827 protein-coding genes, 6 tRNA genes, 1 other RNA gene, 2 pseudogenes and 1 riboswitch (2 of these 837 running past the window's edge) are annotated in these 922,746 nt (G+C 57.0%); of the genes and pseudogenes, 342 read left to right on the forward strand and 494 right to left on the reverse strand.

What is annotated here, in order from left to right:
* The 5 genes from zwf to G411_RS0103200 all read right to left on the reverse strand — a co-directional run.
* Positions 1–1,218: the 5' portion of a glucose-6-phosphate dehydrogenase gene (gene zwf / locus G411_RS0103180; protein ID WP_022957727.1), read on the reverse strand. 222 nt of this gene lie to the left of the window's left edge; only the first 1,218 of its 1,440 coding nucleotides appear in the window; its start codon is at positions 1,216–1,218; its stop codon lies off the left edge, out of view.
* A gap of 3 nt (positions 1,219–1,221) precedes the next feature.
* Positions 1,222–1,863, reverse strand: coding sequence for a bifunctional 4-hydroxy-2-oxoglutarate aldolase/2-dehydro-3-deoxy-phosphogluconate aldolase (gene eda, locus G411_RS0103185; protein WP_022957728.1), 642 nt, complete (start codon positions 1,861–1,863; stop codon positions 1,222–1,224).
* 20 nt (positions 1,864–1,883) lie between these two features.
* Positions 1,884–3,731: a phosphogluconate dehydratase gene (gene edd, locus G411_RS0103190; RefSeq protein ID WP_022957729.1), complete on the reverse strand. Its 1,848-nt coding sequence runs from the start codon at positions 3,729–3,731 to the stop codon at positions 1,884–1,886.
* Between the two features lie 157 nt (positions 3,732–3,888).
* Complete coding sequence (locus tag G411_RS0103195) at positions 3,889–5,028, reverse strand: CaiB/BaiF CoA transferase family protein (protein WP_022957730.1); 1,140 nt, start codon at positions 5,026–5,028, stop codon at positions 3,889–3,891.
* Between the two features lie 175 nt (positions 5,029–5,203).
* Positions 5,204–5,803 (reverse strand): TetR/AcrR family transcriptional regulator, encoded by a 600-nt coding sequence (locus tag G411_RS0103200; RefSeq protein ID WP_022957731.1) that lies wholly within the window; start codon positions 5,801–5,803, stop codon positions 5,204–5,206.
* Between the two features lie 137 nt (positions 5,804–5,940).
* Between G411_RS0103200 and G411_RS19145 the strand changes: the two genes are divergently transcribed.
* Entirely contained in the window at positions 5,941–6,738 is a 798-nt protein-coding gene (locus tag G411_RS19145; RefSeq protein ID WP_051151233.1) for a crotonase/enoyl-CoA hydratase family protein, read from the forward strand.
* On the opposite strand, the gene G411_RS0103210 is transcribed toward G411_RS19145, so the two are convergent.
* From G411_RS0103210 to G411_RS0103240, 7 genes are all read right to left on the reverse strand, one after another.
* Positions 6,720–7,253, reverse strand: a complete 534-nt coding sequence (locus tag G411_RS0103210) for an MOSC domain-containing protein (protein ID WP_022957733.1) — start codon at positions 7,251–7,253, stop codon at positions 6,720–6,722. The two genes, G411_RS19145 and G411_RS0103210, sit on opposite strands and share 19 nt — an antisense overlap.
* Positions 7,250–8,041, reverse strand: a complete 792-nt coding sequence (locus G411_RS0103215; protein ID WP_022957734.1) for a sterol desaturase family protein — start codon at positions 8,039–8,041, stop codon at positions 7,250–7,252. The genes G411_RS0103210 and G411_RS0103215 overlap by 4 nt, the downstream gene beginning before the upstream one ends.
* Complete coding sequence (locus tag G411_RS19150; RefSeq protein WP_022957735.1) at positions 8,038–8,679, reverse strand: TIGR04282 family arsenosugar biosynthesis glycosyltransferase; 642 nt, start codon at positions 8,677–8,679, stop codon at positions 8,038–8,040. The genes G411_RS0103215 and G411_RS19150 overlap by 4 nt, the downstream gene beginning before the upstream one ends.
* Positions 8,676–9,386, reverse strand: coding sequence for a TIGR04283 family arsenosugar biosynthesis glycosyltransferase (locus G411_RS0103225; protein WP_022957736.1), 711 nt, complete (start codon positions 9,384–9,386; stop codon positions 8,676–8,678). Before G411_RS0103225 ends, G411_RS19150 begins: the two co-directional genes overlap by 4 nt.
* A complete protein-coding gene (locus G411_RS0103230) occupies positions 9,379–10,194 on the reverse strand; it encodes a DUF547 domain-containing protein (protein ID WP_022957737.1) in 816 nt (271 codons plus the stop codon). The genes G411_RS0103225 and G411_RS0103230 overlap by 8 nt, the downstream gene beginning before the upstream one ends.
* A gap of 1 nt (position 10,195) precedes the next feature.
* Positions 10,196–12,364 carry an FAD-dependent oxidoreductase gene (locus tag G411_RS0103235; protein ID WP_022957738.1) on the reverse strand — a complete coding sequence of 723 codons (2,169 nt, stop codon included), beginning with the start codon at positions 12,362–12,364 and terminating at the stop codon, positions 10,196–10,198.
* 149 nt (positions 12,365–12,513) lie between these two features.
* On the reverse strand, positions 12,514–12,984 hold the full coding sequence (locus tag G411_RS0103240) for a Dps family protein (protein WP_022957739.1): 471 nt from the start codon (positions 12,982–12,984) through the stop codon (positions 12,514–12,516).
* A gap of 282 nt (positions 12,985–13,266) precedes the next feature.
* Here G411_RS0103240 and G411_RS0103245 point away from each other — a divergent pair, with 282 nt between their 5' ends.
* Entirely contained in the window at positions 13,267–13,587 is a 321-nt protein-coding gene (locus G411_RS0103245) for a Kazal-type serine protease inhibitor family protein (RefSeq protein WP_022957740.1), read from the forward strand.
* Between the two features lie 56 nt (positions 13,588–13,643).
* On the opposite strand, the gene G411_RS0103250 is transcribed toward G411_RS0103245, so the two are convergent.
* Positions 13,644–14,939 carry an acetyl-CoA C-acetyltransferase gene (locus G411_RS0103250; protein ID WP_022957741.1) on the reverse strand — a complete coding sequence of 432 codons (1,296 nt, stop codon included), beginning with the start codon at positions 14,937–14,939 and terminating at the stop codon, positions 13,644–13,646.
* Positions 14,940–15,142: 203 nt separating this feature from the next.
* On the opposite strand from G411_RS0103250, the gene G411_RS0103255 reads away from it, so the two are divergent.
* On the forward strand, positions 15,143–16,525 hold the full coding sequence (locus G411_RS0103255) for a 3-oxoacyl-ACP reductase (RefSeq protein ID WP_022957742.1): 1,383 nt from the start codon (positions 15,143–15,145) through the stop codon (positions 16,523–16,525).
* 72 nt (positions 16,526–16,597) lie between these two features.
* On the opposite strand, the gene G411_RS0103260 is transcribed toward G411_RS0103255, so the two are convergent.
* Entirely contained in the window at positions 16,598–17,656 is a 1,059-nt protein-coding gene (locus tag G411_RS0103260) for an AraC family transcriptional regulator (protein ID WP_022957743.1), read from the reverse strand.
* Between the two features lie 144 nt (positions 17,657–17,800).
* Between G411_RS0103260 and G411_RS0103265 the strand changes: the two genes are divergently transcribed.
* Positions 17,801–18,658, forward strand: a complete 858-nt coding sequence (locus tag G411_RS0103265; protein ID WP_022957744.1) for a MaoC family dehydratase — start codon at positions 17,801–17,803, stop codon at positions 18,656–18,658.
* Between the two features lie 3 nt (positions 18,659–18,661).
* On the opposite strand, the gene G411_RS0103270 is transcribed toward G411_RS0103265, so the two are convergent.
* The 4 genes from G411_RS0103270 to sthA form a co-directional block, all read right to left on the reverse strand.
* Positions 18,662–19,588 carry an NAD-dependent epimerase/dehydratase family protein gene (locus G411_RS0103270; RefSeq protein ID WP_022957745.1) on the reverse strand — a complete coding sequence of 309 codons (927 nt, stop codon included), beginning with the start codon at positions 19,586–19,588 and terminating at the stop codon, positions 18,662–18,664.
* A 97-nt stretch (positions 19,589–19,685) separates the two neighbouring features.
* The gene (locus G411_RS0103275; RefSeq protein WP_022957746.1) at positions 19,686–20,471 is read right to left on the reverse strand and encodes a DUF3014 domain-containing protein; all 786 of its coding nucleotides are present in this window, start codon (positions 20,469–20,471) and stop codon (positions 19,686–19,688) included.
* 223 nt (positions 20,472–20,694) lie between these two features.
* On the reverse strand, positions 20,695–20,889 hold the full coding sequence (locus G411_RS0103280; RefSeq protein WP_157581106.1) for a PA3496 family putative envelope integrity protein: 195 nt from the start codon (positions 20,887–20,889) through the stop codon (positions 20,695–20,697).
* A 158-nt stretch (positions 20,890–21,047) separates the two neighbouring features.
* Positions 21,048–22,439 (reverse strand): Si-specific NAD(P)(+) transhydrogenase, encoded by a 1,392-nt coding sequence (gene sthA, locus G411_RS0103285; RefSeq protein WP_022957748.1) that lies wholly within the window; start codon positions 22,437–22,439, stop codon positions 21,048–21,050.
* A 148-nt stretch (positions 22,440–22,587) separates the two neighbouring features.
* Here sthA and G411_RS19155 point away from each other — a divergent pair, with 148 nt between their 5' ends.
* The 5 genes from G411_RS19155 (at position 22,588) to G411_RS0103310 (ending at position 26,808) form a co-directional block, all read left to right on the forward strand.
* Complete coding sequence (locus G411_RS19155; RefSeq protein WP_022957749.1) at positions 22,588–23,226, forward strand: class I SAM-dependent methyltransferase; 639 nt, start codon at positions 22,588–22,590, stop codon at positions 23,224–23,226.
* Positions 23,227–23,313: 87 nt separating this feature from the next.
* Positions 23,314–23,841, forward strand: coding sequence for a phosphatase PAP2 family protein (locus tag G411_RS0103295; protein ID WP_022957750.1), 528 nt, complete (start codon positions 23,314–23,316; stop codon positions 23,839–23,841).
* A gap of 47 nt (positions 23,842–23,888) precedes the next feature.
* Positions 23,889–24,938 carry an MJ1255/VC2487 family glycosyltransferase gene (locus G411_RS0103300; RefSeq protein WP_028968108.1) on the forward strand — a complete coding sequence of 350 codons (1,050 nt, stop codon included), beginning with the start codon at positions 23,889–23,891 and terminating at the stop codon, positions 24,936–24,938.
* A 3-nt stretch (positions 24,939–24,941) separates the two neighbouring features.
* A complete protein-coding gene (locus G411_RS19160) occupies positions 24,942–26,057 on the forward strand; it encodes a DUF2817 domain-containing protein (RefSeq protein WP_051151234.1) in 1,116 nt (371 codons plus the stop codon).
* Positions 26,050–26,808, forward strand: coding sequence for an alpha/beta fold hydrolase (locus tag G411_RS0103310; protein WP_022957751.1), 759 nt, complete (start codon positions 26,050–26,052; stop codon positions 26,806–26,808). The genes G411_RS19160 and G411_RS0103310 overlap by 8 nt, the downstream gene beginning before the upstream one ends.
* A gap of 36 nt (positions 26,809–26,844) precedes the next feature.
* Here the strand turns inward: G411_RS0103310 and olsF are convergent, their stop codons facing one another.
* The 3 genes from olsF to plsB all read right to left on the reverse strand — a co-directional run bounded on the left by olsF (position 26,845) and on the right by plsB (position 31,992).
* Positions 26,845–28,566: a bifunctional ornithine lipid synthase OlsF gene (olsF, locus tag G411_RS0103315; protein ID WP_022957752.1), complete on the reverse strand. Its 1,722-nt coding sequence runs from the start codon at positions 28,564–28,566 to the stop codon at positions 26,845–26,847.
* Positions 28,567–28,581: 15 nt separating this feature from the next.
* Positions 28,582–29,403, reverse strand: coding sequence for a UDP-2,3-diacylglucosamine diphosphatase (locus tag G411_RS0103320; RefSeq protein WP_022957753.1), 822 nt, complete (start codon positions 29,401–29,403; stop codon positions 28,582–28,584).
* Between the two features lie 123 nt (positions 29,404–29,526).
* The gene (gene plsB, locus G411_RS19165; protein WP_022957754.1) at positions 29,527–31,992 is read right to left on the reverse strand and encodes a glycerol-3-phosphate 1-O-acyltransferase PlsB; all 2,466 of its coding nucleotides are present in this window, start codon (positions 31,990–31,992) and stop codon (positions 29,527–29,529) included.
* A gap of 218 nt (positions 31,993–32,210) precedes the next feature.
* On the opposite strand from plsB, the gene G411_RS0103330 reads away from it, so the two are divergent.
* Both G411_RS0103330 and G411_RS0103335 read left to right on the forward strand, forming a co-directional pair.
* The gene (locus G411_RS0103330) at positions 32,211–33,710 is read left to right on the forward strand and encodes a protein adenylyltransferase SelO (protein ID WP_022957755.1); all 1,500 of its coding nucleotides are present in this window, start codon (positions 32,211–32,213) and stop codon (positions 33,708–33,710) included.
* 116 nt (positions 33,711–33,826) lie between these two features.
* Complete coding sequence (locus G411_RS0103335; RefSeq protein ID WP_022957756.1) at positions 33,827–35,488, forward strand: hypothetical protein; 1,662 nt, start codon at positions 33,827–33,829, stop codon at positions 35,486–35,488.
* Positions 35,489–35,552: 64 nt separating this feature from the next.
* Here the strand turns inward: G411_RS0103335 and G411_RS0103340 are convergent, their stop codons facing one another.
* A complete protein-coding gene (locus G411_RS0103340; RefSeq protein WP_022957757.1) occupies positions 35,553–36,662 on the reverse strand; it encodes a helix-turn-helix transcriptional regulator in 1,110 nt (369 codons plus the stop codon).
* Between the two features lie 282 nt (positions 36,663–36,944).
* On the opposite strand from G411_RS0103340, the gene G411_RS0103345 reads away from it, so the two are divergent.
* The gene (locus G411_RS0103345; protein ID WP_022957758.1) at positions 36,945–38,327 is read left to right on the forward strand and encodes a cytochrome P450; all 1,383 of its coding nucleotides are present in this window, start codon (positions 36,945–36,947) and stop codon (positions 38,325–38,327) included.
* A gap of 14 nt (positions 38,328–38,341) precedes the next feature.
* Here G411_RS0103345 and G411_RS21295 read toward each other — a convergent pair whose 3' ends face one another.
* Positions 38,342–39,697, reverse strand: a complete 1,356-nt coding sequence (locus G411_RS21295; RefSeq protein WP_022957759.1) for an ATP-binding protein — start codon at positions 39,695–39,697, stop codon at positions 38,342–38,344.
* Positions 39,697–40,416, reverse strand: coding sequence for a response regulator (locus G411_RS0103355; protein WP_022957760.1), 720 nt, complete (start codon positions 40,414–40,416; stop codon positions 39,697–39,699). Before G411_RS0103355 ends, G411_RS21295 begins: the two co-directional genes overlap by 1 nt.
* A gap of 274 nt (positions 40,417–40,690) precedes the next feature.
* Between G411_RS0103355 and G411_RS0103360 the strand changes: the two genes are divergently transcribed.
* From G411_RS0103360 to G411_RS0103415, 12 genes are all read left to right on the forward strand, one after another.
* The gene (locus G411_RS0103360; RefSeq protein WP_169530609.1) at positions 40,691–41,041 is read left to right on the forward strand and encodes a Rap1a/Tai family immunity protein; all 351 of its coding nucleotides are present in this window, start codon (positions 40,691–40,693) and stop codon (positions 41,039–41,041) included.
* A 49-nt stretch (positions 41,042–41,090) separates the two neighbouring features.
* Entirely contained in the window at positions 41,091–41,561 is a 471-nt protein-coding gene (locus G411_RS0103365) for a Na+/H+ antiporter subunit E (protein ID WP_022957762.1), read from the forward strand.
* Complete coding sequence (locus G411_RS0103370) at positions 41,558–41,824, forward strand: MrpF/PhaF family protein (RefSeq protein ID WP_028968111.1); 267 nt, start codon at positions 41,558–41,560, stop codon at positions 41,822–41,824. The genes G411_RS0103365 and G411_RS0103370 overlap by 4 nt, the downstream gene beginning before the upstream one ends.
* Positions 41,821–42,129 carry a monovalent cation/H(+) antiporter subunit G gene (gene mnhG / locus G411_RS0103375; RefSeq protein WP_022957764.1) on the forward strand — a complete coding sequence of 103 codons (309 nt, stop codon included), beginning with the start codon at positions 41,821–41,823 and terminating at the stop codon, positions 42,127–42,129. Before G411_RS0103370 ends, mnhG begins: the two co-directional genes overlap by 4 nt.
* Positions 42,130–42,133: 4 nt before the next feature.
* Entirely contained in the window at positions 42,134–43,126 is a 993-nt protein-coding gene (locus G411_RS19175) for a DUF4040 domain-containing protein (protein WP_022957765.1), read from the forward strand.
* Complete coding sequence (locus tag G411_RS0103385; protein WP_022957766.1) at positions 43,123–43,479, forward strand: cation:proton antiporter subunit C; 357 nt, start codon at positions 43,123–43,125, stop codon at positions 43,477–43,479. Before G411_RS19175 ends, G411_RS0103385 begins: the two co-directional genes overlap by 4 nt.
* Positions 43,473–44,951, forward strand: a complete 1,479-nt coding sequence (locus G411_RS0103390; protein ID WP_022957767.1) for a monovalent cation/H+ antiporter subunit D family protein — start codon at positions 43,473–43,475, stop codon at positions 44,949–44,951. The genes G411_RS0103385 and G411_RS0103390 overlap by 7 nt, the downstream gene beginning before the upstream one ends.
* Complete coding sequence (locus G411_RS19180; protein ID WP_022957768.1) at positions 44,951–46,414, forward strand: proton-conducting transporter transmembrane domain-containing protein; 1,464 nt, start codon at positions 44,951–44,953, stop codon at positions 46,412–46,414. The genes G411_RS0103390 and G411_RS19180 overlap by 1 nt, the downstream gene beginning before the upstream one ends.
* A complete protein-coding gene (locus G411_RS22025) occupies positions 46,414–46,665 on the forward strand; it encodes a hypothetical protein (RefSeq protein ID WP_028968373.1) in 252 nt (83 codons plus the stop codon). The genes G411_RS19180 and G411_RS22025 overlap by 1 nt, the downstream gene beginning before the upstream one ends.
* Positions 46,655–48,364: a Na(+)/H(+) antiporter subunit D gene (locus G411_RS0103405; RefSeq protein ID WP_022957769.1), complete on the forward strand. Its 1,710-nt coding sequence runs from the start codon at positions 46,655–46,657 to the stop codon at positions 48,362–48,364. Before G411_RS22025 ends, G411_RS0103405 begins: the two co-directional genes overlap by 11 nt.
* A gap of 452 nt (positions 48,365–48,816) precedes the next feature.
* Positions 48,817–49,407, forward strand: coding sequence for a biliverdin-producing heme oxygenase (locus G411_RS0103410; RefSeq protein WP_022957770.1), 591 nt, complete (start codon positions 48,817–48,819; stop codon positions 49,405–49,407).
* A 20-nt stretch (positions 49,408–49,427) separates the two neighbouring features.
* Positions 49,428–49,817, forward strand: coding sequence for a YbaN family protein (locus G411_RS0103415; RefSeq protein ID WP_211218288.1), 390 nt, complete (start codon positions 49,428–49,430; stop codon positions 49,815–49,817).
* A 7-nt stretch (positions 49,818–49,824) separates the two neighbouring features.
* Here the strand turns inward: G411_RS0103415 and G411_RS19185 are convergent, their stop codons facing one another.
* A complete protein-coding gene (locus G411_RS19185) occupies positions 49,825–50,940 on the reverse strand; it encodes a DUF6607 family protein (protein ID WP_022957772.1) in 1,116 nt (371 codons plus the stop codon).
* Between the two features lie 175 nt (positions 50,941–51,115).
* Between G411_RS19185 and G411_RS0103425 the strand changes: the two genes are divergently transcribed.
* Positions 51,116–51,880, forward strand: a complete 765-nt coding sequence (locus tag G411_RS0103425; protein WP_022957773.1) for an META domain-containing protein — start codon at positions 51,116–51,118, stop codon at positions 51,878–51,880.
* 25 nt (positions 51,881–51,905) lie between these two features.
* Here the strand turns inward: G411_RS0103425 and G411_RS0103430 are convergent, their stop codons facing one another.
* The gene (locus tag G411_RS0103430; protein ID WP_022957774.1) at positions 51,906–52,895 is read right to left on the reverse strand and encodes a tetratricopeptide repeat protein; all 990 of its coding nucleotides are present in this window, start codon (positions 52,893–52,895) and stop codon (positions 51,906–51,908) included.
* A 393-nt stretch (positions 52,896–53,288) separates the two neighbouring features.
* Between G411_RS0103430 and G411_RS0103435 the strand changes: the two genes are divergently transcribed.
* From G411_RS0103435 to G411_RS0103450, 4 genes are all read left to right on the forward strand, one after another.
* Complete coding sequence (locus G411_RS0103435) at positions 53,289–53,804, forward strand: sigma-70 family RNA polymerase sigma factor (RefSeq protein ID WP_022957775.1); 516 nt, start codon at positions 53,289–53,291, stop codon at positions 53,802–53,804.
* The gene (locus G411_RS0103440) at positions 53,804–54,787 is read left to right on the forward strand and encodes a FecR domain-containing protein (RefSeq protein WP_022957776.1); all 984 of its coding nucleotides are present in this window, start codon (positions 53,804–53,806) and stop codon (positions 54,785–54,787) included. Before G411_RS0103435 ends, G411_RS0103440 begins: the two co-directional genes overlap by 1 nt.
* 88 nt (positions 54,788–54,875) lie before the next feature.
* The gene (locus tag G411_RS0103445; RefSeq protein ID WP_022957777.1) at positions 54,876–57,095 is read left to right on the forward strand and encodes a TonB-dependent receptor; all 2,220 of its coding nucleotides are present in this window, start codon (positions 54,876–54,878) and stop codon (positions 57,093–57,095) included.
* A 316-nt stretch (positions 57,096–57,411) separates the two neighbouring features.
* The gene (locus G411_RS0103450; protein ID WP_022957778.1) at positions 57,412–58,041 is read left to right on the forward strand and encodes a peroxiredoxin; all 630 of its coding nucleotides are present in this window, start codon (positions 57,412–57,414) and stop codon (positions 58,039–58,041) included.
* Between the two features lie 159 nt (positions 58,042–58,200).
* Here the strand turns inward: G411_RS0103450 and G411_RS0103455 are convergent, their stop codons facing one another.
* Positions 58,201–59,166, reverse strand: coding sequence for an AraC family transcriptional regulator (locus G411_RS0103455; RefSeq protein ID WP_022957779.1), 966 nt, complete (start codon positions 59,164–59,166; stop codon positions 58,201–58,203).
* A 120-nt stretch (positions 59,167–59,286) separates the two neighbouring features.
* Here G411_RS0103455 and G411_RS0103460 point away from each other — a divergent pair, with 120 nt between their 5' ends.
* Genes G411_RS0103460 through G411_RS19190 form a run of 6 tightly spaced genes read left to right on the forward strand, consistent with a single transcriptional unit; the run spans position 59,287 to position 66,453 of the window.
* On the forward strand, positions 59,287–60,612 hold the full coding sequence (locus G411_RS0103460) for a flavin-containing monooxygenase (RefSeq protein ID WP_022957780.1): 1,326 nt from the start codon (positions 59,287–59,289) through the stop codon (positions 60,610–60,612).
* A 27-nt stretch (positions 60,613–60,639) separates the two neighbouring features.
* Positions 60,640–61,551 carry a bile acid:sodium symporter family protein gene (locus G411_RS0103465; protein ID WP_028968374.1) on the forward strand — a complete coding sequence of 304 codons (912 nt, stop codon included), beginning with the start codon at positions 60,640–60,642 and terminating at the stop codon, positions 61,549–61,551.
* Positions 61,533–62,471: an SDR family oxidoreductase gene (locus G411_RS0103470; RefSeq protein ID WP_022957781.1), complete on the forward strand. Its 939-nt coding sequence runs from the start codon at positions 61,533–61,535 to the stop codon at positions 62,469–62,471. Before G411_RS0103465 ends, G411_RS0103470 begins: the two co-directional genes overlap by 19 nt.
* Positions 62,471–63,283: an SDR family NAD(P)-dependent oxidoreductase gene (locus G411_RS0103475; RefSeq protein ID WP_022957782.1), complete on the forward strand. Its 813-nt coding sequence runs from the start codon at positions 62,471–62,473 to the stop codon at positions 63,281–63,283. The genes G411_RS0103470 and G411_RS0103475 overlap by 1 nt, the downstream gene beginning before the upstream one ends.
* A 14-nt stretch (positions 63,284–63,297) precedes the next feature.
* Positions 63,298–64,029 (forward strand): sulfite exporter TauE/SafE family protein, encoded by a 732-nt coding sequence (locus tag G411_RS0103480; RefSeq protein WP_028968116.1) that lies wholly within the window; start codon positions 63,298–63,300, stop codon positions 64,027–64,029.
* Between the two features lie 33 nt (positions 64,030–64,062).
* Positions 64,063–66,453 (forward strand): TonB-dependent receptor, encoded by a 2,391-nt coding sequence (locus G411_RS19190; protein WP_022957784.1) that lies wholly within the window; start codon positions 64,063–64,065, stop codon positions 66,451–66,453.
* 18 nt (positions 66,454–66,471) lie between these two features.
* Here the strand turns inward: G411_RS19190 and G411_RS0103490 are convergent, their stop codons facing one another.
* From G411_RS0103490 to G411_RS0103505, 4 genes are read right to left on the reverse strand one after another with little or no spacing between them, the layout of a single operon-like run.
* Positions 66,472–67,674 carry an acetyl-CoA C-acyltransferase gene (locus G411_RS0103490; RefSeq protein WP_022957785.1) on the reverse strand — a complete coding sequence of 401 codons (1,203 nt, stop codon included), beginning with the start codon at positions 67,672–67,674 and terminating at the stop codon, positions 66,472–66,474.
* The gene (locus tag G411_RS0103495) at positions 67,674–68,906 is read right to left on the reverse strand and encodes an acetyl-CoA acetyltransferase (protein WP_028968117.1); all 1,233 of its coding nucleotides are present in this window, start codon (positions 68,904–68,906) and stop codon (positions 67,674–67,676) included. The genes G411_RS0103490 and G411_RS0103495 overlap by 1 nt, the downstream gene beginning before the upstream one ends.
* Before the next feature lie 43 nt (positions 68,907–68,949).
* A complete protein-coding gene (locus tag G411_RS0103500) occupies positions 68,950–70,596 on the reverse strand; it encodes a class I adenylate-forming enzyme family protein (RefSeq protein ID WP_022957787.1) in 1,647 nt (548 codons plus the stop codon).
* Between the two features lie 51 nt (positions 70,597–70,647).
* A complete protein-coding gene (locus G411_RS0103505) occupies positions 70,648–71,613 on the reverse strand; it encodes an NAD(P)H-dependent flavin oxidoreductase (RefSeq protein WP_022957788.1) in 966 nt (321 codons plus the stop codon).
* 313 nt (positions 71,614–71,926) lie between these two features.
* On the opposite strand from G411_RS0103505, the gene G411_RS0103510 reads away from it, so the two are divergent.
* Genes G411_RS0103510 through G411_RS0103520 form a run of 3 tightly spaced genes read left to right on the forward strand, consistent with a single transcriptional unit; the run spans position 71,927 to position 77,377 of the window.
* Positions 71,927–73,438, forward strand: coding sequence for a carotenoid oxygenase family protein (locus tag G411_RS0103510; protein ID WP_022957789.1), 1,512 nt, complete (start codon positions 71,927–71,929; stop codon positions 73,436–73,438).
* 50 nt (positions 73,439–73,488) lie between these two features.
* Positions 73,489–75,015: a tannase/feruloyl esterase family alpha/beta hydrolase gene (locus G411_RS0103515; protein ID WP_022957790.1), complete on the forward strand. Its 1,527-nt coding sequence runs from the start codon at positions 73,489–73,491 to the stop codon at positions 75,013–75,015.
* A 58-nt stretch (positions 75,016–75,073) separates the two neighbouring features.
* Positions 75,074–77,377 carry a TonB-dependent receptor gene (locus G411_RS0103520; protein ID WP_022957791.1) on the forward strand — a complete coding sequence of 768 codons (2,304 nt, stop codon included), beginning with the start codon at positions 75,074–75,076 and terminating at the stop codon, positions 77,375–77,377.
* A 95-nt stretch (positions 77,378–77,472) separates the two neighbouring features.
* On the opposite strand, the gene G411_RS19195 is transcribed toward G411_RS0103520, so the two are convergent.
* Positions 77,473–78,390 carry a winged helix-turn-helix transcriptional regulator gene (locus G411_RS19195; protein WP_022957792.1) on the reverse strand — a complete coding sequence of 306 codons (918 nt, stop codon included), beginning with the start codon at positions 78,388–78,390 and terminating at the stop codon, positions 77,473–77,475.
* Between the two features lie 168 nt (positions 78,391–78,558).
* Between G411_RS19195 and paaN the strand changes: the two genes are divergently transcribed.
* From paaN to G411_RS19200, 4 genes are read left to right on the forward strand one after another with little or no spacing between them, the layout of a single operon-like run.
* Positions 78,559–80,235, forward strand: coding sequence for a phenylacetic acid degradation protein PaaN (paaN, locus tag G411_RS0103530; protein WP_022957793.1), 1,677 nt, complete (start codon positions 78,559–78,561; stop codon positions 80,233–80,235).
* Positions 80,236–80,244: 9 nt separating this feature from the next.
* On the forward strand, positions 80,245–81,492 hold the full coding sequence (locus G411_RS0103535; RefSeq protein ID WP_022957794.1) for a thiolase family protein: 1,248 nt from the start codon (positions 80,245–80,247) through the stop codon (positions 81,490–81,492).
* A complete protein-coding gene (locus G411_RS0103540) occupies positions 81,489–83,003 on the forward strand; it encodes a class I adenylate-forming enzyme family protein (protein WP_022957795.1) in 1,515 nt (504 codons plus the stop codon). Before G411_RS0103535 ends, G411_RS0103540 begins: the two co-directional genes overlap by 4 nt.
* Positions 83,000–83,440: a PaaI family thioesterase gene (locus G411_RS19200; RefSeq protein ID WP_022957796.1), complete on the forward strand. Its 441-nt coding sequence runs from the start codon at positions 83,000–83,002 to the stop codon at positions 83,438–83,440. Before G411_RS0103540 ends, G411_RS19200 begins: the two co-directional genes overlap by 4 nt.
* 41 nt (positions 83,441–83,481) lie before the next feature.
* On the opposite strand, the gene G411_RS0103550 is transcribed toward G411_RS19200, so the two are convergent.
* From G411_RS0103550 to G411_RS0103560, 3 genes are all read right to left on the reverse strand, one after another.
* Positions 83,482–84,003 carry a hypothetical protein gene (locus tag G411_RS0103550; RefSeq protein WP_022957797.1) on the reverse strand — a complete coding sequence of 174 codons (522 nt, stop codon included), beginning with the start codon at positions 84,001–84,003 and terminating at the stop codon, positions 83,482–83,484.
* 273 nt (positions 84,004–84,276) lie between these two features.
* Positions 84,277–84,353, reverse strand: a tRNA-Arg gene (locus tag G411_RS0103555).
* Between the two features lie 104 nt (positions 84,354–84,457).
* Entirely contained in the window at positions 84,458–85,534 is a 1,077-nt protein-coding gene (locus tag G411_RS0103560) for a YncE family protein (protein WP_157581110.1), read from the reverse strand.
* Between the two features lie 613 nt (positions 85,535–86,147).
* On the opposite strand from G411_RS0103560, the gene G411_RS0103570 reads away from it, so the two are divergent.
* From G411_RS0103570 to G411_RS0103580, 3 genes are read left to right on the forward strand one after another with little or no spacing between them, the layout of a single operon-like run.
* Positions 86,148–86,606: a DUF411 domain-containing protein gene (locus G411_RS0103570; protein WP_022957800.1), complete on the forward strand. Its 459-nt coding sequence runs from the start codon at positions 86,148–86,150 to the stop codon at positions 86,604–86,606.
* Positions 86,607–86,614: 8 nt separating this feature from the next.
* Positions 86,615–88,537 (forward strand): copper resistance system multicopper oxidase, encoded by a 1,923-nt coding sequence (locus G411_RS0103575; protein ID WP_022957801.1) that lies wholly within the window; start codon positions 86,615–86,617, stop codon positions 88,535–88,537.
* Positions 88,534–89,214: a copper resistance protein B gene (locus G411_RS0103580; protein ID WP_022957802.1), complete on the forward strand. Its 681-nt coding sequence runs from the start codon at positions 88,534–88,536 to the stop codon at positions 89,212–89,214. Before G411_RS0103575 ends, G411_RS0103580 begins: the two co-directional genes overlap by 4 nt.
* Positions 89,215–89,304: 90 nt before the next feature.
* On the opposite strand, the gene G411_RS0103585 is transcribed toward G411_RS0103580, so the two are convergent.
* Positions 89,305–91,749, reverse strand: coding sequence for a TonB-dependent receptor (locus G411_RS0103585; protein WP_022957803.1), 2,445 nt, complete (start codon positions 91,747–91,749; stop codon positions 89,305–89,307).
* A gap of 280 nt (positions 91,750–92,029) precedes the next feature.
* Here G411_RS0103585 and G411_RS0103590 point away from each other — a divergent pair, with 280 nt between their 5' ends.
* Positions 92,030–93,049, forward strand: a complete 1,020-nt coding sequence (locus G411_RS0103590) for an AraC family transcriptional regulator (RefSeq protein ID WP_022957804.1) — start codon at positions 92,030–92,032, stop codon at positions 93,047–93,049.
* A 6-nt stretch (positions 93,050–93,055) separates the two neighbouring features.
* On the opposite strand, the gene G411_RS19205 is transcribed toward G411_RS0103590, so the two are convergent.
* The 6 genes from G411_RS19205 to G411_RS0103620 form a co-directional block, all read right to left on the reverse strand.
* The gene (locus tag G411_RS19205; RefSeq protein WP_022957805.1) at positions 93,056–93,931 is read right to left on the reverse strand and encodes an alpha/beta fold hydrolase; all 876 of its coding nucleotides are present in this window, start codon (positions 93,929–93,931) and stop codon (positions 93,056–93,058) included.
* 48 nt (positions 93,932–93,979) lie between these two features.
* Positions 93,980–95,476: a flavin-containing monooxygenase gene (locus tag G411_RS19210; RefSeq protein ID WP_022957806.1), complete on the reverse strand. Its 1,497-nt coding sequence runs from the start codon at positions 95,474–95,476 to the stop codon at positions 93,980–93,982.
* A gap of 116 nt (positions 95,477–95,592) precedes the next feature.
* Positions 95,593–96,231 carry a DUF2959 family protein gene (locus tag G411_RS0103605; protein ID WP_022957807.1) on the reverse strand — a complete coding sequence of 213 codons (639 nt, stop codon included), beginning with the start codon at positions 96,229–96,231 and terminating at the stop codon, positions 95,593–95,595.
* Positions 96,232–96,257: 26 nt separating this feature from the next.
* The gene (locus G411_RS0103610) at positions 96,258–97,607 is read right to left on the reverse strand and encodes a class II 3-deoxy-7-phosphoheptulonate synthase (RefSeq protein ID WP_022957808.1); all 1,350 of its coding nucleotides are present in this window, start codon (positions 97,605–97,607) and stop codon (positions 96,258–96,260) included.
* A 145-nt stretch (positions 97,608–97,752) separates the two neighbouring features.
* The gene (locus G411_RS0103615; RefSeq protein WP_022957809.1) at positions 97,753–100,338 is read right to left on the reverse strand and encodes an esterase-like activity of phytase family protein; all 2,586 of its coding nucleotides are present in this window, start codon (positions 100,336–100,338) and stop codon (positions 97,753–97,755) included.
* 123 nt (positions 100,339–100,461) lie between these two features.
* Positions 100,462–102,174, reverse strand: coding sequence for an FAD-binding protein (locus tag G411_RS0103620; protein ID WP_022957810.1), 1,713 nt, complete (start codon positions 102,172–102,174; stop codon positions 100,462–100,464).
* 149 nt (positions 102,175–102,323) lie between these two features.
* On the opposite strand from G411_RS0103620, the gene G411_RS0103625 reads away from it, so the two are divergent.
* Positions 102,324–103,004 carry a DNA-3-methyladenine glycosylase I gene (locus tag G411_RS0103625; protein ID WP_022957811.1) on the forward strand — a complete coding sequence of 227 codons (681 nt, stop codon included), beginning with the start codon at positions 102,324–102,326 and terminating at the stop codon, positions 103,002–103,004.
* 70 nt (positions 103,005–103,074) lie between these two features.
* A complete protein-coding gene (locus G411_RS19215) occupies positions 103,075–104,796 on the forward strand; it encodes a bifunctional diguanylate cyclase/phosphodiesterase (RefSeq protein ID WP_022957812.1) in 1,722 nt (573 codons plus the stop codon).
* A gap of 99 nt (positions 104,797–104,895) precedes the next feature.
* Here G411_RS19215 and G411_RS0103635 read toward each other — a convergent pair whose 3' ends face one another.
* The 4 genes from G411_RS0103635 to G411_RS0103650 all read right to left on the reverse strand — a co-directional run bounded on the left by G411_RS0103635 (position 104,896) and on the right by G411_RS0103650 (position 109,106).
* Entirely contained in the window at positions 104,896–106,017 is a 1,122-nt protein-coding gene (locus tag G411_RS0103635) for an OmpA family protein (RefSeq protein WP_022957813.1), read from the reverse strand.
* Between the two features lie 208 nt (positions 106,018–106,225).
* The gene (hda, locus tag G411_RS0103640; RefSeq protein ID WP_022957814.1) at positions 106,226–106,921 is read right to left on the reverse strand and encodes a DnaA regulatory inactivator Hda; all 696 of its coding nucleotides are present in this window, start codon (positions 106,919–106,921) and stop codon (positions 106,226–106,228) included.
* On the reverse strand, positions 106,921–108,015 hold the full coding sequence (locus G411_RS19220) for an AI-2E family transporter (protein ID WP_022957815.1): 1,095 nt from the start codon (positions 108,013–108,015) through the stop codon (positions 106,921–106,923). The genes hda and G411_RS19220 overlap by 1 nt, the downstream gene beginning before the upstream one ends.
* A gap of 8 nt (positions 108,016–108,023) precedes the next feature.
* Positions 108,024–109,106, reverse strand: a complete 1,083-nt coding sequence (locus G411_RS0103650; RefSeq protein WP_022957816.1) for a DUF2066 domain-containing protein — start codon at positions 109,104–109,106, stop codon at positions 108,024–108,026.
* Between the two features lie 152 nt (positions 109,107–109,258).
* Between G411_RS0103650 and purM the strand changes: the two genes are divergently transcribed.
* Genes purM through G411_RS21300 form a run of 3 tightly spaced genes read left to right on the forward strand, consistent with a single transcriptional unit; the run spans position 109,259 to position 111,672 of the window.
* The gene (purM, locus tag G411_RS0103655) at positions 109,259–110,308 is read left to right on the forward strand and encodes a phosphoribosylformylglycinamidine cyclo-ligase (RefSeq protein ID WP_022957817.1); all 1,050 of its coding nucleotides are present in this window, start codon (positions 109,259–109,261) and stop codon (positions 110,306–110,308) included.
* A 1-nt stretch (position 110,309) separates the two neighbouring features.
* A complete protein-coding gene (purN, locus tag G411_RS0103660; protein ID WP_022957818.1) occupies positions 110,310–110,963 on the forward strand; it encodes a phosphoribosylglycinamide formyltransferase in 654 nt (217 codons plus the stop codon).
* A complete protein-coding gene (locus tag G411_RS21300) occupies positions 110,914–111,672 on the forward strand; it encodes a DUF3108 domain-containing protein (RefSeq protein WP_084495242.1) in 759 nt (252 codons plus the stop codon). The genes purN and G411_RS21300 overlap by 50 nt, the downstream gene beginning before the upstream one ends.
* 27 nt (positions 111,673–111,699) lie before the next feature.
* On the opposite strand, the gene dcd is transcribed toward G411_RS21300, so the two are convergent.
* Positions 111,700–112,266, reverse strand: coding sequence for a dCTP deaminase (gene dcd / locus G411_RS0103670; protein WP_022957820.1), 567 nt, complete (start codon positions 112,264–112,266; stop codon positions 111,700–111,702).
* 36 nt (positions 112,267–112,302) lie between these two features.
* Positions 112,303–113,373 carry an iron-sulfur cluster carrier protein ApbC gene (apbC, locus tag G411_RS0103675; RefSeq protein WP_022957821.1) on the reverse strand — a complete coding sequence of 357 codons (1,071 nt, stop codon included), beginning with the start codon at positions 113,371–113,373 and terminating at the stop codon, positions 112,303–112,305.
* A gap of 212 nt (positions 113,374–113,585) precedes the next feature.
* On the opposite strand from apbC, the gene metG reads away from it, so the two are divergent.
* The 7 genes from metG (at position 113,586) to G411_RS0103715 (ending at position 121,801) form a co-directional block, all read left to right on the forward strand.
* Positions 113,586–115,616, forward strand: coding sequence for a methionine--tRNA ligase (metG, locus tag G411_RS0103685; protein ID WP_022957823.1), 2,031 nt, complete (start codon positions 113,586–113,588; stop codon positions 115,614–115,616).
* A gap of 153 nt (positions 115,617–115,769) precedes the next feature.
* Positions 115,770–116,348, forward strand: a complete 579-nt coding sequence (gene rsxA, locus G411_RS0103690) for an electron transport complex subunit RsxA (protein ID WP_022957824.1) — start codon at positions 115,770–115,772, stop codon at positions 116,346–116,348.
* Between the two features lie 12 nt (positions 116,349–116,360).
* Complete coding sequence (gene rsxB, locus G411_RS0103695) at positions 116,361–116,966, forward strand: electron transport complex subunit RsxB (RefSeq protein WP_022957825.1); 606 nt, start codon at positions 116,361–116,363, stop codon at positions 116,964–116,966.
* Between the two features lie 29 nt (positions 116,967–116,995).
* On the forward strand, positions 116,996–119,398 hold the full coding sequence (gene rsxC / locus G411_RS0103700) for an electron transport complex subunit RsxC (RefSeq protein ID WP_022957826.1): 2,403 nt from the start codon (positions 116,996–116,998) through the stop codon (positions 119,396–119,398).
* 3 nt (positions 119,399–119,401) lie between these two features.
* A complete protein-coding gene (gene rsxD, locus G411_RS0103705; RefSeq protein ID WP_022957827.1) occupies positions 119,402–120,454 on the forward strand; it encodes an electron transport complex subunit RsxD in 1,053 nt (350 codons plus the stop codon).
* Positions 120,454–121,095: an electron transport complex subunit RsxG gene (rsxG, locus tag G411_RS0103710; protein WP_022957828.1), complete on the forward strand. Its 642-nt coding sequence runs from the start codon at positions 120,454–120,456 to the stop codon at positions 121,093–121,095. The genes rsxD and rsxG overlap by 1 nt, the downstream gene beginning before the upstream one ends.
* Positions 121,088–121,801, forward strand: coding sequence for an electron transport complex subunit E (locus tag G411_RS0103715; protein WP_022957829.1), 714 nt, complete (start codon positions 121,088–121,090; stop codon positions 121,799–121,801). The genes rsxG and G411_RS0103715 overlap by 8 nt, the downstream gene beginning before the upstream one ends.
* A gap of 1 nt (position 121,802) precedes the next feature.
* On the opposite strand, the gene G411_RS0103720 is transcribed toward G411_RS0103715, so the two are convergent.
* The 3 genes from G411_RS0103720 to G411_RS0103730 form a co-directional block, all read right to left on the reverse strand.
* Positions 121,803–122,462 (reverse strand): SDR family NAD(P)-dependent oxidoreductase, encoded by a 660-nt coding sequence (locus tag G411_RS0103720; protein ID WP_022957830.1) that lies wholly within the window; start codon positions 122,460–122,462, stop codon positions 121,803–121,805.
* A gap of 4 nt (positions 122,463–122,466) precedes the next feature.
* Positions 122,467–122,913 (reverse strand): nuclear transport factor 2 family protein, encoded by a 447-nt coding sequence (locus tag G411_RS0103725; RefSeq protein ID WP_022957831.1) that lies wholly within the window; start codon positions 122,911–122,913, stop codon positions 122,467–122,469.
* A 114-nt stretch (positions 122,914–123,027) separates the two neighbouring features.
* On the reverse strand, positions 123,028–124,041 hold the full coding sequence (locus G411_RS0103730) for an AraC family transcriptional regulator (RefSeq protein ID WP_084495449.1): 1,014 nt from the start codon (positions 124,039–124,041) through the stop codon (positions 123,028–123,030).
* A gap of 200 nt (positions 124,042–124,241) precedes the next feature.
* On the opposite strand from G411_RS0103730, the gene G411_RS0103740 reads away from it, so the two are divergent.
* Both G411_RS0103740 and G411_RS0103745 read left to right on the forward strand, forming a co-directional pair.
* On the forward strand, positions 124,242–125,312 hold the full coding sequence (locus G411_RS0103740; RefSeq protein WP_022957833.1) for a helix-turn-helix domain-containing protein: 1,071 nt from the start codon (positions 124,242–124,244) through the stop codon (positions 125,310–125,312).
* 103 nt (positions 125,313–125,415) lie between these two features.
* Positions 125,416–126,945, forward strand: coding sequence for an acetyl-CoA acetyltransferase (locus G411_RS0103745; protein ID WP_022957834.1), 1,530 nt, complete (start codon positions 125,416–125,418; stop codon positions 126,943–126,945).
* A 102-nt stretch (positions 126,946–127,047) separates the two neighbouring features.
* Here G411_RS0103745 and G411_RS0103750 read toward each other — a convergent pair whose 3' ends face one another.
* The 7 genes from G411_RS0103750 to G411_RS0103780 form a co-directional block, all read right to left on the reverse strand.
* Complete coding sequence (locus tag G411_RS0103750) at positions 127,048–127,455, reverse strand: DUF6841 family protein (RefSeq protein ID WP_157581112.1); 408 nt, start codon at positions 127,453–127,455, stop codon at positions 127,048–127,050.
* A gap of 39 nt (positions 127,456–127,494) precedes the next feature.
* Positions 127,495–128,727 carry an iron-containing alcohol dehydrogenase gene (locus G411_RS0103755; RefSeq protein WP_022957836.1) on the reverse strand — a complete coding sequence of 411 codons (1,233 nt, stop codon included), beginning with the start codon at positions 128,725–128,727 and terminating at the stop codon, positions 127,495–127,497.
* Between the two features lie 17 nt (positions 128,728–128,744).
* Positions 128,745–130,298 (reverse strand): long-chain-fatty-acid--CoA ligase, encoded by a 1,554-nt coding sequence (locus G411_RS0103760; protein WP_022957837.1) that lies wholly within the window; start codon positions 130,296–130,298, stop codon positions 128,745–128,747.
* A gap of 50 nt (positions 130,299–130,348) precedes the next feature.
* Positions 130,349–131,476: an acyl-CoA dehydrogenase family protein gene (locus tag G411_RS0103765; RefSeq protein ID WP_022957838.1), complete on the reverse strand. Its 1,128-nt coding sequence runs from the start codon at positions 131,474–131,476 to the stop codon at positions 130,349–130,351.
* Between the two features lie 9 nt (positions 131,477–131,485).
* Positions 131,486–132,655, reverse strand: a complete 1,170-nt coding sequence (locus G411_RS0103770) for an acyl-CoA dehydrogenase family protein (RefSeq protein WP_022957839.1) — start codon at positions 132,653–132,655, stop codon at positions 131,486–131,488.
* Between the two features lie 138 nt (positions 132,656–132,793).
* Positions 132,794–133,567, reverse strand: a complete 774-nt coding sequence (locus G411_RS0103775) for a 3-hydroxyacyl-CoA dehydrogenase (RefSeq protein WP_022957840.1) — start codon at positions 133,565–133,567, stop codon at positions 132,794–132,796.
* A 44-nt stretch (positions 133,568–133,611) separates the two neighbouring features.
* Positions 133,612–134,784, reverse strand: a complete 1,173-nt coding sequence (locus G411_RS0103780; protein WP_028968124.1) for an acyl-CoA dehydrogenase family protein — start codon at positions 134,782–134,784, stop codon at positions 133,612–133,614.
* 306 nt (positions 134,785–135,090) lie between these two features.
* On the opposite strand from G411_RS0103780, the gene G411_RS0103785 reads away from it, so the two are divergent.
* Both G411_RS0103785 and G411_RS0103790 read left to right on the forward strand, forming a co-directional pair.
* Positions 135,091–136,449, forward strand: coding sequence for a cytochrome P450 (locus G411_RS0103785; protein WP_022957842.1), 1,359 nt, complete (start codon positions 135,091–135,093; stop codon positions 136,447–136,449).
* Between the two features lie 118 nt (positions 136,450–136,567).
* Complete coding sequence (locus G411_RS0103790; protein ID WP_022957843.1) at positions 136,568–138,073, forward strand: EAL domain-containing protein; 1,506 nt, start codon at positions 136,568–136,570, stop codon at positions 138,071–138,073.
* 7 nt (positions 138,074–138,080) lie between these two features.
* Here the strand turns inward: G411_RS0103790 and G411_RS19230 are convergent, their stop codons facing one another.
* From G411_RS19230 to G411_RS0103815, 5 genes are all read right to left on the reverse strand, one after another.
* The gene (locus G411_RS19230) at positions 138,081–138,416 is read right to left on the reverse strand and encodes a hypothetical protein (RefSeq protein WP_022957844.1); all 336 of its coding nucleotides are present in this window, start codon (positions 138,414–138,416) and stop codon (positions 138,081–138,083) included.
* 90 nt (positions 138,417–138,506) lie between these two features.
* Complete coding sequence (locus tag G411_RS0103800; protein ID WP_022957845.1) at positions 138,507–139,670, reverse strand: hypothetical protein; 1,164 nt, start codon at positions 139,668–139,670, stop codon at positions 138,507–138,509.
* Positions 139,671–139,774: 104 nt separating this feature from the next.
* The gene (locus tag G411_RS0103805) at positions 139,775–140,869 is read right to left on the reverse strand and encodes an FRG domain-containing protein (RefSeq protein ID WP_022957846.1); all 1,095 of its coding nucleotides are present in this window, start codon (positions 140,867–140,869) and stop codon (positions 139,775–139,777) included.
* A gap of 428 nt (positions 140,870–141,297) precedes the next feature.
* The gene (locus tag G411_RS0103810) at positions 141,298–143,655 is read right to left on the reverse strand and encodes a TonB-dependent receptor (protein ID WP_022957847.1); all 2,358 of its coding nucleotides are present in this window, start codon (positions 143,653–143,655) and stop codon (positions 141,298–141,300) included.
* A gap of 117 nt (positions 143,656–143,772) precedes the next feature.
* Positions 143,773–144,684 (reverse strand): hydroxymethylglutaryl-CoA lyase, encoded by a 912-nt coding sequence (locus G411_RS0103815; RefSeq protein ID WP_022957848.1) that lies wholly within the window; start codon positions 144,682–144,684, stop codon positions 143,773–143,775.
* Between the two features lie 320 nt (positions 144,685–145,004).
* On the opposite strand from G411_RS0103815, the gene G411_RS22030 reads away from it, so the two are divergent.
* The 4 genes from G411_RS22030 (at position 145,005) to G411_RS0103830 (ending at position 152,032) form a co-directional block, all read left to right on the forward strand.
* The gene (locus tag G411_RS22030) at positions 145,005–145,322 is read left to right on the forward strand and encodes a hypothetical protein (protein ID WP_157581114.1); all 318 of its coding nucleotides are present in this window, start codon (positions 145,005–145,007) and stop codon (positions 145,320–145,322) included.
* A 140-nt stretch (positions 145,323–145,462) separates the two neighbouring features.
* Positions 145,463–149,500: a non-ribosomal peptide synthetase gene (locus G411_RS19235; RefSeq protein ID WP_022957849.1), complete on the forward strand. Its 4,038-nt coding sequence runs from the start codon at positions 145,463–145,465 to the stop codon at positions 149,498–149,500.
* Positions 149,497–150,771 carry a glycosyltransferase gene (locus tag G411_RS0103825; protein ID WP_022957850.1) on the forward strand — a complete coding sequence of 425 codons (1,275 nt, stop codon included), beginning with the start codon at positions 149,497–149,499 and terminating at the stop codon, positions 150,769–150,771. Before G411_RS19235 ends, G411_RS0103825 begins: the two co-directional genes overlap by 4 nt.
* 313 nt (positions 150,772–151,084) lie before the next feature.
* Complete coding sequence (locus tag G411_RS0103830) at positions 151,085–152,032, forward strand: helix-turn-helix transcriptional regulator (protein ID WP_022957851.1); 948 nt, start codon at positions 151,085–151,087, stop codon at positions 152,030–152,032.
* 2 nt (positions 152,033–152,034) lie between these two features.
* Here G411_RS0103830 and G411_RS0103835 read toward each other — a convergent pair whose 3' ends face one another.
* The 11 genes from G411_RS0103835 to G411_RS0103885 all read right to left on the reverse strand — a co-directional run bounded on the left by G411_RS0103835 (position 152,035) and on the right by G411_RS0103885 (position 165,854).
* Complete coding sequence (locus tag G411_RS0103835) at positions 152,035–152,748, reverse strand: SDR family NAD(P)-dependent oxidoreductase (protein WP_022957852.1); 714 nt, start codon at positions 152,746–152,748, stop codon at positions 152,035–152,037.
* A 73-nt stretch (positions 152,749–152,821) separates the two neighbouring features.
* The gene (locus G411_RS0103840; RefSeq protein ID WP_022957853.1) at positions 152,822–153,121 is read right to left on the reverse strand and encodes a hypothetical protein; all 300 of its coding nucleotides are present in this window, start codon (positions 153,119–153,121) and stop codon (positions 152,822–152,824) included.
* A 99-nt stretch (positions 153,122–153,220) separates the two neighbouring features.
* Positions 153,221–155,101, reverse strand: coding sequence for a DUF3604 domain-containing protein (locus G411_RS19240; protein ID WP_022957854.1), 1,881 nt, complete (start codon positions 155,099–155,101; stop codon positions 153,221–153,223).
* Between the two features lie 37 nt (positions 155,102–155,138).
* Positions 155,139–157,622 carry a TonB-dependent receptor gene (locus G411_RS0103850; RefSeq protein WP_022957855.1) on the reverse strand — a complete coding sequence of 828 codons (2,484 nt, stop codon included), beginning with the start codon at positions 157,620–157,622 and terminating at the stop codon, positions 155,139–155,141.
* Between the two features lie 181 nt (positions 157,623–157,803).
* Positions 157,804–159,573, reverse strand: a complete 1,770-nt coding sequence (locus G411_RS19245) for an arylsulfatase (protein ID WP_022957856.1) — start codon at positions 159,571–159,573, stop codon at positions 157,804–157,806.
* Between the two features lie 111 nt (positions 159,574–159,684).
* Positions 159,685–160,551 carry an SDR family NAD(P)-dependent oxidoreductase gene (locus G411_RS0103860; RefSeq protein ID WP_022957857.1) on the reverse strand — a complete coding sequence of 289 codons (867 nt, stop codon included), beginning with the start codon at positions 160,549–160,551 and terminating at the stop codon, positions 159,685–159,687.
* Between the two features lie 59 nt (positions 160,552–160,610).
* Positions 160,611–161,510 (reverse strand): VOC family protein, encoded by a 900-nt coding sequence (locus tag G411_RS0103865; protein ID WP_022957858.1) that lies wholly within the window; start codon positions 161,508–161,510, stop codon positions 160,611–160,613.
* Positions 161,510–162,355, reverse strand: coding sequence for an alpha/beta fold hydrolase (locus G411_RS0103870; RefSeq protein WP_022957859.1), 846 nt, complete (start codon positions 162,353–162,355; stop codon positions 161,510–161,512). Before G411_RS0103870 ends, G411_RS0103865 begins: the two co-directional genes overlap by 1 nt.
* Before the next feature lie 61 nt (positions 162,356–162,416).
* A complete protein-coding gene (locus tag G411_RS0103875) occupies positions 162,417–163,607 on the reverse strand; it encodes an acyl-CoA dehydrogenase family protein (protein WP_022957860.1) in 1,191 nt (396 codons plus the stop codon).
* A gap of 69 nt (positions 163,608–163,676) precedes the next feature.
* Positions 163,677–164,648 carry a Rieske 2Fe-2S domain-containing protein gene (locus tag G411_RS0103880; RefSeq protein WP_022957861.1) on the reverse strand — a complete coding sequence of 324 codons (972 nt, stop codon included), beginning with the start codon at positions 164,646–164,648 and terminating at the stop codon, positions 163,677–163,679.
* A gap of 30 nt (positions 164,649–164,678) precedes the next feature.
* The gene (locus G411_RS0103885) at positions 164,679–165,854 is read right to left on the reverse strand and encodes an amidohydrolase family protein (RefSeq protein WP_022957862.1); all 1,176 of its coding nucleotides are present in this window, start codon (positions 165,852–165,854) and stop codon (positions 164,679–164,681) included.
* 244 nt (positions 165,855–166,098) lie between these two features.
* On the opposite strand from G411_RS0103885, the gene G411_RS22035 reads away from it, so the two are divergent.
* Together G411_RS22035 and G411_RS0103895 are read left to right on the forward strand one after the other, a co-directional pair.
* Positions 166,099–167,052 (forward strand): peptidylprolyl isomerase, encoded by a 954-nt coding sequence (locus G411_RS22035; RefSeq protein WP_022957863.1) that lies wholly within the window; start codon positions 166,099–166,101, stop codon positions 167,050–167,052.
* Positions 167,049–168,077: a HupE/UreJ family protein gene (locus G411_RS0103895; protein WP_022957864.1), complete on the forward strand. Its 1,029-nt coding sequence runs from the start codon at positions 167,049–167,051 to the stop codon at positions 168,075–168,077. The genes G411_RS22035 and G411_RS0103895 overlap by 4 nt, the downstream gene beginning before the upstream one ends.
* A 33-nt stretch (positions 168,078–168,110) precedes the next feature.
* On the opposite strand, the gene G411_RS19250 is transcribed toward G411_RS0103895, so the two are convergent.
* Both G411_RS19250 and G411_RS19255 read right to left on the reverse strand, forming a co-directional pair.
* Entirely contained in the window at positions 168,111–169,004 is an 894-nt protein-coding gene (locus G411_RS19250) for a LysR family transcriptional regulator (protein WP_022957865.1), read from the reverse strand.
* Between the two features lie 88 nt (positions 169,005–169,092).
* Positions 169,093–169,929 (reverse strand): SDR family NAD(P)-dependent oxidoreductase, encoded by an 837-nt coding sequence (locus G411_RS19255; protein WP_022957866.1) that lies wholly within the window; start codon positions 169,927–169,929, stop codon positions 169,093–169,095.
* A gap of 423 nt (positions 169,930–170,352) precedes the next feature.
* Between G411_RS19255 and G411_RS0103910 the strand changes: the two genes are divergently transcribed.
* Positions 170,353–171,126 (forward strand): acetoacetate decarboxylase family protein, encoded by a 774-nt coding sequence (locus G411_RS0103910; RefSeq protein ID WP_022957867.1) that lies wholly within the window; start codon positions 170,353–170,355, stop codon positions 171,124–171,126.
* An 81-nt stretch (positions 171,127–171,207) separates the two neighbouring features.
* Positions 171,208–171,891, forward strand: coding sequence for an SDR family NAD(P)-dependent oxidoreductase (locus G411_RS0103915; RefSeq protein ID WP_022957868.1), 684 nt, complete (start codon positions 171,208–171,210; stop codon positions 171,889–171,891).
* Between the two features lie 136 nt (positions 171,892–172,027).
* Here the strand turns inward: G411_RS0103915 and G411_RS0103920 are convergent.
* From G411_RS0103920 to G411_RS0104010, 19 genes are all read right to left on the reverse strand, one after another.
* Positions 172,028–172,102: transfer RNA gene (locus G411_RS0103920), tRNA-Lys, on the reverse strand.
* A 79-nt stretch (positions 172,103–172,181) separates the two neighbouring features.
* Positions 172,182–172,853 (reverse strand): 7-cyano-7-deazaguanine synthase QueC, encoded by a 672-nt coding sequence (gene queC, locus G411_RS0103925; protein ID WP_022957869.1) that lies wholly within the window; start codon positions 172,851–172,853, stop codon positions 172,182–172,184.
* Positions 172,854–172,869: 16 nt separating this feature from the next.
* On the reverse strand, positions 172,870–173,517 hold the full coding sequence (queE, locus tag G411_RS0103930; RefSeq protein ID WP_022957870.1) for a 7-carboxy-7-deazaguanine synthase QueE: 648 nt from the start codon (positions 173,515–173,517) through the stop codon (positions 172,870–172,872).
* A 114-nt stretch (positions 173,518–173,631) separates the two neighbouring features.
* A complete protein-coding gene (ybgF, locus tag G411_RS19260; RefSeq protein WP_022957871.1) occupies positions 173,632–174,435 on the reverse strand; it encodes a tol-pal system protein YbgF in 804 nt (267 codons plus the stop codon).
* Between the two features lie 18 nt (positions 174,436–174,453).
* On the reverse strand, positions 174,454–174,948 hold the full coding sequence (pal, locus tag G411_RS0103940; protein WP_022957872.1) for a peptidoglycan-associated lipoprotein Pal: 495 nt from the start codon (positions 174,946–174,948) through the stop codon (positions 174,454–174,456).
* Between the two features lie 69 nt (positions 174,949–175,017).
* Entirely contained in the window at positions 175,018–176,313 is a 1,296-nt protein-coding gene (gene tolB, locus G411_RS0103945) for a Tol-Pal system beta propeller repeat protein TolB (protein ID WP_022957873.1), read from the reverse strand.
* Positions 176,313–177,074 (reverse strand): cell envelope integrity protein TolA, encoded by a 762-nt coding sequence (tolA, locus tag G411_RS22040; RefSeq protein WP_022957874.1) that lies wholly within the window; start codon positions 177,072–177,074, stop codon positions 176,313–176,315. The genes tolB and tolA overlap by 1 nt, the downstream gene beginning before the upstream one ends.
* A 4-nt stretch (positions 177,075–177,078) precedes the next feature.
* Positions 177,079–177,519 (reverse strand): protein TolR, encoded by a 441-nt coding sequence (tolR, locus tag G411_RS0103955; protein ID WP_022957875.1) that lies wholly within the window; start codon positions 177,517–177,519, stop codon positions 177,079–177,081.
* Positions 177,520–177,529: 10 nt separating this feature from the next.
* Positions 177,530–178,204 (reverse strand): protein TolQ, encoded by a 675-nt coding sequence (tolQ, locus tag G411_RS0103960; RefSeq protein ID WP_022957876.1) that lies wholly within the window; start codon positions 178,202–178,204, stop codon positions 177,530–177,532.
* A gap of 32 nt (positions 178,205–178,236) precedes the next feature.
* Positions 178,237–178,644 carry a tol-pal system-associated acyl-CoA thioesterase gene (gene ybgC / locus G411_RS0103965; protein ID WP_022957877.1) on the reverse strand — a complete coding sequence of 136 codons (408 nt, stop codon included), beginning with the start codon at positions 178,642–178,644 and terminating at the stop codon, positions 178,237–178,239.
* Positions 178,644–179,663, reverse strand: a complete 1,020-nt coding sequence (ruvB, locus tag G411_RS0103970; protein ID WP_022957878.1) for a Holliday junction branch migration DNA helicase RuvB — start codon at positions 179,661–179,663, stop codon at positions 178,644–178,646. The genes ybgC and ruvB overlap by 1 nt, the downstream gene beginning before the upstream one ends.
* Positions 179,664–179,676: 13 nt before the next feature.
* Positions 179,677–180,279: a Holliday junction branch migration protein RuvA gene (ruvA, locus tag G411_RS0103975; protein WP_022957879.1), complete on the reverse strand. Its 603-nt coding sequence runs from the start codon at positions 180,277–180,279 to the stop codon at positions 179,677–179,679.
* Positions 180,276–180,818, reverse strand: a complete 543-nt coding sequence (gene ruvC / locus G411_RS0103980; RefSeq protein ID WP_022957880.1) for a crossover junction endodeoxyribonuclease RuvC — start codon at positions 180,816–180,818, stop codon at positions 180,276–180,278. The genes ruvA and ruvC overlap by 4 nt, the downstream gene beginning before the upstream one ends.
* A gap of 72 nt (positions 180,819–180,890) precedes the next feature.
* Positions 180,891–181,634, reverse strand: coding sequence for a YebC/PmpR family DNA-binding transcriptional regulator (locus tag G411_RS0103985; RefSeq protein ID WP_022957881.1), 744 nt, complete (start codon positions 181,632–181,634; stop codon positions 180,891–180,893).
* A gap of 62 nt (positions 181,635–181,696) precedes the next feature.
* Positions 181,697–183,466, reverse strand: coding sequence for an aspartate--tRNA ligase (gene aspS / locus G411_RS0103990; RefSeq protein ID WP_022957882.1), 1,770 nt, complete (start codon positions 183,464–183,466; stop codon positions 181,697–181,699).
* Between the two features lie 60 nt (positions 183,467–183,526).
* The gene (locus G411_RS0103995) at positions 183,527–183,769 is read right to left on the reverse strand and encodes an FmdB family zinc ribbon protein (RefSeq protein ID WP_022957883.1); all 243 of its coding nucleotides are present in this window, start codon (positions 183,767–183,769) and stop codon (positions 183,527–183,529) included.
* Between the two features lie 195 nt (positions 183,770–183,964).
* A complete protein-coding gene (locus G411_RS0104000; RefSeq protein ID WP_022957884.1) occupies positions 183,965–184,402 on the reverse strand; it encodes an HU family DNA-binding protein in 438 nt (145 codons plus the stop codon).
* Positions 184,403–184,618: 216 nt separating this feature from the next.
* Positions 184,619–185,821 (reverse strand): L-2-hydroxyglutarate oxidase, encoded by a 1,203-nt coding sequence (gene lhgO / locus G411_RS0104005; protein WP_022957885.1) that lies wholly within the window; start codon positions 185,819–185,821, stop codon positions 184,619–184,621.
* A 4-nt stretch (positions 185,822–185,825) separates the two neighbouring features.
* Positions 185,826–186,254 carry an HIT domain-containing protein gene (locus G411_RS0104010; protein ID WP_051151239.1) on the reverse strand — a complete coding sequence of 143 codons (429 nt, stop codon included), beginning with the start codon at positions 186,252–186,254 and terminating at the stop codon, positions 185,826–185,828.
* Between the two features lie 95 nt (positions 186,255–186,349).
* Here G411_RS0104010 and G411_RS0104015 point away from each other — a divergent pair, with 95 nt between their 5' ends.
* Both G411_RS0104015 and G411_RS19270 read left to right on the forward strand, forming a co-directional pair.
* Positions 186,350–188,080 (forward strand): proline--tRNA ligase, encoded by a 1,731-nt coding sequence (locus G411_RS0104015; protein ID WP_022957887.1) that lies wholly within the window; start codon positions 186,350–186,352, stop codon positions 188,078–188,080.
* A complete protein-coding gene (locus G411_RS19270; RefSeq protein ID WP_022957888.1) occupies positions 188,061–188,669 on the forward strand; it encodes a lytic transglycosylase domain-containing protein in 609 nt (202 codons plus the stop codon). The genes G411_RS0104015 and G411_RS19270 overlap by 20 nt, the downstream gene beginning before the upstream one ends.
* Here the strand turns inward: G411_RS19270 and G411_RS0104025 are convergent.
* The 6 genes from G411_RS0104025 to G411_RS0104050 all read right to left on the reverse strand — a co-directional run bounded on the left by G411_RS0104025 (position 188,648) and on the right by G411_RS0104050 (position 192,207).
* Complete coding sequence (locus G411_RS0104025; protein WP_022957889.1) at positions 188,648–189,151, reverse strand: periplasmic heavy metal sensor; 504 nt, start codon at positions 189,149–189,151, stop codon at positions 188,648–188,650. The genes G411_RS19270 and G411_RS0104025 overlap by 22 nt on opposite strands.
* On the reverse strand, positions 189,148–189,567 hold the full coding sequence (locus tag G411_RS0104030; protein ID WP_022957890.1) for a hypothetical protein: 420 nt from the start codon (positions 189,565–189,567) through the stop codon (positions 189,148–189,150). Before G411_RS0104030 ends, G411_RS0104025 begins: the two co-directional genes overlap by 4 nt.
* The gene (locus G411_RS0104035) at positions 189,560–190,105 is read right to left on the reverse strand and encodes an RNA polymerase sigma factor (protein WP_022957891.1); all 546 of its coding nucleotides are present in this window, start codon (positions 190,103–190,105) and stop codon (positions 189,560–189,562) included. The genes G411_RS0104030 and G411_RS0104035 overlap by 8 nt, the downstream gene beginning before the upstream one ends.
* 24 nt (positions 190,106–190,129) lie before the next feature.
* Positions 190,130–190,558: an EF-hand domain-containing protein gene (locus tag G411_RS0104040; protein WP_022957892.1), complete on the reverse strand. Its 429-nt coding sequence runs from the start codon at positions 190,556–190,558 to the stop codon at positions 190,130–190,132.
* A 129-nt stretch (positions 190,559–190,687) separates the two neighbouring features.
* Positions 190,688–191,371: an NUDIX hydrolase gene (locus G411_RS0104045; RefSeq protein ID WP_022957893.1), complete on the reverse strand. Its 684-nt coding sequence runs from the start codon at positions 191,369–191,371 to the stop codon at positions 190,688–190,690.
* The gene (locus G411_RS0104050) at positions 191,362–192,207 is read right to left on the reverse strand and encodes a redoxin domain-containing protein (protein ID WP_022957894.1); all 846 of its coding nucleotides are present in this window, start codon (positions 192,205–192,207) and stop codon (positions 191,362–191,364) included. Before G411_RS0104050 ends, G411_RS0104045 begins: the two co-directional genes overlap by 10 nt.
* Before the next feature lie 254 nt (positions 192,208–192,461).
* Between G411_RS0104050 and G411_RS0104055 the strand changes: the two genes are divergently transcribed.
* Positions 192,462–193,847 carry a wax ester/triacylglycerol synthase family O-acyltransferase gene (locus tag G411_RS0104055; protein ID WP_022957895.1) on the forward strand — a complete coding sequence of 462 codons (1,386 nt, stop codon included), beginning with the start codon at positions 192,462–192,464 and terminating at the stop codon, positions 193,845–193,847.
* A gap of 146 nt (positions 193,848–193,993) precedes the next feature.
* Positions 193,994–195,982: an SDR family oxidoreductase gene (locus tag G411_RS0104060; RefSeq protein WP_022957896.1), complete on the forward strand. Its 1,989-nt coding sequence runs from the start codon at positions 193,994–193,996 to the stop codon at positions 195,980–195,982.
* 20 nt (positions 195,983–196,002) lie between these two features.
* On the opposite strand, the gene G411_RS0104065 is transcribed toward G411_RS0104060, so the two are convergent.
* From G411_RS0104065 to G411_RS0104075, 3 genes are read right to left on the reverse strand one after another with little or no spacing between them, the layout of a single operon-like run.
* On the reverse strand, positions 196,003–196,329 hold the full coding sequence (locus tag G411_RS0104065) for a hypothetical protein (RefSeq protein WP_022957897.1): 327 nt from the start codon (positions 196,327–196,329) through the stop codon (positions 196,003–196,005).
* Positions 196,316–196,699 carry a hypothetical protein gene (locus tag G411_RS0104070; protein ID WP_022957898.1) on the reverse strand — a complete coding sequence of 128 codons (384 nt, stop codon included), beginning with the start codon at positions 196,697–196,699 and terminating at the stop codon, positions 196,316–196,318. Before G411_RS0104070 ends, G411_RS0104065 begins: the two co-directional genes overlap by 14 nt.
* Before the next feature lie 46 nt (positions 196,700–196,745).
* Positions 196,746–197,048 carry an ElaB/YgaM/YqjD family protein gene (locus G411_RS0104075; RefSeq protein WP_022957899.1) on the reverse strand — a complete coding sequence of 101 codons (303 nt, stop codon included), beginning with the start codon at positions 197,046–197,048 and terminating at the stop codon, positions 196,746–196,748.
* A gap of 210 nt (positions 197,049–197,258) precedes the next feature.
* On the opposite strand from G411_RS0104075, the gene G411_RS21775 reads away from it, so the two are divergent.
* The 3 genes from G411_RS21775 (at position 197,259) to G411_RS0104090 (ending at position 198,426) form a co-directional block, all read left to right on the forward strand.
* On the forward strand, positions 197,259–197,435 hold the full coding sequence (locus tag G411_RS21775; protein ID WP_022957900.1) for a DUF1328 domain-containing protein: 177 nt from the start codon (positions 197,259–197,261) through the stop codon (positions 197,433–197,435).
* 69 nt (positions 197,436–197,504) lie between these two features.
* Positions 197,505–197,705 carry a CsbD family protein gene (locus G411_RS0104085; RefSeq protein WP_022957901.1) on the forward strand — a complete coding sequence of 67 codons (201 nt, stop codon included), beginning with the start codon at positions 197,505–197,507 and terminating at the stop codon, positions 197,703–197,705.
* A 160-nt stretch (positions 197,706–197,865) separates the two neighbouring features.
* Positions 197,866–198,426, forward strand: coding sequence for a BON domain-containing protein (locus G411_RS0104090; RefSeq protein ID WP_022957902.1), 561 nt, complete (start codon positions 197,866–197,868; stop codon positions 198,424–198,426).
* 96 nt (positions 198,427–198,522) lie between these two features.
* On the opposite strand, the gene G411_RS0104095 is transcribed toward G411_RS0104090, so the two are convergent.
* From G411_RS0104095 to G411_RS0104145, 11 genes are all read right to left on the reverse strand, one after another.
* Positions 198,523–199,437, reverse strand: coding sequence for an SDR family NAD(P)-dependent oxidoreductase (locus G411_RS0104095; RefSeq protein ID WP_022957903.1), 915 nt, complete (start codon positions 199,435–199,437; stop codon positions 198,523–198,525).
* 24 nt (positions 199,438–199,461) lie between these two features.
* Positions 199,462–199,920 (reverse strand): MaoC family dehydratase, encoded by a 459-nt coding sequence (locus G411_RS0104100; protein ID WP_022957904.1) that lies wholly within the window; start codon positions 199,918–199,920, stop codon positions 199,462–199,464.
* A gap of 63 nt (positions 199,921–199,983) precedes the next feature.
* Positions 199,984–201,786, reverse strand: coding sequence for an acyl-CoA dehydrogenase (locus tag G411_RS0104105; protein WP_022957905.1), 1,803 nt, complete (start codon positions 201,784–201,786; stop codon positions 199,984–199,986).
* Between the two features lie 103 nt (positions 201,787–201,889).
* A complete protein-coding gene (locus G411_RS0104110; protein WP_022957906.1) occupies positions 201,890–202,717 on the reverse strand; it encodes a helix-turn-helix domain-containing protein in 828 nt (275 codons plus the stop codon).
* Positions 202,718–202,757: 40 nt separating this feature from the next.
* Positions 202,758–203,912, reverse strand: a complete 1,155-nt coding sequence (locus tag G411_RS0104115) for an acyl-CoA dehydrogenase family protein (protein ID WP_022957907.1) — start codon at positions 203,910–203,912, stop codon at positions 202,758–202,760.
* A 37-nt stretch (positions 203,913–203,949) separates the two neighbouring features.
* Positions 203,950–204,615 (reverse strand): glutathione S-transferase family protein, encoded by a 666-nt coding sequence (locus G411_RS0104120; RefSeq protein ID WP_022957908.1) that lies wholly within the window; start codon positions 204,613–204,615, stop codon positions 203,950–203,952.
* Between the two features lie 22 nt (positions 204,616–204,637).
* Complete coding sequence (locus tag G411_RS0104125; RefSeq protein WP_022957909.1) at positions 204,638–205,813, reverse strand: acyl-CoA dehydrogenase family protein; 1,176 nt, start codon at positions 205,811–205,813, stop codon at positions 204,638–204,640.
* A gap of 128 nt (positions 205,814–205,941) precedes the next feature.
* The gene (locus G411_RS0104130; protein ID WP_022957910.1) at positions 205,942–206,946 is read right to left on the reverse strand and encodes an AraC family transcriptional regulator; all 1,005 of its coding nucleotides are present in this window, start codon (positions 206,944–206,946) and stop codon (positions 205,942–205,944) included.
* Positions 206,947–207,021: 75 nt separating this feature from the next.
* Positions 207,022–207,429: a DUF1330 domain-containing protein gene (locus tag G411_RS0104135; protein ID WP_022957911.1), complete on the reverse strand. Its 408-nt coding sequence runs from the start codon at positions 207,427–207,429 to the stop codon at positions 207,022–207,024.
* A gap of 116 nt (positions 207,430–207,545) precedes the next feature.
* Positions 207,546–207,812, reverse strand: a complete 267-nt coding sequence (locus G411_RS0104140; protein ID WP_022957912.1) for a DUF4404 family protein — start codon at positions 207,810–207,812, stop codon at positions 207,546–207,548.
* Between the two features lie 94 nt (positions 207,813–207,906).
* Positions 207,907–208,383 carry a hypothetical protein gene (locus G411_RS0104145; protein ID WP_022957913.1) on the reverse strand — a complete coding sequence of 159 codons (477 nt, stop codon included), beginning with the start codon at positions 208,381–208,383 and terminating at the stop codon, positions 207,907–207,909.
* A 248-nt stretch (positions 208,384–208,631) separates the two neighbouring features.
* Here G411_RS0104145 and G411_RS0104150 point away from each other — a divergent pair, with 248 nt between their 5' ends.
* The 5 genes from G411_RS0104150 (at position 208,632) to G411_RS0104170 (ending at position 214,313) form a co-directional block, all read left to right on the forward strand.
* Entirely contained in the window at positions 208,632–209,402 is a 771-nt protein-coding gene (locus tag G411_RS0104150; protein WP_022957914.1) for a glucose 1-dehydrogenase, read from the forward strand.
* A gap of 135 nt (positions 209,403–209,537) precedes the next feature.
* Positions 209,538–210,365 carry a mechanosensitive ion channel family protein gene (locus G411_RS0104155; RefSeq protein WP_022957915.1) on the forward strand — a complete coding sequence of 276 codons (828 nt, stop codon included), beginning with the start codon at positions 209,538–209,540 and terminating at the stop codon, positions 210,363–210,365.
* Positions 210,366–210,700: 335 nt separating this feature from the next.
* Positions 210,701–212,926 carry a YadA-like family protein gene (locus G411_RS19275; protein WP_022957916.1) on the forward strand — a complete coding sequence of 742 codons (2,226 nt, stop codon included), beginning with the start codon at positions 210,701–210,703 and terminating at the stop codon, positions 212,924–212,926.
* Complete coding sequence (locus G411_RS19280) at positions 212,920–213,432, forward strand: hypothetical protein (RefSeq protein ID WP_022957917.1); 513 nt, start codon at positions 212,920–212,922, stop codon at positions 213,430–213,432. The genes G411_RS19275 and G411_RS19280 overlap by 7 nt, the downstream gene beginning before the upstream one ends.
* A gap of 155 nt (positions 213,433–213,587) precedes the next feature.
* Positions 213,588–214,313 (forward strand): DUF481 domain-containing protein, encoded by a 726-nt coding sequence (locus G411_RS0104170; protein ID WP_022957918.1) that lies wholly within the window; start codon positions 213,588–213,590, stop codon positions 214,311–214,313.
* A 3-nt stretch (positions 214,314–214,316) separates the two neighbouring features.
* Here G411_RS0104170 and G411_RS0104175 read toward each other — a convergent pair whose 3' ends face one another.
* Positions 214,317–215,000 (reverse strand): Crp/Fnr family transcriptional regulator, encoded by a 684-nt coding sequence (locus tag G411_RS0104175; RefSeq protein ID WP_157581116.1) that lies wholly within the window; start codon positions 214,998–215,000, stop codon positions 214,317–214,319.
* Between the two features lie 138 nt (positions 215,001–215,138).
* On the opposite strand from G411_RS0104175, the gene G411_RS0104180 reads away from it, so the two are divergent.
* The 4 genes from G411_RS0104180 to G411_RS0104195 all read left to right on the forward strand — a co-directional run bounded on the left by G411_RS0104180 (position 215,139) and on the right by G411_RS0104195 (position 217,357).
* Positions 215,139–215,894, forward strand: a complete 756-nt coding sequence (locus tag G411_RS0104180; RefSeq protein WP_022957920.1) for a class II aldolase/adducin family protein — start codon at positions 215,139–215,141, stop codon at positions 215,892–215,894.
* Positions 215,895–215,910: 16 nt separating this feature from the next.
* Entirely contained in the window at positions 215,911–216,231 is a 321-nt protein-coding gene (locus G411_RS0104185) for an Mpo1-like protein (protein WP_028968133.1), read from the forward strand.
* 23 nt (positions 216,232–216,254) lie between these two features.
* Positions 216,255–216,500, forward strand: a complete 246-nt coding sequence (locus G411_RS0104190; RefSeq protein WP_157581118.1) for a DUF6868 family protein — start codon at positions 216,255–216,257, stop codon at positions 216,498–216,500.
* A 107-nt stretch (positions 216,501–216,607) separates the two neighbouring features.
* Complete coding sequence (locus G411_RS0104195; protein ID WP_022957923.1) at positions 216,608–217,357, forward strand: hypothetical protein; 750 nt, start codon at positions 216,608–216,610, stop codon at positions 217,355–217,357.
* Here G411_RS0104195 and G411_RS0104200 read toward each other — a convergent pair.
* Positions 217,343–218,350, reverse strand: coding sequence for a 2-dehydropantoate 2-reductase (locus tag G411_RS0104200; protein WP_037508406.1), 1,008 nt, complete (start codon positions 218,348–218,350; stop codon positions 217,343–217,345). The genes G411_RS0104195 and G411_RS0104200 overlap by 15 nt on opposite strands.
* A 230-nt stretch (positions 218,351–218,580) precedes the next feature.
* Here G411_RS0104200 and G411_RS0104205 point away from each other — a divergent pair, with 230 nt between their 5' ends.
* The 4 genes from G411_RS0104205 to G411_RS0104220 all read left to right on the forward strand — a co-directional run bounded on the left by G411_RS0104205 (position 218,581) and on the right by G411_RS0104220 (position 222,489).
* Complete coding sequence (locus tag G411_RS0104205; RefSeq protein WP_022957925.1) at positions 218,581–219,798, forward strand: fatty acid desaturase; 1,218 nt, start codon at positions 218,581–218,583, stop codon at positions 219,796–219,798.
* A 170-nt stretch (positions 219,799–219,968) separates the two neighbouring features.
* Entirely contained in the window at positions 219,969–220,574 is a 606-nt protein-coding gene (locus G411_RS0104210) for an outer membrane beta-barrel protein (protein WP_022957926.1), read from the forward strand.
* Positions 220,575–220,816: 242 nt separating this feature from the next.
* The gene (locus G411_RS0104215) at positions 220,817–221,686 is read left to right on the forward strand and encodes a transglutaminase family protein (RefSeq protein ID WP_022957927.1); all 870 of its coding nucleotides are present in this window, start codon (positions 220,817–220,819) and stop codon (positions 221,684–221,686) included.
* A gap of 20 nt (positions 221,687–221,706) precedes the next feature.
* On the forward strand, positions 221,707–222,489 hold the full coding sequence (locus tag G411_RS0104220; RefSeq protein WP_022957928.1) for a transglutaminase-like domain-containing protein: 783 nt from the start codon (positions 221,707–221,709) through the stop codon (positions 222,487–222,489).
* A gap of 101 nt (positions 222,490–222,590) precedes the next feature.
* Here the strand turns inward: G411_RS0104220 and G411_RS0104230 are convergent, their stop codons facing one another.
* From G411_RS0104230 to G411_RS19285, 3 genes are read right to left on the reverse strand one after another with little or no spacing between them, the layout of a single operon-like run.
* Positions 222,591–223,529, reverse strand: coding sequence for a GDYXXLXY domain-containing protein (locus tag G411_RS0104230; RefSeq protein ID WP_022957929.1), 939 nt, complete (start codon positions 223,527–223,529; stop codon positions 222,591–222,593).
* The gene (locus tag G411_RS0104235) at positions 223,519–224,823 is read right to left on the reverse strand and encodes a DUF2157 domain-containing protein (protein WP_022957930.1); all 1,305 of its coding nucleotides are present in this window, start codon (positions 224,821–224,823) and stop codon (positions 223,519–223,521) included. The genes G411_RS0104230 and G411_RS0104235 overlap by 11 nt, the downstream gene beginning before the upstream one ends.
* A 54-nt stretch (positions 224,824–224,877) precedes the next feature.
* Positions 224,878–226,467, reverse strand: coding sequence for a cation:proton antiporter family protein (locus tag G411_RS19285; RefSeq protein ID WP_022957931.1), 1,590 nt, complete (start codon positions 226,465–226,467; stop codon positions 224,878–224,880).
* A 194-nt stretch (positions 226,468–226,661) separates the two neighbouring features.
* On the opposite strand from G411_RS19285, the gene G411_RS19290 reads away from it, so the two are divergent.
* Positions 226,662–227,537: an LOG family protein gene (locus G411_RS19290; RefSeq protein WP_022957932.1), complete on the forward strand. Its 876-nt coding sequence runs from the start codon at positions 226,662–226,664 to the stop codon at positions 227,535–227,537.
* A gap of 73 nt (positions 227,538–227,610) precedes the next feature.
* The gene (locus G411_RS0104250; RefSeq protein ID WP_022957933.1) at positions 227,611–229,074 is read left to right on the forward strand and encodes an ATP-binding cassette domain-containing protein; all 1,464 of its coding nucleotides are present in this window, start codon (positions 227,611–227,613) and stop codon (positions 229,072–229,074) included.
* 17 nt (positions 229,075–229,091) lie between these two features.
* Here the strand turns inward: G411_RS0104250 and mrcB are convergent, their stop codons facing one another.
* Positions 229,092–231,392, reverse strand: a complete 2,301-nt coding sequence (gene mrcB, locus G411_RS0104255) for a penicillin-binding protein 1B (protein WP_051151241.1) — start codon at positions 231,390–231,392, stop codon at positions 229,092–229,094.
* 78 nt (positions 231,393–231,470) lie between these two features.
* Here mrcB and G411_RS0104260 point away from each other — a divergent pair, with 78 nt between their 5' ends.
* Positions 231,471–232,472, forward strand: coding sequence for an adenosine kinase (locus tag G411_RS0104260; protein WP_022957935.1), 1,002 nt, complete (start codon positions 231,471–231,473; stop codon positions 232,470–232,472).
* 18 nt (positions 232,473–232,490) lie between these two features.
* Here G411_RS0104260 and soxR read toward each other — a convergent pair whose 3' ends face one another.
* Positions 232,491–232,952, reverse strand: coding sequence for a redox-sensitive transcriptional activator SoxR (gene soxR, locus G411_RS0104265; RefSeq protein WP_022957936.1), 462 nt, complete (start codon positions 232,950–232,952; stop codon positions 232,491–232,493).
* Positions 232,953–233,157: 205 nt separating this feature from the next.
* Between soxR and G411_RS0104270 the strand changes: the two genes are divergently transcribed.
* Genes G411_RS0104270 through G411_RS19300 form a run of 3 tightly spaced genes read left to right on the forward strand, consistent with a single transcriptional unit; the run spans position 233,158 to position 238,794 of the window.
* Entirely contained in the window at positions 233,158–234,285 is a 1,128-nt protein-coding gene (locus tag G411_RS0104270; protein ID WP_022957937.1) for an efflux RND transporter periplasmic adaptor subunit, read from the forward strand.
* A gap of 2 nt (positions 234,286–234,287) precedes the next feature.
* Positions 234,288–237,365, forward strand: a complete 3,078-nt coding sequence (locus G411_RS19295; RefSeq protein ID WP_022957938.1) for an efflux RND transporter permease subunit — start codon at positions 234,288–234,290, stop codon at positions 237,363–237,365.
* Positions 237,358–238,794, forward strand: a complete 1,437-nt coding sequence (locus tag G411_RS19300; RefSeq protein ID WP_022957939.1) for an efflux transporter outer membrane subunit — start codon at positions 237,358–237,360, stop codon at positions 238,792–238,794. Before G411_RS19295 ends, G411_RS19300 begins: the two co-directional genes overlap by 8 nt.
* An 80-nt stretch (positions 238,795–238,874) precedes the next feature.
* On the opposite strand, the gene G411_RS19305 is transcribed toward G411_RS19300, so the two are convergent.
* Genes G411_RS19305 through G411_RS0104295 form a run of 3 tightly spaced genes read right to left on the reverse strand, consistent with a single transcriptional unit; the run spans position 238,875 to position 240,425 of the window.
* On the reverse strand, positions 238,875–239,498 hold the full coding sequence (locus tag G411_RS19305; RefSeq protein WP_022957940.1) for an FMN-dependent NADH-azoreductase: 624 nt from the start codon (positions 239,496–239,498) through the stop codon (positions 238,875–238,877).
* Complete coding sequence (locus G411_RS0104290) at positions 239,479–239,949, reverse strand: GNAT family N-acetyltransferase (protein ID WP_157581124.1); 471 nt, start codon at positions 239,947–239,949, stop codon at positions 239,479–239,481. The genes G411_RS19305 and G411_RS0104290 overlap by 20 nt, the downstream gene beginning before the upstream one ends.
* Positions 239,950–239,957: 8 nt before the next feature.
* Complete coding sequence (locus G411_RS0104295; RefSeq protein ID WP_022957942.1) at positions 239,958–240,425, reverse strand: carboxymuconolactone decarboxylase family protein; 468 nt, start codon at positions 240,423–240,425, stop codon at positions 239,958–239,960.
* 66 nt (positions 240,426–240,491) lie between these two features.
* On the opposite strand from G411_RS0104295, the gene G411_RS0104300 reads away from it, so the two are divergent.
* Positions 240,492–240,974 carry a MarR family winged helix-turn-helix transcriptional regulator gene (locus G411_RS0104300; RefSeq protein WP_022957943.1) on the forward strand — a complete coding sequence of 161 codons (483 nt, stop codon included), beginning with the start codon at positions 240,492–240,494 and terminating at the stop codon, positions 240,972–240,974.
* Between the two features lie 83 nt (positions 240,975–241,057).
* Here G411_RS0104300 and G411_RS0104305 read toward each other — a convergent pair whose 3' ends face one another.
* The 10 genes from G411_RS0104305 to G411_RS0104355 all read right to left on the reverse strand — a co-directional run bounded on the left by G411_RS0104305 (position 241,058) and on the right by G411_RS0104355 (position 249,447).
* The gene (locus G411_RS0104305; protein ID WP_022957944.1) at positions 241,058–241,783 is read right to left on the reverse strand and encodes a glutamine amidotransferase; all 726 of its coding nucleotides are present in this window, start codon (positions 241,781–241,783) and stop codon (positions 241,058–241,060) included.
* 216 nt (positions 241,784–241,999) lie between these two features.
* Entirely contained in the window at positions 242,000–242,491 is a 492-nt protein-coding gene (locus G411_RS0104310) for a hypothetical protein (protein ID WP_022957945.1), read from the reverse strand.
* Positions 242,492–242,571: 80 nt separating this feature from the next.
* Complete coding sequence (locus tag G411_RS0104315) at positions 242,572–242,895, reverse strand: hypothetical protein (RefSeq protein ID WP_022957946.1); 324 nt, start codon at positions 242,893–242,895, stop codon at positions 242,572–242,574.
* A gap of 46 nt (positions 242,896–242,941) precedes the next feature.
* Positions 242,942–243,400: a TonB family protein gene (locus G411_RS21310; RefSeq protein WP_022957947.1), complete on the reverse strand. Its 459-nt coding sequence runs from the start codon at positions 243,398–243,400 to the stop codon at positions 242,942–242,944.
* 249 nt (positions 243,401–243,649) lie between these two features.
* Positions 243,650–244,429, reverse strand: coding sequence for a DUF2726 domain-containing protein (locus G411_RS0104330; RefSeq protein WP_022957949.1), 780 nt, complete (start codon positions 244,427–244,429; stop codon positions 243,650–243,652).
* Positions 244,430–245,068: 639 nt separating this feature from the next.
* A complete protein-coding gene (locus G411_RS0104335) occupies positions 245,069–245,947 on the reverse strand; it encodes a hypothetical protein (protein ID WP_022957950.1) in 879 nt (292 codons plus the stop codon).
* A gap of 135 nt (positions 245,948–246,082) precedes the next feature.
* Positions 246,083–246,907, reverse strand: coding sequence for a hypothetical protein (locus tag G411_RS0104340; protein ID WP_022957951.1), 825 nt, complete (start codon positions 246,905–246,907; stop codon positions 246,083–246,085).
* Between the two features lie 423 nt (positions 246,908–247,330).
* On the reverse strand, positions 247,331–247,939 hold the full coding sequence (locus G411_RS0104345; RefSeq protein WP_022957952.1) for a YajG family lipoprotein: 609 nt from the start codon (positions 247,937–247,939) through the stop codon (positions 247,331–247,333).
* Between the two features lie 3 nt (positions 247,940–247,942).
* On the reverse strand, positions 247,943–248,977 hold the full coding sequence (locus tag G411_RS0104350; protein ID WP_022957953.1) for a DUF2333 family protein: 1,035 nt from the start codon (positions 248,975–248,977) through the stop codon (positions 247,943–247,945).
* Entirely contained in the window at positions 248,977–249,447 is a 471-nt protein-coding gene (locus tag G411_RS0104355; RefSeq protein ID WP_022957954.1) for a copper chaperone PCu(A)C, read from the reverse strand. The genes G411_RS0104350 and G411_RS0104355 overlap by 1 nt, the downstream gene beginning before the upstream one ends.
* Before the next feature lie 131 nt (positions 249,448–249,578).
* Between G411_RS0104355 and G411_RS0104360 the strand changes: the two genes are divergently transcribed.
* From G411_RS0104360 to coq7, 12 genes are all read left to right on the forward strand, one after another.
* Entirely contained in the window at positions 249,579–251,270 is a 1,692-nt protein-coding gene (locus G411_RS0104360) for a protein-disulfide reductase DsbD family protein (RefSeq protein WP_022957955.1), read from the forward strand.
* 168 nt (positions 251,271–251,438) lie between these two features.
* Entirely contained in the window at positions 251,439–251,879 is a 441-nt protein-coding gene (aroQ, locus tag G411_RS0104365) for a type II 3-dehydroquinate dehydratase (protein WP_022957956.1), read from the forward strand.
* Positions 251,880–251,915: 36 nt separating this feature from the next.
* Entirely contained in the window at positions 251,916–252,377 is a 462-nt protein-coding gene (gene accB, locus G411_RS0104370; RefSeq protein ID WP_022957957.1) for an acetyl-CoA carboxylase biotin carboxyl carrier protein, read from the forward strand.
* Positions 252,378–252,434: 57 nt separating this feature from the next.
* Complete coding sequence (gene accC / locus G411_RS0104375; protein WP_022957958.1) at positions 252,435–253,775, forward strand: acetyl-CoA carboxylase biotin carboxylase subunit; 1,341 nt, start codon at positions 252,435–252,437, stop codon at positions 253,773–253,775.
* An 82-nt stretch (positions 253,776–253,857) separates the two neighbouring features.
* On the forward strand, positions 253,858–254,739 hold the full coding sequence (prmA, locus tag G411_RS0104380; protein ID WP_022957959.1) for a 50S ribosomal protein L11 methyltransferase: 882 nt from the start codon (positions 253,858–253,860) through the stop codon (positions 254,737–254,739).
* Positions 254,740–254,812: 73 nt separating this feature from the next.
* Positions 254,813–255,610 carry a zinc-ribbon and DUF3426 domain-containing protein gene (locus G411_RS19315; protein WP_022957960.1) on the forward strand — a complete coding sequence of 266 codons (798 nt, stop codon included), beginning with the start codon at positions 254,813–254,815 and terminating at the stop codon, positions 255,608–255,610.
* A gap of 116 nt (positions 255,611–255,726) precedes the next feature.
* Entirely contained in the window at positions 255,727–256,710 is a 984-nt protein-coding gene (gene dusB / locus G411_RS0104390; RefSeq protein WP_022957961.1) for a tRNA dihydrouridine synthase DusB, read from the forward strand.
* Positions 256,707–257,006: a DNA-binding transcriptional regulator Fis gene (fis, locus tag G411_RS0104395; RefSeq protein ID WP_022957962.1), complete on the forward strand. Its 300-nt coding sequence runs from the start codon at positions 256,707–256,709 to the stop codon at positions 257,004–257,006. Before dusB ends, fis begins: the two co-directional genes overlap by 4 nt.
* 32 nt (positions 257,007–257,038) lie before the next feature.
* Positions 257,039–258,619: a bifunctional phosphoribosylaminoimidazolecarboxamide formyltransferase/IMP cyclohydrolase gene (purH, locus tag G411_RS0104400; protein ID WP_022957963.1), complete on the forward strand. Its 1,581-nt coding sequence runs from the start codon at positions 257,039–257,041 to the stop codon at positions 258,617–258,619.
* A gap of 112 nt (positions 258,620–258,731) precedes the next feature.
* Positions 258,732–260,009 carry a phosphoribosylamine--glycine ligase gene (gene purD, locus G411_RS0104405; RefSeq protein ID WP_022957964.1) on the forward strand — a complete coding sequence of 426 codons (1,278 nt, stop codon included), beginning with the start codon at positions 258,732–258,734 and terminating at the stop codon, positions 260,007–260,009.
* A 46-nt stretch (positions 260,010–260,055) separates the two neighbouring features.
* Positions 260,056–262,851 (forward strand): hybrid sensor histidine kinase/response regulator, encoded by a 2,796-nt coding sequence (locus G411_RS0104410; RefSeq protein ID WP_169530611.1) that lies wholly within the window; start codon positions 260,056–260,058, stop codon positions 262,849–262,851.
* 34 nt (positions 262,852–262,885) lie between these two features.
* Positions 262,886–263,533 (forward strand): 2-polyprenyl-3-methyl-6-methoxy-1,4-benzoquinone monooxygenase, encoded by a 648-nt coding sequence (gene coq7 / locus G411_RS0104415; RefSeq protein ID WP_211218289.1) that lies wholly within the window; start codon positions 262,886–262,888, stop codon positions 263,531–263,533.
* Between the two features lie 16 nt (positions 263,534–263,549).
* Here coq7 and G411_RS0104420 read toward each other — a convergent pair whose 3' ends face one another.
* Both G411_RS0104420 and G411_RS0104425 read right to left on the reverse strand, forming a co-directional pair.
* A complete protein-coding gene (locus G411_RS0104420; protein WP_022957967.1) occupies positions 263,550–263,951 on the reverse strand; it encodes a VOC family protein in 402 nt (133 codons plus the stop codon).
* A gap of 4 nt (positions 263,952–263,955) precedes the next feature.
* Complete coding sequence (locus tag G411_RS0104425) at positions 263,956–264,378, reverse strand: OsmC family protein (protein WP_022957968.1); 423 nt, start codon at positions 264,376–264,378, stop codon at positions 263,956–263,958.
* A gap of 143 nt (positions 264,379–264,521) precedes the next feature.
* Here G411_RS0104425 and crp point away from each other — a divergent pair, with 143 nt between their 5' ends.
* The 3 genes from crp (at position 264,522) to G411_RS0104440 (ending at position 268,441) form a co-directional block, all read left to right on the forward strand.
* Positions 264,522–265,160, forward strand: coding sequence for a cAMP-activated global transcriptional regulator CRP (gene crp, locus G411_RS0104430; RefSeq protein ID WP_022957969.1), 639 nt, complete (start codon positions 264,522–264,524; stop codon positions 265,158–265,160).
* A 119-nt stretch (positions 265,161–265,279) separates the two neighbouring features.
* Entirely contained in the window at positions 265,280–268,144 is a 2,865-nt protein-coding gene (rapA, locus tag G411_RS0104435) for an RNA polymerase-associated protein RapA (RefSeq protein ID WP_022957970.1), read from the forward strand.
* A 27-nt stretch (positions 268,145–268,171) separates the two neighbouring features.
* Positions 268,172–268,441 carry a hypothetical protein gene (locus G411_RS0104440; RefSeq protein ID WP_022957971.1) on the forward strand — a complete coding sequence of 90 codons (270 nt, stop codon included), beginning with the start codon at positions 268,172–268,174 and terminating at the stop codon, positions 268,439–268,441.
* A 6-nt stretch (positions 268,442–268,447) separates the two neighbouring features.
* On the opposite strand, the gene trxC is transcribed toward G411_RS0104440, so the two are convergent.
* From trxC to G411_RS0104460, 4 genes are all read right to left on the reverse strand, one after another.
* Complete coding sequence (gene trxC / locus G411_RS0104445) at positions 268,448–268,897, reverse strand: thioredoxin TrxC (RefSeq protein WP_022957972.1); 450 nt, start codon at positions 268,895–268,897, stop codon at positions 268,448–268,450.
* 66 nt (positions 268,898–268,963) lie between these two features.
* Complete coding sequence (locus G411_RS0104450) at positions 268,964–270,019, reverse strand: alpha/beta fold hydrolase (RefSeq protein WP_022957973.1); 1,056 nt, start codon at positions 270,017–270,019, stop codon at positions 268,964–268,966.
* A gap of 58 nt (positions 270,020–270,077) precedes the next feature.
* Entirely contained in the window at positions 270,078–270,716 is a 639-nt protein-coding gene (gene tmpT / locus G411_RS0104455; protein ID WP_022957974.1) for a thiopurine S-methyltransferase, read from the reverse strand.
* Positions 270,717–270,733: 17 nt separating this feature from the next.
* Positions 270,734–270,970, reverse strand: coding sequence for a DUF2798 domain-containing protein (locus G411_RS0104460; protein WP_022957975.1), 237 nt, complete (start codon positions 270,968–270,970; stop codon positions 270,734–270,736).
* A 152-nt stretch (positions 270,971–271,122) separates the two neighbouring features.
* Between G411_RS0104460 and G411_RS0104465 the strand changes: the two genes are divergently transcribed.
* Both G411_RS0104465 and G411_RS19320 read left to right on the forward strand, forming a co-directional pair.
* A complete protein-coding gene (locus tag G411_RS0104465; RefSeq protein ID WP_022957976.1) occupies positions 271,123–272,004 on the forward strand; it encodes a LysR family transcriptional regulator in 882 nt (293 codons plus the stop codon).
* Between the two features lie 141 nt (positions 272,005–272,145).
* Positions 272,146–272,427, forward strand: a complete 282-nt coding sequence (locus G411_RS19320; RefSeq protein ID WP_022957977.1) for a late competence development ComFB family protein — start codon at positions 272,146–272,148, stop codon at positions 272,425–272,427.
* 26 nt (positions 272,428–272,453) lie between these two features.
* Here G411_RS19320 and G411_RS0104475 read toward each other — a convergent pair whose 3' ends face one another.
* From G411_RS0104475 to G411_RS0104530, 12 genes are all read right to left on the reverse strand, one after another.
* Positions 272,454–273,527: a protein-glutamate methylesterase/protein-glutamine glutaminase gene (locus tag G411_RS0104475; RefSeq protein WP_022957978.1), complete on the reverse strand. Its 1,074-nt coding sequence runs from the start codon at positions 273,525–273,527 to the stop codon at positions 272,454–272,456.
* Positions 273,528–273,597: 70 nt separating this feature from the next.
* A complete protein-coding gene (locus G411_RS22505) occupies positions 273,598–276,195 on the reverse strand; it encodes a methyl-accepting chemotaxis protein (RefSeq protein ID WP_022957979.1) in 2,598 nt (865 codons plus the stop codon).
* 100 nt (positions 276,196–276,295) lie between these two features.
* Positions 276,296–277,141 (reverse strand): CheR family methyltransferase, encoded by an 846-nt coding sequence (locus G411_RS0104485; protein ID WP_022957980.1) that lies wholly within the window; start codon positions 277,139–277,141, stop codon positions 276,296–276,298.
* A 124-nt stretch (positions 277,142–277,265) separates the two neighbouring features.
* Complete coding sequence (locus G411_RS0104490) at positions 277,266–277,637, reverse strand: YbaN family protein (protein ID WP_022957981.1); 372 nt, start codon at positions 277,635–277,637, stop codon at positions 277,266–277,268.
* A gap of 9 nt (positions 277,638–277,646) precedes the next feature.
* Positions 277,647–278,111 (reverse strand): hypothetical protein, encoded by a 465-nt coding sequence (locus tag G411_RS0104495; protein ID WP_022957982.1) that lies wholly within the window; start codon positions 278,109–278,111, stop codon positions 277,647–277,649.
* Positions 278,112–278,148: 37 nt separating this feature from the next.
* The gene (locus tag G411_RS0104500; RefSeq protein ID WP_022957983.1) at positions 278,149–278,508 is read right to left on the reverse strand and encodes a response regulator; all 360 of its coding nucleotides are present in this window, start codon (positions 278,506–278,508) and stop codon (positions 278,149–278,151) included.
* Positions 278,509–278,677: 169 nt separating this feature from the next.
* Entirely contained in the window at positions 278,678–279,322 is a 645-nt protein-coding gene (gene cheD / locus G411_RS19330; protein ID WP_084495275.1) for a chemoreceptor glutamine deamidase CheD, read from the reverse strand.
* Complete coding sequence (locus G411_RS0104510) at positions 279,319–279,726, reverse strand: hypothetical protein (protein ID WP_022957984.1); 408 nt, start codon at positions 279,724–279,726, stop codon at positions 279,319–279,321. The genes cheD and G411_RS0104510 overlap by 4 nt, the downstream gene beginning before the upstream one ends.
* Positions 279,727–279,745: 19 nt before the next feature.
* Complete coding sequence (locus tag G411_RS0104515; RefSeq protein ID WP_022957985.1) at positions 279,746–280,270, reverse strand: STAS domain-containing protein; 525 nt, start codon at positions 280,268–280,270, stop codon at positions 279,746–279,748.
* A gap of 11 nt (positions 280,271–280,281) precedes the next feature.
* Complete coding sequence (locus G411_RS0104520; RefSeq protein WP_022957986.1) at positions 280,282–280,800, reverse strand: chemotaxis protein CheW; 519 nt, start codon at positions 280,798–280,800, stop codon at positions 280,282–280,284.
* A gap of 28 nt (positions 280,801–280,828) precedes the next feature.
* Entirely contained in the window at positions 280,829–282,877 is a 2,049-nt protein-coding gene (locus G411_RS19335) for a chemotaxis protein CheA (protein ID WP_211218290.1), read from the reverse strand.
* Between the two features lie 7 nt (positions 282,878–282,884).
* The gene (locus tag G411_RS0104530) at positions 282,885–283,259 is read right to left on the reverse strand and encodes a response regulator (RefSeq protein WP_022957988.1); all 375 of its coding nucleotides are present in this window, start codon (positions 283,257–283,259) and stop codon (positions 282,885–282,887) included.
* A gap of 329 nt (positions 283,260–283,588) precedes the next feature.
* Between G411_RS0104530 and G411_RS22050 the strand changes: the two genes are divergently transcribed.
* The 5 genes from G411_RS22050 (at position 283,589) to G411_RS0104560 (ending at position 288,808) form a co-directional block, all read left to right on the forward strand.
* Entirely contained in the window at positions 283,589–283,744 is a 156-nt protein-coding gene (locus G411_RS22050; protein ID WP_022957989.1) for a hypothetical protein, read from the forward strand.
* Between the two features lie 242 nt (positions 283,745–283,986).
* The gene (locus G411_RS0104545) at positions 283,987–284,322 is read left to right on the forward strand and encodes an Hpt domain-containing protein (RefSeq protein WP_022957991.1); all 336 of its coding nucleotides are present in this window, start codon (positions 283,987–283,989) and stop codon (positions 284,320–284,322) included.
* Between the two features lie 4 nt (positions 284,323–284,326).
* A complete protein-coding gene (locus tag G411_RS0104550) occupies positions 284,327–285,220 on the forward strand; it encodes a GGDEF domain-containing response regulator (RefSeq protein ID WP_022957992.1) in 894 nt (297 codons plus the stop codon).
* A gap of 114 nt (positions 285,221–285,334) precedes the next feature.
* Complete coding sequence (locus tag G411_RS0104555; protein ID WP_084495281.1) at positions 285,335–286,129, forward strand: alpha/beta fold hydrolase; 795 nt, start codon at positions 285,335–285,337, stop codon at positions 286,127–286,129.
* 147 nt (positions 286,130–286,276) lie between these two features.
* Complete coding sequence (locus G411_RS0104560; protein ID WP_022957994.1) at positions 286,277–288,808, forward strand: TonB-dependent receptor; 2,532 nt, start codon at positions 286,277–286,279, stop codon at positions 288,806–288,808.
* A 105-nt stretch (positions 288,809–288,913) separates the two neighbouring features.
* Here G411_RS0104560 and G411_RS0104565 read toward each other — a convergent pair whose 3' ends face one another.
* The 3 genes from G411_RS0104565 to G411_RS0104575 are packed head-to-tail and all read right to left on the reverse strand — an operon-like array spanning position 288,914 to position 290,551.
* Positions 288,914–289,567 carry a ChrR family anti-sigma-E factor gene (locus G411_RS0104565; RefSeq protein ID WP_022957995.1) on the reverse strand — a complete coding sequence of 218 codons (654 nt, stop codon included), beginning with the start codon at positions 289,565–289,567 and terminating at the stop codon, positions 288,914–288,916.
* Positions 289,567–290,127 (reverse strand): sigma-70 family RNA polymerase sigma factor, encoded by a 561-nt coding sequence (locus tag G411_RS19340; protein ID WP_022957996.1) that lies wholly within the window; start codon positions 290,125–290,127, stop codon positions 289,567–289,569. Before G411_RS19340 ends, G411_RS0104565 begins: the two co-directional genes overlap by 1 nt.
* A gap of 40 nt (positions 290,128–290,167) precedes the next feature.
* Positions 290,168–290,551, reverse strand: a complete 384-nt coding sequence (locus G411_RS0104575; RefSeq protein WP_022957997.1) for a DoxX family protein — start codon at positions 290,549–290,551, stop codon at positions 290,168–290,170.
* A 160-nt stretch (positions 290,552–290,711) separates the two neighbouring features.
* Here G411_RS0104575 and G411_RS0104580 point away from each other — a divergent pair, with 160 nt between their 5' ends.
* The 4 genes from G411_RS0104580 (at position 290,712) to G411_RS21320 (ending at position 293,917) form a co-directional block, all read left to right on the forward strand.
* Positions 290,712–291,713 carry a cysteine synthase A gene (locus G411_RS0104580; RefSeq protein WP_028968141.1) on the forward strand — a complete coding sequence of 334 codons (1,002 nt, stop codon included), beginning with the start codon at positions 290,712–290,714 and terminating at the stop codon, positions 291,711–291,713.
* Between the two features lie 113 nt (positions 291,714–291,826).
* A complete protein-coding gene (locus tag G411_RS0104585; RefSeq protein ID WP_022957999.1) occupies positions 291,827–292,387 on the forward strand; it encodes a LemA family protein in 561 nt (186 codons plus the stop codon).
* Between the two features lie 6 nt (positions 292,388–292,393).
* Positions 292,394–293,296, forward strand: a complete 903-nt coding sequence (locus G411_RS0104590) for a GIDE domain-containing protein (protein WP_022958000.1) — start codon at positions 292,394–292,396, stop codon at positions 293,294–293,296.
* Positions 293,297–293,305: 9 nt separating this feature from the next.
* Positions 293,306–293,917 (forward strand): TetR/AcrR family transcriptional regulator, encoded by a 612-nt coding sequence (locus G411_RS21320; protein WP_022958001.1) that lies wholly within the window; start codon positions 293,306–293,308, stop codon positions 293,915–293,917.
* Between the two features lies 1 nt (position 293,918).
* Here G411_RS21320 and G411_RS0104600 read toward each other — a convergent pair whose 3' ends face one another.
* Entirely contained in the window at positions 293,919–294,407 is a 489-nt protein-coding gene (locus G411_RS0104600; protein ID WP_022958002.1) for a DUF2489 domain-containing protein, read from the reverse strand.
* A 98-nt stretch (positions 294,408–294,505) separates the two neighbouring features.
* Between G411_RS0104600 and mtnA the strand changes: the two genes are divergently transcribed.
* From mtnA to mtnC, 4 genes and pseudogenes are all read left to right on the forward strand, one after another.
* Entirely contained in the window at positions 294,506–295,555 is a 1,050-nt protein-coding gene (gene mtnA / locus G411_RS0104605; RefSeq protein ID WP_022958003.1) for an S-methyl-5-thioribose-1-phosphate isomerase, read from the forward strand.
* 2 nt (positions 295,556–295,557) lie between these two features.
* Positions 295,558–296,115 (forward strand): annotated as a pseudogene (locus G411_RS0104610) (methylthioribulose 1-phosphate dehydratase); the annotation flags it as partial.
* 83 nt (positions 296,116–296,198) lie between these two features.
* On the forward strand, positions 296,199–296,744 hold the full coding sequence (locus G411_RS0104615) for a 1,2-dihydroxy-3-keto-5-methylthiopentene dioxygenase (RefSeq protein WP_022958005.1): 546 nt from the start codon (positions 296,199–296,201) through the stop codon (positions 296,742–296,744).
* Positions 296,744–297,433 (forward strand): acireductone synthase, encoded by a 690-nt coding sequence (mtnC, locus tag G411_RS0104620; protein ID WP_022958006.1) that lies wholly within the window; start codon positions 296,744–296,746, stop codon positions 297,431–297,433. The genes G411_RS0104615 and mtnC overlap by 1 nt, the downstream gene beginning before the upstream one ends.
* Here the strand turns inward: mtnC and G411_RS0104625 are convergent.
* Positions 297,427–297,816: a DUF6491 family protein gene (locus G411_RS0104625; RefSeq protein WP_157581132.1), complete on the reverse strand. Its 390-nt coding sequence runs from the start codon at positions 297,814–297,816 to the stop codon at positions 297,427–297,429. The genes mtnC and G411_RS0104625 overlap by 7 nt on opposite strands.
* A gap of 173 nt (positions 297,817–297,989) precedes the next feature.
* Here G411_RS0104625 and G411_RS0104630 point away from each other — a divergent pair, with 173 nt between their 5' ends.
* From G411_RS0104630 to G411_RS0104660, 7 genes are read left to right on the forward strand one after another with little or no spacing between them, the layout of a single operon-like run.
* Positions 297,990–298,391, forward strand: coding sequence for a MerR family transcriptional regulator (locus tag G411_RS0104630; protein WP_022958008.1), 402 nt, complete (start codon positions 297,990–297,992; stop codon positions 298,389–298,391).
* Position 298,392: 1 nt separating this feature from the next.
* On the forward strand, positions 298,393–299,562 hold the full coding sequence (locus G411_RS0104635) for an isovaleryl-CoA dehydrogenase (protein ID WP_022958009.1): 1,170 nt from the start codon (positions 298,393–298,395) through the stop codon (positions 299,560–299,562).
* Positions 299,563–299,578: 16 nt separating this feature from the next.
* Complete coding sequence (locus tag G411_RS0104640) at positions 299,579–301,186, forward strand: carboxyl transferase domain-containing protein (RefSeq protein WP_022958010.1); 1,608 nt, start codon at positions 299,579–299,581, stop codon at positions 301,184–301,186.
* 9 nt (positions 301,187–301,195) lie between these two features.
* Positions 301,196–301,987 carry an enoyl-CoA hydratase/isomerase family protein gene (locus tag G411_RS0104645; RefSeq protein ID WP_022958011.1) on the forward strand — a complete coding sequence of 264 codons (792 nt, stop codon included), beginning with the start codon at positions 301,196–301,198 and terminating at the stop codon, positions 301,985–301,987.
* 1 nt (position 301,988) lies between these two features.
* A complete protein-coding gene (locus G411_RS0104650) occupies positions 301,989–303,971 on the forward strand; it encodes an acetyl/propionyl/methylcrotonyl-CoA carboxylase subunit alpha (RefSeq protein WP_022958012.1) in 1,983 nt (660 codons plus the stop codon).
* Entirely contained in the window at positions 303,968–304,870 is a 903-nt protein-coding gene (locus G411_RS0104655) for a hydroxymethylglutaryl-CoA lyase (RefSeq protein WP_022958013.1), read from the forward strand. Before G411_RS0104650 ends, G411_RS0104655 begins: the two co-directional genes overlap by 4 nt.
* A gap of 19 nt (positions 304,871–304,889) precedes the next feature.
* A complete protein-coding gene (locus G411_RS0104660; protein WP_022958014.1) occupies positions 304,890–306,872 on the forward strand; it encodes an acetoacetate--CoA ligase in 1,983 nt (660 codons plus the stop codon).
* Here the strand turns inward: G411_RS0104660 and G411_RS19350 are convergent.
* The 17 genes from G411_RS19350 to G411_RS0104745 all read right to left on the reverse strand — a co-directional run bounded on the left by G411_RS19350 (position 306,869) and on the right by G411_RS0104745 (position 322,833).
* Complete coding sequence (locus G411_RS19350) at positions 306,869–307,657, reverse strand: sulfite exporter TauE/SafE family protein (protein WP_022958015.1); 789 nt, start codon at positions 307,655–307,657, stop codon at positions 306,869–306,871. The two genes, G411_RS0104660 and G411_RS19350, sit on opposite strands and share 4 nt — an antisense overlap.
* Complete coding sequence (gene ccoS / locus G411_RS21785) at positions 307,644–307,820, reverse strand: cbb3-type cytochrome oxidase assembly protein CcoS (RefSeq protein ID WP_022958016.1); 177 nt, start codon at positions 307,818–307,820, stop codon at positions 307,644–307,646. The genes G411_RS19350 and ccoS overlap by 14 nt, the downstream gene beginning before the upstream one ends.
* Positions 307,813–310,251 carry a heavy metal translocating P-type ATPase gene (locus G411_RS0104675; protein ID WP_022958017.1) on the reverse strand — a complete coding sequence of 813 codons (2,439 nt, stop codon included), beginning with the start codon at positions 310,249–310,251 and terminating at the stop codon, positions 307,813–307,815. The genes ccoS and G411_RS0104675 overlap by 8 nt, the downstream gene beginning before the upstream one ends.
* Before the next feature lie 3 nt (positions 310,252–310,254).
* The gene (locus tag G411_RS19355; RefSeq protein ID WP_022958018.1) at positions 310,255–310,776 is read right to left on the reverse strand and encodes a FixH family protein; all 522 of its coding nucleotides are present in this window, start codon (positions 310,774–310,776) and stop codon (positions 310,255–310,257) included.
* Positions 310,777–310,786: 10 nt separating this feature from the next.
* Positions 310,787–312,238: a cytochrome c oxidase accessory protein CcoG gene (gene ccoG / locus G411_RS0104685; protein WP_022958019.1), complete on the reverse strand. Its 1,452-nt coding sequence runs from the start codon at positions 312,236–312,238 to the stop codon at positions 310,787–310,789.
* 6 nt (positions 312,239–312,244) lie between these two features.
* Complete coding sequence (gene ccoP, locus G411_RS0104690; protein WP_022958020.1) at positions 312,245–313,132, reverse strand: cytochrome-c oxidase, cbb3-type subunit III; 888 nt, start codon at positions 313,130–313,132, stop codon at positions 312,245–312,247.
* A complete protein-coding gene (locus G411_RS0104695; protein ID WP_022958021.1) occupies positions 313,129–313,308 on the reverse strand; it encodes a cbb3-type cytochrome oxidase subunit 3 in 180 nt (59 codons plus the stop codon). The genes ccoP and G411_RS0104695 overlap by 4 nt, the downstream gene beginning before the upstream one ends.
* A gap of 17 nt (positions 313,309–313,325) precedes the next feature.
* Positions 313,326–313,934 (reverse strand): cytochrome-c oxidase, cbb3-type subunit II, encoded by a 609-nt coding sequence (gene ccoO, locus G411_RS0104700; RefSeq protein WP_022958022.1) that lies wholly within the window; start codon positions 313,932–313,934, stop codon positions 313,326–313,328.
* A complete protein-coding gene (gene ccoN, locus G411_RS0104705; RefSeq protein WP_022958023.1) occupies positions 313,931–315,364 on the reverse strand; it encodes a cytochrome-c oxidase, cbb3-type subunit I in 1,434 nt (477 codons plus the stop codon). The genes ccoO and ccoN overlap by 4 nt, the downstream gene beginning before the upstream one ends.
* Positions 315,365–315,578: 214 nt before the next feature.
* Positions 315,579–316,187, reverse strand: coding sequence for a Yip1 family protein (locus G411_RS0104710; RefSeq protein ID WP_022958024.1), 609 nt, complete (start codon positions 316,185–316,187; stop codon positions 315,579–315,581).
* 102 nt (positions 316,188–316,289) lie between these two features.
* Entirely contained in the window at positions 316,290–317,021 is a 732-nt protein-coding gene (fnr, locus tag G411_RS0104715) for a fumarate/nitrate reduction transcriptional regulator Fnr (protein ID WP_022958025.1), read from the reverse strand.
* 118 nt (positions 317,022–317,139) lie between these two features.
* Positions 317,140–318,531: an oxygen-independent coproporphyrinogen III oxidase gene (hemN, locus tag G411_RS0104720; protein WP_022958026.1), complete on the reverse strand. Its 1,392-nt coding sequence runs from the start codon at positions 318,529–318,531 to the stop codon at positions 317,140–317,142.
* Between the two features lie 36 nt (positions 318,532–318,567).
* Positions 318,568–319,131: a hemerythrin domain-containing protein gene (locus G411_RS0104725; RefSeq protein WP_022958027.1), complete on the reverse strand. Its 564-nt coding sequence runs from the start codon at positions 319,129–319,131 to the stop codon at positions 318,568–318,570.
* A gap of 170 nt (positions 319,132–319,301) precedes the next feature.
* Positions 319,302–320,078: an acetoacetate decarboxylase family protein gene (locus G411_RS0104730; RefSeq protein WP_022958028.1), complete on the reverse strand. Its 777-nt coding sequence runs from the start codon at positions 320,076–320,078 to the stop codon at positions 319,302–319,304.
* A 57-nt stretch (positions 320,079–320,135) separates the two neighbouring features.
* Positions 320,136–321,110, reverse strand: a complete 975-nt coding sequence (locus G411_RS0104735) for a Rieske 2Fe-2S domain-containing protein (RefSeq protein WP_022958029.1) — start codon at positions 321,108–321,110, stop codon at positions 320,136–320,138.
* A gap of 142 nt (positions 321,111–321,252) precedes the next feature.
* On the reverse strand, positions 321,253–321,933 hold the full coding sequence (locus G411_RS0104740; protein WP_022958030.1) for a TetR/AcrR family transcriptional regulator: 681 nt from the start codon (positions 321,931–321,933) through the stop codon (positions 321,253–321,255).
* Between the two features lie 21 nt (positions 321,934–321,954).
* On the reverse strand, positions 321,955–322,833 hold the full coding sequence (locus G411_RS0104745) for an SDR family NAD(P)-dependent oxidoreductase (protein WP_022958031.1): 879 nt from the start codon (positions 322,831–322,833) through the stop codon (positions 321,955–321,957).
* A gap of 173 nt (positions 322,834–323,006) precedes the next feature.
* Here G411_RS0104745 and G411_RS0104750 point away from each other — a divergent pair, with 173 nt between their 5' ends.
* Together G411_RS0104750 and nhaC are read left to right on the forward strand one after the other, a co-directional pair.
* Positions 323,007–324,257, forward strand: coding sequence for a cytochrome P450 (locus G411_RS0104750; protein ID WP_022958032.1), 1,251 nt, complete (start codon positions 323,007–323,009; stop codon positions 324,255–324,257).
* Positions 324,258–324,342: 85 nt separating this feature from the next.
* Complete coding sequence (nhaC, locus tag G411_RS19360; RefSeq protein ID WP_022958033.1) at positions 324,343–325,797, forward strand: Na+/H+ antiporter NhaC; 1,455 nt, start codon at positions 324,343–324,345, stop codon at positions 325,795–325,797.
* Here the strand turns inward: nhaC and G411_RS19365 are convergent.
* The 8 genes from G411_RS19365 to G411_RS0104800 form a co-directional block, all read right to left on the reverse strand.
* Complete coding sequence (locus G411_RS19365) at positions 325,773–326,507, reverse strand: 4'-phosphopantetheinyl transferase family protein (protein ID WP_022958034.1); 735 nt, start codon at positions 326,505–326,507, stop codon at positions 325,773–325,775. The two genes, nhaC and G411_RS19365, sit on opposite strands and share 25 nt — an antisense overlap.
* A gap of 6 nt (positions 326,508–326,513) precedes the next feature.
* Positions 326,514–327,803, reverse strand: coding sequence for a glycosyltransferase (locus G411_RS0104765; protein ID WP_022958035.1), 1,290 nt, complete (start codon positions 327,801–327,803; stop codon positions 326,514–326,516).
* Positions 327,800–331,849 carry a non-ribosomal peptide synthetase gene (locus G411_RS19370; protein ID WP_022958036.1) on the reverse strand — a complete coding sequence of 1,350 codons (4,050 nt, stop codon included), beginning with the start codon at positions 331,847–331,849 and terminating at the stop codon, positions 327,800–327,802. Before G411_RS19370 ends, G411_RS0104765 begins: the two co-directional genes overlap by 4 nt.
* A 427-nt stretch (positions 331,850–332,276) precedes the next feature.
* Positions 332,277–333,284: a sulfotransferase gene (locus G411_RS0104775; RefSeq protein WP_022958037.1), complete on the reverse strand. Its 1,008-nt coding sequence runs from the start codon at positions 333,282–333,284 to the stop codon at positions 332,277–332,279.
* Positions 333,285–333,384: 100 nt separating this feature from the next.
* Complete coding sequence (locus tag G411_RS0104780; protein ID WP_022958038.1) at positions 333,385–334,845, reverse strand: M20/M25/M40 family metallo-hydrolase; 1,461 nt, start codon at positions 334,843–334,845, stop codon at positions 333,385–333,387.
* Positions 334,846–334,914: 69 nt separating this feature from the next.
* On the reverse strand, positions 334,915–337,434 hold the full coding sequence (locus G411_RS0104785; protein WP_022958039.1) for a TonB-dependent receptor: 2,520 nt from the start codon (positions 337,432–337,434) through the stop codon (positions 334,915–334,917).
* A gap of 126 nt (positions 337,435–337,560) precedes the next feature.
* Positions 337,561–339,699, reverse strand: coding sequence for a molybdopterin oxidoreductase family protein (locus G411_RS0104790; protein ID WP_022958040.1), 2,139 nt, complete (start codon positions 339,697–339,699; stop codon positions 337,561–337,563).
* A gap of 120 nt (positions 339,700–339,819) precedes the next feature.
* Positions 339,820–340,548, reverse strand: a complete 729-nt coding sequence (locus G411_RS0104800; protein WP_022958041.1) for an SDR family oxidoreductase — start codon at positions 340,546–340,548, stop codon at positions 339,820–339,822.
* Between the two features lie 45 nt (positions 340,549–340,593).
* On the opposite strand from G411_RS0104800, the gene G411_RS0104805 reads away from it, so the two are divergent.
* From G411_RS0104805 to G411_RS19380, 5 genes are all read left to right on the forward strand, one after another.
* Entirely contained in the window at positions 340,594–341,406 is an 813-nt protein-coding gene (locus G411_RS0104805; RefSeq protein ID WP_022958042.1) for a queuosine precursor transporter, read from the forward strand.
* 189 nt (positions 341,407–341,595) lie between these two features.
* On the forward strand, positions 341,596–343,776 hold the full coding sequence (locus G411_RS0104810; protein ID WP_022958043.1) for a peptidase M19: 2,181 nt from the start codon (positions 341,596–341,598) through the stop codon (positions 343,774–343,776).
* Positions 343,777–343,785: 9 nt separating this feature from the next.
* A complete protein-coding gene (locus G411_RS21325) occupies positions 343,786–344,148 on the forward strand; it encodes a cupredoxin domain-containing protein (RefSeq protein WP_022958044.1) in 363 nt (120 codons plus the stop codon).
* Positions 344,145–345,578 (forward strand): hypothetical protein, encoded by a 1,434-nt coding sequence (locus G411_RS0104820; protein WP_022958045.1) that lies wholly within the window; start codon positions 344,145–344,147, stop codon positions 345,576–345,578. Before G411_RS21325 ends, G411_RS0104820 begins: the two co-directional genes overlap by 4 nt.
* Before the next feature lie 80 nt (positions 345,579–345,658).
* Positions 345,659–346,738: a TIGR03857 family LLM class F420-dependent oxidoreductase gene (locus G411_RS19380; RefSeq protein ID WP_022958046.1), complete on the forward strand. Its 1,080-nt coding sequence runs from the start codon at positions 345,659–345,661 to the stop codon at positions 346,736–346,738.
* A gap of 17 nt (positions 346,739–346,755) precedes the next feature.
* On the opposite strand, the gene G411_RS21790 is transcribed toward G411_RS19380, so the two are convergent.
* From G411_RS21790 to G411_RS0104840, 3 genes are all read right to left on the reverse strand, one after another.
* Entirely contained in the window at positions 346,756–346,923 is a 168-nt protein-coding gene (locus G411_RS21790) for a hemin uptake protein HemP (protein ID WP_084495287.1), read from the reverse strand.
* A 51-nt stretch (positions 346,924–346,974) separates the two neighbouring features.
* Complete coding sequence (locus G411_RS0104835; protein WP_022958047.1) at positions 346,975–347,886, reverse strand: DUF1295 domain-containing protein; 912 nt, start codon at positions 347,884–347,886, stop codon at positions 346,975–346,977.
* Between the two features lie 72 nt (positions 347,887–347,958).
* Complete coding sequence (locus G411_RS0104840) at positions 347,959–348,909, reverse strand: winged helix-turn-helix transcriptional regulator (RefSeq protein WP_022958048.1); 951 nt, start codon at positions 348,907–348,909, stop codon at positions 347,959–347,961.
* 217 nt (positions 348,910–349,126) lie between these two features.
* On the opposite strand from G411_RS0104840, the gene G411_RS0104845 reads away from it, so the two are divergent.
* Both G411_RS0104845 and G411_RS0104850 read left to right on the forward strand, forming a co-directional pair.
* Entirely contained in the window at positions 349,127–350,737 is a 1,611-nt protein-coding gene (locus tag G411_RS0104845) for an AMP-binding protein (protein ID WP_022958049.1), read from the forward strand.
* A 147-nt stretch (positions 350,738–350,884) separates the two neighbouring features.
* Positions 350,885–350,961 (forward strand) — tRNA-Pro (locus tag G411_RS0104850).
* A gap of 396 nt (positions 350,962–351,357) precedes the next feature.
* On the opposite strand, the gene G411_RS22055 is transcribed toward G411_RS0104850, so the two are convergent.
* The 9 genes from G411_RS22055 to G411_RS0104905 all read right to left on the reverse strand — a co-directional run bounded on the left by G411_RS22055 (position 351,358) and on the right by G411_RS0104905 (position 358,750).
* Positions 351,358–351,498, reverse strand: coding sequence for a hypothetical protein (locus G411_RS22055; RefSeq protein WP_022958051.1), 141 nt, complete (start codon positions 351,496–351,498; stop codon positions 351,358–351,360).
* A gap of 538 nt (positions 351,499–352,036) precedes the next feature.
* Complete coding sequence (locus G411_RS0104870; protein ID WP_022958053.1) at positions 352,037–352,885, reverse strand: transposase; 849 nt, start codon at positions 352,883–352,885, stop codon at positions 352,037–352,039.
* Between the two features lie 143 nt (positions 352,886–353,028).
* Positions 353,029–353,622, reverse strand: a complete 594-nt coding sequence (locus G411_RS0104875; RefSeq protein WP_022958054.1) for a hypothetical protein — start codon at positions 353,620–353,622, stop codon at positions 353,029–353,031.
* A 9-nt stretch (positions 353,623–353,631) separates the two neighbouring features.
* The gene (locus G411_RS0104880) at positions 353,632–353,928 is read right to left on the reverse strand and encodes a hypothetical protein (protein ID WP_022958055.1); all 297 of its coding nucleotides are present in this window, start codon (positions 353,926–353,928) and stop codon (positions 353,632–353,634) included.
* Positions 353,929–354,093: 165 nt separating this feature from the next.
* On the reverse strand, positions 354,094–354,285 hold the full coding sequence (locus tag G411_RS22540; protein WP_022958056.1) for a tyrosine-type recombinase/integrase: 192 nt from the start codon (positions 354,283–354,285) through the stop codon (positions 354,094–354,096).
* Between the two features lie 84 nt (positions 354,286–354,369).
* On the reverse strand, positions 354,370–354,801 hold the full coding sequence (locus G411_RS0104890; RefSeq protein ID WP_022958057.1) for a hypothetical protein: 432 nt from the start codon (positions 354,799–354,801) through the stop codon (positions 354,370–354,372).
* A gap of 238 nt (positions 354,802–355,039) precedes the next feature.
* Positions 355,040–357,316: a TonB-dependent receptor gene (locus tag G411_RS0104895; protein WP_022958058.1), complete on the reverse strand. Its 2,277-nt coding sequence runs from the start codon at positions 357,314–357,316 to the stop codon at positions 355,040–355,042.
* 82 nt (positions 357,317–357,398) lie between these two features.
* Positions 357,399–358,304: an NAD-dependent epimerase/dehydratase family protein gene (locus G411_RS0104900; RefSeq protein WP_022958059.1), complete on the reverse strand. Its 906-nt coding sequence runs from the start codon at positions 358,302–358,304 to the stop codon at positions 357,399–357,401.
* A gap of 35 nt (positions 358,305–358,339) precedes the next feature.
* Positions 358,340–358,750 (reverse strand): nuclear transport factor 2 family protein, encoded by a 411-nt coding sequence (locus tag G411_RS0104905; protein WP_022958060.1) that lies wholly within the window; start codon positions 358,748–358,750, stop codon positions 358,340–358,342.
* Positions 358,751–358,849: 99 nt separating this feature from the next.
* Between G411_RS0104905 and G411_RS0104910 the strand changes: the two genes are divergently transcribed.
* The gene (locus tag G411_RS0104910) at positions 358,850–359,698 is read left to right on the forward strand and encodes a LysR family transcriptional regulator (protein ID WP_022958061.1); all 849 of its coding nucleotides are present in this window, start codon (positions 358,850–358,852) and stop codon (positions 359,696–359,698) included.
* Between the two features lie 2 nt (positions 359,699–359,700).
* Here G411_RS0104910 and G411_RS0104915 read toward each other — a convergent pair whose 3' ends face one another.
* From G411_RS0104915 to G411_RS19390, 3 genes are all read right to left on the reverse strand, one after another.
* Positions 359,701–360,408 (reverse strand): ion transporter, encoded by a 708-nt coding sequence (locus tag G411_RS0104915; RefSeq protein WP_022958062.1) that lies wholly within the window; start codon positions 360,406–360,408, stop codon positions 359,701–359,703.
* A gap of 88 nt (positions 360,409–360,496) precedes the next feature.
* Positions 360,497–362,692: an FdhF/YdeP family oxidoreductase gene (locus tag G411_RS0104920; RefSeq protein ID WP_245542364.1), complete on the reverse strand. Its 2,196-nt coding sequence runs from the start codon at positions 362,690–362,692 to the stop codon at positions 360,497–360,499.
* A 108-nt stretch (positions 362,693–362,800) separates the two neighbouring features.
* Positions 362,801–363,943, reverse strand: coding sequence for a cytochrome-c peroxidase (locus G411_RS19390; protein ID WP_051151245.1), 1,143 nt, complete (start codon positions 363,941–363,943; stop codon positions 362,801–362,803).
* Positions 363,944–364,100: 157 nt separating this feature from the next.
* On the opposite strand from G411_RS19390, the gene G411_RS0104930 reads away from it, so the two are divergent.
* Complete coding sequence (locus G411_RS0104930) at positions 364,101–367,289, forward strand: carboxypeptidase-like regulatory domain-containing protein (protein ID WP_022958065.1); 3,189 nt, start codon at positions 364,101–364,103, stop codon at positions 367,287–367,289.
* A gap of 102 nt (positions 367,290–367,391) precedes the next feature.
* Positions 367,392–369,896 (forward strand): TonB-dependent receptor plug domain-containing protein, encoded by a 2,505-nt coding sequence (locus G411_RS0104935; protein ID WP_022958066.1) that lies wholly within the window; start codon positions 367,392–367,394, stop codon positions 369,894–369,896.
* A 73-nt stretch (positions 369,897–369,969) separates the two neighbouring features.
* On the opposite strand, the gene G411_RS0104940 is transcribed toward G411_RS0104935, so the two are convergent.
* From G411_RS0104940 to G411_RS0104960, 5 genes are all read right to left on the reverse strand, one after another.
* Positions 369,970–370,536: a tetratricopeptide repeat protein gene (locus G411_RS0104940; RefSeq protein WP_022958067.1), complete on the reverse strand. Its 567-nt coding sequence runs from the start codon at positions 370,534–370,536 to the stop codon at positions 369,970–369,972.
* Between the two features lie 68 nt (positions 370,537–370,604).
* Positions 370,605–373,076 (reverse strand): PKD domain-containing protein, encoded by a 2,472-nt coding sequence (locus tag G411_RS0104945; protein ID WP_022958068.1) that lies wholly within the window; start codon positions 373,074–373,076, stop codon positions 370,605–370,607.
* A 28-nt stretch (positions 373,077–373,104) separates the two neighbouring features.
* Positions 373,105–375,864, reverse strand: coding sequence for a TonB-dependent receptor (locus tag G411_RS0104950; protein WP_022958069.1), 2,760 nt, complete (start codon positions 375,862–375,864; stop codon positions 373,105–373,107).
* A 129-nt stretch (positions 375,865–375,993) separates the two neighbouring features.
* On the reverse strand, positions 375,994–376,977 hold the full coding sequence (locus G411_RS0104955) for a FecR family protein (protein ID WP_022958070.1): 984 nt from the start codon (positions 376,975–376,977) through the stop codon (positions 375,994–375,996).
* Between the two features lie 127 nt (positions 376,978–377,104).
* Positions 377,105–377,674 (reverse strand): sigma-70 family RNA polymerase sigma factor, encoded by a 570-nt coding sequence (locus tag G411_RS0104960; RefSeq protein ID WP_211218291.1) that lies wholly within the window; start codon positions 377,672–377,674, stop codon positions 377,105–377,107.
* A gap of 248 nt (positions 377,675–377,922) precedes the next feature.
* Here G411_RS0104960 and G411_RS21795 point away from each other — a divergent pair, with 248 nt between their 5' ends.
* Positions 377,923–378,183 (forward strand): LysR family transcriptional regulator, encoded by a 261-nt coding sequence (locus tag G411_RS21795; RefSeq protein ID WP_169530613.1) that lies wholly within the window; start codon positions 377,923–377,925, stop codon positions 378,181–378,183.
* Between the two features lie 61 nt (positions 378,184–378,244).
* Here G411_RS21795 and G411_RS0104970 read toward each other — a convergent pair whose 3' ends face one another.
* The 8 genes from G411_RS0104970 to G411_RS0105005 form a co-directional block, all read right to left on the reverse strand.
* A complete protein-coding gene (locus tag G411_RS0104970) occupies positions 378,245–378,703 on the reverse strand; it encodes a Dps family protein (protein WP_022958073.1) in 459 nt (152 codons plus the stop codon).
* Between the two features lie 92 nt (positions 378,704–378,795).
* Positions 378,796–380,130: a sulfite reductase subunit alpha gene (locus G411_RS0104975; RefSeq protein ID WP_051151246.1), complete on the reverse strand. Its 1,335-nt coding sequence runs from the start codon at positions 380,128–380,130 to the stop codon at positions 378,796–378,798.
* A gap of 6 nt (positions 380,131–380,136) precedes the next feature.
* Positions 380,137–380,958 (reverse strand): DUF4198 domain-containing protein, encoded by an 822-nt coding sequence (locus tag G411_RS0104980; protein WP_022958075.1) that lies wholly within the window; start codon positions 380,956–380,958, stop codon positions 380,137–380,139.
* Between the two features lie 37 nt (positions 380,959–380,995).
* Positions 380,996–381,499: a DUF2271 domain-containing protein gene (locus tag G411_RS0104985; RefSeq protein ID WP_022958076.1), complete on the reverse strand. Its 504-nt coding sequence runs from the start codon at positions 381,497–381,499 to the stop codon at positions 380,996–380,998.
* 12 nt (positions 381,500–381,511) lie between these two features.
* Positions 381,512–382,117 (reverse strand): PepSY-associated TM helix domain-containing protein, encoded by a 606-nt coding sequence (locus G411_RS0104990; protein WP_022958077.1) that lies wholly within the window; start codon positions 382,115–382,117, stop codon positions 381,512–381,514.
* 126 nt (positions 382,118–382,243) lie between these two features.
* Positions 382,244–384,880 carry a TonB-dependent receptor gene (locus G411_RS19395; protein ID WP_022958078.1) on the reverse strand — a complete coding sequence of 879 codons (2,637 nt, stop codon included), beginning with the start codon at positions 384,878–384,880 and terminating at the stop codon, positions 382,244–382,246.
* Between the two features lie 122 nt (positions 384,881–385,002).
* Positions 385,003–385,959, reverse strand: coding sequence for a FecR domain-containing protein (locus G411_RS0105000; RefSeq protein WP_022958079.1), 957 nt, complete (start codon positions 385,957–385,959; stop codon positions 385,003–385,005).
* The gene (locus tag G411_RS0105005) at positions 385,956–386,480 is read right to left on the reverse strand and encodes a sigma-70 family RNA polymerase sigma factor (RefSeq protein ID WP_022958080.1); all 525 of its coding nucleotides are present in this window, start codon (positions 386,478–386,480) and stop codon (positions 385,956–385,958) included. The genes G411_RS0105000 and G411_RS0105005 overlap by 4 nt, the downstream gene beginning before the upstream one ends.
* A gap of 212 nt (positions 386,481–386,692) precedes the next feature.
* Between G411_RS0105005 and G411_RS0105010 the strand changes: the two genes are divergently transcribed.
* Positions 386,693–387,553: a hypothetical protein gene (locus tag G411_RS0105010; RefSeq protein ID WP_022958081.1), complete on the forward strand. Its 861-nt coding sequence runs from the start codon at positions 386,693–386,695 to the stop codon at positions 387,551–387,553.
* Between the two features lie 95 nt (positions 387,554–387,648).
* On the opposite strand, the gene G411_RS0105015 is transcribed toward G411_RS0105010, so the two are convergent.
* The gene (locus tag G411_RS0105015) at positions 387,649–391,038 is read right to left on the reverse strand and encodes a transglutaminase family protein (protein ID WP_022958082.1); all 3,390 of its coding nucleotides are present in this window, start codon (positions 391,036–391,038) and stop codon (positions 387,649–387,651) included.
* Between the two features lie 316 nt (positions 391,039–391,354).
* On the opposite strand from G411_RS0105015, the gene G411_RS19400 reads away from it, so the two are divergent.
* Positions 391,355–391,780, forward strand: coding sequence for a DUF6491 family protein (locus G411_RS19400; RefSeq protein ID WP_022958083.1), 426 nt, complete (start codon positions 391,355–391,357; stop codon positions 391,778–391,780).
* Between the two features lie 51 nt (positions 391,781–391,831).
* Here G411_RS19400 and G411_RS0105025 read toward each other — a convergent pair whose 3' ends face one another.
* From G411_RS0105025 to G411_RS0105090, 13 genes are all read right to left on the reverse strand, one after another.
* On the reverse strand, positions 391,832–392,293 hold the full coding sequence (locus G411_RS0105025; RefSeq protein WP_022958084.1) for a bacteriohemerythrin: 462 nt from the start codon (positions 392,291–392,293) through the stop codon (positions 391,832–391,834).
* Between the two features lie 31 nt (positions 392,294–392,324).
* Positions 392,325–392,777: a bacteriohemerythrin gene (locus G411_RS0105030; RefSeq protein WP_022958085.1), complete on the reverse strand. Its 453-nt coding sequence runs from the start codon at positions 392,775–392,777 to the stop codon at positions 392,325–392,327.
* Between the two features lie 256 nt (positions 392,778–393,033).
* Positions 393,034–393,666 carry a transglycosylase domain-containing protein gene (locus G411_RS0105035; protein ID WP_022958086.1) on the reverse strand — a complete coding sequence of 211 codons (633 nt, stop codon included), beginning with the start codon at positions 393,664–393,666 and terminating at the stop codon, positions 393,034–393,036.
* A 65-nt stretch (positions 393,667–393,731) separates the two neighbouring features.
* Entirely contained in the window at positions 393,732–394,271 is a 540-nt protein-coding gene (locus G411_RS0105040; protein WP_022958087.1) for a hypothetical protein, read from the reverse strand.
* Positions 394,243–395,514, reverse strand: a complete 1,272-nt coding sequence (locus tag G411_RS0105045; protein ID WP_022958088.1) for a hypothetical protein — start codon at positions 395,512–395,514, stop codon at positions 394,243–394,245. Before G411_RS0105045 ends, G411_RS0105040 begins: the two co-directional genes overlap by 29 nt.
* Positions 395,515–395,659: 145 nt before the next feature.
* Positions 395,660–396,106, reverse strand: coding sequence for a hypothetical protein (locus G411_RS0105050; RefSeq protein WP_022958089.1), 447 nt, complete (start codon positions 396,104–396,106; stop codon positions 395,660–395,662).
* Positions 396,107–396,222: 116 nt separating this feature from the next.
* The gene (locus G411_RS0105055) at positions 396,223–397,353 is read right to left on the reverse strand and encodes a hypothetical protein (RefSeq protein WP_022958090.1); all 1,131 of its coding nucleotides are present in this window, start codon (positions 397,351–397,353) and stop codon (positions 396,223–396,225) included.
* A 984-nt stretch (positions 397,354–398,337) separates the two neighbouring features.
* The gene (locus G411_RS0105065) at positions 398,338–399,786 is read right to left on the reverse strand and encodes an efflux transporter outer membrane subunit (protein WP_022958092.1); all 1,449 of its coding nucleotides are present in this window, start codon (positions 399,784–399,786) and stop codon (positions 398,338–398,340) included.
* Entirely contained in the window at positions 399,783–402,884 is a 3,102-nt protein-coding gene (locus G411_RS19405; RefSeq protein WP_022958093.1) for an efflux RND transporter permease subunit, read from the reverse strand. Before G411_RS19405 ends, G411_RS0105065 begins: the two co-directional genes overlap by 4 nt.
* The gene (locus tag G411_RS0105075; RefSeq protein ID WP_022958094.1) at positions 402,881–405,964 is read right to left on the reverse strand and encodes a multidrug efflux RND transporter permease subunit; all 3,084 of its coding nucleotides are present in this window, start codon (positions 405,962–405,964) and stop codon (positions 402,881–402,883) included. Before G411_RS0105075 ends, G411_RS19405 begins: the two co-directional genes overlap by 4 nt.
* A 9-nt stretch (positions 405,965–405,973) precedes the next feature.
* The gene (locus tag G411_RS19410; protein WP_022958095.1) at positions 405,974–407,296 is read right to left on the reverse strand and encodes an efflux RND transporter periplasmic adaptor subunit; all 1,323 of its coding nucleotides are present in this window, start codon (positions 407,294–407,296) and stop codon (positions 405,974–405,976) included.
* Between the two features lie 242 nt (positions 407,297–407,538).
* Positions 407,539–410,679 carry an efflux RND transporter permease subunit gene (locus G411_RS0105085; RefSeq protein ID WP_022958096.1) on the reverse strand — a complete coding sequence of 1,047 codons (3,141 nt, stop codon included), beginning with the start codon at positions 410,677–410,679 and terminating at the stop codon, positions 407,539–407,541.
* A gap of 12 nt (positions 410,680–410,691) precedes the next feature.
* The gene (locus tag G411_RS0105090; RefSeq protein ID WP_022958097.1) at positions 410,692–411,837 is read right to left on the reverse strand and encodes an efflux RND transporter periplasmic adaptor subunit; all 1,146 of its coding nucleotides are present in this window, start codon (positions 411,835–411,837) and stop codon (positions 410,692–410,694) included.
* A gap of 191 nt (positions 411,838–412,028) precedes the next feature.
* Between G411_RS0105090 and G411_RS0105095 the strand changes: the two genes are divergently transcribed.
* The 5 genes from G411_RS0105095 to G411_RS0105115 all read left to right on the forward strand — a co-directional run bounded on the left by G411_RS0105095 (position 412,029) and on the right by G411_RS0105115 (position 415,289).
* The gene (locus G411_RS0105095) at positions 412,029–412,805 is read left to right on the forward strand and encodes an IclR family transcriptional regulator (protein ID WP_022958098.1); all 777 of its coding nucleotides are present in this window, start codon (positions 412,029–412,031) and stop codon (positions 412,803–412,805) included.
* Between the two features lie 163 nt (positions 412,806–412,968).
* The gene (locus G411_RS0105100) at positions 412,969–413,625 is read left to right on the forward strand and encodes a MotA/TolQ/ExbB proton channel family protein (RefSeq protein WP_022958099.1); all 657 of its coding nucleotides are present in this window, start codon (positions 412,969–412,971) and stop codon (positions 413,623–413,625) included.
* Positions 413,622–414,026: an ExbD/TolR family protein gene (locus tag G411_RS0105105; protein WP_022958100.1), complete on the forward strand. Its 405-nt coding sequence runs from the start codon at positions 413,622–413,624 to the stop codon at positions 414,024–414,026. Before G411_RS0105100 ends, G411_RS0105105 begins: the two co-directional genes overlap by 4 nt.
* Before the next feature lie 11 nt (positions 414,027–414,037).
* Positions 414,038–414,448, forward strand: coding sequence for an ExbD/TolR family protein (locus tag G411_RS19415; protein ID WP_022958101.1), 411 nt, complete (start codon positions 414,038–414,040; stop codon positions 414,446–414,448).
* Between the two features lie 4 nt (positions 414,449–414,452).
* Complete coding sequence (locus tag G411_RS0105115; protein ID WP_022958102.1) at positions 414,453–415,289, forward strand: energy transducer TonB; 837 nt, start codon at positions 414,453–414,455, stop codon at positions 415,287–415,289.
* Between the two features lie 14 nt (positions 415,290–415,303).
* Here G411_RS0105115 and G411_RS0105120 read toward each other — a convergent pair whose 3' ends face one another.
* Both G411_RS0105120 and G411_RS0105125 read right to left on the reverse strand, forming a co-directional pair.
* Complete coding sequence (locus G411_RS0105120) at positions 415,304–416,086, reverse strand: DUF1295 domain-containing protein (protein WP_022958103.1); 783 nt, start codon at positions 416,084–416,086, stop codon at positions 415,304–415,306.
* Positions 416,083–417,018: an oxidoreductase gene (locus G411_RS0105125; protein WP_022958104.1), complete on the reverse strand. Its 936-nt coding sequence runs from the start codon at positions 417,016–417,018 to the stop codon at positions 416,083–416,085. The genes G411_RS0105120 and G411_RS0105125 overlap by 4 nt, the downstream gene beginning before the upstream one ends.
* Positions 417,019–417,110: 92 nt before the next feature.
* On the opposite strand from G411_RS0105125, the gene G411_RS0105130 reads away from it, so the two are divergent.
* Complete coding sequence (locus G411_RS0105130) at positions 417,111–417,710, forward strand: tRNA-uridine aminocarboxypropyltransferase (RefSeq protein ID WP_022958105.1); 600 nt, start codon at positions 417,111–417,113, stop codon at positions 417,708–417,710.
* Here G411_RS0105130 and G411_RS22060 read toward each other — a convergent pair.
* On the reverse strand, positions 417,692–418,318 hold the full coding sequence (locus G411_RS22060) for a TetR/AcrR family transcriptional regulator (protein ID WP_022958106.1): 627 nt from the start codon (positions 418,316–418,318) through the stop codon (positions 417,692–417,694). The two genes, G411_RS0105130 and G411_RS22060, sit on opposite strands and share 19 nt — an antisense overlap.
* 245 nt (positions 418,319–418,563) lie before the next feature.
* On the opposite strand from G411_RS22060, the gene G411_RS0105140 reads away from it, so the two are divergent.
* The 3 genes from G411_RS0105140 to G411_RS19425 all read left to right on the forward strand — a co-directional run bounded on the left by G411_RS0105140 (position 418,564) and on the right by G411_RS19425 (position 423,093).
* A complete protein-coding gene (locus G411_RS0105140) occupies positions 418,564–419,511 on the forward strand; it encodes an NAD-dependent epimerase/dehydratase family protein (RefSeq protein ID WP_022958107.1) in 948 nt (315 codons plus the stop codon).
* 50 nt (positions 419,512–419,561) lie between these two features.
* A complete protein-coding gene (locus tag G411_RS0105145) occupies positions 419,562–422,159 on the forward strand; it encodes a TonB-dependent receptor (RefSeq protein WP_022958108.1) in 2,598 nt (865 codons plus the stop codon).
* A 91-nt stretch (positions 422,160–422,250) separates the two neighbouring features.
* Positions 422,251–423,093, forward strand: coding sequence for an SDR family NAD(P)-dependent oxidoreductase (locus G411_RS19425; protein ID WP_022958109.1), 843 nt, complete (start codon positions 422,251–422,253; stop codon positions 423,091–423,093).
* Here the strand turns inward: G411_RS19425 and G411_RS0105155 are convergent.
* Genes G411_RS0105155 through G411_RS0105165 form a run of 3 tightly spaced genes read right to left on the reverse strand, consistent with a single transcriptional unit; the run spans position 423,090 to position 428,995 of the window.
* Positions 423,090–424,061, reverse strand: a complete 972-nt coding sequence (locus G411_RS0105155) for a diguanylate cyclase (protein ID WP_022958110.1) — start codon at positions 424,059–424,061, stop codon at positions 423,090–423,092. The genes G411_RS19425 and G411_RS0105155 overlap by 4 nt on opposite strands.
* A complete protein-coding gene (locus G411_RS0105160; protein ID WP_022958111.1) occupies positions 424,062–428,186 on the reverse strand; it encodes a response regulator in 4,125 nt (1,374 codons plus the stop codon).
* A 44-nt stretch (positions 428,187–428,230) separates the two neighbouring features.
* Complete coding sequence (locus G411_RS0105165) at positions 428,231–428,995, reverse strand: polyphosphate kinase 2 family protein (RefSeq protein WP_022958112.1); 765 nt, start codon at positions 428,993–428,995, stop codon at positions 428,231–428,233.
* A 155-nt stretch (positions 428,996–429,150) separates the two neighbouring features.
* Here G411_RS0105165 and folE point away from each other — a divergent pair, with 155 nt between their 5' ends.
* Entirely contained in the window at positions 429,151–429,804 is a 654-nt protein-coding gene (gene folE, locus G411_RS0105170) for a GTP cyclohydrolase I FolE (RefSeq protein ID WP_022958113.1), read from the forward strand.
* Here the strand turns inward: folE and G411_RS0105175 are convergent.
* Complete coding sequence (locus G411_RS0105175) at positions 429,801–430,112, reverse strand: DUF6482 family protein (protein WP_022958114.1); 312 nt, start codon at positions 430,110–430,112, stop codon at positions 429,801–429,803. The two genes, folE and G411_RS0105175, sit on opposite strands and share 4 nt — an antisense overlap.
* Positions 430,113–430,215: 103 nt before the next feature.
* Between G411_RS0105175 and G411_RS0105180 the strand changes: the two genes are divergently transcribed.
* Positions 430,216–431,028 carry an enoyl-CoA hydratase-related protein gene (locus G411_RS0105180; RefSeq protein ID WP_022958115.1) on the forward strand — a complete coding sequence of 271 codons (813 nt, stop codon included), beginning with the start codon at positions 430,216–430,218 and terminating at the stop codon, positions 431,026–431,028.
* 21 nt (positions 431,029–431,049) lie between these two features.
* Here G411_RS0105180 and G411_RS0105185 read toward each other — a convergent pair whose 3' ends face one another.
* The 6 genes from G411_RS0105185 to G411_RS0105210 form a co-directional block, all read right to left on the reverse strand.
* Positions 431,050–432,582, reverse strand: a complete 1,533-nt coding sequence (locus tag G411_RS0105185; RefSeq protein WP_022958116.1) for a SpoVR family protein — start codon at positions 432,580–432,582, stop codon at positions 431,050–431,052.
* Complete coding sequence (locus tag G411_RS0105190) at positions 432,579–433,811, reverse strand: YeaH/YhbH family protein (RefSeq protein ID WP_022958117.1); 1,233 nt, start codon at positions 433,809–433,811, stop codon at positions 432,579–432,581. The genes G411_RS0105185 and G411_RS0105190 overlap by 4 nt, the downstream gene beginning before the upstream one ends.
* A gap of 36 nt (positions 433,812–433,847) precedes the next feature.
* Positions 433,848–435,770, reverse strand: a complete 1,923-nt coding sequence (locus G411_RS0105195) for a PrkA family serine protein kinase (RefSeq protein WP_022958118.1) — start codon at positions 435,768–435,770, stop codon at positions 433,848–433,850.
* A 372-nt stretch (positions 435,771–436,142) separates the two neighbouring features.
* Complete coding sequence (locus G411_RS0105200; RefSeq protein WP_022958119.1) at positions 436,143–436,847, reverse strand: SDR family NAD(P)-dependent oxidoreductase; 705 nt, start codon at positions 436,845–436,847, stop codon at positions 436,143–436,145.
* Positions 436,848–436,864: 17 nt separating this feature from the next.
* Positions 436,865–437,362, reverse strand: coding sequence for a 6-pyruvoyl trahydropterin synthase family protein (locus G411_RS0105205; RefSeq protein WP_022958120.1), 498 nt, complete (start codon positions 437,360–437,362; stop codon positions 436,865–436,867).
* Positions 437,363–437,413: 51 nt separating this feature from the next.
* Positions 437,414–437,968 (reverse strand): shikimate kinase, encoded by a 555-nt coding sequence (locus tag G411_RS0105210; protein ID WP_022958121.1) that lies wholly within the window; start codon positions 437,966–437,968, stop codon positions 437,414–437,416.
* 154 nt (positions 437,969–438,122) lie between these two features.
* Here G411_RS0105210 and pyrC point away from each other — a divergent pair, with 154 nt between their 5' ends.
* The 3 genes from pyrC (at position 438,123) to G411_RS0105225 (ending at position 440,475) form a co-directional block, all read left to right on the forward strand.
* Positions 438,123–439,154: a dihydroorotase gene (gene pyrC / locus G411_RS0105215; protein WP_022958122.1), complete on the forward strand. Its 1,032-nt coding sequence runs from the start codon at positions 438,123–438,125 to the stop codon at positions 439,152–439,154.
* Positions 439,155–439,156: 2 nt separating this feature from the next.
* Positions 439,157–439,789, forward strand: a complete 633-nt coding sequence (rnt, locus tag G411_RS0105220) for a ribonuclease T (protein WP_022958123.1) — start codon at positions 439,157–439,159, stop codon at positions 439,787–439,789.
* 101 nt (positions 439,790–439,890) lie between these two features.
* Complete coding sequence (locus tag G411_RS0105225; protein ID WP_022958124.1) at positions 439,891–440,475, forward strand: superoxide dismutase; 585 nt, start codon at positions 439,891–439,893, stop codon at positions 440,473–440,475.
* 108 nt (positions 440,476–440,583) lie between these two features.
* Here G411_RS0105225 and G411_RS0105230 read toward each other — a convergent pair whose 3' ends face one another.
* Complete coding sequence (locus tag G411_RS0105230; RefSeq protein WP_022958125.1) at positions 440,584–441,489, reverse strand: LysR family transcriptional regulator; 906 nt, start codon at positions 441,487–441,489, stop codon at positions 440,584–440,586.
* Between the two features lie 198 nt (positions 441,490–441,687).
* Between G411_RS0105230 and G411_RS19430 the strand changes: the two genes are divergently transcribed.
* The 3 genes from G411_RS19430 to G411_RS0105245 all read left to right on the forward strand — a co-directional run bounded on the left by G411_RS19430 (position 441,688) and on the right by G411_RS0105245 (position 444,049).
* Complete coding sequence (locus G411_RS19430) at positions 441,688–442,209, forward strand: (R)-mandelonitrile lyase (protein WP_051151249.1); 522 nt, start codon at positions 441,688–441,690, stop codon at positions 442,207–442,209.
* Positions 442,206–442,958: a carboxymuconolactone decarboxylase family protein gene (locus G411_RS0105240; protein WP_084495295.1), complete on the forward strand. Its 753-nt coding sequence runs from the start codon at positions 442,206–442,208 to the stop codon at positions 442,956–442,958. The genes G411_RS19430 and G411_RS0105240 overlap by 4 nt, the downstream gene beginning before the upstream one ends.
* A gap of 86 nt (positions 442,959–443,044) precedes the next feature.
* Positions 443,045–444,049, forward strand: a complete 1,005-nt coding sequence (locus G411_RS0105245) for an alpha/beta hydrolase (protein WP_245542365.1) — start codon at positions 443,045–443,047, stop codon at positions 444,047–444,049.
* 72 nt (positions 444,050–444,121) lie between these two features.
* Here G411_RS0105245 and G411_RS0105250 read toward each other — a convergent pair whose 3' ends face one another.
* Positions 444,122–444,724 (reverse strand): peroxiredoxin, encoded by a 603-nt coding sequence (locus G411_RS0105250; RefSeq protein ID WP_022958127.1) that lies wholly within the window; start codon positions 444,722–444,724, stop codon positions 444,122–444,124.
* A 259-nt stretch (positions 444,725–444,983) separates the two neighbouring features.
* On the opposite strand from G411_RS0105250, the gene G411_RS0105255 reads away from it, so the two are divergent.
* Positions 444,984–445,181, forward strand: a complete 198-nt coding sequence (locus G411_RS0105255) for a bacterioferritin-associated ferredoxin (RefSeq protein WP_022958128.1) — start codon at positions 444,984–444,986, stop codon at positions 445,179–445,181.
* A gap of 139 nt (positions 445,182–445,320) precedes the next feature.
* Complete coding sequence (bfr, locus tag G411_RS0105260; protein ID WP_022958129.1) at positions 445,321–445,800, forward strand: bacterioferritin; 480 nt, start codon at positions 445,321–445,323, stop codon at positions 445,798–445,800.
* A gap of 39 nt (positions 445,801–445,839) precedes the next feature.
* Here bfr and G411_RS0105265 read toward each other — a convergent pair whose 3' ends face one another.
* The 5 genes from G411_RS0105265 to G411_RS0105285 form a co-directional block, all read right to left on the reverse strand.
* Positions 445,840–446,304 (reverse strand): hotdog fold domain-containing protein, encoded by a 465-nt coding sequence (locus G411_RS0105265; RefSeq protein ID WP_022958130.1) that lies wholly within the window; start codon positions 446,302–446,304, stop codon positions 445,840–445,842.
* A 178-nt stretch (positions 446,305–446,482) separates the two neighbouring features.
* Positions 446,483–448,675, reverse strand: coding sequence for a TonB-dependent receptor family protein (locus G411_RS0105270; RefSeq protein ID WP_028968163.1), 2,193 nt, complete (start codon positions 448,673–448,675; stop codon positions 446,483–446,485).
* Between the two features lie 229 nt (positions 448,676–448,904).
* Positions 448,905–449,237: a Grx4 family monothiol glutaredoxin gene (gene grxD / locus G411_RS0105275; RefSeq protein ID WP_022958132.1), complete on the reverse strand. Its 333-nt coding sequence runs from the start codon at positions 449,235–449,237 to the stop codon at positions 448,905–448,907.
* A gap of 98 nt (positions 449,238–449,335) precedes the next feature.
* Positions 449,336–450,874 (reverse strand): hydantoinase B/oxoprolinase family protein, encoded by a 1,539-nt coding sequence (locus tag G411_RS0105280; protein WP_022958133.1) that lies wholly within the window; start codon positions 450,872–450,874, stop codon positions 449,336–449,338.
* A gap of 114 nt (positions 450,875–450,988) precedes the next feature.
* Positions 450,989–453,355 (reverse strand): TonB-dependent receptor, encoded by a 2,367-nt coding sequence (locus G411_RS0105285; RefSeq protein WP_022958134.1) that lies wholly within the window; start codon positions 453,353–453,355, stop codon positions 450,989–450,991.
* A gap of 369 nt (positions 453,356–453,724) precedes the next feature.
* Here G411_RS0105285 and G411_RS0105290 point away from each other — a divergent pair, with 369 nt between their 5' ends.
* The 8 genes from G411_RS0105290 (at position 453,725) to G411_RS0105325 (ending at position 463,504) form a co-directional block, all read left to right on the forward strand.
* Entirely contained in the window at positions 453,725–454,915 is a 1,191-nt protein-coding gene (locus tag G411_RS0105290; protein WP_022958135.1) for an aspartate aminotransferase family protein, read from the forward strand.
* Between the two features lie 36 nt (positions 454,916–454,951).
* A complete protein-coding gene (gene argF, locus G411_RS0105295) occupies positions 454,952–455,866 on the forward strand; it encodes an ornithine carbamoyltransferase (RefSeq protein WP_022958136.1) in 915 nt (304 codons plus the stop codon).
* A 61-nt stretch (positions 455,867–455,927) separates the two neighbouring features.
* Positions 455,928–457,013 carry an ABC transporter ATP-binding protein gene (locus G411_RS19435; RefSeq protein ID WP_022958137.1) on the forward strand — a complete coding sequence of 362 codons (1,086 nt, stop codon included), beginning with the start codon at positions 455,928–455,930 and terminating at the stop codon, positions 457,011–457,013.
* A 391-nt stretch (positions 457,014–457,404) separates the two neighbouring features.
* A complete protein-coding gene (locus tag G411_RS0105305; RefSeq protein ID WP_022958138.1) occupies positions 457,405–460,272 on the forward strand; it encodes a ribonucleoside-diphosphate reductase subunit alpha in 2,868 nt (955 codons plus the stop codon).
* Between the two features lie 92 nt (positions 460,273–460,364).
* Complete coding sequence (locus G411_RS0105310; protein WP_022958139.1) at positions 460,365–461,624, forward strand: ribonucleotide-diphosphate reductase subunit beta; 1,260 nt, start codon at positions 460,365–460,367, stop codon at positions 461,622–461,624.
* Between the two features lie 196 nt (positions 461,625–461,820).
* Positions 461,821–462,465, forward strand: a complete 645-nt coding sequence (locus tag G411_RS0105315; protein ID WP_022958140.1) for a glutathione S-transferase family protein — start codon at positions 461,821–461,823, stop codon at positions 462,463–462,465.
* Positions 462,466–462,483: 18 nt separating this feature from the next.
* Complete coding sequence (locus tag G411_RS0105320; protein WP_022958141.1) at positions 462,484–463,032, forward strand: GFA family protein; 549 nt, start codon at positions 462,484–462,486, stop codon at positions 463,030–463,032.
* A 10-nt stretch (positions 463,033–463,042) separates the two neighbouring features.
* Positions 463,043–463,504 carry a GNAT family N-acetyltransferase gene (locus tag G411_RS0105325; protein WP_022958142.1) on the forward strand — a complete coding sequence of 154 codons (462 nt, stop codon included), beginning with the start codon at positions 463,043–463,045 and terminating at the stop codon, positions 463,502–463,504.
* 109 nt (positions 463,505–463,613) lie between these two features.
* On the opposite strand, the gene G411_RS0105330 is transcribed toward G411_RS0105325, so the two are convergent.
* Positions 463,614–463,844 (reverse strand): hypothetical protein, encoded by a 231-nt coding sequence (locus G411_RS0105330; RefSeq protein ID WP_157581136.1) that lies wholly within the window; start codon positions 463,842–463,844, stop codon positions 463,614–463,616.
* A gap of 176 nt (positions 463,845–464,020) precedes the next feature.
* Between G411_RS0105330 and G411_RS19440 the strand changes: the two genes are divergently transcribed.
* The 4 genes from G411_RS19440 to G411_RS0105350 are packed head-to-tail and all read left to right on the forward strand — an operon-like array spanning position 464,021 to position 470,283.
* Positions 464,021–465,283, forward strand: a complete 1,263-nt coding sequence (locus G411_RS19440) for a TolC family protein (protein ID WP_022958144.1) — start codon at positions 464,021–464,023, stop codon at positions 465,281–465,283.
* On the forward strand, positions 465,273–466,250 hold the full coding sequence (locus G411_RS0105340) for an efflux RND transporter periplasmic adaptor subunit (RefSeq protein WP_211218292.1): 978 nt from the start codon (positions 465,273–465,275) through the stop codon (positions 466,248–466,250). Before G411_RS19440 ends, G411_RS0105340 begins: the two co-directional genes overlap by 11 nt.
* Before the next feature lie 10 nt (positions 466,251–466,260).
* Positions 466,261–469,359: an efflux RND transporter permease subunit gene (locus tag G411_RS0105345; protein ID WP_022958146.1), complete on the forward strand. Its 3,099-nt coding sequence runs from the start codon at positions 466,261–466,263 to the stop codon at positions 469,357–469,359.
* A gap of 51 nt (positions 469,360–469,410) precedes the next feature.
* Complete coding sequence (locus G411_RS0105350; RefSeq protein WP_022958147.1) at positions 469,411–470,283, forward strand: cation diffusion facilitator family transporter; 873 nt, start codon at positions 469,411–469,413, stop codon at positions 470,281–470,283.
* 24 nt (positions 470,284–470,307) lie between these two features.
* Here G411_RS0105350 and G411_RS21330 read toward each other — a convergent pair whose 3' ends face one another.
* Both G411_RS21330 and G411_RS19450 read right to left on the reverse strand, forming a co-directional pair.
* The gene (locus G411_RS21330) at positions 470,308–471,231 is read right to left on the reverse strand and encodes a M56 family metallopeptidase (protein ID WP_022958148.1); all 924 of its coding nucleotides are present in this window, start codon (positions 471,229–471,231) and stop codon (positions 470,308–470,310) included.
* Positions 471,224–471,670 (reverse strand): BlaI/MecI/CopY family transcriptional regulator, encoded by a 447-nt coding sequence (locus G411_RS19450; RefSeq protein ID WP_022958149.1) that lies wholly within the window; start codon positions 471,668–471,670, stop codon positions 471,224–471,226. The genes G411_RS21330 and G411_RS19450 overlap by 8 nt, the downstream gene beginning before the upstream one ends.
* Positions 471,671–471,817: 147 nt before the next feature.
* Between G411_RS19450 and G411_RS0105365 the strand changes: the two genes are divergently transcribed.
* Complete coding sequence (locus G411_RS0105365; RefSeq protein WP_022958150.1) at positions 471,818–473,881, forward strand: TonB-dependent receptor; 2,064 nt, start codon at positions 471,818–471,820, stop codon at positions 473,879–473,881.
* Positions 473,882–473,926: 45 nt separating this feature from the next.
* Here the strand turns inward: G411_RS0105365 and G411_RS0105370 are convergent, their stop codons facing one another.
* Together G411_RS0105370 and G411_RS19455 are read right to left on the reverse strand one after the other, a co-directional pair.
* Positions 473,927–474,748 carry an SDR family NAD(P)-dependent oxidoreductase gene (locus tag G411_RS0105370; RefSeq protein WP_022958151.1) on the reverse strand — a complete coding sequence of 274 codons (822 nt, stop codon included), beginning with the start codon at positions 474,746–474,748 and terminating at the stop codon, positions 473,927–473,929.
* Entirely contained in the window at positions 474,745–476,043 is a 1,299-nt protein-coding gene (locus G411_RS19455) for a flavin-containing monooxygenase (protein WP_022958152.1), read from the reverse strand. Before G411_RS19455 ends, G411_RS0105370 begins: the two co-directional genes overlap by 4 nt.
* A 108-nt stretch (positions 476,044–476,151) precedes the next feature.
* Here G411_RS19455 and G411_RS0105380 point away from each other — a divergent pair, with 108 nt between their 5' ends.
* Both G411_RS0105380 and G411_RS0105385 read left to right on the forward strand, forming a co-directional pair.
* Entirely contained in the window at positions 476,152–476,772 is a 621-nt protein-coding gene (locus tag G411_RS0105380; protein WP_022958153.1) for a TetR/AcrR family transcriptional regulator, read from the forward strand.
* A 168-nt stretch (positions 476,773–476,940) separates the two neighbouring features.
* Positions 476,941–477,726, forward strand: coding sequence for an SDR family NAD(P)-dependent oxidoreductase (locus G411_RS0105385; protein WP_022958154.1), 786 nt, complete (start codon positions 476,941–476,943; stop codon positions 477,724–477,726).
* Between the two features lie 46 nt (positions 477,727–477,772).
* On the opposite strand, the gene G411_RS19460 is transcribed toward G411_RS0105385, so the two are convergent.
* The 5 genes from G411_RS19460 to G411_RS19470 all read right to left on the reverse strand — a co-directional run bounded on the left by G411_RS19460 (position 477,773) and on the right by G411_RS19470 (position 485,956).
* The gene (locus G411_RS19460; RefSeq protein ID WP_022958155.1) at positions 477,773–479,239 is read right to left on the reverse strand and encodes an alkaline phosphatase PhoX; all 1,467 of its coding nucleotides are present in this window, start codon (positions 479,237–479,239) and stop codon (positions 477,773–477,775) included.
* A gap of 127 nt (positions 479,240–479,366) precedes the next feature.
* A complete protein-coding gene (locus G411_RS0105395) occupies positions 479,367–479,675 on the reverse strand; it encodes a DUF2149 domain-containing protein (protein ID WP_022958156.1) in 309 nt (102 codons plus the stop codon).
* Between the two features lies 1 nt (position 479,676).
* Positions 479,677–480,165: a MotA/TolQ/ExbB proton channel family protein gene (locus tag G411_RS0105400; RefSeq protein ID WP_022958157.1), complete on the reverse strand. Its 489-nt coding sequence runs from the start codon at positions 480,163–480,165 to the stop codon at positions 479,677–479,679.
* Positions 480,159–484,019 (reverse strand): cobaltochelatase subunit CobN, encoded by a 3,861-nt coding sequence (gene cobN / locus G411_RS19465; RefSeq protein WP_022958158.1) that lies wholly within the window; start codon positions 484,017–484,019, stop codon positions 480,159–480,161. The genes G411_RS0105400 and cobN overlap by 7 nt, the downstream gene beginning before the upstream one ends.
* A gap of 11 nt (positions 484,020–484,030) precedes the next feature.
* Positions 484,031–485,956 carry a TonB-dependent receptor domain-containing protein gene (locus G411_RS19470; protein WP_022958159.1) on the reverse strand — a complete coding sequence of 642 codons (1,926 nt, stop codon included), beginning with the start codon at positions 485,954–485,956 and terminating at the stop codon, positions 484,031–484,033.
* Between the two features lie 357 nt (positions 485,957–486,313).
* Between G411_RS19470 and G411_RS0105415 the strand changes: the two genes are divergently transcribed.
* On the forward strand, positions 486,314–489,271 hold the full coding sequence (locus tag G411_RS0105415) for a hypothetical protein (RefSeq protein ID WP_022958160.1): 2,958 nt from the start codon (positions 486,314–486,316) through the stop codon (positions 489,269–489,271).
* A gap of 317 nt (positions 489,272–489,588) precedes the next feature.
* Positions 489,589–490,530, forward strand: coding sequence for a sensor domain-containing diguanylate cyclase (locus tag G411_RS0105420; RefSeq protein ID WP_022958161.1), 942 nt, complete (start codon positions 489,589–489,591; stop codon positions 490,528–490,530).
* A gap of 55 nt (positions 490,531–490,585) precedes the next feature.
* Here G411_RS0105420 and G411_RS0105425 read toward each other — a convergent pair whose 3' ends face one another.
* Positions 490,586–491,305 carry a hypothetical protein gene (locus G411_RS0105425; protein ID WP_022958162.1) on the reverse strand — a complete coding sequence of 240 codons (720 nt, stop codon included), beginning with the start codon at positions 491,303–491,305 and terminating at the stop codon, positions 490,586–490,588.
* 377 nt (positions 491,306–491,682) lie between these two features.
* On the opposite strand from G411_RS0105425, the gene G411_RS0105430 reads away from it, so the two are divergent.
* The gene (locus tag G411_RS0105430) at positions 491,683–492,129 is read left to right on the forward strand and encodes a 2,4'-dihydroxyacetophenone dioxygenase family protein (protein ID WP_022958163.1); all 447 of its coding nucleotides are present in this window, start codon (positions 491,683–491,685) and stop codon (positions 492,127–492,129) included.
* 9 nt (positions 492,130–492,138) lie between these two features.
* Positions 492,139–493,335, forward strand: coding sequence for a cytochrome P450 (locus G411_RS0105435; RefSeq protein WP_022958164.1), 1,197 nt, complete (start codon positions 492,139–492,141; stop codon positions 493,333–493,335).
* A gap of 34 nt (positions 493,336–493,369) precedes the next feature.
* Here the strand turns inward: G411_RS0105435 and G411_RS0105440 are convergent, their stop codons facing one another.
* The 3 genes and pseudogenes from G411_RS0105440 to G411_RS22410 form a co-directional block, all read right to left on the reverse strand.
* Positions 493,370–493,843: a nitroreductase/quinone reductase family protein gene (locus tag G411_RS0105440; protein ID WP_022958165.1), complete on the reverse strand. Its 474-nt coding sequence runs from the start codon at positions 493,841–493,843 to the stop codon at positions 493,370–493,372.
* Positions 493,844–493,937: 94 nt separating this feature from the next.
* Complete coding sequence (locus G411_RS22065) at positions 493,938–494,723, reverse strand: TonB-dependent receptor domain-containing protein (protein WP_028968172.1); 786 nt, start codon at positions 494,721–494,723, stop codon at positions 493,938–493,940.
* Between the two features lie 56 nt (positions 494,724–494,779).
* Positions 494,780–495,607: pseudogene (locus tag G411_RS22410) on the reverse strand (PepSY-associated TM helix domain-containing protein); the annotation flags it as partial.
* Positions 495,608–495,816: 209 nt separating this feature from the next.
* Here G411_RS22410 and G411_RS0105455 point away from each other — a divergent pair.
* Positions 495,817–496,689, forward strand: coding sequence for a DMT family transporter (locus G411_RS0105455; RefSeq protein ID WP_022958168.1), 873 nt, complete (start codon positions 495,817–495,819; stop codon positions 496,687–496,689).
* Here the strand turns inward: G411_RS0105455 and lon are convergent.
* On the reverse strand, positions 496,686–499,106 hold the full coding sequence (gene lon / locus G411_RS0105460; protein ID WP_342664303.1) for an endopeptidase La: 2,421 nt from the start codon (positions 499,104–499,106) through the stop codon (positions 496,686–496,688). The genes G411_RS0105455 and lon overlap by 4 nt on opposite strands.
* 326 nt (positions 499,107–499,432) lie before the next feature.
* Between lon and G411_RS0105465 the strand changes: the two genes are divergently transcribed.
* The 4 genes from G411_RS0105465 to G411_RS0105480 all read left to right on the forward strand — a co-directional run bounded on the left by G411_RS0105465 (position 499,433) and on the right by G411_RS0105480 (position 501,678).
* A complete protein-coding gene (locus G411_RS0105465) occupies positions 499,433–500,266 on the forward strand; it encodes a BLUF domain-containing protein (protein WP_169530617.1) in 834 nt (277 codons plus the stop codon).
* A 3-nt stretch (positions 500,267–500,269) separates the two neighbouring features.
* A complete protein-coding gene (locus tag G411_RS19475; protein ID WP_022958171.1) occupies positions 500,270–500,854 on the forward strand; it encodes a GTP-binding protein in 585 nt (194 codons plus the stop codon).
* Positions 500,844–501,251, forward strand: coding sequence for a roadblock/LC7 domain-containing protein (locus G411_RS0105475; RefSeq protein WP_022958172.1), 408 nt, complete (start codon positions 500,844–500,846; stop codon positions 501,249–501,251). The genes G411_RS19475 and G411_RS0105475 overlap by 11 nt, the downstream gene beginning before the upstream one ends.
* Before the next feature lie 64 nt (positions 501,252–501,315).
* The gene (locus G411_RS0105480) at positions 501,316–501,678 is read left to right on the forward strand and encodes a hypothetical protein (RefSeq protein ID WP_022958173.1); all 363 of its coding nucleotides are present in this window, start codon (positions 501,316–501,318) and stop codon (positions 501,676–501,678) included.
* Positions 501,679–501,698: 20 nt separating this feature from the next.
* Here the strand turns inward: G411_RS0105480 and G411_RS19480 are convergent, their stop codons facing one another.
* Positions 501,699–502,553: an alpha/beta hydrolase gene (locus G411_RS19480; protein WP_022958174.1), complete on the reverse strand. Its 855-nt coding sequence runs from the start codon at positions 502,551–502,553 to the stop codon at positions 501,699–501,701.
* Positions 502,554–502,760: 207 nt separating this feature from the next.
* Here G411_RS19480 and G411_RS19485 point away from each other — a divergent pair, with 207 nt between their 5' ends.
* Both G411_RS19485 and G411_RS0105495 read left to right on the forward strand, forming a co-directional pair.
* Positions 502,761–503,615, forward strand: coding sequence for an alpha/beta hydrolase (locus tag G411_RS19485; RefSeq protein WP_051151252.1), 855 nt, complete (start codon positions 502,761–502,763; stop codon positions 503,613–503,615).
* A gap of 75 nt (positions 503,616–503,690) precedes the next feature.
* Entirely contained in the window at positions 503,691–504,470 is a 780-nt protein-coding gene (locus G411_RS0105495) for an outer membrane protein (RefSeq protein ID WP_028968174.1), read from the forward strand.
* A gap of 225 nt (positions 504,471–504,695) precedes the next feature.
* Here the strand turns inward: G411_RS0105495 and yghU are convergent, their stop codons facing one another.
* Entirely contained in the window at positions 504,696–505,535 is an 840-nt protein-coding gene (yghU, locus tag G411_RS0105500) for a glutathione-dependent disulfide-bond oxidoreductase (protein WP_022958175.1), read from the reverse strand.
* 126 nt (positions 505,536–505,661) lie between these two features.
* Between yghU and G411_RS0105505 the strand changes: the two genes are divergently transcribed.
* The 4 genes from G411_RS0105505 to G411_RS0105520 all read left to right on the forward strand — a co-directional run bounded on the left by G411_RS0105505 (position 505,662) and on the right by G411_RS0105520 (position 508,479).
* A complete protein-coding gene (locus G411_RS0105505; protein WP_022958176.1) occupies positions 505,662–505,937 on the forward strand; it encodes an acylphosphatase in 276 nt (91 codons plus the stop codon).
* Positions 505,938–505,949: 12 nt separating this feature from the next.
* Entirely contained in the window at positions 505,950–507,230 is a 1,281-nt protein-coding gene (locus G411_RS0105510) for an acetyl-CoA hydrolase/transferase family protein (RefSeq protein ID WP_022958177.1), read from the forward strand.
* A gap of 90 nt (positions 507,231–507,320) precedes the next feature.
* Complete coding sequence (locus G411_RS0105515) at positions 507,321–507,851, forward strand: porin family protein (protein ID WP_022958178.1); 531 nt, start codon at positions 507,321–507,323, stop codon at positions 507,849–507,851.
* A gap of 106 nt (positions 507,852–507,957) precedes the next feature.
* Positions 507,958–508,479: an outer membrane beta-barrel protein gene (locus G411_RS0105520; RefSeq protein ID WP_022958179.1), complete on the forward strand. Its 522-nt coding sequence runs from the start codon at positions 507,958–507,960 to the stop codon at positions 508,477–508,479.
* A gap of 34 nt (positions 508,480–508,513) precedes the next feature.
* On the opposite strand, the gene G411_RS0105525 is transcribed toward G411_RS0105520, so the two are convergent.
* On the reverse strand, positions 508,514–509,032 hold the full coding sequence (locus G411_RS0105525) for a nuclear transport factor 2-like protein (RefSeq protein ID WP_022958180.1): 519 nt from the start codon (positions 509,030–509,032) through the stop codon (positions 508,514–508,516).
* A gap of 156 nt (positions 509,033–509,188) precedes the next feature.
* Here G411_RS0105525 and G411_RS0105530 point away from each other — a divergent pair, with 156 nt between their 5' ends.
* Positions 509,189–509,659 carry an RcnB family protein gene (locus tag G411_RS0105530; RefSeq protein ID WP_084495305.1) on the forward strand — a complete coding sequence of 157 codons (471 nt, stop codon included), beginning with the start codon at positions 509,189–509,191 and terminating at the stop codon, positions 509,657–509,659.
* A 50-nt stretch (positions 509,660–509,709) separates the two neighbouring features.
* Here G411_RS0105530 and G411_RS19490 read toward each other — a convergent pair whose 3' ends face one another.
* The 14 genes from G411_RS19490 to G411_RS0105600 form a co-directional block, all read right to left on the reverse strand.
* Positions 509,710–510,624, reverse strand: a complete 915-nt coding sequence (locus G411_RS19490) for a DMT family transporter (protein ID WP_022958182.1) — start codon at positions 510,622–510,624, stop codon at positions 509,710–509,712.
* A 326-nt stretch (positions 510,625–510,950) separates the two neighbouring features.
* Complete coding sequence (locus G411_RS0105540; RefSeq protein WP_022958183.1) at positions 510,951–511,718, reverse strand: glutathione S-transferase N-terminal domain-containing protein; 768 nt, start codon at positions 511,716–511,718, stop codon at positions 510,951–510,953.
* Positions 511,719–511,839: 121 nt separating this feature from the next.
* A complete protein-coding gene (locus tag G411_RS0105545) occupies positions 511,840–512,238 on the reverse strand; it encodes a hypothetical protein (RefSeq protein WP_028968175.1) in 399 nt (132 codons plus the stop codon).
* Positions 512,239–512,290: 52 nt separating this feature from the next.
* The gene (locus G411_RS0105550; protein ID WP_022958185.1) at positions 512,291–512,713 is read right to left on the reverse strand and encodes a hypothetical protein; all 423 of its coding nucleotides are present in this window, start codon (positions 512,711–512,713) and stop codon (positions 512,291–512,293) included.
* 99 nt (positions 512,714–512,812) lie between these two features.
* A complete protein-coding gene (locus G411_RS0105555) occupies positions 512,813–513,358 on the reverse strand; it encodes a tetratricopeptide repeat protein (protein WP_084495459.1) in 546 nt (181 codons plus the stop codon).
* Between the two features lie 190 nt (positions 513,359–513,548).
* Positions 513,549–513,899 carry a hypothetical protein gene (locus G411_RS0105560; protein ID WP_028968177.1) on the reverse strand — a complete coding sequence of 117 codons (351 nt, stop codon included), beginning with the start codon at positions 513,897–513,899 and terminating at the stop codon, positions 513,549–513,551.
* 21 nt (positions 513,900–513,920) lie between these two features.
* A complete protein-coding gene (locus G411_RS0105565) occupies positions 513,921–514,316 on the reverse strand; it encodes a hypothetical protein (RefSeq protein ID WP_245542366.1) in 396 nt (131 codons plus the stop codon).
* A 258-nt stretch (positions 514,317–514,574) separates the two neighbouring features.
* Complete coding sequence (locus tag G411_RS0105570) at positions 514,575–514,982, reverse strand: hypothetical protein (RefSeq protein WP_022958189.1); 408 nt, start codon at positions 514,980–514,982, stop codon at positions 514,575–514,577.
* A 520-nt stretch (positions 514,983–515,502) separates the two neighbouring features.
* On the reverse strand, positions 515,503–516,132 hold the full coding sequence (locus G411_RS0105575; protein WP_022958190.1) for a hypothetical protein: 630 nt from the start codon (positions 516,130–516,132) through the stop codon (positions 515,503–515,505).
* A gap of 54 nt (positions 516,133–516,186) precedes the next feature.
* Complete coding sequence (locus G411_RS0105580) at positions 516,187–516,996, reverse strand: tetratricopeptide repeat protein (RefSeq protein ID WP_022958191.1); 810 nt, start codon at positions 516,994–516,996, stop codon at positions 516,187–516,189.
* 97 nt (positions 516,997–517,093) lie between these two features.
* On the reverse strand, positions 517,094–517,417 hold the full coding sequence (locus tag G411_RS0105585; RefSeq protein ID WP_022958192.1) for a hypothetical protein: 324 nt from the start codon (positions 517,415–517,417) through the stop codon (positions 517,094–517,096).
* 388 nt (positions 517,418–517,805) lie between these two features.
* Entirely contained in the window at positions 517,806–518,462 is a 657-nt protein-coding gene (locus G411_RS19495) for a sulfotransferase family protein (RefSeq protein WP_022958193.1), read from the reverse strand.
* 229 nt (positions 518,463–518,691) lie between these two features.
* Positions 518,692–519,708 carry a 4-hydroxy-2-oxovalerate aldolase gene (gene dmpG, locus G411_RS0105595; RefSeq protein WP_022958194.1) on the reverse strand — a complete coding sequence of 339 codons (1,017 nt, stop codon included), beginning with the start codon at positions 519,706–519,708 and terminating at the stop codon, positions 518,692–518,694.
* Positions 519,709–519,729: 21 nt separating this feature from the next.
* Positions 519,730–520,635, reverse strand: a complete 906-nt coding sequence (locus G411_RS0105600) for an acetaldehyde dehydrogenase (acetylating) (protein ID WP_022958195.1) — start codon at positions 520,633–520,635, stop codon at positions 519,730–519,732.
* A gap of 163 nt (positions 520,636–520,798) precedes the next feature.
* Between G411_RS0105600 and G411_RS0105605 the strand changes: the two genes are divergently transcribed.
* Genes G411_RS0105605 through G411_RS0105615 form a run of 3 tightly spaced genes read left to right on the forward strand, consistent with a single transcriptional unit; the run spans position 520,799 to position 524,415 of the window.
* Complete coding sequence (locus tag G411_RS0105605; RefSeq protein WP_022958196.1) at positions 520,799–522,022, forward strand: FAD-dependent oxidoreductase; 1,224 nt, start codon at positions 520,799–520,801, stop codon at positions 522,020–522,022.
* 28 nt (positions 522,023–522,050) lie between these two features.
* The gene (locus G411_RS0105610) at positions 522,051–522,578 is read left to right on the forward strand and encodes a cupin domain-containing protein (protein ID WP_022958197.1); all 528 of its coding nucleotides are present in this window, start codon (positions 522,051–522,053) and stop codon (positions 522,576–522,578) included.
* Between the two features lie 46 nt (positions 522,579–522,624).
* Positions 522,625–524,415: a gamma-glutamyltransferase family protein gene (locus G411_RS0105615; protein WP_022958198.1), complete on the forward strand. Its 1,791-nt coding sequence runs from the start codon at positions 522,625–522,627 to the stop codon at positions 524,413–524,415.
* Here the strand turns inward: G411_RS0105615 and G411_RS0105620 are convergent, their stop codons facing one another.
* Positions 524,416–524,760 carry a non-heme iron oxygenase ferredoxin subunit gene (locus G411_RS0105620; protein WP_022958199.1) on the reverse strand — a complete coding sequence of 115 codons (345 nt, stop codon included), beginning with the start codon at positions 524,758–524,760 and terminating at the stop codon, positions 524,416–524,418.
* A gap of 105 nt (positions 524,761–524,865) precedes the next feature.
* Here G411_RS0105620 and G411_RS19500 point away from each other — a divergent pair, with 105 nt between their 5' ends.
* From G411_RS19500 to G411_RS0105650, 6 genes are all read left to right on the forward strand, one after another.
* Positions 524,866–525,849, forward strand: a complete 984-nt coding sequence (locus G411_RS19500; protein WP_022958200.1) for an asparaginase — start codon at positions 524,866–524,868, stop codon at positions 525,847–525,849.
* Between the two features lie 64 nt (positions 525,850–525,913).
* Positions 525,914–526,684: a 2-keto-4-pentenoate hydratase gene (locus tag G411_RS0105630; protein WP_022958201.1), complete on the forward strand. Its 771-nt coding sequence runs from the start codon at positions 525,914–525,916 to the stop codon at positions 526,682–526,684.
* A gap of 34 nt (positions 526,685–526,718) precedes the next feature.
* Positions 526,719–527,891 carry a Rieske 2Fe-2S domain-containing protein gene (locus G411_RS0105635; protein ID WP_022958202.1) on the forward strand — a complete coding sequence of 391 codons (1,173 nt, stop codon included), beginning with the start codon at positions 526,719–526,721 and terminating at the stop codon, positions 527,889–527,891.
* A gap of 35 nt (positions 527,892–527,926) precedes the next feature.
* Positions 527,927–528,754 carry an alpha/beta fold hydrolase gene (locus G411_RS0105640; RefSeq protein ID WP_022958203.1) on the forward strand — a complete coding sequence of 276 codons (828 nt, stop codon included), beginning with the start codon at positions 527,927–527,929 and terminating at the stop codon, positions 528,752–528,754.
* Positions 528,751–529,035: a hypothetical protein gene (locus G411_RS0105645; RefSeq protein ID WP_022958204.1), complete on the forward strand. Its 285-nt coding sequence runs from the start codon at positions 528,751–528,753 to the stop codon at positions 529,033–529,035. Before G411_RS0105640 ends, G411_RS0105645 begins: the two co-directional genes overlap by 4 nt.
* 4 nt (positions 529,036–529,039) lie before the next feature.
* Positions 529,040–529,852, forward strand: coding sequence for a DODA-type extradiol aromatic ring-opening family dioxygenase (locus tag G411_RS0105650; RefSeq protein WP_022958205.1), 813 nt, complete (start codon positions 529,040–529,042; stop codon positions 529,850–529,852).
* Positions 529,853–529,991: 139 nt separating this feature from the next.
* Here the strand turns inward: G411_RS0105650 and G411_RS0105655 are convergent, their stop codons facing one another.
* A complete protein-coding gene (locus tag G411_RS0105655) occupies positions 529,992–531,602 on the reverse strand; it encodes a tannase/feruloyl esterase family alpha/beta hydrolase (RefSeq protein WP_022958206.1) in 1,611 nt (536 codons plus the stop codon).
* A gap of 257 nt (positions 531,603–531,859) precedes the next feature.
* Between G411_RS0105655 and G411_RS0105660 the strand changes: the two genes are divergently transcribed.
* Both G411_RS0105660 and G411_RS19505 read left to right on the forward strand, forming a co-directional pair.
* Positions 531,860–534,136, forward strand: a complete 2,277-nt coding sequence (locus G411_RS0105660) for a TonB-dependent receptor (protein WP_051151253.1) — start codon at positions 531,860–531,862, stop codon at positions 534,134–534,136.
* 15 nt (positions 534,137–534,151) lie between these two features.
* Complete coding sequence (locus G411_RS19505) at positions 534,152–535,498, forward strand: MFS transporter (protein ID WP_022958208.1); 1,347 nt, start codon at positions 534,152–534,154, stop codon at positions 535,496–535,498.
* Positions 535,499–535,738: 240 nt separating this feature from the next.
* On the opposite strand, the gene G411_RS0105670 is transcribed toward G411_RS19505, so the two are convergent.
* Positions 535,739–536,551 carry a TauD/TfdA dioxygenase family protein gene (locus tag G411_RS0105670; protein ID WP_022958209.1) on the reverse strand — a complete coding sequence of 271 codons (813 nt, stop codon included), beginning with the start codon at positions 536,549–536,551 and terminating at the stop codon, positions 535,739–535,741.
* Between the two features lie 140 nt (positions 536,552–536,691).
* Here G411_RS0105670 and G411_RS0105675 point away from each other — a divergent pair, with 140 nt between their 5' ends.
* The 3 genes from G411_RS0105675 to G411_RS0105685 all read left to right on the forward strand — a co-directional run bounded on the left by G411_RS0105675 (position 536,692) and on the right by G411_RS0105685 (position 539,124).
* Positions 536,692–537,372, forward strand: a complete 681-nt coding sequence (locus G411_RS0105675) for a GntR family transcriptional regulator (RefSeq protein WP_022958210.1) — start codon at positions 536,692–536,694, stop codon at positions 537,370–537,372.
* Positions 537,373–537,516: 144 nt separating this feature from the next.
* Complete coding sequence (locus tag G411_RS19510) at positions 537,517–538,305, forward strand: aspartate dehydrogenase (RefSeq protein WP_022958211.1); 789 nt, start codon at positions 537,517–537,519, stop codon at positions 538,303–538,305.
* 105 nt (positions 538,306–538,410) lie between these two features.
* A complete protein-coding gene (locus G411_RS0105685) occupies positions 538,411–539,124 on the forward strand; it encodes a GntR family transcriptional regulator (protein ID WP_022958212.1) in 714 nt (237 codons plus the stop codon).
* A gap of 69 nt (positions 539,125–539,193) precedes the next feature.
* Here the strand turns inward: G411_RS0105685 and G411_RS0105690 are convergent, their stop codons facing one another.
* The 11 genes from G411_RS0105690 to G411_RS0105745 all read right to left on the reverse strand — a co-directional run bounded on the left by G411_RS0105690 (position 539,194) and on the right by G411_RS0105745 (position 549,402).
* Complete coding sequence (locus tag G411_RS0105690) at positions 539,194–540,021, reverse strand: sulfite exporter TauE/SafE family protein (RefSeq protein ID WP_022958213.1); 828 nt, start codon at positions 540,019–540,021, stop codon at positions 539,194–539,196.
* A 1,135-nt stretch (positions 540,022–541,156) separates the two neighbouring features.
* Positions 541,157–541,456, reverse strand: a complete 300-nt coding sequence (locus tag G411_RS0105700) for a hypothetical protein (RefSeq protein ID WP_022958215.1) — start codon at positions 541,454–541,456, stop codon at positions 541,157–541,159.
* Positions 541,457–541,627: 171 nt separating this feature from the next.
* Positions 541,628–542,224, reverse strand: a complete 597-nt coding sequence (locus G411_RS0105705; RefSeq protein ID WP_022958216.1) for a PIN domain-containing protein — start codon at positions 542,222–542,224, stop codon at positions 541,628–541,630.
* Positions 542,225–542,353: 129 nt separating this feature from the next.
* On the reverse strand, positions 542,354–543,253 hold the full coding sequence (locus tag G411_RS0105710) for a DUF7014 domain-containing protein (RefSeq protein ID WP_022958217.1): 900 nt from the start codon (positions 543,251–543,253) through the stop codon (positions 542,354–542,356).
* Positions 543,254–543,366: 113 nt separating this feature from the next.
* Entirely contained in the window at positions 543,367–543,801 is a 435-nt protein-coding gene (locus tag G411_RS22070; RefSeq protein ID WP_157581144.1) for a hypothetical protein, read from the reverse strand.
* 98 nt (positions 543,802–543,899) lie between these two features.
* Complete coding sequence (locus tag G411_RS0105720; protein WP_157581146.1) at positions 543,900–544,217, reverse strand: hypothetical protein; 318 nt, start codon at positions 544,215–544,217, stop codon at positions 543,900–543,902.
* Between the two features lie 120 nt (positions 544,218–544,337).
* A complete protein-coding gene (locus G411_RS0105725) occupies positions 544,338–544,637 on the reverse strand; it encodes a hypothetical protein (RefSeq protein ID WP_157581148.1) in 300 nt (99 codons plus the stop codon).
* A 343-nt stretch (positions 544,638–544,980) separates the two neighbouring features.
* On the reverse strand, positions 544,981–545,715 hold the full coding sequence (locus tag G411_RS21335; RefSeq protein WP_022958220.1) for a DUF2894 domain-containing protein: 735 nt from the start codon (positions 545,713–545,715) through the stop codon (positions 544,981–544,983).
* Entirely contained in the window at positions 545,712–546,347 is a 636-nt protein-coding gene (locus G411_RS0105735) for an OmpA family protein (RefSeq protein WP_022958221.1), read from the reverse strand. The genes G411_RS21335 and G411_RS0105735 overlap by 4 nt, the downstream gene beginning before the upstream one ends.
* Positions 546,344–548,632 (reverse strand): DUF802 domain-containing protein, encoded by a 2,289-nt coding sequence (locus G411_RS0105740; RefSeq protein WP_022958222.1) that lies wholly within the window; start codon positions 548,630–548,632, stop codon positions 546,344–546,346. Before G411_RS0105740 ends, G411_RS0105735 begins: the two co-directional genes overlap by 4 nt.
* Positions 548,629–549,402: a DUF3348 family protein gene (locus G411_RS0105745; protein WP_022958223.1), complete on the reverse strand. Its 774-nt coding sequence runs from the start codon at positions 549,400–549,402 to the stop codon at positions 548,629–548,631. The genes G411_RS0105740 and G411_RS0105745 overlap by 4 nt, the downstream gene beginning before the upstream one ends.
* 306 nt (positions 549,403–549,708) lie before the next feature.
* On the opposite strand from G411_RS0105745, the gene G411_RS0105750 reads away from it, so the two are divergent.
* Positions 549,709–550,512: a DODA-type extradiol aromatic ring-opening family dioxygenase gene (locus G411_RS0105750; RefSeq protein ID WP_028968185.1), complete on the forward strand. Its 804-nt coding sequence runs from the start codon at positions 549,709–549,711 to the stop codon at positions 550,510–550,512.
* Positions 550,513–550,606: 94 nt separating this feature from the next.
* Entirely contained in the window at positions 550,607–551,872 is a 1,266-nt protein-coding gene (locus G411_RS0105755; RefSeq protein WP_022958225.1) for an NADH:flavin oxidoreductase/NADH oxidase family protein, read from the forward strand.
* A gap of 4 nt (positions 551,873–551,876) precedes the next feature.
* On the opposite strand, the gene G411_RS19520 is transcribed toward G411_RS0105755, so the two are convergent.
* The 10 genes from G411_RS19520 to G411_RS0105805 form a co-directional block, all read right to left on the reverse strand.
* Entirely contained in the window at positions 551,877–552,935 is a 1,059-nt protein-coding gene (locus G411_RS19520; protein WP_022958226.1) for an esterase/lipase family protein, read from the reverse strand.
* A gap of 57 nt (positions 552,936–552,992) precedes the next feature.
* Entirely contained in the window at positions 552,993–554,780 is a 1,788-nt protein-coding gene (locus G411_RS19525) for a Na/Pi cotransporter family protein (protein ID WP_022958227.1), read from the reverse strand.
* A gap of 67 nt (positions 554,781–554,847) precedes the next feature.
* Positions 554,848–556,134, reverse strand: coding sequence for a DUF1302 family protein (locus tag G411_RS0105770; RefSeq protein WP_022958228.1), 1,287 nt, complete (start codon positions 556,132–556,134; stop codon positions 554,848–554,850).
* Positions 556,131–556,931 carry an outer membrane lipoprotein-sorting protein gene (locus tag G411_RS21340; protein ID WP_051151255.1) on the reverse strand — a complete coding sequence of 267 codons (801 nt, stop codon included), beginning with the start codon at positions 556,929–556,931 and terminating at the stop codon, positions 556,131–556,133. The genes G411_RS0105770 and G411_RS21340 overlap by 4 nt, the downstream gene beginning before the upstream one ends.
* A complete protein-coding gene (locus G411_RS19530; RefSeq protein ID WP_028968187.1) occupies positions 556,931–559,264 on the reverse strand; it encodes an efflux RND transporter permease subunit in 2,334 nt (777 codons plus the stop codon). Before G411_RS19530 ends, G411_RS21340 begins: the two co-directional genes overlap by 1 nt.
* Positions 559,265–559,343: 79 nt before the next feature.
* Entirely contained in the window at positions 559,344–559,784 is a 441-nt protein-coding gene (locus G411_RS22245) for a MarR family winged helix-turn-helix transcriptional regulator (RefSeq protein WP_028968188.1), read from the reverse strand.
* Between the two features lie 75 nt (positions 559,785–559,859).
* Positions 559,860–560,300, reverse strand: coding sequence for a nuclear transport factor 2 family protein (locus G411_RS0105790; RefSeq protein WP_022958230.1), 441 nt, complete (start codon positions 560,298–560,300; stop codon positions 559,860–559,862).
* 69 nt (positions 560,301–560,369) lie between these two features.
* Positions 560,370–561,761 carry a hypothetical protein gene (locus G411_RS0105795; protein WP_022958231.1) on the reverse strand — a complete coding sequence of 464 codons (1,392 nt, stop codon included), beginning with the start codon at positions 561,759–561,761 and terminating at the stop codon, positions 560,370–560,372.
* Positions 561,758–562,636: an SDR family NAD(P)-dependent oxidoreductase gene (locus G411_RS19535; protein ID WP_022958232.1), complete on the reverse strand. Its 879-nt coding sequence runs from the start codon at positions 562,634–562,636 to the stop codon at positions 561,758–561,760. Before G411_RS19535 ends, G411_RS0105795 begins: the two co-directional genes overlap by 4 nt.
* Entirely contained in the window at positions 562,633–563,790 is a 1,158-nt protein-coding gene (locus G411_RS0105805) for a sulfotransferase family protein (protein ID WP_022958233.1), read from the reverse strand. Before G411_RS0105805 ends, G411_RS19535 begins: the two co-directional genes overlap by 4 nt.
* Before the next feature lie 165 nt (positions 563,791–563,955).
* Between G411_RS0105805 and G411_RS21345 the strand changes: the two genes are divergently transcribed.
* Positions 563,956–564,600: a TetR/AcrR family transcriptional regulator gene (locus G411_RS21345; RefSeq protein ID WP_022958234.1), complete on the forward strand. Its 645-nt coding sequence runs from the start codon at positions 563,956–563,958 to the stop codon at positions 564,598–564,600.
* Here G411_RS21345 and G411_RS0105815 read toward each other — a convergent pair.
* From G411_RS0105815 to G411_RS0105825, 3 genes are all read right to left on the reverse strand, one after another.
* Positions 564,597–566,291, reverse strand: a complete 1,695-nt coding sequence (locus G411_RS0105815; RefSeq protein ID WP_022958235.1) for an NAD-dependent malic enzyme — start codon at positions 566,289–566,291, stop codon at positions 564,597–564,599. The genes G411_RS21345 and G411_RS0105815 overlap by 4 nt on opposite strands.
* 132 nt (positions 566,292–566,423) lie before the next feature.
* Positions 566,424–567,917, reverse strand: a complete 1,494-nt coding sequence (locus G411_RS0105820) for a PQQ-dependent sugar dehydrogenase (RefSeq protein ID WP_022958236.1) — start codon at positions 567,915–567,917, stop codon at positions 566,424–566,426.
* 137 nt (positions 567,918–568,054) lie between these two features.
* On the reverse strand, positions 568,055–568,492 hold the full coding sequence (locus tag G411_RS0105825; protein ID WP_022958237.1) for a hypothetical protein: 438 nt from the start codon (positions 568,490–568,492) through the stop codon (positions 568,055–568,057).
* Positions 568,493–568,676: 184 nt separating this feature from the next.
* On the opposite strand from G411_RS0105825, the gene G411_RS19545 reads away from it, so the two are divergent.
* From G411_RS19545 to G411_RS0105840, 3 genes are all read left to right on the forward strand, one after another.
* Positions 568,677–569,555 carry an SDR family NAD(P)-dependent oxidoreductase gene (locus G411_RS19545; RefSeq protein WP_022958238.1) on the forward strand — a complete coding sequence of 293 codons (879 nt, stop codon included), beginning with the start codon at positions 568,677–568,679 and terminating at the stop codon, positions 569,553–569,555.
* 76 nt (positions 569,556–569,631) lie between these two features.
* Positions 569,632–570,555 carry an alpha/beta fold hydrolase gene (locus G411_RS0105835; protein ID WP_022958239.1) on the forward strand — a complete coding sequence of 308 codons (924 nt, stop codon included), beginning with the start codon at positions 569,632–569,634 and terminating at the stop codon, positions 570,553–570,555.
* Between the two features lie 38 nt (positions 570,556–570,593).
* On the forward strand, positions 570,594–572,090 hold the full coding sequence (locus tag G411_RS0105840) for a CoA-acylating methylmalonate-semialdehyde dehydrogenase (protein ID WP_022958240.1): 1,497 nt from the start codon (positions 570,594–570,596) through the stop codon (positions 572,088–572,090).
* Between the two features lie 64 nt (positions 572,091–572,154).
* On the opposite strand, the gene G411_RS19550 is transcribed toward G411_RS0105840, so the two are convergent.
* Complete coding sequence (locus tag G411_RS19550; RefSeq protein ID WP_022958241.1) at positions 572,155–572,757, reverse strand: TetR family transcriptional regulator; 603 nt, start codon at positions 572,755–572,757, stop codon at positions 572,155–572,157.
* A 208-nt stretch (positions 572,758–572,965) separates the two neighbouring features.
* Here G411_RS19550 and G411_RS0105850 point away from each other — a divergent pair, with 208 nt between their 5' ends.
* Together G411_RS0105850 and G411_RS0105855 are read left to right on the forward strand one after the other, a co-directional pair.
* Positions 572,966–574,132: an alkane 1-monooxygenase gene (locus G411_RS0105850; protein WP_022958242.1), complete on the forward strand. Its 1,167-nt coding sequence runs from the start codon at positions 572,966–572,968 to the stop codon at positions 574,130–574,132.
* Between the two features lie 61 nt (positions 574,133–574,193).
* The gene (locus G411_RS0105855; RefSeq protein WP_022958243.1) at positions 574,194–576,743 is read left to right on the forward strand and encodes a TonB-dependent receptor; all 2,550 of its coding nucleotides are present in this window, start codon (positions 574,194–574,196) and stop codon (positions 576,741–576,743) included.
* 50 nt (positions 576,744–576,793) lie between these two features.
* On the opposite strand, the gene G411_RS0105860 is transcribed toward G411_RS0105855, so the two are convergent.
* The 4 genes from G411_RS0105860 to G411_RS0105875 form a co-directional block, all read right to left on the reverse strand.
* A complete protein-coding gene (locus tag G411_RS0105860; RefSeq protein WP_022958244.1) occupies positions 576,794–577,846 on the reverse strand; it encodes a 2-oxoacid:ferredoxin oxidoreductase subunit beta in 1,053 nt (350 codons plus the stop codon).
* Positions 577,846–579,687, reverse strand: a complete 1,842-nt coding sequence (locus G411_RS0105865; RefSeq protein WP_028968191.1) for a 2-oxoacid:acceptor oxidoreductase subunit alpha — start codon at positions 579,685–579,687, stop codon at positions 577,846–577,848. The genes G411_RS0105860 and G411_RS0105865 overlap by 1 nt, the downstream gene beginning before the upstream one ends.
* Position 579,688: 1 nt before the next feature.
* A complete protein-coding gene (locus G411_RS0105870) occupies positions 579,689–581,473 on the reverse strand; it encodes an FAD-dependent oxidoreductase (RefSeq protein ID WP_022958246.1) in 1,785 nt (594 codons plus the stop codon).
* 210 nt (positions 581,474–581,683) lie between these two features.
* Positions 581,684–583,870: a TonB-dependent receptor gene (locus tag G411_RS0105875; RefSeq protein ID WP_022958247.1), complete on the reverse strand. Its 2,187-nt coding sequence runs from the start codon at positions 583,868–583,870 to the stop codon at positions 581,684–581,686.
* A 298-nt stretch (positions 583,871–584,168) separates the two neighbouring features.
* Here G411_RS0105875 and G411_RS0105880 point away from each other — a divergent pair, with 298 nt between their 5' ends.
* Entirely contained in the window at positions 584,169–585,221 is a 1,053-nt protein-coding gene (locus G411_RS0105880) for a DUF4382 domain-containing protein (protein ID WP_084495315.1), read from the forward strand.
* A gap of 55 nt (positions 585,222–585,276) precedes the next feature.
* Here G411_RS0105880 and G411_RS0105885 read toward each other — a convergent pair whose 3' ends face one another.
* From G411_RS0105885 to G411_RS0105895, 3 genes are all read right to left on the reverse strand, one after another.
* Complete coding sequence (locus G411_RS0105885) at positions 585,277–585,837, reverse strand: PhnA domain-containing protein (protein WP_022958249.1); 561 nt, start codon at positions 585,835–585,837, stop codon at positions 585,277–585,279.
* Between the two features lie 65 nt (positions 585,838–585,902).
* Positions 585,903–586,286, reverse strand: a complete 384-nt coding sequence (locus G411_RS19555) for a bactofilin family protein (RefSeq protein WP_022958250.1) — start codon at positions 586,284–586,286, stop codon at positions 585,903–585,905.
* The gene (locus G411_RS0105895) at positions 586,244–587,194 is read right to left on the reverse strand and encodes a M23 family metallopeptidase (protein ID WP_022958251.1); all 951 of its coding nucleotides are present in this window, start codon (positions 587,192–587,194) and stop codon (positions 586,244–586,246) included. The genes G411_RS19555 and G411_RS0105895 overlap by 43 nt, the downstream gene beginning before the upstream one ends.
* A gap of 264 nt (positions 587,195–587,458) precedes the next feature.
* On the opposite strand from G411_RS0105895, the gene G411_RS19560 reads away from it, so the two are divergent.
* Positions 587,459–588,376 carry a histone deacetylase family protein gene (locus G411_RS19560; RefSeq protein ID WP_037508417.1) on the forward strand — a complete coding sequence of 306 codons (918 nt, stop codon included), beginning with the start codon at positions 587,459–587,461 and terminating at the stop codon, positions 588,374–588,376.
* A gap of 60 nt (positions 588,377–588,436) precedes the next feature.
* On the opposite strand, the gene G411_RS0105905 is transcribed toward G411_RS19560, so the two are convergent.
* Positions 588,437–589,816 carry a hypothetical protein gene (locus tag G411_RS0105905; protein WP_022958253.1) on the reverse strand — a complete coding sequence of 460 codons (1,380 nt, stop codon included), beginning with the start codon at positions 589,814–589,816 and terminating at the stop codon, positions 588,437–588,439.
* Positions 589,817–590,154: 338 nt separating this feature from the next.
* Here G411_RS0105905 and G411_RS0105910 point away from each other — a divergent pair, with 338 nt between their 5' ends.
* The 6 genes from G411_RS0105910 (at position 590,155) to G411_RS0105935 (ending at position 596,116) form a co-directional block, all read left to right on the forward strand.
* On the forward strand, positions 590,155–590,598 hold the full coding sequence (locus tag G411_RS0105910; protein ID WP_022958254.1) for an acyl-CoA thioesterase: 444 nt from the start codon (positions 590,155–590,157) through the stop codon (positions 590,596–590,598).
* A 69-nt stretch (positions 590,599–590,667) separates the two neighbouring features.
* On the forward strand, positions 590,668–591,045 hold the full coding sequence (locus G411_RS0105915; RefSeq protein WP_022958255.1) for a PH domain-containing protein: 378 nt from the start codon (positions 590,668–590,670) through the stop codon (positions 591,043–591,045).
* A gap of 31 nt (positions 591,046–591,076) precedes the next feature.
* A complete protein-coding gene (locus G411_RS0105920; RefSeq protein WP_022958256.1) occupies positions 591,077–591,409 on the forward strand; it encodes a DUF3301 domain-containing protein in 333 nt (110 codons plus the stop codon).
* A 2-nt stretch (positions 591,410–591,411) separates the two neighbouring features.
* On the forward strand, positions 591,412–593,202 hold the full coding sequence (locus G411_RS0105925) for an ABCB family ABC transporter ATP-binding protein/permease (protein WP_022958257.1): 1,791 nt from the start codon (positions 591,412–591,414) through the stop codon (positions 593,200–593,202).
* A gap of 24 nt (positions 593,203–593,226) precedes the next feature.
* Positions 593,227–594,645 carry a wax ester/triacylglycerol synthase family O-acyltransferase gene (locus G411_RS0105930; protein WP_022958258.1) on the forward strand — a complete coding sequence of 473 codons (1,419 nt, stop codon included), beginning with the start codon at positions 593,227–593,229 and terminating at the stop codon, positions 594,643–594,645.
* Between the two features lie 4 nt (positions 594,646–594,649).
* Positions 594,650–596,116, forward strand: coding sequence for an AAA family ATPase (locus tag G411_RS0105935; protein ID WP_022958259.1), 1,467 nt, complete (start codon positions 594,650–594,652; stop codon positions 596,114–596,116).
* A 4-nt stretch (positions 596,117–596,120) separates the two neighbouring features.
* Here G411_RS0105935 and G411_RS0105940 read toward each other — a convergent pair whose 3' ends face one another.
* Positions 596,121–597,044, reverse strand: coding sequence for a hypothetical protein (locus tag G411_RS0105940; protein ID WP_022958260.1), 924 nt, complete (start codon positions 597,042–597,044; stop codon positions 596,121–596,123).
* An 87-nt stretch (positions 597,045–597,131) separates the two neighbouring features.
* On the opposite strand from G411_RS0105940, the gene G411_RS0105945 reads away from it, so the two are divergent.
* The 7 genes from G411_RS0105945 (at position 597,132) to G411_RS19575 (ending at position 605,162) form a co-directional block, all read left to right on the forward strand.
* Positions 597,132–597,989, forward strand: coding sequence for a putative RNA methyltransferase (locus tag G411_RS0105945; RefSeq protein WP_022958261.1), 858 nt, complete (start codon positions 597,132–597,134; stop codon positions 597,987–597,989).
* 132 nt (positions 597,990–598,121) lie between these two features.
* On the forward strand, positions 598,122–599,078 hold the full coding sequence (locus G411_RS0105950) for an AAA family ATPase (protein ID WP_022958262.1): 957 nt from the start codon (positions 598,122–598,124) through the stop codon (positions 599,076–599,078).
* Positions 599,078–600,025 (forward strand): DUF58 domain-containing protein, encoded by a 948-nt coding sequence (locus G411_RS0105955; protein ID WP_022958263.1) that lies wholly within the window; start codon positions 599,078–599,080, stop codon positions 600,023–600,025. Before G411_RS0105950 ends, G411_RS0105955 begins: the two co-directional genes overlap by 1 nt.
* Entirely contained in the window at positions 600,022–600,498 is a 477-nt protein-coding gene (locus tag G411_RS21350) for a DUF4381 domain-containing protein (RefSeq protein ID WP_022958264.1), read from the forward strand. The genes G411_RS0105955 and G411_RS21350 overlap by 4 nt, the downstream gene beginning before the upstream one ends.
* Positions 600,495–601,502 carry a VWA domain-containing protein gene (locus G411_RS19570; RefSeq protein ID WP_022958265.1) on the forward strand — a complete coding sequence of 336 codons (1,008 nt, stop codon included), beginning with the start codon at positions 600,495–600,497 and terminating at the stop codon, positions 601,500–601,502. Before G411_RS21350 ends, G411_RS19570 begins: the two co-directional genes overlap by 4 nt.
* Positions 601,502–603,436, forward strand: a complete 1,935-nt coding sequence (locus G411_RS0105970; RefSeq protein WP_022958266.1) for a VWA domain-containing protein — start codon at positions 601,502–601,504, stop codon at positions 603,434–603,436. The genes G411_RS19570 and G411_RS0105970 overlap by 1 nt, the downstream gene beginning before the upstream one ends.
* A complete protein-coding gene (locus G411_RS19575; protein ID WP_022958267.1) occupies positions 603,423–605,162 on the forward strand; it encodes a BatD family protein in 1,740 nt (579 codons plus the stop codon). Before G411_RS0105970 ends, G411_RS19575 begins: the two co-directional genes overlap by 14 nt.
* On the opposite strand, the gene G411_RS19580 is transcribed toward G411_RS19575, so the two are convergent.
* The 3 genes from G411_RS19580 to G411_RS0105990 form a co-directional block, all read right to left on the reverse strand.
* Positions 605,152–606,042, reverse strand: a complete 891-nt coding sequence (locus G411_RS19580; RefSeq protein WP_051151297.1) for a DMT family transporter — start codon at positions 606,040–606,042, stop codon at positions 605,152–605,154. The two genes, G411_RS19575 and G411_RS19580, sit on opposite strands and share 11 nt — an antisense overlap.
* Before the next feature lie 95 nt (positions 606,043–606,137).
* The gene (locus G411_RS0105985; protein WP_157581152.1) at positions 606,138–607,346 is read right to left on the reverse strand and encodes a sensor histidine kinase; all 1,209 of its coding nucleotides are present in this window, start codon (positions 607,344–607,346) and stop codon (positions 606,138–606,140) included.
* 106 nt (positions 607,347–607,452) lie between these two features.
* Complete coding sequence (locus tag G411_RS0105990) at positions 607,453–608,103, reverse strand: lysophospholipid acyltransferase family protein (RefSeq protein WP_037508889.1); 651 nt, start codon at positions 608,101–608,103, stop codon at positions 607,453–607,455.
* 178 nt (positions 608,104–608,281) lie between these two features.
* Between G411_RS0105990 and traF the strand changes: the two genes are divergently transcribed.
* Positions 608,282–609,400, forward strand: coding sequence for a conjugal transfer protein TraF (gene traF, locus G411_RS0105995; RefSeq protein WP_022958271.1), 1,119 nt, complete (start codon positions 608,282–608,284; stop codon positions 609,398–609,400).
* A 12-nt stretch (positions 609,401–609,412) separates the two neighbouring features.
* Here the strand turns inward: traF and G411_RS0106000 are convergent, their stop codons facing one another.
* Positions 609,413–611,059 (reverse strand): GMC family oxidoreductase, encoded by a 1,647-nt coding sequence (locus G411_RS0106000; protein WP_022958272.1) that lies wholly within the window; start codon positions 611,057–611,059, stop codon positions 609,413–609,415.
* A gap of 136 nt (positions 611,060–611,195) precedes the next feature.
* On the opposite strand from G411_RS0106000, the gene G411_RS0106005 reads away from it, so the two are divergent.
* Positions 611,196–611,855 (forward strand): TetR/AcrR family transcriptional regulator, encoded by a 660-nt coding sequence (locus tag G411_RS0106005; RefSeq protein ID WP_022958273.1) that lies wholly within the window; start codon positions 611,196–611,198, stop codon positions 611,853–611,855.
* On the opposite strand, the gene G411_RS0106010 is transcribed toward G411_RS0106005, so the two are convergent.
* Genes G411_RS0106010 through G411_RS0106020 form a run of 3 tightly spaced genes read right to left on the reverse strand, consistent with a single transcriptional unit; the run spans position 611,841 to position 617,166 of the window.
* On the reverse strand, positions 611,841–612,575 hold the full coding sequence (locus G411_RS0106010) for a M48 family metallopeptidase (RefSeq protein ID WP_084495323.1): 735 nt from the start codon (positions 612,573–612,575) through the stop codon (positions 611,841–611,843). The two genes, G411_RS0106005 and G411_RS0106010, sit on opposite strands and share 15 nt — an antisense overlap.
* Positions 612,576–612,578: 3 nt before the next feature.
* Positions 612,579–614,102 carry an ATP-binding response regulator gene (locus tag G411_RS0106015; RefSeq protein WP_022958275.1) on the reverse strand — a complete coding sequence of 508 codons (1,524 nt, stop codon included), beginning with the start codon at positions 614,100–614,102 and terminating at the stop codon, positions 612,579–612,581.
* On the reverse strand, positions 614,092–617,166 hold the full coding sequence (locus G411_RS0106020) for a cache domain-containing protein (RefSeq protein WP_022958276.1): 3,075 nt from the start codon (positions 617,164–617,166) through the stop codon (positions 614,092–614,094). The genes G411_RS0106015 and G411_RS0106020 overlap by 11 nt, the downstream gene beginning before the upstream one ends.
* 172 nt (positions 617,167–617,338) lie before the next feature.
* On the opposite strand from G411_RS0106020, the gene fixJ reads away from it, so the two are divergent.
* Positions 617,339–617,962, forward strand: coding sequence for a response regulator FixJ (gene fixJ / locus G411_RS0106025; RefSeq protein ID WP_022958277.1), 624 nt, complete (start codon positions 617,339–617,341; stop codon positions 617,960–617,962).
* 34 nt (positions 617,963–617,996) lie between these two features.
* Here the strand turns inward: fixJ and G411_RS0106030 are convergent, their stop codons facing one another.
* Genes G411_RS0106030 through G411_RS0106040 form a run of 3 tightly spaced genes read right to left on the reverse strand, consistent with a single transcriptional unit; the run spans position 617,997 to position 621,636 of the window.
* Entirely contained in the window at positions 617,997–618,323 is a 327-nt protein-coding gene (locus G411_RS0106030) for a YqcC family protein (RefSeq protein ID WP_022958278.1), read from the reverse strand.
* Positions 618,324–618,325: 2 nt separating this feature from the next.
* Positions 618,326–620,473, reverse strand: a complete 2,148-nt coding sequence (gene dinG / locus G411_RS0106035; RefSeq protein ID WP_022958279.1) for an ATP-dependent DNA helicase DinG — start codon at positions 620,471–620,473, stop codon at positions 618,326–618,328.
* Positions 620,473–621,636: a 1-acyl-sn-glycerol-3-phosphate acyltransferase gene (locus G411_RS0106040; RefSeq protein ID WP_022958280.1), complete on the reverse strand. Its 1,164-nt coding sequence runs from the start codon at positions 621,634–621,636 to the stop codon at positions 620,473–620,475. The genes dinG and G411_RS0106040 overlap by 1 nt, the downstream gene beginning before the upstream one ends.
* Before the next feature lie 224 nt (positions 621,637–621,860).
* Here G411_RS0106040 and G411_RS0106045 point away from each other — a divergent pair, with 224 nt between their 5' ends.
* Positions 621,861–622,628 (forward strand): SDR family NAD(P)-dependent oxidoreductase, encoded by a 768-nt coding sequence (locus G411_RS0106045; RefSeq protein WP_022958281.1) that lies wholly within the window; start codon positions 621,861–621,863, stop codon positions 622,626–622,628.
* Positions 622,629–622,735: 107 nt separating this feature from the next.
* Positions 622,736–622,812, forward strand: a tRNA-Met gene (locus G411_RS0106050).
* Between the two features lie 358 nt (positions 622,813–623,170).
* Here G411_RS0106050 and G411_RS0106055 read toward each other — a convergent pair.
* The 7 genes from G411_RS0106055 to G411_RS0106085 form a co-directional block, all read right to left on the reverse strand.
* Entirely contained in the window at positions 623,171–623,623 is a 453-nt protein-coding gene (locus G411_RS0106055; RefSeq protein ID WP_022958282.1) for a hypothetical protein, read from the reverse strand.
* A gap of 43 nt (positions 623,624–623,666) precedes the next feature.
* Complete coding sequence (locus G411_RS19585; RefSeq protein WP_022958283.1) at positions 623,667–625,871, reverse strand: TonB-dependent receptor; 2,205 nt, start codon at positions 625,869–625,871, stop codon at positions 623,667–623,669.
* A 507-nt stretch (positions 625,872–626,378) separates the two neighbouring features.
* Positions 626,379–627,614: an acetyl-CoA C-acetyltransferase gene (locus G411_RS0106065; protein WP_022958284.1), complete on the reverse strand. Its 1,236-nt coding sequence runs from the start codon at positions 627,612–627,614 to the stop codon at positions 626,379–626,381.
* 26 nt (positions 627,615–627,640) lie between these two features.
* A complete protein-coding gene (locus G411_RS0106070; protein WP_022958285.1) occupies positions 627,641–628,405 on the reverse strand; it encodes a crotonase/enoyl-CoA hydratase family protein in 765 nt (254 codons plus the stop codon).
* Between the two features lie 66 nt (positions 628,406–628,471).
* Positions 628,472–629,245 carry an SDR family NAD(P)-dependent oxidoreductase gene (locus G411_RS0106075; protein WP_022958286.1) on the reverse strand — a complete coding sequence of 258 codons (774 nt, stop codon included), beginning with the start codon at positions 629,243–629,245 and terminating at the stop codon, positions 628,472–628,474.
* Positions 629,246–629,302: 57 nt separating this feature from the next.
* The gene (locus G411_RS0106080; RefSeq protein ID WP_022958287.1) at positions 629,303–630,448 is read right to left on the reverse strand and encodes an acyl-CoA dehydrogenase family protein; all 1,146 of its coding nucleotides are present in this window, start codon (positions 630,446–630,448) and stop codon (positions 629,303–629,305) included.
* 46 nt (positions 630,449–630,494) lie between these two features.
* A complete protein-coding gene (locus G411_RS0106085) occupies positions 630,495–631,274 on the reverse strand; it encodes an SDR family NAD(P)-dependent oxidoreductase (protein ID WP_022958288.1) in 780 nt (259 codons plus the stop codon).
* A 206-nt stretch (positions 631,275–631,480) separates the two neighbouring features.
* Here G411_RS0106085 and G411_RS19590 point away from each other — a divergent pair, with 206 nt between their 5' ends.
* Entirely contained in the window at positions 631,481–632,074 is a 594-nt protein-coding gene (locus G411_RS19590; RefSeq protein ID WP_022958289.1) for a TetR/AcrR family transcriptional regulator, read from the forward strand.
* A 22-nt stretch (positions 632,075–632,096) separates the two neighbouring features.
* Here G411_RS19590 and G411_RS0106095 read toward each other — a convergent pair whose 3' ends face one another.
* Genes G411_RS0106095 through G411_RS0106105 form a run of 3 tightly spaced genes read right to left on the reverse strand, consistent with a single transcriptional unit; the run spans position 632,097 to position 636,332 of the window.
* Positions 632,097–633,584, reverse strand: a complete 1,488-nt coding sequence (locus G411_RS0106095) for an aldehyde dehydrogenase family protein (protein ID WP_084495325.1) — start codon at positions 633,582–633,584, stop codon at positions 632,097–632,099.
* Positions 633,581–634,720, reverse strand: coding sequence for an acyl-CoA dehydrogenase family protein (locus G411_RS0106100; protein ID WP_022958291.1), 1,140 nt, complete (start codon positions 634,718–634,720; stop codon positions 633,581–633,583). Before G411_RS0106100 ends, G411_RS0106095 begins: the two co-directional genes overlap by 4 nt.
* Before the next feature lies 1 nt (position 634,721).
* Entirely contained in the window at positions 634,722–636,332 is a 1,611-nt protein-coding gene (locus G411_RS0106105; RefSeq protein ID WP_028968199.1) for a GMC family oxidoreductase, read from the reverse strand.
* Positions 636,333–636,528: 196 nt separating this feature from the next.
* On the opposite strand from G411_RS0106105, the gene G411_RS0106110 reads away from it, so the two are divergent.
* The 7 genes from G411_RS0106110 (at position 636,529) to G411_RS0106140 (ending at position 642,365) form a co-directional block, all read left to right on the forward strand.
* On the forward strand, positions 636,529–636,852 hold the full coding sequence (locus tag G411_RS0106110; RefSeq protein WP_022958293.1) for a 2Fe-2S iron-sulfur cluster-binding protein: 324 nt from the start codon (positions 636,529–636,531) through the stop codon (positions 636,850–636,852).
* Between the two features lie 135 nt (positions 636,853–636,987).
* Positions 636,988–638,205: a cytochrome P450 gene (locus G411_RS0106115; protein WP_022958294.1), complete on the forward strand. Its 1,218-nt coding sequence runs from the start codon at positions 636,988–636,990 to the stop codon at positions 638,203–638,205.
* A gap of 67 nt (positions 638,206–638,272) precedes the next feature.
* Positions 638,273–638,683 carry a Zn-ribbon domain-containing OB-fold protein gene (locus tag G411_RS0106120; protein WP_022958295.1) on the forward strand — a complete coding sequence of 137 codons (411 nt, stop codon included), beginning with the start codon at positions 638,273–638,275 and terminating at the stop codon, positions 638,681–638,683.
* 1 nt (position 638,684) lies between these two features.
* Positions 638,685–639,851, forward strand: coding sequence for a thiolase C-terminal domain-containing protein (locus G411_RS0106125; protein ID WP_022958296.1), 1,167 nt, complete (start codon positions 638,685–638,687; stop codon positions 639,849–639,851).
* 1 nt (position 639,852) lies between these two features.
* Positions 639,853–640,731 (forward strand): crotonase/enoyl-CoA hydratase family protein, encoded by an 879-nt coding sequence (locus G411_RS0106130; protein ID WP_022958297.1) that lies wholly within the window; start codon positions 639,853–639,855, stop codon positions 640,729–640,731.
* Between the two features lie 50 nt (positions 640,732–640,781).
* Positions 640,782–642,008 carry an NAD(P)/FAD-dependent oxidoreductase gene (locus tag G411_RS0106135; RefSeq protein ID WP_022958298.1) on the forward strand — a complete coding sequence of 409 codons (1,227 nt, stop codon included), beginning with the start codon at positions 640,782–640,784 and terminating at the stop codon, positions 642,006–642,008.
* A 36-nt stretch (positions 642,009–642,044) separates the two neighbouring features.
* On the forward strand, positions 642,045–642,365 hold the full coding sequence (locus tag G411_RS0106140) for a 2Fe-2S iron-sulfur cluster-binding protein (RefSeq protein WP_022958299.1): 321 nt from the start codon (positions 642,045–642,047) through the stop codon (positions 642,363–642,365).
* A gap of 211 nt (positions 642,366–642,576) precedes the next feature.
* Here the strand turns inward: G411_RS0106140 and G411_RS0106145 are convergent, their stop codons facing one another.
* The 5 genes from G411_RS0106145 to G411_RS0106165 form a co-directional block, all read right to left on the reverse strand.
* Positions 642,577–644,097 (reverse strand): class I adenylate-forming enzyme family protein, encoded by a 1,521-nt coding sequence (locus tag G411_RS0106145; protein WP_022958300.1) that lies wholly within the window; start codon positions 644,095–644,097, stop codon positions 642,577–642,579.
* Positions 644,098–644,150: 53 nt separating this feature from the next.
* The gene (locus tag G411_RS19595; RefSeq protein ID WP_022958301.1) at positions 644,151–645,323 is read right to left on the reverse strand and encodes an aromatic ring-hydroxylating oxygenase subunit alpha; all 1,173 of its coding nucleotides are present in this window, start codon (positions 645,321–645,323) and stop codon (positions 644,151–644,153) included.
* A gap of 199 nt (positions 645,324–645,522) precedes the next feature.
* A complete protein-coding gene (locus G411_RS19600; RefSeq protein ID WP_022958302.1) occupies positions 645,523–646,701 on the reverse strand; it encodes an aromatic ring-hydroxylating oxygenase subunit alpha in 1,179 nt (392 codons plus the stop codon).
* Between the two features lie 88 nt (positions 646,702–646,789).
* Positions 646,790–647,404 (reverse strand): glutathione S-transferase family protein, encoded by a 615-nt coding sequence (locus G411_RS19605; protein ID WP_022958303.1) that lies wholly within the window; start codon positions 647,402–647,404, stop codon positions 646,790–646,792.
* A gap of 53 nt (positions 647,405–647,457) precedes the next feature.
* The gene (locus tag G411_RS0106165) at positions 647,458–649,872 is read right to left on the reverse strand and encodes a CaiB/BaiF CoA-transferase family protein (RefSeq protein ID WP_022958304.1); all 2,415 of its coding nucleotides are present in this window, start codon (positions 649,870–649,872) and stop codon (positions 647,458–647,460) included.
* A 226-nt stretch (positions 649,873–650,098) separates the two neighbouring features.
* Here G411_RS0106165 and G411_RS19610 point away from each other — a divergent pair, with 226 nt between their 5' ends.
* Positions 650,099–650,698 carry a TetR/AcrR family transcriptional regulator gene (locus G411_RS19610; protein WP_022958305.1) on the forward strand — a complete coding sequence of 200 codons (600 nt, stop codon included), beginning with the start codon at positions 650,099–650,101 and terminating at the stop codon, positions 650,696–650,698.
* A gap of 26 nt (positions 650,699–650,724) precedes the next feature.
* Here G411_RS19610 and G411_RS0106175 read toward each other — a convergent pair whose 3' ends face one another.
* Positions 650,725–652,152, reverse strand: a complete 1,428-nt coding sequence (locus G411_RS0106175; protein ID WP_022958306.1) for an aldehyde dehydrogenase family protein — start codon at positions 652,150–652,152, stop codon at positions 650,725–650,727.
* A gap of 193 nt (positions 652,153–652,345) precedes the next feature.
* On the opposite strand from G411_RS0106175, the gene G411_RS0106180 reads away from it, so the two are divergent.
* The 4 genes from G411_RS0106180 (at position 652,346) to G411_RS0106195 (ending at position 656,973) form a co-directional block, all read left to right on the forward strand.
* The gene (locus tag G411_RS0106180) at positions 652,346–653,878 is read left to right on the forward strand and encodes an acetyl-CoA acetyltransferase (protein ID WP_022958307.1); all 1,533 of its coding nucleotides are present in this window, start codon (positions 652,346–652,348) and stop codon (positions 653,876–653,878) included.
* A gap of 19 nt (positions 653,879–653,897) precedes the next feature.
* Positions 653,898–655,106 carry an acyl-CoA dehydrogenase family protein gene (locus G411_RS0106185; RefSeq protein ID WP_022958308.1) on the forward strand — a complete coding sequence of 403 codons (1,209 nt, stop codon included), beginning with the start codon at positions 653,898–653,900 and terminating at the stop codon, positions 655,104–655,106.
* Positions 655,107–655,168: 62 nt separating this feature from the next.
* The gene (locus G411_RS0106190) at positions 655,169–656,173 is read left to right on the forward strand and encodes a saccharopine dehydrogenase family protein (RefSeq protein ID WP_022958309.1); all 1,005 of its coding nucleotides are present in this window, start codon (positions 655,169–655,171) and stop codon (positions 656,171–656,173) included.
* A gap of 32 nt (positions 656,174–656,205) precedes the next feature.
* On the forward strand, positions 656,206–656,973 hold the full coding sequence (locus G411_RS0106195; protein ID WP_022958310.1) for a DUF2889 domain-containing protein: 768 nt from the start codon (positions 656,206–656,208) through the stop codon (positions 656,971–656,973).
* A 23-nt stretch (positions 656,974–656,996) separates the two neighbouring features.
* Here G411_RS0106195 and G411_RS0106200 read toward each other — a convergent pair whose 3' ends face one another.
* The 3 genes from G411_RS0106200 to G411_RS0106210 all read right to left on the reverse strand — a co-directional run bounded on the left by G411_RS0106200 (position 656,997) and on the right by G411_RS0106210 (position 662,155).
* Positions 656,997–658,037, reverse strand: a complete 1,041-nt coding sequence (locus G411_RS0106200) for an NAD(P)H-dependent flavin oxidoreductase (RefSeq protein WP_483852518.1) — start codon at positions 658,035–658,037, stop codon at positions 656,997–656,999.
* On the reverse strand, positions 658,006–659,802 hold the full coding sequence (locus G411_RS0106205) for an acyl-CoA dehydrogenase C-terminal domain-containing protein (RefSeq protein ID WP_022958312.1): 1,797 nt from the start codon (positions 659,800–659,802) through the stop codon (positions 658,006–658,008). The genes G411_RS0106200 and G411_RS0106205 overlap by 32 nt, the downstream gene beginning before the upstream one ends.
* 184 nt (positions 659,803–659,986) lie before the next feature.
* Positions 659,987–662,155 (reverse strand): TonB-dependent receptor, encoded by a 2,169-nt coding sequence (locus tag G411_RS0106210; protein WP_169530620.1) that lies wholly within the window; start codon positions 662,153–662,155, stop codon positions 659,987–659,989.
* 666 nt (positions 662,156–662,821) lie between these two features.
* Here G411_RS0106210 and G411_RS22605 point away from each other — a divergent pair.
* On the forward strand, positions 662,822–663,331 hold the full coding sequence (locus G411_RS22605) for a styrene oxide isomerase (RefSeq protein WP_471837002.1): 510 nt from the start codon (positions 662,822–662,824) through the stop codon (positions 663,329–663,331).
* A 36-nt stretch (positions 663,332–663,367) separates the two neighbouring features.
* On the opposite strand, the gene G411_RS0106220 is transcribed toward G411_RS22605, so the two are convergent.
* From G411_RS0106220 to paaK, 14 genes are all read right to left on the reverse strand, one after another.
* Positions 663,368–663,961 carry a transferase hexapeptide repeat family protein gene (locus G411_RS0106220; protein ID WP_022958315.1) on the reverse strand — a complete coding sequence of 198 codons (594 nt, stop codon included), beginning with the start codon at positions 663,959–663,961 and terminating at the stop codon, positions 663,368–663,370.
* An 84-nt stretch (positions 663,962–664,045) separates the two neighbouring features.
* Complete coding sequence (locus tag G411_RS0106225) at positions 664,046–665,446, reverse strand: hypothetical protein (protein ID WP_022958316.1); 1,401 nt, start codon at positions 665,444–665,446, stop codon at positions 664,046–664,048.
* A 211-nt stretch (positions 665,447–665,657) separates the two neighbouring features.
* Positions 665,658–667,028 carry a DUF1329 domain-containing protein gene (locus G411_RS0106230; protein WP_022958317.1) on the reverse strand — a complete coding sequence of 457 codons (1,371 nt, stop codon included), beginning with the start codon at positions 667,026–667,028 and terminating at the stop codon, positions 665,658–665,660.
* A gap of 84 nt (positions 667,029–667,112) precedes the next feature.
* Complete coding sequence (locus tag G411_RS0106235; RefSeq protein ID WP_022958318.1) at positions 667,113–669,161, reverse strand: DUF1302 family protein; 2,049 nt, start codon at positions 669,159–669,161, stop codon at positions 667,113–667,115.
* Between the two features lie 39 nt (positions 669,162–669,200).
* Positions 669,201–670,214 carry a WD40/YVTN/BNR-like repeat-containing protein gene (locus G411_RS19615; RefSeq protein WP_022958319.1) on the reverse strand — a complete coding sequence of 338 codons (1,014 nt, stop codon included), beginning with the start codon at positions 670,212–670,214 and terminating at the stop codon, positions 669,201–669,203.
* A 60-nt stretch (positions 670,215–670,274) separates the two neighbouring features.
* On the reverse strand, positions 670,275–671,666 hold the full coding sequence (locus G411_RS0106245) for a DUF1329 domain-containing protein (RefSeq protein WP_022958320.1): 1,392 nt from the start codon (positions 671,664–671,666) through the stop codon (positions 670,275–670,277).
* Positions 671,667–671,739: 73 nt separating this feature from the next.
* On the reverse strand, positions 671,740–674,229 hold the full coding sequence (locus G411_RS19620; RefSeq protein ID WP_022958321.1) for an efflux RND transporter permease subunit: 2,490 nt from the start codon (positions 674,227–674,229) through the stop codon (positions 671,740–671,742).
* A 161-nt stretch (positions 674,230–674,390) separates the two neighbouring features.
* Entirely contained in the window at positions 674,391–675,395 is a 1,005-nt protein-coding gene (locus tag G411_RS0106255) for an MDR family NADP-dependent oxidoreductase (protein WP_169530622.1), read from the reverse strand.
* 280 nt (positions 675,396–675,675) lie between these two features.
* Positions 675,676–676,662 carry a helix-turn-helix domain-containing protein gene (locus tag G411_RS0106260; protein WP_022958323.1) on the reverse strand — a complete coding sequence of 329 codons (987 nt, stop codon included), beginning with the start codon at positions 676,660–676,662 and terminating at the stop codon, positions 675,676–675,678.
* A gap of 100 nt (positions 676,663–676,762) precedes the next feature.
* Positions 676,763–677,245 (reverse strand): styrene-oxide isomerase StyC, encoded by a 483-nt coding sequence (styC, locus tag G411_RS0106265; RefSeq protein WP_022958324.1) that lies wholly within the window; start codon positions 677,243–677,245, stop codon positions 676,763–676,765.
* A 328-nt stretch (positions 677,246–677,573) separates the two neighbouring features.
* Positions 677,574–679,055: an aldehyde dehydrogenase family protein gene (locus tag G411_RS0106270; protein ID WP_022958325.1), complete on the reverse strand. Its 1,482-nt coding sequence runs from the start codon at positions 679,053–679,055 to the stop codon at positions 677,574–677,576.
* 122 nt (positions 679,056–679,177) lie between these two features.
* Complete coding sequence (locus tag G411_RS0106275; RefSeq protein ID WP_022958326.1) at positions 679,178–679,492, reverse strand: EthD family reductase; 315 nt, start codon at positions 679,490–679,492, stop codon at positions 679,178–679,180.
* Position 679,493: 1 nt separating this feature from the next.
* Positions 679,494–680,678 carry a thiolase family protein gene (locus G411_RS0106280; protein WP_084495337.1) on the reverse strand — a complete coding sequence of 395 codons (1,185 nt, stop codon included), beginning with the start codon at positions 680,676–680,678 and terminating at the stop codon, positions 679,494–679,496.
* Positions 680,679–680,688: 10 nt separating this feature from the next.
* On the reverse strand, positions 680,689–681,999 hold the full coding sequence (gene paaK, locus G411_RS0106285) for a phenylacetate--CoA ligase PaaK (protein WP_022958328.1): 1,311 nt from the start codon (positions 681,997–681,999) through the stop codon (positions 680,689–680,691).
* A 273-nt stretch (positions 682,000–682,272) separates the two neighbouring features.
* On the opposite strand from paaK, the gene G411_RS0106295 reads away from it, so the two are divergent.
* Positions 682,273–683,450 (forward strand): IS3 family transposase gene (locus G411_RS0106295; RefSeq protein ID WP_157581155.1). Its coding sequence is split into 2 segments (ribosomal slippage): positions 682,273–682,531 and positions 682,531–683,450, totalling 1,179 coding nucleotides; the frame shifts between segments, so codons are not numbered across the junction.
* A 3-nt stretch (positions 683,451–683,453) separates the two neighbouring features.
* On the opposite strand, the gene G411_RS19625 is transcribed toward G411_RS0106295, so the two are convergent.
* Together G411_RS19625 and G411_RS0106305 are read right to left on the reverse strand one after the other, a co-directional pair.
* Positions 683,454–684,134: a nuclear transport factor 2 family protein gene (locus tag G411_RS19625; protein ID WP_022958331.1), complete on the reverse strand. Its 681-nt coding sequence runs from the start codon at positions 684,132–684,134 to the stop codon at positions 683,454–683,456.
* A gap of 96 nt (positions 684,135–684,230) precedes the next feature.
* Positions 684,231–684,644: an Rrf2 family transcriptional regulator gene (locus G411_RS0106305; protein ID WP_022958332.1), complete on the reverse strand. Its 414-nt coding sequence runs from the start codon at positions 684,642–684,644 to the stop codon at positions 684,231–684,233.
* A gap of 227 nt (positions 684,645–684,871) precedes the next feature.
* Here G411_RS0106305 and G411_RS0106310 point away from each other — a divergent pair, with 227 nt between their 5' ends.
* The 8 genes from G411_RS0106310 to G411_RS0106340 all read left to right on the forward strand — a co-directional run bounded on the left by G411_RS0106310 (position 684,872) and on the right by G411_RS0106340 (position 691,182).
* Positions 684,872–685,291, forward strand: coding sequence for a hypothetical protein (locus G411_RS0106310; protein WP_022958333.1), 420 nt, complete (start codon positions 684,872–684,874; stop codon positions 685,289–685,291).
* Between the two features lie 83 nt (positions 685,292–685,374).
* Positions 685,375–685,560 carry a twin-arginine translocase TatA/TatE family subunit gene (gene tatA / locus G411_RS19630; RefSeq protein ID WP_022958334.1) on the forward strand — a complete coding sequence of 62 codons (186 nt, stop codon included), beginning with the start codon at positions 685,375–685,377 and terminating at the stop codon, positions 685,558–685,560.
* A gap of 205 nt (positions 685,561–685,765) precedes the next feature.
* The gene (locus G411_RS0106320) at positions 685,766–686,935 is read left to right on the forward strand and encodes an alkane 1-monooxygenase (protein ID WP_022958335.1); all 1,170 of its coding nucleotides are present in this window, start codon (positions 685,766–685,768) and stop codon (positions 686,933–686,935) included.
* Positions 686,935–687,105: a rubredoxin gene (locus G411_RS0106325; RefSeq protein ID WP_022958336.1), complete on the forward strand. Its 171-nt coding sequence runs from the start codon at positions 686,935–686,937 to the stop codon at positions 687,103–687,105. Before G411_RS0106320 ends, G411_RS0106325 begins: the two co-directional genes overlap by 1 nt.
* 3 nt (positions 687,106–687,108) lie before the next feature.
* Positions 687,109–687,270 carry a rubredoxin gene (locus G411_RS21815; RefSeq protein WP_084495339.1) on the forward strand — a complete coding sequence of 54 codons (162 nt, stop codon included), beginning with the start codon at positions 687,109–687,111 and terminating at the stop codon, positions 687,268–687,270.
* 12 nt (positions 687,271–687,282) lie between these two features.
* The gene (locus G411_RS0106330) at positions 687,283–689,424 is read left to right on the forward strand and encodes a PQQ-dependent dehydrogenase, methanol/ethanol family (protein ID WP_022958337.1); all 2,142 of its coding nucleotides are present in this window, start codon (positions 687,283–687,285) and stop codon (positions 689,422–689,424) included.
* Between the two features lie 59 nt (positions 689,425–689,483).
* Positions 689,484–690,110 (forward strand): class I SAM-dependent methyltransferase, encoded by a 627-nt coding sequence (locus G411_RS0106335; RefSeq protein WP_028968206.1) that lies wholly within the window; start codon positions 689,484–689,486, stop codon positions 690,108–690,110.
* An 82-nt stretch (positions 690,111–690,192) separates the two neighbouring features.
* Positions 690,193–691,182: an AraC family transcriptional regulator gene (locus G411_RS0106340; RefSeq protein WP_022958340.1), complete on the forward strand. Its 990-nt coding sequence runs from the start codon at positions 690,193–690,195 to the stop codon at positions 691,180–691,182.
* Positions 691,183–691,204: 22 nt separating this feature from the next.
* On the opposite strand, the gene paaI is transcribed toward G411_RS0106340, so the two are convergent.
* The 9 genes from paaI to paaZ all read right to left on the reverse strand — a co-directional run bounded on the left by paaI (position 691,205) and on the right by paaZ (position 699,536).
* A complete protein-coding gene (gene paaI / locus G411_RS0106345; protein WP_022958341.1) occupies positions 691,205–691,642 on the reverse strand; it encodes a hydroxyphenylacetyl-CoA thioesterase PaaI in 438 nt (145 codons plus the stop codon).
* A gap of 39 nt (positions 691,643–691,681) precedes the next feature.
* Positions 691,682–692,773 (reverse strand): 2Fe-2S iron-sulfur cluster-binding protein, encoded by a 1,092-nt coding sequence (locus tag G411_RS0106350; RefSeq protein WP_022958342.1) that lies wholly within the window; start codon positions 692,771–692,773, stop codon positions 691,682–691,684.
* A gap of 27 nt (positions 692,774–692,800) precedes the next feature.
* Positions 692,801–693,322, reverse strand: a complete 522-nt coding sequence (gene paaD / locus G411_RS0106355) for a 1,2-phenylacetyl-CoA epoxidase subunit PaaD (protein ID WP_022958343.1) — start codon at positions 693,320–693,322, stop codon at positions 692,801–692,803.
* Between the two features lie 18 nt (positions 693,323–693,340).
* Positions 693,341–694,105, reverse strand: coding sequence for a 1,2-phenylacetyl-CoA epoxidase subunit PaaC (gene paaC, locus G411_RS0106360; protein WP_022958344.1), 765 nt, complete (start codon positions 694,103–694,105; stop codon positions 693,341–693,343).
* 8 nt (positions 694,106–694,113) lie between these two features.
* Entirely contained in the window at positions 694,114–694,401 is a 288-nt protein-coding gene (gene paaB, locus G411_RS0106365) for a 1,2-phenylacetyl-CoA epoxidase subunit PaaB (RefSeq protein WP_022958345.1), read from the reverse strand.
* A gap of 12 nt (positions 694,402–694,413) precedes the next feature.
* Positions 694,414–695,385, reverse strand: coding sequence for a 1,2-phenylacetyl-CoA epoxidase subunit PaaA (gene paaA, locus G411_RS0106370; protein ID WP_022958346.1), 972 nt, complete (start codon positions 695,383–695,385; stop codon positions 694,414–694,416).
* Positions 695,386–695,397: 12 nt separating this feature from the next.
* Positions 695,398–696,615, reverse strand: a complete 1,218-nt coding sequence (gene pcaF, locus G411_RS0106375; protein WP_022958347.1) for a 3-oxoadipyl-CoA thiolase — start codon at positions 696,613–696,615, stop codon at positions 695,398–695,400.
* 64 nt (positions 696,616–696,679) lie between these two features.
* Positions 696,680–697,471 (reverse strand): 2-(1,2-epoxy-1,2-dihydrophenyl)acetyl-CoA isomerase PaaG, encoded by a 792-nt coding sequence (gene paaG, locus G411_RS0106380; protein ID WP_022958348.1) that lies wholly within the window; start codon positions 697,469–697,471, stop codon positions 696,680–696,682.
* A 22-nt stretch (positions 697,472–697,493) separates the two neighbouring features.
* On the reverse strand, positions 697,494–699,536 hold the full coding sequence (gene paaZ / locus G411_RS0106385) for a phenylacetic acid degradation bifunctional protein PaaZ (protein ID WP_022958349.1): 2,043 nt from the start codon (positions 699,534–699,536) through the stop codon (positions 697,494–697,496).
* Positions 699,537–699,723: 187 nt separating this feature from the next.
* Here paaZ and G411_RS0106390 point away from each other — a divergent pair, with 187 nt between their 5' ends.
* Both G411_RS0106390 and paaX read left to right on the forward strand, forming a co-directional pair.
* Positions 699,724–701,832, forward strand: coding sequence for a 3-hydroxyacyl-CoA dehydrogenase NAD-binding domain-containing protein (locus G411_RS0106390; RefSeq protein WP_022958350.1), 2,109 nt, complete (start codon positions 699,724–699,726; stop codon positions 701,830–701,832).
* Positions 701,833–701,972: 140 nt separating this feature from the next.
* Positions 701,973–702,905 carry a phenylacetic acid degradation operon negative regulatory protein PaaX gene (gene paaX, locus G411_RS19635; RefSeq protein WP_022958351.1) on the forward strand — a complete coding sequence of 311 codons (933 nt, stop codon included), beginning with the start codon at positions 701,973–701,975 and terminating at the stop codon, positions 702,903–702,905.
* Between the two features lie 157 nt (positions 702,906–703,062).
* On the opposite strand, the gene G411_RS0106400 is transcribed toward paaX, so the two are convergent.
* The 3 genes from G411_RS0106400 to G411_RS0106410 all read right to left on the reverse strand — a co-directional run bounded on the left by G411_RS0106400 (position 703,063) and on the right by G411_RS0106410 (position 707,309).
* Positions 703,063–704,133, reverse strand: a complete 1,071-nt coding sequence (locus G411_RS0106400) for an NAD(P)H-dependent amine dehydrogenase family protein (protein WP_022958352.1) — start codon at positions 704,131–704,133, stop codon at positions 703,063–703,065.
* Positions 704,134–704,164: 31 nt separating this feature from the next.
* The gene (locus G411_RS0106405) at positions 704,165–706,657 is read right to left on the reverse strand and encodes a TonB-dependent receptor (RefSeq protein ID WP_169530624.1); all 2,493 of its coding nucleotides are present in this window, start codon (positions 706,655–706,657) and stop codon (positions 704,165–704,167) included.
* Between the two features lie 175 nt (positions 706,658–706,832).
* Complete coding sequence (locus tag G411_RS0106410; RefSeq protein WP_022958354.1) at positions 706,833–707,309, reverse strand: carboxymuconolactone decarboxylase family protein; 477 nt, start codon at positions 707,307–707,309, stop codon at positions 706,833–706,835.
* Between the two features lie 108 nt (positions 707,310–707,417).
* On the opposite strand from G411_RS0106410, the gene G411_RS0106415 reads away from it, so the two are divergent.
* Together G411_RS0106415 and G411_RS0106420 are read left to right on the forward strand one after the other, a co-directional pair.
* The gene (locus tag G411_RS0106415) at positions 707,418–707,801 is read left to right on the forward strand and encodes a winged helix-turn-helix transcriptional regulator (protein ID WP_022958355.1); all 384 of its coding nucleotides are present in this window, start codon (positions 707,418–707,420) and stop codon (positions 707,799–707,801) included.
* An 81-nt stretch (positions 707,802–707,882) separates the two neighbouring features.
* On the forward strand, positions 707,883–708,173 hold the full coding sequence (locus G411_RS0106420) for a 3'-5' exonuclease (protein WP_245542382.1): 291 nt from the start codon (positions 707,883–707,885) through the stop codon (positions 708,171–708,173).
* 180 nt (positions 708,174–708,353) lie between these two features.
* Here the strand turns inward: G411_RS0106420 and G411_RS0106425 are convergent, their stop codons facing one another.
* Both G411_RS0106425 and catB read right to left on the reverse strand, forming a co-directional pair.
* Positions 708,354–712,118: an NACHT domain-containing protein gene (locus tag G411_RS0106425; RefSeq protein ID WP_022958357.1), complete on the reverse strand. Its 3,765-nt coding sequence runs from the start codon at positions 712,116–712,118 to the stop codon at positions 708,354–708,356.
* A gap of 179 nt (positions 712,119–712,297) precedes the next feature.
* A complete protein-coding gene (gene catB / locus G411_RS0106430) occupies positions 712,298–712,930 on the reverse strand; it encodes a type B chloramphenicol O-acetyltransferase (RefSeq protein WP_022958358.1) in 633 nt (210 codons plus the stop codon).
* 171 nt (positions 712,931–713,101) lie between these two features.
* Here catB and G411_RS0106435 point away from each other — a divergent pair, with 171 nt between their 5' ends.
* Positions 713,102–713,551 carry a hypothetical protein gene (locus G411_RS0106435; protein WP_022958359.1) on the forward strand — a complete coding sequence of 150 codons (450 nt, stop codon included), beginning with the start codon at positions 713,102–713,104 and terminating at the stop codon, positions 713,549–713,551.
* An 84-nt stretch (positions 713,552–713,635) separates the two neighbouring features.
* Here G411_RS0106435 and fusA read toward each other — a convergent pair whose 3' ends face one another.
* The 21 genes from fusA to G411_RS0106545 all read right to left on the reverse strand — a co-directional run bounded on the left by fusA (position 713,636) and on the right by G411_RS0106545 (position 736,688).
* Positions 713,636–715,720, reverse strand: coding sequence for an elongation factor G (gene fusA / locus G411_RS0106440; protein WP_022958360.1), 2,085 nt, complete (start codon positions 715,718–715,720; stop codon positions 713,636–713,638).
* Between the two features lie 800 nt (positions 715,721–716,520).
* Positions 716,521–717,174 (reverse strand): hypothetical protein, encoded by a 654-nt coding sequence (locus G411_RS0106450; RefSeq protein WP_022958362.1) that lies wholly within the window; start codon positions 717,172–717,174, stop codon positions 716,521–716,523.
* Between the two features lie 202 nt (positions 717,175–717,376).
* A complete protein-coding gene (locus tag G411_RS0106455) occupies positions 717,377–717,931 on the reverse strand; it encodes a hypothetical protein (RefSeq protein WP_022958363.1) in 555 nt (184 codons plus the stop codon).
* An 11-nt stretch (positions 717,932–717,942) separates the two neighbouring features.
* The gene (locus G411_RS0106460) at positions 717,943–723,117 is read right to left on the reverse strand and encodes a phospholipase effector Tle1 domain-containing protein (RefSeq protein WP_084495343.1); all 5,175 of its coding nucleotides are present in this window, start codon (positions 723,115–723,117) and stop codon (positions 717,943–717,945) included.
* Positions 723,118–723,195: 78 nt separating this feature from the next.
* Positions 723,196–724,113, reverse strand: coding sequence for an OmpA family protein (locus G411_RS21355; RefSeq protein WP_022958365.1), 918 nt, complete (start codon positions 724,111–724,113; stop codon positions 723,196–723,198).
* A complete protein-coding gene (locus G411_RS0106470; protein ID WP_022958366.1) occupies positions 724,106–724,597 on the reverse strand; it encodes a hypothetical protein in 492 nt (163 codons plus the stop codon). The genes G411_RS21355 and G411_RS0106470 overlap by 8 nt, the downstream gene beginning before the upstream one ends.
* A complete protein-coding gene (locus tag G411_RS0106475) occupies positions 724,572–725,402 on the reverse strand; it encodes a TadE/TadG family type IV pilus assembly protein (protein ID WP_022958367.1) in 831 nt (276 codons plus the stop codon). Before G411_RS0106475 ends, G411_RS0106470 begins: the two co-directional genes overlap by 26 nt.
* Positions 725,403–725,846, reverse strand: a complete 444-nt coding sequence (locus G411_RS0106480; RefSeq protein ID WP_084495345.1) for a tetratricopeptide repeat protein — start codon at positions 725,844–725,846, stop codon at positions 725,403–725,405. It lies immediately after the preceding gene.
* Positions 725,830–726,153 (reverse strand): DUF192 domain-containing protein, encoded by a 324-nt coding sequence (locus G411_RS22560; protein ID WP_084495347.1) that lies wholly within the window; start codon positions 726,151–726,153, stop codon positions 725,830–725,832. Before G411_RS22560 ends, G411_RS0106480 begins: the two co-directional genes overlap by 17 nt.
* Positions 726,153–727,034 (reverse strand): type II secretion system F family protein, encoded by an 882-nt coding sequence (locus G411_RS0106485; RefSeq protein ID WP_022958369.1) that lies wholly within the window; start codon positions 727,032–727,034, stop codon positions 726,153–726,155. The genes G411_RS22560 and G411_RS0106485 overlap by 1 nt, the downstream gene beginning before the upstream one ends.
* Positions 727,027–727,878, reverse strand: coding sequence for a type II secretion system F family protein (locus G411_RS0106490; protein ID WP_022958370.1), 852 nt, complete (start codon positions 727,876–727,878; stop codon positions 727,027–727,029). The genes G411_RS0106485 and G411_RS0106490 overlap by 8 nt, the downstream gene beginning before the upstream one ends.
* Positions 727,878–729,572 carry a TadA family conjugal transfer-associated ATPase gene (locus G411_RS0106495; protein ID WP_022958371.1) on the reverse strand — a complete coding sequence of 565 codons (1,695 nt, stop codon included), beginning with the start codon at positions 729,570–729,572 and terminating at the stop codon, positions 727,878–727,880. The genes G411_RS0106490 and G411_RS0106495 overlap by 1 nt, the downstream gene beginning before the upstream one ends.
* A gap of 2 nt (positions 729,573–729,574) precedes the next feature.
* Positions 729,575–730,792, reverse strand: coding sequence for a pilus assembly protein N-terminal domain-containing protein (locus G411_RS0106500; RefSeq protein WP_169530626.1), 1,218 nt, complete (start codon positions 730,790–730,792; stop codon positions 729,575–729,577).
* Between the two features lie 133 nt (positions 730,793–730,925).
* Positions 730,926–731,813 (reverse strand): Flp pilus assembly protein CpaB, encoded by an 888-nt coding sequence (gene cpaB, locus G411_RS0106505; protein ID WP_022958373.1) that lies wholly within the window; start codon positions 731,811–731,813, stop codon positions 730,926–730,928.
* A 9-nt stretch (positions 731,814–731,822) separates the two neighbouring features.
* Positions 731,823–732,017 carry a hypothetical protein gene (locus tag G411_RS0106510; protein ID WP_022958374.1) on the reverse strand — a complete coding sequence of 65 codons (195 nt, stop codon included), beginning with the start codon at positions 732,015–732,017 and terminating at the stop codon, positions 731,823–731,825.
* Positions 732,018–732,635, reverse strand: coding sequence for a hypothetical protein (locus tag G411_RS0106515; RefSeq protein ID WP_022958375.1), 618 nt, complete (start codon positions 732,633–732,635; stop codon positions 732,018–732,020).
* A gap of 94 nt (positions 732,636–732,729) precedes the next feature.
* Positions 732,730–733,509, reverse strand: a complete 780-nt coding sequence (locus tag G411_RS0106520; RefSeq protein WP_022958376.1) for a hypothetical protein — start codon at positions 733,507–733,509, stop codon at positions 732,730–732,732.
* Position 733,510: 1 nt separating this feature from the next.
* The gene (locus tag G411_RS22080; RefSeq protein WP_245542367.1) at positions 733,511–734,833 is read right to left on the reverse strand and encodes a hypothetical protein; all 1,323 of its coding nucleotides are present in this window, start codon (positions 734,831–734,833) and stop codon (positions 733,511–733,513) included.
* Positions 734,834–735,191: 358 nt separating this feature from the next.
* Complete coding sequence (locus G411_RS0106535) at positions 735,192–735,488, reverse strand: Flp family type IVb pilin (RefSeq protein WP_022958379.1); 297 nt, start codon at positions 735,486–735,488, stop codon at positions 735,192–735,194.
* Positions 735,489–736,193: 705 nt separating this feature from the next.
* Positions 736,194–736,298 (reverse strand): type II toxin-antitoxin system RelE/ParE family toxin, encoded by a 105-nt coding sequence (locus tag G411_RS22415; RefSeq protein WP_245542368.1) that lies wholly within the window; start codon positions 736,296–736,298, stop codon positions 736,194–736,196.
* Between the two features lie 147 nt (positions 736,299–736,445).
* Positions 736,446–736,688, reverse strand: coding sequence for a type II toxin-antitoxin system Phd/YefM family antitoxin (locus tag G411_RS0106545; protein WP_022958380.1), 243 nt, complete (start codon positions 736,686–736,688; stop codon positions 736,446–736,448).
* Positions 736,689–736,935: 247 nt separating this feature from the next.
* On the opposite strand from G411_RS0106545, the gene G411_RS0106550 reads away from it, so the two are divergent.
* Together G411_RS0106550 and G411_RS0106555 are read left to right on the forward strand one after the other, a co-directional pair.
* Entirely contained in the window at positions 736,936–737,181 is a 246-nt protein-coding gene (locus G411_RS0106550; RefSeq protein WP_022958381.1) for a type II toxin-antitoxin system CcdA family antitoxin, read from the forward strand.
* Positions 737,181–737,498 (forward strand): CcdB family protein, encoded by a 318-nt coding sequence (locus G411_RS0106555; RefSeq protein ID WP_022958382.1) that lies wholly within the window; start codon positions 737,181–737,183, stop codon positions 737,496–737,498. Before G411_RS0106550 ends, G411_RS0106555 begins: the two co-directional genes overlap by 1 nt.
* Before the next feature lie 66 nt (positions 737,499–737,564).
* Here G411_RS0106555 and G411_RS0106560 read toward each other — a convergent pair whose 3' ends face one another.
* The 5 genes from G411_RS0106560 to G411_RS0106570 all read right to left on the reverse strand — a co-directional run bounded on the left by G411_RS0106560 (position 737,565) and on the right by G411_RS0106570 (position 740,496).
* Positions 737,565–738,233, reverse strand: a complete 669-nt coding sequence (locus G411_RS0106560; RefSeq protein WP_022958383.1) for a hypothetical protein — start codon at positions 738,231–738,233, stop codon at positions 737,565–737,567.
* A gap of 35 nt (positions 738,234–738,268) precedes the next feature.
* Positions 738,269–738,697, reverse strand: coding sequence for a hypothetical protein (locus tag G411_RS22085; RefSeq protein WP_157581166.1), 429 nt, complete (start codon positions 738,695–738,697; stop codon positions 738,269–738,271).
* 38 nt (positions 738,698–738,735) lie between these two features.
* The gene (locus G411_RS0106565) at positions 738,736–739,197 is read right to left on the reverse strand and encodes a hypothetical protein (RefSeq protein ID WP_022958384.1); all 462 of its coding nucleotides are present in this window, start codon (positions 739,195–739,197) and stop codon (positions 738,736–738,738) included.
* Between the two features lie 123 nt (positions 739,198–739,320).
* On the reverse strand, positions 739,321–739,527 hold the full coding sequence (locus tag G411_RS22090) for a hypothetical protein (RefSeq protein WP_157581169.1): 207 nt from the start codon (positions 739,525–739,527) through the stop codon (positions 739,321–739,323).
* 525 nt (positions 739,528–740,052) lie between these two features.
* The gene (locus tag G411_RS0106570; protein ID WP_022958385.1) at positions 740,053–740,496 is read right to left on the reverse strand and encodes a hypothetical protein; all 444 of its coding nucleotides are present in this window, start codon (positions 740,494–740,496) and stop codon (positions 740,053–740,055) included.
* A 295-nt stretch (positions 740,497–740,791) separates the two neighbouring features.
* On the opposite strand from G411_RS0106570, the gene G411_RS0106575 reads away from it, so the two are divergent.
* Positions 740,792–741,754, forward strand: a complete 963-nt coding sequence (locus G411_RS0106575) for an integron integrase (protein WP_022958386.1) — start codon at positions 740,792–740,794, stop codon at positions 741,752–741,754.
* Between the two features lie 21 nt (positions 741,755–741,775).
* Here G411_RS0106575 and mmsB read toward each other — a convergent pair whose 3' ends face one another.
* The 5 genes from mmsB to G411_RS0106600 all read right to left on the reverse strand — a co-directional run bounded on the left by mmsB (position 741,776) and on the right by G411_RS0106600 (position 747,281).
* A complete protein-coding gene (gene mmsB, locus G411_RS0106580) occupies positions 741,776–742,663 on the reverse strand; it encodes a 3-hydroxyisobutyrate dehydrogenase (protein WP_022958387.1) in 888 nt (295 codons plus the stop codon).
* 76 nt (positions 742,664–742,739) lie between these two features.
* Positions 742,740–743,858, reverse strand: coding sequence for an enoyl-CoA hydratase/isomerase family protein (locus G411_RS0106585; protein ID WP_022958388.1), 1,119 nt, complete (start codon positions 743,856–743,858; stop codon positions 742,740–742,742).
* Positions 743,858–744,646 carry an enoyl-CoA hydratase gene (locus tag G411_RS0106590; RefSeq protein WP_022958389.1) on the reverse strand — a complete coding sequence of 263 codons (789 nt, stop codon included), beginning with the start codon at positions 744,644–744,646 and terminating at the stop codon, positions 743,858–743,860. The genes G411_RS0106585 and G411_RS0106590 overlap by 1 nt, the downstream gene beginning before the upstream one ends.
* Positions 744,643–745,803 carry an acyl-CoA dehydrogenase family protein gene (locus G411_RS0106595; RefSeq protein WP_022958390.1) on the reverse strand — a complete coding sequence of 387 codons (1,161 nt, stop codon included), beginning with the start codon at positions 745,801–745,803 and terminating at the stop codon, positions 744,643–744,645. Before G411_RS0106595 ends, G411_RS0106590 begins: the two co-directional genes overlap by 4 nt.
* A gap of 38 nt (positions 745,804–745,841) precedes the next feature.
* Complete coding sequence (locus tag G411_RS0106600) at positions 745,842–747,281, reverse strand: aldehyde dehydrogenase family protein (protein WP_028968214.1); 1,440 nt, start codon at positions 747,279–747,281, stop codon at positions 745,842–745,844.
* A 157-nt stretch (positions 747,282–747,438) separates the two neighbouring features.
* On the opposite strand from G411_RS0106600, the gene G411_RS0106610 reads away from it, so the two are divergent.
* Entirely contained in the window at positions 747,439–748,320 is an 882-nt protein-coding gene (locus tag G411_RS0106610; protein ID WP_037508420.1) for an AraC family transcriptional regulator, read from the forward strand.
* Here the strand turns inward: G411_RS0106610 and G411_RS0106615 are convergent.
* From G411_RS0106615 to G411_RS0106625, 3 genes are read right to left on the reverse strand one after another with little or no spacing between them, the layout of a single operon-like run.
* Positions 748,314–749,096: a PhzF family phenazine biosynthesis protein gene (locus tag G411_RS0106615; protein WP_022958394.1), complete on the reverse strand. Its 783-nt coding sequence runs from the start codon at positions 749,094–749,096 to the stop codon at positions 748,314–748,316. The two genes, G411_RS0106610 and G411_RS0106615, sit on opposite strands and share 7 nt — an antisense overlap.
* A gap of 27 nt (positions 749,097–749,123) precedes the next feature.
* Positions 749,124–749,843 carry a Sir2 family NAD+-dependent deacetylase gene (gene cobB, locus G411_RS0106620; protein WP_022958395.1) on the reverse strand — a complete coding sequence of 240 codons (720 nt, stop codon included), beginning with the start codon at positions 749,841–749,843 and terminating at the stop codon, positions 749,124–749,126.
* 10 nt (positions 749,844–749,853) lie between these two features.
* Complete coding sequence (locus G411_RS0106625; protein WP_022958396.1) at positions 749,854–750,339, reverse strand: GNAT family N-acetyltransferase; 486 nt, start codon at positions 750,337–750,339, stop codon at positions 749,854–749,856.
* A gap of 179 nt (positions 750,340–750,518) precedes the next feature.
* Here G411_RS0106625 and G411_RS0106630 point away from each other — a divergent pair, with 179 nt between their 5' ends.
* On the forward strand, positions 750,519–752,306 hold the full coding sequence (locus tag G411_RS0106630) for an alpha/beta hydrolase (protein ID WP_022958397.1): 1,788 nt from the start codon (positions 750,519–750,521) through the stop codon (positions 752,304–752,306).
* A 56-nt stretch (positions 752,307–752,362) separates the two neighbouring features.
* On the opposite strand, the gene G411_RS0106635 is transcribed toward G411_RS0106630, so the two are convergent.
* The 3 genes from G411_RS0106635 to G411_RS0106645 form a co-directional block, all read right to left on the reverse strand.
* Positions 752,363–752,548, reverse strand: a complete 186-nt coding sequence (locus G411_RS0106635) for a DUF3094 family protein (RefSeq protein WP_022958398.1) — start codon at positions 752,546–752,548, stop codon at positions 752,363–752,365.
* 158 nt (positions 752,549–752,706) lie between these two features.
* A complete protein-coding gene (locus G411_RS0106640; RefSeq protein ID WP_022958399.1) occupies positions 752,707–754,494 on the reverse strand; it encodes an acyl-CoA dehydrogenase C-terminal domain-containing protein in 1,788 nt (595 codons plus the stop codon).
* 108 nt (positions 754,495–754,602) lie between these two features.
* Positions 754,603–756,390: an acyl-CoA dehydrogenase C-terminal domain-containing protein gene (locus tag G411_RS0106645; protein ID WP_022958400.1), complete on the reverse strand. Its 1,788-nt coding sequence runs from the start codon at positions 756,388–756,390 to the stop codon at positions 754,603–754,605.
* A gap of 245 nt (positions 756,391–756,635) precedes the next feature.
* Here G411_RS0106645 and G411_RS0106650 point away from each other — a divergent pair, with 245 nt between their 5' ends.
* Positions 756,636–757,040 carry a hypothetical protein gene (locus G411_RS0106650; RefSeq protein WP_022958401.1) on the forward strand — a complete coding sequence of 135 codons (405 nt, stop codon included), beginning with the start codon at positions 756,636–756,638 and terminating at the stop codon, positions 757,038–757,040.
* Here the strand turns inward: G411_RS0106650 and bioD are convergent.
* The 4 genes from bioD to bioB are packed head-to-tail and all read right to left on the reverse strand — an operon-like array spanning position 757,037 to position 761,578.
* Positions 757,037–757,735, reverse strand: coding sequence for a dethiobiotin synthase (bioD, locus tag G411_RS0106655; RefSeq protein ID WP_022958402.1), 699 nt, complete (start codon positions 757,733–757,735; stop codon positions 757,037–757,039). The genes G411_RS0106650 and bioD overlap by 4 nt on opposite strands.
* Positions 757,735–759,327: a malonyl-ACP O-methyltransferase BioC gene (gene bioC / locus G411_RS21825; RefSeq protein WP_022958403.1), complete on the reverse strand. Its 1,593-nt coding sequence runs from the start codon at positions 759,325–759,327 to the stop codon at positions 757,735–757,737. The genes bioD and bioC overlap by 1 nt, the downstream gene beginning before the upstream one ends.
* Complete coding sequence (gene bioF, locus G411_RS0106665; RefSeq protein ID WP_245542369.1) at positions 759,327–760,529, reverse strand: 8-amino-7-oxononanoate synthase; 1,203 nt, start codon at positions 760,527–760,529, stop codon at positions 759,327–759,329. The genes bioC and bioF overlap by 1 nt, the downstream gene beginning before the upstream one ends.
* Before the next feature lie 5 nt (positions 760,530–760,534).
* Complete coding sequence (gene bioB, locus G411_RS0106670) at positions 760,535–761,578, reverse strand: biotin synthase BioB (RefSeq protein WP_028968216.1); 1,044 nt, start codon at positions 761,576–761,578, stop codon at positions 760,535–760,537.
* A gap of 79 nt (positions 761,579–761,657) precedes the next feature.
* Between bioB and G411_RS0106675 the strand changes: the two genes are divergently transcribed.
* The 5 genes from G411_RS0106675 to G411_RS0106695 all read left to right on the forward strand — a co-directional run bounded on the left by G411_RS0106675 (position 761,658) and on the right by G411_RS0106695 (position 766,755).
* The gene (locus tag G411_RS0106675) at positions 761,658–762,365 is read left to right on the forward strand and encodes a ComF family protein (RefSeq protein WP_211218295.1); all 708 of its coding nucleotides are present in this window, start codon (positions 761,658–761,660) and stop codon (positions 762,363–762,365) included.
* Positions 762,366–762,383: 18 nt separating this feature from the next.
* Complete coding sequence (locus tag G411_RS0106680; protein ID WP_022958407.1) at positions 762,384–763,370, forward strand: serine/threonine protein kinase; 987 nt, start codon at positions 762,384–762,386, stop codon at positions 763,368–763,370.
* A 152-nt stretch (positions 763,371–763,522) separates the two neighbouring features.
* Positions 763,523–763,981, forward strand: a complete 459-nt coding sequence (locus G411_RS0106685) for a (2Fe-2S)-binding protein (RefSeq protein ID WP_022958408.1) — start codon at positions 763,523–763,525, stop codon at positions 763,979–763,981.
* A gap of 9 nt (positions 763,982–763,990) precedes the next feature.
* Entirely contained in the window at positions 763,991–766,216 is a 2,226-nt protein-coding gene (locus G411_RS0106690; protein WP_022958409.1) for a xanthine dehydrogenase family protein molybdopterin-binding subunit, read from the forward strand.
* Positions 766,213–766,755, forward strand: coding sequence for a hypothetical protein (locus tag G411_RS0106695; RefSeq protein ID WP_022958410.1), 543 nt, complete (start codon positions 766,213–766,215; stop codon positions 766,753–766,755). The genes G411_RS0106690 and G411_RS0106695 overlap by 4 nt, the downstream gene beginning before the upstream one ends.
* A gap of 6 nt (positions 766,756–766,761) precedes the next feature.
* Here G411_RS0106695 and G411_RS0106700 read toward each other — a convergent pair whose 3' ends face one another.
* The 4 genes from G411_RS0106700 to G411_RS0106715 all read right to left on the reverse strand — a co-directional run bounded on the left by G411_RS0106700 (position 766,762) and on the right by G411_RS0106715 (position 770,251).
* On the reverse strand, positions 766,762–767,796 hold the full coding sequence (locus G411_RS0106700) for an NAD(P)H-dependent flavin oxidoreductase (protein WP_245542370.1): 1,035 nt from the start codon (positions 767,794–767,796) through the stop codon (positions 766,762–766,764).
* Positions 767,797–767,847: 51 nt separating this feature from the next.
* The gene (locus G411_RS0106705; protein WP_022958412.1) at positions 767,848–768,609 is read right to left on the reverse strand and encodes an ABC transporter permease; all 762 of its coding nucleotides are present in this window, start codon (positions 768,607–768,609) and stop codon (positions 767,848–767,850) included.
* Between the two features lie 4 nt (positions 768,610–768,613).
* Positions 768,614–769,543 carry an ABC transporter ATP-binding protein gene (locus G411_RS0106710; RefSeq protein WP_022958413.1) on the reverse strand — a complete coding sequence of 310 codons (930 nt, stop codon included), beginning with the start codon at positions 769,541–769,543 and terminating at the stop codon, positions 768,614–768,616.
* A 75-nt stretch (positions 769,544–769,618) separates the two neighbouring features.
* Positions 769,619–770,251, reverse strand: a complete 633-nt coding sequence (locus G411_RS0106715) for a TetR/AcrR family transcriptional regulator (protein WP_028968218.1) — start codon at positions 770,249–770,251, stop codon at positions 769,619–769,621.
* Positions 770,252–770,365: 114 nt separating this feature from the next.
* Between G411_RS0106715 and G411_RS0106720 the strand changes: the two genes are divergently transcribed.
* Together G411_RS0106720 and G411_RS0106725 are read left to right on the forward strand one after the other, a co-directional pair.
* On the forward strand, positions 770,366–772,384 hold the full coding sequence (locus G411_RS0106720) for an oxidoreductase (protein WP_022958414.1): 2,019 nt from the start codon (positions 770,366–770,368) through the stop codon (positions 772,382–772,384).
* Between the two features lie 177 nt (positions 772,385–772,561).
* Positions 772,562–773,455 (forward strand): hypothetical protein, encoded by an 894-nt coding sequence (locus G411_RS0106725; RefSeq protein ID WP_022958415.1) that lies wholly within the window; start codon positions 772,562–772,564, stop codon positions 773,453–773,455.
* Between the two features lie 78 nt (positions 773,456–773,533).
* Here G411_RS0106725 and G411_RS0106730 read toward each other — a convergent pair whose 3' ends face one another.
* Both G411_RS0106730 and G411_RS0106735 read right to left on the reverse strand, forming a co-directional pair.
* Positions 773,534–773,917 (reverse strand): MAPEG family protein, encoded by a 384-nt coding sequence (locus G411_RS0106730; protein WP_022958416.1) that lies wholly within the window; start codon positions 773,915–773,917, stop codon positions 773,534–773,536.
* Positions 773,918–773,957: 40 nt separating this feature from the next.
* Entirely contained in the window at positions 773,958–774,680 is a 723-nt protein-coding gene (locus G411_RS0106735) for an acyltransferase (RefSeq protein WP_022958417.1), read from the reverse strand.
* Positions 774,681–774,770: 90 nt separating this feature from the next.
* On the opposite strand from G411_RS0106735, the gene trmB reads away from it, so the two are divergent.
* Positions 774,771–775,463: a tRNA (guanine(46)-N(7))-methyltransferase TrmB gene (gene trmB, locus G411_RS0106740; RefSeq protein ID WP_022958418.1), complete on the forward strand. Its 693-nt coding sequence runs from the start codon at positions 774,771–774,773 to the stop codon at positions 775,461–775,463.
* 39 nt (positions 775,464–775,502) lie between these two features.
* Positions 775,503–776,303, forward strand: coding sequence for a serine O-acetyltransferase (cysE, locus tag G411_RS0106745; protein WP_022958419.1), 801 nt, complete (start codon positions 775,503–775,505; stop codon positions 776,301–776,303).
* Here cysE and G411_RS0106750 read toward each other — a convergent pair.
* Entirely contained in the window at positions 776,300–777,094 is a 795-nt protein-coding gene (locus tag G411_RS0106750; protein ID WP_028968219.1) for a M48 family metallopeptidase, read from the reverse strand. The genes cysE and G411_RS0106750 overlap by 4 nt on opposite strands.
* Positions 777,095–777,192: 98 nt before the next feature.
* Here G411_RS0106750 and G411_RS0106755 point away from each other — a divergent pair, with 98 nt between their 5' ends.
* Positions 777,193–777,771 carry a DNA-3-methyladenine glycosylase I gene (locus G411_RS0106755; protein ID WP_022958421.1) on the forward strand — a complete coding sequence of 193 codons (579 nt, stop codon included), beginning with the start codon at positions 777,193–777,195 and terminating at the stop codon, positions 777,769–777,771.
* A gap of 80 nt (positions 777,772–777,851) precedes the next feature.
* Positions 777,852–778,394, forward strand: coding sequence for a DUF4136 domain-containing protein (locus G411_RS0106760; protein WP_022958422.1), 543 nt, complete (start codon positions 777,852–777,854; stop codon positions 778,392–778,394).
* A gap of 8 nt (positions 778,395–778,402) precedes the next feature.
* On the opposite strand, the gene G411_RS0106765 is transcribed toward G411_RS0106760, so the two are convergent.
* Positions 778,403–778,954, reverse strand: coding sequence for a DUF1415 domain-containing protein (locus G411_RS0106765; RefSeq protein WP_037508924.1), 552 nt, complete (start codon positions 778,952–778,954; stop codon positions 778,403–778,405).
* Positions 778,955–779,167: 213 nt separating this feature from the next.
* On the opposite strand from G411_RS0106765, the gene G411_RS0106770 reads away from it, so the two are divergent.
* Positions 779,168–779,722, forward strand: coding sequence for a hypothetical protein (locus G411_RS0106770; protein ID WP_022958424.1), 555 nt, complete (start codon positions 779,168–779,170; stop codon positions 779,720–779,722).
* Positions 779,723–779,786: 64 nt separating this feature from the next.
* Here G411_RS0106770 and hemE read toward each other — a convergent pair whose 3' ends face one another.
* The 10 genes from hemE to G411_RS0106820 all read right to left on the reverse strand — a co-directional run bounded on the left by hemE (position 779,787) and on the right by G411_RS0106820 (position 793,645).
* Positions 779,787–780,854, reverse strand: coding sequence for a uroporphyrinogen decarboxylase (hemE, locus tag G411_RS0106775; RefSeq protein ID WP_022958425.1), 1,068 nt, complete (start codon positions 780,852–780,854; stop codon positions 779,787–779,789).
* 82 nt (positions 780,855–780,936) lie between these two features.
* Complete coding sequence (locus G411_RS0106780; protein ID WP_022958426.1) at positions 780,937–782,355, reverse strand: FAD-dependent oxidoreductase; 1,419 nt, start codon at positions 782,353–782,355, stop codon at positions 780,937–780,939.
* Between the two features lie 30 nt (positions 782,356–782,385).
* Positions 782,386–786,834: a glutamate synthase large subunit gene (gene gltB, locus G411_RS0106785; protein WP_022958427.1), complete on the reverse strand. Its 4,449-nt coding sequence runs from the start codon at positions 786,832–786,834 to the stop codon at positions 782,386–782,388.
* A gap of 154 nt (positions 786,835–786,988) precedes the next feature.
* Positions 786,989–788,077, reverse strand: coding sequence for a 3-dehydroquinate synthase (gene aroB, locus G411_RS0106790; protein ID WP_022958428.1), 1,089 nt, complete (start codon positions 788,075–788,077; stop codon positions 786,989–786,991).
* 56 nt (positions 788,078–788,133) lie between these two features.
* On the reverse strand, positions 788,134–788,664 hold the full coding sequence (gene aroK / locus G411_RS0106795) for a shikimate kinase AroK (protein ID WP_022958429.1): 531 nt from the start codon (positions 788,662–788,664) through the stop codon (positions 788,134–788,136).
* Positions 788,665–788,671: 7 nt separating this feature from the next.
* On the reverse strand, positions 788,672–790,846 hold the full coding sequence (locus G411_RS0106800) for a type IV pilus secretin PilQ (RefSeq protein WP_022958430.1): 2,175 nt from the start codon (positions 790,844–790,846) through the stop codon (positions 788,672–788,674).
* A gap of 23 nt (positions 790,847–790,869) precedes the next feature.
* Positions 790,870–791,391 (reverse strand): pilus assembly protein PilP, encoded by a 522-nt coding sequence (locus G411_RS0106805; protein WP_022958431.1) that lies wholly within the window; start codon positions 791,389–791,391, stop codon positions 790,870–790,872.
* The gene (locus G411_RS0106810) at positions 791,391–792,008 is read right to left on the reverse strand and encodes a type IV pilus inner membrane component PilO (protein ID WP_022958432.1); all 618 of its coding nucleotides are present in this window, start codon (positions 792,006–792,008) and stop codon (positions 791,391–791,393) included. The genes G411_RS0106805 and G411_RS0106810 overlap by 1 nt, the downstream gene beginning before the upstream one ends.
* Before the next feature lie 9 nt (positions 792,009–792,017).
* Positions 792,018–792,578, reverse strand: coding sequence for a PilN domain-containing protein (locus G411_RS0106815; protein ID WP_022958433.1), 561 nt, complete (start codon positions 792,576–792,578; stop codon positions 792,018–792,020).
* Positions 792,578–793,645 carry a pilus assembly protein PilM gene (locus tag G411_RS0106820; RefSeq protein WP_022958434.1) on the reverse strand — a complete coding sequence of 356 codons (1,068 nt, stop codon included), beginning with the start codon at positions 793,643–793,645 and terminating at the stop codon, positions 792,578–792,580. The genes G411_RS0106815 and G411_RS0106820 overlap by 1 nt, the downstream gene beginning before the upstream one ends.
* Positions 793,646–793,814: 169 nt before the next feature.
* Here G411_RS0106820 and G411_RS0106825 point away from each other — a divergent pair, with 169 nt between their 5' ends.
* Entirely contained in the window at positions 793,815–796,268 is a 2,454-nt protein-coding gene (locus G411_RS0106825) for a penicillin-binding protein 1A (RefSeq protein WP_022958435.1), read from the forward strand.
* 27 nt (positions 796,269–796,295) lie between these two features.
* On the opposite strand, the gene radA is transcribed toward G411_RS0106825, so the two are convergent.
* Complete coding sequence (gene radA, locus G411_RS0106830) at positions 796,296–797,660, reverse strand: DNA repair protein RadA (protein WP_022958436.1); 1,365 nt, start codon at positions 797,658–797,660, stop codon at positions 796,296–796,298.
* A 78-nt stretch (positions 797,661–797,738) separates the two neighbouring features.
* On the opposite strand from radA, the gene G411_RS0106835 reads away from it, so the two are divergent.
* The 10 genes from G411_RS0106835 to tatC all read left to right on the forward strand — a co-directional run bounded on the left by G411_RS0106835 (position 797,739) and on the right by tatC (position 804,756).
* The gene (locus tag G411_RS0106835) at positions 797,739–798,872 is read left to right on the forward strand and encodes a DnaT-like ssDNA-binding domain-containing protein (RefSeq protein WP_028968224.1); all 1,134 of its coding nucleotides are present in this window, start codon (positions 797,739–797,741) and stop codon (positions 798,870–798,872) included.
* 10 nt (positions 798,873–798,882) lie between these two features.
* Positions 798,883–799,455 (forward strand): replication protein P, encoded by a 573-nt coding sequence (locus G411_RS0106840; protein WP_051151260.1) that lies wholly within the window; start codon positions 798,883–798,885, stop codon positions 799,453–799,455.
* Positions 799,456–799,541: 86 nt separating this feature from the next.
* On the forward strand, positions 799,542–800,291 hold the full coding sequence (gene ubiE / locus G411_RS0106845) for a bifunctional demethylmenaquinone methyltransferase/2-methoxy-6-polyprenyl-1,4-benzoquinol methylase UbiE (protein ID WP_022958438.1): 750 nt from the start codon (positions 799,542–799,544) through the stop codon (positions 800,289–800,291).
* A complete protein-coding gene (locus G411_RS0106850; RefSeq protein WP_022958439.1) occupies positions 800,288–800,917 on the forward strand; it encodes a ubiquinone biosynthesis accessory factor UbiJ in 630 nt (209 codons plus the stop codon). Before ubiE ends, G411_RS0106850 begins: the two co-directional genes overlap by 4 nt.
* Before the next feature lie 14 nt (positions 800,918–800,931).
* A complete protein-coding gene (gene ubiB, locus G411_RS0106855) occupies positions 800,932–802,560 on the forward strand; it encodes a ubiquinone biosynthesis regulatory protein kinase UbiB (RefSeq protein WP_022958440.1) in 1,629 nt (542 codons plus the stop codon).
* 38 nt (positions 802,561–802,598) lie between these two features.
* The gene (hisI, locus tag G411_RS0106860; RefSeq protein ID WP_022958441.1) at positions 802,599–803,000 is read left to right on the forward strand and encodes a phosphoribosyl-AMP cyclohydrolase; all 402 of its coding nucleotides are present in this window, start codon (positions 802,599–802,601) and stop codon (positions 802,998–803,000) included.
* Between the two features lie 4 nt (positions 803,001–803,004).
* Positions 803,005–803,352 carry a phosphoribosyl-ATP diphosphatase gene (locus tag G411_RS0106865; protein ID WP_022958442.1) on the forward strand — a complete coding sequence of 116 codons (348 nt, stop codon included), beginning with the start codon at positions 803,005–803,007 and terminating at the stop codon, positions 803,350–803,352.
* Positions 803,353–803,362: 10 nt separating this feature from the next.
* Complete coding sequence (tatA, locus tag G411_RS0106870) at positions 803,363–803,593, forward strand: Sec-independent protein translocase subunit TatA (RefSeq protein ID WP_022958443.1); 231 nt, start codon at positions 803,363–803,365, stop codon at positions 803,591–803,593.
* Between the two features lie 3 nt (positions 803,594–803,596).
* Complete coding sequence (tatB, locus tag G411_RS0106875) at positions 803,597–804,007, forward strand: Sec-independent protein translocase protein TatB (protein WP_022958444.1); 411 nt, start codon at positions 803,597–803,599, stop codon at positions 804,005–804,007.
* Positions 804,004–804,756 (forward strand): twin-arginine translocase subunit TatC, encoded by a 753-nt coding sequence (gene tatC / locus G411_RS0106880; protein ID WP_022958445.1) that lies wholly within the window; start codon positions 804,004–804,006, stop codon positions 804,754–804,756. The genes tatB and tatC overlap by 4 nt, the downstream gene beginning before the upstream one ends.
* Here the strand turns inward: tatC and dnaB are convergent.
* From dnaB to rnr, 7 genes are all read right to left on the reverse strand, one after another.
* Entirely contained in the window at positions 804,750–806,150 is a 1,401-nt protein-coding gene (dnaB, locus tag G411_RS0106885) for a replicative DNA helicase (RefSeq protein WP_022958446.1), read from the reverse strand. The two genes, tatC and dnaB, sit on opposite strands and share 7 nt — an antisense overlap.
* A 160-nt stretch (positions 806,151–806,310) precedes the next feature.
* Complete coding sequence (rplI, locus tag G411_RS0106890) at positions 806,311–806,757, reverse strand: 50S ribosomal protein L9 (RefSeq protein ID WP_022958447.1); 447 nt, start codon at positions 806,755–806,757, stop codon at positions 806,311–806,313.
* A gap of 33 nt (positions 806,758–806,790) precedes the next feature.
* The gene (locus G411_RS0106895; protein ID WP_084495348.1) at positions 806,791–807,609 is read right to left on the reverse strand and encodes a hypothetical protein; all 819 of its coding nucleotides are present in this window, start codon (positions 807,607–807,609) and stop codon (positions 806,791–806,793) included.
* 39 nt (positions 807,610–807,648) lie between these two features.
* The gene (rpsR, locus tag G411_RS0106900; RefSeq protein ID WP_022958449.1) at positions 807,649–807,876 is read right to left on the reverse strand and encodes a 30S ribosomal protein S18; all 228 of its coding nucleotides are present in this window, start codon (positions 807,874–807,876) and stop codon (positions 807,649–807,651) included.
* A 26-nt stretch (positions 807,877–807,902) separates the two neighbouring features.
* Entirely contained in the window at positions 807,903–808,337 is a 435-nt protein-coding gene (gene rpsF, locus G411_RS0106905) for a 30S ribosomal protein S6 (RefSeq protein WP_022958450.1), read from the reverse strand.
* Positions 808,338–808,484: 147 nt separating this feature from the next.
* Complete coding sequence (gene rlmB / locus G411_RS0106910; RefSeq protein WP_022958451.1) at positions 808,485–809,216, reverse strand: 23S rRNA (guanosine(2251)-2'-O)-methyltransferase RlmB; 732 nt, start codon at positions 809,214–809,216, stop codon at positions 808,485–808,487.
* A 53-nt stretch (positions 809,217–809,269) separates the two neighbouring features.
* A complete protein-coding gene (rnr, locus tag G411_RS0106915; protein ID WP_022958452.1) occupies positions 809,270–811,684 on the reverse strand; it encodes a ribonuclease R in 2,415 nt (804 codons plus the stop codon).
* 126 nt (positions 811,685–811,810) lie between these two features.
* Here rnr and G411_RS0106920 point away from each other — a divergent pair.
* From G411_RS0106920 to G411_RS0107020, 21 genes are all read left to right on the forward strand, one after another.
* Positions 811,811–811,897: transfer RNA gene (locus G411_RS0106920), tRNA-Leu, on the forward strand.
* 94 nt (positions 811,898–811,991) lie between these two features.
* Positions 811,992–812,187, forward strand: a riboswitch (cobalamin riboswitch).
* 227 nt (positions 812,188–812,414) lie between these two features.
* The gene (locus G411_RS0106925; protein WP_022958453.1) at positions 812,415–814,538 is read left to right on the forward strand and encodes a TonB-dependent receptor; all 2,124 of its coding nucleotides are present in this window, start codon (positions 812,415–812,417) and stop codon (positions 814,536–814,538) included.
* Positions 814,539–814,571: 33 nt separating this feature from the next.
* Complete coding sequence (locus tag G411_RS19650) at positions 814,572–816,074, forward strand: PepSY domain-containing protein (protein WP_022958454.1); 1,503 nt, start codon at positions 814,572–814,574, stop codon at positions 816,072–816,074.
* The gene (locus G411_RS19655; protein WP_022958455.1) at positions 816,071–820,438 is read left to right on the forward strand and encodes a cobaltochelatase subunit CobN; all 4,368 of its coding nucleotides are present in this window, start codon (positions 816,071–816,073) and stop codon (positions 820,436–820,438) included. The genes G411_RS19650 and G411_RS19655 overlap by 4 nt, the downstream gene beginning before the upstream one ends.
* Positions 820,435–820,881 carry a MotA/TolQ/ExbB proton channel family protein gene (locus G411_RS0106940; protein WP_022958456.1) on the forward strand — a complete coding sequence of 149 codons (447 nt, stop codon included), beginning with the start codon at positions 820,435–820,437 and terminating at the stop codon, positions 820,879–820,881. The genes G411_RS19655 and G411_RS0106940 overlap by 4 nt, the downstream gene beginning before the upstream one ends.
* Positions 820,874–821,197 carry a DUF2149 domain-containing protein gene (locus tag G411_RS0106945; RefSeq protein WP_022958457.1) on the forward strand — a complete coding sequence of 108 codons (324 nt, stop codon included), beginning with the start codon at positions 820,874–820,876 and terminating at the stop codon, positions 821,195–821,197. The genes G411_RS0106940 and G411_RS0106945 overlap by 8 nt, the downstream gene beginning before the upstream one ends.
* A 124-nt stretch (positions 821,198–821,321) precedes the next feature.
* Positions 821,322–821,711, forward strand: a complete 390-nt coding sequence (locus tag G411_RS0106950) for a gamma-glutamylcyclotransferase family protein (RefSeq protein ID WP_022958458.1) — start codon at positions 821,322–821,324, stop codon at positions 821,709–821,711.
* 128 nt (positions 821,712–821,839) lie between these two features.
* Entirely contained in the window at positions 821,840–822,997 is a 1,158-nt protein-coding gene (locus G411_RS19660) for a porin family protein (RefSeq protein ID WP_022958459.1), read from the forward strand.
* Between the two features lie 30 nt (positions 822,998–823,027).
* The gene (urtA, locus tag G411_RS0106960) at positions 823,028–824,311 is read left to right on the forward strand and encodes an urea ABC transporter substrate-binding protein (protein ID WP_022958460.1); all 1,284 of its coding nucleotides are present in this window, start codon (positions 823,028–823,030) and stop codon (positions 824,309–824,311) included.
* A gap of 71 nt (positions 824,312–824,382) precedes the next feature.
* Positions 824,383–826,017, forward strand: a complete 1,635-nt coding sequence (gene urtB / locus G411_RS0106965) for an urea ABC transporter permease subunit UrtB (protein WP_022958461.1) — start codon at positions 824,383–824,385, stop codon at positions 826,015–826,017.
* Positions 826,014–827,162 carry an urea ABC transporter permease subunit UrtC gene (gene urtC / locus G411_RS0106970; RefSeq protein ID WP_022958462.1) on the forward strand — a complete coding sequence of 383 codons (1,149 nt, stop codon included), beginning with the start codon at positions 826,014–826,016 and terminating at the stop codon, positions 827,160–827,162. Before urtB ends, urtC begins: the two co-directional genes overlap by 4 nt.
* Positions 827,163–827,218: 56 nt before the next feature.
* Positions 827,219–828,010 carry an urea ABC transporter ATP-binding protein UrtD gene (urtD, locus tag G411_RS0106975; protein WP_211218327.1) on the forward strand — a complete coding sequence of 264 codons (792 nt, stop codon included), beginning with the start codon at positions 827,219–827,221 and terminating at the stop codon, positions 828,008–828,010.
* Positions 828,011–828,012: 2 nt separating this feature from the next.
* Entirely contained in the window at positions 828,013–828,708 is a 696-nt protein-coding gene (gene urtE / locus G411_RS0106980; RefSeq protein WP_022958464.1) for an urea ABC transporter ATP-binding subunit UrtE, read from the forward strand.
* A 2-nt stretch (positions 828,709–828,710) separates the two neighbouring features.
* The gene (locus G411_RS0106985) at positions 828,711–829,565 is read left to right on the forward strand and encodes an urease accessory protein UreD (RefSeq protein ID WP_022958465.1); all 855 of its coding nucleotides are present in this window, start codon (positions 828,711–828,713) and stop codon (positions 829,563–829,565) included.
* 9 nt (positions 829,566–829,574) lie between these two features.
* A complete protein-coding gene (ureA, locus tag G411_RS0106990; protein ID WP_022958466.1) occupies positions 829,575–829,877 on the forward strand; it encodes an urease subunit gamma in 303 nt (100 codons plus the stop codon).
* A 12-nt stretch (positions 829,878–829,889) separates the two neighbouring features.
* On the forward strand, positions 829,890–830,219 hold the full coding sequence (locus G411_RS0106995; RefSeq protein WP_022958467.1) for an urease subunit beta: 330 nt from the start codon (positions 829,890–829,892) through the stop codon (positions 830,217–830,219).
* Positions 830,216–831,919, forward strand: a complete 1,704-nt coding sequence (ureC, locus tag G411_RS0107000) for an urease subunit alpha (protein WP_022958468.1) — start codon at positions 830,216–830,218, stop codon at positions 831,917–831,919. Before G411_RS0106995 ends, ureC begins: the two co-directional genes overlap by 4 nt.
* A gap of 9 nt (positions 831,920–831,928) precedes the next feature.
* Entirely contained in the window at positions 831,929–832,420 is a 492-nt protein-coding gene (gene ureE, locus G411_RS0107005) for an urease accessory protein UreE (RefSeq protein ID WP_022958469.1), read from the forward strand.
* A complete protein-coding gene (locus tag G411_RS0107010; protein WP_037508425.1) occupies positions 832,359–833,081 on the forward strand; it encodes an urease accessory protein UreF in 723 nt (240 codons plus the stop codon). The genes ureE and G411_RS0107010 overlap by 62 nt, the downstream gene beginning before the upstream one ends.
* Before the next feature lie 50 nt (positions 833,082–833,131).
* A complete protein-coding gene (ureG, locus tag G411_RS0107015; protein WP_022958471.1) occupies positions 833,132–833,761 on the forward strand; it encodes an urease accessory protein UreG in 630 nt (209 codons plus the stop codon).
* 26 nt (positions 833,762–833,787) lie between these two features.
* Complete coding sequence (locus G411_RS0107020; RefSeq protein WP_022958472.1) at positions 833,788–833,982, forward strand: hypothetical protein; 195 nt, start codon at positions 833,788–833,790, stop codon at positions 833,980–833,982.
* On the opposite strand, the gene G411_RS0107025 is transcribed toward G411_RS0107020, so the two are convergent.
* The 4 genes from G411_RS0107025 to G411_RS0107040 form a co-directional block, all read right to left on the reverse strand.
* The gene (locus G411_RS0107025; protein WP_022958473.1) at positions 833,968–834,873 is read right to left on the reverse strand and encodes a response regulator transcription factor; all 906 of its coding nucleotides are present in this window, start codon (positions 834,871–834,873) and stop codon (positions 833,968–833,970) included. The genes G411_RS0107020 and G411_RS0107025 overlap by 15 nt on opposite strands.
* Positions 834,870–838,226 carry a hybrid sensor histidine kinase/response regulator gene (locus G411_RS0107030; protein ID WP_022958474.1) on the reverse strand — a complete coding sequence of 1,119 codons (3,357 nt, stop codon included), beginning with the start codon at positions 838,224–838,226 and terminating at the stop codon, positions 834,870–834,872. The genes G411_RS0107025 and G411_RS0107030 overlap by 4 nt, the downstream gene beginning before the upstream one ends.
* 122 nt (positions 838,227–838,348) lie before the next feature.
* Positions 838,349–839,218, reverse strand: coding sequence for an SDR family NAD(P)-dependent oxidoreductase (locus tag G411_RS0107035; RefSeq protein ID WP_022958475.1), 870 nt, complete (start codon positions 839,216–839,218; stop codon positions 838,349–838,351).
* 2 nt (positions 839,219–839,220) lie between these two features.
* Complete coding sequence (locus G411_RS0107040; RefSeq protein ID WP_022958476.1) at positions 839,221–839,664, reverse strand: nuclear transport factor 2 family protein; 444 nt, start codon at positions 839,662–839,664, stop codon at positions 839,221–839,223.
* Positions 839,665–839,820: 156 nt separating this feature from the next.
* On the opposite strand from G411_RS0107040, the gene G411_RS0107045 reads away from it, so the two are divergent.
* Both G411_RS0107045 and G411_RS0107050 read left to right on the forward strand, forming a co-directional pair.
* Positions 839,821–840,141: a 2Fe-2S iron-sulfur cluster-binding protein gene (locus G411_RS0107045; protein ID WP_022958477.1), complete on the forward strand. Its 321-nt coding sequence runs from the start codon at positions 839,821–839,823 to the stop codon at positions 840,139–840,141.
* A gap of 17 nt (positions 840,142–840,158) precedes the next feature.
* A complete protein-coding gene (locus G411_RS0107050; RefSeq protein ID WP_084495350.1) occupies positions 840,159–841,286 on the forward strand; it encodes a tetratricopeptide repeat protein in 1,128 nt (375 codons plus the stop codon).
* A 55-nt stretch (positions 841,287–841,341) separates the two neighbouring features.
* Here the strand turns inward: G411_RS0107050 and G411_RS0107055 are convergent, their stop codons facing one another.
* Positions 841,342–844,056 carry a TonB-dependent receptor domain-containing protein gene (locus tag G411_RS0107055; protein WP_051151261.1) on the reverse strand — a complete coding sequence of 905 codons (2,715 nt, stop codon included), beginning with the start codon at positions 844,054–844,056 and terminating at the stop codon, positions 841,342–841,344.
* Between the two features lie 98 nt (positions 844,057–844,154).
* Positions 844,155–845,834 (reverse strand): hypothetical protein, encoded by a 1,680-nt coding sequence (locus G411_RS0107060; RefSeq protein ID WP_022958480.1) that lies wholly within the window; start codon positions 845,832–845,834, stop codon positions 844,155–844,157.
* Between the two features lie 246 nt (positions 845,835–846,080).
* Between G411_RS0107060 and G411_RS0107065 the strand changes: the two genes are divergently transcribed.
* Positions 846,081–847,433 (forward strand): OprO/OprP family phosphate-selective porin, encoded by a 1,353-nt coding sequence (locus G411_RS0107065; protein ID WP_022958481.1) that lies wholly within the window; start codon positions 846,081–846,083, stop codon positions 847,431–847,433.
* A 92-nt stretch (positions 847,434–847,525) separates the two neighbouring features.
* On the opposite strand, the gene G411_RS0107070 is transcribed toward G411_RS0107065, so the two are convergent.
* The 12 genes from G411_RS0107070 to G411_RS0107125 all read right to left on the reverse strand — a co-directional run bounded on the left by G411_RS0107070 (position 847,526) and on the right by G411_RS0107125 (position 860,357).
* On the reverse strand, positions 847,526–848,818 hold the full coding sequence (locus tag G411_RS0107070) for an adenylosuccinate synthase (protein WP_022958482.1): 1,293 nt from the start codon (positions 848,816–848,818) through the stop codon (positions 847,526–847,528).
* 28 nt (positions 848,819–848,846) lie between these two features.
* A complete protein-coding gene (locus G411_RS0107075) occupies positions 848,847–850,016 on the reverse strand; it encodes an ATP phosphoribosyltransferase regulatory subunit (protein ID WP_022958483.1) in 1,170 nt (389 codons plus the stop codon).
* A 26-nt stretch (positions 850,017–850,042) separates the two neighbouring features.
* A complete protein-coding gene (locus G411_RS0107080) occupies positions 850,043–850,228 on the reverse strand; it encodes a DUF2065 domain-containing protein (protein ID WP_022958484.1) in 186 nt (61 codons plus the stop codon).
* 147 nt (positions 850,229–850,375) lie between these two features.
* Complete coding sequence (hflC, locus tag G411_RS0107085) at positions 850,376–851,248, reverse strand: protease modulator HflC (protein WP_022958485.1); 873 nt, start codon at positions 851,246–851,248, stop codon at positions 850,376–850,378.
* A 2-nt stretch (positions 851,249–851,250) separates the two neighbouring features.
* On the reverse strand, positions 851,251–852,402 hold the full coding sequence (gene hflK / locus G411_RS0107090) for an FtsH protease activity modulator HflK (RefSeq protein ID WP_022958486.1): 1,152 nt from the start codon (positions 852,400–852,402) through the stop codon (positions 851,251–851,253).
* 116 nt (positions 852,403–852,518) lie between these two features.
* Entirely contained in the window at positions 852,519–853,847 is a 1,329-nt protein-coding gene (gene hflX, locus G411_RS19665; protein WP_022958487.1) for a ribosome rescue GTPase HflX, read from the reverse strand.
* A 28-nt stretch (positions 853,848–853,875) separates the two neighbouring features.
* On the reverse strand, positions 853,876–854,130 hold the full coding sequence (gene hfq / locus G411_RS0107100) for an RNA chaperone Hfq (RefSeq protein ID WP_022958488.1): 255 nt from the start codon (positions 854,128–854,130) through the stop codon (positions 853,876–853,878).
* A gap of 122 nt (positions 854,131–854,252) precedes the next feature.
* A complete protein-coding gene (gene miaA / locus G411_RS0107105; protein ID WP_022958489.1) occupies positions 854,253–855,167 on the reverse strand; it encodes a tRNA (adenosine(37)-N6)-dimethylallyltransferase MiaA in 915 nt (304 codons plus the stop codon).
* A 31-nt stretch (positions 855,168–855,198) separates the two neighbouring features.
* Positions 855,199–857,037 carry a DNA mismatch repair endonuclease MutL gene (mutL, locus tag G411_RS0107110; RefSeq protein ID WP_022958490.1) on the reverse strand — a complete coding sequence of 613 codons (1,839 nt, stop codon included), beginning with the start codon at positions 857,035–857,037 and terminating at the stop codon, positions 855,199–855,201.
* Positions 857,034–858,362: an N-acetylmuramoyl-L-alanine amidase gene (locus G411_RS0107115; protein ID WP_022958491.1), complete on the reverse strand. Its 1,329-nt coding sequence runs from the start codon at positions 858,360–858,362 to the stop codon at positions 857,034–857,036. Before G411_RS0107115 ends, mutL begins: the two co-directional genes overlap by 4 nt.
* Complete coding sequence (gene tsaE / locus G411_RS0107120) at positions 858,359–858,820, reverse strand: tRNA (adenosine(37)-N6)-threonylcarbamoyltransferase complex ATPase subunit type 1 TsaE (RefSeq protein WP_022958492.1); 462 nt, start codon at positions 858,818–858,820, stop codon at positions 858,359–858,361. Before tsaE ends, G411_RS0107115 begins: the two co-directional genes overlap by 4 nt.
* Positions 858,804–860,357 (reverse strand): NAD(P)H-hydrate dehydratase, encoded by a 1,554-nt coding sequence (locus G411_RS0107125; RefSeq protein ID WP_245542371.1) that lies wholly within the window; start codon positions 860,355–860,357, stop codon positions 858,804–858,806. The genes tsaE and G411_RS0107125 overlap by 17 nt, the downstream gene beginning before the upstream one ends.
* A 30-nt stretch (positions 860,358–860,387) precedes the next feature.
* Here G411_RS0107125 and queG point away from each other — a divergent pair, with 30 nt between their 5' ends.
* Positions 860,388–861,476, forward strand: coding sequence for a tRNA epoxyqueuosine(34) reductase QueG (queG, locus tag G411_RS0107130; RefSeq protein ID WP_022958494.1), 1,089 nt, complete (start codon positions 860,388–860,390; stop codon positions 861,474–861,476).
* Positions 861,477–861,483: 7 nt separating this feature from the next.
* On the opposite strand, the gene orn is transcribed toward queG, so the two are convergent.
* Positions 861,484–862,029 carry an oligoribonuclease gene (orn, locus tag G411_RS0107135; RefSeq protein ID WP_022958495.1) on the reverse strand — a complete coding sequence of 182 codons (546 nt, stop codon included), beginning with the start codon at positions 862,027–862,029 and terminating at the stop codon, positions 861,484–861,486.
* Between the two features lie 99 nt (positions 862,030–862,128).
* Between orn and rsgA the strand changes: the two genes are divergently transcribed.
* The 3 genes from rsgA (at position 862,129) to asd (ending at position 864,972) form a co-directional block, all read left to right on the forward strand.
* Complete coding sequence (gene rsgA, locus G411_RS0107140; protein WP_022958496.1) at positions 862,129–863,133, forward strand: small ribosomal subunit biogenesis GTPase RsgA; 1,005 nt, start codon at positions 862,129–862,131, stop codon at positions 863,131–863,133.
* A gap of 102 nt (positions 863,134–863,235) precedes the next feature.
* Positions 863,236–864,060, forward strand: coding sequence for a sulfurtransferase (locus G411_RS0107145; protein ID WP_022958497.1), 825 nt, complete (start codon positions 863,236–863,238; stop codon positions 864,058–864,060).
* Between the two features lie 72 nt (positions 864,061–864,132).
* Positions 864,133–864,972, forward strand: a complete 840-nt coding sequence (gene asd / locus G411_RS0107150; RefSeq protein ID WP_022958498.1) for an archaetidylserine decarboxylase — start codon at positions 864,133–864,135, stop codon at positions 864,970–864,972.
* Here asd and epmA read toward each other — a convergent pair.
* Positions 864,969–865,928: an EF-P lysine aminoacylase EpmA gene (gene epmA, locus G411_RS0107155; protein WP_022958499.1), complete on the reverse strand. Its 960-nt coding sequence runs from the start codon at positions 865,926–865,928 to the stop codon at positions 864,969–864,971. The genes asd and epmA overlap by 4 nt on opposite strands.
* Positions 865,929–866,498, reverse strand: a complete 570-nt coding sequence (gene efp / locus G411_RS0107160; protein ID WP_022958500.1) for an elongation factor P — start codon at positions 866,496–866,498, stop codon at positions 865,929–865,931. It abuts the gene before it with no gap.
* Positions 866,499–866,544: 46 nt separating this feature from the next.
* On the opposite strand from efp, the gene epmB reads away from it, so the two are divergent.
* The 3 genes from epmB (at position 866,545) to G411_RS0107175 (ending at position 871,482) form a co-directional block, all read left to right on the forward strand.
* The gene (gene epmB / locus G411_RS0107165; RefSeq protein ID WP_022958501.1) at positions 866,545–867,555 is read left to right on the forward strand and encodes an EF-P beta-lysylation protein EpmB; all 1,011 of its coding nucleotides are present in this window, start codon (positions 866,545–866,547) and stop codon (positions 867,553–867,555) included.
* Positions 867,556–867,628: 73 nt separating this feature from the next.
* Positions 867,629–869,437, forward strand: a complete 1,809-nt coding sequence (locus tag G411_RS0107170) for a hypothetical protein (protein ID WP_022958502.1) — start codon at positions 867,629–867,631, stop codon at positions 869,435–869,437.
* A gap of 38 nt (positions 869,438–869,475) precedes the next feature.
* Positions 869,476–871,482, forward strand: coding sequence for an EAL domain-containing protein (locus G411_RS0107175; RefSeq protein ID WP_022958503.1), 2,007 nt, complete (start codon positions 869,476–869,478; stop codon positions 871,480–871,482).
* Here G411_RS0107175 and serB read toward each other — a convergent pair.
* Positions 871,458–872,696 carry a phosphoserine phosphatase SerB gene (gene serB, locus G411_RS0107180; protein WP_022958504.1) on the reverse strand — a complete coding sequence of 413 codons (1,239 nt, stop codon included), beginning with the start codon at positions 872,694–872,696 and terminating at the stop codon, positions 871,458–871,460. The two genes, G411_RS0107175 and serB, sit on opposite strands and share 25 nt — an antisense overlap.
* A gap of 168 nt (positions 872,697–872,864) precedes the next feature.
* On the opposite strand from serB, the gene G411_RS0107185 reads away from it, so the two are divergent.
* Positions 872,865–874,073, forward strand: coding sequence for a hypothetical protein (locus G411_RS0107185; protein WP_022958505.1), 1,209 nt, complete (start codon positions 872,865–872,867; stop codon positions 874,071–874,073).
* On the opposite strand, the gene parC is transcribed toward G411_RS0107185, so the two are convergent.
* Positions 874,070–876,328 (reverse strand): DNA topoisomerase IV subunit A, encoded by a 2,259-nt coding sequence (gene parC / locus G411_RS0107190; RefSeq protein ID WP_022958506.1) that lies wholly within the window; start codon positions 876,326–876,328, stop codon positions 874,070–874,072. The two genes, G411_RS0107185 and parC, sit on opposite strands and share 4 nt — an antisense overlap.
* Positions 876,329–876,453: 125 nt before the next feature.
* Between parC and G411_RS0107195 the strand changes: the two genes are divergently transcribed.
* Entirely contained in the window at positions 876,454–876,708 is a 255-nt protein-coding gene (locus tag G411_RS0107195) for a hypothetical protein (RefSeq protein WP_022958507.1), read from the forward strand.
* Positions 876,709–877,014: 306 nt separating this feature from the next.
* Positions 877,015–877,497 (forward strand): FKBP-type peptidyl-prolyl cis-trans isomerase, encoded by a 483-nt coding sequence (locus G411_RS0107205; protein ID WP_022958509.1) that lies wholly within the window; start codon positions 877,015–877,017, stop codon positions 877,495–877,497.
* On the opposite strand, the gene G411_RS19670 is transcribed toward G411_RS0107205, so the two are convergent.
* The 17 genes from G411_RS19670 to rlmE form a co-directional block, all read right to left on the reverse strand.
* Positions 877,494–878,339, reverse strand: a complete 846-nt coding sequence (locus tag G411_RS19670; protein ID WP_022958510.1) for an alpha/beta hydrolase — start codon at positions 878,337–878,339, stop codon at positions 877,494–877,496. The two genes, G411_RS0107205 and G411_RS19670, sit on opposite strands and share 4 nt — an antisense overlap.
* Positions 878,339–880,165, reverse strand: coding sequence for an Lnb N-terminal periplasmic domain-containing protein (locus G411_RS19675; RefSeq protein WP_022958511.1), 1,827 nt, complete (start codon positions 880,163–880,165; stop codon positions 878,339–878,341). Before G411_RS19675 ends, G411_RS19670 begins: the two co-directional genes overlap by 1 nt.
* Positions 880,166–880,233: 68 nt before the next feature.
* The gene (locus tag G411_RS0107220) at positions 880,234–880,716 is read right to left on the reverse strand and encodes a DUF3015 domain-containing protein (protein WP_022958512.1); all 483 of its coding nucleotides are present in this window, start codon (positions 880,714–880,716) and stop codon (positions 880,234–880,236) included.
* A 178-nt stretch (positions 880,717–880,894) separates the two neighbouring features.
* Positions 880,895–883,006, reverse strand: coding sequence for a polyribonucleotide nucleotidyltransferase (gene pnp / locus G411_RS0107225; protein ID WP_022958513.1), 2,112 nt, complete (start codon positions 883,004–883,006; stop codon positions 880,895–880,897).
* A 71-nt stretch (positions 883,007–883,077) separates the two neighbouring features.
* Positions 883,078–883,347 carry a 30S ribosomal protein S15 gene (gene rpsO / locus G411_RS0107230; RefSeq protein WP_022958514.1) on the reverse strand — a complete coding sequence of 90 codons (270 nt, stop codon included), beginning with the start codon at positions 883,345–883,347 and terminating at the stop codon, positions 883,078–883,080.
* A gap of 127 nt (positions 883,348–883,474) precedes the next feature.
* Positions 883,475–884,410 (reverse strand): tRNA pseudouridine(55) synthase TruB, encoded by a 936-nt coding sequence (gene truB, locus G411_RS0107235; RefSeq protein WP_022958515.1) that lies wholly within the window; start codon positions 884,408–884,410, stop codon positions 883,475–883,477.
* Positions 884,411–884,412: 2 nt separating this feature from the next.
* Positions 884,413–884,802, reverse strand: a complete 390-nt coding sequence (gene rbfA / locus G411_RS0107240; protein ID WP_022958516.1) for a 30S ribosome-binding factor RbfA — start codon at positions 884,800–884,802, stop codon at positions 884,413–884,415.
* Between the two features lie 27 nt (positions 884,803–884,829).
* The gene (infB, locus tag G411_RS0107245) at positions 884,830–887,592 is read right to left on the reverse strand and encodes a translation initiation factor IF-2 (protein WP_022958517.1); all 2,763 of its coding nucleotides are present in this window, start codon (positions 887,590–887,592) and stop codon (positions 884,830–884,832) included.
* 29 nt (positions 887,593–887,621) lie between these two features.
* Positions 887,622–889,124, reverse strand: coding sequence for a transcription termination factor NusA (nusA, locus tag G411_RS0107250; protein ID WP_022958518.1), 1,503 nt, complete (start codon positions 889,122–889,124; stop codon positions 887,622–887,624).
* A gap of 43 nt (positions 889,125–889,167) precedes the next feature.
* Positions 889,168–889,623, reverse strand: coding sequence for a ribosome maturation factor RimP (rimP, locus tag G411_RS0107255; RefSeq protein ID WP_022958519.1), 456 nt, complete (start codon positions 889,621–889,623; stop codon positions 889,168–889,170).
* Positions 889,624–889,929: 306 nt separating this feature from the next.
* Positions 889,930–890,015 (reverse strand) — tRNA-Leu (locus G411_RS0107260).
* Between the two features lie 11 nt (positions 890,016–890,026).
* Entirely contained in the window at positions 890,027–890,395 is a 369-nt protein-coding gene (gene secG / locus G411_RS0107265) for a preprotein translocase subunit SecG (protein ID WP_022958520.1), read from the reverse strand.
* Positions 890,396–891,151 (reverse strand): triose-phosphate isomerase, encoded by a 756-nt coding sequence (tpiA, locus tag G411_RS0107270; RefSeq protein WP_028968234.1) that lies wholly within the window; start codon positions 891,149–891,151, stop codon positions 890,396–890,398. It lies immediately after the preceding gene.
* A gap of 62 nt (positions 891,152–891,213) precedes the next feature.
* On the reverse strand, positions 891,214–892,548 hold the full coding sequence (glmM, locus tag G411_RS0107275) for a phosphoglucosamine mutase (RefSeq protein ID WP_022958522.1): 1,335 nt from the start codon (positions 892,546–892,548) through the stop codon (positions 891,214–891,216).
* On the reverse strand, positions 892,545–893,417 hold the full coding sequence (gene folP / locus G411_RS0107280; protein ID WP_084495352.1) for a dihydropteroate synthase: 873 nt from the start codon (positions 893,415–893,417) through the stop codon (positions 892,545–892,547). The genes glmM and folP overlap by 4 nt, the downstream gene beginning before the upstream one ends.
* Positions 893,418–893,426: 9 nt before the next feature.
* Positions 893,427–895,382: an ATP-dependent zinc metalloprotease FtsH gene (ftsH, locus tag G411_RS0107285; RefSeq protein WP_028968236.1), complete on the reverse strand. Its 1,956-nt coding sequence runs from the start codon at positions 895,380–895,382 to the stop codon at positions 893,427–893,429.
* Between the two features lie 139 nt (positions 895,383–895,521).
* Entirely contained in the window at positions 895,522–896,145 is a 624-nt protein-coding gene (rlmE, locus tag G411_RS0107290; protein WP_022958525.1) for a 23S rRNA (uridine(2552)-2'-O)-methyltransferase RlmE, read from the reverse strand.
* A gap of 112 nt (positions 896,146–896,257) precedes the next feature.
* On the opposite strand from rlmE, the gene yhbY reads away from it, so the two are divergent.
* Positions 896,258–896,566: a ribosome assembly RNA-binding protein YhbY gene (yhbY, locus tag G411_RS0107295; protein WP_022958526.1), complete on the forward strand. Its 309-nt coding sequence runs from the start codon at positions 896,258–896,260 to the stop codon at positions 896,564–896,566.
* A gap of 25 nt (positions 896,567–896,591) precedes the next feature.
* Here yhbY and greA read toward each other — a convergent pair whose 3' ends face one another.
* The 9 genes from greA to grpE form a co-directional block, all read right to left on the reverse strand.
* Positions 896,592–897,077, reverse strand: coding sequence for a transcription elongation factor GreA (gene greA / locus G411_RS0107300; RefSeq protein WP_037508945.1), 486 nt, complete (start codon positions 897,075–897,077; stop codon positions 896,592–896,594).
* On the reverse strand, positions 897,074–900,295 hold the full coding sequence (gene carB, locus G411_RS0107305; protein WP_022958528.1) for a carbamoyl-phosphate synthase large subunit: 3,222 nt from the start codon (positions 900,293–900,295) through the stop codon (positions 897,074–897,076). Before carB ends, greA begins: the two co-directional genes overlap by 4 nt.
* Before the next feature lie 81 nt (positions 900,296–900,376).
* The gene (gene carA / locus G411_RS0107310; protein WP_022958529.1) at positions 900,377–901,525 is read right to left on the reverse strand and encodes a glutamine-hydrolyzing carbamoyl-phosphate synthase small subunit; all 1,149 of its coding nucleotides are present in this window, start codon (positions 901,523–901,525) and stop codon (positions 900,377–900,379) included.
* A gap of 242 nt (positions 901,526–901,767) precedes the next feature.
* Complete coding sequence (locus G411_RS0107315) at positions 901,768–902,199, reverse strand: acyl-CoA thioesterase (protein ID WP_022958530.1); 432 nt, start codon at positions 902,197–902,199, stop codon at positions 901,768–901,770.
* A gap of 2 nt (positions 902,200–902,201) precedes the next feature.
* Positions 902,202–903,014: a 4-hydroxy-tetrahydrodipicolinate reductase gene (gene dapB, locus G411_RS0107320; protein WP_022958531.1), complete on the reverse strand. Its 813-nt coding sequence runs from the start codon at positions 903,012–903,014 to the stop codon at positions 902,202–902,204.
* Positions 903,011–904,390 (reverse strand): YhjD/YihY/BrkB family envelope integrity protein, encoded by a 1,380-nt coding sequence (locus tag G411_RS0107325; RefSeq protein WP_022958532.1) that lies wholly within the window; start codon positions 904,388–904,390, stop codon positions 903,011–903,013. The genes dapB and G411_RS0107325 overlap by 4 nt, the downstream gene beginning before the upstream one ends.
* An 83-nt stretch (positions 904,391–904,473) precedes the next feature.
* Positions 904,474–905,598 carry a molecular chaperone DnaJ gene (dnaJ, locus tag G411_RS0107330; protein ID WP_022958533.1) on the reverse strand — a complete coding sequence of 375 codons (1,125 nt, stop codon included), beginning with the start codon at positions 905,596–905,598 and terminating at the stop codon, positions 904,474–904,476.
* Positions 905,599–905,781: 183 nt separating this feature from the next.
* A complete protein-coding gene (gene dnaK / locus G411_RS0107335; protein ID WP_022958534.1) occupies positions 905,782–907,710 on the reverse strand; it encodes a molecular chaperone DnaK in 1,929 nt (642 codons plus the stop codon).
* Positions 907,711–907,841: 131 nt separating this feature from the next.
* On the reverse strand, positions 907,842–908,396 hold the full coding sequence (grpE, locus tag G411_RS0107340; RefSeq protein WP_022958535.1) for a nucleotide exchange factor GrpE: 555 nt from the start codon (positions 908,394–908,396) through the stop codon (positions 907,842–907,844).
* A 222-nt stretch (positions 908,397–908,618) separates the two neighbouring features.
* On the opposite strand from grpE, the gene recN reads away from it, so the two are divergent.
* Positions 908,619–910,286 carry a DNA repair protein RecN gene (recN, locus tag G411_RS0107345; RefSeq protein ID WP_022958536.1) on the forward strand — a complete coding sequence of 556 codons (1,668 nt, stop codon included), beginning with the start codon at positions 908,619–908,621 and terminating at the stop codon, positions 910,284–910,286.
* Positions 910,287–910,346: 60 nt separating this feature from the next.
* Here recN and fur read toward each other — a convergent pair whose 3' ends face one another.
* Complete coding sequence (fur, locus tag G411_RS0107350; RefSeq protein ID WP_022958537.1) at positions 910,347–910,760, reverse strand: ferric iron uptake transcriptional regulator; 414 nt, start codon at positions 910,758–910,760, stop codon at positions 910,347–910,349.
* 74 nt (positions 910,761–910,834) lie between these two features.
* Here fur and G411_RS19680 point away from each other — a divergent pair, with 74 nt between their 5' ends.
* Positions 910,835–911,203, forward strand: a complete 369-nt coding sequence (locus G411_RS19680) for an outer membrane protein assembly factor BamE (RefSeq protein WP_022958538.1) — start codon at positions 910,835–910,837, stop codon at positions 911,201–911,203.
* A gap of 3 nt (positions 911,204–911,206) precedes the next feature.
* Here G411_RS19680 and G411_RS0107360 read toward each other — a convergent pair whose 3' ends face one another.
* From G411_RS0107360 to G411_RS0107370, 3 genes are read right to left on the reverse strand one after another with little or no spacing between them, the layout of a single operon-like run.
* The gene (locus G411_RS0107360) at positions 911,207–911,518 is read right to left on the reverse strand and encodes an RnfH family protein (protein WP_028968238.1); all 312 of its coding nucleotides are present in this window, start codon (positions 911,516–911,518) and stop codon (positions 911,207–911,209) included.
* Positions 911,508–911,942, reverse strand: coding sequence for a type II toxin-antitoxin system RatA family toxin (locus tag G411_RS0107365; protein ID WP_022958540.1), 435 nt, complete (start codon positions 911,940–911,942; stop codon positions 911,508–911,510). The genes G411_RS0107360 and G411_RS0107365 overlap by 11 nt, the downstream gene beginning before the upstream one ends.
* A gap of 38 nt (positions 911,943–911,980) precedes the next feature.
* Positions 911,981–913,348: an SLC5/6 family protein gene (locus tag G411_RS0107370; RefSeq protein ID WP_022958541.1), complete on the reverse strand. Its 1,368-nt coding sequence runs from the start codon at positions 913,346–913,348 to the stop codon at positions 911,981–911,983.
* An 86-nt stretch (positions 913,349–913,434) separates the two neighbouring features.
* On the opposite strand from G411_RS0107370, the gene smpB reads away from it, so the two are divergent.
* From smpB to G411_RS0107385, 3 genes are read left to right on the forward strand one after another with little or no spacing between them, the layout of a single operon-like run.
* Complete coding sequence (gene smpB / locus G411_RS0107375; protein WP_022958542.1) at positions 913,435–913,911, forward strand: SsrA-binding protein SmpB; 477 nt, start codon at positions 913,435–913,437, stop codon at positions 913,909–913,911.
* A 16-nt stretch (positions 913,912–913,927) separates the two neighbouring features.
* A complete protein-coding gene (locus G411_RS19685; protein ID WP_022958543.1) occupies positions 913,928–914,425 on the forward strand; it encodes a SixA phosphatase family protein in 498 nt (165 codons plus the stop codon).
* 25 nt (positions 914,426–914,450) lie between these two features.
* A complete protein-coding gene (locus G411_RS0107385) occupies positions 914,451–915,074 on the forward strand; it encodes a class I SAM-dependent methyltransferase (RefSeq protein WP_022958544.1) in 624 nt (207 codons plus the stop codon).
* A gap of 27 nt (positions 915,075–915,101) precedes the next feature.
* Here G411_RS0107385 and ppk1 read toward each other — a convergent pair whose 3' ends face one another.
* The gene (gene ppk1 / locus G411_RS0107390) at positions 915,102–917,231 is read right to left on the reverse strand and encodes a polyphosphate kinase 1 (protein WP_022958545.1); all 2,130 of its coding nucleotides are present in this window, start codon (positions 917,229–917,231) and stop codon (positions 915,102–915,104) included.
* Positions 917,232–917,373: 142 nt separating this feature from the next.
* Between ppk1 and ppx the strand changes: the two genes are divergently transcribed.
* From ppx to drt3b, 4 genes are all read left to right on the forward strand, one after another.
* Complete coding sequence (gene ppx / locus G411_RS19690; protein ID WP_022958546.1) at positions 917,374–918,894, forward strand: exopolyphosphatase; 1,521 nt, start codon at positions 917,374–917,376, stop codon at positions 918,892–918,894.
* Between the two features lie 43 nt (positions 918,895–918,937).
* Positions 918,938–919,295, forward strand: a transfer-messenger RNA (tmRNA) gene (gene ssrA / locus G411_RS21830).
* Between the two features lie 592 nt (positions 919,296–919,887).
* Positions 919,888–921,069: an antiviral reverse transcriptase Drt3a gene (gene drt3a, locus G411_RS0107400; RefSeq protein ID WP_022958547.1), complete on the forward strand. Its 1,182-nt coding sequence runs from the start codon at positions 919,888–919,890 to the stop codon at positions 921,067–921,069.
* Positions 921,062–922,746, forward strand: the 5' portion of a protein-coding gene (gene drt3b, locus G411_RS21360; protein WP_022958548.1) for an antiviral reverse transcriptase Drt3b. 253 nt of this gene lie beyond the right edge of the window; 1,685 of the gene's 1,938 nt are visible here — the first part of the coding sequence; the start codon lies at positions 921,062–921,064; its stop codon lies off the right edge, out of view. Before drt3a ends, drt3b begins: the two co-directional genes overlap by 8 nt.

Consider the following 922,746-nt stretch of genomic DNA (forward strand, 5'->3'; position numbering starts at 1 on the left):
GCGCTGAATCTCCGGCGAGTTGAGGAAATCCAGATTCAAGGTTTTAGTTTCCAGCGCCAGCTTATTCTTCAAGCTCTGCTGCTTAGACACCATCTGCATCTCAATCCCTTCATTGGGTTGCAGACGAATCACCAGACGATTGGGAATCGTATCGCCAGTCGAAAAAATATTGTGAGGCAAGCTTTTGTAGGCGATCACAATTTCGGTTAATTTCTGTGGCATCCGCTTCCCGGTGCGCAGATAGAACGGTACGCCAGCCCATCGCCAGTTGTCGATATGGGCCTTGATAGCGACAAAGGTTTCGGTATCGCTGCTTTCCACATTGCAGTCGTCCTCGTCGAGATACCCCGGCACCGCCTCACCCTGGCTCCAGCCCTGGGTGTACTGTCCGCGAACGGCGTGTGATGCCACACTGGCGGCATCAATGCGACGCAAGGCGCGAAGAATTTTGACCTTCTCGTCGCGAATACCCTCAGCGGTCATCGAGTTGGGGGGCTCCATCGCCACCAGACACAGCAGTTGCATCAGGTGGTTCTGAACCATATCGCGCAACTGCCCCACGTCGTTGTAGTAGGACCAGCGCCCTTCAATACCGACCGTTTCGGCCACGGTAATCTGCACGTGATCGACACAGCTCTGGTCCCACTGGGTATTGATAAATCGGTTGGCAAAGCGCAGTACCAGCAGGTTCTGAACGGTTTCTTTCCCCAGATAATGGTCAATGCGATAGATGTTCTCTTCGCTGACCAGACGCCCAACGGTCTCGTTGACCGCGCATGAACTCTCCAGATCGTGACCAATGGGTTTTTCCAGCACCACGCGGCTGCGCTTGCCCAACAGCTGCTGCTCGCCGAGTCGCTCACAGATTGGGCCAAATAGCGACGGTGGCGTTGCCAGATAAAAAATCGCCATGCGTTCTGGCTGCCAGCCGCGAGTGAATCTGGCGTATTGCTCTGTTTCGGAAAAATCCATGCAGTGGTAGTACAGCCTGTCGGCAAAGCTCTGCCAATGGGCATCGCCATCAATCACCGTTTTCAGGCGTTCATATTGCTGCGCAATAAACTCCTCGCGACTCAATTCACGCCGCGCAAGGCCAATGATTCGGAGATCAGAAGGCAACAGGCCAGCCGCATGAAGCTGGTAGAGCGCCGGAAACAGCTTGCGCCGCGTCAGATCCCCGCCCGCGCCGAAAATCACCAAGTCACTCGCAATCGTCATAGACTAGCCCCCTGCCGTCGCGCGCAACTGGCTGGCGATGGCCGCACGCTGCCGAATACCTTCCCAATCCCCCGCTCGCTGCAGTTCCAGCGGCGCAATCCAGGAGCCCCCCACGGTAATCACCGAGGGCAAGGCAAGGTACTGCAGAGCGTTTTCCGGCGTAACTCCCCCGGTCGGGCAAAATTGTAAATCGGCAAGTGGAGCAGACAGCGCTTTCAGCGTTGCCAAGCCACCCATCGCTTCAGCGGGAAAAAACTTTACCGCCCTCAAGCCGCGGTCCATGCATGCCAGCGCCTCGCTGGCTGTGGCGATGCCGGGAAGAAAAGGCAGCCCGGTCTCAATACCGGCGTCCAGCAGCGCACTATTGCTGCCTGGCGTCACCAGAAACTCGCTGCGCGCAGCGAGAGCCAATTTTACGTCGTGCGCATTCAATACCGTGCCGGCGCCGACGCAAACTCCATCAACCTCTTCGCGGATGCGATCAATGGCATTTAGCGCCGCCCGGGTGCGCAGCGTAATTTCCAATACCGGCAGGCCACCGTCCCGCAGCGCCGTGGCCAGCGGCACAGCATGTTCCGCATCTTCGATCACCAGCACCGGCATCACCGGTGCCCGCTTCAGAATTGCCATTAATTGCTGGTGCATAATGCTCTCCATGAATACGCTCAGCCTTGCTCGCCAAGACCTTCCGGCAGGGCCGGAAATAACACCGACGCGCCCTGCTCTGCACTGCCGACCTGGCTTCTGAATACCGCAAACAGTTCCCGCCCTACGCCGAAGCGACTGTCTTCCTCTTTCGGCAAAGGCGCTCTGGCGAACAAGTCTGCATCGTCAATATCGCAGCGCAGTTCACCATTCACCGCATCGAGGATAATGCGGTCACCGTCCCGCAATCGCGCAATCGCGCCGCCCACAGCAGCTTCCGGGCTCAAGTGTATGGCGGCCGGCACCTTGCCCGATGCGCCGGACATTCGCCCATCCGTTAACAGGGCAACCCGGTGGCCGCGGTCCTGCAAAACACTTAATACCGGCGTCAGCTTGTGCAGCTCAGGCATACCGTTGGCCTGCGGCCCCTGATACGGCAATACAATCACGCAGTCGCGATCCAGTTCCCCGGCATCAAACTTGACCTGGAGCTCTCCCTGACTGCCAATGACGACCGCCGGAGCATCAATCTGGTGGTAGGCAGGGTCGACGGCCGACACTTTGATCAGCGCGCGCCCCAGATTACCCTCCAGCAGCCGTAAGCCTCCCTCGGCATCAAACGGCGCGTCTACCGACGCAATGACAGCGGGATCGCCACTCTTCTCAACCCCCGGCTGCCACCGCAATCTCTCACCGTCCAGGACCGGCTCCTGAAGGTAGTCGGCCATACTCTGCCCCCACATGCTCGGTGCATCGGCATGCATCAGGCCCGCCTCCATCAGCTGGCGAAACAGCAAGGTGCTCCCCCCGGCCGCGTGAAAATGATTGATATCGGCCTGACCATTCGGATAAACACGCGCCAGCAACGGCACGACCCGAGACAGCGCATCGAGATCACTCCAATTGATGATAAAACCCGCCGCACGGGCAATCGCGATGAGATGGATACCATGATTGGTCGATCCACCCGAGGCCAATAACACCACCATGGCGTTGACGATAGCGCGCACATCCACGATGTCGCCCAAGGGTTTCGGCGAAGCAGAAACACTGCTCACCCGACACAGCTGATGCACCGCTTCACGATTCAGCGCCTCCCGCAAAGGGGTACCGGGATTCACGAAGGAGCCGCCGGGCAGTTGCAGCCCCATGGCCTCCATCAGCAATTGATTACTGTTGGCCGTACCGTAAAAGGTGCAGGTGCCCGCACTGTGATAAGACGCCGCTTCGGCTTCCAGCAGCTCCTTGCGACCCACCTTGCCTTCGGCGAACAGCTGTCGAACGCGTTGCTTTTCCTTGTTGGGCAGGCCACTGGGCATGGGGCCTGCCGGTAAAAACATCATCGGCAGATGGCCGAAATGCAGCGCCCCGATCAGCAGGCCCGGCACGATTTTGTCGCAAATACCCAGGCAGATCACAGCGTCAAACATCTGGTGAGATAGCGCCACAGCCGTGGCCTGAGCGATCACATCGCGACTGAACAGGCTCAACTCCATCCCCGGCATCCCCTGAGTCACGCCGTCGCACATGGCGGGCACACCTCCAGCCACCTGTGCCGTACACGCCAGCTCGCGGGCTGCTGCTTTGATCTTGTCGGGATAGTCGCTATAGGGCTGGTGAGCCGACAACATGTCGTTGTAGGCCGTGACAATGCCGAGATTGGCGGACTCCATCAGCCGGATGCGGTTTTTATCATCACCCTCACAGGCGGCAAAACCGTGAGCGAGGTTGCCGCAGCTGAGCCGCTGCCGATTAGGTGCCTGCTGGCCTGCCTCGTGCTGGCGGCGCAGATAGTCGTCGCGACTGCCCGCACTGCGGCGGGCAATGGCGTCTGTCACGCGGCTAACGTCGGGATGAACAGTGCGCATTGCGGGCTCCCTGAGTTGCGGCCGCCGGACCGGGCAGGCGTGTCGCCAACAACGGCCGCACGCGGCGGGCTGTTTTCTGACTATAAAGGGGATGCGATATCCATACCAGCCGTCAGCCGCCGCCGCGTATCTCGGAAAACCCGTACGGGAGAGTTGCTTAGGTCAGCACCCCGTCAGCGCGCAGCGCAGCGAGGCTGTCGGCGTCGTAACCCAAGCCGGCAAGGACCGCATCCGTGTCTACACCCTGCAAGGGCGCCGGCTTTGGGGTTGCCGGTTCACTGCGACTGAACTTGGGTGCCGGACAAGGCTGAACGTGTCCCCCCACGTCCACAAAGCTGTTGCGGGCGACATTGTGGGGATGCTTTGGCGCCTCGCTCATGGACAGTACCGGTGCAACGCAGGCATCTGTGCCCTCCAACAGGTCACACCAGGCATCGCGGGTTCGGGTCTTAAACAGCGCCTGTAATTGCTCTTTGAGTTCAGGCCAACGCTCTACATCGTATTGATTGCCAAAGACCGTTTCATCCAGCCCCATCAATTCTTTCAGCAGTTGATAAAACTGTGGTTCGATGGGCCCCACCGACAGGTATTTGCCGTCCTGGGTTTCATATACTTCGTAAAAATGCGCGCCGGTATCGAGCACGTTGACACCGCGCTCGTCGCGCCATCCAAAGGCACCGAGATTGTAGTAGCTGTACATCATATGCATCAGCGCAGCCGAGCCCTCGACCATGGATACATCCACAACTTGCCCCTTCCCGCTGCGGCCCGCTTCCAGCATGGCGGAGACGACACCGAACGCCAGGAACATACCTCCGCCGCCGAAATCGCCAACGAGATTGAGTGGCGGCACCGGTTTGTCACCAGCGCGACCAATACCGTGCAGCGCACCAGAGAGCGAGATGTAGTTGATATCGTGCCCAGCGGCCTGAGACATCGGTCCTGTCTGCCCCCAACCGGTCATTCGTCCATAAACCAACTTGGGGTTGCGGGCCATGCAGTCGTCAGGACCGATACCCAAACGCTCGGCAACACCGGGGCGAAAGCCTTCAATCAGCGCGTCGGCGGTTTCACATAGTTTAAGCAGGGCTTCCACCGCGCGAGGGTCTTTCAAATTCAGAGCAATGGATTTTTTGCCGCGTTCGCTGATGCTGTTTATCGGTGCACTGCCCTCGGCAGCAGACTTGCGTGTGACGGAAATCACTTCCGCTCCCATATCGGCAAACATCATTCCGGCAAACGGCGCGGGCCCCAGGCCCTCTATTTCGATAATACGCAGCCCCTGAAGTGGTCCCATTACATACTCCTGTCGTTGAGTTCGGGCCGTCACCGCCAACATGCTGACAGCCTTTTTTGTTATGTCTTTTAAGGTACCGGGCATAAAAAAGGCGGCCCGAGCCGCCCATTATTACGATCGACAGAGTGCGAATCCAGCGCACCGCGCGCCAACTATGGTTCGCACACAATTAAAATCAGGGTCTGATGAGCGTATAGAGGCTGCCAGCAATATCCTCCGCGGACGATGACGGCGCAAGCGGCGCAACCGCTTCCTCTCCGTTTCCTTCGGTTTCGGTGGCCTCGTCTCTCGAGACACGCTGCAATGCACTGTGCAAGGCCGCGCCCAGCAGGAGATTGCTGGCAACAGCAATGTCGGCAGCCTGCGCAACACGGCCTTCGCACTGAAAGATTTTCAGCCGATGCTGTAATTTGCAGTACAGGGGAAACAGGCTCATCTCATGCATCTGCCCCGAGGCATCGCGCATGCCGCCGGTCCAAAGCGCCGCCATCAGCGGCACAACCTCTGCGTAAAAGGCCTCGGCACTGAGGTAAACCTGACAGAGCCACAACTCCATTTCAGCGCCGTTATCCTGCTCTATGCACTGCTCGACGACCAGTCGTTCAGGCAGGCGCTCACCAACCAATGCCCGCAGCAGACCCGCCTTGTCGCCAAAATTGTTAAAGACACTGGCCTCCGTTGTGCCGGCTCTGGAGGCAACACCCCGCGTCGTGAGGGCCGCAACCCCCTCATCGCAGAGCAGCCCGTGGGCAGCATCCAGCAATCGTTCTCGCACTCTCGGTCTCGCCACTATTACTCACTCCATTGATATCGGCTAATGCTTATTACACCCGAGCAACGGCTTTGAGCGCAAGACAGCACACATTGCGCTAAGATCGCGGCTTAACAAAACAATAAGTCGGAGCCGCAGCCATGACAGTCTCAGGATCTGTATCGGTAAAAATGGAAGGCGACATCTGCCATATTTCCATCCAACGCCCGGAGCAACGCAATGCCGTTGATGGCCCTACCGCACGCGCTCTGGCCCAAGCGTTCCGGATGTTTGACAAGAACACCGAGGCAAAAGTTGCCATCCTCAGTGGCACGGGAGGACATTTTTGCGCCGGTGCCGATTTACATGCCTTTGCCAGTGGCGACCCCGACAAACATAACCCCTTGAGTGAACGCGGAGACGGGCCCATGGGGCCGACGCGCATGCAGTTAAGCAAACCCGTCATCGCCGCCGTGGATGGCTACTGCGTGGCAGGCGGACTGGAGCTTGCGCTATGGTGTGATCTTCGCGTTGCCAGCGAACATGCCGTCTTCGGGGTTTTCTGCCGGCGGTTCGGGGTACCGCTTATCGACGGTGGCAGCATTCGCCTGCCGCGGCTAATCGGACAGAGCCGCGCAATGGATATGATTCTCACCGGCCGCCCCGTCGATGCGCAGGAAGCCTTGAGTTTTGGGCTTGCCAATCGGGTCGTCCCCCATGAACAACTGGAAGAGCAGGCTCTGTCACTGGCCCGGCAAATAGCCAGCTTTCCCCAGCAATGCCTGCGCAACGACCGCGAGAGTGCGCTGACGCAATGGTCGATGAGCGAGGCAGACGCCATTCACGCTGAATTTGCCTTGGGACTGGAAACGCTGAGAAGCGGCGAATCACGCAATGGCGCCACCGCGTTCGCACAGGGGCGCGGCCGTCATGGCGATTTTCAGAACAGCGAACCCTGAGGTGCTGCCGGCAAGGACGATTCGGGCAAAGGCCGCAGACGATCTCCCACCGCAATGCGGCCAGTACGCACAACTTTTGCACAAAGACCGCCGTAGCCCAGCATGGCCACTACGCCGCCCCGCCCTAGCACCTCATCCATGCGAGAACAGGGATGGCAGAGTGCAGTCGCCTGAAAGATTGCCTCACCAATCTGAAAATACTGATAGCGCAGCGCGTTCAAGTTAATCCCCGAAACCAGCAGATTACGACGCAATAATGCCGGGTTAATCTCTGCTCGCCCCAGATGGCGGGCAATACTGGCAATAAACTCTGTACTGATCAGTGAAATCTGGCGACCAGATCCGGCCCGGCCGCCCATCCGGCGATCGCCCTCCAAGCCATACCCTTCCACCGCTACGGTAGATGGCAAGGACAACATCGGCTCGCGACGCTGAGGGCGAACGCCAATCCACGTCAGCTCACCCTCAGGTAAATCGCGGAGATAGCGAGCGAGAAGCCTCCCCTGCGCGTTCATTCCTCTTTCTCCTTGCGCCGCTCAAACGGCGACCACAACAGAAACCACAGGCCCTGAGGAAGCTGTCGCGGCTCCGGCAAACCAAGCTGCACCGCGTTGCCTGCCTGCGCACGCGACTGAAAACTGCCGAAAAAACGATCCCAGCAACTCAGGCTGAAACCGAAGTTATGCTGACTTTCCTGCCAACGCCGGGAGTGGTGAATCCGGTGCAGTTGCGGGGTGATCAGCCAGGATCGAAGTCGGCGCTCCAGCGCCTCTGGCAACGCGATATTGCTGTGATTGAACAGCGCACAGGCGTTCAACCAAACCTCGAACAGCAATACGGCCAACGCCGGTAATCCCAACAGAGCAACCGCAATGGCCTTAATCAGCATCGATAAGAGGAACTCCACCGGGTGAAATCGCAAGCCGGTACTCACATCAACGGCCAGATCGGCGTGGTGTACCCGGTGCAGACGCCACAACCAGGGTATGCGATGAAACAGGCGGTGTTGCCAGTAAATCAGCATATCCAGCAGCAGGATACCCAGCGGCACCGACACCAATAATGGCAACGCCAGTTGATTTGCGACCCCTACACCCTGCTCAGACGCCCACAGGGCAACCCCGGTTGCCGCAACGGGAAATACCAGTCGCAACAGTAATGTCCCCAGCAGTGATAAGCCCAGATTACTGGCCCAACGGCGGCGCTCGGCAGGGCGAAACGGACGCCACCATTCCAGTAGCGCAAACACCGTAAAGACCAGCAAAAAGCTGCTCAGGCGCAGTGCAGCCTCCCAGTCAGTCATGTGACGACTCCCCCATAATCGGGCAGATGACAACAGCGCAGAAATGCCGCCGGCTGCCGGGATAAATCGTCAATCACATCCACATCCGACAACGCCGGTCGCTCATGCCAAACCAGGCCCGCTGCGTGTAATCGGCGTCGCGTCTGTTCGGCAACGCGGGAGGTACTCCAATCCACATTGTCAAAGACGCCGGGCGTTGCCTCTGGCAACCCCAGCAGGACATAACCGCCATCCTGTGCCGGGATCATCGCAGCGTCGCCTTGACGCAGACAGCTCATAGCCCAGTCGATATCGTCTCTCGCCAAGGAGGGACAATCGCTACCAATCAGGATGATAGGACCGCCATTTGCCGCTCGCTGCATACGCCCCCCCAAGTCGCCCTCACCTTGTGACACCGCAGTAAAGCGATCCAGATCAATCAGCGTCTGCCAGCGCGAATCCGAGGGCGGCGGCGTCAACCACAGCTCAAGTTCGGCACTGCCTTTCACCTCTTCACACAATGCCAAACACTGCTGCAACAGGGCCTCTGCGACCCTCGCGGCCCCCTGCTCACCCAGGGCGGGAATCAAGCGGGTCTTCGCCGTGCCGGGAGCAGGCAATTTGGCAAACACGCACAGGCGCACCGAGAGCGCGTTCATCGTGGCTCCCGCTGCTCGGGGTAATAACTGCGCAATAAGCGCTCAGCGGGCACACCCAAAAAATACTGCAGCCGCAGCCACCACATCAGCAGTACTGTGCGCAGGCAACCCTGCTGCTCCCAGCGACGACCTGAGCTGACTATCTTCTGGGACAAACACAGCGGCGGCGACTGTGCCCGCAGGCGCCGGCTAAGTTCAATATCCTCCATCAAGGGTTGTGGCGCGTAGCCCCCCTGCTCCAGAAATACCCCGCGCTGTACAAAAATCCCCATATCGCCCGTCGCTATCCCCGTCAGTCGAGAGCGCAGATTCATCAGTGTGGAAATCACCGGCAGCAGCCGAGGGCGGCCCGACAACTGGATATCAAAGCGGCCCCACTGGGCCCGACCATGGCGACACACGTCGAGCAGCGCCTCGATGGCCGGTCGATTGAGCTCGGTATCGATATGCAAAAACAATAGATAACGCCCGCTCACCACCGCCGCCCCGGCATTCATTTGCCGGGCACGCCCAGGTTCACTGCAAATCACTCGCATACCCTGCTCACGCAGGTACTCCTGTGAGCCATCACAACTGCCGCCATCAACAAACAGCCACTCGACATGAGGATAGGCAGCCTGCCAGCGGCGTAGACGAGGCAACATCTTCGACAGTAATGACCGTTCGTTCAGCAGCGGCAGAACAACACTCAACAACGGCTCAGCCATCACTCGCACTCTCTGCCACAGTGGCCGTATCGTTCAAGCGCCAGTCATAATCTGAAAACGCGATGGGCAGGCGCCGGGCACGCAGGGCAGACAAGGCCTCCGCCGTCAGCCTCAGCTCATCGGCGTAGCCTGCCAGAAACGCCTCCAGCGACGACTGCCCGCGCCAGCCCTGCTCGAAGTCCTTGCCATACCAGTCAAAAATTTTCGACAGATATAGCTGACCATCACGCAGGCCATTGCGCTCGCGATCAGCCAAAAAGCGACGAGTGGCCTGATCGAGCTGGCTTTCAAGGACCTCTCCTCGATACGCCTCATCACGCAATGCCGGGCAGCCAATACTGGCGCAATTCACCGCAAAATGGATACGTGGCTCACTGAACTGCCGTCGGATCATCCCGTGCTCAATGTCATCTAGGCTGCGCTTTTTACCCAAGAGCGGAATAAAACGCTGCCGCCAGGGAGAGCGAAACCAACCACCGATCTCCTTGATCGAATCAATCTCACCATAATGTCGGAGCACCAGCTCAACCGTCCAGGCGTTGTAAGCATTGATAAGAAACGCCAGCTGTCGCGCCGCCGACCACGTCCCGTAAACCTCTGGCTCAATAGCAGACAGTGCCGCCAGATAACGGGAAAGCTGATCGCGATCTGCGTTGAAGCCCTGGTAATCTACCGCGCTGGCATGACCGTTACGCAGTGTTTTCACATGCCGTGACAGCAGGCTTTGCCAGTCTTCATGCAAGGTATCAGCGCGCAGCGGCTTGGCCAGACCCAGCACACAGCAGAGCGCAATCAGCCAGTGCCGCATATCACTCACCTCCCCGCTGCCAGCGGAAGAGACGGGCCAACATCCCCAGCAACCACTCCGGCTGGCGCGCCTTGCGCCACTCTCCGGCGGCATACTTATTAGCCTCCGCCAAGGTGGGATACGCATGCGTCGTCGCCAATATTTTGCCCAGCCCCAGACCGTGTTTCATGGCCAGCACATATTCCGCCAACAATTCGCCAGCCTGAGTGCCGACGATTGTGACCCCCAGAATTCGGTCTTTGCCGGGTGCCGTCAGGACTTTAACAAAACCCTGCGCTTCGCTTTCACAGATCGCGCGATCAAGATCTGCCAGATCATAGCGAGTCACATCCACCGCTATCCCCTGTTCTCTCGCGTCCTGCTCACTCAAGCCCACTGCCGCCACCTCCGGCGAGGTATAGGTCACTCGCGGCAAGACCTTGTAGTCCACCGCAAAGCGTTTCAGCCACCCAAAGAGCGCATTCACGCTGGCATACCAGGCCTGATGGGCGGCAACATGCGTTAGCGGAAGTGGACCATCCACCACATCTCCCGCCGCATAAATATGTGGGAACGCCGTTTGCAGAAAGCGATTGGTCTCCAGCGGTGCCTCTGTACTGACCCCCAGCGTTTCCAGCCCAAACCCGCTGAGACGCGGACGGCGACCGACCGCGCAGATCAGCATGTCGTACGGTAGCGCCCGCACATCGCCGCTGGCCAGATCCTCGATCACCAGACATTTTTCTCCGTCGCGCATTTCACAGCGCAGAGCGCGATGGCGACAGAACACATCGACACCGTCATCGGCAAACTGATGTGCCAACGCCACCGATACCTCGTCGTCCTCCCTGGGCAGCAAGCGAGGTGCCATTTCAACCAGACTCACGGCAGACCCCAGCTGGGCAAAACACTGACTCAGCTCACAACCAATGGCGCCACCGCCCAATACCAGTACCCGGCCCGGCGCAGTACTGAGACCGTCGAGACGGTTCCACAGTGTCTCGCTGGTTTCGAAGCCGTACTCAGTCAGCCCCGGAATCGGTGGCACAACCGGCTCCGCCCCCGTCGCCAGAACAATGTTGCGCGCCGTCAAACGCTGAGAGGGCCCGGAAGGCGGTTCGATTTCCAGCGTCCAGGGATCGACAAATCGCGCGTAGCCCCGAATCACCTCCACACCCAGCTGCGTGTAACGCTCGACACTATCGTGAGGCGCAATATTGGCGATCACCCGCCTCACCCTAGACATTACTCTGGGGAAGTTAACCGTTGCAGGGCCCAGCTCTACACCGAAATCCTCAGCGCGGCGCGCCTGGGCAGCAAGGCGAGCGGATCGGATCAAAGCCTTACTCGGCACGCAACCGGTATTGAGGCAGTCGCCCCCCATCTCCCCCGCCTCGATCAAGGTCACTTTGGCACGCAGCGCAGCGGCGATATAAGCACTGACCAGACCACCTGCTCCGGCGCCAATCACCAGCAAGTTGCGATCATACTGTTTAGGACGTGACCAGCCCCGGTAGATACGGCGGCGACGCAAGCCTTCCAGCACACGCTTGGCCAGCAGAGGAAAAATACCCAGCAGGGAGAACGCCAAGACCAGCGATGGCGAGAGAATACCCGCCAAACTATCGAGCTGGCCGAGCTGAACCCCGGCATTCACATAGACCGCGGTGCCCGGCAACATACCGAGCTGACTCACCCAGTAAAAGCGCCGGGCAGGCAGTGCCGTCAGCCCCATCAACAGGTTAATCAGGAAAAACGGAAACAGTGGCACCAAGCGCAGGGTAAACAGGTAAAAGCCACCCTCGCGCTCGATACCGGCATCAATACTTTTCAGGCGTTCGGGAAAGCGTTCTCGCAGGCTGTCGCGAAGCAGATAGCGGGCAACCAAAAATGCCAGGGTAGCGCCAATCGTCGACGCAAAGGACACTAACAACAGCCCCTGCCAAAAACCCAGCACAGCACCACCTGCAAGGGTCATTACCGCCGCGCCGGGTAACGACAGTGCAGTAACCAGCACGTAAGCAAGGAAGAACAGTAATGCAAATAACCAGGGCTGGGCCGCCTGCTTGTCAAGAATATCGCTGTGGAGCGCCTGCAGGCCGGACAGGCTGAGATAGTCGCCAAGACCGCTGAAAACAAAGCCGGCTACCAGCAGTAGCAGCAAGATCAGCAAGGCCCCTTTTTTTCGCATCCTGTTGTCCCCGGTTGTATCCGTCACGTTGCCCGCTGTGTTCTACGCAAGCCATGGCAGCAACGATTCCACAAATACCGGGCGGCGCCAAGCGCAGACAAAAAAATACCCGGACGTGCCGGGTATTCGGGTCAGCGCCGGTTGCTATCTCAGCGATTCAAGGCGCGCAGCATCCAAGCGGTTTTCTCATGAATGCGCATACGGTCGCCCACCAGCGCCACGGTGGACTCATCGTCAGCGTCACCCGCCAACTTGAGTACTTCGCGGCACGTTCTCACCACTTGCTCGTGCCCACGAGTGAGAATATCCACCATATCTTCAGCCGTCGGTACACCATCAACCTCTTCGATCTTACTCAACTGGGCAAATGCCTTGTATGTACCCGGCGCGGCAACACCCAGCGTACGGATACGCTCGGCAATGTCGTCGACAGCGGTCGCCAGCTCAGTGTAGTGCTCCTCAAACATCAGATGGAGGTCGCGGAATCTGGGGCCCGTGACATTCCAATGAAAATTGTGCGTCTGGAGATAGAGGGTATAGGAGTCCGCCAGCAGCTGGCTCAAGCCTTCGGCAACCTGCTCGCGGTGATTTTCACTGATACCAATATCGATCTTCTGCATAATCGTACTCCTGTTATCGTGACTCCTGTCGGATATGCGTCATTTGCCATCCGCCATAGTGGTAAGCAGCAGCTATGCTCTACCTACGTCTCGGCATCGCTTGTCGATGACCGCTGCTTATCCTGACAGCCTTCACAGTAACTCGTTGTCACTAATAGGTAAATTCGCTTTTGCGAATCAATACCATAGACTTTGGCAATGAGACTGTTTAACTATTCAGATGCCGTCACCCACCACAATATCGCCACACCGTGCCGACGTGGTGTAACAGGGAGAACTACCATGCAACGCCTTTCTGGCCTGCTTCGCATTGCCGTCACGACACTGCTGCTGGCAAGCTGCGCCACCGCCCCGGAAGAATCCATGGAGAACAGTGGCTTCGTCAGCTGTCCGGAACAGCGACCACAAATCTGTACGCGGGAGTACCAACCGGTCTGCGGCCACGTCGACACCCGCGTTCGCTGCGTCACCCAGCCCTGCCCCTCAGTGAAGCATCAAACATACAGCAATGGCTGCACGGCCTGCGCCGATCCTTCAGTTATGGCCTACGAGCTGGGCAGCTGCGAATCCTTTGGTAAGGGCAAAAGCGCGAGCATTGAATAGACACAAACAAAAAACGGGGCCGCAGCCCCGTTTTTATCAGCCCATCGACGCGTCGATCAGCGCTCCAGAATGGCTGTCACACCTTGACCACCCGCCGCACAGATTGAGATCAGACCACGACCGCTGCCCTTCTCTTCCAGCATTTTGGCCAGTGTGGCAACAATTCGACCACCCGTTGCGGCAAAGGGGTGGCCGGCCGCCAGCGAACTGCCGTTGACGTTCAGTTTGCTGCGATCAATGCTGCCCAGCGGGCGATCCAGACCCAGGCGGTCGCGACAAAAATCCTCGTCTTCCCAGACTTTTAAGGTTGCCAGCACCTGCGCGGCAAACGCCTCGTGAATCTCATAAAAATCAAAATCCTGCAGCGTCAGACCCGCGCGAGCCAGCATACGCGGCACCGCATAGGCCGGAGCCAACAAAAGACCTTCTTTTTCCGCTCCACCTTTGCCTACAAAATCCACCGCCGCGGTTTCTACAAAGCTCAGGTAGGCACGGATCGGCAAACCGCGTTCCTTGGCCCACTCCTCACTGGCCAGCAGTACCGCAGAGGCACCGTCAGTCAACGTAGAGGAATTGCCAGCAGTCAGCGTGCCCTGTCCGCTGTTTTTGTCGAAGGCAGGTTTGAGCGTCGACAGTTTCTCAATAGTGGTATCCGGACGCAGGATATTGTCGCGCTCTACCCCCTTGTAAGCACTGACCAGATCACTGAAGAAGTCGCGCTCGTAAGCCGCCGCCAGATTTTTGTGGCTGAGATACGCCAGCTCGTCCTGCTGGTCACGGGGAATCTGCCACGTCTTGGCCGTGACTTCAGTATGATCACCCATCGACATGCCGGTACGTGGCTCGGAGTTCACCGGAATTTGAATACCGATGTCCTTGGGCCGCAGTTGCATAAAAGGCTTAACGCGCTCGCCGAAGCTACGCGCCTTGTTCACCTGCAGAAATATTTTACGCAGGCCTTCGCTGACCCCAATCGGCGCATCAGACGTTGTATCCACACCACCGGCAATGGCGGCGTCGATTTGCCCCAAAGCGATCTTATTGGCGACCAGATTAATCGCCTGCAAACCCGTGCCACAGGCCTGCTGAATATCGAAGCAGGGCGTGCTGGGATCCAATGACGTACCCAAAACCGTCTCACGGGTAAGATTAAAATCGCGGCTATGTTTCATTACCGCGCCCGCGGCCACTTCACCCAGGCGCTCGCCGGAAAGCTGATAGCGCTGCACCAAACCCTCGATCGCCGCGGTGAGCATGTCCTGATTGCTGGCACCAAAGTAGGCGGTATTGGAACGGCAGAACGGAATGCGGTTACCGCCGATAACAGCGACGCGCTTAACTGACTGGGACATGAGAATTCCTCGGCTGATGTCTGATGGGAGCGCAGTGTAGCAAGGCGTAAGTCTCCGGCATTGGCTGAGCCGACAGAGCTAACAGGGCAAGTCTGTCAATTCAACGACGGCGGGCTGTGCGTAGAATTGCCCCTGACCTAATTCAGGCGTCCACCGTTTGCGCCTCTGCCGGCCTGTTTGCCGGCCTACTACGGAGAGTTGTCATGACAGACCGCATCGAATCATTCATTCAGTCCCGCGCTGGTAAAAAAATTCTCGGCGCACTGGGTGTAAGTACCCCCGTTGAACTGCAGCGATACTCCCCGCAGCAAAGCAGCTTCTTTTCCGGACGCCTGCTGCTGGGCGCCGCCAGCGATGCTCAACTGCTGAATGCCGCTGCCGATATCATTCAGGCCAGCGATGCCGACGTGCTGGCCGACGCCAGTGCACTGGAGCAATGCACGGCACTGGACAAGACTGCCGATGAAGGCCGCTACAATGCACTGGTGTTTGACGGCAGCGGCCTGAAAAACGGCCTGGAACTGGTTCAGGCCTATCGCTTCTTTCACGACAATATCCGCCAACTGGCCAGCGGTGGCCGGGTAATACTGCTGGGCCGCCCGCATCTGCAAAGCGCCAATGCCGAGCAGGCCGCCGCGCAGCGTGCACTGGAAGGCCTGGCCCGCTCACTGGCAAAAGAACTGGGCAGTCGCGGCAGCACCGCACAGCTGATCACTGTCGCAGACGGTGCAGAAAACAACCTCGGCGCGGCACTGCGCTTTTTCCTGTCACCCAAATCGGCCTACATCAGCGGTCAGGTAGTGAAAATCAGTGCAGCCGACCAGTCTGGCGAAGTGGATTGGCACAAACCACTGGCCGGGAAAACCGCCATCGTCACCGGCGCATCTCGGGGCATCGGTGAAGCCATTGCCGAAACCCTCGCCCGCGATGGCGCCAAGGTTATTGGCATTGATGTCGGCGCCATGGAAGTGGACCTGGCACGCGTCATGACTCGCATCAACGGCATCCCGCTGGTGGCAGACATCACCGCAGCCGATGCCGGTGATAAAATCGCTGCCACGGCCAAGGACGCCGGCGGCGTCGACCTGATTGTGCACAATGCCGGTGTCACCCGAGACAAAATGCTGGTGAACATGAGCGAACAACAATGGCAGATGACACTGGATATCAACCTCGCATCCGCACAGCGCATTACAGCCAAACTGCTCGAAGACGGGCTGATCCGCAACGGCGGCAGCATCGTCGGCGTGTCGTCAATGAATGGCATCGCCGGTCAGCGTGGCCAGACCAACTACGCCGCCTCCAAGGCCGGTGTTATCGGCTATGTGGATTTCATGCAGCACGATGAAAAACTGCGCGCCCACAATATCACCGTAAATGCCGTGGCCCCGGGCTTTATCGAAACCGCCATGACGGCAGCCATTCCGCTGTTTACCCGCATGTTCGGCCGCCGTCTGAACTCGCTGTCACAGGGCGGCCTGCCGGTAGATGTCGCAGAGGCCATTGCCTTCTTCGGCAACCCGCTGTCTCGCGGCGTGAATGGCAATACGCTGCGTATTTGTGGCCAGAGCTGGTTCGGCGCCTGATCTACTGCCGACGGCATTGAAGATGAGATGGACGGCGTCGCGAACGCGACGCCGCTAAAGCGCCAGTCGGGCTCAGTCGCTGCTGGCGCCCGATTCAACGCGCTGTTGCTTCTGCTGGCGGTACTCGATCGGCGTCAGCCCGGTCCAGCGCTTGAAGGCACGGTAAAACGTGCTCGGCTCCGAGAAGCCAGTCAGATACACCACATCGGCAATACTTTCGTCGGTGCGCGCTAATAGACGTTTAGCCAGTACACAGCGGTAGTCCGCCAATACCTGATTGAAGCTGGTACCCGCCTCGGTCAGTCGCGAGCGCAGTACCCGTTCATTCATACCGAGTCGCTCGGCGACACTTTCCAGACTGGGCTGGCCCAGCTCCAGCACTTCGGCAATCACCTGTTTGACTTCACCGACCACATCCTGACGGGACAGACGTTCCAGTTGTTTGCTGGCCACTTTTTCATGCAGTTTCAGCAGATCCGGCTCGGCATGACTGGACGGGGTGGACAGTATCTGGCTGTCGAATACCAGGCTCTGCTCCGCCGCGCCAAAATGCACCGGGCAGTTAAAGTGGCGCTGGTATTCGTCGATATCCCCCTGCGGCTCGTGACTCAGGTTGATCTCGCGCGCCTCAAATGCACCATCGGTTACCGCATCGAAATAGCGTTGCAGAAAGCGCATGAAGCACTCATCGCGGTGGCGAAGTTCTGCCTCACCATCACCGCAGAAATTGAGCACCACCCGCGCCTCGCCACCATCTACCTTCAGTTCAAACTGCATGGCATCCGTCACCAGACGCTGGTAATTCTGTGCACGGCGCAGACCATCGCCAAAATTAGGGCTGCTCAAAAACAGGTATTCCAGCACCTGGCCGCGATAAACAGGCACGACATTCGCTAAGTGCAAACCGATATTTTTATCGCCACTGACTTCTTCAAGTACCCGCCAGAACTGAACCTGCGCGGCGTGGGGGAAACGCGCGGTGCGATCGCGCAACAGCTGCGTGGAAATTTTGCACTCACTAACTATTCGTTCCACATCCAGCCCCAGTTCCTGCAGGGCCGGGTAGGCCAACTGAATCAGAAAGCTGGAATCGCTGAGGTCTGAAAACCGTTTTTCCTTGGAATCGCTCATTACACTCGCTGTCTATGGCTTGCGCGGCTATTGGGGCCTGGCAATTGACCGCAGCGCATCACTCACACTGACGCCGCAGCAAATCCCCTGTGCCAAGGCATTGATTATACTGTGCTGCCGGACAAAAGATGGAGATAGAGTAGCATGAGCGCCGCTCAGGAAGTACAAATCAAACGCCTTCCCGCCATGGCACCACTGCTGTTACGCGCAGCCCTGCCCCGCCGCCGCAAGGCTAAGGACTTCCCCGACGTCCGAATCAGTCTGCCTTCACTTCGCTGTAACGCCCGCCAGGTGCGCCGTTACGCCCGTGCCTGTGGCTTTACCGAAGCGCGCGACACCCTGCCACCAAGCTATCTGCACACGCTGGCGTTTCGTCTGCAAATGCAATTAATGCTGCGCAAGGACTTCCCTGTGGCACCAATGGGTTCGGTACACCTGAGCAATACCATCATCCAGCATCGCGGTATTCGTCTCGACGAAACTCTGAGGCTTGATTGCGAACTGGCTGGCCATGAAGACACCGATCGCGGGATTGAATTTGCCTTTCGCTGCCGTGCTTATGCCAACAATGAATGTGTATGGGAAGACTACAGCCTCTACCTGTCACGCCGAGCCAGTAAAGGCGGAAAGAAAACGCCGAAGAAGCATGCTCAGCCACGCAGCTATACACAGCAGCAGCCCTTAGCGATAGCAGCAATGACGGCCCGCCGCTACGCGCTCGCCTCGGGAGACTTTAACCCCATTCACCTGCACAACCTCAGCGCCAAACTGCTGGGTTTCCGCAAAATGGTCGTTCACGGCATGTGGAGTAAGGCCGCCTGTATTGCCAAGCTGGCTGACCATGAAAGCCGTGAACAACTGCACTGTGAAGTGGAATTCAAAACCCCGGTTTTTCTGCCCGCCGACACCCTGCTGTGTTACGACAATGACGGCGATACCACGGTGTTTGAACTACGCGACGCGCGCAGCGGCCGCCCTCACCTGCTCGGCCGCCTGAGCTGACGATCAGGCCTTGAGCAGCTCCGGCGCGAGCTGCTCAACCATCTCCCGAATCCCGTCTCGCCAGTCCTTCTGCGTCGGACCGATCAGGCTGTGCATTTTCTCGGTGTCGATCTGCAGACTGCCGAAGGCGCTGGCATTCTCTTTGAAGCGAGGCTGAAAACCACTTAGCTCGGTCAGATAAGCGCACCACTCTTCAATACTGACGGCCTGAGAACCGCCAAAATTTACGGTGCAGACGTCGGTATCGGCCGCGGCCAGCAGGTAGGGCAATTTGTCTATGTAATCGCTGCTGTGCAACAGATTGTAGACATTCGGCCCCTCGGGATGAATGTCGATTTCCATGCCTTCTTTCATCATCAACAGATGGAAGAAGGGCCAGCCGCCATTATTCCCATAGGGCACGCTGAGGCGCGCAATGGTCGTGGGAATCCCATGTTGACGGGCAACAAATCGACACACGGACTCTGCGGCGATTTTCGACAGACTGTAGGTGGGGAACATGGAACGGTGATTGTCACCCAGCGGCGCATCTTCCCGGCGCGGCTCATGGCCGGCATATTCATAGACGGCCGTGGACGAAAAATGCAGCACAGCCTTTGCCGACCGGCAGTGACTCATGAGGTTGCCGATACCTTCGGCATTGGCACGCAGGTCGTAGTCGAAGTTGCCGCTTTTCACCACTGCCAGATTGATCACGTAATCCACGTCGGCGGGGCAGTCACGCAGACTCTGATGATCGGCGAGATCGCCACGTACGGTGTGCACCCCTTGCTTTTCCAGTTGCTGGCGCTGGCTTTCATCGGAGAAACGCGCCACCGCGGTCAATTCACAAATCGGCGCCAGGGCCTGAACAATGGGTTGCGCCACCTGGCCGCCGGGGCCGGCAATCAGCACACGGCTACCGGAGAGATCTACAGGAGTTAATGACATCACAGCCTCGTTATCAGTATTTAGAGGCGAGTGTAGCGCGAGGGGATGAGACCGCCACCCTCCAAACGGGTGGCGGTTGCTCGGTTAGCAGATGACGTTAGAGGTAGCTTTCGAGACGCTTCAGCCAGTCCTGAAGCTTTTTCATGTTCTCGGGGCCCAACCGCCACATCCACTTGCTGAGCGGATCGGCATTCTCCAGTACCGGGTCTGCGTATTCATAAAAGACTTTGGGTCTGCGCAGCTCGGTATCCACCGGAATCGGTTCCACAATCAGCAGGTGCTCAATGGTCGCTCTCAGCTGGTTGTCGAAGGACTGTGGGTTGCCCAGTTCGTTGTAGCTCGATTCCAGAAACGGCGACCACTTTTTGTAGTAAATCGCTACTTTTTTCGGATTCAGTGCGGTTACCGCACTCACCAGAGGATCCCAGCGACGATAGTTGCCCGGATCATTGGCAATACCCTTTTCGGTTTTGATCACCAGAAACGGCTCTTTGGGATACTGCACCGGCAGGTTTTTATTGGGCAGGCGAAACCCCGCCATCTGATCGATCATCGCTACCCACTTGCGCACCTGATGCTGGGGTACGAGCCAGTCCGCCACCGTCGGGGACAATTCCCCTGCAGCTTCGCGAACCTGCTGATCACTGCCGTCAATCTGTTTGGGAGGCGCAGGTGCCTTGTCCGCTTCTTCCTGGTAGTCCTCTTCGGACTCAACCGCCAGGGTTTCTTTCACTTGCCCGACCTTGGGCGACATCGAAGGCTCGAGGTCCTGCTCACTGACCGGCTCGTTGTAATCGCTGTTGGCCGAGCGATCAACGACAAACCAGACGAAGCCGGCGACAACCAGCAGCACAACAATCGCGGAAATAACTTTCCAGTTCATTGGGTATCCCTGTTTTGTATTTTACTCATCGTAGCGCCGCGCGGAGGTATAACACAGCAACTGCGGGGCATGACGTTGCCCGACATGGTAGCCCCGCTGGCGAGCCCCGGCAACAGGCCGACACGGCTACGCAGCAATTTACAATTTCAGGAGGATAATTAGGAGGCTAAAAAGCGGCGCCCGATAGAACACCGGGCGCTGAGAGACACCGTCAACGAGACGTTCAGATGTCGAAATCGTCGAGCATATCCAGCTCTTCCATCAGGCGTTTGCGCTCCAGCCGCTCTTCGATACGACGGCGAATACTGTTATCGCGGCCACCCATATTCGGGTTGTCGTCATAACTCGCACTGCTGTCGTCAAAGAAGTCGTCGTCCAGATCTTCGACGCTTTCCGATACTGCCATATCTCTTGCCATATCCTGCTCACTCCAGCACGGTCAAATACGGAAGCAACCAGCGGCGTTAGCGCGGTTGTTCAGGGCACTATTTATGCCCAGAACAACCCGCTGTCAATGAAAATTTATACCTATTTTTGCGATCTGTGCGTTCGCCTCCAGCCCTCATGAACTGGGGCTTACAGACGATTCAAGCCATTCAGGGCTGCCGTGCGGTACGCCTCGGCCATCGTCGGGTAGTTGAAGGTGGTATTCAGGAAGTAGCGCAGGCTGTTTCCGCCGTCCTTTTGCTTCATGATCGCCTGGCCGATATGGATGATTTCGGCGGCCTCGGCGCCAAAGCAGTGAATACCCAAAATCTCCAGCGTGTCGGCGTGAAACAGCAGCTTGAGCATTCCCACCGTCTCGCCGCTGATCTGTCCGCGGGCGGTATCCTTGAAGAAGGCGCGCCCCACCTCGTAGGGCACTTTCTGTTCAGTCAGCTCGCGCTCGTTCAGCCCCACGGAACTGATCTCCGGCAAGGTGTAGATGCCTGTCGGCACGTCGTCAACGAAACGGCAGTGCTCTTTACCCCTTGCCGATGCCGATGCGGCACGCCCCTGGTCGTAGGCGGCGCTGGCCAGTGCCGGCCAGCCAATGACGTCACCAGCGGCATAAATAGATGCCACGCTGGTCTGGTAGTGTTCGTCCACCTGAAGCTGGCCCCGGTGATCCGGCTCTACGCCAATGGAGCCCAGACCCAGTTGGTCGGTATTGCCACTGCGGCCGTTACACCACAGCAGCGCATCGGCATGCAGCCGCTTGCCACTTTCCAGTTTGACCACCACCTCGCGGTCGTTGGCCTCCACCTCGCTGTACACCTCACGGTGACGAATCATCACCCCTAGGTAGCGCAGGTGATAACTGAGGGCATCGGAAATTTCATCGTCGAGGAATTCCAACAGTCGGTCGCGGGTATTGACCAGCTCTACCTTGGCACCAATGCCCGAAAAAATTGACGCGTACTCGCAGCCAATCACCCCCGCACCATAAATAATGATCTTACGTGGGGTATTGGTCATTTTGAGAATGCTGTCGCTGTCGTAAACCCGCGGATGGGAAAAGTCGATATTGGCCGGACGGTAAGGGCGCGAACCGGTGGCGATAATAATTCGCCCGGCCGTAAAACGTTCCTCGCGCCCATCGCTGCAGGTCACCGTCAATGTGTGCGCGTCGGCGAAACGGGCATGGCCGCGAATAATGCGGATATTGTTGCGATTGTAAAAGCGGCTGCGCATCGCCACCTGACGGGCAATAACCTCGTTCGCATGGCTGAGCAGGCGGGGATACGTCAGTGTTCGAGGGTCGCCAATATCGCGAAAAATCGGCGTGCGATTAAAACGGATGGCCTGACGCACCATATGCCTCAAGGCCTTGGAAGGAATCGTTCCTTGATGGGTACAGGCCCCGCCGACCTGGTCTTGCTCTTCGACGACGGCGACACTCTGGCCGTGCTTCACGGCATTGAGCGCCGCGCTCTCCCCCGCCGGACCACTGCCAATTACCAGCACGTCAAAATCGAAATCGGCCACGCCAATCCTCCTTATAGAGCCCAAGGACACAGGAGCGAGGGGAAACACTCCGTCAAAGCAGTATACTACCCGCCCATCGCCAACAGGGGCATTCGACCTTGGTCGGCACAGAGTTTTTTGCCCATCACCGGCTTTCAGGAAAGGCACCATGTCCGTATCGTCAGGCCTTGATAAACACCCCCACCCAAAACAGCGGCAGCATTACGGCATTGACTACCTGCTTGCCAGCCACCCCATTATGCGTCGTCTGCGCGCAGCGGGCAGCACCCAGTTACACGGCAATAAAAATTGGGGCGCCGCGTTTCTGCTGATGGATTATCTCCAGCAGCACCCACTGACGCACCGCAGCCGGGTACTGGATGTCGGCTGCGGCTGGGGCCTGGGCGGCATTTACTGTGCGAAACATCTTGACGCGAGCGTCATCGCCAGCGACGCCGACTCTGCCGTTTTCCCCTTCTTGCAGGCACAAGCAGCGGTCAATAACGTCACCGTCGACTGCCAACCCTGGGCATTTGAGGACATCCCTGACGCGGAGCTGGCTCGGAGCGATTGCCTGATCGGCAGCGATATCTGTTTCTGGGACGACATGGCCGAGGCGGTCTATCAGATGATTGCCCGCGCCGTCGACGCAGGTTGCGGACAAATCCTGCTCAGCGATCCCGGACGGCCGCCCTTCCTGGCCGTCGCCGAAGCCTGTGTCGACGACTTTTACGCCGAGCTGCTGCCTGTCGAGGCCTGCAGCCAGCGCGATCACCGGGGGTTTGTTCTGCGACTGGAGAATCGCTGACCCCGCCACACTGTCGCATTTCTGCAATGACAGTGTCACGAATTTGCAAACGCCGAGGCGTAGGGTGACATTCGAGAGGATGAAACTATGCGCCTGATTCAATCAATTAATCAGTTCGATGTGCGGATGTTTCTGGCTTGCGTCAACACCCGCCATCAGCAACAGCTTTGCCGCGTCGCCTTCGGCGTTTCCAAAAGCGGTGACGGCTACACCCAGTTGTTTTTGCCACTGGGCCTGCTGGCACTGAATGTTCCCGGCAGCGGCTACTTTACCGCCGCCGTGGCAATCTCCTTTGCCGTGTGGCTGCCGCTGTACTGGGTGCTGAAAAACACCTGCCGTCGCCGCCGCCCACCTGCCGCCATCCCGCAGTTCAGTGCGTCGATAATTGCCTCCGACGAATTCAGCTTCCCATCGGGGCACACCGCCGCCGCCTTTCTGCTGGCCACCCTTGCGGTGCTGAGCTTCGGCGCTGTCGCCGCCGGCCTGTTTGTCTGGGCCGCCGCCGTCGGTGCCTCCCGCGTCTTACTCGGCGTCCATTTCCCCACCGATACCGTCGCGGGTGCCGGACTTGGCGTCGCCATCGCACATCTGGGTTATTACCTGGTGACACTGTAATCACCGGGATACCCATTCCACTCATTGAACGAGTCAAACACAGACAGATGAAAATTTTATACGGCGTGCAAGGCACCGGAAACGGCCATATTTCGCGCGCCCGCATGATGGCCAAACATTTCGCCGACAGGAATGTGGAGGTGGACTATCTATTCAGCGGTCGACCAGCCGAACAATACTTCGACATGGATTGTTTTGGCCGCTACGAAATCCGTCATGGCCTGAGTTTCACCACGGTCGACGGCCGCATCAATACCCTTCAGACCCTGCGCGATGCGCGCCCTCTGCAATTTATCAAAGACGTTAAGCAACTCGACCTGACGCCTTACGACCTGGTGCTGACAGACTTCGAACCGGTCACCGCCTGGGCGGGGCGACTGAAGGCCAAACCCGTTGTCGGGGTCGGCCACCAATATGCCTTCGGTCACCCCGGAGTGCCCGAGGACGGTGTTGATCTACGCAATCGTCTGGTGATGAAACTGTTTGCCCCCGTACGCTATGGCCTGGGCCTGCATTGGCATCATTTTGACGGCCCGATCGTGCCGCCGATCATCAACCCGGAGGAAAGCCGCCTGCCTTCTGCGGGCCACACGGTGGTGTATCTGCCCTTTGAAGACCAGAGCCGCGTCACCGGGCTGCTGCGACAGTTCCCCGGGCAACGCTTTATTCAGTATGCTCCGACGCTCAATGATCAGCAGCAGGGTAACGTCATGCTGCGCAAAACCAGTCTGCACGGCTTCAAGCAGGATCTGCGCAGCGCCGATGGCGTGATCTGCAATGCGGGATTTGAATTGATCAGCGAATGCCTGCATATCGGCCTGCCGGTACTGGCCAAGCCCGTCGCGGGCCAGTCGGAACAACTGGGTAACGCGGCCACTCTTCGTCAACTCGAACTCGCCAGCATCATGACCCACCTCGATAGCGAAGCGGTTGGCAATTGGCTGGAACAACGCCGCGCACCGGCGCCCCAGAACTACCCCGATGTCGCGGCAGCGATTTGCGACTGGTTGCTGAAAGGTGATTGGCAAAACCGGGACGCGCTGGTCGCCTCGCTCTGGCAGCAGCGCGATGCCTCCGCTCGACTGAACTGCGCCTGAGCCTTGACGAATCACGTACCCCCCAGCGACGAAGACGCTGTTTTCGGACCGCCACCGCTGGACGTGCACAGCGCTCTCGACCCCTATCGCGGCCGCCTGCACCGGCGCCTGCCGGAGCTTCTCAATGTTGAACAGCTCTGTCGGCACGGCGGCGACTTACTGAGCAGCCGCTGCGAAGCCCTGATCGACGTCGACGATTTCAAGCTCCCCCTCATCTCCCTGACGCTGGGCAAACCTGAAACCGCCAAACACTGCCTGCTGCTCACCGGCGGTGTGCACGGCGTCGAGCGCATTGGTACCCAGGTATTAATCGCCTGGCTGGAAACCGTATTGGAGCGCTGCCGCTGGGACCGTCACTGGCGATCACAATTTGAAGACGAAGTGGCGATCATCGCCCTGCCCCTGGTCAACCCCGCGGGCATGCTCCGCAACTCGCGCTGCAATGCCAACAGCGTCGATCTCAACCGGCACGCGCCGATTGACGCCGAAGACCGGGTCCCGTTTCTGGTCGGCGGGCAGCGCCTCTGGCGCCGCCTGCCATGGTATCGGGGACGCTATGACCGACAGGTTGAACCGGAGTTTCAGGTGCTGGAATCACTGATTCGCCGACACAGCCAAGCAGGCAGAACGATGATTGCGATCGACTTCCACTCCGGTTTCGGCTTTCGCGATCATCTGTGGATTCCCCATGCCTACCGCAAGGAAGCCATCGACGACATCGGCAGCTATGTGGCGCTCAAGCTGCTCTGGGAGCGCAACTTCCCCCACCACAATTACGCCTTCGGACCCCAGGCAATGCACTATCTCAGTCACGGCGATATGTGGGACTACTTTTATCTGCGCTGTCGCGAACAAGGTGTGAAGCTGCTGCCACTGACACTGGAAATGGGAAGCTGGTTGTGGGTGAAGAAACACCCCCGACAATTGTTCAGTTTTGCCGGGCTGTTCAATCCTACGGTGCCCCACCGCCATGCGCGGGTGTTGCGCGGCCACCTGTTGCTACTGGATTTTATGCTGGCGGCCTGCCGCAATACCGAACAATGGCAGCCACGGGGCGAACAGGAAATGCAGCTTCGCCAGATCGCCCAAAGCCTTTGGTATCGACAACTCGATGACTGAGCTATCGCTGCCCCGGCATTGGCTGTTCCTGCGCGGCCTGTCCCGCGAGAGCGGCCACTGGCAGCCCTTTGTGGATGACTGCGCTGCGCGCTTGGGCTGGCAGTGTCACACGCTGGACTTGCCCGGCTTTGGCAGTGAGCATCAACGCAGGTCCCCGCTGACCATTGCCGAGATCCGCTGCGATCTTCAGCAACGCTTCGCCTTGCCCGACGATGAGCCCTTCGGGATTGTCGCGCTGTCACTGGGGGGCATGGTCGCCTTGGACTGGCTGTACACGGAACCCCAGCGCATCCGCCATCTTATTTTGATTAACAGCAGCAGTGGTGACTGCCCGGTATGGCAGCGACTTCAGCCCCGCGCACTGCCCCAGGTCTTTCGCGGTCTAGTCTCGAGACACATCAGCACTCAGGAGCAGGCCATTATGAAAATGGTCAGCAACCGGCACGGCAACAACGCCGCGCTGCTCAGTCGCTACGTCGAGCTGCGCAACCAGCACCCCATCCAGCGCCGCAATGTGCTGCGCCAACTCTGGGCTGCCAGTCGCTTTCGCGCGCCACACGCATTGCCCGCCGATCGCTTGCTGTTTCTCGCCAGCCGCGCTGATCACATGGTGAGCTGGCAGTGCAGCCAGCAACTCGCCGACCGCTACCAGGCGCCTGTTGCGCTGCACCAGAGCGCCGGACACGACCTGCCGCTGGATGACCCGGATTGGCTAATCCAGCGCTTTGACGATATTGCAGGGAAGGAATAAGCAGGCGGCCAGACAGGCCGCCTTGGGGCACAGGTTCTACTGGCCGAGATAGCGCTTGCGACGCGCTGGCTTCATTTTCTCGATATCCACCAGCACCAGACCATCAATACAGTCGGCAAAATCCGGATCGATATTGAAATCGGCAAAGCTGACACCACCGGGCTCACAAAGCTCAGTGTACTGCTTGTACAGCGTCGGCACCGAGCAGCCCAGTTCGGCCAGCATGGCCTTTAACTCGGCAAATTCCCGCCGGTAGTCGTCGCCCTTGAAACGCGTAACCGCCGACTCGCTGCGGTAAGGCATTTTTGCGCTGGCCCAGTGAGGATCGACCACGCCGGACTCGCTGGAAAAATAGCAGCTATAGAATTCCAACAGGGCATCTTTGGCGGCGCGAGGCAGCTCATCACTCAGGCTGACGGGGCCAAACATATAACGCAGCTCGGGGTAGCGAGCCAGGTATTTGCCCACGCCCTGCCAGAGGTAATCCAGGGCATTGCGCCCCCAGTAGCGAGGCTGGATAAAACTGCGCCCCAGTTCCACACCCTGCGCAAACACGGCGTTCGCCGCATCGGGCTGGTAGTCAAACAGGCTGGCACTGTAGAGCGCCTGCCCCGGCTCCAATGCCGCGACACGCTTCAGGCGATAGGCGCCCACCAGCTCAAGCTGGTTGTCGTCCCACAGCACGATATGGTCGTAATAGGCGTCGTAGGCGTCTACGTCGCGACGCAGACCCGTGCCCTCGCCCACCGCGCGGAAGCTGATTTCGCGCAGGCGACCGATCTCACGCATGATGCAGCAGTCGCCGCTGTACTCGTAGCGATAAATATCCATGCCATCGCGGTTGCTGCCCAGGTGTTCGCAGTCACGAATGGCGCTGCGCAGTTCCCGTCGGTCCTCCGGGTGCGCAACCGGCTGCGCCTCGGGCATAAAGCAGGGCTCGCCACGACGGCGGCGCTTGCCGATCTTGTAAAGGTGGCGCTTGAACAGGCGCACTTTGGCCTGCGTGGTCAGCGGCAGATCGCGGTAGAGAGAAGGATCAATAGCCGGGCCGATGCTGACGCGCACAGTGCGGTTGTTCTGTTTGAACATTTCGCGGATCAGCCACAATGTCGACAGCGGCTTGGCCAGCAGCGACAGTGCATAGAAAAACACCGAATTCCTGGCGTTCATGTGCACCGGCAGAATCGGCGCATTGGCCCGCTCGGCAAACTTGATAAAGCCCGCCCGCCAGCGACCATCGCGAATGCCCGACGGGCTGAAACGCGAGACTTCACCGGCCGGGAAAATAATCACCGCGCCATCGCCTTCCAGGTGCTCGTGGATGGCCTGAAGGTTTTCCCGGCGATTGCGTTTACCACTCATATTGTCCACCGGCAGCAACATACTGCGCAGCGGCTTGAGGGCATACAGCACTTCGTTAGCCACGACTTTCACGTCGCTGCGCACTTCAGATACCAGCTTCAGCAGGGCCAGTCCGTCGAGGCTGCCAATAGGATGGTTGGCAATGATTACCACGCGCCCCGTGACCGGAATACGCTCTTTGTCGAGGGCACTGACCGCGTAGCCAAAATCAAAATAGTTCAGCACCTGCTCGACAAAGTCCCTGCCACGCAGATGCGGGTAATCCCGCTCGAACTGTTTGAACTCGGCCTCGTGAAACAGGTAACGCAGCAGCGCAGTGAGCGTGCGTTTAATATGGGGATTGCCCTTGGCAATACGGGGAAAACGTTCGTCGATAACCGAATCTACGGAAATCATATTGTCACCTCGTTGTTATCCGACCCGTCGCAGCGGCAGCACGTCTGCCACGGGTTTTGCAGCGGGTTCACCAACCCTTGCCAACATCTGGCGGGTCTCGGTCCACTGCAGTAATTCAAGCTCACCGTGCTCGCCCTCAGCCAAGAGCGTGCAGTTCTCAATCCAGTCGCCATCGTTGCAGTACAACAGTCCGTCGATATCCTTGAGTGCAGGCTGGTGGATATGTCCGCAGATCACGCCATCCAGACCGCGCTTTTTGGCTTCCTGCACGGCCGCGGATTCAAACACGTCGATCACCTGACGGGCATTGGGAATACGCTGCTTGATATAGGTCGCCAGCGACCAGTAGTGATGGCCGAAGCGGCGGCGGAAGAAATTGGCCCAGCGATTGAGAAACAGCAGCAGATCGTAAGCGGCATCGCCGACCAGATTCTCCCAGCGGCTGAGCTGCATGTGTTCATCCAGGCAGTCGCCGTGAAACATCAACAGACGCTTGCCTTTGAGGGTGGTGTAAACCGCTTCTTTGCGGATTTCGATAGGCCCGAAAATATGCCCGACATAGTCGCGGAACGGTTCGTCGTGGTTACCGGGAATGTAAACCACCCGAGTGCCGCTATTGGCCTTGCGAAACAGGGTGCGCAACACCTCGTAGTGACTGGCAGGCCAGTACAGCGTGCGGGACATGGCCCAGAGATCGACCACGTCGCCCACCAGATAAATGGTGTCGCATTCAATGTGATTCAGGCAGTCCAACAGATACTCGGCGCGGCAATCCTTGAAGCCGAGGTGGATATCGGAAAGCCATAGCGTTTTGTAGCGTTTTACTTGCTCGGTCACACCGGGCGCCTCTGTCGTTAAATTGATGACAGGCTAGAGCGCAACGATGACAAAGGCGGGACGGTTCTGAGGCAGATTTATGACAACCTTGCCCACCGGAACCGGCGGTGGGCAAGGCGTCGTTCAGCTGTCGCTGTTCATGGTGGGCTGGCGGATTAACTGCAACATACTTTGCTGGACATCGGGCCCCAGCAGGGCCACCCAACGCTGGCTGAACAGTTGCAGGCGGGCATCGCAGCGTACCCAGCGCTCGCCGTCACGATTTTCCTCATGCAGCAGATTCTGGGCAATCAGGGTATCGAGGTACACCCGGAACAGGTTTTTATCGAAGTACTCCGGCGCTTCCCGTCCGCTGACAATCGACAGCCGCTGGGCCATTACAATCAGGTTTTCTTCCACGGCACTGCGCGGCGCGGCGGTTTCCCCGGGCTCATGCACCAGCAGGAGACTGCTCATGGTGTAGCGTTCAAAGGTCTCGCGCAAAATCCTCCCCAGACCGGTCAGCACCGCGTAGGCATTGCTGCCCACTTCCGGGCGAGCCAGCACTGACTCGCCGCGACGCAGCAGCAAGCCCTGCTCGACCAGATTGTCGATATGCCTGTCCACGACATCATCGCAGTTGTTTAAATCGACCCGCAAAAACAACTCGCGCTTGAGGAAGGGCAACAACTGCATGCAGGATTCGCGCAATTCATCGATGCTGACCTGCTCACTGTGGCGGAAGAAACGCGCGATCAGACTGGGCATCGCCAGTACATGCATCACCGAGTTGCGGTAATAGGTGAGCATCACCGCCTCTTTGCCTGTGGCGGTAATAATCGGCCCCCAACGGTGATCGATGCGCGACAGCCCCGCCGTGCGTGCTGCAGCGTCGAGAATTTCCCGCGCGCTGCCCTCCGGCAAGGTAACATCCGCACTGTAGGGCAGGCGCTTCAGCAGCGCGACAAAGGCGTCGATCTGGTTCAGCAGCTCATCTTCAGCCATGGCACGCTGGGGGCTGGACAACAGAATCATCGCCACCAGACCGATGGGGTTAATGACTGCCGCCGAATTCACCCGCTCCATATTTTCCTGGGCGATGTGGTCGACAACCGCAGGGATAAAGCTTTCATCGCCGCTTTGCAGCTTGCTGCGCCACTCCGGCTCGATGTGGCTCAGGCAGTCTTCCAGCGCAATCGGCTCACCAAAGGCCACATGGGGGCTGCCGTAAGACGACTTGAAAATCCTTGTGGCCTTGAGCAGACCGCCCGCTGATTCGCTCTGCTTGGCGGCACCGCGCAGCTCCTTCACGTAGGACGCGCCTTCCACCAGCTTGTCGTAGCCCACATACACCGGCACCAGCGCGACCTTCCGCGCCGGCTGGGCGAGGAAACTTTCCACCGTCATCGCCAGCATGCCCTTTTTAGGTGGCAGCAGACGACCGGTACGGGAACGCCCGCCCTCCGGGAAAAACTCCACGGGGTAGCCCCGCCCCAGAATGACATCCAGATAACTTCGAAACACCGCACTATAAAGTTTCTGCCCGGCAAAGCTGCGGCGAATATAAAAAGCACCGCCCCGGCGCAGCAGACCGCCTACCGGCCAGAAGTTCAGGTTCACCCCGGCCGCAATATGTGGCGGCACCAACCCTTGCGTGTAGAGGCCGTAGGAAATCAGCAGATAATCGAGGTGGCTGCGGTGACTCGGCATGTACACCAATTGCCGATCGTTGGCAGTGCGGTTCAGACGCTCGACATGGTGCAGGCGAATGCCGCTGAAAATCTTGCGAAATACCCAGCTAAGAATCAGATCCAGCACCCGCAAAATCCGCGAGTCGAAATTGGCCGCCACTTCATCGGCCATTTTGCGGGCTTTTTTCTCGATTTTTGCGGCACTGAGTTTTTCTTCGGCCTGCTCCTCCTGCATGGCTTCGCGCACGGCGGGCCGACGCAGTACCAGATTGATGATCTCATGCCGCGACAGCAGACTGGGGCCCAGAGAGGCCGTTTTTCGGCGACTGAAGTAGAAGCTCAGGGTGCGGGCCAGCAGCACAGCGGCCGCTTGCGGCTCCTGCGTGCGCGCCACCAACTTCTGGAAATTAACGGGATAGGCAAAGTGCAGCATCACATTCTTGCGCTGGGCAATAATCACCAGCAGTTTGCGCAGCGCACCGGCGCGCTCACCGTCGCCCAGCAACAGTTTGAGAAACGAGGTTTCGCTGCCGGGGTCACGTCCCCAAAATACCGACACGGGCACGATCTGCAAGCTCTGCTCACCCTGCCCGGCCATCAGCGTTTCCATGGTTGCAGTGCTGCGATCCGCACCGCGATCTCCGGCGATTACGGGCAAATACAGGCAGCCCGCCTTTTCCGCCACAGGCAGTTTGCCGGGCGTACGGTGCAGCGGGGTGAGCCCCTCGGCACGCAGAATCCGCTCCAGCAGAAACCGGTCCGTCCAGCTATAGGTGCGCAACACATAACAAACGGGGCGCCCTTCCACAGCGTCACGCAAGCCATCGTCGACCTGCACAATATTGGGCCTTACCAGCGCCAGTACCGGCGTTGACACCAGGCGGCAGAACATGAAAAACAGCTTGGTATACCAGGACATGAATGTGTCGCTTCCCACAGTGGCTTGCCCGATGTCTCAACAGCTGAGCACCCGGTCTGAATAATCAATGCACGGCAATTTTACCCTGCCAACAGCAACCGCGTCGCCTGTTAGCAGCAATTTCACTGCGCACATCGCAAGTGCACAGGGCCCCGCGTACAATCTACAGGTGCTTCGTGACAAAGCATTTGCCCAACACCAACACAAAAGGCCCCGCTATGAGCGCCGTTCCCATCGCCTTCGACAACAGCTACCTGCAATTGCCGCTGCGCTTTTACCACCGCCAGACCGCCAGCCGCACTCCCGATCCGGCGCTGATTTTGCTCAATACTGCGCTGGCAGAGGAACTGGGGATAGATCCCGACTGGCTGCGCAGCCCGGAAGGCGTAGCGGTGCTGTCAGGTAATGCCGTGGCCGACGGCAGCGACCCTATTGCCTGCGTATATGCAGGCCATCAGTTTGGCAACTACAACCCTCAGCTCGGCGATGGCCGGGCACTGCTGCTGGGCGAGGTGATCGATACGCAGGGCCGGCGCCATGACCTGCAACTCAAGGGGTCTGGCCCCACGCCCTACTCCCGTGGCGGCGATGGTAAATCCCCGCTGGGGCCGGTGATTCGCGAATATCTGCTCAGCGAAGCCATGCACCGGCTGGGTGTACCAACCACTCGAGCACTGTCAGCCATGAGTACCGGCGACAAGGTGTATCGCGAGCGAGCACTGCCCGGCGGTATTCTCTGCCGGGTCGCCAGCAGCCATATCCGCGTGGGTACCGTGCAGTATTTTGCCGCCAGCAACGACGAGGGAGCCCTGCGCCAATTACTCGACTATGTCATTGCCCGTCACTATCCCGCTGCCGCCGAGGCCAACTATCCCTATGAGCAACTTCTCGATGACATTATCGCGGCACAAGCCGCGCTGATTGCCCATTGGCAGTCACTGGGCTTTATCCACGGTGTCATGAATACCGACAATATGCTGCTCTGCGGTGAAACCATCGACTATGGTCCCTGCGCCTTTATGGAGGCCTACCACCCCGGCACCGTGTTCAGTTCCATCGACCATCAGGGTCGCTATGCCTTTGGTAACCAACCCGCGATTGCCCAGTGGAATCTGGTACAACTGGCACAGGCCATACTGCCGATACTGCGCCGGGAAGGAGAGAGCGACCTCAAGCCCGCGGTGGAGCGCGCACAGAACAGCCTGAATGCCTTTACCTCGCAGTTTTTCAGCGCCTATCGACAGCATATGGCCAGCAAACTGGGCCTGAGCCACGCGGATGAGGCCGACGAACAGCGCTATCAGGCGTTTTTACAATTGCTGCAGGACCACGACGGCGATTTCACCCTCAGCTTCCGAGCCCTGCGCGATCGCGCAGCGCAGATCGGCGGTCTGACCGTCAACGATGCGATTGACGAGCTGTTTACCCTGCCCGCCGCCTTTGACGACTGGTTCGCCGACTGGCAACAGCGCCTTGATCAAGATTCGATGTCAGCGAGTGAACGCGACAGCATAATGCGCCGGGCCAACCCGGTCTTTATTCCCCGCAACCACCAAGTGGAAGCCGCCATCGCCGCCGCGTATCAGGGCGACATGGAAGGCTTTATTACCCTGAATCGGGTCTTGAGTCAGCCCTTCGAATATCGCCCGGAATGGCGTGATTATGCCCTGCCAGCAAAGGACGAAGAACGCGTAGACCAGACCTTCTGCGGAACGTAAGTCTTCACCGCCGTCAGGAACCGTTGCCCCAGCATCCCCTATTTGGGAGATGAGGACACGTCAGCGCTGTGGTCCCCTTGCCTCCTTGAACACTATGTTGTTGCACTGGAGGTAACATGAACACGTACAGACTTTCTTCGCTGGCTCTGGCAGCGGCCCTCACCGCCTGCGGAGGCGGTGGCTCATCATCAGGAGGTAGCGGTTCGGAAACACCCGCCGCGGCCAACGTCGGCGTGTTTACCGACAGCGCGGTTGCCGGCATTCGCTATGAAACATCGCCGGGCAACAAAAGCGGCACAACGACGGCGGTGGGCGAATACGACTACCTGGATGGCGATACAGTCACATTCAGTATCGGCGGCATCTCACTGCCTGCGGTCACCGCTACCGGACGCATTACACCGGCCGATATGGCCAGCACCGAACAGGCCGATCAGGTCAGCAATATTCTGCGCTTGCTCCAGTCGCTGGATGACGACGGCAATCCCGACAATGGCATCACGATCAGTGAAGGGATTCACACTGCCCTGGAAAGTGCGACGCTGACGCTCGGACAGTCGCAAGCCGCTTTTGAAACCGAGTACGCCTCAGCGGTGGGCACCCCAACAGAGAAAACGCTGATCAGCGCCGAAGAGGCAGAGGCCCATTTTGACGCCTCGCGGCAGGCCGATCTGCGCGGTAGCTGGCTATTCGTCGAGCCGGCCGGGGAAAGCAGCAATGGCAAAGGCCCCAACGGCGAAGAAGTGAATGTGCTCACCTTCCTCGAAGGTGATCGCTATATTGTCGCTCACAAGTACGGTAACGACGATCAGGGCACCGCAACGGCGGAATGGGGTTACTACGACTGGAACCCGAACACCGGCGATATCACCTTCAGTGCGGTCGGGCAATCCGACGGTGACGGCGGCCTTTGCGAAGAACTTGGCGAAGGCTGCGGCCAAGATACCGTTCGCCTGGTCAACGACGAGCTGCATCTGGGTAGCGAAGCCGACGCCACCGTGCCGTTTACCGCCATTCGAACCACAGATCCAGCAGTAGTGGGAAGCTGGTATCTGGCCGAAGCCGACGAGAAGTTCAACGTTGTGGTGACTATGGATGACGGCACTTACCTGGTCAGCCACAACAACCGCGACGGGGGCGACGCCTCGCTGCCGGAGAACGCGGCCACCTCAGAATGGGGCGACTATGAGCTGGACAATGGCGTTTTCTCGGTAACGGCCATCACTTCGGAAACGGACGGCGACGGCGGTCTCTCAGATATGACGGCCAACTGCTCCGCCGTCGAATGGGGAGAACTGAACTGTGAAGATGGCGATGAGGATTTCGGACTGTTTCGCGTCGGACGATTCCCCGTTGAACTGCGCATGTTCGACGACGATGGCGAGCGCATTTACAGCAAAACCGCCACCGTAGAGCGCAGCGCCAGTGAGCGTTTTGCCGAGGGCCAGGCCACGTCTTTCCGCTACGAGCTGCCGACGGAGGAAGGCTTCATTCAGGTGAACCTGAACGCCGATGGCTCAGGCACGGTGGACTTCTTCGGCGAAGAAACGAGCAACATCGAGAATGGCTGGCGCGTGAACACGGCGGGCACTCTCGACTACTACGAAACCATGGAAGACGGCTCAACCGGCCACTGGGTCTTTGCTCCGCTCAAGGATCGAAACGGCAAGGATATCGTGCTGGTGACCTTTTCCCACGTCGACGGTGACACCCAACACCTGAGTGGGTTCTTTATCAGCGAACTGAGCGAACCCGACCAGGTCGTACAAGTTAAATAACGCCGGGCCCTGCAGGGAGTGGGCAATTCCACTGCCTGCAGGGATTTTCTTTTGGCCTGTCAATCTAGCGCAACAGCGCTGACAGGATGGTACTGACCAACTCTCCCTGCCGCGTGCAGGCGGTTTTCTGAAATACCTGTTTAAGCTGGTATCGCACCGTGCTGATCTTGCGTCCCAGCGTATCGGCAATATGCTGCAAATCCATTCCCGCCACCAACTGCTCACACACCTGCGCTTCAGCCCAAGTCAAATCAAAATACCCGGCTATCTGCTCTGCGTTAGGCAATTCACGACTGCCCGGTTCATAAATACTCACCAGCGCGCCACCCGCCAAAAGCTCGCTGCTTTCGATAGACCGCAATACAAAGATAAGGGGTTGGCGGCCCCGCCGTTTAAGGAACAGGGTTTCGGTATAGTGGCCCTCGCGACCGATACTGGCGCGCACCACCTGAGTCGATGCAAGAAAAAAAGCTGATTGCAGCTCATTCTCCGAAAAACTCAGGCGCTCATCGCGAATCGCCAGACTGCGTTCCCGGTCGAGCAACAACTGCGCCGCTTTGTTGGAGTACAGCACGGTGGAATAGCTATCGAGCACCAAGGTGGCGTCAGGGAGCACGTCAATCACGGCCGCCAGCGACGATGCCGCCTCACTGCGCGATGCCAGTTGGCGATTTAACGCAACGGCTTGCCGTATGTAGGGAACGAGGCGATCCAGAGCCGCAATTTCACTTTCTTGGAATGGACCCTGTTCCACCGTCCTCTGGATGGTAAGCACAACACTGCTGGATTCCGAACTCTCGACAACAAGCCAGGCGGCATCCAGCATTCCCTGCTCTTCTTCCCAACGAATAGAGCCCTCATCAGGATTGGATTCTTCGACAAACGAAAGTGCCGTCTGGAATGTGCCGGGCTTGTGCTGAATTGCGGTGTTAATCACCACATCAACAGCCACCATATTGCTGTCGATGTACCAACTTAAAAGCTCTTCAGAAAGTCCGTAATACCAGACGTGCTCAATTCTCAGCGGCTTGCGGCTGATAACAAGCAACTCAGCCGCATCCCCGCCAATATAAAGGGTGAGCTGCTCAAGGAATCGGTGAAAACCATCCCTATCGGTGAGGGCACTGTACAGTGTCTGGATGAGATCAGATTCATTATTGTGTTGCAGATGCATAACGCGCTTTAGACCACTTGCCAGTACGTCGGCCGACGGGCGTATTACCGTTTTATTGTCATACTCATCTCGTCGCTACAGCGCGACACAATGCATGCACCATTATGGGGAAGTCAACTCTCTCCCACCCAATAGACCTTCGTCACAAGTTAATGCCTTTGATGACACTTAGCGCCAACGGTATGAATTATTAACCAACCGCAATGTAAAGCCAGTTGGCGGAAGGTGGGCCAACCGCTACCATCAGAAGTCGAATAATAATTAACCAGACAGGACTGCCCCATGAGCAATGCCAGCGCAGCGGCGAGCGACCATCGCCCGGATTACACTCGTCAACCCAACAACAGCAAACTCAAGCACATCCCCGGCAAAAACGGCTGGCCGATCATCGGCGTACTGCCCGAACTGCGCAACGACGTTTTCAAGCTGGCGGAGACCCGCTGGAAAGAATTCGGTCCCATTTCACGGGTTCACTTTGGCCCTCAGCCCGGCGTACTGGCACTGGGTCCGGACATGGCTCAGACCCTTTTGCTGGACGGTGATCGCAATTTTTCCACACGCATGGGCTACGATTACGCGTTGCGCCCCTTCTATGGCGACAACCTGCTTTGCCTGGATTTCGACGAGCACAAGTTCCAACGTCGGATTATGCAGACCAGTTTCAAAACCCCGTCCATGCGCAGTTATGTGGAAATCATGAACCCGATTCTTGAACGTGGCATGGACGCCTGGGTCTTCGATGATAGCTTCCGCTTCTACGAGAGCGTCAAGAACCTGCTGCTGCGCATGACCTGCAAAGTATTTTATGGTGTTGAGGAACACGATGAGGGCTCTGACGAACTCGCCCAGGCCTTTGTCGACATTCTCGATGCTCAGGAAGGCATCATTCGTTTGGATCTGCCCGGCTTGAAATATCACACCGGCAAAAACGGACAGCGTTTCCTGCGCGACTACATCACCAAGCTGATTCCAATTCGCCGCGCCGGTGACGGGCAGGATATGCTCAGCCATATGTGCAAAGAAACCAAACCTGACGGCAGCTACTTCAGCGATGAAGAAATTGTCGATCATGCCAGTTTTCTGTTGTTTGCCGCCCACGACACCACCACCAGCACACTCAACCATCTGATGTACTACCTCGCGAAACATCAGGACTGGCAGCAGCGGCTTCGCGACGAGGGCGCGGCGCAGCACAAGGACTATCTGGACTACGAGGATCTGGGAAATGTGGTAGAGCTCGACGCCGCTTTCAATGAAGCCCAGCGCCTCAACCCCTCGGTGACCGTACTGGTACGCCGCAGTATTCGCGAATGCGAGCTGGCCGGACACCGGATTCCCGCCAATACCATGATTTTCCAGTTACCCATGTTCACCAATCGCATGAGTGATTATTGGACAAATCCACACAGTTTCGACCCCGAACGCTTCTTCCCGGAGCGCGCTGAGCAGAAAGGCCATCCCTTCTGCTTTATGCCCTTTGGTGGCGGCGCCCACAAATGTATCGGCATGCATTTCGCCGCCATGCAGTCGAAGCTGTTTATGCACCAGTTCCTGAGAAAATATGAATTCCGCCTGCCGGACGACTACAAGGTGGCGTTCACCTATATCCCCATGCCCAAAATCAAAGATGGTCTGCCGCTGGTCGTGGAGAAACGTCGCGCCTGAATCGTTGCCCGGCCTCAGGGCCGGGCGACTCCTTCGCTGGCAGGCAGGCGAATTTGTGCACGCAAGCCTCCGCCGTGACGATTAAAGAGCGTGAGACTTCCGCCATGGCCCTGCACAATGCCTTGCGCAATGGCCAGCCCCAGCCCCAAACCACCACTGCGCTCACTGCGTGAGGCATCGACCCGCACAAAAGGGCGCAAGACTTCGCCCAGCATGCCCTCGGGGATTCCCGGTCCCTCATCTTCTACATCGAGGTAAAAAAACAAATCATCGCGGCTAAGGCTGACCACGGCCCGTCCCCCGTAGCGCAAGGCATTGTCGATCAGATTTTGCAGGGCCCTTCGCAGCGCTACCGGACGGCATTCGACGGTGCCGGTGCCGCGGCTGACATAACTGACCGGCAAGCCCTCCTCGGCCAAGTCATCACAGAGACTCTCAAGCAGATTATCCAACTGGGTGCGGCGAGGCTGTTCGCCGCTGGCATTGCCGCGCACGAAATCGATAATGGCCGCCACCATCGTGCGCATATCCACCACCACCCGCTCCAATCCCTCTCGTTCGCGGTCATTGCTGAGCAGTTCCGTGCGCAGTTGCAGGCGGGTCAGTGCCGACTTCAGATCATGGGAAATGGCGGCCACCATCTCTGCCTGACTTTTCAGCAGGCGCTGCACATGGGCCTGCATAGTATTCAAGGCTTTCGATGCCTGTACCAATTCCTTTGGTCCCTGCTCCACCAGCGGCGGCGCATCCAGGTTTCTCCCCAAGCGCGAAGCCGCCTCGCCAAACTGCTCAAGGGGGCGAATCAGCCGCCGGATCAACAGCCAGGCCAGCAGCAGAGACAGCGCCATGACTAACAGCAGATAGAGCGCAATGGGCTCGTGCAGCAAGGAGCCCGCTTCGGGCAAGCGCGCACGAAAAGCGGCGGTTTCTCCATCGGGAAAACGAATGTTCACCAGCATATCGATGTCATCGCGCCACTCTCCCCGCAATGCCGGGTCGGCACCCCGCAGACAGACGCGAATATCGTAGTCGGGGTGCTGGGAAAACGCCTTGTCGATATTCAACGCCACATCGTTCGCGAAGGTATTTTTCAGGCAGGCGTCGTCGACCGTGCTCTGCAAATCATCGTAAGCGGCCAGAAAACCCGTTTGCGCAGCCGCCAGAATCTTGCCGCGCTCGGCAGCCGGAAAACCGTAGGCTAAATCGACAATCCCGCTGATACGCTGGGCAAGATCCGCCGCTTCGGCGAGCAATACCCTCTCGTTACGGTGCTGCTCAAACAACCACAGACTGAGCAGATGCGACAACACAAACACAGCACTGAGCAGCAACATGCTGCGGGCTTTGAGCGTATCGGGCAGGCGCGGCATCACACCGTGTCGACAGGACAGGAAAACAGGTACCCCGATCCCCAGGCGGTTTTGATAATTTCCGGCTGCTTGGCATCCTCGCGGAGTTTGCGGCGCAGGCGGCTGACGTGGGAATCGATACTGCGGTCAAAGGCGGCACTGTTGCGCCCCTTGGTGAGACTCAACAGTCGGTCGCGGGAAAGGGGAATCTGCGGATTCTGAACAAAGGCCAGTAACAGGTCATTCTCACTGGTGGAAAGCTGTATGACCGTGCCTTCAGCATCCAGCAGCTCCATACGGGCGGGTTTGAAGTGCCAGCCGGAAAAGCGATAGGCGAATTGTCCGCGGCGGCTGTTGACCCCATTTACCCGGCGCAACACCGCTTTAATGCGCGCGACCAACTCATGGCGCCCAAAGGGCTTGGCAATATAGTCATCGGCCCCCAGCTCCAGACCGACGACGCGATCAATCTCTTCGTCCTTGGCGCTTAGCATAATAATCGGCGGCATTTCCGGGTCTGAGCGCAGCTTCCTGCACAGCGCAAAGCCGTCCTGACCGGGCAACATCACATCCAGCAGGATCAGATCCGCCTGCTGTTGCGACAGGCAGGCAAACATTTCTTCGCCGTCTTCGGCGGTCATCACCTGATAGCCTTCCGTCTCCAACAATTCCGACACCAAATGCCGGATATCGGCATTGTCGTCGACAAGCAAAATACAGGACTGAGGTTCAATACTCATACGAGGAGGCTGGTTTCCTAAAATTTGCCATAGTCTGTCGAAAAGCACTGCGCATTGACAAGCTTTATTAGCATGCAGATCAGCGTCGATCTTAGCGGTCTCGCCACACTTTTTTACAAATCTGACAATACTTTTCTCGACGACAATGCCAACATGCTGGGCGCAAACCAGAAGGAGGTGCCGCGCTATGCAGGATCCAGGCAAGCGCCTAAGCCGTATATTTGTAGGGTTTTTTTGTACACTTCTCATGCTCCCTGCGGTGGCTGTTGAAGAGATGTCAGCGAATACACTGCGCGGAAGTTGTACCCGCATGCTGAACGAAAGCGGGGACGTTTATGGCGAAGTGTGTAAAGCCTACCTTCAGGGGTTTGTGAGTGGCAGCACCAAGGTATCGGTTGCCGCACCGCGCTCAGAATTTATGGAGCGCGCCTTGAGAACTCGCGCACCCGGTGGTTCAACAGATATCGACACGCTGAAAATGTCACGGTACTGTTTACCCGAGGGCGTGGATACCGAGGTACTGGCCCAACAGATTATTGATTCCGAGCAGAATGCCAGGGATGCCGATGCCAGCTCGCTGTTGGAGGCGGTGCTGAAAGCACACTACCCCTGCAAAAACCTATAAAGAATAGACCGCGTGAGCACAGCGCTAACGCGGATCAACTGAGACCGCAATGCGCCACACCATCAGTCTTTCTCTACTACTCAGCATTATCTGGCTGGCCAATTCGGGCCACTATAACGGTCTGTTGCTCAGCCTTGGCGCCGTATCAGTGGCGCTTGTCGTGTGGATCTGCCACCGCATGGACGTGGTAGATCACGAATCACAGCCTGTGCACCTTACCCGCAATATTCCCCGCTACTACGGCTGGCTGGCCTGGCAAATCCTATTGAGCAATATCGATGTGGTAAAACGCATTTGGCGCGGCAATGCGAGTATCGACCCGCAAATGAAAACCCTGCCGGTCGCACAGAAGACCGATTTGGGACGGGTTATCTACGCAAACTCGATTAATCTGACGCCGGGAACACTGGCCGTTGAACTGGACGACGACACGGTATTGGTTCATGCGCTGACCTCGGCCAACATCAACGACTTGGAAACCGGCGAAATGAGCCGCCGGGCCTGTGAGCTGGAAAAATGATGCTGGCAGTTTGTGCAATCACTCTCGTACTGGTCATGCTGATGGCAATGATCCGCGCCTTCGCCGGCCCGACGTTTTTCGACCGCGTTCTGGCGGTCAATCTGTTCGGCACCAAGACCGTATTGCTGATCTCCGTACTCGGCTTTCTATTCGGTCGCCCTGAGTTTCTGGATATCGCGCTGGTTTATGCGCTAATGAACTTCATCAGCGTGATAGCCCTGCTGCGCTACGTGGAATACAGCGAGGGCAAAGACGCCTCATGAGCGAGATCATTCCTATCATCAGCGGCATTCTGTTGGCCCTGGGCAGCTTTCTGATGTTTACCGGTGCGCTGGGGGTACTGCGCTTCCCCGATCTATTCAGTCGCATGCACGCTGCCGGTATTACTGAAACTCTCGCCACCTCTCTGTTGCTAGCCGGGCTGATGCTGCTGGCTGGCTGGGGACTGGTTCTGCTCAAGCTGCTGTTTATTCTTATTTTCGTGCTGTTTACCAGCCCGACAGCGAGCCACGCACTCGCCAAAGCAGCATGGCGCCATCGCGACCATAACGACGGCGACAAGGAATAGCGACGTGGAACTGTTTATCAATATCTCACTGCTCAGCCTGCTGCTGGCCACCGCCATCGGCATTGTCGTCAGTCGCGACCTGCTGGTGTCAGTGATGCTCACCGGGATCTACGGCTTCCTGTCTGCCAGCTTCTTTGTGCTGATGGACGCCGTAGACGTTGCCTTCACCGAAGCCGCTGTAGGGTCCGGTATTTCACCGCTGCTGATGCTGCTGACGCTGGCCATGGTCGGTCGCTACGAAACCTGCCAGCGCAGCTACCGCTTGCCGGCGCTGATTCTGGTAATCATCACCGGCGGCCTGCTGATTGTCGGCACCATCGACATGCCCGCTTTCGGCACCGCCGATGCCCCCGTTCATCAGCATGTTGCCCCCCGTTACCTTGAAGCTTCTTACGGCGAGATCGGCATTCCCAATGTCGTCACCTCAGTGCTGGCCAGCTACCGGGCCTTCGATACCTTCGGCGAAGTCGTGGTGGTGTTTGCCGCGGGTATTGGCGTGATGTCACTGCTGAGTATTGGCGCGCAACCCGCCAGCGGCCCCCGCGACGACGGTGCCCGGCACCACACAATTCTGCGCGTCGTCAGCAAGATTCTGATTCCACCCATCATGCTGTTTGCTTTTTATGTCCAATTTCACGGCGATTACGGTCCGGGCGGCGGCTTCCAGGCCGGGGTCATTTTCGCGGCGTCGGTGATTCTCTATACCCTGTTTTTCGGCATCGACCTGGCCCGTCAGGTGCTGTCGGAAAACCTCTTGCGCGTTCTCGCGGCAATGGGAGCGCTGCTCTATGGATCGGTGGGCGTGGTGTCTCTGCTCAGTGGCGGCAACTTCCTCGACTACAACGTGCTGCTGGCAGATCCCATTGCCGGCCAGCATCTCGGGATTATCGTTATTGAAGCCGGTGTCGGCATCACCGTTGCCTCGGTGATGGTGCTGATTTTCTACAGCTTCATCGGACAGCTCAGCAATAAAGACAGCGGAGATACCGCGCAATGAGCCAGTTTCTGACGCATTACAACTACTGGGTGGTGATCGCCCTGATGATGATCGGCTTCTTCGTGGTCATTGCACAAGGCAATCTTGTGAAGAAGCTGATTGGCCTGAACATTTTCCAGACCTCTGTATTCATCATGTATATCAGTGCGGGCAAGGTGTCGGGGGGCAGTGCTCCCATTCTCAGCGACAGCGTGGCGCTGTACTCAAACCCCCTGCCCCATGTACTGATTCTTACCGCCATTGTCGTCGGCATCGCGACCACCGCACTGGGCCTGTCCCTGGTGCTGCGCATTAAAAAAGCCTACGGCAGTATTGAAGAAGACGACATTCAACGGCGAGATCCTTCGTGTTAAGCCATTTACCCATACTTCAGGTTATTGTGCCCCTGCTGGGCGCACCTGCCTGCCTTATTCTAGGCCGGGCCCGTTTGGCCTGGGCATTCTCGCTGCTGGTCAGCATGTTGAGCCTTTTCATGGCGGCACTGCTGCTATTGCAGGTCTACGACACCGGAACCATCAGCTATGCGCTCGGTGGCTGGGATGCCCCCTGGGGAATTGAATACCGCATCGACTTGCTCAACGCCTGGCTGCTGTTAATCGTTGCCGGTAGCAGTACTCTGGCACTTCTTGCTGCGCAGACAAGCATCAGCCGGGAAATCGCCGCGGAAAAGCAGGTCTTTTTCTACGTCGCCTGGCTGCTTTGCCTGGCCGGGCTATTGGGGATTCTGGCCACTGGCGATGCCTTCAACGTATTCGTTTTTCTGGAAATTTCCTCGCTGTCGACCTACACACTGGTGTCACTCGGCAAGGACCGCAAAGCCCTCTGGGCCGCATTCCGCTACCTGATTCTGGGCACCATCGGCGCGACGTTTATCCTGATCGGCATCGGCTTCATGTACATGATGACCGGCACACTGAACATGGCCGATCTGGCCCAGCGACTGCCAGCCATCAATGATTCCTACACCGTCGTCGCAGCGTATGCCTTTATCATTGTGGGCATCTGCCTGAAGCTGGCGCTGTTCCCGCTGCACAACTGGCTGCCCGGCGCCTACAGTCAGGCCCCCTCGGTTGTCACTGTCTTTCTGGCGGCCAGCTCGACCAAGGTGGCGGTCTACCTGCTGATTCGCTTCACGTACACGGTCTTCCCCGCCAACTTCCGCGCCGGGGACTTCCCCCTGTATGACATCTTCGTCGCACTGGGTGTACTGGCAGTCTTTATGGCCTCTGCAGCAGCCATCTATCAGGGCAATATAAAACGCGCCATCGCCTACTCCAGTATCGGTCAAATCGGCTACATGATTATTGGCCTTGGCCTGGGCACCGCGATGGGACTGCAAGCCACGCTGCTGCACCTGTTCAATCACGCATTAATGAAAGCGGCTCTGTTTATGGCCTTGGCAGCGATGATTTATCGCGTAGGCAGTGCGCAGCTTAGCGACATGAAAGGGCTGGGCAAACAAATGCCCTGGACCAGCATGAGCTTTGTGCTGGGCGGTCTGAGCCTGATCGGCGTACCCCTTACCGTCGGTTTTGTCAGCAAGTGGTATTTGGTGAGCGCCGCCGTAGCAGAGGGCCGCTGGCCTGTCGCGTTTCTGGTGGTATTCGGCTCGCTGCTCGCCATCGCCTACATCTGGCGCGTGGTGGAAACCCTGTATTTCCAGAAGCCCAGCGAAACCGCACTCACTGTCAAAGAGGCACCGCTACCGTTTTTGCTGCCGATTTGGCTGCTGATTATCGGCAACCTCTACTTCGGTATCGATACCCGTCTGCCGGTGGTGATTACGGCTGAAGCGGCGATGACGCTGATGGGAGGAACGCCATAATGTTCAGCCCCGCAGATTTGATCAACCTCGCTATAGCACTGCCGGTATTTGCCGCAGTGGGAATCGCCGCCACCGGGCGCTTCCCGAACCTGCGCGAAGCCGTATCGGTGCTCAGCGGCATCGCGCTGCTCGCTGTCAATATCGCACTGTATCAAGCCCATCAGCAGGGCCCTGCCCCCGCTGCACATTGGCTGGACATGCTGCCGGGCCTGGGCCTGAGCTTTGAGGTGGAAACCTTGGGCCTGCTGTTTGCGCTGGTCGCCAGCTCCCTGTGGCCGGTAACGGTGGTTTACGCCATCGGCTATATGCGCGGTCACAACGAGCAGAACCAGACGCGCTTCTACGCCTGTTTTGCATTGGCGTTATCGGCCGTCATGGCCATTGCCTATGCCGAAAACCTGCTGACGCTGTTTGTGTTTTACGAAGTGCTGTCGTTAGCGACCTATCCGCTGGTCACCCATGCGGGCACCGACAAAGCCCGCCATGGCGGACGGGTATATTTGGGCATTTTGATGGGCACCTCTATCGCCTTCTTCCTGCCTGCAATCATTATCACCAGCTTTATCAGTGGCACTGTCTCGTTTACGCCCGGCGGCATTCTGCCGGATGACGCGCCGGTCTGGTTGCTAAGTCTGCTGTTGCCGCTGTTTGTATTCGGCATCGGTAAAGCCGCCATGATGCCCTTCCACCGCTGGCTGCCGGCCGCCATGGTCGCACCAACACCGGTCAGCGCCCTGCTGCACGCCGTGGCTGTCGTGAAGGCCGGGGTGTTCAGCGTCGTGAAGATTCTGGTCTATGTGTTCGGTTTGGACACCCTCAGCGAACTGGTAATGACCGACTACCTGCTGTACCTGGCCGCCGCCGGTATTTTGCTGGCCTCGCTGGTCGCGATGCGGCAGGACAATATCAAGGCGCGACTGGCCTACTCCACCATCAGCCAACTGGGCTACATCACGCTGGGCGTCTTGTTGGCCAGCGCTACCGGCGTCATCGGCAGCGCCATGCACATTGCCATGCACGCCGCGGGTAAAATTACCCTGTTCTTCTGTGCCGGTGCCATTTATGTCGCCGCCCACAAAACTCTGGTCAGCGAACTCGACGGCCTTGGCAGAAAGATGCCCTATACCTTTGTCGCTTTCAGCATTGCCGCGCTGTCGATTATCGGTCTGCCGCCCACGGGCGGTACTTGGAGCAAGTGGACACTGATGCTCGGCGCTGTGGACAGCGGTCACCTGTTCGTTATCGCCGTGCTGGCCTTGAGTTCTCTGCTGAACATTGTGTATCTGCTGGAATTGCCGGCCCGCGCCTTTTTGCGCGAACCCGCTGCGGGGCACGACGACCATCACGGCGGTGAAGCGCCGTGGCCATCGTTACTGGCGCTGTGCTTTACCGCACTGAGCTGCCTGCTGCTGTTTTTCTATGCCGGCGCGATCCAGCAATTTCTGCAAGGGATGAACCTCTGATGAAAACGCCCAACGAGCCGGGCTGGTTCGAGAAGCCCGCCAATGTCGACAAGATTGTCTATGCCGTGTGGATCATCTGTGGCCTGCTGGTACTGGCCGAGTTCTTCTACGAAAAGCATCCCCATTTTGCGGCCGAGAGCTGGTTCGGTTTCTACGCCGGTTATGGCTTTCTGGCCTACTGCTTCATCGTGTTCTCTGCCAAGGCGCTGCGTCGCCTGCTGAAACGCAGCGAGGACTACTATGGTGAATGATTGGCTGATGAACCCCGCCTTGCTGATGATGCTGGCGGGCCTGCTGGCGATTCGACTGCCCGCGCGCCTGCTGGGACCGCTGGCGATTGTCACGCCGGCGTTGGGCCTGCTGATGCTCTGGCAATTGCCCGAGGGCGAACACGGTGCCGTAACACTGTACGGCATGGCCCTGACCACCCTTCGAGTCGATGGTCTGAGTTTCGTCTGGGGAGTGATTTTCCATATTGCCGCCATGCTGGCGGGACTTTACGCTTGGCATGTAAAAGACCGGATGCAACAGTCTGCGGCGCTGATTTACGCCGGCGCTGCCATCGGTGCGGTACTGGCGGGCGATCTGCTGACCCTGTTCCTTTACTGGGAGCTGACCGCATTGTCCTCGGTGCTGCTGATCTGGGCCAATCGCACACCACGCGCCTACAAGGTGGGCCTGCGCTACCTGATTATTCAAGTGATTTCCGGCCTGCTGCTGATGGCCGGGGCGATTATTTACTACCGGGAAACCGGTTCGCTGGCCTTCGATCATCTGGGCCTGAATGCCCCCGGTGCCTGGCTGATTTTCCTGGCCTTCGGTATCAAGTGCGCCTTCCCGCTGCTGCATAACTGGCTGCAGGATGCCTACCCTGAGGCTACCGTCACCGGCACGGTGGTGCTGTCGGCCTTCACCACCAAACTGGCGGTGTATTCACTGGCACGCGGCTTTGCCGGGGAAGAAATACTGATCACCATCGGCGCGGTGATGACCGCCTTCCCGATCTTCTTCGCCGTCATCGAAAATGACCTGCGGCGGGTGCTGTCCTACAGCCTGAACAACCAGCTCGGCTTTATGGTGGTAGGTGTGGGTCTGGGCACCGAGATGGCACTGAATGGTGCGGCGGCTCACGCCTTTGCCCACATCCTCTACAAAGCGCTGCTGTTCATGTCGATGGGCGCCGTGCTGCTGCGCGTGGGCACCGTAAAAGCCAGCGAGCTGGGCGGTCTCTACAAGTCCATGCCCTGGACTACCGTATTCTGCATTATCGGCGGCATGTCGATCTCGGCCTTCCCGCTGTTTTCCGGCTTTGTCACCAAATCAATGATCCTCACGGCGGCGGCCGCCGAGCACCATTGGCTGGTATGGGGCGTGCTGCTGTTTGCCTCAGCCGGGGTACTGGATCACTCGGGCATCAAGGTGCCGTTCTTCTCTTTCTTCTATCACGATGCGGGTCACCGGGTAAAAGAAGCGCCACTCAACATGCTGCTGGCGATGGGGATTACCGCCTTTCTGTGTATTGGCATCGGCATTTGGCCGGAGCCACTGTACGCGATTCTGCCCTACCCGGTGGATTACGCCCCGTATACCAGCTACCACGTCATCACCCAGCTGCAGCTGCTGATGTTTGCCGCGCTGGCCTTCTGTGTACTGATACGCAAGGGCTGGTACCCGCCGGAAATACGTTCGGTAAATCTGGACAGCGACTGGCTGTATCGCCGTCTGGCACCGAAAGTCATCAGTGGCGTGGGTAGCGTCGTCGTAAAACTGGATCAGGGAATCCGCGCCACCGCCATGCAATGGCTCCGCGCTTTCCTGCAACGCGTTGCCACGCTGAACAGCGATAGCGGATTGTTGGCGCGCAACACAAGTATTGGCAGCATGGTGGCGTGGGTCGTTCTGTTCCTCGCACTGCTGCTGGTACTGGCCCTGTTCAGGCAGGGCGTCTGACCGGGCTTCTGGTGTAATCCCCACCGAAAACGCTCATAGAGCCCCTCTCTCCCGGAAGCAGTGCCAAGTCACTGCTTCTTTCGTTTATCCCTCCCTCTCCAGCGAGATACCCCCAGCTCACCGGCAATAGCCTGCCAAGGCTTCACGAGACCACTGTTTCACACCGCGCAAACCGTTTGCATTTGCGAAAGCCAAACCCTAAAATGAAATTGATTCTCATTTTATCCTTTATACCTATTTATTGATCCGCCATGTCCAAAGACCTCCGGACCAGCCAGTACCTCGCGACCGATGCGCGCGCCACTCCTGACCGGACTGCTGCCGCAGTACGGCAATCCATGCGATGAAAAATACGGCGCACTCGCTCGTTTACTGTTTTTGAGACACCGCTATCCACACACGACCGCAATCAATCTCGGCGGGTGTCTATTTCACCATCACAGGAAGATGCTATGACCACCACTGTAAGCCCGGGCCACTGTGCTCGTTTCCGCGCCCTGACCCACGATACTCACGATGTGCTGGACAAGCGCATCATGGCATACAGCCCCTTTTCGGGCCGCGAGCGCTATGCGGCTTTTCTTAAAGTGCAGTACTGTTTTCACCGGGATGTAGCCGCCCTGTTTGACAACACCTCGCTCAACACTCTGTTACCCGGTCTCAAAGAACGGGGACGATTTGCCGCTGTCGCACAGGATCTGAAAGATCTCGGGCAGGCATTACCTGAGCCGGAAATGCCCCCGGTATTCGGCGAGCAAATCGATCTCCCCACGGCTATTGGCTGGCTGTATGTCGAAGAAGGCTCCAACCTCGGTGGCGCCATCCTGTTTAAAATGGCGGGCAAACTGGACCTCAGCGCCGACTTCGGCGCCCGGCATCTGGCGCCACATCCTGAAGGAAGAGCGCCTAGCTGGCGCGCCTTTATGCAGCAACTGGATGCCATTGAGCTGGACGATAAAGAGCAACAACGCGCTAACAATGGCGCCGAAGCGGCATTCACTCAGGTATTATCCTACGTGGAGCGCTATTGCCCGATATCATGACAACTGAGGTTACCCCAGAAGTGACACCGCCCCAGGCAAAAGGTCCGCTGCGTTACCTGCTGCTCTTGCTGGCCGTCGTCAGCCTGTGTATTGCCATGTTGGGTGTGATCTTGCCGGGTCTGCCTACCACGGAGTTTTTGCTGATTGCCGCCTGGGCTGCTGCGCGCAGCTCACCGCGATTTCACAATTGGCTTACGCAGCACCGGATATTCGGTCCAATTCTCGAACAGTGGCAGCAAGGCTATTTGCCTCGCAAAGTAAAACTGGCGACCACCTTCACTATGAGTATCGCCGCACTGGTTCTGGTGCTGACCGTGTCGCACCGCATCAGTGTGGTCGTCACGCTGCTGTGCATGGCCGCCGTATTAATCTGGCTGTGGCGATGGCCGGAAAAAGCCCCCCCGCAATAGCTCGCACTTACTCCCGCCGGTAATCATCCAGTATTTGAGCAACCGCTCGTTGGGCTGGCGCTTCTGAAAAAGCGCCGCCCTTATACTTATCAGCCAATTCAAATAACGCCGCAAACAGTGGCTTGCCGTCTTTCACTTTGCGCAAAGAGAAGCCCGGATGTGCATCAAACATCTGCGTCCACTGCTGTCTCACTAACTGCCAATAGGCGCCGGTTTCCCGCCAATAGCGATCACCCTCGCTGAAATCAAAGTCTACTATTCGCTGATATCGATTATTGCCCAGTTCTTTGGCGAGATACGCGGCAGGCTGCGCCTTGTCGCCCAGAACGAGCTTCAGATTTTCTTCTTCCTGCACCCAACCGCTTGGCAGAATGACGTGTCGGTTGACGCCCTCCAGCACCTGGTAATCACTCCGCACACTCGATTCACGACGCGGCAGAGGCCGCCAGGTCGTCTCACTCTCCCAGGCGGAAAAACTACCGGTATGCTGCCAGCGTCCCACCGAAGCATAGCGCGGTGAATCATCGACCTGATACACACTCTGCACCCAGCGACCCTTGGCCTCTGAGCGACTCAGGCGCTGGCGCTGCCAGCGCGCTTTCCCCACATAGGCCAACAGCTCGTGTCCCTCATACTGCCAGTCCTGACGCCAGTGCTTCATGACCATCGGCTCACTGAGACGACCTTCCTCATTCTGAAACACCATCACCATGATGTGCTGAAGGCTAATGAAGTCGCCGCGATCTTCCACAACGTAGATATATTCTGTTCCCCAGCTTTGATATGGCTGCGCCGGCGTGTAATCGGCACTGAATCCCATGGTTTCAACAAACTCGAAGCTGGCGCGATAGCCCCCTGTCATTGCCAGAATGGCTCGGCGATCCCGCTCAAAATCGCTTAAGCCGGGTGCCTGCAACGCCTTCCAGGCTGCACTTGGCTCAGTTGACAGTGTCACCGGCGCTCCCTGTGTGGTGCCGCCACGGGGGGCGTCAAAACAGGGGCCACTGAGATTCCAGCTAAACACATACTGCGGGGTGGGACACCCGACCGTGGCCTTTTCATCGGCCTGGCTCCAGGCCGATGTCATCACAAGCAGACCGACAACGAGTACGTTTAACATCATTACGCTCACCTTATGCCTGACTCTCTATCACCGTGTTCACGCATTGTAAGTACGCGACCGCTCACCATCAAAACCGCACGCTCCAGCAGGAACCCGCCTGCGACAGGATTGTCACTGCAAGCGCCGTTTATCATTGATAGACTTTGCTGTATTCCATTTCGAGACTGACTTCACCATGACAACACGCACTTCTCTTCTATCCCTTTTCATCGCAGTCACCTTGCTGATCAGCGCTTGCAGCAATACGCCTGAGCAATACCCCGACTCGGCGCACAATGCCCGCAATGCGCTGGACTGGATGGGTGTCTATCGCGGCGTACTGCCCTGCGCCGACTGTGCGGGCATAGAAACTGTCGTCGTTTTGCGCAGCGACGGTCACTACACCAGCCAGTCAAAATATCTGGGGCGGAGCGATGACATTTTCTCGGCTCAGGGGCGCATCGAGTGGAACAAAGCCGGTCACACCATCACACTGCCCGAGCAGGACGTCCGCTATTTCGTGGCTGAAAATCGCCTGCTTCACCTCAATCAGAATGGCGCAGGCATTCATGGGGCTCTTGCCAATCAATACGCGCTGAACAAGCTTGCCGATGGCGTTACCGGGCGCTATTGGACTCTGGTGGAACTCAATGGCAAAGCCCTGGAACCATCGCCCCAAACGCCGTATTTTTCGCTGGACAGTGAAACCGGACGGATCACTGGCTACGCTGGCTGCAACCGTTTCTTCGGTGGCTATGAGCTGGATGCCGCCGCGTCACGACTGCGCTTTACCCAGTTGGCATCGACTATGATGGCCTGTCCCGACCGCCGGGAAACTGAAGCCGCATTCATGGATATGCTCCGCAGTATCGACAACTTCAGTATCAGCAACGAAACACTGAGCCTTAACCGCGCGCGCATGGCTCCGTTGGCGCGCTTTGAGGCGGTCTATATTCGCTGATTTAGCGAATAAAACAGCAGGGAAGTCACTGTGCGGGCCAGACCATAACCCCTCCGGGGTTATAGATGATCGCCATCAGTACCCGCACCGTTTCACCCTCCGCCACGGGCTTCACCATACGCAGCGTGGTGGTTCTGGCAGCTCGCTCTGACGGCCGCTCAAAGCCTTTTTCCGCCGGGCGAGCAAAGATCACCTCGGCGTCATCCACCTGCCCCTTATGGTCCACAAGCACATGGAGCACGACCCAGCCCCAGCTCTCCCCGCTCGCCACTCTGCGCGGTAACGTCGGAATTCTGAAGGACTTCACGTCAAAATCTGTCTGGGGCACAAGCGGCAGCTTGCCTGGAACCAGTTTCCCCTTGTCATCCAAAAATTGGATTGCCCGAGCCCGCCTCACTACCGCATCACCCTCTGGCCAGGACGCCAAACGCTGCACATGATCTTCGAGAGACGCCCTCGCCCATTCGCTTTTCGGCCCGCGATTCACCAGATGTAAAACACGCCACCAGCTCTGCGCGCAGGCCGCTTTCGCCTCGCCATAGCAGTCTGCATGCATGGCCAGCACACCCCATCTTCGCTCTTCCTCAAATAGCGCATCCAGCACTAAGGGAAGCGTCGGCAGGACCGACTCCAAGTAGTGGAAGGCTTGCCGGGTGATGCGCCTAACGCCGTCATAATCCTGCAGATACAGCTTGGCCAGCCCCAACTCGAAGGAAGGTTTGACGAAAGGCCCGTCGCAAACAGCGGCATTTTCATACAGATCAAGCACTGCCGCGTACTGCCCTTTGTCCAGCAGCACATTAGCCTGCTCTGCCAGAATCTGGTGTCGCAGCATATTCGAGGGCGTCGCGAGCGCCATCGCCCGAGCGAGATACTCGTGAGCCCGCGCCAAGTCGCCTGATGCACGAGACAGACTGCCGGCAAACATCAGCAGCGAGGCTTCCGTATTCGGCGAATCCGCGGCTTGCACCGCGCGATCAAGTTCACCGATTGCCGCGTCAAACTGCTTATCCATGGCGAGTCGCTGAGTGTATTGGAGTGTGGCGGTAAGGGCTTGAGGGTGCGCGTAGGACCCGCAACTGGCAGGCGTCTCAGCGGCTAACAGTCCCAAGGGAAAGCAGAGAATCAATAAGCGGGGTATACGCAGAAGCGGTATCAAAATCATCACATCCCTGTCAGCACACTGTGGCGCAGACTCCCTCTGCACCGTTGTTTTTACTGTATCAGGCCCAATAGTGCGCAGCCATCACCACCCAGCGCTAGCCGCGCCTCAACGGCTCTCGCCCGCGGGCTTCTGCATTCGGGCCATTCCCTGCAGAAACGACAGCGATTGCATCGGTACACGCCCAAGCCATATAATGAGACTTATTATCATTATCATCTAAAAAGATCTTCAGAGGAAGCCGCTGTGCCGGGCACCGATGCCACCATAACTGCCAACGTTCGTGATCTATACAGCGACCACCACAACTGGTTACAGCGTTGGCTGGGTGGCAAGCTGGGATGCAGCGACAGAGCCGCCGACCTGATGCACGACACCTTCCTGCGCCTGCTGACGCGAGGGGAATACACGCCTTTAAAACAGCCTCGCGCCTACCTGCAAACCATTGCCAAGCGCGTTTTGATTGATCACTGGCGCCGCGAACACATTGAAAAAGCCTATCTGGAAGCCTTGGCAAACCGGCCCGACGAATACGCTCCCGGACCGGAAGAGAAGCACCTGTTGCTGGAAACCCTAGTAGAGATAGATCGACGTCTATCCGGCCTGCCCATCGTCGTCAAGCGGGCATTTTTACTGGCACAACTCAGCGGGTGCAAACAGCACCAGATCGCCGAGGAGCTGGAAATATCACTGAGTACCGTCAAGCGTCATCTGGTCCGCGCCTATACGCAATGTTATTTCGCACTGGACAGCGACCACTGATGCAAGCACAGAAATCGCCAGGGAGCCGCCATATCCGAAACGACTTTGCGCCCGACGTTGTCCAGCAAGCGGTTGAGTGGATTCTGGCCCTGCAGGACGCGCAGCAACCTCAAAAAATCCGGGCAGACATCGCCAACTGGTGCGCGGCTTCCCCCGAGCACCTGCAGGCATGGCAACAGGTTGAACAGCTCAGTGGTCGCTTCGGTCTGCTGGCAAACCCCGAACACGCCCAGTTGGCTCAAGATACGCTGACGGCGACAAGTCCTTCACGCCGCACGGTTCTGAAAGGCTTCTCGGCAATACTGATCGCCAGCTCCGTCGCCTACGTCAGCCGAGAAAGCGGATTGATCCGGCAATGGCAGTCAGATATCCACACCGCGACCGGCGAGCAACGCAAGTTGACGCTTAACAATGGCACAACGGTGGTATTAAACAGCAACACAGCCATTCAACTGGACGACTCACACTCGACGCTGTCACTGTTGGAGGGAGAAATCCATGTCTCCAGCAAGGCAAACGGCGACGAGCCAATAAGCCTGCTTAGCCCGAACGGCCACATTCAACTGTCTCCTGGCTCCCGATTGGCGCTACGCCAGTTCAAGGATAACTGCCGGCTGGCAGTCTATGAGGGAGAAGCACGGTTACGCCCCGCGCAAGCCTCAAACAGTTGCCTGATCAGCGCAGGCCAAGCCACCCGTTTCACCGCGCATGAGTGGTCCCCTTTAACAGCAGTGCGTCAGGACGAAGCCGCCTGGATTGACGGCATGATAGTGGTTCGCGACATGCCGCTGGCCGAGTTTATCGCCGAGCTGCAACGCTACCGGCCCGGCATCCTTCGCCTCGATCCATCGCTGGCCGCCTATCCGGTTTCCGGCACCTATCCGATCAGCCAAACCGATCAGGTGCTGGAAGCATTAAGTGACGCGCTGCCTATCCGTCAACGACGCGTCACCCGTTACTGGATCACGCTCCTGCCCGTTTAAAAAAATACTGAGATCGCTGAGCCATTTTCGGCGCTCATCCGACAAGTAGAGGTAAGCACCTCTATTTCATTGTCGAAAGGATCACATCATGTCATCGCAATTTCCTCACTGGCATCTGTTTCGCCCATCGCTTATCGCGCTGGCGTTAAGTGCCCCTCTGGCGTTGCCCATCACCGCCCAGGCGGCGTCCGCGCAAACGGTCGTCCAGCGATATCAGATTCCTGCAGGCACACTCGAGCAGGCATTGAATGCGCTGGGACGCCAGGCGGGCATTGTTCTGATGTTTCCCAGTGAGCTGGTCCGCGGCCAGCAGAGCGCGGGGCTGCAAGGAGAATTCACGGTGGATGCCGCGCTGATGCGTCTGCTGGCGGGAACGTCACTTACCGCGACCCGACAGGATGGCGGCGGTTACAGTATTCGCCAGACGCAGGAAGGCACGACGACTCTGCCGCCCCTGACCATCAGCGCCTCCAGCCCCGCCAGCACCCAAACCACCCTCGGCTATAACTATGAGGAGCTGCAGGCACAGCAACCGCAAAGTATTAAGGACGTATTTCGCGATCAATCTGCCGTTGCCGTTGGCGGCTCAATCCCCGTCAATCAGAAAGTCTATGTCCGCGGCGTGGAAGAAAGTGCCATGCTGGTCACGGTCGATGGCGCACGCCAGAACAACAAGGTCTTTCACCACAACGCCACCAACTTGATTGATCCGGCACTGCTAAAAGCGGCGAGTGCCTCCGCGGGTGTCCCGGCGGCCGACGACGGCCCCGGCGCTCTGGGTGGCAGCCTGAAATATGAAACTGTCGATGTCGCCGATGTGCTCACACCCGGTCAATCGCTTGGCGGCTTTCTGAATGGCCGCTATGCGTCCAACGGCGACCAACTCACCACGGCGGGCTCGCTGTACGGTAAAAGCGGGGGGCTGGAAGCACTGGCTTTCCTCAATCACAGCAATGGCAACAGCTATGAGAATGGCGAGGGAGACACGGTACGCTTTACCGCTCCCGACTTGCTCAGTCGACTGATAAAGGTCGCCTACGAAACCGAGCAACAGGACCGCTTCGAACTGTCTCATGAGCGGGTCAATGACAACTCACTTCGACCCTATCGCGCCAACTTTGTCGGACTGACTGCGGGGCGCCCGGTCCCCGAGTCACGGGTCTATGATCTCACCAGAGAGAACACGACCTTTAACTACAGCCGTGAAACCGGCAGCGGCCTCTGGAACCCCAGCATTACGTTGGCCAAAAGTGAGACGGAACTGGAAACGCGCGAACATCCGCTTGCCGCCCCCAGCACCACACTGGTGTACACCGGTTTGACGGAAAGCCAGTCCGCAACCGTGAAAAACCGCTTTCACAGCCGTTTTGGCGAGATCACTGCTGGCCTGGATTACTACGATGACCGCGCGGCATTCATGTCCGCCGGTTCCCCTACACTCGAAGAGAAGGCCGACAACACCGGGGCCTTTATTCAGCTTCGGCAGACACTGGCGGACGGCACACTGGATCTGTCTTATGGTTTGCGGCATGACCGAGAGTCGTTTACCGGCACTGACGGCTCGGATCACAGTGACTCCGGCAGCAGCGGCAATGTATTTGCCGATTATCGCGTCAACAATATGCTCAGCGTCAACGCGGGGTATGCCAAGGTGTGGGGCGGGATTGCCTTAGCCGAAAACTTTATCCTGAACAGCGCCTGGGATTACCGCGATCTGAACGCCGTTGATGCCAGCAACTATACCGTCGGCCTGCGCCTGCTGCTGGGGGATATCATGGTGGAAGCCAACCGCTACCGCACCAAGATCGAAAATGGCCGTGTACCGTCTTACAGCGGCGGCTCTGCGCTGGTCGCTGACTTCGACATTGACGGCTATGACCTCGCCTTCAGCTATAACACTGCGCTCACTGAGCTCTCTCTCAAATACGCCGACATCGAGTCTGAGAAAGATGGCGAACCGGCAAGCTCTTACGACGGCAACTACTTTACCGCTCCGCTCGGCAAGCTGATCACGCTGAATGGCAAACTCAAACTGCTGGCGGACCAACTGATGCTGGGAATGAGCGCAGAAGTTGCACTGGGCAATGACGACACCCGCGACAGTGGCGCCAAGCAAAAGGGCTACACGGTCGTCAATCTCTACGCCGACTATGCCGTCCTTTCCTGTTTGTCGCTGCGAGTGGAGGTCGATAACCTGACAGACCGCGCGTACACCGATCGCGCCAGTTACGGACAGGAATTCACCACGGTGAAACCACTGCTGGAACCGGGTCGCTCCGTCGCCGTAAGCGCGCGCTACACTTTCTGAGGCAACTACCTGCTGATATCGCGCTCCCCGTCTACGGGGAGCGCTTCACCACTCCGTCGCATTGCACTGACACCACCCAGCGTCTATAACACGAGAAGCGTTTGCCTTGGCAACAGGCGCCCCACGTTTCCTTCTCACTGAATACCGGAATACCTCACAGCCTTAACGTGCAACGCCAGCCATTGCACAATGCTTGATACCGATCAAACGCCTATCGTTTCGATAGGAATAATATTCTTTACGATTATTAGCTTATTCCGTAAAAGTATATATACAGACACGCACTACTCATGCTACCCACAATGGAGTGAATACAATGAGCTTACGACTTGGTGATACCGCCCCCAACTTCCAGATTGCCACCACTAGCGGTGATATTGATTTCCACGACTGGGCCGGTGATTCCTGGGTGTTTTTCTTCAGCCACCCCGCCGACTTTACCCCGGTGTGCACCACGGAAATGGGCCGCACAGCGCAGCTTTCCGGCGAGTTTGAGGCCCGCAATGTCAAACCGCTGGGCCTGTCTACCGACTCGGTGGAAGAACACCTGAAATGGATCGAAGACGTGAACGACACACAGAACACCAGCCTGCGCTTCCCCATTGTTGCCGACAAAGACCACAAGGTCGCGCAGATGTACGAAATGATTCACCCCGGTGAAAGCGAAACTGCCGCGGTGCGCTCGGTGTTCATCATCGACCCCAACAAGAAAATCCGCCTGACCATGACCTACCCAATGAGCGTAGGCCGTAACTTCACGGAAATTCTTCGGGTCATCGACTCGCTGCAACTGAGCGATGCCAAGCGCATTGCCACCCCGGCAGACTGGACACCGGGCGGCAAGGTCATCATTCCGCCCAGCATCAGCAACGACGAGGCGAAAGACCTGTTCCCGCAGGGCTGGGATGAACTGCGCCCCTACCTGCGACTGACCGACGTCAAGTAAGCCTCTGCGGTGCTTGAAAGAAAGGAGGTGTCCGGAAAACCCGGCGCCTCCTTTTCGATTGTCGATAAGTGCCATCACCGCCTAAAAACGCCCGACGCCCAGTCATGAGCGAGGCCAATACCTGAACGCCAGTATGATCGAAGGCGGCGTGATCCGCATTCAGCAGCGAAACTGCGCAGGCGTCATCCCCGCCCAGCGTTTGAAGGCTTTGCTGAAGGCACTTTCATCGGAAAAACCCAATGCCGACGCGACATCGCTGACCGGCTCTCCCGCCAGTAACTGTTCCTCTGCCATCTTCTGCAGCAGGCGACTGCGCAGCAGTTTGAAGGTGGTGCCCTCCTCCTGCAGTTTTCGCACAAGGTGGCGACCGCTCATCCCCAACTGCTCGGCGATGCGCTCTTTACCCCAGCGGGGCTGCTCGCGAATCAGGTTCTGGACCTGTGCGCTAAGGCCGATGCGCTCCAGCTCCGCCAGCATCTGATCGGCCAGTAATCGCAGTTGATCACGCATGGCTTTATTTGCCTGTATCAACGGTGTGGCTTGCAAGCCGGGAGCAAATACCAGCGCGTTGCCGTCCTGGTCGAACTTCACCGGCACCTTCAGCAAATTTTCGTAGAGGGCTTTCTCTTCCGCTGGCGGCTCCGGCATCGTCAGCTGCAGGGCCTCGGCTTCAAAATACCCGCCCGTCACCCAACGCGCCATATTCAGCACACAAGCCAGCACAGCGTCGACGCGCTCGCGTTGGCGAATCTGGTAGTGGGGTTCGTAACTCAACAGGCAGTGTTGTCCGCGGTGACGAAGAGAGAAGTCGCCGCCCTCACCGACAATGGGGTGATACTCCAGCAGCAGGTCCAGTGCTTCCCCCTGGGTTTCGCAACTCATCAGCAACATGCCGACCAGATCCAGATGGCCAACCTGAAGATTCAGACCCAGCCGCAGTCCCGCCAGCGGGTCGTCGGCCGCTGCGCAGTAGTGCTCCCAAACCTCGTCCTGAATGTGCATGGGCGTTCGCCCCTGGGCCGTCGCCTGCTGACATAAGTCAGACGGCAGACAAATCCCGTTGCGTTCCGCCGCCTGCAGAATGCCCTGGGTATACGACAGAGTGACTGACGTCTGTTCTAACATTGTCCTGAATCGCCCTTACTGCGTCCCGAATAAGCCATCACAGGGCTGCCGGGAATGCGTATTCTTATTCTCGCGCTAACCGAGACATAAAAGCATAACAACTTGCCCGGAGTCGACAGCATGTACGCCGTTATTGGCGCAGGCCCAATGGGGCTTGCCACCGCTCGCAATCTGAAGAAATACCATATTCCCTTTGTCGGCTTTGAGCTGCACGCCGATGTGGGCGGTCTCTGGGATATCGACAATCCCCACAGCACCATGTACGAATCGGCCCATTTGATCTCGTCGCGGCGAATGACGGAATACGCGGAATTTCCCATGGGGGATGGTGCACCCTACCCCCATCACAGCGAGCTGCGTCAGTACTTTCGCGATTACGCCAAACATTTTGATCTCTATGCCGACTACCGTTTTAACACCCGCGTCGTGTCTGTGGCGCCCAACGACGATGGCAGCTGGTCGCTGACTTCCGCAAAAGACGGCGTTGAAAAAACCGAGAACTTTGATGGCGTGCTGATCGCCAATGGCACGCTGCATGAGCCCAATATGCCGAGCCTGCCCGGTGAGTTCGAGGGCGAACTGATGCATTCGGCGCAGTATTGCAGCGCCGACGTCTTTGCAAGCAAACGCGTGCTGGTGGTGGGCTGCGGCAATTCCGCCTGCGATATCGCGGTCGATGCCGTGCACCGTGCAAGCAGCGTGGATATTTCCGTACGCCGCGGTTACTACTTCCTGCCGAAGTTTATTGCCGGCCGCCCCACCGACACGCTGGGCGGCAAAACACCGCTGCCACGCGCCATGAAACAAAAAGTCGATGCGACCATGGTACGCATGGTGGTGGGCAAGCCCTCAGACTACGGCCTGCCCGAACCCGACTACAAAATGTATGAGTCCCATCCGGTCATCAATTCCTTGGTACTGCACCATCTCGGTCATGGCGATATCCGGGCACGCTCAGGCATCGACAGCGTAAACGGCAAAACCGTCACCTTCAGCGATGGCCACCAGCAGGACTACGACCTGATTCTGATGGCCACCGGCTACCTTCTGCATTATCCGTTTATCGACAAAGCCCTGCTCAACTGGAACGGTGGCGATGCGCCGTCGCTCTATCTGAACTGCTTTCATCCGCAGCGCGACAACCTGTTTCTGATGGGCATGATTGAAGCCACCGGCCTCGGTTGGGAAGGTCGCAACGAACAGGCGGAAACGGTTGCGCTGTATATTCGCCAACTGCGCGACGGCAAAGCCTCTGCCGCCGCGCTGCAAAGTCGCATTCGCCGGTTTGGTGGCGAACGCCTGGATGGCGGCTATAACTATCTCAAGCTGGAGCGCATGGCTTACTACGTTCACAAGGACAGCTATCGCAAGGCGCTGAAGCAACACACGGCCTCGCTGAGGGCAGATCTGGATAACCGCACATCGCGCTCGGCAAACGCAGTTTAACCCTGCCCAGACGCGAGAGACGCTGTTATGTATGAATCGGTTCCCATCAGTTTCAGCACACAGAATCTGATCGTTCTCAACGGCATTCTCGCCGGCATGATCTTTGGCGTGTCCATGGGACTGAAAGGTGAAGACCTGTTGCGGGTCATTCGCAAACCCAAAGCCCCCGTCGCCGGTCTGATTGCCCAATTCCTGCTGTTGCCCGCGGCCACCGGCCTGCTGACCTGGTGGTTCGGGGTTGAACCGGAACTGGCGCTGGGGATGATCCTGATCGCCTCCTGTCCCGGCGGCACCTTCTCCAACATCATGACCTGGATCGGCCGCGCCAGTGTGCCGGTGTCGATCAGTATGACGGCGGTCTCCAGCCTGGCGGCCATCGTCATGACACCGCTGAATTTTGCGCTTTACGGCTACCTCAACCCGCTTACCCGGCCACTGTTACAGGATATTTCCCTCGAGCCGCTCAGCATACTCACACTGGTCGCCTTGGTACTGGTGATTCCCATGTTGCTGGGTATGGCCGTGGGCAAGCGCCACCCGCAGTGGGCCGAGCGTGCAGAGAAACCGATGCGCGTCGTCACGCTTATGGTCTTCGTGGTGTTTGTCGCGATTGCCTTTATCAACAATCAGCAGGCAGCGGCGGAGTACGCCGATGAGATATTGATCTTTGTCGCCCTGCAAAACCTCGGCGCTCTGCTGCTCGGCGATCTTGCCAGCCGCGCCGCTCGCCTGCCTCAAAACGAGCGCCGCGCCGTCACCATGGAAGTCGGCATTCAGAATTCCGCGCTGGGGCTGTCGATCATATTCACCTTCTTCCCCAACGCTGGCGGCATGATGCTGATTGCCGGGTTCTGGAGCTTCTGGCATCTGCTGGTCGGCCTGCTGCTCGCGCTCTACTGGTCAAAAACTGCGGAGGCGACATGTCTGACGTCATCTTGATTACCGGTGCCGCCGGTTATATCGGCAGCAAACTGGCCGAGCGCCTGAGTAAAACGCACACCGTGGTGGGCGTGGATATCCGCGAACCACAACAGGCCTATGGCAAAGTCATTTGCTGCGATATTCGCGACGCCGTGCTGACGAATATTATTCGCGAATATGGTGTGACTCAGGTCGTTCATCTCGCCTCGGTGCTGGAAAGCAGTGGCGACGAACAGCGCGACTACGATATCGATGTGAACGGCACTCGCAATGTGGTCGAAGCCTGTCTTGCCAATGGTGTCAGTCAGTTGATTGTCACCAGCTCCGGCGCCGCCTACGGCTATCACCCCGATTCACCGGAATGGCTGGATGAACAGGACGCCCTGCGCGGCAATCGCGAAATTCCCTATTCCTGGCACAAATATCTGGTGGAGCAGTATCTGGCCGAGGTTCGCCAAGCGCATCCGGAACTGAAGCAACTGGTGCTGCGCCCCGGCACCGTACTTGGCAAAAACACCCGCAATCAGATTACCAATCTGTTCGAGAAAAAACGGGTACTGGGCATTCGCGGTTCCCGATCGCCCTTCGTGTTTATCTGGGACGAAGACCTGGTCGCCGTGATCGAAAAAGGTCTGCGGGAACATCGCGAGGGCATCTACAACCTTGCGGGCGACGGCGCGCTGACCATCAGCGAAGTCGCTCAGCGACTGCGCAAGCCCCTGATTAATTTACCGGCCGGACTGATTCGCGCCGCGCTGACGGTTGGCCACGCACTGCGCCTGAGCCGTTATTCTCCGGTGCAGGTCAAGTTTCTGCGCTACCGCCCGGTACTGAGTAACCGCCGACTCAAAGAGGAATTCGGTTACCAGCCACAACTGAGTTCCGCGCAAACCTTCGAACTGTTTCTCGATCACGCTCGCCAGCGAGGGCAACTCTGATGGCCGTTTCGATGACAGCGCCGACGAAATCCGTCCTCATTACCGGCGCCGCCAGCGGACTGGGCTGGGAACTGGCGCAGCAGTGTTTCGCGCGGGGCGACCGGCTGCTGCTGGTCGATCGCGATGCCGTGTTGCTCACGCAGCGCGAGGCCACACTCAATGATCCGACGCGGGTGTTGAGCTGCGTGGCGGATCTGTCCGAAGCCAGCGGCATTGCCGCCACCCTCGACGCAGCAAAGCAGCTGCCGCAACTGGATGTACTGATCAATAACGCGGGAATTACCCATCGCTCACTGGCAGGCAATACCGACCCCAAAGTGTTTCGCAAGGTCATGGCCATCGACTGGCAGGCACCGGTTGAGCTGGCGGTCGGTCTGCTTCCCGCACTGCGCCAACAGCGCGGCTGCATTATCAATATCGGTTCAATGGCGGGCTGGATGCCGGTGCTGGGCCGGGCGGCGTACTGCAGCGCCAAATCGGCGCTGGGACAGTTCTTTGAAGTGCTGCGCGCGGAAGAGAAAGACAACGGCGTCAAGGTGTTGATGGTCTACCCCGCTTTTGTGAACACCTCCATTGAGCAAAATGCCTTGGGCGCCGATGGCGGCAAAGCGCAACACGCCCGCTCCACCATCGGTGGCATAGGCGAAGCCGCCCCGCTGGCGACGGCGATTCTGCGCGCCATGGATCGCGGTCAGGCTCAGCTCTTCCCGCACCGGGGAATCTGGCTGGCAAGCCTGTTGTGGCGACTGGCCCCCGGACTGTTTCACACCCTGATGCGCCGCAAGTTTGCGGTGGAATTGCAACAGATTTGAGTTTGGAGACCACAATGGACCCATGGATGTGGCTGGGCCTGTGTATTTTTATCGCCTTTGGCATCGAGGCCATTACCGGCTTTGGCAGCATTGTCATCGCGCTTTCATTGGGCGCCCTGCTGCTGCCCATTGACGCCATGCTGCCGGTACTGGTGCCGTTGAACATCTGTATGACCAGCTATCTCGCCATTCGCCACCGCCAGCATATTCACTGGCCGACCCTGCTGAAAATGATTCTGCCATTGATGGTGGGCGGCACACTGCTGGGCTATCTGCTGCGCCCGGCACTGGGTGACAACACCCTGCAAATCCTGTTTGGCGCCTTGGTTATCTGGTTTGCGGCTAGAGAACTGTGGCGCAGCATCCGGGGATTAAAGGTCAGTCAGCACGGCAGCGGGTGGACCCGTAGCTGGATGTTGGTCGCGGGCATCACCCACGGCCTGTTCGCCTCGGGCGGACCGCTGCTGGTCTACGCGCTGACCGGCACGCAACTGTCGAAATCGGCCTTTCGCGCCACGCTGATCAGCGTCTGGCTGAGCCTCAACGGCCTGCTGACAGTGGTCTTTGCACTCGATGGCAGCCTGCTGCCAGCACTGCCCCGCATTGGCATGATGCTGCCAGTGCTGCTGGCCGGTGTAGTGATTGGCGAATTTCTGCATCACCGGGTCAACGAGAACCGATTCAAGCAACTGGTCTATACCCTGCTATTACTGACGGGCGCCCTGCTCATCATCACCACGCTGTAAGCGCAGGCCGATAACAACAATAAGGAGTACGCCATGACTAAGAATACCGCCCATCGCGCCTCGCGCCTCAGACAGGTGCCGGCGAGTCTGGCCGTTGCCACCCTGGCGCTGTCCGGCACGGCGCTGGCACAGCCGAATAAACCCGCACGCGTCATCGAAGAAGTGGTGGTAACCGCCCAGAAATCCCAGCAGAGCCTGCAGGATGTGCCCATCTCCATCAGCGCCCTGTCCGGCGACTTCATGCAGGAGAATGCGATAGGCGACCTCGTGGAAGTCTCCACCTACGTGCCCAATGTGCGGGTGGAATTTACCAGTCCCTCCTCGCCGCAGGTGTTTATCCGCGGCTTCGGCACCAACAGCTTCAACCCCAGCTTTGAACCCGCCGTAGGGCTGGTGCAGGACGAAGTCTTCTTCGGCCGTCCCTCGTATTTCAGCGAATCGATGTACGACCTCGATCGCGTGGAAGTGTTGCGCGGCCCCCAGGGCACGCTATTCGGCAAAAACACCATTGCCGGGGTCTTCAACGTCGCCAGCCGCGGCGCACCGGCCAACGTCGGCAGTGAAGGCAGACTGGCCTATAAACACGAAGAATACGGCGAACAACGGCTTGAAGCGGCTCTCGGCTACCGCCTCTCGCCCAGCCTCGGCCTGCGCATCGCCGTGCTGGACTGGCAGCGCGACGGGCGACTGGAAAACACCTTTTTGGACCGTAAAGAAGACGACCGCGATCAGCAGGCCTGGCGCCTGAAACTGGAGTGGCAACCCCGCGATGATCTCAGCCTGGAGCTGCTTGCCCAGCAATCCGATACCCACGTCAACTTCTGGCCCCGGCAGTTGATGGCGCTGGATCAGGATACGCGGGACTACCTGCAGAACTTCGACCCCGAGATCGAAGACGATCCCTATGACTTCCAGACCAGTTTCAGCGAACCCGGTACGCTCTATCAGGGCTCCGATACTCTGAGCGTGAAAGCAAATTGGGATATCGGCCCCGTCGGTGGCTTGAATGCGCTGGACACAACCATTATCGCGGCTGTGTCATGGCTGGACGTGGAGCAAAGTCAGGATCTCGATGTCTCCCCTGCCGACCTGCTGAATTTGGACGAAGTGGACGACTACCGCCAAACCTCGCTGGAATGGCGTTTCAGCGGCAGCGCCGATAGCCTGTTCGGGCTCGGGCAGAGCGTCGAGTTTATTGCCGGTGCCTACTACTTCCAGTCCGACTTCAATATCATCGCCGATATTATCGTGGGGCAGGACATCGCCTCCTACCTGGTCACCAAGGACGCCCAGCAAATGCTGACCGGCAGCCTGGATGTGCCCGGCAATCCACTGGGCGGGCTGCTCGGTGGCCTCGTTCCGCCGCTGACAGACCTGATTAATGAAACCGACTACTACCGTTTCGACTACTTTCAGGACACGGAAGCTGTCGCCCTGTTCGGTCAGGTATCCTGGGACATTACCGACAAGTGGGTACTGACACCGGGACTGCGCTACAACTCGGAAACCAAGAAATCCACGCCCACCGGCACCGCAGTCTGTACCAATAAAGGGCTGCTGCCCTGCCTGACGGCCACGCTGGTCGGCGGCCAGGATTACGCGCCGGGCACCATCGAGCGCAAAGAGAGCAAGCTGTCACCCAAGCTGTCGCTCAGCTATTACCTCACCGATGCCATCTCCTTTTACGCCGCCGCCTCCATGGGTTTCAAAAGCGGGGGCGTAAACGCCATCTCCTTCTCCGGCGAGGGTCTGGAATACGAGCCGGAGCAGGCGCGCTCCATCGAGCTAGGGATGCGCAGCCAACTGCTGGACAACACCCTTAAATTTAACGCCACCTTGTACCGCATGGATTTCGACGACCTGCAAGTGCTCGCCTTCAACGGCCTGTTCTTCGACGTCAATAACGCCGCTGCCGCCTACTCAGAAGGCCTGGAAACTGACATTCAATGGCTGACACCCTACACACCGCTGAGCATCGATGCCTCCATTGGCTACCTGCGCGCCCGCTACAAAGACTACGACTCAGCCCCGGCACCGATCACAATGGGCATGGGTGCCCAGCAGGACCTGAGCGGAAAAACCCTCGCCTTTGCACCGGAAGTCAGCGCCACCCTGAGCCCATCACTGGAATACAGTTTCGGCAACCTACAACTGAAAGCGACTTTGAATATCCAGTACCGCAGCGAACACTTCACCGACACCGACCTCGACCCCAACACAGAGATTCCCGACACCACCCAGTACGCCGGGAATCTCTCCCTGCGTCATGCCTTGCAGGGCTGGGCACTGACTATCGGCGGCAAAAATCTCACGGACGAACGCCGCCTGAATCAGGTCATTGATACGGCGCTGTTCCCCGGCACCTACAACCCCAGCCAGAATCCGGGGCGCAGTGTGTTTGCCAGTGTGAGTGTGGATTGGTAGCGGCCAAACGATCGCCGCTTAACAGAGCTCCAACAGCATCGCCGTTCCCGTGCCAGCAGCGCCGCTGGCGGCGACAATACCCCGCCGCTGGCCGCGACGCTCAAGCTCATCCAGCAGCGTGCCAGCCATCATGGCGCCGGTCGCCCCCATGGGGTGGCCGAGGGCAATCACACCGCCGTTAACATTCAGCTTGTCCTCGCTGATACCGAGGTCACGCTGACATTTCACAACGGTGGCGGCAAAAGCCTCATGCAGTTCAAACAGGTCGATATCATCGGCCGTTAAACCCTGTTCGCGCATTAATTTTTGCGCGGCGGCACTGCAGCCAGAGATCACCGTCAGCGGGTCATCACAAATACTGGCAACCGCGCATATACGTGCCCGGGGCTGGTGGCCCAGCCGTTCTCCCAGTGCCTGATTACCCACTAGCACCAGTGCCGCACCGTCCGCCATCGCCGGGGAGTTCCCCGCTGAGTGAATATGCTGAATTTCACGCAACTCGCTATTTGCCTTGAGCTGGAGGGCGTCAACACCTTTGGCACCTGGCTCAGCAAAAGCCGGCGGCATTTGTGCCAACGACGCCAGAGTGGTGCTGTCGCGAATGCACTCGTCCCGCTCGATGCGAATGCCTCTTACCGGGTTTTCGACGGGAATAATCGAGCTAAACCACCCTTCATCGCGGGCGCGGGCCGCCCGCTGCTGGCTGAGCAAGGCAATACAATCCGCCTCTTCGCGGCTAACCCCGTATTGTGACGCAATTAAATCTGCGCCATTACCCATCATCAGCATCTGACAACGCGCCGCCATTTTCGGGTCGAGAAAAACGCTTGCTTTGTCAGACAGCATCGGCACGCGCGACATCATTTCCACGCCACCAGCCAACACCATCCCCGCCTGACCAGCCTGTACTTTCAACGCGGCGAAATTGATCGCGTCCAGTCCCGACGAGCAGAAGCGATTGATAGTAATACCGGGAATATGTGTCGGCCACCCGGCATACAAGAGAGAGGTTTTAGCGATATTAGCGGCCTGCTCCTCCGCTTGCGTTACGCAGCCGAGAATGACATCGTCTACTTGATTTCTGTCGATACCATTTCTATCCACCACAGCGTCGAACAGCACTGCCATCAGACCTTGTGGGAGTAGGTCATAGAGACCACCACTCTCCTTGGCACGCCCGCGCGGTGTGCGAATGGCATCGTAAATATAGGCTGAGTTCATCAGTTCACCCCAACAATAATGCTGGCGCAGGTTGTTGCACTGCCACCGAGATTAAAAGTCGCCATGTTCTCGGCGCCCGCAATTTGATTTTTCCCTGCCTGACCAGTCACCTGCTTATAGCAATCGAGCAACATACGAACGCCTGTCGCCCCAACAGGGTGCCCTTGACCAATGAGTCCCCCGCTGGCATTGATGGGAAAGTCACCGTCACGAGCAATACGCCCCTCCTCCACAGCCTTCCAACTTTCGCCCGGCGCAGTGAGCCCGCAGTGATCGATCACCATGTACTCGGTAATGGAGAAACAGTCGTGCACCTCGAGGCCATCAAGCGCCTTCAGATCAGACATACCTGCCCGGCTAAGGGCATCGCGGATAAGTTGATTCACATGGGGGAACAGCAGCGGCTTGCCCTCGCTCAACTGCAGCTTGGTATCTAGCGCGATGGCGGATGAACGGTGCCCCCAGCCTTTAATGCGTGGAATATCGCTTAACGAGAGGCCGTGAGCGGCGGCGTAATCCTTTGCCGCCGCCTCACTCGCCAGAAAGACGCAGGCGGCGCCATCGGTAATCTGTCCGCAATCAGATTTTCGAATGCGCCCGTCGATAACAGGGTTGTGGATATCACTGTTGCTGAAAAAGGCGTCGTCAACACTCCAGCCCCGCGTCTGCGCCAGCGGATTGTCTTTGGCGTTACCGTAATTGATGCGCGAGATCGCCTTGAGATGATCGGTGTTTATGCCGTGACGCCGCTCATATTCGTCGACGATACGATTAAACATGTGGGGCCAGGGGTATTCGCAGTGCTGAGCCTCGTAACCCCGCCAAGTTGCGGACCCGAGGTATTCGGCGCCGGTCTTACCCGGCACATTGCGCATCAGCTCCATACCCAGCACACAGGCGATATCATAGTCGCCGCAGCGAATATCTCTGATGGCGCCCAGCAAAGCCATCGACCCCGAAGCGCAGGCCGCTTCGTGGCGGCTGGTCGGCATGCCATTCAACTCTGGATAGGCCTGGGCGAAAAACCCACCCAGCAGGCCCTGCCCCGCGAACAGGTCGCCGACAAAGTTGCCGACGTGTCCAACCTGAATCTGCTCGGGTGACAAGCCCGTCGCCGCCAAGGCGTCATCCAGTACCGCCTTGAATAAGTCAAAACTGTCCAAGTCTTCTCGGGCCCAATTGCGGGCAAAATCGGTTTGGCTGCCGCCAAGCACATATACCGTCATGTTCATGCTCCCTCGTATTGTTATGGTAGTCAGGAAAAACCGCGCAAGCTCAGCCCGCGATCTGCTCTTGCAAGACGAAACGCTGAACTTTGCCCAGCGCATTTCTCGGCAATACCTCCAGTAACTCCAGACGCTCGGGCAACTTGATACGGGAAACGCCCTTGGCCTGCAGATAACGAACAATGTCGTCCAAGGATGGCGCTAGTTCTTGCGACACCGGCACCACGCAGGCACAAATACGCTCTCCCAGCACGCTGTCGGGATAGGCGCAAACGGCCGCCTCTCTCGCACCGGGCAGCCCTTCCAGCAACACATCCAGCTCGGATGGCGACAGCTTCATGCCGCCGCGATTAATGATGTCTTTGCAACGCCCGGCAATGCGATAAAACTGCTGTGCATCCCCGCAGATCTCCACCAGATCACCGGTGAGGAAATATCCATCCTCAGTAAAGACCTCGGTATTGTCGCTATGCCAGTAGCCGTCAAAGACGGTGGGACCTTTCACCGCCAGCTCCCCGGCGATACCCGGCTCGGTGATCTCATCGCCGGTTTCGGGGTTCAGCACCTTTGTCCAGATCGTTTTACTCGCGGCAGAGGGCCACTCCAGCCCGGGGCTGCCGAAGCGAGGGAACATATAGGCGCGTACACTGGGATCGGGAACATCTTTGGGCTTGGAGAGCAGGTTGATTCCCTCATTCGAGCCGTAGTAATTGACGATGCACTTCCCATAGTCGTGCTCAAACTTTTCCATCATCCAGGGCGACAGCGGCGCTGACCCCGAGCCAATAGACCGTAGCGAGCTAAAATCAAACTGCTGCCACATCGACTCGTCCTTGGCGAGCTGATTGAGAACCGCCGGAGGAATGATGGTGAAGTTCACTCGTTCGATCTGCATCTGTGTCAAAAACACCGCGGGATCAAAAGGGTGGTGAAGAATCAGGCTGCAGCCCTGTAACACCCACGCGTAGAGAAACGCGCTTATCGATGCCATATTTACCATCGGAAAAGCGTTAAGTAGCACGTCTCCCGTTTGATAATCACCCGCTTCAATACAGTTACGCGCAACCGTTACCCACATATTGTGTGACCGTGGCACACCCTTCGGCAGCCCGGTTGTACCGGAAGTCCAGCACAGGGAAAGAATACGGTTGGCATCCGAATAATCTGGCAGGTTTGGCAGTTCCGTCGTCGTCAGCCTCAGCGTCAGCTTATCGCCAAACAGCGCGACAGCCACATCTGGTGAAAAGCAAGCAGAGCGTCGGCTGCCAAATGCTTCGCCCTTAAAAACGTCCACCGAAATAAAGGCCTTTGCGCGCGCGGCCTTGGCAAAATGCTCTAGTTCATAATCGCCATACTGAACCGGCACTGGCGAAATAATGGCGCCAATACGGCTAATCGCGAGATAGCAGACGACCAGTTCCACGATATTAGGAAGCTGGACGATGACGACGTCATCTTCGCAAACACCAAGTTGCAATAAGTCTTGCGCCAGATTGAGACTGGCCGTTTGTAATTCGGCATAGTTAAGGCGATGTGGTACTGATGCCACCAACGCCTCCCGATTGGGCGCATCGGCAACAGCCAACTGCGTCGGCGCCTTCTGCGCATAGTCGTCCAACAACTGGTGGAGAACCTTGCCTTCCCAAAGGCCACTTGCCTGATAGCGGTCTATCGTTGTTTGCTTGGATGTAATCATGGGCTTTCCGTGTCGTTATTATGAATTATCGTGTCGCTACGCCGCGGTAACTTAAAGCGCCAGTGCCTCGCGGTACTCGCGCTGCAGTTGCTCAACAAGCTCTGCAATGGATTGCCGCGCATGGATCGCCCCGACACCCTGGCCCGCCGCCCAGATGTCGCGCCAACGCTTCGCGTCTCCGGCGGCTTTCATAAAATTGATATCCGCAGCCGCGGGCATATTGGAAGGATCGTAGCCTCCCTGTATGAGGCTTTGACGCAGCCAGTTGGCTTTCACCCCGGTGATCGCATCGCTGGTGATAATGTCGCTACCCGATGCCTCCACGACCATTTTCTTGTATGCCTCCTGGGCCCGGCTTTCATGCGTGGGAATAAACCGCGTTCCCATATACACATAATCGGCCCCCATCACTTGTGCAGCTCGCAGAGACCGTCCCGTCGTGATCGCCCCAGACAGAATGATTTCACCGTCGAAAAATCCGCGAACCTCTTCCACAAAAGCAAAAGGAGACAGTTGCCCGGTATGACCTCCTGCGCCGGCACAAACCAGCGCCAGACCGTCGACGCCTGAGGCCGCCGCCTTGCGCGCGAAATCCAGAGAAACCACATCTGCATACACCTTGCCGCCGTAGCTGTGTACCTGATCGACCGCATCCCGCGGACTCCCCAAGGCGGTAATTACAATCGGCGCCTGGTACTTCACTGCCAGCGCCAAATCGTCGTAGCAGCGAGGATTCGTGCGATGCATCACCAAGTTCATCGCCCAGGGCGCCGCCTCAGGGCTCTCTGCCAGAGCGGAAGTAATCTCCTGTAACCAATGTTCAAGGTCCTCAAGTGTCCGCGCATTGGGCGATGGAAAGGACCCCACAATCCCGGCGCGACACGAGGCGATCACCATTTCAGGACCTGACAGCAGAAACATTGGCGCCTGGATAATCGGCAACCGGAGGCGACTTTGGGTAGCGTCGGGGCCCGGCTCAGGGCGGACTCCAGAACCACGAGAAACTTCTTCTGACATCGGTTAGCAACTCCACATCGGACGAATATTTACTTTTGTTATTGAACCAATATGCTATATCAACCCAACACATAACGACAACAAGCAGATACAAAAACCCATAATAAAACATATAACTTATTGTTTTTTAAATAACTTAACCAAAAATAACTCAATGCCGGAAAGGCACCTGCAAAAAACACTTGCACTATTAGACTAATAATTTATAGACTCGACAGCAAGACAAGAACAACCAGCGCGGCATTACATAGCACTGCCATATGCCAAGCACGCGTTAACCGCCAAATAACCGTATAAAAATAGGGAGAGTTTTATGACCGCCAATAGCCATAGCAGCTACCCACTGACCGAGCGCTGCCTGGGCAGCGCGCCTCGGCTCGACGACAGCCCTGAATGGATCTATGACATCGACAACCCCTATTTACATGGGGTGTATGCACCAACAAACCACATTGATGTCAGCGCTACCGCACTGGAAGTAGAGGGTGAAATTCCCAAAGATATGGACGGCGCCTATTTGCGTAATGGCCCCAATCCCCGCCAAAAGCCCAAGAACCCCTACCACCCCTTCGATGGTGACGGCTTTGTTCACGGCCTGTACTTTCGCGACGGACAAGTCAGTTATCGCAACAGCCAGATTCAGACGGCTGCGCTCTTGCGTGAGCAGGAAGAAGGCCAGGCAGTATGGCCAGGCGTTATGGGGCCCTTTGACTTTTCACTGCCCGACTCCCCCATAAAAGACACGGCCAATACAGACATCATCTGGCACAACGGGCGGCTAATTGCGCTGTGGTATAACTCGGGGATCCCCTACACACTTGACCCCGTCACGCTTGAGAACCTCGGCCCTCTCGAGTCGCCGAGTACGCTATCGCGCAAAATGTCAGCGCATTCACGCGTCGACTGGCAAACCGGGGAAATGTTTTTCTTTGAATTTGGCGACGAGCCACCCTACATGACCTATGGCGTGCTCAATCCCGACGGCACACTGAAACATGAAAGCCCAATAGATTTGCCCGGACCACGCCTTCCCCACGAAATCAGTTTCACCGAAAACTATGCGGTGCTGCACGACCACCCGCTATTCCACGATATTAATGTGCTCAAACGGCACAATATGCGGGTCGTACACTTTCACCGTGATATGCCGACACGCTTTGGTTTGATTCCTCGGCTCGGCACGGAAGTACGATGGTTCGAATGCGAGCCTTGCTATGTTCTGCACACCTCTAATGCCTGGGAAGATGGTGACTGGGTAGTAATCGATGGCAGCCGTTCGACCAACCCGATGCCTCAGGCCGACCCCAGCGAAGGCGCGCTGTCGCATATGCTGGCCTATATGCGCCTGGAGGCGAATAACTACCGGTGGCGCCTCAACCTGCGTACCGGCGAAGTGCGCGAGGGACCCATCTGCGACCTCAACTCAGAATTCAATAAGTCGAACCAGATCTTCCATGGCGTGAAAAGCCGCTACGCCTATCACCAAAAAATACCGCTGCTTGCCGATGGTGGTCACACACTGCGTTTTACCGGCCTGATCAAATACGACAATGAAACCGGACAACGCCAGGAGTGGGACTACGGCCCAGGCGTTTTCGGCAGCGAAGCTCCTTTCGTACCGAAGCGCGGCGCTGATCGCAGCAGTGAAGAAGACGACGGCTATGTAACGACGTTTATCACCGACACCAACAACTGGAGCTCACACTGTCTGGTGTTCGATGCCAAAGACATCACCCAAGGCCCCATTGCCAAAATCAAACTCCCTCACCGACTACCGGCAGGCTTCCACGGCTGGTGGGCGCGCGGCGAGGACATTTATCGCTGAACAACACGCTAGCCATATTCCAATAATAAAACCGTCAAGGCGTAGAAAGCATGAACCTAAAACTCTCCCTCGCAGCGCTGGTTGCGGGGTTGGCGGCGAGCACCGTCGCGACAGCGCTTCCCCTTAATCCAGCCGATGCCGCTGCCCGTTGTCACGCGATAGAAGCACCGGGCAACACACAGCTCGTTGAGCCGGGGCAATGGCAAACTGGCGGCGCACTGCCGCCACACTGTCAGCTTCGTGGACAAATCAATAAGCGCACCCGCTTCGAGCTGCGGCTGCCGCAGGACTGGAACGGCCGCTTTGTCATGGCCGGTTGTGGTGGCTTCTGCGGCAGCTTGCTTCCCGACAAACCCGGCTACTCCAATAGCATCAATGCCGCCTTGAAAAAGGGATATGCCGCTATCAGTCACGACGGCGGACATCAGGGACAAAGCTGGGAAACTCAGTGGGCCTATAGCGACCCGGAGGCCCTTGAGTTATACGCGCATAAAGTTTTGCCCGTGGTAAGCGACGTCGGCCTTAGCTTAACAACGGCATTCTATGGCGAAGCTCCTCACCACCGTTATTTCTCGGGCTGCTCAAACGGCGGTCGACTGGGAATGATGGCCGCACAGCGCTACCCCGAGCTATTCGATGGTATTGCGGCGGGCGGTGCCATCTTCAGCCTTAGCGAGGTTGCCGGTAAATGGGGAAACTGGATGACCCGCCAGACCATGCACCAAGGCAAACCGGCATTGTCACGACAAAAAAATGCACTGCTCAAGCAAAGCGTCATCGAGCAGTGCGATCAGCTTGATGGTCAGCTCGATGGCATTATTTCAGCACCTAAGCGATGTCGGCCGGATTTCAGCGGGCTGCAATGTCAATCCAATACAACTGGGAAAGACTGTTTTAGCCAAGACGAAGTCATGCGGTTACAGCGGCTGTACAGCGGTAAACGAGATGACGGTACGCGCGTCACCGAAACCCTGGAACCGGGCGCCGAGCACTACACCGACATCTGGCTGTTTGGCGAAGACAATAAACCGGCCTGGGGACTCTCAGCATCGGCGGGCTATCGCAACCTGCTCTCGCAGGAATTATTCCAGCGCGAACACTCCGCCCCCCTCGATGCCCAGACGCTGCAGCAATGGGTCTCTACGTCGCGTCTACCTGCACTGCTTGATGCCGATAACCCGGATCTGTCAGGCCTGCGCAATGCAGGAGGCAAATTATTTATCTATCACGGTTGGGCCGACCCGCTAATTATCCCACAGCCCATGCTGGACTATTACCAGCGGGCGGCCGCGCACAGCGGTGGGGTTACAAAACTGGCAGATCACGCACGCCTGTTCATGGTTCCCGGTTGGGGCCACTGCTGGGAGCGCCCCGCCGATGCCCCCGACCAGTTTGATCCCTTGGAAATTGTCGCCAACTGGGTGGAGAACGGCGCTGCGCCCGATCACTTCATTGCCAGCCAGCTTGATAGCAATGGTGAAATCCTACGGCAGCGTCCGGTTTGCGCCTATCCGCAGCAAGCGCGTCTGGTCGATAAAGACCAGCCGGAAAAAGTGGCGAGCTATCAGTGTCAGTAACCCTTAGTAGAACGTTCTTTTGATCTAGCGATAACAATAAAGCACCGGAGAAAAATTGATGTTTACACAGACTCATCACACGCTTAAAGCCTTGCCCGCAGCGCTGTTGGCCAGCGCGGTTATCAGCAGCAGTGCAGTAGCCGCGCAGCTTGAAGAGGTATTGGTTACCGCCGAAAAGAAATCGGCCAGTATTCAGGATGTGCCTATGTCAGTCGCCGCAATTGCCGGCGACGATGTTGGCATGGGTAAAGTCACCGAGATGAATGATGTCGCTCTGAAGACCCCCGGCATGTCATTTACCCAGTTCAACCTCGGGGAACCCCGTGTCTACATTCGCGGCATCGGCAACAGCTCCGATTCAGCGGCCAGCGATTCGGCTGTCGGTATTTTTATCGATGAAATCTATATCGGCCGGGCGGGTGGCAGTGGCTTCGACCTCTTCGATCTGGAACGCATCGAGATTCTGAAGGGACCGCAGGGTACTCTCTACGGCAAAAACACCAACGGTGGCGCCATCAACTTTATTACCAGCCGCCCGGACTACGAGCCGATGAGCAAGCTCAGTTTCACTGCCGGAAATAAGGGCTTGTTTCATGCCCAAGCACTGGTGACCGGCGGACTGACCGATACCATCGCAGGCAAGTTGAGCGTGGCCAGCAAGCAGCGCGATGGCTTTCAGAAGAACGTCATTCGCCCCTCAGACGTAACCGTCGATACCAATCTGAGTAACAGCCCGATTATCGGCAACTCCCAGGGAGCGAAAGGCGGCGGCGATGAGCTGGGCGATATTGAGAGCGTCAATGTGCGCGGACAGCTGCTGTTTGACCTCAGCGATACCACCATGCTGTTACTGAGCGCCGATTATTCCAAAGACGAAACCAACGGCAACTGCAGCCACCTGTTGGATTTATCGGCGGGCGTTATGGGCACTGGCGCGCTGTGGCAAGCGGGGGTCGATAGCCTATCGCCCGCCTATCGCAGCAATATTCGTAACTGCGCCTCTCAGTTTGATACCGGCCAGGAGCGCGAAGTCCAGGGGGTAAGCGCCCGCATCGAGCACGGTTTCGCTTGGGCAGACCTGCTTTCAATTACCGCCTGGCGCGCCAGCGATGTCTTTCATGTGGATGATTTGACCAGCCTGCCGCTGACTGACATTAACGTCGCGAACTCGGTGCCCGAAAATGTCATCAATGGCGCCGAAGAAAGCGCCTCACAGTTTTCACAAGAGTTCCGGCTGAGCGGCACTCACAATAATATCGACTGGATTACCGGTATCTTTTACATGCAGGAAGATGTGGAGCGCGACGAGCAATTCTACACCCGCTACAACGCGGCGCTGAGTGGCGGCCTCGGCCTCGCGCCGGAAGGGAATGTGCTGTTCCTGCAGGACAACACCACAACCAGTCTGGCCGTCTATGGGCAGGCGGACTGGCACGTCGACAACTGGACTTTCACCTATGGCCTGCGCTGGAGCATGGATGAAAAAGAGATTACCCAGGATGCCAAAGACCTGCTCGGTACTGGCATGCCAACCGGTGTTCCGCTGATTTTGCCGGAATTCCCCACGGCCGTTAAAGGAAAAGAGGATTGGGAAGAAATAACGCACAAAGCGTCTGTGAACTACCGTTTTGGTGAAGATGCGATGGTATACCTTACCTATTCCGAAGGTTTTAAAAGCGGCGCCTTCCCCTCACAGACGAACTTGCCGGAAAACGCCACGAAAACCGTCGATCCCGAATTTGTGGAAAATATCGAAGTTGGACTGAAATCGACCTGGTTCGACAGCCGCCTGCAATTCAACATTGCCTATTACGATATCGACTACGACAATCTGCAGGTCTTTGAGCTGACTCCAACACTGTTGCTGGTACTCAATAGTGCCCAGGCCGAGTCTTCTGGCTTCGAGACCAGCATCGCTCTCGCCGCATCGGAACGCCTGACGCTCAGCGCCAACTACAACCATGGGAAAGCTCGCTACGAAGACTTTGTTACGGCGGGAGGCAGTGATTACAGCGGCAACCAGCTACAGTGGTCACCCGATCGCTCGGGAAGCGTGGACGCCGACTACACCCTGCCCCTGCGTGGCGGTTCAAGGTTGGACTTCAACGTCAACTATTCCTGGAAAGACGATTACTACACAGCCGCCAGCAACGCTGACGTTACCAAGCAGAAATCGCTATCCAACCTGGGCGTCTCAGCAGGCTGGACCAGTTCGGATGAGTCACTGTCTGTTCGTCTCTGGGGTAAGAACCTGGGGGACAAAGCGCAGACGCAAAATGTCGTTGTCGACCCAACGGGTATTACCTCCAACAAATTCGGTGACCCGACGACCTACGGCATTACCGTCAGCAAAACCTTTTAACATCGCCTGAGACGCACCTTATGCCGCAGCCATTGCTGCGGCTTTTTCCGAATAGACAGAACGGAGCGGCTGCGCCGACAAGAACACCCTCTGCGTTATCGGAAACGAACTTCGTCGGTCCTGGGCACAGTATGGCAGCCACTGCAAATCACATCGGTCGCCAGCTCATTGCCGCAGGGACGATGAACCAGAGTAAGAGGGTGTTTGACCTTTGGCAGCCACTCGAGCACCCACTGACGCAGCGCCATGGTCAGCGGGTAAAGAGCTTTGCCTTTTTCAGTGAGGTGATACTCATAGCGCGGCGGATTACTGCGGTACTCCTCACGGGAGAAGATGCCAGTATCAACCAGCAACTTAAGCCGGTCGGCGAGGATATTCGTCGCCACACCGAGCTGTTGGCGGAAATCGTCGTAGCGGCTCAAACCAACAAACGCCATCGCCATTAACAACAACGTCCAGCGGTCACCGATAATATCAGTGATATGTCCGAGCATTTGATCGCCACTGCCACGGGTTCGACGCTGACTGCCAATTTCCGTGAGACTGCCAGTTGGCGCCCCCTGCGGCGAGGCATTCACGACCCGCTCGACATCATCGTAGTGCAGAGGCTCGCCACAATGCCGGCACACGGCCAATGGCCGCAATTGATGGCCCTCACCAAACGCGTGCCAGAGCTGCGTGGGCAGCTCCGCATCGTTTGCGTCGGCCCATTCGGTTTCCCATTGCCAGATCAGCAGCGCCCAGGGATAAAGCGCCAAGCCTTTCCCCGTCAGGCGATATTCATAGCGCAGCGGCGATGTCTGATAGGGGTTTTTATAAAGAATGCCATTGGCGACCAGAGTCTCCAGGCGGCTGCTCAAGCTGCCGCGCGACGCCCCGGTCCGTCGGCGAAATTCATCGAAGCGATGCTGCCCCAGGAAGGTCTCCCTAAGGATCAGGATAGTCCAGCGATCCCCGAGAATATTTAATCCTCGGGCAACAGGGTTAGACAGTAATTGTTGGGCAGCTTGCATGCAGCGAACACTACAACAAAAGTCGCTAGCGATAAATAAAAAACCGCATTGACTGGCTTGCCGAAGATTACTACAGCCTGTTAGTCTAATAACAAAAGTTACAATAAAACACGGCGCGACGAGGCGTTGTAAATATCCGGTTCAATACCCCCGATAAGAGAAATAATCATGAACAACTGGTTTACCCAACACCAAGCGACGCTGAATAAAGCCTTGGATGCCTGTGAAAAGCGCTATGCCTGGACCGCCTATACTGAAAGTCCGAGCAGTAAAATACACGGCAGCGAAAAACCCGCCGCTGGGAAAGCTCGCTTTGAAGCGATGCTCGGACAAGCCTACCCGCTGCAACAGACGGGAGAACGCGGCAGAATCGGGGCAGAGATCTCACCGTACACGCGCCAGGCGCTGGGCGTTAGCTATCCAGACGTCGATATCGACAGCCTGTTCAATGCGATTACCGACGCCCAGCCCGCTTGGCGGGATGCCAACATCGAAACCCGTATGGGCGTTTGTTTGGAAATATTGGAGCGCTGCGCCAAGCAACTTTTTGAGAACGCTCATGCCACCATGCATACCGCCGGTCAGAGCTACATCATGGCGTTTGCAGGCAGCGGCGCGAATGCACTGGATCGCGGCCTTGAAGCGCTGGCCTACGCGTATAAAGCAATGCGCGATGTGCCCGAACGGGCCGAATGGGAACGGGCTTTTGGCAGCGATGGCGCCGCCAAACTCAGCAAACAGTACCGGCTTATGCCACGCGGTATAGCGGTCAATATTTGCTGCGCCACCTTCCCGCTCTGGAACGGCTACCCCGCCCTATTCGCCAGTTTAGCCACGGGTAATCCGGTCGTGTTTAAACCACATCCCAATGCCATTCTTCCAGTAGCGATGGTGGTGAGCGTTTGCCAACAGGTGCTCGCTGAAGCGGGTTTCGATACGCATCTTGTTACCCTGGTTGCAGATACCCGCGACCAACCCGCCACGATGAAGCTATTGGAACACCCAAAAACCGCCATCATCGATTTTACGGGCAGCCCGAAGTTTGGCAGCTGGATAGAACAACACTGCCGCCGCGCCCTGGTGTTCACCGAAACGGCCGGCTGCAACTCGGTCATAATCGAATCCACCAATGACTTTGACGGTATGTGCAAGGCCATTGCCCATTCTCTTTGCCAGGCCTCCGCGCAAATGTGTACCAGTGTTCAGAACATTCACATTCCCGCCGGCGGCATTCGCGTTAACGGCGACCACATCAGCTTCGACACCGTTGTGCAGGGGCTGATTGACGCCGTCGATACGCACCTAGCCAACGCCGCATTCCTTTGCGGCACCCTGGTCAGCGACGATATTTACCAAACGCTGAAGCGGATGCGCCAACAAGGTGCAGAGCGCGGATATATTCGCCGGGATAGCGGCCCGTATGCGCATCCGGAGTTCCCGAATGCCCGAACTGCCACTCCCTTAATGATCGAGGTGACCGAGCAGGAACGCGATATGTACCGCAACGAATTTTTCGGTCCGATCTCCTTTCTTATCAAAGGCGAGAGTATCCACAGTTGCCTGACGGATGCGACCGGGAACGTAAGAGATTGCGGCGCGATTACCTCACATGTGTATTCAACCGATCCGGCCTTTTTGGCAGAGGCACAAGACGCCTACAACGAAGCCGGAGCCTCGGTTGCCTGCAACCTTATGGGGATGCCGATCAACTTCGCCGCCGCCTACAGTGACTACCACGTGACCGGCCTTAATCCGGCGGGCAATGCTTGCCTGACCGACCTCGCGTTTGTCGCCAGTCGATTCCGCATTGTGCAACGCAAAATCATGCAGACGAAAACAGACTGAGGCAAGGCAATGACAGACGTCTTTATTCTCGGCATTGGCATGACCGGGCTAGGCAAGTTTCCCAATCGCAGCGTCAAAGACCTGACTCGGGAAGCTGTTGACCTGGCGATAGCCGATGCCGATATCGAGCAACGCGCCATTCAGGCCGCCTGGTTTTCCAATACACGCCAGGGACTGCTGGAAGGGCAAAATGGTATCCGCGGACAGTGCGCCCTGCGGCCGCTGGGCTTCGAAGGCATCCCCATCGCCAACATCGAAAACGCCTGCGCTTCAGGTTCTACCGCGATGCTACAAGCGATCGCTCACATCAAAGCGGGCATGTGCGATGTGGCACTGGTCGTCGGTGCAGAGAAAATGTTCTACCCCGATAAACGCGACGCCATGTTCAATGCCTTCAAAGGCGGCACCGATATTCATCGTCTGCAGGAATTCCACCAGATTGTGAGTCAGCAAGCTGCGGAGCTGATCCCTGAGCAATACAGAGACATCGATGAGCAGCGCAGTTTTTTTATGGATAGCTACGCCGCCCAGGCCCGCCTGCATATGCAAAAATACGGCACAACTCAGCGGCAGTTTGCCGCTGCGGCAGCGAAAAACCATTGGCACTCCACCATGAATCCGCTGGCCCAATATCAGGCATCGATGACTGTTGAGCAGGTATTATCTGACCGCGTTATCGCTTGGCCCTTTACGCTGCCAATGTGCGCACCGATTTCCGATGGCGCCGCCGCGGCCATCGTCTGCTCACGACATGCCCTAAAGCAATTGGGAGGCAGCCGCCGCGCAATTCGCATCCGCGCGCTATCACTTTGCAGCGGAACCACGCGCTCTGCAGACGACTTCGCCAAGCATATTGGCAGACACGCTGCGTTATTAGCCTATGAACAAGCTGCCATTGGCTCCGCCGATATTGATGTTGCGGAAGTCCACGATGCCAGCGCCTATGCGGAAATCCAGCAGGTGGAAAACCTGGGCCTTTGCTCACCCGGTGACGGCGGCCCATTCACAGAGCGAGGCAACACGACACTGGGTGGGGCGATTCCGGTCAACCCGTCGGGAGGCTTGGTATCCAAGGGGCATCCCGTCGGTGCCACTGGCATCATGCAACTGCATGAACTGGTGTGCCAGCTTCGTGGCGAGGCTGGGCGACGACAAGTCGAAGGCGCGCGTATTGCCGTTGCGGAAAACGGCGGGGGCTTCTACGAAACCGAGGAGGCGGCAACGACCGTCACTGTGTTGGAGGCCAGCTCCCGATGATGCTTCCTATAGAGCACCTTTACCAAGGCCTTGATCGCAACCCCAACGGCATCGCCGCCATTGATGCAGATGAATGTATTGATTATCGCGAGTTAGTCACGCGCGTTGAAGCATTCGCCCAGGGCCTCTTGCATCACCTTCCAGCCAACGCCCGAGTCGCACTTTGCGCGCAGAATCATATCGACCACCTGCTTGCCCACTTGGCGCTAGTAGCTGCGAATATGATTTGGATCCCGATCAATCCCAAAAACGGCGCGATACTGAATGCACAGCTCCTGAGTCAGAGTCGCCCTGAGTTAATTCTTGTCGACACGCAAAGCCTGTCCAGCCTGCCGGACACCGATATTCGCACCGAACTGCTAGATCACCCAACCCAAGGTTGCCGCAAGTGGATACGCGATTATCGCGACCAACCGTTTCTTCCAACGATTCCGGCTTTCGATGCGCCAATGGGCATCAAATTTACCGGAGGGACCACCGGTCAACCCAAGGGAGTGGTTCAAACCCACGGGAATGTTGTGGCCGTCATCGACAATATGCAGGCTCAATTTCAGTTCACCGGCCATGACCGCAACCTCGCGGTGGCCCCGCTCACGCACGGCGGCTCACACTATATTTTTCCGCTGCTGAGTGTCGGCGGCAGTCACCATCTGCTACCACGACCGGACGTTGACGCCATAACCCAGGCCCTCGCAACGTGTACCGTCAGCTTCATGCCGCCGACACTGATTTATAAGCTGCTTGATCAGGCAGAGCACAAACAGCCCTGTCGATTGCGGCACCTCACCTATAGCGCAGCACCCATGCCGCCGGAAAAAATCAATGAGGTCATCGCCCGCTTCGGCCCTTGCCTCTCGACACTTTATGGTCAGACTGAGGCACCTATGACCATCACCGCGATGAGCGCCGACGATATGCAACAAGCCGCCCTGCAGCACTCGGTAGGTAGAGCCTGCAAGCACAGCGAGCTTGCGATACTGGATCCGGACGGCAGGACTCTGCCGCCAAACAAAACTGGCGAAGTCGCCGTGCGGGGCGCCATCGTCATGCCCGGCTACCTCGACGCGCCAAGACAGAACGAGGAAGTCTTCAAGAATGGCTGGTTGCTGACTGGCGACCTGGGCTACGTCAATGACGACGGATACCTTTTCCTTCAGGGACGCAGCAAGGAGGTCATTATCTCCGGCGGCTTCAACGTCTACCCAGCGGAGGTGGAAAATGCCCTGATGCAGATGCCAAATATTCGAGAATGCGCCGCTTTCGGTGTCGAAGACGATTATTGGGGCGAGCGAGTAGAGGCGGCCATTTGCCTTCGCGGTGATGTAGCCGTAGACCCGGACCTGCTGAAGAGAGAATTAAAAGCATTGCTTGGTGATGTCAAAACACCCAAAAGCATCCACGTTTTGAAAAACTTGCCGCGCAACCCGGTTGGCAAAGTCGTGCGCAGAGATGTTAAAGCCCTGTGTCTCGCCAACTCACAGCGGCCTAGCGAAGAGAACCCCTCACAATGAACCAGTGGAGTAATGACAAAGCACTGAGCGGCATGGAGCGCGTAAAGCGCTTTGAAATGCAAACTGAACGCAGTGGCATGGCCGCCAATCTCGGCTATGAGATCATCGCGATCAGCGATGGCGAAGTCCGGTATCGCTACACGCCAAAGGACCGTCATCAGAATCTGATTGGCTCCCTGCATGGCGGCATACTCGCCTCACTACTAGACACCGCGATGGGCGCCGCCGTGATGACCAAACTGTCGGCTGGTGAATTCCATACCATGACCGACCTCTCGATCAAATTCATTGGCGCAGTCAGGGACACGGACGACGAACTGACCATAGAGGCGCGCATTGACCATGCCGGTAAGCGGATGTTGGCTGCCGAAGGCACCATCAAAAACCAGCGCGGGCAACTTATTGCCCGCGCTATCGGCAGCGCGATCCGGCTTTAGGGCAACAAGGAAAAGGCGCTGATCGAAAACACTGGCATCGGTTATTTTTTTACCGAGGCCTTAACGGCAATTGTCTTACCACCAGCGCAAGACAACGTTGCCGCCATTGCGACGTCATAAGTTTTACGGTCCAAACTGTTTACGGTGACGGCTTCGCTGCCATCTCCCTGCAGGCGACAGCTTGTCCCATCTTCAAGCGTGACATCGAGTTGCTTAAGCGACGGCGCCTGTCCTGACAGGGTCATCACTTTCGCCGACATCGCCGCAGTTCCCATTGATTTCATGTCTTTCGACATGCTGGCACCGCGAACCATCGACACCATCGGTGTCCCGCCGGGCACTACAATGCCGCCGCCGACTGAACCGTTCAGGTCACCGCTGTAGTTCACTTGCCAACCACTGCTTGCGGCACTTGCCATACCCGCCTGAGCAAGACACAGGCCCAATATTGCCGCTCTCGATGCTGTCGCGAGCCGCCCCATCGCGAAAGTGCTTTCCAGAATAGTCTTTGCGTCGTCATGACGCAGTGACAACGGTGTCTTCGTGTTTGCTAGAAATACCATCCTTAGTCTCCAAGATAATGGGAATTACCCAAAGCACCTTAGTGTCCGACGTCGCCGACAACCGGTCAATTCTTATGCGTCACAATTCGACAGTCGGCAAGCAACAATCATGACTTGGGAACAGCAACCGATTACAGGGGCTTGCCAATATGATTGCGGCCCGTTCGCCAGAAATATCCGTGCGGGTCATACATCAGGATGGACGTAAGGAGAGAGAAGTATTCAGGCATAAAAAAACCGGCGCTGCCTGGGCAGTGCCGGTTTTTTAAATAGTGGCGCGCTCGGGAGGATTCGAACCTCCGACCGCCTGGTTCGTAGCCAGGTACTCTATCCAGCTGAGCTACGAGCGCGTCGAGGTGGCGTACTATATTCAAGGGCCATTTTGCTGTCAACGCATTTTTTAAAAAAAGCTTAAAAATCCTCGCCTTGTACGAGATTTGAGCAATGCGGCCCGCTACTTGGCCACGTACGGGACGCTCATCATCCGGTCGCCGATGAAGGAGCCGATGTAAAGGCGATCTCCCACCTGCTGAGCAACCGTTCCCGCGCCCATCGGCGCGCCCTGCTGGGTGAGGACGACCTCGGTCTGCATGGTTTCCGGATCAAGTCTCACAATACGGAACTTGGCCGGACAAGCCCCCTGCTCGGCCCCCAGGCAGATAACAAAGTCCCATAGACTCAAGTCGTGGCTGGCAATCAGCAGTTTGCCGCTGGCATCCCACTCGCTGTTGTCGGGGCTCTTCACTTCCGCTTCGCCCAAAAGCTCACCCGTGAAGCGATCGAGCTTCTGTACACGCGAGCCCGCCCACAGGTTGATGAACAGGCTTTTGCCATCGGCTGACAGCTGTATGCCATTCGGGTAGTCACCCTTGAAGTTGGGCAGTTCACTGAAATCTTGTCCATCCCAATGGAGAATGCGGCCCGGGTTGAAGCCTGCAAGCGCGGTGATTTCCTGCCACCCCAATTCACCCACAGGGGTGTCGCCACGGGGGTACATATGGCTGGCCATAAAACCGCCCTCCGGCAGCGCAACAACATCGTTGAGATTGCTGCCCTCAGGAGGAATAACACAGCCCTGCCAGCGCAACTGGCTTTGCAGGCCTCTACCCTCGATTTCGAAAAATTCAATGGATTCCCGGCCGCCATGATTGATGACCAGCAGCTGCTGTCGGCCATCAGGACGCTCGGAGAGGGAAATACCGTGAGGGGCAAAATGATGGATATCGGGCGCGGAGCATTCCGCACTCCCCCACGGTTCGCTGGGCGTCTTCACCGCCAGTCCAAGGTCGATGCGACGCTTTTCCCCGCTCCCGGTATCGAACAGCGCCAGCGCACCGGGCTTGCCGCTGCCGTGGGCTTCCATTTCACTCACGATTAATGTCTGACGATCCCCCAGTACTTCCATGTCTTCGGGCTTCTGCCAACCACAGAGCGCAAGGCGATCCCCCACGTCTTCGCAGTCGCTGATCAGGCGCGGTCGCTCCCAGCACGCCACCAGTAGCAATAGGGGAATCAGCAGTAAAATGCGCATCTCAATCAACCTTATCTGTTATTGTTTTGACGAGCGGTAACGCTGCCGTAATTGCGCGATAAAAACCAGTAGAAAACAGGACTTGACCCTGAAGTGGACTCAAGGCCTACACTCGGCACTCGATTCGCAACTATTTTTTTGCTGCTGACGTATACTTTCACAATGCCTCGTATCGCCCTGCTCAGTATCTTGCTTCTGCTCTGCCAGCCCCTGCTGGCGGCGCTGGTGCCTGCTAGTCACGCACATGTTATGCATGCCCATGACGAGGCACCGGCATCCGCGATGAGGATGGGCGATACACATGCGGCCAGCGCACACGATTGCTGCGATGGAACAACGTCTCACGCTATGGCGCCCCACAGTTCAGCGCACACTCAGGACAACAGCTGCTGTGACGACAACTGTCAGTGCAGTATCGGCTGTCAATTGAGCTTGCTGTCATCGATGACAATTCCGGGGCAGGCGGTCATTCAGGCGCAGTTCAACCGCCCGCCAGATGCCCTGAAGCATGTCCCCCCGACTCGCCGACTGAGGCCGCCCATTCACCTGTTTGGTTGATTGCCCGCGCCCTGAGCGCAAAACCAACATATCGCTTCAACACAGGTGAAATACCATGACACGACTACCGAGATTCCTCGTTGCCCTGCTATGCCTTTGGGCAGCCAATACCTCGCTGGCCGAGACCGCCAGCATGACCGTGTATAAAAGTCCGACTTGCGGCTGCTGTACGGCCTGGGCCGAACATATCAATCGTGCGGGCGTTGCGACTGAACTGCATAACCGCCAGGACATGCATACCATCAAGACGCAACTGGGTATCCCCAATGAGCTGCAGTCCTGCCATACCGGGACGATCGACGGCTATGTCTTTGAAGGTCACGTCCCTGCCGCCACCATCGAGCGCTTTCTGGCAGCCCCGCCCGAGGGCGCGTATGGGCTGAGTGTACCCGGCATGCCCATTGGCAGCCCCGGCATGGAAATGGGCGAACGTCTGGATCCCTACGCCATCATTCTGCTCAGCAAAGATGGCCAGCACCACGTTTACGAACGCATTACCGAGCTGCAGCCATAGGAGGGATCATGAGCAAGATACTCTCGACTCCCCTGCCCCGCCGCCGCTTTGTTACCGGCGCGGCGGCGGGCGCGGCCTTGCTTGGCCTGTCTCCGGGCAGCGTGCTGGCACGCTCGCCACAGCGCCAGCCCGGCCAGGTACCCGAGCTGCGCGGTCAACGCTTCGATCTGCATATTGCTTACCAGTCGGTGAACATTACCGGGCGCGACGCACTGGCAACCGTCGTCAACAACTCGCTTCCCGCTCCGACCCTGCGCTGGAAAGAAGGCGAGCGCGTGCATCTTCGGGTACACAACCATCTTGCAGCCGACAGCTCGATTCACTGGCACGGTATGATTTTGCCCAGCAATATGGACGGCGTGCCGGGTATGAGCTTCGCCGGAATAAAGCCCGGCAGCTACTACGACTACACATTTGATGTGCAGCAAAGCGGCACCTACTGGTATCACAGCCATTCGGGCTTTCAGGAGCAGACCGGCGTCTACGGCGCCATTGTTATCGATCCGGCAGAACCCGACCCGGTGCAGGCTGACCGCGAGCATGTGGTGGTGCTGTCAGACTGGACCGATCAGGCACCGGAAGCCCTGTATGCCCGGCTGAAAAAGCAGAGTCACTATTACAACCGCCGCGAGCGCACCGTGGGCGATCTGTGGCAAGACCTGCGGGAGAAAGGCTTGAGTGCTACCTGGCAGGATCGCGCCATGTGGAATCGTATGCGCATGAGTGACAGCGATATCGCCGATATCAACGGTCTGGCCTACACCTTTCTGGTCAACGGCCACAGCCCCGATGACAATTGGCGCGCGCTGTTCAAGGCAGGGGAAACGGTTCGCCTGCGCATTATCAATGCGGCGGCAATGACGCTGTTCGACCTGCGCATTCCCGGCCTGGAAATGACCGTAGTCGCTGCCGACGGGCAGAATGTCGAGCCGGTCACCGTAGACGAATTCCGTATTGCACCAGCGGAAACCTACGATGTTCTGGTTCGCCCCAGTGCCGATCGCGCTTACACCTTGTTTGCCCAGAGTATCGACCGCAGCGGCTACGCCTGCGCCACACTCAGCCCCAACAGCGAGTGGCAGGCCGAGATTCCCGCCATGGATCACGCCCCGCGGTTACATCACCGCGACATGGGCATGGACCACAGCGCAATGGCGATGGCCGGGGCGGCACATGCGGGTCATACACCCAATCCTGCCACACCGTCGGGTGATATGAACCACGGCAGTATGAACCACGGAAAGATGGACCAACGTGATATGTCGCGCGACGTGGACAGCCATGCCGGACACGGGCCGCCAGCGGAGATGGATCACCGTCACCACGGCATGCACAGCCAGACCGTGCCTCCAGATGCGCCGATTGCCCCTGCAGGCGCTGGCAGCCGCGCGGTAATTAGTCACCCTGCCAGTGAAAACAACCCGGGCGTGGATATGCAGGCGCAGATGCCCGCCAATGGCCTCGACGATCCCGGCATTGGACTGCGCGAGCACGCACAGCGCTACGGTCGCCGAGTGCTGCGATACAGTCAGCTGTTCAATCTCGGTAAAACACTGGATCGCCGCGACCCGGAGCGGGAATTGGCAATCCATCTGACCGGTAATATGAGCCGCTATATGTGGTCGATGGACGGCGTAATGTTCGACGATGCCGAACCGATTCTGCTGCGCTTCGGTGAGCGCCTGCGCATCGTATTGATTAACGACACCATGATGACTCACCCCATTCATTTACACGGATTGTGGAGTGAACTGGAAACCGGTGAGCCGCTGCGTATTCCACGCAAGCATACGATCATTGTGCAGCCCGGCTCCAAAATCAGCTATCTGGTCAGCGCCGATGCGGTCGGCCGCTGGGCCTATCACTGCCACCTGAGTTTCCACATGCCCGGCATGTTTCGCGAGGTGCGAGTGATTGGAGGTGCCGCATGAAAAAGGTAGCCATTCTTTTACTCGGCAGCTGCCTGGGCAATACCGCACTGGCGGGTGGTAAAGCCGACCCGATGCTTGGCAGCGTAATCATCAACGAACTGGAACGTCGCAGCGACCAGCGCGAAAGTGCAGTGGATATGGAGGCCTGGCTGGGCCACGATATCGACAAACTCTGGGTCAAGCTGGAGCGCAGCGCCGAGGCGGGCAGTACCGACGAAGCCGCGCTGCAACTGCTGTATAGCCGCGCGATCGCCCCGTTCTGGGATCTGCAAACAGGACTGCGCCGCCATATTGATGACGGAGACGCTGACAACGCCCTGGTGCTCGGTGTACAGGGGCTCGCCCCGTTCAATGTCGAAACTGACGCGGCACTGTTTGTGGATGACGACGGCATGGTGACGGCGGAAATTGAGCTGGGCTACGAACTGCGATTCACACAGCAGTGGATTCTGGAGCCGGAAATCACCCTTATCGCCCACAGCGAGACGGATCGCGAGCGCTCGCTGGGTAGCGGACTGGCAGAGGTGGAGACAGCGCTGCGACTGTTCTACTACCCGCAACGCGAGTGGGCGCCGTATGTTGGACTGGCGTGGCACCGAACGCTGGGGGACCAGCGCGATTTTGCGGAAACAGCGCAGAGCGAGCAGTGGCTTATCGGGATCCGAGGCTGGTTCTAACATCACTTGAAGCCCCTCATCGTCACAGACACAAAAAAGCCCGCCAATTGGCGGGCCTGAAGTGTTATTGCAAAGAGCGATCCGGGTGAATCAGAAGCGCAGAGTGACCTCTGCACCGTAGCTGCGGGGCTCGCCAGCCAAGTACTGGTCAAAGCCAAAACCGGCCTGCAGGTTGATGGCGTAGACATCGTACTCCTCATCGGCGAGGTTCTTGCCCCAGAGAGAGATGCTGTAACTGTCATCGCTGGCATACCAGCTCAGTCGCGCATTGTAGAGCCAGTAGGCATCCTGACCGATCTCTCCATAGCCATTGTCGTCGTTGTACGCGCTGTACCACTGATCGTCCTGGAAGTTGGCGTTCACGTTCAGACTCAGATAGCCCGACTCCAATACCAGCAGATCGTAGTCGGCAGAGATGCTGTAGTTCCACTTCGGCGCAGAAATCAGCTCGTTGCCAGCCAGATCAACCGTATCGTCGGTGTCGGCAATGGTTTCGGTATTCGCCAGCGTCAACTCCGAGTACTCCGTCTCGAGATAGCCAACCGCCAGCTGCAAGGTCAAGCGCTCGGTCACGCGCGCCCACAACTCGGCTTCGACCCCTTGAATGCTTGAACCGCCGGCATTCTCGAGGAAGTTCGACAGGTTCACCACGTTAATGAACTGCTGATCGGTGTAGTCGTAGAGGAACGCAGCCACGTTCAAACGCATGCTGTTTTCAAACAGGTCGGCCTTGAAGCCCACTTCGTAGGCATCGATGTATTCCGGCGCCGCATAGGCGGTTTCCAGGGGGCGCTCCTCGTAATACACGCCACCGTTGAAGCTGCCACTCCGATAACCACGGCTGATGCTGGTGTACACCATCCACTCATCGTTGAAGCGATAGTCCAGACCGAGTTTCCCGGTCCACTCGTTCTCGACGGCCTCAAGCTGTTTGGCCGACGCGGTCGTGTAGGGACCGTGGGTATAGCCGACTTGCAGCAACTCGGCCAGCGAACCCAGCGGATCAGACAGCAGATCCTGCAGGTCGGTAATCGTCAGCGGCAGCGTAATCCAGCCATTGTCGACACCGGTATTATTGCCCGGCACGTAGGAGCCGACAGGCTCTCCGTCGTTGGTCAGACGAGAAATATTCAGGTAGGTCAGGCGGTTCTCATCACGGGTATAACGCAGGCCGAGATCCATACCGAAGTTGGCCGTGAAGTCGAAGCGCATCTGGGTATATGCCGCTGCGCTGGTCTTCTCGGTAATCATGCGCTGATCCAACTGACCGAAGTCCAGCAGATACGGGAAGATGGGGATATTGTCCGGTCTGGAGACCCCTACGCGCAGATCGGGGATCTGGTCGTAAATATCGTAGAGGTTGTGCATATCCATGGTTTCTTCACTGTAGAAGACACCGGCAATAATGTTGAACATGCCGTCGAAGTTCGACGTGAAGCGCAGGTCCTGACTGTAGCTGATCGAGTCGGAACCCCAGGTAATTTCCAGCAGGCCATTGGGGCTGCCATCGGTATCCGCCGCCTGAGAGTAGTCGGCATCCAGGTAAGAGGTGACGGAGGTCAGGGTGTAGTTGTCGGCGTTGTAGTTCACCGTCAACACCGCCAGATCGGTATTGGTCACCAGCGCGCCAACACGGTTGGCTTCCGTTTCATGGAAGTCCAAACCACGGCTGGGGCGGGAATAGCCGATATAGTCGATATAGCCGTTGGAGTCGCCTTGCAGCGGACCCCGCACATCGGTACGCGGTTCATTGCGCGGCGGTGTGCTCAGCGAATCGTTGCCGGACTTGGTATAGCGCAGTACCGCGTCCCAGGATTCATTGATGCGCCAATTCAATACCATGCGCCCACCGAGAAAATCCGTCTGCGCGCCGTTGGCGTCTTTGCCCACGATTTCTACGTAGCCGTCATTGCGTTTGGCACTGGCGGCGATACGACCGGACAACACGCCGGGAATCAATTCCATCTCACCTGCCGCCTCGGCAGTGGTGGCACCGTATTTACCCGCACCGAGTTTGACATAGGCACTGGGGCCTTCATCAAAGCCGGGAGTACGGGTAATGATATTGATGGCACCACCCGTGGTGTTCTTACCGTACAGCGTCCCCTGCGGGCCACGCAGGACTTCCAGCCGCTCTATATCAAAAAAGTTGGCACCGTGGCTGTATACCGGGCCGAGATAGGCTTCGTCGACATACACACCAATGGGGCTGGCTTGGTTGGAGCTGTAATCCGACATGCTGACGCCGCGAATCGAGAAGATCGGCTGCACATCGCCGTAGGGGCCGCTCACCTGCATGTTCGGCACTTGCGCCGAGACATCGGTGGCATTTTCAAAACCCAGTTTGTCGAGCTGATCGCCACCCAGGCCGGTAACCGCAACAGGGATATCCTGGGCGCTCTGGGCGCGTTTCTGCGCGGTTACCAGCACTTCTTCCAGTACCGGAGCCGCATTGGCGGCGCATGCTGCGCTGACAGCAATCGCCAAACTTGAACGAGCGAAAAGTCGGCGCATGGCCGATGAGTAGAACAACATAGATGCCACTCCATTTGATTGCGTCGGCAGGGAGACCGACAACATCGTTATCATTGTTTTATGCCGACACGGGTAAGGCGCGGCGAGTAAAGTTTACAGCACAAACAATTGAGATTTTCGGACATTTGTCGCAATCTACGGACAACTTTGTCGCCTTGCGGGGATGATCACAGCACGCGGACGCCGCCAGTTCGGTACATTTCGCCGCTGATTGCCGCCAGTTTATGATAGCCGCGCTCTGCAAGACGCATAACAGTAATAAGCAAAGGAGCCGAGACACATGTATCGCTGGGATTTCTGCCGCAGTGTAATGAGTGCCCAATTGCTGGTTGCGCTCGGAGAGGAGCGCGGTGTCTCTCGCCAGCAACTGCTGCACAATAGCGGGATTAGCGAGGAGCAACTCTACAATCCCGAGACCGTGGTCGAGGCACAGTCCGAGCTCACGATTGTCCGCAACCTGATACGGGCGCTTCCCAACAACCCCGAACTCGCGCTGCATGCCGGGCAACGCTACCAGCTTTCCACCTACGGAATCTGGGGTTTCGCCATTGCCAGCAGCCCCAATGCCCGTCAGGCCATTGAGCTGGCCCGCAATTTTCAGGAACTGACCTTTGTTTTTGCGCCGTTCAATATTTCCATGGACCGCGAAAAGACAACCATTGCCTTCGACGACGAAGGTATCCCTCAGGATGTTCAGCGTTTTTGTCTGGAACGGGATATGGCGGCAGCCGCGGTGATTCTGGGAGAGCTGCTGGGGCAACCGGATGCTGTCGAGCAAATTCGTTTCCGCCACGGGCCACCCCCGTATCTGGAGGAATACCGGCGCGCCTTCCCCGGCAAACTGCACTTCAATGCCGGCAGCAATCTCTTCGAGATATCCAATACCGTGCTCGACGTTCCCCGCGTGATGGGCAATGCCAGCACCGCGAATCTACTCGCGAAACAATGCGGAGAATTGTTGAGCACGCGCAATGCACGACGCGGTCTGTCGGGCAAAGTGCGCGACCTGCTCCTGCAGCAGCGTTCACTGCAAATGGATATGGAAGCCGTGGCGTCAGCCCTGCACATGACATCGCGCACACTGCGCCGCAAGCTCGACGCCGAAGGCAGCTCCTTCCGTCAGCTCAGCGATGAGATTCGCCAGACCCTGGCTGAGGAGCTGCTGCGTGGCACGCCACTGAGTATCGAACAGATTGCCGAGCGCCTGAGCTACGCAGACGGTTCCAGCTTCTCGCAGGCATTCAAGCGCATGACCGACGAGACCCCCGGCAGCTTTCGGCGGCGCCACCAGACCCGCTAAAAGTCGCTAGCCCTGAGCGCGACGACGAAGAAAATCCCGATAGCGCTGCGCACAGAGCTTCGGACGTTCCAGCATGGGCAGATGCCCCGTGTTATCCATAATGTCAAACTCGGCTGATGGCAGTAACGGCCTCATGACCTCGCAACTGCTGACTTCCAGCACGCGGTCCTGCGTGCCCCACACCACCCATACCGGCTGGCTGAGCTTGTCGAGGACAGTCTCCAATCCGCCGTAAATTTCCCGCTGATACTGGGTGAAAATACCGGCGATGCAATTGCGTCTTGCCATGGCGGCCCTCGCCATATGACGTCGCACCAGGCCGGGAATAAACGGCTTCTTCTCGCAGACCAGTGCGATCAGACGCTCAAAGTCCTTTTCGGACGTCACCAACAGCAGGTTCTCTCCCTCAGCCAACGCCAGCTCCATCTTGCAGGGCTGTGGCGCCTTGATGCCGCCGTTGTTGTACAGGCCGACCGACATGACAGCCTCCGGGTACAAATAGGCATAGATCGCTGACAGGTGACCACCCATAGAACTTCCCGCAAGATGACAGCGACTGACGCCTCGACGTTGCAGAAAGGCGTGCAAGCGCTCGGCCTGCGCGCGCATAGAATAGTCCTGGCCGGGCAGACAGGCGTTCTCGCCAAAGCCCGGCAGGTCGGGAACCAGAATGTGGTAATCGCGTCGCAGAGCGCCCGCAAAGCGGTTCCAGTTGTCTTTATCCGCGCCGAAACCATGCAACAGCACCAAGGTCTCCGCCGTGTCTGAACCACCCTCAAGATAGTGCCAGCGGTGTCCGTCCACCTCGCAATGATGGCGCCGTAGGCCACAGCTAAATCGCTCGGCCGTGAGCGCAAGCTCGGCCAGTTTTCCATTTATCATTATTGTTACTCCTATACGGCAGGCTTCATCAGGCCGCCTGCCGCATCGCTATTTGGCGTCAGAATAAAAGCGGTAGTCGTCCGCGTTAAACTCGCGATGAGCTGAACGGAAACGGAAGGTAAAGTCCGGCCAAAGCTGGGTAATCTTCCCGCTGCGGTGCTGGTACCAGCTATTGCAGCCACTGGCCCAAACTGATCCGGCAAGCCGCTCTTGAAGACGTTTATTGAAGCGCGCCTGAACCTCATCGCGCACTTCCAGCACGGCCCCACCCCGCTCTTCACTGGCATTCAGCAGGCGGCTGATCGCCTGAATCTGTGTCTCGATCATGTACACCATGGAGCTGTGTCCCAAGGTGACATTCGGGCCAACGATCAGGAAGAGATTGGGGAAACCGTGCACCGTGGTGCCCAGATAGGCTTCTTCGCCATCGCGCCAGGCCTCGGCCAGACTCTGACCATTGCGCCCGAAAATACGCCCGGCTATCGGGCTCTCCGTTGCGTGGAAACCGGTCGCGAAAATCAGGCAATCCACCGGGCGCTCAGCACCCTTGCTGTCGACAATGCTGTGTGGACGAATCTCACCAATACCCTCCGTCAGCAGTGCAACATTGGGCTTTTGCAAGGCGGGATACCAGTCGTTTGAAATCAGGATACGCTTGCAGCCAATCGGATAGTTCGGTGTCACTTTTTCGCGCAGGGCCGGATCGGCAACCTGGCGTCGGATGTGTGCCAATGCCCCACGCTCAAACAGCCGCATGATCGACGGGTGTATCACCATCCCGAGTACCCGCAGTTCGTTCCAGCAGTAGATGGCAGCCCGCAGCGCCAGACGCGCACCGGGCACATTGCGTAGAATCCATTTCTCCCAGCTTTTATAGGGACGGTCTCCACGCCGGAGAATCCAGTTGGGGCTGCGCTGATACACGTCTAGCTGATCGGGTTTGTCAGCGATTTCTGGCACAAATTGAATGGCGGACGCGCCGGTGCCAATCACCGCCACCCGCTTGCCCTTGAGGTCGTAGCTGTCGTCCCAGTTGGCAGAATGAAAATGATGCCCGGCAAAGCTCTCCACACCCGGTATCGACGGCAGCTTGGGCTCGGCGAGCCCGCCGTTGCCGCTGATCAGTACCCGCGCAGACAGCAACAGTCCGTTGTTGCAGCGAATGGACCAGCGCTGTGTCGCCTCGTCAAAGCGGGCCTCCTGCAGCTCTTGCTCGAAGCGGATGTACGGCCGCAGCGTCCAGCGATCAGTCACATCACGCAGATAGGCGTGCAACTCAGGCTGACTGGGATACACCCGCGACCACTCGGTGTTGGGCTCAAAGGAAAAGGAGTAGAGATGTGAAGGCACATCACAGGCCGCGCCGGGGTAATGATTATCCCGCCAGGTTCCCCCGACATCCTTTGCGCGCTCGATAATCACAAAGTCATCGCGCCCTTGCTTTTTCAGCGCGATGGCCATGCCAATGCCGGCAAAGCCTGTTCCGATAATTGCGTACTCACAAGACAGCGGAGTCTCCGCGCCGCTGTGTTCCGGTGATGACATAGTGCTGCACCTTGTTATTGGGACGTTATACGGTGCTCAGAGTAGTGCCTTGGGCCTCCCGGCCGACAGAGGCCCTACGGACAGAGTATTTAGAAATTCGGACATTCCTTTACTGCCTAACGCAACTGCGCAATAAAGCCCTCTGACTCGCTGATCGCCTCGTCCATTCTAGCGATCAGAGCAGTGACATCACGGTCGATCACTGTCAATTCGCCCTTGATGGCGCTGATCGCCGAGGCATTGAGGTTGTGCTTCAAATAGAGGACATTGTCGCGCAGCGTCGCCAATACCGGATCAAGGCTTTTCTCGGAGCGGCGCAGGCTATCGCGCAAACGGCGGTAGCGACTCTGGGTTTCTCGCAGCTTCGACGCACTCTCTGCGCGCAAGCGAGCATTGCTGTAGAGCGAAAGCTCTTCTTCCCACTCCTCAAACAAGGCCTCCGCCACCCCTTCAACGGCGTCGATACGCTCGCGGATATCGTCCGCCGCAGCGGCGCTGTCTTCGTAGCTGGCATTCAGGCGATCGTAGAGCTTTTCGAGATCACCGCCGTCAAAACTGACCACCGAGCGAAACTGGCTGAGGGCATCGCGGAATTCTTCCTGGGCATCCTGCTGGGAATCGCGGGCATCTTCTACCCGATCGACCAATATATCCCGTTTGTGAATGCCGACTTTCTCCATGGCGTTGTAATAGGTGGACTCACAGGCCCACAGCCCCAGACAGAGCAGCAGTAACAGGCAACGTTTAGCGGTCATTGTCGTATCCATTATCGTGGTGGTGTTCAGCGCTTTTCTTCGCGCAGGAAGTCAGCAACACAGAAAGCCAACTCCAGTACCTGATCGGCATTTAAGCGTGGATCGCACTGGGTTTGGTAACACTTTTTGAGGTCGTCTTCAGAGATTTGGTAGGCCCCGCCCACACACTCAGTCACGTGCTGACCGGTCATCTCCAGATGAATCCCACCGGGATGTGCGCCCTCGCCGCGCAGGGCCAGAAAGAACTGACGAATCTCATCCAGAATGCGGTCAAACGAGCGTGTTTTGTAGCCATTGCCCGCCTTCACCGTATTGCCATGCATCGGGTCGCAGGACCACACCACCGTGCGCCCTTCGGCCTGAACCCGGCGCGCCAGTGCGGGCAGTTTTTCAGCGAGGGTATTACCGCCCATCCGGCTGATCAGCGTCAGGCGTCCCGGAATGTTCTCCGGATTCATCGCATCGATGAGACGAATCAGCTCATCCTCTTCAATTGACGGCCCGATCTTCACGCCCAGCGGATTTTTCAGACCGCGGAAAAACTCAATATGGGCGCCATCAAGCTGACGGGTGCGTTCGCCAATCCACAGCATATGTGCCGAGCAATCATAGAAATCGCCCGTGAGGTGATCCTGGCGGGTCAGCGCCTCCTCGTAGTTGAGCAGCAGCGCCTCGTGAGAAGTGTATAAGTGGGTCTCGCGCAAGGTCGGCGTGTTGTCGCTGTTAATGCCACAGACTTCCATAAACGCCAGAGCATCCTGAATACTGTGCGCCACCGCCTCATAACGCTCGCGCAGCGGATTTGACGCCAGAAAGCTCAGGTTCCACTGATTGACCTGATGCAGGTCGGCAAGCCCCCCGCTGGCAAAAGCGCGCAGCAGGTTCAATGTCGAAGTAGACTGGTGGTAGGCGCGAATCATGCGCTCCGGGTCCGGCACGCGCGCGGCGGCGGTAAACGCCGCATCGTTGACAATATCGCCGCGATAGCTGGGCAGCGACTGTCCGTCTCGCGATTCCATATCGGCAGAGCGCGGTTTGGCAAACTGTCCTGCCAGTCGGCCCACCTTGACGACCGGCAAACGCCCCGCATAGGTGAGTACGATCGCCATCTGCATAATCACCTTGAAGGTGTCGCGAATATTCACGGCGGAAAATTCGGCAAAGCTCTCGGCACAATCCCCGCCCTGAAGCAGGAAGGCGCGCCCTTCCGCAACCTCGGCCAACTGTGCGTGCAGGGCGCGCGTCTCGGCGGCAAACACCAGGGGCGGCATCGCTGCCAATTGTTCTTCCACGCGATTGACCGCGCCGCTATCCGGGTATTGGGGTTGCTGCAGGGCTATATGCTCGCGCCAACTCTGCCGAGTCCACTCACTCACAGGGTAAAACTCCTTGGGAATCATCAAGTCATTCAGGGAACGTACTATAGCAACTGGAGCCGGAGATCGGCACAGACATCACCAAAAGGCACAAAAAAGCCCGCTCTGAGGCGGGCTTAAGACGTGTTGCTGGACTTATTGTCGCTTAGGGCAGGATATCGCCCAGATTGAGCAACTGGGTTTCGCCACTGTTGTCATCCACGCCATCGTTATCGTTGATGATCAGGACGTCACCGTTCTTCAGTACCGCAGCACCCTCGATTTTCTCGGGCACCAGACCACCCTGAGCCGCCAGATCCGGCATCAGATCGCGCAGCAGGGTCTTGCTGAGAGTATCGCCATCACTAAGGCCGGTAACGTCAATCTGATACAGGCGCTTGATGGCCGCATCTGGGCCACCTTGATTGTCGCGCTCAACCAGCATGAACTTGCCGCCGCCCAGGGCCGTGATTTCAGACAGGCCAACCCAACCACCAGCTTGGGATTCCCGAGCATCCAGCGGATAGTAGAGGAAGCTCCAGCTGTCCGCGACCGGATCGTACACAGCGATACGTGGATTGGTCTCACCCTGCCAGGCGCGCTGCATGGCGACATAGACCTTACCATCCTGCTCGGCTACGCCTTCAAACCCAAAGCGCTGTTGCAGCGCATTGACCGCATCGGGCAGCGTCACTACACGCTCAATCACCGCGCTGGCGTCGGTTTTAATCAGCATATTCAGGCTATTGATCGGGCGATCGCTATCACCAATGGTTCCCGCACCTTCAGAAACCAGCCAGAAACCGCCATCGCTGGCCTGCGCAATGCCTTCCAGATCGAGGTTGACGGTCTTGTCGCCATTAAGCAGCGCCGCGCGATCCGCCACGTCAAAAACACTGACTCGGCTGGCATCATCGTCGTCCACAGTGGCATCTGCCAGCGCGGCGGCGGGCATGGTGCTGAGCACATCGTTGCTGTCCATTACGCGCATTTCACGGTCCAGACGGGCAGGATGGCTGCTGACATCAATATCGAAAATACGGCTGCGCTGGAAGAAGCTGTCCTCAACCGCGTAAACGCGGTTTGCTCGCTCGCCATCAACGGCCAGCCCGGACATTGCCGCCCAGGGAATCGGCGTGCCGTTCTCGCGATCGGTCGATACCAGCGTAGGATACTGTGCCGGTGCGCTGTCGTAGCGATAGATGTTGACCGCTGAGCGGATTTTATCGTCGCGAGCATCTTCCTCACTGGCCACCACCAGCAGGTTCCGCGAGGGAATAGCCAGTGCGCCTTCCGGCCCCATAGCCGCCGGCAGCATCTGTTTGAACATCGGCTTTGTCATGTCGGCGACGTCGTAGACAAACACCACACTGGAACGCTCGGAGTTAACAAACAGATAGCGCTCGCTGCCAAAGACGGCGAACTCGGCATTCTCAGGCTCGTTACCTTTGTTCTTGGAGCGACCTTCGTTGTAGTGACCATAGCGCGCAGTGAGGTGATCCAGCGTATTCCCACTCTCATAAATCACCTCGCCGGAGGTATCGAATACGCTGAAGCCACGGCTGCCACCGTCCAGGTCACCTTCGTTGGCAGTAACAAAGTAATCGGTAGACAGCCAGGTGACGCCATCGGGCTCGCGCAGCACGTCACTGAGTGACTCGGATTGATCAACTAGGCCGACATCCTCTTCGGTGGCATCAATCATATCGAGATCGACGCTACCCGCGCTGAAGTGATTCACCACACTGCCATCAGCCAGATTCACCAATACGAGGTGGTTGTTTTCCTGCAGACTAACCACCGCGATGTTATCGCGGTTGATGTCCACATACTCGGGCTCGGGATCGGTGGGATACAACGCTGCCAGACCGGTCATGGCCACATTGCGTACGCCCCAGTTGCTCACATCCGCATCCGCGATGTCGACAATATCCAGACTGCCCGCAGGCAGCTGCGGCGGCGCACCATCACCCAGGTCTTCATCCCGCTCGTTCTCAATGGCCACAGCGGCATACTGGCCGTCGGGGCTGACGGCCACGGAATCGGGCTGCCCAGCCAGAGCCAAGGTGTGAACAATAACGCGGCTGGCAATATCGACGATCGCAAGCTCACCACTGGTATTCACAAAATCGGCAGAGGTATTCACCCCCACCAATGCGTAGTCGCCTTTCACCGCAACCGACGTGGGCTCGCCGCTCAGGGGCAATGTGCCCAATGCCGTAGGTGCTTCGGGGTTACTGATATAAATAAAGCCGATAGCTTCGAGAGGGCTGTCAGTGTAGATCAGGGTATTGCCATCACTGCTCGCCGCAACAATCTCAGACGCTGTGGTCGTATCGTCGTCACAGTTCACGTCCTGCTGCAGACACACCGGGAAACTGGCGATGCGATTAAAATTCTTCGCGTCATTCAACTGGGTAGGTGAACACAGCAGCGAGCTTTCGCTGATCTCGGCGTCATCCAGTTCACCATTGTTGTTGCTGTCGACACCGGAGTCGATGCGCAAGCCGCCGGCAAAGCATTGCTCATTACCCACCGCCAGAGTGGTCTGCTTCACCAGGCTATTGCTGCCTGCTGCGCCCTGATCACCTGCAGGACCTTGATCTCCCGTAGCGCCTTGATCTCCAGCCGGGCCTTGCGCCCCCACTTCACCACGGGCACCGTCGCGGCCATCGTCACCGTCACAGGCAACCAGCATGACCGATGAAGCCAGCAGCAAACCCGTTACGATCGCATTCTTATTAAAACGCATGTTTCCTCCACAGCTATCTCTTCATCCAGAAGCGAATGAGCTTATGGGGGCACTGCTACATTTTCGGGACGTTTTTGTTGCGGAAACATTGCGGCGACCCGAGTGGGTCGCCGCGAGAGGGTATCAGTCTTTAAAGCCGCTGAGATGCTTGGCCGCCTGATAGGCGAAGGTCATGGCGGGCCCCAGTGTAGACCCCGGTCCCGGATACGTTGGCAGCACGGCCGCGCTGCAGTTACCGACCGCGTAGAGGCCTTCAATCGGCTCACCGTTTTCCTTCGTTACTTGGGCATTGGGGTTGGTCGCCAAACCGCCCTGGGTACCAAAGTCGCCAGCGTCAACGCGAATAGCGTAGAACGGTGCCTCATCAATAGCCCCCAGACAGGGATTAGGCTGGAAACGCTGGTCACCGTAGTACCGGTCATAAGCAGAATCACCGCGCTGGAAATCCAGGTCTTTGCCGGTTTTCGCGTAACCGTTCATTTTCTCAACCGTTTTCTCCAGATTATCGGCATTGATGCCAAGCTGCTGGGCCAGCTCCCGAACGCTGCCGGCTTTACCCACCAGTTTACTTTCAAACCAGTCTTTGGGGATGGTCCAGTCTGGTTTGAGCTGCGCGGTCATCAACGGACCGACGATATAATCGCGGCGGAAGCGGGCATCAAAAATCTGGTACATCGGCGAACAGGGGTTGTCGTCGGTGTGCACCTTATACAGATCTTTCTGAAAGGCCATGTAGTTCTGCGATTCATTGGCAAAACGCTCACCGTTCATGTTCACCACGCATGAGCCGGGGAAAGACTTCTCCATGATGCTCAATCGCGGCGCCGGTTCACCGGGCACAGAAATGGTCGTACACCACCAGGCGCCGTCCATCAGTCGCGTTGCCGCACCCAGCCGCTGCCCTTCAACAATGGCGTCGCCGGTATTGGTTTCCACCCCACCACTCCAGGCCGTGCTGGTCGGTTTGGGCAGATACTGCTCACGCATGGCCTGATTCCGTTCGAAACCGCCCGCCGCCAGAATCACACCCTTGCGCGCCTGTATGCGCAGTGTTTTACCCTGTTTTTTCACCTCGGCGCCCACAACGCGTCCCTCGTCATCGAGCAGTGCCACCATAGGACTCTCGGTCCACAGGGGAATATCCCGCTTTTTCAGTGAGTACCAGAGACGCGCGACACCCGCAGCACCGGTACAGACCTTCCGGCTGGTCTTTCTGCCGCGCAGCAGCCAAGCAAAATCAAGGAAATAACTGGCCATGAGTTTCATGGTCAGTTTGATCCAACCCGGCCCCTGTACGGTAAGCAGTGCAGCTTCTACCTGGGTAAAGTAAATGCGGTCAAACAGGCGCATCATGTGGTGTGAGGGACGCAGGCGTTTCACATCGTCGCCCAGCAGCGAAGAGTCAAAACGCTCCGGCTCCATCGAGCGATGCCCCGTGCGCGAGCCGTCCACATTGGTGTAGTAATCAGGATAGTGTTCGAGCGTCTCGTAGCGAACATCGCTGCGCTCGTGGAGGAAATCGACCATTTTCGGGCCGTTTTCCAGATAGGCGTCCACCATTTCCTCGGGAACCGCCCCTTCCGGCGTGGTATTGAGCAGATACTTCTTTGCGTCTTCGATACTGTCTTGAGCACCGGCTGCCTTGGCATAGCGGTTGTTGGGAATCCATACGCCGCCGCCAGAGGTCGCACTGGTGCCACCAACCCTATCGGACTTCTCAATCAGCAGTACATCTTTCAAGCCCATCTCGTAACAGCTCAGCGCCGCAGTCATGGCGCCGTTACCGCTGCCGACGACCAGTACATCGACGCTGTAGTCCCAGTTTTTCTCTGTCATTGTTTTATAATTCCGGCGTTAGGCCCGTTGAGTACGTGCTGCACTGTTCAGGCGTATTACGTATTATCGTTGCCGGACATGGTAGCCTCCGGCCGGTTGAGTCCCAATCATCCGTCTGCATGAGGCCAACAACAATGTGGAGCCACAGCATGAAGAGCCTTTATCAGCGTTATTTGGAGCGGGCCGTAAGCTACCAGGGTAATCTCGCCAGTCTGGAGGCACGCCTCCCGGTAGCCAAGTCCGACAAGCAGCTCTGCGCCCAGGGCGATGATCGCTACCTGGCCGAAATGGCGGCCTGTATTTTTCGCGCCGGTTTCGTCTGGCGGGTGGTGGAGCAGAAATGGCAGGGCTTCGAAACGGTCTTTAATGGTTTTCTGCCGGTGTGGGTGGCATCGCGCTCACCGGAACAGATCGAAGATATGGCTAGCGATACGCGCATTATCCGCAACCTGAGCAAGGTTAAGGCCGTACAGGACAATGCCTTGCTGGTCACGGATTTACAGCGAGAATATGGCGGAGTCGGGGCATTTCTCGCACAGTGGCCTAGTGACGACATTATCGGCCTGTGGGCCTATTTGAAAAAGCATGGCAGCCGCCTGGGCGGCAATAGTGGGCAGTATTTTCTGCGCTTTTCAGGTAAAGACACGTTCATCCTCAGCCGCGATGTGTGCACGGCGCTGCGAGCCGAAGGCATCATCGACAAGCCTCAAGTTACCGCCAAGCGGGATTTGCTGAAAGTGCAGAACGCATTCAACGAGTTGAGGGCAGACAGTGGTCGCACACTGAGCGAGCTGAGCATGATACTGGCGCTTTCAGTAGGGCCACACTGACTCGCGTCATCAAGCTGTCATTGAGCCCTGCCACCCTGTTGCTACGAAGCCGTAATGTCAGATATGTATCATGCAGGGCTCAGCCGCCACCCACTACCCCGCTCCACCACCGATTTCCACGCAGTTTCAGGCCATTGTCGACCTCCGCCAGGGCCGGATTGTCGGTCATGAGGCGCTTTCCAGGGGCCCTGAAGGCCCCCTCCATCACCCCCAAGCGCTGTTTGAACATGCCTACGAAAACGGCTGGGGGCTGCATCTGGAACAGCACTGCGCGGAGCTTGCCTGCCGACGCTTTACTCGCGATGAAAGCTTGCTGTTCGTGAATGTAAACAGCCAACTGCTTCTGGACGCAAGCCATCGGCAGCACTTGCAACATTACAGCCGATCACTGGCCTCACGACATTCACGATTGGTGCTCGAGCTGTCGGAACAGCACGGATGTTGCGATACGGATGCATTGAATGACGCCATACGCGAATTGCGAAAAGACGGCATCCGCATTGCGATCGACGACCTCGGCCTTGCACATTCCGGCTTGCAGCGCTGGCTGTTACTGCGCAGCGACTACGTCAAGATAGACCGTTTTTTCTGCCAGTATATCGATCGAAACCCCGACAAATGCGCGCTGCTCAGCAGCCTTATCGCGCTGGCCAGACACCTTGGCACCACGCTGATTGCCGAGGGAGTTGAGCGCCCAGAAGAAGCCCTCCGCTTGCAGGAACTGGGGATAGACCTGATGCAGGGCTATTATTTTCAGCGCCCCGGCCAGCTACTCCACTCGCTGCCCCCGCAGCTGATGAGCCCCCGCCAGCCGAACACCGCAGCAGAGCCCCCCGGTGATCACAGTATTGCCTCGCTGATCCGCCCCACCGCCGCGCTACCCCAGCACACGCGGATGGAAGATATCGTTCGGTATTTCCAGCAGCACCCGGAACTCGATAGTCTGCCGCTGATAGAAGATGGCATGGCTGTGGGCGCCATTACCCGTCGGCGCGCACTGGAAGTATTCAGCAGTGATTTTGGACGCGAACTCTACGGACGCAAAACCGTCGCTCATTTCATGGAGCGCGATACGGTTATTGTTGAACACTCAACGTTACTCGAGGATGTCAGCTACCAACTGACCGACGCTTCGCGTGGCAATCTGGCGCAGGAATTTATTGCCGTCGATCGGCGTCGCTACCTCGGCACGGTTCGCACCAGTGACCTGCTTCGCCGCATTACTGACCAACAGATTCGCAATGCCCGCTACGCCAACCCGCTAACCGGATTACCGGGCAATGTGCCCATCAATGAACATATCGAAGCCCTGCTGATAAGCAATGCGGACTTCGCCGTTGCCTACTGCGACATCAATGACTTCAAAGCCTACAACGATGCCTATGGCTATGCGATGGGTGACAAAGCCATTTCCATCCTCGCTCGCCAACTTCAAGAGTTAAGCGACGACTGCGACTTTGTGGGCCACGTCGGTGGCGATGATTTTATTGCGGTATCTCAATCGCCCGATTTCCAGCTTCGTTGTGAAGAGCTTTGCCAGACATTTACCAACGAGGCAGCCCAACTCTACACGGCAGAGCACCAGCAGCTCGGCGGCATCTGGTCGCATGATCGCAAGGGAAAAGGCGCCTTCTTCTCTACCATGAGCCTGTCCATTGGCATCGTCACCATCGGCTGCGCCGGGGCAAGAGACGCACATGAAGTCAGCAGTCTGGCGAGTGAAGCCAAAAAATCCGCGAAGAACCTGCCCGGCGGTGGCGTCTATCTGCTTCAACCGCGATCACTCGGCTGAAAGGTTTCGCTAAGCCGCCGCATGTTGCGAACAGCGTTTTACAAGACATAAAAAAAGGGCCCCGTGTGGGACCCTTTTTTCGTGCTCAAGAGTGAGGGCTTATTTAGCCACTTCTGCTTCCATCACAGCAACAACACGACGGTTGGCTTTCCGGCCTTCCTTCGTGCTGTTGTCCGCAATCGGACGCTCTTCACCGTAGCCTACCGCGCTCAGACGGCTAGCATCGATGCCGAACTCTTTAACCAGCGTGTTGCGGACTGCGTCAGCGCGACGCTGAGACAGCTGCTTGTTGTAAGCGGCTGCACCCGTGCTGTCAGAGTGACCTTCCACAACAGCTTTAACACCACCGAATTGCTTCATGAAATCAGCAACTTTCTTCAGCTCGCTCATTTCAGAAGTGGGGATTGCGTCAGAGTTCAACGCAAACTTCACGTCCATTTTGATGGACTCGGTGTGCTTCAGTACAAATTTACAACCGAACTTGTCTACCTGACGACCCGCAGGTGTGTTGGGACACTTGTCACGGTAGTTAGGTACACCGTCACCATCTTTGTCCAGTGCACAGCCTTTGGCATCAACCGCGATGCCAGCGGGCGTGCCCGGGCACTGGTCCATGCTGTCGACAACGCCATCGGCGTCAGAGTCATCAACCACAGGCTCTGGAGCCGGTGCCGGAGCAGGCTTGTCCTGGCTACCCAGCGCGTAGCTCAGACCGATGGTGATAACACCGTCGTTGGTTTCGTGGTCGAAGCCGTAGTAGTAACGCGCATCGGCACGCAGAGCCAGCGGGCCACTCAGTGCGTAGCGAACACCACCACCGACATTACCTTGGGTAATTTCTTCTTCACGAACGACGTCTGGGTTAAAGATACCCATGCCCAGACCCGCTGCCGCATAGGGCTCGAGCTTGTCGTTGGCAACCGGGAAATAACGGATACCGTTCACAGAGAAGAAAGACACCTCAGCGTCGCCAGCAGTATTACCGAAGCTGTTATCTGCTTCAGCGTAGGTACCGCTGACTTCAACACCCCAGTTATTCTCAAGGCGGCGCTCAACGCTCAGTACCGCTGCAGCTTCGGAATCAAGATCCCACAGGCCGTCAAAGAGGTGATAACCAACACCGGCGTTCAGGTACCATTTGTTATTGCCAACCGCATCAGCGGCCATAGCAGGCGCGATCATGACCGCGGCAACGGCTGCACCCATCAATTGTTTACGCATTGTAACTCCCCCTGATTTATCACTTAGTTCTTCCGTCCGACCTTGGTTTATCAGGCCTTGGGATAAGAATACCACGCAAACTGTTTCTTGCAGCTGCGCGTTTGAGTAATTTTACCGCTGCATGTAAACGCTTAAGCACTTGTTAGACAAGCGTAATCGGCAAAATTGCGTCACACGTCAAGAACCCGTAATTACAGAAAAGTTCCCGTCACCAACACATAATTTCTTTAACAAAGGGCTTTGTAAGCCGGCGCTGCTGCGCAAGACTGTGTCTATCGAGCTCGGTTAACACCCGAAATAAACTGTGCAAATCCCGCTGACAGCGTCGATAGATATACTCCGCGACGGGCTGACTTACCTTCATGCCCAACGCCGACGCCCGGTGCTGAAGCGCCCGGATACGTTCTTCGTCGTCGAGTTCTGTGATCTGGTAGACACTAAAGCTCCTCAGGCGAGAGGCCAGATCAGGCAAATAAAAGGCAATCGCAGACGGGACTTGGGCCGCGGCAAAAACCAGCTGGCAACGATTCGTGAGACTTTGGTTGTAGAGCGAGAACAGCGCCACTTCCCAGTCCCGATTGCCGGCAATGGCATCAAGATTGTCCAGGCAAATCAGCTCACTCTGCTCGATGCCTTCCAATACCGCGTCTGCCGGATAGTCGCGGACATCCTCAAGCGGAATATAGCGGACATCGCGCTGCAGCGCGCTGGCACGGTGACAACATGCCTGCAGCAGATGGCCACGGCCAGTACGACCAGCAAGAAAAAGGTGTTTTTCGCCCTGCCCATCCGCAACAGCCTGAAGCTGGTTGACCACAAGCTGCTGACTTTGCGGAATATAGTAGTTCTCGAAAGTCGCCTCGGTATCCAGACTCAACGCCAGTGGCAATTGCCCCCGCTCCATCACGCCTCGTCCGTCTCATCGTGGTCGTCGTCGAGAATAGCGAAGTCGCCCCCTTCCCGGTACCACTCGCTGCGCACATACCAGGCATGCAGATAGGTCGCCATGACCTTGAGCACTGATGCCACCGGCAGCGCCAGCAATATCCCCAGAAAACCGAATAACTGTCCGCCGGCCAGCACGGCAAAAATGACCATAACCGGATGCAGGCCAACCTTGTCGCCGACCAGCGTTGGCGTAAGGAAGACGCTCTCCAGTACTTGTCCGATTCCGAAGACGACAGCCACACCCAACAACTGCCAGGAAAGATCAAACTGGAAATACGCTGCCAGCCCTGAGGCGGCGATACCCACAATAAAGCCCAGATAAGGCACGATACTGGCCAAGCCAGCCATCAAACCCAGCACCAAGGCCAAATCCAGCCCCAGGATAAACAGGCCGATGGTATAAATAGCTCCCAGTGACAGCATGACCAGAAACTGCCCACGGGCAAAGGCGCCGAGAATATCGTCGCACTGCCTGGCCACCTCAACATACAGCGCCTCATGCGAACGCGGCAGCAATTTCCGGATCGCGGCAATCATCACATCCCAGTCGCGCAGCAGATAAAACGTCACAACAGGAATTAAGGTCAGGTTGGCGATCCACGCCATCAGCGCCAGGCCCGAGCCGCTGATCTTCTTCCACAGGTAGACAAAGACACCACCCGCTGCACTCCAGTGCTTGCTGATGGCCTCTTTGGCCGTATCCATCGGCTGAGCCTGCTCGGGTAAATCCAGATACTCTCGTAGCCCGGGCAGCGCAGACTCCTGCACCCAGGCCACCAGATCGTATAGTCGCTGCACTAACAGCTGCGTCTGATCGAGCAGCAATGGCAGCGTAATCAGAATCATCAGCAGAGAGAAAAAGCTGAGGGAGCAAAAAACGATTACCACGGCGGCCGTGCGCCCTACCCCTCTCGCCTCAAGGCGATCTGCCAACGGATCCCCCATGTAGGCCAGCACTGCCGCGATGGCAAACGGCATCAGAATCGGACTCAGGGCATTGAGCAGCAGCCCCACCAACAGCAGTGCCGCCGCGACCCATACAAGGCGCATATTCACCTTTAACGCCGTCCCTGCCAGCGATAATAGGCCGTCACTGGCAGCGGCGCATTGCTCATTCGCTCGTCGAGCGACCGCTCACGAAGGCGACCGTCAAGTTGCAGAAAACGCTGCACTTTTTCCATATCACCGTTCAACACAAGGTCCAGCACCAATTCGTTACCCGACATCCACGCCGGGTTGGCATGCTTGATCACCGCCAGAGACTCGAGATAGGTCACCATTTGCGCGTAATCCGCAAAGCTCTCCAGTCCGTCGATATGCACCAGCGTACCGCTGCCTTCCGCGCCGCCACCTGAGGTTTGTACGGCGTAACGCTGAGCCTGAAGATCCGCGACGCGATCAATTGCGCCAACCATAAATGATGCGTCATCACCATCGCTGTCGAAGCGCTGGGTATTATCACCATCCAGCAACACCCAACTGGCGAGCCACTGCCCACTGGATAGCCGCGTTGCCCTGCCCATCAGAACAAAAGGCGAACCGTAACGCTGCGACGCCTCTCGTACCTGATCGACGGACAGCGTCCACAGCGCGTCACTGCTGAGATTCGAGGCATCAACCAGATCAAACAGCGGCAACTGCAAGGCCAGCCCGCGACGCCGAACGTCGTCGCGCAGCTGCTGCTCAACATCTGCGGCAGCGCCAGACCCGACAAATTGCCGCCCTTCCTCAGTATCAACCAGCAGCCAAAGCAATACCGGGGGACGATTCGCCGACCACACGGGCAAGCCCGCGGACTGAAGCGCCGAATTCACCTGGCGGGGAGAAAATGCCATGTCCAACCACAACTCACTGCCGCCATCTTCAGTGTCTTGGCGCTGATAGCGAAAACGCGTCAGAAAGGGTTCCGGGGATGACAAGGCCTCAACAATTGCAGGAGACTCAGCGGGGTTGCGATTCCCCGATACCCGAATCATCACCAGCTCCAACCCCTGCCCCGCCACCGTTCTACGGGCGTCGCGACTCTGATCGGCCACCGGCAGACGCACGTCGTAGAGATTATCAACAATATCAGCGTGACTGCCGAGACTGCCCAGCAACAGCAGTAACAACAGCAGTGGTCGCGTCAGCGCAACTCTCACAGTAGGTAAACCTCGCTCCCTGTATATGGCGCGACAGTGTAGCAAGCTGCAATAGCCAAGTCCTGAACTAGGCCAAAATTCCCGATTTAGCTGCTGAATTGCCACGCCAACCAAGCTAGAATAGCGCCCTCAAAATGGACAGCCAAGCGACTATGACCGATACCAACAAGCCAAGCCTGAGTTACAAAGACGCTGGCGTCGACATCGACGCTGGAGATGCCCTCGTTGAGCGGATAAAGGATGTTGCCAAGCGCACCCGCCGCCCGGAAGTCATGAGCGGCCTGGGAGGCTTTGGCGCACTCTGCCAATTGCCCACCGGCTATAAAGAGCCCGTACTGGTGTCCGGCACCGACGGTGTGGGCACCAAGCTCAAGCTGGCCATGGATGTCGGCATTCACGACAGCATCGGCATCGACCTCGTCGCCATGTGCGTCAACGACCTGCTGGTCACCGGCGCCGAGCCACTGTTTTTCCTCGACTACTACGCCACCGGCAAACTCAATGTCGATATCGCCAGCAGTGTTGTCACCGGCATCGGCAAAGGCTGCGAACAATCCGGCTGTGCGCTGGTCGGCGGCGAGACGGCGGAAATGCCCGGCATGTATGAAGGCGAAGATTACGATCTGGCCGGCTTCTGTGTGGGCGTGGTGGAAAAATCCGGCATTATCGACGGCAGCTCAGTACGCATCGGCGACAAACTGATCGGCATCGCCTCATCCGGCCCCCACTCCAACGGCTACTCGCTGATTCGCAAAATTATTGATGTCAGTGGCGACCCGCTGGACAGCCCTTTTGGCGACAGCACGCTGGGCGAAACCCTGCTCGCACCGACGCGCATCTACGTGAAACCGGTGCTGAACATCATCAAGCAGTTCCAAGTGAATGCCCTGGCCCATATCACCGGCGGCGGCTTGCTGGAAAATATTCCCCGTGTTCTGCCCCGCAACACTCGCGCGGTGATCGACACCAATAGCTGGGAACAACCTGCCATCTTCGACTGGCTGCAACAGCAGGGCAATGTCGAGTCGCGGGAAATGTACCGCACCTTTAACTGCGGCATTGGCATGGTCATGGCCGTTTCCGCCGACGAGGCGGACAGCATTCTCGACATGCTGCGCCAGCACGGCGAGAACGCAACGGTTATCGGCAGCATTGAGGCCGCCGACGACGACCAGGAGCGCGTGGAACTGTCGGGCCTGTAAGATGGCCTGTCGTATTGTCGTACTGATTTCCGGCGGCGGCTCCAATCTGCAATCGCTGATTGATGCCGCGCAGTCGGATCAACTTGCCGGCGGCAGCGTTGTTGCCGTCATCAGCAACAAGGCCGAAGCGGGTGGGCTAGAACGCGCCCGCGCCGCAGGCATTTCCACCGCTTGCATTGCCCACGGCGACTTCGACAGCCGCGAGTCCTTCGATGACGCCCTCAAAACGGAAATAGACCGATACCAACCGGATCTGGTCATTCTGGCAGGCTTCATGCGCATCCTCACGCCCGGCTTTGTCCGCCACTACCTGGGACGTCTGCTCAATATCCACCCGTCCCTGCTGCCCAAGTACCCCGGACTCCACACTCACCAGCGCGCACTGGACGCTGGCGACCCCGAGGCTGGCGCCACGGTTCACTTTGTTACCGAAGAATTGGACGGCGGACCGCCGGTATTACAGGCAAAAGTACCAGTTTGCGATGGCGATACTGCTGCAACTCTTGCCGACAAGGTCCTGTCCAAAGAGCATCGCATCTACCCATTGGCAGCCCGCTGGTTCGCCGAGGGCAGACTGACTCTGGAAAACTCAAAGGCGGTACTCGATGGCACAATTCTTCCGCAAAACGGCATCTTGTTCGACGACCTCCCTTAAAGGCGTCATCACGAAGGGCATCGCGCTTTTCCTGCTGACCGTGACAAGTGCGGCAGCCAGCCACGCCGGAGACACTGGCGCTTTACAAGCCTACACAGCCAAATACCAACTGACGAACGGCGCGCTGGCCGCAACCGCTGAACGCACATTGCGCAAGGAAGGCGACCACTGGCGGCTCAGCCAGAATGCCAGCGTCTTGTTTCTCAAGGTCGACGAAGAGAGCCTGATTGAAGAAGTCGACGGCGCGCTGCGCCCGCTGTCTTACCAGTATCACAACAATCTTCGCAGTAAGAGCGATCAGAATTTTGTCTTTGACTGGCAGGCTGGGCGCGTGTCCGACAAAGAGGCGCGCCGCCCCTGGGAAAAAGCACTCAAGAGCGGCTATCAGGATCAACTGAGTTCACAGCTGGCCTTGCGCCATGCGCTGATCACCGGGACCTTTGACGAAAGTCTGGAGCAAACGCTGGTAGCCAAAAAAGGCAAGATTAAAACCTACTCGCTCACCCGCCTCGGCGAAGAGCGTTTGGAAACGGCCATCGGCGCGCTGGACACGGTCAAACTGCATCGACAGCGGCCGGGCAGCAGCAGCGAGGCCACCCTGTGGCTGGCGCCGTCACTCAATTACATGATTGTCAAAATGGAGCAGATCGACGATGACGAGCGCTATGCATTGGAACTGCTCAGTGTCGACCTGCAAGGCGATAAATAAATAGCGCGTCACCGCGCGCTACCACCATCAGGTTTTAGGCAGTGTTACGCCCTTTTGCCCCTGGTACTTCCCGCCGCGGTCGCGATAGCTGGTTTCACAAATCTCGTCGGATTCAAAGAACAGCATCTGCGCCACACCTTCATTGGCATAAATTTTTGCCGGCAGCGTGGTGGTATTGGAAAACTCCAAGGTCACATGACCTTCCCATTCCGGCTCTAACGGCGTGACATTGACGATTATGCCGCAGCGAGCATAAGTCGACTTACCCAGACACACGGTCAACACACTGCGCGGAATGCGGAAGTATTCCACGGTGCGCGCCAGTGCAAACGAATTCGGGGGAATAATGCAGTAGTCCCCGGTAATGTTCACAAAACTGCGCTCATCGAAAGCCTTGGGATCAACGGTGGCAGAGTAGGTATTGGTGAACACCTTGAATTCGTTCGCACAACGCACATCGTAACCATAGCTCGAGGTGCCGTAGGAAATAATCTTGCTGCCATCCTGCTCACGCACCTGACCGGGCTCAAAGGGCTCAATCATGCCCTCGGACTCCGCCATGCGACGAATCCACTTGTCTGATTTAATCGCCATATTGCTCCTCTGCACCGCCCCAGGGCGGCTTCTTTATTAATCGTCGCTGATAGAAATACTGGGCGCCGCGTCGCTGTGCCGCGAGCGTTTGGCCAGTGCGGCAGCCATATTCAAGGCCACATCGCGGTAAAGCCCCGCCGCCTCGCCATCGGGATCAGCCACCATCACCGGCTGTCCACTGTCAGCCTGTTCGCGAATCTGCAGCGACAGCGGCAGTGCACCAAGCATCGGCACCCCGTATTCCGCCGCAATGGCATCGCCGCCGCCCTCACCGAAAATATGCTCCGCATGACCACACTGGCTGCAGATGTGAACCGCCATGTTTTCCACGACACCCAGCACCGGTACAGACACTTTCGAGAACATTTCAATGCCTTTTTTGGCATCCAGCAGGGCAATGTCCTGGGGCGTTGTCACGATCACAGCACCGGCCAGCGGCACTTTCTGCGACAGCGTCAGCTGAATATCACCGGTTCCCGGCGGCATATCAATAATCAGATAATCCAGATCCTGCCAGTATGTCTGGTTCAGTAGCTGTTGCAGGGCACCGCTGGCCATCGGACCACGCCATACCATGGGCGTTTTCTCGGTCACCAGATAGGCCATCGACATGGACTGCAAGCCGTGAGCCTCAACGGGCAACAGATGTTGACTGCCGTATTGCTTGGGCCTGGTGCCAGACGCAACGCCGAGCATCATCTGCACGCTGGGGCCGTAAATATCGGCATCCAGCAAGCCGACTCGCGCGCCCTCCGCAGCGAGGGCCAGCGCGAGATTCACCGAAGTGGTCGACTTGCCGACACCGCCCTTGCCCGAGGCCACGGCAATAATATTGCGGACGTTGGCCATGGCCGGCGCGGATTCACTGCCCTGATGCGAAGCAACGCGCCAGCCTACCGATACCGCGCACTCCAAGCCCTGCTCGGCGAGCCTGGACTGCAGAAAATCCTGGTACTGCTGTTGCTGACGACGCGCCGGAAACCCCAGCACCACTTCGCAGGCACCCTGCTCCACCGGCCCCACGTCGGCCAGCTCCGCCAGCGGGGAACTCAAACCGGGCAGCACTGCTGCCAGCAGACATTCGCGTATCGCCTGTTCTGCGTGCACTCGTTACTCCTGAATCGCCGGGCCTGCAACACAAACCCTAAAAGCCGTAATTAAGGCGGCGAGTATACGCCGCCACCTTAGCGCTCACAACGGCCCAACGGATGCGCCCTGGCGCCAAAAACGCTATAGTATCGCGCCCCATACCGGCACTCGCCACCACCACGCCATGCGAGAAGCCGAGTTCATTACGCTTTGAAAAGTAAAGGATTAGCATGTCGCGCAAGATTCTGGTCACCAGTGCCCTGCCCTACGCCAACGGCCCACTTCACCTCGGCCACTTGCTGGAATCCATCCAGACAGACATCTGGGTGCGCTTTCAGCAGCTGCGCGGCAATGACTGCGTTTACCTCTGCGCCGACGATGCCCACGGCACGGCCATTATGCTGACCGCTGAAAAACTGGGTATCACCCCGGAAGAACAAATTGCGCGGGTGAAAGCCGAACATGAGCGGGATCTGGACGGTTTCCTGATTCGTTTCAACAACTACTACAGCACCCATTCTCCAGAGTGCCAACACTACTCTGAAGAAATCTACAAACGCCTGGATGCCAACGGTCATATTGAACGCCGGGAAATCACTCAGCTTTTCGATCCCGAAAAACAGCTGTTTCTTGCCGATCGCTACATCAAAGGCGTGTGCCCCAAGTGCAAGGCCGACGACCAGTACGGCGATAACTGCGAAGTCTGCGGCGCCACCTACACCCCCGCAGAGCTAATCAATCCGCGTTCGGCAATTTCCGGCGCCACCCCGGTTGAAAAGGCCTCAACCCATTACTTCTTCAAACTCGCCGAGTTTGAACAGCTACTGCGAGACTGGACCAGCAGCGATAGCCTGCAGCCACAGATCGCCAATAAACTCCGCGAGTGGCTGGACGCCGGCCTGCAAAGCTGGGATATCTCCCGCGACGCGCCCTACTTTGGCTTCGAGATTCCCGGCGCACCCGGCAAATATTTCTACGTGTGGCTGGACGCCCCCATCGGCTATATGGCGAGCTGCGCCAACTGGTGCGCACGCGAAGGCCGCAGTTTCGATGAGTACTGGGCCAAAGATTCCAGCGCCGAGCTGTACCACTTTATCGGCAAAGACATTATCAATTTCCACGGTCTATTCTGGCCCGCCATGCTCGATTCAGCGGGTTTCCGCAAACCGACCGCGATCTACGCTCACGGCTTCCTGACCGTCAATGGCAAAAAGATGTCCAAGTCGCGCGGCACCTTTATCAAGGCGGAAACCTATCTCAAACACCTTCCGGCCGAGTACCTGCGCTACTACTTTGCCGCCAAGCTGTCAGGGGCCGTCGACGATATCGACCTCAACCTGGGAGATTTCACCCAGCGCGTGAATTCGGATCTGATCGGCAAACTGGTCAACATCGCCAGCCGCAGCGCCAAATTTGTGCACAAAGGCAATAACGGCAAACTCAGCGCCGAACTGCACAACGCCGAATTGTGGTCGCAGGTCATCGGTGCCGCCGACACCATCGCCGCGCACCTGGAAAACCGGGATTACGGCAAAGCGGTTCGTGACATCATGGGCCTGGCAGACGCGACGAACGAATACTTCGATGCCTGCGAACCCTGGAAACTGGCCAAGACCGACGACGGCGCTGCCGAAGCCGCCGCCGTGGCCTCACAGTGCCTGAACAATTTCCGGGTGCTGGCCACTTACCTCGCGCCCGTGCTGCCGAAACTGGCGGAACAGGTCGAAGCCTTCCTTAACGTCAAACTGAGTTGGGAAGGCCCGTTCGAGCCACTGCTCGATCACCCCATTGAGAACTTCAAAGCCATGATGGGCCGTGTCGACCCCAAAGTCGTCGATGCCATGGTTGAGGACAGCCGCCAATCCATCGCCGCGGCGGAACCCAAGACAAGTAAGAGCGAGGCGCCCAAAAACAACGTCGACGCCATTGCCGACACGATTGAATTTCCGGATTTTGCCAAAATTGACCTGCGTGTTGCCGAGATTATCGACGCACAGGCCGTAGAGGGTGCCGACAAGCTGCTGCAGTTGACGCTAAGCCTCGGTGAACTTGGCCAGCGCCAGGTATTCTCCGGCATTAAATCTGCTTACAGCCCGGAACAGTTGGTCGGCCGACTGACCGTACTGGTCGCCAACCTGGCACCGCGCAAAATGCGCTTCGGCGTCTCCGAGGGGATGGTACTGGCGGCAGGCCCCGGCGGCAGCGAGATATGGCTGCTGAATCCGGATGATGGCGCCAAACCGGGGATGCGCATCCAATAAACGCTTATCGCCGTAGCCGATAAGCGTTTGTGGATTAAAAGATTTTAAATTGAACACTTGATCGAAATAAAATAGCATTTCGATTTATAACAACCAGCGGCCGGCTTCCATCCTGGAAGTACGGCTGTGAAATCACGGACAGAGGCAACGGCTTTGCTTGCGGATTACTCAATACTGCTATTGGGCGCCATTCTGGTTAACAACTTCGTGTTGGTCCAGTTCCTGGGCTTGTGCCCCTTTATGGGGGTATCGGGCAAGCTGGAAACCGCTATTGGCATGTCCAGCGCCACCACCTTCGTACTGACGCTGGCATCGATCTGCAGCTGGATGACCTACGAGTGGCTGCTGGAGCCGCTTGGCCTGGAGTACCTGCGTACCATCACCTTTATTCTGGTGATTGCCGTGGTGGTTCAGTTCACCGAAATGGTCGTACGTAAAACCAGCCCTCTTTTATATAAAGTTCTCGGGGTTTTCCTGCCGCTGATCACCACAAACTGTGCAGTTCTCGGCGTTGCCCTGCTCAATATCAACAAAGAGCACAGCTTCGTGGAGTCCGCCTTGTACGGCTTTGGCGCCGCTGCGGGCTTTTCCATGGTATTGGTGCTGTTTGCCGCAATGCGCGAACGCATTGCTGTCGCGGATGTGCCGATGCCATTTAAAGGTGCTGCCGTGGGCATGGTCACCGCAGGCCTGATGTCGCTGGCCTTTATGGGCTTTGCCGGCCTGGTATAGCGGAGAGCTGTGATGATTGAACTTGTCAGCCAACACCCTTTCGCGGCCGCCCTGCTGTCCCTGCTGAGTCTCGGACTGGTTTTTGGCGCACTGCTGGGCTTCGCCTCGGTGAAATTCAAAACGGAAGGCGACCCCATTGCGGATCAAATCGAGTCCCTGCTCCCGCAAACCCAGTGTGGTCAATGTGGCTACCCCGGCTGCCGTCCCTACGCCGAAGCCATTGCCAATGGCGACGAAATCAACAAATGCCCGCCCGGCGGTGAAGCTACCATCGCCGCGCTGGCCGACCTGCTCGGCGTTGAAGCCAAACCACTGGATGCCGCCGAAGAGTCTGTTCCCTCCGTGGCGTTTATCCGCGAAGAGGAATGTATTGGCTGCACCAAGTGTATTCAGGCCTGTCCGGTGGACGCCATTCTAGGCTCGGCGAAACACATGCATACGGTTATCGCCAGCGAATGCACTGGCTGCGACCTCTGTGTTGAGCCTTGCCCGGTGGACTGCATTGAGATGCGCCCCATCGAAACCACACTGCAAACCTGGCATTGGGATAAACCGACACCAACCGAAGACCTGATTGCCAGTGATCGCCAGGACAGCACGTCCTCTGCAGCGGCCTGATTCAACGCGTTCCGGGGTAAGCACGCATAATGAGAAAGATTTGGGATATTCACGGCGGCATTCATCCGCCCGAGAATAAAACGCAGTCTCTGGGCGAAGCCATCCGCCCAGCGGGCATTCCCGCCCAACTGATCGTACCGTTGTCACAGCACATCGGTGCACCGGCCGCCCCTATCGTAGAAGTCGGCGACCGTGTATTGAAAGGCCAGATGATTGCCGAGGCCAAGGGTTTTGTCAGCGCGCCGGTTCATGCACCCAGTTCCGGAACCGTGGCAGCCATTGAAGCCCGCGTCATTCCCCATCCATCGGGTATGAGTGCTCCCTGCATCATTATTCACTGCGATGGACAGGATGAATGGATCAGCCACCAGGGCGTGGCCGACTATACCCAGCTCGACAAACCCAGCCTGCTGGAATTAATTCGCAACGCGGGTATTGCTGGCATGGGCGGCGCAGGCTTCCCGTCGGCCGTGAAACTCAGCGGCGGCAAAGACAAGCCGATCGACACACTGATCCTCAACGGCACGGAGTGCGAACCCTACATTACTGCCGACGATATTCTCATGCGTGAACACGCCGCAGAGATCATCGCGGGCGCGGAAATACTCCGCCACCTGATTCAGCCCTCAGGCGACACCCTGATCGGCATTGAGGACAACAAGCCTGAAGCCCTGGCAGTGATGCAAAAAGCGGCGGAAGGCACGGGCATTGAGATCGCCAGCTTTCCGACCAAATACCCCTCCGGCGGCGAAAAGCAACTGATCCAGATTTTGACCGGGCGCGAAGTGCCCTCCGGCGGCCTGCCCGCAGATATCGGCGTGGTCTGTCAGAACATCGGCACGGCCAGAGCCATATACCGTGCCGTCAGCTTCGGCGAGCCGCTGATCTCTCGCATTACCACTGTCACCGGTAATGCGGTGGCCCACCCCCGCAATTATGAAGTACTGATCGGCACCCCGGTCCAGTACCTGCTCGAACAAAGTGGTTTCAATCAGCAGCAGTGCATCCGCCTGATTATGGGCGGGCCGATGATGGGGTATACCCTGCAGGACACCGCCGTCCCCGTGGTCAAAACCAGCAACTGTATCTTGGCGCCCACCGTCGAAGAATTACCACCACCGCCACCCGCTCAGGCCTGTATCCGCTGCGGCATGTGCGCGGAGGCCTGCCCGGTATCGCTGCTTCCACAGCAGATGTACTGGTTCTCCCGCGCTCAGGAGCACGACAAGCTCGAAGAACACAATCTGTTTGACTGCATCGAGTGTGGCGCCTGCTCGTATGCCTGCCCCAGTAATATCCCGCTGGTGCAGTACTACCGCGCGTCCAAAGCGGAAATCCGCCAAGCGGAACAGGACAAGATCAAATCTGAACGCTCCAAGGAGCGCTTTGAAGCGCGTCAGGCCCGTATTGAACGCGAGGCGGCAGAGAAAGAAGCCAAGCGCAAAGCGCGCCTGGAAGCCGCCAAGGCCAAAGCCAGCGCCGCCACCAAGGGCGACGACAAAACCGACCTTATCCAGGCCGCGATAGAACGCAGCAAAGCGAAAAAAGCCGGTACCGAAGCCGCGACAGATCCCGCCCAGGCGGCCATCGCCCGAGCGCAGGCCAAACGCGATGGCAGCGCACCGGAAGAAAGCCCGGCAGAAAAAACCACGCGTCTGGAAAATGCCGTTGCCAGCAGCGAGAAACGCCTGAAAGCCGCGAAGGAAAAACTTCAGCTTGCTGAAACCAACGGCGATGACAAGGTTGACGCCTTCCGCACGGCCGTCGAAAAAACAGACGCCAAGCTGGCTGCCGCCAAGCAGGAGCTGGAAACACATCTTGCCAAGATAGAACCGCAAGCAGCGACTGCAGAACCGGCCGCCGACCTCGACCCCGCAGCAGCGGCTATCGCCCGCGCGCAAGCTAAGCGGGCCGGCGGCAGCGAGGACGAAACGCCGGAGGCCAAGATTGAGCGGCTGAATGCGCAGATCGACAGCACCACCAAGCGCCTGAGCGCAGCAGAAGACAAGCTGGCGGCCGCAAAAGCCGAGGGCGACGACAAAGTGGATGCCTTTGCCACCGCTGTCGAGAAGACCCAGAGCAAGCTCGACAAACTGAAAGCCGAACTGGCGGAAATACAGGGTGCCGAAGCAGACGCGCCAACGTCAGAGACAGCTACTGAGCCAGCCGCCAGTGACGATCCGGCCGCCCAGGCCATTGCCCGCGCCATGGCTGCGCGCGCCGCCAACGCCGATCTCAGCGAAGCGGACAAGGCGGCCAACAATGTGGCATCGCTGGAAAAACGTCTGGCCAAGGCCGAGCAAAAGCTGGCCGAGGCGCAAGCGGCCGGAGATGACAGTGCCGAGATCCTTGCGGACTCTCTCAGCAAACTGCAGGACAAGCTGACGGCTGCCCGTCAAACGCTGGATGCCCTGCGCGAGGAACAGAAGTAAGCCATGGCCTTTTTGAAGATCACCTCACCCCACGCCCATGGCCCGATGAGTACCGGCCGTGTGATGCGTCTGGTCATCATTTCTACCCTGCCGGGCCTGGTCGCGCTGACCTGGTTTTTTGGTTTCGGAACGCTCAGCAATATTCTTTGGGCAAGCGCTGGCGCCTTGGCATTTGAAGCCCTGGCACTGAAACTGCGCAAACGGCCGATTGGTTTTTACCTCAGCGACTGCAGTGCTCTCGTCACGGCGATCCTGCTCGGCATTGCGCTGCCCCCCGCCGCCCCTTTCTGGCTGCTGCTGATCGGTATCGGCTTTGCCATTTTACTTTGTAAACATATGTATGGCGGCATGGGCTACAACCCGTTCAATCCCGCCATGGCCGCCTACGTTTTTCTGTTGATTTCCTTCCCGGTAGAAATGACCGATTGGCTGGCGCCCCGCGGCGCGGTGCCAGCCGCTGATTTACTGGGCCCCATTGATGCCCTGTTGCGCAGTCTGGGACTGGCCAGTGGCGGTCAACTGGACGGCATGAGCATGGCCACCCCGCTCGATGTGCTCAAGCAAAACGACGGACTCATGCTGTCTGACCTGTGGGCGCAAACTCCCCAATTCGGGCAGTTTGCCGGTATCGGTTGGGAATGGGCCAACGCCGGATTTCTGCTTGGTGGCCTGTATCTGCTCTATCGCCGGGTGTTTACCTGGCACGCTCCGGTAAGCATGTTGCTGTCACTGAGCCTCATGGCGTTGCTGTTCTACGACGGCGGCAGCTCCGCCTCCGGTGGCGGCGTGCTGTTCCATCTGTTCAGCGGTGCAACGATGTTCGGCGCCTTCTTTATCGTCACCGACCCGGTGACCTCAGCCGTATCTAACCGTGGACGCCTCGCTTACGGCGCCACCATTGGCGTACTGATCTACGTCATTCGCGCTTGGGGAAATTACCCCGACGCTGTTGCGTTCTCTGTGCTGCTGATGAACTTTGCCGCGCCCTTTATCGACCATTACACTCAACCGCGCACCTACGGTCACCGCAAACAGAAAGCAGAGGAAAAAGTCTGATGCTTGGCCAGTCGATTACCAAAAACGGCCTGCTACTCGGTCTGTTCGCAATTTTCACCACCGGCGTGATCGCCGGCACCTATCTGTCGACCCGAAGCCTGGTACAGGACAACATCCGGGCGGCAGAGGAACGTGCACTGCTGGAAATCCTGCCTCGTGACACCCACGACAACAGCATGCTGGACGATGCCGTGGCTCTCAACAACAGCGAGCTGCTCGGTCTGCGCGATACCCGCAATGCCTACCGCGCGCGTTTAAACGGCAGTGTAGAAGCCGTCATTTTGCCGGCAACCGCGCGCGACGGTTATACCGGCGATATTGATCTGATTATCGGCATCAAGCGCGATGGCAGCATCGCCGGAGTACGAGTGCTCAGCCACCGTGAAACACCGGGGCTTGGCGATCAGGTCGATTACAAGAAAAGCCAGTGGGTCGATGACTTTATCGGTCGCGCTCTGGGCAACCCCGATATTGAAAAGTGGAAAGTGAAAAAAGACGGCGGCGTATTTGACCAGTTTACCGGCGCCACGATCACGCCCCGCGCCGTCACCGCCAGTGTGCGCCGCGCACTGGAATTTTTTGCGGCCAACCGCAACATGTTGCTGGACGAAGCCGACAGCGAGGAACAAGACAATGAGTGATATCAGCTACCGCGAACTGTCTCTTAACGGCTTGTGGAAAAACAACCCCGCCATCGTTCAGCTGTTGGGCCTCTGTCCGCTGCTGGCGGTCACCGGCTCGGTGGTCAATGCACTGGGCATGGGGCTGGCGACGATCTTTGTACTGACCGTTTCCAACGCCAGTGTCTCGCTGATTCGCAATATCACCTCAGACGCTGTGCGCCTGCCTGCCTTTGTGATGATTATCGCCGCAGCGGTAACCTGCACAGAATTGCTGATGCAGGCGTTTGCCTACGAGCTGTTCCAGATTCTCGGTATCTTCCTGCCGCTGATAACCACCAACTGCGTGATCCTCGGCCGTGCCGATGCCTTCGCCAGCAAAAACCGGCTGCTGCCATCACTCTACGACGGCTTCATTATGGGGCTCGGTTTTTCCGCAGTTCTGCTGCTGCTCGGCGCCATCCGCGAGGTGATCGGCACCGGTCATATCTTCGCCAATATGGACCTGCTGTTTGGCGAAGGCGCCAAACACTGGCAGATCGTATTAGTGGAAGACTATAAAGCGGTGCTGGTAGCGATCCTACCGCCGGGAGCATTTATCTTTACCGGGCTCATCATCGCACTCAAAAACGTCATCGACGATGGCATCAAGAAGCGCGAAGCCGCACGCAAGACGGATGAAGCGCCAGCCAGCCGCCGTGTTCGTGTGACCGGTAATATCAGCTAAGTTAGCTCAGGCCGCGCACTGGCAGCAGTGCACCGTGCACACCAGACGCGGCCTCCGACAGCAGAAAACACATCACTTCCGCCAACTGCTCGGTCGAAACCCAGCGCGAAAAATCGGCCTCTGGCATTGCTTCACGATTGGCTGGCGTGTCGATCGTGCTGGGCAGTACCGCATTAATATTGATGCCCCGCTCGCGATACTCCGCCGACAGACTTTCGGTCAAATGCATGACCGACGCTTTGGACGCACCGTAAGCGCTCATCTGCGCCTGCCCCTGCAGAGCGCCAATCGCACCGACATTGACAATGGCACCACGCCCCTGCGCCAACATACCGGGCAGCACCGCCGCTGTGGCATTGCGCAGTGTGTCCACGTTCATGGTCTGCATCCGCTGCCAGGTCGCAGTGGCAGCGTCCACATCAAAGTCGCCCATGGCAAAGCCACCAGCAACGTTACACAAGCCATCAACCACGGCGATTTCCTGAAATGCGCGCTGTACCGCCTGCCGATCGCTCAGATCCACCGCAATGGCATCGGCCGTGGCCGCGCGACGACACAGCGAGATCACCTTCGCGCCATGCGCCCTTGCCCTCGCAACCGTAGCCTGACCAAGCGCGCCGCTGGCACCGGTCACCACAATACGCTTTCCCTGAAGTAGCATTGTCTTATCCCTGCAAATCGAAAAGTAGATGCTGGCTCAAATCCCCGAGCAGATCCACATGCATTTCCCGCCGCACGAAGTGCCATCCTTCATCGGACTGCTTGAACTGATCGTGATAGCGACCGCTGATGATCGCCTGTAACGGCAGCGCGTCGGTCGCCTGAAATACGGTATAACAGGCGCGAGAAGAGGCGATATTCGCTTCGGCATCGACCTCGATGATGGCATTGCTGATTACATGCCGGGTTTTCGGGGTGCCGGTATCCGAATACAGACGGGTGGAGCTGCGGTACATCGCCTCAACTTCATCGACACCCCGAAACACCGTGTTGTGTGCCGGGGCATAGATTTCCCCCTGACGGAACAATTGCGCAAGCGACTTAAAATCGCCACGGTCTATCAACTCGGCGTAACGATAAAGCAGGTTTTCGATTTCCCGTGCAGCGTCCATACGTGCGCTCTCTTGCTGTTATTGTTGAGCGGTCACTACACGCAATCCGGGCGAACAGGTCAAGGGGGCGCCCTCATCACCGCGCCTGCGGTTTAAAGGGAAAAACCCCGGCGATCAACAAGCCTGCAACATCATTCGATAGCGGCCTGGCGCCTGGCCGTACCAGCGTTTAAATGCCTTCTGAAAAGCACTCTGGTCACTGAAACCCAGCTCAGCAGAAATCTCCAGAAGACCGAGTTCACTGCGTGAAATTAATCCGAGAGAACGCTCTTTGCGCGCTTCATCCACCAGGCTTTTATAGCTCGTTTCCGTATTATTCAAGCGGCGCTGCAAGGTGCGCGGCGCTATCCCCAGCTGCGCGGACACTTCTTCCAAACGCGGCACGCCCTCCGCCAGCTGATTGACGATGCAATCCCGCACCTCTTTGATAATACGGTCTTCAAAATGGAGGTTGGACAGCTCGATCAACGCCGCCTGCTCCAGAGATTTGTGAATCGTAGGGTGCGGATAGCGAGTGGGTTGATCGAGGAAAGCCTTGCTGAAATGCACGGCATTAATCTTACGAGAGAAGTGCACCGGCGCCTCAAACAGTCGTGCTAGCTCCTGAGCATTGCCATCGTCCGGGTGAGAGAAATGCACTTCGCGGAAATCGCAGCCCTTTTCCAGCAGCGGTTTATTCACGCGGTACCAATTGGCAAAAAAGAATTCCACGAGCTGACGGGACACTTGCTGGCGCGGCGCCAGTTGCCAGCTAAGGCAGATGGTTTTGCTGTCGATCTCACTCAGCACCATGTCGCCCTGATCGATCAATAAGCGCGAAAAGCGCTGCATCGATTCCACCGCCTGACGGGTATTGGCGGCGCTCATTCCCAGATAATTCACCATGCCCCAAGGGCTTCGGGAACAATGCGTTCCGGCTCGCGCCCCAAGGCAAGGGTCATGCAGCAGCGTGCTGCCCGCATCCAGCGTCATCTCAAACAGCCGCAGTGGCACACGCCCCTGATCACTCAGGTGGGCCAGCGGATTCAAGCGCAGCAGCGAGTGAAGCTGCCGCTGGGTTACGCCCTGTCCGTATAAATATTCGAGAAGATTATCGAGGTACTCTTTGCATACTGTCGGTGTGCGCATGGCAACATCCCCCGGCTTGCATGGCAGTGCCCCATCGGCCCACTGCATTATTGTTATGGTTTCACAAACGCTCATGCCCGCATTTGCAGTGGTTCCAGACTAGCAAGATTCCCCGCCCACTTGTCCCCCCGCGCCACGGAAAGTATTATCATTAGTGACCGCCACTTTCTATCATTACCGGCCATAGCTGATCATTTCCTGTGCAACTTATTGAAATAGAGCAACTCGGCACCCGCCTCCTCAGAGTGCTGTGGCGCGTATTGCAAAGTCGTTACCCGGCGGTGGATTGCGCCGAGCTGGGCCGGCGCTGCCAGCTCACCGAGCAATGGTGGCAACACTACAGTGCCAACCCGCTGGCAGATGCATTGATCCTGTTGCAGGAGCTCCGTCGCAGCGAGGCACCCGAAATCGCACTGGAGCTCGGCGACTTGGCTCAGCTCAGCGATCTCGGCCTGCTGGGCTACGCCATGCTGACCTCGCCGAGTTGCGAACAGGCCACCATGATCAGCTGCCACGCCTTCAGCGAAGTGAGCTTTCTGGTGCAAGTGCAACTTGAAACCGGTCCAGAGCAGTCCCGCGTATTTTTTCACCTCACCGACAACGCCTTGCCCATTCAGGCATTGCTGATGGAACTGTGCAGCGTCGCGGCCTGGCGCTATATACAGGCGATTCTTCCAGAGGGACGCGCCGCGGTGCCCGACCGGCTTGAACTGAGCATCAGCGCGCCTGCCCACCACTCACGCTATCGGGAAATGCTGGGCTGCGACGTTATTTTCGACGCTCCGCGCAATGTCATCATGCTGCCCACCGCCTGGCTAAAACGCCGCATTCCCAGCGGTAACGAACAAGCGGCTGCCGACTGTGCCCGTCAGGTACAACGCTTGCTGGGAGAAAGCTACCGCAGCGCCAGCATCGTGCAGCGGGTAAAGCGGCTGCTGATGTCGCGTCCCCATGACACGGCCTTTCAATTAGACAACACAGCTCAACTGCTGAATATGAGCCCTCGCAGTCTGCGCCGTCATCTCGAAAATGCCGGGGTCAATTTCCGGCGACTGTGCCTGGAAGTCCGCATGGAATTGGCAAAGGAATACCTGACCAGCACCGGGCTCAGCCTCAAGGAAATTGCCTTTCAGCTAGGTTACACCCACCCCAATAACTTCAACCGGGCGTTCAGCGACTACTATGCGGTTTCCCCCCGGCGTATGCGCCAGAACAGTGGTCGGGAAGAGCCCGTGGCGCCCGCTAACCAAGCTGGCGCGCCGCGCCGCTAAAGCCCATCACAAAGGCTGGCACAATCGGTTTAGCACTCGCCCCTGCCGCGAGTTATTGCGATACTTGCCACCACCATAATGCGATCCGCCACAAGGGCTGACTATGACAGTTGCAGACAACACCCCCATTCTCGTTGGCGTTGGCCAGCGTACCTTTCGAGACAGCGGCCACCGGGAACGCACTCCCGTCGATGCACTGCAATGTGCGATTGAGCTGGCGATGGAAGACAGTGGTGCCTACAAAGCACTGCAAGGCGCTATTGACGTCCTGATCACCGAGCCCAGCCTGCTGGAGGTCACTCCGGAACTGGCGGCCCTGCTACCACAGTATCCGTCCATTGAACTGGCCAAGCGGCTCGGCTTCGACAGCCGCTGCCTCAAAGCCCCCGAAGGCGGCAACGGGCCGCAGATGCTGGTCAACCATTTCGCCCAACAACTGCATGAAGGCAAAGCCCGCGCGGTTGCCATTGCCGGCGGCGAACTGAGCGCCAGTCTGCGTGCATTGCTCGGCAACGGGCACGACATCAGTCACTGGCCAAAGGCCGAGCCGGGACAATGCGACGAACCCTGGCCCAATCGCGACGGCGCCAATGCCGAAGAGCACCGCCACAATCTGTGGCTGCCCACTCACATGTACCCGCTGTTTGAAAACGCACTGCGCCACCGCTACGGCCACACGCTGGAACAGCACCTCGCGCATATCGGCCGCATTATGGAAGGCCTTAGCCATACCGCCTGTGAAAACCCGGATGCCTGGTCTTACCAGCGCCCCCGCGATGCCTCGACGCTGATGAGCTTTGGCGACAGCAGCCCCTATCTGGCCTTTCCGTACAACCGCTATCTCTGCGCGCAGATGAACGTCGACATGGCTGCCGCCGTCATTCTTACCACGGTAGGTACTGCCCGTGAGCTTGGCATTGCCAGCGACCGCTGGATTTATCTGCACGGCTGCGCTGACGCCAATGAAGTGTGGTATGTCTCGGAGCGCGAAGACCTGTCCCGTTCAAGCTCCATTGAAATCGCGGGTAAGGCGGCGTTGCAACGCGCGGGTTGTGATATCGATGACATCGCCATCATGGATTTGTATAGCTGCTTCCCCTGCGCCGTCGAACTCGCCTGCGACGCCCTGTCGATCGACCCCTTTGGCGACCGTGCCCTGAGCCTGACCGGCGGTCTGCCCTACTTCGGCGGCCCCGGCCACAGTTACAGCCTGCACGCGATTACGACGATCGTTCAGCAACTGCGCGAACGGCCAGAGGACCGCGGCCTGATTACCGCGAACGGCTGGTACATGACCAAGCAGTCCATCGGCGTGTACAGCGCCACACCGCCCAGTTCAGCGTGGCAGCGCGGCGATGACCGCGAGCTTCAGGCACGTATCGACAATGCCCCTCACCCTCAGGTTGAGGCTGCCCCGGAAGGCGCGGCACGTGTCGACAGCTATACCGTTGTGTGCAACAAGGGCGTTCCCGATCAGGGCATTATCGTCGGCCGACTGGACAGCGGCGCACGGTTCATCGCCCACACTGAGCAGGACGAGACCCTGTTCAAGCAGCTACTCAGCGAAGATGTGATTGGGCAGCGCGGCCAGGTAAGTGCCGGGGAAACGCACAATCTGTTCCGCTTCGACTGAGCGAAGTGGCTCTCGAAAATATATCCTGCAAACATATCGCGCCAACACAGCCCGCAAACAAAAGAGGCCCCGGCAAAGGGGCCTTTTTAATTCCGCTCAGACTCAGCGACTGGCAGCAATCACCCTGTCGGGATCGTGGGTAATAATCGCCACAATCCCCCAGCCGCTATCCGCCTCGCGATACAAGGTGTAGCTCGCAGCGATTTCTTCCAACAAACGGTCATCAGCCTTCAGGCGATGGTAGCGGGCACTCACCAGGGCAATATCATCCGCCAGTTCGTGTACATGGATATCCTGAATTTCTGAATGGGAAAATCCCGCCGCTGCCAAATCCGACAAGCCGACCGACAACATTTGCACCAGCTCATCCGGGGCATTGATAGACAAGCGCAAACCGCTGGCCATCAGCGAGGCCGGGAAGTGGAAATAACGCGGCATGGCCGATGCATTCCCGGGACGGAATGCACGGCAATACTCATGCATAAATGCCGATACCTCTGACTCAGACACTATCCTTCCCCTCGCAAATCACAGTAAAAAGTTACCCGCTCAAGCCAAGGCCTCTGCAGTTGCAGCACCCGGCAGCAGTTGCCGCAAAATATCCTGGCATTCGGCGCGGCTCATCAGTACAGGCACAGGATAGCTGGCTCCCTCCTTGACCGCATCGGCGGCAATCGCGGAAATATCCGCCTCTCGCAGGCTGTCGAGCTGAGAGGGAATATCCAGACGGCGATTCATCGCCTCTACCGCATCGATGAATTTGTCGGCTGCCAGAGCATCGCTGTCGCCGACCGCAGCCGCACCGATCAGGCGCCCCAGTTCTGCCAGAGGCGCTTGCGCGGCTGCCGCAGAAAACCGCAGCACGGCGGGCATGACCAAGGCGTTCGCCAGACCGTGCGGCGTGCTGTAATGACGCCCTAGCTGATGCGCAATCGCGTGGACATTGCCGACACTGGCACTGTTGATCGCCATCCCCGCATAGTAAGCCGCCAGTGCCATTTGTTCCCGGGCATCGGCATCGCTTCCATCTTGATACGCACGAGGCAGATACTGAAAAATCATCGATACCGCAGCGCGGCTGTATGCATTACTGCTGTCTGAGCCCCACAAGCTGATGTAGGTCTCGATGGCGTGGGTCAGCGCATCCATGCCCGTCGCGGCGGTAATCGGCTTGGGCATCCCCAACAGCAGCTCGGCATCCAGCGCTACGGCCAGAGGCAGCAGCTTGGGATCGGCGATAAAACATTTTTCGTGCGTCGCGGGATCGGAGACCACCGCCGCAATGGTTGCCTCGGAGCCGGTGCCGGAGGTCGTGGGCAGTGCAAACAGTGGCAATGGCGTCTTCTTCACCTTGAAGTAGCCAACCATCTTGCGCGGATCATCGCCGTTGCTGAAGCTACTCACCAACGTTTTGGCGCAATCAATTGACGAGCCGCCGCCAATCGCCAGCACCGCATCACAGTTGTGCTGACGGCACATAGCCAGCCCTTCCTCAACCATGGCAAACGTCGGGTCCGGCAAAATGCCATCGTAAACCGTGCAGTTCACCCCTTCGGCCTCCAGCGCATCGATGGCGCGCTGTACAATCCCCAAGGCCACCAGAGGCCCGTCACTGACGATCAGTACTCGGCTGTAGCCCTGCCGGGCAATATGTCGACACAGTTGCTTCGTACTGCCAGCGCCACTGAAGGTCATATAGGCCAGCGACGGCATCAGCTTGAAAGGAATGGCGATTAACGCCAGATAAAGGCGATGTAGTGCCGTGCGAATCAATTTACTCACAACCAGACTCCTTACCGTCAGGCGTTCTCTGCCGTGTACTTAGGCACAATGCTGGCACGCAGCTCTTTTTTGAGGATTTTGCCACTGGGATTTCGCGGCAGCATATCGACGTATTCGAGATGCTTGGGCACCTTGAAGCCAGCCAGCGTTTTGCGGCAGTGGATCGTCAGTTCTTCCAGCGAGATCCGGCCCTGATCACCGGCGACCAGCACCGCCAAGGGCACCTCGCCCCAGGTTTCATCCGGCACACCAATCACCGCCGCATCGGCAATGGCCGGATGCGACATCAGCGTGTTCTCCACTTCGGCGGGATAGATATTTTCGCCGCCGGAAATCACCAGATCTTTCACGCGGTCTTTGATGTACAGATACCCTTCGTCATCCAGGTAGCCCGCGTCACCGGTATGCAGCCAACCGTCGACCACCGTCTTGGCCGTTGCTTCTTCACGCTTCCAGTAGCCTTTCATCACCTGAGGGCCACGCGCCAGAATTTCGCCAATCTCTCCGGTGGGCAGTGTCTTGCCCTGGTCATCCACAATCCGCAGCTCGGTAGCAAACACCGGCCGCCCGCAGGAGCGCAGCAGTTCCGGCTTGCTCTCCAGCGCACGCATATGGTCATCGTGTGTAAGGAAGGTCAATGCTGTGGTCGCCTCGGTCTGACCGTAGCCCTGATAGAACTCACAATCAAAAACCTCAAGGCAACGCGTCAGCAGATCGACAGAAATAGGCGATGCGCCGTAATTCATCCAGTTCAGATTCGGGAAGCTGTAGCTATCGATGTCGGGAACGCAGGCCAGCGCAAACTGGAGCATCACCGGCACCACCGACAGGTAATTGATATTGTCGTCGCGCAGGGTGTCCACCATCGCCACCGGGTCAAAGTCCCGGTGAATAATCAGCGAGCTGCCGTAATAGATCGCCATCAGCGCGCCAACCAGCCCCAGCGCATGGAAAGTCGGGGCAATCAGCAGAGAGCGATCCCCCGCCCGCGGCGCCCGACCGGTGGTCAGCGGCGCCTGCACGCTGTTGCAGATCACATTGTGGTGAGTCAGCAAGGTGCCCTTGGGCAGTCCCGTCGTGCCACTGGTATACATCTGAAACAGCACGTCGTCAGCGCGGATCGCCACATCGACCGGCTCACCCACACCCTCAAGCCAAGCTGACAGCGAGGGGGCGCCATCGAGGTCACCCACGACAGACACCTGCGGTTTCTTCGCTAGAAAGGGACCGATCAAGGGCGCGAATTCGCCGTCCACGAACAGCAGCTTCACCTCGGCATCCTCGGCTATAAACCCCACTTCGTCCGCCGTTAGCCGATAGTTAATGCCCACCGGCACCATGCCTGCGCGCGCGCAGCCAAAGAATACCAGCAGGTTATCCAGCGAGTTTTTGCAGAGAATCGCCACACGATCACCCCCGCCCAAGCCTTCTCGCTGCAAGGCAGCGGCCACATGGCCAGCGCGTTGCCAAGCCTCGGCGTAAGTCAGGCTTTGCAGGCCGTCGCTGCCAAATAGCTGACGGGGCCGCATGCGCACCTGAAAGGACAGATAATCAAGATAGCTTTCGAACATTCACTGGCTCCTGTCGTGCATTATTGTTGTAAAGCCAAGGCGGAGACGCGTTACGCCACATCTCCGTAGCGCAGCTCGGCAAACCGCCGACGCTGCCAGGCGCTGTCGCCAAACAGACTGTCGATGACCATCAATCGCTTGAGGTAATCACCCACACTCAACTCTTCGGTCACGCCCATCCCCCCGTGCAGTTGCACGGCTTCTTCCGCGACACTACGGCCCAGTTTGCCGACCATGCTCTTCAGCGCGGCAATATCCATGGCCGCCTGCGGCTCACCCGCGCTGTGTGAGCACAGGGCTCGCACCAACAGCGAACGACACTGCTGGGTCGCGGTATACATATCCACCATGCGGTGCTGCAGGGCCTGGAACTTGCCAATAGGCTGACCGAACTGCTTGCGGGTATTGCTGTACTCCACGGTCGCTTTCAACAGCGTTTCCATCGCGCCGAGTCCCTGCGCGGCCACGGCGATGGTCGCCTCGTCGATCACCCGCTGAATCAGCGCAAGGCTGTCTGCAGGCTCACAAACCAGACTGTCAGTCGCCAGCGTCAGCTGATCAAAACGCAGGTTGGCCACCGCCTGCCCATCCATCAACTGGAAGGCCTCGCGGCTAAGCCCGGCGCTGTCTGCGGGAACGGCAAACAGTGCCAGCGCATCCTCCAGCCACGCGGTGACCAAAATCACATCGGCGGCCATGCCATTGAGCACCAGAGATTTGCTGCCGTTCAGAACAAACCCCTCACCCTGCCGTTCGGCCCGGCTGTCGATCGCCGTTAGCTGATGCCGACTGCGACGCTCCAAATACGCAAAAGCCGCCTGACACTGGCCGGACAAAATCTCTTCAAGGTAGCGAGCTTGCAGCGTCGCATTGTTGCCACCGGAAAGCAGTTGGGCGCCCAGCAGTACGGTTCCCAAGTAGGGCTCAACAACCGCTGCCCGGCCAAATGCCTCCATTAACAGAGAGGTATCCACCACACTGCCACCGTAACCACCCAATGCTTCCGGCAAGGGCACGGTCAGCCAACCCAGCTCGGCAAAGTCCGACCAGACAGCCGTGCTGAAGCCCGCTTCCGCGTTCATGTAGCCGCGGCGCTGCTCGCTGCTGTAGCGCTCCAGCATGTATTTATCGACACTGTCTTTCAGCAGCTGCTGCTCATCACTTAATGAAAAATCCATGGCGCGCTCCTACAGTCCCAGGCCGAATTTGGCGATGATGTTTTTCTGTACTTCATTACTGCCGCCATAAATGGTGCAGGCGCGGCCATACATATACTCCCGACGACTGCGGTCGCCGAAGGCATGCCCCACCTCATGCTCGGTGGGCAGCACGCTGCCGTAGAGCCCGGCCACATCAAACTGCAGACTTTGTGCGGCCTGTTGCAGCTCGGTGCCCTTCAGTTTGAGCAGTGACGACTCCATGCCCGGCGCGCCGCCCTGCGCCACGGTCGCCAGCACACGCAACTCGGTGTACTCCAGCGCCATCAACTCCATCTCAATATCGGCCATACGCGCCTGAAACACCGGGTCATCCAGCAGGCGGCTGCCATCATCATTTTCCTCCGCCGCAAAGCGACGCACCTTGCTGAGCACCTGCTTGCAGTAGGCAATGCCCGACAGCGCGGTGCGCTCATGGCTGAGCAGTGCTTTGGCGTAGGTCCAGCCCTGATTTTCCTCGCCGATGCGATTGGCCACCGGCACCCGCACATTGTCGAAACTGACTTCGTTGAGGTGATGCTCACCGTCAATGGCAATAATCGGCGACACGGTGATGCCCGGGGTTCGCATATCGATCAGCAGAAAGCTGATGCCCTGCTGGGGCTTGCCGCTGTTATCGGTACGCACCAGGGCGAAAATCCAGTCAGCGTATTGGGCGTAGGTGGTCCAGATTTTGGTGCCGTTGATGATGTAGTCGTCACCATCGCGCTCGGCGCGGGTTTGCAAACCGGCAAGGTCCGAGCCCGCGCCGGGTTCTGAATAGCCCTGGCACCACCAGGTGTCCCCGGTCAGGATGCCGGGAAGAAAACGCTGTTTTTGCTCGTCGTTGCCGAAGGTGTAAATCACCGGCCCGACCATTTTCAGACCAAACGGCGGCACATCCGGCGCGCCGACCTCGGCCAGCGCACTGTCGAAAATATACTTCTGCGTATCCGTCCAGCCGCAGCCGCCGTGCTCAACGGGCCAGCCGGGCGCAACCCAACCTTTGTCGTAGCGCTTTTTCTGCCACTCAATGGTCGCGGTCTTGAAGGTCTTGGGGTTGTGAATCCGAGCGGCAAGTTGCTCGTCAAAATTGTCTCGAAGGAAGACTCTGACCTCGTCACGAAAGGCCAATTCTTCGGGGGAAAACGTCGCGTGCATAGCATTCTCTCTTATTATGGGAGGCAAGCTTTGAGCCTGAAGTCAGGCTATCAGATACACCTCCTGCAGCTAGGTCATTGGGCGCCGTTTGCTGGCTGCGCCCGACGACAATGTCAGGCGCAGCCGATGGATGCAAACTCAGCGTGGCTGCATGCGAATGCCGCCATCCATACGAATGACTTCGGCATTGAGGTAATCGTTGCTGATAATGTGCATCGCCAGACTGGCGATTTCTTCGGGCAGGCCGAGACGCTTGGGATTCAGCACCGATGCCGCCAGCGACTGACGCGCCTCTTCCGGCAGGGTCGCCAGCAGCGGGGTGTCGATCAGGCCGGGCGCAATCGTGTTAACACGAATACCGTAGCTAGCCAGATCGCGGGCAATGGGCAGAGTCATGCCGACCACACCACCTTTACTGGCGCTGTAAGCCGCCTGACCAATCTGGCCATCGAACGCCGCCACAGAGGCCGTATTGATGATCACACCACGACCACCGAAATCATCCAGCGGATCCTGCTTGCTCATCACTTCCGCCGCCAGACGCAGCACGTTAAAGGTGCCGATCAGGTTAACGTCGACGACACGCTTGAACTGATCCAGCGGAAAAGCGCCATTTTTGCTGACGGTTTTTATCGCATTGCCAATACCGGCGAAGTTACAGCAAATGTGAATCGCCCCGAACTTGGCCAGCGTGGCATCCACCGCCGCCTGCACCGACGCCTCGTCGGCAACATTGGTCGCCGCGAACAGGCAGTTATCTGCGCCCAGCTCGGCAACCAGTGCGTTACCCAGACCTTCGTTCATGTCCAGAATCGCCACCTTGCCGCCAGCGGCAACAATCATTTCTACCGTAGCACGCCCCAGCCCTGATGCGCCGCCAGTAACCAGCGCAACTTTTCCATTTACATCCATTGTGTGCTCCTCAATTTATCATTAATGGTTTCGGTAACAGCCACTCAAGTCCGGTCGATATACGGCGCGAACTTGTCAGAAAACAGATCCCGGGCAATGATCAGCTTCATCACCTCGGAGGTCCCGGCAAAAATGCGGGTAATGCGCGCATCGGTGTACATGCGGGAAATCGGATACTCATCCATATACCCGGCACCGCCGTGCAACTGCACGCCTTCATCAACCATTCGGCACAGCACCTCACTGGTATAAAGTTTCGCCTTGGCCGCATCTTCGGCGGTCAGCTTGCCTTCGTTATGCACCGCTACGCACTGATCAACGTATGCCTGTGCCACATCGATTTCTGTGCGCAGATCGGCCATTTGGAACTGCGTGTTCTGCATTGCCGACAGCGGCTTGCCAAACACTTTGCGCTCCATAACAAAGTCACGGGTCACCTCAAAGGCCTTCTGAGCGGCCGCCAGGAAACCCACCGCGCCAATCAGACGCTCCTCCGCCAAGCCCTGCATCAGGTAAACAAAGCCCAGAGTCGGGTCGCCCAACACGTTTTCTTTGGGAACCTGTACGTCGTTGAAGAACAGCTCGGCGGTGTCCTGTGCCTTCATACCCATTTTCTTCAGATTGCGGCCGCGCTCAAAACCTTCCATGCCGCGCTCAACCAGGAACAGCCCCATCGCATGCGGGTTATTTTCGGGATCGGTTTTCGCCGCGACGACCACCAGATCCGCATTGATGCCGTTACTGATATACGTCTTGGCGCCGTTAAGCAGCCAGTGGTCACCCATGTCTTTTGCGGTAGCGCGCATACCCGCCAGATCCGACCCGGCGTCCGGCTCAGTCATCGCAACGGCCAGAATGCACTCGCCGCTCACGCACTTGGGCAGAAAGCGCGCTTTCTGTTCGTCGCTGCCAAACCGGTCAAGGTAGGGGCCGACCAAACGGCTGTGCAGGGTATTGGTCCAGTCACCCGCATAGACATTCGCCGTTTCCTCGATAATGATCTGCTCAAAACGGAAGTCGTGGTCACCCATACCGCCGTACTGCTCGTCCGGCCAGATCATCAGAAAACCCTGCTCACCCGCCTTGGTGTACGCCTCGCGATCCACAATGCCCTGCTCGCGCCAGCGCTCTACATTCGGCGCAATTTCCTTTTCCAGAAACTTGCGATACGCCGCGCGGAACATCTGCTGTTCTTCGGTGAAATTTCTCGGAAGCATAGTCAGTCTCTCATCAGTGACCGGGCTGCAAGCGCCCGATAATTTGTTGTTATCACAGCCGCCCTTGATGACGACCCGGTTATTCCGGCGACAAGCATCGCTCTCCTGCCACATAAGCGGCAATGATTCGCCGTGACATACAATTGACATTTTCTTACAAAAAATTTCAGAACAAGCGTGCTGGCGCGACCTGACTACGGTCGTCGCTCAATGACTAGACGCCATTGAGCGACTGACCTACTGTTTTCAAAAAAATCGAATGGAATCGCCGCTAGCTCCCTAACGGCGGCCAACAGCAGGTGAAGCATGAGCAGCCCAAGCATCAACTACAGCGACTACCCACGACGCCCGAACAAAAATCTGACCCATATCCCCGGTGACAGCGGTCTGCCACTGTTCGGCCAAACCTTCCACTTTCTGCGGGATTATCGCGGTCTGGTGGAGCAGCGCTACCGCCGCTTCGGGCTGATCTCTCGCGGCAATACCCTGCTCCAGCACAACCTGATGCTGCTCGGCCCCGAAGCCAATGAAATCGTGCTGAAAAACAGCGAGGGGCAGTTCTCCAGCCGCCTCGCCTGGAACCCGCTGCTCGACCGCCTGTTCCCCGATGGCCTGATGCTCAAAGACGCCGACGCCCACCGTTACGACCGGAAAATCCTGCAAAGCGCGTTTAAGAAAAGTGCCATTGAGGGCTACCTCGACACCATGAACCCGCATCTGGAGCGCGGGCTGACGGCGTGGCCACAGAACAAATCCTTCTTCTTTCAGCACGCCGTCAAACAGCTACTACTGGAAGTGGCCGCCGAAGTCTTTTTGGGTGTGGAAATGGGCGATGAAGCCAGCAGCGTGAACACCGCCTTCGTCGACACCATGCTCGCCTCCATGGCCGTCTTCAAAATTCCGGTGCCGGGCACTCTCTGGTATCGCGGCCTGAAAGGCCGGAAACACCTCGAAGATTTCGTCATGACGCATATTGCCGCCAAGCGCGAAACCGAAGCGCAGGACATCTTCTCGCAGATCTGCCACGCCACCGACGAAGACGGCAATGTGTTCTCCGACAGCGCGGTACGCGACCATATTATTTTCCTGTTATTCGCCGCCCACGACACCACCACCAGCACGCTCTGCTCCATCGTCTATGCGCTGGCGAAACACCCCGAGTGGCAACAGCGCCTGCGCGAGGAATACCAGAGTCTGGGCACAGCATCACTGAGCTACGACGACCTCTCCAAGCTGGAAGACACCAAGCTGGTGTTCAAGGAAGCACTGCGCATGTACCCGCCGGTTCCGGCCATCCCCCGGCGCACCGTCAAAGACATGGAGCTGTTCGGCTACCACATCCCCAAAAACACCTCGGTTGGCCTGTCGCCATTGTTCACCCACTACATGGAGGAATACTGGAGCAACCCCACACAGTTTGACCCCGAGCGTTTCTCCAAGGCCCGCGCCGAAGACAAAAAGCACTTCTTCCAGTGGATTCCTTTTGGCGGTGGCGCGCACAAATGCCTCGGCCTCAATTTTGCCGAAGTGCAAACCAAGCTCTTCCTGTTCCACCTGCTCACGCGCTACAACATCAGCGTCAAAGCGGGCTACGAAATGCCGAGGAGCTGGGTGCCGCTGATCTTCCCCGCCGATGGTCTGCCCGTCACCTTCACGCCGCTGTAGGCCGCATTACCGCCGCACTGTGACTTATCCCAACGACGCTAGGTACTAGACCGCATTCTCGCCATCGCCGCAGCCGCCGATACTGACCCAGTATTGGCGTGTATGTTGAGTTACCACCTTGAGCCTAATAAAAATCGATCCGGTTGATGGCATACAGCGCGGCGAGTTCTACACCATTTTCGAACCACAAATCCATTTAAGCACAGGGGAAGTCACCGGATTTGAGGCGCTCGCGCGCTGGCATAGTCCTGAATACGGCAACATTTCTCCCGCCCGATTCATTCCCATGCTGGAAGAATCCGGGCAGACCTATCTGCTGACACGGCTCGTCCTGGCGCAAACACTCGACGCCCGCGACCAGCTTTACCAGCACGGCTTTACCGGCCAGCTCTCCATTAATATCTCGCCACAGGATCTGGAAGACAGCCACTTCGCCCGCGATGTCGCGATCGCGCTGGAGAAGTCCGCATGCCTCAGTCTGGGTCTGACTTTCGAAGTGACAGAATCCGCCAGCATCGACGACATGGTGCCCAAAGCCAATCTCACCGAGCTGTTCAGAATGGGGATCAAGCTAAGCATCGACGACTTCTGGACGGGGTTCTCCACGCTGGACCGTGCCAAGCTCAACGTCTTCAGCGAAGTCAAAATCGACCACAGCATTGTCAGCCACGCCCTCGATGATCGCGTCAGTCTCGCCGGCGTCTCTTCCATTATTCACCTCGCCCACAATCTCGGCTGGGACTGCGTTGTGGAAGGGATCGAATCGCTGCACATGCAGAATATGATGGTGAATCTCGGCGCGCAGCGTGCACAGGGCTACCTGTACAGTCGCGGCATCGACCGCAGCCAACTGCTGGACTGGTATCAGAGCAACCGCTTTCTCGGCGCGGCCCCACACGATGCGATGCCCAGCTTCAAGTCCGACTACTTTACCCACGACGAGCGCCTGTTTCTGGCACAGAAACACAACCCGGTCTGGGTCTGGGATTTTGACGACAGAACCATCAGTTGGGCCAACAATGCCGCATTGGCCTTCTGGGAAGTCTCTTCACTGACGGAGCTGCAAGCCCGCGACTTTGAAGATATGAGCAATGATGTGCGTATTCGCCTGCAAAGCATGCGCTTGCGCTTCGACAGCGGTGAGCGGGAAGTCAACACCTCGTGGACCTTCTATCCCAACGGCAATCCCAAGCATGCCTTCTGTGTAATGAGTTACCGCAAAGACCGGGGCAGCCAGCACGACTTGCTGATCAACGAATGCTTTGAAGGCTTTACCCAGCTCAAAAGCCAGGACCGCTTTATCGACCCGAGCATCAACATCCCCGTCCCCTTTCTGAAAGCCACCACCCACGGCGACATCATCCAGCTCAACCGGCATGCCCACTTGCTACTGGCAGAAAACGACATCGGCAGCCTCGCCGACCTCCTTCAGCGCGGGCTGGTACTGCCCGACGAGGACAGCGCACCGGCCACCTGCTATGGCCAGATCAAACTCATCTACCAGGGGCAGGAAAAATCCTTTGCCGTTGCCTGCGACCTGACGCGCATTGCCAGCATCAACGGACGCGGCTACGCCGTGGTATTTACTCCGATCAACAACGAAACAGGGGATGGCAGGGGTTGAGAACCGCTCAGACCTCGCCTAACTGCCGAATATCCTCCCGGTCGACCTCGCGCCCCAGTATCCGCTTGTAGGCGATCAGATCCGCCTTATCCATGATCCTCACCCTGCGACCGTAAACAGGAAGGGTTTGATAGCGCGTAAAATTCAGCACCTTGCTATGCCATTCTCCGGAACTCGCTTCCCTGATTCGGCAGTTCCTGTCACTGCCAACCTCCACAAGCTGATCGCCAAATGAAAACTGCAGATAAACCAAATCCCATTGCTCACCCCTGTGGTGAGCCGGACCAAAGCTCAGATACTCGCGCCCCATCGCCGCAATCCCCTCGATAAACGCATCGGGCACACGGACTGATAACGCCCCGCTAAACGGCGAGCGTTAGCGAGTCCGGTGGAGGCCACGTTTTTAGTGGCCGGAACGCATTTGAGCGGCTTGTTAAGCAGGGCTTGAACCGAGAGCGTAGAACCCATAAAAAGCCGTTAATATAAGAGGAATTAGAATTCTGTTTATAACCAGAACCTTAGTTACCTTACCAAAAACATTTAGTCTATTTGCTGATTCTTCGGGATACTTAGCAAAAAACCAATTTAGAATACGGGCTCTCATAAAGCCCATTATCTCGTTAGAGAAAAACAGTACCCAGAAAACGCCGGGTATGGCTTTTACTAAAAACGACGCCATATCATCTAGGCTTTCAGAAAACCAAAAAACAGACAGCATGGTATATGTAGCAATATATATAACAGAAGACGTCACCAGTATGGAGACAGCCTCTTTTCTTGAGCTTTCTTTGGCCATTCTTCTCATGATAGCTTGATACTTTTCCGGATCGTTTTCCTTGATCTCGTCCAGCTTAAGGTAATTACTTATATCAATCTCAGGCATTGGAAGCTGAACTAATGCAATCAACCACGAAAGAAGTATTGCTGAAATAGACACCACCAAAACAAAGATATTTATATATTTGGCTGATGATGGGTTTGCAGCTATATCGTAAATCACATTTATTTGTATAAAAAAGGATCCTGCAATAAGAGTGAAAAACAGTAAAATCAGAATCACCCCTAAAGAAGCCATTAAGAATCCAGTGACGCCATGCCAAGATAGTGTTGGCTCCTTTGGATGACTGGGAAGCCAGTCAAAATATTCATCTATATATTTAAGCGAATAATACTTTCGGGCCTTTTCGTTTGGCGAGACCTTCTTAATACATTCTCCAATTAATGCTTTAATGTACTTTTGATACGCGCTATATACTGCCGATATTGGTGAAATTATAGAGGCTAATAGGAGAAGAAATTCCTTGTATTTCTCTAGGTTTTTAAAACCATATCCTAGAATTTCAAATTCAGATTCGGCAATATTCTGGGATGCATATAGTGAAACCATTAAGGCCGTATAAACTATTCCCAACTTTATAACTATGCCGGTAATCGCCTTTGATTTTGTTGCCAAGTCATTGATATAACTTTCACCAAAGTACTGCTCGAATATCTCGTCGTCACTTATTAAATCAGTGAACTCTTCAATTTTACGAGATAGAGGAGATTTCCATTTTATCTGACGTAATTTTGTGATTTCCTTTTCGCTCTCTGGCATATTCAAAATTGATTTCCTAAGTAATGGTGCTTTTTCTCGGAAATTTAACGCTACAGGTAAAAGGCGCAAGCGCGTTAGCGCGCAGCGTCCTTGTTGACCTGATGTTAGCTTTTCTTCTTGATTTCATTCGTGACAAACCTCACGAGATCCATATAAGGAGAAATTTCTTTATCGCTTATTCTCTTGGGGGAATGAACGAGTTCGTTTCTAAAACGCCTGAGCTTATCTATGTTGTTGATTAGGCTGGATTCAAAATGCTCTGACTTCTTCAACTGTTGCAGTGAGCCAAAGAACGTATTGTGCTCCGTTGCCTGCTGATTCATTGACACAATTTTATCTTCTATCTCTGACCACAGTGAGAGGAAATCGCCAATTTCACCAGGCTTAAGCTCTCTCTTTACATCCACTTCGATTTCTTTACATATGCTGTGAAATACATCTTGTTGCGGGTATAAGGCGGATTTTGGGATTATTTTGAAATCCTTTCCCCAGAACTTTTTTGAATTGGGAATTTGGAACTTGACCACCAGTCTTCGGTTGAAATCCAACTCCGATTTTGAGTCGTAATCATGCTCTATATCAGACGTTGCAGCCAAATACCCTTCTTGAAAGTAAGGCCGAAGCGCATCAGGCGGACATATGCTTAGGAGGCGAATGTTGATTAGATCATGCTCTGAGTTTATGGAGATCCGGTTGGTTATATATGGAAGCCCAAACACATAGATATAGGCATGATCATTTTCGTTTTCCAATTGTGCGAAAGAACACGCCACTCTTAGTGAGTGAGTAAAATCAATCAGTGGTGTACCACAGACTTCGTAGTGCTGAAGTATGCTCCATTGAATATATTTTTTTCTTTTTAGCTCCCCAGCTCCATCCTTTGTTCTCGCGCTGAGCAGTTCTACAAGCTTGCTTGAAGCTTGTCCTAATATATCAAATCGATGCTCTACTTCGCGCTTTAGAAGATAGTCTCCTCGATAAATAGAAGGGTAAAAAGTGGATTTATCGTTTTTATTCTTAAAATCGACACTTTGCCCCCTAAAGAACAGAAGATGGTCTTTGTTCAGGTAAGCGAGAGCGGCACAGTATTCAACTAGCTCTCTGTATGTATCGACTGGAAAACCATCACCAGAGGCCACATCTTTCTCGTCAACTATTGTGGCTAGTTTTCGTGTGATTTTTCCTTCAATACCTCTCATCTAACGTGTCCTTAATGAAGCTAACATTTTAATAACAAGCACGCTCGGTTTGCCCTGACGGGAATTTCGACAGATATCACGCAAGTCACTAAGAATCTTGAAGAAATTTTATAGCGACCAAGAAAACCCGCCCGAGAAACCGAGCGTGCGCATATATCTTGGAGAGGGGGTCTCATATGTCTTGCCTCATTGTCCCTATGTGGCTGTTTTGCTTGCGTTTTGTATTATTTATTCTGGATAAACGCGCATTCCATTGTGGAAAAACGAGCATAAATCTTGTTGGCAAAAAAATATACTGGCTATCTATACATTTTTTTTGTCATTCCCCTTTTTCTTCAGGTCGCTCAACATTCATAGCAGAAACAAAAAGGCCCTCTTGGAGAGGGCCTGGAATTCAACTGACTGTCAGCGGATTGGTTTACGCTGGATCAGAAGCGCAATACGCCTTCAACGGCGACGCTGCGCGGGGGATCGGTTGAGGCGAAGTGGGCACCGACAAACAGGGGCACGTCGTTGCCGTGCGAGGTGGTAATTTCGTTGGTCAGGTTTTTACCCAGCAGGGCGATTTCCCAGCCTTGTTTGAAGTGCATCAGCGACAGGCGGCTGTTGATTTTGTAGAAGGCGTCCTGCACGTCGGCTTCGTCGCGATCCTGCGTGGTGTAGTACTCGTCGGTGTAGTTCAGGTCGAGTTGCAGACGCAGTTCCATCACATCGCCAATCGGGTAGACATATTGGCCGGTCAGACTGGCGGTTACTTCCGGCGCGTAGTCGGTGCCCTCTCCCGACAGGTCCTGACGACAGTCGGGGTTGCCTGCGCGGAATGCGGCATCGGTTTGCACAGCGGTACAAGGGCCGTCTTTGAACGAGGTGAAGTAGGAGTCCAGCCAGGCCATTGAGGCGCCGACGGTCAGGCGCTCGCTGAGCGCCATGCGGAAGTCGGCCTCTACGCCTTGGGTGATCGATTCCGCGGCATTGCCCACCACATAGCCGGTCAGGGTGAAGTTACTCACCTGACGGTTGGCAAACTCGGTGTAGAACGCGGCGGCATTGAAGGTGGCGGCGCCGTCGAACAGGGTGGTTTTGACACCCAGCTCGAAGGTGTCGGCTTCTTCATCTTCGTAGGTAAAGGCGTCCTGACTGGCGGTGGTGTCGCTGGCGTTAAAGCCGCCATCTTTAAAGCCTTTGGCGTAGCGAAAGTAGCTCATCACGTCTTCGGTGGCATACCACTGAATATTGAATGCCGGGGAGACGTTATCCACGCTGCGCTCATTGGCAATGTCGTGGTTTTCCGAGTTGTTGAGCGCACCGGCAATAATCGCGTACAGCGGGTTGATGCTGCGCTCTTTGGAGCGGAACTGGGCCACGTCCAGATACTTGGTGGCTTCTTTATCGTCTTCACCCCAGCGCAGACCGAGTGTGGCGCTGAGGGTGTCGGTGATGTTCCAGGTGGCCTGCCCGAATACGGCGAGACTGTCGGTCGTCTGTTCGAACTCGGTGAAGGTCGCAAGCTGTGTAGGCAGCGACAGGCCCAGCAAAGTGCTTGGGATGCCCAGCGCGTTGAAGTCGAGGTTCAGCCACAGGGTGCTGTTGAGGTCCTGCTGGTGGGCGTAGACCCCCGCAATGTAGTCGACCCGCTCGCCCACTGAGCCCGCGATGCGGAATTCCTGGCTGATCTGGGTGAAGTCTTCGGTATTCTCTGTGCCGATAAACTCCAGGTCGGTGAAGTCGGCATCGAGATTGAAGACAAAATCGAAGTGGGAGTAGCCGGTGATACTGGTCAGCGTGACCGCGTCAGTGAGCGCATACTCCACGGTAAACACCGCCGCTTCGCTGTTGTTCTGCGTCAGCGCGGGTTGCCACTCGAACTGCTTGTCGGATTTGCGGCGGTCGAGTCGCCCGTCTTCGCGGGGGTCAATCTCGTCTTCCAGATTGAAGGACAGCAACGCAAACGGCAGGTTGATCGGCAAGCTGATCGGCAGCGAGATGTTGGACTGATAAAGGTTAAAGGTGCCGGTATTGTCGGTGAGCTGGAAGGTGGTGCCGTTAATGCCGAAGTCGGACTTCTCCAGCTTCAGGTTCATGTCCAGCTTGTCGGTGGCGTCCCAACGCAGCGCCAGACGCATGGAGTCTTCCGCACGCTGTGCCTCGTCGCGGTCGAGAATAAAGTTATCGACATAGCCGTCCTCTTCCAGCCGCTTATACGCGGCGCGGGCGGAGAAACCCGCACCCAGCGGCGTATTGATAATTGCCGTCACTTCACGGGCACCGATCTCGGGGTTGTACTGGTAAGCCAGTTCGCCGCCCAGCTCGTCATTGGGCCGGGCGGTGCTGATATTGACCGCCCCGGCGATGGTGTTTTTACCGAACAGCGTGCCCTGCGGGCCTTTCAGCACTTCCACCAGGGCGATGTCGAGAAACGGCGACTGAAACTGCTGACCGCGCCCGGCGTAGATGCCGTCGATAAACATGCCTACCGACTGCTCGAAACCCCGGTTATCGCCGGAGCCAACGCCGCGTATATAAATGGCGTTCCCCTGGCCGGTGACGGCCATTTTGAAGTTAGGCACATACGCGGTCAGTTCTTCGATGCGCTGAAGCCCGGCATCGCGGATTTTGGCGCCATCGACAGCCGCCACGGCAATCGGTACGTCTTGCAGGCTTTGCTGCTGCTTTTGCGCCGTGACGATGACTTCTTCAAGCTGCGCACGGGCGCCCTCTTCTGCGGCCACACTGATAGCCGGCAAGGCGGCTAACGCCAGTGCAGCGCTCCATTTACTGCGGACCATAGTCATTCCTTATTAGAATTATTGTTAACCATAGTGTCGCAAAGCGACGGGGAGAGATTGTTTAACGGTGCCAGCTGTGTCATTGGACGACAGCGCCTTGAGCACCGTCGACGGCGCCTAGAGAAGCCCCTTTTCGCGCTGGCGCCGAATCCAATTGATGGCTCGGCCGCCCTCGCAATTGCCGGTGAGCGCAATCACCAGATCGACCGCGTCCAGCAAGGCAGCCAGATCGACGCCGGTATCGAAGCCCATTTGCCGGAGCATGACGACCACGTCTTCGGTGGCAACATTGCCGGTTGCCCCCGGCGCAAAAGGACAGCCGCCCAGACCGCCGACGGAGGCATCAAACTTGCGAATGCCGCACTCCACGGCCGCGTAGACATCGGCAACGCCCATGCCTCGGGTGTCGTGAAAGTGGCAGGAGAGTCGCTCGACGCCGTATTCGGCGATAAGCGGCGGCAGCAAACGCCGAACCTGATCCGGGCTCGCCGCACCAATGGTGTCTGCCAATACAATTTCTGTGGCGCCCGCCGCGAGTAAGTCGTCGCAGACCCGGTGGACCGCATCTGCGCTGACCGCGCCCTCAAAGGGGCACTCCCAGGCGGTCGCCACATAGGCCAGTACCCGGTTTCCGTCGGCGCGGCCTTGCGCAATCACCTCCCGACTGACGGCCAGCGCATCCTCCGTTCCCATACGAATATTGCGCTGGTTCATGGTGTCGCTGGCGGCCACCACCAGCCCCATGGTGCGAACCCCGGCGGCGTGGGCCAGATCATAGCCCCGGCGATTCGGAATCAACGCCGACAAGTGTTCCTTGCCGGGGAGCAGGCATTGGGCAAGCTCGTCCGTCCCCGCCATGGCAGGCACCGCTTTGGGCGAGACAAAGGCGCCGATCTCAATATGCGTCAGCCCAGCGCGAAGCAGCGCGTTGATAAGCTGAAGGCGCTCATCAACGCTCAAGACCTTGGCCTGGTTTTGCAGACCGTCTCTCGGCCCCACATCGTTAATTATTATTTTTTCGCGTTCCATGTTTTCCCAATCGCAGACAGGCATACAACATCACACATTCACCACATCGTAACGCAGCAAGCCGGAACTGACACCTTTCATTTTTTCCGCAGCTAAGTACGGCCCCACCCAAGCGCAAAAAAAATGATTACTGCTTCACAAATATCCATCGCGATTGGCCGCAAAAAAACCCGCCACTGAAACTCATATAAAAATACCTGTGTCATTGAAAGGGCATTCAAGCCTTACTTGTTTGCAGTGACACAGAAGCCCTCATTTGCGGTTATTTATCCGGCGCTCACCCACTTATTAAGCAAGGCACTCATAACGAGAAATTACCGATGATTAAACACCGTACCGAGTGGAACCCCGCATCGTATAAACTCGCCGCATTGGCTTTATCAAAAGACAGATACTGCAATACATCAATCGCGACGACGCTGTTATATCAGCATATTCCTTCATCATCGCCTGTTAAAAAGAGAACAAACGATAAGGCGTGGCAGGCACTCACATTGGCAGCAATTGACCCAATTTCTCGCAGCAATGCGAATATGGAGACAAGGATACTTTTGTCGTTAAAAGAGAAAAATCAAAACCGCTTTTATCGTGTATCCAGCACATCACTACCGCAATTTCTCAATGTGTTAACCACTTAATCCCATCCCCCTGCATACGTGCACTATCACCGTAACTACGCGAATGGTATTACGTATTAGTGCCTATACAGACAAATAAACTGTTTACCTAGGCTGTGACGTTAGAGGCTACTAGTACACATCATGAAGAGACTATGCGAATGGATCACAGCACTGCCGACCGAGCGCCCACTGCCCCCGCCACCAACACAAAAACCATAAAAGGTGAAACAGGACGAGCAACGAATACCGCGCTTTCACCTCGTCATGAATCACTGGCCGCCGAGTTTCTTCCTCTGGCCCGCGCGCAGCGAGGCATGTGGGTCGCCGAACGTATTCAATCGAAAGGCGCCGTTTACAATCTGGGCGAGTACTGCGAGATTTTTGGCCCGGTTGATGAGAGCGCCTTTATCGACGCGCTCTATCAAGTGGCCGAGGAATCTGACACCGCCCGCGTGCAGATTATCGAAACCGAGGACGGCCCCCGGCAGGCGATCATGGATTGCTACCACGGACATTTTCCGATGGTGGATTTCAGCAATCACGCCACCCCCCTGCAGGCAGCAGAGCAGTGGATGCTGGATGAGATTCAGGCGCCGACCGATATTGCAACAGACCCGCTATGGGGCGGCGGACTGATAAAGCTGGCAGACGACCACTATTGCTGGTTCCACCGTGTGCATCATGTGGTGATCGACGGCTTCGGCGGCGGCTTGATGGCCCGTCGACTGGCAGAGGTCTACAACCACCGTGCACTCGGCACGCCGCTGCCGCCCTGCCCGTTTTTGCCCTTGCACGAACAACTGGCACAGGAAACCAGCTATCGCGAGTCCAAGCGATTCGAACGCGACAAGCAATACTGGAGCGAGACACTGAGTGGGATTCCCGATCCGATTTCCCTGAGCCGCAACGGCGGCATGCGCTCGGGCGGACTGCTGCGCAGCCGCGCGCCACTGCGCCGCGATATCGCCGAGCGACTGAGCGAAATTGGACAGGAGGTCGGGGCGAGTTTGCCTCAAGTGCTGATTGCCTTGATCGGTGCGTACTACTACCGCAGTACGGGTCAGGAAGACTTGGTGCTCGGCATGCCGGTTTCTGCACGGGTAAACAAAACCCTGCGACAGATACCGTCAATGATGGCAAACGCGGTGTCGATCCGACTGGCGCTGTCGCCGGAGATGAGCCTGACAACGCTGATCGAGCAGGTCGCCAAAACCGTGCGCAGCGCGCTGCGCCACCAGCAATATCGCTATGAAGACCTTCGCCGCGACCTGGGACTGCTCGGTCAGAACCAGCAGATATCCTGGCTCGGCGTGAATATCGAGCCCTTTGATTACGACCTCGGATTCGGCGGCCACAGAACCGCGATGCGCAATCTGTCCAACGGTTCGATAGAAGACTTGACCATTTTTGTCTTCGATCGGGGCACGGAAGACGGGATGAGCATCGACCTCGATGCCAACCCCGGCCTCTACAGTCAGGCGGAACTCGACGACCACCGGGATCGCCTGATGCGGATGATCGTTCAGCTCGTTGAGCGGCCTGATGAGAGTCTGATGCGAGCGGAGCTGCTGTCTGCCGACGAATACCGCCGCATCGTCACAGAATGGAATGACACCGCCAACCCCTTACCGGACACCAGCCTTCCGCAACTGTTTGCGGAGCAGGCGGCAAACCACGCCACGCGGATCGCCGTTGCGACCCCGGATGTGTCTTTCAGCTACCGGGAGCTGGATACCCTTTCCAGCCAGTTGGCTGCGGCTCTGCAACAGCGCGGCATTGGACCGGGCAGCCTGGTGGCGACAGCGCTGCCGCGCGATGCCTGGCTGAGCGTCGGGCTGATGGCCATTATGAAAAGCGGCGCGGCGTATTTGCCACTGGACCCATCTGCCCCAGAGCAGCGCAATACACTGATTCTCGAGGAAGCCAAGGCGGATCTGCTGCTGGTGGGCAATGCCGCGCAGGCGGCACTCAGCACAGCCACACTGCCGACGGCCACCCTCTCGCAGTTGCGCGACGCCGCGCCCGAGAATATCCCCCAGCTTCCCCCGCTCGATCCGCAATCACCGGCCTATGTGATCTTCACATCGGGCTCGACCGGGCGCCCGAAAGGCGTGGTAGTCACTCACCGAAATCTGCTGAATTTCCTGCTGTCCATGCAGGATCATTTCCGCCTAAGCCCCGACAATGCACTGCTGGGCCTGACCACCATCGCCTTTGATATCGCCGCGCTCGAGCTTTATCTGCCGCTGATGTGCGGGGCGCGTGTCGAACTGGTGGACAGGGAAACGGCAAAAGACCCCGACGCACTGGCTCGCCACATTGTTGAGCGCGGCGTCAGTCATGTTCAGGCCACACCCTCCCACTGGCAGGCACTGCTTGCCGACCATACCGCCGCGCTCAAGGGGATTCGCGCGCTGGTGGGTGGCGAAGCGCTGCCCTCTGCTCTCGCCCACAAAATGCGCCAGCTCGGCCACCCCGTCACCAATCTTTACGGCCCCACCGAGACCACGATCTGGTCAACGATGATGGAGTTGGATGGCAACGATCTGGATTCGCCGCCCATTGGCCGCCCCATCTGGAATACGCAGGTATATGTGCTCGACGCCGCATTGCAGCCGGTGCCGGTGGGCGCCGTTGGCGAGCTGTATATTGCCGGGGAAGGTGTGGCAAACGGCTATCTTCACCGACCGGAATTAACCGCCGAGCGCTTCCTCGCCAATCCCTTCGGCGCGGGTCGCCTCTACAAAACCGGCGACCAGGCACGCTGGCGGCACGACGGCGTATTGGAATATTTGGGTCGCAATGATTTTCAGATCAAAATCCGTGGCTTCCGCGTGGAAAGCGATGAGATCGAAAGTGCGATGATCACGCTGCCCGCCATACAGCAGGCCGCGATTGCACTGCATCAGGACCCGGCCGGCAACAAGCGGCTGATCGGCTATATTGTGCCCGCCGCCGATGCAGATGCCGAGGCCCTGTCGCCCCGCGCCCTGCGCGGAACCCTGAGCCGCCTGTTACCCGACTACATGGTGCCGGCGCTGTTCGTCGAATTGGACGCACTGCCGCTCAATGTGAACGGCAAGCTGGATCGCAAGGCTCTGCCGGAACCCGCCTGGCAAGCGCAGCATGAATATGTCGCGCCGCGCACAGAGGCCGAAATCCAGCTCGCGGCGATTTGGAGCGAGCTGTTTGGCATCGAGAAAATCAGCGTGCACGACAACTTCTTTGATCTGGGCGGGGACTCGCTGATGGCTGCTCGCCTGATCGCCAAGCTCCGGGATATCACGCAGCGGAATATTCCTCTGGCCGCCATCTTTGCGGCATCAACCGTGGCTGACCTCGCGGAGCAACTGGAGCAATACCGCAGTGTCGACCCACTCGGCCCGTTGATCCCCTTTAACGAGCGTGGACAAGGCCCGGCGGTGTTCTGCATACACCCGGTGGTCGGCTTGAGCTGGGCCTACGGTTCGCTGTCACATATGCTCGGCAGTGATATTTCTGTGTACGGCCTGCAGGCCCGTGGTTTCCGCGACGCCAGTTCGCTGCCGGGCAGTATCGAAGAAATGGCGAGAGACTATCTGCAGCAGATGCGAGCATGCCAGCCCGACGGGCCCTACCGGCTGGTGGGGTGGTCGATGGGTGGACTGGTTGCCCATGAGGTGGCCCGCCTGCTGAGAGAGGATGGCGAAGAGCTCGAACTGCTGGCAATTCTCGACGCCTTTCCCTGCCTGCTCGACGATGCGATGCAGCAGCGCAACGAGGCGGAACTGGCGGCCGACACACTGGCGTTTCTGGGTATCGAAAGCCGTGAGATTCCCTCCTCTATTGACGAGCTGACCGACATCCTCTGCCGTGAGTACGATATTTTTAATCTGCCGGAGCTGGAAGAACTGCAGCAGAGTAATGAAGAGACGCTGGCCAATATGGTTGAGCTGCTGAAGAACAACATCACGCTGATGCGAAATTTCGTGCCGCAATATGTGGATGTGGATATTCAGTTCTTCCACGCCGCTGCCACCGCCGAGAATCCGGCCGTTTGCTACGAGCCTGAGGGCTGGCAGCCCTATGTTCGCGCAATGACCGTGCACTCGCTCGACTGTCACCACCAGCAAATGCTGGATGCGGATATCGCCGCAAAAATTGCGCCGCGCATTGCCTCCGTGCTGCCCGCCCGGCGCAGCGGAGCCGCCGCGTGAGAATCACGCTGTTCTCCGTTGGCACACAGGGCGATGTGAGGCCATTTGTCGCCCTGGGCTGTGGGCTGATGGCCGACGGTCATGAGGTGCGACTCGCAACCGGCCGAGACAGCGAGGCCATGGTCAAGGCCCATGGCCTGGACTACTCACCGCTCAACGCCGACTTTCTGGAGATCATGCGGCGTGATCCGAAGGCATTGCAGAAGGGCTTGAACCCCATCGCCTTCGTGCGAACCGCCCGCCGAGAGCTGAGCCGAATGGCCGATGGCTGGTCGAAAGATGGCTATCGCGCGGCGCTGGGAGCCGATTTATTGATCGGCGGCGGCATGGTTGCCGGGCTCGCGGCCTCACTGGGCGAGCGTCTGGAAATCCCCTCAGCGGGCGCCCACCTTCAGCCGGTGACGCCCTGCCCCGACATTCCGCCCATGATGCTGCCGCCACCCAAAAAGCCGAGACCCGGCTTCGTGAACACCGGGCTTTACCATGTCTGCCAACTGCTGGTCTGGCAAATGTTGAGTCCCGCCTACAAAACCGTCCGGCAGGAACTCGACCTGCCCAAAGCGAGCTACTGGCGAACCTTCCACTCCGATAACGCCCACAAAATAAAGCATCTTTACGGCTTCAGTCCCACACTGCTTCCCCCGTCCCCACACTGGACTGATTCGGTAAAGGTCACTGGCAACTGGTTACTGGAAGAGCGCAACTGGCAAGCGCCTGACGATCTGCTTGCCTTTCTCGACGCCGGCGAAAAACCCATTTATGTCGGCTTCGGCAGTATGCTCGGCGAGGATATTGAAGCCTTTACCCTTAACGTCATTGAGGCGATCCAGCTCAGCGGCAAACGCGCCATTCTCGCGACGGGATGGGGAGGACTCTCTCCAGATGCCGTTAACCCGCAGGAGATCTTTGTGCTGAACAGCGCCCCCCATGACTGGCTGTTCCCCCGTGTATCGCTGGCAGTTCACCACGGCGGCGCAGGCACTACTGCAGCGGCGCTGCATGCAGGTATTCCCTCGGTTGTGGTTCCCTTCTATGGCGACCAGCCCTTCTGGGCCTGGCGACTTCAGCAACTTGGCATCGCGCCCCCGGCGCCGCTTCGTCATCAGCTCACCGCCCCCGCTCTGGCCCGCGCCATAAAACAAGCTTCGCAATTGCCGATGCAGATTACCGCGGCGGCACTGGGAGAGCAGGCCAGAAGCGAAAACGGCATTCAAACCGCCATCGATCAGCTTAAGGCCTGGGAACTGTTGCCACGATCGTCTGCCAGCTAAGTTCCAGGAGCCGAGTCTCAGGAGCTGGGCCTGTTGGAGCTGTGCCTCTGGAATTAAGTCAGTGAGATAAGCTAGCGAGCGTCGCTGACGCTATCCTCCGCATGGATCGCACGCCTTAAGATTAAAAAGAATTACGCGTCCAGCGAAATAAAACAATTTCCATATTCAAAGAAATACGGCGCAATAAAGCGAATAAAATAATCGCTTAATAATAATTGAGCGCCGCCATATGTCGCCGTACAGCCATGCCCCCAACGGGCGTCGACACCTTGCTGAAAGACTCTACGACTGCGCCCTGGATCAGCGGCCGATAATGAGCATGCTGAATATGCTGTGCAGGGAAACGCGATCGAAGCGGGTGGCGATAACGCTTGTCGAGAATCGCACCTTGCCACGAGGGCAGATACTGGTCTTTTCCAGCGAGAACAGCGATGACATCACCATTGAGAATTTCAATAGTAAAGAAAGCTTCAGGCTCAGTTTAAAGAAGCTTCACCTCGACAATGCGCACAGTATGGAGCTGGATGACGCCGCCGCCGAAACCCTGTTTTTTCACTCGAGCAAAGTCCCAAGCCGATTAAAAAAAGGCCAGATCCAATCCAGTACGGCGCATATTAAAAATATTATCAAAATACAAAAAGCCCTGAATAAGAAAATCGTAGAGAAAAAGATCTATGCGGGAATGATCGATCTCCCCCCCTATTCGTTTATCGCGATCAATACCCGAGGCGAAGTCAAAGCCATCAGTGACTCCGCCCAACGGATTCTCAATATGCATGCGGGCATTTATATCGAGCGTGGAAAACTGCTTATCGCGGATAATGCTATTCAGGCCGCGCTCAATCAGACCCTGAATCAGCTAGGCTTGCCCATCACCGGGGAGGCCTGTTCCCTGAACGCCGCCTTCACGATTAATGGTGAAGATAATTATCCCGAGCTGGAAGTTCTGCTGAAGCCTCACCCCTGCCCGCTCAGTTCGGAGGAGGATGCCGTACTGCTGGTTGTACTGTCGGAGCGACGAACAGCGGATTCCCCAAACGTGGATATCATTAAGAAGTTATTCGGTCTCACCAATACCGAGGCGAGAATCGCCATACTCCTGAGTGAGGGGCTAAAAACAGAGGAAATAAAAGACGCATTGGGGATCAGCTACAGCACCGCAAGAACGCACCTGCGAGCTATCTTCCATAAAACCGGCACGCATCGGCAATCGGCGATTGTGCGACTGATGCTGAAAAGCGGTGTGCGATTGAGCCAGTAGTCTCAGCGCTCGATCTGTCCCAGATTGGCATGAAGTACCGCGCCGTTGACCGCCGCGTTGTTGCTGCAGAAATAGATGACGTCGGCAATCTCCTCAGGCCGCAACAGGCGTTGCTGGGTGATTCCGCTGACGATGGAGGCCATGACCTGTTCATCGCTGCCGATGTGCTCCAACAGCATCTCCGTTTCGGTAAAACCGGGGCAGACACAGGCGGTGTGAATACCTTTGCCAGCCAGATCCTGACAGCTGCTCCGCATCAGGCCAATCAGTGCATGTTTCGACACGACATAGGCGGCAGTATTGCTCACCGCTTTTTCACCGAGGGTAGACCCCACGTAAACCACCGATGAGCCTTGCGCCATATACGGCAGGAGCCGTTTCACCAACTCGGCTGCCGCCACCACATTCACCTCAAAGCACTGCCGGAATTGCGCAGACTCGACACCACCGACCCCACCTTTCGTCATCACCGCCGCACTGTGCACCAGAGCGACCTCGGCACGTCCACCCTCATGCGGGAAGACATCGTTCAATACCGCTGCCAATGCCTCAGACCAGTCCGCAGCTGAAAAATCTGCCGTGATATTGATAACGCCGGGCAGTTCACAGGGCCGCCGCGACAGATTAATAATTCGATAGCCCTCTCTGGCAAAACGCTGTGCGGTGGCGAAACCAATCCCTCTGCTGCCGCCGCTGACGACGAGTACTTTTGCCATAGGAATATCATTACCTTAAAAAAAGGCCGACTATCCAGCCGGCCAAAAAGCCCACGCCGAGGTGAACGTAGAATCAGGCGCAACGAACCCCTTCCACCGAGTTCTTGCCCATTGGTCCGACTTTCACGGTGCCGTTAAAATTGTCGCCTTCAACTTCCACCGCGAACTCCAGCGTCATGGCAATAGGCGTGGTTACCTTGCAATTCCAGCTTGCCTGATCGCCATCGGCCTTGCCGTCTTCCATGACAATGGCGCCCAGCGGGGAAAGAATCTCTCCCTCCAATGCGCCGTCATTCAGGTTGGCGGTCATTTTGCCCTTCTGCTTCCCCATCGGGGTGTTCAGAGTGATATCCCAAGATCCAGCAATACTCATTTTTCTTTCTCCACACAGTGATCAATTATTATTCAAACGTAATACTTACCCAGATCGTCGTTGCGCCGTTTCCTCCCTATCGTTCTGCTTGAGCGGGTTTTAATTACCGACACCCTCGCCCGGCTCTTCAGCGGCCTGATACCAGATGGCCGATGTCACCGCACGCTCTTGAATACTCACCGGGTCCATGGGCTCCTCACCAAGCTTGGCCGCATCGTAGGTAGACCAACGGGGCGTGGGTATCTCAATAACGCGCGCGTAGTAGAAGGCGGTTTGTTCCGGCCTGAAGTCAGGGTCTTTCCAGACAGCCGATAGCTGCACATCGCCAATCGTGTTGGTATAGCTGGCCGTTTTGGCGTCGACGGTATTCCCCACCTCGGGCACGCGCCCGGAAGTCGGGTCTTTTACCCGGCCGTCAGAGAGCGCAACATCGTAGATACGCTCATGGGATTGCCCCTGCTCGTCGACCCAGCCCTTGATAATCTGAATGCGGTCCAGATTGCCGCTTTCAGGGTCTTTGACCGCCCAAACGGCGAAAGAGGGTGCAGCGTCTGTTGCCGGGGGCAGCTCGCCGCCCATGGGGACACCACTCGCCTCTGCCAGCGTAATCCGCTCAGCCCGGTCGATCAGATCGCTGGGGTAGTTCCAGCCCCCAAAGAACCGCACAACGATTCTTGGCCCGGAACTGGCATAGGTTTCCTTACGACGCATGGCATCGAAGATGGATTCCCGGGTATTGGCCGTTGCCCAGACGGCAGCCAGACCTGCGGCGCCCCAGCGGCGAGAAATACGGTATTTCTCCGGCAGGAGAATCGTTTTACCCAGCCTTATGCCTGCGGTGCCATCCAACAGCGGAAGCTTGCCGTGATAATTGTCCTCTTCCACCGGGGACGACGCATTGTGGCTATCGGTACTGCCAATCACACCAAACTTGTAGGGATTGAAGTTTTCGCTGTGGGACATTTCTATCCCCAGCCGCAAGGCATCGCGGGCATAGCCACCTTTGGGCTCAGATTTCCTGATTTTTGCCGACAGAATGGTGTCGAAGATTTCGAAGTCGGCAAAGGGATCATCAGGCGACAGCGCCGGATGCGTCTCCGAAGTGCCTTTCACCTGAAAAATCTCGCTGAGCGGCTCGTTGCGCATGCGTCGTTCGGCATAGGCGGCATCCATCGCCGAGCCATCGAAGGTTTTGTCGCCGTACATGAGGCCGCCGCTGACGTTACCGTTATGCGGAATCGCCAGGTTATCCATACCCTGCTCGCGCTGCTTCTCCAGCTCGTCCCACAGATCTTTGGGGTTCTGCGAAATGGTCGAACTGAATGGCGCATCGGGAACCTTGCTGCCCCGGTAAAGCACGTTGCGGTGCAGATTGTTCTTGTCCGGCATCGACGACCACTCGTAGCCGATAAACGTGGTAAATGTCCCCGGCTCGTAGTTCCTCTCGGCGCTGGCAATGATTTCCTGCCAGGCATCGGCCATCGATTCCTTTCCGCCCTCGACCTGCCCGACCTTGGGGTCAAAGCCCACCATGGTGCGTATCCAGGCAAGGGTATTGCTGATCGGGCCGTCCTCAATCAAGCGCGTTCGGAGTGAACGATCACTTAATGGCAGATCCGGCTGCATGCCTCGCACAACGCCGAGAAATTCCGAGTGATCGGTCACCGCAGCAAAGTCCAAGGGTCTGCTGATACGGATGCCATATTCCGCCGCGTGGGCGATTTCGCCGCCCTTGGCGAAGCGGTAGGCATCATCAGGCAGCCCCCGGACGCCCATCACATAGGCGTCAGTGGAAAAGCTGGTGTGAATATGGACGTCGCCCCACAGCAGATGCCGATCCGGATTTTCGGCAACCGCTGCCTTGGCCGGCGGCTGGACGGCCTTGTCCGGATCGTATTTCGGATAGAGGGTCGGATCTTCGACGGGAGAACACCCCGCCAGGAGCAGTACAACACCAACCGAGCATATCGCTAATTTCATTGCTGCTCCTTACACGCGTCCAAAACAGGGTCGGTCATCAGTCAGCGAACTCATATTTCAGCTCCAGACCAAAATGCGCTTCCTTGCCCAGGGTGATGGAGTTGGTACCAAACCCGGAGTACACCGCGCTGCCCGTAGCAATGTACTCTTTGTTGGTAATGTTGTTGCCGTACAAAGACAGGCTGACATTGTCCCTGTCCTTGGGCACCCAGCTCAGGCGCGCAGACCAGGTACTGAAGCCCTTGATTGTGGCTGAGTCGCGGAACTCAGGGCGACCGGCGGCGGAGTCACCACCGATAAACTGCTCGGCACGGGTATTGCGGCTGAGCACGAAGTCGATGACGCCAAACCGTGTTTGCGTGGTGTAGTTGGCCGACAGGTTGTACACGTATTTGGGGATGAACGGGAATGGCTCGTCACTGCGATCGACCGAGGTCGGAGCTCCAGTAATGGGGTCTAAGGTCTCGTCATCGAATTCCAGGAACTCGGCATCAATGTAGTTCCCCGAGGCATTGAGCATCCACTTGTCGCTCAGCAACCACTTGAGCTCCATTTCGACACCTTCCATCTTGGCGAGGCCCGCGTTGTTGGTATACAACTCAGGCGCCCCGAGAGAAGGGACGGTCGAGACCACGACTTGAATGTCTTTGTAGTCTGAACTGTACAGGGCCATGTTCAAGCGCATGCGACGGTCCAGAGCGTCGAGCTTGAAGCCGATTTCCTTGCTGACGACGTACTCGGGATCAAAACTGCCAATTCCCGTTGAGAGAACATTAAAGCCCCCGGATTTGAAGCCCTCGCTGACACTGGCGTACAACATCAAGTCATCAACGCCTGCCATATCGAAATGTTCTGACGCATTCCACGACAGACTGGCCATCGGCGACAAACGCTCGAAGTCCAACTCGCCGTTCCTCGTATCTCCACGAGACAACTCAATTTCAGTACCATCGAGCTGATTGAACTGCGTTTCTGTCATCACCGTAATAGGAATCGACGGCGGCAGCGGGATACCCAGAATCGGCGGTACCGTCTGAGAGTCAAACAGCTCGACGTGGATCTCTCGTTGTTCGTAGGAATAACGCAGACCTGCGGTGAGCTGCAGTGAAGGCAGGATATCGTAGGTCAACTGGGAAAAAGCGGCGTATGAGGTATTGTCGTAGGAACTGAGTGATGCGGTATTGATCCCGCGAACATACAGGCAGTCCTCCGGCAATAAGCCACAAAACATATTCAACGACGGCAGACCTGGCAGGCTCTCAAAACCCACCCAACCTTCTTCGTTCGTAGACTGACCGCTCAACTGGCGATCCAGTGATTCCCACGAGGCAAACAGCCCCACGGTGTAGTTCATTTTGTCGCTGAATGCGGTACCGGTGTATTGGATTTCCTGACCCAGGGTGTATCGTCCACCCTCATCGTCGTAGACCCCCTGACGCTTGAGCTGGTCCCGAACATGGGAGGTGTTGCCGACTGAGAGCAGGTCCGTCGCGTCAAAATCGAAGTCGCTGAAATTGTCGCCCTTGATGACGTAGGACGTAATACTGGTCAGCGTACCCGGCCCGACATCCCAGGTTAAGGTATTCCCAAACAGGGCATCGCGAGACGTAAAAACACTGCCGAAATTTTCGGTTTTAACCTTCTCGGTGCCAATCAGTTTTTCAGATTCGGAACACACTTCATTGTAGGTTTCTGAGCGCCCGGGGGTTCGCGCATAGCTCATGGCGCCAGTCAGCGTAATTTGCTGACAATAGTGTGGCGAAATATTTTCGTCCTGCTTGTTGAAGTAAGCCAGAGACTTCATCGACAGCGTGTCACTGATACGCCACACGAGCTGGAGCGATGCCACCAGCCGGTCGTCATCCCCCAGGTGGCGCCCCGTATCATCATCTTCGGCATAGCCATCGGATTTCACTGAGGCCAGCGTCAATCTCGACAGCAGCCGGTCTTCAATCAATGGGACGTCCATCGACACCTGCAGGTCGCGCTGCCCGAGCGTATCCAGCCGAGAATTAAAGCTCATGGCAAGCTGCTCAGCCGGCTCTTTGCTGGTTACCAGAATCGCCCCACCGACACTGTTTTTTCCGAACAGAGTTCCCTGCGGACCACGCAGCACCTGCACACTTTGCAGCGCTACGGTATCCAGCAACTGGCTGTCGTTTCTTGCCAGGAAAATACCATCCATATAGACCGCGACGCCGGGATCAGCTTGAACTTCATTGAGCCGTACCTGCCCGACACCGCGAATAGAGAATGCGCCCTGTTTGCGACCTTCACGCTGATCCAGACTGGGAGCCAGCTTGGAAATATCGGCGATAGTGGCAACATTATTTGCTGCCATCTCCTCTGCCGAAACAGCCGTTACTGCCACCGGTACGCCTTGCAGGCTCTCGTCGCGTTTACGCGCGGTGACCAGAACTTCCTCAATCGCATTACCTGCCCGGGGCGCATTTTGTGCGATAGCAACTTGCCCATACATCGGCGCAGCAAGCGTCGCCGCAATTATGATACTTTTTTTCATAATAGTATTTTTACCTGCCATTAATTATTTTAATTATTTAAAGCTGATAAATATGAAAAACCATTCATCTACCACCAGCATTAAGCTACAGTAGCGTCAAAAGGCAGCACATATAAGAATGCATTTGTAATTTATATGTATCCAATTAAAAACCAATCGACGATATTCACTAACACCGCGCTTAATCGGCAGATAAAGAAACCCAAATACTCATAAAAAAATCGATAATATCGACAGCAAATTCACATACGAGTCCGCACTCACCCACGAACAGATCACCGAAGGAAATGGAAACGGGTGGACGAGGTGGAATTACACCCACCCGCTGTTTGTAGTCCATATAAAAGTTGACCATTTCTTCCAGCCTGAGCGGGTGTTCAGCAGCAAGGTTGAATGTCTCTGAGGGGTCACTATCAAGGTTATAAAGTTGCCAGTCACCGGATCCCACCGGGGGCATTAATCTTGTCGCTTTCCAGCTACCATCAATAACCGCTTGATGACCAAACAACTCCATCGCAAAACGGCGCTCGGAAGACGTCGAGATATCTTGCCAATTGCGGATCAGAGACTTCCCCTCGGGCTGAGCTTTACCGGAAAACACCGGATTGGATTGGGTATCGACCCCGGCAAGCGCATAGAGGGTGGCGGAAATATCTTTGACGCTGGCAAGGTACTGGCTGAATTTATTACGTTCCAATCCCGGTCCTGCGACAATCAACGGCGAGCGAACGCCCCCTTCTGACACCACGCCTTTGTAAAGCCTGAACGGCGCTGCCGAGGCCCAGGCCCACTCTCTGCCCTGAAACAGGTGCCCGCCTTCGCCGCCTTGTTTAACCGCGTCATCGGGAAAATTTTCATGAAACCACGCCCTTGTCATATTGGGATAAGACAGGGGCGTGGCCCCGTTGGGACCGTTGTCGGAAAAGAAGATAACGTAAGTATTTTCCAGCTTACCGGCGGCGTCGAGACTGGCCAGCAAACGTGCGATCTGCTGGTCCATGTATTCGATCATGGAGGCGTAAATCTCCATTGGCTTGGCGTCATTCGCACGCTCATCCAAGCTTCTTTCATTCCACGACGGCGCGGCGCCGGGAAGAAAAGCGGGGAACTGAGGTGCGCTCCACACATCGATATCGGCGGGAATCAGACCGCGGCCTGTCAGCCCTGCCACACGCTTGCGGAGGGTTGCCTCCGGCCCCGCCGCATATACGCCCTGATATTTATCGGCCCATTCCGGGGGAACCTGAAGAGGATCATGTGGCGCGGTATAGGCGAGGTAGGCAAAGAATGGCGCGCCTTCGGGCACCGCGTTGATATATTCAAGAATTTTATCGGTATAGTTTTTCGAAGAATAGAAATCGTCGGGAAGAACAACCGCTTCGCCGTTCTCGAAATAGCTTGCGTGGCCGCCACGGTACAGTGGCTTCGCATCGTTAAAGTGGCTGGCGCCGCCTTCCGCTAGAAAAAACGACTGATCAAAACCCCGCTTATCTGGATACTGAGCCGCCTCCTTGGCAAGGTGCCACTTACCACTCATTAGAGTGGCATAGCCAACACTTTTCAGTGCTTCTGCAACCGTCACCACACCGTTGTGAAGTTGCCCGGCGTAATTGATGGATTCAAGCTGATTTGGCGCCTGAACGCCTTCCATACTGCCCACACCGGCAATATGACTATCGACACCGGTCATCAACATGGATCGCGTGGGCGAGCAGGTCGGCGACACATAGAAGCGCGTCATGGTTACCCCTCGCCGCGCCAGTCCGTCCAGTGTCGGCGTGTGGATTTCGCTGCCCATAAAGCTGAGGTCGGACCAGCCCATATCATCGGCAAGAATGACAATGAAGTTAGGCCGCTCCGTCGACGCAGCGACTCCCACCGGCAGCAGCAGTGCCAGGAATGACATCATGCATGCGAGATAGCGTTTGTAACGAACAAGACTGGCTGACATAGCTCGCTCCGCTCCCAGAAGCCCCGGACCATATATCGACACGGTGAACGCTAGACCTGACTGCCACAGTGCCGATATTGATAAACCGATGTGCCGACAAAGACCCCGACGTCAGGAGACGACGGGATTTTCATTGCGAATCACACTGTTTGTCCGCGCCTGAATCATCGCCTGATGATCGTCCAGATAGGGGCGAATCCAGAACTGATTACTGCTGACGCCCTCGAAGCAGGCTTCCGCGACCTCGTCGGGCTCGGTAAGTTTGAACTCGACATTTGCCCCCAAGGCTGATTTCTTCAAATCCTCCATGGTCAGGTAGTCACCGACTTCCGTTTCGTCTTTGAACTTCGACTGCCGATTGCGCTGAGAGGCAAGAATTTGTGTATTCACCATATGCGGCCCCGGAAACAGCAGGTGCACTTTGAGTTTGGGAGACTCTTTGCTGAGCTGGCTGTACAGCACCTCGGTCATCGACGTGACCGCCGCTTTGGACGAGGCATAGATCGGGGTTGTCGGGAAAGAGATACACGCGCCGTTAAAGGAGGTGGTATTGATAATATGTCCTTCCCTGTCATCGGCGAGCATGCGTGGTACGAAGGCTCGAATACCGTTGGCAACGCCCATCACATTGACGGAGTAGCCCCAGCTCCAGTCGTTGGCGGTGAGGTTCCAGATCTTGCGATCCGCCTCTTTCACCCCCACCCCGGCATTGTTGAACAACATATCCACGTGGCCGAACGCCTCGTAGGCGCTGTCTGCGAGCGCCTGAACCGACTCGGCGTCGCTGACATCAGTTACCACACCGATGGCGTTGATGCCATCTTCCTCCAGCGTTGCCACGGCGCGGTCCAGCGCCCTCTGCTCGATGTCGGCAACAACAATATTCATTCCCTCGCGACCGAAGCGCTGGCACAGCGCAAAGCCGACGCCACTGGCCCCCCCCGTGATCACGGCTGTTTTTCCCAGGTATGCTTGCATTTTCACCACCAATTATTCTGTTGTTATCGTTGTATTGTTATGAGCGTGTCGGCGATCGCTTAGATAGCAAACTTATGGCCCCACAGGCTGGGCGTCGTTGTGGTTGTGGGGGTGTAGTTCTCCCAATCCATCTGTAGACCCTCGCAACCGTATTCGAGGGGAAACCCTGCCGGCGTCATCATATAAAACGACAGCATACGGTCGTTAGTATGCCGCCCGAGCGTCGATGTAATCGGAATTTCCCGCTCCACAACCCGTCCCAGGCATTCACCCACCTCGTCGACGGTGTTCACTTCAAGCATCAAATGAATACAGCCCAGCGGACTGGCGCCGCCAAACAGCGCCAAAGAATGGTGCCGCGGATTTTCAACGTGCATGAAGTTCAGGCCCAGACCGGGATCTTCCGGATCATCACCAAACTTGAAGTTCATGTAATCTGTGTCGCCAAAGCCGAGTAGCTGCTTGTAAAAGGCATGGGTCTCTTCGAGATTTGGCGCCGGTAACACGGCGTGACCGAAGCCAAAGCTGCCATTGAGCCCGGTGACGAAGCCGGATACCCCCGTCGGCGACACAAACTTGAGATAGTCCAGCTCGCCGCCGTGATACAGCTCTATGGTGTTCCCCGCCGGATCCTGAAAACGAATGAACTCGGTAACCGCCCGCACCCTCGCCTCGTCTTTGCTGCCGCGCTGGTAGCTGTGTCCTGCCTGCTCCAACGCTTGCACGGCGTTATTGAAATCATCCTTGTCATTCATTTCAAAACCCAGCAGCTGCAGGCGGTTCTGATCGCCGGGCACTATGGCAAACCGGAAGGGACGCTCATCAATTTTGAGGTAAATATTGTCGTCGTCAGCACGCCATGGCGACGCCATCATACCGAGGACTTCAGTACCATAGCTCAGCCACTGCGACGGATCATTCGACTCTATAAATGCATAGCCCAGACTGCGAATACTCATTATTTCGCTACCTCGCTGTCGGAAATAAATGCCAGACACTCGGCGTTGAACAAGTCTCGGTATTCCACCATCACCCAGTGACCACATTCGGAAAGCATGATCATTTTCAGCCGTGCACAGTTCTTTGCCAGGCCGATAATGCCAGAGTCCGGCATCATTCGGTCATCGGTTCCCCAGAACGCCAACACCGGGCATTGCAGTTCTGGCAAGCGGTCGACCAGATAGGGAATCTGCATGGTGATCATGACGTGGCCATTCATCAGCGCCATGATCTGCGAACGCTCTGCCACCAGCTCATCGGTCGCGTAAGCAGGATCATGTACCAGCGCATTGGCGAACAGGTCTTTCATCATGTCTGGCGTGACGGTATCCGCAGAGCCATAGACCTCAAACATTTTCTGCATGCCGGGCATGGTGAAGTACTCTTCGGTCTGGCTCATGCCGCCCGGCGCCAATACAATCAGCTTACTGACCAGCTCGGGGTACTCCAGTGCCAAGCCGATCGCGACCGCGCCGCCGAGGGAATTGCCCACAACAGCGCACTCTTTAACACCGGCCAAGTCCAGCGTCTGTTTGACACACTCGACAAAAAACGACAGCGGATGCTGAACATCATCCGGCTTGTCGGAAAAACCAAAGCCAATCAAATCCGGTACGATGCAACGAAAGCCCGCTTCCACAAAAGCGGGGTAATTCTGCTTGAAGTTGCTATAGCCACTGGCACCCGGACCTGAGCCGTGAAGAAACACCACCACCGGCCCGTCACCTTTGTCGATATAGTGGATACGGTAGCCGTTCTGGCAATGCGCATAATTTTCGTCTGGCAAAACGCCATTCATGGTCATCAGAAATACCTCGATAATAGGTGTGAGTATTCAGGCAGCGGTGTTCGTCCTGGCGCCCGTGCTACAGGCCCAGCTCGGTAGGCTCATGCCCAAACAAGATACCGCCCAGATTCAACTCGAAAGATTCAGATACATTGGCTACGTGTGCCTGGCTGGCCAGCATATTGAGATGTTTCTTCAGCAGCGGGCTGTTGTTTCGAATACCGCCAGAACCCGCGGCCTTGAGCATTTTTGAAGAGAGTTCTATGCAGCGATCAGCCACCATTGAGCTCTCATAGCGATAGCGTGCCCGCTCGACCATATCGATTTCGATACCCGTTTCAGCACTTTTCAGCATTTCGTCAAAGCTGTTCATCATGATCAGCTTCATCGACTCAATATTGGCTTTAACCTGCGCCGCCACCTTCTTCGAATCACCGTGATCGCGCATCATCTGCCCGCCGGCAATACGGAATTGCGCGACCTGAATATAATCCTCAAGCGCTGACTCGAGCGCGCCCAAGGTCGCTGTACAGACGGCACGCGAGAAGACCTGCATAAAGGGCAGGCGGTACAGAGCCCGTTTGTCACTGTGCTTGTCCGAGGTGGTATCGCCCAACATGAAATGGGTGCGATGCTCGGGAACAAAGACGTCGGACAACTCGATATCGTGACTTCCCGTCCCCTTCAGCCCAACGACATCCCAGTTTTTCTCGATTTTGTAGTCATCGAGCGGCACCAGGAAGGTCCGGTAGTTTTTGATATCCCAAGGCTGACCTTCGACCGGCACGACCGCACCAAGGAAGACCCACTTGCAGTGCTCGCAGCCGCTGGAAAAGCTCCAGCGACCGGTCAGCATAAAACCGCCGTCCACGGGTTTTACCAGTCCGACCGGCGCGTAGGACGACGAGATCAAGACGGAGGGATCATCCTTCCACACCTCTGCTGCCGCCTGCGGGTCAAACAGGTTGAGCTGCCAGTTGTGAACGCCGATCACACTCAGCACCCACGCCGACGACATACAGTGCTTGGCGACCTCCAGCACAACGCCGTAGTACACTTGGGGATCCAGTTCATAACCACCGTACTTTTCTGACTGCAGGATTTTAAAGAATCCCGCATCCTGAAAATCGGCGATCGTTTCATCGGGCACTTTCGACATGGCTTCACACTGGGCCGACCGCTCCTTCAGAGTCGGCCCCAGCGCTCGGGCTCGTTCGAGCAGTTCCTGGGCGAGGGGTGAGTTAAGTCCGCGTGTATCACGATCACTCATTTTTATTCCTACCTGTTTATTATTAAATTTAGGACGAGAGACTATTTCTCGGTGAGGGACGTCCCGGCTTCAAGAAAACGCATAAAACTGCGAAAAGTATTTCCTGAAGCGCATAATCGGTCCGTCTCCATCACAGAGAATGGGTTTTTCAAGGTGGAATTTTTTATCCCAGATGGGGATATCGCCTTCCAGTCCCTGCTGACCATTGGTCGACGCAATGGCAAATTCCATGACGGTATCGAGATAGCTTCCCTGCTCATAGGCGGGATAGCTGTAGGCAAAGCGTACTTCGACCTTTTCGGCAGTGACCGGCGTAACCAATACCTGAACAAGGTAGTCGGCCAAGCCGCTGAAGCGCGTCCATTTCTGGCCGGCCCCGTTTTGCACGACATTGACGCTGATGGTGACTTCTTCCACTTCGCCTTGTTCATTCGGCACCATACGTGGCCCCGACACCAGGCTGCGGCGAACATGACCGTCGTACTCGGTCTTGCCAAGCGGAACCGCATCCATTTTGTGAACGAACTGGAAGTGCGCGAGGTCGACACCGTTTTCGGCAATTTCCTGCGGGCAGGAATTAAACTCCCAGAAATACCGGCGCGAGTGATTCCAATTGGGCTCACGAGACTCCGGCAAATCCATCACCTCGTACTCCGGCGCCTTTTCCTCCGGGTGGTACCACGCCCATATCACGCTGTTCTTTTCGCAGACGGGATAGGTTTTCAGACAGGGCTTCCCTTCCCACTTGGGCGGAATAGTACTTGCGTAAGGAATGTCAGTAATGACACCCTCACGATTATACTGCCAGTGGTGGAAGGGACAGCGCAGCGACTCTCCCTGAACGGTCCCACCGAAACCGAGGTGCGCGCCCAAGTGGGGACACACCGGGCTGGTCAGCCCAAGCTTTCCTGACGCTGTCCGAAACAGAACCATGTCACGTTCAAAATAGTGAATATTTTTAACGTCATTGACCTGCAATTCATCACTAAACCCGATACAAAACCACCCATAGGGCATCGGCATGGGAAAACGTTGACCCACGATACACCTCCCTCTCACACGTCGTTTTAATCAGGCGAAATCAGATTTCATTGGCCCAATGCGCTGCGCGATGGGATTAAGTTGACTGACATCCAGGCCATAGCAGTCGACCGCATTCCCCGACAACATCAATTCCAGCTCCGTCTCAGGGACGCCTTTCAGATATTGCTTCATCTTTTCGCGAGTTTTCGGCCAGCTACCTTCCGGATGCGGGTAATCCGTGCCCCACATGACATTGCGAATACCGATCTCATGACGAACCGCGGTAGAGCCCTCGTCAAACAGCGCAGACGCGCCGACCCAGACATTTCGTCTGAAATACTCGCTGGGTTTCATGGTGAGATGGCTTCTGAAATCGCCGAGTTTTCCCGAGGTGTGCTTGACCGACGCACGGACATCCATGAGCTCAAGCATATGAGGAATCCAGAATTCGCTGACTTCAGTCAGAGCGAACTTCAACTTGGGAAACTTTTCGAAAACACCGCCAAAAATCAGGAACCACAAGGGGCGAGCGGCCCACCAGGCGAATTCGGTAACGAATACGCCAATGGCGCCGGGCAAGGTGTAGTCGTAGTCGGGCGACGGTCCGGAATGGGTATGAACCACCAGACCGTTTTCCGCGCAGTATTCCCAAATCGGGTAGTACTTGGGGTGGTTGTAGGCGTCTTTATCGCCCATCAATGGCGGAATAAGAATGCCCTTCAGGCCATTCTCGTGAGCCCACTTCACTTCGCGAAGTGCCTCATCTACATCGTAAAGCATGAGCACGATTGCCAGACCAATGCGGCGAACAGGATCTTCCTTACAGAATTCCGCTATCCAGCGGTTGTGTGCACGGGCACCGGCCCACTGGAGTTCGGGATCGATCCCCCAAGGCTTGAGTGCCAGACCGGCACCAAACGGGGGAGCATTCATTTCGGTAATCCCATCCGGAAACAGTACTTCAGCGGCTACACCATCCGCATCGATCACTCGGTTGCGAACCGTGCCATCCCAGGCACCCGCCAGCCCGTCGCCCACATCTTCTCGCCACTTATCATTAAAGTCGGAGAGAAGGAGAAACTCTTCGGCTCTACGGGTCATTTCGCGCTGGATAGGCAGGGCTTCATCGAAGGCTGCATGGTACTTTGAATCCAGATAGTCCCTATAGCGCTCCATCGGCAGACCAGCATGTCCGTCGGTAGACACAATCAGAAAACGATCCATATTAATTATTCTCTTTCTTTGCTTCTGAGGCTTGAAAATATAGTCGTAGGAAAACTACCGGGGAAGAACCCAACTGTAATCACATTGTTTTCATTCAGCGTCCAATACTGGAATCAATCAAAATATAAAGATCAGCGACTATTTATAGAAAACAATCAAAAAATAATTGATGACATCCACGCAAATCCTGCGCTAGATTTCTTTATCAAAAGCGCAAGACATTCCTTTTATTAATAGAATAATAATGATGAAGCATTTTATATTCAGGCCTGCGACACACTTCCTGCTGATAGGGCTGGCGCTGTATTCGGCAGACATGTTTTTCCAGTGGAAAAACTCATATTTGATCGAGGCCCCAAGTGACAGGGACGTTGCAGAACTGATTAATGGTTGGCAACAGAATCCGGCAGATCAGGTCTCGCCCGCCAAGCTAAGCGCCAGCGCTTACACGGTTTTGTTGAATGAGGCATTATTGCTGAGCGAAGCCATACGCGAAGAGATACACCTCCACGACCCTCAAATCATAAGCAGGCTGTTGCTGGATGCGGACTATCTCGGCTTGCCGGGGGATCGTGATGAGCAGCTTGAACACGCCTATACCCTGCAACTCCATCTGGGCGATGAAGCCATTCGGCGGATGATGGTTCTGCGAATGGAGCAACGCGCGCGAGCCGCTTTGTCTTCGGAGCTCCAACCAACAGAAGAGCAACTTCAACAGCGATACCGCAACGACAGCAGCCGCTGGGATGGTCAGGCGCACTATTCTATTGTGCAGCGGTTTTTCAGCACAGACAAAGGCAATGCGTCACAGCGCGCGTCACGAGCATTGGACGCGCTCAATCGCGGGCAGCCAGCGGATGCCGGCGATATTTTTTTCCAAGGAAAATACTTCGGGCAAGTCAGCGCCGCAGAGCTGGACAGCCTGATGGGCAGAGGTTTCAGTCGTGCCCTTGATTTGCTCTACACCCACGATGACATAACGCATAGCGACGCTCATAGCTCAACATGGCTCGGCCCGATCCAGTCGGCATACGGCTTCCACCTCATCAAGTTTAACGATTACCGCCCGGCGAAGAGGATTGCGTTTACGGATGCCAGGCCGGAGATTGCCGAGGAATGGCGACGCGAACAGGAGCAAACGGCTTACGAGCACTACCTCCATCAACTCAAGCAAAAATACAGCGTGGTGACACGATGAGTCGCCAAGGCATGGGGCGTAGCATCCTGTTTGCCATAATCGTCAGTGCGTTTGCCAACAGCGCTTTGGCACACAAGCTGGCACCAGCGTTACTTGAGGTAGAGGAAAGCGAGAGCCACCGCTACACAGTGACATGGACCGCAGCGATAGGCGAGCTGGCTACCGCTTTGCCGCAACTGCCGGATGCCTGTGAGCAAAGTGGTTGGAGCAATGCCAGCCTTACAAAGACAGGTACCGCTATTGTGCGACGCCAACGCATGCATTGCGTCAATGGGCTGGTGGGAGAACACATTACTATTCCAGAGAGGCCATCAGGGCAATCGGCCGTTCTGACGCGCTTTGTTCCACTTGATGGCGCCCCGAAGGAGCGGCTACTCACCAGAGACGAACAGCGCTACACGCCGCCGCTCACTGCCGCCCCTGGTAGTGTCATCGGGCAGTATCTGCAACTGGGCGTGAAACATATTCTGATCGGCCTGGATCATCTGCTGTTTGTCGCGGCCCTGCTGTTACTTGCTGACAAACCCCGCACGCTGGTTCAGACGGTGACAGCATTTACTGCGGGACACAGCCTGACCTTGGCAATGGTTGTGTTAAATATCATTCCCCAATGGCCAGACCTCATTGAATTTGCCATCGCAATGACGATTCTCATTCTGGCCCTGGAGCTGGCTGGGTCTATGTTTAACAGTGACCAAGGGGGAAAACTCTCGATACTCAAAAGGCGTCAGTGGCCGATAGCGGCGGTGTTCGGCATGGTACACGGACTGGGCTTTGCCAGCGTATTGACGGAGCTAGGCCTGCCGAAAGAGGGACTGGTGACCGCGCTCGCCGCCTTTAATATTGGCATTGAAATTGGCCAGCTTGTCTTTGTGGCGAGTCTGGCGGCGGTATTGATTAGCTTGAAACGACTGTATGCTCCGGCCCATCGCCCTGCCGTCGCGACGCTGATTTATATTATGGGCGGCGTCTCAGTATATTGGTGCGTAGAACGCGGACTGTCGCTGCTGCACGCCGTGATCTAACCTAAGCTGGCTTGCCCGCCTGAATATTGACTCTCACAACTGCACGTCATTTTTGTAAAAGATATCTTTGTACTTCAGCCAGGTACTGCCCGCCATGGATTTACACAGAAAATCAATAAAGAACCGGACCTTGGCTGACAGGTGCTGGTTACCCGCATATACCGCCCAAGCCGTACGGAAGTAGAAATTCCAGGGCTGGGAAAGCCGCACTAATTCACCGCGCTCAACCAGAGCACTCACAAAAAAGTCAGGGAGCTGCGCGATGCCCAGATCCTCTTTCACCGCAGCCAGCAACGCGAATCCATCTTCGCTGACCCAGTTTCCGTTAACGCGAAATCGCTGCTTCCCCTCAGGCGTATCAAAATACCAAAGGCGCTCTGGCGCGCAGATGCCGTTGTGGTGTTGCAGATCCTCTATGGTCTCCGGCATTCCCCTTTCCGCCCAGTATTTGGGGGTGGCATACAAGCTCATGGTGTAACCACCCAGCTTCCGGGCAACCAGAGACGAATCCGCAAGGTCGCCATAGCGAATGGTCATATCGTAGCCTTCAGCGATGAGGTCGACATCTCTGAAGCTGGAATGAACCTGTATGGAAATATCGGGGTGAAGACGCGAAAACGAGGCGATCGCCGCCGCCATATAATGCACGCCAAAGCGGCTGTTCACCGCCACTTTCAAGGTGCCTTTCGGGCTGTTCTGCAAGTCGGCAACGACGGATTCAAGCTCTTCATACTGCTGGCTTATCAGCTGGCATTCGCGGAAAAAAACTTCCCCCACATCTGTCAGGGTGAGCTGCCGGGTCGAGCGTTGCAGCAGTCTGGCATTCAGCCTGCCTTCGAGCTTGCTGACCTGCTTGCTGACATACGACTTGGAAACACCGAGTTTTTCAGCCGCCGCGGTAAAGCTGCCAGTGGAAACGGAATGCACAAACTCATCAATTCCGTCCCAACGGCCTATTGGTGATACCACATTTTTAGTCAAATTCGCCCCTGTCCGCGTGCGTTATTCTTATTTTTTAATCGAATTTTACTTCTGAATATTCCGGATTCTCGCCATTCACGACAGCTTGTGTCAAGCCATGCAGATGCTTCTTGAGCGGGTGGGTAAATATCCAGAAAGACTCACTGCGAATAGCATCAAAGACCTTTTCAGCCACGGCATCAGGAGAGATGAAATTGGGGTCCATCGCCTCCGTTGCGGCTTTTATTTCGGCGATTTTTTCCGGACTGGCGTCGTCTCCCAGGAAGCCACCAATGAGTGAATTGGCGATATTGGTAGACACGGGGCCCGGACACAGCAGCGATACGCCAATCGGCTTTTGCTGCATTTTCAGCTCGAGATACAGGCACTCAGTCAATCCTCTGACAGCCATTTTACAGGTGGTGTACTGAGCCATGTTCGGTGCGGCAACCAGCGACCCTACAGAGCCGGTGTTAACGATATGCGCGGCATTCCCATTGTCAATTATGCGTGGCACAAAGGCATTGATGCCGTTGACCACACCCATAATGTTGATAGACATCATCTTCTGCCAGTCATCCGCACGTTGATCCCAGCAGCCGCCAACGCGAAGAATACCCGCATTATTGACCAGCAGATCGATCTCATTAAATCGTTCGAAACAGCTTTGTGCAAAATCCTCCATCGCGATTGAGTCGGTCACATCCACGGGGCGATACAGCACATCTACGCCTTTTTGCTTCAATTGTTCGCTGAGGATTTCGAGCTCTGACGCATTCATATCGATCAAGCCCAGGTTCATTCCCTCGTCTGCCGCCTTGATGGCAATCGCACGACCGATACCACTTGCAGCGCCGGTAATGACAGCGGCTTTACCTTTAAAATTATTCACAACAATCTCCCAGGGCCGCTAACACGGCTTTATTATTAGTTACAACGAACTTTCGCGTGCCTCTCAGGCGACGGGAGACACCGCCTCCCTGCTGGTATTTCTATCGATAGATCTTCCGCGACCTGCGGTCTGCAACGGCTAAAAACCACGCTTAATCATTGCTGTATCTCAATCTATCTCCGGTCGCCGCACTGAATAAACACGCAATTGAAAACAGAATGTATCCACTCAGTAGCTAATCCCAAAGTTCTGCTATTTAACCCAGGCTGTGAACACTCATATTACGGATGACTTATTATAATCGCGCCTCGCTAATGCTAGTTTCCTTTGAGCTGATAACAGCCCGGAGCAACATTAGTTTATTCGCCAAGAAAATTAATGCCGGTAAAAAAATAATGAGACAACAATCAAAGGCAGGTTCTTATGGCAGATTCAATTCATCCACCGCTCACCAGTCCCGGCGAGATCGCTCAATGGCCAATGCTGAAAATCGTTTATCGAACGACGCCTGAAGCCATCGCGAAGCTCCTCCCTCCCGGCATAGACCCCAGCGACACTTCCAACGTGAATATCACGGTCTACAACCTCCCGGTAAATGAACAACCGGAATATGGCGTGATCATTACCGTCGACGCCGACTATCAAGGTCAAAAAGGCGAGTATGCGCTGGCCTACGGTATTGATCAGGAGGGCGTGGTATTAATCAGCGTCATGATGAATGGTCAGCCCAAATTCCTCTGCTCAACGGAATACTATCGCCTGGGCAACAGCGTCACTGCACGTTGTCACCATCAGGGCTATACCTTCCTCGAATTCACCGGGGAAGCGACAGGCGAAGACCCGCTGGAATCCGGCATCGAACGCTTTGAGTGGTGGACAAAGTGTGTCCGTAAGGTCGGTGGCGAAAAGGGCTATGACTTCCCCCCGCATGTGGTGAAAATTCATGGCAGCTATGGTCCCGGCTACAGACTCGCCGTCTCCGGCAAGCTCACGCTTAAAGACAGCCCCTGGGATCCGGTCGCCTCATTACTGCCAATGGAAGAACAGTTATCCGCGCACCTGTGGTGGCCGGAATACAAGAGCCGCCATATCTCGATGGAAGGCCCGCTGGACCCCGATGCATTCTGGCCGTTTGTGGACACCATCGGCGGCAGCCGCTGGCCGGGCGTACTCGGCTCCCCCGCCAAAGACGCATAAGTCCCACCCCTTCACCGTCTGGCGCTCCTCAGTGCTGCGCCAGGCGGACCCCACTTCCTGTTACTTACGGACGATCTAGTCATGTCGTTAAACATCATTGTTACGGGTGGATTTGGCGCGCTGGGCAGCGTCGTATCTGCCGCCTTTCATCAACGAGGTCATCAGGTCTGTCGGGTTGACTATGCCAGCAGCAGTTCCACGAGCGGCATATCGACACTGGACCTGGCCGCCATCGATCTTTGCGACGCGGCGGAATGTGCGGGCGTTATGGAGAACGTCCAGCATAAAATGGGCGGACTGGATGTGCTGATCAATATCGCCGGGGGCTTCTGCTGGGAAACACTTCAGGATGGCGACATTGGGAATTGGGAGCGCCTGCACCGGATGAATGTTCTGACAGCCGCCACCATGACGCAGGCCGCACTGCCCGCGATCCGGAGCAGTGACTGTGGCCGCATTATCAATATCGGTGCGCTGGGCGCACTGGCAGCCGATGCCGGGCTCGGTGCCTACGCCGCGTCGAAATCTGGTGTGCACCGAATGACGGAGGCGCTGGCAAAGGAACTGGCAGATACCAAGGTGACCGTTAACGCCCTGCTGCCCAGTATTATCGACACAGATGCCAACCGGCAGGCCATGCCAGAGGCGGATACTCGCCAGTGGGTCAGCCCCTCAGCCATTGCGGACGTCATGCTATTTCTGTGTTCGGCGGAAGCGGCATCCATCAGTGGTGCGCTGCTGCCGGTGTCGCGGGGCGGAGTGTAATCCCATCACACCTTGCCCGTGATCGTCAGCGACTAATGCGCGATGCATGGGTATCGAGAAGAAATATCCAAGGAAACGCGAACTAAAACACCGTGATGGACGTGTTCAGAAGTGCGGGAGAATTTGGGGGAAAAGATGGTGGGCCGTGATGGATTCGAACCATCGACCAATTGGTTAAAAGCCAACTGCTCTACCACTGAGCTAACGGCCCCGAAGGAGGCGCTTATAATACGGATTTTGAGATCAAAAACAACAGGATAAGCGCAAAAAATTTCGATTTTTTTACGGTGCTATTTATAGCGTGTCGGGTCGGCAACACCCGCCTGCGCAAAGCCCTCACGACGCAGGTAGCAGCTATCACAGCGGCCACAGGCCAGTCCATTGTCATCGGCGCGGTAGCAGGAAACGGTCAAGCCGTAGTCAACATTCAACTGCATTCCCAGCTGAATAATTTCCGATTTACTGAGGTCGATCAGCGGCGTTTCAATATGCAGCCCCTGCCCCTCGATACCGGCTTTGGTCGCGACATTCGCCAGCTTTTCAAAGGCATCAATAAAGGCGGGACGGCAATCAGGGTAGCCAGAGTAATCGACGGCATTGACGCCGATATGGATACTGTTGGCACCAATCACCTCGGCCCAGCCCAGGGCAATCGAGAGAAATACCGTGTTCCTGGCCGGAACATAGGTGACAGGAATACCCTCTCCACCGGCGTCTGGAACATCGATGTTGATATCGGTGAGAGCCGAGCCACCAATACTGCTCAAATCGAGCTTGATGACCTTGAATGCCGCCGCAGCCATGGCATCGGCCACGCGCTGGGCAGCCAGCAGCTCAGCGCGGTGCCGCTGTCCATAATCAAAGGCCAGCGCATAGCACTCATAGCCCTCGGCTCGGGCCTTGGCAAGAACAGTGGCGCTGTCCAGGCCACCCGATACTAATACAATTGCTTTCTTACTCACTGTGTAGCCTGTCTGGTTAATGACCTGCGGCGTCCTGCCATAGCAGTTTATGGAGTTGGAGTTGGAATCTCACCGGCAGATTATCTTCAACAATCCAGTCCGCCAGCTGTCTGGCGGGAAGCTGCTCAAAACTCGGTGAAAACAGCACTTCGCCCACCTTCTCATTGAGCTGGTACTGATCCAGCTGGAAACGCGCCCAGTCGTAGTCGCCACGGTCACAGATCACAAACTTTATTTGATCATTTGCGCCAAGGTGCGGGAGGTTATCCATCAGGTTGCGGTGTTGCTCGCCCGAGGCCGGTGTTTTCAGGTCAACCACTCGGGAGACGCGCGGGTCCACCGCATCAACCGGCATCGCACCGCTGGTTTCCAGAGATACCTCATAACCGGCATCGCAAAGTGCCGTGAGCAACGGCAGGCAGTCCGGCTGCGCCAGGGGCTCGCCGCCGGTCACGCATACGTAGCACGGCGCGTAGCTTTCCACTTTCGCCACGATCTCATCGATAGACTGGCGCTCACCGCCATGGAAAGCGTACTCAGTGTCGCAGTAAACACAGCGCAGCGGGCAGCCGGTTAGGCGCACAAATACCGTGGGCAAGCCGATGCTGCGGGACTCTCCCTGTAGGGAGTAGAAAATTTCGGTAATACGCAGACTGGCGCTCATCGCAGGGCCGCTCCGGCTGAAACGGCGGTGCCGTTGAGAAACGAAATGCAGAACGCGCCCATTTTAAAAGCTGAGCGCAGTGGCGCCAAGTGCCAGTATTGCCACTCGGGAAGATCAGTAATTGCTGCGCAGGAATTCCCGAGCTTTTTTCACCGCTGAATTGCCGGTGTTGCCATAGCGGTCAATCACGTGCGTCAACAGTTCTCGGGCTTTCTGTTTGTCACCCTGCAGGAAGTAGACCGTACCCAATTTATACATCGCAGCGGGTACTTTGTTGTTGTCAGGGTAGGCCGACAACAAGTTTTGGAACGCCTTGGCTGACGCTTCTAGGTTCTGGGGTTCGACCGCAACATGCAACTCACCCAGCCAATACCAGGCATTAGGGGTGTATCGATCATCGGGATAGCGGGCAACATAGGCTTTGAACGCCTCGATTGCCTTTTCGTATTCACGTGATTTCACCAAGCCATAGGCATTGGCATAGTCAATAGAGGGCTGCCCGGTGGTGAAGCCATCCTCGGTTGCGTTTGACACGGTCGGCGCTTCCGCGCCTTTTTCCGACGACTTTCCGTCAGCATTTTTGCCGATAAGCGGAATTTCCGGAGCATCCACCTCGTCGACGGCTGCGCTTGGCGCATTGCCGGACAAGGCAGCCAGGCGCCGGTCGATATCAATGTATCGATCCAGCCCCTGTTGCTTGAGCTGGCGAATCTGATGCCCCTGCTCTTCAACCACACCGCGCAGCGTCATGATCTCTGTGCGAAGTTGCTGAATCTGCTCGTAAACCTGCGCCCCCATCGTGGCATTGCCCGAGTTGGCAAATCGATTCGGGTCGTTAATATCCTCGACCGGGGCCTGTGCCAGCGCCAGCGGGCTGGACAGCAGCAGGGAAACCAGCAGTGTTTTTCTCAGTTGCATCAGATTGCCTTGTACAAATTACTTCAGCTCAACGCGACGGTTTTTAGAGTAAGAAGCTTCAGATTGACCGAAGGCAACCGGACGCTCTTCACCGTAGCTCACAGTTTCAATACGGTAGCGAGCAATGCCATTGATAGCCATGTAATCGGCTACAGAGTTGGCACGACGCTCACCCAGCGCCATATTGTATTCGCGAGTGCCACGTTCGTCAGCATGACCTTCCAGACGGATCGGACCGCTGGTCTTTTTCAGACGGGCGATTTGGGCATCCAGGTTGCGACGTGCTTCTGAAGTCAGGGTGGCCTGGTCAAACTCGAAGTAGAAGATGTTTTCCAGAACCACTTCAGGCTCTTGCGTCTCGTAAGCAGAAACATCACTTTCCATGCCTTGAGTCGGCTCGGTGTAAGTGTTCATTTCGCTGCCGCTGCCTTCTTCTACGTCATTTGAAGCACAACCGGTCAGCAGGGCACCGGCAAAGGCGACACTCAGGAACAACTTGGATTGGTATTTCATAGCATTTCCCCATTGATGAAGTTTACTTTTACCGGCGGACAACCATTGTCCGCACTGTTTTTCCGGCCACTACTCATATAGAAAAGGCGACCATGCCGGCTCGCGCACATCTCCAAACCGGGATGGAAGGCGATATTTCACCCCACCATCCACAGATACTGCTGCCAAAACGCCCTGACCATTGTAGGTAGTAGAATACAGCAACATGCTGCCATTAGGCGCCACACTTGGCGACTCATCAAGGTCCGTTGTCGTCAGAATTTCAACGCGATTGCGTTTAAAGTCCTGAACGCCAATATGAAACCGCCCCTTGACTCTATGTACCATAACCAGGCCAAGACCGTCGCCCAACACACGGGCGCGGGCATTGTAATCCCCTTCAAACGTGATGCGTTCGACACTGCCTGATGCCAGTTCCACCTTGTATATCTGCGGCTTACCACCGCGATCCGAGGTGAAATACAGCGATTTACCGTCCGGCGCCCAAGCCGGCTCGGTATCGATAGCAAAATGATTTGTTACCCGCTGTATAGCACTTGTTGTCAAATCCATCACATAAATATCCGGGCTGCCATCCTTTGACAGCACCATCGCCAGTTGTCGACCGTCTGGCGAAAACGCCGGCGCACCATTCAGACCACGGAAATTGGTCAATTGTTGCCGTTCACCGGTTTCCAAATTATGTAAATATATCGCAGGCCGGGTGGTTTTAAAGGATACATAGGCAATTTTCTTGCCGTCTGGCGACCATGTCGGCGCTAAAATAGGCTCCATACTGTCGGCCAGCACTTCTTCACCCACACCGTCGATATCGCTTTTCAGCAGCCGGTATCGAAACCGCGTATCACCCTCTCGAACAGCGGAAACATAGAGCAGCTGTGTTCTGAACGCACCGCGAATGTTGGTGAGTTTTTCATAAATGCGATCGCTGATAGTGTGCGCCAGAAAGCGCACTTTTTTAAGGCTCTGCTGCTCTTCACCTTTCAAAATACTTTGCTGGGTATTCACATCCAGCAACTCATAACGCGCAATCAGGTTATTGTTGGCGCCAAAGCTCAATTCACCCACCACCACATAGTCCACACCGAGGCTTTTCCAGTCCCGGTAGTAAACCTCTGACGCCCTGGACGGACGGCTGAGCATGTCGGCACGGCTCAGTGGTTCGAACAGGCCGCTGCGGTGCAGGTCTCGCTCGACGATTGACGCAACGTCCTCCTGCAGCGTCACACCGGCCGTCCAGCCAAAAGGCACTACCGCTATGGGCAGTGGATCGTCGTTGCCTTCGTTAATTTCAATGCTCAGCTCCGCCCTTAATAGCGGGGCTGTACACAATAAAAACATCAGCAGGAATGAACGCAATACCATCATCGCCTCAAATCTGTTGGCTTGAATACAAAGTTAAATTTTCTGAACTGCCGTTCAAAGACAGCAGGGTTTTGGCGACCGAGTTCGCCCAGCTCGTCGATTCGCCCGAGACCTTTGACCGCACGAATCGCAGATCGATCAAATGCTTCGTCACCGCTTCCCTCCACAATATAGGCATTATGGATTTCACCCGTCGGCAACATTTCAACCCCCACCGTCGCCGACATACCGTTGCGGGCCGACGGAGGACGGGTCCAGTTACGCTGCACCAGCGCGACAATCAAGTCCTGATAACTGCTGACCAGTTCTGCTTCTTCCAGCATGGCGTCTTCCGATGCCAGTGCGGCAGCCAGCTCATCCTCCTGCTGGCGCTGCAGTTCTTCCTGCAAGGCTTCCAGACGCGCCTGCTCCTCCGCCTTGGCCTTCGCAGCTTCTTCTGCCTTTTTACGGCGCAATTCTTCCGGCGTTGGCCCCTTTTTGGGGACCGGCTTGGGTTTCGGTTCAGGCTTGGGCACCGGTTTGGGCTCTGGCTTGGGTTCCGGCTTCGGCTTGGGTTTAGGCTTGGGTTTCGGCGCAGGCTTTGGCGCCGGAGCAGGCTTGCTGCGCACCGGCTCGACCACCAGTTTGGCGTGAATCACCCGAGGCGGCTCTTTCAGCGGCTGGGTATCACTGAGCCCAGGCAGGCCTATCAGCAACACGGCCAATACGATGCCATGCAGTGTCAATGACACCAGAGCTGGAACAAGCGTAAAGCCCGGCATGGTTTCAGCGGCGCCCTTTCACAGGTGGTTCGTCGGTAATCAGTCCGATGGATTGAGCACCGGCGCCTTGCAGCGCGGCCATGGCCGCTACCACACTGCCATAATCGACCGCCGTGTCACCGCGCACCATGACTGGCGTTTTGGGCTTGCGGCGCAGGATCTTGCTGAGCTTATCACCGATTTCTGCGAGCTCTACCGGCTCACCTTGCTTATCGGGGTCACCCAGGCTCACATAGTAACGCCCCTGCTTGTCTACCGAGACGATAATCGGGTCATCATCACTCGGCGGCACCGGCTCTGTTGATGCTTCAGGCAAATCAACCTGAACACCCTGTACCAGCATCGGTGCAGTCACCATAAAAACAATCAGCAGTACCAGCATCACGTCGATATAAGGAACGACGTTAATCTCCGACATGCGTTTGCGCTTGTTGCGACGAGCCATCATGAAGTCCTCAGCGCACGTGAACCTGGCGGTGCAGGATGCTGGAGAACTCGTCAGCAAAGGTTTCGTATTTGCCGATATTGGCGTCCATCTTGGCCGAGAAGCGGTTGTAGGCCATAACCGCAGGAATCGCCGCGATAAGGCCCATTGCGGTCGCCACCAAGGCTTCGGAAATACCCGGCGCTACCGTCGCCAGCGTCGCCTGCTGCACCTGAGCCAAGCCGTGAAAGGAACCCATGATCCCCCACACTGTACCCAGCAGGCCGATGTAAGGGCTGGTCGAGCCGACCGTCGCCAGAAACGGCAGACTTTGTTCCAGGCGCTCTTCCTCGCGATTCATGGCCACCCGCATAGCGCGCTGGCAGCCTTCCATAATGGCATCCGCGTCGATATTGCGCTGTGCCATGCGGGTAAATTCCTTAAAACCCGCACGGAAAATACTTTCCATACCGACCGCCATGGTCTGGCTGTCACTACCCTGTTTGTACAGAGTATTCAGATCAGTCCCCGACCAGAACAGCGACTCGAAACGCTTGCGCTCGCGCTCAGCCATATTGAAGTACATGGCACGCTGCACAATCAAATACCAGGATACCAGCGACGCCAGCACCAAAATCGCCATAATGGCCTGAACAAAAATACTGGCCTGACTGACCAGCGTAATAATGGACAGGTCTTGCTCCACAGCAGTCCCCTCGGGTTTGTTGTCGTAGTTTTTTAGGCGCCGTCCGGCTCGCCAGACAGTCGCTGATAAATCATCGGCGGAAGCCGCCGGGCCCTGCCGACCACCGGGTCGACACAGGCAATTTGTATCTGCGCCTCACACAGTAACTCTTCGCCGCGATAGACACATTGTTTGAAATTAAGTGCCGTGGCACGCATAGATTCTATGACCGCGGTCACGATTAGCTCGTCATCGAGGCGCGCCGAAGCGTGATACCGGGCTTGCACATCCCGCACCACCAACAGCAGCCCGTCGTCAGCCACCGCCGTTTTAGCAAAGCCCTGCGCGCGCATAAACTCGGTGCGCGCGCGTTCCATATACTTCAGGTAATTCACATAGTAGACAATGCCACCGGCGTCGGTATCTTCAATATAAACGCGCAGGGGGATATGAAAATCCATCAGGACACGTCCCCTTTGGGCGCATCCAGACCAAAGTGCTGATAGGCGTGCTGGGTCAGCACCCGACCTCTCGGCGTGCGCATAATATAGCCCTGCTGAATCAGATAGGGCTCCAGCACATCCTCAATCGTGCCGCGCTCTTCGCTGATGGCGGCGGCAAGGCTCTCAATGCCTACCGGCCCACCATCAAATTTTTCAATCATCGCCAGCAGCAGACGGCGGTCGAGGTGATCGAAACCGCGATTGTCGACGTTGAGCATATTCAGCGCCGCATCAGCGACCTGCGCCGACACCTTGCCATCGGCTTTCACCTCGGCGTAGTCGCGCACCCGACGCAGCAGACGATTGGCAATACGCGGTGTACCCCGCGAGCGCATGGCAATTTCGCGCGCCCCGCCATCATCGAGGCTCATGCCAAGAATTTCAGCGGACCGGCTGACGATGGTAGACAGATCGGGCACACCGTAAAACTCCAGCCGCTGCACAATGCCAAAGCGGTCGCGCAGCGGTGAGGTCAACAGGCCTGCACGGGTTGTGGCGCCCACCAGGGTGAAAGGTGGCAAATCCAGTTTGATCGAGCGCGCCGCCGGCCCCTCGCCGATCATGATATCCAGCTGATAATCCTCCATTGCGGGATAGAGGATTTCCTCAATATGCGGGCTGAGACGGTGAATCTCGTCGATAAACAGGACATCGCCCTCATCGAGATTGGTCATCAGCGCCGCCAGATCTCCGGCCTTTTCCAGCACCGGACCGGAGGTCGTGCGCAACGCCACGCCCATTTCGTTCGCAAGGATATTGGCGAGCGTGGTCTTGCCCAGCCCCGGTGGCCCAAAAATCAGCGTGTGATCCAGCGGCTCGCTGCGCTGGCGAGCGGCGCTGACGAAAATCTCCATCTGCTCACGCACGGCGGGCTGACCAATATAATCCGCCAGCGACTTGGGGCGAATGGCGCGATCAAAACGCTCTTCGGAAGACTCCAGCGTATCCGGGGCAATCAAGCGGTCGACATCAATCATACGAAGTCAGCCTCTATCGAATCATATTCTTGAGGGCAGCACGGATCAGTGCTTCGCTGCTCTGCCCTTCGGTATCCAGCGCATTAATTGCCCGGCTGGCTTCCTGCGGTTTGTACCCCAGGGCCACCAGCGCCGCTTCCGCTTCGGCCAGAATCGCCGAGGCCGAGGGTGTTTCAGGCAGGCTGACCTGCGATACCGCCTGATCCGGTGCCCAGCTCGCCAGCCGATCGCGCATTTCCATCACCAAGCGCTCGGCGGTTTTCTTACCAACGCCGGGCAGGCGCACCAGCGACGCCGTATCGCCATCCTGCACGCAGCGCACAAAATCGTCGCTGTCGATGCCAGACATAATTGTCAATGCGAGCTTGGGCCCGACCCCGTTAACCTTGATCAGGTCGCGAAACAGCTGCCGCCCGCGGGTATCGTTAAAGCCAAACAGGCTGTGGGCATCCTCGCGGACGATCATCTGGATGTACAGCGACACTTCTTCACCCAGCGCAGGCAAGGTGTACAGGGTGGTCATCGGCACCAGCACTTCGTAGCCAACACCGTTGACGTCCACCACAATCTCCGGAGCCTGCTTTTCGATCAGCACTCCGCGCAAACGAGCAATCATGAGCTTACCTTATTACTCAGCCGACCCCGCCGCATCCGCGCAGCAAGCATCGGTTCAGACATATTATTCAGCCCTTCGCGGGCGTGGGCGTGGCAGATGGCCGCCGCCAGCGCATCGGCGGCGTCTTCCTGTGGGCTGGCAGGCAATTTCAACAGGACTTTCACCATGTGCTGTATCTGTTCTTTACTCGCGGCACCGGTGCCCACCACCGCTTTTTTAATTTGCCGCGCCGTGTATTCCGCCACGGCCAGATCAGCGCCCACGCAGGCCACCACGGCCGCACCACGGGCCTGTCCCAGCTTAAGCGCCGAACCCGCGCTTTTCGCCATAAACACTTCTTCTACCGCCGCTTCGCTGGGACGGTATTCGTCGATGATGGTATTGAGACTGCGAAAGATAATATTGAGGCGTTCTGGAAGCGGGCCTTTCGGCAGGCGAATAACCCCACTGGTCACATAGCGATGGCGACCGCCCTCGGCCGAGATCAGGCCGAAACCGGTGCGCTGTGAGCCGGGGTCGATGCCGAGAATAATGGTCATAAATCGTCGCTGCCAGAAACTGCGCCTATTATGCACAGATCAGGCCTCGAAAAGATAATACCGCCAATGCCATTACAGCTCGGCGAGCACCTCATCGGGGATTTCGGCATTGGTGTGCACCTGCTGCACATCATCGAGGTCTTCCAGCATATCCACCAGCCCCAGCAGGGTCTCAGCACCCTGGCGGTCCAGCGGTACGGTGGTTGAAGGCTGCATGATCAGCTCGGCGTGTTCGTGCTCGAGTCCCGCCGCGACCATGGCGTCCTTGACGGTTTGAAAATCCTCAAACGGGGTCAGCACCTCGATGCTGCCGTCGTCATGGGCAACCACGTCGTCGGCGCCCGCCTCCAGCGCCACGTCCATAATCTGCTCTTCACTGCTGCCCGGCGCGTAGAGAAGCTGACCGAGACGGCTGAACAGAAAAGCGACCGAACCATCGGTGCCCAGATTGCCGCCACGCTTGGTAAAGGCGTGGCGAACATCAGCGACGGTGCGGTTGCGGTTGTCGGTCATGCATTCAACCAAGACAGCAACGCCACCCGCGCCGTAACCTTCGTAGGTGATTTCATCGTAGTTGTCACCCTCGGCATTCCCGGCGCCACGGGCGATGGCCTTGTCGATGGTGTCGCGCTTCATATTGGCGCCGAGCGCCTTGTCGACCGCGGCCCGGAGACGGGGATTGTCCTCTGGAATCGGGCCACCGGCACGGGCAGCCACGACCAACTCGCGAATCAGCTTGGTGAAAACCTTGCCGCGCTTGGCATCCTGCGCGGCTTTGCGGTGTTTAATATTGGCCCATTTACTGTGACCTGCCACAACTAACCTCCCGCTGGGCGGTGATGCCACACCGCCCGTTTACTGCTTGGCAAATACTGGTATTACTCTTCGTTTTTACGCAGACGAATGCTCAACTCGGTGAGCTGGCGAGACTCCACCACACCCGGAGCATCGGTCATCACACAGGCTGCCGTCTGGGTTTTGGGGAAGGCAATCACGTCACGAATGGAGCGTGCGCCACTCATCAGCATGATCAGACGATCCAAACCAAAGGCCAGACCGGCATGCGGCGGCGCGCCGTACTTCAAAGCGTCCAGCAGGAAGCCGAATTTCTCTTGCGCTTCCGCCTCGTCGATCCCCAACACCCGGAATACCGACTGCTGCATGTCGTTGCGGTGGATACGCACCGAACCGCCACCCAGCTCGGTACCGTTGAGCACCATATCGTAGGCCACAGACAGGGCCTCGCCCGGCGCCGTTTCCAGCTCTTCCGGCGTACACGACGGCGAGGTAAACGGGTGGTGCAGCGCGGTCCAGCCGCCCTTGTCATCCTCTTCAAACATCGGGAAGTCAACCACCCACAACGGCGCCCACTCGGCGGTGTACAGGTCGAGATCTTCACCCAGCTTGCAGCGCAGGGCACCCAGTGCTTCGTTGACCACTTTGGCCGAATCCGCGCCAAAGAAGATCAGGTCGCCGTTCTCGGCGCCGACCCGCTCCAGAATCGCGGCACGTACCGGCTCAGGCAGGAATTTCACAATCGGTGATTGCAGGCCGCCCTCAAGGTCGCTCTTGTCGTTGACCTTGATGTAGGCCAGCCCTTTGGCGCCGTAGATGCCGACAAACTTGGTGTAGTCATCAATCTGTTTACGGCTGAGCTTGTCGTTGCCGCCGGGAACCTTCAGTGCCGCCACACGGCCCTTGGGATTAGTCGCCGGACCGGAGAATACCTTGAACTCCACCTCGGCCATCAGATCGCCAACGTCGACCAGCTCCAGCGGAATCCGCAGGTCGGGCTTGTCGCTGCCGAAGCGGCTCATGGCCTCGCTGTAAGGCATCTTCGGGAAGTCGCCCAGATCCAGATCTTTCACTTCCTTGAACAGATCGCGAATCATACCTTCGGCCACCGCCATCATCTGGGCGTCGTCCATAAAGGAGGTTTCGATATCGATCTGGGTGAATTCCGGCTGGCGGTCTGCGCGCAGGTCTTCGTCGCGGAAACACTTGGCAATCTGGTAGTAGCGGTCAAAACCCGACACCATCAACAGCTGCTTGAACAACTGGGGCGACTGGGGCAGCGCAAAGAATTTACCTGCATGGGTACGACTGGGGACGAGGTAGTCGCGGGCGCCTTCCGGAGTAGCGCGAGTGAGAATCGGGGTTTCGATATCCAGGAAGCCCTGCTCGTCGAGATAGCGACGCAGCACCGAGGTCACCTTGGCACGCAGGCGCAGCTTGTCGGCAATTTGCGGGCGACGCAGATCGAGGTAACGGTAGCGCAGACGAACGTCTTCGCCCACTTCGGTATGATCATCGAGCTGGAACGGCGGCGTTTCGGACTCATTGAGAATCTCGATTTCCTTACCGAGCACTTCGATCTCGCCGGTTTTCATATTGGGGTTAACCGTCGCAGCATCCCGCGCGCGGACCCGGCCGCGAATCTTCAGAACATATTCGCTGCGCACCCGGTCGGCGGTAGCAAAGTGCTCTTGGGTGTCGGGATCGAAGACGACCTGAACAATCCCGTCGCGGTCGCGCATATCCAGAAAAATAACGCCGCCGTGATCGCGGCGGCGATCCACCCAACCGCAGATGGTGACGTCTTGATCGATGTACTCGCTACCGAGGCTCCCGCAATAATGGCTGCGCATGGATTTTTTCCCACTTCTTAAAAAGTCAAAAACAGGCCCCGTAATTCGGGGCCCCTAAATTCAGCTATCGGATCCGGCAGAGGAACCACCGCCGTCACCGGCCAGGTTTTTCTTCTTACCGCCCGATTTAAAATCGGTTTCGTACCAACCGCCACCCTTGAGGCGAAAACCCGCCGCCGAGATTTTCTTGACCAGTTTGTCCGCTTTGCATTGCGGACACTGGGTCATGGCTGGATCACTCATCTTCTGCAACGCTTCCAGCTCGTGCTGACAGGCCTGACACTGATATTCATAAATGGGCATTGGAATCCCCTCCCAATACAAACTAATGAAAACGTGACCTACAGGAGTAAAACCGTCGGGCACAACCACAGGGTAGAAAAAGGAGCGGGATTATAACGCAAAGCGGGCGTGGCGATAAACGCAGGAAGCAAGAATCACCGAGATCGGGTCGGCGGTGAGCACGAAGGCACACCGCCGGCGGGCAAAAGCCCGGCTTTAGGAGGCAAAATCCTTGAGTTTCTTCAGCGGACGAACTTTCACCGCCACGCTGGCAGGCTTGGCTTTGAAGGTCGTCTCTTCACCGGTGAAGGGGTTGATACCCTTGCGCGCCTTGGTCGCAGGCTTTTTCACCGTGGTGATTTTCATCAAACCGGGAATGGTGAACTCACCCAGCGCACGCTTTTTGATGCTGCGCTCAATCAGCAACTCCAGCTCGTCGAGCACACTGGCAACCTGCTTGCGATTGAGTTCGGTGTTAGTCGCGATTTCATTGAGAATCTGCGTCTTGGTCATCTTCTCGCTGATTGCGGTCGTTTTGCGCTTCGGAGCCGCCTTGGCTGCAGCCGGTTTAGCTACGGCTTTCTTCGCTGCAACTTTCTTGGGGGCGGCCTTTTTCGGCGCTGCTTTTTTCGGTGCTGCTTTTCGTGTCGCCATAAGGAATCGTTCCTGTTCTGGGTGTGAAATTTATTATTTGCCAGTAGAGGGCACGCTGCCGATACCGAATTACCGCCGTTCCTTTTCCCGGTGCTGACTGCCCCGTTTCAGAAGAGCTGGCGGCATGGCTATGCCTGTGCATTACTAATAGTCGATTGCCCGCTGCAAAACAAGAGCGAAGCGCAATATCCCTACGAAAAAGCCTATTTTATGCGGCTAATGCTGCAGTAAACGCTCAACCAGATGCCTGCCAATTGGCAGTGCAGACGTTGCCGCTGGTGACGGCGCATTGATGACATGAACGCTGCGACGACTCTCGAGAAAGGCAAAATCGTGCAAGAGCTCACCTTTGGGGCTGACCGCCTGGGCACGCACTCCCGCCGGCGCTGGCGATAAATCGTCCATCGTCAGCGACGGATAATAGGCTTGCAGCAACTGCAAATAACGGCGTTTGGAAAGGGAGTTGTGTAGTTCAGACACGGCCGCGCGATGATGACGACGAACCAGCGCCCAGAAGCCACGAAAGCCGATCAGCTCCGCGAGGCTGCGCCACTCAACATCCGACCAGCGGTAGCCTTCGCGAGCCAACGCCAGCACCGCATTGGGACCAGCAAGCAACCGACCATCAACGCGGGGCGTCAGGTGGACGCCCAGAAACGGCAGAGCCGGATCGGGAACGGGGTAAATCAGGCGCGATACCCAGGACTCGCAGCGAGCGGCAAGCTGATAAAACTCTCCGCGAAACGGCACGATATGCAGCGGGCAATCGAGTCCCTGCAACCTCGCCAGCCTGTCGGCCATCAAACCGGCACAGCAGAGTAGCTGTGACGACGTAAATTCTCCGGCACGAGTGAACACACGAATGTCTCGCTGGCTCTCGGTGATACCGAGCACTTCTGCCTCGGTCTTCAGCTCCGCGCCTGCCGCCTGAGCCTGATCCAGTAATGCTTGGCAAATCGCCGAATAGTCAACAATCGCCGATTCGCTGACCGCCAGAGCAGCTTCCCCCCTCAGCTCGGGCTCCTGTTCGCGCATGGCGTCGCGCACCAGCCACTCAGGGTTCAAACCATTGGCTTTTGCACGCTGCTGCAACTCCCCAAGCCCTCGCAGCTGATGGGCTTCGGTGGCGACAATCCACTTCCCACAGCGCAAGAACGGAAGCTGGTGTTCCCGGCAGAAGGCCTCAGTCTGCTGAAGCCCCTCCCGACACATGCGTGCCTTGAGACTGCCAGCCGGGTAGTACACCCCCGCATGGAGTACACCACTATTACGCCCTGATTGATGGCGGGCCGGCGCCGCTTCTTTCTCCAGAATCAGCACTCGGCTGTCCGGCTTTTGCTTCAGCAGCTGCCATGCAGAGGCAGCACCAACAATGCCTGCCCCCACAATAATGACATCGTAACTCCCGGCACTCGCCATCGCATCAGCCCGAAATAAAGCGTGGCTCAGCGGCAAAGGCGTGTCTCAATGCCGCCAGACGTTCTTCGCGATCGGAATCGGCATAGGCTTTTGCCGGCAACTGCCCCCATACCGGCTTCGGCCAACAGGGGTCCGCGGCAAAACGAGCTATATGGTGAACATGCAGCTGCGGCACCATATTACCCAGCGCGGCAATGTTCAGCTTCTCTGCAGCAAAGACGGTATTGAGAATACCTGCGGCCAGATCAGACTCCCGAGAGAACTGCATACGGTCCTCCTCACTCAGCTCACAGAGTTCCCGCAGCTCGGCATCGCTGCGCGGTACCAGAATGAGCCAGGGATACTGGGCGTCGTTCATCAACAGCACTCGGCATAAGGGCAGGTCGCCGACCACAAAGCAGTCGGCAGCAAGTTGGGGGTGTAATGTAAACATGATGTTCTCCAATAAAGCGGTGGCGCCCTGTACCGGACCGCCTATCAATCGTAAAATGCGGCGACTTCATTCGCAGCTTTAAGGCCAGATCCGCTATGCGCGCCAGCCAATTTCTTATTGCCACTGTAAAGGAAACCCCCGCCGATGCCGAGGTTATCAGTCACCAACTGATGCTCCGTGCCGGCATGATACGAAAGCTGGCCACCGGCCTCTACACTTGGCTGCCGTTGGGCCTGCGGGTACTTCGCAAAGTGGAAAACATTGTCCGTGAAGAGATGAACGCGGCAGGCGCGCAAGAGGTGCTGATGCCCGTGGTCCAGCCCGCTGAACTGTGGCAGGAATCGGGTCGTTGGGAACAGTACGGTGCAGAACTGCTGCGCATCAATGACCGTCATCAGCGCGAGTTTTGCCTTGGCCCCACCCACGAGGAAGTGATTACCGACCTGATTCGCAACGAGATCCGCAGCTACAAGCAGCTGCCGGCGAACTTCTATCAGATCCAAACCAAGTTCCGCGATGAAATCCGCCCCCGTTTCGGGGTGATGCGCTCGCGTGAATTCATCATGAAAGACGCGTACTCCTTCCACAATGACCAGGAGTCACTGCAGGCCACCTACGACGTCATGCACGCGGCCTATACCCGCATCTTTACTCGCCTCGGCCTGGACTTCCGTCCGGTGATCGCCGACACCGGCTCGATCGGCGGCAGCGCCTCCCATGAGTTCCACGTATTAGCCGAATCGGGCGAAGACGATATCGCCTTTTCCGACAGCTCAGATTACGCCGCCAACGTAGAAATGGCCGAAGCACTGGCACCGGCTGGCGAGCGCGCCGCCCCCGGCGCCGAGCTGGAGAAAGTCGTCACGCCCAGCGTGGGCACCATCGAGCAGGTGTGCGCGTTCTTTAACTGCACGCCCGAGCAAACTCTGAAAACCCTGCTGGTCTATGGCGAGGCCGACGACAATGGCAAGCAGCCGCTGGTTGCCCTGGTGCTGCGCGGCGACCACCAATTGAACGAAATCAAAGCCGAGAAGCTGGACGGCGTTGCCAGCCCGCTGACGTTGGCCGAAGAAAACGATATTAAAGCGGCGCTGAGCTGCTCTCCCGGCTCCATTGGTCCGGTCGATCTCGGCTTGCGCACGATTGTGGATCGCAGCGCCGCGCACTGCGCTGACTTTATCTGCGGTGCCAACGAAGACGGCTACCATCTGCGCGGCGGCAACTGGGAACGGGATCTGGCTCTTGGCGAGATCGCCGACTTGCGCGAGGTCGTCAGCGGCGATCCCAGCCCCGATGGCCAGGGCACACTGCAAATCAAACGCGGCATTGAAGTGGGCCATATCTTCCAGCTTGGCACCAAATACTCGGAAGCCCTGCAAGCGACCGTACTCAACGAGCAGGGCAAAGAGCAGGTGATGATCATGGGCTGCTACGGCATCGGCGTCACCCGTGTGGTGGCTTCAGCCATTGAGCAGAATCACGACGACAAAGGCATTATCTGGACCGACGGCATCGCGCCGTTCCAGATTGCGCTGGTGCCGATGAACATGCAGAAATCCGAGCGCGTGCGCGAGGCGGCAGAAGCCCTGTACGCGCAGCTCAAAAATGCAGGCTACGATGTGCTGCTGGATGACCGCAACGAGCGGCCCGGCGTGAAATTTGCCGATATGGAACTGATGGGTATCCCCCACCGCATTGTGATCGGCGACCGCGGCTTGGACAACGGCCAACTGGAATACCGCCATCGCCGTGCCGACGACAACGAAGACGTCGCTATCGACAGCATTATGGACTTCGTCCGTCAGCGTGTTCCACTCTCTGCTTAAGCGTCTGCTGCTGGCAGGGCTGGTGGCCGTTGCGCTACCCGCTCTCGCCCAGCCAAGCGACCCCGTCGAGAGGGCCGCGCTGACCGCCTATCTGAAAGACGCCCTGCACCATGAGGACAGTTTTAAAGATCGCTTCGACGCCGAGGTGTGGCTGCTGGATATGTCCCAGCGGCTGAGCAAGCGACTCCCAGAGCCAGAAGACCGTCTGGCCCTGCTGCAAAGCGTGCACCGCGAGGCACGCTCGGCCTCACTGCCCCCGGAGCTGGTACTGGCACTGATTGAGGTGGAAAGCGCCTTTGACCGCTTTGCCATCTCCCGCGTTGGCGCCCAGGGGCTGATGCAAGTGATGCCATTCTGGAAAAAGGAAATTGGCCGCCCGGACGACAATCTCACCGACCCGAACACCAATCTTCGCTACGGCTGCCAGATTCTGCAGTTCTACCTGCAGCGCGAAAAGGGCAATATGCGCCGCGCCCTCGCCCGCTACAACGGCAGCCTGGGAAAGAACTGGTATCCTGACCGGGTATTTAATGCCTGGCGCAAGCGTTGGTATAACGGCCCGCTGGCTTACCGTGGCATCGACGACTGAGGCGGAGGCGGCGGAGGCATCCCGCGCTCAGCCCCATCGGGTTTTGGCCCCTTGCGATCGCCATCGCGCGGCCCTTTGTCATGGCGCATCATCTCCAGCCGCTGGTCTGGCGACAAGGTCGGCAAGACTTCCAGCAACACGTCATGTACCAGCCGCTTGAGTGACTGGTCTGCCGCTCTCAAATCTGCCAGCGCCTGACGGGCACTCTCAATATTCAACTCGGGTTCGGCAATAATCTGGTCCAGATTTCGTCTCGCGAGACGCAACTGCCGAAAGGCACTGCGCATTTCTCCACGCTTGGCCCTGAGTACAGCCCTTGCCTGATCACTGAGCTGATCCGGACGGCGCTTTAAAATATGCTGGCTCATCATGTACAGGCCGCGATCGCGGTCCAGTGCCTTGCCCGCCCACAAGCCGATGAGCAGACCGTTCACCACCAGCGAGGCGATGAGCGCAATCAACAAACCCGTGCGACGTGTCATTGTTCTTCCTCCAACCAGCTACTCACTTCCAGAGAGCCGGTAAAATCGAGTTCGGTAAAGGCCTGATAATCCTCATCCAGCAATGGATATTGGCTGGGCAGACCGGACATTCCTACCGCGACGCCAAGTATCAGCGCGGCGGTGGTTGCCATGCCCGCGGACCAAAGCGGCAAACGCCTGACGTGGGCCTGTCGGCGGGTTTCGGGAATCCGGGCAAGACGCTGCTGCAAGCCGGGACTGACCCGCAGCTCGCCATCCATCCGTTGCGACCAGAATACCTCTCGTTGCCGGTATTCCTTCAAACAGGCCGCCCCCGCCTTTGACATCGGCGCCAGCAGTGCGAAAGGCCAGAGCCACAGCGGCCAGTTGCGCAATTGATCGCCGTAGCGCTCCAGACACTGTGCATAGTCAATCATCGGATTCTCCCAATACTTGCTTAAGCTGTTTGCGCGCACGGCCCAGTAAGGATTCGACTGCCTTGGGGCTGCTATCAAGAATATCGGCGATTTGCTTGACGGGCAGGTCGCGGTAATAGCGAAATGCCATCGCAGCGCGTTGCTCTGCGGGCAGGCTGGACAGCGCCGCCATCATTTTTTCAGAGAGGGCGTTTGCCTCGTCATCCGCCTCATCACGCTGACCATCGAGCAGCTGCTCGGTCAGCTCACTATCTACGATCTGGCGCTGCTGAACTCGCTGACTGTGGTTAATCGCCAGATTGCTAGCTACCCGGTGCAACCAGGTACTGACTTTGGCATCGTCCTGCCAGTCCGGCGCCTGCTTCCACAGGCGCACAAAAACGTCCTGACACAGATCTTCCGCATCACTTCGGGACAACACAATTCGGTAAATGACATTGAGTACCCGCTGGCTGTGACGCTCCACAAGCCGATTAAAGGCGCGACTGTCGCCGTCGGCTACACGCGCTAATAATCGGGAGTCACTGACCAGCGGCATACTCGCTGCGCTCGCTATCGGCGTTTACGATTCAGCCGGGGCATGCGGGGGCATACCCTCGCGACCAAAGGCTTTACGGGCCTCCTTTCTCGACAAAACGCCGTCACCGTCTGTATCGAGCTTTTCCATCTGCGCCTTTGCTGCGGCCTTCATTTCCATCTGGGAAACCAGTCCATCGCCGTTGGCATCCGCTTTTGCAAATCGGTCCGCACGCTCCCCGCTACGCTTCTCACGCATCTGGGCACGAAACTCTTCAATTTCCTCACGGCTGACCTGACCGTCTTGATTCAAGTCCATTTTCATAAACCGCTCCGCTTGGCGGTCTGCCATTTCTTCGATACTGGGTGGCGTTCTGGCGCCATCAAAGGGACCATTTTTCCCGGGGCCAAAAGCGTAGGCGCTGGCAGCACCCGTCATTGCCAATACAGCGAAAAGCGTTACTGAAGTTTTCATCACGTTGTGCTCCACGAACAGTAAGAGGATTTTAACGGCCGTTACTGTTTAAACACCGCCGGCGGACAAATCCCTCGCACAACAGACAATTATTTTATTGGCATTCCTTGCCGCAGCCCGGCTCTCTATTTACGAAACAGAGAACTCATAGCGCCATTTCCCATTTTCCAGATAGCAGCGATTGCGCGCACCCAGCACCTTGGGGTCGGCGCTGTCATACCCCGCATCGCCGCCGTAGAGCATACACACGCGACCATCGGCATCGCTGATTTTGGGATGGATATCCGGCACCGGACGACGGTCATAAAACGCGCGAGCGTCCGCAACCGTTGCACAGCTGGACAACTCGGTCAGCGTGACCAGAGTCGGCGGCATCAGAGCCAGCTCCCCCTGCTGATGGGAGCCCACCAACTCGCCCGGGTGACACCAGAGAAAATCGTCGGCCTCCTCACCATCCACGACAACCTGCTGACCGGGGCAGTCCGCGATGAAAAAGGCGGTTTCATAGCGACGTTTTATCGATGGCGGCGTCGTCCACCAGGAGATCAACTGCAACCGACTCTGATCCAGTTGGATCTGCGCCTCTTCCTCGGTCTCACGTACCGCAGCAAGGTGAAAGGCCGTCATGCGATCGCCCTTGGCATCCGCCACATCGTCGGGATCAACGGTGCCACCTGGGAAAACCCAGTGCCCACCGCCCACCTTCAGCTGCTGGTGACGACGCAGCAATAACACCTCCAAGCCCGACGCCGCGTCGCGCAGTACCACGGCCGTGGATGAAGGGCGTATTTCCTGTTCAATATTTACAGCCATTGTTGCTCAAGAACCTTTATAAGCTGTGCCGGACGCGGTCCAACACGAAAATTTTCTGGCAAGTCCGCGTAGCGGATGGTGCCGGACTCATCGCTGAGTATCAGTGAGGGCAGCGAGGTATGCGGGCCTTTCGCGAAGACTCCGGCAGGCACGCCAAACGGGTGAACCAGCCCGAGCGTCCTCGCCGCCTGCAGACCACTGTCGAAATAGACCTCGACCCCCTGTGGCAATGTCCCCACCAGTTTTTCGCTCTCGTCCACCGCCTGATCACTGATCAATACAATGTGAAGGCCGTACTCACGCAGCGCGTCAAAATAGCTTGAAAATTCGTAAAGCTGACTGCGACACAGCGGGCACCAACCGCCGCGGAAAAACAACAGCAGCGTTTTTCTGCCAACAAAGCTCGCGGAGTCAACGTGTTCGCCTGTTCGATCCTGCAAATGGAAGGCGGGCAGCGCCTGACCGACAGTCAGTCGCGGATTATCGTCGCGATCCAGATAGGAATACCAGTAGACATAAATCAGCACGCCAGCGAGTCCCGGCACCAACGCATAAAACGTTGGCAGGGGATGCATCTCGACCACGGCCAGCGCCGCGCCAATCATCGCGGCAAGAATCTGTATCACCACAAACCGGCCGGTGTTAACGAACGGCACCAGATACAACAGCAACACGAACACCGGGACGGGCGTGACAGCCAGCCAAGCCGCAAACCAGGACAGGCTAAACCCTGGCTCGACCCACATCTGCCAGAGTGCGTGCAGCGAGGCTGCCCCACAGAGCAGGACGTAGGGAGTCACAAAGTAACGTTTAGCCAGCGCTTTGAGTAAATTCATCGCATCTCAGTTAGAGAGTGTCAGTGCAGTGAACTGGCACTCTTGTTCAGGGCAAGGGTTCTGCGCTAGCGTAACCCTATGGCATTGACCCAATTTTTTATCTAGTGAGCACACCCGGCAATAGCGGAAGCAGCCATTAGGACATAGACTATTTTTGACTTCAATCGTGGAGACCCCACCAGCGCGATTTAAATCAGGGTGGTATTAATTCGCCTGTGTACACGACCCCAGCAACACAGGAAACAGTGGCGGCTATGACAAAACTATCCATCATGGATCTGGCGTTTTTCCTCACCGAGACGGAAGACAGCCCCAAACATGTAGGCGGAATGATGATGTTCCGCAAACCTGCCAAGGCGGGGGCGGACTTCGTGGACAAGGCCGTCCGCGAATACGTGGGCAGTAACGAAGACATCCAGGCGCCGTTCAACCAGATCATCAAATTCGGCGGCCTGTCCACACCCCGCTGGGTAGATGCTCCCGACTTCGATATTAACGACCACATCTACTACCACCAGTTGGAAGGCGACGACTTTCGGGATGAACTCTATGTCCTGGCGGGCGAGCTACACAGCCCGAAGATGGATCGTGAAAAGCCGATGTGGGAAGTCCACGTTATTGAGGGCATCGACGACCAGCGCTTTGCGCTGTATATCAAGTTGCACCACGCCTACGCAGACGGCGTTACGATGTCGGCCATCCTTGCCAAAAGCCTGAGCCAGTCCTCACGCGCCAGGAAGGTATCGCCAATATGGGCAGCGCTTCCCAATCGTCGACGTCGCAAAGGCGAAGAGGATGCACTGCTGCGCAAGATGCTCGGCCTGTCCGGCAACTATCTGCGCTCGGTGCTGGGTTTGACAAAGCTCAGCGCCCAGCTGGCTCTGGAGGCAGTCAACCTGACTAAAAATGCCGTGGCGGTTCCCTACAAGCCCATGCCGGAAACACCACTGAATGGTCATGTCGTGGCCGGTCGTCAAGTGGCCACCGCCGCCGTCCCGATGACCCGCGTTAACAAGATTCGCAAGCAGACACGCTCGACGCTTAACCACGTTGCCCTCACCTGCATTGACGGCGCCTTGCACCGCTATCTGGAAGAATGTGGCGCCGATATCAGCGAGCCCATCACCATTCAAATGCCCGTAAACCTCCGCCGCCCCGGTGACCGCAGCATGGGCAACAAAATCGGCATCGTGCTGGTTGAACTCGCCAAGAAAACCACCGACCCCTACGAGCGGCTGCGGGAAATTGGCTTTACGCTTCGCAATGTTCGCTACCAAGTAGATGGCGTCCCCCCGGCATCGGTCATCGCTTACACCGTACTGCTGGGCAGCTTTGCTCAACTAACTGAATTCCTGAAAATTGATGACCGACTGCCGCCGCTGGGCAATACGCTGGTCTCCAATGTGCCCGGGCCGTCAAAACCACTGTATCTGCGCGGCGCCAAGCTCGAGGAAATGTACCCGATCAGCGCGCTGACGCCGGGCTGTCACCTGAACATTACGCTGTACAGCTACGATGGTCGGCTGCAGTTCGGACTGGTGGCCAGTTCGGCATTGCCCAAACTGGAGATTCTGAGCGACTATATTCACGATGCTTTTGCTGAACTTGACGATGCGGTTTCACCAACGGCACTGGCGTAATAACGCACTACAATAACAACAGGCAAAGCCATACAGAACGACCTGACAACAACACAAACCCACGCTTTCGCTGACAGAAAGCAGTGCAGCTCCGCGTTGGCTCGGAGCTGCAGCAGGCGTATTTCTGTACTATCTGGAGAGGCACTATGAGCTACTTTGTTACTGGCGGCACCGGCTTTATCGGACGATTTCTTATCACCCGCTTGGCCAAGCGCAACGAAACGATTTTCGTGCTTGTGCGCCGCAGTTCTAAACACAAGTATCAGGAACTACTGGAAAAAACCGGGCTGAGTAAAGAGCAACTGGTCCCCGTCTGGGGCGACCTTGCCAAGGGCAAACTGGGCATCAGCAGCCGGGAGATGGGCAAGCTGAAAGGCAAAGTCAGCCACTTCTATCACCTGGCCGCCATCTACGACCTAAAGGCCGACGCAGAAAGTCAGGAAATCACCAATATTGAAGGCACTCGCAATGCCCTTGCAGCGGCTGAAGCCATGCAGGCTGGAAGCTTCCACCTGGCCAGCTCCATCGCCGCAGCAGGACTCTACAAAGGCATCTTCCGCGAAGACATGTTCGAAGAAGCCGAGGGACTCAAACACGCCTACTTCCGCACCAAACACGTCTCCGAAGGGCTGGTGCGCAAAGAGTGCAAAATTCCCTACCGCATCTACCGGCCGGCGATGGTTGTCGGTGACTCCACAACCGGCGAAATGGACAAGGTTGATGGCCCCTACTACTTCTTCAAGCTGATTCAGAAACTGCGCTACCGAGTGCCTCAATGGTGCCCGCTGATTGGTATTGAAGGCGGGCAAATGAATATTGTCCCGGTGGATTATGTCGCCGACGCCATCGACTACCTGTCACACAAACCCAAGCTGGACGGCAAGTGCTTCCACTTAGTGAACCCCAACGCTCACAAAGTCGGTGAAGTGTTGAATATCTTTGCCGAAGCCGCCCACGCGCCGAAAATGGCCATGCGTATCGATTCGCGCATGTTTGCCTTCGTCCCCTCGTCAATTGCCGGAATCGTCAAGAACATGCCCCCGGTGAAACGGCTGACCAACGCGGTACTGGCCGATTACCAGATTCCTGCAGATGGCCTGCAGTTCATGAACATGCCTACCCGTTTCGACAACCGCGACACCGTAAAGGCCCTTAAAGGCAGCGGTATCGAATTGCCGGATCTCGAAGACTACGCCTATAAACTCTGGGACTACTGGGAGCGCAACCTCGACCCGGATCTGTTCAAGGACCGCAGCCTACGCGGCAACGTCAGCGGCAAAGTCATTGTGATCACCGGCGCGTCCTCCGGCATCGGTAAGGCCAGCGCACTCAAGCTCGCCGAGGCGGGTGCCGAAGTCGTGCTCGTGGCTCGCAGTATTGAAAAACTGGAGGAAACCCAGAAGGAAATCGCCGACCTTGGGGGCAAGAGCTATGCGTATAGCTGCGATGTTTCAGACCTTGAGGCCTGCGACGAGCTGGTCGCCACGCTATTGAAAAACCACGGCCATGTGGATGTATTGGTGAATAACGCGGGCCGCTCAATCCGTCGCTCGCTGGAACTGACCTTTGACCGTTTCCACGATTTCGAGCGCACCATGCAGCTCAATTACTTCGGCGCGATTCGACTGATCATGGGCCTGGCACCATCGATGCTTGAGCGTCGCGCCGGTCACGTGATCAACATCTCCTCGATCGCCGTCATCGTAGGCACCTCGCCCCGGTTCTCGGCCTATGCGGCGTCCAAGGCTGCGCTGGATGCCTTCTCCCGGAGTGCAGCCGCAGAGTTTTCCGACCGCAATATCGCGTTCACCACTATCAATATGCCATTGGTCCGTACGCCGATGATCGGCCCCACCTCAATCTACAACGCCGTGCCCACGCTATCTCCCGAAGAAGCTGCGGACATGATCTGCGAAGCGATCGTGAAGCGACCCAAGCGCATCGCCACCGGCCTGGGGATTAGCATGCAGGTACTCAATGCGGTAGCGCCCAAGGCCACGGAAATCATCATGAACACCGTGTTCAGAACCTTCCCTGACTCCGCAGCGGCAAAGGGAGAAGGTGAAGAGGCGAAAACCGAGGCGTCCTCAGAACAGGTGGCACTGGCTGCCGTACTGAAAGGAATTCACGTCTAAACGCACGTCGTCGCTGTTACTTAGCCATTACTTGCCGAGTGCCCCTCGTGGTGACCATCCGCCGCGGGGGGCTGCTGGCGAGGCTGGCGCAATATACGCTGATAGATCTCCTGCTTAAGCAGATCAAACATCATCGAGCGCAGACGAGCAAGCTTTCTGGAGTCCGTTGCGGTCTCTCCGCACTTCCCCATCAGCAAGCCGAATAGCAGCCCCGCCATGCCGAAAAACGCAATCACCCCCACACGCTGCTCACAGTAGTGTTGCCGGAGCCGAAAACGGCGATTTCGCTGACGCTGATCAAGTTGGATCAGCGCCGAGCGCAGCCGCGCTTCTTCACCGCTGAGCATGCTGCCCCTCCACTGCTGTCCGGCGAGGACGTGCCCCGGTCAAGGCGCCTCGCAATTGTCGCTGGCAATACCAGAACGCCAGCAGATTCATCAGCAGTAACAGAGACATTGCGAAGGGCTCTGGCACTCCTGCCTGCGCCATTACGCGAGCGAGAAACAGCATGGCAAGCAACCACACGCTTGTCGCCGAGATCACGCTTAACAGCGCAAAGATCAGCATTTTCAGCAGGGCTAAGCACAGCAATTGTCCTCGCAACTGCAGGCGCTCTATTTCCTCTGCACCAAAGGCCAAGCACTCGGTCAGCAGATCACCATACTGGGGCTCAGCCTTCTGTTCCCTTTCAGATGCGCAATCTGTTTCGCCGCGCATACGCCCTCCTGTTCTGACAGCGGATAATCACCACTCCACTCCCCCGTCAGCGGCGGAATAAGAACGCCACCACCGCGCCGAGCAGAAATGCGAGTCCCACGGTTCTCAGCGGGTGTTCACGGGTATAACCGCCCACGGCCTCACTGGCTGCCTCGGAATGCTTGCGTGCCGAGCTGACCAGCCCCTCAGCTTGCAGCCGTAGCTCTTCAGCAAGTTGATGCAAGCGTTCTTCACTGCTGCCCGCCATTGCCGCTGCCCGATCGACGGCCTCGTGGGCTTTGCTGGCCGCGGCGTCGACCTTATCGTGACGATTCGAACTTACGTCAGCCTGGTTCTGCTGTGTCGCCATTTTGCACCTCCCTATTCAACGAATTTTTCGGCGTCTTACCCTGTTGCTGAAAACGCAAAAACAAAAAGGTTCAAAATCGATTAAATAAAATGACACTGGCAATTTATAAATCATCTACCGCATAAAAAATCATTGATGAAAATAAAAATATTGAACTGTTTTTACTCAGCGTGTCAGAAAAACTGTAGGCAGAAATGACAAGGAGGCAACATGCTTGGCTGGTCGTTAATGTTTTTAATTATTGCGCTTATCGCCGGCGTATTGGGCTTTGGGGGCATTGCGGGTGCCGCAGCGGGCATCGCAAAAGTCTTGTTCTTTATCTTTATTGCACTGCTGATAATTTCTCTTGTCGCCCAGGCTTTACGCGGAAAACCGCCGCGAATATAGCACTGAAAATCCGCATTCTGGCTTAACAAAACTGACATCGTTAATCACGTCACTCACGAGGAGCGAAGTATGAATAGAGATATTGCAGAAGGTAAGTGGAAGCAGTTAAAAGGGCAAATTCGGGAAAAGTGGGGCGAACTCACCGACGATGACATAGACCAAGTAGAAGGCAGCAGTGATCGTTTTATCGGCGTACTGCAAGAGCGCTACGGCCTCGCTCGCGAAGAGGCTAAAAAGCAATTTGAAGAACTGAAAAAGAAAGTTTCTTAGAGGAATTTTTCTTCAAGTTTTTATTCAAAAAGGCATCTTAGGAAAAGACTGACGGTACGAAAACCGTGCCTGTCACCACGTCAATAACGATGGAGAAAACGACGCCAACGTTATTGAGATAAAACCATGCGATTCATGAGCAGCGAAACGGAGGTCAACCATGACTATCAAGAAAACGCTAATCACCACATTGACTCTCAGCGCCCTGGCAAGCACTCCCGCACTGGCGGAAACCTGGCAGGGTAAAGCGAACGACGCCTGGATCGATGGCAAAGTCGAGACCGCCATCATGCTTAACGGCGAGCTAAACAATTTTGAGATCGATACCGGAGTCAAACAGGGCAAGGTAACGCTCAGTGGTACAGTCACGAGCGACATTGAAAAAGATTTGGCGGGCCAGATTGCTCACAACGTCGATGGCGTCCAATCAGTGGATAATAAACTGAATGTGGAGAAAGACTATCGCGGGAAGATGAAGCAGGCTGGTGAGAACTTTGCTGGCACGTGGAATGACCTGACCACAACCGCCGCGATTAATATGAAGTACGCAACGAACGATGATATTGCTGCCACCAGCATTGACGTTGATACCAAGGACGGCGTTGTGACCCTGCGCGGTACCGTCAAAAGCGATGCAGCGCGCGATCTTGCCATTGAGATTGCCAAAAGTTTCGACAAGGTGACCGACGTCGAAGACAAACTCGTCGTTCGCAACAGCTAGGGCGCGATTCGCAACGAGTCGTAGACCAATTACTCGGCACCAAGCCGACAGTCACTCAAGTGGCTGTCGGCTTTTTAACACCATCTCCAGAAATGCTTATTTGGCCTGGAGCGCTTCCATGGCTTTACCCAGGAACTTCTCGCTTTGCTTGCCACCAGTTTCCATCGGACGCTGCCCCTCGGTACTGGTAATCGCATCCCAGTTAGCAAGGATCACTTCCGGAGTTTGCTGGTCAGCGGGCAGGAAAACGCCTTCTGTTTCAAAAATGCGCGAACTCGCATAACCACCCGCCCCCGCACACAGAATGTGTCGGCTCGGTGCACTTTCGTGACACAACACCAAAGCGCCGGCGGTCACTGACTCGGGCGACAACAAGGCAAGCAGTTCTTCGGGCATCAAATCTTCAGTCATGCGGGTTGCCGCTGTGGGTGCCAAGGCGTTTACCCGGACATTCTTCTTCGCGCCTTCCAGGCCCAGGGTATTCATAAAGCCCAGCACCGCCATCTTGGCAGCACCATAGTTGCTCTGCCCAAAGTTGCCATACATACCGGAGGAAGAGGTCGTCATCACAATGCGGCCGTATTCCTGCTCTCGCATGATGTCCCAAACCGCTTTCGTGCAGTTTACGGAGCCCATCAGGTGGACGTCCATGACCAACTTGAAATCATCCAGCGACATTTTGGCGAAGGTTTTATCGCGCAGAATACCGGCGTTGTTAATCAGAATATCTACCCGCCCCCACTTTTCCATGGCCTGCGCAACCATGTCTTCCACCTCGGCCATCACCGCGACATTGGCACCGTGTGCCAGCGCTTCGCCGCCCATGGCTTCGATTTCCGCCACTACGTCCAGTGCGGCTTGAGATGAGGCACCGCTGCCATCGCGGGCGCCCCCTAAATCATTCACCACGACCCGAGCACCACGCTGCGCCAGTGCCAATGCATGGCTGCGGCCCAGGCCATTACCGGCGCCGGTCACGATAGCAACTTGCTTGTCAAAACGTACGTCCATTTCTTATCTCCTGTTAGTAATCAATCAGGCCACGAGCTGCATAGTCAGCCACTCGGCAATCAGTGCGGGCTTTTCTTCACCCTCAATTTCAATGGTCACCTGAACTTTGAAGCGGTATTGCCCTGGCTTGGTCTCGTCGATATCCAGAACTTTGCTCAGCGCGCGAATACGTTTTCCCTCACGCACCGGCGCCATGAACCGTACCTTGTCGAAGCCATAGTTAAGGCCCATGGTGAGACCTTCGACCATCAGCGAGAACTGCTCGGCAAAGTGGGAGAGCATCGACAGGCTCAGAAAACCGTGGGCGATGGTGCCGCCAAAAGGCGTTTGCTTGGCGCGCTCGGGATCAACATGAATAAACTGGTGATCAAGGGTACAGTCGGCAAACTGATTAATGGCCTCTTGAGTCACCGTGTGCCAGTCGGTAGGTTCACTCTCGTAGCCAATGTACTCAGCCACTGACGCGCGACGTATCTGCTTCATAGTGCATCCTTATTTTATTGTTGTTATGGTCGGCGCCACGTTATCGCGGTGCCGAGCCACAGTTTAGAACCAAGCGTCCTGCATCTCAAAAGCCGAACTTTCAAGATTTTTCAGCAAGTTTGACCAGTGTTGGATCTTGGGTAATTCAGCCGCGAAGAAATAGCGCAGCGCCTGCAATTTTCCGCGATAGAAGTCCGCGTCATTGCCCTGTGCCGTCGCCAGTCGCTGCTGTGCCGCACAGCCCTGTTTGAGCCAAATCCACGCCATTACCACCTGACCGAACATATCCAGATAACTCACCGAGTTCGCCAGTACCCGGTCGATGGACTCACTACCCATGGCAGTCAGCAGCGACTGCGTTGTTTCTTCCAGACACCGCAGCGCAGCCTCCAGTTCTCCGCCCAAGGCCGCCAACGGTGGCAGCGTCTGCGCCTCGGCGATGGTTTCCCGGATGGCCTTCAGGCAGGCCTGATACCCCGCCATGCCGTGCATGGGTACTTTGCGCGCCAGCAGATCAAGCGACTGGATGCCCGTGGTGCCTTCGTGGATGGGATTCAGGCGATTATCGCGGTAGAACATTTCCACCGGATGTTCATTGGTGTAACCCGCGCCCCCCAGCACCTGAATCGCCAGGCTATTGGCCTTGGGCCCCTGCTCCGACGGCCAGGTTTTGATGATTGGCGTGAGAAAATCCAGCAGCAAGCGCGCGGCATCTCGGGTCTCCGCATCGGCCGCCGTATGCTGATCGTCCGCCAACTGCGCGCCATACAAGCAGAGCGCAAATGCACCTTCCGCATAGGCCTTCTGAGTCAGCAGCATACGCCGTACATCCGCGTGCTCAACGATGCTCACCGGCGGTGAGTGAGGATCTTTACAGGAGGGCAGACGTCCCTGGGCACGCTCACGCGCATAGTTCAGCGAGTATTGGAAGCCCGCCAGTGCCAGCGTGGCCGCGCCACTGGCCACCATAATCCGCGCCTCGTTCATCATGTGGAACATGTAGCTGAGACCGCGATTTTCCTCGCCGATCAAATAGCCCACCGCGCCGCCCTGCTCGCCAAAATTCAGCGAGGTGGAGGTGTGGCCCCGGCCCCCCATCTTGTGGAAGAGCCCGGCCAGCGCCACATCGTTGCGCTCCCCTAAACTGCCGTCGTCGTTGACCAGATACTTGGGGACGATAAACAGCGAAATACCTTTGACCCCTTTCGGCGCGCCCTTCACCCTTGCCAACACCAGGTGCACGATGTTGTCATTCAGCTCGTGATCACCGCCGGAAATAAAAATCTTGTTGCCGGTAATGCGATAGCTGCCGTCGCCGGCTGGTTCCGCGCGGGTAATCAAATCGGCCAGGCCACTGCCCGCCCCCGGCTCGGTCATCGCCATGGTGCCCGCAAACCGGCCACTGCGCAGCGGTGCGGCCCATTTGGCTATCTGCTCAGTGCTGCCGTGAGCCTCTATCAGACTGGCGTTGGCACTGCTCAGACTCAGATAGCCAATCGTGGTGCTACCCGCTGCCGACAGCCAGGCGTTGGCCGCCGCGGCGACCGCCAGCGGAAGCTGCATGCCGCCCACATCGTAGTCGGCCGTCGCCGAAACAAAGCCGGCATCGGTCGCCGCCTGCACCGCCTGCTGGACTTCCGGCAGCATCACCACTCGCCCGTCTTCGAAGCGCGGCTCGTTGCGGTCTACCTTGCCACGGATGGGCAGGAAATAGCGTTCGGCAATGGATCTGGCCGTTGCGATGGCGGCATCAAAGCTCTCGCGATTGTGGTCGGCGTAGCGCTCGCGCTCGCATAATGACTCGCAGTTGAGGAATTCATAGAGCATGAACGCAATATCGCGCTCATTAAGAAGCGGGGCTGTCACGGCAATCTCTCCTGTCCGGCGTGGACGCTAGAACGATTTATGCCCTAGTTTGGCCCCAGTTGCGGCGGCCTGCCACGACAAGCTATGTCCGGTCGTGTCGCCCTCAGTAAAACAGCAGCGGATGCTCAAGATTGCCGTTCAATAACTCATCGAGATTCAGACGGCTATCCTCGGGATAAAGACTGCTGATACTCAGCATGGGCTCAGAGACAAAGGCCGTGGGGCCCAGCGCCCCGACGGTGGTATTCACACTGAAAAAGCGCTGCAGCTCGCCATGCACAGGAATCTGCACACGAAAACTCGCCATCGGCTCCACCGAAGCGGCCCGTTGGCGCCAGTCCCGCGGCACCGAGGGACACTGGCTGAGACGGTCTACCGTCGCCTGGGTCGCGGGATCATCCCGCAGCAGGGCATTCTGCTGAATCGACAGCAGAATTGCCGACAGGGTATCCGGCCAGTTGCTGACGGCGTTCTCGGCAGACTGAGAGCTGAACATAAACTCGTAAAAGTTTTTCATCTCACGCAGCTCCTCGGCGGGCATCAGGCGCTGGTGAAAACCGACCCAGGCGCGATTGACCATAAGAATGTTCGAGGCGCTGTCGAGCAGTGAAGCCGGATAGGGGTCGAGGGCACGCAGACTGCGGGTCATGGCGGTGCGCAGCCACTTCATATCTGGAGCGAAGAAATCGATCGGCGCCTCCCGGGGCGTAAATCCGGCAGCGACCAGTAAATGGCTCTGATCCCGACGCCCCAGCGACAGAGCGCGGGCGATATCCATCGCCATTGCTTCGCTGGGGCGGCTGCTGCCATTCTCAAGGCGACTGATGTGCCGTGGCGAGCTGTCCAGACGATCGGCCAACTGCTCCTGACTAAGGCTGTGCACCCCACGCCAGAAGCGCAATAAGCGCCCGAAAGCCGTGCTTTTGCTCACCCCGTTTCCCTCAAGTGACGGGCTCGCGGTCAGCCCGGTGTTAACGCTTACCGGGCAAGGTTCCCAGCATTTTGCAGATAATACTCAACATCACTTCATCGGCGCCGCCACCAATCGACGTGATGCGCGTGTCTCGGTAGGCACGCGAGATGGGATTGTCCCACATAAAGCCCATGCCACCCCAGTACTGCAGACAGCCATCGGTCACTTCCCGCACCAGCCGCCCGGCTTTCAGTTTGGCCATCGATGCCTTCTCGGTCACGTCCTGACCGTGGATATACTGCTCAACCGCGGTATACACCAAGGCGCGCAGTGCCTCGACTTCAGTCTGCATCTCCGCCAGCCGGAAATGGACGACCTGATTGTCCAGCACCGGCTTGCCGAAAATCTCCCGTTCGCGGGTGTAGGCAATGGTCTGCTGAATGCAATCCTCCATCCCTTTCAACGTTCCCGCCGCCGCAAACAGCCGCTCTTCCTGAAACTGCAGCATCTGGTAGATAAAGCCCTGCCCCTCGTCACCGATGCGGTAACGCTGCGGCACCCGCACGTCGTCAAAGAAGACCTGGGCCGTATCGGACGAGCGCATCCCCAGTTTGTTCAGCCGTGGCGAAAAACTCACGCCGGGGGTTTTGGTCGGCACGATAATCAGCGATTTATTGCTGTGAGGTTTGCCTTCGCTGGTATTGGCCAGCAGGCAGAGATAGTCGGCCTGCGTGGAGTTGGTAATCCACATCTTAGTGCCGTTGATCACGTAGTCGTCGCCCTCTTTGCGGGCTGTGGTCTTGATCGCGGCCACATCCGAGCCCGCGTGTGGCTCACTCACTGCAATGGAAAAGACCGCTTCGCCACTGATCGCCGGGGCGAGAAATTCCGCGCGCAGTGCATCGCTGCCAAACTTGGCCAGCGCCGGTGTGGCCATGTCGGTCTGCACACCAATGGCCATCGACACGCCGCCGGTTTTAATCCGTCCGAGTTCTTCGGAGAAGACGGTCTGGTAACTGTAATCCAGCCCCAGGCCGCCGTAAGCCTCGGGCTTGCTGATCCCCAGCAGACCGAGATCGCCCATTTTTTTGAACAGCTCGTGAGCGGGAAAAATACCCGCCTCCTCCCATTCATCGGCATGGGGATTGATTTCGCGGTCAATAAATTGTGCGACGGTATCGCGGAGTTTCTGGTGCTCTTCGCTGAGAATCATTTTTGCTCCCTCGCCGCTGCAGCGGCGCTGTGATCAATTAATCGCTGAATGGGTATTTCTTGACGACCAGGCTGTCGGGGCCGGCGCCCATCGGTTCTGCTCGCTGAAACGCCGGTCTTGCTTTAAGTCTTGCGAGATACGCTTGCACTTGCGGCTCATAAAAGCCAGCCAGCCCCAGCCCCTCGCCAAGATACAGGGCATAGCCCACGGCGATATCGGCAATGGTGAAACGGTTTTCGCAGAGATAATCGTGGTCCAGCAGGTGCGCATTCAGGCGTTTCAGCCGCGCCAGATACCAGAGCCGGTAATCTTCGACCACCTGTGGCTGGCGGCGCTCTGCGGGCTCAAATTGCGAATAACGCAGGATCAGCGTCTGCGGGAAGGTGAGCGTGGCGTCGCTATGAAACAGCCAGTTGAGGTAATTGCCATAATCGGCATCGCCACTGCGCAGCCCAAGATCGTAGCGCTGATACTGCTCTACAAGGTAGAGACAAATTCCGGTGGACTCAGTCATTTCCACCTGTCCGTGGCGAAAAAACGGCACGGTACCCAACGCGTTCACGTCCAGGTACTCGCGCTGAAACAGGCGCGGCGGGAAAGGCAGCGTGACCAGCTCGTAGTCAATCTCCATTTCCTCCAGCGCCCAGAGCGGACGCAGCGAACGGGAGGGGTAGCTGTGCCACAAGGTCGGCTTATCAGTCATTCGGGTATCCTTATCTAAGGCCTTACAATCGATATTGTCGCGCGGCGAGGTCGCGCATGATTTCTTCGGAGCCACCGCCGATGGCGTTCACCCGCACTTCGCGATAAAAACGCTCCACGCGATTGCCCCGCAAATAACTGGCGCCGCCGAGAATCTGGCTGGCTTCTCTCGCGCAAAACTCCATCGTCTCACTGGCCTGCACCTTCGCCAATGCCAGATCACCCGGATCACAACGGCCCTCGATATAAGCCTGCGTCAGGTAGTTGGTATAGCACTGCGTGGCATTAATACGCTGCTTCATGGCAGCAATTTTGTGGCGGATCACCTGATGATCGGCCAGGCGCTTGCCAAAGGTACTGCGCTCACGCGCCCAGTTCACCGCGTCCTCAAGACAGGCCCTCGCCGCGGCTTCCATGGTCACAATCAGACTCAGTCGCTCGGGGTTAAAATTACTCATGATCACCCAGAAACCCGCGCCTTCGTCGCCGATTAAGTGACTGGCCGGTACTCGCACATTGTCGAAGTAAAACGTCCCGGTGTCGGCGCACCACCAGCCCTGTTTTCGATCCAGGGGTGTCCGTGACACGCCGGACAAGTCGGTGGGAATCAACAACATCGATACGCCTTTCGCACCTTCTCCGCCGGTCCGCACCGCCGTACTCACCCAGTCTGCCCCCATCGCACCGGAGATAAAGGTTTTACTGCCGTTCACAATGTAGTGGTCACCGTCCCGTTTGGCCGTTGTGGTGATGTTGGCAACATCGGAGCCACCAGACGGCTCGGTAATGCCCAGTGAAATGCGCTTTTCACCGGCCAGCACCGGAGGAATGACCGCCTGTTTGATGTCCTCACTGGCAAAGTTAACCACCGGCGGCAGACCAATGCCGTGGATCAGCAGATTGCTCACCAGACCACCTGCCGAGCCGCAGCGGGTAATTTCCTCATTGGCGATGTTCACATGCCACTGATCGATGCCTTCAGCGATGCCGCCATAGGCCTCGGGGTAACCCAATTGCAGCAGGCCAATATCGGCCGCTTTCGCCCAGAGGGAATCCGGCAGCTTGCCGGCCTCCTCCCAGTCATCCAGATGGGGCCGCACTTCGACCTCCAAAAATTTTCGCAACTGACTGCGCCACTCTTCATGTTCGGGACGCAGATAGGGGTTGTGCAGTCGAGCACTGTCAAAATCCAAAGCCATGGTTCACCGTCTCGTTTATTGCTCTTGTCGGGACAGTCTATAAAAGTGCGCAACTGGCGCTTGGGATTTGGTGCCAGCAGCTTGGGATTTGGTGCCAGACACGAGGACGCGCTGCGCAGAATGGAAGATCAGTGGCGATAGTCGCGAGGAGAACGTCCGTACCAGCTCTTGAACGCACTGGAAAAACTGCCGTGGTCGGCATAACCCAGCAGCAAAGCAATATCGGTAATACTCAGCCGCTCGTCGGCCAGATATTGCAGCGCCAGTTCTGCGCGCAACCCCTGCAGCACCTGTGCAAACTGCGTGCCGCGTTCCGCCAGACGTCGTTGCAGGGTACGCCGGGAAATATTCTGGGCCGCCGCCGTGCGGTCGATCGTCACACCCCCCGCAGGCAACATGCCCATCAGTGTTGCACGCAATGAACGCAACACCGGGTCACTGTCTGCGCTGTCGAAAAGGTGGCGGGTGGACGCTCGCACAGCGCGTCCCCAGTCGGAGTCGAGCTGGATCAGCGGATAGTCGAGACAGGCGCGATCGAAATACAGTCGGCTCTCCTCAGCGCCAAACTGCAGATTGTCGCCAAACACACTGTGTAACAAGCGTTTTTCAGCGGGTTCCGCATAACTGAATTGCGCCCGCAACAAAGGAATCGGCTGCACACACAGCGAGCCGAGTATGCCCATCGCCGTGGTCAGCACGGCGTCGGCCGGGTAGCGCAGCGCGCGGGATCCTTTCCAGAGAGGCAACCAGTCCAAACACAGATACTCACCATCGCGGCGGATGCGGGTTTCGCCAATATCCCCGGCGAAGCGGAGAATACTCGGCATCAGATTGAGATATTCGCGCAGCGTCTCGCAAACGCTGCAGGCATACAGCAGCATATTCATGCGGCTGATATATTCGATACGCCCGACGTAAATGCCCACATCGGCGCTCAGTTGTGAGGCCTGTTTGTAGAGGGCCAGCATCGCCGAAAACGGGTGTCGCGACTCGGGGTCAAGCAGACTGTCGGGGTCGATACCGGCCGCCAGCAGCATGGCGTCCGCGTCGCCGCCCAGCGCCACACTGGCTTGCACAATGCTGTTGATGCTGGTGCTGTTCACCGTCCAGCCGGGATGAATCACGTTATTCACTACTCTGCGCCTGTATAGCGCAGAAGTGTACGGCAAGGGATGAGCGGTCGGAATAGTGTTGCGATAGCGGCGACGCTAGTACGGCGCCTCATCAAGCATGGCAATCAATCGCGCATCGCTGAGCGCCGCACTGCGAAACGGCGTGATCGCCTGATAATCGGGATTGCTCAGCATCGCCTCGAACGCCGCGATATCCGGGTAACGCACCAGCAAAGAGGCATCCCAGTCTTCCTCAAGCGGCGCGATAATCGGCGACACCGCCCTGCCCGCCCAGATCACCTGACCGCCCACCGCCTTCACGCAGCGCTCGGCCTGCCGACTGTATTCCCGATAGGCTTCTCGCCCGCTCTGCCCGTGATCGCCGTCAGCATAAGCCGCTCTGTCGCGAAATCGCAGCAGATTCAGCATGGTCACCGGCTGCCCGGGCGGCACGCGCGCCAACAGCGAATGAATATCTTCACGGCGGGGATCAATACTGGGCATAGGGCCTCCACTTATTATTATTGGCTGCGTCGGTCTTCCCTGAGTTGGGCGGCACACAGGCCACCACAGAGGCAGCGCCACAAACAGGGTCTCGCCCCGCTGCGGCGCTGAAGCGCTTACACACCAATACTGGCGAGCTTCACCATAATATCCTTGAGAATACCGGCAACCGTCGGGTGTTCTACTTCAAACGTCGACACCATGTCGTCGAGGCGGTCCTGGATACCGGTATCTTCCAGCACCAGCTCCGGACCGCTGCCCAGTTCGCGATCAATATCGTCGATCAGGGCGTGCAATTTGGCGTGTTCATCGCTGCCCACGGGCAGGCTGTCGATTTCAGTCTGCAGGCGGTTCAGCTGGTCGTGTAGGTGTTTAAGGTCCATTTCGTGACTCCTATGGCTTTACGCGCAGCATAGCAAGAGCACGACAGCTCGCCTACTCGGAAACACCGCAATCGACCCAGTGACCGCAATCGACTCAGTGATAGCAGCGTGCCAACAAACGCTTGCTCTCTCGACGGCAGTGGGTCAATTCGTCCAGACAGCCCGCATCGCGGTAGTAACGCTCCAGCATCTGCAGGGAAATATCCACATTGTGCTTCAATGGCAATCGCCGTCCCCGGGCATTTCTCAGGGCCTGCAACAGGCGGTAATGCACGGCGAGCAAGCAGTGACGCTGCAAATCACTCTCGCCACAGCGGGCAAAGCACTCGGCGAGATAGTGTCCGGAAATCATATGACGATCGAGCTCGGGGACATCCGGCTGATGATTGCCTTTCATCATCAGTTCACTCAGCTCAAAACAGCACCCTAGGAATCGCAATGCTGGCAGCCAGTCGCGGCGGCTGTACGCCTCACGCCCCGCTTCCATCCACTCATCCCAGCGCTGACAGGCGATCGCCTGACTTTGCTGTAGCTGTTCTCGATGGGCATCACACAGAAATCGAATACTCATAGTTGGCACTCCCGGCAGTTGTTGTTCGCGTTCCCCTTTTGCACAAATGATAATGATTATCATTTGATGATATCAAGTATTATTTCTTTTTGTTAGCAAATGGCTGTTTCACTCAAATGACCGCTGCTCTCAAATGACTATGGCAAGACCGCTTTGGTCATTGTCGCGGTTTGTCGGTGCGGGCAAGCTGCGGCCTAGTTGTTTCAAGCTCATCTCGAAAAAAGCAATAAACAAGAGGAGTGACGTTTATGCACCCGGAATCTCTGTTTTCTCTGAACGGTCGCGTGGCCATTGTTACCGGCGCGGGCCGGGGTATTGGTCGCGGCATTGCTCTGCAATTTGCCGAAGCCGGGGCCCGTGTGGTCTGCGCCGCACGCACACAGGCCGATATCGATGCCACAGCAGCGCTGTGCGAGCAGGCGGGCAGTGATGCCATCGCCGTAAGCTGTGATGTCGCGGATGAGGCCCAGCTACAAGCGCTGGTCGACACCACCGTCGAAAAATACGGTGGCATCGACATTATTGTGAACAATGCCGGGGGCGCCTGGCCCAACGACCCGCTGAAGACCGATGCCAAAACCTTCAACCGCGATTTCGACTTCAACGTCACCACAGCGTTCAATCTCTGCCGACTCGCTCAGCCGGAATTGCTGAAGCGCAAGGGCAACATCATCAACATTACCTCGGCGTCCGCCCGCTACGCGCAAAAGGGCTTTAGCAGTTATGGCACCGCCAAGGCCGCGCTCACCCAGCTAACAAAACTGCTGGCCGCTGATTTTGCGCCGGATATTCGTGTTAACGGCATCGCGCCCGGCACCATTCTGACCGACGCCTTACAGCAATTTCTCGACGCGGACACACAGGCCAAAATGTCTGACCTCACACCGATGGCCTGCCTCGGCGAGCCACAGGATATTGCCGCCGCTGCGCTGTATCTCGCGTCTCCCGCAGGGCGCTGGGTGACGGGAAAAATTCTGGAGGTCGATGGGGGAGCAGAGTCGACGACCTGGCCATTTTGAGCGCAGAGCCATGCGCTCATCGCACATTCTCTGAGCACCGCGAACTAGAGGTAGATCACGAAATTTGCTTGAAGCGCCGACGGCAGACATGTCTATAATCACGGCCATTCCCTTTAATCATCACAAGAGGTGTGAATGGACCAGCAAGCAGTTCAAGACTTACTCGATAAATACGGCCCGGAACTTGTCGACATTGGTATCCACGCCGCCGGCGCGCTCGCCATTGTTCTGGTGGGCTATTGGCTGGCCAAGCTGGTATCCGGCTTTACCCGTGGAGCGCTGGAAAAAAAGAGTTTTGATCCGACGCTGACCGCGTTTATCGGCAAATTGGTTTTTATCATCATCTTTGCCGTCGCACTGATCCCGGCCCTGGCCCATGCAGGTATCCAAACCGCATCCGTCATCGCCGCGCTGGGTGCTGCCGGCTTGGCGGTTGGTCTCGCCCTTCAAGGCTCGCTGGCAAACTTTGCCGCTGGCGTATTGCTGATCGCGTTCCGCCCCTGCCGGGTGGGCGACTGGGTGGATGCCGGTGGCTGTTCAGGCACCGTCGAGAGCATCAGCCTGTTCTCCACCATTCTGATCAGCGGCGATTTCAAACGCATAGTGATCCCCAATTCGCAGATCATGTCTGGCCCCATCACCAACTACAGCATGAAGCCTCGCCGCCGCGTAGACCTGCTGGTTGGCATTTCTTACGACGCCGACATCAAGCTGGCCAAAGAAATTCTTGAGCGACTGGTGAACGAGGACGAACGCGTCCTGAAAGATCCCGCACCCCGCATTGCCGTTGCGGCTCTGGGCGCATCCTCCGTGGACCTGATCTGCCGCCCCTGGGTGAAAACTGACGATTACTGGCCCACCTATTGGGACCTGACCGAGAGAATCAAACTGGCCTTCGACGAAGCCGGTGTCGGTATTCCCTATCCACAAATGGATGTTCACTTCCACAAAACCGAGCAATAAGCGCGGTCACAGCGGGGAGAGCCCTCTCCTCGCTGTTCCCTCCCTGTTTTTTCCCGCTGTATTTCTGCAAAAAACCAAATCCAATTGCGCAATAAACTCGTAGTGAACCGTAAGGCTGTCTGGATGCTCACAACGATAAGATGGACGCATGGATACTGCGCACTGCCATAGGGTTAGAAGACTCACACAAGCGACGCTTCGGATACTCGACACATCTGAGTGGCGACCCCTGCTCGCAGCAAGCTCCCCTATCTGCCTCCTTCATTGCACGACAGCCACCTCACAGCGGGCATCCGCTCTCGCTGCACCCCCCAATCGTGCCTATGGAGGCTTCAATGATGATAACGACGCGATTCAGAATCCGTTCGCTGGCGGCCGCAATAATCGGCGCTGGCGCATTCGGATCAACGACACTGTATACGCCGAGCGCTCACGCGTTCGAATGTGACAATGTCGGCACTGCCGCCACGATCGCCCCGAACGATAATGGCGATGCCACCAATACCGCCTGCGGCGATGGCGCCAATGCCAGTGGCACCGAGGCGACAGCGATAGGCAACAATGCGACAGCAGCGGGCACCGACGCGCTGGCCGTGGGTACTGTTGCCACAGCCACCGGCCCGTCAACCAGTGCCGTTGGCGGTGAGTCGGTAGCCACCGGCCCCGGCGCCACGGCCTTTGGCTGGCGCTCCGGTGCCAACTCGGAACGCGCCACAGCCTTAGGCCACCTGGCGCAAGCCGATGGCGTTCGCTCCACCGCCGTGGGTGAGGCCGCCAGCGCCGTCGGTGAGCAATCCGTCGCAGTAGGCAACGAGTCCTCCGCCACCGGCGTTGACGCCATCGCCGTGGGCACCCAGTCAGTTGCCAATGGCAACTCCACCACCACCGTCGGCGGCGAGTCCGTCGCCACCGGCCCGGGCGCCACCGCCTACGGCTGGCAATCCGGCGCTAACGCTGAGCGCGCCACCGCACTGGGGCATCTGGCTCAGGCCGATGGTGTTCGCTCAACAGCTGTTGGTGAAGCCGCCAGCGCCGTGGGCGAACAATCTGTCGCACTGGGCAATGAATCCTCTGCCACGGGTGTCGACGCCATTGCCATGGGTACACAAGCCGTCGCCAACGGTAATTCCACCACTACTGTCGGCGGCGAGTCCGTGGCAACCGGTCCGGGCGCAACCGCCTACGGCTGGCAATCGGCTGCCAATGCTGAGCGCGCGACCGCACTGGGCCACCTGTCTCAGGCTGATGGCGTTCGCTCGACGGCTGTTGGTGAAGCCGCGTATGCGGTGGGCGAGCAATCTGTCGCTCTGGGCAATGAATCTTCCGCCACTGGCGTGGATGCCATCGCCATGGGTACACAGGCCGTCGCCAACGGTAATTCCACCACCACTGTCGGTGGCGAGTCGGTGGCCACCGGCCCCGGTGCCACGGCCTTTGGCTGGCAGTCCGGCGCCAACTCAGAGCGCGCAACCGCATTGGGTCACCTGGCTCAGGCTGACGGTATTCGCTCCACCGCCGTGGGTGAAGCCGCCAGCGCCGTCGGCGAACAATCCGTCGCAGTAGGTAATGAATCCTCCGCCACGGGTATCGATGCGATGGCCATGGGTACGCAAGCCATCGCCAACGGCAATTCCACCACCACGGTCGGCGGAGAATCTGTCGCGACCGGTCCAGGCGCAACTGCCTATGGCTGGCGTTCAGCGGCCAATGCCGAGCGCTCGTCAGCCCTTGGCCATCTGGCACAAGCTGATGGCGTTCGCTCAACGGCTGTTGGTGAAGCCGCGAATGCCGTAGGCGAGCAATCTGTCGCCATTGGTAACGAGTCCTCAGCCACAGGCGTCGATGCCATGGCAATCGGTACACAGGCTGTCGCTAACGGGAACTCCACCACCACCGTCGGCGGTGAGTCCGTAGCCACCGGTCCGGGTGCCACGGCATATGGCTGGCGGTCAGCCGCAAATGCCGAGCGCTCCACGGCCCTGGGTCACCTGGCCACCGCGAACGGACTGCGATCTACTGCCGTCGGTGAAGCTGCTCAGGCCGATGGCGCGCGCGCCGTGGCCATTGGCGATGGCGCCGTTGCCGCCCACGACGATTCTGTTGCATTGGGTGCAGGTGCCACCACAACCCGCGCCAATCAGGTCGCGCTGGGCACCAGCAGCAGCACCTACACCATGCCGGGCATCACCTCGCAGGCCAGCCGCAACGCACAATCCGGGCCGACGCAAATCGTCACCAGTGACGCCAATGGCAATCTGGCTACCGATGGTGGCGCAACATTCGCCGCAATTGAGTCACTGAGCACAGAGTCAGACCGTGCCCGTCGCGATATTGAAGAAAACCGTCGCGGTATCGCACTGGCCATGGCCATGAAAGCGCCCTACGTCCCGACCGGGAAGCGCTTTGCCTTGAGTGTGGGAGGTGGCTACTTCGAAAGCGAGGAAGCGGCGGCATTGTCTGCGGCCCTTCGCGCCTCGGAGTCGGTGCAATTTGAGTTCGCTGTCGGCAGCGCGCGCGAGTCCACCGTCGGTGGCCGCGTCGGGTTTACCGCCGCATGGTAAGCCCGTCCCGCCCATCAGTCCTGCGCTTCGGCGCAGGGCTGTTCCTTGCCACCCTGCTCACACTGATACCGCTTCGCGGTCAGGCCGATATTCGCTTTCTGGAATATGGCGAGGCGCTGCCGCTGCTGTGGTCCACAATGATCGCCATAGACCAGGCCAACGACAGCGAGAACTACGCCGTACTGATTGGGATCGCCGCCCCCGATTTCCAGAAAACCAATGCGGAAGCGGACCTTCGCGCCATGTTTGAGGAATTGCGCGAGGCCCGCATCAGCCTGCGGCAAACGCTGCTGGTGAAGCCCAAGTTCGAAATTGAGCCCCAGATTCGTGAGAGTGGCTTGCTGCGCATGCGCGGCGAGTTCGATCTGAACCCGGTAACGCTGAAATTCGACCTGCTGTACCAGCGAATCTACGGCGAGTGGCGGATGATCGGTGTTGCGGTCGTCACAGGCGAACTCAACGACAAGAAAATTGCCGAAGACTGGTTCAGAAAACGCCGGTGGTAGACGTCCACTGCGCGACAGCAGCTCGCTGCCGCGCATTTTCTCCACTTTCCCGAACAAATCTGCCCCTCTGACGCCCCCGCTTATTGACGCGGTCATTTTGCGCATTAACATGCACAGCCAACCGTACGTGACCGGCGACCAACTAAGGAAGAACCATGAAACTTCAAACCAGCCTGCTGCTGTCCATGCTGGCGGCAAACACTGCTATCGCCCAAAGTGAGCCCCCGAAGTGGGAAGGCGATATTGAATTCGGCTATTACCAGACCGATGGCAACAGCAACGAAACCAGTGTTCTGGCGAAAGGTCAGGCAAATCGCAAGGACGGTTTGTGGACAAATCAAATCAAAGGCAACGCACAGAACAGTGAAGTTGAAGGCGTGCGCTCTGACGAGCAATACTTCCTCTCAGACCGCCTGTCCTACGATGTCAGCGAGTACAACTACACCTTCGGCTACGCCTCAATGAACAAAGACCGCTTCAGTGGTTACGTCTATCAGGCCACTCTCTCCGGTGGTTATGGTCGACGCCTGCTGAAAAACGAGCGCGTGACCTGGGACGCCGAAATCGGCCCCGGTTACCGGATCAGCGAGTTTGACGGCCAAGGCGAAGACGGCAAAGACGGCATGGTTGAAGAACTCATCGTGCGCCTGTCTACCGAGCTGAACGCCAAGCTGTCTGAAACCGCCAGTTTCGAGCAGACGCTGTCGGTAGAGAGCGGCGACGAAAACACCTACAGCAAATCCGTTACCGCGCTGAAAACCAAAATTGTCGGCGGCTTTGGCCTGAAAATCAGCTACACCATCGAGTACAACGAGACGGTTCCGCAAGCCGTTGTGCACATGGATCGCCAGACAGCCGTTACGCTGGTATACAGCTTCTAAGGCTCAGCCCTCACTGGCTTCACGGCGCAGCGCATCTTCATCGAGGATGCGCAGGCGCCCATAAGCCAGCGCCACAAGCCCCGCCTTTTCCAGACGTTTCAGTTCGCGACTGACCGCCTGTCGCGAGACCCCCAGCATTTTTGCCAGATCCTCCTGCGGCAGATGTACCGCCAGTTGGCCGTGCTCATCACAACCGTAGAAGGTTTTGATATCCAGAAGTCGAAGTGCCAGCCGCGAGGCCAGCGGTTGCAAGGCCGCCGCTTCCACATACGACAGCGCCAGCCGCAATTTTCGACACAACATAGGCAGGAAATAACGATACAGCTCCGGGCGTTTGGCCAACAGTTCATCGAGGTCGCTCTTGGCGATGCTCAGTAGTTGCGAGGCGCCTCTGGCAACCGCATCATGACTGCGCGGACCGCCATCAAACAGCGAGACCTCACCAATCCAGTCCCCCGGCTCTGCCATCATCACCAACAGTTCGCGCCCACTGCGACTGCTGTTGCCCAAAGACACCCGGCCGCTCAACAGGCCGTACATGGCTTCCCCGGCATCCCCCTGCTTGTACAGGTATTCACCATCTGCAAGATGGCGAAACTTGCAGCGGGCCAGCAGCGCTTCCACCAGCTCCGCCGGCAGCCCCACCATCAGCGGATTCCCCCGCAATATATCGCGTTTGTCGACCAAGCCACCCTCCACAGCCCGGCGGCGCCCTCCAGCCGAGGGGCCACTTTCGGCAAACTGTCAACGGAGTGACAGTTCTACTCGGGCAAAGCCCGCAAAATAACGCTATCTTCTACTGGATAATAAAAGAGGAGCAACACAATGTCCGCAGATGTTCGATCTCAAGTCTCGGAAGAGGAATGGAAACTCCGCGTCGACCTGGCCGCCGCCTACCGGCTGGTCGCCCTGTTTGGCTGGGATGATCTGGTTTTTACCCATATTTCGGCGCGGGTACCCGGCGAGCCGGGGCACTTCCTGATTAACCCCTACGGCATGTTGTTCGAGGAAGTCACCGCCTCATCGCTGGTAAAAATCGACCAGAATGGGGAAAAGGTGATGGACTCCCCCTATCCCGTCAATCCCGCGGGCTTCACCATTCACAGCGCCATTCATGCCGCCCGCGAAGACGCTCACTGTGTGATGCACACCCACTCGCTCAACGGCGTCGCCGTCTCGACCCAGCGCGAAGGCCTGTTGCCCATATCCCAGCAATCCACACTGGTACTGGCGGCTCTGGGTTATCACGACTACGAGGGCATCGCCCTGAATGAAGACGAAAAGCCGCGACTGGTGGCCGACCTTGCCGATAATACCTTCCTGATGCTCCGCAACCACGGCCTGCTGACCGTGGGCAATACGCCTGCCGATGCCTTTCTCGCCATGTATATTTTTGAGGCGAGCTGTATGATTCAGGTACGCGCACTGGCCGGTAATCGGGAACTGGTGCCGGTTCAGCCGGAGATTGTCGACGGCGTGAAAGAAGCGGCTCGCATCGTGACAAAGGGGCTGTTTGGCGACCTCGCTTGGCCGGGGCTGTTGCGCCGACTAGATCGCAAAAACCCCGGCTACGATGAATAACCGTCAGGAGGTAGATATGAACGACCAGACACTGCCAACACACTTCAACAGCTTTGCGGAGTTCTATCCCTACTATCTGTCCGAGCACCAGAACCGTACCTGCCGCCGCCTGCATCTGATTGGCAGCCTGCTGGTACTGGCGCTGCTGTTTGGCAGCATAGCCACCGCCCAGTGGCAATGGCTGTGGCTGCTCCCGGTTGTGGGCTACGGTTTCGCCTGGGTGGGTCACTTCTTTTTCGAGCACAACAAACCCGCCACCTTCAAACATCCGCTCTACAGCTTTATCGGCGACTGGGTGATGGCCAAAGACCTGCTTACGGGTAAAATCCCTCTGTAAGAAAGCACCATGAACGGAGCCCGATGATGGACCTGCATGCACTGGAAGCCCTGCTCTACTACTGCTGTTTGATCAACGGCGGTCTGCTGCTGATCAGCGCGGGGCTGCTCATGGGCTTTCAGGACTCGCTGCTGGCGCTGCACAGCCGTGTACTCGGCGTGCCGCCAGCACGCTTGCGGGTACTGTACGTGCAGTGGCTCGCCGCCTATAAAATTCTCTTCCTGCTGTTCAACCTCAGTCCCTATCTGGCTTTACGACTGATGAGCTGATGACTCCGCGCCCCATGAAAAACTCGGCAGCACGTGGCAAATACGCTAAAGTGTGACACTTGCCATCACCCCGGCCGCCAATAATTTCATAATGAACAGGGGCAATTATGCGACAGATACAGGCTGGCAGACTGCTCGTACTATGGATACTCGGGCTCAGCAGCACACTGTCAGCAGCAAGCGACAAGGAATTTCGCAATCGCTATATCGCAGAAGTGAACGACCAGACCTGGGTACTGAACCTGGACAGTCGCCGCAGCTTCGCATCGATGATCAGCGCCAAGCTGCAAATGGGCGACGCCCTCAACCGCATGATTTTACTCGGCAATATCGATGAGGGCCTGATCACCGGCACCTACAAGCCGCTGCGCGTCAGCGCCATGGCCGACGAGAAAATCTTTACGCTGCAATGGATCGATGATCGCAGCGTACGCCTGACACTCGACGGCGCCAATGCGCTGGCCAGACATGGTATTACACTGCGCGCCGACGCAAACGTAAACCCTGTGGATGACGCCCTGGTCGGTCGCTGGTACAGCGATGTCACACCCGGCATCGACGCGCAGAATCCCTATATGGGGCAGCAGTGGAGCATTCAGTTTCAAGACGACGGCAGTCTCTGTGAGGATTCACGACGCGTTGACAGCCGCCAGCCACCGCAGGACTACTCTCCCTGCGAGCAGGGAAGCAAACACCTCTGGAAAGCCGAGAACGGCAAAATTCATGTCGCCGACGACAACGGCAACTGGTCACTGAAATTTGATTACCGGCTGATGGGTGGCCGCCTGGTAGTCAGCTATCCCGACGGTCAGCGACGCATCGCCAGCCGTCCGGATCAGCGCCTAAGCGCGCAGTAAGGCCAATAGTTCCTCGCCACTGAAATCGCGGCGTCCGCCCTGCTCAGCCGCCTTGATCAACTCCCGCACCCGCTCGTTCGCCGTCGCGACCAAACCGTGGCGCCGGGCTAAATCAGCCACCTCACCATTTAGCCAGTCCACCTCGGTGCGGCGACCCAATTCCAGGTCCTCCCACATGGACGACCGCGCCAGGGGGTCCATTCGCAACATGGGCTGAGCCACTTTACGGAAAAGCCAGTCCGGGCTGCGCAAGACCCAGGGCAACACCGACGGCGGCACGGCGGTCAATTTCAACAGCGGCAGACCCGCCGCACGAATGGCCTGCAGTGCCTCGGTTTGCAGCAGGGCCAGGCAACGACGGTAAGCCCGCTGCGACAGCTCGTCCTTCAGCGGCAAGCCCGACAGCGCATTAATGGGATTATTCAGATTGAGCAGCAGCTTGGACCACTGCACCGCCACCATATCCGGCTGCCACTCAAACGGCGTCTGCGTAGCGGCAAATAGCGAGGCCAGCTCATCCATCGCGGCACACTCCTCCACCATAATCGCGCCGTCGGTACCGGCATGAAAATGCCCCTCACCACAGTTCAAAACATTGAAGGCAATCATCCCCGCCAGCACCGGCTGATTGGGTAGCGACTGACGAAGCTGGGCAGCATTACCCACACCATTTTGCAGGCTGACAATCGTTTCGCTGCCGTTGAGTACGCCGGCCAGTTGCTCTGCCACCGCTACCGTATCGGCGGATTTTACGGTGACAAACAGGCAATCCAGCCCGGTCATCGCCGCCGCCTCGGTGTGCAGGTGCAGCAACTCCGCGTCCAACTGCCGATCCAGACCACGCAGATCGCTCACTCGCAACCCGTGCGCCGACAGCGTTTCCGCCATGCGCGGGCGCAGCAGAAAGTGCACCTCTGCGCCCGCCAACTGCATTACCGCTCCCACGTAACAGCCTATGCTACCCGCACCGACGATTCCGACCTTCACAGGCACGACCCTCTACTTGTTATCATGATCGACATTATACGGCCATTCCCAGGCAGCCGTCGGTCAAATCCCCTATTGGCAAGCTGGCGCCACCGGGCAACACTGCTGTGACGCGAACAGCACAATGTCATCTGTTTGTAACTGTCATTGGTTTCAGGCATTCGCTACACTGAGCCGCTGAAATTCTGAGATTGAACGCTAAACGGCGATAGCTCTAGCATCAACACGGTGACCCCATGTCCGAGAACACTCCGCAGACTGCCCAACACGATAGCAAGCCGCCCCTCCTGTGGCTGCAGACTGTCCTGTTCAGCAGCACCTTTCTGATTGCCGCTATCGGCGTGCCCTGGTACGGCTTGACCCACGGTTTTACCGCGGCGGGCTGGATTGCCTTTGTACTGGTACTGGGTGCCAACGGCATGTCGATCACCGCTGGCTATCACCGCCTCTGGGCACACAACGCCTATAAAGCCCACTGGAGTCTGCGCCTGTTTTTCGCACTGTTCGGTGCGGCGGCGACTCAGAACAGTATCCTGATCTGGGCCAGCGGCCATCGCCGTCATCACCGTCATGTCGACGATGTTGAACACGATCCCTACTCCGCCAAGCGGGGCCTGTGGTTCTCGCATATCGGCTGGATGCTTCGCGACTACCCGGCCAGCAGCGAAGACTTTTCCAATGCCCGCGATCTGCAACGCGACAAAATTGTCATGTGGCAGCACCGCAACTATCTGGCACTGGTAGTCATCATGAACTTTGCGCCCGCGCTGGCGCTCGGCTTTGCCACCGGCAATATGCTGGAGCACGTGCTGCTGGCCGGTGTTCTGCGCCTGGTGGTCAGCCACCACACCACATTCTTTATTAATTCGCTGGCCCACTACTGGGGTCGCCGTCCCTACACCGACGAAAACACTGCCCGCGACAACGATCTGCTGGCCCTGTTCACCTATGGTGAGGGCTACCACAACTACCACCACATCTTTCAGAACGACTACCGCAACGGCATTCGCTGGTGGCACTACGACCCTACCAAGTGGCTGATCAAAAGTGCTTCGTGGTTGGGCCTGACCTGGGACCTGAAGCAAGTCCCCGATTTCAAAATTCAACGCGCAGTGCTGACCATGCAGTTCAAACGCACCGAGCAGGCCCTGCGCAAACGTGTGGTTGAAGCCCCGCACCTGAAAGAGTTTCTGGAGCAGGAATACCAGCAGTTCCGCAAGACGCTGGCCGACTGGAACACCGTTAGCCAGCAGTGGATGGACGCCAAGCGCGCCACACTGACCGCTCAGAAAAATGCCCTGCAACAGAACCTGCACGAACACAAAGAACAGCTTCAACACAATCTGGCTGAAGCCTGGGAACACGCCACGCTGCGCAGCCGCTTTAAAGAGTTGGAGTACGCTCTGAAAATGCAGCGCAAACGCCTGCAACTGCTCAGCGCACAAATGGCATAAGCGGGGCGCAAGCGCCGCACAAAGCAACGCCCCAACAGGCCCTCTTCGGAGGGCCTTGTTGTTTCTGCCTGCCGCATTATCTAAGTCGATCGATATCCGTCAAATTCCGCTTGTCGCGCCTCGTCAAACCCGTTAATTTCTATTGGCGTTTTTTCAAGGAAGCAATAACTATGCAGGGACTCTTTCGATCCATCACGCTGGCAAGCGCCGTCATTCTACCCGTAGCCGCACAGGCACAAGTCTCATCGCCAACGTCGCCAGAACCGGTGTTTCGCGGCATCGTAAATGCGGCCGTCACTGACGGCGGTGATGACCTCGCCAAAGTGCAGTTCAAGAATGCCAGCAGCGAGAAAATCAAAGCCGGTAGCTTGCTGATGCTGGGCGGCGGCGTATTGATTCAGCCTCGTGGCAGCGCTTTTTCCTACCAGCTTACGGCCAACTACCATTTCGACAGCATTACTGCGAAGAATGGCGACGCCAGCTTCGACCGCTTTCCGCTGGAGGCCTTGGTGTTTTACAACAATGGCCAGCACCGCTTCGGCGTCGGTGTGAGCCACCACCTATCTCCCGAAGTGGAATTTGATTTCGATGACTTTGCCAAGGAAACCGTCGAATTCGATGATGCCACCGGCTTTGTCGTTGAGTACAACTACGAGATCTCTGAGAGAGTATGGCTGGGTCTACGACACACCTCGATCACTTACGAGGTCAGTGATATCAATGGCGCCGAGGTGGATGGTGACCATTTTGGCCTGACCGCCCACTTCGCTTTCTAAACCACGCTTCAACAACGCTCACCGCTGGGCTGTCGCCGAATGCGGTGAGCGAGCGTCTGGTGCAAATACTGCCCGTCACGCGACACAGCAACCGCCCAAAAGTCTGTATAACAGGCCGCCACATGATGGCTGTGCTGAATCAAGCAGCCAGAAACTGGATGCTGACAAGACAGACGTGGTTAACTGTACAAAGCGATTCCTCAATCCCGGGATAGGTCGCCGAGCCGTAAAGCAGGATTGACATGAAACGCTACAAAATTGTGCATCAAACCCAATACAGCTTTTCCGGCCCTGTTCTGCTGCAACCACACAGTTTGCGCTTGCGCCCAAGAGAGGGGCCGGAGCTGCGCATCGAAAGCTCAACACTAGATATCTCGCCAGCGGCGACTCTGCGCTGGCAGCGAGATGTGGAGGGCAACGCCGTCGCTACAGCGTCCTTCTCAGGCAGCACCCAGAGCCTGCGAATACAAAGTGACGTGATTATTCAGCAGTACGACCAGGCCCCACACGACTTCCTGGTTGCCGATTACGCAGTCGATTACCCGCTGTACTACCGCGATGAAGACAAGGTTCTACTGTCACCGTATGTGCGCTTACCCTCGGCGGCCGACAGCGGTCTGCTAACAAACTGGGTAGCCGGTATCTGGCAGCCTGGCGAGACCATTCAAACCTTTGCATTATTACTTCGCCTGAATCAACGCATTTATCAAACCCTGACCTACCGAAGGCGTGAAGAAGAAGGCGTACAAAGTGCAGAACAAACCCTATCACTAGCCTCAGGATCCTGCCGGGATTCCGCCTGCCTTTTTATGGCTGCAGCACGACACTTGGGCTTCGCCGCCCGCTTTGTCAGCGGCTACCTCTATGCCAACGCCACCCCCAATGCGCCGGGTGAGCCGGGGTCTACCCATGCCTGGGCGGAAGTATTTATTCCAGGCGCTGGCTGGAAAGGGTTTGACCCAACCCTGGGCAGTATTGTGGGGGATGAACATATTTCGGTCGCTGTTGCGCGGCTGCCGGAATCGGTGCCGCCTATCGCAGGCGCTTTTCACGGCCCGTATGGCGCCAACATGGTAGTCAATGTCTGGGTGACTGCTCTAGGCCCCCTCTGACCACAAAGGACAGTTTCACTATGTGGCTACAAACCAGCTGCGAACTACAATTTCTGATCGATATTCCAACGCCGATGATCCTGATGCTTCGCCCCCGGAGCGGCGCCCAACAATGGATTGCCAGCGAAGAGTATCTGCTCTACCCCAGTGTTTCCGCCGTGGAATTTACCGATGATTACGGCAATCTTTGCCAGCGGCTGACCGCTCCCCCCGGGGACTTCCTGCTATCGACATCCGCCCGCATCCTCACCACCGACAGCATCGATGAGGCCCACGGTAGCGGCTTTGTCGACATTCAGAACCTGCCTGACGGAGTGCTCAAATACCTGCTGCCTAGCCGCTACTGCGAGTCAGACCGGTTTGGCGAAATGGCGGCAGAAATCGTCAAAGACCAGAAACCCGGCTACGACCAAGTCGCCCAAATCGAGCACTGGCTGCACAACTCCATTGGCTTCCAGCCCGCCAGCAGTTTTTCCTCGCTGTCAGCCATTGAAGTGAATCAACAAAAATCAGGGGTATGCAGAGACCTGGCTCATCTGGGCATTGCCCTCTGCCGAAGCCTTAGCATTCCTGCCCGTATGGTGGTGGGCTACTTCTACCACCTCGAACCCATGGAGCTGCACGCCTGGTTCGAGGCCTATGTGGCCGACCGCTGGTATACCTTTGACGCCACCCAAACCGAGAAGAAGGGGGGGTACGTGGCCATCGGCTACGGCCGTGATGCCGCCGACGTAGCCATTTATAACCAATTTGGACCGGCCATCACCCTGATACATCAGAAAGTTCGAGTACGTTCAATTTAATGCTTTTTCAAGCCCCCAAAAAACGGGTTCGGCTCTAGGTGAAAATCTACGCCCAGGTTCAATATGAACAAAAAACCGCCGGCATCCACCAGATCAACGCCTCATGGAGAAGGCATCCATAGTGGCGCCGACAGCAATTCTCCTTGCCAAGCATCGAGAGTGGATACCGGGCTGCGGTAACGCAACTGCAAACGCAGTGGCGCACTACGTCGCTGCAGTGCGGGGGCATTGCCTTTTGCGTCGGTCTCACTCAATTGCCACTGGCGAGACAGCACCCTCAGCGAAAACTGGTAATCACTGCCGGCATTGATACGCTGCGGCTCCGGTGTTTCGCAGGGAGAACGCTGTACCACCGCCGCCGTCTGTTCACCGGTAAAGGCGAAGGCACAATGCTGAGGATCATCGATCAGCCAGACCGCCTTATCAGCAAAATTATGAATACGCACCTCAAGTTCGTTCACTGCATTGTCGGTAAGCGGCTTGTCGCCTTCTTTCCAATTCACCGAGATACCGAGGTCAGCCCAGCGATAGCCCCTGATCAGGGCACGCCCTTGCTCATCGACGGCCAGCTCAATATCCAGTGGTCTCGGAACCGACTCGCCGCCACGCTGCATCAGTTCCATTGCCTTGGCTTTGTCCTGCTGCCGATAGAGCTGTTCAATGCCGTAGCGAAGCCGCAGCTGCTCATCGAAGCGACGATCGACACGCCCCTCAATAAAGATGTCACCGGCAGGCGGTTCTGAATACAAAGCTTTCAGGTGGTAAACCCCTTCCTGCCCCGGCCGCAAGGCAGCATAGATTTTGTCACCGCGCTGGAGAACGTCCAACGGCGCCGGACCGCGATAGGCACTGGCCGCAACAAGATTAATATCGTAATTCAAGGTGAGGTAATCACCGCGAAAGGGATCGCGGGGGTCCAGAGGTTCGGTGCGCAGATACACGGTATGGCCGTCGTGGTAGAGGCGCTCCCACATCATTGCGAACACCGCCAGAAACAACAGTTGCAGCAGGATTGCCGCCGTCAGCAACTTAGCGCGCATGGGGCTTCTCCAATTTACGACGTTCCTGCTGGCGGCTGTAGCGCAGCCCGGCCAGCAAAAGCAGCACACCCAGCAGCAAGAAGACCGAAGCCCGGGCTAACAAGCTGTGGAACAGGTCGTTGAAGCGCAGCAAGGTCAGCACGGCCAGCAAGATGCTACCCGCCGCAAGACTGCCGGGACGAATTTCCTCACTCCCCCGGTAAATGAACAAGAGCGCGTAGGCCAGCAACGCGAGATTGGCCACGGCCTCTAACACGCCGGGGATTGGCGAGCTGATGCGACTGTACAAAATCGCTAACAGCGGCAACCACAGCAGCAGATACTCCAGCCACTGCTGCAGGCTGCGGGGCCGCAGTCGCTGATCGAACAGAGTCACGCCCGCTGCGGCAAACAGCAACAGCACCATGGTCGCCGTGAAGGCCTGCGCCAGCGGCTGTGCCGCCAACGCCGAGGGCAGTGCAACCACCTCCGCCAGTTTACTGAAGCTCAGCAGCAACAGGGTCGCCCACCAAAGTGCCATACCGCTTTGGTAAAGCGGGGTGACACTCTGGGTCCACGGCAGTCGGGGGGCCAGACGTTCGGCACTTAGGTAAATCGCGCCCAGCAACAGGCCGTAGAATAACGCTGCGTCTTCATCCACACGCCAGGCGCTGGGCAAAAAACACAGGGGCAGTGCCAGCAACACCATCCTCAACAGTGCCTGAGAGCGAAGGATATGCGCCAGGGGAAGCACGCCCACCAACAGCAGAACACTGCCCTGCAGATGCAAACGTTCGAAATCGCCCGCCTCGGCCAGCGTCCAGCAAGTGATCAGCACAACCGCCAGCAGAGCCTGCCCCACCGAGGGCAGCAGCCACGCCATCAGCAGCGCCGCAAAGGCCCAGAACATAAACGCGTCAGGATAGTGGCGATCGACATGATAGATCTGTGCAATCAACCAAACGGCGGCACCGAATATCATCGTACCCAGCAGGTGCAGGGCCTGACTCAAACGCGGTTGGCTGCGCAGGGCGGCGGCGGCCAGATGGCTGAGCACAAAACCACCGAAAATCATGCCCAGTTTGCTGTAGCGGTGCATGGCCTCCCAGTTGTAGGCAATCAGCAGAATTACCCCCAGCCCCAGCATAATGGCGCCCAGCGACGCAAAAATGCTGCGCGCCCGCGGTCGCTCTACGCGCGATACCGCCGTATCCGGGTAGCGCTCGTACAGGCGGTTAGCCTGCTCGTCATTGATCAATCCTTCGCGCAGCCACTGGGCAATTTCGGCACGCAGCCAGGGCTTGTGGTTATCCATAATGGCGGTGATTCTCTTAACAAATAGTTTTTATCGATCTCGGAGTGCGCCCGCTCAGGCCACCGCATTCGCGCCTTCGGGCGTGTCGTCCAATGCGTCGAGCACACGCTCCGCAAAGCCGTGACCGGCTTCCGCATACAGATTGAAGCTGATACACCCCATGTCACGCAACTCTCGCTGCTGGTCAGCAAAGCGGGAAATAACAGCGATGTCGCCGCGATAGCCCAGCGACTGTAGCATACTCACCACCCGCACATTTTCGCTGTGGTTACTCAGGCAGACCAGCAGCAAGCGACGGCGAGATAATTCAGCGCGCTCGAGAAAATCCCGGTCACTGGCATCGCCCGCTACACAGCGCATACCTTCGCGCTGCAACTGCGCCGCCTTCTCGGCACTTTCTTCAATCCCCATAATGCGGCCAGGATAGTGCTGGCTCAGGTATTCATAGGCACCACCGCCAATGCGACCCATACCGAAAATCACAATCTCGGCATCGCCCAGATCAACGCCCTGCTCCGCGGCCAGCAGCTGCTGACGCTCGAAACCCTGCAAGCGTGCGCCGTGACGCCCGTAAAACTGATGTGCCAGCTTGTTAAGCGGCGCCGATATAAACAGCGACATCGCCATCGACACCGCCAGAATCGTCAACCATTGCTCCGGCAACAACCCCTCTTTCACCGCCAGCGCAGCGACGATCAGACCAAACTCGCTGTAGTTACTCAGCGACAGGCCCGCCAATAAGCCCGTCCGGGCACGCAGCCGAAACAGCATGAGCAGCCCAAAATAGATAATCGGCCGCAGCAGCACCAAGATCGCCAGCAGCAGCGCCAGTGCCAGCATGCCGGCGTCCGGCAGACCGTAATAACCAATGCTGAGGAAAAATGCAGTGAGAAAGATATCTTTCAGGGTGAGCAGCCCCTTGTACAGCTCCACGCTCTTGTCACTGTTCGCCAGCAACACGCCAAACACCAATGCGCCCAATCCCGCCTTGAGGTGCAGCGCCTCAAACAGCCAGGCACTGGCCAGTGCCATAGCAAGCCCATAGAGCACCAGCAGTTCGCCGTGCCCCGCCATATCCAGCAGTTTCAGCAGCGGCCGGCGCAGCAGTGGCAGCGCCACCAGCATCAGTGCCCAGGGACTGGGCCAGTCACCGGAGGAGAACAGCAGAAAAGCCACCGCCATGATGTCCTGCACAATAAGAATGCCGATGGCTATCTGCGCGTGCAGTGCCGCGCCCTCGCCGCGCTGTTCAAAAATTTTGACCGCGAAGACCGTGCTGGAAAAGGACAGGGCAAACGCCAGCACCCAGGCCGTTTCGGTTGGCAATGCCGTGTATTTGGGCAGCAGAAAATGCAGGCTGAGCAGCACCAGCGTGGTGAGAGGCACCACTAACAGCGCATGCAGCGATGCGGTCGCCCAAATCTGCGGCGCGAGCAATTCACGTATCTTAAGTTTGAGGCCGATCGTAAACAGCAGCAGAACCACGCCGATATCCGCCAACTGGTTGATCACATCTCTGTCACCCAGTTCCAGCGCACCGGCCATAAAACCGGCAAGCAGAAAGCCCAATAGCGGAGGCATATCCATGCGCCGGAAGATCAGGCCAGCGAGAAATGCCAGGGCAAGTAACAGGGGCTCGATCATTGCTGAATCCATGCAGTGGTGGGTGAAAATGCGGCGCGGCGCTTCTGCACCGGATAAGCAATTATTATGCACACAGATGCACGCAGTTTAAATCACAGGCCAAGCGCGATTCGCAGCAATGCTAACGTATACTGCAAAAGCGTTCCGCGACAACGACGCCGCGACGCCTGCCAGTAATAACAGGAAGCAGCACTATGTCAGAGAAACACCCCCTACGCCGGGCCAACTTCCCTTCAGCACGGGAAGACCGGCACCCCCACGAGAGTGAATTCCCCCCCGCCTATCGTCTGGCCTTCGCCGATGAAGATTTCCTGCTGCGCGATGAACTCAGGGGATTGCGCTTTCACCTTGAGCTGCAGAAACCCGAAATGATCTTGCAGGAAGCCGGCGTGGAATCGACGATTGCCGTCTTCGGCAGCGCGCGCTTTCTATCTCCCGATGATGCCCGCACAGCGCTGGAAGAAGCCGAGGCCAGCGGCGACCCGGCCCGCATTCGCGTTGCCAAACGCCAGCAGCGCAACAGCCACTACTACGAACAGGCACAACGGCTGGCGGAACTAGTCACCCAACACTCGCTCAACTGCGCCGAGAGTGACCAACTGTATATCTGCACCGGCGGCGGCCCCGGCATTATGGAAGCGAGCAATCGCGGTGCACAGGCGGCAGGCGGACGTTCGCTCGGCTTGAATATCGTGCTGCCGCACGAACAGCAGCCCAACCCCTACATCACGCCGGAATTCTGCTTCCGCTTCCACTACTTCGGCATCCGCAAAATGCACTTCATGTTGCGCGCACGCGCCGTGGTCGTATTCCCCGGCGGTTTCGGCACCATGGACGAGCTGTTTGAAGCACTGACGCTTATCCAGACCGGCAAATCACGGGAGGTGCCGGTGATTCTGGTCGGACATGAGTTCTGGCGTCAGGCGCTTAACCTCGAGTTTCTTCGGGACGAAGGCCTGATCAGCCCGGAAGACGTCAACCTGATCAAAGTGGTCGACACCGCCGATCAAGCCTGGCAGGAAATTATCGAGCACTATGAAATTACGCCGGGGCAATGCCCCCGCTGCTAGCCCTGCCATCAAGCGGAGCGCGGTCGCGCTGTGATATAGTCGCCTGCGACTTTCACAGCGCGCCTGAGTTTCCATGTCTGAATCCCTCGTCCAGCTCGACAATATCCGTTTTGCCTATCGGCTCGACCCCATTCTCGACGACTTTGATTGGCAGTGGCCGCCGCACAAGCACATTGCCGTACTCGGCGGAAACGGCTGCGGCAAAACCACCCTCGCAAAACTGATTACCGACCAACTGCGTCCCAATCGCGGCGAGCGCCACTATGCCGACGGCATTGCACCGGGCGATATTGCGCACATCTCCTTCGATCAGCACCGGGAACTGATGGAGCACGACCGCCGTTTTGATGACAGCGAAAACCGCGCAGATGCCTTTGATATCGGCACTCGGGTACGCGATGCCATCCTGCAGGGACATCCCGCCTCGGCGGGGTTTGACGCGCTGTGCGAACGTCTGGGCATCGCGCATATTCTCGATCGCGGCATCCGCTTTATCTCCACCGGCGAAAGCCGCAAAACACTGCTGGCCCGCGCCCTGTATTCATCGCCCAAGGCCCTGATCATCGACAATCCGCTGGAAGGGCTGGACGCCAAGGCCCAGCGCGAAATGCGCCGCTTGCTGGATGAGCTGGTGGCCTCGCCCACACCCGTACTGCTGCTCACCAAGTCGGCAGCCGATATTCCCGACGGCATCGACGATGTACAGATCATGGAGAACGGCCGCATCAGCGATCACTGCAGCGTTCAGCAGGCCCGCGAACGCTTTGCCCCCCGCGCGCACTTCAGTAAGCCGCTGCCGGTTCAGCCGGGTATAGACTGGCCCGCAGATCAACCGCTGTTTGCACTGGAAAATGTTGAGGTCAGTTTTCGCGGCACGCCGGTGTTGCGCGATATCAACTGGCGACTGATGCCCGATCAGCATTGCTGGATCAGCGGTCCCAACGGCGCGGGCAAATCCACCTTACTCGGCTTGCTGTGCGGCGAAAATGACAAGGCTTACGGCCAGCATGTCGAACTGTTCGGTCGTCGTCGCGGCAGTGGCGAAAGCATCTGGGAGATCAAATCCTGGTTCGGCCTGCTCAACACCAGCATGCAGCTCAACAGTCTGAAGCGCGTAAAGGCGATGGATGTGATTGCCTCGGGCTTCTTCGATTCCGTGGGGCTTTACGAAGACCCGAGCCCCGCGCAACAGCAACTGGTGCTGCAATGGCTGGACGCCCTGGAGCTGCTGCCACTGCGGGAGCAGCGTTTTGAGCGCCTCTCATTCGGTCAGCAGCGCATGATTCTGCTGGCGCGGGCCATGGTGAAATCACCCCGGGTATTGATTCTCGACGAGCCCTGTATCGGCCTTGATGAAGAACAGAAGGCACGGCTGCTGGGCGCCGTGGATCAGATCGCCGCGCAGGGCCAGACCCGCATGCTGTTTGTCAGCCACCGTGAAGATGAGGTTCCCGACTGCATCAACCAGCAGTTGCGGCTGGTGCCGGCTGACGGCGGCGGCTACACCGCCGAGGTCGTCAACGCGCCGCGCCGATAAGCGCGGCGGCAAGTCGCTTAATCGAAGAGCTGTTTTATCCAGTTAAACATCTTCTCGCCATCGGGTGCGCAACCGCCGCGATCACGTGGTTCGCTGCCCTTGATAAAGGGCATATAGCGCGCCCCGTCACACCAGGATTGACTGAGTCTGCCGCTCTCGCTGTCCACCCACACATACTCGATATTGGACTGGCGCATAAACGGCATCTGTTCCGTGCTGGCCTCGGCCATAAACTGACGCCAAACCCGCAGTGCACCGCTGGCCCCGGTCAGACCGGTTGAGGCATTGTTATCCAGCCCCATCCACACCACGGCAAGATAATCCCCGGCAAAGCCTGCGAACCAACTGTCGCGAGTGTCGTTACTGGTGCCGGTTTTTCCCGCCACCCGATAGTCTTTGGGCAGCACGTTGTAGGCCGTCTTGCCGGTCCCCTCGCGCATGGTTTCCAACATGGCGTACTGCAAGAGATGCACCGGCGCCGAATCGATCACCTGCCGGGGCTTTTGCGGGTAGCGCGCCAGCGGTTTGCCGTCGGCGTCGGAGACCGCATAGATCGTGCGCAGCGGCGTGTAACGACCATCGGCCGCAATGGTCTGATACATCCCTGCCACTTCAATCGGCGCCAGCGCCGCCGCACCAAGCAGCATGGAGGGTACTTCCAGCAAGGGGCGGTGCACACCCAGACGCTTGAACATCTCCATAACCTTGCTCAGCCCGACATCCAGGCCGAGATTGGCCGTGGACAGGTTATAGGAATGCGACAGCGCCTCGTGCAAAGGCACGCGACCGTGAGCTTTCTTCCCATAGTTCTGCGGTTTCCACAGGCTGCCATCCGCATTCGGTACGCTCAGCGGCTCATCCCGCAGCGGGGTCATCAGCGTGTAGCGGTTGGGCTCGTTGAGCGCCGTGAGGTACACCGCCGGTTTAGCCAGCGAACCAATCGGGCGAAGGGCATCCAGCGCACGGTTAAAACCCGCATAGCGCGGTTGGCGTCCGCCGATAACTGCCACCACATCGCCGCTGTTCACAGCGGTGACCACCATTGCCACCTGCAGATCCTTTTGGCGGGATTCGAGCTGCTTCAGAGCTTTGCTGGTAGCCGCCTCGGCGCGCCGCTGCAGGGTGGGATCAAAGGGCGTAAAAATCCGCAGCCCTTTCTTCTGTAAATCCTGTCTGGCGTAATCGCGGCTTAACTGGCGACGCACTAGGTCGACGTAGGCGGGATACACCCCCGCCAGCGCCGAGCTTTTCGACAGGCCCAGCGGCTCTTTTTTCCACAGGGTCAACTGCTCTTCCGTCAGCCAGCCTTCTTCCGCCAGCTCACCCAGCACAATATTGCGTCGCGAGATCGCCCGCTCAGGATGACGCCAGGGACTGTAATACGAGGGCCCTTTGACCAGCCCCACCAACACCGCGACCTGAGACAGGTCCAGTTCCTTAAGCGGCCGGTTAAAGTAGTGCCGGGCGGCCAGACCAAAACCGTGAATGGCGCGATTCCCCTCCTGCCCCAGATACACCTCGTTGAGATAGGCCTCGAGAATCTCATCCTTGCTGTAGTGCACTTCGGTCAGCAGCGACATCGCCGCCTCTTTCATTTTGCGCCACAGGCTGCGCTCATTGGTGAGCAGCGTATTTTTAACCAGCTGCTGGGTGAGTGTGCTCCCGCCCTGCACCGTGCGACCGGCCTTGATATTGACCAGCATGGCCCGGGCGATACTGCGCGGCGAGATTCCCCAGTGTTCATAGAAACCGCGATCTTCGACCTGCAACAGCGTTTCCACCAGCATTTCCGGCGCATCTTCCAGAGACAGCATCAGCCGGTCTTCGTGACGATCCGGGTATACCCCCCCAATCACCGTCGGGTCGAGCTGCTCCTCGGCAATCCGCTCACCCAGCTCGTTGCGCACCACGCCAACAGTGGTTGCCCCCATCGTCACCGTGACCTTGCGCGCATCGCGGCGACCATCAGCAAAATCGAAAGGCCGCAGATAGATCGTAAAGGTATCGCCTTCGCGGCGATAACTGCCCGGCTCGCTGACCATACGCAGGCGACGGTAGCCGAGGTTGCGCAGCTCTTCTTCCAGTTCATAGGCCGTGAGCACCGCGCCCGAGGCCAGCACCAGCGGTCGCGCATAGACCTTGGCGGGTTGATCGTAGCGGTCAGAGGCGAAGGCATCGCGTACCTGCGCATCGCAGTAGGCGAAGAAAATGAGTAAGGGGACCAGACCGGCAATCGTCAACTTGAGCAGTAAGCCCCGCCAACTCCGTGGACGAAGTGCGCGGAGACGGGTACGAAGCGATGTTTTTTTCTTGGGCATAAAAGCTCTCGTTGAATTGCAAATCCGGTCTGGGCACGGATAATAGCCGCACTTTACGGCAAGTTATTGGCAAATAAGATGAAAAAGTATCATGTTTACGGCATCGGCGCGGCGCTGGTGGACACCGAAATTCAGGTCCAGGACAGCGAACTGCAAACAATGGGCGTCGAGAAAGGCTTGATGACCCTGGTCGATGAAGCCCGCCAACAGGAGCTGTTGGACCAGCTCGAAGGCCATCTGGTTCACTCCAAACAGGCCAGCGGTGGCTCCGGCTGCAACTCGGTAGTGGCCGCCGCCTACTTTGGCGCCAAAGGCTTCTACTCCTGCAAAGTTGCCAATGACGAATTCGGAGAAGTTTTCCTGAACGATATCCGCGCGGCGGGTGTGGACGCCAACTTCGACGACGACCGCGATCACGGCCAAACCGGCAAGTGTCTGGTACTGATCAGCCCCGACGCCGAGCGCAGCATGAATACCCACCTGGGTATCAGCGCCGAGCTGTCGGTAAAAGAATTGAACGAGGCGGCGCTGGCCGATTCGGCCTACTACTACATGGAAGGTTATCTGGTCACCTCCGACACCGGCCGCGCCGCTGCCATTCGTGGCCGTGAAGTGGCGGAACAGAACGGCGTAAAAACCGCGCTGAGCTTTTCCGACCCCGGCATGGTGGAGTTTTTCCGCGAGGGTATGGCCGAGATGCTGGGTAACGGTGTCGACCTGTTGTTCTGCAATGAAGACGAAGCCAAAGGCTGGGCACAGACCGATTCCATCGACGATGCCGTGGAAACCCTGAAAGCCGTTGCCAAAACGTTCGCCGTTACCCTCGGTGCCAAGGGCGCGCTGGTGTTTGACGGTGAAACGCTGCACAGCATTGCGCCGTATCGGGTCGATGCCGTCGACACCAATGGCGCGGGCGATATGTTCGCCGGTGCCTTCCTCTACGCCATCAGCCACGGCCACGACTTTGCCACGGCAGGCAAACTCGCCAGCCGCGCCTCAGCCGAAGTCGTTTCGCAATACGGCCCGCGCCTTCCCGGTGCAGCCCACTCGGCTCTGCGCGACGAAATCCTCAGCGCCTGAACCGCCGGGTAAACACGGCTATTGAGGGTCAAAGGCCCTCGCCCCCGGACCATATTCCGCTGCGCGATCTTCCGGGTTGCGCAGCGGACAGTCCGACACCGACAGACAACCGCAACCGATACACACCGTCAGCTTGTCCTTCAGCGCCGTCATTTTCTCGATGCGCGCTTCCAGCTCTTCCCGCCAGATCGACGACAAACGATTCCAGTCTGCCGCACTGGGTGGCGCGTCCTGCGGCAGGGTTTCCATGTGTTCGCGAATTTCTGACAGCGACAAGCCCAGACTTTGCGCCACCTTAATCACCGCGAGCTGCCGCAGAATATGCCGGGGATAACGCCGTTGATTACCCGCGTTACGACGACTGCGTATCAGGCCTTTGGTCTCATAAAAATGCAGGGTCGACACAGGAATACCGCTTCGCTGCGATATCTGCCCCACGCTGAGCATTTGCATAGCCACTTTGGGCGGACTTTTTTCCATTTTTTATTTATAGCCCATCTATTGACCTAAACCAAGGTTGAGGTTTTAAGCTGCCCACTATCGACTCACCTACCGCCCCTTCGCAACCCTGTCGGTAGCGTCACTCTGGCTCCCGGGGGTTGATAACACACCGTTCCCGAACGCGACTTCACAGCAAGCCGCTCCGGTGCTTACGGCCTGAAAATACCGATAGCTGGAAACCACGATGAGCACACCACATTCCGAACAGGCAACAACCAAGAATTCGCGAACGCTGACCGTCACGCTGCTGAGCTTCTGCATTGCCGTCGCCGTATTTCTCTTGCTGCTGGGCTGGAAGCAGTGGCGCCAGGGCGGTGCCGCCGCCCAGCCCTATCCGCCGACCGCCGTCGCCGCGATGCGAATCACCCCGACCGATATCCCCAACTCACTGCATGCCGTGGGCTCACTGCGCGCCGTCCGCGAGGTCGTGCTCGCCCCGGAAGTGGCGGGCCGGGTGGTCAGTATCGGGTTTGACGCAGGAGAAACCGTGGCGGCAGAACAGCAACTGCTGCAACTCTATGATGCGCCCGAGCAGGCCGACCGCGCCGCCGCACTCGCCCGCGTGAAGCTCGCTGATGCGCAACTCAAACGGGCAACACGGCTGGTCGACAGCGGCGCCGAATCTCGCGAAATTCTCGACCAGCGTACCGCTGAGCGCGACCAGGCGCTGGCAGCGGTCAAGCAGTTGGACGCCCGCATTGCGCAGAAGCAGATTCGCGCGCCCTTTGCCGGTCAGCTCGGCATCCGTCAGGTCGATCTCGGCCAATACCTCAATCCCGGCGAGACCATTGCGACACTGACGGACACCTCCCAGCTATATGTGGACTTCACCGTACCTCAGCAGGAACTGCGCTGGGTGCAACAGGGTGGCAAGGTTCAGGTCGTCAGCGATGCCTGGCCCGATAACAGCTATACCGCCACGGTCACCACGGTCGAGCCGCGCATCAGTGCCGACACCCGCAACATTCAGATTCGCGCCCAACTGGACAATCCCGGCGAGCACCTTCGTCCCGGCATGTTCGTCAACGCCAGCCTGAGCCTGCCCGAGCAGAAGGAGCAGCTCGTCGTGCCCTCTACCGCCATTCAAACCACGGCATTTGGCTCGAATGTGTTGCTGGTTCGCGGCGCCGAACCCGAAAAAGCGGGACAGGCAGAATACGTGCAGGTGCAAATCAGCCGACGACTGAAAGATCAGGTCGTGATCAGCAGCGGGCTGAAAGCGGGCGATATCGTGGTGACCGAAGGCCAACTGAAAGTCCCACCGGGAGCCCCCGTCACCGTCACTAAACTCCGCGCGGCTGAGGAGTCATAAGCATGGCGTTCACCGATCTGTTTATCCGCCGCCCCATCCTGTCGATTGTGGTCAGCCTTCTGCTGCTGCTCGTCGGTGGCAGCGCCATGTACTCGCTGCCCATTCGGGAATACCCGGCCATGGAAAGCGCGACCATCGTAATTACCACCGGTTACCCCGGCGCCACTCAGGACGTCATGCAGGGCTTTGTCACCACACCCATTGCGCAGGCGGTATCCACCGCCAGCGGCATTGAATACCTGACCTCCACGTCGACTCAGGGCAACAGCGAAATCAAGGCCAAGCTGGTGCTGAATGCCGACTCCGACCGCTCGATGACGGAAATTCTCGCCAAGGTCCAGCAGGTCAGTTACCGCCTGCCCGAAGGCACCCTCGACCCGGTGATCAACAAGATTACCGACGGCGCCTCGGCGGTGCAGTATCTGGCCTTCGTCTCAGAAGAGCTGCCGATTCCCATCATCACCGACTTCGCCACGCGCGTGGCGCAGCCCCTGGTCACCTCGATTCCCGGTGTGGCCTCGGTCGACTTTGGCGGCGCACAGACCCTCGCCATGCGTATCTGGGTTGATCCCAACCGCCTCGCGGCGCGGGGCATGTCCGCAGGCGAGGTCGCCGCCGCTCTGCGCGCCAACAATATTCAGGCTGCACCGGGACAACTGAAAGACAGCGAGACCGTTATCAATATTACTGCAGGCACCGACGCCAGCAGCATTGAGGAATTTCGTCAGCTAGTCATCAAGCAAAGCGACAGTGGTCTGGTACGCCTCGGCGATGTCGCCACCATTGAGCTTGGCGGGCAGAACTATGACTCCACGTTTGCCAGCAGCGGTCGCCGGGCGATCTCCATGGCAATCTCGCCCACCCCGGACGGCAACCCGCTGGAGATCGTCAAAGCCGTAAAAGCCTTGATCCCCGACCTTCAGCGCTCAGCGCCACCGGGATTAGAGGTCTTCAGTAACTTCGACGTCGCCCACTTCGTCAACGCCTCTATCGACGAAGTGACCCACACGCTGATCGAAGCCGTGATCATTGTGGTACTGGTGATCTTCCTGTTTCTCGGCTCGTTCCGGGCGGTGATTATCCCGGTGGTCACCATTCCCCTGTCGCTGATCGGCACCGCGATTCTGATGCTGGCCTTCGGGTTTTCGCTGAATATGCTCACCCTGCTGGCGATGGTGCTGGCCATCGGGCTGGTGGTGGATGACGCCATTGTCGTCGTCGAAAACATTCACCGCCACATTGAAGAAGGCCTGTCGCCAGTCAAGGCCGCGCTCATCGGCGCCCGCGAAATTGTCGGCCCGGTGATCGCGATGACCATTACGCTGGCCGCCGTCTATGCCCCCATCGGCCTCACCGCAGGGCTCACCGGCGCCCTGTTCAAGGAATTCGCCTTTACGCTGGCCGGTTCCGTCTTTGTCTCGGGCATCGTCGCCCTCACCTTGTCGCCGATGATGAGCTCCTGGCTGCTCAGCGACAAAGTCCACGAAGGCCGACTCACCAAACTGATCGAGAAGAACGTGGGGCGCCTCGAAGCCCGTTACGACAGGGTCTTGCACCACACTCTGTCTGCGCGCCCGGCCGTGTTGGCCGTGGGCGCGGTGGTGCTCGCCGGCATCGGCGTCCTGTTCACCGGCAGCCAGCGCGAACTGGCCCCGCAGGAAGACCACGGCTACATCTTCACCTCGGTGAAAGCACCGCAGTACGCCAACACCGACTACACCGAGCGCAACACGCAGCAGATCGTGGATATCTTCAGCAGCCTGCCCGAACACCTCAACAGCTTCATGGTGAACGGTGCGGGCGGGCAGAATAATGCCTTCGGCGGTGTGGTCCTCAAGGAATGGCAGGAACGCGAGCGCAGCTCCGCCGAAATACAGGGTGAACTGAACGCCCGCGTGGCCGGATTAACCGGGGTGTTCGCGGCGATCTTTCCACCGCCGCCCCTGCCCGCAGGCAGCGGCGGTCTGCCGGTGCAGATGGTCGTGCGCTCCTCCGATGACTTCTCCGCCCTGTACCAGGCAATGGAAAAGATCAAAGGCGCAGCCTGGGGCAGTGGCCTGTTTGTTTTCGTCGACAGCGACCTCGCCTTCGACAGTGCGGAAGCACGGGTATCCATCGACCGCGCGAAAGCGGGCGAACTGGGCGTGACCATGCAGGCCATCGCCGACACACTGGCAATTCTGGTGGGCGAAAATCTGATTAACCGCTTTAACTGGCACGACCGCTCCTACGACGTGATTACCCAGGTGCCCGCCGCCCAGCGCCTGACCCCGGACAAGCTCGGTCAGTACTACGTTAAAGCCGGCTCCGGTGAGCTGATCCCGCTGTCCACGGTCATCGACGTGAGCATTCGCCCGCAGGCCAATCGCCTGCCGCAATTCAATCAGATGAACTCGGTCACCCTGTCCGCCGTACTGGCGCCCGGCGTCACCATGGGGCAGGCCGTGACGTTTCTGCAAAATCAGCAAATCCCGCCCGGCGCGAGTATCGACTGGCTGTCAGACAGTCGGCAGTACGTCAGTGAAGGCAACCGCCTGATGGTGTCGTTTGTCTTCGCGCTTATCGTCATCTTTCTGGTTCTGGCGGCGCAGTACGAGTCCTTCCGCGATCCGCTGGTGATTCTGGTGACCGTCCCGCTGGCGATCTGCGGAGCGCTGATTCCGCTGTATCTGGGCTTCACCACACTGAACATCTACACCCAGATCGGTCTGGTAACGCTGATCGGCCTGATCTCCAAGCACGGCATTCTGATGGTGGCGTTCGCCAACGAAATTCAGGTGCACGACCAGGTCGACCGCGCCACGGCGATTCGCAAAGCCGCAAGGGTGAGAATGCGCCCGATCTTGATGACAACAGCGGCCATGGTCGCCGGTATGATCCCGCTGCTGTTTGCCAGCGGCGCCGGATCGGCCAGCCGCTTCGCCATCGGCATTGTCGTGGTGATGGGCATGCTGATCGGCACCCTGTTCACCCTGTTCATTCTGCCCACTGTCTACAGCTTTATCGCCAAGGACCACCGCGCCGCCAGCACCTCCAGTCGCGCGCGGGAACTGGCCGAAGGAGAACCCAATCATGTCTAAGCCTATCGGTCTTGCGGTCGTAGCCTCGGTCCTGCTCAGCGCCTGTGCCAGCGGGCCGGACTTCCACTCCCCTGCGGTGCCCGACACCGCGACCACGGCATTCACCACGCCGTGGCCCGCAAGCGATGCGCCGGTAAGCGCACACTGGTGGAAGCTCTACAACGACGAGGCGCTGAACGCGCTGATTCAACAGGCGCTGGCCGCCAATACCGACCTTCGGGTCGCAGAGGCCAATCTGCAACAGGCCAGCGCCCGCTTCCGCGAATCACGCAGCCAGTATGTGCCGTCGACCACCGCCAATGCGGGCGCCAGCTATGGGCGCGATCAGCGCGTTTGGAGCGGCCCCGATCGCGCGCCGACGCAGTGGAGCTACAGCGGCGGCATGGACATCGCCTATGAGGTCGACCTGTTTGGCCGGGTACGACGGGATGTGCAGGCCGCCCATGCAGACCGCGACGCCATCGAAGCAGCGCGCGATGCCGCCCGTCTCGCCGTTGTCGCCGAAACCACCCGCGCCTACGTTGATGCCTGCGGTCTCGGCCAGTCGCTGCATATTGCCGAGCAGGCCGTGGCGATCGCCGACAAGCAGTTGCAATTGACTCAACAACGCCAGACCGCCGGTGCAGCAACCCAACTCGATGTGGCCCGAGCGGCTGCCGATCTGGCGGCCACCACCTCGACACTCTCACCATTGAGCGCCGAGCGTCAGAGTCGCCTGCTCGAACTTGCGGCCCTGCTCGGTGAAACCCCCGCCAACATTCCTGCCGCCGCGCGGGACTGCGCACAAATCCCCACGCTGCTGAGCAGCATTCCCCTGGGCGACGGGGCGGCGCTGTTGCGCCGTCGGCCGGATGTGCGCGCGGCGGAGTATCGCCTGAAGGCCGATACCGCCCGCATCGGCGTGGCGATTGCCAGCCTCTACCCGCAAATCACCCTGGGCGCGTCAGCCAGCTACTTCCGCAACGACACCCTGCCCAGCAACGAGCACTGGTCCTTCAGCATCGGGCCGCTGTTGTCCTGGCACTTCCCCAACCAGTTGGCAGCGCGTGCGCAAATCCGGCAGGCCGAGGCGCGCAGTGCCGCCACACTGGCGGAATTCGATGGCACGGTGCTGACCGCGCTGAAAGAAGTAGAACAGGCGCTGACCCACTATCAGGCCACCCTGCAACAGCAAGCCACGCTGTCCGATGCGCAGCGCTATGCCAGCACCGCCTACACACTCGCCAGACAGCGCCATGCTGCGGGCGCCGCCACCTTTATCGAGGTGCTGGATGCACAGCGAACACTGATCGAGGCGCAGCGCTCAAGCGTAGCCGCAGCGCGGCAATTGGGGACCCAAGGCGTCGCGGTATTCCGCGCACTGGGCGGTGGCTGGGAAACCGACGAGATGGCACTGCCCACCGCTTTGCACAGATCTTCAGGTACCTAACCAGCAGCCTTCTTCATATTGGCGGCTGCCATAGGGACCCACGCCAGCTGAATAAGTAACAGCCAGGACGAATGCCGCTACTAGCTCGAAAGGCTGGCCACAATAGCGTCAACACGGTGATTGAGAAGTTCAATAGCGCTCGGCTCCCCACTAGCGTCCCCATTGCGCAGTGAATTCTGTAAATAGATAAAGGCGACATCAACAATACCGATGGTTTTGAAAATTTGCCTTACATAGGGCGTCAAGAAATCAGGCTGACCGCCCAAGTCGGCACCCAGAGAACCGCCGCTGGCCACAATGACAGTTGTCGGTCGGTCTGCTAACAAGCCTTCTTTACCCTGGTCTGTGTGAGCAAAGGTTCGCCCAGGGCGCACGACGCCATCAACCCACGCTTTGAACACTGCGGGCACAGTAAAGTTGTGCACAGGCATATCAATAACGACGGTTGTCGCTGCAGCAAGCTCCCCAATCAACACCTCTGACTCCTGCAGGCAAAGCTCATGCGCGGGTGTTCTCTCAGATGGCGGCAGCAAACTGGCTTCTGCGAAACTGGCATCGGGAAAAGGAGGAGAATCAAACGCCAAATCACGGCGACACAGCTCATTGCCGGTCTCCAACTTAAGACGATCAACACACATTCCACCCAGCTTACGGCTGAGTGAATCTGCACCTCGCGGGCTTGCACTAATATGAAGTATATTCATCAAGGCGGGAGGGCAAGGTATAAGAGAAGCGTAATGCCGTCGCAAGCATATCCTCACGATAGTAGAAGCGATGCCCTAGGGTATTGGATAGCGGCGTATCAAGAATAAATTTCTCCAACCCCAGGCGGCCTGCCTCTTGCTTGAGGTGGCGCATGAGAACATGACCATGCCCGGCGCTGCGGGACTGCTGATCGGTCACCAGATCGTCGACATAAAAATGCCGCCCGTGAATCATATTGTCCTGAATGCGAAACCCAGCAAGGGCAACGATGCACTCCCCGACCACTAACGCAGCAAGCCGATACCCTCCATCTGTCTGACGACGCCATCTTTCGACAAATTCATCTTCCGAGCAGAGATGCGGACGAAGCTGCTGCATTAGAGAAAAACACGGTATAACGTCTTTCTCTGTATCTAAAAACCGAAATTCAGCCGAGGGTTCCGTACTCATTTCTCCACTCATTTCTTCACCGACTGGGGCGGAAACTGCAGACCTCCCGCTATGCGGTTCCAGCAATTTATGACTCCAATGGTCACCGTTAACAGCTCAAATTCTTCCCTGGAAAAATGCACGCTGACCCGTTCCTTCACCGTATCCGGTAAAGGTTGACCTGGCAGCATCGTCAGATGCTCAGCCCACTCAAGCGCCGCGGCCTCCCGGGCAGAGAAGACACCGGCATCCCGCCAGGAGGAAATGAGATCCAGTTTCGACTGGGGAATATTCAGTACGCGGGCAATATCCAGATGAAGCTGTGTGCAAAAAGCACAGCGATTGATAATGGAAACCCGCAATTTAACCAGCTCTGAAAGCGTTTTATCCAATCCTCGGCTGTCCACAGACTTACCAAGCATGATCAAGGCATCATGGGCATCGGACATTGTATTTCTGAAAGTATCATAATCCTTGCAGACCAGTGGCTGAGGCATGATTGACTCCCTCGGTTAAATGGCAATAATGTAATAACTCTTACAACTTATCAAAGCTCTTATATTATGCGCAACTCAAATCTACCCTCTCAAACCAACATTCCAGCAGCAGGAGAAGGCAAACGCGGGGAATCTGGCTACCTCGGCTATCTGTTGCGCCAAGCAGCGGGGGCCTACCATACAAGGCTTGCGCGCGCCTTGTCCGACCTCGCGATCACTCCTCCACAGTTCTCAGTGATGACGATGATCAATGCCTATCCTGGCGCATCTAATGCGGATATCGCTCGCTTGGCGATCCTTACCCCTCAAACTGTCAGCGTAATCATTGGAAACCTGGAAAAAGCCGGACTGGTCATCCGACGGCCACATGCCATACACGGTAGAATTCAGCAGCTTGAGCTCAGCGAGCAGGGTAAACAGCAATTAAGTACTGCCCGACGCCGCGCACACACTATTGAGAAGGAGTTGACAGAAGAATTAGCAAAAAACGACGAAGACGTAATCCGCCGCTGGCTGGCTGGCGCAGCCCAGAGAATGAATGAGAAATAAGCTTGGTGAGCCACCGAAAAAATTGCAACAATGCTGCTTCATTCGCCTGCACGATAGCATAGCTACACCGTCGCTGATCAGAACTACCGCAACAACTCACGCGCACTCACAATGGCAACGAAACGCTGTAACAGACTCGCCGCCACGGGCGTGTCAGCCACGCCGTCGAGTATCGCCGACACATCACGGCCTGCCGCCGTCAGTGCATCGGCCTGCTGCTCAATGTAGGAGCGCATAATGGCGGCGGAGTACTCCGGGTGAAATTGAACGCCGTAGGCGACCTCACCGAGTCGATAGGCGTGATTGGGCTCGAAGGCATTGCAAGCCAGACGCGTGGCACCGGGTGGCAACTGCAGCACCGTCTGCGAGTGAGTAACGTGAGCAAGGAACGAGGAAGGCAAGTCACCGAAGATGACGTCGTCCTGTGCCGCAGGCAGCAACTCAATGGGCGCCGTACCAATTTCCTTGCCTTGGGGATGGTAGCCCACCTCTCCACCGGCAGCCTTTGCCAGCAACTGGTGACCGTAGCACACGCCGAAAATCGGCGTTCCGGCCTCCAGCAATGTTCGCAACCAGACTTCGGTCGCCACACTCCACGGCAATTCGTCAGTAACCATCGAGTGCGAGCCGGTAATCACCACGCCCGCGCATTGCGCGACGGCAGGCAGGGCTTCACCATGCTCGACATCCACGCTCCGCACCGGCAGCGCATCACCCAGCGCGGCACGCGTCCAGTCATCAAAATCACCAAACTGCTCGCCGGTCGCCGGAAACGTCGTACCCACCTTGAGAATCACGATCTGCTTCATTGCTGTCCTGACACTATGCTCGCTATCACCACCCGCCCGACCGCAATGGGATGACCACCAACGCGGCGAGTCGGCGCCGTGCTGCCCTCAATGCATCAACACAGCGTATTCACGCAGGGCAGCCATAGCAAAATAAAGGAAAACGGCGGAATGTACAGGCTCAGGCATCACCAATTAAGAAAATCGTTAGACTTGACAGAATACGAGGCCCCGGCGCTAGCCGATGTAGAACTGAAAACGAATGGCTGCGATGAAACCATCCTCTACGATGAAGTGGACACAGGTCTCTGCAACCCCGCAGTAACCGTAGTCGCCGTCATTGGCCGCAAACGGCAGTTGCACCAATACCGACGACGACATGTCCACCGCGATACCGTTACTCAGCGGCCAGGACGACGAGGTCAATTCGATCGCGTAAACATAGATATTCGGCGCCGCTGACTCGGCGACAAAAGCGCGCAGCACTATTCCATCAAGTACCCACTCCACATAGTGGCCGGGATTTCCCCCGCCATCTATGGTGTGACTGGAGACGGTTTTTGAAGTGAGGTCGCCAAACGCAGCAAGTTGCTGCTCACTGGTGGGGAAAGAAAGGGGAAACAGCTCCCGAACCCAAGTGCTGATACGCTCCAATGTCGCCAGCTCATCCGCTGAAGCAGGAAGAGACAGTGGAATCAGTATGATCAGCGCGAGTACGCGAGCGTTCATAAGGCATTCTTCCCGCAGTAAACGCCGCCAAGGGAGGGGCCTGAGGCAAACATAGACATTCAATGCTCACCGGAAACGCCTCAATGCTTGGCGTGGTAATCCGCCGCCTCCAGCAGCAAGGCCGCCAACTTGCGAGCCTCAGCCGCAGGCAGAGTAGCTGGCATCATTTGATAGCTGCCCAGCGACGTCGTGACCAGCTCCAGCCCTACCTTGTTCTCACCACCGCCATCAATCACATGCACCTTGATCTTGCTGGCGATCATCCGACGTTTTGCCGACACGCCGTCATAAGTCTTGATAATACGCCCGCCGAACAGCATGCCTTTCCCGCGTCGGGTGAGCATGACAAACAGCACAATGCCCAGTACGGCGAAGATAACAATTAAGGGAATAATGTCTGCCATGGGAACTCCTGATTAAAAACGGATGGCTGATGACGCTGCAACGTCGTTATTGTTCGTCAACGACGCTACACCGGGAGCGCCACATTGCATCAAGTTGTTGGTGCGTTTCCTGCGGCATATTCCCGACAATGTATGTGAAGATATTGTTGGTTCTCACCGGTTCTTTCGAGGTATTCGTCTCCGATGGGCGGTATACAAACTGACTCACCGCCTCTATTGATACCCGATCAAAAGTCTTGTCAGGCAACGCCTTCACCACCACCGGATTGGCCACCCGCCCTTCGGAGGTAATGATATAGGACACGTTGACGCACCCTGACTTCCCTCTGCTCAAATTGCTTCTTGGGAATTGCGGTGCCTGCTTGCTAACCGCTTCCCAATAACGCGTATCGAGCGAATTCACGACAACTTGCGGCTCCGGCACCGACGGATCGTAAACTGTGGCTCGGGAGGCACAGCCAGAAAGGATGGTTATCACTACTACAGCGGTAAGTGTGTTCTTCATAACATACCACCTGAAGTCTTATGATTTTTCCGGAGGACGTCGCCGATAAAAGGCAGATTAATCTTGCTGACGACAAGCTCGCGAGTGGTGCCCTACAGGGCGAAGGCGCCAAAGGCGGGGAGATGTCTAACATCGGTCCTCCTGCCCACAAAGCGGGGTATTCCACACCCGGAGATGATTTCTATAGATTGTGACAGAGGCTATAACACCAAACGCCCGAAACAAAGCCCGGACAAGTGTCCCGACCTGTCAGGCACCGACAGCCAAAACGGTTCGGCATTTGGGGAAGCGGCTGCAACCCCAAAATTCCTTACCAGCATTCGCCCCGGATTTAGCTTTTCTAAGGATCATCGCTTCGCCACACTTCGGGCAAAGCTTCGTGTCTGACTTAGCCTCCTGCGCTACAACGAGGTCCGCCCCTTCTTCATTGCGATGAGGGAATTCTGCGTCCGCTGACGTCGATTCGCTCAGATCTGACAACACTTCCGAAACAGCTTCCTCGGAGGTTTCCGGCGACAGACCTTGTGATACCGCCAATTGCGGTGAAGGGAGGTCTTCTAGTTGTCGCTTCAAATCCGCAATAGCGTATGACTTCGCTGCCTTGATGCGAAGAATGGGAACACCTGCAGAGCGGCACGCTCCGTTGAGAAAGTCGTCTCTCTTTCTTGCCTTTGATGATCCGTGGCTCGAATCATCCAACTCGACAGCAAGCTTGATAGAACAATCGGCTGGATCGCAGACGATGAAGTCAAAGTGCTTTGATGAAACGGCGTTGAACGCACGTTGCCAATCAGAACGATTGAGGCCTTTCTTTGGGGAAATGACATCGGCGACCCGAACTTTAGAAAAGACGATTCCATTATCACTGACTGCCTGAACAAGTACCCCGTAAAAGGATCGTTCCGCCTTCGACAGCAGGTACTTGGAGCGCTGGTACGGATATTCGCGTGAGCCGCCCTGCCCTTTTGACCGCACGAGAAGTACGAGCGCGCCAACGATGACGATTGCAGCAATTAGTAGTATATCCATGACGATTCTCTAAGCTCCTAACACCCTGTGACTGAGGCAGAAGGAAAAGCGCAGCGTTTCGGTTGTCCCGCCGCGCTTTTCAGCGATTAACTGCGCGCTTGTTATGAGGCCCAGCTACGGCCAACGGACTATTCATGGGAGCCACCGAAAAATATTCTCCGAAAATTCAGCGCAATTGCCAACAAACAGCCCACAGCGGGAATTAAAAGGATTACACAAAATACGATGCTTTCCCTGAGGTGGAAGGCTAGCCCTAGGCAAATAAACAGGACAAGCAATATAATCCCAATGCTTTCTACACCACTACCAACTTCACCAACATCCGTTAGACACCTGAAATTCCGATATTTGATTTTCATGCGAATATCCCCCTCGCTCGAGGTCAATGGGATCAGGTCTTGCACTGTGCCTCAACCAAAAAACTGGAGCTATTCTTATCTTGAAAACTCACGAGGCAAGACCTGCCCCTTGCATCTGTAATCCCTGAAAACTTAAAAAGCCTTTCTGCTATTGAATTACTTCGTTTCACATATCGCTCCTTTGAGCACACGGATACATAACGCCCGCCTTTTAGGCAAACAAAATAAGAGCAGCGTTTTTGACTGCCGCAGCCCCACAGGAACGACAAAATGTCGTTTTTCAGTCATTTTTATGATGCATTAGCACAGAGAGAGCTTTTGATAGCTCTGCCTCATCTTTCAGAGCCTGAGAGAGGCGATCTGATAATTCGCCTAGCACTACCCGAACACTACTAGCTATTGATAAGCACTCCTCATCAGTAAGAGCATGGACTCCTTCGCTTAAAGCACTATGCAGAAGTAGAATTGGGCTATGTCCATCTATAAGTAAGCTTTCAGGTATGGCATCTTTGGCCATATCCAACGCATTACTAAATTGAGTCTCATTTATCGCTGCTTTAAGCACTTCGACTTTTTCTTCCGGAGCGCCAATCTTCTCTGAAACCTTTATAATTTCATTCAAAATTCTATTTTTTTGACTCTCCACAACTCTACGATAATAGATAAAAGATCCAATCCCCAACCCCTGATTTTCACACCTTCTTCCTTTTAAGAAAGTATCCCGATCCGGTCCAATAAGTTTTATCAGTCGAGGGGGCGTAGGTGGTCCGTAAGTAGGTAGCTCTCCGAATTTATATAGCTCTCCCTCTGGCTCTCCTTCAGCACCTATCCTAGCTCCAAGCGAAAACGTTTTAGTATGCGCTTGGCAGTTGGAGCACCGGTACGTCAGATAGAAGTATTGGTATTTTTTGCTCAACTCTTTTCCAACACCCGCAACACATCGGAAAAACCTTGTACCATTGCATGCTTCCCCTGGGCAGTGCAATTGGATTTCAGGAGTTCTCAATATATCTTGAAAAAAGCGACCACCTCGAAGGATTTTATGTTCTGACAAATCAGAAATGCGCGTCATTTTATTGGGAGGAGTTCCCTCCAGAAAATCCACTATGGTTTCGTATTGGATTTCCTCAACCACTTCTGATTCTTCTTCAGAACTCATTTATTTCTCCATTTTTTCTTTTAGACTAACGCTAAATATTATTTTTTCTTAACCCGCCGTCCGCTTTTCAGCAGCAAAAGTGGGCGGCGGATCAAACGTCAACTGCAGCTCCTTGTTGGACGACAACACGACGAGCTAGCCAAATTTCTTAGCACACCAACCCAGCGGATTGTGCTTTCTAGGGCTAGCTTGCCAATAGTTCCAGACATCTTCAGGCAGGACTTTACGCATATCGAGCGGCTTCATAGCAAGGACCTCCTCATTATGTAGGTAAACAATCTCCACGTTGCTAATTGAGTTTAGAAGCCTATGCCGAGCAATGTCCTCCTTCTTTCCGACGTGAGAGTCCCCCTGCAACTCGACTACGACCATGCGCTTACCTGTCCAAAAGGCGATATCTACTCTCGTAGAGTCAGGCTCGTTACCAAGTATTTTCTTATTTAAGTGGAACCAAGCTTCCGGCATCGGCAATAAAGCAGCAAATGCGTGGGTGTAATCTTCCGGGTCACCTGGCTGGCCTGACCAAGAGTATTGAGGAACGTTCCCCCCTAAGCTCTCATCTGCAAAAACATCCAAAACGTACTTGGTATACAACTTCAAAAAGAGTTTTGCAGCTGCTGTAGTTTGGAGCTGCTTTCGATCACACAACTCGACGAAATATTGTATTACGTACTCGATAGATTCTTTTACGGCAAACTCATCGAATTCCTGAGTTGTTCTCCAGTCTGGGCAAACCGAGCGAAAATCACTTATCCGAAGAGCTTCAGAATTCTGAGGATCAACGACTAAACAGGGAAACTCGAATCCGAGGACAACGCTTTCCATACCTATAGATTGAATGTGTATACCGTGCTTCGAAGGCTTTCCCGATCTTTTCCAGCTCTCGCAGCCTTGAGGCAAGAACTCCTGCTGCTTGCAAGCAAACGGTATTAGTGACACGGATAACTTGGACTCGATCATTCAAGTTGACCTAACAGGTTAAGGGCAGTGGGATTTGTCGCCCAACATTTATATATCGCGCGCGCTCGGTTTGTCCTGACAAAAAATTCGCCAGATTTCTTACAAACCACTGAATTTATTAATAAACAACTGGAAATTGAAAAAATAGGCCGCCAAAAAAGCGTGCGTGCGTAGTTATCTTGGAGAGGGGGCATCATATCTCTTGCCTCACTTCCCTATGTGGCTGATTTTCTGAGTGCTCCTGAAGGCTGCGCTGGATAAACACGCATCGCTTGCAGGAATAATGAGCATAGGGGCTGGTTTGGAAAAATACCACTGGAAATTCAGCCAGCGTTGCCGTGCTGTTTCGAGGCATAAAAAAAGGCCCTTAGTCAGGGCCTTTTTACCTTACTGAAAAACCGCTTTCTAGCGGCAGCACAGACTTTAGTCGTTGCTTTTATCCAGCAGGAAGTTTTGCAGTTTGGCGTCGGCCAACATGTTTTCCAGCACATCGACGACCAGCTTGTTCACCATTTCTTCGTTATGCGGCTCGCTGGGCGCGTTGAAGAATTTTTCCTGACGCTTGATTTTGTAGCGACCTTCATAGCGACTGTTCTGTCGCACGGCTTCTACCCGCACCTGGGCTTCCATATCCATGGGATGGCCCACGCCGTCGGTATCGGGGTGGTTGTACACCAGTGACTCAAAGACAACGTGCAGGTCGGTGGTTTGCGGGCTGAGGCTGTCGACTTCAAAGCCCAGAGCCTTGAGGTGGTCTTTCAGCGCGGGCTGAATCGCCAGCGACAGGCTTTCGCCGAGGGTGATCAAGGCGGTATCGCGGTAGGCGCCACCACGGCTGCCCAGCACTTTGTCACGGCGGTCGTCACTGACGCGCACGTGCACGGGCTGTTTATTGCCAATGGCTTGTTCCGGCGCGGGGAAGCTGGGCGCCAGCGTAATTTTTTGGGGGCTTTGCGCACAGGCGGCCAACAGCACCGCAGCGGCAACGGCAACGGCCACAAGGGGTTTGATTACAGAGTGAATGGCTGTCATGGCTTATCCTTTTGAGAGCAAATCGCGCAAATCGATAATGGCAGCATTGGCCCGTGAAATGTACGAGGCCATTACCAGCGAGTGGTTTGCCAGCAGGCCAAAGCCGCTGCCGTTCAGAATCATTGGGCTGTAAATCGCTTGCTGGGTTCCTTCCAGCTCGCGGATGATCTGCCGCAGGCTGACGGTGGCGTTTTTGTTATCCAGCACGTCGGCAAAGTCGACCTCGGCCGCTTTCAGGAAGTGCAGCAGTGCCCAAGCGCTGCCGCGGGCTTCGTAGAAGACGTTGTCGATATCCATCCACGGAGTTTTAACCCGCTGATCCGACGACGAGGGTGTGGACTGCCGCGCGCTGGGGTCATTGGCCAGATCGGTGTTGACTCGGGGGCGACCGACGCTGGCGCTCAGACGCTGGGAGAGACTGCCCAGCCGGGATTCCACAACCGAGAGCCAGTAGCGCAGATTATCGGCGCGGGCGTAGAACTGCGCATCGGGCTGATCGACATCGCTCAGGCGGCTGCGATAGGCCTTGAGATAGCGAATGGCGGCGCGGTACTCAGACTCCGAGGCGGGCACGGCCCAGCTATTGGAGGAGAAGTTAAAGCGCGGTTCGGCCTTGGCCAGATCTTTGTCTTCCTGAGATTGCGACTGGGAGCGACTGTAGCTTTCGCGCAGGGCGCGGCTGAGATCGCGCACTTGCATCAACACGCCGTATTCCCAGGAAGGCATATTGTCCATCAAGACGCCGGGCGGGGTGATGTCGTTGCTGAGAAAACCGCCGGGCTTGTCGAGCAGCAGCTCGGCCACATCGATCAGTGCCGAGGTGGTGGCAGAACCGACCACAGCACTGCGGCTGTTGTCCCGATCGAACTGGGTGGCGGGCAGTTCCGGCGTGAAGCTCCAGTAAATACCCAGGCCGCAGACCAGCAGCAGGTAAAGGCCGCCGGCAATACCGGCGATGTGCGCGACATTGCGGTTACCCAGCCAGTCTTGCAGGGCTTCTTTTATACCGGCAATGGCATCCATCAAACGCTGTTTCATCAGTGATGTTCTCCGTGTCCGTGGTGCTCATCGTGCCCGTTCATTGGGGCTTCTTTTAATACGCTGCGCACGGGCGCGTCTATTTCGTATTCCGCGCCGCTGTCGTCAATCAGGCTGAACTGCACTCGCTCGCCATCGCGCAGGGGCGCAGTGAGGTTAATCAACATCAGGTGATAGCCACCCGGCTTGAACACCAACTGCTCTCCGGCGGCTACGGTGACGCTGTCCTGACGACGCATGGCCGCCATCCCATTGTGCTGACCGTGACTGTGAATTTCCAGGCGCTCCGCCGCACGGCTGCTGCCTGCGCGAAGGGTCAGTGGCGCATCGCCGGGGTTCACCAAGGTGAAGAAGGCGGCGGTGTTTTTCTGGGTTGGCGGTAGTCCGCGCACATAGACCTGTTCAACGCTCAAGCCGAGCGCTGACAAAGGCAAGATTGCTGCGAGTAAAAGCAGCCATTTGCGGGTCATAGATTCCTCCAGTGTGTACATGCAAGACAGCGCCGTCGATCTGACTTACTATGGGCGCCGCGCCTCGCACGTGACCTATGGGTGTCAGGCGTTGCGCCCTATGATAACGCCAGTTGCCAGCGATAGTCCTTATGAGTCGGTTTTTATTACTGTTTTTCCTGTTCGCCAGCATACTTCCCAGCTATGCCAACGACCCTTTTGGCAAAGGCACGCAGAGCTTTTCGCTGGACCAGCAACCGGCGTTTTTGCCGGTGGAAGAGGCCTATCAGGCCAGCATTGATGTACTGGACAACAGTCTGCTGGTCGACTGGCGTATCGCCGACGGCTACTACCTGTACCGGGAGCGCTTTGAGGTGGTCGCCAGCCGCGACGGTCAGGCCATCGCTGCCGAGCTGGAGTTCAGCCCCGGCAAAGTGAAAGACGATCCGTATTTTGGCCGCACCGAGGTGTACTACCACGGTGCGAGTATTCGTATTGGCGAGCTTGGCGATCCCAAGGGCCTGAAGCTGAAGCTGACCTCGCAGGGCTGCGCCGATGCCGGACTCTGCTATCCGCCGCGCACCCAGTATTTCTCGGCCGATGCCGATGGCGTGTTCCGCGAAACTGCCCGCCCGTCGACCACCGCTACCGCCACGGCCGTTGCGCCTCCTGAGTACAGCAGCCTGCCGGTGATTCTGTTGCTGGCCGCCCTCGGCGGCGCCATCCTGAATTTAATGCCCTGCGTCTTCCCGGTACTGGGGCTGAAGGTGCTGAGCTTCACCAATGCCCACCACGGTCGGCCGGTCAATCACGGACTGGTGTACAGCGCCGGGGTGGTGCTCAGTTTTGTGCTGGTTGCCGGCGTGCTGATCGGTATGCAGCAGGCGGGACAGGCCGTGGGCTGGGGCTTTCAACTGCAGTCACCACTGTTTGTGGCCTCACTGGCGGCGCTGTTTTTTGTTCTGTCGCTGAACCTGCTGGGGCTGTTTGAGCTCGGCGGCCGCTGGATGAATATCGGCGGTGATCTCAGCCAGGAACCCGGATTTCGCGGTAGTTTCTTTACCGGCGTACTGGCAACGCTGGTGGCGAGCCCCTGCACCGCGCCATTTATGGGCAGCGCGATTGGCTATGCCGCCACCCAGCCCCCGACCATTGCGCTGCTGGTGTTCGCCAGCCTCGGCGCGGGCATGGCACTGCCGGTGTTGCTGCTGACGATTTTCCCCCAGTGGCTGCGCTGGCTGCCCAAACCCGGCCAGTGGATGCTGCACCTGCGCCAACTGATGGCCTTCCCTCTGCTTGCCACAGCCATCTGGCTGGCGTGGATAGTGGGCCGCCAGACCGGCGCCGACGGCATGGCGGGCACGCTGCTGAGCTGGCTGCTGCTGGGCCTGGCCATTTGGTTGTGGGGATTGGGTGGACGCCGCAAGTGGCTGGCGGTGGTCAGCCTTGCCGCGATACCGTCGTTGCTGGTGGGCAGCCTGCAACGCGCACCGGAGGTCTCCGCCAGCGGGCAGTTTGATGCAACTCAGATCACCGCACTTCGCGAGTCCGGGCGCGCGGTGTTTCTGGACGTCACCGCCGACTGGTGCATTACCTGCGCCGCCAATGAAGCCCTGGTGCTGAACACCGATGACATTCAACAGGCCTTTGCCGACAGCAATGTGGAATATCTGGTGGCGGACTGGACGCGATATGACCCCGCGATCACTGCACTTTTGGCGGAGTTCGAGCGTAATGGCATCCCGTTGTATGTGTATTACCCGGCAGATATGAGTGCGGCCCCGCAAATACTGCCCCAGGTCCTCAATAAAACGATGGTACTGCGGGTACTGAACACCCCTTAAGCAGTGTGACAGTGTTAGCACTGAACACACTTATTTCGGCTAAAAACCGTGCATCGTCTGCAATCTTGCAGGAAACTTGCAGACATCTCAAAAATTTGAGCTGTTTCGTTGGACTCGCTTTTTCAATTGCGGCAAACTACGCCAAATTTTCTGATTTTTCGGTGATGTATGGCGTCTATTCTCGTGCTGCACGGCCCCAATCTGAACCTGCTCGGCACCCGCGAGCCGGCGGTTTACGGGCATCAGACACTGGCCGACATCAACGCCGATTTGCAGCAGGCAGCCACCGCGGCCGGACACCACCTGCAGAGCCTGCAAAGTAACGCGGAAGCGGAACTGATCGAGCGCGTTCACGACGCTCGCCACGAAGGCATCGACTTCATCATTATTAACCCCGCAGCGTTCACGCACACCAGCGTGGCGCTGCGCGATGCCCTACTGGGCGTCGACATTCCCTTTATTGAAGTTCACCTGTCGAATGTCCACGCCCGCGAAGCCTTTCGCAGCCATTCCTATTTCTCAGACATTGCCCGCGGTGTGATCTGCGGCCTGGGGCCTCAAGGCTATCGCCTGGCTCTGGACGCGGCATTGCAGCAATTGGGCAGCTAAACACTCAACACTAAAACCTCACACAAGAGAGCGACTATGGATATCAGGAAAGTAAAAAAATTAATTGAGCTCCTGGAAGAGTCGAACATCGACGAACTGGAGATCAAGGAAGGCGAGGAATCGGTACGCATCAGCCGTAACAGCGGCGCGGCCGCCGTGGCAGCTCCCCAGTACTACGCTCAGCCCGCGGCAGCCCCTGCTCCCGCCCCGGCACAGGCGGCAGCCGCTCCTGAAGCGCCCGCCAGCAGCGAGCCGACAATCAACGGCCACGTGATCAAATCGCCCATGGTCGGCACCTTCTACCGCTCGCCGTCTCCGGGTTCTCCGGCCTTTGTTGAAGTGGGCCAGCACGTGAAAGCGGGCGACGTGGTGTGCATTGTCGAAGCGATGAAGATGATGAACCAGATCGAAGCCGACAAATCCGGTGTTGTCGAAGCCATTTTGCTGGACGACGCGCAGCCCGTGGAATTTGACCAGCCTCTGATCACTATCGTGTAAGTCGGCCAGGCCCGATACAGAGAATACGATACCCGCTATCAGAGGACACCCGAGGACATGCTTAAAAAAGTCGTTATCGCCAACCGTGGCGAAATCGCACTGCGCATCCTGCGCGCCTGCAAAGAGCTCGGCATCAAAACTGTTGCCGTTCACTCTGTGGCCGACCGGGATTTGATGCATGTGCGTCTGGCCGATGAGTCTGTGTGCATCGGCCCCGCGCCGTCGCCGCAGAGCTATTTGAATATTCCAGCCATTATCAGTGCCGCCGAAGTGACCGACGCCGTGGCGATCCATCCCGGCTACGGCTTTCTGGCAGAAAATGCCGACTTTGCCGAACAGGTAGAGAAAAGCGGTTTCACCTTTATTGGCCCCAGCGCGGACGTTATCCGCCTGATGGGCGACAAGGTGTCGGCCATCCGCGCCATGAAAGAAGCGGGCGTGCCCACTGTGCCCGGCTCCGATGGCCCGATTGATCAGGACAGCGACCGCACACTGGCGATCGCCCGCCGAATCGGCTATCCGGTGATCATCAAAGCTGCCGCCGGTGGCGGTGGTCGCGGTATGCGCGTGGTGCACAGCGAAGCGGCTCTGCTCAACGCCGTGTATGTGACCCAGTCAGAGGCCAAGGCGGCCTTTGGCGACGATACCGTCTACATCGAGAAATTCCTGGAAAACCCGCGCCACGTGGAGATTCAGGTACTCGCCGATGGTCAGGGCAACGCCATTCACCTGGGCGACCGCGACTGCTCGCTGCAGCGCCGTCACCAGAAAGTGCTGGAAGAAGCCCCCGCCCCCGGCATTCCCGACGATGTGCGCAACCGCGTTGCCATGTCCTGCGTGGAAGCCTGCATCAAGATCAACTACCGCGGCGCAGGAACCTTCGAGTTTCTGTATGAAAACGGCGAGTTCTTCTTTATCGAGATGAACACCCGGATTCAGGTAGAGCATCCGGTCAGCGAAATGGTGACGGGCGTGGACCTGATCAAGGAGCAGTTGATGATCGCCGGTGGCGAACCGCTGCGCCTGCGTCAGGAAGACATCAAGGTTGAAGGCCACGCCTTCGAGTGCCGGATTAATGCCGAGGACCCGAAGACCTTCATGCCCTGCCCCGGCAAGATCAAGCACTACCACGCCCCCGGCGGCCTGGGCGTGCGCGTCGATTCGCATCTGTACAGCGGTTACACCGTGCCGCCAAACTACGACTCGATGATCGCCAAAATCATTACCTGGGGCGATGACCGTAAATCGGCGCTGAATCGCATGCGCACCGCACTGGACGAGCTGGTGGTAGACGGCATTCGAACGAATACCGAGCTGCACCGCGATCTGGTTCGCGACAGTGCTTTCCGGGAGGGTGGCGTAAGCATTCACTATCTCGAAAAGAAACTGAAAATCTGATTTACTGCGCATCGTGCAAAGGGGCCTGCTGGCCCCTTTTTTGTTTTAACGTGTTTATTTGACTCGCAACAAGGCCACCATCATGAGCTGGTTACAGATCCGTCTCGACGCCAACCCCGACACCGCCAGTGCGCTGGAAGATGCGCTGCTGGACTGCGGCGCCGCCTCGGTCACGATGGAAGACAACGCCGATCAGCCGCTGTTTGAGCCGCCCATCGGCGAAACGCCAGTGTGGCAGAACACCCGAGTCACCGGCATGTTTATGGCCGACACCGATATGGTCGCGGTACTGGCCGGACTCAATCAGATTTATGGCGAGCTGCCACCCCATCGCATTGAAATTCTGGAAGACCGGGACTGGATTCGCGAGTGGATGGACAGCTACCACCCGCTGCAGTGCGGCGAGCGCCTGTGGATTTGCCCCAGTTGGCGCGAACCCACCGACCCGGATGCCGTGAACCTGATGCTCGACCCCGGTCTGGCCTTCGGCACGGGCACTCACCCGACCACCTGGCTCTGCCTGAACTGGCTGGACAGCCAGCCGCTGCAGGGCAAGACCGTCATCGACTATGGCTGTGGTTCCGGCATTCTGGGCATTGCCGCCCTGCTGCTGGGCGCCGAGCGAATGATCGCCGTGGATATCGATCCGCAGGCACTGCAAGCCACTCGCGACAATGCTCAACGCAATAATATCGACCCAGCGCGTATCGACTGCTATTTGCCAGAGGACCTGCCGGAGGTGTTGAAAGGCGATGTGCTGCTGGCGAATATTCTTGCGGGCCCCTTACTGGAACTCGCACCGGCATTGGCCGAGACCATTCCCGCCGGTGCACCGGTCTGCCTGTCGGGCATTCTCGATACCCAGGGCGACGGCATCTGCGAGCGCTACAGCCAGTGGTTTGAGCAGTTCGGGCGCCAGCAGCGCGAAGAGTGGCTGCGAATTACCGCCGTTAAAAAAGGCTGACATTGAGGCCCGATGAAACTTGCTTTTATACTGACGCCCAGCACGCCTTCCGGCTCAACGATAAGCACTCTGCATGGTAAGCGACAACGACGATAATAAAGACGCAACGCCCAGCGTCATCTGCCCAGCCTGCGAAACCCGGTTTCGGTATCTGCCCGAGCAACTGGATGCCGCAGGCGGTTTGCTGCGCTGCGGGGTTTGTCAGGAAGTGTTCAACGCCAAAGAACAACTGGGCCTGATCGACGAGAGTCCCCTGCCCGACCCCGAAGGCGAGCCAGACGACAGCCCTTTACCCCGACAGGGCGCGGAACTCCTCGAGGGATTGAGCACCGACGACCACGGCTTCGAACACCACCAGACGCCCCCTCCCCGGCGCTGGCCCTGGGCGATTCTCAGCCTGCTCGCCGCACTGCTGCTTGTCGCGCAACTGGCGTACTGGCAGCGCGACCCGCTGCTGGCTCATCCCAAACTGCCCGCCAGTTGGAAGGCTCAGGCGCTGTCGCTGTGCGCGACGCTCGAGCTGCGCTGCCGCCGCGACGACAATCAGCGTCCGCAAGCCAGCGAGGCCTTTATCAGCCAGAAATTGATGGTTCGCGCTCACCCCGACGTGAGCAATGCCCTGCGGGTCGACGTAATTCTGGTCAACCGCAGCCCGGAAAAGCGCGCCTTCCCCCTGCTGGAACTGCGCTTCAGCGACATGTACGGCAGCGAAGTGGCGCGGCGGCTATTTACGCCAGCGGAGTATCTGGCCGGCGAACTCAACGCGCTGTCACAACTTCCCAGCCAGCAACCCGTGCATATCGCACTGGACATTGTCGACCCCGGCAGCGCGGCCGTGAATTATCAGATTGCCCTTTTCGACCCCATTTAAGCCCGCCCCGATACACTGGTTATTTTCTGAGCGCAAGACTACCGAAAGCAAAATCTAGCGAGTAGAATAGCCGCCCTGTTTTTGTCACGGTCACTCCTTCTCATCGGGGCATGGCGATGATCCAGATTGGTTCTCACAAGCTCCCCGCGCGGGCAGTTTTAGCGCCGATGGCGGGCATTACCGACTTGCCGTTCCGCCGCCTGTGCCTGCAGTTTGGCGCCGGGCTGACCGTGTCAGAAATGCTGATCAGCAACAGCGATCTCTGGCACACCCGCAAAAGTCACCTGCGCCTGGCAAAGGATGACGACGCCGTGCGCGCGGTACAGATCGCCGGAGCTGACCCAGAAATGATGGCCGATGCCGCGCGCCGCTGTGCCGATATGGGCGCGCAGATCATCGACATCAATATGGGCTGCCCCGCCAAGAAGGTGTGCAAGAAGGCAGCCGGTTCCGCCCTGCTGCGAGAGCCCGTCCTGGTGGAGTCCATCCTCAGGGCCGTGACGGCAGCCGTGGAAATTCCGGTCAGCCTGAAAATACGCACCGGCTGGTCACCTGAGCATCGCAACGGCGTGAACATTGCACGCTTGGCCGAAGACTGCGGCATCGCGTCGCTGGCCGTTCACGGTCGCACGCGGGCCTGCCGCTTCAACGGCAACGCCGAATACGACACGATCGCCGAGATCAAGCAAGCCGTGGCGATTCCCGTGTTTGCCAATGGCGACATCGACAGTGCGGAAAAAGCGCTGGCCGTGCTGAACCATACTGGTGCCGACGGCATCATGATCGGGCGTGCAGCACAGGGTCGCCCGTGGCTGTTCAGGGAAATTAATGCCGGACTGGAAGGTCGCCATGTTGCGCCCCCCAGTCTTGGCGAGCGGCGCGACGTTATGCTCGCGCACCTCAAGGCTTTGCACCGTTTTTACGGTGAACATCAGGGCCTGCGCATCGCGCGCAAACACTGCGCGTGGTACTTGCAGGACATTAATAACGTGGACTTTCGACGGCAGTTCAACCGCCTCGAAGACGCCAGTGCACAACTAGATGCTGTACAGAGCTTTTTTGAACAGCACGGTAAAAAATTACAGGATGCAGCCGCATGAACCTAAGCCCTCTAAGTGCTGCCGAGAGCAGCCCAGTCAATGACGCCCCCGTCGACGATATTGCTCAGGCCAAAACACTCCGCGACAGTGTTGCTATCGCGCTGAACAACTACTTCTCCAACCTCGACGGCCAGGACGTCAGCGACGTCTACAATATGGTGCTGTCGGAAGTGGAAGCTCCGCTGCTGGAAGAGGTGATGAAGTACACCCGCAACAACCAGACCCGCGCATCGCAGATGCTGGGCCTGAACCGCGGCACCCTGCGCAAGAAACTGAAACAGTACGACCTGCTTTAAAACCCGCTCCGCACCAGAGGAAACCCGCCCGGATGACTACCGAGACGACTTCACGCCCCGTTAAACGCGCGCTTATCAGCGTATCTGACAAATCAGGCATCGTCGATTTTGCCCGCCAGCTCACCGAGATGGGCGTCGAACTGCTGTCGACTGGCGGCACCTTCCGCCTGCTGCAAGACAACAGCATTGCTGTGACCGAAGTCGCCGACTACACCGGTTTCCCCGAAATGATGGACGGTCGGGTGAAAACACTGCACCCCAAAGTACACGGCGGCATTCTCGGTCGTCGCGGCACCGATGACGCGGTAATGGGCGAGCACGGCATCAATGCTATCGATATGGTCGTGGTCAACCTCTACCCCTTTGAAGCGACCGTTGCCAAGCCGGACTGCACACTGGAAGACGCCATCGAGAATATCGATATCGGCGGACCGACCATGGTGCGCGCTGCGGCAAAAAACCACCGCGATGTGGCGATTGTGGTGAACGCGAGCGACTACGACGCCATCATTGAAGAGATGCGTGCCAACAACGGCGCCACCCAGCACAGCACCCGCTTTGATCTGGCGATTAAAGCCTACGAACACACTGCCGCGTACGACGGCGCCATCGCCAATTACTTTGGCCGACTGGTACCGGGCGGCAGCGCCAAGTTCCCGCGCACATTCAACAGCCAGTTTGTGAAAGCGCAGGAAATGCGCTACGGCGAGAACCCGCATCAGGACTCGGCATTTTATGTTGAGCGCCACCCCAGCGAGGCCAGCATTGCCACCGCCACTCAGCTACAGGGTAAAGAGCTCTCCTACAACAATATTGCCGACACCGACGCCGCACTGGAGTGCGTGAAAAGCTTCACCAAGCCCGCCTGTGTGATCGTTAAGCACGCCAACCCCTGTGGTGTTGCCGTATCGCTGAACGGCATTGGCGAAGCCTACGACCTGGCTTTTGCCACTGACCCCGAGTCCGCATTCGGCGGCATTATCGCCTTCAACCGCGAACTGGATGCCGCCACCGCGCAAGCGATCTGCGAGCGCCAGTTTGTGGAAGTCATCATCGCGCCCAGCGTCAGCGACGAAGCACTGGCCGTTGTGGCGGCCAAGAAAAATGTGCGCCTGCTGAGCTGCGGCCAATGGGCCGTGCCGCTGCCCGCACTGGACTACAAGCGCGTGAACGGCGGCCTGCTGGTTCAAGATCGCGACCTCGGCATGATCACCGAGCAGGACCTGAAAGTAGTCACCAAGCGCCAGCCGACGGAAGCGGAAATTCACGACCTGATCTTCGCCTGGAAAGTGGCGAAGTTCGTTAAATCCAACGCCATTGTCTACGCCAAAAACCGTCAGACCATCGGCGTGGGCGCCGGCCAGATGAGCCGCGTTAACTCAGCGCGCATCGCAGCGATCAAGGCCGAGCACGCCGGTTTGCCGGTTGAAGGCGCGGTCATGGCCTCGGACGCGTTCTTCCCCTTCCGCGACGGCATCGACAACGCGGCCAAGGTGGGCATTAGCTGCATTATTCAGCCGGGCGGCTCCATTCGTGATGAAGAAGTGATCGCCGCCGCCGACGAGCATGGCATGACCATGGTCTTCACCGGCATGCGCCACTTCCGTCACTGAGTGCTGATTCGGGGCGGGCGGTTTGCCCGGCCCCGACCCCACAGAACTTCCCTGTCAGAGCGGCGCCATCACCGCGCAGTGCTCGCCCGAAAAACAATAGGACAGCAATACCATGAACGTTTTGATTATTGGCAACGGCGGTCGCGAACACGCCCTGGCATGGAAAGCGGCGCAGTCTGCAAATGTTGAAACCGTCTATGTCGCACCGGGCAATGCGGGCACCGCGCTGGACCAGGGCATCGAGAATGTCGACATCGCCGTCAGCGACTTTGCCGCTCTCGCCGACTTCGCCAGCAACAACAATGTCGGCCTGACCATCGTCGGCCCCGAAGCACCGCTGGTTGACGGTGTGGTCGACTACTTCAGCGAACGCCAGCTACCCTGCTTCGGCCCCAGCAAAGGCGCCGCGCAACTGGAAGGCTCCAAGGCTTTCACCAAGGATTTTCTCGCCCGCCACGCAATTCCCACGGCGGCCTATGCCAATTTCACTGAGCTGGAACCCGCTCTGGCCTACCTCCGCGAACAAGGCGCGCCCATCGTAGTGAAAGCCGACGGTCTGGCGGCCGGTAAAGGCGTGATTGTGGCCGAGACACTGGAGCAGGCAGAAGAAGCCGTGCGCGACATGCTGTCGGGCAATGCCTTTGGCGACGCCGGTTGCCGCGTGGTGATTGAAGAATTTCTGCAAGGCGAAGAAGCCAGCTTTATTGTGATGGTCGACGGCGAGAATGTGCTGCCCATGGCCACCAGCCAGGATCACAAGCGCGTCGGCGACGGCGACACCGGACCAAACACCGGCGGCATGGGCGCCTACTCGCCCGCCCCCGTGGTGACCGATGCCGTACACCAACGCATTATGAACGAAGTGATTCTGCCCACCGTGCGCGGCATGGAGCAGGAAGGCAACCGCTACACCGGCTTTCTCTACGCGGGCCTGATGATCAACCCCGCGGGCGAGCCCAAAGTCATCGAGTACAACTGCCGCTTTGGCGACCCGGAAACCCAGCCCATTATGCTGCGCCTGCAGTCGGATCTGGTTGAACTTTGCCTGACCGCTCTGCGCGGCGAGCTGGATAGCGCCGACGCTAGCTGGGACCCTCGCCCTGCCGTGGGTGTGGTCATGGCCGCGGGCGGCTATCCCGCCAGCTATGACAAAGGCGATGAGATTACCGGCATTCCAGCAGAAACCGGCAGCAGTAAAGTCTTCCACGCGGGCACCAGCCTGCAGGATGGCAAACTGGTCACCAGTGGTGGTCGCGTATTGTGCGCCACGGCAATGGGCGACCGGGTGAGCGATGCCCAGGCGCTTGCCTACCAGCTTGTTGACCAGATACAGTGGCGTGGAGCCTTTTGTCGCCGCGATATTGCCTACCGCGCTATCGCCCGCGAATAATCGGGAAAACCATGTAATCTGGGAAAACATGTGCAGGATGCCCGGCGTGCGCAACTCCGTGTCAATGCTGCCCGCGGGCAGCCTGCTCTGGCTGATTCTACTCAGCCTGTTCAGCGCTCGCCTCGGGGCTGCCCCGCTGCTGCTCGATGAGCGGCAGGATCGGCTCGATCTTTCCCATTATGCCCAGGTCCTCGAGGACCGCAGCGGCGACTGGCAAATTGCGGATGTCGACAACCGCGGCCTGCAACGCAGTTTCCGTCCGGTCGAAAACGGCGATCTGCATCTGGACAAGCGGGTGCAGCGCTACTGGTTTCGTTTCAGCCTGAGAAATATCAGCGGCGAGCCAAGCAAGCGGATTTTTGAAATCCGTCCCGCCTACCTCGGCGATATCACCGTATACGCCCGTAGCAGCAACGACTCGGGAACGGCAAGCCAACTCATCCCCGCGCTCCCGAAAGAGGAGATGTTGCGCCCACAGAATGTGATGGCGCTGACCGTGCCGCCACACAGCGACCTGCACGTCTTCGTCCTTGTCGAGAACCACGGTGACTACCGCAGCAGTATCGGTCTGTATCAGCAATCTGAATTCTTCTGGCTGAGTAGCTATTACGACGCCTTTAACGCGCTGATGCTGGGGATTCTCTGCAGCATTCTGATGTACTGCGTGATTGCCTTTGTCGTCTACAAAGAGCCCCTGTTCATCAACCAGGTCGCGTTCTGCATCCTGGTGGCGCTCTCCCAGCTCACTTCCTGGGGGTATATCCAATTCCCCCTGATCACGCCCTCGCCGATGAGCCCCACCATGCTGGCGTTCACCCTGGCGATTCTGCTGACCGAGGTCATCTTCGCCCAGCGTTTTCCTATTTACAGCGGCGTTGCCGCAAGCCTATGGAAAAAACTGTTCCGGCTGCTCACCGCGCTGCTCATTCTCGGCATCGTATTGTCGCCGCTGCTGCAGGGACTGTATGTCGTCATTACACTGTCGCTGGTAATGCCGATCATCATGCTGTCGCTGATTGTTGCCGCCATCAATGGCTTTTTTGTCAGCACCAGTCGCCTGCTGTTTTACTACCTGCTGGCAACCGCCGCACTATTGGCCTCCTACCTCACCGCCCTGCTCGCCTTCTTCCTGGGCCTTATCGATATCTACGAACTCAATCTGGCGTTTGCGGTGATCGCGGTAGCCAGTGCCGCCAGCCGGATTGCGCTGTTGATCGCCCGCACCCGCAAACGCTGGCACAAGCAATATCAGGAAGCACAGCGTGTCGCAGTTGTCGGCGAGGTGAACCGCGCCAAAAGCGATATTCTGTCGCGCATTACCCACGAGATTCGTACGCCAATCAGTGCCATCGTCGGGGTAACCGAGCTGCTGGAGGACAGCAGCAGCCTGACCACTGCGCAAGAGGAATACCTCCGCAGCCTGCAACGCTCCAGTCACGAACTGCTGCAATTGCTGGAAGAGGCGGGACAGGCCGCGCGATTCAGCGACAGCGACATGGAGCTGCGCAGTCAGATCATGTCATTCCCGGAGCTGGTGGGCGATGCTCTGGCGGGTTTCCGTAATCTGGCCGCGGAGCGAGATCTGGAGCTGATCGCCGACATTTCACCGGAGCTGCCCTCGCAACTGCTCGGCGACCCGTCCCGAATTCGCCAGCTGCTGATTCACAGCGTCAACAGTGCATTCGAGCACAGTGAAAACGGCTTTATTCTGCTGAAGATTCACCCCGCCTCGCCCCGCCCGGGGCACATCCATATTGAAGTCTCGCATCGCGGACGCCCCTTTGACGCCGAAGAGCGCCAAGCGCTTTATCCCGCGAAACAGGAGCTTCACGAGAACAATGTGTTGAGCACCCGCTTTGCCATTATCTCGCGACTGGTATCACTGATGCGGGGACAGATCAGTGTCCGCAGCGCGGGAAACCGCGACCTCCACACCCTGTGCATGTCGATCCAGTTGAATGTGGCCAGTGACAGGTCCCTGAGCGAGCACAGCGTGGCCCTGCTCAGCGGCAAGCGCCTGCTGGTCGTGGACAGCAATAAAACCTTTTGCGAAGTCATCAACAAACAGTGCAGTGCCTGGGGCATGACTGTCTTTTCTGCGGCCAGTGAGCAGGCGGCCATCGCCATTTTGCGCAACCAGCGACTGTTGCAGGCCCCGCTGGACTTCATACTGATCGATCACCGGCAACCCGAGAACGGCCTGCACCTCGCCCACCGCATCGCCGAGGAAAACAAGGACGCCGCCGATCACCCCAGCATTCTGCTGTTGGCTCATGCCAATATCGACTACGATCAGGACGTTCTCCGTCAGGCGCGGGTACAGAAAGTGTTGAGCAAGCCGCTGGCTTCCTCCGCGCTGCGCAGCGCCCTGCTCGGCGAGTCGCGCTTCAATGCGAGCAACCCGAATCGCCAGATCGACCCGCAGACCGACTACAGCGATGCGGCGACGAAAACGCTGCAGTGCCTGATTGCCGAGGATAATCCCAGCAATGCGCTGGTGCTGAAGCGGATGCTCAGTAACCTGGAGATTGAGGTACAGCACGCCGAGAACGGTCAGCAGGCCTTGAATCAGTTCCTGCGCACGCAGTTCGACCTGGTGATTCTCGATATCGAAATGCCGGTCATGGATGGTTTGGAAACGGCCCGCCAGATGCGTCACTTTGAGAACGAAGAGGGACGGCGACGCACGCCCATTTTCGGTCTCAGCGCCAATGCTCTGGATGAACAACGCGACAATTACCTGAACTCCGGGATCGATCTTCATTTGGTGAAACCCATCCGGCAATGGGAGCTGGCAGAAGCCATCCAGCGCTGGACCGGCTACACGCATCACAAGTCTTGAGTTTGACGTACAATGGCTAGAGATGGAGGCCATTATGCAACGTAGTTTTTCTGCCATAGACCGGCTGCTGATGGGCGCCGACCGCAGTCTGAAAACACTGGTGCGCGGCAGCGCCACAGCACAGCGCCGCAACCCGTCGGGCGACTATCGCGACAACAGCGAAGGGCGCGAGGAACAGGCCCGCCGCCACAGCGCCGGACTGATGCGCATCAATCACACCGGCGAAGTTTGCGCTCAGGCGCTGTATCAGGGGCAGGCGCTCACAGCACGTCGCAGCGATGTCAAAGAAGCCATGAGTCATGCAGCGGATGAGGAAGTCGATCATCTGGCGTGGTGCGAAGATCGCTTGCGCGAGCTGGGCAGCCGTCCCAGCCACCTGAACCCGCTGTTTTACGCTGGCGCATTCGCCATCGGCGCGACCGCTGGCGCGATCAGCGACAAGATCAGTCTGGGGTTTGTGGCAGCGACAGAAGATCAGGTTTGCGAGCACCTGCGTGAACACTTGCACACGCTGCCCAGCGACGATGAGAAGTCTCGGGCGATTCTGGAGCAGATGCTAGAAGACGAGGCCGCTCACGCAACTCAGGCTCTCGAGGCAGGCGGCGCCGTTTTCCCGCGACCGGTGAAGACACTCATGACCCTGATGTCCAAGGTCATGACCAAAACCACGTATCACCTCTGAGCCTCGCGAGACTGACTTACAGCACCCCGGCAATGGGCGGGTGATAAATCATCTGCACGAGATTGCCGTCCGGATCCAGGCAGTAAAAGCTGCGGGCGCCGTCCCGGTGAGTGCGCGGCGCCGCTTTGATTGCCACCCCGTTTTCCACAAGGAACGTATGCCAGGCATCCACGTCTTCCGGCTGGCGCAGGATGAAACCCAGGTGGTCAAGACGCTGTCCGGCCACGCTGCGTGGCTGGCCGCTGTAGCGGTGCAGTGCGAGGTTGTCGCAGCCTGAGCACAGATAGTAGTTATCCGCGTCGGGCTGCCATTCCACCGCCATCCCCAGCAGTTCGTTATAAAAGCGCAGTGTCTCGTCAAAGTTTTCGACAAACAGCGCCAGATGGCGCATACCGGCATGGGGATTGGGTCGCTGCATGGTGTTACTCCACTTCCTCTATCTGATAGGCGTGGACAATCTCCACACCGGCCTTTTCCATCATAATGGACGCCGAGCAGTATTTCTCTGCCGACAGCTCCACCGCGCGTTTGATATGCGCTTCCTTCAGCCCTTTGCCACTGACAATGAAGTTCATCGTGATTTTTTCAAACACGGCGGGCACGGCATCGGCGCGCTCGGCCTGCAGTTCGCATCGGCAATCGCGCACATCCTGACGCGACTTTTTGAGCATGCTCATCACATCGAAAGAGGCGCAGCCGCCCATACCAACCAGCAGCATTTCCATCGGGCGAATGCCCATGTTACGGCCGCCGTGATCCTCCGGACCATCCATCACCACACTGTGACCGCTGCCGGACTCGCCCAGGAACATGGCACCGTCCACCCATTTCACCGTTGCTTTCATTGTTACCCCAATACGATTCACAGAAAACGCCAAAGCTTATCACAGGTCAGGGCTCAGGCTCGCCATCCGGTACAAAGCGAGGCATACTAAAGCTAACAAGTGAAAGGGCCGCAAGCCCAAAGCGTATTGAAAGAGAGTCGCCCGTGTTCCAGGCACCAAAGCCCGAAATTCCAAATCTCGACGATTTCCTCGCCTATTGTCATCGCCGTCGCCATCCCAGCAAAAGCACGCTGATCTATGCGGGCGACGACAGCGATGCCTTGTACTACATCATCGACGGCTCGGTCACTGTGTTGATTGAGGACGACGACGGTCGCGAAATGATTGTCGCCTACCTCAACAAAGGTGACTTCTTCGGTGAAATGGGCGTCTTCGATGAAGATATCCCCCCGACCCGCAGCGCTTGGGTAAAAAGCCGTACCGACTGCGAGATCGCGGAAATCAGCTATGCCAAGTTCCGCGAACTGCGCGAGCAGTATCCCGATGTGCTGCTGGCACTGGGCAAGCAGATGGCCAAGCGCCTGCGCCTGACCACCCGCAAAGTCGGCGACCTCGCCTTCCTCGACGTCACCGGTCGCGTTGCCCGCACACTGCTTGACCTGTGCAAGCAACCGGATGCCATGACTCACCCGGACGGGATGCAGATCAAGATCACCCGTCAGGAAATTGGTCGTATCGTTGGCTGCTCACGGGAAATGGTGGGCCGTGTACTCAAAACCCTGGAAGAACAGGGACTGGTTCACGTGAAAGGCAAAACGATGGTGGTGTACGGCACCCGCTAAGCGCACGCTCTAGCGGCAAAACACCCGTATTACTCTGGCGCCAAGCCTTCCCCTCGGGGGCGCTGGCGCGTAAGATGCGTGCCCCAAATTGCTGGACACGATCAGACGCCTCGCTCCCTATGCCTGAAACATTCGCCGCCGGCCAACGCTGGATCAGTACACCCGAACCCGACCTGGGGCTCGGCATTATCCTCGAAGCGGCTAATCGCCGCGTTGTTATCGCCTTCCCTGCTGCAGAAGAAGAGCGCACCTATGCCGCTGATCGCGCGCCGCTGTCACGGGTGCAATTTCAAATCGGCGACACCATAGACGTGCCGGAACTGCCGCCGATGAAAGTGCGGGAGGTTCAGGAACACAATCAGTGCCTGGTGTACTTTGCCGAAGATGCCCACGGCGATGTTCACCCGGTGCCGGAGCAAATACTCAGCGCCCAGATCCAGTTGCACAGCGCCCGCGATCGGCTGCTGGCGGGACAACTCGACCACCCCAAGCGCTTCGCCCTGCGCGTCAGCACGCTGGAGCAGCGCAATCGCGCCCGAGCCAGTCACAGCCGCGGGCTACTCGGCCCTCGCGTCGAGCTGCTGCCCCATCAGTTCTACATCGCACGGGAAGTCGGCGGTCGCGCCCAGCCAAGAGTCCTGCTGGCCGATGAAGTCGGCCTGGGAAAAACCATTGAAGCGGGCCTGATTCTGCATCAGCAATTACTGGACGAACGCATCAAGCGCGTGGTGATTCTGGTGCCGGAAAGCCTCAGCCATCAGTGGCTGGTGGAGATGCGCCGCCGCTTCAACCTCAACTTCTCGCTGTTTAATGAGGCACGCTGCCGGGATCTTGACCCCTATCGCGACGATGCCGACACGGTGTTCTTTGATGAAGACGCGGAGAAAGCGCGAGAACAGAACCCCTTCGAAAGCGAACAACTGATCATCGCCGCCATCGACTGGCTGACCGCCCACCCTCGGCGCGGACAGCAGTTGCGTGACGCCGGCTGGGACACACTGATTGTCGACGAGGCCCACCACCTGCAATGGCGGGAGGATGGAAGCAGCGACCCCGGCTACGCGCTGCTGGAATCACTCTGTGCAGCGATTCCCTCCGTTTTGCTGCTGACCGCCACGCCCGAAAATGCGGGGATCGAGGGCCACTTTGCCCGCCTGCGCCTGCTCGATCCCCAGCGCTACAGCAGCCTGCAAGCGTTCCGCGATGAGCAGGCCCAGTACGGCGTGATCAGTGAACTGATTCAACAGCTTCGCGCCGACGAGGCCGGTGTCCAGGCTCAGCTGGCAGACTACCTGGATGATGCCCTGCTTGCCGACTTTATCGCCCAACCAGATACTCATCGGAACGCCGTGATCGAGGCACTGCTTGATCGCTTCGGCACCGGCCGCAGTCTGTTCCGCAACACCCGTGCGTCGGTCGGCGGTTTTCCCGAGCGCGCACTTCAGGAACACCCGCTGGCGGCGCCGGACGGCTTTCCCTCCGAACGCCGCGACGCAACGCTGGAAGCACAATTGCAGCCGGAAGGGCTGCTGGGCGACGACTGGACAAGCCGCGACCCCCGCGTGCAATGGCTGGAGAAATTTCTGCTCAACCGGCCGGATGAACGCTGCCTGCTGATCTGTGCCGACACCGATACAGCGCGCGATCTGGAATTGTTTATCCGCCTGCGACGGGGCATTGCCAGCGCGGTTTTCCACGAGGACATGTCGCTGCTGGAGCGCGACCGCGCCGCGGCCTATTTCGCCGACGCCGACGATGGCGCCCAACTGTTGGTGTGCTCGGAAATCGGCAGCGAAGGCCGCAATTTCCAGTTTGCCGAACACCTGATTCTGTTCGATCTGCCGCTCAATCCCGACCTGCTTGAGCAGCGCATCGGCCGACTAGACCGTATCGGCAGGCGGTACAGCGTACAAATTCATGTCCCCTTTTATGAGCACAGTGCCCAGCAGGATCTGCTGCACTGGTACCGCGATGCTCTGGCCATATTCTCGGAACCCTGCACCATCGGCAGCGCCATGATGCAGCGCTTTGACGAACGGCTTAGAGAAACCCTGATTAACGCCGATGCCATGCCACAGCTATTGAGTGACGCCGCCGAACAGGCGCAGGCGCTGCGCCAACAGCTTCACTCCGGTCGCAATCAACTGTTGGAGCTGAACTCCTGTCGTCGCGATATTGCCGATGCGCTGATCGACAGCGTAGAAGCCGAGCAGCGCGGCAGCGAGTTAGCGGCGTATCTCGAACAGCTTGCCGACCAGTTTGGTCTGGAGCACGAAGACCACAGCGACAATGCCATTATTCTGCGCCCCGGCGAGCATATGCTCAGCGACGCCTTCAGCGAACTGCCGGAAGAGGGTATGACCGGTACCTTTGACCGCCGCCGGGCACTCAGCCGCGAGGACATGGCCTTCCTGACCTGGGAGCACCCGCTGCTGCGCGATGCCATGGAGCTGATTGCCAATGGCGATTTTGGCAGCGCCTGTATCAACACCCTTTCCGTGAAGGGCTTGCCCGCCGGTACCATGCTGCTGGAAACCTTTTTCAACCCGAGCGTGCAAGCGCCTGCCGCGCTGGCACTGGATCGCTACCTGCCCGCCCACAGCGCGCGCCTGCTGCTGGACAGTCGGGGCCGACAGCTGACGGATAAAGTGAGCCACGCGCAACTCAATGCCCTGTGTCAGAATGTGAAGAAAAGCGTGGTACCGGCGCTGATGCGCCAGATTCGCGAGCCCCTGACCGAGCTGCTCAACCAGATGGAGTCGCTCGCTGCAACTCAGCAGGACGACTGGCGCCAGCAGGCGCTGAGTCAGTACGAGCAGGCACGGCGCACTGAGCGGGCTCGTCTGCAGGCGCTTGCTGAACGCAACCCCGCCGTTGGCGAGGACGAGATCGAGCACTTTGATCGGGATACCGAGCAGGGCAAACGCCACATACAGGCGCTGCAACTCAGCACACACGCGCTGCGTCTGGCGATTATCAGCTAATGTGAACAGGCCCTAAGGGAGAACACCATGTTTCTGTTTTCAATCAACGCCGTCTCCCGTCAGGATCAGGGTGAATTCACGGCCGGGGAAGAAGTCCCGTTTATCGTCTACATCGACTTCAAAGACCTGTTCGGTGCCGAACAACTGGCCACGGTCTTTGTGATGCGCGAGGGCTTTCGCGACGTCAACATCATCAAACGTCGTCAGATCAAAATCGATGCCGGTATGAAGAAAGACCCGCAGATTCAGCAGGCGCTGGACAAAGGCTACTGCGTGCAGGCCTTCAGCGCCCACTGAGGCCGACTAGCGCAGGCCGGCGAGCTGCTGGTCCAGCCACTGCTCAAATTGCGGCCGGGGCAACGCCCCTGACAAGCGCGCCACTTCCCGCCCGTGATGGAAGACCATCAGTGTCGGAATGGAGCGAATCTGGAACTGCGCCGCGGTATTGGGATTTGCCTGGGTGTCGAGTTTCAGGAAACGCGCCCGCGTCGGCTGCGCAGTAGCTACCGCTTCGTATACCGGTGCAAAGGATCGGCAGGGACCGCACCAAGGCGCCCAGAAGTCCACGACCACTGGCAGCGAATCCTTCTGAATAAAGCGCGTGAAATTCCCGTCTCCGGCATTGATCACCGCGCCATTCAGCAGTGCAGCCCGACACTTTCCGCACACCGGCCCATCGGCCAGTTTTGCTTCCGGAACACGGTTTATTGCCCCGCAGCCAGGGCAGCTCAGTTGGAGAGAATCGCTTGCCATTCCATACGCTCCTCGGCGCTGTCGCTTTCTGTAGATATGCGTGCGAGCGAGGGACTTTTCAAGTCATCAGAGGCTCGACAAAAACCTCAGCACCGCGCGATTGCTCTCGTCAGGCGCTTCCAACTGAACAAAGTGTCCGGCACCGGGGACCAAACAAATCTCTCGCAAATCAGTGATTCGGCGATGCAGGCGCTGGCGCATGGCCGCATCGAGTGAGGCGACGACGGGATCTTTTTCTCCGGCAATGAACAGCGCCGGTACCGTGATATTCCAGTCGGCATAGGCAGCTCCAATCTCCCAATTCCGGTCAGCCACCCGATAACTCGCCAGCGCGCCACTGAACGCCTGCTCCTTCCCTGCTCGCAGATAGTCTTCCGCAATCCCGGCCAGCATCTCCCCGCTCATCCACGGCCAGGGCAAGGGCGGCGCCTCGGGTAGCACATCGAGATAGCCCGTGCCCTCTGCGGGAAACGCAGACCAGTCTCCCAACGAGCCCTCACCACTCAAGCCCCAGTATATTCGCTGTAAAAATGTCTCCGCATTGCGGCCAAGCTCGCGGTCAGCAGGGCCAGGCTGCTGGAAATACTGCGCGTGCAAAAACTGATGGGCGGCGATGGCCTTAAACCCCACGCTGGGAGGATTCAGTGGCGATGCCACCAGCAAGTTGTCTGCCGACAGGGCATCCAGCTCCGCCTCCGACAAGTCGCCCATGCAACTGCGGCCATAGTAGTCGTGATCAAAAGGGACGCTCATCCCCACCACCGCCGCGACGCGCTCGGGCTGGCGCTGAGCCATACTCCATACCATCGACGCGCCAAAGTCCTGACCAATAAATATGGCCTTTTCAGTCCCCAACGCATCGAGCAGGCCACACATATCCGCCAGCTGCGCATTCATATCGTAGTCGGCAATCTCATCGGGGCGACTGCTTTGACCATAGCCCCGCATATCCGGCGCCACGGCGCAGTACCCAGCCTCGGCCAGTGCGCTCATCTGTGCGCGCCAGTTTGTCCAGTGACCGGGGAAGCCATGGCAGAGCACGACCACCGGCCCGCTTCCCATCGTGTGGATATGTAAATGGATGTCGCCGAGATCAATACGGCGCTGAATCAGTTCGTTCATTGTGCGGCCTTGGGGGCGTCTCCCACCCCGGTTTATTGTTATTCAGGCCGCCGCATATTCAGGCTTTCTGCAGCAGCCAGACTTTTTCACGAGCCGGGCACTGTCCCTTCAAGCCACCCTCAAGGTCCTCGTTATACAAGGCATTGAGGGTGTAGCGGCCTTCATAATGCATACGCAATTCGTCATCGCTGACGGAGAAGGGAGGTCCGGGCATTCGGCTCTGATCGTAGTCATAATTGATCAATAACTGCGGCGCTGCATCGCTCATCTGGATGAGGTGCTGACTGTAACGGGCGCGCATCGGCTCGGGCAGTGCGACCAGCGCGGCACGGTCGTAGATGGCATCCACGGCACCAAGGGTTTCTCGGTCGAGAGCAAAGATATCGCCTTGAAAAATATCCAGACCGGCGGCCCGGTAATGCATCAACTCACCGACCTCACTCCGCTCGGGGATCACGCCCAGCTCATCGAACAACTCATTCACCGCAATCTCGCTCAATTCGGCGCCCGCAACGCGGTAGCCCTGCGCCAGCAACCAGGCGATATCCCGACTCTTACCGCACAGGGGCAAAAATATACGGCTGCCCTCCGGCAAGGCCAATGCTGAAAAATAGCGTCGCAACAGCGGGTTCACCTCAGCATTGTGAAAGCCAATATTCTTCTCACTCCAACGTGCGTGCCAAAATTCTGCGTCCATAGAAACCTCCTGAAAATTCAGTGTGAATCGCCCTGATCAACGACCAGCCAAACCAGGCGTCGCACCAGTGGATTCACCACCACGACACAGGGGAAAGCGACGATAAACGCCATGCCCCAGGCTTTCATCCACAACCAGAAAATGCCGTCGATGAAGCCAACATTGATCAGGGAAATAAACAGCGACATGACGCCAGACATAATCAGCGACATAAAAAATGCGAATACGTACCCGGTATAACGCTGAGGAATCACCCGTCTCTCCTTCCTTGCCAGTCAGTTGCGTCGCAGGGCCTTCCCTCCGACAAGTCACATTGCCGTGACAGGCTTGCGGGGGCTATGATAAGGCCAATACCATTTAAGCAACCATACTCATTTTTATAAGCTTAATTCTCAATTATGCAAACATGCTAGACGATATCGCACTGTTTATTCATATCGCCCAACAGGGCGGCTTAAGTAACGCGGCAACGCAACTGAGCCTGCCCGTGGCCACGGTCAGTCGTCGGCTGCAGCGACTCGAGCAGCAACTCGGCTACCAACTGCTGCAGCGCTCTGCACGCCAGTGTGTGCTCACCGTCGATGGCGAAGTGCTGTACCAGACCTATGCCGGGCTGGTCGAACAGTTTGAGCAGGCCCAGCAGCAGCTTAGAACCGATATGCAGGAATTGCGGGGCAAGCTGTTGGTGCTGGCGCCGAGCAATATTTCCCATGGCATGCTGCGCCCAATGTGGCTGGGCTTTACGCGCCAGTACCCCGATATCCAGCTCGAGTTGCAACTCAGCAATCAGTTACAGGACATGATTAAAGCCAAGGCGGATCTGGCAATGCGCATCGGCCCACAGGCAGACTCATCCCTGTACCAGAAGCGGCTGGGGCAGATCAGCAAGTTTCTGGTTGCCGCACCGTCCTACCTCAGCGCGCACCCCGCCCCGCAACAACCCTCGGAGCTCAAGGATCACCGATTGATCGGCACGACGATCGCAGGCAAATGGCGCCTGAGCCAACGCGAGACCGGCGCCGTGCAGGAAATCCTGCCCCGCTTTAACACCCTGCTCAACGACTCAACCTTTGCCAAGTATATGGCTGTCGATGGCCAGGGCATCGCCCTGCTGCCGGTCACCGAAAGTCAGGAGGAGTTGCAGCGCGGCCAACTGCGCCGGGTGCTGCCCCAATGGCAGGGCGAACCCCGCGATATTTATGCCGTGTGGCCGAGCGGACGACTGCTGAACGCCAAGGCAAAATGTCTGCTCGATTATATGAAGCAGTATATTGCACAACACCTCTAGATATTGCGCAACACCGCCAGGGCGGCGCGAGGCTGAGGTCTCGGTTTGCCCGTATCGCTCCGCCTGTGGTTTCCCGCCAGACTTGACGCTATCCAAGTGCTCGCTTAACGACGCGACAATAACGACAGCAGGGTAAGCCTCATGTTTCTTTCCGAAGACGTGCACAACTTTATGGAAGCTTTGGTCGAGGAGGAATTCAGTCGCCGCAACCTGCCGAGCCAGTATGAGCGATCCTATCTGGAAGACCTGTTCTGCCTGAGCCTGAATGCGCTGCCCGCCAAGTACGTCAGACATGCGCTGGATATGCGGATGTATATGAGCCCGGAAGAGCGCGGAGAATTGGAGCTTCAGGTGCGCATAGCGGTAGAGAACGCCAGTGAGATTCTTCGCCGCGACCGTCGCAGCGAGAACCGGGACGACTGAGCACCGGCGTCAGCAAGCGAGCGGTTTCAAGCCTTGCGGCGTTCCTCTGCAGGACGATGCAGGGCAATCAGGCGATCGGCAATGCGTTTGAGCGGCAGCGCTTCCTGAGCAGCGCCGAGTTTCATTGCGGCACCCGGCATCCCCCAGACCACAGAGCTCGCCTCATCCTGAATTAACGTTGTGGCGCCCTGATCCAGCATCGCCTTCATCCCCTCTGCGCCGTCTTTGCCCATGCCGGTCAGCAATACGCCTACCGCGTTGCGTCCGACCTGCTCAGCCACAGACTGAAACAGCACATCGACAGAGGGACGATGACGGTTCACTGGCGGACCACTGTCCAGCTGGCAGTAATAGCGCGCTCCATCGCGACGGATGCGCAAATGCTGATCGCCAGGCGCAATGTAGGCATGCCCCTGAAGAATACGCTCACCGTCAATGGCTTCGCGCACGACCATCGCACTGCAACCGTCCATACGTCGCGCAAAGGGGCCGCTGAACATGCCCGGAATATGTTGAACAATGACCGTGCCGGGGGTATCCGCCGGGAGACCCGACAGCACTTCGCGTATTGCCTCGGTGCCGCCGGTAGACGCACCAATGGCCAGTACGCGATCGGTCGTGCGAAAGTTAAGTGGATCGGCAGGAGTCAGTATCGGCCGCGACGTGCGGCGCTCCTGCTCATCAGAAAATGAGCGTCGCATCACCTTCGCTGCCGCCGTCATTTTGACTTTCGCGATCAGCTCTTCAGCATAATCGCGCAGGCCCTGCGCAATATCGATCTCCGGTTTGGCGACAAAATCGACCGCCCCTATCTCCAGTGCCTCAAGGGTGACTGCCGCTCCAGCCTGAGTCAGAGACGACACCATCAATACCGGCATGGGACGCAGGCGCATGATATTACGCAGGAACTGGAGGCCGTCCATCTTCGGCATTTCCACATCCAGCGTAATCATATCGGGATTGAGACGTTTGATTTTTTCTCTGGCGATATAGGGGTCAGCGGCAACGCCAACCACGTCTATATCGGGATCACTGTCGAGAATATCGGAGAGCACATGGCGCATCAGCGCCGAGTCGTCGACTACCAGAACCTTGATCATACCGCTGCTTCCTGCCTGATCAGTGAACACGGGCGGACCGGGGTTTCACCCGACTGTCCGCCCATCACCCTCAGAACTCTTCCCACTCATCGCTGCCGGAGACACGCTTGCCGCCACCAATGCTGCGGGGCGCCTCGCCGCCTCGGGGAGCCGAAGCTGCCGTGCGCGAAGCCAGCGAGTGAACCGGTGCCGGTTTCGAAGCATAGCCGGGCGATGCCGCCGGTGCCGCTTCCACTTCGCCGGTGTTGAACAGTGACATACGCTCACTCAGTCCCTTCGAGAGATTATCCATCGACTGGCTGGCCGCGGCGGCCTCTTCCACCAGAGCGGCGTTCTCCTGAGTCACCTTATCCATCTCGGAAACCGCTTTGTTCACCTGTTCAATGCCCGCAGACTGCTCCTGACTGGCCAGAGCAATCTCGGAAATGATATCCGACACTTTCTTAACGCTCTGTACAATCTCTTCCAGAGTCGACCCGGACTCGTCGATCAGGCGAGAGCCCTCTTCGACTTTTTCCACGCTGTCCTTGATAAGGGTTTTGATTTCCTTGGCCGCTTCGGCGCTGCGCTGAGCGAGGTTGCGCACCTCGGAAGCCACCACCGCAAAGCCGCGCCCCTGCTCGCCTGCCCGCGCCGCTTCAACCGCGGCATTCAGTGCCAGCAGGTTGGTCTGGAAAGCAATCTCGTCGATGACGCCGATAATGTCGGAGATGCGTTTCGACGACGCGTTGATCTCGCGCATGGCACCCACGGCCCGGCCGACGACATCGCCGCCCTTCTCTGCCTGCCCGCGTGCGCCCGACGCCAGATTGTTTGCCTGCGCGGCATTCTCCGCATTCTGTTTTACGGTGGCGGTGAACTGCTCAACACTGGACGCCGTTTCTTCCAGCGATGCCGCCTGGGCCTCCGTGCGATTCGACAGGTCGAGGTTGCCCTCGGCAATCTCTGAGGCAGAGCTGCGAATACCCTGCGCTGCCTCGCGAATTTCCACCACCATGTTTTTCAGATTGAGTACCGAACGATTTACCGCGTCTTGCATGGCGGCAAACTGGCCCTGGTACTGGCCTTCCATCACCTGCATCAGGTCGCCCTCGGCCAGCGCTTCCATCACTTTGGAGCTTTCGGCCAGCGGCTGTGCGATGGTGTCCATTAACTGGTTCAGGCCGACGCCCAGACGCTGCAGGAAGCCGACGTTCGCCTCGGTATCAATTCGCGACTCCAAGCGACCGGCAATGGCGCCATCGACCAGTTCGCGAATCTGCTCTTCGGCATTATTCTGCTCGCTGACAATCGCATCCATCAGGCCATTAATGACGTTAACCAGACGCTGCATAAAGCCTTCGTAGCGGTCGGCATTCAGGCGCTCATCCAGATGTCCGGCTGCCGCGGCGGAAATCAGCGACGAAATCTGCCGCTCGGCATCTTTCTGCTCGGTGATGTCTTTCCACTCCACCATATTGCCGGCATATTCGCCTTTGGGGCCGAGGATCGCCGTGGCGTTCACCTGAAACTCCAAGTCCGCGACCTGAATTTCCGCCTTGGCAGGCAGCGCTTTCAGGTTCGCCAGCAGCGCGCGCTGGTGCTCGGGTTTCTTGTGGAACATGTCGATGTTCTTGCCCACCAGATTGTCGGCATCGAAACCGGGAAAGCGCTCTCGAAGCACGTCTTCCCGCTTCTTCATCATGCTGACAACCGCCGGGTTGGCGTAAGTAATATTCAGGTCGGCATCGCAAATCATGAAGTTGGCATCTGCCCCATCCATTGCCGACTGCAGGCGTGCCACTTCTGTTTCGCGTGCCCGCTGTGCCGTCACGTCCAACCACTCCAGCGTATTGCCCACATAGTTGCCCTTGCTGTCGATCTGGGCCGTCACATTGATATTGAACGTAAGGTCACCCACGTGAATATCGGCGGAATGTGGCAGGTTGGCCGGATCCGCCAGCATGCGGCGCTGATGTTCCGGGTGTTTGTGGAAGATATCGATACAGGTGCCGACAATGTTGTCGACATCAAAAGTGGGATACACCGACTGCAGGGCATCGCGGTGATTGCTCATCAAGGTGTTGGTCGCCCCGTTCACATAGGTCACCACAAAGTCGCGATCAATCATCATGATCGCGGTCATGGCATTGTCCACCGCCGTTTGCAAACGCGCGACCTGTACTTCGTGAGCGCGCTCTTCGGTCACATCGAGCCATTCCAGCGTGTTGCCGATGTAATTGCCTTTGTCGTCAATCTGCGCCGTGACGTTGATATTGAAGATCAGCTCGCCCACGTGAATATCCGCGGAGTGAGGCAGATTGGCCGGATCGGCCAGCATGCCACGCTGGTGCGCAGGGTTCTTGTGGAAAACGTCGATGCAGGTGCCAATAATATTTTCGACATCGAAGCCGGGGTAGACGCTTGCCAGTGCATCGCCGTGACGGCTCAGCAGCTCGCGTGTTGCATCGTTGACGTAGGTCACCACCAGGTCACGGTCGACCATCATGATCGCCGTCATGGCGCCACCGACCGCCGTTCGCCAGCGCGCAATCTCGGTTTGCAATGCTGCACTGCTCGTCGTTGACCGGGGTTTCGCCGCCGCGGTTTTACGGGCGGCAGGCTTGCGAGCCGCCGTCTTCTTGGTCGCACTGGCCTTGCCCGGTGCCTGATCGTTCTGTGCAGCCATTTTTTCTCTCCTTTGGAGCACATGCGACTGAGTTGCGCTGTACTCCGTATTGACTCGTTGTTGGTAAATTTATCGTTCTGCGGCCTGTGACGGCCTTTATTCACTGTCGCTTGTAGATCGTTCTGCCGATAAGTTTGTATTGATTGTTTACCGTGGACAGGTTTTCCGAATGTCCAATAATTAAAATGCCGCCGGGGCGCTGAAGCTGCATCAGCTTGGCAAAGATTTTTCTTTGCAGATCCTTATCGAAATAAATGATGACATTGCGGAAAAAGATCACATCAAAGGGCCCGCGCACCGGCCAGTCATCCAACAGGTTCAGTTGCTTGAAACTGATCAGCCGACTCAGCTCGGGCTTCACTCTCACCTTCCCTTGAGAGCGACCTTTTCCTTTCAGGAACCAACGCGACTTTCTTTCGGCAGGAATATCGGCAATGCGGTCGGCGTCGTACACCCCGTCAGCAGCGCGCTGCAATACCGAGGTATCGATATCGGTGGCAAGAATACGAATATCCCAGGCGTCGGCATTGGGAAGGCTTTCGAGCACGGTCATGGCAATGGTGTAAGGCTCTTCACCGCTGCTGCAGCCCAGCGACCATATCCGCAAGCGTCGACTGCCGTTGCCGCCGTTATTCAAATACTCACGCAGAAAATCAAAATGGTGGGGCTCGCGATAAAAGCTGGTGAAGTTGGTGGTAATCGCATTGATGAATTCAACGCGCTCATCATCGCCATTCGCTGAATCAAGAAAGTCGATGTAATCCGAAAAGTCTTTTAAACCGAGGCGTCGAATACGTTTGGCAAAGCGGCTGTAAACCAATTGGCGCTTCTCGTCGCTGATATTAATTCCAGTGCGACTGATCACCATATCTTTAAGACGATTAAAATCCTTGTCAGTAAAGGCAAATTCAAAATTACTTGTTGTTGACGGACAGGGACTGCTCACAGTTATGGACTCAACACCAAAAGAAGAAAGCGTATTTGAAGTAGATCACAGCGTTTTCTCCGCAAGACATAAGGAATGACACTTACGCAAATCCCGAAAATGTGCAGCGGCAATACGCAATTAATCAGCGTGCTGAAGCGCAGTTTTTTATTCGTAAAACAACCACCGCACCGACCGCCAGCAGGGCGAACACCGTCAGCTGCAAACGCGGCTCACTGATCGCAAAAAAGGCCGAGGCGCCACCCACACCGAGACTCGAAAACAAGGCGACAACTTTGGTCCGGCAGTTCAGGCAGCGCTGCTGCTCCCAACGCAACAGCCCTGGCCCGAAGGTCGGGCTTTGCAACAGCCACTGATGCCAGCGCTGTGAACTCTTGGAAAAACACAGCGCGGCCAGCAGTACAAAAGGGGTAGTCGGCAACAGCGGCAGGACAACGCCTATCGCAGCGAGAATCAGTAGAAAGAAACCTGCGAGACGATAGAAGTGAATGACCATGTCGGCGACTCAGGCTGCAATGACAAACGCCAGTTGCCCGCTGCCATATCGGGGCACAGGTACGCTAAAACCTATACTTTGATGCCCCCCCATGCTCTCAATCAGCGATTTCGCTTCCGCCCAGTCAACCAGCCGATCGAGCCGCAGATGTACTGACTGATCGTTCATCAGCAGGCGAGAGCAAATATTCATCACTTCGTAGAAGTTGGCCTCGACCGTCGATGACAGCGATTTTTCATCAACCATGTCCTGCGCACCGCCCTTCGGAAGCATCGACAGTGCCGCGCCGGAATAGGCCGCAAACGCAAAATCGCCGACGCCCAGAGCAAGCAGTTGCCCGTCATCGCCAACGTAGACCGCAGCGGGACCTTCCGGCATGGCGGTCGAATCGCTCACATCCAGCTCATCGACACCAAACAGCATGGCCAACATGTTTTCGACACTGGCCGCCTTAGGTTTCACCAACGCACTCATACTCTGCCTCCATCAGGCCAATATCACGACGGCACAATCACATGATTGCGCTGAGTACTTTCTGAAAAGATTCCACTGAGAAGGGCTTTGAAATGAGAAACTTCGCGCCACCTGCAGTGGCCTTGGCGCGCATATCTGCGGTGGCTTCGGTAGTGATAAATCCGAACTTGGTTTTAAGGCCCTCAGCATTCATTGCTTCGAGCAATTCGATACCGGTCATGTTGGGCATGTTCCAGTCGGCAAGCACCAAGTCCGGAAGGCTCTGCTTGACCGCCGCCAGCGCAACGGCGCCGTCTTCCGCCTGCGTGACCTCATTGCCATCGAAGCCCGCCTGGCGAAGAGTGCGAATAATCATATTGCGCATGGCGGCACTGTCGTCGACGACCAATATATTCATGTGTTAGCTACCTGTTCTATGCCGATGAAAAAAGAAAAGTTTCCAGGCGTCAGTTCATCACAGCGGGTATCGCCCACCCTATTCGTGATGGTACTTATCGGCATTGGGATAAATGGTTGATGTGACCCAAGACAAAACTAATCATAGCCGTTATTGGCGTGATCAAGGGTTAATCGAAAAGCTCGATATCGTCGCTGACTGCTGTCTTGCGAATGCTGCGTTCGTAACACACTTCCTCTTGAACCACTTCTTTTGCGCGAGAAGCGGGAAGTCGTTTAACGAGCACACGCCCGGTTGCGGGGAAGTAATGAATCTTGCGGGAGAATTCTCCGCCCAGGTCTTCGGCGGTAATGCCATAGCCTTCAACACGGATGAATTCGCGGACAAAGCGAATATTCTTTTCACCCACATCGCTGAGCCCGCTCAGAATTCGCCCACCGCCAAATAGCTTTATTTCCAGACGATCGCGCCGGCCGCCGCGCTTGAGAATATCGTTAATCAGGTGTTCCATGGCGTGCACACCATAGCGAGACGCCAGACCATCCAAGTCACCCTCGCCATCGGGCAACATGAAATGGTTCAGTCCACCGACACGCACGGCGGGATCGCGAATACACGCGGCAATACAAGACCCCAACAGTGTGCTGATCATTTCATCGGGGCGGTCCGTCACATAATACTGGCCGGGCAATACTCTGGCGGCGAAGACACCATGACTGCTGTCCCAGTGGCGATGAATATTCGGATACTCGTCGCAGGGTTCGCGTCGGGGCTGCCGGTAGACACCGGATGTGGGCGATCTGCCGGTATTCATTCCACCGACTCTCGCTGGGCGCTGGCGGCCTGAATAATGGCGCGTTCAGCATCACAACAACTGCTGCTGGCCAGACGCTCCTGCAGACTGGCGATCGCACCGTGATTGGGCGACGGCGATACCGCCAGCAAGTCCGCCAAGGCCTGCTGACTGGCCGCCACATGGGCAAGACGCTGGCTGAGCAGATCAAAGCACTGCATGGCGGCAATCGCCTTGTTTAATTCCTGACGCAAGGAGGCCAGATCGAGGGTCCGCTCGTCGGCATGGCGAAAAGCCAGCATGAAGCTGTCCAGCAGCGCCGTCACATCGGCTTGCACGTCGGCATCTGCCGCGCAGATTAACTGGCGGTGCAGGGCCACAAGACCTGACAGTGACGTATCGCTATGCTCTCCAGCACTACTCATGCACACTCCTCGCCACCGCTCAGGCAGCGGATGCCTCTAGACCGGGAAGAATGCCGTCGACGCCGTAGCGCTGGTAATCGCCATACAGCGATTCCGCGATATCTTCGATCCGCAGGTGTCGCCCCAGCTGCTGCATTTTTTGCTTAAACAGGCCAAGCAACTGCCAACCGGCGCTATCCAGGTAGTCGCAACTTGCCAAGCTGATGGTCAGCTCGCCGCTGGTTTCACTCAGCCATTCCGCCAACTGCTGATATACCTCCGCAACTTGCGCGACCCCCAGCTCACTGCCCAGCCATGCTTTCGGGCCATCGATACGCAGAGCCTCAATATCAGCGGAGGGCTCATCAAGCAAAACCACAAAGCCATTGTCTTCGCTCGAGGCGGAATCATTCTGCACCGCGCTGTCAGCAGCATCGTCGCCGGGGCCGTCCTCGCCGAGCAAAATCACGAAACCGTCGTCTTTCGACGGTTGGTCCGTGTTGGCTTCAGCAGCCTTTTCGCTCGGCTCATCGCCCAGCAGAATGACAAATTCCTGATCGCTCACAGGCGGACTCCTCAAGCACTCGCCGCGAGCTTGTGGCTGTCTTTGGCAATGTCATCCACGCTGAGCAGACAATCGACATCCAGCAGAATAAGCATTTTGTCATCGACCGTAGACAGGCCTTTGACAAACTCCTGCCTCAACTGACGCCCCATCTCCGGCATGGCCTGTACTTCATCGTTGTCGATGCGGTACACCTCGGAAACACCGTCAACGACCATACCCAGCGTTCGGGTTCGATCGCTGCCTTCGACTCTCACCACCACAATGACCGTGGTGGGGCCGTAGGGAATGGTGTCCATCGCGAAGCGTTTGCGTAAATCGATGATGGGGACGATTTCGCCACGCAGGTTCATCACCCCCAGAACATACTCAGGCGAATTCGGAATTGGCGTGACCGAATCCCAACCTTGAATGCCCTGCACTCGGAGGATTTCCACGCCGTATTCTTCGCCATTCAACATGAAGGTCAGATACTGCTGGCTATCGCCCTGGTCGTCGCTACTGCTGCGCTCGATATCCTGTTGATACATTATTGAGTTCCTCGCGAAAACCCGGCTCTCAGGCCGCGTTGGATTCCGGTGTCGCTGTCGGGTCCGGCATCGTTTCCGGGCCATTTTCAAGGTGCTGTACCAGGCTGGGTACATCCACGATCAACGCGACACTGCCATCACCGAGAATCGTGGCACCGGCCAGACCTGATACCGGCAGGTAATTTTCTTCCAGACTTTTTATGACCACTTGCTGCTGATCGAGCAATTCGTCGACAAACAGGCCAACGCGATGCCCATCCGTTTCAACCACAACCATCAACTGACCGCCCCGCTCCAGATACGTCGCCGACGGTTGCTCGCAATCGAGGTTGAAATAGTCGCGCAACCGCACCGTGGGGATATATTCGTCACGCAAGCGATAAACGCTGCCCTTGCCTGCAAGACTGTTAAGCTCCGCCGGGGATACCAGTACGGTTTCAACAATCGAGCGCAATGAAAAGATGTAAACATCGTTGCCAACCCTGACCAGCTGACCATCCAGTATGGCGAGTGTCAGCGGCAGACGGATTTTCAGGCAGGAGCCCTGCCCCTGTGTGGAACGAATATCAATCCGCCCGCCCAAATCCGTAATATTGCGGCGCACCACGTCCATGCCGACTCCGCGACCGGACAGATCGCTGAGTGCCGCAGCCGTCGAGAAGCCCGGCTGAAAAATCAGCTGGTGAATCTGCTCTTCCGAAAGTTGCTCATGGGGCGATACCAGTCCCCGCTCGATAGCCTTGGCGAGAATGCGCTCTTTATTCAAGCCGGCACCATCGTCCTCAACCTGAATCACGATGCTGCCACCTTCGTGGTAGGCGCTAAGATGGAGTACTCCGGTTTCCGGCTTGCCAGCCGCCCGGCGTTCCTCCGGCATTTCGATGCCGTGATCCAGCGAGTTTCGAACCAAGTGCACCAGCGGGTCACTCATTTTCTCGAGAACCGTTTTATCCAGCTCGGTTTCTTCGCCGCTCAGTTTCAACTCTACTTTCTTGCCAAGTTTGGCGCTGATATCCCTCACCAGACGCTTGAAGCGATTAAAACTGGCCCCGATGGGAAGCATGCGAATCTGCATGGCACTTTCCTGCAGCTCTCGGGTATGGCGCTCCAATACCATCAGGCCGTCTCTCAGTCCCTGCGTGCTGCCGCTCTGCTCGCGATCGCCAAAGCGCGCCAACATCGATTGGGTAATCACCAGCTCGCCGACCAAATTCAGCAGCGCATCAATCTTGTCGATACTGACGCGGATTGAGCCGGAATCTTTCGCCGCCGCCGCAGGCCTTGCCGCAGGCTCGTCGCTTGATACGGCGGCCGGCAACGGCGCTGGCGCAACACTCCCCGCATTTTTCTTGGCGGTAGCGGCTTCGGCATCGAGGGTCGGTGCGGTGATTTCCAGCTCACACTGGTCACGCACCCAGTCAAAGCAGGCTTCGATCTCATCTCTGGCAACATCGCCACGCAACGTCAACTGCCACTGGCAATAACAGTCCTCGGGATCGATATCGTCGAAATCAATGCTCTGCTGCAAAGCGGTGTTGACCGTCAGTTCACCCAGTTGCGACAGCTCGCGAAAAATCCGGCTGGGTTCATTGCCGGTTTTGAAAATATCTGCCTGTGGCACGAAACGAATCTGCCATTCGCCTGCCAGGCTCTCTGTTGCAGATGCCGACGAAGCCGGAGCGGCCGAGGCGCGCTCGCCGCTGAGCTGCTGGTCGATATCGGCCTGACAACGGGCAATGGCATCAGTATCGGGATTGCGACCCTGCTGAAAGGCTTCGAGCATGTCGCGAATCACGTCGACGGAGGCCAGCAGCACACCCACCAGCTCGTCACTGACCTGACGCTGACCACTTCGCAGCTGGTCCAGGAGGGTTTCGACACCGTGAGTAAAATCCGAGACCGCAGAAAAACCAAACGTGGCCGCACCGCCTTTGATGGAGTGTGCCGCGCGAAAGATGGTATTGATCAGTTCGCTGTCGGTGCTCTGCGCATCCAGTTTCAGCAAACCGGCTTCCATCGTATCCACCCCTTCGAAGCTCTCTTCGAAGAAAATGGCGTGAATTTCGTTCATGTCCATGGACATGTCAGCTCCGCCCCGGATCCAGTACGCGATCCAACACGCGATTCAGCGAGTCGGGATTAAACGGTTTGACGATCCATCCGGTCGCACCTGCATTCTTTCCCTGCATTTTCATCTCGCTGGCCGACTCGGTAGTCAGAACCAAGACCGGGATAAATCGGCAGTGATTGAGTTTTCGCAGTTCGCGGGTGAAGGTAATACCGTCCATCACGGGCATGTGCACATCGGTGATGACAACATCGTAGTTGCCAGCTTTGGCTTTATTCAGCGCTTCAGCACCATCCTCTGCAGACTCGACATCATGGCCTGCCTGCTGCAGGGTCATTGATACCAGCCGCCGTATAGATGGCGAGTCATCCACCGCCAGTATTTTTGCCATATTCGCATTCCCGGACTCACGCCAAAAACAGACAGCAGTGGTGACTGTGTAGCCACTGCTATGCTCAGGTAGTACACAGTTCACACTGCAAATTAAGTATTCGTAGTTCTACTAACGCCTATTTCCGTGCAATACAGGATGCTCGCCAGACGCAATCCAGCGGCCTGCCAATCCCGTAAAATGCAATATGACCGAGGAAATAAGCGACGCGCCTCGGGACTTTCCTCATGGGAACTAGGTAAAAGCGCTAATCGCGGGCAAATGCAGGCTGCCTATACTGGCAGTCACGTTAGCCATCAATGTGAAATAACACCTTCGGGAGGCGTGCCATGAATCAACGACGCAACGGCAGTTTGATGATTTTCGCCAATGCTAGCTTACTCGCACTGAGCAGTGCGTTTGCGCCCGGTGGCGTAAGCATTGTGGCTGGCTTGGCTCTGGCAGCTGTGTTGTTACTGAGTGCAACAGCTCTCAGCGCTGAGTGAGTCGGTCGATAGGTGTTACACCGGAGGCGTCAGTTATTCGGACGCCATCGGCTTTGTTTGCGAAAATCAATGCAGTTAGCGGCATAACCGGGCATCATTTGCGGTCTACAGTTCAGATTAGATCAGCGTATTGAGGCACCAACGACTGGTGCCTCCCGGCCTGCATTGACGCCAGCATTATGTTCCACCTCATAATTCCGGTGTTCGCGGCAACAGAAAGATGTAAGGAGAACATCGACAACATGATCCTCGATGAAGCCCGCCTGAGGGAAATCACTCGCAATAAGCCAGCCCTGATGGCGACATTGGCCAAGCTGTTTCTGGATGAATTCCCCTCCATGGTCGACGGTATTGAGGAGTGTTACCGCACAGCCGACCGCCAAGCGGTCTCCCACGCGGTGCATCGTATGAAGAGCGCGCTGGGCAATTTTGCCACCCGGGAATTTTACGACGCCTTTGCCACTCTGGAATCGTCAGCCATGACCCAAGATCTGGATGCCTGGCATCTCGACTGGCAGCGCAAACGGGAAAAGCTGGATCAGCTTCGTCAGGAACTGGGACAGTTGGCGGAGGGCTGAACGCGTGGATATTCTGATTGTTGATGATGACCCCATCACCCGTCTCGCCCTGTGTGCTGCGGTAGAGGACTGGGGATTCACCCCAGTACTCGCCAATTGCGGTGAAGAAGCGCTGACCATTCTCGGCGAAGACAACCCGCCGCATTTGCTGGTGATCGACTGGTCGATGCCCGGCATGACCGGCCCGGAACTTTGCACGGCGTTGCGCAGCCGCGACGACGGTCAGTTTTTTTATATCCTGATGCTGACAGGCAAAGAAGGTAATGACGCAATCATCGAGGCAATGGAGTCGGGCGCCGATGATTTCCTGAGCAAACCCTTCGACCACCGAGTGCTGAAAGTCCGCCTCGCCGCGGGCAGTCGTATTGTTCGCCTCGAACAGACTCTCAACCAGCTTGCCTCTCGCGACGCACTTACCCAGTGCTGGAACCGGCGAATGATCGACGAGTTGCTCAATGCATCGATCGCCGAAGCACAGCGCAAGCAGTCGCCACTGTCGATCATGGTGCTGGATATCGACCATTTTAAGCAGGTGAATGACAACTACGGTCACGCTGTCGGCGATACCGCGCTCAAACACATGGTTAACATCCTGAACAATAATTTGCGGGAGTACGACCAGGTTGGCCGCTATGGGGGGGAGGAGTTCATTGTCATCCTGCCGTCCACAGACAAAGACTCCGCCTGGGGCGTCGCGGAGCGTATCCGTTCATCACTGCAGTATCACCCTGCACACATCGACAGTGAGCGGGACATCCCGATGACAGTGAGTATTGGCCTGGCCCAACTGAATCACTACGGCCAGGACAGTCGCCACAGTCTGTTTGAACGCGCCGATAAGGCACTCTACGAAGCCAAACAGGCGGGAAGAAACCGGGTGGTTTACCGCTCGTCGTAAGCACCCGACTGTGTTTTTGCGCAAATTTAATATAGGCTTATTAATCGCTCGGGGCGGCATCGCATTTACTCCTGGGCACGTATAGCTATCACCGCACTGCCACGGACGAACCCCATGATTTCCAGTACTGCCGCTTCGATCCTAGATTCCGCTGATATTCGCCCCCCGGCCCTGAGTGACACTGTCTCAGAGTTCTGGCGAGCAACGCGCGAGTGCCAGCAGCTGCTTTGCAGCCATTCACGACTGCGCCGACTCCCCAGAGGCGACGGCCACACGGTTATGACGCTCCCCGGCTACGGTGGCGACGACGGCAGCATGGCAGCCATTCGCTACTGGCTGAAAAAGTGGAACTACCGCCCTGAGCCCTGGCTGCTCGGGCGCAATATTCCCGCCGACCGCATTTCTCAGATGGAGCATATGCACGAGTTTCAGGAGGCGATGCTTGGCCGCATCCAGCAGCGCGTCGACGCCCTGTATGAGGAAAATGGCGGCTCGCCGATCACCCTGATCGGCTGGAGCCTGGGTGGTATATACGCCAATGCTATGGCGCAACGGGAACCGGAGAAAATCCGCGCCATCATCAGCCTCGGTACGCCCTATGGCGATCCCCGCGGCACCGCCGCCTGGGCGATTCTCAAGCGTCTGAACCGCAGCACAACCCCGGATCACGAACAGGACACCGGACACTGGATCAAACTGAATTCCGGCCCTCGCTCCGTGCCCACCTATGTGATTTACAGCCCCAGAGACGGTGTAGTATCGCCAGCCATCGCCAAGCTCAGCGGCGACAATATCCACAATATTTCAGTGCCCTCCAGCCACCTGGCCTTCGCCTGGAACCCCGCCGTAATGACGGAAATTGCCAGCATTCTGGCCGCCTCCCAGCGCACCACCGCGACAAACCGTTAGAAGCGTCTATACTCCTCAGCAGCCCGGTGCAAAACCGGGCGCGACTTCACGCCACTAGTACAAACGGCTTATTGCACGATATAGGTTAATGTGTTTTAACTAACGGTGGTTATTCTATAAAAATAAACGGTCCCCACGGAGCGCCTAGTGAAGACAACAATCCCAGTAACGGCAGGGCTATGCCTGCTCGCCAGTAGCATTTCACAAATCACCTATGCTCAAAATGAGAAGCCTCGCGGCCTGGAAGAAGTGATTGTTACCGCCCAAAAGAAAGCGGAATCACTGCAGGATACGCCCATCTCGCTGACCGCGTTTGGCGAGGAGCGTCTCGAAGTCGACGGCATCAGCAATTTGGGCGATATCGGCTCAAAAGTCCCGGCAATGACGATCGAGCCCTTCCCGATCAACAACGCAACCCTGCGTATTTTTATCCGCGGCATTGGCCCCTCTGACGCACAGGTCACACAGGATCCCGCCATCGGCATCTACGTCGACGGGGTTTACATCGCTCGCTCCACCGGCACCGCGCTGGACGTCGCGGAACTTCAGCGCATCGAAGTTCTCCGTGGCCCTCAAGGCACACTGTACGGTCGTAACACCACGGGCGGCGCGATCAATATGATCACCAAGCGTCCAACAACCGAAGGCTTTGAGTTCAAGCAGAAACTCACTGTCGGCAACCGCAGTCAGTTCACCTCAAAAACCTCCGCCAACATCCCCGTGACAGATTCGGTGGCGATCAAGCTGGGTTATCTGGCCACGCAGATGGATGGCTTCATCGAAAACAAAGGCCCTGGCGGCGATTTCGGTGACCGTGAAGTTGAAGGGATGCGCTTCGACCTGCGCTGGGATATCAACGACACCACCACGCTGGACTTCGCCTACGACAAATCTGACTTCGGCTACTATAACTACATGTACCAGGCGATCAGTCCGGCCGTGCTGAACAAAGGCCAGGCGGAGCCAGTGCGAAGCTTTGCTAATTCGCAGGCGATGTACGGCAGTGATCGTTTCGATGAAATGACAACCTTCCGCCCCTATGAAGAATCCAAGACCAAAATCGAAGGCTACTCGCTGATTCTGACCAAGAACTTTGAGAATTCTCAGTTCAAGTATATCGGCGCCTATCGAGAGCTCTACGACGCGTCCTACGCTGACTTGGGTGGCGGCGCCGGCTCCGGCGACTACCGCATCGACTCTCACGAATACTGCGGCCCCGCGGTTCGCGTGCAAACCGGTGCAGACTGCCTGCCATTAGTTGTGCCGCAAATTTCGCAAGAGCAGTCTTCGCACGAACTGCAGTGGAGCGGCTCACTGTTCGATGACTCCGTCGACTACATCGTCGGCCTGTACTACTTCGAAGAGGAAGCCACAGAAGATAACTCACCGCTTCATCACCAGTTCAGCTCAACCATCAGTAACGACGCCATTCCCATCCCGGTTTTGGGCGAGCTGCTGGGCGGCATCATATTCGGTGCCGGCGATGTGGGTATCGTGAACATGGTGTCTCAGCGTTACGACATTGAGAACACCGCGAAAGCCGCGTTTGGCCAGTTCACCTGGACACCGAACATCATGGACCAGCGCCTGCACCTGACCTTTGGTGCGCGCTACTCCGAGGATGAGCGCCAGGCACTGAAAAACCAGACCGACAAAACCTACTTCGAGGTTAAAAACCTCGGCGTGGCCATCGATGCAGAGGATATCGATCCACTGTCGCCGATTCTCGCTCAGGCCGGTTTCCTGTTACCGGGTGATCGCAGCTTCCTCGACGTTTACGCCGAGAAGAAATTCACCGACACCTCGTTCAGCTTTATCGCCGAATTTGACCTGACCGACGACATCAACGTCTACGGTAAATATATTCAGGCCTACAAGTCGGGCGGCTTCAATACCCGCGACCCTCAACGCGGCTCTACCGGCGTTCCTGCGGGCACCCCCGGCAGCGGTGACGATACCGCAGAAGAAGCACCCGATGGCATCGTGTATGGCTACGGCTTCGCCGATGGCTTCGACGAAGAGCATGTCGACTCTATTGAGTTTGGTATCAAGAGCGAGCTGATGGATCGCCGCCTGCGGATCAATACCAATGTGTTCTACAGCGAATACACTGATATCCAGCTGAACTTCATTCTCGCGGGCACCGTGGCGGATACCAAAGTCGCCAACGCCGGTGAAGCAGAAATGATGGGGCTTGAAACCGACATCACCTTCATGGCGACCGAAAACCTGATGCTGATGTTGAACTACGCCTACCTGGATACCGAAGTCACCAAGGCAACGGACCGGGCAGGCAACGATGTAGCGGATTCCTTCGTGTTCTTCTCTGCACCGGAAAACAGCTACACCGTGTCAGCGGACTGGACCATCGCCGCGACCGACTGGGGTGTGTTGTCAGCCAACGTCAGCTACAACTTCATGGATGACCGGAACGGCGGCTCCCGCGCAGACAATGTTAAGAACACCTTTAACGCGTCTTACAGCCTCTGGAACGGTCGCCTGAGCCTGAGTCAAATGCCCGTCGGGCGCTTCGGCTCACTCAACATTGGTCTGTGGGGTAAAAACCTGCTGGACGAGGAGTACGTGATTTCAGCCATCGACAACCTGATCCACACCGATCGCGGTGTGATCTGGGGCGAATCCCGTACCTACGGTCTGGATCTGATTTACGAATACTGATGTTGGCGGGGCGGTATCTACCGCCCCAATCAGTGTCGGAACTCTGATTCCACAGCAATAAAAAAAGCCGCCCTGACAGGCGGCTTTTTTCGTTCCGGCGATCGCTTAAATTTTGAAGATAGGCTGCAGCATCTTCGCGATCAGCCCCTTGAAGGCCAATGGCGCATCCATCCCGGCCAGACAGATACAGTCCTCGTCGGCGTCGGCTATCGGCTGATGTTCAACACTGCCATCGAGCTCGGCAAAATCACCGGCATTGAACTTGCCCAGACTGTCGCTGTAGCCACCTCGCAAAATCAGGGTCAGCTCGTTGCCTTGATGGCTGTGAACCGGCATTTTCTTGCCCGCAGCAATGCGCAGCAACTTGGCTTCGCCTTCGCCAAGTTTCAAATCCACCTGTTTCATTCCCGGAACAATGCTCTTCCAGGGCAGGGAATCGAAATCGTCGTGACCAACCAGATTTCTCAGCAGTCCGGGAACCTCGATTGCCACTTTTCGTGGAGCGGGCTCCTCCGCCTTTTGAGCTGGCGTGGCGTCCAGCAAGGCCATCATCGACTCACGACGCCCCTGTGAAAGCGGCTTTTCGTCGAGACTCGCCAACAAGTCGCCTCCAAACGCCTCGCCTTGCGCCGCCAGCGCACGACATTGTGGGCAATACTGCAAATGGCAGCCCACGACCAGCGCTAATGCCGCAGGCAGGGCACCGGCGGCATAACTGTATACCGTCTCCTCGCTGGGATGATGTTCAATACGACTCATCACGCGTTTTCTCCAAAATGCTGGCGAAACGCTCGTATCGCCAGACGCAAACTTGATTTCACACTGCCCAGCGGCATCCCAGTTTCCTGAGCTATTTCGCTGTGACTTTTTCCTTCGTAGTACGACTTGTACACCACCTGCGCCTGATTATTCGGAAGCTGCTCCATCAACTTCTTCAGCCGATCTCCGTCGGCGTTGACGCTGGGTTCGGGCTCATAGGTCTCTACCAGACTGTCTTCTGACTCATACGCAACACCACGCTGTTTGCGCAACTTGTCGATCCACAAGTTCCGCGCCACGCGAAACAGCCACGTGCTTACCGCGGCTTTGTCACGCTTGTACAGGTGCGCCTTGTTCCAAAGTGCCAATAGCGCATCCTGTGTCAGGTCCTCTGCCATAGAGGCTTCGACGCCCTGCCCAAGCAGGTAGGCATTCACTCTGGGAGAAAAATGATCGAACAGCATCATAAAGCTCTGCTTGTCGCGATCATTGGCAACGCGCTCCATGCAATCTGCCCAGAATGCCCCGTCTCGCTCTACTTTGGTGGCATCTTCAGCCATGTATTACCCTCTTGTACGCTATCCTACGTCGGCGAAGCCGCTATAGATCAATCGCGCGTTTATTGTCTGTTGTTGCCCACAGAATAGCTGCTATCAGCACAAACTGCAGCGGAATACGCAGCCAGAGAAACGACTCGGGCAAGTCTCCGCCAACCCCCTCCACACCACTGATCGCCTGATAAATATTGGCCGGCAGCACCAGCAGGCAGTAAAGCGCCATCAGCTTACCCACCTGCTCCCGATAGCGCGGCCAAAATACCATCGGCGCCATGATCAGTTCGGCGACGCCCGTCAACCAGACAATCGCCAGCGGCCAGGGCAGAAAAGGGGGAACAATGGCGGCAAAGCCCTCCGCCACGAGAAAATGCGCCACCCCGCCACCGAGAAAAAACAGGCAGATCAGCACACGAATCACGTTCTTCAAGGACGGCTCCTTTTCTTATGAGAGTGACAACCATATCACCCCTGAAGGTCTGCCAGTATGGCGCGATTTGGCATTTTCCCTGACATCTCAAGTCGCAGTATGGCTTGTGGGGCTGCGCCCTCCCCGATACCATGAAGCCATAAGACGTGGAGAAACATTGATGACGTTCAACAGCATGCCCGAGCTCATCGGCAACACCCCCCTGATAAAACTTCAACAGGTTTCAGAACTCACTGGCTGTACCATTCTCGGCAAAGCGGAATTCCTGAACCCCGGCGGCTCAGTCAAAGACCGCACTGCCTTGGGCATCATCCGAGCGGCAGAGCGCGACGGCAGCCTGCGACCCGGAGGCACGATCGTGGAAGGCACCGCCGGTAATACGGGAATCGGCCTGACCTTGATCGCCAACGCGCTGGGTTACAAAAGCGTAGTGGTCATGCCGCACAGTCAAAGTCGGGAAAAAATCGAACTTCTCGATCTTTACGGTGCAGACCTGCGTCTGGTGCACGCTACCGGCTACAGTGATCCGAACCACTACATTCACACTGCCCGACGTCTTGCCGAAAGCCTCAGCGAAACCGAGCCCAATGGCGCCATCTGGGCACGGCAGTTCGACAACACTGCCAATGCAGACATTCACGAAACCACAACCGGCCAGGAAATCTGGACGCAGACCGAGGGCAAGGTCGATGGCTTTATCTGCGCAGTGGGCACTGGCGGTACGCTGGCCGGTGTGAGCCGCGCGCTGAAGGCGCACAACAAGGATATCCGTATCGGCTTGGCCGATCCCCAGGGCTCTGCGCTTTACAATTATTACACCCACGGGGAGCTGAGCGGCGAAGGGCGTTCACTGGCCGAGGGTATTGGCATCAGTCTGATGACCGACAATCTGCGACTCGCCGATGTGGATAACGCCTATCAGATCAGCGACGCCGAGGCGCTACCTTACATCTTCGACCTGCTTCGGCATGAAGGGCTGTGCCTCGGCGGTTCATCGGCGGTCAATATCGCCGGTGCGGTCAATCTCGCCCGCGAAATGGGTCCCGGCCACACGATTGTCACGATCCTTTGCGACTATGGCGATCGGTATAAAAGCAAACTGTACAACCCGGTATATCTGGAGAACATGGGCCTGCCAGCTCCCGACTGGATGCGCAACTAAGGCGGGGCCGACAGCGGCAAGACTGAGATCGCCGTCGTATTGTTTGCCAACGGCCGGGACTATACTGAACGTTTATTGACATCGACAGAGGCTATGCCATGGGAATAGGCACAATGGTAGTTCTGGCAGTGGCGGTATTCGCTGTGCTCTACCTGATTCTGATGTACAACGGACTGGTCAACCTCAAACACAATGTTGCCAAGCACCGCGCCAACATTGATGTGCTGCTCAAGCAGCGGAACGATGAGCTGCCGAAACTGGTAGAGACCTGCAAGCAATACATGGAATTCGAACAGGAGACGCTGGAGAAAGTTATCCGCGCGCGCTCACAAGTCGCGTCTGCTCAAGCGGGCAACGATATGAAAGCGCTGGGACAGGCGGAAAGCGGGCTGCGCAGCAGCCTCGGCCAGTTATTTGCCCTGGCGGAAGGCTACCCTGAACTGAAAGCTGATCAGAGCTTCAGCCAGTTGCAGAACCGGATCTCGTCACTGGAAAATGCGATTGCCGATCGCCGAGAAGTCTACAATGAGGCGGTGAACAACAATAATGTCCGCATCGAGCAGTTTCCCGACGTACTGGTAGCCAGGCTGTTTAACTTCTCCGCATTTGAGTTATTGGAATTCGACAAGGCGCAGTTGAAGGACGTGAATATCAAGTCGCTGTTTGGTCAATAAGGTACTGTGAACAGCGATCTTATCGGGCTCGGAATACTTGCACTGGTCGGCGTATTCTGTGGCGCCGCCAGTCTCTCGCAACTGCGTCGCGCGCGCATCATCGAAGACACCCCCACCTCCAAAATTCGCTCGGCACATCAGGGCTACGTCGAACTGATTGGCAGCGCGATGCTGCCTGAGAACGAAGCTCCGCTGTTAAGTACATTGGCCGGAGAACCCTGCCTGTGGTTTCGCTATCGAATAGAGCGCTATGAACGAAGCGGCAAAAACAGTAGCTGGCGAACCATAGAAAGCCACAGCAGTACCCGCCCGTTCATATTGAGTGACGGCACCGGCATCTGCCTGGTCTACCCGGAGCGAGCCGAGGTCAAGAGCCACCGCCGCCGCCAGTGGCACGGTAGCAGTCGCCGCCCGTCACCGGGTATCTCCACCACCAGCCTGCTGCTCGGCAGACGCTATCGTTACACGGAGGAACGCCTCTGTGAAAATGACCTCATTTACGCGCTGGGCATTTTCGACACCCGCCATCCGCCCAGCGACACCGAGACCAATTCTGCACGCATGGCTGAAATTCTCTCGGAGTGGAAACAGGACTACGACCGTCTGGTCGCGCGCTTCGATCGCAATGGCGATGGCCTGATAAGCCCCGAAGAATGGGAGCTTGCGCGCCGTGAGGCCCTTCGCAAAGCCGAGCGGGAACAGCGCGGCAAGCCCTCGCTGGACGCGATCAACACCCTGCGTTATTCGCCCTCCAGGCAACAACCGTTTATTATCGCTACCTCTGAACCCGAATCACTCAGTCGACGCTACCGCTGGCAGTCACTGGCATGGCTATTGGGAAGCCTGGCATGCATTGCCGGCGTTGCCTGGCTCGTGCAATCCGGCGCAGTATCGATGACGGCAGGATAGGAAAGCGACATGGCAACACGCCGGAACACCCGGGAACGCATTCTGGAAATCGCAGAAGAGCGCTTCGCGAAACAGGGCTTCGCCGCCACCTCAATCAGCGAAATCGCGGTGAGAGTCGGCATCAGCAGCCCTGGCATCTACAAACATTTCAGCAATAAGCTGGCTATCTATGAAGCCGTTTGCGAGAAGCTGATGGCGCCGCTTGTCGAAGCCACCAGCCAACTGGATACCGCCTCTAACTTTCAGGAAATGAGTCAGCAGATTCAGGCAGCAATGAGCGCGCTGAGTGACAGGCCGAATATCGCCCGACTGGTCCAGCATGCCACGCTGGCGCAAGACGAAACGCTGACGCTGCTCAGCGACAGGTGGTATCGCAAATTCTTTGCCTTTCTCAGCGATGGCGCCAGCGATCCCGATAACGAAGTGATCAGCGCATCAACCGCGATTGCCTTCCACTGCATGATTCTCGGTTACGTCACCCTCGCGCCATTGCACCAATCCATCTTTGGCTTTGATCCGCTCACGCCGGATCAGCTCAACGCGCAATTCCAATTGCAACAGGATATGGTGAACGGACTCAACAAGCTGTCGACTAAAAGCGGCAAAGTCGCTACCGCCTGAATCAGCCCTGCCCCGACAGCCTGCGTGCAGCTTGCTCCATCGCGTCTCGGTGTTCAGCTTCGAGGCGCGTCATGGTATCGCGGTGCTGATCTCGCTCTTCCCGCGACAGCGACTTCCACGCCTGATGCGTTGGCACGTCGGCCAATACTTCAGCGACCACCGTGAATACCCGGCCCTGCTCGCGCAACTCGGCATCCACCACGGGCTGATCCAGCAATACCGCGATGCGCAACGCAGCTTCACTGCCGCCGACCTGCCCGTCGAGATAACAGCGTGCCAGCACCTGAATGCTCTCTTCCGCGCCGAGGCGGTGCTGCGCGGGTTCTACCTCCGCAGCGGGCGCTACCATGCCCACCGCAGACTGCGCCCGCTGAGCATCCTCAAGCGCGCGGCGCTGCTCGCGAAGCCGCCACAGCAGATAGCCTGCATACCCGGCCAGCGCGGCGATAATGACGCCACCAGCCACGAACCACGGCCAGTACTGGCTCATAATTCCCCCTGAAACTCTGTGCAAAGCGCCAAGTTTACCTGCTATCGGCAAGCAACACCCTGCTTTATAATGGCGCCCCCTAAAAACGGAGGCCCGCCGTGTCTACACCTGACGCCATTCGCTGGAATGAGGACCACCTCGAACTTCTCGACCAGCGCATACTGCCTGGAACCAGCCAGTACCTGTCGTACCGCGACCCCTTCTCCGTCGCTGACGCCATTCGCGACATGGTGGTTCGCGGCGCACCGGCGATTGGCATTACCGCCGCCTACGGTATGGCACTGGCCGCCGCCGCGCAGGCGCCGCAACCCAGTGTTGCCGCCTGGACGACAGCACTGAGCGGGGCCCGTCAAGCGCTGGCAGACAGCCGCCCCACCGCCGTCAATCTGTTCTGGGCACTGCAACGCTGCGATCAGCTTATCGAAACCCACGGCAACGGCGGCGACCTGCCCGCAGCCATGCTGGCGCTGGCCGCCGAAATTCACCGGGAAGACATCGCAATCAACCGCGCCATCGGCGATCATGGCGCCGCGTTGATTAACAACGACAGCCTCGTCTACACCCATTGCAATGCCGGCGCCCTGGCCACTGGCGGCTACGGCACCGCGCTGGGAGTCATTCGATCAGCCTGGAAAAACGGCAGCTTGCGCGGCGTCATCGCCGGTGAGACCCGCCCCTGGTTACAGGGCGCCCGCCTGACCAGCTGGGAGCTGATGCAAGATGATATTCCCGTCACCCTGGCCATCGAAGGCGCGGCCGCGCAACTCATGCGCGAGCATCGCCCAAGCTGGGTGATCGTCGGCGCCGACCGGGTGGCAGCCAATGGTGACGTCGCCAATAAGATCGGCACCTACAACCTGGCCATTATCGCCCGCCATCACGGGGTAAAAATGATGGTTGCCGCACCGACCAGCACCTTCGACCGCCAGATTGACGGCCCGCAGATCCCGATTGAGCAGCGTCCCGCTGAGGAAATCACCCACAGCCAAGGCAACGCCGTTGCCCCTGAGGGTTGCGCCGTGCACAACCCGGCCTTTGACGTGACTCCGGCCGAACTGATCGACGCCATTGTCACTGAGCATGGCATCATTTATCGTCCCGACCGTGAGGCGGTTGCCGCTCACCTCGACGCAGCGGAGAGGAGCTGACTATGCGCAAGAACAAGGCGTTTTTCGACAAGGCTATCGCCCTGGCAGCCGCCGGCGCCGACCTGTATCAGCGCGGCTGGGTCCCCGCCACCAGCGGCAATTTTTCCCTGCGACTGGATGACGACAGCGCGCTGCTGACGGCCTCGGGCAAGCACAAGGGACAGCTCGCGCCAACCGACTTCATCGCCGTTGACCTCGATGGCCAGCCACTGAGCGACGGCAAACCCTCTGCTGAAACCCTGCTGCACACCAGTCTGTACCGCCGCTTTCCGAACCTGGGCGCCGTGCTCCACTGCCACAGTCCGGACGCCACATTGATCTCACGACTGCATGCACAGAGTGGCTATATCGCACTGCGTGACTACGAGTTGCTCAAAGCCTTTCCCGGCATCGACAGTCACGACTGCGCGGTGAATATCCCGATTTTTGCCAATACGCAGGATATCGCCGCACTGGCGATCGAAGTCGACGAATACCTGGCCGAGCGACCCGACTGCCCCGGCTACCTGATTCAGGGACATGGCCTGTACTGCTGGGGCAATACGCTGGAAGACTGCATGCGCAATCTCGAGGCCCTGGAATTCATGCTGCACTGCGAACTGGAAATGCAGCGCTTGAAGCGCTGAATACGAGGAAATACCCAATGAGCGAACTGCGCATCTACGCCGACGACCAGCCACAACAGACACTGGAACGCAGCACCGACCCGGCCGAGATTACCGGCCTGCTCAATGCGGCCGGCATACGCTTTGAGCAGTGGCAAACTCGTGATGACATCGCCGCTGGCGACGACGCCGAGGCCGTACTCGCGGCCTATGAGCAGGATGTGCAACGACTGGTCGACGAGCAGGGCTACCAGAGCGTTGACGTGATCAGCCTGAATGCCAGTAATCCCGCCAAGGATGAGCTTCGCCAGAAGTTCCTCTCCGAGCACCGCCACAGTGAAGATGAAGTGCGCTTCTTTGTTCAGGGTCAGGGACTGTTCGCGCTGCATATCGGCGGCAAGGTTTACGAAATTCTCTGCGAAAAAGGCGACTTGCTAAGCGTACCCGCCAATACCCCGCACTGGTTCGATCTCGGCCCGCAACCAGAACTGGTCGCCATCCGCTTCTTCAACAACCCGGATGGCTGGGTCGCGCACTATACCGACAGCGACATTGCCGATAGCTTTTCACGCTTGGAGAACTGATGATCAAGGCCATAGTCACCGACATTGAAGGCACGACCAGCGCCATCGACTTTGTTACCCAAACCCTGTTCCCCTATGCCCGCCAGCGCATGGCGGCATTTATTCAGGAGCACAGCGACGACAGCCGGGTTAAGCCGCTGTTGCGCGAAGCTGCGAGAGCCGCGAATCTCCCTGAGCACGACCTTCCCGCGCTGGCAGAACAGCTGGAGCGCTGGATAGATGAAGACCGCAAGATCACTCCGTTGAAGGGGCTACAGGGACTAATCTGGGAACACGGCTACCGAAACGGCGATTTTCTCGCCCACGTATACCCCGATGCCGTCACCACGCTCGAGCAGTGGCACCGGCAGGGACTGTCGCTTTATGTCTACAGTTCTGGCTCGATTCTGGCTCAGAAACTGTTTTTTGGTCACAGTGAGGCGGGAGACCTTCGTCCGCTGTTCCGTGATTACTTCGACACCACCAGCGGCCCGAAACGTGAAGCGGCGTCATACCGCACCATCAGCCGTGATATCGACATGCCTGCCCTGCACATTGTCTTTCTTTCCGATATCGTGGAAGAACTGGACGCCGCAGCTGAAGCCGGAATGAAGACCGTATGGGTGCAGCGCAGTGATACCCCCCTTCACCATGAACGGCACCAGGTTGTCAGCCGCTTCGACGACATCTGCCTGGATGCGCTTTACTGAGCTTCCCCGACTTTTTCCATACGCGACAGCTGCTCGGCACGACAACTGCGGTCGGGGCCCATCCAAAGTGAGTCCCCCGCAGCAAAGGAGTCAGCATCGCCCCCCAAGCGCAAGCGGGATTCGGGATGCAGTTGACAGCTTTCATTAAGTTGCAGCAGGTAAGTTGCCTCCCGTGCAATCAGCAGTAGCTGTCGCGGCCCCAGATACTGCCAGGACTCGAGCCCCGAACGGGGCAAGCGCTCCAGATCTTCCGCCGGGCGCAGCCCGATATCCGCCAGTCTCGAATCCAGATCAGGCCGCCGCTCTGGCGGCGCGCAGGCAACGGCCAAGGCACTGAGCAGTGCCACGCCTAATGCAGCTTTGATGGTTGTAGTCCTTGGCATTTGAGATTCCCCCGTCTGCCTCTGACTCATCCGAAGCCCAGCGGTTCGCCACTAGCAGAAATTTTCTCAGCATCGCGTTCTATTTTCTCAAGCCCTATTCGCAAAACCAAAGTTACGTTGACGTTAACGTCAACTTGATTTATAACGTCACAAACCCCTCAGGAATGTCGCTAATGAGTCGCCAGTACAGCATCTCCGAGCTCGCCTCGGAGTTCGACATCACTACCCGCAGCATTCGCTTCTATGAAGAGAAAGGCCTACTGCGGCCGACGCGAAACGGCCAGACCCGCATTTACAGCGCGGCCGACCGCACCAAGTTGCGACTGATTCTGCGGGGGAAGCGCCTCGGCCTGTCTCTCGAGGAGAGCCGCGACATTATCGAAATGTACGATCCACAGCGTGATAACAGCCCCCAGCTACAACGCCTGATCGACAAAATTCGCGAGAAGCGTGAGATGCTGCAACGCCAGCTCCGTGACATCGAAACCCTGCTGCAGGACCTCGATGACGCGGAAGCCCGCTGTGTCGACGCCCTGCAAACCATAAAAACGCCAATTACCAGCCAGGAGTCTTGAGATGAGCACCCCCTACCCCAGCCTGAACTTTGGTCTCGGTGAAGAGATCGACATGCTCCGCGACACGGTCTACCGCTTTGCCCAGGCGGAAATCGCCCCCCGCGCCGAGCAGATCGACAAAGACAACCAGTTCCCCATGGATTTGTGGCGCAAATTTGGCGACCTCGGCCTGCTGGGCATGACGGTGAGCGAAGAGTACGGCGGCAGCGAGATGGGCTATCTGGCCCATGTGGTCGCGATGGAAGAAATCAGCCGCGCCTCGGCGTCGGTGGGCCTGTCTTACGGCGCCCACTCCAACCTCTGCGTGAACCAGATTTACAAAAACGGCAACGACTTCCAGCGCGAGAAGTACCTGCCCAAGCTGTGCAGCGGCGAACACATCGGCGCCCTGGCGATGTCAGAACCCAACGCCGGCTCCGACGTGGTCAGCATGAAACTGCGCGCCGAGAAGAAAGGCGACCGCTACGTTCTCAATGGCAGCAAAATGTGGATCACCAACGGCCCCGACGCCAACACGTATCTGATCTACGCCAAAACCGACCCACAGGGTGGCTCCAAAGGCATCAGCGCCTTCATCGTCGAACGCGACTTTCCCGGCTTCTCCCGTTCACCCAAACTCGACAAACTGGGCATGCGCGGCTCCAACACTTGCGAACTGGCGTTTCAGGACTGCGAAGTCCCCGCCGAGAACCTGATCGGCAAAGAAGGCGACGGCGCCCGCATTCTGATGAGCGGCCTCGACTACGAGCGCACCGTACTCTCCGGAGGCCCTACCGGCATTATGCTGGCCTGCATGGATATCGTCGTTCCCTATCTTCACGAGCGCACGCAGTTCGGCAAAAGCATCGGCGAATTCCAGCTCATGCAGGGCAAGGTCGCCGATATGTACTGCGACCTGAATGCCAGTCGCGCCTACCTCTACACCGTGGCTAAAGGCTGTGACCGGGGTGAGGAAACCCGCAAAGACGCCGCGGCCGTCATTCTCTACACCGCCGAAAAGGCAACTCAGATGGCGCTGCAAGCCATTCAAACGCTCGGGGGCAACGGCTATATCAACGATTACCCCACCGGGCGACTGCTGCGCGACGCCAAGTTGTATGAGATCGGCGCGGGCACCTCGGAAGTGCGCCGTATGTTGATTGGCCGCGAACTCTTCAACGAAACCCGCTAAGCGTCAGGAGCCGACCATGACTGTGATCACCAGCCGCCTCGACCGCCACAGCGAGGACTTCATCGCCAATCGCGACGCCCTCGCCGCGCAGGTCGCCGAACTGCGCGCCAAAGCCGAAGAGATTGCCCAGGGCGGGGGCGAAAAAGCCCGTCAGCGCCACCACGAGCGCGGCAAAATGCTGGCCCGCGAGCGCATCGACGCATTGCTGGACCCCGGCGCCGCGTTTCTGGAAATTTCCCAATTGGCCGCCGAAGGCGTGTATGGCGAAGACGTGCCCGCCGCCGGTGTGGTGGCGGGCATCGGCCAGGTGTGCGGCGTGGAGTGCATGATTGTGGCCAACGACGCCACGGTCAAAGGCGGCTCCTATTATCCACTCACGGTAAAAAAGCATCTGCGCGCCCAGACCATTGCCGAGCAGAACCACCTGCCCTGTATTTATCTGGTGGACTCCGGCGGTGCCAACCTGCCCCGGCAGGATGAGGTCTTCCCCGACCGCGAGCACTTCGGCCGCATCTTCTACAATCAGGCCAATATGTCTGCCAAAAACATCCCGCAGATCGCGGTGGTCATGGGCTCCTGCACCGCCGGTGGCGCCTACGTACCCGCCATGGCCGACGAAACCATTATCGTCAAACAACAGGGCACGATATTCCTGGCCGGACCGCCGCTGGTGAAAGCCGCCACCGGCGAAGTCGTCACGGCGGAAGAGTTGGGCGGCGCCGATGTGCACTGCCGGGAATCCGGTGTGGCCGACCACTACGCCGACAACGACGAACACGCGCTGCAACTGGCCCGTCAGGCGGTTTCCAAGCTCAACCGCAAAAAAACCCAGCAACTGCAACAGCTCGACAGTCGCGAGCCGCTGTATCCCCCGGAAGAGCTCTACGGCGTGATCCCCCGCGACAGCCGCAAACCCTTCGATGTGCGCGAGGTGATCGCCCGCATTGTCGATGGCTCTGACTTCGATGAGTTCAAAGCCCTGTTCGGCACCACGCTGGTTTGCGGCTTTGCCCGGCTTTACGGCTCCCCTGTGGGTATCGTCGCCAACAATGGCATTCTGTTCAGTGAGTCGGCCCAGAAAGGCGCGCACTTCATCGAACTCTGCGCCCAGCGCAAAATCCCGCTGATTTTCCTGCAAAACATCACCGGCTTTATGGTCGGCAAACAATATGAGGCGGGCGGCATCGCTCGCCACGGCGCCAAAATGGTTATGGCGGTTGCCTGCGCCCAGGTACCCAAATTCACCGTGGTCATTGGCGGCTCTTACGGCGCCGGTAACTATGGCATGTGCGGCCGCGCCTATGAGCCGCGCTTTATGTACATGTGGCCCAATGCCCGCATCGGCGTGATGGGCGGCGAGCAGGCGGCAGGTGTGCTGGCGGACATTAAACGCGCCCAGTACCAGCGTCAGGGCGAGGATTGGAGCGACGAGCAGGAAGCGGCGTTCAAACAGCCCATCCTCGATAAATTCGCCGAGCAGAGCCACCCCTTCTATGCCTCGGCCCGCCTTTGGGACGACGGCGTCATTGACCCCGCCGATACCCGCCGGGTACTCGGCATGAGCCTGTCTGCCAGCCTCAACAAAGCCATCGACGACAGCCGCTTCGGCGTCTTCCGGATGTAAGGGGGCAACATGGACAACGCAATTCTCAGTCAGATTGATGAACGCGGCGTCGCCCGCCTCACCCTGAATCGCCCGGCGATTCACAATGCTTTTGACGACAGCATTATTGCCGCGCTGAGCGCCGAACTCCGCACGCTGGCCAAGCACGCGGAGGTTCGCCTGCTGGTATTGGCCGCCGAGGGCAAGAGCTTCTCCGCTGGAGCCGACGCCAATTGGATGCGCCGCATGGCCGGCTACACCGTGGAGGAAAACCGCCGCGATGCCGAGGCGCTGGCCGAGCTGCTGTCACGGCTGGACAACTTCCCCCACCCGACGCTCGCCCGCGTGCAAGGTGCCGCATTCGGTGGCGGCGTCGGGCTGGTCAGCTGCTGCGATATCGCCATCGGCTCGCCGCGCGCGAGCTTCTGCCTCAGTGAAGTCAAGATTGGCCTGATCCCGGCCACGATCAGCCCCTATGTGATTAACGCCATCGGCCCCCGTGCGGCGCGACGCTATTTCATCAGCGCCGAACGCTTTGACGCCGATACGGCTCTGCAGCTGGGCCTGCTCAGCCAGTGCGTGGAAGAAGAGCAACTCGATGACGCGGTTGAGACCTGTATTGCGCAGCTGCTCAACAACGGCCCCGCCGCCATGCAGGCGGCCAAGCGACTGCTGCTGGACTACCAGAATCAGCCGCTCAGTGACGCCCTGATCGCCGATAGCTGCGAGCGCATCGCCGATATTCGTGTATCCCCCGAAGGCCAGGAAGGGCTCAGTGCCTTTCTGGAAAAGCGCCGTCCCAACTGGCAGCGTGGAGACTAATATGTTCAGCAAAATTCTGATTGCCAATCGCGGTGAAATTGCCTGCCGCGTTATTGCCACCGCCAAGCGACTGGGCATTGCCACCGTTGCGGTGTACAGCGACGCCGACCGCGACGCCAAGCACACCAGTCTGGCCGACGAGGCCTATTACCTCGGCCCCGCAGCCGCGTCTGAATCCTATCTGCGCGGCGAAGCCATTCTCGACATCGCCCAGCGCAGCGGCGCCCAGGCCATTCATCCCGGCTACGGCTTCCTGTCGGAAAACGCCGACTTCTGCCGCCGCTGTGACGACGCTGGCGTGGTATTTATCGGCCCGCCGGTGGCCGCCATCGAAGCCATGGGCTCCAAGTCAGCCGCCAAGCGTATTATGGCGGAAGCCGCCGTGCCGCTGCTGCCGGGCTACCACGGTGACGATCAGGATGATGCCATTCTGAAAGCCGCCGCCGACGACATCGGTTATCCGGTACTGCTCAAAGCCAGCGCCGGTGGCGGTGGCAAGGGCATGCGCATTATCTGGAATACCGAGGAATTCGACAGCGCTCTGGCGGCCACCCGCCGCGAAGCCCGCAACGCCTTTGGCGACGATAAGATGCTGGTTGAGAAATACCTGACCGGCCCCCGCCATGTAGAACTGCAGGTGTTCTGCGACCAGCACGGCAATGCCGTACACCTGTTTGAGCGCGATTGCTCCCTGCAGCGCCGCCACCAGAAAGTGATCGAAGAAGCCCCCGCCCCCGGCATGAGCGAGACCCTGCGTCAGGCAATGGGCGACGCCGCGCTGCAAGCGGCGCGCGCCATCGGTTATCAGGGCGCGGGCACCGTGGAGTTTTTACTCGGCGATGACGGCGGTTTTTACTTTATGGAAATGAATACCCGCCTACAGGTTGAGCATCCCGTCACCGAGATGATCAGCGGTCAGGACCTGGTCGAATGGCAGCTGTTGGTCGCCAGCGGCAGTCCCCTGCCCTGCGCGCAAAGCGATTTGCAGATTCGCGGTCACGCCTTTGAAGCCCGGCTCTACGCCGAAGATGCCGAGCAGGGCTTTCTGCCCCAGACCGGACGCCTCAATCACCTGCAATTCCCCGAAGAAAGTAACGCAATTCGCGTAGATTCCGGCGTGCGCAGCGGCGACAGCATCAGCATGTATTACGACCCGATGATTGCCAAACTGATTGCCTGGGACGAAGACCGCGACCGCGCGCTGCGCCGCCTGCAGGGGGCATTAGCCAAGTGCCAGATAGACGGCCTGACCACCAACCGCGACTTCCTGCTGCAACTGGCCAGCCACCCGACCTTTGCCGCCTCGGATTTCGACACCGGCTTTATCGACAAGCACTATGAGCAGATGAAAGCCGATGCCGAGCAGCGCCGCGCCCAACAACAGCAGGAGCACGCGGCACTGGCCGCCCTGCACTGCCTGCTCAGCGAACAAGCCCAAACCGCGACCGTCGCCACGCCCTGGCGCGCCGACAACTGGCGCTTAAACCTGCCAAAAGCGCGGGTCTTGTCGCTCGACATCAACGGCCAGCCTATCGACATCCGCGCCCGCGCCCAAGACGGCGCTTGGCAATTTCACATCGGCGACCGCAGCCTGGCGGCCAGCGGTGAACTGCGCGAGACCCGACTCAGCGCGGAACTCGGCGGTCGCCGCCTGAGCGCAAACAGCGTGAGTGATGGCGATAAGCAGGTGCTGTTTCTGGAAGACGGCAGCACCCTTCGCTATCAGCTGCGGCGATATCAAAGCGGCGAACAGGAACAGCACGGCGGGCTGTTGGCGCCGATGAACGGTCGCATTGTTAGCCTACTCGTAAAACCGCAGCAGACCGTTAAGAAAGGCGAAGTGCTGCTGATTATGGAAGCGATGAAAATGGAACACAGCGTGACCGCCCCCGCCGACGGCAGCGTGATGCAGTTCCATTTTGCCGAAGGCGAGCTGGTGGAAGGCGGCGCCGCGCTGCTGGCATTTGAGGAGGCCTCCGCATGATCCCCGATTCCGTCAAAATTGTGGAAGTCGGTCCCCGCGATGGCCTGCAAAACGAAGCTCAGGCGATTTCCGTGGCGGACAAACTCACCCTGATTCGCCTGCTGGCCGAAGCCGGGCTGCAAAATATTGAAGCGGGCAGTTTCGTGAACCCCAAATGGGTACCGCAAATGGCCAGCAGCGAGGAGGTCTTCGCCGGGCTGCCCAAGGATGGTCGCTGTTACAGCGCGCTCACCCCGAACGTCAAAGGGCTTGAGCGTGCACTCGCCGCGGGATCCAGCGAGGTAGCCATTTTTGGTGCCGCGTCGGAAGGGTTTTCTCAAAAAAACATCAACTGCAGCATTGCCGAGAGCCTGCAGCGCTTCGACGGCGTGATGAGCATGGCCCGCGACGCGGGCGTGCCGGTGCGCGGCTATGTCTCCTGTGTCATCGCCTGCCCCTACGATGGCAGCACGGCGCCGGAAAAAGTGCTGGAGGTGAGTCAGCAGTTGCTGGACATGGGCTGTTATGAAATTTCGCTGGGCGACACCACCGGCGTTGGCACGCCTGCCAGTGTGAACCGCTTACTGGATAGCTTGCTGCTTCAAATTCCCCCATCAAAACTGGCAGTGCATTTTCACGATACCTATGGCCAGGCGATTGCCAATATCTACGCCGCGCTGCAACGCGGCATTGCCACGGTCGATAGCGCGGTTGCCGGCCTGGGCGGCTGCCCCTATGCCAAAGGCGCATCGGGCAATGTCGCCAGCGAGGATCTGGTCTATCTCCTCAACGGCCTGGGCATTGCCCATGGCGTCGACCTGCAGAAGTTGATCGCGGCGGGCGAGTTCATCTCCGGCCGCCTGGGCAGGCCCAGCCAATCAAAAGTGGCTCGCGCCATGCCCACCGAGAACGACGAATAAGACAGAAAAGGGAATCGTCATGACCGCATCGCAAACACCGCTCTGGTCACCCAGCCCGGAGCAGATTGCCAACAGTCAGTTGTCGCGTTTTCAAGCTCAGCTTCAGGCCCGACTCAATGTGCATTTCGATGACTACGCGGCGCTGCACCGCTGGTCGGTTGAACAGCGCGAAAGCTTTTGGGAGCAGCTCTGGCAGTTTGCCGATGTGCGTGCCAGCCAGCCTTATGAGGCGGTGCTGCGCGAGGGTGAGCGTTTTCCCGGCAGCCAATGGTTTCCCGGCAGTCGCCTGAACTTTGCCGAAAACCTGCTCCGCCGACGCGATGACAAGACCGCGCTGGTCGCGCTGCGTGAAGACGGACAGCGACGCACGCTGACTTACGCCGAGCTGTTTGAACAGGTCGCGCTGTTGGCCGCAGCGATGCGCCAACGCGGTGTGGTCGCCGGCGATCGCGTGGCGGGCTTTATGCCCAATACACTGGAAACCGTCGTCGCCATGCTCGCGGCCAGCAGCCTCGGCGCCATCTGGTCATCCTGCTCCCCCGACTTCGGACTGAGTGGCGTGCTGGACCGTTTCAGCCAGATTCGCCCCAAGCTGCTGTTTGCGGTGGACGGCTATCGCTATAACGGCAAAGCCATCGACACGCTGGAACGGGTCAACGCGATCAGCTCACAATTGGACAGCCTTGAGGCCGTCGTGGTGGTGCCGTTTCTCAGCGGCGAAACCGCGGAGCTGAAAGGTATCGACAGGGCCGTGTGCTACCGCGCGGTGATGGCCGAGTTCGCGACGGATGACGCGGTTGCCGCCATGCAGTTCGCGCCGCTCCCCTTCGACCACCCGCTGTATATCATGTACTCCTCGGGCACCACTGGCGTACCCAAGTGCATCGTGCACGGTGCGGGCGGCACGCTGCTGCAGCACCTGAAAGAACACCGTCTGCACTGCGATATCAGCGACGACGATGTGGTGTTCTATTTCACCACCTGCGGTTGGATGATGTGGAACTGGCTGGTCTCGGCACTGGCCTGCGAGGCCACCGTGGTGCTGTATGACGGCTCACCGATGCTGGACAATGGGCGTCCACTGCTGGAGGCCATTGATCGCGAGGGCATCAGCGTCTTCGGCACCAGTGCGAAATTCCTCAGTGCCATTCAGAAAACCGGTGTCTGCCCTGCACGGGACTATTCACTGGCGAGCCTGCGCGCCATTCTCTCCACCGGCTCGCCGCTGAGTGAAGAGAGTTACCACTACGTTTACCGCGATATCAAAGCCGATCTGCAGCTCAGCTCGATCAGTGGCGGCACGGATATTATCTCCTGCTTTGTACTGGGCAACCCGACACTGCCGGTGTACGCCGGAGAGATTCAATGCATCGGCCTGGGCATGGCGGTGGAAATCTGGGATGACGATGGCACGGCTCTTGGCGCCGGGGAAGGTAAAGGCGAGCTGGTCTGTACCCGCAGCTTTCCCTCCTGCCCCATCGGCTTCTGGAACGATGACCACGGCGAGAAATTTCACAAGGCCTATTTTGACCGCTTCGAGAATATCTGGGCTCACGGCGACTTTGCCGAGTTGACCCGCCACGGCGGCATTATCATTCACGGCCGCAGCGATGCCATTCTCAACCCCGGCGGCGTTCGGATTGGCTCGGCGGAAATCTATCGGCAATTGGAACCGCTGGACGCGATTCTCGATTCGGTCGTTATCGGTCAGCGCTGGCAGGATGATGTTCGCGTGGTACTGTTTGTGGTACTTCGGGAAGGCGTCAGGCTCGACGACACTCTACAGCAGCAGATTCGCCAGCAAATCCGCCAGCACACCACGCCCCGCCATGTGCCGGCCAAAATTCTGCAGGTCAGCGATATTCCGCGCACCATCAGCGGTAAAATCGCCGAGCTGGCCGTGCGCAATTGCGTACATGGCGAAGCGGTCAAAAACACCGACGCGCTGGCCAACCCCGACGCGCTGGATCAGTTCAGAGGCCGCAGCGAGCTGGATGACTAGTGCTGATGATGGGCGGGAGACATCCCGTCCATAGCGCTGTCACTTGCCTCTGGCTCTGGCATCGCGGTGCTGTGTACACCGCCGTGTATACCTTCGTGGCCACCACCGGTATGTGGCATAAACAGTGTTGATGCGGAATACAGTGCCCAGGCAATCATCGACACCGCCACCAGATTGCGGATCCACTGACGCTTGAGCCAGGCGAGCGCACTGCGGTGGGCAGCACTGACCGCCAGCATCGACGGCAAGGTGCCCAGTCCGAAACAGAACATCAGCCACGCCGACTGCGCCGCACTGGCGCTGGTGCTCGCCCAGGCCAGACTGCTGTAAATCAGCCCGCAAGGCAGAAAACCCCAGAGCCCACCCAATGCCAGCGCCTTCGGCAGGCGGTCTGCGGGCAGCAGACGTTTCACCAACGGTTGCAGACGTCGCCACAGCTTGGCACCAGCCACTTCAATCAGGGTGCTGCCCTTCCACCAGCCAGCCAGCGATACCGCCACCACAATCAGTAAAACGCTCGCCAGCACCCGCAGGGTTTTGCCGACGATCATAAACTCGCCAGCCATCACCGCGGCCACACCACCGCCGATGGCGCCAATTAATGCGTAACTGCTGATGCGCCCCAACTGAAAGCCCAGCGGTAACAGCCAGGTCGAGCTCCCCCGACGGGGCTGGCTGCTGACACTGCTCAGCGCACTGATCGCGCCACACATGCCCAAACAATGCGGGCTGCCCATCAGTCCCAGCATAAAGGCGGCCAGCGCGTTGAGTTCAATCGCGCTCATCGTCGTCCCGCTTTGGGTCTGCAGGGTCCTTGTCGAACAGGATGCGGCGCGCTTCCCGGTCCAGGTCGTCAAACTGGCGATGATTGACCGCCCAGATAAACGCGGCGCAGATCAGCGCGAAAAATATCAGCGCGATGGGCAGCAAAATATACAAACTAGACACCGGCTTCCTCCAACTTCCTTAATTCGGCCTGATGCGCGGCGCGCTGCTCGCGGCGATCCAGGCGCAGCGCATTCAGCACCACCACCAGCGAGCTGGCAGACATGCCCAACGCCGCCAGCCAGGGTGGGACTAATCCCATGGCCGCCGCAGGCAATGCCGTGCCGTTGTACAGCAGTGCCCAGAAAATATTCTGACGCAGTACTCGCCGCATCTGCACTGCTTTTTCAAATACCGTTTCGATCAAGCTGAGCCGGTTACTCAGCAGCGCCACGTCGGCGCAGGACCGGGTGAGATCACTGGCCGCGGCCATCGCGATCGACACATCCGCAGCCGCGATCACTGGCGCATCGTTCACGCCGTCACCGACCATCATTACCGTCGCGCCCTGAGCCTGCAATTCGCGAATACGCGCCAGTTTATCCGCTGCCGAGCATGCCGCCCGGTATTCGTCGAAGTGGAGTTGCCCGGCCAGCCAGGCAACCTGATCCGAGTCGTCACCACTGAGGAGCAGACTGCGGATTCCCCTCGACTGCAAGGCCGATACAGCCTGCTTGGCCTCTTCACGCAAGCTGTCCTGCAAAACAAAGCGAGCCAGCAGCACACCGTCCCGGACCAGATAGACGGTCATATTGCCGTCGTCAGCCTCTGTGGCATCGGGGAGGCAGAAACGGCGACTGCCGATGCGATAACGCAGCCCATCGACATCGCCCTCCACGCCCTCACCGGCGCGCAGCTCCAGGTTGCTGGCGTGCAGAGTCATCGGCGTAAAACCGGCATCAGCCAGCCTGTCCCGAGCAAACGCCTGAGCAATAGGGTGCGAGGATTCCAGCTCCAGCGCGGAAGCAATGCCCAGTAACCGCGCCTCCTCTATCTCACTGTCACGCTCAATCGCCATCAAACGCGGCCGCCCCTCGGTCAGCGTACCGGTTTTATCGAAGATGACATGACTGATATGTTCCAGATTTTCCAGCACTGCCGCATTCGCCACCAGTGCGCCGCGTCGGCGCAGGGCGCTGATCGCCGCCGCGTAGCTGCTGGGAGTCGCCAGTGACAGCGCGCAGGGGCAACTCACGACCAGCACCGCCAGCGCGGTAAGAAACGCGCTGTGGCCGGGATGAACCGACCAGTAAAAAAATGCCGCCCCGCTGCAAAACAACACGAACAGCGTGAAGTAGCCGCTGAGCCGATCGGCCAGCTCGGCAATCGGCGGCCGGTTAAGCCGCGCGCTGTCTAACAGTTGATCAATCTGGGAAAGCCGGCTCTGCCCGACTTCTGCGCCGACGCGGAGGTAGAGGCTGCCATCAATATTGTGACTGCCCGCCAGCACCATATCGCCCACCGCTTTGCGCTTGGGCATAAATTCACCGGTAAAGGCACTGTCTTCCACGCTGCTGCTACCGGCAATAATCGTGGCATCCACCGGCACGACCTCACCCGGCTGCACCACAATTTCGTCGCCAGGCTCCAGCGCTGACAGCGCCAGCCACTGATTGCTGCCATCGGCGAGAAGTTTGCGAGCGGTCATCGGTAGCAGCGGACGCATGGTCTGCTCGCGGCGCAACTGGAGGTTATTCTGAATAAAGCGGCTGAGCAGAAGAAAGAAACAGAACATGCTCACCGTATCAAAATAGACATGCCCCTCGCCGCGAACCGTGGCTTGCAGGCTCGCCAGATAAGCGGCAATCAGCGCCAGAGACACCGGCACATCCATTCCCAGACGGCGGCTGCGCAATCCGCGCCAGGCCCCTTTGAAAAACGGCTGCGATGAATAGGCAATGACGGGAGTCGCCAGCGCCAGACTGAACCAGCGCAGCAGGCTGCGGGTATCATCGTCAATCCCCTGAAAATCTCCGGCGTAGAGCGCGACCGCCACCATCATCAACTGCATCATCGCGACACCGGCCAGCCCCAGGCGACGCAACAGACCGCGCTGCTGCTCGCGCATCTGTTCCAGATGCCCTTCGGCTGACCAGGGTTGTACGCCGTACCCCAGGCGATAGATAGCATCAAAAACCGCACTGAGTTTTACCGTGGCGGGGTCCCACTCCACAGTCGCCATCCCCCGCTGGAGGTTAACGCGGATAGAACGGACGCCGTCCATCATGCCCAGTCGATGCTCAATCAACCACGCGCAGGCGGCACAATGCATATCACCAATGCTGAGCTGGCTCTGCCACAAGCCATTGCGCGAGGAGGAGAATTGCTGGAATACAGCAGGGCTGTCGTATTGCAGGAAATCTTCGGCGCCATCGTTCGGCCTGCTGGCCTGCTGGTCGCGCAGACGGTAGTAATCGTCGAGACCGGCACCGAGGATGGTCTCACTGACGGCGACACAGGCGGGGCAACACATGGCCCGTTCCTGGCCATCAATAATCAGACTGTAATGGCCCTTGGCGGGTAATGGCTCTCCGCAGTGGTAGCAGCCCCCCATCACTCACAGTGACCTGCTAGACAATTCCAGCTGTGCCGTCTTGTTCAGATTAATCTCACCCTTGAGTCGCCAGTCATCGGCCTCTGCGGTATCGCCGGTAAAGCTCTTAAGCGTTATATACCAGCGCCCGCTCAAGGGTGCGTCCAAGGTTTGGGTGTAGTGCCCGGCGCCCTGATTCGCCAGAACAAGACGCAGATCCTGCTCGCGATCAGTGGGGTGTTGCAGCAACAGTTGCAGTTCGCTCGGATAACGGTCGAGCCCCAAGGGCAGTTGCACCATGATGCGCGAGCCGCCCATCGCCAATCTCGCGGTGATATCCTGCTCGGCAGCGTGGCGGTCCAGCGACAGCTTGCGGTTAATTGCCAAGCCTTCCTTGTAGTACTCGTCGACGACCAGATTGTCGGCATGACGGACGGCAATCACCACCGTGCTCAGGCCAGCGACAACAACGGTGCCCGGCAGAACAATGAGAAACCAAGGCCAAAACTGGCGATACCAGGGTTTGCTGTCCATCGTCACTGCCATTTCATACTCTCTATCGTTTCGGCGCGGGGCCAAAGAAGCTGCTTTCCACTTCAGCAATGCTGTCATCGTTGTCCATTTGACGAACGATGACCGTCAGCGGCATGCGGGCGCCACCCACATCCTCGGGGCGCGCATGAAGTCGCAGCGGTAAATCCAACAGCTCGCCGGGCTCCAAGGTGACCGGGCTGGCACTGAAGCCCTGCAGCACAACCGGGGTCTCGATATCCACTTCGTAACGGTGGGTGCTCTGCGTCTTGTTCGCAAGCTTCACCACGTAACGGTTTTCGATCAAGCCATCCGCTGTTGTCTCATACAATGCCTGACGGTCACGCAGCACGCTCAGCTCCATAACGTCGCGATCAACAATGCGGTAACCAAGCAGGCCGATCATCAGCGCCACGGCAACAAAATAACCGATCAAACGTGGCCGCATGATGTGCGTGGTTTTACCCTCGAGGCTGTTTTCTGTCGCGTAGCGAATCAGCCCTTTGGGGTAGTCCATTTTTTCCATCACCGAATTACAGGCATCCACGCACAATGCGCAGCCAATACACTCGTATTGCAGGCCATCGCGAATATCAATGCCCGTCGGACACACCTGAACACAGAGCTGGCAATCAATACAATCCCCGAGCCCGACGTCGGCAGGTTTTTCATCGCGCTTGCGGGAACCCCTCGGTTCGCCCCGCGCTTTGTCGTAGCTGATAATCAAGGTATCGGGGTCGAACATTACCGACTGGAATCGCGCATAGGGGCACATATAGAGGCACACCTGCTCACGCATCCAGCCCGCATTGATGTAGGTTGCCGCTGCAAAGAAGGCAATCCAGAATCCCGCCCAGGCATTGACACTGAATCCCAGTACGTCGATGCCCAACTGCCGGATCGGCGTAAAATAGCCAACAAAGGTAAATGCAGTCCAGAACGCAAATCCCAGCCACATCGTGTGTTTCAGCGCCTTTTTGCGGACTTTCTCGAAGCTCAGCGGCGACTGGTCCAGCTTGATACGCTGGTTGCGCGTGCCCTCCGCTTTCTGCTCCATCCACATGAAAATACTGGTCCACACCGTCTGCGGGCAGCTATAGCCACACCACACCCGTCCGGCCAGATTGGTCACAGCGAACAGCAGAAACGCCGAGATAATCAGTACCCAAGCCAGCATCACCATATCCTGAGGCCAGAAGGTGATCCCCAGTACATGGAACTGACGTGCAGGCAGGTCGAACAAGACGGACTGCCGATCACCCCAATTCAGCCAGGGCAGAATGAAATAGCCCAACAGCAGCGGCCAGCCGGTGAAGACCCGTATACGCTGATAGAAGCCTTCAATCGCGCGGGTATAGATCTTTTCGCGTTTCTGATAAAGATCCATCTCCGACACTTCTGCCGGAACCACAATTTCCACCGCGAGATTTTCTGGCTGAGAGGACGCCTTCTGTCCCCGTTCGCTGCTGCTATTCATAAGACTCTATGGCTCCTGCCGGGAAAGCTGATACACGTAAGAACTGAGCAGGTGAATCTTGGCCTCGCTGAGCATCTCTGCGTGCCGAGGCATTTTGCCCGAGCGTCCCTTGGTCAGGGTCTGCATGATGCTGCCAGCGTCGCCACCGTAGAGCCAGATGTCGTCGTTCAAGCGCGGTGCACCCATGGCAATGTTGCCGTCGCCTGTCGGGCCGTGGCAGGCCGAGCAGAACATCGCATACTTTTGCTTCGACTCGGCAAGCTCTGGTGCGTCGGTATTGCCGGAACTCAGTGCCTGCACATACGCCGCCATGGAGGCCACGCCCTCATTGCCCAGCGCCGACAGCCAGCTTGGCATCACTCCGCTGCGACCATCGTGAATCGATTGCGCGATCTGAGCAGGCTCGCCGCCATATAACCAATCGTTGTCAGTCAGGTTAGGAAAGCCGTAGCTGCCTTTTCCGTCGGTGCCGTGGCAAACCGCACAGTTATTGGCAAAGACACGTTTGGCGATACGCATGGCCTGATCATTCTCCGCCAGCGTCGCAGCGTCCTGTTCCAGAAAGCCTGCGTACAGCGCCTCGTTTTCAAGGCGGGCTTCTTCAACGTCGCCCTCCCACTGCTGCACAGACGTCCAGTTGAGCAGGCCAGGCCACTTACCCAGCCCGGGGTAAGCGATCAGATAGCCAATACCGAACAGCATGGTCAGCACAAACATCTTGATCCACCATGCCGGCATTGGGTTGTCGTACTCTTCAATGCCGTCGTATACGTGGCCGGTTGTCTTTTCTTCACCCGTCTGAGTAATTTTGCGGTTACCCAGCAGCAGCCACGCCAGTAACACATAGGTAATGGCGGTAAGAACAATGATCCAGCCACTCCAGAAATCAGTCATTGCTCATCTCCTCTACCTTTGCCCTTCACATCCGCGTCGTCATCGACGAAGGGCAGATTCGCAGCCTCGTCGTAAAATTCTTTCCGGCTTCCTCTGTAAACGCTGATGCACACGCCGATAAAGGCAATGAACAGCATCAATGTAGACAGAGATCTGAGATCATTTTGGTCAATCATCGCAGTGCTACTCCCGATTAACGCTTGTATTTAATCAGCGTGCCGAGTTGTTGCAGGTAAACAACCAGTGCGTCGATTTCCTTCATGCCTTCCACTTTTGAGGTGGCATTGGCAATGTCCTCGTCGGTATACGGCACACCAACCTTGCGCAGCGCCTCCATCTTCCCAGGCACTGACGCAGCATCTACGTCGTTGTGAAACAGCCAGGGATAGGACGGCATGATGGATTCGGGAACCACATCGCGCGGGTTGTACAGGTGCGCGCGATGCCACTCGTCGCTGTAGCGTCCACCCAGACGAGCGAGATCAGGTCCAGTGCGCTTGGAGCCCCAGAGGAAGGGATGCTCATAAACCGACTCACCCGCCACTGAGTAGTGACCGTAGCGCTCGGTTTCAGAGCGCATGGGGCGCACCATCTGAGAGTGACAGACATGGCAGCCTTCGCGGATATAAATATCGCGTCCGCTCAACTCGACCGCATTGAGCGGGCGGAGCCCTGCGATCGGTTCAGTGGTCTGCTTCTGGAAGAACAGCGGCACAATCTCTACCAGGGCGCCGAAGCTGATCGCCACGATGATCAGCACGACCATCAAGCCAATATTTTTCTCTACTACGTCGTGATTCATGCCTCGGCTCCCACAGTGTTGACGGCAACTGCCGGTTTTTCCTCGCTACGAATCGTCTTCCAGACGTTCCAAGCCATCAGCAGCATGCCGATCAGGAACAGGAAGCCACCGAACAGGCGGACAATATAGCCGGGATGACTGGCGACAACGGATTCCATAAAGCTGTAAGTCAGGCTGCCGTCGGCGTTATAGGCGCGCCACATCAAGCCCTGAATAATGCCGTTCACCCACATAGAGGCGATGTACAACACTGTGCCGATGGTCGACAGCCAGAAGTGCGTGTTAATCATCGGGATGCTGAACATCTGCTTGCGGCCGAAGACCACCGGCGTCAGGTGGTACACCATGCCGATCGAAATCATTGCTACCCAGCCCAGTGCGCCAGAGTGCACGTGACCAATGGTCCAGTCGGTGTAATGCGACAGAGAGTTAACGGTCTTGATTGACATCATCGGCCCCTCGAAGGTCGACATGCCATAGAACGACAGCGACACAATCAGGAAGCGCAAAATCGGGTCAGTACGCAGCTTGTGCCAGGCGCCAGACAGCGTCATCACACCATTGATCATGCCACCCCAAGACGGCGCCAGCAGAATCAGCGACATCACCATACCCAGACTCTGTGTCCAGTCAGGCAGCGCGGTGTAATGCAGGTGGTGCGGACCGGCCCAGATGTACACGGAAATCAGTGCCCAGAAGTGAACGATCGACAGCCGATACGAGTACACCGGGCGCTCAGCCTGCTTGGGCACGAAGTAGTACATCATGCCCAAGAAGCCCGCGGTCAGGAAGAAGCCCACGGCGTTGTGCCCGTACCACCACTGAATCATGGCATCCACGGCACCAGAGTAGACGGAGTAGGATTTAGTCAGCGACACCGGCACCGCCATGCTGTTAACGATATGCAGCACCGCAACCGTGACGATGAAAGCCCCGTAGAACCAGTTCGCCACATAGATGTGGTCGGTTTTGCGCTTCATGATGGTGCCGAAGAACAGCACCGCATACGCCACCCAGACAATGGCGATCAAAATATCAATCGGCCACTCCAACTCGGCGTATTCTTTGGTGCTGGTCATGCCCATCGGCAGGGTGATTGCCGCCAGCACAATAACCAGCTGCCAGCCCCAGAACACAAACCCCGCGAGGCGCGTCGACAACAGCGCAGTTTGACAAGTTCGCTGTACCACAAAGAGCGACGACCCCATGAGGGCACAGCCCCCAAAGGCAAAAATCACCGCATTCGTATGCAGTGGCCGCAGGCGGCCGAAGCTGAACCAGGGGGTGTCAAAGTTAAGCTGAGGCCACACCAGCTGTGCCGCAATCAGCACACCGACAGCCATGCCGACAATGCCCCACACCACGGTCATCACGGTAAATTGCCGCACGACTTTGTAGTTGTAGATTGGATGTTCTAGTGAAGACGCCATGACGATTCATGTTCCTCTAGAGTGGACGGCGCTCAAGATACGGTTTTTCATGCATATCTGAGGCGAGGTTTGAAAAAATGTGGCTAATTGTGTCAGCCTGCGGCGGCGAGGATGCTGACTCAGATCAACGAAAATCGGAACCGCTCTGCGACAATATGTCGCAGAAAATCTGAGCCTTCGCTCCTGCCTCCACCCACGCTATAACTCAATCACGCTAATCCGTGAAAACCGGGGTAATCCCCATATCCCAGAGGATGACAACACAGCCCATCAGCGCCATGAAAATCACCATGCAAATGGCCACAACGGCCGAGGCATACAGAAAGCCCCGATCCTCAGGAATTCCCATTACCAGCGGAATGCCGAGATAGAGCAGGTATACGGCCCACCCCAGCGCAGCAATACCCAGTGCCAGGTCTACCCAGAACACCGGGTAGAAACCCACCAGTCCGGCAATGAACAAGGGCGTTGCGGTGTAGCCCGCAACCACCATGCCCTTCATGACCGATGAATTTGCCCCGTAGGTTTCCGACATCCAGTTAATCGAGTAACCGATGATCGCGAGGGAAACCAACATCGCAAAGTAGAAAGCAATAACGATTTGCAGCGCACTCTGGTCAGTCAGGCGCACAATCTCGCCGTCGCCGACTGTCCAGCCGATCCTGCTGGCACCGTAGTACCACGCGATACAGGGTCCAGCAGCCAGAACAATGGGGTACAGCAGCTTCGATGCCAGCGAACTGTCACTGAGCTCTGACACCTTTTGCCACTGCTTGCGGGGAGTGAACAGAAAACCGAAGGGATTGCTTATTATTGCGCTCACGGCCTAGTCTCTTTTCTGGTGGAAGGTTTAGTTCCAGAGTCTAGCCGGAGTTCAGGAGATTTGCTTGATTTGCGTCAAGCGGAAAACGTAAATCGACGGTAACTAGAGGTTTGCGACGGTTTTCAGCTTTTCCACATCAAGCTGACTGATTTCTTTGTTGTCGATTTTAACCAGTTCCTGCTTGGCGAAACGGCTCAGCACACGACTGACTGTCTCCACCGTCAAGCCTAAAAAGCTGGCGATATCCGCTCTCGCCATCGGCAGACGGAACGCCGATGCCGACAACTGCCGACGCGCCTGACGCGCAGAAATGCTGACCAACAAGGAAGCGACCCGCTCATCGGCGGTATTCTTGCTCAACAGGGTGATATGCCGCTGGTCATCGACAATCTCGCTGCTGAGCAGCTTGAAGAAATGCCGCTGCAGGTTGGGTAGCTGGCCACTGAGGTCTTCAATCTGCGCAAAGGGAATTTCACAAATAGCCGAGACTTCCAGCGCAACCGCCGAGCTGGCATAGCGGTTCTGACCAATACCGTCGAGCCCGACGACTTCGCCGGGGAAGTAAAAGCCGGTCACCTGCTCGTCACCCGCATCGGTAATGCTGTAGGTTTTCACCGCCCCCGAACGCACGGCATAGACCGAGGTGAAGACATCGCCTTCGCGGAACAGATGGTGGCTTTTCTGCAATGGACGACCGCGCTGAACAATATTGTCCAGACGCACAATCTCGTCACTTTCCAGAGCAAGGGGGAGGCAGATGCCACTCAACCGGCAATTATTACAACTTACTGCAGGATTGTGCGGGCAAGCTTTCGTTGCGTTGACGGGTTGCATGCGGCCTCCAGACGCTAAACGGCATAGTCAGACTGTCGCCATTGAACGCCTATCACCGCAAAGGGTCAAGTCTGCATCCGGCTATTTTACCCGATTAAAACGTCTCTCTGGCTAATGACTACAGCGTCTTGGAGTACGCGCCCTGATGCTGCTCCAGGCTTTGATCAAACAACATACAAATATTGCGCAACAACAAGCGACCACGATCGTTGATCCGCAGCTCATCCGGCATCAGCGTGACGACGCCTTCTCGCTCCATCGCTTCCAACTCGGGAATCGCGTCGGCAAACTTGCGACGGAAAAACACATGAAAGCGGTCGTAGAGATCGACGTAACTGAGGCGCAGATTACAGGCCAACTGCATAATCACATAACGCCGCAACAGATCCTCGGCGTTCAGGGTGAGCCCTTTTGCCACCGGCAGTTGTCCGGCATCGATGGCCGCGTAGTACTCCTCCAGAGATTTATGGTTTTGTGCATAGCAGCGCCCCAGAGAACTGATCGCTGACACGCCCATCCCAATCACATCCGGAGAACGACAGGTGGAGTAGCCCTGAAAATTCCGCTGTAAACGCCCTTCCTGCTGAAATTTGGCGAGTTCGTCTTCTGGTTTCACAAAGTGGTCCATGCCGATATTGATATAACCGGCTTCGCTGAGGCGCTGCTCGGCCAGCAGGAATATCGACAGCTTCTCTTCGCTGTTCGGCATCGGGTGGCGATCCATCGACTTCTGCCACTTAAACCGCTGAGGCAAATGAGCGTAGTGGTAAAGGGCGATGCGCTCGGGCGACAAGGCAATGACATCGTCCAGCGTCCGCGAGAAGGTCTCCAGCGTCTGCCGCGGCAGGCCGTAAATCAAATCCATACTCACCGAGCGGAAATTGTAGCGGCGGGCGGCACCCATCAGACGGGCGATCATATCCGTGCTCTGTACGCGATTAATCGCCTCCTGCACCCGCAGATCAGTGTCCTGAATGCCCATGCTGATGCGATTGAACCCCAAGCCCTTTAACAGGGCGAGATAGTCCTCATCGACCGAGCGCGGATCGAGTTCAATGGAGAACTCCCGCTCACTGCCGTCATCAAGATTGAAGTGCGTGGCCAGGGAGTGCACCAGTTCCGTCATCTCGGCCTTGTCCAGATAATTGGGCGTGCCGCCGCCCAAATGCAGCTGGGTAACCCGACGCCCCGGCCCCAATCTGTCCGAGAGCATTTCAAGCTCTTTATGCAGATGATCCAGATAACGCCGACTGGCATTGGGGTCGCGTGTAATCACTTTGTTGCAGGCGCAGTAATAGCAAAGGCTGTGACAGAACGGCACGTGCACATACAGAGACAGCGGCGACGGGCTGCGTCGCGCCTCTTTCAAAAAAGCATCGTAGTCCGCCACGCCGAAGTCGTCGCGAAAATTCAGTGCTGTGGGATAAGAGGTGTACCGTGGCCCCTGCACCGCATAACGGCGCACCAGCTCACCGGCATCGTGCATGCTTTCAGCTAACGCAACAGACATCTCACACTCCTGGCGCCCTGAGCGCCGACATCATTATTAGTGAACAAAGGCGCCGTCAAAGGCGGGACGCTGCAACGGCAACGCGGCGAGATAGGCATCGCGCTCGGCGAGGCGGTCTTCGCCGACCTCAACCGTAATCGCCTGCTGGATTTCCTCCCAGTCAGCCGGGGTAAAAAGCTGATCGGCAACCGAAAAAATGCTGCGCTCTTCATGAATATGGGAAATCTGTCGGCTGTGATAGTGGCGTGCCAGGCGCACAAGACTCGGGCGCAGTGTCTGCTCGCCCATGCGCAACTCGGCAAAAATCAGCGACAGCTGTTCGCTCAGCGCTTCGAGCATGCTGTGGTCTCGCATTACATTGTTCAGGGCGTAGTGATTGATGCCCAGTTTGGAGTGAAGCTGGCGAAATACCACATGTTCCACCGGATGGTGCCAGGCTTCGGGAAAGGTCTGGATGTAATCCAGGCCGTTCAGGATGGTATCCAGATTGGCGGGAGTGACGTGCATGCCGGAAAAGCGTTCGATCTCGTGAATCAACTCGTAAAGCATCCGTTGCATTCGCTGATGATCGGCCTCGAGCTGCTGAAAAATACTGTGCATGCCATACACTCCCATGGGTTGATGCTCAGCACTGTAACGCCAGCGCCGGACCAGCCGCTTGACCTGAATCAAGCGGCGACCGCATTGGAAGATAGGGGTATTACCGGATAGGACGAGAAAACGGCGAGCAAGAGAACACCGGCCGGGCGTCATTGCCCGACCGGTCGGCATCAGCCCTGCTTGGGGCCGCCGTTTTCACCCAGCCAGCGGGAACCGCCGATGGTGTCAGAAAACGGGGTGAACGCGTCAGCATCCAGAGCCCCTTCGAGAGTCAGGCGGCGATCCAGAAAGATCGGTGACCACAGCCAGGCCTCGGGCTCACTGCGCACCGGCAGCTCGCTGGCGAGCGGGTCCCAGGGACTCGGATTGAGCGTCAGCTGCCCCTGCAGCTTCTCGATCTGCGCCGTGCCGTATTTGGAGTACACGCGCACCACGTGCGGCGGAAAATCCCAGGTCACGTTCTCTGCCGTCGAGTCCACGCCTCTCAGCTGTTTAATCCACCACTCATTGGTTTCAAACTCCGGCGGAATTTCACCCGGCCCGGTCACCTGTCCTTTGAACTCCAGAAAGGTGTAGCCCCGGTGAGTGACTTTTGCGGAGATAAAATCCATCAGCCGATAATACTGGGTTTCCGCATAGTACTTCGGCTGTCCCCAGCGTTCCTGGCTGATGTAGATAGCGGCTTCCTGATCAATGGCAATGCCAAGTGTGTACTCGCCCTCAATGCCGTTGTACTCGGCATCGACATTCACCACGCAACCGTACTCGGGCTCATTGAGCACCGGAAAATTGTAGATGGTAATGGTGACGCCCGGCTGCTTGCCGGGATTAATGCCCGGCGGCAGCAGCTTGGCAATGCTGGCGGGGTCGCTCATGTAGCGAATCTTCAACATAGGCCAGTTGAGGATATCTCCCGGCTTTCCCATGATAGCGCTTGTCTCACTCATTATTATCCCTCTTATTGTGTTGGAACGATGCTCAAGGCGCGCAGCACCCGCCGCCGCTTATGCGGCGTAGAACTGATCAAACCATTTACGGTAACGGGCAATCGGACCATCGCCGTCGCAGAGTGTGGGCTCTTCGAGATACACCTTGTTCTCCCAGATCGGAATGTCCTGACCGACCTGCCGCACAATTTCGTCGCGGAACGCATTGGCGTAGAGCGTGTGCTCTGAGGTTTGCTGTTTGGGCATGCTGAAGCTAAAGCGCATGTGGATATTCTGATCGTCAATCGGCGTAATGGTCCCCATCATCACAATGTCGAACATCCGCGAGAATTTCTGAAAGGTCTGACCCGGCCCAAAGGAATAAGTCTCCAACCGCCCCTGGTCATAGTTTTCACCGCTCAGGTCGACATTGCCCTGCTCGTCGATGGCGTGCTGCTGACTGTCCATGATGGTCCAGCGTCGATAGCCCTCAATCGTCACCTTGCCGTCAGGCATTTCCGGCGAACCATGCACTGTGACAAAGTGCGCGATATCCACCGCATTCTCGCCGGTTTCCTGAATAATGGAATTGATCTGCCAGTCGTAGGTGTCCATGGGCGTCCACTCGTCAGAGTGCAACTCGGCGTGGCGCTCCACTTCCCACATCGGCGCGGCACCCTCGGGGTGGTACCAGGCCCAGATCATCTGATTGACCTCAACCACCGGGTAGCGGCCAATGGCCTGCTTATCGACCACCTTAGGCGGCATATTCTTGGCATAGGGCACCTTGGTACAGAAGCCGCGGCCATCGAATTCCCAGGCGTGAAAGGGACAGGCGATGTTCTCGCCATGGACTTCGCCACCGTGCCCGAGGTGGGCACCAAGGTGGGGACAGTGGGCATCGAGAATCACTGCCTCACCCGACTCAGTGCGAAACAGCACCAGATCTCGACCAAAGTAGGTCAGGGGTTTCACATCCTTCGGCGCCAGATCCTTGCTGTATTCAATGGCAAACCAGCCGCACGGGATGGGCTTGTTATATCTATTATTCATGCTCCCTCCGAACCCTTATTCAAAAAAGGTAACTACGTTGTAAAAAAACTATATGGTTTACTTATTCGGGTCAAGAGGGCAGCGCTTAATTGCGGCAAGAAAGCGCTGGGGAGATCACATTGGGGAGAAGAAGGGGAAAAGCTCAGTCGTTGCGCAGCATGCTGGAAACAATAAACGCCCACAGTTCGCGGTAGCGGGATGGAGAGTCATACTCGGTGTCGTGCACCCAGTTCAAGGTAATGGCGTTCAGCATTCCCACCGTCACTTCCGCACAAAACGCCGTACTCAGCTCCGGCTTCAGCACCTCGCGATGGTGTTCGTAAAAGCGCAGGAAAATACTGTTGATAAAGGCGAGCTGCCCCGCCCCCTCATGAATATTCGCCGCCAGTGCGCCCACCGAGAAGGCGATCAGCTCCCGCTCAACCCCACCGGCTCGCTGTTCACGGCGAATAAAGACATTGATCATGTCTTCAAGCTGTTCAGCGAAGGGCTTACCGCTTTCAATGACCTCATCAATCAGCTTATCGGTGCCGCGCAGCAACTCCTCCTGACACAGCTCACTGATCAGTTCATTTTTGGTCGCGTAGTAGTTGTAGAAGGTTTTTTTCGCGATATCGACACAGTCGCAGATCGCATCAATTGTCAGCCCTTCAACGCCGTGTCGACCAATCAGCCGAAGGCTTTCCGCGCGAATCGCTTCTCTTACTGCTTTCTTCTTCCGCTCGCGACGCCCAAGTTGACTTACCGGCACCGGCTTCTCCTTATTCTTCGCCAAAGCGCCGGATAGTAGCGCATGATCGGCGAGCACGTCACCGTCTGCCATTATGACGTGCCCCCGGTGCGCTTACAGAACATTCGGCGGCGTGGGCGTCGTGCCCTCCAAAATACTCTGGGTACGCGCGACAAATGCGGCACGGGACTTCTCGGACATTGGCGAAATCCAGAACTTCTCGGCGCGGATGCCGTTCAGCGCAAACGCCGCCACCTCCTCGGGTTCGGTGGTCTTCAGCTCCATGTCGTACTGCGCCATGATGGCTTTCATGTCGTCGACCGAATGAATGCCCGAATCCGGTTTATTCGGATCGACCGGCAAATCCTGCGGGCGATTGCGCTCGGAATTGAAAATACCGGTGTTCACCACATTCGGGCCGGGAAACAGGGCGTTGACCTTTACCGGTGATTGCTGCGCCTGCAGTTGGTAGTGCAGATTCTCGGTAATCGCCTGAACAGCCGCTTTCGTGGCGGTGTAGATAGGCGTATCCGGCAACACCAGAAATGCCCCGTTGCCGGAACCGGTCACCACAAAATGCGCCTCTTCGCCCTGCTCGACCAGCTTCGGTAAAAAGGCGTTAATGGTGTGGATCAGGCCCCAGGTATTCACCCGAAAGCCCCACTCCCAGTCGTTGAGGTTGTAGTCCCACATATTGCCGCCTTCGCCGGTGCCGACACCGGCATTGGCAAAGACCAGGTGAACAGCGCCGAATTTTTTCCAGGCGGCCTCGGCCAGCGCCTGCATCGATGCCGGGTCGGTCACATCGGCGCGCTGCCCCAGGCACTCGCAACCCATTTCTGTCAGTTCTGCCACACCGCGCTCAAGCGCCTGCGTCTCAATGTCTGCAATCACGACTTTGGCGCCCTCATTGGCCAGCGCCAGTGCCAGTGCGCGCCCGACACCACTGGCGCCGCCGGTGATCACCGCCACCTTGTTATTGAACTCCTGCATGACAACTCCTCGATCTATTTAGGCTTATTATTTCGAACAGCGGATTGAAGCGTTTCGGCAACTACAAAAATCTCACTTGAGAATAAAGATACACGGTAGTATCTTTTTTGCAAACCGGTATTGCAGAGCGCAGGCCCGGCTGCGCGCCAACAATAATGACAAGGAGCAAAGCAATGCTGCAGGAAGAACAACAGAGCCAACTGCCGCCCATTGAAACCCTGTTCAATCCGAATTCCATGGAGTACGCGCTGGATCCCGGACCTCAGTGTCAGGCGCTCTCGGAACGTGGCCGACTGGTCTGGTATGCGCCGTGGATGTGCTGGATCATGACCCGTATGCCCGACATCATGGAGTGCTGGAAACAGGAGTACCTGAGTTCCGACTTTTACGATTGGGAATTCGCTCCGCCGCGCCCCACCGAAGAAAGCTGGACCAACTTTGAAAAAGCACTGGTGGGCCACAGCCTGCTGGCGGACCCGGACCACCATCGCCTGATTCGCAAAATCACCTCACCGGCGTTTTCACGGAACGTCGTCGATAACATCAACCGCCGTATTGAGCCCGACATACAGCGCCTGTTTAAGGAACTGGGCGACGTGGAAGAGTTCGACTACATCGAACAGGTCGCCAAGCACATTCCGTTTATTTCCATTACCCGCATGGTCGGCATTCCCGAAAAATACTGGCCGCAAATCAAACAGACCGTGCTCACTTTTACCGAGACCTGGAATCCCACGATTTCGGAAGAGCGCCGCGCCAAGGCGCAGGAAGACAGCAACCGTGCCATCGACATCCTGCTTGAGGTGATTGCCGAGCGCCGCGCCTCCCCCGGCGGCGAGGAAGATTTTCTCAGCGCCCTGTTGAAAGTCGAGGCCGAAAACGACGATTTCGACGAGTGGGATATTGTGACCCTGATCCTCGCCCTGATCGGCGCCGGTGCTGACACCACGCTGGTCGCACAACAGTGGTCGGCCTACGCCCTGCTCACTAACCCGGATCAGGTGCCGCTGGCGCTTGAATCGACGGCCGCATTCTCTAACGCCTTCAGTGAGATCATGCGCTGGGCTGCCAACTCCAAAATGGGCTTTGCCCGCTATATCCCCGAAGACCGAGAGCTATTGGGCCAACAGGTGAAGAAGGGGCAGATGGTATTGATGATGCCGCACCTGAAGGATCACGATCCCAACTTCTTCGACAAGCCTAACGATCTGGATGTGCGCCGCCACTTCGATCCCGATGTGCTGTTCGGCTACGGCCCGCGCTATTGCATCGGTGCAGCACTTGCCAAGCACCAGCTCTATCTGAGCATGAGCGAATTGTTCAAGCGCTTCCCCAATGCCAGTCTGGCGGAGGAACCCGAGCGCGACCTGGAAGACCACAACAGCATCACCTTCAAGTCACTACGGGTGAAAACCGGCCTGTAAGCCCCGCGGCGGCTTTTGCCGCCGCCAAATCATGACAGCCCCCAGCACACGCGCTATGCTGTGACCTTTCCCCGCAGGAACCCCCATGAGTCCAGCGCCACGCGGCACAGTCATTGTTGCCCTGATCCCACTGTTACTCGTTCTGCTGTTGCTTGGCATTAACGTCGCCCTGTACGGCGACGCCGGGATTGAGGGCGCCAACCAGCTCGCCCTGCTATTGGGCGGCGGCCTCGCCGCGCTGATCGGTCTGCGCCGGGGCCTGCACTGGCGCGAGCTTCAAGAGGGAATGCTCAAAGTCGTCGGTGTGGCTATTGTGCCGATGATGATGTTGCTGCTGATCGGCGCGCTGTCCAGCACCTGGACCGTCGCGGGCATCGTGCCCACGCTGATTTACTACGGCCTGCAATTGGCAGACCCTGCGTGGTTCTACGCGGGCGTGGCCGTTGTCTGTGCCATCGTCTCTACCGCCATCGGCAGCTCATGGACGACCGCCGCCACCCTCGGCATTGCCATGATGGCCACCGGTGCGGGACTGGGCATGAGTGAAACCATCACCGCCGGGGCCGTTATTTCCGGTGCCTATTTCGGCGACAAGCTGTCGCCACTGTCAGACACCACCAACCTCGCCGCGGGCGTCTGCGGTGTCGAACTGTTCAGCCATGTGCGCTACCTGGCACTGACCACCCTGCCCTCCTTTGCCATCGCCCTGCTGATCTTCCTCGCCATTGGCCTGCAACACAGTGGCAACGGCGCCATCGTGCAGGCCGACATTATGCTCAAGGCCCTCACCCACAGCATGGTGATTTCCGGCTGGCTGTTGCTGGCCCCGTTGCTGGTTGTAATTCTTATCGTTCGCCGCGTCCCGGCCCTGCCAGTGATGTTTATCGCCACCTTGCTGGGCAGCCTGCTGTCTGCACTGGTGCAGCCCGATATTGTTCAGCAGATCGGCGGCAGTGACGACTGGCTGGGAATGTATCGAGGACTGGTGCAGACGATTGTTGGCGACAGCCAGATTGAAACCGGCCATGAATTCAGCAATGAACTGCTCAGCAGCAGCGGCATGGCAGGGATGCTCAATACAATCTGGTTGATACTCTGCGCCGTGGTTTTCGGCGGTCTGATGGAGGCCTCTGGCCTGCTCGGGGATATCACCTCCGCGCTGAAACGCGTGGCACGTAACCGCACGGCGCTGGTTGCGACCACAGCGGGCAGTTGCGGCATTCTCAATCTGACCGCCGCCGAACAGTACCTGACGATTCTGATCAGTGGGCGCATGTACGGCGATCTGTACCGGCAGCACGGTCTCAGTCCGCGCAATCTCAGCCGCACGCTCGAAGACGCCGGTACAGCCACATCGGTTCTGGTTCCCTGGAATACCTGCGGCGCGTTTCACGCTACCGCCCTAGGCGTCGCCACCCTCAGCTACCTGCCCTTCTGCTTCTTCAATCTGATCAGTCCGCTGATGTCGATGCTCTACATGCGCTTCAACATCGCTATTGAGGAATACCCCGCGCCTCAGGAAAGTGACGCGCATAGATAGGTGAACACCACTCCGTCGCAGCATTGCCAATGGACGGTGAATCGCTGCCCGCAACGCTCGGGATGCTGACAGCGCAGCAACTCCAGCTCCATGCATTGCTGCTCGGGCAAAAAGCGCTTCAAGCTCACGTCGAGAAAATCGACATAGTGCCGGAGTGCCGGGAACAGCGCTTTGTAGAGACTTTCTTTTGCCGAAAACAGAATACTGATGGCCTCGGCCTCCGGCATACCGCTCTCTCTGAGCAATCGTCGCTCAGAAAGATGGCCGACCAGCCCCGCTACCTCGCGACAAACCTCCGGCCTCATCACCCTCTCCAGGTCGATACCGGGAAAGCCCTCCCGGCTGACTATGCACAAGGCGTGATCCCCGTGGTGACTGATCGCGCCCTGCAATCCCGGCGGCCACAGCACTTCTCCGGAGGCGCCGCGCAAGGGTGCGACCTCATCGGCCCCGGCCATCGCCAGTGCCTGACGCGCAGCACAGCGCCCCGCCAGGTAATCGGCACAGCGCGAGTCCTTCGCGCCCGCCAGCTTGGCAGGCATGGCTATATCCAGCAGTTCGAACAGTGCCGGTCGGTAATGATTTACGTCGAACTGGCAAATCACCGCCTGCTGAGCCGTGCCCGGCAGATCGAGCAATGAAAACCTTTTCAGGAAAGGATCGTAGGGAAGACGCGATGGAGTGTCTGTGTTCGCCAGCGCGCTCAGCATGCCCTGCTAAGCGGCCGAGCCGGCGAGTTGAAAGTCGGGCATACCCGGCAACAACTGCCAGCGCTGTAGCTGGGCAATGGCCTCATCGACGCCGTCTTCGGCGCGGATGCGCTGCCCCAGCTCCGCCGCCTTATCCTGACAAGGCGCGGTCAGCGCGTAGCGCAAGGCTTCCGTGGCCGAATCCACACTCAGGGTCTTGCGAGTGACGGCAGCGGGCGCCGCGCCGAGGCTGGCAAGCCGCCAGGCCCAGAACGGCTGATCGCCGAAAAAGGGCATCACCACCGATGGCACACCCGCCTTCGCTGCAGCCGCAGTAGTGCCCGCGCCGCCGTGGTGGACCGCCGCCGCCACACGGGGAAACAGCCAGTCATGAGGCGCGGCACTCAGGCAGAATATCTGCGCGTCATCGACGGCCGTGAGCCCTCCCCAGCCCGTGGCAAAAATGCCGCGCTGCCCGGTATTACGCAAGGCCTGGCGCCAAATATCGCTGAGCCGCTGCGCATCGCCCCCCAGCATGCTGCCAAAACCGACATAGACCGGCTTCGGCCCGGCAGCGAGGAATTCACTCAGGGCGAGGGGCGGTTGCCAGCGCTCGCCTTCATCCAAAAACCAGTTGCCCGCCACCTTGACGTTCTCGGGCCAATGGGGAGACGGCGGAATCAGGCTCGGGCTGAAACCATACAGCACCCGGTGGGGCAGTTTGCGCCGGTAAAACGGCCCGTACCACGGCAGCGGTGGCAGCTTGAGCTGCTCGCGAACCGCGGCATATGCGGGCGCCATCATTTGCCAGGTCAGTACCCGACAAGCGTGATAGAGCCCCTGATTAATCACGCCGGGTCGCGGCCGCTGAGGCGGCGGCAACATCATCGGCGGAATGTCCGGACAGGGGCTCACCGGCTGTAGATGGGTTTCTACCATCGGAATATCAAAGCGTTCTGCCAGTGCCGATGCCAGCGCAGCCACCATGCCGTTGCCCATCAGCAAGCTGGCACCCCGCGCCGCGCTCATCGCCTGTTCCGGCCAGTCTGCCGACATGGCCTTGAGTTCCCGGCGGGCCGTTTTCAGCAGTGCCAGGGGGTTCAAGCCGCGCTGCAGCACTTCCGGATCTCTGGCCATCACTTCGAGAAAGTCGGCGGTCAGCGGCGCGTAATCCAATCCGCTGTCGCGCACCAATGCCTCACAGCTTTTGCCGGTGGCGATGCACACCCGGTGACCCTTTGCCTGCAGACCAACACCCAGTGCCACAAAGGGGCGTACATCGCCCTGCGTACCGATAGAAAAAATGCAGATATTCACGAGGCCTCCCGCAGGCCACTCAGCAATGCCGCGGCAATCTGCGGACCAATTTCAGCCAGCGGTCCGGCCTCCAGCATCGCCTGGTGATGACAATTCACCGGATGTACATGCAGGCCTGCCACCTTGTCGTGCCACACGCTCGGACAATGCTGGATGCTTTCGGAACGCGCTGTATCCAGTGCCTGGAAGAAGTGCATGGGCACATCCACCGCGCCCGGTGCAAAGCCTTGCAACAGCGACAGGTTATTCGCAATCACCGCCGCCACATCTTCCAACAGGTTGCTGTGCTGATCCTGCAAGCCTTTGACGATATCCATATTCAGCACATCGTACTCCCGGCACAGGAAGTCGCTCATCTCTGCCATGGAGGCTGGCGCACGCGCGGCGTCCAGACCGAGGAAATCGACAATACCCAGCGCGACCTCCGCTTCACTGGCACCGTTTTCCAACTTGAAGGGGTAGGCATCGAGTACCCCCAGGAAACCGACCGACTCGCCACTGTCGCGAAGTTGACGCGCCATTTCCTGCGCCACAATACCGCCCATGGACCAGCCCAACAGGCGGTAGGGGCCACTGGGCTGAATCTGGCGAAGCTGGAAAATATAGTCGGCGGCCACTTCTTCAATGCTGCCGGGCAGCTCTGCCTGTCCATCCAGTCCCCGCGACTGCAAACCATACAGCGCCGTGTCTTTGCCCAGGTACTGCCCCAGACCAGCAAAGCCCCAGCTCAGCCCCAGCACCGGGTGAATACAGAACAGTGGCTCCCCTTCGTGGCGGGCGGCAGCCGTATTGAGGGTCTGGCAGCAAGCCAGCGGGTCCAGTTGCGAACCCCGTTGCAGGTGTTCGGCCAGTTCGGCAATGGTGGTGGCCTCAAACGCCGCTGCCAGTGGCACATCGCGCCCCAACAGCAGGCGCAGACGAGCAACCATCCGCGCGGCGGTGAGCGAATCGGCGCCCAGATCGAAGAAGCTGTCGTGCACACCAATGCGATCCAGCTGGAAAATCTCGCACCACAGCTCCGCAAGCTTTTCCTCCAGCGGTGTGCGTGGCGCCGTGTACTCGCTCAGACACTGCCAATGGGGCTCGGGTAAGGCCTTGCGATCGAGCTTGCCGTTAACATTCAGCGGCAGGTCGCTCACCAGTTCGTAGTGCGACGGCAACATGTAGTCAGGCAGGCTGGTCTCGATCTGCAAGCGCAAGGCTGAGGCCTGCAGCGCTTCGCTGTCGGCATCAAAACCCTCTTCGGGAAGCAGATAGGCCACCAGTCTCGGCTGCCCGGCTGGATCTTTACGCAGGGCAACAGCGGCCCGGCGCACTCCGACACAACGCAGCAGATGGGTTTCGATTTCTTCTGTTTCCACCCGGAAGCCACGGATTTTAATCTGGAAGTCGTTGCGTCCGAGGTATTCCAATACCCCGTCGCGTCGCCAGCGGGCCTGATCGCCGGTTTTGTACAGGCGCCCCTCGCCGTAGGGATTGTCGACAAAGCGCTCAGCCGTCAAATCAGGACGGTTGTGATAGCCCAGTGCCACACCTGCACCACCAATATACAACTCGCCGGGCACACCGGGCGGCAGCAGTGCCATCTTCTCGTCCAACACATAGACCTGTGTGTTGGCGATAGGTCGGCCGATAGGCGGTGCACTGTTGCCGATCTTGTCGAGAATCATCATCGTCGACCAGATCGTGGTCTCGGTGGGGCCGTAGAGATTAACCAGTGGTTGACCGAGTCGGCGCATACGGTGAGCCAACTCGGTGGGAAGTGCCTCGCCACCCACCAGTGGACGAATCCCCTGCAGCACATCACCGTGCTCTTCCAGCAGCGCCTGCCAGTGTGAAGGGGTGGCCTGCAGAGTGGTAATGCCCTGCTTGGCAATCACCGCTGCCAACGCCGCCGGATCGCGGGCAACATCGCGACTGGCAATGTGCACGCGTGCGCCAGCCAGCATGGGCAGGAACAGCTCCAGCACCGCAATATCAAAGGACACCGTAGTGAGCGCCAGCAAGCTGTCGTCCGGCGTCAGCGACAGGGATTGCTGCATTGCCAGCAGGAAGTTCTGCAGCCCCAGGTGAGGCACCACAACACCTTTGGGACGCCCCGTCGAACCGGAGGTATAAATAATATAGGCGGGCATATCACCGGCAATCGCAACATCCGGCAATGCCCTGGCAGGGTAATCACTCAGCGTCAGCGATTCCCACAACAGACAGGGAACGCCCGTGTCTGGCAGGCCCTGCTGGCAGTCCTTGCTGCTCAGAATCAGGTCTGGCCGCGCATCCTCAAGAATCATCGCCACCCGCTCGGCGGGGGTGCCAGGGTCCAGTGGCAAATACGCCGCCCCGCTTTTCAGAATGGCCAGCAGCGCTGTCGGCAAACAATTTTCTCGGGGCAAGGCAACGGCGACGACCTTGCCCGGACCAATACCGCGTTCGCGCAGTAGCTGACACAGCGGGTTTACCCGATCCGCCAGCTCACGGTAGCTCATTACCGCCGACGCATCGCTGAGGACCGGGCGATCGGCAAAGTGAGCAACACTTTGCTCAAACAACCCCGGCCAGAAAGCTGCAGGCAACGGCGACTCGGTGTCGTTCCAAGCCTGCAACTGGCTGCGACGCTCATCCGCCGACAACAGATCGAAGTCACCAATAGGGCTGTTCGGCGCCTGAATCATGGCCTCGACCAGACGACCGAGGCGGTCGCGATGCTCATCCAGTTCCAACTGGCTGTACAGCGCCGGGTTGGCATCGATAACAATGTGCAGCCCCTGCTTTTCGCCACGGTCAAAGACAAACACGGTCATGTCTTCAACAGTGCCATTGGAGAGGTTGTGAATACTGCAATGGTGGCCGCCGAAGCCAAAGTCATAATCAAAGGGCTCGATATTCACGCCCATCCAGGAAATCTGCTGGCCGCTGCCCAGCAGACCGAGATCGCGCCGCAGCTCTTCGTAGCGATACTGCTGATGGCGCAGCGCGCTGCGCACGACCTTGGCCGTCTGCCCCAGCAACTCGACAAGACTCTGCTCATCGCCCATCGCCAAGCGAATCGCCACGGCATTCGCCATCATCGACGGAATGCTGCGCAGACGACGATTCACCCTTGCCGTCACCGGCATACCGAAGACCAGATCCTGTTGACCACTCATTCGATAGGTATACGCCGCCAGCATGCTGATCAACAGCTGCGGCACACTTCCCCCCGCCTGCTGTGCGATGTCACGCAACTGTGCGGAGCGCTCCAGCGACAGGACCAGCGCGCTGCGACGCAGGCCGCCGCTGCGCGGAGCACTGCGCTGCGACAGGGAAATGGCATCGGGCAGGCCGGCCAGTTGAGACTTCCAATAGTCGCGATCGCGCTCAATACGCGATGACTCCCGGTAGGCCTTTTCTTCTTCCAACTGCTGCACCAACGGCAGAAACGGGCTTTCTCCGATGTCGCCGCCAGCGAGCAGGCCGTTATAGATATCCGCCAGACGACGGGCCAACAAACCGCCGCCAAAGCCGTCCAAGGTGATGTGGTGACAGCGCTGATACCAGAAATAACGCTGTTCAGATAACTTGATCAGTACGCCCAGCCAAAGGGCTTCTCGCTCCAGGTCCACGGGACGCGAGACCTCATCATTCATCCAGCGCAGAGCGTGCGCCTCTGCATCGTCTTCGGCGCTGAAATCGAGGAAAGGGAATTCACCCGGATACTGTTCATTGACTAACTGGCGCGCACCCTCTGCGGTCTCCACAATCTGCACGCGGGTGGATTCCGCCTCTTTCGTGAGCAGCTGACTGGCTTTCAGAAACGTCGGCACATCGACGTCACCGCCAATATCCACATATTCAGCCAGCTTGTAGACCGCATCGCTGGGGCCGATTTTCTCACCCATCCACATGCCGCGTTGAGCACTTGCGATGGGTAGCAGTCGATTAAATGCCTCGTCATCCGATGGCGTAGTGCCTGGACGGCGGAAGGGTTCGGTGTTCAGCGGAGCAGGTCTTTCCCGTTTGCTCTGCGGCTTGTTGTAGTCCGTTTGTTGGGGCGGCGGCTGTTCCATCGTAGTCGTCTCTCGGCTAGGCAAATTTTTAAACAGACGAACTCTTCTCACGGCAAGCGGGAGTTCTTGGTCTGCGAAGTTTCTTATTATTGAGAAGGAACAGCGCGTGGCGTCGGCTTGGCTGTTCGTTAGGTCGATAATAGAGAGATAGGCGATTGGACAGGCGTGATACACATCACAGAGAAAACATGAAAATACGAATTTCCCCTTATTTTTCAATGCATTACTACACACTTACACCGAACTGTGACACACACAATAATGTAGAAATGTGCTGTAGTGGCGAGCAGAGGAACACCTTCCTCAAGGGAATCAATAAGTTATAACAAGAAGCAATATCATTACCAGAAGAGTCGCGGCGGACAGGCAAAATGCTGACAGCAACGTCAAGAAAATAGACAAAAGGGTGACTGAAGAAAGAAGCCTATCAGGCTGGCTTGGCGGCGCGCATTGCCTTATCAACCTGCCTGTTCAAGGATGCCTCATACGCCTTCAGAATCGGGTGCACTGAATGCCGGGGCTTCGCCGCACGCAAGCCCAACTCGTCGACATTGCGCAGGGATAAGTCCAGAAACTCCGCCAGCGCCGTCATTGTCTCGCCGGGGTTTTGCACCAGCTGTGCGTAGTCCACCTCTACGGCCTGATTGCCCGGCATCGCTGCCAGTTGTTGGCGATAACTGACGACTTCCCTGGCCACGTGTCTGGCCAGCATGGGCCGAGCGAGCAGCGCTATCGCCCGTTCTCCCAGCACTGCTCGCAGACCACGCATCAACAACCAAATCAGGTAGCCCTTGCGATATCCCTTACGACCATTGCCTGTATCCAGCAGCATTTCCAAGTAGTGTTGAGGACCGTCGAGGTAGGCGAGAAATGCATTGAGCATGCTGTTTAACACCGCAATCGGTTCGCGACTGATATAAATGAACCGGGCTTGCTCATAGCGCCCGGCAATCCAGCGCGCATTCGCGGTATCCCAAGGGTTTTTGAGCAATACCGCTTCGCTGTCGGGTTCCAGGGCCAACAGCTTGCGGCACATTTCCTCAAACAGTGGCGCTGTATCATCACTAAGCTTGAAACTGCCTCCCAATCGCCGCAGCAGAAAACCGTACTCTTCCACCTCATCGGCCGCGACCGGCACGCTGTCAATTTTGCGGTCGCGAATGCCCAGTGCCGCAAAACAGGCATCCAGTTTCCGCTGATCCACGTCTGCTTGTCCGTCTCTTGCGTTGCAGAGCAAGCGCCGATAGTAAAAAAGTCGGTAGAGGCTTAGCTGGGAAAGCGGGAAAGCACGGGCCACACTGTCGTAGAGAAACGTGGTGCCCGATCGGTGCAGGCCCATGATAAATACGGGCCGCACAGGCAAGCTGGCCAGCGGCGCAATCAGCTCACGATCTTCATCACTGCGGGGAAAATCGGGATCGACGGGGTATTGCACAAACTCCTCCAGAGTGAGCAAGATGACTGGGCAGCACACTCTAGCGGATTAATGCATAAAAAATACCTACCCAGTCGCCGTTTTATGGCGAGAGCGGCAGCTACAACTCTCCCGCACGGCGCAGCAGGTGATAGTAAATCCTTACCGCCTGCACATAACTGGCTTGTGATACCCGCTCATCGGTACCGTGAATCCCGCGCATTTCTTCGGGACCGATTTCAAACCCCACAAAACGGTAGCTATTCTCAGCGACCGCCTCGTAATGACGCGCATCCGTCGCCGCCACGACTAAACGCGGTGCCACAATGGCCTCCGGGGCAATTTGTGAAACCAGTTCACCCAGCACACGGAAGCCTGCAGAATCGGGTGAAGCCACTTTGGACGGGTTGCTGCCAAAGCCGCCATAGGGGCGAATGCTCACCCGGGGGTCATCAACAATTGCGGTCACCGCCTTGATCACCGACTCTACCGTATCGCCCGGCAGAATACGGAAGTTGACGACGGCACTGGCCTTAATCGGCAACACATTATCCTGCACGCTGCCCTGCAGCATGGTGACTGCCGTTGTGGTGCGCAGCCCCGCATTAATCGCCGGCTCTGCAGCCAACTGCCGCTCCAGCAGCGGGCCGAACAACCAGGTATTGGCAAACAACAGGCGCTGATAAAACGGGATGGCATCGCCGAGATAGCGGATAAAATCCACCGTATAGTCCAGGGTCGCTGGCAGCGGATTGGCTTCCAGGCGGGCAACAGCCGCCGCAATCACACCCGCCGCCGTTTGTGGCGGCGGCATGGACGAATGTCCACCACCGCCAGACGCGCTGAACTCGAGACTGAGAAAGCCTTTTTCTGCCGGACCAATCAGGGCAAGCGGTTCATCGACACCGGGCAACATCCCCTTGGCAATCGCCCCGCCCTCATCCAGCAAAAACGCCAGGGAGATGCCACGTTCACCCAACCAGGCAGCCATGGCTTTGGCGCCTTCGCCTCCGACTTCTTCGTCAGCGCCGAAGCCGAGATAGATATCGCGAGGGGGCACAAAACCTTCGCCCAGCAAACGCTCGGCAGACTCCAGTATCCCCATCAGACTGGCTTTGTCATCCAGCGCCCCACGGCCCCAGATATAACCGTCAACCAGCGTGCCGCTGAACGGCGGGTAGCTCCAGTCCTCTTCCGTACCGGGAATCACCGGCACAACGTCCTGATGCGCAATCAGCATAATCGGCTTGGCAGCCGAATCAGCGCCCGCCCAATGCAGCAGCAGGCTGTTATCAAAACGCTGTACCGAGAGTGTTTCAAACACCTGCGGGAAACGCTGGCGTAGAAAGTCGTGGAAATCGGCAAACGCCTGTTGATCAACTTTTTGGGGATCGTCATAGGAAATGGTGGGATAGCGCAGGGCTGCCGCGAGCCCGTCAACAAGCGGCTCAGCCTGCCACTCGACCTCTACCAGTGAATTCCCTACCGCCTGTTCTGGCGGCACAAATTGCAGCGTTCTTACGACCAGAACGGCGATCAGCAGACACAGCGCTGCAGCCAGCCCGACCAAAATACGTTTCATTACACTACTCCTGCTAAAAAACTACGGCTTGGCAGCGTTCAACGCTGCCAAGCCGCTCACGCTGTCTGCTTATTGAAAACGGTAGCTGAATTCCACGCCCAGCTCGCGAGGCGTACCCGGCACCCGGTTCGCAACCCCAATCACGCTGGTCACCGCAATCCCCCCAACGAAATAGGGCTCGTCTTTAATGTTGTTGACGTAGGCACCCAGCCCCATCTGCTCGTTGATTTCCCAGCGGACGCGCGCATTGTAAAGCTCGTACTGGCTGACCGTTGAGCTGGCATAGTTGCCACTGAGGTAATCGGTGCCGATGAAGATCTCATCACTATAGTAGTACTGAAGCTGGGGCACGATCAGCCCGATAGGCGAATCCCAGTCATACTGAATATTCAGACCGCGCACGTTCTGCGGTACTTGGGGAAACGCCTCGCCACTGCGATCAACAATAGCGAAGCCGTCGTCGGTATTCGTGCCCAGGTTATATTCCAGGAAATCACCATCGGTATACCCGGCATTGGCGTTGATGGTGAACGGCCCCAGCAAGGCCGTCAGCTCAAGTTCAAAACCATCAACCACCGCCTCACCGGCGTTACCGGTGAACTGTACTACTTCGGTATCGGTGGCGCCCACCTCATACAGTGCCACCTGCAAATCGGTGTAATCCATCTGATAGGCGGCAACATTGAAGCGCAGTCGGCGGTCAAAGGCATCCAGCTTGAAGCCGATTTCCTTGTTCAGCACCTGCTCGGGCTCGAACTGTTTAATCTCCGACTCAGTCTGTGTGGTACGCACATCGAGTCCGCCAGACTTAAAGCCCCTGCTCACCGTCGCATACACCATCAAGCTGTCCAAATTCAGCGATTCCAGCAGCTCATCCCCGGCCAGATAGTTCAGCGTCAAACTCGGCGTCCACTCTTCAAAGTCGGTGTCGCCACGCAGTTTGGGGCCAAAGATCAACGGCACCTCAGGCGCGTCATAGGCAAGATACTGGGCTCTGGAGACCGGAGAATAAATGCCGTCGCCCAGATGGAAAACCGGCGCCAGAATGGCGAGGTCACTGCCAATCTGTGCGTTCAGCCGGCTGGCATATTCGCCGTAATCCGGCGTGCCCTGCACATGCACCGACGCCCGCTCCTCTTCGGTGTAACGCACCCCAAGTGTCAGCTGCCAGTTCTCAGCCAGATCCAGGGTTCCCTGAGCAAAGGCGGCCTTGGTGGTATTCTCATAGTCGGCGATGTTAACCATGTTCGCCTGCACCGGTAACACCGCCAGTGCCGAGATGGGAATATCGATGCCGACAGCCCCCTCCGGCTTGATTGCGACCAGACCATTGTCACCCACCTCGGTACCGTCCAGAGCATTGTCGAGAGACTCTTCTGCGTAGAACAGGCCGAAGGTGTAGTTCAGGCGCTCATCCCAGGCGCTGCCGTTAAACTTAATCTCTTGCGAAAACTGCTCGCGCTTGGCATCGCCAACGGTTTTGTCCGAGCCGTTCAGCACCTGATAGCCCGCAGCGGGCCCTACTGCAACGGCGCGAATACCGGTGCCATCGGAGTCCCCCCCGATGTAAATATTGTCCTGCATGGCGTAGCTGGTAATGCTCTCAATATCCAGCCAGTCAGAAACCGGCGCCCGCAGCGTCAAGGCAATCATGTGATTGTCGATGGCATACACGCTGTCTTCGGGGTTGAGGCTGACTTCAAAGTCCTTGGCCTGTGCCGAGCTGGCATCACAGGCTTCTTCAAGACTCATATCTTCGGCGCCGCGATACACCCCCGAGGTCAGAATGGCGCCATTGTTCTGGAAGGCACAATTGTAGGGCGAACCGCGCTCATCAATTCGGCTGAGGAAACCAAACAGGTCCACTTCTACATCATCATTCACATACCAGATCAGCCGCGACGACAGCGCCATGCGGTCTTGATCAAACAGCGCGTTATTCGCCGCAGTATTATCGATTGAGCCATCGCTGCGCTTGCTGTTAAACGCCACGCGCACGGCAAGGTCATCGCTGATTGGCAGGTTGGCGTCCAGTTTGACGTTTTGCTGACCGTAGCTCCCTGCCCCGAGTTTTACACCGAATTCATAGCCGTCGGTGAAAGGCTTTTTCGAATCCACCAGAATCGCGCCACCGACATTGTTCTTGCCGAACAATGTGCCCTGAGGGCCACGCAGCACCTGAATAGACGCGACATCAACGGCATCCAGCAACTGGGCGTCGGAGCGCGGTACGTAGATACCATTGAGGTACATGCCGACACCCGGGTCCAGCACCGGGTTGCCCGAACGCTGCCCCACACCGCGAATGAAAATGGCAGGCGCTTTGTAGTTGGTCTGGGAAAACTGCAGACTGGGCGCCAGGGTTTCCACATCTTCTATGTCGCTGATACCCATGTAGTCGAGCATATCGCTGCCCAGCGCAGAGACCGCCACGGGTGTGTCCTGCAAACTTTCCTCACGCCGCCGCGCAGTGACAACAACCTCTTCAAGCATCACCCGGCTGTCAGCTTGCGCGAAACTCGGCGTCGCAAATAATGCCGACACGGCCGAAACGGCCAGGGGAAGAAGTAAGGGGGCTTTCGTTTTCATTCACAGGTCTCCAGCATTCTGTGTATCGTTCGGTCCATCGCGCTACGGGACGACATGCTCCGCGGGGCGAATGTTGACATGCGTTACATCAACAGTCACTCCCTCACGCAAGAGTCGTGCCGCGAATCATGCACTAATGGGCTCGACACTGACAGGCACGCCATTCAATGCAGCATTGCCCGACAGCACATCAATAAAGTAGTCATCCGTCAGCGTATTCACGCTCACGCCCGCGTTCGCCTCCGCCAATCGCCACGCGGTACCCTCACCGTGATGCCCCCAACCATGAGGAATACTGATCACGCCGGGCATGACCTCATCGCTGACTTCGGCGACCACCTCCACACTGCCTACGCGCGAGTGCACGCGCACTTTGCCGGCATCGCTCACCCCCAAACGTCGGGCATCGTCAGGGTTCAGCAGCGCAGTACAGCGGTTCTTTCCCTTCACCAGGCGCTGGCTGTTATGTAGCCAGGAATTATTGCTGCGCACATCCCGACGGCCAATCAATACAAACGGGCTCTGCGCATCGCCGCCAAAAAAACGTGCGTCGACACGCGGCAGATCTGCTAGGAAAAAATCGGTATTGAGGTGAATTTTTCTATCTTTATGGAACAGCGCCGCGGGCAGTTGGGGCTGCAGCGGCCCCAGATCAATGCCGTGTGGCGCGGCCTTCAGTTTGGCCAGGGTCAAGCCCGAAAACGGCCGCCAACCGGCACCGTAGGGGCCGCGACGCAGGAGTAAGGCGAGCATTCCGCCGGGGCCGAGGTGTCGTTCGAGCTGCCGCCCCAAGCGCTCCTTCAAGGATCGGGGTGGCGCGAGACGATCCCTCAAGCCGAGCAGAATTTGCCAATCGTGCCTCGCATCGGGGCCCGCCTTGAACAATGCCGGGGCATATCGGGCGTTGTTACGTACCGCCAGCAGGTTAAAGATGATATCGAAATGTTCCCGTTCCAGCGGACTGACCGGCGGCAAAATAAAATCCGCATGACGACTGCTCTCATTAAGATAAAAGTCGACCGACACCAACAAGTCCAGACCGGCAAAAGCGCGATCGAGCTGCTCTCCGTTCGGCGTGGACAGTACCGGATTCCCGGCAACCAGAATCATCCCTTTGATCTGCCCATCGCCAGGTGTGGCAATATCTTCCGCCAGCGCCGAGACCGGCAATTCACCATTAAACTCGGGTAGCTGACGTACCCGGCTGTGGAAACGCCCCATATTGCCGCGACCGGTCTGCGGCAGAATATTCGCGGCAGGCGTGCTGAACATCAGACCACCGGCTTTATCGAGCGTACCGGTCAAGATATTGAACAGCATAATCAGGTACTGACACAGCGCGCCGAACTCCTGTACCGACACTCCCATCCGGCCATACAGTACCGGCGCCTCCGCCGCGCAGAACTCGTCAACCAACTGCCGTATCGCCGCGGCACTGATACCCGTCGACTCGGCCACCCGCTCGGGCGTGTATGGGGCGAAGTCACTCGCCAAGGTCATGGGGTCGGTATCCAGCAGTCCCTCGCAGGCCTTCAGCGAGATCTGCTGCGATTGAAACAGGTGATTGAGCATCGCCAACAGCAGCAGCACATCGCTACCCGGGCGAATGAAATGGTGTTGGTCTGCAAGCTCTGCCGTCTGACTGCGGCGCGGGTCAATCACCACCACTTTGCCGCGCTTTTTCACCGCCTTTAGCCGCCCACGCACATCAGCAACACTCATAATACTGCCGTTAGACGCCAGCGGGTTGCCGCCCATAATGACAAAATAATCACTGCGATCGATATCCGGCACAGGAATACGCAGCTGATGACCAAACAGCTTCCACGCCACTATGTGATGCGGGAGCTGATCAACGGACGTCGCCGAAAATTTATTCCGTGTTTTCAACGCACGCAAAAAACCGCCATTCAGCAATGTGCCACCCAGGTTGTGAACATTCGGGTTGCCCAGATAGACCCCCAGCGCATTCTTGCCATGCCGTGCTTGCAGATCAGAAATCCGCTCGGCAACTCTGTCCAGCGCCGTCTCCCAGTCCAGCTCGTGCCACTGGCCATCGCGCTTTTCCATGGGCTTTTTCAGGCGGTCGGGGTCTTCGTATAAGTCTTTCAGTGCCAGAGCCTTGGGACAGATATGCCCGCGACTGAAAGGGTCTTGCTCATCGCCTTTAATCGAGACAATCTTCTCGTCGTCCAGCGTAATCGCCACGCCGCACATCGCCTCACAGAGATTACAGGTTCGGAAAAACGTACCGGATCTCACCATCACTCGCCTCGCTCATCATTATTATTGTTCTACAGCACCATCAGGCTGCATGTACTCAGCGAATACACTTTAGCAGCAAGCCCCGCTGCCCGCACTGGGTGAGTGCAGGCGGCCGCCAGATTAGCTGCTGATGTGGCCCTGCCGGGGACGCAGCACCATATTCTCGGTCACCACGTTGCGATCCATCGTATACAGATTCCAGAACGCGCGGGCGACGTCATCGGTGGGCATCAGGGCGGCCTCGGGAACATGGCTGTTTTCCCATGAGGGCGACCACGTCGGCCCCGGCGAGACACAACACACACGGATATCTTCGTCTCGCAGCTCTTCGCGCAGCGCCTTACTGAAACCCAGCACACCATGCTTGGCAGCGCAGTAGGCCGAAACACCGGCATAGCCCTCAAACCCTGCCGTCGACACCATATTGAAGATATCGCCGCGCCCAGCCGCTTGCATCGCCGGTAAAAAGGCGCGGGTCATCAGGAAAACGCTGCGCAAATTACTTGCTACCACGCGATCGAAATCATCGACGGCCATGTCAGCCACCGGCTGTCCATGCCAGCAGCCGGCATTATTAATCAGAACATCAACGCCGCCGACATCCGCGGTCACCGCCGTCGCCAACGACGACACCGCTTCAGCCTCGGCAACATCACAAGCGTAGGTCTCTACCCGATCGGCCGTCCCGCATTCCCTGGCGACGGACTGCAGGTTTCCCGCATTGCGAGCCACCAGCAGCAAGGTCACCCCGGGCTTGGCAAACTGTCGGGCAATCGCCGCGCCAATGCCCTGCGAAGCGCCCGTAATCAATACCCGCACGGCCTTGTGGCCCGTTTCGCTAAATGTCATGGTTTCCCCTATGCTTGACGACCACACTGTACGAGCGGCCTGTTAATGATCGATACCATTGTAAGCAACAAAGCCATCCGCCTGTTTATTGTGATGGCGGGTTTCTTTGTTGCCAATGCGCTGATTGCCGAGTTTATCGGCGTCAAAATCTTTTCACTCGAACAAAGCCTTGGCCTTGAGCCGCTGTCGCTGAGCTTTTTTGGCGTCGATCAGCTTTCCTTCAATCTCACCGCTGGCGTACTGCTCTGGCCTTTCGTGTTTGTGCTGACAGATTTGATCAACGAATACTACGGCGCCCGAGGCGTCAGGATGCTCTCCTATCTTACGGCAGGGCTGATTCTTTATGCCTTTGCCATGTTTTACGCCGGTATCGAACTCACGCCCGCCGACTTCTGGCCGCAGTCCCATATCAATCCAGCGCTGCCCGCCGCCGAACAGTTGGCGATCCGCGACAAAGTCAGCGACTACGATTACGCCTACCGGCTGGTCTTCGGCCAAGGCCTGTGGATTATTATCGGCTCTCTGGTTGCCTTCCTGATCGGGCAGATTATCGACGTCGCCGTCTTCCATCGCATCAAACAATACACCGGCGAGAAACTGATCTGGCTTCGCGCCACTGGATCAACGTTAGTCAGCCAATTTATCGATAGCTTCGTCGTCCTGTTTATTGCTTTTTACCTCGGTGCCGACTGGCCGCTCTCGCTGGTGTTCGCCATCGGCGTGGTCAATTACCTCTACAAGTTCACCATGGCACTGATACTGACCCCGGTCATCTATTTGGCGCACGCCGGTATCGACCGCTACTTGGGCACACCTCTTGCAAACGAGATGAAGCGTGCAGCCCTAGAAAGCGGCTGATCGCGGCATTTCAGTACATTTTCCCCTACCGCTGCACGATTTTTTCCGATCTAACCCAAATGGGAGGTGACAGCGAGGCCTTACTAACGCACAATTAAGGTGCGTTGCGACATAATAAGGCATAAAAAAGGGCCGCGACCGAGCCCTTATCGCTGTCACAAGGCAGTATTTCAACGAGGGAGAGACTTCATGACAGCCAAGTTTGCAATTCTTGGCCTCACCGCTGTAGCGCTGCTTAGTGCTTGTGGTGGAGGCAGCTCATCCAGTGGTAGTAATGGCGGTGGAAGCAGTGAACCGCGCATCGAAAATCGCTACTCACTGGCCAGCCACTGCTTCACTATGCAGTCGGCTGATGATCGCTATGCGGGGATCGATGGCGAGGACACCGTACTCAGCAGTTCGGCCATTGAAGCCGAACCGTTCTTCATGCAGGCAGCCACGCTCGGCAAATACTTGTTCTACACCAGCGACGGCCAATTCCTGACCAGCGATGGATCGTCCGTTCGCGTCGACGAAGAACCCAGTAACGATGCTATCTGGACCCTGGAGTTCGACAGCACAGCCAAAACCTTCACCATTTACTCGGAAACCGACGAGCGCTATCTCAGCGCTGGCGACAGCACGCTGAGCACAGCGGATACCCCCAGCGCATTCAGCTTTACCGCCAGCCAAGGCTGTAAAACCTACCCGGAAATGCCCACCTCAGTCATTGGTGACACTTATAAAGGTAAAGGCGCCGATGAACCCGTCGTCGGCTTTGCCGATATCCACAATCACATGGGCATGAGCAGCGAGTTGTCCTATGCGGGCGATGTTGGCCCGTCGGCCGGTGGCGTTCTCTACGGTGAAGCGTTCCACCGTTTCGGCGTCAGCCACGCACTGGCCGACTGCGCTGACTTCCATGGCCCCAATGGCATACGCGGCGCGGATGTCATTCTTGTTTCCGGCGCCTCCCCTACCCATGAAACCGAGGGGTGGCCGACGTTTATCGACTGGCCAACCAATCACTCGCTCACGCATACGGTGATGTATTACAAGTGGGTAGAACGCGCCTGGCTCGCTGGCCTACGCATTATGGTTAACCACGGCACCAACATCGCCGGGCTGTGTACCGTCGGCACCATCTACTCGCTGCACCCTGGCGCCGACTGTAACGATATGAGTATCGCCATCAAGCAGATCAAGTACATGTATGAGCTGCAGGACTATATTGATGCGCAGTACGGCGGCCCCGGTGAAGGCTGGTATCGTATTGTTACCAGTCCGCAGCAAGCCCGAGAAGTCATTAACGACGGCAAACTGGCGGTAGTGCTGGGTATGGAAGCCGCGCAGGTTTTTGACTGCGGTATGACCATGCTGCTCGGCAATATCGAAATCCCCAAGTGTGACCGCGAGCAGATTGACGACAAGCTTCAGGAATTGTGGGATCTGGGTGTTCGTCACCTCTACGCCTATCACGACATCGACAGCGCGCTCGGCGGAACCGGCATTTTCAGCGATATTATGAACCTGCTGAACCTGATCGATACTGGGTCGTTCTGGAAAACCACCGATTGCCGGGACTATCCAGAGAGTGAGCCGATGGTTCGCGAGCCCGGCCTGAAGATTGTGACCAGCCTGCCCGGCACCGGCGGCGACCCGCTGACCAGCCTTGTCCTTGATATCACCAAGGGTTTAGCCCTGCCGCTCTACCCGGATAGAGTGCAGTGTAATTCCCGGACGGTGACCGAGCTGGGCGAATACGCGCTCAATGCCATGATGGACCGCGGCATGGTCATGGATATTGACCACGCGGCCTACCACAGTAAAGACATCATGCTGGATCTTGCCGAGCAGCGGACTCCTGCTTACCCGATGGTGTCATCGCATGACGCCCACGGTGGTCTGACCAGCGATCAGGCTGCGCGAATCCTGAAGAATGGTGGCGTTATCTATCCCTACAAAGATACCGGCATCAAGCACGTCGAGTTTCTGGAAAAGCTGAAGTTCTGGCGCGAAAAAGCCGGGGTCAGCGACTCGGTTCTCGGCCTGGGCTTTGGTGTTGACGGCAACGGCTTTGGCGGACACGCCAATCCCCGTGGCGGCGATTCCGAGCCGGTGCAATATCCCTTTGTGCTGTTCCAGGGCGACGACTGGGGCGAGAAGTACAATAACTTCGACCCGGTCACGGTTGAGATGCTGACCATCCCGGAGAGCGGCAAATACTGGCACATCGATGAAGTGGGTATGGCCAACTACGGTCTGGTTGCCGACTACGTGGAAGAAGTGCGCCTGGAAGGCGGTCAGGAGGCGCTGGATGCGCTCTACAACTCTGCAGAGGCCTATCTGCAGACCTGGGAGCGCTCTTACAACCGCGCCAACCTGCAGTAAGGACTTGCCATGCGTAAGTTCTTGCTTCCCGCCGTTGCGGTGGCTGTACTGGCGGGACTGTGGTGGTGGCTGAAGCCCGTAAGCGGCGCGCCAACCGAGCCCCAGACCCGCCACTATCGCCTGTCATTTGTGGATGGTCAGTATCAAGGACCGGAGACACTGACTGCGTATCAGGGCGATACCGTGCAGTTTGATGTGTTCAGTGACCAGGACGATGCCATGCACGTCCACGGCTACGAGAAACACCTTGTGCTGCCCTCTGGTGCCACCGCTGTTTTGCGCTTTACCGCCGAGAATAGCGGACGCTTCATGCTCGAGCTTCACGGCAGCGACCTGCAGTTCGGCGCACTGGAAGTGTATCCCCGGCGATGAAACGCACAACATTGACCGGCTTCATCGGGGCGCTGCTGGCGACCCCGGTTGAAGCACACTCCTTTGGCCAGCCCTATCAGTTGCCCATGCCCTATTGGATGTATATCTACGGGGCCATGGCAGCACTGGCGCTGTCCTTCGTCGTGCTCGCCTTCTTCCTTCGCGAAGACACCGGTGACCGACACGCACGACGCCTGGTTTTGGGTAAACCAAACGGCCCCGTCGCAACATGGCTGCACCGCGGCCTGCAATCAGTGATGGTCGGCAGTTTTGCACTGGCTATTATTGCCGGGCTGATCGGCAATCAGGACAGCTACCGCAACATCAACATGACCTATTTCTGGATCGTGTTTGCGCTGGGAGGCTGTTATCTGAGCGCACTGGTCGGCTGCTGGTATGAAACGCTCAATCCCTGGCGCATTGTTGCCGAACTGCTGAGTCGCCACTGCACCACGCTTCGGGAAGGCCGCTTTCGCTACCCGGAAACGCTCGCCTACTGGCCTGCACTGGCTCAGTACCTGGTCTTCATCATCATTGAACTGTTCGGTGATACCCGACCCTTTTCACTGTCGCTGATTTTGCTCTGCTACACGGCCCTGACACTGACCGGCGTCTACCTGTTTGGCATTCAACGCTGGTTTTACAGCGGCGATCTGTTTGCCGTGCTGTTTCGCCTTATTGGTCGCATGGCACCACTACAGCGCGATGAACAGCAGCGCTGGGTACTGCAATGGCCCTTTGCCGGCCTGCTGGGCCAGCGCGCCGACCATCCCAGCCTGTTGCTGTTTATTCTGTTTATGCTGTCGTCCACGGCCTTTGATGGCCTGCGGGAAACCCAGCTTTGGTTCGGCCACTTCTGGAAAGATCCTCTGCAGATCCTGACCCCGCTACTGGGTGAACACCCGATCTACGCCTATCCCTATCTGCGGCCGTGGTTTGTGGCCTACGAAATTTTCTGCCTGCTGATTTCGCCGCTGCTTTATCTCGGTGTTTTCCTGTTATTCCTCTGGCTGGGTAAGCTGATCACCCGCAGCTCGCTGTCGATGACGACCTTCACCGCCCAGTTCAGCTACAGCCTGTTACCGATTGCACTGGTCTACCACATCACCCACTACTACACCCTCCTGCTGAACCAGGGGGTCAAGATTCGCGGGCTGATTTCAGACCCGTTTGGCTGGAGCTGGAATATCTTCGGCAATGCCATCACCGGGCGTCTACCGATCATTCCCGACATGGGCTTTGTCTGGGACAGTCAGGTTTGGCTGATTCTGATCGGCCACGTAGCCAGCGTCTGGTTGGCACATGCCGAAGCGCTGCGCTGTTTCAACAGCCGCAAGCAGGCAACGCTCAGTCAGTTTCCCATGCTGGCGCTGATGATTCTGTTTACCGGCTTTGGCTTGTGGATTCTCGCTCAGCCCCTCAAAGGATAAGGCCGCTGAAGAGGATTCATTGACGCGCAGCGACGCCGTTCTACACTCAACATCGCGATAACATAACAATAGGACAGCCGATGACGACCACGCTTTATCCCGAACTCGCCTGCTACCTGCTCCCCGGCCACAGCGAAAAACCGGCTGAGCTGATTCGTGAAGTCCGCGATGCCGAGGCCCTTGGGCTGGGCAGCGCCTGGATATCAGAACGCTTCGACGCCAAGGAAGCCGGTGTAAGCATAGGCGCGGCCGCCGCCGTCACTGAGCGCATTCATATCGGCACCGCCGCCACCAACATCAACACCCGCCACCCTATGGGCGTCGCGGCGATGGCAAGCTCAGCCCAGCGTTTATCGCAGGGTCGCTTTGCCCTGGGTATTGCGCGGGGGGTCGGTATTCGGCAGCAGCTTTGGGGACTGGACAGCGTGAGCAATGCCCAGCTTCGGGACTTTTATACGATGATGCGCCAACTTTGGCGGGGCGAGCGGGTGATGGGCTACGACGGTCCGCTGGGAAAATTCCCCTACCTGCATATGGCGGACTGGCTGGATGAAGACATTCCGCAGCTCTTCGTAGGCTTTGGCCCCAAGAGTCTGCGCTTTGCGGGCAGCGTTTACGACGGTGTCATTTTGCACACCTTTCTCAGCGATGACGCCCTGAAACGGGCAATTCATCTGGTTCGGGAGGGCGCCGAGGCCGCGGGGCGAGACCCGGACAGCGTCAAAGTCTGGAGTGTACTGGCAGTGGGGGTCGACCCCAGTGAAGAACAGCGACTTCGGCTGGATGTGGCGCGCATGGCAACCTATTTACAGGCACCCGGTTACGGCGAAATGCTGTTTGCCATCAATGACTGGGACCCGGAACAACTTGACGCCTTCCGCAAGCACCCTCTGATCGCCAACATGCCCGGCGGCATCGACAGCGTCGCCACGCTGGAACAACTGGCCGAGATTAAAACCTTGATGCCTGAACACTGGCTGCCCTCTGCCATCGGCACTGCAAGCTATGCTGCCCAGCGTATTCAAGACCAATTTTCCGCAGGGGCCTACGGCGTAATCCTGCATGCCAGCACGCCCGCTGAATTCGCACCTGTTGTGGCCGCTTACCAGACAATTCGACGGCACGACGACTTCGCCGGACGCAGTAACCGCCCAGCATAGGCGGTAAATCGTCCTGGCTACTTGGTCAGAATGAGTTTGCCCTGTCGCGTCACCCGCAACAGATACTGCTGATCGGCATGGCGGATTTTCAGCGGGGAGCCGGGGTTAACCAGCTCCTGACTGTCCACGGTATCTCCGTCGATGGTGATCTGACGTTGGGGGTACTGCTGAGGATCCTGTTCCACCGGCTCGCTCGCTCAATGACAATAATGCGAATTATTATCATTACAGAGTGATCACGGGTCAAGCCCCTTCTCGGGCCCTGACGCATCGGGCGGCCGCAGCCACAACACCGGGGTTACGGCTTTGTAGTGGCAATAGTCGGGATCGCCCTCCCACTTTTCATCGGCGCGCCGCTCCAACAGGGGAATGCCGCTGATGCGGGTTAGCAGCAGATAGACGAATAGCGGCGATACCAGCGCCAACCATTGCCAGCCGACAAGGGCAGGCATCGCGACAACGGCCACGCCGAGCCACAACAGGATTTCCCCTGCATAGTTTGGGTGCCGGGACCAGCGCCACAAGCCGACATTCACAAAGCGACCGGCATTGACGGGATTTCGGTTAAACGCCGTCTTCTGCGCATCGGCGACCGCTTCCAGAGACAGTCCACCAAGCCAAAGTGCAAAGCCCACCAACGCGGGCCACGACAGCGGCACCACCTGCTCCGCAGAGATTGCCGCCAAGGCAGCCGCCAGGGTGACGAACACCCACAATCCCTGCAATGTCCAGGTGAGCAGAAAGCGTGAGAAAAACGGTTTAATTTCGTCAAAGCGACCATCTTTGCCGGCTCGCTGGATACGCAAAAACAGAAAGCTCCCCAGGCGCAGCGCCCACACCCACACCATCGCGCACAACAGCAAGGCGCGTGCATTCCATTCTGCATTCAAGGAGGTGGATATCGACAGGGCAAAGGTTACCAGCAGCAGATAGGTGAGACTGCCGGTAAGATCGTAGTAATGCTCGCTCTGCCCGAGAAAAGATGGGACGAATACCAGCCACTGAACGGCAAATGCCATCGCGGCACAGACCAGCGGCAGCGGCCATCCCGCCCACCGCAGTCCGCTATCGCCAATCGCCAGGGCCAAGCCCCCGGCCAGTCCCACACAAACCAATACAATCAGGCCATTTATCCACGCCTTCGCCACACACGCCTCCCTTCTCTATCAGGCAAATCCATACTCAAATAAGGCGTGTACGTTGAGCGCGGTCAGACCGATTCAGCCACAGCCCGTCGCGCACTCAGGCTCGAGCGGCGCGAGAAGAATATCTTGCCGACGCACGACATGGTGACAGCTCGAGCATTCCACCGCCAATACAGCGGCGTTGCCGCACTGGCGATGCACCAGTGGCGCCGGCGCGGGGCCGTCTCCCCAGTCCTCAGCCCACTGCCGAAGCACCATGATCACCGGATACAAGGCCTGCCCCTTGACCGTAGCCGCATATTCACTGCGCGGGGGATTGAGCTGGTAATCGTAGCGAACCAGAATACCGACCTCCACCAGACGATTCAGCCGCGAGGCGAGGCTGTTACTGGAAATCCCCAGTTGCTGGGTAAACCCCTCGTGCCGACCAGTGCCAAAGAACACCGTCATCATTATCAGCAGCGTCCAGCGGTCGCCGATCAACTCCGCCACACTCTGCAGATGGATATCCTCATCACCCGCCGCCCGCGACACCCCCATGCGGCGCGTCTGTCCAGTCGGGCGGATATCGCTGTGAAAAATCGGGCTTTGCAGCACCGCCTCACTCAGAACGAGATCCCCCGACATAATGGACTGCTGACAGTGAGCACAGCTCGCCACCGGCAGCAGCGGCTGGTTACAGTCGGCGTGAAAAAGCCGCTCGGGCGTAGCGCCCCGTGTTTCGGCATCAGCCCAAACCTGCTCCCAGCGCCACGCCAGCAGCATAAAAGGACATAAGGCCTCCCCCTTGTCGCTGAGACCGTATTGGTAGCGGCTTGAGGAATAGAGCTTTCTGACGACCACCCCGTCGCGGATCAGGGCATCCAGTCGGCGAGTCAAGGTTGCGCGGCTGATCCCTAACCGCCGCCGAATCTCTTCAAAACGTCGCCAACCGACAAACAGCTCACCAAGAATCGCCAGTGACCAGCGATCTCCCACCAGGGCCAGCGCATGTGCAATGCGCCCGTTGACGACTCCGTAGTTCATTTCACCTCTCTTTCGCTGGCGCTTTCCTGCGCCCTCCCTGAGCATAGCTCATCCACCAGCGACTGCTTTTTCGGCCAAAATTGCACTCATACGCAAAAAGAGCATGTTTAGATCAGCGGACCAAAAAAAGCGGGCTACCTCATTCATGCGTATGACTCCCTGGCCCCTGCAGGCTGACTATACTCAGGCTCTACTTTCGCGGGAAAAGGTCAATCACATGTCTAATAACATGCCTAATAACAACACGCCGCCATCCACGCTCTACGAAACGGTCTGCATGCCCCAGCTGTTGATTGAAGGGCTTAATCGCTATCACGACCGCCCCTGCCTGTTCATGGGTGACGGCCACACGCTCAGCTACACCGAAATGCGGGAAGCCACCAGCAAACTGATTCAGGCCCTTGCCTCATTGGGACTCAGGAAAGGCACCCGTGTCGCGATCATCTCCGGTAACCGGCCAGAAGTGCTGTCCAACACCGCAGCTATCTCAATCTCCGGATTTATCGGCACACCGCTGCACCCAATGGGCTCGCTGGACGATCATGCCTACGTACTGGAAGACGCCGATATCGAGGTACTGATCTTTGACCCCGGCCCCTTCAGCGAACGCGCGGCCGAACTCAAACAACGGGTTCCCGGCCTGAAACACCTCCTCGCCTTTGGCCCCAGCGACATCGGCACTGACTATTTAGCCCTGGCAGAAACCTTCCAGCCACAGCCGCTGTCTGCCCCCGACATTCACCCTGAAGACCTGGGCTCGGTAAACTACACCGGCGGCACGACCGGCAAACCCAAAGGCGTCATGTCCACTCACCGGGGCACCGCCTATATGGCAATGATTCAGGCGGCCGAGTGGGAGTTTCCAGAACAACTGCGAATGCTGATTACCACGCCGCTGTCCCACGCTGCCGCCGCATTTTTTGTTCCCGTGCTGCAAAAAGGCGGGGCCTTCTACGTACTGCCGGGCTTCACCCCTGACCTGTTTTTTGACTGGGTGGAGCGATACAACATTACCGCCACCATGCTGGTGCCCGTCATGCTCTATGTGCTGCTGGATTCGCCACGCGCCGAGACCGCCGACATGTCGAGCATGGAAACCATTTTCTACGGCGCCTCGCCGATGAGCCCGGCGCGCCTGAAGCAGGGACTGGAAAAGTGGGGGCAAATTTTTTATCAGTTCTTCGGCCAGTCCGAAGCCCCGATGGTGCTGACCAACCTCGCCCGCAAGGAGCACGATCTCGCCGTTCCCGAGCGACTGTCTTCCTGCGGCAGACCCGCACCGTGGGTACACTTGGCATTGCTCGACGACAACAACGAAGAAGTTGCCGCGGGAGACGCCGGCGAAATCTGTGTTCGCAGCCCACTGGTCATGAAAGGCTACAAAGACCTGCCGGAGCAAACCGCAGAAGCCTTTGCTGGAGGCTGGCTACACACCGGCGACATCGGCCGCTTCGACGACGAAGGCTTTCTGTACATTGTTGACCGCAAGAAAGACATGATCGTCACGGGTGGCTTCAATGTCTTTCCCCGCGAAGTGGAAGATGTCCTGTCCAGTCACGAGGCCGTCGCACAGGTCGCCGTAGTTGGCGTACCTGATGAGCGCTGGGGTGAGGCTGTTAAAGCGGTGATTGTTCTGAAGCCCGGAGTCAGCGGAGATGACACACTTCGGGACGTACTGACGGCAGCCGTTAAAGCCGCCAAAGGCTCCGTCCAAGCGCCCAAGTCCATCGACTTCGTCGACGCGATCCCGCTGACGCCCGTCGGCAAGCCAGATAAAAAAGCCATCAGAGCCACATACTGGGAAAACACCAGCCGCGGTGTTCAATAAGCGGGCCGACGCGCAATGTGCTGCGGGCAAATCTCCTGCAGCACACACCCAAGCCAAAAACACCACCAGAGATAAGCCTGCATATTGAGCGTGTCACAGCGCTTTGCTATAGTTAGCGCCCGCCGCAGGGCGGCCTTTTCAAACCATCGGAATGTAGCTCAGCTTGGTAGAGCACTGCCTTCGGGAGGCAGGGGTCGGAGGTTCGAATCCTCTCATTCCGACCATTTCTCAAACTCGCCTAGTACAAGCAAGTACCAGTTACTTGGGCAGTCTCACTATTCAAATTTTTATCTCACCCTGTGACAACCTATACCCATTGTCTAAAAGCGCTCTGCCAATCCATATCCGCACCTTCTTAACTAGCAACAGCCAGCCCTGAGCGTAGACAACCATCCGAGCTTTAACAAGATTCAATACGATGTAGCAAGACAACTCCAACAAATAGCTATTTTCCTGCACGAGAATTACGTTATGTCGTCCCTGAAATACATGCCCTATCCGTCTATGTCTACGGTTAAAGCGTTGGACACACGCTGCGCTCAACTGCCTCATCACTCTCGGAAGATCCAGAAGCAGTTGATAACACCTATCCACCCTGCAATAAGCGTGACATAACCAGCTTATTGTCCGCAGACACCGTCAAACACCTCAAGAAATAACACCCCGCCAGAGTCATCCAGATAGATATTTTCCCGCCCGGCACCACGGGCAGCTTGATGATAAGGCGCACCGACAAACTCTATATGCAGCGGCATCGCCATGTATCCCCTCTTCCTGCCGTGGAGTTATAGAGAACATCATTAAAAAATTCACAAAAGGCAAAACCTGCCCCCGCGCGCCCTCACTCACCAACTTCATTTTTATTTTCAAACACGTATATTTTCAAAAACAGGTAAAAATATAAAAATATTGAAAATATGGCCAACGACTTATACCAATCGATACTGTGCTTCGAAAGCCCAAGACTAACCACAGAAATAATACAAAAAAACAAACTATAAAACCTAAAATTTCTAGGCATCGAAATTTTTAATTTTGGCTTAGGATAAGCGTCATCAATTTCAAATAATAGACCAATAACACAGTATGCAATTATCAATATAAAGCTCCCTATATAAAAACTAACATACTGGTTAAAAACAAATACCACCAACATAGGGAAAAACATCAACAGAGAACGCAACATCGCAACAGAGCGCGCACTACCTTCTTGGATATCAGGCCTCCTTTGCATCATTAAAAATCCTCTACATTGTTGACAACAGTGGTCTCTAAAATTAAGTCATGTAGCCAACGGGGTCAGGTCTTGCCCCTTTCCCCACTCTTTAAAATCTTACTGACTCTGGAGTAATGCCATCCGAAGAAACATCCTATCTCTCGCATGCGGTATCCACCGCTGTTATAAGCCAGCCTGATCGCGTCGTCGCGATCACCCGCGTGATTCGCATACCAATCCAGTGGTTTCGGCACGGCGCGTCGTTGTGATACTGGAATTTCACTGAGGTCTTTATCAGCTTCAATCAACTGCTGCATCTGCTCCACAAATGATTCGCTTCCCAGGTAAATCTGGTTCTTTAGGGAAGACCAGGGCGATGACTGTCTTTTACCTTTAGAGACGAAAGATTGGTAAGCCTTTTGTGCCGCAGATTTTCGCGAACCACAGGCCGTCAATATCCAGTCCACCGCGAGCCAGGGCGGAGCCGGAACCAGTCCCGCAGTCGCGCGATAACTGCTCCACGGCCAATCGCGGGCGAAAGTGACCATCCGGGCTCTGACAGGACTCAGTACTATATAGCGAGACAATTCCAAAAGATAACTATTTGCTTGCACAAGAATTGCCTTGTATCGCCCCTGAAAGACATGCCCCACTCGCTTATGTCTGCGATTGAAGCGCTGGGTATATACCCCATTCAACTGCCTCATCCCTTGAGAAAGATGCGCATCCGGCGTTTCCACCAGCAGATGGTAGTGATTACCCATCAGACAATAGGCGTGACATAACCAGTTGTAACGCTCGCAGACACCTGCAAGCACCTCCAGAAACAACACCCGGTCTGAGTCATCCAGATAGATGTCTCCGCGCCCGTTACCACGGGCAGTGAGATGATAAAGCGCACCGGCAAACTCTATACGCAGCGGCCTCGCCATATACTTCCTCCTTCCTTGGTGGAAATATTGAGAATACCATGAGATAAATGCACAAAAGGAAAAGGGCAAGACCTGACCCCGTGCTTCTCCCTAACCTCTTCCTAAACCGCTATTGGCTCAGCATGAACTATAGCCGTCACCCTTTAGGCAACCGCAGCAACAATATTTTTAAGTTCTCTCGTTGGTTTCGGGCGCTTATTGACCAAGATATCGTCGTTGATCTTGAGAATGACGCCTTTAATTAGATCAGTGGTATTCTCGATTTGAGAAATGGCTTTCAAGGCATCAAGTTCTTCAAGAATCCTGCGCCCCTTTAGCGAAAGCCGCTTATCTGCTTTACCCTGAGCAAGCTCACTCTGCAGGAGATTCACTATTTTTTGTGCAGCTTTCTCGTCTGATGCAAGAGCATGTATATAGTATTTCATCAAACTCGGCACAAAGTCTGTTGAGCCACCCAACTCATAGGTAGCCAGATTCAAAATATCCACCAGGTGTGCTGGCAACCGGCTTTCAACCGGCTTGCGTTGAGCGTCCAACTGCTTTTTGACCGCAGGTGTGGATTGGTGTGGCAACAAACAAACCTGGTCACATTTGTCACAGACACCGACCAGCACGTTCTTCACCACGCCAGATCCGTCACTGAACGGAACATCCCGCAATTTGAAGGTCGCATTTTCAAGCGAACGGCAGTGCTCACAGATCGCCTTTTGCGAATCGCCCACTTTGAAAATTTTCATAACGTCACCTCAGTGATGTACACTAATAAACACGCTGTTGGGTTCAACGAAATACCACTTGATGTACCAGTCTTCGCCACCATGCTTGGTTTTGATAATGTGGACTTCCACATCGTCAACCACGTGATGGGGGCTAGAGCTATATTGGCTCCCTCGTGATCGCCCAATAATGGTCGCAACGTCATCCAGCGAGACCTGGCCTGTTGCCAGCAGATTCTTGACATCAATATCGGCCCTTTCCTGGTGAGAAACCGCGCCATCCTTCAGGCAAGCCAAAACTTGTGCTTTAACGTCCTTGAACCCCACGCGCCCTCCAAATTGTACGACAATAATCGTACATGTCAATTAGCAATGCTACGCCAGTACATTCCCTTGCTAAATTAGTATATATTCAATGCCTTAGCTTCACTGAGATTGCACCCTTCAGCTTCTATGTAAGGCCACCGGGTGCGTCTCGGCATACACCTCCTTTTAATGATTGGTCGTTACATGGGTATACACCTGTGTCGTGGAAATATCCGCGTGGCCCAGTATTTCCTGCACCTCCCGGATATCCGCGCCGTTTTCATGTATCAGAGTCGCAATTGAATGCAGGAAAAAGCAAAAAGGGGTCAGGTCGTGACTCTCGATATAGCTTTGCCCCCTCACATCAATCAAACCCATCACGCCCAAAAAACCATTAGCCTTACAAAAAGTGCAGTCAATCCCTAGGCAATCCGACGCTACAACCGACCACCTTGTCAAAGGCTACATAACCACTCCGGCTATCAGCACCAGCAGCCCACCGATTTCTCCAAGCGCCAACAACAACATGTAAGCGCGTACCGCAGCCGCCGGGACGGTCTTTGTACCCAAACGGTGGGGCTGCCGAAGCTGGTTGTCGGTGTCGTTCAGCCAGCCGTGAATAGCGTAAGTCGCCACTGCCGAGGCGAAGAACAAGATGGGAATGGCAACGGCAAGCAGGTTGACGGTATGACTCCAACGGCTGTGCATCGCGAGCTGTTGAAGGACTATGCAGGCAAAGGCATACATCAAGGCTGTGCGATGGCAAATATCCACATAGGCAGGCGCGGAGGCATCGGCGGAGCGGGCAATATGCGCGTATTTCCACCAGCCGGTGAGCATCCCCACCAGCATAAACACTCCGGCGCTGATCAGCGCAAATTGACTGGCTTCCACGTTCCCTCCTGAGGCACCGCTCGCGGGCTTTCTCCACCCGATACCGAGCTATTGGAATAGGAAAGCAGCATACCCCGCCGCCTAGGCGCTGTCCTGCCCAAAACTTCGCGAACGGGTAACGGTTTTGGTCGATGTAGAGAAGAGAAATTCTACGGCGCAGACTGGCGGGGGGAATATCGAGGAAAAAGCTGCAGGTTCAGCGCCTGGGCTTCCAAACCTGCAGAACACAGGGATCATCTTAGAGCATGGAGCCGAACCGGTAGCTCACATCAAAACCGAAGGTTCTCGGCTCACCCCACTGATTAGTGCCGACGCGATTGCCGCCCCCGGCATCAACTTCGAAGCCACCGATTTTGTATTCCTCGTCGGCCAGGTTCTTGCCCCACAGCGAGAAGCTCAGCACCCCGTCGCCGACGGCGACATCATCGAAGCTGATACGCGCATTCACGAGTGAGTAGCTGTCTTGGGTGATATCGTCGTTGCCACTGATCTTGGGCGTCACGTAGACCTTGCTGCTGCCGGACCAGTCCACCCTCGCCCGCAACGTGCCAGCTTCGGTAAAGCGGGGGAAGGTGTAGTTCAGCGATAGGTTGTAGCTGTTCTTCGGCGTAAACTCGAAGGCGCGGTCATCAGCAATATCACTGATGGCACCGGTGTTGATATCGAATGAATTGAATTCGTCGTACTCGGCATCGATGTAGCCGTAGCCCGCACTGATATCCAAACCTTCAATCAGCCGCACGATCAGCTCGGCTTCCACGCCGTTTACCGTGGCTTCTGCCGCATTCTGGATCACAATGGAAAAGCCGCCCTGGGTATTGCCGGGATCAACCGCATTGACCTGTGCCTGCATATCACTCAACTGCTGGTGGAAAGCCGTCATGTTCAGGCGAACGCGTTTGTCCAGCCAGGTGGATTTCATCCCCAGCTCGTAACTGTCCACTTGCATGTCATCGTAGGGCCCCCACTGCAGCGGCGTATTGCTTCGCGCGTTAAAGCCACCACTTTTAAAGCCGCGGGCGTAGGTCGCGTAAGTCATCAGATCATCCGTCCACTGATAATTCAGCGAGACCCGCGGCGACACATTGCTCTCATCAATCTGCGTGGGGATCTGCTCAGGCGCACCGAGGTAGGTTTGGTTGTAGGTATCCATCACCACAAAACCGCTGGTGAGATCGGTGAGTGTGTGCTGCTGCTCGCGATCCTCTTCCGTGTAACGAACACCCAATGTCAAATCCATTCTCGCCGTTAAGTGAGCGGTCACTTCCGTGAACAGTGCCTGACTGGTGTTATCGATCTCGGTGGTCAGCAGGACGTGCGAGGCAAAGGCATCAATTTCCTGCTCGTTGCTGTAGTCGCCGGTTTCGTTGAAATAAAACGCGCCGACCACAAAATCAATAAAGCCGTTAAACGCCGCACCAGTGAGCTGGATCTCCTGAGTGAAGGCATCGTAATCAAAGATATCTTCATTGTAGATAAACGGGCTACTGGCCCCGGTGGCGTTATTCAGCAATTCGTTTTTCACACTGCGATAGCCGGAAATAGATTTGATCACCAAATCTTCAAATGTCCCCCGGTCGGCAAGACTGTACTCCACCGTTGCACCATGTGCGGTCATATCAATATTGCTGTGCGACGCCCCGAAGGTACTCACAGTGTCTTCGCGATCAGGGCGTACATCCTGCCCGTACATTGCCGCGAGCCAGCCGCTGGCCGAGGTCATTTGCGATGCCATCGGCTGTTCACGTTTGCGCTGACGATCAAAGGCGTAGTCAATGATCAGGTTTTCTGTGGGCCGCCAGTTAAGCGCGGTGTGGATCGCCCGGTTGTTCTCATCCCAGCGATCATCGCCCTGGGTGTTCTTCACGAAGGGGTCGCGATTCTTGCTCAGCACCGACACACTGGCTGCCAGCTCGTCATTCACAGGAAACTCGATATAGCCTTTCGCATCGCGGCGACCATAATTACCCGCGGTTACCGTTGCCTTACCGCCCACTTCTCCAGACGGCTTGCGTGTATGAAGAATCACCGCGCCGCCCAGTGTGTTCTTGCCATAGAGTGTGCCCTGCGGTCCGCGCAAGACTTCCACGCGCTCCAGCTCGGCAACATCAAACAGGGAGCCGATCGACTTGCCAACATAGATGCCGTCGAGATAAACCCCGACCATCGGGTCTTCGGTAATCGTGAAGTCGGTGCGGCACAGGCCTCGCATACAAATCAGCGCGCCATCATTGCCACCCGAGTTAGGCAGAATGACCAGATTCGGCGTCAACTCACTCACATGGGAAATATCGGTAATCCCCACTTCGGCAATGTCCGACGAGGTAAAGGCCGTCATTGATACGGGAATTTCCTGCATGCTTTCCGAGCGACGCCGCGCGGTGACCAGCACTTCCTCAATGGTGGATGACGCCGCGGGAGGCGTCGCTTCCTGAGCATGCAACGAACCGCTGCTCAGGGCACTAACGGCAGCGGTCATCGCCGTCGCTACAAACAGTGACGTGTGGTTTTTCATCAGGAATTACCTTTTATTATAAGTCTCTATTGATGAGCAGCCGTCAGTCACCCGTGGCTGACGGCCTGTTGTTAAACAGCGATTACGCCTCGCTATAGGCTTTTACCAGTGTATTAATCGTCGCGTTGATCTGATGACGGTCGTAGGCCAGCTCCTCAACCGCTTCCGGCTTATAGCTGACGGTGGCGCCGGGACCGGCAAACATAATCACATTCGGCAGAAGGGGATGATCGTCCTCTCTGACCTCCAGCGTTTGTGGGTTTCCTGCCGCCTCGAACCAGAGTTCGAGATACTCTTTCCAGCTATAGTTTTCATCACCCAGCAAGTAAGCCCGACCCGACTCGCCATGATCCAGTGCCGCCAGCGTCGCCTGAGCCACTGCGTGAGACGTGATATGGTTGGTGCCGCCCTTGGGCGCAAACACCGGCAGCTCACTCAAGGCACCGCTGGCATAGGCCACAAGCGCGCCAATATGAGGGATATCCAGCCCCGGAATATGCCCCATCACAAAGGGCAGATTGAGACTGCATACCGTGAAGCTGTCGCTGCTCATTGCGCGCACTGCCTCATCGGTATTACTGCGTGAGGTTACGTAGGGACATTCGCCGATACGGTGTGACGCCACCTGCGGATAGAAGGTGCCAATGTAAACAGCGCGGCGCACACCGGCCTCGCGAGCCGCCGCGAAAAAGCGCGGCACCGCTTCATCATTCACCTTCCGGTAGAAGTCTTCCGGCGTAACACTGCCATCCATCGGCACCTGGCGAATATCGGCTGCGGCCGCGAACACCACCGCGTCAAAGCCGTTCAAGCGGCCGTCGCTCATATCGTCGTTGACATAGTCTCCCTGCACAAAAGGCAGGGCCGCCAAGACGGGCGCTGTTGGCACACTCCGCGCCATAATGGTCACGTCATGACCGTGTGATTTCAGATAGAGGGCGGCGTCACCGCCAATCAAGCCGGAGCCACCGACAACAAGTACTTTCATAACTGCGCTCTCGTTATTGTGCGTTTAAACTGGCTTCAGCCATTCAGGGGATGGTCGCTGCTCCACACGACCGTCACGTCCCGGCGGGTATAGCGGTAGGCGCCATCGGCATACACCACCTGTTCCTGGTAGCGAATCCCCATATCCAGCTTTCGTCCCTGACCGGCCTTTTCGTAGATGTGGGAGGCGACGCAGTAGGTTTCCCCCTCGTAGCAATCGCCCTTCCATTCGCCGAGCTGATTGGCAACCAGGTGAAACGTCGCGCGGTAATTATCGGCAAGCATATTCAGCATGCCGACAAAGGCATCTGCACTCTCGCAAAGCCATTCCGGACCGCGTTGCGTAAAGCCGTCGACAAGAATGTCGCGCATGGCCTCAAAGCTTCGATCATCAACAATCTGCGCATAGCGCAGCGCCAAGGCCTGTGCATCTGACACGCTGTGCATAAACCACCTTCCCAAACTGGCTGAAGGGCTACAGTTTACGAGAGGCATGCTGTTATAGTTAGTTCAATGAAGTAACAGTTATTGTGAGAAAATGTACAGATGGATTGGGACGATATTCGCTACTTTACGGTGCTCGCACGCAGCGGCTCGCTCAGCAGCGCCGCCCGCACACTGGGCGTGACGCATGTGACCGTTGCCCGTCGTATCGATCGACTGGAAACCCAGCGCAAGGTCAAACTCTTTGATCGTCGTCAGAGCGGTTACCGCCTGACCACTGCCGGTGAGCGCCTGATGAGTGACGCGGAGGTCGTGGAAGAAAGCTGCCTGCACTTTGAGCGAAAAATTCGCGGTCAATCCGATGTGCTGGCCGGGCCACTGACCCTGTCCATTCCCGAGACCACACTGATCGATCTGTCGGCGCCCCTGGCCGAATTCATGCGGCGCTATCCCGACATCGAACTCACCGTATTCGCCACCTCAGAACAACACAATCTGAACCAGTCTCAGGCGGATATTCTGATCCGAATTACCGACCACCCGCCGGAGCTGCTGGTCGGGCGGAAGCTGACGGATATTCCCATGTATGCCTACGGCACCCGAGAGTACCTGGACAGTATCGGCGGCGATATGAAGAAGGCATCGTGGGTGATCTGGCAGGCAGCCTTCGGCAAAAACTTCGGGGATCGCTACTTTCGCAATATGGTCGAGGATGCTCACATCACCCTGCGTACCAACAGCAACAGCCAGCTGGTGGCCATGGTTCGCCAGGGGGTAGTGCTCGGCTTGATGACCGCGCCCATCGCCAGACGCTACCCTGAGCTACTGCCGATTTCAGATACACCACTGGTCACCTCGGAACTGTGGCTGCTGACCCACAGCGATTTGCGCGACTCCGCCAGAGTGCGTTGCTTTATGAAGTTTATCAGCGAGTGGCCGGTAGCAGAGTAATATTACTGACCCTCTTCGTCCCGCGCCTGAGACAATGCCGAGGCCAGCAGCCCGGTCGGCACCGCCACCACACCGAGGCCCAGCATCAACACCAGAAACGTAAAAAACTTGCCGCCAGCGGTAATCGGATACATATCGCCATAGCCCACGGTTGTCAGAGTGGTGACCGCCCACCACAGGCTGTGGAGAACCGATTTGAAGTTGTCGGGCTGAGCGGCATTCTCGAAGTAGTAAATACCCACGGCCGACAGGTACAACACTATCAAGGCCACGAAACCAAACAGAATCAATTCTTCCTTGGCAATCACGACCGCGCGATGAAACCGCTTTACCGCGCGACTGTAGCGAAACAGTTTGAATATTCGAATCAAGCGCAGCAGGCGCACGATCCGTATAGAGCGCAGATCGAGCCCGGTGGAAAGATAGAACGGCACAATCGCCAGCAGATCGACAATCCCGAAGAAACTGAACATAAACCGGCGCTTCACCTCGGCGACATAGAGCCGCAACAGGTATTCCGCCGTAAAGATCCCCACCGTAATAATTTCGATGTTGCGCAGTAGCTGCTTGGTCTCGCTATCGAGGTCGGGCAGGGTATCGACGGAAAAGGTAAACAGCGACACCACAATCAGAAACTGAATGGTCAGCGCAAACACCTTGCCCTGAAGGGTATCGGGGTTCTCGACCATCGACTTGATAAGGTCTTTCACTAGCTATGTCCCGGCTGAGCAAGAAAACGGCGGAGGTATATATCCCATCCCTCCCTCGACTGTCCGCCGGAATTGTACGCGTTTATGGTTAAACACCAAGACCGGCATGACGGGAGCTGCGCACAAGGGAAACGGCTATCGACTTGAACTGCGGGGTGTGCGAACGCGGATCGGTCAGTCGCGAACTGAGCACATTGGCTTCGGGGTAATACGCGGCAATACAGCTACGCGGTAAATTAAACAGTTTCACCTCTACCGCCGACATCTGGCCAAAGTCCGACACAATATCCACGACATCGCCTTCTGCCACACCCAGCTCCAGCGCGTCCTGCTGGTTGAGCAGCACGGTCCAGCGATGTTGCACATCCCGGTAGCTGTCGGCCTCTTCATAAATAATCGAGTTGAACTGGCCTTCGCTGCGCAGCGTCATCAGGGTGAAGGGACGAGACGACTTGTCGTCCTTCACGCCCGCAGGCACCACAAAGCGCGCCTTGCCGTCATGCGTATTGAAGTCTGGCGTATGCTTGATGCGACCGCGCACCATGAACTCCTGCCGGGCCACGTCGATATCGGCCAGCTCCTCCATCCCCGGCACCAGTTCGGCAATCGCCTGCCGGACTCTCTGATGACGCTTGAACTCCGCAAAATTGAGGCCGCAATCCGGCAGCAGTTGCGCCGCGATATCCGCCAGAATCGCCACTTCCGAGCGCACCGAAGCAATGCGCTGAATGCCGCCCTCGCTGTATCGCACGTAGTTAAACATCGACTCCTGTGTGGTCGGCTCGGGCTCTTCATCGCGGGCACAGACTGGCAGAATCAGCGACTCACCGCGGTCCACGCCGGTGACATGGCCGCGATTCAGCGTCGTGGTCAGGAAGATCTTCAGACCGATACGGTCCAGTGCTTCGGCGGCCCACCGACTGTCTGGCGTGGCCTCGTAGAGGTTGCCGCCCATTATCAGCGCAGCATCGATACCGCCGTCGTGCGCCTTCTCCAGCGACTCCAGCGTGTGCATACCTTTTTCCGTGGGCAGCGTAACGCCATAGCTGGCTTCAATGCGCGCAAACACCTCTTCCGACAACACCGGCTTCACGCCGATGGTGCCAATGCCCTGCACATTGCTGTGCCCGCGCAGTGGCAGCAAACCGGCATTTGCCTTGCCGATCATGCCGCGCAGCAACGCAAGATTGCTGATCCATTCGATATTGTCGACGCCGTGACGGTGATGGGTCATCCCCATTCCCCAGGCAAAAATCGCGTTTTCCGAGCCGATGTATAACTCGGCAACTTGATCAATCTGCGACTTGGGCACACCACAGGCGTCCAGCAAGGACTCCCAGGATTGCGCAAGCACATGCTCCTGCAACCGGTCAAAGCCTTCGCAGTGCGCCCGGATAAACGCCGTCGCCTCGCCACCCCGCTCGAGAATCGCTTTGGCAATCGCCGTAAACAGGGCAATGTCGCTGCCGGTTTTGGGTTGCAGGTAGATACTGGCGACCTCGTCCCCTCCCTTCATCATCGAGCTGAGCATCTTCGGCGCCGCAAACTGCACCAGCCCGGCTTCGCGCAGGGGATTAATGACCACCACCACCCCGCCGCGGCGGCGCAAGGCAATCAGCTTGTGGAGCAAACGGGGATGATTCGACGCCGGATTGGCGCCGATCAGAAAAAACAGATCACAATGCGCCACATCGTCCAGCTCGACCGTCGCCGTGCCAGTGCCAATGGTATTGCCGAGCGCCTCGCCAGTAGCTTGGTGGCAATAGTAGGAACAGTTGCTGATGTTATTGGTGCCGTACAGGCGCGCCATCAATTGCAGCAGAAAACCCGCTTCGTTGGAGGAACGACCAGAGCTGTAGAAAAAGCTGCGATTCGGCGAGACGGCCTTCAATCCCTCTGCGGCACGGTTCAACGCCCACTCCCACTCCACGACGCGATAGCGATCTTCACCAGCCGGTTTATATACCGGCTTACCGAGGCGCCCCAGCGTTTCCAGTTCCCGCGCTGACAGTGCGCGAAAATCATCCATCGTGTGGGCAAAGACTTCATCGGGAATCGGCGCCTGAATATCTGTCGACTGTGCCTGAATGCTTTTATTGCAGACGGAGGGGAATTCATCCAGCTCGTTGGTCATGCCACCGTGCTGGCCGCCCATGCCCAGACCGCAGGCTTTGCAGGCGTTTCGGGAATTGAGCGCCTTGGCGGAATTCAGCAGGCCGATTCGACCGGCCGTTCTCAGGGTATAGAGGACTTTCTTTGGCCCACCGCCCACAATCGCTTTCACGAACACCCCCTGCCTTCTCGCCAACACGCAACATCGTCATTACCGCACTCACTATAGCGCAAAAAAACTGCTCAACAGCGCAATTTTCTCCAGACAAATAACGGGTTTTCAGTGGCCGCTTGTTGAGACCGATCGCCGACTGGGCGTGCGTGAACTCAGGCTGAGTAGAAAACTCTCCAGGGCGTCCATTTCATCAGCGGTCAGCATCAAGGGTTTCAGCAGCGGCGAGGTTTTCGGGAACAGCGGGTCTTTTTCCTGCACTGGCGAGCCGGACGATCGCGCCGCACCGCCGTTATACACTTGCAACATTCCCCGCAACTTCGGGACCAGTCCGTTATGCAGGTAAGGCGCCGTCCATGCCACATCGCGCAGTGAAGGTGTGCGGAAACGCCCAACATCCTCCGGTTTGCCGGTAACCACATAGCGCCCCAGGTCCTCATACTTCCTGCCGTAGTAGGTAAAGCCGATATTGTGGAAACGCTCATCACTCAGCAGCGGCCCCATGTGGCAATTGGCACAGCGCGCCTTCGTGCGAAACAGATGAAGTCCCTGTACCGCCTGATCACTCAACGCCCCGCGCTGACCTTTAAGAAAACGCTCGAAGGGACTGCTTCGCGAGCGCAATGTTTCTTCATATGCCGCCAGCGCCGCGCCGACTCGCTCCAGCGTAATGGGTCCGTCGCCAAACGCCTCGGCGAAACGCGCAATGTAATCCGCATCGGCATTGAGACGCTGCTCAACAATCTCAGCGGAGCTGGCCATCTCAACGGGATTCACGATGGGCGCTACCGCCTGCTCAGCCAGCGACGCGGCGCGACCATCCCAGAACCAGCTTTGCCGCAGAGCGGTGTTCAGCAGGCTTGGGCTGTTGCGGGTGCCACTCTGCAAGTCATGGCCCAGCGAGACTTTGCGGCCATCTGCGAAGCCCTGATCAGGATGATGGCAGGACACACAGGCTAGCTGCCCCGAGCCAGAAAGTTTCGGCTCAAAAAATAACTGCTCACCCAAGGCGCGCTGCTTCTCCTCCTTCGGCCCCGCGGGAGCAGGGACGTCGGGAATTAATCCCAACTCCTGATATTCCACCCCGGCATCAATGGTGGGTGATGGCCACTGCGCCGGCGGGCGCTCGTAGCAGGCTCGCAATGCCGCAATAGACGCCTCGCAAGGCGCTGCTGACGCTGTCTCGGCAACTCCCTGCCCACATAAAACCAGACCTGTGAGGAATACCCCGAACCCACCTATCCACTTCATACCGAACACTCGCTACAAGCTACTACTCGCTACCTTGAATCACGCCCACAGCATGACTCCGCCCAGAATAACCATAAAGTTTAGCTTGATATTTAATCACAAATGATAATAATTAGCATTTAGTTTTGTGTGATCATATCCCAGGACAGGAATTGCCATGTACTCACTCCACCTACCCCGTCTCAGCACTGCCACCCTTCTCGCCAGTGCGATTGCCCTCTCGGCCTGCGGTGGTGGAGGCGGAGGCGGCTCCTCATCGGGCGGCGGCAGCTCGGACCAGACCATCAGCGGGATTGTCGCCGACCCCGCCATCGCCAACGCCTCCGTCTGGCTGGTGGACGCCAGTAACAATGCCCTGACCACCATCGTCCGCTCGGGCAGCGATGGCAGTTACAGCTTCAACCTCGGCAACAGCATCGACCTCAGCAACAGCCGCGTCATTGCCAATGGTGGCCGCGACAGCGAGACCGGACACAGTTTCTCCGGCATCAGCCTGACCGCCCCCTACGCCGGTGATGGCAACACCACCTATGTGACCCCGCTCAGCACCCTCGCAGTGAGCTACCAACAGCAGGGCAACAGCCTTGCCAACTTTGCTGCGCTGCTGGGGCTGGATGAAGCCGCCGTGCTTGGCGACCCCTCAGCCTCCGCCGCAGCTCAGCGCGCCAACCTGCTGACCACCGAAATGATGGCCGCACTGCTTGGCAGCGAAAACCTGATAACGACCTTACTCGACGCACTCGTCGCCAGCGACGGCGATTTCAGCGATGCAACAGATACCCTGGCCAACGACAACAGCCTGCCAGACAGTGTGCGTGAAAAGCTGGCGGGACTCACCGACCGCATCGCAGAACTGAATGCACTGAACGACACGCTCAACGATGCCGACGCCGTCGTCAACGCACTCAACCGCCTCAATATTCACACGGCGGTCAGCGACTATCTCGCCGAGGCGCTGGACTTTACCGCCAGCAGCGACATCGAAGAAAACAATGTCGGCACTCTGGCTGACGCCCTTTGGCAGTCACTCGGCCAGAACGGCCTGCCCGTAGACAGTGCTGCTATTCAGAATATCGTGCGCTATGTGGTCGTCAATCAGCAACTTGACGCCAGCCGCTTTGCCGACGGCAATTTCAGCCTCGGCAATATCGACCCCGACGGCCTGATTGCCGAGCTGGCAGAAAGCGTCGTATTGAACACTCGCCTGGCACTGGCCAGCGGTGAAGAACTGGGCGACGACAACGACGCCCGTATCAACTACTTCTTCCAGTCAGATGCCTCGCCCTACTTCCGTGCCGCGCGACTGTTCGATGGCGTACTCGACGACCTCGTTGTTGACCCCGCCTACGTGAACATCGTCAAAGGTCTCGCCAATGCGGGACTGATTGAGCAGGCAAGCCTACTGGTGGAATCATCAATTTTCCAAAGCAGGGAGCAAGCGGAAGCCCAACAGGAAATCGGCAAGGTGCTGCTGATTCGGGGCCAGGAGGATGCCGCTCTTGCTATGTGGGAAAAAGCCCTCGACAACTACAACCACTACCTTTCTTCGACGGAAGGCGAAAACGGCGTTGCCAACCTCGACAGCAACGCCGCCAGTTTTTACCGGACACTGAGCGACGATCTACTCGAAGCCGGCTATACCGAACTGGCCGAGTCAGTGCTGCAACCGGTCTACGACTTTATCGATGCTCAGGCCGGGGTTTACAGCACCGCCTATGCAAGGCTCGCCATCGCCATCAGCAACAATGCCGATGCCGCGGTAACCCTGGCCGAAGAAAGTGGCCTGACGGGCAGCAACTACAGCGACGCCGTCAATGCCGCAGAATTTGCCTACACTGTAGTCAGCAATCTCGGAAAACAGAGCAGCTCCACCCGCTGCTATGGTGTTCGCACCAGTATGCTCTCGTCTGTAGCCGGATATTTTCAACGACTGGGCATGGACGAACGCGCCATTCAGGTGCTTGATGACTACGAAGCCCTGTTTATCGGCGACGCAGAGAGCTGCAATGCGGATTATGCTGCGGGATTGGCCGATAACTATGCCGATATCTACGGCAGCCTGGGCCTTGGCGAACGCTACAAAAACTTTCTCGCCACTACCGTTCGCGCACAACCGGATGGCATAAGTGATGAAGCGGATGCACTTGCCAAGTTTGCCGTTTATGAAGCCCTGGAACTGGCCCTGGCCGGCGATGTAGAAGCGGCTATTACCAAGGTAGAAGACAGCCAGGCAGGCGATGTTAAAGACACCATTGAAAAACTGACGTACATCGGCACCGGAAGAAATGATGGCGGCCGTCATTATCTATCCCGGCTGCTGGACGATGAGGGAGCCACCGACGCCGCACTGGAAGTGGCCGATGCCGCCTTTGCTATGAGCCTGACCGAAACATTTGCCGAACAGGAAAGTCTGCCCAGTAATTACATTGGCCAGGGGTGTCGCAAAGTCGCCACACTCTATCAATGGCTTGGCCGAAGTGATCTCGCGACCTCACGCATGGACGAATGCGCAGCCAAAGTGGAAAGCCGTATGTCGGAGTGGGCCAGCGCCGAACAGGCCGAAGCCTGGGGATATCTTGCAGAAAGCTACCAGTTTATTGGCGACTACCAAGCCAGCCTCAGCTATGTAGTTGAATGGAGCAATGCGGTATCGAGTATTAGCGACCCCCTTGAACGCGCTGAAGATAAATCAGAGATAGGGGTATTCGCCGCCTATGCCGGAGACTTTGAACTGGCACTGAGCAGCCTTAACAACGCGATGGATGAGCTGGCAAATGCGGCCAGCCCGAGCAGTGATCAGGATCTGATCGACGACGTACTATACGCCTACATGTATCGCGCCGAAGACTACATTGAAGTCACCACATCCATGCTGAGTCAGATTACCCGTGACGGCAATACAGGGCAGGCGGGCTATGCCGTGCAAGCCTGGGACGATTTGAAGCGAGCATTAATCGGCGATGACGGCGAATCCGGTGCCCTGCCGGTGTTAGACGCGCTGAACGACAGCGAAGATCGTGAAGAGTATATGGAAAAACTCCTTGGTTTCCTCGCTCAGGCTCGCGCCGTTGACGAAAGCGAAATCCTCGCACGCAAGGCCACCGTCAACACCAGCCGCAATACCCGCCTGGCGGCGATTGCCGAAGCGATGAGTAACTACGACGACTTCCCCGGCACGACAGTCGCGAGCTTTGATTTCGACCACGACGGCCTGCCGGACTTCTTCAACCCCGGCAGCAGCGAGGAAGAACGCAATGCCTTGCCGATCACGCTGGATGACGATATCGACGGCGACGGCATTCCCGACAGCAGCGACAGCACGCCCTACTACGCCGAAAACCTGTAAACCGAAACGGCCTGCCCTGCCAACCTGACGGGGCAGGGGACACCCGCTCTTAACCTGCGCGTCACCCTTTTGGTGGCGCGTTTCCGCGAGTAAGCCATCAACATGTTCACAAACGACACAGCCAGGCGCGCCCACTATCGCTACCTCGCCATCAGTCTTTTTTCCCTGACGCCACTGGCGAGCATCGCCGAGGAGACTCCGCCAGCGGAAACGACGCCCGTTCTGTTGCCCAAGCTGACCGTACAGGCGCCTATCGAGCTGCCCATCGGTAACAGTGGCAAGGGGACCGGCGTAACCGAGTTCAGCCGTGAATATCTGGAACGCTTCGGCGGCACAGATGGCAGCCCAAACAATCTGTTGCAGCAGTTGCCCGGCCTGCAGTTTTCAGATGATCATCAAGGCAGCGACGCGCTCACTGATCTGACGCCCAGTTCGTTCTCCATTTCCGGCGGACGCTTCTACGAAAACCAGTTCCAGATTGACGGTCTTAGCAACAATAACCGCCTCGACCCCGCCAGTCGCAGCGATGGCAGCAACATCGACGACATCGGCGGCCACGAACAATCGATGTTTATCGATATGGACCTGATCGAAAGCATTGCCGTGTACAACAGTAATGTGCCCGCCAGTTTCGGGCGCTTTACCGGCGGCGTGGTCGATATCACCACCCGCCGAGCAGGCCCCGAAGCCGAAGGGCATCTGAGCGTCAGCACAACGCGGGCAGAGTGGACAGAGTTTCGCCGCTTCGCCAGAGAGATAGACGAAGATGCAACAAATGCCTCAGAAAAACCCGACAGCCCTGACTTTATGCGCTATCGCAGCAGCCTCAACTACAGCACACCGCTCACAGAGCGACTGGGTGTGCTCGTCGCACTTAGCCAGTCATACAGCGAACTGCCTGTTGTAAGCCTTGGCGAAACCCGCAATCGGGAATCAGAAAATCTCAATGCCATGGCCAAGTTCAGTATGGACGTGGCCGACAACGCGCTGCTGGACCTGACACTCAACTACTCGCCCTATCAATCCAACAGTTTCCGGCAGGACGTGAAAGGCAGTGACTACGAGCTTGATGGCGGCGGTTACGGCATTGCACTGCATTACGAAAGTCTCAGCGACGGCATTGAGCAGGCGTGGGATATTGGCTGGAACCAAAGCCAGAACCGCCGCAAAGACCAGAACGGCTTCTATCGCTGGGCCAACACCAGCAGCCGTATCTGGGGCAGCGACTACGATGTAGGCCTGAGCGAGGAAGGCGGCTACGGCGATATCGATAAAACTCAGGAAAGCAGCTCGCTGAAATATCAGGCCACACTGCTGCCGATTCACTACGGCGAAGTCGCACTGAGCCATAGTGTCGGTGGTGAAGCGAGCTACCAACGGTACCGCTTTCAGCGAAAAGAGCGCCTGTACAACTACCGTTCGGCCATCATCAATCCCGATATACAGTGCCGGGGGATCACCATCGACTGCGTGCAAAACGAACAGTACTTCACCAGTCGCCTTGTGTATGAAAAAGATGACGTCACCGTGGACTTGCTGGAAACGGCCCTATTTGCAGAAAGCACACTGGAGTGGCAGCGCCTGACCGCAACACTCGGCCTGCGCTACGACTACAACGACTTTCTGAAAAACCACGACATCGCCTGGCGCAGTCGAGCCAGTTACAGCCTGGACGAAGAGCGCAACACGGTCATTACCGGCGGCTACAATCGTTACTACGGCGGTGCACTGCTCACCTACAAACTGCGTGAAGCCCGCCGCCCCTACTATGCGGAATACCGCAGCAGCCAACAGAATATTGTTGGCGAATGGCAAGTCGACAGCGGTCTGGGCGACTACAAATATCGCTTCGACAATCTGAACACCCCCTACAGCGACGAGCAAACACTGGGCATTGAGCAGGCGCTGCTGGGCGGGCGCCTGAGTCTGGCGTTGATACAGCGGGAAAACCGCGACGAATTTGCACGCACCACCACCGATACCCTCAGTGATGGCTACCGCTACTATTTGATGAATAACCGTGGCAGCAGCGACTACAAAGGTGTGCAACTGGCCTGGTATGGCATTTACGGAAACACCCTGGTCAGCGTAAACGCCACGTGGTCAGAGACCGAAAGCCGCAACACTGACTACGACGATCCGGTCGACGAAACCGGCAGTTCCGAGTACGTATTCTATCGAGGTCAGCGCCGCGCCTACGGCGAGCTGGAAGTGCTGCGCGAGGACTACAACCGCCCGATCGTCGCCAATATCGCCATTTCACAGATATTCACCGATCGCTGGCAGGGGCGCCTGAATCTTCGCTATCGCGGAGTGCACACCCACATTGCAAAAACCGGCAGAGTGGAAGACGGCGAGCTGGTCGACAACGGCAGTGGCGGTACCGACCGCGAGCAGCTCACTGTGTATGAAGATCAAAAACGCCCACACACGCTGCTGCTGGACCTGGCGACCAGCTATCAACTGCCGACGCTGTACGGCCTCACACCCAGCTTGCAAGTGGAAGTCAACAACGTGATGAACGAGCGGGTATACACGGTGGACGAGGGCAACAAAGGCGTCGAACCCGGTCGCCAGTTTTGGCTGACCCTGGAAGCCGACTTTTAAGCAGCCGATTTTTGGGTAGTTACAAAAAACGGGCCGTAAGGCCCGTTGTATCCACATACGCCAAGCGACTTCGCTATTCGCTGCCCTGACGCAATCGCAAAGCCCGGCGTGAATAGAGCTCTGTTTTCGCAGCGTTGTGCAGGCTTTGATAAACCGCGGTCAGATTGTCGAGTACCAACAAAGCACGCGCCGAATCGAGAGGCTGTTGCGACTCGATGATTGACAACGCCTTCAGAAACAGCGGCTCTGCCTGGCGGTAGCGGCGCCGCATGTACAGCGCAGAGGCCCGGCCATTCAGTGCGTCCGCCTGCATCAGTGGCGCCTGTGAGGCATCAACAATGTCCAGCAGGCGCATATAGCTCTGCTCCGCATCACGATATTGGGCAGCGGCCAACTGCGCATCGGCCAGACTGTTCAACACCCTGGCCCGCTCGACACTGCCCTCGCCAAAATACTCGACTATCGCTGGCAGCGCCTCGCGGTAATGCCTGATGGCTCCGGCGAAGTCGCCTTGCCCATGCAACGCTATCGCCTGCTCATTGTGCTGCTGGGCCAGCTCGATAGCTGTCGCGGCCCGGCTGTCAGGCGTCAGCGCAAACAGGGCCGCCAACAGCACGGCATGTCGTGTTTTTTTGTCCATAACTTGGAAACAGATTCTGAGGAAAGAAAACGCGGCGAGGCCAACACCTCGCCGCGATCAAACGTGGATTAATACACGTGGGGGCGATACTCAAAGCTCCAGCCGGGTTTTTCCGCAACATCAAACTGGTACGACAGCCCGTCCACAATGTTGTCGGTACCATTGCCGCTGTTGTCGATATTGCCGCTCAGGTTCATGATCAGGCTGAACTCCACGGTTTCACCTTCCTCGATCACCTGCCCATTCGTCAGGCCGACAATTTTCCCGGTAATTTCAGGGAAGTCAGCGTTCTCAGACGGCTCGACGACCAGATTGGTAATGGTGTAATCGCCACCGTAGGCGGTGAGCCGGTAGTTCTTGATAATGTTGTCACCAAGCTCCAGCTTCCAATGATTGATGGGGAAAGAACCCGAGTCGTGCAACCAATAGGGGAAGGCCTTCTGTAACGGGAAGCTCAGGTTGGATGACGTCCCTTTGAAGAAGTTATCCCACGAGTTGATCTCGGCGGAGAAGTAATCTTCCAGCAACAGGCTGGGGTAGTCCTCGCGGGCCACTACATCAAAGCTGATCGACTCTTCCTCCGAAGTATCAATGCCGTCACTGACGAGGAACGACGCCGTATAACGTCCTGGCACCTGCGCAATGCCGCTGTAGAAGTCTGCCGTATCGGCGGCATCCGTCAGGTCGCTGCCTTCCGGTTGCGAGAGCGTCCACAGGTAGTAGAGCGTGTCCAGGTCGGGATCAACAACATTCACACTGTGAAAGGTCAGCGGCTCGCCGTTCGCGATGTAAGGCTGATCTTCGGTATCGAAATGCGTGTTGCGATGACGAATACGGTGGTGCGCATTGTCATTGCTGATGCGTTCAACGGTCGGCGCACTATTTGAGCCCTTCGCCATCACTTTGCCGTAAGAAATCGTCTGCTGCGACGTGGTAACACCGTGGCTGTCGGTGACCCACAACCAGGCGATGTATATGCCGGGCTTATCGGTGAGCACCCCAGCTCGGGCATTTTTCAGGGTAACCCCTTCTTCGGTCACCACATTTTCATACTGCAATTCAGCGGCGCTGCCATCCGGCTTATCGAACAGCAGCCAGTGGTAAGTCAGGCTGTCACCGTCCTGATCCGAACTGCCACGCCCGTCAAACCAGGCCACTTCGCCAACTGACAGAGTGATTGAGTCAGGAGCCACTGCGGGACGCGGCGCACGATTGGCCCCGGTGCGAACAATGTATTTTCGCTCCAGCGGCGCACTGTCGGCCTGCCCATCGTTGGCAATCACTTCAAGCAGATATTCGCCCTCGTGAGTGGCAGAAAAATACGGCCAGGACATGGCATTGAGATCGGGCTCCTCAAACCCCTCCGGCGTGCTGACCCAACGGTAGCGCTGGGTCAGATCATCGCCATCGAGATCCCAGGAATTACCGGACACATAGCCCGCGCCACCCAGTTCCAGTTCCTGCGAATACACTGGCGAGTAGGCGTCGGTGCGCTGAGTGATATTCTCGCTGGCCACCGGCGGCGTGTTCTCTGCGCCCTCGGGCACGTTCACGGTGATTTTGGCGGTACTGATGCCGCTCGGCGCCGTGCCGTCGTAGACCACCAGATGCACCTGCCAGTCACCCGCGACATCCGGAGTAATCGTCGGGGTCGCGGTATCCGCACCATCCAGCGCCGACTCAACGCGCAGCGCAGAACCGTTTTTCATGTAGTTGCCATTCGCGATATAGCCATTGCTGCTGCCCGGCATATACATATACCAGCGGTAGCTGAGATCATCGCCATCGGCATCGCTGCTGCCAGTGCCGTCCAGCGTCAGCGCCTGACCGCGCTCAATGGTATACGGGCCACCCGCATCGGCGGTGGGCTTGGTGTTGGACAGGTTCGCCATCACCTCAATCTCCAGGGTGTTGCTGACGTTGCCGTCATAGCGCACAACCAGCGTCACCAGATAACTGCCCACGGCGTCGGTGTACAGGCCACTGACCGCCGAATGGGGTGTCGTCAGTTCCGCCGTGCTGGTAGCGGGCTGACTGACCAGCGTCCATTCGTACTCCAGCAACGCGGCATCCCCACCGGTGGGAGGCAAGCTGTTACTGCCGTCCAGGGCCACATTCGTTCCGACCAGCTCACTGTATTCGGTCTGAGCCACGGCTACCGGGTCCGGGTTCGTCGCCGTGACCATCAGGCGATCGTGATTACTGTCCCGGGTGCCGTCGTTGACCAGCAGGTCGACTTCATACTCACCGGGAAAATCCGCGACAAAACTCGGATATGCGGTATCGGCATCGACCAGTTCGGCCTCACTCGATTCCGGCTGGGCGACCAGCGTCCATTGATAGCTGAGCGCTGCACCGTCGCGCGGGGAGCTGCTGGCGGACCCGTCGAGGTCAACCGTGTCGCCCATTTGTACCGTGAGATCATCGCCCGCATCAGCGGTAGGTTTGGGGCTGCTGCTTCCGCCACCACCACCGCCACCACAGGCGGCAAGCAGCAGCGAGGCGCACATGAGTGCGCGCAATTTTGTAAGAGGTCGCATGGATGATTTCTCCATTAATGAGCGAAAGTTAAAAACTCCAGGTCAGGCTGAGCCGCGCAGTGCGGCCTGGCGCCGGGACCATGCCCAGACTCAGGGCATCGAGGTAGTACTGATCGGTGGCATTGTCGATATTGAAATCCACACTCAACTGCTCGCTGTGTTGCCAGCTCGCATAGAGGTCGACCAGTCGGTAGGCGTGCCACGGCACCGGGCTGTTGAAACCCCGTGCCGTGTCATCGTTAAAAGGGGGAGTGGGTGTGCGCTGCCCCATATAGGTCAGACGCAGGCCGGTATCCAGCCGTTTTTTGAACAGCCTTGCGCCCAGCGTTACCGTCGCGTGCCACTCGGGGGGAATCATGTTGTTGAAGTAGGAGTTGGCAACGCCGTAATCGTTACAGCGTTCACGCCGATAACTGCCGTAGTGGCAGACTTCGATATGGTCGTATTTGGTCCCGGCAACGCTGCCGTAAAAGCGGCCCTGATCGTATTCCACACTCAGCTCGGTGCCATGCAATTCGACACTGTCGATATTGCGCATCACGAACATTTCATTGCCCTCCTCCCAAACATTGGGAGACGTGCGAGTCAGATAGTCCTCGGTCAGGTTGCGGAAGCGCGCGAGTTTCAGGGCAAGGCGGTCGGCCTCAAACAGCACGTCGCGGCGCAGTACATTCACCCCCGCTTCGCGGTTCGTCGCGTGTTCGGGACGCAGCGCCACATCCAACGCCGGCTTTACCGACCAACCCTGGGTAGCTTCAAACAGGCTGGGCATCCGCAGCGCTTCCGCGTGGCGCAGATAAAACTGCACACCGTTCAGCCAGGGCTCCCAACTCACACTGAAAACCGGCGCAGAACCACTGTTGCGGGTGCGATAGCTAATCGGATCGCACTCGCCGTCGCCATCGCGATCCACGCAGTAAATGCTCTCCACATACACTTCTTCAACGCACTCGCCGGTGGCATCGTAAACGCACTGCATCTCACCCTGAGGAACAATGGGCTTGTGGTCTTCGGTTTCCACCCGCAGATAACGAATACCGCTGTTCAGGGTCAGCTCTTCCCAGGGTTGCCACTGCCAGTTGAGAAATGCCGCCAGCTCGTCGCGCTCGCCGATACGACCAAACGCCGCATTGGCAAGCGGATTCTCCAGATCCTCGGCAGGAATTGGAGTATCAATATCCTCCCACTGAGCGCTGAGCCCGTAGGACAGCAGGTGCTCACCCCAGCCCTGCCACGTCATTTCATTGCTGAGATCGAGCCCATATCGGTCGTAGGTCTCCGCTTTTGGCTCGGGAGAGTTGAACGATTCGTAGATATCTTCGGAGTAGCTGCGGTTCAGCGACCGGGTGTGGGTATGCCAGAGATTGGCCCGCAGATTCAGCCAGTCACGATCACCCGGATTCCACTGGTAGCGACTGGTGTAGGTATCGGCAGTCACCGTGCTGCTCTCGGTCTGGCGTATTTTCTCCAGCCAGATGAGCTGCGAGGGCATCAACTCGCCGTACTCACTGTCGTAGCGCTGGTAACTCAATGTCCAAAGCTGGTCGTCCGGCAGGTAGATATCGCTTTTCAGCAACAGGCTTTTGCTCTTGTTGTTGCTGTTGACCACGCGCTCCTCGCCGCGAAAACGCGAAATTCCCTCGCGCAGCGCCGTCACCTCGGTATAGAACGGCAGCTCGCGGTATTGCAGCTCTACATCGGGAATCGGACCATCTTTGCCGGTGTAGTAGTTGCCCTGATCCCGCTGCGCGTAGGCGATAACCACATCGACGGTTTCAAAGCGCTTGGCCAGCGCAAGACTACCCGCCCAACTGCGGAAATCGAGCAACCCCGGACGATCCATCCCCGACGGCTCGCCGAAGCTCTCCGGCAGCGCATGTTCACCTTCACAGAGCCCCGGTGAGGCACAATCCACGCGGTATACCATACCGGTGCCGTTCACCCCGGCAGCCGTACCGGCACTGGGCGGTCGACTGCTGTTACTCATCAGGCTGCCGCGCAATCGCAAGCCCCAATCCTTGTCGGTGGTGATGATGTCGTCCACCGACAGCGTGCGCATGCTCACCACACCGCCAGTCGCACCGGCACCATCGGCATCCATCACCGGGCCTTTGCTGATATCGATGCCGCCGATCAGATCGGGATCGACATAGCTGCGCGATGCCACCCCCGCATAACCGCGATACACAGTGGTTTCCTGCCGAGCGCCATCGATCAGTACCGGCACCCGGCTCTGTCCCTGCATACCGCGAATATTGATATCCAGGCCGCCACTGTTGCGGTTCTCGCCGACCAGTACGCCGGGCGTGCCCTGAAAAATATCGCCGACCGAGGTACCGCGAAAGCGGGCAATCTGCTCGCCGGTGATCACACTCGACGACTCCGCCGCACGGTAGGGCGCGTCCTCGGCGGCAATATCGACCCCGCTCTCCACTTTCAGCTTGGGCAGCAGGGTCATGCCGTCGACCGCTGTCGATTGCAGCACAACGGTGGCATCGTCACTCAAATACCATTGCAGGCCGGTGCCCGTGAGCAGGGTGTTCAAGGCCTGATCCACCGTGAATTCGCCGGACAAGGGCCAGGACATCAATCCATCTACCGTGGGCGCATCCACCGACACCTGCATCCCCGACTGCCGGGCGAACTGCCCCAGCGCCAGATGCAGGGATTGGGAGGGAATCTCAAAATGGCGTAGCGGCGCCGCAGCCGATTGCGCAACGGCACTCCCTACCCCGCACAGACTCAACAGCACCGACAAGAAAATCCGGCTTTTCCAGCACCTCAACATGCAACACTTCCCAATCAAAAATAAATCTCATTCGCAGAAACTGCTCTTCAAAAACGAACAGCCTCACGACTTTTTTCATGGGAATCAGGAAAAGTTGAAATTTGCGCCCAAAGGGCGGAAAGCGGGGGCTCAGGAGCCCCGTACGATGCGCAGCAGGCCGCCCAGTTCCAGCACCTGCCCGCTGTAAGGTTGGATCAGACCACGCAGGGCGAGGTCGGGAGACCTCAGGTCATAACTGCCGGTCACCCGACGCTGCGCCAGAGCCGGGTCGGCGATAAAAATACTGCCGGGATAGAAGCGATCAAGGGCCTCCACCACATCGGCCACAGTGCGGTTGTGAACGAACAGCCGCCCTTCCCGCCAGGCCGCCACGTTTTCAGGCGCGATGCTATCGACCCGCAGCTCACCGCTGCGGCGCTCCAGTGTCAGCTGCTGGCCGGGCACGAGCTGATGCCCCAGATCGCCGTCATAGCTTACCGTCACCGCGCCACTCTGTACGCTCACGGCATACAGCCCGCTGGCATTCTGCACATCGAATGACGTACCCAGCACGGTCACATCCATGCTGTCGGCACTCACCACAAAAGGCCGCTGGGCATTGCGCACCACATCGAAAAACGCCTGCCCTGCCAGCAGCTCAACGCGTCGCTCACCATCGGAGTAATCGGTGCGGATCGCACTCTCGGCACTGAGGTGGACGCGGCTGCCGTCGGGCAGCGAGACTTCACGCAGTTCGCCACTGCCGGTCTGATGATCGGCCAACAGTTGCAAACGCAGAGACGGCCCCAACACCACCAGCAGACACGCCGCCACCGCAACCGTCAGCAGGGGCTTCAGTACTCCACGACGCGGCGGCGCCACCGGCTCCGGGCGGCGCTCGGCCGCTTCAACCGCTGCGGGCCACTGGCTGCGATCGGGCTCCATTCCGCCCATCGTATTCCACACATTGCGTGCGCGCTGCCAGGCGTATGCGTGTCCGGGATCGGCGGCCAGCCAGGCGGCCAGCTCGCGCCGTAATTCCACATCGTCGGGCGCCTGCTCACTGCGCAGCATCCAATCGATGGCCTGCTCAAGCAGCGCGTCGGCGTCGGGTTTAGAAGGCTTGTGGGTCATTGCCGGGTTCCGGCTCAATCCTGAGCCAGACTCTCTCCAATTCGCATAGCGTCAATGCTGAGTAAACGAATAATCGGAGCGCTTTTTTCAGACGCAGTTCCATGTCGCAGGCGGCGCGCTCCGGCATTCACTGCGGCGCGTCCTCGTCCAGCGCGCTGGCCAGTTGCACCAGCGCCTGCCGAATCATGCGATGTACTGTCGCAGTGGAAACCTCCAGCCGCGCCGCAATATCAGCCAGAGTATACCCGCCAAAGCGGTGCATCTCGACGGCCAGACGCTCTTTTTCAGGCAGCTGTTCCAGCACCCTGGCCAGTCGCCCGAGCTGATCGCCCTGCACCAGATGCTCCTCGGGACTGGCCTCTCCCACCGGTTCCAGCCACGACACGCTGTTGCCATCCATGTGCCGGGACTCCATCGCCGACCGCCGCAACATATCAATCGCGAGGTTGCGAACGATGCGGTACAGGTAGGCCACTCCCGACACCGAGGGTGCTTCACCGCCGGGGAGATAGCGAAGAAAGGCGTCCTGAACAATGTCCTCCGCCCGCGCGCGACAGCCAATAATCGGCGTCGCGTAGTCAACCAGCGCCGCGCGATGCGTCATATAGGTTTTAAGCTTTTGATCAGCGTACTTCACGAAGCGACAGACCCGGCCGGAGAAGAAATGGGACGCTGGCAGTGCACGAGGCGTAATCACCTGGCACTGCCAATAACACAAATGAGAACCATTCTCATAATAATCAACGCCGCCACGGATAGCAAGCGCCGCCATCAACCCGGCGTCATTGCCGCCTCCCTCACCGGGGAGACCCGCGGTTTACAGCGCTGATCAGGATAAGACGATTTGATCATTGCCTTTTACTATCACAAGCATAGAAACAATCATTTTTATTATTTCGATAGACAAAACTAATATTAAGAAAGGCAAAGCAGAAGGGGAAAACCGTGAATTGCAGAACGATTGAGTACGTTGTCGAGTTGCTCCGAACAGGCTCATTGCAGGAAGCCTCGCGCTTCTGCAATGTCACTCCGGGCACCATGAGCGGACAGATCACCCGTCTGGAGCACTACCTTGGCGTGACGCTGTTTACCAGCCGATCAACCCCCGCCCAACTGAATCCGGAGGCAGAAGCCATCGTGGCAAGAATGCAGCAGGTGGTGGAGCATATGCGGGAAATCCGTCGGATCAGCCGAGGCATGGCGTGAGCGCTGCCGACTTATGAGGCATGACGCTGAACCGGCGCCACTGAGGCGCCGGTCAACGGCCTTACTGCATCGCGCGCAGCATCCACGCCGTTTTTTCGTGCAGGCGCATGCGGTCTGAAATCAGCCCGGCGGATGACTCATCCTTGGCATCCTGCGCCAGACTGAGCACGTCGCGACAGCGCCGCACCACCTGCTCGTGACCCTCGCACAGCATCGCGACCATAGTCTTGGCCTCGGGCACCTCTTCCACTTCTTTGATCGCCGTCAGCGAGGAGAAGGCCTTGTAAGTGCCGGGCGCCGCCACATCCAGTGAACGGATGCGCTCGGCAATATCATCCACAGCCACCGCCAATTCGGTGTACTGCTCTTCAAACATCAAGTGCAGCGGCCGAAACTGCGGGCCGGTCACATTCCAGTGGAAATTATGCGTCTGTAAATACAGCGTGTAGGAGTCTGCCAACAAGCCCTTCAGGCCCTGGGCAATCGCATCCCGGTCTTCAGCAGAAATTCCGATATCCATCCTTGTATCCTCTCTTCAAAATCATGATGAAGCCGCATAGTAGCGCGAGACCCGACCACTGCGGACCCGGTTTGATAAGGCCAAACAGATACTCAATAGACATCCCGGCGATAGCGACCGTCATTCTCCAACTGCTCGACTCGTGCATCTCCCAGCACCTCCCGCAGTGCCGCATCGACCCCGCCCGCCATTCCGTCGCGGCTGCCACAGACCATAATCACCGCGCCGCGCGAGACCCAATCCTGTACCGCCAGCGCGCGCTGACGCAGAACCTCCTGAACATAGGCGGCGTTCTGCTCCGCTCGTGAAAAGCACAAATCCAGCCCCGGCAGGTAAGCGTCGCGCTCCAGCTCAGCAATCTGATCGGCGTAGGGACGGTCACACGCCGGGGAGCGCTCGCCGTACACCAGCCAGTTCTGCCGATAGCCCGACTGTCGCCTTGCCTGGAGATGTCCCCACAATCCCGCAAGACCAGAGCCAGCACCGATAAGGATCAGTGGCGTATCGCCCTCCGGCGTGGCAAAGAGTGGGTTGGCGCGCAGCTTGAGTTCGACATATTCCCCCAGCGCCATCTGCTCGCAGAGATAGCCGGACGCCATGCCCGCTTGCCCGTGTTCGTCATACTGCAAACGCACCAGCAGCTCCACTGACTCGCTCTGCGGCAGTGAGGCGATGGAGTATTCCCGCGCGCGCATGGCCGAGCCGGGCAGGCGAATTTCCGCAATCGCGCCCGCCTGCCAGTCCACAGCCTGCGTGGCTGGCGGCGATAAACGCAGGGCATACATCGGCGCGCCGGGGCTGCCCTCGTTCACACAGCGTCGACTCTGCAAGGTCCACGGCAAAAACTCGCCGTAGCCATGCGCGGCCTCTGCGGTGACAGCCTCCCCCACAATCGCACCCAGCCACTGATCAACCGCCTGTGCCATCTGGTCAGTGCCGCAATCAATCTCTGCACAATTGACCGCGCACTCCGCCCCAGCCTCAGCCAGTGCTGCATCGAGCTGATGGCCGTAAGCACAGAAATGCGGGTACTCGCGGTCGCCCAACGCCAGCACCTGATAGCGCAGCGAGGACAGGTCCGGTAACGCCGCCTGCGCGAACTGAGAGAGAAAGCGCGCGGCATTGTCCGGCGCTTCGCCTTCACCATAGGTCGCGGCAATGCAATAAAGCTGACGAGCAGACTGCAAGCTGTCGAGATCCAGCCGGTTCAGCGGCAGCAATCGCGCACCGTCAGGCAGGCTTGTCGCCAGCCGTTGAGCAATGCCCAGGGCGCGACCACTCTGGCTGGCGTAGGCCACCAGCACATCCCCCCGACCGTCACCCTCACTGGGCTGGGCCAGTCGGTAGGCCCGAAGACACTGCCAGGTGAACAACAGCCACGCCGTAACAGCGAATAGCGCGTAGAACACCGTTTGCCAGTCGATCATCAGCAATTACTGCGGCAGAACCTCAAAGGTTGCCACGTAAACACCGCTGCGCTCGGTGGCCGGCGGCTTGGCCTTGCCGTCTTTGTACTCCGCCTCTAACCAGTAGCGACCTGCGGCAGGCCAGGCAAAACTGGCGACACCGTCGGCATCAGCGGTCACGGTGATATCGTCCTGGCTGTTGCGGTAACGCACACCGGCGGGAATCACGGTGACGCTGGCGCCTTTGGCAGGCTCGCCGTCAATCAGAAAACGGAAACTGGCCTTTTCACCGGCAAACAGATCGTTGGGGTGAGAAATCGGCTGCATTTCAAGGCCGTCGTTGCTGGGTGCCAGCGCTTTTTCGGAAGGCAGTCCCGCCGTGATAAAGGTTTCGATGCGGCGCGATGAATAACTGACCTGCAGATTCTTTGCATCCTTGGGTACCGCTTTTTCAAAGTCACCGGGCTTGGGCTGCTGGCCGCGACCGGGCCAGAACGCCCGCTTGCCGTCGGCGGTTTCCCAGCGAGCGCGCAAGCCGCTTCCCGCAATGGCAATTTTGTAGGTGCCGTCCTGCTTCAGTTGCAGGTCGAAGGTGCTGCGCAGCTTGCCGGTGTGGGGATTCTCCGCCTTCACCTTGCTGCCATCCGGGGCCGTGATATCCAGTGAACTGAGGCGCATGGCCGCGTGATCGGTATAGAAAATATCGTTGGATACAGCGGCGTCCACTGTCACCCACGGCTGCTCACCCGACAGCACGGTGGATGCGGGCAGAAACCAGGCACGATGAGCATCTGCCGCCATCGGCAAGCTGAAGGCCAGTGCAAACAGAGCGGGTTTAATGAGTTTCATAGCTTTTCTCCTCGGTCATTCTTGCGAATAGGAAAGATCAGGGTTCGAGATGCAATTGCAGGCGGCCGAGTTCGGTCTCCCCCTGCGCGGAAAGCGACTGGGCAGCCTTGGCAGGCCAGCTGAAGGGAATTTTCAGCAGCTCGCGACCGCCCACTTCCCGGGCCGCCTCAACATTGAGCAGATAGTCACCGGCGGGCAGCGCCTGCAGTGCAGCATTCAATTCAACACGGTGCTGGCCCGGCGCCTTGGTCGCACCACTGATGCCATCGACCGGCATATCCAGCCCCCGACCGCTGCGGCGCCACCACTGGCGCATGTCCTTAAGCCACTCTTCACCTTTTTCACTGCCGTCACGGAGCTGATACCACACCGCCACATTGTGAACATCGCGGCTGCCCTTGCCTTGAATCCATATCGCCACATAGGGACGGTGGTACTCCGCCACATCAATCGTGGGCAGTTCGACATCCAGCCAGCTTTCTCCCGCGTGGGCCGTCGAGCAGCACAGCAGCACCCACAGCCATAAGCCTTTTTTCCTCATGGTTTTCCCCAACTAGTGAACAAACAGAATGATTAATAAAAACGGAATCAACACGCCCAGCGCGACGGCGGGCCAGGTAAACGGCCGGTGGCGTGTCTGGCGTTGCAATAGCAGCAGCCCCGTAAGCGAGAACAGCACGCAGGCCCCGGCAAAAATATCGATAAACCAGCTCCATGCGGTACCGGTGTCACGCCCCTTGTGCAGGTCATTGAAGTAAGCCACCCAGCCACGGTCGGTGCGCTCGTAGAGCAAGTCACCGCTGTACAGATCCAGACTCAGCCAGGCATCGCCACCCGGCCTGGGCAGGGCGACATAGAGCTCGTCTTCGCTCCATTCAGCGCGCCCCTGAGACAAGCTCAGGGCCTGCTCCCGCGACAGCCATTGCCGAAGTGCGCGCGGCAGTCCGGCCGGTTTCTCCGCCAGCGCGTTCAAGTCCTCGACCAGACTGTCGGGAACCATCACTTCCAGGCTGTAAACCTGCGGCGTCGAGGGAATACTCGCAGCATGATTGAGTGTGATGCCGGTAATCGCGAAACCGAGCATACCCACCAGACAGACGGCAGAACTCACCCAGTGCCACTGCCTCACGGTGCCTAATGCCAGGGTTTTCAAACGCAACGTGCTTTCCTTCTCGTTACAACGCAAAACGGCTCAACACATGCCGAGCCGATAGGGGGCCTTGGCCCCAGGGTTCTGACAGAGGCTGTTAACAGCCTCTGCCGCATTCAAAGACGGTCGAACGGATTAGAACGTCACACTGACGCCAACCCAGAAATTTCGCGCCTTGTCTTTGTTGTTGTAGTCATCGGTAAACTCCACCTCACTGTCCACACCACGACCGGTCAGGTACTCGTAAACGCCGTCACCATTTTTATCGTCATAGGTGGTGCTATAGCTGGTGAAATCTTCATCCAGCAGATTGTTCACCCGCGCGTGAATGGTGACGGATTCGTTGACCACTACCGAGCCACCCAGATGCAGTACACGGTACTCTTCGTAATATTGAGGATTACCTTTATCATCGGTACCGCGATAACGGTCGGAACGATGCTCCCAGGTGAGGAACAGATCAACCCGGTCGTTGATCTGCCAGTCCAGCGTGGTGTTAGCCATATGCTCGGCACTGTTGGTCAGCGGCAGGCCTTTTTCTGCGCCGCTGGTCTGCTCGCTGTCGGTGTAGGTGTAGTTCATACGCAGCGCCAGATTCGGTGAAATCTGGTAGCGTCCGGCCAGTTCCGCGCCCCGAATTTCAGCCTCGTCAATATTGATTTTTTGGCGGTAGTCGTCGTAGCCCAGGTCTTCATAGGCGCCGAGATTGGCACAGGGTTTCACACCCCCGGTCTGCTCACAGGACAGCACGGCATCGCCGGTCACAATCTTGTCCTCGAACTGGTTCTGGAAGAAGGTGATATTGAAGTTGTGGCGCGCGGTCAGCGACTCCCAGTACAAGGCGATCTCAGTATTCTCACTGGTCTCGGGTTTGAGGTCCGGATTGCCGACAAACGGGATGGTGCCCTGGCCACCAAAGCCGGTAACACCGTTATACAGGTCCGTGGTTTTCGGAGTTTTATAACCGGTGCTGATGCCGCCTTTTACCGTCCATTCCGGGTGCAGGCTGTACACACCGTAGAGTCGCGGACTGGTATTGCTGCCGAACTGCTTGTGGTCGTCGTAACGCACACCGGCGGTAATGGTCAGCGGGGTGATCGGCGTCCAGTTGTCTTCGACGAACAGCGAGTACATCTCATGCTCAGAGACAACACCTTGGCCATCGTCGCCGCCCTCCATACCAAAGACGCCATCTTCCAGTTCACCGTCAATGTACTGGCCACCCACGACCAGCATGTGCTCACCCGCCAGGTTTTCCAGCGGAATATCCAGACGCGCATCCAGCGTGTACTGGTTGCTTTCCATCGGGCGTTTGGGACGCGGCAGGAAGGTATCAGCCATAATTTCCCGGCGCTCTTCCTCAGTCAGACCGGCATAACTGCCCGTGCCTTCAAATATCTCTTGCTGCAGGGCGCGCTCTGTAGCAGTCAGTGGCAAGGTACGACCGAGGTTCGCCGTTTCGATATAGGCCAGCGAGACAGTGCTGTCAGCAAAACCCCAGTCACCCTCGTGGGTCAGCGACCACTGGTCGCGGGTAAATTCCTGCTCGGCGGCATAACCGGCGCGAGGACTGCTGGTAAACAGGCGATCAATACTGTCCACCGTCCCCAATGGGTAGCTGCCATCGGCGTTGGGGGTGTTGTCGTATTTCTGCTCAGATTTGTCGAAATCAAAGACCAGTGACTGACTCTCACTTGGCGTCCAGCTCAGACGAAAGCCCAGTGACTTGTTGGTGTTGTCCACCGTCTTGCCACCAGCGCCAAAGCCCAGCGAACGTACATGCACATCGCCATTCGGGTCGCGAACCGGCGCATATTCCGGGTTGGAAGCTTCCCGATCGTAGACACTGCCGCGCACGGCCAAACCCAGCTTGCCGGGAATCAGCGGTCCCATCACATTGAAATCGGTAGTGGTGTCTTCGCCGAAGGCTTCATCTTCCTGGAAAGTGCGGCTGAAGTTGATACCGCCGGTCCAGGTGTCAGTAATTTTCTTGGTGATCACATTGATCACCCCGCCCAGCGCATCGGCGCCGTACAGTGTCGATGCCGGCCCGCGAATCACCTCGACGCGTTCAATCGCGGTCAGCGGCGGAATATGGTTGAACTGGTTGCCACCGAAGTTATTGGGATAAATATCGCCGTGGTTGTTCTGGCGGCGGCCGTCGATCAGCAGCAGCGTATAGTCGGCGCCCATGCCGCGCATACTGACGGTGCCCTGCCCGGTTTTATCGCGGGTCTCGCCAATATCCACCCCTTCCAGCTCGCGCACCACATCTAGCAGAGTGGTATAGGGGCGGCTCTTCAATTCCTCCTGATCCACCACGGAAATACTCGCCGGTGCATCCGTAATCTTCTGCTCAAAACCCGAGGCGGACACCACCAGCTTTTGCAGCATGACGGTTTCGCCCAGATCGATCGCCTCAGCCGCCGCTGGCGCTTCACTCAGCACGTAGCTGCCATTGGCCTGGCGGTTGGCCGTCAGGCCCGTGCCACCGAGCAGCCGCATCAGCGCTTGCTCCGGTGTGTAGCTGCCGTCCAGCCCGGCGGTTTCACGCCCTTCCAGCAGCTCCGTTGCGACGCTCAGCGAGACGCCACTCTGCTGTGCAAAGCGGGTTACCGCACTGCCGAGGTCACCGGCAGGAATCGAGAACTGTGTGAGGTTGGCAGCGGCTGGCTGCGCAATGACAGAGGGCGCGGCGACGCTCAGGCCCATTGCTGTCGAAAGCAGCAATGCCTGGCATCCACCGTGTGGGCGAAAGCGTTTGAATAACATCCGTAACTCCTTTTCCAGGGCTGTTGAGGGCCTGTTTTTCTGAGACTTGTGTAGGGATATCGAACGAAGCCCAAGAAAAGGGAACCGATTCTCAAAAATAAATGAGAATTAATATCAAATAGTCATGCCGCGCTGACATTCACCCACCACGGCAGCGGAACATCGACGCGGATCGGCAGACTGGCACCGAGCATTTCCAGCGCCATATCGGTATTTGAAGTGGGAAATGATCCCGTGACCCGCAGCGCCGCCACGTCCGGCGACACATGGATAATGCCGTGCCGGTAGCGCGACAATTCCGACAGTAACTCGCCCAGCGACTCGTTGTGGGCCAGCAGCAGGCGACGCGTCCAGGCCTCGTAACGCGGCTCGGCAGCCTCCACCGCCACAATGGCATCGCGACCGAAGCGGCACTGCTTGCCCGCCGCAAGCTGCTGCACCTGACCGCCACGCGTGCGCAGATCGACGCGACCGTCATACACCGCCAGCACTTGTGCCTGAGCATCGCCGCCACCGCGCAGCGCAAACCGCCCGCGCTCACAACTCAGCTCGGCGGCCGCTGTGGTCACCGTCATGGGCGACTTGCCTGCCACCGCTTCAACAAACACATCCCCTCGGTGAACGCTGAGCCGGCGGCGCCCGGCGCCTAAATCGCTGTCCAGACTGCTGTCGGTGTTCAACCAAACGCGACTGCCATCCATCAACGACAACTGCCGCACTTCGCCAACTGCCGTGCGCTCCCCGGCCAGCCAATGTTCATAGGGCGCAAACATCCAGGTCGCTACCGAGGTGACACCCAGCGCAGCAATACACTTCAATGAGCCGCGCCGGGTCAGCCGACGCCGCTGTAAGCGCTTGAGAGTATCGCCAACGGGCAGCGAGTTGCCGACATCGCGCAAACCGTCAAAGCGCTGGGAAACCGCTTCGATATATTGCCAGGCTCGCTGGTTCGCCTCGTCGGCGGCCACCCAATGTCGCCAGGCGCGCTCCGCATCGCTATCCACCTGCTCGTCGGCCAGACGCGCATACCACTGGGACGCCTCTCGAAGCGCGCGGTGCTGTTCCCGCTCCAGACTCATATCAAGGCCTCGTCCGCTTGCACTTCCAACAGCACACACTCGTACATGGCTCGCGCCATATATTTCTTCACGCTGCGCTCAGACACAGCAAGGCGCTTGGCAATCTCGCTGTACGTCAGCCCCTCCAGTCGCGACATAAGAAACGCGGCCGCCACCTTCTCTGGCATCTGCCGCAGCATCGTGTCGACCTCATACAGGGTTTCAATCACCAGGGCCTGCTCTTCCAGCGAGGGAATCACCCACTCCGGCCATGCCGCTACCGCATCACGCCACGCCTGCTCCACCTGACGCCGACGCCAGAGGTCGACGCACAGGCCTTTGGCAACCGTGGTCAGATAGGCGCGCGGCGAATCGTCCTCCAACACCTGCGGACGCCGCATCAAACGGATAAACGCGTCCTGAGCCAGATCGGCGGCATCGTGATCACAGCCCAGCCGCCGTCGCAGCAGCGACAGCAACCAGGGATGATGATCCTTGTAGAGGGCGCCGAACTGCTTCTGCGCCGCCGGAGAAACCGACATGGCTGACCTTGAATCCGGGAAAAGAAAACGACACACAAATAACAATCATTCTCATTATAGTAAAATAATGCCGCATTACACAATGCCGCTGTATTGACCTGTCAGGATCACAGCACTGGCCCGGCGATATTGCCTTTGCGTGCCGCCTGCGTTTTATTAAGGTCTGGGTATCAACGCCCTACCGTTCGCCCGTCGCAAACAGAGGTCATACCGTGAAGCCAATCACCCATACCGCCCTATTGCTGATCACCGCACTGTCCTGTTCATCGCTATGGGCGAATGCCGTCAGTGATACCTGGCGAGAATTGACCTATTCACGATTTGATAACGCCACAGCCATCCCGCCGGGCACGTATAAGAAGGCGGTTTTCCTCGACACCGGCAGTCACTCTGCGCCGGTGGTCAGAGTGCAAGGAGCCCAAACACGATACGGCAAAGACCGGGCGAAGGAATTTACCCGCAGCATTGCCGGACCGGAGAGCTTCGCCCGCAACCCCGTCAAACTGGGTATTCGGCTGCCGGTGATCGACCTCGCCACACTGAACGCCGGCTACAGCAGCCCGGCATGGGGAGTGAACACCGAGCTGAAGCGACTCATGCCGCACTACAACGTGCAGACCCAGCAGGCGCTAGCCGACTATGCCGCCGCCAATGGCGTTGATCTGTTCGTGATTGAGGACGAAGTGCGCACCACGCTGCTGTCGCTAGGCACGGTGACGATTGGCGAGTACGCCGACAAAACCGATGTACTGAGTATGCGGACAAGCTTTGCGCTGCACCTGTCCGGCAATTTGATCGCGGTCGACCCGCAAAGTGGCGAGGCCATCAGAGCCTGCGAATTCAAGGCGTCAGAAAACCTCTCCAGGCTCGCCCCGTCAATGAAGAAGAAATACAAGAACGCCTGGCGCCTGAGCCCGCTTAAAGACCGGGACGACGGCGTCAGCAATTACCGGGGACCGAGTCAGGAAGAGATCGCCGCCGTGCAGCAGTTCTACAAAGCGACACTGCAGCAAGCGCGACAAGACTGCCCCTTTCTGCAAAGTCTGGAAAACAGTGCTGCCGGGGCGAGCTGACTCACTCTCTACAAGCCACCCTCTAAAACTCACCTAAGATGACTCAGGCCTCAGCGATGGCTACTCCGCAAGCCTCGCTGAGGCCTTCCCAGCCACTAACCGATCCAGTTAGCCTTGCGGCGCAGGTCCAGCGTGTGAGGGTATTCGCCCGGTGACTCTTCCGGTGGCGGTGACATAGGGCGCGGCGGCGTTTCAAAAAACTCGCGTACAGCATCCAGATCAGGGTTGGGGGTAAACGGCCCCGGCGTGTGGCTGGTCACATCAAAGCGGTTAATGCGCCGCGACTCGGCCTCGAAGGCGTTCACCGGGAACACATCGTAGCTGCGACCGCCGGGGTGGGAAACGTGATAGGAACAGCCACCCACCGAGCGACCATTCCAGGTATCAATCAAATCAAACACCAGCGGCGTGTGCACACCCAGCGTGGGGTGCAGCGCTGACGGCGGCGCCCAGGCACGGTAGCGCACCCCGGCCACGTACTCGCCGTGACGGCCGGTACTGCGCAGCGGCACCCGGCGGCCGTTGCAGGCCAGCACATAGCGGCCATCGGTCAGCCCGCTTACCTTTACCTGCAAACGCTCGACCGAGGAATCCACATAGCGCGCGGTGCCAAAGCTGCCCACTTCTTCACCCAGCACATGCCAGGGCTCAATCGCCCAGCGCAGTTCGATCTCAATGTCGTTAATCACCGTGCGACCATAATGGGGGAAGCGGAATTCCTCGAAGGGCAGCAGCCAGTCGCTGTCGAAGTCGTAGCCGCGCTGGCGCAGATCGGCGACCACTTCCATCACGTCCGCCCAGATATAGTGCGGCAGCATAAATTTATCGTGCAGCGAGGTGCCCCAGCGCACCAGCGGCTTGCGGTAGGGCTCGTCCCAGAAGCGCGCGATCAGGGCACGAATCAACAGCACCTGCACCAGCGACATGCGCGCATGAGGCGGCATTTCAAAGCCACGGAATTCCAGCAGCCCCAGTCGCCCGGTCGGGCTGCCCGGCGCATAGAGTTTGTCGATACAGAACTCGGCGCGGTGGGTGTTGCCGGTCACGTCGATCAGCAGATTGCGCATCAGCCGGTCGATCAGCCAGGGCTGCTCCGCCAACCCGTCGGGCATCTGCTGGAAGGCGATCTCCATTTCATAGAGCATTTCGTCCCGGCCTTCGTCGGCGCGGGGCGCCTGACTGGTCGGGCCGATAAAGGCACTGGAGAACAGGTAGGACAAGCTCGGGTGATGCTGCCAGAACGACACCAGACTGCGCAGCAGATCGGGCCGCCGCAGTATCGGGCTGTCGGCGGGCGTTGGCCCGCCAAGCGTAATATGGTTGCCGCCGCCCGTGCCGGTGTGGCGACCGTCGAGCATAAATTTCTCTGTTGCGAGGCGCGATTCTTTCGCGGCCTGATACAGCTCTTCGGTGTTCGCCACCAGCTCGCGCCAACTGCCCGCCGGATGAATATTCACCTCGATTACGCCGGGGTCGGGCGTGACCAGCAGCTTGGTCACCCGCGGGTCGCGGGGCGGCTCGTAACCCTCAATCATCAGCGGTGCATTCAGTTCGGCGGCGATTTCCTCCAGCACCGCCAGAATCGCCACGTATTGTTCCAGCGCATACAACGGCGGCATAAAGATGTGCAACTTGCCGTCGCGGGGCTCCACACACAGCGAAGTGCGAATCGGCAATGTCGACCCGCCACCGGTTTTTTCAGCGGGCTTCTCGCTGGGCTTCGCTGCGGGTTGCGGACTGGTACTGGCAACGCCGCTGCCGGGCACCGGCATATGCGCCGAGCCATCGGTGTAGGCCTCGCGCTTCAGCAGCGGCTGATGCGGTTCAAAGGGGTCGCGTTCCGGCGCACGTGGCACTTCATCAATACCGATGATTTCATCCAGCGGCAGGCGCAAGCCCATCGGCGAATCGCCGGGCAACAGAGTGACTTTCTCGCGTTTCACCGACCACACCGAGCTGCGCCAGCACTGGGCAAACAAATCCCACTCCAGCGGCAACACAAAGCCCGCCGGTTTATCCATGCCGGTTTCCAGCAGCCGTACCAGTCGGCGCCGGGTCAGGTCATTCTTGGCTTTGGCGGCGAGCTTTTCGAGGTTGTGGGGAATTTTCTGTTCTTGCAGCAGGTAATAAAGTGCGTCTTCGTAGGTCGGCTGCAGAAAGCGCGCATCCAGCCCCAGGCGGCTGGTGAGCTTTTTGCCAAAAGTCTTGGCCAGCGCCAGGTCGTGGCCGTAATCCTTGTCCACCCGCGCCAGCAATTCCGGTCGCGACCACAGCGGTTCGCCGTCGGTGCGCCAGAACAGGCCCAGCGCCCAGCGCGGCACTTCCTCGCCGGGATACCATTTACCCTGCCCATAATGCAGCAGGCCCTTGGGCGCAAAATGATCGCGCAGGCGCAGCAGCAGCGTCTTCGCCAGTCGCAGCTTGTCGGCGCCCAGCGCCTCAGTATTCCACTGGGCCGATTCCATATCGTCCACCGACACAAAGGTCGGCTCGCCGCCCATGGTCAGCCGCACATCGTTGTCGACCAGCTTCTTATCAACATCCTCGCCCAGCTTGAGAATCGCCGCCCACTGGGCGTCATTGTAGGGCTTGGTCACACGCGGATCTTCGTGCACCCGAGTGACGACGTTGCTGTAGTCAAACTCCACTTCGCATTCGTCGGTAAAACCGTCGATGGGCGCCGCCGACACCGGGTCGGGCGTACAGGCCAGCGGAATATGGCCCTCACTGGCAAACAGGCCGGAGGTCGGATCAAGCCCCACCCAGCCCGCACCGGGAACATAGACCTCGCACCAGGCGTGCAGGTCGGTGAAATCTTCTTCCGGGCCGCTGGGGCCATCCAGACATTTTTCATCGGAGGCCAACTGCACCAGATAGCCCGAGGCAAAGCGCGCCGCCAGCCCCACATGGCGCAGCAACTGCACCAGCAGCCAGGCGGAATCCCGGCAGGAACCCTTCGCCAGTTCCAGCGTTTCCTCCGGCTTTTGCACCCCCGGCTCAAAGCGCAGGCTGTACTCCACCAATTCCTGAATACGGCGGTTGGTATTCACCAGAAAATCGTTCAGCCGCTCCTCGGGCTTGTCGATCTCTGCCAGCAGCTTTTTGAACAGCGGTCCCTGAGGTTTTTTCTCCAGATACGGCAGCAGCTCTTTCTTCAGCTGATCGGGGTACTCAAAGGGGAAGGCCTCGGCGTACTCCTCCACAAAAAAGTCGAAGGGGTTGATCACCGTCATATCGGCAATCACTTCCACCTCAATACTCAGCTCTGTCGCTTTTTCGGGGAAGACCAGCCGCGCCAGGTAATTGCCAAAGGCATCCTGCTGCCAGTTGATGAAGTGCTCTTCCGGCGTCACCTTCAGACTGTAGGCCCGAATCGGCGTGCGGCTGTGAGGCGCGGGCCGCAGGCGAATCACATGCGGATAAATTTTGGTTGGACGGTCAAATTTGTAGTAAGTGTTGTGATTGATCGCAATACGAATTGTCATCCCTGCCCCCAAAGCACGAGCCGGCACCACAGCGCCGAATACGCACAGTAAAGCATGGCTTCATGACCGGAATACATGCCTTTACCCTGCACTGAACCATTTATTTTTTGCCATCGCCGCAGGGTGCACATCGCCGCGTTAAACACCACGGCGGCTCCCCAGCCCGGCAAATCATTGTGTGGTTTTGCCTATGCACATTCTTTGCCAAACAAGCGCTTAGCGCGCCGCATGGCATCACAATCTATCGCCGCCCTTTTGCGCAGCAGCCTGCTACACTCGGTGCTCAGTTATCGTGAACCGCTATGGAGAAATGCCCATGACACGCCAACGCCTTGCCACGCTGCTGCTCAGCCTCTGCACCGCTGCGGGAAGCGCCACCGTCCTGGCGGAAGACAGCTCCGCGCCGAATCCCAACCTCAAACTGGCCACCGGCGAGCCCGTTCGCTGCCTGTCATTGAATCGCATCGATGAAACCGTCGTGCTCGACGCCAACAACGTACTGTTCTACACCGGCCGCAACGAGGTTTATCTCAACGACCTGCCGCACCGCTGCCTGGGGCTGTCGCGGAACAAACCCATCATGTACCGCACCTCACTGCATCAGCTTTGCAGTGTCGACATCATCACCGTGCTGGAAAGCATGGGCAGCAGCTATATGCCCGGCCCCTCCTGCGGATTGGGCATGTTCTACCCGATCAGCAAAGAGGATGCGGACAAGCTGAGAAAGGAAAGCCGGAAATAGCGCTGCCGTCTACACGGGCGCGCTGAAAGCGTTGCTGGGTGGTGGATCCGATTATTGAAAATACCGCGACACCGCCTGCCGCACCCAGCTCTGCTGCTGATCCGGCTGAATACCCAGCAGACGCTGCTTCACCACCGGCGCGTATTGCTGGTCATCCGACATAATGTGGTCAATCAGCCAGTGCTGCAGAATCGTCGCCAGCTCCTCGGCAATCGCCTCCCCCCGGTCAAAGCGCGCTTTCATCGCGCCAATCAGTTTCGCAAAATGCTGATGAGTCAGCTGATGCTCCGATAACTCGGGGTAATCCACCTCCTCCAGCAACGCCTCCTCAAAGGCAAAGTGCGACAGCGTGTAATCCACCAGATTCGGTAAAATCACGGCCAGCGAATCCTGCGCGGCCGCGCGGCTGCGGGCATCGTAAATCTGATTAATGTACTCAATAATGCGCTGATGCTGGTGATCAATCACCTCTATCCCCAGCTCATACTCCGGCGACCAGACAAAGCGTGACATAGGCGTCTCCTTACAGGCTCAAGAAAGGCAATCAGCCAAACAACCGCTTCATCCAACTGCCTTTCTTCGCCTTCACCCGCTGGGTTGCCGCCTGCATATTCTCCTTCACTACGCCGGTGTAATCCCGGTCATCGTGCTTGATGTGATTCACCAGCCAGTTGGTCAGCGTATGCATCAACTCCTCAGTCACATCCTCTCCCGCCCGCGCACTTTGCTGATAAGCCGAAATCCGACGCGTAAACAGCGAATGTACCTTCTTATGCGGCTTCACAAAGGGATAGCCAGCCTCCTCCATCAGCGTCTCCTCAAAAGCAAAGTGAGACACCGTGTAATCCACCAGCTCATCCAACACCTCCATCAACTCCTTGTGGCTGTGATGCTGATGCGCCAGCTCCACCTTGTTGATGTAATCCACAATCCGCTCATGCTGACTATCAATCACCGGAATACCAATCTCCAGCTCCGGCGTCCAACGTAAGGCCATAACCAAAACCCCATACACATTTCGTTAGATCGCAATGTAGCAAGCTGATGCAAGGATTTCTGGATGTAGATCAAGAGGGAGGGAGTTTTGGGGAGGATTAGCGGGACAGGATCAAGCGGTATTACTCAGTTAAATATAGATGCGTATGCAATGACTCATATTGACGTTTGCAGCAGACAAACCTAGCTAATGTAGCCGACGGAAAATGCAAAAAGGCGGGCAGAGCCCGTAATTGCAAGGCTCCGCATGACAGCACTCAAGAACATTGATCCAGGAATATTCGCGACACATGCTCGTAGATGCATTCACCGCTTAATACCTTCTTGATGCGGCCTACTCGTTCTTCAGATGCCGCCGTACCTGGCTTGAGCGCATCCGGCGCAGGAAGCATAGCAATTAATGACAAGTACTCATCATCAGTTAACTCCGGTAGTAACTTATCAAACCAAGAACGGGCTCCTTCACTAATACCAAACAGTCGTTTTCCTTCCATTTCACCAAAATATGCAGTAGATACAAACGCTACAAGCTGGGTTTCCTTTGATATATTTGAATGAACAACAAACCGAGCAATTAACGTTTGCTCTATCTTCTTGAAACCTTTCGTAAATTTTTCAAAAAAAAGCTTCTTTACCAAGCTTTGAGTGATTGTGGTGGTGGTTAATGGGCTAGGCCACTCAATGCCAGTGTGTTCAAAAAATGAAGGATCTTGGATTTTGACCAGCATACCCTTTCTCTCTTCACTCAAGCCTATATCCATTAGTGTTTTTGACTCATAGGGCTCGAATTCATGAGAAAGATTCTTATATGCCACTGCCACGGCATATGCCTCATATGCCGCCAAGGCAACGCATAAAGTTGCCACTAAATATATCAGTTTTCGTGTCATGAAATTTATTATCCTAGAATAGAGAAAACCGGCACCGCGCACATGGCACCCTGCACTTTGAATTACTATGAAATTTTAATATCGAGCTGTACTTGGCTAAGCGCACTGGCCGTCGGCGCGCAGGCAACGAGCGCCTTTTCGATTGGCCTATGTCCCTTGAAATACATAGGAATCCACAATGGAAAGCCTTTTTTCCTCTTCACTCGAATATGGTTCAAACCAAAAAATTTAACTCTTTTTGCGCTATGCACATCTGACCAGACAAGCTTATTGACTCTATAGAGAACGACCCCGTTGTGATTAATTTCGACGATACTGATACTCCAAATTCCAACCAACACCACAACCACATTCAAAGTGACCAAAATCAGAGCATCTAAGCTGGGACTACCCCAATACCAAAGCAACGAAAACCACATCCCTGCAAAAATCCCCGACAGCGAAACCCTATGGGGAAGGTGATATCTATAGGAAGCTTCACTGCTCATAGTCTTGGCCTCAGTTATGTTAACGCCACAATAACCGGCGCGCGCTTTTTTCGCGTCCGGCGCCGAAGGCGAGAAGTTGATTGATTTGTTAGGATTTATCATCAGCAGCCACAACATTTTCTATTCGTTCTTTTAGCCACCCCCCAAAAACAACGGGCTTCCAGTCGCTGCCTACTTTAGAGCTGACATCGGCCAAGTAACCAAAGGCGCTACCAGCAGCACCGCCAATTGCTGCGCCGCCTGGGCCTGCGACAACAGCCCCAACAGCAGAGCCTAAAGCCCCACTACCCAAAACACCAAAAAGGCTCAAAGTCTTACGCCCAGCTGTAACTAGGCCGCTCTCCTTTGCAACTTCATTGTGATAGGCAATTATTGCATCTCTATCACGACCATTCTCTTGCTGTAGCCAATTTCGAAACTTCTTGGCTTTATCTCTAATTTTCAAAATTTCTCTAAGCGACAGCTGATCCGAGTTAACTAGCGCCCTAATATCAGGAAACTCAACCTTACCTTTTAGCTCCTCAATAATATCGCCGGATTTAGCAATACGCTCTTTAGATTCATAAAGCTTATCACCAACGAGGATACTCATCGGTTGAGGTAGAAAAAGATCACTGCCCATAGTTGCGGCCGACCAGATAAAGCGATTTGATAATGCTGAAGCAGTAAGCGGCGTTCCATTATGGAAAGTCACCCCCTCTCCTGCTATTCGACTCAACTCATTGAAATCGACATTGAAATTAAGTCGATGTTTAGCATCACCCCCTGAGTTAGTAACTGTGGCTTTAATTTCAGGAGGCCTTCCTAAAGAATGAACACTATAAATTTCGTCTACAAATGATTGGACAATAATGGCATTTCTTCTAGGATCTCTAAAATCGGCTCTAGCATTTTCTATTGCAGAGCTAAATTCTTCTGCTTTCACTTCCACGACATTATCCCTAAAGGCCGAGTAGAGGTGCCTTCTATGTCTTGCCTTCGGAAATAATGCCTCTATTGATTGGTGATATAGAAAACGTCTTTCAAACGAATTTGGCTCTGCCTGCAAATTATCTTGAATATTCCATATAGAGTATTCATCGTCTTTTAGAATTGCCGTACTTATGAATGAGTACTCGTAAAATTTAAGCGCTCCTTCTTTGAGGAGAATATAGAAATCATTCAGAGCTCCATTATTTATAAACCAGCTTATAAACTCAGCCAACTGAAGTTGATTAGAAGGATTAACAATTACGGAGTCATAGTATATTAGCGACTCAGCAAAAAGCCCTATATCAATACTTTTACCAGAGCCTTTCAGCTCTGGTGAGGCATATGCCCATGACTCAATCGGTACTAAAGCGCTGCTATTCCCTGACATTAGATTTCTTCTTCAAGTATATTCACTGTAAGCCTAACGCCAGCCGCAACGGCCCAAAAATAAGCGCAGCGTTTTTGTGTCCGGCGACCGCAGGGAGCGTATTGCCGGCTCTTGTTAGAGCTTGCTACGTGATGCGTTGAAAGGCTCACGTACGCAACCACATTTCTATAACATGCCATACGATATAGGAAACAGAACCGGTAATTAACATGCGAAACTGCCAATGGCCCAACTGATTGGCCGTGTCCGAATTGTTTTTGATAGCCCCTCTGATACCTTCGCTCGCGGCTTGTACCATTTGGGGATGGCCGCTTAGTTCTGGATACCGCCCATTTTCAACGCGCAACAACTCGTAATTAGCAAATAATGTAGAGTTAACATAAGCGAGATTTTTACAACTAAGGTAAAAACTTAGACCCCAGAATAAGAGAGCGGCTGCTAGGGGTAACTGACAAAGACTAAGAGCGGAAGATGCTGTTTGTGTGAGGGAGAACCCGACCGCCGTGCCCGCAGCTGCTAAAAGGAAATATGTATACTTTCCTTGAGACTCTCGCAAAGCACGATACACCTCTTTCTCTTCTTCAGTAGCCACTAGCCCTCCTTAGTTCTAACGCCAACGATCAGTTGCGCTTGAGGCAGGGAACGTTTTTGCGGCAGCAAAAATGAGCCACGGGTCAAACGTCCCTTGCAGCGTGTTGTTAGGCGACGTTAGTACACCGTATTTGCAACCATGTTCTTCCACATCTGCCCCCTATCAAGTAGCTGCCCTTGGTAGATGACTTCGCCAAAGGTGTCATCCACAATCCTGCGAGCACCTTCATAGACGTGAACGTGTATTCCTTTTTCCTGAGGGCGATCCGCAGTCCAGACTACGGCTGGAGTTGATGACCAGAGTTCGAAACGCTTTCCAGCATAGTCATCTAGATTTAGTTGGCGGTCGGGAACAACGTACGTATTACTTTTACTGAACTGATCATGCAATGGCTTGAGCGGAGTCGAGACGATTAAATCGGAACTCCAAATGCTGTCGTTCCCACAGTTACCGCAAAAATGTTTTTTGTGTGGGGTTCGAGCAAAACTTCCAAGGTCAAGGTGAGGGTATCCACACTTCTTGCAAGTAATACAGTCAACCTCGTAACCCTCTTCAATCGATCGCACAAACTCAAAAGCAGCCGGTGGAGTCACCTGAATTTTGGTGATATCCGGACTTTCAAATAAGTCGAGTTTTTGATTGTACGAGCAAACGATTGCAGCAAAGTCTTTGTCCAGAACCTTACGTGCTTGCACAGCAAAACGCTTGTGAACGTGAATTCTTGGTGACCTTTGTTCAATGGGCTCACTCGAGAGCGCCGGTGGTAAGGAACACCAGATTCCAATTTCCTCGAAGTCCTTGAACTCAATTTCAAGAGGATCGACTACATAGCTCATTTTCATCGAGTGGTTCCCACACCTGATCTCGCCAGATTCAGGAACCGCCGCGTAGTCTGCTTTAGTGCCCCAATGAAGTTGGTGCGTTTTGCAATACCAACGTTGAGCACCATTGCGAAATTTTCCGCATGGGATGATGTGACATGGAAGAACGGCATCATCGCCAGACGCCCCTTCAAACATACCAAACACATCTTCTGAATTGACCGCTATGTTTCCGATCGTCCTTCCTGGAGCCCAGCACACAGCGTCTGCAGCGCAGTAATCCTCATGTGTGAATTCCGTGTCAGCTTCGTCCCCGACTTTGCGAATGAATTCCTTCCTCGCCATGCCAGTACCGAGGTTTGCCCACTCACACTCCCAGACTTCAACGGCCTGGGTGTCTTGGTTAATTCTTCGTGAAAAAAACATCGTGCAATTCTACTTCAGCCAGATCTAGTCGCCTAACGCCGCCAACACGCGCAGCTTTGCAGTGAAGGCGTAGCCGCAACGAAAAAGCTGTCGCCGTGATTGGCCTTGTTAGCACTTAGCTCCGACATCAAGACGTACGCTCGCCTACATATGGGACGACCTTCCATTCTTCGTCTTCGTTTCTACGCGAATAAAGCTCTCGGTCAGTCCCCTCTGAATTAGGGATGCTAATACACTGCTCCGCATCATCGTCGCTGCATATCACTGGTTGGTGCTGAGCTGAAGCCCCCGCGTACTTGTCAGCCTTTACGTTATTCCAGATTTCGTTTATTTCTTCTTGAGAGTGCTTCATCGTTGTATCCCCTTGAGTGCTAACAGCCTGTTTATGAGACCAGCGGCCTCATAATAAATATTATCGGGCGGCCATCTATCACGCGACGCCTTTTCCGCCCGCCATTTAACTCATTGTTTTTAAAAGCGCATTTCGAAACCGAATTTCGTCGAGACCAATAACAGGGCCACTTCAACGGCAGGAAGGATTTATCGGGAAATACTGTATATGCATACAGATTATTGACGGGGATTGTCATTATGGGCGTTTCACCATTCCTTCGGTCATTGCGGGAGCACATGCTAGTGCGTCGCTACAGGCTACTTACAATAGAATCGTACCGCTGCGGGATCAAGCCTTTCATTATTTTTCATGGTTAACATAAAGCACACACCGCAAACGGCGCTCGCAAGGAACATCGCCGTAAGGCGGCAGATGTTTATGCTTTGTTTATTTTTTGAAATGACATGGAGTTCTCCGGCAAACGACGGTGAGTTAAGCAATAGTGATCAGTCGGTACAGAGTGTTCATCACGGCGAGAACCGCCGTTCTTCAGTGAAGCACATTGGGGCCACGAGAATACAGATATCAGGCCCTTAGAAAGGGTCTGAGGCGCCTTTTGCGTGGCTTGGCGCCCCTGATCAGCGGTGTAGCTAGCGCGCGGTGGCTGTTTGCGCCTCGCTAACGGATTGGCTGACTGGCATGGCGCTGTCCCACGGCCCGCCGATCACGGCGGCCAGTTGCAGTGCGGCCTTCAGACGTTCGGCGGTGTTGCTGAGTTTGGCGCGGCGGGCGCTGAGGGTGAGATTCTGGGCGGTGGCGACTTCGAGGAAGTTGATCATGCCCGCTTCGTAGCGGTTAACGATGATGCGCTCGTTTTCTTCGGCCAGGTCCAGCAGCTTGTCCTGCTGCTCGGCTTTGTCGCCCAGCAGTTGGATACTCGCGAGCGCGCTTTCCACTTCGGCAATGGCTTCAAGTACAGCTTGGCGATAAGCACCGAGGCGCTGCTGGTATTGCGCTTTAGCAACGGCGACCACTGCGCGGCGGGTGCCGCCGTCAAACAGGGTTTGGGCGAGACTGGGGCCGACGGACCAAACCATGGTCGGGGTGTCGAGCAGGGCGCTGAAGCTGGCCGCCTGCACGCCCTGACTGGCGCTGATGGAAAAGCTGGGCAGCCACGCGGCCTGTGCCACACCGATTTCTGCATTGGCGGCGGCGAGCTGGCGCTCGGCAAAGGCCACGTCGGGGCGCTTTGCAATCAGCGTGGAGGGCAGCACTTCAGGCAGCGCGGGCAAGTCGGGCAGCGACTGTTTGGGCGGCAGGGAGAATTCCACCGGCGCTTTACCCAGCAGTACGGCGATAGCGTTTTCTTCCAGTGCGCGCTGGTTTTGCAGGTCGATCATATCGGCGCGCAGCGACTGGCGCTGGGTTTCCGCCTGAATCACATCGCCCCGCGACACAATGCCCGCTTTGTACTGGTTATTGGTCAGACGCGCAGAGCGGTCGTAGGTCGCCATGGTTTCTTCGAGGATCTGCCGCTGCAAATCCAGAACACGCAGGCGGATATAACTCTGTGCGACGGACAACTGAATCGACAGGCGCACCGCCGCCAGATCAGCGGCGCTGCCTTGCAGGCTGGCTTTTTGGGATTCCACCTGACGGCGTACGCGGCCCCAAACATCCGGCGCCCAGCTCAGGTTCAGGCTCGCGGCGCTGCGTTCGCTAAGTGGCGTGTTGTCGCCACCGCTGCGGCTTTGCGACAAGTTGAGATCAAGACTGGGAAAGTAGTCGCTGCGGCTGCCGCGCCACTGGGCTTCGGCGGCGCGATAGCTGGCTTCTGCCTGAGCCAGTGTCTGATTGGCCTGCATGGCCTGTTCGACCAGCGCGGTCAGTTCGGCATCGCCAAATACCTGCCACCAGTCGGCGGGCAGCGGCTGGACCTCGGCACGGGCGGTTTGCCAGCCGTCTTCGTATTTGTAGTCATCGGCCAGGGCGATATCCGGCGCCTGATAGTCAGGCCCGACGGCGCAGCCGGTCAGCAGCACTGCGCTGAACAGGCTTTTCAACAGCAGCGATTTACGGGGAAGTCGATTCACAATCATGGCAGGGCCTGAAATTCATTGTCGGGGCGGGCCTGACGGCGACGCAATATCGCGCGGCGCAGACGCTCCAGATAAAGATAGATGACCGGCGTGGTGTACAGGGTCAAAAACTGGCTGACCAGCAGACCGCCGAGAATGGTCAGGCCCAGCGGTCGACGCATTTCGGCGCCCTCGCCAAAACCCATGGCCAGCGGCACGGCGCCGAGCAGACCGGCGAGATTGGTCATCAAAATCGCGCGCAAGCGGCGCATGGCGGCCTCGCGAATGGCCTGTTCCGGCGCCATGCCGTCGCGGCGCTGCGCCTGCAAGGCGAAGTCGATCATCATAATGGCGTTTTTCATCACAATGCCGATCAGCAGGAACAGGCCCAGCAAGGCGATCAAACTCAAATAGCTGCCGGATATTTTGAGCGCGATCAGTGCGCCGATGCCCGCCGGTGGCAGCGTAGACAGTATGGTCAACGGATGCAGGGTGCTTTCATACAACACGCCCAGCACCAGATACACCGCCAGCACCACCCACAGCAGCAGCCAGGGTTGGTTGAGGTTGGCTTCGAAATCCGCCTGCTCGGTACTCGGCGCGCGGTGCACGGCGTTGGGCAGCATGACCTTGTCGAGCATGGCACCAATGGCCTCTTCGGCCTGCTCGGCGGTCACTCCCGGCGCCAGCTCGTAACCGATGCCCTTGGAGGCAAACTGGCCCTCGTGGCGAATACGGTCTTCGGCCATGCCGTAGTCCCAGGTGGCGAAGGTCGATAAGGGCACCGAGCTGCCGTCGCTGGTCAGCACCTGCAATTGCTTGAGCACCGAGGGACTGGAGGTGTAGCCGGGGCTCAGCTCCATCACCACGCGGTACTGGTTCATATCATCGTAAAGCGTTGCCACCTGCCGCTGGGAAAAGGAGTTGTTGAGCATGGAGGCGACCATGTTCATGTCCACGCCATATTGCCGGGCGGTTTCACGGTCGATCTCCAGCACCAGTTGCTGGGTCTCGCCGCTGCGCGGCGGATCGACATTCATCAGCTCCGGCAGGTCCTGCATGGCAATCGCCACCCTCGCACCCCACTCCGACAGCGCCTCCAGCGAGTCGGAGCGCAGCAGCACTTCGTATTCGCTGCGGCGGAACGGCGAGGACAGGCGGATATCCTGATCGACCATCAGAAACAACATGCCGCCGGGCACCAGTGGCGCATTGGCACGAAGGCGATCCACCACCGCCTGCGCCGAGTCGCCGCGCTCGCTCAGCGGTTTGAGGCTGACGGTGACCTGCGCGTTGGTCAGGCCGCCGCTGCCACCGCTGGTGCCGGTAATATCGGCCACGGCGGGATCGCGCAGCAGGTACTGGCGATAAGCCTCGATTTTGGGCTGCATCACCTGAAAGGAGAAACCGTCGTCGCCGCGCACAAAGCCGCGCACCTGCCCGGTGTCCTGATTCGGGAGACTGGTTTTGGGCAGGCTGGCATAGAGGTAGACATTGCCCGCCACCACCGCCAGCAGAATCACCAGCAGCAGCTTTGAGTGGCGCAGCGACCAGTCGAGACTGCGCTGATACGCGTTCAGCAGACCATCGAACAGCTCGCGACTGTAAAACGCCACCGCGCCCTCTTCCCGCCGACTGGGCTGGGGTTTGAGCCAGCGGGCGCAGAGGCTGGGGGTGAGGCTGAGCGACACCAACAGGGAGATCACAATCGCCGCCGCCAGGGTGATGGAAAACTCGCGGAACAGGCGCTCGATCACCCCGCCCATAAACAGAATGGACACGAAGACCACCACCAGCGCCACGTTCATCGCCAGCAGGGTAAAGCCCACTTCGCGGGCGCCTTCCAGTGCCGCCTGTTTGGGTGGCAGTCCGGCTTCGATATGCCGCTGAATGTTTTCCAGCACCACAATGGCGTCGTCCACCACCAAGCCGCAGGCCACCACCAGCGCCATCAGCGACAGGTTGTTCAGCGAGAAGCCGTAGAGGTACATGAACACCGCCGAGCCGATCAGCGAGACCGGAATGGCGAGGCTGGGAATCACCGCGCTGCGCAGGCGGCCGAGAAAGCCCCACACCACCAGCACCACCAGGCCAACGGCAATCAGCAGGGTAATTTGCGCTTCGCGCAGGGTGGCGCGAATCACCGGGGAGCGATCCATAATCACCGCCAGTTCGCTGTCGGCGGGCATCAGCGCTCGCAGGCGAGGCAGTTGCTCGTTGATCGCATCGATGGTTTTGACGATATTGGCGCCGCTCTGGCGGCTGATCATCAGGATCACTGCCGGGCGGTCATTGTGAAAACCGCTGCTGTAGCGGTCTTCCACCGAGTCGGTGACATTGGCCACATCGCCGAGGCGCAGCACGCCGCCGTCGCTTTCGCGGATCACCAGCTCTCGGTACTCGCTGGCCTTGCGCAGCGGATCACTGGTGGTCACCCGCCAGCGCATGGCGTCGTCTTCAATCACCCCCAGCGGGCGCAGGGCATTGGCCTGAGTAATGGCGCTGCGCACATCGTCCAGCGCCACGCCGCTGTGCAGCAGCGCGCCGGGATTCAACTCGACCCGCACGGCGGGCAGCGAGGCGCCGCTCACGGCCACTTCGCCCACGCCGACAATCTGCGCAATGCGCTGGGCAAGAATGGTCGAGGCGGCGTCGTACAGTTCGCTGGGCGACAGATTATCGGAACTCAGTGCCAGCCCCATGATGGGCGCCTGAGACGGGTCGATTTTGCGAAATTGGGGATTGCCGGGCATACCCGAGGGAAGCTGACCGCGCACGCTGTTGATGGCGGCCTGTACATCCCGCGCGGCGGCGTTCAGGTCGCGATCCACCTCGAAATTGAGCACCACCTGAGTGCTGCCCTGATTGCTCGACGAGGAAATGGCGGTGACCCCAGAAATGCTGCCCAGCGCCCGCTCCAGCGGCGTCGCCACGGTGGCTGCCATGCTCTCCGGACTGGCGCCGGGCAGGCTGGCGGTCACGCTGATCACCGGAAAATCCACCTGTGGCAGCGGCGCCACCGGCAGCAGCCGCCACGCCAACAGGCCCAGCAGCACCAGCGACAGCGACAGCAGGCCGGTGCCTACCGGCCGGTCGATAAACAGCCGCGACAGGTTCACCGCGCCACCTCGGTGAGGGCCTCGTCGTCATCGCTCACAAAACGCGAGCGCAGGCGATCGAAGAACAGATAGACCACCGGCGTGGTGAACAGCGTCAGCACCTGGCTGACCAGCAGGCCGCCGACCATTACCAGACCCAGCGGCTGGCGCAGCTCGGCGCCACTGCCACCGGCCAGCATCAGCGGCAACGCGCCGAACAGGGCGGCGAGGGTCGTCATCAGAATGGGGCGGAAGCGCAGCATGGCAGCGCGGTGAATGGCATCCCGTGGCGACAGGCCCTGATGACGCTGAGCGTCGAGGGCGAAGTCCACCATCATAATGCCGTTCTTCTTCACCAGGCCGATCAACAGCACCACGCCGATCACCGCAATCAGGTCAAAGGCCCGCCCGCTGATCAGCAGTGCCAGCAGCGCACCGACGGTGGCCGACGGCAGCGTGGAAAGAATGGTGACCGGGTGAATGGCGCTTTCATACAGCACACCCAGCACCACATACATGGTGATAATCGCCGCCAAAATCAGCCACAGACTGTTGGCGAGCGAGGCCCGGAAAGCCTCGGCGGCGCCCTGAAAGCGGCTTTCAATACCCAGCGGCAAGGCGATCTCTTGCTGCACGGTTTCGATGGCCGCCACTGCCTTACCCAGCGAGATGCCCGGCTTCAGATTGAACGACACCGTGGCCGACGGGAACTGGCCCTGATGATTAACCAGCAGCGGCGCCTGACGCTCTTTCACCGTCGCCACACTGCTGAGTGGCGCGGGCTCACCGGACGACGTCGGCACATAGAGGTTTTGCAGGGCGCTCAGGCCGGTGGCCTGACGCTGATCCACCTCCAGCACCACCCGGTACTGATTGGCCTGGGTAAACAAGGTGGCGATTTGCCGCTGACCAAAGGCGTTCTGCAGCGTATCGGCAATGGATGACACGCTCACCCCGAGGCGAGCTGCCGCGTCGCGGTCGATATCGATATACGCTTCCTGCCCCTGCTGTTGCAGATCGCTGGCGACATCCTGCAGTTCAGGCCGCGCGTTCAGCGCGGCGATCAGCTTGGGCACCCACTCGGCCAGATCGTCGCTGCTGGCCGCCGTGAGCGTGAAGCGGTACTGAGTGCGGCTGACGCGATCTTCAATGCTCAGCTCCTGCACCGGCTGGAACCAGGCATCGATACCGGGCACTGACTGGGCGCGCTCGCGCAGCCGCTCGATCACCTCGAACACCGATTCATCCCGCTCACCGTGAGGCGGCAAACTGATTAACATACGACCGCTGTTCAGCGTGGTATTGGTGCCGTCCACACCGATGAACGACGACAGACTGCTGACGCCAGGGTCTTCCAGCAGGGCCGCCGCCAGCGCCTGCTGACGGTTGGACATATTGGCAAACGAGGTGGTTTGAGGTGCTTCGGTCACCACCTGAATGGCGCCGCTGTCCTGTACCGGGAAGAAATCTTTATCCACCAGCAGATACAGCAAGCCGGTAAGCGCGATAGTGCCGAGCATGACCGCCATGGTGGCGCGCTGGCGTTCCAGCACCCAGTCCAGTGCGGTGCCATAGCGTTGAATCAGCCGGGCAATCAGGCCCCGGTCTTCATCGAGTTCCAGCGGCTGGCGCAACATGCGCGCGCACATCATCGGCGTAAGGGTGAGCGACACCACCAGCGAAATGCCGATGGCGACCGCCAGCGTCACGGCAAATTCGTGGAACATGCGCCCCACCACATCGGCCATAAACAGCAGGGGAATCAGCACCGCGATCAGCGACAGCGTGAGCGAGACCAGCGTAAAGCCAATCTCCTTCGCACCTTTCAGCGCCGCATCCATGGGCGAAGCGCCCTCTTCGCGGTGGCGAGCGATGTTCTCCAGCATGACGATGGCATCGTCCACCACAAAGCCGGTGGCGATGGTCAGTGCCATCAGGCTGAGGTTGTTAATGGAAAACTCCGCCAGATACATGAAGGCGAAGGTGCCAACCAGCGACAGCGGCACGGCGATGCTGGGAATGATGGTGGCGGGCACGCTGCGCAGAAACGCAAAGGTGACCAGCACCACCAGCGCGATGGCGAACAGCAGCTCTTTCTGCACGTCGCGCACCGAGGCGCGGATGCTGTCGGTGCGGTCGCTGAGCACCGTCACGTCCACCGCATTGGGCAGGGTCGCGGCAAGCTGTGGCAGCAGCGCCTGCACACGGTCGGCCACATCAATCACATTGGCGCCCGGCTGCTTCTGCACGTTCAGCAGCACCGCAGGCTGGGTGTCGGCCCAGGCGGCGAGGAAGCGGTCCTCGGCGCCGTCGATAATGGTGGCAACATCACCGAGCCGCAGCGGCGCATCGTCCACCCACGTCAGAATCAGTTTTTCGTAATCGTCCACCGAACGAATCTGGTCATTGGCGTCGAGCATGGTGCTGCGATAGGGGCCGTCGAAGCTGCCCTTGGGCTGATTGACGTTGGTGGCCGACACCGCCGTGCGCACGTCGTTGAGGCTGAGCCCGTAGGCGGCAATGGCGGTGGGATTGACCTGAATGCGCAGCGCGGGACGCTGACCGCCCGCCAGACTGACCAGCCCCACGCCCTGCAACTGCGCCAGCTTCTGGGCCATGCGGGTGTCGACCAGATCGTGCACGGTGGGCAGCGGCAGGCTCTCGGAGGAGATCGCCAGCGTGAGAATGGGCGCGTCGGCGGGGTTCACCTTGCGGTAAATGGGCGGCGTGGGCAGGTCGCTGGGCAACAGACTGTTGGCGGTGTTCAGCGCGGCCTGCACCTCCTGCTCAGCCACACCGAGATCGACCTCCAGCGCAAACTGCAGGGTAATCACCGAGGCGCCGCCAGAGCTGGTGGACGACATTTGCTTGAGACCGGGAATCTGGCCGAGCTGTTTTTCCAGCGGCCCGGTAATGCTGCGGGCAGTGACTTCCGGCCCGGCACCGGGGTGGAATGTGAATACCTGAATAATCGGATATTCCACCTGCGGCAGCGCGGCCACCGGCAACAGGCGCCAGGACAGCATGCCGAGAAACAACATCGCCAGCATCAGCAATGAGGTCGCCACCGGACGAAGGATAAAGGGACGGGAAATATTCATCGCCGGTGACTATGCCTCCGATGAGGCAGTTCTTTTGGGCGCCGCGCCGGGCGTTTTGGCGTCCTTGTCATCCTTCGCGCGTTCGCCGTCTTTCGGTGGCTCGCGACCGCCTTCCGGCCGCGGTCCCATTGGTCGCTCGCGCTGCAATCCGCCGACCGGCAGTTCCAGCGCGGCGGATGCCCCCTCGCCATCGACCACAACCGGACGGCCATCACGCAGGCGGTCCAAGCCTTCCAGCACCACCTGATCGCCCGCTTGCAGCCCCTGGGTAATCACAATCCGGTCGCCGTCGGCGGCGCCGAGGGTCACCACTTTCAAGCGGGATACACCGTCTTCCACGGTGTAGACATAGTCGCCCTGAGAGCCGTGCTGCACCGCATCCGCAGGCACCATCAATACATTGTCGACCTGCTGCACGCGCAGGCGGACGTTAACAAACTGATTGGGGAACAGCGCGTCGTTGTCGTTGGCAAACAGCGCGCGGGCACGCAGTGTGCCGGTGGTGGTTTCGATCTGGTTGTCGAGGGTCTGCAATACCCCGCGGGCAATGACGGTTTCGCCGTCACGGCTCAGCGCTTCCACCGGCAGGGCAGCATCGCCACGCATGGCTTCGCGCAGCCCCGCCACTTCCACCTCGGGAACCGTGAACAGCACCGAAATGGGTTTGGTCTGGGTGATGGTGACAATGCCGTCGGCATCGTTGGCTGTAATCAGGTTGCCCGCATCGACCTTGCGCAGACCGAGACGGCCGGCGATCGGCGCGGTGATGTTCGTCCACGACAGTTGCAGCCGTGCATCGGCCACCTGTGCCTGTGAGCTTTTGTTGGCGCCCTTCAGCTCGCGGACCAGCGCCGCCTGGCTGTCGAGTTCCTGCCGGGCAATCGAGTCCTCGGCATACAACCCCTGATACAGGGCGAGATCGACCTGGGCATTTTCCAACTGGGCTTCGTTCTGCTGAAGCTGGCCCAAGGTCTGGTCGAGCTGGGCCTGATAGGGCTCGGCATCAATGCGTGCCAGCACGTCGCCCTTGCTGACCTCGGCGCCTTCCTCGAACAGCAGTTCCTCCAGCACACCGCCAACCCGGCTGCGCACTACCACGGTATTCAGCGCGCTGACAGTGCCGATTGCACGCAGCCGCACATCGAGGCTGCCCTGCTCCACCGGCACGACCCGCACCGAGGTGGTCATGCCGCCGAAACCGCGCATCGGCGTGTCGCTTTCCGTTGAGTCACCGCTGAGCAGCAGGTAGCTGGTCCCGGCAAGCAGCAGGATCAGCAGGGCCAACCAGGCGAATGTTTTCTGCTTTGGGCTCAGTGGCGCGCGCTGAGTCATACGGCGGGGTCTCCGGAGGAATCACGTGTAGAAGGTGGTTATGACCACCGATAAAAAGCCTGTATACAGACCTCATCCCGAAGACAAAATCTCTACACAGGCTCAAGTTAAACACGGCAGCGGCAAAAATCCCTCGCGCAATCTACACCTTGTAGAGGCCGTTCTACTGTTAATACCGAATCAGCACATCAAAAGGTGCATCGGCGAGGTCATTTATTTGCCGCCGATTTTGCCAGAGGGTATCACGCGTGCTCGGCTGCCTCCTGCGCGTCATCCCCCTTCAGGCGTGCCACCAGTTTGACGACCACCACATAGAACAGCGGCACAAAGAAGATGGCCAGCAGCGTGGCGGCAATCGTCCCGCCGACCACACCAGTGCCAATGGCATGCTGGCTGCCGCTGCTGGCACCGCTGGCCACCGCCAGTGGCAGCACGCCAAACACAAAGGCCAGCGAGGTCATGATGATCGGCCGCAGCCGCAACCTTGCCGCATCGGCGGTCGCCTGCAACAGCGGCTTGCCCTCTTGCTCATATTGCGAGCGGGCGAACTCGATGATCAGGATGGCGTTCTTCGCCGCCAGCCCCATGGTGGTCAGCATACCGACCTGAAAATACACATCGTTGTTGAGCCCTCTCAACCAGGTCGCCACCAGGGCACCCAGTATGCCCAGCGGCACCACCAGAATGACCGCAAAGGGCACCGACCAGCTTTCATACAAGGCGGCCAGACAGAGGAACACAATCAACACCGACAGCACGTAGAGCATGCCCGCCTGCGAGCCCGAGGCGCGCTCTTCATACGACAAGCCGGAGTATTCCATGCTGATACCGGTGGGCAGTGTCTGGGCTATGCGCTCCACGGCTGCCATCGCGTCGCCGGAGGTATAGCCCGGCGCAGCGGCACCGAGAATCTGGATCGCGGGCAGACCGCCAAAGCGCTGCAACTTGGGTGAGCCATAGGTCCACTCGCCGCTGGCAAACGCCGAGAACGGCACCATGCCGCCGTCGGCATTGCGGACATACCATTTATCGAGATCTTCCGGACTCATACGCGATGACCAGACACCCTGCACATACACCTTCTTGCTGCGCCCGCGATCAATAAAGTCGTTTACGTAAGTCGAGCCCCAGGCCGCCGACAGGGCGTTATTGATATCGTCCAGCGACACCTGCAAGGCGCGCGCCCGCTCATCGTCGATAATGACCTCATACTGCGCCTCGTAGGGCGGTCCGTTGGGGCGCACCATGGTCAGGCTGGGCTCTTGCGCGGCCATACCGAGGAACTGCCCCATCGCCTGATCGAGCACCTCGCGCCCGAGACCGGCGTTGTCTTTGAGGTAAATATCAAAACCGCTGGCGGTGCCCAGCTCGATGATGGACGGCGGCACAATGGCAAAGACCCGCCCTTCACGCAGGGTAGAGAAATAGGCATTGGCGCGCTCTGCCACCGCAAAAATGCTCTGCGACGCCTCGGGGCGCTCCTCGAAGGATTTCAGGCTGACAAACACATTGGCCGAGCTTTGACCGCGACCAGCAAAGTTAAACCCGATCACGGCGTGCACCGAGCGCACGGTGTCGGGCTCGTTTTCTTCAAAGTAGTGGCGCAGCTTGGCGACCACCTCTTCGGTCTGGGCCGCCGTGGAATTACCGGGCAACTGCACCTGCACGACCATTACCGACTGGTCTTCTTCCGGCAGGAAGGCCGAGGGCAGTACGTGGTAGACCCACGCAGCCAGACCACAGATCAGCAGGTAGGCGAGAATAAAACGACCCCGGCGCGCCAGCACGAAGTTGACGCAGCTTCTGTAACGCTGAGCGCCGCGGTCGAAACGGGTATTAAACCAACGGAAGAAACGCAGTTTGCTGTGGGCTTCGCCGCGTTCAACAGGTTTGAGAATAGTGGCGCAGAGCGCCGGTGTGAAGAACAGGGCCACCAGCACCGAGAAGCTCATGGCCGAGATAATAGTGATGGCAAACTGCTGGTAGATAACCCCGGTCGAGCCACCGAAAAAGGCCATGGGCATAAACACGGCCGAGATAACCAGACCGATGCCGACCAGCGCACTCTGGATCTGATCCATGGACTTGCGGGTGGCGTCCTTGGGCGACAGGCCCTCCTCGGACATGATGCGCTCGACGTTCTCCACCACCACAATGGCGTCGTCCACCAGCAGGCCGATCGCCAGCACCATGGCAAACATGGTCATCACATTAATGGTAAAGCCCAGCGCGAACATCACCCCGAAGGTCGCCATCAGCACTACCGGCACCGCGAGTGTGGGAATAATCGTCGCGCGCAGGTTCTGCAGGAACAGCAGCATGACCAGGAAGACTAGCACCACGGCTTCAATCAGCGTGTGCACCACCCCTTCGATTGACGCCGCCACCACCGGCGAGGTGTCGAAGGGATAAACCACTTCCACGCCCTCGGGCAAATACGGCTGCATACGTTCCAGTGTGTCTTTAACCGCTGCCACGGTATCCAGCATATTCGCACCGCTGGCCAGTTTCAGGCCCATCGCCGCCGCCGGTTTCCCCCAGTAGTGAGAAGAAATGGAAAAGTTCTCGCTGCCCAGCACCACGTCGGCCACGTCGCTGAGGCGCACCTGCGCACCGGAAGCATCCACTTTCAGCAGGATGTTTTCGAATTCCTCGGCGGTTTTCATCCGCACCTTGCCCACGACCGTGGCGGTGAGGCGCACTTTGTCATGGGCGGGCAGGCCGCCGAATTGTCCCGATGACACCTGCACGTTCTGGCTGCGAATCGCGCTGATAACATCCTGAGGCATCAGGTCGTAACTGTGCAGCCTGGCCGGGTCCAGCCAGATGCGCATGGCATAGGGCGCGCCCATCACCATGAAATCGCCGACCCCGGTCGTTCGCGCGATGGGATCGCGCAGCGTAGACACCACGAAGTCACCCAAGTCGGCGGAACTGAGGCGGCCATCCTGCGACACCAGTGCCAGCACCAGCATAAAGCCGGGTTTGTGCTTGGCTACCCGCACGCCCTGACGCTGCACTTCTTCGGGCAGCATGGGCATGGCGAGTTGCAGCTTGTTCTGCACCTGCACCTGAGCGATATCCGGATCGGTGCCCTGCTCGAAGGTCGCCACAATGGTGATGTTGCCCGTCGACAGGCTTTCGGAGGAGATATAGCGCAGACCATCCAGACCATTGAGCTGCTGTTCAATGACCTGCGTGACCGAATCTTCCGCGGTGGCGGCCGACGCCCCCGGATAGTTAATACTGATGCCCACCGCTGGCGGCGCAACATCGGGGTACTGGCTGACCGGCAGGCCGCGAATGGACAGTGCACCGCCCAACATCAGCAGAATGGCAATCACCCAGGCAAAGACCGGGCGGTCTATAAAGAATCTCGACATGCCGGGCCTCGCTTATTTCGCTGCCGTGGTAAACGCGGTGCTCATATCCACGGGCGAGGCCGGGGCGCTGGGCGCCACCGGCATGCCTTCCCGCAGCATCATCGCGCCATCGACAATCACCTGATCGCCGGGGGCGACGCCGCTTTCCAGCAACCAGGTATTGCCCACGGTTCGCAGCAGGGTGACCGGCCGACGCTCAGCGACATTGCCCTCGCCCACCAGCCATACAGACGCCTGTCCGGTAGGGTCGCGCAACACGGCTTGCTGGGGCAGCAGAATCGCATCGTCGCGACTGCCCTCGTTCAGCTCGGCATGCACAAACATGCCCGGCAGCAGTTCGCCGTCGGGATTGGGAAATTCAGCACGCAGCGTCACCGAGCCCGTGCCGGGATCGACATTGACCTCGGAGAACTGAAGCTGACCGCTGTGAGCATAGCGACGGTTATTGCCCAGGTGCAGAGTAACGGTCGCCTCGCTGTCGGCCGACAGTTGCAGGCGACCGGCACGAATACTTTCACGCCACTCAAGAATCCGACTGACCGGCTGGACCACATCGACATAAATCGGATCGAGCTGCGTGACCACCGCCAGTTCCTGTGCCTGCGAGGCGCTGACCAGCGCGCCCTCCGTCACCATGGAGCGACCGATTTTCCCCGCAATGGGTGCGCGAACGACGGTGTGCTGCATATTGATATTGGCGATTTCCAGCTCGGCCTTGGCGGCCTGCAAGGCGGTGAAGGCATCGTCATATTGCTGCTGACTGACCGCCTTGCTCTTCAACAATTTGCCGTAACGGGTCCACAGGTTCTGGGCCGTTGCCAGTCCGGCCTCTGCCCTGGCCTGCTCGGCCCGATAGGGTGCAGGATCGATCTGATACAGCGGCTGCCCTTCTTCCACGGCCGCACCTTCGTCAAACAGTCGCTTCAGCAAAATACCCGATACCTGCGGCCGCACTTCGGCCACCCGATGCGCCACGGTGCGCCCCGGCAGCATCACGGTGCTGTTCAGGTCGCGCGCGTCTACCCGATGCACACCCACGGGAGCGGCAGCGGGCGCCTGCTCGGCGGGTGCCGCCGACTCCCCACATGCGACCAGCGCCAGCAGCGCGGCAGCCACAAGCGGGCGAAAGCAGGGAGAAACAAGACGCGAACAGCTCATGGAAAGCAACTCCTGACAAGATTGATGCATGTATCTACTAGCGATACACTGTACCGTATAGTGAATTTACATGGCAATAGCGAATTGCTATATTGCGCGACACCAACAAGGCATAATTCTAAAAACACAGGCTCTACGCCCCGCAGACGCTGCGGTGGTGACACGAGATTTAAAGGAGTAAGCAACGCGCCATGGCCAACAACGGACGCCCCTCGGGCGAAGACTCACCCGGCGGCATTCAGGTCATCGCCCGAGCGGCGGCGATCATGCGAGCACTGAGCGAACACAGCAGCGGGATGAGTCTGGGTGCCATCGCCAAAGACATTGATCTGCCTCGCTCGACGGTGCAGCGCATCGTCAATGCACTGAAGCAAGAGGGCTTGGTGGAATCACTCAGCCAGAACGGCGGCCTGCGCCTGGGGCCCGAGGTCAGTCGTCTGGTATTCCAGGCCCAGTGCGACATCATCTCGCAGATTCGGCCGCACCTTGAAGCGCTGCACAGTACACTCGGCGAATCCGTAGCACTTTGCCGACTGAGCGGCAGCCAGGTCATTGTTGCCGACACGATTACCGCCGAGCGCGAACTGCGCATTGTCTTTCCCGTCGGCACGATGCAAATTCCCATCTACTCCACGGCGTCGGGTAAATCCTTGCTGCTGGACATGGATGACGAGGAGGTAGAGCGCCTGCTGCCGGAGGACATGCCCAAGCTCACCGTACACACACGGAGTCGCCAGGCACTGCTCAAGGAATTGAAAACCCTGCGCCAATCGGGCATCGCGACCGACTACGACGAGCACACCATTGGCATAACCGGCTTCGGCATTCCCGTCGAAACCTATCAGGGGCGCTATTGCGTGGCCGTGGTATTGCCGTCCGCCCGTGTCCCTGCCATTGAGTCCGACATACGCGAAGGCCTGTATCGCTGCAAAGCGGATATCGAAGCCAAGCTGAGTACCGAACTCTAACGACTCTCACCGCACTCCCCCCCATACGCTCTCCGCCAGAACAACTGGCGGGGCGCTCTCATAGCTCTAACACAAAGGCCTTGCGCGCGAGAACAAACAAAATATATAATAAGAATCGTTATCATTTTACTTATTGGCAGCGCTAGCACTAGGGAGTTCAACAGTGTCCCCTTTGTTTAATCTTCTCCTCACCGGCGGCCCGGTCGTCTGGATACTCGGCGTGTTTTCCATCGTCAGCCTCGCCGTCGTCCTGCTCAAGATCTGGCAGTTCTGGGGGCAACTGAAGCTCTCCGATCGCAGCGCAGAAGACGCCGTACATCGCCTCCAAGAACACCATGTAAACGAGGCTCTGCTGCTGGTCAAAGGCGCTAAGAACCCGCGTTCCAGTGCGATTCGCGACACGCTGGAAACATTGAACATTACCGGGCTCAGCGAAGCGCAACAGCGCGAAGAAGCCTTCCGGCGCGCCCGTGGCCGGGTACTTGAGCTGGGCAGCCAACTCCGCATTCTGGAAGTGATTGCCACGCTGGCCCCGCTGCTCGGTCTGCTGGGCACCGTGCTCGGCATGATTGAGGCATTCAAAGCAATGGAAGCCGCTGGCGAACAGGTTGATCCGGCGGTTCTGTCTGGCGGTATCTGGCAGGCGCTGCTGACCACCGCTGTCGGTCTGGCGGTCGCCATCCCGGTATCCCTGGCGCATAGCTGGCTGGAGCGCCGAGTCGAAAACGAAAGCGCCGGTATTCAGGACGCGGTAGAACGCGTGCTGACCCTGGCACCGTCACTGCCCAAAGCACAGGCGAAGAAGCAAGACGCAAAATGAACGCCCTGCTGCCGCCGCGCCCGCGCAAAGCCATCAGCCTGACGGCGCTGATTGACGTGGTATTTATCCTGCTGATGTTTTTCATGCTGACCAGCAGTTTCACAAAGTGGAACAGCCAGCAGATTAAGACCAGCGTCGGCGGCGACAGCGTTGCCGCTACACAGGATAAGGACATGCAGTTTTTACTGCTGATGCGCGACGGACAAGCTGCCGTCTTCAAGGGAAGCGAGCGCAGCGGTGCCGAGCCGCTGGATCAGGCATTGCTGCGACTGGATGCCAAGGCGCTGGTCACACTGGTTCCCGATGCCGAGCTGACCGTCCAGCAAATCCTCGACAGTATCGCCACGCTGCGCCATGCGGAGATTACTCAGATCTCGCTCGGCCAGAGCAGCCAGTTATAAGTTTTACGCCGATGAATTCACTCCTCCACAGCAAACTGCGCCGCGGCAGCAGCGACGACAATATGATCCCGCTGATCAATATTGTTTTCCTGCTGCTGATTTTCTTCATGGTCGCAGGACAGATGCGCGCCGGGCTGGTCGGCGACATCACCCTGCCCGACGCCAATCTGGAGACACCGACGCCGCCCAAGGCCATCGCCATTCAGATTGATCGCAGCGGCCAGACCTATCTGTTCGGAACCCCCACCAGCATTGAAGATATCCAGCAGCAGCTCCAGGCACTGCCCGCGGAGCAGCCGCTGAATATTGCCCTGCAGGCCGACCGAGAACTGAAAGCCGCGCAACTGGACACCCTGCTGGCGGCACTGCGCGGCCTGAGCAACGCCACCACCAGTCTCTACACCAAGAAAGGGGCGAACTGAGCTCATGCCCCGTATCTCCTGGCCCATTGCGATTGCGGTATCGCTGTTAATCCACGGCGGTCTCGCGATTGGATACTGGCAATCGCGCCCCGCGCCACATCAGGGCGGCGCTATTGGTGAGGGCGAGTACGGATTTGAGATCGGCCTGGGGATGGCCGGTTCCTACACGGATGCCGTTGCTAGACAGAAAGCCAAACAACGCCAGCAGGAAGCGGAAGCCGAGAAACAACGGGAGCGTCAACAGCGGGAAGCAAAAGCCAAACAAGAGGCAAGAAAACCCAAGCCGGAGCCGAAACCCAAACCTAAGCCCAAACCCAAAGCGCCTGCGCCCGTCGTCGCTAAAACCGCTGAGCCCAGCCCGGCGGAGGCGGACTATCAACACAGCGAGACGCCGCCGGCAGCAGAGTCGCCGTCACCCGCGCCCGCCGCTGAGCCCCCCAAGCAAAACACCGTTGCCAGCGCCGCGCCCAATGACACCCAGTCACAGGCCTCCCGCAAAGCCACCGGGTCGGGCAGCCAGCAAAAACTCGGCGGCCGCCCCGGCGCGGCCCGCGATTATTTCAGCACGCTGATGGCCTGGCTTAACCACCACAAGCGCTACCCGAAAATCGCCAAGAAAAACAAAGAACAGGGCATCGTGAAACTCAAGTTCACGATCGCCAAAGACGGCAGCATTTCCAACGCCAGCATTCATACCGGTTCCGGCCACCGCCGTCTGGATGAGGCGGCGTTAAAAGTGCTTCAGGATGCCGACCCGGTTCCCGGTATTCCGGATGATCTTGGCCGTGACACCCTGACGCTCGTGGTCCCCGTCGAGTATTCGCTGCTGTCTCGATATTGATCCGGCGGCGCCCGCTATAGCAGACCGGGAATCAGCGCCCGGCGCTTCGCCGGGTATGCGTCAAAGGTCTCGTGATACCAGCGATGATTGCTCAGTGCGCGCGGCAGCAAATTCGCCACGGTCCACAAGACAAAGACCGCCCCCGCCAATGACCAACTGGCAATCGCCCAGCCTGTCCAGATCAGAATTTCACCGAAGTAGTTGGGGCAGGAGATATAGTTGTACAACCAACCTCGGGGAATCTTGTAGCCACTCTCCCCCGGCTTACGCAGCGCCGCCAGCATGGCATCAGCGCGACGATTGACCCAGAAACCCAGCGCAAAGATCAGTACACCCAACCACAGGCGGGGATCGACCAGCCACTGGCCATAATCTGCGCCTAATTCAGACCACGACAAGATGGCCGCATTGAGGAAGGCGATACCCAGATTGGTCAGCACCGCCAAGGCCGGAATCAGCAGTGGCGTCTTATCGTCCGGTTTCAGTTTGCGCTTGAAGGGGTAAATAAAACTGCGATGAAAATAATGAAGCTGCCACAGCGCAAACAGCAGCAGCGGCGCAGGTGTCAGCGCGTGTTCGCCCATAAAGAAAATCACCGCGAAGCCGATGGATGACGGCGCTTCCATCATCACCCACGACCAGCGCGTGGGAATCCCCGGCCCCCACCACCAGGCGAGGTTACCGTCGTTGTGGCGACCGTAGGCGGCCTTCACGATCCACTGCAGCACCACAAATACCAGTACCGACATGATCGCGTAGGCCAACAGCAAATCGTTATAAAACGCGGCGATGGTCATAAGTAGCGCATCCCTGTGAGTTGTTCTGACTGCTCCCACAACTGCCCACCGACGGCGCGATCGGTGGCGGCCTTGAGCACCGCAAGCTGTTTAGGAGAACCACGGAACTGGAAGGGACCGGCGGGGCCGATATATTCGCCGCCACGCAGGGTATCGACGGTAGCGGCATAGACACTGGGTAAGGCGCCCTGCTCTGCGCTCTGGGCCAGCAACAGATTGCCGAGGCGAGCGATGTGCTGCCACAGGCGTCGGCTCACACTGGCTTGCCCACTATCGGCAAAGGCCACATTGGTCGACGCATACCCCGGATGTGCCGCCAGACTGATCACCGGGCTGCCTGCGGCAGCGAGTCGGCGTTGCAGCTCGGTGGCAAAACAAAGATTGGCAAGCTTGGCACGCCCGTAGGCAGCGACCTTGCTGTAGGGTTCGCGTTCCCAGTTCAGGTCGTTGAAATTCAGTGTGCCGCGCTTGGCGGCGAGACTGGAAACGGTCACCACCCTCGCCGCAGGCGCGGCCTGCAATGCGGGCAGCAGTGCACCAGTCAACAGAAAATGGGCAAGGTGATTCACCGCAAACAGCATTTCGTGACCCGCGGCCGTGCGCTGTAAGGGCAGTCCCATAACCCCGGCGTTATTGATTAACAGGTCCAGCGGCTGTTCCGATTCCAGATAGCTGTCTGCGGCCTGCCGCACGCTGTCCAGCGAGGCCAGGTCCATCGGCAAGACCACCAGCGAATCGCGTGAGCCCACGCGGCTCGCCAAACGCTGTACGGCGGCCTCCGCGCGTTCGGCGCTGCGACAACCCAGCCATACCTTGGCGCCACACTGCGCCAGCATCAGCGCCGACTGGTAGCCGATACCGCTGTTGGCGCCAGTGATCAGCACCCGTTTCCCGGAAAGGTCCGGCAGCGAGGCCGGCATCCATTTGCCCATATTCATTATCCTTATGTGTCCGGCAATTCGCTGGCTGGAGCGAGTCCGGGGACGACTGATATAGTAGTCCAAAATTCGCTACAGGCTCCGCTGTGACTTCTCGCGCACTCTGCCAGGGTTGTGATCGCCCACTGAGCACCTGCCTCTGTCAGGCTATGGTTCAACGCCACAGCCGCTATCGCCTGACCCTTCTTCAGCACCCCAAAGAAGCTCGCCACGCTCTGTCGTCGGCGCCGCTGCTGGCACGCGCTATTCCCGGCAGCCGCCTGATCGTCGGCGAGCACTTCGAGCCCGAATCACTGCTCGGCCACGACTGGCAACAGCATAGCCTGCTGCTGTATCCCGGCGAACCCACCATTAGTACGAACGAGGCCAATGCCGCTGACATCACACAGCTGATTATTCTCGACGGCACCTGGCGGAAAACTGCCAAGCTGCTGCACCTCAACCCCTGGCTCAATGCGCTGCCGCGACTGGCACTGAACGTAGACCAGCCCAGCCGCTATCGCATTCGCAAATCGCCCCGCGCCGATGGCCTGTCGACCATCGAAGCTGCCGCACAGGCACTGAATGCCTTGCACGGCAACCGCGACTACGACGCGATTCTCGGTGCCTTCGAGTTGATGATCGACCAGCAAATTCGCGCTATGGGTGAAGACACTTACCGGCGCAATTACTCGGACAAAAGCTGAACCTGATCCAGCCCCAACATCGCCAGCAAGCGTGTCATCAGACTGCGGGCGTCCAGCGTGGGATCAGCAGCCAGTGTCAGCGCGGCCTCGGCCAGCGCCGAAATGACCATGCGGATCAACAGCTCCGATTCAGCATCGCTAAACTGCCCGGCAAGATGGGCCTCGACGGGCGCCTTCGCACTCCCCAGTAAATACTTTACCTCCCGAAATACGGAGGTCTCGGGCCAGCGTTCGCGCCCGAGCACGTGGGTGGCATCCATCAGCACCACACGACTGAAGCCCGGCTCCTGCATCACATCCAGAAATAGCTCCCACATGTCCGGCAGCACCCAGGAGCCGCGAGAACGCATGGCGGCCATGCGGCTGGCGAGGCGATCTTCGTAATACTCGGTCACCGCCGTGAAGAGCTGCAGCTTGTTGCCGAAGTAGTGGTAGATCGGCGTCACCGTAATCCCCGCATCCTCGGCGATATCCGCCAGCGATGTTTCCGCAAAGCCGCACTGACCAAAGCGCTCGGCCGCACAGCGCAGGACTTTTTCTTTGGTCTGCTGCCGCCGCTGCGCCTGCGTCAATCGCGTGGGCGGCGTCTTTTCCTGACTGGCACTCATCCAGCCTCCCATTCATATATTTGACTTATATAAGATGATTATATATCTTCACCAGAAATTTATGTAAACACACTACACAAAAATAAAAGCACATCACGATCAACGCCACCGTGATCGCGACATAGATACAGCGCTCGACATAACACTCGACACAGCAATCACCATAACAACAGGAACAACGCCATTATCATGTCTGTTAACGCGTTTACTGCGGTCTGCCCCAAGCAGCAAGGGTCCGACCTGCGATGAAAGTACTGCTTACCGGCGCCTTCGGCAATCTGGGGCTGCTCTGCCTTGAGCGCTTGCTGGCCGACGGCCATGAGCTGCGCTGCACCGATCTTGATGGCGAGGAGCAGCGAAAACAGGCCGCCCGGTTTAGCGGGCAGTGCGAGATCGTCTTTGGCAATATCTGCGAGCCGCAATGCCTGCCCGGACTGGTTGAGGGGGTGGAGGCAATTGTCCATCTGGCCTCGCTGCTGCCCCCAAATACCGACAAGCAACCCGCACTGGCCGAAGCCGTCAACGTTGATGCAGCGAAGGCGCTGATCGACTGCGCGGCCCGACAGACTGCCCCACCACTGTTTATTTTTCCGTCATCACTCACCGTGTTCGGCCCGTCCCAACGGCACAATCCCACGCGCAGCAGTGACGACCCGGTGGAAGCCTCAGACCACTACACCCGGCACAAACTGCTGGTGGAAGACTACCTGCAACGCAGCGCGCTTCCCTGGATCATTATGCGCGTGGGCGTGTCGGTCGATGCCCGCACCACGAAAACTGAGCGCCAGGTGCTGCGCCAACTGCTGGGCGTACACCCCGACACGCCCATGGAATACATCCATCCCAAAGACGTCGCCCGCGCTATTTCCAATGCGCTTAACACGCCGGAAGCCCGGCACAAGATCCTGCTGTTGGGCGGCGGCGAGAGCTGCCAGATTACTCATCACGCGTTTATGAATGCCGCGTTTACCGCATTGGGTCTGGCGCAGAAGCCCGGTATTCACGGCGAAAACAATTACTACACCCACTGGATGGACACGCGCGAAGCGCAGGCGCTGCTGGACTTTCAGCAACACAGTTTCGCCGATTATCAACAGGAACTCCGGGACAAATTTACCCCTATCCGCCGCTGGACAAGTCCGGTCAGACCGCTGCTCAGGCCGCTGCTGCCCGCGCTGCTCCGGCGGCTCTAACCACGCCATTCCACAACGCAATGCATACTGATAATTCTAAAGGGACGACCATGCATCACTACAAACGCTACCCGCTGCCACTCGCTGTGGCATGCATGACCATTGGCGCTACCCCCCTGGCACTGGACGCCGCCGAGCAGCGCGCCAGCGGCCTGATCGAGGAGGTCGTCGTCACCGCAAGGAAACGCGCGGAAAGTATTCAGGAAACGCCGGTTGCAGTGACCGCCATCACCGGCGACAGCCTGCGCGAGCAGGGCATTCTCGCGGCGGAAGAGCTGAGTAAGTCGGTGCCGAGCCTGCAGATCAACAACAGTACCTCTCCGCAGATCTTTATTCGCGGCATCGGCCAGCGCGCACCCTTCGCCCGCTTTGATCCCTCCGTCAGCGTGTATCTGGACGGCATTTTTATTCCCCGCCCCGACGGGCAGTTGCTCGACACGATTGACGTCGACAGCGTGCAGGTCTTGCGCGGCCCACAGGGCACGCTGTTCGGCAAGAACAATACCGGCGGTGCACTGGTGTTTACGCTCACCAAACCGGGCGAGGAATTTGGCGGCTATATTGATGCCGGCCTGGGCAACTACAACGAGCAGCGACTGCAGGCGGCCGTCGACATGCCGATCAACGACGAGCTGTTTACCCGGGTATCGGTCAACACCCGCCGTCGAGACGGCTTTCTGAAAGACGCGACCGGACGCGAGAACCAGTCCATTGATCGCCTGTCAGCGATCTTTCAAAGTCGCTGGCTGGCCAGTGACGAGCTGACGGTCGATGCCTTTGCCTTTGTCGGCCGCACCCGCGAGAACTTCCCCTCCTATCACTGCCGCATCAATAACGAAGACGCGTTGTTCGTGAATGGACTGGGCATTCTCTGGCCGGGCGATACCGATCCGAATAACCCCTCGGCCTACGTCGACAACTGCAATGCCAATGCCCGCGACGCGCAGCCGGACCTGCACACCAATCAGGGGGATAGCCAGCGACAGCGCAAAGACAACGACGAGCTGATGCTGGGACTGACCTTTGATTATCAGTTCAGCGACAACCACAGCATGAAGGCCATTTTGGGCTATCGCGATGCGACCAAGATGAACCCGCAGACGACGGCTGACGAAGGCGGCCCCGCCGAGTACTTGCGCGCCGACCTGCTGGGCGACAGCATTCAGGAGTCGCTGACACTGGAACTGCAGTTTAACGGCGTGCTGTTCGACAGCGTCGACTATGCTGCCGGCATTTTCTATCAGGACGAGTACAAATCGGAGCGTTTCAATACCGCCAACCCACTGGTGGGCTCGGAGCCGATTAACTTCCTCGGCCTCGCTGCCGGGCAGGCGGGCGTTGATATTGCCGCCCTGACGGATTTACTGGAAACGGTCACCGGACTCATCCCCGGCGGCACCGTGCCGCTGGTTGCCGCCGCCCTGCCACTGGCAACCGTGCAGGATTTTGAAATCGACGGCCAGACCTTCGCCGCCTTCACCCAGGCAACCTGGCATGTCACCGATCACTTTGAGCTGACACTGGGCGGACGCTACACCGAGGAAACCCGCGACTCCTACCTGGTGACCCGCAGCGCCGACCTGGAGGAGGTCACGTCGATCGTCAGTGGCGCCGATCCGCGCTTTATTCCGCTGCTGCCGTCAATGGGCGCCATGGCGTTTCTCGGTCGCTGGTCGCAAGACCCGCTCACCATTGCCAACAATATACTGCGCGAGCAATTTCCCGGCGATATTCGTGCGCCGCTGGGCGATGCCAAGATCGACACCCGCGAAGACACCTTCCGCCAGTTCACCCCGATGGCCTCTGCCGCGTATATCTTCCCGGAGGAAATGCTGGATGGCAGCCTGATCAATTCCGCCATGGTCTACGCCACCTGGAGCAATGGCTTCAAATCGGGCTTTCAGGAACCGTTTGGCCTCGATGGGCTGAGCGTGGTGGAGCCGGAAGAACTGGAAAACCGCGAAATCGGCATCAAGATCGACGCTCTGGAACGCTCGCTGCGAGTCAATCTGGCGGCCTATTCCATGACCTTCAAAAACATGCACCTGATCACCGTCAACGTCGATACCAACAACACGCTGGTAGTGGGCTCCCAGAATGCCGGGGAATCGGTGATTGAAGGGGCTGAGCTGGAAGTCATGTGGTTCCCGAGCATGAACACCATGATCAACCTCACCTACAGCAACAACAACTATCGCTATGAAGAGTTCATGGACAACGACCTCAAGTCGCTGGCATTGCGCGGTGAGTATGTACCGATAGACCGCTCTGACGAAGAGTTTGCCGTCTCTCCCGAAGAGACCGCGTCGCTGGGTATTCAATACACCTTGAACACCGACGTCGGCCGCTTCGTGCCGCGCCTGGACGCCAGCTATAAAAGCGATGTGTATCTCGGGCTGGATCGCGGTGCCTGGGAAGCCGCCAAACGCAAAGAGGCACTGTCTTACGCCGATGCCTACGTACTGCTCGACGCTCGCGTGAGCTGGAGCAACCCCGAGGACGACCTGAGTATTGCCGCCTACGTCAAAAACCTGACCGACGAACGCTATGAGATCGGCGCGGTGTCAGCCGGGGACAGCATCGGCACCTTCACCAGCGTATTGGGCGAGCCGCGCATGTATGGCGTGGAAGTACGCAAAACCTTTTAAGCGTTTTTCATAGGTGCTCGAAAGAGCCTTGGGCAGACCTCGGATTTCACCCGCTGAGGCTGCCCTTTTTTCTTAGCTGGAAGCCATCACCATGAAACTGGAACCGGGAAAAACCGCGCTGATTACCGGCGCAGCAGGCGGGCTGGGCAGCGCACTGGCCAGAGCACTGGCTGCGCGCGGCTGTCATCTGGCGCTGGTCGATATCGATCAGCAGGCATTGGAAACACTGGCGGCGGAGCTTCACAGCCCGACACTGCGCGTGAGCTGTCACACCGTGGACCTGCGCAACCGTGCCGCGATTCAGGCACTGGCAGAGGACGTACGCCAGCAGCACTCAGCGCTGCATTTGCTGATTAACAATGCCGGGATCACCCTGCAGAAGAGTGTAGAAACACACAGCGAGGCCGACTGGCAGCGTGTCTTTGACCTGAACTTCTGGGGCACGGTGAATAGCTGCAAGGCGTTTTTGCCAATGCTGAAAACCGCCGGGGGCGCGCATATCGTGAACCTGTCGAGCATGGTGGCCTGCTACGGCATGCCCAGCCAGAGTTCCTACAGCAGCAGCAAGGCCGCCGTTCAGGCCTACAGTGAATCGCTGCGCGCCGAGTTGCGCGGCCAGCATATTGGCGTGACTTGCATAAACCCCGGCGCCATCAACACCCAGATGATTCAGGCCACACTGCGCGAGTCGGATGATATTGCTCAAGCCGAGGCCAATATGGCACTGGCTCAGCGCTTTGGTATTGCGCCGGCCAAAGCCGCGCAGAAAATCCTCGCCGCCGTGGAGCGCAATCAGGCGCAGCGTTTTATCGGCGTCGATGCCAGGCTGTATAGCCTGCTGAGCAAACTGTTTCCCGCTGCAGTGTCATACGCGCTGGCGAAAAGTTATGAGCGCGTGAGCGCTCGCAATGAGGCGCTAACCGACCGCCCTTAGTTCATTTTGTCGCAGGCGCTCATCACCCGGTTGCGCCCATGTTGCTTGGCGCGATACAGCTGCTCATCGGCCGCCATCAGCAACGGCAGACCCTCACCGTCTTCCAGCGGAATTTGGGTGGCCAAGCCAAGACTGACGGTGACCACATCGGCCACCGTCGACTTCTCATGGGGAATCGCCAGCGACTCAATGGCCTGACGCAGCCGCTCGGCCATATGCATGGCACCGGCGTGATCCGTCTCGGGCAGCAGGCAGACAAACTCCTCCCCCCCAAAACGGGCCAATACATCGCGACTGCGCTCCACATTCTGACTCAGCGTTTTGGCAATCGCTTTTAAACATTCATCACCCTGCAGGTGACCATAGTGGTCGTTGTAGCTTTTGAATTGGTCGACATCGATCATCAGCAGCGACAGGGCTTTGCGATTACGCAGGCAAGATCGCCATTCGGCGCGCAGGCGATCATCCAGAACCCGGCGGTTGGGCACGCCTGTCAGGCCATCCATCGACGCCAGATTACGCAGGGTATCCGCCTGCCATTTCAGCGTCAGATGGGTCTTTACTCGCGCTTTAACAACGGCGGGATTCACCGGCTTGCTGATAAAATCCACAGCCCCGGCAGCCAGCGCGGCCGATTCTTCCTCCGGGCTGTGCTGCGAGGTCACGAAAATCACCGGAATCGCCGCAGTATCCGACTCAGCCTTGAGCTGCCGGCAGACTTCCAGGCCGTCCATATCCGGCATCAATACATCAAGCAGCACCAGATCAGGCTGGTTCTGATGACACATCGCCAGCGCTTCCTGCCCGCTGGTAGCCATAAACACTTCGTAGTCGTCGGCGAACAGGGGATAGAGCGAGTGAATGTTTACCGGCTCGTCATCCACAATCAACAAGCGGGGAACGTGCTCAATGGATTGCGTAGGCCAAGCCATCAGTTCGTCACTGTGTGTGGCGAAAGGTCTCGGCATTTACCCTCCTTGCTCCGACTGCGCGGCAAGCCAACGGCCCAAGGTTTCTGCAGCGGCGCTGAAATTCAGCTGATTCATGGCGGGTTCTATCTCTCTCATTACGGGGTGTCGCCCCATCCCTTTTGTTTTGATCTGGCGGTACACGGCCACTGCCCGCATATTGTTCTGCTTCAGGAGCTGTTGAAGCTCATTGGCCAGGGCTTTCATGCCCTGCTCATCGACAGGGTCGATATCGGTCTCAGCACTGTTGTTGCCGCTATCCTTCGCCACTCCCGCGAAGACCGCACAGGCCTCAGCCAATAGCACTCGCGCTGTATCAATCGCGGCCCTGGGGTCCTGCGCCTCGTCCCGGCAAAGCCGCTCGGCGGTGAGCAGGCTGTCGGCCAGCGCATTCGCGCCCAATGTCGCGGACGCACCACGCAAACCGTGCAATAGGCGCGCCACCATATCACGATCGCCAGCATCAAGCGCGCTGTCTACCGCCTGCAAGCTGTCGCGATGATGCTCGGCAAAATAGGCTAGCTGCTCCATCAGCAGCGGTTTCCGGTTTCCCATGCGTTCCAGCGCAGAGGCCAGATCGAAGCCTGGCGGCGACAGCAGACTCACGGACTCCGGCTCATCAACGTCATGCGCCACAGGCTCAGGCACCGAAGCAAGCGGCTTGCGCCCGCAGGCACGAAGAATACTGGCAACCAGTATCGGCAACTCAAAGGGCTTGCCGACGTGGTCATTCATACCCGCATCAAGGCAGGCCTGGCGATCGCTGGGCATGGCATTGGCCGTCATGGCAATAATCGGCAGCGACGTCAGTGCGAGTTCCTGACGAATCTTGCGGCTGGCGGTAAAGCCGTCCATCTCCGGCATTTGCAGATCCATCAGCACCACATCAAAATCCTGCCGCTCGCGAAGAAGGTCCACGGCGATGCGGCCGTTTTCCGCCAGCACGATCTGCGCGCCCTCCAAGGCCAGCAACTCTCTCGCGACCTGCTGGTTGGTGGGATTATCCTCGACCAGCAAAATCGTCAGACCGCGCAGCGACTGTACCGCCGGACGCTCATCTGTTTTGACAGGCGGTGCTGGCCGTTGCTCATCCAGTGTGCCCTCAACCGCCCGATAGATATCGCTAGCCGTTGCAGGCTTCGCCAGAAACGCGTCGAACAACTCCTTTGGCGAACGCCCTTCGCTATCGTAGGTTTCCCAGCTGTGGGCAGTCACTAAAATCAGTGTTAAGTGCGGTGCGACGCCATCGCGCAATGTGGCGGCCAGTTCGCAGCCATCCATGCCCGGCATGACCCAGTCGATCAGCGCCGCATCGAAAGACTCGACATTTTCCTTCAGTATCGCCAAGGCCTCGGCAGCACTGCCCGCTGCCTCACACTGCCAGCCCAGCGACTCGCAGGCGCGAACCGCTACCTGCCGCGCCGCGGTGTTGTCCTCCACCAGCAACACCCGTCGGGATTGCTGCGGCGTCTCGCTGCCTTGAAGTACCTCGCCCAGCGACTCAGCGTCGGCTTTTAACGGCAGCGAAAAAGAGAACACACTGCCGCGCCCCTCTTTGCTGTCCAGCTCCAGCTCACCACCCATCAAATGGATCAGACGCTGGCTGATCACCAGCCCCAGCCCGGTTCCCCCGTAGCGCCGCGTGGTGCCCGCTTCAGCCTGAGTAAAGGATTTGAATACCCGCTGCTGCTGTTGCTCGGACATCCCGATACCGGTGTCGCGCACGCTGATACCCAGCACCACGTCATCGCCCTCGCGGTATTGCACAATAATGCCCACGGTCACTTCACCCCGTTCGGTGAACTTAACGGCATTACCGGCCAGATTGAGCAGCACCTGTTTGATACGCAGCGCATCACCAAGCAGTCGGGCGGGAATCTCGGGGCTGATATCGAACAGCAGCTCCAGACGGGTTTCGTCCAGCTGCATAGTCAGGATATTGGCAATGTCGCGCAGCAGCTGCTCAACGCTGAACCACTGCGGATCAAGCTGCATTTTGCCCGCGTCAATTTTGGAGAAATCCAGAACGTCGTTAATAATCCCCAGCAGTGCCCCCGCGGCATCGCCGGACTTGCGAACATAGTCACGTTGGTGGTCATCGAGATCAGTCTGTTTGAGCAGAGTGAGCATCCCCAGCACGGCATTCATCGGCGTTCGAATTTCATGGCTCATATTGGCGAGAAATTCACTCTTCGCGCGGCTCGCCTCCTCAGCAGCAACCTTGGCCTGCTCCAGTTCCTGCAACTCAGCCTTGCGGCGGGTCAGATCGATCACAATCGTGAGAAAACTGAGGTCGTCGTCATTGCCATTAACCAGCGAACTGGTTTTCAGCAGCACGGGGAATTCGCTGCCGTCACGGCGTGCAAAACACCACTCTCGCTCGTCCTGAAAACCTTCACGCAGCAAGGTGCGGGTATCCAGCTTGCCGCCCTGGATCTCGGCAGTGACATCTACGGCGTCCCAAAAATCGCGCCCGACAAAGAAGTCGGTGATGCGCTTTTGACCCACTACCTCCTCAGCCTTGTAGCCCAGCATTTGCTCCGCCGCCGGATTGAACAGAAGGATGCGCCCGCTGGGACTACTCACCACAATGCCGTAACCGGCGCGCTCGAGAATCGCCTTCTGCATGGTCATCGCCGACCGCAACTCGCGGGTGCGCTCCGCCACCTGCTCTTCCAGTTCCAGATTGAGCTTGCGAAGCTTGATCTGGGTTTCGCGCATCTCGCGGATATCGCGAATAATACTCGCGGCGCCAATCACCTTGCCGTTTTCACCGCGCATGGGCGAGACATTCACCGACACTTCGATCAGCTGCCCATCACGATGCTGGCGCAGCGTCTCGAACGGCGGCACCGCTTGCCCAGCGACCAGCGTTCGTTTCAATTTTTCAAACTCTGCCTGCCGCTCAGCAGGCACAATCAATGTCGACACAGACTGGCCCAGCGCCTCTTCAGCACTGTAACCAAACATGGCCTCAGCCGCCGGGTTCCAGCTGGTAATCATCGCTCGCTCATCCAGCCCAACGACCGCGTCATTGCTACCCTGAATAATCGCCAGCAGCTCGGCACTACTGGTAATCGCTACCTCCCGGCGGCGAGCATTCACCAAAAACTGCAGAATCAAGATCAGCGCAAGCAGCAGGAAAGCCCCGAAGGTCAGCAGATTCAGATTACGGGAATGGCCTACGTAGTCACCAACAGCACCGTCATTAGCGGCCACGACCAGAAATACGGCGTTATCCTGGTCATAAGCAAGATGATGAATCGCCACATGCCAAGGACTGTTTGCCGTCGTATAGGCGCCTGCATCGCTGCGCATGGGCAAATCAAATTGCTGCGCCCAGCGGTAGGGCTCGCCAAATTCAAAGGCATAGCGTTTACTGGAATCGGGATGTAACAGGAAATCACCGTCTGGGCCTAGCAGATAAACATCCACCCCCCTCGGTAAATCCTTGCGCAGCAACTGCTCTGCAAAGCTGAAATCCACATTGACGACAAGCAAGCCCAGTCTGCGCTGCTGTTCGTCAAACAAAGGGGTGATTAAACGCAAGGTCGGCACCAGGGGCATTTCGATCCGCCCCAGCTCCCGATTGAGGCTAATCGCGGAGGCGTAAACGCCCCGATCATCGCGGGACACCGCCTCGATATAGTAGTCACGATGCGATTTGTTCTGTAGCTCGGTGTCCGCAACCGGCCATAGCTCTCCCGAGCTGAGTCGATCTACCCGAACCAGCTCCTGACCGGCGTCCACGGCACTGATGATGCGCAGCTGCCGAACCTCGTCCCGCTGACGCATATACGACAGGAAGTCGTGATGAAGCGGGTCTTTCTGGGAGGCATTCAGCACACCACCGTTCGCCATCGTCATCTGAACCGCCGCTACAGATGACAGCTGAGAAAGCATCTGGATGTCACGCTCGAGTAAATCAATGCGACGGCGCAAGCTGCTGCTGCGCGCGTCTAATTGTTGTTGCAGCTGGGTGTTTAAGCGGGCTTCTGCCCGCGCAGTGGCAAAATACTCAGACAGAGGAAACAGGAAGACGAAAGCCATAACGAATACCAGCAACACCAGCAGTATCAGCCGCGTTCCCAGTATGTCGATGATTTCTCTTATCGCTTTTCTCAAGCCGAGGGCTCCTGTTTATTATGTTTTTCGGCTAACCGCTGGTATCAGCATTCGAGTATAATTCTAGCCTGTTGTTCAAACTCCGGATCAATAGGCGCGACAGCGGGCGCACCGAAATGCGCAAGCCAGGCATTCTGAACACACTGCATAGCGTGGACCCTGGCGTAATACTTGTCGTTGGCGGGAATTAAGTGCCATTCAACCGGAGAGCTGCTGTACTCCAGCAAATCCTCAAAAGCCGACTGATACTCGGCATAGCGCTGAAAGGCGCTCAGATCCGAGCCCGTCAACTTCCAGTGCTTCTCGGCATTGTTCAGCCGCGCCAATAGACGCTGCCGCTGGGTCTCCTCGTCGATGTACAGCAGGATTTTGAACAGCAGAATGCCGTCATCAATCAGCATCTGTTCAAATTGGGCAATTTCCCGACGCGCGCGCTCTACATCGTGCAGGCCATTTTCTACCCGCTCAATCAGTAAGCGCCCGTACCAGGAGCGGTCAAATACGGATATCTGCCCTGGCTTGGGCAGGCGTTCCCAGAAGCGCTGCAGATAATGCTGTCCGCGTTCGCGTTCATCCGGCGCGCCGGTGGGATGCACGCGCACACTGCGGGGGTCCATATAGCGCAGTGCCCGCCGCAGCAGCCCCCCTTTGCCAGCGCCATCCGGCCCTTCCACTACCAGCACCGCACGCTGCTGGTTGCGGAACAGACTGAGCTGCATCGACATGAGCGCCAGTTGCAGGGCGTCCATCTGCCGCTGGTAATCCGGTTTCGACAGGCTCGGGTAGGTCAGTTTATCCAGCGAAGCCATCCGGCCACTCCCTTGCAATGCTCGGCAAAGAGTTACTGTACCCCGACTCGGCAACTCCGCGAAATCCGTGTTACACCTCACTGCCCAACACGTCACAGAAACCAAATTCCTGCTTTGTCCGTAAACAAGGCAAAACGTCAGCAGAGAGCAAAAGCATGATTTCCAAGGAAGCGACCGCCGTGCACGAGGCCCTGCTCAAGGCCGGGCTGGAAACGCCCATGCGCCCCCAGAGCGCACTGAGCAATGAACAGAAAAAACAGCGCATCAGCGACTTAATGCTGGGTGTTATGGAGACTCTGGGGTTGGATCTGAGCGATGACAGCCTGGAGGAAACCCCGCACCGCATCGCCAAGATGTACGTCGACGAGATTTTCTGTGGTCTGGATTACAGCAACTTTCCCAAGATCACCAATATCGACAACAAGATGCGGGTAGAAGAGATGGTGAAAGTCAGTGGCGTCAGCGTCACCAGCACCTGCGAGCACCACTTTGTGACGATTGACGGGGAGGCAACGGTTGCCTATATCCCCCATGACAAAGTGATCGGGCTCTCCAAGATCAACCGCATTGTACGCTTCTTTGCACAGCGTCCTCAGGTACAGGAGCGCCTGACCCAGCAAGTGCTGGTGGCGCTGCAAACCCTGCTGGAAACCGACGATGTGGCAGTCACCGTGGATGCTATCCACTACTGCGTGAAAAGCCGCGGCGTGATGGACACCAATTCCCGCACGCAAACCACCGCGTTGGGGGGCAGCTTCAAAACCGATCCCGCCACCCGCAACGAGTTCCTCAGCCAGAGCTGCCGCTAGTCGGCAGCCCCTTCCGGAGACAGCCGCGCCAAGGGAATACGCAGGGTATTCCCCATGGCACTTCCCGGCTGTCCGACCATTTCGTCATAGGCACTCTGTTGCACCAGAAACTGGGGACAGGCACTCAGGGACAAGCTCTCACGCAAGGCCGGCAAGTGCCGCGAACTGAGTCGTTTCCCGTGGTGATACAAAGCTCGCCGCTCACCGTTAATCACGGCCATGGCACTGTATAAACCGCCATCCAGCGCGTGAATTTCCAATGCGCTGGCGGCATGACTATCAATCTGTTCCAACTCAAACCGTTTCATAACAACCTCCATTGACCTTGGCTATACGCCTGCGGTCCTCAAAGGGTTCTCGCGGCTGTGGCATAATCGCCCACCTCCCTTTCCATCAAGAAGGATTGCCCTGATGACGCTCCCGACGCTACGCGATGCCAGCCTGATCCAAAAAGGTCGCTATGCCATTTTGCATTTTGAACGCGATGACGTGATGAATGCCCTGACGGGCACCGCGCTGATCGACGATATTTGCGATGCGATCAACTGGGCAAACGCCAATACAGAGATCAGTTGCCTGATCCTGACCGGCGCCGGGCGCGCCTTCAGTGCAGGCGGCAATGTTAAGGAAATGCGGGATAAACAGGGCATGTTCGCCGGTAGCGCCAGCGAAATTTCGGACGCCTACCGACGTGGCATCCAGCGCATCAGCAAGGCGGTATTCAACGCAGAAGTGGTCACCATCGCGGCCGTTAATGGCGCCGCCATCGGCGCGGGCTTTGATCTCTGCTGCATGTGCGACCTGCGCATCGGCAGCGAGAACACCCTGTTCGGCGAAACCTTTATCAATCTGGGACTGATTCCCGGTGATGGGGGTGGCTGGTTCTTGCAACGCCTGGTGGGCTACCAGCGCGCGGCCGAACTGACGTTTACCGGACGACTGGTCAAAGCCGACGAGGCATTGTCACTGGGTCTGCTGCTGGAAAAAGTGAGTAGCGACTCACTGCTGACACGCGCGGAAGCGATGGCCACCGACATTGCCAGCAAGCCCCCGATCACCCTGCGCCATACCAAGCGCCTGTTGAAACAGGCGCAGCGTCAGGAATTGAACGACTTTCTGGATGTGTGTGCCGACGTGCAGGCGCAGTGTCACGGGACTGACGACCACGCGCTGGCAATCGATGCCTTTTTCAGTAAAACGCCAGCGACCTATACGGGACGCTGAGCGCCGATACCGCCGGTGCCTTCAGTCGCGCACCGGCTCCACATCAACCCGGTCCACCACGCCTTCGCGCTCGTCAAACACTTCCATGCTGACCGTAAAGCCCCAGAGTCGACTGAGGTGTTTGAGCACTTCTTTGGCCTCGCCGGTCAGCGGCCGGTCGCGCAGCCGGGTGTAGCGCAACAGCAGTGAGCGATCGCCCATGTATTCGTAGCGCTGCACCTGAATATCCGGCACCAATACGTCGCGGTTGTACTGCCGCGACAGCAGGCGACGCACTTCGCGATAACCGTCTTCATTGTGAATCGCTGCCACGGTCAGGTGATCGTCCTGATGCTGGTCGGCAATCGCAAAAAGGTGGAATTCGCGAATCAGCTTGGGGGACAAGTACTGAGCGATAAACGACTCATCCTTGTAATTGCGCATGGCAAAATCCAGCACCTCGCGCCAATCCTTGTCGACAATATCCGGGAACCAGGCACGGTCTTCCTCGTCGGGCTCCTCACAGATGCGCCGCAGATCGCGGAACATGGCAAAGCCCAGCGCATAGGGATTCATACCGCTGTACGCCGGGTGGTCGTAGCCCGGCTGCATGACCACATTGGTGTGGGATTGCAGAATCTCGAACATGAAGCCGTCGTCGACCAGACCGCGATCATAAAGGGTGTTAAGCAGAGTGTAGTGCCAGAACGTCGCCCAGCCCTCGTTCATCACCTTGGTCAGCCCCTGGGGATAAAAATACTGCGCGAGCTTGCGCACAATACGCACAATTTCCCGCTGCCAGGTCTCCAGCGTCGGCGAGTACTTCTCGATGAAGTACAGCAGGTTTTCCTGAGGCTCGGCGGGAAACGCCTTGCGCGATTTTTCCGGTGTATCCGCATCGTCTTTGGCGGAGCGCGGCAGAGTACGCCAGATTTCATCATACTGCTTGCGGGCGTGCTCGGCGCGCTCGTGCTGACGCCGCAGTTCATCCTGCGCCGACAGCGGCGAAGGCCGATGGTAGCGGTCGACGCCGTGGTCCATCAGGGCATGACAGGCATCCAGAGTTTCTTCCACCTTGTCGATGCCATACTTCTGCTCGCACTCGAAAATATACTTTCGAGCAAACACCATGTAATCGACAATCGCGTCGGCACTGGTCCACTGCTTGAACAGGTAATTGCCTTTGAAAAAGGAGTTGTGACCGTAGCAGGCATGAGCGATGACCAGCGCCTGCATGGGCATGCTGTTGTCTTCCATCAAGTAGGCAATGCAGGGGTCGGAGTTGATCACCAACTCATAGGCCAGCCCCCGCATGCCGCGCCGATAGGCCTCTTCATTGCGGATAAATTCCTTACCGTAACTCCAGTGGGTATAGCTGATCGGCAAACCGACTGAAGCGTAGGCATCGAGCATCTGCTCAGAGGCAATCACCTCGATCTGGTTGGGATAGGTATCCAGACCAAATTCAGCGGCGATCTTGGCAATCTCGCTGTCATAGCGCTGAAGCAGTTCGAAGTCCCAGTCGCCGCCGTGAGACAGCACAGATTCTTCTCGACGCGTGTTGGCAGTATTCATGCAGCCTCCCGCTGGAACAGCTCCCGAAGTACCGGATAAACATCACCGCGATGCATGACGCGAGCGAGGGCAAAGTTGGGATCGCGCAGCTGACTGTACGCCGCCGCCAGTGGTGTCACGCTGTTGGGGTTGTCCGGCACTTCAACATAAGAGAAGTAGCGACACAGCGGCAGAATATCGGACTTCAAGCGCGAGGCACTGCGCTGGGGATCACTGCCGAAAGCATCGCCATCCGACACCTGGGCACCGTAGATATTCCACTGCTCGCTGTCGTAGCGGTCGGCGATAATCTCCAGCATCAGATTCAGCGCCGACATGACCACCGTGCCGCCAGTCTGCGGATCGTGGAAAAAGGCTTCTTCGTCCACCTCTTCCGCATTGGAGGTATGGCGAATAAAGACCAGTTCCACCTTCTCGTACTTGCGGCTCAGGAACAGGTATAGCAGTGTGAAAAAGCGCTTGGCGAGATCCTTCTTCTGCTCCGACATGGACGCCGACACGTCCATCAGGCAGAACATCACCGCGCGGCTGATCGGCTTGGGTTCCTTCACCTTGTGGCGGAAACGCAGGTCGTATTCATCCAGAAACGGCACGCGGGCAATGCGATCCTTCAGGGCCTGAATCTCCTCGGGATCACCACCCTGTTCTTCCAGCAAGCGAAGTTCACGTTTGAGCGGCGCCGTCAGCGCAATTTTCCGCGCCATGGCGTTTTCCAGTGAGCGGCGCACTGACAGATTGGCCGGCACGCCACTGGGGGTATAGCCCGCCCGGCGCATGGTGAACTGACTGGCATCGCCCAGAACGGTGCGCGCCAGCCGTGGCAGTTCGAGGTCGTCAAAGAACAGGTTCATGAACTCCTCTTTGGAGAGGGTAAACATGAAATTGTCCTGCCCGTTGCCGCCCTCGCCTTCGCCCTGGCCCTCACCGTCTTCACCCTGACCGCTACCACCACCCTCCGGCTTGGCGATTTTGTCGCCCGTCGAAAAGCTGTGGTTGCCGGGATGCACCATCTCGCGATCGCCGCCCTGACCGATACGGAAGCGGGGTTCGGAAATATCCTTTACCGGAATTCCCACCTCACCGCCGCGCCCCATATCGGTAATGGAACGCTTGGCTACCAGATCGGCAACCGAGCGCTTGAGCTGCGATTTGTAGCGCCTGATAAACCGCGCGCGATTGGTCGCATTCTTGTTACGGTCATTCAGGCGCCGGTCAATAATCATCGACATTTTCGCCCCTTAATCCTTGCGGATATCAGCTTTCGGTCAGCCCGCCTTGCGCACGCGCAGATACCACTCAGACAGCAGCCGCACCTGTTTCGGGGTGTAGCCTTTTTCCACCATACGCGTGACAAAGTTCTCGTGTTTCTTGCGATCTTCATCCGAGGCTTTGGCGTTGAAGGAAATCACTGGCAGCAGCTCTTCAGTGCTGGAGAACATTTTCTTCTCAATCACATCACGCAGCTTTTCGTAACTGGTCCAGTTGGGATTGCGGCCCTCGTTCTGCGCCCGCGCCCGCAGCACGAAGTTGACGATCTCGTTGCGGAAGTCCTTGGGGTTGGCGATACCGGCCGGCTTTTCGATTTTCTCCAGCTCGCCGTTCAGCGTCGCCCGGTCGAAAATCGCCCCGGTTTCCGGATCGCGGTAATCCTCGTCCTGAATCCAGTAGTCCGCAAAGGTGACGTAGCGATCGAAGATGTTCTGACCGTACTCGGAGTACGACTCCAGATACGCAGTCTGAATCTCCTTGCCCACGTATTCGGCGTAGCGCACCGCCAGCCAACCTTTAATGAATTCCAGATAGCGGCGCTGTACATCCTCCGGCAACTGCTCGCGCATGATGCGCTGCTCCAGCACATACATCAGATGCACCGGGTTGGCGGCGATTTCGGCATTGTCGTAGTTAAAGACCGCCGACAAGACCTTGAAGGCAAAGCGGGTAGAGATACCGTCCATGCCCTCATCCTGCCCCGCATAATCACGGTACTCCTGATAGGACTTGGCGGCCGGATCGGTGTCTTTCAGCGACTCGCCGTCGTACACCCGCATCTTCGAATAGATGCTGGAGTTCTCCGGCTCTTTCAGCCGCGACAGTACCGAGAACTGCGCCAGCATTTCCAGCGTACCCGGCGCACAGGGCGCCTCGGCCAGCGAACTGTGGCGCAGCAGTTTTTCGTAAATCTTGACCTCTTCCGACACCTGCAGGCAGTAGGGCACCTTGACGATGTACACCCGGTCGAGGAACGCCTCGTTGTGCTTGTTGTTGCGGAAGCTCTGCCATTCCGATTCGTTGGAGTGGGCCAGAATCACCCCCTGAAACGGAATCGCCGAGAAGCCTTCCGTGCCCTTGTAGTTCCCCTCCTGCGTCGCAGTCAGCAGCGGGTGCAACATTTTGATAGGCGCCTTGAACATCTCTACAAACTCCAGCAAACCCTGGTTAGCCAGACAGAGGCCACCGGAGTAGGAGTAGGCGTCAGGGTCGTCCTGGGCATAGGCTTCCAGTTTGCGAATATCGACCTTGCCCACCAGGGTGGAAATATCCTGGTTGTTCTCGTCACCGGGCTCGGTTTTGGTCACCGCCACCTGTTTGAGCACCGAGGGCTGAATACGCACGACTCGGAATTGAGTCAGGTCACCTTCGTATTCGTCCAGGCGCTTCAGCGCCCAGGGGGATGACAAGCCGGTGAGGTAGCGGCTGGGAATACCGTACTCTTCCTCAAGTTGCGGGCCGTCGCGCTGCGGGTCGAACAAGCCCAGCGGTGATTCATTGATCGGGGAACCCTTGAGCGCATAGATGGGGTAGGCCTCCATCAGTTTTTTCAGGCGCTCGGCAATCGACGATTTACCGCCGCCCACCGGCCCCAGCAGGTAGAGCACCTGCTTGCGCTCTTCCAGCCCCTGCGCGGCGTGTTTGAAATAGGCGACGATCTGGGAGATCACGTCTTCCATGCCGTAAAACTCGGCAAAGGCGGGATAACGGGGAATCAAACGGTTGGAAAAAATCCGTGACAACCGCGGGTCGCTGCGGGTATCGACCAACTCCGGCTCGCCGATGGCTGCGAGCATTCGCTCCGCAGGAGTTGCATACGCAAGCGGATCAGAGCGACAAAGATCGAGGTAGTCGAGCAACGACATTTCCTCTTCTTTGCCCTTCAGGTATTGCTCTCGGACGTTATCAAGTATGCCCATTCTTGCAATCTCCTTTTCTGCTGAAACGCCACGTTACTGACAGTCTGTACGCAGTAGGCGTGACGACAGTTTCATGTGTTTGCCACTTCACTCTACTCCCTTACGCAATTGCCATCTACTTTGATTCTGTGTTCCAGCAATTCGGATGACCGTAACGCAAACAAGTATGAGTACCCGGCAATACAGGTATAAAACACAGTGACAACCGCAGGGGCCTGCTCACCGTCCGTGGAAAGATTCTGCGCGGAGGAGGCCCGTCGCGAGGTGTGCAAAAAGGGTTTTGCAAGATGGGCGCCAACTGTAATACGGATATTCAACAGGCGCGGCGAAGAGCGAGGATAACCGCCCGGCGCGGGCGGCATAAGGCGACTGTCAGTGTTCGATTTGACCGAGGTTGGCGTGAATCACCGCGCCGCTGACCACCGGCGAGTGCGCACCAAAATGGAGCAGATCGGCAATTTCCGCCGGATCGATTAATCGCCCTGCCGACACATTGGCAGTAATCGCCGCGATGACGTCCGGGTCATTATTAATGTGTCCACGCAGCATATCGGTGTCGGTGAAGCCGGGACAGATACAGGCGCTGTGGATGCCGGTACCAGCCAGATCCTGCACGGTGGCGCGCATCAACCCGACCAGTCCGTGCTTGCTGGCAATATACGAGGCACAACCTTTCACCGCTTTTTCCGCCAGCGTGGAACCCACATACAAAATCGACGAGCCCGCCGCCATGTGGGGAATCAGCAATGCATTGAGCTGCTGTGGTGCAACCAGATTAATCTGCAGCACATCCCGAAAACTTTCGCCCTGCAGTGAGGCAACCGTGTCGCTGTCCTGACGGGCCGCATTGTGGATCAGCACTACCTGCTCCGCCGCTTTCGCTGCACTGACCAGGGTCTCTGCGCAGTCCGTCAGCCACGCCGGGGCTGACATATCCACAGAGCACTGCTCCGCGCCCGGCAAGGTAATGGGGCGCCGCGACAGGTTGATGACCCGATAGCCGTCGCGCAGAAAGCGCTCGGCAGTCGCACGGCCAATCCCCTGGCTGCCGCCCGTAATAATCAGTAATTTGCTCACATTCTCTCCCACTGTGTTCAGTCCCGTGTCCAGCTCGCGGAGCCCCACTGGCCCGGCCCCGAGGACACTTTCATCACCAGGCTGCTGATTTCATTGCCATCGATAAACGGCGCATCCTCCAACAGGCGCTCCAGCAGGTAGCGGGCGAACTCCTCAACGGTGGTATTTCGCAGGGGAAGCACCAAGGTATCGGCCTTGATAAACAGCATTTCCTCACCGTTGAAGTGTGCGCAATAGTAGTTGCCCTGCTCCGCAATCGTCAGATAGGGGGACTGCCCCGGCAACAGCACGTACTCATCCAGGGTTGCACAGAGCTTGCGCAGCCGCTTTTTTATCTCCACGTAGCTGAAACACATGCCGTCATCACCCACCTCGGCAGTCAGGTCGAGGCTGACACGAAAGTTGTGTCCGTGGAGACGCTCGCGATCGCTTGCAGAAAAAATGGTGAAGTGCGCTGCGGAAAACTTCAGGTCTTCCTTGGAAATCTCAATACAGGTGTGTCGTTTAATGGGCATTCGCCCCTCCCTTGTGCACGCTTTAGGCAGCGCGGCATTTATTATCGGCCTTTAATGATCACTCGCGGGCAAGCTCAGCGGTCGGTCACCATTATGCCAGTCACGCAGCGCACTCTGCAGCGAAGACAGCAGCGCCTCCTCGTCCAGCCCTGTCGCGTCAACGCGGATATCTGCCGCCCGCTCGTAGCGCGGATAGCGCTCGGCAAACAACTCGTCCAAGCCGGTGCCCGGCGGGCAAGCCACACCACGGGCAGCGAAATCCCCCAGGCGCGAACGCAGCGCGTCCAACGGCACATCAATGAAAATAATCACCCCGCTGCGACGCAGGGCCGCCATGACCGCGTCGCTGTATACGGCGCTGCCGCCGGTTGCGAGCACCGCAGCGTGAAAATCCTCACTCAGCAAGGCCTGCTCCTCAACCTCGCGCAGCCCCAAATACCCCTTCTCTGCCAGAATTTCCGACAATCGACGCCCCTGCTTTTGCTCGATCAGCGCATCACCATCGATAAAGCGCAACCCCAGCGCCGCCGCAAGGCGTCGCCCCACCGTGGACTTTCCACAAGCAGGCATACCGATCAGACTGACGGAACTGTATAGGCGGGACATCAGGGGAAACTCCTCGAATCAGCACATAGATTGCCACACGGGGAATCCGGCAAGCAAAAAGGTGGCCGGATTCGCCAGCATTCGGCCCGGCCCCGGCTTTTATCAGGCAGCGCAATCCTGTAGCATTTCGGCTCACATCACCACAGGCTAGGCCATGCAAACCCTGCACATTACCCGCCCCGACGACTGGCATATCCATCTGCGCGATGGCGATGCCCTGACCAGCACCGTAGACGATGCCAGCCGCTATTTTGGCCGCGCGATCGTGATGCCCAACCTGACGCCGCCCGTGCGCAACCTGGCTGAAGCCAGCGCCTATGAGCAGCGTATCCGCGCGGCCATACCCGCGGGCCGGGACTTCACCCCGCTCATGGTGTTATATCTGACTGATATGACCCGACCGGAAGATATTGCCGAGGCCAAAGCCTCCGGGCTGGTTTACGCGGCCAAACTCTACCCGGCCGGTGCCACAACCAATTCCGACGCTGGCGTTACTGATCTGGATGGCCTGTGGCCAGTGCTGGCCGAAATGGAAAAACAGGGACTGCCCCTGCTGTTGCACGGTGAAGTGACCGATGCCGACATCGATATCTTCGACCGCGAAGCGGTATTTATCGAGCGCCACCTGAAGCGACTGGTCCATAGCTTCCCCGGCCTGCGCATTGTGCTGGAACATATCACCACAGCCGATGCTGCCGCCTTTGTCAGCGAAGCACCAGCCAATGTCGGCGCAACCATTACCGCCCACCACCTGCTGTTCAATCGCAACGATATGCTGGTTGGCGGTATTCGTCCGCACTACTACTGCCTGCCCATTCTGAAGCGCAACCGCCATCAGCAGGCGCTGATTGACGCGGCGACATCGGGCAGCCCCAAGTTCTTCCTTGGCACCGATTCGGCGCCTCACGGGCGTCACCGCAAAGAAGCTGACTGCGGCTGTGCAGGCTGTTATACCGCCAATGCCGCCATCGAGATGTACGCAGAAGCCTTTGAAGATGCGAAGGCACTCGACAAGCTTGAAGCCTTTGCCAGCTTCCACGGCCCCGACTTTTACGGCCTGCCGCGCAACAGCGAAAAAATCACCCTGCAGCGAGAAGACTGGGTACTGCCGGAAAGCCTACCGCTGGGCAGCGATACCGTTAAGCCTCTGCGCGCGGGCGAAACCCTGCGCTGGAAAGTGGTTTAAGCATGCCGATAAATGAAGGTAAAAGCCTGATCGCCCAGCGCTTTCGCGGCTTCCTGCCGGTCGTTATCGACGTGGAAACCGGCGGTTTCAACAGCCGGACGGACGGCATTCTGGAAATCGCCGCCACCCTGCTGCGCATGGACGATGCCGGTAATCTCGAACCGGATGAAACACTGAGCTACAACGTTGAACCCTTTGAAGGCGCCAATCTGGAAACCGCGGCCCTTGAATTTACGGGTATCGACCCCTATAACCCCAATCGCGAGGCCCACAAGGAAGTCACCGCCATGGGCGAGCTGATGAAGAAAATCCGTCAGCAGGTGAAGGCCCACGGCTGTACGCGCGCCGTGCTGGTCGGGCACAATGCCCACTTCGACTTGGGCTTTGTACTGGCCGCCATTGAGCGCAGCGGCATCAAGCGCAATCCCTTTCACCCCTTTTCGGTGATGGATACGGCCAGCCTGGCGGGCCTGGCTTACGGCCACACGGTTTTGGCGAAAGCCTGCCAGCTGGCCGATATTGCCTTTGACAACAGCGCGGCACACAGCGCCGCGTACGATGCCGAGAAAACCGCAGAGCTGTTCTGCCAGATCGTCAATCGCTGGCAGGATATGGGCGGCTGGCGCTGGGACTGAACTCCACTCCCGGCAGCACTCAAAGAATACTGAGAGATAAAACCTGCAGCGGCAACGATTGCAGGAAATCAAAACCCACAAAACGTCAGGAGAGACCCACAATGGCTTTTGAATTACCCGCACTGCCTTATGAAAAGAATGCTCTGGAACCCCATATCTCTGCCGAGACACTGGACTTCCACCACGGCAAACACCACAACGCCTATGTCACCAAACTGAACGAGCTGACTGCCGGCACTGAAAACGAAGGCAAGTCTCTGGAAGACATCATCAAGAGCGCCAGCGGCGGTCTGTTTAACCAGGCGGCTCAAGTATGGAACCACACCTTCTACTGGAACAGCCTGAGCCCCAACGGCGGCGGCGCACCGACCGGTGATCTGGCGGCCGCTATCGACAGCGCATTCGGCTCCTTCGACGCCTTCAAAGAAGCCTTCAATGCCAAAGCGGTGGGCAACTTCGGTTCAGGTTGGACCTGGCTGGTAAAAAACAGCGACGGCAGCCTGGAAATCGTCAACACTGACGACGCCGACACCCCCATTGCTCGCGACGGCCAAACGCCGCTGTTCACCGCCGATGTGTGGGAGCACGCTTACTACATCGACTACCGCAACGCGCGTCCCAAGTACCTGGAAGCATTCTGGAACCTGGTGAACTGGGAATTTGCTGCCGCTAACTTCGCAGCGTAATTTCCCCAAGCGGCGCAAGCCACAAAAAAGCCCCGCCAATCGGTGGGGCTTTTTTTATGCGCAGGTTTTGTCAATCATTGCCGCTGACACAGGCCACCACGCTCATGACTATTCAGGGAGTTGCGCCGCCGCATGGCGCAAACGATCAATGACCAGCCGGAATGCAGAGCTGATATTGCGCCGCCCCGAGTAGCACAGATAAAAACCGTCGAAAGGCGGACACCAGTCAGCCAATACCCGTCGCAGCGCCCCGCTATCAATATCGTCCTTTACCTCCGCCTCGGTCACGAAGGCAATACCGTGACCCGCCTTGGCAGCTTCAATACAGATATCACTTTCACTGAAAATAAACGGACCCGACACCTTCTTCACCAGCGCCCCCCCGTCTTTCTCGAACTCCCAATCGTAGGTCGGGGCGTGGGCGTGAAACCTCAGCACCAGACAAGCGTGCTTATCCAGGTCGTCGGGATGCTGCGGCGTGCCGCGCTCCTGAAAATATGCCGGTGACGCGACCGCAGCCAGCCTCACCGGCGGCCCAAGCTTGATCGCCACCATGTCTGGGCTGACGAATTCCCGCAAGCGAACACCGGCATCAAACCGATCCTCCGCCAGATCGGTTAATCGGCTCTCCAGGTTAAGCTCTATCTGGATTTCCGGGTAATCGCGGACAATCGCCGACAGCGTTGGCCACAGAATCGTGCGCAGCGCCGGTTTGCTGGTCGCAATTCGCACCAGTCCTCGCGGCACGTCACCCAACAAACGGAGCTCCTCAATTCTCGCACTGATCATGCCCAACCCCGGGCGCAGGGCGGCGAGCAGCTTTTCTCCGGCATCGGTTGTGGAAACCCGTCTCGACGTGCGGTTTAACAGCTTGATGCCGACACTGCTCTCCAGCCGTCTCACTGCGTGACTGACCGCTGATTGGGACATGCCCAACTGGGCGGCAGCACGCGTGAAGCTCCGAAACTCCGCCACCGTCATAAACAAGGCCAGATCACTCAGCTCTTCACGCATTCAAGGTCTCCGCGGCAAAGACTCCGCCCTATTAATTAATAATAAACAACAATATCTTGTATATTTCCACTCTACATCGCCAATACCCCCCCATACATGCATTTCATGCATAGCTGCAATGAGCCAAACCCCATTGTTGTCACAGTTCTCTCGTCTTAACGTAACGGCACACTCGCTACGAAGAGAAAGGAGGACAGCATGAGCAGCGGCACTATCAAGAGAGCCCTATCCTGTCTGGCGGTACTCACTACCCCGATGACCATCGCCGACCCATCGTCGCACAGCGAACAAGTGATACGCCGCGCTGGGTCCCAGCCGTCATTCGACGGAGCCGAGCAGGTTTTCAGTGGCAAGGTACGCGTAGACCCGCTTTTCCCCAGCACCTCGGAAATCAACGCATCCGGTGCCTATGTCACTTTCGAACCCAGTGCTCGCTCAGCCTGGCACACGCACCCCAGTGGCCAACATATCATCGTCACAGAAGGTGTCGGCTTGACCCAGGAGTGGGGCAAACCGATTCAGGAAGTGCAGGTCGGCGACACGCTTTGGTGCCCACCGGGGATCAAGCACTGGCACGGCGCAGCACCCAACTCGCCAATGACGCACCTGGTCGTTACCGGAGAAGACGACGACGGCAAGAATGTGGTCTGGATGGAGAAGGTCAGTGATGCCCAATACGGCGCCTACGACAGCGACAAACGGAGCAAGTCATCGCTATGAGCACGCGCATCTTTTCCGGGCTGTTGTTCGTCCTCAGTCTGATCACCCTGACGCTTCCAGCGCAGGCCACTTCCCCCGATGCGGAGAGCAACGCGATGACGGCAACTCACGAACTTACCGCCCGGCAGCAGTCGCTGCTTCCCATCGCCGCCTACGCGGCCCAAGGCGACCTTAAGGCGCTGGAAACCGCTCTGCATGATGGGCTGGCCTCAGGGATAACCGTCAACGATGCCAAAGAAGTCCTGACCCAGCTCTATGCCTATGCCGGCTTCCCACGCAGCCTGAATGCCCTCGGCACACTGATGGCCGTTATTGAAGACCGCCGCAGCCGGGGCATTGACGATGAGATCGGTCTCCCACCCCAGAAGCCGATTCCCGAGGGAGCTGAACTGCTGGCAGCGGGCACGGCCAATCAGACCCGGCTTGTCGGCAACCCCGTCAAGGGGCCTCTGTTTGATTTCGCCCCGACCATTGGTGAATACCTGAAAACCCATCTTTTTGGCGACATATTCTCTCGCGACAACCTCAGTTGGGAAGACCGTGAACTGGCCACCATCGCCATGCTGGCGGCAATACCCGGCGCGGAACCGCAACTCGCCGCCCACCTCAATATCGCACTGAATACCCACCTGACGCCTGAGCATTTGCATCACGCGGGTACGGTCCTCGTGAAGCGCGTTGGTGGCGATACCGCCACCCGTGCCCAGCAGGCACTCGCGCAACTCAGCACACCGGAGACAAGACCATGACCGACTTACACGAACAACGGGACAACGACAGCCCTGATCAGGGGCGCAGAACACTCTTAAAGATAACCGGAGCAGGTATCGCCGCTATGAGTATGACATCTGGCACATCACAGGCATTTGCGCACACAGCACCAACACTGAGCAGTGAATGGGACAAGACCTTCCCCAAAAGCAACGATGTCGACCACCAGAAGGTTACGTTCACCAATCGCTATGGCATCACTCTGGCAGCGGACCTTTACCAACCCAAGAAAGCGGCAGACAAAATGCCGGCGCTTGCAGTGAGCGGCCCCTTTGGCGCCGTTAAAGAGCAGTCCTCGGGGCTGTACGCGCAAACGATGGCAGAGCGTGGTTTCGTGACACTGGCTTTCGACCCGTCCTACACGGGCGAGAGTGGCGGCACCCCGCGCCATGTGGCCTCTCCCGACATCAACACCGAGGACTTCAGCTCCGCGGTGGATTTTCTCGGACTGCTACCCCAGGTTGATCGCAATCGCCTAGGAATTATCGGCATCTGCGGCTGGGGAGGCATGGCACTGAACGCCGCCGCAGTCGACAAGCGCATCAAGGCCGTCGCCACCAGCACCATGTACGACATGACTCGGGTGATGTCCAAAGGCTACTACGACAGCACCACGCAAGAAGAACGCACAAAGACGCTCGAACAACTGAGCTTGCAGCGCTGGGCGGATGCTGAAAACGGAAAACCGGCCGTCGGCCCGGTTTCTCTGGAGCTTCAGGGCGGAGAACCCCAGTTCGTCGTGGAGTATGCGGCCTACTACAAGTCGAAAGAACGCGGCTTCCACCCCCGCGCCATCAACTCCAATGCCTCGTGGACGTTAACGAATCCGCTGTTCTTTATGAACATGCCATTGCTGTCATATATCGACGAGATTGCTCCACGGCCGACACTGCTTATCCACGGCGACAACGCCCATTCGCGTTACTTCAGCGAAACAGCCTATGAGCTGGCGGCCGAGCCCAAGGAGCTACTGATCATTGAAGACGCCAACCATACTGACCTCTACGATCAACTCGATAAAATTCCGTTCGACAAGCTGACGGCGTTTTTCCAAAAGCACCTGAGCTGATCCCCGTCAGCATTTTGCAGACACAAAAAACCCGGCACGAAGCCGGGTTTTTTGTGGAACACTGAAACTGACTTACAGTTTGTCAGAGTTCTCAGCCAGGTAAGCAGCAACACCTGTCGGTGACGCGTCCATACCTTTGTCGCCTTTGTTCCAGCCAGCCGGGCACACTTCGCCGTGCTCTTCGTGGAATTGCAGGGCCTCTACCAGACGCACCAGCTCGTCAACGTTACGGCCCAGCGGCAGGTCGTTGATCAGCTGTGAGCGAACCATGCCTTCTTTGTCGATCAGGAATGCGCCACGGAACGCAACACCACCTTCCGCTTCAACGTCGTAGGCACGGCAAATGTCGTGACGCACGTCGGCAGCCATGGTGTAAGTCACAGGACCGATACCACCATCTTTAATCGCGGTGTTACGCCATGCGTTGTGCGTGAACTGAGAGTCGATAGAAACCGAAATCACTTCCACACCCAGCTCACGGAATTTGTCCATGCGGTGGTCCAGAGCGATCAGCTCTGAGGGGCAGACAAAGGTGAAGTCCAGCGGGTAGAAGAACAGTACCGCGTATTTGCCCTTGGCTGCTTCGCTGAGGGTGAAAGAGTCAACGATTTCGCCGTTGCCCAGAACCGCTGCGCAAGTGAAGTCTGGAGCTGGTTTACCTACGAGTACACCCATGATGTTAACCTCCGGTTTTTTTAACTATGAATAAAGGTGCGAACGCACCCGATAAAAGGAGTAGACGGGCCATGATACACGCGCCCCCGGCCCAATCCCATTGAAAATTCCAATAGCCCCTATAGCAAAGCACTATGGAAGAATGACGAAAAAGTCACAAAGAGACAATTGACAAGCATTCTCATTTTCATTAATTTTAATACCCGTAGCACGCCCCACCGGACAGGCCGACTGGGAGCAACAGTAATGGGTGCATTAGATGTACGTTTGTCTCTGCAAAGGTATCACCGACTCACAGATTCGCGAGGCCATGGATAATGGCACGACCAGTTTTCGCGAGTTACGCCGTGAGCTGGATCTCGCCAGCCAGTGCGGCAAATGTGGATCGCTCGCCCGCAGTGTCTTCGATGCCCACCTGAGCAACTACGACGAATCCCTCTGCTACGCCGCCGCCTAGCGCGCCAAAGCAAGTGATAACGATTGGCTTTAAGTTTTCAATAAACTATAAAAATCAATAGCTTAGCTTGACTCCCCTGCCCTCCGCGTCCAGAATCCCTGTGTGTATTTCAATCACCCCGGAATAAAGGACTGCAGCGATGAAAGGCGACCCCCAGGTAATTGCCCATCTGAACAAAGCCCTCGGCAACGAGCTGGTGGCCATTAACCAGTATTTTCTGCATGCCCGCATGTATGAAGACTGGGGCCTGAAAGAGCTCGGCGAGCACGAGTACCACGAATCCATCGACGAAATGAAACACGCCGACAAACTGGTCAAGCGCATTCTGTTTCTCGAAGGCATCCCCAATCTTCAGGATCTTGGCAAACTGCTGATCGGTGAAAACACCAAGGAAATGCTGGAATGCGACCTCAGCCTTGAGCTGAAAGCCGTTCCCGACCTGAAAGACGGGATCAAGTATTGCGAGTCAGTCGCTGACTACATCAGCCGCGATCTGCTGCAAGATATTCTCGAGTCTGAGGAAGAGCATATCGACTGGCTGGAAACTCAGCTTGGCCTGATCGAAAAAGTCGGCATCCAGAATTACCAGCAATCGGTAATGGGTGAAGTGGGCGAGTAAACGCCTGCGTACCGGGCGGCGCATCGCCGCCCGTCTCTCTTACGCCGACTTCGCCGGCGACACGTACATGACAATTTCGGCTTCAAACACCGACTCACCGTCGCTGTTCTTCACATCAACAGTAACCGGCAGCTCCGCTTTCTTGCCAGGCTCAACCGTCGGCACCGTGGCATAGCCGCGCAACTCGCCTTTGGCGCGGGCTTTATACTTCACCGTCATACCGGAAGGAATCCAGCGCATCCCTTCAGGCATCGAAACCTCGCAGGCCAAGCCGCCAGCCACCTCGGCCAGATTACACAGCGCAATGGCATGCACACTGCCAAGGTGATTGTGCAGACCACGGCGCTCCTTAATGCGCACAATCGCAGCACCGACATCCAACTGCTCGAATTGCGGAGAGATGGTGGAGAAGTAAGGGGCTTTAAGACAGATCGCTCGAGAGAACAGGCGCTTCCCGCCAGGATACGCCGACAGCTTTCGCCAAAGTTTCAGTGTGGAATTCATCGCAGGCTCCAGAAACAAGAACCGCGACAGGCTAGCAGGGAGCGTGGCCGACGACATTGACCGCCAACGCGACAACACCTCGGCTTCTGGTCAATGTTCGCGATAGATCCAGCACAGACAAAAACGCCCGAGGACGACAGACGTCACTCGGGCGTTTTTACCGAGAGGCAATACCTAATTAGAAGCGCACGCGGATACCGGCATAAGCGGTGCGCGGCAGATTCACACGCGCGCCCGCAGGGCTGCGAGAGACAATGGCCTGCTCATCGAGCAAGTTGTCGATGCGAGTGTATACCTCAACACCTTCAGCCACCGGCATACTGGCCGCCAAATCCACCGTCACATAGCTTTCGGTGCTGCGGTAACGCTGATCGACATTGCGCTCGCAAAGATTGTCCACACACATGTCATCAAGGTAAGTCGCAGACAGGTAGGCCTTCTTGCCATCCGACGCTTCAACCCCAACACTGACATTCAGCACGTTTTCGGGCAGATAAGGCAGATTGTCACCCTTCAAAACACTGCCCGTATCGGAGTCCTGGGTAACTTCAGCGTCGGTATAGGTGTAAGACACCGTCAGCGGGAACTGCAGCGACGGCGTCTCCGCCAACAGAGCCTGCAGGCTCACTTCCAGACCTTTGATTTCCGATTGCCCGAAGCTCTCTGTACCTGAGTCGGCGCCGTTGCTACAGGGGTTGGCAACGGAACAGTTATTAACCGTATTCTCGTAGTCAGAGAAGAACGCGATAACATCGGCGGAAAAACGCTCTGAGCGATAACGACCACCCATTTCGTAGTTCAAACTCTCCTCCGGACCTGTGCCGCGGGTTGCCCCGCCACCGGGAGGCGCAAAGCCCTCATGCACACCGGCCAGCAGTTGCCACTCGTCTGACAGCGCATAGGTGACGCCCAGACCTGCCATCACATCATCAACCGAATTCTTGCGCGTGCTGGCGATGGTATTGCGATCAAGATCGCCATAGCGGGCCTGCTTGGTATCAATATCTTCGCGACGCAGAGAAGCGGTGATATCGAGCTTGCCGATGGTCATGCGGTCGACCAGCCACAATGACAGGGCCTCCGCTTCGTCAACGCGGTTATCGCCAGAACCCGGCTGAATAACCGAGTCAAACTGGAGGCTGCCATTCACCTGGTTGTACACCGTGATTGGCTGGAAACGATCCACCTCATCTTCGTGGCGACGAATGCCCAGCACCCAGTCATGACTCACGCTGCCGGTCTCAGCATTGCCACTCAGCTCAAACTGAACGCCACGTCCGAAATACTCACGGGCATTGTCTTTAACCCGCACGTCGTTCGCATCTTGTGTGCCCTCGAGAATCCCCAAGGCAGTGGCATCACCGCTGTTAGCCTTGTCAATCAGCGAGCCGATGCTGTCTGCACCAACGCGATCCAACTTGAACCAGCTACGTTCGAAATCGTTGCGATACACCATACTGTTCAGTGCCAGCGACTCACTCAGCTCAATGCGATGACGCAGTACGACACCCGACTGCCGGGTATTCATCTGATCCTGCTCAGTCAGGCCATAGCGGCGGAATGGGTCGCGATCAAACTGCTCGTCGGTCACACCCAGATAGGTCGCGTTTGATTGTTCTTCGGTGTAGTTAACTTTTAAATCCAACTGCTGCGGGTAGGCACTGCCTTCAGCACTGCGCCAGCGCAGTTTGGCAACATAATCTTCTTTGTCGTAACCCGTGTCCCGGTTGGAGCGATCAATACTCTTGAAGCCCAGCGTTTCTTCCTGATAACTCTCCAGCAGGAAGCCCCAGCTACCCTCGGTGGCGCCATAATATACATGGGATTTTTGCGAGCTGTTCTCGCCGATTTCGACGTTGACAAAGCCTTCCGCCATATCGGGAATCGGCGTGGAAATCAGGTTGATGGCACCACCTACGGTAAACGGTCCGTGGCGCAGCAGGTCGGGGCCCTTCAGCACTTCAATGCCAGACATACGGCCGCTGGTGGGGAAATAATAAGCTTCGGGGGCGGCATAGGGTGCCGGCGCAATCAACACGCCATCTTCCATCAACGTGATCTTGCCGCTGCGACCACTGCCTGAGCCGCGAATACCAATATTGGCGCGCAACCCGTAACCGTCTTCCTCTTGAAAATACACCCCCGGTACCTGCCGCACCATGCGGTGGATATCGGTGTACTCAAACTTTTCCAGTTCCAACTCGTCAACGACATAAGCGGAGCCCGCGAGCTTATCGAGGCGCTCTCCAATGATCGTGACCTGCTCGACCTTGAGACTCTCCGGCGGCGTACCCTGTTTCTGCGTCGCCACATCGCCCAGAGATACCAGGGGCATGGCGGCAATCGCCACAGCTAGAGCTGTCTTTTTCACGTTACATTCTCCCAATCTCGAATATTCTTATCTGACATCCCTGCCGCTACGACACAACATCGCACCAAAGCGTCCTGAAGGCGGCGCAATATTAGCAAAGCCATAAATAAAAAGAACCATTCTTATTCTCAATTTCAGTACGGATACGCAATTTGTGAACTTGCGGAGCAGGCAGACATAAAAAAACCCGGCAGATGCCGGGTTTCTTGGGTTCCGAGTAAGGAAGCGATCAGCTTTGAGCAGCTTGTTGTGCCGCTGTTTCCTTAATCAGCGTTTGCAGCTCGCCGCTCTCGAACATCTCGCAGATAATGTCACAGCCGCCGATCAGCTCGCCGTTGATCCAGAGCTGAGGAAAGGTTGGCCAGTTAGCGTACTCGGGCAGCTTGGCGCGAATATCGGGGTTGGCAAGAATATCCACAAACGCGAAACGCTCACCACAGCCCATCAGCGCTTGAGAAGCACGCGCCGAAAAACCGCACTGAGGCTGGTTGGGCGACCCCTTCATGTAAATCAGGATGGGGTTGTTGTCGATCTGCTGTTTAATTGCGTCGAGAGTTTCCATTGATCACCTGCCGTGTCGGCGTCCGGCATACCGAAGAAAAGAAATGAAGGCCCGGACAATTTCAAGGCGGCTATTTTAGCAATGTCAGCACGGAAAAGTCATGCGCCTTCGCGGACCACACCCCAGCCCCCGCCCCCGGGTGTCGCAATACTGAGGCGATCGCCGGGCTGTGCCTGCGCGCTGACTTTGCCCGGCAAGACATTCCCGTTCAGCCGATTCTCGCCCGAGACTCCCGCTTCACCACCGTTCAAGCCCCAGGGCCGAACCCGCCGACGCTCGGTCAGCAGGGTAAAGCGCGCCGATGCGAGAAATTCAAACTCCCGAATCAAACCGTCGCCGCCGCGATGCTCCCCCGCACCGCCGCTGTGTCGCCGCAAAGCGTAACGCGTCACCCTCAAGGGGTAATGCATTTCCAGGCTTTCGATGGGCGTATTCAGCGTATTGGTCATATGGCACTGCACCGCGCTCAAGCCTTCGCCCTGACTGTGGCCGCCGCTGCCACCGGCCAGGGTTTCGTAATAGTGCCAGGGCTGGCCGTCCAGCGAGCCCATCGCCACATTATTCATACTGCCGTGAGCCGCCGCCGGAATCAGCTCAGGCACCGCCTGCGCCAGCGCGCCCAGCACCACATCGCAGGCACGCATGGATGTCTCCACGTTACCGGCAGCCACCGCTGCGGGCCGCCGGGCGTTGAGCAGCGAGCCTTCCGGCACCGCGAGTGTAATCGGACGAAAGAGCCCGGCGCAGACCGGCGCCTCCTCCGGCATCAGGCAGCGAAACGCGTAGTACACCGCCGCTGCCGCAACCGAGCGCGGACAGTTGATGTTGCCCTGCACCTGTGGCGCGGTGCCGCTGAAATCCACATGGGCGCGGCCGTCCGCCAGGCGCAGCGAGGCGCAGATCGGCAGGTCTTCGTGACCAAAGCCGTCATCGTCCATCACATCGGAAAAGTAAAATTCTCCAGCAGGCAATTCCCGCAGACGGTGCACAGACAGTTGCTCGGCGTAATCCTGAAGCTGCGACACCGCTACCTCGAAGGATAGCGGCAGCATCGACACCAGTTCTTCCAGTCGTTGCAGACCACAGCGATTCGCACTGAGCTGGGCGATGAAGTCGCCATGTTCAGAAGGGCCGAACCAGTCGTCCAGCAACTGCCGCTGCAATACGCCACCGCGCTGCAGCCGCGTGGGGGGAATCACCACGCCCTCTTCTTCCAGCGTCTGCGACAGCGGCATGGAGCCCGGCGTAGAGCCGCCAATATCCGCGTGATGTGCGCGATTGGCGATAAACGCCAGCAACTCGCCGTCGCGGAAATACGGCGCCACCACGGTCACATCCGGCAAGTGCGTGCCACCCAGGAAGGGATCGTTCAACACCAACATATCGCCCGGCGCCCAGTCACAGGCACCAACAATATCCGCCATGGCATAGGCCATGCTGCCCAGATGCACCGGAATATGGGCAGCCTGCGCGCACAGCTCGCCTCGCGCATCAAAGATAGCGCAGGAAAAATCCAGACGATCCTTGATATTCGGCGAAAATGCCGCCCGCTGAAGTACTGCCCCCATCTCTTCGCACACCGCCTCGAGTCGGCTGACAAACAGGCCCAACTGCACCGGATTCAGGGTTTCAGACATCACACGCTCACGTCATTACTGCGAAAGCGCCATTATCCCCAAACGGGGGCGCCGGTGAAACGCCGCGCAAAAAAATGGCCTCGCAGGGCCATCGTGAAGTTGTAACGGTTCGCATTAAAACCGGTAGCGCGCACTCAAGCCCACCGTACGGGGCTGATTGACGTGCTGCCCCACTCGCGCGTTCCCGCCACGCTCCAGATCCAGCGACAATTCGGCGCGCTCATTGGTGGCATTGCGCACGAAGAGCGCCACATCCCACTCATCGCGACTGGCTCCCAAGCGCAGGTTGACGATCTGGTAGCCGCCCTGCTCCCGGTCATACGTGTAGGTCGGCTGTGTCAGCGGTCCGCCCATACTCGGATACAGCGTAGCCACACCCTGCCCGCCATTTTCCTGATCCGCAATCTGGGTGTAGCGCGCCCCCACATTCTGGTAGGAGGCCGTCAGATAACCCTCCCACACGTCGAAAACCGGGAAGTAATAGGTCGCTGTAGCCGCCAGCTCAAACTTGGGTGCAGTCGGCAGTTCATTGCCCTCGCGCAAACCACCCACAATGGAAGTCACCCCACCGGCATCGGTAGAGGTCACATCTGAGTCGATTTCCGCACGCACGTAACTGGCCGATACGCCAAACTCGAAATTGCTCAGCGGCCGCACAGTCAACTCGACTTCCAGCCCCTGGCTGTGCGCCTCGGGCACGTTGTACACGATACGCGACGAGCAGGTCCCCGCATTCACCGTGGCTTGAAGGTCTTCAATGTCACTGTAGAACAGCGACGCGTTCAGAACCCCGGCGCCGCCGAACAGCGTCATTTTGCTGCCGATTTCATAATTGGTCAGCGTCTCGTCGTCAAAGGCATCGCGGCCACCAAAGGTGGCGGCATCCGCCGGGGTACACAGCGGCACATTCAGCGGGTCATTAATCCCGCCGAGACGGAAGCCCTGCGATACCTGCGCATTCAGCATAATATCGTCGTTGATATCGTGGCGGAGCATGATTCGGGGCGACACGCCGTCTGAGGAAACCTCGCCGGGCTGGTCGATCACCGTCGTGTTGTAAATGCCGTCAAAAGTCAGTTTGCGAGTTTCCTCATAATCGAAGAAGCGCGCTCCCAACACCACCATGGTTCGCTCGCTGAGATCGTAAGACAGCTCGCCAAATACCGCGTACTGCTCCAGCTCGTAGGGCACTTCCGAGAAATACAGTTCGTCTTCGCCAGCCCGCACCCCGGCAGACGGATTGCCAGTCAGCGCGGTGTAGCCCGCCACGTCCAGCACCTGGCTGTATTCCCGCTCGACCTCGCTGTAGAACACGCCCGCCACCCACTGCAACGGGCCATTCACACCGCTCAAGCGCAACTCCTGTGTGATGACCGTCGCGTCGGTACGGTCATAAAGCGGCGCATCCAGCGTGTAAACCGCTTCAGGCTCGCCCGACGAGCCGCCGAGGATGCTGCCATTCAGCGCCGAGGCATCGCGCACGACCAGCACTTCACGATCGGTATAGGACGTCACCGAGGTCAACGTCATAGCGTCGTTAATATCAATATTCGCGGTCAAATCCACCAGCAGGAAGTCATCCTCAAAGCTTTCCTCCAACTGGGTATATTGCTCGTAATCCCCAAAACTCACATTGGGGCGTGTGGTGGTATAGGGGTTGGCCAGTGCATTGTAATCGTCTTCGCGATTGAAGCCATCCATGTCGATGGACTGAAAAATCACCCGCGGCACAATGCTGACACGATCATTCGGCTGAAACGCCAAGGCAATACGTCCCCCGCTTCGGGTGCCTTCATTCACATCGTCCTTCACACTGCCATCGGGCTGGATCGCATCGATATATCCCGGATATTGCTGCGCATAAGCGACCATCCGCACGGCTGCCGTCTGGCTCAAGGGAATATTCAGATGGCCTTTTACACTGCCGCCCTCACTGCCCTCATCAACGGTTTCGGCGGCCAGCTGCACGGAGCCACTGGTCTCGACAAAATCCGGCTGATTGGTGATGTAACGCACCGTCCCCGACAGCGAGCCCGACCCAAACAGCGTGCCCTGCGGGCCACGCAACACCTCGACGCGGTTGATGTCGTAGAAATCCAGGTCGGGGGTGAACAGCGACATCGAAATCACTGACTCATCCACATACACCCCCACCTGCTCCTTCACCCCCGGCTGATCGCGCACAATCTGCCCGGCCGAAATGCCGCGAATCGATACCTGACTTTGACCGGGCCCCAGGTTCTGGATGGAAATCCCCGCCACATTGGTCGCCATGGACTCCAGATCGGTCGCGCCGCTCTGGGTCAATTTGCCCTCTGTCATGGCCGCGATGGAAAACGGCACATCCTGAAGGGTTTCCGACTGCTTACGCGCCGTGACAACAACTTCCTCAACCACATTGGTCTGCGACAAGGCCCAGGGGGCACTGCCAAGTATCGCCAGACTCAGTGCTGACCGGGTAAAGACCGAAGGTATATTCATGAGCTCCCCGCTACATTTAGAAATTATTATTTACTCGAAAAACATTGGCTTAGAGCATTCAAGCTCATCTACTTATAGCAAAGACTCCAGAATTTTCCTGCCGCACCGGCAAGCGGCCCCAATTCCCGCCCCAAAGCGCCTCTGCAGACAGCTCCCAGCCGCTGCGAAACACCACCGCAAGCAGCCACCAAAACCGCGCCAGCCGTGGAGTGCACCACGGCAAAGCACAACCACCATCAATTGTCGGCAACGCTGGAATTTACAAACGCTTCCTTATATGATTGATCCCTTATTTCGAGGGCAGCACTTGCTGCCTTTTTGCGTTTTAGCTTCCCGCATACAACGAGCGTGAACAGGAGAGCTGCTGTAATGACATTGCCTGCGCTGATGAACACCTATGGACGACTGCCCGTGAGCTTTGTGCGCGGCGAAGGTGTTCGACTGTTTGACGAGCAGGGCAAGGCCTACATTGACGGCATCAGCGGCATCGGCGTTAACGCCCTCGGCCACGCCCATCCGGCGGTGACCGAAGCAATCTGCAAACAGGCCGGCGAGCTGCTGCACACCTCCAATCTGTACAACGTGGTTCGCCAGCAAGAGCTGGCTGAAGCGCTGCGCGACGCCAGCGGCATGGACAATGTGTTTTTCGCCAACTCCGGCGCCGAAGGTAACGAAGCCGCGATCAAGCTGGCGCGGATGCACGGCCACAAGCGCGGCATTGAAGTGCCCCATGTCGTCGTGATGGAGCAGGCCTTCCACGGCCGGACCCTCGCCACGCTGACCGCGTCGGGCAATCGCAAAATTCAGGCGGGCTTCGAGCCGCTGGTGCGCGGCTTTACCCGTGCGCCCTACGGCGACCTGGAAGCCCTGGAAAACATCGCCAGAAACAACAGCAGTGTTGCGGCCGTTCTGCTCGAACCCCTTCAGGGCGAAGGCGGACTGAACCCGCTGCCCGCAGGCTTCCTCGGCAAGCTGCGTGAACTCTGCGACCGCTATGACTGGCTGTTGATGCTCGACGAAGTGCAGACGGGCAACGGCAGAACCGGCAAATACTTCTGCTTCCAGCATGAAGACGTGATCCCCGATGTGCTGGTCACCGCCAAAGGCCTGGGCAACGGTCTGCCGATTGGCGCCTGTCTGGCCCACGGCAAAGCCGCGTCACTGTTCCAGCCCGGTGCCCACGGCTCCACTTTCGGCGGCAACCCGCTGGCCTGCGCAGCCGGTCTGGTGGTGGTAAACACGCTGAACACACCGGAGATGCTGGCCCAGATCGCGGAAACCGGCGACTACCTGCAAAACGGTCTGCGCGAGCGCCTCGCTGGCGCCGAGCACGTTAAAGAAGTGCGCGGTCGCGGACTGATGATTGGTGTAGAGCTGGATCGCCCCTGCGGCAGTCTGGTAGCACAGGCACTGGAAAAAGGCCTGTTGATGAACGTGACGTCGGAGCGGGTCGTGCGCCTGCTGCCGCCGCTTATTATTAGCCGGCAGGATGTCGATGCGCTGCTCGATATCCTTTGCCCACTGATTCTTCAGTGGCCCGCCCACTCCGGCGCCGCCTGACGGCGCCGTTATATGCAGCAAAGGTAGAGCCGCCAAATGGCATTGAGACATTTCCTGACCCTTAACGACCTCAGCCCCGCCGAACTGGAACAACTGATCCAGCGCGCCATCGAACTGAAAGCCGACCACCGGGCCCGGCGCCCGAGCATCCAATTCCCGAACTACGTGCTGGGCATGGTGTTTGAAAAAGCCTCCACCCGTACCCGTATTTCCTTTGAAGCCGGCATGGCGCAACTGGGTGGCCACGCCATCTTCCTGTCGCCGCGCGATACCCAACTCGGCCGCGGCGAACCGACCGAGGACAGCGCGCGCGTTATCTCCTCAATGTGCGACATCGTGATGATTCGTACCTTCGAGCACAGCATCATTGAGAAATTTGCCGAGTACTCCAGCGTACCGGTCATCAACGCCCTGACCGATGACTACCACCCCTGCCAGTTGCTCGCCGATATTCAGACCTTTGTCGAGCACCGCGGCAGCATTCGCGGCAAACAGGTGGCCTGGGTAGGAGACGGCAATAATATGTGTCAGTCCTACATCAACGCCGCCATGCAGTTCGATTTCAAACTGAAGATTGCCTGCCCGGAAGACTTCGAACCCCGCGCCGAGCTGGTTGCCGCTGCCGGTGACCGCGTGGAAATCGTGCGCGATCCGGTTGAAGCCGCCACCGGCTCCGACCTGCTGGTTACCGATGTCTGGGCCTCTATGGGTCAGGAAGAAGAAAAGGCCGAGCGCCGCCGCAAACTGGCGGGCTACCAGATCAACAGCGCGCTGATGGCGCACGCCAATCCCGACGCACTGTACATGCACTGCCTGCCCGCCCACCGCGGCGAGGAAATCAGTGCCGAGCTGATGGACAGCCCGAAAACGGTGATCTGGGACGAAGCAGAGAACCGCCTGCATGCGCAGAAAGCGCTGATGGAATTCCTGCTCAACGAAGCGCAGGCCTGACACCCGGCCGCTGAACGCGATCCGGCGACGCCGGGTCGCCACACCGACACGAGATGTAACCGTGCTGCAAGTTCAGGATATTCAGTGTCGCTACGATGACACCAACGTCGTCAGCGATGTTCGCTTTCACGTCAATCAGGGCGACATCTGCAGCCTGCTCGGCCCCAGTGGCTGTGGCAAAACCACTATCCTGCGCGCCATTGCCGGCTTCCAGCCCCTGCATCGCGGTAAAATCCTGCTGAACGACCGCTGCCTGAGCGAACCCGGCCTGCAACTCACCCCCGAGCAACGCAACATCGGCATGGTGTTTCAGGACTACGCCCTGTTCCCACATCTGAATGTGTTCGACAACATCCGCTTTGGCCTGAGCAAGCTGTCGGCGGCCAAACAGCGCGAGCAGGTGCGGCGCATGTTGTCGCTGGTGCGGCTCGACGGGATTGAAGAACGCTTCCCTCACGAACTCTCCGGTGGTCAGCAACAGCGTATCGCCCTGGCCCGCGCCCTGGCACCCAGCCCGCAGTTGCTGTTAATGGATGAACCCTTTTCCAACCTCGACGCCGAGCTGCGCAAGCAACTCAGCGTGGAAGTGCGGGACATCCTCAAGGAGCTGGGCATCAGCGCCATTCTTGTCACCCACGACCAGCACGAAGCCTTTGCCTTCAGCGACCATGTCGGCCTGCTCTACCACGGCAAGCTGCAACAGTGGGACACCCCGTTCAACCTCTACCACGAACCCGCCAACCGCATCGTGGCCGACTTTATCGGCGAAGGCTGCTTTCTGCCCGGCATGATTGGCGACGAGTCCAACACGGTGAATACCGAGCTCGGCCCACTGATGGGTAACCGCGCCTATCCCTGGCCCAGCGGCACCCCGGTAGATGTGCTGTTGCGCCCCGACGATGTGGTACTGGCCGACATCGGCGGCCTGAGTGCGATCATCGAAAAGAAAGTGTTCTCCGGCAGCGCCACGATGTACACCCTTCGCCTGCCCACCGGCAGTCGCGTTGAAGCCCTGCTGCCCAGCCATCGCGACTACGAACTGGGCGAGAGTGTGCAGATCACCACCGAGCTGGAACACCTGATCGCCTTCGCTCAGGACAACATCGCCCCCACCGCAAAACCGGTGCACCGTAACAGCGCTATATAAATTTTTTTTCTTAGAAAAAATCCGTCTGGATGCACCACGGCGGGCACCAAAATCGGGCCGCCCAGCGCAAAAGCCCGTCCCATGCGGCTTACATCAAGCACCATTTTTTGCCCCCTGCTTACCCACATTTTATCCACAAGCTCCCCACAAGATACGGTGCTTGCACATCCCCAAAAACCGCATTATCTTGTAGCCCAATCCAGAAAAAACCCCATATATGGGAAACAGCGCAGAAACGGCACTACCACCCTCTGCGCCCTGAGATCAAGCTGTAAATAAAAACTTGTCCGATTTTCGACGGACACAAAGCCGTACAGCATCACGCAGACATCCGTTTTTCTGCGGCACCACCAACAAACCGTTTCGCCACAGCACAGCAGGGGCCACCACTATGCAAACCAGCCAAGAAAACCATGCCAGCAGCAACCCGCCGCCCGCATCGCCGCAACAGGATGAACTCAGCGCGACGGCGCCGGGTCAGCTTCGCGTTATCAAACGCAACGGCTCGGTCGTCAGCTACACCGACGACAAGATCAGCGTGGCCATCACCAAGGCATTTCTGGCTGTAGAAGGTGGCAACGCCGCCGCCTCCACCCGCATTCACGAAACCGTGGCCAAACTGACCGATCAGGTGACGGCCACGTTCAAGCGCCGTATGCCTACCGGCGGCACTATTCATATTGAAGAGATTCAGGATCAGGTCGAGCTGGCCCTGATGCGCAGCGGCGAGCATAAAATCGCCCGCGCCTACGTGATCTACCGCGCGGCCCGCGCCGAAGAACGCGCCCAGCTCAGCCCCGAAGTGGCCGAGAAAACCCACCCCAGCATCAAGGTAAAACGCGCTGATGGCAGCGAAGTGCCACTGGATCTGGGCCGTCTGGAGTTTATCGTCAACGAAGCCTGCGAAGGTCTGGCCGATGTGTCAGCACAGGCCGTATTGGACGAAGCGCTGAAAAGCCTGTTCGACGGCGTCTCTGAGAACGAGGTCAACACCTCGCTGGTGATCGCCGCCCGCGCCATGGTGGAAAAAGAGCACAACTACAGCCTGGTCACCGCCCGCCTGCTGCTGGACAAACTGCGCGCCGAAGCCCTGAGCTTCCTAGGTGTGGCCGACAGCGCCACCCAGCACGACATGAGCGTGTACTACCCCAAAGCGCTGCCAGCCTACATCGCCAAAGGTGTTGAACTGGAACTGCTGTCTCCCGAACTGAGCAGCTACGACCTCGACTCACTGGGCGCCGCCCTCAAGCCCGAGCGCGACCACCAGTTCCACTACCTCGGCCTGCAGACGCTGTACGACCGCTACTTCATTCACAGCAATGACGTGCGCATCGAACTGCCGCAAATCTTCTTCATGCGTGTCGCCATGGGTCTGGCCATGCGCGAAGACAACAAGACCGAGCGCGCCATCGAGTTCTACAACCTGCTCAGCTCCTTCGACTACATGAGCTCCACGCCGACCCTGTTCAACGCCGGCACCCTGCGTCCCCAACTGTCGAGCTGCTACCTGACGACCGTGCCCGACGACCTGCACGGCATTTACGGCGCGATTCAAGACAACGCCATGCTGTCGAAATTCGCTGGCGGTCTGGGCAACGACTGGACCCCCGTGCGCGGACTGGGCGCCTACATTAAAGGCACCAACGGCAAATCACAGGGCGTGGTGCCCTTCCTGAAAGTGGTCAACGACACCGCCGTGGCCGTTAACCAGGGCGGCAAGCGCAAAGGCGCGGTCTGTGCCTATCTCGAAACCTGGCACATGGACATCGAGGAATTCCTCGAGCTGCGCAAGAACACCGGTGACGATCGCCGCCGTACCCACGACATGAACACCGCGAACTGGATTCCCGACCTGTTCATGAAGCGTGTGTTTGAAGACGGCGAGTGGACGCTGTTCTCGCCCAACAATGTACCCGATCTGCACGACCTCTACGGCAAGGCTTTTGAAGAGCGCTACAACCAGTACGAAGAGATGACCCGCAACGGCGAACTCAAGCTGTACAAGCGCGTGAAAGCGGCCGACCTGTGGCGCAAAATCCTGTCGATGCTGTTCGAAACCGGCCACCCGTGGATCACCTTCAAAGATCCCTGCAACCTGCGTAGCCCGCAGCAGCACACCGGTGTCGTGCACTCGTCCAACCTGTGTACCGAGATCACGCTCAACACCAGCAAAGACGAAATTGCCGTGTGTAACCTCGGCTCGGTCAACCTCGCCCAGCACATTGTGGACGGCGAGCTGAACCTGCCCAAGCTGGAGAAAACCATCAAGACGGCCGTACGCATGCTCGATAACGTTATCGACATCAACTACTACAGCGTGCAGCAGGCCGAGAACTCCAACTTCAAGCACCGCCCGGTAGGTCTGGGCCTGATGGGCTTCCAGGACGCACTGTACAAGCAGCACATCGCCTACTCGTCTGATGACGCGGTAGCATTTGCCGACCGTTCAATGGAAGCGATCAGCTACTACGCCATCAAAGCCTCCAGCGACCTCGCCGTCGAGCGCGGCAGCTACCAGAGCTACGAAGGTTCACTGTGGAGCCGTGGCATTCTGCCCATCGACTCGGTGAAAATTCTGATCGAAGAGCGCGGCGCCGACTACATTGAAGTCGACCAGAGCCAGACCCTCGACTGGGACAGCCTGCGCGCCACCGTGCAAAGCCAGGGTATGCGCAACTCCAATGTTATGGCGATTGCGCCCACGGCCACTATCGCCAACATCACCGGCGTCTCGCAGTCTATCGAGCCCACGTACCAGAACCTGTACGTGAAATCGAACCTGTCCGGCGAATTCACCGTGGTGAACCCCTATCTGGTCAAAGACCTGAAAGCCCGCGGCCTGTGGGACGCAGTAATGGTCAACGACCTGAAATACTACGAGGGCTCGGTACAGAAAATCGACCGCATCCCCGACGACCTGAAAGCCATGTACGCCACCGCCTTTGAAGTGGAGCCACGCTGGCTGGTCGACTCTGCCAGCCGTCGCCAGAAATGGCTGGATCAGGCGCAGTCGCTCAACCTGTACATCGCCGGCGCCTCCGGTAAAAAGCTGGACATCACCTACCGCATGGCATGGTTCCGTGGCCTGAAAACCACCTACTACCTCCGTGCGCTGGCCGCCAGCTCCACCGAGAAATCCACGGTGAGCCAAGGCTCCATGAACAAGGTCTCGGCCAACGCGGGCAACAGCGAGCCACAGGCCGCACCCGTACCGCAAGCCTGCTCACTGGATGATCCAGATTGCGAGGCCTGCCAGTAAAACACTCGGGGCGCCGCCGTGCGCCCCACGCTTCTGCACACATTTTTATAACGCCCTGATCGGGTGAAAGACATTATCGAGGTGACGAACCAATGCTCAGCTGGGACGATTTCGACAAAGACGACAACGAAGCCAACGCCAAGCCGCAGCCCAAAGCCGCGCCACAGCCTCAACAGGCACCTGCGGCAGAAAGCCGAGGCCCGGCCGTAGCCAGCCAGACACCACCGCCCGCACAAGCGGAAGAACCCGCCAGCGCGCAGAGCGTGATGGACAAAGCCAGCGCCTCACTCGATAACCTCGACGTGGCCGCCGGTCTGGAAGAGCTGGAAATGGGCGCCGCCCGCCTGCGCGTAGAAGACAAGCGCATCATCAACTGCCACCTCGACCTCAACCAGCTCGTGCCCTTCAAATACGACTGGGCCTGGCAGAAATACCTCGACGGCTGTGCCAACCACTGGATGCCGCAAGAGGTCAACATGACCGCCGACATCTCCCTGTGGAAAAACCCCGAGGGCCTGACCGACGACGAACGCCGTATCGTCATGCGCTCACTGGGCTACTTCTCCACCGCCGACTCGCTGGTTGCCAACAACCTCGTCCTGGCCGTGTACCGCCACATCACCAACCCAGAGTGCCGCCAGTACCTGCTGCGTCAGGCCTTTGAAGAAGCCATCCACACCCACGCCTACCAGTACTGTGTCGAGTCACTGGGCATGGACGAAGGCGAAGTCTTCAACATGTACCGCGAGCTGCCCTCCATCGCCAAAAAGGCGGCGTGGAGCCTGACCCACACTCAGGCACTGGGCGACCCCAACTTCAAAACCGGCACCCCGGAAGATGACCAGGAGCTGCTGCGCAACCTCATCGGTTTCTACGCCGTTACCGAAGGCATCTTCTTCTACTGTGGCTTCACCCAAATCCTGTCCATGGGTCGCCGCAACAAAATGACCGGCGTCGCCGAGCAGTTCCAGTACATCCTGCGCGACGAATCCATGCACCTGAACTTCGGCATCGACATGATCAACCAGATCAAGCTCGAAAACCCGCATCTGTGGAGCGCCCAGTTCCAGGAAGAAGTCACCCAGATGATCGTCGAAGGCATGCAACTGGAAATCGAATACGCCAAAGACTCCATGCCTCGCGGCGTACTCGGCATGAACTCGGCCATGATGGAGGAATACCTCAAATTCATCGCCAACCGCCGCCTCTCACAACTCGGCCTCAAAGAGCAGTTCCCCAACGCCCAAAACCCCTTCCCGTGGATGAGCGAAATCATGGACCTGCGCAAAGAGAAAAACTTCTTTGAAACCCGAGTGATTGAATACCAGACTGGCGGTGCGCTGACTTGGTAATAGCTCCCAAGGCCCTCTTTTAAGAGGGCCTTTTTGTTTGTATCAGTCAAGATACTCATTCACACCCTTTTAGAACGCGCCAAGCCATACGGCATCACATCTACTTCATCATCACCGAGCTTTCCCAGCGCCTATCACATCATGGTAAGTTGCCCTCAGACTGGCGACTGCCAACACTCAGCAGGGAGGCGCAACCATGACTGCCACTCGATTTACCATCACCACCTTTGACTGGGTCCCGGAGTTTCCGCGCGGCTTTGTCCGCGACTTGCGTGCGCGTTGGGCATTGGAGGAAGCTGGACTCGACTACATGGTGGAATCGGTGCCGTTTCACAACCGCCAGCCCGCGCACTTCAGTCAGCAGGCCTTTGGTCAGGTCCCGTGGCTGCGCGATGGTGATATCACGCTGTTCGAAAGCGGGGCCATGCTGCTGCATATCGGCGAGCAAAGCGACGCGCTGCTCCCCACTGCCCCGGCAGAACGGGCAGAGGTCATACAGTGGCTATTCGCCGCGCTGAACTCGGTGGAAATGGCCAGCCTGCCCTGGTTTATTTTGCGGTTTACCGACGGCGATGAATCGGCTCCCGAGCGCGCCCGCATTCTAGACTTTCTCAAGGCTCGCCTTCGTCACATGGGAGCCGTGTTGGCAGACCGGGAGTGGCTGGCCGACAGCTTCTCGATTGCCGATATTGCGATGGCCGATGTGTTGCGTCTGGTGGACCGCCTGGATGGGCTGGACGACTCGCCACATTGTCGCCAGTATGTTGCAAAGGCTTGCTCGCGACCGGCGTTTCAAAAAGCCCATGCGGATCAGCTCGCCCATTTCGCCCAGAACGACTGACGGACAGGAGTCCCTGTTATGAGTTCGAACAGCATCACCGTTCAATGTCGCTGCGGACACACGACTCTGGCGCTTGAGGGTAAGCACATTATGAGCGTGGAATGCCTGTGCCGGGATTGTCAGCAGGCGGGAGCGCTGCTTCAAACACTGGACAGCGCCCCACCGCTATTGGACGACAACGGGGCCACGCGATTTGTGGTGTATAGAAAGGACCGTGTTCGCTGTCAGTCCGGGCAAGACGCACTGAAGGAGCACCGCCTGTCTCTGGCAGCGAAGACGCGCCGCGTGGTTGCCTGCTGCTGCAATACGCCGATGTTCCTCGAATTTATGAACGGTCATTGGCTGAGCCTGCATGGCGGCCTTTGGCCTGCACAGACGCTGCCCGCACTGGAGATTCGTACCATGACCCGCGATAAGCCAGCGGGTGTATCGCTGCCTGATGATGTGCCGAACCCTGCCACACACACGCCGCGATTTTTCTTCAAGCTCATTGCAGCCTGGGCAGCGATGGGGTTTCGCTCTCCAGCCGTCGATTATATTAGCGGCGATATCACCCTTCCCGAGTAGCCAAAATCCGATGACCGAAATCACCTATCCTCGCCTTGACGCGATCGATGCAGAGGAGTTGCTGCCCTTACTCAACAGCCACCGCGTTCGACAACACCTTATTGCGCACCCCTTGTTTACTCTGTCGTCCTTACAGCAGTGGCTGGTCGAGAAGCAGCGCGTTGACGCGACACCGGGCTGCCGCGTCAGGGCCATTGCGCTGAACGATGCGCTGATAGGCTGGTGCGGTATTCAGCGGGAAAACGACGAGTATGAGCTGGCCGTGGTGATTGGCGAACAAGCCTGGGGAGTCGGCAAAGCCGTTTTTCTCGAGCTGATGGACTGGGCGAAGACAATGGGCCACCGCGAAGTGGCGATCAACTTCTTTCACACCCGGCGGCCATACCGTTTCCTGACAAAGCGGGCGATCTCGGTCAGGCAGGTTGAGCTGCTGGGCGCGTCATTCACGCGCTACCAGCTCGCCGTGGATTAACGGTTCCGATCAAGCAAAAATTGATTTGGCATGTTCTGCGGGAAACCGCGCCAAGGAGCCAGAACTTTATTTGTCAGGCGGTATCCTATAGGCTCATCAGCAGCTCATTTCACAACAGCTTCATTTGGACATGAAACGCCGCGTACGTATCATCTACATACTCATCGCCCTGCTGGCATCGCAGTCTGTCTGGTCGATGCTGGATGAGCACGGCATTAGCAACGCCGCTCCGGCCACCGGAGAGCTGCGCCACGATGGGCATGCCGCTGATGATCAAGGTGAACGCCAGCATGCCGATGATGCGGAAAGTTGCATTCATTGTTGCCACTGCCATTTCCACCAAATCTCGTATGTTCCCCCTTCAGAATCCTCACTTGAGCTAGCGGTCAGAGAGGCCAATTCATCAGGCTATAGCGCGCTGCTGACCGAAGCGTATCCAAACACTCCCTTCAGGCCTCCCATCTTGTAAATCCTGTCTCAACCGACACATTTCGCGTTAAAACAACAGGATTACACATGAGTACTCTTCGTATCTGGTGCGAGCGATGGCTTGCGCTGGCCTTGTGTTTGCTGGCGTCTCCAGCCCATGCACAACTGACACTGCCAGAAGCGGTCGCTCGCGCACTCGACAACAACCCTTTTCTGCAAGTTTTCCCGCTTCGCGAACAAGCGGCAGCGGCAAGGACGGACACCGCCAAGCAAGCCCCTGGCTATGCCATCGGTATTGAAGCGGAAAACCTCGCCGGCAATGGCACATTGGCCGGCACTGGCAATGCGGAGTATGCACTGTCGATTAGCTCGGTGATTGAGCTTGGCGATAAACGCAAGGCCCGAACCGCCCTGGCCAACACCCGCTATGCCAGGACGGCTCTGGAGCACAAAGCGGCCGCGCTGGATTTGGTCGCCACCGTCACGCAAGGCTTTGTTAGCGCACTCAGTTTGAAGCATCAGATTTTCGTCGAAGAACGTGCTCTGGCGTTAACTGACGAGACTCTTGATGTTATCTCACGGCTCGCCCGTAAAGGCGCTGTGCCCGAGGCAGACAGACTCCGAGCGAAGGCGCAACAGTCGCAGGCCGAACTTAATCTCGCCGCGCTCAAAGCGGAATACGACGCTGAAAGACAGTCTCTGGCAAGCCTCTGGGGCGAGCCACAGGCCGGGTTCAACGACGTGGAGGGCAATCTCTTTTCCTTCGCCAATGCCACCGACTTCCCCAGCCTGCGGCGTCGCGTAGAGCGTTCACCCGAGCTGGCGATTCTCGCCTCAGAGCGGCGGATGGCGGAAGCGGAACTGGCGCTCGCACGCAGCCAGTCCAGTGCCAATATCAATTGGAGACTGGGTGTGCGTCATGAGCAGTTTAGTGGCGACTCTGCGTTGACGGCGAGCCTGGAAATCCCGCTATTTTCAGCCGCCCGAAATCGCGGAGAGGAAAAGGCAGCCCACGCCGAGTTCAATAGTCAATCTTATCGTCGCGAAGATCGGGAACTGAAGCTGGGCGCGCGGCTATATCGCGCCTGGCAGGCGTTTCAGCAAAACCAGTTGGCGGCAAAGACGCTGCAGACAAGGATTATCCCCACGCTGGAATCGGCCCAATCACAAACCCGCCGCGCCTACGAGCAGGGCCGTTATCGCTATACCGACTGGCTGGCCGTCCAGAATGAACTGCTGGATGCCCGGCGACGACTGATCCACGCCGCCACCGCGGCGCTCCACAATCAAACACTTATCGAACAGTTGACGGCCACTCCCCTCGCCGAGGAGGCAAGCCATGACGATTAAAACTGGAAACCGTCCTATGCAAATGCATCTCACCGCCCTGTGTCTGCTTCTTGCCATCGCTCAGCCCGGCATCGCCAGTGACAGCCACAACGACAACCAGCAAACGCACTACCCGGCGCAGGAAAGCAGCGATCTGGCGCAGCAGGATCATGCCAGTGAAGGCGAAGCAACCACCATTTCAGCGGCCATGGCGGCACGCAACGGGATAAGCTCAAAGATCGCTGGCCCCGGCAAGATAGAGCGCCACCTTCAGGTTTATGGTCGCCTGGAATTGCCCCCGGATCAGCGGGTAGCGCTTCGAGCACGCTTCGCCGGACTGGTGACATCGGTCAGAGCCCGTGTTGGCCAGAGCGTAGACAAGGGCGAAGTGTTAGCCGTGGTCGAGTCCAACGACAGCTTAAAAGACTACGCGGTAGTCGCTCCCATCAGCGGCATCATTCAATCCCGGCAAACCAGTGTTGGCGAAATCAGCGGTAATACCCCGCTGTTTACCGTGGTCGATACCCGACGGTTGTGGGCAACCCTGCAAGTGTTCTCCTCCCAGCGCTTTGAGGTCAAGCCGGGACTTCCGGTGCACGTGATTCACAACAACCACCGTCACGACAGTCACATCGAATCGATAGCACCCGCTGATCAGAGCGAACCTTACGTGATCGCGCGCGTGATGCTGGACAATGCCAATGGCGATATGGCACCCGGCGATCTGGTTTCCGCCGAAATCGATGCAGAGATTGTGAGCTCACCTTTAGTCATAAAAACACGCGCCATCCAACAACTGGACGGCAGGCCTGTCGTGTTTATTCAGGAGGGCGAACGCTACTACGCACGAGCGCTTGAGCCGGGTCGTACCGACGGGGTGCACACTGAAGTGCTGTCAGGGCTGGACGCGGGTGATCGCTATGTTGTCGACAACAGCTACTTGATCAAGGCAGACATTGAAAAGTCCGCTGCATCTCACGAGCACTGAGGAGAGAGTCATGATTGATGCCATTGTACGTCTCTCCATTGAGCGACGTTTTTTTGTACTCAGCCTCATAGCCGTATTGATCGGCATGGGTATCTGGAGTTATCAGCGACTCCCGATCGACGCGGTGCCCGACATTACAAATGTGCAGGTGCAAATCAATACCCATGCGCCGGGGTACTCACCGCTGGAAGCCGAGCAGCGCATCACCTTCCCTGTTGAAACGGCGCTCTATGGCCTGCCGCAGCTTGAGTACACACGCTCCTTGTCACGCTATGGCCTGTCGCAGGTGACCGTGGTGTTTGAAGAAGGCACCGATATTTACCACGCTCGCAATCTGATTGACGAGCGCTTGGCTTCCATAAAAAATGCGCTGCCGTCAGGGCTCGAACCGCAAATGGGGCCGATTGCCACGGGTCTGGGCGAAATCTTCAGCTATACCGTTGAAGCGGAGCCAGGATCGACACAGGCGAGCGGCAAGCCTTGGGATGCGACCTCGCTCAGGGAAATTCAGGACTGGCTGATCAAACCGCAATTGGCGCAGGTGCGCGGCGTGGTAGAAATCAACACCATTGGCGGCTTTGACAAGCAGTACCACATCACCCCCAAGCCAATGCAATTGCTGGAGCACGGCATTAGCTTGCAAGACATTGCCCGCGCAGTGCGGGCCAATAATAGCAATCGCGGGGCGGGTTACATTGAGCGCTACGGTGAGCAGATTTTAGTGCGCTCTCCGGGACAGCTCAAAACCATTGCAGACATTGAGAGCATTGTTGTTGCTCGACATCGCGCGGCGCCGGTGATGCTTAAAGATGTTGCAGAGGTCGCCATTGGCAAAGAGCTGCGCACCGGGGCGGCGACGCGCGACGGTCGGGAAACCGTATTGGCTACAGCCATGATGCTCACTGGCGCGAACGCCCGCCAAGTGGCAGCGGATCTCGCGGCCAGACTGGAGGCCATTAAAGCCTCCTTACCCGACGGCATTACGCTTGAAACGGTTTACGACCGGACCTCACTCGTCGATAAAACGATCGTCACGGTGCAGAAAAATCTGCTTGAAGGCGCCTTACTCGTCATTGTCGTTTTGCTGCTTCTGCTGGGAAATATTCGTGCGGCACTGATCACTGCGGCCGTAATTCCGCTGTCGATGATGGCGACCATTACCGGCATGGTAGGTACCGGTGTTTCCGCCAACTTGATGAGCCTCGGCGCGCTGGATTTCGGGCTCATTGTCGATGGTGCGGTGATTATTGTAGAAAACTGTATCCGGCGCCTGAGTCACGCCGGGCAACCGCTGCCATTGCGCGAGCGACTGGACGTGGTGTATGCGGCAACCCGGGAAGTGATACGCCCAAGCCTGTTCGGCGTGGCCATTATTACCGTCGTCTACATACCCATTTTTTCGCTCAGTGGTGTGGAAGGAAAAATGTTCCACCCTATGGCAGCGACCGTCATGATGGCCTTGCTGGCCGCGATGGCCATGTCGCTGACGCTGGTACCCGCCGCTGTAGCCGTCTTTATGAACGGCCCGGTTAAGGAACAGGAAAGTCGCATTATTCGCTCAGGCAAAGCCCTGTACCGCCCGTTACTGGAAAAGGCACTTGCCTTGCCCGGCGCGGTACTGGCAAGCGCTGGCGTTTTGCTCGCTTCATGCTTGTGGCTGGCAAGCACCCTTGGCGCGGAGTTCATCCCACAGCTTGATGAGGGAGATATCGCGCTGCATGCCCTGAGGATACCGGGTACAGGTCTCGAGCAATCGATAGCACTGCAGGAAATTCTGGAAGAAAAAATAAAAGCGTTTCCAGAGGTGGAGACCGTGTTTGCCAAGATCGGTACGCCGGAAGTCGCGACGGACCCGATGCCACCCAATGTGGCAGACAATTTTGTCATGCTAAAACCCCGCGACCAGTGGCCGGATCCCAGCCGCTCCAAGACGGAGCTGGTAAGCGCTATGGAGGAAGCCCTTGAGACATTGCCCGGCAACAACTACGAATTTACCCAACCTATTCAGATGCGGTTTAACGAATTGATTTCCGGGGTGCGAGCCGATCTGGGCATCAAGGTATTTGGCGACGATCTTGAACAACTTGAAAAAATCGCCCAGCAGATACTCACCGTCGTACAACAGCTCGACGGCGCAGCGGATGCACGGGTGGAGCAAGTCAGCGGCTTGCCCATGTTATCGGTGATCCCCAAACGCCTTGCCCTGGCGCAGTACGGTTTGACCGTAGACGATATGCAGACACTGATTGCGACGGGTATTGGCGGCAAAGAGCTGGGGCTCATCTACGAAGGTGATCGTCGCTTCACGCTCGCCTTGCGGCTGCCGGAAGATATACGACGCGATATCGACAGTCTCGGCTTTCTGCCAGTACCGCTGCCAAATGGTAATTATGTCCCACTGGCTGAAGTCGCAGACCTCAAGCTTAAACCTGCACCGGCGCAAATCAGCAGAGAAAACGGCAAACGCCGAGTCGTGGTAACGGCGAATGTGAGAGACCGGGACTTGGGCAGTTTTGTCGATGAAGCCAAGATTCAAATTTCGAAAAACCTGACATTACCCGCCGGTTATTGGCTTGACTACGGAGGCACGTTTGAACAATTGGAATCCGCCAGTAAACGGCTCGCGCTGGTCGTACCGGTCACACTGGCCATTATCATCGGATTGCTCGTCATGGCCTTCGGCTCGCTGAAAGACTCACTGATCATTTTTACCGGCGTACCACTGGCGCTTACCGGCGGTGTCTTGGCATTGTGGCTTCGCGGCCTTCCCTTATCCATTTCCGCCGGTGTCGGCTTTATCGCCCTTTCCGGTGTAGCCGTGCTGAATGGTCTGGTGATGCTGGCCTTTATTCGAGACCTCTGGCTTGAGACAGGCAATCTCCGTCAGGCGATTATTGATGGCGCACTGATCCGGCTGCGTCCGGTATTGATGACCGCCATGGTCGCCAGTCTGGGATTCATACCCATGGCATTAAACACCGGCACAGGCGCTGAAGTGCAACGGCCGTTGGCAACGGTCGTCATTGGCGGCATTCTGTCCTCCACGCTATTGACCCTGATCGTGCTACCGGTGTTATACCAATGGGCACACAAGAAGGATCAGCAATAGCCATTCTCCGCGGTGCAGCTTACCCTGCACCGCAATACACAGGAGACAATCATGCACGACCATACGCATGCCGCCCGATCCCAGCGCATGGGCTGGGCATTCCTCTTGAACCTGTCGTTCTCGATCATCGAATTTATTGGCGGCTGGCTCACCAACAGCACGGCCATTATGGCGGATGCGGTCCACGACCTGGGAGACAGCTTGTCCATCGGCAGTGGCTGGCTACTCGACCGGCTCGGAAATCGAAAGCCAGACTCTCAATTCACCTACGGCTATCGTCGCCTGAGTCTGGTGGGGGCACTCGTCAACGGTCTTGTATTAATCAGTGGATCAATATGGGTGATATCAGAGGCCTTACCGCGCCTGCTTAATCCCGTGATGCCTCACACCGAGGGGATGATTGCCTTGGCCGTGTTGGGAGTCACTGTAAACAGTTTCGCCGCCTATAAGCTCAAGGCAGGCAAAACACTCAATGAGAAGATTCTAAACTGGCATCTGATGGAGGACGTGTTTGGATGGCTGGCGGTTCTTCTCGTGGCCTTGGTCATGCCAATCGTAGACATGCCAATTCTCGATCCATTGCTGTCAGTCGGATTTACCTTATTCATTCTTATCAACGTAGTAAAAACGGTGTTGAAAACCGGGCGCCTTTTTATACAAGCCACGCCAAGCGCAAATACCGTCGATACGATCACTCAGTCTTTACGCTCCCTTGATAAGGTTGAGAGCGTCCATCACCTTCACCTCTGGTCACTGGACGGCGAGCAACACGTTCTTACCGCGCATATCAGGGCATATCCACTGGACTCACTTGAAGACTATTCAAAGCTAAAAGAAACCATCCATACGGCGCTGTCGAGCGAGGATATTGCACATACCACAATTGAAATTGAGCTGAGCGACGAGCGATGTCGGGATGAATAACACATCCACCACATCACGCCGTATCTACACCTCACCCAACCACTCTATTCCCATATGGGCGGCATTGAGCAGCACAAACACCAGACCCACCACACTGAAGAACAGCAACAGACTGAGCAACACTTTCTGCAGGACATCGCGCCCACCGGCGGCCTGCCGCTCCTCACCTTGACGCAGCCGCTCCGTATCACGCGCGGTTTTACTGCCCGACATTTTTTCCAATGCCGAGTGCAGCGCTGCCGGATCGCAACGCTTTCCAGCAAGTTGATCGCAGGCGAGTTCGGCATCGTGCTGATAGTCGTGCCTGATGCGCCTTGCAATGACTGGCGGCCACAGCAGGGACGACCAGCGCAGCATCAGCGATTTGAGGTTATCCAGACGGTAGGCGTGAGCCTGTTCATGGGCAATCACCGCCTGAAGTTCAGCTGCACTGAGTTGCTGTGTGAGTTGCCGGGAGACAAAGACTTTGGGTCGCAATAGCCCCACGCAGGAAGCCAGCATCCCCGGAGTATCGATAACACGCAGGGCCTGACCGGTTTCGGCTTCGGTGAGTTTTTCCAGCAGACGAAAGCGCCGTTGACTGAGGTGCAGCGACCAGATCAGTACCGCAAACACCAGCAGCACCAGCAAACCGCTTAACATGGCAACCGCCACCACGGCGCCCGCATTGGCATGCACCGGCGCATGAACACCGCAACGGCCGTCATGGCAATGCTCGGCAAGCAGATGTTCGAGCAGCGTCGGCTGGTTCAACAGCGCCACAACCGCGATGGACGACAGCGGCGCGGTCATACTGAATAGCAAACGCGCGGTGCTGCGCAGGGCGGGGTTGAGCGGCGCAATGCCGCGATGAAACAGGGGGTAACAAGCCGCCGTCAGCCATTCGGCAAGCACCGTCACAAGAAGCCAGATGCCTGCCCATTTCAGCAGGAACAACAGCTCAGTCATCGGCGGACTCGGTATCGCCGCGTTGATCCGCCTGCAGCACTTGCGAGACCTCTTCGCCGAGTGCCGGTGACTTCATCCGCAGATAGTCCACAAAGCCGGACAGCATAGGCGCCAGCTTTCCAGCGGCCACATCGTCGGCAAGATCATTCATCAGCCCGCTGATCAGTTGCGACTGGGTCATCAAGGCGCGATAGCGATACGCTCGCCCCACTTTGTGGCGCTCGACTAACTGTTTGCGGTGCAGGCGTTCCAGCGTGCTTTGTACCGTCGACAGAGAAAGTGTGTTTCCCCCCAACTGACTCAGTACTTCCTGGGCACTGGCGGTATGGCTGGCCCAGAGAATATCCAGCACCTCCACTTCGCGCGTCCCCAACTCTGGCAAACGCTGTGCGCGGGGCCACGTCAGCCGGCGTATCCATTTATTGTTATCCGATGCCATATCCTTCACGTACCTTACTCTGAACGCCTCAGTACTTGCCTTTAATGTCTGAAAACCGATGACTGGTCGGCCAAGGGGCTCGCTGTTATCAATACGACTATAACAACGACAAGCAAAGCGATTGCCAACCCTCACGGAGACAACATAATGTCACGACATTCAGGCCCATCCACATTACCGTCTATTCACCTGCTGGCCTTGGCAATCGGCGCCGTGAGTTGTTTGCCCGCCAACGCCCATATTGAAGAGCTGGTGGTAGAAGGGCGACGCGACGCACTGGTCGGGGATGCACGCTCCGCGTCCGAGGGCGTTATCGGCCAGGTTGATCTGGCCCTGCGACCGGTCCAGCGCCCCGGCGATATTCTCGAGGCCATTCCCGGAATGATCGTGACCCAGCATAGCGGCTCGGGGAAATCCAACCAGATGTTTCTGCGCGGCTTTAATCTGGATCACGGCACCGACTTCGCAACCTGGATCGACGGCATGCCGGTGAATATGCGCACCCACGGTCATGGGCAGGGCTACACCGACGCCAACTTTCTGATCCCCGAAATCATCGAGAGCCTGCATTATGTGAAAGGCCCCTATCACGCCGAGCTGGGCGATTTTTCCTCGGCGGGCGGCGTGCATATCAACACTTTTCACCGGGCGCCCGACAACCGCCTGCAACTGGAAATGGGCGAAGATAATTACCAGCGCCTGTTAGCCATGGGCGGCGCGACGGTCGCGGGCCAACAGCTCTTTGCCGCTATCGAAAATCAGTATTTCGATGGACCGTGGACGGATATCGACGGCAATGCCCAAAAGCTGAACGGTCTGCTTCGCCTCAGCAGTGGTGATGACCGCGATCGCCAGTGGAGCATCACGGCCATGTACTACGACAATGACTGGGATTCTGCCGATCAGATCCCCCAGCGCGCCGTGGATCAGGGACTGATCGACGAACTGGGTTCGCTCGACGAGCGATTGGGCGGCAACTCCCGGCGCGCCAGCCTGTCTGCTCAATTCAATACGGAGACGGCGCACGGCAATACCGCCTGGGGCGCCTATGTCATCGACTACGAAATGCAATTGTGGTCGAACTTCACCTACTTCCTGGATGACCCGGTGAATGGCGACCAGTTTGAGCAGTTGGATAAACGCCGCATTCTCGGCGGGCATTGGAATCATGGCTGGCTAAGCGGCAGCCGCAACCAATTTCGCCAGAAAGTGGGCGTCGAAGTTCGCCACGATGATATCAGCGACGTTGGCCTGTACCACACAGCAAACCGACAACGCCTTGCCACCACTCGGGAAGACAGCGTGGAAGAAAGCAGTGCCGCGCTGTTCTACGAAATGGAATGGCACTTTCATGAGCGCTGGCGCGCCATTCTCGGCCTGCGAGGCGACTACTACCGCTTTGATGTCGACGCCGACAATCCCCTCAACAGCGGCGACACCAGCGACAGCATTGCCAGCCCCAAAGCCAGTCTGATTTATGCGCTTTCCCCCCGCAGTGAAATGTACCTGAGCGCCGGTCGCGGTTTTCATTCCAACGACGCCCGCGGCACCACCATACGCGTTGATCCCGGCAGCGGCAGCGCGGTGGACAAGGTCGATCCACTGGTACGCTCCACCGGCGCCGAATGGGGCATCAAGAGTACCCTGTTTGAACGCTGGAACACCTCGGTAGCGCTGTGGTATCTCGAACTCGACTCCGAACTGCTGTTTGTTGGTGATGCCGGGACAACCGAGGCCAGCCGCCCCAGCCGTCGTCGAGGTGTGGAGTTCAACAACTTCATCACGCTCAGCGATATCTGGACCCTGGAAGCCGACCTCGCCTGGACCGACGCAGAATTTTCGGACCGCAGCCCTGACGGCCAAGACATTCCCGGCGCCCTGCCCTTTGTCGCCACCGCCGGCCTCACCGCCAATGCGCCCAACGGCTGGTTTGGCTCACTGCACCTGCGCCACTTCGCCAGCTATCCGCTGATTGAAGACGACAGCGTGGAATCCGACGGTTCCACCCTCGCCAGCGCCACCGTGGGCTGGGGCAACGAGCGAGTCACCCTGCAACTGGATGTGCTGAACCTGCTCGACAGCGATGACCACGACATCGATTACTTCTACGCGTCCCGCCTGCCCGGCGAGCCCGCCGCCGGTGTCGAAGACATTCACTACAAGGTGTTTGAGCCGCGTCAGCTACGGGCGCGGCTTCGCTTCACCTTTTAAGCTGACACACAACGTAAGAAGACACACGACGACCGGCGGCGCCGGTCATGACTGACTGCGCTGCTCTAGCTGCGCCAGATACCGCTGACGTCCGCGTTCGCCAATACGTTCCATGAGAGGCAAAACTCGGGGAATCAGCCAGGGGAAACTGCCAACCAGACGGCCGGACAGACTGTCCATCCACGAGGGATAGATCTCCACTTTCCCGGTAGCCAGTGCCCGTTCGAAGGCATCGCCAATATCCGACACCGATTGCAGGGCGCTGGCAAAATTCAGCGCGCTGCCATCATTGCGGGCCTCGTATTGCAGCATCGGCGTGTCCACCCCGCTGGGATAGATGCCCGAGACGCTAATGCCGTGAGCACGAAGCTCATTGTGCAGACTGACCACAAAACCGCGTAAACCAAACTTGGTGGCGGCGTAGCAGGCACTGCCCTTGAGCGCGATAATGCCGCCCATCGACACCGTGGTAATAATGTGCCCCCGCTTGCGCGGCAGCATATGGCGGGTAAAGGCGCGCAGCAGATGGATGGCCGAGCGCAGATTCACCTCCAGCTCCAGATCCAGCTCGCCGGGGTCGGTATCCTGCACCAGTTTCGGGAAGATCACCCCTGCATTCATGACCGCTACGTCGTAGCCGTCGACATCGCCTTCAATCTTGGCGCACAGCTCAGCCAGTGCCTCGCGATCACACAGATCCGCCGCCACCGCCGTAGCACGGCTCAGTTGCTCCGCCAGGGTCTGTATCGCCAACAGGTCGCGGTCGACCAAGGTCAGCTCATAGCCCTGACGATTCAGACGGCGGGCAATTTCCGGCCCGATGCCGCCGCTGGAGCCCACCACAATCGCTCTCTTTATCTCGCTCATGATGCCACTCCCAGTTCGCGCTTCACCTGCCCCAAGACCTTCAGATAGCGGTCCACATCGACGTAATTGGCGTGGCGCGGCGTGGCAATATAACGATGGCCTGCCTTGAGGTCGGGATCGTGGTGCTGCTTCTTCTCTGCCAGTTTGCGAGCCAGACTCGTCTCCTTCGTCGCCGTTGCATCAGCCACAATCAGCTCGGCCATTTCATCGAAGCTGGCGTAGGCCGCCGAGGCAAACTCCACAAAGCCCAGTACCGCCAGATTGTTGTAGCGCTTGGAGAAAATGCGTAGATACAAGTCGGGGCGCCCGCCTTTGTCTTCCCAGGCATCTTCCGGCAGAAAGGGACTGGCGTGCTGATAGCCCGTCGCGGCAATCACCAGATCAATCTGCTCGCGGCTGCCATCGGTGAACACCACCTCATCGCCCTCGAAGCGCTCGATTCCCGGCTTGGGAATACAGTCCCCGTGCTTGATGTAATGCAGAATCTGCGTGTTCATCAGCGGGTGAGACTCAAAGATTTTGTGATCCGGCGTAGGCAGGCCGTAATCTTCAGGCTTGCCGTTGATCAACCGCAACAAACCGCCAAACAGCATCTGCTGCAAACGAAACGGCAGCTTCGGCCCCTTTGTCGCCAGCACATCGGAGGGAATTCCCATCAGGTGCTTGGGCAAAAAGTGATAACCACGACGAGTACTCAAAAAGGCTTGATCCGCCGCAAAGGCCGCATCGCAGGCAATATCCACCCCCGAGTTGCCACAGCCCACAACCAACACCCGCTTGCCCGCAAACTCCTGGGGCGAACGGTAGCTGACCGAGTGGCGAATCTCACCGCTGAACTCGCCGGGCCATTCAACGATATTGGGCTCCCAGGTCACCCCGTTGGCACAGATCAGATAGCGGGTTTGCAGTACCTCGCCACCGCTGAGCTGCAGCTGCCAGAGGCCGTCATCATTCTGAAAGGTCTTGACCACCTCGGTGTTAAAACGAATGTGCTTACGCAAATCGTGGTGATCGGCATAACTGCGGATATAGCTCAGCAACTGCCGGTGACCGGGATAATCGGGGAAGTTCTCCGGCATGGGAAAACCCGGAAAGCCGGAGCAACTGCGCGAGGAGATAAAATGTGCTGATTCGTACATCGGCGAACCGGGCGCATCGATATCCCAAATCCCGCCCACATCGCCATTGCGCTCCAGACTCACAAAGTTAACGCCGCTTTCCGCCAAACGGCGTGTCAGTATCAAGCCGCCAGGCCCCGCTCCTATTACTACAACATCGAATACAGAATCCGCCATCACTGCCCCCAAAAGAAAACGACCAAAGGTCACTTTTTCAAACAAACGCGACCATTGGTCACATATTTAAAACGTGATCGTTAGTCACTTTTAAGGTAAAGTCAAGCGATGACAACGAATAACAGCAAACAATTACGCCGCCAGCCCGAACAGGACCGCGCTAAAAAGAACCTGAATGCCATGCTGGAGGCCGCCGCCACACTCATTGGCGAATGCGGCGCCGATGGCTTTTCCATGGCCGAGCTGGCGCGCCGTGCGGGGGTTTCCAAGCCCGCCCTGTATCGCTATTTCCCCAACAAACAGGCGGTATTGCTCGAACTGGCAAGGGCCAGCTTTCAGGAAAATCGCGAACTGTTGGTCGCCAGCCTCAAACCCGACAACGACGATGAATGGCAGGCCATGCGCAAGGCCATGCAGCAGTATTGTCAGCTTCAGCGCTCGCAGCCCTATCGCAGCCACCTCCGTGCCGCGATTCAGGCTGACCCCGAACTGATGGCTCTGGATATGGCCGACACCCGCCAGAACAGCCGCTTCGCCGAAGACATTTTCACCGAGCGCTATCCCGGTGTGGATCGTCAGGCGCTGCGCACTCGCCTGATGCTGATCATGAGCTGCGCCGAAACCGTTGCCCATATGACTACCCAGGTGAGCAGCGGCGAAGCCGAACAACTGATCGAGCAGTTTATTCAGATGTGTCAGGCCAGCCTGCCAGCATCCAGACAGACATAGTGCTGCTAATAGCTAGCAGCGCATATGCCATCAAGGCGGCTGCGCGCCAGCTAAGGGCTAACGCGAAAAGACTGTCGCGATTTAATTAAACGCATCGTAATCTTCCAACGCTCCAACCAATGTCCCAAAACAGTTAGACTGCGCTCTTTTCTCATCGTCGGACATCTCATGAGCAACGAAAACAAGAGCCTTAGCGGGCTGCAGCGTTTCAGCAATAAATCCATTATCGTCACCGGCGCCGGGTCGGGGATTGGCCAGGCAACGGCACTGCGTATTGCCTCCGAAGGCGGCGCAGTCATCGCGGTAGACCTCAATGAAGCCGGGTTGCAGGAAACTGTTTCAGCCGCTGCAGATATGTCTGGCAGTGTTCGCGCCTACTCGGCGTCAGTCGCAGAAGAAGAACAGGTCAAAGCCCTGATTGCCGACGTTAAAGACAAAGAAGGCAAGCTGGATGCGCTGATTAATATGGCGGGCATCTTGCGATCCATGCCCAGCACGGAAACCTCGTTGGCAGAATTTCAGCAAATTCTGAACGTCAACCTCATCGGCACCTTCCTGTGCTGTCGCGAAGCCATTCCCGCACTGCTGGAAACCAAAGGCTGTATCGTCAACGCGGCATCTACCTCAGCCCAATTCGGCCACCCGTATATGGCTGCCTACGCGGCCAGTAAAGGTGGTGTGTATGCGCTCACGCGCACGCTGGCATGGGAATACCTCAAGCAAGGCGTTCGGGTAAATGCCGTTGCACCGGGCGGCATTTTGACCCCGATGGTACTGGCGCAGGGCGAGCGAATGGCAAGCCTCGATATGGATCTCTTTACCCACCTCAACCGCCCCGATGGTCAGTTCGGCGCGCCGGAACAAGTCGCGGGCGTTATCGCCATGCTGGCATCTGCCGATGGTGCGCATATGACGGGCGAAGTAGTGAAAGTCGACGGTGGCGTTCACAACTAAACCCTGAGCGATCAGCGGGGCTGACGCCCCGCTATAGGGTGGCCAATTACGCGGTCAAGGGCTTCGCCATCGGGCGATCAACACGCACCGAGAACGGCATTTGAATCTCGTAGGTCACCCCGGCTACGCGGGTCGGAATGAGTGAACCCGGCTCCAGTTCTGGCGGGAAAATACCCAATGGGCGGCTGCGCTGCCCCGAGACATAAATGCGATCGCCACTCGGTGCAATCGCAATGCCTGTCACTTCCGTCAAGCTGGGACTGCCCGGAAGCTGTAACAGGGGAATGGTCGTGCGGTCGGGCAGCAACACCATACAGCGCATAAAGCCGCCGTCTTCCACGACCAGCATTTCACCATCGAGCGTCATGGCAATATTATCGACACCGCTTAATGGCTCCTCGTCCAAATCAAACGGCGAGCCAATCACGCCGTTCTCTGGGTTATAGATACTCTCGATAGTGCCCCCGGCAACATCAATCGCCCAGATATTGTCATCGCTCTTGGTAGAGAAGAAGACCATTCCCTCCAAGTACCAAACACCTTCATTGCCGCCGAAAATGGTGGCATCCACTTCATCTACCGTGTCTGGCTGAGCGCGGCCATCATCAACGGCATCGTTCCATTGGAAGGCGACCGGCCCCAGACGCGCAGCCTCAATGCCATCCGGCACGAACAGTACCTGCAATTTACCGGCATCCATGTTCGGGCGTTCCGTCGCCTCCGGCCAATCATTCAGCTCCCAGACAGTGCGATAGAAACGATCGGTGTCGGTATCAATATCCTCGGTGTGATAAATGGCACGGTGCTCGACATCCACCGCCACCATCTCGTGAGCCTTGCGGCCAAAACAGGGAAGTTCAACAGCTTCCCCACCATCGCGGAGCGGGCTGCACTCGAACATTTTTCCGTCCCAGATTTCTTCGCCGTTAATCCAGGTTCCCCACGGCGTGGCACCGCCAGAACAGTTGGTAGTGGTGCCGCGCTGACAGGGATAGGCATCCACCAGATTCCCGAGCGCATCAAAGCGCAGTGCGCTCACACCACCGCCAAAGAAAGGCGGTAACAACGCCGCCGTATCGCGATCGAGGTTCCGGCGAAAAATGCCGGTGGGATCCTGATCTCGAAGGGTTGTCAGATCTCGCGCTTCGGAATTACTGACGTAAATCCAACCGCCGTCATCCGTGCGAAAGGTACCGCCCCCATCAGGGTCGGAATGCCAGATAAAAAAGGGATCAACCTCTGGCACCGGCGGCTCGCCAAAAACCGCCAATTGGCGCGACGTAAAGCCTTCGGGCAAGCGAATGCCGTCGTCATTGGGCTCAAGCAATGGCCCGATATTACGGAACTTACTGGAGAAACCGGCCGACCGACCGCCGCCGCTGCCACCGGAGCCTCCGCCGCAGGCTGTTAACCAGCTGGCGGTGGCGACGCTACCGGCAGAAAACAGCAGATTTCGCAGGAAAACCCGGCGCGACCAGCCCTTGCGTTCAACTTCTTTCAATAATGGATTCACATTCACTCCTATTGCATCATCGCTCGGCGCCCAGTCCTGCCCCTCGGCGCTGAGATGCTTTCCTCAGTCCAGAAGACAAAGTAAAACACAGCATCATGACAAATGTGCAAAAGCAGCTACCCGCGACTCACTCCGGAACGTACACCATTTTACCGTCGGGCAGGCGGTAGGTGACGCCGGCTTTGGTGCCCTGGCCTTCTCCCATTTCTCCGCTGCTTTCGTAGCGAGTGAGTTCTTCGCCGTTTTTGATGGTGATCCGCATATCGTCTTCGCCGGGGTTTTCAACAATCACCACGTTGTCGCTGGCAAAGGGGTTGAGGGGATTGCGGACAATAATAATCAGCAGGATGACGGTAATGACCAGAAACAGGTCGATGAGGTTAACCACCGACAGGATGGGATCGTCGTCTTCGTGTTCCAAAAAACGTCGGGGCATCTCACTGTTCTCCACACTGTTGCGCGCGCTCGATGTCACGCAGTTCTTCAAACAGCCAGCGCCGACGAATATTGAGCAACACGAAGCTCAGGCTGGCGGCGATCAGTGCCAGCGTTACCCCGGAAAACGCGACGACCATATTGCTGCCCACCGCAGAGGTGTCGTTCTCTGACAGGGCCAACAAAGCGGGCCCCATCGGGATCAGCGTGGCCACCAGACCGAGCAGCGGCGTGACCCGTGAGGTGAGTTTCAACCATTCCAGACGGCGCAATATCCACAGTTCCAGATCATCACTGACCACACCTGCCTGCCGGGCATAGCCGCTCAATGCGCTGCGATGTTCCGAAGAACGGCGCAGCCAGGCTTCGCAGATCAGGCTGCCGCTGGCGTAGAGGGTGTAGAGCAGAGCCACGACAATGCACAGTAATGCGGGCAACAGAAACATCGCCGAGATTTGATAAAACACGGATTCAAGTTGACTGCTCAGCATGATGCCTTCACCTGTTGTCTGAAAGATTGAGAGTGGTAATAGTTGCTGGCCGCACCGGCCAGAAAGCTCAGTGCCAGCAGCAGCCATGCCCCCCACAGCCACCAAGACGGCGGCTGCGGTGAATCCTCAGCTTGTACGGCCTCAAGCACCTGACCCTTAACGACCTGGGGTTCAGCAGCACTTGCCTCTGCGGCCTCACTGGCCGCCTCTGGCCAGCTCATCCCGAACCCGGCGGCTTGTTCTTTAAGGAAAGCGACCGTTTTGTCGGCGCCGGGCTGCGCGCCCTCCTCGCTTGTCAGCGTTTGCCAGCGCTCGACGAGTTCCTTTCGGGTCTGCTCGCTGGCGTCCCAATAGCCCTTGCGAATCGCCTCGGCCATGCGTTCGATTACCTGCGCCTGAGCCGTGGGGTTATGTTCGGCAAACCACTCATTCAACCCCAGCTCACGGCGGTCCATCACATAGGTGTCGTGCATAGCCTGCCACTGGTCTTCACGCACCATATTCGGGTCCATCACCTGCCAGCCAAAGAGGTTGTTAACAACTTTCAGCATGGCCACTGTTCCGGCGTAGCCCTCGGCCTTCATGCCGTTTATCCACTGCGGGTTCTGATAGCGGGTACGCATTTCGCTGCTCAGAAACGTGCTGGCCGAGGCAATGCTGGCGCGGGCGCTGCGGGCATTAGATACATACAGGGCCGGTCGCTCGCCGCTGACATGATTCACCGTTGCCGACAGTCCGCCAAGGTACTCAAAGGGGTGGTCGGTAGACAGCAGGCCGTGCAAATTGGAAGAACGCGACAGCAGCACGGCGTCCACACCGTTTAATTGCGCTTCCATCACGCCAAGTTCTTTCACCGAACGGCCCCAGTGATGCTGGCTGTAAATGTGAGACTGGCTGTTCAAAAAGGTCTCGGCCAGCACGGCGCTGTCGTCCCACTCGGTAGAATCCATCGCCACACGGGTAACACCGCTGCCGTAGTCGCCGGGCGGATTACTGAAAATACGTGCGCTGGCATATTGCCCGGCTTCCGCCATCGGCACGCCCTGCTCACGCAGCAACGAGGCCAGACGTCGGCTGTTTTCTGCAATGGGGTTATTGGCTTCATCGCGCCCGGCCAGTTTTTCCAGCACAACCGACAACTTATCCATCACCGCATCGAACTGGTCTCGGTAAACACTGGTGACATGAATAACAGCGTCCACTCGCGGACGCCCCAGTTCTTCGACGGGAATAATTTCCAGATCCACCACTTGCCCACCGGCATCCCACACCGGCTTCACACCCAGCGCCTGCATGATCTGTGCTTCGCTCAAGCCGAGGGTGCGAATGGTCTCCGACGACCACAGCGAGAAAGCCAGCTTGTCGGGCCACTGCCCCTGATGGTTGCTACGGTAATCGTCTATCAATTCCCGGTACGTTTCCTCCGCAGCCCGGTAGGCCTCCGGACTGGGAATTTTATGCGGGTCCAGTGCATAGAGATTGGTGCCGCTGCTGGTGCCCGGGTTGCGCACCGGGTCGCCGCCCGGCCCCGGCCGGACGAAGCCCCCGGCCAAGCTGGTTATTAGCGCCTCAATTTCACCGTTATTTCGCAGTGCGGTATCGTACTGCTGGGCGCGCTGCATAAGCGCCGACAGTTCCTTGCTACCGGCGTCCTCCGCAGATTTTTCTCCGCGTAGATACGGCAGCAAGTAGCGGTAAGCGGGCGATTCAAACAGTTGCTCAAAGCTGTCGGCAAACAGTTCGGTGGTATCCAGCTCCAGCGCCCGATAGTACTCCTCTCCGAGTTGCTGCATCACGGTGGCCCAGCGGTAGTCGTCATCCGCCGATTCGCCGAAGCTGTGCAGACCAATAGGGGTGGTCGCCTGAGCCAGCTGGTGAAGGTGGTCGTGAAGCAGAGCAATAAACGGCCCGGTGTCTCCGCGCATGGCGTCGGTCGTCCAGCCCAGGTCTTCGTGCAGTTTGTGTTCCTGCACCATCGCCAACAGCGATTCCCGCGTGGTATCGCGCACCGCCCCGTCTTCCAGCTGCAGGTACTGGTGCATCAAATCATGGATATCCTGCAACTCATCGTAGAACCCCGAGGGGGCAAACGGCGGCGTCTGATGGCTGATGGTTACCGCCCGGCCACGGCGTTTGGCCTGCATGGCTTCGCCGATATTGTCCTGAATATAGGGGTAGAACACCGGCACGTTGCCCACCGCCAAATTGGGATAGTCATAGGCCCACAAGCCGCGATCTTTGCCCGGCGTCCACTCCTGCGTCCCGTGGGTGCCGAGGTGAATCAAGGCGTGGGCCGTAAACTGCTCGCGCAGGTAGAGGTAGACCGCCAGATAAAAGTGACCGGGCGGCTGGATTAGATCGTGTGTGCTCTCACCGGGCCGGTCAGCGCGTGGCGGCTGGGGCAGATACAGCAGATTGCCACGGCGGGCAGCGGGAATAACAAACTGCGGCTCGCCATCAATCGTGCGTACACCCCAGTGGCTGTCCGGTTCACCCCAGGTGTTTTGCAAGGCCTGCTGCCGTGAGGCGGGCAGGGTTGCCAGCCAGTTGCGATAGCTTTCCAGCGGCAACGTCACAGCCAGGCCATCGGCCAGCAACGCGTCCAACTGCTCCGGGTGATAGTAAGCACCGAGCAGGCGCTGGGCGGTGGCGATAATATCCGCTTCCTTTTCCGGCCTCAGCGAATAACCCTGCGCCGCAAGAGCTTCAATAATATTTTCAATGCTGCGCGGAATATTAAGGTTCGATGCGGACAGATTCTTTTCGCCTGCCGGGGAATTCCAGAACATCATCGCCAGACGGCGCTCATTGGCGGCAGTGTTGCGCAACGCCGCCTGCGCCTTGAAACGCCCCACCAACAGCGCCAGTTGCTCGGGAATAGCCACGGGCGAGCCGTTTTCTACGGCGGTCAGCACCAGCGGATCAGACATCCCCCAGCCTTCGGGAATCACCATGAGTGCGGCTGATGAGGCGGCGGGCATCCCCTGCGCGGCCTCCCGCCATTGGGCGACCGTACCGTTGCGATAGCTCAGCCCCATGACCACCGGAATGTTCAACGCAGGAAATTCAGCCTTGCGCGCTTCATCCACCATGTGAGTGGTGTTCAACAGCATCGCCGGGCGGGCCTGCGCAATCATGCTAGCCAGAGCATCGGCCTTGCCGCGCTCAAACCAGAACACCAGCGGAATGCCTCCCGCCGCTTCAACCGAGGCAATCAAATCATCGTAGAGCGCGGTTTCGCCATTGCTCACCACACTTCGAGACATCGCCACAGCCAATACCGGCGCATTCTCAGACCAGCGGTGCTGTCCCCAGTCTTGATAGGCTGCCCAATCTGGAAAGATTTGTTCAGCCCCGGAGTGGTAAATCCCCGCACCGGGCAGCGGAACGGCAGGGGGAATCGCTGACAGAGTGCTACCGTCCTGCCAGGCACGGATGAACGCCATCATATTTCGGAAGTTGGCTTCGCCGCCAGCGGCATAGTAAGCGAGCAGTGGGCGCAGAATCACCGGAGACAGATTGCCACCCTGCGGCGGCCCGCCGCCCACGACTAACCAAGGCGTATTACCCGCCTTCAGTTGTGCTCCAACACGCCCCATCACCTCCGCGCGATCTGAGCCGCGAGGTGTATCCATAATCAGCAGGTCGGCCGTGGCCAAGGTTTCAGCCGTGGCACCTTTGCCAAAATCTGCCTGCACGGCAATGCCATGGGGATTGGCCAGTCGCTGCAAGCGATTGACCTTCCCGGGTAACAGAAAGTCACTGCTTAGCACCTGAATACGCGTGACCTCTGCCGCCGCAGGCATTGCTGCCAGCACGACAAATGCGAGCAGCCATCTAGGAAAAGCGAACATGACTGTTAGCCTTAAAATGCCAGGGTCAGGCCAATCCGGAACTCTCGCCCGGCTTCCGCCAGGGTAAACAGTTCCGATTTTTCAGCCAGGCGCTCGTCGAAAAGGTTTTCCACACCGGAATAGAGACGCAGACTCTCGGTCAGATCCACCGTAATATCGAGGTGATGCAGCGTGTAGTCCGGCGTATATTCCCCGCTGTTGTATTGCTTACCGACGTACTCGGCACGCCAGCGGAGCTGCGTCGTCGCCACCGGCGTCCAGGACAGGGTGACATTGGCCGCGTTGAGAGGACGATTTTCTAACGCCTCACCACTGCCCAGATCTTCGGTATTGAGGTAGCTGTAGTTTGCGACCAGCGCCACGCTGTCACTCAGGTGACGACTCACCGCCAACTCCAGACCGCGGATCAGTGACTCGTCCACATTCTGATAATTGCGACGCTCTACTCCACGCACGCCGCAATCGCTGTAACAGACCGTTTGCACCAGATTATTCAGCTCATTGCGGAACAGCCTCGCAGATAGCTGCATATCGGCATGGCTGTATTCCAGTCCGATCTCGTAGCTTTTTGAACGCTCCGGTTCCAGGTCGGGGTTACCCTCCACCCAAAAGCGACCGCCCGCCGCCAACACTTGATAGTTCTTCGACAATTCCGTTAACGAGGGCGCTCTAAAGCCTTCACCGTAGCCGCCTTTCAGCGTCCACGCGTCGCTGAGACGATAAACCGAATACAGACGGGGACTGACTTCACTGCCGTAGTCCTCGTGGTTATCCACACCCACGCCCGCGACAATTTGTAAGGCGTTGCTCAGCTGCCATTCGTCTTGCAGAAATACCGTGTGATGAGACGCTGACGCTTCGCCACTGCCCTGCAAACGCTGGTCGTTTAACGTTTCCTCACGCAGTTGACCACCTACCGTCAAAAAATGACGGGGGCCCAGCGCGGCCCCCACATGTCCATCGACAATCTGGTCTTCAATTTCCTGCGGCAGCAATGCCGTGCCACCCGCGCTCCGGCGATTTTCCCGCAACACTGATGACTGGTACGCGTTCACGATGGCGTGTCCCCATTGCCAGTTGCCCTGATACGCCAGCCCGTACTGCTCGCGCTCAATGTCATCGGTAGAGGTGTAGTTACCGGAGCGGGAGGCAATATCCAGCTCGCGCGTATCATCGTTGCGGCTGTAACTGAGCGCCAGCTGCTGGCCATCGACCGGCGTCCACATCAACGAACCACGAGCAGCGCCGGACTCCCGCTCCTCAATTTCGGAAACGGTCTCGTCTTCTTCCGTTGGCAGATTGTCTCGATCCAGCACCTGCCCGGCCAACGTAAACGCCAGAGTATCGGGAATCAGCGGCCCCGCCATATACAGCGAGGTCTTTGTGCTGTCGCCGCCCTCGGCGCCATCGACAAAGGTGGCCGTGGTTGACAGCTCACCAAAGAATTCCTCACCCGGCGCCTTGGTGATCACATTCACCACACCGCCCAGCGCATCGGCGCCATACAGCGACGACATGGGACCGCGCACGACTTCAATCCGCTCAATAGCCGAGTTGGGAAGCCAGCTCAGCTCATAGTCAGAGTGGGCAATAACACTGTTGCTGGAATTGATCCGCCGACCGTCGATCAGGTACAGCGTGTGCTCCACGGGCATACCGCGGATACTGATGCCACGCCGGGTCTGCCCGACCGGCGTGACCGTCAGCCCCACCTCCGCAGTCAGTGCATCGGCGACATCGTCGGCGTTAATACGCCGCAGCTCTTCGGCATCGACCACAGAAATACTGGCCGGTGCCTGCTGCAACGATGTTGCATGACGACTGGCGGTCACAACCACCGTTTCAAGCCGAGGAGACTCCTCGGCAAAAACACCCTCGAAAGGCGTAGTGACGAGCGCTAGCCCGACGCAAAACGCCGCCTTTATTGAATGACCCATGGCTATACCTTGTTGGTTTTGGTTTTTGTGTTCGAGAAAAATTCAGGAACAGAGAAGGCCAGGAAACCTCAGCTTTAGATATGATATATCACATCCTAATTGCATCGCAATCGCGAAAACCCTCCCCCCCATCTCAGGGGGTAAAACAGGCATTTGCGCACAAACTCACACTTCGTCGCTAAAATGCGCTTGGTGTTATCACGACCAGCCGTTATTTTTCCGTAGCAGGTCTAAACGCCGCTTACCCGCTGCCTCCAGAGGAGCAGGAACAGGAGTACGATTCGCCAGCCATCCCAACGGCATAGCGACGGCGAAACTCAGCAGTTTTGAAAACATATTATGCAGGGAGCATTTTCAATGGCGGACTCATCACGTCGCGGGTTCCAGGGAGCGGGGCTGTTTTCCAAGCACACGTCCTCCGTGTTTACTTTCGCAAAACCTCTTTCCATTCTTCTGCTTGCCAGCGGATTACTTGCCTGTGGCGGTGGCGGCGGCGGGGGCAGCAGCTCCGGCAGTATCGCAGCCTGCTCAGGGGCGGATTTCACCGCCACGCAATATGAAGCGGGGGATAGTGCGGAGCTGATTACCAAGAAAAGCCTCTCTCAGATTTATCTGATGCAAGGCAGCGATGCCCTGCCGCTTGAGAGCACGCCCAGCGATATGGGTTACTTCATTACCGTACCTATGACGCCCGATCTGGCCGCCAACGGTGGTACGGTGAGCTACGAGGCCGAGCTGGATGGCAAGCGCTGCGCACTGCCCTCTCTGGACGTGACGCCACTGCCTCAGGCTGACGATGATGCCTATGCCGATGCGCTGGATGCATTGGAAAAAGCACTCACTAATATCGAATCTGCTCTGGCTTTCGATCCCGATACAGCCACTAGTGATGACATCAGCAAAGATCCATTCCAGTTTCTTGCTTACTGGCTACATGAAATTTTCTATGACCCAAAGAGCGAAATCAGCCTGCCCTATCAACGGAATCTTCTCGCCAGCCTCAGTGCGACAGACATCCAGTTCTTTTCACAAATGGTGGAAAAGCTCGACCTGATCCAGACACTGGATGACCTTGCCACTGAATTTGAACAACCGATATTTGGCATCAATTCGCCGCAGGCTGCGAGCATACGCTCCACTCGGAATCAGCCTACTGTCTATCGAGCGGAAACCTGCACGCACTATCTGAATGACCCGCGAGACTATAAAGTCAGCCTGACTGATGCAGGTTCGCTCTCCATTGCCATGAACATGGCCTACGAAGCACAACGCAAGGCGAAGAATGCCCAAGCCAACGCTGCGGCAAAAGCGGCTCAAAACACCGCACTCAATTCAGTGATGGCCGTGGCCAGCGAGGTAAAGGGCGGCGCGTTAGGCCTGCCACTGGCTGTACTGGGTACGATTGCCGGCTCAGCATCATTACGCGCAAATCTATTAGATGACATGACCGCGAATATGCTGCCTTCCAAGATTGTTCATACCAATATTGAGGTCATCCCGCGTGCCAGCTTGGAAGAGGATTTTTCTGACGGACAAACCAATCCAAAATGGATTTTCAGCGTCAATGCGGAAAGCGAAACCTTTGAAATCGGCAAGCAAATTGCCGCCATGGTTCAAACAATCCTGGGGGCACCGGGCAGCCCAATGGATGGCAAAGCTCTGACGGGATATAACGAGGTAGCCAATCGCGCACTCTCAGACGCCAAAGTGAGCGACTGTGCCCTCACGGTCCCTCCACTGCTTTGGTCAAATATCCGCATTCCCGGCAACTTCGCTGAAGGCAGCGTCACTGGCGATGCCTTTGCCATCGATAGTGAACCTGACACCCTCAAACCCCTCGCCATCGGTCAGGCGGAGCTTGCCGTACAGATGAAGTCGGGGCTGTTCCCCTCATACTCCAATACGCTGGCAGACCAGCGGGGAACAAAAGCCATTGAGAACCGCAAGAAATCTTTCGTGTTTTCTTCTGACCCCATCGTTGTCAAAAACCCCGGCGAAAGTAAAAACATCGATGTATTAATCAGCAACTCTTCGTTCCCGGAAAAGCATTCACTGTTCTACTCAGGAGCGTTACAGGTAAATGAAAGTCTGTCGGGAAACATCCTGTCACTCGCAATTGATACGCCCTCCGACCCGGACCTTTATCCGCTGGATATTACCATTCAATCCACCTCGCACAGCCTCGCTCCGGTCAACGCGCGAAGCAAAACGGTGCAAGTCGTCCTGCAAGGGCTGGAAATTGAAATAGAGGAAATACAATCCGGGTTTTGCGATAGCGGTAGTTATATCGAGGAAAATAACGCCAGAATCACCGGCGCCAAAAGCGATGACACCGTGACGTGGACGGCAAGCGGCGGCAAGATAACCACTCTCGCTGACAACCATATGCGCTTCGAAGCGCAACAACCCGGCGACTACACCCTTACTGCCACCAGCAACGAGGACCCGACAATCTCCCAAAGCTTCGTCATCCAAGCCAGTGATTGCAGTACCAACATGTATATGTACGGCAAAGTAATCACCAATGTTGAAAGCCCGGATGTCTCCGGCAGCTGCCCGGTAAACAATCCTGACGACACTGAGGAGATCACTACTTACGGCGTAGAGGTAGACAGCTACAACAATATTAATCCCGGCAACATCCGCAGCAAGATGAGCACCTTTGGTCCCAGCCAGGCAATTAACTTTGATCAGTCCGACAGTGGCACTTACCTGCATTCTTACGACGCCAATGAGGTCTGTCATACAAAACAGATTGACCTTATCGCGAGTAGCTCAGGACAGGTCCGCAGTGTCGGCGACGGTAGAGTGAATTTTAATACCGAGCACACCACCAAAGGCGAATGTTATGCCAGCCAGGAAAGCGATGGCAGCAATACCACACTGTGTACCCTTGCAAGCGCTGGAGAAACCTACCAGATCATCTGGATGTTCGATCACAAACAGGCTCGCAGCTACAACGTGGTGAACGCCCTTAGCTGCACCGCGCCACCTGTTAACTACCCCCAGGGTATCCCCACGTCGCCGGACATGGTCTACCAACTCCTTATGTACGACGAGAATAATCAGTTCGTAGACCCTTCACTGATAACGACACAACCCGCGTTTTCAACGAATTGCCGAGCAGGTAGCCCACCCGGCGGTCATAGTTTCGATTTGCCGGAGATGCCGGAGGGATATCACGTGATGATTCTGCTGAGCATGGCCTACCCGGTGGGCAAGCTCCCCGACCTCAGCGGTGGAAATAATCCTGGCGCGACCTCGCTGCCCGCCAGCGGCAAGATTACGGGCTATATACAGGTTAAACCCCAGTAATCATTCAATAAAAGGCCTCCCCATCGGCGATAGGTGGAGGCCTTTTCATTAACGGGCATACATGCTGTCGCCTTGCCCGATAAAAACCAAGCAGCTCGGCTTAGCTGCTCCCACCACCAGACAAGCACAACCCAATTCACGCTTTGATGACCTCCTCTCGAAACTCCCCCCACAATTTTGTAAGCTTGCCACGCAGAACATAACGCCGCTGCACCGACGTCGGCCGACTGACAATCAAAAATCCGCGGAGCCGTATCACGTGCAATCCACCCCGACTGATATTCGCGCCGAAGAGTCGCTGGCAGATCTCGCGTCCTATGTGTCTGCCGCGCGATCTCGAATCACTGACACGGCCAATGCTCGCCTTGATGGAGCGCGTTACCGGGCTGGAATCAACCTACCTCACCTCCATTGATGAGGCAGCCGGGCAACAAACGGTATTGTTCAGCCACTGCTCTGAGCGACTGGATATTCCTGAGGGACTCAGCGTTCCCTGGGGAGACACGCTGTGCAAACGGGCGCTCTCCGAAGAAACCTACTTTGTGAATGACGTTCCCGAGCGCTGGAGTGACTCTGATGCCGCCCGCCAGCTTGGGATTACCAGCTACATGAGCCAGCCGGTCATCACTGCTGATGGTCAGTTGTATGGCACGCTGTGCGCCGCTAGCAGCCTGCGCGCAACGTTCTCGGCCGCCACCACCAACATCGTCTCCCTTTTCGCCAGGCTGATAGGCCAGCAGATTGATCGCGAGATGATGTTCAACCGGCTGATTGATACCAACAGCCGCCTGCTGAACAGCGCCAGTATCGACCCGCTCACCGGCGTCGCGAACCGGCGCGCCTTTATCGAACAGCTCGATGCGCTGCTGGCGGCATCCGACAGCACCGTGAGCGTGGCCTTTATCGATCTGGATGGATTCAAGGAAATCAACGACCGCTACGGTCACGATACCGGCGACCGCTTCCTGATTGAAATTTCGCTGCGGCTGCTCAAATGCCTTCGTCGCCAGGACATCGTGGCGCGTTTGGGCGGTGATGAATTCGTTGTTGCTTCGCTCGAAGCCTCGGAAGAAACCTTGAAACAGCGTATTGAAGCGGAAACCCAGGGCAAGATTTCCCTGGCGACTCACTGCTTCCATTACGATGGCCCCAGCGTCGGGACCGTGGAGTCAGAACCCGGCGAGGATGCACGCGCCGTGATTACCCGCGCCGACCAGGCGATGTACGAGGTAAAAAAGAAGCGACGTTCACGCCGCTGATTGCCCCTAAATGAAAGCCGCCCGCAGGCGGCTTCTTGGCAAATGCCGGGCGCTTTTACTGCCCCAGATCAATCAAGGCGTCAAAGGCTTCCCAAGTGTCATCACCGGAACCGGCGGGATCATCCTGAACTTCCAGGCTCTTCACCATCCGTACCTCTTCAACACCCAGTGAGCCATTGCCGACAATCGCGACGGCGCCAGCAGCATCGTCAGAGGTGGCGGTCTCAATTTGCGCCTGTACCGCAATCACGTGCTCACCCGACTCAAGATCTGTCAGTACAAAGTTAAACGCGTTCGCGGCCAGCGTTTTTATCGCCAGATCAACACTTTCATCTTCACACTCATCGGCGGTGATAGTGCCGTCGTCATTGGCATCATCACACTGTCCGGCAAACTCGGCCGTCATGGTTTGCTCACGCGAACAGAGCGTAATTTCGCCCGGAAATGCCAAACGCTCATTGGCTGTGCCGGGGTCCAGAACGACCCGCGCGCGGACGATCGCTTCAGCACTGCTGGTGAACGGCTCCAGCAGCGACGAGAGCACATAAGTCTGTGTGAAAACACCACATTCAAACGAGGCCTGTACAAACAGATCTTTCTGGCTAGGTGTTTTAATACCGGTACTCAGAACCGTCTCAAAATCAGACGCGGTTCCCGACAGCAAGACGTGATCGCTGGTCGCTGCGGAAAATTTAGATGACTGTGCATGCGCCACAGCGCTCAGCCCCATTGACGCCACAGCGGCGGCCATGATTACTTTTTTCATATTCCCCATAGTCATTTCCTCGTTATTTGAGTGGTTTATCACGATTGCCGGAACAGCAATCGAGGCGCAGTCTATAGCGCTGCTTTCACCAAAAATGTGACCACGTTTCACCACCCAGGCTAACTGTGGCAATAATGCGCGTTAGTTTTTTCTCCCGCACAAAACGGCAATTCCCTGTGTGATCCGGATGCCATTTAGGGAACTTTTTCCGCGAAGACGAACAGGCTCTCGCGCCGGTTCCTCCTATACGTCGTTCGGCTTTCCTAATCCAAATGGCGGTATTTCCGAGCCGCCGGGCCTGCCATGATAGGTACAGCACAACGCGCCCAAAATGCGGTGTAAGCTTTCCAACAAAATTCCAATAATCAGCGAGATCAGGAGAGAACATGTCACTTCCCGAGGCGATTCATATCGGTGCAGAAGAGCTGCCGTTTATCGACATTGGCGACGGCAGCCTGCTGCGCGTGCTCCAGGTAAAACGCGGCGAGGGGTTGTGGATTATCGAGAATATCTTCAAAGCCGGTTACGAGGTGGAGACTCACAAGCACACGGGTCCGGTGTGGGGCTACACCACATCTGGGGCGTGGAAGTACAAGGAATACGACTACGTCAACCGCGCGGGCTCCTTCCTCTATGAGCCCGCAGGCTCCGTCCATACCCTGCAATGCATTGAGGACAATACGCGGGTGTGGTTCCAGATGTATGGCTCGAATATCAATCTGGATGCCGACGGCAATATCACCTCCGTCGTCGACGGACAGATGACCCTCGACTTCTATCTGGCAATGTGTGAAGCCGAAGGCCTGCCTACTCCCAATGTGCTTGTCGAATAAGGGGGTGGCATGAAGATCGATGTCTACAACCCCGACAATTACCTGAACGGTATTCCCCATGCGCAGTTTCAATGGCTGCGCGAGAATGCCCCGGTGCACTGGCACGAGCACCCCGCCGGGGGCGGCTACTGGGTGCTGAGCAGACACGCCGACGTGATGGCCGTGTCTCGAGACTTTCAGACCTTCTCTGCCGAGCAGGGCTTTGTGCTGGTGGACGACCTGCCCGAAAGCACGCTGGAGATGGCCCGCAATCAGTTGCTGGGTATGGACCCGCCGCGCCACGCCAAGCCGCGCCGGGCGGTGATCAGTCGTTTTACCTCCAGTCGACTGAAAGCACTGGAGCCGCAGATTCGCGCCATCGCGCAGGAGATCATGCAGGCGGCGCAGGGCAAAGACACGCTGGATTTTGTCGACGACCTGGCGGGCGACTTGCCGACCGCCGTCATCTGCCGGTTGATGGATATTCCCCGCGACATGTGGAAACAGATCCGCGACTGGTCCGATATGCAAACCTCTTCTTCCGACCCAGACCTGGGCGGCAGCGAGGAAGAGGTGCTGCAAGCCAGCATAGAAATGGGTACCTACGGTTTCGAGCTGGCCTGCGAGCGCAAGGACAAAGGCGGCGACGATCTGATCTCGCTGCTGATTAACCAGCAAGTCGACGGCGAACTGATTTCAGAAGCGGAATTCGCCAGCCTGTTTGTACAGATTGCCGTGGCGGGGAATGAAACCACACGCGGGCTGATCAGCTCGGGCATGTATGAACTGCTGCAACGCCCCGAACTGTATCGCGCGCTGGAGGCCGCGCCGGAAAAGCTGCCTGCCGCCGTGGAGGAAATGCTGCGCTGGACCTGCCCGCTGCACTACTTCCGCCGCACCGCCAGTTGCGATACCGAGATTGCCGGTACGCCCATCAAGGCCGGCGATAAAGTAGTGATGCTGTACAGCTCCGCCAACTTTGATGAAGCGGTATTCGAGCGCCCGATGGACTTCGACATCCAGCGTCAGGAAAACCCGCACATGGCCTTCGGCCACGGTATTCACCTGTGCCTGGGTGCCAACCTGGCGCGCATGGAAGCACGGATTTTCTTCGAGGAATTTTTCAAGCACTTTGCTGGCGTAGAGCTGCTGGACGCGCCGAGCTATATTCGCTCGAACTCGATCCACGCCTTTAAAACCATGCCGGTACGCCTGCTGCCCCGCTGAGCACTACTGCCCCGGTCTGCCGGGGCCGATTCACTCACTGCACAGGATCAAAAATCAGTACGGGAATGTGGCGGATATCTGCCGTGCGCCGGCGATACTCCTGATAATCGGGATACATGGCCTCCAGCTTTGGCCACAACTCAGCCTCTTCCTGTGCATTGGCCTCGCGCATGCGATAGCGATTTTTCTGTTTGCCAATCTGAATCGCCACCTCCGGCGTGGCCTTCACATTCAGATACCACACCGGCAGTGTCGACATGCCGCCTTTGGAGGCGGTCATCACCACACTGTCACCGTGCATGAGATACAGCAGCGGCACTTTGCGCTCCAGCCCGGACTTGCGCCCCACGGTGGTGAGAATCGCCACTGGCGCGCCCAGAAACTTTTTCCACAGGCGGCCGCCGCTCCACTCATACACGCGAATCTGCCAGCGCCCGATGCGGTTAATCAGCCAGGTGCCGAATTGCTCCTGCTTTGCGCTATAGGGTTTGATGCCTTTGTTATTCATGATGCCCCCAGAGTAATCACTCACTGCGCAACGATTGTACGCAGGCGGCAACGCCCGGCAGATACCCCGAGTGAAGGAGGCGCAGACCGCCGCCTCAGTAGCGCAACTCCAACTGAAGACCCAGCTCTCTGGGTCGCCCGTAGGTGGCATAACCGCGCGCTTCCGTCGCGCCGATATAACCATCGGGGAACTGGTAGGTTTCAGTAATATAATCTTCGTCGGTCAGGTTGCGGCCAAACAAGTAGGCGCTCAGGTGCTCACCTTCCCAGCCAAGGCGCATGTCCAGTAATGTGCGGGCTTCAGAAAACTCCGTTTCTTTATTGCTGGGTCGCGTAAAGCTGTGTTCGCGGTGCGAGACATTCGCCGAGGCCATCCAGGCACCGACGCGCAGCACCGCACCGAGACTGCCGGTAAATCGTGGCGCAAAGATGAATTCATTGCCGCTGTAATCCTCACCCTGCGCGGTGTAATTGAGGAATTCGGTTTCTACCCAACCCAACGAGCCGGTCAACGTCAGTGGCGTCCAAGGCTGCCAGCCCAGCGACAGTTCCGTACCGTAGAGTTCGGAGTTCGCGGCATTTTCAGTCGCGTAGAAAAGCCCCCTCAGCACAGGGACCTGCTGGTCTTCCCACTCCACATAGAACACGTTGGCCGCCAGTTGCAGACGCTGCTCGGGGAACTCGGCGCGAAAGCCCATTTCGTAGTTATCGGTGTATTCCGGGTCGAAGGGGAAGACTTCGCCATTCGAGGAATCCACCGACACGGCCCCGGCGCGGTAGGCTTGCGAGTAGCTGAGAAAAAACGACCACTCGTCGCTGGCATCAAAGCGCAATGCGGCCTTGGGCAACAACGCCGAGTAAGTGGTTTCCCCGCCCTGCAAACCACTGGTGGCGGGTGCCGCGGCGTGGAGAAATCCGTGCCCGGGAATATCACCGTCGACACCTGCCAGCCGGGATCGGCAGCCGTGTTGGCCTGCTCAAACACACCCGCGAGTTCAAGCGGCGGGCGACGGGCATCCACGGCTTCCAGCGCATCAAAGCGCTCACGATTGGCCTCGAGCGCCGTCATCTGCCAGAGGCCCAGCGCCACCGTGGAAAAACCGAGCAAAAAGCCTGTCAGCGTGACCACAAACAACCAGCCGAGCACGATCACCCCGACAAAATTGTGCAAATCCAGTTGCAGCAGCCGGGCGCCGCGTCCACGGCGAAGCACCCCCAGAGCAATGCGCTTGACGTAGGGCGCGTACACCACAACGCCTGATACGAGCGAGATGAGTACCAGCAGCGCGATCAGCGCGCCGACTAACTCGCCGACGGGCCCTAAAAACCACTGGGCATGCAGCTCCAGCAAAAATCCGGTCAGTGTTTGCGAATCGCTGCCATCGCTGGTCAGCGCCCCCGACGCGAGGTCGGCAAAATGCACTCCGGCATCATCAAGCGACGACTCCCCCGCTTCTGCCGTCACGATCAACAACACGCCGGGATGGTGCTCGGGATCGATCCCCACGCTTAACACCCGCTGCTCGGGATAGCGTTCCAGAACCGTGTCGATCGCGGTGTTGTATTGCGGCGCCCGGCCCTCGGGCAAGGCCGTAGCAACGGGAACCGTCTCCAACCAGGCGTCAATTTCCTCGTGGAAAATCAACACCGCCCCGGTCAGGCAGAGAATCAGAAATGGCAGCGTCGCAATCAGGCTGCTCCAACGATGCAGCCACAAATTCGCCCGGAACCAGCGGCTCCCCGACGCAGCAGTTTGAGGTTTCATGGCGGTTACTCTGGCATTCGGTGGCGCGGAAGAATGACGTCGCGGCGAGGGCTCATCTCGCAAAATTTATTAAATGATAACTATTTGCATTATTAATTACCACCACAAACATAATGTGTCAGACGTTTTTTTTCACCGCAGCTCTCCGTGTCAAACCGCAGCAAGCACGCTATGATGCGCAGCCGATATGCTCAGGGAAGCTCCGACCCATGCCCTATCTTATTGCCGTTACCTTGCTGTGGGCGGTGTCGTTCAGTCTGATTGGCGAGTACCTGGCGGGGCAGGTGGATAGCTATTTTGCAGTGCTGACGCGGGTGGTACTGGCCTCGGCCATTTTCCTGCCGCTACTGCGTCCTTCACGCCTGCCCGGAGGCTTGATGCTGGGCATTACCGCCACCGGCGCCCTGCAGTTCGGTCTGACCTATATTGGGCTTTACCTGTCGTTCGGCTACCTGAGCGTACCCGAAGTACTGCTGTTTACCGTGACCACGCCGGTCTATGTGGCCCTGCTCGACAATGCCTTGCTGCGTCGCTTCAGTTGGTCACCGGTGGTCGCCACCGGGATCGCGGTGATCGGCGCAGGCATCATCCGCTATGACGGCATCAGCCCCGACTTCGTTAGCGGCTTCCTGATTCTGCAGGGAGCCAATCTGACCTTTGCCGCCGGGCAAGTCGGCTACGCCCATTTGATGAAGTGCTACCCCGACAGTCGCGGCTGGGACAGCTTCGGCTTTTTCTTTATCGGTGCCCTGTTGGTGACACTGCCCGCCTGGCTGGCACTGGGCGACAGCAGCAAACTGCCCAGTACCGGCACCCACTGGCTGGTTCTCGGCTGGCTGGGGCTGGTGGCTTCCGGGCTGGGGTTTTTCTTCTGGAATCGCGGCGCCACCCAGGTGGATGGCGGTACGCTGGGAATTATGAATAACGCCCTGATTCCGGCAGGACTGATTGTCAATCTGCTGATCTGGAACCGCGACGCCGATCTGGGGAGACTGGCGATCGGCGGCGCCATTATCGCCCTGTCGCTGTGGTTGAACGCCCGCTGGCAGCCGGTCAAGCCCACTGCGCAGCGCCGGGCCTAGAACAGCAGCGCCCGGACGTGATCGTAATGGGCGGCAAAGTTGACCGTCATACCCTTGCGCACATAGTCCGGCAACTCCTCGTAATCCCGGCGGTTATCTTCAGGCAGAATCAGCTTTTTGATGCCCACCCGCTTAGCGGCAATCACCTTCTCGCGAATGCCGCCTACCGGCAACACTTGCCCGGTCAGCGTCAGTTCGCCTGTCATCGCATAGCCCGCCTTCGGCGCCTTATTCAGCGCCAGCGACAGCAGCGCTGTGGCCATGGTCACCCCGGCACTGGGACCGTCTTTGGGCGTCGCCCCCTCGGGCACATGCAAGTGCACCATCGATTCGTTGAAAAAGCGCTCGTCGGCACCGAAGGCCTCAAGGTTCGACATCACATAGCCGTAAGCGATATTGGCGGATTCTTTCATCACATCGCCCAACTGCCCGGACAGTTGAAAGCCACGATTCAAGGTGTGAATGCGTGCGCACTCTACCCCCAGGGTGGCACCCCCCATGGCCGTCCACGCCAGTCCGGTGACAATGCCCACGCCACGCTGGGGCGTTTCCCGCTTGAAGATCGGTCTGCCCAGCCACGCCTCCACCTGCTCCGGCGTAATTTTCAAGCTCAGCGAGTCATCCTCAAGCAAGCGTACCGCCGCCTTGCGTACCAGTCTCCCAAGCTGCTTTTCCAGCCCGCGTACCCCGGCCTCGCGAGCGTAGCCATCAATCACATGGCGCAGCGCGGCGGCGTTGATCGACAGGCGTTTGCGGTCAATCCCGTTGCGCTTTAACAAACGCGGCCACAGGTGCTTTTTGGCGATAGCGAGTTTTTCCTCGCCCAGATAACCGGCCAGCCGAATCACTTCCATCCGGTCCAGCAGCGGGCCGGGAATGCTGTCGAGCTGGTTCGCGGTGCAGACAAACAGCACCTTGGACAGATCGAAACGCAGGTCGAGGTAGTGATCCAGAAACTCGCTGTTCTGCTCCGGGTCCAGCACCTCCAGCATCGCCGACGCCGGGTCGCCCTGATACGACGCCCCCACTTTGTCGATCTCGTCGAGCATGATCACAGGGTTGGCGGTTTGCACCTCTTTCAGCGCCTGTATGAGCTTGCCGGGCATGGCGCCAATATAGGTGCGGCGGTGACCCTTTATCTCCGCTTCGTCGCGCATCCCGCCCAGACTGAAGCGATAGAACTCCCGCCCCAGCGCATCGGCAATCGAACGGCCGATCGAGGTTTTCCCCACCCCCGGTGGCCCCACCAACAGCACAATGGAACCGGCCACCGAGCCCTTGAATTTGCCCACCGCGAGGAATTCCAAAATCCGGTCTTTGACATCCTCCAGCCCGGAATGATGGGCCTCCAGCACCTTGCGCGCATGGGCCAGATCGAGCTTGTCCTCGGAGTACACCCCCCAGGGCAGTTGGGTGGCCCAATCCAGATAGTTGCGCGTCACTGCATATTCCGGCGAACCGCTCTCCAGCACCTCCAGCTTGTCGATTTCATCATCGATGCGGCGTTGAGCCGCTTCGGGCAACTGCTTGCCCTTGAGGTTATCGAGAAACTCCTCGGCATCGGCAGTACGATCATCTTTGGAGATGCCCAGCTCCCGCTGAATCACCTTGAGCTGTTCGCGAAGGAAAAATTGCCGCTGGCTCTCGCTGATTTTCTCGTTCACCTGCTCGCTGATGCGCCCCTGCAGCTCGGCCACTTCGCGCTCTCGATTCAGCAGTTGCAGCACCTTTTCCATGCGCCGCAGCAGCGGAATCGTTTCGAGAATATCCTGCAGTTCATCGCCCTTGGCGGTGGTGATCGCCGCGGCAAAATCCGACAACAGCGACGGCTCATTGGGGCTGAAGCGCGACAGATACTGCTTCAGCTCTTCGCTATACAGCGGGTTAATGGCCAGCAGCTCCTTGATCGCCTTGATCACCGCCAGTGCATAGGCTTTCACCTCGTCGGTATCGCGTTCGCCGATATTGTCCGGGTAGTCCACTTCCACCATGTAAGGCGGTTTGTCGCTGAGCCAGCGGCGAATGCGGAAACGTTTGAGGCCCTGCACCAGAATCTGCACCTTGCCGTCTTCCTGATGCGCCTGATGCACACGCACTGCGCAGCCAATCAGTGGCAGCTCGGCGGGGTTCAGTTCACGGGGATCACTGTCGCCACAGTAAATCAGCCCCATCACTTTGTCCTGCATATTACCGACACGCTGGAGGGTGCTTTCCCACACCCCCATATCCAGCAGAATGGGCTGGATTTGCGCGGGGAAAAACGGCCGTTTGGGCGCAGGCAAGAGGTACAGCGTGGACGGCAACACCGCATCGGGAATGACCAGTCCCGTCCCCTGCTCATCGCTGTTCAACATTTCGCCATCCAGCACCGCATCGTTGGCGTCATCATCGATCATCATCAACAGTCTCTCATCCACACAGAAAGGCTCACCCTTTGTATATAGGATCGCGCGGCGATGATCTCAAGGGCGTTGCACGCCAAATCGCGAAGCGCGTGTAGTGGAAAAACCGGATACGTGCACCATCAAAATTGCAACGACTGTCACAATTTCCCGTGCAGTTGTGACGATTCAGGCAGCTTAGGTAAATCTACGAATACTTCCCATCTGCCTCGGCGAGGATAGTTTCTCCATAGTTGCACGCATCGTCGTGGACAGCCACTTTGACAGGGAGCCCAGCGCGCAATGAGTCTCACCTCGCTTCAGCGAAAACGATGTACTCACCGCCTACAACGATCATGAGCATGAAACGTATTGCCTGCCTGAGTACTCTCACAAACCTCCCCGCCGGGGAGAGCGGCTCTGAGCAACTGATCGAGCTGTATAACTCCACGCGGGTCTACAACCGCGAACACGACGTGACCGGCGTGTTTCTGGTGAGCGGCGCTTACCTCTTGCAGATTCTGGAAGGCGACGGCCAGACCCTCGCGAATTTGCTGTACCGTTTCAGCCGCGAGTCGCTCAGCCAGGATGTCAGCGTGGTTTATAAAACGGACATCTCGCAACCCAAGTTTCAGAACTGGAGCATTCGCTTCGTCGGTATCGGCGACGACAAACACCGCGAGTTTCTCGGCAAGTTGCACACCCTGCTCGCCGGGCAGTTGCAACCGCGATCCGCCCAAGACCAGCTCCGTCTGCAATCTTTCTTTGGCGACCTGCCCTCGCCAGCCGCCACCGCCGCCCCACAGCCTGCCACAGAGGCCGTGGAGCAGAGCGCGGCCAGCGCCCAGGCCCAGTTGCACAGCCATTATGAGAAGTGCCTGATTTCACTGTCGCGCTGGCCCAAACCCAGCCAACTGAAACTCAGCCACGAGCTGATCAAGCTGTGCTCGCGACTGGTTCGCAAGCCCATGCTTTACGAGCGTCTTCGTGCACTGGACATCTGCCAGTCCGAAGCCGTTCTGGTGGACTACCTGCAAAGCCTGGAGGCACTGGGCATTCTCAGCGCCAAACGCGACACCACCAATGTCCGCAATATCGCCGCGTCGGTCCCGGCGACTGCCGCCTCCCCTTCCCCGGCGTCCGCGCGCTTCAGTCAGGTGCTGCGCCGTTTCTTATCGACTTCAAAAGTGTCCTGATTAATGACGCATATGATCGAGCCTATTTATAAAAAACTCGCCATTGTCGGCGAAGTCGGCGCGGGCAAAACACAGCTGATTCATACCATCAGCGAGATTTCGCCCTTTGCCACCGAAGCCCGTTCCTCGGTCGACATCGGCAAGCAATACACCACCGTCGGTATCGACTACGGTCGTCTCACACTCGACGAGGACATCGCATTGGGGCTCTACGGCTTACCCGGTCAGGAGCGCTTTTCCATGCTCTGGGACATGGTCAAACAAGGCCTGTGGGGATTGCTGGTGCTGGTGAAGTTCGGCAGTGAATTTAACCTCGAAGCCTTCGACCGCGTGCTGAGGCACTTCGACGCGGCAGCGGCGGGTATTCCGCTGGTCGTGGGCATCAGCCACAGCGAGAACGCCAGCGAGAACGATATCGATGCCCTGTCAGAAGAGATCGACAGCGTGCTGGACAAGCACAATCTGGTCTCTCCGATTACGCCGGTCGACCCCCGCGATATCGGCTCGTCGCTGATGTTGCTGGAATTATTCGACGCCCTGAACAGCCAATTGGATCAAGAGCCCTGGGAGGCCGCCGATGCCATCTGAACACCCCTTATTGCCGGAGCTGGAGACGCGTTTTCAGCACTACGCCGATGAACAACAGGCCATCGATGTCATTGCGCTGGCCACCACCGACGGTTTCCCGGTGCACACCTACACACGCAGCCCCGGCGATTTCGCCACCGATACCTTGGCGGCCGCCGCCAGCACCCTGTACTCGGTCAGCAATGCGGTCGCCCAACAGATTCTGGGCAAACGCTTCAAGGTGACGTTTATCGAAGCCGAGCAAGGCAATGTCGCCTTCGTGGCGCTCAGCGTGCAGGACCGGGACTATGTGCTGGCAATGTCGGCAAAGGCGGCGATGAATATCGCCAACCTGCGCTTACAGATTCAACGTTTAGCTACTGAGATCAGCGGTATCGACCGCCCCGCCGTAGCTTGATGTTCCCCAACGTTCCCGTAGTGGGTACGAATACAACGATACCTTCCCATAGATGGAGAGAAGCATGAGCACAATCAACCAGGTTTTGGATGGCATGATGACAATTGACGGCGCACTCGGCGCAGCGGTTGTCGACTACAGCTCGGGCATGCTGCTGGGTTCACAGGGCGGCGGCGTCGACCTGGAGCTGGCCGCTGCCGGTAACAGCGATGTGGTTAAAGCGAAGATGAAAACGATGAAGTCACTGGGCCTTGACGGCGGCATCGAAGACATTCTGATCACCCTGAAAGACCAGCTCCACATCATCCGTCCCAGCGCCAGTAACGAAGGCCTGTTCCTGTACTTGGTACTGGACAAGCGCAGCGGTAACCTCGCCCTGGCCCGCCGCAAAACGGCCGACCTTGAAGGCGATATGCAACGGGTATAAGCGACGTCGGGCAGCCGCAGTTACTTTGCGGCTGCCACGTTGTCATCGCGCTGAGACAGAAACGCCACCGCTTTTCGCTCGGCGCCACCCGCAAACCGATACGCACCAATATGCCCGGTAAACTTCACCGTATAGGTTTCCACCGGCACCGACTTGGCTTCCAGCGCCTCCTGCATAAATGTCATCTGCTCCGGCTCGACCAACTTGTCCCACTGGCCGTGGTAGAGAAAGACCGGCGGCGATTGCTCGCTGACGTGATTCACCGGCGATGCCTCGCGCCAGGTCTGCTCCGCATCCACCAGCTTTTCACCAATCAATCCAAACACCAGCGGTGAGTTTGGCCACGCGGTCAAATCGGCGGGCGTTCCTCCGGCTACAATGCCGTTCAGATACGGCGCCTGCTGACGGTCCAGCCCCGCCATCAAAATCAGATGCGCGCCCGCCGAGTACCCCCAGCCGCCAATGCGCTGGGGGTCAATATCAAAGCGCGGCGCATTGTCGTAAAGCCATTGCAGGGCGTCTGACACGTCTTCAACTTGCGTTGGATGACGATTTTCCGGCGCCAGCCGATAGGTCGCGTTGAAGACCACGAAACCGGCTTTTGCCAGCCGCTTGCTGATGCCGCCCATTTCGCCGGAGCGATTGCGCCATCCCCCGCCGTGTACCACCAGCACCGCCGGTTTGATGCCGGTTTTCTTCGGCAGATACAGATCGCCGGTCAGCGACTGTCCGTCGACCTGCTTGTAACTGACCGCTTCCTCAACGCGGTACTGCGCCTCAGCGCCTGGCAGCGCCGCGCAACCGACCGCCAGCAAACTGCCGAGAACAATTGCCGCCGATGTCACCGTTACTTCTCTGCCTAATAGTGCGGTCATGGATACGCCTGTGCTGTTGATGGCTGGTCTTCGTTAATTGCTGATTTGTAGTTTACGCAGAAAGCCGCGTTACTCGTTTTATTTATTCGAAAATACGGCGCCTCCGTGCCGAAGGCAGCTTAACACGGCACAGCGACACATCCTCCGCAAACACGCTATGCTGGCGCTGTTGCCCTTTGCTCACCACAGACCACAAGGAGTTGTGCCATGTTTCGCGCTCTGGGATTCCTGTTGCTGTTAACGCTCGGCAGTGCAAGCCACGCTGCCAGCCTGCCTGAACCCGGCGTGTATCGGGGCCACACCGTCTACCGCGACCTTGCCTACGGTCCCGACAAACGCCAGAGATTGGATATCTATCTGCCCGACAAACCCCGTCAGGCCAAGGCCGTCATTCTGATGGTTCATGGCGGTGCCTGGCGTATCGGCGACAAAGCGCAGCGCGCCGTGATCGATAATAAGCTCGATCACTGGCTGCCGCAGGGCTTGATCTTCGCCTCCGCCAATTATCGGCTGTCGTCAGCGCTGATGCCCCGCGATCAGGCCGACGATGTCGCCCGTGCACTCGCTGCGCTGCAGAACGTCCTGCCCCACTGGCTGGATAGCTCGCCGAGCATTTTCCTGATGGGCCATTCCGCTGGCGCTCATCTGGTCGCCCTGCTCGGCGCCAATCCAGAGCAGGCACGGTCACAAGGCGCGAACGACTGGAAAGCGACCATCGCCATAGACAGCGCGGCCATGGATCTCCCCGCACTGATGGCGGCGCCGCATCCACGCTTCTATGACCGGGTATTTGGCGACGATCCCACACCGTGGCGCGCCAACTCCCCACGCCATCAATTAACGCCCTCCGCCACGCCATTCCTGCTGATTTGCAGCAGCAAGCGCGACAATGCCTGCCCTCAGGCCAGCCAGTTTGCCGACACCGCAAGCAAACTCGACGTTCGCGCCGACGTCCTTGAGCAAGCCCTGTCGCACCTCGCGATCAACCGCGAGCTGGGCAAACCCGGCGACTATACCGACGCGGTGGATCTTTTTATAAACCGACACATCGCGACGCCGTAAAATCGCCTGGGTACTCCCTCCCGTAGGAATAAAGTTGGCACTGACGCCAGCAATCACAAACGAGGGGGAATCACTATGTATCGGCTACTTACCGCGCTGACATCAGCAACGCTATTGGCGACACCCGCATTCGCGATCGAGCAATGGGAGGGTTTGTACACCGGCGTGAGCATCGGGGTCGGCTTCAACCCCGGCGATAATGGCGAACTGGAATTCAAGCGCGTCGATGGCAGCGACAATGAAGCCGCTATCGACGCCGCTTTCGGCGACAACTTTGACGGCAAGTTCAACGCCGGCAGCCTAACCGGTGTCGAGCTGGGCTACAACCTGCAACAGGGGCAGTGGGTATACGGCGCCGAGCTGAGCATCGCCCTTGCCGACCTTTCGCAGGAACAAAGCGCCTTCTCAGCCACCCCCGCCACCTACGTTGAACGCCGCGAAATCGATACACTCAGCACGCTGACCGCACGCATTGGTTACGCGACCGACAGCCCGTTCTTACCCTACGTCAAACTGGGCGCCGCCTATGGCGACGTCGATTACAGCTGGCAGGGCAACTCAGGCGCCTTCCGCGGTGACAACGGGGACGATGATCGCAATATCGGCTACCTCTTCGGTGTCGGTGTTGAAGCCAAGCTCACCAAGCAGCTCTCTGCAGCCTTTGAGTATCAATACATCGACCTGGGTGACGCAGATTTCTCAACGAACTTCAGTGGCGAGCAATCGATCATTGGCGGCAATAACGGCGCCTTCAACGCCTTTGGCGACGCCGCATCCGGCGGCACGAACGCGCAGGGCAGCGACGATGACTTCGACTTTCAGGCCGTACGGGTAGCTCTTCGCTACCACTTCTGAACCATCTTGTTCTGAGCCATCTTGTCGCGACGGTCGCAGGCCGTTGCGGCAAACCCCGGCCCATCAATCCCGTCTACCAGCCACAAACAAAAAAGGCTCCCTGATAAGGGGAGCCAAGGTGGGTCATGAAATGCCTACTTTATAAGCGCAGAGTACGCATTCGGATCACCCACCCAGGCTGTTCAGCGTCGTACTAGTACGCTGTCTTTCTTTTGATCATCGGCACTATTTAAAATCGGCGGCGCTGTGGCGCTCGGGAACCTGCTCCTCTTCCGGTCCCCATACGCGGTTCACCCGGCGTCCGCGCTGCACGCCCGGACGCGCCTCTAGTTCCTGCGCCCAGCGGCGCACATGGCTATAGCTTTCCACATCCAGGAATTCGGCCGCATCGTAGAGCTGCCCCAGAGCCAGTGCGCCATACCAGGGGTAAATGGCGATATCGGCAATGGTGTAGTCATCGCCGCAAATGTACTGACGTTCCGCGAGCAGCGTATCCAGCACATGTAATTGGCGCTTCACTTCCATGGTGTAGCGATTAATCGGGTACTCAAACTTCTCCGGCGCGTAGGCGTAGAAGTGCCCGAAGCCGCCGCCAAGGAAGGGAGCACTGCCCATCTGCCACATCAGCCAGCTCTGGCACTCGGCACGTTGAGCCGGGTCTTTGGGGTAGAAGGCATCAAACTTTTCAGCCAGATAGAGCAGGATGGCGCCGGACTCGAATACCCGCGTGGGCGGCTCACTGCTGTAATCGATAAGTGCCGGAATCTTGGAGTTGGGGTTGATGCTCACAAAGCCGCTGCCAAACTGATCACCGTCCATAATATTCACGGTATAGGCATCGTACTCGGCATCGCTGATGCCCAGCTCCAGCAACTCTTCCAACATCACCGTGGGCTTTACGCCATTGGGCGTTGCCAGCGAGTGCAGTTGCAGCGTGTGCTCGCCGCGTGGCAGTGGCTTTTCATGTGTGCTGCCGGAAATCGGGCGATTGATATTGCTGAACTTGCCGCCGCTTTGGGCATCCCAGGTCCACACTTTGGGCGGGATGTAGTTGGATTCAGACATCGTGCAAAGCTCCTCGTCGATCGGCGCCCCAATCCGCAGGACACCAGAATGGCATCATCGCGCCCGGCCCCTTGGCCTGCTCTGGCGCATGCGACACAATAGCATTTCCTTATCAGGGAGACAGTCATGAAGTGTGTGCAGCTCCGTATCACCGGTAAGGTCCAGGGAGTGTGGTATCGCCGCTGGACCGTCGGGCAGGCCAAAGCGCTGGGCCTGAATGGCTGGGTGCGCAACCGTCAGGACGGCAGCGTGGAAGCACTGGTCTATGGCCCCGCAGATCAGGTCGACGCCTTAATCGCAGCCTGCCATGACGGCTCCCCCAAAGCCCGCGTTGAATCTGTTACCGCCACGCCCGCCGAGCCGGAGCCAGTGACCGGCTTTCAACAGCGCCCCACTCTCTGAGGTTCAGCCGTCATGACGGAACTCTGCAACACCGCACAGGACGCACTCAACATTCTTAAATCCGGCGATACGCTGTGGTGCCACTCCATGGCCGCAACGCCCTACCGCTTGCTGGAAGCCCTGGCGGAAAAGGCCCTGTCGCTGCAAGACCTCACGCTGATGCAACTGCACCTCGAACACGCCGATGCCCTGTGCGCAGCGGCGCTGGACGGTCATCTGCGCAACCGCTGTTTTTTTGTCGGCAAGGAAATGCGCGAACTGGTCAACAACGGGCGCGCCGATTACGTGCCCATCTTTCTCTCGGAAATTCCGCGCCTGTTCCGGCAGAAAGTGCAGCCGGTGGATGTGGCCTTGATCCAGGTCTCGCCGCCCGACCGCCACGGCAACTGTTCGCTGGGGGTATCGGTGGAAGCCACCCGCGCGGCTTGTGACGTCGCCAAAACGATCATCGCCCAGATCAACCCCCGCATGCCTCGCACCCACGGCGACGCCTGCATTCCCTATTGCGATATCGACTATGCGGTAGAAATCGACAGTGCATTACCCGAACACCCTCCCGCCACCTTGAACGAGGTTCATCTTCGTATCGGTCGGCATGTGGCCGAACTGGTCGAAAACGGTGACTGCCTGCAAACCGGCATTGGCGCCATCCCCGACGCTGCGCTGCATTTTCTGCAGCAGCACGACAATCTGGGCATCCACACCGAGATGTTTGCCGACGGTATCCTCCCGCTCATCGAGCGCGGCGTGATCACCAATCGCAACAAGGTGGTTCAGCGCGGCAAGCTCGTCACCGGTTTTGTCCTCGGCAGCAACGCCCTCTACGACTTTGTCGACGACAATACCGATATTGCCTTCACCGATATCGAAGAAGTGAACAACCCGGCGGTCATCAGAAAAAACCCCCAGGCGGTGTCGATTAACAGCGCCATTCAAATCGACCTCAGTGGCCAGGTCTGCGCCGACTCCATTGGTAGCCGTATTTATTCCGGCTTTGGCGGGCAAGTCGACTTTGTCACCGGAGCACAGCTCTCCAAAGGCGGTCGGTCCATTATCGCCCTGCCCGCCACCGCGGCGGGCGGCACCGTCTCCAGACTGGTCACCCAGCTCAGCCCCGGCGCTGGCGTGGTCACCTCACGCGCGCAAATCGATCATGTTGTTACCGAATTCGGTGTCGCCTCGCTGCGCGGATGCAGCCTGCGCGAGCGCGCCAGAGCACTGATCGCCATCGCCCATCCCGACTTTCAGGACCCGCTCCATCGCCAGTGTTTCGACGCCGGTCTGCGTCTCTGAACCCGCACGACGTCACTGAGCCAGACTCTCGCATTCGCCAGATTTTGCGACTATGCTCCAAGCATCTAATAATTCTAAAAGGAATACGTTATGAAGCACCGCTCCCTGCCCACACTGCTCTCCGCCTGCCTGCTCGCCAGCTCACTCCCGGCGCTGGCAGACTATGAATCTCCCGCCGAAACCGACCTCGGGCTCTATGTCGGCGGGCAACTCGGCAAACTCAAAGTCGACGTGGACGGCATACAAAACGCCGATACGGTCGGCGTGTTGGTGGGCTATGGTCTCGGCTTTAACGGCGTATCGGTGGAAGCCGAATACAATACCGGCGATGGCGACATCAATATTCTCGGCAATACCGGCAGTTACGACGCAGACACGCTGGGCCTGTTTGTTGCCTACCGCACTCCGGGGCCGGCCTACCTCAAGGCCCGCGCGGGTGCCGTCAGATCGGAAGTGGAAGCCGACATCACGGGGATGGGACAGACCGACGAAAGTGAAACCGAATTCTCCATGGGCGTTGGCGTCGGTATCCGCCTCGACAACTTCCGCATTGAAGGGGAATTCAGCAAAGTGGACAACGATGCCAACCTGCTCAGCTTCGGCCTGATCTACCAGCTATAAAGCACCTTTTCGGCGACTGAGGGCAGTGGCGGAAAGTCATTGCCCTCGGCGCGCGAATGGCACATTATTTCTGCTCCAAGGACGTTATCCCCACAAGGAACTGTGTATGAAATCCCTTATTCCGTTTGCTCTGACCTCAGGGCTTATTCTCGCATCCGCCATGCCCGCCGTGGCAGAAACCTCCGCGGCGGAGAGCGGCCCCTATCTCGGCGCCAAAATCGGTCGGCTCGACATTGATGCTGGCTACGAGGTAGACGACCCGGCAATGACCGGCTTCGTTCTCGGATACAACTTCGGCGGCTGGGCCATTGAGCTTGAACGCAACAGCGGGGAAGGCTCGCTGACCGAACCCTTTGGTGGCAGCAGCTATGATTTCGATGTGGACACCACCGCCGCCTACTTCGCCTACCGAACAGAGGGCGAAGTCTATTTCAAAGTCAAAGCGGGCTGGCTAGAAGAGGAAATCGCGTTTGACTACGAGAATGAGAACATCAACGAATCCGACACCGGCTTCAGTGCCGGTATCGGTGCAGGGTTTCGCGGGGAAATATTCCGCATCGAGCTCGAAGTCACCCGCATCGAAGAAGACGCGATTCTACTGGGTGCCGGGCTGATCGCGCAATTCTAGCGAGACAATATTTCATCAGTCACACGCAGTGCCGCTATGCGTCGAGCATGGCGGCCAGCTTCTGCTTCATCGGCAGCACCCAGTTGTTCTTCAACTCCGGCGACAACAGCCCCTGCGCCTCCAGTTCATCACACAAATGCATCTGATGCGCGAGATCAAACATATCCAGCTGATGGATAATTTTCCCGCCGTCGCTAAAGGTAATAAACGATACGCCCGGCGTTTCGAAAAACTCGCCATTGTCTCGTCGGCCAGGTCCGCGATTCATCCAGTGGGTGATAATCCGGTTGTCGGTTCCCACATAGACGCCCGCATAGGGAAAGGTCCACGCTTCCCAGCCCTTCTGCATATCGCGGCCATAATGCGTGGCTTTAATCTCTTCCGTCCCGCGCGCCGTCACATTCATGGTCCCCGCATACTCGCAGGTATAAATGCAGTCGCGGTCGTATAGCTCGTCGACGAAAAACGTCCACTCATTCGTCTCGTCAGCCTGCCGGTGCGCGCGAATCAACTTGTCAGCCAGCTCGCGCAGGGCCGTTTCACTCAGTGCCATAATCTGTTCCCTGTTATTGTAAGAGGATGAGAACCGCTTCGTACTTTAGCCTATTGCTCCTCAACCAACCGGAACATCCTCCCTTTTAGTGATATCTATTACACAACGGCGCGGCCACGGCCGCACCGCTCCAGCGTAATAACAAATGGGGAATGCATGATGAAAACCTACAAACGCACACTATTGCTGCTCGTCAGCACTGTCGTTTTCGGAAGCGGCGCTGCCTTTGCCAAGCCGCCAGAAGGTGCGGGGAACAGCGGCAAGCAAACACCGCCCGGCCATGCGATGAAACAAGGCAAGCAGAGCCACTACGATGGAGGCCGCTACTTCAGCGACCGTCGTACCAGCGACATCCGCCAGTATTACAGCGACACCGCGCGCAGCGGCAAATGCCCTCCCGGACTGGCGAAAAAAGGCAACGGCTGCCAGCCGCCGGGACAGGCTAAACAGTGGCAGCGCGGCCACCGTCTGCCCGACGATGTGCGCTACTACGATTTGCCTCATGCCCTGCTTCACGAACTGGGCCGTACGCCCGAAGGCCAGAAATTAGTCCGCGTGGGTACGGATGTACTGCTGATCAGCACCGCTACCGGCGTGGTTATTGACGCACTCGAAGACCTGTTCTAGGCAGACCGAACGAAGGTGATCCGTCATTCGAGGGATCACCTTCATGCCGCTTATTCCTTCACCGCGGCCAGAGCCGTTTCCTGCCGCCGGAGCAGTCGCAGCGGATTAAACTCCGAATGGATTGCCAGCCCGAACAGGATCATTCCCGCACCGACAAACATGCCGGTAGAGACCTGCTCGTCATTGACCAGTACGCCCGCCGTCATTGCCAATACCGGGGTAATCAGCGGAATGAGCGACACGGCCTCCACACTCATTTCCCGCAGAATAAAGTAATACGCCGCGAAGCCCACCAGCGAAGCAAACAGCGCCAGATACAGCAGCGATGCCAGCGATACCGGACTGAATACAATCGGTTCCACCCCCACCACAAAGACCCAGCTCAGCAACATACCGGGCAAAGCAAAAGCCATCGCGCCCAAGGCTTGCTCGAAGGGCGGCACACTCAACTCGGCATTGAGCTTTTTCACCCATAGCGCACTGCCGGAAAACAATATATTGGATACCAGCATTAAGCCGATTCCGGTCAGGCCATCACCGCTAAGCGCCGCTTTATCGAAAACAATACAGCCCAGTCCCAGCGCGGCAATACTCAGTGCCAGCAGCTTGCGGGGCCGAATCAGGTTCTCGCCGAGAATGGGTTTAGCCAGTAACAGCGTGAAGAACGGCGACAGACCAAACAGCAGGGACACCAGCCCCGAACTGATGTGTTGTGTCGCCATGTATACCAGCGCCATATTCGGGAACAGACTGATCGACGCCGCGAAATACAGTTTGCCATTGCGGCGTACCGACAGCCCCGCCAGACCAAACAGTGTGCACACCGCGCTGCCCACCATAAAGGCGAGTGCAATACGCAGGCTGAGTGCGGCCATCGGGCTGAGGGTATCGCCCCCTAGCTTGATCGACAGTGGCGTGGTCGCCCAAATGAAGATGACCAACAGATAGGTCAATTTCACAAACATGATGGTGTCCCTGTATTTTCCCCTACACGTTTTGGGGAGAGGACAGTTTTCCAAGGCCAGAACGACAAAGGCCGCGGGAGAACTGTCCGCGGCCTTTGAAAAGAAATCTGCTGTTTAACGCTGCATCATCTCCGGGCCGCACGCCATCGCGCCACGCGCACAACGGCGCGAGCGACGACAGACATCTTCGGGGCCCAACAATTTTGCATGGCAATACATTCAGAAATTCAGATTGAAAAGCACTATAAGGCAGCGCCGTTTGAGCGCGCAAGCATTAATTGCGCGACGGGATACCAAGGCGCTAAGCCGTCGTCAGCAAGCCATACTCAGGCGGCGTACTCCTGATCCAGATACGCCAGAATATCCGCCGACTCAAACATCGCCACACCGGTATTCGGGTCCACCAGATACGGCACCTGACTGCGCCCGGTCAACTCAAACAGGCGGCAGCGGTTGTCGCTGGTGATCGGCGCATCGGGAAAGAATTTTTCGCGCACGACTGGCGGCCCCATTTCCTGCCAGCGCGACTTGGCAAAATTGCGCAAATGATAGGGAAGCTCCAGCTCGCACAGGCGCTCGCGCACTAGCCGGGCATACGGACTGGACTCGAAACTGTACAACTCCAGCGGTTTAGCGGGCGCCACCGAATCGCGGGCACTCAAACCACGCGTGGCAGGCAAGGAACGCCAGCCGGTGGCAACATGCGAGCCCAGCAACTGGGCCGCGCGACGAACACCACGCGGTGCCTTTCGCCCATCGCCGTACTCCGCATACAGGTAGTCGATAATGTCTGCCGACTCCTGCAACACCACGCCGGTATTCGGATCTTCCAGCAGCGGGAACTGACTCTTGCCGGTTAAATCCAGCGCCTCGGTGCGAAAACGCATCCCGCCTTTGGGGCAGGGATAAACCATCGCATCCAGATCCAGCTCCGACAGCACTTCGCGCACCAGCCGACAAAAAGGACAGGCTTCAAACTCATAGAGCTTCAGCAGCTTTTCGGGCTTTTTTTGCGCCCCATTAAAGGCCGCCGTACCACGCCAGGCACGGCTGGAACTGGCAAAGACCGATGTCGCAACATCCAGCGCTTTCATAGTGACTCCCCCAAGAATAATTATGTGACTACGCTAGCACAGAATACCGACGGGACAATGACACAGCGCTCAGCCCGTTAATAACGCACTGCAGAACAAGGGGAAATACCTCAGTGGCGAATCAGGCAAAGCGACCACGTACAGCCAGGGCAACTCTCGGCGCCAGCAGCGTCGTCAACAGCACCAACAGCCAGAGATTCCCGCCCTCCAGCCGGTAGGCAGCCAGCAACTCCTCTGCGTTCTTACCCTGCCACCAGCCAAAACTGAACTCGAACAGCAGGGTCATCAGCAGCCAGACGAGACCGAGACGCCAGCAGGCAAGGCTCTGCCCCGGCTTTATCCACGGCAAACTCAGAAACGCGACCAATAAAATCAACAGCGACAGCAGCACACCGCTGAGCGGTAGCCCAGCGTGCGCGCCAAATTGGGGAATCAGCACCGCTTCGCGAAACAGACCATTGGCCATCGCGAGAAGCAGAATGCCAAACCAAACCACCACCGCCTTCAGCCACATAGCCATCTCCGGACTCCGTGAGGAAAAAGGGATACTCGGCGCTCACGCCCAACAAAGGCTAAGGCCGCTCCAGCTCCACAAACGCGCCTTCCCAAATACTGTAGGTCAGCCCGTTATTGTGGATGAGTGTAGAAAACGGATGCACGGCCGAACCGGCACACTCTGCACGCAGCATCGACAGCGATTCACCTTCAAAACCCAATGCCGAAAACCTTAGCCGATAATCAAACTCAAATGCCGCCCTATCCACTTGCATCACAGAAAGCGCTGGCGCATCACATTGCCTATTACCAAGCGTCAGTGCTGCATTTGAAATCGTCCCCACTTGTCCAAGTAAAGGCTCGATATCGTCGACACCCACGGCACTGACACCGGGAAACTTGGCGGATACGACGCGCCATTGGCACTCGTACCAAGGCGACTTTGAGCAAGCCGCCAACGCGAGTATCACAACGAAATTAACAATGCGTTTAATATTCATTACTTCAATGAAGTCCGACTTATCTGCGAATGCCCAGCCAAAGCAAGCACTCGTCCTGACTAATCTACAACCTCTACTGACGCTACGATAGTTGGTGGGCTATTGTGCCGCTTGCGCCGCAGCCAGAGTCGTCGCAATCTGCTGCTGAGTGATATATCGGCCACCCGAGGACTCGCAGCAATAGAAAATATCCCCACCTTCCGACTTCTCTGAGACATACCGGGCCAACTCCAGCGCCTTTCTTGCATCTGGGCTTACACTGTCTCCACTCAGGTAAATATTTGCCAGTTGATAACGTGCAACCAAGGCATCGCTATTCCGATTAAAATAACCCGCCTTACCCACCGCACCGACAAGCAGACCATTCGCCCAATTACCTTCCGCCTCCTGCGCCGCAGCCAGCGAATACCATTTGATCGCCGTCGGAATATCCTTCTCCACGCCCACCCCAAGTTCATAGGCCACGCCCATACGCAACTGAGCCCAAGGCTCTCCTCGCTCGGCGGCAGGACGAAGAATACGAAATATCGTATTGTAATCGCTACGCTCCCACGCAATGTCGACCGTACGTTCACCGGGATTCGGATTTGGCCCAGCGCAGGCCGACAGACACAGCAAGACAACACATAGCAAGCTACGAATCATAAAAACCTCTCCCTTTACGCCATACTTATTATCAGCGTCCATCAGGACTTCTTTAATCATTTGTCTTGCCGACAACTTAGGGGAAATGGGGTCAAGTCTTTCACCGTGCCTCAACTACAAAACTGGCGTTATTTCGTCTAGAAAGCGCTCGAGGAAAAACCTGACCCTAGTATCTTTTTAGGTGTTTGGTTCACAGCTCAGTGCTGACCTCGACGGCAGATTCAGTAACCACTGCGATAACCGTTGTGCCTGACGTAAAGTACACTGCAGGGCTGCTGGTAATAACCAGACCGTTCGGATAGACAGCCCGAAACTCCATTGCTGCTTCATCGTTTACCTCGAACACTCGCTCGCTACCTGCCGGAATGTTGCCAAGGCTTTTGCTTTGCTCCCTCCAATGCGCAGTGACTTCGACGCTGATGTCCGATTCGTTTTTCACAACTAACTTTGGAGTTGCGACATAGGGAGCAGCAAAGTACACGAGCGAGCCTGCTCCAATGACGAGAATCGCAACAGTGACGAACAGCAGCTTCTTGACCACAAACAACACCTAACGCCGCGTTCACCGCCTTGTCCGGTGCAACGCTTTGTTATAAGCGTTGTCGATTTCAGAAGATATATCTTTCATGCCCTTACTTAGGGTAGAACTAATTGATTCTTGAGGTATATATCTATTCATAACCACATCCAGCTTTTGCGCTTCAGGATGCCTAACCATCACATCAAGATATACCTTCAGCCTATCTGCTTTTGTTGTCGGTCGTTGAAGCTCCTTTTTAAGCTTCTCTTGAAACCTACAGATTTCGTCTTCGTCATCCCACTCATGCAATTCGCTGTACAAAATTCGAGCAAGCCTATTCTGAGTCCATCCTAGCTCAGCTATCAGACCTTTTATTTGCAACAAAAGCTCATGATATTCAGGTTTTGTCCCCATTTGTCTTTTCTTAACCCCTAGCATTGTCAATGTCCCAGCGGGGACAATTTTTATTGAACTATGGAGATTACTATGTCCAAATCAATGTCAAAAGCCGCTGCTGCTCGAATTCAGTCAGCGACAGCTAAATCAAACGGTGGAGTCGTCCCGAAAGGTTCTTTTGCTGCAAGAGCGCAATCTGCAGCAAGCCAATCTGGTTCAACTCGCCCACCCAACGGCCCAAGCACAACCGGTAAGCCTTCTGGAGGTGGGCGAGGCAATAACCCTCCAAAAGGAAAGTAACTAATTGCAGCTAGTCAGACTGCTTCTAAAGCGAGTCAGAAACTCTGACTCGCTTTTCTTTAGCTCTTTGTAACTGATCACTTCCATTGTTTTTTCTAATGCACATACACAAACCTGAGTTTTTTCAGCTTGTCGGTAAGAGTTCATTAGTATGCGCGACGAGTTTACACAACTATCTATAAGTTCATATTCAACATTAATCGGGTACCGTTGATCCTCAAAGAATATTTGGTCTGCTTTATAAGCTCCGAATGCGCCAATAAATAGAGCAGCTGTAGCCGACAAAAGCGGCTTCTTAAATTTCTTATAAGAGTGACCTGCAAATGACTCTTTGCATTCGCTACAAACAATATTCTCACCAAACTCAATTTTATTGTCTGTAGCGCAAGATGGACATTCGATCTGCATGGATTTCCTTAGAGCTTATAACGCCCTGCGGCAGGGGCAGACAAAAAAGCGCAGCTTTTTGAATGTCCCGCCGCGTTTTTCAGCGGCAACTGCCCGCTCTTGTTATAGGGCTTGCTTAAATACATGTGAATGAGAAGGTTAACCGGCAATCAACGGTTCGAAGGATTTCATTCACCAATTTTGGAGCCTCCCAGATTTCTGAATCGCTTTCCGTGGTTAAGGACAAGAAAATATCGCAATCTTTTAGAGCCACATCGTTAAGCCGATAAAAACTTATGATTGAGCCTATGACCTCTTCTCGAAGCTCGACCACACCGACATTAAACGAGTTATCTTTCCCTTTTCGACACTCAGCGCCAGAAATCGCTTTCGACAATTCTGCTGCTTGGGCATCTGTCAGACATAGGAATCTAAAGGATGTAGATTCCGAAAATCCGTAGTCCCGGCATCCGCTCATTGAGTATCCTTATAACGCCAAAAGCAGGCTCGCCGCTTTTTGGCGTCGCACTGCCTTTTCTTGTTATGTGTTTTTTTCGAGATTTTCATATATTGTTCGCCCCCCATGAAAATCAGGTTGAGCGCAACTGAAAAAAACTTCTTGCTTCACTGTATATTTGTACGATTCTCTAGTTACGAGAGAGCTGAAATTAATCTCTAGTAGAACCACAATATTCGGCCTCTCCATTGGGCTTTTGGGGCTGCTTAAGTACTTGTTGAAAAGTTCCTTCTGGATAGTCCCGGACTGCAATACCTCACCGGGAGCCAGTATCTGAGTGCCGTCTTCCTGATGTTCAATCTTTGTAACAACATCGTCCAAATACTTTTCACCATACCAAACTTTAAAATCGCTATTCTCGACTAGGACTGGAACATTCGACATATTTTTATAATAGAGAAAAATGCCGATAGGTGGGCTTTCACAGCTTAGCACCTCAGAATCCATGGCCCACTTATGATCAACAAGTTTTATCAAGGGGTCGGTCAGCGAAATAAGTCCTCGCTGAACTGTAGTTAATGCCTCACTCACTTTTCTGGAAGATCGAACGGAAAGGTGGAGGCTTAAGACGGCGACAGATGCTATAACGTACGTCGCAATGTAATACCACTTTTCCAACGGTGAGATAGCTATCTCGATTAGTTCCTTTTCCATAAAATTATCCTGAGGTCATAGCGTACACATAACGCCAAAAGCAGCCGCACTGCTTTATAGCGTCGGTTGCCTTTGCTTGTTATATTTTTCGATCCACCCAGCTACCCGATCATGCACTTTAGATCGCGTAGCAGCACTCAGAGCCAGTTCAAATCTGGCCAAACCATCTGGAATATTGCCAGTCAATTGCTTAACCGCGTACAACCAAAAATAAGCACTCTCAGGATCGAGGTTTTGATGAGAGCGATCTGAATAGAATTCAGCAAGCGCCAACATCGCATTCAAGTTTAATTCTTCAGCTGCTCCTGTGAGCCAAAATTTAACCTTGTCCTTTTGTATATTCGCATCTAAATTAGCGCCGGGCTCTAAGCCATACATATACATCATGCCGAGCTGCAACATTCCATTGGAATCACCATGCTCGACAGCCGAAAGAAGATACTTTTCGCCCTTTTTGGCGTCTATGATTTTATGGTCAAAAGTTAAGTTGAGGTAATAACTTCCGAGGAGCACTTTCGCATCTGTATTACCCATTTCAGATGCCCGTTCTAGTATAGATAAGGCCTCTTCAGTATTCTTGGGGACGCCAGTCCCATAAAGAGTTCTATAGCCAAGATCAAAAATTGCTGGGGGATAATCTTGGGCAACAGACTTCTTTAGCCATCTCATTGATATATCTTCGTGCCGAGAAAGGCCCCAGCCGTTCCAATAAGCTTGAGATACCATTAACTGAGCGCTTGCGTCACCTTTCTTTGCAGCCTCCATATAGAACTGTGTTGTGGCACGAAGTTCTTCTTCCGTAGGTTCCCCCGCTTGAGAAATTGTGGAGTAAATCAGTACGAAAATAAGTAGAATACGTTGCATAGCTTCCCTAGAAATATAACGCCTGCAACATGGGCGCACAAAAAAGCGCAGCGTATTGGGCGTCCCAGCGACCGCAGGGAGCGAATGCTTGCACTTGTTATGAGCCGCCAAGTTTAAACAACCCAATGAATAGTAATACAAGAACCAGAAACGCAAATAGAACAATGAATGAACCTAAGATGCGCGCGACATTTTCGATAGTATTTTTTTCAAGATTGAACCCGGATAAAGCCGCACCTAAAACATAGCCCGATCCACACATTGCTGTGTGCCAAACATACGCAAAACTAAGAAGAACGATTGGTAGAACCCAGTTACTCTTTGTTTCCCAATATGCTGCTCCAATAGCGGCGGTTAAGGTCACCCATTCCAACCATTTGAACCAATTTTCAATGTGATCTTTCCTAAATGCCCAGTGCATAATTTTTGCTTCCTTGCGTAGGCCTAAGGCTCATAACATCTTAATAACAAGCGCGCTCGGTTTGCCCTGAATACACTTTCCCCCTTGCACATCCAAGCCATTGAAATAATTGGACATTCACTCTGGTGAATCACTTTCCACAAAAAAATAACCGCGCGCGCACGGTTATTGGGATAACGAGGGGGTCTTATATATCCTGGCTTCATGTCCCTATGCGCCTGTTTTAATTGGGCTTTTCCGGGGAGGAATTGGAAAAGCGTGCCGTATTCACAGTGGAAATCCGTCTTTGGATTTCATCGTCCTTTGACTATAGCAAGTGCACGGTAAATTGAAAGCCATTGGACGGCAGCAAGGCAGGCGGCGCGCCCGCCTTGCTGGTTAACAGCGTTTATTTCACGCCGTCGTAGCCGAACACGACCTCGGGGCCGTGTTGGATGATTTGATTGATGATGTCTTTGGTGGCTTCGGCATCGTTAATACGCGGGAAGTCGCTGTCTGGGACCGGCACATTTAGGAAGCGGCACAGGGGCTCCCAGCCTTCGGCGACGTTGAAGACGAGCAGGCGCGATGCTGGTATCACGTGTTTTACCTCGTCGATGTGCTGCTGATAGCGCTGAATCAGATGCGCTTTGTCGTGCATGCGGTCGTCGAAGTAGTCGTTGATGGTGAGCTGCATAAAGCGCCCGAGTTCGACGCTGCGCAAGTAGTCGATCCAGTGGGGTGCAAAGATGGTCTCCTGCGTAGAGGCAAACCACTGCTCGGGATCGCGCACGGTGAGAATCACCTTGGCGTCGGGGTAGGCGTCGGCCAGCGCCTTGTAGCTGGTGCAGGCGGGAAAATCGACCGTGGAGTGAAAGCCTTCAAATGTGGCCGCCCAGTCTGGCTGTCCGGTCAGGGCATCGACCCAGTGCTGCCAATGTTGTGGCCCGCGCGGCAGGCATTCCACCATGTGATAACAGGGGCCAAAGCCCAGTTGTTCCAGCGCCGCCTTCATACTCATGGTGCCTGTACGGCCAAAGCCCGCACCGATCACGTTTACGCTCATGTTTTTCGTCTCTTGATATCGCTGCCATTATTAGGAAGCCGCCGTACTGCGTGATCATCGCGATCACCGAGCAGAACCGGCAGCTAGTAGAGCAGTTTTTGTAGACGCAAAATATGAAATGGATCGCGATGTGTCGACGGCATTTTACGAACACATTGACGCCACTGAATGCTGCTAATAATAGACAGACATTGCCCGCAGCACATGAACGCTGCGGACAATGACTGCGTCACGCCCTGGACAGGGTAATGGCGAGGTCTTCGATCAAATCCTCCTGGCCGCCAACGGTCCCCCGGCGGCCGAGTTCCACCAGCAGATCCCGCGCGGACACGCCGTATTTTTTCTCGGCACGCTTGGCGAATAGCAGAAAAGAACTGTAGACACCGGCATAGCCGAGAGTCAGTGCATCCCGGTCGATACGCACCGGATGGTTCATCATGGGCAGCACAAGGTCTTCGGCAACGTCCATGATTCGGTATAGATCAATCCCCGACTCAACACCCATGCGACTCAGGACAGCGACCAGCACCTCCAGCGGGGTATTGCCCGCACCGGCGCCCAGTCCTGCCGCTGAACCGTCGATGCGGACGGCGCCCGCAGCGATGGCAGCGACGGAGTTTGCGACGCCCATGCTGAGGTTGTTGTGGCCGTGAAAGCCAATCTCTGTGTCGGCGTTCAGCCCTTCGCGCAGACACTGTATTTTACTGCTGACCTCGTCGGGCAGCATGTAACCAGCGGAATCGGTGCAGTAGATACAGTTGGCGCCATAGGATTCCATCAGTTTCGCCTGTTCAAGCAGCGACTGGGCATCGAGCATATGCGCCATCATCAGAAAACCGACGGTGTCCATGCCCTTCTCCCTTGCGGCGGCGATATGCTGCTGGGACACATCGGCTTCTGTGCAATGGGTTGCGACCCGGATTGTCGACACGCCCAGTTCATGGGCCATGTTCAGGTGATCGACGGTACCAATCCCCGGCAACAACAGCGCCGAAATACGGGCGTTTTTCATCGCCGGGATGACGGCACTCAAGTACGCTTCGTCGCTGTGCGCGGCGAAGCCATAGTTTACCGAGTTACCGCCCAAACCGTCGCCGTGGGTCACTTCGATCAAGGGTACGCCAGCCGCATCCAGCCCACTGGCAATGCTGAGCATTTCTTCGATAGAAATCTGGTGCTGTTTCGGGTGCATACCGTCACGCAGACACATGTCGTGCAGGACCACCTGCTTACCGTGTAGATTCATTGCAATACCTCGGGTCATTGTTCAGCGCGGGGGGAGCTGTAGAGTGTTTTCGTCGACGGACTCGGCAAACATTTCTGCCGTTCTCAGCCCGGCGGCCGTCATAATGTCCAGGTTGCCCGCGTAGTTGGGCAGGAAGTCGCCGAGGCCTTCCACCTCCAGAAAAGCGCTGACGCGATTGCCGTCAAACACCGGCCCGTTCACCAGACGATAGCCCGGCACATAGCGCTGCACTTCCGCCACCATGCGCTTCACGGACGCAGTAATGGCCGCTTCGTCAGGTGCCTCAGCCGTGAGGCAGTGCACGGTGTCGCGCATCAGCAAAGGCGGTTCCGCAGGATTGATAATGATGATGGCTTTGCCCTGTTTGGCGCCGCCAACGCTTTCGATGGCAGAGGCGGTGGTGCGGGTGAATTCATCGATATTTCGGCGCGTGCCCGGCCCGACTGACCGCGAGCTGACCGTGGCGACAATTTCACCGTAGTCGACGGCCTGCACCGCGGAGATGGCGGCCACCATAGGAATGGTGGCCTGCCCGCCGCAGGTGACCATATTCACGTTCATCGCCAGGTTGCCGGCGTGCTCAGACAGATTGACCGGGGGCACGCAGTAAGGACCAATCGCCGCCGGGGTCAGGTCGATCATGATCACCCCCAGCGCATTCAGCTTTTCGCTGTGCTCGGCATGGACGTATGCGGAGGTGGCATCGAAAGCGATGCGAATATCGTCATCCACCACCGAGGGCAGCAAGCCTTCGATGCCGGAGGTGGATACCTTCAGGCCATATTGCTGCGCCCGCTTAATACCCTCTGACTCCTCGACGCCAACCATCCACACCGGCTCGATCCACTCGCTGCGCAGCGCTTTCATCAACAGGTCGGTACCGATGTTTCCCGGCCCGATGATCGCCGCTTTCAATTTCTTCGCCATACCGCCAGCACTCTCCATTCAATGCCATCCCACTGCGACAGAGCTTCCCGACGACTGCGGGGCGCCTCTGCCTTGCCGAATCAATATATCACTCAATAATATTGTCATACAATATCACAAGGTGCTACATTGGCCTCAACTGTACATTCGGGAGAGAGTTGTTATGGCCCACACTGATCAGGTCATTATTGTTGGAGCAGGGCCGGTAGGTGCCGTACTCGCCCTCGCATTGCGCAAGATGGATATTCCCGTCTGCCTGATTGAGGCACTCGACGAACCGGAAATTGATTGTCGGGCAGCCTCCTGCCACCCGCCGACTGTTGCCATGCTCGACGATCTGGGGCTGCTGCCGATTGGCCTGGAGGAAGGGCTGGTATCCCCGGTTTTCCATTACCTGGATCGCGTAACCGGCGAGCTGATCGGCAAGTTCGATATCGGCGCGATGCAGACGCCGCCTGCCCACCCCTATGTGCTTCAGTGGGAACAGTACAAGATTGTGTTTGCGGTTCTGGACCTGCTGGAAAAGGACAGTGGCGCCAACGTCCGCATGTCGACGCAGTTGCTGGGTATTACCCAGGATGACAATGGTGTCTGCGCCTCGGTACGCAATGCCGATGGCGAGCAGGAAGACATACGCGGGCGGTTTCTGGTCGGCAGCGATGGCGGACGCAGCACCGTGCGCAAGCTAATGGATATCGACTTTGAAGGCTTCACCTGGCCGGAACGTTTTATCAAGATCGACACGCGTTTCGACTTTTTCCAGCTCGACGCCGACATTAGCAATCGCAACTACTTTTCCGACCCCGACGAGTGGATGAACCTGTTTAAGGCGCGAGGTCCCGACGGCGAGGGAATGTGGCGCTCCGTCAGCCCCACCCGCCCCGAGCAGACCGAGGAAGAGCTGCTGGCACCGGAAGCGCTGGAGGCCAAGCTGCAGAAATTCTGCCCCTCAGCGCAGCCCTACGACATTGTGACCGTTGCGCTGTATCACGTTCATCAACGCGTGGCGGCGACCTTTGATAAGGGGCGCGTTCTGCTGGCCGGTGATGCGGCTCATGTGAACAACCCGGTGGGGGGCATGGGCATGAACGGCGGTATTCATGACGCCATCAATCTCGCCGACAAGCTCCGGCAGGTATGGTTTGACGGCGCGGATTACTCGCCGCTGTTCGCACACTACACCCGGCAACGGCGGAAAGGGCAAATCGACTATGTGCAGGCCCAGAGCATTCAGAACAAGGAAACCCTCGGCGAACGCGACCCGGTACTCCGCGCCGAGAAGCTGGCCGCCATCCGCCATCAGTCAGAAACCCCGGCGCTGCACGACGCGTTTATTCGTCGCTCCTGCATGATCGACAGCCTTAATGATGCCAACGCGACCCCCTGACCCGAGAGTGAATTGAGAGGTACTGACCATGGCTACAGCCAGACACCCCCGCCCCCCCGAACTGAAAGACGCCTCGCTGGACGACATCATGAAGCGCTATGTCGCCCGCTTCAAAGACCGCAGCCCCGACTGGGACGCCTTTGCCGACGCCAACATCGACGGCTACCGCCGCGCACAGCATCGCTTTGTGGGCGCCGGTGCGTCGGGTAAGCACAGTGACGACACCATTGTGCCCGCCGGAAACTTCACGGTATCGATTATGCTGGTGCCACCCGGTCAGGCGAATGCACCACATACCCATGAGGTTGAGGAAATTTTCTTCGTACTGCAGGGGCGCTGCGTAGTATTTATTGAAGATGAGGAAGGCAACCGCCTGTCGGAAGAGCTAGAGCCCTGGGAAATGATCTCCTGCCCGCCCGGCGTGATTCACGGCTATATCAACGAAACTGATGAGCCGGTATATCTGCAGGTCATGCTCGGTCGCGGCCAGCCCGAAACGGCGGGCTTTACCGATCAATCCCTGTTCGATAACCGGGAGCGCCACCTGAAAGACTAGCCGCCGATACCACGCCTCCATCAAGCTGACACACCGAGGGCCTCCGATGTTTACCACCCGTCCCGAAATCCGTGGCACCTTCGGTGTCGTCGCCTCCACCCACTGGATTGTGTCATCGGTGGGTATGTCCATTCTGGAGCGTGGCGGCAATGCCTTCGATGCCGCCGTGGCGGCGGGCTTTACCCTGCAGATCGTCGAACCCCATTTGTGCGGACCTGCGGGAGAAGTCCCCATTCTGTTTCATGCGGCAGGCGCCGACAGCCCCAGTGTGCTCTGCGGCCAGGGCGTTGCGCCCGCCGCGGCCACGATAGAAGCTTTTAAACGTCAGGGAATGGATCTGGTGCCCGGCTCGGGGCTGATGTCGGCGGTCGTTCCCGGCGCCTTCGATGCCTGGCTATTGCTGCTTCGCGATCACGGCAGTTTCGATCTGAAAGACGTTCTGGAACCGGCCATTCACTATGCAGAGGCCGGACACCCACTGTTGCCCGGCGCCGCGCGCGCACTGGAGGAAGTGGCACCGATATTTCAGAACGAATGGCCCTCCTCCGGCCCGGTGTGGCTGCCAAACGGGCAGGCGCCGAAAGCGGGAAAACTGTTCCGCAACCCCACACTCGCCGCCACCTGGCGTCGCATCCTCAAGGAAGCCGGAAACGGATCGCGAGAGCAGCGCATTGATCGTGCACGGCGCGCCTGGTCGCAAGGGTTTGTCGCGGAACAAATCGACCATTTCTGCCGCACGCAGTCATTGATGGATTCCAGCGGCGACTGCCACGGCGGTCTGCTCACCGGCGACGATATGGCCGCCTGGGAGGCCCATTACGAAACCCCGGTGAGTTACAACTATCGGGGCTGGACGATCTGCAAAACCGGCCCCTGGGCACAGGGCCCGGTGATGCTTCAGGCACTGTCGCTGTTGTCGGGCTACGACATTCAGTCACTGGATCCGAATGGCGCCGAGTTTGCACACCTGACACTGGAGGCCATCAAGCTCGCCATGGCCGACCGGGAGGCCTATTACGGCGACCCGAATTTTGTCGACGTGCCGCTGGCGCAATTGCTGAGCGATGACTATGCGGCCGAGCGCCGCAAACTGATTACGCCGCGCGCCTCCCAACAGCTTCAACCGGGCGTGGTAAACGGTTTTGAGGAACAGGTACAACGCGCACTGGCACAAGTGCGGGAAGCGACCGACGAGGCCGCCGGTCTGGGCATTGGCGAGCCGACTATGGCCCACCTGCAATCGACCACCAAGCCGGGCGATACGGTGCACGTCGATATTATCGACCGCTACGGCAATATGGTCTCGGCAACCCCTTCCGGGGGCTGGCCGCAGTCGTCGCCCACGCTGCCCGGACTCGGTTTTGCCCTGAATACCCGCGCCCAGATGTTCTGGCTGGAGCCGGGCCTGCCCAGCAGCCTGGCACCGGGCAAACGCACCCGCAATACGCTCACGCCCACCCTCGCCCTCCGCGAGGGTCGCCCGGCACTGATCTGCGGCACCCCTGGCGGCGACCAGCAGGACCAGTGGCAACTGCTCTTGCTGCTGCGGCATATCGATCACAGTATTCCCCTGCAGCAGGCCATCGACATGCCGCTGTTCCACAGCCTGCACGCCCCGGCATCGTTCTATCCCCGTGAGGCGATGAGCGGCGTTGCAGTGGTAGAGGAAAATATGGGGAGCGAGATGATTGAAGAGCTGCGTCGGCTGGGTCACGACCTGCGTATTGCCCCGGCCTGGTCAGCGGGTCGACTGACAGCGGCGAGCCGGGATGCAGACGGCCTGCTCAGTGCAGCGGCAACGCCGCGCCTGATGCAGGCCTATGCCGTGGGGCGCTGATCAGCGCTCACTGGCATTAATCCATACGGCATCATTAATAATGCTGACCGGCCAAGTGCGCAAGGGTTTGCGGCAGGGGCGCTTCATCGCCTCGCCGGTTTTCACATCAAAGCTGCCGCCGTGAACCGGACAAATCACCAGACCGTCTTCGAAGCGCCCTTCCGACAGTGACGCAATGGCGTGGGTGCAGTCGTCATCCACCGCGTAGAACTCCCCGTCGAGATTACACACCACGATCGCATCCATGCCCTCCGGATGAAAGCGGCGCATCTCGCCAGCAACAAAACCGTCCACATCGCACAAACGAATACCGGCATCTACCGCCAAAATTTCAGAGTTGCTCATCAAAAAAGCCTTCCTATCGAGTTAACTTTATGTATTATTGTCATACAAAGTTATTTTGGTCAATACGCGATCGCTGACGATCATCGACGAACGGGAAAACGAGCCATGCGCTATCTGCAGCTCATCAATGCCGGCGGCACAATTACCTCCAAGAGCAACGACCAAGGTGTTCTTGAGGGCGCCGGTCACTCGCTACTGGCAGGTGTAAACCTGGACAGCTTGCCGCTGGCGGTAAGAGAAAAAACGGTTTATCGCGGACTGAGTGAAGACCTCAGTCTGAATCAAGCCAGCGCCATTGCCGGGGCCGCACTGGACGCGGTGCATCAGGACGATGTCGCTGGTGTCGTGGTGACACACGGCACCGACACCCTTGAGGAAACCGCGTTCCTGTGTGACCTGTCGCACGACGGCGGCAAGCCTGTGGTTTTCACTGGAGCCCAGCGCGCCCCCGAACACGCCGGCTATGACGGCCACCGCAATCTGCTCGACGCCCTGCATCTGGCCGCGATGCCCGATGCCGCCGCTCACGGCGTGACGGTGGTTTTCGCCGGAGAAATCCTCGCCGCCCGTTATGCAATTAAAGCCAACAGCGCGGCCTTGACCGCCTTTACGGCGCGGGAGCCCAAAGGGCGACTGGGGCGAATCACCGATCGGGGTATCGCTCTCGGTCGACCGCTGCCCCGTCACACGCCCTGGCAACGCCAGCTACCCGCGCCCGACGTGCTGATTCTCCCCATTTATCTCGGCGCCACTGCCGAGCTGCTCAAGCTCGCCATGACGATGCGACCGTCTGGTCTGGTGCTGCAAACGCTCGGCAGTGGCAATGTCCCGGCGAGCATTGCCGAGCTGATCGAGGCGCACGGCGAAAGCGATGTCGTTTTTGCCTCGGCTTCCCATTGCGCCGGGGGTGTCAGCCCCACCTATCAGTCCGGCGCACGACTCGCCGAGGCCGGTGTTATCGGCGGCGGCGATCTGGATGCCCGCAAGCTCCGGCTGCTGCTTGCCTGCGCCCTTGCGGAACAGCGAGACCCCGAACAATTGAAGTCGCGCCTGGAAGCGTATTTGCTGAGCACCGAAAAATACTATTGAAATATTGTCATACAATATTATAAGGTGAGATCAATACTGACCCACAGCGCAAGGCAAACCACGAATGATCGACAGCACAGCACAGCTCCTGATGGAGGCCTACCAAACCACGCCGGTTGCCCCGATTCGCGACCGGTTTGAGGCAGGTGATGTGGCCAGCGCTTATGCCGTGCAGCAGGCGCAAGTGACACAGTGGGTCGCAGACGGTCGCCGTCCGGTCGGTCGAAAGATCGGTCTCACTTCGAAAGCGGTGCAACAGCAACTGGGTGTTAGCGAGCCGGATTTCGGCCAACTGTTTGCCGACATGGTGTACGGCAGCGGCGAGTGCGTGTCGGTAGGCCGACTTCAACAGCCCCGCATCGAGGCAGAGATTGCCCTGCTGCTGAAACAGGATTTGTCCGGCGAGCAACTGACGATCGCCGACGTCATTGCCGCCACCGACTGGGTGCTTCCGGCACTGGAGATTGTCGACAGCCGCATTGCCGACTGGGACATCAATATTGTGGACACCATTTCCGACAATGCTTCATCAGGCGTGCTGGTGCTCGGCGGCCCTGCCCGCCGACTGGACGGCGTCGACCTGAACGGCTGCGCCATGACCATGACCATTAACGGGACATCGGCTTCCAGCGGCTTCGGTCGCGACTGTCTCGGCGGCCCCCTGAACGCCGCCGTGTGGCTGGCCCGCAAAGCGCGAGAGCTGGGCAAGCCCCTGCGCGCCGGAGAGATCATTCTGACCGGCGCGCTAGGCCCCATGGCCCCTATTCAAAACGGTGACCACGTGGTCGCCAGCGTCGCCGGCATCGGCGAGGTAGAAGTGACTTTTGGGCCTTGAGCCCGATCGTTCTTAAGCAAATCAGGAGAGAGTGATGAGTGAGCAAAGAGAAGTACCTGAGGGCGTCCGCGAAGACGTCGCCGAGATGGTAGGCGACTGGCGGGACTATTACGAAGCCAAGCTGGGCTTTCGTAATCACTGGTATCCCGTGCGCTTTTCCCGCGAACTCGCCGAAGGCGAAATGCTCACTGTAAAAGTGCTGGGCGAACCGCTGATGCTGCGTCGTATTGATGGCGAAGTCTTTGCCATTCGCGACCGCTGCCTGCACCGCGGTGTGCCGCTATCTCGCAAGCCCGACTGTTACACCAAAGACACGATCACCTGCTGGTATCACGGCTACACCTACCGCTGGCAGACCGGCGAGCTGGTCAATATTCTGGCCTGCCCCGACAGCAAACTGATCGGCAAACGCGGCATTCAAAGCTTTCCCGTGCAGGAAGCCAAGGGGCTGATTTTCGTCTTTATCGGCGACATGGACCCACTGCCGCCGCTGGAGCAGGATGTTCCCCCCGGCTTCCTCGACGACGACCTGATGGTGCTGGGCAAACATCGCGATGTGAACTCTAACTGGCGCCTGGGCTGTGAGAACGGTTTCGATACGCTCCACATCTTTATTCATAAAGACACGACCCTGCGCCACTATCGCGACTTCAACTTCCCCATCGGCCATACCGCCAACCCCGGTGCCATCACCTTGGTGGAAAACGAGGGCGGCCCGCAAGGTGTGGAAGATGACTTCTCGAAACACCACCCGGTGTGGGAAGGCGTGATTGATGACCGCATCGTCGTGCGCGGCCCCCGCCACAACAAAGTTGAGGGCACCTCCGCGTCCAGCGGCACCTCTATCTGGTTGCCCGGCGTGCTGAAAGTCGACGGCTTCCCCGGACCGGGCCTCACCCAGTTTGAATGGTATGTACCCATCGACGCGGGTCGTCACATTTACCTGCAAACCATCGGCTGCAAAGTCGAAACCGAAGAGGACCGCGTGGAGTTCGCCAACGAATTTGAAGCGGTGTGGAAGCCCCACGGCCTTGACGGTTTTAACGGCGACGACATCTGGGCTCGGGAAGTCACCGAACCGTTCTACGCCGACGATTACGGCTGGGTCGATGAAATGCTCTGCGAGCCGGACTCCAGCATGCTGGAGTGGCGACGACTTGCCAGCCGCCGCAACCGTGGCATTCAAACCCCGGACGACCTGCGCTGAGTCAGTTCGCGATATCACCCTAAGTGAGAGGCAGCATGAATCTTGAATCACGCTTTATCGATGCGGGCGGCATCACTACCCACTACTACGATGTAGGCAGTGGGCCGGTCATGCTGCTCATTCACGGCGGCGGTGCCGGCGCAGATGCCTACGGCAACTGGCGGGACTGCTTCCCGATTTTATCGCAGCATTTTCGGGTGATCGCCCCGGACATGGTGGGCTTTGGCCGCAGCGACAAACCGTCGCCCGATACCTATGTCTACGACCAGCCGGGACGCAACCGCCACATCAGCGATTTTATCGATGCCATGGGGCTCGATGATGTGATCCTGGTGGGCAACTCCATGGGTGGCGCGGCCGCCATTGGCGCCACGCTCATCAAGCCCGAGCGCACACAGCGCCTGGTACTGATGGGCAGCGCCGGGTTGCCGATTCCCGAGCGCGCCTCCCCACAACTGATGCACAACCTGAACTACGACTTCACCGTTGAAGGTATGCGCCGCGTTATTGCCGGACTCACCGCGCCGGGCTATCAGCCGCCGGAGGAATTGGTGCAGTACCGCTATGAACTGACCATTGACCCCGACACCAAAGCGGCGCTGGCTGCCATCGTTGCCGAGACCCGCAAGGGCACGCTGAACTTTGACCAGGCGCTGCTGACCACCATCAAGCAGCCGGTGCTGGTGGTGAATGGCAAGGACGACGGCGTATCGCCCGTTGCGCGCGCCGTGCGGTTTCTGGAGCTGTTTGATAACAGTTGGGGCTATATCGTGCCTCACTGTGGCCACTGGGCCATGATCGAACATACCGACGACTTCTGCGACATCGTCCTGCGATTCGCCGCGATGGAGCTTGCATCGTGACACAGGCTGAGCAACGTCCCCCTGCGCCGCAGGCTATCCACCGGCTGGTGGAACACCTGGTCGCGACGCCGCATGACCGCCAACTGTTGAAAAGCGGCCCCGAATCACTGTTCGAGCGCTTTGATATTCCCAAGGCACAGCGTGAAGCCCTGCTCCGCAGCGACCGGGACGAACTCTACGCACTGGGGGTACACCCCAATTTTGTTATCAAGTGGCTGATCTGGAGTGGGCGCCCGACCATGGCGTTTTTCCCGATCAGTTACTACTTCGACAGGCGCTAATACCATGGGTCAGATTGTCGGCAGCTTTGCCATGTCACACACACTCGGTGCTCCCGACGGCATTGAGCCGCAGGCCGAGCGAGTCTTTCAGGGCATGCGGGAAGTCGGTCGCCGACTGCGCGATACGCAGCCCGATGTAGTGGTGATTCTCACCAGTGACCACCTGAATAATTTCAGCCTGGAACACCCGGCGCCGCTGGCCGTTGCCACCGATGACAGCTTTACCCCTTACGGCGACATGGGTATACCCACCGACCCCATCAAGGGAAACAGCGCCTTCGCACGGCAACTGCAGCAGTACGCCACACAGCAGCAGATTCCACTGGCCGAGGTTGAGCATGTGCGTCCGGATCACGGGGTAATGATTCCCGTGGCGATCAGCGACCCCCAACGCCAGCTTGCCATTGTGCCGCTGTACATCAATACGGTTTTTGACCCCGCCCCCAGCAGCGCCGAGTGCTGGCAACTGGGTCAGATGCTGCGCCGGTTTATCGAACAGGAGCGGCCTGACACCGAGCGCGTCGCGCTGCTGGCCTGTGGCGGCCTGTCGCACTGGCCCGGCGCCCCGGAGGAAGGACAGGTGAATGAAGCCTGGGATCGCCACTTTATGGCGCAGTTAGTTGGCGATGAAGCCCCCGAATTCGAGCAGTGGAGTAACGAAGAAATACTCCACAAAGGCGGCAGTGGCGGATTGGAAATTAACGCCTGGATTGCCCTCGCGGGTGCAACCCCTGCCTTGCGCGGTGAAGTGCTGTTCTACGAAGCAATTCCAGAATGGGCTACCGGCATGGGTGGCCTCTCACTGTCCTGTGTTTAACGAGCTCGTCCCAGAGTCTCCCTCAGTCGATCTTCAGTGACTGATTTGGGTGATACCTTCAGGGGTATCACCCTTTTTTTGTACTCCCTATCACGCGGAACAAACGGCCCGAGACCCGAGCCGCTTGTCGTCCATTCCACTATTCGTATACCGCCTGATCCTCAACCGGCGCCCAGAGCCATGACTGGCGATCGTCCGGCATCACATCCGGCGTCTTTGCCGTCCAGTTTGCCGCGTCGTCGGGGTCGCCCTTGCCCTTATATGCAGCGAAATCCGGATAGGGAAAGACTGGACGAGTGCGCACCCGTTTTTCACCCTCGTACTGGGTCGCCAGCACCCGCTGCGGTGCCTGCTCTTCTTCAACCCAGCGAATGATATGCGGGACGAAATCAAAGGTGTTGGGGGCATTACCGCCGCGACAGTGGAACATGCCGGGAATCATAAACTGCCTGAACCACTGGCGGACCTCCGCGATCCCGCCCTGACGCTGCGTAACTTGAGCATAGTAATCCAGCTGCGCAACAGGAGAGACACCGGCATCGGCCCAGCCGTGATACACAATCAGCTTGCCACCTCGGCTCGCAAACGCCCGGAGGTCGGGTGCCTGGTAGGGCGCCACCGGGTCAAACTGGCGCGCACTGGCCTCAACCTTCGCAATATCGGTGTCGAAATCAAAATCTCGGTAGTTGTAATCCGCCGGGGGATTTTTCTGAAACGCCAGATAGCGCAAATACCCCTCAGCCAGTGACCGTCGACCGCGACCACTCCACGACAGCTCGCTGCCGTAAGGCGCCGCACCGGGCATAAGCGCCTCACCTTGACTGTTAACCGGACCACTGTAGAGATTTTTAGCCGCCTGTACCTGCCTCTCGCTGAGGCACGCGGCCGCTGCCGGGGCACCTTGCTGACAACGCAGGCGCTCGGGATCAAAACCACATGCGCGAGGGTCCATCAGGATGCCGTCACGCAGACCATCCAGCGCATCGCACTCATCCAGCACCGCTTTATTAAGGAGTTGCAGGGCCTGCCGATCAAACACTTCACGCCCCTCGTCATCGAGAAGCTGCTGGGCATCCCAGTTATTGGCAATGGCACCCAGTCGTCCGGCAAATGCCGGATCGCCCGCGATAATGCCATCAAAGTCTTGCGGATAGTGCTGCGCCAGCGTCAGCCCCTCTCGACCGCCCGTCGAGCAGCCACGAAAGTAAGACTTCGCAGGCTTGCTGCCGTAGAAGCGCTCCGCAATGGCCTTGGCGACAAGTGACACCAGGTGACTTGAGCGCCCGGCGTAATCCTCACGCAATGCGGGACTGCTGCCCCACACCGGATCTTTGATCGGATGCCCGACGTGGCCCATGTTATGCGCCGCGGTCACAAAGCCCGAGGGCAAGACATCATTGCAGTCATCAATGCGCACTATCCCGCAGAATCCACCGCAACCGGCTTGAAAGTAACGACCATTCCAGCCCTTGGTCGGCAGCCTGACGGTAAATTGAATGGCGGGCTGAACATAACCTTTTACCTCGCAGTAAGCGGGCAGACTGCCAGCATCATCAACCGGCTCCGCACTCAGCAGTGCCGTCGGTGCGCCGGGAAGGCGCGTAAAGTCTTCCTTCATTAGCTGCTCGCATCCACGAATCGCAGAGAGCGAGGCATCCAGCGGCGCCACCTTATCTGGCGCCGCCCAGGAAGCCGACGACGCCACAGCAACACCGGCGATAAACGCGAAATTGCGCCCGGCTCCTCGCATTCGCCTCCACCACACTTGAACCGTCTCTGTGCACAAATGGGAATCGATGCACCATTTCGCAGCCTTTTTGGAATATTTCTGAGGCGCTCGCCTCGCAGTTACGACGCATTTCATGATCTACCTCCGGCCTGTAAACGTCATATACTATTATTGTCATACATAATTATATATGACCAACAATTTATCCTGACGACTTGGCACAGCTGTTGCTCTGTATTCTGTATACAAAAATCCACGAGAGAGGGTTAGCAGTCAGCATGAGACAACACCGAGTCATTCGTCCCCTGAAAAGCCCGCGTCGCACATCACTGACCATCGGGCTCGCACTGTGCTCATACGCCGCCATGGTCGACTCCACCATGGCCCAGGACGCAGAGAGCGCACCATCAAGCCGGCCGATTGAGGAAGTCATGGTTACGGCGACCAAACGGGAAACATCCATGCAGGACATCCCGGTAGCCATCAGCGCGGTGACCGGCGAATCGCTGGAAAAAAGCCAGACCTACGACATTGAAAGTTTTGCCCGACTGGACCCGGCCATTCAGGTCAACAACCGGGGTGTGGGCGACAACCAGATCATCATTCGCGGCATCTCGTCGGCGGGTAAACCCACCGTGGGCATTTACTACGATGAAGCGGTAATCACCGGCCTCGGCCTCGACGGCGGCAGTGACAACCAGCCCAATATCGGCATGCACGATGTGCAGCGTGTGGAAATTCTGAAAGGGCCGCAGGGAACGCTGTTCGGCGCCAACTCCATGAGCGGCACCATGCGCGTTATTACCAACTCGCCGAATCTGGACGAGATGGAAGGCAGCCTGAAGCTGTCTGCTGGCAGTGTTTACGGCGGCAACGGCCTTTTCCGTGGCGAGGGCGTGTTGAACGTCCCGCTGATCGAAAACACCCTGGCCGCCCGCGCGGTGATCTGGTCCGACAACGGCGGCGGCTACATCGACAAAAAGCCGGGTAACGGTAAAGACCTCAAAAATGTGAACGACGTGAAGGTCAACGGTGCCAAGCTCAGCTTTGGCTGGCAGCCCACCGACGCGCTCAATATCGAGTTCAGCGGCCTGCACCAGAAATCCGAAGTCGACGACTCTCAATACTTTGAATTCGACGAAGGCGAATACAACAATGTATCCCCCACCGCCGAACCGTTCGAAGCCGAGATCGACCTGTTCAGTCTGCTGGCGGCCTACGATCTGTCGGCGGGCACGGTAACGGCTACCGCATCCTATATGGAACGGGATATGTTCCTGTCCCGAGACAGCACGCCGACCGCAATCCGTTTCGGTATTCCGGCATTACTGGCTTACCACCAGAGTCAGGACTACTCCATTTTCTCCTCAGAGCTGCGCTTTGCCTCTGACTTCTCCGGCCCCGTACAACTGGTCACCGGCTTGTTCTATGCCGATCAGGAATCGGACTCGCAAAACGCGGCGCTGGTCGCCGACCCCGACAGCATGGTGGCACCCTGTGACTTTCACGCCGATTGTGTGAGCAGCGGCAACGCCGAAGCCGACATCAACTCGGCCAACAATGTGAACACCATCGAGCAGCTAGCCGCCTTCCTTGAGACCAATATCGAATTGAGTCCCTACTGGACCGCGACACTCGGCGTTCGCTATTACGAGGCAGACATTGAAGACCGTCAGGTAACCACCCAGGGCCTGCGCTTCCCCACATCGCCGGTGCAAACCGACGATGAAGTCGTCCTCGACGAGTCGATCTCTGAAGACGAGTTCAGCTATAACGTGGCGCTGTCGTACGCGGCAACCGAAAACACCACGCTGTATGCGCGTGCCGCTTCCGGCTTTCGTCCCGGTGGCGTGAACAACGCCGATAATGCAGCGGACTACGGTGTTACCGTTCCGGAACGCTATGAGTCTGACGAGCTGTGGAACTACGAAATTGGCGCCAAAAGCTACCTGTTAGACAAGAAGATCTACACCGAACTGACCCTCTACCACATTGACTGGTCGCGGCAGCAAATCTCGGTGACCGACCCCGGTGGCACCTTTGTCTACATCTCCAACACCGGCAAGAGCGCGGTAAGCGGCATCGAAGCCATGGTAAACGCCAGTTTCGATAACGGACTGAGCGGCAATATCGGCATCACGTACACCGACTCAAAGCTGGCTGAAGACATGCCCGACACCGCCGAAACCAGCGGCTATGACGGCGACCGCCTGCCCTATTCCGCACGCTGGAGTATTGCCGGGCAACTGGAGTATGAACTTCCGGTCGACTTCGGCAAGGTCAGCGGCGATGGCTATGTTAACGCCAACTTCAACTACCGCAGTGACTCCTATACCGGCTTCAACGACGAAGATCCCAACTACCAGAAGCTGGACGGTTACTCACTGTTCGGTCTGCGGGCAGGCGTCCGTCAAGCCAACTGGGACGTCAATCTGTTCGTCGACAATGTCACCAATCAAGCCCCTGAAATTGGCCTGCGCGTTACGGGTGACGGTTACCGGGTTTACACCACCCGCCCCCGCACAATTGGCCTGAGCTATGCATACAGATATTAAGGCAAGCGTACTGCGATGACTGATGAAAATATGCAACTCAATGCAACAGCAAGCCAATCAGAAATAGCCGCAGACAATGCGGCTATTTCTTTTTCTGCCAGCGAGCCACCCAAGCGCAGTGTTTACGGCTGGGTAGTCGTCGCCACCTGCCTGATCGGCATTTCCACCGGCCCGGCGGCGTTTTGTCTGGCCTCCATTGGCATTCTGGCGGAGCCCCTGGCCATCGAATTCGGCTGGAAACGGACGGCCATCAGCCTTGCCATTTCGGTCATGATGCTCTGCACCGCCATGTCGCTGCCGATCATTGGGCGATTTGCTGACCGCTTTGGCGTGAAGACCATTCTGATTCCGTCGATATTGATCCTCTCACTGTGCTTTTTAGCCGCGCCGCTGATGCAAAGCTACTGGCAGTTCATTGCGGTCTATGTCGCCATCGGCACGATTGCCGTGGGCACGAACAGCGTGCCGTATATGCGCATTCTGTCCGCCTGGTTCGATCGCTCGCGGGGACTGGCGATCGGTATTGCCGGCAGCGGCACAGGACTGGGCTTCGCCTATGTGCCCATGGTCACTGAAGCGCTGGTTTCCGAGTTTGGCTGGCGCGGCGGCTATATCGGCCTCGGGCTGATTCAACTGCTTGTCACTCTGCCTCTCGCCTTGCTGGTATTGAAGGAAACACCGGAAGAAATGGGACTGGCGCCCGACGGCCTCAAACTGAAAAGCCACGAGCAGCGCCCCAGCATTGATGACAGCCACGGCGATTCATTAAAGCAGGCACTGCGTCGCCGGGACTTCTGGAGCCTGACGCTGATCTTCATGTCGCTGGCCTTTGTGCTGTACGGCCTGATCCCGCATTTGGTCCCCATGCTCACCGACCGCGGCATTACGCCCGCCAAGGCGGCGCAACTGGCCTCGCTGTTTGGCGCGTCGGCATTTGCAGGCAGGCTGTTGATCGGCTTTTTAATCGACAAATACGACGCGCGATTCATCGCCTTTGTCTTTTTCTCACTGTCGGCGGTCGGCTTGGGAATTTTTGTCTTGTCCCTGCCCTACTGGGTGCTGGTGGTAGCGGCCGTGCTGCTGGGCGGCAGCCTGGGTGCCGAAGTGGACATGCTGGCCTATCTCACCAGCCGCTACTTTGGCCTGAAGTGCTTTGCCGAAATTTTCGGCGTGCTGTTTTCTGCCGTCATGCTGGCGATGAGCCTTGGGCCGCTGGTCTTCGGCATCGTCTTTGACAGTACCGGCTCGTATCAGGCCGTGATGCTGCTGGGTATTCCCATCTGCATTGTCGCGGTGCTGCTGTTGCTGCTCCTTCGTCCTTACGGAGAACGCAAGCGGGGCGCGCCAATCTCCAGCACCTGACGAACCGTTCATCACACGGCAATCAACACAGGCTCAGCAATGGGTCTGTGTTTTTTTGTATCCGCTCGGGGAGGAGTGGCCTTCAGAACAATGCACGACGGTCGGTCGTGGAGACAGGGATTGTAGGCATGCGCTCTGGCTTACCAGCTAGAGTCCCCACGCAGAGGTATTCAGTTATTTTCAGCGTAAAAAAAAGGGCCTTGATACAAGGCCCCTAGGGATCATCTTACATCGGCTGGCTCAGGCAAGCACCGGAGAATCGTCTTCGATCTGCACGCGGTATCCCGAGCGGACCTGCGGATAGTAATCCCAAATCGCCAGATGCTGTGTGCAACGGTTATCCCAGAAGGCAACAGAGTGCGGCTCCCAACGGAAGCGGGCCTGGAACAAGGGATTTTCACAGTGGAGATACAGATAGTTCAGAATGGCATCGCTTTCCTGCTTGGACAGCTCGTTAATGTGCGAGGTAAAGCCGCGGTTAACAAACAGGGCTTTCTTGCCGGTGACCGGATGGCGACGGATAACCGGATGAACCGCCACAGGATATTGCCCGGTTGGATCAAAGCGCCCGAATGCGAGTTTGCCATCGTGCGTTGCGGTCAGGCCTTCCAGATAGTCTTTCATCCGATCCGACAGGGCGTCGTAGGCGGCATACATGCTGGCAAACATGGTATCGCCACCCAGAGTCGGCAAGGTATGCAAATACAGGATACTGCCCATCGGCGGAATTTCTGCGCAGGTCATGTCCGAGTGCCACTCTTCGCCGGCCACGTGCTTGGAGGACTCATCGGCATGTAACTTGCGAACCTCCGGGTGCTCGGCAGACAGCCCTTTGAGTGCGTGGATCTGCAGGTTACCGAAGTAACGCCCAACGCGCTTCAGCGACGCGGGGTCCAGCCGCTGATCACGAAAGAAGATAACCTGATAATCTGCTATCGCCTGGCGTAGCTGTTGTACCTCTTCCTCCGCCAATGGCCGGGTGAGATCAACCCCGGATACAATAGCGCCGAGACAGGGAGTTAATGGCTCCGCAGTAATGGTTTCATATGACATAAGACAACCCGTAATACTGGAACATCGAGAAAATCGCGGCTGGGACTGCAGCCTGACCGCGGCCAAAACACTGTATACAGTATACAATAAGGCCCAGCAATTTAAAGGCCTCCAGCAGCATTTATGGAGCAATATAAGTAATGAAAAAAACCAGCCGAGCAGTCGTTCAGCCGCCGCGTCTTCGCGATCAGGTTTACGAATTACTGAAGGAAGATCTGCTGGCCGATGTGTTCAAGCCGGGACAGCGGATCGTTGAGCTTGAACTGGCCGAACGCTACAGCGTTTCACGCACCCCGGTGCGCGAAGCCATGGCCCGCCTCAGCAGAGAGGGCCTGCTCAATAACAATGAACGGGGCTATCTGGTGCCACTGGACACCCAGCGCGATGTCCTCGACCGCCTGGAAACACGCAGACTGCTAGATGCCCAGGTCGCACGCCGGGCCGTGCGCTTCGGTGACGACAATGAAATTCAGGCACTGGAAAAGCACTATGCGAGCGAAGTCAGTGCACACGAGAAGGGTCGGCTGAAACAGTTTGTCGATGCCCACCACGCCTTTCGCGACACCCTGCGCGCCATGTCGCGCAATGAGCTATTGAATCGCTGTGCCACCATGGTCGACGACAGCTTTCAGTTGGCACGCAATCAAATTCACGAGTCGGGCGAAAACCGGGAAATGACGCTGCACTGCGACAAAGAGCTGCTGCAAGCCATCAAACAGCGCGACCAGCATGCGGCGGCCAGAGCCATCGAAACCTTTATCGATCAGCTTTATGTGTATTTTGATGTCACCGAGGAAAACGCCGACAGAACCGACGGCTGAAACCGTCTCACAAGCCTGACGCGCCACCCCGCCGGAATGAAATTTGATCTGGATCAGTCAGTCCTGCATTAAGCCGGGACTGACTTGTTAATCTGCCGCCAGACACTTACCATACAATAAGTTTGTCATACAAAAGAGCATTCTATGAAGCTAGGACTTATTGGCTACGGCGCTATTGGCAGCGAGATATACGGCGCGCTGGAGAAACTGGGCGAAGCAGATCAACTGTGCGGAACGCTGGTGCGACCGGGCAGGTCGGCGCCAAAGGCCCTGCACAGCCTCGACGCGCTGATACAATCCTCCCCCGACATCGTTATGGAATGTGCTGGACACAGTGCGGTTGAAGAATACGGTGCCGCCCTGCTTGAAGCCGGGATCGATCTACTGGTGTCATCCGTTGGCTGTCTGGCAGATCCGGCCATCAGCGAGCGACTGATAACGGCCGCCGAACAAGGCAACAGCCAGCTATTACTGCCGCCCGGCGCAATCGCTGGACTGGATGGACTGGTGGCTGCGCAACTCGCCGGGATTGATCGCGTCTGTTACACCTCCTACAAACCGCCCCACGCTTGGCGTGGCACCCCGGCCGAAACCCTGCTGGATCTCGACCATAAAACAGAAGAAGAAGTCTTTTTCGAGGGCAGCGCGCGTGACGCAGCGCGGGGCTACCCTAAAAACGCCAATGTCGCGGTTGCCGTCGCTCTGGCGAGCCTGGGACTCGATGACACCGACGCGCGCCTCGTTTCCTCCAACCGGGTTGCCGATCCGCTGGGAGTTATCGAAGCCGAAGGCGCCTTCGGTCACTTCCGGTTTGAAATTCTGGGGCTTGCCAGTCCGGACAATCCGAAAACATCGCTGCTGACCGCATACAGTCTGTTGCAATGCGCCAGACTGGGTAACGGACTGCCAATTCGTCAGCTTGTAAGCCGTTAACGCCGCAGAGGTATATAATGGCCATTGCGAACCGCATGCTGTAGAACAATAATCTTGTAATAGCGTCGGGCATTGATGCCGGACCAATAACAGACGAGGACGCCCTTGAAATACCAGGACCTGAAAATTACCGTGAACCCGGCATTGGTTCGCGACCACGCCGTCGACAAGTTACGCAATGCGATTTGTACTGGCCTCTACCCTCCCGGCACGCGCCTGATTGAGCGCGAATTGTGCGAAGCCCTCGGTGTGAGCCGAACGTCAGTCCGCGAAGCCCTGCGCCAATTGCAGTCCGAAAGCCTGATTGAAGTTGGCCAGCGACGGAACATCCGCGTGGCCATCGTCAGCTCCGACGAAGCCGCCGACCTCTACTTCATCCGTATCCAACTGGAAACGGAAGCGGTTCGCCGCTTTGTAGAATTAGCCGACAAAGAAGCCATAAAGAATCTGGTGCAGATTCGCAAGGCCATGTCCAAGCAGCTTCACAAGGGCGATATTCAGCAGCTCTGCCAGCTGGCCGGGGAATTCTACGAAACCATCCTTGCCGGTTGCGGAAGCAAAGTAATCTATGACGTTGCCAAACAGCTACTGGCCCGAGTGCAGTATCTGCGCTTCCGCTCCATGTCGGCACCGGGCCGTCTGGATGACGGGCTGCGCGAATGGGACAGTCTGGTAGAAGCGATCACCAGCGGCAAAGGCAAACTGGCCGCCAAGCTGATGGCCGACCACCTGGAAAATGCCAAACAGGCCGTGGTCGCCACCCTCAAAGAGGAAGAACAAAGCCTCGACGGCGACGAGAGCGGCGCGCTCAACGCCTGATACCTTGGCCTCATACCATGGCCCTCCGTAACAAGGCCGTCTCACCATGGGACGGCCTCGTTCATCGGTTCACCAACCCACTGCTTGCAGCAACATTCTCAGCCCGGTTATCGCCAGCACGATCGCAAACACCTTCTTCAACCGCCCCGCATCCAGCTTCGCACCCAGCGTTGCGCCAACCGGCGCAAAAAGCACCGTCATCGGCACAATCGCGGCAAAACCCACCAGATTCACCAAACCCCATGTACCAACCGGGGCATCTGCCGGCGCGTCCCCCGCAATCAACAGGCTCAGCGCCCCGGGTACCGCAATCACCAGCCCGAAGGCCGCCGCGGTACCCACCGCGCGGTGAGCCGCGACATTAAACGCTGTCAGCGTCGGCACCCCGAGCGTTCCGCCGCCAATCCCTATCATCACCGACAAAAAGCCGATGATGGCTGCCAGTAGCCGTTGCACACCAGCAACCGGCAAGTCCTCAAACAGAGCGGGCGCCGAGGCACGAAACAACATATTGACCGCCACCAGCAGTGCAATCACCCCAAACAACGCCACGAAATACTTGCCGTTAAACCCCGTGAGCAACCAGCTACCCGCCAGCACGCCCAGACATATCAGTGGCGCCCAGCGCCGAAGAATTGCCCAATCCACATTCCCCTTGCGGTGGTGAGCATTAATCGACGAGATCGAAGTCGGAATAATCGTCGACAACGACGTCCCCGTCGCCACCAACATCGCGTTGGCCTCGCTCATGCCAAACTGCTGAAACAGGAAATACAGCACCGGCACAATAACAATCCCGCCACCCACACCGAGCAGCCCTGCCAGCACACCGGCACAAACCCCGGTCAGCACGAGCGCCAGCAAAATAGGAATCCACACTGTCAACTCACCGCCCATTCGACACAACTCCCAACACAAAACCCTTCTTCCCGCTCATAGTCCGACTCATACAAATTGTAGTATTGTATGACAATAATTGATTATTCAGAGAAGGACAAGACCGGGAGTGCGGCAGTGGGCAAAAGATGATTGAACTAGACGGGCTGTGTGGGGGGGATGTCAGTCACATACAGCGTAGAACGGGGATAACTCTCCTACTTGGGAGAACGGCACGTCAGTCTCGCGATACATCGGGGTCGGGGCAAGCCTGTAAGCTATCTTTGAAGCTACCAGATGAGTCTAAGCAACGATCAATGGCCGCTTGCGCCGAAAAATACTCAGAGGCTACGTAAAATAGAACGCCAACCACAGACCATGAAACCACTCCCACTATTACCACCACAAAACCGTCACGGTCTGCAGACTTGGAGAAAAGGCGGCATACGAAATAGCCGAGTCCTTTGACAAGAAATTCCAAGACGGCTTCTACAACTATATGCACGAGTAGCCTAAGTATTCCTCCTAGCCACTCCACCGCTACTTCAATGACCGGCATACCACCTCGCCACATCCAGTGATGTTTTACCAAACAACATCCATCAGTATCAGGCCAAAGCCATTCAGGGGAGATAAAATCAAACTGAACTGAAAAACTATCTATATCCTTTTCAAAAAGTCGGACTTAACATCTCCTCTCACTATAACTCTATACAACCTTCTAACAATCGGCACTTCGTGCTCTATAACCTTTCTGTACTCACATTTCGTACAAGAAATATGTATCTCTAGAGTCCTGAAAATCCAAGCGCGACGTCGAAGGAGCGTGTAATAATACTGTTTGTAATCTTGATCATAGTTAGCGGTTACTTCATTCGCGCCACATACAGGGCATGCAACCACACCTTCTAGCGAACAACTTTCAAGCAATCTTTCGTGCAAATCGACTTCATGAGCATTTGCCTCCCCTGCGCAACCACAATTCTCACAACATTGATTTCCCGCAGAGTTCGCCACATCACAAGCCTTACACCTCCACTCATAATCGACCAATGATATCCCCCTAAACTCAGCCAAAAACTCCGATCACCTTCAAGTGTGGGCACACTGGAACCGTTATCGCCATGACATTCCCGCGGCACTTACCCGCAGAATTCTATTCGGAAATGTATTCAATTTTTATTGGTTTGAAAAATGAAAATATCCATAACCCGAACGCAACAACGCTGCCAATACTTGCCGTGAATAGTAGAGCGATAAAGATACCCATTAGCGGACCCGCAAAAATCGCCTTCACTCCAGTAACCGCCTGTGAATTCCAGGTAAGGTTTTCCATTCCAAATGCCCCCATAACCCCAAAGAGAGCGAATATCGGCATAAACCCGCAGATAAGACCTATAGCAATGAGTTTAAATACCGTTCCAGCACTTACTTTCTTAACCGAGATTGTTTCCATTGAACCTCCTTGTTTATTAAAAATACTGTCAAAAACCAGCCTAACTGCGAGCGTTGGTGATTCCGATTCTTGGACTTCCCTGCCTACATTACTCGGGGAACTCCATCAGCTTGACTTTGGTGCCCATTTTATCGGGGAAATATCAGCGTCGCCTGTCTGGCCTTGTTAGGGCTAGTGCGGCAATTGGTAAGAGACATTGCCGTTGTTCACCTTTATATACTTTCGCTGCTCAAGGTCTTTCACAATTGAGCTTAACTGCTGTTCAGACAGCTTCTCTGTGAACAGAGAATTGATGGTATTGGAGAGCGTCTTCACCTTGCGAGGCCGAGACTGGCCCCTGCCTGCCAGGTTTTTCACTATAGCGGATACCATATCGTCGGTAGAGGTAGCCGTGGACATTCTTACTACGGGAATTTCCGCCAGGTCTCGCTCACGCTGAATTTTGATGCCACGCGATTTGAGATGTTTTATCAGCGTGTCAAAACCAGTGTCGCGGGAAATGATGTGGAAGTAGGCGCCTGAGTCCTTGACTGCTAACTCACCAATGTAATAGGCAATGTGGAAATCTAGAGCGTTTTTGCCGGTGCCGGTAATTTTGATATACCGCCCAGCATCCCCAAGGCTCTGCATCGCTGCTGCCAAATCGAACGGTATCTTTACTTGGTTTGCACCAACGAAAACCACCACTTTGAAAGGGTGCTGCTTGAGAACCTCCAGGTTACTCGGCTGCACGTTCTCAAAATCTATCAAAACATAGTTTGTTGCCAAGCATACTCTCCTTGTTTTTGGCCCTAACGCCCACGCTCAGGTGCTTTTGAGGCGATGACCGCTTTTGCGGCAGCAAAAGTGGGCAGCGGGTCAAACGTCACCTGCAACGTGTTGTTATGTGACAACTTCTTATGCATGCTCGCCGCACAGTAGCAGTATTGCAGATGCCGTGGCATTGACGATGTACGCCGCAACGTGCTCAGGAATTTGCTTAGCTTGAGTGCCCGCGCCATGCGAAGAGCTAAGACGATTTCGAAGGGTAGCAATCAGCGTTAGAGGTTGCTCCCAGTACCGGTCCAACTGGCTATTAGTGAGCAATGCGCTCAGCAGAGCCGATGCCGTGTCCGTTTCCTTAAACGGGATTGATTTTTTCGCACAAAGAACCTTCATCACACTTTCGAAGGAGCTTCCACATTTCGTCAAGCAATCCCTGTAGTCTCCCTTTCTTTGATCCTCGAGCGCTTGTAGAAATTCGTCATTTGCGTGTTTGAACTCCGGCGCTGCGAGAAGAGTAAGCGCAGGCTGCATCGCGGAATTGTGTAGCAGCGCACTATCTTTACGAATTACCCTCGGGTACTCACAGATCTGCGTGGCCATGGCCGGGGTGCCAAAAAGGGACGATTGCACTTCTTCAATTCCGTATGCTGTTAAATGGTACGGAAGGGCGTCAACCCGAAAGAAGTTATTAATTCCAGGAATGAGTGAATTGTCCGGCCAGGTAATGCCTGGAAGATTCGAACGAAAGACTAGTTCTAAAACATTCAGGAATTGCTCATCCTCGCAAGTGAGCATGAACTCGAACAGATCATCGGCAGCTTGTCGCCGGTGATTCGACCCAGATAGCTCGAACGTGCCTTCTAAGTAGGCAACTTGCTTATGGAGGTCGTTCAAGAAGGCGCCGAAATCTCCCCCAAGCTCGTCTCGCATGAGCATCAGTACGCGATTGCGAAATTCGTTGGTCAGCGGCTTTGGTTTGTCAGCAGCGGGCTGCTCTCGCCGCGAAAACACGTCAAAAAGCCTCTCAAACACCTCTGCGCCTCCTTGTCACATAACGCCTGCGCCAGGGGCGGCCAAATAAGCGCAGCGTTTTGGCTGTCCCGCCGCGCTTTTCAGCGGCTAACTGCGCGCCCTTGTTATGAGTTTTAAGGGTTAGCATACCCACCAAACTCCTTTAGCAAAATACTATCAGTTGTCAATTCACCTTTATTGTAAAAGAGCCGGACCGATGCCGAATTAAATAGATTCGGATGCAGGCAGAAAGAAACGCCATGAAATGGATTTTCTGAGTATATGGTATTAGGAACCTCGATCAGAGTAAGCTCAGCAGAAAGCATGACCTCTCCTTCTTTTTCGACTTCCAGTATGCCTCCACTGAACGAAGCTCCGTTGTGATTGGCAGGTATCGAAACTTCTATGCCACTGGCCTCTGCACACAAGGGTTCAGGATATATACCAACACTTATACCAAGCTCTTTTAAGTTCGCGGGTGTCGCCAAAACCTCCCGCTTATCTATTGATGTTGCATCGCATAATCCAATAGAAAATATGCTTAGAAGCAAAAGGCATAGCTTATTCATTGGCAAACTCATAACGCAGTGCTAAAGGGCCGGAGCAGCGTAGCTGCGGTGGTCCCAGTGAGCGAAGCGAACATTTTTGAGCACTTTGTTAAAATTTTTCATTTCTTGAGCACCAACTTGATTGCTGATACTGCTTCCGATAGGGAAATTTCCTTCCGTGTGCAGAGTATTGACCCCAAGGTGGCAAGGACTATTGCTGCAACAAGAAAGTAAGGTACATTCGGCTTGGCCGACCAACTCAACCACAGCGCAGAGCCAAAGCAAATAAAGCTGAAAAGGAATACTACAAGGATAGCGAAAGAAAGGTGGTCTTTAAGAGTCACGGCTGCCCCCATTATGACAGATAGCCGTCCTCCATGACGCCCGTACACGCCTCCGTGGCGTGTGAAGTTGAAAACTGAATCAAGTGTATCCATACCGATTTCTCTCAGTCAACACCCTTTGACTTTTAACGCCGTGCACACGGGCAGGCAAAAGCGCAGCTTTTGGCTGTCCGAGCCGCGCAGCGGCTTAAGTGCTGCACCTTGTTATGAGGCTTACTCAACTACAATTGCTCCATCATTGAAAGTTGCACAAAATGCCTCCGGCCCGGAATAGTCTTTTGGTTTTAATGATACAGCTATAGTAGCTCCACCACTCAGATTTATGATGAATACCTCAGCTTCTTCAAATTCTATTGATTGGACTACCTTGCCTATCATTTCATTCATAGGCAGGGTAAACGAAACCTTCGTAAACACCCCGAGATTGCCGCATCCAAAGCAGGCAAATAGCTCACCATTCTCTTGGGAAAGTCTAAGCAACTTCTCACCAATAAAGCGATTCAGCTCAGACACGGCCAGCCTCATAACATCTTAATAACAAGCACGCTCGGTTTGTCCTGAACACGCCTCGCCCTTCGCATCTCCAAGCTATTGAATTAATTGGGCATTTACTCTTCTGAATCACTTCCCACAGAAAATTCACCGTGCGCGCACGGTAATTAGGATAACGAGGGGGTCTTGTATGTCCTGGCATCATGTCCCTATGCGCCTGTTTTGATTGGGCTTTTCCGGGGAGGGGTTGGAAAAGCGTGCCATATTCACCGTGGAAATCCGTCTTTGGATTTCATCGTTCTTTGACTATAGCAATTTCAGCGAACATTGGAAGCCAAGTTCAAACAGATGGTTTGAGGAGAGTTCAGTGTGCTTTGCGTCGGCTTTGATTGCGGGCTTTGGTTTTTCCGCTGTCGTCACCCTGTGACTGCGCGTCGAGCCACATCAGGGTGTCGAGGTAGCCGACAAACTGTTTGAGATAGGCGGGCGAGCGTTCGCGCATGTTGCTGAGAGCGCGAATGGCGAGCATCTGGGGGTTCAGGGGGCCGGGGTCTTCCGGCGCGTTTTGAATGGCTTGATCGATGCGCTGTTCAATGTCTTGGTGACGCTGGCGGCTGCGCAGCAGACGCAGGGCGCGAAGTTCTCGCGGCGGTTCTGAACTGCGGGGTTCGGCATTGCTGTCGGCCGCGCCGCCCAGCAGGGACAGTTCCTGCTGACGGAGTAAGGCGCTGATGGGGGAGCGGCCTTCCGCGCTCTCAGAAGGCGTCATCGTTTCGCTATTGAGCTGACGTTGCAGCGCGCGCAGTGCCGATGCCGCGCCGCTGCGCCGCTGCGCCAGTTGCTGACGACGCGTTGATACGATTGTCGCCAGCCGGCCTTCACCGTCGCCGCTGTTTTCACAGGCTTGCCGGTAATCATTCAACAGCGCTGAAGCGCGGCGAAGCAGTGGAGCTTGCACTGAGGGGCGTTGCTGTTCCGCCCTCGCCAGCAGCGTTTCTGCGCCGTGCAGACGCGGCGGATCGACGTGCGGATAGTCCGCCTTCAAGGCCGCCAAGGTCTCTTTCAGCGCGGGCAGCGGCGTTAGTGAAGACTGACTCACTCTCCCTCCTGTTTCACGCGAGGGACCGGCGCCATTTCCACGCGGCGGTTGCGGGCGCGGCTGTCTTCGTCGGTATTGGCAGCCACTGGCTGCTGGTCGCCAAAGGCGGCGGCAAACACGCGATCGGCGGGCATGCCTTCGTCAATCAGTGCACGGGTGACGGTCAAGGCCCGCTGGGCTGACAATTCCCAGTTATCAGAGAATTGCAGATTACCCTGCTGAATCGGCAGGTCGTCGGTAAAGCCACTGACCATCAACAACTGGTCGTTTTCCTGCACATAAAGTTTGAGGGGGAGAATCAGGCTGCGCAGCAAGGCCCGGCCTTCATCCTGCAATTCGGCGGAGTTGAGTGAAAACAGTACGCTGCCGCTGATACCAATGCGGCCATCGCGCAGGGTCACGCGGCCACTGGCCAGCGGCGCTGCGAGCGCTTCTTCAAGCACGGCGCGGCGCTGCTGCTCCACTTCGCGCTGGGCGACTTCTTTCTCCAGGCTTTTTGCCAGTTCCAACTGAAAACCCAGCGCCCAGATCAGCAGCAGTACAAACACGCCGACCATGCCGGTCATCAGGTCGCCAAAAATCGCCCAGATCGGCGGTTCCTGACTCAGGCCATCGTCGAGTTCCCGGCTCACGCGTCGGCCCCTTCGGTGTTCATATTCAGCTCAAGCTGCTCGGCGCTGTCGGTGAGCGCTTGCAGTCGCGCCAGAATATCCTGATGGGTGAGCAGGTTGTGGTCGATAATTTCCCGCGCCTGCGCCACGTAGTAGCTCATCTGTTCGTCGCTGCGTTCGCCGCTCTCTTTGAGGGTGTGTTCGACGCTGGCCAGCGCGGCCAATAGTTCGCCGTTGCTGTCGCCAAACTGCTGCACGGCGGCAGCGAAGGTTTCGCCCACACCCGACAGCTCCAGCGCACTGCCTGCCAGTTGGTCTCCGAGTTCGGCAAGTTGGCTGGCGCGCTGTTCGATGCTGTCGCCCAAACGCTCGCCCAGTTGCTTGAGCGTATCGCCGCTGTTGGCCAATAACTGCTCGACCGCCTCGCGCTGGGCCTGACTGTTGTCGCGCAGGCCATCGGTGAGTTTGGCCAGTTCTTCCATCAAGGTGCGGCGCTCATCCAGCAGGCTGTTGTCGCGCTCGATATTCTTGGTGATTTCACCCCGCAACTGTTCCATCAGCTCAGCCGCGACACGGGGCGCCTCTGAGGCGGATTCAATCAGATTGGCCAGCGGCGCTTCCAGTGAGTTGCCCAGTTCAGCCAGTTGGCTGGCGACGGCGGCTTGCAGGGTTTCCAGACGGCTGACGGCGGCATCGCCACGCTGGGCTTCCTCGTCACGCAACTGCTGCAACTGCGATTGCAGCGCGTCAATCAGTGCGCCGCTGCGCTCGGAAACATTTTCCTGCCAGCGCTGCTCGGCAGCCTGTTGCTGGCTCAGTTGCTCGGCAATGGCTGCCTGCAGGGTTTCCAGACGGCTCACCGCGGCATCGCCGCGCTGACCTTCTTCATCACGCAATTGCTGCAATTGGCCTTGCAGGGCATCGATAAGCTGGGTGCTGCGAGCCGCCACACTTTCCTGCCAACGCTGTTCGGCGGCCTGCTGTTCTTCAAGCTGCTGACGCTGTTGTTCAAGCAACTGCTGGTTGACGCTGTTCAGGGCGGCGTTGCGGGTCTCGGCATCTTCTCCCAACGAGCGGGCCACCGCCGACAGCATGGTTTCGGCATTGGCAAAGGCTGCCTGCCACTGTTGCAGACGCTCGGCTTCGGCATCGCGCTGTGCCTGCAGGGCCTCGGCGCTGCGCTGGGCGGCATCCTCCAGCAATTGGCGACTGTCGGCCGCCATCTGCTCGGCGCTGCGGCTGAGGCCTTGGCCCACCGCATCGGCAAGTTCACGGTTGGCGCTCTGCTGGCTTTCCAGTCCTTTTTGCCAAGCGGTATTAATAGTGGCTGCGCTGTGCTCAAGCTGGCTGGACATGGCTTCAAGACGGGCCTGGGCAGCATCATCAAACTGCTGGTGACGCTGTTGCAGGTCGCGCTCCAATCCGGCCAGCAAGCCTTCCACGACGGGCTTGATGGTTTCGCCAGCCTGACGACCGCTGTCGGCCAGACTGCGGTTCAGTGATTCGGCCACAGAGCTGGCCAGCGCCTGAAAATCGTCCTGCACGCGCTGTTGGAACTGTTGCTGGTTATCGACCAACTGCTGGCGGAGCTGCTCGCCCATCGTTCCCAGACGCTCGCTCAGTGCGGTGAGCTGACTGGCGACCGCAGGCAGCGCATCGGCCTGTTGTTGCAGAGCGGAATAGGTTTGTTGGCGCTGATGACTGAGCGAATAATCCCGGAAGCGACTGTCGCGCTGCTGGTCCAGCTCACGGGACACGGCAATGCGCTCACGGCGGCTAAGCGTGGCAATAAAGCCCAGCATCGCCGACGCGGCCACCCCGGCCACCGAGGTGCCAAATGCCATCCCCAGACCTTTAATCGGCGTGGTGAGGCCATCGCGGATGGCGCTGAGTTCGGTACTGCCCTCCAGCGCCTGCACGGCGCCGCCCAGGGTTTCGACCATACCGACAAAGGTGCCCATCAAACCCAGCATGACCAGCAAGCCAACCAGATACGGGGTGAGCACCGGCACCGGCAGGCCGACGTATTCGCCCTCGATACGCTGGCGCACCGGGTTGCGCAGTGAGTCGGGCAGCGCATCCAGCCAGCGATTCAATTCCACATCACCACGCTGATTCAGCGCCTCGTGCAGGGCACCGGTGGCCTGCTGATAGCGCAGTAATTCCGCCCCGCCAGTGAAGTACGCCAGCGCAATGAGCAACATCACCACCGACGCCAGCAGATGCCCGGCGGCAACCGCCACGCCCATCCACAGAATAACCAGTGCGCCAATGGCAAAGGCCGCCAGGGAAAGCAATCGTGTCATGGAGTGTCCTCGTGTTCGGAGTTCAGGGCTTCCAACAGGCCCTGTAGCGGCTGCAAACGCAGCGCGAGTTCGGCAAGCAGAAGTGTCTGCATGTCCTGATGAAATAGATGGAGCCAACCGCCATCGGCCAGCCAGTGTTCGGCATTGCTGGGCTGCCCCGCGTCGGCATCGGCCGCCTGCTGAGCCCGGCGCAGAGCAAAAAAGTGCTGTGCCAGCAGCTTTGGCAGTGCCGCCAGACTGCGTCGGCTGTAGTCGGAGAGCGTGGTTTCCATCATGGTATCGAGCGCGGCCAGTTGCGCCAGCGCCTCGGAGCGCGCCGCCAGTTGTTTGCGCAGCAGGCCGCGCAGGCTGATGACGCGGTGGTCCATTTCGCTTTGATGCAGGGCATAAAACCGCTGATACGGCGCGTAACCGGCGGCATCATCGCCAAAGGTATCGGCATTGGGCGACGGTAGAATAAAGCCCGCCGGGCTGCTGCTCATGGCGTCGGGATCAAGCGTGAAACTGGCCGAGATCGCCTCGATCATCTCGGCGCGGCGATCCATAAACAGGGCTTGCGCATCGCCCTGCGCTTCAGTTTCCACTGCCTTTATACGCTTCAGGCCACGGAGTGATTCCGACAGGGCAATGGCGCCAGACAGGTCGATCAGTTCGGCCAATTTGTCGGCAAAGCCTTTGCGCGGCGCAGCCGTCGCCGCCACACCCAGCCCACTGAGAGTGTGGACCAGTCGCGACGGATTAGACGAGACATGCGTGGCAGCCTTGGGCATAAGATCCTATAGCGAGCGTTCATCAACCGCGATGAACGGAGTTAATCGGGGCGGGCCATTCTGTTTGCGCGACGGAAAACGGGGCGGTCACTGATGCCCTGACAGGGCGGAGTGGAACGGCGTTGCTTCTACTTTCTTCGTTTTGCTTTCGCATTTTTGCGCTCCATTATCGCCATTTTCCGGGCTGATTCAACACAGCAGCCCTCCCGAGTGATCAGCTTTTCTGCGCAGTTTGGGCAATTTTTTGCGCCAGACAGCGCATACGGAATTCCGTACCATGGCCGAGCAATGAATAAGGAGCTCTCAATGAGTGATGCACGCGGCGCAAGTATTCTGTTTATTCCCCACGGTGGCGGTCCCCTGCCGCTGCTGGATGACCCCGGTCATGCCCGGCTCAGCCAGTTTCTGCGCGACCTGGGAAAACAGCTGCCGCGCCCCGAGGCCATTTTGCTGATCAGCGCCCACTGGGAAGCCAGCGAAGCGCGCATTACCGGCGCCGCCCGCCCGGAGCTGATCTATGACTACAGCGGCTTTCCGGAGGAGTCCTACCACATTACCTATCCGGCACCCGGCCAGCCCACCCTGGCCTGTGATGTGCAACGCGCCCTGGTCGGTGCGGGGCTTCCTGCGCACCTCGATAACAGCCGCGGCTTTGACCACGGCATGTTCGTGCCGCTGAAGCTGATGTACCCCGAGGCGGATATTCCCGTGGTACAACTGTCGCTGCTGAGCAGCCTGGACGGCACCGCCCATATTGAGATGGGCCGGGCGCTGGCGCCGCTGCGCGATCGACGCCTGCTGGTGCTGGGTTCCGGCGCTACGTATCACAATCTTCAGGCCTACTTCAGCGGCCGCATGGACCGCAACGCTCACTTGGCGTTTGAGGACTGGCTGGACGCCCGCTGCTGTGATGATGGCCTGAGCGACGACCAGCGCCAGACCGCCCTCGCCAACTGGCCGCAGGCACCGGGCGGGCTGCACTGCCACCCCCGCGCCGAACACTTACTGCCACTGCAGGTATGTGCGGGCATGGCGACGGGGCCCGCCACGCGGATTTTCTTCGACGAGGTGATGGGCGAACTCAGCAGCGCCTTTCTGTGGCAGTACTGATCTGCTGAACGCCGCCCCGTGAGCGGTGTTTGCCTGATCGCGGTCGGCTGTGCAGAATGGAGAGCTGCACAATAATAAAAGCTGGGGAACTACCATGCCGCTACTCACCGATCCGCTTACCCTGCCCTGCGGCGCAACACTGCCCAACCGTCTGCTGAAATCGGCGATGACCGAAGGGCTGGCCGACGAACAGGACCACGCCACCGGCCGCCTGGCGCGACTGTATGAGCGCTGGTCAGAAGGCGGCACGGGCACACTGATTACCGGCAATGTGATGATCGACCGGCGCTTTCTGGAGCGACCCGGCAATGTAGTTATCGACCACAACGGCGGCGAAGCTCAGCTCAGTCACTGGGCGATGGCCGGTCAGCGCGCCGGCAATCAACTGTGGATGCAAATCAATCACCCCGGCCGCCAGTGCCAGAAAGTGGTGTCGTCGCAACCGCTGGCGCCCTCCGACGTGGGCATCAAGCTCGTGGGACTGTTCGGCCGTCCGCGCGCCATGACTGAAGATGATATTCAACGCGCCATCAGCGGCTTTGCCCGGGTGGCGGGCGTCGCCAAAGCCACCGGTTTCAGCGGTATTCAGATTCACGCCGCACACGGCTATTTGATCAGCCAGTTCCTGTCGCCCTTGGCGAATCGCCGCGACGACGACTGGGGTGGCAGTCTGGAAAACCGCGCCCGTTTTCTTCTCACTGTGATTCGTCGATGCCGCGAGACGGTAGGCCCCGACTTCCCGATTGCACTCAAACTGAATTCTGCCGATTTCTCTCAGGGCGGCTTCAGTCATGAGGACAGCCTGCAGGTGGCAAGCTGGGTGAGCGACGCGGGTATCGACCTGCTGGAAATTTCTGGCGGCACCTATGAAAAGCTGGCGCTGATGGGTGACCGCGACGAGAAGCTAGCCAAGGCGAGCCGCGCCCGCGAAGCCTACTTCCTCGACTATGCGGCGGGCATCCGCGAGGTCTGCAAGGTGCCGTTGGCGGTGACCGGCGGCTTCCGCAGCCGCAGTGCCATGCAGGACGCTCTGGACAGCGGCGCTCTGGATGTTATCGGCCTTGCCCGCCCCCTGTGCCTGCAACCCGACGTGCGCGACCTGCTCAGTGGCGAACAGGACGCCTTCCCAAGCTGGGAAAAAGAACTCCGCATCGGCCCCGGCTGGCTGGGCCCGCGCAGCCCCAACCGCAGCCTGCGCACCCTCAATTTCGGGCTGGCCACCCAGTGGTATTACCAACAGATTATTGCCTTGAGCGAAGGCAAAACCCCGCGCCCAAAACCCGGACTGATCACCCCCTTTGTTCGCCACACCGTCACCGAACGGCGGCTGGCGAAAAAGCGGGTGGCGCGGGGAAGCTAGGCGCTCACTCGGTCACCGCGGCCGACTGGGCGTAGGACTTCAGCGGCGGTTCTTCCGTCGCTAAAGATAAGTCGGGAAAGCCCTGCGCGCCCTCGCTGGCGAACACGTCGAGGAAGTCAGTCAACAGGCTGGGCGACAAGGCGGGCTCGGGTAGAAACGGCAGCAGACCACAGATTTCACCACCGGCGCGTTCGGGGCTGGCCGGACCGGGATTCGCCAGCGCATCGAGCACCAGTTCGAAGGTAGCGCGATCCGTCAAACCAATGGTGGCATGCTCCACAATGCGGCCGGGGCACACGTCCTGAATCAGAATATTGGCGACCTTGGGGTTGCCCTGCTGCCAGTCCAGCGCGGCTGTGGGCACAGGCGAGACGGGTTGCACAAGTTCATCAAACTGCGTGTAGATATTGCTGTAGTCGATCTCTCCCGGTGTTTCGTCTTCACTGTTGAGCGCCTGCATATAGTTGGAATCTGACCGGAACTGAAAGAACACCGCAGGCACCGGCAAGCCGAGGTCGCTCAGCGCGGCAATATCGATGCCGTGGTTGGGTGAGGCCAGCAGGATCATATCGTCGATTTTGTCGCGCAGACTGGGCCACCAGCGCACAGCCCAGCGCGGACCCATGCCGCCCTGGCTGTGGCCGATGATCGACACTTTGCGTCCGGTGTCGGCGATTTGGTCGATGGCATTGACGATGTACTCGGCAGAAATCTGCGCGTCGCCCAGACCGCGATCCGGGTAGGTGACAATACAAACATCGTAGCCCTGTTCCAGCAGCAGCGGCTCGTAATTCCAGCTCCACTGCTCTTCACCGTGGGTAAAGGTGCCGTGAACCAGCAGCACTACCGGCCCGGTTTCGGTAAAGGGATTGCAGACCAACGACTGGTTGAGCGTGGCCAGTTCGGTTTCGAAGGTCGGTTCCGCCAGCGCGGCCCCGCCACCGCCACTGCCACTGCTGCCGGATGAACTGGACGATCCGCCGCAGGCCGAGAGCAGCGCGACGAGCGGTAGAAAAAGAAAAACAGAGAGAGACCGAGAGCCGTTTCGGCGGCGTAACAACATGGGCGTATTCCTATTATGATTATAGGCCCGACAATAACACAGCATCAGAAGTTTGGTTTATTGCTCGACACTCATCTCTAAGGTTTCCGAGTCAGCCACGTCGTCGTCACTTATTTTCGGCGCGCCGAACAAGGTGGCCGAGGCCAGTAACAGGGCTTCGCAAATCGCCTCCAGATCCGCCTGATCGTTCATAATGGCTGCGGCCACGGTCGCGCTGATTTCGTGGCGAACCAGCCGTTCGTCGAGGTCGTCGATCAGGCAGCGACTGGCGAAGTCTGCTGACGCACGCAAGTCTTGCAACAAGGGCTCCAGCCCCGACTCTGGCGGCCCGTCATGCTGCACCTTGCGCAGGGCACGCAGCAACTCGGCCAACTGCAGGCGCAACTGGTCGTAGCGCGCCCTTACCACCGGGTTCGGCGACAAGGCGTAGCGCGACAGATGCTGGTGCAGGTGTTTCATGCCGCGCACCGCTTCCACAATCGCTCGGCTGGCTTGGCGCAGCAGATAAATCTGTTCTGCCACACTGCGGGTGGTCTCCTGACTTTGTGCGGCAACAATAAAGGCCACAATGTCCCCGTGCAGGCGTTTGATTTTTCCCTCATAGGCGTCTTCCACATCCAGCGCAATAATGCGCCGGGTGTTTGCCACCGCCATATGCAAGGGCTCGTCGGAGTCGATGGTTTTGCGGCTCAAGCTCAAACCATGTGCCAGCAAGCCGTAGGCGTTTTCGAAAAGATGCAGCACTTCCAGGCGCAGGGCATTGACGATGGTCGCCGGCGTTTCCAGCGCGTGGGGATTGAGGTACAGAGGCTGTTCAGTACCCTTGTCGCTGCTGCGCACATAGCGCAGTAATACCCGCTCAAGCAGACCAACAAAGGGCGCCAGCAACAGGACACCGAGAATGTTGAACAGGGTATGAAACAGCGCCAGCCGCAGCAGGTAATTGTCGGGCGCCAGACCGATCAAGCGGGCCAGCATGTCCACCAGTTCGGCCAGTGGCTGGAGAATCGCAATCGCCACCGTCGCGGTGATCACGTTAAATAACACGTGGGAACCGGCCAGGCGCTTACCCGCAAGGTTCGAGGTGAGACTGCCCAGCACAATGGTCACCGTGCTGCCGAGGTTGGCGCCGATCGCCAGCGCCAACGCGTTCTCGTAACTGACCTGCCCCGCCGACAGCGCGGTAATCACAATCAGCAACGTGGCGTGGCTGGACTGCATAATGACCGTAACCAACATGCCGATAAGCGTGTACAGCAGCACGCCTTTGAGCCCTGTCATGGCGTAGGCCGAGAGGTCCACCCCCTCCTGAAACCCGGCGAATCCCAGTTTCATGTAGTGAATACCGAGGAACAGGAAGGCCACGCCCAGCAGTAAATTACCGGCCGCACGCAACCCGCGCCCCCGCTGCATCATAAACACCATGCCAAACACCAGCATGGGCATGGCATAGCTGCCGATATCCAGCGACAGACCGGGACCGGCAATGAGCCAGGCACCGGTGGTGGTGCCGATATTGGCGCCCATGATAATGCCGATACCCGCCGCCAGACTGATCATCTCGGCGCTGACAAAGGAGATGGTAAGCAGTGACACCAGCGAGCTGGACTGCATCAGCGTGGTGCTGACCGCCCCCACCAGCAGGGACTTGCCGAAGCCGTCGGTAATGCGCTGCAACAGCGCTTCCAGTGCGCCACCGGCAAAGGTTTTAAAGCCCTGCTCCAGCAGCACCATGCCGAACATAAACAGCGCCACCCCGGCGGCGATATCGACAAAGTCGGCACTGCGCCACAGTCCATAGGCGAGCACCAGTAACACCAGCGGCAAAGAGAATTTCTTGAGCATCGAGACAGCCTGAAGACAATCCACTAACAGCCGTCATTCTCCAACGCGGCGACGGAAAACGCCAAGGCTAAAATTGATACTCGATATCGACGTAGGCCCGATCTCTATCGGCGAATTGACCAAAGTCGCCATCGCCTTGGCCGTAGAGCACATCCACACCCAACTTCACCGTTGTGCGCGCGCTGAACTGGTAATCCAGAAACAGCTTGGCGAGACCGTCGTGCCGGTCGAGGTCGTGTATCCACTGCAACTCGCTGTGCAGCGTGTCGTTCAGATAGTCCCGACGCAGTTGCAACGTGGCTCGCTGCTGCTGACGCGCGCGGGCGATATCGGGCGGGTCATCCATAACCTGGCTGTGAAAAAGCTGGGCGCTGATCAGCAGGTCGCGAATGCCGCTGTAATCCACCCCGAGCACGGCGCTGACTTCGTCCGACTTCGGCGCGACGGCGGCAGAGCCAGATAACTGCGGCGTGAAGCGCCGGTCGCGATGTAAACCCAGCTCGGCCCGCAGGGTGAACGCGCCAAAGGCATTGGACAGGGCGCTGCCGAAGGTCTGCATGCGGTAGTACCGTGGCTTAAGGCTAAGACGGCCATCAATCACATGCGGCTCGACTACCGGCGTGTCGTCGTAGTGATAGAGGTAATTCAGGGTGATGTCCCAGCCACCGGCAAAGGTCGTCAGCCGCAGGCCGCTGTCGGCATCGCGGATCGGGTCGTCGGGCTTCTCGCTCTGCCGGAGCAGGGCATCGCGGTAGCCGCGCAGCGCAAACAGGGCGTTTTCCTCCGGCAATTGCCGATAGGTCGGATCGGGCACCCAGATTAACTGCGCCGCCCAATCGCCCAGCGTGCGCTCGATATTCACACTCCACAGCGGAATGCGCCGCTCGTCCTGATCGGGCAAAATAAATTCCCGCCAGGTGGACGGGTTCACCAGATCCAATACCGTCAGCCCAAAGGCCGTGCCCCAGACAATCGACTGCTTGCCCAGACGATAGAAGGTATCGCCAAGGTAGCCATCGACGTACAGCTCATAGACCTCGGCCTCGCTGCGCGTGCCCATAAAATAGCGGCGCGACAGAGCGCTGCGGTACTGGCGTTCCTCGGGCGTGTCCGGCTCCAGCCGGTCGCGGTCTTCGTTGCGCAGACGGCCGTGGAAAAACAGCCGCGCACTCTCGCCAAGGTACTGGGTATGCTGGTAGTCGAAACGCTGCTCCAGCAGCGGTGCCTCGCTGTGGTCGAGGTCTTGAATGACGCGCAGGCGATAACTGCCCCGCCCTTCGGCCTCGGCCAGCGGCGCGGCAAAGCTCGCGGCACACAGCCACAGCAGAGCGCGGGCCCCGTGCCGCCCATTCATCTCAGCCCCCGCTCGAGGGTCTGGCGGGTAAACACGCGGTCGGCAATCGCCGTCTGGTAGTCGATATCGCTGAACTGCAGGCGGGTGCGATGGCCGGTTTTGTGATTGACCACCAGCACCTCGGTGGCGGTCCAGATGCCGTCGATCTGCTCAATCTGTTGATTGCGAATCGTCTTCAGCGGGTTGCCGGCAATATCCCAGGTGTCGATGCGGCGCGGCATGGCAATCGCCGTATCGATGCCGTACACCACTTTTGAGTAGCCGATCTCACGAAGAATCGTATCGTTGACCGGCGTGGCTTCAACTTCGGTGAGCCTGCGCCCCTCGTGCTCTACCTCGCCCAGCCAGCGGTAGTGGTAATCCGCCAGCTCAATTTTGTTTTCTTTTTTCACTTCCTCGTAGCTGAGGTCGGTGCCGAGGAAGTAGTCGCCGCGATCCGAGGCCGACACCCGCCGGACTTTGCGCAGGGCGGGCAGAAACAACCACTGATCGTCATCGACCGTCGCATCGGCGTAATCCCAGGTGAGAAAGCCGGTGCCGCGCACATTGCCGGGCTCGGTGTAGAAGATCACCGTCTTCTTGTCGTCGCCGAAATAGCGACGGTAGCCGATAGTCTTTTCGACGCGGGCAATGCCGCGCCGGTCGGTCAATTCCAGCGTCATCGTACGACTGAGCTGTTGGCCGTCATCGCGGGCATTGACCGCCGCCATCACCTCGCGGGCGCGATTGTCGGCCAGGGCCGACAGGGAGATGGACAGGCAACACACACTGAAAAACACGCGGGGGAAAATACGCATCACAAGGCACTCCTGTTCAGAAAACGGGGTTTGAATAACAAGGCCAGTGCCGGCAACAGGATCATGGCGGCAAGAAAGGCCGAGGCGACAGCGACGCCGACCAGCGCACCGAATTTCACCAGTGGCGGCACGGTCGAAGTGGTCAACACCGCAAAACCCAGCGCAATGGCGAGGAAGTTGAAAAACTGGGCGCGCCCCGTGGAGGCATAGACGCCACTCAGCGCGTCTCGCCAGTCACCCTGTTGTGACGACAGACGCTCGCGCAGGCTGTGCAGGGTATGAATGGAAAAGTCCACGCCCAGACCAATGGCAATGGAGGCAAACATGGAGGTGCTCACGCCCAACCAGATGCCAAACACCCCCATCACCGCGTAGACAAACAGCACTGCCACCGCGACCGGCAATACGGCAAAAACCCCGGCGACCACCGAGCGGAACAGCAGTGAGGCCATCAGCCACACGGCGCCCAGACAAAACACAATGCTGAGCAGGTTGGCGCGTACAATGCCGCGAATCCAGTGATAATCGACGTTCAAATCGCCGGTCAGGGTGGCCGTCGCCCCGGCATCGGGATAGTGCTGCTGCAGCCAGTGCTCGGCCGCTTCCACCAAGCGAACATTGTCCTGATAGCGGTTGGCCGACACATTGGCGCGAATCAACGCCAGCCGCCGCTCACCGTCGATTTCCTCCTCGAAGTCCGCCGGGTCACCGGAGGCGGAGTACAGCAGAAACAGCTGGGCGATCAGCGTCTTGTCATCGGGGATGCGGAAATAGGCCGGATCATCCTCGTTGACGGCCTGATACATGCGCTTGATGTAATCGACGATGGAGGTGGTGCCGCCGACGCCGGGCAGGCTTTCCAGATAGCGCTGGGTTTGCTCCATGCGCAGCAGTACATCAGGGGAATAAATCCCCTCGGGCTGGTCAGCTTCGATCACCACATCCAGGTAGTAGGTGCCGTCCATCAAGCGATTGATTTCCCGGTCGGCTATAAAGATAGGCTCGGAGGACTGAAAGCTGGCAATACGTTCTTCATTCGCCTCCACCCAAACCGAGCCGACACCGCCGAGCAGCGCCGCGAGCAAAATGACCGTCGCCGCTCTTCCGGGGCGCGCCAGCACGACGCGGCCCAGCCGGTCCATTGCCCGCGCCGAGGCATTGCTCTGTGCCAGCGGCTGCTGGCCGACCGCAAAACTGCGACTGGCTTTGGGCCGCAATAGCGACAGCAGGCTGGGCAAGGTGGTCATGGAAAACAGCCAGGCCAGTGCCACGGCCAGCGCGCCGAATACCCCAAAGTAGAAAATCGGCGGCATAGTGGTGGTCAGCGCCAGCGCCGCAAACCCTGCGATGGTGGTCAGCGAAGTCAGCGTGATGGGACGCCACATGGCCGCCATACTGCGCGCCACAATCGTGCGGCCATCGGCATCGGGATCGCGGCGGATTTCCTCATAGTACTGGCTGAAAATATGCACAGAGTCAGCCACCGCAATGCCGATCATGCACACCATCAGGCCGTTGGTAATCACGTAGAAACTCACCCCGGCAGCGGCCATACTGCCGACGGTGGTGGCGACGGTCATCAACACAATCAGATTCGGCAAAATGGCGCTGCGCAGGCTGCGAAAGGCCAGCAACAACACCAGCGTAATGACCACCGCCGCCAGTGGGTTCAGGCGCTGGGCGTCGCGGTCCACATAGCTGGACAGATAGGCCGCCACTGCGCCCTCGCCGGTCACATGGAGACGGTCGCCGGGCGACAGCGGGGCTTCATCCAAGGCGCTGACAATGGCGTCGTAGGTCTCGGTAGCCTGATCGGGATTAATCAGCTCGGCCACTACCAGCGTGGCCTGACCGTTGCGCGCCACCAACGCGCCCTGAAACAGGGGGAAGCTGTCCACCCCCGCCCGAATGCGGGCGAGTTGCTCGGCGCTTTCCGGCAGCGGGTCGAAGAAATCCTCCAGCTCCATTCCCTCGTCTGTGCCGGTGATAAAGGATTCGGTGGCCAGCGATGTCACCCGGTCGGGATCGATATTCGGCGTGTGTTGCAGGCGCTCGGTCAGCCAGGCCAGCAGCTTCATCGAACCGGGGTTGTAGATGCCCGCGTCTCCCTTGTTCACCACCGCCACCACGATGGGATCGGACAGACCAAAAATTTCTTCTACGCGATCTCGGTTGAGCAGCGCCGCGTCCTGCGGATCGATAAAGGCATCGGAACTGGTGTCCTTGTTCAGGCCGGGCGCCTGCGCCGCCAGCCCCAGAAACAGCGCGATTGACAGCCCCAGCAGCGCCCAGCGCCACTGGAGAAGCTGTTTGAATACCCCTTCTGCATTCATGGTGTTCTCCTTCTCATTTAGCGCCGCCCAAAGTCGGCGCCGCCATGTAGTGTATATACACGTTACGGGCCAAATTTTTTTAGCCGTCGTCACCAAAAGCGATATCGAGCAACCAGTCTTTATTCTCTTCCCAGCGTTGCTTGCCCACCCGGCGCTCGAAGCGTTCTTGCACGGCTGCCCAGGCGGGCAGCGCGCGCGCCAACAAGGCCTCGCCATCAGCCGTCAGCGACATTCTCTGCTCCCGGCGATAGCCCTCCGGCCCCAGGCGCAACCAGCCATTCTTTTGCATCAGTTCCAGCGTGCGCACCAGTGAGGTCCGCTCCATGGCGAGCCCTTTGGCGAGCTTGGACGTCGAGCTGGGATTCAGTCCGGCAATGGCGGCGAGCACGGTGAATTGAGTGACTTTCAGGCCGAAAGGCTTGAGGGCGTCGTCATAGTCGCGGGTAATACGGCGGGCCGCCGCGCGAGCACGGTAGGCGGCGCAATGGCCGTAGACTTTTTGCAGGTCGTCGTTATTCATGGCTGAGAGACTAAACCGTGTATATACACATGTAAAGCCTCTCACAGCATTTTTTTAAGCCTGCGTCGACATACGCTAGGGCTTGAAGACGTCCATGCTGCCGACCGTGGCGCGATTGTCTTTGTGGCGAGAGCACAGCAGCCAGACGCCGTCGCGCCGCACCCAGCGGTCGGAGTAATTGCCCAATGTGCGGAAGCTCAGTTCGCTGGCGGGGTCTTTGCTCAGATGCAGATCGGCGACGTAGGTCTCACTGTAAGCGCTGTCGCCACGCACCTCGATGAGGAAGTTACCCAGTAAATGCTGGCTGGGACCACAGGCTTCGAGATAGGGGCGAATCGACGCAACGACTTCGTCTCTGCCGACCACCGGCCCGAGACCAAAATCGGCCACGGCATCGTCGCTGAGAATCGCCGCCATGGCGGCCCAGTCGCGCGCATCCATCGCCCGCGCAAAGCGGATCAATTGCTGTTGAATGTCGCGTTCGGCGAGCAGCGTTTCCAACGTAGTGTGTGCCAAGAAGAAGAACTCCCTTATCCATCATTGCCCTCGCTGCGGCGGCTGACGCAGCGATATTGAGGGCAGAGATTAAAACACCCGGAAGCGTCTTTGCACATGCTGCTGACGGATGGCAATCTGCTGACGGCGCTGCTCAGGGCTGATCTGCGGCGTGCCCTCGGGAAACATTGCCACAATCTCGCTGAAGGCGATCTTGGTCGCCTGAATCGTCGGCCACTGCGCTTTAGGCGGCAAGGTGGAGTAGGCCCAGCGATTCGACAGGTAACCCTGCGGCAGCCCTGTGGTATCAATCCAGTTGGGCACGCCGGGGTCACGATGCGCCACCACCCAGCGCTGCACGCCGTCGCCATCGTCATGCATCTGAAAGCCATTCAGGCTGCTCTGATGATTGGCATAGTCCGGCGACTCGCCCCAGAGATTGCCGAGATGCAGGCCGCTGTACACCGGTTCACCGTGGTAACGCGCTTCGATGTACAGCGCCTCATCCTCGGCCAGATCGAACATGCCGCCCGCATAGATATTGGTGCTCATTCCGCCGCCGGTATCTCCCGACGCCGCATTGGGCTGGTTGTAGGCATTCACCGGCATGTAATAGCGCCCGCCGTCGTCATGGCGCTGATGACAGTTGAGCACGCGGTCGTAAAACGACTGCCAGAAGCGCATCTGACCACTGACAATTTCACCCATGCGACGCAGCTTTACGGCAGCGTGCTCGCTATCCAGCGGCGCAGGCGGCAGCCCCTCGTCGTCCAGTGCGGTAATCGTCAGCGGCACGGGGACTTCTCGCGCCCAGTCGTAGAACAGCTGACGACCGCTGATGTAGGTGGCGTAGCGGTCACCGCTCTCCGGAGCACGCGACGACGGCGGCTTGCGGGTGGCGAAAAAGTTGCCGGTATAGCCCTCCGGGCGCTCGGGTGCGAGCAGGATTTCCAGCGTATTGTCATCGCCAATTTGCAACTGACTGATATCCAGCGCGCCAAAGCCGGTGCGGCCGCCGGGCATCAACTCGCGCAGATCGCCGGTATCACCGGCAATCGGGCCGCCCGTCACTTCAAAAATCAAGTACTGCGGTGCCAGCGGCCCCTGCTCTGCCCTCGCCTGTCCCTGCCAGTGGCGGCAGTCGGGCAGCGTCGCGGTGACTTTGTAGCGCTTGCGGCCATCGATGGGCGCGTAGAAATAAATCGCATCCGCGTTGTCGATAGTGGCCTTGTTGTACACCGACAGGGCGTTGCGAAACGCCGGTCTGTCGGGATCTTCGTGGAAGGCGCGCTCCACCGCATGGTGCATAAAACCTGACAGGTAACGATAGCCCTCGGCCAGTACCCGGTCGCTGGCCTCCGGCGGCGCGTATTGGGGCTGGTCGATCACATCCCGCGCCTGCTGCAGGCTGGCGATCATGTCGTCCCAAGCCGCGCGCAGGGTGTCGGCGGCCTGTTCGGGTGGCAACTGCTCGGTACTCATTGCTCGGACTCCTTATCAGTCGTATTGCGGTCGGCATCGATCTCGGCGGGCATCAGGGCATCCCCCAGCCGCGTGCTGCCATCCAGGCTGTAAACATCTTGCCCAGTGGCGTGCAGCAGGCGGCGACTGTAGGCGATTTGCCCGACATAACGCCCCGTACACAGCAGCAGCGCCGCCTCGATCATGACCTCGACCGGCTCCGCCATATCGGGATGACGGCGCGCAATATCGCGGACCTGCTCGGCACCCGGCGTGAGCACAATGCTCTCCGGTGCCAGACTGTTCACCCACACCCCCTCGCCGGCCACTTCATGGGCCAGGCCCTCGGTATAGCGATTGAGTGCCGCCTTGGTCGCCCCGTAGGCGGCAATCACATGGGCCGCCACCGCCGAGTCGCGATAGGGCACCAACGGCTGCTCGCTGGTCGCCGAACTGATGTTGAGAATCCAACCTGCCCCGCGTTCACGCATCCCCGGTAGCGCCTGTTGCGCCAGATCGATAGGGGCATTCAGGTTCAGCTCCATCATCCAGCGACGGTCGTCCGCGCTCACCTGACTGGGCAGCCCCATTTTGGCGCCCGCCGCATTGTTCACCAGAATGTCCAGCGGACCGACTTGCTGCTGAGCCCGCGTAATCAGGTCGGCGCGAGCGTCGGCGTCGCTCAAATTGCAGACGACGGCGTGGGCTTCACCGCCTGCGCGCCGAATCCCCTCAACCGCCGATTCAAGCGTGCCCGGCAGGCGGCCATGACTCCCCATGCGCGACGCGACCAAGATAAGTCGTGCACCTTCGGCGGCAAAGCGCTGCGCCATCGCCAGACCGATGCCGCGACTGGCGCCGGTAATCAGCGCGGTTTTTCCCTCCAGTCGATTCATGCCTGCTGTCCCTCAAGCGTTGCCTCGCTCACACGCGGCCACTGGTATTGCTCGAACAGGGGCGCGAGTCGCGACTCGATGTCTTCCACTGCCAAATCGTAGTCGTCGATGCTGTATTCAAAATGAGTCGCGTGCCCGCGCTCTCGATCTTCCTGGTCGACTAACCACTGCTCGTAACTGGGTGATACCGACATGCCCAATGCGGCGTAGATGCGGTGGACGGTTTCCCGGGGCTGGCGGGTGATATCACGATAATCCACAAAGATCTGCGGGGTCGCCTTGTGCTTCGCCAGCGCCTGTCGGGGCCACAGCAGCGAGTCGAAGGAAATTTCAGTCATCGCCTGCAGGGAGGGGCCGTACTGCTCGGGCGTCCAGCCCTTGCCCTTCCAGGTCAGTTCCAGCAGTTTCAGGGTGCTGGGAATACACTGCGTGGGGTTGCGCACCATGACCGCGATGCGGGCATCGGGGAAGGTTTCAATCAGCGCCTCGACCCAACCGCTCATCAGCGGATTTTTGCTGAGGTGGATGCGGTCGCCGCCGTTGAGCAGCAACTGCCGTTTCACACATTCGCGGTAGTGGTGCAGCCAGCGCCGACGCTTTTTTGCCGGCATTTGATCGACGTGAAACAGGTCGACCTGATCCATCATCGGCACGTCCAATGCCCATTGCTGCGACAAAAACGCCGCCTGCATAACGAACTGATCCTCTTCCGCATTCCACAGGCTCATGTCATGGATATGGCGGAAGCGGCCGAAAGTGCGGTCGTCCCAAGCCCGCAGGCGACGAATACAGGGGCCACCCATCGCCCGATCCAGCTTGCCCAGCCAGCGGATCACCCGCTTTTGCAGCAGCGAAGGGAAAAACAGCTCCCAGTAGAGGAAGTAGCTGAAGTTATCGCCGTCAGCAGCCAGCAGGCGGTGCGCCAACGTGGTTCCGCTGCGGGCATGCCCCACGATAAAGACCGGGCGCTCGACGCGCTGCCACCACAAACGGGGAAACAGCAGATAATCCAGCAGGAAGCACAGGCTGTTGAACAGCGTCAGCACCGGTACGACAATCAACAGTCGCAGCAGCATCTTGCGCCGCCCCGGCCAACCGCGCAGCGACCAGACATGGCGCAACACTTTCAGATAAGTTTCGATATCGACGTACACAAAGCACTCCCGTCACAGTAGGATGCTCTGTAGCCTAGGCACAGGAATGCAGCGCGACAACTGGCATTACCGCCATCCGCATAAGTAGCTAAGCCATTGATAAAAAATAGTTTTTTATAACAACAACACGCCGGGCAACCGCGCCCTTACATTTTACGAGCCACCATGCCGCCAAACACGCCACCCCGCCCACGCAAACGCCCCAAACAGAGCCGCTCGCTGATGACCGTGGAAGCCATTCAGCAGGCCTGTCTGAAAATTCTGGAGAAAGAGGGCGCCGAGCGCCTGACGACCCAGCATATCGCCGATGTGGCCGGCGTAAATATCGCCTCGCTGTACCAGTACTTCCCCAGCAAAGAGGCGATTCTCAGCGAGGTTTACGACGCATTGCTGGAAGAGCTGGCAGAGAATGCCCGGCGACGTTTTCGCGATATTCAGGCCCTGTCGAGTTGCTCTGTTCGGGACACGCTGGCGGCGATTATCGCGCTGGAATGCGAGCAACTGCTGGCCCTGCAGAAGCTCGATCCGGAATTTTTCCGGGAGTATCAGCACAGCTTTGATATCCACCAGCGCGTGAACCGTCTCACGCAGGCGCTGAACAATCCGTCCTGGGAGGAATGGCTGGAACAGTGGTTATCCGGCAAATGCTGCCACGGGAATCCCGCACTGCGCAGCCTGCTCGTCAGGCAAACGCTGCAGGGCAATCTGCGCCAGGCCCTGAGCCAGCAGCCTTCCCTGCTGGCCGAACCGGCCTTCAGAGAGGAGCTGCTGCAATTGCTACTGGCTTATCTGACCGGGGAAAACCGCTAGCGCGCGCGAGCGGCAATCCGGCGGTATTCGCGGTATTCCGGCAACCAGAAGTTGCGCTCGATGGCGTCGTACAGTTCCTCGTCACTGCGCTCTACAGCCAGCCCCTCGGCCTGAGCCACCTTGGCCACCGCAAAGGCGATTTCACGACTCAGACGCGCCAGCGAGGTCAGCGGTGGCAGCAGCACATTGGGTTTGGTGTGATACGCCGAGGCACTCTCAGCCAGACAGCGGCTGGCGGCCATCAACATGCCATCACTCACCCGGCTGGCTTTGCTGGCAATGACGCCGAGACCAATGCCGGGGAAAATATAGCTGTTATTGCACTGGGAGATTTCATAGCGCTCGCCCTGGTACACCACCGGCTCGAAGGGACTGCCGGTAGCTACGATGGCCTGCCCACTCGTCCACGCCAGTACCTGTTCAGGACGCGCCTCAACCTGTCGGGAGGGATTACTCAACGGCAGGATAATCGGCCGCTCGCAACGCTCGTGAATGGCGCGAATCGCCGCCTCACTGAACAGCCCCGGCTGACCGGATACGCCGATGAGGATGCCGGTTTGGATATGGTTCGCCACGTCCAGCAAACTGGGGTACTCGCCCTCGTACTGCCAATCGGCGACGACATGATGTGGCTGCGCCAGCCGGGCCTGAAAATCCCGCAGCCCAGTCATACCCTCAACCAGCAGACCATAGCGATCTACCATATAAACCTGTGAGCGGGCACTGGGCTCATCCAGCCCCTCATCAACCATGGCGCGGATCAGTTGCTCGGCAATACCGCAACCCGCCGAACCGGCGCCGACAAAGACAATATTCTGGTCCCGCAGGCGCTCGCCTTTCCGCGCGCAGGCCGACAGTACCGTTCCTAACGTGACGGCAGCGGTACCTTGAATATCGTCGTTGAAACAGCACACCGAATCCTTGTGGCGTTCCAGAATCGGCATGGCATTGGGCTGCGCGAAATCCTCGAACTGAATCAGTACGCCGGGCCAGCGGCGCTGGGCCGCCTCGATAAACTGGTCGACAAAAGCGTCGTAATCATCGCGACCGATACGCGGGTGGCGCATGCCCATATACATGGGGTCGTCGAGTAACTTCTGGTTATTGGTGCCCACATCCAGCACCACCGGCAGGGTGTAGGCCGGGCTGATGCCGCCGCAGGCGGTGTACAGCGACAGCTTGCCGATGGGAATACCCATGCCGCCAATGCCCTGGTCGCCCAGACCCAGTACGCGCTCGCCGTCGGTAACCACCAGCACCTTGACCTTGTCTTTGGTGACGCTGTGCAGAATGTCATCCATGAACTCCCGCTCTTCATACGACACGAAGATGCCGCGGGCACTGCGGTAAATATCGGAAAAATGCTCGCAGGCTTCGCCCACCGTGGGGGTATAAATAATCGGCAGCATCTCTTCGAGATGGTCGTTGAGCAGGCGGTAAAACAAGGTTTCGTTATTGTCCTGCACTACGCGCAAATAGATGTGTTTGTTAATGGGCTCGTCGAAGCTGCAGTACTGCATGTAAGCCCGTTCAACCTGCTCATCAATACTTTCGTAACGCGGCGGCAACAGCCCCATCAGATTAAAACTGCGACGCTCACGCTCGGTAAACGCAGAGCCTTTGTTCAACAACGGTGTTTCCAGCAGGGCGGGACCAGCAACAGAAATATAAAGCGGCTTCTCCGAGTTCATGGCAGACCTTATTGGCAAAGGATGAGAGGCGCTGACGAACGTCTGCGCCGATCTGCCAAGTATACCCTATTCCCCCCTCTTCAGGTCCGGGAGAAACACGCACACTACGCGAACAATAAGGAACTCTCGCGATTACTTTGCCCGGCTGTACAAATACACCGCCAGTGCTTCGCGCTGCCCTGCATCCAGTTCAAACCTGGGCATGGGTGGCGTGGGCGCCAAAAAGAAATCCGCCAGCTCCGCCAGGTTATAGCGGGCACTGACGCTCTCCAGATGGCGGATAGTGGGCAGCGCATGGCAACTGTCACAGGCTTTGCTCTGATACAACTGCTCGCCCTGTTCAAGCAAGGCCTGACGCTGATCGGGCGAGTAAGCCGCCAAGGCCTCTCCCGCCGACGGCAGCTTGCGGCTTGCCACCGCAGCGCGTTGATCATCGCCCTGCCCTGAGCGAATCAGGTAGATCCGTCCGGCGTAATCGTCGGACACAAAAATTCGGCCATCAGCGGCTTCAACAACATCCACCGGGCGACCATGCAGATCGCTACCCTGCAAAAAGCCAACGAGGAAATCGTCCTCGACGATATCGCCATCATCCAGCCAGCGCAGTGCGACCACTTTGTAGCCGTCGGGCTCGCTGCGATTCCAGGAGCCGTGCAAGGCCACCAGAGCCATTTTCTCGTCATTGTCCTGGTGTTGCAGAAAACGGATACCGAGCGGCGCGTTGTGCGCCCGGAATTCATGCACGGGCGGGCGGTTGGCGGGCATATTCTCCGGAAGACGATGACCGAAGTCCGGATCGGGCGTGGTGGCATTGAAATACGGCCAGCCGTAAAAGCTGCCTTTTTCAATCCGGTTCAGCTCACAGGGGGGGAAGTTATCGCCAAGCAGGTCTCGGCCGTTATCCGTCGCGTAGAGCGCGTCGTTCCACGGCGCCCAGTCAAACCCAACGCTGTTTCGCAGCCCGGTCGCCACAATCTCCAACTCACTGCCATCAGCCTGCAAGCGCATCATTGTCGCCCGCTGGGGGTCGGTTTCCTCGCAGACGTTACACGTAGAGCCGGAACTGAGGTACAACCAGCCATCAGGACCAAAGCCAATGGTTTTACTCCAGTGGTTGCCCCGGTCACCCAGACCATCAAGGATGCGTGTGTAATCCCCTTTGATCTCGCCGCGCTCCACATCCAAGGCAATTTTGCCGATGCCGTCTGACTCCGCCACATAAAGCCAGCCATCGCGAAGTGCCAACCCTTGCGGGCGCTTCAAGCCACGCAGCAAAATGCGCTCACTGTCGGCACGACCATCGTTATTCCCATCCCGCCCCAGCAGTAATACTTCGCCACTGCGGGGACGGCTGACCAGCAGGTCACCAGCGGACGTAACCGCCATAAACCGCGGATTACCCAGCCCCTCGGCATACACTTCTACGCGATACCCAGACGTCACTCGCAAAGGTAGCAAGCCTTTCTCGGGGGTTCCCCTGCTATACCCTACTGCCGCGTGCACCAGCGCGCGTGACGCCGTTGCCATGCCGGGAGATCCCAATTCCATCACGGCAAAAGGGGCGGCCAGGGTCAGCACTGCCAGAGTAAACAGGCCCGCCAGTAACATCATCGCTTTGCGTTTCATTCGTCTCCCCACCGGCATATGCCGACTGCCATCAGTGAGCTGGATTCTAGCAGCTTGGCGGGAATTGGGAGAAAGACAGGGAGCCAATACAAAAAAGCCGCGCATGTTGCGCGGCCAATGGGAGTGACCTTTCCGTTTCAGCGGCTGTACACCGGCACTCGGCTGTTCCAACGCTGGGCGTCACGACCGTGTTTGCCTTTGTAGCCATGTTTGTCTTTGTAGTGATGCTTGCCGTGACCTTTTCCAGGATGCCACTTGTGATCATAACGGCTGTCGAAACGGCCATCGCGATAACCGTGCTTATAGGCCGATTGATGGTGGCCGTAGGGTTTGTGCTGGCGGTAACCCTGCTCGTAACCGCGTCGGTAGTCGTAGCGGGCATCGTAGCGATGATCGCGGTGATCGTCGTTTTGAGCGGCCACCACGATGGCGGCACCCAGCAGCACCGCCAGGGCGGCTTCGCCGCTATCAGCGCGCGCCTGCTGCGGCACCACAAGTGCCGCAGCCATTAACAGAACCATCCCGGCCGCCATGGCACTGCGATGCTGAAATACAGATAAGGTTGAGGTTTTCATAGCTAATTCCTCCTGATGGACGCGTCCAGAGTAGCGACGTTTATCTGAACAGCGGCTGAAAGCACTTCGACATATTTCCATCTTTTGAGGCGCATGAAATCACTTGCAAAATATCAACACTAGCGTGTAAAAATACACCATTGTAAATTTCTCAACTCACAACAATAAGGATCAGGGAGAAATCATGCAGAGCTTCAAAGACAAGGTTGTAGTCGTTACTGGCGGTGCCAGCGGCATCGGCAAATCACTGGCTCGCGCCTTCCTCGGGGAGGGCGCCAAGGTGGTTATTTCCGATGTAGAGCAAGGCGCCCTCGACCGCACCGCCAGCGAGCTGTCGGCACAGGGCGGTACCTTGCGCGCCATCGTTACCGATGTCTCCAAACCCGACTCGGTCAATGCCCTGGCCGACGCCGTATTTGAGGAATTCGGTGCCTGTCATGTGCTCTGCAACAATGCTGGCGTGAGCGTGCCCAACAACAATGTGTGGGATACCACCCCCAATGACTGGCAATGGGTGCTGGGTGTAAACCTGCGCGGCATTGCCCACGGTATTCAAGCCTTTGTGCCCCGCATGCTGGCTTCCGGGGAAGAAGGCATCGTGATGAATACCAGCTCCGGTGACGGCGGCATTTCGCCACTGGCGGATCAATCGGTGTACGCGTCCAGCAAAGCCGGTGTCTCGATTATGACCGAGTGCCTGAACGCGCAACTGGTCGGCCAGGACACCCGCTTGCGGGCCTGCATTTTCTACCCGTCGGGCGGTATTCTGCCCACCGGCATCTGGACAACGAAACGCAATCGTCCTGCCGAGCTCGCTCGTGAAAAACCCGCCCCCGACGGCGCAGAAATGACCTTCGACGAGTTTATGAGCGGCATGAAAGATATTGGCATCGAGCTGCCGGTACAGGATCTGGATGAACTGGCGCAATTTGCCCTTAACGGCCTGCGCGAGGGTGACTTCGTGATTATGATCGGTCGCGAATCCATGGAGGAAACCCTGGTCGAGCGCGCCCGCAAGCTGGCCCGTGGGCAGTGTCCCATCGAGCACGGTCTGCACGGCTGACATTGCGTCCTTTTCCAGCCTTGATTGCCTCTCCGATCGTGCTAGCGTAGCCGTTGGTCGAACGCATGAGGCAACAATGCTGGAATACAGACAGGGCAATTTCGGGCGCGGCGAGGCCGTATGGCTGCAAGGCGGCCAAGCGCTGCAGAACCAAGCACTGAGAAACCAAGTACGACAACACGTCGCAACGCAGCCCGCCATTCATTTCGCCCCGGCCAACGGCTTCCCCGTGGCCAGCTACCGTTTTTTCCTCAAGCACTTTGCCGATGAATACCCGCTACTGGGACTGGAGAATCGTGGCGCCTGGGGCGAACACCCCCCTGCCCCCGACTTTAACTGGCGGGGGCACGCCGACGACCTGATCGCCTTTCTCGATCAACACGGCCAGGGTCCGGTGATCGGCATCGGTCATTCCATCGGCGCCACCGTTACCACGCTGGCCGCCGCCCGACGACCGGACTTGTTTCGCGCCCTGATTCTCTGCGATCCCGCTACGCTGCCGGGCCGCTATCTGTACCGCGCCCACAGATTGGTCGCGCCGCACTTCACCCGACATCTGTCGCTGGTCAAGCGCACCCGTAAACGCCCCACGCACTGGCCCAGTCGGCAGGCATTTATTGATTATCACCGCAACAAGCCGGTGTTCCGCCCGTTCAGCGATGAGGCCTTTGCCGACTACGCGGAGGCCGCCCTGATTGAACAGGACGACGGCCAGCTCGCCATGCGCTATCACCCGGACTGGGAAGCGCAAAACTTCAGCCGGACGCACTCACCGTGGCAAGCACTGAAGCGTATTCAGTGCCCCACACTGTTGCTGCGCGCCGAACACTCCTTTTTGCATCCCGAGGCCGTATTCCGCTACCACAGCCAGCGCTTGCCCGACGTCGTTGACTGCATGACCGTCGCCGGGCGCGGCCACATGCTGCTGCAGGAAGACGGCGACGGTGTGGCCGAACACTGCAAACACTGGCTGGACAGTCTTACGCCAGTGCCAATTTGAACTTGCTACACTAAATAATCCCCTTTGAGAGGTTCAGCATGAACGACATTCTCCCCCACTACATCAACGGTGAATTCATCCAGAGCAACTCACCACAGCATCTTGAGATTCACGACCCCGCGACGCAGGAACTGCTGGCTCGTGTACCGATGGCCAGTGACGATGAAATTGAGCGCGCCGTCGCCGGTGCCGCCGAGGCATTTACCCAGTGGCGCAAGGTCCCGGTGCCAGAGCGCGCCAGAGTGATGCTCCGCTATCAGCAGTTGCTCAAAGAGCACCACGACGAGCTGGCGCGTATTCTTGCTGAAGACAACGGTAAAACCTTTGAAGACGCCAAAGGCGACGTCTGGCGCGGCATTGAAGTGGTGGAGCAAGCCTGCAATGTCCCGTCGCTGCTGATGGGCGAGACCGTGGAAAATGTTGCGCGGGATGTCGACAGCTATAGCATCACCCAGCCACTGGGCGTGTGCGTCGGCATCACACCGTTCAATTTTCCGGCGATGATTCCGCTGTGGATGTTCCCGCTGGCCATTGCCTGCGGCAACACCTTTGTCCTCAAACCCTCAGAGCAGGTGCCCTTAACGGCCATGCGGCTGGTCGAACTGTTTGAACAGGCCGGCTGCCCGCCGGGAGTGCTGCAACTGGTTCACGGCGGCAAAGACACGGTCGATGCGCTGATCAACCACCCCGATACCCGCGCCATCTCATTTGTCGGCTCGGTGCCCGTGGGTGAACATATTTACCGCAGTGCCAGTCACGCACTCAAGCGCGTGCAGTGTATGGCGGGCGCCAAAAACCATATGGTCATCATGCCCGACGCCAACAAAGACGTCGTTATCAATAATCTGTTGGGCGCGGCGGTGGGCGCCGCCGGACAGCGTTGCATGGCGATCAGCGTGGCGGTGTTTGTGGGCGAGGCGATTAACTGGGTGGACGAACTGCGCGACAAACTGGCCAGTGTTCGCCCCGGCCACTGGGACGACCCCGAGGCCGGTTATGGACCACTGATCAGTCGCAATGCCAAACAGCGGGTAGAAGCACTGATTGCCAGTGGAGTGGAAGACGGTGCAACACTGCTGCTGGACGGCAGAGATTGCGAGGTTAGCGGTTACCCGGACGGTAACTGGCTCGGCCCAACGCTGTTCAGTAATGTGAGCACCGACATGCGCATTTACCGGGAGGAAATTTTTGGGCCGGTCCTGTGCTGTATGCAGGTCGCCAATCTGGATGAAGCGCTGGCACTGGTTAACAGCAGCCCCTATGGCAACGGCACCTCCATCTTTACGGCCTCCGGTGCGGCAGCCCGGCGCTATCAGAGCGAAGTGGATGTCGGCCAGGTGGGCATTAATATTCCCATTCCGGTACCGCTGCCGTTCTTCTCCTTTACCGGCTGGAAGAAATCCTTCATGGGCGACCTTCATGCCTATGGAAAACAGGCGGTGCGTTTTTATACCGAGACGAAAACGGTCACCGCGCGCTGGCCGGAAGACAACGCCAGCTCCCACGCCCCCAATATGACCATTGCCTTGAAGTGATAGATTTGAAGTGATCGTTTTGAAGTGATGGCTTCGGGCGCCGACACTTGGCGCCCTAATCCCTTTAGAAAAGAATCAGCTTAACCTGATTTTCAAACTCGGCGATCAAGGCGTCCCCCGTTTCCGGAGACTCTCTGGAGAGATCGAGAATATCGGGAATCAGGCTCAGGCCCAGTGACACGATCGCCGCGACAGCCGCGCGCTTGCGCTCAAGATCGAAGCGCTCAAACAGCCCCCGCTCGTGAAAGTCCGTGGCCATGTCTTCGACAATTTCCCGCACTTCTCCCCGAATGGCACCACGCAGCATGGCCGAACTTCCTGCCCGCTCGCGCGCAATCAGAATGAACAGCGGCTCGTTACCGCGAATATAACCAAAGGCGGCCTGTACCGACTCGGCGATCACTGCTTCTTCGGAATCGGCATCTCGCACCCCCCTCAGCAGTTCACGCAGGGCCGTCCCCACTTCATTGACCAGCGCCATGCCCAAGTCTTCCACCGACGCGAAGTGGCTGTAGAACGCTGGCGGGCTGAGACCACAGGCTTTGGTGATTCGCCGCAGGCTGATGCCCGACAGGCCACTCTGATCCTCCGCCAACAAACCGAGCGCCGCGTTCATCAGCTTTTCCCGGTTGCCTTTGCGGCTCTGCTTCGGCTTGTTTTCCGTCATCGTCGCCTCAGTCAGAAGGTTATTTTTACAGTTGTTAACAGGCTCACAGTTTGACACCCCCCTTATATCAAGACAAGCCGTTGATTAAAAAGGCAAAAAGTCTGCCAAGTGAGTCCCTGCTTGAATCCGGCCAATATATTGACAACTGTTAAGTTAGCATCTAGCATTATTTTAACACTCGTTAACTTAATAAGAGTCGATAACCGCGATGAACACTGCAAACGACACACACTGGCGCGACGCGAAGCGCTATCTCTGGGCGCTGGGGCTGCTGGTCCCGCTTTTTCCGATCATCGGTGCCGCGATTTACGTGGTCAGCGGACAGATCTGGGGGTGGTGGTTTGCCCCGCTGATGGTGTACCTGATTATTCCGCTGATGGACCTGCTCGTTGGCACGGATCGCTCCAACCCTCCGGAGTCGGCGGTGCCACAATTGGAAGCCGATGCCTATTACCGCTACATCGTCTACGCCTATATCCCCCTGCAGTATGCCGGCACCCTGATCGCTGTCTGGTTTGCCTGCACCGAACTGGGAGCCTGGGGCATTGCCGGCGCCCTGCTGAGCTGCGCCTATGTGAATGGCATTGGTATTAACACCGGGCATGAACTCGGGCATAAGCGCGATCCACTGAGTCAGTTTCTGGCCAAAGTCGCGCTGGCGCCGGTGGCCTATGGGCATTTCTACGTTGAGCACAACTTTGGCCACCACCGCAATGTCGCCACACCGGAAGACCCGGCCAGTTCAAAGATGGGCGAGAGCTTCTGGCGCTTCCTGCCGCGCACCGTTATTGGCAGCCTTCGCTCAGCCTGCGCCATAGAACGCCAACGTCTGGCACGCAAGGGGCTTGGGTTCTGGCACTGGCGCAACGAGGTGTTGCAGGCCTGGGCACTGACCGCCATTCTGTTCGGCGCCTGCACCGTTTGGCTGGGCTGGCCCGCACTGGTTTTCCTCGCCGTGCAAGCGGCGCTCGGGGCCTCTCTGCTGGAGGTCATCAACTATGTTGAGCATTACGGTCTGCTTCGTCAGCGCGGCGAGGATGGCCGCTACGAGCGCTGCCTTCCGCGCCACTCCTGGAACAGCAATCACACGGTAACCAACTTGCTGCTGTACCAACTGCAGCGCCATTCGGATCACCACGCTCACCCGAACCGTTCTTTTCAGGCGCTCCGGCACTTTGCCGACAGCCCGCAACTTCCCTCCGGCTATGCGTCGATGATGATGCTCGCCTATGTACCGCCACTTTGGTTCCGAGTGATGGACCCCAGAGTGTTCGCCCACCACCACGGCGACCTGAGTCTTGCCAATGTGCTGCCGGGGAAGGCGGAGAAGCTGAAGGCGAAATTCAAGCAACACGCCAGCCACGCCGCTGCATAGCATCGCCCACGCCGTAGCGCGGGTCGTTGACCTGCGCGCCGGTAAAAATGGAGAAACAATAATGATAAAAAGAACCAGCCTTTGGGGCGTATTGTCCCTCGGCATCGCCCACAGCCCACTGCTGATCGCCGCTCAACTGGAAGAAGTAATCGTGACCGCACAACTGCGCGAACAGAGTCTTCAGGATGTGCCGGTCTCGGTCAGCGCAATCAGCGGTGAAAAAATGATGGAAGCCGGGCTCGCCAAGATCGAGGATCTTCAGGCCTATGTTCCCAACTTCACCATGACCGAATCCAGCATCGGCACCGATATTTATATTCGCGGTATCGGCTCCGGTGAAAACCAGGGCTTCGAGCAATCGGTGGGCATGTATGTGGACGGCGTTTACTACGGCCGCGCGCAGCTCGCTCGGGCCCCCTTTTTGGACCTTGAGCGGGTGGAGGTACTGCGCGGACCACAGAATATTCTGTTGGGGAAAAACAGTATCGCCGGGGCTATCAATATCGGCACCGCCTCGCCCAGTCAGGACAGGGAACTCTTTGTTCAGGGCAGCTATGAACCGGAGTTCAATGAGCGCGTCATCGACTTTGTCGCATCCGGCCCCCTCACCGACGAATTCAGTCTGCGCTTTGCCATGCGCCAGCGGCAGATCGACGGGTTTGTCGAAAACCAGGTACTAAACCGGGACGAAGCAGAGCGCGACGAGGCGACCTACCGGCTGAAACTGGGTTGGGACCCCGGCGACGATTTCACCGCCATGCTCAAGCTGGAGATCGGCAGCTTTGATGTGGTCGGCCGCCAGTCGGAAATCATCAGCGACAATCCCTCGGACTCCGATATTTTCCTGTTCACGGGTCGCACCTACGGCGACATTCTCAACAATACGGTCTTCCCTGATCTCGGCGCCGTAGGGGGTGTCGTGTCGCTGCTGCCACCGGCTCTGCGCGATATTCTGCAACTGCAGGGCAATGGTTCTATTTTGAATATGCAGGCCGATGATTCGGTACTGGATACCAAAGCCGATCGCCGTCGCCATGCAAACGGCGACTACAGTTACAACGACACCCAGAACCTCACCTTGAAAATGGACTGGTATGTCGACGGGCATACCTTCACCTCGATCAGCGCCTATATGGCCTATCAGTACGACGAAGAATGCGACTGTGACTTTACCGGCTCGCCGCTGTTTCAAGTGGTCATGGAAGAAGAGTACGAGCAGTTCAGTCAGGAATTTCGCTGGGTGTCAGCACCCGGAGAGCGCTTCGATCTGATTGCCGGCGCCTATTTCCAGTACAACGACGTGTATTTCTTCGACTCCATCGTCCTGCCGTCCACGCTGATTCCACAGTTGATCAACGCGGCCGACATTCTCGAAGGAGGCGCACGCGGCGATATCGACCCGCTGGCTGGCGCGAGTTCAGCCTTCGAAGTACTGGGCATTGGCGATGCGGGTAACTCCCTGCTGGATATTCGCTCGCCCCGCGATTTCAAAAGCGATTCACTGATCGGCTCGGCCTTTATGCAGGGCACCTGGATCATCAACCCCAGTTGGCGATTAACCCTCGGCGGTCGTTACACCTATGAGAAAAAGAGCGGCAGCCGCAAACTCGAGTTCGGCTTACCCGATGGCTCGATTCTGCCGATTGGCGAGACCGATACCGCGGCGGCAGTCACTTTCGCCGCCGAGCGCCACGACCTGAAAGGCAAACGGACTGAATCGCAGTTTGCCCCGCTGCTCAATCTACAGTGGGACATCAACGACGCGATGATGGGCTACTTTTCCGCCCGGCGCGGCTTTAAATCCGGCGGCTACGATGCGCGCTCCAATTCCTCACCCAGCGCCGAACCCACCGCGCGCAATCCCAACGCCGTTGTCGCGAATCAGCAAGTCCTGATCGGCAGCTTTGAATACGAGGAAGAACGCGCCACGTCTTACGAGCTGGGATTGAAAACCACCTTATTTGACGGCGTCGCCGAGCTGAATACGGCCGTGTTTTACACGCGCTTTGACGATCTGCAGGTCAGTGTTTTCGATGGCACACTGGGCTTCAATGTCGGCAACGCAGCCAGCGCCGTCACCCAGGGGGTTGAGTTTGACGGTCGTATCGCTCTCAGCGAGCACCTGATGCTGGCGGGCGGCCTGGCCTTGCTGGACTTTGAGTTTCTGGACCACAAACTGGGTACTTGTATCCAGGACCAGTTACCGGACCATCCCAATGGTATTAACTGTGACTACTCGGGCAAGACCAATCAGTACGCTGCCGACTATTCCGGGAACCTGCTGCTGGCTTATGAGCGGGCACTGGGCAGTGCCTTGATTCTGCGAGCGAACCTCGATGCCATCTTCACCGACGAGTATCACCCCTCTCCCAACCTCGACGATCGGGTCAAGCAGGACGCCTTTGTGCAGTACAACGGCCGACTGGCGCTGGCCTCCAGCGATGGCACCTGGGAAGTGGCGCTCTTGGGTAAGAACCTGAGCGACGAACAGGTGCTGCTGTATGCCGTCGATACCCCGGTCGCCAAGAAGGTGATTGCGGGCACCACCACCCATCACGGCTTCACCAATCCGCCACGCACATTGGCATTGCAGGCGTCTTACCGCTGGTAAAGGATGGATGATGCCCTTGCGTCGGCAGTTTGCGCTGCCGACGCCTTTTTTTATCGCAGGCTGTCGTTCAGACGGTCGAGCACTTTCTGCCCCGGACACAACTCCGACTCACCAAGATCTCGCAGCGGCGTTTTACTGCTGCCGATAATCTCGTGCAGATCCTGAGAATCTTCATCCATATACAACAGACCGGTCAGCATCTGATCCTTGGCGCGATAGTCCTTGATCAGCTTGAGGGCTGAACGGCGGCTGTGCAGATCCAGCTCGGGATCCGCCTTGCGTAGCTCAACCACCGAACCGTCGTGCAGGGTCACGGCCTTGCTTTCACCCTCGGCGTAGTCCGCCGTAATTTCCTGCTTGAATGGCACATAATCCACGGTGCCGGTCGCGGCCAGATGATCGCGCACGTACTCGTACCCTTTGGTGGAACCGGGGTTGTTATTGAAGGTGACGCAGGGCGAAACCACATCGATAAACGCAAAGCCATTGTGGCTGATCGCCGCTTTGATCAGCGGTACCAGTTGCGCGCGGTCACCGGAGAAGCTGCGCGCCACAAAGGTCGCCCCCAGTTGCAGGGCAATACTGACCAGGTCGATGGCTTCAAAGGGATTGGGCTCGCCTTTTTTGCTGATGGAGCCGACATCCGCCGTGGCGGAGTCCTGCCCTTTGGTGAGTCCGTAGCAGCCATTGTTCTCGACAACATACAGCATGTTCACATTGCGACGTACCGCATGGGTGAACTGCCCCATGCCGATAGACGCGCTGTCCCCATCGCCGGACACGCCCACGTAAATCAGGTCCCGGTTCGCCAAATTGGCACCGGTCGCTACCGACGGCATACGTCCGTGAACCGAGTTAAAACCGTGGGATTTACCGAGAAAATAGGTCGGGGTTTTCGAACTGCAACCGATACCGGACAGCTTGGCAACACGGTGCGGCGGAATCGACAGTTCAAAGCAGGCCTGCACAATCGCGGCACTGATGGAGTCATGACCGCAGCCAGCGCAAAGCGTGGAAATGGCGCCTTCGTAATCGCGGCGGGTATAACCCAGTTCATTAGTCGGTTGTTCGGGATGACGAAACGCGGGACGCAGGTAACTCATCAGCCATTCTCCTTAGCCGCACGCAGCGGTTGGACTTTATTTTCGTCGAGCTGTTGGCGAATTTCTTTCTCGATCTGGCGGGCAGTAATCGGCATCCCGCCATAGTTGAGAATCGGAATGAGGCTTCGCGGCGAGATCAGCAGCTCATTGACCAACAGCGTACGCATCTGTGCATCGCGGTTCTGCTCTACCAGAAACAGCGTGTCGTGCTCGGCAATGAACTTGTCGACGGAGGCATCGAAAGGGAAGGCACGCAGACGGAGACTGTCGACGGTAATGCCGCTGTCGCTCAGGGCAGCGACCGCTTCGAGTGTGGCATCGCGGCTGGTGCCGAAATAAATCACCCCGACTTTGCTGCCCTGCCCAATCACTTCGGCGTCAGGCACATAGGTCTTGGCCGTATCCCACTTTTTCAGCAGGCGCTGCATATTGTATTCATAGGCTGCACTGTCTTCGGTGTACACCGCGTATTCATCCCGCGACGTGCCACGGGTAAAGAAAGCGCCTTTCTCCGGGTGCGTGCCAGGATAGGTGCGATAGGGAATGCCGTCACCATCGCTGTCCAGGTAGCGACCAAAGCGCTCACTCATCGCTTCCAGCTGCTCGCTGGTGTAAACCTTGCCGCGCTGGTACTCACGCGAGTCGTCCCACTTCAGCGGTGGCGACATGCTGTCGTTCATGCCCAGATCGAGATCATTCATGATGATCACTGGCGTCTGGAGCTGCTCGGCAAGGTCGAAGGCCTCAGCGCCCATATCGAAGCATTCGGCGGGCGTCGAGGGGAACAGCAATACGTGCTTGGTATCGCCGTGCGACGCGTAGGCGCAGGCCATAATGTCAGACTGTTGGGTGCGCGTGGGCATACCTGTTGACGGCCCCGCCCGCTGCACATTCACCAGCACGCAGGGAATCTCGGCAAAGTAGGCCAATCCGAGGAATTCGCTCATCAAGGAAATGCCGGGGCCGCTGGTCGCCGTAAACGAACGGGCGCCATTCCAGCTCGCACCGATCACCATTCCAATGGCCGCCAGCTCATCTTCGGCCTGCACAATGGCGTAGTGTTTATTGCCGCTGGCGGGGTCGATACGCAGTCGGCGACAGTACTTGTCGAAGGCATCGACTACCGAGGTGGATGGGGTAATCGGATACCAGGCCGCAACGCTGGCGCCACCGTAAATCGCACCCAGTGCCACGGCGGTATTGCCGTCCAGCAGAATCTGATCACCGACGGCATCGCGGCGTTCAACGCGAATCCCCAGCGGGCATTCAAAATTGTCCCGGGCGTAGTGATAGCCCAATTCCAGCGCGCGCACGTTTGGCGTAATCAGTTTTTCCTTGCCTCGAAACTGATCTGAAACCAGCGTGGTAAGCACGTCAAACTCGATATCAAGCAGCGCTGACAGGGCACCCACATAGATCACATTGCGAAACAGTTGCTGCTGGCGCGGATCGCTGAATTCCCGCTGGCAGAGGTCACGCAGGGGAATACCGATAAACTGCACGTCGCTGCGCATCAGGCGCAGGTCGAGCGGTTTACTGGAGTCGTAAAGAAAGTAACCGCCCGGTTCCAGTTCCTGAATATCCTTGGCCATGCTCTGCGGGTTCACACAGACCATCATATCCACGCCGCCGCGTCGCCCGAGAAAACCCTTCTCATTCACCCGCACTTCGTACCAGGTGGGCAGGCCCTGAATATTCGAGGGAAAGATATTTTTGGGGCTGACCGGCAGCCCCATACGAAACAGCGCCTTGGCAAACATATTGTTGGCACTGGCCGAGCCGGTGCCGTTGACGTTGGCAAACTTGATAACGAAATCGTTAACCGCTTCTATACGCTTCATCTCAGACACCCTGCCCCGCCTTGGTCACACTGTAATAGAACTTCTGCATATCCCAGGCAGCGGTTGGACAGCGCTCCGCGCAAAGCCCGCAGTGCAGGCAGACGTTTTCGTCTTTGATCATGGCCCGACCTGTGCGCAGATCGTCTGATACATACAGACTCTGCTCGTTATTATTGGCCGGCATTTTCAGCACCTGACGCAGGGCATCCTCGGGATCTTCCTCGTCATTCACCGCAAACGTGAGGCAGTCCGTCGGGCAGATATCGATACAGGCATCGCACTCTATACACAGCTTTTCGCTGAACACCGTCTGCACATCGCAGTTCAGGCAGCGCTGCGCTTCGTTAAAGGCGGTGGTGGCATCGAAGCCAAGTTCGACTTCCAGTCGGCGATCACTGAGGGTTTTATCCAGCTCTGCCTGCGGCACCACATAGCGTGTATCGGTTTCAATGCCGCTGTCGTAGCTCCATTCGTGAATCCCCATTTTCTGACTGACCAGACTCACCCCCGGTAGTGGCCGGTCGGTGAGCGATTCGCCGTTGCAGAACAGGTCAATGGAAATCGCGGCTTGATGACCATGGGCCACCGCAGTGATGACATTTTCCGGCCCAAAGGCCGCATCACCACCGAAGAACACCTTGGGATTGGTGGACTGGAAGGTCACAGCATCGACCTCCGGCAACTCCCACTTGCCGAATTCAATGCCGATATCCCGCTCAATCCACGGGAAAGCATTTTCCTGGCCGATGGCAATCAATACGTCGTCGCAGGCCATATCGACCGGCGGCTCGCCCGTGGGAATCAGCTCGCGGCGACCGCTGTCGTAAACCGCCTTCACCTTTTCAAAACGCATACCCACCAGGCGGCTATTCTCAATAAGGAACGCCTTGGGCACATGGTTATCGTAAATGGGGATGCCCTCGTGCTGGGCATCTTCTTTCTCCCAGGGTGAGGCTTTCATTTCTTCAAAGGGACTGCGTACAACTACTCGCACATCCTCGCCACCCAGGCGACGTGCGGTGCGACAGCAATCCATCGCGGTGTTACCACCGCCGAGTACCAGCACCCGCTTACCCACTTTCTCGATATGACCGAAGGCCACATTCGCCAGCCAGTTAATACCGATATGAATATTGCTGTCCGCCGCCTCGCGACCGGCGATATCCAGGTCGCGCCCCTGCGGAGCACCACTGCCGACAAACACCGCGTCGTAGTCTTTTTCCAGCAGGGCTTTCAGGCTGTCGACATAGTGATTGAAGTGCGTCACTACACCCATATTCAAAATAAAGCCGACTTCCTCGTTCAACACACTTTCCGGCAAGCGGAACGCGGGAATCTGGCTGCGCATAAAACCGCCGCCCGCAGGTTGCTCATCGTAGAGATCAATGCTGTATCCCAGCGGCATCAAGTCTCGCGCGACCGTCAGCGAGGCGGGGCCGCCGCCTACCAGCGCAATGCGTTTGCCATTTTTCTTCTTGGGAATATCCGGCAGCCGCGACGAAATATCGTCTTTCATATCTGCCGCTACACGCTTGAGTCGGCAGATCGCAACGGGCTCTTCCTCTACCCGCCCCCGGCGACACGCCGGCTCGCAGGGCCGGTCACAGGTACGCCCCAACACCCCCGGGAAAACATTGGATTCCCAGTTGATCATATAGGCATCGGTATAACGCTGTGCGGCAATGAGGCGAATGTATTCCGGTACCGGCGTGTGAGCCGGACAGGCATATTGGCAATCTACAACCTTGTGGAAGTATTCCGGGTTCTTGACGTCGGTCGGCTTCAATGCGTCCCCTCTCTTATGCTGCGCCAATTATTGTTATGGCAGGTCAGTGAGCAGACAAAATGTCTGCGCAAATTACAGCACAGCAAAGAGCAAAATTCACCAGCTAAATGGCGACATTTCCATGTCTAAAAAGCGACAGCCAATATCTTGAACCAAAAAAAAGCCGACCCGAAGGTCGGCATGCATGGAGCACTGCCAACAGGAGAACTCCTAGAAGCTGTATTTAATTTCCGCGCCGTACACCACGCCTTTGTTAAGTGGCGCGAAAGACGCCCCAGGACCACCGAAAGCGGCTGGCAACTGAGTGTCATTCCCGTGGGTCACTTCGTCTTTTAGATTCTTCCCGAAGATCGTGTAAGTAAACCCGCCTTTGGTGTTATAGCTGATTGCGGCATCAACCATATCGGCGGAATTCAGCACACCCAGGTTATCATCGGTATAGGCAGAGGGGTCACGATGATTGTAGCCAACCCGCGCGCTAATCATATCGCCGTCATTAACGTCGTACTGCCACGTCAAGCTGGTGCCATATGTCCACTGTGCCAACCGGGGAAGTGCAAGGCTTTTGTCTTTCCCATCAACCACCCCATCTCGATTCAAGTCCTGAAGAACCTTATCGTAATCTCCATCAAGGTAGCCGGCGTTCATAGACAGAACGAAATGGTCACCGAGACCTGCGAGGAGTTCAAACTCCGCCCCGGTAATTGTTGCATCGGCAGAGTTCACAATCACTTGTGCAACCCCTGAGGTGGCAGACGCGAAGTTTACTTCCCGCTGCATATCTTTTATTTCATTCTGGAATACAGCTGCGTTGATCCGTAACCGCCCGTCAAAGGCATCCACTTTCACACCCAGCTCAAGAGAGTCTTGTTTCTCTTCATCGAAAGGTCCGGGACTGGCAGTCGGCAAAGTATTTCGCTGATTGTAACCACCAGAGCGAAAACCTTGGCTATAACTTGCGTAAACCTGCGTCGCCTCAAACGGATACCACTGTATACCTATTTTGGGAGAGACATTGCTCCACGTTTCTTCATCGGTGAAATCATACGACGTACATTCTCGTCGGTCGGCATTACACCCATTCAAGATCGGACTTGGAGGTGTTGTGATGCTGGCGATCTTGGCGTCCTTTTTCTCTTTCGTGTAGCGCAACCCTACCAGCAAAGACAAATTATCTTTGAGTCTGTAGTCAAGAGCCGTAAATGCGCCATAGGTGTTTGTTACTTGGTCACCACCGCCAGTGGTGTCTACCAGACCACCGCTCAAAATTCGTCTCTCGATATAGAGCAAGTCTTGCCTGAAGTAATAAAGACCTGCAGTTACGTCATAACGATCATTGAGAACGATATTGTAACGAAGCTCATTACTGAACTGCTCCGCCTCCATGTACGTAGCAGCATGGAACCCAGGCACAGGTAAAGCATCGATGTCCGACACCGCATAGGTATTCAGGTCTTTCCAACCAAAGATATTCGTCAGGCGCCCCTCGCCAACATCGCGAACATGCTCCAACGAGAGTCGATCCCACTCAATGGTGTAACTGCCCTCTTCATCAATAGCAAAATCGAAAGTATCGCGATCAAACAAGGCATGGTTTTGCCCTGCAGGCCCGTCGCCATCACCACTGCTTTGTTCGTACTTGAGCGTGGTTTCTGCATTGGCATCACCGGCATGCAAATAAGTCAGGCCACCTCGGACGATGCGCATATAGGATTCGCCGAAGTCATCATTGTCGTTAGCCCGGTTTTCGAAATAGCCACCGTCTTTATTGAAGTACACCGCGAATTTACCCAGCAGTTTGCCTTCAACGAGAGACCCCGAGGTTGAAAGAGAGATATAGCGATTATTACCCGATTCGATAGACGCCCGCGCTTTCAGCCTGAACTCTTCCGTCGGATCAGTAGTACGCACCAGAACCGCACCACCTGTTACATTTCGCCCGAACAGAATGCCCTGCGGGCCACGCAGCACCTCGATACCTTCCATATCGAACTGGTCGAAGACGACACCGGAATTCGTGCCTTGATATACACCGTCAATGAACACACCCACGGTAGGGTCGATACTGGGGATCGAGCTGTTTACACCCAGCCCACGGAACGAGAAATTAGCCACCCCTTTGGCCGTACCAACATCGTCCATCGAGACGTTTGGCATGGTGTAAGACAAGCTCTGCAAGTCCCTCACAAAAAGGGCCTCTAATTGATCTTCACCGAATGCAGTAGCCGCTATGGGCACATCTTGAAGCTTTTCAGCCTCCGCTTTTTTGGTACCGGTAACGAGAACCTCTTCCAATAAGACCGACTTGTTCTGGGCGATTGCAGGCAAACTCAACATCGAGCCCGCAGCCACGGCAGATAGCAGTCGAATGGCGGTTACCAGGGGTTTGTTTCGCATGGTTATTTTCTCCCGTTGCGCTTATCTTATAGTTGTAAACGGCAAAATCAGCGTGGCATAAATCCGTCAAAACGCAAGCGAATTTCGAAAAAAGTGCGGCGATATGACAGGCACTGTCCATGTGCGCCAGTTCCCAAACTCGGGATGCGGCAAATATTTATCCGAACTATTCGCCAAGCCCCCTGCCTACACTGTGCATAAGTGGTCGTATACCGCTTCGTCACAGGGAAAGCGCTTACAAGGCACAACGCCAAGCACGGACGCCTCTAGTACCGAGTAATAAGAAGAGGCAAACATCATGTCAAAGACACCGAACTTCACAATGAAAGCACTTGCGCTGGTGATCGGCAGCACCGCGCTGTTAAGCGCCTGCGGAGGTTCGTCCGGCGGCAGCAGCGGCAGTGGATCAACCAGTTTTTCCGTGACCGATGCACCGGTCGACGATGTGGAGATCGTCAAAGTCACCTTCAGCCGCATTGATCTGAAGCCCGCAGATGGTGACGTGCTCAGCTACGAGTTCGACGAGCCCGTAACCATTGACAACCTGCTCGCCCTGACCGGCAACGATGCCGAACCGATTTTGGAAGGTGTAGACGTTCCCCCGGGCGACTATCAATGGCTGCGTGTTTATGTGGATGGCGGGATTCCCAATTCCAGCGTCACCCCGGAACTGGGCAATGAAACCGACCTGTTCATCCCCGGCCAGCAAAATGGCAACGCAAACGGCCAGCCTCGCTTCCTCCAACTCAATACCGGCTTCACCGTAGCGGCGGGGAGTCGCAGCGATTTCACCATAGATTTCGTCTTGCGCAAGGGCCTGACCAAGCCTGCTAATGCAGACCATTACCTGCTTCGCCCGGCGATGCGACTGCTGAACAATATAGAAGTCGGCACCATTAGCGGCTCTGTCGCAGAAAGTGTCCTCAATGACCCGAACTGCTCACCCATTGACGGCAATGGCAGTGTGTATCTTTACGACGGCGACCTGAACGCTGCAGAGCAAACGCCCGACGATTATTATGATCCGGAAGGCAATGGCACTGGGGATGAATCAGCCAACCGCCCGATTGCCAGCGCTGAAGTGCTGCAGAATGACAGCGGCGAATACCGCTTCACCATTGGCTTTGTGGCCGAGACCGAGGAAGGGTACAGCGTTGCCTATACCTGTGAACCCGGCAACGACGCTCCTGAGAGTGATGACGATATCGCATTCACTGAAGTGATTGCGGTCGACGTGATAGCCGGCGAAACCAGCGAGGTCTCGTTTACCGAAGCACCTGCGGCGCCGATCGAGGAGGAACTGCAGGAGACGGTTGAGCAATTGCCCGAGTCTGAGCAAAATCCTGCATAAGCAGATAGCTACCGAGGCAGTGGCGATGGCCGCTGCCTCGTCACTCCCATCGAAGTTAGCCAGACTTTTTCACGTATTTGCTGATAATCACAATACGCGTGCCGTTGACACGACCTTCAATATGCTCGGGGTTATCACTCAGGGAGATATTACGCACGGCAGTTCCACGCTTGGCTGTAAAACTGGTGCCCTTCACGTTCAGGTCTTTGATTAGCGTCACCGTATCGCCAGCCTGTAAAGCTGCGCCGTTTGCGTCCAACGTAGGCTCCACATCGCCGTCGGCACTGCCCGCATCGGCCCAGGCTTTAAGCTCTTCATCGAGGAACACAATATCCAGCGTATCCTGAGCCCAAGGTTCACCGGCCAGCCGCTTGAGCATGCGGTAAGACAGCACTTGTACCGCCGGTTCGGGACTCCAGACACTCTGGCTCAAGCAGTGCCAGCGCGCCGTCTCCAGTGCTTGCGCCTCAGTCACCTGCCCGTAGCAGGTCTCACACAGCGCGACGTCAGCCGCCGCTGCACCGCCATCTACCCCGTATGCCTGTAATGGCTCACTGGCGCCACACAGTTCACACTGCCCCTGACTGCGCGCTTGGAGTTGCTGATCGATTGCCATACTGCCCTCCTGGCAAAACCGGCATTATAAACGACCAGGGCACCGCCGCGGGGCATTCTCGCAAATCAAACGGTGGCAGGATTCGAGGCCGGCTCGGTTTCTGCTTCAGTCTCGGCCTTGCCTCCGACTTGCTTCAACTGGGGCGCATCATGTTTTTTCACCTGGCTGGCGCCGACAAACTGGCCACCTGACTCAATCACCAGCTCCCGCACTTTAATCTCGCCACTCACCTGCCCCGACGCGACAATCTCCAGGCGGTCCGCATCGACTTTACCGTCCAGCACGCCGCTGACCAGTACACGCTTGGCCTGAACATCGCCTTTAAAGCGACCACTGCGACCGATGGCGACATCCCCCTGCGAGACCAGCGATCCATCCATTTTGCCGTCCAGATGAAAGTTGTCTTTCAGCTTGATGTCGCCGACAAGTTCGGTACCAGCTGCGACCACCGTCGTTCGGGCAGCGCCGTCTGCTTTCTTAGTGTTTTTGCCAGTGAATCCCATTTAATCCGTTCCTCGCGCGTAAACAACACATCGTAATTTTCGAGAGACCACTCCATAAACGGCCCCGGAGACAGACGCCGATACAAGTGCCGAACTTCGTAGTGCAAATGTGGCCCGCTGGACAGGCCGGTGTTACCGCTATAGGCAATCACATCACCTTGACGAACGTAATCGCCAGCATTGACCAGCGTTTTACTTAAATGACCATACAAGGTAGAAAAGCCAAAATTGTGGCTGAGCTTTACCATCCGCCCCAAACCACTGTCATGCATACCGGACCATTCCACCACCCCATCGGCCGTGGCATAAACCGGAGTCCCGATGTCGGCACGTAGATCAGCGCCACCGTGCAGAATATTTTTCCCCAACACAGGGTGCTTGCGCATTCCAAAGTGGCTGGTCACCGACGCGTCCTCCAGCGGATAGCCACTTGGAATCGCCGTCAGCATGTAGCGCTTTTCCTGTATGGTTTGCGTTGCCGTATCCAGCCGCTCATACAGCGCCTCTTCCGGTGCAGGCTTCAGGCCAATCATCACTTCAATGCTGTCCAGCTCTTCACCCATCACCGCCAGCGCGGTCACTTTTTCCTCAACCGAGGACTGCAGGCGCTCCTGCTCTGCCAGCAGCGCAATATTTTCACTTTTGATCGCATCCTGCAGGCTGCGGAGATCCGCCAATTCGCCATTTAGCGAATCCAATTTGCCGCTCAACAGGTAGATAGAAAGGAAGCCACCGAGAAACAGCAAGGCCAGCAGACCGGCAATACCGGCGAGAAAACGCCGTGCGAGCTGTGTCAGGGTGTAGTGCCGCGATCCCTCGAAGCTTGTAATCGTAATGCGGTAGTGATCGCGCATAAACCAACCGTGCTGCCGTGCCTGTTATGATTGCCGACTATGCAGAAAATGTACCGTTGTCGTCAGGGCGTAACCGCCCGCACAACGGGAGTACATACCGGCAATGTCGAATTAATTATCGCGATACTATACAAGGCAAGGCGGTCGATACAATCTTTACGGCCTCAAGGGCTCACAGGCCACCCCGGAACAATGCCCTTCATTGAGACATCGTCGCAGCCAGCGCACAGCAAAAGAGCAGTCCCCAGCAGGAGAATCACCACGATGCGATTGCCCCCTATGGTCAGCAATCCCGCTTACAGTTACCCCTTTGAGCGGCGACACCGCTTCCCCATGGAGAAATTCGGGCTCCTTAACCAATATTTGAGCGAACGCTCTTTGCTGACAGAGACAAACCTGTTCCGCCCCGGCCGGGCCAGAGCCGATGTCCTCGCCCAGGCGCATTGCCCTGACTACATCACCGCCGTCAGCGAAAACCGTCTCGACCCCAAAGCCGCCCGACGCTTGGGGCTACCGTGGAGTGAGGGGCTGATAAAACGAAGCTGGATATCCCCCAATGGCACGCTGCTGACGGCTCAGCTGGCTCTGCGTCACGGTATTGCCTGCCACCTCGCCGGCGGAACGCATCACGCACACTATGACTTTGGCTCGGGCTTCTGCGTTTTTAATGATCTGGCCGTCGCGGCCAGCACCTTGCTGTCTTCAGGGCAGGTATCACGCTTACTGGTGTTCGACTGCGATGTCCACCAGGGCGATGGTACGGCGACCATTCTTCGCGATACCCCCGGTGCTTACACCTGTTCACTGCACTGCGAGAAAAATTTTCCCGTTCGAAAAGCCGAGAGTGATCTCGACATCAATATCCCCAAGGGCGTCGAGGATGACCGCTATCTGGAAATACTCGCCGAAGGGCTCGCTCAAGCGATGGCGGCCGCCAAGCCTGAGATTGTGCTCTACGATGCCGGCGTAGACATCTATACCGGAGATCCTCTCGGATTGCTGAATGTCAGCGAGGGTGGTATTCGCCAGCGCGACCGGTATGTATTAACGCAGTGCGCGGCCGCAGGCATCCCCGTTGCAACCGTCATTGGCGGCGGCTATGACGACAATCGCCTCGCGCTGGCGGCGCGCCACGCCATTGTTGTCGAAGAAGCCCAGCGCTGCTACGCGAAACTGGGCTAAACATGGGATAAATAAAAAAGGCGGCCCAAAGGCCGCCTTTTATCGTGAGGGACGTGTCGATCAGCCGGGAATCAGCAGACCGAGTACAGACTCAATAACGCCAGTCAATGTACCCAGCAGATCACCACCGCCACCAGACGCCACCTGATTTTCGAACTCGCTCACCAGGTCACACAGCGATGACAGGGGGGTATCGGCCAGAGGACAGCTACCAGCACCGCCTTGCAGCAGGTCAGCGATGGGGTCCAGGATCAAATCCAGCGGAGTGCCCGTCAGACCGCCTTCACCACCGCCGCCACCGAGGCCGCCGGTCAGCGCTTCAGCAACGCCTTGCAGCGGGGCCAGCAGGATGTCCAGAGGTGTGCCAGTCGGGCCGGCACCACTGCCGCCACCTGAACTCAGGCCACCAGTAATAGCCTCACCAATCGGCGTCAGCAACATGTTCAAACCACCGATCAATTGCTCGGTCGCCGAGCCAAAGAGTGCGTCAAAGGCAGGATCGAGTACCGCACCCAAACCACTGCCCAGCTGCTCGGTGATCGCCGCAATACCCGCTTCGATCTGGCTGCTGAATACGCCGCCCTGACCGGCTTGCTCTTCAATAAAGCCAACCGGTACCACATTGATCAACAGATTGCTCAGCAGGTTATCCAATGTACCGGCAATCGCGCCTGCGGTTGCCGCGCCGTCACCGTCATCCAGTGCCGCGACTGTCGTGTTCAAATCATTGAATGTGGTTTGCAGTGTCACCAGCAAGCCACCCAGCACCGGGGCATCAGCCACTTCAGCAGGCAAGTTGCTCAAGCCGTCGTTAAACGCCGCTGAGAGTTGATCTGTGAGGGCTTGGAGCGCAGTCAGGTCCAGTGTTTGGCCGCCTTCGCCACCAAATCCACCGCCGAAACCACTACCGGCAGCAAACAGCGGAGCAAGGGCATCACCCAGCGGAGCCAGCGGCGTACCAGCCAACGGGTTGCTGCCATCGGAAGCACCACCGCCAGTACCCGTGCAATCGCCCTGGCCTGCCAGAGAGGTCAGCAGCACAGGCAAGTCGGCCAGCAGCTCATTAACGGCCGCCTGAATATTCTCAGCAGCGGCAGCAAATGCCACTTGAGGATCATTCATGGACGTCGGATCCACCGCACCCAGAATACTGTCCAGTACGTCGATGGTGTCCTGCACCACCACCTGATCAACACAGCTCACGGCACCTTCAAGAGGCGTGCCCGCAGCGGCTTCACTCAGCGGTGTCAGTACTTGTGTAGACAGCGGCTCTTGCACCGCATCGAGAGGCCCAGCGACGCCCTGATAGGCCGCACTTTCACCGCCGCCACTGCTGCTACCGCCACCACCGCCACCGCCACCGCAGGCAGTCAACAGAAGTCCCGCGCCCAGCCCGAGTAGGGCTGAACGACCAAAATTGTAGTTATTCAGTCTGAACATGGTGTCACTCCGTTTGCATATTAGGGGTACGTTGGCGGTGAAGGTGAACAACCCAGACCGTCTACGACCATGCCTGCGCGCCTGCAGCGCTTATTTCCCTTCTGAGTCGGCATGTGCTGAACATTGAACCAGCAGTGGGAATTAGGCGAACTAAGGGAAAACCGAAATGACTAAGGCGCGACCATGACATTTTCGTGACATACATCACATCCCACAGATTCTCCTCGCCGTCTTGCGTCACAACGCACCACCAGTAGGCAATTAACGTCGCACCACAATCAATTGACCCTTTCGGGAGACTCGTTACACTGCGGTTCCATTGAGTGTGAGGATGAATTTTGACAGTACAGGATTGGGACTATCCGTCGCCGTTTGTCTACCCGGTGGCCATTCAGCAAGAACACATCGACGGCCTCGGCCACGTTAACAATGCGGTCTACGTTAATTGGTGTCAGGACGCGGGCTGGGCGCACTCACTGGCGCTGGGCTTGAACCTGGACGATTACCGCGAACTGGACGCCGCCATGGTGATCCGCCGCGCCGACTACGATTATATTGGCGCAGCCTTTCTCGGCCAGCGCTGTGAAATGGCGACCTGGCTGACCGGCAGCGACCAGCGCCTGACCATGGAGCGCCGCTTCCAGTTACGCAGGGTCGACGACGGTCAGATTCTGCTGCGTGCCCGCTGGCAACTGGTATGTATACGCCTGAGCAGCGGCAAAGCGCGGCGTATGCCCGAGGTATTTAATGCCCAATACGGTGCGGCGGTTATCGATCCCTGAAGGCCGACATGCCCGGATCAGCAAGAATGTGTAGAATGCAGGCATCAGCCAATAACAGAGAGCCCTGCAGTGAGCCAGAACTACGCTGAACACCCCTCGATGTTTCGCAACAAACCCTTCGGATTCATTCTCAGCCTGCTACTGATTCCCGTGGTGATTGGCGTGATTATTCTAGTGGTCTGGTACCTCAAGTGCCGCAGCACCAAACTGGAAATCAATGGGGACGAAATCATTCTCGAACAGGGGCTGCTCAGCAAGGACCGCACGGAACTCAACACCAGCAGCATCCGCACCGTCAAAATCAGCCAAAGCCTGATGAACCGCCTGCTCGGCGTTGGCACACTCAGTATTTTCACGGCGGGCGACACCCCGGAAATTCAGGTCGACGGCATGCCTCGTCCCGAGGTTTTCAGGGAGCTGGTCAAGGCCCGCCAGGATCAAGCCTGAGTGCCAACCATAGTCCGCCACTGTAACGCCGATGTTGTCGCTCGCTGATCTGGCATTCCTCGCGCTGCTCTGCGTGTGCTGCTATCACATCTGGCAATCACAGGGCGTGAAAGAACGCAGCAAGCGCGCGGTAGAAAACTACCTCAAAACGCAGCAATTACAGCTGCTGGATGACAATATCGCGCTTCGCGCACTCTGGCTTAAACGCAACTCGCAGGGGCAGTTGTCTTGGTGGCGCCGCTATCACTTTGAATTCAGCGCACAGGGCGACGAGCGTTACCAAGGCAGAATCATCACCCTCGGCAACACAATAGAAACTATCCAGCTCCAGGCCCACCGAATGCCCGAAGACAGGCTTCACTGACCATGCACGGCAATACGCCCTATAACGAGCAGCAAGCCGTCAACAGCCGAACGCTGCTGGAACTGCTTCCCTACCTCCGACCGCACCTGCCGCGAATCAGTCTTGCTCTGCTCTGCCTGATCGCCGCCAAACTGGCCAGCGTCGGTCTCCCCTTTGCGCTGAAAAAAATCGTCGATTATCTGGATACCAGCGGCGCCAGTGCACTCACCTTGGTGCCAATTGCCCTGCTACTGGCCTACGGCGGTCTGCGCTTTGCCAATGTGCTGTTTGGCGAACTGCGCGACACCTTGTTCGGCCGCGTCACCGAGCGGGCAATGCGGGAGATCGGCCTGACCGTCTTTCGCCACCTGCATCAGCTCGATCTGGACTTTCACCTCAATCGCCGCACCGGCGGCCTGTCGCGCGATATCGAGCGCGGCACCAACGGCATCAGTTTTCTGCTGCGCTTCATGGTCTTCAATATCGTCCCCACCTTCATCGAAATCGGCATGGTGCTGGTACTGCTGGGCTGGAAGTACAGTGTCTACTACGCCTTGATCGTGTTTCTGGCGGTACTGGGATATGTGCTGTTTTCCGTGTTCGCCACCGAGTGGCGCACCGGCTTCATCCGCCGCGCCAACGCTGCCGAATCGCGCAGCAGCAGTCGTGCGGTCGACAGCCTGCTGAATTTTGAAACGGTAAAATACTTCGGCAACGAAGAGTACGAGGCCCGCTGCTACGACCAGGAGCTGGCGCAGTGGGAGCAGGCCCGACGCCAGAATCGCCTCAGTTTATTTGCCCTGAACGGCGGACAGGCACTGATCATCGCCGTCTCCATGACCGCCGCCATGCTGCTGGCCGCCCACCATACGCTGAGCGGTGCAATGAGCCTGGGTGACTTTGTCCTGATTAACGCCTTTATGATGCAGATTTTCATGCCACTCAATTTTCTCGGTTTTGTCTACCGTGAAATGAAAGGCTCCATGGCTAACATCGAAGCCATGTTTGGCCTGCTGCGCCAACGCGCCACCGTCAGCGATCATGCCGAAGCACCGGACTTGAAAATCCATCGGGGTGAGTTGGTTTTCGAACAGGTCAGCTTCGCCTACCACGCCGACCGGCAAATTCTCAGTGAGATCAGCTTTGCACTGCCGCCCCGCCAGAAACTCGCCATCGTCGGCGGCAGCGGTGCGGGAAAATCCACGCTGCTTAAACTGTTGTTCCGGTTTTACGATGTTGGCAGCGGCCAAATCACCATCGACGGACAGAACATTGCCGAGGTCAGTCAGGCCTCCCTGCGCCATTGCCTGGGTATCGTCCCGCAGGACACGGTGCTATTTAATCAGAGCATTCGCGACAACATCCGCTACGGACGCGTTGACGCCAGTGACGCCGAGGTCGACGAGGCGATCCGTCTTGCCCACCTCGACCATTTCGTGGCGCGCTTACCCGAAGGCGCCGACACCCTGGTCGGTGAACGCGGCCTGAAACTCTCCGGCGGCGAGAAACAGCGCGTCGCGATCGCCCGGGCACTGTTGAAAGGCGCTCCGATACTGGTATTTGACGAGGCCACCTCATCGCTGGACAGCGCCTCGGAACAGGCCATTCTGGCGGCAATGCGCGATATCGCAAAACAGCACAGCATGCTGGTCATCGCTCACCGGCTGTCGACGGTGGTCGATGCCGACCAGATACTGGTGCTGGATGAGGGAAAAATTGTAGAGCGCGGCAGCCATCAGCAATTACTCGCCCAGCAAGGTCGCTATGCCACCCTGTGGGCCCTGCAGCAACGACAGCGAAACGACAACGCATAACAAAAATCGCCAAGAGGACGCAGTATGCAACAGCTTTCCGGCCAGGACGCCATGTTCATTCACACTGAGGCAGCGGGCATTCCGCAGCACATCAGCAGCCTGAGCATTTACGACCAGTCCACCGCCCCCGGTGGTCTGGTGCGTTTCAAACAGATTATCGATTTGATCAACGCGCGTGCGCCGCTCTCACCAATCTTCAACCGGCGACTGCGCAAATTGCCCTGGGGCGTCGACCAGCCTTGGTGGGAGCCTGTGGAGCAAGTCGATGTGGAACGGCATATCCACCATATGGCCCTGCCCAAGCCCGGTGACTGGCGGCAGCTTTGTATTCTGGCCGCCCGTCTGCACGCGAGACCGCTGGATATACATCGTCCGCTCTGGGAAATGTATGTCATTGAAGGCCTGGACAAGGTGCCGGGACTGCCAGAGCGTTGCTTTGCGGTAATGATAAAGGTCCATCATGCCGCAATGGACGGCATGACCGGCGCCCGATTCCTGCCCCTGCTGCACGATCTGAGTCCCGAGGTGCGCAGCCTGCCCATACCCGAGGGCAGCGACGAGGAAGTGTTCAAGCGCGGCAAACTGCTGCGCGCCGCGCTCACCAACAATCTGAGCAAGCCGGGCAAAGCCATTAAGCTGACAGGCAAGCTGCTGCCAGCCTGGCAGCGCATTCGACGCGGCAAAAAAGAGCAGGACTTTCGCAGCCTGGACGACAAACAGCGCTCACGTTTTCAGGGTAAATTATCGCCGCACCGGGTGGTCGACTCCGTCAACATGGACTTCGCAGAGGTCCGCGCCATCAAACAGCAGATTCCCGGCGCCACCATTAACGACGTCATGCTGGCTATCGTGTCAGGTGCGCTGCGCCACTACCTTCAAGGCAAAGACGAGCTGCCGGAAAAAACCTTGGTGGCAGGCTGTCCGATTGATGTACGCGGCGGCGAAGCCAGCAGCAGCGGCAACATGGTCGGCTTCATGACCTCCTCGCTGTGCAGCGACATTGCCGACCCGCTCGAGCGCTTGATTGCTATCCAGCAAGCCTCACTGGAAAGCAAGGCCTACGCCGATGCCCTTGGGCCACGGGTGGCCGTTGACGTGACCGACGTTCTTCACGGCGGGGTGCTGCAACTGGCCCTGCGCGCAGCCTCCAGCACCGGCTTGTCGGAAGCTGCGGTGGTCTTCAATACGGTCGTCACCAATGTACCCGGCCCAACGGAGCAACTGTATTTCTGTGGCGCCCAGCGGGTCGATGGCATGAACTTCGGTCCCCTGCTACCCAATGTGGGGCTATTCCATATTGTGTATAGCAGCGTGCAGAACAAGCGCGGCACCATCGCCATTTCCTTCACTGCCTGTCGTGATATGCTGCCCGATCCCGATGTTTACGCGGACTGCCTGCGCCAGTCATACCAGGAATTGCGCGACGCGGTACTGAGCCAATAACGCCATGAATACCAGCCACGACCTGCGCCTGATCATTGAATCCCATATTCCCATCGTGGTGATAGAAACTTGGGAAGAGCAGCGTGCGCTCACACTGCTCTGCAAGCTTGGCGTGCAATTGGCGCTGCCGGTGCAGGCCTGGTCGGTCACCGAAGGTCTGCGACGGATTGATTTGCCTCATGGTGCAAGCCTGAACCACACCGCCGAACCCGAAGCGGCCCTCAAGCATATTCTCCACAGTGAGCAGGCGGGCTTGTTTGCTCTCTGTGATATTCACCCCTTCCTCGATGAACCCCGCTGCGTGCGGCTCATCAAGGAAATCGCCATGCGCGCAGAGGACAGCGGCCAGCGACTGGTTCTTATCAGCCACGCCCTCAGCATTCCCCCAGAGTTCAAACGTTTCTGCGCTCGCTTCTCACTGTCCATGCCCGAAGACCACAAACTTCTGGCAGCCGTGCACAGAGAGGCTCAGCAGTTCACCAAGGACAAGGGACGCAAAGTCCGCACTGACCGAGACGCGCTCAACAAACTGGTGGCGAATCTTCGCGGCCTGCCGCTGCAGGATGTACGCAAGCTGGCACGAGGTGCGATTTATCAGGATGGCGCCATCACCCACAGTGACATCCCCGCCATCAATAAAGCCAAGTTTGAGCTGCTGGATATGGACGGCCTGCTCAGCTTCGAATACGACACGGAATCCTTTGCCCGTGTTGGCGGCCTGCGCGCAATGAAAAGCTGGCTGGAACAGCGCCGGGATGCGTTTCTCGGCAAGCAGAGCGACTGTCCCAAGGGCATGATGCTGGTGGGCGTGCAAGGCGGCGGCAAAAGCCTGGCCGCCAAAGCAGTTGCCGGGCTATGGGGACTGCCGCTGCTGCGTCTGGATATGGGCGCGCTGTTTAATAAATTCTTCGGGGAGTCTGAACGCAATGTTCGTGAAGCGCTAAAGCTCGCCGATACTATGGCGCCCTGTGTGCTCTGGATCGATGAAATAGAAAAAGGCATCAGTGGCGACAGCCACGACGGCGGCACCGCCCGGCGCGTGCTGGGCAGCCTGCTGACCTGGATGGCAGAACAGCAGAGCGGCGTCTTCGTCGTTGCCACCGCCAACGATATCTCGCGCCTGCCACCGGAACTGATTCGCAAAGGCCGTCTCGACGAGATCTTCTTTGTCGACCTGCCCGATGCCGAGGTACGCAGGGAGATTTTCCGTATTCACCTGGAAAAACGCGACCAGGACAGCCAGGCCTTTGAACTAGATGCACTGAGTGAGGCAAGCGACGGGTTTACCGGCGCCGAAATCGAACAGGCGGTGGTCTCTGCCGGCTACAGTGCCCGCGCCCGCGACGAGGCACTGCAAACCGCGCATATTGTTAGAGAACTCGGCAATACCGTGCCGCTGTCCGTGACCATGAGCGAGCATCTGCAAGCCCTGCGGCAGTGGTGCCAAGAGCGAGCCGTTCCGGCAAATTAGGCGGCTATAACCCCGGTTCTTTGGCCGCCACCTCGCGCACCACAGGCATCAGCTCGTAGGCGTCAAACACCGCTTTAATCTGCTCGTCATTGCCGCTGCGCTTGCTTTTGTTGCGGCGCTTCAGCGACACCTCCTGGCTGCCGGCGATGACCGGGAAGCGCTGCATCCACACGCCGCGCCCCTCCAGCATGGTGCACACCGTGCCTTTTTTCAGACTCATGGCCTTCAACCAGACATCGTCGGCATTGGGCGCCAGGCGCTGAAACGCGTCAACATTGGCAATGTCGTCGTCAAAACAACCGGGGAAATACAATACGCCGCCGACGCCGGTAGGAAAAATCATCAGTGAGCTGTCGCGATCATCGTTGCGACGCCACCACTGTTTGTATGGCAGTAGCTCGCCTTTTTCGTCCAGACGAATACGGTGACCACGGGTGCAGTGAATCTGGTCCGGCGCATTGAGGTGGGCGCGGTAGAGTTGGTCAACCATATCCTGCGGATAAAGAATATCGTCATCCACCGTCAGCAGCAGCGCCTCTGGGTACTTCTGCAAGGCATAGAAAAACTTGGTGTACGGGCCGAGATCCTTCTCCACAAATTCGATGTCCAAGCCGCGCTCACACTGGCGACGCAAAATCGCCGGGATATCTCCCTCGCCAAATTCCTCAGCCGACAGCCACAGCACAATGCGATCGGGCGCGTGAGACTGCTGCAACAGACTTTCTATCGTCAGGTACACATCGTGGATACGCTTGCTGAAGCTGGTCAGCGACACCACCAGTTCACGCGGGGCATTGCGCTGCACACCCGACTCCCGGCGGTGCAGGGCATCGGCCTCGAAACGCTGGGTAAGCGCTTCGACCCGACGATCGATGGCCTCGGCCAGCGCTCGTCGCTGCCGTTTTTCCTGACGAAGTTTTTTAAACATGTGCCGAAATTATCCTTAATGGTACAGGCGTAGCCGATTGATGCCCGGTCGCGTTATGCTGCGCACTGTAACAGACCGCGAGACACCATGCCTTTACTCCCCTTACGCGACCTCCGCTGCCCACTGGACGGCGATGCCATGCAACGGCAATCCAGCCACTGGCAGTGCCCAAAGGGTCACAGCTTTGATATTGCCCGTCAGGGCTACGTTAATTTGCTGCCGGTGCAGCACAAAAAATCCCGCGATCCCGGCGACAGCAAAGCGATGGTGGCCGCCCGCAAAGCCTTTCTCGACAGCGGTTTCTACGCCCCTATCGCCACCGCAATCAGCCAGCTATGCACTGACCATCTCGACACGACTGCTCCGCTTGCGATACTGGATGCAGGCTGCGGCGAGGGCTATTACCTGCAAGCACTCTGCGCGGCACTGGATACACCGGAGCGGGAGATTATCGCCACTGGGCTGGATATTTCCAAGTGGGCGCTGCGCGCCTGCCTGCAACGCAACCGCCAACTGAACGGTATTGTCGCCAGCAATCGTCAAGTGCCGCTACCGGACCACAGTCAGCAACTGCTGCTATGCGCCTTTGGTTTCCCGGTCTATCGTGAATTCGCTCGCCTATTGGCGCCAGGCGGGCTGTATCTGCAAGTGGATGCCGGCCCCGATCATCTGCTGGAAATGCGCGAGCACCTCTACCCGGAGTTGCGCCGCAGTGAGGCGCCATCTATTCAGGAAGGTATTGATACGATTGGCCCCGTGCTCAATGAGCAGCGCCTGCAATTTACTATCGACGAACTGACGCGCCAGCCTCTTGAACAGCTGTTAATGATGACGCCACACTACCACCGCGCCAGCCCGGCCGCACAGCAGCGTCTGCTGGACAGTGCCCCGCTGCCGATGACAGCCGACCTTGTAGTGCGACTATTGCGAGTCGACGGGCCATAAAAGCTTGCCCGCTGAGGAAACATTTTCTCCGCAGCCGGTCTATGCAATGTCATGGGCCACGGCTTGAAAACGCCGGTACGCTCCCCCACTACATAGGGAGACGCGCCTAAAAAATGAAACAGGGAATTCCCGATGAGTGAGATTGAGCAGCTCAACCAGTTACGCGACTGGTTGAACACCCAGATTATTGGTCAACATACCCTTACCGAACGTCTGCTGCTGGCCCTGCTGGCCGATGGTCACCTGCTGGTAGAAGGCGCTCCCGGACTGGCAAAGACCCGCGCCATCAAAACACTGTCCGACGCCATCGAAGGCAGTTTCCAGCGAATCCAGTTCACGCCCGACCTGCTTCCCGGCGATGTCACCGGCAGCGACATTTATCGGCCCGAAACCGGCGTTTTCGAATTTCAGCGCGGCCCGGTGTTTCACAACCTGCTGCTGGCGGATGAGATCAACCGCGCCCCCGCAAAAGTCCAGTCGGCCCTGCTGGAAGCCATGGCCGAACGTCAGGTCAGCGTCGGCAGCCACAGCTACCCACTGCCCCAACTGTTCCTGGTTATGGCGACCCAAAACCCGCTGGAACAGGAAGGTACATATCCGCTGCCGGAGGCGCAGCTCGACCGCTTCTTACTGCACGTCAATGTCGACTATCCTGATGCCGACGCCGAGCTGGCAATCCTGCGCAGCGTTCGCGCCGAAGCCACAGGCGCCGCCAACCCGCCCCCCATCATCAGTCAGGACACGCTGTTTGCGGCTCGTCAGCAAGTCCTCGCCATGCATATGGCCGAGCCTGTGGAGCAGTATCTGGTACAACTGGTCGTCGCAACGCGTAACCCCAGCCAGTGGGACAGTGAACTGAATGAGTGGCTGGACGTTGGCGCCAGTCCCCGAGCCACCATTGCGCTGGACCGCTGCGCCCGCGCCCACGCCTGGCTGCAGGGCCGCGACTTTGTCAGCCCTGACGATGTGCAAGCGGTAGTTCACGATGTCCTCCGTCACCGGCTGATCATGAGCTTTGCCGCTGAGGCCGAAGGCGTCTCCCGCGACCAGCTTATTGATCGCCTGCTGCGCTGCGTGCCGGTAAGCTAATGAGTCGAGCGTCTCGACAACGCAGCAATGATGACTGGCGCGCTCGCGGCGCCAGCATCGAGACTCGCCAGTTGATTGGCCTGCGTCTGGCAGCACGGCAGCTGCGCCTCGCCCAACAACATCGCCACTACGCTCGCCAGAGCGGCAGTCATATCGCACCGTTCAAGGGGCGTGGCCTGAGTTTTCAGCAATTGCGCGCCTATCAGGGCGGCGATGAAATCCGACACATCGACTGGCGCGTTACTGCGCGAACCACGCAGCCTCACACCCGCCTGTTTGAAGAAGAACGTGAACGGCCCGTGGTGCTGTGTGTCGATCAGCGACAATCAATGGCCTTTGGCAGCCGACAGTGTTTTAAATCGGTACTGGCCTGTCATACCGCCGCGCTGCTGGCCTGGAATGCACTGGAGCACAACGACCGCGTCGGCGGCTTTGTCTTCAGTGATCGGCAACATGCCGAGAGCCGCCCGCGACGCAGCCAGCGCGCCGTGCTGCATTTTTTGCAGCAGCTGACGGATTTCAACCAACAGGCGCTCACGTCTGCAGGCGACGAACCACCGCAAGCGCTTTCAGCAGTATTTGAAGAATTGCGCCGCATTACCCGTCCCGGTTCCGCCGTGTTTATCCTCAGCGATTTTCACGATATGGACGAGGCCGCCGAACGCCAACTCGCGCTGCTGGCCCGGCACAATGATGTCCTCGCGGTGGAAATCAGCGACCCCATGGAAGCGAAGCTGCCACTGCGTGGACATCTGGCCCTGAGCGACGGGCGTCAGCGACTGGCCGTCGATATCGATGGTAAGCTTCAGCAGCGCTACCAGCAGGACTACCAACGACGCCAGGAAACACTGCACAGCACTCTTCGCAAACTGGGTATCGTCAGACTCAGCCTGCAAACCAGCGACGATGTGCAGGCCATACTGGGACGGGAGCTGCGATTGCAATGAATCCGCAAGGCAGCGATCCACTCGCGCAACTCGCCGACATCCACCTGCCGCCGCCGGTGCCGAGCTTTCCTTGGGGCTGGGGCGCATTTGTCCTGCTGACGGTCGCCCTACTGCTTCTGGCGCTGGCGGGGGTTCTGATCTGGCGGCATCGCAGCCAGAATGCCTACCGGCGCGCCGCGCTGGCAGAATTGGAACAGATCCGCACTCTGAACGATGACCATGCCTTTGCCACTGCATTGGGGCAATTGCTGCGCCGGGTCGCCCACCACGCCTATGGCAACAGCGGGCTCTCTTCACGTGGCGATGTCTGGCAGGACAATCTGAATCAACATTGCAAACGGCCGGTATTCAGCGAAGGTCGCATCCGGGCGATGGAAGCCGCGATATATCAACCCGCTGGCCGAATCGACGACCGTGAGGCGCTGATCGCCGAGGCTCGCCAGTGGCTGCGCAAGCACCGGAGGGCGACATGATTCATCTCGACTGGCCCTGGTTATTGCTGCTTCTCCCCCTGCCACTGCTAATCCGGCTGCTGTCCAAGCGACAGACCCGCAGCGCCGGTGCCGCCTTGCGCGTCCCCTTTCTTCAGCAACTGCTTAAGCTGCAGAGCGAAAAAACGGCAACGCTGATTACCGGCTCTCGCGCCGCGCTCTGGCTGATGACAGTCGCCTGGCTGGCATTGCTGTTGGCCGCCGCTCGCCCCCAGTGGGTCGGGGAGCCACAGGCCCTGCCCAGCAGCGGTCGCGACCTGATGCTCGCCGTTGATATTTCCGGCTCAATGGCGCAGCAGGATATGAAAATTCAGGGCAATGCCCTGCCGCGCCTGACGGTGGTCAAAGCCGTGGTCAATGAATTTGTCCAACAGCGCCAAGGCGACAAGCTCGGCCTGATTCTGTTTGGCAGTCGCGCCTATATTCAGTCGCCACTGTCTTTCGATCTGCAAACCCTCGGTGTGCTGATGGACGAAGCTCAGGTGGGCTTTGCCGGCAAGCAAACCGCGATTGGCGATGCCATAGGCTTTGCCATCAAGCGCTTACGACAACGCCCGGAAAACAGCCGAGTGGTGATCCTGCTCACCGATGGCGCCGACACCGCCAGCACCCTGCCGCCGCTGGAAGCGGCATCGGTCGCCACCCGCGAAGGTATTCGCATTTACACCATCGGCGTCGGGGCCACCGAGATGGAGGTGCCCGGACTGTTCGGCAGTCGTCTGGGCGCCCGTACCGTCAATCCCTCGGCAGACCTGGACGAAAAAACCCTTCGAGAAATCGCTCACCGCACGGGTGGCGAATACTACCGAGCACGGGATACAGAAGAATTACAGGCCGCCTACGCCGCCATTGCCGCACTGGAACCGGTGGAGCAGGAAGCAGAAAGCATTCGCCCGCGGCGCTCGCTGCTGCACTGGCCACTACTGGCTGCCGCCCTTTTTGCGACGCTGAGCCTGTTGCTGAGAAAACCGGGAGGGAGCACCTGATGTCCGAGCTGCCGTTACTCTCACAACTTTCTCAACTGCACTGGCTGCGCCCGGAGCTGGTCTGGATCGCTCTGCCAATGCTGCTGGCACTGCTGTGGCTGGCCCGCCGCCAGCGCCCACAGCGCGGCTGGCAGCAACATATCGACGCCGAACTCCTGCCCTACCTGCTGGACGACAGTGAACAGCGTCCCCGGCGACTCTGGCCCGCCGCACTGGCCGCCTTGATCTGCTGGCTGGCGCTGATGGGACCCAGCTGGGAAAAAGTGCCCAGCCCGGTACTGGAAGACCGGTCCGGACTGGTCATCGTACTGGACCTGTCGCCCTCCATGCTTGCTCAGGATGTTCAGCCTTCGCGACTGGAGCGTGCCAAGTACACGATTCGCGACCTGCTGCGGCTGCGCGCCGACGGCCAGACCGCGCTGGTCGCCAGCGCGGGTGATGCCTTCGTCGTGGCGCCGCTGACCGACGATGGCAACACCCTCAGCACCCTGCTGCCAGCTCTCCACCCCGGCATGATGCCGCTGCCTGGCAGCAATCCTTTGGCAGGACTGACGCTGGCGGCAGAATTGCTGGCACGCGGAGGCAGTGCCAACGGTCATATTCTGCTAATCGGCGACGGTTTCTCGGCCAGCCAGCTAACCGGGCTAAAGGGCTTTGCCCGCAATAGCCAATACCCGCTCTCCATTCTAGCGGTAGGCAGCGAGCGCGGCGCGCCGATCCCCCTGCCGGAAGGCGGCTTTGTCAAAGACAGTCAGGGCAAGACGGTGCTGGCCAGCGTGCCCACCGGCCTGATGAAATCGCTGAGCCGCGACAGTGGAGGGCAGTATGCCCAACTCGACAGTCAACTGAGCGAGCAGACCCTCAGCACCCTGGCCAGCGGCAGCCGCAATTTTGAAGAGGGCCAGCGGCAGCAAACCATGGAACAGTGGCGCGATGGTGGCGTCTGGCTGGTACTGCTGCTTCTGCCGCTGGCACTGTTGTCTTTCCGTCGCAATGTGCTGCCGCTGATACTGCTGGCAGTCGTCGGCCTGCCGGAAAGCAGTCATGCACTGGACTGGCAAAGTACCCTGAAAACACCAGATCAACGCGGTGCGGCGTTGTTCGACAGCGATCCCGGTTCTGCCGCCACGCAGTTTGTAGACCCCATGTGGCGCGGCAGCGCCCTATACCGTGCTGGTGACTATGCCGCCGCTGCCCAAGCCTTTGCGCAACGCGACTCCGCCGATGCTCATTACAACCGGGGCAATGCGCTGGCCAGAGCCGGCAAACTGGACGAGGCCATCGACGCCTACCAACAGGCGCTGGACTGGAACCCCAATATGGCAGATGCCAAGGCCAACAAAGCCCTGCTGGAACAACTGAAGCAGCAGCAGGAACAGCAGGGCGACCAGCAGAATTCCGGCGGCAGCGACGCGCAGGACTCTCAAGACTCTCAAGACTCAGAGAGCAAGCAAAACAGCGACTCACAGGAAGGCGCCGACGACCAGCAGGGCTCGCCCGGCGATCAGCAACAGGATGGCAAGCCGCAGGACGGCGACAAGTCGCCCGACGACAGTGACGCCAGCCAGTCTCAGAACGATAGCAATGCCGACGAGCGCGACAGCACTGAGCCGTCGGACGACGCGCAAAGTGAGGCACAGCAGCAGGCCCAGCGCGATGCCGCTGCGGAGCATGCCCGCCAGCAAGAAGCCATTGATACGGAATCGTCGGTAGCGGAAAAGACAAGCGAGCCCAGTGACGAACAGCTCGACAGCAATGCCGCCGCTGGCAGCAGTCAGGAGCCCCTCTCGGAAGAAGAGCAGGCTCAGGAGCAGTGGCTGCGCAATATTCCTGACAGCGCCGACCAACTGCTACGCAACAAATTCCAATACCAGTATATGCAGCGCCGTCAGCGCGGCGAACAGCCGGAAGCCGAGAATTATGCGCCTTACTAATAACGCCTTCCCGACCACCCAGCGGCACTGGCTTACCGCGAGTCTGCTGTTTCTGCTCACGCTATTGAGTACGGCTCTGCATGCCGATACCAATGTGCGCGCCAGCGTCGACCGCAATCGCCTGTCGATGGACGAGACGCTGACCCTGAGTCTGACCGCCGACAGCATGCTATTCAGCGAAGAGCCGGAAGTGGCCGCACTGGAAAACGACTTTCATATTCTCAACCGCCAGCAAAGCAGCCGCACCAATATCATCAACGGCAGCATCAGCAGCAGCCGTCAGTGGGACCTGACGCTGGCGCCCAAACGCGAAGGCGAGATCACCATCCCCGCCATCCGCATGGGCGACAAAAGCACCCGCCCGCTGACGATCACCGTCACCCGCGCGCCGCAGGGCACCACCAATCGCAGCAGCGACCAACAAGTCTGGCTGGAAGCCGATATCACCCCGCGCCGAGCGTATGTTCAGCAACAACTGGAGTACACCGTCCGACTGTTCAGCTCGGTGAATTTCCTCGATGCCTCGCTGGAACAGCCGGAAATTGAGCATGCACTGGTGGAGTCACTCGGCGAAAACCGCTATCGGCAGCGGGTGGACGGCCGCGTATATCAGGTCATCGAACGCCGTTATGCCGTTTTTCCCCAGCGCAGCGGCAGCCTCTCGATTCCCGCCCTCACCTTGCAGGCGAGAGTAGAAAGCTACCGGCCCTCGCTGCTGGACCCTGGCCGCCTCGTCATCAAGCGCAGCCCGCCGATGGAAATTCAGGTACAGGCGCCACCGGCCAGCTTCGATGGTGCACTGTGGCTGCCCGCCAAGAATATTGAGCTGTTCGAAGAATGGAGCGACGCCCCAGAGCAACTGCAGGCGGGTCAGTCCATTACCCGCCGCGTCGATATCCGCGCCGAAGGGCTAATGGCTGCCCAGCTTCCCAAGCTGCCCCCGCTGAATCTGCCGGGCATCAAACTCTACCCGGATCAGCCCGGCTTGCAGAATACGACCGATGAAAGCGGGCTGATCGGGCTGCGCAGTGAATCCACGGCGATGATTCCCACCCAGCCCGGTGACTACACACTGCCCGAGCTGCGCATTGCCTGGTGGAATACCGAAACCAATCAGCCAGAGGTCGCCGTATTGCCTGCCCGCACCCTGCGCATTGCCGCAGCGCCGGGGCAAATACAGGATGAAGCGACTCAGCCCAGCACCGTCGTCGCTCCCCCGACGGCAGATAACGCAGCGGAAATCGCGCCACGGATACCCGCGGCAACTTCCGCGCAGCTATTCTGGCTATACGGCATTATCGGCGCCCTGCTGTTGAGCAACCTTATCTGCCTGGACCTGCTGATTCGCCAGCGACGCAAAAGCCGTCAGCCTGAGCCCCCAACGCCCGGCCAGCAAGCTTCCGGCGCCCGGGAAAAAGCCGCCTACAATGCACTGAAAAAAGCGGTGAGTCAGCGAGCAGATGTCGCCACGCTGCGGCAGGCCCTGAGCGATTGGGGCGATGCCTGGCAGCCGGGTTGCGGCCAGCTGCCACGGCTGGCGATACAGGCCAAGGCGCTGGCGCCGTATATCGACCAGCTTAATCGCGCGCTATACGGGAACAAGGAAGGCGGTGATATCGACGGCAAAGGACTGCTCAGTGCCGTGGAAAACTGCCGCCGCGAATCCAAACGCCGGTCGTCCGACGCGCCACTGCCCGGGCTGTACGAGCGACCACTCAGGTCTTAGCCGAGTCGCGGCCACTGACCACCAGTACGCCGCCCAAAATGACCAGACTGATCCCGATCACCGTCAGGCGGTCTGGCACCAAGTGCCAGACCAGCCAGTCCAACAGGCCGCCGAAAACCACACCGAAGTAGCTGGTGGGCGACAGCGCCGAGGCGGACACCAGGCGGTAGGCCCAAGTGTAAAGAACGAAGCAGAGATACATCACTACGCCCATATACAACAGCCAGCCATAGGCCTCAGGCGGCACTTCGCCACCCTGCCAGAGAAAGAAGGGAATACTCACTGCCAGGGAGATCGCAAAATAGTAGAACAGTATGCGACTGCCGGGCTCGGTCGAGGCAAGCAGGCGGGTGGAGATCATCGACACCGCCAGGCCGATACCGGCAAACAGCCCCACCAAATGCCAAATGGTCAGTACTGAAAACCCCGGCCGCAAAACCAAAATCACACCGGCAAAGCCCACGACCAAGGGCAGTAAGCTGCGCTTTGGCACCCGCTCACGCAGTGTCAGAAAAATAAGCAGTGGCACCATCAGCGGCGCGCTGTTACGCAGCAGCGTCGCTTCCAGCAGCGAAATCTTACTCAGGGCAATGAAGTAACAATAGAAACACACCACACCGCCCAGGCCCCGCAGCAGGTGCATCGCCGGGCGCTGGGTATGCAGACTGCCCAGACCACTGCGCAACAGGCCCGGCAGGGTAAGTAAAAACGAGATCGCGTACTGAGCCACCACGATGGTGGAAACATGAACGCCCATTCCCGACAGGTGTTTCCCCACCGCCGCGATCGTCGCTGTCATGAAAACCGTGACAAGCGCCAGCCCCACACCCAGCAACAGCCGTTTGCGTTCATCGGAAACTGAGGATAGAAGTCGCGCCAAAATGCCCTGCTCAACCGCAAGTAGAAGAAAATGCGCCCGGGGCGCCGAGGGCACACTATAAAGAGACGCGGGCCGGGTGACCAGTCGCCGCGGTATCAGCGCGGATAGTGGATGCGAAATTCGCTGCCGCTCTCCCCGTCGCTGCGCAGGCTGATTTGCGCACCGTATTCCTCAAGCAAGCGTTTGACTGCCGCCAGCCCCACACCCAGCCCTGAGGAATCGAAGTGTTCAAACAGACCGAAGACCCGCCGCTGCCGCGAGCAGGGAATACCCCGGCCATTATCGCGAACCAATAGCCCTTGCCCCTCACTGGCGGGCAGCGCGGCAATCTCGATATGGGGTGGCTCTGCGCTGCGAAACCGCAGAGAATTGACGATCAGTTCAGTCAGTACATATTCCATGACTTTCGACGGCAGGGGCGATTCGGGTAGCTGCCCGCAGCTTAGCGTGGCTTTCGCAAGCTCGAGTTCATCGCACAGCTTCTCCCGCACGTTCCCGACAAGCTCGGTCACATTCGACGACGCCTCGGACTCTGTCATCGGCAACTGGCAGTAGCGCAGCAAGCCGGCATTGAGCAACGACACCTTGTCGCTGGCTACGCAGATTTTATCCAGCCACTCTCGCTGGTCTGCACGCAAATTATCCGCCTCGCGTGTTTTGAGCCGGTGCCCGTATACATTGATCACTCGCAGCGGCTCAATAAAGCCTTCGGTACTGGCCCGCGACATATCCTCCAGCGCCTGATTACTGGTGGTGAGCTTGGCATTCGCCTGCTCGAGCAGCGTCTTGGTCAGACGCGCCTCGGCCAGCTCGGCCGTTCGCTGATCGACCAGTGCACGCAGGTCTGCCGACAATTTCTCAACCTCCGCCTGCTTGCGATGGTTTTCGGCGACTTCCGCCTGCAGCTTCTGATTCAGCTCCCAGAGTTGGGACGTACTGGGCAAGGCCAGTGCCTTGGGCAACAGCGGCCACACCACGATCGCCGTGCCCACCGACACCACCGCGGTAATGGCCTTGATCGTTCCACTGAGCCAGTAAGCGCCGTACCAGACGTTAAGGATATTCACCATATGGGTGGCACCACAGGCAAAAATGAATAACGCGAACATCACAAAGATGTAGTTAAACTTCAGATCGTCGCGGTGGCGAACCAGATAAATCAGCGCAATGGGAATGGTCAGGTAGGAAAGGCTGATCAGCGTATCGCTGGTCACATGCAACCAAACCAGCGAGTCGTTCCACAGATAGCAGTGGCCATGGGGCGGCATTTCCGGCCCCAGGATACTCCGCCAGAAGTCATTCATTTCTGTGTTATGTGCGCTGTGCTCAGCCAAAAGAAAGCAGCCCCTAGTGTACTGTCATTATTGTTCGCCGCATTTTCTCGTAGTGGGTGGCTGGGCAGTTATTGGGTCAATTACCTACATCAGCTGCGCTTAACGAGAGCTTGGCCGGATGACTGCTGTCGCCCTCCGGATGGCAAGCGGTGACATCAGCATAGCACTGCTGGATGACCGGCATATCCGCATCGAGGTCTCCGCTGGGCAGACAGGGCTCACCAAAACCGACCTGTTTGCGGCCATAATCCAGAAACACCGGCACCACCGGCACCTGCGCCCCCGCAGCAATATGATAGAAACCGCCCTTCCAGCGAGGCACCGCCTTGCGCGTGCCCTCAGGCGCAATGATCAGCACCATATCGTCGGTACCCGCAAAGGTCTCCGTCATCTGCTGAACAACGTTATTCTGGCTGCTGCGATCCACCGAAATCCCGCCCAGCCAGCGCATCAGGCTGCCCAGCGGGCCGACAAATACGCTGTCCTTGACCATGAATCGCGCTTGCCGCCCCAGTGCAGCCCCCAGGCCTACCATCAGGAAAAAATCCCAATTGCTGGTATGTGGCGCCACAACCATCACATATTTCCGCTCGGCTGGCGGCTGAGTGGAGAACGTCCAGCCTGCCAGTCGAAACCCGCCCTGAAAGAGGACGCGAATTAACCAGAGAATACGAGGGTAACTGCAAACGGTTTTGCGCTGCGCAGGTAAAGCTGAAGATGAGTGCATGATGGACATCGTTATTATTGGCTTTTAACACCCCGTGCGGCCACCGGCGACCGTCACAAGTCTCACGCGGCACCCTTGCCCCTTCCGGGTGGCACCGCTATGCTCGCCAAGATAACACATAACAGGCAAGGCGTGACGCAGCACTGTCGACTCACACTCGCCCTTACCGGAGATCTTCGTGTTCAGAATTCGCGCCCTGTTTTACAGCATTTGCGTCCTGCTGCTTGGCAGCCCATTTGCGAGCGCTGCCGACGTCAACATCGCCGACCTTACCGTTAACCCTGCCGATGCCGGACACAGCCGCGACAATCGCGAGACATTAAGCTACTTCGGCATGCAGCTTTACTTTGACGACCGCGACGACCTGCTGGACAAGGCGCTGGAGCTCAAAGAGGAAAGCGAGGCCCTGGAAGCGCGCTCGCGAGGCTTTCTGTTAATTCCTGGCGACGAACAGGATCTGGTCGCCGCCCTGGAGAATCTCGACGGCGCGATCACCAGTTTGCGTGGTGAACTGGACTTCGTCTTCGCCGGCAAGAAAGACAGTCCCGCCCACTATGTTATGGGCACAGAATTACGTGGCACCGCGCGCTTCTACTATGATCCGGGCGATGAGCAACGGCTGCGATTCGCAAGCATTACCGGCCTGTTCCGCCCTCTGGACCTCGAGTCGTACATGGATGTCGCAGGGGTGATGCACAGCCATTTTGGCCTGAATCTGCATTATCAACTGGAGAACTTCGGCCAACTGGAAATCGGCGTACTCGCCAAGCTTCAGGTCATCAGCCTGCTGGATCGCCGCATTGACTACAACGACTATGAACGCGGCGATGTCTTTGACTGGGGCACCGACATTAAAAATACCGTGCAGCCCAATATCGATCTTGGGCTTCGCAAACAACTGGGACGCGTGGGGCTGCAACTGGTCATCAGTGACCTTTACACCGACACGCTACGAGGCCACAACGGCCACCGCTATCGCCAGCGCAGCCGTATTCAAGCCGGGTTCGACTACCGCCGCCACTGGGGCAGCCTGCAGATTATGGGCGATGTTGTGCCACGCCCACGTTTTGGTGAAGTTTCTTCTCGCCGGGATATTCGCGTAGATGGCAGCCTGCGAATGACACGCCGCTGGGACCTGCTGCTGGGCTACAACGATGTGCAGGAGCACTACGAACGCAATACCGGCAGCGCCGGGCTGCGCTACACCCTGGGCCGATCGCTGCGTTTTGACATCAGAGGAACCGCCGCGGGTAAACGCGAACTGGGCTTCCAGCTCGGCCTGCAAATGCCGCTGTAGCCCGCGCTGCTCTCAGGCCGCCTCGCGACGGCCACTCACCTCAACCACCTGCGCTTTGGCGGGAATATGACTCATCGCATGCTCGGTCAGGGCAGTGATCGTCAGCGAAGGATTCACACCGAGGTTGGCACCCAGCATCGCGCCGTCGCATACGTAGAGATTTTCATAGCCGAAAATACGATTTCGGTAATCAATGACGCCTTCCTCAGCACTGCGCCCCATCGCCGCACCGCCCATGCAATGGGCCGTGGCGGGGATATTAAACAGCACTTCGGTTAACAGGCTGCCCGCCATGCCACCAAGCTTTTCCGCGGCGTGCTGAGCAAAGTCACTGGCCTCGGGAATATACGCGGGAATACGCTCGCCGTGGCTGACCATGCGCTTGCTGAACGGCCAATACCAGCGGCGCTGGTAGCGCATATCAATATGGCCTTCCAGGGTCTGCATACACAGGAAAATCATCGTTTGCTTTGCCAAACCAAAGGGTACCAGCATGCGCAGCCCCTGCAGCGGTTTGGTCAGTAGCAGACCGAAGATCGTCTTCAGCCAGACCAGAATTCGGGCCGGGCCTTCCGTGCCGCGCGTCATCGCAGTGACCAGCATACCCATGGCATCGGAACCTTCGGGATAGCGGGTGGCCTCGATATGCGTGTGCTCATTCAGATACACACCCGAACCAATGGCAATGCCCTTGTCCATATCGGCGTCTTTCGGCAAGCGCACGCCAATCAGCGATTCGGCATTGGTTCGCACCCGTTTGCCAAGCTGGTCGGAAATCTTCGGCAATGAACCGCTGTCGCGAAGCTTGAAGAGCAAATCCTGTGTCCCCAGCGACGATGCGGCAAAGACCACCGAACGCACCTTCCAGCGGCGACGCTGCCGACGCCACCAACGCGTGCTGGATACTGCTGTCACTTCGTAACCGTCGCGGCCATCCTCGCCCCCCAGCGGCTTAACATCCACCACGCGCATCTCGGGAATAATCTCGGCACCCTGCTTCTCGGCAAAGTACAGGTAGTTTTTGTCCAGCGTATTTTTGGCATCGTAGCGGCAACCCACCATACAGCCCCCACAGCCGATGCAACTGTTGCGATCCGGGCCTTCGCCATCAAAGTAGGGGTCGCTATATCGCCTTCCAGCGGGCTCGCCCTCATCGCCGAAGAACACGCCAACTTGTGTGCGGTAGAAGCTGTCACCACAGCCCCAGTCTTCAGCGATGTCCCTCAAGGCATAATCTGCGGGCCCGAGGATGCGGTTCTCGGTAACCCCCAACATGCGTCGTGCTTCGTCATAATGGCGAGGCATTTCGCGTTGCCAGTCGGCGAGCCCGGCCCAACTGCCTTCTTCCCAGACACTGTGCTTGGGCACCAGCAGGGTATTGGCGTAGGTGACTGAACCGCCACCCACAGCATTGCCCTGTAAAATCAGCACATGGCGAAACCAGCGGATATTGAAAAAGCCACGCAACCCGAGCAGCGGGCGCCACAACCAGCGACGGAAGTTCCAGTTACTGCGAGGCAAATCTTCGGCGTGCCAACGTTTACCGGCTTCCACAACCGCTACCGAATAGCCCTTCTGAGTCAGTCTATGCGCCGACACCGAGCCGCCAAAGCCCGAGCCAATTACCAGATAGTCGACGTCAAAGTCTGTCTGCGCCATGTTTTAAACCCTTTTTTCTACGTTCCGCTGCGCGCTCACCTTGCTCGCGGCACAACTCTTGGAGATACCGTTTCGAGATACTGACAACAGCTGTTGTCACTTTACATCTGACAACACGGCATGTCAAAATTCAGCCATGCCAGAATCCGCTCCCCAACGCCGCCGCAGCTACCGCGGCCAAAGCTCCGATGCCCGCCGTGCAGAGCGGCGACAACTGCTATTGGAAGCCGCCCTCAATCTGATTGCCGAGCAAGGCTACAGCAACGCGACCGTGCGCAATCTCTGCGCGGCAGCAGGGCTCACCGAACGCTATTTTTACGAGTCCTTCAGCAACCGCGAAGCCCTACTTGGAGAGTTGTATCAGCAGCAGACGGAGATTCTGCGGGAAGCCATGCTCAGCGCCATTCACCGCAGCAACGGCAGCGCTGAACAAGCGGTGAGAGCGGGACTTCAGGCGTTTTTCGAGACCTTGCAGAACTGCCCCTCACTGGCCAGAGTGATTCTGTTTGAAATCTTTGGCGTGAGTAAAACCATGGACGCGCTGTACTACCAAGCGATGGAGGATTTCGCAGCGCTGCTCGGGGAACTGGCTCAGGTATTAGGCATCGCCCGCATTGTGCCACCTGCCAGTGATGCCATGCTCTACGCGGGCTTGGTTGGCGCCGCAGTCCAGATGGCGCGCCGCTGGGTACTGAATGACTACCGCGAGAGCCCTGACATACTTGTGGAAAGCAGTCTGCTGCTGTTCATGGCCCTGTCTGAGCAACAGGATGCGCCGCTGTCAGTCGAGCATTAACGCTCTCGTCAGTTCGTCCAGATGCTCGCTGTGCTGCTGCCAGTCTGGCATCAATTCGCTCATCAAGGCATAGAATGCGGGGCTGTGGTTCATTTCCCGCAAGTGGCAAAGCTCGTGAACAATAACCATGTCGATGCACTGCGGCGGCGCCATCATCAGTCGCGTATTCAGGCAGATCGCCCGCTGGGAACAACTTCCCCAACGCGAGCGCATCCGGCGTAGCCGCAGTGGTGGCAGTGTCGTTACCCAACTTGCCTGCGCGGCCCAAGCACTCAGACGCGCCTCCAGATGCTGCTCGGCGCGCTGGCGATACCAGCGCTGCAATGCCGCCTGAACTGCCTCTGCGCGGTGGTCGCTCACGGCGAGTTCCAGGATACGCGCGGCCTCATCCAGGCGCCCACCGCGCCCCTCGACCAACTGCAAGGTATATGTCTGCCCCAAGTAGAATATGCGGTCGCCAGATTGCTGGGGGGCACGTGGCAAGTCCTGCTGGGCGGCGCGCTCGCGGCACTGCCACAGCCAGTCCTCATGACGGCGAAGCAGGGCATCGATATCTGACTGCCGCGCCGCAACAGGCGCCCTTACCTCGACCTCTCCTCGCGGAGAAACCAATAGCGACAAGCGGCGCTGACGTCGTGGATGACGCCTGAGGCAATAGCCCAACGCGCCCGCTTCAAGCAGTATCTGACGCTGTTCCTCAGTGGCTTTCTTTACTGCCACGACTTATACGTCAGCCACACAGGGCGGGAATTCACAGATAAATACCGCACCACCGTCGGGGTTAGCTTCATAGCGGATATCCCCCCCGTGCCCTTGCATGATCGATTGTGACACCGACAGACCGATCCCCATTCCGCCCTCTTTAGAGGTCACAAACGGGCTGAAGAGCTGTTCCTCAACCTCTCTTGCCAGACCGAGGCCAAAGTCTCTCACCCTGAAACAGACATGCCCGCCAGCGGGAAAGGTACTGACCTCAACCGGACGGTGACTGCCCGCCGCAGCCGTAGACTCCATCGCATTGCGAATGAGGTTCAAGGCTACCTGCTGAATCTGCACCTCGTCGCCGTAAATGCTGGACAAGTCGCCCGCCGCCTGCAACACCACCCGCGTGCGATTGACCTTGGAGTCGACTTCGGCAAGAGCCAACACCTCTTTCAGCAGCACATTGAGATTGATTACCGACTTTGCACCCGAGGGCTTCTTCACATAGCTGCGCATGCGCTGGATCACCGCCGACGCCCGTTCAGCCTGAACCCCGATTTTGTTTAACACATCGTCCAGTTTGGCGCGCTTCTCCTCAGGCAAATCGGCCAGCAGGCGGTGTGCGACCCGCGCATAATTGGTCACGGCGGTGAGCGGTTGATTGACCTCATGGGCAATCCCGGCGGCCATTTCACCACCGGTACTCAAACGTTCGATATGGGCAAGATGCTGACGCTGCTGGTCCATTTCATTGCGCGCCTGCTCAAGCGCCCGCTGATTGGCCAGCCACTCACTGATATCACGCAACACCAGCACCGCACCGCCCTCACTGCGCGCGCTGCCACTGAGCGCAACCTGCAGGGGTTTGCCATCACGGCGCGTCATTTCCGCGTGGTTTTTGCGCAGGCTGACCCCCGCCTCGCAAAGCAGCGACAGGGACTGATTCAGGCCGTCATCGCCGGGAAAAAGATCCAGACCGAGGAGTGGTTCGCCCAGCGCATCGGCTTGAGGCCAACCCGTTAACTCAGCTGCCCGGGCATTCATAGAGCTGACGCGGCCCTCGGCATCAAGACCGAAAATCCCCTCTTCCACCGCATTCAAGATGCGCTGGTTTTCGTCCTCAAGTTCGGTATTGCGCCGCGCCAGAGCCCGCTCCAAACGCTGGAGCTTGATGTGGGTGCGTACCCGCGCCAACACTTCATCGGCCTGAAAGGGTTTGGCGATGTAATCGACCCCGCCGATCGCCAGACCGTGAACCTTGGACTGGCTGTCGGTCAGCGCCGACAGAAAAATCACCACAATATCTGCCGTATCGGGGTCTGCCTTTAATCGCTCACAGACCTCAAAACCGTCCATCCCCGGCATCATCACATCGAGCAGAATCAGCGATGGCTTGGCACGCTTTGCGGTATACAAGGCCGCCTCGCCGTCGCGGGCCGCCAGCAGCCGATACCCACTCCCTTCAAGGGTTTTAAACAACACCTGAAGGTTCGTCGGATTATCGTCAACCAGCAGAATCTGCTCTCCTCCCTGATCACGCGTCATGCAGGCTGACTCCCTCGTCCAGTCCCTCGAACAGCTGCGCCAGCCGTTCAAAATCAAATTCCCTTAACAGCCGTTCCGCCTCATCGCTCAGGGCGGACTGCTGGGGATAACGCCTGCGCAATTGCCCCAGCAATTCGCGCAATCCGGTCACATCCCCCACATCCACAGCTTCCTTGAGTTGCTGAATAAAGGCTTCCGGCAAATCTATCGCGACGCGTACCGGCGTCACCTCCACGGGCTCGTCTGCGGGCTCGACAGGCTCCGCGCGTGTCACCGTTGCTGTCGCTCGGCCGCAGAAACGCACCATGACTTTGTACAGTTCATTCATACTGATCGGCTTCGGCAGGAAATCATCGCAGCCGACCGATCGCGCTTCCGCCACCATGCCTTCATCGGTGGTGGCCGAAGCCATAACAATGTTCACATTCAGCTTCATTTCCTGCTTGATGATGCGGGTTGCCTCCATGCCGTCCATCTCGGGCATACGCAGATCCATCAGCACAATATCCGCCGGGCGTTCCTTCAGCAGCTCAATAACTTCCAGCCCATTGGCTGCCTCGCGAACATCACTGGTAATGTCATCCAACATGCCGAGCAGTACTTGGCGGTTCACCATCACATCATCGGCCACGATCACTGCCGGATTGCCTGCGATCATGTCACTGCTGAGCTCCTCGCTGCGGCGACCCGCATCGCCATCAGGCAGGCTCCCGACACGCTCAACAACAATCAGCGGAATGTGGAAGTAGAAGCAGCTACCCACGCCGACTTTACTGCGCAAGTTCAAACTGCCGCCCATCGCCTCTACCAGTCGCCGACAGATCGACAGACCGAGCCCGGTCCCCTTGCCGTCCTGCGGATTGACCTGTTTGAAGGGTTCGAATACATCGTGCAGCTTCGACTCGGGAATGCCGATACCGGAGTCCGTGACCTCGAAGTCCAGCGTATCCCGCTCATCGCGGACGAATATTTTGAGACTGACCTTGCCCTTATTGGTGAACTTGACCGCATTGTCGAGCAAGTTCACCAGCACCTGCCGCAGCTTCACCGCATCAAATTCCAATTCCTGCGGCACGCTGGTATCGATATCGATAATAAACTCCAGGCCTTTTGACTTCGCCCGGTGCCCGACGATATCGCCCACACTGGCAATCACATCGTCCAGCTTATTGGCTTCGGGCAAGATATTAATGTTGCCGCTCTCGATCTTGGCGAGATCCAGCACATCATTAATCAGATTGAGCAGGTGCTTGCCGCAACTCTCGATGGCGCGCAAATATTCCTGACTTTCTCCCGGCAGTCCCACCTCTTTCTGCAACAGCTGGGCATAACCCAATACGCCATTCAGCGGCGTGCGCAGCTCGTGGCTGACACTGGACAGGAACTGGCTTTTCGCGTGCAGGGCATCCTCTGCAGAAATGCGTGCATCGACCAGATCCTGCTCCATCCGCTTGCGATCAGTGATATCAATCATGATCCCCATCGCACGCAACGGCTGGTCGCGGTCATCGTTTTCCACCACATCGCCACGGCTGTATATCCAGCGGTAGTTCCCGGCGCTGTCGCGCACGCGAAATTCGACACTGTTACCCGTGGCCAGCCCTAACCAGCTATCGACCGCCGAGGCAATAATCTGCAGATCATCCGGGCAGGCCACTTCTTTATAAGAGCCAACGGGATGGGGTTTAGAGAGCGGCCGGTATCCCAGCGAGCGGAAAAAGCTGGGGCTCACCATGACGAGGCCAGTACTCAGATCAAGATCCCAGAGGTGATTCTGCGCCGCATCCAACGCCAACTGAAAGCGGCGCTCACTCAGCTTCAGCGCGCGCTCAGTCTGCGTACGCTTGTCGACCATGAAATTCGCGTCTTCTGCCAGGCGCTGAAATTCGGCGAATGGCAGGCGGTTGACGTCGATAAAGGTCGAGCGCTTGCTGGCGTCGGCAAAAAACTGCTGAAAGATACTGAAGCCATGAGCGCTGCGCTGCGCCAGCCAGCGAGCGGCAATCATCGAGAACAGCATCAGCCCGAAGGCGATCAGCATAATAGACAGGATATGTTCTTCGACTCGCGCCTGCAGTGCAGAGCGCTCATCCAGCAGCTTGGCATTCAGCTCGTCCAGGAAGACGGCCGACCCCAGAACCCAGCCCCAGGGTTCGTAACGACGCAGATAGGAGACCACCGGCTGCGGCTGGTCTGGCTGTTCGTTATTCGGCCAGCTCAACTCGGTGAACAGACTGTTCTCCTTGCTGTCCATGCGCCGCGCGGCTTCCAGCACACCGGGCATCGTCGTGCCGACGGCTTCGGGGTGATAGCCGTTTACTAATTGCCGCCCCGCGGCATCGACCACAAACAGAATAGAGTTGTCGGTGTCGACCGGCACCGCCGCAATGCGCTCAATCACTTCCTGCTGCACACGGCCAATTTCCGCATGCAGGTAGACACTGGCGCCGATGTAGACATTCAGAGGCTCGTAGTAATACACAAAACTGAAGTTGCGCTCACTACCACCGCGACTGCTGTCGTTCACCCGATATTCGACGAAGTCGTAATTTTTCTCTTTGGTCACCGACTTGATCTGAGCGGCAAAAGCCTTGAGCACCTTGGCATCACTCAGCCGCTTGCTGCCATCGGGATGCATCGGGGGCAGAATATCCTGCCCATCGCCGCCGAATAGAAAGAAGAAGCCGTTATTGTCGTGAAAGCTGAGGGCGCCCATGGTGGTGCGAAGCCGGTTGAGCAGCTCGCTGCGACTTTCCCCTTGAGACTCTTTGCGGGTGTTTTCCAGCAGCGACAACCCCACCGCCAGTTGCTGGCGCAGATCGTTGTATAGCTGACGGTTCAACTGCGTGCGCCGAAACTCGAGGTATTCGACGGCCTTGTCCACCTCCCGGCGCAGCAGTTCGCGGCGCGTCTCAATATAGTTATTGCGCCAATCTTCACTCTGCTCGGTATACTGCTCGTATTCTTTGGCGATCCAAATATAGCCGAGAATTGCCAGCGGAATCGCCGACAGCGCGACCAGGCTGAGCAGGTAGATTTGTACTAAACTGCGCTTCGGTTTCATGCGCACCCTATGCTGTTGTTTTAAGCCGCCATCTGGCGCATATCGCCAAAGCTTATCGGCTCAATTGGCAGTCCGCCAGTATCGGGGGGCTAAATTCGCAAATAGGCTGGTCAATGGCCCTGCGTTTCCGCTAATCTGAAAGCAATAACATCGAACGAGCAAGGACGGAATAATGACCAAAGAAGCTACTGTCTACCTGGTAGAAGACGACGACGCGGTTCGCGACTCGCTGCAGATGGTGCTGGAGTCCGTAGGCTACCACGTAGCGGCCTACTCCCGCGCTGACAGCTTCCTTGAAGAATTTTCTACCGATATGGCCGGCTGTCTCGTGCTGGACATCCGTATGCCCGGTATGAATGGTATGGAGCTGCAGCGTCAGCTGAACATGCGAAACTCGATTCTGCCCATCATTTTTGTGACTGGCCACGGTGATGTACCGATGGCTGTCGAAGCCATGCAGCGCGGCGCGGTAGACTTTGTTCAGAAGCCCTACCGGGAAGAAGAACTGCTGGGCAAAATTCAGCAGGCCATTGCCGCAGATACCGAAAACCGCGCCGAACTCGATGCCAAACACAAAATCATTGAGCGCTTGGCCGAACTGACGCCACGGGAAAAGCAGGTCATGGAGCTGATGATTGAAGGTAAAGCCAATAAGGTGATTGCCTACGATCTGGATATCAGCCAGCGTACCGTCGAGATTCACCGCGCGCGCGTTATGGAGAAAATGGGTGTGCGCTCACTGGCTCACCTGGTGCGCATGGTCATGGCCGCTGAAGATAACGGCAGCGCCCAATAATTTTACTCAACCGCGTCCTCTCAAGCATCACGACTCAGCCATCCCCACTTAGCAAGGCATCGATGCGCTCCAGCGCATCGAGCAAGCCCCCGACTGGCAAGCGCTGTCCTCGATAAAACTCTTCCGCCATCGGCGTAATACTGCAGGCACCCGGCAGTGCTTCCTCCTGCTCGATCAGAAAGCGAATGCGGGGAATAAAAATGAATTGCAGCCACTGATTAAACCGCAAGGTATCCACCGCAAATGGCTGCTCACTGCGCAGCGCTTCGACGGGGGGTGAGACCCGATCCCAGTGGCCGATGCCACGCAACTCCGCTTCAATATCTATCAGGGTGGCGGCAATTAATGCGTCGTGTTCCATCGCTATTCAATACGCTGCTGGTAGGGCGGCATTGAGTCCAGCATCTGGCGCCCGTAGCGCCGGGTCACAATGCGCCGATCAAGAATGGTAATGCGGCCGCGATCCGATTCACTGCGCAGCAGGCGGCCGCTGGCCTGTACCAGCTTGACCGCCGCATCAGGCACAGTGATCTCCATAAAGGGGTTACCGTTGTTGCGACTGATCCACTCTGCCAACGCCTCTTCCACGGGGTCTTCCGGCACCGCAAAGGGGATTTTGGCAATAACCACATGGCTGCAATACTTGCCGGGCAAATCCACACCTTCGGCAAAACTGGCCAGACCGAAAATCACACTGCCCTTGCCCTCATCCACGCGCTGACGATGCTGGCTGAGAATTTCGTGCTTGGGTAACTCCCCCTGCGCGACAATCAGACGCCGCAAAGACAGCGGCACGCCTTCCAGCACTGCATTCAGCTGGCGGCGGGAAGCGAACAGGACGAGACTACCCTCATCCTTATTCAGCAGTTCGGGGAGCATCTCAATCAGTGCCTCGGTGTGGGCCTCGGCATCCCCCGCATCGCAGGCCATGGCGGGAATGTATAACTCACCCGCCTCGGCATGCTGGAAGGGACTGGGCACCACCTCAAAACTGGCATCCTCATACAGCCCCGCCCGCATACTGAAACGCTTGAAACTGCCAAGCGCGGTCAAGGTGGCCGACGTCAGCACCGCGCCATAACAGCGAGACCACAGGGACGATTGCAAGGTTTTCGCGGCCAGAATCGGACTGCTGTTCAGCTCCATATCCATCAGGCCTTGCCCCGCTTCAACCAACGTCAGCCAGCGGGCAATGGGGGGCTTCTCCTTGCTGCTATCACTGGCGTAAGACTGCCACAGCGCCAGTATGGTCTGGCAACGAAAGCGCATGGCAGAAACATCGGCCAGCCACTGCTCCAACTCATCGCGTCGCTGCTCTAGCGTCCCCTTGTCCAACCCTTCCTGCAGCGTTTCAATCAATCCTTCCGTATGCTGAACCAGCGCACCAAATGCCGCTCGCAGCTCCCGCGCCAACGTGGCCAGCTCAGCGGGAACCTGACCATCTTCAAACCGACGCAGTTTTTTCCCCTGCCGCTCTCCGGCATCGTCGAGCAAATCCACCAATTGGCTGCGCAACGGCTGCATGCCCTCGCGCGCGGCAATCAGCAGATTGAGTAACGATTCAAACTGCCCCCGCAGCGATTTTTGCATGGCAGGTAAAGCCAAGATCGGTGCTATTGAACGCTCCGCCTGCTCCAGCCAGCGCTCGCTGGCACCCAGCCGGAAGCTGGCACTGAAATGATTAATGACTTTATCCGGCAGGTGGTGCGCCTCATCAAATACGTAGATGCACTCTTCCGGCGGCGGCAGAATCGCCCCCCCTCCCAGCGCCAGATCCGCGAGTACGAGGTCATGGTTTGCCACAACCACCTCGGCCTGCGTCATCGCTTCCCGCGCTTTGAAAAAGCTGCACTGTTTAACGTGGCTGCAACGTCGTCCGCCACACTGTGCGTGGTCAGTGGTAACGCGCTGCCACTGCTCCTCTGGCAGCACCGCTTCCCAGTTGTCGCGATCGCCGTCCCATTTACCCTGAGCCAGGTTTTCAGCAAAGTGCTTGTAGAGAGTCAGTGCGTCATTGTCCGGCGCCGCGCTGCGCTCATCGGGATACAGGGGCAACACCTGTGTGTCACCACCGCTTAATAGTTGATCAAGTTTTGAAAGACACAGATAACGTCGGCGCCCTTTTGACAGGCTCAGCGTGAACGACAGACCACTGTGCTGGAGAATATCCGGCAAGTCACGCTGCAAAATCTGCTCCTGCAGAGCGACCGTCGCCGTCGCGATAACCAGTGTCTTGTTCGCCTCGCGGGCAATGGGTATCGCTGCCAGGGCATAGGCCAGCGTCTTGCCCGTTCCGGTACCCGCCTCCACTACACAGAGGTGGTCGCCGCCACTGCGCAAATGCTCCTGATTGCGCTTGATGCCACCCAGCACCCGAGCAATATGTGCAATCATCAGGCGCTGGCCAAGCCGGGGTTTCAGCGACTTGTTGTTCAGAAACTGGCGGTAAGCCCCCTGAATCTGCGATTTCAGATCATCACTGAGCACCGACAACTCCCGGCGCGCCGGCATTAGGCATTTGCTGTCTCCTGAGCCACGTCTTTCAGACGCAACTGATTGACCAGCGGCTGTGCGTAAATTTCCAAGGCTCGACGGCGGTAATCCGGCGGCATTTTTGCGAAATGCTCATCAAACTCCGCCACCTGCTTGTCCGAAATCTCTGGCAGATCCAGCGTCCGCCAGCGTGCGTCGTCGTGCAGTCGCATATAGGCCAGCACATTGCTGCTATGCAGTGGATAATTGCCGATAATCTCGCGGTCCAGCGCGGCAGCCAGCGCCGCCGCGTCGGCGTAATCGCCCTGCATACGCGGACCAAAGTGCACATGAACACGGCCCTTGTTACCGACAATGCCAGTACCAATGCTTTTCAGATCTTCGTGTTCCGCCTTCTGGTAAGCGCCGTCGCGTTCAATCTGTACCAACTCGCGCGCCTTGGCCGCATCCAGTGGATCCCATTCATAGGAAATCGACACCGGCACCACATTCATGGCCGCCACAAATTCGGCAAAGCTCTCGCTGCCCTTGTCCTGCGACATACCGATCATTTTGATCAGCGCCACTTCCGTCGCGTCATTGCCGTCCTTTGCCCGCCCCTCTCGCTGGGCAATCCAGATAGAGGCACGCTCTTCCAGCAGAGAATGGCGTATGTAATTGGACAGCTTGCGGAAGGCTGCCAGCATCTGCCGAGGCCCCTTGGCGCTGCGCTGTACAATAAAGCTCTTGTTAATCCGCATCAGATCCGCGGCAAAGGGCTTCGACAGCAAGTTATCCCCAATCGCAATCCGCACGGTGTCCAGGCCATTGTGGTAGAGCGCGTAGTTGACGAACGCCGGGTCCAAGGCGATGTCGCGATGATTACTGATAAACAGATAGGCTTTCCCGGGCGACAGATGCTCGACACCCGACACCACAAATTCTCTCGTACTGCCTTCGATCATCTGATCCATGTAGACCTTAACGACCGACTGAAAGGCCGCAACAGAGTCCACACCAATAAGCTGTCGGCGCAGAATCCGGGAAACCAGCGGGCGTAACAGCCCCGGGAACCACCGATTAAGACGGGGCATGCGCAAGCTGGCCACCGCGGCGATCAACTCCGGGTCAATCAGCAAGCGGTCAAGAACGTCTCGAACCTCGTTATCGTGATAGGGTCGGATATCGGCAAATTCATCCATTATTCTTCATACTCAGCACACCAGAGGCCCGGCCGGGGCCACACAAACCAGCCGGGATTCTACCCCAATTACCTCCCTGATGCGTGTTCCCCATGTCAGTAGCCGCCACCGATTGCCGCAACACGCCCGCACTGCCAACTAGACATGCAAAGTCCTTCCTCTAAGCAGCCAAAATCGCTTTAATCGGGCAACCTAACGAGAAAACTACGATAACGAGGACACCCATGAGTCTGGACAACTTCTCACTTAAAGGTCGGCGCGCACTCATTACCGGCGCCTCCTCCGGCCTCGGTCATGGCATCGCCAAGGGACTTGCTGCCGCCGGCGCCGAAATCATTGCCTGTGCCCGACGCGTGGATCGACTGGAAGCACTGGTTGCCGACATTCGCCAGTCTGGCGGCAAAGCCTGCGCCGTTGCCATGGACGTCGCCAACCGTGACAGCGTCAACGCCGCTTACGACCAAGCCATCGCCGAGCTGGGGGTGCCCGACATCATCATCAACAACGCCGGCGTGGCCGACCCGAAGAACTTTCTGAAAGCCGACGAAGCCTCACGCGACTTTGTGATGAACACGAACTTCAACGGCGTGTGGAACGTCGCTCAGGAAGGCGCCCGTCGCATGGTAGAGGCGAACCTGCCCGGCAGCATCATCAACATCGCCTCTGTGTTGGCCATCATGGCACAGACGGGCCAGGCAACGTACTGCGCCTCCAAAGCCGCCGTTGCCCACCTGACCAACGTGATGTCGCTCGACCTCATGCGTCACAACATCCGCGTCAACGCCATCGCACCGGGCTGGTTTCTGACTGAGATGAACGAAGATTTCTTCGCGACGCAGGCGGGGAAAGACTACATCAGCACCATGCCGGCTCGTCGCCTCGGGAGCATCGACGAGCTGATCGGCCCCGTCATTCTGCTTGCCAGCGATGCCGGCTCCTTCATCAACGGCACCCTGCTGCCTGTCGATGGCGCCATTCGTCACAGCGCCTGAGCACTTTTCTCGAGAAAATAAGCCTTTGTACAAACAAAGGCTTGCAAGACCCAAAGGTCGTCCCTATAATGCGCGACCTGTCTTGAGGAACAAGACAACCAGTCAATTGCGGGGTGGAGCAGTCTGGTAGCTCGTCGGGCTCATAACCCGAAGGTCGTAGGTTCGAATCCTGCCCCCGCTACCAAATAGAAAGGCGAATCAAGCGTACAGCTGATTCGCCTTTTTTGTATCAATATAATAAGACGCACAAACAGTATTTGCGGCCCTCAATTACCCCTCTTTCCCCTGTGTCTCATTATCGCAGTCTGTCATCGATTCAGAAAAACCATGTGCCCTTCATTAGCCGCAATAAATTTAGTGAAGGTAGGCCATATATTTACTTTTGCGCCCATCAATAGCCATAAACGGGCACCAAACGCTTCGACACTCATAAGCCCTTCCCCAACACACTCATACAAAAAAGCCAGCCTAATGGCTGGCAATAAGAGGGCCTAGAATTACCAGGCAACACACATTTTTAATAGGAATGCAGGAAACAAGTATTACGGAGCCAGGTTTGGCGACATGCTCATCAGTATTTCCACGGGATCGACAAGAAAGCCCAGAGGAATGGCGTCGATACCGCCCGACGGACTGCCCGCCTGACCGCCGGTCAACACCGAGGTCAGTCCTGCCGTGACGTCAACCACCGGCAGCAGCACCGCATCCAGCGGGCCGTAAAGCGTGGTCAGGCCCTTGAGGGTATCGCCACCCAACAGCAGGTCAGTCAAGGGCTTTGCCATACCAAAGTTGTTCACCAGCGGCTCCGAAAGCGGATTATTGAGCAGCAAACCAGCCAGCACGGGCAGCGCCTCGCCCACGGCAACACTGGTGAGATCTGTCACCAGCCCCACCGGCACTAGGGGCGACAAATCCAGGACCGGGGCCGCCAGCAGCTTGGGGGAGTTGCCGGCAAGCACCAGCAGGGTCATTACGGTCATCAGCATTTTTTTCATTATTGTTACCTCGTCATTATTGTTAACAGTATTCGAAGCGTCGTTAGTAATCCCAGTTCAGCCGCACGCCGTACGTTGTCGGCGGTGCCAGATAATCGGAGCGTCCGGCGTCGGTGTGAAACTGCGAATAGGTGTAGCGGGCATCATTAATGTTTTTGCCAAAGGCGGTGATGCGAATATTGCTGTCGTAGTGAAGAAAGCTCAGCGCAGCGTCCACGACGTAGTAGTCTTCCTCGAACGACACTGGCGAGTTCTGCGCCAGATAGTAGAAGCCATCGTTGTAGTACATGCTGGCATTGAGCTCAAACTCGCCAAAGCTGAACGGCGACCACACCTGGTTAACACCAATACTGCCACTGAACTCGGGCGTTCGGGTTACGCGGTTGCCTGTAAAATCACCGTTCTTGAAGTTGTAGAGACCATCGCCTTCGTTATAGCCACTGCCCTCTTTATACGAGGTGTATTCTGAGTCCAGGAAGGAGCCGGTCAGTGCCAGTACCAGGCCGGGGTTCATATTGGGCATGGGCACCCATTGCACGTCGAAGTCGATGCCCTTGATTTCTGCGCCACCGGCGTTTTCCAGCGACACGGCACCGCCGCTGAGCAGCGAAATAAACTGCACCTGAAGGTCTTCGATCTCATTCTGGAAGATCGCCGCGTTAACGGTGAGCGTACGATCAAACCACTGTGACTTCAGCCCCAGCTCGTAAGTGGTGACGGTTTCCGGGCGCACATATTCCGGCTGGTCGTAGACGTTCACAGTATTAAATGTGCCGCTCTTATAGCCCTGGGTGTAGGTGGCGTAAAGCATCACATCGTCGGCAGGCGTCAGGCTCAAGGTCACTTTTGGCGAGAAGTTTTCGTCCTCCGCGCGCGGCCGATCAAAAGGAATTGCCCTTGTAGTACTTCCATCGATGTTAACCAAGGAAACACTTGACTCAACAACGTAACGCTCCTCTTCCTGATACCGCCCGCCCAATGTCAGGCTCATCCAATCGGTAAAGTGCAGGGTGGTCTGGGCAAAATAGGCAGTGGACTCTGTACCCAGCTTAGACACCAAACCCAGCGATACGCCGTCGGGAATGACCGGCACTATACTGCCCAGTAAATCTACTAGATTATTGATGCTTTCAGGCAACGGAATTCCCAATAACGCCCCGTCGTTAAGATCGAGTCCAAGCGCCGACAGGCGGTTAAGCGGGAAGCCCGACTCCTGGTTCAGATGAAAGGCGCCCACAATCCACTCGATCCAGTGGGGCGAGTTTTCGTTAGACAGAAACTGAATTTCTTGGGTTTTTACGTCGGCAAACTGGCCTTTGGCGTCGAAGGTGATAAACGGGGTATCCGAGCCATCGAAGTCGTAAACATTGTCGGTGACAATATCCTGCTTGCTGGCCAGCACTTTTACATCGAACCAATTGGTGCGCCACTCAAACTCACCGTAGAGCACCTCGTTGTCCAGCGAGAAATAACTGGGGACGTCGACCTTAACCTGGTAGTCCTTCTCCTCAGCGGTGATCCCCAGCCCCTTAGACAGCGCGCTGGGCGCCACATTCGGCATGGCGGTGGAGCTCACGCCGTACTGTTCGTACTTGATATACGCCGCGTTGAGATCGATATCTTCAGTGGGCGAGAAGCGAAGCTTGTAACGAAAGCCCTCAGACTCTTCCTCGGGGAAAGGCTCAAAGCCGCCCTCGCCATCACCCCGCATGCCCTCATAGTAATTGTCGGCAATCTGCTTGGTGTACGACACACTGGCCGCCAGCCAGTCGGCAAAGGGGTAACTCACATGCGCCCGAACATTTTTATCTTCAAACTGGCCGGAATAACTGCCCTGCAGGGAAATTTCCGGCTCGATGCCTGGATCGCGGGTGATGATATTAATCGCGCCGCCGGTAGAGTTTCGACCAAACAGGGTTCCCTGCGGGCCTTTCAATACCTCTACCCGCTCTACCGCGCCAAAGGACTGCGACTGACCATTGGCAAAGGGGTAATAAATGCCGTCGATGTAGGTGGCGATACTGGGATCGGAGTCGGGAAGGAAGGCATCGCTGCCCACTCCGCGAATATACACCACCGCAAAGTTCACCGTTTGGCCGTAGTACATGCCCGGCGTAAATTGCGCCAAATCCTTGGGATCGTCAATGCCCATGGCGTCCATCTTGTCGGCGGTAAACGCCGCCAGGGCAATAGGCACGTCCTGCGCATTTTCGGTCCGCTTTTGCGCCATCACCACCACCTCTTCCATGAGGCGGCTCGTGCCTTTGGCCCGAGCCTCTTGCTGAGCAAGAGCAGGCGACGCTGCGCTTAGTGCAGCTACCGCCAGACTAAGGGCCGCTTTTCTACTCGGGCAGGGAATACCTAAGGGTAGTAATTTTCGACTGAGTAAGCTCACCGCAAAACCATCCTGTTAATTATCATTAGAATAATAGTGGCGACTAATTTTTATCTAACGCCGTTAGACAAGCATTCTAGATAGGGGTAACTACGTATGTCAACAAAAACTATTAACATTCGTTAATGGCGTCTAAAATTTATTTATTATTCTTAAATATCAATACGTTAACCAACAAAACAAATGAGCTAAGTGGCGATTTTTTAGCGGCAAATAGCTATTATTCCAAGGCGCTATTAGCAACCCAGAATATTACAATTAACGCGTATAAAAACCCTAGATCTTTCCGGCAAGCGCCACGGAATGGGCAAGACAAAACAACGCGACCGGGGGCAGGCACGACCCGCCCCCGGCAAGCCGTTATAGCCTCTCGATGATAATAGCCGGCGCCATGCCGCCCGCTGCACACATGGTCACCAAGCCGCGCTTGAGATCGCGCCGCTCCAGTTCGTCAAGCACAGTGCCAATCAGCATGGCGCCCGTGCAACCAATGGGATGCCCCAGGGCCATCGCCCCGCCATTCACATTCACTTTGTTGCGATCCAGACCCAGATCGCGGATGTATTTCTCGGCGACCACTGCAAAGGCCTCATTGATCTCGAACAGGTCGATATCGTCCAGCGTCAGGCCCGCCTTCTTCAACACCTTGCGCGTGGCGGGCACCGGGGCATTGAGCATTAAGGTTGGCGAGTCGCCCATATTGGCGATGGCCAGCACCTTGGCACGGGGCTTTAAACCGTGTTGCTTGGCGTACTCGGGCGATGACAGCAGCAAGGCCGCCGCGCCATCAACCACGCCAGAGGAGTTGCCACCGTGATGCACATGCTGAATTTTCAGATCCGGATAGACCTTGTGAATCAAACTCGCATAGCTTGTGCCCTGCTCGTCCAGCGGCGCGTAGGCCAGTTGTTCGAAGGCCGGGCGCAGGCCCGCCAGCGCCTCCACAGTGGTGCCCGGGCGGGGGAATTCCTCGCGGTCCAGCGCCAGTGAGCCGTCCTGCCGATACACCGGAATCAGGCTGCGGTCAAAATGCCCACCGGCAATGGCGGCAGCCGCGCGCTCCTGGCTGAGTGCGGCCAGCTCGTCCAGGCTCTGGCGGCTGATCTTCTCCAGCGTGGCAATGGCATCGGCACACACGCCCTGATGCGGCTGCGGATGCGCCTCGCGCAGACGCAGATTGCCCGCGTCCATAAAAATCGGGCCTAAATTCCCCTCGTGGCCGTAGTTCGACATCATCTCGGTGCCACCGGCAATCACCAGGTCTTCAAAGCCCGCCGCAATACTGGCCGCCGCCATGTTCACCGCGGTAATCCCCGAGCCACAAAACCGGTCGAGCGTGACCGCGCTGGAGGCAATGTTGTAGCCGGCATCCAGCGCGGCCATACGGCCCAGGTCATTGCCCTGCTCGCCGCGCTGGGAGCTGGTGCCCCAGACGATATCATCCACATCGGCAGTATTCAGGGCATTGCGCTCGGCGATCGCCTTGAGCACCGTAGCGCCCAGTTGCTGGGGATGAATACCCGCCAGCGACCCCTTACCCACCTTACCTATCCCCCGCGGGGTGCGACAGGCATCAATAATCCAAGCCTCTTTCATTGTTTATCCTCGCCATTAGGCCGTTATTATTTTCCTTGCCACTGGGGTGCCCGCTTCTCGGCAAATGCCCGGGCGCCCTCAATGGCATCTTTACTGGAAAAGATCGGATCGACAATCTCTGCTTGTTTGCCAAACATCTCGCCGTCCTGCCAATCTGCCGACTCGTAAATCACCTGCTTAGACGACTCGATGGACAGCGGCGCATTGGCCACGATTTTTGCCGCCATGGCCTTGGCCGCGCCCAGTACCTCGCCTGCGGGCACGCATTGATTCACCAAACCGAGATTCAACGCCCGCTGGGCATCCATAAAGTCGCCGGTGAGCGCCAGCTCCATCGCCACGCGCAGCGGGGTTTGCCGGGGCAGCCGCATAAGGCCACCGGCAGCAGCCGCCAGACCGCGTTTGGCCTCGGGAATACCAAACTGGCTGTTTTCCGCCGCCACGATCAAGTCGCAGCTCAGGGCAATTTCAAAACCACCCGCCAATGCATAGCCCTCAACAGCGGCAATTAGCGGTTTACGCGGGCGCTTTTCACACAATCCGGCAAAACCGCGTCCCTTAATCACCGGCAGTTCGCCGCTGACAAAAGCTTTTAAGTCCATCCCTGCACAGAAGGTACCGCCCGCGCCGGTAATAATGGCAACGCGAATGGCCGGATCGCTGTCTAATTGATCCATGGCCGCCGCAATACCTTTAGCAACATCCAGGTTTACCGCGTTTTTCGCCTTTGGGCGATTCAGGGTTACAGTCATCACGCCGTTGTCGACGGCAACCAGCACAGCATCATTCATAGCGATTCCTTAGTGTTGTCATCACGGGCCGTTCGCCTCGTGCTTGGTAAATATCCTGCTGGGTGCTTAGCGAGGCTGCATGCGAATGGCGCCGTCCAAGCGTACGCACTCACCGTTCATGTATTCGTTCTCGGCAATAAATACCGACAGGTGGGCAATTTCTTCGGGGCGACCCAGGCGCTTGGGGTTCACCACGCTGGCCTCAAGAGATTTGTAAGCCTCTTCGGGCAGGGTTTCGAACAGCGGCGTGTGGATCAGACCGGGCACAATGGTATTCACGCGAATACCGTAAGAGGCCAAATCGCGCGCCATCGGTAAAGTCATGCCTACCACACCGCCCTTGGACGCGCTGTAGGCCAGTTGGCCAATTTGCCCTTCGTAGGCCGCCACCGACGCGGTATTAATGATTACACCGCGGGCATTTACTTCATCGTAGGGCGCATTCTTAGCCATTTGTTCGGCAGCCAGGCGCGCCACATTAAACGTACCAATCAGATTAATATTGATTACATGGCAGTAGTCTGCGAGGGGGAAGGGGCCATTCTTACCCAATGTTTTAATAGCATTACCGATCCCTGCGTAGTTATTGCAAATATGAATCGCCTTAAACCTTGCCAACACACCGTCAATAGCTTCTTTTACAGAGGCCTCATCGGCGACATTCACGTTGAAGAAGGCAACTTTGTCCTCGCCCAACTCAGCGATAATGGTCTTGGCACGCTCTTCATTCAGGTCAAAAATGGCCACAGATGCGCCCTTGTCGACATAAGCACGTACGGTCGCTTCGCCCAAACCAGAGGCTCCACCAGTCACAATCGCGACTTTGTTATTAATATCCATGATCTCTATCCTTTTTCGATTACAACCCTGTACAGGTCATCACTAAGTTAATTGCCGTCACTTACCGCCAAACATGTCGCGGGCGACGATTTCTTTCATAATTTCGGAGGTACCAGCCAGAATCCGACTGATTCGGGCATTGGCATACAAATTACAAATTTCATATTCCTGCATATAACCGGCACCGCCGTGCAACTGCAGCCCCTCGTCCACCGCCCGGCCCTCGACCTCCGAGCAGTAGTATTTCGCCTGAGAAGCCGACACTGCCGACAGCAATCCCTCGTTGTGCTGGGCAACGCAGCGGTCAATATAGGCTTGGGCGACATCCAGCTCAGTTCGCATCGCCGCCATTTTGAAGCGGGTATTCTGCAGGGCCGACAGTGGCCCACCAAAAGCCTGTCGCTCCATCACAAAGTCGCGCGTCAATGCAAAGGCCGCCTCGCCCGCTGCGAGGGAAATACAGGCAGTAATCAACCGCTCTTCCGCCAACCCCTGCATAAGCTGCTGCATGCCACGACCAACGTCACCGAGAACGTTGTTCTTGGGTATTTTTACGTTATTGAAAAACAGCTCAGCGGTGTCCTGAGCTTTCAGACCAAGCTTGTCGAGATTCCGCCCCCGCTCGAAGCCATCCATACCTCGCTCGACAATAAACAAAGTCATTTCACGGGGCTGCTGCGGATTCGTCTTGGCAGCGACAATCACTGCATCCGCAAGGATCCCGTTGGAGATATAAACCTTGGAGCCGTTGAGAAGCCAATGATCTCCGCAATCCTCGGCTCGAGTTTTCATCCCCGCCAGATCGCTGCCCGCGTCAGGCTCGGTCATGGCAATAGCCAGCACACACTCTCCTGAAACACAGCGCGGAATAAAGCGTTGCTGCTGCTCAGTGCTGCCAAAATGCCTGAGGTAAGGAGCTACGAGGCGGCTATGCAAGGTATGGAAAAACCCGGGCTCCCCGTGCAGCGCATCTTCCTCAATCATAATCTGTTGATAGCGAAAATCTTCCACGCCCAGGCCGCCCAGTGCTTCCGGAGCCCAGGTCAGCAAGTACCCCTGTTCGCCCATCAAACGAAACATATCCCGGGGCACCAGGCCGTCACGCCGCCATTGCTCGCGATGCGGCTTTACCTCAGCGTGGAGAAAACGCCGGTAGGATTCGCGAAAGATCTGTTGCTCTTCAGTAAAGACCTGATGTCGCATGAAAGCCTCTTCAGAAAATGGCCGTCACCATTGCGGCCGGTTAACACTACAAAGACCGCAGTAAATGCCCACCATCTACCGGCAGCGCCACGCCGGTCATAAACGAACCTGCTTCACTGGCCAACAACAAAAGTGGCGCATTAAGCTCGTCTAACTGCCCCAGCCTCTGAGGGGGAATTTTTTTCAGGTAATTATGTCCACGCTCCGAAGCAAAGAAGTCGGCGTTCAGTTCGGTTTCGAAGTAGCCAGGGCAAAGTGCATTGACTCGGATACCGTCGCGCCACAGTTCCATAGCGGAATTTCTGGTGAGCTGAACCACTCCCGCCTTGGCCGTGGCGTAAAGCGTGTTATTAACACTGGGATGCAATCCCAGAATAGAAGCGATGTTAACGATACTACCGGGCTTTTGGGCACCGACCAGCCGCTCTGCCGCCTCTCGGGAAACTCGCCAAACCGCTTGAAGATTGGTGCCTACGATATAGTCCCACTGCGCCTCGTCGGTCGCAATGAAACTAGCTGGATTCGCCACACCTGCGTTGTTGACCAAGAGATCTACGACACCCAGCGAAGATTCGACGGTATCGAAAGCTGCGGTCACAGAAGCGACATCATTCACATCCATCGCTACGGCCATAGCCCGCCCGCCGTCAGCGGATATCTCGCTAACCAAAGTCTCCAGGCGGTCCACTCTCCGCGCCGCAGCCACTACTGTCGCACCGGCCGCAGATAGAAGCTTACAAAAATGCGCACCAAAACCACTTGATGCTCCGGTAACCAGCGCAATGCGCCCGTCGACCCGCAACGCCTCGCTTATTGGCTCACTCATATCTCATCCGTTACGTATTTCTTATTCGATGTGCCGGGGTGCGGCTTGCCGCTGATTCGTCAATGCGAGCCATCATATCCAGCCTCTTATCTAATATCAATAGTTTTACGCACACCCCAAGACGAAAAACTATCAGCATTCGTTAAATAACAACGTTCTCTGATACACTCTTGGGCAATATTTAGCCCGACTAAAAGGGATTTTTGATGGGACGCCCGGCAAAACCCATAATTTCACGAGAGCGAGCGGTACGCGCAGCACTTGAGGTCATCGACGAAAACGGCGTCGAAGGTCTCAGCCTGCAACTAGTAGCGAAACGCCTAGGAGTGAAGGCACCTTCGCTTTACTACCACTTCAAAAACAAGGCCGAGATTCTTTCTGATGTCGCGCGCCTGCTGTTTTCCGACGTGGTGACCCGCGAAGATGTTGAATACGAAAACTGGCGTGAAGAACAAGCCGCACTGGCGGTGGCCACGCGGCGCTCGATTCTCAGCCATCCCAAGGCTGCTCCGCTACTGCTGCAGTTTTTCCCACGCTATTTAATGCTCAAGGCCTACGACAACTGGTCCGGCCGGGTCGATCTGCCCGTTGAACAGCGCATGCAGGTGATTGAGGGCATTGAAAAGCTCACGCTGGGCTCGGCGTTGTTTGGCGCCATGAGCGCCGCCACCCAAACCGACCCCATGCCAGCCTTCCCGGCGGAAAAATTCCCGCACCTGAGCGAGGCGATCGACGCGAATCCCCTGTCTGAGGATGAAATGTTTGAGGCTGTGCTGCGCGCGTTTCTCTACGCGTTCTAAGCTCGCGCCGCACAGCACAGCACTAGGACCGAGGCGGTATTTTCTTCATGCCGAGCTTGAGCATTTTTTCCAGGGTGGCGCCATAGGGCGGGTCCATCATTGCCGCCACCTTTTTGTACCAACCCTGTTCAAACACCGATTTGGCATGAGAAAAACGCCGGAAGCCAGCCTCGCCGCCCCAGTAACTTCCCATGCCGCTGTGCCCCACACCGCCAAAGGGCAGGTCTGACATCATCAGCTGTAACATCACCTCGTTAATCGCCACGCCGCCGGAGTGGGTCTGCGCAAGCAGCTGCTGCTTTGCCTGGCTGGCATGGCCAAAGTAATACAGCGCCAGCGGGCGCTCCCCGGCATTGACGTAATCCACGGCGGCGCTGAGATCCGCCACGGTTTTCACCACCAGAATCGGGCCAAAGATTTCCTCCTGCATCACCCGGCTGTCGTCGGCGGGATCCACGACAATCACCGGACTGAACTGGCGCCGCTCAGTGGTCGCACCAACGTCTATTTCGATGATGCGCGCACCACTGGCCCGGGCATCGTCGAGCAGCTCATGCATACGCTGGTAATGCGCGTTCGTGGCAATCGCGGCGTAGTCCCGCCCCTGCAATTCAGCCGGGTACAGTTGCCGGATCGCCTGGCTCGCTGCCTCGATAAAGGCCTCCAGGCACGGCGCTTCAAGTAACACGTAATCGGGGGTAATACAGCCCTGCCCGGCGTTAATCAGCCGCCCGCTAACCGTGCGCTGGGCGGCGTATTGAAGGTCGGCGTGGCGGTCGACAAGCACCGGCGACTTGCCACCCAGCTCCAGTGTAACCGGGGTGAGATTTTGCGCGGCCGCCGCCATCACGTGACGGGCGGTCCCCGCGCTGCCGGTATACATCAAATGATCAAACGGCAGCGCGGCAAAAGCCCGCGACACCCCGACTTCACCGGTCACAATGCTCAGTTCGCTGGCGTCAAAGTAGCGGGGCAAGGTTTCTGCCAGCATGGCAGCCGCCGCCGGGGAATATTCGGAAATCTTCACCATCACTCGATTGCCCGCCGAAAAAGCATCAATCGCCGCAACCATCGCCATGGCCACCGGGCCGTTCCAGGGCACCATCACGCCCACCACGCCCAGCGGCTGATAGCGGATATAGGCTTTGGCACCCAGCAGATTGAAGGGAAAATCGGCCTTACGTCGCTCGTCGCGCAGCCAGCTTGGCAGTCGCTTGCTTACCGCCTTGGCGTGATTAATCACTGGCAGAATTTCCACCGCTTTGATAAAGGCCGCGGGCTTGTGCAACCAGTCTTTAACAGTGGCCGCCACAATGGCCTCCTGTTGATCGACCACAAAATCGACAATGCGACGTATGCGGTCGAGGCGGCTGGCCAAGCTCGGATACCGCTCGGCGGCAAAGGCCTCGCGCTGCAGTGCAAATTGCGACTGCAGATCGTCGCCGCAGGAGATGTTATCTGCCAGCATTCCTTCCACTCCTTCCGGCTTTTTGTCCGTTGTGGCAGTCATGCGCTCACCGCCAGTTGCTGATAGCGCAACAGCTGCTCATCGGCGCTGCCGAGCTCCCGCTCGATGGCCGTTGCACGCTTGAAGTAGTGGCTCACCGGCACGTCGTCACTCATCCCCATACCGCCGTGCAACTGCACCGCGTTTTGGCCAATAAAGCGACAAGCCCGGGCGACGGTGACTTTTGCGGCGGCCGCCGACCGCTCGCGCTCAAGTACATCGGCGCTCAGCGACAGCGTCGCTCGGTAGCTGGCAGCGCGGCTCATTTCCAACTGCAGATACATATCCACCATGCGGTGTTGCAGCACCTGAAAACGCGACAAAGGCTGCGAAAACTGGCGGCGCTGCTGGCAGTAGTCCCGCGTTTGCTGCAGCAAGGCCTCCATTACCCCCACGGCCTCGGCGCTCAGCGCCGCAATGCCGTGGCAGCGCGCCGCTTCCAGCAGCGCCAGCGCCTGATCCTGCTCGCCCAGACGCGCGGAGTCGGGCAACTGAACCTGCGCAAACAACAGGTCCGCCGCGCAGCGCTCGTCAATGGTCGGATAGGGGTCGATGCTCAGCCCGGGCGTACCGGCAGGCACGACAAACAGTGATAGTCCCCGCTCCTCACCCGCACGCCCCGTGGTTCTGGCCGAGACAATAAAATGGCTGGCCAGCGGCGCCGACATCACGACGGTTTTCTGGCCGCTCAAGATCCACTGGCCATCGCGCCATTGCGCCGGTAAGGCCTGTTGGCGAAAATCGTTGTGGCTGCCCTCCTCGCTCCAGGCCAGTATCGGCATGGCCCGGCCAGCACAAAGCGCGTCTCGCAGCGCCGGTGCGGCGGCGCTGCGCCACTGCCCCAGCAGGTAGCCCGCCACAATGGCCACATCAAGATATGGTTCTATCGCCAGCGCGCGCCCCAGCTCCTCCATCACAATCATCGTGTTCTGGGCGTTGTCGGCGAGCGGCTCACTGTCGTCGCGCAGTCCCAGCCCGAGCACGCCGAGCTGGTCAGCCAATGCCTGCCATAACTCCGGCCGCCACGCGTTGCCAGCCTGAACCGCCCGCTGGTGAGAGGCGAAGTCGGCGTGCTGGCGCAGACAGGCCTGAAGGCTGCTGCGCAGCAGGCGCTGTTCCTGACTAAAGGAAAAATCCATATCAGTGGTCCCGTAAAATAATGTCGGCGGCGCGCCAGGCCATGGCCATGGTCGGCCCGTTGGTATTGCCCGAGGGAATCTGCGGCATAATCGAGGTGTCCATCACCCTCACGCCGCTAACGCCGCGAACCCGCAGCGCCGGGTCGACCACCGACTGCGCATCGGCGCCCATGCGACAACTACCCACCGCGTGGTAGCCACAGCTGCCGTGCTGGTCGAAAGCCGCCAAAATCTGCGCGTCGCTCACGCAGCTCGGCCCGGGATAACTCTCGGCGTCAATAAACGGCTGCAAAGCCGCCTGCCCGGCCCACTCCCGCGCCAACTCAACCGTGCGCTGCATCAGCGCGCGGTCCTCGGCGGTGCTGCGATAATTGGGCACCAGCACCGGCATGGCGGCGGGGTCGCGACTGGCAATGTGAATGCTGCCCCGGGAAGTGGGGCGCAGCGGGTAGCCAACAATACTCATGCCGGGAAACGGCTCGAGCTTTTCGCGGCCGGGGGCGCTTAAATCAAAACTGAAGGGCGCGATAAGAAACTGAATATCCGGCCGCGATGACGCACCAGAGGCAAACCAGGCGCCCACCTCATAGGCCCCCGCGGCCATCGGCCCAGACTTGTTGAACCAGTACTTGAACACGTTTTTCAGCAGCCGGACCCCGGCGTACTCGGCGTTTTCTGACAGCGGCTGGCGCAGCTTCCACTGCACCAGAATACCGCGGTGCTCGATCAGGTTTTCGCCCACCTCCGGGCTGTCGGCCACCAGTGGAATCCCCAGCGCGGCCAGGCGCTCGGCCGGCCCCACCCCGGAGCGCTGCAAAATGCCCGGCGAGGCCATCGCCCCGGCCGCGACAATGACCTCACGGCGCGCGGCAAACCTGCTGGGTGTGCCGTTTTTGGCCGACTGGCACAGCACCGCCACCGCGCGACCCTCGTCAAACTCGATGCGGTCGCAAAGCTGGTGGGTGAAAATATGCAAATTGGGGCGCCCCCGTACTGGGGCGATAAAAGCCTTGGCGGCACTTTGTCGCCGCCCCTGCCAGATGGTGCGCGCGGCATAACCCACGCAGGGTGCATCGCTGGGCAGATTGGGATCCTCGCTTACCGCCAGGCCCATTTGCGCGGCGGCCGCCACCATTGCCTCGGTGAGCGGCGTGCGCCGATCGGCCATACTGATTTTCAGCGGCCCGGTGCTGCCCCGGGTCGGCCCACTGCCCAGCTGGTGCTGTTCCAGCGCTTGATAGGCGGCGCCGATATGCGACCAGCTCCAGTCTTCGCTGCTCTGAGCGGCAATATCATTAAAGTCGGCGGGCTGCCCGCGCACATACATCAGCCCGTTGAGGGAACTGGAGCCGCCCATCACCCGCCCACGGGCCCAATGCTCGGGCTGGTAAGCGTTCCCCTCTTCCGGTTCGGCGGGGTATTGCCAGGTGAGTTTGGGGTCGGTAATTAACTTGCCCAACCCCTTGGGCATATGAATAAGCGGGTGCCGGTCCTCGCCACCCGCCTCTAACAGGGCTACGGAAATGGCGGGATCTTCCGACAGCCGATGGGCCAACACACAGCCTGCCGCACCGGCTCCAATAATGACGTAATCGAATTCAGTGTGTTGCATGTAACAGCGTCCCCGGCCACGCGACAGCGCCGCCATAGGCAGGCAAACCCCCGCGTTGATCATTTTTATTATTGCCCGCCATGCCCTCGCATTTGCGACATAGAGCAATTGACAGACCCGTTTAATTTTTATCTAATCTATTTAGATTTAAGACCCAGGTCAAGGGTCGAAAAGCAAATAACAAGAGGCCCCGCAAATGGTGAGAATTATTTTTGAATCCCACGACGGCAGCGAGCAAACCACCCTCGATGTGCCCCCCGAAGGCAGCGTGATGGAGGCCGCGGTCAGCCACAATATCGACGGCATACTCGCCGACTGCGGCGGCTCGATGGTCTGCGGCACCTGCCACGCCATGGTGTCGGCAGACTGGTTCGACAAACTGCCCGAGCAAAGCGAGATGGAACAGGGGCTGCTGGAATACGTTCCCGACCCACAGCCCTATGCCCGGCTGTGCTGTCAGCTTGAAGTGAGTGAGGCCATCGACGGCATCGTGCTGCGCCTGCCCGAAAGCCAGCGGTGAGCGCAGCTATTTACATAACTAACAACGATAGATTAATATCAATCCAACCGGCACCAGCGGGCGCTTTCCCCGCCACTGAACAGCCGGCCGTCAATAATAATGTTTAGCCCAGCGCTATCGGTGAGGAAAAACCCCATGTCTAGCCCCATTGCGGAACACGTGCCCGACCATGTCCCCCAGTCCCTGATTTTTAATTACGACTACCACGGCGATCCGCGTGTGAACAACGAAGTGCATGCCAGCCTGCAAACCCTGCACAACGACGCCCCAGCCATTTTCTACACGCCCAAAAACGGCGGCCATTGGGTCGTGACCCGCTTCGATGAAATAAAGAAGGTGGTGGAGAATTACGAGAATTTTTCGGCCAAGGAAATGCAAATTCCGCGCATTGAAAACCCGCCGTTTTTCATTCCTTTGAACCTCGACCCACCCAACAATATTGCCTTCCGCCAGGCGCTGATGCCGGCCTTTTCGCCCCGCGCCATTAAAAGCCTGGAAGACAAAGTGCGCCTGTGGGCGGGCAAGCTGATCGACGAGGCCCTGAGCAAGGGCAATACCTTCGACTTTGTGCAAGAAATTGCCTCGGTCTATCCGGTGAGTATTTTCATGGAGCTGATGGGCATGCCCATGGATCGCCTGTGGGAGTTCCGCGAGCTGTCCGACGCCTTTTTCAGCACCAATGATCAGGAAAAAATCCATCAGCTCAGCGCCCAGATCATTATGATCATGACGGAAATTCTGATGGCGAAAAAAGAGCAGCCCGCCGACGATCTGATGACCAAGATTCTCGACATCAAGGTCAACGGCGAGCCGATCAGCCTGGAAGAAATGCAGAACATGTGTTTTCTGCTGTTCCTCGGCGGCATGGACACCGTGGCCAATGTCACCGGTTACACCTTCCGTCAGCTGGCAAATATGCCCGAGCTGCAGCAGCGCCTGCAGGATCAGCCCGAGGACATTCCCAAGTTCTCGGAAGAAGGCATTCGTCTGTTCGGGGTCATCAGCAACCCACGCATCGTCGCCCAAGACTGCGAAGTGTTCGGTATTCAGTTCAAAAAAGACGATATGGTGCTGTGCCTGCTGCCCATCTCCGGCCGCGACGACCGCAAAAACAGTAACCCCAATGTCTTCGATATCGACCGTGCCAAAGACGACGCCAGCACGCTCACCTTCTCCTCCGGGCCGCATATGTGTCTGGGCAGTTTTCTGGCGCGCACCGAAATCCGCATTCTGGTGGAAGAGTGGTGCAAGCGCGTCAAATCCTTCGAGATCACCCCCGGCACCGAACTGAGCTTCCGCATGGGCTTCTCGCTGGCGCTGACCGCGCTGCCGCTGACGGTACAAACGCGCTGAGCTGTTCTGCCGGGCGCGCCGTGCCCGGCAGTCTCCCCCCGTTGATAAAACCGAAAAGAGGGATGTTATGAAAGGTGTCGGCGCCGATCACCCGTATTGGGACGCACTCCGCGATGGCCGCGTCAGCCAGCAGCAGTGCCGCGACTGCCAACAATGGCACTGGCCTGCCGTGTATCGCTGCAGCCACTGCGGCAGCTGGGAACAGCAATGGCACGAGGTTGAGCCGCGCGGCCGCATTTACAGCTGGACCCGCAGCCACTACGACTTTGGCGGCCCGCGGGAGCACGGCCTGCCCTTTGTCAGTGTGCTGGTCGAACTGGAGCATGCGAGCAAGACTCGCCTGCTCGGCACGCTAGAGGGCAACCCGGCGCGGCTGCGTATTGGCGACCGGGTCAGCGGCCAGGTGATGCATGTCGAGTTCGACGGCGAGTCCTTACCCACGCTGCGCTGGCAGCTCACTGACCAGGGGGAGCACTAATATGGCCACCACAGCATTTTGCGGCGGCGTCTCGGCGGTGGGCGTTGGCCTTCGCCAATACAAGCGCGGCCAGGCCCCCATGCCCGAACAGGGCGTCCTGGTCAGGGCCATTGTTGATGCCTGCGAAGACGCCGGTTTCGACCCCGCCAATATCGACGGCTTTGTTTCCTACGGCGATGACAAAAACGAACCGGTGCGCCTGATGCCCGACCTCGGCACCCGCCATCTGCGCGTTAATGCCCAGGTGTGGGGCGGTGGCGGTGGCGGCATTGCCGCCGCGTTTGGCATTGCGGCCGCGGCGATTGGCAGCGGTCAGGCCGATGCCGTGGTGGTATTTCGAGCGCTGGTGCAAGACAACAGTGGTCGTATGTCGGCCGCCGTCATGCGCCACCACCTGAACGACCATATTATTGGCGCCGGGGTACTGGCCCCCGCTCAGATCTGCGCCCTGCGCGCCCAGCGCATGTTTGAATACCACGGCGTGCCGCAATCGGTCACTGAAGAGTTAGTGCGCGCCTCCTATTACCACGGCGCCCGCAACCCCGATGCCATGAGCTACGGCAAAGAGCTAGACCTGGACGCCTACCGCAACGGTCGCTGGATTGCCGAGCCCTTCCGGCTATTTGACTGCTCGCGGGAAAACGACGGCGCCGGCGCCATCCTGCTGGTATCGAGCGAAAAAGCCAAATACCTGAACAAGCCGCCGGTGCATCTGTTAGGCGTGGCCAACGGCGCCGAGCAGGGCTGGGGCGACCTGCTGGAAAACGACCGTCACTACGACTCGGCGGGCTTTCGTCCGATTGCCGAGCGCCTGTGGCAACAAACCGGCCTGCGCCCGGCTGATGTGGATGTGGTACAGCTCTACGAAAATTTCAGTGCCCAGGGCATTGCCTCGTTGATCGATCACGGCTTTTGCAGCTACGACAATGTCGCCGAGTTTATTCGTTTTGAAAACCTTATCGCGCCCCACGGCAAGCTGCCGGTGAACACCTCCGGGGGCAACTTTGCCCAGGGCTTTATTCACGGCTTTGGCACGGCGGTGGAATCGGTGCGGGTGTTGCGCGGCGAATCGGCCAACCCGGTGCCCGATGCGAAAGTCTGCCTGCTGGCGGGCGGGCCGGGCGCGCCGACGGTCAGTTCAGCGCTGTTTGGCACAGAGGCACTCTGATATGACCAAGGCTATCGACTATCGCGTGGAAGATGGCATTGCCATCCTCACTTTTAACCGCCCCGACAAACTCAATGCCCTCACCCGCGAGATGGCAATGGCATTTATCGCCTTGCTGGATCGCAGCGACGCCGACGATGCCGTTAAAGCGGTGATTGTGACCGGTGCGGGCAAGGCCTTTTGCGCGGGCGCCGATTTATCCGCGGGCGACGACGCTCTCAGCGAGGTAAACGCGGGGGCAGAAGCGGGTAGTGATGGCGTCAACCGCGATATTGGCGGCCTGATGACCCTGCGCATTTACCGCAGCCTGAAACCCATTATTGCCGCCATCAACGGCGCCGCCGTGGGGGTGGGTATTACCCTGACCCTAGCCATGGATATTCGCCTGGGCAGTCAGCAATGCAAGGCGGGCTTTGTGTTTGCCCGCCGCGGCATTGTGCCCGAGGCGGCGTCATCGTATTTCCTTCCCCGCATTGTCGGCATTTCGCGGGCGCTGGCCTGGTGCTACAGCGGGCGGCTGATCGACGCCACGGAGCTGCGGGAAGCAGGCTTGCTCAGCGAGATTGTGCCCGCCGAGCAATTGCTGGATCGCGCCCGGGAAATTGCCCGGGAAATCATCGACAACGCCGCGCCGGTCTCGGTGGCGCTGACCCGGCAAATGCTGTGGCAGGGGCTGGAAATGAATCACCCCATGGAGGCCCACCAGCTCGACAGCCGCCTGGTTGCCGCCCGGGGAGACAGCGCCGACGCCCGCGAAGGTGTTGCCTCGTTCCTGGCCAAGCGCCCGCCGCAATTCAGCGACCGGGTGTCTCAGGATATGCCCGGCGACTACCCCTGGCGAGACGAACCGACGTACCGCCCGGCGCCAGCAAAAAAATAACACGCACCGCGCTGCGGCCACAGCGGCTCGCACGCGCAGGGAGATGACCCATGACAAACGAGCATTGTGTAATCATCGGCGGCAGCCACGCCGCTGCGCAACTGGCCGCCTCGTTGCGGCAGGAAGGCTGGGAGGGTGCCATCACCCTGATCGGCGCCGAGCCCACCCCACCCTACCACCGCCCACCGTTGTCGAAGGCCGCGCTCAGCGGTGAGAAAAGTGACAGCGAGCTGCTGATTCGCCCCGCCGAGTTCTACGAAAAAAACCGCATCGACCTGCTGCTGGGCAGCACTGTTACCGCCATCGACCGGCAGGCTAAAAAGGTCCTGCTTCACGATGGCGGCGAAATTCCCTACAGCAAGCTCGCCCTGACCACCGGCGCCAGGGTACGCAAACTCCCGATTCCCGGCAGCGAGCTGGACGGTGTTTGCTACCTGCGCGATTTGCGCGACGCCCACCAGATTCGCAAATACATCGGCCCGGGGAAATCGGCGGTGGTCATCGGCGGTGGCTATATTGGCCTGGAGGCGGCGGCATCGATGCGCAAACTGGGCATGGCGGTGACCGTGCTTGAGGCCCAGCCGCGGGTATTGGCGCGCGTCACCTCGGCGGAAATTTCCGCGTTTTACAGTCGCGTTCACCGCGAAGAAGGCACTGAGATTATTACTGGCGCCAGCATCGAGGCCATTAGCGGCGACACCCGGGTACGCGGCGTCAGCCTGACCGACGGCCGCAACCTGCCCGCCGATGTGGTGCTGATTGGCGTGGGCGTGCTGCCCGCCACCGAGCTGGCAGAACAGGCCGGGCTGGAAACCGATAATGGCATCCTGGTGGACGAATTCGCCCGCACAAGCGACGCCAATATTGTTGCCGCCGGTGACTGCACCCGCCACTACAACCCCATTTACAGCGCGCAGCTGCGGTTGGAGTCGGTGCAAAACGCCAACGACCAGGCCAAGGTAGCGGCGCGCACGCTGTGCGGCAAACTGGAACCTTACTGCGCCCTGCCCTGGTTCTGGTCCGATCAATACGACCTGAAGCTGCAGATTGCTGGCTATTCCCAGGGTTTCGATCGGGTCGTACTGCGCGGTGACACCACCACCGGCCGCAGCTTTGCCGCGTTTTACTACGCGGGCGATACGCTGCTGGCGGTCGACGCCATTAACCGCCCCAAGGAATTTATGATGGCCAAGCGCTTTCTCGCGGAAGGCAAAAGCGCCGACCCCGCCAAGGTGGCCGACGAAAGTATTGATGTTAAAACCCTGTTCGCTGACTGACAGGCAGCCCCCAAGCCCTTTAAAGGAATAGTAACCATGCCCCTAGTGACCTTTGTCAGCCATGACGGCAACAAAACTGAAGTGAATGTTGAGGCGGGCAGCAGCCTGATGCAGGCCGCTGTCGAAAACGGTGTCGACGGTATTCTCGGTGAGTGCGGCGGCGTTTGCAGCTGCGCCACCTGCCACTGCTACGTCGACAACGCTTGGCGCAGCAAAACCGGCGAACCCGAGTCGATGGAAAAAGACATGCTGGACTGCGTCCTCGACCCCCAGGACAACAGTCGGCTTAGCTGCCAGGTGCAAGTGAGTGATGAACTCGATGGCCTGGTGGTCCACCTGCCAGAATCCCAGTACTAAGCACGCCCTACTGCGCCCGCGCCCGGCAGCCGTGCCGGGCCACGGCCGCGCAGGGGAAACCACAGCCGCGGCAAGCCGACACCCATCTTCCATAGATCAACACGCGATCAATCCCTGCCACATCCCTGCCGCAAGGGGATCAATCAGGCACGGCAGACCGCCCCCGGCGCATACACCGGGGACGGACGCAGGGCCTCAGAGAGGGGGCTAGTTAGCGGACTTTTTCTAATTCCAGATGCGCCGCGGCATAGCGCTCGCGCAGGGCAGGCTTGGCGATTTTGCCAGTGGCCAGACGCGGCAGTGGCTCGGCCTCAAAGGCAATATAACGGGGCACCTTGTAAGCGCTCATTTCACGGTTGCAGTGGGCCAGCACGGTCTCTACCGACAGCGCTTCGCCGTGAATGATCGCCAGCGGCGTTTCGCCAAATTTGTCGTCTTTAGCGGCCAGCACGGCCACTTCCTTAACGCCGGGAATCTCGGCAATCACCCGCTCAAGCTCGGCGGCAGAAATATTAATTCCGCCGGAAATAATAATGTCCTTCAAGCGGTCCAGCATGGTCAGCAGGCCGTCTTCATCCACCATGCCCAGATCGCCGGTGTGCAGCCAGCCATCGACCAGCGCCTTGGCTGTGGCCTCCGGGTCGTTCCAGTAGCGCAGCATCATGCCCGGGCCGCGAATCACAATTTCGCCCGGGGTGTTGGGCGGGCAGAAGGCGCCTTTGTCATCCTTGATGGCAATGCGGGTAAAGACTGAACCCTTGCCACATTTTTCCGGGCTGTGCAGCGCGCCTCGGTCGGTATTCACGGTGGCCTGCCCGCCCGCCTCGGTTTGCCCGTACAACTGGCGAAGGGTAACGTCTTTTGCCAGCCAGGTGTCCAGCAGGCTTTTTGCCACCTGGGCACCGCCGACATTGGCCAGGCGCAGCGACGACAGATCGGCGCTGGCAAAACGGGGAGACTGCATCATCCGCTCAAAAAATATGGGCGCGCCGTTCAGGGCGGTAATGCGCTCGCCCTCAATAATGTCGATGGCCCGCTCCGGTTCAAAGGCCTCCTCGACATACACCGTGGCGCCGTAGGCAAAGTACTGGGTCGCCACCACGTAGCCTGCCGAGGTGCAAAACGGGCCGAATACCAGCGTTTTTGCCGGGTAGGCCGGCACAAAGGGCATGGTGATGGCAATATCCGAGGCGTAGGCGGTCAGGGAGCGATGACTGTAGACCACGCCCTTGGGGTAGCCGGTGGAACCGCTGGTGGGAATGATCACCACTTCGGTATCGGGGCCAAGCGGTGGGCGTGAACGCCCGCTTGCCGGCTGTTCGCGCAGCTGCCGCACCGTGCTCAGCGGCGCAGCCTGACAATCAACGAGCCCGTTTGCCACTTCGCGGGCCAGCTCGGCGCGGGCGTCATCGTAAAACACCCATTTGGATTGGTAGCGCTCACCGACAAGGTAGCGCACTTCGCTAACCGTAAAGCGCGGATTGATCGGCGCCAGAATGGCGCCGGCCAACATGCAGCCCTGCGACATGACCAACCAGTCTAGGCAGTTGGTCGCTAAAATGGTGACCCTGTCGCCCAGTTCAACGCCCTGTTCAATCAACCAATCGGCCACCGCCTGCGACCACTGGTAAAATTCGCCATAGGTGACGCGCTCGGTCGCCGTGACGATCGCTAACTCATCCCGGCGCTCGGTGGCCCACCAATCAAACACCTCAGCTAACGTGCTGCCCACAGTTACTCTCCCGTTGAGTCTTATATTTATTAAGTTTTGCTGTTTTTAATTATTTATTCTGTCGTGTTGAGAAAGGACTCCACCGAATCGTGGAACGGGCCGATCATCCACTCCAGACCGCCGTAGTAAACCGTGTCCACGCCGCCTGCCTGCAAGCCCTGCTGCTGAATTAATGCCGCGCGGAAATCCTCACCGCCAAACACCTCGTCAATCAGCTTGTAAGAACGCGCATAGAGCTCTTTAGCCTTTTCCGTTTCCGGCGGCGCTTTCACCAGCATGTAGTACTCCACCACCGTGCGATTGTTGGCCCGCGGGCAGAGCACCATCACACTGATGTAATAGGGGCTGGTCACCACAATGGTGTTGGGGAAGGCCAGGTAGGCATGGGTGATGTATTTGTGCAGATTATCAATATTGCCGCCCAGCACCGCCGGGTCGAAATTCGCCTTGCCGGAGATTTGCCGCTGGTGATGGCCGAGCTGGCTGTAAACGCTGGGCACATCGTCAAACAATTTAGCGATGGAATTCGCGTGCAAACGCTGCACGTGATAGCCCTCTAGAAACGGTTCAATCACAAACTTCCAGTTGGTTTCCAGGTCGTAGCTGCGGTGGCCGTACACATGCATTTTGTCCAGGCCCAATGCCTCCAAGTCGGCGCAGATCTGGTCGGTGCCCTCCAGCTGCTCGGGCGCCTGCTTGTGGTCCAGGCCCACCCAGATAAAGCCGCCCGCTTCATAGCTGGTCAACTCCACCAGGCCCAGCTCGCATTTCTTCAGCGACGGGAAGGTTTCCTGGCGAGGAATGCCAATCAAGTTGCCGTCCATCGCGTAGGTCCAGGCGTGATAGGGGCAGGACACCCGCGCACTTTTTACCGGCTCATGGCTCTCTACCAGCTTCGATCCGCGGTGGCGGCAGGCGTTGATAAATACCCGCGCCTTGCCGTCGCGATCGCGGGTAATCAGCAGCGGCACACCATAGCTATCCACCGCGACCGAAGTGCCGGGCTCGGGTAAAAACGCCGACACCGTAGCCACCACCGGCACCTTGTTAAACAACTGCTCTTTCTCGGCCTGAAAGCGCTGAGCACTGAGGTAAACATCCACCGGGCGGCTTGCCTCAATGGTCGGCACCGGCATTTCTTCGAGGGGACGGATTGACTGAATGGCATCCCACTGGCTGGCGGTCAGCCCCATCGGAGCAGACGCTTGCGGATTATTTGCGGCCATTTTTGACTCCATTATTCGTTAGTTATTAACCCGTCATACAGGGCGCTACGACCACGGGCCATGATGTACGCAGAGTAAAACAGCCATTAATCTAATGTCAATAGTTTTAAAACCGCTAGTGCGCTTATCCCGGACAAAAAAAAACGCGGCATCGCCGCGCAAAAACTGGAAGCAACCAGAGACCCACAATCGACCCGCATCAGCTCTCCTCGCTGCCGAGAAAAGACTCCACCGCCTCATGAAACGGCCCGATCAGCTCTTCCAGACCGCCAAAATACACCCTGTCTATCGCCCCGCTGGCCAAGCCTTCCTGCTGTAGCTGCGCGGCGCGAAAATCCTCGCCGCCAAACACCTGATCAATCAGCTCGTAAGAGCGGGCATACAGCTCCCGCGCCTTGTCGTTATCGGGCGGGCTTTTCACCAGCATGTAGTAATCCACCACGCTGCGGTCGGCAGCCGCTGGCGCCACCACCATCACGCTGATGTAGTAAGGGCTGGTCACCACCACCGTGCTGGGAAACACCAGATAGGCGTGGGTAATGTATTTGTGCAAATTGTCGAGGTTGCCCTCGAGCACACTGGGGTCGAAGTTGGCCTTGCCTGAACACTGCCGCTGGTGCGGACCGATCAGGCTGTAAATATTGGGCACATCGACAAATAGCTTGGCGATCGAGTCGGCGTGCAAACGCTGAATATGATAGGGCTCCAGAAACGGCTCGATCACCATTTTCCAGTTGGCGTTCAGCGTATAGCGGCGGCGACCGTAAACGTGCATGTTCTGCAGGCCAAAGGCTTCCAGGTCGGCGCAAATTGCCTCGCTGCCCTCCACCTGTGGCGGCTCGCACTCAGGGTCGAGCCCCACCCAGATAAAGCCGCCCGCTTCATAGCAGGTCAACGCCACCAAGCCCAGATCGCATTTCTTCAGTGACGGGAAGGTTTCCTGCCGGGGAATGCCAATCAACTCGCCCTGCATGCTGTAGGTCCAGGCGTGATAGGGGCAGGACAAACGCGCGCTGCTCACCGGCTCATCCGACTCCAAGACTTTTGCTCCGCGGTGGCGGCAGGCGTTGAGAAAACAGCGGACCACGCCGTCGCGGTCGCGGGTAATCAGCAGCGGCACGCCGTAGAGATCCAGCGCCAGCGACATACCCGGCTCGGGCAGATAGGCCGAGGTCGTCGCCACCACCGGCAGTGTGCGGAAAATGTCGCGCATCTCCGCCTCGAAGCGCGATGCCGACAAATAGACCGAGCTGGGCCGACTATCCTCATAGGTCGGCGTGGCAATCTCCTCCGGCAGCGTCAGCGCCGAAATCGCCTCCCATTGGCTATCCGTTAAGCCCTCTGGCTTGATCTTCTGCCGGACGGTGTTGGAATCCACTGCTCGTTCTCCCCTACACAAACACGCCACACAGGCGTATGCACAACTGCCGTTGAGTATAATAAACTAATATCTAATTTCAATAGTTTTATAGTGCTGCCGCCCGCTGAAATGCCGGCCGACTAAACAGCCGCTGCGCGTACGCGCGCACCTCGTCGCCAAAGGCCTCGTCGAGTTTGAAATGGCTGATCAGCAACAGGGCATAGCCCACCGAAATATCGGCCAGGGTAAACCTGTCGCCACAGAGAAAATCGCCCTCCACCCGCTGGAGCTGCGCGTTCAATACCGCCAAGCGCTCATTCACCATGGCCTGATAGTCGTCGGCTACCGCGGGCTGGCGCTGATCGGCGGGGAGGAAAAATCGGTAGCGCAGCGCCACCGCCTGCGGCCCGGCCAGTGCACACTCGCCGAAATACAAGGCATTGAGATAGTGGCCGTAGGCGGGATGGTCGGCGGCGATTTCCAACGAGCCGTCGCCGTAACGCCCGGCGAGGTATTGCAAAATGGCGCAGGACTCATCCATTTCAACGTCGCCATCAATTAAGTAAGGCACCGAACCCAGCGGATTTACCGCCAAAAACTCCGGGGCTTTGAAGCGCGGCGGAAACGGCATCGCCTTGAGTTCGTAGTCGGCGCCCAACTCTTCAAGCAGCCACAGGCAGCGCAGCGAGCGCGACCCGGCACAGTGATACAAGCTAATCATCTGACATCCTTTTATTATTAACGGCACAGTACCCGGCGCGATTGCCGGGCAAATTACATCAGACCGGCCTGCGCCAGCTGCTCATCGCTGGCGACTTCCAGCACACCACGGCCAATCAAGTGTTCGATTTCCACCGCCGACAAGCCGAGCAGGCGACTGGCCAACTCGCGGGTGTGTTGCCCCTGTATCGGCGCAGGTTGCAGCGCAGGCTCAGGCAAATCACTGATCCCGGCGGGGCTGTTCTCGGTCACTAGCCGCCCTAAACCGGGCTGCTCAAACTCGCGAAAGAATCGCCGCTCGCGCAAATGGGCAACATCGCCAAACTCGCTGAGACGCAGCATTTTCCCCGCAGCGATGCCCGCCGCCTGCATACGCGCCATCACCTCGTCGGCCGTGTGCTGACAGGTCCATTGCGCGACCTCGGCCTCAAGCGCCTCGCGCTGCGCCCGCCTGCCCTCGGCGTTGGCATAGGCCGCCAACGACGCCCAATCATCGCGGCCCAGCACCTGGCACAGCGCCTGCCAGTCGCGGTCGCTGCGCACTTCGACCACGCACCACATATCGTCACCCTTGCAGGGAAAAACATTGGCCGGGGCATCAAACTCGTACTGATTTCCCTGTACTTTCAGCGAACCGGGCTGCAGCGATTCGCGGGCCAGCGGCACGGCCATGGCATTGAGTATGGCCTCGGCCTGAGAGAGCACGATCTTGCCGCCGCGCCCGCTGTCGCGGCGGCGCAGCAACTGCGCAAGAATGGCCACCGCCGCCACCCTCGCCACAAAGTGATCGGGAAAAATGGTGGTGCTGTCGCTGTAGCTATCGGGCACCCCCGGATAACTCCACAGCCCGGTGAGCCCCGCACTGGCGCGCACCAGCGGCCCATAGCCCATGCTCTTGGCCAGCGGCCCGGTGTTGCCCAGGGCGCTGCTCTCCAGCACAACAATGCGCGGATTGATTGCGCTCAGGCGGTCATAGCCAATACCCAGCGACTCCAGCGTGCCGGGCTTGAAATTGCTGAGCACCACGTCGGATTTCGCCACCAGTTGCTCGAACAGGGCAATGCCCTCTTTGCTGCGCAGATTCAGCCCCAGGGATTTTTTATTGCGACTGCCCTGGGCAAAAGATTCGCTGATCAGCTTGCCGTCGGCGCTCTGGCGCAAACCATCGGCAAAGGCGCGATTCTCCAGCTTGATGACCTCGGCACCCTGATCGGCAAACAAGCGTCCAAGCTCCGCGCCCGCCACAATCACCCCAAGATCCAGCACCCGCAAGCCACTTAACGGACTCTGCGACGGCACCCCGGTAACGTCAGCTGGCCCCACTGGAGCACGTCGAATCGGACGGCACTCACCCAGCGTAGGCGCAGGATGACGAATCCCCATTCGACGACCATCAATTTCCACATAGCCGGAGGGTACATCTGCACTGTCTCCTCCGATCTCAACAGAGGTGAACGCTCCTCGGGCACGGAAATGCCCATTGCTAAACACCTGATCAGGCGTCGACACGGCGGCAATCGGCACACCGCGCCTCTGCCCCTCAGCCACCAACTCTTCGGCGCATTGTTCCCTGAAAAGCTCGGCGATAAGTGCGTTAATGTCTTTTATGACTTTAATACGCTTGGCGATATTGCCGTACTCTGGATCCGTAAACGGATGGTCATCGCCCAGCCACTGAGACATACCCTGCCACTGCCTAGGGTTGAGTACGCAAATCCGAACGTGGCCATCGCGACAAGGGAATATAGGGTAGACTTTGCCCACTGGCGGTCGCCCAAAAGAGGACACTTGCGCAGCCGACCTGCCAGCGGCAGCACTACCAGTCACACCCAACCCCGGATCGATAGTTTGCGCAGTGGCTTCCAACAAAGAAAAATCCAGAAGACTTCCCTGACCTGTGTGCAGGCGCCGCCAGTAAGCCAACATCACCGCCCAAGCCGCTTGTATTGCCGCCGCCTCAATTGCCAATTCACCTGGGGGCAGCAGCGGATCACGACCGCGAATGCCCGAGCGTGCCAACACTCCACCCAGCGCCATCATCACCGAGTTATTGCCCCGATAATCGCGCCATGGTCCCGTTAAACCAAAATCCGTGATCGACATGATTACTAGGTGTGGGAATCGATTACGGAGTTCGGAAAGTGCAATACCCGTCCCCGCTAAACGACCACCATCGAGAACAATCGCCGCGCGGCTCAGTAATTCGGAAAATTCCTGACGCCCTTCATCGTTGTCCAACGTCATTACCACACTGGATTTATTGGCGTTGCGAACGGCAAAGTGAAGGCTCTCGCCATTGTGGAGTGGAGGCTGACGGCGCGAATTGAGTCCCTCCGGTGGCTCCACCAGCACCACATCAGCGCCGAGATCCGCTAGTAGTCGGCCGCAACTTTCCGCCTGACCGTCCAACAGATCAACAACTAGCGTTCCCGCTAGGGGCAAACTATCAACGCCATCACCCATCTTCATTGTACTTGTCACCCAATTATTATTTAGCGCTTTGGCGATCAATGCGGATACATAGCACCGAGAACTGCCAACCCTAATCTACTCTCATTAGATTAAATCTACTACAATTAGTTTAATCGCGCTAGCAGTAGATCGATCACACTCGTCGATATCCGACGGCAGCTAGAGCAGCGCGTCCGATTTACCGTATACTCGAGTCTTTGCGTCACACTTATCAGGAAGACTCATGGGCCGCCCATCAAAACCCATCATTTCTCGAGAGCGCGCCGCGCGCGCTGCGCTCAAAGTAATCGACAAAGACGGTATAGAAGGACTGAGCCTGCAGATGGTGGCAAAGAAAATGGGGGTGAAAGCACCGTCGCTTTACTACCATTTCAAAAACAAGGCAGAGCTTCTTGCAGATGTAGCACGCCTGCTAATGACGGACGCTGAGGTAAGTACTGCAGATATAGAACATAGCGACTGGCGCGAAGGCCAATTGGCACTGGCGGTCGCCACACGACGCTCAATCCTAAGCCACCCACGCGCCGCGCCGCTGATCCTGCAGTTTTTTCCTCGCCACCTGATGCTCGCTTCTTATGACCGCTGGGCAGGTAAAAGCAGCGATATTCCAGCAGAAGCGAAAATGCAGGTAATCGAAGGATTGGAAAAGCTCACCTTCGGCTCAGCCTTGTTCGGCGCCCTGTCGATAGCTACCGGCAACGATCCAATGCCAGAATTCGACCCGGACAAATATCCACATCTAGCACTTGCCGTAGACGCCAACCCCCTCAGCGAGGAGGAAATGTTTATCGCCGTGGCTCGAAAGTTCATCTATGCGTTCTAAATAGGCAAGTATTACCGGGCACTTCATTACCCCACCTTCGGGATATAAATGGCCTTCGGCTGAGTGAACTCCAGCAGGCCATCGAGGCCATTTTCGGCGCCGATTCCCGACTGTTTGTGCCCGGCCAGCGGCGTGGTCGGCGAGGACTGCAGATTTTGATTAATCCAGACAGTGCCGGTTTCCAGGCGATGAGCGATCGCCACTGCGACATCAATGTCTTTAGACCATACCGCGCCCGCGAGACCGTATTCACTTCGGTTTGCCCGTTCGACCACCTCATCAACATCCCGATACTTCAGTAGCGGAAGCACTGGACCGAAGGCTTCTTCGGTTACTACACGGCTATCATCCGGCGGATTATCGACCAGCGTCAGCGGCAGAAAATATCCTTGCTGCGGCACCGGAGCACCCTCAAGCAACGTCAACCCCTGCTCCCGCGCATCTGCCAGCAACGCCTTCACGCGCTCGTATTGCAGCGCGTTTTGCAGCGGCCCGAATACGACCCCCTCCTCCATGCCATTACCCACCTTGAGAGACTTGGCCAGTGCATGCAGGCGCGCTTTTAACTCATCGTAAATATCTTCGTGAATGTACAGCCGTTTGGTAGCTATGCAGATCTGCGCCGTATTGTAGAACGCCCCCATGAACAGCGATTGAGCAACACCCTCTACGTCGACATCTGGCAATACAATGGCTGCGTCGTTGCCGCCCAACTCCAAGGTAATACGCTTTAAATCCTGAGCCGCTGACGCCATGATTCGCTTGCCCGTTGCCGTAGAGCCGGTAAACGAAATCTTTGCGAACCCTGGATGCGAGGTCATCATCGGCCCCAGCTCGTCACCGCCACAGATAATATTCAATACGCCAGCTGGCAACGCCTCCCTCAATATCTCGCCAATGCGCAAAGTCGTCACTGGAGTAAATGGCGAAGGCTTAAGTACCATGGTGTTGCCTGCGAGCAGGCCATGAGAAATTTTCCAGAACGCCAGCAACACAGGAAAATTCCAAGGCACGATGGCACACACCACACCCAATGGCTCCCGGTGTACCTCAACCCGCCGCTGCTCGGTATCTTCGGTTACTTCCACAGGGAGTTCGTGCATACCCATGCCCTTCAACCACATCGCCGCACCCATCACTTCTTCACGTGCAAAGGCCAGCGGTCGACCCTGCTCAAGTGTAAATAAGCGTGCCAGCTCATCCACATTAGCCATGATGATCTTCGCTGCCGCCGCAAGGAGTCGACGGCGCTCGTCATATGGCGTCGCCTTCCAGCCAGGAAACGCGCCCTGCGCCGCAGCGACAGCTCGGTCCAGCTCAACCTGCCCGGCACGCGGTGCTTGAGCAAACACTTCACCCGTCGCGGGGTTGATGATGTCAATGAACTCCCCTGCACCAACTCGCTCACCATCGATGATCATGGCGACGTCAGTATTACTGTTCGCTGCTGTCATGCTTCTTGTCCAGTATGTTTTGTTTGTGAATGGATTGTCTGGCGGCGCAGCACAGCGTTTTTATATTGTTGCCATGCGTGCAACCCGACACCGAGCCATAAAACTATCCAAAATAGATTTAAAACGCCAGCGCTTTCCACTTTATATCTATTAATGTTAGTTTATGGTTTTTCGAACAATAAGAGAACGCGCTATGAACTCAGCCGCCACGACGCCGGTTATTGTTGGCATTGGTGAAATTTGCGACCGCCCAGCCCAGCCCGAAGCGGCGCTGGAGCCCGTCGCCCTGATGGCCGACGCGTTGCGCCGCGCCGAAGCCGATGCCGCCGTACCGCTGCTGCGTGACGCCGACGCTATCGACCTGGTAGGCCTGGTAAGCTGGCGCTACGCCGACCCCGTCGCACTGCTGTGCAAGACCCTGGAAATCTCGCCCGCACGCCAATGCAATGCCAGCATGGGGGGCGAAACGCCGGTGCGGCTGATTCACGAAGCGGCGCTGCGTATCCAGGCGGGCGAAGCGACCACCAGTTTGATTGTTGGCGGCGAGTCCATGAACGCCGTGAACAAGGCCCGCAAGGCCAAGGCTCGGCTCGACTGGACGCCACTGACCAGCCCCGAAGACACCGTGCGCGTAGCCAACTCTCGCATCGCGCGCAGCGCCCTGGCCAAAAAGCTGGGCATTAACGACCCGGCGGCCATGTACCCCTTATATGAAGTCGCATTGCAGGCGGAAAACGGCATCAACCCCGACCAGGGACGCCGCGAATCCGCCGAGCTATGGGCTCGCTATGCCGCCGTCGCGGCAAACAACCCTTACGCCTGGATTCGCAGCGCGCCTTCGGCAGAGGCAATCTACCAAGTCGACAGCAATAACCGCATGGTGAACTGGCCCTATTCCAAACTGATGATGGCCAATCCCGGCGTGAACCAGTCCGCCGCCATCATTGTTACCAGCTTGGAAAACGCACGCGCGCGTGGCATTGCAGAAGAAAAAATCGTCTACCTCTGGGGCGGCGGCAATGCCTCGGAGGCGGAGGATTTTCTCGACCGCGACAGCTACAGCCGCAGCGCGGCGCAGCAAGCGGTGCTGGATAAAGCCGTGGCTCTGGCCGGCGGCGATGCCCGCCGCTTTAGCCAGTTGGAACTGTACAGCTGCTTTCCGGTGGTGCCGAAAATGGCACTGGCCCACCTGGGCCTGTCGGCTGCGGATATCAGCCCCACGGTGGCAGGTGGCCTGACCTTTTTCGGCGGCCCGCTCAATAATTATATGAGTCACGCCTGCTGCGCGATGGTGCGCGCACTGCGCCAGTCACCCGGCGAACTGGGCCTGCTTTATGGCCAGGGCGGCTTTGTGAACAAACATCACAGCCTGGTGCTCAGCACGCGCGCACCGAGCCACGCGCTCGACAATACGCTGTCGCTGCAAACTGAGGCCGACCGCCAGCGCGGTATAGCACCGCCGCGCTGCCCCGACAATTATCAAGGCCCGGCCAGCATCGAAACCTATACCGTGCTCTACAACCGTGAAGGCCACGCCGAGCGCGGGGTGTTAATTACCCGCACGAGCACCGGCGAACGCGGCCTGGCTACCGTAGCCGCCGATGACGCCCGTGGGCTGGCCACTCTGGTAGACCCGGCGCGCAGCGCGGTGGGCGGCAGCGGCCACATTCATCTGGACGCCGACGGCCTGCCCATCTGGCAGTTTAGCGGCACCACACAGGCATAACGACAGGAGACCAGCGGCAATGAATATTTCCTGGAGCCCGGCGGAACAGGCTTTTCAACAAGAGGTGCGCGCCTTTCTAGCGGCCGAACTCGACGAGGATTTACAAGCAGCCGGACGCCTGATGACCAGCGTGTACGCCGAGCATGAGGCATCCATGCGCTGGCAGGCAATCCTGCTCAAGCAGGGCTGGCTGGCACCGGCCTGGCCCGTGGAGTATGGCGGCTGCGACTGGACGCCCGCCCAGCATTATATTTTTGCCAGCGAGCAGGCGAAAGCCGGTGCGCCGCCCATATCGCCAATGGGCATTCGCATGTGCGCCCCGGCGCTGATCGCCTTTGGCAGCGAGCAGCAGAAGCAGTTTTTTCTGCCACGCATGCTCAGCGGCGAACACTTTTGGTGTCAGGGCTATTCAGAACCCGAGGCGGGCTCCGACCTCGCTGCCCTGCAAATGTCGGCCGTCGACGACGGCGACGCGCTGATTTGCAATGGCGGCAAAATCTGGCAGACCCACGCCAACGAGGCCAACTGGATTTTTTGTCTGGTGCGCAGCAGCAAGGAAGCGCGACCCCAGCAGGGCATCAGTTTTGTGCTGATCGACATGCATAGCCCCGGCGTCGAGGTTCGCCCCATTGTTAGCCTCAGCGGCGAGCATATTCAAAACCAAGTGTTTTTCACCGATGTACGCGTACCCAAAACCCAGGTGGTCGGCCAACTGGGCGAGGGCTGGACGGTGGCCAAATACCTGTTGGAATTTGAGCGCGGCGGCACCGCCTACGCACCCTTAATGCAGGTGCGACTGGCAGAGATTCGCGCCGCCGCCCAGCGCAGTGGTGCCATCGATCAGCCACTGTTTGCCGCCCGACTGGCGCAAACTGAGATTGATGTCGGCAATTTGGAATACTACGAACTGCAAACCCTCTGCTTACTGGCCGAGGGACAATCGCCGGGCAGCAACGCCTCGGTGATGAAAATTCTCGGCACCGAGCTGCAGCAAGCCGTGACCGAACTGGGCATGGAGCTGGCCGCCGAGTACGGCCGTGCCTACCAGCCCCAGGCTGGCCGTCCCGGCGGCCCCATCAGCTACCCCCATGGCGAACAGTTCAGTGGCCCGGCCGGTGCCGCACTGGCGCCGCTGCGTTATTTCAACGAGCGCGCAGGCAGTATTTATGCGGGTTCCAATGAAATTCAAAAGAACATTCTGGCCAAGGCGGCACTGGGGCTGACATAAAGCCCGCCGCGCGGCACGGTTGGCCTGAGCGCCAACAAGCCCACTACCAAGAGGCAATCACTGTGACCAACTGTTTACTCTACGGCGCCACCGGCTACAGTGGCTCGCGTATTGCCCGCGCCGCTCGCCGCGCGGGGCTGGCACCCATTCTCGCTGGGCGCAACCCCGACAGCCTGCGCCCGCTGGCCAGAGAACTGGGCCTACCGTGGCGCGCAGCCGAGCTGAGCGATACCGCCGCCTTGTGTGATATTTTTCAGGACGTCGCCGTTGTGCTTAACTGCGCCGGGCCGTTTGTCGACACCCATCGCCCGGTGCTTGATGCCTGCCTGCGCAGCGGCAGCCATTATTTGGATATCAGCGGCGAGGTGGCCGTCTACGAGTCACTGGCGGCGCAACAGGCCGCGGCGCTCAAGGCCAATATGATGCTAATGCCGGGTATCGGCTTTGATATGGTGCCCGGCGACTGCCTGGCCCTTGGGCTTCAGCAACGCCTGCCCGATGCCACCGAACTCTGCGTGGCCTACAGTATTCGCGGCAGTGTGAGTCGCGGTACGCTGCGCTCCATGCCCAGCGGCAATACCGTGCTGTTGCGCCGTGCCAATGCGCTGGTTGCCGACCCGGCGCCACAGGCCAAGCGCTTTCAGTTTGACCTCAGCGACCCTCAAAGCCGTGTAGACTGTCAGCCGCTGAGCTTTGGCGATATTTCCATTGCCTGGCGCAGCACCGGCATTGCCAATATTCGCAGTTATATGCATGTCAGCGAGCAGTTTCAGGCCATGGCCATGGCGGCGGCCAGCGGCGACATCGACGCCCTGCCCGCCGGGCCGGATGACGCCGAGCTGCGCGCAGAAAAGGCCTATATCGCCGCCGAAATTCGCAATGCACAGGGCGACTGCCGCCGTGCCAGCATGACGCTGCCACACTTGTATCAGGCGACCTTTGACTGCGCCACCGAGATCCTCAAGCGCTGCGTCGACGGCGAAACCCGCCCTGGCTTTCAAACCCCGGCCGGGCAATTTGGTAGCGCGCTGATCGAGCAACTGGGCTATGACTGCCAGTGGGAATAAATGGCCTGCCGCCGGGCGACAAGGAGAACATCATGCGACCACCCCAAGAGGTTCTGCCTCCCAACCCCGATTATGGCCGCGGCGTTTTTCGCCGCCGTATTGCGCTGCATCGCAGCGAGCAGCGGGTTGAGGTCGAACTGGAGGACTGCTCCCACGCCATGCGCGTCTGCCTGACTCACAACGGTGAGGTGATTACGACAGTGCAGGGCGACGTGCTGCGAGCGCCGGTCAACACCTGCCCGTCGGCGCCACAGGCGCTGAGCGAGTTTGTGGGCAAAGCCCTGCACAGCGACCCGGGCTTTTTTGTGAAGCAGGTCGATGCCCGGGCGCAGTGTACCCACCTGCACGACATGACCTCGCTGGCCGCCGCCCAGGCGCTGTGTGGGGCAGCGCAAACCCAACTGGATATTACCGTGGCTGACGAGCGCGACGGGATCATCGAGGCCGAGATTGCGGTTAATGGTCGATTAGTCCACTACTGGCAAGTGCGGGGCAGGCATATTGAGCAACCGGCCGCGCTGCAGGGGCGGCCGCTGTATAAAGGCTTCATCGCCTGGGTACTCACGCAGTTTGAGGGCCAGGCGCAGGTATGTGCACTGGCGCTGCAACGCGGGGTGATGGTGGCCAATGCCCGCCGCTGGGATATGCGCGCCGCCTACGGCCAGCCCGCCGATGATTTTGGGCCGGGCAAAAACGTGTGCTACAGCTACTCCGAACCCCGCATTCACAGTGCCCGGCGCAACGAAAACTCGGTGCGCGACTTCACGCATACCCCCGAGGAACTGCTGCGCTTTCGCTAGCAGCCCCCGGGAAGGTGTATGGCTTAGGCGCTCTCCAGCAGGGCCGCCAGCCGGGTTTGCACCGCATCGCGAGCCTCGGCCATCATCCGCTGAATCAGCACATCGCAGCTGGGAATGTCGTGAATCAGGCCCATTACCATCCCCGCCGTCCAAACACCGTCATTAATGTCGCCACCTTCAATGCAACGCTCGCGGCCGCGCACACCGGCCACTAACTCTCTCAAATCGGCAAAATCGGTGTCGCCCGGCAGCGCCTCAATTTGCACCACCTGCTCGGCGATCGGGTTTTTAAACACCCGCGCGGTGTTGCGCAGGGTTCTGAACATCAAGGTAGTGCAGCGCTCGTCGGCATCGACCATCGCCTGTTTCATATTGGGGTGAACCGGTGCCTCTTGCGTTGCCACAAAACGAGTGCCCATATTGACCCCTTCTGCGCCCAGCGCCATGGCCGCCGCCATTTGGTAGCCATTGCCAATGCCACCCGAGGCCAGCATAGGAATGCTGAGTTTTTCTTTGGCGGCTGCCAGCAAAATCAGATTGGGCACATCGTCTTCACCGGGGTGGCCCGCACATTCAAAGCCGTCAACGCTGACCGCATCCACACCGATCCGCTCGGCTTTCATTGCGTGGCGAACCGAGGTGCATTTGTGAATGACCTTTACCCCATGCTCTTTGAAATACGGCAGAAAGGGCTCGGGGTTCTGGCCGGCGGTTTCAATAATTTTCACGCCCTCTTCGACCGCCGCTCGGGCGTACTCTTCATAGGGCGGCGGGTTAATTGAGGGCAGAATGGTCAGGTTGACCCCAAATGGCTTGTCGGTCATGCCCCGCGTGCGCTGAATTTCGGCGCGCAGCGCCGCCGGTGACGACTGCGTTAAGGCGGTGAGAATCCCCAGCCCGCCAGCATTGGACACCGCCGCCGCCAGTTCGGCCCGGCCAACCCACATCATGCCGCCCTGTACAATGGGGTAGTCAATGCCCAGCAACTCGGTAATGCGTGTTTTCATCGTTTTTGCTCTCTTATTGAAAATATTATTGTTCGTCCACGGCCAGAGCGTCGTCACAGTCCAGGGGCGCGGCGCCAGCGCGAATCACCGCCAGATGCCCGGCAATACGCGGCAGCAACTTGGCATAGTAAAACGCGGCGGTTTGCTGTTTTGCTGCATAAAAGCGCGACTCATGAGTGCCCTCGGCCTGTCGCTGCTCAGCCGCGATGGCCGCCTTCAGCCACATAAAGGCCAAGGTGATATAGCCCGCCATCATCAGATAATCCACCGCGACCGCCGACAGCAGTGTCGGCGCCTGCTCGGCGTCGACGGCCAGCTGGTCGGTAATCGCCTCCCATTGTGCAATCGCCGCAAGTAACTGCGCGGCCAGCGCCGCCGAGTGCGCGCCTCGGGCCTGCTCACAACATAGCCGCATCTCGGCCAACAGGCGATCAAAGGCCGAGCGGTCACGGCCGAGCACTTTTCGGGCCAGCAAGTCGCTGGCCTGGATGCCGGTGGTGCCCTCATAAATTCGCGTCACCCGCACATCGCGAACCCGTTGCTCGACACCCCAGTCCTTCACATAGCCGTGGCCGCCGAGAATCTGCACGCCGTAGTCGGTCATTTCGCTAGCCAGCTCCGACAGGCAGCCCTTGGTAATGGGAATCAACAGACCCAGTCGCTGCTGCGCCGCCTGCTGTTGTTCGCGGCTACCGTAGTCAACCTCGTCCACGCATTTGGCACACCAGTGAATCAAGGCCCGGCCGCCCTCCGCCACCGCCTTCTGGCTCATCAGCATACGGCGAATATCGGGCTGGTGAATCAGTGCATCGGCCGGCTGCTCGGCGTTCACCGCGCCGCCGGGGGCGCGCCCGGCAAGGCGCTCATGGGCGTAGGCCAGCGCGGTTTGATACGCCGCCTCGATCTGGCCCTGCGCCTGCTGTCCCACGCCGAGACGCGACTTATTAATAAATACAAACATATTCTGTAAGCCGCGGTGCGGCTCGCCCACCAGCCAGCCCTCGGCGCCGTCGAAGGCCATGACACACGTGGCACTGCCACGCAGGCCCATTTTGTGTTCGGTGGATACGCAGCTAAGCCGGTTGGCTTCGGCCGACTCACCCTCGGCGTCGAGACAGCGCTTGGGCACCACAAACAGCGAGATACCCCGCGTGCCCGCTGGCGCACCCGGCAGGCGTGCCAACACCAGGTGCACAATATTGTCGGTGAAATCGTGGTCGCCGGAGGAAATAAAGATCTTGGTGCCGTAGATGCGGTAGCGGCCGTCGGCAGCTGGCTCGGCTTTGCAGCGCAACAGGTTGAGGTCAGAGCCGCAGGCGGGCTCGGTCAAACACATGGTACTGAGCCACTGCCCACTGACCAGTTTAGGCACAAAACGCGAGACCAGCTCAGGGTCAGCAAACTCAGTCAAACACTTAATAGCGCCGTCGTTCAGCGCGGTATACATGCACCAAGACTGATTGGCCGCTTGCAAAAACTCACTGGCGGCAATCTTCACCGAATAGGGCATGGGCGTGCCGCCATAGACTTCCGGCTGAGCCAGTGTCGGCCAGCCACCCTCAACGTATTGCCGATAGGCCTGGGCAAAACCCTCGGGTGTCGTCACCTGTCCATCATCGAGACGAACACCCTGGCTGTCGCCCACCGCACTTAGCGGCGCCAACACCTCACTGGCAAAGCGGCCAAGCTCAGGGAGCACCGCCTCGACATCGCCCAAACTAAAATCACCGAAGCCGCCCAAACTGGCGTAGTGATCGGCGTAATCATTCACTTCGTGTAGCGAGAAAAGCACATCACGAATTGGCACGCGGTAGTCGACCAACCTCATCCCCTCAATTATTAGATTAAATCTAATTTTATTAGTTTTTATCGGGGCGCGCAATGCGCATGGTCATAAGCTTAAAGAAACACTGAGCATCAACCTACAAGGCGAAGAAAAACGGGCATATGAAAGGAGAGAGCGAAATGAATGCCAGGGGAGCACCCGCTACCCCGGCACGATAGCTCTAAAATCGCATGGTGAATTCGATACCATAGCTGCGAGGCAAACCATACTGCTGCAACAATGTCGCACTTTGTGGCAGCACCTGTACCAAGTACTCTTCATCCAGCACGTTGTTGGCGTAGACCGCAATACCATAGCGCTCAGAGAATGGCGCCCAGCTCGCACGCAGATTCATCAAGCTATATGCATCCTGCTCAACGTCATTCGCCGCATCGAAGTAAAAGCTCGAGCTGTAATAATAGCTGATATTGAAGTCGGCCATGCCGCTACCCACTTCCCGCCCGTAGTTCACGCTTAGATTCGCGGTAAGTTCGGGAGTACGCAGTAGTTCATTACCAGACGCATCGACGCTGGCCGTCTGGTAAGGATCACCTGGAAAGCCAGTTCCAATGTATGCCGGCGCATTCATAAATTCGTCGTATTCCGATTTGGTATAGGCCAATCCCAAGTCCATATGCAGCGATGATGAAAACATATAGGAAAATTGAGCATCCAAACCGAAAATCGTCGCATCAGCAGCATTCACCAATACCGATGATGCGCCGACAAAACGATTCACCTGTAGCTCGGAGTAGTCATAATAGAACGCCGCCAAGTTGGCATTCCACTGCCCCATCTGCGTCTTGTAGCCAACTTCATAAGCAGTAAGCTCTTCGGGATCCACCGGGGTGGTGGTAAACCCGGCAGGATTGAACACTCCAGATTTATAGCCTTTGGTCAATGAAAGATAAGCAGAGCTGTTTTCGTCAACGCTGTAGCGCAGCACCACACGGGGAGAGAAATCCTCAAACGTTTCTTCTGCTGTGGTGTAGGGAATCAGCCCCGGAACTTCATAGTTTACTGTCATGGTGTCCTCACTATAGCGAGCACCAACTGTAATCGTAAGCAAGTCAGTAAAATCGTAACTGCCATCCCAGAAAACTGCCCAAGCCTCAGTTTTTTGGCCATTGCGGAAGGCGGGAGTAACTGCCTGACCGGTATTAACGCTATTGAAGTAGGGAAACTGGCTATCATCTCTAAAATAAAAAACGCCAGCTACCCAGTGCAACAGACTATCTCCTGCCGAAGAAAGGTTTAACTCCTGAGAAATGCTTTCCCCCTCTACACGATACTTTCCATGAAAGACTGGAAGTGACGTCGCGTCGTAGTCACGCTGATCTACAATTTCCTCTTCGTGGTAGCCGGTATAAGAGGTGAGCATCATGCTGCCGAGATCCCACTCTACTCTCAAGGCAATATCGTCGCTCGTAGCTTTCATTCCAGACGGCCCGTCTGCAGAGACTCGTCCTCGCTCAGTAGGCAGATCAATGGCGGTTCCATCCTGATGAACCGGATCGACAGCTGGATTATTCGGGTCGTTGACAACTGAAATACCGCGATAAGCGTTTACCGCCCCAGAAGAGCCATCATCTTTGTCTGTGTGAGCGTATGACAACAGGAGAGAAATTTTGTCATTTACATCATAAAGCGCTTTTACACGTGCTCCCCAGTTATCTATCTCGTCAACATTTTTCCCATCAAAGCTATTCTCCACAAAACCATCACTCTTATGGTGATAAAGCGCTCCCCCCACAGCCAGACGATCCGTGAGCCCCATCGAGCCCTTCGCCTGCAGCCGACTGGTATTATAACGACCGTAGCTAAGTTTAATTTCAGCATCAGGCTCGAAGCTTGGCTGCGTGGTGGTTACGATAATGGCACCACCAGTCGCATTACGCCCGAATAAGGTCCCCTGAGGACCTTTCAGCACTTGAATAGAATCGATATCTGATAGCTCGAACGCCGATGTCAAAGCACTAGCCCGATAGATTCCGTCAACGTAAGTTGCAACCGATGCACTTAGACCCGGACCAGCAACAGAACTTCCTATCCCACGTATACTTGGCTGGGAGAACCCACCGGACAAGTCGACGCGTAAACCAGGCACCGTTTGAGCCAAATCTTGTGTATTTGTAATTCCAGCATTAGCCAACTCTTCACCAGTTGCAGAGGAGATGGTTATTGGCACATCAACATTTCGCTCAGATCTTTTTTGAGCGGTTACGTAAACCTCCTCTATCACGACATCTGAAAATGAGAGCTGTGGTACAAAAAAAAGCGCGACACACCCGGCGATGACTTTATATTTGCCGGGTTTGCAGACACCTCTCCGAAGCTTGACAGGCGACATAGTTATCATTTTTACCCAATCCCTATTACGTTAATTTTTATAAAGGATAACCCGGCGCATAGACTTTATCTATGGCCGTTAGGTTTTAACGATAACCAAAGCAGCAGAATTAAACATACGCACTATTACGCATATCATTCTTCGGGCATTCCAAATAAATGCAGGAAGTGCAGGCCTTTGGGCCAGAACACAGGACATCATAAAATCCTGGCGCCTCTAGCAAGCCAACTGCGTACTACCCCCCGCCAATCGCCAGGCGCATAGAGCTACTTCAGGAAAATACCACCTAGCTACCAGCTATTAATGTCCATAGTTCCAACGCGGGAGATTTGTGGGGATCACATATCCTCTGCTATGCCAAACTATACCCAAAACAACGGACGCCTCGGATATTTTACATTTAAAAACATCAGCTTAGGGTTTTGTCGGATTTCTCATAACCCGAAGGTCGTAGGTTCGAATCCTGCCCCCGCTACCAAATAGAAAGGCGAATCAAGCGTACAGCTGATTCGCCTTTTTTTTGCCCTAAAATCGGCAGCCCGTCACTCAGTATTGCCAACTCCTCAGAAAACAGAACGCCCGCTCACACAAAAATATTAAAAATAGCCTACTGATAAAATTAATTTACTGATGTAAATTAATTAAAAACCAATACGCGAAATAACAATGAAAAACTCAAACGTAATAGATGACAAAACTAGACTTTTATTCTTTATAAATGGCTTTGGCTTACTGGCACTAAGCCTGTTGATTGGGTGGGTATGGTTTTTTGCCCTACTAGAAAGGATCGTACTCTGGCCGTTTCCTATAGACATATCAGTAAACATACCCAATGACAGTCGGGCATGGCGAATGGCGCATATGGAAGCAATTACACAGGGACTAATGCTTATCGGAGTCGGGGCAACCAGTAAGTTTCTCTCTTTAAGAAAAAGACAAACGACATGGCTTTTCTGGTCTGCAATAGTCGCGGCTTGGGTATTTACTGTAGCGGCAACCCTAAATGCGATATTCGGAACAAGAGGGCTGGCCTTTGGCGGCGGACCATTCGAGGCCAGCACAGTAAATGACCTTATATACCTAATGGGATATCCCCCCATAATAGGCATTCACATTATGATAATTCTCATTATGCTGGGGCTCTTTCGCACGAAAAGCCAGCTAACCGACGCCTGATCAGCTTTTCACTCCACATTGAGAGAGACAAGAATACTACTTTAGCGGCTTATGAGATGATTTAAGATTCAGTGAAGGCCTCCCATCCTCAATTTCTGTAAGAGCTTCGGTTGGTTTCAATGTAGCCAGGCTACGCTTGCATAACTGGATATACTCTTCTGTTCCCTTAGCTTTCCAGTCTAACTCGTGCTCGCTAAGCCCGCGTACAAACTTAGCAGGCACCCCCGCCACCAATGATGAAGCAGGAACACTGTGGTTAGCTTTTACGAACGAACATGCAGCGACAATAGCGCAATCTCCGATAACAGCACCGTCCATCACGACACTATTCATTCCAACAAGAGCATTCTTTCCCACAACACACCCGTGCAGTACCGCACCATGCCCGACATGGCCATAATCTAGAATCTCAACCGTTTTTCCGGGAAAGGAATGGATCACACAGGTATCCTGAACATTCACCCCATAACCCAAAATGATCGCCCCAAAATCCCCCCGAAGACAAGCGGCCGGACCGATATAACAATCCCGCCCAACAACAACATCCCCAATCAGTATTGCGTCGGGGTGAATGAAGCTAGATGGGTGCACGACGGGAACGACGCCATCTATCTCATAGACTTTAGCCATTCGTAACTCCGATTAGACTCTAAAAATATTAAAAAAAACGCCCCATAAGGGGCGCAAAGAGAGACTTGGGACTGGCAGCATGACTCACTCGCCACGCATGCCCTCTTCAAGCAAAACTTCCATCTTGGGAATTGCTTCCTGGATCAATTCACCCATAGCTTGAATACTTTTCGCCACTTCGGGATCCTCGAAGTCCAACAGCGGGCTGAACAGGTCTGTACGAGCCTCATTAATCCATTTAACTACGGCAGGCTCTGTCAACCAAACGGCCATATTCTTGCTGTTCTGAAGCGCGCAGCGGAGATAGTCAATTTCAAGATAGGGCAGAGGAACCGGATGACAAAGCTCGTTCTTACGATCCTCATCCGCGTCAACATTGCACTCTACATTGCCGATAAAACCGGCACTGTATACCTGCTGACACATCCGAACTGTCTGGAGAGTAATTTTATCTCCATCAAACACTTTGGTATCCGGGACTTTGGGCAAGCCGTCTGCAGCACAATCGACATAGACTGCATTGGCAGGTGCAGGGCAGACGCCGTCAGACAAGGTCATCTCACTAGGAGAAACAGCCTCAACATACCCCATACGAATAATATTTTTCACTCGCCGCAACTGCTCGAGTTCAAGCTCGGTGAAAGTTGCGCAGCGCCAGCGAGTTGGCTTGTGATTTCGATCCAACTGCTTAATCAGCTCACGCCCATCGAGCAGATCATAAAAATCACGGTAGCTCTTGGCCTCAAGTGCACACTCTAGAATACCGATAGTATACTGTGTCACCGGATCGGAAAATTTACGGCCTGGATCAACGCTGAAACGGTCAAACATCCACGCGTCTGCCGGCATTACCCATGTAATTCGGTCTGGATCTATGCCGTTACTGAGCAAAAACAGAACCGCATCCATACCGGTTTTACCCGATCCCACAATGACAAAATTTTCGTAGTAAGGTGCAATCCTTGGCAGATCATTTACGGCTACCGCCTTGGCACCCTCTGCAACATCGAATGTTGGTGGACGTTGAGATGGCACCGTTACGTTCAGATAGGTCGAATCAACTGTTTTCTTTACCTTAAACTCATACTCACCGCCGCTGACGGTATTTCTTGCTCGCCCTGAATCCTTGTCATACTCACACATCGAGAGGAACTTTACTCGCCCGGAAGGGATAAACCGACGTTGCATAACGTTATCGAAGTAGGCTACGACTTCACTTCCGCTAGCCAGCTCATAACATCCTTTGTTGAGACCAAATTCATCTCTACGATCACCGCCCAACTCCGTCGAGTTGACGCCATAGCACGTCGATGTTTGATGAAGGCGACAGAATGGGTACACATAATTCCAATGACCACCGGGCCGAAAGTTCTTATCTACCATTACAACTGTGGCATCGCTATGAGTTAGGATTTCGTCTACGAACGCCATCCCCATACCACCAGCCCCAATCACAAGGTAATCTGCTTCAATAACCTCAGCCATTTATCTTTCCTCGAATGCACATCTTTATTTTAATCCGGCACACACTGAGCTACCGGCGGCCTAAGCCATTTCTAGTCATAGCTTAAACCCTACTGAGGCTATTGTTACGATAAATCGGCCACAATTATTAGTCCTCCGTGCAAAATCATAGACAGACCGTGCAAATGCCAAGCGTCAAAGAACGCGCCTACCATGATTAACAGCGACAAGTTCAATCTCGCCCAAGCCTTTGCAGCGCAGCCTGCGTGAGGTACTCATCATAAATACTCTGGTCGTTCGCTCGGCTCCAGTGGCCTCCATCCAGCTCTTTAACTTGCTCAATTCGAGTAATTCGACCTGACTGGAATTCATAGGCATGGAGGTATGTCCAAGACCAATACGCGTGCTTGCCGTCCATGACTCTCCGGTTACCATCATCATAGATGCTGTAACATCCATCAAAAGAACGGAACGGATTTCCCTTCTGGTCATACGTAACCATAGCAACAGGCATACCATTCCTCGCGTCGAACCATACTCGCTTTTTACTCACAGGCGCTCTCGAAAATGCGACAGGCTCCGCTTCACAAACAATTGTCTCCGGGATCAATTCAACAACACTATCGAAGAAGCTTTCTCCCTTCTCGCCACCATGAACACCATGCTCCCAGTTACTATGAGACGAATTCCACCCCCCGGAGACACCACCCAGTAACGGCTGCCTACCAATCACCTTGTAATTACCCCAAGTAAGGAGCGGATCTCCTGCTGCCCAAGCGTCTGACAGATAGAGCGCGGAACCCGGCACCAGCGGCTCAAAACGTTGATTCGTCGGGAATTGCCTAATTCGTCTGAAGCTCGGCACATAGCCATACAGCGTCGGAAATTTATTCTGATCATACGGCCATATATTCAAATAGCTCGCACCACGTTCAGTGTTTGGCGATAGGTATACAACGGTGTTGAATCGCAGCTTATCCTCATGCTCAGGCCAATATGGCTTAGGGTCTGAAACCAGTCGTCCTACAGGGGAAAGTTCTGCCCATACCAAATCATATTCGTAGTCGACAATGCCACCGCGGCTTATGTCATACTCACGCATAGCGTAAAGGCTCGAATCATGCCTTCCCCACGACAATGTGAGCCCGGCGAACAACTCCAAAGCATTGGTCGTTCCGGGAAAAGGATGACCACCGATCCACGGTCGCCCATCATCATTTACTACATTCCCAGAGCCATCAAATCTGGCTTTTCCTCGATTCGATAATGTAGCCTCAAGATATTCCCAGGGGCCAAGCCTCATCCAGTCAGTCGTTGTTGGAAGCAACTTTAATCGCCTACCCATATTTTTCACATGGTGGAATTTTGCAGGCTCCAACAAGTCTTTAACCGCCTCGACATTCGAGGCATCGATATACGCACCGGTAGATATCGTCCCACGAGTGTATTCCTCTATAGAGAGAAGCTCATCTGGGTATACACCCTCAATACTACCGGCCGCCCCCACAGCAGCAGACAAAGGCTTTAAGAATCCCGCACAGCTTCCCGCCAGCGCATACTTCAAAATACTTCTTCTGCTCGAATGAATATTCCAACCAGTCATTTATATACCCTCAAAAAAAAGCCGGCTGGGAACACAGCCGGCAAAAGGGTGACAGACATCACCCGTCCCTTTCAGTTGAGAAGGTTACAGCTGATAAGTGAATCGCATACCTACTTCCTGCACATGATCTAACGCCCTAGTGAGGGTCTTGCTGCCATCTCCGTGCAAGTCTCCAGTAACATAGTTGTAGTAAAGATCGACGCTCATACCTCGTCCAGGATTCCACTTCAGCAACGGCTGGAATAGCAGCCCGCCTTGAACATCATAGAGAATCGCCCATTCCGCGATATACTTTTTGTTAGGCCAGGGCTGGAACCCGGCGAAAACCAAATAGTTTGCGCTAGAAATGCCTCCAGGCTGCTTCGGAGCGGTATTGCCGACGTTACCGCCGTAGCCATCCAAATGAAGCCCTATCAAGTCACTCTCACTGCGGTGCATGAACTGCCCCACCAAGTAGGCAGCAGGGAAGCTCTCGCTCCATCTGTGCCACTTCTCAGCCACCAGCGTCAGTATGTATTCGTCTGACGTCAGACCATCCTTACCCAGATCTGGAGAGGTAAATACACGCTCGGGGGTATACTGGACCTCCATATTCAGAATAATCTGGTTCCAGAATGACTTGTTATCCTCCGTCTCCGTCACATAGCTAAGACCAAAACCGAAGACATCCTCTCGGAAATAGTCGCGTTGGACATTGCCTCGAATGCTGCCGCCAGCACCAATAAAGAATGTATTCAGCAATGCGCTTGCTTCCTCCACGTTCGCTACCGGAGACGCAAAGATATCTCTCAACGCCGGGAAATCCCTGATAGCGGCATTGATAACATCGACACCGTCCAAACGTACGCTGTGAGCTGCGGCGAACCACTCTTTGTCACTGTAGACGCCGCCAGGACCGACAGTAAATGGCGTGTGTGAAAGTGCCTCGCCAACGCTATCATAGAGCCTACAGAAATTATCATAGGGGTTTTGACTGCCGCTGCATTTAGGCTTTAGCAAATAGCCAGTCTCAACGGCCGTACCCACAGTTCCCCCCCACGGGGTCAGCCCTTTGTTAACGCCACTTTCTGCCCAGCGAAATACACCCAACGGGTTGTATCGGCTGACATACATTGCTTGCCAACCCCAGTTCCCATAATCACCTTTTAAACGGAATCCAGCATCAAGTTTATTGTCGTAGCCACCGGTATGATAGTTGTCTAGGGGCCGATAAAACTCAGACGGAATAACGTTGTAAGGCGTATTCGGATTGGGGAGAATGTCCGGCTGAAATTTACCCACAAAGCCATCGAAAAGGATATTGTTGGTCGCTTGAACCGTTGCACGCAATGCCAATTTCGGCACACGCTCATCCTCAAATTCTTCAATGGCTCGATCGAGAATAAGATGTCGGCGCAAATCTAAACCATTGGCCACATCAAGCGTACGGAAGAAGATTGCCTGCCCCCAGGCAATCTGCTGATTACCGAAGCGAAGATCGTATTTACCTGATTTGTAATTGATAATGAACGTGGGGAAGTCGACCATATAATTTCGGCCAGCATACTCAAGCGGATTTATATTTTCCCCATTCCGCCCTTTAGCCTGATAGAAATTGGTCTCACCGGTATCCGCATACCGATCATAACGCCCTTTGGATATACCACCTTGATCACCCATCACATCGTAGGCGTCAAAACCGTCATGTACGACAGGATCGAACAAAGCCCTCATTTTCACGTTCAACCGCCACTGACGATTAAATTTCATGTCCATTTCACCACTAAAGCGGAGATTGACCTGGTTCCAATCGTAGTCTTCGCCCGTAGCCCTGTCGTTTCTAACCACGGTGTCATTCGTATCCAGAACAAATGGTAACGAAGGAATTTCTGTATTACCCCATCGACCGCCACCTAGGTCGGGCGGCAGATATGCCTGCCTTGAAACCGCTTCATTTTGATATGGGATCGCATTCTGGTTATATGGATTCTGCTCGTCATTTGTCTTAAAAGCAGCGTCAACCCTAAACTGCCCAAGAAAAGTCGTCTTTTCGATGATGCTTTCAATAAGACCTTCAGCATGGACCGCGGAAGTTCCAAGTGCCCCAGCTGCCGAGAGCATAACCGGTGCGATTGCAGTACCTATCTTTCTCATTTTTATATCCCCTTAAATACCGGCGATCTATTTTTAGATTCAAAATGGATTTACTGAAATAATGCGACCACCATGCCCCACTGCCGTAACACGCTCCGAATCTGATATCTCTGTGATCGAAATACCCGAGTACCAATTCAGGCTGATATCCAGCGCGTCGAATGTTTTCCAACTCTTTCCATAATTTTTGCTTACAACAGCGACGCGTTGCCCAATCGCAAAGATATTCCCCGCCTCGTCGCCGCCGATTGCGAACAAGCTAGATTGAGTCGGAGTCTGTAGCGCCTTCCATGTCATGCCTTTATCTTGAGATATCAGCACTGTTCCCGATTGTCCGGTTACATATCCGGTATTACCGTAAAATTTGGAATCGAAGAACGTTGGAGCAATAACGTCACCCTCTTCCGGATGTCGATAGATCACATTCCAGGACTCTCCGCGGTCTACTGAGGTCAAAATTTGGCCATACTCTCCGCCAATCAGGATTCGACCATCCTCGAGTACTTGAACAACGTAGTTTGTTGGTTCATCACGAATAACGGCGGCATCACCGGCACCCGAGTCATACAGAGGAGCCCAATCAGGCTGAATGCTTTTCCAGGTCACACCGTGATCGACAGAACGAAGTAAAGTCCCGAAGGCCCCCACGGCAACCGCGAGTCCATCACTATTCATGTCCACGCCTAATAAACGCATGCGTGAACTGGAACCAACCTTTTTCCACCCGGACCAATCAACATTAACGATCACCTCGCCGAGCTGACCTACTGCAACTGCCCCATTTTCGGTGACAGCAACGCTTGTTAATGCGAGTGTTGTAGGGGTGTCAATTTCCGACCAGCTTTTACCGCTGTCAGACGTTTCCATCAACAATCCAGCTTCGCCAACAGCATATCCATGAGACCCACTGATATCGATGTCATACAGGCGATCGGTTGGTGTATGTGCAACCAAAAGTTCTCCTGCATGAGCACAGATAGAGAAAAATATGCCGCAAATAGCTATCTTAAATTTAAGAAGATAATTGCGTTTAGAAGAGAACGACATTCTCATCCTAATCTCCCGAAAAAATCCAAACTCCTGTGCGGATAGTCCGCACAGGGTTCATTGTTTTTATGCACGCCCCAGAGACTGAAGTGCTTGCTGAGTACAGTAAGTTTCGAACAACCAGTCCTCATCAATCTGGAAGAGGGACTCTGTACCAACACCCTTCTTAGCGTGGTGGGTTCTGGACATACGCTTGTTCTGGTGATCGTAGATAAGACAGTATACCCAAGACCATGCCGGCGTCTTTCCGTCAGCACTCAAGACGACTCGATTACCGTCAGCGCCACCACCAACAAACTGACCGAATGCCATTTCGAAGTTAGCCCACAGTTTCCCCTGACGGTCGTAACGCATACATCCATTCGGCACGCTGTTACGAGCATCGGCGTATACTCGCTTCTTGCTTACCGGTGATCGCGGGTATCCGACGGGCTCACATTCGGTAACAATGACATCTGGAGACATTTCATATTCTGTCTCCCAGAACTTGGGATTATTGGCTTGCTCTTTAGGCTTCCAGTTATCATCGGTATCAGCGAAGTTGCCATTACAGGCGAGAAGCATCGGCTTGCGATCAATGATTTTGTGGTTGCCCCACGTCAGGTATGGGTCACCTGCAGCCCAAGGATCAGTCAGGAACCAAGTCGCGCCAGGAATCAACGGCTCGAAGCGCTGGTTTGCCGGGAACTGACGCACACGGCGGAACTCGGGCAGGTACCCGTACAAATCAGGTATCTTCGTCTGGTCATAGGACCAGTTACTCAGGAAGGACGTACCTCGAACATCTTGTGAGTTGCTGAAGTAAACACACTGGCGCCGGATTTCATCTTCATATCCGCGAAATACCTTGCGGTCGGTACGAGCCTGCATCTGCAACTCGACCCACTGAAAATCATACTCGTACTCCAGATTTCCGTCCGCGCCATAGTCCCACTGCTTGATCGCATAGGTGTTGGCGTCCGCCCGCCCCCAACTCATAGCCATATTTGCCCAGATTTCCTGGCCATTTTTTGGACTTGTGAAGGGTAGGCCACCACTCCAGGCTTTCCCATTCGAATCTACAACGTTTCCTTTACTATCAAATTTACCGCCACGGCCTTCTGCAATATTTCTCTGCATGGCTTCGTAGTAGGAGTTATTAAATAGCTGACGCAGCTCAGTGGTAGGAGCACGAACTTTAATCCGACGACCTTCATTTAGAATTTGATCGTAGATTGAAGGATCCAATAAGTGCTTTGCGTATTCGACGTTATCTTTGGTGATATAGTCACCAACGCTAATCTTACCTTTTGTCTGATCGTCGATTGAATAAAGCTCGTCAGGATATGCTTTCAGCAAGCTCAAATCCTTTGCGAATACCTTTTCGAGAGGCATCAGGACTCCCGCCGCCGCTCCATAGGCCATCCCTTTGAGCAGCTGCCGCCGGCTAAAATTCATATCGTATTTGCGAATGTGCATAACAACCTCCGAATTTATTCTTAAAAAGGCCGAACCTTAACCGTCGTCGACAAAACGGGTTAAATCATATTATTCAAATTACTCGATCAGTATTAATTTCATTTTTTTTTAGATCGAGATTACTTTCCTTTGTCTCTGCCTCGCCCTGATCAAACCAAGACATATCAAGGCTTTCGCCTACCATAAGATCGTTGCGTGTAACGAATTTTGGCTTGAGGACATATACAATTAACGGCAGGACAAGCAGCGCGAGAACCATATTGATCAGCATTACCGAAGACAGCAGCAAACCCATGTCAGCCATGAACTTGAGATCCGACAAGAAATACCAAGGCAAGATACCGACCAGCATGATTGACGCTGTGAACATGATTGCCTTGCCTGTTGTTGTAAGGGACTCAACTATCGCCTTTTCCCAGCTTTCGCCTTGCGCGCTGTACTCTTCACAGATTCGTGACATGAGATAAATGCCGTAATCAATACCCACACCGACACCGAGAACCGCGACCATGACAGAATTTATGTCAAGGCCTATGCCCAGCATGTGCATAGCCGCAGTCAGATAGAAGTTTGCAAGCACAACAGGAACAAGCAGCACCAATGACGCAACAAATGACTTGTAGGCGAATGAGGCGATAAAGAATATGGCGACGCATGCCAGCGCCAGCATTATCCATTCATAACGCTTGACAACCTGGTTCTGGGCTTCTTGCAGCGCAATAGTTCCTGATGCCATTCGTACATTGATAGTTTCGTGATCATCACCCAGCTCTGAGACCGCTTGTTTTGCCGCGGCCAATGCTTTGTCGATCGTTTCCTGCTTGTTATCTCGATAGAACAGCGACACGGCACTGTGCTGGAACTGAAAGTCAGTGACATCTGCAAAGTTCAGGGGGTTTTGACCAAAGGCCACAGCCACGCCCGCGGCGTTCACAGCGCGATCCGTGGGATCAAGAGAAAGCCATGCAGGGTGTCCTCCAGAATAAAGACGAGATCCCTCTTCCATGAAGTCGGAAAATGAACGCGTTGCTTTCGCCGGATTGTCGCCGCTCATGACGCTTCGAACGATAGCTTTGGAGACCTCATAGGCTTCTTTACTTCGGGCCGCACGCGCCTGAACATTCCCAGGGTCTTTTGATTCCAGGATTATCTCCAGTGAGTTCACACCAGGGAAATGGTCATTAACATCCCGAGTACCAACATTGAACTCGGACTCATCCCACAGGAGATTACTGCCTTCCGTCGGGTTTCCTATTGCCACCTGCCTAGACACAATAATCACCACGACAGACACCAGACAAACTACTGTAGCTGTTAACTTCGTTCTCTTTTCATTGCCGGTGATTAACCGGCCCACACTTGTCAGAACTCTCTTCTGCACACCGTGTATGCCTTTCTCTTTCTCTCCCGCACCGATTATGGAATCGATGTTCTTGGGTGTTGGCAGATAGGACAACAAAACAGCAATCAGCATCACACCTGTTGGAATCAGGAAAAATGCCCAAAACCCGCAGAACAGCGCAAATCTCTGCATAGCTGGAATTGGTGCAACACCGATACACAGGATCGCGAGCGTATCGGTAACAATTCCAAATACACTGGGCGCCATCATCACGGCTAGTGTCGCCTCTGAGGCAAGTTTTTTATCTTTCAGCTCGCTGAAGATCTCGTAGTATCGCTCCGTGTACTGAACACAGTGGGAGAACGAGCGGGCAATCAACAGCAGCGGAACTACCATTAGCAGCGGCTCGATAGGCGACTCAAGCCAGCCTACAAGCCCAAAACCCCATGTCGCAGCAACGGCACTGCACAATATCGGCGTGGCAATACCCGCGAGATTTCGCATATAGAATGCCAGCGCAAGGAGAAGGAGGCCGACGGTGACAGCGAAAATTGCATAGGTCTGCTCTTGAAGCAGATAGATCCAGCCCGTCAATACTGGCTGCCCTACGACCCTGATAGTGTGGCTACCGTCACTCGCCTCTTTTGCCAAGCGCTGGACCTCACTGAATACGTGGCCGTAGTCGAGGAGGTGTTCATGGAAGCCCGCCCGTATCAGGGTTGCTTTCTCGTCAGACGACACGAGATACGTGCGCGCCATTGGCGACCTTTCCACACGACGCTGAAGATCCTTCAATTCTGCAGCACCCTGGGGAATTCTGTCGCCCATCAAGGGCTGCATTTCTACACCCATCGATGTTGCTTCGGCGTAATTTGCTTTTTCAGTAGTGATTGAAATGATTCGGTCGTGATCGACACCCTCTATCAAATCGATATCACGAGTGAGATCCCAAACTTTCTGCAGCGTCTTTTCGTTATAGATGAGCTCCCCATCTGTCCGCTTGACCATAACAGTGATAGTCAGAGGGTTACCGAAGTTTGGATGCTCTTTGAATGTTTGAACAAACGGATCATCTGCTGGCAGCAAATCCGCAAAGATTGTGCGGATGTCCACCTTGGGCACACCGAATGCAAAGAATATTGTGATAAGAAGGAAGGCAAAAGCGACGTACGCCCGCTTTGCAATGACTTGCCTTGCTATCTTAAAGCTTAGATTGTTCATATCAATACTACTTCGTATGGTTATTTTTTTACCTCGACCCCGGCCTGGCGGACCATAGAAGTCTTGAGGTAACGAAATCTTCAACTTTCATTATCAGTATTGCGCCAACGTCCAGCCTATCTCACAGTGCAAAGAGAGTGACGTAATGTGCACCTGACCGACTAATCACTGACAGAAACAATGGACTTCCCGACATTCTTGCCCTCGAACAGCTCTCGGAGAGCAGATGGCGCATTCTCCAGCCCTTTAGTGATGTGCTCTACAGGCTTGACAGCGCCAAGCCGAATCCAAGAAGACATTTCCTGAAGAAATTCTCTATGTATATCCGTGTTCAGATAATCAAGAACGAGCGAGCCCTGAATGCGTAAACGCTTCAACAGAACCTCGTTTAGCAACGTCATATTATTGTCATTTCTCGCCGGACCTGACGTCGATGTATACAAAGCCATCAAACCGCAAATAGCGACACGGCCGTTCTTGTTCATTAGCGGAAAAGCGGCATCGAAACTTCGCCCGCCTGTCGAAACCACCATTGCATCAATCCCATCTGGAATCGCAGTTTCAAGCCTCTGCGAAAGATCACGACTGGAGTGCTCGATACAATAGTCATATCCCATCGAAGTAGTCGCCAGTTGGCATTTCTCCTCCGTACTCGCAGTACCTACAACTACACCACCCTTCAGTTTTGCTATCTGGCCAATTATTTGCCCGAGGGCGCCTGTAGCTGCACTGCAGAACACCACATCTCCGGGCTGCACATTGAGTACGTTTCTGTTGGCTAAGTAGGCCCCAAACCCGGCGGCCCCTAGCGCACCTAGCATATGCGACGGCGAACTCACTCCCGAAGGGATCTTGCTTACGTCCGAGCCGTCACTGATGTGGTAATCCTTCCACCCCCACAAACCGTGGACATAATCTTCTTCTGAAAAACCCGCCAGGTTCGAAGCGACGACTCTTCCAACAGCAGCTCCATACATAACCTCACCGATCTCAATCGGCTTCGCCTGGTCAGATACTTTTTTCACCCTGGAGAATAGATACGGGTCCATGCCAAGCCATACGGTCTGAATCAAGATCTCGCCCTTCCCAGGCGCATTGATATCTGCCTCTTCAACGCGAAAGCACTTTTCAGTCGGCACCTGGAAGCGCGGCCGCTCCTTCAGCACTACCCTCTGACTCTTCATCCTGACTATCTCCCTGTTATTTTTTTCAGAATGCATGCATACACGCGGATTGTTCTCCACGATTCGTGCAAATAGGGTGTCAATCAGTGCGGGTAGAAAAGTGCGAACACGGCGCCTATGGTGTTGTCAGGCTGCTCCTTGGCCGGCACAAATGGGATGATAGAAAAGGATTGAATAGGGACTGGGGGCAATGCCATTACGGAACGCAGGAGGCCAAAAGGAAGGCGTGACACGCCTCCCGTTAATCGTAGTACTTTGACGCTTATTTTGAAGAATCTTCTCGAAATTCCCTCGGCGTTTTTCCGTAGCGTGTCTTAAACAAGCGCGTGAACGTAGCGTACTCACCAAATCCCGAGTCAAAGGCGATGTCAGTTATCTTTCTATTTTTTTCGCGACTATCCAGCAATGCTCTCACCGCGGTTTCCAACCGCAGTTCACGAATTAATTTGACTGGTGTCGTGTCGATTTCCTCGAACAACATATAAAGCGACCTGCGAGACATGCACATGGCTGACGCCAGATCGTCAGGCCCAAAACTGCTGTCGCTTAAATTCCGGATTATATGATCTCGAGCTTTGTTGAGGCGGGGGTCGTTGTAAGCCTGTAGACCGGTCTGCTCAGCCGACCGGTACAATAGTTTAGTCACCATCAACTGGATCGCGTCCAATACCGCGCCAATGTCCTCTTCGCCTTCATCTCGATCGGCAGCAGTAAGCGCCATCAATGTTCCCAATACCGACCGCATCGATGCGCCCTTGTATAAGGTCGTCGCACAGATCGACTCTGAAATATGCTCCCAGCCAGCACAATAATCATGAGGCAACATTAGTACAGCAAATTTAGACTGGTCAGACATCTGAATTCTATATGGTCTCGCACTATCGCATACCGTCGCCTGACCAGGCGAGAGACTGCAGCTACGGTCATCTTGCTCTACCATCAGACCACCACTAAGCTGCCACATGATCTTTATCGATCCGCTGTCGGTCATTTCGGCGAGGTGACGCGTCCGTTTCACCTCACCAGCCGAGGTGCGAATCATACTCAGACCAGAGCAACCCACCTGCTGAGAGTAGATTTCTGCATCAAACTGACCAGATGCTCTATTTCTAAATTCAAGCCAGGGAAAGTTATCTCGAACGAAGTCTTTCCATTCTTTGAACGACTCGACCTGACGGGTAGATGCCGGCAACCAGCCCAACGTTGAAAGCGCCGTTTCACCGGCCATTTGCCCCTGTATGACACTCATAACACACCATTTTAATAGTTATTTTGGATATTCTTCGGTCACTTTTACTTAGAATAGACATATCGGGGGAGCAAAGCTCCCGCGATATCGTAACAATATTTCAGCTCTCTCTTGCCTGCTTCAAGGCCGCAAGACCGATAACGGCCAGCGCCCAAAGCGCCAGCACACCAAATAAGTAGGCTGGCGCTAGCCCCAAGAAGCTGAACAAACCACCTTCGCCAAGAGAACTGTCGCCAAAGCTTAGCGCTCGGTTATCACTCAGGTTTCCAAAGAAATAGAACGCGACATTTCCCCAACCATCCAGAAGCACGATCCAACCCAGCAACTTCGCTTTCTTGGCGGTAAAATCCAGATGAGGCATCACCAACGCGACGGCTATAACCATCATGCCATTTAGTACTGGCCCGGAATGAGCCCGCTTCCATCCTTCGGGCGTCCCCGGCATATCGAAATGAATGATATAACCAGGAATGATTTCGAACCCTCCCAGTAAGCTCATCCAATAAAACACGCCAAACAACAATGCCGAGAAGATCATGAGAACTCCATGTCCCAGCATTTTTTTCTGAAATGAATCTGGCATTACTTGCCTCCCCACTATTTTTTAAATTTATGCTTGTGCTGCGAGGGCATTTCGCAAAATCATGTAACCAGCTGTACTCCCTTCAAACATGCCTCACACTTCTGGAAGCACACTTGCGCATAGCACTGACATTTTGTGCAATAATAAGACTATATAATACATATCAATTTTTCCTTGTAAATACTTTTTTTTGTATCACTTACCTTCGGCACCTCCCTATCCTTTTCTCGATTAAGCAGACCGTTACCGATCTACCCATACTCAACGTACTGATAAAAAAGCCGCAAGAAATGCTACTGGGGGAAGCACAACTCGCGGCAAGAAGCCCTTAATCGGTAACGACGGTAATAACCTTTTCTTCAGTGTAAGCCATTACTCCAGATAAGCCGCACTCACGACCACTGCCACTCTGCTTAACGCCGCCCCACGGCAGCCTCGCATCAATGGGAGCCCAACAGTTAACCCCTACTGCTCCAGCCTTAATTTTCTTAGCCATTCGATGAGCACGCTTTACATCAGAGGTCCAAACGGTAGCGCCTAACCCGTATACCGTCCCATTGGCAATTTCTACAGCATCCTGTTCGTCATCAAAGGGAATGACGGTAGCCACTGGGCCGAAAATTTCTTGTTGCGCGATAGCCATGTCATTGGTGGCCGCAGCAAAAACTGTTGGACGAACAAACCAACCCTTCTCGTACGGACACTCACCACCCGCCAGCAGTGACGCCCCTGCCGCGACGCCCTCGCGGATATAGTAGTTAACTCTATCCAGCTGTGCTTTTTTGCACACAGGCCCCATTTGGACGCCTTCCTCCTGGGGGTTACCAACGACAATATTGCTGGCCACGTCAGCAAGCTTCTGCGCAAACTCATCGGCGATATCTCGCTGCACTAGTATTCTAGACCCTGCTGCACATATTTGCCCCTGATTAAAAAAGATCCCCATCGCGCATCCAGCCAGCGCCTCATCCTGATCTGCATCAGAAAATACAACTTGCGGGCTTTTTCCGCCAAGCTCTAAAGATACTCGCTTGAAGTCTTTTGCGGCTTCAGTCTGAATATGTTGACCCACAGCCGGACTACCTGTAAACGTGATCTTGTCTACACTAGGGTGACGCACGAGGGCATTGCCAATGACTGAGCCAGACCCCGTGACGACATTGACCACGCCATCGGGAATTCCGGCTTCCTTAGCAAGCTTAGCCAAATGTAACGCCGACATCGGGGTTTCTTCTGAAGGCTTGATCACCACAGTACACCCGGCAGCCAATAAAGGAGCGACTTTCCAGCATGTGATCATGAAAGGTGTATTCCAGGGCGTAATCGCGGCCACCACGCCCACTGGCTCATTTACCGTATAAGACAATGTAGCCCGACCAAGATAACCCGGAGTGGGAATTGTCCGCCCCTCGATCTTGTCAGCCCAACCTGCCGAGGTCCGGATGGTTTGGATAGCATTGGGCAGATCCAGGATTCGCGGCTCCATGGGAACCCGACCAATACAAACGGCATCCATATCTGCGATCAAGTCAGCATCGCGCTCCACGAGGTCTGCCAGCTTGTTTATCAGGCATCCGCGCTGATAGCCGCTAAGACTGGACCAAACCCCATTATCGAACTCAGATCTCGCCGCAGACACCGCGGCATCAACCTCGGCAACACCTCCAAATGAGTAGCTTGCCAACACGGTTTCATCGACGGGGTTTATCAACTCCCCCCGTGCACCATCTGAGGACTCGACCTCTATCCCATTGATAAAATGGAACATTTCTGTAGGCAACAGGCCAGCTTCTGACTGTAATTTCGTCACTATGTAATCTCCGCTTTTTATTCGCGATATCTCGTCTTTTCAGCATTTCACCCGAATTTGAGTGACACAACGTACCGACATGTGCAGAGACAGTGACATTTTGTGCAATTGCCTGCCCGACCTTACAGGCTAACAACCTCGCTAAACTGCATGCTTGGCATAATATTCGTGTAATTCTTTATATCCCGAATAATTGCCTTCTGTGCCACAGAAAACCTTTCGTTAAAATCATCGACACTGGTAACGTATAATTGGACCGCAGCGACAACTTCAGCCTGCTGTTCCGACTTCGCTCCGAACATGCCTTTATCAATCTCGCAACGCACACAGACATCCCCAAGAACCTCTTTCACCATCGGAATATGCGTTGACAAGTAGTAGTCATGATCAAAGCAACCATCGTCAGATCTGAAGTAGCTGATACTTACCTTTATCATTTTATCTCTCTGTCTTATTAAGGAATTGTGTGTTTTCCAGGATAATCGCAATACCATGTCCACTGTTTGAAGACGCAGCGCACAAAGCGTATCGAAGATTTTTTGATTGCATACTGTTTATCGCAGTGACGACCAGCCTAGCGGATGAGGCTCCCGTTGCCTCACCAATGGCTAGGTCGCCCCCGCTACCATTTAGCTTCGCCAGTCCCAATGGAACGCCCAGGTCCTTCATTACGCTTATCGCCTCCACCGCACAAACCTCTCCAACCTCGATCACATCAAGGTCCTTGGGCCTGAGACCGGTTTCGGCAAATACTTTTCTGATAGCCGGGATACAATAAGGCGAATCAGCCGCCAGTGGGCTTTCTACTACGGCGTGGGCCAGAACCCTCGCTCGCGCTCGCAAACCCAATTCTTCCACACCGGACATAGACGCCACCAGCAGGCAACACGAGCCATCAACCGTCGGCGCGAACCCCTCATGCAATGACGGATGGATATCAACCAAACTGTCGACAAACTTGCGGCCATGCTCACGCAGTCGCAAGCCATCAAGCTCATCTTCACTAAAATAGCCTCCACCCAGCTTCTGATCATTGCTAATCAGCATACACTCACGATCAAAGAATCCCCGTTGACGCGCAGCCATCGTCCGTCCGTAAGCGGCTACGATATACGAGTTAATATTTTCATTTGATATGGCGTAGTTTTTCGCCAACATTGATCTGCGCGCAGCCTTCTCAGACAGCCTCGTGAACTTGAATTCCCCTTCTGAGCCGCTGTAATCGGCATTAGTGGCAGGCCCGCTCGCCTTAGAACTGGAGCTCACACCGATAACCACTGAAAGATTTGACGCGCCAGTACCTATGTCGCCGGCTGCCCGTTCGATGGCAGCCATACCCGTACAGTGCAACCAACCTAACGGCGTTACGCTTACATTGCGCTCGATTGAGGTCTTGTCAACGCAAACGTCGACAAACTTCTTTGCGCCCTCTAACGTGCATAAATTTTTATTATTGGAGCCCACATACAGACGATCCACTCGACGCCAGTCAAGCTTTGGATTCCTTTTGACCATATCCGCCAACGGCAATGATGCAAGCTGAGCAGTCGAGTATCGCTCAAGGTAGCTATTTCGGATGGCAAAAGGTGTACGCACGGCTCCACATATGAATGCAGAGCTCATATCATTATTACTACCGATAGTCCTTGACGCGTTTTGCCTTCCCTTCTGAGCGCGCTAAGCCTTCACCCTCGACCAGCTTCACCTTGATAGATATCCCCACATAGGTCTTAACCAGATGCTTGAGCCGACTGACGATCTCTTCTCTAGCTTGCGCTCCCAGCTCCTGATACTCCGGATTAAGCTCAACCGAGACCGTTACAACATCTAGATTTCCGTCTTTAGAAACTTCGATGAAGTAAATCGGCGCCAACTCCGAGACCTTTAGCAGCAACTCTTCTATCTGAGTGGGAAACACATTGACGCCACGTATGATAAGCATGTCATCCGAGCGACCAGTAATCTTGCCGATGCGTCTCATGCCCCGAGAAGTAGGCGGCAGCAACTTGGTCAAATCGCGAGTTCGATAGCGTATAACGGGAAAGGCCTCCTTCGTCAGGGATGTGAACACCAACTCCCCTTCTTCCCCATCTGGCAAGACCTCTCCCGTCACAGGGTCAATGATTTCAGGAAGAAAATGATCTTCCCAGATCACCGGCCCGTCCTTACTTTCGACGCATTCGCTTGCAACGCCCGGCCCCATGACTTCAGAAAGACCATAGATATCTACAGCGTCGATACCCGCTCGCTCTTCAATTTCTTCCCGCATCGCATTTGTCCATGGCTCTGCGCCAAAGATGCCGATCTCCAAGCTCGTTGACCTAGGGTCGATACCCTGCCGCTCAAACTCTTCTATCAGGTTCAGCATATAAGAAGGGGTAACCATGATGATGCGGGGCTTAAAGTCCTGAATCAGCTGCACCTGCTTTTCAGTCTGCCCACCAGACATTGGAACCACTGTGCACCCGAGACGCTCTGCGCCATAGTGAGCGCCCATCCCGCCAGTAAACAGACCGTAACCATAGGCATTATGGAGAATATCTCCCGGACGCCCACCCGCCGCTCTGATACTTCTGGCAACCAAATTCGCCCAGTTATCAATATCCGCATGGGTATAACCGACAACTGTGGGCTTACCCGTCGTCCCGCTAGACGCATGGATTCTGACCACCTTTTCTCGCGGAACAGCGAACAGGCCAAATGGATAATTGTCTCGTAGATCCTGCTTCCCCAAAAATGGGAATTTATTCAGATCTGACAAAGAGTTAAGATCATTAGGAGTGACGCCGGCTTCGTCAAACTTCTTCTTGTAGAACGGTACGTTCTTATAGGCATTTTCTAATGTATTTTTAAGTCGTTCTAGCTGAAGAGCCGAAATTTCTTCTCTACTAGCCATCTCGATCGGTTCCAACTCGGGCTTGGAACTATTGGATAGGGTAGGCATTTTTATTCCTCCATTTTCGAGGAACTTTGCCCGATTCCCGATGCATAAGCGTCACATAATGTGCAGCGCTGGAGGCATTGTGTGCAAAAGCATGACACAAAAAATGAATGACATCCTGTCATTCATCCTTCAGCACGAATAGATCTGCGTAGCCAATAAATCTAGAACTTCCCATTGTCATTTTGCCACTGCTCTTTGGGCTGTAGTGGCATAGTGAATTTGGCCACCTAATTAGAGGTGATAGCATCACCTCATTCGATTACAGGTGACCCAATGACCAGACCATCACGCCCGACCTTCAGCCCCGAGTTTCGGCTCGAATCCGCACAGCTCGTCGTTGACCAGGACTATTCAGTGAAAGACGCCGCCGAAGCCATGAACGTGGGCAAGTCCACGATGGACAAATGGGTTCGCCAACTCAAGCAAGAACGTTCTGGTGGCAGCTACGATGCCTCTCCTATGACCTCAGAACAGCGTCGTATTCGGGAGCTCGAGCGGCAAGTTAAGCGCCTTGAAACAGAGAAAGACATTTTAAAAAAGGGTATGGCTCTCTTGATGTCAGACGAGCTGAAAAATATTCGATAATTCAGCGGCTTCAAGAGAGCTATCCCGTAAAGCTGCTGTGCCAGACATTCGATATTCAGCGTAGCAGTTACAAATACTGGCGTAGTCGCCCAGAAGGCGATAGCCCCTACCGTCGCAAGCTGAAGTTGATGGTACGTGCCGCACACCAGTTGAGTGGTGGCTCCGCAGGTGCCAGAACGGTTGCCTCTATCGTCAACCAGCGAGGCGAAAAGCTAACGCGATATGTGGCGGGTGGTTTGATGAAAGAGTTGGGGCTGGTGAGTAATCAGCTGCCCAAACACGCTTATAAACGGGCTGAGAAGCTGCATGTGGCCATTCCCAACACACTGGATCGGCAGTTCGCTGTGGGTAAACCCAACCAGGTTTGGTGTGGTGATATTACCTACATCTGGACAGGCCAACGATGGGCTTATCTGGCGGTAGTGCTGGATCTATACGCTCGGAAACCGGTTGGCTGGGCGTTGTCGCTAAAGGCTGACAGCGAGCTAACCAGTAAGGCGTTACTGATGGCTTACGAATCGAGAGGAAGGCCTAATGGCTTGTTGTTCCATTCAGATCAAGGCGTTCAATACACCAGCCTGCGCTTCCGGCAACACTTGTGGCGCTACCAGATAAAGCAGAGCATGAGTCGACGGGGTAACTGCTGGGATAATGCACCAATGGAACGGTTCTTCCGCAGCCTGAAAACCGAGTGGGTACCGGAAACGGGATACCGCTCTTTTGCTGAAGCGAAGCAGTCGATCACGGATTATGTGATTGGCTACTACAGCGGAATCAGGCCGCATCGACACAACGATGACCTGCCGCCAAATGTGGCAGAAAGTATGTACTGGAAAACTTATAAACCCGTGGCCAGTTTTACTTGACCACTACATCCTAAACATGTCATAAAATGCCACGGGAGCTCCGTTAAACCTTCCCTCCGTAACTACAAGAACAAAATCACCTTTACCAAGGACAAAATGGATATTTTCGTAACAGACCTCCACCCCCGAAGACATCCAATCAGCAAAGGCCTCACGAAGCCCATCCAAACCATCTCTTACCAGCGGGTGATGCTGAAGGTACTCTGGCCCGACATATTCCTCAGCAACTGACAGATTCCCGCTCATTAGTACATTTTCTACAAATGTTCTTGCCACTTTTTTGCTATCAGCCAGGGACACACCCGCATCGCCAATATCTTCCTGACCATCAAGCAACGTTCTACCGCTCGGATTCGGCTCCAACATCGGCTGAGCAGCATCCCAATGCTCGACAATGCGCTCTCCATCAAACTTAAAAATATCGAAGACAGCCAGAGTCTGATCCGCCACTAACTCGCTATGGGCGACTACGTACTCCCCATCCTCGAATACACGCTTGGTGCTGACTTTGGGCATACCGTCAGGCGTCGAAAAAACAAAATCCAAAAAGCCCTGTCTTCCATCAGCTACATGTAGGTTATGTTGCCTGTACTGGCTCTGACTGATAGCCGAAAAACCCTCAACATCCTTGCTCTCAATGGACTTCAGCAAGTTAACGATCAACGTTTCCCGATGAGTTCTCATATCACCCACTCCTCTATTCCGATAGGTAGTTCACGACACAATATATGTATCTTTAAATGTTACATTTATAGGTAAATTTTTTTCCCTTTAACCTCCCTACTTTGAAATTGAAACCGCCAAACTCGCTATAGAGTGTTGCTTCATCACCGAACGGTAGGCCTCAAAGCCATCCGAAAAAATGGCGTCCAACACGCTCGCAATACTCTTACCGACAGGGCAAGCCGGGTTAGGATGGCTGTGCATTTTTGTCATTTCATTAGAAGTGACAACGGCGTCAAGCACATCAGCCAGACTTATTTCACTCGCCGGACGCGCCAGTCTCGCCCCACCGGCTTTTCCCCTGTCAACGGAAACCAGTGACGCTTTCGACAACATCACCAACAGCTTGCGAATGACCACCGGGTTAGTGCCAACACTGGCGGCGAGCACTGACGATGTGACGGGCTCTCCATCGCTGACACATAACACCGACAGAACATGCACAGCCACAGAAAATCGTGTGTTGTTCAAGTGAGCACCTCAATCATCCAATAAGTAACAAATATAGTTACATTTATAGAGATGTCAACCACCAAAATCAATTCCGACTCAAAATTCTTGTTACATTAATTTGTCGTAACTTTCTTAATGTGTTACATATATGGGCGCGCCAGCTTTGATGCGCGATTGATTCGATAAACGCGCCCCGCAAAAGGCTGCTTTATATGCAAAATTTGTAATGAACATAGGGAGAAGTTATGACTATAAAAAAAATTAAGGCTTACGGCCTTGGCCTTACTTTGCTTCTAAGTGCGAATATTGGCCACACCCAAATATCCGCTTTGATCACAACCCTGAACGACGTCACTGCAGTGATTCCTGCAGCTCCCGGACTGGATGCAATCCTTCAGCAAGGAGCAGCATTGAATAGCCAACTGCTTGGATCATTAATTCCTCTATCCAACGACTTACCATTAGTCGGTCCGCTCGTTGGCGAACTCGTACCCATTGGCACACAAATCGTGCTACCGCTGCTCCTCAACCCACCGGCGGACCTTCTGGCAATAGACCAGATTGTCACAACAGCGCCTTCGTCGTTACTCGATGTAAGCTTTTTGCTTCCCGGCCAGGAGCTGAGCTTAATTGGACTACCAATGGATTTACTGCCTAATCAGTAAAGTAACTCACATAGCTGAAACATTAACCGAATGGAGAAGTGCCTGTTTGTCACTTCTCCATCACCTCAAGCTGGGAGACTGAAATGGGACTAAGTGGAATTAGTATTTGGCAGCTTCTTATCATACTGACTATTGTAGCCATGCTATTTGGTACAAAAAGACTGAGAAACATTGGCTCTGATCTTGGTGGCGCAATAGCGGGCTTCAAAAACAGCCTAAGCAACAAAAACGATGAAACACAAACTCTATCACCGCATGACAAAGAATAATCCACGCGCACCAAACCCTTGCCCAAATACCGAAATATATCCAACCGCGCATAGATAAAATTCCATGGCGAAACAACAAATATTCGCAATCCTGACATTACCTTCGCAAAACTGATAGCCCCCTTTCCTTCTCATTAATATCATTTACCAGTAACGGCTTAACGGCCGACTCGAAACCCAAGTTACCAATAAAAAGGTGGTATAAATGAGTGAAGTAATGAATCGCCAAAAAACACGAAATTTGGCTACCCGAGACAAAAAACGATACTTTTGGTGGCTTCCGCTTTTTATTGCGATCTCCCCCATTGTTGGAATCGAATTTTATAAAACCACCGGAAACGCCATCTATGCCTGGTTTACACCGATTCTATGGTATTTATTTGTCCCTCTAGGTGACTTTTTGTTTGGTAGAGACGACAAAAACTATAGTGCACAGCGTGCCGACGAGCTAGAGAATGACAACTACTACAAATGGTTGGTTTTCCTGTCGGTCCCCCTGTTTTTTGTAACTTGGATGTATGGTGCTTGGTGGGTGTCAACCCAAGCTGTCTCCGTATCCGACTACCTTGGTATGACGATCGGTGTTGCCTTGACCAATGGACTGGCACTGGTAGTTGGACATGAGTTGGGACACAAGAACAATCGCCTGGAAAAGAACCTAGCCAAATGGGTTCTGGCAGTACCCGCTTACGGGCATTTCTCTGCTGAACACAATCGCGGCCACCACAAAGATGTCGCTACCCCTGATGATCCCGCATCTGCAAGGATGGGAGAGTCATTGTACCGCTTTGTTCTTCGAGAAATTCCTGGTGCTTTTGTCAGAGCCTTTCATGATGAAAAGGTACGACTCGAGCGAAAGGGTAAATCCGTAATCAGTGCCGAAAACCAGATCCTACAGTCATTCGCGATTACCTTTGTTCTCTATGGAGCTGCACTGACACTATGGGGCACTGTTGTTATTCCTTTTATGGTCATATCAACTTTGTGGGGCTGGCAGTTTCTATCCACGTCCAACTATATCGAACACTACGGTCTACTGCGCCAGAAACAAGAAGACGGTCGCTTTGAGCGCACACGCCCTGAGCACTCATGGAACGCTGATTTTCGAGTTTCCAACCTCGTAACCTATCACCTCCAGCGCCACTCAGACCACCACTCCCGACCAACCCGCCGTTACCAGGTATTGCGCAGCGACGACGCCCCCGAACTTCCCACTGGTTACGCTGGCTGTTTCACCATGGCTTACTTCACACCGATCTGGCGCAAAGTCATGGATCCAAAAGTACTCGAGGTCTATGGCGGAGACATTCTCAAAGCTAACCTCGACCCCAAACACCGCGATGCACTCATTGCGAAATATGGGAGAGCATCCTAATGGCTAGTTATCGCTGCCCCGGTTGTGGCTATACATATGACGAAGATAAAGGCGATGAATTCGAAGGCTTTCCTGCGGGTACTCAATGGCAAGTGGTTCCCGACGACTGGTCCTGCCCCGACTGCTCTGTTAGAGACAAAATAGATTTCGAAAAAGTCGAGGACCAATGAAGAATGGCCAAATACGAATGCATCGTGTGTGGGTTTATTTATGACGAAGCACTTGGTCTTCCTGAGGACGGAATCCCCCCAGGCACAAAATGGGAGGACATACCGGACGACTGGACATGCTTTGAATGCAGCTGCCCCAAAACCGACTTTGAACTACTTGAATGAAAGATCATTACAATGAAAAACAATAAACTTGGAATATCACTTTTTCCACTCCTAACCGCTGCGGCGGTTTTAACCCTGAGTGCCTGCTCGAACGGGTTCAACAAATATATTAGCAATGGCATAGACGCCACACCGCAGAAGAGCACAGCGAATACCGACTGGCCGATGCACGGGAACAACCGCTACGAACAACGCTTTTCTGAACTTACCGATATCAACGCTAAAAATATCTCTGAACTTGGGCTTGCCTGGTATATCGACCTTCCTGAAAATCGCGGCCAGGAAGCAACGCCTCTGATTATCAATGGAGTGATGTATACGACCTCAGCATGGAACCATGTTCATGCATTGAATGCCAAAACCGGTGAAATACTCTGGCAGTACGACCCGAAGGTTCCGAAAAAACAAGGAATTAAAGGCTGCTGCGATTCAGTCACCCGCGGCCTGGCCTACGACAAAGGCCGCGTTATTCAGGCTACCCTCGATGGCCGCCTGATCGCCCTGGATGCCAAATCTGGTATTCCATTATGGGAAACCCGCACCTTCAAAAACACACTCAACTACACAATCACTGGTGCTCCTCGCGTGGCCAGGGGAAAAGTTTATATCGGTAATGGCGGAGCAGAATACGGGGTTCGAGGCTATATCTCAGCCTATGATATAAATAGCGGTAAACTTGTGTGGCGCTTTTATACCGTCCCCAGCTCCAAAAACTTAGATTCTGGCGTTGAGCCAGAGGCGTTGATGGCCAAAACCTGGTCGGCACAGGGCAGCGATCTGGAGAAAGGTGGTACAGTCTGGGACAGCATCGTTTACGACCCTGACACCAACAGTATTATCTTCGGTGTCGGCAATGGGTCTCCCTGGAATCCGAATATTCGCTCACCTGGCGGCGGCGATAATCTATTCCTTTCCTCTATCGTGTCGGTGAACGCCGACACCGGCAACTACAATTGGCACTATCAGACTACACCAGGGGAAGCTTGGGACTACACCGCAACGCAACCGATCGTCCTTGCTGATATGGAATTCGATGGCACGATGCGTAAAGTCGCCATCCAGGCTCCAAAGAACGGCTTTCTTTACATCCTCGACCGCATTAACGGCAAGTTGCTATCAGCTAAACCCTTTGTAGACGTCACCTGGGCCTCGCATGTCGATATGACAACCGGCCGACCGGTAGTAAATCCGGAAGCCGAATATTGGAAGACTGGGAAGCCGGCTCTGGTCATGCCGTCATGGATGGGAGGACACAATTGGCACCCGATGGCCTTTAACCCCAACAACAATGTCATCTATATCCCCACCCAAACATCAGCATTTCCCTACCTTGCTGAAGATGAACAAACACCGTCAAAACTGGCAGTAAACCTCGGTGTCGACACAAAGGCTGCGAACCTGCCCGATGACCCAAAAGTTATCCAGGCAGTTAAAGATGCAACCAGCGGGGCACTACTCGCAAGAGACCTAAGAACTGGAAAGGATTTATGGAAGGTCGGATATCCCGGCGTCTGGAACGGCGGTGTGCTAGCCACTGCGGGTGAAATCATTTTTCAGGGATCGGCGACTGGTTACGTAAACGCCTACCGCGCCGACAATGGTGAAAGGTTGTGGCGTTTCAATGCGCAAACCGGCGTCGTGGCACCACCGGTGACATACAAAATTGATGGCGAACAATATATTGCGGTCAATGCTGGCTGGGGTGGTATTATGCCATTGATGACTGGTGAGCTGACAAAGGATGCCGCTCAGCAATATCCACGTAACATCAGTCGACTACTTGTCTTCAAACTCGGTGCTAGTGCAAAGTTACCTGTCGATGATCGCGTGGCCCTACAGATGGCTCCAGTCACAACACAGATCGACAAAGATGCCGCACACAAGGGTTTTGAGACATACGACCGCTACTGCGTCGTCTGCCACGGAGGTGGTGGTGTAGGTGGTGGAGTTGTGCCGGACCTTCGCTTTTCAGGCATTACCCAATCGGAAGAAGCCTGGGCTTCGGTAGTTCTAGGCGGCATACTCGAAAGCCGCGGCATGGTGTCATTCAAATCTGAACTGGATGCCGGGGATGCGGAAAATATTCGCCAGTTTATTCTTGATCGAATTCGCTATGCACACGAGGTTGGCGATACCAGCCGGCCGTATCGTTAATCCAATAGTGAACGTTGTCCCTCGTCAGTAAATAATAACAGCGTTTCCCGAGGTTCCAGATGAGTTTTTACGATAATAAAATCCTTCCTCATATTCTAGATACCCTCTGTAGCCACGGGGCAGTGATGAGCCAACGTGAACGTGTTGTACCACGTGCACGCGGAGTGGTTCTCGAAGTCGGTATGGGTAGTGGCATCAATTTGCCGCTTTACAACCCTGATATCGTTGATTTCGTCTGGGGACTTGAACCAGCAGAGGGAATGCGCAAAAAAGCCCTGCCCAACTTGGCCAAGTCACCAGTCGAAGTAAAATGGCTGGATCTGCCAGGGGAGAAAATTCCACTCGACGACGAGAGCGTCGATACAGTATTGCTGACCTATACCCTTTGCACTATATCCGACTGGCAAAGCGCCCTTGAACAAATGCATCGTGTGCTTAAACACGAAGGGAAACTGCTGTTTTGTGAACATGGCCATTCGTGTCATGAACCGGTCTCAAAATGGCAACACAGGATTACACCAATGTGGAAGAAACTAGCCGGCGGCTGTCATCTGAACCGATCGATCAGCGAAATGATTTCGTCAAGTGGATTCACCATTACCGAGCTCGATAACTGCTATATGGAGAGCTTTCCGAAAATCACCGGTTATATGTATATCGGTGAAGCAGAAAAACAGATCGATTGATACATACGCCCGCCGTTTCTAGACAATAACTTGCGGCGGGGTGTAGTATCAGGATTCTGGTAGCGACGTATGCAAGTCGACTATGATGAATAATAATATTGACGAGGTTTTACAATCGGTCTTCGAAAACAGCTCCGATCCTGACGATGCTTGTGAGCGAGTCAGCGCGTTGTACCAGCCCCATGATCTGAAGCTATGCCACCCCAGAGACCAACTACGCGCACAGATGAAACACCGCGACGTTCGCGACACTTCCCTGAGCCGCCTACTCTACAATGCTGAAATCCAAATAGACTCCGAGCCGTTTAAAGATTTTTATCTGGTCATGCTGCCAAGTAGTGGCCATTTCAATGTAAAACAAAACTTCATCGAAGGAGTTGCCTCCCCAAGCAAACCGATCATCCTCGATGCCGACAAACACATCGATATGCGTTGGTCTGAGGACTGTAGTAACCTGATATACAAAGTTAACCGACGACTGCTCGATGAAACACTTTATCAGAGTTATGGCATAGAAGCTAAAAACGCGGTTGAATTCAACTCATCAACAACCGGACTCGCCTCACTGTCTGAATTTTCGGAAGCACTGGGAAATTTTCTGATTAACAACCCCTACGCAAATGACATGGCGAAAAATCCCGAACTGTTCGAAAAAATTGAACAAGTGCTTGCGTTATCTCTACTCTCACAAGGAAACAGTTATAGCGAAGCAATCCTCAACGCTAAGTACGGGGTTAGACCTCGGGTGGTCATCAGGGCCAAAGAATTTATTGAAGAAAATTACACCCGCAAGCTGACAGTGTTGGATATCGCTAACGCAGTTGGTGTAAGTGCAAGAAGTCTACAGAAAGGCTTCGAACAGTACGAGCACACCACCCCTATGCTGTACCTACGTAAATGGCGTTTGCGTCGGGCGCGGGAACTGCTGGTTTTTTCTAGAAACCAGAATATTCGGGTCAAAGTTTCAGATATCGCCATGAGTTGCGGCTTTTTTCATTTCGGCAATTTCAGCAAACTCTACTGTGAATCATTTGGGGAAACTCCGTCCAAAACCCTGTCTGGAAGGCTTTGAGCCTACCCTTTATAGAAGACTTTCAGGACAGCAACGCCGTCCCAAGCTGATAAGACTTACCTCGCATCACTGCGATAATCAGTCCCTCTTGATTTTCCACGCAGACATCATAGACCCCGGTTCGACGGCCACGGGAGACTTCACAGCAACTTGCCCTCAAGGTATCGCCAAGCTTACCGGGTTTAACATATTCGATACTACATCCCTGCGCTACAGTCACTTTATTGTATGTGTTGCATGCAAAGGCAAATGCGGTATCCGCAAGCGAAAAAATGTATCCACCGTGACAACTGCCATGTCCCTGGATCATGTAATCCTGCACTGACATCGTGATTGTAGCGGTGCCGGGCGACACCGATTCGACATTCATCTGCAGGTGGCGGCTGGCGTCATCTCTTTGCATCAAGACCTCCGCACAGCGCTCCGCGAGCTCCTGAGCAGTGAGGCTTTCTACTGCCATGAATAGTTCTCCCACCTAGCCGCTATTTTGGTGATCGACTTACTTCTCATCAAAGTTGACGACGACCTTCTCGGAAATCGGGTGCGCCTGACAAGTCAGTATATAGCCACGTTTAAGATCACTTTCTTCGAGGCCATGAGTAATATCCTGATCCACCTCGCCTTCAACCAACAGAGCCTTGCAGGTAGAGCAAACGCCGCCTTTACAGCTATACGGTAGATCCATACCGTGACTCATGCCGGCATCTAGGATATTTTCGCCATCGGCGGCGAGATCGAAGGAACTTCCACGACCATCAAAAATAACCGTGACCTCGCTGGTCTTTCCAGCGTAAGCGTTAGCGCGAGCATGGTGTTTCTCAATTACGGCACTGGCATCGTCGGCAGAGGCCCCAAATAGCTCATAGCGTATACTGTTCTCTTCAATACCCAGTCCACGCAGGCCCCTTGATACCTCAGAGATCATCGACTCAGGGCCACAAATGTAATACTCATCATAGGATTTCAAGTCGATTAACTGTGTACCGAGAGCGCGCCCTTTGGCGTTATCGATACGTCCGTTGAGAAGATCGACGCCCTGGTCTTCACGGCTGAGAATATTGATCCACTGAAAACGCGTCAGATACTGGTTTTTAAGAAAGCTGAGTGCGTCGCGAAACATGATCGACGTCGTGCGCTTGTTGCCGTAGATCAGTGTTAACCGGCTATTGCTCTCAACATCTAGGATCGACTTGATATTGGATAGAATCGGAGTAATACCACTACCGGACGCAATAAACAGATAGTTCTTCCTATTCCCCTGACTGATATCAGCGCAGAAGTTGCCCTGTGGCGGCATAACCTCAATCTGTGCTCCTGCGACTAGAGCGTCATTCGCAAAATTAGAGAACTTACCACCCTCGACACGTTTTACCGCGATCGTCATGGCAGCATCGTTGATACCAGAGCAGATCGAATAGGAACGTTGTACCGACTCACCGTCGATATTGGCCCGCAGGGTGAGGTACTGGCCCGGCCGATATTTGTACAGTTCAGCTTGTTGCGCTTCGACATTAAAGCCAATCACAACGGCCGAATCCGTTTCTTTCTGCACACTGGAAATGGTCAGCGGCTGGAATCCTCTCGTACTCATTATCCCGATTCTCTCTTATCTTAATCGTTACAGATTCTTAAAATAGTCAAACGGCTCACTACAGCTTCGGCACTGATAGAGTGCCTTACACGCGGTGGAGCCAAAGTGGCTTACCAGTTTGATATCGAAGGAACCACAGTGCGGACAAGCAATACCTTCATCATCTTTTTGCGACGGCGCTATACCGTAATCCGCCAGCTTTCGCTTTGCCTCAACAGACATCCAGCTGGTCGACCAGGCCGGGTGAAGTTGACGCAAGACCTCAACCCGTTCATAGCCTGCATTTTTCAGGCAGAGCTCAATATCCTCCGCCATAGCGTTAATGGCAGGGCATCCGGAATACGTCGGCGTGATGGATACGGTTACCGCTCCGTCTGTTACCAGCACATCCTGAAGCACGCCCAGCTCCCAGATACTGATTACCGGCACCTCGGGATCCTTGACACTGTCGAGCAGGTTCCATATCTCCGGCACTACTGAAGAATGTCGACGCTCACGGCGCTCAAACTCTTCCTGCGGCAGAATCGGGATAAGGTTGTTTTCACTCACAAACCGGATCCTCGTCAGTTACCAGGTACAACCCGGGTACGCACGCTGAACAAACTGCATTTCCGACAAGAGGTGTCCCAAGTGCTCCGTGTGAAAACCTGTACGCCCGCCTTTTACGCGCCAGGCCACATCCGGTAAGGTCACGCCGGCCTCGGCAAAGGTGGCATCACAGGCTGAACGCCAACCCTGTTCAAGACTCGCTCTGTCTACAGCAACACCCTTCTCAGCCAGCTCCTTTTCCAGCGCGTCCATTTCAAACAGTTCGGGCGTGTAGCCAATCAACTGTTCCAGCGCAGTTTGCAGCCGCGCCCTGCTCTCCTCAGTTCCATTCCCCAGGCGCAACATCCATTCTTTGCTACGACGCAGGTGGTAGAGAGTTTCTTTCAGTGACTTTTCGGCAATTGCCGCTAGTGTTTCATCAGCGGACTGCGTCAGTGCCGTCAGGAACAGCAGTTCGAATTCATCCAGCAAATACTGTCTTGCGGTGGTGAAGGCGAAGTCGCCTCGCGGTAATTCATAGATCAGCAGGTTGGTGTAGTCCAGACAGTCTCGGTCGTAAGCCAGTGTGTCTTCAGTAACACCTTCACCCGTCAATTCTGCCGCGTAGGTCAGGAAGTTACGTGCGCGACCGATATAGTCCAGAGCCACATTGGTCATAGCCAGATCTTCCTCGAGGAAAGGGCCGTTACTGCACCACTCGCTCAGACGATGGCCGTGAATAACGGAGTCATCGCCAAGCCGGATGGCATAAGCCGCAAGATCTTGTTGGTTATCAGTAGTCATACGCGGGCTCACATATTGTTAACTTTATCGGGAAGCTGGTAATGCGTCGCATGGCGATATGGCTTGTCATCCAGCGGGTCATAAAAGCTATCGCAGTCGCTTTCCTGAGAAGCACAAATGTCCGACGAATTAACCACCCAGATGCTGATACCTTCCCCGCGACGGGTATAGACATCACGCGCGTATTCCAAGGCCTGCTCGGCATCTTCAGCGTGCAGACTACCGACATGCTTGTGATCGAGACCGCGACGGCCGCGAACGAACACTTCATACAACTTCATATTGGATTGAGACATGGTTTCTATTCCTCAAGCAGTGCGGGCTGCAGATCTTTTACTTTCGTAGGCATCGAGCGCTTCGCGAACCCAGGCGCCCTCGTCATGGGCGCGGCGATGATGTGCAACACGGTCGCGGTTACAGTGTCCGTTTCCGGCGATGACTGAATAAAACTCCTCCCAGTCGATTTCGCCGAAATCGTAATGCCCACGCTCCTCATTCCAGCGCAGATCCGGGTCTGGCAGCGTCAAGCCAATCGCTTCTGCTTGCTCTACACTTTGATCTACAAACTTCTGACGCAACTCGTCGTTGGACTGCCGTTTAATTTTCCAAGTCATAGACTGACCAGAGTGCTGGGAATCCGAATCGTGGGGGCCGAACATCATCAGCGATGGCCACCAGAAGCGATTCACCGAATCCTGAGCCATCTTGCGCTGACGCTCGTCGCCCTCCATCAGGGTCATCAGAATGTGGTAGCCCTGACGCTGATGGAAACTTTCCTCTTTACAGATACGCACCATGCCTCGGGCGTAGGGACCATAGGAGGTCCGTTGCAGCGAAACCTGATTTACGATGGCAGCACCATCAACCAGCCAGCCAATTGCGCCCATATCTGCCCAAGATAACGACGGATAGTTAAAAATAGAGGCATACTTGGCAGCCCCGGTATGCAGTGCATCAATCAGCTCTTCCCTTGAAATACCCAAGGTTTCAGCAGCGCTATACAGATACAGGCCATGACCGGCTTCATCCTGAACCTTGGCCAGCAATACCGCTTTCCGATGCAAACTTGGCGCACGGGTAATCCAGTTACCCTCGGGCTGCATGCCAATCACTTCAGAGTGTGCGTGCTGTGAGATCTGGCGAATCAGATTTTTGCGGTATGCCTGCGGCATCCAGTCTTTAGGCTCGATTTTTTCTTCGTTATCTATGCGGCGTTGAAATTCGGCTTCCAGCGTCTTTTCATCGGCAGAACGATTCATTTCATTCGTTGATAAACTCATGGCTCATTCCTCTTAGTCAGAAACACGTTCAATAACCAGCGCAATGCCCTGGCCTACCCCGATACACATAGTGCACAGCGCATAACGCTGCTTTTTTTCAATCAATTCATACATGGCGGTAGTCACCAACCGTGCGCCGCTCATCCCGAGAGGATGGCCGAGCGCGATGGCTCCGCCATTGGGATTAATACGCGGATCGTCGTCCTTCAACCCGAGGGCCCGGATAACCGCAAGCCCCTGGGACGCAAAAGCCTCATTCAACTCGATCACGTCCATATCATTGATACTCAGGCCCACCAGCTCCAGTACCTTCTTCGAAGCTTCATAAGGGCCAAACCCCATTATCGCGGGTTCAAGACCACTGGAAGCCATACCCAAGATCTTGGCTTTTGGCTGCAGACCATGCTGCTTTACTCCATCAGTGGAGGCGATCAACAGCGCGCAAGCGCCATCGTTAACACCAGACGCATTACCAGCGGTCACACTGCCACTCTCCCGAAACGGGGTCGGCAATCCTGATAATTTCTCGTAGGTTGTCCCGGGGCGGATATGCTCATCCTTGTCAAAAACCACCGGATCACTCTTACGCTTTGGAATAGTGACTGGCGTCACTTCAATGTCGAAACGACCCGAGGTTTGCGCTGCATGGGCTTTGGCGTGGGAGCGTACTGCAAATGCGTCCTGGTCCTCTCGACTGATATTAAACGTGGCGGCCACGTTTTCTGCGGTCTCAGGCATGGAGTCTATGCCGTACTGCGCTTTAATGGACTTGTTAACAAAACGCCAACCAATGGTGGTGTCGTAGACTTCCGCTCGACGATCAAACGCCGATCCGGCTTTCGGCATAACAAATGGCGCGCGGGACATGGATTCAACCCCCCCGGCAATCGCCAGATTAATCTCACCGGCACGAATAGCGCGCGCTGCCGTTCCAACGGCATCAAGCCCCGATCCACAAAGCCGGTTTATCGTCATACCCGGCACGCTCGCAGGCAGCCCCGCCAGCAGGGCACTCATTCGCGCAACGTTGCGATTGTCCTCACCAGCCTGGTTTGCGCAGCCGTAAAATACATCGTCGACTTTTTCCCAGTCGACAGAGGGATTTCGTTCCATAAGTGCCTTCATAGGCACGGCGCCCAAATCATCGGCGCGAACCTCGGCAAGCGTACCGGCATATCGACCGATCGCCGTGCGCTGGGCATCGCAGATATAAGCGACTAGCGGCTCCATTGATTATCTCCGTTCATCTTCTTGTCTTATTGACGCGGCGCGAGCAAAACTCGCATTCTAAAAACTAGCGACCGACAAATTCAGGGGTGCGCTTATTCATAAATGCGTCGACCCCTGCCTTGTAGTCTTGTGTTTGTCCCGCTGCGCGCATCAACTCTTTTTCCAACTCGAGCTGCTCATCCAGTGTATTTGTGGCCGACGCATACAAGGCTTGCTTAGTAAAAGCAAAGCCCTTCGTCGGCTGTGCAGCAAGAGTGGTCGCCATCTCACGAGACTGCTCAACGAGTTGATCGTCATCAATAACGTCCCAAATCATGCCCCATTCTTTTGCCTGCTCTGCCGAAATTTTTGGGCCGAGCATCGCCACCGCTTTGGCGCGCGCCATACCTAGAAGACGTGGTAAATGCCAGGTACCACCGGAATCCGGGATCAAACCCAGCTTGCAGAACGACTCGATGAAGCTAGCAGATCTCGCGGCAATCACGATGTCGCAGGCCAACGCGATATTGGCACCCGCACCGGCAGCAACACCATTCACTGCACAGATCACCGGTTTTTCCATACTGGTAATCATCCTGACAACGGGGTTGTAGTACTTCTCTACCGAATCCCCTAGGTCGGGAGAAGCCTCACCCGGCGCGACCGCTCGGTCGTTCAAATCCTGTCCTGCACAAAAACCGCGGCCTTCGCCGGTTAGCAACACACAGCGTATCGATTGGTCATCGGCGCAACGCGTCAACGCATCCCTAAACTCCAAATGCATTTCCACAGTAAAACTGTTCAGTGCCTCAGGACGATTTAGCGTAATGAAGGCAGTACCGGCCTCAACCACGAATCGAATATTTTTATAGTCCATCGTCTTCCCCCCTATCTGCGGATCAATCGTCGCGACGCTCAACCAGCGTCATGATGTCGTACACAGCAACGGGTTCGTTATGTTGATTAACAACTTCGATAGCCCACTGCACAACACCGTTGGCTTTTTCGTCACCACGTTTTGCTTTTTTGATCTTCTTTTTCACTGTCAGTTTGGCTTGGATCGTGTCGCCGATTCCCACCGGCTCAATAAAGCGCAGACTCTCCAGGCCATAGTTGGCAATAACCGGCCCCTTGCCGGGATCAACGAACATGCCTGCTGCGGCGGAAAGCACAAAGTATCCGTGAGCGACGCGCTTACCAAAGAACGAGTCTTGGGCAGCAATCTCGTCGAAGTGGGCATAGAAATGATCACCGCTGATACAACCGAAGTTAACAATATCGGCTTCCGTCACCGTACGACGGTGTGTTACCAGCGTTTCGCCAATAACGAGATCTTCAAAATATTTTCGGAACGGATGTACGCCATCAGATTCCACCAAGGCGCCGCGATGGTATTCAGACGTGACCGCCATTAGTGAGCCAGGTGAACCCTGAATTGCTGTGCGCTGCATATAGTGCTTAACAGCCCGCAGGCCGCCCAGCTCTTCACCACCACCCGCGCGTCCCGGACCGCCATGGACCAACGGCATCAATGGTGAGCCATGACCTGTAGATTCTTTCGCGCAATCGCGATTCAGGATAAGCATACGGCCGTGCCATGCGGCCGCCGAGGTAACCAGCTTCTTGGTTTCGACGTTATCGTAGCTGTAAACAGAAGCGACCAGACTACCCTTGCCAAGCTTGGCAATATCAATGGCGTCGTCCAACTCGTCGTAAGGCATAACGGTAGTGACCGGACCGAAGGCTTCAACTTCGTGCACCAGTGTCTTTTCAAACGGACGGTCGCAATACAACACGGTTTTTGGATAGAACGCGCCTTTGTTCTTGTCTGCACCGATGACCTCAAAGTCATCGCTGCCGCCGTGTACTATTTCGCACTCTTGAGTCAGGCGGGCGACCTGTTCCGCCACATCACGTACCTGATCGCGACTGATCAACGCCCCCATGCGAACACCTTCGTGGGAGGCATCGCCCATCGCGATTTTATCCAGCTTTGTCGACAAACCATCAATGACTGCTTTAACCTTTTCACGCGGCACAATCACACGGCGAATAGCCGTACATTTCTGACCGGCCTTGATGGTCATTTCCTTGCTGATTTCCCGTAAGAACAAGTCGAACTCAGGGTCGTCTTCCGACACCGATTTACCCAGGATGGCGGCATTGAGAGAATCCGCTTCCATAGTAAATGGAATGGAGTTTTCAATAATGTTGGGATGCGTGCGCAGCTTTCGCCCGGTACTGGCCGAACCAGTAAACGTCACCACATCCTGCTCATTCAGGTGTTCGAGCAAATCCCCAACCGAGCCACAAATAATCTGGATTGCACCTGCAGGAAAATAGCCACCATCAACGATATCTCTGACCATCGCCTCTGAAAGATAAGCGCTGGGCGTTGCGGGCTTAACAATCACAGGAACCCCGGCAATCAAACTGGGAGCAATTTTTTCCAGCATCCCCCAAATCGGAAAATTAAACGCATTGATATGTACCGAGACGCCCGGCTTAGACGTGAGAATGTGTCTCCCCAGAAAACTACCGTTTTTAGATAGCGTTTCCGTCTCCCCCTCAACCAGCACGGTATCGTTTGGCAGCTCGCGGGTAGCAAGGCTTGCATAAGAAAAAACTGTACCCAAACCACCTTCTATATCGACCCATCCATCAGCACGGGTTGCCCCAGTCTGTGCGGAGATTTCGTAGAACTTCTCCTTGTCAGCCATCAACGCCTTAGCCATGTTCTTCAGAGCCAGCGCGCGATCATGGAAGGTCATTTCACGAAGGGCTTTGCCACCGACTTCGCGACCGAAGCGAACCACATCCGCGAAATTGATGCCTTCACTACTGACGTGACAAACGGCTTCACCAGTGACGGCATTAAATGTTTCTACCCCTTGGCTGGTGCCCTCGTACCACTTTCCACATACGTAGCTGCTGAGCTTCATAGAACTGACTCCAATGCGCGAATTTTCCAGTCTTTATTAGCGGCACCCGTCGAACAGTGCCGAATTATTCAGGCGATCGATGAATCGGCCTTTTTCATTATGATACATAATTTTTACCTTTGGACAAGTTTTCTGTAACATATGAATCATCAAGAAGACGCTACATCACCGCAACAGGGGCACAGATATGTCTGCAGCAAACCCGTCAATATCTTTAGAATCAGCCAGTTACCAGATCATCGACGGGATTGCCGTCACCGCAATCAACAATCCACCCATCAACGCCATTTCAGCGGCCGTGCGACGCTCCCTGCTCGCCGCACTAAAAAAAGCAGAAGAAGATGGCGCGTCATTGCTGATGATTTACTGTGAGGGGAATACCTACATTGCCGGTGCAGACATCTCCGAATTCGGTAAACCACAGGACTTCCCACAGCTCCCAGATGTTGTTGCAGCGATTGAGAACGCGACTATTCCAGTCATGGTCGCCATGCACGGCAATGCTCTGGGCGGTGGGCTTGAGATAGCGATGGCCGGACACTACCGAAGCGCCCTAAGCGGCACCAAACTGGGCCTTCCAGAAGTTAAGCTGGGAATACTGCCGGGATCGGGAGGCACCCAGCGATTACCTCGATTGGTCGGCGCCGAGAAAGCGCTCGCAATGATATTGGAGGGTAAATCCATTAGCGCGGAGGAAGCACTTCAGGCTGGCCTGATCGACCGCACCCTCGACGGCGATCTCCGCGAATCAGCACTTAGCTATGCCAGAGAACTGGTACAAGCCAACGCATCGACCAGGCGTACCGGCCAGCTGTCAGTGGAAAACCCGGCACCCGAGTTGTTTGCTGCAGCGCGTGCAAAACAGGAGAAAAGTCGCAGCCAACTGCTTGCCCCTAACTACATTATCGACCTTATCGAAGCGGCAACATGCAGCTCTATAGAACTAGGTCAAAAGCTGGAGCGCGAACGGTTTGTAGAGTGCCGCGCCTCGTCGGGCTCCCAGTCACTTCGTCACCTATTCTTCGCGGAGCGCACTGCCGCCAAGCCCAAGGGGATTGGCAACGATATCCCGCCGCGCAGCATTGACCGGGTTGCCGTTATTGGCGCGGGTACCATGGGGGGCGGTATCGCCATGTGTTTTGCCACCGCAGGTTACGCGGTGACATTGGTCGAGTTGAGCAGCGACAACCTGCAGCGGGGGCTTGGCGTTATACAGGGCAATTACCAAAAAGCGGTCGATCGCGGCATTACGCAAAAAACGATTGCTGAAGAGGCCTTCAGGCGTATTACAGGCACCACGGACATTGGAAATATCAGCGACGCAGACTTAGTCGTTGAGGCAACATTCGAAAGCATGGATGTCAAAAGCGATGTATTTGCCAAGCTCGATGCCATTTGTAAACCAGGCGCCATCCTCGCTACAAACACCTCGTATCTCGATATCAATGAGATCGCAAGCATGACATCACGCCCACAGGACGTAGTAGGCGCTCACTTCTTCAGTCCAGCCCACATTATGAAACTATTGGAGGTCGTCCGCAGCGATAAAACCGCACCCGATGTCATCAAAACCCTGATGCAGGTCGCTAAGCGGATCGGCAAAATCCCCGTCACAGTTGGCGTGTGCTATGGGTTTGTCGGTAACCGGATGCTTCAGAAATATGCGCGCCAAGCTCAGCTTCTCCTCATTGAAGGCGCCACACCCGCGCAGGTCGACAATGCAATCAAAAGCTGGGGAATGGCGATGGGACCGTTGTCTGTCGCGGATCTTGCCGGATTGGATATCGGTTACTTCTCCCGTCGTAATCAGGGTATCGAGGTGGGTAGTCAGCCAGAATGCTCCGTACCCGACGAGCTAGTCGACGAAAAAAGGCTCGGAAGAAAGACACTGGCTGGATTCTACGGATACGACGCCGTTAGCGGGACACAGTTTGAAGATGACTACGTCGTCGAAAAGATAAAATCCCACTCAAATAGATGGGGAATTACCCGCCGGGCGATCTCTGATGAAGAAATTGTTGATCGTCTTATCCTGGCACTGGTCATAGAAGGCATCAAAATTCTGGAGGAAGGCGTTGCCGATAGATCCAGCGATATCGATGTCGTCTACGTTAACGGCTATGGCTTCCCCCGTTGGCGAGGCGGCCCAATGTTCTATGCGGAGACGATTGGACTGGAGACGGCTCTTCAGCGCATCAGACAATTCCAGCAACAGACCTTGGATGATTTTTGGGAACCACCCACACTCCTGATCAAAGCAGCTGAGCAAGGGTCTGCAACGCTGGCTATACGCTAAGGAGAGCCTGGGCTGGCCCGACAATCGACTTCAGCTTGCAAGTTGCCTAAACTGCCGCCTAGGCGTTGGAGGTAACAGGGCCATAACAGGCTCCAGGGTCGCTCTGTTCGCCGGTATAGAGACAAGGAAAAGAATCAGTAATGCCGAAGATTACTCGAAGTCCATCACTCGTCAGCTGGATAGAACGCTATATTGCAACGGAGCAACCACGCTCAAAATCTCTGATCATTACCGTATTTGGCGATGCTATCTCGCCCTTTTCCGAAGGCATTTGGCTGGGTGAGCTTATAAAGCTCATGGAAGCTTTTTCAGTGAACGAACGCTTGGTCCGTACCAGCGCATTTCGTCTGGCGGACGAGGGCTGGCTATCGTCAAGAAAAGAGGGCAGACGTAGCTTTTACTCACTGACCGACGCAGGAACACGGCGCTTTGAGTCGGCGTATAAGCATATTTACCAAGAGTACAGTATTGATTGGGATGGAAAATGGACCCTGGTGGTTCTGCAGAAGAACATCGAAGCCACGACAGAGCGATCTGAGCTACGGAAAGAACTTGAGTGGAATGGTTTCAGCCTTCTCTCGAACGGTATTTTCCTTCATCCCCTCGCCACCCTTGATACCGCTAGGCAAATCATTGAGCGGAATGGCTATCAAGACCTAGCTATCCTATTCAGAGCTGAGTCCGCTGGAGATAGCAATGGTTTGAACAGCCTCACGAAGATTAGGGAGAGCTGGAATCTTGAGGAGGTTGAGCACCTCTACCGGAAATTCATCAATGACTTCACGCCCGTTCTGGACCTGGTACATGAGGATAAACTATCACCATTAGTCGCCTTTCAATTACAAACACTCATGATCCACTCATTCCGGCGAGCAAACTTGCATGACCCACTCCTGCCCACCGAACTGCTTCCCGAAAACTGGCCCCACACTCAAGCCTACGAGATATGCAAGGATATCTATAAGGTAACGTGTGAACATGCACACGCCTTTCTCGCCATGCATGCAGATGTTCCGGCTGACTTGCGCAAGGGGAACAGACTGAACATTTCCGTTGTCGATCGATTCAAATAGATTACCGCTCAATTCCTAATGCATATCGATAGAGCGAAGCGACATTTTGCCTGAATAAAGATTACCCAAGCGAACAACGCAAACGTCCCCCGAGAAGCCACCGGCCTGGATAACCGCCTATCAGGCCAATATCGGTGACCTACAATTCCCCCAGCGACTACCAGTTTATTTGCGCGCCGCCGTGAATCGGTGGCAGGTCGAGGGGAGACAAAATACCCGCCTTGCCATCACAGACAGCAGGTATGGCATTCACAATGCGGTTCGCCGCCGAGGCGTTACCACCGCCTGCCGGGCCGGGTTCGATGCGGTCGTGGCCGTGATAGCTCACAACCAGATCCGGCGTGCCGGTGATCATCAATTGATGGCAACCCTGCCCCTCCGGCGGGTAGGGCCAGTCAGGGGCGCAGTCATCGTCAATGCGGGTCACATGCTCAACAACAATTCGCGCCCTGCCGTTCACCATGCCGCGCACTTCAAACCGGAAGGCGCCCTGGGTACCGGCTTCAAATTCGCCCATGCCGTCAACCTGAATGCTTCGCTCCAGCGCGACGCGCTCCACATGCGTCTCGATGCTATCGAGTGTCACATCCAGCGCCTCGGCGACAATCGCCACCATCGGCGCCCAGACGATTTTCAGCGCTTCTTCCTCCAGCATACGCGGCAGCGTATCCATACTGAGGCCAAAGCCAATGACATTGCGTACAACGTCTGGCGCATCATAGAGGCCGTAATTGAAGATCTCCTGCATACGAATTTCTTCGATGCCCGACGCTACGCCGCTGACCAGTATCGGCATAATATCCATCACCCACCCCGGATCGACACCGGAGATGAACACCGACGCATTGTGCTGCTCGCAGATTTGCTGAATCGGTCCGACGGCTTCCGGTATACCCACCTTGGGAAACAACAGGGGATAAAACGCAGTAGACACAACATTCACCCCGGCGGAAAGGCAGCCGATCAGCTCCATAAAAGCCGCCTCCCCGCGTGTATCGGCATTGGCGGCATAGACCACGGCATCGATACCACTGGATATCAGCGACTGCCAGTCATCGGTCGCGGCAACACCGCAGGGTGCCACCCCGGCCAGCTCGCCGGCATCCCGCCCCACCTTGGCAGGATTGGACACCACCACACCGACCAGCTCCAACTCACGATGACTCAGTACTGCGCGGATTGCAGGGCGGCCAACATTGCCCGTCCCCCAGACGACGACTTTTCTCATTATTCACTCCCTATTAAACTGAAGAGGACCCTCAGAAGGTCCATGTTATGTCGGCACCGATAAGCCGGGGGTCGCCGTAGCTCTGATTAAACGTGCCGATGGAATCCGTCACCGCAACGGTCGCATTAATAAAGCGCTCGTCGGTGAGGTTGGTGGCATACGCGCTGATGCGATAGTCGCCATCCTCGTTTTGCCAGCTTAGCCGTACATCGATAAGCACATAGCCATCGGCGCCAGCATTGTCGTTGTCGAGAGCATAGACCTCCGCCGAGGTTCCATCCAGGCCGAAAAATACGTCACCCTTGTAACTGATATCGATACGCGGCGTAAAAATGCCGACTGGCGAGGGGATGCTGGCCTGAAAGCCCAAAGAGGCGCTTTCCTCCGGTGCCGCGGGAAAGGGCTCATTGCTACGATCGACGCCGACCCGGCTGTTGCGCACCGCCAGCTCTTTCAAATCGGTGTCGTTGAATTCTTTGTAGTAGTAGTTGTTATTACTGTAATTCAGACTGAGCAAGGCGCCGGGAAATGGCAACCAACTGAGTTCAAACTCGGCGCCCTGAATGGCAGATCGCCCGGCGTTGGTAAACACAACGATCAGATTACCGTCGGAATCCTGCGACACGGTGACCAGCTGCATATTCTTGTAGTCCATCTCATAGGCAGCGAGGTTAAAGCGCATTCGGTTATCGAATAAATCCATTTTGATGCCGAACTCAGTGTTAGCCACTTCCTCAGGCTCGATTCTGGCAAGTCCATCCACACCACGAGGTTCTGAAAATCCCGATTTAAAGCCCTCGCTGTAAGTCGCATACAGCGACACATTGTCAAACAGCGTGCCCTCCAGTGCGCTTTCATCAAAGAAGTAGCCAAGCGAAACCGTCGGCGTCAGTTTGCTGAAGGTCTCATCCGCCTGATACGAGGTGGGGTTAGCATCATCAAACTTGTAATCAACCAGGCCATCACCATTTCTGTCGCGAAACACATTGGTCGCGATCCCGACAGGGTCCTCCAGCCAAGACCCGAGGAACGTGAACAAGCCATCTGTTTGCCCGCCGGTAATCGGGTTCAGCAAGCCGGGGGCCGACAGCGGGATAAAACGCGGATCGGCCGCCTGCAAGCGCGCAGTAAGATCGTCAAAATCGGTTCCCGTCACCAGCAGATCCGACTTTCGTGTTTCCTCGGTATATCGGGCCCCCAAGGTAAGCTGCAGAGAGCGACTAAGGTCATACGAAGCCTGAAAAAACGCCGCGTAGGTTCTGTTGTCCAGCTCAAAATCTGACTTCAGCAAAGGGTTGCCGGTGAGCGCGCCAACAATAGGAACCGTCCCCGCCGCAGACATTGGCCGCGTTGGATCTTGCCCGGTCGCCAGCTGCGTCAAACTGGATAAATCGATACCGACTAAATTGGTAAGAAGAGTGAAGGTCTCGTTATTGTTCTCTTCAGCGAAAAACAGCCCCGTCGTAAAGTGCAGTCGATCCGAAAATGCCGACCCGTTTAGCTGAAGCTCCAGGCTGTAGGAGCGGCGGATACTGTCATCCGTAAAATACGCCTCGTTATACTCAGCCGGGCCGCCATCATTATCGGCCGATTGAATCGGCGACTCTCGAGCGTTGCGAAGCCCCAATATCGCTTTCAACGAGTAGCTCTCGTTGATATCCCAGCTTAGCGTGCTGCCAAACAGAATGGATTCGAAGCCGTGGTCCAGCATCGGATTTTCCCCTTTGTCGGCCCTCAGGTCTCCCTGTTGCTCACGGCTGTTCGACTCACAGTTCTCGCGGTAGGCCCTTCCTTGCGAGGCATCCCTATCGCCTGCCCATAGCAGCGCCAGACCGTCGACAAAAAGAGCATCACTGCGCGTGATATTACAGTTCGTATTGGTCATCACCCCGTTGGACTCACCAATAAAAAGCAGATTGTCCAGCGACGCCTGCTGACTGAAATCCCAGCGGGTTTGCAGAAGTGCTGCGTATCCATCTTCCGCATTCGTTCGGCCGATTTTGCCCCCGTCCTTCATATAGCCGTCGTTACGGCTGGTATTAAATGCAAGCCGTGTATAGAAGTTTTCGGCCACCGGAATATTGGCGCTGGCCCGGAGCTTTTGAGCGCCATAGTTGCCCGCACCGGCTTCGATATAACCGGAAAATTCGTCCTGCGGCTTTGCCAGCGACAACATCAGTGCGCCGCCGGTCGTGTTTTTGCCAAATAGCGTGCCTTGCGGACCGCGCAGGATTTGCAGATTCTCCACATCGACCGTATCGAGCAGCTGCCCATCGGCTCTCGGAAGAAACAGGCCATCAAGATAGACGCCGACAGTGGGGTCGACCCTCACAAAACCCGTCCGCTCGCCGATGCCGCGAATATAAATCTGATTCCCCTGCCCTTTGTTAATCTGCAGACTGGGCACACTCTTGGAGAGATCCGCAACATTGTCGATGCCCGCTTCCCTGAGATCGTCACCGCTCAAGGCGGTCACCGCCAGAGGAGTTTCCTGAATATTTTCCTCACGCTTTCGAGCGGTCACGATGACCTCTTCCAATGTATTGCGCGCCGATTTTCGCGCCTTCTCTTGGGCATTTACCTGAGGAGCTAACAAAGAAGAAAATACGAGTACGACAATAACATTGCGGAAAACCATACCGCCCCCAACTCTTTTTATTGTTATAGATAGGTAGTAACTAGCGTTTATTTTTATAGCGTTACAGGGCGCAGCTCTGGTCGATATGCAACACCTGCATAACGCGCCCATTGGCCAGCAAGCCGGCAATCGTGGTGCTCATTTCGTAGATTTCCGTCGACGAATAGTGCGCTTTCAAGGCGTCAAAGAAGACGTCATCAATATTCAAATGGTCAAGGATAAAACGCTCGGCAAACTCCACCGCCAACTTCTCTCGGTCGCTGAACAGTTCACTTTCACGCCAGCTTGCCACCTCGCTGTAAAACGTTTCGTTTATCCCCTCCGCCTCCAGCTCGGGAAAACGGTAATTCAAACAGACCTGGCAGGCGTTAATCTGGGCGACACGCATCCGTATCAGCTCTCTCACGCGAAGATCGAGCCCCGACTTCGAATAGATGGCATCACTCATCACCGCCATCGCGTTGCCCATGGCGGGCTGAACACCCAGTACGCGGATACTCTCGTCAAACTCGCCCGGCGGCAGTGTGATTCGCGCCATCCTTATCTCCTTATAGTCACCAATAGTGACCATTGTGTTTGGCGCGTGTTAGCATTGTCAATAAGGCACTTTTTTGTAACGTAGTGAGCAGGCATTGGGAGCGAAGCAATGGAACGAGCAACATTTACACCCGGCGTCGCCTTCCCCGACGACGACAGCTGCCCCGTCAGGGACGTGCTCTCCCCGATTACCAGCAAATGGCCGATGCTGATTCTCTTCGCGCTGCTGGATGGCCCGCAGCGCTTCTCTGTGCTTCAGCGGCGCATAGAGAATATTTCCAGAAAAATGCTCACCAGCTCACTGCGTATGCTGGAGCGGGATGGATTTATTCGCCGCCAGGCCTATCCCGAGGTGCCGCCACGGGTAGAGTATGAGCTGACAACACTGGGCAGAAAGCTGGCTAGCCCCCTAGTCCGGCTGGTGGAATGGACGTCGGACAATCACGATGAAGTCAAAGCTGCCAGGCGCCGCTTTGATGCGTCGGCGCCCTGATATCGGCTAAGTAACGGAACTAACGCCCGCTCACGAGACATTAAAAAACCCGCCGGCTATACCGGCGAACAATTGGCAAAGGTGCTCAACTCGGAAAGCATCCCCTATCTGCTTATGAAATCCAGCGCTCAAAAAAAGCAGTACTCGGCGGACGTTAATCGTATGAATATTCTCCTCCCCCCCAGCAGCAAAGGTTTGGAGTTTGATACGGTGGTTATCATCGATAGCAGCTTTGTGCCGCAGAACAATGACGAAGAATTGGTAGAGCAAGTTCGGAAGCTTTATGTTGGCATGACAAGAGCGCAACGGGCGCTGCTACCCAGCTACCATCGCGCGAACGACATTGGCGCCTCATTGTCCTCAGCTCGTTAGCCATGCGCACCGCCCATCGCCTCATCGCATTCAATGGTTAACGCCCGCAACACCGGACAATTTGGAGCGAAGCGGAAAATTGTTCCGAGTGCATGCGCTTGTTATACGTTACCCTCACCATCTTCACGATGTCTAAATTCGGCCAAAAACAGACACTTAGTTGTCCATATCTTGTACTCTTTAGAACTCACTTAAAAAGTCGCGCTTTTTCTCATATTCAATAGCACGATCTTTACTTTCAATCTGTTGTTCGACATATGATTTATGATCTAGTAGGTCAATAGAATTAAGACGAGGAATTATCTTCATTAGAAAGCCCTTTTCCTTCTCAATATAAGGAACTCTGCTGCCTGACCATGAGTTTGTAGTAAGCTCATAATCCACCCTTTTGAAGTCCTCTATGTCTTGATTTAATGATAGAAAATGAACGATCAATTCTATTCTTACGTCTTCCGACATATATGTAGATGCTTCGAATATAAAGCATATATAGTCAATATTATTTATGTTTTCGGAAATTGATTTTTTTAAGAATCTCTCTTTGTTGGCCGCTATTTCGCTAGCATCTTCAACGCCTTTCTCTTTAGTAAAGAGCTGGGTAAATATGCTGTCTCTAATACCATATGATTTTTTTTCCTTTTCAAAAACATGCTTGGCATAAGATTCTATATCTTCGTAGAAGCTGGTTCTTTCCCAGAGGAACTTTAAGTCTGGCATACTGGTGTATGATGAAGGGTATTTTTCTTTCTCATAGATGGCATCAATGACTTTGGCTAAAAGGCTTTTATCGTAATCCATGAGTATGTTCAGACATTCCCCTGAATAATCAAAATGTATGTCTTGTCTAAATGACAACAAATAGGCTTGTAGCAACAGCGTTATATCACCATTAAATAATTCAATCCATTTTCCGAAATTATCATTGTGTTTGTTGAAAAGATTGGATAGAGGTCGGATAAAGCCTATATTTTCTTCGGCTCTTCTGGTTAATATCTGTGCCGTCTCAGAATAAATACATTTTTCAACTGATCGGTAGTTATCCAAGAAGTCAATCCAAAAAGGTATGCAGTCTAAGTCGATGGATTTTAAATGACTCAAAAAATTATCTACTGTTTCTTCATTAATATCGTTCTCTGATAGTTGGGAATACCAACAAGTTATCCAGGAATTCTTCCATCTAAAGATTTTTGAATCAATGAAGTCATATATTTCCTGGGAATCATTATTTTCCAGTAAAAAATTCATGATGCCATGAGGGTTTAGTGAAAAAATATCATCGTGCTCAAGATAGCTAGATACTATATCTAAAAAATTATCAGGGTGGGTTTCAGCTAAAACTCTAAATACTATTTGAAGCCCTTCGCTTAAGGAGTAATCTCTTTCTCTTCCTGTGAGTGAGTTGTATAAATCTATGCACTGATCAAAGAAACTTTTGATTTCATCAAGGGTTTTATCTGAAAAATAAGATGATACTTGTTCTTTCCTGTAGTTTTTATAGTCCTCATAGCTCATTTCGAGCATTCTTCTCTCAGTTCGATCTTCCAGTAGAAGGTTTGATATATCCAAAGTGGTATTTTTAAATTCGGCATCCCAATTGTCAGGATAAGAGATTTTTGTTGATTTGAGCTTCTCGGTTAGATCGTCAACAAGTAGACAGTGAGAGGTGTTTTCACTATCTAATTTACTTACTATATATTTTTCCAGCGCTGGAAGATCAGATAGCGCCATTTCTCCACCGTTGAACGGTATGCGGGTTGTGTAATGCTTTAGTAATTCGTTTACGCTCTGTGTGTATTTCTCGTTATTTAATATGCGTGAAATCCCAGAAAAAATCCTTTCTCTAATTGGTGTAATGTATTCGTCAGGCGTTAAGCGAAATGTCAATATATTAATAGACATACCTTTGGATCTGTGCTCACGATGCTCTACCGCCAAATATTCTTTAGCTGAAAGTATAAAAAGCCTTGTAAATAGGTGGCTGTTACCTTCATCCATGCGTTCGTATAGCTTGTCGATCACAAGCTTTTGCACCGGATAGCCATATCTAAGGTCGTTGAGTTTAAAGTTATATGTTTCTGTGAGGCAATGTATTACAGAATCTAATGGCTCGCTTGTTTTATCGATATAATTTAGTATCATTTCGAGTGAAATGTTTAACTCACTTTCGCCATAAAACCGGAAGCTTGTTAACAAGCTTATAATTTGATCTTTGCATGAATTATTATTTTTTTTCTCAAAGTTCTGCTTTTCCCAGTCTATTTCTTCTTTCTCAATGCTTTCTATTAGTTCTTTCGAATATGAAAGAGATTCTGTTGGCAAAGCAAACCAGAAAGAGTTTAGAAAAGAGAGGGTGTCCACCTGATTCTTGGTTTTTAAAAAATTGAATATGTCGATTACTTGGCTACGAATTTTGGCTATTACTTCTTTGTGATCAAATGAATTTATTACAGGGTTCAGAGAATCTACGACTCTTTGTTTCTGAGAGGGGTAAAAACTCTCAATTAGCACAGAAAAAGGCATTATTTCATCTTTGAAAACGGCAATATAAAATAAATATGTTGATAGAACTTGATCGGAGATCTTAACAACTTCTTCTTCATATAAATCAACAATTTCATTTTTGTGCAGTGTCTTTACGCTCTCCCAGAAATCTGAGTGATCAATACCAAATACACTATTGATCATGCTTGATTGTTCTTCGTTCTCTTTATCTACTCTTCTGTAAAATGATATGGCACATGCAACACGCATTAAGTGATCGTTGGAGATAATATCTTTTACGCTTTTGTTGTTTCCGAAATAATCATCATATAGCGAAGCAACGTTCGCTATTGATGCAATCTGTTGTGATTCGGTGGCGACCTTTGAGGCCATAATAGCTAATCGTGGATTCCCGCCAGATATATCTATAATGCGGTCTTGGTATTCGTGATTTTTTATTTCAAAAAGTGTTTCGATAAGTTCTTTGATTTGCTCGTCGGTAAGAGGGGATATTGATAGTTCCTGAACCTTTGAGAAGTTTTTCGACTTTTCAACGACATTATCTCTTGCATAGTCTCGAACGGTTGCAATTATTTTAAAAGTCCTATCTTGGTCTTGTTCATTTAAGTAATGAAGAAGATAGTCGATACGGTTGTCTAGCCTGTTAGCATCATCAATGAACACTAGGTAATGCCCAGGCTCACTCAAATGAGATGTTATGTCGTTATATAAATCGGCACCTTTATCGAATACGCAATATACCTTGAGCGCAGGGTTAATTTGCTTGCATCGCTTGGCAAGGTTTATGCAGAAGAGAGTTTTTCCAACCCCTGCGGGGCCAGATACAATAAGCAAGTCATCTTTTTCAAGTAATGAAACACATTGAGAGATGTTTTCGTCCTGAAAAAGCAAATCATGGTTTATTGGAGTTGTTAGATTGTTGTTTCCATACCTTTCTATAAAATCATCTGGCTCCAATAGCTGTCCCGTATCTAATGGTAGATCGAGATACAGCTCCGACAGTCTGGGGTGGGTGTTTTGTATGCTGAGTGCAATTGGGTCTATCCCATATAGAGAAAGCTTTATTGAATTGTTCTTACACAATCGGGTAAGGTGGTTAATCTCATCGGTTGCCAGCTTGGCAAGATGACATAGTATAATTTCGCTAATGCTCTCTTTCTTAATCCCAGTCTTGGTTTCATCTAGACACTTATTGATATCATCTTCAAACTTGCTAGCTAAGTTCTTTTCTTGAGATGAATATTCGGAAAATATGTACGATCCATCCTCTTGAAGAATTAAGCTGTCAGGGGTTCCCTGAACTACTTTGTTAGTAGTTTGCATCATTCCAATGGAATTTATATTTTCATATCCTTTCCTATGCAGCCAATCATCACATAATCTCTGGAAAGCTCCACCTTCCATTTCAAGCAACTTATATTTTATTTGGTTGATGCTTGCCATGCTTCAATAACTCCATATAAGAAAGGGTCAGTGGCTTAATATCTACGATATTTATGACCGCTTTGGGTCGAAATCAGACTACTACGACCACCTTATAACGCCCGGCTTTGGGGCGGACTTGTAGCCGCAAAGCGGCGGAAAGGCCGTCCCAGCCCCGAAGGGGCGACAACAGCCGTTTGTTAGGCACTTGAACGCTGCCAAAAATGGTACAAGCCTGCAATATCAGACGAGCACAAAAGAGGCATTGCTTCTTTAATTTGCTCTAACGGCCAATCCCACCACTTCATATCTAGCAACATTGAAATTTCCTGTTCTGAAAAGCGCTTCTTTATCTCTTTTGCAGGGTTGCCACCAACAATTGTGTATGGCTCTATATCTTTGGTAACCAAAGCCCGACTGCCAATTACCGCTCCATGGCCAACCTTTACTCCAGGCATAATCATTGCTTCAGAGCCAATCCACACGTCGTTTCCTATGACGGTATCACCTGCTGCCTGGAAAGCATCAATTGATTCCGAAAATGCCGGTTCCTCATTCATATAGAAAAAAGGGAATGATGTAACCCAATCATATCGGTGACCTTGATTTCCAGCCATGATAAAAGATGCGCCCGTCCCTATGGAGCAAAAGCTTCCAATTATCAATTTATCAACGTCATCACGATCAGGCAGGAGGTAGCGAGCGCAATCATCAAATGAATGTCCGTGGTAATAGCCTGAATAATAGCTATAACGGCCTACCTTGATATTTGGGTTCTTTACCTGTTCGACGAGAGGTTTTCCCTTAAACGGGCTCTCAAAATAGTTCTTCATATAATTCCACACCAAAAATCTGCAACAACACCGTTGCCTAACAGCCTGTTTATGAGGCCTGCGGCCTCATAATAAATATTATCGGGCGGCCATCTATCACGCCGGCTATTTTTTGACTGCCCTTTAACCCATTGTTTTTAAAAATGTATTTCGAAATCAGGTTTCGTCGCGATGAATAACAGGGCCATTTCACTGGCAGGAAGGAGCTATCGGGATACGCTGTGCACATACAGCTTTTTTGACAGGGAGTGTCATTATGAGCGCTTCACCATTCCTTCGGTCATTGCGGGGCACATGCTAGTGCGTCGCTACTGTCTTTCTACAGTAAAGTCGTACCGCTACTGGATCAAGCTTTTCATTATGGTTGATGGCAAGTCGCCTCTGACGGAGGGGGCTGGCACATCGATGGAGCTTGTTCTTGTTATCTCATCGGTGAGCGCTGCGCGCCACGACACGCTGGTTGTTTTGCGCCTTGAGCAAAAAGGGCCGGGAGGTGCGCCTTCCCAGCAAGGCGCTCTAGAGGCGCACGGAGAATTTATCACCGTAGGTACTCGGCAGGCCGTATTGCTGAAGCAAGGTGGGCTTCGATGCGTCGATGCCTTAACACCGGCAAGCAAGTGATACCTGCGCATCGCCCTTCGCTAGACATAAAAAAAGCCCCGCCGGCATCGCCGACGGGGCTCTGTTCAAGAAAAGGCCTGAAACTTACTTGGCGGCTCTTTTCTCTTTCTCTTTTGCAATCACTTCTTCAGCCACGTTGGCGGGGCACGGTGCGTAGTGCGAGAACTCCATGGAGAACTGGCCACGACCGGAAGTCATGGTACGCAGGGTGCTGATGTAGCCAAACATTTCTGACAGTGGTACATCGGCCTTGATGCGAACGCCAGTTGTACCGGCTTCTTGACCAGAGATCATGCCACGGCGACGGTTCAGGTCACCGATAACGTCACCGACGTTGTCTTCGGGGCTGAATACGTCAACTTTCATCACCGGCTCAAGCAGCTGAGCACCGGCCTTAGGCATAGTCTGACGGAATGCACCTTTAGCAGCGATTTCGAAGGCTACTGCCGAGGAGTCAACCGCGTGGTAAGCACCGTCGTGCAGGTTAATCGCAACGTCCAGAACCGGGAATCCAGCCAGCGGACCGGTTTCCATCATCGACTTGAAGCCCTTCTCGATAGCCGGGAAGAATTCCTTCGGTACGTTACCGCCCACAACAGAGGTGGTGAAGGTGAAGCCAGTGTTCGGCTCGCCGGGCTCAATGGTGTAGTCGATCTTACCGAACTGACCAGAACCACCAGACTGCTTCTTGTGCGTGTAGCTGTCTTCAACTTTCTGAGTAATGGTTTCGCGGTAGGCAACCTGCGGCTGACCAACAACCAGCTCAACGCCGTAAGTCCGCTTGAGGATGTCGACCTTGATATCCAGGTGAAGCTCACCCATGCCTTTCAGGATGGTCTCGCCAGAATCTTCATCAGTTTCGACTCGGAAAGTGGGGTCTTCAGCAACCATCTTGCCGATCGCAACACCCATCTTCTCGGTTGAGCTCTTGTCTTTAGCCGCCACGGCAATAGAGATAACCGGCTCAGGGAACACCATTGCTTCCAGCGTACAGGGGTGATCTGGATCGCACAGAGTGTGACCGGTTTGCACATTTTTCATGCCAACAATCGCAATGATGTCGCCCGCTTGCGCATTGCTCAACTCATTACGCTCATCAGCTTGCATCTCACACATGCGACCAACACGCTCCGTTTTACCCGTGAACGAGTTAAGAATCGTGTCGCCTTTTTTGAGCTTGCCGGAGTAGATGCGGATAAAGGTCAAAGCACCGAAACGGTCGTCCATGATCTTAAATGCCAGAGCGCGGAACGGCTCGTCAGCAGAAACGGTCGCGTATTGGCCAGTCGGGGTACCTTCTTCGTCAGTCAGCGGCTGGGGGTTAACCTCAGTCGGGCTGGGCAGGTAGTCAACAACGGCATCCAGAACCAACTGCATACCTTTGTTTTTGAAGGCAGAACCACAGTAAGTCGGGAAAAACGCCAGCTCCAGCGTGCCTTTGCGGATACAACGCTTGATGTCGTCGATAGAAGGCTCTTCACCTTCCATGTACGCCATCATTACGTCATCGTCCATCTCAACAGCCGTTTCAATCAGCTGCTCGCGGTACATGGCTACATCTTCTTCCATGTCAGCAGGAACGTCGGTGATCTCGTAGTTTTCAGGCAAGCCTGAATCGTCCCAGATGTAAGCTTTGTTGCTCAGCAGATCAACAACGCCTTTGAACTCGTCTTCACGGCCAATCGGCAGGGTCATGATCAGCGGTGTTGCGCCCAATACTTTCTTAACCTGCTCGGTAACACGCAGGAAATCCGCACCAATACGGTCGAGCTTGTTAACAAAAATCAGACGAGAAACTTTGGAATCGTTCGCATAGCGCCAGTTGGTCTCAGACTGGGGCTCAACGCCGCCAGAGCCACAGAATACGCCGATGCCGCCGTCCAGAACTTTCAGCGAGCGGTAAACTTCAACGGTAAAGTCGACGTGTCCAGGGGTGTCTATGACGTTCAGGCGGTGGCCCTTCCATTCACAGGTCACAGCAGCCGACTGAATGGTAATACCACGCTCAGCTTCCTGCTCCATGAAGTCGGTAGTCGATTCACCCTCGTGAGTCTCACCGAGCTTGTGAATTTTACCCGTGAGCTTGAGGATACGCTCAGTAGTGGTGGTTTTTCCGGCATCAACGTGGGCGAAAATACCGATATTGCGGTAAAAGGATAGATCAGTCACGGCGGTCTCTAAATAAGCTGGGTTGAAAATGGTTCGCTACGATACTGGAAGTGAGGAAAAATTTCTCTACTATTTTGGGAAATTATGCTAATCCGGGCCAAATTTTTCCCTAAAAAGCCGTCACAAAGCCCCAAATGGCGCAAGTTCGAGGTCAAACGACTAGCAGACGCCCCCCTCCCCAGCCCGTCACCTGTCAGAGAGCGAGCAGCCTCAGCGACGAGTCCCTGACGTCCCCTCCCCAGACCATCACTCGTCAGAGGAGCTAGCAGCCTCCGCAACGAGTTCCTACCGCGTTAAAGCTCCCCCCAATGAAAAGTGGGAGTAATGAACGCCAACCAAGAACGTTGACTTGGTCAGCAAGCGGGCCTGGCCGAGAGCGCATAACTCTCCATAGCGGCTAGCGGCAAATACTTCCTTGACAGCTCTCATTGCCTGTCAGACGAACTGAAGGATCATTGGGTTAATAGATAGAGCTATCTCCATCGCCTGGATGAATCGCTCCCATAAATCCATCACCACGGCGTTCGTCATGGATTATTGGATTTGTGACTCCTTGACGCTCTGCTGATAACGGGCCAAGGTTAACTCCCGCACTCACAGCCTGGCGATACATCCATTGCAAAGCCACGTCAGACAAATCGCTGTCGGCGTAACCGCCGCCCACACCGGAATGCACGCCAATAAATCCCTGATCAACTCGGGTTGAAAACGGCCTTCCTATATCGCACAACGACTTCTTTTTTAGCCCTTAACACATAGCCACATGGCACTGCTATGGAATTTCTATCAGGCCGTACTTTTTATTTATGCAAATCATCTAAATATTCTTGCGCCCTATGGTCCAAATGCGCCTCAGCACTACACCAAAAATCAGGAGAAACAGGCCATCCTCGCTCTTTTATTTTTCTTAAGTTTTCTTCAGCAACATACTTTAATCGACTAAAAATATACCCATCACAAAAACGAAGACCCGTACCCTCATCCATACTCACCCAAGACAACCCAAGAGAATCATCACTCAAAATACTAACAAATATATTTCCCTTATAATCCCCACCCAGACATTGATTTAAATATATTTTCCTTTCCGTATAACTTTCATCGATATCGTACTTCCACCCAACCACCAAGTATTCCGGCAAGCGCTTAAACTCAAAAAAATTAACCCCTCCTCCCGCCCTATTCTTGAATGGCATAACCCTTAACGACGATCCGTATACATATTTATTCTTGTCCGTTTTAATCCACGGATTAAACAATGTTTCCCCGGTATCATTATGCAACGAAAACCCGATTAGCCGGGAATCAAAAGAACCACACCCACCCACCAACCACGCGGCAATCAATAACACAACCAGCTTAACCGTCTTCGTATGATTAAAATTTTGACCAAACATCCTCATCCAACCATTGATTATATTCATCCATATCGACCGCCCCCCTTTCGCTATCATCGGAACTCTCGTTAATCAGGTATTCCAAATTCGGAAACTGAGGCGCTGCTCGTTGCTGTACGGCGTTCGTCATGGATTATTGGATTTTCGACCCTTTGATTCCCTGCTGACAAGGGACCAAGGTTCACACCCGCACCCACGACCTGTTGACACATCCGTTGCAAAGCCACATTGAAATAGTCACAGAATCACACTCAACAAACTAGAGATAAAACCGAATATTACAACGAAATTGTATTTCAGGAATTGAATCCCAGTACTTAGGGTTTTGATAGGATTTTATCTTCGCTTTGCTTATTTCTATTTTCTTATTTGCTTCTTCTTTATAATTCGAAAATATATAGCCACCGCAATCTTTTTTTTCCATTTTTTTATTTCTATAAACCCAAGACAACACCAACTCATCACCCGGCAATAAACTCACATATATATCACCCCAAAACCCTTTGGGAACAGAAGATCCCACGTTGATTTTTTTTTCTATCCACTCGCCATAAAGGTGCCCCTTCCAACGCACCCGCAGGTATTCAGGCACACCCAAAATACCGAGGCTTAGCGTAGTGTAAACATCATCTTCATAAGGTCTATCTGCCCCAAAATCTCGAAAGACATGCTCACCTTTTTCGTTAATCATCTCAGGCGCATATAAATCTCGCCCTGTATCGTTATGCACGGCGTAGATGATATAAGCCTTGTCATTTAAGGCACTGCATCCTTCAATAAAAAAAAATGCACTAAAAAAAATCAGATACCTCATCCAAGGATTCCTTAGTTTACGGTGATACCCACATTATTCTGCAACCACTGCCGATACTCATCCATATCGACCGTCCCCCGCCGATTGCCTTGATAGTTTTCATTAATCATGTCGGATAAATCCGGGAATTGCGGTGCCGTTTTTTGTCGCTCTGCGGGATCTATAGGCTCCCATTGTACACAACGTCCTCTCTCACGACGTTCACATTGCCTGCCAGAAGAACTGAAGGGATCATTGGGATAATAGATCGCGCGATCTCCATCATTGGAGTGAATCGCCCCCATAAATCCATCTGCGCGGCGTTCGTCATGGATGATTGGATTTGTGACCCCTTGATGCTCTGCTGATAATGGGCCAAGGTTCACGCCCGCGCTCACGGCCTGTTGATACATCCATTGCAAAGCCACATCAGACAGGTCGCTGTCGGCGTAACCGCCGCCTATATCAGAATGCGCCCCAATAAAGCCCCGCTCAACCACATTCCCTGACGTGAGAGTCGCCCCAGCAACCGGGGACACTGATGAGAGCGGAAAAAGAAAGCGGTGCTCATTTAACGCAACCGCTTGAGCCACATGGCCAATGCGGGAGTCGATACTAAAGTCGTAGCCTAGGTCAGTGCTATTGCCTGCGATGCCCATTGAACCTACCGTGTCAAACAGCCCCATAAAGCGGATATTGATGGGGTTGCAATCGGTGACAAGACCGCCCCAGCCGTCACTGTCGATACGTTCAAAGACATCATTGGCAAATTCCCGTGCTGCGGCAGCGCCACGACTAAAGCCAACAATATCGATGACACGATCCCAATTTGATTGGTCCGTTAACAATTCCTTAATTCTATCCAATGCCGCATCAACGCGCGCTCTTGACCCCAAGCCCGCGCCACCGCCCAACACATCGACCCAGATATCGCCATCAGTACCAACACCGCGTTGATAGTAGGTATCGTCTCTAGAGTAACCTTGAGAGTAATAGTTTTGTAGATGCGTGACATTGGTTAATGTTGCAGGATTACTTTGATCATTCCCCGTCCCATCAAAAGCAAACAGGAACAATCCCCAGGGATCAGTATTGGCTATCGGGTTAGCCATGGCATAAGCAAAGGTATTGGCACCACCCATCAGTCCGATGGGGTCGCTCTGGGTGTAGCGGCCTGTTTCCGGGTCGTAGTAGCGATGGTAGTTGTAGTGCAGGCCGCTTTCGGCATCGAAATATTGACCAGCAAAGCGCAAATTAAGCGTTGTTGGTACGCTATTGCCATCGGGATCATTGTTGGGCAAACCAATACCAAATGCATCACTCTGCCATTGCCACACCACTTGTTGGTTTTGGTTGGTGGCCAGCCGTGGGGTATTTAGGTGGTCGCTGTGCAGGTAGGTGACCACGGGTGATTCATCGCCCCGGCTTTCAATCATTGCTACCGGCTTGCGTTGCCACCAAAGGTAAAAGCGGTGGCTCTGCACGCCCTCTTTCGGGCTCCAAGCGGTTTCACCCAGTAGCTGCCCTTCATTATTGTAGTGAAAGACGGTATGTTTGGGCCCCTTGCCAGTTATGGCGAGTTTGTGTGTGCGTTGGCCCAGACTGTTATATGCATAGGTCGCTTTTAACTGCTGATTAATGTAGACCGCTACCAATTGGTTGGTTTGGTTGTAGATATAGCGGCGATCGCGGCGCGGATGTGACTCGATGAGTGTGTTGCCGTTTTCGCTTAATAGTAATTGCGTGCGGCCATAAGTTTGAATGTGGCTGCTTGCTGTTGAATAGCCTGCGTCGATTTCTGCTTGTTGGTCATTGAGGGTTAAGTGCTGGGCTACACGGTTGCCAATAGCATCGTATTGGTACTCTCTGGCAGGCTGCCGGCCTCCGGTGGGCTTTTCTGCCACGAGTCGGGCCAACGCATCGTAGCGATAATGGGTACTGGACTCACCTGCAAAGCCGAGGGTATCCAAAAGCTCAATCTGGTTACGCGTATCGTAGTGGTATTTCTGCTGCCACCGTTGCGTGTTGGCCTGAGTATTTTGCAACGCTAATTGAGTCAACCTGCCTTCGCGGTCATAGCTGGCGCTGGCTTCAGTTCCATTCCCATAACGCCAGGCTGCCGGTGTATTTCCCAATGCGTACGTCACGCTGTCGATGAGTGTTCGCCGCAAACCGGATCGTTGATATTCAATTTGGCTGACACGTCCATGCCTATAATTGAATTGCTGCCTATCGCCGTTAGGGAGCTGTATGTAGTCCAACTGACCTTCTTGATTGTAGTGATAGCCTACGGTAAATGTGGTTGTTTGACCATTTAGAGTAAAGCGGCGTGTATCTCTGGAAAGACGACCAAGGGCGTCGTATCCGTAGTCTATTGTGCCACTAGCATCGTTGATGTGGGTAAGCTGTCCGATGCCCTGACCTTGCACGGCATCTGTACTGTCATAGCGGTAAGTAACATCGCTCCCTGCATTGGGATGGTCAATCGCCACAAGGCGGCTGGCCAGATCATAGCGGTACGCTGTAATGGCATTAGTTGAACGTGCTTCTGAAAGTGTAGCGCCACCCTGTGTACGTATTTTATTGCCCGCGGCATCGTAGTAATGCAGAAGCACTCCCGTGTCGGGGCTTTGCATCATAATCATGTCGCCAAAGGCATTGTATTTATATTGGGTCTGGTGGCCTCCGGCATCGGTGATGCTGGCGGCTGGGCCTTGTACGCTGTAGTCAATAGCCGTTTTCCCCTGCAGCGCATTGAGGGTTTGGGTAAGACGACCCAGCGCATCGTATTGATGCACAGAGGGCTGGTCATTACCTTTTTGGTGCTGGCTTAGTAATTGCCCACCGTTGGTATAGCGGAGATCCGTCCGCTGACCATATTGCCCCAAGATAGCAATGACCCGGCCTAATGAGTCCAGTTGCCGTTGGTAGTGCCGCTCTACCCGGTCGTGTTCGTTGTAGATAACTTGTTCGGTCCAGGCGCCATTGACCGGGGATCGCGCAACGCTAAGGTGGTCGCCCAGGTGGTTGGTCAAACCCGTGAGCTGCCTGGCGGCGTTGTAGTCAAACTGCTGCCAACTGCCGTCGGGCAGGGTCAGCTTTTTTAGCAGGCCGTTCCGGTCAATGTCCAGATCGAGGGTTTCCATCAGGTCTCCACCCTGACGGGTGAGTGTGTCGAGGTGGTGGTGTTGATCGTAGGTCAATCTGACCTGGATGCCGTTAGGGAGCTCTGCCTCGGTGGGCTGGCCGTGGCGGTTATAGGTGGTGATGCGGGTGGTGTGGCCCAGCGGATTGGTGATGGACTGAATCAGGCCTTCTGGGTTGTAGGCGATGCGAGTAATGTCGTCGCTACCGTCCGCTTCTGCAGGTAATGGGCCGTTGATCTCTACTTCTGAGGGTTGCGCTAGGTTGTCTTGCGCGAAGTGGTAGGTGTAGGTCCAAGTGCGTTGCTCACCGTAGGTGTTGTAGGGCACAGCTTGTTGGCTGAGGTCGGTGGCTGTACGGGTGAGCAGTCGGCCGGTGTCACTATAGTGAAACGCTCGCTTGAGGTAGCTCTGCCATTGGCCGTTGAGATAGGTGCTATAGGTGGCTTGGGTGATCAGCGGCAGGTCGGGGTGCCATTGTTGTTCGATGCGGCGGGCGCCCTCTTCCGGCTGCCACTGACCTGCTTGTTTGGAAAGTCCCTCATCACGCTGCTCGACCAACCCACGATTGTTGCGAGTATATAGGGTGGCGTAGCCATTGGCATCCACGGCGAGCTTGATAAAGCCATGGGCGTTGTAGCTTAGAGCATGTTGGCTTGGACCGCAGCTAGGGGTGGCAAGGCCATCTGTGCGAATCAAGCGGCGATAGCCAGGGCGACCGGGTTCGAGATGGAAGACAGTGATCCGCCCAGCAGCGTTGGTCATGGCCACGGTGCCGTCGCGGCGGTAGTCGAAGGTGAGCTTTTCTGCGCCATCGCCGTGTTGGCTGAGGATGGCGCGGCCCAGGTGGTCGTAGGCCCAGGTGGCGTAGCGCTGGCCTTCGGCATCGGTAAGGCCGGTCAGGGCATGATCAAAGCGCTTGTCTTCGTAATGATATTTAGCGCTATTATCTGCAAACAGCGAGACCATGCTGGCCCACAGGCCGGGGCTGCTTCGCTGGTAGGCTTCCAGATTGCCTGAATCACTGTATTTGAAGCGCAGTTGGTCTCCATTGGGCAGACTGATCCGGCTCAGCCAGTATTGCTTGTAATGGAGTTGGAGTTTTGGGCCACGGCTGTCGGTTACCGCGACCAGACGGTTGGCGTCATCGTAGTTCAGGGTGTGGGTGATGCCGTTCGTATAAACAACGGATTGGAGTTGCCCCTTGGCGCTGTAATGCTCGACTACACCGTTGACGGTAGTGTATACCCAGCCATCTCCTGATTCACTCAGCTGATCCACCACTCCCTGACCTTTCCAGTGCCCGTCTTCCTTGTTGAACACGTAAACAGCACCATCGTCGCGAAGCATTTTGAGACTAAAGCCATCTGATACAGGTGCATGCTCTGGCAAATCGGAAAGCGAAGAGACTAACAGCTTGCGACTGTAGCTATATCTCCAACCATACCCAATGGCGCTCCGATCCGAGCCCTGAAGGCTGTTGTAGTAGCGTTCGAAAATCAAAGGACTCGGGCCCCGGTGGCGGTAATCCGCTTGCCGCTGGAATTTGTTGCCGGTGCCTATATCAATCGGATTCCCAAAGCCGGTGTTGGTAGAGGCCACTGAGGATGCTTGGGGTGAAGCGAGGACGCCACCGTTACTGTTGCCCGTATTAGCTGCACAGGATTGAGGATCACCACCGGGGTTGGGGTTGAATGGGTCTCCGCCTTCCGGGTTGTCATAATCGTCGTCTATCCCGCCGTCGTCCCCATCCTCATCATTAGCATTGCTTTGACCACCACCATCTGAGGGCCCCCCGCTGTGACCAGAGCCAGTGCCGCCAGTTGGTGCAAGACCTTCTGTACCCTCAGGATAAAACCAGCCTTGATAATAGTTAGAGGCGAGCTGGCTGGCCAAATCCCCTACATGCTGCCTGAGTGCCGGACCGTAGGCCTGTGCCAACGAAGCACAAACCAATAAACCGATGGACAGTATAGGAAGGTACTCCGCCATCACAGCGCCTAGTACGCTATGCCTAGCTCCGCCGCTTCCAGAATTAACAGCCTGTCGATCAATATCTTTCATGGCCAAATCCCTTTGACTAACTAGAAGCTTCCATGCCCCTTCAGGTGCTACTTTTATGCCGAATTAATACTTCCAGTCCTACATAATCAGCTGAATGGTAGCCCGTCGATTTTTTTCACGGCCGGATGCGGTACGATTGTCCTCAACCGGAGCCGACTCCCCCTTAGCCGAAACTTGTATCTCGAGGTGACCGAATACCGCTCGAGATTTCAACTTTCGAGCTATATAGTTTGCTCTGCGCAACGCAAGCGACTTGTTGTAGACGCTGCCACCAAGACTATCAGTGTAGCCAGTCACAATTACCTTAGATACGCCACTTACATCGATTGTATTTAAAAAATCGACCAAACGGCGCTGAGAATCACCGACTAATTGAGTACTGTCATAAAGAAAAAATAATGTTACGTCACTATTCTCTAAGTTCGTATTCCCGGAGCTAAATTCATAGCTAATCGGCCCGATGAGTCTTTGAAATGAGCGCACCTGATCATCCAACTCTACAACATAAAACTGAGCATAGTAGGACACACCGTCGCCGCTACTGGATTTTGCCAGCACGTAATGCTGAGTGGCCTCATCCCCTAATAACTTTTCACTCAAATATAACTGCCACCCACTAATATCTCCACACTGAGCGGAGTCACAGCGGTATAACGTATGAAAACCCTGCTTTTCCAGAGCCAACTCCGCATCCCTATAATACTTAACTGCTGACACACCTGGCTCGTGATCAACAATACGAACAGAGCCATATGTTTCAAACTGAAAAACCTCTTCAGCCTTATACCCCTCGGCGCCCTCATCAGTCCTTAAGTACCGGACACTTCCTGACACCAATTGAAAATTATCATATTGCTTATCTGTCTTATAAAAGATCTTGCCCGACGGGAGAGAATCAAAAAAAACATCATCGCCCGCATTCAAAAAGGAATGCCAAAACAAAAACAAGATAAAAAACATATAATTATTTAAAAAATAAAATGGAAAACTAGACATTTAAGTCTCCACAGCTCATAACAATTTTAGTTATAAACCCCAAGCTGTCATGCTCATTCGCACCGTACAAGGAGGAAACCAGAGGGAAAGGCACCTTCCGGGACCTGAAATTATGATAAATGTCCTTGAGATCATTGAAGCTCTCATCCCGATACGCCAACATCAGGTCAGCACAACCGGGGTTTGCGAGCAACCCAGAACGGAGCACGTCTTCCTTGAACTCAATAATACGCCGCATGGCCTCATCCGCCTCTCTATGGTAGGCGCGAACCACGCGCGTATTGGCGTACTGAAACTGATAACCTGGATCACCTCGTTTGCGTTCTAGCTCTAAAGCAACCAACTTACCCTCCTTTTCAGAAGCCTCCGCCAAACTAGCCTCAAGCTCCGCCAATTGAGAAAGGACAACTTTTGACTCAAATGCATTAACATAAAAGCTAGATAAAAAAACAATACAACTACAAATTTTTACAGTTAACTCCATTTTCGCCATCCCCCTCACATCTGAAGCCCGTCTGCATTCGGATCACTGAACGACCGACCACTGGAATAAAGTAATGATCACGCCCAAACACCCCCCTCATACCTTCACATTTCAGCCAGTCGGTATTTTCTGAGTTAATGACACGCAAAGTTCTCCAAATGATAAAATTTGCAACAGGGACTTCCAGTTGATAACAATAGCGAGTCCTTATACTCAACAAGTTTGCATCCAATAGATTTATCTTTCGGCCATCAATAACGTGGAGAGAGGAATCTCTCGCGTCGAGGTTATCTACCGGAATTTCAAATATTTTTTTTTGTGCAGGCTTAAACCCTCCACCATATTTGCTAAAGGGGCATCCGCTTCCAGAACAAGGCTCAAGATCCTTAACAGAAATAGCAAAATAGTCAAATACTTCGCGAGTAGGCCAAATAACCTCTACAGGCTTATAGCTATGAGATATAGCCAACGCTTTTTTGGACGCAAGCAAATTAGCTTCATCAGGGTTACCAAAAAGACCTATAGTAGTTGCATTGCCTCGGGCTTCCGGCGATATATGCCCCAACGCTACCATGCGAGACCAAAAAACATTTTCCATATTTTCCGTATAACCATGATTTAATGAACCTGACCGAGCGGCTAAAAAAGTGGCATTATTAACTGTCGCCTTACCACGATACAAAAGCGCAATTTGCACAACCCCCATAACCATAATAACCGCCAGAGGAAAAGCAATAAGCATCTCTGGAAGGGCTTGGCCGCGCTGCGCTATTGACAGCCGAAGGCTCTGAAAACCTAATTGCATCTAATTACCTGTGATAGCCGTAATCAAGCCATCTTTAAGAAGTAGGAAATTATGTTCATATTCAGGACTGTCCACAGCGGTGCGCCTATAACCTTCATCAGCTAAACTCATCGCCTCCTTCACCTTAAGAAGCGAAAGGTTATACCAGCCTTTAGCTATAGACGAGTCGATATTGATGCAACGCCGATACATTCTGTCTGCGGCTTGGTATTGACCTGTTCGAACGTAAATATTTCCCAGCATAAAATGAACATCATAATTGTTCTTAGCCTGTTTACTTAACCTAAGTAAGACTCTTTCTGCATCACTATACAAAGCGCTATCGTAATATGACTGCGCCTCCACCATAGGATTGCTAGACCTTACATTCCCGACGGAAGTGCTACAGGCAGAAACGGCTGCCATGATACCTAAAAAACAAAAAAACCTAAAAGTCAACAACATCCCCAACCTCTAATTTACTCGAAAGCGACCCCGCGCGACCCTCAACCACATAATAGGATCCTGAACAACTGATCACTCGAAAAGGAGCAACAGAATCATAGAGTTCCAACACCTTTCTTTCAGCATCAAGAAAAACAATATCCAAAGGTGCTTTCAAAAAAAAAGTATGAACGGATGAACACGGGTATAAAACTACAGATCCACGCCTCCTGGCTGTCGGAGAAAAGATACCCAATAAGCGAGAAAGAAATTTAGTAGCGTGTACGGGAACAGGCGCTAGCTGTATAGAAAAAGGCGGAGAAGGCATCAAAAAGCCTCCATGATTTTAATAGCTATGGGAAAAAATATAACGATGAATGTTGTGGGAAATATGAATACCACTAGCGGGAAAATTAACTTTACAGGTGCCTCCATAGCCAACTTCTCCGCTCGTTGAAATCTCTCTATTCTCCGCTGATCTGCTTGTACTTTTAAGGCATCACCTATCGACGCTCCTGTCTTTTCAGCTTGGACTATAGCCGTGACGAAGGCGCTTATTTCCTGTAGAGACAACCTATCTGCCATCATACGAAATGCCTCTGCCCTTGGGACACCAGCTCGCAAGTCCCTCATAACCTTTTTAAATTCAACTTTTAAAGGAGAGCTTGGACCTTTATCTACCGACTGGGCAACAGCGCTACTCATATTCAATCCAGCCTGAGTTGCCATAGTTAGAAAGTCCAAATAGACCGGCAGAGACCTTACGAGCTCACGCTCCCTACGCTTTTTAAAATCGTTGATACTAAAAAGGGGCATAGAAAAACCAAGGAGCAAACCAACCAATACATATATGTAGTCCACATGCCCCAACATGTATGTGCACAACCAGGCGATCATTCCCATTGCTACTGCAGCCGTAAGCTGTAGACCGAAGTACTGAGTTGGACCCATCATGTAGTTAAGCCCCGCCTTCTCTAGATGTTTCTGATAGCGAACCAACCAATCTACTGGCAGCTTATCGCCCACATAATATGAGAATACATTAACAATAGGCCATATTCGCCTTAAAGATCTTGGCAGCGGATCGAGGTAGCCTCTATCATCTTCTGGAACCTCCCTTCTAATTCCCCATATGGATACGCACATCAAAATTAAAGATGCAGGAACCATAATATTGGCAATATATTTTACAACGCTTTCGTCAAACATCGATGCTCACTATTTTTTTTATAGTTTTATATCCAAGAAACTCAAGAACAACTATCAAAAAACAGGCAATCCACCCTCTCCAGTCAGTATAAAGTTTGGCCATAGTTTCAGGCTCAATAAGATAGATAGCAAAACCAACGCCGATGGGCAGCAATGTCATTACCCACCCCTGCAAAGTTCCCATTGCTGTAAGGCTTTTTATTTTCCCTTCCATCTCGGCGCGCCTGCGGATGGTATCGGACAGCCTGAACAAAACTTCAGAAAGGCTTCCGCCGACCTCCCGCGATATCTTCATCCCAGCAATAACCAGCTCCAAGTCAGGTATTGGCACTCGATAGTACATATGAGTAAGCGCCTCGTTAAAATCAACGCCCAATTTCAATTCATTTAAAAAAAGACCGAGCTCCTGCCCCAATGGTCCAGAATTTTCATCTACAACAATACTTATCGCTCCATTGAGATTCACGCCCGACTTGAGCATTCCTGCTATAGCTGTCAATGCGTCAGGCAAGTCTTTATTAAACCTTTGGTTTCGACGAAACTTCAGCATCGACACAAATTTCGAAGGCATCAAAAAAACGAGCATACCTAAAATTATTGCTGCCAATAGAGAACCGCTCACCGCATATACAGGAAAAAAAATCAGGAAAAAGGCCGCAACACTGATATATTTTATTTTTCTTTCGTCTATAAATATAAAAATCTCATACAGGGAAACATCCGCCACATCCCGAACCTGTTTCTCATACTGAGCAACAGCGGTACGAGTACTCCCTCCTACTGAGTATACAAGGGCAATCAACGCCCCAAAGAACAATGCGGCTACCAACCCAGTTAGCAACATTAGCCCAATGGCCGCTTTGAAAAAATACCCAAATCTACCGCGACGCCCCTCGCTGCCAGCTGCTCATAAAACTCAGGAACCTGACCAAGTGCTTCGAACCTACCCGTTACTCGCCCACTTTCATCATAGCCAGACTGAGAGAATCGAAATATTTCGGAAAGCTGAATAACGCTACCCTCCACGCCTGTAACCTCAGCTATGGAGGTAACTTTCCTAGAACCGCATGCGAAACGGGTCTGCTGGACAATGATATCAACGGCTGAAGCTATTTGTTCTCGAATTGCTGTTACCGGAAGATCCATCCCCGACATAAGCACGAGCACCTCCAAGCGCGATATGCAGTCTCTAGGAGAATTTGAGTGTACAGTTGTCAAGGATCCATCATGACCGGTATTCATTGCCTGCAGCATATCCAACGCCTCACCACTTCTACACTCGCCAACAACAATTCGGTCGGGCCTCATGCGAAGACAGTTCTTGACCAAATCCCGAATACTCACCGCTCCTGACCCCTCCTGATTTGGAGGCCTAGCCTCAAGCGAAACCACATGTGGTTTATTTAACTTTAGCTCGGCTGCATCCTCTACAGTTACTATCCTTTCGGAATCAGGTATATAATTTGAAAGGGCATTCAGCAAAGTCGTCTTTCCAGAGCCTGTCCCACCGGAAATAATAATATTTAGTCTTTGGTTAACAGCTGTATCCAAAAATTCAGCCATAGCTTTATCCAAGGACATAAATTCAATTAGATGTTCTATTTTTAGTTTTTCCTGCATAAATTTTCGAATAGTAACCGTAGGTCCTTTTAAAGCTAGCGGCGGGATAATGGCGTTAACTCTAGAACCATCCTTTAGCCTTGCGTCTACCATAGGAGAGCTTTCATCTATTCGGCGTCCTAGCGGAGTTACAATTCTTTCTATAGCACTTAGTACCGCCTTATCATCACTGAAGAAAATTTCAGATTTTATTAGCTTTCCATTTTCTTCGTAGTAAATTTCGTCGCAGGAATTAACCATTACCTCACTAATATCTGACCGCTCCAACAGCTCCTCCAGAGGACCTAACCCAACTGCCTCGTCAAGCACTTGTTTTGCAATATCTTTCTTTGATAAAGACGCGGGAAATTCTTGGTTGCTATTTACTAGTTCGTTAATTATTTCTGAAGATAAATCCCTGAGCTCTTGATCGCTAAAAGCCGAAATGTTTGTACGACGGAGGTCCATCGTCTTAAGAAGAGATGCGTGAATTTTCAACTTCCAACTTCTTATTAATTCTCGCCTATCCCTATCAGCCTGCAAGGCCATAGCAGATTCTTTTTCGTCTGCATCCAATTCAAATTTATATTCAGGCTCTGAAGAAATATATTCTAGCGACTCCGGAATTTTCTTTTCTTCCTTTATCGAAAAATCATCTAAAAATATTACGTAGTCTCCAACACCTATACTGTCCCCCTTTTTGACTGGTCCGTACTCTCCATCAATCCGTCTTGAATTGATGTGTACAGGATACTTACTGTCTATCTCTCTTACAAAAACCCCACCCGGAAGCCTTCTAACTTCAGCATGCTGCCTTGAAACCCTCCATCCCGTAAGATCCACCAAACAACCCCCTCCCTTTCCTATAAAAAAGGAATCCACTTCACAAAATAGCTTGCCAACATTTGTACCTTTTTTTGTTTGAACAACTATCTTCATTGCTATTCCATCAACGCAGCGTCAATCGTGATGTACTGACTATTTTCCCTAAGCATTTCAGATGCAAATGAACTTAGCTCTTTATCATCGTCATTCCCAGGGTTAATAATTTTAGGGGTCAACAGCACGACCACCTGCTTATTATCAGAATCTTTATCTTCCACACCAAATAAATACTTTAGAATAGGGATTTTACTTAAACCGGGAATACCAGATGTGGACTCCGAGTCTGCAGTCGCAAACAGTCCAGAAATAGCCACAGTCTGATTGGCCTCTAGTTGCACCACTGTTTGAGTTTTTCTATTTCTAGTCCCCGGAACGCCGTTAACTGTTACAGATGGATCGATATCACTGAGATCCACAGTAACAGCCATATTTATTATTCCTTCGTCTATAGTGGGCGACACTTCGAGAATGACGCCATAATCTTGGCGCTCAACACTCGTTGCTCCGAGTGAATTTGTAACAGGAATCGGAAATTGGCCGCCGATATGAAAGGATGCGGACTCTCCGCTTACCGCTGTTAGCTTTGGAGCACTGAGTATTCTTGCCTTGCCAGAACTCTGTAGAAAATTAAGTGTAGAAGCAAGATGTGAAGTAATGCCAAAATATTGAAAAAAGCTAGTGTCTCCAAACGGCACTGCCCCAATAACTGCCTCGTTTATATTTCTGTCATCTTCTTGATATATTCTAAAACCTGACGGAGTTATGTCTTTATGAAACCCGTATATAGGCCCCGAGGCCGTCGAGTCCCATTCTATTCCGAGTTTCCGGACATCATTGTCATTAATTTCAACAAGAACTGCATCCACTCTAATGATAGGATTGCGTTGAAAAGGCCTATTTTCTAGTATGAATATCGCATCTGGCGTTAACGCTCTTATTGCATCTATGTTTGCGACATCTTTTTTGTTTATTTTCCCTTCAACTACTAAACGCCCATCCATGGAATAAATATTCAAACCTGATATTTTATTAGTAAGAGCTCTTGCCAACCGGACACTTTCAGAAACGTATCGATGTTGCACACGTATTTTATATAAGAGCTTCCTTCCTCCACTTTTCCATACTTGCATGCTCGACTCTCCCGGCTCCAGACCTACAACCATTAGCTCGCCGTTTTCGAGTGTCTTATACCCAACCTTCTTTGGATTACCAATCGCAACGTGAGTTAGTCCTTTTATCTGTAAAATCCGCACCTCGCCCACTTCTATCGGCATATCCGTTGGATACTCTGAATATACTAATGGCGAATATAGCAAGAATAATACACTCACAGCGAAAAGGTTAATCAGCAAAAGCTGCGATCCATTCTCCCTACCCCTCATCCCTTTCCGCTCTATCATTAGAAACCTAATCATCCTTACTAAAACCGTTATCGCTCATCAGCCTAATCAATCGGCCCTTAGAGTTTCTTCTTATAACTTTCAGCATTGAAGATTCTTTTTCTATAGCGAAAGCATCTTTATACGAATCAATCACCCCTTCAGAATTGACCCCTGCATAAACTGTTACTATTCCGTCGCGTTCGGAGCTGGCTGCATAAGATAGTGGCTTTTTATCTCGTTCATTCCTCAAAAGAAATACAAGTTGGTGCTTTAGCTGTGCCTCATAAACCTTTTTTACATACTCGCCAGAAACTCCCAGTGTGACGCTTGAATACTGCGAATTTTTATACATACCGGGGATTTTTTTCTCAGCGATCGAAAAATTTCCGGTAGAAAGTACGCGAACTCTCTCGAGAATCAGCTGGAATTTCTCTCCTTTATCTTTTACAACCCCAAGGTCTATATAGTCTCCAGCCTCAAGCATGTGAGCTATACTACTCACCGAATCAACCTCCAATGTTATAGCACGCTCACCAAATGAAAGTAGGTCCGAAAACTTTTCAATTCGGGAAACTCCTTCGACCATATATCTTATAAGAGGCTTCCCTGCCGACATTGGCACTGACAGATATTTCATTTCAACATCAGGATAGGAAACCGGATATATCACTCCATCAGGCACATACTCACTCGGCACGCTTTTTATCGTCATGGTTTCCAGATCAATACGCGTACCAGCTGGCAAATCCGTTTTGGCGACAACTATATCAACTAATCTAGCTTCAGATCTAATCTTCTCCCGCAAATCCCTTTCTCTCACCTCGAAGTAATTTTTTGTCAAAAAAAACGCAGCAATTGCACACAAAAATGCCGCGACTAGAGCGATAGGGTAACGATATTTCGAAATTGACATTTGGGCCCGCTACTCATTTACTGGCTGTGAAATAACATATTCATATCCCATGTAATTTTTTTTGAAGGTATCTAGCAAGGTACTTACTATCGTCTTCCCGCCAAAAATATCCATTGGTGTAAATAACGCCACCAAGACTACGATCGAACCTACTATATACTCCGGCAGTGCTTGTCCTCGTTCAAAAGCTTTATTCCGGCTCATTTACTTATCCCTCCTGGCACCTACTATTTTTGTTTTCCCCTTCGAATTGCTAATAGAGAACTGATATTTTTCGCGAACATCCTCCGCGACAATATAAGACATAAAATCCGAACTATTTTCTGCATTTCTTATATTCTTCTTGGTGACAAAAAATCCGCTCTCTATATATCTATTAGCAACTATATCTGACGTTTTATCTATTGAATTTATCGAGCTCATCCAGTAAACCTCCGATGAAACACCCTTATCAACAGACTCTACAACCGACACGATTTCGATACCGGGCATAGGATGCACTTTACTTAAGGAATGGCCTTTTCTGTTTAACCTGATCATTTTTGGGAGCGGAGAAATTCCCAAAAGAACCTTCAGGCCTTTTATACCTTCATCCCGATATTGAATGGTTATATTGTAGTCGTCATCTATTTTTGAAATAACCGTCCACATACCCACCCTTGAATTAGTTACGGAAGCGGAGCTCTCCTCCCCCCAGTAATTTGAGTAAAAACTCAAAAGGGATTCCTCTCCGTCGAGCCAAAAATATTCATATGCTTTTAGCGGTATGCCATTTACTTTCATATCTTCACCCACCACATTCAGAAGCACACCTTCAGGCACCGGAAGCTCTCCTTCCCAACTCCGCGCATAGCTAGCACCGAAACTAAGAATTATGTACCATACAAAAGTTATAGGCCGCACCTTTACCTTCGATCTAGTTGCACGCCGACTCTCGATCATTTCCGCCTCCCAAGACTCTGCTGCAAGGCACAACATCCTTTTCTATATGACCTGGATCAAACCCGCCCCATTCTTCAAAGCCTATCTTTTCAGCCAAAGTGGCCATATTGTCAAACACAGCATTGTCGAAAGCCTTTTCTCCAAAAATCGAGCCTTCTACGGCGCCAACTAAACTTCTCCTTGTAATCTTCCTCCAAGCCTCAGAATATAAGTTATTTTTAGATTTCACTTCTATTCCATCTTTGATAATAAGCCGGGAAGTCTCTTTTATCTTAATCCCCACACTAGCTGACTGAATTCCATTTTCTTCTAAGTCAAATCCGACAATACCGTTGTCCAGCGCAGCTTGCCTTACCCCATGGAGCTCAGATTCTGGAGAGGTACTATTCCTACTGCTTTTGGAAAAAGAATCTTCTTTCACATCCAATACGCTTTCATATTTCCCCTCGTCCGAATAGAAATACAGAGGGTCTATACGATCCTTTTCTAGATTTGATTTTTTTCTGTCTTCTTCACTATCGTATTCTTGGTAAACGCCATACAAAATCCTTTTGTTTATTTCATTATCTATTTCCAAAGGACTTTTTTTGGTACTTACGCCTTCCCAAGCCGCATAGCGGGCAGCTTCATGAGCTCTGTGCTGCAGGTCCCCAACCTTTCCCATGTATATCAACATAAATAGAGTTGGAACTAATACAAAAGCACCTGAAACCAATATTTCAAGAAGAGCTTGTCCTCTCTCTTTCAGTCGCACTTTACATTTCCTTTAGCGCTTTTAATGACATGGATTCTGCATTACTTATTCTATCTAGCCTTGCCTCCCAAAATGGGTTATAGGCGTTACCATACTCTACCCGCCCATCCTCTCTTCTGGAGGAAGACCTCATCCATTTGTCGTTATTTCGCTTAAAATATATAGACGCCGAGGCTGCACCATGCAATGCTTTATTCTGCGCTCCTTTATTTTCATCTAAGCTAATTCGACCAGATTCTGGATAAATATTTATGTACTTTCTTATCTTCTTCTCTGACTTTCTCAAGTATATAAATACATGATCTTTCTTGTTTATATATCCTTCTTTTTTAACATTATAAAATGGGGTTAACCCCACCCCCTGCTCAGTACCACTTGATAAATCTGAGTCAAATTCGTTGCTTAACTTATAGCAGTTCAAAGATGCTACGTCCATGAGCTTGAAAACCCCACTATTTTGAGATTTATACCCTCCCCCATATCCTCTCTCAATATCCGGATCAGAACATGCTGAACCTCTCGGGTTTTTTTTCCAATAAGATGTTCCTTCATGTATAACATGATGACACCTGCTGCATTCATTGCCGACATACGCATGTCCAGCGCCCAACTTCACCATCTCCCTGTGCCGGGTCGATTTGTTCCTGACACCATCCCAGTCAATCTTTAAATATCTAGTACTGGAATGAATAGATATCGCATCGATAGCTGACCACGTTGTAAATGGTGTACTATCTTGAACATTCGGAGTATCACCACCCATTACCGTTGATCCCGAGCGTTCTAAAGTGAGAGTAGAATAGAGGGGTAGTCCGCTCACCGGCTCAGCCGGCAGACCGGGAAGTACAATTTTTTCTGGCATACCGGGAAAAGTGAATCTATAAGTTCTATCTGAAGAAAATTCATCTCTGGAAGCCATTGTCACGTTTCTAAATTGGCGACATCTCGAGATGGTCTCAGCGTTACCGGTCCTACCATCCCTGACTTTATCAGCTTCTCTCCGGCAATCGCTTTGTCCGTAAAAAGAAGATAGGTGCACCGCTCCTGCACCAAGGACTGATGCAGTGGCAAATGAGTAATCTACATCAGCATCATTGCCTTTCACGACTTCAGCCATAATATCCTGAGCGATTACTGAGGCCAGAGGAACCGCCGCTTGCTGGATATACGATATGCTTCTTATATATCCGGCAATTACTTTGCTTATTGCTGGAGCTATGGCCTCGACAACGTTACGACTTCCTTGCGCTATTTGTTCTATATAATTTGTTACGACTGACACGTAAGGAATAAACTGACCAATATCATTTACCGTATTAGCCATGGTAGACGTCATTCTTGTCCATGAAACCATGGTTACGACCTGAGCCATCGTAACTTGATTGGCTACAAGAGAGCGGTTAGAAAGTGCTACGAAATTATTATTTTGTGCGAAGACGTTTGCCACACTATAAGCCGCCGCGTCCGCAGTATTTTGCATTCGTGTTGACTCATTCGTCACTTTAAATGCATTAAAGACATACTGAACAGACAAAGCAACGACAAATAGTATCGCGACGACGTATGGGAGTACGTTTCCGCGGCTTTTTCTAACCATAAAGAGCCCTCCAGCCTACCGAATATGATTAGCCGAGGTTTTTTTCAGATATAAATATATCTACCCCGGAATATGCGGGAAGATATTACTTTTGATTACCGGATGAATAGTTAGAAAGGTCTTTTTTGGTATTCGCTTGACTAACTGCCGCATCAGCAGCATCTTGCGCATTACCGATTTGATCGCTTCCGCTTTGTCCAGACATTTCTTGCGCCAACCCGCCCATTTGCTCGCGCAAGGTGTCACCGAACAACCGAAAGACGCCAATCGCGGCGACTGCGATCAGAGCAACAACAATGATGTATTCGGTCATACCTTGACCAAATTGCTTACGTCGCGACTTGGATTTTTTTTGTAAACAGGGAATATAGAAGTGATTCATGAACATGCTCCATCCTTGGATTTTTCTTTACACCACGCATCCTGCATGGATGTATATTAGCTAAAACCATTTCAAGAGAAAATGCAAATCTTTATTTCGCAACCTTTTTCGTCAGCTTCTTCCGATATATAGTCGCGCTCTAATATTAGAGAATTATAATTCACCAACCGATAAAAACCTCTTGTTAACACTGACGCCAATCTCCTATTTCAGCCAACGATGAGTAAGCTATCCCGAGATTGAGAAAACCAATAAGGACAATAGTTGAGGCTACCTAACCGCGAAGACCAATGAGCACTGTCAGACTTCGCATGACGACTGTACGGCCAGGGCGTACTGAGTGCCTCGCCCGAAAGCCGAATATTTTCCATGCTGCGGAAGGCGTAAAACTTCGGTATAGAAAGTTTAACTTAGGTAGCGAGATCACATTCTATTGCGTCGACGTGCCTTGCCTAAGTAAAAGTCCTCTCACTAAAGTATTCATTACTTGTGCGAGGCAACCCTAAAACGCGCTTCTTACCCATCAAATTACGACAGTTTCGTCTTCATTTTTCACTCGAAATGAAGGCTCGCTGTTGCTAAACAGAAAGGAAATTATCTCAGCGCTCGATTTTCTTATTACCGGTATTTAACGTGAAGTTTTGCGGCTACGCTGGATCCGAAAAGCGTTGGAAAATTTGTCCGACAATAGCGGCTGGTTATGCTTTATTCGTAGTAGATCCATAGCTTGAGGACTTTCACTACACGCTCGTCCTCCAACACGTGGTAGACCAGACGATGCAGAATATTAATGCGGCGTGAATAGGCCACCGCAAGATCACCAATAAGCCTCTCAAACAGAAGAGGCTTGCGGGTATGGATCGTCCGCTATCAGCGCTAACAGCTCCTGGGCATTTGGCTCGAGGCCAATTTTTTTTGCATCTTTCTGAGCTTGTTTGGTGTAAACCAACTTCCATGTCACCAGTCCAGCTCCTCATCACATTCATCCACGGGGGTATCCATCCCCTCACGAATAGACTCCCGCACCCCTGGTGCAGAGAACAGGTATAGTGCTTCCTGAATAGCAGACCAGTCTTCTTCGGATACCAGAACGGCTTTGTTCCGCTTACCGATGATGACGATTGGTTGGTGGGACTCGGCGGTCTCGTCTATCAACCAGTAAAGGTTGCTGCGCGACTCAGTCGCCGTGATCCCTGTCATGATGCACCTCTTGTGAGTTTAATTTTTCACCAAATGTACGCCTTTGAGTACGCACATCAAGACGAACACCGCGCATAACGTCAACTCTAGGGGCAGGCAAAGTGGAGCACGTTTTTTACAAAAATGAGCGCAGCGAATGTACAAAAAGGATCGGAGTTTTGGGTCAGACTGCTGCCGCTTGTTAAATGCCTTGCAATGCGCATCACTATGCGCATAATGGCACGTAAAGCATCACGAGGTAATTACCATGCAACCCCTGTACGACTTGAATGCCCCCAAAAAAGCAACAAACCTGAGCTTAAACAGTGACTTACTGATAAAGTCGAAGGCTTTAAACATTAATTTGTCTGCGACACTTGAGCAAGCTCTGAAAGAGAAGCTTGCACACACTGAGGCCGAAAAATGGCGAGACGAGAATAAAAGCGCGATTCGCGCTTACAATGACTTTATCGAAGAGCGTGGCTGTTTCTCAGACGACTTCAGGACGTTTTAATGGCTCAATTCGATGTTTATGAAAACCCGAACCGAGCCAGCAAGAAAGCCTACCCCTTTTTAGTTGATATTCAGCACCACCTCATTGCGGACATTGCAACTCGCATTGTGATCCCGCTTGGCAAGCTAAGCCATTTCAAGAACGAAAAGATGCAAGGATTAACTCCCAACGTTACGTATGATGGAGAAAGCCTACTTCTTCTTACGCCTCAAATTGCATCCGTTCCAGCGACTTTATTGAAGGAACCTATCGGCTCCCTTTCTCACATGAGAGACGAAATAATTTCATCCCTCGATCTCGCTACTACGGGTATTTAACGCCGCAAGCAAAGGCGCGCGCTAGCGCGTCCAGCCCGCAGGGCGATTTTGCCTTGCCTTGCCTTGTTAAAATTTTTTACCCCTTAGCTTGCTGAGCGGGATGCCTTTTTTATACTTAACTTCATAAACTTTGATGATATTGCCCTTTTCACAACCTGAAATACAGTTTTCGTTTAAGTCAATTTCTTTAGCTTGATACTCAACCACACCGAGAGAAGCAAGGTATTTCAGCTCATCTGTTCCTTGGTCGCTACCACGTAGCCGAATAATTGGTTCCTTAAGGGAAGATAGAAACATTTCAGGTTCTTTTTGTTCGTGAATTGAAAGGACAGAAAGCAGCTGGGGGATATAGTCTACGACCTGATAACCCTCTGTAGTCTCAGTTAGCCTAACTGTGCCACGATAGATGCTATGGGTTGGCCATTGAGACAGCATGGCAATAGAAGGCGAAACAGGCATGCCGTTCCAGCTGGAATCACAGTTGTAGGAAGCAATAACACGACTTAGTTTACGTTCCTTCATGCCGTCACCCGTCAGATATTCATCTACTCTGAATGTCACTACTTCACTACCGCACGAATGATCTAGCAATACCTCACCAGGCTTAGCTTCCTTTGGTCGCTGCGCCTTAATATTCACTTCTTCAATTTCCCCGAGCATTAGCACAAGGCGAAAATCGTCAGCGATAGCTAACGTAGGAAGCAACAAAATACAAATTAGTGGCAGTAACTTCATATGACTTTTAACGCCTCAAAAAGAGGAGCGCGATTTTAGCGCGTCCGACTGCTTTGACTTGTTATGAGTTTTCCACGTATGGAGCGCACAACAAACATTCGGCTCTTTTCCGGAGCTTCTTTACAAAAGTATGAAACAGTTAACATTGCGATTTCCTCGTTTTTCAATTGGGTGTAAACCCCTGAAGGAGCCTCGTTTGTGCTAAACCTTATTACAGAACCTGTGCCAAGAGTTTCCGGACGATTGTCTTTAAAACTTAACCAAATTGACTGCCCGGCGTGACAACCTTGATATGATTCCGGCCCTGCCCACTCAACATTATAATATTCATCATACTCAGTGGATTTAATATCGAAACCGTAATCCTCTGAATTTTCTACTGTGATATCAATCGTTGTGATTGGGCTTGATGCACAGACGAGCATAGAACTAACGAGAAATATGGCGGCAATAAAGTATTTCATATACTCACCACTCATAACGCCCAAAGCAGCGGCGCGCGTTAGCGCGTCCAGCCCGAAGGGCGATGCTGCCTTTGTTTGTTATGTGATTTTACGGCGATATACCAAAATGCCAATGCCACTAGCAATGATGATGCAGCATACGTGATGTAGCCTGTTTCTTGGAGCTGCCTTGGCATGGAGCTACCTATTAATTGAATGTACTGGTAAACCAAACCGATACTTACCCCTAGCAGAATATAAGCTGACCAGTGCGTAATATTTAGTTTGTGCAGAACCAGGTGAATTGGAACGCCGCAAACTACAACCAACAAATACGAAGTGCCTACAAAGCCAAAGACAAACATTGCAAGAACGAACAGCAGCCCAGGTATTTGCGACAACATTTGCTGGAAATGATCAAGCTCAATTTCGAGAAGGTAGCCACCAAAAGCAAACACAACCACGAGTAATGATGCCCATGGCGCAATTAGCGTTGCCTTGACCGTACTCTCGATATTCATAGATTCACATAACGCCCAGCACACGGGCGGCCGAAATTAAGCGAAGCGCAATGTAGGCCGTCCGGCCCGGCGCTTCTTGCCGGGCTAACGTGCTGCTGCTTGTTAGAGCTAGTAGCGCCCATACTATTTTTTAATCGCCAATATTTTGAGACCAAAACAAACAGCAGCCCCGATTAAAACACCTTGACCGGCAGCAATGACGGGGACTAATGGAACAGCCAAAAGCATATTACCAGGGACATCTGGCTGAACTAAAGCCGCGATTAAGAATAGAGGTGTAAAGACCACAGAAACCGCTACCGTCCAACCTTTCCATATTTGTTTGAACATTAAATACTCTCGATTCTATTTTTAGCTCTAACGCCTAAAGCAGCCGCGCGCATTTATGCGTCGGCTGCCTTTACTTGTTATGCAGTTCTTTAGTGCGAGCTGCATCAATACTGTAGATATTTCTACCACTTACCGTACCCTCTTGCACTGACAAAACTACCCGACCCCGGTATGTATTAGGAAGTTGACCCCAATCTCTCACGAATACTTGAACTCCACTGGGCAATCGAACATAGAATGCAGGATCAGCAGCGGACTTACCGGAAGAATGCCTGGTGTAAGAAACCACTTCGCCCTCAAGATATATTTTTCTACCGGTGCCGGACTCATACTGTAAATATGTAAGCGCACCGATAGCTAGGCAAACAGCCAGGACTCCAGCGGCTAACTTGATGTTCAATTCAACTGACTGCATAACGCCTACCGCAGCGGGAGGCAAAATGGAGCGCCTTTTGTGCTAATGTTTGAGCGCTAGCGAGCAGCACAAAAGGCGCGGAGTTTTGGCTGTCCGACTGCCGGTACTTGTTACAAGGCTTTAATTTCAATTTCTACCCTATATTTTTTGTTGGCTTCACAGAAAAATTCTATATCCACAGAATCCACTATATCGAGATTGATACTTGCCCCAAGATACGCATCACCCTTGTACTCATACTTTGTCATCAAAAAAGAAGCTATATATTCTCCATTTACGAATGGCTTTATGTTTGCGAGAAGTACAGCGCACTTGTTTTGTGCCTTCGTATAATTGATTACAAAGTTGTTTGGCGGGAGGTTCGCCACATCGGGCTCGATACTCGGAATAAACCCAAAATCGATAGCTTCTTTTAAGCTCAATTTAAACTCAGCCGCTATCTTGGGGTACAAAATATCGGTTGCCCCGGCAGATCCTTGCCAAAACGATAGAACGATAAAAAACCACCTAAACTTTTGCATGCTCATGCCTTGTAACATTTTAATAACAAGCACGCTCGGTTTGCCCTGACGGGAATTTCGATAAATACCACGCAAGCCGCTAAAAATCTTGAAGAAATTTTACAATGACCAAGAAAACCCACCCGAGAAACCGAGCGTGCGCATATATCTTGGAGAGGGGGTCTCATATGTCTTGCCTCATTGTCCCTATGTGGCTGTTTTTCTTGCGTTTTGTATTATTTATTCTGAATAAACGCGCACTCTATTCCTTAAAAACGAGCATAAATCTTGACGCCCAAAAAATATACTGTATAAATAACCAGTAAATTTTGACATTGGATGTCGTTTTATGCCCAGTCCCTTTATCGAGTCGCTGCGACGGGAAATGCGCTTTCGCGGCTATAGTTTGCGCACAGAGAAAACGTACCTGTACTGGAAACGGAAGTTCATCTACTTCATCGACAAGCGCCATCCCAAGGACGCTGGCAAGGATGAAGTTTCACGGTTTCTGTCGATGCTTGCCAATGATCAACATGTAGCCGTTAACACTCAAAAAGTTGCCCTGAATGCGTTGGCGTTTATGTACCACAAGGTGTTGAATCAGCCACTGGGTGACTTGGGATTTAAACTCGCAAACAAGCAACGATCATTACCCTCGGTACTGACGCCGGATGAGGTGTCGCGAATTCTGGCGCAGCTGGAAGGCCGGAATCGGCTTATTATCGAGTTACTCTATGGCAGCGGTCTGAGAGTGACAGAGTGCTTGAGGCTTCGAGTTAAGGATATTGACCTTGATAATCGCGCCATTACGATTCACGACGGTAAGGGCAATAAAGATAGGCAGACACTTCTAGCCGATACATTGTGTTATACGCTGGCATCGGCAATACAGGCGGGCATTCGCCAGCAGCGCGAGGACAACATTTCCGGTATCGGTTGCTCGCTGCCTTATGCGCTTTCCAGAAAGTATCCCGACGCTTATCGCAATGATGCTTGGGCATTTTTGTTTCCCGCCTCAACGCTCTGTGATCACCCCGTCACAGGCCAGCTCTGTCGCCATCATTTGCACGACACGGTCGTCAGGAAGTTTTTGAAGCCCGCCGTACTGCGGGCGGGGATTACGCGCAAGCGAGTAAATTGTCATACGTTCCGCCATTCCTTTGCCACCCACATGCTGGCGTCGGGCAGTGACATCAGAACGATTCAGGAATTACTTGGCCATAACGATTTGAGCACAACGCAGATTTACACCCACGTTTTAGGGCGTCACTATGCGGGCTCGATGAGCCCGCTGGATCAACTCAGGCACTAGCCCCTCTTATCACTACCCCGCTTATTCACCCTGCATCATTTCAATAATGGCGGAGAAGTCGCGCTGGCTGTTGCCCTTACCGGCAAAGCTGGCGTAGAGGCTGCGCGCCAGCGCACCCATGGGTACAGCACTTTGGGTTTTAAGGCTGTTTTCCATGGCCAGGCCGAGATCTTTGAGCATGAGCTGGGCCATGAAGCCGGGCTGGTAGCCGTTACTGGCGGGCGTACCGGGCATGACACCCGGCACCGGGTTGTAGTTTTGAAGGGACCAGTTGTCACCTGAGCTGTTTTTCATAATTTCGGACAACACACCCGCATCGAGGCCGTTGTTCATACCCAGTTGCAGCGCTTCGGCAGTGCCGATCATATGGACGGCCAGGAGCATGTTGTTGCACATTTTAGCGATTTGTCCGGCGCCGTGATCGCCAGCGTGGAAGATTTTCTTGCCCATCCCCGACAGGATTTTTTCTGCCCGCATGAATCCCGCTTCGCTGCCACCGCACATAAAGGCCAGGGTTCCGGCCTGCGCGGCTTTCACCCCGCCAGAAACCGGCGCATCGAGCATGTCCAACCCGGCGGCTTCGGCGGCGGCCCCCACCTGACGCGCCGTTTCGGCATCGATGGTGCTGCAATCCAGGATAAGAGTGCCTTTCGCCGCCTTGGCGATAAGGCCGTTTTCCCCGAGATACAGACCCGCCACATGTTTACCTGCGGGCAGCATACTGAGAATCACCTCTGCGCCCTCTATCGCCTCCAAGGCTGAACTGGCGCAACGCGCCCCCTTTTCAGCCAGCGCTTGCATGGCCGCCTCTGAAAGGTCGAAGACGGTAAGGCTATGGCCAGCAGTCATCAGGTTGGCGGCCATGGGGCCACCCATATTGCCCAGGCCAATAAAGGCGATATTGCTCATGCGGTTCTCCTTCACGCCGCCGAGGCGGCGTCTTGGTGGCGATATGAACGCCGTTCGCGATTATTATTGGGTTCGCTTATAAATCCCGGAGTGGGTGTTCAGGCCAGGGCGACTCAAAGTAAGCACCCACTTCATACTCACCAACCGCCGCAGCGCTATTGTGGCGCCACTGGGGATTTTTATCTTTGTCGATCAGCAATGCGCGTACGCCCTCGGCGAAGTCACTGCCACGCACGATATTTGTCGACAGCGTCAGCTCGGCGCGGAACACCTCGCGAAGCGGCAAGCGCTGGGTTCGGCGCAGCTGTTCAAGGATCAAACGGGCACTGAGCGGCGAGCCTGCGGCCAGCGTCGCCGACGCTTTTTGCAGCCAGGGATTGTTGCTTTGCAGCGCGCAGATGTGCTCGATAATGTCGAGGTCGACGCCCTGACAAGCCCGCTCTATTTCGGCGCTGGCGGCTTCAACCTGTCCCGCCGGACGCGCATCAGCGCTGGCCTGCACGAACTTGCGCATCAACTCCATCAAGCGCTCGTGATTGTCGCCCACACTGGTTGACCACAGCTCCTCGCTCATAGCCGTTAATACGTCGTCGCGCAGGCGGTGTTCAATGAAGCCTTCCGCCAGACCGAGATACAGCGCGTCGGTAGCATTGAACGAGGCGCCGGTCAGCGCCAGGAAGCGGCCGTTACTGCCCGGCATGCGATTGAGGAAGTAGCTGCCACCCACGTCGGGGTACAGACCAATGGTGATTTCGGGCATGGCGAGACGGGATTTTTCGGTGACGACACGGTAGCTGCCCGCTGCAAAAATTCCCAGGCCGCCGCCCATTACAATGCCGTGGCCCCACACCACAACGGGCTTACCGAATTGCTGGAGTGCGTAATCGAGCCGGTATTCCAGTTCAAAAAAGCGTTCGGCGTAGTCGCAAGGGCCGCCGGGTTGTTCGGTCGCGGAGCGGTATAGCGCCTGTACGTCGCCACCGGCACAGAACGCTTTTTCACCAGCAGCAGTGATGAACAGGCAGGCAATATCGCTGCGTTCGCGCCAGTCCTGCACGGTGGCTAGCATGGCCTCAACCATGTCGAGGTTCAGCGAGTTGAGGGTTTTCTCAATATTGAGGGTGATAATGCCCAGCTTCTGACCACTGGCCGTACTGCGTTCTTCAAACAGGACATCCTGCGTCGTTATGCTCATTACGCGTTTTTCCACTCCGGTTGGCGTTTTTCCAGAAAGGCGTTCACACCCTCTTTCTGGTCAGCGGTGTCGAACAACTGAATGAAGCGCTCGCGCTCCAGGATCAGACCTTTTGGCATCACCGCATCGCGGGCTTCATGAATCAGCTCCTTGCAGAAGCTTACCGCTACCGGACTCTGGGCGGCTACCGACGCCGCTAAATTCATGGCCGCTGATTTCGCTTCACCGGAATCGACCACCTCTTCTGCCAGTCCGATACGCTGAGCGGTTTCGGCATCGATGCGCTCGCCGCAGAGGATCATGCGCTTGGCCCAGCCGGGACCGACCAGCGCGGTAAGCCGCTGAGTGCCGCCCGCGCAGGGCAACAGACCAACCTTGGCTTCCGGCAGGGCGAGTTTGGCCTGGCGCTCAACAATGCGAATATCGCAGGCCATGGCGCACTCCAGCCCGCCGCCCATGGCAAAGCCGTTAACCGCCGCAATCGATACGCCGCGAAAATCCGCCAACGCTTCAAAGGCCTGACCAAACTTCAGGCCGATATCCTGCGCCACGGCCTTGTCGCCGCTGGCGAACATCTTCAGGTCGGCGCCTGCGGAAAAAAATTTATCGCCGCTGCCGGTAATCACCAGCGCATAGATATCGCGATTGGCATTCAGCTCACTAACGATCTGACGCAGGCCAATCAGGGATTCGGCATCCCAGGTATTGGCGGGCGGGTTGTTGATGGTGATCACAGCGGTGTGCTCGCAGATGTCCAACAACAGTTTTTCAGTGGGGCTCGTGCTCATTTGATCACCTCCAGTGCGCCTTCCATTAATAAGCGGCGGGCAATGATTACCCGCATGATTTCGTTGGTGCCTTCCAGTATTTGGTGCACGCGGCTGTCGCGCAGGTGGCGCTCCAGCGGGTATTCGCGGATGTAGCCGTAGCCGCCATGCAATTGCAGCGCGTCGTTGCACACCTCAAACCCCACATCGGTGGCGAAGCGTTTGGCCATGGCGCAATAGGAGCTGGCTTCGGGGTGCCCGGTATCGAGTTTGAAAGCCGCCAATCGCACCATTTGCCGGGCGGCAACCAGTTTGGTGGCCATGTCGGCCAGCTTGAATTGGGTGTTTTGAAAGTCGGCAATCGCCTGCCCGAACTGCTCTCGCTCTTTCACGTAGGCGGTGGCGGTTTCCAGCGCCGCCTGCGCGGTGCCAATGGAGCAGGTAGCGATATTGATGCGACCGCCATCCAGACCTTGCATGGCAATTTTAAAGCCTTGCCCTTCTTCGCCCAGACGGTTGCCGACCGGTACCCGTACATTGTCGAAGGTGACCGTGGCCGTTGGCTGGCTGTTCCAGCCCATTTTTTCTTCCGGCTTGCCGTAGCTGATGCCCTCGCTGTCGGCGGGAATCGCAAAGGCGGTAATCCCTTTCGGGCCAGCATCGCCCGTGCGCAGCATTACCACCAGCAGATCAGTGGAACCCGCTCCGGAAATAAACATTTTGCTGCCGTTGACGATGTAGTGGTCGCCATCGCGCTTGGCGCTGCTGCGCAGATTACCGGCATCCGACCCCGCGCCCGGTTCCGTTAAGCAATATGACGCCAGCCGCTCACCGGCAACCAAACCGGGACACTGCGCTTCGATCAATGCAGGCTGACCGTAGTGGCCGATCATGCTGGTCGCCATATTGTGGATGGTCAAAAAGGCCGCGGTAGAGGTGCAGCCTCTTGCCAGCTCTTCCACGATCACGCTGGTGTCGAGCCGACTCAGCCCGAGGCCACCCGCCGGTTCGGGGGTGTACATGCCCATAAAGCCCAGTTCACCGGCCTGGCGCAGTGCGTCTTTAGGAAAGATATGCTCGGCATCCCAACGCGCCGCATTGGGCTTGAATACACCGTCGGCAAACTGCCGGGCGCTGCTCGCGTAGGCCTGCTGTTCGTCGTTTAATTCAAAGTTCATCGACCGTACCGAATTAACAGCTGCTGGATCGCAGATTATTACGCGTGTGACTGCAGCGCTCGACGCTGCTCCGCTGCAATGGCCGAAGCAAACAGCAGCTCGTCGGCGGGCAACTGCTTGGGTTCAGCAAGAGGCTTGGACACCCACGTCACATTGACCAGATCCTGCCAGCTAATATTGTTGTTAGTGGCGTTGCCGCCCCAGCTTCCGCAACCGAGCGAAAAGGTCTGGCGCATGCCGTTCCACACATTACCACTGTTTGAGGGTGCCTGGGGCTGATTGACCATGACTCGTGACGTATACGTCTTGGCAGCAAAACGCAGAATATTGTCATTATCGCGGGAATAGATCCCACAGGAGTGCCCCTGCCCCTGATAGGCCTGAATGGCGTTGGTTTTTGCGATGGCGGCGTCCAGTGTGGCTTCACGGTAGAACGCCATGACCACCGACATTTTTTCACCGGAAAACGGATAGTCCGCCCCCGCGCCGTGTTCAGGCACGATAAAAAATGTTTTCCCATCCGGCAGATTAATCTGCGCCAAGGCCGCCAGTACCGAGGCAGGCTGCGCAACAATCTGCGCATTCAAATGACCATCTTCCCAAATGCTGTTTTGCAGGCGCCGTTTTTCATCTTCATTGCAGAGATAGCCGCCCTCCGTCTGAAGTTTTTCCAGCAGGCTATCCGCTACCGACTCCAGCGCAATGACGGCGTTGTCTGACGAGCACGACGCGGCCAGATCCAGCGTTTTGGAAAGGCGGATTTTCTCAGCGGCCTCACCAAGATCAGCCGTGTCATCAACCACGATCACCGCATTTCCTGCACCGACGCCCAGGGCTGGCGTGCCACTGGCATACGCCGACTTGACCATCGCCGCGCCCCCCGTCGCCAGAATGCGGTCGCACTGCTTCATCAGCTCATTGGTCAACTCCAGGGTCGGCTGCTCAATGGCGATCACCAAATCTTCCGGCGCACCGAATTCTCGCAGGGCGGCACGCATCCGGTCGCAGATAAGCGTGTTTGTCAGCTTCGAACGAGGGTGAGGCGCGATGATAATCGCGTTGCGTCCTTTGAGGGCGAACATGGCCTTGATCACCGGCGTGGCCTCCGGATTCGTGCAAGGTGCCAGCGCACCGATCACGCCAACGGGCTTGGCGATTTTGACGATATTGCGCTCATGATCCTCTTCAATCACCCCCACCGACTTGTCGTTGATAATGTCGAACAGGGTTGCCCGCGTCTTGCTGAAGATTTTCAGATACTTACCTTCGAAGTTGCCGAGCTGGGTTTCTTCCACCGCAAAACGAGCGATCTCCTCGGCCATCTCAGGTTTGACGACAGCCCATACCATCGCGGTAATCAGCGCATCGACCCGCTCTTGCGAGTAGTTTTCTATCTGTTTTTGAGCGGCGCGAGCACGCGCCATCATCGCTGTCAGCTGCACGGCCTCATTGCGTTGATCTCTTATATGAGTAGCCATAAAACCGTCCTCGTTCTTCGGCCCGGCACCGGGCAATGGATAACAGCAGGCCATATGACCACATGCTGACACGCGGCTGGATTGCTTATCTTGCCGATATGATGGACGATATTGCGGAATACTAATAACGCATCGCCGAGAGAGAAATGCCGTGGCAATGACCTCTGACTGGCCGCTGCCTGCGGATGGGGTTCGTTTTCTCACCCCCGGCTGGCTGGCCAAACAACTGGGTAAACACCCCCTGAGCGAGGCCCTTTATCCGCTCGCAATGGGCTACTACCCCCGCGCTCAGGGCCATCGCATGGCGCGTCCACAGCACGACAATTATCTGATGATTTATTGCGTTGACGGCGCCGGGCAACTGGAGTGCGGAGAGCGCCACTACCGCATTCGCAGCGGCGATTTGATCCTGCTGCCCAAGGGGATTGCTCACCGCTATGAAGCAGACAGGAAACACCCCTGGACGATCTACTGGCTGCACTTCAACGGCAGGCTCGCCGAAACACTGTGTCAGCATTGCGGCCTGAGTTCACCGCGTTTTCACATCGGCGTACAAGCCAGGGTGGTGCGTGTTTTCGACGGGCTGTCGGAACTTAGACGCGGCGCCTACCAACTGGCGGAGTTTATTCAGGGCTGCCATCAGCTACAGGCGTTATTGAGCTACATCGCACTGCTCGCACGACAAGGGCAGAGTGATCACGGCAATCTTGACTGGGCACGGGTCCGCGCCACCATGCAGGAACATATTCACGGACAGCTCCGCCTGGACGCACTGGCGGCCAGTGTGAATGTGTCGAAATATCACTTCATCAAGAAGTTTAAAGCCTGGAGCGGACAATCGCCCATCCAGTACTTTATCCATATGAAGGTGCAGCGCGCCTGCTATTTGCTGGACAGCACCACCATGTCTGTCAAAGAGGTGTCCTCCGCACTGGGCTACGATGACGTGTATTATTTTTCCCGGCAGTTCAAGAAGGTCGTCGGACTGGCGCCCAGCCGCTACCGCCATCATCGCGGCGCGCTGCTAGCGCCTCAGTAATGCAGGTCGCCGCTGAGTACGGTATGCGCGCGACCGCGCAGTTCGACCCGGTCGTCCTGCAACGCCAGCCATAGCTGGCCACCGCGCGACGACAACTGCTCGGCGCTGAGTTGAGACTTACCGAGCTTGCCCGACCAATAATCCGCCAAGGCACAGTGCGCCGAACCGGTTACCGGGTCTTCATTAATCCCGACAGATGGGGCGAAAAAGCGCGATACCACATCGACCGACTCACCCGCCGCGGTGACAATCAGACCGCGACAGGGCAGCGCCGCAATCGCCGCCATATCGGGCAAATAAGCGCGTACAGCGAGCTCGTCTTTCAGTTCCAGCAGCAGGTCTTCGCCCGCCACCGCCGCAGCAAGGGCAGGGAGGCCAAGGCTTTCTGCCCACGCAGATAGCGGCTGCTCCGCGGTAGGACAGCGGGGAAAATTCATACTTAGCAACTCGCCACAGCGACTCACTTGCAATTCCCCGCTGCGTGTATCAAAGCGCAGACAACTCGCATCAATCTGGCACTGGTCCCAAAGGGCATGGGCGGCCGCCAGAGTCGCGTGCCCGCATAGATTGACCTCGGCCAGCGGGGTAAACCAGCGCAGCGACCAGTGCTCACCCGCACTGTCCAGTGGTTGGAGGAACGCCGTTTCCGAGAGATTGAATTCTGCGGCAATGCGCTGCATATCCGTATCATCCAGGGCACGACTTTGCAGTACGACTGCCGCTGGATTGCCGGTAAAGGGCTGGCTGCAAAATGCATCGACAATAAAGCTTTTCATGGTGACTCCCTCTCGCCTGGAAGGCCGCTACGACGACGCCAGAATCTCCTCACACAACCGGGGCAACACCTCACTGGCGAGGCCGTGACGATGCTCATCAAAGTAGCTGTGTTGGGATGAGGCTTCAAGATTGACCTCAATACTGTGTGCCCCTGCATGGCGAGCAAGCTGAACAAAGCCTGCTGCCGGGTAAACATTGCCCGAGGTGCCAACGGCGATAAACAGATCGCACTGGCTCAGCGCCGCCTCAATGCACGGCATCTGCAAAGGCATTTCCCCGAACCACACGACGTGGGGACGCAGCGTTCCGGTTTTTCCACAACAGGCACAACTGAGCTCGGCGTGAATATCGCCGTGAATCTCGAAAACCTCGCCGCTTCGAGTACAGTGCATTTTCAGCAACTCGCCATGCATGTGTATGGGATCATCGGAGCCTGCCCGCTCATGCAGGTCATCGATATTTTGCGTAACCAGCAAACACTCACCGTCAAAGCGTTTCTCCAGTTCGGCCAGCGCGATATGGGCCGGGTTCACCTTAACGGCATCAGACAACAACTGCCGCCGGCGCCCGTTGTAAAAGCGCTGCACCCTCTCGGGATTCGCGGCAAAGCCCTCCGGCGTGGCGACGTCCTCTATTCGGTGCTCCTCCCACAGGCCGTCAGCGGCACGGAAGGTTTTAATACCGGACTCTGCCGAGATACCGGCCCCGGTGAGAATTACGATGCGTTTTGCGGCAAGCGCGGACACGGACGAACTCCTACAAGGCTTTTTCCATAAACCGGGCAACACCGAACTCCGGTTTCAATTGATAGTCGACAAAGCCGCTGTCCAGATAACGCTGCCTCGCCGCGCGATTGCCTTCCAACACCTCCAGCGTAAGCTTGCAGCAGCCCTGCTGTCGCGCTTCGCTCGCCACGGCATCAAGCATCAGCGCTGCAATCCCCTGACGGCGATTCTCGGGTCGCACGATCACATCGTGAATATTCATTAGCGGCCTGGCCTTGAACGTAGAAAATCCGAGAAAGGTATTGATCAGACCGACAGCGCGATCGCCCTGCCAGGCAATGATGCTAAGCGCACCAGGATGCTCAGCCAGCGCATCACACAGACGCTCGCGAACGTCGGCAGATAATGGCTCGGCGCCTCCCATAGGATCGTTTGCGTAACAATCCATGAGCGACAGAACAGCCAATCGGTCGATGTCATTTCGGTAGTCTGCGCGGCGGCAGAGCGTGGTCAGCATGGGCACACCAATGATGTCTTAACGGCGTTTCAGTCAAGCTGAAACTTAGTGCTCAGAATGATAACAAATGCATCACATTCGACGAAGAAAAGGCAATATTTGGCGGATTACCCCTTCCTAACACGAATACTCAGCCCTATACTTTTGTGCAATAACACAAACAAGATGGACACGTTCCCATGCATTCCAACTCCCTTTGGTCCCGCGGCATCATTGTCGCAGCACTGGCGGCTAGCATCGCCGCCTGCGGCAGCAGTTCTTCCAGCTCCAGCAGTTCGGATAACGGCAACGGTGGCAATGGTGGCGGCGGTGTCGCCGAGTCAAAGACCTTTGCCGACCAATCCATTCCCGCCGATGATGGCGAGACCATTGCGTTTACGGCCTATACCCCGGAAAACCCGACAGGCCGCGCCGTACCTTTGATTATTCACGGCCATGGCTTCGGTCTTTCGCGGGCGAAGAATCTCGAAAATCCCGGTCCACTGGAAAACTTTACCACCGCCGATGTCTCCGGTGATGTCGCGCGCCAGGCGTGGCTGGACAAGGGCTACTACGTGATCAGCTTTGACCAGCGGGGTTTTGGCGACAGCACTGGACAGATCACCGTCATGGACCCGGACCTCGACTGCGCCAACATCTCGCGCATCATCGACTGGGCAGAGATTAACTTACCCAACCTGAAGTACGAGGGCAGCGATCCGGTCATCGGCTCGGTGGGGCTGTCTTATGGCGGCGGCTTCCAAACCGTCTGCTCCAGCGTCGACAAGCGTTTCGATGCGCTGGTCCCCCTCGCCACATGGAGCAATCTTCCTTTCAGCCTTTACCCCAGCAGCACACCCAAAACCAGTTGGCTGGACGTGCTCGGCATTGCCTCATTCGGCAACATGGAAACCGAGTTTTACCAGGCACTGCTGCAAGCCAACAGTACGGGTGAAATCGACCCAGCCGTGGTGGACCGACTGGCCGGACACAGCCCCCTGTCATTCTGCCTGAACGATCGCGAAGACGGCCGCACGCTATCCAATGCCGACGCCCTGTTTATTCAGGGGGCCAACGATATTCTGTTCAACGTGAATGAAGCCGTAGAAAACTACGAGTGCTGGAAGGCCAAGGGCCTTGAGGCCCATCTGTTTGTCCAGCGCGATGGCCATATTCTTCCTGCGCTGCAGCAAGCGGGCGACATGCTGCTGTTCGGCACAGACAGCACGCTGTACTGCGGCGAGCAACAGTTTGACACGACCGCACTCGCGCTGGGCTTTTTGGCAAACAAGCTGATGGGCGAATCCCAGCAGGCGCTGCCAGACGTCTGCTTTAGCCACGCGGACTCACAGCGTGGTGTGACCCTGAATGAGGTGACTATTGGCGGCCAGACAGCGTTAGTCCCGGTTAGTACGGTGGTGCCGGGCGGCGCCAACTACATCATCAGTCTGCTGCAAAACCTGCCGTTAAGCACCCTGCTGGAAATTCTTGCTCAGCTTCCCGGAGAACTGGAAACCATCTTGACCGGCGTGCTAAGCGGATTTCAGGACCCGATGGCCATTGCCGATTACCTAGATGAAATCGTCAATGTGATTCCATCTGAGTTGTTGAGCAAGCTTGTCGCGTCAGGCCAGTTTATTCCCTCAACCACCGCCACCAACGATGGCCTGATTGCCGGCGTTCCCACTGCCAATCTACTACTGGAAGGCGGAAATGGAGACGACAACTTGCTGTTTGTCGGGATAGGCAGGCGTCGAGAAGGCGGTGATGTTCATCTGGTGAACGACCAGGTGCGCCCGCTGCGCGGCACAGGCAGCCAGATGATTGAACTGAATGGGGTAAGCGAAGATATTCAAGCGGGTGACGAACTGGGGCTGGTGATCTACGGCATTCACCCCTACTACCTGTACCTCGGGGGGCTGGTGCAAGCTCCACTGCCCGTCACCCTTGCCGGTACCGTGCAACTGCCGCTGCATAGCCAGCCTTAGCAGCACTGGCGGGGTGCGGACTGAGTCCCGCCCCGCTCTTTCCTATACGCCCGCCATCAATCCAGAACAAAGGTCGCCAGCACAAGGCTGAGCACAGTCATTGAGGTGACAGACAAGAGCAGAAAGCCGAGTAGCTTCAGCGGCTTGAACGGCTTGCGCTCAACGTCGTTATAACCAGCCTTCAGAAACTCATCAACTTTCGCCTGGTCTTCCGGATACAGTTTGTTATGTTCGTTTTCCATGGGGCTACCGCTCGGAAGTCGGTCTACAGACCGGGTTAAGATCGCCGCGCACGTCGGCGCGGGCACAAAAAAAGGCGGCCCCATTATCACAGGATGCCGCCTTTAAGGCCAGATACCGCCCGGCAAGTTCCGGCGGTATCCGATCGGGTGTGCTCGACTTACGCGAAGGCCTCTTCCGCCAGATCCATCATGGCATCGCTGCCACTGCGAATCGCCGCACTCAGGGCCTGAGTTTGCGGCAACAGACGTTGCGCAAAGAAACGGGCAGTCTGCAATTTGGCTTTGTTGAAGTCCTCACCCTGCTGGCTCTCACCACTAAGTACTGTGCGGCACTGCATCGCCCACATGTAGCTATACAGCGTAAAGCCCATCACATGCAGGTAGTCGTTTGCCGCCGCACCGATGGCGTTGGGATCATTGGCAACGCTTTCCATCACGAAGCGAGTCAGCGACTCCAGGTTATCTACCGCGTCATTCAGCGGTGCCAGGAATTCGTCCATACCGGCAACGGAGGCAGCATCAGCGCTGAACGCACGAATTTCGTCCAGCAGCACGCTCAGGTTCTTCGCGCCGTTGGCCGCCACTTTACGTCCCATCAGGTCCATAGCCTGAATGCCGTTAGTGCCTTCGTAGATCTGGGCGATACGAACGTCACGTACCAGCTGCTCCATCCCCCACTCGCGCACATAGCCGTGGCCACCGTAGCACTGCTGGCCCAGCACCGTACCTTCAAAGCCCTTGTCAGTCAGGAACGCTTTGGCAATAGGCGTCAGCAGTTCCACCATACCTGCAGCGCGGACTTTGTCCTCGCCTTCTCCGAACTTGGACAGGTCTAGTTGCTTGCCTACGTAGACCGCGAAAGCCCGACCGGCTTCGACCAGCGCCTTTTGAGTCAGCAGCATGCGACGTACATCAGGGTGAACAATAATGGGATCAGCGGCACCATTGGGGTTGGTCGGCCCCGTGGGCGCACGGCTTTGAAGACGCTCGCGGGCGTATTCGCAAGACCACTGATACGCCGTCTGCGCCGCACTCAGCCCCTGAATACCCACGGACAGGCGCTCGTAGTTCATCATGGTGAACATGCCTTGCAGGCCGCGATTGATCTCACCCACCAGATAGCCTTCAGCGCCGTCGAAGTTCATTACACAGGTTGCTGACGCATTGATGCCCATCTTGTGCTCGATGCTGCCGCAGTTCACGCCGTTGCGCTCACCAAGGCTGCCGTCATCATTAACTTTAACCTTGGGCACAAGGAACAGAGAGATGCCTTTCGAACCTGCGGGGGCATCCGGCAGCTTTGCCAACACCAGATGAATCACGTTCTCAGTCAAGTCGTGATCACCGCCAGTGATGAAGATTTTGGTGCCGGTGATTTTGTACGTGCCATCAGCCTGTGGCTCGGCCTTGGTGCGAATCATACCGAGATCGGTACCCGCATGGCTCTCAGTCAGACACATGGCGCCCGCCCACTGGCCGCTGTACATGTTTGGCAGGTATTTTTCTTTCAGCTCGTCGCTGGCATGACTATCAATAGCCAATGCCGCACCGGAAGTCAGCGTCAGGTACAGGCCCATCGCGATGTTGGAGGAGTAGAGCATTTCCTCGAACAACAGCACCAGCATTTTGGGCATATTCTGGCCGCCGTAATCAGGCTCGCCAGACAGGCCTCCCCAGCCCCCTTCTGCCAGCTGTTTAAAGGCTTCAGGATAACCCTTGGGAGTAGTGACAACACCGTCATCCCACTTCACGCCTTCTTCGTGGCCGCTTTGACTCAGTGGCGCGATCAGGTTCTCGTTGATCTTGGCGCTTTCCTCAAGAATAGCGTCCGCCAGTTCGCGGTTAACTTCTTCCGTGCCGGGCAGGCTCTGCCAGAGCTGCTCAGCCTTAAAAACTTCGTGCAGGACAAACTGCATATCACGCAGCGGCGCTTTATATTCGGGCATGTCGAATTCTCCACAATGTATCGCGACATGGGTCGCTTTCCATAAACATAGACAAACGCCCACCGGAAGGCGGGCGCTGCTCGTTTGGGACCAAATTCTCTGTTTTTGTTAGAAAGCAAATGCCTCTGCGGGCATTGCCATCAAGCTGTCAGCGCCATTGAGCATTGACAATTTATGAGACTCTGTACGCGGCAACAGACGCTGGAAGTAGAAGCGCGCTGTGTGCAGCTTCGCCTTCAGGAACTCGTCGTCGGCATCGCCGTCCAGAGCGACTGCGGCCATCCGCGCCCACATGTATGCCAGCGAGATATAGCCGGAATACATCAGGTAATCGACCGATGCAGCACCGACTTCGTCGGGATTTTGCATGGCTTTCTCACCCAGCTTGGCGGTGACTTCGCCCCACTCTTTGTTGAGTTCGGCAAGTTTACCAACAAACTCGGCCATTTCGGGACGCTCTGACTCCGACTGACAGAATTTATGGATAATTTTGGTGAACAGCATCAACTGCTTGCCACCCGTACCCATGACTTTCCGCCCCAGCAGATCCAACGCCTGAATACCGGTGGTACCTTCATACAGCGTAGAGATACGCAGGTCGCGAACGATCTGCTCCATGCCCCACTCCGCGATGTAACCGTGACCACCGTATACCTGCATACCGTAGTTCGCCGCTTCCAGTCCGGTTTCAGTAACAAAGGCCTTGGCAATCGGCGTCAGCAGTTCAGAAAGTTCTTCCGCGTCTTTGCGAGCCTGCTCGTCTGCGCCGAAGTAGAAGCTGTCAACCAGTTGCGCGACCCAGTAAATAAACGCGCGGCTACCCTCAGCCAATGCTTTCTGAGTCAACAGCATACGGCGCACGTCGGGGTGCACGATCAGCGGATCAGCCGGGCCGTCAGGGTTTTTCGGACCACTCAGCGAACGCATTTGCAGACGCTCACGAGCGTATTCAAGCGCACCCTGGAAGGAAGCTTCTGAGCCAGCAAGGCCCTGCAACGCAGTACCAAGGCGAGCAGAGTTCATCATGTGGAACATAGCCTGCAGGCCGCGGTTTTCCTCGCCGACCAGGAAGCCGGTGGCACCATCAAAGTTCATCACACAGGTTGCGGACGCTTTAATCCCCATCTTGTGCTCGATGCTACCGCAGCTTACGCCGTTGCGCTCGCCGACGTTGTTATCGGCATCGGGGAGGAACTTCGGCACCAGGAACAGGGAAATACCTTTTGTGCCAGCCGGGGCACCTTCGACGCGAGCCAGCACGAGATGAATGATGTTTTCCATCATGTCGTGCTCGCCGCCGGAAATGAAGATCTTGGTGCCGGTGACTTTGTAGCTACCGTCGCCGTTGTTCTCGGCTTTGGTGCGCAGAATGCCCAGATCAGAACCGCAGTGCGGCTCAGTCAGGCACATAGTGCCGCCCCAGGTGCCATCGGTCATCTTGGGCAGATAAATGTTTTGCAGCTCTTCGCAGGCATAGTTTTCCAGCAGACGCGCCGCAGATTGCGACAAGCCGGTATACATACCCCAAGCCCAGCAGGAGGTGCTGACCATTTCAGTCACAACCAGTCCCAGCGAATTGGGCAAGCCCTGGCCGCCAAACTTGGCATCGGCGGTCATCGACGGCCAGCCACCTTCGGCGAACTGCTCATAAGCTTCTTTAAAGCCTGTCGGGGTTTTCACGCCCTCTTCAGACCAGACACAACCTTCCTGGTCACCGATCTGATTCAGCGGAGACAGGACGTTCTCGGAAAATTTAGCACCCTCGGCAATGATCGCATCCAGCAGGTCTTCGCTGACCTCTTCGCGGCCAACCAGGCTCGCAAAATGCTCATCGGCTTTGAGTACATTTTTCAGTACAAAATTAATATCGCGGATTGGCGCTTTGTATTGCGGCATGATGAAACCTCACGTTGCTCGCTGCGTAAGACAGGGTCGCAGCAATGTTGACGGTGACAACTATAGCGATTTATCTACGTTGCGCAAGGCCGAAACGATCAAAAAGGTCGTCATTTGGGCCAATCAGCGTCACACTTTAATGCACGCGAGACGTTGCGAAGCACCATTTAGGGGCATATACGGACTGTCGCTGACCGCTGCGCCTCAGTAGCCTAGTAGCCCCCATCGACGACATCTCAGGAATCATGAACTTTCGCCCCCACGGTGAGCACAGCCTCTACTACCCCCGAGAGGGCATTATCCTTGCCGAACCTCTGGGCTGCTGGAATAAGGAAGCCGCCATGGAATATTGCACCGGCATGCGCAACTTCATCAGTCAGTTGCCCTCGGTGCCAAGTCGATGGTGCCGCATTATCGACTTGAGCCAGTACGAGCTGCATACGCCCGACGTCCCCGTGCTGCTGAACCGCCTGGCGCGCTGGACAAGCGACCAAGGATGCGTCGTTCACAGCTATATTTTTTCCAATACGCTGCAAATCCAGACGGTGGACGAGATGTTCGAATCAATCGGTGCCCGCTACTTCAGCGCGGACGACAGGGAAGAGGCACTTGCGCGGTGTCAGCAAGCGCTTTTGGAGCAGCGTCGCTAGCTGACAGTTAGCAGCGCGGAAAGGTCAAGGTAGCTGGCAACATCCGACGCGATGGGCCCCGCCCCCAAATGCGGGACCACCCCAAGACAGGGCGCAGGTAACATCCCCTGCAACGTCGCAAGATTTTCTTCAAAGCAGGCCATATCGGGATCAACACGATTGGCCACCCAACCGGCCAACGACAAGCCATCTGCGCGAATCGCGTCGGCCGTTAACAGGGCGTGACTGATGCAGCCCAGCTTCATCCCCACCACCAGAATCACCGGCAGGTTCAGTTCCACTGCAAGCGCAGCCAGCGTTTCCCGGTGATTGAGAGGCACCCGCCAGCCACCGGCACCTTCGACCAAAAGAAAGTCCGCCGGGTGCATCATGCTGCCTCGGCAGTAACCGGCCAGTTGCGCAGCGGTGAGGCGACGCCCTTCGTGATCAGCAGCAATATGCGGGGCGATAGCTTCTTCGAATACCACCGGATTCACCTGTGCGTAACTGAGTTTTTCGCTCATCGCCGCCATCAAGTTCAAGGCATCATCGTTGCGCAGCTCGCCGCTGCGTTTCTCCGCCCCCGCCGCGACCGGCTTCAGCGCCAGCGTGCGCAGCCCTTGAGCCGACGCCGCCGCCAACAAGCCACAAGCCACAAGCGTTTTCCCAGCATCGGTATCGGTGCCAGTAACAAAAAAGCGGGCAGCCCTGGCCATTAGAGATTCTCCTGAAGTTCACGGGATGAATGTGGTGCTTTTTCCAAGCGCAGATACCAGACCTGATAGCTAGTCGGCAGACCCTCTGGCTGACGGAAGCCCTCATAGGCTGTCTGCAACGCCAGCAGGCGACGCCGACTGGACAAGCCCTGCGGCCGGCCGTGGTTAACATTGCTGACACCCAATTGTTTAAGGTCACGGGTCAAGCTGCGCAGGTCGTCATAGTACAAACACTCTTCACCCGACACCCACTCACACTGTAAGCCGGCAGAGGCAATCGCCTGCTCAACCCGCTGACGGGGAATGAAGTCGTTGACGTGTACATAGCTGTCGACCTGCTGCCAGGCTGCCCGCAATTCCCAGAGTGTGTCGGGGCCCAGCGTGGCAATAAACGCACAGCCACCCGGTGCCAGCACGCGCTCAATTTCCGCATACAGCGCCTGCACATCTTCACACCACTGCAGGGATAAACTGGAAAACAGCAGGTCGACACAGCCATCGGCCAGCGGCAGATTTTCAGCGTCGCCGCCCAGCCACTGCTGACAGGCATCGCCATGATGGTCGCGGGCGTACGCCAGCATACCCTCAGCCAGATCCACCGCGGTCAACTGCGCCCCCATAAACTGACCTCGCAGCATCGGCAGGCTATAGCCGGTGCCGCAACCCAAATCCACTACTCTCGCACCGGGAGGCAGCGATACATCACTGAGCTGCGAGAATAGTTGATCAGCTATCCGGCGCTGCACCGTCGCCGACTGGTCATAGCTCGCCGCTGCCCGCGAGAACGACTTCGCCACCGCCTGCTTTTCAAAATGCCGGTCCGCGCCGACGGCGGGCAGTACGTCGACTAACCGCTGCCGATAGAAATTCAATACGTCATCACAGAGGCGCGCGGCCTGCGAACGCAGCAGTAAATGCCCCGCGCCTTCATATACCCGCGTTTCGCCCTGAAGCTGCGGGGCAACCGCACTGGGCACCAATGCGTCGCCCTCGCCCAGCACATTCAGGCGAGGGCAGGATAACAGCTGCTCCCGCTGATCCAGCGTTCGCAGTAAATCCAAGCCTCCAAGCAACGCTTGTGGATCCGCCTGACACTCGGGCAGTGATCGACGCAACTCGCGCGCCTGTGCATCACCCTGACATTGCAGCCCCACGAAACGCCGAAGCGCCTTGTCCGGCGCCTCGCACACCTCCTGATAAAAAGCCTCGAAGGTCTCGACCGGCATGGCGGCAGGCCAAGCATCACTGGCGACAAAGCGCGCATTGCTGGCCACGCTAACCAGCCCGGCAACCCGCTCGGGGTGGCGATGCGCAAGCTCAGCGGCAATCATGCCGCCCAGCGACCACCCCATATACAGGGCTTTTTCAGGAAGAACAGGCAACAGTGCTTCGATGAGATTTGCCGCGCTGCCCAGCGACGCCTCGGCGCTGCGCCCAAAGCCAGGCAAATCAATCAGAGTCAGATGAAAATGTTGGCGTAAATGCGGCAACAACGGCTGCCAGATGCGGCTATCGCTGGCCCAGCCATGCAACAGCACCAGCTCGCCAGCCTCACCGCCGGCCGTCAGGCGTTCACGAAACAGCGCGGACATCAGCGCGGCTCCAGCAATTGCGGCGCATACTGGCTAAATACCTGTTGCAGCGTCTCCAACAGTTGCTCGATCTGCTCGCCGTGGTGTGCCGCACTGAGAGTAATGCGCAGGCGCGCGGTGCCAGTCGGCACGGTTGGTGGACGAATAGCAGAAATCAGAATTCCCTGCTCTTCAAGCGCCGCACTGAGCTGCAGGGCCAGTGCGTCATCGCCAACCAATAGGGGCTGAATCGCGGTCTCGGAATCCATCAGCGGCAAATTCAGTGCCTCGGCGCCATCGCGAAACTGGCGGATGTGCGCGTGGAGTCGCTCACGCCGCCAGCGCTCATCACTGAGTAAATCCAAGGAGGCGAGCGTTGCCGCCGCGACGGCGGGCGGCATGGCGGTAGTGTAAATGTAGGGCCGCGCGAACTGAACCAGTGTTTCGATAAGCTCCTCGCTCCCCGCAACAAAAGCACCGAAACTGCCGATGGCCTTGCCTAGCGTGCCCATCAAAATAGGCAGCTGTTGCTGGTCCAGCTTGAAGTGTTCTGCACTACCCGCGCCACTGGCACCCAACACACCAAAACCGTGTGCATCATCAGCCATCAACCAGGTATCGTGGTCGGCAGCAAGTTCAGCCATGGCGGGCAGCGGGGCGATATCGCCATCCATGCTATACACCGCATCCACGGCAATCAGCCGCTGGCCGCGCTCAGGCAGCGCCTGCATACGCGCATTCAAATCATCGAGATCGCTGTGGCGAAACCGCTGCATTTTGGCATCACAAAGACGACCACCATCCAACAGCGAAGCGTGATTCAACCGGTCTTCCAGCAGGTGATCGCCACGACCAAGCAGCGCGGTAATCACCCCAAGATTGGCCATATAGCCGGTAGAAAAGAGCAGTGCTCGATCGCGCCCAGTGACATCAGCCAGCCTTTGTTCCAGCGCATGGTGCAGGCTGGAATGCCCGCAGACCAAGTGGGAGGCGCCGCCGCCCACGCCGAATGCACTGGCCGACGCCTGCATCGCCTCAATCAGTTTGGGATGATTCGCATGGCCGAGATAGTCATTGCTGCAAAATTGCAGCAGCTCCCGACCATCCAGCGTCATTACGGCGCCCTGCGGCGAGGCCAGCTCGCGACGACGGCGGTAAAGTGACTGTTGTCGACGCTCGGCAAGACGGCGCTGCAACTGCTGCGCTCGGGATTCTCGCGTCACGGTGATCAGGCGGTGGCTTCGTAGAAGAACTTGTCGTTCTGCACCCGTTCCACTTCACCCATCAGGGCAGCAGCAGCGGCATCATCATCCGCCTCGGTGCAGCGCTGCTCCGGCGAAATTCCCAGACGATCAAACAGTTTCAGATCTTTGTTGGCTTCCGGGTTAGGCGTGGTCAGCAGCTTTTCACCATAGAAAATAGAGTTGGCCCCGGCAAAATACGCCAGCGCATGCATCTGCTCATTCATTTCCTCGCGACCCGCCGACAGTCGCACGTGGGACTGGGGCATCATGATCCGGGCCACGGCAATAGTGCGAATAAAGTCGAAGGGATCGAGGTCCGCCTCGGCTTCCAATGGCGTACCTTCCACCCGCACAAGCATATTGATGGGCACACTTTCGGGGTGCTCGGGCAAGTTCGCCAGTTGCAGCAGCAAGCCGGCGCGATCCTTCACGGATTCACCCATGCCGACGATGCCGCCGCTGCACACTTTAATGCCCGCATCGCGGACGTTCGACAAGGTATTCAGGCGATCACCATAGGTGCGCGTCGTGATGATCTCACCATAGTATTCTGGCGAGGTATCCAGATTGTGGTTGTAGTAATCCAGTCCCGCCTCGGCCAGCTCCTGCGCCTGCTCGCCACTGAGCATGCCCAACGTCATACAGGTTTCCAGGCCCATCTCTTTCACCCCGCGCACCATGGCGGTCACGTAAGGCATATCTTTTTTCTTGGGTGAACGCCACGCGGCGCCCATACAGAAGCGGGTCGACCCCTGAGCCTTAGCAGCACGCGCCTCGGACAGGACTTTCTCCACTTCCATCAGCTTTTCTTTTTCCAGACCGGTGTCGTAGCGATTGCTCTGGGGGCAGTATTTGCAGTCTTCCGGGCAGGCACCGGTCTTGATCGACAGCAGCGTGCTAACCTGAACAGTATTGGGGTCGAAGTTAGCGCGATGCACGGACTGCGCCTGAAAGAGCAGGTCATTAAATGGCTGCTCAAAGAGCGCTTGAACTTCTTCACTGGTCCAGTCGTGGCGAATAGCTGTCATGGCGAGCATTCTCTGCAGATTGTGGCAAAGCCTGTAATGATACCCGGCCCCGATACGCTGTCAACCAACAGGGATGATTATGGTTTACAAGTGGGTAAACAACAGTCTGAACCGTCTACTGCCGCCACGCTGCCTGTGCTGTCAGCAAGCAGGCCAGCAGCTCTGTCCCGACTGCGAGGTGGAGTTACCGAAGCTGGGCACACACTGCCAACACTGCGCGCTACCCCTACCCCAAAGTGACAGGCTGTGTCGCCACTGCCTGCGACGCCCTCCTCGCTTCACACGCTGTCTCAGTGCCTTTTCCTACCGACCGCCCATCGACCAACTGCTACTCAGCTACAAACATGCCGGGCACATGGCCAATGGCCGCGTATTGGCCCAACTGTGGATGAATTGCTGTGGCGATGACGTGCGTCGAGAGCCCCCGGACGCCCTGATCCCCATCCCGCTGCACTGGCGGCGGCGCTGGCAACGGCGTTTCAATCAATCGCGACTGCTGGCCGAGCAATGGGGCGACGCCTTCGGTCTTGTCGTTAAAGACGCACTGCAACGCCGTGTACACACAGCAGCCCAACAGGGGCTGACAGCGGCGGAACGCCGTCGCAATCTGCGCCGTGCCTTTGTCCTTTCACCCCGCGCAAACGTCACAGGAAAGCACCTGGCGCTGGTCGATGATGTACTCACCACTGGCGCGACAGCCAATGCCGCGGCCGTTATACTCCTCGACGCTGGCGCCCGGCGCGTCGACATCTGGTGCCTGGCGAGAACCTCGGAGCCCGGCCAGTAAGACTCAGCGGAGCAGTAAATGAACGAACAGCAGAATTTTGCGGCCCTGAACCCGGACCGGGTGATCGATGCCGTGGAAAGCGTCGGTTTTGTCAGCGACCTGCGCGTGTTCGCTCTCAACAGCTACGAAAACCGGGTTTATCAGTTCGGCCTGGAAGATGCCGAACCACTGGTCGTGAAGTTTTACCGACCCGGACGCTGGAGCAATGCGCAGATAGAGGAAGAGCACCGCTTCACCCAGCAACTCAGCGATGCAGATATCCCGGTGATTGCCCCCTGGCGGAATAGCGGTGGTGACAGCCTGTTTGAGCACGACGGCTATCGTTTTGCGCTATACCCTCGTCGAGGCGGCCATGCACCCGCGCTCGATGATATGGAAAATCTCTTTCAACTCGGCAGGCTGTTTGGGCGACTTCACCTGCTGGGAGAAACCGAAGACTATCATCACCGCCCACAACTCACCCCCGCCAGCTACGGCACAGCCAGCCGCGAGTTTCTGCTGGAACACGATTTTCTGCCCAGCTCGCTCCGCGATGCCTATCAGGGCATCAGCCAGGATGTCATCGCGCTGATTGATGAGGCCTTTGCCAACGTTGCACCGCGCAATATCCGCTGCCACGGCGATGGTCACGTCGGCAACATTCTGTCTCGTAATGGCGACACCCTGCTCGTGGATTTTGACGACAGCCGCATGGCGCCGGCTATTCAGGACCTGTGGATGTTTCTGTCCGGCGACCGCGATACCCAGCAGGGCGCGCTGCTGGAATTGGTCGAGGGCTACGAAGAATTCCGCGAATTCTCACCACGCGAACTGCGACTGATAGAACCCCTGCGCAGTCTGCGAATCATGCATCACGCCGCCTGGCTGGCGCAGCGCTGGGACGACCCGGCCTTTCCCCTTGCCTTCCCCTGGTTCAACTCCGAGCGCTACTGGGGTGAACACATCCTGTCACTGCGCGAGCAATTCGCCCTGCTGCAAGAACCCCCGTTAACCCTACAGGCGTGATCGCCTTCCCCATTTACACACGTAAAGTTAAAATCCATGGCAGGAGATGACAAGCCGGGCTACTCAACGGCCAATACATGGCGCCTGAGGCAAGGCTATACTCCTCCCCCACTGCCCCGAATAAACGATCATAAACGGGCTTAGGAGTTTGCATGTATACCATCAACGTCAACGACCAAGACCACACTGTGGATGTGCCCGGCGATAAACCCCTGCTGTGGGTGCTAAGGGAGAACCTCAAGCTTTTTGGCAGCAAGTACGGCTGCGGGCAAGCGCTCTGTGGCGCCTGCACCGTGCACGTTGACGGACAACCCACCCGCGCCTGCGTGATGCCGATCAGCGCCGCCGAGGGGCACCGCATCACCACCATTGAAGTGATGAATGAGGACAATATTGGCCGTCTGGTTCAGGCAGCCTGGCAAGAGCTGAATGTCCCCCAGTGCGGCTACTGCCAATCCGGGCAGGTCATGGCAGCAACGGCATTGCTGAAAGACAATCGCTCCCCCAGTGACCGCGATATCGATGAGGCAATGTCGGGCAACATCTGTCGCTGCGGCACCTATCCGCGAATTCGTAAAGCTATTCACAAAATCGCCAGCGAACAGCTCTAAGGAGGCGTTATGGAATTTTCCGAACTGACACGCCGCCAGTTCCTGCGTGTTTCGGCCATCGCTGGCGGCGGCCTGTTGGTTGCCTGTGGCGGTGGCGGAGGTGGCGGCGGAAGCAACAGCGGCAACCCTGGCGATGGCACCAACGAACCGATCGACGCTCAGGAATACGCCGTTGGTGAGTTTCTGCGGCTGAGTACCGACAACCGCGTACACATTCTGGTCGGCGCCTCGGAAATCGGCCAGGGGGCACTGACCTCGATGGCGATGATTGTTGCTGAAGAGCTGGATGTCGATTGGGAAATGGTCACCGCCGAGCATTCGCCGGTCGCTGCGCGCTTTAACAACCCTTACTTTGGCGGACTGCTGCAATTTACCGTGGCTAGCGCCACAACCCGTGGCTATTTCGACACCCAGCGCCAAATCGGAGCTGCCGTGCGGCAGATGCTTATTCAGGCAGCGGCAGATCGCTGGGAAGTCACCCGGGAGTCGCTGCGTACCGACCGGGGCTTCGTCTATGACGATGCTAATGGCCGCAGCGCCAGCTACGGTGAACTGGCGGAAGAGGCAGCAAGCTACAGGGTGCCGCTGACGCCGCCCCTCAAGGAGCCATCGCAATACCGCATTATCGGCCAATCCAAGCAACGCAACGACGCGGCCGCCAAGGTGAGCGGTACACTTCAGTACGGCATCGATGTGGACCTGCCCGGCATGCTGACTGCTGTTCTCGCCAGACCTCCCCGTTTTTTCGGGCAGGCACTGACCGTCGATGACAATGCGGCGCTGGCTATTCCCGGCGTCCGTGAAGTCCATACAACACCGGCCGGCGTTGCCGTCGTTGCCGACGACTACTGGTCGGCAGAAAAAGGACGCCAAGCGCTGGAAGTGCGTTGGAACGAGCTGCTGGCCGGGCGGACGGACAGCGATCTCACCCGCTCAGCCTACGAGTTGCGCCTCAACCTTCCCGGCGTGCCGATCCGCATTGACGGCTTGGTGCCGGTCGCACAACTTGCTGCCGCAGAGGTGCGCTCAGCGGACTACTATTTCCCGTTCCAAGCCCACGCCGCGATGGAGCCCTTGAACGTGACCGTGGACTACGATGGCAGTCGCGCCGACATCTGGACCGGCAGTCAATCTCCCACGCTGGATAAAACCTTCGCCAGCATCATTCTCGGCTTGCTGCCCAATCAGATCAATTTCCACACCATGTCATCGGGCGGCGGTTTCGGCCGTCGTGGCAACGTATTCGCCGACTACGTTCGCGACGCCTGCTTCGTCGCCAGAGCGGTCCGCCAACCCGTTAAGGTGATGTGGACGCGGGAAGACGATATGAAAGGCGGTTTCTACCGCCCCGCCGCCGCCGTGAGAGTCAGCGCCGCCGTGGACAATCAGGGTAATATCACCGCTTGGACCCATCGAGCGGTGACCCAGGACGTGACCGCTATTTTGTACGCAGAGGAGCTTCTGGACACCCTCGCGGAGGGCACGCTGCCCCCACTCAAGGAGCTGACCGACCTGGAAACGGGCATGCCCTACGACATCGACAACGTGTTAATGGATGCCCACCTGACCGTCAATCTCACCATGCCCGCGCTGTGGATGCGATCGGTCAACAAATACACCGACGTCTTCGCTCAGGAGACCTTTATTGACGAGGTCGCCGCTCGCTACAGCCGCGACCCCTATCAGTACCGCCGAGGTATGCTCAACAACGAACCGAGGCTGCTTGCCGTACTCGACGCTGCAGCTCAGGCCGCCAACTGGGGCGGACCGAATGGCGGTCGCAGCCAGGGCCTTGCTGTACTCGGCCATTGGATGAGTTATGTGGCTCAGGTTGTAGAACTCAGCGTATCCGCCGACAAAGTGGTGACCATTCATCGCGTGATAAGCGCCGTGGACGTCGGCACGGCCGTCAATCCTGATCTGGTAGTCGCCCAGGTTGAGTCCGCCATCGTTTTTGCGCTGACCAGTGTTTTCTACGGAGAAATCACACTGAACGACGGCGTGGTTCAGCAGAGCAATTATGACGACTACCCGGTTCTTCGAATGTTCGAAACCCCCGAAATGGAAACAATCGTACTGCCCTCTGAACATGCGCCAGGCGGCGTGGGAGAGTTGGGCGTTCCGGCACTCGGGCCTGCGCTGGTCAATGCTATTTTTGCCGCGACAGGGGAAACGGTTCGCGACCTGCCACTCAGCAAGCTCGGCTACCGTATCGCCGAAAGGAGCCGCTCATGACTGTTTTTCCGACAGGACTGACCAGACTGATAACAGGCCTACTGTTCGGCGCCGCGCTAAGTGGCACAGCTAGCGCGCAGTCCCCCCTGTTTGCGCCGATCTATGAGGTGCTGACCCATCCCCGCTGCCTGAATTGCCACACGGAAACCGAATTTCCCCGTCAAGGCGATGAGCGCAGACGGCACGATCAACTGATCGTACGCGGCGACAGCGACCACGGCGCACCCACGCTGCAATGCAGCGCCTGCCACCAGGAGCAAAACAGCCCCGATGGCGAAGTCCCCGGTGCGCCCCACTGGGGGTTGGCACCACTGAGTATGGCTTGGGAAAACAAAAGCGCCGTTGAGGTATGCACGGTACTCAAAGACAAAAGCATGAACGGTGGCAAAGACCTGCAGGCTCTGCTCAGCCATATGGAAGTCGACCCATTGGTGCTGTGGGGGTTTGCGCCGGGAGGAGACCGCACCCTGCCTCCCCTCGACCATCCGCAGTTCGTGGAAGTGCTTAAGGCCTGGGTCAATGCAGGCGGCCCCTGCTAAACCGGCTCAGCCTTGGACGTGATTCAGCTCGGTCATCAACACGTCTACTAAATCAGCGGCAGGAAGGGCTCTCGACAGGGCTGCGCCCTGCCCTGCCCATTGCGCGGCGAACTCATGACACCCAGATGTTGCCGCCAGGGCATTAAGCTGCTTTGCAGCGTCATACGCCAGCGGATAATCAGCGGGAACAGGGCTGCCGTCGGCTTCGCCATATCTGACGAGCCGGTTCACCATTCCTCGCGCAGGCCGCCCCGAGAACACCGATGTCAGCCGGGTTTCGCCAGCCCTGGCACTTAAAAGGTTTTCGCGATAACTGGCGTTGGCCGCCGATTCCGGGCAAAGAATAAAAGCGGTTCCCATCTGCGCAGCCACGGCCCCCGCTGCCAACGCCGACGCAATACCCTGCCCGTCCATGATGCCTCCCGCCGCAATCAGCGGCAGAGAGCACTGCATTGACAGCAGGCGCAGCAAGACCAAGGTTGTGAACCGCTCATCGCGCGCCGAGGTTGAAAACACGCCCCGGTGCCCACCGGCTTCTATGCCTTGCACCACAATGCCATCCAGCCCGGCGTCCTGAATCTGCCTCGCCTCGTCGGGACTGGTCGCAGTCGCCAGTAGAACTACACCCGCATCCCTTAATGACGTCAGCCAATGCGGAGATGGCAAACCAAAGTGGAAACTGAGCACCGCCGGGCGCAATTCAAGCAGCAACGTCAGCATCTCGGGATCATCGTTAAAACTTCGATAAATCTCGTTCAGCCCCGCCGGTGGCTCGCCGCCAAACTCCTCAAACAGCGGCGCCAAATACCTGAGCCAGGCCGCCTCTTTCTCCGGTTCGGCTTGTGGCGCCGCATGGCAAAATACATTGACGTTGAACGGCTTATCAGTGAGCTGTCGTGTCGCCTCAATCATCTGCCGAGCCTGCACTATTGTGCTGGCACCAATACCCAGCGAGCCGAGGCCTCCGGCGTTGGACACCGCTGCCGCCATCTCAGGCGTGGATACACCCGCCATCGGCGCCTGAATGATGGGCTTTAACATTCCCAGCCTTGTCAGCAAACATTCCGCTGAGCCCATCGCCACCTCCAGTCGTCAGTTTTTCAGGCGATAGCCCGTGCGGAACATCCAGTGAATGACACCAAGGCAAAGCAGCATAAAGCCCAGCGTCATCCCAATACTCACACCAACATTGACGTCGGCAACCCCATAAAAGCTCCAGCGGAATCCGCTGATCAGATACACCACCGGATTTGCGAGGGTTATCGTCTGCCACAGTGGCGGCAGCATACTGATGGAATAGAAGCTGCCGCCGAGAAAGGCCAGCGGCGTGACAATCAGCATCGGCACAATCTGCAGCTTCTCGAAGCCGTCCGCCCACACTCCAATAATGAAACCAAACAGACTAAAGGTCACCGCTGTGAGTACCAGAAACCCCAACATCCAGAGTGGGTGGGCGATGCTGTAGTCGACAAACAACCGCGCTGTAGCGAGCATAATCAAGCCGAGAATTATCGACTTGCTGGCGGCGGCCCCCACATAACCCAGCAGAATTTCCGGCAATGACACCGGCGCGGACAGCAGTTCGTAGATCGTGCCATTATATTTCGGAAAGAAAATACCGAAGGCGGCATTCGACAGACTTTCGGTGAGCAGCGCCAGCATCACCAAGCCGGGGATAATAAATGCCCCGTAGCTGATGCCATCGATCGCGACCATGCGCGAGCCAATCGCAGAGCCAAACACCACAAAATACAACGACGTGGAGATAACCGGTGAAGCGATACTCTGCAATAAGGTCCGCCAGGTGCGGTGCATTTCAAACAGGTAGATTGCACGTACGGCATAAAGATTCATGATGTTATTGCTCCTGTTCGCTGACCAAGCTAACAAAAATATCTTCCAGCGAACGCTGCGTGGAGTGTAGATCTTTGTAGTCAATGCCGTGACTTTCCAGCCGCCGAAAAAGCTCGGCGATACCGGTTTGCTCGCTCTGGCTGTCGTAGTGATAAACCAGCTCCAGGCCGTCATCGCTGAGGCTCAGAGGATAGCTCTGCAACTCTTCAGGGATTGTCAGCAAGGGCTTCTGTAATTGCAGGCGAAGCTGCTTCTGGCCGAGCTTTTCCATCAACTGATGCTTTTCTTCAACCAGCATCAGCTGACCGCGACGAATCACGCCAATGCGGTCCGCCATCTCCTCGGCCTCTTCGATATAGTGGGTGGTGAGAATGATGGTGACACCGCGCTCACGCAGACCCCTCACCATCTCCCACATATCCCTACGCAGCTCAACATCCACCCCCGCAGTGGGCTCGTCGAGGAACAGGATTTCCGGTTCGTGAGACAGTGCCTTGGCAATCATCACCCGGCGCTTCATTCCCCCCGACAGCGCCATAATGCGCTCGTGGCGCTTATCCCACAGCGACAACTGCCGCAGTATTTGCTCAAGGTAAGCGGGGTCTTTCGGCTTGCCAAACAGCCCCCGACTGAAGGTAATGGTAGACCAGACACTTTCAAAGCCATCGGTCGACAGCTCTTGAGGCACCAGCCCAATCCGACTGCGAGCGCGTCGGTAGTCACTCACAATATCGTGCCCCGCAGCGCTCACCGAGCCACTGCTGGCATTCACAATGCCGCAAATAATACTGATAAGCGTGGTTTTCCCCGCGCCATTCGGACCGAGCAGGGCAAAAATCTCGCCACGCTCAATCTCCAGACTCACGCCTTTCAGAGCCTGAAACCCGGAGGCGTAAACCTTGCTGACGTCACGAACACTGATAACTGAAGACACGGACTCTCCCGCAGGTCGGAAAAATAAAAGGCTGAAAGTGTCGCCCAGCGAGCAACGCCGATCAATAGCCGATTGCTATGCCGGCCGGCATTGTCGCCAGAGCATCGCGGCCGCGGTGGCCGACATATCATCAACGGTGGCAACATCCAGATAAATACCGTCAATCAGCAGGCGGCTCATGCCGTGCAATGTCGACCAGCAGAGCTGTGCAAAGCGCAGGACGTCCACCTCGGCGGCAATCCCTCCTTGCTGCTGAAGCGTACGGATGCAGCTGACAAAGTCGCGGAACGCGGCATAGCCCTCTGCCTTGAGGCTGTCAGTGGGTGTGCTGGACTTCCAAAGTTTGCCGCCGAACATCAAGTCGTAGTACTCGGCGTGGGACAGGGCGAAGGCGGTGTACTGGCGGGCAAATTCCAGCAATGCGGCCTCGTCGAAGGTCGACGGCTGCCACAGCGCCGGGGCACAGCAGGTCTCACGAAATCGCCGGAAGCCCTCTTCCGCAATGCCACAAAGCAAACTGTGCTTGTCACTGAAATGGTGGTAGGGCGCGGTGCGCGACACCCCCAACTCCTGCGCCAGTCGACGCATCGACAACCCCGCCTCACCCTCATCGCGCAGCAAGCGCGCCGCGACATCCAACAGCTGCGCGCGCAGATTGCCGTGATGATAGGCCCCGGAAGGCTTGCTGCAAGAAGGAGTATCAGTCATCGCGGCACTCTATCAGCAGCGCTCGGCACTGTCCATCTTGACACCGTCCATATCGAGGCGTAGCCTGCAAATCTTGACATCGTCTAGTTAGATTTTTTTCCAAGAGGATTTGCCATGAGCGCCGCTTACCCCAACCTGCTCCAGCCCCTCGACCTGGGCTTTACCACACTCAAGAACCGCGTATTAATGGGCTCTATGCACACTGGGCTGGAAGAAGCCGAGGACGGCTTTGAGCGTATGGCGGCGTTCTTTGCCGAGCGCGCCCGGGGCGGCGTTTCACTGATCGTCACCGGCGGCATCGGCCCGAATCAGCGCGCGGCCACGCACGAGCACACCAAAATTCTGCGCAGCGAAGCCGACTGCGCGGGTCACCGCATTGTCACCGATGCGGTCCACGCCGAAGGCGGCAAAATCTGTATGCAGATTCTGCACACAGGTCGCTACGCCTTTAACGAGAAACCGCTGGCACCGTCGGCGATTCGTGCACCGATAAACGCCTTTACGCCCGAAGCGGCCAGTGAAGCCGATATCGAGGAGCAGATTCAGGACTTTGTGCGCAGCGCCAGCCTGGCTCAGCAGGCGGGCTACGACGGCGTGGAGATTATGGGCTCGGAAGGCTACTTCATTAATCAGTTCCTCGCCGCGCGCACCAACCAGCGCGACGACGACTGGGGCGGCAGTTATGAGAACCGCATGCGCCTCGCCGTAGACGTGGTTCGCCGGGTACGCGAAGCCGTCGGCGAACAGTTCATCATTATCTACCGGCTGTCGATGCTGGACCTCGTTGAAGGCGGCAGCAGCTATGATGAAATTCTGCAACTGGGCAAGGCTATCGAAGCCGCTGGCGCAACGCTGATCAACACCGGCATTGGCTGGCACGAGGCGCGGATTCCCACCATCGCCACCAAGGTACCCCGCGCGGCATTTACCTGGGTCACCGCTAAATTCCGCCAGCAACTGAGTATTCCCGTCATCACTTCCAACCGCATTAATACCCCGGAAGTTGCGGAAGAAGTGTTGGCGCGCGGTGATGCCGATATGGTGTCGATGGCGCGCCCCTTTCTGGCCGACCCCGATTTTGTCGCCAAAGCCGCGGCCGGTCGCAGCGAGTCCATCAACACCTGTATTGGCTGCAACCAGGCCTGTCTGGACCACATTTTCACCGGCCGTATGACCAGCTGCCTGGTCAACCCTCGCGCCTGTCACGAGACGGAGTTATTGATTCTGCCCACAACAGAGCCCAAGACCTTCGACGTGATCGGTGCCGGCCCAGCCGGACTGGCCTTTGCCTGCACCGCCGCCGAACGCGGTCATCGTGTGCGCCTGTACGATGCCGACCCAGTGATAGGTGGCCAGTTCAACATTGCTCGCAAAGTGCCCGGCAAAGAGGAATTTAACGAAACCCTGCGCTACTTCCGTAAGCGTCTGGACGCGGCTGGTGTAGAACTGCATTTGGGCCAGCGCGTGAATAGTGAGCAACTGAATAACAGTGATGCCGACGCAGTCATCCTCGCCACCGGCATCATCCCGCGGCGTCCGGAGATTCCCGGCATCGATCATCCCATGGTAGTGAACTACCTGGACGTACTGCGCGATGACAAGCCCGTCGGCAAACGCGTCGCCATTATCGGCGCCGGCGGTATCGGCTTCGATGTCGCCGAAGCCCTCAGTCACAGCAGCGATGCCAGTCAGAATATTGCAACGTTCATGCGTGAGTGGGGCGTGGACATGAGCCTGCAGTCACGGGGGGGCATCGAAGGCGTGACGCCGCAACCCAGCCCGTCACCACGCCAGATCACCCTGCTGCAACGCAAAGCCAGCAAGGTGGGCAATGGACTGGGAAAAACCACCGGCTGGATCCATCGCGCCGGCCTTCAGCACAAAGGCGTGGAGATGCTGGCGGGATGCGAATATCTGCGCATCGACGATGACGGCCTGCACATTCGCCAAGGCAGTGAGGAACGCTGCATTGGCGTCGACAACGTAGTGATCTGTGCGGGACAGGAACCCAACCGCCAGTTAGCCGATGGCCTGAACAAAACCGTGCACCTGATTGGTGGTGCTGATCTCGCCGCCGAACTGGATGCCAAGCGCGCGATTGATCAGGGCACTCGCTTGGCCGCCTCCCTGTAAACGGTTGCCTCGCGCCAACGCCAAACCAGCCTCACTGACAGAGCTGCGCGCGGGGCGACCGTTCCGATATACCAGAAATGCGTATAACCGCTGACTATCGCGGCATGTTGCTATAGCCAGTTGCAAAGCACTGCGGCTAGACTTGGACGTTGTTCTCGAAATCCGACCGGGCCACGTATGTTCAACCGCCACTACCGACGCCTTGCCGCGTGGCTGCTTACCTTGGCCGCACCGGCAACCACAGCCGCCCCCTCTGTAAGCTCCCTCAATGCAGCTTGGCTCAGCGAGCTGAGCGGGCTGGCCGCCAGCTATGCCCACCCTGGTTTTTATTGGGGTCACAACGACAGCGGCAGCCGCGCACGACTGGCATTAATTCAAGCTGATGAGCAGAGTGTGCTTTCGGTAGCGCTACCCAATCTCGACGCGAGAGACTGGGAAGATATCGCCAGCTTCAGCGATGCCTCGGGCAACTATGTGCTGGTGGGTGATGTCGGCGATAACTTTGCTCTGCGCCCGATGGTCGAGCTGTACCTGCTGGCGGAATCCGGCAGTGCCAAAGCACCGCGGTTACGGCTTCTTCGCCGTTACAGCGTCATTTACGACGGCGGCCCTCGGGATGTTGAAGGACTTGCCATCGACGCCCAGACGCGCATGGTGTATCTGCTGAGCAAGCGTGAGACGCACCCCAAACTCTACCGTTTCTCGCTGGACGCCCTGCCCGGCGCACCGATCATGCTCAACGAGCTGGGCAGCGTCACCAGCTTACCCACGCCACAGCGCCACCGCCCGCAACGAGAAGGCGGCATCAGCCAGCACTCCCCCACCGGTCTGGATTTTGCCCCGGACGGCAGCGGAGCTGTGATCAGCACGCTGCGCGAAAGCTATTACTTTCCACGCCAAGCTGAGCAAAGTTGGCTGGACGCTCTAAATGCAGAGCCGCAGCCGTTAAAGGCACCGCGACTGCGTCAGGCCGAAGCCATTACATTCAGCACCAACGGCAAAGAAATTCTGTTGGGAAGTGAAGGGCGACCGACAAAACTGGTGCGATTTACCGACTTTGCCGCGCCTTAAAGAACGGTCTGCCGGGTCAGCAGAAAAGAGAACGGGCCACCGTTGCGATGGCCCTAAGTTCTTCTCGACCTCAAGTAATCAAGGAACAATACAGAACAGCGCCACCACGATCGCTACACCCGCGCCCCAGGTCGCACTGCGCAACGCGCCCAGATTCATCAGATAAAAGGCGGTGTAGAGCACTCGTACCGCAATATAGCCCATCGCCAGCATGTTCACCGTCTCCTGCGCCGCACCACCGATGTGGGCAATGATGACGGCGGCCGCGAACAAGGGGAAGCTTTCAAAGCTGTTGTTCATCGCCGCCACAGCTCGCGCCGGGCGCCCCTCTAACTTGGCCAGCCACTGGCGCGGATGGTTGTTGTCATAGCGTTTGCCATCAACCTTACCACTTTTAGCCAATAGCCCGGTCAACGGCGACATCATGCCGGCAATCAAGACACACCACAGTGCAATTGTCATAGTTAAATCCCCTGCTCATCATTTTTGTTGTGTAATGGGCTCAGTCTTTTCGCCCGGGTTTCAGCAAACAACGCAACCAGTTCAAGGTACCGTTTTTACCCAGCACCATGCGGTCAACGCTGTCGAAGAAAGCTTGCAGTTCTGCGGGATCGGCAAAATAGTCGGCCCGTGTGCGCATAGGACGCTCGGGATCGAGTTGCTTGACCACCGTTGCCGGATTTCCCGCCACCACCACATTGGGTGGCACGTTTTTACTGACGACAGCTCCGGCCGCCACGACACTGTTCTCACCAATCGTCACACCTTTCAACACGGTGCTGTGATCACCCAGCCAAACGTTATTACCGATATGTACCGGCTTTACCTCGGGGCTGCGGGCTGTCCGATCATAGAGGTCATGCCAGTCGCTGTCTGTAATATACACACCGTTGGCCATCATCACACTGTCGCCAATGACAATCTCATCGCTGGCAGAAATGCGCCCGCCGGGACTGATCAGCACGTAATCCCCAATGGTGATTTTTCCCTGATCCGGCTCTCGTCCCCACACCCCGATTTTGATTCGGGCTTCCGGCTCCGCAATCACCGTCGCACATTTGCCGATGCGAATATTCGGCCCTGAGATCGAGATATACCAAGGCTTCATGAACGTGGGATAATCGCCTAGGTCATCGCAGGCCGGCTTCAGAAAATGCATGGTGTACCAGTGCCGGAAACGCAGATAGTTTTTCTTCACCCAATAGGGGCGTCGATCCTGACGCATAGCTCGCCTGTTTATCAGTGTTGTCGCAGTTAGGCGCGACAGTGTCGCAAGGCTGGCGATGCCCCGCAATTGCAACAAGGTTACCAATTCATGAAAAAACGCAGCGACGGCAGCCCCTCACGCCGCGTTGAAAGCAGCCAGCAGGGTATTCATGAGCGTCTGGAAGAGACCGTGCGTAAACATCTGGCCCATCCGTTTCGCAAGCCCTATGCCGCCCACAACATCGAGGCATTTGCGCAGGCCCAGCAATGGTTGGCCTCGCGAAACCAGCCACTAATCCTCGATTCTTTCTGCGGCGTTGGCGAGAGCAGTTGGCGGCTGGCCGAGCGCTTTCCCGACTGCGTCATCATCGGCGTGGACAAGTCTGCCGCGCGACTGCAAAAACATACATCTCATCGAGGCAGCGAGCGAGACAACTATCTGTTGCTACGCGCCGATGTCGATGACTTCTGGCGACTGGCCGTCGATGCAGGCTGGCAGCCCCGCGCACACTACCTCCTCTACCCCAATCCCTGGCCCAAACCCGGCCAGCTAAGCCTGCGAGTACACGGCTCACCGCTGTTTGCCAGCCTTCTGGCACTCGGCGGGGAAATGGAGCTGCGCAGTAACTGGCCAGTGTATGTGGATGAGTTCTGCGCCGCACTGCAACTCGCAGGGCGCGACGCCAGTAGCGAATGCTTCGTGCCGAAGACAACGCTCACGCCCTTTGAGCGCAAGTACCACGAGGCAGGACAAGCACTGTGGCGCGTCTGCAGCCCGGCGCTGTCACCCATCCCCGGATAGGGTTTATACTCGCCAGCTATGCAGACAGATACTCATGCCATGAATACACCCGTAGCCGCCGTCGATAAGGTCTGGCAACAAATCCGCGAAGAAACCGCGGAGGAAGTGCAGCGCGAGCCGGTACTGGCCAGCTTTCTTCACGCAACGATCCTCAATCACGACGCACTGGAAGATGCGCTGAGTTTTCATCTGGCGCAAATGCTCGCCAGCCCGGCCGCCTCTGCCCTGCTCGTCCGAGAGGTCATTGATAAGGCATTCGCAGCCGACACCGACATTCGATGCGCCTTGCGCGCCGACCTCTGCGCGGTACTGGAGCGCGACTCGGCCTGCAGCCGTCTGTCGGTACCCTTTCTGTATTTCAAGGGGTATCACGCCCTGCAATCCTACCGGGTATCGCACTGGCTGTGGCAGCAGGGGCGACGCTCGCTCGCACTGTTCTTTCAGAATCGTATCAGCGGTGAGTTCGGCGTGGATATTCACCCGGCAGCGAAGATGGGACGCGGCGTGATGATGGATCACGCCACCGGCATCGTCATTGGTGAGACCGCCGTGGTCGGCAATAACGTCTCACTGATGCAGTCAGTCACTCTGGGCGGCACCGGCAAAGAACACGGCGATCGCCACCCTAAAGTATCCGATGGCGTGCTGATCAGTGCGGGCGCCAAAATCCTCGGCAATATTCGAATTGGTGAGGGCTCACATATATCGGCGGGCAGCGTAGTGCTGAAAGAAGTGCCTCCCCACAGTCTGGTGGCCGGGGTTCCGGCTAAAGTCATCGGCACCCCGGACTGCGAAGCACCGGCGCTGTCGATGAATCACAGCGCCTGCTGCGACGATTAGCCTTTACACGCAGGACGAAGACCGCTGGCTCGCGCCTGCTGGTAAAGCGGTGCGGCTTTTTTCTGCTGGCGCTGCAGCTCTTTGATGCGGCTCTCGTGCGAAGGGTGAGTCGACATAAATTCCGGCGGCTGACCATCACTGGCCGCACTCATGTTCTGCCATAACTGGATGCTGGCCGAAGGATCAAAACCCGCCTTCGCCATATATTCCAAGCCCACCACGTCCGCTTCAGACTCCTGTGTACGGCCATAGGGCAGCACCAGCCCGTACTGCGCCCCCAGCCCCAGCATTGCCATGACCGACGCTTTCTGCGGGCTGTCGCCCATCAGCACAGCCAGTAGCTGAGTGCCGGTTCCCGCAACACTTTGCAGCGACATGCGCTCGGCGCTGTGCTGGGCAATGACGTGCGCTACCTCATGACCGATAACGGTTGCCAACTGATCAGCATTTGTCGCCACCTTAAAAATACCGGTATGAACACCGATTTTCTTACCTGGCAGGGCAAAGGCGTTAGCACTGTCTTCCTGGAACACAACAACCTCCCAGCTACCACGCCATTCTGCGGGCAACTGCGCGGTGATGGCATCGGCGACACAGGTGACATAGGCATTGGTTTTGCCATTGCTGCTGACGGTCATTTCTTCTTTCATCTGATCGAAGGCCGTCACCCCCATTTGAGACATTTCTCCGTTGGAGAATAGCAACATCTGGCGGCGCCCGGTCGGCGACTGAGCGCAGGCCACCAAGGCAGTGATCAATGTCGCGACCGCGACAACTCGCAAAGTTTTCATGGCATTCTCCCAAATGGCAGCGCGAAACGGCTGCATCTGCTATTTTGCGCCATTATGGCACAGCCCTGACCGGGGCTGACAAGCGAGGAGCCAGCAAGTTGAGCGAAGTCTGCGACTGGTGCGGCAATGACCCCGATTACCGCCGCTACCACGATGAAGAATGGGGTGTTCCCTGCCGGGATGATCGTAAGCTGTTCGAATTTTTGATCCTGGAATCGGCCCAGGCTGGCCTGAACTGGCTAACGATATTGCGCAAACGCGAAGGCTATCGGCGACTGTTTGCCAACTTTGACCCCGAGCACGTCGCCCGTTTCGACGACGAGGATATCGCGCGCCTGATGGCTGACCCTGCCATTATTCGTAACCGCATGAAGATCGAGGCCGCCATTAACAATGCCCGATGCGTTCTCGACGTTCAGCAAGAGTACGGCAGTCTCGCCGACTACCTGTGGGCATTTGTCGACCACAAGCCAGTCCAGAATCGCTGGTCGACCCTGGACGAGGTTCCCGCCAGCACGCCACTGTCAGACCACATCAGCAAGACCATGAAAAAGCGCGGTTTCCGCTTCTTTGGCAGCACGATATGCTATGCCTATTTACAGGCCATGGGGCTGGTCAACGACCACCTCGTCCGCTGTCCTGCGCACGAGCGCTGTACCAAGCTGGCAGATTTGTGAAAGATTCACAGGCACCAAAGTCCGCCAGCACAGACTAATACCCTATTGCTCCCGAGATTCGGTGGCCACAGGAGACAAACATGAAAATCCATGCCCTATTTCTGTTGAGCACAGCCATGTTACTGGCCGCCTGCAGCAGTACCGATGTACATACCGATTACAACCCCCGCGCCAACTTCGCCAATTATCAGCACTATCAGTGGTCGGCCGACAGCGGTGCTGACAAGACCGTGTCCCCGTTTGTGATTGAGCAGGTAAAGGCCTCACTCAAAACCCAACTGGACAGTGGACTGTACAAGCTAGCCGATAAGAACCACGATTTTTTGGTGCGCTACTACGTCACCCAAGCCGCCGACACCGTTGACCGCAGCCCCCGACTAGGTATTGGCCTGGGCAGCTTCACCGGCAATTTTGGAATGAGTACGTCGGTCGGTGTGCCGCTGGGTAAAGACAAAATTAACCGCAACGTCCAAATCATGATCGACCTGCTCGACGGCAATACCAAGGCACTGAGCTGGCGGGGCGCGATGGTCATCGAGCTGGATGATCAGGACCCCAAAGTGAATATGGACCGCATTGATCGCGCTGTCGCAGAAATCTGGGCCGAGTTCCCGCCGAAATAACGGGGATGTCAGTCGAGGTCGAGGTCGGGAAACAATGTCGCCAACGCCTCGGCCTTCATTCCGCGCAACAAGGTGATATTGCGCTCGGGAATGGCCTCAACATCAGGATGGGTATCCACCGCCCAACTCACACTGCTTTCACGCAGTAAATGAAAAATGGGATAAGGCGAGCGATTACTGAAATTGGCCGGATCGTCCACCTCGCAGCCTTCAAATTGGTAGTCGGGATGGAAACTGGCAATCTGGAACTCTCCTCGCCAAGGACTTTGATCCAGCAACTGCTCCGCTACCCCCAGGACAGCCCAGTACTCATCGAAGTCTGTCAGTTGACTAGGAACCACGAGCAAGGTGGTTTCCAGTGCCTCGACCGGCGTGTCAGCGAGTTTCATCAGCTCCGCGTAGAGTTGCTGCAACAGCGGTTCAACCTCAGTATGCTCACTGATGACGATGCGAACCGTACCCTGCTCCCATGGCCGTGCCGCAAAAGGGCAGAGCTGCAGACCGACCACCACACTGTCCAACCATGTCTCAACCCGTTCTCGTTCCCGATTCGCCGTCACCGCCACACTCCCACACCATTTCGCGCGCAGTATACGCCCGCTAGAGGCTCCGATATAGCGCAATGCCATGACGCACGCCTCCGCTAGACCAAATTACCATAAGCCAATCAGTGTGCCGCCGGGGTGCGTAGTAAAAGGGCTGCTAAACTCAAATGAGACCTCGCTTGAGTGAGGGTGGCTTTTGCGAGCGTAAGCAAAACAGGAGAGTAGTCTATGAAAAGATATTTCTTTCTGGCGGACAATCTCGACAAGCTGGCCGCTATTGAACACGACTTGCAGGAGAACGGTCTGTCACGACCACAGATTCACGTTCTCAGTCACGATGACTGCGGTGTCAGTCGACGGCGCCTTAACGACGTGGAAGCTGTACTGCGCAAAGATGTGGTGTACGCCATGCAACGCGGCGCAATTATTGGGGCAGCGGGCGCAACGCTGGCACTGGCAGCGGCACATTACTCAGGCCTTACCACCGCCGTCGGCTGGGCACCCTTTGTGTTTCTGGCCATTGTTGTCTTGGGCTTTTTTACCTGGGAGGGTGGCCTGCTTGGCATTCAGGAGCCCCATCGGGATTTTCGGCGCTTTGAACAGGCGCTCAACAGCGGCCGTCATCTGCTGGTCATCGACGTGAACAGCCATGAGCAGAATCTGCTCAACCGGGTCACGGCACACTATCCAGAGCTGGAATTTTCCGGCACTGGCGACGGCGCGCCAAACTGGTTCATCGGCCTGCAAAATAAATGGCGAAATTTTGTCGAAGTCATGCCCTGAATCGGCTGATAGCGGAAATAAAAAACCACGCCTTAGCGTGGTTTTTTATGGCTAGCGGATCGACTCAGCGACGATGGTAGGCGGGGGACAGCTCTTTGACCGCTTCAATGAAGGCGCCCGCATGGACCGGGTCCACCTCTGGCGTAATGCCGTGGCCCAAGTTGAAAATATGGCCTTCACCCTCGCCAAACTCCGCCAGAATCGTCGCCACTTCCTCGCGAATACGCTTGGGTGAGGCGCGCAGCATGGCCGGGTCCATATTGCCCTGCAGCGCCACTTTATCACCCACGCGGCGGCGCGCTAAGCCGACATCCGTCGTCCAATCGAGCCCCAGCGCATCAGCCCCGGTATCGGCCATCGCCTCCAACCATTGCCCACCGTTTTTGGTGAAAAGAATTGCAGGAACACGGCGACCATCGCGCTCTTTAATCAGACCGTCGACAATCTGCTTCATGTAGCGCAGGCTGAACTCGCGGTAGGCGCGATGCCCCAATGCACCACCCCAGGTATCGAAGATCTGTACCGCTTGAGCGCCGGCACGAATCTGGTCATTCAGGTAAGCGGTCACACTCTGCGCCAACTTATCCAGCAATGCATGCATGGTCTCCGGCTCATCGAAAGCCAGCGCCTTACAGCGAGCGTGGTCTTTGGAGCCACCGCCTTCAACCATATAGGTGGCCAGCGTCCAAGGGCTGCCCGAGAAGCCGATCAACGGCACACGCCCGTTCAGAGCCGAGCGAATGGCACGCACCGCATCACAGACGTACGTAAGATCGTTCTCACCGTCAACAACCGGCAGGGCTTCCACATCGGCCATGCTACGCACGGTCTTGCGAAAACGTGGGCCCTCACCGGTTTCAAAGTACAGACCAAGCCCCATGGCATCGGGAATGGTAAGAATGTCAGAAAACAGAATTGCCGCATCCAGGGGGTAGCGTTCCAGCGGCTGAAGCGTCACTTCACAGGCCAGTTCGGTGTTTTTGCACAACGACAGGAAGTCACCGGCTTTGGCGCGGCTGGCACGGTATTCGGGCAGGTAGCGGCCCGCCTGACGCATCATCCACACTGGCGTGTAGTCAACAGGCTGACGCAGCAGGGCTCGCAGGAAAGTATCGTTCTTCAATTCACTCATGGACGCTCAACCTATTGCCAATATAAAAACGCCGGAACCACCGCCGGCACAGGTCCTGCGGTGATTCCGGCGTTCAAACACCTTACACTTTCAGGTAATCGAGAATGCCTTCCGCAGCCTGACGACCTTCCCATACCGCAGTCACCACCAAATCTGAGCCGCGTACCATATCACCACCGGCGAAGATTTTGGGATTGCTGGTCTGGAATTTAAACAATTGTTGCTCCGGCGCCTTCACCCCTCCCCAGGATTCGAGCTCAACGTTCTGCTCAGCCAGCCACTCCGGGGGGTTGGGCTGAAAGCCGAAGGCCACTAACACCACATCGGCGGGAATGATTTCCTCGCTGCCGGGAATCGCTTCAGGACGACGACGGCCATTTTCATCGGGCTCGCCCAGTTTGGTGGTAACCACTTTAATACCTTCAACCTTACCACTGCCGACGATGGCCACTGGCTGACGGTTGAACAGGAATTGAACGCCCTCTTCGCGCGCGTTTTGCACTTCGCGACGTGAACCAGGCATGTTCTCCTCGTCGCGGCGGTAAGCGCAAACGACGCTGGATGCCCCCTGACGGATAGACGTACGGTTACAGTCCATGGCGGTATCGCCGCCACCCAGCACCACGACCCGCTTGCCGTTGACACTGATGTAGTCGGTCGCGTCCTGCTCCCAGCCCATGTTGCGGTTAACATTGGAGACAAGGAACGGCAAGGCATCGTAAACGCCATCCAGTTCTTCACCGGGGAAGCCGCCTTTCATGTACTTGTAAGTGCCCATCCCCATGAACACAGCGTCGTACTCAGCCAGCAGCTCATCCATGCTCACATCGCTGCCGATATCAGTATTCAGGCGGAATTCAACACCCATCTCTTCCAATACACGGCGACGGCGCTGAACCACCGATTTTTCCAATTTGAACTCGGGAATACCAAAGGTCAGCAGACCGCCAATTTCGGGATAGCGATCGAACACTACCGGCTTCACACCCGCGCGCACCAATACGTCGGCACAACCGATACCGGCAGGTCCGGCACCGATAACGGCCACTTTCTTGTCAGTCCACACCCGCTTCGACATATCCGGGCGCCAGCCCAGTTCCAGCGCGGTGTCGGTGATGTACTTCTCGGTAGACCCGATCGTCACGGCACCAAAGCCATCGTTCAGCGTACAGGCACCTTCACAGAGGCGGTCCTGCGGGCACACGCGGCCACAGACTTCAGGCAGACTGTTGGTCTGGTGGCTCAATTCCGCCGCCTCGAACAGATTGCCTTCACTGACCAGTTTCAGCCAGTTGGGAATAAAGTTGTGAACCGGGCATTTCCACTCACAATAGGGATTGCCACAAGCCAGACAGCGGTGCGCCTGGTTCTGTACTTCCTCTTCTTTGTAGGGCTCATAAATTTCTACAAAGGCTTCGCGGCGCTGAACCATGTCTTTTTTAGACGGGTCCTGACGCCCTACATCGAGGAACTGAAATGTATTCTGCAAACGTTCAGCCATAATCTCTTTACCTCTTCGCTACGCGACTGCTTATTCCGGACGCCGTCTGGTGGTTTCCAGCAGGCGGCTGAGGCTTGCTGCTTTGGGCTTGATCATCCAGAACTTAGCAATGTAGTCGTCGAAATTATCCAGCAGATGCTGTCCCCAGGCGCTGCCAGTCTCCGCCACAAACTCCTCAATATTGCCGCGCAGGTGCACGCGGTAGGCCTCCATGGCCTCAGAGGTAATACGACAGATTTCAACCAGTTCGCTGTTGTAGCGATCAACGAAGGTGTTTTCCATATCCAGGACGTAGGCAAAACCGCCAGTCATACCGGCACCGAAGTTCACCCCGGTATTGCCAAGTACGGTGATGTTGCCGCCGGTCATGTATTCACAGCAGTGGTCGCCGGCGCCCTCAATTACCGCGTGAGCACCGGAGTTACGCACCCCGAAACGCTCACCCGCGGTACCGGCAGCAAACAGCTTGCCTCCGGTCGCACCATACAGACAGGTGTTGCCGATAATGGAGGTTTCCTGGCTCTTGAAGGCACTGCCTTTAGGCGGGTAAATCACCAGCTTGCCGCCCGCCATGCCTTTGCCGACGTAGTCGTTGGCATCCCCTTCGAGGTGCATGTGCAAACCACCGGCATTCCAGACGCCAAAGCTCTGTCCGGCTGTTCCCGTCAGGCGCAACACAACCGGCGCAGCTTCCATTTCCAGGTTGCCGTGGCGCTTGGCGATTTCACCCGACAGGCGCGCGCCGATCGAGCGGTCACAGTTGCCGACACGGAAGTGATATTCACCACCGGATTTGGCCTCGATCGCCGGCATAACCGCCGCCACCATTTCTTCGGCTTTTTCACCCTTGTCGAAGGGCTCATTCAGACTGACCTGACAAAACTCCGGCTGCCCTTCTGCCGCAGGATCTTTGAACAGAATCGGCGACAGGTCCAACAGACCCTGTTTATCAGTTTCACCGGCTTTCTGAGCCAACAGGTCGGTACGCCCGATCAACTCTTCAATGCTGCGAACGCCGATTTTCGCCATCCACTCGCGGGTTTCCTCGGCCATGAAACGGAAGAAGTTCATCACCATTTCCACGGTGCCGATGAAGTGGTCATCGCGCAGGCGCTCATCCTGCGTCGCCACCCCGGTGGCGCAGTTATTCAGGTGACAGATACGCAGGTATTTACAGCCCAGAGCGACCATCGGCGTAGTGCCAAACCCAAAACTCTCAGCGCCAAGGATGGCGGCTTTCACGACATCTAGGCCGGTCTTCAGACCACCATCGGTCTGAACGCGCACCTTGCCTCGCAGGCCATTGCCGCGCAGGGTCTGCTGCGCTTCAGAAAGGCCCAGCTCCCAAGGCGAACCCGCATAGCGGATAGAAGTCAGCGGGCTGGCAGCCGTCCCACCGTCGTAACCGGAAATAGTAATGAGATCGGCATAGGCTTTTGCCACACCAGCGGCAATCGTGCCGACACCAGGCTCAGACACCAGTTTGACGGATACCAGTGCGTCAGGGTTGACCTGCTTGAGGTCAAAAATGAGCTGAGCCAGATCTTCGATCGAGTAAATATCGTGATGCGGCGGCGGCGAAATCAGTGTCACGCCTGGAACGGAGTAACGCAGACGCGCAATCAGCGCATTGACTTTACCACCGGGTAGCTGACCACCCTCACCGGGCTTGGCACCCTGTGCGACTTTGATCTGCAGCACCTCTGCATTCACCAGATAATGCGGCGTCACACCAAAGCGCCCGGAAGCGATCTGCTTGATTTTGGAGACGCGCTCAGTACCGTAACGGGCGGGGTCTTCCCCTCCCTCACCGGAGTTCGAACGCGCGCCCAAGCGGTTCATTGCGGTTGCCAGCGCCTCGTGAGCCTCGGGGCTCAGTGCACCCAGCGACATCCCCGCTGAGTCGAAGCGGCTCAGGATGCTCTCGGCAGACTCCACTTCGTCCAGCGGAATCGGCGCAGCCTTATCACTGAAATCCAGCAGATCTCGCAGCGTGGCAACGGGACGCTGATTTACCAGATCGGCATATTTCTTCCACAGCGCGTAGTCGCCGGTTTTGACCGCCTGTTGCAGACTCATCACCACATCGGGATTAAAGGCGTGGTATTCCTTACCGTGCACATACTTCAGCAGACCGCCCTGATCCAGCGGCTTGCGGGGCAGCCACGCCAAGGTCGCCAAGGCTTCCTGGTCGTTCTGCAGTTGCTCGAAGCTGACACCGGCAATACGGCTGGCGACGCCACTGAAGCAGGTATTGACCACGTCGTCATCCAGGCCGATCGCCTCAAACAGCTGGGCGCCACGGTAGGACGAAATGGAGGAGATCCCCATTTTCGACATGATTTTCAGCAGGCCTTTGTTGATGCCTTTAACGTAGTTGCCCCAGGTGGTTTGCTCGTCACCCAGAATTTCGCCGCAAGCCAGCATATCGCTGAGTACCGCAAAGGACATGTAGGGGTAAACCGCCGTCGCACCGAAGCCAAACAGACAGGCCATCTGATGAGAGTCGCGGGCAGTGCCGCTCTCGATCACCAGGTTGGCACTGCAGCGCAGCCCCTGCTTGATCAGGTGGTGATGCACGGCACCGGTGGCCAGCAGGCTGTGGACCGACAGCAGGCCGGGCTCCAGCTTGCGATCACTGAGGATCAGAATGACCTTGCCACTGCGCACCGCCTCTTCAGCCGCGGTGGCGACATCGGCCACGGCCTGCTTCAGGCTTTTCTGTGAGGGATCATAGCTGAGATCGATCAGCGCCTTGGGATAACGCGGAGAGTCTACCCCCATCAGGCGGTCGTATTTATCGGGCGACAGCACCGGGCTGCTCAGAATCAGTCGATCGGCGTGGTCGGCGGTCTGCTCGAACACATTCTGTTCGGCACCCAGCAGGGTTTCCAAACTCATGACGATCGACTCACGCAGTGGGTCGATCGGCGGATTGGTCACCTGAGCAAATTTCTGCCGGAAGTAGTCATAAAGTGAGCGCTGACTGCGCGACAGCACAGCCATCGGCGTGTCATCACCCATCGAGCCAACAGCTTCGTTACCGCTGTCTGCCAGCGGAGACAGTACCTGCTCGCGCTCTTCAAAGCTGACCTGGAAGTACTTCTGCAGTGCCTTGAGCGGCTCACCTTCAGGCAGCGCCGGGCGGTTGCCCTCACCGAGTTGGTCCTGAAGGCGGTTGGCGTTTTCACGCAACCACTGTTTGTAGGGGTGGGCGGCCTTGAGGCGCTCATCAACGTCTTTGGTGTGTAGAACTTCACCCGTCTCGGTATCGACCACCAGAATCTGGCCGGGACCAACGCGTCCCTTGGCAACTACTTGATCCGGCTGGTAGCCATAGGTACCAATTTCCGATGCCACGGTGATCAGACCATCTTTGGTAATTACCCAGCGAGAGGGACGGAGGCCGTTGCGGTCCAACATACACACCGCATAACGGCCGTCGGTCATAACCAGACCGGCCGGGCCATCCCACGGCTCCATATGCATAGAGTTGTATTCGTAGAACGCCTTCAGATCGGCATCCATATGTTCGATGTTCTGCCACGCTGGCGGCACCAGCATGCGCACGGCTCGGAACAGGTCCATGCCACCGGCAACCAGAAGCTCCAGCATATTATCCAGGCTGGAAGAGTCGGAGCCAGTGCGGTTAACCAGCGGCGCCAGCTCTTCGACATTCGGGATGCGCGGGCTGCTAAAGTTCTTGGTACGCGCTTCCGCCCAGTTGCGGTTCCCCTCAACCGTATTAATCTCACCGTTGTGCGCCAGCATGCGGAAAGGCTGGGCCAGCGGCCAGCGCGGCATAGTATTGGTGGAGAAGCGCTGGTGGAAAACGCAGATAGCCGTTTCCAGCTCGGGGTTAGCGAGATCCAGGTAAAAATGTGGCAAATCGACGGGCATCACCAGCCCTTTGTACGACACCACATCTGCCGACAGGCTACAAATGTAGAACTCGCTGTCATCCGCCAGCGCAATTTCCACCTGACGGCGCACCACAAAGAGCTTTGTGGTCAATTCTTGTGCAGACAGACCTTCAACGTTGATAAAGAGCTGCTCAATGCGCGGCAGACTGGCCAGAGCGATTTCCCCGCAAACCGAGGCATCGACCGGCACCTCACGCCAACCCGCCAGTTGCAGGCCGTTGTCGGCAAGCACGCCCGCCACCGCTTCACGTGCGCTGGCGGCTTTTGCCTCATCCTGGCTCAGAAAAATCTGACCGATACCGTACAGCTCACTGAGCTCGCCACCGAAAGCGTCTTTCGCCACCTTGCGCAGAAACGCATCCGGCTTTTTCAGCAATAAACCGCAGCCATCACCTGTTTTTCCGTCTGCCGCGATCCCCCCGCGGTGAGTCATGCAGGTCAGCGATTCGATGGCGGTCGCCAACAGTTCGTGACTCGCTTTGCCCTGCATATGGGCAATCAGTCCAAAACCGCAGTTGTCGCGCACATCTTCAGGTCTGTACAGGCCTGTACTCATAAAACGACTCTCACAAAAAATACAAGAAAAACAAGCAGATAGCCGAAATGACTGTTCGGGACGCTGTTCCGTACCCGAAAAAAGGAGGGACATTCTACACGTATGCGGCAAACCCGACAAACGCCGGGCAGTTTCCGCTCAAACTTTAAGCAATTTATGCGGTGATGCCGGCAGAAATCAGTACCTTAGAGATCTGCTCAACTGACGCCTGGTCACTGACGACCGCCTGCCCAAGCCCCTCCAGCAACACTAGACGCAGCCGCCCATCAATCACTTTTTTGTCCCGCCCCATCAGTTGCAGGAATTGGTCCACATTCATGCTTGGCGGCGGCACAAGAGGCAGGCCGGCGCGCTGCATCAACACATCTGCCCGTTTCCAGATGCTTTCATCCAACCACCCCAGCTCGACCGACAGCGCCAGCGCCAGGGACATACCGGCTGCTACCGCCTCACCATGCAACCAACTGCCGTAGCCCTCAGCGGTTTCAATGGCATGCCCAAAGGTGTGCCCCAAATTAAGGATAGCGCGACGCCCACCCTCTCTCTCGTCCTCAGCAACCACTTTCGCCTTGTTGACGCAGGAGCGATACACAGCCTCCGCCAGAACATCGCCGTCACGCGCCATCAGCGCATCGACGTTATTTTCCAACCATTCAAAAAACGGCGCATCGCAAATCAGTCCGTATTTGATGACTTCTGCGACGCCTGCCGCATACTCTCGGCGCGGCAGAGTATCCAGCAAGCTCAGGTCCGCCAGAACACAGGCCGGCTGATGAAACGCACCGATCATATTTTTCCCGAGCGGGTGGTTTACGCCAGTTTTACCGCCAACGGATGAATCCACCATCGCCAGCAACGTGGTGGGCAACTGAACAAACGCTACGCCGCGCTGGTAGCAGGCCGCCGCAAAGCCACACATATCACCCACAACACCGCCACCCAAGGCAATCAGAGTGGTGCTGCGGTTATGATTCTTCTCCAGCAGGGTGTCGAACACCCGTGAAGCGACCTCCAGGGTCTTGTGAGATTCGCCATCAGGCAAGATCACCTCGGCAAGCTGCTTATCGCCTAGTCCGGCCCTAACCCGATCGAGGTACAGCGGTGCAACGCGATCATTGCTGACAATACAAGCCTGGTGCCCTCGCACAAAGGATTGCCATGCGAGGGCACTCGCGCCAAGAAGATCGCGACCAATAAAAATCGGGTAGCTGCGCTCACCCAGGCTGACCTGGAGCTCTTTCATGATGTGTGTCCGACGTGAGTACTTGGGAAGTAGGGCCGAGCGGCCCAGTATAACAGTTACGCAGTCAGACCGTCGCTGCGTAACTGGCTGACCAAATCCTGCACCACAGATTTGGGGCTGCGGTGGTCCGTCGCAATGCGATAGTCCGCCAGCTCAAGATAAAGAGGCTCTCGCTCAGCCATGAGGCGGCGCAGCGTCTCTTCAGGATTGCCTTGTTGCAAGAGCGGACGCTTGCGATCTTTCGCTGTGCGGCGGATTTGCTCCTCAACGGAAGTGCACAGGTAGACAACCCGGCCCTTCTCCGCCATCAGCCTGCGGTTTTCATCGCGCAACACTGCGCCACCACCAGTAGATACAACCGCGCCACCCACTTCACTCAGTGACTGCAACATCAAGGCTTCGCGATCCCGGAAGCCCTGCTCCCCTTCCATATCAAATATCCAGGGGATATCAACACCACTGCGCTCTTCGATCTCGCGATCGACATCGTGAAATTCAAGGCGGAGAGTATCTGCAAGCAGGCGGCCGATGGTGCTTTTTCCCGCGCCCATCGGCCCGACCAGATAAATTAAATCGTTGTTTCGCATTGCCCCATCAATCTATCAGGCTGTCCGCAAGAATGCGTGGGGTGATGAAAATCAATGTTTCCTGCTTCTCGCGCGTCACATTGGTGCTCTTGAACAGGTGCCCAATAAACGGAATATCGCCCAGCAGCGGCACCTTGCTCTCGCTTTCAATGTCCACCTGATCGTACACACCACCCAGCACCACAGTTTCGCCATTGCTGACAAGCACACGTGTTTGCAGCTCAGTAGTATCAATGGTCGGCACCTGCCCACCAAGCCCGGTAGCAATGACCAGCTCACCAACAGTGTCCTGATTAATAATCAAGTCCATAATGATGCGGTCATCGGGTGTAATAATCGGCGTCACATCCAATTTAAGCACTGCCTCTTTGAACTCTATAGTTGTTTCACCGTTGGCAGAACTCTCGGGATAGGGAATTTCTGTACCCGACTTGATAATCGCCGGCTCTTTGTCGCCAGTCACAATCCGTGGCTGTGACACAATCTCTCCGCGCCCCTTAGACTCCAACGCTGAGAGTTCAAGGTTCAGCAATACATCAGAGCCAATATAGCCGAGCGCGAAACTGCCGGCCGCCCCCTGAACACCGAGATCAGTGACCAAGCCCGGCACCGCCGTATAGGTACTGGAGCCGGCAGCCAACGCACTTAGGTAATTCGACTGCGTGGCCTGATCGCTCTCAAGGTCACCATTGACCGAAAATATCTCGTTACCATTCTGCTTGACGTAAGCCCCTCCCCAGCGCACACCCAACTGGCGATCAAAATCAGAAGAGGCCCGCACAATTCGCGCTTCTATTTGCACCTGACGCACCGGCACATCAATCAGCGCAACGAGCCGCCGAAACTCCTCCAGGCGCTCAGCCGTCTCGGTAATCAGCAGGGAATTGGTACGCTCATCAACAATGACACTGCCGCGCGGAGACAAAATACTCTTGGTCGCCTGGCCATCATCCCCGCCGTCACTCTTAGGCTTGAACAACTTGAACAGCTCTGCTGCATCGGCATAGCGGATACGAATGTATTCACTCTGCAGCGGCGCCAACTCTTCAACCTGCTTCTGGGCCTCAATCTGCTGACGCTCCCGCTCGGCAATCTCTGCAGCCGGCGCCACCATCAACACATTGCCAACCTGACGCTTATCGAGACCCTTGGTCTTCAACACCAGATCAAGCGCCTGATCCCAAGGCACGTTCTGCAATCGCAAGGTGATATTGCCCTTTACAGTATCACTGGCCACCAGGTTCAGTTCCGTGAAATCAGCAATCAACTGCAGTACCGAGCGCACCTCGATGTCCTGAAAGTTCAGCGAGAGCTTTTCACCGACGTAGGTAAATTCTTTACGGCGCTCCTCGACCTCTTCACGCGTGAGCGGTTTCACACTCACCACGTACTCGGTGTCAGTCTGGTAGGCCAGATAATCATATTCACCACTGGCTTCCAGCGATAGCTTGGCACCACTTTCCCCCATGCGCGCATTGATCATTTTCACCGGAGTGGCAAAATCCGCCACGTCAAATTTGCGCTGCAGACTTTTGGGCAAAGCGACATCAGCGAAATCGATCTTGATCCGAGGGCCTTCAACAAATACGTTGATGTCAGCCTTATCGTCTGCGAGCTTGATCAGCAGACGTCCCTCACCCTTGTCTCCGCGCCGGAAATCCAAGTCGGTAATACGGTTGCCCGTCGGGGCAACCTTATTTTCTGCCATTGAAAGAACGGGGTTGTTGTACTTCTCCTTCAGGTAAGCCTTGCTGCCGCCGCCACCAACAGCAACGACAAGCTCGTTGCCCTCGACACGGGTTTCATAGCTCGCCAAACGCACTAGGTTAAGCACCACTCGAGTGCGCCCACGTCCCTCCAGCACTACCGCACTGCTCGCATTGTCGTAGGACAACGGGAATTTTTTCTGGGGAAGTTTATTTTCAACACCGACCAAGTCCAACGCGATACGCGCAGGCTTTTCAATGCTATACCCCTTGACCTCTGGCGCCGCGCCCTCAAATTGGAATCGCGCCTCGAAACGGCCGCCCTCAAGTGCATTGAACTCCACATTGGTCAGGATGCTGGCCTGAGCCGCCAACGAGAGAAGCAGCGATCCGGCTAGCAGCAGGCCGCGCGTCAGCAAAGCTCTGCCGTGGCGGTGCCAGGCCGCCAGATGGGGCTTACGCATGGTGGTATTCATTGATGTCTCCGCCTCTCAAATTCTCATTTGCCGCTGCTCAGTTCCAGCGAGCGGGGGCGCTCAACCCAGCCTTCTCCACCCGTGGAAACAATCTCGACAACCGATACATGGTTGCCACCAACGTCAATAATTTTGCCGTGATTTCGGCCTATATAATTACGCTCGCGCACACGGTGAACCGCACCATCCGGCGCTTTAATCAGCGCCCAAAGCACATTGTTCAACTTCACCGTCCCCACCATTTTCAAAGAATCAATGGAGAATGACTCCAGGTATTCCCGCTCCCGACTCATATCGGGCTTGACTGAAGAAGACGCCTCCAGCCTGGCGATTTCCTTAACATCAACCGGCTTAGTAAACGGGCTACGCAACCCTGACGCCGTGTAGGTAAACGCACGGTAAGCCTTGAGCGCAGGAATTGGCGCAATGGTGCCGCTCGGCGACGAGCGCTTTTCTGCAATGAAAGCATCAAGATCAGCGTAGCGGCCACTGCCACTACAGGCCGCCAGAACCAAACTGAGAAGGGGCAGCAAAATGCGCTTCATCAGGACCCTCCCTCGACTTCTTTATAGCGGTAAGTTTTGGCGGTAATCGACATTTGCTGACTGGTCAGGTCCTTACTGCTTTTAATCTTATAATCGTGCAAGGTCACAATTCGGGGCAGGCTGGCAATACCGCTCACAAATGCCGCAAGGTCGTGGTACGTCCCTTCCACTTCAATAGCAATAGGCAGCTCGATATAGAACTCCTGCGCGCGCTCGGGCTGTAACTTGATACTGGAAATTTCCAAGCCATTGTCGATGGCCTTTTCCGTCATATCTTCCAACAGGCCCGGCACCTCTGTATCTGCAGGCAGCTGCCCTAACAGAATACCAAAGCTCTCTTCCATCTCCGCCATCTGCTTCTTTAACGGCTCTAATTTGGCGGCCTTGAACGCTTTTTTCTCAAATTCGCTTTTCAGCTGGACTTCTTTGGCCTCAGCCGCTGCCAACTCCTTTCGCAGGTCAGCAACCACGTAGAAGTAGCCTGCTGTCAGCACCACTGCAAAGGCAATTGCCCACAACGCCGCACGAACCAGCACCGGCCAGGCGCCGATATTGCCCTCGTTGAGGTCGTTAAAATCAAACTGTTTGACTTCGTCCAGCCACTCTTGCCAAGCCACAGCCATCTCCTACTTTTCGCTCTCAGGCGACGGTGCGCTGATGCGGAAGCTCAGCTTAAAGTTACTGGCTTGCTCGCCGTATTGCTCTGCGGCTTTGACAGCCGTCAGGTTCGGCTCAGAAAACCAATCCGAGGCGTCCAGCTTTCGCATCAGGCTAGATACCCGGTTGTTCGACTCAGCGATACCTTCCACATCAATCCTGTCACCAGAGCGAACCACTGATGTAAAGAACAAGCCATCCGGCAAAGTACGCACCATCTCATCGAAAACACGCACAATCAGCGGGCGAGTCCCCTGAAGGCTCTGAATAATATTCATGCGATCCAGTAGTTGTTGACGGCGGGTCTCCAGGTCCTGAATCTCGGCAACCTCTTTATTGATCGTGCGGATATGCCCCTGAAGATAATTATTTCGCCCTTCCTGATTACTGATCGCACCGTTCACGATACTCATTGCCAACATGACCATGAGCACCGCCAGCACAACAACGCCGCCGAGCACAACGAGAAACTGTTTCTGAATCTGCTGACGCCGGGCTTCACGCCAGGGGAGGAGGTTGATATTGGCCATCAGTCAAAACTCCTCAGCGCAAGACCACAGGCAATCAGCATGGCAGGTGCATCATTGCTTAAACGCATGGCATCTACCCCGGAGGCAATTGCCATATTCGCGAAGGGGTTGGCGACGACAGTATTCACACTCAAGCGCTCTTCCACCAACTCTGCCAAGCCCTGCATAGCCGCCACACCGCCAGCCAAGAGGATCATATCCACCTCACTGTACTGGCTGGCCGAGAAGAAAAATTGGAGCGAGCGAGAAACTTGCTGAATGACCGCCTCTTTGAACGGAGCTAAAACTTCGCTGTCATAGTCATCGGATAGCCCCCCTTGCTTCTTGGCAAGGCCCGCTTCTTCAGCGCTTAAACCGTAACGCCGCTGAATCTCTTCGGTCAGCTGCCGACCACCGAATAACTGATCTCGCGTATACACGGTCTCATTATTCACAATCACGCTGAGCGACGTCATGCTGGCCCCAATATCGACAATGGCCACCACCGTATTCTCGTCGCAACCCAACTGCCCGGCCATTAGCTCAAAACTGCGCTCTACCGCATAGGCCTCGACATCCATGACCTTAGGCTCAAGGCCGCCGATTTCCAGAGCTTCCACCCGACTATCGACATTATCCCGGCGACAGGCCACCAACATGACCTCTGCCTGATCGGAGGAGTCCTCTGCAACGCCCATGACCTCGAAGTCCAAGGCAACTTCATCAAGGGGGTAGGGTATGTATTGGTCTGCCTCGAGAGAGATCTGCGTCTCCATGGCGTTGTCATTCATGTCCGCCGGCATACGCAGTATTTTCGTGATAACCGCAGACCCCGGCACTGCCGCAGCCGCCTTATTCACCTTGCTGCGGGAGCGGGCATGCACCGCCTTGATCGTCTCGCCGACGGCCTCGACCTCTACCAGGTTCTTTTCCACGACGGATTGCGGCGGCAAAGACATCACCGCATAGCTTTCCACGCGAAACTTGTCGCCACTGCGACTCAGCTCGAGCACTTTCACAGCACTTGAACTGATATCGACGCCTAGCAGGCTGCGGGATTTTGGACCACCAAACAAGCCATCTAGCACTATTATTTTCCTATTTACATCGTGGACTTAGCGCGAGTTTTTACATGGAAGATTAAATACCAGTGTATACCATTGCGCAAATAGTTATGAAAAAAATACCCCGATAATTTCACAGATTTCGGTATCCTAGTCGCGCATTCGTAACGCTATTTGGCATAACTGGGAAATTATGGCTCGCACACTCTCTCTTTTCAGGTTTTTCGGACTGCTGGCACTCATCGCCGCCAGCGGCGCCGTCATGGTATTTTGCGCGGCCTTCCTGTACATCGCCCCTCGCCTTCCCGAAGTCGAACAATTGCGCGACGTCCAACTCCAGACGCCGCTGCGCATCTACAGCCGCGACGGCAAGCTGATCGGCGAATTCGGCGAAAAACGCCGCTCCCCCATCAGCATAGTCGAAGTACCACAAACCTTTATCGACGCCTTCCTGGCTGCTGAAGATGACCGTTTTTACCAACACCGAGGCGTTGACGTAACCGGCCTGCTTCGCGCTGCCTCCCAACTGGTGACCACCGGAAGCATCCAAAGCGGCGGCTCCACCATCACCATGCAGGTTGCCAAGAATTATTTCCTAAGTCAGGAGCGTACGTTTACCCGTAAATTTACGGAGATCTTTCTCGCTATTGAGATAGAGCGCCAACTCAGCAAGGGCGATATCCTTGAGCTGTACCTGAACAAAATCTTCCTTGGCAACCACTCCTACGGTATCGAGGCCGCAGCTCAGACCTACTATGGCAAGTCGATCAAAGAGTTAAACCTGGCCCAGATGGCAATGATTGCCGGACTGCCCAAGGCGCCCTCAGCCTATAATCCCATTGCCAACCCTGAACGCGCCCATATCCGCCGAGACTGGATTTTGCGCCGTATGCACGCCCTCGACTACATTGACGACGTGGACTATCAGGTTGCCATTAGCCAGCCGCTTACCGCTCGCCAGCACGGCACCCAGCTGGATCTCAACGCCGCGTACGTTGCGGAAATGGTCCGCACCGAAATGCTTCGCCGCTATGGACGGGATGCCTACGAGGCAGGCTTTAGCGTGATCACCACAGTCGATAGCCGCCTGCAATCCGCCGCCAAAACGGCCGTGCTCAATGGTGTTGTGGAGTACGACCAGCGCCACGGCTACCGCGGCCCCGAACAGCAGTGGAAAATCCCCACCCAGCTCGACGATGTCGCCAAAGAAAGCTTGCGCAAAAAACTGCAGGATGTCGGCAGTGTCGGCCCCTGGCACCCGGCACTGGTGTTGAGCATTGAGGACAAGCGCGCCGTCGTCATGCTCGCCACCGGCGACCAAACCACACTGGAGTGGGAGCAGGGCTTTGCAGGCACCGTGCGCTACATCAATGAAGATCGCCACACCTACGAAGCGGAAACTGTTGGCGAACTGATCGCAGCGGGAGACCTTATTCGCCTGCGCATGGGTGAGTCACCCCGCCGCTGGCAGTTCTCTCAAATCCCCGACATTCAGGGCGCGCTGGTCTCGCTGGATGCCGACTCGGGCGCCATTCTCAGCTTAGTCGGCGGCTACAGCTACCAGCGCAGCTCCTTCAACCGCGTCACCCAAGCCGCCCGCCAGCCCGGATCGGCATTCAAGCCCTTCATCTATACCGCCGCCCTCGACAAGGGCTTCACAGCGGCCAGCATCATCAATGACGCGCCGATCGTCTTCGACGACGCCTCACTAGGCGGAACCTGGCGCCCCAGCAACTCCAATGGTCAGTTCAACGGCCCGATGCGATTGCGCAAAGCGCTGTACCTGTCTCGCAACCTGGTCTCCATCCGCCTGCTTCGCGAGATGGGTATCAACTACGCCATCGACTATGTTTCGCGCTTCGGCTTCGACAGCAGCAAACTGCCCCGCGACCTGTCGCTCGCACTCGGAAGCCACTCGCTAACACCGCTGGATGTGGTCACCGGTTACGCCGTGTTCGCCAATGGCGGTTACAAAGTTTCACCCTACCTGATCGAGCAGATTATCGACCGGGACGGCAACACGCTCTACCGCGCAGACCCCGTTATCGTTTGCCATGAATGCAACGAAGAAGACCTCGCAATGAGCGCCTTTGACGAAGCCGAATCCCTGGATGATCTCGACATCGACGATCTTACTGCCCCCGCCCGCAAAGCGGAGCGCGTAGTCGACGAAGAAGTGACCTTTCTGATCGACAGTATTTTGAAAGATGTGATAACACGCGGCACCGGGGTGAAAGCCCGCAAGCTGGGCCGCAGCGACGCGGCGGGCAAAACCGGCACCACCAACGGCCCCACCGACGCTTGGTTTTCCGGCTACAGCAGCGGCGTAGTGACCTCGGCCTGGGTGGGTTTCGACCAGAACCAAAAACTGGGCCGCAGCGAATACGGCGGCTCGGTCGCCCTCCCGATCTGGGTGGATTATATGAGCGCGGCATTAAAAGACCGCGCAGAGCGCCACCTGAAGCAGCCCGACGGCATTATCTCGGTTCGCATCGACCCAGAGACTGGCAAGCTGGCCGCGCCGGGGCAGAGCGATGCCATTTTTGAATACTTCCGCATCGATCGCGCGCCCAGTGAAGTCAGTAATGGCGGCAGCACCATCGGCCCCTATGACAGTGCCGATGGGGACGTTATCGAACTGTTCTGACAGATCGACGCTAAATATCGAGGCGCCCTACAGCGCCTCAATGGCTTCAGCCAAGGTGCTCACGGCAATCACGCTCATCCCCATATCACTGCGGGGCGCATTGCCCTTGGGCACAATCGCCCGGGTAAAACCGTGCTTCCGGGCCTCCTGCAGGCGCTCCTGACCACTCGGCACCGGGCGAATCTCGCCCGACAGCCCCACTTCGCCAAACACCACCAGATCATCCGGCAGTGGCCGGTCACGAAAGCTCGACACAATGGCAAACAGCAGCGCCAGATCGGCACCAGTTTCCAGCACTTTCACGCCACCGACCACGTTCACGAACACATCCTGATCACCGAGCTGCAAGCCGCCGTGGCGATGCAACACGGCCAGCAGCATGGCCAGCCGGTTCTGCTCCATACCCACCGCGACGCGACGCGGATTACCGTAATTACTCTCGTCCACCAGCGCCTGAATTTCCACCAGCAGCGGACGCGTGCCCTCCCAGACCACCATCACCACACTGCCCGACGCCTGCACATCACTGCGGTTTAGAAAAATCGCCGAAGGGTTACGGACTTCCTTCAAGCCCTGCTCTGTCATCGCGAAGACACCCAGCTCATTCACCGCGCCAAAGCGGTTTTTATGGCCGCGCAGAGTCCGATAGCGGCTGTCACTGCCGCCTTCGAACATGATTGAACAGTCGATGATATGTTCCAGCACCTTGGGCCCGGCAAGTGCGCCGTCCTTGGTCACATGCCCCACCATAATCAGCACGGTATTGCTCTGTTTGGCAAAGCGGGTCAACGCGGCGGCACATTCGCGCACCTGCGAAACACTGCCAGGCGCCGAACTCACCTGCTCGCTGTGCAGGACCTGGATCGAATCCACAACCATCAGCGCGGGTTGGTAACGGGCCGCCTGAGCCAGAATCGCCTCAAGACTGGTCTCCGAATACAACTGCAGATCATCCGCTTGCAGACCGAGACGCCGCGCTCGCATCGCCACCTGTTGCAGCGACTCCTCACCCGTCACATACAGGCAACGCCGATCGGCAGCTAACTGGCAGAGGACCTGAAGCAGCAAGGTACTTTTCCCCGCCCCCGGATGCCCGCCCAGCAGCACCGCCGAGCCCGGGACGTAGCCACCACCCAGCACCCGGTCCAGCTCGGCAAAGCCACTGGCAATACGAGGTAGATCTTCAATTTGCACCGACGCCAACGCCTGCAACTCTCCCACGGCCCCGGCATAGCCCTGTTTGCGAGCGGCTCCCGACCCACTGCTTGGCGACGCCCCCAGCCGAACTTCTACCAAGGTATTCCATGCGCCACAATCCTGGCACTGGCCCTGCCACTTGCTATGGTCGGAACCACAGTCGTTGCAAACATAGGCGATTTTACTTTTTGCCATACGGCCTCACTCCACTGCGCTGCTGACAGACCGGGCGGCAAGCCCGTACAATGCTCTGCCAAGCGAGGATTCTGTTTAATGTCGGCGCCACTGCTCGAAAGACCGCTACTTGTCTCCCCCACCCTGGCCGCAACCATTGGCCTGGAGTGCGCGCTGCTGTATCAACTGCTGATCGAATGGCAACCCCTGCTTGAAGCCCGCCCCCGCCAGGGGCAAGACTGGTATCTGCTTGACCGAGAGCGCCTACAGGCACAGCTGCCTTTCTGGCAGCCCAGAGACATCGACCGGATATTCCAGCAGCTCCATGATCAGGGGCTCATTATTATCGGCAGCGCCCTGATCAGCAACGCCCGCAATCTGCGATTGGCCTTTCCAGGACGCGAAGCCGCGCCGTCAACATCTGCACAACAAGCCCCGGCATCGCCTCCGGCAACAGCACCATCGCGCGCCAGCAGCCCCGTTCCCGGCAAACAATGTATCAGCGCCGACTGGCAGCCCGACCCGGCCGCACTGGAATATTTGCAGCGCTTCAGCCGCATTCCTTCGACCTTTATTGACGCCTGCCTGCCGGAGTTTATTGCCCACTACCGCGAGAGCGGCGAGGCACGAAGTTCCTGGAGCAGCACCTTCAGCCAGTTTGTCAGCCGTCGCTGGAAAAAACAGCAGTATCAGGAAATTGAACAGGCCCGGGAGCAGGTACTCGACAACGACTGGCGACCCAGCCAGGACGCCTGGGAAATTCTGCTGCGCGACGGTATCAGCCAGCACTTTATTGAAGACGCCCTGCCGGAATTCATTCTCTATTGGCGGGAACGCGGCACCGCTGACAGCAACTGGAACTCGCGTTTTTTGCAGCATATTCGCCTGCAGTGGGCGCGCTACACCAATGCGGTCAGCCACGAACAGGCCTTTGTGCCGATCAGCTCGCAATGGCAACCCAGTCCCGAGGTGTTTGAAATTCTGCAAATGGCCAAGATCGACACCGATTTTGCCCGCCGCCAAATTCCCGAATTTATTCTCTACTGGCGCGACAGCGGCCAGCCGCAGCGCTCCTGGAATACAAAATTCCTGCAGCATGTAAAATACCGCTGGGCACACAGTCACCAACTGGACAAACACGATGCGCGACAGCAACAAGCTCCTGGAGCAGGCCAAGCAGCAACTGGCTTCATCGCCAAACACACCGACCGCAGCTGGGCAGACGGGCTCTGAGCAGCGCCCCATGCCTGACAAAGATGCCGTCATTGACGCCATTAACCGCATGTTCGCGGAGTTTGAGCTGGTCTACCACAACCAGTACAACAAGGCCTTCGCCACCGCTGAAAAGCTGTCCTACGCCAAAAAACTGTGGTTCAGCAACCTCTGCCATATTCCGCCAGAGCAGATTACCGCCGCCTGTCACCGCGCCATTCGCGAGTCCGAATTCCTGCCAACGATCAAGGGCATTCTGAAATACTGCGAACCCGACGATACCGCGCTTGGACTGCCCGACGCCCACAGCGCCTACGTGGAAGCTTGCCGCGCAGCCTCACCCAAGAATGAACAGCACTGGTCGCACCCGGCGGTCTATCACGCGGGCAAGCAGAGCGACTGGTATTTCCTGGCTAACAACACCGAACAGCAGGCCTTCCCCATTTTTCGCCGCCACTACCTCGCCCTGTGCGAGCGGGTGCGCGAAGGCGAAGCGCTGGCCCCGCCGCAGCCCGAAGCCCTTCCCAAGCCCGACCCCAAGCCACTGCCCGCCGAGGAGCAACGCCGCCGTATGCGGGAGCTGCGCAGCAAACTGGATATCTGATACACAGCCGTGCAGCGGGCGGCAACAGCGGATACAATAGCGCAGCCCCGAACAAGCAACCCCAATTCAGCCCCGTGGAACGCACTATGGCAGACAATAAAACCACCCATTTCGGCTTCAGAACCGTCGACCAGAAAGACAAAGTCAAAATGGTTGCCGGCGTATTCCACTCCGTCGCGGGCAAATACGACCTGATGAACGACCTGATGTCGGGCGGCATCCACCGTTTGTGGAAACGTTTCACCATCGAACTGTCAGGCGTGCGCAGCGGCAATGCCGTCCTCGACATCGCCGGCGGCACCGGCGACCTCGCCGCCAAATTCAGCCGTATTGTCGGCGCCGAAGGCAAGGTTGTACTGGCCGACATTAACGATTCCATGCTGCAAGTGGGCCGCGAGAAGCTGACCAACCAGGGCATCGTCGGCAACATTGAGTACGTGCAGGCCAACGCCGAGTGCCTGCCCTTCCCTGACAACAGCTTTGACTGCATCACCATCGCCTTCGGGCTGCGCAACGTCACCGACAAAGACGCCGCGCTGCGCTCCATGCTAAGAGTGCTCAAGCCCGGCGGCCGACTGCTGGTACTGGAGTTTTCCAAACCCAAAAGCGAATTGCTGAGCAAGGTCTACGATCGCTACTCCTTCGACGTGCTGCCCCGTATGGGACAACTGATCACCAACGATGCCGAGAGCTACCGCTACCTCGCCGAGAGTATTCGCATGCACCCCGACCAGGACACGCTCAAAAGCATGATGGAAGAAGCTGGCTTCACTGAGGTTCGCTACCACAACATGACGGGCGGCATCGTGGCCGTGCACCGGGGCGTGAAGCCGTGATTCCCCCCATGCTCAGCAGCGCCGCATTAGCCGGGCTGGAGGACAGTGTGAACCGTGCACTGCGCCTCGACCCGCGCAGCGCCGCACGCCTGCTTGAGCTGGATGGTGAGTGCTTCGCCCTGCACTTGCAGGAACCCGATTTGAACCTTGGACTAAGCGTCGCGGGCGACCGCCTGCGTCTGATGCTGACCCCACCGGAAAACCCCAGCACCGCCCTGCGTGGCCGGTGGAGCGAATTCGCCGCCGTCGCTACCGCCAACGACCCTGCCGCCGCGCTAATCAATGGCGATATTCAGGTCAGCGGCGATACCGCGCCGTTGCTGGCGCTGCGAAAATTGCTATCAGAACTTGAGCTGGACTGGGAGCAACCGCTGGCTGACGCCTTTGGCGATGTGGCGGCCCATCAGATAGGACGCGGCCTGCGCGCAGGCCAGAAATGGCTGCAGAACACTGGCCGCAATCTGCGCCGCCAGCTCGGCGATTTTTTGCTCGAAGAAAGCCGCTTGTTGCCCCACCCCATACAGGCGGAAGCCTTTTACCGCGATATCGATGAGCTCAACGCCCGCAGCGAACGCCTGGAAGCCCGTATCCGGCGCCTGCGGCAGAAGTGCCAGCGGCCGCAATAAACAAGGATCACACTATGGGCCTGCGACGGCTGCTCGCCATTCTGATGATTATCTGCCGCTATCGCCTGGATCAGCTCATACCGATCGAGCAGCTACCCTGGCGGGCGCGCCTGCTCGCCAGGCTTGGGCCTTGGCGCCTGTTCCCCACACCCTCGCTCAGCCGGGGGGAGCGGCTGCGGCTGGCGCTGGAATCCCTTGGCCCAATCTTCATCAAGTTTGGTCAGCTGCTGTCTACTCGCCGCGACCTGCTGCCCCCCGATATCGCAGACGAACTGGCCCATTTGCAGGACCGCGTCCCCCCATTTCCCAGCACCGTGGCCGTCGGCGTCATCGAAAAGGCACTAGGGCAAGGTGTCGACGAGCTGTTCGATAACTTCCAGCGCGAGGCCCTGGCTTCTGCCTCGATTGCTCAGGTCCACTGCGCCACGCTGAAAACCGGGCAAGACGTGGTCGTCAAGGTGGTTCGCCCGGGCATTGAGCGCACCATCGGCGAAGACATCCGGCTGATGCAGAGCATCGCACGTCTGGTAAAGCGCCACCTGCCTGATGGCCGACGCCTCCGCCCCGAAGAAGTGGTGGAAGACTACCGTCACACCATCTACGACGAGCTTGACCTGCAACGCGAAGGCGCCAACACCTCGCAACTGCGCCGCAACTTTGCCAACTCCGACATCCTCTACGTTCCCGAGGTGCACTGGGACTATACGCGCCGCAATGTACTGGTGATTGAGCGCATTCATGGCATCCCCGTCACCGACGTCGAAACCCTGAAAGCTCAGGGCACCGACATGAAAAAGCTCGCTGAACGCGGCGTGGAAATCTTCTTCACCCAGGTATTCCGCGACAGCTTTTTCCACGCCGACATGCACCCGGGGAATATTTTTGTGGCCGAGGGGCGGCCCAATTCGCCCCAGTACATCGCTATCGACTGCGCCATCATCGGCAGCCTCAGCGATTTCGACCAGTACTATCTGGCCCGCAACCTGCTCGCCATCTTTCAGCGTAACTACCGCGAGGTGGCCGAGTTGCACGTTGAATGCGGCTGGGTGCCCCCCACCACCAAAGTGCACGAATTTGAAGCCGCCATTCGCAGTGTCAGCGAACCGATTTTTGAGAAGCCTCTGGCCGACATCTCCTTTGGGCAATTGCTGATTTACCTGTTCCAGACCGCGCGCCGCTTTGACATGGAAGTACAGCCATCGCTGGTACTGCTGCAGAAGACCCTGCTGAATATTGAAGGACTGGGGCGCCAGCTCTATCCGCAACTCGACCTCTGGTCGACTGCCATGCCCTTTCTGGAGCGCTGGATACGTGATCGCTATTCGCCCCAGACCATGCTCAAGCGCGTCAGCCATCGACTTCCAGGCTGGCTGGAACAACTGCCGCAACTTCCGGAAACGCTGCTGGAGCGTCCTTCTCCCCATAGCAGCGAAAACGAATTACTGCGCCTGCAGTTGCAGCAGGTCGAGCAGGAGAGCCAGCAACGGCAACGTCGCCATCGCAACCTGGGCTTGGGCTTATTCGCCATCGGCGCCGCCTATGTTGCCGCCAGCCCGACGGCCCAGCAAAGCCTCACTCAACTGCCCGCCGGCAGTATCGCTCTCGCTGTCGTCGCATTGTATTTTTTTATTCGCGCCCGCTGAGGTAAAGTAAGCACCCCTCGACGCTAAGGGATAGAATCATGACCTCGCCCGCAGACGTGCAGTGGCTGGACGAAGTAAAGTGGAATAACGACGGCCTGGTGGCCGCCATTGCGCAGGATGTGCACAGCGGCCGCGTATTGATGATGGCCTGGATGAACCCGGAATCCCTGCAGCTGAGCGTTGCCGAGGGCCGCGCCGTCTACTGGTCTCGCTCTCGCCAGGCTCTGTGGCGCAAAGGCGAGAGTTCCGGCCATGTGCAGACCCTGCATGACATTGCACTGGACTGCGATGGCGACGCGCTGCTGCTGCAGGTCGAGCAGATCGGCGACATCGCCTGCCACACCGGGCGCCAAAGCTGTTTTTATCGCGGCCTGCAGGATGGCCAGTGGCAAACGCGGGAAGCCGTTATCAAAGACCCCGCCAGTATTTACAGCAAGTGATCGTATGAGTAACTCTTCCGCCCTACTGGAGCAACTGGACGCCGTCCTCGCCGAGCGCAAAAACGCTGACGCCGACAGCTCTTATGTCGCCAGCCTGTACCATAAAGGGCTGAACAAGATTCTCGAAAAAGTCGGCGAAGAAGCCGTGGAAACGGTTCTTGCTGCCAAAGATGCTGAACACAGCGGCGAGCTGTCCGACGTCATTTACGAAACCGCAGACCTGTGGTTTCACAGCATGGTAATGTTGCAGCAGCTCGGCGCAGACCATCGCGATGTAATCAACGAATTAGCGCGCCGCTTCGGGCTTTCCGGCCACGAAGAGAAAGCGCAACGCAACAAGAACAACACATAGAGGAAATGTCATGGGACTTGGTGGAATTAGTATCTGGCAACTGCTGATCATTCTCGCAATCGTTGTGCTGCTGTTCGGCACAAAGAAACTGAAGAACATCGGCAGCGACCTCGGCGGTGCCGTCAAAGGCTTCAAAGACAGCCTGGACGGTGAAGACAAGGCCAAGAATATCGAGCAGCAGGAAAGCGCGGAAGGCGAAAAGACCGAAGCCGACACGCAGCAAAAGAACGAGTCTCGCTAATCCATGTTCGATATCGGTTTCGCTGAACTGCTGCTGATAGCCGTTGTCGGCCTGCTGGTGATCGGCCCGGAGCGCCTGCCCAGTGCTATTCGCACGACCAGCCTCTGGCTGGGGCGCCTGCGCCGCAGCTTCTCCAGCATGAAGCAGGAAATCGAACGGGAAATCGGCGCCGACGAAATCCGGCGCCAGCTCCATAATGAATCGGTGATGGCCTCGCTGAACGAGAGCAAAGACAAGCTTCAAGGCAATCTGAACGCCGCCAGTGACGAGCTTCGTCTTCTGGAACAGCGGCTCAGCCCATCAAGCGACACGCCCAACCAAGAGGAAGAAGCCGCCCCCTCCGACGCGCTTCCTGATTCGGATACCCCACCGAGTGACACTCCTTCGGAAGAGAGTAGCAGTAAGCCCTCATGAGTCTCGATGCCGATACTGATCAGGGTCAACCCCTGGTTGCCCACCTGACTGAGTTGCGTGATCGCCTGCTGCGCGTAGTGCTGGCGGTACTGATTTGCGCCCTGGCCCTCATGCCTTTCTCGTCGGAAATTTACGCCTTTGTGGCCAAGCCACTGCAACAGTATCTGCCTGAAGGCAGCGGCATGATCGCCACCGAAGTCGCCTCAACATTTCTGGCCCCCTTCAAACTGGTGCTCGTGTCCGCTATCTGCCTGGCCATCCCGGTAATACTCCATCAAATCTGGGCATTTATCTCGCCGGGCATGTACCGTCACGAAAAGCGACTCGCTGCGCCCCTGCTGATATCCAGCGTCATGTTGTTCTATCTCGGACTGGCCTTTGCCTATGTGGTGGTGTTTCCGCTGGTCTTTGGCTTTTTTAGCAGCATCGCCCCCGAGGGCGTTGCCTATACCCCGGATATCTCACGCTTTCTCGATACCGCACTGAAGCTATTTATGGCCTTTGGCATCGCCTTTGAGATCCCCATCGCGACAGTATTGCTGATCAGCGCTGGCGTCGTCAGCCCCCAAAAGCTGCGCGAGAAGCGCCCCCACGTTATCGTCGTGTGCTTTGTGTTCGGGATGCTGCTGACGCCACCCGACGTCATCTCGCAGATGCTGCTGGCCCTGCCGATGTGGCTGCTGTTTGAAGTAGGAATTTTCTTTGGCCGCTTTACCGAGAATGGCCGGAAGAAGGAAGAAGATCAGTAATCTTCGTAGTCGTTGAACGCGAGGTTTTCGAAGCGGGTAAACTTGCCGATAAAGCCCAGGCGGGCGGTGCCAATGGGCCCGTTCCGCTGCTTACCAATGATGATTTCCGCCACGCCCTTGTCCTGAGTTTCCTCGTTGTAGACCTCGTCGCGGTAGATAAACATGATGACGTCGGCGTCCTGCTCAATCGCACCGGACTCCCGCAGGTCTGAATTGACCGGGCGCTTGTTCGGCCGTTGCTCCAGCGCACGGTTCAGCTGCGAAAGGGCGACCACCGGGCATTCGAATTCTTTCGCAATACCTTTCAATGAGCGGGAAATCTCGGAAATTTCCGCCGTCCGACCTTCGCCACTGCGTCCGGCGACCTGCATCAACTGCAGATAATCGAGCATGATCATGCCGATACTGCCATGCTCGCGCAGTACCTTGCGCGCTCTTGAGCGCACTTCCGTCGGCGTCAGCGCCGGGGTGTCATCAATGTATAACGGACGGTCTTTCAACTTGCTGACCGCCGCGCTGAGCTTGGGCCAGTCCTCTTCTTCTAGCTTGCCGCTGCGCACCCGCGTCTGGTCAATTTTGCCCACTGAGGACAGCATCCGCATCATCAACTGGCTGGCGGGCATCTCCATGCTGAACACCAGAATCGGCTGCTCGTAGCGCAGCAAAGCATTTTCAACCAGGTTCATGGCGAAGGTGGTCTTACCCATCGACGGACGGGCAGCAACGATGACCAGATCCGACTTCTGCAAGCCCGAGGTCATTTCGTCGAGTTTTTCAAAGCCCGTACTCAGACCAGTAATGGCTTCGTCGTTGTTGAACAGCTCATCAATCTTGTCCACCGCCTGCTTGAGCAGCGGATTGATCGGCTCCAGCCCCCCGCTCTTCGGTCGCTCCTCGGCGATCTGCATGATGCGCCGCTCGGCTTCATCCAGCACTTCGTCGCTACTGCGTCCTTCGGGGTTAAAGCTGGTATCGGCAATCGAGTTCGCTGCCGCAATCAGCGAGCGGAAAATCGCGCGCTCGCGCACGGCCTGGGCATAGGCGCGAATGTTGGCAACAGAGGGGGTATTGCTGGCGATTTCTGCCAGATAGGCGGTGCCACCGACTTCATCCAGCTCACCGTTGCGTGCCAGCGTCTCCGCCAGCGTAACCACATCAATCGGCTGCTCTTGGGCAACCAAATGTGTCATGCAGGCGAAAATACGGCGGTGCTCCGGGCGGAAGAAATCGCCCTCGCCCACCATGTCGGCGACGGAGTCCCATACCTCGCTGGCGATCATCAGCCCGCCCAGCACCGACTGCTCCGCCTCAAGAGAATGGGGCGGCAGTTTCAGCTTGGCGAAGTCACCCTCGTCAAACTCGGGTGGCGAATCGGGGTAGGCGTCAGCTTGCACGGGGATACTCGCAGATTACCGGGTCGGCCATTGTGGCAAACTTCAGAGCAAAAAAAAACGCGCAGAGCCCGTTGGCCCGGCGCGCCTTTCAGCCACAGCACAGCGGCAGGCCGCTGCGCTTGCAAATAGTCAGACTGTGGCGACCAAGGTCGCCCGCCAATTACTCGGCAACGACAGTCAGTGCAACGTTTTGAATAACGTCGCTGTGCAGCTGAATTGCGATTTCGAAGCTGCCGATTTCACGAATCGGACCTTCGGGCATACGCACTTCGCTCTTGTTGATCTCCACACCGGCCGCGCTCACTGCATCAGCAATGTCGCGAGTACCGATAGAGCCGAACAGTTTGCCACCTTCACCGGCATTCGCCTCGATGGTCACGGCAACTTCCGCCAGCTTGGCAGCGCGAGCTTCAGCTTCTGCACGCTTCTCAGCGGCAGCGGCTTCCAGCTCAGCGCGACGTGCTTCAAACTCCGCCACGTTGGCGTCGGTTGCAGGCACAGCCTTACCGAAAGGAATCAGGAAGTTACGGCCGTAGCCGGACTTAACATTGACCTGGTCGCCCAGATCACCCAGCTTGCCAATTTTCTCAAGCAGAATCACTTGCATGGTTCTAACCCTCTTCATGTGCGCTTGCCGGGCCTATCCGGCCGTCGGCAAACGCCTTCTGATATCAATCCAACTATCCACAATCGCTGTCAGTATCAACACCGCCCAAAGCGGGCCGATTAACAACAGCGCGATATAAAACACTACCAACCACGTGCGCCCCAGCTTGTACCGTCCGACCACTCCGTGCAGCAGCGATAAACCGCAGGCAATAAAGGGCAACAGACACATTACCCCCCAAAAGCGGTAAACCTCACCGGATTGGCTGACCAACAACATCCCGGCAACCAGCAACACCGTGATACCCGCCGGCAACCGCAGCGACCACATCTCGTCGCGGAAGCCACCGGGGTTGTACAGCATGGCTTGCCACCAGCGCGCCAGCATTAAGGCCAACACACTCCACAACACCGTGCTGCTGCCAATTACCGCGGCGATGTCGCCGGTCAAAATCTGCGGCAGGCTGCCATTTGACTGTGCCTGCAGCTGATCCAGCATGGGCTGAACCACCTCAAGAATGCCGCTGAGATAATCCTGCCCGAAGCGGTTAAGCACCGCAGCGGAGGCCATTCCCCCCGCCACAGCGGCCGCCATTGCATTGGCCCAAGAACGCGTATTGCGCAATACCCAGGCCGCCAAGGCGGTGACCAGCAACATGCAAAGCGGGCCAACATCCTGGCCGTAAACCAATACGGCGGTGGCCGGCAGCAGCGCCCACATCACGACAAAAGCGCCTTCGGTCAGTCCCTTTCTCAGGGTTACCAGAGCGGCAGCGGCAGCCCCCACCCAGGCAAACATCAAGGTGCCAATCCCCAGAGCAGCGACCGCAACTGCTTGGAGGCGCCCTTTCATAATAAATTCTGCAAGGGGGCGCATGGCTAAGCGATCAGCTTATTTATGGCTGTCGGTGTACGGCAGCAGAGCCAGGAAGCGCGCGCGCTTGATGGCAGTCGCCAGCTGGCGCTGGTACTTGGCATTGGTTCCAGTGATGCGGCTGGGAACAATTTTGCCAGTTTCTGAAATGTAGGCTTTCAGGGTGTCCAGATCTTTGTAATCGATCTGCTTAACACCTTCCGCAGTAAAGCGGCAGAACTTACGACGACGGAAAAAACGTGCCATTTTCTAATTCCTCACTCAATCCGCAATTATTCAGCGCTGTTTTCAGCCGTTTCTTCGGCTGCTTCAGCGTTGTCTTTGGGCTGCTGCTCTTCGCGGCGCTCGGTGCGCTGCTCGCTGCGGCTGCGACGCTCACGGCTCTCTTTCTCTGCCTTCATGATCGGCGACTCTTCAGTCACAGCTTCATCCTGGCGGATAATGAGGTTACGCAGTACGGCGTCGTTGTAACGGAAGTTAGTGGTCAGCTCGTCGATCGCTTCAGCGCTGGCTTCAGCGTTGATCAGCACATAGTGAGCTTTGTGGATTTTGTTGATGGGGTAAGCCAGTTGACGACGGCCCCAGTCTTCCAGACGGTGAACTTTACCGCCGTCTTTTTCGATGGCCTGAGTATAGCGCTCGACCATACCCGGTACTTGCTCGCTCTGATCCGGGTGGACCAGGAACACGATTTCGTAGTGACGCATTGTATGCTCCTTACGGGTTAAGCCACCCTTTAAGGTGTGGCAAGGAGGGCAAACTCGCCAAAAGGCGGGCTCACCGTTAAAACAAGAGCGCGGATTTTAGGCAAGCGGCCCGCCGGATGCAAGCCATTCGTGCATTTTTTAATCAGATCAGCGGCGCTGGCGCACGGCCTCGAACAAACAGACCCCGGTCGCGACCGACACGTTCAGGCTGCTCACTTCTCCAGCCATCGGCAAATTGGCCAGATAATCACAGCACTCGCGCGTCAGGCGGCGCATGCCCGCACCCTCAGCCCCCATGATCAACGCCACCGGCCCGCGCAGATCGCATTCGTACAAAGACTGCTCTGCTTCGCCAGCCAGCCCGATAGTCCATACCCCAGCCTCTTGGAGCTGACGCAGGCTGCGAGCCAGATTCGTGACCTGAATAAAGGGCACGGCTTCAGCCGCACCGCAAGCGACCTTGCGCACCGTTGGATTCAAGCTGGCCGAGTTATCGCGAGGTGCAATCACCGCGGTCACCCCCGCGGCATCGGCACTGCGCAGACAAGCTCCGAGGTTGTGAGGATCGGTCACACCATCCAGCACCAGCAGCAGAGCATCTTTCCCTGCCGCAGCGACAAGCTCCGGCAGGGCTTTTTCACCCAACTGACGCGGCGCTTCTGCTAACGCAATAACACCCTGATGGCGGCCATCAACCCGGTCATCCAGCTCCTTGCGGTGGCACTCTCGCACCGGGATACCCCGCTGCTCGGCCAGCGCCAGCACCGCAGCCAGACGCTTATCACGGCGCCCTTCCATAACCATCAGCGATTCAACGCTTTCGGGGCGTCGCTGAAGCGCGGTCTGCACCGCATGCAGACCAAAAATCGTTTCTTTCACTCTTTGCTTCCGTATTATCAAGCCCGCTGGCGAACGCGGCGGGCCACATCATCTCAGCGGCGACGGCGCTTTTTATTGGCACTGGCCGAGCGCGAGGACTTACCGTCTTTCTTACCCGTCCCGCCGGTTTTTCGACCGCCTTTCTTTGGACTATCGGCTTTTTTCATGCCTGGCAGCTCGCCCCGCGCCAGCGCTTCGCGCACGGAACCCGGCTTGCGGCGCTTATCACTGCCGCTGGCCAAGCCGAGATCAATCTTGCGGTCATCCAGGTTCACACTCAGCACCTGCACCCGCAGGCTGTCACCCAACTGGTACACACGCCGACTGCGCTCACCCACAAGGCGCTGGTGGGCCTGATCAAACTGATAGTAATCCTGCGGCAGGGTGGAGATATGCACCAAGCCTTCAATATATAAGTCACCCAACTCCACAAACAGACCGAAGCCAGTGACTGCGGCAATCAGGCCATCGAACTCGCTGCCCACATGCTCCTGAAGGAATTCGCATTTAAGGAAGGCCATGACATCGCGGCTGGCATCATCTGCCCGGCGCTCAGCCATCGAGCAGTGTTCACCCAAGGTCAGCAGGGCGGTCATATCGTAGGGGTAAATCACCTTGCGAGGCAGCTTCTTCGCCCCTTTCACCGGACGGAAGCATTTGGGCGCATCTCCGCCGCCGCTGCGCAGCAGGTAGCGCAAGGCGCGGTGCACCAGCAAATCCGGGTAGCGCCGAATGGGGGAGGTGAAATGGGTGTAGCCCGTGTAGTTCAGGCCGAAGTGCCCCTCGTTGTCGGGCTGATAAACCGCCTGACTCAATGAGCGCAACATCATGGTCTGGATCATCTGCGCGTCGGGGCGATCCCCCAAGCTGGCTAGCAATGCCTGATAATCTGTGGGCGATGGCTGCTCGCCGCCTTTCAAGCCAAGACCTATTTCCCCGAGAAACTCTCGCAAGTTACCCAGCTTCTGATCACTGGGACCATTGTGGACGCGGTAAAGCGCCTCAATACCTGAGCGCTCAAGTGTGCGCGCCGTGGCGACATTCGCCACCAGCATGCACTCCTCTATCATTCTGTGCGCATCGTGGCGATGTACCGGCACAATTTCGTCGATGCGCTTTTCGTCGTCGAACACCACGCGGGTTTCAACGGTTTCAAAGTCGATGGCCCCGCGCTGATCGCGGGCCTTGCGCAAGGCCCGGTAGAGGTTATGCAGCTCTTTCAGCTGGGGCAGCAGTTCGCGGTGCTCACCGGTGTCTTTCGCCGGATCAGCCCCCTCAACGCCGAGCATCGCCCCTACTTGGTTGTACGTCAGCCGTGCGTGGGAACGCATGACCGCCTCATAGAACTGATAACCGCTCAAACGACCGCGGCTACTGATGGTCATCTCGCAGACCATACAGAGGCGTTCCACATTAGGCTTCAGTGAGCACAGACCATTGGACAGTGCCTCCGGCAACATCGGCACCACCCGGTCGGGGAAATACACCGAGGTCGCCCGCTTATGGGCCTCTGCATCCAGCGCCGAGTCGATCTTCACATAATGCGAAACATCCGCAATGGCCACCCACAGTCGCCAGCCACCAAAGCGCTTTTTCTCGCAGTACACCGCGTCATCGAAGTCCCGGGCATCTTCCCCGTCGATGGTCACCAGCGGCAGCTTGCGCAAATCCACTCGGTTCAGTTTGCCCTCTTCATCGGGCTCGCTGCCAAAGCGCCGCGCCTCCTCTTCAACCTCATCAGGCCACTCGAAGGGAATTTCGTGGCTGCGCAATGCCAACTCGGTGGCCACACCCACCGTGGCGCGATCGCCCAGCACCTCGGTGACCCGTCCCTGCGCTTGCTGACGCAAACCCGGCTGACGGGTGATATCGGCCATCACATAGTCGCCCTCACGGGCATTCACCACACTGTCATCGTCCAGCTGCACCCAGTTCTGGATGCGGCTGTTATCGGGAACCAGCAACCAGCGACCGCGCTGCTCTTTCAGCTTGCCCACCAGTTGCCGGGTATTGCGCTCCAGCACCTCGATGACAATGCCCTCACGTCGACCGCGACTGTCGGTGCCACTGACCTCAACCGACACCACATCGCCATCAAACAACTGCTGCATCTGCCGATTGTGGAGATAGATGTCTTCACCGTCCTCCACCAGCACAAAACCGTAACCGTCCCGATGTCCCTGCACCCGGCCGATAAGCGCCTCGCCGCGATCCGGCACCTGCAGCTTGCCACGGCGCCCTTCAATGAGCTGGCCATCGCGCAGCATCGCTTTGAGACGACGGCGCAGGCCCTCCTGCTGCTCCTCACCCTCAATCCCCAGGGCGCGGCGAATCGCCGCCGCACTCATGCCCTGCTCGGCACCCTGCAAGACGTCCAGAATATATTCCCGGCTGGGTACCGGGTTGTCGTAGCGCTCGGCTTCACGGGCAGCGTGGGGATCAGAATGCTTGTTGGGGCCTTTTGGCATGCAGAAATGCGTCCTTTTGGATGACAGTAAAAATTTTGCAGCCAGTGTAACGCAAACCGTTGACAAAAAGGCGTGGCATCAGTAAATTGCGCGCCTCAACGACGCACGTCGTGTTTTACCTCCTGTGCCCAGGTGGTGAAATTGGTAGACACGCTAGCTTCAGGTGCTAGTGGCTTCACGGCCGTGGAGGTTCAAGTCCTCTCCTGGGCACCATTATTCAAGAAAGCCGATCCAACAGGGTCGGCTTTTTTATTTCTACATTTATCTGTTTTCTCACTGAATTTGCGCCCCCAAAGGCCTTTCTATATGATCCCGCCCTGCATCAGGTGCCTGCTCGACTCTCCTTCGCCCGGAGTGTCTGGAGCAGGGTAAACGGGAAGTGTGGTGCGTCGCGGCAATGATTTGGCCGCCGCAGACAAAGCCACCGCTGCCCCCGCAACGGTAACTGCTCTCATTCGAGAGGTTCACAGAAGCCCGATACCGGCCTGATGGCGAAGCCTTGTGCTTTGCCATGCATGCAGTGCTGTACCGATGAAGCGGAGGGCTTCACGCAGGTTCCTACCTCGTTGATCACGCAATCCACGACGGATTGTTCCTCCCTCATACGTTCGCAACTGTTGTCTGCCGAGATCAAGCGGAGGGCTTTCGATCGCGCCGGAATAGGCAATGTCATCATTGCCGGCGTCCTTTCCCTTTCCTCTCGGCCTAACGAACCGTTTGAGGAAACACCATGAAAAAGGACATTTCTCCCCGTAGCGCCCCACTGGTGCTGGCTTTCGCATCAAGCATTCTCAGCCTCCCGCTATGGGCAGGGCACCAGCAGCTGGAATACGTGGATGTTCGCGCTACCAGCCTGTCGTCACAGGGACTGGCACTGGATGAAGAAAACACCGCAGGCTCACGGCTCGGCCTGTCCGCCCAGGACATTCCCGCCAGTGTGTCGGTCATCAGCAAGGAAGCTATCGCGCTGCGCGGTGACGATTCCAGCATGATGGCAGTCACCCGCGCGGCGGGCTTTTCCTCCAGCGCCAGTCCCGGCAACGGCAGCAGCGCCACCTCGGTGCGCGGCTTTAACGGCCACAGCTCGGTGGTCAGCACCTACGACGGCACGCGCCTGTATGTCGGCTCGGGCACGGTGAGTTTTCCTGCCGACACCTGGACGGTGGAACGCATTGAAGTACTTCGCGGCCCTGGCTCGGTGATTCACGGTGTGGGCGCCGTGGGCGCAACCGTGAACTATGTGAGCAAAAAGCCGCAGTTTGGGGAAACCCGCAATAGCGTCGCGGTCACGCTGGGCAGCTTTGGCCTGCAGCGTTATGCCTATGGTGCCGGCGGTGAACTGAGCCCGGAACTGGCTTACCGCGTCGACCTGGTACATCACCAAACCGAGGGGTATGTCGACCGCGCTGATGCCGAGCGTCAGGCGATTGCCGGCTCACTGCTGTACCGGCCCAGGGAGGATTTCTCGGCCACACTGAGCATCGACTACGCCAATACCGAATCCGCGCCCTACTGGGGCACACCACTGGTCGACGGAAAAATCCGCGACAGCCTGCGTCGCAATAACTACAACGTCGCCGATGGCCTGGTTGAGTACGAAGACCTGTGGCCGCGCCTGCATACGGAATGGCAGCTCAGTGAGAACCTGTCGTGGCGCAGCGACACTTACTACCTCACAGCCGAACGCCACTGGCGCAATGTGGAAAGCTATCGCTACAACGACACCACGGGACAGGTAGACCGTGGTTCCTACCTCGAAATTCTCCATGAACAGGAACAGCTCGGCCACCGCAGCGACCTGCTCTGGAAGACTGACATGGCGGGCATGCAGAACCGCCTGAATATCGGGATAGAACTGAACGACATCCGTTTCAGCCATATCAACAACTCGCCTTACACCGGCAACTCCAGTGTCGATCTGAACAATCCTGCGCCGGGACGTTGGCAAGACAATGTGGGCAGCGCCACCACCCGCGACTTTGACTCCGAAACAGATGTCACCTCACTGTTTATCGACAACGTACTGGAGATCACACCCGAATGGCTGCTGGTCGCTGGCCTCCGGCACGACCGTATCGACTATAGCCGCGACGACCTCGCACGCAGCAATGGTCAACCGGAGAGCCACATTGATGACGAGCTGTCCGGCAACAGCTGGCGTCTTGGCGCGGTATTCCAAGCCTCGGAGGCCACCAGCCTTTATCTGCAGTACAGCAAGGCCGTGGATGCAATACAGTCTCTGCTCTCTGCCAGTAACCCCAGCCTCGACCTCGCGGAGGGCACGCAGTGGGAAGCCGGGATCAAGCAGAATCTGCTGAACGAACGCCTGCAAGTCAGCCTGGCGGTTTACGATATTGTGAAGACCGATCTTCTCAGCAGCGACCCCGGCGGGGTCCAGCGCCAGATTGGCGAGCAGAGTTCTCGAGGCGTCGAGCTGGAACTGTTCTGGCTGCCGCTGGATGTTGTCTCGGTGGATTTCAACCTCGCGATCACCGATCCCCAGTATGAGGAATACCGCAGCGGCACCAACGACTACAGCGGTAAAACTCCACGCAATGTTCCCGAGAAAACCGCCAACCTGTGGGTAAGCTGGCAGTTCCTCCCGCACTGGACCGCCTCACTGGGCAGCCGTTATGTCAGCGAACGCTACGCGGATTATGCCAACACCAACAAGCTCCCCGACTACGTGGTTTACGACGCCAGCCTGCAATGGCAGCTCAGTGACGAGCTCCGGCTGAGCCTGCGCGGCAAGAACCTGAGCGACACCGCCGACTATGTGCTGGCCCCCTATGGCGAGCAGTGGATTCTGGCCGACGGCCGCAGCGCTGAGCTGGAACTGCGCTATGACTTCTAAGTCACCGCGGCCAGAAAGAGGCCGCGCGTTCGAATGAAGCTGAAACGCTGGCTGTATCTGCTTCACCGCTGGACTGGCGTGGCCCTGTGCCTGCTGTTCGCCATGTGGTTTTTCAGTGGTGTGGTGATGATGTACGTGGGCTTCCCGTCACTGAGCCAAGCGGAGCGTCTGGCGGCGCTGCCGCCGCTGGATGCCGACACCATTACCGCCGGGCCTCGGGCCTTGCTCGACCGCAGCTCGCCCGAAGCATTGCAGCAGCTCAAGCTGAGCAGCGTGGCGGGGCGCCCTGCCTATCTACTGCAGAACCGCGACGGCCAGTGGCAGGGAATGTTCGCCGACAACGGCGAGCACATCCGCAACATCACCCTGGGACAGGCACTGGCGGCCGCTGAAGTTTATGTCCGCCAGCGTGAACTCCATACGCCGCCGACCGCGGAAGCCCGTCTGATCGACATGGATCAGTGGTCAGTATCGGGCAGCCTTCATGCCCATCGCCCCCTTTACCATATCGCACTGCACGACGACGCCGGCACCGAGTTGTATATCTCGTCAGTGACCGGCGAAGTGCTCCGCGACACCCATCACCATGAACGCGTCTGGAACTGGCTGGGCGCCAACCTGCACTGGATTTACCCGGTCGCGCTGCGACGCGACCCGAGCGTCTGGCACTGGCTGATCGTTGGCTTATCGCTGGCGGGGCTGGTGTCCATTTTTACCGGCGCCGTGGTCGGCATCCTGCGTCTGCGGCTGCGCAAACGCTATCGCGGCAAAGACATTAGCCCCTATCGCAACACCATGAAGCTCCACCACCTGCTGGGTCTGGCGGTGTTGCTGCCACTGTGCACGTATATGTTCAGCGGCCTGATGTCGATGAACCCCTGGGGCCTGTTCAGCGATGAAACCTCTTATCGCCAGCAGGCTGATCACTACCGCGGCATTCCTTCGCAGACGCAATTCGACGATGCGGAGGCGATTCGCAAGGCGCTGCGCCACCACCCGGATGCCCGCGAATTGCACTGGCAGTGGTTCAACGGCGAGGTCTATACCTACACCATCAACGACCAGCAGCAACGCGACGTCATCGACCCCGCCGCGGGTGGTAACTGGGCCGCGGCCAGTCAGGCCCGCTTGCAGCATATGATGCTGGGCTACTCGTTGATCGCTGCCGAACGGCTGGATCGCTACGACCACTATTACTACTCCCATCACGAACGCTGGCGACCGCTGCCGGTACTGCGCCTGCGCTTTGATGACCCGGCACAGAGCTGGTTTCACATCGACCTGCACACCGGCGAACTGCTGGGCCGCATGACCACCAAGCGCCGCGCACAGCGCTGGCTGTACAACGGTCTGCACAGTCTGGATTTCCTGTTTCTGATTCAACACCGGCCGCGCTGGGACCTGCTGGTCATCAGTTTAAGCATCGCCGGATTCCTGTTCTCCCTGACCGCCTGCCTGATCGGCTGGCGACGTCTGCGCCCTCCGCCGCGCAGAAACCGACAACGACAGACCCGCCGCCACGAGGCCCGACCATGACGCGACTTTCTGTATTCTGCCCGCAGCTACGACTGTGGCTGTTCCTGACATTGCTGCTTACATTGCTGCTTAGCCTGCTGGCAGGCCCGGCGCGGGCCAGCGACACGCCGGAGCTCTTGGTATTAGTTTCCCAGCGCAATGCCGAGACCATCGCCGAAGCGGTGAGTCGCTTCCATCAGCGACACCCCGGCTACCGGATTACCGCCCGCAGCGACAGCCAACTTTGGGAATTACCCCCAACCGAGATCGATGCGCTGATCCAGCGCGCCGACCTGGTAGTGGGCATGGGCCTGTTCGGCGCCAGCGTCAACGTCCTTGAGCCGTCACTGAAGCGGGCCTCCGCGCCAGTGCTGATAATGAACAGCGATCACCGGCTGATTCGCCTCAGCCAGCTCAATCGCCAGCCGGTATTCGACAGCGCCGAGCAATTGCAGGACATTGCCGGCACCCAGCCCAGCAAGGATTTTGATACCACCCTGGATGAGCTCGCCGCCCGCTACCCTCGACAAGCGCCGTGGATCGCTGCCCGCCGATACTGGCAGGCCGGTGGCATCGACAATACCCGCGAGCTGTTTGTCTGGGCGTTTGAACAATTGGGGGAAAAACTCCACGCCGCTCCACCCCGCCCCCAGCCCAGACTGCGCTGGCAATATGCCGACAAGACCTATACCCGGCTCCCCGAGATCGCCAGCGATAAACCCCTGCTGGTAGTGCTTGACCATGCAGGCGGCGATCGCCCGGCCGACAGCGCCCTGCTCGACCAGCTCTGCCAGCAGGCACTGACTGAGCAGCAACTGCATTGCCTGAGCGGGCTGGCCTACTGGGGGCAGGCCGGTGTTGAAGCTGTACAGGCGTTGCGGCCACTGAAAACGCAGCTTGCCGCCGTGGTTATGCTGCAGGACTTTGTGATGGGTGGCGGCGAAGGCCGGGAGACCGTTACCGACACCCTGCGCCAGCTCAATGTGCCGGTCATCAAGGCGATCAAATCCCGTGACCGCAGCACACTGGAACGCCAGCTTTCCTCCGACGGCCTCGCCGACGACAAGGTCTACTATCAGGTCGCCATGCCGGAATTACAGGGTGCCAGCCAGCCACTGGTGATTGCCGCTGCCGGGGAGGCGCAGGCCGACCCGCTCAGTGGCATTCGCATTCAGGCCATACAGCCCGTGCCCGACGGCATTGCAGCCGTGATCAATCGCGCCGCCAACTGGCAGCGGCTACAACACAAAAACAATGCCGACAAACGCGTCGCACTGATCTACTACAACCACCCGCCGGGGCGGCACAATATCGGCGCCGACAACCTCGATGTGCCCGCCTCGCTGTGGCGCATACTCCAGCGCCTCAAGGCGGAGGGCTATAACACCGGCACCCTGCCGGGCAGCCCCGAGGCACTGCTCAACCAGATGCAGAAAAAGGGCATTAATCTGCCCAACGACGCCGGGGCACTGGCGGCCATGAGCGACGATGTGCTGCACATGTCCAGCTCGCGCTATCAACAGTGGTTTGCCACCCTGCCCGACAGCATCCAGCGGGAAATGGTCGACGGCCCCTTTGGCCTTCTCCACAGCCAGCTCAACGCGGCGGTAAATGCCGACCAACCCGAACTAGCGCGCGACGCACTCGCCCACACCGTCGAAGAAATGCGCCACCTGCTGGAGGGCGTTAACCACCCCGCCCGCGACCGCGCGCTGGCGCTGCTGGAACAATTGGAAAGCTGTTATCAGCAAACCCTCAACGCTGAGGCCAACTGCTGGCAGGAAGCCGAGACGCTGATTACCGCACTGCGCAAAACCGGCATTGAAGGACTGGGCGGCTGGGGCCCCGCCCCCGGCAGGGTCATGACCCATCAAGGCGAGTTGCTGCTACCGGGACTGCGCTTCGGCAACATTTTCATCGGTCCACAGCCTCCGCGTGGCTGGGAAATTAACGAGGAGCTGCTGCACGCCAACCTGGCCTTTCCGCCACCGCACCAGTACCTGGCCTTCTACCACTACCTGCGCGATGACTTTCAGGCCGATGCGCTGGTCCATCTCGGTCGTCATTCAACCTATGAGTTTCTACCGCGGCGCTCGGTGGGCCTTGCCGAGGACGACTATTCGCGCCTCATCGCCGGAGACCTTCCCGGTATCTATCCCTATATCGTCGACGGCGTGGGCGAGGGCATTCAGGCCAAACGTCGCGGTCTGGCGGTGATGGTTGACCACCTGACCCCGCCACTGGCCCATACGCCGCTGTACGACGAGCTGCTGAAGTTGCGACAACTGGTGGAGAGTTTCGAAGCGTTGCACGGCGGTGACAATCAGGCACTGAGCGATCGCCTGATGGCCCAGATACGCGACAAGCTCACTGCGCTGGAGTTGAAAGACGAACTGGCCGAAGCCATGTCCGCCGAACTGGCGGTGATGGGCATCAGCTTTGAGCAGGTGGACGACGATATGCTGGTTCACGAAGTCGGCCACTACCTGACCAGCCTTCAAGAGCGCTTTATGCCGCTGGGCCTGCACGTGTTCGGCTCGCCGTGGAGCGACGACGCCCTGAGCATGATGCTGAGCTCCATGGCTCCGGACTCTCAACAGCAGCGCCGCGACTGGCAGGCCTTGCTGGCGGGCTCCCCGGACGCAGAAATGCAGGCCCTGCTGGCCGGGCTCAACGGTGAGTTTATCGCTCCCGGCCCAGGTAACGATCCGATTCGCAGCCCCGATGCGCTGCCCACCGGGCGCAATTTCTACGCACTGGACAACAGCCTGATCCCCAGCCCCGCCGCCTGGGAATTGGGCCGCGAAATGGCCGCCAGTGCCCGCGCCAATAATCCGCAGAATCAGGACAAACGCGAAGCGCTGATTCTCTGGGCCTCCGATGTGGTTCGCGACGAAGGCGTGATGATCGCCTTCGGGCTGGACATGCTCGGTCTGCAACCCGTGTGGAACAGCCGTGGTCTGGTCACCGGACTGGAGCGCCGCGCGCTGACGGAGGGCGAGGTGCGTCGCGATACCGTCTTCACCACCTCTGGCCTGTTTCGCGACCTGTACAGCCGTCAGATGCGCCTGCTGAATCGCGCCACACTGATGGCCCTGGAAGCCAGTGCCAATACCATTGTTCGCGACTACCCGGCGCTGACGCTGTCGCTGCAAAACGCCCTTGAGCCCCTGCAACGGGAAGATCCCCGCGCCTTTTACGGCAGTGAAAATCTGCAACAGAATCAGCTCGCCGCCCACTGGGTGAAGGATGCCCGAGCACTGCTCACACAGGGGCGCAGCGACAGCGACGCCGGGCAGCTTGCCAGCCTGCGGGTATTTGGCGATGCCCCCGGCAGCTATGGCGCCGGGGTCAACCGACTGGTAGAGCGCTCCGGCGCCTGGCAGCAGCGCAGCGAGCTGGCGGATATTTACCTGCGCCGCCTCGGCCACAGTTACGGTGCCAACGGCTTTGGCCGCCCGGTTGAGGCGCAATTCCGACAGGTTCTCAGTCAGGTCGAAAATACCTACATGGGACGCTCCAGCAATCTCTATGGCCTGATCGATAATAACGATGCCTTCGACTATCTCGGCGGCCTGAGTCTGGCGGTGGAAACCCTTACCGGCAGCGCACCGAATAACTATGTGCTGCATCACGCCGACCCCAACGATATTCACGCCGAACCGCTGAGCACCGCACTGCGCAGCGAGCTGCGCGGCCGCTTCCTCAATCCGGCCTGGCTGCAGGCACTGATGGAACACGGCTACGCCGGGGCGCGCACCATGGGCAGCGAGTTTCTGGAATACCTCTGGGGCTGGCAGGTGACCAACCCCACCCTGGTCGGCGACTGGGCCTGGGAAGAGGTGAAGGATGTGTACGTCGACGACCGCTACCAACTCGGGCTGGACGACTTTCTGGAGCAGGGCCACAACGTGCATGTGAAGAGCAATATGCTGGCCATTATGCTGGTCACCATCCAGAAAGGCTTCTGGCAGGCCGATGCGGCCACCACGGAATCGCTGGCGCAAAGCTTCGCGCAACTGGTCGCGGAAAATGGCCTGCCGGGCAGCGGTCACACCGCCCCCGACCACCCCATGTTGCCCTGGCTGGAGAACAAGCTGAGCGCTGAGCAGTGGCAGGCTTTGAAAGCCGTCATCGACAGCGCCCGACGTGAGACCGACAAGGCGCAAACCCTCACTCGCATCACCGAACTCAGCGAAACGCCCGACCGCGACACCCGTGCCGAACAAGCGCAACGCTCCGGCCAGCAAAGCGAGACCGCCGAGCAGGCGAACCCTGACCGGCAGTGGCAGTGGTGGCTGGCCGCCATACTGCTGCTGACGCTGAGTGCCGGCTTCTATCGGGCAGTACATCAATCGCATGGCAAGCAAGGAGACCCGTCATGATTCACGGCTTAACGCAGGGCCTGTTGCACGAACTGGTGGGTGGGCTGCTTTACCCGGTGATTGCCGCCCTCGGCATCGCGCTGCTGCTGACCGTTTGGGAAACGGGCATGGCGATAGCGGAATGCAGCCTGACACTGCGGCGGCTTCAACGCCAGTCGCTGGCAAGCTTTGAGGACTACGCCAACCGTCGACTGGAACGGGTCGACCTGTTGGCCCGCAGTGGCCCGGTGCTGGGCCTGATGGGCACGCTGATCCCGCTCGGCCCCGGCCTGTCAGCGCTGAATTCCGGCAATATCGATATTCTCGCGACCGCGCTGACCGTTGCCTTCGACACGACCGTGCTGGGACTGCTGGTCGGTCTCGTCGCCTATATTCTCGGCCGCCTGCGCCGCCGCTGGTACGAGGCCACCTGGCAAACACTGCAGGGAGGCAGCCATGACTGACCCCACTCGTCAGTCCCCCTGGCGACAGCGCCGTTTTGCCGACGACGATACCGACCCGCTGTCGAGCTTTGCCAATATTATGGATGTGATGCTGGTCTTCGCACTGGGTCTGCTGATTGTGATCATCGATCGAAGTCCGTCGCTGCGTGAACACTTCCAGCTCGACAAGCCTGTCGAGCTCCACGAAGGGAAGGAACTGGCAGAACCGCCGGCGTCACTGAAAAACGCAGTGAATGGCGACGACAGTGGCATGGAATCGCTGGGGCAGGTGTATCGTGACCCCAAGACCGGCAAACTGATACTGATCGGCCAGTAGCGGGTCGCTGCAACACATTGCCGCATTGCATTTCGACCGACAACGCGGCAGTTTATGAGAGACCGCGTGTCAACGACGCCACGCTGAAACGCCAGCCTTGCAAGCAGTATATTGAGGACTGATCATGAGCACAGACCAAGCACTGTTACCCGTTGCCGTGTATGGCACCCTCAGGCAAGGCCAGTCGAACCATCACCTGTTGCACGGCAAGACGCCGCTGGAACAGGGCTGGCTGGAAGGCTTTCAGTTGTTTGACTTCGGCAGCCACCCCGCCGCAGTGCGCGGCAAGAGCCGTCTGTATGTCGAAATTTACAGCGTCTCGGCCGACGAGCTGCGACGACTGGATGCGCTGGAAGACTACAACCCTAACCGCCCTGCCCGCTCTCTCTACCTCCGGGAAACCATCAGCTCGCCCAGTGGCGCCCCCTGCTGGATTTACCTCTACAACCGGCCGCTGCACCACCGTCCGATCATCGCCAGTGGCCGCTGGCAAGGCCCCACCACCCTCCGTTAACGCAATTTCCACCACCCGGCCATGCGTTAAATAACGCAGTGGCTTGGGCCACTGTGCGCATACCTGCGCCGTCGTCGCCTCGCAATAATCCTGCTTGCCCCATCACTCACAGGACAGGCGATGACGACATGAACTCTCTTACGCATTCACTTCGACAAGGAAAGACTCTGCGCAAGCTCGCGCTGTGCACCGCGCTGTTCGGCGCAGGCGCGACCCACGCCGGTATCAAGGTCGATATCGGTGACGACAGCTATCTGACTCTCGGTGCCGGCCTTCGGGCAGCGGCCACGTTTACCGAAGATGCCGCCCCCAGCGGCGATGCCTACGGCAAAGACTTCGATATTCAAAATATCCGCATCTATCTTGGCGGCCAGCTCAACAAAACGATCGGCTTCACCCTCAATACCGATGAAATTTTCGGTGACGGTCCCGTCGATGTTCTCGACGCCATTGCCCGCTTTGAATTCTCACCGGGCGTCAATGTATGGATCGGTCGCATGCTGACCCCCGCTGACCGCATTGAGATGAACGGGCCGTTCTACGGCCTGACTTGGAACCAGTACACCCAACCTCTCTACCCCTCTGACCAGGGCGGTATGGCGGGCACCTACGGTCGTGATGACGGTGTGACCTTCTGGGGCGCGCAAGGCAAATTCCAGTATGCACTGGGCGTGTTTGACGGCCTGCAAGGCGCCAGCAATGTCGATGACGAGTTGCTGTTTGCCGGTCGCTTTGCCTACAACTTCCTCAACATGGAAGCCAACCCCGGCTACTACACCAGCGGTACCTACTACGGCTCGCTGGGCAACATCCTGACTCTGGCGGCCTCCTTCCAGAGCCAGTCAGGCGGCAGCGGCAGCGCTACCGAATCGGGTGACTTCAGCGGTTACACCATCGATCTGCTGTCAGAAACCGTTCTCGACGGTGGCGGCGTGGTCACTATCGACGCCGAGTACAAGAGCTTTGAAGCGGACTACACCGTTGCCACACCCACCGCGGTACCCGCTGACTGCTTCTGCCTGTTCGACGGTGAATCCGCTTACGTCACCGTCGCCTACCTGATCCCCGGCGGCGAGACCGGACGCTTTCAGCCCTACCTACGTCACGTCAACAACGAACCGTCCGATGCCGACAGCAGCGAGCTTACCGAGCTGGGTGTGAACTACATCATCGACGGTCACAACGCGCGCCTGAACCTGAACTACAACAGCGGCGACGCCAATATTTCAGGTTATGCGGGGCCCGACCGCGACAGCCTTTCCTTCGGCGTTCAACTGCAACTGTAAACGCCCGTCACAACGACAATGGAGACTGCTATGAAATTTAAAAAGATTCTTTCCGCCTGCGCACTGAGTGTAGGCATCGGCCTCAGCCAGGCCGCCGCTGCCGCCGACACGATCAAGGTCGGTGTTCTTCACTCGCTCTCCGGCACCATGGCAATAAGCGAAACCACGCTGAAAGACACCGTACTGATGATGATTGAACAGCAAAACAAAAAGGGCGGCCTGCTCGGTAAAAAACTGGAAGCGGTGGTCGTCGACCCGGCCTCCAACTGGCCGCTGTTTGCGGAGAAAGCCCGCGAGCTGATCACCAAAGAAGGCGTTGACGTCATCTTCGGCTGCTGGACATCAGTCTCGCGCAAATCGGTACTGCCGGTCATCGAAGAACTCAATGGACTGATGTTTTACCCGGTGCAATACGAGGGTGAAGAATCCTCCAAAAATGTCTTCTACACCGGCGCGGCGCCCAACCAGCAGGCGATTCCTGCAGTGGACTATCTGGCCAATGAGCTGGGTGTGAAACGCTGGGTACTGGCGGGCACCGACTATGTGTATCCGCGTACCACCAACAAAATCCTCGAGGCGTACCTGAAGTCCAAGGGCGTGAAGTCGGAAGACATCATGATCAACTACACCCCGTTCGGACACTCTGACTGGCAGAGCATCGTGTCAGATATCAAAGCCTTCGGCAGCAAGGGCAAGAAGACGGCCGTGGTCTCCACCATCAATGGTGACGCCAATGTCCCGTTCTACAAAGAGCTGGGTAACCAGGGCGTCTCGTCTGAGGATATTCCGGTCATCGCCTTCTCGGTTGGCGAAGAGGAATTGTCCGGCTTCGACACCAGCCCACTGGTCGGCCACCTCGCCGCCTGGAACTACTTCCAAAGCGTTGAGAACGATGCCAACTACGACTTCATCGACAACTGGCATGCCTTTATCGGCGACAAAAAACGCGTGACCAATGACCCCATGGAGGCCACCTATATCGGCTTCAATATGTGGGCCAAGGCCGTTACCAAAGCGGGCACCACCAATGTCGACAAGGTCGAACAGGCGATGATCGGCATGACCGCGCCCAACCTGACCGGCGGCACCGCGGTGATGAACAAAAACCACCACCTGTCCAAGCCGGTACTGATCGGCGAGATACAGGAAAACGGCCAGTTTGAGGTGGTTTGGGAAACCGACGGTCTGGTTGCCGGCGATGCCTGGTCTGACTACCTCCCCGGCTCTAAAGATCTGATTGCCGACTGGACGCCACCACTGAAGTGCGGCAACTACAACACGAAAACCAAGCAGTGCACCGGGCAGAGTCAATAAGCCCGGCGGGCGGGGGCTTTCTCCGCCCGTTTTTTTCGCTCTCTTTTCTTCACTCGCATGGGTATTCAATCGTGCAAAGCTTCCTCACACAAATACTCGGCGCGCTGCTGATACTGGTAGTCACCGGCATCAGCACGGCCTTCGCCGACGACAGCGACGCGCCGCCCGAGTCGCTGGCTAGCTTGGCCGCACCACTGGCAGGCGCCTCCTTCAACGAGATTGATGCCATCGTGCTGAAACTGGAGGCCGAGGCCGGTGAAGCGGCACTGCCGCTACTGAATGCCCTGGTAGATGGCGAGCTGTATTACCGTCGCGACGACCAGCGTCTGTTGCGTGTGGACGCAGCGCCCGAGCGCCAGTATCAACTCTATGATTTCTTCGACAACAGCGATCTCGGCATCGCCGGTCGCCGTGATGTCAGCAAGGTAAAAACCCACAATCGTCTGCGCAGCAGCATCCGCCAGGTCATCGCCCGGCTGACCTTGTCCAGCCGCGATCCCGCGCGCCGGATGGCAGCGGTGACAGCGATGTTTGGCGAGCTGGACAGCGACGGCCATCAGGCCCTTGTTGTCGCCAGACAGCAGGAGGCCGATCGCCGTATTCAGGAAAAAATGGATATCGCGCTGAGTCTTTACGCATTAAAGCACGGCGATATCACACAGCGCATGAGCGCCGCAAAAGCCCTTAGCGGACGGCTGGAAAGCGAGGTCCGCAATGCCCTGAAGGCGGCGATTGCCAGCACCGACGCCGAGAGTGAACCGGCGCTGCTGGCCGCCCTGCAAAAAGCCAGCCGTCACTCCACCGCCCGCGTCGAACGCTACGAGCTACTCAACACCCTATTCTTCGGGCTCAGCCTGGGGTCGGTATTTCTGCTCGCGGCCGCGGGGCTTGCCATCACCTTCGGCGTGATGGGCGTGATCAACATGGCCCACGGCGAGCTGATCATGCTCGGCGCGTACAGCACCTATGTGGTTCAACAACTGATGCCCAATCATATCGGGCTGTCGATCCTCATATCGATTCCCGTCGCCTTCATTGTGGCGGGCAGCGTCGGCATTCTCATTGAGCGCGGTGTCATTCAATTTCTCAAGGGCCGTCCGCTGGAAACCCTGTTGGCCACCTTCGGTATCAGCCTGATTCTGCAGCAAGCCGTACGCAGTATTTTTTCACCGCTCAATCGCCAGGTGTTTACTCCCGAGTGGCTGAGCGGTTCATTGCAAATCAACCCGGTACTCTCCCTCACGTATAACCGCCTCTACATCCTGCTGTTTGCCCTGCTGGTCTTCGCCATGCTGCTGCTGATCATGAAGAAGACCTCGCTGGGACTGCGGGTGCGTGCCGTGTCGCAGAACCGCGACATGGCCAAGGCGATCGGCATTCGCACCGAGTGGGTCGATGCCATGACCTTCGGCCTCGGTTCGGGCATTGCCGGTGTCGGCGGCGTGGCGCTGAGCCTGATTACCAATGTCGGCCCCAATCTCGGCCAGGCCTACATCATCGACTCGTTCATGGTGGTGGTATTCGGTGGCGCCGGGAACCTCTGGGGAACACTGGTCGGTAGCTTTGGGCTGGGGCTGACCAATAAATTCCTCGAGCCCGTCACCGGGGCGGTACTGGCCAATATTCTGGTATTGATCTTCATCATCCTGTTTATCCAGAAACGACCCCGTGGTCTGTTCCCGCAGAAAGGGAGGGCAGCAGAATGAAGCTGACTCAAGGACGTCAACTGCTGGCGCAGGGCCGCCCCGCGCACTTTCTGTTCGCCGCGCTGTGGCTGCTGACCCTGTGGTCGGTCTTTGCCAACGCGGTATTCCCCGCCGACTCGGCCCTGCACGTGAGCACCTACAGCATTACGCTGCTGGGCAAATACCTCTGCTACGCCACGCTGGCGCTGTCGGTCGATTTGATCTGGGGCTACTGCGGCATTCTCAGCCTCGGGCACGGCGCTTTTTTTGCCCTTGGCGGCTACGGCATGGGCATGTACCTGATGCGCCAGATCGGCGATCGCGGTGTATACGGCAACCCCGAACTGCCCGACTTTATGGTCTTCCTGAACTGGGACAGCCTGCCCTGGTACTGGCTGGGCTTCGATCACTTCGGCTTCGCCATGCTGATGGCATTGCTGATACCGGGCGTGCTGGCTTTCGTATTCGGCTGGCTGGCCTTCCGCTCGCGGGTCGCCGGGGTCTATCTGTCGATCATGACCCAGGCGCTGACCTACGCCCTGATGCTCGCCTTCTTCCGCAATGAAATGGGCTTTGGCGGCAACAATGGCCTCACCGACTTTAAAGACCTTCTCGGCGCGGACCTGCAATCGGATACCACCCGAGGCTGGTTATTGCTCGCCTCCATCACACTGCTCACGCTGGGCTACCTGGCCTGTCGCTACATCGTGAACAGTAAATTCGGCCGCATCATCGTGTCGATCCGTGACCAGGAAGCCAGAGGCCGCTTTCTCGGCTACCGCACCGAGCACTACAAGGTCTGGCTGTTTGTCTTTTCAGCGGCCCTCGCGGCCTCGGCCGGCGCACTGTATGTGCCGCAGGTGGGCATTATCAATCCGGGCGAATTCGCTCCGCTGAACAGCATCGAAATCGTGGTCTGGGTCGCGGTCGGCGGCCGAGGCACGCTGTACGGCGCCATTATTGGTGCCCTGCTGGTGAACTACGCCAAAAGCCGCTTTACCGCGTGGATGCCAGACGCCTGGCTGTTTGCCCTCGGCGCGCTGTTTGTCGCGGTCACGGTATTCCTGCCTCAGGGCCTGACAGGCTTATTGAGCCGCAAGCTGTCTAGAGGGGATAACGGTGACAGTGACAGCAGCGCGGCACCCGCCAATGGAGGTCACGCATGAACCTGATCGAGTTTTTCGACGAGCTTCGTCACCGCGACCGGGTATGGCCCTTCCTCATGCCCGAGCAGAACATCGATGTCTCCCACCAGATGATTCTCTATGTGGAGGGGCTGACGGTTAGCTTCGACGGCTTCAAAGCCCTGAACGATCTCAACCTCTACGTTAACGACGGCGAGTTGCGCTGCCTGATTGGCGCCAACGGTGCCGGCAAGACCACGCTGATGGATGTGATCACCGGTAAAACCCCCTGCGACAGCGGCACCGCCTATTTCGGCCAGACCATCAATCTACTGCAACACGATGAAGCCGAGATCGCGCAACTGGGCATTGGCCGAAAATTTCAGAAGCCCACCGTCTTCGAGGCGCTGACCGTCGCCGAAAATCTGGAGCTGGCACTGAAAACCCACAAGGGGATCTGGCACAGCCTGCGGGCCACCCTGTCGAGCAGCCAGCAGGACCGCATCGACGAGGTACTGGGCACGATCAATTTGCGGGCGCAGCGCCAGCGGCTGGCCGGGGCCTTGTCTCACGGCCAGAAGCAGTGGCTGGAAATCGGCATGCTGCTGGTGGCCGAGCCGCGCCTGCTGCTGATTGACGAGCCAGTGGCCGGGATGACCGCCAGCGAGGCCGATCGCACCGCCGAACTACTCACCAGCCTCGCAGGGGAACACACGGTGATTGTGGTGGAGCACGATATGGAATTTGTCCGCAAGATTGCCCGCACGGTATCGGTTTTGCATCAGGGAAGCCTGTTGGCGGAGGGCACCATGGACGAAGTACAGAACAACCCCGACGTGATTGAGGTGTATCTCGGCAAGGATGCCGGCGCCTTCGGGGCGGAGGGCTGAACATGATTGATGTACACCACCTGGACCAGGCCTACGGCGGCACGCAGATTCTCTGGGACGTGAACCTGGATATTGCCCCCGGCGAGTGCACCTGCATTATGGGACGCAATGGCGTGGGCAAAACCACGCTGCTGAAAGTGATTATGGGACTGCTGCCCGCCCGCAGTGGCGAGTGCCAGTTTGACGGCGGCGACCTGCTGAAACTGGCGCCCCACCAACGCGCTCATCGCGGCATCGGCTATGTGCCTCAGGGGCGCGATATTTTTCCTCAGCTGACAGTTGAGGAAAATCTGCGCATTGGCTTGGGCGCCCGCGCCGATAAAGCAAAGGACATTCCCCAGAAAATTTACGAACTGTTCCCGGTACTGGCCGATATGCGCCGCCGTCGTGGTGGCGACCTGTCCGGCGGACAGCAGCAGCAACTGGCCATCGGCCGGGCACTGGCCACCGACCCGAAAGTGCTGATCCTCGACGAACCCAACGAGGGTATTCAGCCGAATATTGTTCAACAGATTGGCGATGTACTGATGCACCTGAAAAATAACGAAGGCATGACCCTGATTCTGGTCGAGCAAAAGCTGGGCTTCGCCCGGCGCGTTGGCGATCACTTCCGCCTGATGGAGCGCGGACGCATTGTTGCGGCCGGCGCCATGGCCGAACTCAACGACCAGCTCATTCAGCAGCATCTGGCGGTCTGAGTATGGGCTCGGCCTTGCCGGTCAAACCCAGTGTCAGCCAATGGCACGCCTCGCTGTCGCTGCACTTTGCCCGGCGCCCCAACGGCTGTCGCCTGATGCGGGCCGACCGCCACGGGCCGTTATCAGTGCAGCGGCCGTTTTACCCGGAGGGGCCGGAACTGGCTCACAGCTATATTCTGCATCCGCCGGGCGGGCTGGTCTCTGGCGATCGATTGAATATTGCGATCCACACGGAAACCGGCAGTCGTGCACTGATCACCACCCCCGGCGCCGGGCGCGCCTATCGCGCTAGAGAGTCCCACACACGTCAGCAACAACGTCAGCAGCTCTATCTCGCCGACAACGCCTCGCTGGAATGGCTGCCCATGGAAACCATTGTTTACCCCGGCGCCGAGCTGGACAGCCACAACGATTTTCACCTTGAGGGAAGCGCCAGGCTGATTGCCTGGGATGTGGTTTGCCTGGGGCTGCCCGCCAGTCAGGCGCCCTTCACTCACGGCGAATTCATCCAGCGCAGCCGGGTTTTTCACAATGGCCGCCTCAGCCTGCTCGACCGTTTTGCCCTGCGCGCTCCCGACCCGCTGCAGTGCGGCGCGGCGGGGCTCAATGGGCACAGCGTGATCGGCCTGATGCTGGCGGGCCCCTTTGACAGTGCCGACGAACTGGACGCACTGATCGACGCCCTGCGTTTGCAGTCGCTGCCGCTGGCGATGACCCGGCTGCGTGAGTGGCTGATTATTCGTTATCTGGGCGACAGTGCCTTCAGCGCGAGGCAGGCCTTTGTCCACGCCTGGGCGCAAGTTCGTCCCGCCCTGCTGCAGCGCCCGGCCTGCGCGCCCCGAATCTGGGCCACCTGAGGAGACCCCATGGAATTGCTTCCCCGCGAAAAAGACAAACTGCTGCTGGTCACCGCCGGCCTGCTGGCAGAGCGACGCCTGCAGCGCGGCCTGCGACTGAACTATCCGGAGGCCGTGGCCTATATCAGCCTGATGGTGGTGGAGTTTGCCCGCGATGGCATGACCGTCGCCGAGTTGATGGGCAAGGGTAAAACCCTGCTCAGCGCCGAGCAGGTGATGGACGGCGTTCCCTCACTCATCCACGAAGTTCAGGTGGAAGCCACCTTTCCCGATGGCACCAAGCTGGTGACCATCCACGAGCCAATTAACTGAGGGAGTAAAGGCATGATTCCCGGCGAACTCGATACGCAACCCGGCCATATCGACCTGAACAGCGGTCGCAATACCCGCCGCCTGCGGGTGGAAAACAGTGGTGACCGACCCGTTCAGGTCGGCTCTCACTACCACTTTTACGAGGTGAACCCCGCGCTGCTGTTCGACCGCGAACAGGCACTGGGCTTTCGCCTGAATATCGCCGCGGGAACCGCGGTGCGCTTTGAACCGGGTCAGGACCGCGAAATAGAGCTGGTCGCGTTGGCAGGCGATCGGCGGGTCTTCGGTTTTCGCGGCGAGGTAATGGGTGATCTGCCGGCGGCCAAAGGAGACACGCCATGAGTACGATTGATCGCCGCGCCTACGCGGAAATGTATGGCCCGACCACCGGCGACCGCGTGCGGCTGGCCGACACCGAGCTGTGGATTGAAGTGGAGAAGGACTTCACCCGCTACGGTGAGGAAGTGAAATTCGGTGGCGGCAAAGTGATTCGAGACGGCATGGGCCAGAGCCAGCGCGGCAATACCGAGGCGGTCGACACGGTAATCACCAACGCGCTGATTCTCGATCACTGGGGCATAGTCAAAGCCGATGTCGCCCTGCGCCACGGCCGAATCGCGGCCATTGGCAAAGCGGGCAATCCCGATATTCAGGACGGCGTGGACATCGTTATCGGCCCCGGCACGGAAGTCATCGCCGGTGAGGGCCAGATCCTGACTGCCGGCGGCATCGATGCGCATATTCACTTCATCTGCCCGCAGCAGATTGAAGAGGCACTGATGTCCGGCGTCACCACCATGATCGGCGGCGGCACGGGCCCGGCCACCGGCACCAATGCCACGACCTGCACTCCGGGCCCGTGGAATATCGGCAAAATGCTGCAGGCCACCGAAGATATGCCGATGAATCTGGGCTTTCTCGGCAAGGGCAATGCCAGCCAGCCAGAGGCCATCGAAGAGCAGCTGCTCGCCGGCGTCTGCGGCCTCAAGCTTCACGAGGACTGGGGCACCACCCCCGCGTCTATCGACTGCTGCCTGAGTGTGGCCGAGCAGTACGATGTGCAGGTTGCGATTCATACCGATACGCTCAACGAGAGCGGCTTCGTCGACGACACCCTGGCCGCCTTTAAGGGGCGGGTGATTCACACCTACCACACCGAGGGCGCGGGCGGCGGTCATGCACCGGATATTATTCGCGCCTGCGCCGAGCCCAATGTACTGCCCTCCTCGACCAACCCGACCCGGCCCTACACCCGCAACACCGTGGACGAACATCTCGACATGCTGATGGTCTGCCACCACCTGGACCCGGCCATTGCCGAAGATGTGGCCTTTGCCGACTCGCGCATCCGCAAGGAAACCATCGCCGCCGAGGATATTCTCCACGACCTCGGCGCCTTCAGCATGATCTCCTCAGACTCTCAGGCCATGGGGCGCGTGGGCGAAGTGATTGCCCGCACCTGGCAAACCGCCCACAAAATGCGCGTCCAGCGCGGCGCCCTGCCCGAAGATAACGAGCGTCACGATAATTTTCGCGCCAAACGCTATATCGCCAAGTACACCATTAATCCGGCTATCGCGCATGGCATCGCCCATGAAGTGGGCAGCATCGAAGTCGGCAAGCTGGCAGATCTCGTGCTGTGGAAACCCGCCTTCTTCGGGGTCAAGCCGGCGATGATTATCAAGGGCGGCTTTATCGCGGCGGCGCCGATGGGCGATCCCAACGCCTCGATTCCCACACCACAACCGGTGCATTACCGACCGATGTTCGGCAGCTGCGGAAAAGCCGCAAGACAAACGGCGGTGACCTTTGTCTGCGCCGCCGCGCTGGAAAATGATGTTGCCGGACGCTGGGGACTGGAACGGCAATTGCTGGCCTGCAAGAACACCCGTGATATTTCCAAGCGCGACATGGTGCACAACCACTGGATGCCGAATATCACGGTCGACCCACAAACCTATGAGGTGCGGGCCGATGGACAATTGCTCAGCTGCGAACCCGCCGAGGTACTGCCCATGGCTCAGCTCTACCAACTGATTTAGGAGACCGCCATGTTCGATATTCACCGCCGTCTGGACGGCCCCAGAGCCGCCGATATTGTCGACGAAATTTATCTGGATCACCTGCAGCGGGAAAAGAGCCGCTTGCGCACCCAAACACTGAAAGGCAGTGAGGCGCGCATCATTCTTGACCGCGGCAAACCACTGCGTCCCGGCGACATTTTGCTGAGTGACTGCGGCCATCAATTGCGCGTGCGCGGCGCCAAGGAGCCCGTTATCACCGCCATCAGCAGCGACTGGAAACAGTTCAGCCGCGCCTGTTACCACCTCGGTAATCGGCATGTGCGCCTGCAACTGGGCGAGCGCTGGCTGCGCATCACCCCCGACCATGTACTGGAAGCCCTGCTGCGCAGCTTCGGTTTGGAAATCTGTCACGAGCGCGCCGTGTTTGAGCCCGAACCCGGTGCCTACGACACGAGCCATGGCAGCACACACACGCACCACCACGACCACGCTCATTCTCATGGCCATCACGCTCACTGACAGCGCCCTGCTGCGCCTGCTGCAACTAGGCAGCGCCGCCCTGCCAGTGGGCGGCTACAGCTTTTCACAGGGGCTTGAGTACGCGGTCGAGATTGGCTGGGTCAGCTCGCTGGACAGCTGCGAGGACTGGCTGTCTCTCGGCCTGCGTAATGGCGTCGGTGGACTGGATCTGCCAGTCGCCAGCCGACTTTACCGGGCGCTGGAAGACGGCGACCGGGACGCCTTCCAGTATTGGAATGACTTTGCACTGGCTGCTCGGGAAAGCCGCGAGCTGCTAATGGCCGATGAAGCCATGGGGCAGGCGCTGTTGCGGCTGCTGCGACAACTCCCGCAGCCGTTACCCGATACAGCGTCCGGCATGCAGGCCTCCTTTCTCGGCGCATTTGTCGCGACGGCCTGGCAGTGGCAAATCAGCGAATCCGCCTGCCAGATCGGGCTGGCCTGGTGCTGGCTGGAGGCGCAGATTGCGGCGGCAACCAAGCTGATCCCGCTGGGCCAGACCCAGGCTCAACAACTGCTGGGCCGTATGCAAACCGCACTTCCCCCGGTGATCGCGCACGCCGCCTCGCTGGATGACGACGCCTTGGGGGCGACCCTGCCGGGGCTGGCAATGGCCAGCGCCCTGCACGAAACCCAGTATTGCCGGTTATTCCGGTCGTGAACACGGCGGCCCGATTCACGCGGGCCACTTTGGAGAAATAAGGAGAGACCATGCAACAGTCCACATTACGCGTTGGCGTCGGCGGCCCCGTTGGCTCCGGCAAAACCGCCCTGCTGCGGGAGCTGTGTCTGGCCCTGCGCCACCGCTACAATCTCGCGGTGGTTACCAACGACATTTACACCCGCGAAGATGCCGAATTCTTGACCCGCCACGAAGCCCTCTCGGCCGACCGCATTATCGGCGTGGAGACCGGCGGCTGTCCGCACACCGCCATTCGCGAGGATGCCTCCATGAATCTCGCCGCGGTCGATGAACTCTGCCAGCGTCACCCCGGCCTGGAGCTGGTACTGGTAGAAAGTGGCGGCGACAACCTCAGTGCCACCTTCAGCCCGGAGCTGTCGGACCTGACCCTCTATGTGATTGACGTGTCGGCCGGAGACAAAATTCCCCGCAAAGGCGGCCCCGGCATCACCCGCTCTGATCTGCTGATTATCAATAAAACCGATCTCGCCCCTCTGGTCGGCGCCTCGCTTGAGGTGATGGACCGCGACGCCAAAAAAATGCGCGGCGAGCGCCCGTTTGTATTCAGCAATCTGAAAGCCGGAGACGGCCTGCAGGCCATTATCGACTTCATAGAAACCGAAGGCATGCTCCGGCCCGCCAACAGTCAGCAAGCCTGAAGCAACGAGATAACAGGGAGAAACCCATGAACAAAATATTGACGACATCACTGCTGATGCTGGGCAGTTCAGCGGCTCTGGCCCATCCCGGCCACGGCAACTGGGCCAGCTTCGGTCACGACTACGAACACCTGATCTGGCTGCTGGCGGCCATCGGCTCCAGCGCGCTGATTGTGCGCCTGCTGCTCAGCCGCAAAGGCAAAGACTCAGACGCTGGCTAAGACCTTCAGCGCGGCGGCGGCCGCCGCCGTGCGATTCTCCACCCCGAGCTTGGGGAAGACGGTTTCGAGGTGCTTGTTGACGGTGCGCGGACTCATTTCCAGAATCTCGCCGATCTCGCGATTGGTCTTGCCCTGTGCAATCCAGTACAGCACCTCCGACTCCCGCTGAGTGAGCGGCAGGCGATCGCGAAGGGTCGCCGCATCGGGGCGCTCGGCCGGATCGGCCAATCGAAAAATACATTCGACGTCATCGCTGTTACTCAGCAGATAAGCATCCAGCGGTTTGGGCAAGGACTCCAGCTTATAGCGCTGCCCGCGAACCGGGGCATGAGACAACCAACGCACCAGCGGCGTAAAAATCAGCTGTGCCTGCTCATCGATTGACAGGCCGCTGAGCTGCAACAGCGCCTGCGCCTCGCGGGTCGCCCATTGCAGCACTCCGGACTTGTCCAGCGTAATCAGATACTGGCCGGTGCGATCCAACGCCTGCTGAACGCTCATCGCCCGTCGGGCATTGCCCAGATGCACACGCAGTCGGGCCACCAGCTCGTCGGGGTCAACAGGTTTGCTGAGGTAATCCACGCCCCCCGCCTGCAAGCCGCGTACAACATCTTCGGTATCACTCAGCCCCGTCATGAAGATCACCGGAATATCCGCCAGCGCCGTGTTCGCTTTTAAACGTCGGCAGGTCTCAAAACCGTCCATGTTCGGCATGACGGCATCGAGCAAAATAATATCCGGCTGTACCTTCTCTGCGATGGTCAGCGCCTGTTGTCCGTCCAATGCCAGCAGCACACTGATCCCGGCGGCATCCAGCGTTTCATTGATAAAGCCGAGGGTGTCGGGAGAGTCGTCGACGACCAGCGCAACCTCGTTAAGCATCCGGCTCATAAGCTGTGTTCTTCCAAAACGTGAATCACCTTCGCAAACTGAATCTGTGCCGCCAGTTCCCTTACCGTAACCGCGAGAGCGGGCGGGATCTGACCTAGGCGCTCCATTTCATCCAGTGCATCCGCCAGACCACGTGCGTAGCCGATCTCCGCGAGGTGGATCAAGCGACCGGCAATGGCCGCATCAATATTGAGCTCTGCGGGATCGGGCGCCGCCACCGGCGCGGCGGTCGGCAGAATCACCGAAGACTGTCGCCACTCGATCCCCATCAGCTCTGCCAGCGTTTCCAGCAAGGTCTGTAGCTTAACGGGCTTTAGCAGATACGCATTGTAAAGCAGGTTGGGGTCGGGCCGGTTGGGCGGCTCTTCCGCATTGGCGGACAACATCAGCAGCGGCTGCGTAAAACCGGTCGAACGCAGGGCGGCGGCCAACTCGTGTCCATCCTTGCCGGGCATGCTGACATCCAGCATAAACAAATCCGGCGCGCGATCTGCGGCTTGCTGGAGACAATGCTCTGCGTCTCTGGCCTCAACCACGTTAAAGCCCAAGGGCACCAGCATGTCGGCCATCAGGCCGCGATGCACCGGATCATCATCCACGACCATGACGGTTTTTCTGGCGCCCTCGTAACCCGTGATCACCGGCGGTTCTTCCACTTCCGCCTGATTGACAACGGACGACAGCATCAGCGTCAGGGTGAAACGACTGCCCTCGCCCTCCAGACTCTCGACCCGGATATCGCCCCCCATGATCTCCGTGAGCAGGCGCACAATGGTCAAGCCCAGCCCGGTACCTGCCACCAGTGGCGAGCCCAGTTTTCTGACCCGCTCAAAGGGTTTGAAGATCGTGGCGAGGTCATCCGCGGCAATGCCGCAACCACTGTCGAGAACCGTAAATTCCGCTACCTGCGCGCGATAGCGCACGCGAAATTCGACCTGTCCCTGATCGGTGAACTTCACCGCGTTGGACAGCAGGTTCGTCAGCACCTGCCGCAAGCGCTTCTCATCGGCCCGCACAATTTTCGGCAGGGCCGACTCCGCCGTAAAGAGAAACTCGACCCCTTTGGCCTGTGCCTCAGGCGCAAAAATCTGCTGCATCTGCTGCAGTAATTCGTGGAAGTCCACCATGTCACGGCGCAACTCAATGCGCCCCGCTTCAATACGCGAAATATCCAGCAGGCCCTCGATCAGATCGGCCAGGTGCTCGCCGCTGCGATGGATTATTGCCAGAGAATTTCGCTGCCGCTCATCCAGCTCCTGATCGCGCCGCAATAGCTGGGTATACCCCAGAATGGATTGCAACGGCGTGCGCAGCTCATGACTGATACCACTCAGGTAGCGACTCTTGGCGTAGTTGGCCGCCTCGGCGGCCTCCTTGGCACGCTGTAACTCCTGATCGGTGCGATAGTGGGCGTCAATCTCCTCCTGCAGGCGCTGCGTTTGCCGGTCGGACTCCTGCTGCGCAACCAGTCGACTTTCGTTGGCCAGCAGAAACAGCCAAATCAGCACCCCGGTAACGATGGTAAGAATGAAGTACAGACTGGTCAGCGTATCGGCAATAACCTGGGGTTTGTCACTGTCGATGGCCATTTCAAAATAGATCACCCACAGCAAGCCCGCATTGATCGCACTGATCAGCAGAAACAGGCTAACGAAACGACCAATACGCGAAAACAGGGCGTCGAGAAGACTCGCGGAGAACCATTTCCGCAGTAGCTGCCGAGCCTGCTGGGAAAAGCGCGCATCGGTTTTGCAGCTATCCATGCAGCGTGCATCCAGCGAGCAGCACAGCGAACAAATGGTGCCGTTGTACGCGCTGCAATGAGCAACGTCTTCACGCTCGAACTCGGATTCGCAAATCACACACTGATGCACTTCAACCGCCGGCAATTGCGGCGAGGTTCTGGCCAGGTAGAAGCGCCCTCCGGTCCACCACGCCAGCAGCGGCGCGGCCAGCATACAGCAGCCTAGAGTAATGAAATGGGTCAGGGCCTTGGCCTCGGGACCGAACTGGCCGAGGTAGGCAAGCATCCCCGCCAAGGAGGCGATTAACATGGAGCCCACACCCACTGGATTGATGTCGTAGAGGTGAGCGCGTTTGAATTCGATGTGCGCGGGGCTTAGTCCCAGGCGCTTGTTAATGGCCAGATCTGCCGCCAGCGTTCCCAGCCAGGCCACCGCCACGATGGCGAAGATGCCGAGTACATTCTCCAGTACGCGATAGATACCCAGCTCCATCAACAGCAGCGCAATAACCACATTAAAGACCAGCCACACGACCCGGCCGGGGTGGCTATGGGTCAGACGGGAGAAGAAGTTCGACCAGGCAATCGAGCCGGCATAGGCGTTGGTGATGTTAATCTTCATCTGCGAGATCAGCACCATCACGCCAGCAATCACCAAACCCAATTGCGGCATGTCGTGAAAGTAGCTGTAGACCCGCTGGTACATATGAGTGGGGTCCGCGGCCTCCGTCAGCGTCATGCCCTCACTGACGGCCAAATAGGCCAGAAACGAGCCCAGCAGCAACTTCACCAGCCCGATAAATACCCAGCCCGGCCCGGCGAACAGCACCGCCAGATTCCAGCGGCGGCGATTGGCCGCCGTGCGCTGGGGCAGAAAACGCAGGTAGTCCACCTGCTCGCCCAACTGCGCAATCATCGCGATCAATACCGAGGCCGCTGCACCAAAAACCAGCAGATCAAACTGCTCGGCCTGGGCGCGCCGCCCCCCGTATTCCATCCAGCTGGGCAACTGCTCATAGTCGTGAACCGCAACGAGTACCAGAGCGGCGATCTGCAAGGCCAGCCACAGGTATTGGGTGCCGATCTGAAAACGGCTGATCAGCGTGAAACCGTGCGTCACAATGGGGATGACCGCCACCGAGCACAGTACATAACCGAGGGCCAGCGGCAAGCCAAACAGCAGCTCCAGCGCCATGGCAAGAATAGCGGCCTCAATGGCAAAGAAGATGAACGTAAACGAGGCATAGACCAGCGAGGTAATGGTGGACCCCAGATAGCCAAAACCGGCACCTCGGGTCAGCAGGTCGATGTCGACCCCGTAGTAGGCCGCATAGCGACAGATGGGCAGCCCCACCATAAACGTTACCGCCATCACCACAACCATCGCCACGGCGGCATTGATGAAGCCGTATTCCAGGGTCACCGCCGCCCCGAGGGCTTCCAGCGCCAGAAAGGCCGTGGTGCCCAGCGCCGTCATCGCTACCCGCTCGATACTCCAGCGCCGCGCTTTTTTGGCGGTGAAGCGCAGTGCATAGTCTTCGAGGGTTTCGTTGACGACCCACTGGTTGTAGTGGCGCCGCACCGGAAAAATCTGTTGATTCACGGACATAGTCAGTGGCTACCTTGTTGCCGCCGGAACACGGCTGCATGAACGGCGTCTTGTTCTGTTTAGAGTCTTGCGACGCACAGGCTCAAAGTAGTGCAACAACTATGCCGAGAGACCATACTGGGTCAGTAGACAATGGCAGGGTTTGGCGATCGCGGACTCCCCAGTGCGTCCCGATAGGAGGGCCGGTCCTCACCTTCATCTCGCACATCCAGTTCGCGGGCCAGTTCAGCACCAATGACGGTATGTCCCGACAGCGACTGAGCCCGATCACTGTGCGCCAAGGCGTAGAGAATATGGCCGGTAAATTCCGGGCGCTCCGCCGTTTTACTGAACTCCCGGTACTGCTCGGGATTAACCTGACTGGCGACCGCGGCACGCTCCGTCATCAGCGGCCCCATCCAGATTGAGACGGTATGCACGCCGGTGCCTCGCAGGTCCACCGCCATATCGTGGGCGAACTTATCCAAACCGGCTTTTTGCGCGCCGTAGGCCGGTCCATGCATATAACAGCTCGCACCAAACGAAGAACCAAAGGCAATCAAACCCGACCCTTGAGGCACCATGATATTGGCCGCGTGCCAGCTGGCAACATACGCCGAGCGCAAGCCGACATCGAGAATCCCCGCCGCGCCCAGATCTTTTTCCCAGAACGGCTTTTGCTCAATCAGCTGAGGATGCATGTAGGTGGCGTTATTTACGAGGATATCCAGCCGCCCCTGTTCTTGCTGAATCTGCTCAAACAGTGCGGCTACCTGCGTATCGTCGCTGTGGTCACAGAGCACCGCAATGCCCTTGCCACCGGCTGCGGTAATGGCCTCGGCGGTTGCCGCGACGGTGCCAGGCAGCACCGAGCCATCCCAGGCTTTCGCCTCACCGGGCGTCACCGTTCGACCCGTGACATAAACGATCATGCCATGCGCACCGAGAGCGCGGGCAATTCCCGCACCTGCACCACGGCTGGCGCCGGTAACCAATGCAACCTGTTGTGTCATCGTTATTTTCCTTTTAGATCAATGGTGGCGGTCTGCTTGTACAAGCGCTTTGAAGAAAAAATGCGATGTTTTACCCGCCAGCCTTCAGGGGTTTTTATCAACTCGTCGTAGTAGGAGCCGAAGTGCATGGGATAGCCGTTGCTGAGCGTATCGCTGCGCGGTACCGGGGCAATAATGCGAAAATACTGACGCACAATGCCGTCCTCAGCGCTGTCATCAATATGGATATTGCACATCAGATGCGCCAGTGGATGCTGACCCTCCTCATCCATATAACGCTTGATCTCAGCCAGCCCATTCAGCGTAACCAGACCCCGTACTTCGAATACCGCATCGACACAGAAAATGCCGTCCATCGCCGACCAATTGCGGTCATCGACCGCATCGCCATAGCGGCCAGGCAGCTCGTGAAGTAGCAGGCGATCTTCAACACTCAGGCGTGACATTTGCGACAGCTCTCATAAATGATGATGCGCCATGCTAGTCATTCCACTTCTGCGACGCTCCCCCCAAACAGATCAGAACCGCGCTCGCTGTGTGCCGCTCACCCGGCTACACTATGGGCCTGCATAAAAAAACAGAAACGGAAACAGGAGCGGGGCATGCCGCTGATTACCTTCATCAACCACAATGGCGACGCCTGGGAAGCCGAAGCTCAGAGCGGCCAGAGCTTGATGCGCGCGGCTGTCGACAACGGCATAGACGGCATTCTTGCGGAGTGCGGCGGCGCCTGTAGCTGCGGCACCTGCCACTGCTATATCGACGCGCCCTGGTTTGATCAGCTCCCCCCGGCCAGCGATATGGAAAACAGTATGCTGGAGGCCGTTCTGGAGCCTCAGAACAACAGCCGTCTTAGCTGCCAGCTTGAGGTCACCGACGCCATGGAAGGGATGACGGTGCACCTTCCCGCTTCCCAGTATTAAGCCGAGGTCCCGGCCTGATGGCATCACATCGCCTTTTACCGTTGGCCGTTGCGGTAATGTTCAATACCGCCTGCAGCCTGTCACCACCGGCAGCGCCGCTGACGCTGGAGCCCCCTGCCCCGGCAAGCACCAGCGCGCTGCTAGAGCAGGGCCAGCACTTCGGCCTGGACAATAATCCACTGACCCCAGACGATCATATTCTGGCCATGACACCGGATATGCGTTATTTCGTTGGCGAACAGGTTCCCGCCGCGCTCTCAGAACAAGCGCGGCTGCGCTACTTGGTCGACGCGCTCATTCGCCCGTCGCAACTCGGACTGGAATACGCGCCCGGCGTTACCCTGACCGCCACCGAAACCTTTGACGAACGCCGGGGGGACTGCCTGTCATTAAGCGCCCTGTTTGTCGCGATGGCCCGCGAGGCCAAGTTGAATGTCTATTTCAACGAGGTCAGCGTACCGCCAAGCTGGGAGATGCTCAGCGAAAACAGCTCGGCGATCTACAAACATATCAATGCCGTCGCCGTGATCGATGACAAGCCGCAGGTTATCGACTTCAGTGTTGATATCTACGACTACCGCTATCCACAAAAGCAGGTCGACGACGATATTGCCGCCGCGCAGTACTACAGCAACCTCGGCGTGAAACAACTCAATGGCGGCGACCCGGCAAAGGCCTACGCCTATTTCCGCCGGGCATTACACCTCGGCCCGGAGGAAGCCTACATCTGGGGCAATCTCGGCGTGCTGCTGCGGCGCGAGGGACTGCTGGACGAAGCGGAGGTCGCCTTTCGCAAGGCCCTTTCACTGGACCCTGAAGAAGCCGCCGCACTGTCCAACCTCGCAAGGCTGTATCGCAGCGAGGGACGACGCGACGAAGCTCGCGCGCTGGAAGCGGTGATTGCCGAGCGGCAGCGGAGCAATCCCTTCTGGCACTACAGTCGGTCGCGGGCAGCCTTTGAACGGGGCGATTTCGACGAGGCACTGACGTCCATACATCGGGCCATTCGGCTCAATCGCGAGGAATATCGCTTCTATCAGTTTGCCGCCGTCATATACCGCCGCCAGGGAAACGATAAAAAATATGAAGAATATGGCTTGCGGGCCGCACAGGCGAAATTCGCCAGCCAGCAACACTCCCCCTGACAGGCGCTCACAAAAAAGGGCACCCGAAGGTGCCCTCTAGTCGCCTGGAGAAGGCCTAAAACTCGTATTGAATGCTCGCGCTGAAGGTCGTTCCTACCTCTTCCTCGTAGGTTGTTACTTCGCGACCTGCGTTCTCACGCTGGATCTCTACACCGTCATCCAGGATGTTTTTCACCTTAAGCTTCACAATCAAGCCTGGCGTCGGGTAGTAGGAATATGTGGCATCAAGCGAGTTGAAAGGCTGCTCATAAGCATCTGGCTCGCCGTTGCGACCCGCAAAGTAGAGACGCTCACCAAACACGTTATATGACAGCGTTGCCGCGTGTTTCTCATCCGGCGAGTCATACCCGAGTATCAGGTTGGCTGCGTAGTCAGAGGCTCCCACGAGGTCACGCTTGGCATTGGTAGGCGCATCGGCTTTATCACCAGCAACCAATTCGGTATCCAGCAAGGTCAGGTTGCCCTGCAGGAAGAACGGCAGCAGATGGTCAGAGAGGTCTCCGAGGTTCTTCATGAACTCGACTTCTGCACCCAGGATCTCAGCACTTTCCGCATTGATGATTTCGACAGCAGTATTGGTATCACCTGCTGCGGCCTGGAACAACTCGATCGGGTCGGTGATGTCTTTATAGAACACCGAAACAGTCAAGCTGTCGCTGTTACTGAAGAACCATTCCGCACGTACATCGTAGTTCTTGAACTGCGAAGGCAGTACATCCGGGTTACCAAACACCAGGGCATCGGTTACCGGATCCACGTAGCTGGAATCGGCAATCTCACGCAGGTCAGGGCGAACCGTGGTTTCGCTGTAGCCGAAACGCAGCTGGAAGTCCTCTGCCCAAAAACCCGGCAGCATATATGTCGCCGCCAATGACATATAGGTGTCGTCATCCTGGAAGACGGCATTCTGCAGCTCTTCTGCAATCACTTCCGGGCTGGCACCGTCATTGACAATGATAGGGCTACCGTCAAAATCCAGCGGGTCCCAAGTCAGACCAACCTGCTGATAGTCCTCATAGCGAAGACCGGCAACAATGCGCCAAGTATCCTGCCAGGTTACATCCAGCTTACCGTAGTAGGCATCGACGCGATTGGCCGCAATGTAACTTTCCGAGTTACTCCCCGCGACAGCAATCTGATAACCGTTATTGGGGTCGAGCAGGTTTGCATCGCTGAAGACAACATCCAGCGGCCCCGTACGAACGGCGTCACTGGCATCGACTGAGCCCAAACCGAATTCCAGCTGTCGATATGAGCGCGCTTTCTGCCAGTACTCACTACCACCGCTGACCTCGACCTTCCAGTCCATAGTAGAGAACGGCATTTTGACTTCCCAACCGTAGCTCTCCACTTCGTCTTTCAAGTCGGTAAAGCGATAGTCCGCCGCGGTGCCATTCGCTGCCACGGTGTTTCTGCCATTACGTGGCTGGCGGGTTTGAACATCAATTTCACTGGGAATTTCTGTCGTCGACTCACTATCTGAATAGAACCAATTAAACTTCAGCCCTTCAGCAACAGCCAACGGATCCCAGCCGATCATCTCTCGAGTTACTTCACCAAAGGTGTGTTCACCGCGGATCTGATTGACCTTCATCTCGCGCTGCTCGTAGCGAATCGAGTAAAGGCGATCGGAAATACCGCCGCTGATCGGCTGGTCATTGTCGTAGCTATCTGCAATAGCCACTTCGTCATCGGTATTTCGAAGATAAAGGCTGGTGGTTTCCAAAGAGTGATCTTCGTTGAGGCGTAAACCGAAGTTCAGGTTGGCCGCCAACGACGTGTTTTGCGTCGTTTTGTCACGGAACTCGACTTCATCACTGTCGGAAATTGAACGGGCCGTTGAACTTTTCTTGCGCCAGGTACGGTCGTATGACACGCCAGCCAGCACACCAAATTCAACCTCCTCCGACTCACCCAAATAGAAACGGTTACCGATATTCACTTCTCCAGAATAATTCTGGTCGTCATCGGTCTCGTAGACATTGATATTACGATACAGGCCTGTAGCCAACTCGCGATTGATCTGCTCAGCATCCGCCAGCGTCGCATTGGGATTGGTTTGACGAAGGTCAGTAAGAATATCGTTGCGATCCAAGCTGCCGCGATATTTCTGCAACGCACTTTTCAAACTGGCAGCCAGAGCCCGAGTACCATCGTCATTGCCGAGGATATCGTCACTGCCACCTTTGTAGGTCACCAAGCCATCCCTGGACTCGGTATTGAAATCAGTCCCTACTTCGAGAGTAAAAACAAAGTCAGTGGGAATACCCTTGGTTCGGATGTCGACATTACCACCACCAAAAGCAGCAGGCATATCGGCAGAATGAACTTTCTGTACCGCAAGGCTTTCCACAATCGACGTTGGGAAAATATCCAGAGGGATAACGCTTCGGCTCAAGTCTGGCGAAGGGACTACAGCCCCGTTCAACAAGGTGCTGGAGTAGCGTTCACCCAGGCCACGAACAAAGACAAACTTATCGTCGATTAAGGTCACACCCGGTACGCGGCGAAGTGCTGCGGCAACGGTGGAGTCTCCAATCCGGCCAATCGCCTCAGAGCCGAGAAAGTCGACGGCGACTTCCTGCTCAAGGCGTTCGATGACCAGATTTTCGGCCGAGCTCTTCAGTCGCCCGACCACAACAACCTCTTCCAGCGGCTTGTTGAAGCTTAGATCGGAATCCGCCTCTTGAGCCACTGCAGAGATGGCCATACTCAGCGCAGTCAGGCTGAATACTGGCAGCATCCCTTTCTTAACAATCTGCTTTTTCATCGGAAAAAACCCACTAGTAATTGACCGGTGTTCAACAGAAAGGGCGCCGTAGGGCGCCCTCTGTTCACGGCTTGGCGTCGTGCATTCAGGCCTGTTGCTTATTCAAACCAAAGCGGTGCAGCACTGTTCGCGGGGTCGAGACCAAAGGCCCAGTTGGCCGTCCAATCGTCGTCTTCCGTTACGGCGCCGATGTAAGCGCGGCCTTCAGCAGGAGTCACAGTGGGCGCTGCGCCACCAAGCTTCATGTCTGCCAGCGGCAGAGAGTAGAAGCCGTTCAGGATTTCCAGGTTGGCATTGCTCGCCGCAGTGGGGTCTTCACCCGCTTCCAACGTTTGATAGGTATCGTTGCTTTCTTGCAGCCACGCCAACTGGGTCTTGCCGCTGTTAGGCAGGTTGTCGCCATCTGTCAGGTCCTGACAGGCAATGATGCTGCTCTCGATTTTCAGCTCGCCATCATCAGCCGCTTCCAGTCCTTCATCATCAATGCGAACACAATAGTTGTAGTCGTCGTCACCCAGTTTCACATCACCTTTGTAGGCAGTGGTGATCAGGGCGTTGATGATTGTCGGGAAGTGCGCTTCGCGAATACGCATGCCCTGACCGGGATCGTGAGTACCGGTACCATTGGGCTCGCCAGTCACCTCGGTAGCAGACACGATACAAGTGAGGTTTTTGATAGTCGCGCGAGAGTTCAGGCCACGATCAATGAAGTCCTGCAGAGTCGCGGCATCTTTGCTGGAGTAGCTGCCAATACCATCTGACTCTACACAGCGGTTGCCGTCATTTTCTGACTGGATGACCAGGGCATAGTCGATTGTGCCGCGGTAGCCTTCATCAACATCGATGGAGTCATCGCGAACATACAATGCAACATAGTGGCTGACATTCACTGCGCCGCCGAAGAATTCAATACCATCGTCGTAGGTTGAATACGCTTGCAGATAATCAACTGTCGTACCTGAGCCCACAGCATTGAAGGAAATACCGTTGAGCTCATTGTCTTCTTCAACTTCAAAACCGGTGTGCTTAACGATGAAGTAATTCAGTGAGCCCGAGCTGTCGGCATTGTTATCACCGCCGTAGTGAGTTTGGCCAGCACCCGCTTTACCTTCAGCAGCCACGTGGCAATCACTGGTAGCGAGGTTATCGTCATCAAAAGTCCCGGTGTAGGCACACTTATTGGTGACACCGAAGCCATTGATGATCAAGCCACCCCACTGCTGCACGTCTTCTGCGCCAACCGCGTCTTCAACGGCATCAGAAACAGAAGTAATAGTAACCGGAGCACCTTGTTCGCCGTTGGCAAAGATTTGCGAACCACGGTTGATGACCATGTAATCGTCGCTGCCCTGGAATGCCAGCGTTACACCTGCTTCAATTTCAATGGCAGAGCCATCACCGCCTTCAACAATACCCGCAGCAGCCATGTCAGCGTCGTTATCGTAGTTACGACCAACAACCAGGCTGTCGCGGAAAATGTGGACACCGCCGTTGCTAAGCTTGGTGAAAACCACCGGGTCAGTAGCAGCAACTTCAATGGGATTAGTCAGGCTGACGAAATCTGAACCATAAATACAGTTGACGCCATCAACGCTACCCTGACGAGTCACGCCGTTGTCATTGTACGAGGCACAGAAGTTAGTGCCGCCAGTTGAACCGCCACCAGTGCTGTTATCAACTGAATTGTTCTGGGCGTTGATATTGATGTCGCCACCGCCGCCACAACCAACCAGGGCCATAGCCGAGGCCATTGCTGTCATCGCAAAAAGCTTTTTCATAGGGACTTATCTCCGTAACCTTCTCAATAAGGGCATAGGTAATTTGTCGATGGGGCGTATGCTAGGCGGGAGGAATGACAGATGCGTGAACGTAATGTGACGAAAATGTTTCACGAATTGTGACAACAACACGGAGAGGGATTAAAAATCAGCCACAATCACACTGGATAAGTCATAAAACTGTCATAAAATGTAAATAAAATTGCCATCTTCTTAGTACCACTCGGCATTTGGATACCCATAATCATGACAAGTACTTTCCGGCAGTTACGTTATATCCCGTTGTTTATCATGGGCTTTTCTGCTTCTTATAACGCAGCCGCGCAGACGAGCACCTCGCCAGAGCTTCTGGATATCCTGGTAGAAAAACAAATCCTGACCGAGAGTCAGGCAGAAGAGATTCGACAGGCCGAGAAAGAGCGCCGCAGTGTGAATAATGCCGTTGTGGACATCGGCAGCGGCGGTCTGAAAGTGAAAAGTGCAGATGGGCGCAGCAGTTTTCAATTCGGCGGTCGCCTCCACGCAGATGCCGCGGTTCATGACCACGAGGAACTGGCCGGACAGCAGGACGGTATAGATGGCACCCAGATTCGACGCGCACGTTTGTATGCCAAAGGCGATATCGGCAAACAGTGGTCTTACCTGATCGAAGCCGATTTTGCCGGCAACAAAACCAGCCTCAAAGATGCGACGCTGGGCTACCATTTCAGCGGACTGCCGCTGACGGTGACCGTAGGGAATCAAAAGCAGGCCGTGAGCATGGAGATTGAAGAAAGCTCCAACGATATCCCCTTTATCGAGCGCTCGCTGGTCGCCGGCATTACCACGCCCTATTTTGATCGCGCTATCGGCATTACCGTTGCATCAGGTGGCGACAACTGGCATTTCAAAACCGGCTTGTTCGGGGACGGCGTCTCGGATGGCGACGCGGATGAAGGCACTGGCTTTGGCCTGCGCGCTACCTATGCGCCGATAGTCAGCCGCACCAGCCTGCTGCATGTGGGGGGCTCATTCGGCCTGCGCAATACCAGTGACGATGGCTTGGCGAACGGCAAGTCACCCGGTTTTTCCTACAAGACCACCAATTTTTCAGACTTGAAACCGGTCAGCGCCAGCATCGCTGACATGGAGCAAGTGCAGACCGGCGTGTTTGAGCTCGCTGCCATGTGTGGGCCGTGGACGTTTCAAAGTGAATACGCGGTTACGGATGTCAGCCGCGAAACCGGAGACGACCTGAGCTTCTCCGCCTACTACGCGCAGGTGGCCTATCTCATCAATGGCCAGCGCCGTTATAAGGCGTCTGAAGGCGAGTTCAAATACCCCAGCATCAATGCCGACTTCAATCCTGAGCAAGGACACTGGGGCGCAGTTGAACTGGCTGCCAGATTCGATCACATCGACCTGGAAGATGGGGATATTTCCGGTGGCGAGGCCGACCGGGTAACCCTGGCGTTGAACTGGTATCTCAATCGCAATGTGCGAATGATGCTGGACTACAGCCACAGCTATGAACTGAAAGGCGGGGCGTTGCAGAATGTCAGTGGCGAGCTCACCGACGACATCGACACCTACGCCATGCGGGTGCAGCTGAGCTTCTAACTGGCAAACAGCCTCGCCAAGCAGGCAAAAAAAAGGCCATGCATATTGCATGGCCTTTTTTTATATCACTGCGCGAATGTCGCGCCGCCCTCTCAAGCGAAGGGGTGACGCAGGACAATCGTCTCTACGCGGTCCGGGCCGGTAGATACGATATCGATGGGGACATTCAGCAGGGCTTCGAGACGCTCGATGTAGGCGCGCGCATTCGCGGGCAGCTCATCCAGCGATTTCACTCCGATGGTCGACTCGGTCCAGCCGGGCAGCTCTTCGTAGACCGGCGTGATCTGATCGTAGTCTTCACAGTCGAACGGTGCCGAGATCGACTCGCCGGCAGGGTTCTTGTAGTCGACACAGACTTTCACCGTTTCCAGTCCGTCCAGCACGTCGAGCTTGGTCAGGCACAAGCCTGTCACGCTATTGATGCGCACTGACTGGCGCAGCGCCACGGCATCGAACCAGCCACAGCGACGGGCGCGGCCCGTGGTTGCCCCAAACTCATGACCCTGCTTCGCCAGATGCGCCCCCACATCATCAAACAGTTCTGTGGGGAACGGGCCGCTGCCTACGCGGGTAGTGTAGGCTTTGGTAATACCCAGTACATAGTCCAAGTACAGCGGACCAAAGCCGCTGCCGGTGGCCGTGCCGCCTGCAGTGGTGTTTGAGGAGGTAACAAAGGGGTAGGTGCCGTGATCGATATCCAGCAGTGAACCTTGCGCACCTTCGAACAGAATATTGGCACCGGCTTCGCGATACTCGTGCAACGCGCTGGTGACATCCACCACCATCGGGCGCAGCTCTTCAGCCATGCGCAGGGCCTCGTCCAGGGTCTGCTGGTAGTCCACCGCCTCGACCTTGTAATACTGGGTCAGGGTGAAGTTGTGGTAATCCATCACCTCTTTCAGCTTTTCAGCAAAACGCTCGGCGTGGAACACATCGCCGAGACGCAGACCACGACGAGACACTTTATCTTCATAGGCCGGGCCAATGCCGCGGCCGGTGGTACCGATTTTGGCATCGCCACGGGCCAGCTCGCGGGCTTTGTCCAGCGCCACATGATAGGGCAGGATCAGCGGACAGGCGGGGCTGAGTCGCAGGCGTTCACGCACCGGTACGCCGCGCGCCTCCAGTTCGGCCATCTCTTTCAGCAAGGCCTCAGGTGACAGCACAACACCGTTGCCGATCAGGCAGGTCACGCCTTCGCGCAGGATGCCCGACGGAATCAGGTGAAGAACGGTTTTTTCACCGCCAATAACCAGGGTGTGACCAGCATTGTGCCCCCCTTGAAAGCGGGCGACCGCATTGGCCTGATCCGTCAGCAGATCGACGATCTTGCCTTTGCCTTCGTCTCCCCACTGGGTGCCCAATACCACTACATTCTTGCTCATATCCGCATCTCTGGATAAAGGTTCTGACTTACCCAAGTGGCTTAACCAGCCACTGGCCATTCTCTTCTACAAGTTGACGATCGCAGTCACCTGCCATCGATTGCCCCGGCAAACCACTTACTACCCGCTCACCGGACTCGCGCAATTGTTGCACCGCTTGCCACTGTTCTGCTGAGTCGCTGTAGGGAGCATAAATCCCCCCTGTCGCGGCGCTCGCGGGCAGCAGGCTGATCAGGGCTTTGAGATCAATACTGAAGCCAATAGCCGGACGACCACGGCCAAACAGCTTGCCGATGTCATCGTAGCGGCCACCGGATGCCAACTGTTGCCCGTGCTCACTCACCAGTGCCGAGAACACCAAGCCGGTGTGGTAGTGGAAGCCGCGCAATTCGGCCAAATCGAAATAAAAGCGCAGTTCAGGAATGCGCTGGGACAGCTGCTGGTGAAGCGCAGACAGGCTGTCGATGGCGGCCACCGCGGCATTATTGTCGGCAAACAGCTCGCGGCCTTTGGCCAACACATCGCTGCCGCCGTGCAAGGCATTGAGCCCGCGCAGCTGTTCGGCAATTTTCTCACTCACTGACAAGTCAGCCACGAACTCTTCCAGCTCTGCGGCGGCCTTGCGTTGCAGGATATCGAAATAGCGCTGCTGCTGCTCTTCGCTGAGGCCAGCGGCGCTGACGACCGCCTGATAGACACCCACGTGTCCGGTGTCCAGGGTGATATTGCTGAGCCCTGCAACCCGCAGGGTCTCCAGCATCAAACAGATAATCTCCAGGTCGCTGGCCTGGCTGTTGTCGCCGTACAGCTCGGCACCGAGTTGAATCGGCGAGCGCGACGCCAGCGGCTTTTTGGGGCGAGTGTGCAGCACGCTTCCCGCGTAACAGAGTCGTACCGGCCCTTCGCGCTTCAGGCTGTGGGCGTCAATGCGCGCAGCCTGAGGGGTGATATCGGCGCGCAAGCCCATCAGGCGACCGGTTAACTGATCGGTCACACGGAACGTCAGCAGGTCGATGTCGCTGCCCAACCCCACCAACAGGGACTCTGTGAATTCCAGCATCGGCGGAATCACCAGCTCATAACCCCAGCGTTTATAAAGATCGAGCAGACGGCGGCGCAGATGCTCCACCTGCTCCGCTTGTTCAGGCAGCAGTTCTTCCACCCCATCGGGGAGTAGCCAGCGATCAACCAGGGTCATAAATCACAATCTCTCGACGTGTTGTTTCAGCGCAGGAAATTCAGCATCAACAGCCCGACAACCATGCTTGCCAGGCCCAACATCCGTACTTTTTGGCTATCCAGATCGGCTATGCGATAGGCCATCATGCGCCAACGATCGGGGCTGAGAAATGGCAGAATTCCTTCAATCACCAGCACCAGACTCAATGCAACTGCCAGTTCCTGCCACATTTCCCACGCCCGCTAAAAACAAAAAAATCCGTGCGGGTTACAGCGCATTTAGCACTGGCCCTGCCCGGATGCGCGAATGATACCACAATCGCTGCGATTGGCGGCATGGCAGCGACGTTTATGGGCGTCGCTGCCAACTACTCACACTTACTTGCCGCTGCCGCTTTTCAGGTAGCGGAAAAACTCGCTGTCACTATCGAGTACCAGCAGATCTCCGCCGTTTTCAAACGACGCTTTGTAGGCCGTGAGGCTACGCACGAAGGCGTAGAATTCCGCATCGGCGCTGTAAGCAGCAGAGTAAATTCGCGTTGCCTCGGCATCACCTTCACCGCGAATCACCTGAGAGTCACGATAGGCGTTCGCGGCAATTACCGTGCGCTCGCGATCAGCGGTTGCGCGGATTTTCTCTGCCTGCTCACGACCGGTCGAACGGTGCTCGCGGGCTTCCCGCTCACGCTCGGAAGTCATCCGGTCAAATACCGACTGACTGACCTGAGCAGGCAGATCAATGCGCTTCACCCGCACGTCGACCAGCTCAATACCGAACTCCGCCGTCGTGATGGTGTTCAGCTCGGAGGTCAGATCTGTCATCAGCAAATCACGCTCGCCGGATACCACCTCGTGGAAAGTACGCTCACCGAACTTGTTACGCAGCCCCGTGTTAATACGCTGTGCCAGCAGACCTTCAGCACGCTGCTCTTCACCGTTGGTCGCGGTGTAGAAGGTTTCGGTATCGATCACTTTCCACTTGGCGTAGAAATCCACATCCAGCGGTTTCTTCTCATTGGTCAGGAAACGCTGGGTCGGCGCATCCAGAGTGAGAATACGGCGTTCGAACTTACGGATGGTATGTACGAAGGGCGTCTTGAAGCCCAGCCCGACTTTCACATTCGGGTTGACCACCTCACCGAACTTGAGCATTACCGCCCGCTCGGTTTCCTTGACGATGTAGATAGAGTTGTAGCCGATGACGACGATCGCCAGCGCAGCCAGCAGTATCGTAAATTGACGATTAGCCATGATTAGCGACCCTCCCGGCGGGTTGTCTGACTGTCGCGACGCAGTTGCTCAACGACCCGATCGGTCAGATCGCGGATATCCACTTCGCCGCTGCCCATCGGACGCGAGGTAGTCCGTTGCTCCATCAGCTTATCCAGGGGCAGGTACATCATATTGTTGCCGCCCTCGACATCAACCATCACCTTACTGGTACCGGTGTACAGTTCCTGCAGGGCATCAATATAGAGACGCTCCCGAGTCACTTTCGGCGCCTTTTTGTACTCGGCAGCCAGCTCGATAAAACGCTGGGCTTCACCTTCCGCCTTGGCAATCACCTGCTCTTTATAGGCCTGAGCCTCTTCCAATTGCCGTTGAGCCGCACCGCGCGCTTCGGGGATAATCCCGTTAGCGTAAGCTTCCGCTTCATTTTTCAGTCGCTCGCGGTCCTCTTTGGCGCGGGTCACGTCATCAAAGGCGTCCTGCACCTGCGACGGCGGCTGCGCGTCCTCGATGTTGACCTTGGCAACCTGAATCCCACTCTGATACGCGTCGAGATAATTTTGCAGGCGCACCTGAGTATCGACCGCCACTTCTTCACGGCCTTCAGTGATGACCTGATCCATTTTCGAGCTGCCCACCACGTGACGCAGTGCGCTTTCCAGCGCGTGCTCGAGGCTCAGCTCCGGACTCTTCACTTTCAACAGGAAATTGGCTGGATCCGACACGGTGTACTGCACCGATACAGAAATATCGACGATGTTTTCATCTTCGGTCAGCATTTGTCCGCGGCTGGCGGCAGCCCGAACCTTGGTGGTGTTGATGATATTCACATCATCGACCAGTGGTGGCGCCCAGCGCAGGCCCGGCATCACCGTGGCGTGGTAGACACCGAAGCGCAGCACTACTGCACGCTCCTGCTGATCAACCTGGTAGAAACCAAAAAGTCCCCAGACGATAACAGCCAGTACCGCGAGAATGCCGATGCTGCCAGCATTCATGGCCAGACCACCGCCGTTGTTGCCGCTATTACCGCCGTTTTTGCCACCGCCAAACAGACTGTTCAGCCGGTCCTGCAGCTTTTTCAGCGCCTCATCCAGATCCGGTGGCCCCTGGTTATTGTTGCCTCCTCCCCAGGGATCGTTATCTCGACCTCCACCCGGTTCATTCCAGGCCATAGGTTTCTCCTGTGTGCTTGCGTTAAGCGCCCGCGTGCAGGCTTGTAACGCCAACACGAATCGAGCCAAGTAATTGATTGAAGCGGCAGTCTAGCAGATTTGGACTGCGCTGCTAATCACTGTTCCAGCCAATCGGGGACTGGCGGACGCGGTGTTTTTCTGTGCACGGCCAGGGCGTCTTCCCGGAGCGATTCGGCCGCCAGAAAGCGCTGCCAGTCTGCTTCTGGCAAACGCAACTGCAAGTGGAAATTGCCCTGCTCGTCCAGCGATTCATCTTTAACTGCATCCAGCGCATAAAGGCGGGCACGCAGTTTTCCTTCTGCGGCACTCAAGGTCATCGCCAGGTCGGCAATATCGCCCCCCAGCAACTCACTGAGCGCCTGTTTGAGCAAATCCAAACCCTGTCGCCGCTGGGCCGACAACCAGACTCGCAGCGGCTTACCGTGCTCATCACGTTCAATACGCGGCGAGCTGCCCAACAGATCGGTTTTGTTGTAGACCTCCAGCACCGGAATATCGTCGGCGCCAATCTCTTCAAGCACACTGCGCACCTGAAAAATATTATCGCTGCGTTCAGGGTCGGCACAGTCCACCACATGCAGCAGCAAGTCTGCCAGCGTGGCTTCCTCCAGCGTCGCGCGAAATGCCTCAACCAACTTGTGGGGCAGGTGGCGAATAAAGCCTACGGTGTCGGCCAGCACTACCGGCCCCACATCGTCGATGGCGATACGCCGCAGCGTCGGATCCAGCGTGGCAAACAGCTGGTCTGCCGCATAGACCTCAGCCTGCGTCAGCACATTGAACAGCGTGGACTTGCCCGCGTTGGTATAGCCCACCAGCGATACAGCGGGGATATCGGCCCGCCGACGGGCGCGACGCGCCTGCTCACGCTGGCGGCGCACCTTGGCGAGACGGGCCTGAATACTTTTTATTCGCGCCCGCAGCAGTCGGCGGTCAGTCTCCAACTGGGTTTCACCCGGACCACGCAAACCAATCCCGCCCTTCTGGCGTTCAAGGTGGGTCCAGCCGCGGATCAGCCGGGTAGACATGTGCTCGAGCTGTGCCAGCTCAACTTGCAGCTTGCCCTCATGGGTACGGGCGCGCTGGGCAAAGATATCGAGAATCAGACCGGTACGATCAAGCACGCGACACTTCAGCTCGCGCTCGATATTGCGTTCCTGACTGGGGGAAAGGGCGTGATTGAACAGCACCAGCTGTCCATCGTGCTCAGCCAGTGCCTCTCGTATTTCGTCGAGTTTTCCGGAGCCGACAAACAGGCGGGGATCAGGGTGCTGGCGCTGACCGGTGATAAAGGCGACGGGGTCGCCCCCGGCCGATGTCACCAGCTGCACAAACTCATCGGCGTCTTCGCGGGCGTCCTCACTGTTGAGATTCAGGTGGACAAGTACCGCGCGTTCACCGGAATCGGGGCGTTCAAATAGCAAGGACGAACCTCAGAATCAGACGTACCGCTTAGGCGTTTTCTTGCTCGTCGTCTTCCGGCGGATGCGCCATGGGCAGACGAACAACGCGAGAGGGGACCACGGTAGAAATGGCGTGTTTGTAGACCATTTGGCTGACGGTGTTTTTCAGCAGAACGACAAACTGATCGAAAGACTCGATCTGTCCCTGCAGCTTAATGCCGTTTACCAAATAAATAGAAACCGGAATACGCTCCTTGCGAAGAATATTCAGATAAGGGTCTTGTAAGCTGTGCCCTTTTGACATGCTAATCTCCTTGTTGCCCAAATCGGGCGCTGATAAAAAGTATCAATCAAAATACGAGCTGTGGACCGAGAGCAGCCTCGCAAGTTCGCAAATTAACCTGGGTTGGCCCAGTATAGCGCATGTCAATCACTTATAGCATTGCCGAGCGCCGCTATCACGGTATTTAGTTGATCTTCGCGACGCTCTCCAGTTCCCAGCCACTGTAAATCTTTCCAGCCCCGCAGCCAGGTCATCTGTCGCTTGGCGAGTTGGCGACTGGCAATCAGTGCCCGCTCGAAGGCCTCATCCAGATCATAACGCCCCTGCAAATGCTGCCAGACCTGGCGATAACCCACGGCGCGAACGGCGGGCAGCTCCTCGTGCAGGTCGCCCCGCGCCATCAGGCTGCGCACCTCCTCAACAAAACCCTGCTCAAACATGATCCGCAAGCGCAGCGCGATCCGGCGATGCAGTTCGGCGCGATCCGGCGGCGCCACCGCAAACTGAAAAAACTGCCAGGGCGGACGTTGCTCGATCTGACGCGCACGCCATTCACTCATCGTCACGCCACTGGCGCGATAGACTTCCAACGCCCGACTGAGTCGCTGACTGTGATTGGGGTGAATCTGCTCGGCGCAGACCGGATCCACCCCCGCCAGCTCGGCATGAATGGCTGGCCAGCCCTCGCGCTTCGCCTTGTCGGCGATGGCCTCGCGAATTGCCGGATCGGCCTCGGGCATGTCGGCGAGCCCTTCCAGCAGCGCCTTGAAATACAGCATGGTGCCGCCCACCAGCAGGGGAATCCGCCCCGCGTCGCTACTGCGCTGCATTTCCCGCAGGGCATCGCGGCGGAACATCGCCGCAGAATAGGCCTCGGAGGGGTCGCAAATGTCCACCAGTGCATGGGGGTAGCGCGCCAGTTCTGCCGGGCTGGGTTTGGCGCTGCCAATATCCAGCCCCCGGTAAACCAGCGCGGAATCCACGCTGATAATGTCGCAGGGCAGTGCGTCGCAGAGCGCCATGGCCAAATCGGTTTTACCCGAGGCCGTCGGCCCCATAAGTAGAATAGCCGTTGGCAGGGCGGAAGGCTCAGCGACCACGCAGGAACCACTTGTCGAGCTCGGCCATGCTCACCTGTACCCAAGTAGGACGGCCATGATTGCATTGGCCGCTTCGCTCGGTGGCTTCCATGTCCCGCAGCAGGCCGTTCATTTCGGGAATCGTGAGCCGTCGATTGGCGCGAACCGAGCCATGACAGGCCATGGTCGCGAGAATTTCATTGATATGGGCAGCAATCCGGTCCGTACTGCCATATTCCAGCAGGTCGGCGATCACATCGCGCACCAGTTGCTCGACCTGACTGTCAGCGAGAATCACCGGCAGTTCGCGTACGACCAGCGATTCCTGAGAAGCCCGCTCGACGCGCATGCCCAGCTCGGCAAATACCGCCGCGTGCTGCTCGGCACAATCGGCTTCGCGCTCGCTGACCGCCAGCGACTGCGGCACCAGCAGGGGCTGACTTCGCAAGCCCTCGCCGTCTCTGGCCGCCTTCATACGCTCATAGGTAATCCGTTCGTGGGCAGCATGCATGTCCACCAACACCATACCCTGGGCATTTTCCGCCAGAATATAGACGCCCTTGAGCTGAGCCAGCGCGTACCCCAGCGGCGGAACTTCCGCATCGCTTTCGTCCGGCGACGGATCCTGCAAGCGTTGATAAGCGGGCATTTGATCCGCCACCCGCGAGACATTACTGCCACCAGCATACGGCGACGGCGACTGATAGCCTCCCGATGGCGGCGCTGCCAGCGCGGCGGGCGTTGACCAATCAGCCTCCCGCAGCGGCATGGCAGACTGCTGCTGCGGCATGGATTGCAGCGTCGACGTCGGCGGGGGAATCGAGGCATTCTGGGGAGCCGTGTCAGGGCGCACGTCCGCAAGCGTTTTGTGCAAGGTGCGGAAAATAAAATCGTGCACGCTGCGACCATCGCGAAAACGTACTTCGTGCTTGGTCGGATGCACATTCACATCGACCAGCGCCGGATCCAGTTCCAGATACAAAACAAAGGCCGGATGGCGGCCATTGAACAACACATCGCGGTAGGCCTGTCGCACCGCATGGGCGACTAGGCGGTCACGGATGTAGCGACCGTTGACGTAGAAATGCTGCAAATCCGCCTGACTCCGGGAGAAGCCAGGCAGGGCTACCCAACCCCACAACCGCAGACCAATGGCCTCGCGCTCGATAAACAGCGCATTTTCCATAAACGCCGGGCCGCAAACTGCCGCCAGACGGCGCTCCTGCTCGAGCTGACTCTGCGCAGGTTTCAGGCTGTGAACCGCCCGTCCGTTGTGGCGCAGCGAAAAACCGACGTCAAAGCGACCCAAGGCCTGCCGCTTGACGACCTCATCGAGATGGCCGAACTCGGTTTTTTCAGTACGTAAAAACTTGCGGCGCGCCGGGGTATTAAAGAACAGGTCGCGCACCTCCACCGTCGTGCCGCGCGGATGTGCCACCGGCTCCAATACGGCACTCATATCTCGGCCCTCGGAGCGCGCCGCCCACCCGCTGCTGTCGTCGCCGTTGGCGCTGCTTAAACACAGCCGCGAGACCGAGCTGATACTGGCCAGCGCCTCACCGCGAAACCCCAGACTCGCAACGGCTTCCAAATCGCTGAGATCGTTAATTTTACTGGTGGCATGACGACTGAGCGCCAGTGGCAAATCTTCTTTGCCGATACCGCCACCGTCATCGCGAACGCGAATCAGCTTAACGCCGCCCTCTTCCACTTCCAGGTCGATGCGGCGGGCACCGGCATCCAGGCTGTTCTCTACCAGTTCTTTAACCACCGAGGCGGGACGCTCTACCACCTCGCCCGCGGCGATCTGGTTCGCCAGTCGAGGATCAAGTAAATGAATTTTTGTCATTGAACCGGGGGAATCTGAATTTTCTGACCGACGCGGATTGCACTGTCCGCCAGGCCATTGTGACGCTGCAACTCTGCAACACTGATGTTGTGACGGGCACTGATCCCCGACAGGGTATCGCCGCTGGCAATAATGTATTCGCGCACGTCGTTGGACGGGGCCACCGTGCCACGCTTAACCGCGGCGAAGTAGGTATCTGGCGGCGGGCTTTCGCGGAAATAGCGATCGATGCCCTCAAAAATCGCCTGGGCCATCTGGTTTTGATAGCGCGACGTTGCCAGCTTTCGGGCTTCTCCAGGGTTAGAGATAAACCCGGTCTCGACCAGCAGCGAGGGAATATCCGGCGACTTGAGTACCGCAAAGCCCGCCTGTTCAACACGCTTGCTGTGCAGGCGGGAAATCTTGCCCATTTCACCCAGCAGTTGCGCCCCTACACTCAAACTGGCATCCAGTGTGGCCGTCATCGACAGGTCGGTCAGCACCCCGGCCAGCACGTGATCCTTATCAGAAAGGCTCACACCACCCACCAGGTCAGCCTCGTTCTCGCGGCGAGCCAGAATTCGCGCCGAGGCACTCGTGGCACCACGTTGAGACAGAGCATACACCGAGCTGCCATTGGCGCTGGGGTGAGTGAAGGCATCGGCATGCACCGACACAAAGAAATCGGCTTGGGCCTTGCGAGCCAGATCGCGACGTTTGGCGAGCCCCACGTAATAGTCGCCGTCGCGAATCATCACGACTTGATAGCCGCGCTTGCTCTGGAACTTGGCCTGCAGTTTTTTAGCAATCTTATAAACAACATCCTTTTCACGCAGCTTACCGGGGCCAATGGCACCGGGATCCTCGCCGCCGTGACCGGCGTCGATGGCAATCACCACATCGCGCTGCGGCGTTTCGCTGACACTTTTCACCACCTTGGGTGGCTCGTTTTCTTTCTGCTGGTCAAGAAAATCCACGACCAAGCGGTCGTTCTGGCCCGCACTCGCAGCGAGGAAAAAGCTGCGTGCCTGAACCGCATCACTGAGATCAAACACGACCCGCAGCTTGCCGTCGGGCTTTGCCGCGTAGCGCATGCGCTGAATGGGGCTGTTCTCGAAGGTCAGCGTATCCGTGGCCGCCTTCATTTCGGCAGTGGAGATGTCCACTACCAGGCGATCAGGGCCGCTCAGGGAAATGACTTCATGACTGACCGGCGCGGTGAGGTCGAACACCACACGGCTGTGATCCGGCGCACGCCAGAAACGCACATCGCGCACGTCGGCGGCCGATGCGAAGCCGGCAAACAGCAGTGTGATACACAGGGCAGCGATGTGGGTAGGTTTCATAGCGCCTTTAATTTCGTGATGATCTCTTGCCCGCGCTCGCTGTTGGCCTCGAGCGTCAGGCGTCGACCGTGTCCCTGTTGGCGGATGTTAACCTGTATATCGGGAGCTGGCAAAATTCCCGCCCCCCGCTCAGGCCACTCAATCAGACAGATACTGCGGTCATTGAGGTAATCCCTCAGCCCCATGTATTCCAGCTCTTCGGGATCACCCAGCCGATACAGATCAAAGTGATAAACACTGACCTCCGGCATGTCATAGGGTTCCACCAGCGTATACGTCGGACTTTTTACCGCGCCGGTATGCCCGAAGGCACGTAACACTCCCCGACAAAAGGTGGTTTTACCGGCCCCGAGATCACCGTGCAGAAACAGCACCGTTGATGGCAATAGCTGAGCACCCAACTGCTCTCCCGCCGCGACCGTCGCCGCCTCATCCGCCAGCTCAAGGCTGTAGGCCATTCATGACTCCCCGAAGTTGTTCCACTACATCCATCGCCAGCAGGCCGCGTTCGCCAGTTTGGGCCGCGCGATCCGCTGACCGTGCGTGCACGGCAGCCCCCATGCAGCAGGCGTCACTGGCAGACAGGCCCTGCGCCAGCAACGCGGCGATAATACCGCTGAGCACATCCCCCATGCCACCACTGGCCATGCCCGGATTACCACCTTCATTCACCCAGCATCGCTGTCCGTCGTCAATAAGGGTTCCCGCGCCTTTTAACAGCACCACCGCGCGGTAACGCCGCGCCAGCTCCCGGCAAGACTGAAAGCGGTCAGCCTGCAGAGCTGCCACACTGCAACCGAGCAACCGCGCCGCTTCGCCGGGGTGCGGCGTCATCACCCGCACACGGCCGGGCTGCGCGTCACAGTGTTTCATATACCGGTCGGGCTGGGCGGCGATCAGGTTCAGGGCATCGGCATCCATCACTAGCGGTTTATCCGAAGCCAGCGCCTGGGTCAGCAGTGATTGCCCCCAGTCACTCTGTCCCAGTCCTGGCCCAATCACCAACACAGAAGCCCTCGCCAACTGCGTCGCCAGCTCCGGCGACGCCCCCAGCGGATGCACCATCACCTCGGGACGCTGAGCAAGAATCGCCGCCAGATGCTCGGGATGCGTGGCGCAGGAGATCAGCCCGGCGCCACAACGGGCCGCGGCACTGGAGGCCAGTATCACCGCCCCTGCCGTGCCGTAATCGCCGCCCATCACCAGCACATGACCAAAGTGCCCTTTATGCGCCGCCAGCGGGCGGGGACCCCAGCTACGCAGCCGGGCATCCAGATCAATACGGCAAGCAGCGGGCGGAAATTCCTCAAACAACGCCGATGCCAGCCCCAAATCTTCAAGCAGCAACTCACCGCAATACTCCGGTGCCACGCCGGTAAACAGGCCACACTTCCAGGCGATAAAGCTCACCGTAAGTGTGGCTCGCACCGCCTCACCGCCGTGCATTCCCGTGTCGGCACTCAGCCCCGAGGGCACATCAATCGCCAGCACCGGCAACGAGGCCGCGTTAATCGCGGTAATGACCTGCGCATAGTCCTCGCGCAGCGGACCACTGAAGCCGGTGCCCAGCAGCGCGTCGACAATCACTGAGTCTGCCTCAGGCCTCTGCCCCTGCCAGGGCTCGGCGAGCACCCCCGCATTGCGGGCCATATCAGCCGCCAGCGCCGCATCGCCTTTCAGATTCTGGCTGAGCGCCCACAATTGCACGGAAAAGCCCGCCTGCCGTGCCAACGCGGCAATGACATAGCCGTCGCCGCCGTTGTTGCCACCACCGCAAAACACCTCAACACAGCGCGCCTTCGGCCAACGTCGCTGCAACTGCGCAAACGCCGCTGCCCCGGCATGGCACATCAACTCAAAGCCAGGAATGCCGCCATCAATCGCACGGCGATCCATTTCTCTCGACTGCTGCGCCCGATACAGCGCCAGTGGATCAGGGCCGGTTGCCCGCACAGCATCCATTTCATCTCTCCAGCCATGTAGAATACCGTTCATGATACCCCTCAATGACCGCGCCGACAGCCGATGAGCGAACACGCCACCCCCGACCTGACCCACCTCGCCACCGAGATCAAGCGGTGGGGACAGGAATTGGGCTTTGCCCATATCGGCATCGGCACCGCCGACAACCACCCCCATGCACAGCGACTTAACGAGTGGCTAGAGAAAGGCTATCACGGCGAAATGGGCTATATGTCGGCGCGCGAGGCACTGCGCGCCGATGCCAACGCCCTCCATGAAGGCACGGTTCGCGTGATCAGCGCCCGAATGGATTACCTGGCCGGCGGCGAAGACGCCAATACCGTGCTGCAATCGCCGCAGAAGGCGTATATCTCACGCTACGCGCTGGGCCGCGACTACCACAAGCTGATACGCAAGCGCCTGTCGCAGCTGGCCCAACGCATTGAGCAGCAGGCGGGCGGGCGGCACCGCGCCTTTGTTGACAGCGCGCCGGTGCTGGAGCGCGGCTACGCCGAGCAGGCAGGACTGGGCTGGATTGGCAAAAACAGCATGCTCATCAACAGCCGCGCCGGCTCCTGGTTTTTTCTTGGCGAGATATACACCAGCTTGCCACTCCCCATCGATGCCCCGCAGGAAACCAGCCACTGCGGCAGTTGCAGAGCCTGTCTGGATGATTGCCCCACGCAGGCTATTGTCGCCCCCTATCAGGTCGATGCGCGGCGCTGTATTTCCTATCTGACTATTGAGCTGCACGGCCCGATTCCTACCGAGCTGCGCAGCGCTATGGGCAATCGCGTGTTCGGCTGCGACGACTGCCAGCTTGTCTGCCCATGGAACAAGTTCGCACAACCCAGTACTGAAGGGGATTTTGTGCCCCGCCACCAGCTGGACAACAGCGAACTGCTCTCTCTGTTTCAGTGGACGGAAACGCAGTTCCTGGAGCGGACAGCCGGCTCAGCGATTCGGCGCATTGGCTACCCTCGCTGGCTGCGCAATCTCGCTGTCGGACTGGGGAATGCGCACCACGACCCGGCGATTCTTAAGGCGCTTCAACAACGTCGCACCGAGGTCGAGGAGATGGTCGCGGAACATATTGATTGGGCGATCGCACAGCAACAGCAAAAAGCGGCACTGATCGGCAGCGATCGCTGAGGGCGCCTCAGTCGAGGCGGAGGAAATGCTCGCGATAGTGGCGAAGCTCGGCAATGGAGTCGCGAATATCATCCAGTGCCAGATGGCTGGCATTCTTTTTCAAGCCGTTGAGAATATCCGGTCGCCAGCGGCGGGCCAGCTCTTTCAGGCTGCTGACATCCAGATTACGGTAATGGAAATAGCGCTCCAACTGCGGCATCTCCCTCGCCAGAAAGCGGCGGTCCTGACAAATGCTGTTGCCGCACATCGGGGATGCCCCCTCGTCCACATGTTTGTAGAGAAATTCCAGCGTCAGACGCTCCGCTTCCTCCGCCGTCAGGCAGGTCTCTTTGACCCGTTTTACCAAGCCAGACTGCCCATGCTGGGTGGTATTCCATTCATCCATCGCCGCCAACACCTCATCGGACTGGTGAATCGCCAATACCGGCCCCTCATCCAGGGTGTTGAGATCGGCATCGGTCACCACCGTGGCAATCTCAATAATATGGTCGCTCTGGGTATCCAGACCGGTCATTTCCAGGTCAATCCAGATCAGATTTGTAGCTTTGGACATCGTCATACCTCCGCGCAGGCGGCTCCCAGCTTGGTGCCTGAAGCGTGGATTGTAACAGCTCATCAGGTAATATGAGCGACTGTTCATACAGGGCCGATAATGAGTAAACGCCGAATCAGCCGCCAGCAGCGTTGGCGCATCGAAAAAATCCAGGCGGAGCGCAGCGCGCGGGCACAGCGCCGCGCCGATGACGCCGAGTCGTCGCTCAACGAGGGTGAGCTGGGGCCGGAACAGACCGGTATCGTCGTCAGCCATTTTGGCCAGCAGCTCGACGTTGAAGGCCGCGATGGCGAACAGCAGCGCTGCCATGTGCGCAGCAATATCGACGGACTGGTCACCGGCGACCGGGTGATCTGGCGACCCGGCAAACCCACCGGCGTGGTGGTTGCACGCGAGCCTCGCCAGTCACTGCTGCAGCGCCCGGACAACTTCAACAGACTGAAGCCAGTCGCCGCCAATATCGACCTGATTGTCATTGTGATCGCCCCGGAACCACTGGCCCACGCCAACCTGATTGATCGCTACCTGGTCGCGGCGGAGCACAGCGACATCACCCCGATGCTGCTGCTGAACAAGGCCGACCTGCTCGACCCAGAGCGCGATGCCACACTGCTGGGCATGGTAGAGCGCTATCGGGACATCGGTTACCGCCTGATCACCGCCTCCTGCAAAGAAGACGGCGGCTTGAGCGAGCTGAAGCAGCTTCTCGACCAGCACATCAGCGCCTTTGTCGGCCAGTCCGGCGTCGGCAAGTCCTCGCTGGTCAATCACCTGCTGCCGGGCACCGACACCCGTGTTGGCGCGCTGTCAGAAGCCCATGCCAAAGGACGCCACACCACCACGACCGCGCGGCTCTACCACTTCCCGGAGGGCGGCAGTCTGATTGACTCTCCCGGTATTCGCGAATTCGCACTGTGGAATCTCGGGCCGGAGGAAGTGCTGCACGGTTTTGTCGAGTTCCGCCCGTTTATCGGCCACTGCCGCTTCCGGGACTGCAAACACGAGCAGGAGCCGGGCTGCGCCCTGCGTGAAGCCGTTGAGCAGGGCGATATTCACCCCGAGCGCTTTGCCAGTTACCAGCAAATTATCGACAGCATTCGCTGAGCTCTCATTGAACACCACAGCGCCTTCGCGGGTCACAATGGGTACATCGTCGCGGACGCAGACAAGCTGCTACAATCCGCCCAGCTAAAAGGGGTACTGACTATGAGCGACTTACCGCTACTGATTGAAGCCGCCGATCTTGAACAGGCACTGGACACACCGGAACTGCTGATTCTCGACACCAGCAGCCGGGAAAACTACCTGCGCCACCATATTCCGGGGGCCCTGCATATCGCCCCCGCCGAACTCCAGCGCGGTGAAAAACCCGCCGTTGGCAAAATTCCCCACGAGGAACAACTCCAGGCCCTGTTTTCACGAGTGGGCCTGCACCCGGACAGCCACGTACTGGTCTACGATGACGAAGGCGGCGGCTGGGCCGGGCGCCTGATCTGGACCCTCGACGCTATCGGTCACCACCGTTACTCTTACTTGAACGGCGGTCTTCACGCCTGGCTGGCGGGCGACCACCCGGTAGAAAGTGGCGAGAACACCGCCGAGCCCAGTGAGCTGGAGATCCATATCGACAGCACCCCCATCGCCGAGATCGAGGATTTCATCACGCTGCTGGACAACCGCCAGCTTGTCATCTGGGATGCTCGCTCCCCGGAAGAATACCGCGGCGAAAAAGTGCTGGCCCAACGTGGCGGCCACATCCCCGGCGCCGTCAATCTCGACTGGCTGGAACTGATGGACAAGGCCAATAACTATCGTTTCAAAGGCTTAGATAGTCTGAAGGCCACGCTGGAGTCGCTGGGCATTACCCCGGACCGCAGCGTGATTACCCACTGCCAGACCCACCACCGCTCTGGCCTGAGCTATTTGCTGATGAAAATTCTCGGTTACCCGCACATCAAGGGCTATCACGGCTCCTGGGGCGAGTGGGGCAACCGGAGCGACACACCCATTCGCGAGGGCGGCGAGCCCTGATTACCGGCAGCAAGCCACCGACACATTGCCAACAGATAACCAGCTCACAACCACACTGATAGAGACAAGGCCTTGGATACCGCATTTATTATTCTGCAATACCTGTTACCCCAGCACCTGCTGTCGCGCCTGGTCGGCAAACTTGCCGAGTGTCGCCTGCCCTGGCTGAAAAACCTGTTGATCCGGCGCTTTATTACGCAGTACAAGGTCGACATGAGTGAAGCAGTGGACAGCGCACCGGAGGCCTACGCCAACTTCAACGCTTTTTTCACCCGGGCACTGAAAGACGGCGCCCGCCCCATCGACGACGCCCCGGTTGTCTGCCCTGCCGACGGCGCGATCAGCCAACTGGGAGAGATCAATCGCGGTCGGATTTTTCAGGCCAAAGGCCAGGATTACAGCCTGCAAACCCTGCTGGGTGACGACAAGGCCCTGACCGCCGAATTCGACGGCGGCAGCTTTGCCACGATCTACCTGTCCCCCCGCGACTACCATCGGGTTCATATGCCGGTAGACGGCACCCTGCGCAGCATGACCTACGTGCCGGGCAAACTGTTTTCAGTCAATACCACCACGGCGGAAAATGTGCGCAGCCTGTTTGCCCGCAACGAGCGCGCGATATGCGTGTTTGATACGGAGTTCGGGCCCATGGCCATGATTCTGGTCGGCGCCATGATCGTCGCCGGGATTGAAACCGTGTGGGATGGACAGATCGCCCCACCGCCGCGCCAGATCACAACACGCAATTATCCGCAGGACGCACCGACGCTGAAAAAAGGTGAGGAAATGGGCCGTTTCAAACTCGGCTCCACGGTCATACTGCTGTTTGGCAAGGATAAAATCGACTGGCTGGACAAGTTTGAAGCCCTGACCCCCACACGCCTGGGTGAGGCACTGGCCGAGCGGGATTAAACCCGCTCCAACGGAAAGGCAATCACCTCATCAATACGCTCAGCCCCAAGGCTGAGCATCACCAAGCGGTCAAAGCCCATCGCCACACCGCTACAGGGCGGCAGACCGGCATTCATCGCCGCCAGTAAATAGCGATCGATCGGCGGCAGCTCCTGCCCGGCCGTTTTGCGCTGCTCGTGATCGCGGCGGATTCTGCGCAGCAGCTCACTGGCATCGCGCAGTTCATCGTAGCCATTTGCCAGTTCCAGTCCGCCACTGAAAGCCTCAAAGCGGCACGCAAGCGCCAGCCCATCGCGGCCATTTTCCACCTTTGCCAGCGCCGCCTGTGAGGCGGGAAAGTCGTAGACGAGAGTGAGTTCTTCAGGGTCGAATGCCGCTTCCACAACCGTGGACATCAACAGTTGTAACCACATGTCCCGATCATCGCTGTCGAAGTTCAGCTCCAGATGTCCGGCCGCGCAATCGCGCAAGGCATCCACCGAGGCGGTAAACGGGTCCAGCCCCGCATGTTCGATAAATGCCTGCCGATAACTCACATCCCGGCGTGGATGCTCACCGATCAGGGTGTTGATGAGCGCGACGACCTCATCCATCAAAGCTGGCAGCGGCATATCCGGCCGGTACCATTCAAGCATGGAGAATTCAGGGTTGTGACGCCCCCCCCGCTCACCGCGACGGAACGCTTTGCAAAGCTGATAGATCGGCCCGCTACCGGCGGCCAGCAGGCGTTTCATGGCAAATTCAGGAGAGGTTTGCAGGTAGAGAGGATGATCGCCCGACAGGGGATCGGTCGCCGCAATAGCGTCAATATTCGGATCAGTGACCGGCGCGGAGGCCAACAGCGGTGTTTCCACCTCCATCACCCCGCGTGCCGCAAAGAACTGCCGAACCGCCATCAGCAGTTCGGCACGGCGCCCCAGCGCAGCCAGCGTTGCAGTGGGACGCCAGTCGCGCAATTAGCTTTTCACCCGGCTAACGTATTCACCACTGCGGGTGTCAACACGAACGACTTCGCCCTGACTGATGAACAAGGGCACTTTGACCACAGCGCCCGTGCTCAGGTGCGCAGGCTTGGTACCACCCTGGGCGGTATCACCTTTCAGGCCGGGGTCAGTTTCCACAATTTCCAGCTCGACAAAGTTGGGCGGAGTAACCGACAGCGGGGCGCCGTTGTAAAGGGTCACGGTGCACAGATCCTGCTCTTTCAGCCACTGTGAGGCATCGCCTACGGCTTTGGCATCGGCCTGAACCTGCTCGAAATTATTGGGGTCCATGAAGTGATAGAATTCCCCGTCGTTGTAGAGGTATTCCATTTCATGATCCATCACATCGGCACCTTCCAGCGATTCACCGGATTTGAAGGTCCGCTCCCAAACACGGCCGGTGTTGAGGTTGCGCATCTTCACGCGGTTGAAGGCTTGGCCCTTGCCGGGCTTTACAAATTCATTATCCAGAATTGAGCAGGGCTCACCATCGAGCATCACTTTCAATCCCGAACGAAATTCGTTGGTAGAATAGACAGCCATGATTATCCTCAGCGACTGGGTTTACGCGTAATTGAAAAAGGGCAACATGATACCTCTTAACGCGCCATATTGGCAGACTGCAGATTGGCAGGAACAGTACCGCTCAATGATTCGCGACCCGCAGCAACTGTTCGAGCGTTTGCAGCTAAACCCGGAGGAGCGCCCGGACCTCAGTGCGGCGCTGCGAAGCTTTCCCCTGCGCGTGACCGAGGCCTTCGTCGCCAAGATGCAAGTCGGCGACTGGGAAGACCCCCTGTTGCTGCAGATATTGCCACAGCAGGCCGAGGTCGACGTCACACCCGGCTACAGCGACGACCCCCTCGACGAGGCCAGCGCCAACCCCATACCCGGGCTGATCCACAAATACCACGGGCGGGTGCTGCTGATTACCAGCCCGGCCTGCGCGGTTCACTGTCGCTATTGCTTCCGGCGCAATTTTCCCTACAACGACAACCGGCCCAGTCTGGCAGACTGGCAACAGGCCATCGACTATATTGCCAGTCACCCGGAAATCAGCGAAGTCATCCTCAGTGGCGGTGACCCACTGTCACTGCCCGATGACTATCTGGCCATTCTGCGCGACCGACTGGCCGCCATCGACCACGTCACCACCCTGCGCCTGCACACCCGCATGCCGCTGGTGTTACCGGCGAGGATTACCGAGACGCTACTGGACAGTCTCGAGCACCCAAGGCTGCAGACGGTCATAGTGATCCACAGCAATCACGCCAATGAACTGGATAGCCACAGCGAAGCCGCCCTCCTCGCCTTGAAGCACCGGGGGTTTACACTTCTCAACCAAAGCGTGTTATTGCGCGGCATCAATGATTCCGCCGACACGCTATCTGCGCTGAGTCGACGTCTATTCGCCTGTGGAGTGCTACCCTACTATTTACATGTCTTGGACAAAGTGAACGGCGCCAGTCATTTTGAGCGCAGCGACGAGGAAGCCGTCGCGCTCGCCGAAGCGATGCTTGCCCGACTACCGGGCTATCTGGTGCCCAAACTGGTTCGGGAAGAACCCGGGGCTCTAAGCAAACGCCCACTTGCGCTATGATGGTGTAACGCGTAGAAAACAATTCTGAGCAGCCATCGATATTTATCGCCCTGTCATAAAAAAGCGGACGACAATGAACAGCACCTCCAGCCTGTTGGTACCCTTGCCAGAAATCAATCGCCATCAGCACAGCCTGTTTGTGCTGAACGCCACTGCTGTGGGCAAATGGCTGGATACGCTGCCCCGCGCCAATCTCGGCGAGACGACCCGCCGTCTCTACCAAGCGCTGGGTGAATTAAGTCACGTTCGCTGCAAAGGCAAAGACCGCTTCGATATTCTCGAAAAATTTAGACCTCATGTGCACTACATCACCGACGGCCTGGCTCAGCATTACCTGAATAAAGCCATCGTACTGCCGGAAAAAGCGGAAAAAATTGTCCTGCTGGCCGATACGCTCAATACCGTACTCGCGCAGGGCTACTGTCAGGCATTCATCGCCATGGAGCTGGAATCACGCCTGCTCAAGCCCAAAGAAACGATGGCGGCCTGTCTGCATCGGGCGATGACCGAACACGCGTCGGTACTGCTGCGCACCTACCAACTGTACCGCTCACCAGGTTCGCGCTTCTGGCTGAACCTGCACAATATTTTCCACGCCGCTCAGCTCCACAAACTGGAGCGCGCGAAAATCAGTGACAAGTCCCGGGGCAGCGGCACGCTCGAACAAGCCTACCTGCGACCATTGATGCTCGCCTGCAGCCGCTGTCATCAGATGCCACAGCGGTATATGGAGCAGGTATTTGTTGGCTTGAACTACTGGACGGCGCATCTCGAGCTGCGCAACAAGGGCCTGGAGAGCTGTGTCTTCCTGTTAGATCCGGAAGAAGATCGCCCACCGCTATACCGTGAACTGGCCAACCGGGCTCCGGCACCCGGCTGGCTGGGCATCGATACTCGCGCACTTCAGGGTGGCAGCGCCAAATTACTGCACCTGATTCCTCCTTCCTCGCAGGGCAAGTCCATTAAAATGCCGGAGTCGCTGCTGGCACAGCTCAGTATCGCCTGGAGCGCAGCGACGGTCCGTGCCTCTGAGCGCATCCCCTGCAATGAAACAGCGCTGATCACCGTGGGCATGAACCCCACACATTACTACGCCGCAAATCAAATGCCGTTCGAGCAGTTCGAAATCGACGGCGATGATGCCCACCTCCGCCCGGACCCCTACAGTGGAAAAACGCAAGAGGGTGACCCCTGGTCGCAGATAAGCAGTCACGACACTCGCGAAGTGGAAGGAGAAACACTACCGACCTGGGGCGTCAGTCGTCATGGTTCGGCGGAAATCGAAAATATTGACTACCGCTTACCCCAGGACGGTCCAGCCGCCGGAAAAGCAGAAGCCCAGTACAGCTACCTGCGCGCCCGGCTCCTCGACAGCAGCAGCAATGGCTATCGGATCGAATGGCCAGATTCACCAACCCTGCGCATTCGTACAGGTGAGGTCATCGGCATCAAAACCAATGACTACGACAGCTGGCGTGTTGCCATCGTCCGCTGGCTGCGCAGTGATGACAGCCATCAGATGGGCGTGGAAGTCGTGGCCTCAGCCGCAACGCCCTACAGCGCACGACCTGTTCAGGCCGGGCTGCCTGTCGAAGAGTTTCAGCGTGCACTACTTATTCCCAGCGACCCGCAAAACAACGATGCTCGCATCATGCTGACCAGCACCGCGTCATTTTCTGCCGGGCAGACCGTCGAACTCGTGCGACCCGGCCATGTTATGCGCATCAAGCTTGGCGACTGCCTCGACAGTTCAACCGCATTCAAGCTATTCAGTTACCGGGATCAAGGACGCACCCCGCCAGTAAGCGAAGGAAAGCTCACCGCGTCACACAGCGATGATGAAGGCGAAGCCGACTTCCATAAAATATGGGATATTCTGTAGAGACAAGCGCCTGTATTGCGCTCAGTATCTGAGGCACTATGACCCGTAATTCTGCCAACAAACTGCTGTTCATCGGCCTGTCGGACGACGACGCCGAGGACATCGTCAGCACCTTTCGCCGGGCGGGTAAGGTTGCGCATACACGCAGTATCAGCGATGGGCCACAGCTGGAAAAGCTGCTTGGCGACGAGCGCTGGGATCTCATTTTCTTCGACGCCATGCGCTCCAGCCTGCCGATTGAGCAGTGCGGCAAAATTTTGCGGCACCTGAGCTGTGACCTGCCTCTTATCTATCTCAATGACGACGAGGGGCTTCCACTGCCCGATGAGGCAGTGAGCCTGATTCTCAGCAGCCACAATCGCAGTCGCTTGTTCATGCTGGCCCAGCGGGAACTGCAGGCCCTGGAAACCCGCCGCGAGCTAACCGCCACGCAACAGGCACTGCAGGAAGAGCAGCAGCGTAACAGCCTGCTCCTTAATACCCACCAGGACGCGGTTTGCTACATCACCGACGGCATGATCATCTATGCCAACGAACTGTTCTGCCAGCGCATGAATCAGGAAGAGCTGGACGGTTTTCCGATTGTCGATCTGATCGCCAACAAGGATCAGGAACGCTTCAAGAACGCACTGAAAAAACAGTTGCAGACAGATCAGGGCACCCAGTTTGAAGTCAGCTTTGTCGATGCTGACAATCAGGAGTTCAAAGCCAGTATTCACTGCGACAATGCCAGCTACGATGGCGAGGCATGCATTCAACTCACCCTGCACGACAATTCGACGGAAGCAGCCACTGGCCACCTCGACCCGTCCACGGGACTGGCTAATCGCCGGTACTTCCAGCAACTGCTTCAGGACTTTGTCGACACCCAGCGCAACAGCAACAGCGCGCTGCTCATTCTCAAGCTGGATAACTTCAGCAAGCACCGCCATGACCTCAAACTGTCCGGCATGGAGCTGCTGCTTGAGCACCTCAGCGAGCGCATCCAGGCACTGTTGCCAGCACAACACTACGGTCGCATCACCGATGACATGATTGCCGTTATCGCACACCACGTACCCAGCCAGCGTGCGCTGGAAATGGCTAACGAACTGCTTAGAGCCATCGAGGGGGAAATTTTTGAGGTGCGGAAACAGTCTCGACAATGCACGTTGAGCGCAATTATTCTGCCCATCAACCACCTCACGGCGCCGCACGCGGCCTCGCTAATAGACAATGGCTACGACAGCCTGCAGCGACTGACGCAATCCGGCGGCAATCACGCCGAGATTTATCACCGGGATCGCCAACAGCTTCAAAGCCGGGGCAGCATCAGCGACGTGGTCGATGAAGCCTTCGCCGACGAGCGACTGCAAATTTTATTTCAACCGATCATTAACCTCAGTGAGGCCGACGGCGATTACTACGAGTCGTTTCTGGATATTCGCGACTGGCAGGAAGGCGAAGTCACCGCCGGCGAAATGCTTCGCGCCATTGAGGGCGACCCCGGCAACAACAAGCTCGATCGCTGGATCGTGGTCGAAACCACCAAACAACTGGCCAAACGCCGCAGCGATGGCGACGACATCAATCTGACGATTAATCTCAGCGGCAATGTCTTTCACGATGAAGAGTTCTGCTCCTGGCTGGGCGTTGCGATGAAAGCCGCTGGTCTGCCCGGCAGGGCCGTCACTCTGCAATTCAGCGAAGAGAGTATTGCCAGCTCACTCAAACCGGCACTGGACTGCTGTCGGCAGCTGGCAGACATGGGCGTAGGCGTGGCCGTGCGCAACTATGGCCGTAGCAAGGGTGGCAATAAATTCCTTCAGCATGTGCAGCCGCGCCTGATTAAGCCCGGCGTGCGCAAAACTGACAGCCTGAGCACCGAAGAAATTCGCGACATTATTGAAGGCGGACGCCGCCTGAACAGCCGGGTATTGATCCCCAATGTGAGCAGTGCCGCCAGTCTGGCCGTATTATGGCAGCTGGGCCCCGACTTTATTCAAGGCAGCTATGTGCAGGATCCTTCGCCGGAGATGAGCTACGAGTTCGCGACGTTCGGCTGATGCGGTGAAGTGAGACGGTCACTGATCCCCAGCAAATAAAGAATGCCGTCCAAGCCCAATGTCGAAATCGACTGTTTGGCATTTTCCCGCACAATCGGTTTGGCCCGGAATGCAATCCCCAAACCGGCAATGCTCAGCATGGGCAGGTCGTTGGCACCGTCACCGACCGCGATGCACTGCTCCATATCAATGCCTTCCTTGCGGGCAATTTCCTGCAATAGCTCGGCCTTACGCTGGCCATCCACCACCACACCACTGACCTCGCCGGTGACTTTGCCATCCTGGATAGCCAGCTCGTTGGCATAGACGTAGTCGATTCCCAAGCGCTCCTGCAAAAAGCGCCCGAAGTAGGTAAAGCCGCCCGACAGAATCGCCGTTTTATAGCCGAGACGCTTGAGCGTCGACACCAGGCGCTCGGCGCCTTCGGTAATCGGCAGAGCCTGCGCGATCCCTTCGAGCACGGACTCGTCCAGCCCCTTGAGCAAAGCCACCCGCGCGGCAAAGCTCTCTTTGAAATCAATCTCGCCGCGCATCGCCCGCTCGGTGATTTCCACCACCTGCTCACCGACTCCAGCAGCCCGGGCCAGCTCGTCGATCACTTCAGCCTCGATCAGCGTGGAATCCATATCGAAGGCCACCAGGCGGCGGGTGCGCCGGAACATACTGTCTTCCTGATAGGCAATATCGATATCCATGGCGCTGGCCAGCTGCAGCAGCTCCCGGCGAAAGTCTGACGCATCCACCAGATTGCCCCGCACCGACAACTCCACCGAGGCCTTGGCTTGCTCGTCGACGCCTTCAAGTGGCACGCGCCCCGACAAGCGATCAATACGGTCTATATTCAAACCATAGCGAGACACAATCTCGGTCACCCGGGCAATGTGCCGGGCACTGATCTTGCGCGCCAGCAGCGTGACGATATGCCGCTGCTTGCCCTGCCCAGCCACCCACTGCTGATAACGCTCGGCCTCAACAGGGAGAAAGCGCACCTGCAACTGCATTTCATGGCAGCGAAACAGTACGTCTTTGAGGATGCTCGCCGCTTCAGTGCCCGCTGGCAGTGACACCAGCAGCCCCAGTGACAGGCTGTCGTGAATCACCGCCTGACCAATATCAAGCACCGTCACCTCGTGATCGGCGAGAATACCGGTAATCGAGCTGGTCACGCCGGGGCGATCGTCGCCGGCGATATTGATCATGATGATTTCGTTCACACTGCCCCCTTGGTTTGCGCGCTATTGTAGCGGGACTGCCGGTTTCGCCCAAGCACACCATGCGCGAAAGGCCACAATTTCACAGCTGTGCGAAGAAGCCTGCCTACCGCCGCTGCAGGCTTGCTATACTCGCGCCAGCAACCTCACTCTTCAGCCCGGGAACACGCCATGCTGAAACAGCTTTTACGCCTGCCACTGTCCGCCAAATGTGGCTTGGTAGCCGCTCTGATCTGCGCCCTGGCAGGGCTGACGCTGCTGATTACCAGCATGACCGCAAGCAAACAGATTCTGCTGGAAACGACTCGCCTCATAGGCCAGCAGTGGACAAATCAACTGGCTTCACAGAGCCAGCAGTCGCTGCTGCGCAATGACCGCGTCAGTCTGCAGGCCATTTTGCAGGACTATATCAACAGCCCATTGATCGTCTACGGCAGCATCAAAGACAGCCGCGGCAATGCGCTGGCGGAAGCCGGCGTGCGCAGCGAACAACACCTGCACTACCAGGCGGGTGTGGCAGCCGACGGACGCCTCGGGCAGGTGGAACTGTCGCTGAGCAGCGAATTGATCGGCAATGAAATTCGCGACCTCGGCAAAACACTCCTGCTGCTCACCGCGATTCTCTGCTGCCTGAGTTATGCGCTGCTGGCCGTCCCTATGCGCAATATCGAACGCCACATCCAGCATGCGCGCCAACGACTGGCGCAACCCATGCAGGATGACGCCAGTGATTATCCCGGTGAGGACTGCCTGGGAGACTTGCTCGACGAAATTCACAATCCACAGATTCGTCTGATGCAGGCCGACGACTACCGCTACCGCGACTACGTGGTATTGCACTGCCAGTGGCAGGCCTATGACGATCTGAAACAGAAGATGAGCCCGGCACACTTTGCCGAACAGATTGATACCACCTATGCCCGCAGCGAGGCCATCGCCCGCCTCTACCATGGCGAATTAATGCTGCGTCGCCACCACGCCATTACTCTGCGGTTCTTTGAACTGGAAGACTGCGACCCGCCGTTGTTCCGGGCGCTGTGCGCCGCCGACCTGCTTCAAAAGCTGGATCGCAGCCTGAAAATTCGTCCGGGTATTGCGCGCATTTGCGAACAGGGTGCCCCCTGGCAAATTGCAGCGAAAGAGTGTGAGACGGTTGATCAGCTGCACGACATTACCGCGAGCGGGCAGGGTATCTGGCTGGATGACAACTGCCGTCATCACGAGCGACTGGATGCCTGGGTAAGCTGCCGCGGCAATCGCGTCGGCAGCCTGAAACCACCCTACGACGAGCTGCTCAACCGCCAGCACATGCAGTTGAAACAGCTCAGTCTGAGTCAGCTCAAAAACGACATGTCTTCTGAAGAAACCGAAGACGCTTAGGCGCCCGGCACTAACTCCAGTCCGTCGACTTTCTGGAAACCTCTGGGCAGTTTGTGGCCGCGGCGGCCGCGCTCACCCAGATAGTGTTCCAACTCGGACAGTTTCAGTGTCAGGTGACGCTTGCCCGACAGCACCTTAATGCTGTCTGCAGAACCCATCACCGCCATTGCCACCAGCAGTTCTTCGCGGCTGGCCGCTCGCGCCGAGGGAATTCCCAACAGCTTATTGCCCTTGCCGCGCGCCATGATCGGCAGATCGCTAGCCGGGAACACCAACATGCGGCCTTCGCTACTGATCACCACCACATAGTGCTCGTCAATGCCCCCTACGGGCACGGGCGACATCACCCTCGCCCCCTTGGGCAAACTGAGCGTCGCCTTGCCCGCTTTGTTCTTGCCGTGCAGCTCACCCAGTTTGGCGATAAAGCCATAGCCCGCATCAGAGGCCAGCAGGTAATGGCTGTCATCGGCCCCCATCAGCATGCCTTCAAAGCTTACCCCTGACGGCGGATTGATACGCCCGGTCAGCGGCTCGCCCTGCCCCCGCGCCGAGGGCAAATTATGCCCGGGTAGACTATAGCCACGACCGGTACTGTCGAGAATCAGCACCGATTGATTACTGCGTCCGCGCGCGGCCAGCTTGAAGCGATCGCCGGATTTGTAGTTCAGTGCTTCTGGGTCGATATCATGGCCCTTCGCCGCCCGAATCCACCCCATTTCAGACAACACGACGGTAATCGGTTCGGCCGCCACAATGTCTTCTTCGGCAAAGGCCCGGGCTTCGTCACGCTGCACCAGCGGCGAACGGCGATCGTCGCCGTACTCCTCGGCGGTGGCGGTCAATTCCTTGCGCAGCAGGTTCTTCATGCGGCGCGTCGAGCCCAGCGTCTGCTCCAGGTCATCGCGCTCTTTGGAAAGCTCGTCCTGCTCACCGCGAATTTTCATTTCTTCCAGTTTCGCCAAGTGGCGCAACTTCAGTTCCAGAATCGCTTCAGCCTGAATATCGCTGATACCAAAACGCGCCATCAGTACCGGCTTGGGCTTGTCCTCTTCACGAATGATGGCGATGACTTCATCAATATTGAGGAAGGCGACCAGCAGGCCATCGAGGATATGCAGTCGCTTGAGCACTTTATCCAGACGGAATTCCAGACGGCGCCGGGTAGTCTGGGTGCGAAACTCCAGCCACTCGTTGAGAATGCGATCCAGACTTTTTACCTGCGGGCGACCATCAATGCCGATCATATTCAGGTTAACCCGGTAGCTGCGCTCCAGATCGGTGGTCGCAAACAAGTGGTTCATCAGCGACTCGGCATTAACGCGATTCGAGCGCGGCACAATCACCAGCCGCGTTGGGTTTTCGTGGTCGGACTCGTCGCGTAAATCTACGACCATCGGCAGCTTCTTGGCCTGCATTTGCTGAGCGATCTGCTCCAGCACTTTGGAGCCCGAGGTCTGGTGCGGCAGCGCCGTCACCACAATATCTTCCTGTTCGCGATGCCACACGGCGCGCATTCGCAATGAACCGCGACCGGTCTCGTACATCTTGCGAATATCTTCCGGCGGCGTGATCAACTCAGCATCGGTCGGAAAATCCGGCCCTTTCACGTGCTCACACAACTCGGCAACACTCGCTTTCGGCTCATCGAGCAGTCGCAGGCAGGCACTGACCACCTCGCGAAGATTGTGTGGCGGAATATCCGTCGCCATGCCCACAGCAATGCCGGTGGTGCCATTGAGCAGAATATTGGGCACCCGTGCAGGTAGTGTCGCCGGCTCGTCCAGCGCACCGTCAAAGTTTGGCACCCAGTCCACCGTGCCCTGCCCCAGCTCGCTGAGCAGTACTTCGGCATAGTTCGTCAGTTTCGACTCGGTATATCGCATGGCGGCAAAGGACTTGGGATCATCCGGTGACCCCCAGTTCCCCTGACCGTCAATCAGCGGATAACGGTAGGAGAAATCCTGTGACATCAGCACCATGGCTTCATATACCGCGCTGTCGCCGTGGGGGTGGAACTTACCGATAACATCGCCCACGGTGCGCGCCGACTTTTTGTACTTGGCGCTGGCCTTCAGACCGAGTTCGCTCATGGCATACACAATGCGCCGCTGCACTGGCTTCAGGCCATCGGCAATATTCGGCAGCGCGCGATCGAGAATGACGTACATGGAGTAATCCAGATACGCCTTCTCGGTGTAGGACTTCAGGGGAATCTGCTCGACGCCGTCGGCACCGATCACAATATTGTCTGACATAAATACGGGTTACTCTTTCTCGATATTCACTGAGAGATGACAGATCCGCTCATACGTGTAATTACGAAGCGTTTTGCCAGGCACAGCGACCTATACTGGCTCCACATGATGCGGAGGGTTGCGACATGGCAGTATCAAAAGTAGTGACGTTATCCGATTACCGGGAAAACGCACAACAGATGCAGATCGACGACATTAGCGCACAGGCGTTCCTGTTTCTACAGGAACAGGCGCAAGAGAACAATGTTCCCATGCGAAAACTGTTGATGGAACATTTGTTGGGCATCGCCTGCGTCGTAAAAGCCGTCGAGGGCCTGGACGAAGCCCAGAACTGGCTGGCGCTGATCAGCGACGAACTGGATCAGGAACTCGCCAATTAACCGTGCCGCGCACTACTGCGCGGTCGTTTTGCGCTTACCACAGCGTTCACAGCGATATACCGTGACCAAACGCCCCTGCTTCACATCAAACTGACTGTTCTTTTCAACTTTCCACTTATGATGCCCTTCCCGACACAGACTACTCTGTGCCGTCGGCTTCCGTTTTCGCGGGCCGAATTTCACTACCTCGCCCATTTTCCACTCCGTCTTTAGTCGGCCCGGTCTTCAGCGCTATCCCGGCCGGGAATCTGGCGGTACTATACGCGCCTTGAACACGCCATCAGACAGATTATTTCAGGGGGAGCAATGCAGATCGACAAAAACAGCGTGGTTGCCTTTCACTACGAACTGCGCGACAGCAGCGGCGACGTACTCGAAAGTAACTTTGACGAAACCGCTACGCTGTATCTACACGGCGCCAACAACATTCTCCCCGGCCTGGAAAAAGCCTTTGCGGGACGGGAAGCCGGCGAAGAATTCGAAACCACGCTACCACCCGAGCAGGCCTATGGCATTGTTCAGGAAAATCAGCGTCAGCGCATCCCCGCCAAATACCTGAAACACGAAGGCAAACTGAAGCCCGGGCAAATCGTCCGCTTCAATACTGACCAGGGCATGCGCACGGCCACCGTACTGAAAATCGGGAAATTCTCTGTCGATATCGACAGCAACCACCCCTTGGCAGGCAAAACGCTCACCTTCCGTATTCGGATCGACAATGTGCGCGAAGCCACCGCCGACGAACAAGCCCACGGCCACGCCCACGGCGAAGGTGGGCACCAGCACTAATCTGGTGGAGCCCACTGCCTCAGGCTGCTGGCAATAAAGTCCAGCAGCGCCTCCCGGCCTTCAGGGCGTTGAAAGGTCTCGATATGCCCGCCATCGTAAAGAAATAATTGCTTCGGAGCTTTCGCCGCCGCATATAAACGTCGCGCATGCTCAACGCCAATCACCGCGTCCCGCTCACCGTGAATCAGCAGTAACGGTGCAGGCGAAATAGCCGGCACACTTTCGGATAAATCGTAGCCATCCGGCATCGCCCACGCAGCGGGATACTGAAAACTCCACGTCAGCCAATGCTTCGCCGCCTGTTCTTTGGCAATCCGGGCATACTCACTGAAACCGGCATCCAATACGACACCCGCGAGGTGTCGACGCCCGTCCGGTGGCAGGCCAGTCACCGCCGCCCCCATCAAACTGGCCCCCAAGCTCTGCCCTAGAGCGAACCAGGGCAGGCCCGTTTCCTTGTCCTCAAGCCAGCGCACGGCCACCTGTAAGTCGCTGACCGCCCCCGACACACTGGGATAACCGGTAGAGCGGCCGTATCCGCGATAATCCACCAGCAGCACATTGATTCCCTGCGCAGGCAACCAGTACACACTGGCCAAGTGGGTGCTGATATTTTCCGCATTGCCATGCGCGAAGATCAGAGTCGCCCGGGGAATCTCGGCGGGCAACCACCACGCGTGAAGCGTCACGCCACCCTCGCCATCTAGCACAACATCCTCGTAGGTAACTCCGACCTCCGCCGGTGTGCGCAACAGCGTCGACTGGGGATAGAACAACAGGGCTTCGCAGCCCGACAGCAAACCAACGAGCAGCACAAGGCTGAAAGCACGTAGAATGCGCATCAGAAGAAGCGCCGCCAACTGAACTCAACCCCTAGCGAATCGCCCCAGGGCTGGTCGCGATAATCAAGCTGTAGTCGCCACGCGCGATCCGCTTGATAGGCATAGTTGGCCGTCGCACTGAGCTGTTTGCGCTGACCGGCACCGGAGAAATCCATCCACCGCGCAGCCAATTCCGCCGACAACACCGCCCCCTGCCAGACTTGACCGATATTGACCATCGGCGCCAGACGCCAATCCTCTCGAAAATCACTGTTGTATTCCATGCGCACACCGGGCATGGCGTATGCAATGCCGCCAAGCCATTTTGTACTGACGCCACCGCCCGCGCTCAGTTGCGCAACAAGAGGCTGACTCGGCGCATCATCCAGTCGCTCCAGACCAAAATTCACCTGCCAGCTGATCGGTGAGAAAAATTCGTCCCGCGGCGACAGAGAGCGTATATCCATGATGGTGAACTCCTGAAGACGCAAGCCCTCGCGCTCCTGCCAGCGCAGGTTTATATCTCCCATCACTAACGTGGCACCAGGCGGATAGCCTGATTGGCTATCCAGCGCATCGTGATAGCTGATGCGATAGTTGAGATCGGCATAGGCCAGCGACGCCTGCGCCGACGCGTCCGACAGGTCACGCCACCCGGCATTCACCGCCAACAGGGAGGTACGATGTCCAAAATCCGATCGAGCAGGGGGCGTCACCGCAATATCGTCAGCGGCTTGCAAAGCCTTTGCCTGACGAAGAAGGCGCAAGCTTCGCTCTGCCACCTCCTCACTGCGAACGTCTCGATTACTCTGGTAGCGCAAGTAGCGGTAGGCAGTAAATACTATTTGCGCCTGACGACTTTGGGCTAATGCGCTATCCAGTTCATCGACTTCGCCTGCCGCCAGGCGCCTCACCCATTCCTGCTCCGACTCGCTGAGTGTCTCCAGCAGCGTCTCCAGCTCCAGTCGTTTCGAGGGGCGATATTTCACCTCGTCGACCATTTTCGCATCCACCACTGCACGCACGGTATCGACCGGCATGGCGGCATACTCGAAAGGGCTGGTGAGATCGATACCGGGGCGTGCGACTTCCAACAACTCCAGCAAACGGAAAGAACAGTTTTCGTCGAAGAAAAAATAGTCGAAGTTAATATCGCGCAATTCCCAGACATGGCGCAGAAGGCGATCCATTTCCGCCACACTCAGGTTTAGCTGATACTCCCACATATCGCGGTTTTCCAGCCGGCTGTATTCCTGAATTTTCTGGTAGTAGGGCTGCATGCTGAACAAGCCGGGATAACCGCCAAAGAGGCCCCGGTACGCATACAAAATATCGTTTTCACCAGGAGGGATATTGGCACCGAAGTTAAGCGCATAGGCAAGGAAGTCGGAGCGGCTGCGGTCTCCTCCAGGGGTAAAACGCAAAAACGTGTGGCCGTACATGGATGACGGGCTATTGAGATAGCTCGCCGCCAGCACCAGCGAGACTTGCTGAACATCCAGGGTCTCTCGCCATTCGCGGTACTCGTCACACACCGGCGCCGACGCAGGAATCAAAGAACGATCCACCAACCACTGAGCTCGAGCCGGATAGTCACAGCGTCGGAGGGGCTGGGAAATAAACTCGCGTCGCGTCGCCTGTAACTCCGCCAAAGGATCAAGGTGACCAGACGGACTCAAGAAAAAACGCGGATCATCAACGTAGCTTTGCGCGCCAGAGCGAGGGTAATGCAGCAGGGCCCGCCATTGCGGATCCTGACTGAACTTGTCGAGTTGCTTGTCGAGGCCCGCATTGGCGATTGCAGGCATCAGCACACTGAGTGCCACACTGAAAATTAGGAAACGCATGCGCCCTGTCCATGATAAAAAAACGGCCCCGCAGGGCCGTCGTCGCGCTGTTTAGTAGTTCGCGCGCATCAAGACACGTACTTAGACAGTGTCGCGTCTTGCTTCATCAAGCTGACAATTGAGCCCATCACAGCTTCTGCATCAACATTGGCTGCAGGGAACAGGCTGTCGAAATTGCTGTGCAGCGTTTGCTTGAACAGCGCACGATCTTCTTCTGCGATGCCCATTGATACCGCTACAGCCGTCAGTGCTTCACCATCACCCATGGCAACGTCTTCGGAGAACTCATCCATGATCTGTCCCAGATTCACCATGGATTTTCCGCCATAAGTCAGCGTGCCGTTGGCAGAACAACCGTTGGTGCCTGAGGTCATGCCGAAGCTGGCGTTACCGGATGTGCCATTAGTAATAGAGGCAACGAGGTGAGCGGGCAGGCCTGACTGACCAGAGAACAGCATGTTGCCCCAACCACAGTTAGGACCACCGGGAGCGACAGCGAAGCTGGCACTGGAAGCCGCCAGGAACGCCGATGCAATCAGCACTTTTTTCATAATTGTTCCTCTTGTTGTAGATTCCCTTCGCACCAAAATGGCGCTGAATCCGAGATTATCACAGCACTAAGCCTTGTCTAGCGATAATCACTGCAAATTCCGCAAGTTGAGACGCGGCGGTATTTCAGACACAAAAAACCCCGCCGTGGCGGGGTTTTCAGTACAGCTCAGCGAAGGCTTATTCTTCGCTGGTCGCCGCTTCCTCAGCATCGACTTCTTTCATCGACAGCTTGATACGGCCGCGCTGATCTACGTCCAGCACTTTGACTTTCACCTGCTGACCTTCTTTCAGGTAGTCATTGACGTTCTCGACACGCTCATCAGAAATCTGAGAGATGTGCACCAGGCCGTCTTTACCCGGCAGGATGGTCACGAAGGCACCGAAGTCAACGATGCGTGCCACAGTACCCAGATAGGTTTCACCCACCTCGGCTTCCGCGGTGATCGCCAGAATACGATCCACGGCGGCATCGCGAGACGCCGCATCAGCACCGTATACCCGCACGGTGCCATCGTCTTCGATGTCGATCTGCGCTTCAGTTTCTTCACAGATACCACGGATCGTTGCACCGCCTTTACCGATGATGTCGCGAATCTTGTCGGAGTCGACTTTCATCACGTGCATGCTCGGTGCGTTGTCGGAAACACCATCGCGAGACGCAGACAGTACCTGGTTCATCTGACCCAGGATATGCAGACGCGCTTGCTGAGCCTGCTCCAGCGCCACTTCCATAATCTTCTGGGTGATACCTTCGATCTTGATATCCATCTGCAGAGCAGTGATACCGTCGGCAGTACCGGCTACTTTAAAGTCCATGTCGCCCAGGTGGTCTTCGTCGCCGAGAATGTCGGTCAGCACCGCAAAGCGCTCACCTTCTTTAACCAGACCCATCGCGATACCGGCAACAGGCGCTTTCAGCGGTACACCGGCGTCCATCAGCGACAGACTGCCAACACAGACTGAAGCCATGGAGCTGGAACCGTTGGATTCGGTGATTTCCGATACCACACGAACGGTGTACGGGAATTCCTCAGCCGTCGGCAGTACCGCAGCCAGGCCGCGACGGGCCAAGCGACCGTGACCGATTTCGCGGCGACCGGTGCCGCCCATACGACCACACTCACCTACCGAGTAGGGAGGGAAGTTGTAGTGCAGCATGAAGTTGTCTTTGCGCTCGCCTTCCAGTGCGTCAATCAACTGCGCGTCACGGGTCGTACCCAGCGTGGCAACACCAATCGCCTGAGTTTCACCACGGGTGAACAACGCAGAGCCGTGCGCCTTGTTCAGCATGCCGACTTCAACAGAGATGGGACGCACAGTACGGCCATCGCGACCGTCGATGCGAGGCTCGCCATTCAGGATGCGCTGACGAACAATTTGTTTTTCCAGTTTGCCGAAAACGCCTTTCACATCTTCTGCATCAAACTGCGGCGCATCGCCGGAAGCCAGTTGCTCAACAGCTTGATCGCGCAGTTTACCGACTTCAGCGTAGCGCTGCATTTTATCAGTGATTCGGTAAGCATCGCCCAGACCCGCTTTGAAACCCTCGGCAACAGCGGCCATCAGGGCCGTGTCTTCGGGCTCAGGCTGCCAGTCCCAGGCGGGCTTGGCGGCTTCGGCGGCCAGCTCGTTGATCACCTTGATCGCGGCCTGCATTTCCTGATGCGCGTACAGCACGGCACCCAGCATCTGGTCTTCGGTCAGCTCTTGCGCCTCTGACTCAACCATCAGAACCGCGTCTTGAGTCCCTGCAACCACCATGTCCAGCAAGCTGCCTTTGAGCTGGCTGTAAGTCGGGTTCAGCAGGTAACCGTCTTCAGCAGTGAAGCCAACACGGGCAGCACCAATAGGACCGGAGAAAGGGATACCCGAAACGGCCAGGGCCGCGGAGGTACCAATCAGTGCGGCAATATCCGGATCGACATCTTTCTCGGAAGACATGACCGTACAGACGACCTGCACTTCGTTTTTGAAGCCATTGGGAAACAGCGGACGAATCGGACGGTCGATCAGACGTGAGGTCAGCGTTTCTTTCTCTGACGGGCGACCTTCACGCTTGAAGAAACCACCTGGGATTTTGCCCACCGCATAGCTGCGCTCTTGGTAGTGCACAGACAGCGGGAAAAAGTCCTGGCCAGGCTTGGCGGATTTGGCGGCAACCACGGTACACAACACTTGTGTTTTGTCCATGGTGACCAGAACTGCGCCGGTCGCCTGTCGGGCGATGCGGCCAGTCTCCAGAGTGACGGTGTGACCGCCCCACTGGAAGGTTTTTGAAACGGGATTCACAGATTATTACCTCCCTAAAAAGGGGTTACAAAAGTATGAGGGGGCCGTCGGCCCCCTCAGTTATTCTTCTTTTAGCGACGCAGACCCAAACTTTTGATCAGCTTGCTGTAACGCTCCTGATCTTTGCGCTTCAGGTAATCCAGAAGCTTGCGGCGCTGGTTAACCATACGGATCAGACCACGGCGAGAATGGTGGTCTTTCTTGTGGCCTTCAAAGTGGCCTTGCAGCTTGTTGATGTTAACGGTCAACAGTGCAACTTGAACTTCCGGAGAACCGGTATCGCCTTCGGCAGTTTGATACTCTTTTACAACTTCAGCTTTTTCAGCAGCAGACAGTGCCATGGGTATTTCCTCTCTGATATGCGTGAATAAACGAGCCTGACCGTGCATATCTACAGACAGGTTCGGAAGGACTTCCCTTCAGATACAGTTCCGGTTTGGGCTAGGCCGACAAACCAGCGGCGTATTATCACATATTTGCCAGCAAACGACGAGGCGTAACACGCCCATCATCCAATATTTCCCCGATTCCCATAAACTGTGGCTGAGCATCGCCACCCCGGTAGAGTCGTAACAAGGGCCCTTCGGGCAATTTCGGCACGAATACCGCCTGCCCCTGCACGAGGAAATCGGCTGTCGTATCACTCAGCGATACCGCCGGAATATGCTGCAGCGCTGAGTCCAGCGGCAGCAGCAGGGTGTCCAGCTCGTCAAATGCCTCGCGATCTCGCAGCGGCTGAAGCTGCTCGAAGCTCAACGCCTGAGATTCTTCAAACGGCCCTGCCTGCAGTCGACGCAGCGCCGCAACGTAGCCGCCGAGCCCCAGCGCTTCGCCAATATCCTCCGCCAACGAGCGGATATAGGTTCCCTTGCTGCAATGCACCAGCAAACTGACTTCGGCGCGCTCCCCCGGCACAAAGCTTTCCAGCTCCAGGCGACTGATCGTCACCGGTCGGGCTTCACGCTCGACTTCAAGCCCTCGGCGCGCCAGCTCGTAGAGCGGTTTACCATCTCGCTTGAGTGCCGAATGCATCGGCGGCACTTGCAAAATATCGCCGCGAAACTGCGACAGCACGGCTTCAACCGCCTCTCGCGTCAGGGCCGAGGCATCCGCCTCGGCAATGATCTCGCCTTCGGCATCACCGGTACTGCGGCGCTCACCAACAATCACCGTGGTGCGATACACCTTGTCGGCGTCCAGCAGGTATTGGGAGAATTTGGTGGCTTCGCCAAAGCAGATAGGCAACACACCACTGGCCAGGGGATCGAGCGCACCGGTGTGCCCCGCCTTGGCCGCTTTATAGATCGCTCTCGCCACAATCATGGCAGAGTTCGAACTGCGCTCCAGGGGCTTATCAAGAACCAGAATGCCGCTGACCGCGCGACCTTTGCGACGACGCCCCAAGTTCAGGCCTCGTCGTCGTTGTCGGCCTGGCGGCTGCGATCAGAATCCACCGCTTTTTGAATCAGTGCACTCAGGCGCTGACCGCGGTCGATAGAGGAGTCAAAGTAGAAACGGAGCTGTGGCGTTGTACGCGCGTTATTAATTCGCGCCACCTGACTGCGAAGGAAACCAGCGGCCTTATTCAGCGCGGCCAACGATTCCTCAGCCTCCTGAGCGGTGTTTTTACCCATCACCGTGACATACACCTTGGCATGACTGAGGTCGCGACTGACTTCAGCGTCGGTCACACTCACCATGCCAATGCGCGGGTCCCGAAGCTCAAGCTGGATCAACGTCCCCAGCTCCCGCTTCAGGAAGTCGGCGATGCGGGCCGTGCGGCTGAATTCTTTCATTGGCAACGGCCTCGCGACAGGGCAGTTTTACAGGCTGCGGGCAATTTCTTTCACCTCAAACACCTCGATCTTGTCACCGGGGCGCACATCCTTATAGTTCTTCACACCAATACCACACTCAAGACCCGCCTTCACTTCATTGGCGTCATCTTTGAAGCGGCGCAGCGATTCCAGCTCGCCTTCATAGATCACCACGTCATCGCGCAGAACGCGAATCGGCTTGCTGCGATACACCGTGCCTTCGACCACCATACAGCCGGCGATATCGCCAAACTTGGGCGAACGGAAGACGTCGCGCACTTCGGCAATACCCACGATCTCTTCGCGCATTTCGGGGCTGAGCATACCGCTAAGCGCCGACTTCACGTCATCAATCAGGTCATAGATAACACTGTAGTAGCGCAGATCAATGCCTTCGTTTTCAGCCAGCTTGCGCGCACCGCCGTCGGCACGAACGTTAAAACCGAACATGACCGACTCAGACGTCATCGCCAGATTCACATCCGACTCAGTGATACCGCCAACACCGCCAGAGACGATATTTACGTTCACTTCCTCGTTACCCAAATCCAGCAGCGACGCTTGAATGGCTTCCAGTGAACCGCGAACATCCGCTTTCAGAACCACGTTCAGGGTCTTGCGATCACCGGCTTCCATACTCTCGAACATGCGGTCGAGCTTGGCAGCCTGCTGACGCTTGATGCGCTGTTCGCGCTCACGCAACTGACGGAAATCAGCCACTTCGCGAGCGCGCTTGTCATTTTCGACCACGACAAAGCCATCACCGGCTTCGGGCGTACCATCCAAACCGAGAATCTCTACTGGAATAGACGGACCGGCTGATTTCACCGGCTGGCCATTTTCATCCAGCATGGCGCGCACGCGACCATAGCACTGGCCGGCCAGCACAATGTCACCCTGTTTGAGCGTGCCTTGCTGAACCAGTACCGATGCTACTGCACCGCGACCTTTATCGAGGCGCGATTCAATAACCATACCCTGAGCCGGCACATCGTCGGCCGCCTTCAATTCCAGCAGCTCGGCTTGCAGCAGTACAGCATCGAGCAGCGCGTCGATACCTTCTCCGCTATGTGCAGAGACATAGCAGAACTGAGTATCACCGCCCCATTCCTCAGAAATGACTTCTTTCTGAGACAGCTCGTTCTTCACGCGCTCAGGGTCGGCGCCCTCCTTATCCATTTTGTTCACCGCCACAACCAGCGGTACTTCCGCAGCTCGGGCGTGAACAATCGCTTCCTCGGTCTGCGGCATCACACCGTCGTCCGCCGCAACTACCAGGATAACGATATCGGTACTCTTTGCACCGCGAGCACGCATGGCGGTAAACGCCGCGTGTCCGGGCGTATCGAGGAAGGTAATCATGCCGTGACCAGTTTCTACATGGTAGGCACCGATATGCTGGGTAATCCCCCCGGCTTCGCCGCTGGCAACTTTCGCTTTACGGATATAATCCAGCAGCGAGGTTTTACCATGGTCGACGTGCCCCATTACTGTTACCACAGGCGCACGCGACTTGAGCGTACCTTCGCCAGTTTTAGCAACCAGCGTTTCTTCCAGAGCCTCTTCCAGCGCATCGTCGGAAATCAGCTTGACCTTGTGGCCCATTTCCTCGACCACCAGCTGCGAGGTCTCCTGATCCAAGGGCTGGTTGATGGTAACCATCATGCCCAGTTTCATGAGCTCTTTGATCACCTCAGCAGCTTTCACTTTCATTTGCTGAGCCAGCTCACCCGCTGTGCTGGTTTCCCCGATAGAGACTTCGTAAACAATCTTCTCTGTCGGCGTTTGGAAACCATGACGCTGCTGATCTTCGGGCAGCTTCAGGGTCTTCTTCTTGCGGCGTCCGCCACTTGAATCGCCATCAAAGTCGTCGCGACGGCCACGGCCTTTTTTACCTTTCTTGCCACGACCACGATCATCGTCGTCGTTGCTCGGCGCGGCACGCAAATGACGTGGCCCCGCTGCCTTCTTGTTTTCTTCAGCCTGACGCTCTTTCTTACGGCGCTCACGCTCTTCTTCTTCACGTTTTTTCTCAGCCAGCACCGCTGCACGGCGCTCGCGCTCACGCTCTTCTTCTTCTTTACGGCGAAGAATCGCACGCTGACGAAGAACCTCAGGATCGAGATCGCGCGGATCATCCTCCTCGGCAGCTGACGCAGCACTGGGCTCCTCTTCAGCTACGGCTTCAGGCTCAGGCTCCACTTCAACCTCAGGCGCTTCCGCGATGGCTTCTTCTGGCTCGGCCTCTACCTCTGGTTCAACGACGGGTTCAGGGGTTGCTTCAGGCTCGGGAGCTTCTTCAACAACAGGCTCACTGGCCGGGGCCGGCTCCTCTGCTCGCACGTCCTCAACTACGGCCGCTGGCTCCGCACTTACCTCTGGCTCAGCCTCCACAACCGCTTCAGCCGTGTCTGCCTCGGCGGCCTTACGCGCCACTTCCTCAGCCTCGGCTTCCGCCGCCAGCTCTGCAGGGTCACGTTTGACGTAAGTGCGCTTTTTACGAACTTCGATATTGACGGTTTTCTTGCCGGAACCCGACCCGGTCTTCAGGGTGCTGATGGTTTTACGCTTCAGCGTGATCTTGCGTGGCCCCTCGGTGGATTCACCGTGGCTGCGCTTAAGAAAGGTGAGCAGGGTTTGCTTGTCTTCGTCGGACACCACTTCGTCCGCCGAACTGTGCGACAAACCGGCTTCTTTCATTTGCCTGAGCAGACGCTCCACAGGTGCGCCAACAACTTCGGCGAGCTGGCTCACGGTAACTTCAGCCATTCATTATCTCCCTAAACTGTACGACTCGCTTAGCTTGCTGATTCGTCTTCGTCGGCAAACCAGGGGGCACGGGCAGTCATAATCAATTCAGCAGCCCGCTCTTCAGTCATATCATCAATATCGAGAAGATCTTCTACAGCCTGCTCGGCCAGATCTTCCATTGTTACGATGCCGCGGCTCGCCAACACAAAGGCGAGATGCTTTTCCATGCCATCCATATTCAGCAGGTCATCAGCTGGCTCAGTCGCATCGAGTTGTTCTTCACTGGCAATGGCCTGGGTCAACAGGGCATCTTTGGCACGAGCTCGCAGCTCCTGCGCGATATCCTCATCAAAGCCTTCGATATCCATCATCTCTTCCAGCGGCACGTAGGCCACCTCTTCGAGAGTGGTGAAACCTTCTTCAACCAGCACCACAGCGACTTCTTCATCGATGTCCAGCGCTTCCATGAAGGACTCAATGATTTGCCCCGACTCCTGTTCGTGCTTGGCAGACATATCCTCAATGCTCATCACATTGATGGTCCAACCTGTCAACTCACTGGCAAGGCGGACGTTCTGACCTGCACGGCCAATCGCCTGCGCCAGATTGTCTTCGGCAACGCCGACATCCATCGTGTGCGTGTCTTCATCCACAACAATCGACTCGACCTCGGCGGGCGCCATGGCATTGATAACGAGCTGGGCCGGGTTGTCATCCCAAAGAATAATATCTACCCGCTCATTACCGAGCTCACCGGAAACTGCCTGAACACGAGAGCCGCGCATACCCACACAGGCACCAACGGGATCAATCCGGCCATCATTGGTTTTCACTGCGATCTTCGCGCGCGAACCCGGATCACGGGCCGCTGCGCGAATTTCAATCACGTCTTCAGAAACTTCCGGCACTTCAATTTTGAACAGTTCGATCAGCATTTCCGGGCAGGCGCGACTGAGGAACAGCTGCGGGCCTCGAGCTTCCGGACGCACATCTTGCAGAATGGCGCGTACGCGATCGTTGATACGGAAGACTTCGCGACCGACCAGCTCCTCGCGCGGCAGCAGTGCCTCCGCGTTGTTGCCAAGATCTACAATAATACTGTCACGGGTCACTTTCTTTACGGTGCCATTAATCAGCTCGCCGACGCGGTCAGCGTACTCATCCACCACTTGCGCGCGCTCAGCTTCGCGCACTTTCTGCACGATAACCTGCTTGGCAGTTTGCGCGGCAATACGACCGAAGCCTACGTTCTCGACCTGCTCCTCATACACATCACCGGCCTTCAGACTGGTATCGTGTTCGTGAGCTTCTTCCAGGGTGAATTGAGTACCGAGCAGCGCCATTTCATCATCGGGCATAACTTCCCAACGACGGAATGTATCGTAATCACCCGTGCGGCGATCAATCACCACTCGAATGTCCGAGTCTTCCTCGTAGCGCTTTTTCGTTGCAGTCGCCAGGGCCTGTTCTATGGCCTCAAAGATGATGTCTTTCGACACCCCCTTCTCATTGGATACTGCCTCAACCACCAGCAATATTTCTTTGCTCATCGTCCGCCTCTGTTCCGTAGCCGGCTGTTATGGTTAATCGTGCTTAAAAGCTGGGCACGACCTGTGCTTTGTCAATTTGCTCAAAGGGGAGCAGGTACTCATGCCCATCGAGCTGCAATACCACCTCATCACCTTCAATCGCCACCAGGCGACCTTGGTATTTGCGACGCCCCTCGAAGGCGACGCGCAGGCGGATATTAATGTCACTGCCGATATAACGGCGATACTGCTCCAGGTGGTACAGCGGGCGATCCATTCCCGGTGAAGACACTTCCAGGGTGTATTCCCCGGTAATCGGGTCTTCAACATCAAGAACCCCACTGACCTGATGACTGACTTTGGCGCAGTCATCAACCGACACGCCCTTTTCAGCATCGATGTAAATTCGCAGCAGGCTCTGCCGCGCGTGAGACTGATACTCCACGCCCCACAGCTCGAAACCCAGCGCTTCAACGCCGGGCCGCAGCAGTTCTTCCAGTTTGTCGCGCTGTGCTGACAAGATTCACTACCCACCAATAAAAAATGGGCCCGAGGCCCACTAACGAAAATCCCTGTCGATCACCGCCACGCATGGCGACAATACGAAAAAGCCCCTGTGCAAGGGGCTTTTAAAAAATCTGCGTAAAAAGCAATGTCGCCCTGCACTCGAGACCGGCAAAAACCGCATCGAGCCGACCTGCTCAAAGGAGGCGAAATTATAGACAGGCACCACGCACAGGTCAAGGCAGCACGCATATAACCGCAACAATATCAGCTTCAAAAACCCCCAACAAAAAAGGCAGCCGCTTGGCTGCCTTTCATCAGTTGGTGCCGAAGGCGGGACTTGAACCCGCACGAGCTATGCTCACTACCCCCTCAAGATAGCGTGTCTACCAATTCCACCACTTCGGCGTATCTGTTACTTACTGCGACTCCGACGGCATGTCACCGACGGCCGGCATATCTGCATCCGCTGCCGGAATCTCCGCATTGGGAACCGGTGCCACATCGCGACTTTCTTCAAGCACCGGCACATCGATGATATCTTCATCGACAACACTGCGCTGCTTGGCCACATAGGCCAATGACAGGCTGGTCAAGAAAAACACGGTCGCCAGGATGGCTGTCGCGCGGGTCAGCACATTACCACTACCATCGCTACCAAACAACGTTTGCGACGCACCCGCACCAAAAGAAGCACCCATATCGGCACCCTTGCCCTGTTGCACCAGAATCAGACCAATAATGGCCAGTGCAGCAAGGACGTGTACAACAAGAATAATCTGTTCCATTTACTCCGCCGCTCGGCATATTGCGGAAAATTCTTGCGCATCCAGCGATGCGCCACCAACCAGACCACCATCGATATCGGCCTGACTAAACAATTCAGCAGCATTTGCCGCCTTTACACTGCCGCCGTACAAAATACGAACTCCGGCCGCCAGCTTTTCACTGTAGCCAGCTATCCGCTGGCGAATATACGCATGGACATCCTGCGCTTGCTCAGGACTGGCCGTCTTGCCAGTTCCAATCGCCCAGACCGGCTCATAGGCAACAACCAGTGACGAAAGCTCACCGACCGCTACAGTTTGCATAACTGCATCTAACTGCTCAGCAACAACGTCCAGCGTCCGCCCGGCTTCTCGCTCTTCGTCGGTTTCACCCACACAAAGAATCGGCACGACACCCGCATTGAGGCAGCGCTGCACTTTAACGGCCACAACAGCACTGCTTTCACCGTACAGAGCCCGGCGCTCCGAATGCCCAACAATGGCATAGCGACAACCGACATCCGCCAGCATTTCCGCTGACACCTCTCCAGTGAAGGCACCTTGCGCCGCCTGATCACAGACATTCTGCGCACCTACGGCAACCGGACTGCCACTCAAGGCCACCAGGGCATCGGCGACATAAAGAGAAGGAGGAAACACCGCCACATCTGTGCCAGGTTCCGCGGGCAGTTCAGCCTTCAAGGAGGCCAGCAGGTTCTGGATCGCCGCACGACTGCCGTGCATTTTCCAGTTTCCCGCTACCAGTTTGCTCCGCATACCCCATCCCTTAGCGCAAAATGGGCGCCAATCTTACATAAACTCATGAGCACATACAACAATCACTGCGCCCGACTCTCTACACAGGCTGCAAGCTGCTCACACAGCGATTGCACCTGCTGACCATCGCGCCCCTCAACCATCACCCTAATGAGCGGCTCGGTCCCGGATGCGCGGAGCAGAACGCGACCGGCATCACCCAACTCGGCCTCAACCCGGGCAACCTCGCGCCGTAAAACCTCATCCGCCAGATCGAACGCCGATGCCGTGCGCACATTAATCATCACCTGCGGCAACATGGACAACGGGGCTCGCAAGGACGCCAGCGATGCCTGTTGAGTACGCATTGCCCTCAACACCTGCAACGCCGCCACAATGCCATCACCGGTGGTACTGACATCAGAGCAAATAATATGCCCGGAGTTTTCCCCTCCCAGCGAGTACCCCTGAGTCGTCATTAATTCTTTCACATAGCGGTCGCCCACTTTGGCGCGCACAAAGGGAATCGACAATTCGCGCAGGGCCAACTCCAAGCCAAGATTGGACATCAGCGTGCCGACCACCCCCGCACACGCGCCATCGCGGCGCCGCTGTTCCGCCGCGATGATGTACAGCAACTCGTCACCATCGACCAGTTCGCCATTAACATCGACAAACAGCACTCGATCCCCGTCGCCGTCAAAAGCAATACCCAGGTCAGCTCCTTCGGAGACCACCCGCTGACAGAGCGCGCCGGGATGCGTGGACCCCACCTCGGCATTGATATTCAAGCCATCTGGCCCCGCCCCCATCACCACAACGTCGGCCCCCAACTCGGCAAACACCGACGGCGCAACGTGGTAGGTGGCACCGTGAGCGCAATCGAGCACAATCTTCAAGCCATCCAACGACAGCTCGGTACCAAATGTGGATTTGCAATATTCGATGTAACGCCCTGCCGCATCATCGATGCGTTTTACCTTGCCCAGCGCCGCCGATTCCACCGTCGACATTGGCTGATCCATGGCCGCCTCAATCGCCAGCTCTATCTCATCCGGCAACTTACTGCCCTCGGCGGAGAAAAACTTGATGCCATTGTCATAGTAGGGATTGTGACTGGCACTGATCACGATGCCGGCACGCGCCTTGAAGGTTCGGGTCAGATACGCAATGGCCGGCGTCGGCATCGGCCCCAACAGGCGCACATCCACCCCCGCCGCAACCAGCCCGGCCTCCAGAGCCGACTCGAACATATAGCCGGAAATTCGTGTGTCTTTGCCAATGAGCACACGCCCGCGACCTTCCCGGGCGAACACCTGACCGACTGCCCAGCCCAGCTTGAGCACGAATTCCGGCGTAATCGGAAACTCCCCGACTCGACCACGCACCCCGTCGGTGCCAAAGTATTTTCTTGTCATTGTTGTTGTCCCATCACCGCCGACGCTATAGCGAGAGCATCGACTGTCTCCGCGACGTCATGAACACGGAGAATTGTGGCGCCACGCTCTGCGGCCAACGCCGCCAGCACGATACTGCCCGGCATACGTTGCGCAACCTCGCGACCGGTGATGGCGCCTACCATCGTTTTGCGTGATACACCGACCAACAGCGGATACCCCAGGTCTTTCAACGCAGGCAAGGCACGAAACAGCGTGAGGTTATGTTCGAGACTTTTCCCGAAACCAAACCCCGGGTCCAGCACAATGCGATCCTGAGTGATGCCCGCCGCCAAACACGCCGCCACACGCGCCTCAAGAAATTCGATCACCTCAGCAACCACGTCGTCATAATGCGGCTGGCGCTGCATTACCTGAGGCTCGCCATTCATATGCATCACGCAAACGGGAAGACCGCTCTCTGCCACCGCCTGCATAGCACCCTCGCGACTCAGCGAGCGCACATCATTGATCAAGCCTGCCCCCGCTCGCGCAGACTCCCGAATTACCGACGCCGAACTGGTATCCACAGAAATGATCGTTTCAAAGCGCTCCGCAATCGCGCTTACAACCGGCACAACACGTTCTAACTCTTCTGACTCAGATACCGCATCGGCACCGGGGCGCGTCGACTCACCGCCCACATCAATCAACTGCGCCCCAGACTGAATCGCGCGCTCAACCTGTGCCAGTACAGCGTCGACGGCTATACGCCCATCGCGAACAAACCGGCCGCCGTCGGAAAAAGAGTCCGGCGTGACATTGATCACGGCCATCACGCTCGGTCTGGAGAGGTCTAAAATGCGATCGCCACAGCGAAGCTGTGGCGACATAGCGGGAATGGTGCTCATGGAATCAGATTAGTGATCGCTGACCGATCCCGCGAAAGGATCTTCCGGGCGGCGCTTATCCGACGCATCATCATCGCTGCCCGGCTTATCCGCTTCATCATCAACCGCGCGCTGCTGGCCACCACGACGGTTATCGTCATCCCAGCCCGCCGGCCGACGCGGCTTCCGTCCTGCCATGATGTCATCAATCTGTTTGGCATCGATGGTTTCGTACATCATCAATGCCTCGGCCATCATATCCAGCTTGCTGCGATTCTCTTCCAGGATACCTTTGGCCGTTGCATAACAACCGTCAATGATGCGACGCACTTCCTCGTCGATCTGACGTGCCGTCTCTCCCGACACGCTCTTACCAGATTGAGCGGCGGAGCGACCGAGAAACACCTCTTCATCGGCGTCGTCGTACATCAGCGGGCCCATTTTCTCTGACAGCCCCCATTTAGTAACCATCTTCCGGGCGATATCCGTCGCCCGCTGAATATCGTTAGACGCCCCGGTGGTCACACCATCCGCACCCAGGGTCATCTCTTCAGCAATACGCCCGCCGAACAGTGAACAGATCTGGCTGATAATGTGGCGACGACTCAGGCTGTAGCGATCTTCTTCAGGCAGGAACATGGTCACACCCAGAGCGCGACCACGGGGAATAATACTGACCTTATAGACGGGATCGTGCTCCGGCACGACGCGCCCGACAATCGCATGCCCCGCCTCGTGGTAAGCCGTGTTCAGTTTTTCTTTTTCGGACATCACCATGGACTTGCGCTCAGCGCCCATCATGATTTTGTCCTTGGCCAGATCAAACTGCTCCATCGACACCAGACGAAGGTTGGCCCGGGCGGCAAACAATGCGGCCTCGTTTGCGAGGTTCGCCAGATCAGCACCCGAGAAGCCGGGCGTACCACGGGCGATCACTGCAGGATCCACATCGTCCGACACCGGCAACTTGCGCATATGTACTTTCAGAATCTGCTCGCGGCCGCGAATGTCTGGCAGTCCCACCACCACCTGACGGTCGAAACGGCCGGGGCGCAACAGAGCGGGATCGAGCACATCGGGACGGTTGGTCGCCGCGATGACGATGACGCCGTCATTCACTTCAAACCCGTCCATCTCTACCAGCAACTGGTTCAACGTCTGCTCACGCTCATCGTGACCACCGCCCATGCCAGCACCACGGTGCCGACCCACGGCATCAATCTCATCGATGAAGATAATGCAGGGCGCCTGCTTTTTGGCCTGTTCGAACATATCCCGAACACGGGAGGCACCGACCCCCACAAACATTTCCACGAAATCAGAACCCGAGATCGAGAAGAACGGCACTTTGGCCTCACCCGCAATGGCCTTGGCGAGCAGGGTTTTACCGGTTCCCGGCGGCCCCACCATCAGCACGCCGCGGGGAATACGACCGCCGAGTCGCTGGAATTTGCCGGGGTCGCGCAGAAACTCTACCAATTCCTGCACATCTTCTTTCGCTTCATCCACACCCGCCACATCGGCAAAGGTGGTTTTGATCTGATCTTCACTGAGCAGGCGAGCCTTGCTTTTACCAAACGCCATCGGGCCGCCTTTGCCACCCCCAGCGCCGCCCTGCATCTGGCGCATGAAGAACATGAAAATGGCGAGGATGATCAGAATGGGGAAGCTGGCTACCAGCAACTGCGTCCAAAGACTCTGCTGTTCTGGCTTGCGGCCTTCAACGACCACGTTGTGCTCCAACAGATCATCAATCAGCTTGGGATCATCCAACAGCGGGCGAACCGTCTCGAAACGACTGCTGTCGCTGCGCTCGCCACTGATGACCAGGCCATCGATGACGACTTTGCGCACACGCTCGTTCTGCACTTCTGTAATGAACTGGGAATAGTTGAGTTGCTCAGTGGGCGACTGCACGCTGAAATTGTTGAAAACTGTCAGCAGCACCGCAGCGATCACCAGCCACAGCAGAAGGTTTTTTGCCATATCGTTCAAGAACCGATCCTCTATTCAGCTTGCGGCGCACCACAATGTTGCGGCGCCCAGCACTAGACCCCACTCTACTACAGAAATTCCGCCCCCTCTACGCTATCGGCCTATCGTCTCGATAGCACAGAACAATCGCTCAGCCGCGGAAACCGCGCCCCAGCAGATACACCTCGCGGGAACGGGGCCGCGACGCCGAGGGCTTGCGGGTGATCACTTTGTCAAAGCGCTGCCGCATATCTCGAAAGTATTCATCAAAACCTTCGCCCTGGAATATCTTGGTTACGAAATCCCCACCGGGGCGGAGCACATGCCCCGCCATATCCAGCGCCAGCTCACACAGATACATGGAGCGAGGCTGATCAACATCCTTCACTCCACTCATATTGGGGGCCATATCGGAAATCACAAGGTCTACCGGCTGATCAGCAATCGCCGCCAGCAGAGAATCGAAGACCGATTGCTCGGTGAAATCCCCCTGAATGAACTCCACACCCGCCAGGGTATCCATCGGCAAAATATCCGACGCCAGCACACGGCCGTTGTGTCCTACCAGCTCTGCCGCCACCTGAGACCAGCCGCCGGGCGCCGAACCGAGATCCACCACACATATACCCGGCTTGATCAGGCGATCTTTTTCCTGAATTTCCAATAACTTATAACAGGCACGAGAGCGATAGCCCTCTTTCTGAGCCCGTTTCACGTACTGGTCGTCAAAATGTTCTTTAAGCCAGGCGCCGCTGGAGGAAGATCGTTTCGCCAAGGGAAGCCCTCTTTTAATCTGAGTCGCAAGCGTCGCGACTACACCGCGTATCGCTTACAGTATACCTTTCCCGTACAATACCGCCCCCACCAATCCACGCAGCACGAGCATCATGAAAACTCTGACAGCCAGCGACAAAAAACAGCTTCGCAGTATCGGCCACAATCTGAACCCCGTCGTAATGATCGGCGACAAAGGCCTTAGCGAAGGCGTGATGCTGGAGTTAAACCGCGCCCTGGAAGATCACGAGCTGATCAAGGTGAAGGTCAATGTGGCTGACCCTCAGGAACGCCGGGAAGTCATCGAACAGCTCTGCACTGACAGCCGTGCAGAGCTGGTGCAGGCTATCGGTAAAATTGCGCTGCTTTACCGCGCTGCGCAAAAACCGAACCCTCGCCTGTCAAACTTGCTGCGCGGCTGAGCAAAACACCGCGCAACCATCACTGCTACTCTTCCAGGTGTTGGACCTGGTCAATCTCGTATTCGATATCACCGCCGGGCGCCGTAACGACGGCCACATCGCCCTCTTCTTTGCCGATCAGCGCGCGCGCGATCGGCGAAGTGACAGAGATTTTGCCCGCCTTAACGTCAGCCTCGTCCTCACCGACAATGCGATACGTCACTTCTTCATCGGTATCGCAGTTAATCAGCGTGACCGTGGTACCGAAAATCACTTTTCCCGTGCAGGGGATCTTGGTGATATCAATCACCCGCACATTGGATAGCTTGCTCTCGATCTCCTGAATGCGGCCTTCACAGAAGCCCTGCTGCTCGCGAGCGGCATGGTATTCAGCATTTTCTTTCAAGTCGCCGTGCTCTCGCGCCTCGGCAATCGCCTGCGTAATCCGCGGACGCTCGACTGACTTGAGACGCTTCAATTCATCCCGCAATGCCTGCTCGCCGGCAACGGTCATTGGTGTTTGCTGGCTCATGATACCCATCCTTCGTGTACATCCTGCAGGCGGCGCACAGTGCGCTCCTCGCCAAAGGCCAGCGCCTGGCAAATGGCTTCCGCGCCTGCCAGGGTAGTGGTGTAGCTGACTTTATTGGCCAGCGCGCTGCGCCGAATCAGCGAGGAATCGGCAATCGCCTGCTTGCCTTCAGTGGTATTGATAATCAAGGCGATGTCGCCATTTTTCACCATATCGACAATATGGGGGCGGCCTTCCATCACCTTGTTGACGCGCTGGCATTTGAGGCCAGCGTCGGTCAATACTTTGTGAGTGCCACGTGTCGCACAAAGTTCAAAACCCTGCTCGAGCAGTTGCCGTGCCACATCGACAGCCCCCGCTTTGTCGGGATCGCGAACGGACACGAACGCGGTACCGGACGTCGGGAATACCTCGCCCGCACCACGCGCCGCCTTGGAGAAGGCCTCCGCGAAGCTTTCACCCAAGCCCATTACTTCGCCGGTTGATTTCATTTCCGGCCCGAGGATCGGGTCAACACCGGGGAACTTGTTGAACGGGAATACCGCTTCTTTCACCGAGTAGTAGCTGGGCACTCGCTCGGTAGTGAAATCCTGCTCGGCCAGCGACATACCCGCCATACAGCGTGCGGCCACTTTGGCCAGCGAAATACCGATACATTTGGAAACGAACGGCACCGTACGCGAGGCACGAGGGTTGACCTCGATCACATAGATTTCGCCATCCTGCACGGCCAGCTGCACATTCATCAGACCGACAACTCCGAGCTCCAAGGCCATGCGCTTGACCATCTCGCGCATTTTGTCCTGAGTTTCGGCATCCAGCGAGTAAGGCGGCAGCGAACACGCCGAGTCACCGGAGTGAACCCCTGCCTGCTCGATATGCTGCATGATAGCGCCGATGACCACTTCTTTGCCGTCAGACACGGCATCCAAGTCGACTTCGACGGCCGCATTCAGGAAGTGGTCCAGCAGTACCGGTGACTCATTCGACACCTTTACCGCTTCGCGCATATAGCGCTCCAGCTCTTCCTCTTTGTAGACAATTTCCATCGCGCGGCCACCCAGTACATAGGAGGGGCGCACAACCAGGGGATAACCAATGCGCTGCGCCGCAGCCAGCGCGGCTTCTTCTGAGCGCACGGTGGTGTTCGGCGGCTGCTTCAGGTCGAGGCGCTGAATCATTTGCTGGAAGCGCTCGCGGTCTTCCGCGCGGTCGATGGCCTCTGGACTGGTGCCGATAATCGGCACACCCGCCGCCTCGAGATCGCGAGCCAGTTTCAGCGGCGTCTGCCCGCCGAACTGTACGATCACGCCTTTCGGCTTTTCTTTCGCAACGATTTCCAGCACGTCTTCCAGCGTTACCGGCTCAAAGTAGAGGCGGTCGGAGATGTCGTAATCGGTAGAGACGGTTTCGGGGTTACAGTTAACCATAATGGTTTCGTAACCGTCTTCACGCATCGCCAGCGCCGCGTGCACGCAGCAGTAATCAAACTCGATACCCTGACCGATACGGTTGGGGCCGCCGCCGATCACCAGAATCTTCTCGCGCTCACTGGGCTGCGCCTCACACTCTTCCTCATAGGTTGAGTACATATAGGCGGTCGAGGTCGCAAATTCCGCCGCGCAGGTATCCACGCGCTTGTAGACCGGGTGAATACCCAGCGCGTGACGACGGGCGCGCAGTTGGCGCTCGCTCACCGCCAACAGCACGGCCAGACGCTGATCGCTGAAACCCTTGCGCTTCAGGCGCCACATCATATCGGCATCAATTTCCGACAGTGCCAGGGTTTTCAGCGCATTCTCAGACTTCACAATGTCTTCGATCTGCACCAGGAACCAAGGGTCGATCCAGGAATGCTCAAACACTTCCTCAACGCTCATGCCCGCGCGGAAAGCATCGGCCACATACCAGATGCGCTCGGGGCCGGGGTTGGTCAGTTCGGCAATCAGAATATCGCGGGCGTCATCGCGGTCGACGTCGATCTTGTGCTCAAAACCGGCCGACCCCACTTCCAGACCACGCAGCGCTTTTTGCACTGACTCCTGGAAGCTGCGACCGATCGCCATCACCTCACCCACCGACTTCATCTGGGTGTGCAGCTTGGTTTGCGCCTCGCCAAATTTCTCAAAGGTGAAGCGCGGTATTTTGGTAACCACATAGTCGATGCTCGGCTCAAACGACGCCGGGGTCGCACCGCCGGTGATGTCGTTCTGCAGCTCGTCGAGGGTATAACCCACCGCCAGCTTGGCAGCGACTTTCGCAATCGGGAAGCCCGTGGCCTTGGAGGCCAGCGCCGAGGAACGCGATACACGCGGATTCATTTCGATCACGACCAGACGGCCGTTTTCGGGGTTCATACCAAACTGAACGTTGGAGCCGCCAGTCTCCACGCCGATCTCCCGCAGCACCGCACAAGAAGCGTCGCGCATGATCTGGTATTCCTTGTCCGTCAGGGTTTGTGCCGGCGCAACGGTAATCGAGTCGCCCGTGTGAACCCCCATCGGATCAAAGTTTTCAATGGCGCAAATGATGATACAGTTGTCATTCTTGTCCCGCACCACTTCCATCTCGAACTCTTTCCAGCCAATCAGACTTTCGTCAATCAGCAGTTCGTTGGTGGGCGACAGGTCGAGACCACGGGTACAGATCTCGACAAACTCTTCTTTGTTGTAGGCGATACCACCGCCGGAACCACCCATTGTGAACGACGGACGGATGATGGCCGGGAAGCCAATGGAGTCCAGTACCTGCAGGGCTTCTTCCATGCTGTGTGCAATGGCTGAACGCGGCGTTTCCAGACCGATGCGCTTCATCGCCTTATCGAACAGCTGGCGATCTTCCGCCATATCGATCGCATCTTTCTTGGCGCCGATCATTTCGACGCCATATTTTTCCAGCACACCCTCGCGATCCAGGTCCAGCGCACAGTTCAGTGCAGTCTGGCCGCCCATAGTCGGCAGCAACGCGTCAGGACGCTCTTTCTCGATAATCTTTTCAACGGTCTGCCAGGCAATCGGCTCGATGTACGTGGCATCCGCCATTGCCGGGTCGGTCATGATCGTCGCCGGGTTGGAGTTCACCAGAATGACCCGGTATCCCTCTTCGCGCAGCGCTTTACAAGCCTGGGCGCCCGAGTAGTCAAACTCACAGGCCTGACCGATAACAATCGGGCCGGCACCGAGGATCAGAATGGATTGTATGTCAGTTCTTTTGGGCATGTTCTCTCCGCTTTACGCTGACGGGAGACGGGAGGCGCATCGCGCCGCTCCCGCACTTGCGCAGTGCGCAATCCGAAATTCTCAACCGGCCTTGTGGGCCTCAATTAATTCAATGAAGTGATCGAACAGCGGGGCAATATCATGCGGCCCCGGGCTCGCCTCAGGGTGCCCCTGAAAGCTGAATGCCGGTTTGTCTGTGCGATGCACACCCTGCAAGGAACCGTCGAACAGAGACTTGTGAGTCACGATCATCGTGTCGGGCAGACTGTCTTCATCAACCGCAAAACCGTGGTTCTGACTGGTGATGTGCACGACCTTGCTGTTCACGTCCTGCACCGGGTGGTTGGCACCGTGGTGACCAAACTTCATCTTGATGGTTTTGGCACCGGAGGCCAGCGACAACAACTGGTGCCCCAAACAGATACCAAAAACCGGCAGCCCCGTAGCAACAATGTCCTTGATCGCGTCGATGGCGTAATCACAAGGCTCCGGATCACCGGGGCCGTTCGACAGAAAAACACCATCGGGATTCATCGCCAGCACCTCAGCCGCGGGCGTCTTGGCAGGCACCACCGTCAAACGGCAGCCGCGATCAGCCAGCATGCGAAGAATATTGCGCTTCACACCAAAATCGTAAGCCACTACGTGGTGGGGCAGTTGCTCGTCGCTGTAAACCGCATGACCTTCGCCCAGCGTCCAGCTGCCTTCGCGCCATTCGTAGCGCTCGGCGGTGGTCACTTCCTTCGCCAGGTCCATGCCCTTTAGCCCGGCAAACCCCCGCGCCAGTTCCAGCGCCTTGGCTTCATCGGCCTCACCCAGCGACTCACCCGCCAGCAGGCATCCACCCTGGGCACCCTTGTCACGCAGAATGCGCGTCAGACGACGGGTATCGACATCGGCGATACCGATAATATTGCGCGCTTTGAGGTAGTCCGACAGGCTTTGCTCACTGCGGAAGCTGCTCGCCAGCAGCGGCAGGTCGCGAATCACCAGACCTGCAGACCAGATTTCTGCGGCCTCTTCGTCTTCGCTGTTAACGCCGGTATTACCAATATGGGGATAGGTCAGGGTCACGATCTGACGAGCGTAGGAGGGGTCGGTCAAGATCTCCTGATAGCCGGTCATGGCGGTATTGAAAACCACTTCACCAACCGAATGCCCGTGCGCACCGATGGCAACACCCCGAAAAATACTGCCGTCTTCAAGGGCGAGTATGGCTGAAACCGTCAAGATAACCTCCTGGATCAGACTTGCGGCCGAGAGTCACCGCCGACTTGCGTCGGAACGACAACCAGGGAACCACAGAGGAAAATACGCGTGCAAAAAAGCGAGATGCGGTGAAACCCCATCTCGCTCCTTGCGAGGGTCACGGGCCTACTCAACCCGGCGCCCAAATCTGAAACGAAATTTTACGCGAAAGCGTCGCCGGAATCCACCAGAGACTGCCCCACATCGGCCACCAAGGAATGTAACTATTTCGGCTTCAGGGCCGCCAGCATCGCCGACGGGAGATCAACGGCTTTGCCCAGCGTCGGCGACATCAGCAAATGCGCGGTTTTTGCCTCCGCAACCAACCGACCCGACGCCTTGTCACTTACCCGGTAGACGATATCAAAGCCGCAGCGGTGGAAATCGCTGAATGCCGCTTCAAAACACAGGGTTTCGCCGTAGTAGCCTTCGCTGATATAGCGCACAGCCATGTCGGCATTCACCACGACGAGGCCGTCTTCGCGACGCCCTTCCTGCTCGCCACGACTGGCCAGCAGGCGCGCCCGCACTTCGTTGAGCAAGCCAATCAGCGCGTCGTTACCGAGGTGGTTTCCGGCGTTGATATGGCCACGCAGCAAACTGATCTCCGTGCCGAAAGAAAACGCCTCGGGCAGCGTCAGAGCAACTTTCGCCACGTTCAGTCCGCCCTCAGCCCAAGTACGTCCTGCATATCATAGCGACCGGCCGCCTGCGTTTTGAGCCACGAGGCCGCTCGCACGGCACCGCGCGCAAAAGACATGCGCGAGCTCGCCTTGTGGGTAATTTCTACACGCTCGCCCTCAGCGCAAAACATCACCGTGTGATCGCCCACAATATCGCCCGCACGCACCGTGGCAAAGCCGATAGTGTCGCGCTCACGCGCACCGGTCTGACCTTCGCGTCCGTAAACCGCCACCTTATCAAGGTCACGCCCCAGCGCATCGGCAACAACCTGCCCCATGCTGAGCGCCGTACCCGAAGGTGCGTCAACTTTGTGACGATGGTGCGCCTCGTACACTTCGATATCGACGTCATCACCCATCACCCGCGCGGCCATATCCAACAGCTTGAAGCACAGATTCACACCGGTGCTGAAGTTAGAGGCCTGACAGACCGCAATGGACGCAATCGCCGTATCCAGCTCAGCTTTTTGGGTGGCATCAAAGCCAGTAGTACCAATCACCATCCCCTTACCTGCGCTGGCACAAGCCTTGGCATTCGCCAGCGTCGCCAGCGGCGCGGTGAAATCGATCAGCACATCAAAGCTGGCCAATACCTCATTAATATCTCCAACCACCGATACGCCACAGGCACCAATACCTGCCAGCTCGCCGGCATCGGCACCGATAAGGCTGCTCTCAGGCCGTTCAATCGCCGCCGCCAGCTCACAACCCTCTGCCAGCGAAATTGCCTCGATCAGGGTTTTGCCCATTCGGCCAGCCGCGCCGGTTACCGCAATTTTTACACTCATGTCTGTTCCACTTTATCTGCATGCGGCGCCCGCTCCGGCTCTTCAACCGTCACCCTCGCCATGTCTTTAACACTCATCTCGGCAAGCGCATCATTCACTGCCTGATCTATCGATTTGCGCACCTCCGCCACGGCACCGGGCTCGCTGCGCGGGCGCACACGAATAATGCCGTCACCCCCCTCTTTGCGCACCGCCTCCAGCACCTCGCGCACGGTGACTTTTTCCAGCGGCGCATTGGGCAGGTATCTCGGTGGATCTTCACTGTTCTCGGTGATCAAGCCCGCCGTGCGCAGGGCGCGCAAAACGCGGGTCACACCCTGAATCTGCACACGCAGGCGCGCCACGAACTCCGACGCACTCAGCGGCCGACGCCCTTCGTAATAGCGCTGCGCCAGCACCGTCATAATGCCGAGAGCGAGATCCTCCTGCTGACGAATACTCATATCGCCACTGCGCCGCGAGGGGACGACATATTCCGGATGTTGCACATAAAAAGCAACACTGCTGCCCACCAGCAGGATCAGCCAGCTTATATAGACCCACATCATGAACAGAATCAGAATCGCAAAGCCCGAGTAGATCGCATAGGTACCACTGTCACTGGCGGAGACCACCACGCTGCCAAAGCCCCAGCCCAGACTCTGGAACAGCACGCCCGAAACGACACCCGCCACCAAGCCCGCCCGCAGGGTGACCCGCGTATTGGGGATAAACATATAAAAGAAGGTAAAGGCGCAGATGATCATCAGATAGGGCGCCGCCGCGGTCAAAAACGACACCAGTATGGCTATCGGCGGCAGCTGCTCACTTACCTGCTGAACAGCGCCACCACTGAGCACACTGGCCGACAGACCGATGGCCGAAAACACCAACAGCGGCCCGATCAGCATCACACTGCCATAGTCGGCCACACGCCGCCCGATGCTGCGGTGCTGCTCCAGGCGCCAGATATGGTTGAAGGTTGCCTCAATCTTCTGGATCAGCGAGATGGCCGTATAAAACAGCAGGGCAATACCGAAGGTGCCGAGCACGCCGATTTTGACGTTGTCGATAAAACCGATGATCTTCTCGGTAATCTCAACACCCTTGTCGCCCATCGGCGCCAGAAATTGCAGCATGATGGGCTCGAGCTGCTTGTTGTGCATACCAAAGGCTTTCAGCACCGAGAAGCTCACCGCCAATAGCGGCACCATCGACAATAGCGTGGTGTATACCAGACTCATGGCGCGCAGCGTCAGCTCACCTTTGGCAAGATCATCCAGCACCACATACAGGTAGCGCAGCAGGTAGATCAGCCGCTTTCGCCAAAAACTGTAGGCCGCCACTTCCGGCGCCCAAAGACGCTCCGCGACAAAACGGTTGAGGGTTTTATCCATAAAACGGGTGCCCGAGCTGAATCAAAGGCTTTCAGGATGGAGAAAAATGCAGGGCAAGTCGAGAGGGGCAAGCCCCTCCCGCCTCAGAGCTTCATATCGTCGATGAAATCTTTCACGCCATCGAACCAGCTTTTCTTGCGCGGCGACTGTTTGTCATCACCTTCCAGGCTCGCATGGAATTCCTGCAGCAACTCTTTTTGACGCTTGTTCAGCGACACAGGTGTTTCCACCACAACCTTGCAGATCAGATCGCCGGTACTGCCACCACGCACCGGCGTGATGCCCTTACCGCGCAGGCGGAAAGACTTGCCAGTTTGGGTTTCGGCGGGAATCTTCAGCTTCACACGACCATCGAGCGTCGGCACATCCAGCTCACCACCCAATGCCGCATCCGCAAAGCCGATCGGCACTTCGCAGTGCAGGTGTTTGCCATCGCGCTTGAAGATCGGGTGCGGACGCACCGCGATCTGCACATAGAGATCCCCTGCCGGACCACCGTCAGGACTGGCCTCGCCCTCGCCACTGAGGCGAATGCGGTCACCAGTATCCACACCGGCTGGCACTTTCACCGACAGCGTCTTGGTCTCTTCCACCCGGCCCTGACCATGACAGTCAGAACAGGGGTCAGAAATAATGGTGCCGGTACCGCGACAGTTTGGACAGGTTTGCTGCACAGCAAAGAAGCCCTGCTGCATCCGCACCTGCCCGACACCATTACAGGCGCCACAAGTCAGCGGCGTAGACCCTTTCTTGGCACCACTGCCGTCACAGGTCTTACAGGCAACCAAAGTAGGAATGCGGATTTTCGCAGTAGTGCCGCGCACCGCCTGCTCCAGATCCACTTCCAAGGTGTAGCGCAAATCCGCACCGCGCTGTGGGCCACGCTGACGACCACCGCCGCCACCGAAAATATCACCAAAGACGTCGCCGAAAATATCGCTAAATCCGGCACCACCGCCGCCACCAAAACCGCCGGCGCCCGCGCCAACACCTTCGTGACCAAAGCGATCATAAGCCGCGCGCTTTTCTTTATCGGAGAGCACTTCGTAGGCCTCGGTGGCCTCCTTGAAGATATCCTCTGCTTTCGGGTCATCCGGGTTGCGGTCCGGGTGATTCTTCATGGCGATGCGACGATAGGCCTTTTTAATTTCCTTTTCGTCAGCGCTTCGCTCCACGCCCAGAATTTCGTAGTAATCGCGTTTTGACATCGTTTCGTTTCACGCTTTATCTGCGGCGGGGACAGCGCTCACACGCAGCCCGCCGCCAGATTAAAATTTCACCGACAAGACACGCGAAACGGGAGTTGGCGAAACGCCGCGCAAACCTGCTGCTTTCAGCGTCCTCCGTCTCCCGTTCGCGGCAAACCCGGCGGGGCATCGCCCCGCGCAGTTTTACTTCTTGTCGTCGTCCTTCACTTCCTCAAACTCGGCGTCGACCACATCGTCTGCCGCATTGCCGGCCTCAGCCTGCTCAGCGCCACCGGCTGCTTCAGCCTGCGCCGCCTGCTCAGCGTACATTTTCTGTGCCAGGCTGCCAGAGGCCTCGGTCAGTTCCTTGGTCGCCGCCTCAATAGCGTCGACGTCGTCACCTTTAATGACCTCATCAACCTTGCTCAGCGCCGCCTCAATGGCAGACTTCTCTTCATCACTGGCTTTGTCGCCAGCTTCTTCGAGCGTCTTGCGCGTCGCATTGGCCAGACCTTCAGCAGTATTGCGAGCGGTAACCAGCGCTTCGAACTTCTTGTCCGCTTCAGCGTTGGCTTCGGCGTCGCGCACCATTTGCTCGATCTCGTCCTCATTCAGACCGCTGGAAGCGGTGATGCGGATCGACTGCTCTTTGCCGGTCGCCTTGTCTTTCGCCGATACATTCAGAATACCGTTGGCGTCGATATCGAAGGTCACTTCGATTTGCGGCAGACCACGCGGCGCGGGCGGAATATCGGCCAGATCGAAACGGCCCAGCGACTTGTTCGCCGCCGCCTGCTTGCGCTCACCCTGAACCACGTGGATGGTCACCGCCGTCTGGTTATCTTCAGCCGTTGAGAACACCTGCGACTTCTTGGTCGGAATCGTGGTGTTCTTCTCAATCAGCGGCGTCGCTACGCCGCCCATCGTTTCGATACCCAGCGTCAGCGGGGTAACGTCCAGCAGCAATACGTCTTTCACGTCACCAGACAGTACCGCACCTTGCAGAGCCGCACCCATGGCAACCGCCTCATCGGGGTTCACATCTTTGCGCGGCTCTTTACCGAAGAATTCCGTCACCTTGGTCTGAACCAGCGGCATACGAGTCTGACCGCCGACCAGAATCACTTCATCGACTTCACTGGTGCTCAGACCCGCGTCGTCCAGCGCCGTCTTCATCGGCTCCAGCGAACGCTTAACCAGATCTTCAACCAGCGACTCCAGCTTGGCGCGACTCAACTTCACCACCAAGTGTTTGGGACCGGTCGCATCTGCCGTGATGTAAGGCAGGTTCACCTCAGTCTGCTGACTGGAAGACAGCTCGATCTTGGCCTTCTCCGCCGCCTCTTTCAGGCGCTGAACCGCCAGCGAATCGCCTTTCAGGTCGATGCCATTTTCTTTCTTGAACTCTTCCGCCAGGTAGTCGATCAGGCGCAGGTCAAAATCTTCACCACCCAGGAAGGTGTCGCCGTTGGTCGCCAGCACTTCAAACTGGTGCTCGCCATCCACCTCGGCAATCTCAATGATGGAGATATCGAAGGTACCACCACCCAGGTCGTATACGGCCACGGTGCGATCGCCCTTGGCCTTGTCCATACCGTAGGCCAGTGCAGCCGCCGTTGGCTCGTTGATAATCCGCTTTACTTCCAGACCGGCAATGCGGCCCGCGTCTTTGGTGGCCTGACGCTGAGAGTCGTTGAAGTAAGCCGGTACAGTGATAACCGCCTCGGTGATTTTCTCACCCAGATAGTCTTCAGCCGTCTTCTTCATTTTCTTCAGCACTTCCGCAGAAATCTGCGGGGGCGCCAGCTTCTCGCCTTTAACTTCCACCCAGGCATCGCCGTTGTCGGCTTTGCTGATGGTGTAAGGCACCATTTTGATGTCTTTCTGTACAACATCATCCTCAAAACGGCGGCCAATCAGGCGCTTCACCGCATACAGGGTGTTGTTGGGGTTGGTCACCGCCTGACGCTTGGCGCTCTGACCAACCAGAATCTCATTGTCGTCGGTGTAGGCGACGATAGACGGCGTGGTGCGCGCACCTTCCGCGTTTTCAATAACCTTGACCTTGTCGCCATCCATGACGGCAACGCAGGAGTTGGTGGTCCCCAGGTCAATACCGATAATCTTGCCCATAATTGTTACTCCGCATTCGCTGTTTACTGCGCGGGGCGCTTCGCCCCAAAACTGTGTTCTTGCCGTAGATATTGGCCCTTTTCACGACTTTTCAAGGGCACGGCGTGCATTTATGCAAATATTTACGTGGCTTATTCGCCCTTGGCGACCACCACCATCGCGGCGCGCAACAGTCGGCCGTTCAGGGTGTAGCCTTTCTGCATCACATCAATCACCGTGTTGGGTTCAACACTGGGATTGGGCACCATGGCCATCGCCTCGTGAAACTCGGGATCAAAGGGCTGCCCAGTCGGATCAATCGCCTCAACATTGTGACGCGCCAGCGCGTCCTGCAAGGCTTTGCGCGTCAGCTCCACGCCTTCAACGAGCGGCTTCAGCGTTTCGTTTTCCACATCGGCGGCAGCCAGTGCACGCTCGAGGTTATCGGCCACACCCAGCATGTCGCCAGCGAACTTCTCCAGCGCAAACTTGCGCGCGTTCTCGGCGTCTTTCTCGGCGCGACGGCGCACATTCTGCGCTTCGGCCGCAGCGCGCAGGGCCTGCTCTTTGGCATCGGCCGCCTCCTGACGAGCCGCGTCCAGTTGCGCCTGCAGATCATCCCCGGCCTCGGCCTCTGCACCGCTATCAGTCACCTGCTCCTGAAGCTCTTCTTCCGATACCTGAGCCTTATCCTGTTCTTCCGCCACGTTCGCAGCCTCCTGTCTTTCAAATCTGCGGCCCTGCCGCCTGTAATAGTGTGCGACCCCGCGGGATCGAGCTGGCTCGACAATGGGGCCGACCGCCGCATTTTCAAGGGCAGGAAGAAAATTTCACGCGTCACCCGCCAGAACTATTGAGCCACCCGAGCCAACTACTGTATAAATAACCAGACATCAAAACCCAAACACCCAACCCACGGGAGCCACGCCATGCTGGTTCACTTGAGCATCAGCAACTTCGCCATCACCGAATCACTGGAAGTCGAGTTACAACCGGGCATGACCGTACTGACCGGGGAAACCGGCGCGGGCAAGTCGATCATGCTCGACGCGCTGGGGCTGACACTGGGCGATCGCACCGATAGCGGCGTGGTGCGGGCGGGCGCAGAGCGGGCAGACATTCACGCCGAATTCGACATCAGCCAGATTCCCCGCGCCCGCCAGTGGCTGCAGGAACGGGAACTGCTGGCCGGCGATGAATGCCGACTCCGCCGGGTGATTACCAAAGAGGGTCGCTCGCGCGCCTACATCAACGGCCAGCCCGCCACAGTGCAGGACGTTCGCGAACTGGGCGAACTGCTCATCGACATCCACAGCCAGCACGCCCATCAATCGCTGCTGAAAAAACCGTATCAGCGCGAACTGCTGGACGCCTTTGCCGGCGCCACTGAACTCTGCAGCGCACTGAGTGACGACTGCAGCCACTATCAAAAACTCAATAAGCGGCTCACCCAACTGGAAAGCCAGCTCGACGAGCAGAGCGCTCAGGAACAACTGCTGCGTTACCAACTGGAAGAGCTCGACCGACTGGCCATTCAGCCGGGAGAAGTCGAAGAACTGGAAATCGAGCAGAAACAGCTCGCCAATGCCGAACAGATCCTGTCCACCAACCATCACAGCCTCGCGCTCTGCCGAGAGGGTGAAGTGAATGCCATGGGCATTCTTCAACAGGCCCTGTCGTCGCTGACAGGCTGCCAGCACGGCCACCCGTCACAGGAAGCCGCCATTTCCCTGTTGGAAAGCGCCCGCATCCAGATTGAGGAGGCCGCCAGCGAACTGCAACGCGTTACCGACGAAACCGAGCTGGACCCACAACGCCTGCAGCAAGTGGAAGAGCGTCTCGACGCCATCTATCAGACCGCCCGCAAACACCGCATTCAACCGGAAGAGCTGCCGGGACTGCAGGAATCACTGCAAGAGCAGCTCGACACGCTGGATGCCACCGACGAAAAACTCGACGCCCTGCGCAGTGAGCGCGACACCGCCCTGGCGAACTATCGCAAGAAAGCTGAAAAGCTCAGCAAGCAACGGCGCAGTGCGGCCGCAAAAATGAAGAAAAGTATCGAGGCAAAACTCAGCGAACTGGCCATGAAACACTGCCAGATCGAGTTTGCCATTACCCCACTCGACAGCGACCAGCCCCATAACCACGGCAACGAAGATATTGAGATTCTGATCCGCAGCAACCCCAATGCCGCCATGGGGCCGCTGCATAAAATCGCCTCCGGCGGCGAGCTGTCGCGTATCAGCCTGGCCATTCAGGTAGTGACGGCGCAGGTTGCCACCGTGCCCACCGTGGTTTTCGACGAGGTGGACGTAGGCATTGGCGGCGCTACCGCAGAAATTGTCGGGCAGTTGCTGCACGACCTCGGCTCACGCAGCCAGGTATTGTGCGTGACTCATCAGGCACAGGTCGCCAGCCAGGGCGATCAGCATATTCTCGTGCAGAAAACCGGCGATAAGAACAGCGTGCGTACCGAGCTGCACGCGCTGGGCGATGACCAGAAAATTGAGGAAATTGCCCGGATGCTGGGCGGGATTGCGATTACCGAAAACACCTTGGCTCACGCGAGAGAAATGCTGGCGACGCGCCACTGAGCGAGGCGCCAGCATCGAGACACGGTGTCGGCAGCGATCACTGCCGACACAGAAAAAAGCTTACTTCTTGGGGCGAACGTACAGAACCAGGCTGTGGTCGACCAGCTCGTAGCCGCGCTCTTCCACCAGCTTGTGCTGACGCTCTTCGATGATGTCATCGTAAAACTCGATGACCTCACCCGTTTCCATACAAACAATGTGGTCGTGGTGCTCGCCCTTCGCCAGCTCGAATACCGAGTGACCGGCTTCGAAGTTGTGGCGCACCACCAGACCGGCCGCCTCAAACTGGGTCAGCACGCGGTATACCGTTGCCAGACCTACGTCTTCTCCCGAGTCCATCAGCGAGCGATAAACATCTTCCGCACTGAAATGCTGATTGTCGGCCTCGGCCTGCTCAAGCAGTTGGAGAATTTTGACCCGTGGCAAGGTGACTTTCAGACCAGCCTTGCGGAGTTCTTGGTTTTCGCTTGACATAAAGCACTGACCTTAGCGTTGTGTAGAGGATTGCGATATTATCCCCGCCTCTGCGAGCGATTGGAACCCTGACTATGTTTTTGCGTATTGCCACCGTCAGCCTGCTGTTGCTGCTTGGCGCCTGCAGCTCCCTTGAGTTTCCCGGCGTTTATCGCCTGTCCATCGACCAAGGCAATATTATCACCCAGGAGATGGTCGACCAGCTTGAAATCGGCATGAACCGCAGCCAGGTCGAATACGTGATGGGCACACCGCTGATCCGTAACACCTTCAACCCGGACCGCTGGGACTACGTCTACACCCTCAACAAAGAGGGCAAGCCCTCAGACCGCCACCAGCTCAGTGCCTTTTTTGAAGGCGACACACTGGTCAAAATTGTGACCGACGTCGCCCCCTCTGAAGAAGGTCGCGTAGGCGGCGGCGCCGACGCCCAGCCCGAGTAACACTCAGGCGTCTTTAAGCGCCTTGGCTTTTGCCGCCCGCTGCTTGCGCACTTCCTTGGGGTCAGCAATCAGCGGGCGATAAATTTCCACACGATCGCCATCCGCCAGCGCCTGTGCTTCGGGCTTGCTGACCACCTTGCCGAACACCCCCACATCGACACTGCTCAGATCGAGCTCGGGAAACTGGGCATCCAGCCCCGACTTCTCAACGGCTTCGCGCACAGTACTGCCCTGCGGCAGTTCCAGCGCCACAATGCGCTGCTTGTTGGGCAGGGCGTAGGCCACTTCTACATGAATCATGTCGTTATTTTCCATATTGCTGATTCGCACGTTTTACCAGGGCATCAACCAAATTGTTCGCCACCGAATTAAACAATTGCTTGGTCGCCGCACCGACCAGAGCACCGCTCAGCGCAAAGCGCAGGTGCAGGCTCACTTTGCAGGCCGCGTCTCCCAGCGCCAGCAACTCCCATTCACCTTTGAGTTTTTCAAAGGGGCCGTCCACCAGACTCAAGACAATGCGGCGCGGCGGCGTCAGGCTATTACGAGTAGTAAAGCTCATGCGGATGCCCGCTCTCGACAGGTCCAGCCGCGCCTCCATAGTATGGTCGTCGGCAAACAGAATCTCGGCACCGACACAGCCATCCATGTACTGGGGATAGGCTTCTACATCGTTGATCAGCGCATACACCCGCTCCGCAGAATACGGCAGCAAGGCACTTCGGCGTATGTCATTCATGGTCAGTTCCGGCTCTTGTCATTCGCTTGGCGGCACCGCTATGTCAGGCGACTGTATAGCCCCCAGCACAACAGACACAGCAATACCGGCGGCGCAATATACCGTAACATGCGCAACCAAAGCCAAAAAAAGCCCTTCTCCAGCCAGCGATCACGCACGCCGTAAACACTCAGCGGCACTCGCCAGCCGGCAAACAACACAAAACACAGCGCGCACATGGGCATCAGCACATTCGCCACGACAATATCCAGCCACTCCATCGCCGAGCGCGAGAACCAGTTCAGAGGCGACCCCGGCTGCAACGACAGCAGCGCGATCTCCGCAACCAGCAGCACCGTGCCGCCCGTCACCAAAGCGGCCAACCAACGGGGCAACGACCAGCGCTCCACCAGATACGCCACCACCGGCTCAAACAGGGCGACGACCGTGGTGATCGCCAGAATACTCATCAATATATAGAAAGCCGTACCGGCAATATCGCCAAACACCAGATTGCCAAAGCTGTACGGCAGCGAGACAAACATCAGCGCCGGCCCCTGCCCGGCCACAATATGCTGGTCGCTGACCAGCGCGATAATGATCAGCCCGCCCATCAACATCGCGGCGGTATCGATGCCCGCCAACGCCAGCAACTGGCGACTGGCCGAGCGGCCCGACGGGAAATAGGCGCCGTAGGCCATCAGCGCAACACTGCCCAGCCCCAGCGCAAAGAACGCATTCTGCGCAGCGGAAAGCACCGCCTCCCAAGAAAATTCCGTCGCCCTGAAGGTAAACAGCGCACGCTCGGCCGCCCCGAAATCGCCCAACTCATAGGCGAAGTACAGCAGGCCAGCCATGACCAACAGCAACACCGGCAGCAGAATCCGCAGCACAATCGCCATGCCGCGCTTCACGCTTACCGACGACAGCGCAATGGTCAGAACAAGAAATCCGTAGAGTGACTGCTGCTGCATTTCCGGCGAGGCCAGCAACTGCTGGAATTCGGCCGCAACCAGATCCAGACTGGCGGCCTCCATCGCCCCGGAGGACATTTTGGGGATGTACCAAAACAGCCAGCTCGATACCACACTGAGATTCGCCGCCAGCAACAAGGCCGCCACCGCCGACAGTTGCGCCACCAGCGACCAGTGGCGAGACGCACCGGAAAAGCTGGCAATCTGATCAACGGCATGAATGGGGTTTGCTCGGGCGCGCATGGCAATGCGCAACTCCGCCACCGCGACCGGCAGCATCACCAACAGCAGAAAGCCCGCATATACCAGCAGATAGACGGCACCACCCTGCGCCGCCGCCTCCTGTGGCGTCGTCCAGAAATTGCCCAAACTGACAACCAGGCCGGTTGCCGCGGCGAGAAATGTCCATCGACTGGACCAGATTCCCTGGACTTTGGTTTTTTTAAGGGCCATACACCTTCGGCGAGCATTGTCACTGCAGCGGTCTTTTTACCTGAGCAGCATAGGTTTTGCCAGCTACTGGCTCTATAATCGCCGCCATGAGTAAAAAGAAACCGAATAACAGCAGCACAATCGCCCTGAACAAAAAGGCGCGACACGACTACCACCTGACCGACAAGCTGGAGGCCGGCGTGTCGCTGCTCGGCTGGGAAGTGAAAAGCCTGCGCGAAGGCAAAGGGCAGATCACCGACACCTACGTGTTGCTGCAGAATGGCGAAGCCTTTCTGCTGGGCGCGCACATCTCGCCCCTGCTCAGCGCCTCTACCCATTTCGTGACCGACCCGACCCGCACGCGCAAACTCTTGCTTCACAGCCAGGAACTCCGCAAACTGGAGGAAGCGACCCAGCAAAAGGGCTATACCTGCGTATGCACCGCCATGTATTGGAAGAAGCATCTGGTCAAAGTCGAAATTGCCCTGGCCAAGGGCAAGAAGGACCACGACAAGCGCGAAACCGAAAAGTCCCGCGACTGGGATCGGCAAAAGCAGCGAGTGCTGCGACAACACAATAGCTGACCCGTAGCGACCGCCAATGAAAACGCTCCACTTACTCAGGCACGCCAAAGCAAGCTGGGAAAAAGACGAGCTGCGCGATGCCGACCGTCACCTGACGCGTCGCGGCAAACAGGACTGCGCAAGGGTTGCCCGCGCGCTCAGCCAGTCGGAACACCACTTCACCCGCATCTATTGCAGCAGCGCCCGCCGCTGCACGGAAACCCTGCAACGCTTCCGCGCCGAAAGCACGCTGTTTGACGGCATCGAGACCACCATCGACGACGCCCTCTATACCTTCGACCGCGACACCCTGCTGACCTGGCTCAAAGACCTGGATAATAGCTGCACCGCGCCACTGATTATCGGCCACAACCCGGCGCTGCGCGATCTGGTGAACTACCTCTACGACGGCGAAATTGAAAACTTCAGCACCACCACATTCATCACTCTCGAGATCAATGTGGAATACTGGGATCAGTTGCGCACCGACAGCGCCAAGCTCACGGAACAGATTCGTCCCAAGCAGCTTCGCTAACCCTCAGACAAGGAACGCCTCTGGCATGAGCCAAGCCGACGCCCTCAAGAATATTCGCATCGTCCACGACGTGCTGATCCTAAAAAAAAGCCACAAACTGATTCGCCGCATGCGCCGGGCACTGGCCGAGCCGGAAATCCACGGCTATCAGGTGTGGGGCTCCTCCTTCCTGATCATGGACTACCTGCTGCAACACCCGCCGCGACGCGGCAGCAAGATCACCGAGATCGGTTCCGGCTGGGGCATTCTGAGTATTTTCTGTGCGATGCAGTTTGGCGCCAAAGTCACCGCCGTCGATGCCGACGAGCACGTCTTCCCCTACCTCGACGCGCACGCACTGCTGAACGACGTGACCATCAAAACCCGGGTCGCGCGCTATGAAGAATTGGGCATCAAGGAATTGAAAGGCCAGAAGATGCTGCTCGGTGGCGATATCTGCTTCTGGCCCAAACTGGTTAACCCGCTGTACAGCGCCATCGAAGCCGCACTGGATGCCGGGGTAAAAACCATCATCATTGCCGATCCGGGCCGCTCGCCGTTTCACAAGCTCGCCCGCAAATGCCAGAAAAACTTCAATGCCGAGCTGCTGGACTGGGAAGTAAAAACGCCCAAATCCATCAGCGGCGAACTGCTGGTGATCCGCGCCTGACCACCGGCTCAGGCGCCGAACAACCCCTCAGCCCTTCTTCGACTTCTTGCCTTTTTTCAGCTTCACTCTGGGACGGTAGTCCAGCTTGGGCAGTCGCGGCAGCTTGCCTGTCGCCAAGTAGCTGTGAATCTGCAGTTGTGAACGCACCTTGGCAGAACTCTTTTTGCGGGGACGGAAATCATTGCTCTGCGACGCATCGATCATCCGCGCCTTCACATTGTCGGCCCACTGAATATCAATGATGTTCTGAATCCGCTTCTGCAGCACCGGACTGTAAACCGGACAGGTCACCTCCACCCGGAAGTCGATATTGCGCGTCATCAAATCCGCCGAGGAAATGTAGTACTTGGGCTTGCCGCGATTGCGGAAGATATACACCCGCGGGTGCTCCAGATAGCCGTCGACAATACTGATCGCCTCAATATTCTCGCTCACGCCCGGCACACCCGGCAGCAGCGAGCACATGCCGCGCACAATCAAACGCACCGGCACCCCCGCCTGACTGGCCTCGTACAGCTTATCGACCAGTTCGCGGTCCACCAGATTGTTACACTTCAGCGTAATGCCGCACTCCTTGCCCGCCCGCGCCGCATCGATTTCGCCCTGCACATTATCCAGCACGCGCTCGCGGCTGTTCAGCGGCGACACCGCCAGATGCTTAAACTCATGGCGCTTGTAGGTATAGGCGATAAAGTCGAACACCTTGGCCACCTCATCACCAATGGCCTGATCGTAGGTCAGCAGACTGAAGTCGGTGTACACCTCCGCCGTCTTCTCGTTGAAGTTACCCGTGCCCACGTGGGTGTAGTATTTCTGAAGATTGCCTTCCTGGCGGCTGATCGAAATCAGCTTGCTGTGCACCTTCAAACCCGGCACGCCCAAGATCACGTTCACGCCGCCATCGGTCAGACGCTGCGACAGCGCGATGTTGGCCTCTTCATCAAAGCGTGCCTGCAACTCCACCACCACCGTCACTTCTTTGTGGTTGGCGACCGCGTTCAGCAGTGCATCGACAACATGTGAGTTCGACGCCACCCGGTACAGGCTGATGCGAATCGACTTCACCGCCGGATCAATCGCGGCAGTTTTCAGCAGGTCCGTCAGGTAATCGAAGCTGTGATAGGGATAGAACAGCAGAATATCCTGCTCGCGCATGCAGCTCAGAATATTGTCAGCGGCGTCAATTTCCGGCACCCGGATTTTCGGCAGCGCCTTCGCATCCAGATACGCCGGCCCCAGATTGGGGAAGCGCATAAAGTCTTTGGAGTTGTGGTAGCGGCCACCGGGGATCATCGAGTCGAGGCGACCCAGCCCCAACCGCTTCACCAGATACTCCATCAAATCATTCGGCATCTGCGCGTCGTACACAAAGCGCACCGGATCCCCCTTGCGACGACGCTTGAGACTCTGCGCCATCTTCTCCACAAAGGTCTGCGTCACCTCTTCGCTGAGTTCCAGCTCGGCGTCGCGGGTCAGCTTCACCGTGTAGGCCTCGGCAGAATCCAGCGGAAAAATCCCGCGAAACACCTGCGGTAGGCACACGCGAATCATGTTCTCAAGCGTAATCAGCACCTTGCCGCGCTTGCCCTTGCGACCGGGAATCCGCACAAAGCGCTCGATCCGCGTGGTCGGCACTTCCAGCAGCGCGAAGCGCACCTGCCCCTCATAGCTGAGCTTGATCGCCAGATAGATCGACGCGTCATTCAGCTCCGGCATCGGGTTGGCATCGTCCAACAGAATCGGCACCAGCTCCTGCTGGATATGACTGTGGAAATAGCCGCGCACGTACTCCGTCTGCGCCTCGTCTAGCTGGCGCTCGTTCACAATGTAGATTTTGCGACGGCGCAATTCCTTCAGGTTGGCGCTGTAGGTGGCATCAAACCGGCGCTGCAATTTCAGCACTTTCTGGTGAATTTCCTCCATCAGCGCCTTGTAGTCCTCCTGCTTGGAGGGCGTCGAAAACGCAGCCAGACGACGTACATCCGCCACCCGCACCCGGAAGAATTCATCGAGGTTGTTAGAGAAGATGCCCAGATAACGAATCCGCTGGATAATCGGCACCGACGGATCAGCCGCTTCCTGCAGCACCCGCTCGTTAAAAGAAAGCCAACTCAGCTCTTTGGCAATCCACGCCTGTTCAGCGGTCATTTCGCTCATATTTTCCTACCCTGACAACGTTTAAAGCACTTGTATGCGCGCAACAGCCTAACGGTTATGCATGTCATTTTAGTGACATATTTCAGTGGTCGCATTTGCCAGTGACAGGTCGTAAACTAACTGCTCACAAGGGACAAAATGCATGGCACAAAACAGCGACTCCTTCGCCGCGCTCGACCTCGGCTCCAACAGCTTCCACCTGCTTATCGCCAGCTTCCAGGATGACAAACTCCGCATCATCGACCGCCACAAAGACATGGTTCGACTGGCCGCCGGTCTCGACGATAACGGCGTCCTCAGCGAAGAAGCCCAGCAGCGCGCGCTGGACAGTCTGGCAAAAGTCGCCAACCGCCTGCGCGGTGTCCCGCGCTCGCAAATCCGCATTGTGGGCACCAACACCCTGCGGGCCGCCAAAAATGCCAGCGAGTTTATGACCCGGGCCGAAGCCATCCTCGGCACACCCATCAATATTATTTCAGGTACCGAAGAAGCGCGACTGGTTTACCTCGGCGTCGCCAACGATCTGGCCATTGAAGACCGCCGACGGCTGGTCATTGATATCGGTGGCGGTTCCACCGAAATGGTCGCGGGCGGCCAACAGCCCCGCCTGCTGGAAAGCCTGCCCATGGGCTGCGTCAGCCACAGCCTGCACTATTTCCCCAACGGCAACATCAACGACAAACTGTTCAAAAAGGCCGTCAATGCCGCCCGCCAGTTAATCTCGCCCTACGTGGAAGGCTTTCGCGACCAGTGGCAGGAAGTGGTCGGCTCCTCCGGCACCATTCGCGCCATCAGCAAAATCCTCAGCGAACAGGGCCTGTGCGACGCCGGACAAATCACCCTCGACGGCATGAATGCCCTCAAGGAACAACTGCTGAACGCCGAGCACACCAGCAGCCTGCAACTCAAAGGCCTGAGTGACGAGCGGCGCGATGTCTTCCCCGGCGGCTTTGCGGTGCTCTATGCGCTGTTCAAGGAAATGGGCATACAGGAACTGCATATCTCCAACTACGCCGTGCGCGAAGGCATTGTGTACGACCTCGCCGGGCGATTGCACCACAAAGACAAACGCGACGAGACCATCCGCCAGCTGATCGAGCAGTACCATATCGACCCCGCCCAGGGTGAGCGTGTGGCCGAACTCTGCCAGCGCTGGCTGCCGATGCTCGCCGACCGCATGAACAGCGACTACACCGAAGCCGAAAAACTGCTGCTCTGGGCCGCCAAACTCCACGAACTCGGCTTGGCCGTCGCCCACGGCGGCTACCACAAACACGGCGCCTACATCCTCAGCAATGCCGACCTGCCCGGCTTCTCCCGGCAGGAACAGGCGCGACTCAGCGTGCTGGTGCTCAACCACCGCCGCAAACCCAAAAGCCTGGATATCAGCACCTACGGTGTCACCCCGGACTGGATGATGGTCTGCCTGCTGCGACTGGCCTGCATCTTCTACCGCCGCCGTCAGGCCGTGCGCCTATCCGACGACATCCAGCTCAGCAGCCCCGCCCCCGAACAGATTCAGCTCCACATTCCCGGCCACTGGCTCGACGCCAACCCCCTCACCGCCGCCGACCTGGACGACGAAGCCGAGCTGCTGCGCAAATGCCTCAACATCCAGCTCGACGTTATCAGCCAACAGCCCGCCGACGCACAAACCGGCTAGTGTCGGCGCCCGGTAACTGTTAGGATTAACCGTTGCAGAATTTGGGGCCGTTTTGGATTCGACGCCGGTTACAAAACTCTGTGGTGCATGCCGTGATGACAGCCAATCACGTTAATCCAAAGCTGTACTCTATATAGTTGCCAACGACGACAACTACGCTCTAGCGGCTTAAACCCCGCTAGCAGTCCCAGCAAGGTGCCCATACCGCGCGAAGGACTGTCATATAGAATGGGATCGCAACAAGGTATGTTCTGGGCCGCGTTGTTAAACTTATACAGAACTCGCTGACTGCGTCCTGACCGTTGGGCTGCAGAAGGCTAAATCAATAAACGGAAGCTAAGCATGTAGAGCCCTGAGCGGCGGACTGGCGGACGGGGGTTCAATTCCCCCCGGCTCCACCAATATAAAAAAGGCGAACTGATTTCAGTTCGCCTTTTTTATGTCCGCTTTATGCAACAGCAGCCCCCAGGTGCCTCTCTGCATTCGCTAAAGCATCTTCAACTACCCCGCGAACCCGAACCTTTCACCTTTAAAGAGATCGACCAGCATCTTCTCAGTACTGGAAGGCCCACCCAAAAACGCAGTTAAATTTGGTTTTTGGGCAGGGCTTCGCACCTCTGAACTGCTTAGGTTAAGATAGAAAAGCAAATCCCTCGAGGGGATAATGCGACAGTTCGGAAAACCATAAATCATGGAAATTCTAGGTACGCAAGGACGTCATCTCATGGAAGAAACATCCACCGCCATTTCAAAGCTATCAACTTCTTCGTTTCTAAATGAGAGAATTTTAGCAAAGCCCTTATACACCATCCCGAATCTTAGCGGACGAGAAATCCAAAGCTATTCCCCAGAAGGCGAACTTGGATTGGGCCAAAATCGAAAAAATCACGAAGAACACTACTTTATATCCCGCAAATATTCTCCCTAATGCCACCCAGAACACGGAATTAACCGGCCGAAAATTAACAACAAAACAGCAACCCGAGAAAAGCCATGCTAAAGCAAGCGTTCGATCGAGAGCAACTTATGAAAGCTTTATCCCCAAGGGATATCTATCGATGGGACATAATCCTCGAACACGGAGACATCGAAGCTGCGATCGAAAAGACCGTCAATCATTGGAAGTCAAAAAATCTTTCTCTATCACCAATACAAAACCGGACACTATTTGGAAAGAACACATTTACGCCTGCCTCGATGGAAGATGCATTCGAAATAAAACTCCTTGATCGCTTCATTCGAAGAATTTACAAAGTCAGACAATCAGACAGGAATAGAATCGTAAAGCAACTAAAAACACTTCTAAAAGATTCTTCAGAAACCCATCTACTACGCGTTGACATAAAAAACTGCTACGAAAACATCCCGCTAGAAAAATTAATATCGAAATTCTCGGACGATTTTCTACTTACACCGGAATGCATAAATATATTAAAAAACATAAACACAGACCTAAAAAATAGACATAACTTTTCAGGCCTGCCAAGAGGGCTTTCGATAAGCCCGACGCTGGCCGAGCTATATCTAGAGAGACTAGACAGAGAAATCTCCTCACACCGAGAAGTAATATACAGCGCCAGATACGTAGACGACATAATAGTAATATTACCATCCAACAAAGATTCCGAAATAAAGAATCATATAAAAGAAACACTAGAAAAAATGGGGCTTTCAATCAATGATAGCCCAAAAAAGCAATACAACGGACCGTCAAAATCAGCAAATTTTGAATATCTTGGCTACGCATTCAAGGTCCAAGAGAGAAAAAACAAGCCAAACTTAGTAAATCTAGAAATATCAGAATCAAAAATAAACAAAATAAAGCACCGGATAATAAAGAGTCTTCTTGACCACAAAAAAAACAACAACATCACGCTATTAAAGAGAAGACTCGAGTATTTATCGATGCTAAAGACCGTAAAGAAAGGAAAGAACGGGGACTTACTAGCAGGTCTAGCACACAACTATCAGCACGTAACAGACGACTTTGAATGCTTAAAAAAAGTTGACGGATTCCTTTGCGCAAAAATACAAGAACCAAGATTCCATCTAACCACTCAGCAAAAAGGAAAGATAAATAAAATATCGATGTATGGAAATACAAAAAATAGAAAGATCGGCAACTTCAGCAACAAACAAACCATAAATATAATGCGAGCATGGAAGAATGCCTAAAATCATCAAAGTCGATACAAATGACAAGCTTAGAACCCTACTGACAGACGTACTCCCCTACGAGCTACCTCTTTGGTTTTCAAACTTCACCATGTATCAACGCTTAAAAAATAAGACACACCTCAACGCATATAAAACAATTTCAGGATTAGACTTCAACAACCCAAAAGGCGTATATATCCCCCTAGAATATACGATACAAAGGGGAGGAAACAAAACCCCGCGCACAATATCAATCATGCACCCAGCAGCACAGATGAAAGTATGTGACTTCTATCATGAATACGACAACCTGATCAAATACTACTGCACAAGATCCAAATATTCATTACGACACCCATACAGAAAAACAACAAAATTCTATGGAAAATCCTCAAATGGATCAAAAATTACTGAAGGCGTAGAGAGCCACGACGAAGAGAGAGTGGTTTCCAGCTCATATTTTAAATATAAAAAATACCCATTCCTATATAGATTTTTCGAATCCTATGAGTACCACAAACTGGAAAAGCAATTTCACAGCATGCTGCAAGTTGACATATCAAAGTGCTTCCCAAGCATCTATACACACTCCATAGGCTGGGCCACAAAAAGCAAACGCATCGCCAAGAAAAAATCAGAAGGCAGCTTCGACGGCGAATTTGACAACCTAATGCAAACGACAAACTACAGAGAAACCAACGGAATAATAATTGGCCCAGAAATAAGTCGAATTTTCGCAGAAATAATCCTACAAAAAATAGACCTCGACCTTGTATTTAAGATGAAAAACTCCGGTTACAAAATCTCGAAAGATTACGAATTCAGGCGATATGTAGATGACTATTTTATTTTTTTTAGATCAGAGGACGTAAAGTCCTACTTTATAAAATCTCTAGAGCTATGTCTTCTTGAATTCAAAATGCATCTCAACGAGGCAAAAACCACGATTTCATCTAGACCTTTTGCAACAAACATATCCCTATCGAAGTACTCAGCAAGCCAATATATCAGCAAATTTTATAGATCCCGATACAGAGATAATGAAGACTCTCCCGACCCCACAACCCAGTTAAAAAACCCGAGCGCCAAAGCCAACAAAACTATATCCGAAATAAAGATGGCAATAGCCAACCACAACATTGAATACAACTCGATATCCAACTACCTATTCAGCTCAATATCCAAAAGAGTGATTACATTCTTATCAAAGATTGAATCGATATCACCCAAGACAGAATCTCACCTAAACTGGCTGCTCGTTGACCTAGAAATTCTATTTTTCATTCACGCAATGGATATCAGAATTAGGCCGACTGATCGACTAGCGAGACTAATAAATGATTTGCTAGAAAAAATAGAAAATTGGCCTGAAACCCACAAAGAAATAATCAACAAGAAAATCTTTGACAATGTAAAACATGCCATAAAAATCTTCATCGATCACTCAAACGACATCATTGGACTAGAAACGCTAAACCTCTTAATGATATTAACAATGCTGCCTGACGACTACCGACTTTCTGAAAAAACCCTTAAGGACTACCTCTGCATCCTCGAAAAAAACTCAGAAACAAATGATTTCTACTTTCGATGGATCACCTTCATGCTTTATATTGGCGAAGACCAAAAATATAGCGAACTAAGAAATCAACTAGTGATGTCCGCCAAGGAATATTTCACCGAGAATGAAGATAT

This window comes from Spongiibacter tropicus DSM 19543 (assembly GCF_000420325.1).
GTDB classification, from domain to species: domain Bacteria; phylum Pseudomonadota; class Gammaproteobacteria; order Pseudomonadales; family Spongiibacteraceae; genus Spongiibacter; species Spongiibacter tropicus.

What these genes read in the sequence shown, in the direction of transcription:
- G411_RS0103245 (WP_022957740.1), top strand. Translation starts at nt 13,267, where the DNA reads ATGCAACGCCTTTCTGGCCTGCTTCGCATTGCCGTCACGACACTGCTG.
- G411_RS0106595 (WP_022958390.1), bottom strand. Translation starts at nt 745,803, where the DNA reads ATGAACTTTGAATTAAACGACGAACAGCAGGCCTACGCGAGCAGCGCC.
- G411_RS0104355 (WP_022957954.1), bottom strand. Translation starts at nt 249,447, where the DNA reads ATGACCCGCAAATGGCTGCTTTTACTCGCAGCAATCTTGCCTTTGTCA.
- G411_RS0104935 (WP_022958066.1), top strand. Translation starts at nt 367,392, where the DNA reads ATGTTCACAAACGACACAGCCAGGCGCGCCCACTATCGCTACCTCGCC.
- G411_RS0104640 (WP_022958010.1), top strand. Translation starts at nt 299,579, where the DNA reads ATGACTGTGATCACCAGCCGCCTCGACCGCCACAGCGAGGACTTCATC.
- G411_RS0106650 (WP_022958401.1), top strand. Translation starts at nt 756,636, where the DNA reads ATGAACTTTCGCCCCCACGGTGAGCACAGCCTCTACTACCCCCGAGAG.
- G411_RS19190 (WP_022957784.1), top strand. Translation starts at nt 64,063, where the DNA reads ATGACTAAGAATACCGCCCATCGCGCCTCGCGCCTCAGACAGGTGCCG.
- G411_RS0103475 (WP_022957782.1), top strand. Translation starts at nt 62,471, where the DNA reads ATGGCCGTTTCGATGACAGCGCCGACGAAATCCGTCCTCATTACCGGC.
- G411_RS0107010 (WP_037508425.1), top strand. Translation starts at nt 832,359, where the DNA reads ATGGCAGCACACACACGCACCACCACGACCACGCTCATTCTCATGGCC.
- G411_RS19520 (WP_022958226.1), bottom strand. Translation starts at nt 552,935, where the DNA reads ATGTTGTTACGCCGCCGAAACGGCTCTCGGTCTCTCTCTGTTTTTCTT.
- G411_RS0105165 (WP_022958112.1), bottom strand. Translation starts at nt 428,995, where the DNA reads ATGGCTTCGCTGGATAAACTGACCTACCCGAGCCTGTCGAAACCGGAT.
- G411_RS19220 (WP_022957815.1), bottom strand. Translation starts at nt 108,015, where the DNA reads ATGCGCCTTGTATGGGTCGCGGCGGCACTGCTGTTGGTGGGGCTGCTG.
- G411_RS19545 (WP_022958238.1), top strand. Translation starts at nt 568,677, where the DNA reads ATGCAGAGCTTCAAAGACAAGGTTGTAGTCGTTACTGGCGGTGCCAGC.
- G411_RS0106045 (WP_022958281.1), top strand. Translation starts at nt 621,861, where the DNA reads ATGAGTCTGGACAACTTCTCACTTAAAGGTCGGCGCGCACTCATTACC.
- G411_RS0106590 (WP_022958389.1), bottom strand. Translation starts at nt 744,646, where the DNA reads ATGAGCACGAGCCCCACTGAAAAACTGTTGTTGGACATCTGCGAGCAC.
- dmpG (WP_022958194.1), bottom strand. Translation starts at nt 519,708, where the DNA reads ATGAATCTACACGGTAAGCAGGTGGTCCTGCACGACATGTGTCTGCGT.
- G411_RS0104745 (WP_022958031.1), bottom strand. Translation starts at nt 322,833, where the DNA reads ATGCAGGAGTTCAATAACAAGGTGGCGGTGATCACCGGCGGCGCCAGT.
- G411_RS0106085 (WP_022958288.1), bottom strand. Translation starts at nt 631,274, where the DNA reads ATGAGTGAGCCAATAAGCGAGGCGTTGCGGGTCGACGGGCGCATTGCG.
- G411_RS19625 (WP_022958331.1), bottom strand. Translation starts at nt 684,134, where the DNA reads ATGAGAACTCATCGGGAAACGTTGATCGTTAACTTGCTGAAGTCCATT.
- ureC (WP_022958468.1), top strand. Translation starts at nt 830,216, where the DNA reads ATGAGTACGATTGATCGCCGCGCCTACGCGGAAATGTATGGCCCGACC.
- G411_RS0107115 (WP_022958491.1), bottom strand. Translation starts at nt 858,362, where the DNA reads ATGAAACCTACCCACATCGCTGCCCTGTGTATCACACTGCTGTTTGCC.
- G411_RS0103885 (WP_022957862.1), bottom strand. Translation starts at nt 165,854, where the DNA reads ATGGATCGTTTTCTGATTGTGTCTACCGACGGACATGCTGGTCTGCCG.
- rpsO (WP_022958514.1), bottom strand. Translation starts at nt 883,347, where the DNA reads ATGGCACTGTCTGCTGCTGAAAAAGCTGAAGTTGTAAAAGAGTATCAA.
- G411_RS0104790 (WP_022958040.1), bottom strand. Translation starts at nt 339,699, where the DNA reads ATGGTGAGATCCGGTACGTTTTTCCGAACCTGTAATCTCTGTGAGGCG.
- G411_RS0105015 (WP_022958082.1), bottom strand. Translation starts at nt 391,038, where the DNA reads ATGACAATTCGTATTGCGATCAATCACAACACTTACTACAAATTTGAC.
- G411_RS0107020 (WP_022958472.1), top strand. Translation starts at nt 833,788, where the DNA reads ATGAACAAAATATTGACGACATCACTGCTGATGCTGGGCAGTTCAGCG.
- cobN (WP_022958158.1), bottom strand. Translation starts at nt 484,019, where the DNA reads ATGTTCGCTTTTCCTAGATGGCTGCTCGCATTTGTCGTGCTGGCAGCA.
- olsF (WP_022957752.1), bottom strand. Translation starts at nt 28,566, where the DNA reads ATGATTTCCGTAGATTCGGTTATCGACGAACGTTTTCCCCGTATTGCC.
- G411_RS0106260 (WP_022958323.1), bottom strand. Translation starts at nt 676,662, where the DNA reads ATGAGTGTCATACAGGGGCAAATGGCCGGTGAAACGGCGCTTTCAACG.
- rbfA (WP_022958516.1), bottom strand. Translation starts at nt 884,802, where the DNA reads ATGAAAGAATTCAGCCGCACGGCCCGCATCGCCGACTTCCTGAAGCGG.
- G411_RS19240 (WP_022957854.1), bottom strand. Translation starts at nt 155,101, where the DNA reads ATGAAATTAGCGATATGCTCGGTTGGTGTTGTACTGCTCCTGGCGGGG.
- G411_RS0103465 (WP_028968374.1), top strand. Translation starts at nt 60,640, where the DNA reads ATGTATGAATCGGTTCCCATCAGTTTCAGCACACAGAATCTGATCGTT.
- G411_RS0104495 (WP_022957982.1), bottom strand. Translation starts at nt 278,111, where the DNA reads ATGAGTGCGTTGGTGAAACCTAAGGCGGCCAGTGTCGAAAACATGTTG.
- G411_RS0106985 (WP_022958465.1), top strand. Translation starts at nt 828,711, where the DNA reads ATGGGCTCGGCCTTGCCGGTCAAACCCAGTGTCAGCCAATGGCACGCC.
- G411_RS0106585 (WP_022958388.1), bottom strand. Translation starts at nt 743,858, where the DNA reads ATGAGCATAACGACGCAGGATGTCCTGTTTGAAGAACGCAGTACGGCC.
- G411_RS0106895 (WP_084495348.1), bottom strand. Translation starts at nt 807,609, where the DNA reads ATGAAAGGGCGCCTCCAAGCAGTTGCGGTCGCTGCTCTGGGGATTGGC.
- orn (WP_022958495.1), bottom strand. Translation starts at nt 862,029, where the DNA reads ATGTCCAAAGCTACAAATCTGATCTGGATTGACCTGGAAATGACCGGT.
- G411_RS19235 (WP_022957849.1), top strand. Translation starts at nt 145,463, where the DNA reads ATGGATCACAGCACTGCCGACCGAGCGCCCACTGCCCCCGCCACCAAC.
- G411_RS0106550 (WP_022958381.1), top strand. Translation starts at nt 736,936, where the DNA reads ATGCAACCCCTGTACGACTTGAATGCCCCCAAAAAAGCAACAAACCTG.
- G411_RS19595 (WP_022958301.1), bottom strand. Translation starts at nt 645,323, where the DNA reads ATGGCCGCAAATAATCCGCAAGCGTCTGCTCCGATGGGGCTGACCGCC.
- G411_RS19470 (WP_022958159.1), bottom strand. Translation starts at nt 485,956, where the DNA reads ATGGGTCATTCAATAAAGGCGGCGTTTTGCGTCGGGCTAGCGCTCGTC.
- aroQ (WP_022957956.1), top strand. Translation starts at nt 251,439, where the DNA reads ATGGCGTCTATTCTCGTGCTGCACGGCCCCAATCTGAACCTGCTCGGC.
- rsgA (WP_022958496.1), top strand. Translation starts at nt 862,129, where the DNA reads ATGAGTAAACGCCGAATCAGCCGCCAGCAGCGTTGGCGCATCGAAAAA.
- rnr (WP_022958452.1), bottom strand. Translation starts at nt 811,684, where the DNA reads ATGCCAAAAGGCCCCAACAAGCATTCTGATCCCCACGCTGCCCGTGAA.
- G411_RS0103815 (WP_022957848.1), bottom strand. Translation starts at nt 144,684, where the DNA reads ATGGAACGCGAAAAAATAATAATTAACGATGTGGGGCCGAGAGACGGT.
- G411_RS0103535 (WP_022957794.1), top strand. Translation starts at nt 80,245, where the DNA reads ATGACAGACGTCTTTATTCTCGGCATTGGCATGACCGGGCTAGGCAAG.
- G411_RS0106735 (WP_022958417.1), bottom strand. Translation starts at nt 774,680, where the DNA reads ATGCGTCAGGATCGACGCCCCTATTGGGTGAAGAAAAACTATCTGCGT.
- G411_RS0104140 (WP_022957912.1), bottom strand. Translation starts at nt 207,812, where the DNA reads ATGGACCTTAAACACCTACACGACCAGCTGAACCGCCTGCAGACTGAA.
- G411_RS0104820 (WP_022958045.1), top strand. Translation starts at nt 344,145, where the DNA reads ATGAAACGCACAACATTGACCGGCTTCATCGGGGCGCTGCTGGCGACC.
- G411_RS0106600 (WP_028968214.1), bottom strand. Translation starts at nt 747,281, where the DNA reads ATGGCTACTCATATAAGAGATCAACGCAATGAGGCCGTGCAGCTGACA.
- G411_RS0106535 (WP_022958379.1), bottom strand. Translation starts at nt 735,488, where the DNA reads ATGAATCACTTCTATATTCCCTGTTTACAAAAAAAATCCAAGTCGCGA.
- paaA (WP_022958346.1), bottom strand. Translation starts at nt 695,385, where the DNA reads ATGAGTTTATCAACGAATGAAATGAATCGTTCTGCCGATGAAAAGACG.
- G411_RS19285 (WP_022957931.1), bottom strand. Translation starts at nt 226,467, where the DNA reads ATGATCGAGCCCCTGTTACTTGCCCTGGCATTTCTCGCTGGCCTGATC.
- G411_RS0105245 (WP_245542365.1), top strand. Translation starts at nt 443,045, where the DNA reads ATGAGTATGACATCTGGCACATCACAGGCATTTGCGCACACAGCACCA.
- G411_RS0104875 (WP_022958054.1), bottom strand. Translation starts at nt 353,622, where the DNA reads ATGAAAATTTTCAAAGTGGGCGATTCGCAAAAGGCGATCTGTGAGCAC.
- paaI (WP_022958341.1), bottom strand. Translation starts at nt 691,642, where the DNA reads ATGGCAGTAGAAAGCCTCACTGCTCAGGAGCTCGCGGAGCGCTGTGCG.
- G411_RS0103270 (WP_022957745.1), bottom strand. Translation starts at nt 19,588, where the DNA reads ATGTCATTAACTCCTGTAGATCTCTCCGGTAGCCGTGTGCTGATTGCC.
- G411_RS0105515 (WP_022958178.1), top strand. Translation starts at nt 507,321, where the DNA reads ATGAAGCACCGCTCCCTGCCCACACTGCTCTCCGCCTGCCTGCTCGCC.
- ccoG (WP_022958019.1), bottom strand. Translation starts at nt 312,238, where the DNA reads ATGAATAGCAGCAGCGAACGGGGACAGAAGGCGTCCTCTCAGCCAGAA.
- G411_RS0104985 (WP_022958076.1), bottom strand. Translation starts at nt 381,499, where the DNA reads ATGAGGAAAAAAGGCTTATGGCTGTGGGTGCTGCTGTGCTGCTCGACG.
- G411_RS21340 (WP_051151255.1), bottom strand. Translation starts at nt 556,931, where the DNA reads ATGCGTATTTTCCCCCGCGTGTTTTTCAGTGTGTGTTGCCTGTCCATC.
- G411_RS0106840 (WP_051151260.1), top strand. Translation starts at nt 798,883, where the DNA reads ATGCCTGACAAAGATGCCGTCATTGACGCCATTAACCGCATGTTCGCG.
- G411_RS0106180 (WP_022958307.1), top strand. Translation starts at nt 652,346, where the DNA reads ATGAACTCAGCCGCCACGACGCCGGTTATTGTTGGCATTGGTGAAATT.
- tolA (WP_022957874.1), bottom strand. Translation starts at nt 177,074, where the DNA reads ATGCCGGGCTTTACGCTTGTTCCAGCTCTGGTGTCATTGACACTGCAT.
- G411_RS0104440 (WP_022957971.1), top strand. Translation starts at nt 268,172, where the DNA reads ATGTTTCTGTTTTCAATCAACGCCGTCTCCCGTCAGGATCAGGGTGAA.
- G411_RS0105040 (WP_022958087.1), bottom strand. Translation starts at nt 394,271, where the DNA reads ATGTTGTGGCTGCTGATGATAAATCCTAACAAATCAATCAACTTCTCG.
- G411_RS0106630 (WP_022958397.1), top strand. Translation starts at nt 750,519, where the DNA reads ATGCATTCCAACTCCCTTTGGTCCCGCGGCATCATTGTCGCAGCACTG.
- G411_RS19340 (WP_022957996.1), bottom strand. Translation starts at nt 290,127, where the DNA reads ATGGCTGAAGATGCCACCAAAGTAGAGCGAGACGGGGCATTCTGGGCA.
- G411_RS0106070 (WP_022958285.1), bottom strand. Translation starts at nt 628,405, where the DNA reads ATGAATGATGCTGTGCTGGTTGCCGTCGACAACGGCGTGATGACTGTA.
- G411_RS0106020 (WP_022958276.1), bottom strand. Translation starts at nt 617,166, where the DNA reads ATGAAACCGAAGCGCAGTTTAGTACAAATCTACCTGCTCAGCCTGGTC.
- G411_RS0103830 (WP_022957851.1), top strand. Translation starts at nt 151,085, where the DNA reads ATGAGCATGCTGAATATGCTGTGCAGGGAAACGCGATCGAAGCGGGTG.
- G411_RS0103360 (WP_169530609.1), top strand. Translation starts at nt 40,691, where the DNA reads ATGTCAGCGAATACACTGCGCGGAAGTTGTACCCGCATGCTGAACGAA.
- G411_RS0103620 (WP_022957810.1), bottom strand. Translation starts at nt 102,174, where the DNA reads ATGACAGAGAAAAACTGGGACTACAGCGTCGATGTACTGGTCGTCGGC.
- G411_RS0106455 (WP_022958363.1), bottom strand. Translation starts at nt 717,931, where the DNA reads ATGAGGTATCTGATTTTTTTTAGTGCATTTTTTTTTATTGAAGGATGC.
- G411_RS0103615 (WP_022957809.1), bottom strand. Translation starts at nt 100,338, where the DNA reads ATGCGTTTTAATAAGAATGCGATCGTAACGGGTTTGCTGCTGGCTTCA.
- urtA (WP_022958460.1), top strand. Translation starts at nt 823,028, where the DNA reads ATGAAATTTAAAAAGATTCTTTCCGCCTGCGCACTGAGTGTAGGCATC.
- G411_RS0106230 (WP_022958317.1), bottom strand. Translation starts at nt 667,028, where the DNA reads ATGACTGGTTGGAATATTCATTCGAGCAGAAGAAGTATTTTGAAGTAT.
- G411_RS0106545 (WP_022958380.1), bottom strand. Translation starts at nt 736,688, where the DNA reads ATGACAGGGATCACGGCGACTGAGTCGCGCAGCAACCTTTACTGGTTG.
- G411_RS0103210 (WP_022957733.1), bottom strand. Translation starts at nt 7,253, where the DNA reads ATGAACGCGCAGGGGAGGCTTCTCGCTCGCTATCTCCGCGATTTACCT.
- G411_RS0107195 (WP_022958507.1), top strand. Translation starts at nt 876,454, where the DNA reads ATGGCAGTATCAAAAGTAGTGACGTTATCCGATTACCGGGAAAACGCA.
- G411_RS0103840 (WP_022957853.1), bottom strand. Translation starts at nt 153,121, where the DNA reads ATGAGTATTGCTGGATCTTGGGATATCACTCTGAACACCCCGATGGGG.
- G411_RS0105700 (WP_022958215.1), bottom strand. Translation starts at nt 541,456, where the DNA reads ATGGAAACAATCTCGGTTAAGAAAGTAAGTGCTGGAACGGTATTTAAA.
- aspS (WP_022957882.1), bottom strand. Translation starts at nt 183,466, where the DNA reads ATGCGCAGCCATTATTGCGGGAGCCTCGGTAGCGAGTACATCGATCAA.
- metG (WP_022957823.1), top strand. Translation starts at nt 113,586, where the DNA reads ATGTCGCGCAAGATTCTGGTCACCAGTGCCCTGCCCTACGCCAACGGC.
- G411_RS19335 (WP_211218290.1), bottom strand. Translation starts at nt 282,877, where the DNA reads ATGGACATGAACGAAATTCACGCCATTTTCTTCGAAGAGAGCTTCGAA.
- G411_RS0104725 (WP_022958027.1), bottom strand. Translation starts at nt 319,131, where the DNA reads ATGCACAGTATTTTTCAGCAGCTCGAGGCCGATCATCAGCGAATGCAA.
- G411_RS0106575 (WP_022958386.1), top strand. Translation starts at nt 740,792, where the DNA reads ATGCCCAGTCCCTTTATCGAGTCGCTGCGACGGGAAATGCGCTTTCGC.
- G411_RS0106680 (WP_022958407.1), top strand. Translation starts at nt 762,384, where the DNA reads ATGAACGAACAGCAGAATTTTGCGGCCCTGAACCCGGACCGGGTGATC.
- G411_RS0103460 (WP_022957780.1), top strand. Translation starts at nt 59,287, where the DNA reads ATGTACGCCGTTATTGGCGCAGGCCCAATGGGGCTTGCCACCGCTCGC.
- G411_RS0105875 (WP_022958247.1), bottom strand. Translation starts at nt 583,870, where the DNA reads ATGCGAAACAAACCCCTGGTAACCGCCATTCGACTGCTATCTGCCGTG.
- G411_RS0106805 (WP_022958431.1), bottom strand. Translation starts at nt 791,391, where the DNA reads ATGAAGCGCATTTTGCTGCCCCTTCTCAGTTTGGTTCTGGCGGCCTGT.
- G411_RS0103870 (WP_022957859.1), bottom strand. Translation starts at nt 162,355, where the DNA reads ATGACCATGAATGGCGTTTTGCCAGACGAAAATTATGCGCATTGCCAG.
- G411_RS0103605 (WP_022957807.1), bottom strand. Translation starts at nt 96,231, where the DNA reads ATGACCGCTAAACGTTGCCTGTTACTGCTGCTCTGTCTGGGGCTGTGG.
- G411_RS0105550 (WP_022958185.1), bottom strand. Translation starts at nt 512,713, where the DNA reads ATGAATATTAAACGCATTGTTAATTTCGTTGTGATACTCGCGTTGGCG.
- G411_RS0104420 (WP_022957967.1), bottom strand. Translation starts at nt 263,951, where the DNA reads ATGCAGCGACCCAATCCCCATGCCGGTATGCGCCATCTGGCGCTGTTT.
- G411_RS0104205 (WP_022957925.1), top strand. Translation starts at nt 218,581, where the DNA reads ATGTCCGAGAACACTCCGCAGACTGCCCAACACGATAGCAAGCCGCCC.
- ruvA (WP_022957879.1), bottom strand. Translation starts at nt 180,279, where the DNA reads ATGATTGCTCGTTTGCGCGGAGTGCTGATCGAAAAGCAGGCTCCGGAG.
- G411_RS19410 (WP_022958095.1), bottom strand. Translation starts at nt 407,296, where the DNA reads ATGACTCAGCGCGCGCCACTGAGCCCAAAGCAGAAAACATTCGCCTGG.
- G411_RS0104065 (WP_022957897.1), bottom strand. Translation starts at nt 196,329, where the DNA reads ATGCTCAGCGGTGAAGAAGCGCGGCTGCGCTCGGCGCTGATCCAACTT.
- G411_RS0106105 (WP_028968199.1), bottom strand. Translation starts at nt 636,332, where the DNA reads ATGCAACACACTGAATTCGATTACGTCATTATTGGAGCCGGTGCGGCA.
- G411_RS19510 (WP_022958211.1), top strand. Translation starts at nt 537,517, where the DNA reads ATGAAGCTAGGACTTATTGGCTACGGCGCTATTGGCAGCGAGATATAC.
- fis (WP_022957962.1), top strand. Translation starts at nt 256,707, where the DNA reads ATGAACCTAAGCCCTCTAAGTGCTGCCGAGAGCAGCCCAGTCAATGAC.
- G411_RS0104750 (WP_022958032.1), top strand. Translation starts at nt 323,007, where the DNA reads ATGCTGCAGGAAGAACAACAGAGCCAACTGCCGCCCATTGAAACCCTG.
- G411_RS0106645 (WP_022958400.1), bottom strand. Translation starts at nt 756,390, where the DNA reads ATGCCGCAATACAAAGCGCCAATCCGCGATATTAATTTTGTACTGAAA.
- G411_RS19615 (WP_022958319.1), bottom strand. Translation starts at nt 670,214, where the DNA reads ATGAGAATGTCGTTCTCTTCTAAACGCAATTATCTTCTTAAATTTAAG.
- pcaF (WP_022958347.1), bottom strand. Translation starts at nt 696,615, where the DNA reads ATGGAGCCGCTAGTCGCTTATATCTGCGATGCCCAGCGCACGGCGATC.
- ubiE (WP_022958438.1), top strand. Translation starts at nt 799,542, where the DNA reads ATGGCAGACAATAAAACCACCCATTTCGGCTTCAGAACCGTCGACCAG.
- ppx (WP_022958546.1), top strand. Translation starts at nt 917,374, where the DNA reads ATGGCACAAAACAGCGACTCCTTCGCCGCGCTCGACCTCGGCTCCAAC.
- G411_RS0105605 (WP_022958196.1), top strand. Translation starts at nt 520,799, where the DNA reads ATGGCCCACACTGATCAGGTCATTATTGTTGGAGCAGGGCCGGTAGGT.
- G411_RS21325 (WP_022958044.1), top strand. Translation starts at nt 343,786, where the DNA reads ATGCGTAAGTTCTTGCTTCCCGCCGTTGCGGTGGCTGTACTGGCGGGA.
- catB (WP_022958358.1), bottom strand. Translation starts at nt 712,930, where the DNA reads ATGAAGAACTATTTTGAGAGCCCGTTTAAGGGAAAACCTCTCGTCGAA.
- G411_RS0104625 (WP_157581132.1), bottom strand. Translation starts at nt 297,816, where the DNA reads ATGCCAAGGACTACAACCATCAAAGCTGCATTAGGCGTGGCACTGCTC.
- G411_RS0105000 (WP_022958079.1), bottom strand. Translation starts at nt 385,959, where the DNA reads ATGAGTCTGGAGCGGGAACAGCACCGCGCGCTTCGAGAGGCGTCCCAG.
- G411_RS0106120 (WP_022958295.1), top strand. Translation starts at nt 638,273, where the DNA reads ATGAAAGGTGTCGGCGCCGATCACCCGTATTGGGACGCACTCCGCGAT.
- G411_RS0105055 (WP_022958090.1), bottom strand. Translation starts at nt 397,353, where the DNA reads ATGTTTTTTTCACGAAGAATTAACCAAGACACCCAGGCCGTTGAAGTC.
- G411_RS0107050 (WP_084495350.1), top strand. Translation starts at nt 840,159, where the DNA reads ATGGCATCACATCGCCTTTTACCGTTGGCCGTTGCGGTAATGTTCAAT.
- G411_RS0107060 (WP_022958480.1), bottom strand. Translation starts at nt 845,834, where the DNA reads ATGAAAAAGCTTTTTGCGATGACAGCAATGGCCTCGGCTATGGCCCTG.
- G411_RS0106490 (WP_022958370.1), bottom strand. Translation starts at nt 727,878, where the DNA reads ATGTTGCTAACTGGGTTGGTAGCCGCATTGTTCTTTGGGGCGTTGATT.
- G411_RS0106055 (WP_022958282.1), bottom strand. Translation starts at nt 623,623, where the DNA reads ATGAAAAAAATGCTGATGACCGTAATGACCCTGCTGGTGCTTGCCGGC.
- G411_RS22035 (WP_022957863.1), top strand. Translation starts at nt 166,099, where the DNA reads ATGATGAAGCATTTTATATTCAGGCCTGCGACACACTTCCTGCTGATA.
- G411_RS0106040 (WP_022958280.1), bottom strand. Translation starts at nt 621,636, where the DNA reads ATGGATGAATTTGCCGATATCCGACCCTATCACGATAACGAGGTTCGA.
- G411_RS22030 (WP_157581114.1), top strand. Translation starts at nt 145,005, where the DNA reads ATGATTAAACACCGTACCGAGTGGAACCCCGCATCGTATAAACTCGCC.
- G411_RS0105630 (WP_022958201.1), top strand. Translation starts at nt 525,914, where the DNA reads ATGATCGACAGCACAGCACAGCTCCTGATGGAGGCCTACCAAACCACG.
- G411_RS0106015 (WP_022958275.1), bottom strand. Translation starts at nt 614,102, where the DNA reads ATGACGCGTGATCAGGGAGGAGAGCAGATTCTGCTGGTTGACGATAAT.
- prmA (WP_022957959.1), top strand. Translation starts at nt 253,858, where the DNA reads ATGAGCTGGTTACAGATCCGTCTCGACGCCAACCCCGACACCGCCAGT.
- G411_RS22080 (WP_245542367.1), bottom strand. Translation starts at nt 734,833, where the DNA reads ATGGCTAATACGGTAAATGATATTGGTCAGTTTATTCCTTACGTGTCA.
- G411_RS0103540 (WP_022957795.1), top strand. Translation starts at nt 81,489, where the DNA reads ATGATGCTTCCTATAGAGCACCTTTACCAAGGCCTTGATCGCAACCCC.
- G411_RS0103810 (WP_022957847.1), bottom strand. Translation starts at nt 143,655, where the DNA reads ATGGTCCGCAGTAAATGGAGCGCTGCACTGGCGTTAGCCGCCTTGCCG.
- G411_RS19290 (WP_022957932.1), top strand. Translation starts at nt 226,662, where the DNA reads ATGTCAGAGAAACACCCCCTACGCCGGGCCAACTTCCCTTCAGCACGG.
- G411_RS0104335 (WP_022957950.1), bottom strand. Translation starts at nt 245,947, where the DNA reads ATGAGTTCTGAAGAAGAATCAGAAGTGGTTGAGGAAATCCAATACGAA.
- G411_RS0103915 (WP_022957868.1), top strand. Translation starts at nt 171,208, where the DNA reads ATGTCGTTAAACATCATTGTTACGGGTGGATTTGGCGCGCTGGGCAGC.
- edd (WP_022957729.1), bottom strand. Translation starts at nt 3,731, where the DNA reads ATGCGCACTGTTCATCCCGACGTTAGCCGCGTGACAGACGCCATTGCC.
- G411_RS0105115 (WP_022958102.1), top strand. Translation starts at nt 414,453, where the DNA reads ATGCCCCGTATCTCCTGGCCCATTGCGATTGCGGTATCGCTGTTAATC.
- G411_RS0107075 (WP_022958483.1), bottom strand. Translation starts at nt 850,016, where the DNA reads ATGACCCTGGTTGATCGCTGGCTACTCCCCGATGGGGTGGAAGAACTG.
- G411_RS0105105 (WP_022958100.1), top strand. Translation starts at nt 413,622, where the DNA reads ATGAACGCCCTGCTGCCGCCGCGCCCGCGCAAAGCCATCAGCCTGACG.
- dnaJ (WP_022958533.1), bottom strand. Translation starts at nt 905,598, where the DNA reads ATGTCAAAACGCGATTACTACGAAATTCTGGGCGTGGAGCGAAGCGCT.
- G411_RS0103730 (WP_084495449.1), bottom strand. Translation starts at nt 124,041, where the DNA reads ATGCGCACACCGACAGTATGCAAAGAGTACCTCGATAATCTTCTCGAA.
- G411_RS0105675 (WP_022958210.1), top strand. Translation starts at nt 536,692, where the DNA reads ATGAAAAAAACCAGCCGAGCAGTCGTTCAGCCGCCGCGTCTTCGCGAT.
- G411_RS0104210 (WP_022957926.1), top strand. Translation starts at nt 219,969, where the DNA reads ATGCAGGGACTCTTTCGATCCATCACGCTGGCAAGCGCCGTCATTCTA.
- G411_RS0106675 (WP_211218295.1), top strand. Translation starts at nt 761,658, where the DNA reads ATGGTTTACAAGTGGGTAAACAACAGTCTGAACCGTCTACTGCCGCCA.
- G411_RS19195 (WP_022957792.1), bottom strand. Translation starts at nt 78,390, where the DNA reads ATGCAAGCTGCCCAACAATTACTGTCTAACCCTGTTGCCCGAGGATTA.
- G411_RS0106410 (WP_022958354.1), bottom strand. Translation starts at nt 707,309, where the DNA reads ATGGCGCGAATCACACTGCCGCCGGGCGAGTTTGACGAGAGTATCCGC.
- G411_RS0105345 (WP_022958146.1), top strand. Translation starts at nt 466,261, where the DNA reads ATGATTGATGCCATTGTACGTCTCTCCATTGAGCGACGTTTTTTTGTA.
- G411_RS19320 (WP_022957977.1), top strand. Translation starts at nt 272,146, where the DNA reads ATGTTTCTTTCCGAAGACGTGCACAACTTTATGGAAGCTTTGGTCGAG.
- G411_RS0105545 (WP_028968175.1), bottom strand. Translation starts at nt 512,238, where the DNA reads ATGGCTATGTGGCTGAAGGCGGTGGTGGTTTGGTTTGGCATTCTGCTT.
- hisI (WP_022958441.1), top strand. Translation starts at nt 802,599, where the DNA reads ATGACCTCGCCCGCAGACGTGCAGTGGCTGGACGAAGTAAAGTGGAAT.
- urtD (WP_211218327.1), top strand. Translation starts at nt 827,219, where the DNA reads ATGCCCGAGCAGAACATCGATGTCTCCCACCAGATGATTCTCTATGTG.
- G411_RS0105885 (WP_022958249.1), bottom strand. Translation starts at nt 585,837, where the DNA reads ATGGCAATCGATCAGCAACTCCAAGCGCGCAGTCAGGGGCAGTGTGAA.
- G411_RS0104650 (WP_022958012.1), top strand. Translation starts at nt 301,989, where the DNA reads ATGTTCAGCAAAATTCTGATTGCCAATCGCGGTGAAATTGCCTGCCGC.
- G411_RS0105435 (WP_022958164.1), top strand. Translation starts at nt 492,139, where the DNA reads ATGAAGATCGATGTCTACAACCCCGACAATTACCTGAACGGTATTCCC.
- G411_RS0105265 (WP_022958130.1), bottom strand. Translation starts at nt 446,304, where the DNA reads ATGAATTCCACACTGAAACTTTGGCGAAAGCTGTCGGCGTATCCTGGC.
- G411_RS0103495 (WP_028968117.1), bottom strand. Translation starts at nt 68,906, where the DNA reads ATGAACATGACGGTATATGTGCTTGGCGGCAGCCAAACCGATTTTGCC.
- G411_RS0104100 (WP_022957904.1), bottom strand. Translation starts at nt 199,920, where the DNA reads ATGAAGCAGATACGTCGCGCGTCAGTGGCTGAGTACATTGGCTACGAG.
- G411_RS0106000 (WP_022958272.1), bottom strand. Translation starts at nt 611,059, where the DNA reads ATGGCGCAGACAGACTTTGACGTCGACTATCTGGTAATTGGCTCGGGC.
- G411_RS0105025 (WP_022958084.1), bottom strand. Translation starts at nt 392,293, where the DNA reads ATGTCACGCTTTGTCTGGTCGCCGGAGTATGAGCTGGGGATAGAGGTG.
- G411_RS0104660 (WP_022958014.1), top strand. Translation starts at nt 304,890, where the DNA reads ATGACCGCATCGCAAACACCGCTCTGGTCACCCAGCCCGGAGCAGATT.
- G411_RS0106335 (WP_028968206.1), top strand. Translation starts at nt 689,484, where the DNA reads ATGAGTTTTTACGATAATAAAATCCTTCCTCATATTCTAGATACCCTC.
- radA (WP_022958436.1), bottom strand. Translation starts at nt 797,660, where the DNA reads ATGGCAAAAAGTAAAATCGCCTATGTTTGCAACGACTGTGGTTCCGAC.
- folP (WP_084495352.1), bottom strand. Translation starts at nt 893,417, where the DNA reads ATGAGCACCATTCCCGCTATGTCGCCACAGCTTCGCTGTGGCGATCGC.
- G411_RS0103425 (WP_022957773.1), top strand. Translation starts at nt 51,116, where the DNA reads ATGACAACACGCACTTCTCTTCTATCCCTTTTCATCGCAGTCACCTTG.
- G411_RS22025 (WP_028968373.1), top strand. Translation starts at nt 46,414, where the DNA reads ATGAAAACGCCCAACGAGCCGGGCTGGTTCGAGAAGCCCGCCAATGTC.
- ruvC (WP_022957880.1), bottom strand. Translation starts at nt 180,818, where the DNA reads ATGACCATTATTCTCGGCATCGACCCCGGCTCACAGCGCACCGGTTTC.
- G411_RS0105180 (WP_022958115.1), top strand. Translation starts at nt 430,216, where the DNA reads ATGACGCTCCCGACGCTACGCGATGCCAGCCTGATCCAAAAAGGTCGC.
- G411_RS0103345 (WP_022957758.1), top strand. Translation starts at nt 36,945, where the DNA reads ATGAGCAATGCCAGCGCAGCGGCGAGCGACCATCGCCCGGATTACACT.
- tmpT (WP_022957974.1), bottom strand. Translation starts at nt 270,716, where the DNA reads ATGGACGCAGAATTTTGGCACGCACGTTGGAGTGAGAAGAATATTGGC.
- accB (WP_022957957.1), top strand. Translation starts at nt 251,916, where the DNA reads ATGGATATCAGGAAAGTAAAAAAATTAATTGAGCTCCTGGAAGAGTCG.
- G411_RS0104870 (WP_022958053.1), bottom strand. Translation starts at nt 352,885, where the DNA reads ATGGCGAGGCCGCTGCGTATAGAGTTTGCCGGTGCGCTTTATCATCTC.
- G411_RS0106450 (WP_022958362.1), bottom strand. Translation starts at nt 717,174, where the DNA reads ATGATAGCGAAAGGGGGGCGGTCGATATGGATGAATATAATCAATGGT.
- G411_RS0104195 (WP_022957923.1), top strand. Translation starts at nt 216,608, where the DNA reads ATGCGACAGATACAGGCTGGCAGACTGCTCGTACTATGGATACTCGGG.
- G411_RS0103575 (WP_022957801.1), top strand. Translation starts at nt 86,615, where the DNA reads ATGAGCAAGATACTCTCGACTCCCCTGCCCCGCCGCCGCTTTGTTACC.
- G411_RS0107065 (WP_022958481.1), top strand. Translation starts at nt 846,081, where the DNA reads ATGACAAGTACTTTCCGGCAGTTACGTTATATCCCGTTGTTTATCATG.
- G411_RS0105895 (WP_022958251.1), bottom strand. Translation starts at nt 587,194, where the DNA reads ATGCGCGATCACTACCGCATTACGATTACAAGCTTCGAGGGATCGCGG.
- G411_RS0105815 (WP_022958235.1), bottom strand. Translation starts at nt 566,291, where the DNA reads ATGAACTCGGAGAAGCCGCTTTATATTTCTGTTGCTGGTCCCGCCCTG.
- G411_RS19205 (WP_022957805.1), bottom strand. Translation starts at nt 93,931, where the DNA reads ATGATAAATGGAAAACTGGCCGAGCTTGCGCTCACGGCCGAGCGATTT.
- G411_RS0104125 (WP_022957909.1), bottom strand. Translation starts at nt 205,813, where the DNA reads ATGGCTTTGGATTTTGACAGTGCTCGACTGCACAACCCCTATCTGCGT.
- G411_RS21355 (WP_022958365.1), bottom strand. Translation starts at nt 724,113, where the DNA reads ATGTCTAGTTTTCCATTTTATTTTTTAAATAATTATATGTTTTTTATC.
- G411_RS0104555 (WP_084495281.1), top strand. Translation starts at nt 285,335, where the DNA reads ATGATTTCCAGTACTGCCGCTTCGATCCTAGATTCCGCTGATATTCGC.
- G411_RS0104215 (WP_022957927.1), top strand. Translation starts at nt 220,817, where the DNA reads ATGAAACGCTACAAAATTGTGCATCAAACCCAATACAGCTTTTCCGGC.
- mutL (WP_022958490.1), bottom strand. Translation starts at nt 857,037, where the DNA reads ATGACAAAAATTCATTTACTTGATCCTCGACTGGCGAACCAGATCGCC.
- G411_RS0107220 (WP_022958512.1), bottom strand. Translation starts at nt 880,716, where the DNA reads ATGAAAAAAGTGCTGATTGCATCGGCGTTCCTGGCGGCTTCCAGTGCC.
- G411_RS0106415 (WP_022958355.1), top strand. Translation starts at nt 707,418, where the DNA reads ATGGAACGAGCAACATTTACACCCGGCGTCGCCTTCCCCGACGACGAC.
- G411_RS0106555 (WP_022958382.1), top strand. Translation starts at nt 737,181, where the DNA reads ATGGCTCAATTCGATGTTTATGAAAACCCGAACCGAGCCAGCAAGAAA.
- G411_RS0105365 (WP_022958150.1), top strand. Translation starts at nt 471,818, where the DNA reads ATGTCACGACATTCAGGCCCATCCACATTACCGTCTATTCACCTGCTG.
- G411_RS0106800 (WP_022958430.1), bottom strand. Translation starts at nt 790,846, where the DNA reads ATGAATACCACCATGCGTAAGCCCCATCTGGCGGCCTGGCACCGCCAC.
- G411_RS0105575 (WP_022958190.1), bottom strand. Translation starts at nt 516,132, where the DNA reads ATGGAAAAGGAACTAATCGAGATAGCTATCTCACCGTTGGAAAAGTGG.
- G411_RS0107030 (WP_022958474.1), bottom strand. Translation starts at nt 838,226, where the DNA reads ATGTCCGTGAATCAACAGATTTTTCCGGTGCGGCGCCACTACAACCAG.
- ccoN (WP_022958023.1), bottom strand. Translation starts at nt 315,364, where the DNA reads ATGGCGTCTTCACTAGAACATCCAATCTACAACTACAAAGTCGTGCGG.
- G411_RS0103520 (WP_022957791.1), top strand. Translation starts at nt 75,074, where the DNA reads ATGTTTACACAGACTCATCACACGCTTAAAGCCTTGCCCGCAGCGCTG.
- G411_RS0105945 (WP_022958261.1), top strand. Translation starts at nt 597,132, where the DNA reads ATGCCTTTACTCCCCTTACGCGACCTCCGCTGCCCACTGGACGGCGAT.
- G411_RS0105175 (WP_022958114.1), bottom strand. Translation starts at nt 430,112, where the DNA reads ATGAAACGGTTTGAGTTGGAACAGATTGATAGTCATGCCGCCAGCGCA.
- tolB (WP_022957873.1), bottom strand. Translation starts at nt 176,313, where the DNA reads ATGGTATTGCGTTCATTCCTGCTGATGTTTTTATTGTGTACAGCCCCG.
- rapA (WP_022957970.1), top strand. Translation starts at nt 265,280, where the DNA reads ATGCCTGAAACATTCGCCGCCGGCCAACGCTGGATCAGTACACCCGAA.
- G411_RS0104070 (WP_022957898.1), bottom strand. Translation starts at nt 196,699, where the DNA reads ATGCGCGGCGAAACAGATTGCGCATCTGAAAGGGAACAGAAGGCTGAG.
- G411_RS0106175 (WP_022958306.1), bottom strand. Translation starts at nt 652,152, where the DNA reads ATGACAGCAGCGAACAGTAATACTGACGTCGCCATGATCATCGATGGT.
- G411_RS0105835 (WP_022958239.1), top strand. Translation starts at nt 569,632, where the DNA reads ATGCTGGAATACAGACAGGGCAATTTCGGGCGCGGCGAGGCCGTATGG.
- G411_RS0105570 (WP_022958189.1), bottom strand. Translation starts at nt 514,982, where the DNA reads ATGCAGATCGAATGTCCATCTTGCGCTACAGACAATAAAATTGAGTTT.
- G411_RS0103340 (WP_022957757.1), bottom strand. Translation starts at nt 36,662, where the DNA reads ATGCATCTGCAACACAATAATGAATCTGATCTCATCCAGACACTGTAC.
- G411_RS0105655 (WP_022958206.1), bottom strand. Translation starts at nt 531,602, where the DNA reads ATGCGAGGAGCCGGGCGCAATTTCGCGTTTATCGCCGGTGTTGCTGTG.
- G411_RS0105120 (WP_022958103.1), bottom strand. Translation starts at nt 416,086, where the DNA reads ATGACCATCGCCGCGTTTTATAACGATTTGCTGTTGGCCTACGCGATC.
- mrcB (WP_051151241.1), bottom strand. Translation starts at nt 231,392, where the DNA reads ATGCCCAAGAAAAAAACATCGCTTCGTACCCGTCTCCGCGCACTTCGT.
- G411_RS19660 (WP_022958459.1), top strand. Translation starts at nt 821,840, where the DNA reads ATGAACTCTCTTACGCATTCACTTCGACAAGGAAAGACTCTGCGCAAG.
- hemE (WP_022958425.1), bottom strand. Translation starts at nt 780,854, where the DNA reads ATGAGTGAATTGAAGAACGATACTTTCCTGCGAGCCCTGCTGCGTCAG.
- G411_RS21320 (WP_022958001.1), top strand. Translation starts at nt 293,306, where the DNA reads ATGGCAACACGCCGGAACACCCGGGAACGCATTCTGGAAATCGCAGAA.
- G411_RS0105855 (WP_022958243.1), top strand. Translation starts at nt 574,194, where the DNA reads ATGATAAAAAGAACCAGCCTTTGGGGCGTATTGTCCCTCGGCATCGCC.
- G411_RS0105455 (WP_022958168.1), top strand. Translation starts at nt 495,817, where the DNA reads ATGCCCTATCTTATTGCCGTTACCTTGCTGTGGGCGGTGTCGTTCAGT.
- G411_RS19200 (WP_022957796.1), top strand. Translation starts at nt 83,000, where the DNA reads ATGAACCAGTGGAGTAATGACAAAGCACTGAGCGGCATGGAGCGCGTA.
- G411_RS0105610 (WP_022958197.1), top strand. Translation starts at nt 522,051, where the DNA reads ATGGCTACAGCCAGACACCCCCGCCCCCCCGAACTGAAAGACGCCTCG.
- G411_RS0105195 (WP_022958118.1), bottom strand. Translation starts at nt 435,770, where the DNA reads ATGGGCATACTTGATAACGTCCGAGAGCAATACCTGAAGGGCAAAGAA.
- G411_RS0105285 (WP_022958134.1), bottom strand. Translation starts at nt 453,355, where the DNA reads ATGAATATACCTTCGGTCTTTACCCGGTCAGCACTGAGTCTGGCGATA.
- miaA (WP_022958489.1), bottom strand. Translation starts at nt 855,167, where the DNA reads ATGGGGCCGACGGCCTCGGGTAAAACCGATTTGGCCATGGCGCTCTGC.
- G411_RS19295 (WP_022957938.1), top strand. Translation starts at nt 234,288, where the DNA reads ATGGCGTTCACCGATCTGTTTATCCGCCGCCCCATCCTGTCGATTGTG.
- G411_RS0104615 (WP_022958005.1), top strand. Translation starts at nt 296,199, where the DNA reads ATGAGCGAACTGCGCATCTACGCCGACGACCAGCCACAACAGACACTG.
- G411_RS0104295 (WP_022957942.1), bottom strand. Translation starts at nt 240,425, where the DNA reads ATGCCTCAGCCACTGGTCTGCAAGGATTATGATACTTTCAGAAATACA.
- G411_RS22505 (WP_022957979.1), bottom strand. Translation starts at nt 276,195, where the DNA reads ATGGCTGCACAGAACGATCAGGCACCGGGCAAGGCCAGTGCGACCAAG.
- G411_RS0103450 (WP_022957778.1), top strand. Translation starts at nt 57,412, where the DNA reads ATGAGCTTACGACTTGGTGATACCGCCCCCAACTTCCAGATTGCCACC.
- G411_RS0105955 (WP_022958263.1), top strand. Translation starts at nt 599,078, where the DNA reads ATGAGTCGAGCGTCTCGACAACGCAGCAATGATGACTGGCGCGCTCGC.
- G411_RS0103745 (WP_022957834.1), top strand. Translation starts at nt 125,416, where the DNA reads ATGACAGTTGCAGACAACACCCCCATTCTCGTTGGCGTTGGCCAGCGT.
- G411_RS0107025 (WP_022958473.1), bottom strand. Translation starts at nt 834,873, where the DNA reads ATGAGCCGGATGCTTAACGAGGTTGCGCTGGTCGTCGACGACTCTCCC.
- G411_RS19535 (WP_022958232.1), bottom strand. Translation starts at nt 562,636, where the DNA reads ATGAATCGACTGGAGGGAAAAACCGCGCTGATTACCGGCGCCAGTCGC.
- G411_RS0103410 (WP_022957770.1), top strand. Translation starts at nt 48,817, where the DNA reads ATGACCACCACTGTAAGCCCGGGCCACTGTGCTCGTTTCCGCGCCCTG.
- G411_RS0104190 (WP_157581118.1), top strand. Translation starts at nt 216,255, where the DNA reads ATGATGGACCTGCATGCACTGGAAGCCCTGCTCTACTACTGCTGTTTG.
- G411_RS0107080 (WP_022958484.1), bottom strand. Translation starts at nt 850,228, where the DNA reads ATGTGGCAGGAACTGGCAGTTGCATTGAGTCTGGTGCTGGTGATTGAA.
- G411_RS19585 (WP_022958283.1), bottom strand. Translation starts at nt 625,871, where the DNA reads ATGGAAGAGGTGGTGGTGATGGCGCAAAAGCGGACCGAAAATGCGCAG.
- G411_RS22245 (WP_028968188.1), bottom strand. Translation starts at nt 559,784, where the DNA reads ATGAATAACGACGACCTGCAAAAAGTCTACGGCCATTGCGCCGCCTAC.
- G411_RS19670 (WP_022958510.1), bottom strand. Translation starts at nt 878,339, where the DNA reads ATGCGCATTCTACGTGCTTTCAGCCTTGTGCTGCTCGTTGGTTTGCTG.
- G411_RS0105005 (WP_022958080.1), bottom strand. Translation starts at nt 386,480, where the DNA reads ATGTCGGTTTCTCCGGCGGCGCAGAAGCAGTTCGGCGCCCTCTACAAG.
- G411_RS0104585 (WP_022957999.1), top strand. Translation starts at nt 291,827, where the DNA reads ATGGTAGTTCTGGCAGTGGCGGTATTCGCTGTGCTCTACCTGATTCTG.
- G411_RS0103250 (WP_022957741.1), bottom strand. Translation starts at nt 14,939, where the DNA reads ATGTCCCAGTCAGTTAAGCGCGTCGCTGTTATCGGCGGTAACCGCATT.
- bioD (WP_022958402.1), bottom strand. Translation starts at nt 757,735, where the DNA reads ATGGCCAGGGCTGCCCGCTTTTTTGTTACTGGCACCGATACCGATGCT.
- G411_RS0104655 (WP_022958013.1), top strand. Translation starts at nt 303,968, where the DNA reads ATGATCCCCGATTCCGTCAAAATTGTGGAAGTCGGTCCCCGCGATGGC.
- G411_RS0105795 (WP_022958231.1), bottom strand. Translation starts at nt 561,761, where the DNA reads ATGAGTACCGAGCAGTTGCCACCCGAACAGGCCGCCGACACCCTGCGC.
- G411_RS0106080 (WP_022958287.1), bottom strand. Translation starts at nt 630,448, where the DNA reads ATGCGACATCAGGTCTTTACTGAAGAGCAACAGATCTTTCGCGAATCC.
- soxR (WP_022957936.1), bottom strand. Translation starts at nt 232,952, where the DNA reads ATGGAAAAAAGTCCGCCCAAAGTGGCTATGCAAATGCTCAGCGTGGGG.
- G411_RS22540 (WP_022958056.1), bottom strand. Translation starts at nt 354,285, where the DNA reads ATGGGTTTGATTGATGTGAGGGGGCAAAGCTATATCGAGAGTCACGAC.
- pyrC (WP_022958122.1), top strand. Translation starts at nt 438,123, where the DNA reads ATGCAAACCCTGCACATTACCCGCCCCGACGACTGGCATATCCATCTG.
- G411_RS0103330 (WP_022957755.1), top strand. Translation starts at nt 32,211, where the DNA reads ATGAGCGCCGTTCCCATCGCCTTCGACAACAGCTACCTGCAATTGCCG.
- G411_RS0104000 (WP_022957884.1), bottom strand. Translation starts at nt 184,402, where the DNA reads ATGGCGACACGAAAAGCAGCACCGAAAAAAGCAGCGCCGAAAAAGGCC.
- lhgO (WP_022957885.1), bottom strand. Translation starts at nt 185,821, where the DNA reads ATGGCGAGTGCCGGGAGTTACGATGTCATTATTGTGGGGGCAGGCATT.
- ureA (WP_022958466.1), top strand. Translation starts at nt 829,575, where the DNA reads ATGGAATTGCTTCCCCGCGAAAAAGACAAACTGCTGCTGGTCACCGCC.
- G411_RS0103860 (WP_022957857.1), bottom strand. Translation starts at nt 160,551, where the DNA reads ATGCAAGCATACCTGGGAAAAACAGCCGTGATCACGGGGGGGGCCAGT.
- G411_RS0105210 (WP_022958121.1), bottom strand. Translation starts at nt 437,968, where the DNA reads ATGTCCCGCCTATACAGTTCCGTCAGTCTGATCGGTATGCCTGCTTGT.
- G411_RS19300 (WP_022957939.1), top strand. Translation starts at nt 237,358, where the DNA reads ATGTCTAAGCCTATCGGTCTTGCGGTCGTAGCCTCGGTCCTGCTCAGC.
- G411_RS0103580 (WP_022957802.1), top strand. Translation starts at nt 88,534, where the DNA reads ATGAAAAAGGTAGCCATTCTTTTACTCGGCAGCTGCCTGGGCAATACC.
- G411_RS0105400 (WP_022958157.1), bottom strand. Translation starts at nt 480,165, where the DNA reads ATGCTGAGCAGTCAACTTGAATCCGTGTTTTATCAAATCTCGGCGATG.
- G411_RS22605 (WP_471837002.1), top strand. Translation starts at nt 662,822, where the DNA reads ATGAAAAACTCAAACGTAATAGATGACAAAACTAGACTTTTATTCTTT.
- G411_RS0103215 (WP_022957734.1), bottom strand. Translation starts at nt 8,041, where the DNA reads ATGACTGACTGGGAGGCTGCACTGCGCCTGAGCAGCTTTTTGCTGGTC.
- G411_RS0105290 (WP_022958135.1), top strand. Translation starts at nt 453,725, where the DNA reads ATGACATTGCCTGCGCTGATGAACACCTATGGACGACTGCCCGTGAGC.
- G411_RS0104360 (WP_022957955.1), top strand. Translation starts at nt 249,579, where the DNA reads ATGAGTCGGTTTTTATTACTGTTTTTCCTGTTCGCCAGCATACTTCCC.
- G411_RS0107185 (WP_022958505.1), top strand. Translation starts at nt 872,865, where the DNA reads ATGCTGAAACAGCTTTTACGCCTGCCACTGTCCGCCAAATGTGGCTTG.
- G411_RS19490 (WP_022958182.1), bottom strand. Translation starts at nt 510,624, where the DNA reads ATGTTTGTGAAATTGACCTATCTGTTGGTCATCTTCATTTGGGCGACC.
- G411_RS0107170 (WP_022958502.1), top strand. Translation starts at nt 867,629, where the DNA reads ATGAACAGCACCTCCAGCCTGTTGGTACCCTTGCCAGAAATCAATCGC.
- G411_RS0107045 (WP_022958477.1), top strand. Translation starts at nt 839,821, where the DNA reads ATGCCGCTGATTACCTTCATCAACCACAATGGCGACGCCTGGGAAGCC.
- G411_RS0103835 (WP_022957852.1), bottom strand. Translation starts at nt 152,748, where the DNA reads ATGGCAAAAGTACTCGTCGTCAGCGGCGGCAGCAGAGGGATTGGTTTC.
- G411_RS21300 (WP_084495242.1), top strand. Translation starts at nt 110,914, where the DNA reads ATGGCACAATTCTTCCGCAAAACGGCATCTTGTTCGACGACCTCCCTT.
- G411_RS0106220 (WP_022958315.1), bottom strand. Translation starts at nt 663,961, where the DNA reads ATGGCTAAAGTCTATGAGATAGATGGCGTCGTTCCCGTCGTGCACCCA.
- G411_RS0103725 (WP_022957831.1), bottom strand. Translation starts at nt 122,913, where the DNA reads ATGGACGCTGCACGGGAAATCGAAAACCTGCTTTATCGTTACGCCGAG.
- nhaC (WP_022958033.1), top strand. Translation starts at nt 324,343, where the DNA reads ATGAGTCCAGCGCCACGCGGCACAGTCATTGTTGCCCTGATCCCACTG.
- G411_RS19245 (WP_022957856.1), bottom strand. Translation starts at nt 159,573, where the DNA reads ATGTCAGCCAGTCTTGTTCGTTACAAACGCTATCTCGCATGCATGATG.
- G411_RS0104030 (WP_022957890.1), bottom strand. Translation starts at nt 189,567, where the DNA reads ATGATTGACTATGCACAGTGTCTGGAGCGCTACGGCGATCAATTGCGC.
- tsaE (WP_022958492.1), bottom strand. Translation starts at nt 858,820, where the DNA reads ATGGCCTACAGCCTTGAGCTGGCGGATGAGGCGGCGACGGTCGCGGCG.
- G411_RS0104580 (WP_028968141.1), top strand. Translation starts at nt 290,712, where the DNA reads ATGACGTTCAACAGCATGCCCGAGCTCATCGGCAACACCCCCCTGATA.
- G411_RS0105510 (WP_022958177.1), top strand. Translation starts at nt 505,950, where the DNA reads ATGACGGAACTCTGCAACACCGCACAGGACGCACTCAACATTCTTAAA.
- G411_RS0103770 (WP_022957839.1), bottom strand. Translation starts at nt 132,655, where the DNA reads ATGCACGCGACGTTTTCCCCCGAAGAATTGGCCTTTCGTGACGAGGTC.
- G411_RS0105095 (WP_022958098.1), top strand. Translation starts at nt 412,029, where the DNA reads ATGGCCAACAACGGACGCCCCTCGGGCGAAGACTCACCCGGCGGCATT.
- G411_RS0105720 (WP_157581146.1), bottom strand. Translation starts at nt 544,217, where the DNA reads ATGGATACACTTGATTCAGTTTTCAACTTCACACGCCACGGAGGCGTG.
- G411_RS0105580 (WP_022958191.1), bottom strand. Translation starts at nt 516,996, where the DNA reads ATGCAACGTATTCTACTTATTTTCGTACTGATTTACTCCACAATTTCT.
- G411_RS0106625 (WP_022958396.1), bottom strand. Translation starts at nt 750,339, where the DNA reads ATGCTGACCACGCTCTGCCGCCGCGCAGACTACCGAAATGACATCGAC.
- G411_RS0103455 (WP_022957779.1), bottom strand. Translation starts at nt 59,166, where the DNA reads ATGTTAGAACAGACGTCAGTCACTCTGTCGTATACCCAGGGCATTCTG.
- G411_RS0106480 (WP_084495345.1), bottom strand. Translation starts at nt 725,846, where the DNA reads ATGTTGTTGACTTTTAGGTTTTTTTGTTTTTTAGGTATCATGGCAGCC.
- G411_RS0104115 (WP_022957907.1), bottom strand. Translation starts at nt 203,912, where the DNA reads ATGATTCTCAGCGAAGAGCACCAGAAACTCCGCGATACCGTCGCACAA.
- G411_RS0103295 (WP_022957750.1), top strand. Translation starts at nt 23,314, where the DNA reads ATGCGCCTGATTCAATCAATTAATCAGTTCGATGTGCGGATGTTTCTG.
- G411_RS0104940 (WP_022958067.1), bottom strand. Translation starts at nt 370,536, where the DNA reads ATGGACAAAAAAACACGACATGCCGTGCTGTTGGCGGCCCTGTTTGCG.
- dnaK (WP_022958534.1), bottom strand. Translation starts at nt 907,710, where the DNA reads ATGGGCAAGATTATCGGTATTGACCTGGGGACCACCAACTCCTGCGTT.
- purH (WP_022957963.1), top strand. Translation starts at nt 257,039, where the DNA reads ATGACTACCGAGACGACTTCACGCCCCGTTAAACGCGCGCTTATCAGC.
- dapB (WP_022958531.1), bottom strand. Translation starts at nt 903,014, where the DNA reads ATGAGTGTAAAAATTGCGGTAACCGGCGCGGCTGGCCGAATGGGCAAA.
- tpiA (WP_028968234.1), bottom strand. Translation starts at nt 891,151, where the DNA reads ATGCGGAGCAAACTGGTAGCGGGAAACTGGAAAATGCACGGCAGTCGT.
- G411_RS0103910 (WP_022957867.1), top strand. Translation starts at nt 170,353, where the DNA reads ATGGCAGATTCAATTCATCCACCGCTCACCAGTCCCGGCGAGATCGCT.
- G411_RS0106320 (WP_022958335.1), top strand. Translation starts at nt 685,766, where the DNA reads ATGAGTGAAGTAATGAATCGCCAAAAAACACGAAATTTGGCTACCCGA.
- fnr (WP_022958025.1), bottom strand. Translation starts at nt 317,021, where the DNA reads ATGCAACCCGTCAACGCAACGAAAGCTTGCCCGCACAATCCTGCAGTA.
- G411_RS0104330 (WP_022957949.1), bottom strand. Translation starts at nt 244,429, where the DNA reads ATGGATATACTACTAATTGCTGCAATCGTCATCGTTGGCGCGCTCGTA.
- G411_RS0106610 (WP_037508420.1), top strand. Translation starts at nt 747,439, where the DNA reads ATGACCTCTGACTGGCCGCTGCCTGCGGATGGGGTTCGTTTTCTCACC.
- G411_RS0105255 (WP_022958128.1), top strand. Translation starts at nt 444,984, where the DNA reads ATGTACGTTTGTCTCTGCAAAGGTATCACCGACTCACAGATTCGCGAG.
- G411_RS22085 (WP_157581166.1), bottom strand. Translation starts at nt 738,697, where the DNA reads ATGAAATACTTTATTGCCGCCATATTTCTCGTTAGTTCTATGCTCGTC.
- G411_RS21310 (WP_022957947.1), bottom strand. Translation starts at nt 243,400, where the DNA reads ATGAAGAACACACTTACCGCTGTAGTAGTGATAACCATCCTTTCTGGC.
- G411_RS0105615 (WP_022958198.1), top strand. Translation starts at nt 522,625, where the DNA reads ATGTTTACCACCCGTCCCGAAATCCGTGGCACCTTCGGTGTCGTCGCC.
- G411_RS0104300 (WP_022957943.1), top strand. Translation starts at nt 240,492, where the DNA reads ATGCGCAACTCAAATCTACCCTCTCAAACCAACATTCCAGCAGCAGGA.
- G411_RS19475 (WP_022958171.1), top strand. Translation starts at nt 500,270, where the DNA reads ATGACGCATATGATCGAGCCTATTTATAAAAAACTCGCCATTGTCGGC.
- purD (WP_022957964.1), top strand. Translation starts at nt 258,732, where the DNA reads ATGAACGTTTTGATTATTGGCAACGGCGGTCGCGAACACGCCCTGGCA.
- G411_RS0106030 (WP_022958278.1), bottom strand. Translation starts at nt 618,323, where the DNA reads ATGGAACACGACGCATTAATTGCCGCCACCCTGATAGATATTGAAGCG.
- G411_RS0104090 (WP_022957902.1), top strand. Translation starts at nt 197,866, where the DNA reads ATGACTATCAAGAAAACGCTAATCACCACATTGACTCTCAGCGCCCTG.
- G411_RS0106185 (WP_022958308.1), top strand. Translation starts at nt 653,898, where the DNA reads ATGAATATTTCCTGGAGCCCGGCGGAACAGGCTTTTCAACAAGAGGTG.
- rpsF (WP_022958450.1), bottom strand. Translation starts at nt 808,337, where the DNA reads ATGCGTCACTACGAAATCGTGTTCCTGGTCCACCCGGATCAGAGCGAG.
- G411_RS0105555 (WP_084495459.1), bottom strand. Translation starts at nt 513,358, where the DNA reads ATGATTCGTAGCTTGCTATGTGTTGTCTTGCTGTGTCTGTCGGCCTGC.
- G411_RS0105740 (WP_022958222.1), bottom strand. Translation starts at nt 548,632, where the DNA reads ATGACACGATTGCTTTCCCTGGCGGCCTTTGCCATTGGCGCACTGGTT.
- ruvB (WP_022957878.1), bottom strand. Translation starts at nt 179,663, where the DNA reads ATGATTGATGTCGACCGCTTGATTGCCCCGGATACGCTGGAGTCTTCC.
- rnt (WP_022958123.1), top strand. Translation starts at nt 439,157, where the DNA reads ATGCCGATAAATGAAGGTAAAAGCCTGATCGCCCAGCGCTTTCGCGGC.
- G411_RS0105225 (WP_022958124.1), top strand. Translation starts at nt 439,891, where the DNA reads ATGGCTTTTGAATTACCCGCACTGCCTTATGAAAAGAATGCTCTGGAA.
- G411_RS0106325 (WP_022958336.1), top strand. Translation starts at nt 686,935, where the DNA reads ATGGCTAGTTATCGCTGCCCCGGTTGTGGCTATACATATGACGAAGAT.
- G411_RS0104805 (WP_022958042.1), top strand. Translation starts at nt 340,594, where the DNA reads ATGATCGATACCATTGTAAGCAACAAAGCCATCCGCCTGTTTATTGTG.
- G411_RS19350 (WP_022958015.1), bottom strand. Translation starts at nt 307,657, where the DNA reads ATGAGCGCGATTGAACTCAACGCGCTGGCCGCCTTTATGCTGGGACTG.
- G411_RS0104900 (WP_022958059.1), bottom strand. Translation starts at nt 358,304, where the DNA reads ATGAAAGTACTTGTTGTCGGTGGCTCCGGCTTGATTGGCGGTGACGCC.
- G411_RS0103585 (WP_022957803.1), bottom strand. Translation starts at nt 91,749, where the DNA reads ATGTTGTTCTACTCATCGGCCATGCGCCGACTTTTCGCTCGTTCAAGT.
- G411_RS0105430 (WP_022958163.1), top strand. Translation starts at nt 491,683, where the DNA reads ATGTCACTTCCCGAGGCGATTCATATCGGTGCAGAAGAGCTGCCGTTT.
- G411_RS0105065 (WP_022958092.1), bottom strand. Translation starts at nt 399,786, where the DNA reads ATGATTGTGAATCGACTTCCCCGTAAATCGCTGCTGTTGAAAAGCCTG.
- ubiB (WP_022958440.1), top strand. Translation starts at nt 800,932, where the DNA reads ATGGGCCTGCGACGGCTGCTCGCCATTCTGATGATTATCTGCCGCTAT.
- G411_RS0105190 (WP_022958117.1), bottom strand. Translation starts at nt 433,811, where the DNA reads ATGTCGATGATTATTGACCGGCGCCTGAATGACCGTAACAAGAATGCG.
- G411_RS0106925 (WP_022958453.1), top strand. Translation starts at nt 812,415, where the DNA reads ATGAAAAAGGACATTTCTCCCCGTAGCGCCCCACTGGTGCTGGCTTTC.
- G411_RS0106865 (WP_022958442.1), top strand. Translation starts at nt 803,005, where the DNA reads ATGAGTAACTCTTCCGCCCTACTGGAGCAACTGGACGCCGTCCTCGCC.
- G411_RS0105950 (WP_022958262.1), top strand. Translation starts at nt 598,122, where the DNA reads ATGAGTGAGATTGAGCAGCTCAACCAGTTACGCGACTGGTTGAACACC.
- ybgF (WP_022957871.1), bottom strand. Translation starts at nt 174,435, where the DNA reads ATGCAACTGAGAAAAACACTGCTGGTTTCCCTGCTGCTGTCCAGCCCG.
- G411_RS0104630 (WP_022958008.1), top strand. Translation starts at nt 297,990, where the DNA reads ATGAGTCGCCAGTACAGCATCTCCGAGCTCGCCTCGGAGTTCGACATC.
- G411_RS19620 (WP_022958321.1), bottom strand. Translation starts at nt 674,229, where the DNA reads ATGAACAATCTAAGCTTTAAGATAGCAAGGCAAGTCATTGCAAAGCGG.
- G411_RS0103715 (WP_022957829.1), top strand. Translation starts at nt 121,088, where the DNA reads ATGAGTGATATCAGCTACCGCGAACTGTCTCTTAACGGCTTGTGGAAA.
- G411_RS0104310 (WP_022957945.1), bottom strand. Translation starts at nt 242,491, where the DNA reads ATGAACGCTCGCGTACTCGCGCTGATCATACTGATTCCACTGTCTCTT.
- paaK (WP_022958328.1), bottom strand. Translation starts at nt 681,999, where the DNA reads ATGCCTACCCTATCCAATAGTTCCAAGCCCGAGTTGGAACCGATCGAG.
- G411_RS0105440 (WP_022958165.1), bottom strand. Translation starts at nt 493,843, where the DNA reads ATGAATAACAAAGGCATCAAACCCTATAGCGCAAAGCAGGAGCAATTC.
- G411_RS0105305 (WP_022958138.1), top strand. Translation starts at nt 457,405, where the DNA reads ATGCAAACCAGCCAAGAAAACCATGCCAGCAGCAACCCGCCGCCCGCA.
- G411_RS0105145 (WP_022958108.1), top strand. Translation starts at nt 419,562, where the DNA reads ATGCATCACTACAAACGCTACCCGCTGCCACTCGCTGTGGCATGCATG.
- G411_RS21815 (WP_084495339.1), top strand. Translation starts at nt 687,109, where the DNA reads ATGGCCAAATACGAATGCATCGTGTGTGGGTTTATTTATGACGAAGCA.
- G411_RS0104975 (WP_051151246.1), bottom strand. Translation starts at nt 380,130, where the DNA reads ATGATCGACTGGCAAACGGTGTTCTACGCGCTATTCGCTGTTACGGCG.
- G411_RS0106500 (WP_169530626.1), bottom strand. Translation starts at nt 730,792, where the DNA reads ATGCCGATAGAAGTGGGCGAGGTGCGGATTTTACAGATAAAAGGACTA.
- G411_RS0106705 (WP_022958412.1), bottom strand. Translation starts at nt 768,609, where the DNA reads ATGAATCTTTATGCCGTACGTGCAATCTACCTGTTTGAAATGCACCGC.
- G411_RS0104025 (WP_022957889.1), bottom strand. Translation starts at nt 189,151, where the DNA reads ATGACACGTCGCACGGGTTTGTTGATTGCGCTCATCGCCTCGCTGGTG.
- G411_RS0104635 (WP_022958009.1), top strand. Translation starts at nt 298,393, where the DNA reads ATGAGCACCCCCTACCCCAGCCTGAACTTTGGTCTCGGTGAAGAGATC.
- G411_RS0106815 (WP_022958433.1), bottom strand. Translation starts at nt 792,578, where the DNA reads ATGGCCAATATCAACCTCCTCCCCTGGCGTGAAGCCCGGCGTCAGCAG.
- G411_RS0104565 (WP_022957995.1), bottom strand. Translation starts at nt 289,567, where the DNA reads ATGAGTCGTATTGAACATCATCCCAGCGAGGAGACGGTATACAGTTAT.
- G411_RS19610 (WP_022958305.1), top strand. Translation starts at nt 650,099, where the DNA reads ATGGGCCGCCCATCAAAACCCATCATTTCTCGAGAGCGCGCCGCGCGC.
- cheD (WP_084495275.1), bottom strand. Translation starts at nt 279,322, where the DNA reads ATGAATACCGGCAGATCGCCCACATCCGGTGTCTACCGGCAGCCCCGA.
- G411_RS19525 (WP_022958227.1), bottom strand. Translation starts at nt 554,780, where the DNA reads ATGCTCAAGAAATTCTCTTTGCCGCTGGTGTTACTGGTGCTCGCCTAT.
- G411_RS0106485 (WP_022958369.1), bottom strand. Translation starts at nt 727,034, where the DNA reads ATGTTTGACGAAAGCGTTGTAAAATATATTGCCAATATTATGGTTCCT.
- G411_RS0104895 (WP_022958058.1), bottom strand. Translation starts at nt 357,316, where the DNA reads ATGAAAAACCACACGTCACTGTTTGTAGCGACGGCGATGACCGCTGCC.
- G411_RS0106940 (WP_022958456.1), top strand. Translation starts at nt 820,435, where the DNA reads ATGATTCACGGCTTAACGCAGGGCCTGTTGCACGAACTGGTGGGTGGG.
- G411_RS22560 (WP_084495347.1), bottom strand. Translation starts at nt 726,153, where the DNA reads ATGCCTTCTCCGCCTTTTTCTATACAGCTAGCGCCTGTTCCCGTACAC.
- ccoO (WP_022958022.1), bottom strand. Translation starts at nt 313,934, where the DNA reads ATGAATCACGACGTAGTAGAGAAAAATATTGGCTTGATGGTCGTGCTG.
- G411_RS0106195 (WP_022958310.1), top strand. Translation starts at nt 656,206, where the DNA reads ATGCGACCACCCCAAGAGGTTCTGCCTCCCAACCCCGATTATGGCCGC.
- G411_RS0103335 (WP_022957756.1), top strand. Translation starts at nt 33,827, where the DNA reads ATGAACACGTACAGACTTTCTTCGCTGGCTCTGGCAGCGGCCCTCACC.
- G411_RS0105660 (WP_051151253.1), top strand. Translation starts at nt 531,860, where the DNA reads ATGAGACAACACCGAGTCATTCGTCCCCTGAAAAGCCCGCGTCGCACA.
- rsxC (WP_022957826.1), top strand. Translation starts at nt 116,996, where the DNA reads ATGAGAAAGATTTGGGATATTCACGGCGGCATTCATCCGCCCGAGAAT.
- G411_RS0104230 (WP_022957929.1), bottom strand. Translation starts at nt 223,529, where the DNA reads ATGCGCGCTAAGTTGCTGACGGCGGCAATCCTGCTGCAACTGTTGTTT.
- G411_RS0107125 (WP_245542371.1), bottom strand. Translation starts at nt 860,357, where the DNA reads ATGAACGGTATTCTACATGGCTGGAGAGATGAAATGGATGCTGTGCGG.
- tatB (WP_022958444.1), top strand. Translation starts at nt 803,597, where the DNA reads ATGTTCGATATCGGTTTCGCTGAACTGCTGCTGATAGCCGTTGTCGGC.
- G411_RS0104235 (WP_022957930.1), bottom strand. Translation starts at nt 224,823, where the DNA reads ATGGATAACCACAAGCCCTGGCTGCGTGCCGAAATTGCCCAGTGGCTG.
- ureG (WP_022958471.1), top strand. Translation starts at nt 833,132, where the DNA reads ATGCAACAGTCCACATTACGCGTTGGCGTCGGCGGCCCCGTTGGCTCC.
- G411_RS21295 (WP_022957759.1), bottom strand. Translation starts at nt 39,697, where the DNA reads ATGCCGCGCCTGCCCGATACGCTCAAAGCCCGCAGCATGTTGCTGCTC.
- G411_RS0104040 (WP_022957892.1), bottom strand. Translation starts at nt 190,558, where the DNA reads ATGAAAACTTCAGTAACGCTTTTCGCTGTATTGGCAATGACGGGTGCT.
- G411_RS0106950 (WP_022958458.1), top strand. Translation starts at nt 821,322, where the DNA reads ATGAGCACAGACCAAGCACTGTTACCCGTTGCCGTGTATGGCACCCTC.
- G411_RS0105925 (WP_022958257.1), top strand. Translation starts at nt 591,412, where the DNA reads ATGCACGGCAATACGCCCTATAACGAGCAGCAAGCCGTCAACAGCCGA.
- G411_RS0103235 (WP_022957738.1), bottom strand. Translation starts at nt 12,364, where the DNA reads ATGCGAAAAAAAGGGGCCTTGCTGATCTTGCTGCTACTGCTGGTAGCC.
- G411_RS0106135 (WP_022958298.1), top strand. Translation starts at nt 640,782, where the DNA reads ATGACAAACGAGCATTGTGTAATCATCGGCGGCAGCCACGCCGCTGCG.
- G411_RS0106110 (WP_022958293.1), top strand. Translation starts at nt 636,529, where the DNA reads ATGGTGAGAATTATTTTTGAATCCCACGACGGCAGCGAGCAAACCACC.
- G411_RS0104475 (WP_022957978.1), bottom strand. Translation starts at nt 273,527, where the DNA reads ATGATCAAGGTTCTGGTAGTCGACGACTCGGCGCTGATGCGCCATGTG.
- tolR (WP_022957875.1), bottom strand. Translation starts at nt 177,519, where the DNA reads ATGGCTCGTCGCAACAAGCGCAAACGCATGTCGGAGATTAACGTCGTT.
- G411_RS0106115 (WP_022958294.1), top strand. Translation starts at nt 636,988, where the DNA reads ATGTCTAGCCCCATTGCGGAACACGTGCCCGACCATGTCCCCCAGTCC.
- G411_RS22050 (WP_022957989.1), top strand. Translation starts at nt 283,589, where the DNA reads ATGAATCAACGACGCAACGGCAGTTTGATGATTTTCGCCAATGCTAGC.
- hda (WP_022957814.1), bottom strand. Translation starts at nt 106,921, where the DNA reads ATGGAGCGGGGGCAATTGCCACTGGCGTTGAGTCTGGATACCGAGGCG.
- G411_RS0104910 (WP_022958061.1), top strand. Translation starts at nt 358,850, where the DNA reads ATGGATTGGGACGATATTCGCTACTTTACGGTGCTCGCACGCAGCGGC.
- cysE (WP_022958419.1), top strand. Translation starts at nt 775,503, where the DNA reads ATGAATACACCCGTAGCCGCCGTCGATAAGGTCTGGCAACAAATCCGC.
- G411_RS0104315 (WP_022957946.1), bottom strand. Translation starts at nt 242,895, where the DNA reads ATGGCAGACATTATTCCCTTAATTGTTATCTTCGCCGTACTGGGCATT.
- G411_RS0106635 (WP_022958398.1), bottom strand. Translation starts at nt 752,548, where the DNA reads ATGGAAAACGAACATAACAAACTGTATCCGGAAGACCAGGCGAAAGTT.
- G411_RS0104120 (WP_022957908.1), bottom strand. Translation starts at nt 204,615, where the DNA reads ATGACTGATAAGCCGACCTTGTGGCACAGCTACCCCTCCCGTTCGCTG.
- G411_RS0105860 (WP_022958244.1), bottom strand. Translation starts at nt 577,846, where the DNA reads ATGAGTTACCTGCGTCCCGCGTTTCGTCATCCCGAACAACCGACTAAT.
- pal (WP_022957872.1), bottom strand. Translation starts at nt 174,948, where the DNA reads ATGAAATACCAATCCAAGTTGTTCCTGAGTGTCGCCTTTGCCGGTGCC.
- G411_RS0106235 (WP_022958318.1), bottom strand. Translation starts at nt 669,161, where the DNA reads ATGAGAAAGATAGGTACTGCAATCGCACCGGTTATGCTCTCGGCAGCT.
- G411_RS19560 (WP_037508417.1), top strand. Translation starts at nt 587,459, where the DNA reads ATGCGATTGCCCCCTATGGTCAGCAATCCCGCTTACAGTTACCCCTTT.
- G411_RS0104465 (WP_022957976.1), top strand. Translation starts at nt 271,123, where the DNA reads ATGCTAGACGATATCGCACTGTTTATTCATATCGCCCAACAGGGCGGC.
- G411_RS0103445 (WP_022957777.1), top strand. Translation starts at nt 54,876, where the DNA reads ATGTCATCGCAATTTCCTCACTGGCATCTGTTTCGCCCATCGCTTATC.
- G411_RS0104340 (WP_022957951.1), bottom strand. Translation starts at nt 246,907, where the DNA reads ATGATCGAGTCCAAGTTATCCGTGTCACTAATACCGTTTGCTTGCAAG.
- G411_RS0105035 (WP_022958086.1), bottom strand. Translation starts at nt 393,666, where the DNA reads ATGACACGAAAACTGATATATTTAGTGGCAACTTTATGCGTTGCCTTG.
- tatC (WP_022958445.1), top strand. Translation starts at nt 804,004, where the DNA reads ATGAGTCTCGATGCCGATACTGATCAGGGTCAACCCCTGGTTGCCCAC.
- G411_RS0103310 (WP_022957751.1), top strand. Translation starts at nt 26,050, where the DNA reads ATGACTGAGCTATCGCTGCCCCGGCATTGGCTGTTCCTGCGCGGCCTG.
- G411_RS0106510 (WP_022958374.1), bottom strand. Translation starts at nt 732,017, where the DNA reads ATGAGCCGGAATAAAGCTTTTGAACGAGGACAAGCACTGCCGGAGTAT.
- G411_RS0104180 (WP_022957920.1), top strand. Translation starts at nt 215,139, where the DNA reads ATGTCCGCAGATGTTCGATCTCAAGTCTCGGAAGAGGAATGGAAACTC.
- G411_RS0106095 (WP_084495325.1), bottom strand. Translation starts at nt 633,584, where the DNA reads ATGACTGCCACAACGGACAAAAAGCCGGAAGGAGTGGAAGGAATGCTG.
- G411_RS0106340 (WP_022958340.1), top strand. Translation starts at nt 690,193, where the DNA reads ATGATGAATAATAATATTGACGAGGTTTTACAATCGGTCTTCGAAAAC.
- G411_RS19590 (WP_022958289.1), top strand. Translation starts at nt 631,481, where the DNA reads ATGGGACGCCCGGCAAAACCCATAATTTCACGAGAGCGAGCGGTACGC.
- ccoP (WP_022958020.1), bottom strand. Translation starts at nt 313,132, where the DNA reads ATGACTGATTTCTGGAGTGGCTGGATCATTGTTCTTACCGCCATTACC.
- G411_RS19685 (WP_022958543.1), top strand. Translation starts at nt 913,928, where the DNA reads ATGAAAACGCTCCACTTACTCAGGCACGCCAAAGCAAGCTGGGAAAAA.
- G411_RS0103470 (WP_022957781.1), top strand. Translation starts at nt 61,533, where the DNA reads ATGTCTGACGTCATCTTGATTACCGGTGCCGCCGGTTATATCGGCAGC.
- G411_RS0106005 (WP_022958273.1), top strand. Translation starts at nt 611,196, where the DNA reads ATGCCAGAATCCGCTCCCCAACGCCGCCGCAGCTACCGCGGCCAAAGC.
- paaB (WP_022958345.1), bottom strand. Translation starts at nt 694,401, where the DNA reads ATGTCTCAATCCAATATGAAGTTGTATGAAGTGTTCGTTCGCGGCCGT.
- G411_RS0104010 (WP_051151239.1), bottom strand. Translation starts at nt 186,254, where the DNA reads ATGTTTACATTACACCCCCAACTTGCTGCCGACTGCTTTGTGGTCGGC.
- G411_RS0106460 (WP_084495343.1), bottom strand. Translation starts at nt 723,117, where the DNA reads ATGAAAGATATTGATCGACAGGCTGTTAATTCTGGAAGCGGCGGAGCT.
- G411_RS0104095 (WP_022957903.1), bottom strand. Translation starts at nt 199,437, where the DNA reads ATGGACGTACGTTTTGACAAGCAAGTTGCTATCGTGACCGGCGCCGGT.
- G411_RS0107175 (WP_022958503.1), top strand. Translation starts at nt 869,476, where the DNA reads ATGACCCGTAATTCTGCCAACAAACTGCTGTTCATCGGCCTGTCGGAC.
- paaZ (WP_022958349.1), bottom strand. Translation starts at nt 699,536, where the DNA reads ATGAAGCTCAGCAGCTACGTATGTGGAAAGTGGTACGAGGGCACCAGC.
- fixJ (WP_022958277.1), top strand. Translation starts at nt 617,339, where the DNA reads ATGACCAAAGAAGCTACTGTCTACCTGGTAGAAGACGACGACGCGGTT.
- infB (WP_022958517.1), bottom strand. Translation starts at nt 887,592, where the DNA reads ATGGCTGAAGTTACCGTGAGCCAGCTCGCCGAAGTTGTTGGCGCACCT.
- G411_RS0103505 (WP_022957788.1), bottom strand. Translation starts at nt 71,613, where the DNA reads ATGTCAGAAGAAGTTTCTCGTGGTTCTGGAGTCCGCCCTGAGCCGGGC.
- G411_RS0105415 (WP_022958160.1), top strand. Translation starts at nt 486,314, where the DNA reads ATGGCGGACTCATCACGTCGCGGGTTCCAGGGAGCGGGGCTGTTTTCC.
- G411_RS0106350 (WP_022958342.1), bottom strand. Translation starts at nt 692,773, where the DNA reads ATGAGTACGAGAGGATTCCAGCCGCTGACCATTTCCAGTGTGCAGAAA.
- G411_RS0105865 (WP_028968191.1), bottom strand. Translation starts at nt 579,687, where the DNA reads ATGAAGCGTATAGAAGCGGTTAACGATTTCGTTATCAAGTTTGCCAAC.
- G411_RS0105030 (WP_022958085.1), bottom strand. Translation starts at nt 392,777, where the DNA reads ATGGCCTTACGTTGGACGCCGGAGCTGGAGATTGGTATTCCGGTGATT.
- G411_RS21330 (WP_022958148.1), bottom strand. Translation starts at nt 471,231, where the DNA reads ATGACTGAGCTGTTGTTCCTGCTGAAATGGGCAGGCATCTGGCTTCTT.
- G411_RS0105585 (WP_022958192.1), bottom strand. Translation starts at nt 517,417, where the DNA reads ATGCACTGGGCATTTAGGAAAGATCACATTGAAAATTGGTTCAAATGG.
- G411_RS19575 (WP_022958267.1), top strand. Translation starts at nt 603,423, where the DNA reads ATGCGCCTTACTAATAACGCCTTCCCGACCACCCAGCGGCACTGGCTT.
- G411_RS0105650 (WP_022958205.1), top strand. Translation starts at nt 529,040, where the DNA reads ATGGGTCAGATTGTCGGCAGCTTTGCCATGTCACACACACTCGGTGCT.
- G411_RS0105075 (WP_022958094.1), bottom strand. Translation starts at nt 405,964, where the DNA reads ATGAATATTTCCCGTCCCTTTATCCTTCGTCCGGTGGCGACCTCATTG.
- G411_RS0104950 (WP_022958069.1), bottom strand. Translation starts at nt 375,864, where the DNA reads ATGTTGAGGTGCTGGAAAAGCCGGATTTTCTTGTCGGTGCTGTTGAGT.
- hemN (WP_022958026.1), bottom strand. Translation starts at nt 318,531, where the DNA reads ATGTCTGTTGCGTTAGCTGAAAGCATGCACGATGCCGGTGAGCTGGTG.
- G411_RS0104845 (WP_022958049.1), top strand. Translation starts at nt 349,127, where the DNA reads ATGTCTAATAACATGCCTAATAACAACACGCCGCCATCCACGCTCTAC.
- G411_RS0106560 (WP_022958383.1), bottom strand. Translation starts at nt 738,233, where the DNA reads ATGAAGTTACTGCCACTAATTTGTATTTTGTTGCTTCCTACGTTAGCT.
- G411_RS0104050 (WP_022957894.1), bottom strand. Translation starts at nt 192,207, where the DNA reads ATGAATTTACTCAAAGCGCTGGCTAAACGTTACTTTGTGACTCCCTAC.
- G411_RS0105140 (WP_022958107.1), top strand. Translation starts at nt 418,564, where the DNA reads ATGAAAGTACTGCTTACCGGCGCCTTCGGCAATCTGGGGCTGCTCTGC.
- G411_RS0104305 (WP_022957944.1), bottom strand. Translation starts at nt 241,783, where the DNA reads ATGAAGCAGATCGTGATTCTCAAGGTGGGTACGACGTTTCCGGCGACC.
- G411_RS0106720 (WP_022958414.1), top strand. Translation starts at nt 770,366, where the DNA reads ATGAGCGCCGCTTACCCCAACCTGCTCCAGCCCCTCGACCTGGGCTTT.
- urtC (WP_022958462.1), top strand. Translation starts at nt 826,014, where the DNA reads ATGAAGCTGACTCAAGGACGTCAACTGCTGGCGCAGGGCCGCCCCGCG.
- cpaB (WP_022958373.1), bottom strand. Translation starts at nt 731,813, where the DNA reads ATGTCAATTTCGAAATATCGTTACCCTATCGCTCTAGTCGCGGCATTT.
- G411_RS19355 (WP_022958018.1), bottom strand. Translation starts at nt 310,776, where the DNA reads ATGGCAGTGACGATGGACAGCAAACCCTGGTATCGCCAGTTTTGGCCT.
- purN (WP_022957818.1), top strand. Translation starts at nt 110,310, where the DNA reads ATGGCCTGTCGTATTGTCGTACTGATTTCCGGCGGCGGCTCCAATCTG.
- G411_RS0103490 (WP_022957785.1), bottom strand. Translation starts at nt 67,674, where the DNA reads ATGAACTCAGCCTATATTTACGATGCCATTCGCACACCGCGCGGGCGT.
- G411_RS0104930 (WP_022958065.1), top strand. Translation starts at nt 364,101, where the DNA reads ATGTACTCACTCCACCTACCCCGTCTCAGCACTGCCACCCTTCTCGCC.
- G411_RS0107370 (WP_022958541.1), bottom strand. Translation starts at nt 913,348, where the DNA reads ATGGCCCTTAAAAAAACCAAAGTCCAGGGAATCTGGTCCAGTCGATGG.
- G411_RS0107385 (WP_022958544.1), top strand. Translation starts at nt 914,451, where the DNA reads ATGAGCCAAGCCGACGCCCTCAAGAATATTCGCATCGTCCACGACGTG.
- G411_RS0107365 (WP_022958540.1), bottom strand. Translation starts at nt 911,942, where the DNA reads ATGAATGACATACGCCGAAGTGCCTTGCTGCCGTATTCTGCGGAGCGG.
- G411_RS0103300 (WP_028968108.1), top strand. Translation starts at nt 23,889, where the DNA reads ATGAAAATTTTATACGGCGTGCAAGGCACCGGAAACGGCCATATTTCG.
- G411_RS0103785 (WP_022957842.1), top strand. Translation starts at nt 135,091, where the DNA reads ATGAGCAGCCCAAGCATCAACTACAGCGACTACCCACGACGCCCGAAC.
- G411_RS0104450 (WP_022957973.1), bottom strand. Translation starts at nt 270,019, where the DNA reads ATGAACGAACTGATTCAGCGCCGTATTGATCTCGGCGACATCCATTTA.
- G411_RS0106770 (WP_022958424.1), top strand. Translation starts at nt 779,168, where the DNA reads ATGAAAAGATATTTCTTTCTGGCGGACAATCTCGACAAGCTGGCCGCT.
- G411_RS0104840 (WP_022958048.1), bottom strand. Translation starts at nt 348,909, where the DNA reads ATGAACTACGGAGTCGTCAACGGGCGCATTGCACATGCGCTGGCCCTG.
- G411_RS0106725 (WP_022958415.1), top strand. Translation starts at nt 772,562, where the DNA reads ATGTTCAACCGCCACTACCGACGCCTTGCCGCGTGGCTGCTTACCTTG.
- aroB (WP_022958428.1), bottom strand. Translation starts at nt 788,077, where the DNA reads ATGAAAGAGCTCCAGGTCAGCCTGGGTGAGCGCAGCTACCCGATTTTT.
- G411_RS0104260 (WP_022957935.1), top strand. Translation starts at nt 231,471, where the DNA reads ATGAAAAAGTATCATGTTTACGGCATCGGCGCGGCGCTGGTGGACACC.
- G411_RS0104740 (WP_022958030.1), bottom strand. Translation starts at nt 321,933, where the DNA reads ATGGCAGACGGTGACGTGCTCGCCGATCATGCGCTACTATCCGGCGCT.
- G411_RS19605 (WP_022958303.1), bottom strand. Translation starts at nt 647,404, where the DNA reads ATGATTAGCTTGTATCACTGTGCCGGGTCGCGCTCGCTGCGCTGCCTG.
- G411_RS0107070 (WP_022958482.1), bottom strand. Translation starts at nt 848,818, where the DNA reads ATGAGCAAGAATGTAGTGGTATTGGGCACCCAGTGGGGAGACGAAGGC.
- G411_RS0103865 (WP_022957858.1), bottom strand. Translation starts at nt 161,510, where the DNA reads ATGAGTATTCGCAGTCTGGGCTATGCATTTATAGAGTCGAATGATCCG.
- G411_RS0105745 (WP_022958223.1), bottom strand. Translation starts at nt 549,402, where the DNA reads ATGCCCAAGGCTGCCACGCATGTCTCGTCTAATCCGTCGCGACTGGTC.
- G411_RS0106695 (WP_022958410.1), top strand. Translation starts at nt 766,213, where the DNA reads ATGACTGTTTTTCCGACAGGACTGACCAGACTGATAACAGGCCTACTG.
- G411_RS0107145 (WP_022958497.1), top strand. Translation starts at nt 863,236, where the DNA reads ATGAGCGACTTACCGCTACTGATTGAAGCCGCCGATCTTGAACAGGCA.
- G411_RS19505 (WP_022958208.1), top strand. Translation starts at nt 534,152, where the DNA reads ATGACTGATGAAAATATGCAACTCAATGCAACAGCAAGCCAATCAGAA.
- G411_RS0105635 (WP_022958202.1), top strand. Translation starts at nt 526,719, where the DNA reads ATGAGTGAGCAAAGAGAAGTACCTGAGGGCGTCCGCGAAGACGTCGCC.
- G411_RS0106390 (WP_022958350.1), top strand. Translation starts at nt 699,724, where the DNA reads ATGTCTGCAGCAAACCCGTCAATATCTTTAGAATCAGCCAGTTACCAG.
- G411_RS19500 (WP_022958200.1), top strand. Translation starts at nt 524,866, where the DNA reads ATGCGCTATCTGCAGCTCATCAATGCCGGCGGCACAATTACCTCCAAG.
- G411_RS0106425 (WP_022958357.1), bottom strand. Translation starts at nt 712,118, where the DNA reads ATGGCAAGCATCAACCAAATAAAATATAAGTTGCTTGAAATGGAAGGT.
- G411_RS0103850 (WP_022957855.1), bottom strand. Translation starts at nt 157,622, where the DNA reads ATGAAAAAAAGTATCATAATTGCGGCGACGCTTGCTGCGCCGATGTAT.
- G411_RS0104060 (WP_022957896.1), top strand. Translation starts at nt 193,994, where the DNA reads ATGAGCTACTTTGTTACTGGCGGCACCGGCTTTATCGGACGATTTCTT.
- G411_RS0106995 (WP_022958467.1), top strand. Translation starts at nt 829,890, where the DNA reads ATGATTCCCGGCGAACTCGATACGCAACCCGGCCATATCGACCTGAAC.
- G411_RS0106245 (WP_022958320.1), bottom strand. Translation starts at nt 671,666, where the DNA reads ATGCACATTCGCAAATACGATATGAATTTTAGCCGGCGGCAGCTGCTC.
- G411_RS0105935 (WP_022958259.1), top strand. Translation starts at nt 594,650, where the DNA reads ATGAATACCAGCCACGACCTGCGCCTGATCATTGAATCCCATATTCCC.
- G411_RS0105370 (WP_022958151.1), bottom strand. Translation starts at nt 474,748, where the DNA reads ATGAGCGAGATAAAGAGAGCGATTGTGGTGGGCTCCAGCGGCGGCATC.
- G411_RS19655 (WP_022958455.1), top strand. Translation starts at nt 816,071, where the DNA reads ATGACGCGACTTTCTGTATTCTGCCCGCAGCTACGACTGTGGCTGTTC.
- G411_RS0103775 (WP_022957840.1), bottom strand. Translation starts at nt 133,567, where the DNA reads ATGGATGTAAATGGAAAAGTTGCGCTGGTTACTGGCGGCGCATCAGGG.
- G411_RS0106330 (WP_022958337.1), top strand. Translation starts at nt 687,283, where the DNA reads ATGAAAAACAATAAACTTGGAATATCACTTTTTCCACTCCTAACCGCT.
- G411_RS0105940 (WP_022958260.1), bottom strand. Translation starts at nt 597,044, where the DNA reads ATGTTTAAAAAACTTCGTCAGGAAAAACGGCAGCGACGAGCGCTGGCC.
- G411_RS19390 (WP_051151245.1), bottom strand. Translation starts at nt 363,943, where the DNA reads ATGAAGTGGATAGGTGGGTTCGGGGTATTCCTCACAGGTCTGGTTTTA.
- G411_RS0106780 (WP_022958426.1), bottom strand. Translation starts at nt 782,355, where the DNA reads ATGGCTGAACGTTTGCAGAATACATTTCAGTTCCTCGATGTAGGGCGT.
- G411_RS19430 (WP_051151249.1), top strand. Translation starts at nt 441,688, where the DNA reads ATGAGCAGCGGCACTATCAAGAGAGCCCTATCCTGTCTGGCGGTACTC.
- G411_RS0103500 (WP_022957787.1), bottom strand. Translation starts at nt 70,596, where the DNA reads ATGATTACATCCAAGCAAACAACGATAGACCGCTATCAGGCAAGTGGC.
- greA (WP_037508945.1), bottom strand. Translation starts at nt 897,077, where the DNA reads ATGAGCCAGCAAACACCAATGACCGTTGCCGGCGAGCAGGCATTGCGG.
- urtE (WP_022958464.1), top strand. Translation starts at nt 828,013, where the DNA reads ATGATTGATGTACACCACCTGGACCAGGCCTACGGCGGCACGCAGATT.
- G411_RS0105970 (WP_022958266.1), top strand. Translation starts at nt 601,502, where the DNA reads ATGTCCGAGCTGCCGTTACTCTCACAACTTTCTCAACTGCACTGGCTG.
- G411_RS0104145 (WP_022957913.1), bottom strand. Translation starts at nt 208,383, where the DNA reads ATGAGTATTCGATTTCTGTGTGATGCCCATCGAGAACAGCTACAGCAA.
- G411_RS19570 (WP_022958265.1), top strand. Translation starts at nt 600,495, where the DNA reads ATGATTCATCTCGACTGGCCCTGGTTATTGCTGCTTCTCCCCCTGCCA.
- G411_RS19215 (WP_022957812.1), top strand. Translation starts at nt 103,075, where the DNA reads ATGCAGGGCTCAGCCGCCACCCACTACCCCGCTCCACCACCGATTTCC.
- rplI (WP_022958447.1), bottom strand. Translation starts at nt 806,757, where the DNA reads ATGCAAGTGATTCTGCTTGAGAAAATTGGCAAGCTGGGTGATCTGGGC.
- G411_RS19485 (WP_051151252.1), top strand. Translation starts at nt 502,761, where the DNA reads ATGTTTCGCGCTCTGGGATTCCTGTTGCTGTTAACGCTCGGCAGTGCA.
- secG (WP_022958520.1), bottom strand. Translation starts at nt 890,395, where the DNA reads ATGGAACAGATTATTCTTGTTGTACACGTCCTTGCTGCACTGGCCATT.
- G411_RS0103440 (WP_022957776.1), top strand. Translation starts at nt 53,804, where the DNA reads ATGCAAGCACAGAAATCGCCAGGGAGCCGCCATATCCGAAACGACTTT.
- G411_RS19210 (WP_022957806.1), bottom strand. Translation starts at nt 95,476, where the DNA reads ATGTCATCACCGGAACACAGCGGCGCGGAGACTCCGCTGTCTTGTGAG.
- G411_RS0104045 (WP_022957893.1), bottom strand. Translation starts at nt 191,371, where the DNA reads ATGGCTGTAAATATTGAACAGGAAATACGCCCTTCATCCACGGCCGTG.
- G411_RS0105505 (WP_022958176.1), top strand. Translation starts at nt 505,662, where the DNA reads ATGAAGTGTGTGCAGCTCCGTATCACCGGTAAGGTCCAGGGAGTGTGG.
- G411_RS0104035 (WP_022957891.1), bottom strand. Translation starts at nt 190,105, where the DNA reads ATGCCGCTGGTCAGTGACTCCCGATTATTAGCGCGTGTAGCCGACGGC.
- G411_RS0105670 (WP_022958209.1), bottom strand. Translation starts at nt 536,551, where the DNA reads ATGTCATATGAAACCATTACTGCGGAGCCATTAACTCCCTGTCTCGGC.
- G411_RS0104810 (WP_022958043.1), top strand. Translation starts at nt 341,596, where the DNA reads ATGACAGCCAAGTTTGCAATTCTTGGCCTCACCGCTGTAGCGCTGCTT.
- hflK (WP_022958486.1), bottom strand. Translation starts at nt 852,402, where the DNA reads ATGGCCTGGAATGAACCGGGTGGAGGTCGAGATAACGATCCCTGGGGA.
- G411_RS0104600 (WP_022958002.1), bottom strand. Translation starts at nt 294,407, where the DNA reads ATGAGCCAGTACTGGCCGTGGTTCGTGGCTGGTGGCGTCATTATCGCC.
- G411_RS0106310 (WP_022958333.1), top strand. Translation starts at nt 684,872, where the DNA reads ATGACTATAAAAAAAATTAAGGCTTACGGCCTTGGCCTTACTTTGCTT.
- G411_RS0104150 (WP_022957914.1), top strand. Translation starts at nt 208,632, where the DNA reads ATGCACCCGGAATCTCTGTTTTCTCTGAACGGTCGCGTGGCCATTGTT.
- G411_RS0103230 (WP_022957737.1), bottom strand. Translation starts at nt 10,194, where the DNA reads ATGCGGCACTGGCTGATTGCGCTCTGCTGTGTGCTGGGTCTGGCCAAG.
- G411_RS19315 (WP_022957960.1), top strand. Translation starts at nt 254,813, where the DNA reads ATGGTAAGCGACAACGACGATAATAAAGACGCAACGCCCAGCGTCATC.
- G411_RS19550 (WP_022958241.1), bottom strand. Translation starts at nt 572,757, where the DNA reads ATGACGGAAAACAAGCCGAAGCAGAGCCGCAAAGGCAACCGGGAAAAG.
- G411_RS0106065 (WP_022958284.1), bottom strand. Translation starts at nt 627,614, where the DNA reads ATGAAAGAGGCTTGGATTATTGATGCCTGTCGCACCCCGCGGGGGATA.
- G411_RS19680 (WP_022958538.1), top strand. Translation starts at nt 910,835, where the DNA reads ATGTTTTTGCGTATTGCCACCGTCAGCCTGCTGTTGCTGCTTGGCGCC.
- G411_RS19150 (WP_022957735.1), bottom strand. Translation starts at nt 8,679, where the DNA reads ATGAACGCGCTCTCGGTGCGCCTGTGCGTGTTTGCCAAATTGCCTGCT.
- G411_RS0107325 (WP_022958532.1), bottom strand. Translation starts at nt 904,390, where the DNA reads ATGGATAAAACCCTCAACCGTTTTGTCGCGGAGCGTCTTTGGGCGCCG.
- G411_RS0103510 (WP_022957789.1), top strand. Translation starts at nt 71,927, where the DNA reads ATGACCGCCAATAGCCATAGCAGCTACCCACTGACCGAGCGCTGCCTG.
- G411_RS0104735 (WP_022958029.1), bottom strand. Translation starts at nt 321,110, where the DNA reads ATGAATAATAGATATAACAAGCCCATCCCGTGCGGCTGGTTTGCCATT.
- G411_RS19450 (WP_022958149.1), bottom strand. Translation starts at nt 471,670, where the DNA reads ATGGCATCGGATAACAATAAATGGATACGCCGGCTGACGTGGCCCCGC.
- G411_RS0103255 (WP_022957742.1), top strand. Translation starts at nt 15,143, where the DNA reads ATGACAGACCGCATCGAATCATTCATTCAGTCCCGCGCTGGTAAAAAA.
- G411_RS0104645 (WP_022958011.1), top strand. Translation starts at nt 301,196, where the DNA reads ATGGACAACGCAATTCTCAGTCAGATTGATGAACGCGGCGTCGCCCGC.
- tatA (WP_022958334.1), top strand. Translation starts at nt 685,375, where the DNA reads ATGGGACTAAGTGGAATTAGTATTTGGCAGCTTCTTATCATACTGACT.
- G411_RS0103780 (WP_028968124.1), bottom strand. Translation starts at nt 134,784, where the DNA reads ATGCTTCCGAGAAATTTCACCGAAGAACAGCAGATGTTCCGCGCGGCG.
- G411_RS0105310 (WP_022958139.1), top strand. Translation starts at nt 460,365, where the DNA reads ATGCTCAGCTGGGACGATTTCGACAAAGACGACAACGAAGCCAACGCC.
- G411_RS0103800 (WP_022957845.1), bottom strand. Translation starts at nt 139,670, where the DNA reads ATGCCAGAGAGCGAAAAGGAAATCACAAAATTACGTCAGATAAAATGG.
- G411_RS0105820 (WP_022958236.1), bottom strand. Translation starts at nt 567,917, where the DNA reads ATGAAACGCAAAGCGATGATGTTACTGGCGGGCCTGTTTACTCTGGCA.
- yhbY (WP_022958526.1), top strand. Translation starts at nt 896,258, where the DNA reads ATGAAAACTCTGACAGCCAGCGACAAAAAACAGCTTCGCAGTATCGGC.
- G411_RS0104350 (WP_022957953.1), bottom strand. Translation starts at nt 248,977, where the DNA reads ATGAAACAGCGTTTGATGGATGCCATTGCCGGTATAAAAGAAGCCCTG.
- G411_RS19370 (WP_022958036.1), bottom strand. Translation starts at nt 331,849, where the DNA reads ATGGAACAGCCGCCGCCCCAACAAACGGACTACAACAAGCCGCAGAGC.
- G411_RS0103430 (WP_022957774.1), bottom strand. Translation starts at nt 52,895, where the DNA reads ATGGATAAGCAGTTTGACGCGGCAATCGGTGAACTTGATCGCGCGGTG.
- G411_RS0106760 (WP_022958422.1), top strand. Translation starts at nt 777,852, where the DNA reads ATGAAAATCCATGCCCTATTTCTGTTGAGCACAGCCATGTTACTGGCC.
- G411_RS0105530 (WP_084495305.1), top strand. Translation starts at nt 509,189, where the DNA reads ATGATGAAAACCTACAAACGCACACTATTGCTGCTCGTCAGCACTGTC.
- coq7 (WP_211218289.1), top strand. Translation starts at nt 262,886, where the DNA reads ATGCAACGTAGTTTTTCTGCCATAGACCGGCTGCTGATGGGCGCCGAC.
- G411_RS0106700 (WP_245542370.1), bottom strand. Translation starts at nt 767,796, where the DNA reads ATGTTAAAGCCCATCATTCAGGCGCCGATGGCGGGTGTATCCACGCCT.
- G411_RS0104270 (WP_022957937.1), top strand. Translation starts at nt 233,158, where the DNA reads ATGAGCACACCACATTCCGAACAGGCAACAACCAAGAATTCGCGAACG.
- G411_RS22090 (WP_157581169.1), bottom strand. Translation starts at nt 739,527, where the DNA reads ATGTTCAAACAAATATGGAAAGGTTGGACGGTAGCGGTTTCTGTGGTC.
- eda (WP_022957728.1), bottom strand. Translation starts at nt 1,863, where the DNA reads ATGCACCAGCAATTAATGGCAATTCTGAAGCGGGCACCGGTGATGCCG.
- G411_RS22070 (WP_157581144.1), bottom strand. Translation starts at nt 543,801, where the DNA reads ATGAATAAGCTATGCCTTTTGCTTCTAAGCATATTTTCTATTGGATTA.
- G411_RS0103225 (WP_022957736.1), bottom strand. Translation starts at nt 9,386, where the DNA reads ATGGCTGAGCCGTTGTTGAGTGTTGTTCTGCCGCTGCTGAACGAACGG.
- mnhG (WP_022957764.1), top strand. Translation starts at nt 41,821, where the DNA reads ATGAGCGAGATCATTCCTATCATCAGCGGCATTCTGTTGGCCCTGGGC.
- G411_RS0106475 (WP_022958367.1), bottom strand. Translation starts at nt 725,402, where the DNA reads ATGCAATTAGGTTTTCAGAGCCTTCGGCTGTCAATAGCGCAGCGCGGC.
- G411_RS0104135 (WP_022957911.1), bottom strand. Translation starts at nt 207,429, where the DNA reads ATGCCCAGTATTGATCCCCGCCGTGAAGATATTCATTCGCTGTTGGCG.
- bfr (WP_022958129.1), top strand. Translation starts at nt 445,321, where the DNA reads ATGAAAGGCGACCCCCAGGTAATTGCCCATCTGAACAAAGCCCTCGGC.
- rsxG (WP_022957828.1), top strand. Translation starts at nt 120,454, where the DNA reads ATGCTTGGCCAGTCGATTACCAAAAACGGCCTGCTACTCGGTCTGTTC.
- bioC (WP_022958403.1), bottom strand. Translation starts at nt 759,327, where the DNA reads ATGTCCGCGCTGTTTCGTGAACGCCTGACGGCCGGCGGTGAGGCTGGC.
- ppk1 (WP_022958545.1), bottom strand. Translation starts at nt 917,231, where the DNA reads ATGAGCGAAATGACCGCTGAACAGGCGTGGATTGCCAAAGAGCTGAGT.
- G411_RS0105155 (WP_022958110.1), bottom strand. Translation starts at nt 424,061, where the DNA reads ATGCCGAGACCTTTCGCCACACACAGTGACGAACTGATGGCTTGGCCT.
- gltB (WP_022958427.1), bottom strand. Translation starts at nt 786,834, where the DNA reads ATGAGTACAGGCCTGTACAGACCTGAAGATGTGCGCGACAACTGCGGT.
- G411_RS0106640 (WP_022958399.1), bottom strand. Translation starts at nt 754,494, where the DNA reads ATGCCCGAATATAAAGCGCCGCTGCGTGATATGCAGTTTGTCCTGCAC.
- G411_RS0103625 (WP_022957811.1), top strand. Translation starts at nt 102,324, where the DNA reads ATGAAGAGCCTTTATCAGCGTTATTTGGAGCGGGCCGTAAGCTACCAG.
- G411_RS0106690 (WP_022958409.1), top strand. Translation starts at nt 763,991, where the DNA reads ATGGAATTTTCCGAACTGACACGCCGCCAGTTCCTGCGTGTTTCGGCC.
- G411_RS0105320 (WP_022958141.1), top strand. Translation starts at nt 462,484, where the DNA reads ATGAGTTCGAACAGCATCACCGTTCAATGTCGCTGCGGACACACGACT.
- G411_RS0105750 (WP_028968185.1), top strand. Translation starts at nt 549,709, where the DNA reads ATGAGTGATGCACGCGGCGCAAGTATTCTGTTTATTCCCCACGGTGGC.
- G411_RS0103260 (WP_022957743.1), bottom strand. Translation starts at nt 17,656, where the DNA reads ATGAGCGATTCCAAGGAAAAACGGTTTTCAGACCTCAGCGATTCCAGC.
- G411_RS0105525 (WP_022958180.1), bottom strand. Translation starts at nt 509,032, where the DNA reads ATGGCACTGAGTGAAACGGCCCTGCGCGAGCTGGCTGACAAGTTGATT.
- G411_RS0104730 (WP_022958028.1), bottom strand. Translation starts at nt 320,078, where the DNA reads ATGAGTGAGACAAGCGCTATCATGGGAAAGCCGGGAGATATCCTCAAC.
- fur (WP_022958537.1), bottom strand. Translation starts at nt 910,760, where the DNA reads ATGTCAAGCGAAAACCAAGAACTCCGCAAGGCTGGTCTGAAAGTCACC.
- recN (WP_022958536.1), top strand. Translation starts at nt 908,619, where the DNA reads ATGCTGGTTCACTTGAGCATCAGCAACTTCGCCATCACCGAATCACTG.
- G411_RS19305 (WP_022957940.1), bottom strand. Translation starts at nt 239,498, where the DNA reads ATGAATATACTTCATATTAGTGCAAGCCCGCGAGGTGCAGATTCACTC.
- paaG (WP_022958348.1), bottom strand. Translation starts at nt 697,471, where the DNA reads ATGGACTATAAAAATATTCGATTCGTGGTTGAGGCCGGTACTGCCTTC.
- hfq (WP_022958488.1), bottom strand. Translation starts at nt 854,130, where the DNA reads ATGTCAAAAGGGCACAGCTTACAAGACCCTTATCTGAATATTCTTCGC.
- G411_RS0105475 (WP_022958172.1), top strand. Translation starts at nt 500,844, where the DNA reads ATGCCATCTGAACACCCCTTATTGCCGGAGCTGGAGACGCGTTTTCAG.
- G411_RS0105315 (WP_022958140.1), top strand. Translation starts at nt 461,821, where the DNA reads ATGACTGCCACTCGATTTACCATCACCACCTTTGACTGGGTCCCGGAG.
- G411_RS0103895 (WP_022957864.1), top strand. Translation starts at nt 167,049, where the DNA reads ATGAGTCGCCAAGGCATGGGGCGTAGCATCCTGTTTGCCATAATCGTC.
- G411_RS22055 (WP_022958051.1), bottom strand. Translation starts at nt 351,498, where the DNA reads ATGGCGATGCCGCTGCATATAGAGTTTGTCGGTGCGCCTTATCATCAA.
- aroK (WP_022958429.1), bottom strand. Translation starts at nt 788,664, where the DNA reads ATGCGAAACAACGATTTAATTTATCTGGTCGGGCCGATGGGCGCGGGA.
- G411_RS0105465 (WP_169530617.1), top strand. Translation starts at nt 499,433, where the DNA reads ATGAAACGTATTGCCTGCCTGAGTACTCTCACAAACCTCCCCGCCGGG.
- G411_RS0103765 (WP_022957838.1), bottom strand. Translation starts at nt 131,476, where the DNA reads ATGGATTTTTCATTAAGTGATGAGCAGCAGCTGCTGAAAGACAGTGTC.
- G411_RS0105620 (WP_022958199.1), bottom strand. Translation starts at nt 524,760, where the DNA reads ATGAGCAACTCTGAAATTTTGGCGGTAGATGCCGGTATTCGTTTGTGC.
- G411_RS0103635 (WP_022957813.1), bottom strand. Translation starts at nt 106,017, where the DNA reads ATGCGTAAACAATTGATGGGTGCAGCCGTTGCCGCGGTCATGATCGCG.
- G411_RS0105380 (WP_022958153.1), top strand. Translation starts at nt 476,152, where the DNA reads ATGACAACGAATAACAGCAAACAATTACGCCGCCAGCCCGAACAGGAC.
- G411_RS0106565 (WP_022958384.1), bottom strand. Translation starts at nt 739,197, where the DNA reads ATGAATATCGAGAGTACGGTCAAGGCAACGCTAATTGCGCCATGGGCA.
- G411_RS0104500 (WP_022957983.1), bottom strand. Translation starts at nt 278,508, where the DNA reads ATGAATATATTGGTCGTCGACGACAGTGCCGCCATGCGCAATATGATT.
- G411_RS0104085 (WP_022957901.1), top strand. Translation starts at nt 197,505, where the DNA reads ATGAATAGAGATATTGCAGAAGGTAAGTGGAAGCAGTTAAAAGGGCAA.
- G411_RS19365 (WP_022958034.1), bottom strand. Translation starts at nt 326,507, where the DNA reads ATGCTGAGCGCGCTGGCGAACACAGACACTCCATCGCGTCTTCCCTAC.
- G411_RS0103515 (WP_022957790.1), top strand. Translation starts at nt 73,489, where the DNA reads ATGAACCTAAAACTCTCCCTCGCAGCGCTGGTTGCGGGGTTGGCGGCG.
- G411_RS0104250 (WP_022957933.1), top strand. Translation starts at nt 227,611, where the DNA reads ATGTCTGAATCCCTCGTCCAGCTCGACAATATCCGTTTTGCCTATCGG.
- G411_RS19145 (WP_051151233.1), top strand. Translation starts at nt 5,941, where the DNA reads ATGACAGTCTCAGGATCTGTATCGGTAAAAATGGAAGGCGACATCTGC.
- G411_RS0105755 (WP_022958225.1), top strand. Translation starts at nt 550,607, where the DNA reads ATGCCGCTACTCACCGATCCGCTTACCCTGCCCTGCGGCGCAACACTG.
- G411_RS0104075 (WP_022957899.1), bottom strand. Translation starts at nt 197,048, where the DNA reads ATGGCGACACAGCAGAACCAGGCTGACGTAAGTTCGAATCGTCACGAT.
- parC (WP_022958506.1), bottom strand. Translation starts at nt 876,328, where the DNA reads ATGTCAGACAATATTGTGATCGGTGCCGACGGCGTCGAGCAGATTCCC.
- styC (WP_022958324.1), bottom strand. Translation starts at nt 677,245, where the DNA reads ATGCCAGATTCATTTCAGAAAAAAATGCTGGGACATGGAGTTCTCATG.
- G411_RS21345 (WP_022958234.1), top strand. Translation starts at nt 563,956, where the DNA reads ATGCCGCCAAACACGCCACCCCGCCCACGCAAACGCCCCAAACAGAGC.
- glmM (WP_022958522.1), bottom strand. Translation starts at nt 892,548, where the DNA reads ATGACAAGAAAATACTTTGGCACCGACGGGGTGCGTGGTCGAGTCGGG.
- G411_RS19155 (WP_022957749.1), top strand. Translation starts at nt 22,588, where the DNA reads ATGTCCGTATCGTCAGGCCTTGATAAACACCCCCACCCAAAACAGCGG.
- G411_RS0105350 (WP_022958147.1), top strand. Translation starts at nt 469,411, where the DNA reads ATGCACGACCATACGCATGCCGCCCGATCCCAGCGCATGGGCTGGGCA.
- G411_RS0106685 (WP_022958408.1), top strand. Translation starts at nt 763,523, where the DNA reads ATGTATACCATCAACGTCAACGACCAAGACCACACTGTGGATGTGCCC.
- G411_RS0105920 (WP_022958256.1), top strand. Translation starts at nt 591,077, where the DNA reads ATGTTGTCGCTCGCTGATCTGGCATTCCTCGCGCTGCTCTGCGTGTGC.
- mtnC (WP_022958006.1), top strand. Translation starts at nt 296,744, where the DNA reads ATGATCAAGGCCATAGTCACCGACATTGAAGGCACGACCAGCGCCATC.
- G411_RS0106075 (WP_022958286.1), bottom strand. Translation starts at nt 629,245, where the DNA reads ATGGATATTAATAACAAAGTCGCGATTGTGACTGGTGGAGCCTCTGGT.
- G411_RS0105240 (WP_084495295.1), top strand. Translation starts at nt 442,206, where the DNA reads ATGAGCACGCGCATCTTTTCCGGGCTGTTGTTCGTCCTCAGTCTGATC.
- accC (WP_022957958.1), top strand. Translation starts at nt 252,435, where the DNA reads ATGCTTAAAAAAGTCGTTATCGCCAACCGTGGCGAAATCGCACTGCGC.
- purM (WP_022957817.1), top strand. Translation starts at nt 109,259, where the DNA reads ATGACCGATACCAACAAGCCAAGCCTGAGTTACAAAGACGCTGGCGTC.
- G411_RS0105640 (WP_022958203.1), top strand. Translation starts at nt 527,927, where the DNA reads ATGAATCTTGAATCACGCTTTATCGATGCGGGCGGCATCACTACCCAC.
- queG (WP_022958494.1), top strand. Translation starts at nt 860,388, where the DNA reads ATGAGCGAACACGCCACCCCCGACCTGACCCACCTCGCCACCGAGATC.
- rsxD (WP_022957827.1), top strand. Translation starts at nt 119,402, where the DNA reads ATGGCCTTTTTGAAGATCACCTCACCCCACGCCCATGGCCCGATGAGT.
- G411_RS19185 (WP_022957772.1), bottom strand. Translation starts at nt 50,940, where the DNA reads ATGATGTTAAACGTACTCGTTGTCGGTCTGCTTGTGATGACATCGGCC.
- G411_RS0105495 (WP_028968174.1), top strand. Translation starts at nt 503,691, where the DNA reads ATGTATCGGCTACTTACCGCGCTGACATCAGCAACGCTATTGGCGACA.
- G411_RS0104220 (WP_022957928.1), top strand. Translation starts at nt 221,707, where the DNA reads ATGTGGCTACAAACCAGCTGCGAACTACAATTTCTGATCGATATTCCA.
- G411_RS0103550 (WP_022957797.1), bottom strand. Translation starts at nt 84,003, where the DNA reads ATGGTATTTCTAGCAAACACGAAGACACCGTTGTCACTGCGTCATGAC.
- G411_RS0106140 (WP_022958299.1), top strand. Translation starts at nt 642,045, where the DNA reads ATGCCCCTAGTGACCTTTGTCAGCCATGACGGCAACAAAACTGAAGTG.
- G411_RS0106435 (WP_022958359.1), top strand. Translation starts at nt 713,102, where the DNA reads ATGAATAACAGGGCCATTTCACTGGCAGGAAGGAGCTATCGGGATACG.
- dinG (WP_022958279.1), bottom strand. Translation starts at nt 620,473, where the DNA reads ATGCCGGCGCGCCGGGAGTTGTCGGTGCTCAGTGATGATCTGAAATCG.
- G411_RS19275 (WP_022957916.1), top strand. Translation starts at nt 210,701, where the DNA reads ATGATGATAACGACGCGATTCAGAATCCGTTCGCTGGCGGCCGCAATA.
- G411_RS0105395 (WP_022958156.1), bottom strand. Translation starts at nt 479,675, where the DNA reads ATGCCCCGACGTTTTTTGGAACACGAAGACGACGATCCCATCCTGTCG.
- G411_RS0103480 (WP_028968116.1), top strand. Translation starts at nt 63,298, where the DNA reads ATGGACCCATGGATGTGGCTGGGCCTGTGTATTTTTATCGCCTTTGGC.
- G411_RS0107040 (WP_022958476.1), bottom strand. Translation starts at nt 839,664, where the DNA reads ATGTCACGCCTGAGTGTTGAAGATCGCCTGCTACTTCACGAGCTGCCT.
- efp (WP_022958500.1), bottom strand. Translation starts at nt 866,498, where the DNA reads ATGGCTGTCTATTCTACCAACGAATTTCGTTCGGGATTGAAAGTGATG.
- G411_RS0105540 (WP_022958183.1), bottom strand. Translation starts at nt 511,718, where the DNA reads ATGAAAGCGCTGGATGTTGCGACATCGGTCTTTGCCAGTTCCAGCCGT.
- G411_RS19455 (WP_022958152.1), bottom strand. Translation starts at nt 476,043, where the DNA reads ATGGCGGATTCTGTATTCGATGTTGTAGTAATAGGAGCGGGGCCTGGC.
- G411_RS0106275 (WP_022958326.1), bottom strand. Translation starts at nt 679,492, where the DNA reads ATGATAAAGGTAAGTATCAGCTACTTCAGATCTGACGATGGTTGCTTT.
- G411_RS0104170 (WP_022957918.1), top strand. Translation starts at nt 213,588, where the DNA reads ATGAAACTTCAAACCAGCCTGCTGCTGTCCATGCTGGCGGCAAACACT.
- G411_RS0103560 (WP_157581110.1), bottom strand. Translation starts at nt 85,534, where the DNA reads ATGCGCATTTTACTGCTGATTCCCCTATTGCTACTGGTGGCGTGCTGG.
- G411_RS0103405 (WP_022957769.1), top strand. Translation starts at nt 46,655, where the DNA reads ATGGTGAATGATTGGCTGATGAACCCCGCCTTGCTGATGATGCTGGCG.
- G411_RS0106750 (WP_028968219.1), bottom strand. Translation starts at nt 777,094, where the DNA reads ATGAAAACTTTGCGAGTTGTCGCGGTCGCGACATTGATCACTGCCTTG.
- G411_RS0103240 (WP_022957739.1), bottom strand. Translation starts at nt 12,984, where the DNA reads ATGCAGAAGATCGATATTGGTATCAGTGAAAATCACCGCGAGCAGGTT.
- G411_RS0104290 (WP_157581124.1), bottom strand. Translation starts at nt 239,949, where the DNA reads ATGAGTACGGAACCCTCGGCTGAATTTCGGTTTTTAGATACAGAGAAA.
- G411_RS0103370 (WP_028968111.1), top strand. Translation starts at nt 41,558, where the DNA reads ATGATGCTGGCAGTTTGTGCAATCACTCTCGTACTGGTCATGCTGATG.
- G411_RS19425 (WP_022958109.1), top strand. Translation starts at nt 422,251, where the DNA reads ATGAAACTGGAACCGGGAAAAACCGCGCTGATTACCGGCGCAGCAGGC.
- G411_RS19530 (WP_028968187.1), bottom strand. Translation starts at nt 559,264, where the DNA reads ATGAATGCAGAAGGGGTATTCAAACAGCTTCTCCAGTGGCGCTGGGCG.
- ureE (WP_022958469.1), top strand. Translation starts at nt 831,929, where the DNA reads ATGTTCGATATTCACCGCCGTCTGGACGGCCCCAGAGCCGCCGATATT.
- G411_RS0106125 (WP_022958296.1), top strand. Translation starts at nt 638,685, where the DNA reads ATGGCCACCACAGCATTTTGCGGCGGCGTCTCGGCGGTGGGCGTTGGC.
- G411_RS0105090 (WP_022958097.1), bottom strand. Translation starts at nt 411,837, where the DNA reads ATGAGCTGTTCGCGTCTTGTTTCTCCCTGCTTTCGCCCGCTTGTGGCT.
- argF (WP_022958136.1), top strand. Translation starts at nt 454,952, where the DNA reads ATGGCATTGAGACATTTCCTGACCCTTAACGACCTCAGCCCCGCCGAA.
- G411_RS0103280 (WP_157581106.1), bottom strand. Translation starts at nt 20,889, where the DNA reads ATGGCAAGAGATATGGCAGTATCGGAAAGCGTCGAAGATCTGGACGAC.
- rsxB (WP_022957825.1), top strand. Translation starts at nt 116,361, where the DNA reads ATGATTGAACTTGTCAGCCAACACCCTTTCGCGGCCGCCCTGCTGTCC.
- G411_RS0105045 (WP_022958088.1), bottom strand. Translation starts at nt 395,514, where the DNA reads ATGTCAGGGAATAGCAGCGCTTTAGTACCGATTGAGTCATGGGCATAT.
- G411_RS0103590 (WP_022957804.1), top strand. Translation starts at nt 92,030, where the DNA reads ATGTATCGCTGGGATTTCTGCCGCAGTGTAATGAGTGCCCAATTGCTG.
- folE (WP_022958113.1), top strand. Translation starts at nt 429,151, where the DNA reads ATGATTTCCAAGGAAGCGACCGCCGTGCACGAGGCCCTGCTCAAGGCC.
- G411_RS0104185 (WP_028968133.1), top strand. Translation starts at nt 215,911, where the DNA reads ATGAACGACCAGACACTGCCAACACACTTCAACAGCTTTGCGGAGTTC.
- G411_RS0105690 (WP_022958213.1), bottom strand. Translation starts at nt 540,021, where the DNA reads ATGGGCGGTGAGTTGACAGTGTGGATTCCTATTTTGCTGGCGCTCGTG.
- G411_RS0103355 (WP_022957760.1), bottom strand. Translation starts at nt 40,416, where the DNA reads ATGAGTATTGAACCTCAGTCCTGTATTTTGCTTGTCGACGACAATGCC.
- plsB (WP_022957754.1), bottom strand. Translation starts at nt 31,992, where the DNA reads ATGTCCTGGTATACCAAGCTGTTTTTCATGTTCTGCCGCCTGGTGTCA.
- hflC (WP_022958485.1), bottom strand. Translation starts at nt 851,248, where the DNA reads ATGGCTAATCGTCAATTTACGATACTGCTGGCTGCGCTGGCGATCGTC.
- G411_RS0106715 (WP_028968218.1), bottom strand. Translation starts at nt 770,251, where the DNA reads ATGACTGATACTCCTTCTTGCAGCAAGCCTTCCGGGGCCTATCATCAC.
- G411_RS0104345 (WP_022957952.1), bottom strand. Translation starts at nt 247,939, where the DNA reads ATGACAGCCATTCACTCTGTAATCAAACCCCTTGTGGCCGTTGCCGTT.
- G411_RS0104945 (WP_022958068.1), bottom strand. Translation starts at nt 373,076, where the DNA reads ATGCGACCTCTTACAAAATTGCGCGCACTCATGTGCGCCTCGCTGCTG.
- ybgC (WP_022957877.1), bottom strand. Translation starts at nt 178,644, where the DNA reads ATGGATTTTCATATCCCCCTGCGCGTTTATATTGAAGATACCGACGCC.
- rpsR (WP_022958449.1), bottom strand. Translation starts at nt 807,876, where the DNA reads ATGGCACGTTTTTTCCGTCGTCGTAAGTTCTGCCGCTTTACTGCGGAA.
- G411_RS0104520 (WP_022957986.1), bottom strand. Translation starts at nt 280,800, where the DNA reads ATGTATCAACAGGATATCGAGCGCAGCAGTAGCGACGACCAGGGCGAT.
- G411_RS0104530 (WP_022957988.1), bottom strand. Translation starts at nt 283,259, where the DNA reads ATGGCAAAAATACTGGCGGTGGATGACTCGCCATCTATACGGCGGCTG.
- bioB (WP_028968216.1), bottom strand. Translation starts at nt 761,578, where the DNA reads ATGACAGCTATTCGCCACGACTGGACCAGTGAAGAAGTTCAAGCGCTC.
- G411_RS0105085 (WP_022958096.1), bottom strand. Translation starts at nt 410,679, where the DNA reads ATGTCGAGATTCTTTATAGACCGCCCGGTCTTTGCCTGGGTGATTGCC.
- G411_RS0105340 (WP_211218292.1), top strand. Translation starts at nt 465,273, where the DNA reads ATGACGATTAAAACTGGAAACCGTCCTATGCAAATGCATCTCACCGCC.
- G411_RS0105125 (WP_022958104.1), bottom strand. Translation starts at nt 417,018, where the DNA reads ATGGGCAAATGGATGCCGGCCTCGCTGCCGGACCTTTCCGGGAAACGG.
- G411_RS0107205 (WP_022958509.1), top strand. Translation starts at nt 877,015, where the DNA reads ATGCAGATCGACAAAAACAGCGTGGTTGCCTTTCACTACGAACTGCGC.
- G411_RS19415 (WP_022958101.1), top strand. Translation starts at nt 414,038, where the DNA reads ATGAATTCACTCCTCCACAGCAAACTGCGCCGCGGCAGCAGCGACGAC.
- ftsH (WP_028968236.1), bottom strand. Translation starts at nt 895,382, where the DNA reads ATGGCAAAAAACCTTCTGCTGTGGCTGGTGATCGCTGCGGTGCTGCTG.
- G411_RS0106615 (WP_022958394.1), bottom strand. Translation starts at nt 749,096, where the DNA reads ATGAAAAGCTTTATTGTCGATGCATTTTGCAGCCAGCCCTTTACCGGC.
- G411_RS0105770 (WP_022958228.1), bottom strand. Translation starts at nt 556,134, where the DNA reads ATGAATGGGCGGCACGGGGCCCGCGCTCTGCTGTGGCTGTGTGCCGCG.
- mmsB (WP_022958387.1), bottom strand. Translation starts at nt 742,663, where the DNA reads ATGAGCAATATCGCCTTTATTGGCCTGGGCAATATGGGTGGCCCCATG.
- G411_RS0105420 (WP_022958161.1), top strand. Translation starts at nt 489,589, where the DNA reads ATGTGTCTGCCGCGCGATCTCGAATCACTGACACGGCCAATGCTCGCC.
- G411_RS0106835 (WP_028968224.1), top strand. Translation starts at nt 797,739, where the DNA reads ATGTCGGCGCCACTGCTCGAAAGACCGCTACTTGTCTCCCCCACCCTG.
- G411_RS0106225 (WP_022958316.1), bottom strand. Translation starts at nt 665,446, where the DNA reads ATGGCTGAGGTTATTGAAGCAGATTACCTTGTGATTGGGGCTGGTGGT.
- paaX (WP_022958351.1), top strand. Translation starts at nt 701,973, where the DNA reads ATGCCGAAGATTACTCGAAGTCCATCACTCGTCAGCTGGATAGAACGC.
- G411_RS19480 (WP_022958174.1), bottom strand. Translation starts at nt 502,553, where the DNA reads ATGACCGCACTATTAGGCAGAGAAGTAACGGTGACATCGGCGGCAATT.
- queE (WP_022957870.1), bottom strand. Translation starts at nt 173,517, where the DNA reads ATGAGCGCCAGTCTGCGTATTACCGAAATTTTCTACTCCCTACAGGGA.
- G411_RS0104675 (WP_022958017.1), bottom strand. Translation starts at nt 310,251, where the DNA reads ATGGGGGGCTGCTACCACTGCGGAGAGCCATTACCCGCCAAGGGCCAT.
- G411_RS0103265 (WP_022957744.1), top strand. Translation starts at nt 17,801, where the DNA reads ATGAGCGCCGCTCAGGAAGTACAAATCAAACGCCTTCCCGCCATGGCA.
- G411_RS0106470 (WP_022958366.1), bottom strand. Translation starts at nt 724,597, where the DNA reads ATGGAGTTAACTGTAAAAATTTGTAGTTGTATTGTTTTTTTATCTAGC.
- G411_RS0104980 (WP_022958075.1), bottom strand. Translation starts at nt 380,958, where the DNA reads ATGAAACTCATTAAACCCGCTCTGTTTGCACTGGCCTTCAGCTTGCCG.
- G411_RS0103365 (WP_022957762.1), top strand. Translation starts at nt 41,091, where the DNA reads ATGCGCCACACCATCAGTCTTTCTCTACTACTCAGCATTATCTGGCTG.
- G411_RS19280 (WP_022957917.1), top strand. Translation starts at nt 212,920, where the DNA reads ATGGTAAGCCCGTCCCGCCCATCAGTCCTGCGCTTCGGCGCAGGGCTG.
- G411_RS0103720 (WP_022957830.1), bottom strand. Translation starts at nt 122,462, where the DNA reads ATGCTACTTCAGGGAAAGCGTATTGTGGTGACCGGTGCCAGCGGCGCG.
- G411_RS0106280 (WP_084495337.1), bottom strand. Translation starts at nt 680,678, where the DNA reads ATGAGCTCTGCATTCATATGTGGAGCCGTGCGTACACCTTTTGCCATC.
- G411_RS0105385 (WP_022958154.1), top strand. Translation starts at nt 476,941, where the DNA reads ATGAGCAACGAAAACAAGAGCCTTAGCGGGCTGCAGCGTTTCAGCAAT.
- G411_RS0105325 (WP_022958142.1), top strand. Translation starts at nt 463,043, where the DNA reads ATGACCGAAATCACCTATCCTCGCCTTGACGCGATCGATGCAGAGGAG.
- G411_RS0104425 (WP_022957968.1), bottom strand. Translation starts at nt 264,378, where the DNA reads ATGAAAGCAACGGTGAAATGGGTGGACGGTGCCATGTTCCTGGGCGAG.
- G411_RS0104780 (WP_022958038.1), bottom strand. Translation starts at nt 334,845, where the DNA reads ATGAAACGTATTTTGGTCGGGCTGGCTGCAGCGCTGTGTCTGCTGATC.
- epmB (WP_022958501.1), top strand. Translation starts at nt 866,545, where the DNA reads ATGATACCTCTTAACGCGCCATATTGGCAGACTGCAGATTGGCAGGAA.
- paaN (WP_022957793.1), top strand. Translation starts at nt 78,559, where the DNA reads ATGAACAACTGGTTTACCCAACACCAAGCGACGCTGAATAAAGCCTTG.
- G411_RS0105185 (WP_022958116.1), bottom strand. Translation starts at nt 432,582, where the DNA reads ATGAATACTGCCAACACGCGTCGAGAAGAATCTGTGCTGTCTCACGGC.
- G411_RS0107035 (WP_022958475.1), bottom strand. Translation starts at nt 839,218, where the DNA reads ATGACACAACAGGTTGCATTGGTTACCGGCGCCAGCCGTGGTGCAGGT.
- G411_RS19650 (WP_022958454.1), top strand. Translation starts at nt 814,572, where the DNA reads ATGAAGCTGAAACGCTGGCTGTATCTGCTTCACCGCTGGACTGGCGTG.
- G411_RS0105825 (WP_022958237.1), bottom strand. Translation starts at nt 568,492, where the DNA reads ATGAAAACCTCAACCTTATCTGTATTTCAGCATCGCAGTGCCATGGCG.
- G411_RS19180 (WP_022957768.1), top strand. Translation starts at nt 44,951, where the DNA reads ATGTTCAGCCCCGCAGATTTGATCAACCTCGCTATAGCACTGCCGGTA.
- G411_RS21350 (WP_022958264.1), top strand. Translation starts at nt 600,022, where the DNA reads ATGAATCCGCAAGGCAGCGATCCACTCGCGCAACTCGCCGACATCCAC.
- G411_RS0103805 (WP_022957846.1), bottom strand. Translation starts at nt 140,869, where the DNA reads ATGAGAGGTATTGAAGGAAAAATCACACGAAAACTAGCCACAATAGTT.
- G411_RS0104695 (WP_022958021.1), bottom strand. Translation starts at nt 313,308, where the DNA reads ATGATTGACCAAAATGATCTCAGATCTCTGTCTACATTGATGCTGTTC.
- G411_RS0106100 (WP_022958291.1), bottom strand. Translation starts at nt 634,720, where the DNA reads ATGGATTTTTCCTTTAGTCAGGAACAGCGCCTGCTGCGCAGCAGCCTT.
- G411_RS0105520 (WP_022958179.1), top strand. Translation starts at nt 507,958, where the DNA reads ATGAAATCCCTTATTCCGTTTGCTCTGACCTCAGGGCTTATTCTCGCA.
- G411_RS0105850 (WP_022958242.1), top strand. Translation starts at nt 572,966, where the DNA reads ATGAACACTGCAAACGACACACACTGGCGCGACGCGAAGCGCTATCTC.
- G411_RS0103875 (WP_022957860.1), bottom strand. Translation starts at nt 163,607, where the DNA reads ATGAGTGATCGTGATACACGCGGACTTAACTCACCCCTCGCCCAGGAA.
- G411_RS19400 (WP_022958083.1), top strand. Translation starts at nt 391,355, where the DNA reads ATGACACGCCAACGCCTTGCCACGCTGCTGCTCAGCCTCTGCACCGCT.
- G411_RS0105565 (WP_245542366.1), bottom strand. Translation starts at nt 514,316, where the DNA reads ATGCTAGGGGTTAAGAAAAGACAAATGGGGACAAAACCTGAATATCAT.
- G411_RS0106730 (WP_022958416.1), bottom strand. Translation starts at nt 773,917, where the DNA reads ATGACAATTGCACTGTGGTGTGTCTTGATTGCCGGCATGATGTCGCCG.
- G411_RS22060 (WP_022958106.1), bottom strand. Translation starts at nt 418,318, where the DNA reads ATGAGTGCCAGTCAGGAAAAGACGCCGCCCACGCGATTGACGCAGGCG.
- dcd (WP_022957820.1), bottom strand. Translation starts at nt 112,266, where the DNA reads ATGGCGATTAAATCAGACAAGTGGATTCGTCGCATGGCGGAGTCCGAG.
- G411_RS0105480 (WP_022958173.1), top strand. Translation starts at nt 501,316, where the DNA reads ATGAGCACAATCAACCAGGTTTTGGATGGCATGATGACAATTGACGGC.
- G411_RS0106825 (WP_022958435.1), top strand. Translation starts at nt 793,815, where the DNA reads ATGGCTCGCACACTCTCTCTTTTCAGGTTTTTCGGACTGCTGGCACTC.
- G411_RS0103275 (WP_022957746.1), bottom strand. Translation starts at nt 20,471, where the DNA reads ATGAACTGGAAAGTTATTTCCGCGATTGTTGTGCTGCTGGTTGTCGCC.
- G411_RS0103570 (WP_022957800.1), top strand. Translation starts at nt 86,148, where the DNA reads ATGACACGACTACCGAGATTCCTCGTTGCCCTGCTATGCCTTTGGGCA.
- G411_RS0103385 (WP_022957766.1), top strand. Translation starts at nt 43,123, where the DNA reads ATGAGCCAGTTTCTGACGCATTACAACTACTGGGTGGTGATCGCCCTG.
- G411_RS21775 (WP_022957900.1), top strand. Translation starts at nt 197,259, where the DNA reads ATGCTTGGCTGGTCGTTAATGTTTTTAATTATTGCGCTTATCGCCGGC.
- G411_RS0104155 (WP_022957915.1), top strand. Translation starts at nt 209,538, where the DNA reads ATGGACCAGCAAGCAGTTCAAGACTTACTCGATAAATACGGCCCGGAA.
- smpB (WP_022958542.1), top strand. Translation starts at nt 913,435, where the DNA reads ATGAGTAAAAAGAAACCGAATAACAGCAGCACAATCGCCCTGAACAAA.
- G411_RS0105425 (WP_022958162.1), bottom strand. Translation starts at nt 491,305, where the DNA reads ATGGGGAATATGAAAAAAGTAATCATGGCCGCCGCTGTGGCGTCAATG.
- paaC (WP_022958344.1), bottom strand. Translation starts at nt 694,105, where the DNA reads ATGACTACTGATAACCAACAAGATCTTGCGGCTTATGCCATCCGGCTT.
- G411_RS0104510 (WP_022957984.1), bottom strand. Translation starts at nt 279,726, where the DNA reads ATGAGTAGTGCTGGAGAGCATAGCGATACGTCACTGTCAGGTCTTGTG.
- G411_RS0105250 (WP_022958127.1), bottom strand. Translation starts at nt 444,724, where the DNA reads ATGGGTGTACTCGTAGGTAAACCAGCTCCAGACTTCACTTGCGCAGCG.
- drt3a (WP_022958547.1), top strand. Translation starts at nt 919,888, where the DNA reads ATGCTAAAGCAAGCGTTCGATCGAGAGCAACTTATGAAAGCTTTATCC.
- G411_RS0103195 (WP_022957730.1), bottom strand. Translation starts at nt 5,028, where the DNA reads ATGGGACCACTTCAGGGGCTGCGTATTATCGAAATAGAGGGCCTGGGG.
- G411_RS0106495 (WP_022958371.1), bottom strand. Translation starts at nt 729,572, where the DNA reads ATGAAGATAGTTGTTCAAACAAAAAAAGGTACAAATGTTGGCAAGCTA.
- G411_RS0106400 (WP_022958352.1), bottom strand. Translation starts at nt 704,133, where the DNA reads ATGAGAAAAGTCGTCGTCTGGGGGACGGGCAATGTTGGCCGCCCTGCA.
- grxD (WP_022958132.1), bottom strand. Translation starts at nt 449,237, where the DNA reads ATGGAAACTCTCGACGCAATTAAACAGCAGATCGACAACAACCCCATC.
- G411_RS0106130 (WP_022958297.1), top strand. Translation starts at nt 639,853, where the DNA reads ATGACCAAGGCTATCGACTATCGCGTGGAAGATGGCATTGCCATCCTC.
- G411_RS0105280 (WP_022958133.1), bottom strand. Translation starts at nt 450,874, where the DNA reads ATGTCTGAAACCCTGAATCCGGTGCAGTTGGGCCTGTTTGTCAGCCGA.
- dusB (WP_022957961.1), top strand. Translation starts at nt 255,727, where the DNA reads ATGATCCAGATTGGTTCTCACAAGCTCCCCGCGCGGGCAGTTTTAGCG.
- G411_RS19495 (WP_022958193.1), bottom strand. Translation starts at nt 518,462, where the DNA reads ATGAGCGTAAACGTGATCGGTGCGGGCTTTGGCCGTACAGGCACCATG.
- G411_RS0105600 (WP_022958195.1), bottom strand. Translation starts at nt 520,635, where the DNA reads ATGGCGAAGAAATTGAAAGCGGCGATCATCGGGCCGGGAAACATCGGT.
- G411_RS0105930 (WP_022958258.1), top strand. Translation starts at nt 593,227, where the DNA reads ATGCAACAGCTTTCCGGCCAGGACGCCATGTTCATTCACACTGAGGCA.
- G411_RS0104490 (WP_022957981.1), bottom strand. Translation starts at nt 277,637, where the DNA reads ATGGTCATTCACTTCTATCGTCTCGCAGGTTTCTTTCTACTGATTCTC.
- G411_RS19380 (WP_022958046.1), top strand. Translation starts at nt 345,659, where the DNA reads ATGACGACCACGCTTTATCCCGAACTCGCCTGCTACCTGCTCCCCGGC.
- G411_RS0104545 (WP_022957991.1), top strand. Translation starts at nt 283,987, where the DNA reads ATGATCCTCGATGAAGCCCGCCTGAGGGAAATCACTCGCAATAAGCCA.
- G411_RS0103760 (WP_022957837.1), bottom strand. Translation starts at nt 130,298, where the DNA reads ATGTTCGAAAGCTATCTTGATTATCTGTCCTTTCAGGTGCGCATGCGG.
- G411_RS0104015 (WP_022957887.1), top strand. Translation starts at nt 186,350, where the DNA reads ATGCGCGCCAGCCAATTTCTTATTGCCACTGTAAAGGAAACCCCCGCC.
- G411_RS0104785 (WP_022958039.1), bottom strand. Translation starts at nt 337,434, where the DNA reads ATGAAAACGAAAGCCCCCTTACTTCTTCCCCTGGCCGTTTCGGCCGTG.
- G411_RS0104955 (WP_022958070.1), bottom strand. Translation starts at nt 376,977, where the DNA reads ATGACCCACAAGCCTTCTAAACCCGACGCCGACGCGCTGCTTGAGCAG.
- G411_RS19395 (WP_022958078.1), bottom strand. Translation starts at nt 384,880, where the DNA reads ATGTTATTCAAACGCTTTCGCCCACACGGTGGATGCCAGGCATTGCTG.
- G411_RS0104905 (WP_022958060.1), bottom strand. Translation starts at nt 358,750, where the DNA reads ATGCACAGCGTGTCAGATGCACAGGCCTTGGCGCTGCGCTATGCGCAG.
- G411_RS0104970 (WP_022958073.1), bottom strand. Translation starts at nt 378,703, where the DNA reads ATGGATATCGGAATTTCTGCTGAAGACCGGGATGCGATTGCCCAGGGC.
- G411_RS0105880 (WP_084495315.1), top strand. Translation starts at nt 584,169, where the DNA reads ATGTCAAAGACACCGAACTTCACAATGAAAGCACTTGCGCTGGTGATC.
- G411_RS0104800 (WP_022958041.1), bottom strand. Translation starts at nt 340,548, where the DNA reads ATGACATTTAGCGAAACGGGCCACAAGGCCGTGCGGGTATTGATTACG.
- G411_RS0107360 (WP_028968238.1), bottom strand. Translation starts at nt 911,518, where the DNA reads ATGGAAAATAACGACATGATTCATGTAGAAGTGGCCTACGCCCTGCCC.
- G411_RS0105840 (WP_022958240.1), top strand. Translation starts at nt 570,594, where the DNA reads ATGAACGACATTCTCCCCCACTACATCAACGGTGAATTCATCCAGAGC.
- trxC (WP_022957972.1), bottom strand. Translation starts at nt 268,897, where the DNA reads ATGGCAAGCGATTCTCTCCAACTGAGCTGCCCTGGCTGCGGGGCAATA.
- G411_RS0105230 (WP_022958125.1), bottom strand. Translation starts at nt 441,489, where the DNA reads ATGCGTGAAGAGCTGAGTGATCTGGCCTTGTTTATGACGGTGGCGGAG.
- G411_RS0107055 (WP_051151261.1), bottom strand. Translation starts at nt 844,056, where the DNA reads ATGAAAAAGCAGATTGTTAAGAAAGGGATGCTGCCAGTATTCAGCCTG.
- G411_RS0104055 (WP_022957895.1), top strand. Translation starts at nt 192,462, where the DNA reads ATGACAAAACTATCCATCATGGATCTGGCGTTTTTCCTCACCGAGACG.
- G411_RS0105990 (WP_037508889.1), bottom strand. Translation starts at nt 608,103, where the DNA reads ATGCACTCATCTTCAGCTTTACCTGCGCAGCGCAAAACCGTTTGCAGT.
- G411_RS0105905 (WP_022958253.1), bottom strand. Translation starts at nt 589,816, where the DNA reads ATGTTCAGACTGAATAACTACAATTTTGGTCGTTCAGCCCTACTCGGG.
- G411_RS19675 (WP_022958511.1), bottom strand. Translation starts at nt 880,165, where the DNA reads ATGCGTTTCCTAATTTTCAGTGTGGCACTCAGTGTGCTGATGCCTGCA.
- G411_RS0106165 (WP_022958304.1), bottom strand. Translation starts at nt 649,872, where the DNA reads ATGAAGATGGGTGATGGCGTTGATAGTTTGCCCCTAGCGGGAACGCTA.
- nusA (WP_022958518.1), bottom strand. Translation starts at nt 889,124, where the DNA reads ATGAGCAAAGAAATATTGCTGGTGGTTGAGGCAGTATCCAATGAGAAG.
- G411_RS0106945 (WP_022958457.1), top strand. Translation starts at nt 820,874, where the DNA reads ATGACTGACCCCACTCGTCAGTCCCCCTGGCGACAGCGCCGTTTTGCC.
- G411_RS0103995 (WP_022957883.1), bottom strand. Translation starts at nt 183,769, where the DNA reads ATGCCCATTTATGAATATCAGTGTCAGGCCTGTCAGCACGAGCTGGAA.
- yghU (WP_022958175.1), bottom strand. Translation starts at nt 505,535, where the DNA reads ATGTCTGAATCCAACTACATCCCGCCCAAAGTGTGGACCTGGGATGCC.
- G411_RS19440 (WP_022958144.1), top strand. Translation starts at nt 464,021, where the DNA reads ATGAGTACTCTTCGTATCTGGTGCGAGCGATGGCTTGCGCTGGCCTTG.
- G411_RS0105985 (WP_157581152.1), bottom strand. Translation starts at nt 607,346, where the DNA reads ATGAATGACTTCTGGCGGAGTATCCTGGGGCCGGAAATGCCGCCCCAT.
- trmB (WP_022958418.1), top strand. Translation starts at nt 774,771, where the DNA reads ATGAAAAAACGCAGCGACGGCAGCCCCTCACGCCGCGTTGAAAGCAGC.
- carB (WP_022958528.1), bottom strand. Translation starts at nt 900,295, where the DNA reads ATGCCCAAAAGAACTGACATACAATCCATTCTGATCCTCGGTGCCGGC.
- G411_RS0105205 (WP_022958120.1), bottom strand. Translation starts at nt 437,362, where the DNA reads ATGCCCATTAAACGACACACCTGTATTGAGATTTCCAAGGAAGACCTG.
- tatA (WP_022958443.1), top strand. Translation starts at nt 803,363, where the DNA reads ATGGGACTTGGTGGAATTAGTATCTGGCAACTGCTGATCATTCTCGCA.
- G411_RS0106210 (WP_169530620.1), bottom strand. Translation starts at nt 662,155, where the DNA reads ATGTCGCCTGTCAAGCTTCGGAGAGGTGTCTGCAAACCCGGCAAATAT.